The organism is Serratia sp. (in: enterobacteria) (assembly GCF_052400455.1).
GTDB lineage: Bacteria > Pseudomonadota > Gammaproteobacteria > Enterobacterales > Enterobacteriaceae > Serratia > Serratia ureilytica.
The window spans coordinates 3,350,223-4,266,029 of sequence record NZ_CP185812.1; the positions used below are offsets into that span (position 1 = coordinate 3,350,223).

826 protein-coding genes, 16 tRNA genes, 3 rRNA genes, 2 other RNA genes, 18 pseudogenes and 1 riboswitch (2 of these 866 running past the window's edge) are annotated in these 915,807 nt (G+C 59.8%); of the genes and pseudogenes, 331 read left to right on the forward strand and 534 right to left on the reverse strand.

The annotated features are described in order from the left end of the window. Positions 1–344, reverse strand: the 5' portion of a protein-coding gene (locus ACORQT_RS16280) for a hypothetical protein (protein ID WP_223524788.1). 55 nt of this gene lie to the left of the window's left edge; 344 of the gene's 399 nt are visible here — the first part of the coding sequence; the start codon lies at positions 342–344; its stop codon lies off the left edge, out of view. Positions 345–362: 18 nt separating this feature from the next. Beyond that, positions 363–1,733: an MFS transporter gene (locus ACORQT_RS16285; RefSeq protein WP_033643731.1), complete on the reverse strand. Its 1,371-nt coding sequence runs from the start codon at positions 1,731–1,733 to the stop codon at positions 363–365. A gap of 339 nt (positions 1,734–2,072) precedes the next feature. Here ACORQT_RS16285 and amiA (ACORQT_RS16290) point away from each other — a divergent pair, with 339 nt between their 5' ends. Then, the gene (gene amiA / locus ACORQT_RS16290) at positions 2,073–2,915 is read left to right on the forward strand and encodes an N-acetylmuramoyl-L-alanine amidase AmiA (RefSeq protein ID WP_033651858.1); all 843 of its coding nucleotides are present in this window, start codon (positions 2,073–2,075) and stop codon (positions 2,913–2,915) included. 54 nt (positions 2,916–2,969) lie between these two features. After that, positions 2,970–4,022, forward strand: a complete 1,053-nt coding sequence (locus ACORQT_RS16295; RefSeq protein WP_033651859.1) for a porin — start codon at positions 2,970–2,972, stop codon at positions 4,020–4,022. 140 nt (positions 4,023–4,162) lie between these two features. Here ACORQT_RS16295 and ACORQT_RS16300 read toward each other — a convergent pair whose 3' ends face one another. Both ACORQT_RS16300 and ACORQT_RS16305 read right to left on the reverse strand, forming a co-directional pair. Further along, complete coding sequence (locus tag ACORQT_RS16300; RefSeq protein ID WP_142002661.1) at positions 4,163–5,107, reverse strand: NAD-dependent epimerase/dehydratase family protein; 945 nt, start codon at positions 5,105–5,107, stop codon at positions 4,163–4,165. A 67-nt stretch (positions 5,108–5,174) separates the two neighbouring features. Continuing rightward, positions 5,175–6,005, reverse strand: a complete 831-nt coding sequence (locus ACORQT_RS16305) for an alpha/beta fold hydrolase (RefSeq protein WP_033643735.1) — start codon at positions 6,003–6,005, stop codon at positions 5,175–5,177. A gap of 220 nt (positions 6,006–6,225) precedes the next feature. Here ACORQT_RS16305 and ACORQT_RS16310 point away from each other — a divergent pair, with 220 nt between their 5' ends. The 8 genes from ACORQT_RS16310 (at position 6,226) to ACORQT_RS16345 (ending at position 16,245) form a co-directional block, all read left to right on the forward strand. After that, entirely contained in the window at positions 6,226–7,629 is a 1,404-nt protein-coding gene (locus ACORQT_RS16310; protein ID WP_239507479.1) for a coniferyl aldehyde dehydrogenase, read from the forward strand. 259 nt (positions 7,630–7,888) lie between these two features. After that, positions 7,889–10,084, forward strand: a complete 2,196-nt coding sequence (gene katG / locus ACORQT_RS16315) for a catalase/peroxidase HPI (protein ID WP_069100327.1) — start codon at positions 7,889–7,891, stop codon at positions 10,082–10,084. Positions 10,085–10,272: 188 nt separating this feature from the next. Beyond that, positions 10,273–10,854 carry a hypothetical protein gene (locus ACORQT_RS16320; RefSeq protein ID WP_055312014.1) on the forward strand — a complete coding sequence of 194 codons (582 nt, stop codon included), beginning with the start codon at positions 10,273–10,275 and terminating at the stop codon, positions 10,852–10,854. Next, complete coding sequence (locus ACORQT_RS16325) at positions 10,851–11,300, forward strand: hypothetical protein (protein ID WP_089192004.1); 450 nt, start codon at positions 10,851–10,853, stop codon at positions 11,298–11,300. The genes ACORQT_RS16320 and ACORQT_RS16325 overlap by 4 nt, the downstream gene beginning before the upstream one ends. Further along, entirely contained in the window at positions 11,293–11,652 is a 360-nt protein-coding gene (locus tag ACORQT_RS16330; RefSeq protein WP_046896410.1) for a DUF805 domain-containing protein, read from the forward strand. The genes ACORQT_RS16325 and ACORQT_RS16330 overlap by 8 nt, the downstream gene beginning before the upstream one ends. Positions 11,653–12,131: 479 nt before the next feature. After that, positions 12,132–13,031 carry a VOC family protein gene (locus ACORQT_RS16335; protein WP_033651863.1) on the forward strand — a complete coding sequence of 300 codons (900 nt, stop codon included), beginning with the start codon at positions 12,132–12,134 and terminating at the stop codon, positions 13,029–13,031. A 40-nt stretch (positions 13,032–13,071) separates the two neighbouring features. Beyond that, positions 13,072–14,361: an alginate export family protein gene (locus ACORQT_RS16340; protein ID WP_164057596.1), complete on the forward strand. Its 1,290-nt coding sequence runs from the start codon at positions 13,072–13,074 to the stop codon at positions 14,359–14,361. 501 nt (positions 14,362–14,862) lie between these two features. Next, positions 14,863–16,245, forward strand: a complete 1,383-nt coding sequence (locus ACORQT_RS16345; RefSeq protein WP_042785007.1) for a serralysin family metalloprotease — start codon at positions 14,863–14,865, stop codon at positions 16,243–16,245. Positions 16,246–16,351: 106 nt separating this feature from the next. Here ACORQT_RS16345 and ACORQT_RS16350 read toward each other — a convergent pair whose 3' ends face one another. The 5 genes from ACORQT_RS16350 to ACORQT_RS16370 form a co-directional block, all read right to left on the reverse strand. Next, positions 16,352–17,404, reverse strand: a complete 1,053-nt coding sequence (locus ACORQT_RS16350; protein WP_164057597.1) for an NAD(P)H-dependent flavin oxidoreductase — start codon at positions 17,402–17,404, stop codon at positions 16,352–16,354. A gap of 96 nt (positions 17,405–17,500) precedes the next feature. After that, positions 17,501–19,111 (reverse strand): MFS transporter, encoded by a 1,611-nt coding sequence (locus ACORQT_RS16355; protein ID WP_164057598.1) that lies wholly within the window; start codon positions 19,109–19,111, stop codon positions 17,501–17,503. Next, positions 19,104–19,529 (reverse strand): DoxX family protein, encoded by a 426-nt coding sequence (locus tag ACORQT_RS16360; RefSeq protein ID WP_033651867.1) that lies wholly within the window; start codon positions 19,527–19,529, stop codon positions 19,104–19,106. Before ACORQT_RS16360 ends, ACORQT_RS16355 begins: the two co-directional genes overlap by 8 nt. Positions 19,530–19,538: 9 nt before the next feature. Further along, positions 19,539–20,369, reverse strand: a complete 831-nt coding sequence (locus ACORQT_RS16365; RefSeq protein WP_089192008.1) for an alpha/beta fold hydrolase — start codon at positions 20,367–20,369, stop codon at positions 19,539–19,541. 160 nt (positions 20,370–20,529) lie between these two features. Beyond that, positions 20,530–21,720: a sugar transporter gene (locus ACORQT_RS16370; protein WP_042785012.1), complete on the reverse strand. Its 1,191-nt coding sequence runs from the start codon at positions 21,718–21,720 to the stop codon at positions 20,530–20,532. A 259-nt stretch (positions 21,721–21,979) separates the two neighbouring features. Here ACORQT_RS16370 and ACORQT_RS16375 point away from each other — a divergent pair, with 259 nt between their 5' ends. Next, positions 21,980–22,666, forward strand: coding sequence for an aspartyl/asparaginyl beta-hydroxylase domain-containing protein (locus tag ACORQT_RS16375; RefSeq protein WP_028127723.1), 687 nt, complete (start codon positions 21,980–21,982; stop codon positions 22,664–22,666). Positions 22,667–22,683: 17 nt separating this feature from the next. Here the strand turns inward: ACORQT_RS16375 and ACORQT_RS16380 are convergent, their stop codons facing one another. After that, positions 22,684–23,616 carry an aromatic alcohol reductase gene (locus ACORQT_RS16380; protein ID WP_444859241.1) on the reverse strand — a complete coding sequence of 311 codons (933 nt, stop codon included), beginning with the start codon at positions 23,614–23,616 and terminating at the stop codon, positions 22,684–22,686. An 86-nt stretch (positions 23,617–23,702) separates the two neighbouring features. Between ACORQT_RS16380 and ACORQT_RS16385 the strand changes: the two genes are divergently transcribed. Next, positions 23,703–24,122, forward strand: a complete 420-nt coding sequence (locus ACORQT_RS16385) for a winged helix-turn-helix transcriptional regulator (RefSeq protein WP_444859242.1) — start codon at positions 23,703–23,705, stop codon at positions 24,120–24,122. A 29-nt stretch (positions 24,123–24,151) separates the two neighbouring features. Here the strand turns inward: ACORQT_RS16385 and ACORQT_RS16390 are convergent, their stop codons facing one another. The 5 genes from ACORQT_RS16390 to ACORQT_RS16410 form a co-directional block, all read right to left on the reverse strand. Further along, positions 24,152–24,868 carry an ABC transporter ATP-binding protein gene (locus ACORQT_RS16390; protein WP_033651872.1) on the reverse strand — a complete coding sequence of 239 codons (717 nt, stop codon included), beginning with the start codon at positions 24,866–24,868 and terminating at the stop codon, positions 24,152–24,154. Then, a complete protein-coding gene (locus ACORQT_RS16395) occupies positions 24,865–25,740 on the reverse strand; it encodes an ABC transporter ATP-binding protein (protein ID WP_033651873.1) in 876 nt (291 codons plus the stop codon). Before ACORQT_RS16395 ends, ACORQT_RS16390 begins: the two co-directional genes overlap by 4 nt. Then, on the reverse strand, positions 25,737–27,023 hold the full coding sequence (gene livM, locus ACORQT_RS16400; RefSeq protein ID WP_033643751.1) for a high-affinity branched-chain amino acid ABC transporter permease LivM: 1,287 nt from the start codon (positions 27,021–27,023) through the stop codon (positions 25,737–25,739). Before livM ends, ACORQT_RS16395 begins: the two co-directional genes overlap by 4 nt. A gap of 10 nt (positions 27,024–27,033) precedes the next feature. Continuing rightward, positions 27,034–27,948, reverse strand: coding sequence for an ABC transporter permease subunit (locus ACORQT_RS16405; RefSeq protein ID WP_033643752.1), 915 nt, complete (start codon positions 27,946–27,948; stop codon positions 27,034–27,036). A gap of 124 nt (positions 27,949–28,072) precedes the next feature. Further along, the gene (locus ACORQT_RS16410; protein WP_016927040.1) at positions 28,073–29,191 is read right to left on the reverse strand and encodes a branched-chain amino acid ABC transporter substrate-binding protein; all 1,119 of its coding nucleotides are present in this window, start codon (positions 29,189–29,191) and stop codon (positions 28,073–28,075) included. Between the two features lie 456 nt (positions 29,192–29,647). Here ACORQT_RS16410 and ACORQT_RS16415 point away from each other — a divergent pair. After that, positions 29,648–29,723, forward strand: a tRNA-Asn gene (locus tag ACORQT_RS16415). Between the two features lie 73 nt (positions 29,724–29,796). Here the strand turns inward: ACORQT_RS16415 and ACORQT_RS16420 are convergent. From ACORQT_RS16420 to ACORQT_RS16430, 3 genes are all read right to left on the reverse strand, one after another. Next, complete coding sequence (locus ACORQT_RS16420) at positions 29,797–31,005, reverse strand: aldose 1-epimerase family protein (RefSeq protein ID WP_108681456.1); 1,209 nt, start codon at positions 31,003–31,005, stop codon at positions 29,797–29,799. Between the two features lie 426 nt (positions 31,006–31,431). Beyond that, positions 31,432–31,734 (reverse strand): XRE family transcriptional regulator, encoded by a 303-nt coding sequence (locus ACORQT_RS16425; RefSeq protein ID WP_016927038.1) that lies wholly within the window; start codon positions 31,732–31,734, stop codon positions 31,432–31,434. A gap of 4 nt (positions 31,735–31,738) precedes the next feature. Continuing rightward, the gene (locus ACORQT_RS16430; RefSeq protein WP_089194950.1) at positions 31,739–32,092 is read right to left on the reverse strand and encodes a type II toxin-antitoxin system RelE/ParE family toxin; all 354 of its coding nucleotides are present in this window, start codon (positions 32,090–32,092) and stop codon (positions 31,739–31,741) included. Between the two features lie 438 nt (positions 32,093–32,530). Between ACORQT_RS16430 and ACORQT_RS16435 the strand changes: the two genes are divergently transcribed. Together ACORQT_RS16435 and ACORQT_RS16440 are read left to right on the forward strand one after the other, a co-directional pair. Continuing rightward, positions 32,531–33,826 carry an MFS transporter gene (locus tag ACORQT_RS16435; protein WP_033643756.1) on the forward strand — a complete coding sequence of 432 codons (1,296 nt, stop codon included), beginning with the start codon at positions 32,531–32,533 and terminating at the stop codon, positions 33,824–33,826. A gap of 26 nt (positions 33,827–33,852) precedes the next feature. Beyond that, entirely contained in the window at positions 33,853–34,659 is an 807-nt protein-coding gene (locus ACORQT_RS16440; RefSeq protein WP_444859243.1) for a substrate-binding domain-containing protein, read from the forward strand. Here the strand turns inward: ACORQT_RS16440 and ACORQT_RS16445 are convergent. From ACORQT_RS16445 to ACORQT_RS16455, 3 genes and pseudogenes are all read right to left on the reverse strand, one after another. Further along, positions 34,637–35,533: pseudogene (locus ACORQT_RS16445) on the reverse strand (LysR family transcriptional regulator); the annotation flags it as partial. The gene ACORQT_RS16440 and the pseudogene ACORQT_RS16445 overlap by 23 nt on opposite strands. 102 nt (positions 35,534–35,635) lie before the next feature. Next, complete coding sequence (locus tag ACORQT_RS16450) at positions 35,636–36,022, reverse strand: diacylglycerol kinase (protein ID WP_444859244.1); 387 nt, start codon at positions 36,020–36,022, stop codon at positions 35,636–35,638. Between the two features lie 185 nt (positions 36,023–36,207). Then, positions 36,208–37,332, reverse strand: coding sequence for an N-acetyltransferase (locus ACORQT_RS16455; protein ID WP_147838519.1), 1,125 nt, complete (start codon positions 37,330–37,332; stop codon positions 36,208–36,210). A gap of 739 nt (positions 37,333–38,071) precedes the next feature. On the opposite strand from ACORQT_RS16455, the gene ACORQT_RS16460 reads away from it, so the two are divergent. The 4 genes from ACORQT_RS16460 to spt are packed head-to-tail and all read left to right on the forward strand — an operon-like array spanning position 38,072 to position 42,173. Then, positions 38,072–39,811 (forward strand): fatty acyl-AMP ligase, encoded by a 1,740-nt coding sequence (locus ACORQT_RS16460; RefSeq protein WP_033643761.1) that lies wholly within the window; start codon positions 38,072–38,074, stop codon positions 39,809–39,811. Then, the gene (locus ACORQT_RS16465) at positions 39,808–40,722 is read left to right on the forward strand and encodes an NAD-dependent epimerase/dehydratase family protein (RefSeq protein WP_033643762.1); all 915 of its coding nucleotides are present in this window, start codon (positions 39,808–39,810) and stop codon (positions 40,720–40,722) included. The genes ACORQT_RS16460 and ACORQT_RS16465 overlap by 4 nt, the downstream gene beginning before the upstream one ends. A 31-nt stretch (positions 40,723–40,753) precedes the next feature. Continuing rightward, complete coding sequence (locus ACORQT_RS16470; RefSeq protein ID WP_015378483.1) at positions 40,754–41,014, forward strand: acyl carrier protein; 261 nt, start codon at positions 40,754–40,756, stop codon at positions 41,012–41,014. Continuing rightward, complete coding sequence (gene spt, locus ACORQT_RS16475) at positions 41,001–42,173, forward strand: serine palmitoyltransferase (protein ID WP_147838520.1); 1,173 nt, start codon at positions 41,001–41,003, stop codon at positions 42,171–42,173. Before ACORQT_RS16470 ends, spt begins: the two co-directional genes overlap by 14 nt. Before the next feature lie 64 nt (positions 42,174–42,237). On the opposite strand, the gene ACORQT_RS16480 is transcribed toward spt, so the two are convergent. Further along, a complete protein-coding gene (locus tag ACORQT_RS16480; protein WP_108681467.1) occupies positions 42,238–42,969 on the reverse strand; it encodes an ATP-binding protein in 732 nt (243 codons plus the stop codon). A 368-nt stretch (positions 42,970–43,337) separates the two neighbouring features. Here ACORQT_RS16480 and ACORQT_RS16485 point away from each other — a divergent pair, with 368 nt between their 5' ends. The 7 genes from ACORQT_RS16485 to lptG all read left to right on the forward strand — a co-directional run bounded on the left by ACORQT_RS16485 (position 43,338) and on the right by lptG (position 49,926). Then, complete coding sequence (locus ACORQT_RS16485; protein ID WP_033643765.1) at positions 43,338–44,063, forward strand: lipoprotein; 726 nt, start codon at positions 43,338–43,340, stop codon at positions 44,061–44,063. Between the two features lie 30 nt (positions 44,064–44,093). Then, positions 44,094–44,888 carry a hypothetical protein gene (locus tag ACORQT_RS16490; RefSeq protein ID WP_164057601.1) on the forward strand — a complete coding sequence of 265 codons (795 nt, stop codon included), beginning with the start codon at positions 44,094–44,096 and terminating at the stop codon, positions 44,886–44,888. 72 nt (positions 44,889–44,960) lie between these two features. Then, a complete protein-coding gene (locus ACORQT_RS16495; protein ID WP_004935553.1) occupies positions 44,961–46,298 on the forward strand; it encodes a lipopolysaccharide biosynthesis protein in 1,338 nt (445 codons plus the stop codon). Next, positions 46,295–47,164, forward strand: coding sequence for a hypothetical protein (locus ACORQT_RS16500; RefSeq protein ID WP_033643767.1), 870 nt, complete (start codon positions 46,295–46,297; stop codon positions 47,162–47,164). The genes ACORQT_RS16495 and ACORQT_RS16500 overlap by 4 nt, the downstream gene beginning before the upstream one ends. Before the next feature lie 20 nt (positions 47,165–47,184). Next, the gene (locus ACORQT_RS16505) at positions 47,185–47,751 is read left to right on the forward strand and encodes a YtfJ family protein (protein WP_047575559.1); all 567 of its coding nucleotides are present in this window, start codon (positions 47,185–47,187) and stop codon (positions 47,749–47,751) included. A gap of 28 nt (positions 47,752–47,779) precedes the next feature. Continuing rightward, entirely contained in the window at positions 47,780–48,850 is a 1,071-nt protein-coding gene (lptF, locus tag ACORQT_RS16510; RefSeq protein ID WP_042785029.1) for an LPS export ABC transporter permease LptF, read from the forward strand. Beyond that, a complete protein-coding gene (gene lptG / locus ACORQT_RS16515) occupies positions 48,847–49,926 on the forward strand; it encodes an LPS export ABC transporter permease LptG (protein ID WP_047574466.1) in 1,080 nt (359 codons plus the stop codon). The genes lptF and lptG overlap by 4 nt, the downstream gene beginning before the upstream one ends. A gap of 192 nt (positions 49,927–50,118) precedes the next feature. Here the strand turns inward: lptG and ACORQT_RS16520 are convergent, their stop codons facing one another. Next, positions 50,119–51,732, reverse strand: coding sequence for a restriction endonuclease (locus tag ACORQT_RS16520; protein ID WP_164057602.1), 1,614 nt, complete (start codon positions 51,730–51,732; stop codon positions 50,119–50,121). Positions 51,733–52,434: 702 nt separating this feature from the next. On the opposite strand from ACORQT_RS16520, the gene ACORQT_RS16525 reads away from it, so the two are divergent. Beyond that, complete coding sequence (locus ACORQT_RS16525; RefSeq protein WP_182074632.1) at positions 52,435–53,193, forward strand: ankyrin repeat domain-containing protein; 759 nt, start codon at positions 52,435–52,437, stop codon at positions 53,191–53,193. A 141-nt stretch (positions 53,194–53,334) separates the two neighbouring features. Beyond that, complete coding sequence (locus tag ACORQT_RS16530) at positions 53,335–54,108, forward strand: ankyrin repeat domain-containing protein (protein ID WP_147838293.1); 774 nt, start codon at positions 53,335–53,337, stop codon at positions 54,106–54,108. 108 nt (positions 54,109–54,216) lie between these two features. Here ACORQT_RS16530 and ACORQT_RS16535 read toward each other — a convergent pair whose 3' ends face one another. After that, positions 54,217–55,524: a serine hydrolase domain-containing protein gene (locus ACORQT_RS16535; protein ID WP_164057603.1), complete on the reverse strand. Its 1,308-nt coding sequence runs from the start codon at positions 55,522–55,524 to the stop codon at positions 54,217–54,219. A gap of 106 nt (positions 55,525–55,630) precedes the next feature. Here ACORQT_RS16535 and ACORQT_RS16540 point away from each other — a divergent pair, with 106 nt between their 5' ends. The 3 genes from ACORQT_RS16540 to ACORQT_RS16550 all read left to right on the forward strand — a co-directional run bounded on the left by ACORQT_RS16540 (position 55,631) and on the right by ACORQT_RS16550 (position 61,149). Continuing rightward, entirely contained in the window at positions 55,631–56,524 is an 894-nt protein-coding gene (locus tag ACORQT_RS16540) for a LysR family transcriptional regulator (protein WP_197801424.1), read from the forward strand. A 348-nt stretch (positions 56,525–56,872) separates the two neighbouring features. Beyond that, positions 56,873–59,869: a DEAD/DEAH box helicase gene (locus tag ACORQT_RS16545; RefSeq protein WP_444859245.1), complete on the forward strand. Its 2,997-nt coding sequence runs from the start codon at positions 56,873–56,875 to the stop codon at positions 59,867–59,869. 275 nt (positions 59,870–60,144) lie between these two features. Beyond that, a complete protein-coding gene (locus tag ACORQT_RS16550) occupies positions 60,145–61,149 on the forward strand; it encodes a LacI family DNA-binding transcriptional regulator (RefSeq protein ID WP_164057622.1) in 1,005 nt (334 codons plus the stop codon). A 6-nt stretch (positions 61,150–61,155) separates the two neighbouring features. Here the strand turns inward: ACORQT_RS16550 and araD are convergent, their stop codons facing one another. The 10 genes from araD to ACORQT_RS16600 all read right to left on the reverse strand — a co-directional run bounded on the left by araD (position 61,156) and on the right by ACORQT_RS16600 (position 71,608). Then, positions 61,156–61,848 (reverse strand): L-ribulose-5-phosphate 4-epimerase, encoded by a 693-nt coding sequence (gene araD, locus ACORQT_RS16555; RefSeq protein WP_016927015.1) that lies wholly within the window; start codon positions 61,846–61,848, stop codon positions 61,156–61,158. After that, the gene (locus ACORQT_RS16560) at positions 61,842–62,711 is read right to left on the reverse strand and encodes an L-ribulose-5-phosphate 3-epimerase (protein WP_164057621.1); all 870 of its coding nucleotides are present in this window, start codon (positions 62,709–62,711) and stop codon (positions 61,842–61,844) included. The genes araD and ACORQT_RS16560 overlap by 7 nt, the downstream gene beginning before the upstream one ends. Next, complete coding sequence (locus tag ACORQT_RS16565; protein WP_444859246.1) at positions 62,698–64,185, reverse strand: FGGY-family carbohydrate kinase; 1,488 nt, start codon at positions 64,183–64,185, stop codon at positions 62,698–62,700. The genes ACORQT_RS16560 and ACORQT_RS16565 overlap by 14 nt, the downstream gene beginning before the upstream one ends. Positions 64,186–64,193: 8 nt before the next feature. Next, a complete protein-coding gene (locus ACORQT_RS16570) occupies positions 64,194–65,183 on the reverse strand; it encodes an ABC transporter permease (protein WP_164057619.1) in 990 nt (329 codons plus the stop codon). Continuing rightward, complete coding sequence (locus ACORQT_RS16575) at positions 65,180–66,670, reverse strand: sugar ABC transporter ATP-binding protein (protein WP_164057618.1); 1,491 nt, start codon at positions 66,668–66,670, stop codon at positions 65,180–65,182. Before ACORQT_RS16575 ends, ACORQT_RS16570 begins: the two co-directional genes overlap by 4 nt. A gap of 54 nt (positions 66,671–66,724) precedes the next feature. After that, positions 66,725–67,642, reverse strand: a complete 918-nt coding sequence (locus tag ACORQT_RS16580; RefSeq protein WP_016927010.1) for an ABC transporter substrate-binding protein — start codon at positions 67,640–67,642, stop codon at positions 66,725–66,727. A 136-nt stretch (positions 67,643–67,778) separates the two neighbouring features. Then, complete coding sequence (locus ACORQT_RS16585) at positions 67,779–68,846, reverse strand: erythritol/L-threitol dehydrogenase (protein ID WP_016927009.1); 1,068 nt, start codon at positions 68,844–68,846, stop codon at positions 67,779–67,781. A gap of 354 nt (positions 68,847–69,200) precedes the next feature. Continuing rightward, a complete protein-coding gene (gene tmaR / locus ACORQT_RS16590; RefSeq protein WP_004935612.1) occupies positions 69,201–69,518 on the reverse strand; it encodes a PTS system regulator TmaR in 318 nt (105 codons plus the stop codon). 160 nt (positions 69,519–69,678) lie between these two features. Next, entirely contained in the window at positions 69,679–70,746 is a 1,068-nt protein-coding gene (locus ACORQT_RS16595; RefSeq protein WP_033643781.1) for an FUSC family protein, read from the reverse strand. A 94-nt stretch (positions 70,747–70,840) separates the two neighbouring features. Then, on the reverse strand, positions 70,841–71,608 hold the full coding sequence (locus ACORQT_RS16600) for an N-acetylmuramoyl-L-alanine amidase (RefSeq protein ID WP_042785041.1): 768 nt from the start codon (positions 71,606–71,608) through the stop codon (positions 70,841–70,843). Between the two features lie 176 nt (positions 71,609–71,784). Here ACORQT_RS16600 and ACORQT_RS16605 point away from each other — a divergent pair. Beyond that, positions 71,785–72,532 (forward strand): annotated as a pseudogene (locus tag ACORQT_RS16605) (S24 family peptidase). A 36-nt stretch (positions 72,533–72,568) separates the two neighbouring features. Here the strand turns inward: ACORQT_RS16605 and ACORQT_RS16610 are convergent. After that, a complete protein-coding gene (locus ACORQT_RS16610) occupies positions 72,569–73,678 on the reverse strand; it encodes an SDR family oxidoreductase (protein ID WP_033644325.1) in 1,110 nt (369 codons plus the stop codon). Positions 73,679–73,936: 258 nt separating this feature from the next. Between ACORQT_RS16610 and ACORQT_RS16615 the strand changes: the two genes are divergently transcribed. The 3 genes from ACORQT_RS16615 (at position 73,937) to sbcB (ending at position 75,904) form a co-directional block, all read left to right on the forward strand. Further along, positions 73,937–74,143, forward strand: a complete 207-nt coding sequence (locus tag ACORQT_RS16615) for a hypothetical protein (RefSeq protein ID WP_033643786.1) — start codon at positions 73,937–73,939, stop codon at positions 74,141–74,143. 54 nt (positions 74,144–74,197) lie between these two features. Next, a complete protein-coding gene (locus ACORQT_RS16620) occupies positions 74,198–74,386 on the forward strand; it encodes a DNA polymerase III subunit theta (protein WP_033643787.1) in 189 nt (62 codons plus the stop codon). A gap of 90 nt (positions 74,387–74,476) precedes the next feature. Continuing rightward, on the forward strand, positions 74,477–75,904 hold the full coding sequence (sbcB, locus tag ACORQT_RS16625) for an exodeoxyribonuclease I (protein WP_033643788.1): 1,428 nt from the start codon (positions 74,477–74,479) through the stop codon (positions 75,902–75,904). Between the two features lie 70 nt (positions 75,905–75,974). Here the strand turns inward: sbcB and ACORQT_RS16630 are convergent, their stop codons facing one another. Both ACORQT_RS16630 and ACORQT_RS16635 read right to left on the reverse strand, forming a co-directional pair. Next, on the reverse strand, positions 75,975–77,342 hold the full coding sequence (locus ACORQT_RS16630; protein ID WP_025303526.1) for an APC family permease: 1,368 nt from the start codon (positions 77,340–77,342) through the stop codon (positions 75,975–75,977). 534 nt (positions 77,343–77,876) lie between these two features. Continuing rightward, positions 77,877–79,295: a glutamine synthetase family protein gene (locus ACORQT_RS16635; RefSeq protein ID WP_033651902.1), complete on the reverse strand. Its 1,419-nt coding sequence runs from the start codon at positions 79,293–79,295 to the stop codon at positions 77,877–77,879. 394 nt (positions 79,296–79,689) lie between these two features. Here ACORQT_RS16635 and puuR point away from each other — a divergent pair, with 394 nt between their 5' ends. The 5 genes from puuR to ACORQT_RS16660 all read left to right on the forward strand — a co-directional run bounded on the left by puuR (position 79,690) and on the right by ACORQT_RS16660 (position 86,141). After that, positions 79,690–80,247 (forward strand): HTH-type transcriptional regulator PuuR, encoded by a 558-nt coding sequence (puuR, locus tag ACORQT_RS16640; protein ID WP_016927000.1) that lies wholly within the window; start codon positions 79,690–79,692, stop codon positions 80,245–80,247. A 154-nt stretch (positions 80,248–80,401) separates the two neighbouring features. Further along, on the forward strand, positions 80,402–81,913 hold the full coding sequence (locus ACORQT_RS16645) for a sugar ABC transporter ATP-binding protein (RefSeq protein ID WP_164057617.1): 1,512 nt from the start codon (positions 80,402–80,404) through the stop codon (positions 81,911–81,913). Further along, positions 81,910–82,905 carry an ABC transporter permease gene (locus ACORQT_RS16650; RefSeq protein ID WP_047574337.1) on the forward strand — a complete coding sequence of 332 codons (996 nt, stop codon included), beginning with the start codon at positions 81,910–81,912 and terminating at the stop codon, positions 82,903–82,905. Before ACORQT_RS16645 ends, ACORQT_RS16650 begins: the two co-directional genes overlap by 4 nt. A gap of 244 nt (positions 82,906–83,149) precedes the next feature. Continuing rightward, complete coding sequence (locus tag ACORQT_RS16655; protein ID WP_047025337.1) at positions 83,150–85,138, forward strand: ligand-gated channel protein; 1,989 nt, start codon at positions 83,150–83,152, stop codon at positions 85,136–85,138. Between the two features lie 55 nt (positions 85,139–85,193). After that, positions 85,194–86,141 (forward strand): siderophore ABC transporter substrate-binding protein, encoded by a 948-nt coding sequence (locus ACORQT_RS16660; RefSeq protein ID WP_444859247.1) that lies wholly within the window; start codon positions 85,194–85,196, stop codon positions 86,139–86,141. A gap of 32 nt (positions 86,142–86,173) precedes the next feature. On the opposite strand, the gene ACORQT_RS16665 is transcribed toward ACORQT_RS16660, so the two are convergent. Both ACORQT_RS16665 and ACORQT_RS16670 read right to left on the reverse strand, forming a co-directional pair. Then, the gene (locus tag ACORQT_RS16665; protein WP_033643795.1) at positions 86,174–86,962 is read right to left on the reverse strand and encodes an ABC transporter ATP-binding protein; all 789 of its coding nucleotides are present in this window, start codon (positions 86,960–86,962) and stop codon (positions 86,174–86,176) included. Next, entirely contained in the window at positions 86,959–88,041 is a 1,083-nt protein-coding gene (locus ACORQT_RS16670) for a FecCD family ABC transporter permease (protein ID WP_033643796.1), read from the reverse strand. Before ACORQT_RS16670 ends, ACORQT_RS16665 begins: the two co-directional genes overlap by 4 nt. Positions 88,042–88,409: 368 nt before the next feature. On the opposite strand from ACORQT_RS16670, the gene ACORQT_RS16675 reads away from it, so the two are divergent. After that, positions 88,410–89,510, forward strand: coding sequence for a GGDEF domain-containing protein (locus ACORQT_RS16675; protein WP_033652543.1), 1,101 nt, complete (start codon positions 88,410–88,412; stop codon positions 89,508–89,510). A 45-nt stretch (positions 89,511–89,555) separates the two neighbouring features. On the opposite strand, the gene ACORQT_RS16680 is transcribed toward ACORQT_RS16675, so the two are convergent. The 3 genes from ACORQT_RS16680 to ACORQT_RS16690 all read right to left on the reverse strand — a co-directional run bounded on the left by ACORQT_RS16680 (position 89,556) and on the right by ACORQT_RS16690 (position 92,418). After that, positions 89,556–91,034 (reverse strand): amino acid permease, encoded by a 1,479-nt coding sequence (locus ACORQT_RS16680; RefSeq protein ID WP_033643798.1) that lies wholly within the window; start codon positions 91,032–91,034, stop codon positions 89,556–89,558. A 221-nt stretch (positions 91,035–91,255) separates the two neighbouring features. Next, positions 91,256–92,122 carry a DNA-binding transcriptional regulator YeiE gene (gene yieE / locus ACORQT_RS16685; RefSeq protein ID WP_021505917.1) on the reverse strand — a complete coding sequence of 289 codons (867 nt, stop codon included), beginning with the start codon at positions 92,120–92,122 and terminating at the stop codon, positions 91,256–91,258. A 98-nt stretch (positions 92,123–92,220) separates the two neighbouring features. Then, on the reverse strand, positions 92,221–92,418 hold the full coding sequence (locus tag ACORQT_RS16690; RefSeq protein ID WP_033643799.1) for a hypothetical protein: 198 nt from the start codon (positions 92,416–92,418) through the stop codon (positions 92,221–92,223). A gap of 193 nt (positions 92,419–92,611) precedes the next feature. Between ACORQT_RS16690 and ACORQT_RS16695 the strand changes: the two genes are divergently transcribed. Together ACORQT_RS16695 and nfo are read left to right on the forward strand one after the other, a co-directional pair. Next, on the forward strand, positions 92,612–93,685 hold the full coding sequence (locus ACORQT_RS16695) for a YeiH family putative sulfate export transporter (RefSeq protein WP_033652542.1): 1,074 nt from the start codon (positions 92,612–92,614) through the stop codon (positions 93,683–93,685). Positions 93,686–93,783: 98 nt separating this feature from the next. Beyond that, the gene (gene nfo / locus ACORQT_RS16700; protein ID WP_033643802.1) at positions 93,784–94,623 is read left to right on the forward strand and encodes a deoxyribonuclease IV; all 840 of its coding nucleotides are present in this window, start codon (positions 93,784–93,786) and stop codon (positions 94,621–94,623) included. A gap of 17 nt (positions 94,624–94,640) precedes the next feature. Here nfo and ACORQT_RS16705 read toward each other — a convergent pair whose 3' ends face one another. The 4 genes from ACORQT_RS16705 to fruB form a co-directional block, all read right to left on the reverse strand. Next, positions 94,641–95,234, reverse strand: coding sequence for a DJ-1/PfpI family protein (locus ACORQT_RS16705; RefSeq protein ID WP_080280892.1), 594 nt, complete (start codon positions 95,232–95,234; stop codon positions 94,641–94,643). A gap of 161 nt (positions 95,235–95,395) precedes the next feature. Then, positions 95,396–97,078 carry a PTS fructose transporter subunit IIBC gene (gene fruA, locus ACORQT_RS16710; protein ID WP_047025332.1) on the reverse strand — a complete coding sequence of 561 codons (1,683 nt, stop codon included), beginning with the start codon at positions 97,076–97,078 and terminating at the stop codon, positions 95,396–95,398. 11 nt (positions 97,079–97,089) lie between these two features. Beyond that, positions 97,090–98,031, reverse strand: coding sequence for a 1-phosphofructokinase (gene fruK / locus ACORQT_RS16715; protein ID WP_015378523.1), 942 nt, complete (start codon positions 98,029–98,031; stop codon positions 97,090–97,092). Beyond that, complete coding sequence (gene fruB / locus ACORQT_RS16720) at positions 98,028–99,161, reverse strand: fused PTS fructose transporter subunit IIA/HPr protein (protein ID WP_033643805.1); 1,134 nt, start codon at positions 99,159–99,161, stop codon at positions 98,028–98,030. Before fruB ends, fruK begins: the two co-directional genes overlap by 4 nt. 247 nt (positions 99,162–99,408) lie before the next feature. Between fruB and ACORQT_RS16725 the strand changes: the two genes are divergently transcribed. The 4 genes from ACORQT_RS16725 (at position 99,409) to ACORQT_RS16740 (ending at position 105,041) form a co-directional block, all read left to right on the forward strand. Continuing rightward, positions 99,409–99,831, forward strand: coding sequence for a nucleotide triphosphate diphosphatase NUDT15 (locus tag ACORQT_RS16725; protein WP_033652539.1), 423 nt, complete (start codon positions 99,409–99,411; stop codon positions 99,829–99,831). Positions 99,832–100,062: 231 nt separating this feature from the next. Continuing rightward, on the forward strand, positions 100,063–101,223 hold the full coding sequence (locus ACORQT_RS16730) for a NapC/NirT family cytochrome c (RefSeq protein WP_042785054.1): 1,161 nt from the start codon (positions 100,063–100,065) through the stop codon (positions 101,221–101,223). A gap of 12 nt (positions 101,224–101,235) precedes the next feature. Continuing rightward, the gene (gene torA / locus ACORQT_RS16735; protein WP_033652537.1) at positions 101,236–103,710 is read left to right on the forward strand and encodes a trimethylamine-N-oxide reductase TorA; all 2,475 of its coding nucleotides are present in this window, start codon (positions 101,236–101,238) and stop codon (positions 103,708–103,710) included. A 155-nt stretch (positions 103,711–103,865) separates the two neighbouring features. Then, entirely contained in the window at positions 103,866–105,041 is a 1,176-nt protein-coding gene (locus ACORQT_RS16740; protein ID WP_042785055.1) for a sugar efflux transporter, read from the forward strand. Here the strand turns inward: ACORQT_RS16740 and ACORQT_RS16745 are convergent. Then, positions 105,038–105,292 (reverse strand): YkgJ family cysteine cluster protein, encoded by a 255-nt coding sequence (locus tag ACORQT_RS16745; RefSeq protein ID WP_019453627.1) that lies wholly within the window; start codon positions 105,290–105,292, stop codon positions 105,038–105,040. The two genes, ACORQT_RS16740 and ACORQT_RS16745, sit on opposite strands and share 4 nt — an antisense overlap. A 271-nt stretch (positions 105,293–105,563) precedes the next feature. On the opposite strand from ACORQT_RS16745, the gene mtr reads away from it, so the two are divergent. Beyond that, entirely contained in the window at positions 105,564–106,808 is a 1,245-nt protein-coding gene (mtr, locus tag ACORQT_RS16750) for a tryptophan permease (RefSeq protein ID WP_042785056.1), read from the forward strand. A gap of 126 nt (positions 106,809–106,934) precedes the next feature. Further along, entirely contained in the window at positions 106,935–107,507 is a 573-nt protein-coding gene (gene yeiP, locus ACORQT_RS16755; RefSeq protein ID WP_004935725.1) for an elongation factor P-like protein YeiP, read from the forward strand. A 42-nt stretch (positions 107,508–107,549) separates the two neighbouring features. Here the strand turns inward: yeiP and uxuA are convergent, their stop codons facing one another. Next, positions 107,550–108,740, reverse strand: coding sequence for a mannonate dehydratase (gene uxuA, locus ACORQT_RS16760; protein ID WP_042785058.1), 1,191 nt, complete (start codon positions 108,738–108,740; stop codon positions 107,550–107,552). Positions 108,741–109,032: 292 nt separating this feature from the next. Between uxuA and ACORQT_RS16765 the strand changes: the two genes are divergently transcribed. Next, a complete protein-coding gene (locus tag ACORQT_RS16765) occupies positions 109,033–110,505 on the forward strand; it encodes a mannitol dehydrogenase family protein (RefSeq protein ID WP_164057616.1) in 1,473 nt (490 codons plus the stop codon). Positions 110,506–110,566: 61 nt separating this feature from the next. Here the strand turns inward: ACORQT_RS16765 and ACORQT_RS16770 are convergent, their stop codons facing one another. Next, positions 110,567–110,875, reverse strand: coding sequence for a type 1 fimbrial protein (locus ACORQT_RS16770; protein ID WP_004935734.1), 309 nt, complete (start codon positions 110,873–110,875; stop codon positions 110,567–110,569). A gap of 319 nt (positions 110,876–111,194) precedes the next feature. On the opposite strand from ACORQT_RS16770, the gene ACORQT_RS16775 reads away from it, so the two are divergent. The 8 genes from ACORQT_RS16775 (at position 111,195) to yejF (ending at position 121,562) form a co-directional block, all read left to right on the forward strand. Beyond that, positions 111,195–112,169 (forward strand): CobW family GTP-binding protein, encoded by a 975-nt coding sequence (locus ACORQT_RS16775; protein WP_033652532.1) that lies wholly within the window; start codon positions 111,195–111,197, stop codon positions 112,167–112,169. A gap of 78 nt (positions 112,170–112,247) precedes the next feature. Next, positions 112,248–112,958, forward strand: a complete 711-nt coding sequence (locus tag ACORQT_RS16780) for a phosphatase PAP2 family protein (protein ID WP_033643814.1) — start codon at positions 112,248–112,250, stop codon at positions 112,956–112,958. Between the two features lie 411 nt (positions 112,959–113,369). Continuing rightward, on the forward strand, positions 113,370–113,945 hold the full coding sequence (mepS, locus tag ACORQT_RS16785) for a bifunctional murein DD-endopeptidase/murein LD-carboxypeptidase (protein ID WP_033643815.1): 576 nt from the start codon (positions 113,370–113,372) through the stop codon (positions 113,943–113,945). Positions 113,946–114,336: 391 nt separating this feature from the next. Further along, a complete protein-coding gene (locus ACORQT_RS16790) occupies positions 114,337–115,923 on the forward strand; it encodes a cyclic di-GMP phosphodiesterase (RefSeq protein ID WP_033652531.1) in 1,587 nt (528 codons plus the stop codon). Positions 115,924–116,012: 89 nt separating this feature from the next. Further along, positions 116,013–117,824 carry an extracellular solute-binding protein gene (locus ACORQT_RS16795; RefSeq protein ID WP_042785061.1) on the forward strand — a complete coding sequence of 604 codons (1,812 nt, stop codon included), beginning with the start codon at positions 116,013–116,015 and terminating at the stop codon, positions 117,822–117,824. A gap of 9 nt (positions 117,825–117,833) precedes the next feature. Next, positions 117,834–118,928 carry a microcin C ABC transporter permease YejB gene (locus ACORQT_RS16800; protein WP_033643818.1) on the forward strand — a complete coding sequence of 365 codons (1,095 nt, stop codon included), beginning with the start codon at positions 117,834–117,836 and terminating at the stop codon, positions 118,926–118,928. After that, positions 118,925–119,950, forward strand: coding sequence for an ABC transporter permease (locus ACORQT_RS16805; RefSeq protein WP_042785062.1), 1,026 nt, complete (start codon positions 118,925–118,927; stop codon positions 119,948–119,950). The genes ACORQT_RS16800 and ACORQT_RS16805 overlap by 4 nt, the downstream gene beginning before the upstream one ends. A gap of 1 nt (position 119,951) precedes the next feature. Next, positions 119,952–121,562, forward strand: a complete 1,611-nt coding sequence (gene yejF, locus ACORQT_RS16810) for a microcin C ABC transporter ATP-binding protein YejF (RefSeq protein ID WP_042785063.1) — start codon at positions 119,952–119,954, stop codon at positions 121,560–121,562. 8 nt (positions 121,563–121,570) lie between these two features. Here the strand turns inward: yejF and ACORQT_RS16815 are convergent, their stop codons facing one another. The 3 genes from ACORQT_RS16815 to rsuA form a co-directional block, all read right to left on the reverse strand. Beyond that, on the reverse strand, positions 121,571–121,915 hold the full coding sequence (locus tag ACORQT_RS16815; protein ID WP_004935763.1) for a YejG family protein: 345 nt from the start codon (positions 121,913–121,915) through the stop codon (positions 121,571–121,573). A gap of 595 nt (positions 121,916–122,510) precedes the next feature. Beyond that, positions 122,511–123,707, reverse strand: a complete 1,197-nt coding sequence (locus tag ACORQT_RS16820) for a Bcr/CflA family multidrug efflux MFS transporter (protein ID WP_042785064.1) — start codon at positions 123,705–123,707, stop codon at positions 122,511–122,513. Between the two features lie 41 nt (positions 123,708–123,748). Beyond that, positions 123,749–124,462, reverse strand: a complete 714-nt coding sequence (gene rsuA / locus ACORQT_RS16825) for a 16S rRNA pseudouridine(516) synthase RsuA (RefSeq protein WP_033652527.1) — start codon at positions 124,460–124,462, stop codon at positions 123,749–123,751. A gap of 316 nt (positions 124,463–124,778) precedes the next feature. On the opposite strand from rsuA, the gene ACORQT_RS16830 reads away from it, so the two are divergent. Continuing rightward, positions 124,779–126,536: a DEAD/DEAH box helicase gene (locus ACORQT_RS16830; protein WP_042785066.1), complete on the forward strand. Its 1,758-nt coding sequence runs from the start codon at positions 124,779–124,781 to the stop codon at positions 126,534–126,536. A gap of 162 nt (positions 126,537–126,698) precedes the next feature. After that, entirely contained in the window at positions 126,699–126,983 is a 285-nt protein-coding gene (gene rplY, locus ACORQT_RS16835; protein WP_004935776.1) for a 50S ribosomal protein L25, read from the forward strand. A gap of 84 nt (positions 126,984–127,067) precedes the next feature. On the opposite strand, the gene yejK is transcribed toward rplY, so the two are convergent. After that, positions 127,068–128,075 carry a nucleoid-associated protein YejK gene (gene yejK, locus ACORQT_RS16840; RefSeq protein WP_042785067.1) on the reverse strand — a complete coding sequence of 336 codons (1,008 nt, stop codon included), beginning with the start codon at positions 128,073–128,075 and terminating at the stop codon, positions 127,068–127,070. A 211-nt stretch (positions 128,076–128,286) separates the two neighbouring features. On the opposite strand from yejK, the gene ACORQT_RS16845 reads away from it, so the two are divergent. The 3 genes from ACORQT_RS16845 (at position 128,287) to ACORQT_RS16855 (ending at position 130,460) form a co-directional block, all read left to right on the forward strand. Further along, positions 128,287–128,514, forward strand: coding sequence for a YejL family protein (locus ACORQT_RS16845; RefSeq protein WP_004935782.1), 228 nt, complete (start codon positions 128,287–128,289; stop codon positions 128,512–128,514). A gap of 9 nt (positions 128,515–128,523) precedes the next feature. Beyond that, positions 128,524–130,305: an LPS biosynthesis-modulating metalloenzyme YejM gene (yejM, locus tag ACORQT_RS16850; protein WP_033652524.1), complete on the forward strand. Its 1,782-nt coding sequence runs from the start codon at positions 128,524–128,526 to the stop codon at positions 130,303–130,305. A gap of 78 nt (positions 130,306–130,383) precedes the next feature. After that, a tRNA-Pro gene (locus ACORQT_RS16855) sits at positions 130,384–130,460 on the forward strand. Between the two features lie 138 nt (positions 130,461–130,598). Here the strand turns inward: ACORQT_RS16855 and maiA are convergent. From maiA to mhbT, 4 genes are read right to left on the reverse strand one after another with little or no spacing between them, the layout of a single operon-like run. After that, positions 130,599–131,243, reverse strand: coding sequence for a maleylacetoacetate isomerase (maiA, locus tag ACORQT_RS16860; protein ID WP_033643826.1), 645 nt, complete (start codon positions 131,241–131,243; stop codon positions 130,599–130,601). 20 nt (positions 131,244–131,263) lie between these two features. Then, positions 131,264–131,965, reverse strand: coding sequence for a fumarylacetoacetate hydrolase family protein (locus tag ACORQT_RS16865; protein ID WP_164107143.1), 702 nt, complete (start codon positions 131,963–131,965; stop codon positions 131,264–131,266). Positions 131,966–131,980: 15 nt separating this feature from the next. Then, entirely contained in the window at positions 131,981–133,018 is a 1,038-nt protein-coding gene (gtdA, locus tag ACORQT_RS16870; protein ID WP_042785069.1) for a gentisate 1,2-dioxygenase, read from the reverse strand. A 19-nt stretch (positions 133,019–133,037) separates the two neighbouring features. Next, positions 133,038–134,387, reverse strand: a complete 1,350-nt coding sequence (mhbT, locus tag ACORQT_RS16875; protein WP_042785071.1) for a 3-hydroxybenzoate transporter MhbT — start codon at positions 134,385–134,387, stop codon at positions 133,038–133,040. 125 nt (positions 134,388–134,512) lie between these two features. On the opposite strand from mhbT, the pseudogene ACORQT_RS16880 reads away from it, so the two are divergent. Together ACORQT_RS16880 and ACORQT_RS16885 are read left to right on the forward strand one after the other, a co-directional pair. Beyond that, positions 134,513–135,423 (forward strand): annotated as a pseudogene (locus ACORQT_RS16880) (LysR family transcriptional regulator). Positions 135,424–135,600: 177 nt separating this feature from the next. Then, positions 135,601–135,843, forward strand: coding sequence for a DinI family protein (locus ACORQT_RS16885; protein WP_042785072.1), 243 nt, complete (start codon positions 135,601–135,603; stop codon positions 135,841–135,843). Between the two features lie 157 nt (positions 135,844–136,000). Here ACORQT_RS16885 and ACORQT_RS16890 read toward each other — a convergent pair whose 3' ends face one another. From ACORQT_RS16890 to ACORQT_RS16970, 17 genes and pseudogenes are all read right to left on the reverse strand, one after another. Then, the gene (locus ACORQT_RS16890; protein ID WP_108681597.1) at positions 136,001–138,022 is read right to left on the reverse strand and encodes a phage tail fiber protein; all 2,022 of its coding nucleotides are present in this window, start codon (positions 138,020–138,022) and stop codon (positions 136,001–136,003) included. Continuing rightward, complete coding sequence (locus ACORQT_RS16895; protein WP_108681599.1) at positions 138,019–139,179, reverse strand: tail fiber domain-containing protein; 1,161 nt, start codon at positions 139,177–139,179, stop codon at positions 138,019–138,021. The genes ACORQT_RS16890 and ACORQT_RS16895 overlap by 4 nt, the downstream gene beginning before the upstream one ends. Before the next feature lie 50 nt (positions 139,180–139,229). Further along, on the reverse strand, positions 139,230–142,817 hold the full coding sequence (gpJ, locus tag ACORQT_RS16900; protein ID WP_089192041.1) for a TipJ family phage tail tip protein: 3,588 nt from the start codon (positions 142,815–142,817) through the stop codon (positions 139,230–139,232). Between the two features lie 53 nt (positions 142,818–142,870). Next, a complete protein-coding gene (locus ACORQT_RS16905) occupies positions 142,871–143,389 on the reverse strand; it encodes a tail assembly protein (protein ID WP_369795935.1) in 519 nt (172 codons plus the stop codon). A 120-nt stretch (positions 143,390–143,509) separates the two neighbouring features. Then, positions 143,510–143,842 (reverse strand): hypothetical protein, encoded by a 333-nt coding sequence (locus ACORQT_RS16910; RefSeq protein WP_127554718.1) that lies wholly within the window; start codon positions 143,840–143,842, stop codon positions 143,510–143,512. A gap of 37 nt (positions 143,843–143,879) precedes the next feature. Continuing rightward, positions 143,880–144,585: pseudogene (locus tag ACORQT_RS16915) on the reverse strand (C40 family peptidase). A gap of 9 nt (positions 144,586–144,594) precedes the next feature. Then, the gene (locus ACORQT_RS16920; RefSeq protein WP_033639816.1) at positions 144,595–145,347 is read right to left on the reverse strand and encodes a phage minor tail protein L; all 753 of its coding nucleotides are present in this window, start codon (positions 145,345–145,347) and stop codon (positions 144,595–144,597) included. 9 nt (positions 145,348–145,356) lie between these two features. Next, positions 145,357–145,695 carry a phage tail protein gene (locus ACORQT_RS16925; RefSeq protein ID WP_019453671.1) on the reverse strand — a complete coding sequence of 113 codons (339 nt, stop codon included), beginning with the start codon at positions 145,693–145,695 and terminating at the stop codon, positions 145,357–145,359. Beyond that, the gene (locus ACORQT_RS16930) at positions 145,695–148,034 is read right to left on the reverse strand and encodes a phage tail tape measure protein (RefSeq protein ID WP_042785076.1); all 2,340 of its coding nucleotides are present in this window, start codon (positions 148,032–148,034) and stop codon (positions 145,695–145,697) included. The genes ACORQT_RS16925 and ACORQT_RS16930 overlap by 1 nt, the downstream gene beginning before the upstream one ends. Beyond that, a complete protein-coding gene (locus tag ACORQT_RS16935) occupies positions 148,027–148,248 on the reverse strand; it encodes a hypothetical protein (protein WP_004935830.1) in 222 nt (73 codons plus the stop codon). The genes ACORQT_RS16930 and ACORQT_RS16935 overlap by 8 nt, the downstream gene beginning before the upstream one ends. Positions 148,249–148,265: 17 nt before the next feature. Continuing rightward, positions 148,266–148,631 carry a phage tail protein gene (locus tag ACORQT_RS16940; protein ID WP_025160180.1) on the reverse strand — a complete coding sequence of 122 codons (366 nt, stop codon included), beginning with the start codon at positions 148,629–148,631 and terminating at the stop codon, positions 148,266–148,268. A gap of 126 nt (positions 148,632–148,757) precedes the next feature. Then, positions 148,758–149,213, reverse strand: coding sequence for a major tail shaft subunit (locus tag ACORQT_RS16945; RefSeq protein ID WP_033652513.1), 456 nt, complete (start codon positions 149,211–149,213; stop codon positions 148,758–148,760). A 40-nt stretch (positions 149,214–149,253) separates the two neighbouring features. Further along, positions 149,254–149,646 carry a hypothetical protein gene (locus ACORQT_RS16950; protein WP_042785077.1) on the reverse strand — a complete coding sequence of 131 codons (393 nt, stop codon included), beginning with the start codon at positions 149,644–149,646 and terminating at the stop codon, positions 149,254–149,256. Next, complete coding sequence (locus ACORQT_RS16955; protein WP_042785078.1) at positions 149,643–150,032, reverse strand: hypothetical protein; 390 nt, start codon at positions 150,030–150,032, stop codon at positions 149,643–149,645. Before ACORQT_RS16955 ends, ACORQT_RS16950 begins: the two co-directional genes overlap by 4 nt. 57 nt (positions 150,033–150,089) lie before the next feature. After that, complete coding sequence (locus ACORQT_RS16960) at positions 150,090–150,530, reverse strand: lysozyme (protein ID WP_042785079.1); 441 nt, start codon at positions 150,528–150,530, stop codon at positions 150,090–150,092. Beyond that, positions 150,517–150,837, reverse strand: coding sequence for a phage holin family protein (locus tag ACORQT_RS16965; protein WP_033652509.1), 321 nt, complete (start codon positions 150,835–150,837; stop codon positions 150,517–150,519). The genes ACORQT_RS16960 and ACORQT_RS16965 overlap by 14 nt, the downstream gene beginning before the upstream one ends. A gap of 901 nt (positions 150,838–151,738) precedes the next feature. Further along, complete coding sequence (locus ACORQT_RS16970) at positions 151,739–152,101, reverse strand: antiterminator Q family protein (RefSeq protein ID WP_042785760.1); 363 nt, start codon at positions 152,099–152,101, stop codon at positions 151,739–151,741. Positions 152,102–152,525: 424 nt separating this feature from the next. Between ACORQT_RS16970 and ACORQT_RS16975 the strand changes: the two genes are divergently transcribed. Continuing rightward, complete coding sequence (locus ACORQT_RS16975) at positions 152,526–153,020, forward strand: LexA family protein (protein ID WP_444859248.1); 495 nt, start codon at positions 152,526–152,528, stop codon at positions 153,018–153,020. A gap of 90 nt (positions 153,021–153,110) precedes the next feature. On the opposite strand, the gene ACORQT_RS16980 is transcribed toward ACORQT_RS16975, so the two are convergent. The 4 genes from ACORQT_RS16980 to ACORQT_RS16995 form a co-directional block, all read right to left on the reverse strand. Beyond that, a tRNA-Thr gene (locus ACORQT_RS16980) sits at positions 153,111–153,186 on the reverse strand. 6 nt (positions 153,187–153,192) lie between these two features. After that, positions 153,193–153,280: transfer RNA gene (locus tag ACORQT_RS16985), tRNA-Ser, on the reverse strand. Positions 153,281–153,437: 157 nt separating this feature from the next. After that, on the reverse strand, positions 153,438–153,767 hold the full coding sequence (osmE, locus tag ACORQT_RS16990; RefSeq protein WP_004935874.1) for an osmotically-inducible lipoprotein OsmE: 330 nt from the start codon (positions 153,765–153,767) through the stop codon (positions 153,438–153,440). A gap of 127 nt (positions 153,768–153,894) precedes the next feature. After that, complete coding sequence (locus tag ACORQT_RS16995) at positions 153,895–154,362, reverse strand: nuclear transport factor 2 family protein (protein ID WP_033643833.1); 468 nt, start codon at positions 154,360–154,362, stop codon at positions 153,895–153,897. 108 nt (positions 154,363–154,470) lie between these two features. On the opposite strand from ACORQT_RS16995, the gene ACORQT_RS17000 reads away from it, so the two are divergent. Beyond that, positions 154,471–155,049 (forward strand): TetR/AcrR family transcriptional regulator, encoded by a 579-nt coding sequence (locus tag ACORQT_RS17000; RefSeq protein ID WP_033643834.1) that lies wholly within the window; start codon positions 154,471–154,473, stop codon positions 155,047–155,049. Here ACORQT_RS17000 and ACORQT_RS17005 read toward each other — a convergent pair. Further along, positions 155,043–155,459 (reverse strand): VOC family protein, encoded by a 417-nt coding sequence (locus tag ACORQT_RS17005; protein WP_033651921.1) that lies wholly within the window; start codon positions 155,457–155,459, stop codon positions 155,043–155,045. The genes ACORQT_RS17000 and ACORQT_RS17005 overlap by 7 nt on opposite strands. 157 nt (positions 155,460–155,616) lie before the next feature. Further along, positions 155,617–156,753 carry a porin OmpC gene (gene ompC / locus ACORQT_RS17010; protein WP_033651922.1) on the reverse strand — a complete coding sequence of 379 codons (1,137 nt, stop codon included), beginning with the start codon at positions 156,751–156,753 and terminating at the stop codon, positions 155,617–155,619. A 695-nt stretch (positions 156,754–157,448) separates the two neighbouring features. On the opposite strand from ompC, the gene ACORQT_RS17015 reads away from it, so the two are divergent. From ACORQT_RS17015 to rcsB, 4 genes are read left to right on the forward strand one after another with little or no spacing between them, the layout of a single operon-like run. After that, on the forward strand, positions 157,449–157,856 hold the full coding sequence (locus ACORQT_RS17015; RefSeq protein ID WP_071883569.1) for a DUF4186 domain-containing protein: 408 nt from the start codon (positions 157,449–157,451) through the stop codon (positions 157,854–157,856). A 54-nt stretch (positions 157,857–157,910) separates the two neighbouring features. Next, complete coding sequence (locus ACORQT_RS17020; RefSeq protein WP_042785082.1) at positions 157,911–159,065, forward strand: MFS transporter; 1,155 nt, start codon at positions 157,911–157,913, stop codon at positions 159,063–159,065. Positions 159,066–159,085: 20 nt separating this feature from the next. After that, entirely contained in the window at positions 159,086–161,788 is a 2,703-nt protein-coding gene (rcsD, locus tag ACORQT_RS17025; protein ID WP_033643838.1) for a phosphotransferase RcsD, read from the forward strand. Continuing rightward, positions 161,781–162,431, forward strand: coding sequence for a response regulator transcription factor RcsB (gene rcsB / locus ACORQT_RS17030; protein ID WP_004935900.1), 651 nt, complete (start codon positions 161,781–161,783; stop codon positions 162,429–162,431). Before rcsD ends, rcsB begins: the two co-directional genes overlap by 8 nt. A gap of 61 nt (positions 162,432–162,492) precedes the next feature. On the opposite strand, the gene rcsC is transcribed toward rcsB, so the two are convergent. Together rcsC and gyrA are read right to left on the reverse strand one after the other, a co-directional pair. After that, positions 162,493–165,354 (reverse strand): two-component system sensor histidine kinase RcsC, encoded by a 2,862-nt coding sequence (gene rcsC / locus ACORQT_RS17035; protein WP_042785084.1) that lies wholly within the window; start codon positions 165,352–165,354, stop codon positions 162,493–162,495. Positions 165,355–165,520: 166 nt separating this feature from the next. Then, positions 165,521–168,163 carry a DNA topoisomerase (ATP-hydrolyzing) subunit A gene (gene gyrA / locus ACORQT_RS17040; protein ID WP_033643840.1) on the reverse strand — a complete coding sequence of 881 codons (2,643 nt, stop codon included), beginning with the start codon at positions 168,161–168,163 and terminating at the stop codon, positions 165,521–165,523. A 212-nt stretch (positions 168,164–168,375) separates the two neighbouring features. Between gyrA and ubiG the strand changes: the two genes are divergently transcribed. The 4 genes from ubiG (at position 168,376) to yfaE (ending at position 173,290) form a co-directional block, all read left to right on the forward strand. Next, on the forward strand, positions 168,376–169,101 hold the full coding sequence (gene ubiG, locus ACORQT_RS17045; protein WP_033644327.1) for a bifunctional 2-polyprenyl-6-hydroxyphenol methylase/3-demethylubiquinol 3-O-methyltransferase UbiG: 726 nt from the start codon (positions 168,376–168,378) through the stop codon (positions 169,099–169,101). A gap of 438 nt (positions 169,102–169,539) precedes the next feature. Further along, entirely contained in the window at positions 169,540–171,828 is a 2,289-nt protein-coding gene (gene nrdA / locus ACORQT_RS17050; RefSeq protein ID WP_033632525.1) for a class 1a ribonucleoside-diphosphate reductase subunit alpha, read from the forward strand. Between the two features lie 67 nt (positions 171,829–171,895). Continuing rightward, complete coding sequence (gene nrdB, locus ACORQT_RS17055) at positions 171,896–173,026, forward strand: class Ia ribonucleoside-diphosphate reductase subunit beta (protein WP_019453694.1); 1,131 nt, start codon at positions 171,896–171,898, stop codon at positions 173,024–173,026. Positions 173,027–173,029: 3 nt separating this feature from the next. Beyond that, positions 173,030–173,290, forward strand: a complete 261-nt coding sequence (gene yfaE, locus ACORQT_RS17060; protein WP_015378558.1) for a class I ribonucleotide reductase maintenance protein YfaE — start codon at positions 173,030–173,032, stop codon at positions 173,288–173,290. 59 nt (positions 173,291–173,349) lie between these two features. Here the strand turns inward: yfaE and ACORQT_RS17065 are convergent, their stop codons facing one another. Beyond that, a complete protein-coding gene (locus tag ACORQT_RS17065; protein WP_122004452.1) occupies positions 173,350–173,502 on the reverse strand; it encodes a Hok/Gef family protein in 153 nt (50 codons plus the stop codon). A gap of 231 nt (positions 173,503–173,733) precedes the next feature. Next, positions 173,734–174,555 (reverse strand): AraC family transcriptional regulator, encoded by an 822-nt coding sequence (locus tag ACORQT_RS17070; RefSeq protein WP_033651927.1) that lies wholly within the window; start codon positions 174,553–174,555, stop codon positions 173,734–173,736. Between the two features lie 116 nt (positions 174,556–174,671). Between ACORQT_RS17070 and ACORQT_RS17075 the strand changes: the two genes are divergently transcribed. Then, the gene (locus tag ACORQT_RS17075) at positions 174,672–175,880 is read left to right on the forward strand and encodes an FAD-dependent oxidoreductase (RefSeq protein WP_420067087.1); all 1,209 of its coding nucleotides are present in this window, start codon (positions 174,672–174,674) and stop codon (positions 175,878–175,880) included. Between the two features lie 3 nt (positions 175,881–175,883). On the opposite strand, the gene ACORQT_RS17080 is transcribed toward ACORQT_RS17075, so the two are convergent. Further along, the gene (locus ACORQT_RS17080; RefSeq protein WP_033651929.1) at positions 175,884–177,080 is read right to left on the reverse strand and encodes a nicotinamide mononucleotide deamidase-related protein YfaY; all 1,197 of its coding nucleotides are present in this window, start codon (positions 177,078–177,080) and stop codon (positions 175,884–175,886) included. A 245-nt stretch (positions 177,081–177,325) separates the two neighbouring features. On the opposite strand from ACORQT_RS17080, the gene tyrP reads away from it, so the two are divergent. Further along, positions 177,326–178,534, forward strand: coding sequence for a tyrosine transporter TyrP (gene tyrP / locus ACORQT_RS17085; RefSeq protein ID WP_164057612.1), 1,209 nt, complete (start codon positions 177,326–177,328; stop codon positions 178,532–178,534). A gap of 61 nt (positions 178,535–178,595) precedes the next feature. On the opposite strand, the gene ACORQT_RS17090 is transcribed toward tyrP, so the two are convergent. Next, positions 178,596–179,135 carry a YfaZ family outer membrane protein gene (locus ACORQT_RS17090; protein WP_033643844.1) on the reverse strand — a complete coding sequence of 180 codons (540 nt, stop codon included), beginning with the start codon at positions 179,133–179,135 and terminating at the stop codon, positions 178,596–178,598. 338 nt (positions 179,136–179,473) lie between these two features. Between ACORQT_RS17090 and katA the strand changes: the two genes are divergently transcribed. Further along, positions 179,474–180,910, forward strand: a complete 1,437-nt coding sequence (gene katA / locus ACORQT_RS17095) for a catalase KatA (RefSeq protein ID WP_033651930.1) — start codon at positions 179,474–179,476, stop codon at positions 180,908–180,910. Between the two features lie 44 nt (positions 180,911–180,954). Here katA and menE read toward each other — a convergent pair whose 3' ends face one another. The 8 genes from menE to idnO all read right to left on the reverse strand — a co-directional run bounded on the left by menE (position 180,955) and on the right by idnO (position 189,216). Beyond that, on the reverse strand, positions 180,955–182,340 hold the full coding sequence (gene menE / locus ACORQT_RS17100) for an o-succinylbenzoate--CoA ligase (RefSeq protein WP_164057611.1): 1,386 nt from the start codon (positions 182,338–182,340) through the stop codon (positions 180,955–180,957). Continuing rightward, the gene (gene menC / locus ACORQT_RS17105) at positions 182,328–183,311 is read right to left on the reverse strand and encodes an o-succinylbenzoate synthase (protein ID WP_164057610.1); all 984 of its coding nucleotides are present in this window, start codon (positions 183,309–183,311) and stop codon (positions 182,328–182,330) included. Before menC ends, menE begins: the two co-directional genes overlap by 13 nt. Continuing rightward, a complete protein-coding gene (menB, locus tag ACORQT_RS17110; protein WP_033639797.1) occupies positions 183,311–184,168 on the reverse strand; it encodes a 1,4-dihydroxy-2-naphthoyl-CoA synthase in 858 nt (285 codons plus the stop codon). The genes menC and menB overlap by 1 nt, the downstream gene beginning before the upstream one ends. Before the next feature lie 11 nt (positions 184,169–184,179). Next, entirely contained in the window at positions 184,180–184,950 is a 771-nt protein-coding gene (gene menH / locus ACORQT_RS17115; RefSeq protein WP_116286706.1) for a 2-succinyl-6-hydroxy-2,4-cyclohexadiene-1-carboxylate synthase, read from the reverse strand. Next, a complete protein-coding gene (gene menD / locus ACORQT_RS17120) occupies positions 184,947–186,623 on the reverse strand; it encodes a 2-succinyl-5-enolpyruvyl-6-hydroxy-3-cyclohexene-1-carboxylic-acid synthase (protein WP_042785093.1) in 1,677 nt (558 codons plus the stop codon). Before menD ends, menH begins: the two co-directional genes overlap by 4 nt. 380 nt (positions 186,624–187,003) lie before the next feature. Next, positions 187,004–187,315: a stress response protein ElaB gene (gene elaB / locus ACORQT_RS17125; RefSeq protein WP_033643850.1), complete on the reverse strand. Its 312-nt coding sequence runs from the start codon at positions 187,313–187,315 to the stop codon at positions 187,004–187,006. Between the two features lie 81 nt (positions 187,316–187,396). After that, positions 187,397–188,428: an L-idonate 5-dehydrogenase gene (gene idnD, locus ACORQT_RS17130; RefSeq protein ID WP_033643851.1), complete on the reverse strand. Its 1,032-nt coding sequence runs from the start codon at positions 188,426–188,428 to the stop codon at positions 187,397–187,399. A gap of 23 nt (positions 188,429–188,451) precedes the next feature. Next, positions 188,452–189,216: a gluconate 5-dehydrogenase gene (idnO, locus tag ACORQT_RS17135; protein WP_164057609.1), complete on the reverse strand. Its 765-nt coding sequence runs from the start codon at positions 189,214–189,216 to the stop codon at positions 188,452–188,454. Between the two features lie 268 nt (positions 189,217–189,484). Here idnO and ACORQT_RS17140 point away from each other — a divergent pair, with 268 nt between their 5' ends. Beyond that, on the forward strand, positions 189,485–190,468 hold the full coding sequence (locus tag ACORQT_RS17140; RefSeq protein WP_164057608.1) for a LacI family DNA-binding transcriptional regulator: 984 nt from the start codon (positions 189,485–189,487) through the stop codon (positions 190,466–190,468). Here the strand turns inward: ACORQT_RS17140 and ACORQT_RS17145 are convergent. Together ACORQT_RS17145 and ACORQT_RS17150 are read right to left on the reverse strand one after the other, a co-directional pair. Continuing rightward, positions 190,448–190,957, reverse strand: a complete 510-nt coding sequence (locus ACORQT_RS17145; protein WP_033643854.1) for a DUF1097 domain-containing protein — start codon at positions 190,955–190,957, stop codon at positions 190,448–190,450. The two genes, ACORQT_RS17140 and ACORQT_RS17145, sit on opposite strands and share 21 nt — an antisense overlap. 130 nt (positions 190,958–191,087) lie before the next feature. Further along, entirely contained in the window at positions 191,088–192,323 is a 1,236-nt protein-coding gene (locus ACORQT_RS17150) for an MFS transporter (protein WP_033651937.1), read from the reverse strand. Positions 192,324–192,611: 288 nt separating this feature from the next. On the opposite strand from ACORQT_RS17150, the gene ACORQT_RS17155 reads away from it, so the two are divergent. After that, positions 192,612–193,487, forward strand: coding sequence for a LysR family transcriptional regulator (locus tag ACORQT_RS17155; protein WP_046687544.1), 876 nt, complete (start codon positions 192,612–192,614; stop codon positions 193,485–193,487). Between the two features lie 59 nt (positions 193,488–193,546). Here the strand turns inward: ACORQT_RS17155 and nuoN are convergent, their stop codons facing one another. The 14 genes from nuoN to lrhA all read right to left on the reverse strand — a co-directional run bounded on the left by nuoN (position 193,547) and on the right by lrhA (position 210,265). Then, complete coding sequence (nuoN, locus tag ACORQT_RS17160; RefSeq protein ID WP_033635324.1) at positions 193,547–195,004, reverse strand: NADH-quinone oxidoreductase subunit NuoN; 1,458 nt, start codon at positions 195,002–195,004, stop codon at positions 193,547–193,549. Positions 195,005–195,010: 6 nt separating this feature from the next. Next, positions 195,011–196,540 carry an NADH-quinone oxidoreductase subunit M gene (gene nuoM / locus ACORQT_RS17165; protein WP_033643857.1) on the reverse strand — a complete coding sequence of 510 codons (1,530 nt, stop codon included), beginning with the start codon at positions 196,538–196,540 and terminating at the stop codon, positions 195,011–195,013. A gap of 95 nt (positions 196,541–196,635) precedes the next feature. Then, on the reverse strand, positions 196,636–198,483 hold the full coding sequence (nuoL, locus tag ACORQT_RS17170) for an NADH-quinone oxidoreductase subunit L (protein WP_004936005.1): 1,848 nt from the start codon (positions 198,481–198,483) through the stop codon (positions 196,636–196,638). After that, the gene (gene nuoK, locus ACORQT_RS17175; RefSeq protein WP_004936014.1) at positions 198,480–198,782 is read right to left on the reverse strand and encodes an NADH-quinone oxidoreductase subunit NuoK; all 303 of its coding nucleotides are present in this window, start codon (positions 198,780–198,782) and stop codon (positions 198,480–198,482) included. Before nuoK ends, nuoL begins: the two co-directional genes overlap by 4 nt. Further along, complete coding sequence (gene nuoJ / locus ACORQT_RS17180) at positions 198,779–199,336, reverse strand: NADH-quinone oxidoreductase subunit J (protein ID WP_019453717.1); 558 nt, start codon at positions 199,334–199,336, stop codon at positions 198,779–198,781. Before nuoJ ends, nuoK begins: the two co-directional genes overlap by 4 nt. A gap of 13 nt (positions 199,337–199,349) precedes the next feature. Next, entirely contained in the window at positions 199,350–199,892 is a 543-nt protein-coding gene (gene nuoI, locus ACORQT_RS17185; RefSeq protein WP_025160170.1) for an NADH-quinone oxidoreductase subunit NuoI, read from the reverse strand. Between the two features lie 14 nt (positions 199,893–199,906). Continuing rightward, a complete protein-coding gene (gene nuoH / locus ACORQT_RS17190) occupies positions 199,907–200,884 on the reverse strand; it encodes an NADH-quinone oxidoreductase subunit NuoH (RefSeq protein ID WP_033643858.1) in 978 nt (325 codons plus the stop codon). Further along, positions 200,881–203,619 carry an NADH-quinone oxidoreductase subunit NuoG gene (gene nuoG / locus ACORQT_RS17195; RefSeq protein ID WP_084587990.1) on the reverse strand — a complete coding sequence of 913 codons (2,739 nt, stop codon included), beginning with the start codon at positions 203,617–203,619 and terminating at the stop codon, positions 200,881–200,883. Before nuoG ends, nuoH begins: the two co-directional genes overlap by 4 nt. Positions 203,620–203,695: 76 nt before the next feature. Then, positions 203,696–205,042, reverse strand: a complete 1,347-nt coding sequence (gene nuoF, locus ACORQT_RS17200; RefSeq protein ID WP_015378579.1) for an NADH-quinone oxidoreductase subunit NuoF — start codon at positions 205,040–205,042, stop codon at positions 203,696–203,698. Beyond that, positions 205,039–205,590 carry an NADH-quinone oxidoreductase subunit NuoE gene (nuoE, locus tag ACORQT_RS17205; RefSeq protein ID WP_033651941.1) on the reverse strand — a complete coding sequence of 184 codons (552 nt, stop codon included), beginning with the start codon at positions 205,588–205,590 and terminating at the stop codon, positions 205,039–205,041. The genes nuoF and nuoE overlap by 4 nt, the downstream gene beginning before the upstream one ends. 2 nt (positions 205,591–205,592) lie before the next feature. After that, entirely contained in the window at positions 205,593–207,389 is a 1,797-nt protein-coding gene (nuoC, locus tag ACORQT_RS17210; protein WP_033651942.1) for an NADH-quinone oxidoreductase subunit C/D, read from the reverse strand. 96 nt (positions 207,390–207,485) lie between these two features. Further along, positions 207,486–208,160: a NuoB/complex I 20 kDa subunit family protein gene (locus tag ACORQT_RS17215; protein WP_004936039.1), complete on the reverse strand. Its 675-nt coding sequence runs from the start codon at positions 208,158–208,160 to the stop codon at positions 207,486–207,488. Between the two features lie 15 nt (positions 208,161–208,175). Next, a complete protein-coding gene (gene nuoA / locus ACORQT_RS17220) occupies positions 208,176–208,613 on the reverse strand; it encodes an NADH-quinone oxidoreductase subunit NuoA (RefSeq protein ID WP_004936040.1) in 438 nt (145 codons plus the stop codon). Positions 208,614–209,320: 707 nt separating this feature from the next. Beyond that, the gene (gene lrhA / locus ACORQT_RS17225; RefSeq protein WP_033643860.1) at positions 209,321–210,265 is read right to left on the reverse strand and encodes a transcriptional regulator LrhA; all 945 of its coding nucleotides are present in this window, start codon (positions 210,263–210,265) and stop codon (positions 209,321–209,323) included. Between the two features lie 856 nt (positions 210,266–211,121). Here lrhA and ACORQT_RS17230 point away from each other — a divergent pair. Continuing rightward, positions 211,122–212,336, forward strand: a complete 1,215-nt coding sequence (locus tag ACORQT_RS17230; RefSeq protein WP_164057495.1) for a pyridoxal phosphate-dependent aminotransferase — start codon at positions 211,122–211,124, stop codon at positions 212,334–212,336. Between the two features lie 107 nt (positions 212,337–212,443). Then, entirely contained in the window at positions 212,444–213,043 is a 600-nt protein-coding gene (gene yfbR, locus ACORQT_RS17235) for a 5'-deoxynucleotidase (RefSeq protein WP_015378582.1), read from the forward strand. Positions 213,044–213,070: 27 nt separating this feature from the next. Here the strand turns inward: yfbR and ACORQT_RS17240 are convergent, their stop codons facing one another. From ACORQT_RS17240 to yfbV, 4 genes are all read right to left on the reverse strand, one after another. After that, positions 213,071–214,903 carry an SLC13 family permease gene (locus ACORQT_RS17240; protein ID WP_033643862.1) on the reverse strand — a complete coding sequence of 611 codons (1,833 nt, stop codon included), beginning with the start codon at positions 214,901–214,903 and terminating at the stop codon, positions 213,071–213,073. Between the two features lie 133 nt (positions 214,904–215,036). After that, positions 215,037–215,657 carry a sugar phosphatase gene (locus ACORQT_RS17245; protein ID WP_444859249.1) on the reverse strand — a complete coding sequence of 207 codons (621 nt, stop codon included), beginning with the start codon at positions 215,655–215,657 and terminating at the stop codon, positions 215,037–215,039. A 17-nt stretch (positions 215,658–215,674) separates the two neighbouring features. Next, positions 215,675–216,169, reverse strand: a complete 495-nt coding sequence (locus tag ACORQT_RS17250; RefSeq protein WP_164057496.1) for a YfbU family protein — start codon at positions 216,167–216,169, stop codon at positions 215,675–215,677. Between the two features lie 140 nt (positions 216,170–216,309). Next, complete coding sequence (yfbV, locus tag ACORQT_RS17255; RefSeq protein ID WP_004936061.1) at positions 216,310–216,765, reverse strand: terminus macrodomain insulation protein YfbV; 456 nt, start codon at positions 216,763–216,765, stop codon at positions 216,310–216,312. Between the two features lie 358 nt (positions 216,766–217,123). Between yfbV and ackA the strand changes: the two genes are divergently transcribed. Both ackA and pta read left to right on the forward strand, forming a co-directional pair. Next, positions 217,124–218,326: an acetate kinase gene (gene ackA, locus ACORQT_RS17260; RefSeq protein WP_004936063.1), complete on the forward strand. Its 1,203-nt coding sequence runs from the start codon at positions 217,124–217,126 to the stop codon at positions 218,324–218,326. Positions 218,327–218,400: 74 nt separating this feature from the next. Then, a complete protein-coding gene (gene pta / locus ACORQT_RS17265; RefSeq protein ID WP_004936066.1) occupies positions 218,401–220,560 on the forward strand; it encodes a phosphate acetyltransferase in 2,160 nt (719 codons plus the stop codon). 73 nt (positions 220,561–220,633) lie between these two features. On the opposite strand, the gene ACORQT_RS17270 is transcribed toward pta, so the two are convergent. The 7 genes from ACORQT_RS17270 to ACORQT_RS17300 all read right to left on the reverse strand — a co-directional run bounded on the left by ACORQT_RS17270 (position 220,634) and on the right by ACORQT_RS17300 (position 225,853). Continuing rightward, a complete protein-coding gene (locus ACORQT_RS17270) occupies positions 220,634–221,056 on the reverse strand; it encodes a putative T6SS immunity periplasmic lipoprotein (RefSeq protein WP_042785102.1) in 423 nt (140 codons plus the stop codon). Further along, a complete protein-coding gene (locus ACORQT_RS17275) occupies positions 221,053–221,592 on the reverse strand; it encodes a hypothetical protein (protein WP_164057497.1) in 540 nt (179 codons plus the stop codon). Before ACORQT_RS17275 ends, ACORQT_RS17270 begins: the two co-directional genes overlap by 4 nt. Before the next feature lie 223 nt (positions 221,593–221,815). Next, the gene (locus tag ACORQT_RS17280; protein ID WP_042785104.1) at positions 221,816–222,775 is read right to left on the reverse strand and encodes a transketolase family protein; all 960 of its coding nucleotides are present in this window, start codon (positions 222,773–222,775) and stop codon (positions 221,816–221,818) included. Further along, complete coding sequence (locus ACORQT_RS17285) at positions 222,768–223,619, reverse strand: transketolase (protein WP_204317249.1); 852 nt, start codon at positions 223,617–223,619, stop codon at positions 222,768–222,770. The genes ACORQT_RS17280 and ACORQT_RS17285 overlap by 8 nt, the downstream gene beginning before the upstream one ends. Before the next feature lie 13 nt (positions 223,620–223,632). Continuing rightward, complete coding sequence (locus ACORQT_RS17290; protein ID WP_004936074.1) at positions 223,633–225,012, reverse strand: PTS ascorbate transporter subunit IIC; 1,380 nt, start codon at positions 225,010–225,012, stop codon at positions 223,633–223,635. Between the two features lie 23 nt (positions 225,013–225,035). After that, on the reverse strand, positions 225,036–225,317 hold the full coding sequence (locus ACORQT_RS17295) for a PTS sugar transporter subunit IIB (RefSeq protein ID WP_025303676.1): 282 nt from the start codon (positions 225,315–225,317) through the stop codon (positions 225,036–225,038). Positions 225,318–225,409: 92 nt separating this feature from the next. Further along, on the reverse strand, positions 225,410–225,853 hold the full coding sequence (locus ACORQT_RS17300; RefSeq protein ID WP_147838331.1) for a PTS sugar transporter subunit IIA: 444 nt from the start codon (positions 225,851–225,853) through the stop codon (positions 225,410–225,412). A gap of 310 nt (positions 225,854–226,163) precedes the next feature. On the opposite strand from ACORQT_RS17300, the gene ACORQT_RS17305 reads away from it, so the two are divergent. Then, the gene (locus ACORQT_RS17305) at positions 226,164–227,183 is read left to right on the forward strand and encodes a LacI family DNA-binding transcriptional regulator (RefSeq protein ID WP_033651947.1); all 1,020 of its coding nucleotides are present in this window, start codon (positions 226,164–226,166) and stop codon (positions 227,181–227,183) included. Between the two features lie 53 nt (positions 227,184–227,236). Here ACORQT_RS17305 and yfcD read toward each other — a convergent pair whose 3' ends face one another. Together yfcD and yfcE are read right to left on the reverse strand one after the other, a co-directional pair. Then, a complete protein-coding gene (gene yfcD, locus ACORQT_RS17310) occupies positions 227,237–227,782 on the reverse strand; it encodes an NUDIX hydrolase YfcD (RefSeq protein ID WP_004936086.1) in 546 nt (181 codons plus the stop codon). Positions 227,783–227,882: 100 nt separating this feature from the next. Next, on the reverse strand, positions 227,883–228,434 hold the full coding sequence (gene yfcE / locus ACORQT_RS17315) for a phosphodiesterase (RefSeq protein WP_033643871.1): 552 nt from the start codon (positions 228,432–228,434) through the stop codon (positions 227,883–227,885). Positions 228,435–228,667: 233 nt separating this feature from the next. On the opposite strand from yfcE, the gene yfcG reads away from it, so the two are divergent. The 3 genes from yfcG to ACORQT_RS17330 all read left to right on the forward strand — a co-directional run bounded on the left by yfcG (position 228,668) and on the right by ACORQT_RS17330 (position 230,711). After that, a complete protein-coding gene (yfcG, locus tag ACORQT_RS17320; protein ID WP_016926886.1) occupies positions 228,668–229,297 on the forward strand; it encodes a GSH-dependent disulfide bond oxidoreductase in 630 nt (209 codons plus the stop codon). Positions 229,298–229,408: 111 nt separating this feature from the next. Continuing rightward, positions 229,409–229,780, forward strand: coding sequence for a dihydroneopterin triphosphate 2'-epimerase (gene folX / locus ACORQT_RS17325; protein ID WP_025303682.1), 372 nt, complete (start codon positions 229,409–229,411; stop codon positions 229,778–229,780). Between the two features lie 16 nt (positions 229,781–229,796). After that, the gene (locus ACORQT_RS17330; RefSeq protein WP_033643873.1) at positions 229,797–230,711 is read left to right on the forward strand and encodes a TIGR01777 family oxidoreductase; all 915 of its coding nucleotides are present in this window, start codon (positions 229,797–229,799) and stop codon (positions 230,709–230,711) included. A 7-nt stretch (positions 230,712–230,718) separates the two neighbouring features. Here ACORQT_RS17330 and hisP read toward each other — a convergent pair whose 3' ends face one another. From hisP to ACORQT_RS17405, 15 genes are all read right to left on the reverse strand, one after another. Next, positions 230,719–231,492 carry a histidine ABC transporter ATP-binding protein HisP gene (gene hisP / locus ACORQT_RS17335; RefSeq protein ID WP_004936098.1) on the reverse strand — a complete coding sequence of 258 codons (774 nt, stop codon included), beginning with the start codon at positions 231,490–231,492 and terminating at the stop codon, positions 230,719–230,721. 21 nt (positions 231,493–231,513) lie between these two features. Further along, positions 231,514–232,218, reverse strand: coding sequence for an ABC transporter permease (locus ACORQT_RS17340; RefSeq protein ID WP_033643875.1), 705 nt, complete (start codon positions 232,216–232,218; stop codon positions 231,514–231,516). Further along, a complete protein-coding gene (locus ACORQT_RS17345) occupies positions 232,215–232,901 on the reverse strand; it encodes a histidine ABC transporter permease HisQ (protein ID WP_033635345.1) in 687 nt (228 codons plus the stop codon). The genes ACORQT_RS17340 and ACORQT_RS17345 overlap by 4 nt, the downstream gene beginning before the upstream one ends. Positions 232,902–232,983: 82 nt before the next feature. Beyond that, on the reverse strand, positions 232,984–233,766 hold the full coding sequence (gene hisJ / locus ACORQT_RS17350) for a histidine ABC transporter substrate-binding protein HisJ (RefSeq protein ID WP_033643876.1): 783 nt from the start codon (positions 233,764–233,766) through the stop codon (positions 232,984–232,986). Between the two features lie 304 nt (positions 233,767–234,070). Then, positions 234,071–234,643 (reverse strand): UbiX family flavin prenyltransferase, encoded by a 573-nt coding sequence (locus ACORQT_RS17355; RefSeq protein ID WP_033643877.1) that lies wholly within the window; start codon positions 234,641–234,643, stop codon positions 234,071–234,073. Positions 234,644–234,782: 139 nt separating this feature from the next. Further along, positions 234,783–236,300 carry an amidophosphoribosyltransferase gene (gene purF / locus ACORQT_RS17360; protein WP_033632500.1) on the reverse strand — a complete coding sequence of 506 codons (1,518 nt, stop codon included), beginning with the start codon at positions 236,298–236,300 and terminating at the stop codon, positions 234,783–234,785. A gap of 21 nt (positions 236,301–236,321) precedes the next feature. Beyond that, positions 236,322–236,822 (reverse strand): colicin V production protein, encoded by a 501-nt coding sequence (gene cvpA, locus ACORQT_RS17365; RefSeq protein ID WP_004936119.1) that lies wholly within the window; start codon positions 236,820–236,822, stop codon positions 236,322–236,324. Between the two features lie 234 nt (positions 236,823–237,056). After that, positions 237,057–237,809: a cell division protein DedD gene (dedD, locus tag ACORQT_RS17370; protein WP_033643878.1), complete on the reverse strand. Its 753-nt coding sequence runs from the start codon at positions 237,807–237,809 to the stop codon at positions 237,057–237,059. Beyond that, positions 237,810–239,075, reverse strand: a complete 1,266-nt coding sequence (folC, locus tag ACORQT_RS17375; RefSeq protein WP_444859250.1) for a bifunctional tetrahydrofolate synthase/dihydrofolate synthase — start codon at positions 239,073–239,075, stop codon at positions 237,810–237,812. Between the two features lie 191 nt (positions 239,076–239,266). Continuing rightward, positions 239,267–240,175 carry an acetyl-CoA carboxylase, carboxyltransferase subunit beta gene (gene accD / locus ACORQT_RS17380; protein ID WP_033643880.1) on the reverse strand — a complete coding sequence of 303 codons (909 nt, stop codon included), beginning with the start codon at positions 240,173–240,175 and terminating at the stop codon, positions 239,267–239,269. Between the two features lie 232 nt (positions 240,176–240,407). Next, positions 240,408–241,070: a DedA family protein gene (locus tag ACORQT_RS17385; RefSeq protein WP_072627267.1), complete on the reverse strand. Its 663-nt coding sequence runs from the start codon at positions 241,068–241,070 to the stop codon at positions 240,408–240,410. 78 nt (positions 241,071–241,148) lie between these two features. After that, entirely contained in the window at positions 241,149–241,970 is an 822-nt protein-coding gene (gene truA / locus ACORQT_RS17390) for a tRNA pseudouridine(38-40) synthase TruA (RefSeq protein ID WP_033643882.1), read from the reverse strand. Beyond that, a complete protein-coding gene (locus tag ACORQT_RS17395; RefSeq protein ID WP_033643883.1) occupies positions 241,970–242,980 on the reverse strand; it encodes an aspartate-semialdehyde dehydrogenase in 1,011 nt (336 codons plus the stop codon). Before ACORQT_RS17395 ends, truA begins: the two co-directional genes overlap by 1 nt. Before the next feature lie 110 nt (positions 242,981–243,090). Further along, on the reverse strand, positions 243,091–244,212 hold the full coding sequence (pdxB, locus tag ACORQT_RS17400; protein ID WP_033643884.1) for a 4-phosphoerythronate dehydrogenase PdxB: 1,122 nt from the start codon (positions 244,210–244,212) through the stop codon (positions 243,091–243,093). A 53-nt stretch (positions 244,213–244,265) separates the two neighbouring features. Continuing rightward, the gene (locus ACORQT_RS17405; protein ID WP_033643885.1) at positions 244,266–245,039 is read right to left on the reverse strand and encodes an AraC family transcriptional regulator; all 774 of its coding nucleotides are present in this window, start codon (positions 245,037–245,039) and stop codon (positions 244,266–244,268) included. Positions 245,040–245,156: 117 nt separating this feature from the next. Here ACORQT_RS17405 and ACORQT_RS17410 point away from each other — a divergent pair, with 117 nt between their 5' ends. After that, positions 245,157–246,077, forward strand: a complete 921-nt coding sequence (locus tag ACORQT_RS17410; protein WP_072627265.1) for a DMT family transporter — start codon at positions 245,157–245,159, stop codon at positions 246,075–246,077. On the opposite strand, the gene ACORQT_RS17415 is transcribed toward ACORQT_RS17410, so the two are convergent. The 3 genes from ACORQT_RS17415 to ACORQT_RS17425 all read right to left on the reverse strand — a co-directional run bounded on the left by ACORQT_RS17415 (position 246,074) and on the right by ACORQT_RS17425 (position 248,650). Then, entirely contained in the window at positions 246,074–247,492 is a 1,419-nt protein-coding gene (locus ACORQT_RS17415) for a sensor histidine kinase (protein WP_072627264.1), read from the reverse strand. The two genes, ACORQT_RS17410 and ACORQT_RS17415, sit on opposite strands and share 4 nt — an antisense overlap. After that, on the reverse strand, positions 247,479–248,153 hold the full coding sequence (tctD, locus tag ACORQT_RS17420) for a transcriptional regulator TctD (RefSeq protein WP_033643888.1): 675 nt from the start codon (positions 248,151–248,153) through the stop codon (positions 247,479–247,481). Before tctD ends, ACORQT_RS17415 begins: the two co-directional genes overlap by 14 nt. Before the next feature lie 167 nt (positions 248,154–248,320). After that, a complete protein-coding gene (locus ACORQT_RS17425) occupies positions 248,321–248,650 on the reverse strand; it encodes a hypothetical protein (RefSeq protein ID WP_033651956.1) in 330 nt (109 codons plus the stop codon). Between the two features lie 274 nt (positions 248,651–248,924). Between ACORQT_RS17425 and ACORQT_RS17430 the strand changes: the two genes are divergently transcribed. From ACORQT_RS17430 to ACORQT_RS17440, 3 genes are read left to right on the forward strand one after another with little or no spacing between them, the layout of a single operon-like run. After that, a complete protein-coding gene (locus ACORQT_RS17430) occupies positions 248,925–249,905 on the forward strand; it encodes a Bug family tripartite tricarboxylate transporter substrate binding protein (protein WP_042785108.1) in 981 nt (326 codons plus the stop codon). 15 nt (positions 249,906–249,920) lie between these two features. Continuing rightward, positions 249,921–250,352, forward strand: a complete 432-nt coding sequence (locus tag ACORQT_RS17435; protein WP_033643891.1) for a tripartite tricarboxylate transporter TctB family protein — start codon at positions 249,921–249,923, stop codon at positions 250,350–250,352. Between the two features lie 11 nt (positions 250,353–250,363). Next, a complete protein-coding gene (locus ACORQT_RS17440) occupies positions 250,364–251,881 on the forward strand; it encodes a tripartite tricarboxylate transporter permease (protein WP_042785109.1) in 1,518 nt (505 codons plus the stop codon). A gap of 34 nt (positions 251,882–251,915) precedes the next feature. Here the strand turns inward: ACORQT_RS17440 and ACORQT_RS17445 are convergent, their stop codons facing one another. Together ACORQT_RS17445 and ACORQT_RS17450 are read right to left on the reverse strand one after the other, a co-directional pair. Beyond that, positions 251,916–252,545, reverse strand: a complete 630-nt coding sequence (locus ACORQT_RS17445) for a CatB-related O-acetyltransferase (protein WP_042785110.1) — start codon at positions 252,543–252,545, stop codon at positions 251,916–251,918. 156 nt (positions 252,546–252,701) lie between these two features. Next, the gene (locus ACORQT_RS17450) at positions 252,702–253,697 is read right to left on the reverse strand and encodes a DMT family transporter (RefSeq protein WP_164057499.1); all 996 of its coding nucleotides are present in this window, start codon (positions 253,695–253,697) and stop codon (positions 252,702–252,704) included. A gap of 172 nt (positions 253,698–253,869) precedes the next feature. Here ACORQT_RS17450 and pdxR (ACORQT_RS17455) point away from each other — a divergent pair, with 172 nt between their 5' ends. Beyond that, entirely contained in the window at positions 253,870–255,336 is a 1,467-nt protein-coding gene (pdxR, locus tag ACORQT_RS17455; RefSeq protein ID WP_108681633.1) for a MocR-like pyridoxine biosynthesis transcription factor PdxR, read from the forward strand. Here pdxR (ACORQT_RS17455) and ACORQT_RS17460 read toward each other — a convergent pair. From ACORQT_RS17460 to ACORQT_RS17475, 4 genes are read right to left on the reverse strand one after another with little or no spacing between them, the layout of a single operon-like run. Then, positions 255,333–255,833, reverse strand: a complete 501-nt coding sequence (locus tag ACORQT_RS17460; RefSeq protein WP_042785112.1) for a protein disulfide oxidoreductase — start codon at positions 255,831–255,833, stop codon at positions 255,333–255,335. The genes pdxR (ACORQT_RS17455) and ACORQT_RS17460 overlap by 4 nt on opposite strands. After that, the gene (locus ACORQT_RS17465) at positions 255,826–256,542 is read right to left on the reverse strand and encodes a DsbA family protein (RefSeq protein ID WP_099782568.1); all 717 of its coding nucleotides are present in this window, start codon (positions 256,540–256,542) and stop codon (positions 255,826–255,828) included. Before ACORQT_RS17465 ends, ACORQT_RS17460 begins: the two co-directional genes overlap by 8 nt. Then, entirely contained in the window at positions 256,539–258,575 is a 2,037-nt protein-coding gene (locus ACORQT_RS17470) for a protein-disulfide reductase DsbD family protein (RefSeq protein WP_164057500.1), read from the reverse strand. Before ACORQT_RS17470 ends, ACORQT_RS17465 begins: the two co-directional genes overlap by 4 nt. Positions 258,576–258,624: 49 nt before the next feature. Further along, the gene (locus ACORQT_RS17475; RefSeq protein ID WP_042785115.1) at positions 258,625–258,987 is read right to left on the reverse strand and encodes a hypothetical protein; all 363 of its coding nucleotides are present in this window, start codon (positions 258,985–258,987) and stop codon (positions 258,625–258,627) included. 205 nt (positions 258,988–259,192) lie between these two features. On the opposite strand from ACORQT_RS17475, the gene flk reads away from it, so the two are divergent. Next, positions 259,193–260,221, forward strand: coding sequence for a flagella biosynthesis regulator Flk (gene flk / locus ACORQT_RS17480; RefSeq protein WP_108681641.1), 1,029 nt, complete (start codon positions 259,193–259,195; stop codon positions 260,219–260,221). Positions 260,222–260,225: 4 nt separating this feature from the next. Here flk and ACORQT_RS17485 read toward each other — a convergent pair whose 3' ends face one another. Then, a complete protein-coding gene (locus ACORQT_RS17485) occupies positions 260,226–260,681 on the reverse strand; it encodes a rhodanese-like domain-containing protein (protein ID WP_033651965.1) in 456 nt (151 codons plus the stop codon). Between the two features lie 93 nt (positions 260,682–260,774). Between ACORQT_RS17485 and pdxR (ACORQT_RS17490) the strand changes: the two genes are divergently transcribed. Continuing rightward, entirely contained in the window at positions 260,775–262,208 is a 1,434-nt protein-coding gene (gene pdxR, locus ACORQT_RS17490; protein WP_197801438.1) for a MocR-like pyridoxine biosynthesis transcription factor PdxR, read from the forward strand. 27 nt (positions 262,209–262,235) lie between these two features. Here the strand turns inward: pdxR (ACORQT_RS17490) and ACORQT_RS17495 are convergent, their stop codons facing one another. Continuing rightward, a complete protein-coding gene (locus ACORQT_RS17495) occupies positions 262,236–263,132 on the reverse strand; it encodes an endonuclease/exonuclease/phosphatase family protein (RefSeq protein ID WP_016926861.1) in 897 nt (298 codons plus the stop codon). A gap of 217 nt (positions 263,133–263,349) precedes the next feature. Between ACORQT_RS17495 and pepT the strand changes: the two genes are divergently transcribed. Next, positions 263,350–264,597, forward strand: coding sequence for a peptidase T (pepT, locus tag ACORQT_RS17500; protein ID WP_099782558.1), 1,248 nt, complete (start codon positions 263,350–263,352; stop codon positions 264,595–264,597). Here pepT and ACORQT_RS17505 read toward each other — a convergent pair. Then, on the reverse strand, positions 264,594–265,706 hold the full coding sequence (locus tag ACORQT_RS17505; protein ID WP_164057502.1) for an SLC13 family permease: 1,113 nt from the start codon (positions 265,704–265,706) through the stop codon (positions 264,594–264,596). The two genes, pepT and ACORQT_RS17505, sit on opposite strands and share 4 nt — an antisense overlap. Before the next feature lie 152 nt (positions 265,707–265,858). On the opposite strand from ACORQT_RS17505, the gene apbE reads away from it, so the two are divergent. Beyond that, entirely contained in the window at positions 265,859–266,890 is a 1,032-nt protein-coding gene (apbE, locus tag ACORQT_RS17510) for an FAD:protein FMN transferase ApbE (RefSeq protein WP_164057503.1), read from the forward strand. A 51-nt stretch (positions 266,891–266,941) separates the two neighbouring features. Here apbE and ACORQT_RS17515 read toward each other — a convergent pair whose 3' ends face one another. Together ACORQT_RS17515 and fabB are read right to left on the reverse strand one after the other, a co-directional pair. Further along, the gene (locus tag ACORQT_RS17515) at positions 266,942–267,163 is read right to left on the reverse strand and encodes a hypothetical protein (protein ID WP_004936201.1); all 222 of its coding nucleotides are present in this window, start codon (positions 267,161–267,163) and stop codon (positions 266,942–266,944) included. Positions 267,164–267,375: 212 nt separating this feature from the next. Then, positions 267,376–268,596: a beta-ketoacyl-ACP synthase I gene (gene fabB, locus ACORQT_RS17520; RefSeq protein WP_016926857.1), complete on the reverse strand. Its 1,221-nt coding sequence runs from the start codon at positions 268,594–268,596 to the stop codon at positions 267,376–267,378. Between the two features lie 170 nt (positions 268,597–268,766). Between fabB and mnmC the strand changes: the two genes are divergently transcribed. Beyond that, on the forward strand, positions 268,767–270,788 hold the full coding sequence (mnmC, locus tag ACORQT_RS17525) for a bifunctional tRNA (5-methylaminomethyl-2-thiouridine)(34)-methyltransferase MnmD/FAD-dependent 5-carboxymethylaminomethyl-2-thiouridine(34) oxidoreductase MnmC (protein WP_164057504.1): 2,022 nt from the start codon (positions 268,767–268,769) through the stop codon (positions 270,786–270,788). Positions 270,789–270,828: 40 nt separating this feature from the next. Here mnmC and ACORQT_RS17530 read toward each other — a convergent pair whose 3' ends face one another. From ACORQT_RS17530 to prmB, 6 genes are all read right to left on the reverse strand, one after another. Then, positions 270,829–271,110, reverse strand: coding sequence for a YfcL family protein (locus ACORQT_RS17530; protein WP_016926855.1), 282 nt, complete (start codon positions 271,108–271,110; stop codon positions 270,829–270,831). Positions 271,111–271,142: 32 nt separating this feature from the next. Continuing rightward, the gene (locus ACORQT_RS17535; protein WP_072627254.1) at positions 271,143–271,700 is read right to left on the reverse strand and encodes an elongation factor P hydroxylase; all 558 of its coding nucleotides are present in this window, start codon (positions 271,698–271,700) and stop codon (positions 271,143–271,145) included. Positions 271,701–271,791: 91 nt separating this feature from the next. Beyond that, on the reverse strand, positions 271,792–272,598 hold the full coding sequence (locus ACORQT_RS17540; protein ID WP_033651971.1) for a sulfite exporter TauE/SafE family protein: 807 nt from the start codon (positions 272,596–272,598) through the stop codon (positions 271,792–271,794). 3 nt (positions 272,599–272,601) lie between these two features. After that, entirely contained in the window at positions 272,602–273,429 is an 828-nt protein-coding gene (gene mepA, locus ACORQT_RS17545) for a penicillin-insensitive murein endopeptidase (RefSeq protein ID WP_025303719.1), read from the reverse strand. Positions 273,430–273,434: 5 nt separating this feature from the next. Then, complete coding sequence (gene aroC / locus ACORQT_RS17550) at positions 273,435–274,520, reverse strand: chorismate synthase (RefSeq protein WP_033643909.1); 1,086 nt, start codon at positions 274,518–274,520, stop codon at positions 273,435–273,437. 65 nt (positions 274,521–274,585) lie between these two features. Continuing rightward, positions 274,586–275,518 carry a 50S ribosomal protein L3 N(5)-glutamine methyltransferase gene (gene prmB / locus ACORQT_RS17555; protein ID WP_164057505.1) on the reverse strand — a complete coding sequence of 311 codons (933 nt, stop codon included), beginning with the start codon at positions 275,516–275,518 and terminating at the stop codon, positions 274,586–274,588. Positions 275,519–275,688: 170 nt separating this feature from the next. Here prmB and smrB point away from each other — a divergent pair, with 170 nt between their 5' ends. Beyond that, on the forward strand, positions 275,689–276,219 hold the full coding sequence (gene smrB / locus ACORQT_RS17560; protein WP_089192081.1) for an endonuclease SmrB: 531 nt from the start codon (positions 275,689–275,691) through the stop codon (positions 276,217–276,219). A gap of 69 nt (positions 276,220–276,288) precedes the next feature. On the opposite strand, the gene sixA is transcribed toward smrB, so the two are convergent. The 4 genes from sixA to ACORQT_RS17580 form a co-directional block, all read right to left on the reverse strand. Then, entirely contained in the window at positions 276,289–276,771 is a 483-nt protein-coding gene (gene sixA / locus ACORQT_RS17565) for a phosphohistidine phosphatase SixA (protein WP_004936230.1), read from the reverse strand. A gap of 389 nt (positions 276,772–277,160) precedes the next feature. Continuing rightward, positions 277,161–279,326: a fatty acid oxidation complex subunit alpha FadJ gene (gene fadJ / locus ACORQT_RS17570; RefSeq protein WP_164057520.1), complete on the reverse strand. Its 2,166-nt coding sequence runs from the start codon at positions 279,324–279,326 to the stop codon at positions 277,161–277,163. After that, positions 279,326–280,636, reverse strand: coding sequence for an acetyl-CoA C-acyltransferase FadI (gene fadI / locus ACORQT_RS17575; protein ID WP_444859251.1), 1,311 nt, complete (start codon positions 280,634–280,636; stop codon positions 279,326–279,328). The genes fadJ and fadI overlap by 1 nt, the downstream gene beginning before the upstream one ends. A gap of 195 nt (positions 280,637–280,831) precedes the next feature. Further along, positions 280,832–281,128, reverse strand: a complete 297-nt coding sequence (locus ACORQT_RS17580; protein ID WP_072145088.1) for a YfcZ/YiiS family protein — start codon at positions 281,126–281,128, stop codon at positions 280,832–280,834. Between the two features lie 405 nt (positions 281,129–281,533). On the opposite strand from ACORQT_RS17580, the gene fadL reads away from it, so the two are divergent. Then, positions 281,534–282,856 carry a long-chain fatty acid transporter FadL gene (fadL, locus tag ACORQT_RS17585; protein WP_033651974.1) on the forward strand — a complete coding sequence of 441 codons (1,323 nt, stop codon included), beginning with the start codon at positions 281,534–281,536 and terminating at the stop codon, positions 282,854–282,856. Between the two features lie 116 nt (positions 282,857–282,972). Here fadL and mlaA read toward each other — a convergent pair whose 3' ends face one another. The 10 genes from mlaA to ccmA form a co-directional block, all read right to left on the reverse strand. Further along, the gene (gene mlaA, locus ACORQT_RS17590; RefSeq protein WP_164057507.1) at positions 282,973–283,731 is read right to left on the reverse strand and encodes a phospholipid-binding lipoprotein MlaA; all 759 of its coding nucleotides are present in this window, start codon (positions 283,729–283,731) and stop codon (positions 282,973–282,975) included. Between the two features lie 28 nt (positions 283,732–283,759). Continuing rightward, on the reverse strand, positions 283,760–284,974 hold the full coding sequence (gene ccmI / locus ACORQT_RS17595; RefSeq protein ID WP_042785125.1) for a c-type cytochrome biogenesis protein CcmI: 1,215 nt from the start codon (positions 284,972–284,974) through the stop codon (positions 283,760–283,762). Further along, complete coding sequence (locus ACORQT_RS17600; protein ID WP_033643915.1) at positions 284,974–285,441, reverse strand: cytochrome c-type biogenesis protein; 468 nt, start codon at positions 285,439–285,441, stop codon at positions 284,974–284,976. Before ACORQT_RS17600 ends, ccmI begins: the two co-directional genes overlap by 1 nt. Next, on the reverse strand, positions 285,438–285,989 hold the full coding sequence (locus tag ACORQT_RS17605) for a DsbE family thiol:disulfide interchange protein (protein ID WP_033643916.1): 552 nt from the start codon (positions 285,987–285,989) through the stop codon (positions 285,438–285,440). Before ACORQT_RS17605 ends, ACORQT_RS17600 begins: the two co-directional genes overlap by 4 nt. Then, positions 285,986–287,956, reverse strand: coding sequence for a heme lyase CcmF/NrfE family subunit (locus ACORQT_RS17610; protein WP_033643917.1), 1,971 nt, complete (start codon positions 287,954–287,956; stop codon positions 285,986–285,988). Before ACORQT_RS17610 ends, ACORQT_RS17605 begins: the two co-directional genes overlap by 4 nt. Beyond that, positions 287,953–288,447 carry a cytochrome c maturation protein CcmE gene (gene ccmE / locus ACORQT_RS17615; RefSeq protein WP_042785126.1) on the reverse strand — a complete coding sequence of 165 codons (495 nt, stop codon included), beginning with the start codon at positions 288,445–288,447 and terminating at the stop codon, positions 287,953–287,955. Before ccmE ends, ACORQT_RS17610 begins: the two co-directional genes overlap by 4 nt. Next, complete coding sequence (gene ccmD / locus ACORQT_RS17620) at positions 288,444–288,680, reverse strand: heme exporter protein CcmD (RefSeq protein WP_033651976.1); 237 nt, start codon at positions 288,678–288,680, stop codon at positions 288,444–288,446. The genes ccmE and ccmD overlap by 4 nt, the downstream gene beginning before the upstream one ends. After that, positions 288,677–289,414 carry a heme ABC transporter permease gene (locus tag ACORQT_RS17625; RefSeq protein ID WP_042785127.1) on the reverse strand — a complete coding sequence of 246 codons (738 nt, stop codon included), beginning with the start codon at positions 289,412–289,414 and terminating at the stop codon, positions 288,677–288,679. Before ACORQT_RS17625 ends, ccmD begins: the two co-directional genes overlap by 4 nt. A gap of 120 nt (positions 289,415–289,534) precedes the next feature. Further along, positions 289,535–290,194, reverse strand: a complete 660-nt coding sequence (gene ccmB / locus ACORQT_RS17630) for a heme exporter protein CcmB (protein WP_025303731.1) — start codon at positions 290,192–290,194, stop codon at positions 289,535–289,537. Further along, positions 290,194–290,826 (reverse strand): cytochrome c biogenesis heme-transporting ATPase CcmA, encoded by a 633-nt coding sequence (gene ccmA / locus ACORQT_RS17635; RefSeq protein WP_015378626.1) that lies wholly within the window; start codon positions 290,824–290,826, stop codon positions 290,194–290,196. Before ccmA ends, ccmB begins: the two co-directional genes overlap by 1 nt. Before the next feature lie 229 nt (positions 290,827–291,055). On the opposite strand from ccmA, the gene ACORQT_RS17640 reads away from it, so the two are divergent. Beyond that, entirely contained in the window at positions 291,056–291,982 is a 927-nt protein-coding gene (locus ACORQT_RS17640) for a formate/nitrite transporter family protein (RefSeq protein WP_046687571.1), read from the forward strand. A gap of 129 nt (positions 291,983–292,111) precedes the next feature. Next, positions 292,112–292,186: transfer RNA gene (locus ACORQT_RS17645), tRNA-Arg, on the forward strand. Positions 292,187–292,257: 71 nt separating this feature from the next. Here the strand turns inward: ACORQT_RS17645 and ACORQT_RS17650 are convergent. The 4 genes from ACORQT_RS17650 to ACORQT_RS17665 form a co-directional block, all read right to left on the reverse strand. After that, positions 292,258–292,500, reverse strand: a complete 243-nt coding sequence (locus tag ACORQT_RS17650; RefSeq protein WP_444859252.1) for a hypothetical protein — start codon at positions 292,498–292,500, stop codon at positions 292,258–292,260. 19 nt (positions 292,501–292,519) lie between these two features. Next, positions 292,520–293,320 carry a helix-turn-helix domain-containing protein gene (locus ACORQT_RS17655; protein ID WP_047574208.1) on the reverse strand — a complete coding sequence of 267 codons (801 nt, stop codon included), beginning with the start codon at positions 293,318–293,320 and terminating at the stop codon, positions 292,520–292,522. A 699-nt stretch (positions 293,321–294,019) separates the two neighbouring features. Then, the gene (locus ACORQT_RS17660) at positions 294,020–294,241 is read right to left on the reverse strand and encodes a hypothetical protein (RefSeq protein WP_033643922.1); all 222 of its coding nucleotides are present in this window, start codon (positions 294,239–294,241) and stop codon (positions 294,020–294,022) included. Between the two features lies 1 nt (position 294,242). Continuing rightward, positions 294,243–295,214, reverse strand: coding sequence for a hypothetical protein (locus ACORQT_RS17665; protein ID WP_164057510.1), 972 nt, complete (start codon positions 295,212–295,214; stop codon positions 294,243–294,245). Between the two features lie 227 nt (positions 295,215–295,441). On the opposite strand from ACORQT_RS17665, the gene ACORQT_RS17670 reads away from it, so the two are divergent. From ACORQT_RS17670 to dsdC, 3 genes are all read left to right on the forward strand, one after another. Further along, entirely contained in the window at positions 295,442–296,938 is a 1,497-nt protein-coding gene (locus ACORQT_RS17670) for a PAS domain S-box protein (protein ID WP_046687575.1), read from the forward strand. A 134-nt stretch (positions 296,939–297,072) separates the two neighbouring features. Next, a complete protein-coding gene (locus ACORQT_RS17675; protein WP_033643925.1) occupies positions 297,073–297,324 on the forward strand; it encodes a CsbD family protein in 252 nt (83 codons plus the stop codon). 452 nt (positions 297,325–297,776) lie between these two features. After that, a complete protein-coding gene (dsdC, locus tag ACORQT_RS17680; protein WP_033651984.1) occupies positions 297,777–298,706 on the forward strand; it encodes a DNA-binding transcriptional regulator DsdC in 930 nt (309 codons plus the stop codon). A gap of 11 nt (positions 298,707–298,717) precedes the next feature. Here the strand turns inward: dsdC and ACORQT_RS17685 are convergent, their stop codons facing one another. From ACORQT_RS17685 to ACORQT_RS17695, 3 genes are read right to left on the reverse strand one after another with little or no spacing between them, the layout of a single operon-like run. Then, on the reverse strand, positions 298,718–299,020 hold the full coding sequence (locus ACORQT_RS17685) for a hypothetical protein (RefSeq protein ID WP_042785132.1): 303 nt from the start codon (positions 299,018–299,020) through the stop codon (positions 298,718–298,720). A gap of 3 nt (positions 299,021–299,023) precedes the next feature. Continuing rightward, positions 299,024–299,947 (reverse strand): DMT family transporter, encoded by a 924-nt coding sequence (locus ACORQT_RS17690; RefSeq protein ID WP_042785133.1) that lies wholly within the window; start codon positions 299,945–299,947, stop codon positions 299,024–299,026. A 46-nt stretch (positions 299,948–299,993) separates the two neighbouring features. Next, positions 299,994–300,284, reverse strand: a complete 291-nt coding sequence (locus ACORQT_RS17695; protein WP_164057511.1) for a hypothetical protein — start codon at positions 300,282–300,284, stop codon at positions 299,994–299,996. A gap of 397 nt (positions 300,285–300,681) precedes the next feature. On the opposite strand from ACORQT_RS17695, the gene ACORQT_RS17700 reads away from it, so the two are divergent. Further along, positions 300,682–301,833 (forward strand): porin, encoded by a 1,152-nt coding sequence (locus tag ACORQT_RS17700; protein ID WP_033632458.1) that lies wholly within the window; start codon positions 300,682–300,684, stop codon positions 301,831–301,833. A gap of 57 nt (positions 301,834–301,890) precedes the next feature. Here ACORQT_RS17700 and mltB read toward each other — a convergent pair whose 3' ends face one another. Beyond that, a complete protein-coding gene (mltB, locus tag ACORQT_RS17705) occupies positions 301,891–302,979 on the reverse strand; it encodes a lytic murein transglycosylase B (RefSeq protein WP_033632457.1) in 1,089 nt (362 codons plus the stop codon). Positions 302,980–303,258: 279 nt separating this feature from the next. On the opposite strand from mltB, the gene ACORQT_RS17710 reads away from it, so the two are divergent. From ACORQT_RS17710 to ypdK, 3 genes are all read left to right on the forward strand, one after another. Further along, a complete protein-coding gene (locus tag ACORQT_RS17710) occupies positions 303,259–303,711 on the forward strand; it encodes a DUF805 domain-containing protein (protein ID WP_047574204.1) in 453 nt (150 codons plus the stop codon). A gap of 83 nt (positions 303,712–303,794) precedes the next feature. Then, on the forward strand, positions 303,795–304,232 hold the full coding sequence (locus ACORQT_RS17715) for an antitoxin HicB (RefSeq protein WP_033651988.1): 438 nt from the start codon (positions 303,795–303,797) through the stop codon (positions 304,230–304,232). Positions 304,233–304,790: 558 nt separating this feature from the next. Next, positions 304,791–304,865 carry a membrane protein YpdK gene (ypdK, locus tag ACORQT_RS17720; RefSeq protein WP_099782600.1) on the forward strand — a complete coding sequence of 25 codons (75 nt, stop codon included), beginning with the start codon at positions 304,791–304,793 and terminating at the stop codon, positions 304,863–304,865. Between the two features lie 58 nt (positions 304,866–304,923). Here the strand turns inward: ypdK and ACORQT_RS17725 are convergent, their stop codons facing one another. From ACORQT_RS17725 to ACORQT_RS17735, 3 genes are all read right to left on the reverse strand, one after another. Then, a complete protein-coding gene (locus ACORQT_RS17725) occupies positions 304,924–305,448 on the reverse strand; it encodes a cytochrome b (protein ID WP_033643933.1) in 525 nt (174 codons plus the stop codon). A gap of 111 nt (positions 305,449–305,559) precedes the next feature. Beyond that, entirely contained in the window at positions 305,560–306,789 is a 1,230-nt protein-coding gene (gene alaC, locus ACORQT_RS17730) for an alanine transaminase (RefSeq protein WP_042785136.1), read from the reverse strand. Positions 306,790–306,908: 119 nt separating this feature from the next. Next, positions 306,909–307,448 carry a GNAT family N-acetyltransferase gene (locus ACORQT_RS17735; protein WP_164057513.1) on the reverse strand — a complete coding sequence of 180 codons (540 nt, stop codon included), beginning with the start codon at positions 307,446–307,448 and terminating at the stop codon, positions 306,909–306,911. A 168-nt stretch (positions 307,449–307,616) separates the two neighbouring features. Between ACORQT_RS17735 and ACORQT_RS17740 the strand changes: the two genes are divergently transcribed. The 3 genes from ACORQT_RS17740 to ACORQT_RS17750 all read left to right on the forward strand — a co-directional run bounded on the left by ACORQT_RS17740 (position 307,617) and on the right by ACORQT_RS17750 (position 311,376). Beyond that, positions 307,617–308,861: a DUF1479 domain-containing protein gene (locus ACORQT_RS17740; RefSeq protein ID WP_042785138.1), complete on the forward strand. Its 1,245-nt coding sequence runs from the start codon at positions 307,617–307,619 to the stop codon at positions 308,859–308,861. A gap of 92 nt (positions 308,862–308,953) precedes the next feature. Continuing rightward, positions 308,954–310,645, forward strand: coding sequence for a sensor histidine kinase (locus ACORQT_RS17745; protein ID WP_033632451.1), 1,692 nt, complete (start codon positions 308,954–308,956; stop codon positions 310,643–310,645). Next, entirely contained in the window at positions 310,642–311,376 is a 735-nt protein-coding gene (locus ACORQT_RS17750; RefSeq protein ID WP_025303751.1) for a LytR/AlgR family response regulator transcription factor, read from the forward strand. Before ACORQT_RS17745 ends, ACORQT_RS17750 begins: the two co-directional genes overlap by 4 nt. Before the next feature lie 4 nt (positions 311,377–311,380). Here the strand turns inward: ACORQT_RS17750 and ACORQT_RS17755 are convergent, their stop codons facing one another. Beyond that, a complete protein-coding gene (locus tag ACORQT_RS17755; protein WP_033643938.1) occupies positions 311,381–311,713 on the reverse strand; it encodes a DUF2502 domain-containing protein in 333 nt (110 codons plus the stop codon). 396 nt (positions 311,714–312,109) lie between these two features. On the opposite strand from ACORQT_RS17755, the gene ACORQT_RS17760 reads away from it, so the two are divergent. Beyond that, positions 312,110–313,339: an L-lactate MFS transporter gene (locus tag ACORQT_RS17760; RefSeq protein WP_033643939.1), complete on the forward strand. Its 1,230-nt coding sequence runs from the start codon at positions 312,110–312,112 to the stop codon at positions 313,337–313,339. A gap of 69 nt (positions 313,340–313,408) precedes the next feature. Here the strand turns inward: ACORQT_RS17760 and glk are convergent, their stop codons facing one another. After that, the gene (glk, locus tag ACORQT_RS17765) at positions 313,409–314,371 is read right to left on the reverse strand and encodes a glucokinase (protein ID WP_042785139.1); all 963 of its coding nucleotides are present in this window, start codon (positions 314,369–314,371) and stop codon (positions 313,409–313,411) included. Between the two features lie 310 nt (positions 314,372–314,681). On the opposite strand from glk, the gene ACORQT_RS17770 reads away from it, so the two are divergent. Next, complete coding sequence (locus ACORQT_RS17770) at positions 314,682–315,929, forward strand: ion channel protein (RefSeq protein WP_033643940.1); 1,248 nt, start codon at positions 314,682–314,684, stop codon at positions 315,927–315,929. On the opposite strand, the gene ACORQT_RS17775 is transcribed toward ACORQT_RS17770, so the two are convergent. Continuing rightward, complete coding sequence (locus ACORQT_RS17775) at positions 315,926–316,618, reverse strand: aspartate/glutamate racemase family protein (protein WP_019453821.1); 693 nt, start codon at positions 316,616–316,618, stop codon at positions 315,926–315,928. The two genes, ACORQT_RS17770 and ACORQT_RS17775, sit on opposite strands and share 4 nt — an antisense overlap. Positions 316,619–316,685: 67 nt before the next feature. After that, a complete protein-coding gene (locus ACORQT_RS17780; RefSeq protein WP_016926809.1) occupies positions 316,686–317,138 on the reverse strand; it encodes a multidrug/biocide efflux PACE transporter in 453 nt (150 codons plus the stop codon). A gap of 96 nt (positions 317,139–317,234) precedes the next feature. Between ACORQT_RS17780 and ACORQT_RS17785 the strand changes: the two genes are divergently transcribed. After that, positions 317,235–318,125, forward strand: a complete 891-nt coding sequence (locus ACORQT_RS17785) for a LysR family transcriptional regulator (RefSeq protein ID WP_033651995.1) — start codon at positions 317,235–317,237, stop codon at positions 318,123–318,125. Here the strand turns inward: ACORQT_RS17785 and ACORQT_RS17790 are convergent. Further along, positions 318,101–319,762, reverse strand: coding sequence for an alpha-keto acid decarboxylase family protein (locus ACORQT_RS17790; RefSeq protein WP_197801442.1), 1,662 nt, complete (start codon positions 319,760–319,762; stop codon positions 318,101–318,103). The genes ACORQT_RS17785 and ACORQT_RS17790 overlap by 25 nt on opposite strands. Positions 319,763–319,953: 191 nt before the next feature. Here ACORQT_RS17790 and mgrA point away from each other — a divergent pair, with 191 nt between their 5' ends. Further along, positions 319,954–320,943, forward strand: coding sequence for an L-glyceraldehyde 3-phosphate reductase (gene mgrA / locus ACORQT_RS17795; RefSeq protein ID WP_042785140.1), 990 nt, complete (start codon positions 319,954–319,956; stop codon positions 320,941–320,943). Here the strand turns inward: mgrA and ACORQT_RS17800 are convergent. Continuing rightward, positions 320,935–321,168 carry a hypothetical protein gene (locus tag ACORQT_RS17800; protein ID WP_127897177.1) on the reverse strand — a complete coding sequence of 78 codons (234 nt, stop codon included), beginning with the start codon at positions 321,166–321,168 and terminating at the stop codon, positions 320,935–320,937. The two genes, mgrA and ACORQT_RS17800, sit on opposite strands and share 9 nt — an antisense overlap. Between ACORQT_RS17800 and ACORQT_RS17805 the strand changes: the two genes are divergently transcribed. After that, positions 321,167–321,577 (forward strand): DUF2502 domain-containing protein, encoded by a 411-nt coding sequence (locus tag ACORQT_RS17805; protein WP_046896266.1) that lies wholly within the window; start codon positions 321,167–321,169, stop codon positions 321,575–321,577. The two genes, ACORQT_RS17800 and ACORQT_RS17805, sit on opposite strands and share 2 nt — an antisense overlap. 41 nt (positions 321,578–321,618) lie before the next feature. Here the strand turns inward: ACORQT_RS17805 and ACORQT_RS17810 are convergent, their stop codons facing one another. Next, the gene (locus ACORQT_RS17810; protein ID WP_164057515.1) at positions 321,619–322,854 is read right to left on the reverse strand and encodes an Nramp family divalent metal transporter; all 1,236 of its coding nucleotides are present in this window, start codon (positions 322,852–322,854) and stop codon (positions 321,619–321,621) included. Between the two features lie 377 nt (positions 322,855–323,231). On the opposite strand from ACORQT_RS17810, the gene ACORQT_RS17815 reads away from it, so the two are divergent. Further along, the gene (locus ACORQT_RS17815) at positions 323,232–324,419 is read left to right on the forward strand and encodes a NupC/NupG family nucleoside CNT transporter (RefSeq protein ID WP_004936373.1); all 1,188 of its coding nucleotides are present in this window, start codon (positions 323,232–323,234) and stop codon (positions 324,417–324,419) included. Positions 324,420–324,729: 310 nt separating this feature from the next. Here ACORQT_RS17815 and ACORQT_RS17820 read toward each other — a convergent pair whose 3' ends face one another. Further along, positions 324,730–325,794: a hypothetical protein gene (locus ACORQT_RS17820; protein ID WP_147880746.1), complete on the reverse strand. Its 1,065-nt coding sequence runs from the start codon at positions 325,792–325,794 to the stop codon at positions 324,730–324,732. Between the two features lie 472 nt (positions 325,795–326,266). Here ACORQT_RS17820 and ACORQT_RS17825 point away from each other — a divergent pair, with 472 nt between their 5' ends. From ACORQT_RS17825 to ACORQT_RS17840, 4 genes are all read left to right on the forward strand, one after another. Beyond that, positions 326,267–326,803 (forward strand): fimbrial protein, encoded by a 537-nt coding sequence (locus tag ACORQT_RS17825; protein WP_049866699.1) that lies wholly within the window; start codon positions 326,267–326,269, stop codon positions 326,801–326,803. A 69-nt stretch (positions 326,804–326,872) separates the two neighbouring features. Further along, entirely contained in the window at positions 326,873–327,553 is a 681-nt protein-coding gene (locus ACORQT_RS17830; protein ID WP_232091375.1) for a fimbrial biogenesis chaperone, read from the forward strand. Positions 327,554–327,576: 23 nt separating this feature from the next. Beyond that, positions 327,577–330,036: a fimbria/pilus outer membrane usher protein gene (locus tag ACORQT_RS17835; RefSeq protein ID WP_164057517.1), complete on the forward strand. Its 2,460-nt coding sequence runs from the start codon at positions 327,577–327,579 to the stop codon at positions 330,034–330,036. A gap of 112 nt (positions 330,037–330,148) precedes the next feature. Beyond that, entirely contained in the window at positions 330,149–331,129 is a 981-nt protein-coding gene (locus tag ACORQT_RS17840) for a fimbrial protein (protein ID WP_042785143.1), read from the forward strand. A 157-nt stretch (positions 331,130–331,286) separates the two neighbouring features. Here the strand turns inward: ACORQT_RS17840 and ACORQT_RS17845 are convergent. Further along, a tRNA-Ala gene (locus tag ACORQT_RS17845) sits at positions 331,287–331,362 on the reverse strand. 60 nt (positions 331,363–331,422) lie between these two features. Beyond that, positions 331,423–331,498: transfer RNA gene (locus ACORQT_RS17850), tRNA-Ala, on the reverse strand. A 308-nt stretch (positions 331,499–331,806) separates the two neighbouring features. On the opposite strand from ACORQT_RS17850, the gene ACORQT_RS17855 reads away from it, so the two are divergent. Continuing rightward, on the forward strand, positions 331,807–332,592 hold the full coding sequence (locus ACORQT_RS17855; protein WP_164057518.1) for a formate/nitrite transporter family protein: 786 nt from the start codon (positions 331,807–331,809) through the stop codon (positions 332,590–332,592). A 66-nt stretch (positions 332,593–332,658) separates the two neighbouring features. On the opposite strand, the gene gltX is transcribed toward ACORQT_RS17855, so the two are convergent. Continuing rightward, entirely contained in the window at positions 332,659–334,074 is a 1,416-nt protein-coding gene (gltX, locus tag ACORQT_RS17860; protein WP_016926803.1) for a glutamate--tRNA ligase, read from the reverse strand. Positions 334,075–334,368: 294 nt separating this feature from the next. Between gltX and ACORQT_RS17865 the strand changes: the two genes are divergently transcribed. From ACORQT_RS17865 to ACORQT_RS17880, 4 genes are all read left to right on the forward strand, one after another. After that, positions 334,369–334,444: transfer RNA gene (locus tag ACORQT_RS17865), tRNA-Val, on the forward strand. Positions 334,445–334,472: 28 nt separating this feature from the next. Beyond that, positions 334,473–334,548 (forward strand) — tRNA-Val (locus tag ACORQT_RS17870). A 38-nt stretch (positions 334,549–334,586) separates the two neighbouring features. Further along, positions 334,587–334,662 (forward strand) — tRNA-Val (locus ACORQT_RS17875). A gap of 7 nt (positions 334,663–334,669) precedes the next feature. After that, positions 334,670–334,745: transfer RNA gene (locus tag ACORQT_RS17880), tRNA-Lys, on the forward strand. 84 nt (positions 334,746–334,829) lie between these two features. On the opposite strand, the gene ACORQT_RS17885 is transcribed toward ACORQT_RS17880, so the two are convergent. Continuing rightward, complete coding sequence (locus tag ACORQT_RS17885) at positions 334,830–335,240, reverse strand: GNAT family N-acetyltransferase (protein ID WP_071883572.1); 411 nt, start codon at positions 335,238–335,240, stop codon at positions 334,830–334,832. A gap of 216 nt (positions 335,241–335,456) precedes the next feature. On the opposite strand from ACORQT_RS17885, the gene fepB reads away from it, so the two are divergent. From fepB to ACORQT_RS17905, 4 genes are all read left to right on the forward strand, one after another. Beyond that, on the forward strand, positions 335,457–336,464 hold the full coding sequence (gene fepB / locus ACORQT_RS17890; RefSeq protein WP_042785145.1) for a Fe2+-enterobactin ABC transporter substrate-binding protein: 1,008 nt from the start codon (positions 335,457–335,459) through the stop codon (positions 336,462–336,464). 215 nt (positions 336,465–336,679) lie between these two features. Continuing rightward, positions 336,680–337,735 carry a Fe(3+)-siderophore ABC transporter permease gene (gene fepD / locus ACORQT_RS17895; protein ID WP_046896261.1) on the forward strand — a complete coding sequence of 352 codons (1,056 nt, stop codon included), beginning with the start codon at positions 336,680–336,682 and terminating at the stop codon, positions 337,733–337,735. Then, positions 337,735–338,772: an iron-enterobactin ABC transporter permease gene (gene fepG / locus ACORQT_RS17900; RefSeq protein ID WP_033652548.1), complete on the forward strand. Its 1,038-nt coding sequence runs from the start codon at positions 337,735–337,737 to the stop codon at positions 338,770–338,772. Before fepD ends, fepG begins: the two co-directional genes overlap by 1 nt. A 21-nt stretch (positions 338,773–338,793) precedes the next feature. Beyond that, entirely contained in the window at positions 338,794–339,600 is an 807-nt protein-coding gene (locus tag ACORQT_RS17905; protein ID WP_164057294.1) for an ABC transporter ATP-binding protein, read from the forward strand. A 28-nt stretch (positions 339,601–339,628) separates the two neighbouring features. Here the strand turns inward: ACORQT_RS17905 and ACORQT_RS17910 are convergent, their stop codons facing one another. The 3 genes from ACORQT_RS17910 to budA form a co-directional block, all read right to left on the reverse strand. Further along, positions 339,629–341,215 (reverse strand): ABC transporter substrate-binding protein, encoded by a 1,587-nt coding sequence (locus ACORQT_RS17910; RefSeq protein ID WP_164057248.1) that lies wholly within the window; start codon positions 341,213–341,215, stop codon positions 339,629–339,631. A 143-nt stretch (positions 341,216–341,358) separates the two neighbouring features. After that, positions 341,359–343,044, reverse strand: a complete 1,686-nt coding sequence (alsS, locus tag ACORQT_RS17915; protein ID WP_033643950.1) for an acetolactate synthase AlsS — start codon at positions 343,042–343,044, stop codon at positions 341,359–341,361. 32 nt (positions 343,045–343,076) lie between these two features. Beyond that, positions 343,077–343,856, reverse strand: coding sequence for an acetolactate decarboxylase (gene budA / locus ACORQT_RS17920; RefSeq protein WP_033643951.1), 780 nt, complete (start codon positions 343,854–343,856; stop codon positions 343,077–343,079). 449 nt (positions 343,857–344,305) lie between these two features. On the opposite strand from budA, the gene ACORQT_RS17925 reads away from it, so the two are divergent. Continuing rightward, positions 344,306–345,208, forward strand: a complete 903-nt coding sequence (locus tag ACORQT_RS17925; protein ID WP_033652550.1) for a LysR family transcriptional regulator — start codon at positions 344,306–344,308, stop codon at positions 345,206–345,208. Here ACORQT_RS17925 and eutC read toward each other — a convergent pair. Together eutC and ACORQT_RS17935 are read right to left on the reverse strand one after the other, a co-directional pair. Further along, positions 345,187–345,978 carry an ethanolamine ammonia-lyase subunit EutC gene (gene eutC, locus ACORQT_RS17930; RefSeq protein ID WP_047025269.1) on the reverse strand — a complete coding sequence of 264 codons (792 nt, stop codon included), beginning with the start codon at positions 345,976–345,978 and terminating at the stop codon, positions 345,187–345,189. The two genes, ACORQT_RS17925 and eutC, sit on opposite strands and share 22 nt — an antisense overlap. Continuing rightward, positions 345,975–347,360 carry an ethanolamine ammonia-lyase subunit EutB gene (locus ACORQT_RS17935; RefSeq protein ID WP_042785150.1) on the reverse strand — a complete coding sequence of 462 codons (1,386 nt, stop codon included), beginning with the start codon at positions 347,358–347,360 and terminating at the stop codon, positions 345,975–345,977. Before ACORQT_RS17935 ends, eutC begins: the two co-directional genes overlap by 4 nt. A gap of 159 nt (positions 347,361–347,519) precedes the next feature. Here ACORQT_RS17935 and ACORQT_RS17940 point away from each other — a divergent pair, with 159 nt between their 5' ends. Continuing rightward, positions 347,520–348,068: a nucleotidyltransferase family protein gene (locus ACORQT_RS17940; protein WP_164057250.1), complete on the forward strand. Its 549-nt coding sequence runs from the start codon at positions 347,520–347,522 to the stop codon at positions 348,066–348,068. A gap of 52 nt (positions 348,069–348,120) precedes the next feature. Next, positions 348,121–348,588, forward strand: coding sequence for a FlxA-like family protein (locus ACORQT_RS17945; RefSeq protein ID WP_021505617.1), 468 nt, complete (start codon positions 348,121–348,123; stop codon positions 348,586–348,588). 1 nt (position 348,589) lies between these two features. Here ACORQT_RS17945 and ACORQT_RS17950 read toward each other — a convergent pair whose 3' ends face one another. Further along, complete coding sequence (locus ACORQT_RS17950) at positions 348,590–349,510, reverse strand: LysR family transcriptional regulator (protein WP_164057251.1); 921 nt, start codon at positions 349,508–349,510, stop codon at positions 348,590–348,592. 97 nt (positions 349,511–349,607) lie between these two features. Between ACORQT_RS17950 and ACORQT_RS17955 the strand changes: the two genes are divergently transcribed. Continuing rightward, on the forward strand, positions 349,608–350,600 hold the full coding sequence (locus ACORQT_RS17955) for a bile acid:sodium symporter family protein (protein WP_033652554.1): 993 nt from the start codon (positions 349,608–349,610) through the stop codon (positions 350,598–350,600). Between the two features lie 26 nt (positions 350,601–350,626). Here the strand turns inward: ACORQT_RS17955 and ACORQT_RS17960 are convergent, their stop codons facing one another. From ACORQT_RS17960 to zipA, 3 genes are all read right to left on the reverse strand, one after another. Further along, on the reverse strand, positions 350,627–350,842 hold the full coding sequence (locus ACORQT_RS17960) for a DUF3820 family protein (protein ID WP_004936441.1): 216 nt from the start codon (positions 350,840–350,842) through the stop codon (positions 350,627–350,629). Continuing rightward, positions 350,842–352,863: an NAD-dependent DNA ligase LigA gene (gene ligA / locus ACORQT_RS17965; RefSeq protein WP_033643959.1), complete on the reverse strand. Its 2,022-nt coding sequence runs from the start codon at positions 352,861–352,863 to the stop codon at positions 350,842–350,844. The genes ACORQT_RS17960 and ligA overlap by 1 nt, the downstream gene beginning before the upstream one ends. Before the next feature lie 79 nt (positions 352,864–352,942). Continuing rightward, positions 352,943–353,962, reverse strand: coding sequence for a cell division protein ZipA (gene zipA / locus ACORQT_RS17970; protein ID WP_164057252.1), 1,020 nt, complete (start codon positions 353,960–353,962; stop codon positions 352,943–352,945). A 221-nt stretch (positions 353,963–354,183) separates the two neighbouring features. Here zipA and cysZ point away from each other — a divergent pair, with 221 nt between their 5' ends. The 5 genes from cysZ to crr all read left to right on the forward strand — a co-directional run bounded on the left by cysZ (position 354,184) and on the right by crr (position 359,086). Next, entirely contained in the window at positions 354,184–354,942 is a 759-nt protein-coding gene (gene cysZ, locus ACORQT_RS17975; RefSeq protein ID WP_047574154.1) for a sulfate transporter CysZ, read from the forward strand. 185 nt (positions 354,943–355,127) lie between these two features. Then, entirely contained in the window at positions 355,128–356,096 is a 969-nt protein-coding gene (gene cysK / locus ACORQT_RS17980; RefSeq protein WP_016926786.1) for a cysteine synthase A, read from the forward strand. 399 nt (positions 356,097–356,495) lie between these two features. Then, positions 356,496–356,753, forward strand: a complete 258-nt coding sequence (gene ptsH, locus ACORQT_RS17985; protein WP_004936458.1) for a phosphocarrier protein Hpr — start codon at positions 356,496–356,498, stop codon at positions 356,751–356,753. A gap of 46 nt (positions 356,754–356,799) precedes the next feature. Then, entirely contained in the window at positions 356,800–358,527 is a 1,728-nt protein-coding gene (gene ptsI / locus ACORQT_RS17990; RefSeq protein ID WP_004936461.1) for a phosphoenolpyruvate-protein phosphotransferase PtsI, read from the forward strand. 49 nt (positions 358,528–358,576) lie between these two features. Beyond that, positions 358,577–359,086: a PTS glucose transporter subunit IIA gene (gene crr, locus ACORQT_RS17995; protein WP_004936467.1), complete on the forward strand. Its 510-nt coding sequence runs from the start codon at positions 358,577–358,579 to the stop codon at positions 359,084–359,086. Positions 359,087–359,162: 76 nt separating this feature from the next. Here crr and ACORQT_RS18000 read toward each other — a convergent pair whose 3' ends face one another. The 10 genes from ACORQT_RS18000 to ACORQT_RS18045 all read right to left on the reverse strand — a co-directional run bounded on the left by ACORQT_RS18000 (position 359,163) and on the right by ACORQT_RS18045 (position 368,696). Beyond that, positions 359,163–360,488, reverse strand: coding sequence for an ATP-binding protein (locus ACORQT_RS18000; protein ID WP_033652556.1), 1,326 nt, complete (start codon positions 360,486–360,488; stop codon positions 359,163–359,165). A 6-nt stretch (positions 360,489–360,494) separates the two neighbouring features. Continuing rightward, positions 360,495–361,175 carry a response regulator transcription factor gene (locus ACORQT_RS18005; RefSeq protein WP_033652557.1) on the reverse strand — a complete coding sequence of 227 codons (681 nt, stop codon included), beginning with the start codon at positions 361,173–361,175 and terminating at the stop codon, positions 360,495–360,497. Between the two features lie 250 nt (positions 361,176–361,425). After that, entirely contained in the window at positions 361,426–362,307 is an 882-nt protein-coding gene (cysM, locus tag ACORQT_RS18010; protein ID WP_033652578.1) for a cysteine synthase CysM, read from the reverse strand. Positions 362,308–362,387: 80 nt separating this feature from the next. Next, positions 362,388–363,476 carry a sulfate/thiosulfate ABC transporter ATP-binding protein CysA gene (cysA, locus tag ACORQT_RS18015; RefSeq protein WP_033643965.1) on the reverse strand — a complete coding sequence of 363 codons (1,089 nt, stop codon included), beginning with the start codon at positions 363,474–363,476 and terminating at the stop codon, positions 362,388–362,390. After that, positions 363,466–364,341 carry a sulfate/thiosulfate ABC transporter permease CysW gene (cysW, locus tag ACORQT_RS18020; protein WP_033643966.1) on the reverse strand — a complete coding sequence of 292 codons (876 nt, stop codon included), beginning with the start codon at positions 364,339–364,341 and terminating at the stop codon, positions 363,466–363,468. Before cysW ends, cysA begins: the two co-directional genes overlap by 11 nt. Continuing rightward, positions 364,341–365,180, reverse strand: coding sequence for a sulfate/thiosulfate ABC transporter permease CysT (gene cysT, locus ACORQT_RS18025; protein ID WP_033652561.1), 840 nt, complete (start codon positions 365,178–365,180; stop codon positions 364,341–364,343). The genes cysW and cysT overlap by 1 nt, the downstream gene beginning before the upstream one ends. After that, positions 365,181–366,203 carry a sulfate ABC transporter substrate-binding protein gene (locus ACORQT_RS18030; RefSeq protein WP_042785156.1) on the reverse strand — a complete coding sequence of 341 codons (1,023 nt, stop codon included), beginning with the start codon at positions 366,201–366,203 and terminating at the stop codon, positions 365,181–365,183. A gap of 201 nt (positions 366,204–366,404) precedes the next feature. Next, positions 366,405–367,304, reverse strand: coding sequence for a Dyp-type peroxidase (locus ACORQT_RS18035; protein WP_033643968.1), 900 nt, complete (start codon positions 367,302–367,304; stop codon positions 366,405–366,407). 182 nt (positions 367,305–367,486) lie between these two features. Further along, on the reverse strand, positions 367,487–368,074 hold the full coding sequence (locus ACORQT_RS18040; protein ID WP_004936494.1) for an RpoE-regulated lipoprotein: 588 nt from the start codon (positions 368,072–368,074) through the stop codon (positions 367,487–367,489). Between the two features lie 157 nt (positions 368,075–368,231). Further along, positions 368,232–368,696, reverse strand: coding sequence for a DUF2919 domain-containing protein (locus ACORQT_RS18045; RefSeq protein ID WP_047025261.1), 465 nt, complete (start codon positions 368,694–368,696; stop codon positions 368,232–368,234). Positions 368,697–368,870: 174 nt separating this feature from the next. On the opposite strand from ACORQT_RS18045, the gene ACORQT_RS18050 reads away from it, so the two are divergent. After that, entirely contained in the window at positions 368,871–369,269 is a 399-nt protein-coding gene (locus ACORQT_RS18050; RefSeq protein WP_016926776.1) for a YgiW/YdeI family stress tolerance OB fold protein, read from the forward strand. 42 nt (positions 369,270–369,311) lie between these two features. Here ACORQT_RS18050 and ACORQT_RS18055 read toward each other — a convergent pair whose 3' ends face one another. Then, on the reverse strand, positions 369,312–369,737 hold the full coding sequence (locus tag ACORQT_RS18055; RefSeq protein WP_004936504.1) for a GNAT family acetyltransferase: 426 nt from the start codon (positions 369,735–369,737) through the stop codon (positions 369,312–369,314). Between the two features lie 204 nt (positions 369,738–369,941). On the opposite strand from ACORQT_RS18055, the gene amiA (ACORQT_RS18060) reads away from it, so the two are divergent. From amiA (ACORQT_RS18060) to ACORQT_RS18070, 3 genes are all read left to right on the forward strand, one after another. Beyond that, positions 369,942–370,823 (forward strand): N-acetylmuramoyl-L-alanine amidase AmiA, encoded by an 882-nt coding sequence (gene amiA, locus ACORQT_RS18060; protein WP_033652564.1) that lies wholly within the window; start codon positions 369,942–369,944, stop codon positions 370,821–370,823. 65 nt (positions 370,824–370,888) lie between these two features. Then, positions 370,889–371,809, forward strand: coding sequence for an oxygen-dependent coproporphyrinogen oxidase (gene hemF, locus ACORQT_RS18065; protein ID WP_069100654.1), 921 nt, complete (start codon positions 370,889–370,891; stop codon positions 371,807–371,809). After that, the gene (locus tag ACORQT_RS18070) at positions 371,809–372,264 is read left to right on the forward strand and encodes a YaiI/YqxD family protein (RefSeq protein WP_004936514.1); all 456 of its coding nucleotides are present in this window, start codon (positions 371,809–371,811) and stop codon (positions 372,262–372,264) included. The genes hemF and ACORQT_RS18070 overlap by 1 nt, the downstream gene beginning before the upstream one ends. Positions 372,265–372,286: 22 nt before the next feature. On the opposite strand, the pseudogene ACORQT_RS18075 reads toward ACORQT_RS18070, so the two are convergent. The 4 genes and pseudogenes from ACORQT_RS18075 to ACORQT_RS18090 form a co-directional block, all read right to left on the reverse strand. Beyond that, a pseudogene (locus ACORQT_RS18075) lies at positions 372,287–374,528 on the reverse strand (TonB-dependent receptor domain-containing protein). A gap of 121 nt (positions 374,529–374,649) precedes the next feature. Further along, on the reverse strand, positions 374,650–376,776 hold the full coding sequence (locus tag ACORQT_RS18080; RefSeq protein ID WP_164057254.1) for a S9 family peptidase: 2,127 nt from the start codon (positions 376,774–376,776) through the stop codon (positions 374,650–374,652). A gap of 54 nt (positions 376,777–376,830) precedes the next feature. Next, positions 376,831–377,628, reverse strand: a complete 798-nt coding sequence (locus tag ACORQT_RS18085; RefSeq protein ID WP_094143245.1) for an energy transducer TonB family protein — start codon at positions 377,626–377,628, stop codon at positions 376,831–376,833. A 102-nt stretch (positions 377,629–377,730) separates the two neighbouring features. After that, positions 377,731–378,570 (reverse strand): ChaN family lipoprotein, encoded by an 840-nt coding sequence (locus ACORQT_RS18090; RefSeq protein ID WP_444859434.1) that lies wholly within the window; start codon positions 378,568–378,570, stop codon positions 377,731–377,733. Positions 378,571–378,747: 177 nt separating this feature from the next. On the opposite strand from ACORQT_RS18090, the gene mmuP reads away from it, so the two are divergent. Together mmuP and mmuM are read left to right on the forward strand one after the other, a co-directional pair. Further along, positions 378,748–380,157 carry an S-methylmethionine permease gene (gene mmuP, locus ACORQT_RS18095; protein WP_033643976.1) on the forward strand — a complete coding sequence of 470 codons (1,410 nt, stop codon included), beginning with the start codon at positions 378,748–378,750 and terminating at the stop codon, positions 380,155–380,157. Next, positions 380,147–381,085 (forward strand): homocysteine S-methyltransferase, encoded by a 939-nt coding sequence (gene mmuM, locus ACORQT_RS18100; protein WP_164057255.1) that lies wholly within the window; start codon positions 380,147–380,149, stop codon positions 381,083–381,085. The genes mmuP and mmuM overlap by 11 nt, the downstream gene beginning before the upstream one ends. 49 nt (positions 381,086–381,134) lie before the next feature. Here mmuM and maeB read toward each other — a convergent pair whose 3' ends face one another. From maeB to ACORQT_RS18125, 5 genes are all read right to left on the reverse strand, one after another. After that, the gene (gene maeB / locus ACORQT_RS18105) at positions 381,135–383,414 is read right to left on the reverse strand and encodes an NADP-dependent oxaloacetate-decarboxylating malate dehydrogenase (RefSeq protein ID WP_016926766.1); all 2,280 of its coding nucleotides are present in this window, start codon (positions 383,412–383,414) and stop codon (positions 381,135–381,137) included. Between the two features lie 215 nt (positions 383,415–383,629). Continuing rightward, positions 383,630–383,803 carry an Rz1-like lysis system protein LysC gene (gene lysC / locus ACORQT_RS18110; protein WP_004936544.1) on the reverse strand — a complete coding sequence of 58 codons (174 nt, stop codon included), beginning with the start codon at positions 383,801–383,803 and terminating at the stop codon, positions 383,630–383,632. Beyond that, entirely contained in the window at positions 383,784–384,164 is a 381-nt protein-coding gene (locus tag ACORQT_RS18115) for a DUF2570 family protein (RefSeq protein WP_033652571.1), read from the reverse strand. The genes lysC and ACORQT_RS18115 overlap by 20 nt, the downstream gene beginning before the upstream one ends. Continuing rightward, entirely contained in the window at positions 384,161–384,562 is a 402-nt protein-coding gene (locus ACORQT_RS18120) for a M15 family metallopeptidase (RefSeq protein WP_033643981.1), read from the reverse strand. The genes ACORQT_RS18115 and ACORQT_RS18120 overlap by 4 nt, the downstream gene beginning before the upstream one ends. Next, a complete protein-coding gene (locus ACORQT_RS18125; protein ID WP_033643982.1) occupies positions 384,552–384,878 on the reverse strand; it encodes a phage holin, lambda family in 327 nt (108 codons plus the stop codon). Before ACORQT_RS18125 ends, ACORQT_RS18120 begins: the two co-directional genes overlap by 11 nt. Before the next feature lie 293 nt (positions 384,879–385,171). Here ACORQT_RS18125 and ACORQT_RS18130 point away from each other — a divergent pair, with 293 nt between their 5' ends. Beyond that, positions 385,172–386,671 carry a glycosyl hydrolase family 18 protein gene (locus ACORQT_RS18130; RefSeq protein ID WP_033652572.1) on the forward strand — a complete coding sequence of 500 codons (1,500 nt, stop codon included), beginning with the start codon at positions 385,172–385,174 and terminating at the stop codon, positions 386,669–386,671. 85 nt (positions 386,672–386,756) lie between these two features. Here the strand turns inward: ACORQT_RS18130 and ACORQT_RS18135 are convergent, their stop codons facing one another. Beyond that, positions 386,757–387,698: a LysR family transcriptional regulator gene (locus ACORQT_RS18135; RefSeq protein ID WP_025303805.1), complete on the reverse strand. Its 942-nt coding sequence runs from the start codon at positions 387,696–387,698 to the stop codon at positions 386,757–386,759. A gap of 404 nt (positions 387,699–388,102) precedes the next feature. Here ACORQT_RS18135 and ACORQT_RS18140 point away from each other — a divergent pair, with 404 nt between their 5' ends. Beyond that, complete coding sequence (locus tag ACORQT_RS18140; RefSeq protein ID WP_033643984.1) at positions 388,103–388,696, forward strand: lytic polysaccharide monooxygenase; 594 nt, start codon at positions 388,103–388,105, stop codon at positions 388,694–388,696. Between the two features lie 65 nt (positions 388,697–388,761). Here ACORQT_RS18140 and ACORQT_RS18145 read toward each other — a convergent pair whose 3' ends face one another. The 6 genes from ACORQT_RS18145 to ACORQT_RS18170 all read right to left on the reverse strand — a co-directional run bounded on the left by ACORQT_RS18145 (position 388,762) and on the right by ACORQT_RS18170 (position 394,788). Further along, positions 388,762–389,724 (reverse strand): sugar-binding transcriptional regulator, encoded by a 963-nt coding sequence (locus ACORQT_RS18145; RefSeq protein ID WP_004936575.1) that lies wholly within the window; start codon positions 389,722–389,724, stop codon positions 388,762–388,764. Positions 389,725–389,819: 95 nt separating this feature from the next. Beyond that, complete coding sequence (gene dhaL, locus ACORQT_RS18150) at positions 389,820–390,476, reverse strand: dihydroxyacetone kinase subunit DhaL (protein ID WP_033652574.1); 657 nt, start codon at positions 390,474–390,476, stop codon at positions 389,820–389,822. A gap of 3 nt (positions 390,477–390,479) precedes the next feature. Continuing rightward, the gene (locus tag ACORQT_RS18155; RefSeq protein WP_015378693.1) at positions 390,480–391,481 is read right to left on the reverse strand and encodes a dihydroxyacetone kinase subunit DhaK; all 1,002 of its coding nucleotides are present in this window, start codon (positions 391,479–391,481) and stop codon (positions 390,480–390,482) included. A gap of 29 nt (positions 391,482–391,510) precedes the next feature. Further along, positions 391,511–392,281, reverse strand: coding sequence for an SDR family oxidoreductase (locus ACORQT_RS18160; RefSeq protein WP_049866701.1), 771 nt, complete (start codon positions 392,279–392,281; stop codon positions 391,511–391,513). Between the two features lie 35 nt (positions 392,282–392,316). Next, positions 392,317–393,585, reverse strand: a complete 1,269-nt coding sequence (locus tag ACORQT_RS18165; RefSeq protein ID WP_042785164.1) for an MFS transporter — start codon at positions 393,583–393,585, stop codon at positions 392,317–392,319. A gap of 66 nt (positions 393,586–393,651) precedes the next feature. Next, complete coding sequence (locus ACORQT_RS18170; protein WP_444859253.1) at positions 393,652–394,788, reverse strand: MDR/zinc-dependent alcohol dehydrogenase-like family protein; 1,137 nt, start codon at positions 394,786–394,788, stop codon at positions 393,652–393,654. A 318-nt stretch (positions 394,789–395,106) separates the two neighbouring features. Here ACORQT_RS18170 and rpiB point away from each other — a divergent pair, with 318 nt between their 5' ends. The 3 genes from rpiB to tkt (ACORQT_RS18185) all read left to right on the forward strand — a co-directional run bounded on the left by rpiB (position 395,107) and on the right by tkt (ACORQT_RS18185) (position 398,722). Beyond that, a complete protein-coding gene (gene rpiB, locus ACORQT_RS18175) occupies positions 395,107–395,565 on the forward strand; it encodes a ribose 5-phosphate isomerase B (protein ID WP_033643988.1) in 459 nt (152 codons plus the stop codon). A 193-nt stretch (positions 395,566–395,758) separates the two neighbouring features. Continuing rightward, complete coding sequence (gene tal / locus ACORQT_RS18180) at positions 395,759–396,709, forward strand: transaldolase (RefSeq protein ID WP_016926754.1); 951 nt, start codon at positions 395,759–395,761, stop codon at positions 396,707–396,709. A gap of 18 nt (positions 396,710–396,727) precedes the next feature. Next, positions 396,728–398,722: a transketolase gene (gene tkt, locus ACORQT_RS18185; protein WP_164057256.1), complete on the forward strand. Its 1,995-nt coding sequence runs from the start codon at positions 396,728–396,730 to the stop codon at positions 398,720–398,722. Between the two features lie 50 nt (positions 398,723–398,772). On the opposite strand, the gene nudK is transcribed toward tkt (ACORQT_RS18185), so the two are convergent. Next, the gene (nudK, locus tag ACORQT_RS18190; RefSeq protein WP_042785166.1) at positions 398,773–399,348 is read right to left on the reverse strand and encodes a GDP-mannose pyrophosphatase NudK; all 576 of its coding nucleotides are present in this window, start codon (positions 399,346–399,348) and stop codon (positions 398,773–398,775) included. 387 nt (positions 399,349–399,735) lie between these two features. On the opposite strand from nudK, the gene narQ reads away from it, so the two are divergent. After that, complete coding sequence (narQ, locus tag ACORQT_RS18195) at positions 399,736–401,412, forward strand: nitrate/nitrite two-component system sensor histidine kinase NarQ (RefSeq protein ID WP_042785167.1); 1,677 nt, start codon at positions 399,736–399,738, stop codon at positions 401,410–401,412. 161 nt (positions 401,413–401,573) lie between these two features. Further along, a complete protein-coding gene (locus ACORQT_RS18200; protein WP_033643992.1) occupies positions 401,574–402,206 on the forward strand; it encodes a response regulator in 633 nt (210 codons plus the stop codon). Positions 402,207–402,237: 31 nt separating this feature from the next. On the opposite strand, the gene ACORQT_RS18205 is transcribed toward ACORQT_RS18200, so the two are convergent. Further along, entirely contained in the window at positions 402,238–402,516 is a 279-nt protein-coding gene (locus tag ACORQT_RS18205; RefSeq protein WP_004941750.1) for a winged helix-turn-helix domain-containing protein, read from the reverse strand. Between the two features lie 291 nt (positions 402,517–402,807). Between ACORQT_RS18205 and acrD the strand changes: the two genes are divergently transcribed. Next, a complete protein-coding gene (gene acrD / locus ACORQT_RS18210) occupies positions 402,808–405,942 on the forward strand; it encodes a multidrug efflux RND transporter permease AcrD (protein WP_042785168.1) in 3,135 nt (1,044 codons plus the stop codon). Positions 405,943–406,066: 124 nt separating this feature from the next. On the opposite strand, the gene ypfM is transcribed toward acrD, so the two are convergent. Next, entirely contained in the window at positions 406,067–406,126 is a 60-nt protein-coding gene (ypfM, locus tag ACORQT_RS18215; RefSeq protein ID WP_100396732.1) for a protein YpfM, read from the reverse strand. A 216-nt stretch (positions 406,127–406,342) separates the two neighbouring features. Between ypfM and ACORQT_RS18220 the strand changes: the two genes are divergently transcribed. The 7 genes from ACORQT_RS18220 to ACORQT_RS18250 all read left to right on the forward strand — a co-directional run bounded on the left by ACORQT_RS18220 (position 406,343) and on the right by ACORQT_RS18250 (position 411,170). After that, positions 406,343–406,822 (forward strand): tetratricopeptide repeat protein, encoded by a 480-nt coding sequence (locus ACORQT_RS18220; RefSeq protein WP_033651520.1) that lies wholly within the window; start codon positions 406,343–406,345, stop codon positions 406,820–406,822. A gap of 9 nt (positions 406,823–406,831) precedes the next feature. Continuing rightward, positions 406,832–407,263: a GNAT family N-acetyltransferase gene (locus ACORQT_RS18225; protein WP_042785169.1), complete on the forward strand. Its 432-nt coding sequence runs from the start codon at positions 406,832–406,834 to the stop codon at positions 407,261–407,263. Between the two features lie 729 nt (positions 407,264–407,992). Then, the gene (locus tag ACORQT_RS18230; protein ID WP_033651523.1) at positions 407,993–408,544 is read left to right on the forward strand and encodes a LuxR C-terminal-related transcriptional regulator; all 552 of its coding nucleotides are present in this window, start codon (positions 407,993–407,995) and stop codon (positions 408,542–408,544) included. Positions 408,545–408,800: 256 nt separating this feature from the next. After that, positions 408,801–409,187 carry an ArsC family reductase gene (locus ACORQT_RS18235; protein ID WP_444859254.1) on the forward strand — a complete coding sequence of 129 codons (387 nt, stop codon included), beginning with the start codon at positions 408,801–408,803 and terminating at the stop codon, positions 409,185–409,187. Next, positions 409,184–410,311 (forward strand): succinyl-diaminopimelate desuccinylase, encoded by a 1,128-nt coding sequence (dapE, locus tag ACORQT_RS18240; RefSeq protein ID WP_033651525.1) that lies wholly within the window; start codon positions 409,184–409,186, stop codon positions 410,309–410,311. Before ACORQT_RS18235 ends, dapE begins: the two co-directional genes overlap by 4 nt. Beyond that, positions 410,308–410,982, forward strand: a complete 675-nt coding sequence (locus tag ACORQT_RS18245; protein ID WP_164057257.1) for a M15 family metallopeptidase — start codon at positions 410,308–410,310, stop codon at positions 410,980–410,982. Before dapE ends, ACORQT_RS18245 begins: the two co-directional genes overlap by 4 nt. Positions 410,983–410,984: 2 nt before the next feature. Then, positions 410,985–411,170, forward strand: a complete 186-nt coding sequence (locus ACORQT_RS18250; protein ID WP_004941720.1) for a YpfN family protein — start codon at positions 410,985–410,987, stop codon at positions 411,168–411,170. A gap of 30 nt (positions 411,171–411,200) precedes the next feature. Here ACORQT_RS18250 and ypfH read toward each other — a convergent pair whose 3' ends face one another. The 6 genes and pseudogenes from ypfH to dapA form a co-directional block, all read right to left on the reverse strand. Continuing rightward, positions 411,201–411,890: an esterase gene (gene ypfH, locus ACORQT_RS18255; protein WP_042785172.1), complete on the reverse strand. Its 690-nt coding sequence runs from the start codon at positions 411,888–411,890 to the stop codon at positions 411,201–411,203. Between the two features lie 120 nt (positions 411,891–412,010). Beyond that, positions 412,011–414,024: pseudogene (locus ACORQT_RS18260) on the reverse strand (tRNA(Met) cytidine acetyltransferase TmcA). Positions 414,025–414,080: 56 nt separating this feature from the next. Further along, complete coding sequence (gene ypfJ, locus ACORQT_RS18265) at positions 414,081–414,950, reverse strand: KPN_02809 family neutral zinc metallopeptidase (RefSeq protein WP_033644002.1); 870 nt, start codon at positions 414,948–414,950, stop codon at positions 414,081–414,083. A 209-nt stretch (positions 414,951–415,159) separates the two neighbouring features. Next, positions 415,160–415,873 (reverse strand): phosphoribosylaminoimidazolesuccinocarboxamide synthase, encoded by a 714-nt coding sequence (gene purC, locus ACORQT_RS18270; protein ID WP_033644003.1) that lies wholly within the window; start codon positions 415,871–415,873, stop codon positions 415,160–415,162. A gap of 170 nt (positions 415,874–416,043) precedes the next feature. Continuing rightward, on the reverse strand, positions 416,044–417,096 hold the full coding sequence (bamC, locus tag ACORQT_RS18275) for an outer membrane protein assembly factor BamC (protein ID WP_033644004.1): 1,053 nt from the start codon (positions 417,094–417,096) through the stop codon (positions 416,044–416,046). Between the two features lie 16 nt (positions 417,097–417,112). Next, on the reverse strand, positions 417,113–417,994 hold the full coding sequence (dapA, locus tag ACORQT_RS18280; RefSeq protein ID WP_033644005.1) for a 4-hydroxy-tetrahydrodipicolinate synthase: 882 nt from the start codon (positions 417,992–417,994) through the stop codon (positions 417,113–417,115). A gap of 110 nt (positions 417,995–418,104) precedes the next feature. Between dapA and ACORQT_RS18285 the strand changes: the two genes are divergently transcribed. Together ACORQT_RS18285 and bcp are read left to right on the forward strand one after the other, a co-directional pair. After that, positions 418,105–418,710 (forward strand): glycine cleavage system transcriptional repressor, encoded by a 606-nt coding sequence (locus ACORQT_RS18285; RefSeq protein ID WP_369795937.1) that lies wholly within the window; start codon positions 418,105–418,107, stop codon positions 418,708–418,710. 2 nt (positions 418,711–418,712) lie between these two features. Further along, positions 418,713–419,177: a thioredoxin-dependent thiol peroxidase gene (bcp, locus tag ACORQT_RS18290; RefSeq protein WP_444859255.1), complete on the forward strand. Its 465-nt coding sequence runs from the start codon at positions 418,713–418,715 to the stop codon at positions 419,175–419,177. Between the two features lie 43 nt (positions 419,178–419,220). On the opposite strand, the gene ACORQT_RS18295 is transcribed toward bcp, so the two are convergent. Beyond that, on the reverse strand, positions 419,221–420,297 hold the full coding sequence (locus ACORQT_RS18295) for an AI-2E family transporter (protein ID WP_033644006.1): 1,077 nt from the start codon (positions 420,295–420,297) through the stop codon (positions 419,221–419,223). 857 nt (positions 420,298–421,154) lie between these two features. Here ACORQT_RS18295 and ACORQT_RS18300 point away from each other — a divergent pair. Together ACORQT_RS18300 and ACORQT_RS18305 are read left to right on the forward strand one after the other, a co-directional pair. Beyond that, positions 421,155–421,367, forward strand: a complete 213-nt coding sequence (locus ACORQT_RS18300) for a hypothetical protein (protein ID WP_033651528.1) — start codon at positions 421,155–421,157, stop codon at positions 421,365–421,367. Positions 421,368–421,397: 30 nt separating this feature from the next. Then, positions 421,398–421,850, forward strand: a complete 453-nt coding sequence (locus tag ACORQT_RS18305; protein ID WP_033651529.1) for a GNAT family N-acetyltransferase — start codon at positions 421,398–421,400, stop codon at positions 421,848–421,850. 2 nt (positions 421,851–421,852) lie between these two features. Here ACORQT_RS18305 and ACORQT_RS18310 read toward each other — a convergent pair whose 3' ends face one another. Continuing rightward, positions 421,853–422,470 (reverse strand): LysE family translocator, encoded by a 618-nt coding sequence (locus tag ACORQT_RS18310; RefSeq protein ID WP_033651530.1) that lies wholly within the window; start codon positions 422,468–422,470, stop codon positions 421,853–421,855. A 191-nt stretch (positions 422,471–422,661) separates the two neighbouring features. Here ACORQT_RS18310 and ACORQT_RS18315 point away from each other — a divergent pair, with 191 nt between their 5' ends. Beyond that, on the forward strand, positions 422,662–423,123 hold the full coding sequence (locus ACORQT_RS18315) for an Lrp/AsnC family transcriptional regulator (protein ID WP_164057260.1): 462 nt from the start codon (positions 422,662–422,664) through the stop codon (positions 423,121–423,123). Between the two features lie 34 nt (positions 423,124–423,157). Here ACORQT_RS18315 and ACORQT_RS18320 read toward each other — a convergent pair whose 3' ends face one another. Then, positions 423,158–424,366 carry an NAD(P)/FAD-dependent oxidoreductase gene (locus tag ACORQT_RS18320; RefSeq protein WP_164057261.1) on the reverse strand — a complete coding sequence of 403 codons (1,209 nt, stop codon included), beginning with the start codon at positions 424,364–424,366 and terminating at the stop codon, positions 423,158–423,160. A gap of 159 nt (positions 424,367–424,525) precedes the next feature. Then, entirely contained in the window at positions 424,526–425,065 is a 540-nt protein-coding gene (locus tag ACORQT_RS18325; protein ID WP_033644016.1) for an RrF2 family transcriptional regulator, read from the reverse strand. Between the two features lie 340 nt (positions 425,066–425,405). Between ACORQT_RS18325 and ACORQT_RS18330 the strand changes: the two genes are divergently transcribed. The 4 genes from ACORQT_RS18330 to ACORQT_RS18345 all read left to right on the forward strand — a co-directional run bounded on the left by ACORQT_RS18330 (position 425,406) and on the right by ACORQT_RS18345 (position 428,232). After that, positions 425,406–426,875 carry a beta-barrel assembly-enhancing protease gene (locus tag ACORQT_RS18330; protein WP_033651532.1) on the forward strand — a complete coding sequence of 490 codons (1,470 nt, stop codon included), beginning with the start codon at positions 425,406–425,408 and terminating at the stop codon, positions 426,873–426,875. A gap of 20 nt (positions 426,876–426,895) precedes the next feature. Continuing rightward, positions 426,896–427,249, forward strand: a complete 354-nt coding sequence (gene arsC, locus ACORQT_RS18335) for an arsenate reductase (glutaredoxin) (protein ID WP_444859256.1) — start codon at positions 426,896–426,898, stop codon at positions 427,247–427,249. 199 nt (positions 427,250–427,448) lie between these two features. Next, complete coding sequence (locus ACORQT_RS18340) at positions 427,449–427,679, forward strand: hypothetical protein (RefSeq protein ID WP_033644019.1); 231 nt, start codon at positions 427,449–427,451, stop codon at positions 427,677–427,679. A 13-nt stretch (positions 427,680–427,692) separates the two neighbouring features. Beyond that, a complete protein-coding gene (locus tag ACORQT_RS18345) occupies positions 427,693–428,232 on the forward strand; it encodes a helix-turn-helix transcriptional regulator (protein ID WP_164057262.1) in 540 nt (179 codons plus the stop codon). Between the two features lie 13 nt (positions 428,233–428,245). Here the strand turns inward: ACORQT_RS18345 and hda are convergent, their stop codons facing one another. Then, complete coding sequence (hda, locus tag ACORQT_RS18350; RefSeq protein WP_025159568.1) at positions 428,246–428,947, reverse strand: DnaA inactivator Hda; 702 nt, start codon at positions 428,945–428,947, stop codon at positions 428,246–428,248. 272 nt (positions 428,948–429,219) lie between these two features. On the opposite strand from hda, the gene ACORQT_RS18355 reads away from it, so the two are divergent. Further along, complete coding sequence (locus tag ACORQT_RS18355; protein WP_016926729.1) at positions 429,220–429,735, forward strand: hypothetical protein; 516 nt, start codon at positions 429,220–429,222, stop codon at positions 429,733–429,735. Positions 429,736–429,768: 33 nt separating this feature from the next. After that, positions 429,769–430,017: a GlsB/YeaQ/YmgE family stress response membrane protein gene (locus ACORQT_RS18360; RefSeq protein WP_016926728.1), complete on the forward strand. Its 249-nt coding sequence runs from the start codon at positions 429,769–429,771 to the stop codon at positions 430,015–430,017. A 47-nt stretch (positions 430,018–430,064) separates the two neighbouring features. On the opposite strand, the gene uraA is transcribed toward ACORQT_RS18360, so the two are convergent. After that, a complete protein-coding gene (uraA, locus tag ACORQT_RS18365; protein WP_033651534.1) occupies positions 430,065–431,354 on the reverse strand; it encodes a uracil permease in 1,290 nt (429 codons plus the stop codon). Positions 431,355–431,430: 76 nt separating this feature from the next. Then, positions 431,431–432,057, reverse strand: coding sequence for a uracil phosphoribosyltransferase (gene upp / locus ACORQT_RS18370; protein ID WP_004941642.1), 627 nt, complete (start codon positions 432,055–432,057; stop codon positions 431,431–431,433). Between the two features lie 255 nt (positions 432,058–432,312). Here upp and purM point away from each other — a divergent pair, with 255 nt between their 5' ends. The 4 genes from purM (at position 432,313) to ACORQT_RS18390 (ending at position 435,076) form a co-directional block, all read left to right on the forward strand. Further along, complete coding sequence (gene purM / locus ACORQT_RS18375) at positions 432,313–433,350, forward strand: phosphoribosylformylglycinamidine cyclo-ligase (RefSeq protein ID WP_025303843.1); 1,038 nt, start codon at positions 432,313–432,315, stop codon at positions 433,348–433,350. Beyond that, positions 433,350–433,988, forward strand: coding sequence for a phosphoribosylglycinamide formyltransferase (gene purN, locus ACORQT_RS18380; RefSeq protein ID WP_033644022.1), 639 nt, complete (start codon positions 433,350–433,352; stop codon positions 433,986–433,988). Before purM ends, purN begins: the two co-directional genes overlap by 1 nt. Before the next feature lie 113 nt (positions 433,989–434,101). After that, entirely contained in the window at positions 434,102–434,653 is a 552-nt protein-coding gene (speG, locus tag ACORQT_RS18385; RefSeq protein WP_164057264.1) for a spermidine N1-acetyltransferase, read from the forward strand. A gap of 201 nt (positions 434,654–434,854) precedes the next feature. After that, complete coding sequence (locus ACORQT_RS18390; RefSeq protein WP_033651536.1) at positions 434,855–435,076, forward strand: hypothetical protein; 222 nt, start codon at positions 434,855–434,857, stop codon at positions 435,074–435,076. A gap of 280 nt (positions 435,077–435,356) precedes the next feature. On the opposite strand, the gene pstB is transcribed toward ACORQT_RS18390, so the two are convergent. The 3 genes from pstB to ACORQT_RS18405 are packed head-to-tail and all read right to left on the reverse strand — an operon-like array spanning position 435,357 to position 440,015. Next, the gene (gene pstB / locus ACORQT_RS18395) at positions 435,357–436,169 is read right to left on the reverse strand and encodes a phosphate ABC transporter ATP-binding protein PstB (RefSeq protein ID WP_019452422.1); all 813 of its coding nucleotides are present in this window, start codon (positions 436,167–436,169) and stop codon (positions 435,357–435,359) included. A gap of 28 nt (positions 436,170–436,197) precedes the next feature. Then, on the reverse strand, positions 436,198–437,847 hold the full coding sequence (gene pstA, locus ACORQT_RS18400) for a phosphate ABC transporter permease PstA (RefSeq protein WP_033644042.1): 1,650 nt from the start codon (positions 437,845–437,847) through the stop codon (positions 436,198–436,200). Continuing rightward, complete coding sequence (locus ACORQT_RS18405; RefSeq protein ID WP_164057265.1) at positions 437,844–440,015, reverse strand: ABC transporter permease subunit; 2,172 nt, start codon at positions 440,013–440,015, stop codon at positions 437,844–437,846. Before ACORQT_RS18405 ends, pstA begins: the two co-directional genes overlap by 4 nt. A 396-nt stretch (positions 440,016–440,411) precedes the next feature. On the opposite strand from ACORQT_RS18405, the gene ppk1 reads away from it, so the two are divergent. From ppk1 to ACORQT_RS18435, 6 genes and pseudogenes are all read left to right on the forward strand, one after another. Beyond that, a complete protein-coding gene (gene ppk1 / locus ACORQT_RS18410) occupies positions 440,412–442,475 on the forward strand; it encodes a polyphosphate kinase 1 (RefSeq protein WP_033644044.1) in 2,064 nt (687 codons plus the stop codon). Positions 442,476–442,485: 10 nt separating this feature from the next. Then, entirely contained in the window at positions 442,486–444,036 is a 1,551-nt protein-coding gene (gene ppx / locus ACORQT_RS18415; protein ID WP_033632396.1) for an exopolyphosphatase, read from the forward strand. Positions 444,037–444,217: 181 nt separating this feature from the next. After that, entirely contained in the window at positions 444,218–444,400 is a 183-nt protein-coding gene (locus ACORQT_RS18420; protein ID WP_004941600.1) for a YfgG family protein, read from the forward strand. 103 nt (positions 444,401–444,503) lie between these two features. After that, positions 444,504–445,937 carry a magnesium transporter gene (gene mgtE / locus ACORQT_RS18425; RefSeq protein WP_015378729.1) on the forward strand — a complete coding sequence of 478 codons (1,434 nt, stop codon included), beginning with the start codon at positions 444,504–444,506 and terminating at the stop codon, positions 445,935–445,937. Between the two features lie 185 nt (positions 445,938–446,122). Further along, positions 446,123–449,453 (forward strand): annotated as a pseudogene (locus ACORQT_RS18430) (diguanylate cyclase). 195 nt (positions 449,454–449,648) lie between these two features. After that, positions 449,649–450,002 (forward strand): DNA-binding protein, encoded by a 354-nt coding sequence (locus tag ACORQT_RS18435; RefSeq protein WP_033644048.1) that lies wholly within the window; start codon positions 449,649–449,651, stop codon positions 450,000–450,002. A gap of 6 nt (positions 450,003–450,008) precedes the next feature. Here ACORQT_RS18435 and alkA read toward each other — a convergent pair whose 3' ends face one another. From alkA to ACORQT_RS18450, 3 genes are all read right to left on the reverse strand, one after another. After that, the gene (gene alkA / locus ACORQT_RS18440; RefSeq protein WP_444859257.1) at positions 450,009–451,499 is read right to left on the reverse strand and encodes a DNA-3-methyladenine glycosylase 2; all 1,491 of its coding nucleotides are present in this window, start codon (positions 451,497–451,499) and stop codon (positions 450,009–450,011) included. A gap of 161 nt (positions 451,500–451,660) precedes the next feature. Next, a complete protein-coding gene (locus ACORQT_RS18445) occupies positions 451,661–452,500 on the reverse strand; it encodes an oxidoreductase (protein ID WP_042785188.1) in 840 nt (279 codons plus the stop codon). A gap of 147 nt (positions 452,501–452,647) precedes the next feature. Beyond that, complete coding sequence (locus ACORQT_RS18450) at positions 452,648–453,658, reverse strand: AraC family transcriptional regulator ligand-binding domain-containing protein (protein ID WP_444859258.1); 1,011 nt, start codon at positions 453,656–453,658, stop codon at positions 452,648–452,650. Between the two features lie 271 nt (positions 453,659–453,929). Here ACORQT_RS18450 and yegD point away from each other — a divergent pair, with 271 nt between their 5' ends. Both yegD and ACORQT_RS18460 read left to right on the forward strand, forming a co-directional pair. Beyond that, positions 453,930–455,282, forward strand: a complete 1,353-nt coding sequence (gene yegD, locus ACORQT_RS18455; RefSeq protein WP_033644053.1) for a molecular chaperone — start codon at positions 453,930–453,932, stop codon at positions 455,280–455,282. Between the two features lie 51 nt (positions 455,283–455,333). After that, on the forward strand, positions 455,334–455,900 hold the full coding sequence (locus ACORQT_RS18460; protein ID WP_033651544.1) for a GNAT family N-acetyltransferase: 567 nt from the start codon (positions 455,334–455,336) through the stop codon (positions 455,898–455,900). Here the strand turns inward: ACORQT_RS18460 and ACORQT_RS18465 are convergent. Beyond that, positions 455,897–456,514, reverse strand: coding sequence for a pyridoxamine 5'-phosphate oxidase family protein (locus ACORQT_RS18465; RefSeq protein WP_197752461.1), 618 nt, complete (start codon positions 456,512–456,514; stop codon positions 455,897–455,899). The genes ACORQT_RS18460 and ACORQT_RS18465 overlap by 4 nt on opposite strands. A 61-nt stretch (positions 456,515–456,575) precedes the next feature. Beyond that, complete coding sequence (locus tag ACORQT_RS18470) at positions 456,576–457,529, reverse strand: aldo/keto reductase (RefSeq protein WP_240289951.1); 954 nt, start codon at positions 457,527–457,529, stop codon at positions 456,576–456,578. Positions 457,530–457,798: 269 nt separating this feature from the next. Here ACORQT_RS18470 and ACORQT_RS18475 point away from each other — a divergent pair, with 269 nt between their 5' ends. The 6 genes from ACORQT_RS18475 to baeR are packed head-to-tail and all read left to right on the forward strand — an operon-like array spanning position 457,799 to position 468,784. Next, entirely contained in the window at positions 457,799–459,052 is a 1,254-nt protein-coding gene (locus tag ACORQT_RS18475; protein ID WP_033644057.1) for an MdtA/MuxA family multidrug efflux RND transporter periplasmic adaptor subunit, read from the forward strand. Further along, a complete protein-coding gene (locus tag ACORQT_RS18480; protein WP_444859259.1) occupies positions 459,052–462,171 on the forward strand; it encodes an MdtB/MuxB family multidrug efflux RND transporter permease subunit in 3,120 nt (1,039 codons plus the stop codon). The genes ACORQT_RS18475 and ACORQT_RS18480 overlap by 1 nt, the downstream gene beginning before the upstream one ends. Beyond that, on the forward strand, positions 462,168–465,248 hold the full coding sequence (mdtC, locus tag ACORQT_RS18485; protein WP_047025608.1) for a multidrug efflux RND transporter permease subunit MdtC: 3,081 nt from the start codon (positions 462,168–462,170) through the stop codon (positions 465,246–465,248). The genes ACORQT_RS18480 and mdtC overlap by 4 nt, the downstream gene beginning before the upstream one ends. A 10-nt stretch (positions 465,249–465,258) precedes the next feature. Continuing rightward, positions 465,259–466,689, forward strand: a complete 1,431-nt coding sequence (gene mdtD, locus ACORQT_RS18490) for a multidrug transporter subunit MdtD (protein ID WP_164106906.1) — start codon at positions 465,259–465,261, stop codon at positions 466,687–466,689. Continuing rightward, positions 466,686–468,068, forward strand: coding sequence for a two-component system sensor histidine kinase BaeS (gene baeS / locus ACORQT_RS18495; RefSeq protein ID WP_033644061.1), 1,383 nt, complete (start codon positions 466,686–466,688; stop codon positions 468,066–468,068). Before mdtD ends, baeS begins: the two co-directional genes overlap by 4 nt. Continuing rightward, the gene (gene baeR, locus ACORQT_RS18500) at positions 468,068–468,784 is read left to right on the forward strand and encodes a two-component system response regulator BaeR (protein ID WP_033644062.1); all 717 of its coding nucleotides are present in this window, start codon (positions 468,068–468,070) and stop codon (positions 468,782–468,784) included. The genes baeS and baeR overlap by 1 nt, the downstream gene beginning before the upstream one ends. Here the strand turns inward: baeR and ACORQT_RS18505 are convergent. Beyond that, on the reverse strand, positions 468,781–468,963 hold the full coding sequence (locus ACORQT_RS18505) for a hypothetical protein (protein ID WP_046687632.1): 183 nt from the start codon (positions 468,961–468,963) through the stop codon (positions 468,781–468,783). The genes baeR and ACORQT_RS18505 overlap by 4 nt on opposite strands. A gap of 285 nt (positions 468,964–469,248) precedes the next feature. On the opposite strand from ACORQT_RS18505, the gene ACORQT_RS18510 reads away from it, so the two are divergent. Both ACORQT_RS18510 and trhP read left to right on the forward strand, forming a co-directional pair. Continuing rightward, on the forward strand, positions 469,249–469,587 hold the full coding sequence (locus ACORQT_RS18510) for a YegP family protein (RefSeq protein ID WP_033644064.1): 339 nt from the start codon (positions 469,249–469,251) through the stop codon (positions 469,585–469,587). Between the two features lie 178 nt (positions 469,588–469,765). Continuing rightward, a complete protein-coding gene (gene trhP / locus ACORQT_RS18515) occupies positions 469,766–471,118 on the forward strand; it encodes a prephenate-dependent tRNA uridine(34) hydroxylase TrhP (protein ID WP_444859260.1) in 1,353 nt (450 codons plus the stop codon). A gap of 216 nt (positions 471,119–471,334) precedes the next feature. Here the strand turns inward: trhP and ACORQT_RS18520 are convergent, their stop codons facing one another. Then, positions 471,335–471,556: a hypothetical protein gene (locus tag ACORQT_RS18520; RefSeq protein ID WP_127897175.1), complete on the reverse strand. Its 222-nt coding sequence runs from the start codon at positions 471,554–471,556 to the stop codon at positions 471,335–471,337. A gap of 29 nt (positions 471,557–471,585) precedes the next feature. On the opposite strand from ACORQT_RS18520, the gene yegS reads away from it, so the two are divergent. The 9 genes from yegS (at position 471,586) to gutQ (ending at position 478,985) form a co-directional block, all read left to right on the forward strand. Further along, a complete protein-coding gene (gene yegS, locus ACORQT_RS18525) occupies positions 471,586–472,491 on the forward strand; it encodes a lipid kinase YegS (protein WP_033644066.1) in 906 nt (301 codons plus the stop codon). A 261-nt stretch (positions 472,492–472,752) separates the two neighbouring features. Continuing rightward, positions 472,753–473,802: a class I fructose-bisphosphate aldolase gene (gene fbaB, locus ACORQT_RS18530; RefSeq protein ID WP_015378749.1), complete on the forward strand. Its 1,050-nt coding sequence runs from the start codon at positions 472,753–472,755 to the stop codon at positions 473,800–473,802. 236 nt (positions 473,803–474,038) lie between these two features. Next, positions 474,039–474,587, forward strand: coding sequence for a PTS glucitol/sorbitol transporter subunit IIC (gene srlA / locus ACORQT_RS18535; protein WP_004941528.1), 549 nt, complete (start codon positions 474,039–474,041; stop codon positions 474,585–474,587). A 15-nt stretch (positions 474,588–474,602) separates the two neighbouring features. Then, entirely contained in the window at positions 474,603–475,586 is a 984-nt protein-coding gene (srlE, locus tag ACORQT_RS18540) for a PTS glucitol/sorbitol transporter subunit IIB (RefSeq protein ID WP_042785195.1), read from the forward strand. A 22-nt stretch (positions 475,587–475,608) separates the two neighbouring features. Further along, a complete protein-coding gene (gene srlB / locus ACORQT_RS18545) occupies positions 475,609–475,971 on the forward strand; it encodes a PTS glucitol/sorbitol transporter subunit IIA (protein WP_004941520.1) in 363 nt (120 codons plus the stop codon). Positions 475,972–475,981: 10 nt separating this feature from the next. Further along, positions 475,982–476,761 carry a sorbitol-6-phosphate dehydrogenase gene (gene srlD / locus ACORQT_RS18550; RefSeq protein ID WP_164057273.1) on the forward strand — a complete coding sequence of 260 codons (780 nt, stop codon included), beginning with the start codon at positions 475,982–475,984 and terminating at the stop codon, positions 476,759–476,761. Positions 476,762–476,807: 46 nt separating this feature from the next. Next, positions 476,808–477,164, forward strand: a complete 357-nt coding sequence (gene gutM / locus ACORQT_RS18555) for a transcriptional regulator GutM (RefSeq protein ID WP_004941515.1) — start codon at positions 476,808–476,810, stop codon at positions 477,162–477,164. Positions 477,165–477,247: 83 nt separating this feature from the next. Then, positions 477,248–478,021 carry a glucitol operon DNA-binding transcriptional repressor SrlR gene (gene srlR / locus ACORQT_RS18560; RefSeq protein ID WP_033644070.1) on the forward strand — a complete coding sequence of 258 codons (774 nt, stop codon included), beginning with the start codon at positions 477,248–477,250 and terminating at the stop codon, positions 478,019–478,021. Beyond that, positions 478,014–478,985 carry an arabinose-5-phosphate isomerase GutQ gene (gene gutQ / locus ACORQT_RS18565; RefSeq protein ID WP_042785197.1) on the forward strand — a complete coding sequence of 324 codons (972 nt, stop codon included), beginning with the start codon at positions 478,014–478,016 and terminating at the stop codon, positions 478,983–478,985. The genes srlR and gutQ overlap by 8 nt, the downstream gene beginning before the upstream one ends. Before the next feature lie 39 nt (positions 478,986–479,024). Here the strand turns inward: gutQ and ACORQT_RS18570 are convergent, their stop codons facing one another. The 3 genes from ACORQT_RS18570 to thiM all read right to left on the reverse strand — a co-directional run bounded on the left by ACORQT_RS18570 (position 479,025) and on the right by thiM (position 481,158). Then, a complete protein-coding gene (locus ACORQT_RS18570) occupies positions 479,025–479,483 on the reverse strand; it encodes an inhibitor of vertebrate lysozyme family protein (RefSeq protein WP_033644072.1) in 459 nt (152 codons plus the stop codon). Positions 479,484–479,566: 83 nt separating this feature from the next. Further along, positions 479,567–480,367, reverse strand: coding sequence for a bifunctional hydroxymethylpyrimidine kinase/phosphomethylpyrimidine kinase (thiD, locus tag ACORQT_RS18575; protein WP_025303881.1), 801 nt, complete (start codon positions 480,365–480,367; stop codon positions 479,567–479,569). Next, positions 480,367–481,158 (reverse strand): hydroxyethylthiazole kinase, encoded by a 792-nt coding sequence (gene thiM / locus ACORQT_RS18580; protein ID WP_042785198.1) that lies wholly within the window; start codon positions 481,156–481,158, stop codon positions 480,367–480,369. Before thiM ends, thiD begins: the two co-directional genes overlap by 1 nt. A 35-nt stretch (positions 481,159–481,193) precedes the next feature. Further along, positions 481,194–481,290: riboswitch (TPP riboswitch) on the reverse strand. 142 nt (positions 481,291–481,432) lie between these two features. On the opposite strand from thiM, the gene ACORQT_RS18585 reads away from it, so the two are divergent. Then, the gene (locus ACORQT_RS18585; RefSeq protein ID WP_033644074.1) at positions 481,433–481,858 is read left to right on the forward strand and encodes a GNAT family N-acetyltransferase; all 426 of its coding nucleotides are present in this window, start codon (positions 481,433–481,435) and stop codon (positions 481,856–481,858) included. Here ACORQT_RS18585 and ACORQT_RS18590 read toward each other — a convergent pair. Next, positions 481,855–483,078, reverse strand: a complete 1,224-nt coding sequence (locus ACORQT_RS18590; protein ID WP_042785199.1) for an MFS transporter — start codon at positions 483,076–483,078, stop codon at positions 481,855–481,857. The genes ACORQT_RS18585 and ACORQT_RS18590 overlap by 4 nt on opposite strands. Positions 483,079–483,173: 95 nt before the next feature. Here ACORQT_RS18590 and ACORQT_RS18595 point away from each other — a divergent pair, with 95 nt between their 5' ends. After that, on the forward strand, positions 483,174–483,623 hold the full coding sequence (locus ACORQT_RS18595; RefSeq protein ID WP_042785200.1) for a winged helix-turn-helix transcriptional regulator: 450 nt from the start codon (positions 483,174–483,176) through the stop codon (positions 483,621–483,623). 21 nt (positions 483,624–483,644) lie between these two features. On the opposite strand, the gene ACORQT_RS18600 is transcribed toward ACORQT_RS18595, so the two are convergent. The 3 genes from ACORQT_RS18600 to ACORQT_RS18610 all read right to left on the reverse strand — a co-directional run bounded on the left by ACORQT_RS18600 (position 483,645) and on the right by ACORQT_RS18610 (position 484,868). Further along, positions 483,645–483,779 carry a hypothetical protein gene (locus tag ACORQT_RS18600; protein WP_444859435.1) on the reverse strand — a complete coding sequence of 45 codons (135 nt, stop codon included), beginning with the start codon at positions 483,777–483,779 and terminating at the stop codon, positions 483,645–483,647. A 166-nt stretch (positions 483,780–483,945) separates the two neighbouring features. Further along, the gene (locus ACORQT_RS18605) at positions 483,946–484,326 is read right to left on the reverse strand and encodes a putative T6SS immunity periplasmic lipoprotein (RefSeq protein WP_049866702.1); all 381 of its coding nucleotides are present in this window, start codon (positions 484,324–484,326) and stop codon (positions 483,946–483,948) included. 8 nt (positions 484,327–484,334) lie between these two features. Beyond that, a complete protein-coding gene (locus ACORQT_RS18610) occupies positions 484,335–484,868 on the reverse strand; it encodes a type IV secretion protein Rhs (RefSeq protein WP_071883574.1) in 534 nt (177 codons plus the stop codon). A 272-nt stretch (positions 484,869–485,140) separates the two neighbouring features. On the opposite strand from ACORQT_RS18610, the gene rluF reads away from it, so the two are divergent. Continuing rightward, positions 485,141–486,010 (forward strand): 23S rRNA pseudouridine(2604) synthase RluF, encoded by an 870-nt coding sequence (gene rluF / locus ACORQT_RS18615; protein WP_033651557.1) that lies wholly within the window; start codon positions 485,141–485,143, stop codon positions 486,008–486,010. A 117-nt stretch (positions 486,011–486,127) separates the two neighbouring features. On the opposite strand, the gene ACORQT_RS18620 is transcribed toward rluF, so the two are convergent. From ACORQT_RS18620 to ACORQT_RS18635, 4 genes and pseudogenes are all read right to left on the reverse strand, one after another. Further along, positions 486,128–486,580 (reverse strand): DUF943 family protein, encoded by a 453-nt coding sequence (locus ACORQT_RS18620; protein WP_042785203.1) that lies wholly within the window; start codon positions 486,578–486,580, stop codon positions 486,128–486,130. After that, positions 486,573–487,376: a YPO3983 family protein gene (locus ACORQT_RS18625; protein WP_108681756.1), complete on the reverse strand. Its 804-nt coding sequence runs from the start codon at positions 487,374–487,376 to the stop codon at positions 486,573–486,575. Before ACORQT_RS18625 ends, ACORQT_RS18620 begins: the two co-directional genes overlap by 8 nt. A 181-nt stretch (positions 487,377–487,557) precedes the next feature. Further along, a pseudogene (locus tag ACORQT_RS18630) lies at positions 487,558–490,604 on the reverse strand (autotransporter domain-containing protein). A gap of 195 nt (positions 490,605–490,799) precedes the next feature. Further along, a complete protein-coding gene (locus ACORQT_RS18635) occupies positions 490,800–491,114 on the reverse strand; it encodes a hypothetical protein (protein WP_025303891.1) in 315 nt (104 codons plus the stop codon). 175 nt (positions 491,115–491,289) lie between these two features. Here ACORQT_RS18635 and ACORQT_RS18640 point away from each other — a divergent pair, with 175 nt between their 5' ends. Continuing rightward, positions 491,290–491,922 (forward strand): response regulator transcription factor, encoded by a 633-nt coding sequence (locus ACORQT_RS18640; RefSeq protein WP_047025599.1) that lies wholly within the window; start codon positions 491,290–491,292, stop codon positions 491,920–491,922. Further along, entirely contained in the window at positions 491,919–493,700 is a 1,782-nt protein-coding gene (locus tag ACORQT_RS18645; protein WP_102948108.1) for a hybrid sensor histidine kinase/response regulator, read from the forward strand. Before ACORQT_RS18640 ends, ACORQT_RS18645 begins: the two co-directional genes overlap by 4 nt. Before the next feature lie 97 nt (positions 493,701–493,797). Here the strand turns inward: ACORQT_RS18645 and ACORQT_RS18650 are convergent, their stop codons facing one another. The 3 genes from ACORQT_RS18650 to ACORQT_RS18660 form a co-directional block, all read right to left on the reverse strand. Next, positions 493,798–493,992 (reverse strand): hypothetical protein, encoded by a 195-nt coding sequence (locus ACORQT_RS18650; protein ID WP_145957773.1) that lies wholly within the window; start codon positions 493,990–493,992, stop codon positions 493,798–493,800. Between the two features lie 158 nt (positions 493,993–494,150). After that, positions 494,151–496,265: a peptidase domain-containing ABC transporter gene (locus ACORQT_RS18655; RefSeq protein WP_254922253.1), complete on the reverse strand. Its 2,115-nt coding sequence runs from the start codon at positions 496,263–496,265 to the stop codon at positions 494,151–494,153. Continuing rightward, the gene (locus tag ACORQT_RS18660; RefSeq protein WP_046688529.1) at positions 496,258–497,553 is read right to left on the reverse strand and encodes an HlyD family secretion protein; all 1,296 of its coding nucleotides are present in this window, start codon (positions 497,551–497,553) and stop codon (positions 496,258–496,260) included. Before ACORQT_RS18660 ends, ACORQT_RS18655 begins: the two co-directional genes overlap by 8 nt. Before the next feature lie 302 nt (positions 497,554–497,855). Between ACORQT_RS18660 and ACORQT_RS18665 the strand changes: the two genes are divergently transcribed. Then, complete coding sequence (locus ACORQT_RS18665; RefSeq protein ID WP_079007635.1) at positions 497,856–498,173, forward strand: hypothetical protein; 318 nt, start codon at positions 497,856–497,858, stop codon at positions 498,171–498,173. A 77-nt stretch (positions 498,174–498,250) separates the two neighbouring features. Here ACORQT_RS18665 and ACORQT_RS18670 read toward each other — a convergent pair whose 3' ends face one another. The 4 genes from ACORQT_RS18670 to guaB all read right to left on the reverse strand — a co-directional run bounded on the left by ACORQT_RS18670 (position 498,251) and on the right by guaB (position 505,051). Continuing rightward, positions 498,251–499,876, reverse strand: coding sequence for a cholesterol oxidase substrate-binding domain-containing protein (locus ACORQT_RS18670; RefSeq protein ID WP_234414995.1), 1,626 nt, complete (start codon positions 499,874–499,876; stop codon positions 498,251–498,253). Positions 499,877–500,004: 128 nt separating this feature from the next. Next, positions 500,005–500,808 (reverse strand): helix-turn-helix domain-containing protein, encoded by an 804-nt coding sequence (locus ACORQT_RS18675; RefSeq protein ID WP_033644341.1) that lies wholly within the window; start codon positions 500,806–500,808, stop codon positions 500,005–500,007. 1,098 nt (positions 500,809–501,906) lie between these two features. Continuing rightward, positions 501,907–503,484: a glutamine-hydrolyzing GMP synthase gene (guaA, locus tag ACORQT_RS18680; protein WP_021504498.1), complete on the reverse strand. Its 1,578-nt coding sequence runs from the start codon at positions 503,482–503,484 to the stop codon at positions 501,907–501,909. Between the two features lie 103 nt (positions 503,485–503,587). Next, on the reverse strand, positions 503,588–505,051 hold the full coding sequence (guaB, locus tag ACORQT_RS18685) for an IMP dehydrogenase (protein WP_004941460.1): 1,464 nt from the start codon (positions 505,049–505,051) through the stop codon (positions 503,588–503,590). Positions 505,052–505,221: 170 nt separating this feature from the next. Between guaB and xseA the strand changes: the two genes are divergently transcribed. Then, complete coding sequence (xseA, locus tag ACORQT_RS18690; RefSeq protein ID WP_147881066.1) at positions 505,222–506,598, forward strand: exodeoxyribonuclease VII large subunit; 1,377 nt, start codon at positions 505,222–505,224, stop codon at positions 506,596–506,598. A 3-nt stretch (positions 506,599–506,601) separates the two neighbouring features. On the opposite strand, the gene ACORQT_RS18695 is transcribed toward xseA, so the two are convergent. Together ACORQT_RS18695 and ACORQT_RS18700 are read right to left on the reverse strand one after the other, a co-directional pair. Further along, entirely contained in the window at positions 506,602–508,968 is a 2,367-nt protein-coding gene (locus tag ACORQT_RS18695) for a TIM-barrel domain-containing protein (RefSeq protein ID WP_444859261.1), read from the reverse strand. 11 nt (positions 508,969–508,979) lie between these two features. Then, entirely contained in the window at positions 508,980–510,290 is a 1,311-nt protein-coding gene (locus ACORQT_RS18700) for an MFS transporter (RefSeq protein WP_033651564.1), read from the reverse strand. A gap of 357 nt (positions 510,291–510,647) precedes the next feature. Between ACORQT_RS18700 and ACORQT_RS18705 the strand changes: the two genes are divergently transcribed. The 3 genes from ACORQT_RS18705 to ACORQT_RS18715 all read left to right on the forward strand — a co-directional run bounded on the left by ACORQT_RS18705 (position 510,648) and on the right by ACORQT_RS18715 (position 513,147). Further along, a complete protein-coding gene (locus tag ACORQT_RS18705) occupies positions 510,648–511,718 on the forward strand; it encodes a LacI family DNA-binding transcriptional regulator (protein WP_164057277.1) in 1,071 nt (356 codons plus the stop codon). 62 nt (positions 511,719–511,780) lie between these two features. Further along, positions 511,781–512,806 carry a M4 family metallopeptidase gene (locus ACORQT_RS18710; protein ID WP_033644087.1) on the forward strand — a complete coding sequence of 342 codons (1,026 nt, stop codon included), beginning with the start codon at positions 511,781–511,783 and terminating at the stop codon, positions 512,804–512,806. Then, positions 512,806–513,147, forward strand: a complete 342-nt coding sequence (locus ACORQT_RS18715) for a protealysin inhibitor emfourin (RefSeq protein WP_016929750.1) — start codon at positions 512,806–512,808, stop codon at positions 513,145–513,147. Before ACORQT_RS18710 ends, ACORQT_RS18715 begins: the two co-directional genes overlap by 1 nt. A 4-nt stretch (positions 513,148–513,151) precedes the next feature. On the opposite strand, the gene ACORQT_RS18720 is transcribed toward ACORQT_RS18715, so the two are convergent. The 22 genes from ACORQT_RS18720 to trmJ all read right to left on the reverse strand — a co-directional run bounded on the left by ACORQT_RS18720 (position 513,152) and on the right by trmJ (position 533,389). Continuing rightward, positions 513,152–513,373, reverse strand: coding sequence for a zinc ribbon domain-containing protein (locus ACORQT_RS18720; protein WP_004941446.1), 222 nt, complete (start codon positions 513,371–513,373; stop codon positions 513,152–513,154). 13 nt (positions 513,374–513,386) lie between these two features. Further along, complete coding sequence (locus tag ACORQT_RS18725) at positions 513,387–514,343, reverse strand: AEC family transporter (protein ID WP_033651565.1); 957 nt, start codon at positions 514,341–514,343, stop codon at positions 513,387–513,389. 99 nt (positions 514,344–514,442) lie between these two features. Then, positions 514,443–515,933, reverse strand: coding sequence for a ribosome biogenesis GTPase Der (der, locus tag ACORQT_RS18730; protein WP_004941442.1), 1,491 nt, complete (start codon positions 515,931–515,933; stop codon positions 514,443–514,445). Between the two features lie 255 nt (positions 515,934–516,188). Beyond that, entirely contained in the window at positions 516,189–517,370 is a 1,182-nt protein-coding gene (bamB, locus tag ACORQT_RS18735; RefSeq protein WP_046687651.1) for an outer membrane protein assembly factor BamB, read from the reverse strand. Positions 517,371–517,381: 11 nt separating this feature from the next. Then, a complete protein-coding gene (locus ACORQT_RS18740) occupies positions 517,382–518,002 on the reverse strand; it encodes a YfgM family protein (protein ID WP_033635592.1) in 621 nt (206 codons plus the stop codon). 13 nt (positions 518,003–518,015) lie between these two features. Further along, positions 518,016–519,290 (reverse strand): histidine--tRNA ligase, encoded by a 1,275-nt coding sequence (gene hisS / locus ACORQT_RS18745; protein ID WP_025303909.1) that lies wholly within the window; start codon positions 519,288–519,290, stop codon positions 518,016–518,018. A gap of 139 nt (positions 519,291–519,429) precedes the next feature. Then, entirely contained in the window at positions 519,430–520,551 is a 1,122-nt protein-coding gene (gene ispG, locus ACORQT_RS18750; RefSeq protein WP_016929756.1) for a flavodoxin-dependent (E)-4-hydroxy-3-methylbut-2-enyl-diphosphate synthase, read from the reverse strand. Between the two features lie 47 nt (positions 520,552–520,598). After that, positions 520,599–521,573, reverse strand: a complete 975-nt coding sequence (rodZ, locus tag ACORQT_RS18755) for a cytoskeleton protein RodZ (protein WP_033644090.1) — start codon at positions 521,571–521,573, stop codon at positions 520,599–520,601. Further along, positions 521,563–522,312 carry a type IV pilus biogenesis/stability protein PilW gene (pilW, locus tag ACORQT_RS18760; RefSeq protein ID WP_164057279.1) on the reverse strand — a complete coding sequence of 250 codons (750 nt, stop codon included), beginning with the start codon at positions 522,310–522,312 and terminating at the stop codon, positions 521,563–521,565. The genes rodZ and pilW overlap by 11 nt, the downstream gene beginning before the upstream one ends. 98 nt (positions 522,313–522,410) lie before the next feature. After that, complete coding sequence (locus ACORQT_RS18765) at positions 522,411–523,607, reverse strand: bifunctional tRNA (adenosine(37)-C2)-methyltransferase TrmG/ribosomal RNA large subunit methyltransferase RlmN (protein WP_004941426.1); 1,197 nt, start codon at positions 523,605–523,607, stop codon at positions 522,411–522,413. A gap of 237 nt (positions 523,608–523,844) precedes the next feature. Beyond that, the gene (gene ndk, locus ACORQT_RS18770) at positions 523,845–524,270 is read right to left on the reverse strand and encodes a nucleoside-diphosphate kinase (RefSeq protein ID WP_004941424.1); all 426 of its coding nucleotides are present in this window, start codon (positions 524,268–524,270) and stop codon (positions 523,845–523,847) included. 161 nt (positions 524,271–524,431) lie between these two features. Next, positions 524,432–525,262: an enhanced serine sensitivity protein SseB gene (sseB, locus tag ACORQT_RS18775; RefSeq protein WP_164057281.1), complete on the reverse strand. Its 831-nt coding sequence runs from the start codon at positions 525,260–525,262 to the stop codon at positions 524,432–524,434. A gap of 89 nt (positions 525,263–525,351) precedes the next feature. Beyond that, a complete protein-coding gene (gene pepB / locus ACORQT_RS18780) occupies positions 525,352–526,647 on the reverse strand; it encodes an aminopeptidase PepB (protein ID WP_044030667.1) in 1,296 nt (431 codons plus the stop codon). A 223-nt stretch (positions 526,648–526,870) separates the two neighbouring features. Then, a complete protein-coding gene (gene iscX, locus ACORQT_RS18785) occupies positions 526,871–527,071 on the reverse strand; it encodes a Fe-S cluster assembly protein IscX (RefSeq protein WP_006327336.1) in 201 nt (66 codons plus the stop codon). 32 nt (positions 527,072–527,103) lie between these two features. Next, a complete protein-coding gene (gene fdx / locus ACORQT_RS18790) occupies positions 527,104–527,439 on the reverse strand; it encodes an ISC system 2Fe-2S type ferredoxin (protein ID WP_004941417.1) in 336 nt (111 codons plus the stop codon). A gap of 2 nt (positions 527,440–527,441) precedes the next feature. Continuing rightward, the gene (gene hscA / locus ACORQT_RS18795) at positions 527,442–529,292 is read right to left on the reverse strand and encodes a Fe-S protein assembly chaperone HscA (protein ID WP_072627128.1); all 1,851 of its coding nucleotides are present in this window, start codon (positions 529,290–529,292) and stop codon (positions 527,442–527,444) included. Positions 529,293–529,324: 32 nt separating this feature from the next. Continuing rightward, on the reverse strand, positions 529,325–529,846 hold the full coding sequence (gene hscB, locus ACORQT_RS18800) for a co-chaperone HscB (RefSeq protein WP_033644094.1): 522 nt from the start codon (positions 529,844–529,846) through the stop codon (positions 529,325–529,327). 62 nt (positions 529,847–529,908) lie between these two features. Next, positions 529,909–530,232, reverse strand: a complete 324-nt coding sequence (gene iscA, locus ACORQT_RS18805; protein WP_004941410.1) for an iron-sulfur cluster assembly protein IscA — start codon at positions 530,230–530,232, stop codon at positions 529,909–529,911. A gap of 54 nt (positions 530,233–530,286) precedes the next feature. Then, the gene (iscU, locus tag ACORQT_RS18810) at positions 530,287–530,673 is read right to left on the reverse strand and encodes a Fe-S cluster assembly scaffold IscU (RefSeq protein ID WP_004941408.1); all 387 of its coding nucleotides are present in this window, start codon (positions 530,671–530,673) and stop codon (positions 530,287–530,289) included. Positions 530,674–530,697: 24 nt separating this feature from the next. Further along, positions 530,698–531,912, reverse strand: coding sequence for a cysteine desulfurase (gene iscS / locus ACORQT_RS18815; RefSeq protein ID WP_015378780.1), 1,215 nt, complete (start codon positions 531,910–531,912; stop codon positions 530,698–530,700). A gap of 54 nt (positions 531,913–531,966) precedes the next feature. Further along, complete coding sequence (gene iscR, locus ACORQT_RS18820) at positions 531,967–532,461, reverse strand: Fe-S cluster assembly transcriptional regulator IscR (RefSeq protein WP_004941404.1); 495 nt, start codon at positions 532,459–532,461, stop codon at positions 531,967–531,969. Between the two features lie 193 nt (positions 532,462–532,654). Beyond that, on the reverse strand, positions 532,655–533,389 hold the full coding sequence (gene trmJ / locus ACORQT_RS18825) for a tRNA (cytosine(32)/uridine(32)-2'-O)-methyltransferase TrmJ (protein ID WP_025303916.1): 735 nt from the start codon (positions 533,387–533,389) through the stop codon (positions 532,655–532,657). Between the two features lie 119 nt (positions 533,390–533,508). Here trmJ and suhB point away from each other — a divergent pair, with 119 nt between their 5' ends. Beyond that, the gene (gene suhB / locus ACORQT_RS18830; RefSeq protein ID WP_033644096.1) at positions 533,509–534,312 is read left to right on the forward strand and encodes an inositol-1-monophosphatase; all 804 of its coding nucleotides are present in this window, start codon (positions 533,509–533,511) and stop codon (positions 534,310–534,312) included. A gap of 55 nt (positions 534,313–534,367) precedes the next feature. Here suhB and ACORQT_RS18835 read toward each other — a convergent pair whose 3' ends face one another. Together ACORQT_RS18835 and ACORQT_RS18840 are read right to left on the reverse strand one after the other, a co-directional pair. Next, a complete protein-coding gene (locus ACORQT_RS18835; RefSeq protein ID WP_164057282.1) occupies positions 534,368–535,390 on the reverse strand; it encodes a nickel/cobalt transporter in 1,023 nt (340 codons plus the stop codon). Next, positions 535,381–536,016 carry a DUF1007 family protein gene (locus ACORQT_RS18840; protein ID WP_033651572.1) on the reverse strand — a complete coding sequence of 212 codons (636 nt, stop codon included), beginning with the start codon at positions 536,014–536,016 and terminating at the stop codon, positions 535,381–535,383. The genes ACORQT_RS18835 and ACORQT_RS18840 overlap by 10 nt, the downstream gene beginning before the upstream one ends. A gap of 180 nt (positions 536,017–536,196) precedes the next feature. On the opposite strand from ACORQT_RS18840, the gene csiE reads away from it, so the two are divergent. After that, entirely contained in the window at positions 536,197–537,462 is a 1,266-nt protein-coding gene (gene csiE / locus ACORQT_RS18845) for a stationary phase inducible protein CsiE (RefSeq protein WP_164057283.1), read from the forward strand. Here csiE and ACORQT_RS18850 read toward each other — a convergent pair. After that, positions 537,463–538,607: pseudogene (locus ACORQT_RS18850) on the reverse strand (3-phenylpropionate MFS transporter). 156 nt (positions 538,608–538,763) lie between these two features. After that, positions 538,764–540,017 carry a serine hydroxymethyltransferase gene (glyA, locus tag ACORQT_RS18855; protein ID WP_025303922.1) on the reverse strand — a complete coding sequence of 418 codons (1,254 nt, stop codon included), beginning with the start codon at positions 540,015–540,017 and terminating at the stop codon, positions 538,764–538,766. Between the two features lie 357 nt (positions 540,018–540,374). Between glyA and hmpA the strand changes: the two genes are divergently transcribed. Then, positions 540,375–541,565, forward strand: a complete 1,191-nt coding sequence (gene hmpA, locus ACORQT_RS18860) for an NO-inducible flavohemoprotein (RefSeq protein ID WP_164057286.1) — start codon at positions 540,375–540,377, stop codon at positions 541,563–541,565. Between the two features lie 37 nt (positions 541,566–541,602). On the opposite strand, the gene ACORQT_RS18865 is transcribed toward hmpA, so the two are convergent. From ACORQT_RS18865 to purL, 15 genes are all read right to left on the reverse strand, one after another. Further along, entirely contained in the window at positions 541,603–542,787 is a 1,185-nt protein-coding gene (locus ACORQT_RS18865; RefSeq protein WP_164057287.1) for a c-type cytochrome, read from the reverse strand. Then, a complete protein-coding gene (locus ACORQT_RS18870; protein WP_164057288.1) occupies positions 542,784–544,694 on the reverse strand; it encodes an NAD(P)-binding protein in 1,911 nt (636 codons plus the stop codon). Before ACORQT_RS18870 ends, ACORQT_RS18865 begins: the two co-directional genes overlap by 4 nt. 85 nt (positions 544,695–544,779) lie before the next feature. Next, the gene (patD, locus tag ACORQT_RS18875; RefSeq protein ID WP_033651578.1) at positions 544,780–546,204 is read right to left on the reverse strand and encodes an aminobutyraldehyde dehydrogenase; all 1,425 of its coding nucleotides are present in this window, start codon (positions 546,202–546,204) and stop codon (positions 544,780–544,782) included. 35 nt (positions 546,205–546,239) lie between these two features. After that, entirely contained in the window at positions 546,240–547,046 is an 807-nt protein-coding gene (locus ACORQT_RS18880; RefSeq protein ID WP_016929774.1) for an ABC transporter permease, read from the reverse strand. Beyond that, positions 547,036–547,980, reverse strand: a complete 945-nt coding sequence (locus ACORQT_RS18885; protein WP_047025585.1) for an ABC transporter permease — start codon at positions 547,978–547,980, stop codon at positions 547,036–547,038. The genes ACORQT_RS18880 and ACORQT_RS18885 overlap by 11 nt, the downstream gene beginning before the upstream one ends. 1 nt (position 547,981) lies before the next feature. Beyond that, positions 547,982–549,010, reverse strand: a complete 1,029-nt coding sequence (locus tag ACORQT_RS18890; RefSeq protein ID WP_015378790.1) for an ABC transporter ATP-binding protein — start codon at positions 549,008–549,010, stop codon at positions 547,982–547,984. A 53-nt stretch (positions 549,011–549,063) separates the two neighbouring features. Further along, positions 549,064–550,218 (reverse strand): putative ABC transporter substrate-binding protein YdcS, encoded by a 1,155-nt coding sequence (ydcS, locus tag ACORQT_RS18895; protein WP_444859262.1) that lies wholly within the window; start codon positions 550,216–550,218, stop codon positions 549,064–549,066. Between the two features lie 73 nt (positions 550,219–550,291). Continuing rightward, complete coding sequence (locus ACORQT_RS18900; protein WP_042785220.1) at positions 550,292–551,755, reverse strand: gamma-aminobutyraldehyde dehydrogenase; 1,464 nt, start codon at positions 551,753–551,755, stop codon at positions 550,292–550,294. A gap of 115 nt (positions 551,756–551,870) precedes the next feature. Further along, a complete protein-coding gene (locus ACORQT_RS18905; RefSeq protein ID WP_033644109.1) occupies positions 551,871–552,794 on the reverse strand; it encodes a LysR substrate-binding domain-containing protein in 924 nt (307 codons plus the stop codon). 217 nt (positions 552,795–553,011) lie between these two features. Then, complete coding sequence (gene glnB / locus ACORQT_RS18910; RefSeq protein ID WP_004847623.1) at positions 553,012–553,350, reverse strand: nitrogen regulatory protein P-II; 339 nt, start codon at positions 553,348–553,350, stop codon at positions 553,012–553,014. A gap of 12 nt (positions 553,351–553,362) precedes the next feature. Beyond that, a complete protein-coding gene (locus ACORQT_RS18915) occupies positions 553,363–554,985 on the reverse strand; it encodes an NAD+ synthase (RefSeq protein WP_042785221.1) in 1,623 nt (540 codons plus the stop codon). Positions 554,986–555,115: 130 nt separating this feature from the next. Beyond that, positions 555,116–556,456, reverse strand: coding sequence for a two-component system response regulator GlrR (gene glrR / locus ACORQT_RS18920; RefSeq protein ID WP_033644111.1), 1,341 nt, complete (start codon positions 556,454–556,456; stop codon positions 555,116–555,118). Continuing rightward, a complete protein-coding gene (qseG, locus tag ACORQT_RS18925; protein WP_164057289.1) occupies positions 556,453–557,325 on the reverse strand; it encodes a two-component system QseEF-associated lipoprotein QseG in 873 nt (290 codons plus the stop codon). The genes glrR and qseG overlap by 4 nt, the downstream gene beginning before the upstream one ends. Positions 557,326–557,328: 3 nt before the next feature. Next, positions 557,329–558,765 carry a sensor histidine kinase gene (locus ACORQT_RS18930; protein ID WP_033644112.1) on the reverse strand — a complete coding sequence of 479 codons (1,437 nt, stop codon included), beginning with the start codon at positions 558,763–558,765 and terminating at the stop codon, positions 557,329–557,331. Between the two features lie 887 nt (positions 558,766–559,652). After that, complete coding sequence (gene purL / locus ACORQT_RS18935) at positions 559,653–563,543, reverse strand: phosphoribosylformylglycinamidine synthase (RefSeq protein WP_444859263.1); 3,891 nt, start codon at positions 563,541–563,543, stop codon at positions 559,653–559,655. A gap of 278 nt (positions 563,544–563,821) precedes the next feature. Between purL and mltF the strand changes: the two genes are divergently transcribed. Beyond that, positions 563,822–565,282 carry a membrane-bound lytic murein transglycosylase MltF gene (mltF, locus tag ACORQT_RS18940; RefSeq protein WP_060660339.1) on the forward strand — a complete coding sequence of 487 codons (1,461 nt, stop codon included), beginning with the start codon at positions 563,822–563,824 and terminating at the stop codon, positions 565,280–565,282. Here mltF and tadA read toward each other — a convergent pair whose 3' ends face one another. Then, positions 565,283–565,789, reverse strand: coding sequence for a tRNA adenosine(34) deaminase TadA (tadA, locus tag ACORQT_RS18945; protein ID WP_033644114.1), 507 nt, complete (start codon positions 565,787–565,789; stop codon positions 565,283–565,285). Between the two features lie 117 nt (positions 565,790–565,906). Between tadA and ACORQT_RS18950 the strand changes: the two genes are divergently transcribed. Continuing rightward, positions 565,907–566,959, forward strand: coding sequence for a DUF2157 domain-containing protein (locus tag ACORQT_RS18950; protein WP_033644115.1), 1,053 nt, complete (start codon positions 565,907–565,909; stop codon positions 566,957–566,959). 45 nt (positions 566,960–567,004) lie between these two features. On the opposite strand, the gene yfhb is transcribed toward ACORQT_RS18950, so the two are convergent. From yfhb to murQ, 3 genes are read right to left on the reverse strand one after another with little or no spacing between them, the layout of a single operon-like run. Beyond that, positions 567,005–567,661 carry a phosphatidylglycerophosphatase C gene (gene yfhb / locus ACORQT_RS18955; protein ID WP_042785222.1) on the reverse strand — a complete coding sequence of 219 codons (657 nt, stop codon included), beginning with the start codon at positions 567,659–567,661 and terminating at the stop codon, positions 567,005–567,007. Between the two features lie 3 nt (positions 567,662–567,664). Beyond that, on the reverse strand, positions 567,665–569,026 hold the full coding sequence (locus ACORQT_RS18960; RefSeq protein WP_033644117.1) for a PTS transporter subunit EIIC: 1,362 nt from the start codon (positions 569,024–569,026) through the stop codon (positions 567,665–567,667). Positions 569,027–569,044: 18 nt separating this feature from the next. Further along, a complete protein-coding gene (murQ, locus tag ACORQT_RS18965; RefSeq protein WP_033651584.1) occupies positions 569,045–569,938 on the reverse strand; it encodes an N-acetylmuramic acid 6-phosphate etherase in 894 nt (297 codons plus the stop codon). A 167-nt stretch (positions 569,939–570,105) separates the two neighbouring features. Here murQ and ACORQT_RS18970 point away from each other — a divergent pair, with 167 nt between their 5' ends. Continuing rightward, entirely contained in the window at positions 570,106–570,954 is an 849-nt protein-coding gene (locus ACORQT_RS18970) for a MurR/RpiR family transcriptional regulator (RefSeq protein WP_033644119.1), read from the forward strand. A gap of 53 nt (positions 570,955–571,007) precedes the next feature. Next, positions 571,008–571,268, forward strand: a complete 261-nt coding sequence (locus ACORQT_RS18975; RefSeq protein WP_033632309.1) for a YfhL family 4Fe-4S dicluster ferredoxin — start codon at positions 571,008–571,010, stop codon at positions 571,266–571,268. Positions 571,269–571,314: 46 nt separating this feature from the next. Here ACORQT_RS18975 and acpS read toward each other — a convergent pair whose 3' ends face one another. From acpS to lepA, 7 genes and pseudogenes are all read right to left on the reverse strand, one after another. Next, positions 571,315–571,695, reverse strand: a complete 381-nt coding sequence (gene acpS, locus ACORQT_RS18980; RefSeq protein ID WP_004929169.1) for a holo-ACP synthase — start codon at positions 571,693–571,695, stop codon at positions 571,315–571,317. Then, the gene (gene pdxJ / locus ACORQT_RS18985) at positions 571,695–572,426 is read right to left on the reverse strand and encodes a pyridoxine 5'-phosphate synthase (RefSeq protein WP_033651585.1); all 732 of its coding nucleotides are present in this window, start codon (positions 572,424–572,426) and stop codon (positions 571,695–571,697) included. Before pdxJ ends, acpS begins: the two co-directional genes overlap by 1 nt. Positions 572,427–572,497: 71 nt before the next feature. After that, positions 572,498–573,228, reverse strand: a pseudogene (gene recO, locus ACORQT_RS18990) (DNA repair protein RecO). A 6-nt stretch (positions 573,229–573,234) separates the two neighbouring features. Next, entirely contained in the window at positions 573,235–574,143 is a 909-nt protein-coding gene (era, locus tag ACORQT_RS18995; RefSeq protein WP_004929162.1) for a GTPase Era, read from the reverse strand. After that, positions 574,140–574,820, reverse strand: a complete 681-nt coding sequence (gene rnc, locus ACORQT_RS19000) for a ribonuclease III (protein ID WP_004929158.1) — start codon at positions 574,818–574,820, stop codon at positions 574,140–574,142. Before rnc ends, era begins: the two co-directional genes overlap by 4 nt. 234 nt (positions 574,821–575,054) lie before the next feature. Beyond that, positions 575,055–576,032, reverse strand: a complete 978-nt coding sequence (gene lepB / locus ACORQT_RS19005; protein ID WP_033644122.1) for a signal peptidase I — start codon at positions 576,030–576,032, stop codon at positions 575,055–575,057. Between the two features lie 32 nt (positions 576,033–576,064). Next, positions 576,065–577,864: a translation elongation factor 4 gene (gene lepA / locus ACORQT_RS19010; RefSeq protein ID WP_019452315.1), complete on the reverse strand. Its 1,800-nt coding sequence runs from the start codon at positions 577,862–577,864 to the stop codon at positions 576,065–576,067. Between the two features lie 519 nt (positions 577,865–578,383). On the opposite strand from lepA, the gene ACORQT_RS19015 reads away from it, so the two are divergent. Continuing rightward, entirely contained in the window at positions 578,384–579,220 is an 837-nt protein-coding gene (locus tag ACORQT_RS19015) for a hypothetical protein (protein WP_033644123.1), read from the forward strand. On the opposite strand, the gene rseC is transcribed toward ACORQT_RS19015, so the two are convergent. The 4 genes from rseC to rpoE are packed head-to-tail and all read right to left on the reverse strand — an operon-like array spanning position 579,217 to position 581,908. Continuing rightward, positions 579,217–579,693 carry a SoxR-reducing system protein RseC gene (gene rseC / locus ACORQT_RS19020; RefSeq protein ID WP_033644124.1) on the reverse strand — a complete coding sequence of 159 codons (477 nt, stop codon included), beginning with the start codon at positions 579,691–579,693 and terminating at the stop codon, positions 579,217–579,219. The genes ACORQT_RS19015 and rseC overlap by 4 nt on opposite strands. Continuing rightward, positions 579,693–580,649, reverse strand: a complete 957-nt coding sequence (gene rseB, locus ACORQT_RS19025; protein WP_025303948.1) for a sigma-E factor regulatory protein RseB — start codon at positions 580,647–580,649, stop codon at positions 579,693–579,695. Before rseB ends, rseC begins: the two co-directional genes overlap by 1 nt. Beyond that, positions 580,649–581,302: an anti-sigma-E factor RseA gene (gene rseA, locus ACORQT_RS19030; protein ID WP_033644125.1), complete on the reverse strand. Its 654-nt coding sequence runs from the start codon at positions 581,300–581,302 to the stop codon at positions 580,649–580,651. The genes rseB and rseA overlap by 1 nt, the downstream gene beginning before the upstream one ends. Before the next feature lie 30 nt (positions 581,303–581,332). Beyond that, a complete protein-coding gene (gene rpoE, locus ACORQT_RS19035; protein WP_004929136.1) occupies positions 581,333–581,908 on the reverse strand; it encodes an RNA polymerase sigma factor RpoE in 576 nt (191 codons plus the stop codon). Between the two features lie 214 nt (positions 581,909–582,122). On the opposite strand from rpoE, the gene nadB reads away from it, so the two are divergent. Further along, positions 582,123–583,724 (forward strand): L-aspartate oxidase, encoded by a 1,602-nt coding sequence (nadB, locus tag ACORQT_RS19040; RefSeq protein WP_197801962.1) that lies wholly within the window; start codon positions 582,123–582,125, stop codon positions 583,722–583,724. 38 nt (positions 583,725–583,762) lie between these two features. Here nadB and trmN read toward each other — a convergent pair whose 3' ends face one another. Beyond that, positions 583,763–584,542, reverse strand: a complete 780-nt coding sequence (gene trmN, locus ACORQT_RS19045; protein WP_042785226.1) for a tRNA(1)(Val) (adenine(37)-N(6))-methyltransferase TrmN — start codon at positions 584,540–584,542, stop codon at positions 583,763–583,765. Between the two features lie 99 nt (positions 584,543–584,641). On the opposite strand from trmN, the gene srmB reads away from it, so the two are divergent. Then, complete coding sequence (gene srmB, locus ACORQT_RS19050) at positions 584,642–585,964, forward strand: ATP-dependent RNA helicase SrmB (RefSeq protein WP_047025578.1); 1,323 nt, start codon at positions 584,642–584,644, stop codon at positions 585,962–585,964. A gap of 52 nt (positions 585,965–586,016) precedes the next feature. Here the strand turns inward: srmB and ACORQT_RS19055 are convergent, their stop codons facing one another. The 3 genes from ACORQT_RS19055 to grcA form a co-directional block, all read right to left on the reverse strand. Continuing rightward, the gene (locus ACORQT_RS19055; protein ID WP_060442525.1) at positions 586,017–586,772 is read right to left on the reverse strand and encodes an ankyrin repeat domain-containing protein; all 756 of its coding nucleotides are present in this window, start codon (positions 586,770–586,772) and stop codon (positions 586,017–586,019) included. Continuing rightward, positions 586,765–587,724 (reverse strand): DUF2974 domain-containing protein, encoded by a 960-nt coding sequence (locus ACORQT_RS19060; protein ID WP_060442526.1) that lies wholly within the window; start codon positions 587,722–587,724, stop codon positions 586,765–586,767. Before ACORQT_RS19060 ends, ACORQT_RS19055 begins: the two co-directional genes overlap by 8 nt. A gap of 184 nt (positions 587,725–587,908) precedes the next feature. Next, positions 587,909–588,292 carry an autonomous glycyl radical cofactor GrcA gene (grcA, locus tag ACORQT_RS19065; RefSeq protein WP_004929114.1) on the reverse strand — a complete coding sequence of 128 codons (384 nt, stop codon included), beginning with the start codon at positions 588,290–588,292 and terminating at the stop codon, positions 587,909–587,911. A 346-nt stretch (positions 588,293–588,638) separates the two neighbouring features. Here grcA and ung point away from each other — a divergent pair, with 346 nt between their 5' ends. Further along, positions 588,639–589,322: a uracil-DNA glycosylase gene (gene ung, locus ACORQT_RS19070; RefSeq protein ID WP_004929112.1), complete on the forward strand. Its 684-nt coding sequence runs from the start codon at positions 588,639–588,641 to the stop codon at positions 589,320–589,322. 56 nt (positions 589,323–589,378) lie between these two features. Here the strand turns inward: ung and grpE are convergent, their stop codons facing one another. Continuing rightward, positions 589,379–589,963 carry a nucleotide exchange factor GrpE gene (gene grpE, locus ACORQT_RS19075; RefSeq protein WP_025159545.1) on the reverse strand — a complete coding sequence of 195 codons (585 nt, stop codon included), beginning with the start codon at positions 589,961–589,963 and terminating at the stop codon, positions 589,379–589,381. Between the two features lie 125 nt (positions 589,964–590,088). Here grpE and nadK point away from each other — a divergent pair, with 125 nt between their 5' ends. From nadK to bamE, 3 genes are all read left to right on the forward strand, one after another. Further along, on the forward strand, positions 590,089–590,967 hold the full coding sequence (nadK, locus tag ACORQT_RS19080; RefSeq protein ID WP_060442527.1) for an NAD(+) kinase: 879 nt from the start codon (positions 590,089–590,091) through the stop codon (positions 590,965–590,967). 86 nt (positions 590,968–591,053) lie between these two features. Next, a complete protein-coding gene (recN, locus tag ACORQT_RS19085; protein WP_033644129.1) occupies positions 591,054–592,715 on the forward strand; it encodes a DNA repair protein RecN in 1,662 nt (553 codons plus the stop codon). Between the two features lie 240 nt (positions 592,716–592,955). Continuing rightward, positions 592,956–593,294 (forward strand): outer membrane protein assembly factor BamE, encoded by a 339-nt coding sequence (gene bamE, locus ACORQT_RS19090; protein ID WP_004929101.1) that lies wholly within the window; start codon positions 592,956–592,958, stop codon positions 593,292–593,294. 118 nt (positions 593,295–593,412) lie between these two features. Here bamE and ACORQT_RS19095 read toward each other — a convergent pair whose 3' ends face one another. Then, positions 593,413–593,697 carry an RnfH family protein gene (locus ACORQT_RS19095; RefSeq protein ID WP_004929098.1) on the reverse strand — a complete coding sequence of 95 codons (285 nt, stop codon included), beginning with the start codon at positions 593,695–593,697 and terminating at the stop codon, positions 593,413–593,415. Further along, entirely contained in the window at positions 593,690–594,124 is a 435-nt protein-coding gene (locus ACORQT_RS19100; protein ID WP_004929096.1) for a type II toxin-antitoxin system RatA family toxin, read from the reverse strand. Before ACORQT_RS19100 ends, ACORQT_RS19095 begins: the two co-directional genes overlap by 8 nt. Positions 594,125–594,285: 161 nt before the next feature. Here ACORQT_RS19100 and smpB point away from each other — a divergent pair, with 161 nt between their 5' ends. The 3 genes and pseudogenes from smpB to ACORQT_RS19115 form a co-directional block, all read left to right on the forward strand. Next, positions 594,286–594,768 (forward strand): SsrA-binding protein SmpB, encoded by a 483-nt coding sequence (gene smpB / locus ACORQT_RS19105; protein WP_016929804.1) that lies wholly within the window; start codon positions 594,286–594,288, stop codon positions 594,766–594,768. A gap of 49 nt (positions 594,769–594,817) precedes the next feature. After that, positions 594,818–595,181: a transfer-messenger RNA gene (gene ssrA / locus ACORQT_RS19110) on the forward strand. Positions 595,182–595,384: 203 nt separating this feature from the next. Beyond that, a pseudogene (locus tag ACORQT_RS19115) lies at positions 595,385–595,604 on the forward strand (integrase arm-type DNA-binding domain-containing protein); the annotation flags it as partial. Between the two features lie 93 nt (positions 595,605–595,697). Here ACORQT_RS19115 and ACORQT_RS19120 read toward each other — a convergent pair. From ACORQT_RS19120 to ACORQT_RS19150, 7 genes are read right to left on the reverse strand one after another with little or no spacing between them, the layout of a single operon-like run. After that, positions 595,698–596,789 (reverse strand): hypothetical protein, encoded by a 1,092-nt coding sequence (locus ACORQT_RS19120; RefSeq protein WP_164057726.1) that lies wholly within the window; start codon positions 596,787–596,789, stop codon positions 595,698–595,700. Continuing rightward, positions 596,782–597,777, reverse strand: a complete 996-nt coding sequence (locus ACORQT_RS19125) for an AAA family ATPase (protein ID WP_444859264.1) — start codon at positions 597,775–597,777, stop codon at positions 596,782–596,784. Before ACORQT_RS19125 ends, ACORQT_RS19120 begins: the two co-directional genes overlap by 8 nt. Before the next feature lie 39 nt (positions 597,778–597,816). Further along, complete coding sequence (locus tag ACORQT_RS19130) at positions 597,817–598,542, reverse strand: hypothetical protein (RefSeq protein WP_444859265.1); 726 nt, start codon at positions 598,540–598,542, stop codon at positions 597,817–597,819. Further along, entirely contained in the window at positions 598,542–600,485 is a 1,944-nt protein-coding gene (locus ACORQT_RS19135; protein ID WP_164057728.1) for a restriction endonuclease subunit S, read from the reverse strand. The genes ACORQT_RS19130 and ACORQT_RS19135 overlap by 1 nt, the downstream gene beginning before the upstream one ends. Continuing rightward, positions 600,482–602,941, reverse strand: a complete 2,460-nt coding sequence (locus tag ACORQT_RS19140; protein ID WP_164057729.1) for a type I restriction-modification system subunit M — start codon at positions 602,939–602,941, stop codon at positions 600,482–600,484. The genes ACORQT_RS19135 and ACORQT_RS19140 overlap by 4 nt, the downstream gene beginning before the upstream one ends. A gap of 19 nt (positions 602,942–602,960) precedes the next feature. Beyond that, the gene (locus ACORQT_RS19145) at positions 602,961–605,690 is read right to left on the reverse strand and encodes a type I restriction endonuclease subunit R (RefSeq protein WP_164057730.1); all 2,730 of its coding nucleotides are present in this window, start codon (positions 605,688–605,690) and stop codon (positions 602,961–602,963) included. After that, positions 605,687–605,890, reverse strand: coding sequence for a helix-turn-helix domain-containing protein (locus tag ACORQT_RS19150; protein ID WP_049034488.1), 204 nt, complete (start codon positions 605,888–605,890; stop codon positions 605,687–605,689). The genes ACORQT_RS19145 and ACORQT_RS19150 overlap by 4 nt, the downstream gene beginning before the upstream one ends. A 319-nt stretch (positions 605,891–606,209) precedes the next feature. Here ACORQT_RS19150 and ACORQT_RS19155 point away from each other — a divergent pair, with 319 nt between their 5' ends. Continuing rightward, positions 606,210–606,326, forward strand: coding sequence for a DUF4113 domain-containing protein (locus ACORQT_RS19155; RefSeq protein WP_204317256.1), 117 nt, complete (start codon positions 606,210–606,212; stop codon positions 606,324–606,326). 165 nt (positions 606,327–606,491) lie between these two features. On the opposite strand, the gene ACORQT_RS19160 is transcribed toward ACORQT_RS19155, so the two are convergent. Genes ACORQT_RS19160 through ACORQT_RS19170 form a run of 3 tightly spaced genes read right to left on the reverse strand, consistent with a single transcriptional unit; the run spans position 606,492 to position 608,674 of the window. After that, positions 606,492–607,628: an HlyD family secretion protein gene (locus ACORQT_RS19160; RefSeq protein WP_164057731.1), complete on the reverse strand. Its 1,137-nt coding sequence runs from the start codon at positions 607,626–607,628 to the stop codon at positions 606,492–606,494. 9 nt (positions 607,629–607,637) lie between these two features. Beyond that, positions 607,638–607,982: a DUF3302 domain-containing protein gene (locus ACORQT_RS19165; protein WP_025303963.1), complete on the reverse strand. Its 345-nt coding sequence runs from the start codon at positions 607,980–607,982 to the stop codon at positions 607,638–607,640. Between the two features lie 38 nt (positions 607,983–608,020). After that, the gene (locus ACORQT_RS19170) at positions 608,021–608,674 is read right to left on the reverse strand and encodes a DUF3313 domain-containing protein (protein ID WP_025303964.1); all 654 of its coding nucleotides are present in this window, start codon (positions 608,672–608,674) and stop codon (positions 608,021–608,023) included. A gap of 135 nt (positions 608,675–608,809) precedes the next feature. Here ACORQT_RS19170 and ACORQT_RS19175 point away from each other — a divergent pair, with 135 nt between their 5' ends. Continuing rightward, entirely contained in the window at positions 608,810–609,745 is a 936-nt protein-coding gene (locus ACORQT_RS19175) for a LysR family transcriptional regulator (RefSeq protein ID WP_089192631.1), read from the forward strand. 55 nt (positions 609,746–609,800) lie between these two features. On the opposite strand, the gene ACORQT_RS19180 is transcribed toward ACORQT_RS19175, so the two are convergent. From ACORQT_RS19180 to ACORQT_RS19190, 3 genes are all read right to left on the reverse strand, one after another. Then, positions 609,801–611,462 (reverse strand): DUF2534 family protein, encoded by a 1,662-nt coding sequence (locus ACORQT_RS19180; protein WP_444859266.1) that lies wholly within the window; start codon positions 611,460–611,462, stop codon positions 609,801–609,803. Between the two features lie 71 nt (positions 611,463–611,533). Then, positions 611,534–611,950: a DUF2946 domain-containing protein gene (locus ACORQT_RS19185; protein ID WP_233501940.1), complete on the reverse strand. Its 417-nt coding sequence runs from the start codon at positions 611,948–611,950 to the stop codon at positions 611,534–611,536. A 112-nt stretch (positions 611,951–612,062) separates the two neighbouring features. Further along, positions 612,063–612,515 (reverse strand): GNAT family N-acetyltransferase, encoded by a 453-nt coding sequence (locus tag ACORQT_RS19190; protein ID WP_197809846.1) that lies wholly within the window; start codon positions 612,513–612,515, stop codon positions 612,063–612,065. A gap of 100 nt (positions 612,516–612,615) precedes the next feature. On the opposite strand from ACORQT_RS19190, the gene ACORQT_RS19195 reads away from it, so the two are divergent. Continuing rightward, positions 612,616–613,350 carry a class I SAM-dependent methyltransferase gene (locus ACORQT_RS19195; RefSeq protein WP_444859267.1) on the forward strand — a complete coding sequence of 245 codons (735 nt, stop codon included), beginning with the start codon at positions 612,616–612,618 and terminating at the stop codon, positions 613,348–613,350. A gap of 59 nt (positions 613,351–613,409) precedes the next feature. On the opposite strand, the gene ACORQT_RS19200 is transcribed toward ACORQT_RS19195, so the two are convergent. Both ACORQT_RS19200 and ACORQT_RS19205 read right to left on the reverse strand, forming a co-directional pair. Then, complete coding sequence (locus tag ACORQT_RS19200) at positions 613,410–613,910, reverse strand: GNAT family N-acetyltransferase (protein ID WP_033651602.1); 501 nt, start codon at positions 613,908–613,910, stop codon at positions 613,410–613,412. 151 nt (positions 613,911–614,061) lie between these two features. Then, positions 614,062–614,577 (reverse strand): DUF1543 domain-containing protein, encoded by a 516-nt coding sequence (locus tag ACORQT_RS19205; protein ID WP_033644138.1) that lies wholly within the window; start codon positions 614,575–614,577, stop codon positions 614,062–614,064. A gap of 120 nt (positions 614,578–614,697) precedes the next feature. On the opposite strand from ACORQT_RS19205, the gene ACORQT_RS19210 reads away from it, so the two are divergent. Then, entirely contained in the window at positions 614,698–614,880 is a 183-nt protein-coding gene (locus ACORQT_RS19210; RefSeq protein ID WP_016929823.1) for a YodC family protein, read from the forward strand. 34 nt (positions 614,881–614,914) lie between these two features. On the opposite strand, the gene ACORQT_RS19215 is transcribed toward ACORQT_RS19210, so the two are convergent. Beyond that, positions 614,915–615,193 carry a GNAT family N-acetyltransferase gene (locus tag ACORQT_RS19215; RefSeq protein WP_033644139.1) on the reverse strand — a complete coding sequence of 93 codons (279 nt, stop codon included), beginning with the start codon at positions 615,191–615,193 and terminating at the stop codon, positions 614,915–614,917. 1 nt (position 615,194) lies between these two features. Continuing rightward, positions 615,195–615,425, reverse strand: a complete 231-nt coding sequence (locus ACORQT_RS19220) for a (4Fe-4S)-binding protein (RefSeq protein ID WP_016929825.1) — start codon at positions 615,423–615,425, stop codon at positions 615,195–615,197. A 192-nt stretch (positions 615,426–615,617) separates the two neighbouring features. On the opposite strand from ACORQT_RS19220, the gene ACORQT_RS19225 reads away from it, so the two are divergent. Continuing rightward, positions 615,618–616,031: a DoxX family protein gene (locus ACORQT_RS19225; protein WP_016929826.1), complete on the forward strand. Its 414-nt coding sequence runs from the start codon at positions 615,618–615,620 to the stop codon at positions 616,029–616,031. Positions 616,032–616,081: 50 nt separating this feature from the next. On the opposite strand, the gene smrA is transcribed toward ACORQT_RS19225, so the two are convergent. Further along, complete coding sequence (gene smrA / locus ACORQT_RS19230; protein ID WP_033651604.1) at positions 616,082–616,654, reverse strand: DNA endonuclease SmrA; 573 nt, start codon at positions 616,652–616,654, stop codon at positions 616,082–616,084. 184 nt (positions 616,655–616,838) lie between these two features. Between smrA and ACORQT_RS19235 the strand changes: the two genes are divergently transcribed. Continuing rightward, a complete protein-coding gene (locus ACORQT_RS19235) occupies positions 616,839–617,174 on the forward strand; it encodes an MbeD/MobD family mobilization/exclusion protein (protein WP_033644141.1) in 336 nt (111 codons plus the stop codon). Positions 617,175–617,241: 67 nt separating this feature from the next. Continuing rightward, positions 617,242–617,688 (forward strand): DUF1198 family protein, encoded by a 447-nt coding sequence (locus ACORQT_RS19240; RefSeq protein WP_033644142.1) that lies wholly within the window; start codon positions 617,242–617,244, stop codon positions 617,686–617,688. Positions 617,689–617,713: 25 nt separating this feature from the next. Here ACORQT_RS19240 and ACORQT_RS19245 read toward each other — a convergent pair whose 3' ends face one another. The 3 genes from ACORQT_RS19245 to ACORQT_RS19255 form a co-directional block, all read right to left on the reverse strand. Beyond that, a complete protein-coding gene (locus ACORQT_RS19245; RefSeq protein ID WP_042785237.1) occupies positions 617,714–618,052 on the reverse strand; it encodes a DUF2002 family protein in 339 nt (112 codons plus the stop codon). Between the two features lie 102 nt (positions 618,053–618,154). Further along, complete coding sequence (locus tag ACORQT_RS19250; RefSeq protein ID WP_197801928.1) at positions 618,155–619,327, reverse strand: MFS transporter; 1,173 nt, start codon at positions 619,325–619,327, stop codon at positions 618,155–618,157. A 90-nt stretch (positions 619,328–619,417) separates the two neighbouring features. Next, entirely contained in the window at positions 619,418–620,323 is a 906-nt protein-coding gene (locus tag ACORQT_RS19255; RefSeq protein WP_042785239.1) for a LysR family transcriptional regulator, read from the reverse strand. A gap of 105 nt (positions 620,324–620,428) precedes the next feature. Between ACORQT_RS19255 and ACORQT_RS19260 the strand changes: the two genes are divergently transcribed. Both ACORQT_RS19260 and ACORQT_RS19265 read left to right on the forward strand, forming a co-directional pair. Next, the gene (locus ACORQT_RS19260) at positions 620,429–621,811 is read left to right on the forward strand and encodes an MFS transporter (RefSeq protein ID WP_072627098.1); all 1,383 of its coding nucleotides are present in this window, start codon (positions 620,429–620,431) and stop codon (positions 621,809–621,811) included. After that, on the forward strand, positions 621,808–622,188 hold the full coding sequence (locus ACORQT_RS19265; protein WP_004928958.1) for a DUF4440 domain-containing protein: 381 nt from the start codon (positions 621,808–621,810) through the stop codon (positions 622,186–622,188). The genes ACORQT_RS19260 and ACORQT_RS19265 overlap by 4 nt, the downstream gene beginning before the upstream one ends. Positions 622,189–622,384: 196 nt before the next feature. On the opposite strand, the gene asr is transcribed toward ACORQT_RS19265, so the two are convergent. Continuing rightward, on the reverse strand, positions 622,385–622,735 hold the full coding sequence (gene asr / locus ACORQT_RS19270) for an acid resistance repetitive basic protein Asr (protein ID WP_004928953.1): 351 nt from the start codon (positions 622,733–622,735) through the stop codon (positions 622,385–622,387). Positions 622,736–622,964: 229 nt separating this feature from the next. Here asr and ACORQT_RS19275 point away from each other — a divergent pair, with 229 nt between their 5' ends. Then, complete coding sequence (locus ACORQT_RS19275) at positions 622,965–623,273, forward strand: DUF883 family protein (RefSeq protein ID WP_004928950.1); 309 nt, start codon at positions 622,965–622,967, stop codon at positions 623,271–623,273. 67 nt (positions 623,274–623,340) lie between these two features. Here the strand turns inward: ACORQT_RS19275 and pdxR (ACORQT_RS19280) are convergent, their stop codons facing one another. Continuing rightward, on the reverse strand, positions 623,341–624,765 hold the full coding sequence (gene pdxR / locus ACORQT_RS19280; protein WP_072627097.1) for a MocR-like pyridoxine biosynthesis transcription factor PdxR: 1,425 nt from the start codon (positions 624,763–624,765) through the stop codon (positions 623,341–623,343). A 95-nt stretch (positions 624,766–624,860) separates the two neighbouring features. On the opposite strand from pdxR (ACORQT_RS19280), the gene ACORQT_RS19285 reads away from it, so the two are divergent. The 5 genes from ACORQT_RS19285 to nrdF all read left to right on the forward strand — a co-directional run bounded on the left by ACORQT_RS19285 (position 624,861) and on the right by nrdF (position 629,315). After that, a complete protein-coding gene (locus tag ACORQT_RS19285) occupies positions 624,861–625,292 on the forward strand; it encodes a carboxymuconolactone decarboxylase family protein (protein WP_015378864.1) in 432 nt (143 codons plus the stop codon). Positions 625,293–625,564: 272 nt separating this feature from the next. Further along, complete coding sequence (locus ACORQT_RS19290; protein ID WP_033644148.1) at positions 625,565–625,795, forward strand: redoxin NrdH; 231 nt, start codon at positions 625,565–625,567, stop codon at positions 625,793–625,795. 9 nt (positions 625,796–625,804) lie between these two features. Then, positions 625,805–626,209, forward strand: a complete 405-nt coding sequence (gene nrdI / locus ACORQT_RS19295; RefSeq protein WP_004928930.1) for a class Ib ribonucleoside-diphosphate reductase assembly flavoprotein NrdI — start codon at positions 625,805–625,807, stop codon at positions 626,207–626,209. Continuing rightward, a complete protein-coding gene (gene nrdE / locus ACORQT_RS19300; protein ID WP_071845116.1) occupies positions 626,191–628,335 on the forward strand; it encodes a class 1b ribonucleoside-diphosphate reductase subunit alpha in 2,145 nt (714 codons plus the stop codon). Before nrdI ends, nrdE begins: the two co-directional genes overlap by 19 nt. A gap of 8 nt (positions 628,336–628,343) precedes the next feature. Further along, positions 628,344–629,315, forward strand: a complete 972-nt coding sequence (nrdF, locus tag ACORQT_RS19305; protein ID WP_033639549.1) for a class 1b ribonucleoside-diphosphate reductase subunit beta — start codon at positions 628,344–628,346, stop codon at positions 629,313–629,315. A gap of 43 nt (positions 629,316–629,358) precedes the next feature. Here the strand turns inward: nrdF and ACORQT_RS19310 are convergent, their stop codons facing one another. From ACORQT_RS19310 to ACORQT_RS19330, 5 genes are all read right to left on the reverse strand, one after another. Beyond that, on the reverse strand, positions 629,359–629,646 hold the full coding sequence (locus tag ACORQT_RS19310; protein WP_033639548.1) for a type II toxin-antitoxin system RelE/ParE family toxin: 288 nt from the start codon (positions 629,644–629,646) through the stop codon (positions 629,359–629,361). Continuing rightward, on the reverse strand, positions 629,646–629,933 hold the full coding sequence (locus ACORQT_RS19315) for a CopG family ribbon-helix-helix protein (RefSeq protein ID WP_033639547.1): 288 nt from the start codon (positions 629,931–629,933) through the stop codon (positions 629,646–629,648). Before ACORQT_RS19315 ends, ACORQT_RS19310 begins: the two co-directional genes overlap by 1 nt. 77 nt (positions 629,934–630,010) lie before the next feature. After that, on the reverse strand, positions 630,011–630,205 hold the full coding sequence (locus ACORQT_RS19320; protein ID WP_072627095.1) for a DUF1289 domain-containing protein: 195 nt from the start codon (positions 630,203–630,205) through the stop codon (positions 630,011–630,013). Between the two features lie 64 nt (positions 630,206–630,269). Next, positions 630,270–631,010, reverse strand: coding sequence for an SDR family oxidoreductase (locus tag ACORQT_RS19325; protein ID WP_047025555.1), 741 nt, complete (start codon positions 631,008–631,010; stop codon positions 630,270–630,272). Between the two features lie 153 nt (positions 631,011–631,163). Then, on the reverse strand, positions 631,164–632,108 hold the full coding sequence (locus tag ACORQT_RS19330; RefSeq protein WP_164057736.1) for an MBL fold metallo-hydrolase: 945 nt from the start codon (positions 632,106–632,108) through the stop codon (positions 631,164–631,166). Positions 632,109–632,314: 206 nt separating this feature from the next. Between ACORQT_RS19330 and ACORQT_RS19335 the strand changes: the two genes are divergently transcribed. Next, positions 632,315–633,286 (forward strand): patatin-like phospholipase family protein, encoded by a 972-nt coding sequence (locus ACORQT_RS19335; protein ID WP_072627093.1) that lies wholly within the window; start codon positions 632,315–632,317, stop codon positions 633,284–633,286. A gap of 96 nt (positions 633,287–633,382) precedes the next feature. On the opposite strand, the gene ACORQT_RS19340 is transcribed toward ACORQT_RS19335, so the two are convergent. Then, the gene (locus tag ACORQT_RS19340; RefSeq protein ID WP_033644155.1) at positions 633,383–634,738 is read right to left on the reverse strand and encodes a 2-hydroxycarboxylate transporter family protein; all 1,356 of its coding nucleotides are present in this window, start codon (positions 634,736–634,738) and stop codon (positions 633,383–633,385) included. A 326-nt stretch (positions 634,739–635,064) separates the two neighbouring features. On the opposite strand from ACORQT_RS19340, the gene ACORQT_RS19345 reads away from it, so the two are divergent. Next, positions 635,065–636,657, forward strand: a complete 1,593-nt coding sequence (locus tag ACORQT_RS19345; protein WP_033644156.1) for an ATP-binding protein — start codon at positions 635,065–635,067, stop codon at positions 636,655–636,657. Positions 636,658–636,690: 33 nt separating this feature from the next. After that, entirely contained in the window at positions 636,691–637,377 is a 687-nt protein-coding gene (locus tag ACORQT_RS19350) for a response regulator (protein ID WP_033644157.1), read from the forward strand. A gap of 16 nt (positions 637,378–637,393) precedes the next feature. Here the strand turns inward: ACORQT_RS19350 and ACORQT_RS19355 are convergent, their stop codons facing one another. Beyond that, entirely contained in the window at positions 637,394–637,657 is a 264-nt protein-coding gene (locus tag ACORQT_RS19355; protein WP_139276915.1) for a hypothetical protein, read from the reverse strand. Positions 637,658–637,783: 126 nt separating this feature from the next. Between ACORQT_RS19355 and proV the strand changes: the two genes are divergently transcribed. From proV to proX, 3 genes are all read left to right on the forward strand, one after another. Beyond that, entirely contained in the window at positions 637,784–638,986 is a 1,203-nt protein-coding gene (proV, locus tag ACORQT_RS19360) for a glycine betaine/L-proline ABC transporter ATP-binding protein ProV (RefSeq protein WP_042785248.1), read from the forward strand. Beyond that, positions 638,979–640,085 carry a glycine betaine/L-proline ABC transporter permease ProW gene (proW, locus tag ACORQT_RS19365; protein ID WP_033644159.1) on the forward strand — a complete coding sequence of 369 codons (1,107 nt, stop codon included), beginning with the start codon at positions 638,979–638,981 and terminating at the stop codon, positions 640,083–640,085. Before proV ends, proW begins: the two co-directional genes overlap by 8 nt. A gap of 69 nt (positions 640,086–640,154) precedes the next feature. After that, positions 640,155–641,156: a glycine betaine/L-proline ABC transporter substrate-binding protein ProX gene (gene proX / locus ACORQT_RS19370; RefSeq protein ID WP_033644160.1), complete on the forward strand. Its 1,002-nt coding sequence runs from the start codon at positions 640,155–640,157 to the stop codon at positions 641,154–641,156. Positions 641,157–641,183: 27 nt separating this feature from the next. On the opposite strand, the gene ACORQT_RS19375 is transcribed toward proX, so the two are convergent. Then, positions 641,184–642,062, reverse strand: a complete 879-nt coding sequence (locus ACORQT_RS19375; protein ID WP_019455589.1) for a LysR family transcriptional regulator — start codon at positions 642,060–642,062, stop codon at positions 641,184–641,186. Positions 642,063–642,167: 105 nt separating this feature from the next. Here ACORQT_RS19375 and ACORQT_RS19380 point away from each other — a divergent pair, with 105 nt between their 5' ends. From ACORQT_RS19380 to emrB, 7 genes are all read left to right on the forward strand, one after another. Beyond that, on the forward strand, positions 642,168–643,367 hold the full coding sequence (locus ACORQT_RS19380; protein WP_444859268.1) for an MFS transporter: 1,200 nt from the start codon (positions 642,168–642,170) through the stop codon (positions 643,365–643,367). Between the two features lie 121 nt (positions 643,368–643,488). Beyond that, a complete protein-coding gene (locus ACORQT_RS19385; protein WP_033644163.1) occupies positions 643,489–644,235 on the forward strand; it encodes an AzlC family ABC transporter permease in 747 nt (248 codons plus the stop codon). Then, positions 644,225–644,572: an L-valine transporter subunit YgaH gene (gene ygaH, locus ACORQT_RS19390; RefSeq protein WP_072627089.1), complete on the forward strand. Its 348-nt coding sequence runs from the start codon at positions 644,225–644,227 to the stop codon at positions 644,570–644,572. Before ACORQT_RS19385 ends, ygaH begins: the two co-directional genes overlap by 11 nt. A gap of 162 nt (positions 644,573–644,734) precedes the next feature. Beyond that, positions 644,735–645,253: a transcriptional repressor MprA gene (gene mprA, locus ACORQT_RS19395; protein ID WP_004928879.1), complete on the forward strand. Its 519-nt coding sequence runs from the start codon at positions 644,735–644,737 to the stop codon at positions 645,251–645,253. A gap of 28 nt (positions 645,254–645,281) precedes the next feature. After that, positions 645,282–646,733 carry an efflux transporter outer membrane subunit gene (locus ACORQT_RS19400; RefSeq protein WP_033644165.1) on the forward strand — a complete coding sequence of 484 codons (1,452 nt, stop codon included), beginning with the start codon at positions 645,282–645,284 and terminating at the stop codon, positions 646,731–646,733. 23 nt (positions 646,734–646,756) lie between these two features. Then, on the forward strand, positions 646,757–647,929 hold the full coding sequence (gene emrA / locus ACORQT_RS19405; RefSeq protein ID WP_016929855.1) for a multidrug efflux MFS transporter periplasmic adaptor subunit EmrA: 1,173 nt from the start codon (positions 646,757–646,759) through the stop codon (positions 647,927–647,929). 17 nt (positions 647,930–647,946) lie between these two features. Continuing rightward, the gene (gene emrB, locus ACORQT_RS19410; RefSeq protein WP_033644166.1) at positions 647,947–649,485 is read left to right on the forward strand and encodes a multidrug efflux MFS transporter permease subunit EmrB; all 1,539 of its coding nucleotides are present in this window, start codon (positions 647,947–647,949) and stop codon (positions 649,483–649,485) included. Between the two features lie 60 nt (positions 649,486–649,545). Here the strand turns inward: emrB and ACORQT_RS19415 are convergent, their stop codons facing one another. Then, the gene (locus ACORQT_RS19415) at positions 649,546–650,634 is read right to left on the reverse strand and encodes a tRNA/rRNA methyltransferase (RefSeq protein ID WP_072627088.1); all 1,089 of its coding nucleotides are present in this window, start codon (positions 650,632–650,634) and stop codon (positions 649,546–649,548) included. Between the two features lie 207 nt (positions 650,635–650,841). On the opposite strand from ACORQT_RS19415, the gene trxC reads away from it, so the two are divergent. The 4 genes from trxC to pssA all read left to right on the forward strand — a co-directional run bounded on the left by trxC (position 650,842) and on the right by pssA (position 656,270). Then, positions 650,842–651,261 (forward strand): thioredoxin TrxC, encoded by a 420-nt coding sequence (trxC, locus tag ACORQT_RS19420; protein WP_004928868.1) that lies wholly within the window; start codon positions 650,842–650,844, stop codon positions 651,259–651,261. 114 nt (positions 651,262–651,375) lie between these two features. After that, on the forward strand, positions 651,376–652,065 hold the full coding sequence (locus ACORQT_RS19425) for a tRNA-uridine aminocarboxypropyltransferase (protein ID WP_047573925.1): 690 nt from the start codon (positions 651,376–651,378) through the stop codon (positions 652,063–652,065). 48 nt (positions 652,066–652,113) lie between these two features. Beyond that, entirely contained in the window at positions 652,114–654,762 is a 2,649-nt protein-coding gene (locus tag ACORQT_RS19430) for a bifunctional acetate--CoA ligase family protein/GNAT family N-acetyltransferase (protein ID WP_033644169.1), read from the forward strand. Between the two features lie 152 nt (positions 654,763–654,914). Then, on the forward strand, positions 654,915–656,270 hold the full coding sequence (gene pssA, locus ACORQT_RS19435; protein WP_072627087.1) for a CDP-diacylglycerol--serine O-phosphatidyltransferase: 1,356 nt from the start codon (positions 654,915–654,917) through the stop codon (positions 656,268–656,270). 36 nt (positions 656,271–656,306) lie between these two features. Here pssA and ACORQT_RS19440 read toward each other — a convergent pair. The 7 genes and pseudogenes from ACORQT_RS19440 to gmhB all read right to left on the reverse strand — a co-directional run bounded on the left by ACORQT_RS19440 (position 656,307) and on the right by gmhB (position 663,935). Then, a pseudogene (locus tag ACORQT_RS19440) lies at positions 656,307–657,616 on the reverse strand (MFS family transporter). A gap of 258 nt (positions 657,617–657,874) precedes the next feature. Beyond that, positions 657,875–657,990 (reverse strand): 5S ribosomal RNA (gene rrf / locus ACORQT_RS19445). 99 nt (positions 657,991–658,089) lie between these two features. Next, positions 658,090–660,964 (reverse strand): 23S ribosomal RNA (locus tag ACORQT_RS19450). A 206-nt stretch (positions 660,965–661,170) separates the two neighbouring features. Further along, positions 661,171–661,246: transfer RNA gene (locus ACORQT_RS19455), tRNA-Ala, on the reverse strand. Between the two features lie 38 nt (positions 661,247–661,284). Further along, positions 661,285–661,361 (reverse strand) — tRNA-Ile (locus tag ACORQT_RS19460). Positions 661,362–661,436: 75 nt separating this feature from the next. Continuing rightward, positions 661,437–662,978, reverse strand: a 16S ribosomal RNA gene (locus ACORQT_RS19465). The 16S, 23S and 5S rRNA genes sit together here with 2 tRNA genes alongside, the layout of an rRNA operon. A 393-nt stretch (positions 662,979–663,371) precedes the next feature. Further along, entirely contained in the window at positions 663,372–663,935 is a 564-nt protein-coding gene (gene gmhB, locus ACORQT_RS19470; protein WP_025304009.1) for a D-glycero-beta-D-manno-heptose 1,7-bisphosphate 7-phosphatase, read from the reverse strand. A gap of 188 nt (positions 663,936–664,123) precedes the next feature. Between gmhB and metN the strand changes: the two genes are divergently transcribed. The 6 genes from metN to proS all read left to right on the forward strand — a co-directional run bounded on the left by metN (position 664,124) and on the right by proS (position 669,710). After that, positions 664,124–665,155, forward strand: a complete 1,032-nt coding sequence (gene metN, locus ACORQT_RS19475) for a methionine ABC transporter ATP-binding protein MetN (protein WP_042785255.1) — start codon at positions 664,124–664,126, stop codon at positions 665,153–665,155. Beyond that, positions 665,148–665,801, forward strand: a complete 654-nt coding sequence (locus ACORQT_RS19480) for a methionine ABC transporter permease MetI (RefSeq protein WP_004932010.1) — start codon at positions 665,148–665,150, stop codon at positions 665,799–665,801. The genes metN and ACORQT_RS19480 overlap by 8 nt, the downstream gene beginning before the upstream one ends. Before the next feature lie 39 nt (positions 665,802–665,840). Next, complete coding sequence (locus ACORQT_RS19485) at positions 665,841–666,656, forward strand: MetQ/NlpA family lipoprotein (protein WP_025304010.1); 816 nt, start codon at positions 665,841–665,843, stop codon at positions 666,654–666,656. 114 nt (positions 666,657–666,770) lie between these two features. After that, positions 666,771–667,175 (forward strand): Rcs stress response system protein RcsF, encoded by a 405-nt coding sequence (gene rcsF, locus ACORQT_RS19490; RefSeq protein WP_025304011.1) that lies wholly within the window; start codon positions 666,771–666,773, stop codon positions 667,173–667,175. Further along, positions 667,172–667,879: a tRNA (N6-threonylcarbamoyladenosine(37)-N6)-methyltransferase TrmO gene (tsaA, locus tag ACORQT_RS19495; protein WP_033644898.1), complete on the forward strand. Its 708-nt coding sequence runs from the start codon at positions 667,172–667,174 to the stop codon at positions 667,877–667,879. The genes rcsF and tsaA overlap by 4 nt, the downstream gene beginning before the upstream one ends. A 112-nt stretch (positions 667,880–667,991) precedes the next feature. Then, positions 667,992–669,710 carry a proline--tRNA ligase gene (gene proS, locus ACORQT_RS19500; RefSeq protein WP_033644896.1) on the forward strand — a complete coding sequence of 573 codons (1,719 nt, stop codon included), beginning with the start codon at positions 667,992–667,994 and terminating at the stop codon, positions 669,708–669,710. A 68-nt stretch (positions 669,711–669,778) separates the two neighbouring features. On the opposite strand, the gene nlpE is transcribed toward proS, so the two are convergent. Genes nlpE through ACORQT_RS19515 form a run of 3 tightly spaced genes read right to left on the reverse strand, consistent with a single transcriptional unit; the run spans position 669,779 to position 671,457 of the window. Continuing rightward, positions 669,779–670,462 (reverse strand): envelope stress response activation lipoprotein NlpE, encoded by a 684-nt coding sequence (nlpE, locus tag ACORQT_RS19505; protein WP_033644894.1) that lies wholly within the window; start codon positions 670,460–670,462, stop codon positions 669,779–669,781. Between the two features lie 29 nt (positions 670,463–670,491). After that, positions 670,492–670,905: an alternative ribosome rescue aminoacyl-tRNA hydrolase ArfB gene (gene arfB, locus ACORQT_RS19510; protein ID WP_033644893.1), complete on the reverse strand. Its 414-nt coding sequence runs from the start codon at positions 670,903–670,905 to the stop codon at positions 670,492–670,494. Between the two features lie 3 nt (positions 670,906–670,908). After that, a complete protein-coding gene (locus tag ACORQT_RS19515) occupies positions 670,909–671,457 on the reverse strand; it encodes a YaeQ family protein (protein ID WP_033644891.1) in 549 nt (182 codons plus the stop codon). A 213-nt stretch (positions 671,458–671,670) separates the two neighbouring features. On the opposite strand from ACORQT_RS19515, the gene ACORQT_RS19520 reads away from it, so the two are divergent. Both ACORQT_RS19520 and rof read left to right on the forward strand, forming a co-directional pair. Beyond that, complete coding sequence (locus ACORQT_RS19520; protein ID WP_033652508.1) at positions 671,671–671,871, forward strand: YaeP family protein; 201 nt, start codon at positions 671,671–671,673, stop codon at positions 671,869–671,871. Beyond that, positions 671,858–672,121 carry a Rho-binding antiterminator gene (gene rof / locus ACORQT_RS19525; protein WP_004931991.1) on the forward strand — a complete coding sequence of 88 codons (264 nt, stop codon included), beginning with the start codon at positions 671,858–671,860 and terminating at the stop codon, positions 672,119–672,121. Before ACORQT_RS19520 ends, rof begins: the two co-directional genes overlap by 14 nt. Positions 672,122–672,171: 50 nt before the next feature. Here rof and ACORQT_RS19530 read toward each other — a convergent pair whose 3' ends face one another. The 25 genes from ACORQT_RS19530 to rpsB form a co-directional block, all read right to left on the reverse strand. After that, complete coding sequence (locus ACORQT_RS19530; protein ID WP_025304017.1) at positions 672,172–672,486, reverse strand: c-type cytochrome; 315 nt, start codon at positions 672,484–672,486, stop codon at positions 672,172–672,174. Then, positions 672,486–673,817: a tRNA lysidine(34) synthetase TilS gene (tilS, locus tag ACORQT_RS19535; protein WP_042785257.1), complete on the reverse strand. Its 1,332-nt coding sequence runs from the start codon at positions 673,815–673,817 to the stop codon at positions 672,486–672,488. The genes ACORQT_RS19530 and tilS overlap by 1 nt, the downstream gene beginning before the upstream one ends. Positions 673,818–673,873: 56 nt before the next feature. Then, a complete protein-coding gene (gene dtpD, locus ACORQT_RS19540) occupies positions 673,874–675,319 on the reverse strand; it encodes a dipeptide permease DtpD (protein ID WP_164057766.1) in 1,446 nt (481 codons plus the stop codon). A gap of 68 nt (positions 675,320–675,387) precedes the next feature. Then, the gene (gene cadA / locus ACORQT_RS19545; RefSeq protein ID WP_033635725.1) at positions 675,388–677,526 is read right to left on the reverse strand and encodes a lysine decarboxylase CadA; all 2,139 of its coding nucleotides are present in this window, start codon (positions 677,524–677,526) and stop codon (positions 675,388–675,390) included. Between the two features lie 95 nt (positions 677,527–677,621). Continuing rightward, positions 677,622–678,965, reverse strand: a complete 1,344-nt coding sequence (gene cadB, locus ACORQT_RS19550; RefSeq protein ID WP_089192188.1) for a cadaverine/lysine antiporter — start codon at positions 678,963–678,965, stop codon at positions 677,622–677,624. Between the two features lie 369 nt (positions 678,966–679,334). Beyond that, the gene (cadC, locus tag ACORQT_RS19555; protein WP_089192189.1) at positions 679,335–680,891 is read right to left on the reverse strand and encodes a lysine decarboxylation/transport transcriptional activator CadC; all 1,557 of its coding nucleotides are present in this window, start codon (positions 680,889–680,891) and stop codon (positions 679,335–679,337) included. An 89-nt stretch (positions 680,892–680,980) separates the two neighbouring features. Next, entirely contained in the window at positions 680,981–681,370 is a 390-nt protein-coding gene (locus ACORQT_RS19560) for a VOC family protein (RefSeq protein WP_042785261.1), read from the reverse strand. A 107-nt stretch (positions 681,371–681,477) separates the two neighbouring features. Further along, positions 681,478–683,622, reverse strand: coding sequence for a lysine decarboxylase LdcC (locus ACORQT_RS19565; RefSeq protein WP_042785262.1), 2,145 nt, complete (start codon positions 683,620–683,622; stop codon positions 681,478–681,480). A gap of 110 nt (positions 683,623–683,732) precedes the next feature. Continuing rightward, positions 683,733–684,692 carry an acetyl-CoA carboxylase carboxyl transferase subunit alpha gene (gene accA, locus ACORQT_RS19570; protein ID WP_004931972.1) on the reverse strand — a complete coding sequence of 320 codons (960 nt, stop codon included), beginning with the start codon at positions 684,690–684,692 and terminating at the stop codon, positions 683,733–683,735. 12 nt (positions 684,693–684,704) lie between these two features. Further along, positions 684,705–688,193, reverse strand: coding sequence for a DNA polymerase III subunit alpha (gene dnaE / locus ACORQT_RS19575; protein WP_033652500.1), 3,489 nt, complete (start codon positions 688,191–688,193; stop codon positions 684,705–684,707). A 77-nt stretch (positions 688,194–688,270) separates the two neighbouring features. Further along, positions 688,271–688,864: a ribonuclease HII gene (gene rnhB / locus ACORQT_RS19580; RefSeq protein ID WP_033644879.1), complete on the reverse strand. Its 594-nt coding sequence runs from the start codon at positions 688,862–688,864 to the stop codon at positions 688,271–688,273. Next, a complete protein-coding gene (gene lpxB, locus ACORQT_RS19585; RefSeq protein ID WP_042785263.1) occupies positions 688,861–690,009 on the reverse strand; it encodes a lipid-A-disaccharide synthase in 1,149 nt (382 codons plus the stop codon). The genes rnhB and lpxB overlap by 4 nt, the downstream gene beginning before the upstream one ends. 3 nt (positions 690,010–690,012) lie before the next feature. Beyond that, complete coding sequence (gene lpxA, locus ACORQT_RS19590) at positions 690,013–690,801, reverse strand: acyl-ACP--UDP-N-acetylglucosamine O-acyltransferase (RefSeq protein WP_033644878.1); 789 nt, start codon at positions 690,799–690,801, stop codon at positions 690,013–690,015. Positions 690,802–690,804: 3 nt separating this feature from the next. Then, a complete protein-coding gene (gene fabZ, locus ACORQT_RS19595) occupies positions 690,805–691,260 on the reverse strand; it encodes a 3-hydroxyacyl-ACP dehydratase FabZ (protein WP_004931962.1) in 456 nt (151 codons plus the stop codon). Positions 691,261–691,420: 160 nt separating this feature from the next. Then, positions 691,421–692,443 (reverse strand): UDP-3-O-(3-hydroxymyristoyl)glucosamine N-acyltransferase, encoded by a 1,023-nt coding sequence (lpxD, locus tag ACORQT_RS19600; RefSeq protein WP_025304030.1) that lies wholly within the window; start codon positions 692,441–692,443, stop codon positions 691,421–691,423. A 3-nt stretch (positions 692,444–692,446) separates the two neighbouring features. Beyond that, a complete protein-coding gene (gene skp / locus ACORQT_RS19605; protein WP_004931958.1) occupies positions 692,447–692,944 on the reverse strand; it encodes a molecular chaperone Skp in 498 nt (165 codons plus the stop codon). Between the two features lie 156 nt (positions 692,945–693,100). Beyond that, complete coding sequence (bamA, locus tag ACORQT_RS19610; protein ID WP_072627074.1) at positions 693,101–695,527, reverse strand: outer membrane protein assembly factor BamA; 2,427 nt, start codon at positions 695,525–695,527, stop codon at positions 693,101–693,103. 35 nt (positions 695,528–695,562) lie between these two features. Continuing rightward, positions 695,563–696,918: a sigma E protease regulator RseP gene (gene rseP / locus ACORQT_RS19615; protein WP_025304033.1), complete on the reverse strand. Its 1,356-nt coding sequence runs from the start codon at positions 696,916–696,918 to the stop codon at positions 695,563–695,565. A gap of 27 nt (positions 696,919–696,945) precedes the next feature. Continuing rightward, complete coding sequence (cdsA, locus tag ACORQT_RS19620) at positions 696,946–697,788, reverse strand: phosphatidate cytidylyltransferase (RefSeq protein ID WP_164057765.1); 843 nt, start codon at positions 697,786–697,788, stop codon at positions 696,946–696,948. 9 nt (positions 697,789–697,797) lie between these two features. After that, the gene (gene ispU / locus ACORQT_RS19625) at positions 697,798–698,556 is read right to left on the reverse strand and encodes a (2E,6E)-farnesyl-diphosphate-specific ditrans,polycis-undecaprenyl-diphosphate synthase (RefSeq protein WP_033644874.1); all 759 of its coding nucleotides are present in this window, start codon (positions 698,554–698,556) and stop codon (positions 697,798–697,800) included. A 268-nt stretch (positions 698,557–698,824) separates the two neighbouring features. Next, complete coding sequence (gene ispC / locus ACORQT_RS19630; protein ID WP_164057764.1) at positions 698,825–700,030, reverse strand: 1-deoxy-D-xylulose-5-phosphate reductoisomerase; 1,206 nt, start codon at positions 700,028–700,030, stop codon at positions 698,825–698,827. 157 nt (positions 700,031–700,187) lie between these two features. Beyond that, the gene (frr, locus tag ACORQT_RS19635; protein ID WP_025160240.1) at positions 700,188–700,745 is read right to left on the reverse strand and encodes a ribosome recycling factor; all 558 of its coding nucleotides are present in this window, start codon (positions 700,743–700,745) and stop codon (positions 700,188–700,190) included. A gap of 119 nt (positions 700,746–700,864) precedes the next feature. Then, entirely contained in the window at positions 700,865–701,590 is a 726-nt protein-coding gene (pyrH, locus tag ACORQT_RS19640) for a UMP kinase (protein WP_004931940.1), read from the reverse strand. Between the two features lie 148 nt (positions 701,591–701,738). Further along, positions 701,739–702,590: a translation elongation factor Ts gene (tsf, locus tag ACORQT_RS19645; RefSeq protein ID WP_033644872.1), complete on the reverse strand. Its 852-nt coding sequence runs from the start codon at positions 702,588–702,590 to the stop codon at positions 701,739–701,741. Between the two features lie 129 nt (positions 702,591–702,719). Then, a complete protein-coding gene (gene rpsB, locus ACORQT_RS19650; protein WP_016929891.1) occupies positions 702,720–703,445 on the reverse strand; it encodes a 30S ribosomal protein S2 in 726 nt (241 codons plus the stop codon). 345 nt (positions 703,446–703,790) lie between these two features. Between rpsB and map the strand changes: the two genes are divergently transcribed. The 4 genes from map to ACORQT_RS19670 all read left to right on the forward strand — a co-directional run bounded on the left by map (position 703,791) and on the right by ACORQT_RS19670 (position 708,707). Further along, the gene (gene map, locus ACORQT_RS19655; RefSeq protein ID WP_028127527.1) at positions 703,791–704,585 is read left to right on the forward strand and encodes a type I methionyl aminopeptidase; all 795 of its coding nucleotides are present in this window, start codon (positions 703,791–703,793) and stop codon (positions 704,583–704,585) included. A 72-nt stretch (positions 704,586–704,657) separates the two neighbouring features. Then, a complete protein-coding gene (glnD, locus tag ACORQT_RS19660) occupies positions 704,658–707,321 on the forward strand; it encodes a bifunctional uridylyltransferase/uridylyl-removing protein GlnD (RefSeq protein ID WP_033652507.1) in 2,664 nt (887 codons plus the stop codon). Positions 707,322–707,363: 42 nt separating this feature from the next. Beyond that, entirely contained in the window at positions 707,364–708,188 is an 825-nt protein-coding gene (gene dapD, locus ACORQT_RS19665) for a 2,3,4,5-tetrahydropyridine-2,6-dicarboxylate N-succinyltransferase (protein ID WP_004931932.1), read from the forward strand. Positions 708,189–708,317: 129 nt separating this feature from the next. Continuing rightward, positions 708,318–708,707 carry a DUF3461 family protein gene (locus ACORQT_RS19670; protein ID WP_004931929.1) on the forward strand — a complete coding sequence of 130 codons (390 nt, stop codon included), beginning with the start codon at positions 708,318–708,320 and terminating at the stop codon, positions 708,705–708,707. Positions 708,708–708,764: 57 nt separating this feature from the next. On the opposite strand, the gene ACORQT_RS19675 is transcribed toward ACORQT_RS19670, so the two are convergent. The 5 genes from ACORQT_RS19675 to ACORQT_RS19695 all read right to left on the reverse strand — a co-directional run bounded on the left by ACORQT_RS19675 (position 708,765) and on the right by ACORQT_RS19695 (position 718,928). Beyond that, positions 708,765–709,217, reverse strand: a complete 453-nt coding sequence (locus tag ACORQT_RS19675) for a flavodoxin (protein ID WP_033644870.1) — start codon at positions 709,215–709,217, stop codon at positions 708,765–708,767. A gap of 33 nt (positions 709,218–709,250) precedes the next feature. Further along, a complete protein-coding gene (truC, locus tag ACORQT_RS19680; protein ID WP_033652496.1) occupies positions 709,251–710,021 on the reverse strand; it encodes a tRNA pseudouridine(65) synthase TruC in 771 nt (256 codons plus the stop codon). 60 nt (positions 710,022–710,081) lie between these two features. Further along, positions 710,082–712,430, reverse strand: coding sequence for a penicillin-binding protein 1C (gene pbpC / locus ACORQT_RS19685; protein WP_072627071.1), 2,349 nt, complete (start codon positions 712,428–712,430; stop codon positions 710,082–710,084). A gap of 49 nt (positions 712,431–712,479) precedes the next feature. Further along, on the reverse strand, positions 712,480–718,455 hold the full coding sequence (locus ACORQT_RS19690) for an alpha-2-macroglobulin (RefSeq protein ID WP_164057763.1): 5,976 nt from the start codon (positions 718,453–718,455) through the stop codon (positions 712,480–712,482). Between the two features lie 146 nt (positions 718,456–718,601). Next, complete coding sequence (locus ACORQT_RS19695; RefSeq protein WP_033644943.1) at positions 718,602–718,928, reverse strand: YqcC family protein; 327 nt, start codon at positions 718,926–718,928, stop codon at positions 718,602–718,604. Positions 718,929–719,105: 177 nt separating this feature from the next. On the opposite strand from ACORQT_RS19695, the gene ACORQT_RS19700 reads away from it, so the two are divergent. Further along, on the forward strand, positions 719,106–720,344 hold the full coding sequence (locus ACORQT_RS19700) for an MFS transporter (RefSeq protein WP_033644867.1): 1,239 nt from the start codon (positions 719,106–719,108) through the stop codon (positions 720,342–720,344). A gap of 609 nt (positions 720,345–720,953) precedes the next feature. On the opposite strand, the gene syd is transcribed toward ACORQT_RS19700, so the two are convergent. Continuing rightward, positions 720,954–721,502: a SecY-interacting protein gene (gene syd, locus ACORQT_RS19705; RefSeq protein ID WP_072627068.1), complete on the reverse strand. Its 549-nt coding sequence runs from the start codon at positions 721,500–721,502 to the stop codon at positions 720,954–720,956. Between the two features lie 63 nt (positions 721,503–721,565). Here syd and queF point away from each other — a divergent pair, with 63 nt between their 5' ends. From queF to xni, 3 genes are all read left to right on the forward strand, one after another. Continuing rightward, complete coding sequence (gene queF / locus ACORQT_RS19710) at positions 721,566–722,411, forward strand: NADPH-dependent 7-cyano-7-deazaguanine reductase QueF (protein ID WP_072627067.1); 846 nt, start codon at positions 721,566–721,568, stop codon at positions 722,409–722,411. 192 nt (positions 722,412–722,603) lie between these two features. Then, entirely contained in the window at positions 722,604–723,968 is a 1,365-nt protein-coding gene (ppnN, locus tag ACORQT_RS19715; protein ID WP_019455737.1) for a nucleotide 5'-monophosphate nucleosidase PpnN, read from the forward strand. Positions 723,969–724,022: 54 nt separating this feature from the next. Next, complete coding sequence (gene xni, locus ACORQT_RS19720) at positions 724,023–724,781, forward strand: flap endonuclease Xni (RefSeq protein ID WP_042785269.1); 759 nt, start codon at positions 724,023–724,025, stop codon at positions 724,779–724,781. 39 nt (positions 724,782–724,820) lie between these two features. Here the strand turns inward: xni and rlmM are convergent, their stop codons facing one another. The 4 genes from rlmM to ACORQT_RS19740 form a co-directional block, all read right to left on the reverse strand. Then, positions 724,821–725,924, reverse strand: coding sequence for a 23S rRNA (cytidine(2498)-2'-O)-methyltransferase RlmM (gene rlmM / locus ACORQT_RS19725; protein WP_019455735.1), 1,104 nt, complete (start codon positions 725,922–725,924; stop codon positions 724,821–724,823). Continuing rightward, positions 725,917–726,312 (reverse strand): DUF423 domain-containing protein, encoded by a 396-nt coding sequence (locus ACORQT_RS19730; protein WP_004931896.1) that lies wholly within the window; start codon positions 726,310–726,312, stop codon positions 725,917–725,919. Before ACORQT_RS19730 ends, rlmM begins: the two co-directional genes overlap by 8 nt. 51 nt (positions 726,313–726,363) lie before the next feature. Further along, positions 726,364–727,281 carry a transcriptional regulator GcvA gene (locus tag ACORQT_RS19735; protein ID WP_004931894.1) on the reverse strand — a complete coding sequence of 306 codons (918 nt, stop codon included), beginning with the start codon at positions 727,279–727,281 and terminating at the stop codon, positions 726,364–726,366. Positions 727,282–727,666: 385 nt separating this feature from the next. Then, entirely contained in the window at positions 727,667–727,891 is a 225-nt protein-coding gene (locus tag ACORQT_RS19740) for a YgdI/YgdR family lipoprotein (RefSeq protein WP_025304050.1), read from the reverse strand. A gap of 196 nt (positions 727,892–728,087) precedes the next feature. Here ACORQT_RS19740 and csdA point away from each other — a divergent pair, with 196 nt between their 5' ends. Further along, complete coding sequence (gene csdA, locus ACORQT_RS19745) at positions 728,088–729,293, forward strand: cysteine desulfurase CsdA (RefSeq protein WP_042785270.1); 1,206 nt, start codon at positions 728,088–728,090, stop codon at positions 729,291–729,293. Positions 729,294–729,312: 19 nt separating this feature from the next. Further along, the gene (gene csdE / locus ACORQT_RS19750; RefSeq protein ID WP_046687719.1) at positions 729,313–729,747 is read left to right on the forward strand and encodes a cysteine desulfurase sulfur acceptor subunit CsdE; all 435 of its coding nucleotides are present in this window, start codon (positions 729,313–729,315) and stop codon (positions 729,745–729,747) included. Here csdE and tcdA read toward each other — a convergent pair. Beyond that, a complete protein-coding gene (gene tcdA, locus ACORQT_RS19755) occupies positions 729,738–730,544 on the reverse strand; it encodes a tRNA cyclic N6-threonylcarbamoyladenosine(37) synthase TcdA (RefSeq protein WP_004931886.1) in 807 nt (268 codons plus the stop codon). The genes csdE and tcdA overlap by 10 nt on opposite strands. 84 nt (positions 730,545–730,628) lie before the next feature. Beyond that, positions 730,629–731,765 (reverse strand): murein transglycosylase A, encoded by a 1,137-nt coding sequence (gene mltA, locus ACORQT_RS19760; protein WP_033644860.1) that lies wholly within the window; start codon positions 731,763–731,765, stop codon positions 730,629–730,631. Between the two features lie 216 nt (positions 731,766–731,981). Between mltA and ACORQT_RS19765 the strand changes: the two genes are divergently transcribed. Beyond that, positions 731,982–732,058, forward strand: a tRNA-Met gene (locus ACORQT_RS19765). A gap of 58 nt (positions 732,059–732,116) precedes the next feature. After that, positions 732,117–732,193, forward strand: a tRNA-Met gene (locus ACORQT_RS19770). A gap of 90 nt (positions 732,194–732,283) precedes the next feature. Here ACORQT_RS19770 and amiC read toward each other — a convergent pair. Then, entirely contained in the window at positions 732,284–733,537 is a 1,254-nt protein-coding gene (gene amiC, locus ACORQT_RS19775) for an N-acetylmuramoyl-L-alanine amidase AmiC (protein ID WP_033644859.1), read from the reverse strand. A 239-nt stretch (positions 733,538–733,776) separates the two neighbouring features. On the opposite strand from amiC, the gene argA reads away from it, so the two are divergent. Next, positions 733,777–735,102 (forward strand): amino-acid N-acetyltransferase, encoded by a 1,326-nt coding sequence (argA, locus tag ACORQT_RS19780; protein ID WP_015378910.1) that lies wholly within the window; start codon positions 733,777–733,779, stop codon positions 735,100–735,102. Between the two features lie 38 nt (positions 735,103–735,140). Here the strand turns inward: argA and recD are convergent, their stop codons facing one another. From recD to rppH, 12 genes are all read right to left on the reverse strand, one after another. Next, on the reverse strand, positions 735,141–736,991 hold the full coding sequence (gene recD, locus ACORQT_RS19785) for an exodeoxyribonuclease V subunit alpha (RefSeq protein ID WP_047573888.1): 1,851 nt from the start codon (positions 736,989–736,991) through the stop codon (positions 735,141–735,143). After that, positions 736,988–740,539, reverse strand: a complete 3,552-nt coding sequence (gene recB, locus ACORQT_RS19790) for an exodeoxyribonuclease V subunit beta (protein WP_164057853.1) — start codon at positions 740,537–740,539, stop codon at positions 736,988–736,990. The genes recD and recB overlap by 4 nt, the downstream gene beginning before the upstream one ends. Further along, a complete protein-coding gene (gene ptrA, locus ACORQT_RS19795; protein WP_089192634.1) occupies positions 740,536–743,424 on the reverse strand; it encodes a pitrilysin in 2,889 nt (962 codons plus the stop codon). The genes recB and ptrA overlap by 4 nt, the downstream gene beginning before the upstream one ends. A 232-nt stretch (positions 743,425–743,656) precedes the next feature. Further along, the gene (recC, locus tag ACORQT_RS19800; RefSeq protein ID WP_164057852.1) at positions 743,657–747,028 is read right to left on the reverse strand and encodes an exodeoxyribonuclease V subunit gamma; all 3,372 of its coding nucleotides are present in this window, start codon (positions 747,026–747,028) and stop codon (positions 743,657–743,659) included. 32 nt (positions 747,029–747,060) lie between these two features. Then, the gene (locus ACORQT_RS19805) at positions 747,061–747,417 is read right to left on the reverse strand and encodes a prepilin-type N-terminal cleavage/methylation domain-containing protein (protein WP_033644852.1); all 357 of its coding nucleotides are present in this window, start codon (positions 747,415–747,417) and stop codon (positions 747,061–747,063) included. Further along, positions 747,407–747,853: a YgdB family protein gene (locus ACORQT_RS19810; protein ID WP_015378916.1), complete on the reverse strand. Its 447-nt coding sequence runs from the start codon at positions 747,851–747,853 to the stop codon at positions 747,407–747,409. The genes ACORQT_RS19805 and ACORQT_RS19810 overlap by 11 nt, the downstream gene beginning before the upstream one ends. After that, positions 747,850–748,428: a prepilin peptidase-dependent protein gene (locus ACORQT_RS19815; RefSeq protein WP_033644851.1), complete on the reverse strand. Its 579-nt coding sequence runs from the start codon at positions 748,426–748,428 to the stop codon at positions 747,850–747,852. Before ACORQT_RS19815 ends, ACORQT_RS19810 begins: the two co-directional genes overlap by 4 nt. Next, positions 748,422–748,925 (reverse strand): prepilin peptidase-dependent protein, encoded by a 504-nt coding sequence (locus ACORQT_RS19820; protein ID WP_042785274.1) that lies wholly within the window; start codon positions 748,923–748,925, stop codon positions 748,422–748,424. The genes ACORQT_RS19815 and ACORQT_RS19820 overlap by 7 nt, the downstream gene beginning before the upstream one ends. A 174-nt stretch (positions 748,926–749,099) precedes the next feature. Next, positions 749,100–749,894, reverse strand: a complete 795-nt coding sequence (gene thyA, locus ACORQT_RS19825) for a thymidylate synthase (RefSeq protein WP_015378919.1) — start codon at positions 749,892–749,894, stop codon at positions 749,100–749,102. A gap of 7 nt (positions 749,895–749,901) precedes the next feature. Further along, positions 749,902–750,774 carry a prolipoprotein diacylglyceryl transferase gene (gene lgt / locus ACORQT_RS19830; protein WP_015378920.1) on the reverse strand — a complete coding sequence of 291 codons (873 nt, stop codon included), beginning with the start codon at positions 750,772–750,774 and terminating at the stop codon, positions 749,902–749,904. Positions 750,775–750,996: 222 nt separating this feature from the next. Beyond that, positions 750,997–753,243, reverse strand: a complete 2,247-nt coding sequence (ptsP, locus tag ACORQT_RS19835) for a phosphoenolpyruvate--protein phosphotransferase (protein ID WP_033644849.1) — start codon at positions 753,241–753,243, stop codon at positions 750,997–750,999. A 12-nt stretch (positions 753,244–753,255) separates the two neighbouring features. Further along, positions 753,256–753,783 carry an RNA pyrophosphohydrolase gene (gene rppH / locus ACORQT_RS19840; protein ID WP_004931849.1) on the reverse strand — a complete coding sequence of 176 codons (528 nt, stop codon included), beginning with the start codon at positions 753,781–753,783 and terminating at the stop codon, positions 753,256–753,258. 695 nt (positions 753,784–754,478) lie between these two features. On the opposite strand from rppH, the gene mutH reads away from it, so the two are divergent. The 4 genes from mutH (at position 754,479) to ACORQT_RS19860 (ending at position 757,602) form a co-directional block, all read left to right on the forward strand. After that, positions 754,479–755,165, forward strand: coding sequence for a DNA mismatch repair endonuclease MutH (mutH, locus tag ACORQT_RS19845; RefSeq protein ID WP_033644848.1), 687 nt, complete (start codon positions 754,479–754,481; stop codon positions 755,163–755,165). Between the two features lie 100 nt (positions 755,166–755,265). Continuing rightward, complete coding sequence (locus tag ACORQT_RS19850; RefSeq protein ID WP_033644847.1) at positions 755,266–755,982, forward strand: TerC family protein; 717 nt, start codon at positions 755,266–755,268, stop codon at positions 755,980–755,982. A gap of 155 nt (positions 755,983–756,137) precedes the next feature. Beyond that, positions 756,138–756,356 (forward strand): YgdI/YgdR family lipoprotein, encoded by a 219-nt coding sequence (locus ACORQT_RS19855; protein ID WP_016929923.1) that lies wholly within the window; start codon positions 756,138–756,140, stop codon positions 756,354–756,356. 205 nt (positions 756,357–756,561) lie between these two features. Beyond that, the gene (locus ACORQT_RS19860) at positions 756,562–757,602 is read left to right on the forward strand and encodes an NADP(H)-dependent aldo-keto reductase (RefSeq protein WP_033644844.1); all 1,041 of its coding nucleotides are present in this window, start codon (positions 756,562–756,564) and stop codon (positions 757,600–757,602) included. 33 nt (positions 757,603–757,635) lie between these two features. On the opposite strand, the gene lplT is transcribed toward ACORQT_RS19860, so the two are convergent. The 3 genes from lplT to ACORQT_RS19875 all read right to left on the reverse strand — a co-directional run bounded on the left by lplT (position 757,636) and on the right by ACORQT_RS19875 (position 763,575). Continuing rightward, entirely contained in the window at positions 757,636–758,820 is a 1,185-nt protein-coding gene (lplT, locus tag ACORQT_RS19865; protein ID WP_089192195.1) for a lysophospholipid transporter LplT, read from the reverse strand. Then, a complete protein-coding gene (gene aas, locus ACORQT_RS19870; RefSeq protein WP_089192196.1) occupies positions 758,820–760,973 on the reverse strand; it encodes a bifunctional acyl-ACP--phospholipid O-acyltransferase/long-chain-fatty-acid--ACP ligase in 2,154 nt (717 codons plus the stop codon). The genes lplT and aas overlap by 1 nt, the downstream gene beginning before the upstream one ends. Before the next feature lie 343 nt (positions 760,974–761,316). Beyond that, complete coding sequence (locus ACORQT_RS19875) at positions 761,317–763,575, reverse strand: molybdopterin guanine dinucleotide-containing S/N-oxide reductase (RefSeq protein ID WP_089192197.1); 2,259 nt, start codon at positions 763,573–763,575, stop codon at positions 761,317–761,319. Between the two features lie 220 nt (positions 763,576–763,795). Here ACORQT_RS19875 and galR point away from each other — a divergent pair, with 220 nt between their 5' ends. From galR to ACORQT_RS19890, 3 genes and pseudogenes are all read left to right on the forward strand, one after another. After that, positions 763,796–764,815 carry an HTH-type transcriptional regulator GalR gene (gene galR / locus ACORQT_RS19880; RefSeq protein WP_444859269.1) on the forward strand — a complete coding sequence of 340 codons (1,020 nt, stop codon included), beginning with the start codon at positions 763,796–763,798 and terminating at the stop codon, positions 764,813–764,815. A gap of 158 nt (positions 764,816–764,973) precedes the next feature. Beyond that, positions 764,974–765,317: pseudogene (locus ACORQT_RS19885) on the forward strand (type II toxin-antitoxin system RelE/ParE family toxin). A 5-nt stretch (positions 765,318–765,322) separates the two neighbouring features. After that, complete coding sequence (locus tag ACORQT_RS19890) at positions 765,323–765,625, forward strand: helix-turn-helix domain-containing protein (RefSeq protein WP_025304078.1); 303 nt, start codon at positions 765,323–765,325, stop codon at positions 765,623–765,625. Positions 765,626–765,652: 27 nt separating this feature from the next. Here the strand turns inward: ACORQT_RS19890 and lysA are convergent, their stop codons facing one another. Further along, a complete protein-coding gene (gene lysA / locus ACORQT_RS19895) occupies positions 765,653–766,915 on the reverse strand; it encodes a diaminopimelate decarboxylase (protein ID WP_089192198.1) in 1,263 nt (420 codons plus the stop codon). 133 nt (positions 766,916–767,048) lie between these two features. On the opposite strand from lysA, the gene ACORQT_RS19900 reads away from it, so the two are divergent. Continuing rightward, a complete protein-coding gene (locus ACORQT_RS19900) occupies positions 767,049–767,972 on the forward strand; it encodes a LysR family transcriptional regulator (RefSeq protein ID WP_089197383.1) in 924 nt (307 codons plus the stop codon). A gap of 27 nt (positions 767,973–767,999) precedes the next feature. On the opposite strand, the gene ACORQT_RS19905 is transcribed toward ACORQT_RS19900, so the two are convergent. Next, complete coding sequence (locus ACORQT_RS19905) at positions 768,000–768,908, reverse strand: LysR family transcriptional regulator (protein WP_033644836.1); 909 nt, start codon at positions 768,906–768,908, stop codon at positions 768,000–768,002. Between the two features lie 108 nt (positions 768,909–769,016). Between ACORQT_RS19905 and ACORQT_RS19910 the strand changes: the two genes are divergently transcribed. Both ACORQT_RS19910 and ACORQT_RS19915 read left to right on the forward strand, forming a co-directional pair. Then, positions 769,017–769,901 carry an MBL fold metallo-hydrolase gene (locus ACORQT_RS19910; protein WP_033644835.1) on the forward strand — a complete coding sequence of 295 codons (885 nt, stop codon included), beginning with the start codon at positions 769,017–769,019 and terminating at the stop codon, positions 769,899–769,901. Positions 769,902–769,969: 68 nt separating this feature from the next. Then, positions 769,970–770,617, forward strand: a complete 648-nt coding sequence (locus ACORQT_RS19915; RefSeq protein WP_033644834.1) for a DsbA family protein — start codon at positions 769,970–769,972, stop codon at positions 770,615–770,617. A 28-nt stretch (positions 770,618–770,645) separates the two neighbouring features. Here ACORQT_RS19915 and ACORQT_RS19920 read toward each other — a convergent pair whose 3' ends face one another. Then, entirely contained in the window at positions 770,646–771,353 is a 708-nt protein-coding gene (locus tag ACORQT_RS19920) for a tetratricopeptide repeat protein (RefSeq protein WP_444859270.1), read from the reverse strand. Positions 771,354–771,558: 205 nt separating this feature from the next. Between ACORQT_RS19920 and ACORQT_RS19925 the strand changes: the two genes are divergently transcribed. After that, the gene (locus ACORQT_RS19925; protein ID WP_444859271.1) at positions 771,559–773,286 is read left to right on the forward strand and encodes an ABC transporter ATP-binding protein/permease; all 1,728 of its coding nucleotides are present in this window, start codon (positions 771,559–771,561) and stop codon (positions 773,284–773,286) included. Positions 773,287–773,322: 36 nt separating this feature from the next. On the opposite strand, the gene agaF is transcribed toward ACORQT_RS19925, so the two are convergent. From agaF to agaR, 6 genes are read right to left on the reverse strand one after another with little or no spacing between them, the layout of a single operon-like run. Further along, positions 773,323–773,757, reverse strand: coding sequence for a PTS galactosamine/N-acetylgalactosamine transporter subunit IIA (agaF, locus tag ACORQT_RS19930; RefSeq protein ID WP_033644830.1), 435 nt, complete (start codon positions 773,755–773,757; stop codon positions 773,323–773,325). Positions 773,758–773,767: 10 nt separating this feature from the next. Then, positions 773,768–774,661 (reverse strand): PTS system mannose/fructose/sorbose family transporter subunit IID, encoded by an 894-nt coding sequence (locus ACORQT_RS19935; RefSeq protein ID WP_033644827.1) that lies wholly within the window; start codon positions 774,659–774,661, stop codon positions 773,768–773,770. Continuing rightward, positions 774,651–775,430, reverse strand: a complete 780-nt coding sequence (gene agaW, locus ACORQT_RS19940; RefSeq protein ID WP_042785282.1) for a PTS N-acetylgalactosamine transporter subunit IIC — start codon at positions 775,428–775,430, stop codon at positions 774,651–774,653. Before agaW ends, ACORQT_RS19935 begins: the two co-directional genes overlap by 11 nt. Positions 775,431–775,444: 14 nt before the next feature. Next, positions 775,445–775,921 (reverse strand): PTS N-acetylgalactosamine transporter subunit IIB, encoded by a 477-nt coding sequence (agaV, locus tag ACORQT_RS19945; RefSeq protein WP_004931808.1) that lies wholly within the window; start codon positions 775,919–775,921, stop codon positions 775,445–775,447. Between the two features lies 1 nt (position 775,922). Beyond that, a complete protein-coding gene (locus ACORQT_RS19950; protein ID WP_164057848.1) occupies positions 775,923–777,206 on the reverse strand; it encodes a D-tagatose-bisphosphate aldolase, class II, non-catalytic subunit in 1,284 nt (427 codons plus the stop codon). A 23-nt stretch (positions 777,207–777,229) separates the two neighbouring features. Beyond that, the gene (agaR, locus tag ACORQT_RS19955) at positions 777,230–778,003 is read right to left on the reverse strand and encodes a transcriptional repressor AgaR (protein ID WP_033644822.1); all 774 of its coding nucleotides are present in this window, start codon (positions 778,001–778,003) and stop codon (positions 777,230–777,232) included. 503 nt (positions 778,004–778,506) lie between these two features. Between agaR and ACORQT_RS19960 the strand changes: the two genes are divergently transcribed. Further along, positions 778,507–779,727: a CynX/NimT family MFS transporter gene (locus ACORQT_RS19960; RefSeq protein ID WP_164057847.1), complete on the forward strand. Its 1,221-nt coding sequence runs from the start codon at positions 778,507–778,509 to the stop codon at positions 779,725–779,727. On the opposite strand, the gene ACORQT_RS19965 is transcribed toward ACORQT_RS19960, so the two are convergent. From ACORQT_RS19965 to ACORQT_RS19975, 3 genes are all read right to left on the reverse strand, one after another. Continuing rightward, positions 779,724–779,885, reverse strand: a complete 162-nt coding sequence (locus ACORQT_RS19965; protein WP_182265325.1) for a hypothetical protein — start codon at positions 779,883–779,885, stop codon at positions 779,724–779,726. The two genes, ACORQT_RS19960 and ACORQT_RS19965, sit on opposite strands and share 4 nt — an antisense overlap. A 23-nt stretch (positions 779,886–779,908) precedes the next feature. Beyond that, entirely contained in the window at positions 779,909–780,022 is a 114-nt protein-coding gene (locus ACORQT_RS19970; protein ID WP_071883595.1) for a YmiA family putative membrane protein, read from the reverse strand. 389 nt (positions 780,023–780,411) lie between these two features. Further along, complete coding sequence (locus ACORQT_RS19975; protein ID WP_164057846.1) at positions 780,412–782,064, reverse strand: multidrug ABC transporter permease/ATP-binding protein; 1,653 nt, start codon at positions 782,062–782,064, stop codon at positions 780,412–780,414. A gap of 372 nt (positions 782,065–782,436) precedes the next feature. On the opposite strand from ACORQT_RS19975, the gene ACORQT_RS19980 reads away from it, so the two are divergent. Then, positions 782,437–782,988 carry a tyrosine-type DNA invertase gene (locus ACORQT_RS19980; RefSeq protein ID WP_033644817.1) on the forward strand — a complete coding sequence of 184 codons (552 nt, stop codon included), beginning with the start codon at positions 782,437–782,439 and terminating at the stop codon, positions 782,986–782,988. A 220-nt stretch (positions 782,989–783,208) separates the two neighbouring features. On the opposite strand, the gene ACORQT_RS19985 is transcribed toward ACORQT_RS19980, so the two are convergent. The 17 genes and pseudogenes from ACORQT_RS19985 to ACORQT_RS20065 all read right to left on the reverse strand — a co-directional run bounded on the left by ACORQT_RS19985 (position 783,209) and on the right by ACORQT_RS20065 (position 801,999). Then, the gene (locus ACORQT_RS19985) at positions 783,209–783,892 is read right to left on the reverse strand and encodes a response regulator transcription factor (protein ID WP_042785286.1); all 684 of its coding nucleotides are present in this window, start codon (positions 783,890–783,892) and stop codon (positions 783,209–783,211) included. Positions 783,893–783,937: 45 nt separating this feature from the next. Further along, on the reverse strand, positions 783,938–784,633 hold the full coding sequence (locus ACORQT_RS19990) for a response regulator transcription factor (RefSeq protein WP_047026621.1): 696 nt from the start codon (positions 784,631–784,633) through the stop codon (positions 783,938–783,940). 59 nt (positions 784,634–784,692) lie between these two features. Next, positions 784,693–785,220: a fimbrial protein gene (locus ACORQT_RS19995; RefSeq protein ID WP_089192206.1), complete on the reverse strand. Its 528-nt coding sequence runs from the start codon at positions 785,218–785,220 to the stop codon at positions 784,693–784,695. 60 nt (positions 785,221–785,280) lie between these two features. Then, complete coding sequence (locus ACORQT_RS20000; protein ID WP_182073783.1) at positions 785,281–786,339, reverse strand: fimbrial protein; 1,059 nt, start codon at positions 786,337–786,339, stop codon at positions 785,281–785,283. Between the two features lie 10 nt (positions 786,340–786,349). Continuing rightward, entirely contained in the window at positions 786,350–788,899 is a 2,550-nt protein-coding gene (locus tag ACORQT_RS20005; RefSeq protein WP_444859272.1) for a fimbria/pilus outer membrane usher protein, read from the reverse strand. Positions 788,900–789,004: 105 nt separating this feature from the next. After that, the gene (locus ACORQT_RS20010) at positions 789,005–789,682 is read right to left on the reverse strand and encodes a fimbrial biogenesis chaperone (RefSeq protein ID WP_164057109.1); all 678 of its coding nucleotides are present in this window, start codon (positions 789,680–789,682) and stop codon (positions 789,005–789,007) included. Between the two features lie 87 nt (positions 789,683–789,769). Further along, positions 789,770–790,294, reverse strand: coding sequence for a fimbrial protein (locus tag ACORQT_RS20015; RefSeq protein ID WP_042785288.1), 525 nt, complete (start codon positions 790,292–790,294; stop codon positions 789,770–789,772). Between the two features lie 482 nt (positions 790,295–790,776). Next, positions 790,777–791,325: a tyrosine-type DNA invertase gene (locus ACORQT_RS20020; RefSeq protein ID WP_033644811.1), complete on the reverse strand. Its 549-nt coding sequence runs from the start codon at positions 791,323–791,325 to the stop codon at positions 790,777–790,779. A 544-nt stretch (positions 791,326–791,869) separates the two neighbouring features. After that, positions 791,870–792,112 (reverse strand): acyl carrier protein, encoded by a 243-nt coding sequence (locus tag ACORQT_RS20025; RefSeq protein WP_033644937.1) that lies wholly within the window; start codon positions 792,110–792,112, stop codon positions 791,870–791,872. 11 nt (positions 792,113–792,123) lie between these two features. Beyond that, positions 792,124–793,386, reverse strand: coding sequence for a beta-ketoacyl-[acyl-carrier-protein] synthase family protein (locus tag ACORQT_RS20030; RefSeq protein ID WP_047026626.1), 1,263 nt, complete (start codon positions 793,384–793,386; stop codon positions 792,124–792,126). Between the two features lie 2 nt (positions 793,387–793,388). Continuing rightward, on the reverse strand, positions 793,389–794,738 hold the full coding sequence (locus ACORQT_RS20035; protein WP_047026658.1) for an efflux transporter outer membrane subunit: 1,350 nt from the start codon (positions 794,736–794,738) through the stop codon (positions 793,389–793,391). A 26-nt stretch (positions 794,739–794,764) separates the two neighbouring features. After that, positions 794,765–796,724: pseudogene (locus ACORQT_RS20040) on the reverse strand (ABC transporter permease). Next, entirely contained in the window at positions 796,714–797,808 is a 1,095-nt protein-coding gene (locus tag ACORQT_RS20045) for an efflux RND transporter periplasmic adaptor subunit (RefSeq protein WP_232092637.1), read from the reverse strand. The pseudogene ACORQT_RS20040 and the gene ACORQT_RS20045 overlap by 11 nt, the downstream one beginning before the upstream one ends. 70 nt (positions 797,809–797,878) lie before the next feature. Next, a pseudogene (locus ACORQT_RS20050) lies at positions 797,879–799,995 on the reverse strand (peptidase domain-containing ABC transporter). 19 nt (positions 799,996–800,014) lie between these two features. Beyond that, positions 800,015–800,959 carry an ABC transporter gene (locus ACORQT_RS20055; RefSeq protein ID WP_164057106.1) on the reverse strand — a complete coding sequence of 315 codons (945 nt, stop codon included), beginning with the start codon at positions 800,957–800,959 and terminating at the stop codon, positions 800,015–800,017. Further along, a complete protein-coding gene (locus ACORQT_RS20060) occupies positions 800,959–801,624 on the reverse strand; it encodes a DsbA family protein (RefSeq protein ID WP_047026629.1) in 666 nt (221 codons plus the stop codon). The genes ACORQT_RS20055 and ACORQT_RS20060 overlap by 1 nt, the downstream gene beginning before the upstream one ends. A 171-nt stretch (positions 801,625–801,795) precedes the next feature. Continuing rightward, positions 801,796–801,999, reverse strand: a complete 204-nt coding sequence (locus ACORQT_RS20065) for a DUF4762 family protein (protein ID WP_042785296.1) — start codon at positions 801,997–801,999, stop codon at positions 801,796–801,798. Between the two features lie 425 nt (positions 802,000–802,424). Here ACORQT_RS20065 and ACORQT_RS20070 point away from each other — a divergent pair, with 425 nt between their 5' ends. The 3 genes from ACORQT_RS20070 (at position 802,425) to lldD (ending at position 806,434) form a co-directional block, all read left to right on the forward strand. Then, complete coding sequence (locus ACORQT_RS20070; RefSeq protein ID WP_033652155.1) at positions 802,425–803,345, forward strand: LysR family transcriptional regulator; 921 nt, start codon at positions 802,425–802,427, stop codon at positions 803,343–803,345. Between the two features lie 323 nt (positions 803,346–803,668). Continuing rightward, complete coding sequence (locus tag ACORQT_RS20075) at positions 803,669–805,252, forward strand: L-lactate permease (protein ID WP_444859273.1); 1,584 nt, start codon at positions 803,669–803,671, stop codon at positions 805,250–805,252. A 42-nt stretch (positions 805,253–805,294) separates the two neighbouring features. After that, positions 805,295–806,434: an FMN-dependent L-lactate dehydrogenase LldD gene (gene lldD, locus ACORQT_RS20080; RefSeq protein ID WP_033632193.1), complete on the forward strand. Its 1,140-nt coding sequence runs from the start codon at positions 805,295–805,297 to the stop codon at positions 806,432–806,434. A gap of 1 nt (position 806,435) precedes the next feature. On the opposite strand, the gene ACORQT_RS20085 is transcribed toward lldD, so the two are convergent. Continuing rightward, positions 806,436–807,245 carry a MoaF C-terminal domain-containing protein gene (locus tag ACORQT_RS20085; RefSeq protein WP_042785298.1) on the reverse strand — a complete coding sequence of 270 codons (810 nt, stop codon included), beginning with the start codon at positions 807,243–807,245 and terminating at the stop codon, positions 806,436–806,438. Between the two features lie 36 nt (positions 807,246–807,281). Further along, the gene (locus tag ACORQT_RS20090; RefSeq protein WP_046687745.1) at positions 807,282–808,547 is read right to left on the reverse strand and encodes an MFS transporter; all 1,266 of its coding nucleotides are present in this window, start codon (positions 808,545–808,547) and stop codon (positions 807,282–807,284) included. A gap of 670 nt (positions 808,548–809,217) precedes the next feature. Here ACORQT_RS20090 and ACORQT_RS20095 point away from each other — a divergent pair. Together ACORQT_RS20095 and ACORQT_RS20100 are read left to right on the forward strand one after the other, a co-directional pair. Further along, positions 809,218–810,135, forward strand: coding sequence for a TIGR03571 family LLM class oxidoreductase (locus ACORQT_RS20095; protein WP_108681883.1), 918 nt, complete (start codon positions 809,218–809,220; stop codon positions 810,133–810,135). 158 nt (positions 810,136–810,293) lie between these two features. Continuing rightward, positions 810,294–810,725 (forward strand): VOC family protein, encoded by a 432-nt coding sequence (locus tag ACORQT_RS20100; protein WP_164057105.1) that lies wholly within the window; start codon positions 810,294–810,296, stop codon positions 810,723–810,725. A gap of 6 nt (positions 810,726–810,731) precedes the next feature. Here ACORQT_RS20100 and ACORQT_RS20105 read toward each other — a convergent pair whose 3' ends face one another. Next, a complete protein-coding gene (locus ACORQT_RS20105; protein ID WP_042785300.1) occupies positions 810,732–812,276 on the reverse strand; it encodes a BCCT family transporter in 1,545 nt (514 codons plus the stop codon). Positions 812,277–812,434: 158 nt separating this feature from the next. On the opposite strand from ACORQT_RS20105, the gene betI reads away from it, so the two are divergent. Further along, positions 812,435–813,031 carry a transcriptional regulator BetI gene (betI, locus tag ACORQT_RS20110; RefSeq protein WP_164057104.1) on the forward strand — a complete coding sequence of 199 codons (597 nt, stop codon included), beginning with the start codon at positions 812,435–812,437 and terminating at the stop codon, positions 813,029–813,031. Between the two features lie 9 nt (positions 813,032–813,040). Here the strand turns inward: betI and ACORQT_RS20115 are convergent, their stop codons facing one another. After that, a complete protein-coding gene (locus ACORQT_RS20115) occupies positions 813,041–814,810 on the reverse strand; it encodes an ABCB family ABC transporter ATP-binding protein/permease (protein WP_164057117.1) in 1,770 nt (589 codons plus the stop codon). Between the two features lie 181 nt (positions 814,811–814,991). Between ACORQT_RS20115 and ACORQT_RS20120 the strand changes: the two genes are divergently transcribed. Next, positions 814,992–815,849 (forward strand): AraC family transcriptional regulator, encoded by an 858-nt coding sequence (locus ACORQT_RS20120; protein ID WP_033652160.1) that lies wholly within the window; start codon positions 814,992–814,994, stop codon positions 815,847–815,849. A 33-nt stretch (positions 815,850–815,882) separates the two neighbouring features. On the opposite strand, the gene actS is transcribed toward ACORQT_RS20120, so the two are convergent. Next, complete coding sequence (gene actS, locus ACORQT_RS20125; RefSeq protein ID WP_033644792.1) at positions 815,883–816,638, reverse strand: amidase activator ActS; 756 nt, start codon at positions 816,636–816,638, stop codon at positions 815,883–815,885. Between the two features lie 149 nt (positions 816,639–816,787). Between actS and ACORQT_RS20130 the strand changes: the two genes are divergently transcribed. The 6 genes and pseudogenes from ACORQT_RS20130 (at position 816,788) to ACORQT_RS20155 (ending at position 822,595) form a co-directional block, all read left to right on the forward strand. Next, complete coding sequence (locus ACORQT_RS20130) at positions 816,788–817,357, forward strand: HdeD family acid-resistance protein (RefSeq protein ID WP_042785303.1); 570 nt, start codon at positions 816,788–816,790, stop codon at positions 817,355–817,357. Between the two features lie 136 nt (positions 817,358–817,493). Continuing rightward, positions 817,494–817,832, forward strand: coding sequence for a hypothetical protein (locus ACORQT_RS20135; protein WP_164057103.1), 339 nt, complete (start codon positions 817,494–817,496; stop codon positions 817,830–817,832). A 259-nt stretch (positions 817,833–818,091) separates the two neighbouring features. Further along, complete coding sequence (locus tag ACORQT_RS20140; RefSeq protein ID WP_223524591.1) at positions 818,092–818,706, forward strand: 2OG-Fe dioxygenase family protein; 615 nt, start codon at positions 818,092–818,094, stop codon at positions 818,704–818,706. Continuing rightward, positions 818,703–819,936, forward strand: a pseudogene (locus ACORQT_RS20145) (cysteine desulfurase-like protein). Before ACORQT_RS20140 ends, ACORQT_RS20145 begins: the two are co-directional and overlap by 4 nt. Before the next feature lie 149 nt (positions 819,937–820,085). Then, entirely contained in the window at positions 820,086–820,433 is a 348-nt protein-coding gene (locus ACORQT_RS20150; RefSeq protein WP_052752701.1) for a hypothetical protein, read from the forward strand. Positions 820,434–820,597: 164 nt separating this feature from the next. Then, complete coding sequence (locus ACORQT_RS20155) at positions 820,598–822,595, forward strand: BCCT family transporter (protein WP_444859274.1); 1,998 nt, start codon at positions 820,598–820,600, stop codon at positions 822,593–822,595. Between the two features lie 167 nt (positions 822,596–822,762). On the opposite strand, the gene ACORQT_RS20160 is transcribed toward ACORQT_RS20155, so the two are convergent. The 6 genes from ACORQT_RS20160 to xerD all read right to left on the reverse strand — a co-directional run bounded on the left by ACORQT_RS20160 (position 822,763) and on the right by xerD (position 829,160). Continuing rightward, a tRNA-Gly gene (locus tag ACORQT_RS20160) sits at positions 822,763–822,836 on the reverse strand. A gap of 147 nt (positions 822,837–822,983) precedes the next feature. Continuing rightward, positions 822,984–824,501: a lysine--tRNA ligase gene (gene lysS, locus ACORQT_RS20165; RefSeq protein ID WP_004931697.1), complete on the reverse strand. Its 1,518-nt coding sequence runs from the start codon at positions 824,499–824,501 to the stop codon at positions 822,984–822,986. Between the two features lie 9 nt (positions 824,502–824,510). Beyond that, positions 824,511–825,609, reverse strand: a protein-coding gene (prfB, locus tag ACORQT_RS20170) for a peptide chain release factor 2 (protein ID WP_099783420.1) whose coding sequence is annotated in 2 segments (ribosomal slippage) — positions 824,511–825,533 and positions 825,535–825,609 — 1,098 coding nt in all. Because the reading frame shifts where the segments join, the coding sequence is not laid out codon by codon here. Between the two features lie 168 nt (positions 825,610–825,777). Next, complete coding sequence (gene recJ, locus ACORQT_RS20175) at positions 825,778–827,511, reverse strand: single-stranded-DNA-specific exonuclease RecJ (protein ID WP_033639478.1); 1,734 nt, start codon at positions 827,509–827,511, stop codon at positions 825,778–825,780. 6 nt (positions 827,512–827,517) lie between these two features. After that, positions 827,518–828,234, reverse strand: coding sequence for a bifunctional protein-disulfide isomerase/oxidoreductase DsbC (gene dsbC, locus ACORQT_RS20180; RefSeq protein WP_042785306.1), 717 nt, complete (start codon positions 828,232–828,234; stop codon positions 827,518–827,520). Between the two features lie 26 nt (positions 828,235–828,260). Further along, positions 828,261–829,160, reverse strand: coding sequence for a site-specific tyrosine recombinase XerD (gene xerD / locus ACORQT_RS20185; RefSeq protein WP_033644935.1), 900 nt, complete (start codon positions 829,158–829,160; stop codon positions 828,261–828,263). 106 nt (positions 829,161–829,266) lie between these two features. Between xerD and fldB the strand changes: the two genes are divergently transcribed. Continuing rightward, positions 829,267–829,785: a flavodoxin FldB gene (gene fldB / locus ACORQT_RS20190; RefSeq protein WP_033635825.1), complete on the forward strand. Its 519-nt coding sequence runs from the start codon at positions 829,267–829,269 to the stop codon at positions 829,783–829,785. Positions 829,786–829,850: 65 nt separating this feature from the next. On the opposite strand, the gene ACORQT_RS20195 is transcribed toward fldB, so the two are convergent. Both ACORQT_RS20195 and sdhE read right to left on the reverse strand, forming a co-directional pair. Beyond that, positions 829,851–830,273: a protein YgfX gene (locus ACORQT_RS20195; RefSeq protein WP_042785308.1), complete on the reverse strand. Its 423-nt coding sequence runs from the start codon at positions 830,271–830,273 to the stop codon at positions 829,851–829,853. Further along, positions 830,254–830,520: an FAD assembly factor SdhE gene (gene sdhE, locus ACORQT_RS20200; protein WP_019455657.1), complete on the reverse strand. Its 267-nt coding sequence runs from the start codon at positions 830,518–830,520 to the stop codon at positions 830,254–830,256. Before sdhE ends, ACORQT_RS20195 begins: the two co-directional genes overlap by 20 nt. Before the next feature lie 320 nt (positions 830,521–830,840). Between sdhE and ygfZ the strand changes: the two genes are divergently transcribed. Continuing rightward, positions 830,841–831,833: a tRNA-modifying protein YgfZ gene (gene ygfZ, locus ACORQT_RS20205; RefSeq protein WP_042785310.1), complete on the forward strand. Its 993-nt coding sequence runs from the start codon at positions 830,841–830,843 to the stop codon at positions 831,831–831,833. Between the two features lie 38 nt (positions 831,834–831,871). Here the strand turns inward: ygfZ and ACORQT_RS20210 are convergent, their stop codons facing one another. After that, positions 831,872–832,369: a DUF2165 family protein gene (locus ACORQT_RS20210; RefSeq protein ID WP_042785311.1), complete on the reverse strand. Its 498-nt coding sequence runs from the start codon at positions 832,367–832,369 to the stop codon at positions 831,872–831,874. Between the two features lie 150 nt (positions 832,370–832,519). Further along, positions 832,520–833,194, reverse strand: a complete 675-nt coding sequence (trhA, locus tag ACORQT_RS20215) for a PAQR family membrane homeostasis protein TrhA (RefSeq protein ID WP_164057100.1) — start codon at positions 833,192–833,194, stop codon at positions 832,520–832,522. A 183-nt stretch (positions 833,195–833,377) separates the two neighbouring features. Between trhA and ACORQT_RS20220 the strand changes: the two genes are divergently transcribed. Continuing rightward, positions 833,378–833,986 carry an HD domain-containing protein gene (locus tag ACORQT_RS20220; RefSeq protein ID WP_047573791.1) on the forward strand — a complete coding sequence of 203 codons (609 nt, stop codon included), beginning with the start codon at positions 833,378–833,380 and terminating at the stop codon, positions 833,984–833,986. A gap of 40 nt (positions 833,987–834,026) precedes the next feature. On the opposite strand, the gene rbsK is transcribed toward ACORQT_RS20220, so the two are convergent. The 12 genes from rbsK to ACORQT_RS20280 form a co-directional block, all read right to left on the reverse strand. After that, positions 834,027–834,953 carry a ribokinase gene (gene rbsK, locus ACORQT_RS20225; RefSeq protein WP_033644768.1) on the reverse strand — a complete coding sequence of 309 codons (927 nt, stop codon included), beginning with the start codon at positions 834,951–834,953 and terminating at the stop codon, positions 834,027–834,029. After that, positions 834,950–835,858 carry an allose kinase gene (gene alsK / locus ACORQT_RS20230; RefSeq protein WP_042785313.1) on the reverse strand — a complete coding sequence of 303 codons (909 nt, stop codon included), beginning with the start codon at positions 835,856–835,858 and terminating at the stop codon, positions 834,950–834,952. The genes rbsK and alsK overlap by 4 nt, the downstream gene beginning before the upstream one ends. Before the next feature lie 10 nt (positions 835,859–835,868). After that, entirely contained in the window at positions 835,869–836,540 is a 672-nt protein-coding gene (gene alsE, locus ACORQT_RS20235) for a D-allulose 6-phosphate 3-epimerase (protein WP_033644765.1), read from the reverse strand. 30 nt (positions 836,541–836,570) lie between these two features. Further along, positions 836,571–837,605: an ABC transporter permease gene (locus ACORQT_RS20240; RefSeq protein ID WP_042785314.1), complete on the reverse strand. Its 1,035-nt coding sequence runs from the start codon at positions 837,603–837,605 to the stop codon at positions 836,571–836,573. A gap of 10 nt (positions 837,606–837,615) precedes the next feature. Further along, on the reverse strand, positions 837,616–838,602 hold the full coding sequence (locus tag ACORQT_RS20245; RefSeq protein ID WP_025304132.1) for an ABC transporter permease: 987 nt from the start codon (positions 838,600–838,602) through the stop codon (positions 837,616–837,618). Further along, positions 838,595–840,112 carry a sugar ABC transporter ATP-binding protein gene (locus ACORQT_RS20250; protein WP_042785315.1) on the reverse strand — a complete coding sequence of 506 codons (1,518 nt, stop codon included), beginning with the start codon at positions 840,110–840,112 and terminating at the stop codon, positions 838,595–838,597. The genes ACORQT_RS20245 and ACORQT_RS20250 overlap by 8 nt, the downstream gene beginning before the upstream one ends. Positions 840,113–840,114: 2 nt before the next feature. Beyond that, positions 840,115–841,098 (reverse strand): substrate-binding domain-containing protein, encoded by a 984-nt coding sequence (locus ACORQT_RS20255; RefSeq protein ID WP_164057099.1) that lies wholly within the window; start codon positions 841,096–841,098, stop codon positions 840,115–840,117. Between the two features lie 48 nt (positions 841,099–841,146). After that, on the reverse strand, positions 841,147–841,965 hold the full coding sequence (locus tag ACORQT_RS20260) for a DeoR/GlpR family DNA-binding transcription regulator (RefSeq protein ID WP_042785317.1): 819 nt from the start codon (positions 841,963–841,965) through the stop codon (positions 841,147–841,149). A 380-nt stretch (positions 841,966–842,345) separates the two neighbouring features. After that, positions 842,346–842,663 (reverse strand): BrnA antitoxin family protein, encoded by a 318-nt coding sequence (locus tag ACORQT_RS20265; RefSeq protein WP_016929995.1) that lies wholly within the window; start codon positions 842,661–842,663, stop codon positions 842,346–842,348. Then, positions 842,626–842,949 carry a BrnT family toxin gene (locus ACORQT_RS20270; protein WP_071883578.1) on the reverse strand — a complete coding sequence of 108 codons (324 nt, stop codon included), beginning with the start codon at positions 842,947–842,949 and terminating at the stop codon, positions 842,626–842,628. The genes ACORQT_RS20265 and ACORQT_RS20270 overlap by 38 nt, the downstream gene beginning before the upstream one ends. 77 nt (positions 842,950–843,026) lie before the next feature. Further along, positions 843,027–843,770: an SDR family oxidoreductase gene (locus ACORQT_RS20275; protein WP_197806607.1), complete on the reverse strand. Its 744-nt coding sequence runs from the start codon at positions 843,768–843,770 to the stop codon at positions 843,027–843,029. A 97-nt stretch (positions 843,771–843,867) separates the two neighbouring features. Next, entirely contained in the window at positions 843,868–844,101 is a 234-nt protein-coding gene (locus ACORQT_RS20280) for a hypothetical protein (RefSeq protein WP_046687757.1), read from the reverse strand. Between the two features lie 189 nt (positions 844,102–844,290). Here ACORQT_RS20280 and ACORQT_RS20285 point away from each other — a divergent pair, with 189 nt between their 5' ends. Genes ACORQT_RS20285 through ACORQT_RS20295 form a run of 3 tightly spaced genes read left to right on the forward strand, consistent with a single transcriptional unit; the run spans position 844,291 to position 846,900 of the window. Further along, positions 844,291–844,950 carry a response regulator gene (locus tag ACORQT_RS20285; protein ID WP_033652176.1) on the forward strand — a complete coding sequence of 220 codons (660 nt, stop codon included), beginning with the start codon at positions 844,291–844,293 and terminating at the stop codon, positions 844,948–844,950. Positions 844,951–844,954: 4 nt separating this feature from the next. Beyond that, complete coding sequence (locus ACORQT_RS20290) at positions 844,955–846,373, forward strand: ATP-binding protein (protein ID WP_164057097.1); 1,419 nt, start codon at positions 844,955–844,957, stop codon at positions 846,371–846,373. Next, complete coding sequence (locus ACORQT_RS20295; RefSeq protein ID WP_049866730.1) at positions 846,373–846,900, forward strand: GNAT family N-acetyltransferase; 528 nt, start codon at positions 846,373–846,375, stop codon at positions 846,898–846,900. The genes ACORQT_RS20290 and ACORQT_RS20295 overlap by 1 nt, the downstream gene beginning before the upstream one ends. Positions 846,901–846,909: 9 nt before the next feature. Here ACORQT_RS20295 and ACORQT_RS20300 read toward each other — a convergent pair whose 3' ends face one another. The 8 genes from ACORQT_RS20300 to ACORQT_RS20335 all read right to left on the reverse strand — a co-directional run bounded on the left by ACORQT_RS20300 (position 846,910) and on the right by ACORQT_RS20335 (position 857,404). Continuing rightward, positions 846,910–847,875: a quinone oxidoreductase family protein gene (locus ACORQT_RS20300; RefSeq protein WP_164057096.1), complete on the reverse strand. Its 966-nt coding sequence runs from the start codon at positions 847,873–847,875 to the stop codon at positions 846,910–846,912. A gap of 108 nt (positions 847,876–847,983) precedes the next feature. Further along, positions 847,984–850,863 carry an aminomethyl-transferring glycine dehydrogenase gene (gene gcvP, locus ACORQT_RS20305; RefSeq protein WP_444859275.1) on the reverse strand — a complete coding sequence of 960 codons (2,880 nt, stop codon included), beginning with the start codon at positions 850,861–850,863 and terminating at the stop codon, positions 847,984–847,986. A gap of 92 nt (positions 850,864–850,955) precedes the next feature. Further along, complete coding sequence (gcvH, locus tag ACORQT_RS20310) at positions 850,956–851,342, reverse strand: glycine cleavage system protein GcvH (RefSeq protein ID WP_025304150.1); 387 nt, start codon at positions 851,340–851,342, stop codon at positions 850,956–850,958. Positions 851,343–851,388: 46 nt separating this feature from the next. Then, complete coding sequence (gene gcvT, locus ACORQT_RS20315; protein WP_004931631.1) at positions 851,389–852,486, reverse strand: glycine cleavage system aminomethyltransferase GcvT; 1,098 nt, start codon at positions 852,484–852,486, stop codon at positions 851,389–851,391. A 506-nt stretch (positions 852,487–852,992) separates the two neighbouring features. Beyond that, the gene (ubiI, locus tag ACORQT_RS20320) at positions 852,993–854,195 is read right to left on the reverse strand and encodes an FAD-dependent 2-octaprenylphenol hydroxylase (protein WP_164057095.1); all 1,203 of its coding nucleotides are present in this window, start codon (positions 854,193–854,195) and stop codon (positions 852,993–852,995) included. Positions 854,196–854,273: 78 nt separating this feature from the next. Further along, positions 854,274–855,452, reverse strand: a complete 1,179-nt coding sequence (gene ubiH / locus ACORQT_RS20325) for a 2-octaprenyl-6-methoxyphenyl hydroxylase (protein WP_164057094.1) — start codon at positions 855,450–855,452, stop codon at positions 854,274–854,276. A 1-nt stretch (position 855,453) separates the two neighbouring features. Further along, entirely contained in the window at positions 855,454–856,770 is a 1,317-nt protein-coding gene (pepP, locus tag ACORQT_RS20330; RefSeq protein WP_108681929.1) for a Xaa-Pro aminopeptidase, read from the reverse strand. Positions 856,771–856,825: 55 nt separating this feature from the next. Continuing rightward, the gene (locus tag ACORQT_RS20335; protein ID WP_004931622.1) at positions 856,826–857,404 is read right to left on the reverse strand and encodes a YecA/YgfB family protein; all 579 of its coding nucleotides are present in this window, start codon (positions 857,402–857,404) and stop codon (positions 856,826–856,828) included. 319 nt (positions 857,405–857,723) lie between these two features. Here ACORQT_RS20335 and zapA point away from each other — a divergent pair, with 319 nt between their 5' ends. From zapA to ACORQT_RS20350, 3 genes are all read left to right on the forward strand, one after another. Continuing rightward, the gene (gene zapA / locus ACORQT_RS20340) at positions 857,724–858,053 is read left to right on the forward strand and encodes a cell division protein ZapA (protein WP_004931621.1); all 330 of its coding nucleotides are present in this window, start codon (positions 857,724–857,726) and stop codon (positions 858,051–858,053) included. Between the two features lie 41 nt (positions 858,054–858,094). Further along, a non-coding RNA gene (ssrS, locus tag ACORQT_RS20345) (6S RNA) lies at positions 858,095–858,277 on the forward strand. 51 nt (positions 858,278–858,328) lie between these two features. Beyond that, positions 858,329–858,937, forward strand: coding sequence for a 5-formyltetrahydrofolate cyclo-ligase (locus ACORQT_RS20350; RefSeq protein ID WP_164057093.1), 609 nt, complete (start codon positions 858,329–858,331; stop codon positions 858,935–858,937). A gap of 48 nt (positions 858,938–858,985) precedes the next feature. Here ACORQT_RS20350 and serA read toward each other — a convergent pair whose 3' ends face one another. Both serA and rpiA read right to left on the reverse strand, forming a co-directional pair. Beyond that, a complete protein-coding gene (serA, locus tag ACORQT_RS20355) occupies positions 858,986–860,224 on the reverse strand; it encodes a phosphoglycerate dehydrogenase (protein WP_025304156.1) in 1,239 nt (412 codons plus the stop codon). A 292-nt stretch (positions 860,225–860,516) separates the two neighbouring features. Beyond that, a complete protein-coding gene (gene rpiA, locus ACORQT_RS20360) occupies positions 860,517–861,173 on the reverse strand; it encodes a ribose-5-phosphate isomerase RpiA (protein WP_025304157.1) in 657 nt (218 codons plus the stop codon). Between the two features lie 204 nt (positions 861,174–861,377). Between rpiA and ACORQT_RS20365 the strand changes: the two genes are divergently transcribed. After that, entirely contained in the window at positions 861,378–862,271 is an 894-nt protein-coding gene (locus ACORQT_RS20365) for a LysR family transcriptional regulator ArgP (protein WP_004931613.1), read from the forward strand. A gap of 48 nt (positions 862,272–862,319) precedes the next feature. Here the strand turns inward: ACORQT_RS20365 and ACORQT_RS20370 are convergent, their stop codons facing one another. Beyond that, on the reverse strand, positions 862,320–863,051 hold the full coding sequence (locus tag ACORQT_RS20370) for an oxidative stress defense protein (RefSeq protein WP_031300626.1): 732 nt from the start codon (positions 863,049–863,051) through the stop codon (positions 862,320–862,322). A 121-nt stretch (positions 863,052–863,172) separates the two neighbouring features. Further along, positions 863,173–863,790, reverse strand: coding sequence for an arginine exporter ArgO (gene argO, locus ACORQT_RS20375; protein ID WP_444859276.1), 618 nt, complete (start codon positions 863,788–863,790; stop codon positions 863,173–863,175). Between the two features lie 214 nt (positions 863,791–864,004). Here argO and ACORQT_RS20380 point away from each other — a divergent pair, with 214 nt between their 5' ends. Further along, positions 864,005–864,703, forward strand: a complete 699-nt coding sequence (locus ACORQT_RS20380) for an RluA family pseudouridine synthase (protein WP_147881098.1) — start codon at positions 864,005–864,007, stop codon at positions 864,701–864,703. 7 nt (positions 864,704–864,710) lie between these two features. On the opposite strand, the gene ACORQT_RS20385 is transcribed toward ACORQT_RS20380, so the two are convergent. Further along, entirely contained in the window at positions 864,711–865,250 is a 540-nt protein-coding gene (locus ACORQT_RS20385) for a DUF2058 domain-containing protein (RefSeq protein WP_047573752.1), read from the reverse strand. 316 nt (positions 865,251–865,566) lie between these two features. On the opposite strand from ACORQT_RS20385, the gene ACORQT_RS20390 reads away from it, so the two are divergent. From ACORQT_RS20390 to ACORQT_RS20400, 3 genes are all read left to right on the forward strand, one after another. Beyond that, a complete protein-coding gene (locus ACORQT_RS20390; RefSeq protein WP_033644742.1) occupies positions 865,567–866,544 on the forward strand; it encodes a DUF1852 domain-containing protein in 978 nt (325 codons plus the stop codon). Positions 866,545–866,569: 25 nt separating this feature from the next. Continuing rightward, positions 866,570–867,601 carry a methionine synthase gene (locus ACORQT_RS20395; RefSeq protein WP_033644741.1) on the forward strand — a complete coding sequence of 344 codons (1,032 nt, stop codon included), beginning with the start codon at positions 866,570–866,572 and terminating at the stop codon, positions 867,599–867,601. A 187-nt stretch (positions 867,602–867,788) separates the two neighbouring features. Continuing rightward, a complete protein-coding gene (locus ACORQT_RS20400; RefSeq protein ID WP_164057092.1) occupies positions 867,789–869,138 on the forward strand; it encodes an MFS transporter in 1,350 nt (449 codons plus the stop codon). A gap of 82 nt (positions 869,139–869,220) precedes the next feature. On the opposite strand, the gene mscS is transcribed toward ACORQT_RS20400, so the two are convergent. Further along, on the reverse strand, positions 869,221–870,087 hold the full coding sequence (gene mscS, locus ACORQT_RS20405) for a small-conductance mechanosensitive channel MscS (RefSeq protein WP_015378992.1): 867 nt from the start codon (positions 870,085–870,087) through the stop codon (positions 869,221–869,223). 204 nt (positions 870,088–870,291) lie between these two features. Here mscS and ACORQT_RS20410 point away from each other — a divergent pair, with 204 nt between their 5' ends. After that, a complete protein-coding gene (locus tag ACORQT_RS20410) occupies positions 870,292–870,960 on the forward strand; it encodes a DUF1345 domain-containing protein (protein ID WP_033644737.1) in 669 nt (222 codons plus the stop codon). 218 nt (positions 870,961–871,178) lie between these two features. On the opposite strand, the gene fbaA is transcribed toward ACORQT_RS20410, so the two are convergent. The 4 genes from fbaA to ACORQT_RS20430 form a co-directional block, all read right to left on the reverse strand. After that, entirely contained in the window at positions 871,179–872,258 is a 1,080-nt protein-coding gene (fbaA, locus tag ACORQT_RS20415) for a class II fructose-bisphosphate aldolase (protein WP_025304179.1), read from the reverse strand. A 116-nt stretch (positions 872,259–872,374) separates the two neighbouring features. Continuing rightward, a complete protein-coding gene (gene pgk, locus ACORQT_RS20420) occupies positions 872,375–873,538 on the reverse strand; it encodes a phosphoglycerate kinase (RefSeq protein ID WP_025160206.1) in 1,164 nt (387 codons plus the stop codon). A 70-nt stretch (positions 873,539–873,608) separates the two neighbouring features. Then, positions 873,609–874,625: an erythrose-4-phosphate dehydrogenase gene (gene epd, locus ACORQT_RS20425; protein WP_004931582.1), complete on the reverse strand. Its 1,017-nt coding sequence runs from the start codon at positions 874,623–874,625 to the stop codon at positions 873,609–873,611. A 312-nt stretch (positions 874,626–874,937) separates the two neighbouring features. Continuing rightward, on the reverse strand, positions 874,938–875,897 hold the full coding sequence (locus ACORQT_RS20430) for a LysR substrate-binding domain-containing protein (protein WP_273974485.1): 960 nt from the start codon (positions 875,895–875,897) through the stop codon (positions 874,938–874,940). Positions 875,898–875,979: 82 nt separating this feature from the next. Here ACORQT_RS20430 and ACORQT_RS20435 point away from each other — a divergent pair, with 82 nt between their 5' ends. The 5 genes from ACORQT_RS20435 to ACORQT_RS20455 all read left to right on the forward strand — a co-directional run bounded on the left by ACORQT_RS20435 (position 875,980) and on the right by ACORQT_RS20455 (position 882,693). After that, positions 875,980–877,065, forward strand: a complete 1,086-nt coding sequence (locus ACORQT_RS20435) for a tartrate dehydrogenase (RefSeq protein ID WP_033652189.1) — start codon at positions 875,980–875,982, stop codon at positions 877,063–877,065. Positions 877,066–877,429: 364 nt separating this feature from the next. Beyond that, a complete protein-coding gene (locus tag ACORQT_RS20440; protein ID WP_033644733.1) occupies positions 877,430–879,040 on the forward strand; it encodes a BCCT family transporter in 1,611 nt (536 codons plus the stop codon). Between the two features lie 26 nt (positions 879,041–879,066). After that, positions 879,067–880,191: an aromatic ring-hydroxylating oxygenase subunit alpha gene (locus ACORQT_RS20445; protein ID WP_033644732.1), complete on the forward strand. Its 1,125-nt coding sequence runs from the start codon at positions 879,067–879,069 to the stop codon at positions 880,189–880,191. Between the two features lie 46 nt (positions 880,192–880,237). Continuing rightward, positions 880,238–881,686 carry an NAD-dependent succinate-semialdehyde dehydrogenase gene (locus ACORQT_RS20450; RefSeq protein ID WP_164057091.1) on the forward strand — a complete coding sequence of 483 codons (1,449 nt, stop codon included), beginning with the start codon at positions 880,238–880,240 and terminating at the stop codon, positions 881,684–881,686. 41 nt (positions 881,687–881,727) lie between these two features. Further along, on the forward strand, positions 881,728–882,693 hold the full coding sequence (locus ACORQT_RS20455) for a PDR/VanB family oxidoreductase (protein WP_089192231.1): 966 nt from the start codon (positions 881,728–881,730) through the stop codon (positions 882,691–882,693). Positions 882,694–882,723: 30 nt separating this feature from the next. Here the strand turns inward: ACORQT_RS20455 and ACORQT_RS20460 are convergent, their stop codons facing one another. The 3 genes from ACORQT_RS20460 to ACORQT_RS20470 form a co-directional block, all read right to left on the reverse strand. Continuing rightward, positions 882,724–883,794: an ABC transporter ATP-binding protein gene (locus ACORQT_RS20460; RefSeq protein WP_033652192.1), complete on the reverse strand. Its 1,071-nt coding sequence runs from the start codon at positions 883,792–883,794 to the stop codon at positions 882,724–882,726. Next, entirely contained in the window at positions 883,787–885,556 is a 1,770-nt protein-coding gene (locus tag ACORQT_RS20465; RefSeq protein ID WP_033644727.1) for an ABC transporter permease, read from the reverse strand. The genes ACORQT_RS20460 and ACORQT_RS20465 overlap by 8 nt, the downstream gene beginning before the upstream one ends. Before the next feature lie 78 nt (positions 885,557–885,634). After that, positions 885,635–886,723 carry an ABC transporter substrate-binding protein gene (locus tag ACORQT_RS20470; protein ID WP_033644933.1) on the reverse strand — a complete coding sequence of 363 codons (1,089 nt, stop codon included), beginning with the start codon at positions 886,721–886,723 and terminating at the stop codon, positions 885,635–885,637. Between the two features lie 615 nt (positions 886,724–887,338). On the opposite strand from ACORQT_RS20470, the pseudogene brnQ reads away from it, so the two are divergent. Beyond that, positions 887,339–888,615 (forward strand): annotated as a pseudogene (gene brnQ, locus ACORQT_RS20475) (branched-chain amino acid transport system II carrier protein). A 69-nt stretch (positions 888,616–888,684) separates the two neighbouring features. Here brnQ and tkt (ACORQT_RS20480) read toward each other — a convergent pair. After that, positions 888,685–890,679 carry a transketolase gene (gene tkt, locus ACORQT_RS20480; protein WP_108681712.1) on the reverse strand — a complete coding sequence of 665 codons (1,995 nt, stop codon included), beginning with the start codon at positions 890,677–890,679 and terminating at the stop codon, positions 888,685–888,687. Between the two features lie 238 nt (positions 890,680–890,917). On the opposite strand from tkt (ACORQT_RS20480), the gene ACORQT_RS20485 reads away from it, so the two are divergent. Next, complete coding sequence (locus ACORQT_RS20485; RefSeq protein ID WP_004937650.1) at positions 890,918–891,670, forward strand: M48 family metallopeptidase; 753 nt, start codon at positions 890,918–890,920, stop codon at positions 891,668–891,670. A 41-nt stretch (positions 891,671–891,711) separates the two neighbouring features. Here ACORQT_RS20485 and ACORQT_RS20490 read toward each other — a convergent pair whose 3' ends face one another. The 14 genes from ACORQT_RS20490 to ACORQT_RS20555 all read right to left on the reverse strand — a co-directional run bounded on the left by ACORQT_RS20490 (position 891,712) and on the right by ACORQT_RS20555 (position 904,682). Beyond that, a complete protein-coding gene (locus tag ACORQT_RS20490) occupies positions 891,712–893,352 on the reverse strand; it encodes a thiamine pyrophosphate-binding protein (RefSeq protein WP_182073807.1) in 1,641 nt (546 codons plus the stop codon). 52 nt (positions 893,353–893,404) lie between these two features. After that, positions 893,405–894,874 carry an aldehyde dehydrogenase gene (locus ACORQT_RS20495; protein ID WP_164057089.1) on the reverse strand — a complete coding sequence of 490 codons (1,470 nt, stop codon included), beginning with the start codon at positions 894,872–894,874 and terminating at the stop codon, positions 893,405–893,407. A gap of 16 nt (positions 894,875–894,890) precedes the next feature. Then, positions 894,891–895,685 (reverse strand): aspartate dehydrogenase, encoded by a 795-nt coding sequence (locus ACORQT_RS20500; RefSeq protein ID WP_164057088.1) that lies wholly within the window; start codon positions 895,683–895,685, stop codon positions 894,891–894,893. 15 nt (positions 895,686–895,700) lie between these two features. Beyond that, the gene (locus tag ACORQT_RS20505; protein WP_033644722.1) at positions 895,701–896,495 is read right to left on the reverse strand and encodes an SDR family oxidoreductase; all 795 of its coding nucleotides are present in this window, start codon (positions 896,493–896,495) and stop codon (positions 895,701–895,703) included. Then, a complete protein-coding gene (locus ACORQT_RS20510) occupies positions 896,492–897,310 on the reverse strand; it encodes an alpha/beta fold hydrolase (RefSeq protein WP_164057087.1) in 819 nt (272 codons plus the stop codon). The genes ACORQT_RS20505 and ACORQT_RS20510 overlap by 4 nt, the downstream gene beginning before the upstream one ends. Then, positions 897,310–897,834, reverse strand: a complete 525-nt coding sequence (locus tag ACORQT_RS20515) for a cupin domain-containing protein (RefSeq protein WP_004937634.1) — start codon at positions 897,832–897,834, stop codon at positions 897,310–897,312. The genes ACORQT_RS20510 and ACORQT_RS20515 overlap by 1 nt, the downstream gene beginning before the upstream one ends. Positions 897,835–897,866: 32 nt before the next feature. Further along, positions 897,867–899,123 carry an MFS transporter gene (locus ACORQT_RS20520; RefSeq protein ID WP_072627019.1) on the reverse strand — a complete coding sequence of 419 codons (1,257 nt, stop codon included), beginning with the start codon at positions 899,121–899,123 and terminating at the stop codon, positions 897,867–897,869. A 23-nt stretch (positions 899,124–899,146) separates the two neighbouring features. Further along, entirely contained in the window at positions 899,147–900,358 is a 1,212-nt protein-coding gene (locus tag ACORQT_RS20525) for an NAD(P)/FAD-dependent oxidoreductase (RefSeq protein WP_042785343.1), read from the reverse strand. Next, a complete protein-coding gene (locus ACORQT_RS20530) occupies positions 900,355–901,296 on the reverse strand; it encodes a VOC family protein (RefSeq protein WP_197666953.1) in 942 nt (313 codons plus the stop codon). Before ACORQT_RS20530 ends, ACORQT_RS20525 begins: the two co-directional genes overlap by 4 nt. Positions 901,297–901,405: 109 nt before the next feature. Beyond that, positions 901,406–902,200 carry an IclR family transcriptional regulator gene (locus tag ACORQT_RS20535; RefSeq protein ID WP_046897346.1) on the reverse strand — a complete coding sequence of 265 codons (795 nt, stop codon included), beginning with the start codon at positions 902,198–902,200 and terminating at the stop codon, positions 901,406–901,408. A gap of 37 nt (positions 902,201–902,237) precedes the next feature. Next, a complete protein-coding gene (locus ACORQT_RS20540; protein WP_149542291.1) occupies positions 902,238–902,993 on the reverse strand; it encodes an SDR family oxidoreductase in 756 nt (251 codons plus the stop codon). After that, positions 902,990–904,033, reverse strand: a complete 1,044-nt coding sequence (locus ACORQT_RS20545) for an aromatic ring-hydroxylating oxygenase subunit alpha (protein ID WP_033652735.1) — start codon at positions 904,031–904,033, stop codon at positions 902,990–902,992. The genes ACORQT_RS20540 and ACORQT_RS20545 overlap by 4 nt, the downstream gene beginning before the upstream one ends. A gap of 20 nt (positions 904,034–904,053) precedes the next feature. Beyond that, a complete protein-coding gene (locus ACORQT_RS20550) occupies positions 904,054–904,362 on the reverse strand; it encodes a recombinase-like helix-turn-helix domain-containing protein (RefSeq protein WP_019456046.1) in 309 nt (102 codons plus the stop codon). Positions 904,363–904,364: 2 nt separating this feature from the next. Beyond that, on the reverse strand, positions 904,365–904,682 hold the full coding sequence (locus ACORQT_RS20555; protein ID WP_004937614.1) for a non-heme iron oxygenase ferredoxin subunit: 318 nt from the start codon (positions 904,680–904,682) through the stop codon (positions 904,365–904,367). 397 nt (positions 904,683–905,079) lie between these two features. Between ACORQT_RS20555 and ACORQT_RS20560 the strand changes: the two genes are divergently transcribed. Next, a complete protein-coding gene (locus tag ACORQT_RS20560; RefSeq protein WP_042785348.1) occupies positions 905,080–906,321 on the forward strand; it encodes an MFS transporter in 1,242 nt (413 codons plus the stop codon). Between the two features lie 110 nt (positions 906,322–906,431). Here the strand turns inward: ACORQT_RS20560 and ACORQT_RS20565 are convergent, their stop codons facing one another. The 3 genes and pseudogenes from ACORQT_RS20565 to speA form a co-directional block, all read right to left on the reverse strand. Continuing rightward, positions 906,432–906,584 carry a Hok/Gef family protein gene (locus ACORQT_RS20565; protein WP_004937610.1) on the reverse strand — a complete coding sequence of 51 codons (153 nt, stop codon included), beginning with the start codon at positions 906,582–906,584 and terminating at the stop codon, positions 906,432–906,434. Between the two features lie 335 nt (positions 906,585–906,919). Further along, positions 906,920–907,840 carry an agmatinase gene (gene speB, locus ACORQT_RS20570; RefSeq protein WP_004937606.1) on the reverse strand — a complete coding sequence of 307 codons (921 nt, stop codon included), beginning with the start codon at positions 907,838–907,840 and terminating at the stop codon, positions 906,920–906,922. A 195-nt stretch (positions 907,841–908,035) separates the two neighbouring features. After that, positions 908,036–910,013 (reverse strand): annotated as a pseudogene (gene speA / locus ACORQT_RS20575) (biosynthetic arginine decarboxylase). A 908-nt stretch (positions 910,014–910,921) separates the two neighbouring features. Here speA and metK point away from each other — a divergent pair. Then, positions 910,922–912,076: a methionine adenosyltransferase gene (gene metK / locus ACORQT_RS20580; protein ID WP_033644710.1), complete on the forward strand. Its 1,155-nt coding sequence runs from the start codon at positions 910,922–910,924 to the stop codon at positions 912,074–912,076. 124 nt (positions 912,077–912,200) lie between these two features. On the opposite strand, the gene ACORQT_RS20585 is transcribed toward metK, so the two are convergent. The 4 genes from ACORQT_RS20585 to fhuC form a co-directional block, all read right to left on the reverse strand. After that, complete coding sequence (locus tag ACORQT_RS20585; protein ID WP_004937610.1) at positions 912,201–912,353, reverse strand: Hok/Gef family protein; 153 nt, start codon at positions 912,351–912,353, stop codon at positions 912,201–912,203. 309 nt (positions 912,354–912,662) lie between these two features. Then, positions 912,663–914,651: a Fe(3+)-hydroxamate ABC transporter permease FhuB gene (gene fhuB / locus ACORQT_RS20590; protein WP_164057085.1), complete on the reverse strand. Its 1,989-nt coding sequence runs from the start codon at positions 914,649–914,651 to the stop codon at positions 912,663–912,665. Next, a complete protein-coding gene (fhuD, locus tag ACORQT_RS20595) occupies positions 914,648–915,556 on the reverse strand; it encodes a Fe(3+)-hydroxamate ABC transporter substrate-binding protein FhuD (protein WP_164057084.1) in 909 nt (302 codons plus the stop codon). The genes fhuB and fhuD overlap by 4 nt, the downstream gene beginning before the upstream one ends. After that, positions 915,556–915,807, reverse strand: the 3' portion of a protein-coding gene (gene fhuC / locus ACORQT_RS20600; RefSeq protein ID WP_033644707.1) for a Fe3+-hydroxamate ABC transporter ATP-binding protein FhuC. The gene runs 546 nt beyond the window's last position; the window shows 252 of its 798 coding nt (coding positions 547–798); its start codon lies beyond the right edge, outside the window; the stop codon is at positions 915,556–915,558. The genes fhuD and fhuC overlap by 1 nt, the downstream gene beginning before the upstream one ends.

The following is a 915,807-nucleotide window of genomic DNA, read 5'->3' on the forward strand; positions in this document are numbered from 1 at the left end:
ATCGCCGCGGTGGCGACCGCGCCGCCGCCGACCAACGCGGCGGTTTTTCCTTCGGAAATCTCTTTTCGCTGCAGGAAAGAGAGTTGCGACAGGGGAATGATTTTTCCGCTGTCGGCAACGATGTCTTTCGGTTCAACCTTCGCAACCGTCAGCTCGCCGCCGCTGCCGTCCTTCAGGCCGTATTTCAGCCGATCGCCGACATACACCGGCGGCTGCAACAGATAATACGGGCTATTGAGCCCCGCCTCTTTTTGTTGCAGCGCCACGTCGTGGTAGGTCGAGCAGCCGCTGAGGGAAAACGCCGCCATCCCGATAATGAGCGGCACCAGGTGGATGAATCGCATGGGAAACCTCGAACGTGCTTATTTACTCGTTTTTAACGTAACGGCGGACTTGAAGCGCATATAGCTCACGGCCAGAGAGAGAAACGAGAACGCCGCCCCCGCCATTAAGCTGATAGTCGTCGCTTGCGCGCCGCGCATATTGAAGAAAATCGCCACTAACGCCGAACCGACGATTTGCCCAATCAACCGGGAACTGCCCAACAGACCGCTAGCGATGCTGCTGTTTTCATGAGAGACCGAAGTCATGATCAGCAGGTTGTTCGGTGATTGAAACAGGCCGAAACCGATGCCGCACAGCGCCACGCGCCATACGATCGCCCCATTCGACGGATCGCCCGGCAGGTTGGCCATCAGCAGCATGCCGGCCAACAAGCAGGCGAGGCCTGACAGGGCGACGAGATTGGGATCGTATTTCTTGGTCAAATCGCCGGAAATCAACGACGACACCATGGTGGCCAGCGGCCAGGCAGTCAGCAGCAGACCGATTTCCACCACGTTTCTTTGCAGGACATTGTGGAAATAAAAAGGCAGCGATACAAAAGCCAAAAGCTGGGTGCTGTAAGACAGCATCGACATCAGCAAAGACAATGACAGCGTCGGGTTATGCAGCATCGCGACCGGGATCAGCGCGGCGTTGGCCTTTCTTTTCTGATTGATGTACAGCCACCCGGCCAGTCCGGCGAATACCGCAAAGCTCAGCGCCGCCGCCGGCAGATGGCGGGTGGTCATGCTCATCGTGCTGAGCGAGAAAGCGATAAACAGCACAAACACCAACAGGGCGCCCCCGCTGTCGAAGCCAACGCTGCGCCGCTCGCGGGAGCCCAGAAATATCATGCTCAGCAGCAGCGACAGGCAGGCGATGGGAACATTGATGGTGAACAGCCAGTTCCAGCTCGTTTGAGAAAGTATCGCCGAGGCGATGGACGGCCCGGCGGCGGCGGAAACCGACACCACCATCACGTTAATCCCCAGGCCGCGCCCCAGCAGCCTTGCCGGGTAGATCTCCTTGATCAGCGCCGCATTGACGCTGAGCACCGCCGCCGCGCCGAAGCCCTGTATCACTCGGAACGCCGTCAGCATCGCCAGCGTGTCGGAAAGCGCGCAACCCAACGAGGAGAAAGCAAACAGCACCACCCCGGCCATAAAGATTTTTTTATTGCCCACCGCTCTGCCCAGCGCCGCAAAGGGCATCAACGACGCGACGACGGCAAACTGGTAGGCATTGATAATCATGATGGAAGCCGATTCGGAAACGGCGAAATCTTTCGCGATCACCGGCAGCGCTACGTTGGCGATGGTGCTGTCGAGCATGGCGATGACCGTGCTTAACGAGACGGCGAGAACCGCGAATAGATTTAGCGTCTCTTTTTCCTGGTGTTTAAAAGTCATGTTAACGCTCCAAAAACGTGGGTGTCTTTATGCCGGCATGCCGGCGGCAAAGACGCCGTTTTTATCAATTTTTGTAATTACGTTATAACATATCATTATTGGATGGTAATAAATCTCATTTGAAATATTGGATTGCATAGTGTTTCAAAATAAGAATTAACAAATGCAATACAAATAAATCACAATATAAATACCCAATTAAATAACCATACTCGGTATAAAAAACCGGTTTATTTATAGAATGACATTAAAAGTAACAGGCGCTAACAGACAACGATGATGCCGGTATAAATTGTTATGTTATAACAAAACAACCTTCCCTTTATGCGGGTTAACCTTATGGCTAAGAAGGACCTTTTGAACACGCGCTTGTCCCGCCGCAGAATGATGCTGGCCGGGCTGGCGGCTCTGGCGCTCAATAGCGCCGTTTCTCCGCTGGCTAGCGCCCACGGCTTGCCACGCCCCAAAAAACAGGCGGGCCCTCAGGGTGCGCGAAAACGATTCCTGGTCATGTTGGATCCCGGCCATGGCGGCATCGACTCCGGCGCCATTGGCCACACCGGTTCGCTGGAAAAACATGTCGTTCTGGCGATCGCCAGAAACGTGCGGGCGCAGCTCGATCGACACGGCATCGATGCCCGCCTGACGCGCGACAGCGACGTTTTTATTCCGCTGTACGATCGAGTGGAGATCGCGCACCGGCATGGCGCGGATCTTTTCATGTCGATTCACGCCGACGGCTTTACCTGCCCCAGCGCCTGCGGCGCTTCGGTCTTTGCGCTTTCCACTAAGGGCGCCAGCAGCGCGATGGCGAAATACTTATCGAACAGTGAAAACGCGGCGGACGATCTCGCCGGCCCCCACGTCATCAAGAAAGATCGCTATTTGCAGAAGATACTGTTTGATTTGGAACAAACGGAAACCATCAAAGAAAGCCTGACGCTGGGCTCGCACCTGATCCAACATATTGCGCCCATCCATCATTTGCATGCCAAAAATACCGAACAGGCGGCCTTCGTGGTGTTGAAATCCCCGTACATTCCTTCGGTATTGGTGGAAACCTCGTTCATCACCAACCCCGAGGAAGAAAGGCTGCTGGGCACCCCTGCATTCCGAAATAAAATCGCCACCGCCATCACGCAGGGGATCGTCAGCTACTTTAAACACGTCACGCTCGCTTAAGCTTCACCAGGACGGCAAGCCGGCCGGCTTGCCGCGCACAGGGACGGCGTCAACATGATAAAATGCAATCCTCGCGCTTTTTCGGCGAGCCTGTGGCTCCCGCTGCTGGCCCTGTTGCCGCGCAGCGCCTTCGCCGTGCCGCTGACGGTATCGCAACACAGCAGCCTGAATTTCTACGGCACGATTATCGCCAGACGCTACAGCGGCCAAAGCGAACGCGACGACGGCGACCGCAGCTATCTCTATTTCGGCCTGATCGGCAAAAAAAAGATCGCGCCGCGCTGGCGGGCCTACGCCCATTGGGAATATACCGTCAGCTTCGCCGACGCCACCCGAAACAGCACCCGGCTCGCCTACCTCGGCGTGCAGAACGCCGCCCTGGGCAGCCTCGATATCGGCCGCAACTGGGGCGTGCTCTATGATGTGACCGCCCTGACCGATCGCTCCCCGCTGTTCAGAGAAATGGCCTACAACTACATCGACAACTTTATGCGCGGCCGGGCGCACAACCTGCTCACTTACCGCAAACCTTTCAGCCTGTTTCAGCGGCACGCCGCCCTCGCGCTGCAGTATCAGTTCAAAGACGGCGACGATCGACAGGCGCTGGGCAAACAAAACGGCAACGGGTTCGGCGCCTCCTTCCGCTATGCGCTGACGCCGACGCTCAGCCTCATCGCCGCCGCTTCGGCGTCTCAAACCACGCAGCGCCAGCAACGCGCCGCCGGCTATCGTCGGCGCATCGATACGCTGGCCGAGGGGGTTCTCTATGCGTCGAAAAAAATCTATCTCGCGGCCGTGTTCACCCAAAGCGACAACGCCATCAGCCCGCAACAAACCGCTAACCGCGGCTCGGCGTCCAGTTATGAAGCGCTCGCCAAATACCGGCTGACGGACCATATTCAGCCCAACATCGGCTATACCCGTTTGATACAGGCCCGGGCAGGCCGCAACACCGACTTATTGAACTACGAGGAGTTGGGCGTGACCTGGTTGCTCAATAGCAACATGCAGGTGTTTATTAACTATGAATTCAATAACCTTTCTCGGCACGCCCCCGGCGTCGATGCGTCGGACAAACTCGATATGGGCATCAGCTATCACTGGTGACGCGCTGCCGTAGCCAATAAAAAAGCCCCGCCCGGTGAAGGGCGAGGCTCGCTCGCGCCGATCGAGACGGTGCGAGAGGATCATGAGGGCAGAGTGATGACAAAGTGCCGAATGCGCCTGCTCATGGCGTGACGGACGCCTCAGCGCGACGCTTGCGCGTTTTTCCACTCCCGCCAAATCGTTTCCAGCCCGGCGCGATACGTCGTGACGGCGAAGTCGGGAAAACGCTGTTTGAACTTGGTCGAGTCGAACAGGTTATCGTGCTCGTAGCGCGGCAGCAGCTCGCGCATCTCTCGCGCCCCGGACGAAACCAACCCCGCGGCGATCAACGCCCATTTGCCGATAACGGAATATGAAATGTCCTTCCCAAACACCTCGCAGGCCAACGCGGCGAACTGCGCATAGGTGAGCCGCTCGTCGCAGCACGGGAGATGCCACGTCTGGCCGAACGCGTCGGGCGTATTGCCGAGCCGGGCTAACCCACGGCTGGCGTCGGGCGTCCAGATCAGCGTGCGCAGCCTGTCGTCGCGAACCGGCACGCGCGGTTTTTCCCCCGCTTTCAGCCTGTCGACGATCAGCGCATTGGTGAAGCTCTGCGTTTTTCCCGGCCCATAAAACTCGGGCGCACGGCCGATCAGCACGGGGATCTGCTTGCGCTCCATCTCGTCGAGCACCTTCTCGGTCATCAGGGCGCGCACCCGTCCCTTGCGCCCCCGAGGCGCGAACGGCGTCGATTCCGTCTGCGGCTCGCCGTTCTGCGGATACATATAGGTATTGTCGAAATAAACAAAGGGCACGCCCGCGGTACGGCTGGCGTCCAACGCATTCTGCAGCATGGTCGGAAATTGCCGCTCCCACAGCGCCGAATCCGGCGGCAGGCCGGCGGCGAAATACACCACGTCGCTGCCCTTCACCGCCGCCAGGGTCTGCTGTGCATCGAGCAGGTCGGCCGCGACCAGCGTATCGCTGTCGTTGACCTTCCTCGGGTTGCGGCTGACCAATCTTAAATCATCGGTGTACGCGCGCTTCAGTTCACGCGCCAGCTCTTGGGCGATCTGGCCACTGGCGCCCAGGATCGTTTGCATTGGCGTTCCTCATCGCAATGAAAAAAACTCCGCCCACTCAGGGCGGAGCAAAAGTGCTTGTTCGCGCTTAACTGTTCACGAACGCCAGCAGATCGGCGTTGACCTGATCGGCATGGGTGGTCGGTATGCCGTGCGGCGCGCCCTTATAGGTATGGAGCGTGCCGTTTTGCACCAGCTTGGCCGACAGCGCGCCGGAATCCTGATAAGGCACCACCTGGTCGTCGTCGCCGTGGATCACCAGCACCGGAATGGCAATCTTCTTGAGATCTTCGGTGAAATCGGTCTGCGAGAAGGCGACGATGCCGTCATAGTGCGCCTTGGCGCCGCCCATCATGCCCTGCCGCCACCAGTTCCAGATAATGGCCTCCGACGGTTTGGCGCCCGGACGGTTATAGCCGTAGAACGGGCCGGCGGGCACGTCGTAATAGAATTGCGCCCGGTTGGCGGCCAGCTGCGCCTGGAAATCATCGAATACCGATTTTGGGGTGCCCTGCGGGTTACTGTCCGTTTTCACCATCAGCGGCGGCACTGCGCTGATCAGCACCGCTTTGGACACCTTGTCCTCGCCGTGGCGCACGATGTAGCGCACCACCTCACCGCCGCCGGTCGAGTGGCCCACGTGCATGGCGCCCTGTACGCCGAGGTGTTTTACCACCGCGGCGACATCATCGGCGTAGTGATCCATGTCGTGCCCTTCCCACACCTGGCTGGAGCGGCCGTGGCCGCGACGATCGTGCGCAACCACGCGGAACCCTTTGTTCACGAAGAACAGCATCTGGGCATCCCAGTCATCGCTGGACAGCGGCCAGCCGTGGTGGAAGTAGATAACCTTGCCGTTTTTTGGGCCCCAATCCTTGTAGAAAATCTCGACGCCATCGCTGGTCGTTACATAACCCATGTCGTTTCTCCCATTTACACTCTGGTTAAAAAAGAAGGTTTATACTGCGCACGGCACCGGGATCTCTGGCTCCCTCATCCCGGTTGGCCGACGATCTTGCGTTGATCGTTTAACGAGTATAGGTTTAAAGTTCACTTTAAGGTCAAACCCCATTCGGCAAACCGCATTCCCGCTTTCACTCGGCATCAGGAGAATTCAAGTGCAGGGAGATGACATCCTCATGACGATGGAGCCGCGGCTTGCCGCCCAGCGCCACGCCTTCCTGCGCGACGGCGCGCCGACGATGCAACAGCGCAAGGCCGCCCTGCGCCGCTTGCGGAGCGCCATTCTGGCCCAGCGCGCCGCGCTGGCGGCGGCCGTCAGCGCGGACTTCGGCCACCGTTCGCCTTACGAAACCGACATTCTGGAGATTCTGGTCACCGTTCAGGCGATCGATTACCTGCTACGCAACCTGAAACGCTTCATGAAGCCGGAGCGCCGCCACGTCGCCCTGCCGTATCAGGCCGCACGCGCCTATGTGCAATATCAGCCCAAGGGCGTGATTGGCATCATGGCGCCGTGGAACTACCCGTTTTCGTTGACCTTCATCCCGCTGGCCACCGCCCTGGCCGCCGGCAACCGCGTGATGCTGAAACCTTCGGAGCTCACGCCGCATACCAGCCGCCTCATCGAAACGATGCTGGCGGCGCTGTTTCCCACCGATGAGGTCGCCGTCGTGACCGGCGGGCCGGACGTCGGGGCCAGATTCAGCGAGCTGGCGTTCGACCATCTGGTGTTCACCGGCAGCACGGCGATCGGCCGTCAGGTCATGCAGGCGGCCGGCAAACATCTGGTGCCGTTAACGCTCGAACTGGGCGGTAAAAGCCCTGCCGTCATGGCGCGCGGCGCGGTTAACGCCAGAAACGTCAAGAGCGTGGCGTTCGGCAAGCTGTCGAACGCGGGCCAAACCTGTATCGCGCCCGATTACCTGCTGGTTCATCAGGACGATCTGGCAAGCTTCATGGCGCTCTATGACGCGGCGGTTAAAAGCTTTTATCCCGACGGGCCAACCGGCGACGACTACGGCGCCATCATCAACGACAGGCACTACCACCGCTTGCAAGCGCTGCTTGCCGACGCACAGGCGCGCGGCGCGCAACTCCATCCGGTCGGCCACCGACCGGACTCGGCGTCTGAACGGCCGAACACGCTGGCCCCTACGCTTATCGTCGGCGCCCCCGATGACAGCGCGATCATGCAAGAAGAGATCTTCGGGCCGCTGCTGCCGGTGCGCACCTACGCCGCCTTTGATGAAACGATCGACGTTATCAACGCCGCGCCCCGCCCGCTCGCGCTCTACTACTTCGGCCCGCCGGGCGAGGATCGGGAGCGGCTGCTGGCGCGCACCGCCTCCGGCAACGTCAGCATCAACGCCACCCTGCTGCACTTCGCCCAGGACGATCTGCCGTTCGGCGGCATCGGCCCCAGCGGCATGGGAGCCTGTCACGGCATCGAAGGATTTCGGGCGCTGAGCCACGCCAAAGGCGTTTTCATCCAGAGCCGCTGGCGCTTTACCGACCTGCTGCGCGCGCCGTTCGGCAAGCTGGCGGACGCGGTGCTCGCGTTCATGTTGCGGCGCCGATAACGCGGCGCGTTGACTATCAATAGCACACCCATAAATCGCCGCAAGCTATCACAATATTCACTCATTCCTATTTTATCTCTCCGCCGCCGCTGACTAAGCTTAGCCCTATGTCCCCCTTTGCCCGTTGGCGGCGAGGGTGACGTCAATCGATTGAGTTCAGTTATTTAGCGCAACACCCGACGCAAGCCTTACCCGCATGCCTTGTTAACCGCTCCACGCCCGGCGGCTGGAGCATCTTTACGGAAGCAGAGAGCGCATTATGACAACTGAAAGCAAATGCCCGTTTTCGGGCGGCAAGCAGCCCGCACCGCAGAACGGCCCCACCAATCAGGATTGGTGGCCTAATCAGCTCAGCCTGAAACCGCTGCACCAGCACTCCCCCCTGTCCGATCCGATGGATAAAGATTTCAACTACGCCGATGCCTTCAACAGCCTCGATCTGGCGGCGGTCAAACAGGATCTGCACGCCCTGATGACCGACTCGCAGGAATGGTGGCCGGCGGACTTCGGCCACTACGGCGGCCTGTTCATCCGCATGGCCTGGCACAGCGCCGGCACCTACCGCATCGGCGACGGCCGCGGCGGCGCAGGCGAAGGCCAGCAGCGCTTCGCCCCGCTCAACAGCTGGCCGGACAACGTCAGCCTCGACAAGGCGCGCCGTTTGCTGTGGCCTATCAAGCAGAAATACGGCCGCAACATCTCTTGGGCCGACCTGATTATCCTGACCGGCAACGTGGCGCTGGAATCGATGGGCTTCAAAACCTTCGGCTACGCCGGCGGCCGCGCCGACACCTGGGAGCCGGACGACGTCTACTGGGGCTCTGAGAAGATCTGGCTGGAACTGAGCGGCGGGCCGAATAGCCGCTACTCGGGCGACCGCGATCTGGAAAACCCGCTGGCGGCGGTGCAGATGGGCCTGATTTACGTCAACCCGGAAGGCCCGGACGGCAATCCCGATCCGGTGGCCGCCGCGCGCGACATCCGTGAAACCTTCGCCCGCATGGCGATGAACGACGAAGAAACCGTGGCGCTGATCGCCGGCGGCCACACCTTCGGCAAGACCCACGGCGCCGGCCCGGCGTCTCACGTCGGCGCCGATCCGGAAGCCGCCGGACTGGAAGCGCAGGGCCTCGGCTGGCACAGCACCTTCGGCACCGGCGTCGGCAAAGACGCCATCACCAGCGGCCTGGAAGTCACCTGGACCACCACCCCGACCCAGTGGAACCACGACTTCTTCCGCCACCTGTTCGAATACGAATGGGAGCTGAGCCAAAGCCCGGCCGGCGCGCACCAGTGGGTGGCGAAAGACATCGGTGAAACCATTCCCGACGCCTTCGATCCCAACAAAAAACGCCGCCCAACCATGTTGACCACCGACCTGTCGCTGCGCTTCGATCCGGCCTACGAGAAGATTTCGCGCCGCTTCTATGAGCACCCGGAGGAGCTGGCCGACGCCTTCGCCCGCGCCTGGTTCAAGCTGACCCACCGCGACATGGGGCCGCGCGCGCGCTACCTCGGCCCGGAAGTGCCGCAGGAAGCGTTGATTTGGCAGGATCCGATCCCGGCGGTCGATCATCCGCTGATCGATGAGCAGGACATCGCCGCGCTGAAAAACGCCGTGCTGGCTTCCGGCCTGTCGGTGTCGGCGCTGGTCTCCACCGCCTGGGCTTCCGCTTCCAGCTTCCGCGGCTCAGACAAGCGCGGCGGCGCCAACGGCGCGCGCATTCGCCTGGCGCCGCAAAAGGACTGGGCGGTCAACCAACCTGCGCAGCTCGCCGCGACGCTGGCCAAGCTGGAGAGCATCCAACGCGCCTTCAACGATGCGCAGACCGGCGGCAAGCGCGTCTCGCTGGCGGACCTGATCGTGCTGGCCGGCGCGGCGGGCGTGGAACAGGCGGCGAAGAACGCCGGTTTCACCCTGACGGTGCCGTTCGCCCCGGGCCGCATGGACGCCTCGCAGGAACAGACCGACGTGGACTCCTTCGAGGCGATGGAGCCGCTCGCCGACGGTTTCCGCAACTTCCTGAAGGGCAAATACCGCGTGCCGGCCGAAACGCTGCTGGTCGACAAGGCGCAGCTGTTGACCCTGACCGCGCCGGAAATGACGGTGCTGGTCGGCGGGCTGCGCGTGCTCGGCGCCAACGTCGGCGGCACGCAGCACGGCGTGTTCACCCATCGCCCGCAGGCGCTGACCAACGACTTCTTCGTCAACCTGCTCGACATGGGCACCACCTGGCATCCGGCGGGTGAGGACGGCCTGTTCGAAGGCCGCGATCGCCGCAGCGGCGCGGTTAAATGGACCGGCACCCGCGTCGATCTGGTGTTCGGTTCGCACGCGCAGCTGCGCGCGCTGGCCGAAGTCTACGGCAGCGCCGACGGGCAAGAGAAGTTCGCCCACGACTTCGTCGCCGCCTGGAACAAAGTGATGAACCTCGATCGTTTCGATCTGGCGTAACTTAGCGACAGCACAAAGCCCGCCACGGTAAGTCGGCGGGCTTTTTTATTTGAGGGTAAAAACCGACGACACAACACATAAAAATGACTAACTGATTGATAAAATTTATAACCCCATGATTGGTTAGGCGATTAAATGTATACAAAGACAATTTAAAAATATTAAAAATCAATAAAATAGGATTAATCATGGACGATATTAATGTTTACGGAGAAACAGGAATATTTATCATTAAAGAACAAATTTTCAGCAAAAATGGACTCCCGTCCATAGGACACTTCTCTCCTTCTGCTGTACAAATCCAGCGCTACGTCTACCAATTGCGTAAGGAACAAGAGGTTTTTTGGGAGGGACGAAAGATCGACTATACACAGCTCGGCATTTGGGAAAAATTTAAGATACTGATGGGCAACGACTTGGTCAGTAGAGACAAACAAGGGGGCAGCACGCTCTATTCACTGGAGTTCGCCGGATTTGAAACAAGAATAACACCTCTGGATGGAGCAAAAGCACCCCTCCCCGAATTTTTAGGAAAATCCTATAAGATTAACGTACCCACACCTTACATTTATGGCCAAGATCCTATCCCAGAGATGAAGCTCTATGGCAGGAAAGACGTCTCATTCATTATGAGCAACGGTGGACAATCAGCCCCTACTGCAATGGCAAAATACAACAAGACGACCAAGAATCTGATAATGATTCGTACTGAACTAGAAATGAAAAATTTGATGTTATCCTTGAGCAGCGCCAAGGAGCTAAAAAAATGAAGAAAACGATGCTGTTCATTAGTCTGATAGTCATTTATGGTTTTATTGGTTATTTTCTGCACCTCCCCATGGCAAAGCTCTACTTTGCCGGGAAAACATTGTTTGTTTCTGACGTTGCAGCAACGGTCGTTACCCAGTTTAAGGCCGCCGGGATTTTCATTTTGTGCGGTGTCATCATCCTGACGCAGATCGTACTGACAAAAAAATCAAAATCCGTTAGACGATATGCCGTTATCTATAGCACTTGGGTGGGTATCCACTTCGTCTACCTTCTCGTCATCTTGATACTTAAGAGCAAGTTCCTGGAACCTCTCAACAAAATCCCGATGGATGCAATTGCTGTTGAACAGTTTAACCTTGCTGGCCCAGCGCTTATTTCTCTGGTTTTAACCTGTTCGTCGCTATGGCTCGTCAACAAGTCAGGACAATCAGCACGCAATGTCTAAACAACCGAGAATCCTGAATAGTCTACTCAACTGTTACAAAAAGACCTTCACCTACTCAGGTCGCGAAAGCCGTGGGCCTTATTCAATGCTGCTTTTGTGCCAGCACGTTTGGTTTCTGCTTTATCTCGCTGTTATCGCCAGCAAGATGAATGAGATTTCCATTTTCGCGCTTGCAGCGTTTTTGCTGCCTATGCTAGCGGCCAATGTGCGCCGTTTGCACGATGCGGGTTACTCCGGTGGTTGGTGCCTGACCTGGTTCTGCTTCACACCCTATGTGATGCTGATCTTCGCGCTGTTCCTTCCCGCAAAGAACCTCAACAACCCTTACGACGATCGCCCAAACCTGGCGTAAGCCCCCTCAACGGCCTGCTTCGGCGAGCCCTGTCAGGCGCCGCGATATTCTCTTTTCCCGCTTATTCGTATTTACTCAACAAGTCATATAAAAATTTGATGGGCGGCAATTCTTTTAATGCTGTATTTATATTTAGAGGGCAATGAAGAGCGTAAACTCACATCGTTAATGCGATATATCCCATCAAGGAGATGACCGTTATGGATTATCCTCGATACACCTCAACACGCGGCGAGGCGGGTCTCATCATCGCCGTCCCTTAGCGGCAGCGGGTTTGGCCGGCAAAGGCGCCCCATCGTTTTACGCCATAAAAATAGATGTTCTGCACCTGCGCGATATTCGCCTGGGCGCCTGAGGTTCGCCCTTCGTTAATGTTTCACGGCGCGCATTGCGCTTTTGGTTTTTATTTTTCAGCCGACGGGAAAGCTCATGGAAAATTACGCTTCACTCAGGAAAATAACCGCTACCTGGAGGTCAACATGCAACATATTATCGGCATTTCTTCTCGTCGGCTGAGGATATCGGCCCTTGCGCTGCTGCTCCCGGCGATGTCATGGGCGGCCGATACGGCGTCTGTCGCCGTAGGGCCGCAGTATGACACCACCCATGTCTACGTCGAACGCGGCAAGATGGATGCCTTTGTCGACAGCATCCTGAAAACCTTCGGCGGCACCAGCACCGAACGCGTGCTGGTCAACGTCACGCCCACGCCCAGCGAAACCTACTCCCAGCTGATACTGACGCCGGCCGGCAGCTTCTCGGTGTTCGATTTCAAAACGCCGATCCCGCATCCGTTTGGCGCTGAGCGCAACGGTTTTCTGGTCAGGGATATGGACGCCGCCATTCGGCAAGCCAAGGCCGCCGGCGCCGATGTGCAGGTCGAACCCTTCGACGATCCGATTGGCCGCGACGCAGTGATCCAGTGGCCCGGCGGCGTCAACATGCAGCTTTATTGGCACACCAAAGCGCCCAACTACAAGCCGCTGCTGAGCGTGCCGGAAAACCGCCTGTACCTCTCCGCCTATCGCGTCGACGACTTCCTGAACAGCTATCGGGCATTCTCGCACGCCAAGGTGGCGAGCGACGCGCAAGTCAGCGATGCGGCGATCGGCCGTAACGGCAACGGCAAGATCCGCCAGATCGAACTGGACTCCCGCTTCGGCAAAACGCGCATTTTCGTCACCGACGGACATCTGCCTTATCCGTTCGGCCATGAGCGCACCGGCTATGGCGTCGACGATCTGTCGGCCACGCTGGCCAAAGCGACGGCCAGCGGCGCGCAGGTGCTGTGGCGTTCGACGGCGGCGGAACGCCGCGCCTCGGCGCTGGTGAGCTTCCCCGGCGGCTATATCGCCGAAATTCACCAGACGGCTAAATAAACCCAAGGCGCGCTGCGGCGCGCTTTTTCTTCGGATATCCATGATGAAACGCACGCTACCCGCACTGTTGCTGTTCTCCACGCTCCCCGCGCTGGCGGCGGAGCCCGCCGCTTCCCCCTGGAAAAACATCCCGTTGGGCGATGCGGCCACGTTGTCTTTCGACGGTTCACTGCGCGAGCGCTATGAATGGACGGATCAGCGGGATCTGAACGGCGGACGCGACGACACCTTCATGCAGCGCTTGCTGGTTGGCGCGCGCCTCGACTACGGCGACTATGTCGGCGCCTATGTGCAGGTGGGATCGTCGCTGGCCACGCCGCGCGACCGCGGGCGCAAGCCGACCGACGAAGATCATGCCTACCTCGGCCAGGGCTATGTGGATATGAAACTGCCCACCGCCTACGGCCTCGGCACCCTGCGGATCGGCCGCCAGGAGATTGCGCTGGGCTCGCTGCACCTGCTGGGCACCCGCGACGGCCCCAACGTGCGCCGCTCCTTCGACGCTATCCGCGCCAGTTGGGTCAAGGACAAAAACCGCCTCGACGCCTTTATCGGCCACCCCATTACGCTCAAAACCGGCAGTTTCGACGACGATACCGACAACAGCCAAAAGGTATGGGGGCTGTACGGCACCACACCGCTGACGCCGCTGGCTTCCTCGCTCGATCTTTATACCTTCGGCTTTGAAGATAACGACGCCCACTACGCGCAGCTCAGCGGGCAAGAGCGGCGCTACACCGTCGGCGCGCGCATTTTCGGCGCGGCGCAGGGCTTCGACTGGGACAATGAGGCCGCCTGGCAGTTCGGCAGCGCGGAACAGCGCGACATCCGCGCCTGGTCGGCGTCGGCGCACGCCGGCTATACGGCGAACGGCTGGCGCTGGCGGCCGCGCTTCGGCGGCAAGATTGGCATCGCCAGCGGCGATAAAAACGGTCACGACGGACAGCTCAATACCTTTAACGCCATGTATCCCAAGCTGCCCTACCTGACCGAGAACGGGCTGGTGGCGCCGGCGAACCTGATCGCCATCCATCCTTCGGTCACGATCACGCCGTGGCAAACCCTGTCCATCGACTTCAGCTGGGACGCGCTATGGCGGCAACGCCGCGAGGATGCCTTCTACCTCGGCCCGATGCGCCCGGTGAAAGGCAGCGCGCAGGGCTCGCGCTTTATCGGCAACCAGTATCAGGTCGAAACAACCTGGACACCGCGCAGCGATCTTCAGTTCAAGGTGGCCTATGTTTACTTCGACGTCAGCAACAGCCTGCAGCACCATGCCGGGCTGAAAAGCATGAACTTCGTCCTGGCGCAGGGCACCTACAGTTTTTAAGCATCAGGCAAGTTAATCGGTGTACGCGGGCGCCCTCAATAATCCCGTATCCGATTAATGACGACAGCCGGCGTGCGGCCGCCTCTATGCGTTACGGCAATGGCGGCTACTCACCGCATTTCACAGATAAAAAGCTGGAAAAGCAGAAAGATAAATCAGCGACGCAAACGCCGCGCGCCGATTACAGAGAAATATTAAATAAAGATTTAATTCCAACGAGTTATTTAAACACGTCTTTTACTCATATCTTATGTAAAAGATTCATATAAGAATAACTCATTAATAAAATAATTGTGTTTATACTGCTTTAACTCAATCACAGTGCACAATTAATTCCTCACCGTGATTAATGATAAGGATATATTCCGCTTGAACGCAATATTCAAGCCAGACCAAGGAGGCAAGCCAATGATATCACTTTAACTACCCCTGATTTTCAAACCTGTGTACGAGCATATAGAGCGTTAGGTGCAATATTGTCAACGTCCAAAGGAGTTTGATATGTCATTAGCGACCGATAAAATTTCCGATTATTTAACCCATTATGAAAGAGGCGATCACGCGGGGAACAGTAAACCGTCATATACCACGCAAGAGGTTTCAGATCTGCTGCTGAGGAGCCATTATTCCGCCAATGGCAAAGGCGTGACCGACCATGCGGCTACCTTGACCTACTCTTTCCCCGTCTATACGGGCAGCGACAAGACGGGCGCCGCGCAGCTTACCGCCGCCCAGCAAGCCCAAACCAAGCTTTCATTGCAATCCTGGTCGGATGTGGCCAACATCACGTTCACCGAGGTTAAAGGCAACGACGCGAAAAATGCAGATATAAAGTTTGGTTTTTATAAGGCGGCCAGCGGGGGCAATTACACCTCGTATGAAAGTACGCAGAGCAATCTAAAAAGCACCATTTGGATCAGCGGCAATAACGGCTACGACGCCTCCAATCCGCAAACCAATAATTACGCCAGGGATACACTCACCCATGAAATAGGGCATGCGTTGGGGCTTTCTCATCCCGGCAATTATGATGCGTCAAATGCCACCTACCCCACCTACGCCAACTCGGCGAAGTATTATGAAGACGACCATCAATATTCTTTGATGAGCTATTTTAACGAACAATACACCAGCGCTGACTATAAAGGCGTTTGGCCATCGGGGCCGCAGCTGGATGATATTACCGCCATACAGAAGCTTTACGGCGCGAATACCACCACGCGCACCGGCGATACCACCTATGGTTTCAACTCGAATACGGACAGAGACTTTTTGAGCGTTAAGGCGTCCACGGACAAAATCGTGGCGGCTATCTGGGATGCCGGCGGCAATGACACGCTGGATTTTTCAGGCTACAGCCAGGATCAGCGCATCAACATTAACGAAGGCGCATTCTCTGATGTAGGCGGCTTGAAGGCGAATATCGCCATCGCCTACGGCGCGCAGATTGAAAATATCATCGGCGGCAGCGGCGCCGACATTCTTGTGGGCAACGCGCTGAACAATACGTTAAAAGGCGGTGCAGGCAACGACATCATTTACGGTGCCGGCGGCGCCGATCAGCTCTGGGGCAATGCAGGCGCGGACACCTTCGTCTTCCGCGAAGCCGGCGACAGCCAAGCCGCCGCGCCGGATTGGATCCGCGATTTCCAGACGGCGGTGGATAAAATCGACCTGTCGTGGCTCAACCAGACGGCTAAGGCCGAAGGGAGCGAATTGCACTTCGTGGATAGTTTAAGCGGCTCGTTGTATGAAGCGGCGCTGAATTATGACGCGCAGCAGAATGTCACCGATCTGGCCATCAATCTCTCCGGCAATCAATTGCCTGATTTCCTTGTCAAAATCGTTGGGCATGTCGACGCTTCCGCCGATATTCTCGTCTAGCCAAGGCAAACCCGCAGTCCGGCCTTCACGCCGGACTGTTTATCTCTCTCAGGCCTCACCCCGGCGTCTTTTTACATTGCCACAGCAATAAATCGCGCCGACGAGGTCACACCGCTTCCAGCTCCGCCGCCAGCGTGGCGACCAGCTCCGCCGCCGGCATCGGCCGCGCCAGGCCTACGCCCTGCCCGGCCCACAGCGACATAAACTCCCCGCGTCCGGCCTTGGCCGCCGCCTGGCGAATATCGCCGGTGAGCGCGTTCTGCACCGGATAAGGCAGGACCTGCGCCTCCTCCGCGCGCATCTGCCGCATGAAATCATTGACGATGCCGCGCGCCGGGCGGCCGCTGAAGGCGCGCGTCAGGCGCGTGCTGTCATCGCCGGCGTTGCGCAGCGCCGCTCGCCAGGCTTCGGCGATGCCCGACTCCGGGCTGCACAGAAACGCGGTGCCCAGCTGCGCCGCCTGCGCGCCCAGCAATTGCGCCGCCGCGATGCCGCGCCCGTTCATGATGCCGCCTGCGGCGATCGCCGGGATCTTCACCGCCGCCGCCACCTGCGGCAACAGGGCCATCAGGCCGACGCAGGACTGTTCGATGTCGCCGAGGAAGGTCGGGCGATGCCCCCCCGCCTCCGCGCCCGAGACGCAGACGAAGTCGGCGCCCGCCTCTTCCCAGGCGCGGGCTTCCGCCACCGTGGTGGCGGTGCCGATCACTCGCGAGCCGGCCTTCTTGAACTGCGTGACCGTCGCGCGCGGCAGCACGCCGAAGGTGAAGCTGACCACCGGCGGCGCAGCCTCCAGCAGGGCCGCGATCTGGTCGCGGTTGTTTTCGGCGAATTGAGTCGGCATGGGCGGTTCACTCAGCCCCAGCGCTTCGCGGAACGGCCGCAGCAGGTGCTGGGCGCGCTTGAGCTCGGCGAGATCCGGGTGCTGCTCATCGAGCAGAAACAGATTGATGTTGAACGGCGCGGCGGTCTGCGCGCGGATCTGCTGCACGCGCTCGAGGATCACCGCCGGGGAAAACAGCGCCGCCGCGCACGATCCCAGCGCCCCGGCGTTGCTCACCGCCACCGCCAGCGCCGGCGGCGACGCGCCGTTCATCGGCCCCTGAACGATCGGAAAGCGCAGCCCAAGCTCGCGGGCAAAAGCAGAAGGTGCCGTCATCAATATGTCTCCCTGTGCTGACTACATTCGTCTTACGGCGGCCGCGCCGCCGAACCGACCAAAAGCATAGCACCTTCTCACCGCCTGGCCGTGCAGTTAATGCTTCACCTGACGCCGGTCGAGCGACAGGAAGTGATGCACCACCGGTTTCTCAGGGCCGATATGGAAGCGCAGCGCCTCCTGCTGCAGATCGGCGTCGGCGTGCGATACCCGCTGGTGCTGCCGCAGATGCTCTGCCCAGGACTCCACCAGGAACCACTCCATGATGCATTCCGGATCGCCGGTGTGCTCGGTGATGCCCCAGGCGTAAGCGCCATCGCGGCGACGCGCCCGCTCCAGCATCAGCAGCGTACGCAAGAACTGCGGCCGATCCTGCTCGCGAATGCGGTACTCCACCTGAATCATCACCGGGCCGCGATCGTTCTCGACCGGCGTGTTAACCAACGGCTCCGGCCAATGGTTCGACGGCTGCAGATCGGCCTCGCCGGTCGGCAGACGCAGGCGGTGGAACAGCAGCCCCGCCGCCAACAGGCCGACGCCGCCGACCAGCAGCGTGGCGGCCACGCCCAGCTCCTGCGCCACCAGCCCCCACAACAGGCTGCCCGCCGCCATCGCGCCGTTGAACACCATCAGATAGATGGCCAGGCCGCGGCCGCGCACCCAGTTAGGCAGCACGCCCTGCGCCGCGCCGTTGAGCGTGGTCAGCGCAATGATCCAGCCGGCGCCCAGCACCAACAGCAGCACCACCGCCAGCCACTGCGGCGGCGCCAGCGACAGGGCCGCCATTACCACGGCGGTGAGCACCGCCGCCAGCAACACCAGCCCGTCGGCGTTCAGCCGCTGGCGCAGGCGCGGCAGCACAATAGCCCCAAGGATCGCCCCGGCGCCCACCGCCCCCAGCAGGACGCCGTAAAAACCGGCGCTGCCGCCCAGCATGCGGCGCGCCACCAGCGGCAGCAGCGCCCAAACCGAGCTGGAGAAGGCGAAGAACACCGCCGCCCGCAGCAACACCACATGCAGCTCGCGGCTGGAACGGGCATAGCGCAGCCCGGCGCGGAAGGCGCCGAAGAAGTGTTCCGACAGGCCGCTGTCCTCAACCTTCGGCCGCTTCCACCACAGCAGCGCCGCGATCACCAGCACATAGCTCATCACGTCCGCGCCGTAGGCCGCGCCGGCGCCGAAGCTGGCCAGCAGCAAACCGCCGGCCGCCGGGCCGATGGAGCGGGCGATGTTGATGCCCAACGAGTTCAGCGCCACGGCGTTTTTCAGCTCGGCGCGCGGCACCAGCTCCGGCACGATCGCCTGCCAGGTCGGCCCCATCAGCGCCGCGCCGATGCCGCCGACGAAGGTCAGCGCCAGCAGGTATTCCACCGTCAGCGCGCCGGTCTGTGACAGCAGCAACAGGCTGCCGCTGACGCAGGCCAGCAGAATTTGCACGAAGATCAGAAAGCGTCGCCGGTCGAGAATGTCCGACAGCACCCCGGCCGGGATGGCCAGCAGGAACACCGGCAGCGTGGCGGCGGTTTGCATCAGCGCCACCGCCGAAGGGTTGCTCGACAGGTCGGTGATAAGCCACGAGCTGGCGACGTCGCGCATAAAACTGCCGACGTTGCCGAGCACCGTGGCGCCCCACAGCACCGCAAATAATGGAATTTTCAGCGGCGCGAAGCCGCCCGCCGTCGCCTTGTTTTCCGTCTGTTCAGCCATCCGTTCGCTCCTTCAAATCGTTAAATGCCACCAGCAACAGCGCGCCGGCCAGCCCGAGGTGTTCAAAAAATCCGTTCATCATCTGGCCGCGCTCCGCCCCGTCGAACTGCCAGAACGGATTGGCCATCAGCGTCGCCATCAGGGTAAAACCGGCCAGCGCCAACGCGCCGAGCCAGCGATAAAAACCGCTCAGGATCAGCGCCGACGCCGCCAGTTCCAGCAGCGTCACCAGCACGGCGAACAGCGCCGCCGGCTGCAGGCCGAAGTGGGTCATCTCGGCGATGGCGCCCTCAACGTTCAGCGCCTTGACCAGCCCGCCCTGAATATAGGCGGCGCAGATCGCGAGCAGCAGCACCCAGCGCACCGCAGGCGCGTGCAGCCGCTGCGCGCAGCGGGCGGCGATAACAGTCAGGTTCATCGCGCCCCCTTAAAACGGCGAATTCTGGATGAAGGCCAGCAGATCGGCGTTGAAGCGATCGGGATCGGCCTGCGCCAAACCGTGAGAGCCGCCGGCGTAAACATTCAGCTCCGCCTGTTGCATAAGCTTAGCGGCTTTCAGCGCCGAGGCGCCGATCGGCACGATCTGATCGGCGTCGCCGTGCACCAGCAGCGTCGGCTTGTCGATCGCCAGCAGGTCGGCGGTGTAATCCACTTCGGAGAACGCGCGCACACACTCGTACTGCCCTTTCACGCCGCCCTGCATGCCCATCAGCCAGAAGTGGTCGATCAGCCCCGCATTGCTCTCCACCTCGTCGCAGTGGAGGCCATAGAACGGCACCGCCAAATCTTTGAAGAACTGCGAGCGGTTGCCCGCCACGCCGCTGCGAATGCCGTCGAAGGCCGCCATCGGCGTACCCTCAGGGTTGACCGGCGTCTGCAGCATCAGCGGCGGTACGGCGCCGACCAGCACCACCTTCGCCACCCGATCGCTGCCGTGACGGCCGATGTAGCGCGCCACTTCGCCGCCGCCGGTGGAATGGCCGACCAGGATCAGATCGCGCAGATCCAGCGTTTCGATCAGCAGGGCCAGATCGTCAGCGTATTGGTTGATGTCGTTGCCGTGCCAGGTTTGCTCCGAACGGCCGTGGCCGCGGCGATCGTGGGCGATCACGCGGAACCCGCTCTGGCCGAAAAACAGCATCTGGTTGTCCCAGGCGTCGGCAGACAGCGGCCAACCGTGCGAGAACAGGATCGGCTGGCCGCGGCCCCAATCCTTATAGAAAATGCGTGCGCCATCGGGCGCGGTAAGAGTGCTCATGACGTGTTCCCCGCTCGGTATCGAATTGGATTTTGGACGGGTTAACAGTACGGCAGGCGCAAAGGCAGTGATAACGGAATAATTTTCGCATGTTCGCGAGTTTTTTTGCTGAAGAGGCCGGCGCAGCCGCCGGCTCAGGAAGACAGGGAAACGCGGCCGCTTAACGGCTGTGGTGGTGCTGCAGCCGTTCGCTGCGGTAGGCGCTCAGCAAGCACCAGCCGAGGGCGATCAGCGCCAGCGGCGCGGCGACGAAGCCGATGTTGCCCATGCCCAGATGCAGGCTCACCTGGTTGCCCAGCAGCGCGCCGCTGCCGATGCCGAAGTTGTACAGGCCGGAGAAGATCGCCATCGCCACGTCGGTGGCGTCCGGCGCCAGGCTCAAGACTCTGGCCTGCATCGACAGGCCGATCGCCATGATCGCCATGCCCCAAAAGATGCACAGCACCGTCAGATGGCTTTCGCTGCCGGCGGCCGGCAACAGCAGCAGCAGGCTCAAGGCCAGCAGCGTAATGGCGCCGATAAAGAAGCCGGAAGGAAAACGCTCGCTGTAGCGGCTGAACAGCAGGCTGCCGACGATGCCGGCGGCGCCGAACAGCAACAGCATCAGCGTGGTGAAGTTCTCCGACAGCCCGGCCACGGTCTGGATAAATGGCTCGATATAGCTGTAGGCGGTGAAGTGCGCCGTCACTACGATGATGGTCAGCATGTACAGCGCCACCAGCGCCGGGCGCTTGAACAGCAGCGGCACGCTGGCCAGCGAGCCGGAATGCTCGCTTTTCAGCACCGGCAACAGGCGCCACAGCAGCACCAGCGCCAGGGTGGCGCACACCGCGATGCCGATAAAGGTCATGCGCCAGCCGAGCAACTGCCCCACCACCCGCCCGAGCGGCAACCCGAGCACCATCGCCAGCGCGGTGCCGCCCGCCAGCAGGCTCAGCGCCTGGGCTTTCTTGCCCGGCGGCGCCACGCGGATCGCCAGCGAGGCGGTGATCGACCAGAACACCGAGTGCGCCAGCGCCACGCCGGCGCGCGAGATAACCAGCGTGGTAAAGTTCCAGGCCACGGCGGTCAGTATGTGGCTGGCGATAAACAGCATGAACACGCCGATCAACAGTTTGCGGCGCTCGATCTTGCTGGTCAGCAGCATGCACGCCAGCGAGGCGGCGGCGACGATCCAGGCGTAAATGGTAATGATCAAGCCGACCTGTTCGGTTTGCATCGAAAAGCTGGCGGCGATATCGCTCAGCAGACCGACCGGAATAAACTCGGTGGTGTTGAATATAAAGGCCGAGACGGCGAGGATGACCACGCGCAACCAGGCGGTTGAGCGGGAAACGGGAGCGTGTTCCATGGTAAAAAAATCCGGACAGGTGCGGGCAAGTCGCGATATTTTAACCAACCGGCCCGCTAAATGCGATACGCGTCACATTTTAATTGTGTGGTTTTTTTCACCGCCCATCGACACGCCCACCGACGCACGGTTGCCAAAATGCTGTGCTAATCTATTGAAGCGTACCAATTTTTCCTGCCGCTCTTCCCCGGCCGTCCACGCGCCGCGCCGAAGACCCGCGCAGTGTCCCTTTGGCATTTCCTGAGGCGAGGTCATTATGATGTCCGCGATTTATGATTGGTCCGTACTTGCCCTGCGCAATGTTTACGATCGCCGCATCCAGGGCCAGCCGGTGCTTGACAGCGCGGCCCTCTTCCCCGACGCCGAACGCTTTACCGCCCAATGGCGGCAGATCCGCGAAGAGGCGCTGACGGTCGCCCACGATCTGCACAATATCCCGCGCTTCCACGAGATCATGAGCCAGCAGGCGTCCATCTCCGCCAACGACGCGCGCGACTGGCGCATGTTCATCATGAAGGCCTATGGCCAGCCCATCCCCCGCAACCTGGCACGCTGTCCGACGCTGGCGGCGCTGATCGCCTCCTCGCCGGACGTGCTGTCCGCGTCGCTCTCCTTCCTGGCGCCCGGCAAACAGGTGCCGCCCCATCGCGGCCCGTTCCGCGGCATTCTGCGCGGCTATCTGGTGCTGGACATGCCCAAACGCGCCGACGGCGCGCCGGCGGCGGTGCTGAAGGTGGACGGCCGCGAATACCGGCTGCACGAGGGGGAGTTCATGCTGTGGGACGATACCTTCGAGCACGAGGTATGGAACGACAGCCCGCAGGTGCGCACCGTGCTGCTGCTGGATATTCGCCGCCGCGACATGCCCGGCGGGCTGCGGCTGCTCTCCAGCGCCATCATCGCGCTGGTGCGGCTGAACGTGCGCTGGATGCAGCGCCAGTTCTGACTGCGGCGCACAGGCGATTAACCGCCCTGAGAAGCCAGCCACTGGCCGGCGGTAGTGACGGCCATGCCCTGGCGCGCATTGAAGGTGTTCGCCTTATCCCAGGCCACGCCGTCGGGTCGGGCGAAAGCCAGCCGGTATTTCGCGCCGACGTCATGCGGATGATTCCGCACCTCCGCCTGCAGCCGCTCTTTGTCCAACAGGACTCTGTTGACCTCCACGCCCCAGTGCGCCTGCATAAGATCGGCAAGCTCACGGTAGGTCAGCGTGTCCCCGGCGATATAGACCACCTGGTTGCGAAACGCGGGCCGATGGAAAAAAATCGCGGCCGTCAGCCGGCCAATGTCCTCGGGAGTGGTCAGCGTCACCGCATACTGCCAGTCACCCAGCGCGCGCACGGTTTTGCGTTCCGCATCCACCACGCCAAAACCCGAGTCAAACAGGTAGCTGGTGAAAATGCCCGTGGAAACAATCACCCACTCCGTTGCGCTCTGCGCGCGCAGCAGGTGACGCACCTCGAGCTGTTCATCCCACACCGGCTGCCCGCTGCCTTTACCGACGACATCGTAGTCCACGCCGAACTGCCACGGGAAGTAGCGCGCCACGCCGGCCTGCAAAACGGCCTGGGTGATCTTTATCTGCGTGCCCGCCCCGCCGACGAAGCCGCTGCAGTTGATTACCGCATCAAAGCCACGCAGCAGCACGCTCAGCGCATCCACCCCGCTTTGCTGCAGATCGCCTTCCACCACGGCGATCCCGAGCCGCGCCAGCTCATCCCGCCGCGCCCGGAGCGGGCCGCTCACGGCGCGGGCGGCCTCCGGCCGGAGCAGTACGCTGATTTTTAAAGATGGATATAACCGAGCCTGCCGGCTCATCGCTCGCAGTACCGGCAGCCCCAGTTCGCCGGCGCCGAGTATGAGCACGGTATTGATGGATGGATTGGTGGATTTCATGCTTGCCTCCTGTCTTGACACTGCGTCATCCTGACAGCTGACAAAAACGGGTTCAATTAGGTACACGCGTGATACCGGGGAGGAATATGACGAGCGATCGGGAAGCGCTGCTGCAATTTTCGCAGGCGTTCTGTGAAGCATTGAGCAACGACGATGAAGGGCTGAAGCGCGAGATCCTCGCACATGCGGGCAACCGTTGGTCGCTGGGGGTATTGCATCTCCTGGGCACCCACGGGCCGCTGCGCCACGGCGAAATAAGCCGCCAATTAGCGGGCGTGACGCAGAGAATGCTGACGCGGACGCTGCGCCATCTCGAGCGGGATGGGTTGATATCGCGCTGCGATTATCAGGAAAAACTGCCCCGCGTGGTTTACACCATCACCGAGGCCGGGGAAGAAATGCTGCTCAACATGCTGCCGCTCTGGTCGTGGATTATCTCCTCCGCCGACGCCTTCAGGGCAGCCCGCTCGCACTACGATGGCCAAGAGCGCGACGCCGAAAAATGAACGCGGGCTTCCCTGCCCGCAGGCGGCTGTCAGCCGCCGCCCAGATACGCCTTTCTCACCTGCGGATCGTTCAACAGTTCTTCCCCGCTGCCGGTGAGGCGGATCTGGCCGTTGACCATCACATAGCCGCGATCGGACAGTTTCAACGCATGGTTGGCGTTCTGCTCCACCAGAAACAGCGTCATGCCGCTGCGGGTCAGTTCGCGCAGCACCCCGAAGATCTGCCGCACCACGATCGGCGCCAGCCCCAGGCTCGGCTCGTCCAGCAGCAACAGCTTCGGCCGGCTCATCAGCGCGCGGGCGATCGCCAGCATCTGCTGTTCGCCGCCGGACATGGTCATCGCCCGCTGGTTGCGCCGCTCTTTCAGGCGCGGAAACAGCTCGAACATGCGCGGCAAATCCTCTTCCAGGTAGCGATTGCCGACGGTGATGGTGCCCATCAGCAGGTTCTCCTCCACGCTCATGTCCGGAAAGATGCGCCGCCCCTCCGGCGCCTGCGCGATGCCGCTGCTGGCAACAAAGTGCGTGGAGCGGCGGCTGATGTCCTCGCCGCGAAACAGGATCTGCCCGCCGGCGATGCGCGGCTGACCGAAGATCGACATCAACAGCGTGGACTTGCCCGCGCCGTTGGCGCCGATCAGCGCTACCGTCTCCCCGGCGTTCACCTGCAGCGACACCTGGCGCAGCGCCTGGATCGGCCCGTAAAACACATCGACCTCGCGAAATTCCAACATCGCTTCGCTCATCCCGCCAGCTCCTCTTCGTCCGCGCCCAGGTAAGCGGCGATCACCGCCTCGTTGTGCTGAATCTCCTGCGGCGTGCCGCGGGCGATCACATCGCCGTGATCGAGCACGATCACCCGATCGGAGATCTCCATTACCATGCCCATGTCATGCTCGATCAGCAGCACCGTGATGCCGTGATCCCGGCGCAGGAAGCGGATGATGCGGCTCAGCGCGGCCGTCTCCACCGGGTTCAGCCCGGCGGCCGGTTCGTCGAGGCAGATCATCTCCGGCGCGGTGCACATGGCGCGCGCGATCTCCAGCCGCCGCTGCTGGCCGTAGGACATCTCCCCCGCCAGCCGGTTGGCGCAGTCCGCCAGATCCACCACCTCCAGCCAGTAGAAGGCGTGATCGAGCGCGGCGCTTTCCGCCCGGCGGTAGCCCGGCGTATTCAGCACCCCGGCGATCAGATTGCGGTTGCTCTGCATGTGCTGCGCCACCAGCAGGTTCTCCACCACCGACATTTCGCGGAACAGGCGGATATTCTGGAAGGTGCGCGCCAGCCCGGCGCGGTTGACCAGGTGAGTGCCGCCGAACATCTTGTAATAGAGGCGTGAACCGAGCCGCTTCGGGCGTATCCAGTCGCCGGCGCGGAACTTCTGCCCCAGCACCTGGATCACGTCGGTCGGCCGCTTGTGGGTATTGAGCAGGATCGCGCCGCCGGTGGCGCGATAGAAACCGGTCAGGCAATTGAACACCGTGGTCTTGCCGGCGCCGTTGGGGCCGATCAGGGCGGTGATGGAACCGCGCTCCACCTCCAGATTGACGTCGTTCAGCGCCTTGATGCCGCCAAAGCGCATCATCAGGTGTTCCACCCGCAAAATGGCGTCGCTCATGGCGCCACCCCCTTGCGTTCCGCAAAGCTGGCGCGGCTGATGCGCACCAGCCCGCGCGGCCGCCAGATCATCATCGCCACCATCAGCACGCCAAACAACAGCACCCGGTATTCGGCGAAGCTGCGCAGCAGCTCCGGCGCCACCGTCAGCACAAAGGCCGCCAGCACCACGCCGAGGGTGGAGCCCATGCCGCCCAGCACCACGATCGCCAGGATCAGGGCCGACTCGAAGAAGGTGAACGAAGTCGGGTTGACGAACCCCTGGTAAGTGGCGAAAAACACCCCCGCCAGCCCGGCGGTGGAGGCGCCCAGCATAAACGCCGACAGCTTCACCAGCACGTGGTTCAGCCCGAGGGAGCGGCAGGCGATCTCGTCCTCGCGCAGCGCCTCCCAGGCGCGGCCGATCGGCATGCGCGTCAGCCGGTGCTTGATGTACAGCACCAGCAGCACCACCAAAAACAGCATCGCGTAAATGAAGATGAACTTGAGGTTGGGATTGTAATCGATGCCGAGAAACTCGTGGATCGGCACCCCGCCGTCTTTAGCGCGCCGGCCGAACTCCAGGCCGAACACCGTCGGCGCCGGCACCGAAATGCCGTTCGGCCCGCCGGTGAGCGACATCCAGTTGTTCAGCACCAGCCGGATGATCTCGCCGAACCCGAGCGTGACGATGGCAAGATAGTCGCCGTGCATGCGCAGCACCGGAAAGCCCAGCAGCGCGCCCGCCAACGCCGCCATCAGCGCCCCGAGCGGCAGCATCGCCCAAAAACCGAGCCCGAGATACTGGTAGCCCAACGCCAGCCCGTAGGCGCCGATGGCGTAAAACGCCACGTACCCCAGATCGAGCAACCCCGCCAACCCGACCACAATGTTCAGCCCCAGGCCGAGCAGCACGTAGATCAGGCCGAGGATCGCCACCGTCAGCAGGTATTTGGTGGCGACGAACGGGAACAGCAGCGCGATCGCCGCCATCAGCGGCAGGAACCAGCGCAGATTGGATTTATAGCCCAGCGGACGTACGTACACGCCGTCGTTGCCGCCGTCGAAGCGCGCCAGCACCTTGCGGCCCGGCGCGGTTTGCAGGAACAGGCTCAGCAGCAGCCGCCCGGCCATCACCGCGACGATGATCCACACCAGCCGGTGCGGCTCGAAGTTAAAGCTGTAGCCGTTCAGCACGATGCCGACGATCGGCCCGAACACGATCAGGGCGATCAGCCCGGCCAAAACGGCATCCAGCAGGCTGCGTTTGACGTTCAGCCCGCCGTTGATTACGGATTGCGACATGGCGTTCTCCTTAAACCTTGGCGACCAGCGGCCGGCCGAGCAGGCCCTGCGGGCGGAAGATCAGGATCGCCACCAGCAACCCGAAGGAGAACACGTCCTTGTAATCCGAATTCACCATGCCGGCGAACTGCGCCTCCGCCACGCCGAGCAGCAGCCCACCCAGCATCGCGCCCGGCAGCGAGCCGATGCCGCCCAACACCGCGGCGGTGAAGGCCTTGATGCCGATGATAAAGCCGACGTAAAAATCGAAGGTGCCATAGTTCATGGTGATCAGCACCCCGGCCAGCCCGGCCATGGCGGCGCCAATCACGAACACCAGCGAGATCACCCGATCGGTATTGATGCCGAGAATCGAGGCCATTTTGCGATCCTGCTGAGTGGCGCGGCAGATGCGCCCCAGCCGGGTGCGCTGAATGATGTAGGTGAGGATCGCCATGCCGAGCAGCGACGCCACCAGAATGAACACCTTGGTGTAGGTGATCTGCACCACGCCGCCGTCGAATTCCAGGCGGAACACGCCGCTCAGCAGCGTCGGGATGCCCTGCTGGCGCGGCCCCTGGCTTATCTGCGCATAGTTTTGCAGGATTAACGACATGCCGATGGCGGAGATCAGCGGCGCCAGGCGGGTGGAGTTGCGCAGCGGCCTGTAGGCGATGCGCTCGATCACCCAGCCGTACACCCCGGTGATGACGATGGTGAATACCAGCGTGCCGAGGATCAGCAGCGGGAACGATTGCAGCCCGAAGAACGACAGCAGCGCCAGACCGATGGCGCACAGGTAGGCGGAGATCATGTACACCTCGCCGTGGGCGAAGTTGATCATGCCGATGATGCCGTAAACCATGGTGTAGCCGATGGCGATCAGGCCATACACCGCGCCGAGGGTCAGGCCGTTGATCAGCTGTTGCAGAAAGAATACATCCATAATGAGCAGTCTCGCCTGGTAAGGCCGCCAACGCAGTCCGACGCGGCCCAAAGGTAGTCGCGGAACGGGCGCGCCAAGGCGGCGGCCCGTCGGTCATAGGGTCACACCCTCAATGTTCGGCCGTTTACAGTTGGTGATATTTGCCCTTGTCATCCCATTGATAGACCACGTAATCCGAGACCTTCAGATCGCCCTTCTGATCCCAGGCTTTTTTACCCATCACGGTGTCAACATCGTGCGACTTCAGCCATTCGGCGGCCTTGGCGCTGTCTTTGCCGCCGGTGGCGTTGAAGGCGGCGGCGATCGCCTGGATCGAAGCGTAGGAGTAAAGGGTGTACCCTTCCGGCTCAAAGCCGCTGGCGCGGAACTTGGCGATCACCGCCTTGCCTTCCGCGATCTGGCGCGGATCGTTGCCGAAGGTCATCAGCACGCCGTTGGTGTACTGCGGCCCGCCGGCGGCGGTCACCAGCTCTTCGGTCACCACGCAGTCGCCGGAGAAGAACTTGGCGGTCACGCCCTGCTCGCGCATCTGGCGCACCAGCGGCCCGGCTTCGGGATGGCAGCCGCCGAAGTAGACCACGTCCGGCTTAACCGAAGCGATCTTGGTCACCAGGGCGTTGAAGTCTTTCTCGCCGCGCGACAGCCCCTCGTACAGCACCTCTTTAACCCCGCGCTTGTTCATCGCCGCCTTGGCGGCGTCCGCCAACCCCTGGCCGTAGGTGTCTTTATCGTGGATCACCGCGATGCGTTTGGCCTTCAGGGTATCCAGCATGTAGTTGGTGGCGATCACCCCCTGCTGATCGTCGCGCCCGCACATGCGGAACATGGTCTTCATGCCGCGCTCGGTGATCTGCGGGTTGGTGGAGCCGGGGGTAATGGCGATGATGCCGGCCTCGTCATACACCTCGGAGGCGGGCATGGTGGATGAGGAACAGAAGTGGCCGACCACCGCCGACACCTTGTCCTGATCCACCAGCCGGTTGGCGACCGCGACCGCCTGTTTCGGTTCGCAGGCGTCATCCCCCTGCACCAGTTTGATTTTTTCCCCTTTGATCCCGCCGGCGGCGTTGATGTCCGCCGCCGCCTGCGAAGCCCCGCGCCAATACTGATCGCCATAGGTGGCGTTCGGCCCGGAGAACGGCCCGGCGACGCCGATGACGATATCGGCCTGCGCGGAAAACGCCGTACCTAAACAACCGATGAGCAAAGCAGCGAGCGGACTTTTTATCAATTTCGATGACATTGTTATCTTCCTCAGCACTGTTGTAGCGAAACGCCCTGGGGCGCGGATCAGTCACTTTATGTGTAGACGGGGAAAATAATTTTCTTGAGAGCGCAGTCGCATTCCCCAAAAATGGGTAAGCAAAAATCCAGCCATTGTGACGACGAATACATATTGTTTGCTTATTCATCCTACATATCAGTTGCGGCGCGGCGTGTGGCGGCGTTAACCAGGGTCTGGCCAATACGGTTAGCGCGAGTGGAAGTATGGGTGGGAGAACGGCCCTGCACCATCGCCGTGCAAAGGCGTGTGCAAGCGGCGTCAAAACGATTGGGGATGCAAAAATCAACGCATCGCGATGGAAAATGCCGAAAAACAGCGCAAGGTGCTCATTCCCTCAGCAAACGCGCTTTTTTTGCAGTTTAGCGCTTTGACAAACCCCGGATGCCCCGCTATTATTCGCCCCGTTCCAACGATTCCTCTGTAGTTCAGTCGGTAGAACGGCGGACTGTTAATCCGTATGTCACTGGTTCGAGTCCAGTCAGAGGAGCCATATTTAGAGAAGCCCGCTTAAGGAAACTTAAGCGGGCTTTTTGCTTTAACGCTGAATGCGTCGACAGGCAGCGTTACTCCTTGGCTATCGGCGCGTCATTCTCTTCAATTTTTACCTTGCCCTGAATATCCGCAATCTTCTTCTCCAGATCCGCCACCTGCGCTTTGCTGTGCAGCAAGGTATAGGTCAGATCAAACTGCGCACTGGCGCCAGGCTGCAGCTGCTTAACGCGTTTTTGTTCGCGCTCAATAGTGACCGGGTAGGCATAGCTGGTGCCCGGCTCAATCCCCGTCACATACCCCTGTTTTAACGTATCGGTATTCTTCCACAGCGTCAGGACGGGCAGCTGGCGGGTATCGAACTGAATAGCCACCCCTTTGTCGCCCGCGTTATTGACCAGCGCCGCCAGCGTTTGATGATTCGGATCCGATAATGGCTTAATGTTAAAGACCATTTCATCGAACCCTTTGGTTGGCCCGGCATAGGTTCCCCAGGTCTTCAGCCCGGCTTTGGCATAATCGTTAAACGGGCTGATGCTGGCCATCGGCGCCAGGAAGCGGGCGCCATTTTCCAGAATCGGCGCGCCGAAATTGCTGTGATAAATAATCTGGTAGTCATGGGGATAGTCCGCCCGGTTGGTTAACACATCATGCAGGCTGAAACTGTTGCTGCCGGGCACATAGCGCAATTCGGTCAGGGTTTGCAGATCGGCTTTTTTGAATGTGCTCTCTTTGATCAGGCCACGAATACGAATTTCATACGGCGCCGTATCCGCTACCTCAACCTCAACCCGCGAGGCCGGCGTATTGCCCGCTTTGCCGTGCAACGTGTAAATTTGCCCTGCGTCGGTCACCGGATGCCCGGTCCACTCATAGCCACAACGCACCATCATCTCATTGAAACCTTCCAGCCAGCCGAGCCCATTGCGGCTTTCCAGGTTGATAAAGGCGGGGTTGACCACCTCTTTGACCGGGGAATCCCATCCCATTTTCGCGCCAAATCCTTCTGCCCGCAGGAGGTTCATGCCGCGGGTGGGGCTCAGCGTGATGGTCAGGCCATCCTCGCTGCGGATAATGACGACTTTGCTGCCTTCTTGCTTGCCGCCGTGCAACACTTTCTGCTCAATGCTGAACGTTTTATCCTTCACCTTCAGCGCCTCACTCGAAATCTTCCAGTTTCCTTTCTCCACGCCATCTTCAGCGCTGGTCAGCACCCAACTCTGCGCCGCCGCCTGCCCTGAAATCAGGGCCGAAAACACCGCCATAACCCATGTCTTTTTCATTTCCCTTCCCCTTTAGCTGAATCGATTTTTTTTCTAAACAAGGAAAATCTACTGTTAAGCAGGTTAAAGAAATGTGATGAGCTTCACCGGGTGAGTATTTGAAGAAATAGCGCGATAAAAATACGAATTTCATCGCAGTTTTAATGAAAGACGTTGAGTTTTTGCACATGAAACGAGCTATTTATCAACATAATTTGTATCGTTTCAGCTAAAGAGCAAGGAGACAGTTACGGGCAAGCAAGACATCGCGAAGGGAGTGCGGGTGGCTTGTTTAACGCTATCCGGCCCAAACGAAAGCGCTCAGACAGCCTGCCCGTCTTGAGCCTCGTTGCTTTCACGGCCGCCTGCTTGTGTCAAAGGAGCCCTGGTGCACAAAGCCCGCACCGGGGAATCTGAGCGGGCTTTGTGCCTTTCTGCCGTTAGCGCTTACAGCACAAACTCGTAGTGAGAGCCGTCCGGCAGTTCAATGTCCAGGCGCAGTTTGCCGCCGGCCGCCTCAACATAGCGTTTAAGCGAAGACAGTTTCAGATCGCGGCCCGGTTTTTCCATCACGGCAACGGTCGGCTGCCTGATCCCCAGCGCCTGCGCCATTTCAACCTGCGTTTTCTGTACTTTTTCACGCAGCTCGGCAAGGTGAATGTTCAGCATGATGTCCGCCGCCAGCGCCTGCGCTTTGGCCACGACCTCGGGCTTTTCATCCGCAATAAGCTGTTCCAACGTTCTGCCCATCGCGTCACTCCTTCTCGTTTAATGTGTTCAGCCAGTTCGTGAATTCCCGATCGGCAACCTGGATCATCCGATCGTAAAAACGCTTTTCATTACCGGCTTTATTGCCCGCGCAAAGCACAATGCCAATACGGTACGGATCGAAAGCGAAGAATGCCCGCAACGGTTCGCCTCGGCACTGAATGCGCAACTCTTTCATATTGCTGTAACGTGAGCCTTTAACCGTATCGGCATAGGGTCTGGGCAGCCCCGGCCCCTTTTCCCGCAGGACCATCAATGCGGCAAGTACGCCGGCCCGATCGGCATCGCTGAGCGATCTGAACCAATGATCAAATGCATCCGTTGTTTTAATTTCCCACACGGGACCTCCCTAAAATATAGATCAGTAACTATATAGATGTAAAGCTATAGCAGAGAGGCGCTGGGATAGCATGCAAAGGCATGCGTGGTGACTGCAAGGCTGAACGTACATCCACGTATTTTGCAAACGCAGTGCGAGGCATTCACCTTTTTACGCACGGTATCGAACAATCGTTCAGAGGCACGGGGCGCTTCCCCGCCGCCCCTTTATGAACCCTGTCACAAAAAGCGCATAACGTTTTAGGCGTTCTGCGCAGCGGGCGATGAGCGACAAACTTGTTAACGCCACGTTACATCGGGTTAGGCAACATTGTTAACGCCGATTGATGCGTCAAACGCATCGCACCATGAGTTTATTGCGCTTATTTACTTTATTTTCCTGAGCGAGTCTTCAGCAACAGGCGCGGCGTCAAGCGCCAATAACAAACTGGAGATAAAGATGCATTCCTCTACCTCACCCATGACCACCCGGGCCAGAACCGGCGCGATACTGCGCGTCACCTCCGGCAACTTTTTAGAGCAGTTCGATTTTTTCCTGTTCGGCTTTTACGCTACCTACATCGCACACACCTTTTTCCCGGCCAGCAGCGAGTTCGCCTCGCTGATGATGACCTTCGCGGTATTCGGCGCAGGTTTTCTGATGCGCCCGATCGGCGCCATCGTGCTGGGCGCTTACATCGATAAAGTCGGCCGCCGCAAAGGGTTGATCGTGACCCTGTCGATCATGGCCGCGGGCACCTTCCTGATCGTGCTGATCCCCTCTTACCAAAGCATCGGGCTTTGGGCGCCGCTGCTGGTGCTGTGCGGGCGTCTGTTGCAAGGCTTCTCGGCGGGCGCGGAGCTGGGCGGCGTGTCCGTCTATCTGGCTGAAATCGCCACGCCGGGCCGTAAAGGCTTCTACACCAGCTGGCAGTCCGGCAGCCAGCAGGTGGCTATCATGGTGGCGGCGGCCATGGGCTTCGCGCTCAATGCGGCGCTGGAAGAAAGCGCCATTCGCGAATGGGGCTGGCGCCTGCCTTTCCTGTTCGGCTGCCTGATCGTTCCCTTTATCTTCTTCCTGCGCCGCAAGCTGGAAGAGACGCAGGAATTTACCGCTCGCCGTCACCACCTGGCGATGCGCGACGTGTTTAAAACCCTGCTGAAAAACTGGCCGGTGGTGATCGCCGGCATGCTGATGGTCGCCATGACCACCACCGCGTTTTACCTGATCACCGTCTATGCGCCGACCTTCGGCAAAAAGGTGCTGCTGCTCAGCGCTTCCGACAGCTTGCTGGTCACCCTGCTGGTGGCGATCTCCAACTTCATCTGGCTGCCCATCGGCGGCGCGCTGTCGGACCGTTTCGGCCGCAAACCGGTGCTGGTCGCCATGACGTTGCTGACGTTGGCCACCGCCTACCCGGCGCTGAGCCTGCTCGCCGCCGCGCCCAGCTTCAGCATGATGCTGGCCGTGCTGCTGTGGCTGTCCTTCATTTACGGCCTCTACAACGGCGCCATGATCCCGGCCTTGACGGAGATCATGCCAACGGAAGTGCGGGTGGCCGGGTTCTCGCTGGCCTACAGCCTGGCGACGGCGGTGTTCGGCGGCTTTACGCCGGTAGTCTCCACCGCGTTGATCGAATACACCGGCGACAAGGCTTCACCGGGCTACTGGATGAGCTTCGCCGCGCTGTGCGCCCTGCTGGCGACGCTGTATATGTATCGCCGCATCGCCATGCCGCTGCAAACCGCGCGCTAAGCCGCCATCTCAAAAGGAATGATGCCATGCAAAAACTTACTCGTTCGCTCCTCGCCGTGCTGGTGTGCGCCTCCTGCAGTACGGCGGCGCTGGCCAAAGACGTGACCGTCATGATCTCCGGCGGCTTCAAAGCCGCGCTGGAGAAGCTGGCCCCGGAATATGAAGCCCAAAGCGGCGACAAAATCATTCTGGTGTCGGGCCCCTCGATGGGCAAAACGCCGCAGGCGATCCCCGCGCGGCTGGCGCGCGGAGAGCAAGCCGATGTGCTGATCATGGTGGGCGACGCGCTCACCCAACTGGAAAAAGAGCGCTGGACCCAGCCGGGTTCGCGCGTGGAGCTGGCCGATTCGCCGATCGGCATGGTGGTCAAACAGGGCGCGCCCAAGCCGGTGATAAAAACGGATACCGACCTGCGCAATGTCTTGCTGCAGGCGGACTCTTTCGCCTATTCCGACAGCGCCAGCGGCCGCTATGTCAGCGGCCAACTGTTCAAAAAGCTGGGCATCGAGGAACAGGTGAAAGGGAAAGCGCATAAGGTTGAGCGCATTCCGGTGGCCTCTGAAGTGGCGCAGGGGAAATACGCGCTGGGCTTCCAGCAGGTCAGCGAATTGCTGCCCGTGGCGGGCGTGACCTTTATCGGCGAGCTGCCTGAAAACGTGCAGTACATCACCCGCTTCGCGGGCGCAGTAACCGCCAAGGCGGAACACCGCCGCGAAGGCAAAGCGCTGCTGGACTTCCTCGCCTCCTCTCAGGCGCAGCCGACCATTCGCGCGACCGGCATGCGAACCGTGCCGGCGCCGCAGCCAGACAGGCAGAGTGATACTGTTCAGTAATCAGCTTTTCCAGCTCGGCGGCGACGAAAGACTGCATGCGGCCGCCGCGTCTGATGAGGCCTACGGTGCGTTTCACCACCGGCTCGACCAGCGGCACCGACGTCAACACCGAGTGCTCTGAAGCGGGCATCGACATGGCGGGCACGGCGGCAATGCCGATGCCCGCCTCAACCATGCCCAGCATGGTCGTCACATGGCGAGTTTCACACACGCTGGGGCGTTCCGGCACGATGTGTTCCAGGCGCTGATCGAGCAGATTGCGATTGCCGGAGGTTTTATCCAGCGACACGTAATCCTGCTGATAAAACTCCCGCCAGCTGAGGCTCTTTTTACCGGCGAGCGGATGGTCGCGCCGGCAGGCGGCCACGTAGACATCCCCCACCAACGGCACAAACTCAATATTAGGCTGCAGCCGCCCGGCGAAGCAGATGCCGAAATCGGCCTGGCCGCCGGTGACCGCCTCGATGACATTGCCTGCGCTGCCGTCGATCAGCTTAACGCGCACGCGCGGATAGCGAAGCCGGAAACGGCGTATCACGTCGGGCATGAAATAGTAGGCCGCCGACGGCACCGTGGCGACGGTGACCAGCCCCACCCGCTCCTGGCTGACCTTATCGATATCAGCCATCACCGCTTCGACGTTCATCAGCAGCTGCTCCGAACGTTCGGCGAAGGCCTGCCCGTACAGCGTCAAGGTCACGCGCCGGGTGGTGCGATCGAACAGTTTGATGCCCAGCGCGTTTTCCAGCTTCTCAATCCTGCGGCTCAATGCCGACTGCGACAGGCAGATGGACTCTGCGGCCAGCCGAAAATTGCCGTACTCCACCAGCGCGCGAAACGCATAAAGATCGTTGAGATCAAAATTCACGGGCATAACGGCAACCTATCCTTACCATGGCGCCAAAGGCGTAAAGCAACGATAATAGCCGCTTATTTAGCCGCAGCAACCGGTTTAACGCCGGAGCGCGCCTCGCCGTTATCCTCCCAGCAGCACCGTCCCCCAAATAATGATGGTCATTATCACCGCCACCAGCTGCGCTGCGCCGCCCAGATCTTTGGCGCGTTTGGATAACGGATGCAACGCCAGCGAAATGCGATCGACCACGGTTTCAATCGCCGTATTAAGCAGCTCAACCACCAGCAGCAGGAAACTGCAGGCGATTAATAACAGCCGCTCCATTTTTGTAATATCCAGAGTAAATGTAACAAACAGTAAAATGGCGTTAATAACCAATAATTCACGAAACGCATTTTCGGTCAGCGCGGCATCAATAAAGCCGGCCCAGGAGTTCCTTATGCTGTAGGTTAATCGGCTTATTCCCTTTTTCTTTTCCACAGGCATGCATTCTGCTCTCTTCAGCATCACGGCGATCGTGGTTCAATAAATCACGCGCCGTGAATTTATCTCGGGTTTATTAATTAACGGCCTTAACCGTTCCACTCTGGGGACAATGCTTTCACTCACGCTCAGTCCCCCAAAACGAACGGCGCCGCACGCAATGCGCTTATTATCCTGATGGCGTTAAAAGGCGATGCGATATCAGTCGATTAAAGCGTCTTTTCGTACAAACGGTAGCGCTTATAAGGCACCGCGCCGATACGTTCTAAAATCGTCCGCATGCCGGTATTGGTTTCCAGGATCCAGGACATTTCCAGCGCGTCGATATTGCGCTTGGCGAACGGCTCGCGCAGCACCTCAATCAACAGCAATGCAATAATCGGCCCGATGCGGCTGAATTGATATTCCTGGCGAACGCCCATCAGCGGCACGCGCGCGGTGCGAACGCCGCTGACTTTCAGCCGCCACAATAACTTCGCCCAACCGAACGGCAATAACCGCCCCTGCAGATCGGCAATCGCCTCATTAATGTTCGGCAACCCGACGATAAAGGCGCAGGGCGCGCCATCCACCTCGGCGATATGGATCATATCGTCGGGCACCAGGAACTTCAGCTGATCCCCCATGGTGGCGAACTCATGCTCGGTGAACGGAACAAACCCCCAGTTATGCTGCCACCCCGAGTTGAACACCTCGCGCAGCACCTGCATCTCCTCGCGAAAGCGCTTGCGGTTGAGGCGGCGAACGGTCACCTTTTTGCGCACCTGATCCATCATCCGGGTCAGCGACGGCGAAAAATGCAGGTCGGTTCTTTTCATCCAATAAGCAAGCAAATCAATCCCTTCGCTATACCCTTGCTGCGCTATCTGGGCCGCATAGTAGGGTTTGGCATGGGTCATCAGGGCCGACGGCGGCGTGTCGAACCCTTCGACCAGCAGGCCGCTTTCCTGATTGATATTGAGGCTGAACGGCCCGGTGATTTTCCGCGTGCCCTTGGACCGCAACCACTCCTCCGCCGCCGTGAATAACGCGCTGAACACGGCGGGATCGTCAACGGCGTCGATCATGCCGAAGTGACCGGTATCTTCTCCGTGCAGCGCCCGGTGCAGAGAATCGATTTGCGCGGTGATGCGCCCGACGACCTTCCCCTGCTTTTTCGCCACCCACGCCTGCCATTCGATATGATCGGTGCCGGGATTCTTCTTTGACAGGTGCTCTTCGCGCTCTAAATACAGCGGCTCAATCCAGTTCGGGTCATCACGAAACAGTAACGAAGGGAAAGCAATAAATTCTTTAAGTTCGCGTTTATCCAGAACTTTCTCAATACGGATCATAAATAGCCTTACGTTTTAATAAAATAATTAAATATGAGCGCGACAACGCCTTTAGCATTTTTTATGCTGTTCTCTTTTATTGGATTGTGTATCGCCTCCGGTTCAACGATAAGAAAAACCGAATATTCCCCCCTGTGAACCAGCGCATTATTTGCCTATCACGCGCACTGAGGCGGCGTGATTAAACAAAAAAAGGAAAGCCCAACGCGGCGCTGACATGCTACGCCATGCGTGCTCTTTTATTATTTAGTGCTATTTGGGCGAAAGAAACCCGCCGCTTTAAGTGTACCGACTTTAATCAGGTGGCGCGCCGCCATTTTTACCACTTAATGCTCTTTTTAAGAATCAACTTAAATGAGGCATTCACTTTTTGATTTCTTGCGGCATACTGTTTAGGAAGTGTTTAAGTTCGAAGATAGCCATGCATGAGGTCATAACCTATGAGCAGACAGGTATTTCCTGCCCGACAGATGCAGACTAAAGAACGGCGAACCTCGGGTATTACAATCACCTCTCGTATATCTCCAGGTCGCCGCTCAAGGCTGATAATGCAGGCCGCTCACGCGCTACCGGGTTAATAACCGGCGTGCCGCTCAAGTACGGCAATATACGCAATTCGCGGAATGAAGATGGTTGAATAACAAACTTATTCAAAACCTATTCATAGTAAAACATCAATTACCTCGCCAAGAGTGATTTAACTCTTTTGGTGATTTTTAATCTATGGCTAAGTTTGTCTATGTCTGAAACAAGTTCCGTTCATTCTCTTCCCATGCGCTATGCGGACTTCCCCACTTTAGTGGACGCGTTGGATTACGCGGCGCTCGGTAATACGGGAATGAATTTTTACGATCGGCGCAATCAACTCGTGACCGTTCTCGATTATCGCACGCTGCAGCAAAAAGCGATCTCGGGCGCGCGGCGTTTATTGTCCCTGAAGCTCAAGAAAGGCGATCGCGTGGCGCTTATCGCCGAAACCAGCGCGGGGTTCGTCGAAGCCTTTTTCGCTTGCCAATATGCCGGCCTGGTGGCGGTGCCGTTGGCGATCCCGATGGGCGTGGGCCAGCGCGACTCCTACACCGCCAAACTGAAAGGGCTGATCGCCAGCTGCAACCCGGCGGCTATCATCAGCAGCGAAGAGTGGACGCCGCTCATCGCCTCCGCCACGGAAAACGCGTCAGCGATGCACATCCTCAGCGACGCGGATTTCAACGCATTGCCGGAGCCGGAGATCGCGCTGCCGGCGCCTTCGCCCGACGATATCGCCTATCTCCAATACACTTCGGGCAGCACCCGCTTCCCGCGCGGCGTGATCATCACCCAGCGGGCGGCGATGGCGAACCTGAATGCGATCAGTCGCGACGGCATCAAGCTGCGCGCGGGCGATCGCTGCGTGTCGTGGCTGCCCTTCTATCACGATATGGGCCTGGTCGGTTTCCTGCTGACGCCGGTGGCGACCCAGCTGTCCGTCGATTATCTGCGCACGCAAGATTTCGCCATGCGCCCGATGCAGTGGCTGAAACTGATCGCCAAGAATCGCGGCACGGTGTCCGTTGCCCCGCCGTTCGGCTACGATCTGTGTCTGCGCCGCAGCAACGCCAAAGAGCTGGCCGATCTGGATCTCTCCAGTTGGCGGGTCGCCGGCGTGGGCGCCGAGCCGATCCCGGCCGAGCTGCTCAGCCAGTTTGGCGAACACTTCAGCAGCATCAACTTCGACAGCAAGGCCTTCATGCCGTGCTACGGGCTGGCCGAGAACACCCTGGCGGTGAGCTTTTCCGATCCTTGCTCCGGCCCGCAAACCAACGCGGTCGACCGCGATATTTTGGAGTACGAGGGTAAAGCGGTCGCGCCGGGCAAAAAAACCCGCGCCGTCTCGACCTTCGTCAACTGCGGCCGTGCGCTGCCTGGCCACCGCATCGAGATCCGCAGCGAAACCGGGCAACCGCTGCCGGAGCGCCAGGTCGGCCATATCACGATTTCCGGCCCCAGCCTGATGAACGGCTATTTCTGCGATGCTGAGTCCCAGCAGCAAATTCAGGTGACCGGCTGGATGGATACCGGCGATCTGGGCTACCTGCTGGACGGCTATCTGTACGTCACCGGCCGCAAGAAGGATTTGATCATCATTCGCGGCCGCAATATCTGGCCGCAGGATATCGAGTACGTCGCGGAATCCGAACCGGAAATACGTTCCGGCGATGCGATCGCCTTCGTGACCGAAGAACACGACGAAGCGGCCAGGATCATTTTGCAGATCCAATGCCGAGTCAGTTCGGAAGAGCGCCGGGAGCAGATCGTGCATTCGCTGAGCGCGCGCATTCAAAGCGAATTCGGCATCGCGGTGGACATCGAGCTGCTGCCGCCGCACAGCATTCCCCGCACGTCGTCGGGCAAACCCGCCCGCGCCGAAGCCAAGAAACGCTGGCTGAGCGCTTCGCTCTACCCGCAAATGCCGCAGTTGGCCGGTTTCGCGCAATGAGCGGCACCGTGGCGGTGACGGGCGCGACCGGCTTTATCGGCCGGCATATCGTCCGAGAACTGCTGGCGCAGGGGTTTAGCGTGCGCGCCCTGACGCGGCAAGCCGACAAAGCCGCCGCGGACAACCTGCAGTGGATCCCCGGCGCGCTGGAAGATCGGCCTTCGCTCACCGAACTGGTGCGCGGCGCCGAGTGCGTCGTGCACTGTGCGGGCCAGGTGCGCGGGCATGCGGAAGCGGTGTTCACCCGCTGCAACGTGACCGGCAGCCTGAACCTGATGCAGGCGGCCAGGCAAAACGGCCGCTGCAATCGTTTCTTGTTCATGTCATCGCTGGCGGCGCGCCATCCGACGCTGTCCTGGTACGCCCATTCAAAACAGGCCGCCGAGCAGCAATTGATCGCCGCCTCGGGCGAGATCGCGCTGGGGATTTTCCGCCCGACGGCGGTCTACGGGCCGGGCGATAAAGAGCTGAAACCGCTGTTCAACGGCCTGCTGCGCGGCGTGCTGCCCCGGCTGGGCGCGCCTGACGCCAGGCTCTCTTTTCTGCACGTGAGCGATTTGGCGAAGGCGGTCGGCCAATGGTTATTGGCGCAGCCCGCGCAGTCGAATATTTACGAACTGTGCGACGGCGTGGCCGAAGGCTATGACTGGCTGCGCCTGCGGGACATCGGCGCCGCCGTGCGTCACGGGCCGGTGCGGCTGGTGGGCATTCCGCTGCCGCTGCTGAAAGCCCTGGCGGATATCAGCGTGGTGTGGAACCGCCTGATAAAACAGGAGCCGATGCTGACGCGCAGCAAAATACGCGAATTAACCCATCAAGACTGGTCCGCCAACAATCAGGCGCTGTCGCAACAGATTAATTGGTTTCCACAGGTGAGTTTGGAACGCGCGCTGCGTGAAGGGCTGTTTTAATTATTCCAAGTAGAGGTGTGTCAACGTTCTTATGCTAAATCGCGATGCTGTAATGGATTATATCCTGACGTGTTTGCAAGGTATCGTCGAAGGCGGAGTGGAAATAAAACCTGATAGCGATCTCGTCAATGATCTTGGCCTGGAATCCATCAGAGTCTTGGATCTGCTGATGATGCTGGAAGATGAATTAGATATCTCCATTCCGATCAATATATTGCTTGATGTCAGAACGCCTGAGCAACTGCTTGACGCGCTGCGCCCTTATCTGGAGAAAAACCATGGGACTGTATGATAAGTTTGCGCGGCTCGCGGGCGACCGCGAACAATTTCAAACCTCCGGCCTGAATCCGTTCGGTACCTGCATCGACGAAGTCTATTCCGCCACCCAGGGGCGCATCGGCGATCAAAAGATTGTCCTCGCCGGCACCAATAACTACCTTGGCCTGACGTTCGATGCGCAGGCGATCGCCGCCGGCCAATCGGCCCTGGCCGCACTCGGCACCGGCACCACCGGCTCGCGCATGGCGAACGGCAGCTACGGATCGCACCTGGCGCTCGAACGGGAGCTGGCGGCATTCTTCGATCGCCCGAGCGCCATCGTGTTCTCCACCGGCTACACCGCCAACCTGGGCGTCATCAGCACGCTGGCGGGGCCGGGATCCGTGGTGTTGATCGACGCGGACAGCCACGCGAGCATTTACGACGCCTGCGCCCTCGGCGGCGCGGAGATTATTCGCTTTCGCCACAATGACGCCGCCGATCTGGAGCGCCGCATGGTGCGCCTGGGCGAACGCGCGCGCGAGGCGCTCATTATCGTGGAAGGCATCTACAGCATGCTGGGCGACGTCGCCCCGCTGGTGGAAATCGTCGATATCAAGCGGCGGCTGGGCGGGTATCTGCTGGTCGACGAAGCGCATTCCTTCGGCGTAATGGGCGAAAACGGCCGCGGCCTGGCCGAAGCGCTGGGCGTCGAGCAAGACGTGGATATCATCATGGGCACCTTCAGCAAAAGCCTGGCTTCGATCGGCGGTTTCGCCGTCGGCGGCAAGGGGATGGACGTGCTGCGCTACAGCAGCCGGCCGTATATCTTTACCGCTTCGCCGTCGCCGTCCAGCATCGCGTCGGTGCGCACGGCGCTGCAAAAAATCGCGCGCCATCCCGAGCTGCGGGAAAAACTGTGGAGCAACGCGCACCGCCTGTATCACGGCCTCGCCGAGCTGGGCTATACCCTGGGGCCGCGCATCAGCCCGGTAGTGCCGGTGATGATCGGTTCGAAGGAGGACGGCCTGCGTTTCTGGCGTGAGCTGATCGCCCACGGCGTGTATGTGAATCTGGTGCTGCCGCCGGCCGCGCCGGCGGGCGTCACCCTGCTGCGCTGCAGCGTCAATGCCGCGCACAGCGATGAAGAAATAGACACCATCGTGCGCGCCTTTGCGGCGCTGAAAAAATAAAGCCTTCCCTCTCGGCCGCGGCGGCGGCGAAAACGCCATCGCCGCCCTGCCGAATCGCTGCGCCTCAGCGCGCAACCGGTGATGCCCCATCAGCCGAATAGCGATACCCCTGCACCGCCATAAATTCCTCGATGGCTTTTTCCGCCGCCGAAAGCACCTCCTCGATCGGCCGATCGGCATCGAGATCCACGATGTCGGCGCCTTCGAAGGTCAATAACGGCGTGACGGCGATCTTCTTCTCCAGCGCCGCTTTGCGGTGATCGGGTTTACGGGCGCAGGCCACGTCCAGACTGACATTCAGCTTGAGCACCAGATCCGGTTTTTGCTTCGCCATCCACTGGAACGCCGCCCGCTCCCGCGCCGCCAGCCAACGGACGAAACGGCTGCCTTCAACATCGACGGGAAATACCGTGCCGTCATAAGCGCCGGGGATTTGCGCCTGCGGAAAACGGTCGGTCAGCACGATATACCCCTGCCGCCGAAACGCCAGCATGCGGCGAAACCGCAGCAGCCGCCGCCCCACGAAGGCGATGATCACCGCCGACGGCAACAGGCCGATGCGGGATTTCTTCGTTTTGACTTTTTTGGTATTGCTTTCGATAGCCTTGCCCACCGAGCGCCCGAGCAGCGGCAGTTTCGCCGCCGCGCGCCCGACGTTGCCCGCCTGTTTGCCCAAATGCACCTGCACCGCCGGGCCATAATGTTTCACATATTCGATCAGATGTTCACAAACGGTGGACTTACCCGATCCGTCGCTGCCGATAACCGCAATCAGCGGCGGAAATTTTGCATTCATAATCAGACTCTCTTTCAATACACCAGAAACGGCATGCCCTATTTGCAACGAAATATCGCTCACGGCCGCGACGGCAGCGCGAAGATAATTGCCATGACGCCGCGCCAAACCGCACAAAAGATTAAGCGAAAATGGAAAACCTCTGCTCTTTTTTCGCCGTCAGCCAGGCCGAAAGTTAACATAAAAAGCGAAACCGGCTTACGCCCGGCCAATTAGCACAAAATAACAAGAACGAACGCCATAAATATCAATTCAAATAACCAACAGGAATACCGAACTCATTATTTTATCGCGGCAAAGCACAATAAATATCTTGAACCCAAGGCGTATTGGAATACAATAGTTTTTTTCGCATTGGATTAATTATTGTGAGTCAGCAGATAAGACCTTCATCTGATCGCTCGCCCGTGCGCGTAATAGCGATAACCGGCTGTGACGGCTCGGGAAAATCCACCCTGGCCGCCAGTCTGGTCGAGGCCTTATCGGCGCAAGAACCTGCCGAACTGCTTTATCTCGGCCAGTCTTCCGGGCGTATCGGCGAATGGATCAGTTCGCTGCCGATTATTGGCGCGCCCTTCGGGCGTTATTTGCTGAAGAAATCGCAGCGCGTGCACGATCGCCCTGCTACGCCGCCGGATAATGCCACGGCGCTGGTGATCTTTTTACTTTCCTATTGGCGCGTTTTTAAATTCCGCCGCATGCTGAAGAAAAGTCGCCGCGGCGCATTGCTGATTACCGATCGTTATCCGCAGGCCGAAGTGGCGGGATTTCGTTTCGATGGCCCGCAGCTGGCGAAAACCGCCGGCGGCAATCGCTGGATACGCTGGCTGAGAAAACGCGAACAACGTCTGTACCACTGGATGGCGTCTTATCAGCCCTTATTATTAATTCGGTTGGATATTGACGAGCAAACGGCCTATTCACGCAAACCCGATCACTCGTTGGCGGCGTTGCGTGAAAAGATCGCCGTCATCCCGCACCTAACGTTTAACGGCGCTAACATATTGGATTTGGACGGCCGCGAGCCGGCCAAGCATATTTTCGATGCCTCGCTGCGCGCCGTTAAAATATCGCTGAGGGCCGCCAATGCCTAGCCGCCAAATAACCTTTTCGTACCGAAACAGATGAAAAAAAATAAACTCACTGCCGAGCAGGATACCTCTCCCGCCTGCATCACCGGGCTGATTGCCGTGGTGGGCAGCGACGGCACGGGCAAGTCCACGCTGACCGCCGATCTGGTGAAAAACCTGCAGCAGCATCGCCCCACGCAGCGCCGCTATTTGGGGCTGATCTCCGGCGAAGACGGCGACAAAATCAAGAAATTGCCGTTCATCGGCGTGTGGCTGGAGCGGCGCCTGGCGGCCAAATCCGATAAAACCCAGCGCATGAGCAACAGGCCGCCGGCGCTGTGGGCGGCGCTGATCATGTACGGCTTTTCGCTGTGGCGCGCCGCCAACCTGCGCAAGGTGCGGCGGCTGGCGCAGAGCGGCGTGCTGGTGATCAGCGATCGCTACCCGCAGGCGGAAATTTCCGGTTTTTACTACGATGGGCCCGGCATCGGCGTGGAACGCGCAAAAGGCCGGCTATTGCGCCGCCTGGCGGCGCGCGAACGCCGTTTATATCAACGCATGGCCGTCTATCGGCCGGAGCTGATCATTCGCCTGGATATCGACGTCGATACGGCGTTTTCCCGCAAGCCCGATCACAGCTATGAAGAGCTGAAAGACAAGATTTCCGCCATGGTGCGCCTGCAGTACAACGGCGCGCGCATCATCGAGCTGGACGCCAGAGCCCCTTACGACGAGGTGCTGAGCAACGCGCTCAACGCCATTTCCGCCGTGGTGAACCACGCGAAGCGCCCGCAGAGCGACATCGGGCAACCCGGCAAAAACGCCGGTAAAGAAACTCAGGTTTATTAAAAAGATACAGGGCAAGCGCATGAGTGCGGAACACAAGATGCACAAAAATAACGATGATGGCTGGTTTAAGTTATGAAACGATGGTTTTCCGATGGCGCGTTTCGTTCCATCTTACGTAATGCCGCCTATTTAGGCTCCGGCAGCGTCGCCAGCGCACTGCTTGGCCTGCTGGCGCTCTCCTGCGCCGGTAAAGGCATGTCGCCTGAAATGTTCGGCGTGCTGGTGGTGATCCAGGCCTATACCAAAGCGGTCAGCGATTTCATCAAATTCCAGACCTGGCAGTTTGTGGTGCAATTCGGCACCCCGGCGCTGGAGCATCAAAATACCGGGCGCTTCCGCGACGTCGTCGCGTTCTCCTTCGGCCTGGATATCGCCAGCGGCGTCATCGCCGTGCTGGGCGGCATGATCATGCTGCCGTTCTTGTCACACGCCCTGGGGCTGGACAGCGAAAGCTTCTGGCTCGCCATGCTGTACTGCACCCTGATCCCGTCGATGACCTCGTCCACGCCCACCGGCGTGCTGCGCGCCTTCAACCGCTTCGATCTCATCGCCATCCAGCAGGCGATCAAGCCGTTCCTGCAGGCGGTGGGCAGCGTCATCTCCTATTATTTCGATCTGGGGTTCCCCGGCTTTATCGTCACCTGGTACGCCTCTAACCTGATCGGCGGCACGCTGTTTTGGTGGTTCACCGCGCGCGAGCTGCGCCGCCGCGATATCCACGGCGCGCTGAGGCCGCGCCTGTTCAACGTCGCGCGCCGCATCGAGGGCGCCTGGAACTTCGTCTGGACCACCAACATCGCCCATACCATTTGGGCCGCGCGCAACTCCTGCACCACCGTGCTGGTGGGCGTGGTGCTCGGGCCGGCCGCCGCCGGGCTGTTCAAGATCGCCATGACCTTCTTCGATGCGACGGGCACCCCGGCCAAGCTGCTGGAGAAAAGCTTCTATCCCGAGATCATGCGTTTGGATCCGCGCACCAAGACCCCGTGGCTGCTGGGCCTGCGCTCTTCGTTGCTGGCCGGCGGCATCGGTCTGGCCGTCGCGGTGTTGATGTTGCTGGTGGGCAAGCCGCTTATTTCCGCGGTCTTCGGGCAGCAATACCTGGAAGCCTATGACCTGATTCAAATCATGCTGGGCGCGATCATCGTCTCGATGATGGGCTTCCCGCAGGAATCCTTGCTGTTTATGGCGGGCAAGCAGCGTGCCTTCCTGATCGCGCAGGCGACGGCCTCGGCGGCCTACATTGCGCTGCTGGTGTCGATGGCGTACGCCTTCGGCGTGCAGGGCGCCGCCTTCGCTTATTTACTGGGGCAATGTTTAGACGTGCTGTTATCCCTGATACCGACGATCGGCGCCTACCGCAATCGCTTTATGTTGGGGCTGAATGTGCCCAAAGAGAGTAATCAATGACCGCTAACACGAATTGGAAGAAGTTCTCCGCCGAAACCACCCAGGCGCTGTTTGTCGCCGTGGAAGAGGATGACCTGGTCGAGGCGAATATCAGCCTGCCGCAGCAGATCGATCTGGAATGCTCCCCCGAGAGCATCCGGGACAACTACGCGCTGTGCCTGCAGTTTTGGGAAGACGGCTTTTCCCGCCGCGAGCTGCTGCAACTGGTGAACGGTTTCCTGCAAGACCCGCAGTTGGCGGCGGCAACGCGCATGCGCTACAAATATATCCGCGCCCGCTATAAGCACCTGCGCTTCGCCCAGCAGCTGTACGGCGCGCCCCACCGCGCCAACCGCCTGTTCCACACCACCACCGTGGTGCTCGGCCATTTTCAGGACGCGTTTCGCAACGGCAACCAGAAGAACCTGACGCTTTACGGCAACCTGCTGCGGCTGCTGCTCAGCAAACCGGTATGGTCTTACGTGCGCTATGCGCTGCGCCACACCCGCCTGGAAAGCGCACAGGGCTTTATCGCCTACCGCCAGGAGCAGATGCGCCAGCTGCAGACGCTGATCGCCGGCCCGGCGCTGACCGGGCATCAGTTCCACGACGTGCGCAAAATCGTCAGCCGCCAGGTGTCGTTTTACGACACGCTGAGATCGATCGATCCGGACAACCGCGAGGCCCGGCAGATCTCGCGCTTCCTGGCGGCGATTAACGGCCTGATGGGCGACCGGCACGACGTGATGGTGGCGGACAAGCTGGCCGGCGGCGATATCTATGACCGGCCGGCGACGCTGGACATCGACATCCGCCAGCGCCTGGAGCTGCTGCTGGCGCGTTTTCCGCTGTCGTTTTCCCCGTCGGCCGTCGCGGCCGGCAGATAAGCGCGTTGCCCGTAGCCATGATGACGTTACCTCGCTTGCTGGCCCTTGCGCTGCTGCTGTCGCCGCTGGCGGCGCCGGCGCATAACTTCGTGCATGGCCGTCCGGTGGCGCCGATCGCCATCGCCGATCGCGGCGAGCTGCTGCTGCGCAACGGCGATTTCAGCTACCGGCCATGGAACAGCGCAAAACTGGCGGGCAAGGTGCGGGTGATCCAGTACATCGCCGGGCGCACCTCCGCCAAAAAGAAGAACTCGCTGCTGATCAACGCCGTCAAGGACGCGAACCTGCCGGGCGATCGTTTCCAGCCGACCACCATCGTCAACACCGATGATGCGATACCGGGCTCCGGCTTCTTCGTGCGCGGCAAGATCGAGAAAAACAAGCGCCATTATCCCTGGGCGCAGTTCATCGTCGACAGCGACGGGTTGGGGCGCATGGCCTGGCGGCTGCCGGAGGAGAGCTCCACCATCGTGGTGCTGGACAAGGCCGGGCGCGTGCAGTGGGCGAAGGACGGCGCACTCACCCCGCAGGAAGTTGACCAGGTGATCGCCCTGCTGCGCGCCCTGATCGCGCGGGAGGCGCCATGAAGCGCACGCCGCCGGGAGCCGATGACGCATGCCTTTGATTGAACGCTATATCACGGTTGAGATCCGCCGCCTGGTGATGATGATCGCCGGGTTTCTGATCTTCATGTTCGCCAGCTACTCCGCCCAGCGCTACCTGACCGACGCCGCCAACGGCACGCTGGCGCTGCGGGTGGTGGCCGACGTGGTTTTCTATAAGTCGCTGATTGCGCTGGAGATGATATTGCCCGTCGCGCTGTATGTCTCGGTGGCGGTGGCGCTAAGCCAGATGTACAGCGATGCGGAGATCACCGCCATGCTGGCCGCCGGCGCCAGCCCGCTGCGGCTGTACAAGGCGGTGCTGCTGCTCGCGGTGCCGCTGGCGATAGCGGTCACGCTGCTGTCGCTGTATGGCAGGCCTTGGGCGTACGCCAATATTTATCAACTGCAACAACAGTCGCAATCGGTGCTGGACGTGAGCCACCTGCAGGCCGACAAATTCAACGTCAGCGGCAACGGCCGCATGATCCTCGCCAATCACGTCGACAAAACGGCCAACCACCTGACGGACGCCCTGATTTATGTGCGCGGCGGCCATCACACCAACCTGTACCGCGCGCAGTCGGTGGAGGTGCTCGACGCCTCCCCCGCCAGCCCCGCCGTGCGGCTGAAAACCGGCACCGCCTATGTGCTTGATCGTGAGGGCGCCGACGACAACGGGCAGAATTACGACAACTTTGATATCGCGCTCAAACCGTTCGTGCCCAGCGCCGAAAGCCGGCACAAGTCGGCCTCGCCGGCGGAGCTGGCGCGCTCCGCCGATCCGGGCGATGCCGCTGAACTGCAATGGCGCGAGAGCCGCGGGCTGACCACCGTGCTGATGGTGCTGCTGGCGATCCCCTTGAGCCGCATCAAGCCGCGACAGGGGCGCTACGCCGCGCTGCTGCCCCTGACGGTGCTGTTTACCGTGATTTTCTATGGCGGCAACATTTGCCGCACGCTGGTGGCCAACGGCTCTCTGCCAACGATCCCCGGCGTTTGGCTGGTGCCGATAGCGATGGCTGTCGGCATCGCTCTGCTGCTGGCGCGCGACTTATCCCTGCTGCGGAAACCCTCCCGATGACTATTTTTAGCCGCTACCTAATGCGCAACGTGTTCATCGGCTTCGCCGCCGCGGCCGGGTTGCTCATCCCGCTGTTCACCACCTTTACGCTGATCAACGAGCTGGAGGACGTCACTCCGGGCGGCTACCGCTGGCAGCAGGCGCTGCTGGTGACCGTGATGACGCTGCCGCGCAGCCTGGTCGATCTGGGGCCGTTTATTGCGCTGCTCGGCGGCATCGTCGGGCTGGGGCAGCTGTCTAAAAGCCTGGAGCTGACGGCGATCCGTTCCGCCGGGATGTCGATATTCCGCATCGCGCTGGTGATGCTCGCCGCCGGGCTGCTGATGAACCTCTCGCTCGGCGCCCTCGATGAATGGGCCGCTTCGCCGCTGCAGCAACGCGCGCTGCAGATGAAGAACAACGCGCTGGCGCAGTCGAACAGTAACGACGTCACCGTGAACCCGCTGTGGGCGCGGCGCGGCAACGAGTTTGTGACGGTCAAAACCGTCGATGAGAACGACCAGCCCCACGGCATAGAGATCTTCCGTTATCAGGCCAACCGCGCGCTGGAATCTTACATTTACGCCGACAGCGCCAGCACCGCCGCCGACGGCAACTGGCTGCTGCATAACGTGATGCAGAAAAGCTGGCAAGGCAGAAAGGAGACGATTGCGCGGCAAGACAGCCTGCTCTGGCGCTCGCTGTTCGCGGTGCCGAGCCTGAAAGAGCTGACCCTGCCGGCGGGCAGTTTCTCGCTCCAACAGCTGGATCGCTATATCGATTATCTGCAGGGCTCTGGGCAACCCAGCACCGAATACCGCCTGGCGCTGTGGAAAAAACTCGGCCAGCCTCTGCTGGTGCTGGCGATGATTTTGCTGGCCATCCCGTTTACCTTCACCGCCCCACGTGCGCCCGGCATGGGCAGCCGATTAGCGCTCGGCGTCATCATTGGGCTGCTGACCTACATCGCTTACCAGATCGTCCTCAATCTGGGGTTGCTGTTCGCCCTCAACGCGCCCTTCACCGCCCTCGCTCCGCCCCTGTTGCTCCTGGCGTTGGCGCTGGCGCTGGTTTATCGGTTTGATCGGCGGGGTTAGGGGGGGAGTAAGCAGGGATGAGCACAGATGTGTGAGATAAGCCCGTCTGCAAAGACGGGCTTATCAGTCCACTTAAGGTTTAGGAGCATCAGATACTAATAGCTCTTGATGCTAATCGATACGCCACAACTCAGATAAGGCAATCGACTTAACGAAAGCGCTACCATTCAACTATGAGCTTCTTAAAATTACTTAAAAATTTGGATTAATACGGGCAGATACGCCGGCGTGTTCCTTTAAAAGATAAAGAAGGCCCCCACCATCAATGAGTTCTATGGGTTTATCCTCACAAAACCGATAAGCGTCTTTGCCGTACTGGCTGGTACAGACCAAAATCCCTTTGTTTGCTCCTTCATTCATCATTGTACCGTACAAGTCTCTTACAGAACTGACCCCGACTGTGTCTTTATATCTTTTGGCTTGAATAACAACTTTGCCTCCCAGAATTGGACGTGTATCAAATGCAACCGCATCAACACCACCGTCCTTTGTACCTCTGGTAAGTTTTGTATCTAAACCCATTTGCGTGAATAGGTTTGAAACCAATACTTCGAACTCAGATGGGGAAAGCTCCATAAGATTTGGGCGAGTTTCAAGGCCAGAAAGAGCATCCCCCTGCTCAATAAAGCGTTTATCAACCATATCAAACTCAAGAATAGGTTTGACTGCCTGGAGTTCATCAGGTCGTCCTGAAACTTGGGCCCCCAGGCTTCGGAGACATGCAATTTTTTCAACTCGTTCGAGTTTTATTTGCATAAAATCATCTTTGTGCGCTCGAGCTGAAACCAACGTAACAACGACGTCATGGCCACTAGTCGGATCAATGGTCTCGATAACACCGTTAAAAAGAACAGAAGTTAAAGCTGAGGCTTTATCTGCTTCGAATAACTCATGCAAAGTTCGAAGCGTAATTGCCGCAATTACATTTTGATATATTTCTTTGATTTCATTAGCCTTCCTCGCCTTTGATTCGATAGCATCTCTTGTCTTAACGTATCTATACTCAAGCTGATTTGGGACAATAGATATGTCTGGCAAGCTATATTCAACTACCAATTCTTTATTTTCAGGTAAGTATGCGAGTCTAAATGATTGAGGGAAACCAACTTCCGGATATTCAGAACGAGTCAGAACCATCTCACAATAAGCCAGCACACTGTCAGGAACACACTCCAGATAGTCTAGCTCAAACTGATTAACTTCCTCATGTTGTTTTTCAAGCTCGTCAAAATAGGCCACTCTATGCTTTTGATATTCTTCAACCAACGTATTTAGCTCAGCCTTCTGGTTAGAGGTTCTTCGCAGATATTCTTCTTTTCTTCTAGCGAAAATTTCTTCAGCACTTTTTAACTCACGTTGATATTTTTTCTTCACCCATGGGAAAATATTTTTCCATGCGGGAGGAGAATTAACAATTTTCAGTTCAGGCTCTGCCTCTGGTAATAGGTGTCCAGGCGTTTTGAAATCTTCGAACTGAGGAGTTTTTTTTAAGGCGGAGAAATCTATCGAATCGTCAAACTCGAGTGTATGTTCAAGCAAGGTTGAAAGAGCAATGATAACCTCTTCCAACTCAGCGTTCAGGTCGGACACTTCATCGAGTCGCCCTTCTAAATACGCAACCTTAGCTGCTTTTTCAGCTGCTTTATGCACACGTAATATCTGAGCATTTTCTCTTTTAGCTTCACGTTCTAACCGTCGAATCTCTGCAAAATGATTTCTCTCTGATCTCTTGCGCTCTCGCTCTGCTGCTGCTACGGCTCTAGCTGTCGCGCGGATAAAACCTTCAAATCCCGATCTGCGTCCCATCTCAGTCCCCAGTGTCTCCCACTAAAAAATCAATTCATGACCTTAGCAAAATTGCCATAGGCGAGCATGGATTTCCTTTAAGTTTTTCTCAATTTACTTCATTGACATTCACACGGTCCAGAAGACCAACAAAAATTCCTATCACCAATAATTAATTGATATTTAATTAATTAACAAGGCAATAAAACTTAATTCTTGGCAGGTCCGCTCACATGGCCTAGAACTACTACAGAATGCCTGCTCCCTATAGATGCAATGGTAAACAATGCTCTTAATGGGGTCAGTCCACTTCGTTGTTCCACTACTGATAGCCGTAGATGCCGTTGGGGGTGTTCCGCCAGTACGAAGGGGCAGTTGTACTGGGAGATGAGCTCAAAACACCGTATCAAACTTTGGAAAACAAGAACTTTCCGGTTAACCTTTGGCCGGCTTTACAAATTGGCCTGAGCCGTTATCATCCCTTATCTGGTGTCCTATGCGCCGTTAGCTATCGCTGATTGCCGTTCGATAACATGCCCCCTCAGGGCGCCATCGAGTGCAAGGAGTGCGAGCGCCCGCCTGAATTGGCCAAGACGCAGCAAGCAAAGGAAGAGACACGCTATGTTTTCCAGTTTGAAACTGCTGTATATCGCCGATGATATTATTTCGCCTGATGATTGAAGATCAGAAAGACGAGGATGTCGCCACTATCAGGGGGAGAATATGAGCAAGTTGATAATGGCCATGGCGTTACTGTTTACTGTTTTCATGATGCAAGGATGCAAAAAAAACATGGAATATGAACCACAGGATTTTTTTGAAGGCCGTCAACTGGAAGTCGCGCAGCTGATTTATGATGGCGATGAAGTGAAACTGAAAGAGCAGCTTCCCTCTATAAGCAAGGAAGAACTGAATCGACAGGTTAAGGCGGACATGACCCTGCTGTTTTGGTCGGTGTTGAACTCAATCTACGATAAAAACACGCCGGAAAGGCTGAAAATAATAACCGACCTGGTTAAAGCTGGCGCAGACCCGTTGCAGCCCAGACCAGAGGGAGGAAGCAGCCCAGCGGAATTCGTCATGAAAGCCGACAAGGGAATTTGGGTCAAAGCCATGCTCGACGGCGGTTTACCGCCAAACGCAAAAGATAAGGTATTCAATGAGCCCATTGTATTCCAAACAATCAAAGCCAAAAACACTGAAACGTTAAAGGTGATGCTGGATTATGGCGCGGACATAAATATCAGAGACTCCTTGCAACAAACCTTATTAATGGATGCTTTTTTTAGCTCAGCCTTTGAGCACATGACCCTACTGCTCAATCGGGGTGCGAATCCTAACCCGGTAAATATAAACAATCTTTCGCTGTTAACAGCAGTGAATCGGCAAATAAAAGACAGCCAAGATGGCTCAGAATACAATGAACAGTGTAAGAAAATACTCGAGATCATGCTTTTGAAAGGAGCAAAGGAAACGCCGTAATTTCATCAACGCAGATCTGACAGCTGCCGGTTATTTATACTGAAGCTGTCAGGTTACATCTGGCTTTCGATAAACACGCTATAGACTACGCAATAAAACGGATTGAAGAGACGAGGATGCCACCATTCTCAGGGGGAGAAGATGAGAAAATTGATAATGGCGATAGCGCTACTGTTTACTGTTCTCATGGTGCAAGGATGCAACAAAAGCATGGAATATGAGCCACAGGATTTTTTTGAAGGTCGTCAACTGGACATCGCACAGCTGATTTATGATGGTGATGAGGTGAAACTGAAAGAGAAGCTTCCCTCTATAAGCAAGGAAGAACTGAATCGACCGGTGAAAGCAGACATGACCCTGCTTTTTTGGTCGGTGTTAAACGCAATCTATGATAAAAATACGCCGGAAAGGCTGAAAATAATAACCGACCTGGTTAAAGCGGGTGCGGACCCGTTGCAGCCCAGACCGGAAGGGGGAAGCAGCCCGGCAGAATTTGTCATGAAAGCCGACAAGGGAATTTGGATCAAGGCCATGCTCGACGGTGGTTTACCGCCAAATGCAAAAGATAAGGTATTCAACCAACCCATTATATTCGAAGCGTTAGACGCGAAAAACACTGAAACGTTAAAGGTGATGCTGGATTATGGTGCGGATATAAACACAATGGACTCATTGGGGAATACCATATTAATAAGCTCCCTGGATTCTCGTTCGTTTGATCATACGATTCTCTTATTGGAGAGAGGTGCAGATAATAAAATCAAGGGTAAGTTTGGTTGGACTATGGGCAATCAGCTCCAACGCTTTATAGATAGAGGGGTAGGCGATGCCGAGGATAAAGAGAAAATTAACAAGATAAAAGAGTTATTAATTAAAAACGGTGGAGACTGGCCTCCTCTACCTGTAGAGAATTGATACTCCCCTACCCTACGGCATGGATAGGTCGACGTCGAAGACATGTAATATACCGCTCAGGGGCGAAATGGCAACCGCCCCTGCTCGCTCTGCCGATAGTTGCCGACGTTAACGCAACTCCTTCGCTATCGCGCTAAACATCAGCGACGCCTCCAGCGGTTGCGCGCTGAAGGAAGGCTCCGCCTGCGGCCAGGTGGACCACTGGACGATCACCAGATTCTCCGCCTGATTCACCATGATCATCTGGCCGAAGATCCCCAGCGCCCACAGGGAATGCTTGAGGGATGCCTGCGGAGCGGGTTCTACGTTAGTCGCATTGGCCGGCACTTCGTTGTTCCACCATTGGAAGCCGTAAATGCCGTTGGGGTGCGCCGCCGACACCGAGCCCGCCGCCCGCGTCCAGTTGGCCGACTGGGCTACCCAATCAGCCGGCAGGATCTGTTTGCCGTTCGGCAACGTCCCGTTATGCAGAATAAATTCGCCGAAGCGCCCCCAGTCTTCCAGCGTGGCGTTAAAGCCGTGCGCGCCCACGTCGTGCTGGCCTTTGGCGTAGGCATGCCACACGCCGTCGCTCGCCATGCCGTACGGCTGCCAGATGCTTTGCTCAAGATAGGCCGCCAGCGGCATGCCGGTGGCGCGCTCCAGCACGTCGCCCAGCAGCCACGCGCCGCCGGAGGAGTAAGACCAGTTCTGCCCGGCCGGATGCGCACGCTGCAAACCGGCTACCAGCTTGCGCACGCAGGCGTAGGCACCGGGCCTGGCTTCACACTCGGTCAGCTGCGCGAAGTCCGATTTCGGGTTAGTGTAATCCTCATTCCACGCCACGCCGGAGGTGTGAGTGATCAGCTGCCTGAGGGTCACGCCGTCCCACGCGGTGCCTTTCAGATCGGGTTCGTATTGCGTGATGAGATCGTCGAGCGAGCGGATCTTGCCCTGTTTAATCGCCACGCCCACCAGCGTGGCGACCACGGATTTGCCCACCGAGCGCGACGTCCACAGGGTGGCGTCGGTATTGCCTTCACCCAGATATTTCCAGGCGATTTTGCCGTCTTTCAATACCAGCATGCCGCTGATGTTCTGGCGCTGCAGGTAATCCTGCAGGTGGTAGGTTTTGCCATTCACCCGATAGCTGGCGTCCGTTAGCTGTTTAGCGGCAGCCAACAGCGGTATGGCATTGCCGTGATGAAACACATCCCCCGCATAGTTGCGGTAGTCGTTACGAAAACCGATCACCCGGTCACTCTGGCTCCAGGTGAGCATTTTGTGCGTGTCCGGCAATTGCGCATCGAAAGGCGCGGGACAGGCGCTGAGTTCGGTGCCAGCACAGGCGGCCAGCGCGGCGGGCGCCAACAGGCCGCTGCAGAGACTGATGACAACGCCCGCCAGCAGGCTGCAGTTAAACACTTTGCTTTTCATATTTTTCTCGCTTAGCTCAGGAAGGCGTTCAGCTTAAAAAAACGCGGCCTATAATAAAAAACGCCTGATGGGGGAAAATCCCCCGCAAAATCGACGGGGGAACCGCGTGCCGAGCCTGATTTATTCCTTTGCCCAACTGGAAGCCTTCACCGCCGTGGCCGAGCACGGCAGCCTGGCGAAAGCCGCGCTCAAGCTGGGCAAAGACCGCACGACGCTGCGCGATTTGATTGATTTTCTCGAGGATGGGCTGGGCTATGCGCTGTTCCTGCGCGAGGGGCGCAGCCTGCACCTGACGCCGGAAGGCGAACAGCTGCAGCGCCAGGCGCACCTGCTTATGCGCCAGGTGAAAGCGTTTGAGGCATTTGCCAAAGACGTGCCCAAGAGCGCGGCGCAGGAAATCTCGCTGGTCTACGATCCCTTTACCCCCCGCGCGTTGCTGCAGGCGCTGATTGCCGCCATGGCCCAGCGAAACACGCGCCTGAGCCTGATTAACGCCTCGCGCGACGAGGCAGAAAGGCTGCTGGCAAACGGCCAGGCCGATCTGGGCATCTGCCAGGCGCGCAACCGCAGCGTGGGCGACACCATGGAGTGGCGCGCCTTAGGGGCGATAGAGATGGATTTTTACGCCGCCGAAACGCTTTTCCCCAACGCGGAACAGCCGCTTTCGCTGCTGGAGCTCTCGCTCGCGCCGCAGGTGATCATGCACCCGGATTCTGACGAACCCGTGGCGCGCCGCCTGCAAATTTCAGGGCATACAATATTTACCAACGAGCTGGAGATGCTGCGCGCCCTGCTCGAACAGGGCTGCGGCTGGGGATTCCTGCCGACGCATATGCATGCCGAACAGTGGAAAAACGTTAACACGCTGCGTACCGAAGTGGGCAGCCAGGGGATCAGCCAAACCATGGTCACCATCTGGAAGCCGGGCAATGACCGACGAGCGCTGATTGATGAGACGCTGGGGTTGTTGCCGGGGTTATGGCGGGGGGTTGGGGGGTGAGGATGGTGTTTCATTTTTCAAATATTTAGCTTGGAGAAAGATAGTAAAGTTGGCGGTGTTGTGACAAAAAATCATTCGTTTCACTATAACGATTCCTCGGGATTTCAGCCGTTATAACAGCGGGCTTTTAAGGCGTATGTCACTCAGTCGTACTCAGTCAGAATAGTAAAATAGATATGCCGCACTTATTTTCATAAAACTAATTTTAAAAATAATGACACTAATTCAATATTCGTGATTTCCGTACTGGAATTCTCACGTTAGAAACACTCTAATAAGAACTTTTTAAGAACACCTTTACACTAGTTAGCCTTTTAATTAATTCGCATGAAACTATAAGGATTTTCTATGAAACAGCCAAATGAGAAGAAACTAAAAAATAGCACAATATCATGGTTACCTATTGATAATAAAAATCATTCACACAAATCTATCTATACTTCTTGGTGTAACTCAGACTTCCTTTTTAAGGAAGAGAATTTAGCGAGTGATGTTAATGGACTTAGGCCACCACAAATTGGTGGTATCTATGCAGCACTAGGTTATGAACGCTCTGATGATATGTCTGCGGCTACTATAGTGATGCCTACCGGAACAGGCAAAACAGAAACTATTCTATCTATCGTTGTCGCTGGTCACTTCAATAAAACTTTAGTTGTTGTTCCATCAGATGCCTTAAGAGAACAGACTAAAGATAAATTTGTACGCTTAGGTTTACTAAGAGAGTTAGGATTAATTACAGAAAGAACTATTAACCCAATCGTTTCTACAATCAAGAATGGTATTGATAACCTAGATGACTTAAGAGAAATACTTTCATCAAATGTAATTATTACATCAGCAGCAGCACTCTCAAAGTTCAAAAAAGAGTTCTTTCTCAAATTAACTGAGAGTTGTACTCATCTCATAATCGATGAGGCGCACCATATTACTGCTAAAACTTGGGCTAACATTAAATCCCAATTCAATGGGAAACCAACATTTCAGTTTACAGCTACACCATTCAGGAATGACGGTTCAAGAATAGAGGGGAGGATAATATTTAACTACCCTCTAAAAAAGGCGCAAAATGACGGTTACTTCAAGCCAATTGAATTCCATCCGATAAGAGAGTTTGTAGAAGACAAATCAGATAGAGCAATTGCTGAAAAGGCAATAGAATTACTTAGAGAAGACTTAAAGGCTGGCTTTGATCATATAGTAATGGCGAGAGCAAATACGATTAAAAGAGCTAACGAAATATTTGAAATATACTCTAAAGAAGTTGACTTAAGCCCTGTAATTATAAACAGCAAAACAAGAAAGAAAACTGAACTACTAACCGCAATAAAAAATAGAGAGCACAAGGTAATAGTATGTGTAGACATGCTAGGTGAAGGATTTGATCTTCCACAGTTGAAGATATCAGCGATTCATGACCCTCATAAAAGCATAAATATCATGCTCCAATTTACAGGAAGATTTACTCGTTCAGCTAAAAACGTCGGCAATGCTAAATTTGTTGCCAATATAGCAAACCCTAACGTTAATGAAAGCTTAGAGGAATTATATAAGGAGGACTCTGACTGGAACAATATTGTGAGTGATATAAGTCACAGAAAAATCAAAGATGAAAAAGAATATCAAGAATTCAGAGGAGAGTTCTCCAACCCGAGTAAACTCCTTGATTTGGGACTAACACCAAGTATTAGTACAACAATGTACAAAATGGCTTTCACAATTTGGGACCCTGAACGATTCAGTCTTTTCTCTAATACACAGGCAAAAATAATTGACCATGTGCTAAATGATGATAAAAACATACTAATACTCTCAGTAAAATCATATTCCCCTGTCGGTTGGTCCAGTTCCAAAGAGATATTTGATGAATCATGGGATTTATATATAGCTTATTATAATAAAAAATTAAACCTATTATTTATACATTCATCAGCCAAAGATGGATTAGTTAAAAGGCTTGTCAAACTAATCGCAAAAGATGCATTACAACTTAGAGGAGAACATATTTTTAGATCATTGTCTGGGCTAAAGCGCTTGAAGCTTCAAAATGTCGGATTAAATAAAAACAAAAAAGGATTACGTTATTCAATGCATACAGGAACAGAAATAAATGACCAAATACCTGATATCGAAGCCAATAGAGCTATTAAATCCAATATATTTGGCAAAGGGTATGAGAATGGTGAATTCGTTAGTATCGGCTGTTCATATAAAGGTAAAGTATGGTCAATGGATAGTGATTCATTAGACAAATGGATTATTTGGTGTAATAAAGTAGGTTCAAAGGTATTAGATAACTCCATTGATACTAATACGGTCATGAAAACAGCAATGCAAACTGAAGAGTTGACAGAATACCCAGACATAGCACCACTTGCCATTGAATGGCCTATAGAGTTACTTAGAAAAAATGAAACTAAGGTTACTATTAGCTCTAACCGTTGGGAAGAGAAATTAATTGATTGCGAGTTATTATTGTCAGAATGGAAAAACACAGATAAGAACGCAAAAAAACTAAATTTCTTCTTGAAAACCCGACATGGCCAAAGCAGGATTACCTCTGAAATAACCTCATTAGGAGAAGTTGTATTCACTGTTCAAGACAGCCTTGATATCACGTTTGGAGAACAATCATTACAATTGTCCGAATTTTTTAATGAGCACCCACCGACTATTTTCATGTGTGACACATCAATTATTGACGGCGGTTTCAGGTACTATCCAAATGAAGACTACACATATAGGTATGATGTTAATAATACAGAGGGTTGGGAATGGGAAGGTGTTGATATATCTGTTGAGTCACAGACTCATTCAAAACTGAAAGATTCCATTCAATATCATGCGATTCAAAAAATAAAAAATTCGTATGATTTGGTTTTTGACGATGACGGTGCGGGCGAAGTCGCTGATATTGTTGCCATAAAAAATATTGATGATAAAGAATTAGTTATAGATCTATTCCACTGTAAGTATTGCTCAAAGAAAAATGGCATCGCAACGCCAGGAGGAAGAGTAGATGATGTTTATCAAGTTGCTGGTCAAGCAGAGAAAAGTATCAAGTGGTTCGCAGATAAAGAAGGATTGATTTTACGTCTAATAGAAAGAGAGCGGACACGACTGAGCCAGGGGAAATCATCTCGGATAGACAAAGGCAAACTTGAAGATTTAATTAACCTTGCAAAAATTGCTCGATATTCTGATTTTAAACTTGGTGTTTCCATTGTTCAACCTGCAATTTCCAAGTCAAAAATATCCGACTCACAATTAATAGTGCTTGGCGCTACTGCGGCGTACATCGAGGAGGTTACAGGCATTAAATTACGCGTAATAATAAATAAGTAGATATGACGACTAAGTGGATCATAATACATACTAATTAACATTGATTATGATCCACAATTGTCGTTTTTTAGCATAGCTTTCAGTAACATTTATCACCTAAATTAACTTCACTATTATCAACACCTTTAATTCATCACAAAACCCAAAATACATATTATTATGCTACATCTAAAATATTTCACTTCCGAAAAATAATCCCCCCACTCCCCCCTAGCACCGCCCTCGCCCTTTCCCTACAATAAGGGATCTGTTGAGGCATAACGCAAGGAAAGACGGTGTCGAAAGCCAATCCCAATGCCACTATCGTGGATATCGCCCGCCGCGCCAGGGTGACCAATATCACCGTTTCCCGCGCCTTCAATAAGCCCGAGCTGGTCAAGCCGGAAACCCGCGAGCGCATTCACGCCATCGCCAAAGAGCTGAACTATGTGCCCAACGCGTTCGCACAGGGGCTGAAAAGCAGCAGCAGCCAGATTATCGGCATCGTCACCAGCAGCATGTACAACCCGTTCTATTCCGGCCTGATCAAGACCGTGTCGCGCATTGCGCGCCAGCAGGGCTACCAGATCATGCTGTTCGACACCGACGGCAGCGAAGAGGCGGAAATGCGCGCCATTCAGGCGCTGTTCGGCTATAAGGCGCGCGGCATCCTGCTGTCGGCGGTGCGCGACGACAAGCGCTACCGCCCCGCCTATCTCGAGCTGGCCGAGGTGTACGGCGTGCCGCTGATCCTGATCGACCGCGATCTTTACGATCAGCAGCTGAGCGGCGTGTTCCTCGATAACCGCGAGATCGGCGTGCTGGCCGGGCGCTATCTGGCGGAGCAGCCGGAGCAGAAGCTTTTGATTATCGGCGGCCCGGCGGATTCGGAGATCACCTTAACGCGCACCGCCGGCATCGTCGCGGCCTTGCAGGGCAGCGGGCGTGAGATTCATATCATCAACGGCGACTACGATTTCACCTCGCAAGAGAGCGAGGTGCGCGCCTATCTGGCGCATCCGGAGAACCGCCCGGATTACATCATCGGCCTGAACGGCATCATCACGCTGGGCGCCATCGCCATCTGCCACGAGATGGGGCTTTATCAGCAGGTGAAGTTCTTCTCGATAGACGAGCCGCCGCGCGCCGGCGCTTACGGCCTGCACATTCCGGGTGTGTATCACGATACGCAGAAACTGGGGGAGATCGCCGCGGAGCTGCTGTTCAGCGCCATTAACAGCCCGCGCGGCGAGTTGCCGGTGCGCAGAGAGTTCTTCACCGGCTCGCTGTTGAATCGCTGACGGGCGCTATTGCCCGTAGTAGGCGTGTTTGCCGTGCTTGCGCAGGAAATGTTTGTCCAATAGCTCCGGCTGCATCGGGGCGATGGCCGGCGCCAGCTGGCGCGTCGCCATCGCCATGATCGCCACCTCTTCCAGCACCACCGCATTGTGCACCGCATCCGCCGCGTCCTTGCCCCAGGCGAACGGGCCGTGGGAGTAAACCAATACCCCCGGCACCTGCTGCGGATCGCGCCCCGCCTGACTGAAGGTCTCGATAATCACCTTGCCGGTTTCCCCCTCGTAATCCCCGGCGATCTCCGCCTCGCTCATCGGCCGGGTGCAGGGAATGTCGCCGTAAAAGTAGTCGGCGTGGGTGGTGCCCAGCGCCGGGATCGGCTGCCCGGCCTGCGCCCAGATGGTGGCGTTGCGGCTGTGGGTGTGCACCACGCCGCCGATATCGGCGAAGGCGCGGTACAGCGCCAGGTGGGTGGCGGTGTCGGATGAAGGCTTGCGGTGCCCTTCGCGCACCTTGCCCTCCAGATCCACCACCACCAGATCCGCCAGCGTCATCGCCTCGTAGGCGATGCCCGAAGGCTTGATCACCACCAGCCCGCTCTGGCGGTCGATCGCCGAGACGTTCCCCCAGGTAAAGGTCACCAGCCCGTATGCCGGCAGGCTAAGGTTGGCGGCCAGCACCTGCCGCTTGAGTTCGTTCAGCATGCGATGCCTCCCTCATTCATCTGTTGTTCGATCCAGGCCTTGGCCTGGGCGATGCGTTGCTTGTCCTGCCCGTCTTCGCGCGCCCACATCTCCAGCAGGTAGGGGCCGCGATAGCCGAGCGCGTTGAGCACGGAAAAGGCGTGGGCGAAGTCCACGCAGCCCTCGCCGAACGGCACGTCGCGGAATTGCCCGGCGCTGCCCGGCCCCACCGCAACGGTGTCTTTGAGGTGCACGGCAGTGATGCTGCCGATGCCCAGCGCCAGCTCAGCGGCGACGTCGTTGCCCCAGGCGCTGAGGTTGCCGAGATCGGGATACACCGTGAACCACGGGCTGTTGACGTGGCGGGCGATGTCGCGCCATTTGCTGATGCTGTTGATGAACGGCGTGTCCATCACCTCCACCGACAGCATCACCTGCGCCCTGGCGGCCTGCGCCGCCGCCCACTGCATGCCCTCGATAAAGCGTTCGCGGCTGTGGCGATCGGCAGGTTCGTAATAGACGTCGTAACCCGCCAGCTGGATGTTACGGATGCCGAGATCCGTCGCCAGTTCCAGCGCCTTGCTCATCAGCACCCGCGCCCGTTCGCGGATGGCGGCATCATGGCTGCCGAACGGATCGCGCCGGTGCGCCGACAGGCACAGGCTCGGCACCGTCACCCCGCTGTCGAGCCGCGCCTGGATAAACGCCAGCCGCTGGCAGCGATCCCAGTCCAGCCGCTGCTGGCGCGCCGGCTGTTCGTCTATAGACATCTCCACAAATTCAAAGCCCAGCTCGGCGGCGGTGGCCAGCCGCTGCGGCCAGCTCAGATCGGCGGGCAGCGCCTTTTCATACAGCCCCAGACAGGCGGCGTTAGTCGTTTGCATCAGTCACCTCACTCAAAGCCTGAGCGACCGCCAGATAGCGCGCCTGCTGGGCGCGCAGGCGCCGGTGGGCGGCGGTCGCGGGATAATAACAGCGCAGTTTGGGCGGCGCGGCAGCGATCGCTTCGGCAAACCCGGCGTACTCCCCGGCGCCGACGGCGGCGCACAGGGCGGCGGCGCGGCAGCCGCCTTGGCAGGTTTCCACCACCTCGAGCGGCAGGTTGCCGGCGTCGGCGTACATCTGCATCCAGACCTCGGACTGCGTCGGCCCGCCGGTCATGCGCACCCGCTCGATGCGCGGGTTCAGCTGCACCATGCGCTCCTGATGGATCAGGTGCGAAAACACGATGCCCTGGTAGATCGCCTGCACCACGTCCGCCATCTCGTGGTGGGCGCTCAGGCCGATCAGCCCGCCCGGCGTGTTGCCGCCGAGGTTGGAGCCGTACAGATAAGGCAGGAACAGCAGCCCGCTCGGCTGCTCGCGGCGCTCGGCCACCCAGGCGTTGAATTGGGCGTAGCGCTGCCGGTCGTCGGCGCAGAACTGGCGCAGGAACCAGGCCAGGTTGCCGGCCGAGGTCGGGCTGCCTTCGTGCACGAAATAGCGGCCGTCAATGCAGTAGCGCCCCCAGGCGTAGGGATAGTCGGCAGGAATGATGCGCTCGGTCACGCAGGTGGCGATCGACCAGGTGCCCGCCACCGCGCTGAGCGTGCGATCGTCGGCCACGCCGGAGCTGAGCGCCGCGCCCACCACGTCGAACAGGCCGCCGTACACCGCAGTGCCCGTTCGCAGGCCGCACTGCGCCGCTGCAGCGGCCGTCACCCGCCCGGCCAGCTGCGCTGAGCCGATCGTTGGCGCGGTCTTCTCCTGCGCCTCTTCGATGCCGAAGGCCGCCATCAGCGCCGGATCGTAAGCGCCGCTGTGCTGGTTAAACAGGTTGCTGCCGGAGATGTTGGTCACCTCGGCCGCCGCCTCGCCGGTGAGGCGAAAGCGCAGGTAGTCGTGCGCCATCAGGATGCGATCGACGGCGGCGTACTGCGCCGGTTGCCGCTGCTTCAGCCAGCGCAGCAGCAGCGCCGGGTGGCTGGGCCACAGCGGCTGCAGGCTGCGCGGGTAAGTCTGCGCGTCCACGCCGGCGCGGCGCAGCTCAGCCACTGTTGCCGCCGCGCGGTTGTCCGAAGAGAGGATGCCGTTGCCGACCGGTTTGCCGTGGCGGTCGATGGCGTACAGCCCTTTGCCGTGCGCCGAGAAACTGACGCCGCGCACCTGCCCGGCCGCCAGCCCCGCCGCGTGCAGCGTCTGGCGGATCGCCGCGCAAACGTCATCCCACAGCGCGTCCATATTGCGTTCGCTGAAGCCCGGCTGAGCGGCGATCGCCGCGCCGTCGCGCTCGGCGATCGCCAGTTCTTCGCCATCGGCCCGGTACAGCCCGGCCTTGATCACCGTGCCGCCGACGTCTATGCCAAGAAAGACTGACATCGCGCCTCCTATTTGCGCCGCACGGAGCTGAGGTAGATGGCGGCCAGGATGATGCCGCCCTTCACCACGTTCTGGATATACGGCGATACGCTCATCAGATTGAGGCCGTTGTTGAGCACCCCGAGCATCATCGCCCCCACCAGCGTGCCGACGATGGCGCCGCGCCCGCCGGAGATCGCCGCCCCGCCCAGCACTACGGCGGCGATGGCGTCCAGCTCGAAGCCTTCGCCGGCGTTGGGCTGCCCGCTCATCAGGCGCGAGGTCAGCACCAGCCCGGCCAGCGCGGCGGTCAGGCCGCTGATCACGTACACCAGCATCTTGTAACGCGGCACACGGATGCCGCTCAGGCGCGCCGCCTCTTCGTTGCCGCCCATCGCGTAGACGTAGCGGCCGAACGGCAGCTGGTTGAGCATCAGCCAGGCCAACAGGTACACGCCGAGCATGATCAGGATCGGCACCTGAATGCCCAGCAGCGTGCCGCGGCCGAAGAAGGAGAAGACGTCGGGCAGGCCGGAGATCGGGTAGCCGCCGGTATAGAGCAGCGCCAGGCCGCGGGCGATGCCCATCGACGCCAGGGTGACGATGATCGGCGGCATGCGCAGGTAGGCGATGCAGGCGCCGTTGGCCAGGCCGAACAGCGCGCCGACCGCCAGCGCCGCCACCATCGCCAGCGGGATGGGCACCGCCGCCAGCATCAGTCCGGCGGCGACCGAACCGGCCAGCGCCATCACCGGCCCCACCGAGAGATCGATGCCGCCAGTCAGGATGGCGCAGGTCATGCCCACCGCGATGATGGCGTTGATCGACACCTGGCGCGCCACGTTGGTCAGGTTGTTGACGCTGAGGAAGCTGTCGTTCAGCAGGCTCATCAATACGAACAAGATTACGAAGCCGATAAACGGCAAGACCGCCGGGTGATGCAGCAGTTTTTCCCAGCGCTTGCCGAGGCTGGGGCCAGCGGCGCGGCGCGCCACGGCGGGTTGTTCAATTCCGATCATAAGGCACTCCCGGTCGCGTGAAGCATGATGTGGTTGGATTCGATGTCGTCGCCGGTCAGTTCGGCAACGATGTGGCCGCCGCGAAACACCAGCACGCGGTCGCACACGCCGATGATCTCCGGCAGTTCGGAAGAAATCATGATGATGGAGATGCCCTGCTGGGTCAGTTGCTGCATCAACTGGTAGATCTCGGCCTTGGCGCCCACGTCGATGCCGCGCGTCGGCTCGTCGAAGATCAGGATGTTGCAGTCATTGTTGAGCCAGCGGGCGATCACCACCTTCTGCTGGTTGCCGCCGCTCAGGGTGCTGACGGCGGTCTCGGCGTCCGGGGTTTTCACGCCCACGGCGCGGATCAGCCGCTGCACCACGTCGCGATCTTTGCGGGCGCTGACGAAGATCTTGCCGCGCCGGTGGTGCCGGTTGAGGGTGATGTTCTGCGCCACCGAGAACGGCAGCACCAGGCCCTCGGTTTTGCGGCTCTCCGGCAGCAGGCCGATGCCCTGCGCCAGCGCCTGCGCCGGGGAGCGCAGCGCCGCCGGTTGGCCGCCGAGGCGGACGCGTTTGCGGTGGCAGCGGCTGGCGCCGATCAGCGCCGAGACGGTCTCGGTGCGCCCGGAGCCCACCAGCCCGGCGAAGCCGAGGATCTCGCCCTTGTGCAGGTGGAAGCGGTCGGTCGCGCCGTGCTTCTCGCGCTGGATCTCCGCCTCCAGCAGCACCGTCGCGGTATCGACCGGGTGCTGTTTCACCGGGAAGGCGTTTTCGATTTTGCGCCCGACCATCAGCCGCACCAGCTCTTCCACGTTGGTGTCGCCGGTGGCCAGCGTTTCGATGTAGGCGCCGTCGCGCAGCACGGTGATGCGATCGCAGATGGTGAAGATCTCGTCCAGGTGGTGCGAGATAAACACCATGCCCACGCCCAGCAGCCGCAGATCGCTCATCACGCTGAACAGGTGCTCGGCCTCGCCCGGCGTCAGCGTGGCGGTCGGTTCATCCAGCACCAGCACCCGCGCCTCCAGCGACAGCGCCTTGGCGATCTCAACGAACTGCTGTTGCGCCACGCTCAGTTGCTCCACCGGGCAATCGAGATCGATAGCCACCGTCAGCCGCTTGAAAATGGCCTCGGCCTTGCGCCGCATCGCCCGCCGATCCAGCAGGCCCCAGCGGTTCCTGATCTCCCGGTTGAGGAAGATGTTGTCGATGGCGCTCATGTAGGGAATCAACGAGAATTCCTGAAAAATAATGCCGACGCCGGCCTCGATCGCCTGGCGATAGTTGTTAAAGCGGCGCTGCTCGCCGTCGATAAAAATATCGCCCTCGTCCGGCTGATAGATGCCGCACATGATTTTCACCAGCGTCGATTTGCCGGCGCCGTTTTCGCCCAGCAGGGCGTGCACCTCGCCGCGTTGAATGGCCAGATCGATGCCGTCCAGCGCCTTCACGCCGGGAAAGCTTTTCTTGATTCGCTTCAGTTCCAGTAAAGGTGTCACCGCATTGCCCTCCGCACCGAACACCCCGCCGCAGCGGGGCGAACCCGGCCGCTGTTACCAGCTAAAGCCGGCCGCATTGCTGCGGTCGATCAGCTTCACTTTGACCGGCACGGTTTTCGGCACCGTGGCGCCCCAGTAGCGGGCCAGCGCAATGCCGAGCGCGATGCGCAGCTGGTCGCGCGGGAACTGCGCTGAGGTAGCGATAAACGGCGAGTTCGGCTTGAGGATCTCTTTGATGGCTTCCGGCTGGCCATCGACGCTCACCAGCTTGACCTTGGCGCCGTTGCTTTCGATCGCCGCCAGGGCGCCGAGCGCGCCGACGTCGTTGACGCTGAAGATGCCCGCCAGATCCGGCGCCGACTGCAGCATGTTTTCGGTCACGGTCAGCGCGGTGTCCCGCTCCTGCTTGCCGTTTTGCTTGGTGACGATCTTGATGTCGGGGTATTTCTTCATCGCCGCTTCAAAGCCGCGCACGCGCTCCAGGATCGGCACCACCGGGATGCCGTCGAGGATCGCCACCTTGCCTTTGCCGCCCAGCGCTTTCGCCAGGTACTCGCCCGCCTGGAAGCCGGCGTCGTAGTTTTCCGATCCGACGAACGAGTCCAGCGGCCCTTCCGCCTGCGCGTCGATCGCCACCACCACCGCGCCGGCCTTATGGGCGGAGATCACCGCCGACTGCACCCCCACCGAATCGGTCGGGTTGATCAGCAGGATATCCACCTTCTTCTGCAGCATGTCCTCCACGTCGCCGATCTGTTTGGCGACGTCATGGCGCGCATCGGCCACGTACACCTTGGCGCCGATATCCGCCGCCGCCTGATCCAGCGCCTGTTTCATGGTGACGAAGTAGTCGTTGTTCATTTCCTGGAACGACATACCGATCGTGATTTGCTTGGCCAGCGCCACCTGGCTGGCCGCCAACATTCCACCGGCGACGATAAAAGGCAGGGTCTTTTTGAATAATGAAAACATAGCCAATTCTCCTGTAGGGAAGCTTCTTGTTGTGGTTATCAGAGCAACAGCATGTCTTTACGTTTGGCCGACCGGCCGGCCCCTCCGTTGCGAACGGGCCGACGGTCGTGACTGCAACAGCGGTACGGCGGGAGGGTCAGGGAACCAGGATCACCTTGATGGAGTCGGTCGAGTCCGCCAGGGCGAAGGCTTCGTCCCAGTCATTCAATGAATAGCTGTGGGTGACCACGCCGTTGGAAGTCACCAGCCCGCGTTCGAACAGATCGATGGCGATTTCGTAGCTGTAGGGCGCCAGGTGCGCGCCGCGAATGTCCAGCTCCTTGCGATCGCCGATGATGGACCAATCGACGGTGGTTTCCTTGCCGAACACGCTGAACTCCACGAAGCGGCCCAGCTTGCGGATCATCTGCAGCCCCTGAGTGACGCCGATCGGCGCGCCGGTGGCCTCAATGTAGACGTCGCAGCCATAGCCGCCGGTCAACGATTTGACGATCTGGTCGGCGTCTTCCTTCAGCGGGTTGATCACTACGTCGGCGCCGAATTCCTTCGCCAGCGCCAGCCGCTCGTCGATGGCGTCGATCACGATCAGTTTCTTTGGCGTCTTCAGGCGCGCCACCTGCACCATGCAGAGCCCGAGCGGCCCGGCGCCGGCCAACACCACTACGTCGTCCAGCTGGATGTCGCCGCGCGCCACGGTGTGGATGGCGCAGGCCATCGGTTCGATCAGTACCGCGTCTTCATGGCTCAGGCTTTCCGGGATCTTGTGCACGATGGCGTTCTCGGAAAAGCGCATGTACTCCGCCATGCCGCCCTCCGCCACGTCTTTTTGGAAACCGTAAATGTTATGCGTCTCACACATCCAGTAGCTGCCGGATTTGCAGTAGCGGCACTCCCAGCACGGCACGATCTGCTCGGCGATCACCCGCTCGCCGATCCGGTATTTGCCTTCCGCGCCCTCGCCCAGCGCGGCGATGCGGCCGTAGAACTCGTGGCCCGGCACCACCGGCGGTTTAACCCACGGGTTCTCCCCCCAAAACATCTGCGCGCCGTTCTTGCATTTGCAGTCGCCGGCGCAGATGCCGCAGCCTTCCACCTTGATCACCAGCTCGCGCGCCTTCGGCAGCGGCGTAGGCACCTGTTCGAAACGATAATCCTGCGGGCCATGGCAAACGACCGCGCGCATTTTTTCCGGCAACTGGCTCATCTCTTCCTCCAATACATTCGTTAAACGCTTGAATTCTATTAATGTTGACGTTGTCATTTTTATTCAACAAAAAATGAGCAAAGACACAACATGTTAAATTTCAATGAATTAATCATCACACATCCCGAAAACTCAAAATGACAACGTGAACATTGATCGACATATAACCAAAGCTGCAAAAAGAATTGTTTGAGCAAAATCACAGTTCGTTAACATTGCGGCTAAAAATGCTACAAATGCGGATCGCGATCCCATTTACAGGATCGATGAGGATCGGGAGATGATCGAAACGGCGGGAAGAAAATGATTGGCAGGAATGCGGGCCAGGCATCGCGCCCGGCCCGATAACGCGGGTTACTTCACTTCGCCCATCGCTTTCAGCTTTTTGGACAGCTCGCGGCGCTCTTTGGACAGATCGGCATTTTTGATGATGTAGTCATCAACGCGATCTTCGTAGTCGCTGCGCATGTTGGCGATGATGCCCTGAATGTCTTCAATGCTCATGCCGGGCTTGATGTACTCACTCAGGTTGTCGAGCAGCAGCACGCGCTTCTGGTTATCACGAATTTTCTTTTCGTTGTCGACGATCTCGCGTTGCAGTTTGTTTTTGCGGCGGAACATACGCACAAACTCCAGCACGTCCTGGAAACTCGGCTTATTTGCATTATCCATCTTTATACCCTTGCTTTAGTAATACACAGATTCATTTGCTTACGGCCACATGGCACCAAGATACAGGTTTGTGGCGGTCCGGCACAACAGTGATTGGCTTATCTTACCCACTTTGCCCCGACGGCCAAAACCCAAAGCGCCGCCTTCATGATCTGACCCCTTATTCGCGCCCGGCGGCGGTGCAAACCTGGAGCAAATCCCCCAACTCTTCCAACTGCTGCGCCAGCTCCATACTGAGCCAAACGTAGCCGTAAATCGGCGCTTCGCCGTGTTGGCCGACGCTGACTTCCTGCATCAGCGTTTTCAGCTCGCCGGCGATTTCCGCCAGCTGCCCCGCCGCCGCCTGGCGCTGCGCCTGCGGCCCTTCGCGCATCAGCACCGCCAGCGACTCCAGCGAGCTCAGCGTCAGCAGCTGGGTGCTGCGCAGCGTGCGGGCATTCAGCATGATGAAGTGCGTTTCGCGCGAGGCCCAGTAAGCATCCGCCATCAGTTCCAGCGTGCACACCAGATTGCGGCTGAGGGTTTGCACCGCTTCGAACACCGCTTTGGGGATGCGGGTTTCCTTGCTGGCGGGCACGATCAGGCTGCGCAACTTCACCACCTGATTCAACAGATCCTTGAGCTGCGGCTCCAGCCGCGGCCGCTCGATAACGTTCGGCGAAAAATACGCGCCGTAGAGGCGGGCGGCGGTTTGCAGGCAGTCCGCCATTTGCATGCGCCACAGAATGTAGGCGCGTTGCGGGTAGATGCTGGTGAACAGCAATGCCAACAGCGAGCCGAAGATCACGTCGCCGCTGCGCCACAGCGCGGTGTGCATGTCGCCGGCGCCCGCGCCGCACACCACCGCCAGCGTGATCCCCACCAGCAGCGCCATATACGGCCGTTTGCCGAGCGTCAGGTAACCGCAGACGAACATCACCACGCCGCACCAAACCAGCATCAGCGGCAGCGAATAGAGCTCCAGATACAGGGCGATCAGGCCGGAGGCGGCGCCGAACACCGTGCCGGCAATGCGTTGCAGCGCGCGCTGCAGCACGTTGCCCCAAAACGAGATCGGCCCCATCACCACCACCAGGGTGATCAGCGGCCAGGTGCCTTCGGGCACCGCCAGCAGGCGGATCAGCAGAAAGGTCAGGATAAACGCCAGCCCGATGCGCACGCCGTGTACGATGCGATAGTGGCGATAGGTCAGCAGTTCAAGGGAAGAGATTTTTCGATCGAGGCGCACAGTGCCTCCGATAAAGACCAACCAGGCCGCTATTTTAGCGGAGGAAGCCCGGCGAGGAAAAGGCGAATGAGGCGTCCCCCATTCACCTTCAGGCTCAGGCGACGTACTTGTCGACCAGCGCGCGCAGAACGGCGGCGGTTTCAACATCCATCACGCCGTCATACTTCTGCTGACGGAAGTGCAGCTGGAACGCGCGCACCAGCTGGCGATAGCCTTCTGCGGTGTTCGCCGCCGAGGTGTCGTAGCCGTATTGGGCGAACAGTTTCAGCAGATCGGCCTGCGTCGGCAGGCCCTGGCTGCAGTATTCCTGCTGGCGCTGCTGCTTGGTCGCTTCGTCATACCAGGCGCCGACGCCGGCCTGATACAGCTGCTGCCACGGGAACTGCGGGCCCGGATCGCTCTTGCGGCCCGGCGCGATGTCGGAGTGCGCCACCACGTTCACCGGCGAGATGTCCGGATAACGCTGCAGGATGTTCTGCGCCAGCTGGGTGACGGCCTCGATCTGCTGCGGATTGAACGGCGGGAAGGTGATGTTTCCACCGTCGCCGCTCGCCAGGTTGACGATCTCGATGCCGATCGAGGTGTCGTTGATATTGCTGCGGGTGCCCCATTGGCTGCTGCCGGCATGCCAGGCGCGCTCATTCTCGTCCACCAGGTTGAAGATGCGCACGCCGCTGAAGCCGGCCGCCTGATAGGTCGCCTCGGTCGGATCCGGCACCAGATAGTGCGCGCTGACCGATTTTCCGGTCAACGACTTCACCGAGTCGGCGAAGTTTTGCGCCGTGTAGTGCAGCACCAGAAAGCGCACGCGGTGGCCGAAGCTGGCGACCGATCGGTAGCTATTGTAATCAATCTTGTACATCGTAAAGTCCCTCTCTCGTTTGATTTCACTGAGCGGCCCCTCATCATGACAGACCGCCCCGCACGGGTGAACCCTTGGCCCACCCTTTTTGTTTTAGCTAATTGCTAAATCATGCGCAAGTCTTTTTTAGCAAAATCGTTATTTACCTTTTTGCTAAAGAGTGCGATCATTGCACGATGGAAACTAAAGAAATCAGGCGCAACAATCTGCGCGAATTGATGGCCCGCTACGCCCGGCAAGGCGTCAACCAGAATGAATTCGCCACGCTGGTTGAGTCTTCCGCGCCGACGCTGAGCCAAATCATCGGGGAGAAATCCTCCCGCAATCTTGGCGACAATCTGGCCAGGCGGATCGAGGCCAAGCTGAATTTGCCCAAGGGCTGGTTCGACGTGTTTCATGAAAAGCAGCTGGTGCGCCCGTTTGACAACGTGGCGGCGGAGTCGGACTTCCCAACCCGCCCGCTTGAAACCGGTGGTATGGGAAGATACCGAACAAGACAAGGAAGAGTTTGTGGAGATCCCGCTGCTGGATATCGATTTTTCCGCCGGCGACGGCTGCTACGAAATCGTCGATCGCGAGGAGTTTTCGCTGATCTTTCGCCGTTACTATCTGCACAAGATGGGGGTGGCGGTCAACGCCGCGCGCATTATCCGCATCTCCGGCTCCAGCATGGAACCGCGCCTGCAGGACGGCGACGTGGTCGGCATCAACACCGACGACACGCGCATCCGCGAGGGCAAGACCTACGCCATCCGCCACGGCAATTTGCTGCGGGTGAAGGTGCTTATCGAGCAGCCGGACGGCGGCGTCATCATCCGCTCCCTCAACCGGGAAGAGTACCAGGACGAGCATCTCAGCTATCAGCAGCGCAAAGAGCAACTGGTGGTGCTCGGCCGCGTCTTCTGGTCATCTTCGTCCTGGTAACGGACCACAGCGTCGGGCGCCCAGGGCGCCCGGCGGTTATTTGAAGTCCACCACCATCTGCTGCTGAATGGACAGCCCGCGGGTCGACTGCACGCAGCCGGCGATGTAGTCGGTGAAGCGCGGCGGTTTCGGCATGCCCAGCTTGAGAATTTTCTCGTTGCTGAAACGCACGTTGAGCATGGCGAACGATCCGTACAGGCGCATCGCTTTGAGCATCAGCCGCTCGTTGCACGGGCCGAAAATGTCTTTCAGCTGACGGCGCATTTTCACCAGCGCGTCATACGTCACCTGCGCATACTCATCGCCCACCGGCGCCTTTTCCAGCGCCGCCGCCATGGCGCGGTCGATTTCGGCAAAGCTGACGCTGCTCTCCTCACCGGCGGAGATATGATAAACGTCGTTCTCGAGCGTTTCGCTGTTCATCAGCATCACCAACGCATCCGCACAGTAGTCCGCCGGGATCACATCGATATTGTCCTGCAGCGAACACATGAACTTGCGCAGCATCAGCGCCATGCCGAACACCCAGAAAATGCTGCTGGAAGGCTGGCAGCCCAGGCGAGTGTGGCCAACGACGATCGACGGACGGGCGATGGTCAGCGGCATGTGCGGGCAGCGCTGGCGCATCAGCTGTTCGATGGTGGATTTGGAACGCGTATATTCCACCAGGTGCTCGGCGTCTTCCTCAAACTCGCCGCTCTCCGACACCAGCGAACCCGGCTCCGGCGAACAGGACATGGCGGTACCGACGTGCAGGAAGCGTTTTAATCCCGGCACCTGCGCCATTCTTTCGGCAAAGGCCAGTGTGCCTTCTACGTTTACCTTCCAAATGAGCGGGTTATTACCGAAAGAAGCAACGGCCGCGCAGTTAATAACGTGCGTGACTTTGTTAATGCGTGCGTCAGTTAAAAAGTCGGCCGGCTCGGAAAGGTCGCCCAACAATATATTTTCTATCGTAATTTTAGACAGCAGATTCGCGTCGATATTAAATTTTTCCATATTCGCGCGAATACGGGCCAGCCCTTGCTGCGCATCGTCGGCGCGCACCAGTAAAAGATAATTAATAGACTGATTTTCAATCAATAATTTTTCAAGAACCGCACCACCGAGAAAGCCGGTAGCGCCGGTCAACAGCAGCGTTTTCATAATTGTCACCCACATTGGCATTGAATGTGGAAGATTGTATCTGCGGATAATTAAACAATTATTAAATAGAATTACGGCGCCCTTAAACACTTTTCTTAATATTATCTTAAGGAATCTTTTGAAACATCCATCATGGGTTTAGTAACAAAAGAGTCGGGACAAGATTACGATTAATCCCTACTGTTTAAATACCATTGATGTAACCCCTGATTTAATTTAACGGTCAATGTTATTTCTCTTAGCGTCCGTGGAGGACTTATGACCTATAACCAAAAAATCTGGTTGGGGGTTTTGCTGCTATGCACCCTGTTTTGGGTGGCGGTGATCGGCGGCGCCTGTTCGCTTTATCAACGCGTGGATCGCTTCCAGGCACATCACGCAGAGAGCGAGTTCGCCGCCCGCCACGGCCAGGCGCCTTGCGCGCAACCCGGCGCTCAGGCGTCGACTGCCCCCCGGAATGGGTAGGGACAATATCCGCTAACGATCCTATTATGCCCTAAGGTTAACAGGGAGATAACGATGGCTCGAAAGCTGGATAGCTTACCGCAGGCGCAACGCGAGAAAATAGAAACCGATTTGCTGGCCATCAGCGTGATCTACAACGAACGCTACGGCATCGCCTCCACTCAGGCGGAAACAGAACAACAGGTCCCCGACCACCTGCTCCCCTACTTTCATCAACGGCTGAATTATTATCGCCGTGCGTAATTGCGCGCATTTCGCTAACCGCCGCTTGGCATCGCTCCCCACGCCGTTACAATAGAGGCATATTGTATCCGCCACTGAAGAGACGCGATTTTGAGCAGCAAGGCAACGGCCACATTTTACATTCACGATTACGAGACCTTCGGCAAGAGCCCGTCGCTGGACCGCCCGGCGCAGTTCGCCGGCGTGCGCACCGATATGGATTTCAACATTATCGAAGAGCCGCTGGTCATCTACTGCGCCCCGGCCGACGATTACCTGCCGGAACCGGAGGCGGTGATGATCACCGGCATCACGCCGCAGGTGGCGCGCGCCAAAGGCGTTAACGAAGCCGAATTCACCCGCCAAATCCATCAGGCCTTCAGCGTGGCCGGCACCTGCATTCTCGGTTACAACAACATCCGCTTCGATGACGAAGTGAGCCGCAATATCTTCTATCGCAACTTCTACGATCCCTACGCCTACAGCTGGCAAAACGGCAACTCGCGCTGGGATCTGCTGGATGTGATGCGCGCCTGCTACGCTCTGCGCCCGGACGGCATAGTTTGGCCGGAAAACGAAGACGGTTTCCCCAGCTTCCGCCTGGAACACCTGACGCGCGCCAACGGCGTCGAGCACACGCAGGCTCACGATGCGATGTCGGACGTTTACGCCACCATCGCCATGGCCAAGCTGGTCAAGCAGGCGCAGCCGCGGCTGTTCGATTTCCTGTTGCAGCACCGCAATAAACACAAGCTGAACGCCCTGATCGACGTCGCCGACATGACGCCGCTGGTGCACGTCTCCGGCATGTTCGGCGCGGCGCGCGGCAATACCAGCTGGGTATCGCCGCTGGCCTGGCACCCGGACAACAAGAACGCGGTGATCATGTGCGATCTGGCCGGCGACATGACGCCGCTGTTGACGCTGAGCGCCGAGCAGCTGCGTGAGCGGCTGTACACCCGCCGCGACGATCTGGCGCCGGATCAGGCGCCGGTGCCGATCAAGCTGGTGCACATCAACAAATGCCCGGTGCTGGCGCCGGCCAAAACCCTGCTGCCGGAGAACGCCGAGCGGCTGGGCATCGATCGTCAGGCGTGCCTGCAAAATCTGCAGCTGCTGAAACAGCATCCGGAAGTGCGCGAGAAAGTGGTCGCGCTGTTCGCCGAAGCCGAGCCGTTCAAAGGTTCCGAGGACGTCGACGCCCGCTTGTACGACGGTTTCTTCAGCGACGCCGACAAGGCGGCGATGAGGATTATCCAGCAGACCAAGCCGCAGAACCTGCCGGCGCTGGATCTGGCCTTCAGCGACGGCCGCATGAAAGAGCTGCTGTTCCGCTTCCGCGCGCGCAACTACCCGAATACGCTGGACGACGCCGAGCAGCGCCGCTGGCTGCAACATCGTCAGGAAGCCTTGAGCGCGGAGCGCGTGCAGAGCTATTTGCTGCAGCTCGAATCGCTGTATAACCTGCACGAAGGCGACAAAGAGAAAACCGCCCTGCTGAAAGCGCTGTTCGATTACGGCAAAGAGTTGGTGGGATAAAATCCGCCGCAGCACAAAAGGAAAAGGCCGCGAAAGCGGCCTTTTTTGTGGCTGAGGAGACGGCTCGCGCTTAGGCGGCGTCTTCGCTCGCTTGCGGCACCGGCAGACGGAAGCTGCGGGTGACGAAGGCCAGGTAGATCAGGCCAATGGCCGCCCAAACCAGGCCCAGCGTCATCGAGCTGGCTTCCAGGTTGATCCACAGCGCGCCGACGGTCAGTGCGCCCATCACCGGCAGGATCAGGTAGTTGAACGTGTCCTTCACGGTGCGGTTCATCTTGTCGCGAATATAGAACTGCGAGATCACCGACAGGTTAACGAAGGTGAAGGCCACCAGCGCACCGAAGTTGATCAGCGCGGTCGCGGTCACCAGGTCAAACGACACTGCGGACAGCGCGATGGCGCCTACCAGCAGCACGTTCAGCGCCGGGGTACGCCACTTTGGATGCACATAGCCGAAGAAGCGAGTCGGGAACACGCCGTCGCGGCCCATCACGTACATCAGACGCGAAACGCCCGCGTGCGCCGCCATGCCCGACGCCAATACCGTCACGCAGGAGAACACCAGGATCACCGACTGGAAGAATTTACCCGCCACGTACAGCATGATTTCAGGCTGCGACGCGTCCGGATCCTTGAAGCGCGAAATGTCCGGGAAGTACAGCTGCACGAAGTAAGACACCACGATAAAGATGATGCCGCCAATCAGCGCCGTCAGGAAGATGGCTTTCGGGATCACTTTTTCCGCGTCTTTGGTCTCTTCGGACAGCGAGCTGATGCCGTCGAAGCCCAGGAACGAGAAGCACAGGATGGTCGCGCCGGTAATCATCGGCACCACGTGAGCGTTATCGGACCAGAACGGGCGGCTGCTGACCAGCGTACCGGCGCCTTCGCCGTGGTAAATGCCGTTGATCACCAGGCCGAGGAACACGATCATGATCGCCACCTGCACCACCACGATGATGGAGTTCAGGTTAGCCACCAGCTTGATGCCGCGCAGGTTGAAAATCGTCATCAAGCCGACCAGCACCGCCACGAAGATCCAGGACGGTACGCCCGGGAAGATCGCTTCCAGGTAAATCTTGGCCAGCAAAATGTTGATCATCGGCATGAACAGGTAGTCCAGCAGCGATGACCAGCCCACCATAAAGCCGACGTGCGGGCTGATGGCTTTCTGGGCGTAGGTGTAGGCGGAACCGGCGGAAGGGAACTTCTTCACCAGCTTGCCGTAGCTCAGGGCGGTAAACAGGATCGCCAGCAGAGCGAAGGCGTACGCGGTCGCGACGTGACCATCGGTCAGGCCGGATACGATGCCGAAGGTATCGAAAATGGTCATTGGCTGCAGGTAAGCCAAGCCCATCATCACTACCGGAACTAAAGTCAGGGTTTTACGCAGCTGAGTGCGCTGAGCCGGAGCGGCGTTGATGGTGTTATCGGACATTGTTCAGCCCCCCTTACCTTGAGCCTTGCGGATGGCGGACACGCCAAGACTTAAGGTTGCGGGGAAACTTCGCAACGAGCGAGTTAATTCTAAAAGAAGGGGGTTGTAAGCTGGATAACGGGTCGAGGTAACCTCGGCTGCTCCATAGTCGCTGCGGCCACAGCGGAAACCGGCGGGCACCGGCGCTAAAGTGAAAAATTGCCCCATCTTTCTAATCCTCATGAGTCACGACCATAAAGTTTTGTTTGATCGTGCACGAAACTATTTATCTATCCGGATCGGTGTCCGGCCTCGCTTGGTGTATGAAACGCTACGTTGGTAAAACATAATGCAAAAAAAATAACCGACGCTTTCAAAACGTCGGCTATCTGCATTTGAGATATTTTGCACCAGAATGCCTCCGAATGACAAGATCCGGAAACCCTCAAATACAAATTCTTTTTGTCGATCGCACGGAAAACCAGCCCGGCAGGCGAATTAATCCGCTGCCGGCAGGCCAGTCGCCCGCACATACCTCTTACTTTATACGCCTATTCAGGCATTTTTCAACATCCAGTCGATCTCGGTTTCCGTCACTCGCCGTTCAAACTGCAGCAGTTCGTCGGTCTTGCAGGCGTGATAAACGCGGGTGAAACGCTCGCCGAGATAGTGCGTCAGCGCGTGCTGATGTTCAAACTCGTACAGCGCGTCGCTCTGGCGGATCGGCAGCGGCAGCCCCTCTTGCTCCAGCCCGTTGCCGGTCACCGGCTCAGGCAGCGGCAGTAGGTTGTCCAGCCCGTACAGCATGCCGGCCAGGATCGCCGCCATCACCAGATACGGATTGGCGTCGGCGCCGGCCACGCGATACTCCACCCGATGGTTCTCCGGTTCGCCGCAGGGAATGCGCAGCGCCACGGTGCGGTTATTGTGGCCCCAGGCGGCCTGGATCGGCACATACATCCCCGGCTGGAAACGCCGATAGGCATTGACGTTCGGCGCCAACAGCGCCATCGACGCCGGCATCAGGGTGATCATCCCGGCCAGCGCCTGTTTCAAGAGCGGCGAATCCTCGCCTTCGCCGTCGGCGAACAGGTTGTTGCCCGCCCCGTCCTGCATGCTGACGTGCACGTGCATGCCGCTGCCGGCGTACTCCTCATAGGGCTTGGCCATAAAGGTGGCGTGCATGCCGTGGTTCTCGGCCACCAGCCGCACCAGCCGTTTCAGCGCCAGCGCGTGGTCGCAGGCCTGCAAGATATCGTCGGTATGGCGCAGGTTGACCTCGAACTGCCCTGGCGAGGCCTCCGCCACCGCGCCGTCCGCCGGCAGCCCCTGCAGCTTCGCCAGCGCGTCGATATCGTTCAACACCTCGGCGAAATGGTTCAGGTTATCAACGGAGTACACCTGGCTTTGGGTGTTGCGCTCCTGCGTGCCGGGCGCACACGGCGGTTGCAAATCGCCTTCCGCGTCGCGCTGCCGATCGATGAGATAAAACTCCAGCTCTACCGCTGCCACCGGGAACAAGCCGCGCTGTCGCAGCGCCTGCCACACGCGGTTCAGCACATTGCGGGGTTCAACGTCAAAGGGAGTGCCATCTTCATCCAGCATGGTGAGCAGCACCTGGCCGATGTGCTGCGGATCGGCCGCCGACGGCGTCAGCGAACCGGGCACCGGCAGGCATACGCGATCCGGTTCGCCGAGTTCCTGCCCAAGGCCCGCCTCCTCCACCACGTTGCCGAGGATGTCCATAGCGAACACCGACGCGGGGAAGTAGCTGCCTTTTTCCAGTTTTTTCAACCCTGAGACGGGTATGCGTTTGCCGCGGAAGGAACCATTGAGATCGGTGAGAAGGATATCGATATACTGCGTGGCGGGATGGCGTTCCAAATAATGAGCGACCTCATTTTGGAACGCGCTACTTCGCCTCTCTTCATGATGCTGTGCAAAATGTTCAACTGCTGCGCTATTGGTTTGCATACGTCACCCGCCATTATGCTCTTAAGGCGCGTTGGCGCCCGTCCGCCGTTCGATTCAACACATGATTGGATTTCTCGCCAGGTCGCGCCGCTGCGGGCGCTCAAAATAACATCCACAACATGAAACATAGTCTTAACAGAATGGGTTTGCAAATGTTACAATCCTGTTTGATTATTCGCCACCGGCTGCTAAATTGATAAAATATTGACCGAAAAGGCCTTGCCGCTATTTTCACGTCAACTATTTTGTCCGCCGTGCTGACGGTGAGCATGGGCAATATATTTTCCAAACCTACCCTAACTACCGATATCATGCAGCATCGTTATCGACCAGGCAGGCGCCCGATACCGATCGTCATTTCAGCCTGTCGCCCTTACCAGAAGGAAGTACCGCTATGAGCGAAGCCAGCTTGGCACCGGGCAAACGCCTGTCGCAGATCCGCCAGCAATTGGGTTTGTCGCAGCGCCGGGTCGCCGAACTGTCCGGGTTAACCCACAGTGCGATCAGCACCATCGAACAGGACAAAGTCAGCCCGGCCATCAGCACGCTGCAAAAGTTGCTTAAGGTGTATGGCCTGTCGCTGTCGGAATTCTTTGCCGAACCGGAGGCCGTCGACGAACCGCGCGTGGTGATCGACGCCGAGGATCTGATTGAGATCGGCAGCCAGGGGGTGTCGATGAAGCTGGTGCACAACGGCAGCCCGACGCGCAACCTGGCGATGATGCTGGAAACCTACCAGCCCGGCACCACCACCGGCGAAAAGATCAAGCATCAGGGCGAAGAGATAGGCACCCTGCTGGAGGGCGAGATCGTGCTGACCATCAACGGCCAGAGTTACTGCCTGACCGCCGGTCAGAGCTACGCCATCAACACCGGCATTCCGCACAGCTTCAGCAATACGTCGGCGCGCATCTGCCGCATCGTCAGCGCACACACCCCCACCACCTTCTGACCGTTTATCGCTCCGGCGCAGCCTGACGCGGGTTGCGCCCCTGTCCGCCCACGCTTTCATCGCCGTTATGCCATTTTGTTGGTTGCCAACGGCGCAATCTGTGTTACAACAGAGCAAAACAGCCATCTAAACATCTAAACGGCCTCACTACGCAATGTCAACCGCAACGCCTTCGCGCCTCGAGATGCGCAATATCTCGATCGCCTTCGCCGGCTTCAACGCGCTGCAGGACGTGGACTTCACGCTGCACGGCGGCTCAATCCACGCGCTGGTCGGCGCCAACGGCGCGGGCAAGTCGACGCTAATGGCGATCCTCTCCGGCGCCCACGATCACTACCGCGGCGAGATCCTGATCGACGGCCGGGCGGTGGAAATTCATTCCCCGCTGCAGGCGCGCCGCCACGGCATCCACGTGGTGCAGCAAGAAGTCGATGTCGCGCTGATCCCCACGCTGTCGGTGGCGGAAAACATCATGCTGGACTGGCTGAACGAACCGGGCCACTGGCTGAACTGGGCGGAACTGCACCGCCGCGCCGCACAGCTGCTGCAGCAATGGGCGCTGCCGCTCAATCCGCGCAGACGTCTGGCGGACTGCACGCTGGCGGAAAAACAGCAGGTGCTGCTGGCGCGCGCGCTGTCGCACCGCTGCCGTTTTCTGGTGCTCGATGAACCGACCGCGCCGCTCGATCGCGCCGAGAGCGAGCGCCTGTTCAACGTGGTGCGCCGCCTGCAATCCGAAGGCATCGGCATCGTATTCATTTCTCACCGCATCCACGAACTGAGCGACATTTGCGATTGGCTGACGGTGCTGCGCGACGGCCGCCGCGTCAGCGAAGACGCCATGCGCGGCCTCGGCGGCGAACAGATCGTCGAGAAAATGCTCGGCCACCGGCTGGACGACATTTTCCCGCCGCCGCGCCCGCCGCACGCGGAGCGTACGCTGCTGCAGGTGGAGGGCTTGCGCGATCGCCATAAGCTGCGCGACGTTTCGCTGCGGCTGCATGAAGGCGAGATCCTCGGCATCGCCGGTCTGGCCGGGGCCGGGAAAAGCGAGCTGTGCAAGGCATTGTTCGGCGCCGGCGCCGCGCAGCTGGAACGCGGCGAACTGCGCGGGCAGCCCTGGGCGCCGCGTGCGCCGCATCTGTCGGTCGAACAGGGGCTGGCGCTGGTGCCGGAAGAACGCCGCAAAGAAGGCATTTTTATCGATGAGGCGATCCCGATGAACCTGAGCGTCAGCGCCGATGACAGCTTCTCGCGCTGGAGCCTGTTCAGCCGGCGGCAAGAGCTGCGCTGGGCGCGCGAGATCATGCAGCGTCTGAACATTCGCGCCTCCGGCCCGCAACAGCGGCTGGCGCGCCTGTCCGGCGGCAATCAGCAAAAAGTGGCGATCGGCAAGTGGCTGCGCGGCGACGCCGACGTGCTGATCTTCGATGAGCCGACCAAGGGCGTGGACATCAAGGCCAAACAGGAACTGTTCAGCCTGATCGACGGCCTGGCCCGCGCCGGCAAAGGCGTGATTTACGCCTCCGGCGAGTTCGCCGAGCTGGTTGGCCTGTGCGATCGCATCTGCGTGCTGTGGGATGGCCGCATCGTGGCGGAGCTGAACGCCGCCGATACCGACGAAGAAACCTTATTGCTCTATTCCACCGGAGGAACCCCTGCGTGAGTAAAGAATTTGCCTTGCGGCCTGCGCTGCCCTGGCGCCAACAGCTGTTTGATTTCCTCTACAAGTGGGGCATGCTGCTGACCGTCGCGGCGCTGGTCGCCCTGTTTGGCCTGGCGTCGGACAACTTTCTCGATGCCAACAACATCATCAATATCCTGCGCTCGATCGCCATCGTGACGGTGATCGCCATCGGCGTCTCTATCTCGCTGTCGGTCGGCGGTTTCGATCTGTCGGTCGGCTCGACCGCCTCGCTGGCCAACGCGCTGGTGATTTCCCTGTTCGTCTGGCACGGATTCGGCACCACCGGCGCCATCGTGGTGACGCTGTTGCTGTGCACGCTGGTCGGCCTGTTCAACGCTCTGCTGATCGTGGTGCTCAAAATCCCCGATATGCTGGCGACGCTGGCCAGCCTGTTCGTGATCCAGGGCGTGGCGATGACCTACAGCTACGGCGGCTCCATCACCCAAAACATGGTGCTGCCGAATGGCGACATGGCGGAAGGCCTGATCCCGGAGGTGTTTTCCGCCCTCGGCCAGGTGCCGGTGATCGTGCTGATCATGCTGGCGGTCACCGTGGCGGTGCAGCTGTTCCTGTCGTTGACCAAGCACGGCCGCCGCATGTACGCCATCGGCGGCAACCCCGAGGCGGCGCGCCTGTCGGGCATTCGCACCGTGCGTTACAGGGTTGCCGCTTACGTCATTTCTTCCTGGCTGGCGGCGCTTGGCGGCATCCTGCTGGCGTCACGTATCGGCTCTTCGCAGGTCAACGCCGGCGGCGGCTATCTGATGGATGCGGTGGCGGCGGCCTACATCGGCTTCTCGCTGGCCGGCTCCGGCAAACCCAATGCGCTCGGCACCCTGATCGGCGCGGTGATCCTCGGCGTGCTGCAAAACGGCCTGGTGATGCTGTCGGTGCCCTACTACGCCATGGACATTATCAAAGGCCTGGTGCTGGCGCTGGCGCTGGCCATCACTTACATCCAGAAACGCTGATCCTCCCCGGCGCACATCCGCTGCGCCGGTTTTCCCTTTAATTCATCCGGTTACTCTTTCCCGCCAGAATAACAAGCATACAAATGATATGAATTATCATTAGCGTTTACATTAAGTAAAAAATCCTTACAATACCCTCACGCAACGCTGACGAAGCACCGGATTTCTCAGCGAACGATGAATAATTTCATTAGAAATTCAATTGGTTAATTACTTTCACTTCAATCCAGGAAAGGTTTACCTCATGGAAACGCCACGTTACAGCAAGCTCGCCGCCATGGTCATCGCCTCGCTCAGCGCCACCGCCGCGCTGGCCGCGCCGCAGACTGACGCCCAGGACACCATGGTCGTCACCGCCTCCGGCTTTCAGCAAAAAATTCAGGACTCCGCAGCTTCCATCTCAGTGATCCCGCGCCAGCAAATTGAAGATAAAGCCTATCGCGATGTGACCGATGCGCTGAAAGACGTGCCGGGCGTGGTCGTCACCGGCGGCGCCAGCAGCAGCGACATCAGCATCCGCGGCATGTCCTCCAAGTACACGCTGATTCTGGTGGACGGCAAGCGCGTTGACACCCGCGGCACCCGGCCGAACAGCGATAACGCCGGCATCGAACAGGGCTGGCTGCCGCCGATGGAAGCCATCGAGCGCATCGAAGTGGTGCGCGGGCCGATGTCTTCGCTGTACGGTTCCGACGCCATGGGCGGCGTGATCAACGTCATCACCCGCAAGACTTCCCGCACCGAGTGGAAAGGCTCGCTGCACGGCGACGCCACCCTCCAGGAAAACCGCGATTCCGGCGATCTGTTCCAGACCAACGCCTACGCCTCCGGCCCACTGATTGAAGGCCTGCTCGGCGTGCGGGTCAACGGCCTGCTGTCGCGCCGCGCCGAAGATAAAATCGCCAACGGTTACAACGAACAGCGCATGCGCAGCGGCACCGCGGTGTTCACCTTGACCCCGGACGAGAAAAACGAATTCGACTTTGAAATCGGCCGCTCGCTGCAGGATCGCAACAGCACGCCGGGCAAATCGGTGGTGGCGGAGCGCTGCAGCAAAGGCAAGTGCAAACCTACCTCTCGCAGCGAAAATCTCTACACCCGCACCAACTACGCGCTGACCCACAACGGTTATTACGACTTCGGTAACTCCACCAGCTACGTTCAGCGGGAAGAGACCAATAACCCGGGCCGCAAGATGAAGATGTACAACACCATCTTCAACACCCAGAACCAGTTCGAGCTGGGTGCCCACATGCTGAACCTCGGCGGCCAATACCGCTATGAGAAACTGGGCGACAGCGGCAACCAGCTGAGCTCGGCGCAAGACGTCAACCAGCTGACGCGCTGGAGCTGGGCGCTGTTCGCCGAAGACGAATGGGCGCTGACCAACGACTTCAGCCTGACCAGCGGCATCCGTATGGATCGCGATCAAAACTTTGGCAGCCACTGGTCGCCGCGCATGTACGGCGTCTGGCACCTGACCGAACAGTGGACGATGAAAGGCGGCGTCTCCGCCGGCTATCGTTCGCCGGATCTGCGCCAATCCTCCGCCAGCTGGGGCCAGGTCACCGGCGGCGGCGTGCGTAACGGCATCATCGTCGGCAACCCGGATCTGCAGCCGGAGAAGAGCCTGAGCGAAGAGATCGGCCTGATGTGGGATAGCCTGAAAGGCGTCAATGCCGGGGTGACGGTCTTCAACACCGACTTCAAGAACAAGATCACCGAAGTGCGCCGCTGCGAAGACACGCCGGACTGTAAGATCGGCAATGACGTCTACGACTTTATCAGCGATCGCGTCAACGTCGACAAAGCCAATATGCGCGGCGTAGAGGCCACCTTCGGCTGGCAGATCAATAAAGACTGGAAGTGGAACGCCAACTACACCTACACCGCTTCCGAGCAGAAGAGCGGCGAGTTCCAGGGCAAGGCGCTGAACCAGATGCCTAAGCACATGATCAACACCGTGCTGGACTGGCAGGCCACGCAAGACCTCAGCCTGTGGTCGCGCGTTAACTTCCGCAGCCGCACCTCAGACTACCTGAGCCGCACGTCGATGGAGACCAGCACCCCGTCCTACACCTTCGTCGATGCGGGCCTGAGCTACCAGGCGGCGAAAAACCTGCAGTTGACCGGCGGGGTCTATAACATTCTCGACAAGACCGTGGATTACGATCACTACCGCACCACGCTGGACGGCCGCCGTTACACCGTCGGCATGACCTACAACTTCTGATGCCCCCGGGCGCGCGCTGCGCGCCCTTTTCATTCCATCACCGAGAGGAAGCCCCATGAGATTACGCCGCTCCCCCCTGATGATCGCCCTGCTGGCCGCGATGGCGCTGGCGGGTTGCCACAGTAAAACCGACGCGCAGGCGGCCTCGGCCACCGTCAACGTCCAGCACCTGAACGGCAGCACCGAGGTGAAGAAGCACCCGCAGCGCATCGTGGTGCTGGATTACGCCTCGCTGGAAACGCTGCAGCTGCTGGGCGTCGAGCCGCTGGCGCTGCCCGGCAACCGTAAGAACTTGCCGGATAGCCTGAAGCGCTATCAGGATGACAAATACCTCAATGCCGGCACCCTGTTCGAACCGGATATGGCCGTGCTGCGCGCCGCCAAACCGGATCTGATCCTGATCGCCGGCCGGGCGTCCAAAGCCTATGACGAGCTGAACGCGCTGGCGCCGACGTTGAACATGTCCGTCGATCAGCAGGATCAGTTGGGCAGCCTGAAACAGCGCACCCGCCAGCTGGGCGAGCTGTTCGATAAACCGCAACAGGCGCAGGCGGCGATCGATAAGCTGGATGCGCAGATAGCGGCGGTCAAACCGCAGGCCGCCCAGGCCGGACGCGGGCTGGTGGTGCTGTTCTCCGGCGGCAAGATCAGCGCTTACGCCCCCAAGAGCCGTTTCAGCTTCGTCTATGACGCTCTCGGCTTCTCGTCCGCGCTGCAGTCCGATGAAAAAGACGTGCGCGGCAATAAGCTGACGCCTGAGCAGGTCGCCAAACTGAACCCGGACTGGCTGTTCGTCATCGACAGAGATGCCGCGACCGGTCGGCCGAACGCGGTGGCGCCGCAGAAAATCCTCACCGGCACCGCGCTGAAGAAAACCACGGCGGTGAAAAAAGGCCAGGTGGTTTACCTGCCGGCGGCCGAGGTCTATCTGTCCGGCGGCATCGTCACCGCCCAGCACGTCGTCGAACGCGTGAGCGAAGCACTGAACCGCGCTGCGCGATAAAAAAAGCCCGGTGATGCCGGGCTTATCTTGGACTATATCGTCGGCTGGTTCACCAGACCGTCTATCAGCACCTGCGGCGTGCCCTGCGAGCAACGCTCGATGCGCCCGCGCACGCCATAGACCCGCGCCAGGCTCTGCGGCGTAATCACCTGATCCGGCGCGCCGTCGGCGATCAGATCGCCATCCTGCAGCATCAGCACGTGGTCACCGTGACGCAGCGCAATGTTGATGTCATGCACCACCACCACCGTCACGATATCGCGCTTGCGGGTTTCGCGGCGCACCAAATCCATCACGTGGAACTGGTAGTTGAGATCGAGCGCGCTCAGCGGCTCATCCAGCAGCAGCAGCGACGGCTGACGGATCAGCGACTGCGCCAACCCCACCAACTGTTTCTGGCCGCCGGACAGCTGATCGAGATAACTCAGCGCCAGGTGGGCGATGCCCAGCTGTTCCAGCAAAGCCATCACTTCCGCTTCGCTGCCGGCGTTGCTGCGGCCGCCCGAGGCGCGCTGCGCCACGATGATCGACTCCAGCACGTGCAGATGCACCCCGGCGGGCAGCGACTGCGGCAGGTACACCACTTTCTCCGCCCGACGGGCGAACGGCATCTGCATCAAATCGCCGTCGTCCAGCCACAGCTTGCCCTGCGCCGGGTTCAGCCCGGCCAGCGAGCGCAGCAATGTCGATTTGCCGCTGCCGTTCGGCCCCAGCAACACGGTGATTTGCCCGCGCGGCAGCATCGGCACCGAGAGATTGTCGATCACCTGGCGTTTCGGGTAACCCGCCGAGAAGTTTTCTATCCGTAAACCCTGGCTCATACGTTCCCCCGGTGGCGCAGAATAATGCTCAGGAAGAACGGCACCCCGACCAACGACGTCACGATCCCCACCGGGATGATTACCCCAGGCACCAGGTTTTTCGACGCCACCGAGGCCATCGACAGCACCAGCGCGCCAATCAGCGCACTGGCCGGCAGGTAGAAACGGTGATCTTCGCCGAAGATCATGCGGGCGATGTGCGGCGCCACCAGACCGATAAAGCCGATCGGCCCGACGAAAGCCACCGCCAGCGCCGAGAGCATGCTGATGCGCAGCAGCGTGGTCAAACGCAGCCGACGCACGTCGATGCCGAAGCTCACCGCCCGGTCTTCACCCAGACGCAGCGCGGTCAGTTTCCACGAGCTCATCATCGACAGCGGCAGCAGCACGGCGAACACCCCGAACAGAATGCCCAGTTTGTCCCACGAGGCGCGCGCCAGGCTGCCCATGGTCCAGAACACCAGCCCCTGCAGCGTGTCCTCGCTGGCGATGAACTGCATCATCGAGACCAGCGCGTTGAAGGTAAACACCAGCGCGATGCCAAACAGCACCACGCCGGAGGTGGCGACCCGCGTCCAGCGCGTGATGCCGTCAAGCATCAGCGCGGCGAACAGCGCGAAGATAAAGGCGTTGGCGGAGATGAACCACTGATCGGGGATCCCCGGAATGCCGATGCCGAGCACGATCGCCAGCGCAGCGCCAAAGGCCGCGGCGGAAGACACCCCGAGGGTGAAGGGGCTGGCCAGCGGGTTATTCAGGATGGTCTGCATTTCCGCCCCGGCCAGGCCGAGCGCAAAGCCCACCACCACCGCCATCAACGCATAGGGCAAGCGGATGTCCCAGACGATCACCCGCGTGCCGGCATCGGCCGCGGCGGGATCAAGCAGCGTTTGCCATAAGGACGACAACGACAGGCCGGACGGCCCCATGGTGAAATCCAGCAGCAGCGAGCCCAGGATCGCCAATGCCAATACGCCCATCATCAACAGGCGATGGCGAAGAATATGCTGATAACGCCCCATCACGCCGGCGTCGGGTTGCCCCTTGGCTTCAGTCATGGGATCGGTGGATACGCTCATTAGTTAAGATACCTGTTGCAACCATCATGACAGCGGCGCGAAAGCGGCCGCCGTGAACCGAAAAGTGTGCGGCAGCAGCCTGCGCACAGCCGTTAACAATAAAACAAACGATAATACTTATCAATCATATCAATAGGTGAAAACGGCGTTGTCGAAATGTAATAATTTGTTTTTTATCGCCATTTTTCAAACCGCCACGCTTTCCACCGCCAACGGCCAGTAGGTTAATTATTCTGAAAATTCTTCCTGATCCGACCAGACTCTGACAAATAACGGCAAAACCACATAGAATCCAAAATCACAGCACCGCGCGTGCAAAAAAACTTCAGGCCGCCGCAAGAGCGGCCTTATTGATTGACGAGGCTGTAATGAGAAGTCCATCTCCGGCGGTAACGCCCAAACGCCCGGCGCTGCTGAACTGGCTGTTATACAGCCCGCTGCACGCCGATGACGAGCCGTTTCAACGCCAGCTGCGTCTCACGCTGACGCCCTCTCCTCTCACGCCCTGGCTGAATGCCGCAGGGCCGGCCGCGCTGCTGGCGGGGTACGCCTGGCTGGTCCAGCGGCCGCTCGGCATCGGTTTGTTGCTGCTGCTGTTGTTGTTGACCGCCGGGCGAGCCTGGCTGGCGCGCCGGCGTCAACCGGCCTGGCCGAACGCCATGCTGGTGACGGTGCTGCTGTGGGCGCTGCTGGTTGGCGCCAGCGCCGCTCTGGCGATGCTCTCGGGCCGCTTCGTCTTAATGCTGTTCGCCGGCCTGACGATCACCGCCCTGGCCTGCTGGCTGATGCAGCGCCACGCCGCCGCCCCGCGCTTTGCACTGCTTGAGGTGATCGCGCTGACGCTGCCCTACCTGCTGGCGGCGCCGCTGTCGCGCGTGCAAAACCTGTTTGTCCTGGCGGACCTCGCGCCGCTGTGGCTGGTGCTGGCCCACGGCATGATCGCGCGCTACCACCGCCAGCTGGTGCAGCACGTCACGCTGGCGTGGGAGAAGCAGCAGGCGTCGCACCGCGATCGCCTGACCGGCTTTCTCAACCGCGCAGGCGGCGAGGCGGTGATGCGCAGCATCTGCCGTCCCGGAACGGCGCAGCCGATCTCCCATCTGTTCATTCTTGAATTCGGCCCGCTGGCGGCGCTCTACCAAAGCCACGGCGTCCAGATCGGCGACGACGTGCTGCGCACCGTCGGCGAGCGCCTCAAGACGCTGATCCGCCCCAGCGACTATATCTGCCGCTATACCGGCGGCCAGTTTCTGATTCTGGTGCACGATCTGCCCTACGGCGCGGAAAGCGAGTTTCTGGCGCGCATTGTGCCGCCGCTGGAGGCGCCCTACGATTTTGGCGCGTTCGGCGAGGTGAACATGCAGCTTAACGCCGGCATTGTGGCGCTGACGCAGGATTACGCGACGGTAGAGAGTTTGATGAGCTCGGCGCAGCAGGCGCTGGCGGAAGCCAAAGGCGGGAAAAAGTAAAACAAAACGCGGCGGGAGCCCCCGCCGCGTGTCACTCACCGAAAATTACTTCACGTCCATCTTCGGGAATTCCATCTCGCTGTACTTCACGACACGGGTGCCTTGCGACAGCTTGTAACCAAACCAAATCAGCAGGAACAGCGGAATACCGATGTAGGTCGCGGTCACGCCGTACCAGTCGATCTTGTCTTGCAGGAAGGCCTGGTAGTTCTGCCCCAGGGTGATGATCAGACACAGCACGAAGGCGAAGATCGGCCCCAGCGGGAAGAAACCGGAACGGTACGGCAAATCGTTCAGATCGCGCCCCTGCAGCATGTAGCCGCGACGGAAACGGTAGTGGCTGATGGCGATGCCCAACCAGGCGATGAAACCGGTCATGCCCGAGGTATTCAGCAGCCACAGGTAAACCGACTGGTTACCGAACATCGACGTCAGGAAGCACAGGCCGGCCACCACGCAGGTCGCGTACAGCGCGTTGCGCGGCACGCCGCCTTTCGACAGCTTGGCGAAGATGCGCGGCGCCTTGCCTTCCGAAGCCAGGGTGTACAGCATGCGGGTCGACGCATACATGCCCGAGTTACCGGCCGACAGCACCGCCGTCAGGATCACCGCGTTCATCACCGCCGCCGCCGACAGCAGGCCGGCATGTTGGAAGACCAGCGTGAACGGGCTGACGCTGATGTCTTTCACGTCGTTGCGCAGCAGGCTCGGATCGGTGTACGGAATGATCAGGCTGATGATCAGAATGGCGAAGATATAGAACAACAGGATACGCCAAAACACCTGACGCACCGCGCGCGGGATGTTTTTACCCGGGTTTTCCGATTCGCCGGCTGCGATGCCGATAAGTTCGGTGCCCTGGAACGAGAAGCCGACGATCATGGCCACGCCGATCATCGCCGAGAAGCCACCGGCAAACGGCGCGTCTCCTATTGTCCAGTTCTGCCAGCCGGCATGCTCGCCGCCCTTCAGAATGCCGACGATCATCATCACGCCGACGGCGATGAAGATAATCACGGTGCTGACCTTGATCAGCGCGAACCAGTATTCCGCCTCGCCGAACCCTTTCACCGAAATGTAGTTCAGCAGGAACATCAGGCCGAGGAACAGCGCGCTCCAGATCCAACCCGGGGTGTCCGGGAACCAGTAGCTCATCACCAACTGCGAGGCCACCAGGTCAACGGCGATGGTCACCGCCCAGTTGTACCAGTAGTTCCAGCCCAGCGCGAAGCCGAAGCCTTCTTCTACGTATTTGGCGCCGTAGGTGGAGAATGAACCGGAGACCGGCATAAAGGCCGCCAGTTCGCCCAGGCTGGTCATCAGGAAGTACACCATCAAACCGATCAGAGCGTAAGACAGCAGCGCCCCGCCGGGGCCTGCCTGAGAAACCGTGGCGCCCGAGGCGACGAAGAGGCCGGTGCCGATGGAGCCGCCGATGGCGATCATGGTCAAATGCCGGGCTTTCAATTCACGGCGCAATCCGGGTGCTTGCTGCCCCGATGTTTTTATATCCTGCTGAGCCATTCGTTCCCTATCTATCTGCTCTTCGAAAAATGAGGGCGGATTGTAACAAATACCCGCCGGTGAACTAGCAACATTGCACCGATATAAGATAGCTTCATAATTCAGAGGCAATTATTAGCTGCGGCCCTTATAGCCTTACTTACTCTCATTAATGTGAGCGGGCGCAGGTTTTTATGCTTTTTCCGGCCTGCGCGGCAGCAGAGGGCTTGACGTGCCGCCGGTTACAGCACGCAATAGCTGAGAAAACGTTGCAACGCGTTGGAGACGTGCTTTTGCCGATGGCGGATCAGGTACAGGGTGCGGCGCAGCGGCGGCAACGGCACCGGCAGTTCCACCAGCGCGCCGCTGGCCAGCTGTTCCGCCACCACCCGCCGCGACAGGCAGCTGATGCCGATGCCGTGCCGCACCGCATGCTTGATCGCCTCCGAGTTGCCCAGCTCCATCACCAGCTGGAAGTGCGGCAGATGCGCCAACAGCAGATGGTCCAACACCTCACGGGTGCCGGAACCGCGCTCGCGCAGGATCCACGGCGCATTGGCCAGCGCCTCCAGCGTCGGCGGTTGACGGGTCAGCGGGTTATCCGGCGCGGCGAACACCACCAGCTCGTCCTCCAGCCACGGCTGCGTCACCAGCTCCGGCATATGGCAAGGCCCTTCGATCAGCCCCAGATCGACGCGAAAATCCGCCACTGCCACGATTACGTCCTGGCTGTTGCCGACGTTCAGCTCCAGCGGCGTGGCGGGAAAATCCCGGCGGTAGCGGGCGATCATCTCCGGCAGCATGTAGTTGCCGATGGTGCTGCTGGCGGCGATGCGCAACGCCCCGCCGTCATGGCGAAACAGCTGCTCTATCTCCCCCGCCTGTTCCAACAGCGCCAGCGCCTTGGGATACAGCAACCGGCCGTGCTCGTTGATCACCAGCCGTTTGCCGACGCGATCGAACAGCTGCACGCCCAGCTGCCCCTCCAGATCCGCCAGCGCCGCGCTGACCGCCGACTGCGACAGCGCCAGCACCACCGAGGCCTGCGTGGTCGAACCGCTTTTCAGCACTTCGGTAAAGACTTCCAGTTGACGCAACGTGATATGCATAGCTGTCCCGGTATTGAAAGAGGGTTCTGCCAGAGAACCCCAACATGGTGTGGTGGGCAGCCCGGCCAGGCGACCCTGTTTGCGGCCAGATCGGCGCGCTATTTGCCCAACGCGACCAGCTGCGCCGCCGCGGCCAGCACCGGCTCTCGCGGCGTGCCGGTTTCGTCCCGCAGTATCAATTGCAGCATCGCCGCGAGATGGTCGCGGTCGATCGCCTTGTTTTCTTCAATCAACCGCCGCACCGCGCGGCCCACTTCCTGATCTACCTGCTCTCTGCGTTGATCGTCGGTATCCATCGCCTGCTCCTGTTAGTTGGAAAATTGACGGCGGCTCGCCGCTCCTCCACACCCTAGCCGCAATGCGGCGTTATGCCAATGGCTGACCCCATACCACTTATTCAGATAGGTTATAAATATATAATCAATTTCTCTTTTATTCAGCCCAAACGTACTCTTGACCGCAAGAAACAGACTGAAGGACTGACTTTATATGGCGACTGATACCACTCACACTTACCCCGAGCGACGCTTCCCGCTGTTCGGCCTGCCGCGGCTGGTGCCGGGGCTGGCGCTGACCGGCGCGCTCACCGCGCTGGCCGTCTGGGCCGGCGACATTCCCTGGGTGGCGGAGCTGGGGCTGGGGGCGCTGACGCTGGCGATCCTGCTCGGCATTCTGGTGGGCAACACGCTGTACCCCCGCTGGCAAACCGTTTGTCACAGCGGCGTACAGCTGGCCAAACAGCGCCTGCTGCGTCTGGGCATTATCCTTTACGGCTTCCGGCTGACCTTTCAGCAGATCGCCGACGTGGGCGCCAGCGGCATCATCATCGATGCGCTGACCCTGATCACCACTTTCCTGCTGGCCTGCTGGCTCGGCAAGAAAGTGTTCGGCATCGACAGCCAAACCGCGATACTGATCGGCGCCGGCAGCAGCATTTGCGGCGCGGCGGCGGTGATGGCCACCGAGCCGGTGCTGAAGGCCGACTCCAGCAAAGTGGCGGTGGCGGTTTCGACCGTGGTGGTGTTCGGCACCCTGGCGATCTTCGCCTATCCGTGGCTGTATCAGTTGAATGAGCACTTCCAGTGGCTGCCGTTCAGCCAGGAAACCTTCGGCATCTACGCCGGCTCCACCATCCACGAAGTGGCTCAGGTGGTCGCCGCCGGGCACGCCATCGGGCCTGACGCCGAAAATGCGGCGGTGATCGCCAAGATGATCCGCGTGATGATGCTGGCGCCGTTCCTGCTGCTGCTGTCGGGCTACATCAGCCGCGGCAGCGCAGGCAAGGCGGAAAAATCCGCCATCACCATTCCGTGGTTCGCCGTGCTGTTTATCGCCGTCGCCGGGCTGAACTCCTTCAACCTGCTGCCGGCCACGCTGGTGCGGCACCTGATCACCGCCGACACCTGGATGCTGGCGATGGCGATGGCGGCGCTGGGGCTGACCACCCACATCAGCGCCGTGCGCCAGGCCGGGATGAAACCGATTCTGCTGGCAACGCTGCTGTTCGTCTGGCTGCTGGTCGGCGGCGGCGCGATAAACCAACTGGTGCAACACCTGCTGTAATCTCCCTCGGCGGCCCGCTTCGGCGGGCCGCCGCTTTTCGCCATTCAATCCGCCCGCCATCAATGCCATAATGTCACCGATAACACAGGAGAATGAAGATGAAGTTTGTCGGTGCACATGTCAGCGCGTCAGGCGGCGTGGATCAGGCGGTTATCCGCGCGCACGAATTGGAGGCGACCGCGTTCGCCCTGTTCACCAAAAATCAGCGTCAATGGAAGGCCGCCCCGCTGGCCGCCGACGTGATCGATAAGTTCAAGAGCGCCTGCGCCCAGTACGGTTACGGGCCGGGGCAAATCCTGCCGCACGACAGCTACCTGATCAATCTGGGGCACCCGGTAGCCGACGCGTTGGAAAAATCGCGCGAGGCGTTTATCGACGAGCTGCAGCGCTGCGAACAGCTGGGGCTGACGCTGCTGAACTTCCACCCCGGCAGCCACCTGCTGCAAATCGACGAAGATAAATGCCTGGCGCGCATCGCCGAATCGATCAACATCGCGCTGGATAAAACCGCCGGCGTGACGGCCGTGATCGAGAACACCGCCGGCCAGGGCAGCAATCTGGGCTTCAAATTCGAGCACCTGGCGGCGATCATCGACGGCGTCGAAGACAAAAGCCGCGTCGGCGTTTGCATCGACACCTGCCACGCCTTCGCCGCCGGGTACGATCTGCGCACCGAAGAAGAATGCGAGCGCACCTTCAAGCAGTTGGGCGACATCGTCGGTTTCAACTACCTGCGCGGCATGCACCTGAACGACGCCAAGAGCGAGTTCAACAGCCGCGTCGACCGCCATCACAGCCTGGGGGAAGGCAACATCGGCAAAACGGTGTTCAGCTACATCATGCGCGATCCGCGTTTCGACAATATCCCGCTGATTCTGGAAACGGTAAATCCGGATATCTGGGCCGAAGAGATCGCCTGGCTGAAGGCGCAGCAGTAACCCCCCTGGCCGCTCGCTTAAGCGCGAGCGGTTTCCCCCACCGCGTGCTCCGCCGCCAGCATGGCGCCGAACTGACGCAGCGTTTCTTCATCCAGGCCCGCAGCCCTGAACACCGCGGTGGTAAAACTGACCGGCGCCGATCCCGGTGACGTAATGACGCGGTCATCCACAACGGCGACGGCGCTCGCAACGTAATGGCGCTGCCCGCTGTAGCCCGCAACGTTGCGCGTCAAGAACTCGGCATCGTTGGAGGTATGCGCCCTGTTGTTCAACAGGCCGGCCCGCGCCAACGCCAACGTCCCGCCGCAAATGCCCGCCAGGATCGCGCCGCGTTGACGCTGCTCGTTGAGCAACGCGCGGATATCCGGCGCCCGTTCGGTTTCCCACAGGGTGCCGCCGACCACCACCAGCACCTCGGGGCGCCAGTCCGCCAATTCGGCCACGCCGTGAGCAACGTCCACCGTCAACCCGCCCTGTGAGCGAAGCGTTCCGGCCTGCGGCGCAAAAAACGCCACATCCAGCCCATAAAACGGGCCGCCAACGCCGGCAATCAGCGCGTATTCCCAATCGGCGAAACCGGATGTCAGTACGATCGCCACTTTTTTAGCCACTGATGAATCTCCTTGAGTCATTCCTTGTTCGCAGGAACAAAGTCGCGCTATCAGCTTAGAAAGCCTTGTGGTTTCTGACCAGGGGTAAATCGTGCTAACTGCCTAAGACACAAATAAAAACGCGCAGCTCTGGGCTGCGCGTTTTGCGGTATCGGCGAGGCTTACGCCGCGGCGGCGACCGGCGTTTCAGCACGTTTCAGCAGGGCATAAGCCACCCCGGCCAACAGCGTGCCGGCGGCGATCGCCACCAGGTACAGCAACACCGGCGAAATCGCGCCCGGGATCAGCAGCACGAACAAGCCGCCGTGCGGCGCCATCAGCTTGGCGCCGAAGGCCATCGACAGCGCGCCGGTCAGCGCCCCGCCGGCGATACAGCACGGCAACACGCGCATCGGATCGCGGGCGGCGAACGGAATCGCCCCTTCGGTGATGAAGCACAGCCCCAGCACCAACGCCGCCTTGCCGCCTTCCTGTTCGGATTTCGGGAACTTGCGGCGCGCCAGCAGCGTCGCCAGGCCCATCGCCAGCGGTGGCACCATGCCCGCCGCCATGATGGCCGCCATCGGCGCATACACCGAGGAGCTGAGCAGCGCCACGCCGAACGCGTAGGCCGCTTTGTTCACCGGGCCACCCATGTCGGTGCACATCATGCCGCCCAGGATCGCCCCCAGCAGCACGGCGTTGGCGGTGCCCAGAGACTGCAGCCAATGGGTCAGGCCTTCCATGATTTTCGCCACCGGCGTGCCAACCACGTAAATCATGATGAGGCCGGTGATCAGGCTGGCCACCAGCGGAATGATCAAGATGGGCTTCAGCGCTTCCATACTTTGCGGCAGGCGCAGCTTGCTGCTGATCGCCCTGGCGACATAACCCGCCAGGAAACCGGCGATGATGCCGCCAAGGAACCCGGCGCCGGTGCTCACCGCCAGCATGCCGCCGATCAGGCCCGGCGTCAGGCCCGGACGATCCGCGATGGAGAAGGCGATGAAACCGGCCAACACCGGCACCATCAGCGCGAAGGCGGAGCCGCCGCCGATCTGCATCAGCGCCGCCGCCAGGGTGCCCTTGACCTCAAACGCCTTGATGCCGAACACGAACGACAGCGCGATGCACAAACCGCCCGCCACCACCATCGGCAGCATGTAGGACACGCCGGTCAGCAGGTGACGATACGGGCCGTTGCCCTCTTTCTTCTTCGCCGTCGGCGCCGCGCCGCTGCGCTGCTGCGGCTGGAACACTTCGGCTTCGGCCAGCGCCTTGTCCAGTTCCTGCGCGGTTTTCTTCAGCGCCAGACCGGTGGAAGTACGATACATCGGCTTACCGGCAAACTTGTCCAGATCCACTTCGATGTCCGCCGCGACGATCACCAGATCCGCCGCCGCCACTTCTTCCGGGGTGATGGCGTTGCCGGCGCCGACGGAGCCGCGCGTTTCCACCTTCACCCACCAGCCGCGTTTCTTGGCTTCACTTTCAATGGCTTCGGCCGCCATAAAGGTGTGCGCCACGCCGGTTGGGCAAGCGGTGATCGCCACGATGCGTTTTTGTCCATCGGCTTTCACCGCAGCCGCCTGCGGCGCCTGATAGGTTTCAGCTTCGGCCTGGGCGCGCGCCAGAAACGCGTCCGGTTCACGCACCGCCTGTTCTACCTCGCCCACATAGATCAATTTGCCGTTCAGCGCGGCGTCAGCAGGAGCAGCCTGCCCCGCAACCGCCACCAGTTCGGCGTCCTGCAGCGACTCGACCAGCGTCAGGCCGGCTTTGGCCGCGGCGGCCTCCAGCATGCGTTTCGCCAGGTGGCCACGGGCCTGTCCCTGCGAACTGTCTACCATCAGCAGCGTTTTCATTCTGCCTCCTGCTATTGATTGAAAGGTTTCAGATCGACGCGCGCCATCATCGCGGCCAACTGGGGACGATCGGTCACGCCGACGTTGCTCTGGCTGACCGCCAGCGCCGCTACCGCCGTGGCCAGACGCAGGGTGTGTTCGCTGGATTCGCGCATCAGCAGGCCATAAATCAGGCCGCCGACCATCGAATCGCCGGCGCCCACGGTGCTGACCACCTCACAGGACGGCGGTTTGGCGATCCAGGCGCCGGATGCGTTAACCCACAGCGCGCCTTCCGCGCCGAGGGAGATGACCACGTGGGCGATGCCCTGTTCGCGCAGCGCATGCGCGGCCTCGACCACGTCCGCCAGCGTCGGCAGCGGGCGCCCGGCCCAGATTTCCAGCTCGCGGCGGTTCGGTTTGACCAGCCACGGCGAGGCCTTCAGCCCGGCGACCAGCGCTTCGCGGCTGCTGTCGAAAATGATGCACGGGCACTTGGCGCGCAGTTGGGTCATCCAGTCGGTAAACGCGTCAGGATCGACGCCGGCCGGCAGGCTGCCGCTCACCGCCACCATGTCAAACTGGCCCAGCCAGCTCAGCGAGTCGCTGACGAAGCGATCCCAGTCCTGCGGCGTCACTTCGAAGCCGGAGAAGTTGAAATCGGTCACTTCGCCGTCTTTTTCCGTCAGCTTGACGTTGATGCGGGTGCGCCCCGGCACCACCTGAAAGCGGTTGGCGATCCCCAGATCGCTGAACAGCAGCTGGAAACCGTCCTGATTATCTTTGCCCAGGAAGCCGCCGACGGTGACGTCGATGCCTAAATCTTTCAACACTTTGGCGACGTTGATGCCCTTACCGGCGGCGTGCAGGCCGGCGGTTTTTACCCGGTTGACTTCCCCGCGTTCAATCTGCGGGCAGAAACCCACCAGATCGTACGCCGGGTTCAGGGTGATTGTTGCTACTCTTCTGCTCATGCTGCGCCCTCGCCCAGTCCTTCATTAATCGCTTCGCCGATCGCCTTCAGCGCGGCTTCAGCATCTTCTCCATTGGCGGTAAAGCGCAGGTGATGCCCTTTCTTCACGCCCAACGCCACCACCTTCATCAGGCTGCGCCCGTTGGCCGGCTTGCCGCTGCCGTCCAGGTTGGTGACGGTGATGTCACTGTTGAAACTTTTGATCACGTTGACCAGCGCCGTGCCCGGCCGCGCGTGCAGGCCATGCTCGTTGCGGATCACGAACTCGGCGCTCAGCACGCTGCTCTCTTCCGCCACGTCGCTGGTCAGCAGCGCCAGCACGCCGGCGGCATCCGCCTTCAGCAAGCGTTCAGCTTTGTTGGCCAGCAGCAGATCGCTGAGGTAGTTGAGCACCGCCAGCGGCTGCGCATCGGCGACCGACACCGTCAGCAGCAGCGCCACCGGCTCGCCGTCTTCCACGAAAGCCTGCGCCGGGCGGCTGACGGTGGCCGCGCTGGCCAGGTTGCCTTCAACGCTGTCGCTCAGCCAAATGCCCTGCCCCAGATTCAGCGGCTTGCGGGTGATGGCATCGCTGACGAACTGCGCGTTGACCGCCCCGATTTTTTGCAGACGGCCGGCGTTCAGCGCCTGCAGCGTCATCAGGCTGTCGGCGGCGACGTCGAGCGCAATCAGCGAAACGTCGAACTGGAATTCGGCGCTCTGCCGTTCGCCCATCAACAGGCTGCGCAGCTCTTCCGCGGAGGTGGTTTTCGCCAGCCGCTCCGCCACGCTGTCATCGCTCAGCACGTGGGTGAGCTGACGCAGCAGCGCCAAATGCTCGTCGGAACGGGCGGCGATGCCGATCGCCACATAGGCGGTCTGGCCCTCCCCCCACGCGATGCCCTGCGGGAACTGGAACACCTGCACGCCGGTTTTCAACACCAGATCGCGGGTATCGGTGGTGCCGTGCGGAATGGCGATGCCGTTGCCCAGGTAGGTGGACGTCTGCAGTTCGCGCTGCAGCATGCCGTCCACATAACCGGCGCTGACGCAGCCGGCGTCGGTCAGCGCGGCGGCCACCTGACGGATGGCCTCCTGCTTATCGGCGGCAGCGGCGCCCAGATGAATGTCTTGCGGTGACAACTGGAACATGATTCTCCTCTCCTGCTGAATTGAATCGTTTCAGCTTCATTGAGAAAAAGGAGCGTTACCCGCTGCCCACAAGCGGTCGGATAACGCTGAAACGTTTCAAGGAGTGTGTAAGCAGCGCAAGATGAAAGCAAGCTTTCTCCCTTTCGCCATTGCAGATTTTTGAGCTTACGCACACTTTCATCGGCGCATTGGTCAGCGCCGGGGCAAAATGACATACTGTGCTGAAACTTTGCTGACGGAGAAAAGCATGAATGTAGTGACGGGCGTCGGGGTGATCATCGTGAACCCGCAAGGCGAGATTTTGCTGGGCAAACGCTGCGGCTCCCACGCGCCCTTTTGGTCGATCCCCGGCGGGCATCTGGATGCCGGTGAAACCTTCGAGCAGTGCGCCCAGCGCGAAATTGCCGAAGAAACCGGGTTGATCATCGATCCGCCGCGCTTCGTTGGCGTCAGCAACAATCTGCAAACCTGGCGCGCCGAAGGCAAACACACGGTGTCCATCTGTCTGCAGGTGGCGCATCCCGGCGGCGAAGCCGAGCTGAAAGAACCCGAAAAATGCGCCGAATGGCGCTGGTGCGCGCCAGACTCTCTGCCGGAACCCCATTTCGAAGCCAGCCGCACGGCGATCCGCCTGTGGCTGAGCGGCCAAACCTACTTGCCAACGGCCTGAGCCCTTCGCGAGCGCGCGGCGTTCGCGTTGCCTGCCTCACAGCCCATCGCTATGTAAAATAGAATATAACGCTATTTTTTGCGATATACGCCATTTTTTTGACTACGGATAACCCCATGGGGTTAACCCTCTTCTATCATTACCCCTGCAATCGACGTGGCATTCTGACCTCCGGTCGGCGGCCTTTTGGCAAGATTTTATTTTAAATTCATAATTATAAGCGGGTTTACCATGAGCAAAAAACTGACTGGCTTTGAAAAAAAGCGCCGGTGGGCATGGCTATGGCTTTTGCTGCTGGGGATTATCCTCGGCGCGGCGCTGTTGGCCGGGACCGCCACCGTATTCCATAAAACCAGCGATACCGCCTTCTGCGTTTCCTGCCACACCATGCAACAACCGCTGGCCGAATATCAGGGCAGCGTCCACTTCCAAAACACCAAGGGCATCCGCGCCGAGTGCGCCGACTGCCACGTGCCGCACCAGCCGATCGATTACCTGTGGACCAAGATCCGCGCGGTAAAAGACATCTACGGCGAGATGGTCGGCACCATCGATACGCCGGAAAAATATGAAGCGCACAAGCTGGCGATGGCGCAGTCGGTCTGGAAGACGCTGAAAGAGAACGACTCGGCCACCTGCCGCTCCTGCCACAGCTACGACGCCATGGACATCACCGCCCAGCGTCCCGAAGCGCGCCTGCAGCACCCGGTGGCGATCAAACAGGGCGAAACCTGCATCGACTGCCATAAAGGCGTGGCCCACATCCTGCCGGACATGAGCGGCGAAACCCAGGCCGGCGCCGCCGAGCTGGCCAAGGCCGCGGCGCTGACCGCACCGGGCGCCACCACCCTCTACACCATTGCCACCGAACCGTTCTTCCTCAGCGCAGACGACAGCCATAATGCCGGTAACCTGATGCCGTCCACCGAAGTGCAGGTGGTGAAACAGGATGGCGACAAGGTGCTGGCCACCGTGAGCGGCTGGCAGCAAGACGGGGTCAGCGAAGTGTTCTACGCCGCGCAGGGCAAACGCATCCTCAGCGTGCTGCTGGGTGAAGACGCGCGCAAACAGCTGAAGACCGCGTCCACCCAGACCGATGCGGAAACCGGCCTGGTCTGGCATCAGGTCTCTTTGCAAGTGTGGCTGCCGCGCAAGCAGCTGATCGACGATCAGCAAAAAATCTGGCGCTACGCCGCGGACATGATGTCGGCCAACTGCACCGGCTGCCACGGGCTGACCGCGCTCGATCGCTTCAACGCCAACCAATGGATCGGCGTCATCAAAGGCATGGCGCCGCGTACCTCACTGACGCAGGAACAGCTGCGCGTGCTGACACAATACGTACAAAAACACGCCAGCGACATGCCACCTGCCGCACCGGCCAAGCTTTAAGGGAGAAGCGCAATGAGCAACCAAAAACCGTTAACCATGAGCCGCCGCCGCTTCCTAACCGGCGCCGCCGCGCTGACCGCCGCCCCGCTGCTGGCGGGATTATGGCCCAAAGCGGCGCTGGCGCAGGCCATCAGCGAAGCGCTGCCGCAGTTCATCGTCTTGCGTCAGGCGCAGAAAGGCATTCTGACCGGCGCCCACTGGGGCGCGTTTGAAGCCATCGTGCAGGACGGCAAGATGGTCGGCGTGCAGCCGGTGCAGGACGATCCGTATCCCAATGAGCTGATCACCATGGCGCCTTATCAGGTGCACGCCGAGAACCGCATCAAATATCCGATGGTGCGCAAAAGCTGGCTGGAAGGCGGCCCCGGCAGCCGCACCGAGCTGCGCGGCCGCGACGAGTGGGTGCGCGTCAGCTGGGACAAAGCCACCGAGCTGGTGTGCAATGAGATCACCCGCCTGCAAAAAGATCACGGCCCGCAGTCGATCTACGCCGGTTCCTACGGCTGGAAAAGCGTCGGCATGCTGCACAACAGCCGCACGCTGCTGCAGCGCCTGATGAACCTGACCGGCGGCTTCCTCGGCTACGCCGGTGACTACTCCACCGGCGCGGCACAGGTGATCATGTCGCACGTGGTCGGCTCGATGGAGGTCTACGAACAGCAGACCGCCTGGCCGAACGTGATCGAGAACAGCGAGCTGGTGATCCTGTGGGGCTGCAACCCGATGGTCACGCTGAAAAACAGCTGGAACGTGCCGGATCACGTCGGCCAGACCGGCTTCGAGGCGCTGAAGAAAAAAGGCACCCGGGTGATCAGCATCGATCCGGTACACAACGACAGCGCCAAGTTCGTCAATGCGCAGTGGATCGCCCCGCGCCCATACACCGACGGCGCCATGCTGATCGGCATCGCCCATACGCTGCTGACCGAGAAGCTGCATAACCCGGACTTCCTGAAAACCTATACCGTCGGCTTTGACAAGTTCCAGGCCTACCTGCTGGGCGAGAGCGACGGCGTGGCGAAAACCGCCGAATGGGCGGCCGACATCAGCGGTGTCGATGCCGACACGCTGCGCGCGCTGGCGCGCGAGATGGCGAAGCATCGCACCATGATCATGGGCGGCTGGGGCATTCAGCGCCAGCATCACGGCGAACAGCAGCACTGGCTGCTGGTAACGGTGGCGGCGATGCTCGGCCAGATCGGCCTGCCGGGCGGCGGCTTCGGCTTCAGCTACCACTATTCGTCCGGCGGCAGCCCGACCGCCAAGGGCGGCATCATCGCCGGCATCTCCGCCGGCAACGCGCCGAAGAACTCGCCGGCGCCGATCCCGGTGGCCCGCATCGCCGAATGCCTGAGCAATCCGGGCAAAACCATCGACTTCAACGGCGCCAAGGTCACCTACCCCGAGGTGAAAATGGTGTATGTGGCGGGTGGCAACACCTTCCACCAGCATCAGGACACCAATAACCTGGTCAAAGCCTGGCAGCGGCCGGACACCATCGTGGTCAACGAGCCTTACTGGACCGCCACCGCCAAGCATGCCGATATCGTCCTGCCGGCCACCACCAGCTACGAGCGCAACGATCTGGAAATGGGCGGCGACTATTCGCAGCTCTACGTGTTCCCGATGCATCAATGCGTGCCGCCACAGCACGAGTCGCGCAGCGACTTCGACATCTTCTCGGCGATGGCGGCCAGGCTGGGCGTGCAGGAGGCCTTTACCGAGGGCAAGGATGAAACCCAGTGGCTGAAAGGCATGTACGACGACATGAAAAACCAGGCGCGCGCCGCGCGGGTGGCGCTGCCGCCGTTCGACATGTTCTGGCAATCCAATAACTACGTGCGTTTCCCGGTGCCGGAGGCCAATAAGCAGTGGGTGCGCTTCGCCGATTACCGCGACAACCCGCTGCTGAACCCGCTGGGCACGCCGTCGGGCAAGATCGAAATCTACTCCGACGCCATCGCCAAAATGCATTATGCGGATTGCCCCGGCATCCCGACCTGGATGCCGCCGCACGAGTGGTATCGCGGGCCGGAAGCGGCCAAGTATCCGCTGTCGCTCAATACCGCGCACCCGACCAACCGGCTGCACTCCCAGCTCGACAATACGCCGCTGCGCAAGAAATACGCGGTGGCGGATCGTGAAGCGATCCTGATCCACCCGCAGGACGCGCAGCCGCGCGGCATTACCGGCGGCGATCTGGTGCGGGCGTTTAACGATCGCGGCCAGATCCTGGTAGGGGCGGTGGTCAGCGAAGACGTGCGGCCTGGCGTGGTGCGCATCAGCGAAGGCGCCTGGTTCGATCCGGCCGATCCGGCGCAGCCCGGCTCGCTGTGCAAGAACGGCAACGTCAACTGCCTGACCTTCGACATCGGCTCCTCCAGCCTGGCGCAGGGCAACTGCGGGCAGATGGCGCAGCTGCAGATCGAGAAGTATCAGGGGCCGGCGCTGAAAAATACCGCGCACGCCGTGCCGCAAGGCGCCTGATCCCGCGATAAACAGAGGGCGCAACGCGCCCCCTGTTTTCCTCGTCGCCGCGCGACATAGCCGCTTACCCTCCACCGAGGGATAGCGGTTTGCGTTTCTTTTCAACGGGCGTATGATGCGCGCGACCTCACTTTTTCGACGAATTCTCCATCGCCATGCCGACTTCATCCGCAGTAACGCGACGCACGCCCGATCTCACTTCGCTGGCCTTTTTGGCGGTGGCCTTCCTGACCGGCATCGCCGGCGCGTTGCAAACCCCGACGCTGAGCCTGTTTCTGGAAACCGAAGTCAAGGTGCGGCCGGCGCTGGTTGGCCTGTTCTTCACCGGCAGCGCGGTGATCGGCATTCTGGTCAGCCAGTTTCTCGCCGGCCGCTCGGATAAAAAAGGCGACCGCAAATCGCTGATCTTCCTCTGCTGTATGCTGGGTGCGCTGGGGTTCACGCTGTTCGCCTGGAGTCGCAATTACTACCTGTTGCTGCTCGTCGGCGTGCTGCTCACCAGCTTCGGTTCCACCGCTAACCCGCAAATGTTCGCCCTGGCGCGCGAACACGCCGATCGCACCGGGCGCGAGGCGGTGATGTTCACCTCCATCATGCGCGCGCAGGTCTCGCTCGCCTGGGTGATAGGCCCGCCGATCGCCTTCGCGCTGGCGCTGGGTTTCGGCTTCAAAACCCTGTATCTGGCGGGCGCGGCGGCCTTTGTCCTGTGCGGCCTGCTGGTGTGGAAACGGCTGCCCTCCATGCCGAAAAGCGCCGTGGCGAGCGCGCCTCTGGCCGCACCGCGCCAGCATCGCCGCGACGCGCTGCTGCTGTTTGGCGCCAGCACCCTGATGTGGACCGCCAACAGCATGTACCTGATCAACATGCCGCTGTATATGGTGCACGAACTGCGGCTGCCGGAGCGGCTGGTCGGCGTGCTGATGGGCACCGCCGCCGGGCTGGAGATCCCGATCATGCTGATCGCCGGCATGGTGGCGAAACGCTGCGGCAAACGGTGTTTGATGCTCGGCGCCGCCGTCGCCGGCGTACTGTTCTACTGCGGCCTGCTGTTTATCACCGGCAGTGGGCAACTCATCGCTCTGCAGCTGTTGAATGCGGCGTTTATCGGCGTACTGGCGGGGATCGGCATGCTCTACTTCCAGGATTTGATGCCCGGTCAGGCCGGCACGGCCACCACGCTGTTCACCAACACCATTCGAGTCGGCTGGGTTATCGCCGGCGCTATCGCCGGCGCGGTGGCGGAAATCTGGAACTACCATGCGGTGTTTTACGCCGCGCTGGCGATGGCCGTAGGCGCGACGCTGTGTCTGTGGCGGTTGAAAGACGTTTAAGGCGCGGTGTCCGCTTCCAGCCTGGCGAGGTAGATCAGCGCCTGATCGCGGTGATCGTGGCACATGTCGCGGCTCGGCTGCAGGCTGCCACACACCTTCGGCCGCAGCGGCGAATGAAACAGGCCGCAGCGCAGCTGTTCATCCAAATGAATACAGCGGGTATTGGCGGGCTTGCCGTTCGGCATGCCGGGGATCGGGCTGGATATTGACGGCGCGATACAGCAAGCGCCGCAGTCGCTGCGACAGTCCATCAGCGCTACTCCTGGTGGGCTGGGGAAAAGAAGCGCGACAATAGCAGCCGCGTGCGGCGGCCGCCAGCAGAATCCCTGCGCCTTGGCGATCTTTACACTCGTCCCGCAACCGTCTTGCCCCGCCGGATTCGCCGCCTGGCGAATAAACGCCCAAAAAGCCGCAATTTAAAGACAAAAACGCGTGAAGCGTGCAATTTCCACGCTTTACATGCGCCATGCACCCATGTACCATTGAGCTAGTACAAAAGAACCTCTTCCATCAGGAGCGCACATGTCTACGGACACCATCCAGAAGCTGGCCCGCCCTTCCGTTCTCGGCGGCGCGATGATCATTGCCGGTACCGCCGTAGGCGCCGGCATGTTTTCCATTCCGATCGTCACTTCCGGTGTCTGGTTCAGCGGCTCCGTCGCGCTGCTGGTGTATACCTGGGCCTGCATGTTGCTTTCCGGCCTGATGATCCTTGAAGCCACGCTGCACTACCCGAGCGGCGCCAGCTTCAACACCATGGTCAAGGATCTGCTGGGCAAAGGCTGGAACGCCGTGAACGGCCTGTCGGTGGCGTTCGTGCTGTACATCCTGACCTACGCCTATATCTCCGCGGGCGGTTCGATCATCGCGCACACGCTGGAGGGCATCGTCGGCGTCGGCCAGGCCACCGCCGGCCTGGTGTTCGCGCTGGTCGTGGCGTTTATCGTCTGGCTCTCCACCCGCGCGGTCGACCGCCTGAGCACCATTCTGATCGGCGGCATGGTGATCACCTTCGTGATGTCGGTGGGTGACATGTTCACCCACGTGCAGCCTGCGGTGCTGTTCAATACCGGCGATGACCAGGCCAGCTATCTGCCTTACGCCCTGGCGGCATTGCCTTACCTGCTGACCTCGTTCGGCTACCACGGCAACATTCCCGGGCTGGTGAAGTACTACCACAAGGACAGCGGCTCCGTGGTGCGCAGCCTGGTGTACGGCACCCTGTTGGCATTGGCTATCTACATCCTGTGGCAGTATGTGATTCAGGGCAATATCGCGCGCGACGCCTTTAAGCAGGTGATCGCCGAGGGCGGCAATATCGGCAGCCTGCTCAAGCAAATGGGCAACGTCTCCAGCAGCCAGACCGTCAGCCAACTGCTGAACGCTTTCTCCTATATGGCGCTGGCCAGCTCGTTCCTCGGCGTGTCGCTGGGCCTGTTCGACTACCTGGCGGACTTCTGCAAATTCAAGGACGACGCCGTCGGGCGCAGCAAGACCGCGCTGGTGACCTTTGTGCCGCCGACCCTGGCCGCGCTGCTGTTCCCGAACGGTTTCCTGTACGCCATCGGCTTCGCCGGGCTGGCGGCCACCATCTGGGCGGTGATCGTGCCGGCGCTGATGGCGCGTGCCAGCCGCCGCCGCTATCCGCAGGCCGGTTATCGCGCACCGGGCGGCAACGGCGTGATCCTGTTCGTCATCCTGTTTGGACTGATCAACGCCGCCGCGCATATTCTGTCGCTGTTCGGCCTGCTGCCGGTCTTCCGGTAATCCCCGACGGGAGGGCTGCCGCCCTCCCTTTCCCGCACTGTTTTTGCGCCGGGCTATTGCCTGAAATCGGCGGCGCGAGTACCTTGTCGCAACTTCTCTAATACTCTTCATTGCGGATGAATTGAAATGGCAAGAGCTAACGAAATTAAACGCGGCATGGCGATCAGCTACAACGGCAAGCTGCTGCTGGTAAAAGATATCGACGTGCAGAGCCCGAGCGCCCGCGGCGCCAGCACCCTGTACAAAATGCGCTTCTCCGACGTGCGCACCGGCCTGAAAGTGGAAGAACGCTTCAAGGGCGACGATATCCTGGACACCATTTCCCTGTCGCGCCGCAAGGTGAACTTCTCCTATATCGACGGCGAAGAATACGTGTTTATGGATGACGAAGATTACACGCCGTACATCTTCAAGAAAGACCAGATCGAAGACGAACTGCTGTTCATTCCGGAAGGCGGCCTGCCGGGCATGCAGGTGCTGACGTTGGACGGCCAGGTCCTGGCGCTGGAGCTGCCGCAGACCGTGGATATGGAAATCGTCGAGACCGCGCCGGGCATCAAAGGCGCTTCCGCCAGCGCCCGCAACAAGCCGGCCACCATGGCGACCGGTCTGGTGATCCATGTGCCGGAATACCTCAGCGCCGGCGACAAGATCCGCATTCATATCGCCGAACGCCGCTACATGAGCCGCGCCGACTAGTCGCGCCAGCGGGGCCGATACTCGGCCCCGTTTCATTTTCCGCTACGGCAATTCCGGGAAAAAGCGCCGCTTGAGCGCCAGCTCGACGCCGCGCAGCTCCGCCAGCCCTTTCAACCGCCCGATGGCCGAATAGCCCGGATTGGTTTTCTTTTTCAAATCGTCCAGCATCTGATGCCCATGATCGGGGCGCATCGGGATCGGCCGCCGATCGCCCGCCCGCTGCCGACGCCGTTCTTCGGTCAGGATCGCTTCGATCACCGCCACCATGTCCACATCGCCCTGCAGATGCGCCCCCTCGTGGAAGCTTTTCGGGTTTTCCTCGCGGCAGGTGGCGCGTAAGTGGGTAAAGTGAATGCGATCGCCGAAGGTTTCAATCATCCGCACCAGATCGTTGTCGGCGCGCACGCCGTAGGAACCGGTGCACATGGTGAAGCCGTTATGAATGCTGTCGACGGTCTGCTTCAGCCACTGCATGTCTTCGATCGTGGAGACGATGCGCGGCAGGCCGAGGATCGGCCGCGGCGGATCGTCGGGATGCACCGCCAGCCGGATGCCGGCCTCTTCCGCCACCGGCACGATGGCGCGCAGAAAGACCGCCATGTTTTCGCGCAGTTGCGCCTTGTCGATGCCGTCGTATTCCGCCAGGCGGCGGCGGAACTGCTCCAACGTATAGCCTTCTTCCGCCCCCGGCAGCCCGGCGATGATGTTGCCCGTCAGCGTGGCTTTCTCCTCCTCGCTCATGGCGGCGAAATAGGCTGCCGCCTGACTGCGCTCTTGCGCCGTATAGTCCGCCTCGGCGCCGGCGCGTTGCAGGATATGCAGCTCGAACGCGGCGAAGGCGATGTGATCGAAACGCAGCGCTTTGGCGCCGTCCGGCAGCGAATAGGCCAGATCGGTGCGCGTCCAGTCGAGGATCGGCATGAAGTTGTAGCAGACGGTGTCGATGCCGCAGGCCGCGAGGTTGCGCAGCGTCTGTTGATAGTTGGCGATATGCCGCCGCCAATCGCCGCTGTGGGTTTTGATCTCTTCATGTACCGGCACGCTCTCCACCACCGACCACACCAGCCCTTTTTCCGCCAGCAGCGCCTGCCGCGCGCGGATCTCGTCGATCGGCCAGACTTCGCCGTTCGCAATATGGTGCAGCGCCGTGACCACCCCGGTCGCTCCAGCCTGACGCACGTCATCCAAAGAGACCGGATCGTTCGGGCCATACCAACGCCATGTTTGTTCCATGTTGTATCCTTATGCCTGTCTCGCATCGCGATGTTGTTATACCAGTTTAATTTAGATGTCAGCTATCTTTAACTTACTCTTTCGCCGCGCGCTGTCAAAATTGAACCATCCATTGGTTGATCCGCTTCACGATTCTGGCTTATTTTGGCCTGACCAATTCCCTTAACCTGCCGACAACTTTAGACTGATGGCAGTTTTTTATCGCCGGCGCCCCGCTGTCCATGCGTCGGCAAACTGGTCCGCTAACTTGACGCAAGTGGCCCGCCAGCTGTCTACTCGCTTTGGAGATGAGATGAATACGATCGCCAACACCCCGCTGCCGGGCGCCGTCCGGCAACCGAATTATGATCGCCGGGCCCTGCGCAGCCGCATCGTGCACCTGGGTTTCGGCGCGTTCCACCGTGCGCATCAGGCGCTGCTGACCGATCGGGTGTTGAACGCCCAGGGCGGCGACTGGGGCATTTGCGAGATCAGCCTGTCCGGCGGCGTGCCGCTGTTTCAGGCGCTGCGGCAACAGGATCATTTATACAGCGTGCTGGAGAAAGGCGCGGACGGCCATCAGGCCCTGGTGATCGGCGCAGTGCATGAGAGCGTGCACCGCAAGCTGGAGGGCATCGCCGCGGTGTTGGAGAAGCTGGCCGAGCCGCAGGTGGCGATCGTCTCGATGACCATTACCGAAAAGGGCTACTGCATCGAACCCGGCAGCGGGCGGCTGGATCGGCGGCATCCGGGGATCGTCGCCGATCTGGCGGCGCCGCATCAGCCGCAGACCGCGCCCGGCATTTTGGTGGAGGCGCTGCGGCTGCGGCGTGAACGCGAGCTGCCCGCCTTCACCCTGCTCTCCTGCGACAATATTCCGGAGAACGGCCACGTGCTGCGCCGGGCGGTGCTCGATTTGGCGCAGGTGCGGGATCCGTCGCTCGCCGACTGGATCGCCTCCGCCGCCACCTTCCCCTGCACCATGGTCGATCGCATCGTGCCGGCCGCCACGCCGGCCACGCTGGACGAGATCGCCGCCGCGCTGGGCGGCGTGCGTGACGAATGCGCCATCGCCTGCGAGCCCTTCATTCAATGGGTCGTGGAAGACAATTTCGCCGCCGGACGCCCGGCGTGGGAGCTGGCCGGCGCCCAGTTGGTCCGCGATGTGCTGCCGTTTGAGCATATGAAGCTGCGCATGCTGAACGGCAGCCACTCGTTCCTGGCATATCTCGGTTACCTGGGCGGCTACCGCTATATCAACGAGTGCATGGCGGACGAGCACTACCGCCGCGCCGCACAGCGGCTGATGCTGTGCGAGCAGGCCCCAACCCTGAGCGTCACCGGCATCAGTCTGCCCGACTACGCCGCACAGCTTATCGCGCGCTTCAGCAATCCGGCGCTGCAACACCTCACCTGGCAGATCGCCATGGACGGCACGCAAAAGCTGCCGCAGCGCCTGCTGGACGCCGTGCGCTGGCATCTGCGGCACGGCGGCGACTATAGCGGGCTGGCGCTGGGCGTGGCGGGCTGGATGCGGTACGTCGGCGGTGTCGATGACGCCGGCCAGCCCATCGACATTCGCGATCCGCTGGCAGATGTCCTGCAACAGACGATCGCCGCCACTCCGGACGATCGGCGGCGCGTAACGGCGCTCCTGGCGCTGAAATCGGTGTTTGGCGAACAGCTGGCGACGCATGCCGCGTTTATCGAGGCGGTGACGCAAGCCTATTTGTCACTGCGCGATCGCGGTGCGCGTGAAACGGTGAAGGAGTGGGTGAAGCGGTGAAGTGCCTGCAGGCTGAGAATAACCATGCCGGCGTAACGTTACGCCGGCATGGCGGAACGACTTAACGATAAACGACCGTCATAACAGCAAGTTTCTTCTGTTGGTCTACCCACTTCATTTCGGTTGTGCCAAGATTCAGCGGAAGTTCTTTGCGTGTAGTATCAAAACCTGACAACGCTTGCTGGGCCTGATAATGCTGGCCGTTGCGGTAACATTGCGTATTCGCCTTAGAATCTGCAATCTTGACCGTGCAAGGACTTTCAACGATAGAGCCGACGAAGCGAATTACCCCGCCGGCCACTCCTGCCTGACTCACTGCCGTCCATGAAAACAACATTCCTACGATCAAAAATAACCGAAAGGTATTCATGGCAACCTCATTTTTAGTTAAGCCAATTTAACCATAGAGGATCTTGTTCGGAATAATCGCAAGGAAAGGGACGAGATTTGATCGTTAATCGCGTCATTAACAATGTAAAAACAAGCTACTAACAAAAGTTAACCGTATCTAATACAGGGTTTTATCTAAGAATTTTCTTGCCAAAAAAAGTGGATTTTGCCGGTTGAAAAGCGCAGGGTGGCGTGCAAAATTTGCGAGGCAGAGCACAAATTAAATCGCGCTCGCCGCCGCGACCGCGCAGAATCGCTCATTTATTAGGCAGGTTGATTTTTGCACCCAGGAATGATTAATGACTAAAACCAATCTGATTACCGGCTTCCTCGGCAGCGGTAAAACCACCGCCATCCGCCATTTGCTGGCCCATAAGCCCGAGCATGAACGCTGGGCGGTACTGGTCAACGAATTCGGCGAGATCGGTATCGACGGCGCGCTGCTGGCGGACAGCGGCGCGGTGCTCAAAGAGATCCCCGGCGGCTGCATGTGCTGCGTCAACGGCCTGCCGATGCAGGTGGGTCTGAATATGCTGTTGCAGCAGACCAAACCGGACCGTCTGCTGATCGAGCCGACCGGGCTCGGGCATCCGAAGCAAATCCTGTCGCTGCTGACCCAGGAGAGCTATGCCGGCTGGATCGATCTGCAGGCCACGCTGTGCCTGCTGGATGCCCGTCAACTCAGTCAGCCCCGCTACCGCGACAACGAAAACTTCCGCGATCAGCTGGCCGCGGCCGACGTTATCCTGGCCAGCAAAAGCGATACCTATCGGCCGGAAGACAGACGGGCGCTGGAAGCCTGGACGGCGCAAGATCCGCTGCAGCGGCCCTGCTACGCCATCGCGCAAGGCGAGGCGGATGTCGCGTTGTTGTCACTTCCTCGCACAAATCGTACAGAATTGCCGGACGCACGACATCATCATGGTCAGGCGAAAACGCAAGGACTGGCGGCGTTGCGGCTGCCGGAGAACGCGCGTTGGCGGCGAGCGCTGAACGAAGGGCAAGGCTTCACCAGCTGCGGCTGGATTTTTGACGGCGACACCCGGTTCGACACCGTCGGCTTTATGGAATGGGTGCGGCTGGCGCCGGTCGAACGTGCCAAAGGCGTGGTGCGCATCCCCGAAGGCACGTTGCTGATCAATCGCCAGGGCCAGGATCTCAACATCGAAACCCGCCCGAACGCGCCGCTCGACAGCCGGGTTGAACTGATCCACAGCGAAAATGCCGACTGGAACGCCCTGCAATCCGCCTTGTTTAAGATTCGTTTAAGTTAAACCCCGTACCGTTGCCCCCCCGGTTGCCGCAGGGCGGCCGGTTTTGTTTCATTTTCATTTTTCCAACAGGTTTATGTCATGACACGCCGCAATTTACCCTTCATTCTCTTCTTCAACTTACTGGGCGTTGCGCTGTTTCTGTCCTGGTTCCTGCCGGCCAATCACGGCGGCTGGTTTACCCTGGATTCGGCGATCTTCTTCTTCTTTAACCGCCATCTGGCCACCGACCCGGCATTTTTGCACCTGGTCGCCATCACCAACAACCGCGCGTTCGATGTGATTTCGCTGCTCGCCATGGGCCTGCTGTATTTGTACTTCTACCTGAAGCAGGACGCCGCCGGCCGCCGCCGTCTGGTGATCACCGGCGTGGTGATGCTGCTGACCGCCGTGGTGCTGAATCAGCTTGGCCACCTGCTACCGGTGAAGCATCCGAGCCCCACCCTGACCTTCGACAATATCAATCGCGTCAGCGCATTGACCGGCATCCCCACCAAGGACGCCTCCGGCGACAGCTTCCCCGGCGACCACGGCATGATGCTGATTATTTTTTCCTGCTTTATGCTGCGCTATTTCGGCCGCGGCGCCTTCGCCGTCGCCCTGCTGATTACGCTGATCTTTTCATTGCCACGCGTGATGATTGGCGCCCACTGGTTTACCGATATCGCCGTAGGCTCGCTGTCCGTGGTCTTGGTTGGCGCCAGTTGGGTGCTGATGACGCCTTGCAGCGACTGGATTATCGAACGGTTGAATCGCCTGTTGCCCGGCAAGCACCGCCCCGGCCAACCATAACTTACGTCTATGAGTCATTCCGGGAGGCGCCCGCCTCCCGCGTTTTATCCCCTCGCGATGCGCAAAATTTCTCCGCACCCCCGTTAACGCTTTTGCAACCTGATTTCACGCCAGATTCATACATCGGACAATTGGCGTTTTTTATATGAAGATTTACATTATGTTACATCACAAATTCATATAAAAAAGACCGGAAAAAGACTCGCAATCCCCTATTTGTTCCGGTAATCTCAGATGCGTTTGTGCCTGGTTTAAGTCGAATCAGTACGGAATCCGATAAAAATGTGCGTTCCCGCACGTTTTCAACGGTAACTGATTGTCGATGCAACAGGTGCGGACTAGGCTCGTTTCGTTTGGCATTTTTCAGGTAGCGACTTTCGTCGTTAAGGACTTCAAGGGAAAACAACAACAATGGTCAAATCTCAACCGTTTCTGAGATATTTTTTGCGGGTAGTCCCTGCAATTGCCGCTGCGGTTATGCTGTCAGCGTGCAGCTCGACTCACACTTCGAACTTGAGTAACGCACAAACTGAGATGCGTGCAGTTAATGACAAAGACGGTCTTTTACTGCAAGCCTCTCAGGATGAATTCGAAGCGATGGTCCGCAACGTTGACGTCAAGTCAAAGATTATGGATCAGTACGCGGACTGGAAAGGCGTTCGCTACCGTTTAGGCGGTGACACCAAGCGCGGCATCGATTGCTCGGCGTTTGTACAGCGCACCTTCCGCGAACAGTTCGGCATGGATTTACCGCGTTCTACCTACGAACAGGAAGATCTCGGTAAGAAAATCCAGCGCACCAAACTGCGCGCCGGCGATTTGGTGCTGTTCCGCGCCGGTTCTACCGGGCGCCATGTCGGCATCTATTTAGGCAACGATCAGTTCGTTCACGCTTCTACCAGCAGTGGCGTCATGATTTCCAAGCTGACCGATAACTATTGGAATAAACGTTATCGAGAAGCGCGCCGAGTGTTGACCAACGGCTGACGGCGCAACGCCCTGAAGATCCTGAATACCAAACGAGCGATAAACGCCGCCTACGGGCGGCGTTTTTTTTGGCTGTCAAACGAGAGCCACCGGGGCTGAACCAGGCCTTATCGTCACCTCACACCATTATTTTGATAAACTGCCGGCCGGAAATCGCGCCGACGAGGAAAAACTCGCCTATTATCGTCAGATGACGGCAACGGCGCGCCCGGCGTTATTTAAAACGTTTCCGCTTAATAGGTGCATTATATTTCTGTCGGCGACGCCTTGTATTTAAACGGCGTCGCCGGTTGGGTACGGGATAAAAGGCAAAAAATGAAAAAAAGCCGTTGGCACAATCCATTAAATGGCTGCGCGACACGCCTGACGCCCCGTTGCAGAGGTCTCGGTTATGGGCTTGAAAAGGGCGTTCTCTCGCAGCGTGTCGCACCGACAGCGCAGTCTGGCCAAAAGCGTTGTCGCCGCCCTGCTATTTTTTACGCTATTCACCGCGGTCACACTTTCTTTGATCAACCACCAGCGCACGCAATATCAACACAAGGTTGAAGCGCGTACGCAAAAATTCGCGCTGGGTTATATCTCGCACCTGACGGATGTCATGCAAAAAATGATGCCGCTGCTAGACAAACCCTGCCTCTCAAGCCAGTCGGACATCACCTATCAGGCGGCCTTTACCAGCGGCGTACGCACCTTCCTGCTGGTGAAAGACGGTTACGCCTACTGCTCCTCCGCCACCGGCGACATGATGCTGCCGATGAAAAACCTGTATCAGGACATCGATACCCACCTGCCTTTGGATCTGAAGCTGCAGCAGGGCACGCCGATCGTGCCGGACAAGCCGGCGGTCGCGGTTTGGCTACGGCATCCTGGCGCATCGGCGACCGGCATCCTCGCCACGCTGGACATCAATTTGATGCCCTACCTGCTGTTCACTTCGCATGACGAGCAGGCGCCGGGCATCGCCATCGTGATGGGCAACCGCGCGCTGACCACCTTCAGCCCGAACCTGATGCCGATCGCGCAGTTGCCGCAAGACAAGGCGGACACCCTGACGCTGCCCAATCTGCCGCTGAGCATCCTGTTCTACAACGAGAAACTGACGCCCAACGATATTCGCCTGACGCTGCTGGGCAGCCTGGTGCTGTCGCTGATGATCGGCGTGCTCTGCTACTACATGCTGCTGTTGCGGCAAAGCCCGGAGCGCGCGCTGCTGCGCGGCATTAAGCGCAACGAGTTCTTCATCGAATATCAGCCGGTGTTCCATACCGGCAGCAACAGCATCGGCGGGCTGGAAGCGTTGATCCGCTGGCAGCATCCTATCGAGGGCCGCATTCCCCCGGATGTCTTTATCCCGTACGCCGAAAGCAACGGGCTGATCGTGCCGCTCACCCGCCATCTGTTCAGGCTGATTGCCGAAGATGCGCCGCAGCTCGCCAAGGCGCTGCCGCGGGGAGGCAAGGTCGGCCTCAATATTTCCCCCGCCCACCTTAGCGCGCCGTCATTCCATCAGGACGTGTATGAACTGTTGGCGCAGCTGCCGGGCGATTACTTTACGCTGGTGTTTGAAATCACCGAACGCGGCATGGTGGAAGAAGAGAGCGCGCTGGCGGAGTTCGACTGGCTGCATAAACAGGGCATCGAGATCGCGGTGGACGATTTTGGCACCGGCCACAGCGCGTTGATCTATCTTGAGCGTTTCACCATGGATTACCTGAAGATCGATCGCGGCTTCGTCAACACCATCGGCCAGGACACCGTCACCGCACCGGTGCTGGATGCGGTGATTTCGCTGGCGAAAAAGCTGAAAATGCTGACGGTAGCCGAAGGGGTGGAAACCGCCGAGCAGATGCAGTTCCTGCAAGAACGCGGCGTTAACTTCATGCAGGGCTATTACTTCAGCAAGCCGCTTAGCATCGCTAATTTCGTCGCTTACTGCAATGCTCATCAGGTCTTTGATTATCAGGAAAAAAATAGTTAATCTTTAAGCATCTTTACCCTGCGCCCGCCCGAAGAATGTTATGCTGGGCGCCGGTTGTACTTTATTCCACAGCAGGAGCTTACCGTCTGATGTCCGTGCGCATTTTCGCTGCTCTGGTGCTCTCGGCACTGAGCTTCGCCTCGCAGGCCGAAGCCCTCAACGAAAGCTACGCTTTCGCCCTTCTCGGTGAACCGAAATACGCCGCCGACTTCAGCCATTTCGACTACGTCAATCCGGCGGCGCCCAAGGGCGGCGACGTGCGCCTGGCGGCCATCGGCACCTACGATAACTTCAACCGCTTCGCTACCCGGGGCGTGCCCGGCGAGCGCACGGATCAACTTTACGACACGCTGTTCGCAACGTCCGACGACGAACCCGGCAGCTTTTATCCGCTGATTGCCGAATCGGCGCGCTTCCCGGCCGACATGCGTTGGGTGGAAGTGGATATCAACGCCCGCGCGCGTTTCCACGACGGCAGCCCGATCACCGCCGCCGACGTGGCCTTCACCTTCAGCAAATTCATGGCCGAGGGCGTGCCGCAGTTTCGCTCCTACTACAAAGGCGTCACGGTCAAAGCCATCTCTCGGTTGACGGTGCGCATTGAATTCCCGCAGCCGAACAAAGAAGCGATGCTGTCGTTATTCGGCAGCCTGCCTATTCTCCCGGCCGCCTTTTGGCAAAACCATAAGCTCAACGAGCCGCTCAACACGCCGCCGCTGGCCAGCGGCCCGTATAAAATCGGCGATTATCGCCTCGGCCAGTACATCACCTATCAACGGGTGCGGGACTACTGGGCCGCCAACCTGCCGGTGAACCGCGGCCGCTATAACTTCGACAGCATTCGCTACGATTATTATCTGGACGATAAAGTGGCGCTGGAAGCGTTCAAGGCCGGCGCTTACGATTTCCGCATCGAGCCGTCGCCCAAGAGCTGGGCCACCCAGTATCAGGGCGGCAACTTCGCGCGCAACTACATCATCAAACAGGACGAGACCAACCAGGCGGCGCAAAACACCCGCTGGCTGGCGTTCAACATCCAAAAACCGCTGTTTGCCGACCCGCGCGTGCGCGAGGCGATCACCCTGGCTTTCGACTTTAACTGGATGAACAAGGCGCTGTATTACAACGCCTATCAACGCGCCGACAGCTATTTCCAAAACACCGCCTACGCCGCCCGCGGCTATCCGGACGCCGCCGAACTGGCGCTGCTGGCGCCGCTCAAAGGCCAGGTGCCGCCTGAGGTGTTCACCAGCATCTATCAACCGCCCGCCTCCGACGGCAGCGGCAACGATCGGCAAAATCTGCTGAAGGCGACCCAACTGTTGAAAGAGGCCGGTTGGGTGGTCAAAAATCAAAAGTTGGTCAACGCCAAAACCGGCCAGCCGTTCGCCTTTGAGCTGATGCTGCTGAGCGGCAGCAACTTCCAGTACGTGTTGCCGTTCCGCCACAACCTGCAGCGGTTGGGCATCGATATGGCAATCCGCGAGATCGACGCCTCGCAATATACGCGCCGCATGCGCGAACGCGACTTCGATATGATGCCGACGGTGTACATGGCGATGCCGTTCCCCACCGCCAATTTACGCATCATTTGGGATTCGGAGTACATCAACTCCAGCTATAATACCCCCGGCGTCAAGGACCCGGCGGTCGACAGCCTGGTCAGGCAAATCGCTGAGCATCAGGGCGACGAAAAAGCGCTGCTGCCGCTCGGCCGCGCGTTGGATCGGGTGTTGACCTGGAACCGCTACATGCTGCCGATGTGGTACTCCAACCACGACCGCTATGCCTATTGGGACAAGTTCTCCACGCCGCCGATCCGCCCGGCCTACGCCATCGGCTTCGACAACTGGTGGTACGACGTCAACAAGGCGGCGCGCTTGCCGGCTCAACGGCAATAAGGAGTCGGCATGGCAGCCTATCTGATACGCAGACTGTTGCTGGTGATCCCTACGCTGTGGGCGATCATCACCATCAACTTTTTTATCGTGCAAATCGCCCCCGGCGGCCCGGTCGATCAGGCCATCGCCGCCATCGAACTGGGTCAGGGCAGCGGTTTCGGCAGCGGCGGGGTCAATGAAGGCCTGGGGCACGCCAGAGCCGGCGTCCCGGCCGCGACCGAAGGGCAATACCGCGGCTCGCGCGGCCTGGATCCGGAGGTGATCGCCGAGATCACCCAGCGTTATGGCTTCGATAAACCGCTGCACGAACGCTATTTCACCATGCTGTGGAACTACATGCGCTTTGACTTCGGCGACAGCCTGTTTCGCGGCGCTTCGGTGATGCAACTGATCGGCCAAAGCCTGCCGGTCTCCATCACGCTGGGCCTTTGGAGCACGCTGATCATCTATCTGGTGTCGATCCCGCTCGGCATCCGCAAGGCCGTCCACAACGGCAGCGCGTTCGATACCTGGAGCAGCACGCTGATCATTATCGGCTACGCCATTCCGGCGTTCCTGTTCGCCATCCTGTTGATCGTGCTGTTCGCCGGCGGCAGCTATCTCGACTGGTTCCCGCTGCGCGGCCTGGTCTCCAGCAACTTCGATACCCTCTCGTGGCCGGCGAAGATCGCCGACTATCTGTGGCACATCACGCTGCCGGTGCTGGCGACGGTGATCGGCGGTTTCGCCACCCTGACCATGCTGACCAAAAACTCGTTCCTCGACGAGATCCGCAAACAGTACGTCACCACCGCTCGCGCCAAGGGCCTGGACGAGAAAAAGATCCTGTACCGCCACGTGTTCCGCAACGCCATGCTGCTGGTGATCGCCGGTTTTCCGGCCACCTTTATCAGCATGTTTTTCACCGGCTCGCTGCTGATTGAGGTGATGTTCTCGCTCAACGGCCTGGGGCTGCTGGGTTACGACGCCACGCTGCAGCGCGACTACCCGGTGATGTTCGGCACGTTGTATATCTTCACCCTGATCGGCCTGCTGTTGAACATCCTCAGCGATATCACCTATACCCTGGTCGATCCGCGCATTGACTTCGAGGCCCGCCAATGAGCCGCCTTAGCCCAATCAATCAGGCGCGCTGGGCGCGTTTTCGCCGCAACCGCCGCGGTTACTGGTCACTGTGGATCTTTCTGGCGCTGTTCACGCTCAGCCTGGCCGCCGATCTTATCGCCAACGACAAACCGCTGTTGGTGCGTTATGAAGGCCGGCTATACCTGCCGTTTATGATCAACTACAGCGAAACCGCGTTCGGCGGCGAACTGAACACCGAAGCCGACTATCAGGATCCGTTCGTCCAGCGCCAAATCGACCGACATGGCTGGGCGATCTGGGCGCCGATCCGTTTCAGCTACGACACGATCAACTTCGCCACCGAGGTGCCCTTCCCCTCCCCGCCTTCGCGCCATAACCTGCTGGGCACCGACAGCAACGGCGGTGACGTGCTGGCCCGCGTGCTGTATGGTTTTCGCATTTCGATGCTGTTCGGCCTGGCGCTGACGCTGTTTTCCAGCCTGATCGGCGTGTGCGTCGGCGCGACACAGGGGTATTACGGCGGGCGTTTCGATCTGTGGGGGCAACGCTTTATCGAAGTGTGGTCGGGCATGCCGACGCTGTTTCTGATCATTCTGCTGTCGAGCATCGTCCAGCCCAATTTCTGGTGGCTGCTCGGCATCACTATTCTTTTCGGCTGGATGAGCCTGGTGGGCGTAGTGCGCGCCGAGTTCCTGCGCACCCGCAACTATGACTATATCCGCGCCGCGCGCGCCATGGGCGTGCCGGATCGCGTGATCATGTCCCGCCACATGCTGCCCAACGCCATGGTGGCGACGCTGACCTTCCTGCCGTTTATCCTCTGCGGCTCGATCACCACCCTGACGTCGCTCGATTTTCTCGGCTTCGGTCTGCCGATCGGTTCGCCGTCGCTAGGCGAACTGCTGCTGCAAGGCAAAAACAATCTGCAGGCGCCGTGGCTCGGCATCACCGCCTTCCTGGTGCTGGCAGTGCTGCTGTCGTTATTAATCTTTATCGGCGAAGCGGTACGCGACGCCTTTGACCCCAGCAAGGCGCATTGATATGGCTACACCTCTGCTCGCCATCCAGGATCTCAGCATCGCCTTCCGCCAGGGCGACGCCGTCACGCCGGTGGTCAACGAACTCTCTTTGCAAATAGCCCCGGCGGAAACGCTGGCGCTGGTGGGAGAATCCGGCTCCGGCAAAAGCGTCACCGCCCTGTCGATACTGCGACTGCTGCCCGCGCCGCCGGTGGTTTACCCTGGCGGCGATATTCTGTTCAACGGCAACTCGTTGTTGCATGCGCCGGAGGCTGAACTGCGCAAGGTGCGCGGCAATCAGATCGCGATGATCTTTCAGGAACCGATGGTGTCGCTCAATCCGCTGCACACCATTGAGAAGCAACTGGCGGAAGTGCTGATGCTGCACCGCGGCCTGCGGCGCGAAGCCGCACGCGCAGAGATCGTCGACTGTCTGGAGCGCGTCGGCATCCGCCAGGCCAAAACCCGGTTGCAGGACTATCCACATCAACTCTCCGGCGGTGAACGCCAACGCGTGATGATCGCCATGGCGGTGTTAACCCGCCCGAAATTGCTGATTGCCGACGAACCCACCACCGCGCTCGACGTGACTATCCAGGCGCAGATCCTGACGCTGTTGCAAGAATTGAAACAAGAAATGGGCATGGGGTTGCTGTTCATCACCCATAACCTGAATATTGTGCGCCGTCTGGCGGACAACGTGGCGGTGATGCGTCAGGGCCGTTGCGTGGAGCAAAACGGCCGCGCACAGCTGTTCAGCCGGCCGCAGCATCCCTACACACGGCAACTGCTGGCCGCCGAGGAGGTCGGCGAACCGCTGCCGCTGCCGGCCGCAGCCAGCGCGCGCCCCGGCGATGAGCGGCCGCTGCTCAAGGTGGAAGATCTGCAGGTGCGATTCCCCATTCGGCGCGGCCTGCTGCGCCGCACGGTGGACTATCACTATGCGTTGAAGTCATTGAGTTTCGAACTGCGCGCCGGAGAGAGCGTGGGGCTGGTGGGGGAATCCGGATCGGGTAAAAGCACCACCGGGCTGGCGCTATTGCGTCTGCTGGCCTCGCAGGGGGCCATCTGGTTCGACGGCGAACCGCTGCACCCGCTGACGATGAAACAAATGCTGCCCTACCGCAGCCGGATGCAAATCGTCTTCCAGGATCCGTATTCCGCCCTCAACCCGCGCCTGAACGTACAGCAGATCATCGCCGAAGGGCTGGAAGTGCACCAGCGGCTGAACGCCGAGCAGCGGGAACAGCGCGTGATCGAGGTGTTGCAGGAGGTCGGCCTGGATCCGCAGCTGCGCCACCGCTACCCCACCGAGTTTTCCGGCGGCCAGCGCCAGCGCATCGCCATCGCGCGCGCGCTGATCCTGCAGCCGCAGCTGCTGATCCTCGACGAGCCGACCTCTTCACTGGATAAATCGGTGCAGGCGCAGATCCTGACGCTGCTGAAATCGCTGCAGCAACGCCACCGGCTGGCTTATCTGTTCATCAGCCATGACCTGCAGGTGGTGCGTTCGCTGTGCCACCAGGTGATTGTGCTGCGACAGGGAGAAGTGGTTGAGCAGGGAGACTGCCGGGCGATTTTCGCGGCACCCGCAGCCGACTATACCCGACAACTGTTGCAGTTGGCGGATTAGCGGCGAATTCAGAAGGGGTATTGCGCGCTGAGCGGTTCGGCGATCGCGGCGCCGACGTTTTTCAGGCGGCACATCGTCGCGCTCTCATCGCTGCGCTGCACAAACAGGCAAGGTTCCCCTTCCCATTCGACGATCGCGCAGTCGACCTGAATCTCCTGCAACGACAGATTAAGCTGTTGCATCACCTGCCAGGCCTCGGCCCCTTCATGGCTGAGCAGCTTCAGCCCAATCAGGTTGTTATCCTCGTCTATTCCGTTAAACGGAATCGGTTCGACCTTTACGCCGGTGAAACCGGATAGCCAACGATAACTTTGCGGCAAGCGATGCACTACCGAAAGTTGGATACTCTCCACATGAAATCCCTAGTTTGAAAAGGTGAAACACTTTTACCTGACAGGGTTACTAAGTTATAGCCGTTGACTCCCGACTCTGCCGCGCACAAATGTTATTTAAATGTAAATTTTGCCGCAAGCCATTAACCTGACCCCGTGCTTGCCGATGCCGTGCCATTTTTTGGCGCGCCGTGCGGTGTTATTTCACGGCATTTTGCGACTCAGCTCGCATTTTTGCGTTATATGTAACCCTTTCCCGCAGCGATCTCAACTCTTTTTTCTTGCAATGCGACTACTTTTTCGTCGCCATATTTTTACATTGAAGAAACATTTCACCCGTCGCGTTAGCGCACCGTCGTCCGCTAATGCCTTGATTTACATCACCCCTATTGCAAACCGCCCGCACCGACCCGCCGGCAAAACGCCGCGCATACCGGAGGATATCGGGCAGCTCAGCGACGATATTTTTTAACAAAAAGCACACAGAAGGGTAAATGACTCATTGATTAGCAGGCATATGTTTAGCAACAAAATTTTCATTGCCGGTTGCACCACAAACTGGCAAGGCGCAACCCCGTGACGGCTCGGGACAACCTCGCCCCGAACCTGGAGAACGTCAGGCTGCGCGATCGCGCGGCCGGCTGGCGTACAGATAGAACAACACCGCCACAATGCTGCACAGCGCCATCGAGGTGACCATCGGCCAGGCACTCTTGCCCGGCGCCATCGACAGAATCGCGCCCACCAGCGCGCCGATGCTGAACCGCAACGTACCGGCCAGGGAAGACGCGGTGCCCGCCATATGCGGAAAATCATCCAGGATCACCGCCATGGCGTTGGAGGAGATCATCGCGATGCACCCCAGATAGACCGCTACGCCGATCACCAGCGCCCAGAAGCCCAGCCCGACGGCGCTCACCGCCAGCAGCCACAGCCCCATCGCCAGCTGCACCAGCAGCCCCAGTTTGAACATCTTGACCGCGCCGAATCGCCGCACGTTGCGGCTGTTGATCAGCGTCGTCAGGAACAGGAAGACGATATTCAGCGCAAAGTAGTAACCGAAGTGCTGCGGCGAAACCTGGTTCAGTTCGATGTAGACGAACGGCCCGGCGCTGAGGAACGAGAACATGCCGGCGAACGAGAAGGCGCTGGCCAGCATGTAGCTCAGCACCCGCTTGTGGCGGAACAGCGAACCGAAGTTGCCCAGCGTAGTGCGCAGGTGGAACCGCTGTCGCCGCTCTTTCGGCAACGTCTCCTTGATGAACAAGGCCACCAGCAGTGAACCGATCAGCGCCGCGGCGCCCATGGTCCAGAAGATGGCATGCCAGTTGAACCACAGCAGCAGCGCCCCGCCGATCATCGGCGCCAGCAGCGGCGCGATGGTCATCACCAGAATGACGAACGACATCATGCGCGAGAACTCGTCCTTGGTGAACATGTCGCGCATCAAGGCGTTGATCACCACGCTGGCGGCGGCGGCGGCCAGGCCGTGCAAGAAACGCAGTCCGATCAGCTGATCGATCGACTGCGCCATGGCGCAGGCGCAACCGGCGATGGCGAAGATCAGCGTTCCCCACAGGATCACCGGTTTGCGGCCGATGCTGTCCGACATCGGCCCATAGAACAGCTGCCCGAAGGCGAAGCCGAGCATATAGGCGCTGAGCGTCATCTGCACGCTGCCGGACTCGACGCCAAACTGGGCGGCGATCACCGGCATGCTGGGCAGGTACATGTCGATGGCCAGCGGCATCAGCATGGACAGCAGGCCCAGAATGAAAATCAAACCGAGATGAGAGGTTCGGTTCTGTTGCACGTTCCACGACTCCTTAATCGGCCGCAATCAATGATCGGTTATCAGTCCTGCAGGTGCGGCGCGCCCACGCTGGCGATCTCTTCTTCGGTCAGTGGGCGGTATTCGCCCGGCGCAAGATCGTCATCCAGCACGATGGCGCCGATGCGCTCACGGTGCAACTCGATCACCCGGTTGCCGACCGCAGCGAACATCCGCTTCACCTGGTGGTAGCGCCCTTCGCTGATGGTCAGGCGCACCACATGCTCGTCAACCTGCTCCAGCGTCGCCGGCCGCGTCAGATCTTTCTCGTTGTGCAGTTGCACCCCTGCGGCGAAACGCTGCGCGGTGTCTTCCGCCAGCGGGTGCTCCAGCGTCACCAGATAGGTTTTCTCGCAGTGGTGGCGCGGCGAGGTGACGCGGTGCGACCACTGGCCGTCATCGGTCATCAGCACCAGCCCGGTGGTGTCGATATCCAGCCGCCCGGCGGCGTGCAGTTTGTACGCGACCGGCTCATCGAGGAAGTACAGCACCGTCGGATGATCGGGATCGTCGGTGGAGCAGACGTAACCCTGCGGTTTGTTGAGCATGAAATAGCGCGGGCCGTTCTGCTGCTGCAGCGGATTGCCGTCGAACGCCACCTCTTGTTCCGGGGTCAGTTTGACAGCCCCGCTCTTCACCACCTCACCGTCTACGGTGACGCGTTTAGCCCGAAGTTCGCGCGCGACCAGCGCACGGCTGATGCCTAACTGCTGAGATAAAAACTTGTCCAATCGCATGGGATCTGCTTTGCCTGTCGTTGTTATGATCGCATTGATCGTATTGCCAAAATATGACGCCCGCCGTTGCACCGGGTGCAAATGGCAGGCTCAGGGGGGAAATCGCGTGGGGGCACAGCGATTGCTGTCACACGAGTATAGCGGCACAACGCGCTGCCCGACAGGGGTAATTTTCACGCTTCTCGCACCGCGCGCGCTCAGAAGGCATAATATAGACATTTCTCGGTCGCCCGGGGCGTAAAATGTCAGCGTTTCTGTGGCAACAGCGCTGACAAACCTAACCCCCGCGGCCCATTCCAACCTACGGCGTTCATTTATGGCCTTTACCCTACGCCCCTACCAACTGGAAGCGGTCGAAGCCACCATCAACCATTTCCGGCGGCATCCCGAGCCTGCGCTGATCGTGCTGCCGACCGGCGCCGGCAAAAGCCTGGTGATCGCCGAGCTGGCGAAGCGCGCCCGTGGGCGAGTGCTGGTGTTGGCGCACGTCAAGGAACTGGTGGCGCAAAACCACGCCAAATACTGCGCCTACGGCCTGGAGGCGGACATCTTCGCCGCCGGGTTGCAACAAAAAGAGAGCGCAGGCAAGGTGGTGTTCGGCAGCGTGCAGTCGGTGGCGCGCAACCTGCCGCTGTTCGACGGCGCCTTCTCGCTGCTGATCGTCGATGAATGCCATCGCATCAGCGACGACGACGACAGCCAGTACCAGCAAATCATCCAGCACCTGCAGAAAACCAACCCGCAATTGCGGCTGCTGGGGCTGACCGCCACGCCGTACCGGCTGGGCACAGGCTGGATTTATCAGTACCACTACCACGGTTTCACCCGCGGCGACAGCGCCAGTCTGTTTCGCGACTGCATCTATGAGCTGCCGCTGCGCTACATGATTAAACACGGTTTTCTGGTGCCGCCGGAGCGGCTGGATATGCCGATCGTGCAATACGACTTTAGCCGTCTGGAGGCCAGGAGCAACGGCCTGTTCAGCGAAGCGGACCTGAACCGTGAGCTGAAACGGCAAAACCGCGTCACGCCGCACATCATCAGCCAGATTGTGGAGTATGCCGACGATCGCAAAGGGGTGATGATCTTCGCCGCCACCGTCGAGCACGCCCGCGAGATCCACGGCCTGCTGCCGAACGGCGAAGCCGCGCTGGTCAGCGCCGAAACGCCGCCCGCCGAGCGCGATGCGCTCATTGAGGCGTTCAAGCAGCAGCGGCTGCGCTATCTGGTCAACGTGGCGGTGTTAACCACCGGCTTCGACGCGCCGCACGTCGATCTGATCGCTATCCTGCGCCCCACTGAGTCCGTCAGCCTGTATCAGCAGATCGTCGGGCGCGGGCTGCGTTTGGCGCCCGACAAAAAGGATTGCCTGATCCTCGACTACGCCGGCAACCCGCACGATCTGTTTACGCCGGAGGTCGGCGTCAGCAAACCGCACGGCGACAGCCAGCCGGTGCAGGTGTTCTGCCCGGCCTGCGGTTTCGCCAACCTGTTTTGGGGCAAGTGCACCGAAAACGGCGACATCATCGAACACTACGGCCGCCGCTGCCAGGGCTGGCTGGAGGACGACGACGGCCACCGCGAACAGTGCGATTACCGCTTCCGGTTCAAGAGCTGCCCGCACTGCGGCGCGGAGAACGATATCGCCGCGCGCCGTTGCCATCAGTGTCAGGAGGTGTTGGTCGATCCCGACGACATGCTGAAGGCGGCGCTGAAGCTGAAAGACGCGCTGGTGCTGCGTTGCGGCGGCATGGAGTTGCAAAGCGGCCGCGACGAAAAGGGCGAATGGCTGAAGGCCACCTATTACGACGAGGACGGCACCAGCACCAGCGAGCGCTTCCGCCTGCAGACGCCGGCGCAGCGCAAAGCGTTCGAGATGCTGTTCCTGCGCCCGCACCAGCGCGCGCCGGGCGTGCCGTTCGCTTGGCACACCGCCGCCGACGTGCTGGCGCAACAGCAAGCGCTGCGCCATCCGGATTTCGTGGTGGCACGCAAGCGCGGGCAGTTTTGGCAGGTGCGTGAGAAAGTGTTCGATTATCAAGGCCGTTTCCGCCGTGCCAATCAGTTGGCCTGAGCGAACGGCCCTCAATCTGGGCAGGTTTTCGTTGCCCTGTGGGCGGCTTTCCGTTAAAATGCCGCGCGCTTTACCTGGGCCTGCCCAGCGTTAAAGCGGAATTCCGAACTTGCTACTTGGGTCGCCTGTAGCAGGGTAAATTTTCTTTTAAGAGAAAAAACAATGTTCACTATCAATGCAGAAGTACGTAAAGACCAGGGTAAAGGTGCGAGCCGCCGCCTGCGTGCAGCAAACAAATTCCCAGCTATCGTTTACGGTGGCAAAGAAGCTGCAGTTTCCATCGAATTGGATCATGATTCTGTCAAGAACATGGAAGCTAAACCAGAATTCTACAGCGAAGCAGTAACTCTGGTTATCGACGGTAAAGAAACCAAAGTTAAGGTTCAGGCTGTACAGCGTCACCCGTTCAAGCCAAAACTGGCTCACATCGACTTCGTTCGCGTTTAATCGCTACGTTTTCGAACCTTTCGGGACGCCGAAATAAAGAACGCCGCAATTGCGGCGTTTTTTATTGTCTGCGATTCGGCAAGCTTACTTGCCGCTGCCGGTCCGGCGCTGCAGCTGATCGCGCAGGTTCGGCGGCGTGCCTCTGATGGTCAGCGTGTCGGTGGCCGCATCCCAGAAAATGCGCTCGCCCAGCAGCATGGCGTCGAAGTTCAGACTGATACCGCCGCCGCTGCCGGCGAATTTGGTCAGCTGGCGCAGCGTGCCGCGATCCGCCGGGAAGCTGTCTTCCAGCTGATAGCCTTGCTCGCTGGAGAACTGCATGAAGTCTTTCTCACCGACCGGCGACAGTTCCTGCGACAGCGCCTGCAGTTCGATCTCTTCGCCCGCCTGCAGCTGTTCGTTGCAGTAGCTGTACACCTGCTGGCGCACCGACTGGCGCTCATTCTTGTCCAGCTGCGCGTCGGCGCAGTAGTCATCCACCGCCTGCAGCAGCCCGCGGTTTTGCGCCTTGGTGTCCAACCCTTCGGACGCCGCCAGGAAATCCATGAAGAAGTCGGCGACCTTACGGCCCACGCGCCCGCGCAGGAAGGTCAGATAGCGGGTCGATTCCGGGTTGGTTTCCCACTCGGTCAGATCGATGCGCGCAACGATATCGGCGTTGTTGATGTCCAGATAGTGCGTAGTGTTGATATCCAGCTCTTCGTTGACGCGCATGCTGTTACGGCTGTTCAGCACCGCGATCAGCAGGTACTCGACCGCCAGATAACGGTATTGACCGAACAGCACCACGCCGCCTTCGGCGAATGGATACTTCGCCAGTTCGTCGCGCAGACGGCCGGTCGCCGCGCGGCTGAAGGCCAGAAAGTCCTTATCGTCCTTGCGGCAGGTGCGCAACGCTTCCGCCAGCTCGCTGCCCTCGTTGAACAAGCCCAGGGCCTTGCTCTTGGCGCTGTAGACGCGATGCAGTTCCGCCATCATTTCTTCCACCGCCGCGTTGGTGGGAAGCAAGGAATCGCGCAGCACCACGTCCAGCGTTTGCTCGTCGCGTTTCACCAACTGGTGCAGAGCGATCTGGTCGATATCCAGACTCATGGTAAATCCTCCTGTTCTTTAGGCGCGTATTCAAACACTGAAGGCCCCGCCCTGCAATACTAAAAAACCGCGGCAAACCGGAAAGGCGCAGCGGTGAGCCGCCCCGCCGCGGGCGAACCCTTTCCCGAATGACAGGAAGTGATAAAAGAGCGGAAAATCACTGTCCTATACGGTAAGATAGGGCACTTTGCAGATTACTAAGCGCAATTTTATGCCACAATCATCCCGTTACAGTGACGAACACGTTGAACAACTGCTCTCAGAGCTGGTCAATGTTCTGGAAAAACACCATACCCCCACCGATCTTTCCCTGATGGTGCTGGGCAATATGGTCACTAATTTGATCAACACCAGCGTTGCCCCCGCGCAGCGGAAAACCCTGGCGAGATCGTTCGCGGAAGCCCTGCAGGCTTCTGTCCGTGAAGATAAAGCGCATTAATATTTATTTATGGTGACAAACCGTCAGCGTTATCGTGAAAAAGTCTCCCAGATGATCAGCTGGGGGCACTGGTTCGCCTTATTCAACATCCTGCTCGCCCTTGGGCTGGGCAGCCGCTACCTGTTTGTCACCGACTGGCCCGCTTCCCTGCTGGGCCGGGTCTATGCCTTGGTCAGCCTGCTGGGGCATTTCAGCTTTATCGTATTCGCCGGCTATTTGCTGGTGATCTTCCCGCTCACCTTCGTGGTGATGTCGCAGCGGCTGCTGCGATTTATTTCCGCCGCGCTGGCCACCGCCGGGCTCACGCTGTTGCTGGTCGACAGCGAGGTGTTCTCCCATTTCCACCTGCACCTCAATCCGGTGGTGTGGGATCTGGTGGTCAACCCGGATCAAAGCGAGCTGTCGCGCGACTGGCAGCTGATGTTTATCTGCGTGCCGGTGATCTTCCTGGTGGAGATGCTGTTCGGCACCTGGAGCTGGCAGAAGCTGCGCAGCCTGAACCGCCGCCGTTTCGGCAAGCCGCTGGCGGCGCTGTTCATCAGCGCCTTTTTCGCCTCGCACCTGATTTACATCTGGGCCGACGCCAACTTCTATCGCCCGATCACCATGCAGCGGGCCAACCTGCCGCTCTCGTACCCGATGACCGCGCGCAAGTTCCTCGAAAAACACGGCCTGCTCGATCAGCAGGAATATGAACGCCGCCTGGTGCAACAGGGCAATCCGGAAGCGGTGGCGGTGGAGTACCCGCTCAGCGATCTCAGCTACGGCGATAAAGGCAGCGGCTATAACCTGCTGATGATCGTGGTGGACGGCATTCGCGCCAAAGACGTGGCGCAGGACATGCCGACGCTGACGCGTTTCGCCCAGGAAAACGTGCGCTTCAGCGATCACTACAGCTCGGGCAACCACGCCGACACCGGGCTGTTCGGCCTGTTCTACGGCATTTCCCCGACCTATCTGGACAGCGTGCTCGCCGGCCGCAAGCCGTCGGCGCTGATCAACGCGCTCGGCGAGCAGGGTTACCAACTGGGGCTGTTCTCGTCCGACGGCTTCAACGCCAGCCTGTACCGTCAGGCCCTGTTGACCGACTTCTCGCTGCCGACGCCGGCGCCGCAAAGCGACGCGCAAACCACGCAGCAATGGCAACGTTGGCTGACGGATCAGGGCGACAAAGAGCCGTGGTTCTCCTATATCAACTTCAGCGGCGCCGAGCCGGCCGAAGGCGCTAAAACTCCGGCGCCGGCCGATTTTATCCAACGCTATCGCACCGGCGCTCAGGACGTGGACGCCCAGATAGCCCAGGTGCTGGATACCCTGAAACAGCGCGGCCTGCTGGATAAAACCGTGGTGGTGATCACCGCCGAGCACGGCGTCGAGTTCAACGACAGCGGCAAAGGCCAATGGGGCGCCGGCACCGCCTTCAACCAGGCGCAGCTGCAGGTGCCGCTGGTGATCCACTGGCCGGGCACGCCGGCGCAGACCATCAACAAGCTGACCGGCCATAACGACGTGATGCGTACCTTGATGCAACGGCTGCTGCACGTGAAAACCGCGCCGAAAGACTATTCGCAAGGCGAAGATCTGTTTACCGCCCAGCGCCGCAACAACTGGATCGCCACCGGCGATGGCAATCAGCTGGTGATCACCACGCCGACGCAGACGCTGATGCTGGACAACAGCGGCAACTATCGCGTCTACGATCAGAACGGCGATGAAATAAAAGACGAGAAACCGCAGCTTGCTCTGCTGTTGCAGGTGCTGACCGATGTAAAACGCTTTATCGCCAACTAACTGCTTAAAACTAAAGCAATCAAGTGGTAAGGCGCTTGCATAAACATCGAGAATCGGTAGTATGATTTTTCATAGCGTCGGCATGTAGCGCAGCCTGGTAGCGCACCGTCATGGGGTGTCGGGGGTCGGAGGTTCGAATCCTCTCATGCCGACCAAATTCAAGAAAACCTGCTGTAACAGCAGGTTTTTTTTCGTCTGTACGTGAGAGGATGAGAGCGCAGACGCTGCCCCCCTGCCTCCCCCAACGATCATTGCGCGCCTCGCTTTCGCGACGGCCTTTCTCTTTACCAGGCTCAGGCTGAGATTTTGTCTTGTTGGTTTTCGGGCGCTGCGGCGATGAACGCCGGTAGCTGAGTACAGGCGTCGTAAATCGCTTTACAGCGCGGGTACCCGCTCAGATCGCACCCCATCCGCAGGGCATTCGCCCACTGAGGGATCAGACAGCAATCTGCCAACGTCGGGCTGTCGCCAACGCAGAAGGGCCCTGGCGGCCTCTGGAGCAACAGCTGTTCCACGGCGCTCAGCCCTTGCCGGATCCAGTGCGCATACCAGCGTTTTTTCTCTTCCTCACTCACCTTCAGCTCTTCACTCAGGTAGCGTAACACCCGTAGGTTATTGACCGGGTGAATATCGCAAGCGATGACATAAACGATTTCCAGTACCCGGCTGCGCGCCGGATCGGCCGTCGGCAACAGCGGCGACTGGGGGAAATGGCGATCCAGCCAGTCGGTAATCGCCAGCGACTGGCTGAGAGACTCGCCGTCGTCCGTGAGCAGCGTCGGCACCAGCCCGACCGGGTTCATACGCCGATAAGCCAGCTCATTCTGCTGCCCGATGCGAATATTGACGCCCACCGTCTGGTAATGGATACCTTTCAGCGCCAGCGCAATGCGCACGCGGTAGGACGCAGAGCTATTAAAAAAACTGTACAGCTTCATCATTCACCTCAGAATCAGCCTCAGACAATCTTCACGGCGATAGGGGTAAGCCCCTCTACATTCCCGGTAATCACATCGCCTTTCACCACCGCCCCCACCCCTTCCGGCGTGCCGGTAAAAATCAGATCGCCGGGCTGCAGCTCAAAAAAGCCGGACAGATAGCTGATGGTTTCATTCACCGACCAGATCAGATGACGGATGTCGCTGCGCTGACGATCGCTGCCATTGACCTGCAGCCAGATAGGCGCATGGTTGACGTCTGCGCTGTCGCCGGCTTTATGCAGTGGCGCGATGGGCGCAGAGAGATCGAACGACTTACCGATTTCCCATGGGCGCCCCATTTGACGCATGTCCATCTGCCGATCGCGGCGGGTCATATCCAGGCCCGTGGCATATCCCCAGATATATTCATGCGTGTTTTCCAACGGAATATCGCTCCCCCGTTTACCAATCGCCACCACCAGTTCGATTTCGTAGTGATAGTTGTCCGTTTGCGCCGGATACGGCAGCGCCAGCGTTTCGCCGGCCGCCACCGGCACCACCGCATCGGCAGGCTTGCAGAAGAAGAACGGCGGCTCACGATCCGGATCAAAGCCCATTTCGCGAGCATGGGCGGCATAGTTGCGCCCGACGCAGTAGACACGGTGCACGGGGAACTGTTTATCACTCCCCACGACAGGAACAGTCACGGGGGCTGGCGGTGCAAATACGTATTGCGTCATTTTGTCTCTCCCAAATTAATAACGTGCTTCACGGAACAGCCCCAGGGCTTCCTGAACCGGCCGGTCCGAAAAACTGAATAACACGGTGTCTTCATGCGCCTGAAACGACACGTCGAACCAGGTCGGCGCCACAAAGATATCTTTTGCCGAAAAGTGAAGGGTTTCGTTGCCGATGCTGACCTGGCCGCGCCCTTCCACCACGTGGTAGAGGGTGCTGTCCGTGGTGCGCGCTTTTCGTGAGGAAAAGCCTTTCGGCAACAGTTGCAGGAAGGCGCCCATCGAGGGCATGGGATAGCCGCCGGTCACCGGATTGACGTAGCGCATCTTGTAGCCGTCCCACTCGTCGGCGTCCCCCATGCGGGTGAGGTCGTACAGCGTTTCGCGGCTGCGATCGTAGCGGTAGTTGAAAATGGGCGATGAGTTGCCTTTCTGATGGCGCAGCGGCAGCATATTGGCCGCATAACGCGGTAAATAGTCCCCCTCCCGGCGCGTCACGGGCTGCTGTTCTTGCGGATAGTCTTCCGCGAAACCGCAGCCCAGCAGATTCACCAGCGGCAAATCCAGCCCGTCCAGCCATACCACCGGCTCAGCGCCGGGATTGCCGTGATCGTGCCAGCGCCACTGCGGCGTCAAAATGAAGTCGCCTTCATGCATTTGCGTTCGTTCGCCGTCAACGGCGGTAAACGCCCCTTTCCCTTCGACGATAAAACGCAACGCGGACTGATTATGGCGATGGCTCGGCGCAATTTCGCCCGGCATGATCAACTGCAATCCGGCGTACAGCGTCGGGGTGATGGCGGCTTGTCCGCGCAACATCGGGTTTTCCAGCACCAGCACGCGGCGCACTGCTTCTTTGGTGCCAATCAACTCGCCGCTGGCCAGCAGGTGCGGGCGAATCTCCTGATAGTTCCAGTAAGCCGGGGCGCAGTTTGCATTCGGCGTTGACGGTACCAGATGGTGCAGCGACTCCCACAACGGGGTCAGGTTCTGCCCGGAAATCTGCCGGTAAAACTGCTGGCGGCTGGGGTTAACATCCTGATGGCGTTCAGGCATAGGGATTCTCCTTTTTCATTCACGACGCTGCGCGAGGCAACGTGTCAGGGGCTGGGGCAGACAGACGAACGACAGCCGTCAACAGCATTAACATCACCGTACTGAGCGCCGCCGGAAGGGCAATAATGAAAAATAGCGTATCGAATGAGAAATTCATCGCCATCATCACGCCGCCGGAAAGCGAGCCGACAATCGCGCCGCAGCGGCCAATGGCATTGGACCAGCTGACGCCCGTCGCCCGGCTTTGCGTCGGATAGAGCGTGGCGGTCAAAGCATTCAGCCCGACCTGCGACCCGCTGATGCCGATGCCGGTGCCGAAGATGGCCAGCGCCATTTGCCACAGGCCGTTCTCGCTCAGGCCAATCATGACGATACACACGGCGCCCAAGGCGTAGCTCACCGCCAACACCCGGAAGGGATTGCATTTGTCCATCAACACGCCCAGCCCCAGCGCGCCCACCGTGCCGCCTATCTGGAAAGCGGCGGTTACCCAGGAGGCATGCCGCAGATCAATACCGCGGTGGTTAAGCAGCGTCGGCATCCAGCTGGAGAGCAGGTAGATGATCAGCATGCTCATGAAAAAAACCGCCCAGAGCATGAGGGTGATGCGCAACTGGCGGCCGGCGAACAGCGGGCTGATGCTGCCTTTGGCCGCCGTGGCGGCTTCGTTCAGATAAAAATGGGTTTCTTCATCGCACTCGCCAGTCATGGCGCTGACCGTTTTGGCAATCACCTTTTGCGGCAGTTGGCGGCGAACCTGCCAGCGCGGGGATTCCGGCAGGGCAAACAGCAGCGCCGCAAAGAGCATCAACGGCAAGACGCCGCCGAGCACCAAAATGCCGGACCACCCCACCCTCGGCACCAGTTGGGCGCTGACGATCCCGCCCAGGGCCGAACCGAGCGTGAAACCGCAGAACATCAGCGTGACCAGCGCGCCACGGCGGCGAGCGGGCAGATATTCAGAGGTCATCGTGATGGTGTTCGGCATCGCGCCCCCCAGGCCCAGGCCGGTGAGAAAACGCAAAACGACCAGCGTTTGCAGATCGGGGGAGAAGGCCGAAATCAGGCTCAGCGCGCCAAACAGCGCCACGCAGAGTTCGATAACGCGCTTGCGGCCAAAGCGGTCAGAGAGCGGACCGCAAAGCAGCGCGCCCGCCGTCAACCCCAGCAGCCCCGCGCCAAACAGCGGCGCCAGCTCACCGGCGGACAGCTGCCACTGGGCACGGATGTCGGGCGCGATGAAACCAATGGCCGCGGTGTCAAAACCATCGAGCATCACCACCAAAAAGCAGCAGAGAATGACGCGCCACTGCGTCTTGCCGATAGGGGCTGCGTCGATCAGTGCTTGTAAATCACGCCGTTGAGTCATAGTGAGCGCCTCGCAGCAGGTAGGGAGATGTCTGTGTTGTTTTAGGTATGTTACGAATTTGTATCTTTAGCGATAAAATGTACAATGGCTTTTCGGGCGGAGACATAACCGGAGGGTTATAACAAATGGCGAACTGGGCGCAGAAATTGAAGCTGCACCATCTGCAAATGTTGGTGGCATTGGGTGAACAGGGAAATCTGACCCACGTTGCGCGGATGATGAACATCTCCCAACCCGCTCTGTCAAAATGGTTGTCGCAGCTCGAAGATGAGATTGGGCTCACGCTCTTTGAGCGGCATAGCAAAGGGCTACGCCCCTCCGAGGGGGGAAATTGCTGCTTCAGCATGCGCAGCGTTTGATCAATGATCTGGAGCGTTCGCAGTCTGAAATCGCCCGCTTTAAGCAAGGCGGGCTGGTGGGAAGCCTGAAAATCGGCTGCTCGCCGGTGGCGACCGACTGCGTTTCACAGGCCATATTGAGCCTGCTGCAGGAAATGCCGACGCTGCATCTCAATATTGAGGAAAAGGTGATGACCCCACTGCTGCACGATCTGCTCGCGGGCGCGGTGGATGTCGTCGTGGGCCGCGTCGGGGGGCGGGCGCTGCAGCTGCCGCTCAACTATCAAGTGCTCTACACCGAACCGGTATGCTTCGTTGCCCGCCCTCACCATCCGCTGGCAAAATCCGCCTCCCTCACCTGGCACGATCTCACCCACTGGCGCTGGATAGTCTGGCCGACCGGCACGCCAATCCGCCTCAGCATCGATAATGCGTTGGCAGATAACGGCGTGATGCTGCCTGAAAACACGGTTGAATCGGCATCGATGAACGTCAGCACCAACCTGCTGCAAAGCAGCGACATGATCTCCATTCTTTCACTACGGCTGGCGCAGCGTTATGCCAGCCAGGGGCAACTGGCGATCCTGAACCTGCCGAAGATTGAGCAGAAAGGCAGCGTGGGTGTTTTCTGGCGCAACAGCGAGCCGCCTTTTGCCGCGCTGAGCCGCTTTTTGCAGCTGCTGACGCAGGCCAGATAAAAATCGCCTTAACGCGACGGCTCCCTTTTCTCGCAGAACGGGGATTCAGCGGCGGGCTTTACCGCACGCCGCGCAAGCAAGAATGATCGCATCATGCAAAATTCCGTCCCCCCTCTTGCCAACCCGAGCGGCTCAGGCCAGAATACTGTACATTAAATCAGTGTTTACAGGTGAGTCATGTTTGTAGAATTGGTATACGACAAACGCAACGTCGCTGGGCTGCCCAACGCCGCCGAGATTATTCGCAGCGAGCTGGAAAAACGCGTGCATGTGCTGTTCCCGGAGGCGGAAGTGCGCGTGAAACCGATGCAGGCCAACGGCCTGAACTCCGACGCCAGCAAAAGCGATCGCGAAAAGCTGAACCGGATGTTGGAAGAGATGTTCGAAGAAGCGGATCAGTGGCTGGTCACTGATATTTGACGGGAAAGAACGTTATTCGCAGGGGCGAACTCCCACTCAGCGGGAACCCTGCATAGCGGAACGGGCAGTGACTCTGCCCGAGCCTGGCGTCGATGATGCCGGCGCAGATACCTGAAACCGACTGCACCGGCATTATTTACCTGGCATCCATTCGAGTTTATGAAACCGCGTTGGTTTCCGATGGCGTGTCATCGTTTAACACCAGCGCCTCCGGCGGCAACACTTCCACCTCTTCACGCACCGGCATGGCGAGGCGCAGATCGATCCAGCGTCCCTCAGGGATATCCATCGCTTCGCCGGCCACGACCGTCGCGGTATCGATGTCAAAACGACGTTTGCTGATTTTCACCGTAATGACGCCGTCGTTATCGGTGGCGGTTTCCACAAAGCACAGGCGGTTGCCGTTCACGTCCTGCGGCACTTCGATAGTCCAGCCCTCCTTTGCCAACCCCAGCGATCCATTCAGCTGATAAAGTCCGGTAGCGATTCGTTCCGCGCTCACCCCGGCCGCTTCGCCATTAACGGCGACATAGCCGGCCAAATCAAAGCCGCCGTCCAGATAGTCCGCTTGCATATGCTGCGGCGCCGCGGACAATCTGGCGATCGGCGAGGCTTTCTTGATAAAGCCGTTGGCGTCAACGGTGGTGTTGGCTTCCGACCACATCCAAACCCAGGGGGTAAACGTAGCGCCATTCCAGCTGCGCACGGCAATTTTCCCCGATTGCGCCGCACTTACACCATAGCCGTAACAGGTTTGCACCGTCCGGTAACTGTCGTCGGTTCCCGCCTGCGTCACCGCCCACGATCGCGTATCGAGAAAGTGAGTGCCGACATCTTTGAAGGGATTGCCAATGGGATCTGTGCTCACATAACCCCGTCGGCTCTGCATTTGCGCATTGAAGTTGCCTTTATTTGCGGCGGTAGCACCTTTACTCAAGCCCCAATCTTTCAGGTTTGCAATATCCGCGACGGTGGGTTGATCGGACGAGCTAAATAATCGCGACCAGGTGATAGTCGAAGGCAATGCGGTAGATGAACTCCCCACCCAAGCCTGCCGCGAAACCGATGTGGCAAAATACGCGCAAGATGGCCCGCCATCCACCGGCAGCGTTAATATGCCCCCGGACACGTTGCCCGGCCGATTGGCCGTCGCTACCGTGTAGCGCTGAATGGAGGATTTATTATCCTTCGCAAATGCATCCTCGGTATGAATTGGTCCGGTACCAAAACCACCGATAGCAGATTGGGCGACAGTAGCATAATCAGGTAACGCCTGGGATTGCGAAAACGAAACGCCCGTGCGCATATCAATTTTCATCACCCCGCTCGGTTCCACCGATTGCTTTACCGCCTTATGCTCCCAGCGCAAGCCGGCCGCGTTCGCGTAGGTGATTTGCTCAACCGTATACCAGCAGTTGATGGTGAAAGTATTCACTTTCACATAGATATCATAATTATCGCGACTGGATTCAATAACCTGAATATCCAAGATCGCCGTTCCGGTATCGTTAAGAAAGGTGCCGCCGATACGATTGGCCTTATTGGTCGTATCGCTGGCGCCAAGATTACCCGTCCTCAGCATCAGGCGTGACAGGCCAGCGTTATAAACAAATCCGTTATAGCCGTTCGAACCGTAGAAATTGAGCGCGATCCCGACACCATTTTGCCCCACATTTTTAAACTGCCCCAACAGGAACCAAGTGGCGATATTGGTGTTGTTTTCCGGGAACTTGAACCGCACATTATCAAAGGCGGTCACCACCTGTGCGGCGCTCTTCGCCGCATTTTGCTCGCTGGTTTTCGCCGCCGCAGCGGAGGAAGAAGCCTTGCCTGCGGAGGCGGCCGCCTCTGCACGCAAACGATCGACGGTTTGCACAATCTCCGGCGTGATATCGCTTTCCCCTGGCCGGCTCAGGAAATCATTGAGCGTGCCGGGCAAGGAATCGCTATACACCTCGATAGCCCCCACCCGTTCCGGCTGTGCGCCATAGACAGAGATGATAACCTCGTAAGCGCCCGGCTCCACGGATAGAGCGTATTTACCGCTGTCATCCGTCACCGATTGTGATTTAGCCAGGCTCAATACCGTTGACGAGGTTCTGACTGCGCGCATGGTAATGGTTACGCCGGAACGAGGATCGCCATAAGGCCCTTTTAATACGCCGCTGATTAAAGTCATTGCACTTTCTCCATGAGTTCTTTGATTAATTCATCCTGGCGATCGATTCTATCCAGAGCCTGATTCAAGGCAGCCAAGGCCACATATCCCAACGTTGAATAATCGACGGATTTTACTCGAGTAACGGTTTCGCCATTTTGCAACTCTAAAGAACCACCTTCAGCAACAACCTGAGGAAGCTTCTTTTCAATTTCTTGTGCGATACCACCGATAAAGGGCTTGCCATCGCGCTTGCCGGTATAGAGTTTTAGACCACGAATGAGTGTTATGGGATCTTCAATTTCTTTTACTTCAGTTTTAATTCTAAGATCTGAGCCGGTCACCCAATTTCCAGTTAAGTTATTAAAGTCTCCGTTATTCTGTAGACGAACCTCATGCCAAACATTGGCATAATCCTTAAATGAAATCGCACCATAATCAGTTACACCAATTTCACGGCGACAAAACATTTGCATAGCTGTGACAACACCACCTGCAGTTGTCATAACCGATAGTAATGTCGGGCCATCTACAGTTCCGGTAGATCTAGTAAACGTCTTTTCAGCACGGACATTAGACGACCCCGTATCACCAGAGTTCAAATGAATCCCATTTCGCCCCATCATGGTATCATCAAATGTCGTTGACTTACGGAAGCGTGAATATCCCCCCACGTCAAGGTTTGCCGTTTGCCCTGTCACCAAAGAACCCTGTAAAGACAGTGAACCTTTAATTTCCTGGGCAGCGCTAATCGTCTTGTCTAATTTATTATTGAGTGAATCTGCAATATTATTCCAGGCTGGACCGGTATAGGTGCTGCCATCAGGGAGCGTTACCGTAATATTTCCGCTGCCGCTGAAGACCTGCTGCCAATTCTCTTTATCGGAATTCAACCCACGCAGGGCTTTCGCCGTCTCGGCAGCCAGCTGGGCAGTGATGGCGTTCATTGCATCGCGCGGTACAGCATTCCAGGCAACACCGACCTGAGTCGAGCCGTCATAGGCTTTAACCAGCGTTGCCTGCGTAGCATTATCAACGGTTTTAACCGGCAGCGTATAGGTTACGCCGCCGACCACGCTCACGATGAAATCACCGTCTTTCAGCTCGGTATTAAAGGCCGTTCCGGTACCTTTTACTATTGTGGAATTATTTGTTAGGGTGAGAGTGCCTGCTGGCATAAATATCCTCCTGAATTAGCCTGATAAAAACCTCGTTACGGAGATGATGGTTACTCCAGCCCAAAGGCTGTATATTGCGGAGTGGCAAAGATGTTCACAATAAAAGTCGTTGAGTGCGATTGTCCTTGGTCAAGCTCTCCTGCGGCAAGCTGCCAAAAGGCAGTCGAAGACTTTCCAATTAATGTATCGATATAAACGATGGATACTGAAGGTTGCCCGCTACTAGAACTGGAACTAACGGAAACCTCTGGCATATAGCCTCCGCCGGTTGTGTTTTGCCTAACCCCGCCATAACCGTGAGGATAGCCTCGTCCACTTCTTTTAATTTGAATCTGTCCAAAGACACGAACGGGAATAACATTATTACCGCCAAAGCGTAATAACCGACTCGCATTAGTATGATAACCCGTCCAGCTTAACATCGAGCCATCCATGATCGCGCCTTCGATATTCGCGGCGGAAAGTTTTCCCTCAATGGAGCAATTCTCAAGGATCCGGCAATTGCCAATCACGCCATTTTTAAACTCACCAGTGTCGGCATATATCGCTCCACGGGCGCTAATGTTATTGAATTGTGCCCCGCCATCTTTATTTATCGCCCAGCCACGCTGCCCACTTACCCAATTAGAAGACTGGATATGCTGTGCGATCTTTGCGCTATCGATAGTACCATTGCGAATAAACGCGTCGCTAATAAACACCTGCCCATCCACCACGGCAAACGGCGAATACTGATTGCTGTTGTTGCCGCTCATCAGCACGAACTGGTTGGCGTTAAAGCCCACGCGGGTGGTAACCGGCCTGCCGTTTTCCGCCAATACCGCGATCGACATGCCGGCGTTGTAGAAGGTGCCGTTCACCCGCACGCCCGCTTTCAACGTATGGATGGCCGTGGCGCCGTCGGCGTCTACCGTCGCCGTCAGTTTGTCTTCCAGCACCGCCGCCACGTCGTCAATCTGCGCCTGCACCTGGGTTTTCATCTCGGCCAGCCCGCGATCGACCTCCGCGATGGTGGTTTTCACCACCATGATATCGGCGCGCACCGTACCGTACTGCGCCCATTGGTGATCCACCGTCGCGTTGTTGGCCAGCGCATTCTGCAAGATAGCGTCGATGTTGGTGTCGATATCGCCCACCAGCCGCTCGCCGTCTTTCGCGGTCAGGAGATCGTCGCCGATGTTCTCGAGATAATCGCCGGCGTCCGCGTTCGCCTGCCCAGCGGTCCAGCCTGTCCAGTCGCCCTGATTGCCGGTGCGGTCTTGCAACCGCGCGCGGAACCAGAACTCCTGCCCCGCCTTCAACCCTGTCATGGCGTGGGTGTGCAGCGGGTACGGGATATCGGCCAGCAGCATCGCGTTATTTCCGGCGGCGTTGTCCGCATACTGAATTTCGGTCTTGAGCGTATCTTCAGCGCCGCCAGGGAACGCCCAGTCGAGCTGGATGCCCCACAGCAAAGGCGATGCCTTGAAGCCAACCGGCATCGGCGGTTTACCCTCTTTGCCCTTGAGGTAGGTTTCCATCGACGTCGCCCAAATAGACGATACGTCACTGGCGTTGATGGCTCGCACCCGCACCCGATAACGACCGGCGTAAATCCCCGGCACCTCGAAGCCGAGCGCCGAGGTGCGCGGCACCGACACCCAGTTGCCGTTATCTTTGCGCCATTCCGCCTCATAGGCGATGGCATTTTCAACCGCGCCCCAGGCGGCGCGCAGGGTGGTAATGGCGATACCCTGGCTCACCAAGGAGTAGCTGTCGATGATGATGTTCTTCGGCGGCGCCTGCACGCCGGGCGGAATGATGGAGATCGGACGATCGTCGATACGCGCGCCGGTATCGATGCGGGCGTACTTGTTCGGATCGTGTTCCGCCGCGTTGACGGTATAGGTGTTGTCGCCGTTGTCGGCGATACCCACCACGCGGTAAAGCTGCACCGCCAGGTCGTCCGCGTCGATGGACCAGGCCGCTTCCGGCGCCGGCGTCTCGCTGTAGGCCGTGGTGACGGTCACTACGCGTTCATTCACCGCCTGCACGGTGCGCGCCTGCGCCCGGCCGGAAGGCAGGTTGACGATCAGGCGATCGCCGGCTTTGGCGCCCGGCGTCCTGTCCAGCGTCAGTTTACGGCCGTCCACGCCGCTGAGGCGCCCGCCAATCACCCGCCCGGCCAGCATCTGGTCTGCCACGCCGACGATATGCCCCGGCATGGGGATCATGCCGTCCAGCCCCACGGAAAAGCTGACCGTACGATCCTTGCTGTTAGTCAACAGCGCCCAGCGGCCGCGGCGGTTCGCTTCGCTCGGCGTGGTGCAGCCGATAGCCGTCAGCTCGGTCTGGTTCACGTCGTAGCGGCGCACCAGATCGCTGTCGAATACCGCCTCTATCGCATCGGCGTAATGGTTGCCCGGATCGGACCAGCTGACCATCGCCGTACTGTAGCGGGTGCGTTCGCTGGCGGATGAGTAGGTAAACTTGCCGTCGATCACGTTGGCGCGGGTGTAGGTGAAGTCCATATCGCGCGGCATGTCCGCCAGGGCGACCATTTGGTTTTGTCCCCAATAGGTCATACCGCGGAAAATGCCGGCCAAATCGCTCAGCACCGTCCAGGCCTCTTCCCGCGACTGCAGATAAACGTTGCAGGTGAAGCGCGGCTCCATGCCCTCGCCGCCGCGCCCGTCCGGCACCGGCTGATCGCAATACTGCGCGATGCGGTACAGTTCGGACTCGGAGACCTGGGAGGCGTCGATGCGATCGCCCAGGCCAAAGCGCTCGGCCAAAATAATGTCGTAAAACACCCACGCCGGGTTATCGCTGTAGGCCCACTTAAAGCCGCCGCTCCAGAGGCCGGTATAACTGCGCGTTTGCGGATCGTAGTTGTCCGGCACGCGGATCAGGCGGCCGCGCGGTTTGCAGCTGATCTTCGGGATGTTGGGGAACTGCTTTGAATCAAACTCCACGTAAAGCAGCGCAGTGTTCGGGTAGCGCAGCTTGGCGTCGATGATTTCGGTCAGCGCCTCGATGTTCATCCGGTCGGCGATCCGGGCGCTGTTGGCGTTAGGCGTCAACCGGCGCACGCGCAGCTGCCATCCCGTGGTGGCCTTCGGCAAATTGATGCGGTGCGAGCGTTCATACAGCGAGGTGGTTTTATCGTCGATCGCCGCCGTTAGCACCTCCTGGTAGCTGCCGCCGTCGGTCGCCACGTCGATGGCGTACTCGATGCGATAGCCGTTGACGTCGCCGTTGTCCGCCTGTTTTTGCAGCATAGGCCAACCCAGGCGCAGGCGGACGGCGGAAAGTTGCAGGTTCGAGACGGAGCGCACCCACGGCGCGCCGCTTTTCAGTTCGCTGCCGACCGAGATCTCATTTTCAACGGCGGGAATGCCCTGGATATATTCCTGCGCCTGCGAGCCAGGGCGGAACTCCCAGCGGAAACCGGGAAAGTTTTCCGTGCCGTCGATGTTCAGTACCGGCGTACCGTCAACAAAAATGTTTGTGCCATCCAGCCCGCCGGCAAATTCCCCTTCGCCTAATGCGAACAGCATCTTCGCTCTGGCGATCGACTGAATGCTGTCCGGCGATTCTACCGGCGTGTGGCCGCCACCGCCGCCGCCTTTTCGCCCACGGATCATGTTCTGTGCCATATTTCGCCCATAAAAAAAGCCGCTATTGCGGCTGTCTGTTCAAACGGATGTCGTTATTGCTGGTCTTCGGTATAAATACCTGCGGAGATAATCGCCCCGCCAATTTCACGCGTGCCGTACAGCACGCCGACGGGGTTGCCCTGCGCCGTGGTGTTGACCGGCCCGCCAAAGGCATAGCTCGGTTTATTTTCCGGGCCTTGCCGCATGCGCAGCCCGCCCATTTGCGGGGAAAGCATTTGGACGACACCGCCGAGGGCAAGGGAAGCGCCAGCAACACCAATACCTTGTGCAACGGCTGTCGACATACCTAAAAGGGCAGGATTCCAAATGGACAAAGCCACTAATGCAGCCCCAAGAATTGTTTGAAACAGCCCAGCTCGCTTGCTCCCAATCACGACGGGAACAAGGTGAATATCTTCCGACCCTTTGGTGAGCTCTAGCTCATCCTGCCGGACATTGCGTTTACCAACGAAAATAGAAAATGTCAGGCCGCGTTTGTGCGCCTCCAGCATGTAGCGCTCGAAGCCGGGTAACAAGTTCTTCATTGCATCAATGGCTTTGGTAACAGTCATGGCCCGGTATTTAAACTCCCGGCCAAACAACTGAATCATCGGACCATGAAACCGGACAGTTCTTAGAGGAATATCGATAAAAGACATAATGCCACCATAAAAAAAACCTGCCGAAGCAGGTCATTTACATTGCGTGATAGCCTGCTCATAGAAATCTATTTCTTTACTTCTATATAAGCGATAACTGCTACCTTCACTATTACTGACAACATCAAGGATGAATACGGGACCACGCCAGGGATCGTTAAACTGTAGCGAATGTCCATCCGGTAATGGTTGAGTGATCATCGGTTGCAAATATGAATGCTTATTCCACTCAGCGATCACACAATAGACGAACGCCTGTTCCGATTTTTTCGAGTTCCCCGAAGCAATGGGAGTACTCTCTTTCAAACTGCTTACCGTATTACACCCAGAAATAAACAGAGCCATAATTAATAAAATCTTCTTCATTACCCTTTTCCTTAAGCTGAAAAGTGGAATGATAGCATCACATCAGGGCTTTGTAGCGCAACACCTTCACCGTTCGTTCTTTCCAATACCCACCGTAAGGCACCCGCTGGCTGAGCATGCCGTACATATGGTGCAGCAACAGGCCATCTGCCAACAGAATGCCGGCGTGGTTGGCCACCGGCGCCGAAACCTGCATGATCGCCATGTCCCCCGGCTGCGGCGGGCCATCGAACTCGCGAAAGCCACAGGCATGCCAGTTTTCCAGATAGCGGTTTTCACCCTGCTCCCACCACGGGTAATCAACGCGGTAATCCTGGAGCGTTATGCCGTGCTCCTGGCGGAAATAGCTCATGACCAGCCCCCAACAGTCGGTATGCCCCAGCACGAACTGGCGGCCCACCAGCGGCAGTTCGCCGCGCGGCAAAATGGTGCGCAAATCCCCCCTCCGGCCAGCTGGCTATCGCCCAGGGCAACTCCATCGCGTCGCACTGCGCCTTGTCCAGTTCACTCGGCTGCGTGGTGGCGTCCGGGTGGCTGTGCACTATGAGGGTGATGGTGCCCCATTCGGCGGCGGCCACGTAGTCTTCCGGCGCCAGATGAAACTGCTCGGTGGGGTTGTCCGCCAAGTTACGACACGGGAAATAGCGCTCCACGCGGGACTTTTGCGCCACCACACCGCAACATTCGCGCGGATACTCGGCCCTGGCGTGGGCCATAATGGCCGCCGCGGTTTTTTCTTTCATGCTCGCCCCCTACTGCCGGATCAACGCCGCGCCGGGGAAGCCGCCGAACGGCAGCGGCTCGTGCTCGCCAAAGCGTTTTTGGCAGTCGCTCAACAGCCCGCCGCAGCGATCCTGGCTCGGGTCATCCACCGGGTTGCCCTTGTCGTCAAAGTAACGGCTACCGGCGTAATCGCAGCCCTTGCCGGTGCGATAGCCGCCGCGCGAGCACCAGGTGCACAGGCTGTGGATTTGCCGGGTCGGGATGCGCAATCCCCGCAGGTCCGCCGGACTGGAGAGTTCGAACTCCACCGCTTCGTCGCTTTCCGTCGCCTTGCGATCGATGTAGAACACCTGCAGCTTTTCCTGCAGCGGATCGGCCGAAGAGTTCCCTTGCGGGAAATTGCGGGCATCAAGGTAGTGCACCAGCGTGTCGTGGATCCGCACCTTAGCCTGCGCCATGTCCTCAAACTGCAGGCAGAGCGCGCTGATCAGGCCGTTGATATTGGCGACCGACAGCTTGGGCGCGTTGCCCTGGCTGTCGGCGGAAATCTCCAGCCCTTCAACGCTAAACGGCCACGGGCCGTACTCCAGCCCCTGCCACCAGACCGATTTCGCCGGCAGTTTGCTTTCATCACCGCCGGCGGCGGCCAGCTCTTGCGGCGTAAACGGCAGGGTATCGCAATGAAAGCGCAGAATATCGGCGCCAAACCGGGTGCCGTCCACCTCAATCAGGCGGATGCGGTTGCCCGGCTCCAGCTTTTGCAAATCTGAATTCAGCATCATCTCCCCCGGTTAAACGTGAAAAGCCTCGGTAAACGTGGCCGTCAGTGAATAGTTGCCCCCGCCCATCGCGACCGGCTTATAACCCTCGCAGCGGTAGAGGCCGGGAACCTGCGTCGGTGGCGTCCATTGGAAAGACTTCACCCCATGATGATTTTCCAGAAAGACGATGATCGGCGTGATGTAGTCATACTTGCCGACAAAGGTCAGATCCCAGGAGCGCACGATCGGGTTAATGCCGTCGCCGGAGACCTGCGCATAGCCGTCGCCGAACTGCGCCTTTCTGACGCGAAAGCGCATATCGCCGGCGGCATTGACGCGCGCCGGAAATTCAAATGTCTGAATGCCCATTACATCCCCTTGATTGCTTTCCAAATCGGCTGGCCCGGCATCAGGTTGCGGTTGATCACCTTCTGGCTTTCCTGCGCGGCGATATTGCCCATCCGTTTACCGAACTCGCCCCATCCCGGATCGGCCTGCGAACTGACGTTGCCGCCGTTCTCGATAGTGATGTAGACATTCGGCGCCGCCGCAGACTGCTGGCCGCCGCCGATCGCCCGCACGCCGAGCGAACCGTCCGCGCCGCGTTTGAGCGGCATAATGGCCTCCGGCCCGGCTTCGCCCATCAAGCCGGCGCCTCTGGCGAACGCGAACAACGTGGGATTGCTGACGATCTGGCCGCTGAATGCGCTCAGCGAGGGCGAGGCGTATACGCCGCCTTTGGCGTTGGGGACATAGCCTTGCCAACCGGTCGGCATGCCCATCGCGCCTGAACCGGCCGCGCCCGCGCCGGCGCTTGCAGCCCCGCCCAGCAAGCCGCTGCCGATATTCATAAAGGTGGAAAGAATGGTTCTGGTCAACAGCGCCTGCATCGCCAGATCGATCAGTTGCTGAATGATGGACTGCGTCATGGAGGTCATCAAACCGAGCATGCTTTGCTTAAAGTTTTGCGTCCCGGTCAGCAGATCGAACATCATGCCGGAGGTCCGTTCCCGCGTCATGTCCACCAGCCCCAGCGCCATCTTGTGCACGCGGCTCTGCCCGCCGAACAGACTTAGCGCCTGCTGATACTGAGCGTCCGACGATTCTTGCGTCGCCACCTGCATCAGCTGTTCATAGCGCTGTTTATCCAGAATGCCTTTCTGGTAGTAAGCCTGGTATTGCGCCTGCTGCTGCACCAGCTGGTTGTTAAGGCGAGCGACCGGATCCACATCACCGGCAATGTTCATTCGCGGCGCGGCAAGCGCATCGGTTTCAGCCTTCAACCGCTGGCGCGTCGTTTCTTGCTGCTGCATCCGGCTGGCGGTGTGGTACTCGCGTTCGGTCAACAGCCGCCCGTCATACAACGCCTTCAGCTCCTTGCCAACCTCCTGCTCTTTGCGCACCGCCGCCTGCCCTGGCGCGTATTGTTCAGCGAGCTGTTGCCGCTGCCGCTGGTACTTCTCGGCGTTCAGCGCCATCGCACGCTGCACATCGGCCTGCCCGGCACCGGCCGCCTTGGCCGTTGACGCCAGCTTGGTCTGCGCACTTTGTTCATCCTGGGTGATTTTTTCGAGGCTGCTCAGATGCGCCTGCTCGATTTCCTGACGCAGTTGTTGGTACTGATCAAGAGCCTGCTGTCGCTCACGTCCAAGATTATCTGTATTTACAATATCCAATGTATAAGCAGGGGGCGGAGAGGGCATCAACTGCGCCTGCGCAGTTGCAGTAGCGGGCAAAATATTACCTGCTGGCTGATTAAAATGACGAGCAGCCCCTGTCAAAACAAGAAGGTTAGCTTGGTCAATATTTTGCATGCTAGTGCGAGTATTTTGAATCCCGATATCTATTGACTCGAGAGCCGCTTCTGCACGCACCCGCGTAGCTTGCAACTGCTTTTCAACACCAAATATGTCACCCAGCCGACCTGGGTTACTCTGGATTCGTTCTATTCTCTCGTTTGCGTAATTCAACAAATTCTGCTGCTTATCTCGCTCACTAAGCTGTTCCTCGAGCTGCTCACTGAGATCTAACTTTCTCAGGGCAAGTTGCTTACTAGACAGTTTTATAAGCTCTGACGTGGTTAGAATCGCAGCATCTTTCAGACTCACCGCAGCCTCTTTGGCTTGCATTGTTTGCTCATAAAAGTATGCCATCCCCAATCCCGCCTGGATGGCGACACCGATTGGGCCGCCAAGCGCCCCCAGCGCGACGTTGGCGACGCGAGAGGCAGAACCGACGCCGGCCGTCGCCTGAGCCGCCCCGCGCGCCGCCGCCGCCTGATCGCGCCAGGCCGCCGCGCTGTCATTCAGGCCGCCGGCCAGTTTCAGCATCTCCTCCGCGCGGCTGCCGCCGTCGCCGGAGGCGCTGCTCGCCTGGCGAGCCGTGTCGTCCAACTGCTTCATCTGCGCCGTCGCGGCGACGGTGATGGACGCAAGTTCGGTGAGCGCCTGTCCATACTGGCGCGAGGTGGCGGCGAGGCCCTGCAGCGACAATTCAACGCCGGCCAGCCCCGCCAGTTTCCCCGCCAGGCCGCCAAGCGTGCCGCCGATGCGTTGATAGGACTCGTCGGTCTTTTTCGCGTCCTGCTGAGCCTGGCGGTTAAATTTGGCGGATTGTTCCCCGGCGGTACGGTAAGCCGCCGTCAGTTTGTTTTTAAAGTTGGTGTCATTCAGTTGCAACCCGACGACCAACTGTGCGGTATCAGCCATTTCCCAGCACTCGCATAACGTCAGCACACTGCATATCAATACTGCTTTGCGCGGGCTGACCGGATTGATGAACGGGGGCACTCTCCGCCGCATCGGCCGTCATGCCTTGCAGTTTGAAGTATGCCCGCCAGTGATTCAGGATGTGCGCCGGCATCGCGGCGATCTTGCGAGGATCCGACTCACCCCAGCGATCGGCCAGTTGGAACACCAACATCAGCCAGGGCGAGTCAGTCAGTTTTTTTCCGCTTCCTCCAGGCTGCCGACCGCATGGCGCTTGACGGCACCGATGGCTTCGACCAGCGTTGGGTTATCGTGCGCCGCCAGCAGATCGTCAACGCTCGGCAAGGCGCCGGCCGGGATACGTTTGCCGTCCGGCGTCATCAGGCATGACAGCAACAGCTGCACGTTAAGCTGCGCGGCTTTGTTCATGTCACCGCTGTCGATGGCGGCCTTCATGCCGTCTTCATTTTCCTGCAGCTCCGCCGCTTTCAAGCGGCGGATAAAGGCTTTGGCGCCAAAGATCTGCGTTTCAATCACGTGGTCGTCGGATTTCAGCAGCGCCGCTTTCAGCGCTTTCAGATCGTATTTCTCTGTCATCAGTTTTTCCTTGTTCAATTCGGTTTACTCTGTACATAAGCGGGTTGCCGCAGGCCACATGGCCCGCGGCGGAAGCGTTCGCGCCGAACACCCTCAGACGTTAAGCCAGCGCGAACCGTCGGTTTGTCACACTTTCGGGGTGACCGTGCCCCAGGTGTTGCTGTTTTGCTTGCCCTGGACGGTAATCTGAATGACTTCGCTCGCCGGGGCGGTAATCTCATTCATTTTCCAGCCGGACAGCGACAGGATGGAGGTGGAGGTGCGGCCGTTCGGCAACTCGACGTAGAACTGCACCGTTTCGCGCTTGTCCGCCGCATTCAGCAGCGCCGCAAAATCGGCGTTGGACGGATCGTCGATGAAACCGATGGATTTCTCCGCGCCTTCCGGCAGGTCGGAAATAAACTGCTTGGCGGTATCCAGCAGCGTGGTGCAATCGACAAAACCGCCGGTTTGCCCCATTTCACCTACCGCTTTACAGTTGGTCAGCGCCTTCATGGCCGTGGTTGCAGCCCCGACGGTGCCCCATTTGACGATAGTGCCGGCAGGCAGCATGGCGTATTCTGGCGAAGTTTTATCAGCCATAGTTTTTCTCTCTCTTTTTGATGAAGGATGGTAGCGGTCGCTACCGGTTTTCGATGCCATAGCGGACGTGAGCCGCCAGGATGCGTAACACTTGGTGCTTGTGGTGATCCAGCGCAGGGCGAATAAACGGGGCGGCGGCTTGCGTTGCCATGCCGTACTCCTGTTCCAGGGCTCTGCGGTAATGCTGTTTACTGGGGCCGACGCGCAACGTCACCGCGTTCCATCCGGTAACGGCCGGGCGTATCGCGATACCGGCGCTCAGCGAGGGTTCGCTGTTTGGCGCCCCTCGTTCGGCGCACTGCCGCATGGTGCCAAGAACCGGGGCCAATGCGGCGTGGCCGGCCTCCGGCAGAATGTGACTGGCGACCTCGCGCCGAATCGCTTCCAAACGGCGAGTCAATTCCGCCATGCCGGTAACGTTTATGGCGATCACGCCGCCACCTCGGAATGGGTGATGAGGTAATCGCGGGCCATCCGATACTGGACGCGGTTATCCGCCAGGGGCGTGGCGCTCTGCAAAAGGGTGCTGCGCGTGACCGCTTGTACCGGCCATTCGCCGATATGACCATGTTGAACCCCTTCCCAGGCATTCAAAACCGCTTTGTCCAGAGCGATCAGCCGGGAGTAATCGTCGATCACGTACAACACGACCTGAAAACGGCTCTGCACCAGCGAGCTGTCAACCAGACCGGTGTTCACTTTCAGATCGCTGATCTTCTGATAGGTCACGCCTTCTTGCTGCGGATCCGGCAGGATCAGCGGATGAACCGCCAGATGGGTTAGCGCAGTCAGCGAGCGTTGAATTTCATCTTCAATCATTTGGACAAGGTCTCCGTCGTTTCGAGAGTTGAATCGTTCTGCAGATGCATTTGGGCATCAGGAAAGGAATAGCGCGCGTTCCGCCGCGCGCCGGGCAACCAGCCCATCGAGCCGCACACCGCCCGCATTCACCCATCGGCCGAACTGGTCGGCCGCCCCCTGCCGATCGCCGGCGTTCAGCCTGCGCAACAGCGTCGAGTTTTCCAACGCGCGCAGGCCCAGGTTATAGGCGAAGCTCACCAGCGCATCGAACTGCCCCTGCGTGACTGTCACCGCCACCAGCCGTTCGACGCCCTGTTCGAATTGAGCGACACCGCACACCAGCAAACGCTCGGCCGTTGCGGCATCGATCGCCATGCCGGCCCCAACTTTTCGTCCCGCTACCGGTTGAGTCCACCCGTAGCCGATCGTCCAAACGCCGACCGAGTCCTGATAAGCCTGCAACCGCAGGCCTTCGAAACGCTTAATCAGCGCCATGCCGTCGTCACTTATCTTCATGGTTTCCTCCTGACGCTTTATTGAGAAATCGGCGTTCCAATGCCTTGATCAGCGATGCTCCCGACCATCCCGCCATACCGCATACGCCGCCCATCACCTCCGAAGGCCAGTCGTAATGCAGCGCAATCATCACCATGGTCAAACCAGCGAAAATAGAAACGAACAGCTGCAAAAACAGCGTCCTCCAGCTAAAGGTTTCGCCGTTCAAGACCTTGAAGGAATAGCTGGCGATCGCCCCCAGCAGCGTCATACCGAAAGCAAGCAGCATTGAAAGGATGTTTGGTTCATTTTTCCAAGGCATAGTCATCACCCTCCCCTTACCGGGGCATAGCCCGATCGTCGGGAGTCATGGAAAAGAGCGGCGAAATGCAGCCCCTAACCGTCATTCCTGCTCCATTTAAAAAACGGCCATTTACGCTGTCGAAAATGGCTTATCCGTTCTGCCCAACCTGAGCAGATAAATAAGGATTGCGCCGTTTTATAAAGGAGAAGGATTAGCCTCCCGTCGTGGCCATTCAACGACAGTCATTATTCAGTGAGTGATTGACCGTTTTGACAAGGAGGCTAAAAATGAAAAACCCCGTCGAAGCGAGGTTTATTTGTCGTGCGGCGGCGCCGGCAATAATTCAGTTTTATCAGATTACACGCTTATTTGCGTACGCGCGAGACTTTTATCATAAAAAATAAAACCCCGCCGAAGCGAGGTTTAGCTATCGTGCGGTGGCGCCGGTAACAATTCAGTTTTATCAGATTACACGCTTATTTGCGTACGCGTGAGTCTTTTATCATAAAAAATAAAACCCCGCCGAAGCGAGGTTTAGCTATCGTGCGGCGGCGCCGGCAACAATTCAGTTTTATCAGATTACACGCTTATTTGCGTACGCGTGAGTCTTTTATTATAAAAAATAAAACCCCGCCGAAGCGAGGTTTAGCTATCGTGCGGCGGCGCCGACAACAATTCAGTTTTATCAGATTACACGCTTATTTGCGTACGCGCGAGCCTTTTATTATAAAAAATAAAACCCCGCCGAAGCGAGGTTTAGCTATCGTGCGGCGGCGCCGGCAACAATTCAGTTTTATCAGATTACACGCTTATTTGCGTACGCGTGAGCCTTTTATTAATTATTGCAACGCGCATGCGCTATTGTTATTCCTGACGCAATAGGGAAACAAGAAATAAACCCTCATCAACGTCAACGACAGGCGTTTCAGCGATCCATACTCAACTTTATATCCAACATCGCCAGGCATCCCCCGATAAATCCCTCCGCCGTTTGCATCTCTTTGCGTATCGTACCGTCTGAACATTTCCTTTTCAGGGCGATCTTACGCAGAGATATGCCATAAACATGGTGGGCAATGATGAGATCGAACTCTTCGGGTTTGTATTTCTTCAATCTGCCCACGCAACCGTCGATCACCAGGCCGTCATCATCGCAGCAGGAACGCTCGCCATTCGACTTATAGGACAACAGCCCTTTGAACCCGGCAGCAATGGGGGAATAGTCGATGCCGCTGTTATCCCTGGCCCATACGCCCCACCGCTCCAAAACCTCATTCATATCTCTCATGCTTCCACCTCCTTTGGGCGTTTGCCATATCGCCAGGGCTCCATGTTGTTGACCGACGTCGATCGAGCCGTTCTTCTGCTCGGCGTGCGCCAAGACGCAACAACCGATCCGCCCGGCGGGCCCACCGAGGGATATCATCCAAAGCACTGTATAAATAACCAGTATCAAGTATACCCAGAGGTATCTTTTTTTCAATAGCGAAAATCCATTTACCTGCAGGTAAATTTAGGTACGATGGCCTCATGAAAAACGAGCAAAAAATGCACCTGCAGGAGATGCGGCGAGAGCGTCTGATCATCCTGATCGATAACCTCGGCGTGGGGGGCAAAAGCGCCTTGCCGAGGCGCTCGGCATTGCCGCAGACTATGTTTCTCGTCTGCTCTACCCGCCGGGCAAGAAGGGTAAAAAGGGCATCAGTGGGGACATGGCGCGAAGGATTGAACAGTACTTCGCCGTGCAAATCGGCTGGCTGGATGGCCTGGAGCAGACCGGGCAACGCCCCGTCAGGCAGAAGGCCGCACAGGCCTTGGCTAAAACGCTGCCGCTGCTGGCGTGGACATTGCCGTTGTCTCATGAACAGTTGCGCAAAGGAACGACCGTCCACTACCCGGCGATGGTGCAATGCAGCGCTCTGGCCTACTGGTTGCCGGTGCGGGATGACACGATGAGCGGCTCTGCCGGCGCCAATTACCCAAAGGGAGCATTGATTCTTGTCGAACCCATGACTGCCGGTATAGCCGAGCTCGTGTCCGGTGATAAGGTGATAGCGAAACGCTGCGACAGCGCAGAACTTATCTTTAGAAGGTATGTTGAGGAAGCCGGTCATCAGTGGCTTAAGGGGAACATGCCGGGTTGTCCGACTTTGAATGCCGATGAGTACATGATTCTCGGGGTGGTGCTCGGTGCCTGGCTGCCCTGACCTACCCGTTTGAGACGACATAATGCAAAAAACCGCCAACCTTACGGCTGACGGTTTTTTTGCACTCAGGGCGCCGGTACTGCTTTATCATGGTGCCGGCTACCGGAATCGAACTGGTGACCTACTGATTACAAGTCAGTTGCTCTACCTACTGAGCTAAGCCGGCTGAATTTGGCGGAAGGACAGAGATTCGAACTCTGGGAGCTGTTACACTCGACGGTTTTCAAGACCGTTGCCTTAAACCACTCGGCCATCCTTCCAATGGGCGCTGATATTAGCGATACCGTTATGAAATGTCTATCGTTTTGATGCAAAAAAATCGCATCGGCGGCGCAGTTGCCTAAACTTCAGGCCTTAAACGCTTAAAAAATGAAAAGCCCCGCAAAAGCGAGGCTTTTATGTTCGGCTGAAACGCGATTACTTCGGCTGCGAATCGTAGTCTGAACAGGTTTGATAGCCCTTGTTCATGACATGGCCCGTGTCGTTGTAGCTGACAAAATACGTTTGCACTTTGCCATCGCGCGGCGCGACCGCATAGGTGTCGCAAGTGCCCTGCGCATGGATCAGCGTGGCGGACGTCGACGGCGGACCGGCAATCGCCCGCACCTGCTGCTTGGTCATCCCTACTTTGACATCGCTGACCACCGGCTCATTGACATAACTGGTTGCACGGTCATAGGCGGTGCAGCCGGCAAGAATGGAAAATACCGCCGCAGTGCCGACGGCCAAAACCAACTTCTTCGTCATAGCTTGTCCTCTTGGAGTACGTTTGTTGTCCCCTAAGTCTAGAAGTGGAAAGGCTTTTCTACAAACTCCCCTTTGTCGACCGGTGCGCTTTTTCTCACGTTCGGCCGGCGCGGGCGCGACATCGGATTCAAAAGCCGAAATCGCTCAGCGCCGGGACATCGTCCGGGCGCCGACCGAGCGGCCAATGAAAACGCCGATCCTGTTCGCGAATCGGCATGTCGTTGATGCAGGCATGGCGGTTGATCATCAACCCTTCCTGATTGAACTCCCAGTTTTCGTTGCCGAAGCTGCGATACCAGTTGCCGGAATCGTCGCGCCACTCATAGGCGAAACGCACCGCGATGCGCGCGCCGTCAAACGCCCACAGTTCCTTAATCAGCCGATACTCCAGCTCTTTCGCCCACTTGCGTTGCAAAAATGCGACCACCGCCGCGCGGCCGTCGACAAACTCCGCGCGATTACGCCAATGGGTATCGAGGGAATAGACCTGCGAAACCCGCTCAGGATCGCGGCTGTTCCAGGCATCTTCCGCCAACCGTACTTTTTCGATGGCGGATTCACGGGTAAAAGGCGGCAATGGGGGTTTAATGCTCATGATCATCTCCTGCGTATAGGTAAGTAGACAACTCTGTCTACATCATTACGCTAGCGCATGTAGACAGAGTTGTCTACAATCACTCGAAAATAGCTTGGGAGAAAAATGATGACCGTTGATCGCAACACCTTGCCCGCCCGTCAGCGCATCCTGCTGACGGCCCACGATCTGTTCTATCAGGAAGGGATCCGCGCCACCGGCATCGATCGCATCATCAAGGAATCAGGCGTCACTAAGGTGACGTTTTATCGCCACTTTCCCAGCAAGAACGATTTGATTACGGCGTTTTTGGCCTATCGCCACCAGCAGTGGCTAACCTGGTTCAGTACAGCGTTGGATCGACATGTGGCGCAGAGCGGCGGGTTACTGCCGGCGCTGGCGCCCTGCCTGGCGGAATGGTTCGACGATCCGCGTTTTCGCGGCTGCGCGTTTATCAATACGGCCGTGGAGATCGCCGATCTGCTGCCGGAAAGCCTGCACCTCGCCGGCCGGCATAAGCAACAGATGACGGATGAACTGGCGCGCCACCTGCCCGCAGGCCCGCAGCGGGAACAGCACGCCGCGATATTGGCGATGCTGATCGACGGCGCCATCGTCAGGGTGCAGATTGAGCGCCAGCCGCAGCCGGCGTTGCAGGTGCTGAATGCCGCGCTGGCGTTGTTGGCGCAAGGCGGGTTCGATCAGTAATTGGCCCAGATGCCCGGCGTCACCAGTTCCAACAGGTGGGCGTCGGGATCGCGAAAGTAGATGCTCTCGCCACCGTGATCCCAACGCATGCGCCCCTCAATTTCCACGCCGTTGGCCGTCAGATGCCGTTCCCAGTGCGGCAGTTGGTCTTTTGCCACCGCCAGCCCGATATGCGCCGGCCCCACGCCATCGTGCGCGGGAATAAAGCCGGTCGGATAATGCGCCCCACGCAGCGAATCGCCCTCGACAAACAGCAACAATACGCTCCGATCGCCAACGTTATAGGCGCGGAACCGCTCGTTGGCGACCATCGCCGGCAACCTCAGCACTTCTCGGTAGAAGGCGTCCGCTCGCTCAATATCGCTGACGTACAGCACCGTTTCGATCACCTTATCGATCTTGAGTTCCATATCATCCCCCTCTTTTTTGTACTGACAGCGTAGGCTTAGAGGAGGAAAACCACGGTGCTTCCCGTGCCGATAGCGGATCAATCCGTGCTTTTTTACCGGTTTACAGGCAAAAAAAACGCGGCCCGAAGGCCGCGCGATGACGTTCACACTGAGGTGCTTAGAACTGGTAAACCAGGCCCACGGCAACCACGTTGTCGGTGTTGATACCGGCAGCGTCGGTGAAGTCGTTGTTGTCCATCAGGTTGATTTTGTAATCAACATAGGTAGACATGTTTTTGTTGAAGAAGTAGGTCGCACCCAGGTCGACGAATTTGACCAGGTCTTGATCGCCGTAGTCCTTGCCGTTACCGGCGCGGCCCAGGTCTTTACCTTTGGTCTGGTTATAGCCGACGAACGGACGCAGACCGAAATCGAACTGGTAGTGCGCATAGGCTTCGAAGCTCTGCGCCTTGTTGGCGTAGCCGTAAGCACCATCATCCTTGGCAGAGCTGCCGAAACGCGCCGCGTTGTAGGACTGGGTGAACATCACCGCCAGGTAGACGTCGTTGGCGTCATATTTCAGACCGCCGGAGTAACCTTCGGCCTTGTCGCCGCGGCCCATGATGTTCTGGTGACCGTTAGCGCCGTTCTGCTCGCTGGTGCGGCGAGAGTTAAAGAAGGCGCCCGCCGCGCTGATGCCGTAGCCCATGTCATAGCTCATGGACATACCGTAGCCTTCGCCGTTCTGGCCAAGGACGTCGCGACCGTTGTTGGTCTCTTCGCCATTGCCATTTTTACCCTGGTACTGCAGGGCGAAGTTCAGGCCGTCAACCAGACCGAAGAAGTCGTTGTTACGGTAGGTCGCCAGGCCGCTGGAACGCTGGAACATGAACTGGTCGGCGCCGTAGGTCATACCGTCGAACTCAGGCTGCAAGTCGGTATACGCCGCGACGTCGTACAGCACGCCGGTATTACGGCCGTAGTCGAAGGAACCGTAGTCGCCGAATTTCAGACCGGCGAAGCCGTAACGGGTGAAGTTCTTGTTGTCCTGGTTTTCAGCGTGGTTCAGGTTAGCCTGATATTCCCACTGGCCGTAGCCGGTCAGCTGATCGCTGATTTGCGTTTCGCCGCGCAGGCCAAAACGCATATAAGACTGGTCACCGTCCACGCCGTTGTTGCTGGAGAAATAGTGAAGACCGTCGACTTTACCGTACAAATCCAGTTTATTACCGTCTTTGTTGTAGATTTCCGCCGCGCCTGCTGTGCCTGCAACCAGCAGTGCGGGTACCATCAGAGAGAGTACGCGAAGTTTCATCGTTATTATCCTCGTTAATTATGTCGAGCTACGGCCACTGCCCTTTTCGAGCATTATTAGCACGACTGTGCATTACCATTCTGGTAACAAGGGTTATATTAATCCAGAAAGAAAATGATACCAAGTATCCGATAGTGTTTCAGCGTGATTAATAAAGGTTTCAAAATGTAAATACGCGCGAACTTTCACAAAACATTACCGACAAACAAAATAAAGCACTTAAAGACAAAGAATAGATTAATTGATAAAAAATCATGTAGTTATACAAATCTTTAAGAAAAAAAAGCCAACCATACAATTGTGCTGGACAATAAGCACATTGTGCCAAAACGCCGCCTGCACGCAGCCGCTATAATCACCACGCTATCATCATTATTTTCATTATTACCTTCATTATCCGAAGATAATTTCTGCATACCTTTAACCGGCTTCTGGCCGGTTTTTTATTTTCCTCCACACTGTCCTCACAATTTCAATTCGCACAAATAGCACGCAAATAAATAACCTCGCGATATAGTTTCGCCAATTTACATCCGCACTAATTGCTAATCTTTTCTCTTATTTTGGTCTACAAATTGAATTTGTTTTTCATTTCGTGCTTTATCTCGCCGAATATTGTGTGTCACAGGCAAAATTGGCCGCAGAGTTTCACTTCTGGTAGCCTGAAAAAAAGCTCACCCTCAGCGAGTAAAGTCATGATGCCATTTCACCCAGAGGCGCTATGGCGGCGGCTGCAAGGCTCCCCCTTCCGCGCCCGTTTCCGTTTGAATCCCAAAGACCAGAGCTATCTTGACGACAAAGGCTTGCCGCTGATCCTCAGCCATGCCCGCGACTTTATCGATCGCCGTCTGGCCGCCGACCACCCCAAAAACGATGGCAAGCAGACGCCGATGCGCGGCCACCCGGTGTTCGTCGCCCAACACGCCACCGCCACCTGCTGCCGAAGCTGCCTGGAAAAATGGCACGGCATACCGCAGGGCATCGCGCTGGACGAGCAGCAAAAAGACTATATTGTCCAGGCGATCGCCCTATGGCTGGTGCGCCGAGGCGGCGCCAGAGAGGAATCAGGCGCGAATCTTTTCGACCCGGATCGCGGATTGTGATAAAAACTGTCAGTAACTTTCGCCACTCTTTTGACCCAAGATCCTGACGCTTACATGACAGCCACCTTGTGCAATGAACAGCAAACGCCCGGCGTTCCTCAACAGATCGCCACCCGCCTGGCCTTTTTCGTCGCCGGCCTGGGTATGGCCGCCTGGGCGCCGCTGGTGCCCTTCGCCAAAACGCGCATCGGCCTCGATGACGGCTCGCTCGGCCTGCTGTTGTTATGTATCGGCGCCGGCTCCATGTTGGCGATGCCGCTGACCGGCTTCCTGACCGGCAAACTGGGCTGCCGCGCGGTGATCCTGATGGCGGGGCTGGGGCTGTGCATCGATTTGCCGTTGCTGGCGCTGATGGACTCCCTCGGCGGCATGGCCGTGGCGCTGCTGTTGTTCGGCGCGGCGATCGGCATGATAGACGTGGCGATGAACGTGCAGGCGGTGATCGTCGAGCGCAACAGCGGCAAGGCGATGATGTCCGGCTTTCACGGCTTCTTCAGTATCGGCGGCATTGCCGGCGCAGGCGGCGTCAGCGCGCTGCTGTGGCTGGGGCTGACGCCGCTGCAATCCACCCTGCTCACCGTGCTGGCGGTGATCGTGCTGCTGGCGTTCGCCAGCCGCCATCTGCTGCGTGACAGCGGCGCCGACGACGGCGGACCGATGTTCGTCTTGCCGCGCGGTTGGGTGATGTTTATCGGCATTCTGTGCTTTATCATGTTCCTGGCGGAAGGCTCGATGCTCGACTGGAGCGCGCTGTTCCTCACCACGCTGCGCGGCGTCGAACACAGCCAGGCCGGGCTGGGCTATGCGCTGTTTTCCATCACCATGACGCTCGGCCGTCTCAATGGCGATCGGGTGGTGAACTCGCTGGGCCGCTACCGGGTGCTGCTGCTGGGCAGCCTGTGCGCCGCTGTCGGTCTCAGCCTGGCTATCGCCTTCAATCACGCCACCGTTTCGCTGGTCGGCTTTATGCTGGTTGGCCTGGGCGCTTCCAACGTCGTGCCGATTCTGTTCAGCGCCGCGGGCAACCAACGCGATATGCCGGCCAATTTGGCGATCGCATCCGTTACCACCGTCGGCTATGCCGGTATTCTGGCAGGCCCGGCGCTGATCGGCTTTGTCGCTCAGTTTTCCAGCCTGACGGTGGCCTTCGCCTGCGTAGCCGCTCTGCTGTTGGCGGTGACCGCCAGCGCCAGGGCCGTCACTCGCTGATTCAGGAATGCGCAGCCACTATGCAAAATAAACAACTGACCATTAGCTCCAGCAATATCACTCGCTGTTTCCTGCTGTTTATCGTGCTGCTGACGATCGGCATCGGCCTGTATGGCTACAACTACACCAACGCCTGGCTGGCGGAAAAGAAGTACACGCTGAACAGCATCGCCGGTTCGCTGCAAAAGCGCATCGATACCTATCGCTACATGACCTATCAGGTCTATGACAAATTCGGCAACGCGCCGGCGCAGAATGTCGATCCCGGTTTGCAGGAAACCCGCCTGCGCCCCGACGTCTACTATGTCGAGAAGCCGCACAAGAAAACCGACGCGGTGATCTTCGGCAGCCATGACGAGAACACGCTGGCGATGATCGCCAACATTTCGGACTACCTGGACAACCGTTGGGGCGCCAAGACCGAGAGCTACGCCATGTATTACCTCAATGGTCAGGACAACAGCCTCAGTCTGATCACCACTCAGCCGCTCAAAGAGCTGGCTTCGCGCTTTAGGGAAAGCTACCTGACCACTTCGGCGGACGAACGCCGCGCCGAGATGCTGCAACAGGCCAATATGCTCGACGAACGCGAGAGCTTTTCCGATCTGCGCAAACAGCGCTTCCAGAACGCCTATTCGTTCTCGATTCGCACCACCTTTAATCAGCCGGGGCATCTGGCGACGGTGATCGCCTTCGACTTGCCGATCAACGACATCATTCCGGCCAACCTGGCCCGCGCCAATTTCCTGCTGCAGCCGGACGATGTCGAGCTCGACGACAGCGCCATCCCGGCGGAAACCGCCCTCGGCGCCCAGGCGGCGATGAGCGGCGGCTGGGTGGAGTTCAGCGCCGCCCTGCCCAATGCGCCGCTGAAGGTGGTGTATCGCGTTTCGGCCATTAATCTGGCCATCGATCTGCTGCGCAACAACATCTGGCTGATCGCGGTCAATCTGCTGCTGTTGGCGCTCTCGATGCTGAGCATCTACTTTATCCGCCGCCAGTACATCCGCCCGAGCGAAAACATGGCGGTTGAGCTGGAGGCCGAGCGCGCGCTGAATCAGGAAATCGTCTCCAGCCTGCCCTCCGGCCTGCTGGTTTACAGCTTCGCCAACAATGCGGTGATCGCCAGCAACAAAATCGCCGAGCACCTGCTGCCGCACCTCAGCCTGCAAAAAATCGCCCATATGGCCGAACAGCATCACGGCGTCATTCAGGCAACGGTCAACAACGAGGTGTATGAAATCCGCATTTTCCGCAGCCAACTGTCGCCGGATACCTACCTGTTCCTGATGCACGATCAGGATAAAGAGGTCATGGTGAACAAGCGGCTGCAGCAGGCACGGCGTGAATACGACAAAAACGTGCAGGCGCGCAAACTGATGTTGCACAACCTGGGCATCGAACTGAATCAGCCGGTGCGCCAGATGCACGATCTGGTCGACAGCCTGCGCAACCAGCCGGATGAGGAACAACAGCAGGCGCTGCTGGGCCAACTGACGGCGGCGTCGTCGTCGGTGCTGGGATTGATCGATAACATCACTCTGCTGACGCGGCTGGAAACCCAGGACTGGCAACCGACGCGCGAGCCGTTCAACCCGGCGGCGATGATCGACGAGTTGCTGCTGGAAGCCCTGCCCGCCCTCAATCAAAAGGGGCTGGCGCTGTTCAAGCATTTCCAGCTGGACGTCGAACAGAACTACATCGGCGACGCCAACGCGCTGCGCAAAGTGATCTCGCTGCTGGTGCATTACGCCATTATCACCACCGCCTGCGGCAAGATTTCTCTGGTCATCGACCATGAGCCCGAACACCCGGATCGCCTGATTTTCCAAATCAACGACACCGGCTCCGGCATCTCCAACGAAGAGATCAGCAATCTCAATTACCCGTTCCTCAGCCAGACGCTGGTGGACCGCTTCAACCACGGTTCCGGCCTCACTTTCTTCCTGTGCAATCAGCTGTGCAAGAAGCTTAACGGCCAGTTGGACATTCGCAGCAAAGTGGATATCGGCACTCGCTATACCATTCGCGTCGCCATGGAGATGGAGAGAAAAGAGCCGCAGGAACAGGAAAAGCTGCTCGACGGCGTCACCGCCCTGCTGGACATCACGTCAGATGAAGTGCGCGGCATCGTGACCCGCCTGTTGCAGGCTTACGGCGCCGACTGCCTCGTCGCCGAAGATCGCGCGGTCAACCGCGATTATGACGTGCTGCTGACCGATAACCCGCAGCGAGCCGATGATTACACGCTGTTGCTGGCGACCGATGAACCGGGTTGGCAAGCGCTGGATAAACGCTACATTCGGGTGAACTATAACCTGAACGGCGCATTAATCGACGCCGTGCTGATGCTGATCGAACAGCAAATGGCCGCGCTGGAGCAGGAAGAAAGTCCGCTTTCATTGAGCTCAGAAGATATCCAACTCTATGAAAAACAATTGAAATCAAGTGATTACTATGGGCTGTTTGTCGATACAGTACCCGATGATGTCAAAAAACTGTATACTGAGGCGGGCAGCAGTGATTTCAATGCGCTGTCACAAACCGCACACCGCCTGAAAGGCGTGTTTGCCATGTTAAATCTGCTTCCCGGCAAGCAGCTGTGCGAATCGTTAGAACAGCGCATCGCAGAAGGTGATGCGCCCGAGATCGAGAATAACATCAGTCAGATTGATTTTTTCGTCAGCAGACTGCTGAAGCAAGGTAGCCAACAACATGAATAACCTGAACGTAATTATTGCTGATGACCATCCTATCGTACTGTTTGGCATCCGGAAGTCACTTGAGCAAATTGAATGGGTGAATGTCGTTGGGGAGTTCGAAGACTCAACCGCACTGATCAACAATCTGTCCAAGCTGGATGCCAACGTGCTGATCACCGATCTGTCGATGCCGGGTGACAAGTATGGCGACGGCATCACGCTGATTAAGTACATCAAGCGTCATTATCCGCAGTTGTCGATCATCGTGCTGACCATGAACAACAACCCGGCGATCCTGAGCGCGGTATTGGATCTGGATATCGAAGGCATCGTGCTGAAACAAGGCGCGCCGACCGATCTGCCGAAGGCGCTGGCCGCCCTGCAGAAAGGCAAGAAGTTCACGCCGGAAAGCGTCTCCAAACTGCTGGAGAAAATCAGCGCCAGCGGCTATGGCGACAAACGCCTGTCGCCGAAAGAGAGCGAAGTGCTGCGTCTGTTCGCCGAAGGTTTCCTGGTGACCGAAATCGCCAAGAAACTCAACCGCAGCATCAAAACCATCAGCAGCCAGAAGAAATCGGCGATGATGAAGCTGGGCGTAGAAAACGACATCGCCCTGCTCAACTACCTCTCGTCCGTCAGCATGACGCCGTTGGACAAAGACTAAAGCCCGCCTCACGGCAGGTTAACGCCAAACAGGCACGGCATCCGCCGTGCCTGTTTGCTTTTCAGGCCTCGCTGCGGTTGTAGCGTACCTGCTGGCTGTAATAAGCCAATGTCTGCTCCAGCGTCTCCAGCGTAACCGGTTTCGACAGGCAATTATCCATGCCCGCCTCGAGACAGCGCTGCTTCTCCTCCGCCAACGCGTTCGCCGTCACGCCGATCACCGGCGCGCTGAACTGCATCTCCCGCAGCGCCTGCGTCAGGCGATAGCCGTCCATGTTCGGCATATTGACGTCGGTCAACACAATATCGACGTGGTGCTGTTTCAGTACGGCGAGCGCGTCTACGCCGTCGTTGGCGGTCACCACCTGATACCCCAGCGACCCCAGCTGATCGGAAAGCAGGCGACGGTTGATCGGATGATCGTCGACCACCAGCAGATGAATATCGCCGTTGTCCGTCGCGCTGGCCTTGGCGGGCACCGGCAGCTGCACCAGCGCCTCTGCCGCGCCGTTGCCGACGCCGAACAATCGGTTGATCAAGGTCAGCGTTTCACGCGGCGTAGAGGTGCTGTGCATCCAATAGCCTGGCCGGGTTTCCAGCGACGGGCCGATATGTTCGGTCGAGAACTGGATCTGAGCCAACAGCGGCGTGTTCAGCATCAGCGGATAATCGCTGAGCATCACCTCGTCGGCGGCGGTCTCCTGCCCGTCATAGCGCTGGATATCGGCGCCGTAGCCGCCCAGAATCGCCATCAGGTAGCTTTCCAGCCGCTGATTGCGGATATCCAGCCACAGCCGCCGGCCCTGCCAGGTATCGCTGGCCTGCGGGATCGGGAACTGGGCGTTAAACAATGGAATGCGAATGCTGAACAAGCTGCCCAGCCCCGGTTCGGACTCGACGGAGACGTCGCCGTCCATCAAGTTGACCAATTTCTCGCAGATCGCCAGCCCCAAACCGGTGCCCTGGAAGTGGCGCTGCACGCCGGTGCCCACCTGGAAGAACGGATCGAACAGGCGTGAGATCTCCTTCTCCGGAATACCGACGCCGGTATCGCGCACGCTGAATTCCAGGTAGCTGCCGCGGGTGCAGACCTGCAGCACGATGCAGCCGGTATCGGTGAACTTGATGGCGTTGTTCACCAGGTTGGACAGCACCTGCTGCAGCCGCACCGGATCGCCGAAGATACGCTCCGGCACGTTTTGCTCGATAAAGCAGTACAGCCCCAAACGTTTCTTCACCACCAACGGCAAATAGTTGCCGGCGATATGGGTGATCACCTCCAGGCAGGAGAACTCACGCGGTTCAATCTTCAGCTGCTCGGACTCGATTTTGGAGAAGTCGAGAATATCGCTGATGATTTTCAGCAGCAGCCCGGAAGAGTTGTTCATCGCATTGACCAGCCGATCGACCCCTGGCGGTAACGCCTTGGTCTGCAGCAGATCGAGGTTGCCGATAATGCCGTACAGCGGCGTGCGCAGCTCATGGCTGACGGTGGCCAGGAACATCGATTTAGACTGGCTGGCCTGCTCCGCCGCCGCCGCCATCTCCTGCAGCGACTCTTCCATTTTCACGCGCGCGCTGACGTCCACCAGCACGCAGATCGCCACCTCTTCGTTGCGGTAACGCGAATGGACAAAGCTGATCTGCAGATTATTGTTGTTGCTGGTCATCACATCGACGAAGTTCGCCTGCTGTTCGCAGATGATGCGCGTAATGCGATCGCGATCTTCGTGGGTCAACAGGTTGATGTAGTTGTGCGCCAGTTCGTTACTCAGAATATTGGTGCCATCGCTGATGCGCAGGATACAGATGCCCACCGGCGCCGAGGCGACGATCTTGCGGTTGAACTGTTCGTGTTCTTCCAGCCGGAAGGCATTGTCCTCCGCCGGCAGGAACATCTTGCGCTCAAACAGCCACGCCAGCGTGAACAGCACGATAGCCGACAACAGGTTCAGCAACAGCGCATTGAGGATCAGCATTTTGAAGCGTTCCACCACGCTTTTCACCGGCAGCGCATAAACGATGCTCAGCGATGAAGGCGGCAGCGCTTTTTTCAGGATCAGATCGCGGTAGTTATCGACATAACCGAAGTAAGCATGCTCTTCGGGGTAGCTGTTGAGCGCAGCGGCATAGCGATCGCCATCCGCCAGGCGCAGTATCGGATCGTTGTTTTCATCCAGCAGCGTGACGCCGATCGGCAGGTTGCCGGCGGTGACGAAATCTTCCAGCCGGACGGTTTGCTCGATGCCCAGCAGCGCCTCCAGCTTGTTGCCGATATAGAGAGGCGTCAGCACATACAGATAACCGATGTCAGGCCGCTGCGCGCTGGGACTAATCCAATACAGGTTGTTGTCTTTGTCCAGATTCTTGGCGTTGCGATATTTCAGAATGCGCTCGTGCAGCAACTTCAGCATGTTTTCCCGGTTGGCGACCGCGTTGCCGCCGCCGAATTCCGCCAGACACAGGCTGTCGCCGCCGATAAAGAACACCCGGTTGAGATCGTAGGCTGCCACGAAGTTCTCTTTCCAATACTGGATCAGGCCGCTCAGCGAATCGAGTGAACTGCGGTAAGTGGCGCTCAGGGCGCAGTTAGACTCTGGATACAGCGGATAGAATTGCGGTGGGCTGCCCTTGCCGGGGATCACACCGCTGAACATGTCCAGGCCGCTGACCGAACCGTTGAGGCGGTTTTCCGCCATGTACTTGATGTCGCGTATGATGTCGGCGGAATGGCGAATATAGCCCTGCGCCTGATCGAAATTGAGGTTGTACTCCTGGCGGATGTCCGATTCTTTCTGATGCAGGATATTCAGAATATAAAAGGTGGTGAGCAGCGCTCCCAACGACCACAGCAAAATCGCCAGCACCCGGAACAGATAGCGGGATATCTTCAGCGTAGTTCGAAAAGAGGCTAAATATTTCAATCGGATACCATACGAAAGTCAGTGGCGGCGCGCGTTGTCGCCGGCGCAGCGGCCGGCGGCTCGGTGCGCCAATTAAACCATATAACTGAAAAAGGGCCTAGCATCGCTGCCAGGCCCTTTTGTCTCAGTGCATTACGGTGTCGGCATGCCGACGCCCTCACCTTGCTTAAACGTTGTCGTCGTCCATCGGCTCAGCCGCGTCGTCGCCATCGTCCAGCGGCGTAGTGTCTTCTTCCACCGCTTCCGCGCCCGGTTCCAGGCTGTCCAGCTCTTCGTCTTCCACCGGCTCGGCCACGCGCTGCAGACCGACGACGTTTTCGTCTTCCGCCGTACGGATCAGCGTCACGCCCTGGGTGTTACGACCGACCACGCTGACTTCCGAAACGCGGGTACGCACCAGCGTGCCGGCATCGGTGATCATCATGATCTGGTCGCTGGTTTCCACCTGCACGGCGCCGACCACCTGGCCATTACGCTCGCTCACCTTGATGGAGATAACCCCCTGGGTGGCGCGTGACTTGGTCGGGTACTCGGTGACTGCAGTACGTTTACCGAAGCCGTTTTGCGTGACGGTCAGAATGTCGCCCTCGCCGCGCGGCACGATCAGCGAAATCACGCTGTCGCCTTCGCCGAGGTTGATACCGCGCACGCCGGTCGCGGTACGGCCCATCGAACGCACCTGCGTTTCCGGGAAGCGCACCACTTTACCGTTGGCGGAGAACAGCATCACTTCGTTGGTGCCATCGGTCAGATCGACGCCGATCAGCTCGTCGCCCTCGTTGAGGTTGACGGCGATAATGCCGGCGCTGCGCGGACGGCTGAACTCGGTCAGCGCGGTTTTCTTCACGGTACCGCTGGCGGTGGCCATGAACACGTGACGCCCTTCTTCATACTCGCGCACCGGCAGAATGGCGGTGATACGCTCATCGGCTTCCAGCGGCAACAGGTTGACGATTGGGCGGCCGCGCGCGCCACGGCTGGCTTCAGGCAGTTGATACACCTTCATCCAGTACAGGCGGCCACGGCTGGAGAAGCACAGGATCGTATCGTGGGTGTTGGCCACCAGCAGGCGATCGATAAAGTCTTCTTCTTTAATACGCGCGGCGGACTTGCCTTTGCCGCCGCGGCGCTGAGCTTCATAGTCGGACAGCGGCTGATACTTCACGTAGCCCTGGTGAGACAGGGTCACCACAACATCTTCCTGGTTGATCAGGTCTTCGATGTTGATGTCGGAAGTATTGGCGGTGATCTCGGTGCGACGGCCGTCGTTGTACAGCTCTTTGACCGCCACCAGCTCTTCGCGGATCACTTCCATCAGGCGCTCTGGGCTTTCCAGAATAAAGATCAGCTCGGCGATGAAGTTGAGCAGCTCTTTATATTCGTCCAGCAGCTTTTCGTGCTCCAGGCCGGTCAGTTTCTGCAGACGCAGATCCAGAATCGCCTGAGCCTGCTGCTCGGTCAGGTAGTACTTGCCGTCGCGGATGCCGAACTCCGGCTCCAGCCACTCAGGGCGAGCGGCGTCGTCACCGGCGCGTTCCAGCATGGCGCTGACGTTGCCCAGATCCCACGGCTGAGCCACCAGCGCGACTTTCGCTTCCGCCGGCGTCGGCGCACGGCGAATCAGCTCGATGATCGGGTCGATGTTGGCGAGCGCGATAGCCAGCGCTTCCAAGATATGGGCGCGGTCACGGGCCTTGCGCAGTTCGAAGATGGTGCGGCGGGTGACCACTTCGCGGCGGTGGCGCACGAAGGCTTCGAGGATATCTTTCAGGTTCAGCAGCTTAGGCTGCCCCTGATGCAGCGCGACCATGTTGATGCCGAAGGTAACCTGCAGTTGCGTCAGCGCATACAGGTTGTTCAGCACCACTTCGCCGACCGCGTCGCGTTTGACTTCGATCACGATGCGCATGCCGTCTTTATCGGACTCGTCACGCAGCGCGCTGATGCCTTCTACGCGTTTTTCTTTCACCAGCTCGGCGATCTTTTCGATCAGACGCGCCTTGTTCACCTGATACGGGATCTCGTGAACGATGATGGTTTCGCGGCCGGTTTTGGCGTCGGCTTCCACTTCCGCGCGCGCGCGCAGGTAGACTTTGCCGCGCCCGGTGCGGTAGGCCTCTTCAATGCCGCGACGGCCGTTGATGATCGCCGCCGTCGGGAAGTCCGGCCCCGGGATGTGTTCCATCAGCCCTTCGATGCTGATGTTTTCATCATCGATATAGGCCAGGCAGCCGTTGACGACTTCAGCCAGGTTGTGCGGCGGAATATTGGTGGCCATGCCCACGGCGATGCCCGACGAGCCGTTTACCAGCAGGTTCGGGATCTTGGTCGGCATAACGGCCGGGATCTGCTCGGTGCCATCATAGTTAGGCACGAAGTCGACGGTTTCTTTTTCCAGATCCGCCAAAAGTTCGTGAGCAATCTTGGACATGCGCACTTCGGTATAACGCATCGCCGCGGCGGAGTCGCCGTCGACGGAACCGAAGTTACCCTGACCGTCCACCAGCATGTAGCGCAGTGAAAACGGCTGAGCCATACGCACGATAGTGTCGTAAACCGCGCTGTCACCGTGCGGGTGATATTTACCGATCACGTCCCCGACGACACGGGCCGATTTCTTGTATGGTTTATTCCAGTCGTTACCCAATACACTCATCGCGTAAAGAACGCGGCGGTGAACCGGCTTCAGTCCATCACGAACATCTGGCAGCGCACGTCCGACAATAACGGACATCGCGTAGTCCAGATACGAGTTTTTCAACTCGTCTTCGATGTTTACCGGTGTGATTTCTCTGGCAAGGTCGCTCATGGAGCTGCTATCCCTCTACTAATGATTCATCTGCCCGCTGCCATAGTGGCAAAGGTGTAAAACTATATCACAAAGCACGCTTTACGGGAAAATAACCGCCGCTGTTTCACGGAAATTGTACAGATTAGTGCGCTAAAAACGCATCGACGCAGACGATGCCGCGCCGGAACATGTATAATCCGCGCAACGAGAATAAGGAGCCAGACAAGCCCATGAACGCAGAATCATCCAGCCGAGTGCAAAACGTTGACCACCAGGAAATCGCCAAGTTCGAGGCCGTCGCCTCCCGCTGGTGGGATCTGGAAGGCGAGTTCAAACCGCTGCACCGCATCAACCCGCTGCGCCTGAACTACATCATGCAGCGCGCCGGCGGCATTTTTGACAAGCAGGTGCTCGACGTGGGCTGCGGCGGCGGCATTCTGGCGGAAAGCATGGCGCGCGAAGGCGCCGAAGTGACCGGCCTGGACATGGGCGGGGAGCCGCTGCAGGTCGCCCGGCTGCACGCGCTGGAAAGCGGCGTGAACGTGACTTACGTGCAGGAGACGGTGGAAAGCCACGCTCAGGCCAACCCGCAGCGCTACGACGTGGTCACCTGCATGGAAATGCTGGAGCACGTGCCCGATCCGGCCTCGGTGGTGCGCGCCTGCGCCCAACTGGTGAAACCGGGCGGCCACGTGTTCTTTTCCACCATCAACCGCAACACCAAAGCCTGGCTGATGGCGGTGATCGGCGCGGAGTACGTGCTGAAGATGGTGCCGCAGGGCACCCACGATCATAAGAAGTTTATTCGCCCTTCCGAACTGATCGGCTGGGTCGACGGCACGCCGCTGCGCGAAAAGCACATGATCGGCCTGCATTACAACCCGATCACCGATCATTTCAAGCTTGGGCGCAACGTTGACGTGAACTACATGGTGCACACCCAGCACGAAGGCTGAGCGCTGTAAACCGCGCCGGCCCTGCGTTATCGGGGTTCGGCGCCAACGCGCTGTTAGGAAAAATACCTAATTTCCGCAACTTCGATCAAAATAGCGGTTGTAGACAGTTTTTTAGAATATTAAATCAGATCAATATGCCGTTTTTTTCTAACGTTTAATAAAGCGCCAAACGATCGGTTTTTTCAGTTTTTCAGTAAAATCTGATCTCGCTTATTGACAAGCTTGTCGCGCCAGTCACGGCGCGCACTGCGAACGGCAAGTTACATTTCACCCCCAAGTTATCCACAAATTAGGCCGGTTTTGTTCACTTGCAAACGCCGTTTTTTCTCACTATCTTGTTACCTCACCGACATACAACCCCTATATATAGTGTTTACATACTGAGCAGAGCGACTACACTTCTGCTTAGGGGCACCATACGGACAGGTAAAACACCACATGAACCAAAGTCTGCTTGTAACTAAACGCGATGGCCGTAAAGAGCGCATCAACCTCGACAAAATCCACCGGGTCATCGATTGGGCCGCAGAAGGATTGCACAACGTCTCGGTTTCTCAAGTAGAGTTGCGTTCCCACATTCAGTTTTATGACGGCATCAAAACCGCCGACATTCACGAAACCATCATCAAAGCCGCTGCCGATCTGATCTCCCGCGATGCGCCGGACTATCAGTACCTGGCCGCTCGCCTGGCGATCTTCCACCTGCGTAAAAAGGCTTACGGTCAGTTCGAACCGCCGAAGCTGCACGCTCACGTGACCCGCATGGTCGAGATGGGCAAATACGATAAACATCTGCTGGAAGACTACAGCGCTGAAGAGTTCGAGCAGATGGACTCCTTTATCGATCACTGGCGCGACATGAACTTCTCTTATGCCGCCGTCAAGCAGCTGGAAGGCAAGTATCTGGTGCAGAACCGCGTCAGCGGCGAGATCTACGAAAGCGCCCAGTTCCTGTACATGCTGGTGTCCGCGTGCCTGTTCTCCAACTACCCGCGTGAAACTCGTCTGGACTACGTCAAACGTTTCTACGACGCGATTTCCACCTTCAAGATTTCGCTGCCTACGCCGATCATGTCCGGCGTGCGCACCCCAACCCGCCAGTTCAGCTCCTGCGTGCTGATCGAGTGCGGCGACAGCCTGGACTCCATCAACGCCACCTCCAGCGCCATTGTGAAATACGTTTCGCAACGCGCCGGCATCGGCATCAACGCCGGCCGCATCCGCGCGCTGGGCAGCCCGATCCGTGGCGGTGAAGCCTTCCATACCGGCTGCATCCCGTTCTACAAACACTTCCAGACCGCCGTCAAATCCTGCTCGCAGGGCGGCGTGCGCGGTGGCGCGGCAACGCTGTTCTACCCGATGTGGCACCTGGAAGTGGAAAGCCTGCTGGTGCTGAAAAACAACCGCGGCGTTGAAGGCAACCGCGTGCGCCACATGGACTACGGCGTGCAGTTGAACCGTCTGATGTACCAGCGCTTGATCAAAGGCGAAGACATCACCCTGTTCAGCCCGTCCGACGTGCCGGGGCTGTATGACGCGTTCTTCGCCGATCAGGACGAATTCGAGCGCCTGTACACCCAGTACGAGAAAGACGACAGCATTCGCCAGAAGCGCGTGAAAGCGGTTGAGCTGTTCTCGCTGATGATGCAAGAACGCGCCTCTACCGGCCGTATCTATATCCAGAACGTCGACCACTGCAACACCCACAGCCCGTTCGATCCGCAGATCGCGCCGGTGCGCCAGTCCAACCTGTGTCTGGAAATCGCACTGCCGACCAAGCCGCTGGAAGACGTCAACGACGAAAACGGCGAGATCGCGCTGTGCACCCTGTCCGCCTTCAACCTGGGCGCGATCGACAGCCTGGACGATCTGGAAGAACTGGCGACCCTGGCGGTGCGTTCGCTGGACGCCCTGCTGGATTATCAGGATTATCCGATCAAGGCCGCGCACCGTGGCGCAATGGGTCGCCGCACCCTGGGCATCGGCGTCATCAACTTCGCCTATTATCTGGCGAAGAACGGCGTGCGCTACTCCGACGGCAGCGCCAACAACCTGACCCACAAGACGTTCGAAGCCATTCAGTACTACCTGCTGAAAGCCTCCAACCGTCTGGCGCAGGAACAAGGCGCTTGCCCGTGGTTCAACGAAACCACCTATTCGCAGGGCATCCTGCCGATCGACACCTACAAGAAAGACCTGGATGCGATCTGCAGCGAGCCGCTGCACTACGACTGGGAAACCCTGCGTAAAGAGATCCAGGAAACCGGTCTGCGCAACTCGACGCTGTCCGCCCTGATGCCGTCGGAAACCTCTTCGCAGATTTCCAACGCCACCAACGGCATCGAGCCGCCGCGCGGCCACATCAGCATCAAGGCGTCGAAAGACGGCATCCTGCGCCAGGTGGTGCCGGAGTATGAGCGTCTGAAAGACAACTACGAGCTGCTGTGGGAAATGCCGAGCAACGACGGCTATCTGCAGCTGGTGGGGCTGATGCAGAAATTCATCGACCAGTCGATTTCGGCCAACACCAACTACGATCCGACCCGCTTCCCGGGCGGCAAGGTGCCGATGAAGCAGCTGTTGAAAGACCTGCTCACCACCTACAAGTTCGGCGTGAAAACGCTGTACTACCAAAACACCCGCGACGGTGCGGAAGACGCCCAGGAAGATTTGCAGCCTGCCAAGGCTGGCGATGACGACTGCGAAAGCGGCGCCTGCAAGATCTAAAGTTTGACCTAGCGGGCCGGAATTTTCCGGCCCCTTCATTTAGCCACGTTACGATGGATTCAGGCTTATGGCTTACACCACTTTTTCTCAGACCAAAAACGACCAGCTGCAAGAGCCGATGTTCTTCGGCCAGTCGGTAAACGTTGCGCGTTTCGACCAGCAAAAGCATGAAATCTTCGAAAAACTGATCGAAAAACAGCTCTCCTTCTTCTGGCGCCCGGAAGAGGTTGACGTTTCCCGCGATCGCATCGATTACCAGGCGCTGCCGGAGCACGAGAAGCACATCTTCATCAGCAACCTGAAGTATCAGACCCTGCTGGACTCCATCCAGGGCCGCAGCCCGAACGTCGCCCTGCTGCCGCTGATCTCGATCCCTGAGCTGGAAACCTGGGTGGAAACCTGGTCGTTCTCCGAGACTATCCACTCCCGTTCCTACACCCACATCATCCGCAACATCGTCAACGATCCGGCGCTGGTGTTCGACGACATCGTCACCAACGAAGAGATCAAGAAGCGCGCGAAAGACATTTCCGGCTACTACGACGATCTGATCGAGATGACCAGCTACTATCACCTGCTGGGTGAAGGCACCCACCAGGTGAACGGTAAAACCGTCACCGTCAATCTGCGTGCGCTGAAGAAGCAGCTGTACCTGTGCCTGATGAGCGTGAACGCGCTGGAAGCGATCCGCTTCTACGTCAGCTTTGCCTGCTCCTTCGCTTTCGCCGAGCGCGAATTGATGGAAGGCAACGCCAAAATCATCAAACTGATCGCCCGCGACGAAGCGCTGCACCTGACCGGCACCCAGCACATGCTGAACCTGATGCGTTCCGGCGCCGACGATCCTGAAATGGCGGAGATCGCCGAGGAATGTCAGCAGCAGTGCTACGATCTGTTCGTGCTGGCCGCTCAGCAGGAGAAAGAGTGGGCGGAATACCTGTTCCGCGACGGCTCGATGATTGGCCTGAACAAAGACATCCTGTGCCAGTATGTGGAATACATCACCAATATCCGCATGCAGGCGGTCGGCCTTGGTCTGCCGTTCGAAACCCGCTCCAACCCGATCCCGTGGATCAATGCCTGGTTGGTGTCCGACAACGTGCAGGTAGCGCCGCAGGAAGTGGAAGTGAGCTCTTACCTGGTTGGCCAGATCGACTCGGAGATCAACGCCGACGACCTGAGCGACTTCGAACTGTAAGCGATGGCGACGCCTACCGTAACGCTGCGCGCCGCCGGCACGCAGCTCTCTTGCCCTAACAGTGAAAACTGCCTGCTCGACGTGCTGGAACTGCACGACGTGCAGGTGGAGTACCAATGCCGCTCCGGCTATTGCGGCGCCTGCCGCCTGAAGCTGGTGAAAGGCGAAGTGGCCTACCGCCAACAGCCGCTGGCGTTTATCAACGCCGGTGAAATCCTGCCCTGCTGCTGCATGCCGCTGACGGATATCGAGCTGGAAATGTAAAGTCGGGTGCCGGAAACCGCGCCTGGAGACCAGAAGGCGGGGTTGCCCCCGCCCTAGGATTACCGCTTCACCTCACACGCCAACCTGATCAGGATAGTGATATTTTCCTGGTAGATTTTCAGCTCGCACAGCGAGTCTCTTATCATCCAGATAAATAACAAAACCGTAATACTTACAACGGTTAGCGAGTGAAACACATGCCTTAAGCGCATGCTTGCCTCCTTGCTGTGAAGGGGCTACCATACCGGTGTCTAGGCGGTATGTGCAGCCCCATTCTGATTGAGAGTCAGTCTGGGGCTTTCATCTATCCGCCTTGTCACACAATGCCCAAGACGAACAGTCTCAAGCACCCGTCAAGAGAGTAACAGCATTCCCTCACCGCGAATATCCCCTATAAGATTATGATTAATCAGGGATATATAACTATCCTCAAAGTATTTCCCTTAGCGCCCCTTTCCCGCCGATGTGGAAAAATAACGCGCCGGGGAATCGCCGAAGGCTTTACGAAACATGGCGATAAAATTGCTCGGCGAGGCATACCCCAGCGCCTCCGCAATCTGCAGCACCGTTTCGCCTTCGGCCAGCTTCGCCAACGCATATGACAACCGAGCCTGCTGACGCCACTGGGCAAAACTCAACCCCGTCTCGCCGATCATCAGCCGCCGCAGGGTACGCGGCGACATCGCCCCCCATTCAGCCCACGCCTCCAGTGAACGTTCGCTCCCCGGTTGCGCCAGCAAGGCCTGCAGAACGCCGGCCAGGCGCGGATGGGACGACATCGGTAAATACAGCGGCTCCGTCGGCGCCAGCCGTATCTCGTCACGCATCACCTGCGCCATACGCTCCTGCTCCAGGGTAAGCGCGCTGCGTTTGTCCCAACCTTCCGCACGCTGAGCCAGCGCCTGTAGCACTGCGCTGATGCCGATAACGCAAGGTGTATTCGACAGATCGTGGCAGGCCTCCGGCGCCAGCAGTAAACTCCAGCCGCTCAGCGCGCCGCAAACCTGCACCCGGTGCTCCGTCGCCGGCGGGATCCAACCCGCCCGCTGAGGCGGCAGCACCCAATCGCCCTGCGCCGTGCTTACATGCAGCAAACCGCTTTCAACGCACAGCAACTGCCCGCGCACATGCTGATGCCAGTCGTATTCGCGCGTGCCCAACCGATACTCCCGGCCTGCCGCGTCGCGGCCGCCGAGGGCGATCAGCCAGGGGCCCGTCGACCATTCGCTGCAGTCAGCGTCGAGGGCGTGAAGGTTCGCATTCATATTGGCCACTAATCACTATTTTTAGTCCAGATACCGTTATACCAACCTTTTCCTGCACCGACATAATGAAATGCTTCCGGCCGCGACCGTCTGCGGCCACTGACTCACGAGGGAACATGATGACAACACTCAGCATTGGCATTATCGGCGCCGGGCCCGGCGGCCTGTGTCTGGCTCAGGGACTGCGCCGCTTTGGCATCCACGCCACGGTGTTTGAACGCGACACCACACCGCAAGCACGCGATCAGGGCTACCGGCTGCGCATCGATCCGTCGGGCCAGCAGGCGCTGGCCGCCTGCCTGCCGCCGACGCACTACCGCTTGCTCTGCGCCGGCAGCGCGCAAAACAGCGGCGAGAGCAATCTATGGGATCCGCAGCTTGCCCCGCTCATCGGCCGGCGCCCCGAGCACTGGTTGCCCTCCAGCCAGCACCAAACACAAGAACCGGGCGGCGATCTCGGCATTCATCGCCAAACGCTGCGCGAGATCCTGCTTGCCGGCCTGCAAGACCGGGTGCGTTTCGGCCATACCTTGCGTGAATTTGCACAAACGCCGCAGGGTGTGGAACTTCAGTTCGCCAACGGCGAACACGTGCGGGTCGATGTGCTGATCGCCGCCGACGGCGTCAACTCGCTGGTGCGGCGGCGCTGCCTGCCCGAGGTGGGGCCAGAAGACAGCGGTGCGGTCACCCTCTACGGCAAAACGCCGCTCGATGCGGCGACCCGGGCCCAATTGGCCCCTGAGCTGCTGAACGGCGTATCGGTGATCTTCGCCGACGGCGTGTCGCTGGTGGTTGAACCGATGCGCTTTCAGGCCCCCATGGCGCAACTGGCGGCCGACTACGCGCCCGATTGCCGCCTCTCGCCGGTCGACGACTATCTCTATTGGGCCTGTATCGGTTCGGCTGAACGTCTCGGCGGAGCCCCGGGACTGGAGGAGAACACCGCGTTGCAGGCGCGCATACGGCATATCTCGCAAGGATGGGCGCCCGCCTTGCAAACGGCGTTAGCGCTGGCGGATCCCCTATCGCTCAGCGTGCGGACGGTGCAGGTTACGGCGGCGATGCCGGAATGGCACAGCGAACGCATCGCCTTTCTCGGCGACGCCGTGCACGCCATGAGCCCGGCAGGTGGGCTCGGCGCCAACACCGCGCTGGTAGACGCCGCCAGCCTGGCGGCGCATCTGGCGCACTCAGACAGCGCCGCGCAGGCGCTCAGGAACTACGGTACAGAGCTGCAAACGCGAGGCGCGGCGGCAATACGTCTTTCACGCCTGGCGTCCGAACGGCTACAACAAAACAGTGAGGCAGACAACTCAGCGCCATGAGCGTCACTCGATAATTTCCACCACCTCCAGCCAGGCGTTTTTACCGCACGCCTGGCCCCCATTCAGCCAACGACGCAGCATATCCAGCGCCAGCATCGCCACCGACTCCTGCCGCAGCCGCAGCCCGTGGCGCGACGCGCGATAACGCACGGTCTGGCCAATCCCGCCGCGCGGCGTGTGTAGCGCAATGCTCACCTGCTCATCGCGCATGGCGCTGACCGCCAACGCCAACGGCGCGCCGGTCAATTCCGCCAGCGAGCGGGCGCGCGCCAGCGTCGTTTCCAGCGTTTCGATGCAGTGGGCCGGCAGCAGCTCTCCCCCCGCCAGCGGCGCGCCTTCGCTCTGCAGCTGCAGGTTGATCAAGCCGCCGCTGAATTGCTCGCTCAACGCCAGCTTCAGCCCTTGCTGATTCAGGCGCTGCGTCAGCGTCGCCGGCAACCCGACGGTGCCTTCGAAGATGCAGTTGTCCCCCGCTACCTCGCGCACGCGTCGCCAGGCCAGCTCCATCTCCGCGCGCCGACTTTCCGGCCCGGTCAGCTTCAGCTCAATGATCGGGCTGGACGAGCGGTAACCCAGCACCACGTCCGGCGGCAGCGGCAGGCTGTCCAGTTCGGCGGCCAGATCGCTCTCGGAGGTACCGAACGTCGTCAGACGCAGGCACAGCGGCGGCGCCGGCAAAGTGAAGCGCTGGCGCAGACGCGGCACGATCTGCTGTTCGACCATCACTTTGAATTCCGAAGGCACGCCGGGGGTGAAGAACATCAGGCATTGGTTCAGCTGCAACGCGAAACCGCAGGCGGTGCCCACCGGGTTATCCAGCATTTCCGCATTGGCCGGGATCTGCGCCTGCTTGCGGTTGGAAGGGGCCATCGGCCGCCCGCGCTCGGCGAAATAGGCTTCCATGCGCGCCAGCCAGTCAGCCCGTTCAATCAGCTCTACGCCGCAGGCTTTCGCGGCGGCCAGCGCGCTCAAATCGTCGCTGGTCGGCCCCAGGCCGCCGTTGACAATCAGCACATCGGCGATATGGCTGCGTTCCTGCAGGATCTCGATCAAAGCAGAGAGGCTGTCCCCTACCGTTTCCCGCCCGCTCATCGGCACGCCCTGCTGGAACAGGTAGTCCGCCAGCCAGGCGGCGTTGGTATCAATAATTTGCCCGTGCAGCACCTCATCGCCGGTGCTGAGCATCTCCACCCTTAACATTGATCTCTCCCACATTTTTTGGTCATTCCACTATAGAAGCCCGTAAATAACTTTTCACTAGCCGCCGTCGGATTATTTCCGCCATCGCGTCGTTCATCATGCGCCATGCCGCCCGCAAGGTTGTAAATTTTAATTTACAATGTGCGTAACGCCGGTTTGACACAAATTAGGGCTTCCACTATCCTGCCATCCTCATAAATCGTTACCTATAATTTTCAAAATCTTTCGGCTGGTAGAGAAAAAACGTGAAGAATCGCACTCTTGGCAGTGTTTTTATCGTGGCGGGCACCACCATTGGCGCCGGGATGCTGGCGATGCCGCTGGCGGCGGCCGGCGTCGGTTTCGGCGTCACGCTGGCCTTACTGGCCGGGCTGTGGCTGTTGATGTGTTACACCGCGCTGTTACTGGTGGAGGTTTATCAGCATGAGCAGGCGGATACCGGTCTGGGCACGCTCGCCAAACGTTATCTCGGCGGCGGCGGCCAGTGGCTGACCAGCTTTAGCATGATGTTCCTGATGTACGCCCTCACCGCCGCCTACATTAGCGGCGCCGGCGAACTGCTCGCCACCAGCATCAGCCAATGGACATCGCAGGACTTCCCGGTGTCGCTCGGCGTCCTGCTGTTCACCCTGGTGGCCGGCGGCGTGGTGTGCATCGGCACCCACTCGGTCGACTTGTTCAACCGCATCCTGTTCAGCGCGAAAGTGGTGTTTCTGGTGGTGATGCTCGGCCTGATGTTGCCGAATATCCACCAGACCAATCTGATGACGTTGCCGCTGGAGCAAGGCCTGGCGTTATCGGCCATTCCGGTGATCTTCACCTCATTTGGCTTCCACGGCAGCGTGCCGAGCATCGTCAACTACATGGGCGGCAACATCCGCAAACTGCGTTGGGTGTTCATCATCGGCAGCGCCATCCCGCTGATCGCCTATATCTTCTGGCAGCTGGCGACGTTGGGCAGTATCAGCTCCGACACCTTCGTCGGCATTCTGGCGCAGCAGGCCGGGCTGAATGGCCTGTTGCAGGCGGTGCGTGATGCAGTAGCTTCGCCGCACGTTGAACTGGCGGTGCACCTGTTCGCCGATCTGGCGCTGGCGACCTCGTTCCTCGGCGTTGCGCTTGGGCTGTTCGATTTCCTGGCTGACCTGTTCAAGCGGCAAGATAACGTGCGTGGCCGCCTGCAAACCGGCGCCATCACCTTCCTGCCGCCGCTGGCCTTCGCGCTGTTCTATCCGCGCGGTTTCGTGCTGGCCTTGGGTTTCGCCGCCATCGCCCTGTCGGTGCTGGCGCTGCTGCTGCCTTCGCTGCTGGTGTGGAAAACCCGCCAAAAGCATCAGGCGCAGTATCGCGTCTGGGGCGGCACCCCTGCGCTGGCGCTGGTGTTTGTCTGTGGGGTAACGGTGATCGCCATCCAACTGGGCATCGCCAGCGGCATGCTGCCGGCGGTCGGGTAAGCGACGAAAGACAAGGAATGATAAAGAGAAAGGGGCCGCAATGGCCCCTTTTTGCTGAGCGTCAGAAGCTCAGACCGACACCGACATAAGGGCCATCGGCCAGGGTGTTGTCGCGACGCCCGTCTTTGCCTTCCATCTGCATGTAACGGTAGCCCACGTCCACGCTCAGCGGACGGAACTTCCAGCGCAGGCCGCCGCTGGCTTCGTTATAGGCCTTCACGCCGCTGGTGAAAGACTCAGGGGCAAAGTAACCTTCGCCGTGCAAGCTGAAGTAGCGGTTAATTTCCCACTCCAGGCCGCCGCCCAGCGCCACCGCCCCGCCGCTTTTCCCGTCTTTCGGGCTGAGGTACAGCGCTTTGGCGCCCACGGTCGCCGTCAACGGCCCCAGCGGCACGCCGAAGTTCAACCCCACGCTGCCGACGTTGCCGTCATGGTCGCTGCGCGCCCAGTTGCCGGTCAGGCCCAGACCTGAAGAGCCGGTGCTCATGCCAACGCCCAGGTTGGTGTAGTGTTGCCCGGCTTCGCCCGACACGCTGATGGCGTTCGCCGCGCCGGTCACAAACAGCAATCCTGCCGCGCACGCGACCCAAGTCTTTTTCATCATCTTTCCCTCTGGTTTGTCATCCGTACCGAATGATCGAATCAACGCAAAATAATAACGTCATGAGTCTATACCAAAGCGCAATGAGTATTTAAGGGATAAAAGCGAAAAAATTCTTCAATAATCAAATAAATGTAAAAATTTGCAAACAAAAATCCATATTCGTCAAGGCGATGCCAACGATAACCGAGACCTATTTGCCGTCGCTCGGCAATAGGGCTACAACTAGTAGTGGCTTTGACCAAGGTCAGGGGAAGAAGCCCCGCCAAAGGACTATGCTGATGAACGCTTAAACCGCCCGAGTCTTTACTTAACTGCACTACGATAAGGAGCAAGTGATGAGCAAGAAAGGACTGACCACCGCAGCCGGCGCCCCGGTTGTCGATAACAATAACGTGATCACCGCGGGCAAACGCGGCCCGATGCTGTTGCAGGACGTGTGGTTCCTGGAAAAACTGGCCCACTTCGACCGCGAGGTCATCCCCGAGCGCCGCATGCACGCCAAAGGATCCGGCGCCTACGGCACCTTTACCGTCACCCATGACATCACCCGCTACACGCGCGCCAAGATCTTCTCCGAAATCGGTAAGCAGACCGACATGTTTATCCGCTTCTCCACCGTCGCCGGTGAGCGCGGCGCGGCCGACGCCGAACGCGACATTCGCGGTTTCGCCATGAAGTTCTATACCGAAGAAGGCAACTGGGATTTGGTGGGCAACGATACGCCGGTGTTCTATCTGCGAGATCCGCTGAAATTCCCCGATCTCAATCACGTGGTGAAACGCGATCCGCATACCAACCTGCGTAATCCGGTGTACAAGTGGGATTTCTTCTCTCACCTGCCGGAATCGCTGCACCAGCTGACCATCGACTTCAGCGATCGCGGCATTCCCAAGTCCTACCGCCACATGCACGGTTTCGGCAGCCACACCTTCAGCTTTATCAATGCCGCCAACGAGCGCTTCTGGGTGAAATTCCACTTCCGCTGCGAACAAGGCATTGAAAACCTGATGGATGAAGAAGCGGAAGCGATCATCGCCAAGGATCGCGAAAGCTCACAGCGCGATTTGTTCGATGCGATCAAACGCGGCGACTTCCCGCGCTGGAAACTGCAAATTCAGATCATGCCGGAACACGAAGCCTCGCAGACGCCGTATAACCCGTTCGATCTGACCAAGGTCTGGCCGCACGGCGACTACCCGCTGATCGACGTCGGCTTTTTCGAGCTGAACCGCAACCCCGACAACTACTTCTCCGAGGTCGAGCAGGTGGCGATGAACCCCGCTAACGTGGTGCCGGGCATCAGTTTCTCGCCGGATAAAATGCTGCAGGGCCGCCTGTTCTCCTATGGCGATGCGCACCGCTACCGCCTGGGCGTCAACCACCACCAGATCCCGGTGAACGGCGCCAAATGCCCGTTCCACAACTATCATCGCGACGGCGCGATGCGCGTGGACGGCAACAGCGGCAACGGCGCAACCTACGAACCGAACAGCTTTGGCCTGTTCCAAGAGCAGCCGGACTTCAGCGAACCGCCGCTGAGCATTGAAGGCGCGGCCGACCACTGGAATCATCGTGAAGACGACGATTACTACAGCCAGCCGCGCGCGCTGTTCAACCTGCTGAGCGCCGAAGAGCACCAGCGCATGTTCACCCGCATCGCCGGCGAACTGTCGCAGGTGCCGGAACACATCCAGCGCCGTCAGGTCGAGCTGTTCACCAAGGTGCACCCGGACTACGGCGCCGGCGTCGCCAAGGCGTTGGGACTGAAATAACCCGCCGCCATCATTCGCTCAGCCGCCCTTTCGGGCGGCTTTTTTTATGCCTGACGCAGGCGCTCCGCCACCCACGCCTGCAACCGGCGGCGCGAAATCTTGATGCCGCCGTTTTTCAGCTCGTCAGGCAGCGGAAGCAATGCCGTCGGGCGTTGGAAATTGGCGAGCTTATCCTGCGACCAGGCGAGCAGCGTCGCCAGCGACAGCGACGGATCGCCGTCGATCACCGCCACCGGCCGCTGACCGAATTCGGCGTCCGCCACCGGCACGACAAACGCCTGTGTGATCTGCGGATGCGCCGCCAGCACGCGTTCGATATCTTCCGGCTGCACCCCTTCGCCGCCGCTGAAAAACAGGTTGTCCAGCCGGCCGAGAATTCGCAGTTCCCCCTCGATCATCGCGCCGCGATCGCGGGTCGGGAACCAGTCCTGCTCATCGGCCAACGGCTGCAGATGCCCATGGCGCCAGTAGCCGAGCGCCAGGCTGTCGGCGCGGATCCAGACCTCTTCATCCACCAGTTTTACTTCGCGGCCATCGAGCGGCAGGCCGACGCCCGGCCGCGCATCGGCGCGCTTGGCGCACACCGTGGAGGCCAGTTCGGTCAGCCCGTAGCCGCACCAGCAGCGGATCCCCGCCGCCTCCGCCCGCTCGGTCAGTTCCACCGGGATCATCGCGCCGCCGAGCAGCACCGCCTTCAGCGTCATGCCCGCCAGCGGTTGCGCCAGCAGCCGCCACAGCTGGGTCGGCACCAACGAGGCATGCGTGCATCCCGCCAACGCCTCGTTCAGCGGGTGCATCTCGCGCACCGCCAACCGGGCGCCCGCCGCCAGCCAGCGCCAGACAATGCCCTGTCCGGAGACGTGAAACAGCGGCAATGACAGCAGCCAGCAATCCTCGCGCTGAAACGCCATCAGCCCCAACACCCCGGCGGCGCTGGCCAGATGGTTGGCATAGCTGTGCGCGGCCGCTTTCGGCATGCCGCTGGAACCGGAAGTCAACGTCAGCGTCGCCAGACGCTGCGCATCCCACGTCGGCAGGTTTGGCCAACGCGGCTCGGTCGACGGCGGGGTCAATCGAATCACGTCTTCCGGCAGCGCCGGCAACGAGTCCGGGCCGAAGACAAAGGTCATATCCAATTCCGGCAATAGCTGCGCCAGCAGCGGCGTCGGCAAGGCGGGATTGAGCGGCAACAGGCGTGCGCCGCACTGCAACAGCGCCAGATAGGCCAGCAGCAGTGGATAGCTGTTTTTACCGCACAGCGCCACGCCGCAGCCCGGTTCAACGCCCTGATGCTGGAAATCCGCCGCCAGCTCATCCACCTGGCTCTGCAACGCCAGCCAGCTCAGCGGTTGTTCGCCGAGCATCAGCGCCGTCGCCTGCGGCTGAGTGCGCGCCCAGTGTCGCCACGGCCAATCGTTCAACGGCGCCATAGGCACTCCAGCGCCGAGACATCCAGCAGCGGCAACGCGCTGCCCGGCCACGGGCGCAGCACCTGCGCCTGCATCAACCCCAGCGTGTCCAGGCCCGGCACGGTATCCGGCGTCAGCCAATGGGCGATGCGCGCCAGCTGGGTCAACCCCAGGCTGGATTCGAGGCTGGAGCTGATCACCGCCGTCAGGCCCGCCGCGTGCGCCTGCGCCACCAGCGTCTGGCAACGCGCCAGGCTGCCGACCAGCGTCGGCTTGATCACGATGGCCGCCACGCCCGGCTCGGCCTGCACCACAAAGTCCGCCTCCCGCACGCTCTCATCCCAGGCGATGGCGATACCGGTCGCCCGGGCGAAGTCGCGCGATTCATCACGGGTCTTGCAGGGCTCTTCCAGGAAGGCGATGCGATCGCGCCACGCCGGGTTAACGTACCTGGCGAAGCCGTCGGCCTTGGCGCGGGTCCAGCTGCGGTTGGCGTCCAGCCGCAGCCGCAGATCCGGCAGTGCCTCCAGCAACACGTTGACGATCATGCCGTCCCGCACCGCCTCATACAGCCCCACCTTCACCTTGGCGACTTTCTCGCCCGGCAAAGCGCTCAATGTCTCGAACAGCTCATCCGGATCGCCGGAGCACAGCGGCGCCTTGCGAAAATCCGCCTGCATCGGCAAACGCTGCTCCAGCTCGGCCTGCGCACAGCTGAGCCCAAAGGCCACCGAGGGCAGCGCGCTGTGCTCCGGTTCGTTGCCCGCCAACCACGCCTGCAGCCAGCCCAACGCGGCCTGTTCGGCCTGCGCCGGCGTTTCCCGGCTGAATTCCGGCAGCGGCGCGATCTCGCCCCAACCTTCACGCTCGCCCTGACACAGCTGCACCACCCATCCGTCACGCGTTTTCAACCGTTGATTGCGCAGCACCACGCCCGCCTCCATCGGCAGGCTGTAACGGTATAGCGCCGCGCTGCGGTTTGCCCCGCTCATTACGGGTTACGCTTGAATTTGCTGAAGTCCGGTTGGCGCTTCTCGTTGAACGCGTTGCGCCCTTCCTGCCCTTCGTCGGTCATGTAGAACAGCATGGTGGCGTTGCCCGCCAGCTCCTGCAAACCGGCCTGGCCGTCGCAGTCGGCATTCAGCGCCGCCTTCAGGCAGCGCAGCGCCATCGGGCTGTTCTGCAGCATTTCGCGGCACCAGCGCACCGTCTCTTTTTCCAGATCGGCCAGCGGCACGACGGTATTGACCAGGCCCATGTCCAGCGCGGCGGCGGCGTCGTACTGGCGGCACAGGAACCAGATTTCGCGCGCCTTCTTCTGGCCGACGATGCGCGCCATGTAAGACGCGCCCCAGCCGCCGTCGAACGAGCCCACTTTCGGGCCGGTCTGGCCGAAGATGGCGTTATCCGCCGCGATGGTCAGATCGCACATCATGTGCAGCACGTGGCCGCCGCCGATCGAATAGCCGGCCACCATCGCCACCACAGGCTTCGGGCAGGTGCGGATCTGGCGCTGGAAGTCCAGCACGTTGAGGTGATGTACGCCGCTGTCGTCGCGATAGCCGCCGTAGTCGCCGCGCACTTTCTGATCGCCGCCGGAGCAGAAGGCCTTATCGCCGGCGCCGGTCAGAATAATGACGCCGATGCCGTCGTCGTAACGGGCGTTGGCCAGCGCGTCGATCATCTCTTTGACCGTTTGCGGACGAAACGCGTTGCGCACCTGCGGCCGGTTGATGGTGATTTTGGCGATGCCGTCGGCGGACTTGTGATACAGAATGTCTTCGAAATCGCCGGTGCAATCCTGCCAGGCGATGGCGGCATACAGGTGTTCTTCATTCGGATAAAGCATGTTCGGTTCCTTTAACCAGGGTTAACGAGAAAGGTCTGCAGCTCGGCGACGAAATCCTGCGGATTGGCCAGATGCGCGTTGTGGCCGGCCTGCGGCACGATGCGCAACGGCAACCCGGCGTCGCGCGCCAGCCGTTGAAATTTGGGGTCGTTCTCACCGCACAGCACCCGCAGCGGCACGGTCAGTTGGCGCAGCTGCGGCGCCAGATAAGGCTGTCTGCCGAGCGAGGTGGCTTCGAGCATGTCGGCAATCGCCGGGCCGCTGTTGACCGAACGTGCGGCGATCAGCGCCTGGCGGTGCACATGGCTAAGCTCTTTGAACACCGGCTGCTGATACCAGTCCGCCAGGACTTCGGCAATCGGCTCACTGCGAAAACGCGCCGCCCATCGCGTATCCTGCTCGCAACGATCGCGGCGCTGTTGTTCGTCCTCAAGCCCCGGATTGCCGCCCTCGACGATCACGCCTTGCAGGCCGTCATGGCGGCCGTGGCAAGCGTGATACATGGCGATGCGCCCGCCGAGCGAGTAGCCCACCAGCCAATAACGTTCAATATTGCGCAGTTGCAGGGTCGCGGCGATTTGCGCGCTGATGTCGTCGAAGCCGCGGCAGCTCACCGCCACGGAATCGCCGTGGCCGGGCAGATCGATGGCCAGCGACGGCCATTCCGGGCAACGCGCGGCGATCACCCGCCATTCATTGTTGTTGCCCAGCAGGCCGTGCAGCCATACCAGCCACGGACGCCCCGCTTCGCCCTGTTGCAAAATTCGCGTCGCCAGCATCATTGCACCGCCATCTGTTGCACCAGGTATTGCAGGCTTTCGGCCCCTGCGCTCGGCGACACCTGCAGTTCTATCAGCGTGGCGCCGCCGCGCCGCCAGCCTTGCTCAACCGCCTGTTGCAGTTGGCGCCAGTTTTCCGGCCGCGCGTAGCCAAGCTGGAACATCGCCGCCGCGTGGCTGAACTCGACGTTCTGCGGCATGCAGTAAAAGCGTTGGCGCTCCTCGTCCGGCGTCGGCAACAGCGAGAAAATTTGGCCGCCGTTGTTATTGACGACGATCAGCACCGTCGGCGCCGAACAGTGGCGCAACAACGCCAGCGCATTGAGGTCATACAACGCGGAAAGGTCGCCCACCACCGCCAACGTCGGCCTGGCGGTGGCGCGCTGTACGCCGGCGGCGGTGGAAATCAGACCGTCGATGCCGCTGGCGCCGCGGTTGCTGAATACCGGGTAAGCGACAGGCAGCGTCGTTAACGCGTCGATCAGTCGCACCACCAGGCTGTTGCCGAGAAACAGCTGGCCGTTCTCCGGCAGCAGTTCCGGCAGGCGGTGCGCCAGCTGCGCTTCGCCAAAGTTATCGTGCAGATGCGTGGACGCCGCCGTCAGCGCCTTATCCGCCAAGGCCGCCAGCCCGGCGGCCCACGGCGCGCGCGGTTGCGCCGGATGCTGCGCCAACCACTGCGCCACCCCGGCACGCAGACGCCGCCCCCGGTGCTGGGCTGGATCGAGCCGCCCCGGCAGCTCGTCGATAACCCAATACTCTTCCGGCCGACACTGCGCCTGCCACTGCAGCAAGCGTTTACCGGTCAGACTGCCGCCGAACTGCACCACCAGCTGCGCGTCTTGCAACACGCGCTGTGCCTGCGGATGAGCGAGCCATAAATCGGCGCAGGGCAGCGGTTGCCCGGTCTGCGACAGCACATCGCCGATCAGCGGCCAGCCCAGCGTCTCAGCCCAGTCGGCCACCTGTGCGCCCTCTTCCGCGCTCATGCGGCCGGCCAGCACCACGCCGCGTTTTTGCCGCCAGAAGAACCAGTCCGGCTGCGGCGACGGCGCCGCACGCGTCTCGCTTTCCTGCAGCCAAGGCCGATCGCTCTGCCACCAGTCGCCCAGCGCGGCGGACCAATCGGCATACAGACGTTCATCGCCGCCGTACAGCGGTTCGGCGAACGGGCAGTTGATATGCAACGCGCCGTGCTGCAGGCGCGCCATCGCGCTGTCGACGCTGGAGGCCAGCCACGCGGCCGGAATATCCGGCGTAGGACGCGGCAGATCGATCGCCAACGTCGGGTGGCTGCTGTAGAGGCCGTTTTGACGGATCGCCTGATTGGCGCCGCAGTCGATCAGTTCCGGCGGCCGATCGGCGGTGAGAAACACCAGCCGCTCACCGGTCAGGCCGGCCTCGATTAAAGCCGGGTAAAGGTTCGCCGCCGCGGTGCCGGACGTGACAATCACCGCTACCGGCTCACGCGCCGCCTTCGCCAGCCCAAGCGCCAAATGGCCAAGCCCGCGTTCATCAAAGTGGGTATGACAGATAAAAGATCGGTTGGCCGCAGCGGCCAGCGTCAACGGCGTGGAGCGCGATCCCGGAGCGATACAAACATGCCGCACCCCATGGCGGGCCAGCGCCTCGAGCAGCACAGCCGCCCACCGGCGATTAAAAACACTTGTCGACATAGTTCGCTCACAAGTCAGTTAGCAGAGATCGTCCCCGGCGCAGCCGACGGACGCCGCGCCTGTAGTTACGCTCTGTATTATATGAGGTGTTATTTTCACGGCTTTTGCGCCAGCGCAAAAACGCCGTATATCCCTGGGTGTTTACACCAGATAATTATTTGATTTAGAACAAAAAACAAACAATAAATACACAAACACTTTACACCTGCGGCGACATGGCCTCAATTCGTCCGCACAAAAAACAGGGGAATAGCGCCCCGCCTGCGGCGGCTAGCGGAAAGTATAGGCGGGATATGGAAGAACTATCGGAGAAACAGCGGGATGAAGCACACAGTCTGCAGAAAAGAACGAGGCGGCTTGCGCCGCCCCTGGGGCGTGATTTATTTGCGGGCCAGCAGCAGCCCCAGCACCAGCCCGACGGTGGCGCCGATGCCCACGCTGTGCCAGGGTTTATCCCGCACATAGTCGTCGGTGCGGTGCACCGCTTCTTTGGCGCGGGCATAGTAGGATTCGCCGGTGTTCACCCAGCGCGCCTTGACCTCACTCAGCGCCTGCTCGGCGTGCGACTTGATGTCGATGTAGGCCTGATCCGCGCGATCGCCGCTGTATTGCAACACTTCTTCCAGCGTTTCGGTCAGCATTCTCAGATCGTCATCCAGCGTAGTTTGCTCAGCATCCGTATGTCTTGCCATCGTGAGATCTCCGTGGTTGAAAAATTAAGCGTTCCTACACTATAGACAACGATCGTCACCTGCGGCCATCGGACTTTTACCCTAAAACACTAATTGCACCTTGGCGGCCTGGCGCTTGTCGCCGGCAAACTCCAGCGCCTGCGCCAGTTGGTCCCCGGCGAACTCCGCCGACAGCAGCGGCAGCGGATCGACCACATCGCCGGCCAGCCAGGCCACCGCCAGCGCGAATTCCTCCACGAAGCGGAAGGAGCCGAGCAGATTCAACTCCTTGGCGATCAACAGCATCAGCGGGAAATCAGGGAAGCTGCCGCCCATCCCGACCTGCACGACGGTGCCCTTGGCGCGCGTGACTTCCAGGCAGCGCTGCAGCGACGTCGGATGCCCTGCTGCCTCGAAAGCGATGTCGAAATAGCCTTTGTGTTGCTGATATACGCTGAAATCGTCGTCTGCAGCATGCAGACAGCGGTCCGCCCCCATCTGGCCGGCGAGCGCCAGACAGCGCGGGCTGAGATCGGCGCAGACGATCTCGGCGGCGCCCAGCGCTTTCAGCGCCGCCACCAGCAAACAGCCGATCGGGCCGACGCCGGACACGAAAACCGTTTTACCCTTCACCGCGCCGGGCTGTTTCGCCGCGTGGATCGCCACCGCCAGCGGTTCGGCAAATACCATCACCCTGTCGTCGCGATCGGCGGCGTAAGGAATGCACTGCGCACTATCCACCACCTTGTATTGGGTGAAAGCACCGTCGACGTGCGGGAAATACATCGCGCTGCCGAAAAAGCGCATCTCGACGCACTGATTGCTTTGCTGCGCCAGACAATATTTGCACTGCCCGCAGGGTTTGCTGGGATTGAGCGCCACCTTCTGCCCGATCGCCAGCTGCGGCGAATCGCTGGCGACCACCTCGCCGATCGCCTCGTGGCCCAGCACCATCGGCTGGCGTACCTGAAAATTGCCGACCTTCCCTTCCTGAAAGTAATGCAGATCCGAGCCGCAGATGCCGCCGCGGCGGATTTTCACCAGCGTGCCCTGCCCCTGATAATTCACTTCTTGCGCGATCACCGCCACGTCTCGTTTGCCGTTGACCATGCAGGACTGGGTTTGAATTTTCATCTCAACACTCCACGAAAGAGGGATTACACCGCGGCGGACATGCCGCCATCGACAAACAGCAGCTGCCCGTTGACGAAGCTGGAAGCGTCGGCGGCCAGGAACACCGCCGCGCCGATCAGCTCCTGCGGATCCCCCCAACGCGCGGCGGGCGTGCGCTGGGTCAGCCAGGCGGTAAAGGCCGGGTCGTCGGCCAACGCCTGTGTCATCTCGGTTTTGAAATAGCCGGGGGCAATGCCGTTGACCTGAATGTTGTAACGCGCCAACTCCACGCACATGCCGCGCGTCAGCATTTTCACCGCCCCTTTGGACGCCGCGTAAGGGGTGATGGTGTCCCGCCCCAGCTCGCTTTGCATCGAGCCGATATTGACTATCTTGCCGCGCCGGCGCGGCACCATGTAACGGGCCACGGTCTGCGACACGATGAAGACCGCCTTCTGGTTGACGGCGATGATGTCGTCCCAGTCTTGCTCCGGGAACTCGGTGAAGGGATGACGGCGCTGGATGCCGGCGTTGTTGATCAACACGTCTATCGCGCCGATGTCCGTTTCGATACGGCCGATGGCGGCATGCACCGCCTGAGAGTCGGTGACGTCGAACGCCGCCGCGTCGGCGCACAGCCCCTCTTCGCGCAGGCGATCGGCGGCGTGCCGGGCATGTTCTTCGGTGGTGGCATTGACCAGAATATGCGCGCCTTGCTGCGCCAGGCCGCGCGCTAGCAGAAAACCGATGCCGCGCGAGGCGCCGGTGATCAAGACGGTTTTGTTATCCAGAGAAAACAGGTTGTTCATGGTAATTCCCGGCCTTCAGGCCTCCAATCGGACAGGCCTCTATCTCAGCCGATTGTTACCGGTAAAAACGTGATGGAAATCACTGAAAATAATGTTACGAAACCCTGTTACCCTTAACGTGAACTCACGCAGACAGTGAGAGAACAAAACCAATCTATCCAATTGAAAAATAGCCACTTTCAATAAAATCGCATGCATTGTTATCACCAAATCGATTTGTTAACATACCGCTATCCACCCTTGCCGCGCCGCCCGTTAAGGCTACCGAATGAAACACCCCCGCGTAACGCTACAGGACATCGCGCAATTGGCCGGCGTGACCAAAATGACCGTCAGCCGTTTTCTGCGCACGCCGGACAAAGTGGCGGCCGACACCGCTGAACGCATTGCGCAGGTCATGCGGGAGCTGAACATCACTGACGCCGATACCGCACAGGCCGGCAGAAAACCGCGCATCGGCGTGTTGATCCCCTCTTTCAATAACCAGATTTTCGCCGATCTGCTGGCCGGCATCGAATCCGTCACCCAGGCGCGGGGTTATCAAACGCTGGTGGTGAACTACGATTACAGCCCGCAGCGGGAAGAAGAGCAGATTGCACAACTGCTGGCTTATCCAATCGCCGGGCTAATCCTCACCGATTCGGCGCACACCTTGCGCGCTGAGACCTATCTCGCCGCCGCGAAAATTCCCATCGCGCAGGTGATGGATCTCGACGCGCCGCCGGGGCGGATCGCGGTGGGATTCGACAATGAACAGGCGGGGTATGACATGACCGCCGCGCTGCTGGCCAGCGGCAAACGCCATATCGTTTACTTTGGCGCCATGTCCGACGCCCGCGACACTAAACGTTACCAGGGTTACTGCCGCGCCATGGCGGCTCAGGGGCAAACGCCGCGCCAGATCACGCCGCATCGGGTCTCATCGGTTTCGATCGGCGCCGACATGCTGGCAATGGCGCGCGAACGCTACCCGCAGTTGGACGGTATCCTGTGCACCAACGACGATTTGGCGGTAGGCGTGTTGCAGGCCTGCCTGCGTCTCGGCGTGCGCGTGCCGCAGGAGGTTGCGCTATCGGGTTTTCACGGTCTGGATATCGGCCAGGCGACCACGCCGGGCATCGCCAGCGTGATCACGCCGCGCTTTGAGATGGGTAAGGCCGCCAGTGAACTGTTGCTGCAGCGGATCGCGGGCGAGCCCTGCGCCGAGCGTCTCGATCTGCACTACCGCCTCTCACTCGGCGGCACCGTTTGAGCCGGCATGCCGGCTGACCGGCTGTGCGGCGCGGGCTTTTTCGCTGCGCGCCGCCCACCACAGCCCGCTGTTTTTCATCGCATAGCCGAATAGCAGGCCCACCAGCAAAGAGAGCGTCACCAGCGGCCAGTCGCCGCCGCCGGCGAAGGTCGCACAGGCGCCGATAAAGGTGCCGGGCACGAACCCCAGCCATTGCTGTTTGGCCTGTATGCACATCAAGAACGCCACGGCGCCGGTCAGCAGATACCCCAGCAAATTCCATTGCGGCGCCAGTTCGCTGCCGTGGATGATGACCATTGCCCAGAAAACGCCGCTGCAGCAGGTCAACGCGCCGATCAACAGCCCTTTCAGGCCGCCCTGCGGGCAGGCGAAATAGGCCGTGCAGCCGAGAAAACCGGCCCAACCGATCAGGCCCAGACTGACGGCAACCCATCCCCAAACGCCGGACAGGATCCCGGTGGTGACGGCAATGGCGAAAAGAACGTTCATAAAGTGACCTGCAGCAAAAAGAAAGCGCGCAGTTTACCCGAAAACAGGCCAATTTATGCGATACAAATCACATCATAAATGTAATTAAAGAATCATTAATTATAAAAAATAGATATTCATCACAAAATAATTAGCAAGGGAATCCCACCCGGGACGTTTTCCATGCCAGCAACAGGCACACTGCGCTGCTGCTCAAGAACAGCAAATGGGTCGCCTGCTGCAGATCGACGCGATCGACCACCACGCCCAGCAAGATCGGCACCCAGTTGGCGATATAAGCGATAACGTAAAACAGAGAAAGCAAACGCGCATGGCTGGTCGGCGGCGAAATCAAGTTCACCAGGGTCGCGCTGCCGACGAAAATGGCGCCGTAAGCATAGCCGGCCACCACCAGCCCCACCGCCGCCAGCCCCAGAGAATGCCACTGGATCGCCATGGCGAACACCACTGCCGCCAGCACCTGCGCCAGGCAACCGAACAACAGCGAATGACGGGCGTTAACGCGGCGGCTCAGGATCTGGCTGATGCCGGCGATCAGCAGATACACCGCAATCGCATAGCCAAAGACGCCACGCTGGTGCATGCCTAACAGCGTTTCCGCCACGCCGGGGCCGATTGCCAAAATACTGGCGGCCAGCGCCCAACAGACAAACAGCGCGCCGGCGCACACAAAGAATTTACCGCCGGTAGCGCGCAGGCCATCGAGCAGCGTGCTTTTTTCCTGTTCGGCCGGCGCAGCGCGGGCCGGCGACGCAACCTGGCCACGCGGCCACAGCAGCATGACGCCCAACGCCGCCATGGCGGCAATGGCCATGATGAAAACGAACGGCAGCGTCGTGGGATGAAAACCGGTCTGCAAAGCGATGCCGCTGAAGATCGGCCCCAGCGCTAATCCGGTGGTGAATGACAGCGTTGCGATTAACGCCGCGCTTTTACCGCCGTCGCGCGGCCCAAACCGCACCAACGCGATGTTCGCCGCGCCGGTCAGCGCCCCGGTGCCTACCCCGGCCAGCAGCCGCGCCATCAGCATCATGGCAAAGGTATCAGCCAGCGCGAACAGCAGCGCGCCGCTCAACACCACCAGCAACGCCGGCACGATCATGCTGCGTAAATCCTTTACTTTGCCGGCCAGATTGCCGACGCCGAACAAAGAGATCAGCACGCCGGCGGCATAGGCGCCGTAGATGACGGTCAGACTGACCGAGCTTAGCGCAAGCTGCTGCTGATACAGCGGATAAAGCGGCGTCGGCGCGCTGCTGTTCAGCAATGCCGACATCAAAGCCAGCGCCAGGAACAGTAAAATGGCCGTGCGCGACGCCCGTGCGTTTGCTGGCGCCGCGTCCTGGATGGCGGTATTTTCTGACATGCTTCCACTCCCAAAGTCGGCAGGCGGCGGCCTGCCATCGTCGTCTTTCCTCACCCGGTCTGCCGGGAACGGCGCTTATCATAGCGTTACGGCGACGGGCGAAGTATCGTCAAGAATGAATCACCCTGATGCATTCTTGCATCACCGGAGAAATAACCGCCGATGTGCGTGCCGTTGACCGTCTTTCTCTCCCTCCAGGCGGAACAACGCTTTATGATAGATACCGGTATCGTTCGCCCGGCCCGCACGGCTCCCCTGGCGCCGACAAATCTGCAGAGAGGAAATGGCATGATGAATTGGGATGACGCGCGCTTCTTTCTGGCCGTCGCACGCTGCGGCACGTTACGTAAAGCCGCCAACCAGCTGCAGGTTGATCAAGCGACCGTCGGCCGACGTCTCACCGCCCTGGAAAACTCGCTGGGTTCGAAATTGTTTATCCGCACGCCAAAATCCTTCTCCCTCAGCCCGCTGGGCGAATCCATGCTGGCGGACATGATGAAGATGGAAAATGCCGTGCAGGCGATCGCTCGCAAAGCCGCCGGCGGCGACGAAAGTCTGTGCGGCAACGTGCGCATCGCCACCACCGATACCCTGGCCGAAGCCTTCGTGATACCGGCGCTGCAAGATCTGCGGCAACGCTATCCGGCCATCACCGTCACGCTGTTGACGGCGCTGAACATCACCGATATCGCTTACCACAGCGCGGATCTGGCGATCCGCGGCGCGCGCCCCGATGACGATGAGCTGATCATCAAACGCTTAGCCACTATCGAAATGGGCCTGTACGCCAGCCCGCACTATCTGGCGCAACGCGGCATGCCGGTCAAAGGCGAGCAGCTGCGCGGCCACGATCTGCTGATGTTCCCGCGCGAACTGGTGCCGCGCCACTGGAGCAATTTCGGCGGCGAGACCCTGTTCGAGCCCAACGCCGTGCTGCAATGCAATTCGCAGCTGTTGTTACGTTCGGCCACCCGCAGCGGGCTGGGCATCGGGCTGCTCTTGTCGTGCCTGGCCGACCACGACCCGGAATTGGTGCGCCTCTTTCCCGAGAGCAAAGACTGGGTGGATATCTGGCTGGTGCTGCACCCCGATTTGCAACGCGCCGCCCGCGTGCGCGCGGTGGTGCAGGCGCTGGAAACGTCGTTTAGCGCCCATTACGGCTGAGCGCCGTTTCTCCATAAAAAAAGGCCGCCGAAGCGACCTTTTTACCGTCTGAAGCGTTATCAGAACGTCGGCTGCGCCATCTGCACCAGCGAAATCAGCGGCTGAGGATAAACCCCCAACAGCAGCACCAGCGCGGCTGAGATCAGCACCACGACGCCACCGGCGGTCAACGCCCAGTTGTTCGGGGTGTCGCGCTGCAGCGATTCCGGCGCGCTGAGGAACAGGCTGACGGTCACGCGCAGGTAGTAGTACAGGCCGATGGCGCTGCCTACCACGACTGCGCCGGTCAGCCACCACAGATGCGCGCTGACGCCCATCGCGATCACGAAGAACTTACCGATAAAGCCCAGCGTCATCGGGATACCGGCCAGCGACAGCATCATCACCGTCATTACCGCGGACAAGATTGGCTTATGCCAGAACAGACCACGGTAAGAGAACAGCGAATCCGCATCCGGGCCGCGGTATGGGCTGGACATCAGGCTGACCACGCCGAAGGCGCCCAGGCTGCTGAACAGGTAACCGGCCAGATAAACGCCGGCGGTTTCCAGCGACAGCTGATGGGTTTGCACCGCAATCAGCGCCACCAGCAGGTAGCCCAGATGAGCGATCGACGAGTAGCCCAGCAGACGCTTGATGTTGGTCTGGCTGATGGCCATCAGGTTACCGAACAAGATGGAGCAGAACGCGATGATCGACAACACCATGCGCAGCGCTTCGTTGTCGGCGGCCGGGGCATACAGGAACAGACGCATCACGACCGCAAAGATCGCGATTTTGCTGGCGGTCGCCAGGAAGGTCGAGACCGGCGCAGGCGCGCCCTGATAAACGTCCGGCGTCCACAGTTGGAACGGCACCAGCGACAGCTTGAAGCCCAGACCGACGATCATCATGCCCATGCCGGCCAGGATCAGCGGCTGGTGCATCATGTTTTCCTGCAGGCTCTTGCCGAGGCCGGCCAGCGACAGATCGCCGGATTCGGCGTACAGCAGCGCCATGCCGAACAGCAGGAACGACGACGCGGCGGCGGACAGCAGCATGTACTTGATGGCGGCTTCCAGCGGGCGCTTCTGGCGGTAGGCATAGCCCACCAGGCCGAACAGCGGCAGCGAGATCAGCTCGATACCGATGAACAGCGAAGCCAGATGGTTGGCGCTCGCCAGCAGGATGCCGCCCATGGCGGCGATCAGCACCAGCAGGTAGAACTCTTCGCGGTTATCCGGATAGCCGACCAGCCACGGATACGCGAAGGTGCAGGTCGCCAGACTCGCCAGCAGCACCAGCCCGGTGTAGAACATCGAGTAGCCGTCAACCCGCAGCAGCGGGGTGACGTCCATTGGGCCTGCCTGGCCGACAAAGTACAGCGAAAGCAGCGCCAGGTTGAGACCGATCACGGTCAGGGTGGCGTTGATAAAGTGGTCGCGTCGCCACGCAATGCCTAGCATCACAACCACCACCGTCAATCCGACGATCAACAGCGGCAGCAGTGCGATCAGTTGTTGAGGAGTTATTGTCATGGCGAATTACGGCCTTGTTGTTGAAATTGCTGAAACTGACGAACCAAACCAGTGTTGCACGTTGCTCATCGCCGCGTTGGAAGTATCCAGAATCGGCTGCGGGTAAACCCCCAGCAGAACCAGCAACACCACCAGCAGCAGAATGATGAACAGTTCGCGCGCGGTCATGCCCTGCAGCGGCTGGTCGGATTTAGGCGCACCGTAGTAAGCGCGCTGCATCATGATCAGCGAGTAAACAGAAGCGAACACCAGACCGAAGGTGGAGATCACGGTGATCACCGGCACCACCTGGTAGCTGCCGAACAGAATCATGAATTCGCCGACGAAGTTACCGGTACCCGGCATCCCCAGCGTAGCCACGGCGAAGAACAGCGACAGCGCAGGAATGAACTTGATGCGCCCCCACAGGCCGCCCATCTGACGCATGTCGCGCGTATGCAGACGTTCATACAGCTGGCCGCAGATGATAAACATGCCGGCGGCGGACAGGCCGTGCGCGATCATCTGGATAACCGCGCCCTGGTAAGCCAGCTGGCTGCCGGTGTAGATGGCGATCAGCACGAAGCCCATGTGCGATACCGAGGTGTAAGCGATAAGGCGCTTAATGTCGGTCTGCGCGAACGCCATCCAGGCGCCGTAGAAGATGCCGATCACGCCCAGCCACATGGCGATTGGCGCGAACTCGTGCGAAGCCTCAGGGAACAGCGGCAGGCTGAAACGCAGCAGGCCGTAGGCCGCGGTTTTCAGCAAGATGCCCGCCAGGTCGACGGAACCTGCGGTTGGCGCCTGGCTGTGCGCATCCGGCAACCAGCCGTGCAGCGGCACCACCGGCATTTTCACCGCGAAGGCGATGAAGAAGCCCAGCATCAGCATATATTGCACGTTGTGGGACATCGGCGTTTGCAGCAGGTCTTCGTAATCGAAGGTCCACACGCCGGTGGCGTTGTAGTGCACGAACACCAGGCCCAGGATCGCAATCAGCATCACCAGACCGCTGGCCTGGGTGTAGATGAAGAACTTGGTCGCCGCGGTGATGCGGGTTTTACCGTCCGACGCCTTGTGACCCCACAGCGCGATCAGGAAGTACATCGGCACCAACATCATTTCCCAGAAGAAGAAGAACAGGAACATGTCGATGGCGAGGAACACGCCGATAACGCCGCCCAGGATCCACAGCAGGTTGAGGTGGAAGAAGCCCTGATACTTCTGGATTTCACGCCAGGAACAGAGGATCGCCAGCACGCCCAGCAGACCGGTCAACACCACCATCAGCAGCGACAGACCGTCCAGCGCCAGGTGGATGGAGATGCCGAAGCGCGGGATCCACGGCAGCAGGAATTCGCTCTGCCACTGCGGAATGCCTTTCGGCGTGGTCAATGTATAGCCGCCCTGCATCCACAGCTGCAGAGAGAGCGCCAACGTCAGCCCCATTGCGATCAGCGCTATCCAGCGCGGCACCTTAGTACCGAAGCGCTCAAGCTGCCAGCACAGCAGACCGCCGATAAAGGGGATAAGAATTAGCCAAGGTAATAGCATGGCGTTTTGTGTCCCTTATACGAATAATTTCAAACTTTGTACGTAGCGCCTGCCCGGCGCTACGCCCGAAAAATGCGTCTGTTTAAATTATTCAATTAAACCAAAATCAACAGAGCCAATACGACCACTGCACCCACACCCATAGACGCTATATACCAACGCACCTGACCGTTCTCGCTCACCGTCAGACCGCGGTTCCCCCAGCGGGAGAAGACGGCCGGCAGATTCATCAGCGAGTTCAGCGGATCGCGTTGCAGCAGCTTCGCAATGCCCAGGTACGGCTTGACGAACACTTTGTCATACAGCCAGTCGAAGCCCCAGGCATGGAACCACCAGGTCGAGAAGAAACGACCCGGCGCGCTGTTGGCGATGCTGTTGACCAGGCTTCGTTTGCCCAGCCACAGCGCGGCCGCCAGCAGAATGCCGACGATAGCCACCACGCCGGAGGTGATTTCAAGCCGCAGCACGCTGCCGTGCGCCAGCTCGGTGGTCTCCGGCAGCACGCCCTGCAACGGCGGCACGATCATCGCGCCGACGAAGGTGGACAGCACCAGCAGAACCAGCAGTGGCAAGTGGTGAGTGATGCCTTTACCGGCATGCGCTTTGATTTTCTCTTCGCCATGGAACACGATGAAAATCATACGGAAGGTGTACAGCGAGGTCATGAACGCACCGACCAGGCCGGCAACCATCAGGTTGATGTGGCCGTTGGCCATCGCGCCCGCCAGGATCTCGTCCTTACTGAAGAAGCCGGCCGTGACCAGCGGCAACGCAGACAGCGCCGCGCCGCCCACCAGGAAGCAGACGTACACCAGCGGGATACTCTTGCGCAGACCGCCCATCTTGAAGATGTTTTGCTCGTGGTGGCAAGCCAGGATCACCGAACCGGACGACAGGAACAGCAGCGCCTTGAAGAACGCGTGGGTCATCAGGTGGAAGATCGCCGCGTCCCATGCCTGCACGCCCAGCGCCAGGAACATGTAACCGATCTGGCTCATGGTGGAGTAAGCGAGCACGCGCTTGATGTCGGTCTGCACCAGCGCGGCGAAGCCGGCCAGCAGCAGAGTGACCGCACCGACGATGCCCACCAGGTGCAGCACTTCCGGCGCCATCAGGAACAGGCCGTGCGTGCGGGCGATCAGATAGACGCCCGCGGTCACCATGGTCGCCGCGTGGATCAGTGCGGAAACCGGGGTTGGGCCCGCCATCGCGTCCGCCAACCAGGTTTGCAACGGCAGCTGCGCCGATTTACCGACCGCGCCGCCCAGCAGCATCAGGGTCGCCCAGGTGATGGCCGTGTCGCCCACCGCCAGTTTCTGCGGCGCCAGGATCATCAGCTCGCGGATGTTCAGCGTGCCCAGCTCGTTGTAGAGGATGAACAGCGCGAACGCCAGGAACACGTCGCCCACGCGGGTCACGATAAAGGCTTTCATCGCCGCCGCGCCGTTGGCCGGATCTTTGTAGTAGAAACCGATCAACAGGTAGCTGCACAGGCCCACGCCTTCCCAACCCAGGTACATCAACAGCAGGTTGTCCGCCAGCACCAATACCACCATGCTGGCGATAAACAGGTTGGTGTAAGCGAAGAAGCGCGAATAGCCCTCTTCACCGCGCATGTACCAGGAAGCGAACATGTGGATGAAGAAGCCGACGCCGGTGACCACCGACAGCATGGTCAGCGACAGGCCGTCCAGCACCAGGGTCACGCCGATATTGAAGTTGCCGACGGCCATCCAGGTCCACAGGCTTTGCTCGAACAGCTGCACGCCGGCGGCTTTCTGGGCGAAGAAATCCATCGCCACATAGACCGTGACCAGCGCAGCCAGGCCGATAGAACCCACGCCGACAGTGGCCGCCGTGTTTTCAGACCAACGACCGCGGGAAAATGCCAACAGCAGGAACCCGATCAGCGGTAGCAGAATTGTTAAATATAATAGGTTCATCCGCGCATCTCACTGACAGTATCAATATTCAGGGTATGACGACGACGGTAGAGCTGCAGCAGCAGCGCCAGGCCGATACTGGCCTCGGCTGCCGCCAGGCTGATCGCCAGGATGTACATCACCTGTCCGTCCGCCTGGCCCCAGTAGCTTCCCGCCACGATAAACGCCAACGCCGCAGCGTTGATCATCACTTCCAGGCTGATCAGCATAAACAGCAGGTTGCGGCGCACCAGCAGCCCGGTCAGCCCGAGCACAAACAGGATAGCCGCCAGGATCAGGCCATGTTGAAGAGGGATCATGCTTGCTCCTCCGATTTTCTTCTCGCCATTTCGCCACTCGCCGGCGCGTTGCTCAGCACCTCGCCAGGCTTGTGCTCGCGGCCGATATGGAAGGCGACAACCAGACCCGCCAACAGCAGCATTGAAGCCAGCTCAACCGCCAGTACGTAAGGCCCGAACAGGCTGATGCCCACCGCCTTCGCGTCGACCATCTCACCGCTGATACCCTGATCGGATACGCTGCGGATCGCGACGATCAATACCACCAGCAGCGCCAGCGACAGCAGGCCAGGCCCGATCCACACCGTCGGCTTCATCCAGTCGCGCTCTTGCTGCTGCACGTTGCCGAGGTTCAGCATCATCACCACGAACACGAACAGCACCATGATGGCGCCCGCATAAACGATGATTTCCAACGCGGCGGCAAAGTAGGCGCCGAGAGAGAAGAAGACTGCCGAGATCGCCAATAACGAGACGATCAGATACAGCAGCGCATGCACAGGGTTGGTATGGGTGATCACGCGAATCGTCGCGGCCACCGCAATCAAACCTGCCAGATAAAATGCAATTTCCATGCTTGCTGGCTCCTTAGGGCAACAGACCTTTGACGTCGATCGGTTTGGCTTCGTTTTCGGCTTCGCCTTTGGCTTTGCCGTCAATCGCCATACCGGCCATCCGGTAGAAGTTATATTCCGGATATTTACCCGGCCCCGAGATCAACAGATCTTCTTTTTCGTACACCAGATCCTGACGCTTGTACTCACCCAGTTCGAAATCCGGCGTCAGCTGGATAGCGGTAGTCGGGCAAGCCTCTTCGCACAGGCCACAGAAAATGCAGCGCGAGAAGTTGATGCGGAAGAACTCCGGATACCAACGGCCGTCTTTCTGTTCCGCTTTTTGCAGCGAGATACAGCCGACCGGGCAGGCAACCGCACACAGGTTACAGGCGACGCAGCGCTCTTCGCCGTCCGGATCGCGCGTCAGCACGATGCGGCCGCGGTAGCGCGGCGGCAGGTAAACCGGTTCTTCCGGGTACATCTGGGTTTCACGCTTGGCGAAGGCATGCATGCCAATCATCCAAATGCTGCGCACCTGGGTGCCGAAACCAACCACTAACTCTTTCAATGTCATGGTTTATTCACCCCTTATTGAGCGTTGTACAAAATGACCGCGGCGGTTGCCAGCAGGTTCAGCAGCGTCAGCGGCAGGCACACTTTCCAGCCGAAAGACATCACCTGGTCATAACGCGGACGCGGCAGCGCGGCGCGGATCAGGATGAACATCATCATGAAGAAGGCCGTTTTCAACGCGAACCAGATGAATGGCGGCAGGAACGGACCCTGCCAGCCGCCGAAGAACAACGTCACAATCAGGGCGGACACGGTGACGATACCGATGTATTCCCCCACGAAGAACAGACCGAACTTCATGCCGGAATATTCGATGTGGTAACCGTCAGCCAGTTCCTGTTCGGCTTCCGGCTGGTCAAACGGGTGACGGTGACACACCGCCACGCCGGCGATCGCGAAGGTCACGAAGCCGAAGAACTGCGGAATGACGTTCCAGACGTGCGCCTGCGATTCAACGATAGCCTGCATGTTGAACGAACCCGCCTGCATCACCACGCCCATCAGCGACAGGCCAATGAACACTTCGTAGCTCAGGGTTTGCGCGGAGGCACGCATCGCGCCCAACAGCGAGTATTTGTTGTTGCTCGACCAGCCGGCGAACAGCACGGCGTACACCGCCAGGCCGGCCATCATCAGGAAGAACAGAATACCGATGTTGAGATCGGACACCGCCCAGGTCGGGCTGACCGGCACGATGGCAAATGCCAGCAACAGGGAAGTAAAGGCGATCATCGGCGCCAGGGTGAAGATCACCCGGTCGGAGAATCTCGGCACCCAGTCTTCCTTGAAGAACATTTTGATCATGTCGGCGACCAGCTGCAGCGAGCCGCCCCAGCCTACGCGGTTCGGTCCGTAACGGTTCTGGAACAGACCGAGCAGGCGGCGTTCGCCGAAGCTCATGAACGCCCCGCACGCCACGACCACCAACAGGATCACGACCGCTTTAAGAACGGCGATCAGAATGTCGATCACCTCAGGGGTAAACCAGCTCATCGTGCCGCCTCCCGCAGATTGTCTACCTTAGCACCCACCAAAATCGGCGGGATCCCTGGCAAGCCGAGCGGCAAACCAACCTGGCCCTGGGTCAGGGTTTCACTCAGACGCACCGGCAGACGCAAGGTCTGGCCCGCACAGCTGAACTCCACCAGGCTGCCCGCGTTGACGCCAAGCGTCGCCGCGTCGGCCGGGTTGACCATCACGTAGGCTTCCGGCATGCGCTGCTGGATCACGTGAGAGCGCTGCGACATTTCATCGCTGCCGAACAGGTGGTAGTAAGGCGCGACACGCCAGCCGTCGTTCGGATTGAAGGCGGCTGGCACGCGGTCGAAGTAACCGAGGCTGCCCTCCCCCGCTTCGATCAGGCGCACGCCCGGATCGCCGTGGCGCAGTTTGCCGCCCACTTCAGCCTGGAACTTGTTCCATGCCTGCGGTGAGTTCCAGCCTGGCGCCCAGGCGAACGGGATCTGCTGACGATCGGCCAGCGGGCTGTTGTTCCCTTCCATCGAGAAGGCGAACATGGTGTCTTTATCCTGCGGCTGACGCGGCTCGTGCACGCTGATGTTGGCGCGCATGGCGGTACGGCCGCTGGAACGGTGCGGCGAACGCGCCAGCTTCTGACCGCGAATGCGGAAAGTCGCGTCCGGCGCGGCATCGACGATGCCCTGCAGCTGCGGCAACGCGGCGACGCAAGCGGCGATCACGTCATCGAGCTGAGTCCAATCCACATGGCGGCTGGTGTAGGTGGAGTGCAGCGAGTGCATCCAGCGCCAGCTTTCCAGCATCACGGTGAACTGATTCTTCTTGGCGTCGTCGTAGTAAGCCGGATCGTATACCTGGAAGAAGCGCTGCGCGCGGCCTTCCTGGTTGATCAGCGTACCGTCGCTCTCGGCAAAGCTGGCCGAGGAGAGGATCAGGTTGGCTTTGTCCATGATCGCGGTGCGCTGGTGATCGGCGACGATCAGGTTGCTGACCTTAGCCAACGCTGCGTCCACCTGCGCCGCCGGCGCATGGCGATAGAGATCGTTTTCCATCACGATGGCGGTATCGGCTGCGCCGCTCGCCAGCTGTTCCAGCGCCTGATCGAGCGAACCGCCGCCGATCATCGCCAGGCCCATGCTGTTGGCGGCGCCCGCCACGAAGGTGATGCCGACGTCGGAACCGCGGCCCTTCAACGCTTTGGCGATGTTGGCCGCCGCTTCGATGATGGCTTCGCTGCCGGCGTTGCTGCCGGTAATGATCAGCGGTTTGCGTGCGCCGGTCAGCGCCTGCACGATGATGTCGACTTTCTTGTTCAGGCCATCGGCCAGATCGTTCACCGCCGGCGCTGCGCTATCCAGCGCGTGCGCGATGGCGAAGCCGAAGCGCGCCTGCTCGTCTACCGGCGCGCGGTAGTTCCAGGCGGCGATGTCGTCCAGGCGGGTGTTGTCGACGTTGGTGGTGAACAGCGGGTACTTGGCGTGCTGGCCGATGTTCTGCACCGCCGCGATCTGCCAGTCGGCAACGCGCTGCGCCGCCGCCATCGCGCGGGCTTTACCCTTGACGGCCTGACGCACGGACAGCGCGATGCGCGCGCCGGTTTGCGTCAGGTCTTCGCCCAGCACCAGCACCGCGTCGTAATCTTCGATCTCACGCAGCGCCGGCGTATGAACGCCGCCGTTCTTCAGCACGTTCAGCATCAGCGCCAGGCGTGATTGCTCCGCCTGAGCGATACCGGTGTAGTAGTTCTCGGTGCCGACCAGCTCGCGCAGCGCGAAGTTGCTTTCCAGGCTGGCGCGCGGGGAGCCGATGCCGATGGTTTTCTTCGCCTGACGCAGGATGTCCGCCGCGCCCTGCATCGCCTGCTCGGCGTTCAGGGTGATCCAGTCGTCGCCGCGCAGCTGCTGCGGTTGACGCGGACGATCTTTCTGGTTGACGTAGCCGTAACCGAAACGGCCGCGGTCGCACAGGAAGTAGTGGTTCACGCTGCCGTTGTAACGGTTTTCGATACGGCGCAGCTCGCCATAGCGCTCGCCCGGGCTGGTGTTACAGCCGATGCTGCACTGCTGGCAAATGCTCGGCGCGAACTGCATGTCCCATTTACGGTTGTAGCGTTCGGAGTGCGTTTTGTCGGTGAAGACGCCGGTCGGGCACACTTCCACCAGGTTGCCGGAGAACTCGCTTTCCAGCGTGCCGCTTTCCGGGCGACCGAAGTAGACGTTGTCGTGCGCGCCGTACACGCCGAAGTCGGTGCCGTCCGCATAGTCTTTGTAGTAACGCACGCAGCGATAGCAGGCGATGCAGCGGTTCATCTCGTGCGAGATAAACGGCCCCAGCTCCTGGTTGTTGTGGGTGCGCTTGGTGAAGCGGTAGCGACGGAAGCTGTGGCCGGTCATTACCGTCATATCCTGCAGGTGACAGTTACCGCCTTCCTCACAGACCGGGCAATCGTGCGGGTGGTTGGTCATCAACCACTCGACCACGCTTTCACGGAACTGCTTCGCTTCGCCGTCATCGATGGAGATGAAGGTGCCATCGGATGCCGGGGTCATACAGGACATCACCAAACGGCCGCGCGTATCTTCCGCGTTTTGGTATTGCTTTACCGCACATTGGCGGCAAGCGCCGACGCTTCCCAGCGCCGGATGCCAGCAAAAGTAAGGAATATCAAGGCCGAGGGAGAGACAAGCCTGCAGCAGGTTGTCCGCTCCGTCTACCTCATACTCTTTGCCGTCTACATGAATCGTAGCCATAGTCAGCATGCTTCCAAGTGGCCTGCCTTGCGGCAGGCGTTAATCAAAAATTCTGGCCGTGTTCGGGCGAGTCGGCTTACCAGCGTTGCTTCAGCAGATTGTTCGGCTGAATGCCGCCAATCGCATGCGCGTTGCCGAAGTGCTGCACGGCGATACCCGCCTCGAACTCTTCACGGAAATATTTAATCGCGCTTTGCAGTGGCTCTACGGCACCTGGCGCGTGGGCGCAGAAGGTTTTGCCCGGGCCGAGGGAACGGCACAGCTGTTCGAGGGTTTCGATATCCCCCGGCTGCCCTTCGCCGTTTTCCAACGCACGCAGGATCTTCACGCTCCACGGCAGGCCATCGCGGCATGGCGTACACCAGCCGCAGGACTCGCGGGCGAAGAACTCTTCCAGGTTGCGCACCAGCGGCACCATGCCGATCTCGTGGTCTACCGCCATCGCCAACGCGGTGCCGAGACGGCTGCCGGCTTTGCCGATCGCGCCGTATTCCATCGGCAGATCGAGGTGATCGGCGGTCAGGAAGTCGGTGCCCGCGCCGCCCGGCTGCCAGGCTTTGAAACGCAGACCGTCGCGCATGCCGCCGGCGTAATCTTCCAGGATTTCGCGCGCGGTGGTGCCGAACGGCAGCTCCCAGACGCCCGGATTTTTCACCCGGCCGGAGAAGCCCATCAGCTTGGTGCCTTTGTCTTCACTGCCGGAGATGCCGGTGTACCACTCCACGCCGTTCGCCAAAATGGCCGGCACGTTGCACAGCGTTTCGACGTTGTTGACGCAAGTCGGCTTGCCCCAGACGCCGGCGCTGGCCGGGAATGGCGGCTTGGAACGCGGGTTGGCGCGGCGGCCTTCCAGCGAGTTGATCAGCGCGGTTTCTTCGCCGCAGATGTAACGGCCGGCGCCGGTGTGCACGATCAGCTCGAAATCAAACCCGGTGCCGAGAATGTTCTTGCCCAGATAGCCGGCTTCGGTGGCTTCCGCGATGGCGCGACGCAGGTGCGCCGCCGCTTCGATGTACTCGCCGCGCAGGAAGATGTACCCGCGATAGGCTTTCAGCGCGAACGCGGAGATCAGCATGCCTTCCACCAGCAGGTGCGGCAGCTGCTCCATCAGCAGGCGGTCTTTATAGGTGCCCGGCTCCATCTCATCGGCGTTACACAGCAGGTAACGGATGTTCATGGATTCGTCCTTCGGCATCAGGCTCCACTTCAAACCGGTGGAGAAGCCCGCGCCGCCGCGGCCCTTCAGCCCGGAATCTTTCACCAGGCCGACGATCTCGTCCGGGGCCAGGCCTTTGAGGGCCTTCTCTGCGCCGGCATAGCCGTTTTTGCTGCGGTATTCGTCCAGCCACAGCGGCTGCTTGTCATCGCGCAGACGCCAGGTCAGCGGATGCGTTTCGGGAGTGCGTACAATGTGCTTGGTCATTGATACTGCTCCAGTAGCGTCTCGATATCTTCAGGCTTCAGCTGACTGTGCGTGTCGTCATCAATCATCATGGTCGGCCCTTTATCGCAGTTGCCCAGACAGCAGGTCGGCAGCAGCGTGAAGCGGCCATCAAAGGTGGTTTGACCCGGTTTGATGTTCAGCTTCTTCTCGATAGCGGCCTGAATGCCCTGGTAACCGGTGATGTGACAAACAACGCTGTCACAATAACGGATCACGTGACGTCCTACTGGCTGACGGAAAATCTGGCTGTAGAACGTGGCCACGCCTTCTACGTCGCTGGCGGGGATGCCCAGCACTTCCGCGATGGCGTAAATCGCACCGTCCGGAACCCAGCCGCGCTGCTTCTGCACAATTTTCAGTGCTTCGATGGAAGCGGCGCGCGGATCCTCGTAATGGTGCTTTTCGTGCTCGATCGCATCACGTTCTTCCGCGCTCAGTACAAATGCATCAACGCCGCTCTGAGGAGCGGCTGCATTGATGGGCTCGAGCGCATCGTTGACTGCGTGATTGTCTTTTTGAGAGTCCATAGTTAGCGGTCCACATCTGACATTACAAAATCGATACTACCCAGATAGACGATCAGGTCGGAAACCAGGCTGCCTCGGATGACCGATGGGATCTGCTGCAGGTGCGCAAAGCTCGGCGTACGTACCCGGGTGCGGTAGCTCATGGTGCTGCCGTCGCTGGTCAGGTAGTAGCTGTTGATCCCTTTGGTGGCTTCAATCATCTGGAATGATTCGTTGGCTGGCATCACCGGGCCCCAGGAAACCTGCAGGAAGTGGGTGATCAGCGTTTCAATGTGCTGCAGCGTGCGCTCTTTCGGCGGCGGCGTGGTCAGCGGGTGATCGGCCTTGAACGGGCCTTCCGGCATATTGTTCAGGCACTGTTCGAGGATGCGCAGGCTCTGGCGCAGCTCTTCCACCTTCAGCATCACGCGGGTGTAGCAGTCGCTGTTGCCGTCGCCGACCGGCACTTCGAAGTCGAAGTTCTCGTAGCCGGAGTACGGGCGCCATTTACGCACGTCGAACTCGACGCCGGTGGCGCGCAGACCGGCACCGGTCACGCCCCATTCCAGCGCTTCTTTGGCGTTGTAAGACGCGACGCCGATGGAACGGCCTTTCAGAATGCTGTTCTTCAGCGCCGCTTTCACGTAGGAATCCAGACGCTTCGGCATCCATTCGAGGAATTCACGCAGCAGGCGATCCCAGCCGCGCGGCAGATCGTGCGCGACGCCGCCGATGCGGAACCAGGCCGGGTGCATACGGAAGCCGGTGATCGCTTCCACCAGATCGTAGATCTTCTGGCGGTCGGTAAAGGCGAAGAACACCGGGGTCATCGCGCCGACGTCCTGAATGAAGGTGGAGATGTACAGCAGGTGGCTGTTGATGCGGAACAGTTCGGACAGCATCACGCGAATGGTGTCAACGCGCTCCGGCACCTTGATGCCGGCCAGCTTTTCAACCGCCAGCACGTAAGGCATTTCGTTCACGCAGCCGCCGAGGTATTCGATGCGGTCGGTGTACGGAATGTAGCTGTGCCAGGATTGACGCTCGCCCATCTTCTCGGCGCCGCGGTGGTGATAGCCGATATCCGGCACGCAGTCGACGATCTCTTCGCCGTCCAGCTGCAGAATGATGCGGAACGCACCGTGCGCAGACGGGTGGTTCGGGCCGAGGTTGAGGAACATGAAGTCTTCGTTCTCGGTGCCGCGCTTCATGCCCCAGTCTTCCGGCTTGAAGGTCAGCGCTTCCATCTCCAGATCTTCTTTCTGCTTGGTCAACACGAAAGGATCGAATTCGGTGGCGCGCGCCGGGTAGTCCTTGCGCAGCGGGTGCCCTTCCCAGGTCTGCGGCATCATGATGCGCGACAGGTGCGGGTGGCCGTCGAAGGTGATGCCGAACATTTCCCAGGTCTCGCGCTCATACCAGTTGGCGTTTGGGAACACCTTGGTGGCCGTCGGCACGTGCAGGTCTTTTTCAGACAGCGCCACCTTCAGCATGATGTCGCGGTTGCGCTCGATGGAAATCAGATGGTAGAAAACGGAGAAATCCGCAGCGGGCAGGCCGTCGCGGTGGGTGCGAAGACGTTCGTCCACGCCATGCAGATCGAACAGCATGACATACGGCTTCGGCTGTTTTCTCAGGAACGTCATTACTTCCAGTAACTGGTCAGGTTTAACCCATACCACGGGCATGCCGGTGCGGGTGGCCTGAACAGTAAAGGCTTCCGGCCCAAAACGGTTGCGCAGTTCGCCGATCACCGGGTCGTCAAGGTGATCTCGGGTCTGCCAGGCAGGCAAGGCGTCGTGCGTCGTCAAATCTGTCATAATTTTTTTTCACCACACTAAAGGGTTATTCGCCGCAAGTTTCACTTTTCGCTGTGTTAACCAATAGCGCACTAAGATGGACGTTAAATGAACGTCTTAAATCTCGTCAGGCGTCCGGAGGTTGGTCACCGCGATGCGCTCGCCGTGTTTACGCTCTCTTTCAGACTGCATATTGGCGCGGTAAACGCCCTGATCGCCGACAACCCACGACAGTGGGCGACGTTCTTTGCCGATGGATTCCTGCAGCAGCATCAGCGCTTGCATGTAGGCTTCCGGACGCGGTGGGCAGCCGGGAATGTACACGTCGACCGGCAGGAACTTGTCCACGCCCTGCACCACGGAATAGATGTCGTACATGCCGCCGGAGTTGGCGCAAGCGCCCATCGAGATCACCCACTTGGGTTCCAGCATCTGCTCGTACAGGCGTTGGATAACCGGGGCCATCTTGGTGAAGCAGGTGCCGGCCACCACCATCAGGTCAGCCTGACGCGGGGAGGCGCGCAACACTTCCGCACCGAAACGCGCCACGTCGTGAACGGCGGTAAACGACGTCACCATCTCCACGTAACAGCACGAAAGGCCGAAGTTATACGGCCAAATAGAGTTTTTACGCCCCCAGTTCACCATGTCATGCAGCGCATGCTCGAGTTTACCCATGTAAACCGTGCGGTGGACCTGTTGTTCCAGGGGATCGGCGACGATCTCCTGTTTTTGCAGGGGATAACGGTCGTTCTCACCGTTCGGGTCTATGCGGGTGAGCGTATAGTCCATCTTAATGCCTCGCTGTTACTGCGGATGACTGTTGGTGTTAGTGATCGTGCTCGGTTTGCTGCGGCGTTGGGAACGCGCCGGAGTCCAATCCAACGCGCCGATGCGCACCAGATAAACCAGACCGGCCAATAGCACCAAAATGAAAATGGCGGCTTCGATAAAGCCTACCCAGCCGCTCTCGCGAATCGAGACCGACCAGGCATACAGGTATAAGGCTTCAACGTCGAAAATAACGAAGAACATGGCCACCAGGTAGAACTTGGCGGACAAACGCATGCGCGCCGTGCCGACCGAGTCGATGCCTGATTCAAACGGGGTGTGTTTGGCGCGCGCCCGGGCTCTCCCGCCCAAGAAGAACGCGCCCAGCAGCATTAAGCCGCAGAGCCCGATAGCCACAACGAGAAATACGGCGAGCGCCCAGTGATGAGCGATAACTTCAGTGGTTGTTGACATACTCTATGCTTACTCATCAAAAGTGGCGTCGATCGCACTGCTCTTGTCACCGGCAGTTAGTGCGCCACATCGATTTAAGGGAAGGATAAATAACCACACAAACAAACTGCTTTTACAGCGAGTTAGGCAGCGTTTTTCTGTGGGCTTTTTACTCCTTTCTATAACCTTTTGTCAACTTTGACAAAAGTATCTACACACTAGTTTACATACGTATCATTTGATTAACATTTGATGCGCCAGGGACAGGCTAAATCGTGTCAGTTAATTTTTGTGTAGAAACAGATAGATATAAACCAACATGCACATTTCAGTTTTACTATACCATTGTCTCAGGAATTCCCTGTTCTTCCACTCACTACCTAGGGGTATTTTTTTGATCCAGGACACGTTTTCAGCATAAATCCTCAAAAAAAGTGTGGCCCTTTAACAATTTTCCTCAAATTGAGCCGCAAAAACGGCCGCTATAAGCTAACAAAATAACCCTGTTATTACCATGCCTTTAACCCATTCAATCTTATTGCTCAAAAAACGAACTTAGCGTATTAAACCCGGCCAAACTCTCTTTTCAGTGACGCTTAAAAGCTAACAAAACAGCCAACTCAATTTAAAAAACAAACCAAATACATATAAATACAATTTTAGGTAAAAAAAGGACAAAAAAAACCTCCGCCGAAGCAGAGGTTTTCATCAGATATCGCGCCGCAGCGTTATTCTTCTTCGTCCACCAGGCTGGCGTCATCCTGATCGCTCTGGAGACCGCCTTCCGCGCCGTTGAAGCCATAGCCGTCATTGCCGCCCTGCATCGCGCTGAAGATGGCCATCGCCAGCTCATTGCTGCACTGCGCGTTTTTGCACAGCGCATACTGGGTATCCGGCAACGGCGGCAAACCTTCCGCCGCGCCCAGCACCCGCAGGTCAGGGCTCATCATCTCGATCGGCCGCGCGGTCACGCCCAGGCCGGCCTTGCAAGCCGCCCGCACCGCGGACAGCGTGGAAGCGACGTAGGCGATGCGCCACGGGATGCCGGCTTCGTCCAACTGCTTGATCGCCAGCGAACGGAACGGGCTTGGCTCGTCCATCACCACCAGCGGGATCGGCTCGCCGGCCTGGTAATGGTAATCGGCGGCGCAGTACCACAACGTCGGCGACGTGCGCAGCACGATGTGCGGATGCCCTTCGGGATCGGCCGTGGTCACCGCCAGATCGATCTCGCCCTCCTCCAGCAGATCGACCATCGTCGTGCTGCGCTTCACGCGCACGTCAATAGCCAGCTTCGGATAGATGGCGGTTACGCGGTTCAGCAGGAAAGGCAGAATGGTATCGGCGGTGTCGTCGGAAGCGCCGATGGTCAGAACACCTTTAATATTGTTGTACATCAGAGAGGTACAGGCTTCATCGTTAAAGCGCAGAATTTTTCTGGCATAACCGAGAAGCTGAATACCATGCTCAGTCAGAAGTTTGTTGCGCCCATGGCGGGCAAACAGTTCTTTGCCGACCAGTTGCTCTAATCGCTGCATTTGTTGGCTGACGGCTGATTGAGTACGGCAAACGGCGACAGCCGCCGCTGCGAAAGTATTCAAATCAGCAACCGCAACAAAGGTTCTTAGCAGATCGAGGTCGAGATTAAGTATCGGACGATTTGCAGTTGTCATAGTGTATTCTTCACTTTTTTAAATTCTAATTTACGAACTACTACCCTGGTGTGTTTCTCAGACGCCGTTGAAAAAGGACGGAGCCTGTTATGACAGTACCCCACTCATAAGTGGAGGGCAAAAAAATTACTTATGATTCGTTACCTCTATCGCTTTTTGAAATGCGATCTATCGATACTGCTTATAGAACGCGGGGGACTAAATGCCGGCATACGGGGAAAACCCCCACCGGGCCTGAGATTTTACTCATTCATACTGCCTAATTTCCACTCCATTCGTGCTACTGATAACCCTTATCAACTAGCGTTCAAACTGCATTTACGAGCAAGAAATATAAATAATTAACGGCACCGACTTCGTATCACCACGCAATGAATTTAATAAATTCAATCAGTAAGATTTTTACTTTAAATAATATTCTCATAACCACATAAACAATGCTTAAGATAAAATATAAAGTAAAGCTTATGTAAATATGCCATTTTTCTTAGTGTGGTGTGTCATCTGACAACCCGCTATCAGACAACTCCGGTATTATCGTTCCTTTACAGTTACTGAAAACCATTCTCCCTTACGGCTTATCAGTTCTCCACGCCCAGGCGCTGACGCCAGCGCGTCGCGTTGAACGACGCTCGATTTAACAGAACAAAACCCTAGTAAAATTATAGTTCATGAAATTATGAACCACAAAATAACTTTACCTTTGCTTATCATAACTAAAATCCCCCGTTACGACATGCATTTGCACCAAAGGCGTGCAAAACCCTTCAAAAGCAACTACGCCAGGAGTACATTGGGCGGGTTGCGGCGTCCCACGGTAGGAGCGCCCCTATCCCAGCAAAAGGCTCAACTTTTTATGTCCCCCATTGAGAAATCCAGCAAACTGGACAACGTCTGCTATGACATTCGCGGCCCGGTGCTTAAAGAAGCTAAACGTCTTGAAGAAGAAGGCAATAAAGTCCTGAAACTGAACATCGGCAACCCTGCCCCGTTCGGCTTCGACGCCCCGGACGAAATCCTGGTCGACGTGATCCGCAATCTGCCCACGGCGCAAGGCTACTCCGATTCCAAAGGCCTCTTCTCGGCGCGTAAAGCGATCATGCAGCACTATCAGGCGCGCAACATGCGTGACGTGACCGTTGAGGATATCTACATTGGCAACGGCGTCTCCGAGCTGATCGTTCAGTCCATGCAGGCGCTGCTCAACAGCGGCGACGAAATGCTGGTGCCGGCGCCGGACTATCCGCTGTGGACCGCCGCAGTGTCGCTGTCCGGCGGCAAGGCCGTACATTACCTGTGCGATGAGCAGGCCGGCTGGTTCCCGGATCTGGACGACATCATCAGCAAGATCACCCCGCGCACCCGCGGCATCGTGATCATCAACCCGAACAACCCGACCGGTGCGGTCTACAGCAAAGCGCTGCTTGATCAGATCGTCGAGATCGCCCGTCAACACAACCTGATCATCTTCGCCGACGAGATCTACGACAAGATCCTGTACGACGAAGCAGAGCACCACTCGATCGCCGCGCTGGCGCCGGATCTGCTGACCGTGACCTTCAACGGCCTGTCGAAGACCTACCGCGTGGCGGGTTTCCGCCAGGGCTGGATGGTGCTGAACGGGCCGAAAAAGCACGCCAAAGGCTATATCGAAGGGCTGGAGATGCTGGCTTCGATGCGCCTGTGCGCCAACGTGCCGATGCAGCACGCGATTCAGACCGCGCTGGGCGGTTATCAGAGCATCAGCGAATTCATTCAGCCCGGCGGCCGCCTGTACGAACAGCGCAACCGCACCTGGGAATTGCTCAACGACATCCCGGGCGTCTCTTGCGTGAAGCCGCAGGGCGCGTTGTACATGTTCCCGCGCATCGATGCCAAACGCTTCAACATCCATGACGACCAGAAGCTGGTGCTGGATCTGCTGCTGCAGGAAAAAGTGCTGCTGGTGCAGGGCTCCGCGTTCAACTGGCCTTACCCCGATCACGTGCGCATCGTCACCCTGCCGCGCGTAGACGAACTGGAAATGGCGGTCGGCAAGCTGGGCCGCTTCCTGGAAGGCTATCACCAATAATCATCAGGGGCGCAGCGCCTCGCTGCGCCCTTCCCTCACAGCCCGGTTGCAAAATTCGCCGACACTGCTTCACAATGGGGCCCTCACTTGCCGTTAAAGAGAGCACCATGAGTCAGAGCCATTTCTTCGCCCATCTGTCCCGCCTGAAACTGATCAACCGCTGGCCGCTGATGCGCAACGTGCGCACCGAGAACGTCTCCGAACACAGTCTGCAGGTGGCCTTTGTCGCCCACGCGTTGGCGGTGATCAAGAACCGCAAATTCAACGGCAACCTCAACGCCGACCGCGTTGCGCTGTTGGCGATGTACCATGACGCCAGCGAAGTGATCACCGGCGACATGCCGACGCCGATCAAATACTACAATCCGCAGATCGCCCATGAGTACAAGAAGATCGAAAAGATCGCCCAGCAAAAGCTGCTGGATATGATCCCGGCGGAGCTGCGCAACGATTTTCGCACCATTCTCGATGAGCATTATTACAGCGAAGATGAAAAGCAGGTGGTGAAGCAGGCTGATGCGCTGTGCGCCTACCTGAAATGCCTAGAAGAGCTGTCTGCCGGCAACAACGAATTCACCCTGGCCAAGGCGCGGCTGGATAAAACCCTGGAACAGCGCCGCAGCCCGGAGATGGACTACTTCATGGAAGTGTTCATTCCCAGCTTCAGCCTGTCGCTGGACGAAATCAGCCTCGACAGTTCGCTGTAACCCCGCCGGCGCAGCCTCGCTGCGCCGTTAAAAACCGTAGAGCCACGGCACCACAATCACGCTGACCGCCATCACCAGCAGGGTGAACGGCACGCCGAGACGCACGAAATCGCCGAACTTGTAATTGCCCGGCCCCAGCACCAGCGTGTTGACCGGTGAAGAGACCGGCGTCATAAAGGCGGCGGACGCGGCGATGGCGATAATCATCGCGAACGGGTATGGCGAGACGCCCATTTCGCGCGCGGCGGCGATGGCGATCGGCGCCATCAGCACCGCCGTCGCGGTGTTGGAAATAAACAGCCCGATAGTCGCGCACAAGACGAACAGGCACAGCAGCATCACGCGCGGCCCCGCCCCGCCGGCGACATCCATCAGCCCGCTGACGATCAGACTGACCCCGCCGGTCTTTTGCAGCGCCTGCGCGAACGGCATCATGCCGACGATCAAAATGATGCTCGGCCAATGGATCGATTTATAAGCGCTCTCCATGTCGATACAGCGGAATTTGCCCATCAGCAAACAGGCGATCAGCGCCGCGATCGGGTTGGGGATTTCGTCGGTCAGCATCATCGCCACCATCAACGCCAGGCAAAACAGCGCGTGCGGCGCCTGCGTGATGGCCGGGGCCACTTCGTCCACTTCGGCCGGCAAGTTGAGCACGATAAAGTCATGGGTTTTGGCCTGCAGTTGACGGATCGCCTTCCAGTCGCCGATCACCAGCAAAATGTCGCCCAGCTCCAGCGGCTCGTCCACCAGTTTGCCGCCGAGCGTCTCGCCGTGGCGGCGGATGCCCACCACGTTCAGATCGTAGCGGCTGCGGAACGCCGCTTCGCGCAGGCTTTTGCCCAGCAGCGCCGAGTCAGGGATCAGCGAGACCTCCGCCATGCCGACGTTGCGCGACTGTTCCGAGAAGTAATCGCCGCGCAGCACCATCGGCTCCAGCCGCTGTTCGCCGCAGAATTCGCGCAGATCGATCTGGCTGTCCGACATGTCGATCAAGAGAACGTCACCCTCGCGCAGCTCGGTGCTGCCGGAGGCGCTGACCATCACCCGCCGAAAGCGTTTCCAGCGTTCGATGCCCACCACGTTGGCGCCGTAGCGCGCACGCAGGTGCAGTTCATCCAGCGAACGCCCAATCAGCGGCGAAGCGCTGCGGACAGCCAGCCGCCGCGCGCGGCCGGTCAGTCTGTAATCGCGGATCAGATCGCGGAAGGTGCGGCGCTGCCAGCCGTCGCCGGCTTTGCCCGTGTCACCGCTGCCCAGCCAACGCCGGGCGATCAGCATGTAGCCGACCCCCAGCGCCAGCACCACCAGGCCGATCGGCGTCACGCTGAAGAAACCGAAACCATGGATGCCTTCGCGCACCAGCTCGCTGTTGACCACCATATTGGGTGGCGTGGCCACCAACGTCATCATGCCGCTGATAAGCCCGGCGAAGCTGAGCGGCATCATCAGCCGCCCCGGCGCGATCTTCATTCTGGCCGTCACGCTGAGCACCACCGGGATAAAGATCGCCACCACGCCGGTCGAGCTCATAAATGCCCCCAGCCCGGCGACCGTCACCATCAGCAGCATCAACATTTTGGTTTCGCTGCTGCCGGCCACTTTGACCAGCCAGTCGCCCACCTGGTAGGCCACCCCGGTGCGCACCAACCCTTCGCCGATCACGAACAGCGCGGCGATCAGAATCACGTTGGGATCGCTGAACCCGACCGTCGCCTCCTGCAGGCTGAGCGTGCCGCTCAGCACGAAGGCGATGATCACCAACAGCGCCACCACGTCCATGCGCAGCTTGTTGGTGGTAAACAGCACGATGGCAATCAGCAGTAAACTCAGCACCCACAGTAATTCGCTGTTCAAAACGGCCTCATCCGGCAAATGTCCAAGGGCTTAAAAAATAGCATAAAAAAACCCCGCAAAGGCGGGGTCTAATCAATTAGGGTGAAGATAATGCCACTCAGGCCAGTAGGCGAACGATCGCGCCCTGCGCCGTTTAGTCAACGGCGATCTGCGCCAGCGAATCCAGCCGCAGGTCAACCTGCTCCAGCTTCGGCGCGTCGGCCGGGGCGTTGACCGCAATCACCTGGCAGCCCGCCGCCAGCCCCGAAAGAATGCCGGCCGGCGCGTCTTCAACCACCACGCACTCGTGCGGCGCCAGCCCCAGACGTTCGGCGCCCAGCAGGTAGGCATCGGGCTGAGGCTTGCCGTGTTTAACCTGCTCGGCGGTGATGAACACCGCCGGCTGCGGCAAACCGCCGGCCTGGCGGCGAGCGCCGGCTACCGGCACCGAACCGGAGGTGACGATCGCCCAAGGGATGCCGAGCGCGTTCAGGCGCTCCAACAACGCGATGGCGCCCGGCAGCGCGCGAACGCCTTCGGTATCCTGCGCTTCCACCTGCTCCAGCAGTTGGAACTCGCGCTGAATTTCCGCTTCGCTTTCACCCGGCATAAAGTGGCGCAGAGAAGTAATGGCCTGTTTACCGTGAATGAAGTCCAGCACCGCTTGCGGATCGACGCCGCGACGCTCGGCCCAGTGCGTCCAGGCGCGCTCTACCGCCGGCAGCGAATCCACCAGGGTGCCATCAAGATCGAACAGAAAACCCTTACACTCCACAGAAAACCTCTTTTTAATCAAGCATTGATGATTTGCGCTATCTCAACGGCGCTCAAGTGATACTGGCGCGGGCAGGCCAGCCAGATCGCCAGCATACGCTGGTATTTTTCCCACATTTTGGTCTGGGCGTTGAAACCGTGTCTGCCGGAATCGAAGTGAGTATAGCGCCCCTCGGTGTTGACCAGGAAACGCACATAGCTCAGGTAGCGCGCCTCGGTGGCGGCGTCGAAGCCGAGAAACGCCAGGCGGCGCTCGTCCAGCCCCTGCTTCTCTTTCAGATTGCCCCAGGAAACCTGCAGCGCATGGTGCATCTCCATCACGTTGATGATGGTGCGGCATACCTCTTCGCTCAGTTCACCAAAGTCACGATCCAGCTCGCGCATTTGCAAGCCGAAGCCGCGTTCGACGATGGTTTGCAACCGGCGATAACGATCGCTGTTGTCCGGATCGAGTAGCGTCATCATCTTGTACTGATTCGACAGGATCAGGCGCTGGGCATGGGTCATTTCCATCAGGATTTCCTCATTTCTGTATGATGGCGGGAGCATCGCACAGCGCAAGAACGCAGGAAATCACAACTCGACCGTTCTTTGATTTAAACCGGGGTTATTGGCGCTTTCACGAGAAAGGCCGCATCAGCGCGGCCTTTTCATTACAGATCGTCGAGGAAGGTTTTATCCAACTGCTTGAAGGCGCGCTTAAGCAGATCGGCCAGCGTCTGATAGGTGGGCGTGCCCTCGAGCGGCGCCACCGCCTGCCCGGCTTCCGTCAGCTTGTTGCGCACCTCATGGAACCATTGCAGCAGCGTCGGCGGCAGCGGCGTAACAGAACGGCGCCCCAGCCACCACAAGCCCTGCATCGGCAGGCTGCAGGCGAACAGCGCGGTGGCGATCGCCGGGCCGAGCTGGCCGCCCAGCGCGATCTGCCAGGTCAGCGTGAAAATCGCCAACGGCGGCATGAAACGGATAGCGAAACGGGTGGCACGCGCAACGCGGTTCTCCGGAAAGACCGGTGCCAGACGTTTGTCTGACGGCCAGGTTTTCATATAATGCTGCCCGCGCTGGAAGACCTGAAACCAGCTTACGGAACCGGACGGTTTGCTCGTCATTGCGTACCTCAACGTCACGTAAAGAAACTAAAAGCGTGCTGCCAGAGCCCATACTAAAAAATTTGAAGCTTTAAATTTATTTTGTGTTTGCACCGGGCTATCGGTATCCTAAGCCGGCCTTGTGGCCGGTAGAAGATGACGTAAATTTTGTCAACTTTTAGCCCTATAAAAATCAAGATTATTTAAACCGCAGAGAAATCATCGGTTTTTCCATCATCCTGTGATTTGTGCACTTCACATGATGTTAATCATAAATGTCATCGGCACTATGCGCTACGCTTGTTGTCTGATTGACGATTAATTCACCACGTGTGTTCGATTTTCTTTTAACAACACGACTATTTAAGTAGGTACTTCCATGTCGAGTAAGCTAGTACTGGTTCTTAACTGCGGCAGTTCTTCTCTGAAATTCGCCATCATCGATGCCGTTAACGGCGACGAATTCCTCTCCGGTTTGGCCGAGTGTTTCCACCTGCCTGAAGCTCGCATCAAGTGGAAAATGGACGGCGCCAAACACGAAGCTGCCCTGGGGGCCGGCGCTGCACACAGCGAAGCGCTGAACTTCATTGTTAATACTATTCTGGCACAAAAACCAGAGCTTTCTGCGCAGCTGACCGCTATCGGCCACCGCATCGTGCACGGCGGCGAGAAGTTCACCGCTTCCGCCGTGATCAACGACGAAGTTCTGCAGGGTATCAAAGATTCCGTGCCGTTTGCACCACTGCACAACCCAGCTCACCTGATCGGCATCGCGGAAGCGCTGAAATCCTTCCCTCACCTGGCTGACAAGAACGTTGCCGTGTTCGACACCGCGTTCCACCAGACCATGCCGGAAGAATCTTACCTGTACGCCCTGCCGTACAGCCTGTACCGCGACCACGGCGTTCGCCGCTACGGCGCACACGGCACCAGCCACTTCTACGTGACTCAAGAAGCCGCGAAGATGCTGAACAAGCCGGTAGAAGAAGTGAACGTGATCACTTGCCACCTGGGCAACGGCGGCTCCGTCACCGCAGTGCGCAACGGCCAGTGCGTTGACACCTCCATGGGTCTGACCCCGCTGGAAGGCCTGGTGATGGGCACCCGCAGCGGTGACATCGATCCGGCTATCATCTTCCACCTGCACGATTCTCTGGGCATGAGCGTTGACCAGATCAACAAGATGCTGACCAAAGAATCCGGCCTGCTGGGCCTGACCGAAGTCACCAGCGACTGCCGTTACGTTGAAGACAACTACGACAGCAAAGCCGACGCCAAACGCGCCATGGACGTGTTCTGCCACCGTCTGGCCAAATACGTCGGCGCCTACAGCGCGCTGATGGAAGGCCGTCTGGACGCGGTGATCTTCACCGGCGGCATCGGCGAGAACGCCGGCATGGTGCGTGAGCTGACCCTGAACAAACTGGGCCTGCTGGGCTTCGAAATCGACCACGATCGCAACATGGCCGCTCGCTTCGGCAAATCCGGCGCCATCACCAAAGACGGCAGCCGCCTGGCGCTGGTGATCCCGACCAACGAAGAGTTGGTCATCGCGCAGGACGCATCCCGCCTGACCGCGTAATGCTCCCAAAACACCGTCAGCCCAGGCTGACGGTGTTGTTTTAGCCTCATGTTAATCGTGAAGAGGACTATTCTGTGTCACGTACTATTATGTTGATCCCCACCGGCACCAGCGTCGGCCTGACCAGCGTCAGCCTGGGTGTCATCCGCTCCATGGAGCAAAAAGGCGTTCGTCTGAGCGTGTTCAAACCTATCGCTCAACCGCGCACCGGCGACAACGCACTCGACCAGACCACCACCATCATCCGCAGCAACTCCACCATTCCGGCGGCCGAACCGCTGCGCATGGACTACGTTGAGGGCCTGCTGAGCTCCAACCAGCAAGACGTGCTGATGGAAGAGATCGTGGCGCGTTACCACGAGAACACCAAAGACGCGGAAGTGGTGCTGATCGAAGGCCTGGTGCCGACCCGCAAGCATCAGTTCGCCAACGCGCTGAACTACGAGATCGCCAAAACCCTGAACGCCGAGATCGTCTTCGTGCTGGCGCTGGGCAACGACTCCCCGGCGCAGCTGAAAGAGCGCATCGAACTGGCGCGCACCAGCTTCGGCGGCAGCAAGAACAAAAACATCACCGGCGTTATCATCAACAAGCTGAACGCGCCGGTCGACGATCAGGGCCGCACCCGTCCTGACCTGTCCGAAATCTTCGACGACTCCACCAAGGCCAGCATCGCCCACGTCGATCCTGCACAGCTGTTCGCCAACAGCCCGCTGCCGGTTCTGGGCTGCGTGCCGTGGAGTTTCGATCTGATCGCCACCCGCGCCATCGACATGGCTCGTCACCTGAAGGCCCGCGTGGTCAACGAAGGCGACATCATGACCCGCCGTGTGAAGTCCGTGACTTTCTGTGCGCGCAGCATCCCGCACATGCTGGAACACTTCCGCCCTGGCTCCCTGCTGGTGACCTCCGCAGACCGCCCTGACGTGCTGGTCTCCGCCTGCCTGGCGGCGATGAACGGCGTGGAAATCGGTGCCATCCTGCTGACCGGCGGCTACGCCATCGACGAGCCGATCAAGAAGCTGTGCGAACGCGCCTTCCAGACCGGCCTGCCGGTGTTCATGGTTGACACCAACACCTGGCAAACCTCGCTGAGCCTGCAGAGCTTCAACCTCGAAGTGCCGGCGGACGACCACCAGCGCATCGAGAAAGTGCAGAACTACGTGGCCAGCCACATCAGCACCGAGTGGATCGACTCGCTGACCGCTACCTCTGAGCGTTCACGCCGCCTGTCTCCACCGGCGTTCCGTTACGAACTGACCGAGCTGGCGCGTAAAGCCGGCAAGCGCATCGTGCTGCCGGAAGGCGACGAGCCGCGCACCGTGAAAGCGGCGGCCATCTGCGCCGAACGCGGCATCGCGGAATGCGTGCTGCTCGGCAACCCGGACGAGATCCAGCGCGTCGCGGCAGCGCAAGGCGTTGAGCTGGGCAAAGGCATCGAAATCGTCGATCCGGTCGCCGTGCGTGAAAACTACGTGCCACGTCTGGTTGAGCTGCGCAAGAGCAAGGGCATGACCGAAGTGGTCGCGCGCGAGCAGCTGGAAGACAACGTGGTGCTCGGCACCCTGATGCTGGAACAAGGCGAAGTCGACGGCCTGGTCTCCGGTGCGGTTCACACCACCGCCAACACCATCCGTCCGCCGTTGCAGCTGATCAAAACCGCACCGGGCAGCTCGCTGGTCTCCTCCGTGTTCTTCATGCTGCTGCCTGACCAGGTACTGGTCTACGGCGACTGCGCGATCAACCCGGATCCGACCGCCGAGCAGCTGTCTGAAATCGCCATCCAGTCTGCGGATTCCGCCGCGGCCTTCGGCATCGAGCCGCGCGTGGCGATGATCTCCTACTCCACCGGCAACTCCGGTGCGGGCAGCGACGTAGAGAAAGTGCGCGAAGCGACCCGTCTGGCGCAGGAAAAACGCCCGGATCTGATCATCGACGGCCCGCTGCAGTACGACGCCGCCATCATGGCCGACGTCGCCAAGTCCAAGGCGCCGAACTCGCCGGTGGCCGGCCAGGCGACCGTGTTCATCTTCCCGGATCTGAACACCGGCAACACCACCTACAAAGCGGTACAGCGTTCCGCTGACCTGGTCTCCATCGGGCCGATGCTGCAAGGCATGCGCAAGCCGGTGAACGACCTGTCGCGCGGCGCACTGGTTGACGATATCGTCTACACCGTCGCGCTGACGGCGATCCAGTCTTCCCAGGCTGACGCTGCCGCCGCCAAGGCGTAATTCATCGCCAAACGAAACAAGGGCCGGCATTGCCGGCCCTTGTTATTTCATTCATCCCTTCTCTGACTTTTTATTACTCCGCGCTGGCAATAACCTGCGAAATCTTGCCGTCACTGATTTTCAGCGAGAAACTGCGCTGCCAGAAACGTTTCGAATCCGCATCCTGAGGATCCACGGTACTGATTGCTACGGTGTATGGCATATTGCTCTCAAATGCTTTGAACGAGTATGGGATACACTGGCCGGGCGTGATCGTCTCAGCGGGTTTTGGCGGTAGAATGGCCCTGCGCCAGAGTTCATGCGTTTGGCTACCCAACCGTTGTTCAATAGCGATACTGACCAGACTGACCCTGCCACTCTGTGTTTGGTAGGTCTGCGGCAAAGAGAAACAGAGATCATTTCCCCGTAGCGTAATATCCGCAGTGTAAAAACGTTGCTTTTCAAGCATACAACCACTGAGCAACATCATCATGATGAGGGTATAGATTCTTCTCATTTCAGGTTTTTCCTGTCGGTAGGAGCATTAAGAAATCTTTTCAAAACATGCTCATAACGGCTTTTCAAATCTGGACCTATAATACCTTGCATCAGCTTCACCTCAAACCACCGTTCTTTTCCATAACGAGAAAGGATGAAGTAATCTGCAAGAAGGCTGGCTTGCGCCTCCATACCATAATCAGCTAATGAGTAGTAATCGGGCAGCGAGTATTTATAAGTTACCGCCCAGCTCATTATTCCCCGTAGCCGGACGTTTATCCCCATCTGATACTGCCATACGTGGGCCATTTCATGCATGAACCACCATAGATAGCGTGTTGTTTCTGTGGAAAAATCTTCCCTGAAGTGTTTTTCAGGCCAATAAAGTTCACCATTAGGCGTAACGGCCGTTTCCCCATTATGCAAACCAAACGGGAAATAGCTCGCGTTATGCACTTTAACAAGACTGTAGTCGATGGCATTTTTATAGAGAGAGCGGGATAGCGTGATCTCGCCTAGCGTCAGCCTTCTGAATGAGCCTCTTGCTGTTATCATTATTCACCCCATGAATATAACTCATTGTATTTATTGCGCTATTTTTATTATCTCTTTTTACCCAAGCATTGGCCACCTATTATTCACCGAAAACAAAAAGCCCCCTAAGGGGCTTATCAGTTAATAATACGTGAGTCATGACTCAAATTCCGGGTCGGAAGGTATATGCTTTCTCCAGAGCACCGAGCCTCATTCGTTACAGCAATTGTTATTGACTCAAGAACTACTTTTGCAGCAACTGCCCGGCAGCCTCCAGAATGTGCTCGGCGGTCAGGCCGTACTCCTGCTGTAAAAACGCCTGGGTGCCCACCTGGCCGTAACGTTCCTTCACCCCCACGCGCCGCATCGGCGTCGGGCATTCCTCCGCCAATACCTCCGCCACCGCCGACCCCAGCCCGTTATGAATGCTGTGGTTTTCACAGGTGACGATGCGTCCGGTCTTGGCCGCGTAGGTTTTGATCAGTTCACGGTCAATAGGCTTGAGGGTGAACATATCGATCACCGCCGCGCTGACGCCCTGCCGCGCCAGCATCTCCGCCGCCTTCAGCGCCTCCGCCACCATGATGCCGTTGGCGATCAGCGTGATATCGTCGCCGTCGCGCAGCAGGTTGCCCTTGCCGATGGTAAAGCGCGAGCCGTCCTGGTAGATGCGCGTCGCCTGCTTGCGGATGGTGCGCACCCAGTAGAAGCCGCGCAGATCCATCAGCTGGCGCAGAATGTCGGCGAACATGGTGGCGTCGGTCACTTCCAGCACTACCGAGTGCGCCAGCCCGCGCACGATGCCCATATCCTCGAACGACATGTGGGTGCCGCCGTTGTGGCAGGCGCTCACCCCGGCGTCGGAAGCGATCACCTTGACGTTGTTACGCTGATAATCCAGCGACATGAACAGCTGATCGAAACAGCGGCGGCTGGCGAAGGCGGTAAAGGTGTGCACGAACGGCACCCGGCCGGTCAGCGACAGTCCGGCGGCGACGCCGATCACGTTAGCCTCCATGATGCCGCAGTTGATCACGTGCTGCGGGTGATCCTTATGCACGCCGTCCATCGCCATGGAGCTCATCAGATCCGCCTCCAGCGCGATGATCGGTGCGCCCGCTTCAATCTGCCGCCGGACCGCGCCGGCATAGACTTTGCGCATTTCGACGGCGTCGTTTTCCAACTGCGTCACTACGTTAAACATGGGCGGCCTCCAGTTCGGCGATGGCTTTTTCAATCTCCTGCTGCACGTCCGGCGTCAGGCGCAGGTGGTGTGAGTTCGACAGGTTTTCCAAATAGGTCACCCCCTGTCCCTTGATGCTGTCGAGCACGATCGCCAGCGGCCGCTGTTCTCCGCCGCGCGCCGGCCTCACCGCCGCCAGCAGCGCCGCAATGTCGTCGCCCTTGATGGTCTGCACCTCAAAGCCGAAAGCGCGGAACTTGGCGGCCAGATCGAACGGTTGGATCACCTCGTCCAGCGCGCCGTCCAGCTGCTGTTTGTTGTAATCGATAAACAGCGTCAGGTTGTTCAGATTGTGGTGGGCGATAAACTGGAACGCCTCCCAGCACTGCCCTTCGTTCAGTTCACCGTCGCCGAGGATGCTGAACACCCGATTGCGGCGCCCCGCCAGCCGATGGGACAGCGCCATGCCGGCGGCGATCGACACGCCCTGCCCCAGCGAGCCGGTAGTGGCGTCCACGCCGCGCGTGCGCAGCCGGTCAGGATGGCTCGGCAGGCGCGTGCCGTTCTGATTGAGGGTTTGCAACTCCGCCAGCGGGAAGTAGCCCTTGATCGCCAGCGTGCTGTACAGCGCCGGGCCGGCGTGCCCCTTCGACAGCACGAAGTCATCGCGCTCCAGCCAGTCCGGATCCGCCGGATCGATGCGCATCACGCCGCCGTACAATACCGCCAGCGTCTCGACCACCGACATGCAACCGCCGTAGTGGCCGAACCCCAGCCCGGTCAACGCCTTCAATGTTTCCAGGCGGATGGCGCGCGCCAGGGCGCGCAGCTCTTCAATTTCCATTTCGCTCGTTGTGTCGTTCATCACTATGCCCTCGTTATTTCTCGACGCGGTCAGCGGCCGGCGCGCCTTTGCGTTTTCCCAGGAAGTTATGCGCCACCAGCAGCGCGAACACGGCGACAATCGCCAGCATGATCATCTCTTTCGACATAAAGCGCGCCATGTTGCCCAGCAGGATGCCGATCGCGCCGAAGTCGGCGTCGGAGAAGGTGGTGTTGGCAAAGCCCAGCGCCCCCAGCACCGGCAGCAGCAGCACCGGCAGGAAGGTGATCAGCAGACCGTTGGCGAAAGCGCCCAGCATCGCGCCGCGCCGCCCGCCGGTGGCGTTGCCGAACACCCCGGCGGTAGCGCCGGTGAAGAAATGCGGCACCACGCCGGGCAGGATCAGCACCATCTTCAGTTGCCCCAGCAGGAACAGCCCGGCCAACCCGCCGAGGAAGCTGAACAGGAAGCCGATCAGCACCGCGTTGGGGGCATAGGGGTAAACCACCGGGCAATCCAGCGCCGGCCGCGCGTTAGGCACCAGTTTTTCCGAGAAGCCGGTGAACGCCGGCACGATCTCCGCCAGAATCAAGCGCACGCCCTGCAGGATGATAAATACTCCGGCGGCGAAGGTGATGGCCTGGATAATCGAGTACACCAGGTAGTTCTGGCCGCCGCTGAGCTCGCTTTCCACATAGGCCCGCCCGGCGCAGATCGCCAGGATCAGGTAGATGACGATCATGGTCATCGAGATAGAAATGGAGCTGTCGCGCAGGAAACTGAGGTTTTTCGGCAGGTTCATCTCTTCGGTCGAGCGCGAGTTTTTTCCCACTTTCGAGCCGATCCAACCGGACAGCACATAGCCCAGGGTGCCGAAGTGGCCGAAGGCGATATCGTCGTTGCCGGTGATGCGGCGCATATAGCGCTGGGCGATAGCCGGGAAGAACGCCATCACCAGCCCCAGGGTCAGCGCGCCGGTGAACACCAGCTGTACGCCCTCGAAGCCCGCCACCGTCAGGATGATGCCGATCATGCAGGCCATGTAGAAGGTGTGGTGGCCGGTGAGGAAGATGTATTTCAATCGGGTAAAGCGCGCCACCACGATATTCGCCACCATGCCGAACGCCATGATCAGCGCGGTGGAAGCGCCGTATTTCTCCAGCGCGATGGAGACGATGGCTTCGTTATTCGGAATGATGCCCTGAATATTAAACGCGTGTTCGAACATGCCGCCCAGCGGATTGAGCGACCCGACCAATACCGTGGCGCCGCCGCCCAAAACGATAAAGCCAAGAATGGTTTTTACCGTGCCTTTCACCACGTCGGAAAACGATTTCTTTTGCGCCAGCAAACCGATCAGCGCAATAAGCCCGACCAGTACCGAAGGCACCTTTAATATATCCACCACAAACTTAAGCGTTTCCTGGATAAACATATCCACCTCGCCAATCGTTTTATTCAGATGATTGAGTGGGCTTCGAAGTAAGCGCGCAGCTTGGCTTCCAGCTCATTAATGTCGATGATGTTGCTGATCACCACCAGCTGCTCGGCCGGTACGCTGGCGCTGTCGGCGATGTCTTTCGCCATCACGAACACGTCGGCGGCGCCGGGAGTGGCGGACGACAGATCGGAGTGTTCGACCTCGGCCTCCACCCCCATCTTTTTCAGCACCTTTTTAATGTTCATTTCCACCATAAAGCTGCTGCCGAGACCTGAACCGCAAATCGCCATGATTTTCATGATATCCACCTGTTGAATTTAGCGTGTAGGGTAGCGCCGCCGGGAATATTCCCGACGTTATGGGCATTAATAATGTTCCTGGTGATTAAACGTTAATAGCGGGCGATAATATCCTCAATTTGCCGTTTGTCTGTGGCGTGAAATAACACCTCCATCGCCGTGTTATCGGAAAATAATTCCGCCAACTGCGAAATCATTTCAATGTGACTGTTGCCGTCGGGTGCGGAAAGCATCACCACCACCTGAACCGGATCGTTATCCGCAGAATGAAAATTCACGCCCTGGTGGATCTTCAACAGCGACAGCCCCAACGCGTTGGCGCCCTGCTCCGGCCGCGCGTGCGGCATGGCGATGCCCGGCGCCAGGACGAAGTAGGGGCCAAGCTGCTCCTGCTGATGAAAGATGGCCGTCAGGTAATTCGGCGTAATCACGCCGCGTTGCAGCAGCGGTTGCGCGCTCAGCGTTACCGCCTGGCGCCAGTCCTCCACCCGTTCGCACAGCTGTATATGATCGGCGGTCAGCCATTCTTTCAGCACGTTACCCTCCCAAGCGTTGATGGTTTCGGCCGGTGATTAATTCACCGACGACGGTAAAACTTTAATCAACCCCTCTCGGCTGCACAGTGATTGGCATCACAAAGATAGCGCTACCAAAGCGCTATCATGCAGAACTGTGATAGCGCTATCAAAACGCCATGCCGCGGCGCGGCGTTAACCACAATTTTTTCTCGCTCTTCCGGGTTACGGGGTAGAATGTGCCGCATACTGGGATCGTCGAAGCCGCGCCGTCGGCTTCCCACCATCACAATCTTTATGCGCCGCGCGCGCATTTCAGTCGGGATTAGGCATGTCGATCGGTAAAAAACGCCGCAGCACAGGCAGGGTGACGTTGGCTGACGTAGCGCAGCTGGCGGGCGTCGGCACCATGACGGTGTCGCGCGCGCTGCGCACGCCGGAACAGGTTTCGGACAAACTGCGCGAGAAGATAGACGCGGCGGTAAACGAGCTGGGCTATCTGCCCAACCTGGCCGCCAGCTCGCTGGCCTCGGCCTCGTCCTACACCATCGCCATGGTGGTGCCCAGCCTGTCCGAATCCGGCTGCGCCGAAATGTTCGCCGGCCTGCAGAAAGTGCTGCAGCCCGCCGGCTATCACATCATGCTGGCGGAGTCGCAGCACCACCTGGAACGCGAGGAGAAACTGCTGGAGACGCTGCTCTCTTACAACCTGGCGGCGGCGGTGCTGCTCAGCGTCGAGCATTCGCAAAATGCCCGCAACGCGTTGATCGCCGCCAACATTCCGGTGGTGGAGATCGGCGCCGTACGCGCCGATCCGATCGACATGAGCATCGGCATCGATTACGTGGCGGCCATGTATCAGCTGACGCAAACGGTGATCGCCAGCGGTTACCAGAATATCGGGCTGCTGTGCGCCAATCAGGAACAGTGGATTTTCCAGCAGCACCTGCAGGGCTGGCACAAGGCGCTGCTGCGCAACCATATGTCGCCGCATCGGGTCATCAACGCCGCGCAGCCCGCCAGCTTCAGCACCGGCGCGCAGCAGCTGCCGGAATTCTTGCTGGCCTGGCCGGAGCTGGACGCGCTGGTGTGCGCGTCGGACGAACTGGCGGGCGGCGTGCTGTATGAATGCCAGCGGCGGCGCATCAAGGTGCCGGATAATCTGGCGGTGGTGGGCTTCGGCAACAGCGAGTTCAGCCGGGTGTGCCAGCCGCCGCTGACCACCATGACCATTCCGCATCGCGACATCGGCATTCAGGCCGGCCAGGCGCTGCTGGCGCGGCTGAACGAGCATCCCTGGCAGCCGCCAGGCTCCCTGCCCGCCACGCTGTGCCGCCGCGACAGCTGCTGAATCCGCCCGTAAAAAAAGCCGGTCGATGACCGGCTTTTCCATGCGCAGGCGGCTCAGTGATTGTCGAGCGGCTTGCCGTAATCCTGTTCATTGTTGCGCGTCAGCCACAGCGACAGCGCCTTCAGCGAATCCGGGGTAAACTCGTCGCAGCGGGCGGTGATCTCTTCCGGCGTCAGCCAGCACACCTCGGCCACTTCTTCTTCCTGCAGCGCGAACGGCCCGTGCGATACGCAGCTGAACAGCGCCCCCCACACCCGGCACTGCTCTTCCTCGAAGTAGAACAGACCGTGCTCGGCGAAAGGCACGCCGGCGATGCCCAGCTCCTCTTCCGCCTCGCGGCGCGCCGAATCCAGCACGTTTTCACCGCTTTGCACTACGCCGCCCGCCGTCGCGTCCAGCCAGCCCGGGTAGAAGTCCTTGATCTCGGTGCGACGCTGCACCAGAATTTTTCCCATCCCATCATGCACCACAATATAGGTAGCACGATGACGCAGCCGCTCCGCCCGCATCTGTTGACGACTGGATTGAGCAATCACCTCGTTTTGCTCGTCGACGATATCAACCCACTCGGTATCTGCAGCCTGACCCTGTTCCGCCATCCTCTAAAACCTTCTATTTTGGCGCGATGCAATCCCGCGCGCTGGTTAATCAATGAGTGTTTTTCAAAGATTTTTATTGTGTGTGTATAAATTAGTGCGTTTAGCGTGTTAACGCCACCTCCGCGACGACCTTGCCGTCGTCGAGCGTCAGCACGCGCAAAGTGCCGCTTTCCAACATGCCGTAGCTGGCGGGAAAGCCCCCTTTCGGGATGCTGACCGAGCCCGGATTGAAGCAATAGATCTCACCCTGCCGCTCCGCCTGCGGCAGATGCGTATGGCCATAGGCCAAGACGTCACCGCAGGATAACGGCGGCAGTGCCGAGGGATGATAAAGGTGACCGTGGGTCAAAAACAATCGTCTTTTTTGCAGTAAAACCTGTTGCCAGGGCGCCTCGATGGGAAACGTCAGCAGCATCTGATCGACCTCGCTGTCGCAATTGCCGCGAACGGCGATGATCTTGTCGCTATAGCGATTCAATCGTTCGGCAACCTGAGCGGGCTGATACCCGGCGGGCAGCGCGTTGCGCGGGCCGTGATTCAGCAAATCACCCAGAAGAATCAACCAGTCGGCGCCGTGTTGTGCGAACAATTCCAGCACGCGTTCGGTCGCCGGCAGCGAACCGTGGATATCCGAGGCGAACATCAGCTTCATAACCTTGTCCTATAGAGGGAAATAAGCGCCATTTTACCGCGCCGGCGCCGTGCGGCAAACTGCCGCCCGCCCCGGTGGAGAATTGTGATCCAACTGCGCAGATAGCATCGGACGAATCCCACATAGCCTGCTATCCTTAGCTGCTATTGTTGGATCTCTGATATACCTTTGTGCGCGGCGAAGACCGCAGCAACGTGTAATGAATTACAGATCACCTTACCGCAGGAGGCAACATGATTGACCTGTATTACGCGCCTACTCCCAATGGTCACAAGATCACCTTGTTTTTGGAAGAGGTCGGCTTACCCTACCGTATCCATCGCGTAAACATCAGCGCCGGCGAGCAGTTCAAACCGGACTTTCTGAGCATTTCTCCCAACAACAAAATCCCGGCGATCGTCGATCAGCAACCGGTGGACGGCGGCGCGCCGATCAGCCTGTTCGAATCCGGGGAAATCCTGCTGTATCTGGCGGAGAAGACCGGCAAGCTGCTGAGCAAGGGCCTGCGCGAACGCGCCGCTACCCTGCAGTGGCTGTTCTGGCAAGTGGCCGGATTCGGGCCGATGCTCGGGCAGAATCACCACTTTAACCACTACGCGCCGCAGCCGGTGCCTTACGCCATCGAGCGTTACCATCTGGAGACCAAGCGGCTGTACGGCGTGCTGGAAGCTGAACTGCAAAAACACCCGTACCTGGGCGGCGATAACTACAGCATCGCCGATATCGCCACCTACCCGTGGGTCGTGTCGCATCCGCGCCAGCGCATCGATCTGGCGGATTACCCGGCGGTGCGCAACTGGTTCGAGCGCATCAGCAATCGCCCGGCGACCGAGCGCGCCTACAAACTGGCCGAACAAGCCTAAGTGCCTCCCCCGACTCCCCGTCGGCCGGGGAGTCACATCGTCCCTGCGTTATCATTTCCCTACTTTCCGTGTATTCTGAACGCTAATAATCAGACCTATGGAGAATCTCTGATGTCTTTCAGTCAACCCGACGCCGTTATTCGCATTAAAAATCTGCGGCTGCGCACGTTCATCGGTATCAAGGAAGAGGAAATCAACAACCGACAGGACGTCCTGATCAACGTGGTGATCCACTACCCGGCGGACAAGGCGCGCAACAGCGAAGATATCGCCGATGCGCTCAACTACCGCACCATCACCAAAGCGATCATCCGCCATGTGGAAGATAACCGTTTCGCGTTGCTGGAAAAATTAACGCAGGATGTGCTCGATATCGTAAAAGAACACGCCTGGGTGACCTATGCTGAAGTGGAGATAGATAAACTTCTGGCCCTGCGCTACGCCGACTCGGTTTCCATGACCATGAGCTACCGCCGGGACTAATTCAGGGAGGTCGACCATGCGGATCCTGATCACCGGCGCAACGGGATTGATAGGCAGCAGCCTGACGGCAAGACTGCTGGCGCTTTCTCACCACATTACGGTGCTGACCCGAGACGAACGGCGAGCCCGAGCCCGGCTGGGCGACCGGCCGAGCTATTGGCGAACGCTGGACGACCGGCAATCGCTGGATGAATTTGACGCGGTGATCAACCTGGCCGGCGAACCTATCGCCGACAAGCGCTGGAGCGCGCAGCAGAAAGAGCGGCTGTGCCGCAGCCGCTGGGATCTGACCGAACGCTTGGCGAAGCTGATCAAGGCCGGCAGCACGCCCCCCGGCGTGCTGATTTCCGGTTCCGCCGTCGGCTACTACGGCGATCAGGGGCAGGCGGTGGTGACCGAAGAGGAGCCGCCGCACGACGAATTCACCCACCAGCTGTGTCAACGCTGGGAAGCGCTGGCGCTGCAGGCGCAAAGCGACGCCACCCGCGTCTGCCTGCTGCGCACCGGCGTGGTGCTGGCGCCACAGGGCGGCGCGCTGGCCAAAATGCTACCGCCGTTCCGCTTCGGGCTCGGCGGCCCGATCGGCGACGGTCGCCAATACCTGCCGTGGATCCACCTCGAAGACATGGTCAACGGCATTATTTATCTGCTGGATCACGCCACCCTGAGCGGCCCGTTCAACATGGTCGCTCCCTACCCGGTGCACAACGAGCAATTCGCCGCCCAATTGGCCAACGTGCTCGATCGCCCGGCGTTTCTGCGGGTGCCGGCGTTCGTCATGCGGCTGTTGATGGGGGAAGCGGCGGTGCTGGTGCTCGGCGGCCAGCGGGCGGTGCCGAAGCGCCTGGAAGAGGCCGGTTTCCACTTCCGTTATCTGGAGCTGGAACAGGCATTGGATGACGTTGTCAATCAGCGGGCCGAAGCCCGCTGATCTGAGGTTACTTCAACGCGCCGGACAGGAACTGCTGCAGGCGCGGGCTTTTGGGATTGCCGAACAGCTCGGCCGGCGGGCCCTGCTCTTCGATCAACCCTTTGTGCAGGAAGATCACGTGGTTCGAAACGTGGCGCGCAAATTCCATTTCGTGCGTCACCACTACCATGGTTTTTCCCTCCTCCGCCAGCTTCTGCATGATGCGCAGCACCTCGCCCACCAACTCGGGATCCAGCGCCGACGTCGGTTCGTCAAACAGCAGCACCTCCGGCTCCATCGCCAATGCGCGGGCAATGGAGACGCGCTGCTGCTGGCCGCCCGACAGGTGCACCGGGTACTTGCCGCGCGCCCGCTCGTCGATGCCCACTTTATCCAGGTAGCGCACCGCGCGCTCGTGCGCGTCGGCCTTGCTCAGCCCCAGCACCTGCACCGGCGCCTCCATCACGTTCTCCAGCACCGTCATATGGCTCCACAGGTTAAAATGCTGGAACACCATGGTCAGGCGGGTGCGCAGCAGCTGCAGCTGCTTCTTGTCGAATACCTTCAGCTGGCCGTCCTTGTCGCGCACCATGCGAATATCTTCGTTGTTCAGGCTGATCGAGCCTTCGCTCGGCTTCTCGAGGAAGTTGATGCAGCGCAGAAAGGTGCTTTTGCCGGAGCCGGAGGAGCCGATGATGCTGATCACATCCCCGGCGTTGGCCGCCAGCGAGACGCCCTTCAGCACCTCGTGATCGCCATAGCGTTTGTGCAGTTCCGTGACGGCTAATTTATTCTCAGACATGGTTTTTCTTCCCGTCATTTATCAGTGACTAACGTGTGCCATCCAGCGTTTTTCAGCTTTGCGGAACAGGCTGATTAACACGTAGGAGATGATCAGGTACAACACCGCCGCAATGCCGAAAGCGTAAAACGGCTGATAGGTCGCGGCATTGATGTCGCGCGCAATCTTCAGCAGGTCCGGCACGGTGGCGGTAAACGCCAGCGCGGTGGAGTGCAGCATCAGGATCACTTCGTTGCTGTAGGCCGGCAGCGCGGTGCGCAGCGCCGAAGGCAAAATGATGCAGCGATACATCTTGAAGCGCGAGAAACCGTAGGCGTTGGCGGCCTCGATTTCACCGTGCGGCACCGAGCGGATCGCCCCGGCGAAGATCTCGGTAGTATACGCGCAGGTGTTGAGCGTCAGCGCCAGGATGGTGCAGTTGAGCCCGCTGCGGAAAAACGCGTTGAGAAACTCGCTGCCGCGCACGATTTCCAGGCTGTACATGCCGGAGTAGAACACCAGCAACTGCACGTACAGCGGCGTGCCGCGAAACACGTAGGTGTAGAGCCACACCGGGAAACGCACCCAGCGCAGGGAAGAGACGCGCGCCACCGCCATCGGGATCGCCAGCAGCCCGCCCATCACCACGGAGGCGATCAGCAGCCACAGCGTGACCGCCACGCCGGTGAAACGGTAGCCATCGCTCCACAGCAGCGACTGCCAATACTGTTGCAAAATCTCGATCATAGCTCGGCCCTCTTGACGCCCAGTGAGTAACGCCGTTCAAGCCACAACAGCACGCCGTTGGAAACGGTAGTGAAAATCAGGTAAACCACGCCGGCTACGATGGCGAAGAAGAACGGCTGATAGGTGCCTTTCCCCGCCAACTGCGTGGCTTTCACCACGTCGTTCAGGCCAAGGATAGACACCAGCGCCGTCGCCTTCAGGATCACCTGCCAGTTGTTGCCGATGCCCGGCAAGGCGAAGCGCATCATCGCCGGGAACAAAATGCGCCGAAAGATCTGCGCGCCGCTGAAGCCGTAGGCCGTCGCCGCCTCAATCTGCCCTTTCGGCACCGCCAAGTAGGCGCCGCGGAAGGTTTCGGTAAAGTACGCGCCGTAAATAAAGCCGAGGGTAATGATGCCGGCGCCGAGCGGGTCGATATCGATCTGCGAGAAACCGAGCAGCGTGGTGATGTTGTTCAAGGCGATTTGCAGGCCATAAAAAATCAGCAGCATCAGCACCAGATCGGGCACGCCGCGGATCAGCGTGGTGTAAGCGCCGAACAGGCCGGAAATAAGGGGGTTGTGGGAGAGTTTGCCGCCGGCGCCGATCAACCCGATCACCACCGCCAACAATACGGAACTGAGGGCCAACTCCAGCGTCACCAGAGCCCCCTCGAAAATCAGTTGGGAATAGCCTTGCAGCATCTACTTCACCCTGTCGTCTAGGATCCGAACCATCGGAGCCGGCGCACCGGCCCCGCAGTCACAGCATGGAACGGTTAGCGAATTAGCCGCCGTAGACGTCGAAGTCGAAGTACTTTTTCGCGTATTTATCGTAGGTGCCGTCTTTGCGCATCTCGGCGAAGGCTTTGTCCAGCGCCGCTTTCAGCTCGGTATCGGTTTTGCGCAGCCCCATGCCGGTGCCGACGCCAAAGAATTTGTCATCCTTCACCGATTCGCCGGCGAACGCATAGTCTTTGCCCGGCGGCTGTTTCAGGAAGCCATCGCTGCCCGCCACTTCATCCTGGAAGGCGGCGTCGATACGCCCGGAGGCCAGATCGGCGTAGACCAGATCCTGGTTCTGATAAGGCACTACGGTGACGCCCTTCGGCTGCCACATGGCGTTGGCGTAGGCTTCCTGGGTCGTGCCCTGCAGCACGCCCACGCTCTTGCCTTTCAACGCATCCACGGTAGGCAACAGCTTAGACCCCTTCGGCGCGATCAGGCGGGCGTTGGCGGCATACAGCTTGTCGGTAAAGGCGATTTCCTGCTGGCGTTTTTCGGTGATGGACAGCGAAGAGATGATAGCGTCGATCTTTTTCGCCTTGAGGGATGGGATCAGCGCGTCAAAGTCGCTCTCCACGAAGGTGCATTGGGTATTTATGCGTTTGCACAGCTCTTTGGCCAAATCGATATCGAAGCCGACCAGCTCGCCTTTGGCGTTTTTGGATTCAAACGGCGCATAAGTCGGATCGGTGCCAATCTTCAATGTCGATGGGATAGCGGCGAATGCGCTGTTTGCGGCCGCCAAAGCCAAGACTAAAGGAAGAACCTTAACCAGCTTTTTCATAAATTACCCTCAAATTGATTTTTTTGATGCCACTACGGGCATTACTTTTCCCCACCAAATCAATTTGCAGTAATCGTGCCACATTAGGTGCTACGGGCGGAGGGAACGGCTCCGGCCTTCACAATACTGTTTCCTGGGACGATAACCGCAAAATTAAATCGGCCGCTCGGGGCCGCGCCACTGGCAGCCGCGACAGGACGGCGCCATGAAACAGTGAACGTGATGAAGTGGGATCATTATGGTGCATGCGCCGCCCTAATTCAGTGCGGTGTTGCACAAATGTACCAATTTGGGGATGAAAATGTTAATCAGCACCCTGCCAACGGGTGAACAGATCGGCCGGCAATTCGATATCAAACTGATCGATCACCCGATTGACGGTCTGATCGATGATGTCTTCCACGCTTTTCGGCTGGTGATAAAACGCCGGCACCGGGGGCATGATCACCGCGCCCATTTCCACCGCCTGCGTCATCAGCCGCAGGTGCCCAAGGTGCAACGGCGTTTCACGCACGCACAATACCAGGCGGCGGCGTTCTTTCAGCACCACGTCGGCGGCGCGGGTCAGCAGTCCGTCGCTGTAGCTGTTGACGATGCCGGACAGCGTTTTGACTGAACAAGGCAAAATCGCCATGCCCAGTGTTTTGAAGGAACCGGAAGAGATGGCGGCGGCGATATCGCGCGCATCGTGAACCACATCGGCCAGCGCCTGCACTTCACGCAGACTGTACGGCGTTTCCAGCGCCAGCGTCTGCCTTGCAGCGTTGCTCATCACCAGATGGGTTTCCACCTCTGCGACGTCGCGCAAGACCTGCAACAGGCGCACGCCGTAGATCGCGCCGCTGGCGCCGGAAATGCCGATGATGAGTCGTTTCATGAAGAATGGCCTCTGCCGTAAAAAGTAAAAAATAAGATCAGGCAGACTTTGCCGCAATGGCGAGGGATAAGCAAGTTCACAGGAGCAAGGCGCACCGCCGCAGACGCGACGATGCCCCCTGATGGATCAACGCAGGCGGTTAGCCTTCGTTATGCAGTTCCAGATTTTCCGCTTCGGTTTGTCCCCGCAGCGCCTTGGCGTCGTCGTTGCGCAGCGACTCCAGGTATTCCAGATAGCTTTGATCGACGTCTTTGGTCACGTAGATGCCGTTGAATACCGAGCATTCGAACTGGGTGATGTCCGGGTTTTCTTCACGCACCGCTTCGATCAGATCGTCGAGGTCCTGGAAGATCAGCCCATCGGCGCCGATGATTTGGCGGATTTCATCCACTTCGCGCCCGTGGGCGATCAGTTCGTTGGCGCTCGGCATGTCGATGCCGTAGACGTTAGGGAAACGCACTTCCGGCGCCGCGGAAGCCAGGTACACGCGCTTGGCGCCCGCTTCGCGCGCCATCTCGACGATCTGCTCTGAGGTCGTGCCGCGCACGATGGAATCATCCACCAGCAGCACGTTCTTGTCGCGGAACTCGGCGCGGTTGGCGTTCAGCTTGCGGCGCACCGACTGACGACGCGCCTGCTGGCCCGGCATGATGAAGGTGCGGCCGACGTAGCGGTTCTTCACAAAGCCCTGGCGGTAGGGTTTGTCGAGAATGCGCGCGATCTCCAGCGCGATGTCGCAGGAGGTTTCCGGAATCGGGATCACCACGTCGATGTCCAGATCTTCCCATTCGCGGGCAATCTTCTCGCCCAGCTTCTGGCCCATGCGCACACGGGCGCTGTAGACCGAGATCTTGTCCATAAAGGAGTCCGGGCGCGCGAAATAGACGTATTCGAACAGACACGGATTGGTTTTCGGATTCTCTGCGCACTGGCGGGTGAACAACTGGCCCTTGGTGGTGATGTACACCGCTTCGCCCGGCGCCACGTCGCGCAGGAATTCAAAGCCCAGGGTATCCAGCGCCACGCTCTCGGAAGCCACCATATACTCGCTGCGGCCATCTTCCAGCGTGCGTTTGCCGATCACCAGCGGACGAATGCCGTACGGGTCGCGGAACGCCAGCAGGCCGTGGCCGATAATCATCGCCACGCAGGCGTAAGCGCCGCGCAGTTGCTGATGCATGGCGGCGACCGCGGTAAAGATGTTGTCGGCCTCCAGCGGATAATGCGGGAAGCGATCCAGCTCGCTGGCCAGCACGTTCAGCAAGATTTCCGAGTCGGAGGTGGTGTTGACATGGCGGCGGCCGCTTTCGAACAGCTTTTGGCGCAGCTCATGGGCGTTGGTCAGGTTGCCATTGTGGGCCAGCGTAATGCCGAACGGCGAGTTGACGTAGAAAGGCTGGGCCTCAGAGGCGCTCGAGCTGCCGGCCGTCGGGTAACGCACATGGCCAATGCCCATGTTGCCCTGCAAGCGTTGCATATGGCGCGCCTCAAATACATCCTTCACCAGGCCGTTGGCTTTGCGCAAACGGAACCCGTTGTGGGCGTCAATGGTGACGATGCCTGCGGCATCCTGGCCACGGTGCTGAAGCACCGTCAGCGCATCATAAATCGACTGGTTTACCGGCATAAAACCGGCGATACCGACAATACCGCACATGTTGTCTTTTCCTCATCAGCGCTACCGCCCCGGCAATTGGGTCGGCAAGAAACTCGACGTGCTCTGCAGGTAGTCAAAGAACCACCTGATGACGTAACTGAACTGGGGAATCAGCTGCGACTGTTTCCAGTCGGCACTTTGTGAAAAGCCGGTAAAGGTATCCAGGAAGAACAGGATCGCCGCAACGATCAACACGCCGCGCAATGCGCCGAAGCAGATGCCCAGCACCCTGTCGGTGCCCGACAGCCCGGTTTTCTCTACCAGTGAGCTAATCACATAGTTAACAATAGCCCCTACGATCAGGGTCGCGATGAACAAAATCGCGATCGCGATGCCGTTTCGCACCAGTTCATCTTCAAAACGAGTGAAATAGACCGCAAGGTAAGAGTAGAAATGGCTGGCAACAAAAAACGCACATCCCCATGTCACAAGTGACAATGCTTCGCGAACAAACCCTCGGATCAGGCTCACCAGAGCCGAAAATCCAATCACCGCTATAATGACGTAATCAATCCAGACCATGAACTATTCCAATGATGAATCGCCCCTGCATCCAATTCGCGGCGAATTCTAACAGAAAAAGAAAACGTTTGCGTAGGGGATTTCCTACCACGTTACAAATAAAAAGCGGCGATTAAAAAATTCCCAATCGCCGCGCCTACATAGGTGATTTCGCCTGTAAAAGGCGCGGTTTCTCTCGAGATCTCTCCACCACTCCTTAATTCAGGGGCGCATCCTGCTGCGCCCCTGCGGGGTTTAACGACCGTACGGCTTCACCTGCCCGCTCAGCCCGCTGATCGAGTTCAGCGACGGCAATGCCGCCTGCAGCTTCTGCTTGGAAGCATCCGGGCCGACGTAGATGCGGGTGATCTGCCCTTGCACCGGCGTTGACGGCACGGTGAAGGCGCGATAGCCCGAAAGACGCAGCGAAGCGACAATCTCGTTCGCCTTGGCGGCATTTTTCAACGCCCCGAGCTGCACGACATAGGCTTGCCCGGCCGGCGCTTTTTCTTCCGCCGGTTTCGGCTGCGGTGCCGGCTCAGGCTTCGGCGTCGGTTCAGGTTTCGGCTCCGGCTTAGGCGTCGGTTTCACTTCCACCGGCTTCGGCTGCGGCGCCGGTTTCGGTTTCACCTCTACCGGTTTGGTTTCCACCGGTTTCGGCTTAGGCTGCTGCTGTACCGGCTGAGGACGCGTCTCGACCGGCGGCGGCGCCACCTGCGTCGGTTGCTGAGCATTCTGTCGCACCGCCTGTTGCGCCGCCGCTTCGTTGGCCGCCTGCTGCTCGACCAGCGCGCCCGCCCCTTCCGGCGGCTGCGCCGGCAACGGCTGCGTCACCGGCGGCAACACGTCGTTCTCTTCGACGTCGCCCGCCTTCGGCACCAAAGGAATGGCCGCGAATTCATCCTCGTAATGCTTCTTTTTGCCGTCCAGCAACCCTGGCAGGATGATCACCCCCAGCGCCACCAGAATCACGGTTCCGACCAGTCGGTTCTGAAATTTACTCGCCACTCACACTCCCCGCATCTCGTCTGACGCCGCCATCACCTGCGCAACGGTGTGGAACGATCCACAGACGATCACAATATCCTGTTTATCAGCATCCTGCATAGCCTGCCGCCAGGCAGTTTCGACATCATTAAAGCGTCGCGGTTCCGCCAGATGTTGCGCCAGCAGTTCAACGCTGACGCCGCGCGGGCCGTCGAGCGGTGCGCAGTACCATTCATCCACCTGCTCGCTCAGGCAGGCCAGCGTACCGGCGATGTCCTTGTCCGACAGCATGCCCACCACCGCGCGCACCTTGCCGCCGTCGCGCGGCAGCTTGGCCAGACGCCCGGCGAGATAGCCGGCGGCGTGCGGGTTGTGCGCCACATCGAGGATCAGCATCGGCTCCCGCCGCACGATCTGGAAACGCCCCGGCAGCGTCGCCTGCTGCAGCCCGGTGAAGATCGCGCGCTCGTCGATTTCCAGCGGGGAACAATTCAGCGCCGCCAGCGCGGTAGCGGCGTTGGCCAGCGGCACGTTCGGCGTCGGCAGATCGGTCAGCAGCGTGTCGCCGCCCTGCCACTGCCAGCGATCGCCCTGCTCGCTGAAGCTCCAGGCTTCACCGCGGCGATACAGCGGCGCGCCCAGCGTTTCGGCGACCTGACGAATGCTGTCCGGCATGTCGGGTTCGCCCACTACCGCCGGCTTGCCGCTGCGGAAAATGCCGGCCTTTTCACGGCCGATGCTTTCGCGATCGTTGCCCAGCCAGTCGGTGTGATCGAGCGCGATGCTGGTGATCACCGCCACGCTCGGATCGACGATGTTGGTGGCGTCGAGACGCCCGCCCAAGCCGACTTCCAGGATCACCACGTCCAGCCGCGCCTGTTTGAACAGCTGCAGCGCCGACAGGGTGCCGAATTCGAAATAGGTCAGCGACGTTTCGCCGCGGCCGGCTTCAATGGCGGCAAACGAGCGGCTGTGCTCCGCTTCGCTCAGCTCTTCCCCCTGAATGCGCACGCGCTCGGTGTAGCGCACCAGATGCGGTGAGCTGTAAACGCCGACGCGCAGGCCGGCGGCCAGCAGAATGGCTTCAAGGGTGCGACAGGTCGTGCCTTTGCCGTTAGTGCCGGCAACGGTGAACACCGTGGGAGCGGGGGTCAGTAAGTCCAGATGCGCCGCGACGCGCTGTACGCGCTCGAGGCCGAGTTCGATCGCCTGGCTGTGCAGACGTTCCAGATAGTAAAGCCACGAGCTCAATGGCGACGTGGCTTGGGGAATTTGGTGGTTTTGCATGAGTCCCATCACTGAACTTGGGTTCATTAATCCATCAGGGCACCACCCTCACCGCGGTAAAGGCGATGCGCTTCGTCACTGCCGCCCACCTGCAAACCGCAACGTCATAGGCTGCGGCCGGCAGGGAACGGGCATCAGCCGTCACTTAGCCACAAAGTGGCGGCTGAACCCGGGCGGGATCCGTCTTTGCCTCAGGCGTCGGCCTGCTGCTCCGGCTCAATGACCGGCGCGGCCTCATCGAAATGCGGCTGCGGCTGGTTGGTCAGCTTGGACAGAATGCTCGCCAGCGTTTGGCGCATTTCCGGGCGGCGAACGATCATATCGATCGCGCCTTTTTCGATCAGGAACTCGCTACGCTGGAAGCCCGGCGGCAGTTTCTCGCGCACGGTCTGCTCGATCACGCGCGGGCCGGCAAAGCCGATCAGCGCTTTCGGCTCGGCGATGTTGATGTCGCCCAGCATCGCCAGGCTGGCGGAGACGCCGCCCATGGTCGGGTCGGTCAGCACGGAGATGTACGGCAAGCCGCGCTCCTGCATTTTGGCCAACGCCGCGCTGGTTTTCGCCATCTGCATCAGCGACATCAGCGCCTCCTGCATGCGCGCGCCGCCGCTGGCGGAGAAGCACACCAGCGGACAGTTGTCCTCCAGCGCCTGCTCAACCGCACGCACGAAACGCGCGCCAACCACGGAAGACATCGAACCGCCGATGAAGGCGAATTCAAAGGACGCCGCGACGATCGGCATGCCGTACAGCGTGCCCTTCATCACCACCAGCGCATCTTTCTCGCCGGTCGCTTTCTGTGCGGCGACCAGACGATCTTTATAGCGCTTGGAATCCTTGAATTTCAGAACGTCCTTCGGCTCCAGATCGCTGCCCAGCTCCACTTCGCTGCCTTCATCCAGCAGGGTATGCAGACGCGCGCGCGCGCTCATACGCATATGGTGGTCGCACTTCGGACACACTTCCAGATTACGCTCCAGCTCGGCGCGGTAGAGAACCTGGCCGCAGCTGTCGCATTTGGTCCAGACCCCTTCAGGAATGCTCGCCTTACGGGTTTGTGTGATATTGCTCTTGTTAAGAATTCGTTCAATCCAGCTCATCGATGACCTTTCTGTTTGAACCTGGCACACGCCAGTCCGCTGTTCATGCTTTAACAATCCCCCTGAAAACACCCCCAATGAAAAAATGCCCGTTCGCCGCGCGGCAAGCGCGCGACCGAGGCATCGGCTTCAGGGTTGTTCGCAGGAACAGACCATAATGTCGCTCATTAAACCATATCGGCCCGACGCTGTGGACAAAAAACTGGTCGAACCGACAGGTTGAGCGATGTTTTTATTGTTTTTGCTGGCGGGCGGCGGCGCGCCTGTGGCGCCAAATTTCAATCACGCCCGGCAGAATCGAAACGATGATGATCCCGACGATCAGCAGTTTCAGGTTCTCCTGTACCACCGGCAGATCGCCGAACAGGTAGCCAGCATAAGTGAAGAGCAGCACCCAAACCAGTGCGCCAATCACGTTGTAGGCGGCGAAGTGGCGATAGGACATATGCCCCATGCCGGCGACGAACGGCGCAAAAGTACGCACGATCGGCACGAATCGCGCCAGAATAATCGTTTTCCCGCCGTGCTTCTCATAAAACTGATGCGTTTTATCCAGGTAGCTGCGGCGGAAGATTTTCGAATTCGGGTTGCTGAACAGCTTCTCGCCGAACAACCGCCCGATAGTGTAGTTCACCGCATCGCCGATGATCGCCGCCACGGCCATCAACGCCACCATGGTGTGCACGTTCAGATCGTTGGTCGGCAAAGCCGCCAGCGCGCCGGCGACGAACAGCAAAGAATCCCCCGGCAGGAACGGCGTCACCACCAAACCGGTCTCGCAAAACAGGATCAGGAACAGAATAGCGTAGACCCACATGCCGTATTGTGCGACCAGTTCGGCCAGGTGCACATCAATATGCAGAATGAAATCAATAATAAACTTGATGATGTCCATAAATTCTCTCATTGATGCCGGGCGTTTCAATCACCCGGCAGAAGCACAAGGGAGCGACGCTTTCAGGCGTGCCGGCGTTTAATCGTCGGGTAAAAACAGCGGCCCCATCGGCGGCCGCGGGATGCCAAAGTGGTCGGGATAGTCCACGGAAACCAGATACAGCCCCTCGGCTCGCGCCGTCGCCGCCGCCAGATTGCGATCCTTCAGCGCCAGCAACTCGGCCATCCAGTTCTCATCCTGATTGCCGCAGCCGATCTCCATCAGGCTGCCGACGATGTTGCGAACCATGTGATGCACGAAGGCATTCGCCTTGATATCTACCACAATATATTCGCCGTAGCGCGTAACCTTAACGTGTTTTACGCAGCGCCACGGGGTGCGCGACTGGCATTGCACCGCGCGAAACGAGGTAAAGTCGTTCTCGCCCAGCAATGCCTGCGCCGCCCGATGCATGCGGTCCGCGTCCAGCGGGTGATAAAAATGCGTCACCCCCTGTTGCAACACCGCCGGCCGGTAGCGATGGTTGAAAATAATATAGCGGTAACGGCGCGCGGTGGCGCTGAAACGCGCGTGAAAATCATCGGCGACGGGGCTCACCCAGCGCACCGCGATGTCCGGCGGCAAATGGGTGTTGACGCCCATCGTCCAGGCGGCGTCCTTGCGGCGCGCGGTGGTTTCGAAGTGCACCACCTGCCCGGTGGCGTGCACCCCGGCGTCAGTGCGCCCGGCGCACAGCACGTTGATCGGCGCATCCGCCACCTTGCTCAACGCCTGCTCTAGCCGTTCCTGCACGCTGGCCACTTCTTGCTGCCGCTGCCAGCCGTAGTAACGGCTGCCGTCATATTCGATGCCCAGCGCTACCTTCAGCGTCGGCTTAACGGGCGAGACCACCTCAGACATCAGTACATCTGCTCCTGCACCAGACGCTCGGCGGTTTCGATCGCCATCAACGCGCCGCCGAAGCGGACGTTGTCCGCCACCGTCCAGAACTGCAACAGCTCGGGGATGCCGTAATCGTTGCGCAGACACCCGATGCTGAGCGCATCGCTGCCGGAAGCTTCGGTGACCTGAGTCGGGTAATCATCCTCTTCACTCAGTTGAACGTCTTCGACCTCTTCAAGCTCGCTGCGCGCCTCTTCGGCGGACAGCGGACGCAGCGCTTCCAGATGCACGACCTGGGCGTGGCCATAAAACACCGGCGACTGGATGCAGCTCACCGAAATCGGCAACCCTTCGTCCTGCAGCACCTTGCGCACCTGATCGACGATCAGGCGTTCTTCGCGCACGCTGCCCTGCTCGTCGGCGACAAGCGGCAGCATATTAAACGCCAGCTGTTTTGTGAAAACGCCTTCTTCGGCCGGGATGCCGTTCAACAGCCGCGCGCTCTGGCCGGCCAGATCGTCCACCGCCGCCTTGCCACGCGAGGATACCGACATCAGCGTCGTGACGTGCAGGCGCGACAGCCCCGCCTGTTCGGTCAGCGGTTTGATCGCCGTCAGCAGTTGGCTGACCATGCTGTCGGCCACCGCGACGATGTTGCGGTTGCGGTAATCCGCCAGCACCTGCGGGTTCACGCCCGGCACCACCAGCGGCACATCCGGTTCCATGGCGAACAGGCCGCTGGTGTCGATCACCAGACAGCCCATGTTGCCGGCCTCTTCGGCATAGCGCGCGGAAGCGTCGCTGCCGGCGACGAAGAAGGCCAGCTGCGCCTGCGACCAATCGAACTCTTCGGCGTTTTGCACCAGAAGAGACTTGCCGTTGAAGCGCACATTGGCGCCCGCGCTGCGTTCGCTTGCCAGAGGATAGAGCTCACCCACCGGGAACTGGCGTTCCTGCAACAATTCCAGCAACGCTTCACCTACCGCGCCAGTGGCGCCGAGCAGCGCGATATTCCAGCCGTCAGACATTGGGTTTTCTCCAGAGTATTTCATTCATAAAAGCAGACGGGCAGTGCAGCCACCGCCCGATAATCTTTGCCGCTCACTGTAGCGGCGTTGGCTTAAGACAACCTTACGCGCTACGCGATGCTGAAGCCCAACTTGCCGAGCAGCTCGGCGCTGGCGCTGTCATCGCATTGCACGGCCAGCGAAGACCACTCGCGGCGTTCCTGGTAGTGCTTGCGCAGGCGATCGAACTCGCCCGGTTGCCCGGCGACTTTGCGCAGCGGCGCATCATCGCGGCGCACATCATACACCAAGTGCATCAATCGTTTTAACCGCGCTTCATCCAGCGGGCCGTTGAGACGGATCTGGCTGAACTCCGGCACCGGCAGCAGCGAGGCCAACGCCACCTGTTGCGGCTGCCCCAGATGGCGACTGAACGCTTCGAACACCTGGGTGGTGCCGCGCGCCTTGCCTTCCAGCGTATACCCGGCGATGTGCGCGGTGCCGATATCCACCCGCGCCAACAGCGGCAAGGCGAGATCCGGCTCCGGTTCCCACACGTCCAGCACCGTGCTCAGCTTTTTGCCTTTTTCCAGCGCCTGCAGCAACGCAGCGTTATCCACCACCGGCCCACGGCAGGCGTTGATCAGAATGCGGTTGTCCGGCAACGCCGCCAGCAGATCGGCGTCCGCCAGATGCAATGAATGATACGGGCCGGATTTATTCAGCGGCGTATGGAAGGTCAGCACGTCGGCCTCGGCCACCAATTTCTCCAGTGGCCAGAATTCCCCGGCGTCGCCGCGATCGGCGCGCGGTGGATCGCACAGTAGCGTGCGCACGCCCAGCGCTTTGAGGCGCGCGTCCAGACGCGAACCGACGTTGCCCACGCCGACGATGCCGACGGTTTTATCCCGCAATTGGAAGCCATCGCGCTCGGCCAGCAGCATCAATGCGGAGAACACATACTCGACCACCGCGATGGCGTTGCAGCCCGGCGCGGCGGAAAACCCGATGCCCTGCCGTTGCAGCCAGGCATCATCGACGTGATCGGTGCCGGCGGTAGCGGTGCCGACAAAGCCGATGCGGCTGCCGGCCAACAAGGCTTCATTGACCTTGGTGACCGAACGTACCATCAGCGCGTCGGCATCCGCCAGCGCCTCAAGCGGGATCGGACGCCCCGGCACCGCCCGCACGTCGCCCAGGCGGCTGAACAGCTCGGCCGCATACGGCATATTTTCATCAACCAGAATTTTCACTGCGTTCTCCGACGGTTTACGGCTATTTGTCTGCGAAATAGTGTGCCACTGAATCAGGCACGGCGAAAGCGCTCAGGGGTGGTGCCGGCGATCTGCTGGAACATGACGATAAAGGCCGACGCGGAGCTGTAACCGACCTCCAGCGCCACGTCCTGCACGGTTTTGCCCTGTTCGAGCAGCGACACGGCGTGCAGGAACCGCAGGCGCTGGCGCCATTCGCTGAACGGCATGCCCAAATCCTGCTGGCAGCGGCGAGACAGCGTGCGCTCGGTGGTGTATACCCGCTTCGCCCACGTCGCCAGCGAAGTGTTGTCCGCCGGGCAATGTTCCAGCGCTTCCAGCACCGGCGCCAAAAATTTGTCGTCCGACGACGGCAGATAGGTTTGCTGGCGCGGCGACAGATGCAGTTGGTCGATCAGCACCTGGCAGAGGCGCAAATCCGCCTCCGCCTGCGGAATGTACTGTTTGCGCGCATAGAAATCCTCGGCGATGGCGCGAAAGATCGGCGTCACATTGACCAGGCAAGGATCGGCCGGCATGCCGGCGCACAGCGCCGGCGCGATGTCCACCATGCGGCACTGCGCCAGCCGCTGGTTGTAACAGGAGTGTTCGATGCCCGCCGGCGTCCACAGCACGTACTCCGGCGGCGCCAGAAAGCGCTGCCCGCCGATGCGCAGCACCATCACCCCGGCTTTGACCCACATCAATTGGCCCCAGGTATGGCTGTGCGGCTGGAATTCGGTGCGGACGTTGAACTCCTCGCAACGAAACTGCACCGGGTTTGGCGCCGGGATCAGCGACTCGGGGAAATGGCGGATTTCTGGCATGGTTTCGTCTCGTGATTTGTCTTATTTACGCCGATTTTTGTCTGAATATCGTTATATATGATAAACCGGACACGCGTAGACTAGCCAGCATGTTGGACGCTATTGAGAATAATTGTCATGAATATGCTTTTCCCCCTGCTGGCCGTGCTGATTTGGTCGATTAACGCCGTCGTCAGCAAACTCTCCGCCACCGCCATCGATCCGGCGGCCATCTCGCTCTACCGCTGGCTGCTGGCGCTGATCGCCCTGACGCCGTTTGTGCTGCCGGGCGTGCTTCGCAACTGGGCGCAGGTGCGCGCCAACTGGTGGAAGCTGATGATCCTCGGCTTGCTCGGCATGGTGCTGTATCAAAGCCTGGCCTATTACGCGGCGCACAGCGTCAGCGCGCTGTTTATGGGCATCATCGTGTCGCTGATCCCACTGCTGACCATCCTGATCAGCATCGTACTGCTGCGCATTGCGCCGACCGTCGGCGTGCTGCTCGGCAGCATTCTCTCCTTCTGCGGTTTGATCTGGCTGGTCAGCGGCGGTCAGCCCGGCGCGCTGTTGCAGCACGGTATCGGCAAAGGGGAATTGATGATGCTGCTCGCCACCGCCTCTTACGCGCTGTATGGCGTGTTGACCAAACGCTGGGCCATCGCGCTGCCGAACTGGCAATCGCTCTACGTGCAGATCCTGTTCGGCGTGCTGTTGCTGCTGCCGAATTTCCTGATGGCGAAGGATGTCGGCTTGAACGGCCATAACCTGCCGCTGGTGCTGTTCGCCGGCATTCCGGCCTCGATCATCGCGCCGTACCTGTGGATCCAGGGCGTCCTGCGCCTGGGCGCCAACACCACCTCGATCTTCATGAACCTGGCGCCGGTGTTTACCGCCGCTATCGCGGTGCTGTTCCTGCATGAACAATTGCACGGTTACCACCTGATCGGCGGCGGCATCACCCTGCTGGGCGTGATCCTGTCGCAGCGGCTGCGCACGCCGCTGACGCGTAAAGCCAAAGCCCCGGCGGCAGACGCAGATTCCTGCAAAGAACAGGCCTAAGCCAGCAACCTGAAACGCACCCGCACCAACAGGCCGCCCAGCGCGGCGGAGCTCAACAGCTCCGGGCGGGTGCCGTGATACGCGGTGATATCCTTCACCAACGCCAATCCCAAACCGGCGCCCGGCTGATCGCCCACGTTGTCCAAACGATGAAACGGCTGCAGCGCCAACGCCTTGTCCTGCAAGGCGATGCCCGGGCCGCTGTCTTCAATCTCCAGCACCCCTTCCCCCGTAGTCTTGTCCCGCGTAAGGCGGGCGGTCACCACGCCCTGGCGCGGCGTGTATTTCAGCGCGTTGTCCAGCAGATTGGCGCACAGCTCGGCCAACAGCAGCGGCTCCCCCGCGACCTGACACGCCGCTTCACCCTCGAAACCGAGATCGATCTGTTTGCTGCGCGCCTGCGGCAAGCGAGAGAAACAGGCGTCGCGCAGCACCTGCGCCAAATTGACCGGCTGCAGCTTGCGATCGGCGCTGTGCTCGCTGGCTTTCAGGCGCGAGAGGTGCAGCAGACGGTCGGTGAGCGCCACGGTGTTATCCAGCGTCGCGCTCATCGCCTGCAGACTTTCGCGCCACTGCTGCGGCCGATCGCTGGCCAGCGCCACCCCGACCTGGGTCTTCAGCACCGCCAGCGGGGTGCGCAGCTGGTGAGAGGCGTCGGCGCTGAAGCGTTCCTGACGCGCCACCATCAGCCGCAGCCGTTCGATGTAACGATTAAATGCCACCAGCAGCGGCTGCATCTCCGACCAGGGAAGAACCCGCGGCAAAGGCGTCAGTTCGCCCGGATCGCGCCGCAGCATGATGCCGGAGAGTTTACGCATCGGCTTCAACACCCGCTTGAGCAGCGCGAACGCCAGGATCAGGGTCAACACCACCACCGTGCCCTGGCTCAACAGCGCCGCGATCATCATCTGCCGCGCCAGGTAACGACGCGATTCCAGGGTTTCCGCCACCAGAATGGTCGCCATGCCGCTCACGCCCGACTCGTTGACCGGTTGAAACAGCGCCGCCACGCGGATCGGCCGGCCGAGGTATTCCGCATCGTAGAAATGCACCAATGCCGGATAGAGGGTGGAGCGTGGAATGTGGGGCGGCAACGACGGCAAATCGTCATAGCCCGAGATGCTTTTCCCCTGCGGCGAGATCACCTCGTAATAGAGCTGATCGTTCATGTTGCGCTCGAAGCTGTCGAGCACCACATAAGGCACATCGACCGCCAGCTTGCCTTCGCGCACCACCAGCCGCTCCGCCACGGTGCGCGCCGACGCCAGCAGCGTGCGGTCGTAGGCCAGGGTGGCGGCGCTCATGGCGCTGAAGTAGTGGGTGTAGATAGAGATGCCGCCCAGCGCCAGCAGCGGCAGGCCAAAAAACAGCAGCAGTTGATAAAACAGCGAACGCGGCGCGTTAAACCACCGCATTGCACAGTTCCAGGCTGTAGCCCAGACCGCGCAGCGTGACGATCGCCACGTCGCTGCCCTGCAGCTTTTTTCGCAAACGGTGTACGTAAAGCTCGATGCTCTCCGGATTGGCCTCGTCAGACAGCGTAAACACCTGCTCAAACAGCTGCTGCTTGGCCACCGGGCGGCCGCGCCGGTGCATCAGCGCGGTCAGCACCGCCAGCTCGCGCGGCGTCAGCGCCAGCGGTTTGCTCTCCAGCAGGAAATAACCTTCGTCATGATAGGTCAACGCGCCGTATTGCAACGCCGGCTGCGCGGCGCCGACGCTGCGGCGCAGCAACGCCCGAATGCGCGCCTCCAGCTCGTCCAGTTCGAACGGTTTGGTCAGGTAGTCGTCCGCCCCCAGATTCAGGCCTTTCACCCGGTCGGTCACGTCGGTGCGCGCCGTCAGCAACAGCACCGGCAGATCCTGCCCGCGCTTGCGCAAGCGCGCCAGCAAATCGAGACCGTTCAGACGCGGCAACGCCACATCCAGCACCGCCAGCGCATAGCGTTCATTAAGCAACAGGTGGTCGGCGGCCACGCCGTCCGGCGCGACGTCGACGGCAAATCCGGCGCCGGTCAGCGCCTTTTGCAACCAGTGAGACAGCTCGGGGTGATCTTCAACCAATAACAGTCGCATGTTCCCATTCCATTGATTTACCTGAACAACCAGACACCGATGCGGCGTCTGTTAACAGGTCGATAACAGAGAATGGCATGGAAAATAAGGGGATAAAAGAGCGCCGCGCCGCCAGTTTTGGGAGCTGGCACACAATTATGCGTACTGGGGCGCGCTCGTATGACGCCTCAGATCAGCGTGATGGGGCTATCGGCGAGAGCAAGATCCAACACCGGACGCAGCTTGTCGGCGGTAAACGGCGAAGAAACCAGCACGGAGCGGTTGTTGGCGGCAAACACCAGATCGATGCCGGTCACGCAGGCGGTCATCGGGCAAACATACTTTTCACCGTCGGCGTTGACGAAATGCAGCTCAAATACGCCAATCTCAGGGCGCAAGCGCTTCAAACGACACTGCCCGGCTTCTCCCGCCATCTCGGCGTAGACCTCTGGCAACCGTTTAATCGCACATACCTTGGCGCTGTCCCTGCCGCCAAACAATTTCCCTAACGAAAACATATCACTGCATCTCTATTCATTTTATTACAGATGATTTTAACGCGAATGACTATCGGCAATCCTGACATTACGCAGGGTTTTGGCCGGTTTTGCGCGCTGTTCTCTGCGCCCATTCTATGTTAGCGCACCCGCCGTTCGCTCGCGACAAGAGACCCTAATCACAGACTGGAAACTTTTCCGGCCACTGAAAGGTAAATGAAAGGTTGTTGTTTTAACAATTCCGCAACCGCATTCGGCGGGATTCACCATCAGACAATACCGAGGGTAAGTCACAATGAAAAAAATAATGACCCGCACCTTTACCGCCGCCGCCCTGTTGCTGGCGGCCTCTCAGGCCTTTGCCGTGGAAGCGCCCAAACGCACCGAATGCATTGCGCCGGCCAAACCCGGCGGCGGCTTCGATCTGACCTGCAAACTGATTCAGGTATCGCTGCAGGACACCAAGGCCATTGATAAACCGATGCGCGTCACCTATATGCCCGGCGGCGTCGGCGCGGTGGCCTACAACGCCATCGTCGCGCAACGCCCGGCGGAGTTCGGCACCGTGGTGGCCTTCTCCGGCGGTTCGCTGCTCAACCTGGCTCAGGGCAAGTTCGGCCGCTACAACGTGGACGACGTGAAATGGCTGGCGGCGGTCGGTACCGACTACGGCATGATCGCGGTGCGCGCCGACTCGCCTTACAAAACCTTGAAAGACTTGATGGACGCTTTCCAAAAAGATCCCAACAGCGTGGTGTTCGGCGCCGGCGCCTCGATCGGCAGCCAGGACTGGATGAAAACCGCGCTGCTGGCGCGCGAAGTCGGCGTGGATCCGCGCAAGATGCGCTACGTGGCGTTCGAGGGCGGCGGGGAACCGGTCACCGCGCTGCTGGGCAACCACATCCAGGCGGTATCCGGCGATCTGAGCGAAATGGTGCCTTACCTGCAGGGCGACAAGATCCGCGTGCTGGCGGTGTATGCCGAGCAACGTCTGCCGGGCCAGTTGGCCGATATTCCCACCGCCAAAGAGCAAGGATACAGCCTGGTGTGGCCGATCATTCGCGGCTTCTACGTCGGGCCGAAAGTCAGCGATGAAGAGTATCAGTGGTGGATCGACACCTTCCAGAAAATGATGGCGACCGAGGAATTCAAACAGCAGCGCGATCTGCGCGGCCTGTTCGAATTCAACCTGACCGGCAAAGAGCTGGACGCCTACGTGAAGAATCAGGTTGCCCAATACCGTGAGCAGGCAAAAGTGTTCGGCCTGGCCAAATAACCGCAGGGGAAAACCATGAGCGATCGTATTTTTGCCGGCTTTTGGCTACTGCTGTGTATCGGCGGGCTGTTCATCGGCTGGGGCATCCAGAGCGAATACAGCTATGAACCGCTGGGGCCGCGCCCGTTCCCGCTGGCGATCCTCAGCCTGATGGCGCTGTGCGCGGCGCTGCTGTTGCTGCGCCGCCCGCAGGCGGTGGAATGGCCGCACCACAAGGTGATGCAGCGGCTGCTGGTGCTGGTGATCACCCTGGTGCTGTATGCCTGGGGGTTTGAATGGCTTGGCTTTCCGCTGGCGACCGCGCTGCTGACGTTCAGCATCGGCCTGCTGTTTCAGGCCAGCCTGCCGGCAGCGGCCATCTCCGGCGTCATCATGGGCGCAGCGTTGTACTACGCCTTTGACCAACTTCTCGATGTCACACTGCCGCTCGGCGCCTGGCTGAGCTAACGGGAGCGATGATGGATACCTGGATGTATTTGACCCAAGGGTTTGAAGTGGCGCTGGTGCCGCAAAACCTGATTATCGCCCTGATCGGCTGCTTCGTCGGCACCATCGTCGGCCTGTTGCCAGGGTTGGGGCCGATCAACGGCGTGGCGATCCTGCTGCCGCTGGCGTTCGCCCTCAAACTGCCGGCCGAATCGGCGCTGATCCTGCTGGCGACGGTGTATATCGGCTGCGAGTACGGCGGGCGCATCTCGTCGATTCTGCTCAACGTGCCGGGTGATGCGGCGGCGATCATGACCGCGCTGGACGGCTACCCGATGGCGCAGCAGGGGCGCGCCGGCGTGGCGCTGTCCATCTCGGCGGTCAGCTCGTTCGTCGGCTCGATGATCGCCATCGGCGGCATCATTCTGTTCGCGCCGCTGCTGGCCCGCTGGTCGCTGGCCTTCGGCCCGGCGGAGTATTTTGCCCTGATGGTGTTCGCCATCGCCTGCCTCGGCAGCATGATGAGCCAAAACCCGCTGAAATCGCTGCTGGCGGCGTTGATCGGCCTGGGGCTGGCGACGGTGGGCGTCGACGCCAACACCGGCGTTTACCGCTTTACCTTCGACAGCGTGCACCTCTCCGACGGCGTGCAGTTTATCGTGGTGGTGATCGGCCTGTTCTCGGTCAGTGAAATTCTGCTGATGCTGGAAAGCACCAGCGCCGGGCAAAAGCTGGTACGTAAAACCGGCCGGTTGCTGTTCAACCGCAAAGAAGCGGCGCAGTGCGCAGGCCCGACCCTGCGTTCGTCGGTGATCGGCTTCTTCGTCGGCATTCTGCCGGGCGCCGGCGCTACCATCGCCAGCGCGCTGACCTACATGACCGAAAAGAAAATCAGCGGCAACAGCGACACCTTCGGCAAAGGCGACATCCGCGGCGTAGCGGCGCCGGAAGCGGCCAACAACGCCTCGGCCTGCGGTTCGTTCATTCCGATGCTGACGTTGGGGGTGCCGGGATCCGGCACCACGGCGGTGATGATGGGGGCGCTGACGCTGTATAACATCACCCCCGGTCCGGCGATGTTTACCGAACAACCGGATATCGTCTGGGGGCTGATCGCCGCGCTGCTGATCGCTAACGTCATCTTGCTGATCATGAACCTGCCGCTGGTTGGCCTGTTCACCCGCATGCTGACCATCCCGCTGTGGTTCCTGGTGCCGGCGATCGCCGCGGTTTCCGCGGTGGGGGTTTATGCGGTGCACAGCACCACCTTCGACCTGCTGTTGATGGTCGGGTTGGGGGTGTTCGGCTATATCCTGCGGAAAATGCACTTTCCGATGTCGCCGCTGATTCTGGGCTTCGTGCTGGGTGAGATGCTGGAGCAGAACCTGCGTCGCGCGCTGTCGATCAGCAACGGTGAATTCGGCATCCTGTGGAGCAGCAGCATCGCGCAAACGCTGCTGGTGCTGGCGGTCGCGGTGCTGGCGCTGCCGCCGCTGCTGCGCCTGATGCGCAAACGCAGCCATCCGGCGGCCGAGGCCAAGGCCGAGTAACGCGTAACGGGCGGGAATTTCCCGCCCGTTGTGTTTAACGGCGCAAGGCCGCAATTCCCCTTTCCAGCGCCCCGATATCGTCATCGACGAGCAGGGGCTGAATCACCGCAAAGTCCGCCTCAGGCAACTCATAGAGCCGCAAGGCGAGCAAGCGCGCGATAACTTCCGGCGCGAATCGCCAACGGATAAACCTCGCCGGATTGCCGCCGACGATGGCATAAGGTTCAACGTCGCCGGTCACCACGCTGCCGGCGGCGACGATCGCCCCCTCGCCTATCGAGACCCCTGGCATCAACATCGCCCGCATGCCAATCCAGCAACCGTCGCCCAGCCGGGTATCGCCTTTGGGGCGGTACGCCTGTTTGATGGTTGCCATAAACGGATACAGGCTCAGCCAGTCGATGCGATGGGTATGGTTGCCGCCCATCAGGATCACCGCTTCGGCCGCGATGCAGACATAGTCGCCGATCAGCAGGCGGTCTATTTCTCCCAGCGGCTGCCATTGCCGGCTTACCGCGTCGCCGTGCAGATAGCGCACTACCGAGCGTTCGAAGCCGTTATCCCAACAGTCGCTGTAGTAGCTGTGGGTGCCCTTGACGATAATATTCGGGTTGGTCACCGTCTGATGCAGCAGCTCGGTGTTGGACCAGTGTTTTTCGGACATGGCGTATTCTCTTGTTACGGGAATAAAAGCCACGGAACGGAATGTCTGTGGCCGTGTTGTCGTTCACTCAACACGGCCCTTCAAGCGATAAGCGCTCGTTTCAATCTCGGGTTATTCATGATTACCGCCTCTCTTGCGAGGCGAAATGGTAACCGATCACGCCTCAGCGGTCTTGCTTTTCAACAGCAACACCCCACCCATGACCAACGCGCTGCCCAGCAGCTGCAGCTGATTCATGTTTTCCCCCAGCAGGAAATAGGCGATCACCGCGGTGAAAACCAGCTCCAACGACAGGATCAGGTTGGCTACGGCCAGCGGCAGCGTTTTCAGGCTGATGTTATACAACCCGAAGCCCAACAGCGTCGGCCCGGCGGCCAGCGCCAGCAGCAACAGCCAGCCGCTCCACTGAATGCCCTGCGCGCCATGCGACAGGAACCACAGATCGCCGGCCATGCCGTGGAACGCTGCCAGCGGGAACGCCGTCAGCGCCGCGTTGAACACCAGCTGATACAGCGCCGAAAAACCGAAAACGTACAAAATGGTGTTCCACACCGGATAGCCCCGTTCGCTGGCCACCCGCCCGCCGAGGGTATACAGGGTATAGCCGATGCCCGACAGCATCCCCACCAGCAGCCCCAACAAATCGAAGTGCTGGTTGCCCATGCTGTCGCCGTTGCTGACCAGGAAACAACCGCCCAGGCTGATGGCGATCACCAGCAGTTGGCGCAGCGTCAGGCGTTCGCTGTACATCACCCAGCCGAGGAACACGGTAAAGCCCACCGAACAGTAGGTCAGAATGGTCGCCACCGATGCGCCGTTCAGCGCCACCGACAGCGTCCACAGGCTGTTAAACAACGCCAGCAGCAGCCCGTAAAGCGCATAGAACAATACCTGTTCACGCCGCAGGCGCGCCCACTGCGGTTTCACCATCAACAGCAGCGGCAACAGCACCAGCGCCACCAGCGCCGCGCGCCAGAACGCCAGAACAAAGGTCGGCAGGTGATAGTATTCGGTCAGCGCGCGGATGATGATGGCGGTAAAGGCCAGCAGCATGGCGCTGATAATGGCGATGACGTAACCCTGGCGGCTGCCCTGAAAGAGACGCGCGCCGGGCAGCAAAGGCCGGGCGGAAACGCCTGACGGTAATGACATGAGATCCTCGGGAAAATGGCGACATAAATGCTCAGGCGCACAGTGTAACGCGGCCATATTTTCCCACTATAGCCACTTTTCGGCCTTGTCATGCAGGCCACTTTTCTGCGCTTGAAGCCCTGTTGACATAGGGTATAGTAAAAAGCTCTCTCCCTAACCGGGCCAATTTCGCATGCACATTCCGTTAGATCGCGAGCAGGACGTTCCGCTCTATTTACAGATCGAAGAAGCGCTGCGGCGCGCCATCCTTACCGGCGTGTTCGTGGATGGCGACAAGCTGCCCTCAACGCGCACGCTGGCGGCCGAATTGGCGGTCAGCCGTTTGACGGTGGATAACGCCTATGCCGAACTGGCGGCCAAGGGCTTTTTGCATCAGCGGCGCGGCAGCGGCGCCTACGTTGCGCACCCGCAGGCGCAAACGCGCCCGGCCCGGCCGAGCAGCGATGCCCCCTTCCCGCTGGAGAGCTTCACCACCCTCACCTCGCGGCTGGACGGCTACGCCGACGCCCCGCTGCCGGAGGGGCTGATCAACTTCGCCGCCGGCGTCGGCAGCCCTAAGGTGTTTCCGCTGGAGGCGTTTCGCAAAGTGCTGCTGTCGGTGCTCAGCCGCCACGCGGAAGAGGCCTTCAGCTACGGGGAATACTGCGGCTACTACCCGCTGCGCGATACGCTGAGCCGCATTCTCAGCGCGCAGGGCATCCCCACGCAGGCGGAACAGGTGCTGATCACCAACGGCTCGCAGCATGCCATCAGCCTGGTGGTGCAAAGCCTGCTGGCGCCGGGCGATACGGTGATCGTCGAAGAACCGACCTACGCCGAAGCGCTGGGCCTGCTGCGCCAGCACCGCATCAATATCGTCACCGTGCCGGGCGATCGCCACGGCATGCTGGTCGAACGATTGCCCGAGTTGCTGGAACGCCACCGCCCCAAATTGATCTACACCATCCCCAACTTTCACAACCCGACCGGCCGCTGCCTGAGCGAGGCGCGGCGGCGGCGCCTGCTGGCGATCGCCCAACGGGCCGGCGTGGTGATCCTGGAGGACGATTTCGTCGGCGATCTGCGTTACCAGGGCAAGCAGCTGCCGTCGCTGCGCGCGCTGGCGCAGCCGGGCGCGGTGATCTACGTCAGCACCTTCTCCAAGATGCTGCTGCCCAGCATGCGCATCGGCTATCTGGTGGCGGACAGCGAACACTATCAGCGTTTCGCCAGGCTGAAACACGTCGACAGCTTCACCAGCTCCAGTCTGATCCAGCGGGCGCTGGACGCGTTCGTCACCGTCGGCCGTTACGACAAGCAGCTGCGCCGCGCCGGGCGCGTCTATCGCCTGCATCTGGAAGTGATGATCGACGCGTTGCAACGACGGTTGCCGCCGGGGTGCCGTTTCGAAACACCGCAAGGCGGCTTGTTTATCTGGCTGACGCTGCCCGCGACGGTGACCACCACCGAGCTGATGCCGGTGGCCTGGCGGCACGGCGTCACTTTCGCGCGCGGCGAATGCTTTTATGCCCAGGAACAGCTGGGCGCGCACAGTCTGCGGCTAAACTTCGCCGCCAACTCGCCGCCGCAGATTGAAGAAGGTATCGCCCGGCTTAGCCGGGCGATTGAGGAAGTGATAGCAGAGAAAAACGCCGGTTAGACGGCGGCCCACCACAGCCGCAGCTTCATCCCCCAGTAGCTGGTCCAGCCGGTGGTGCTCTGCACCACCTTGCCCTGCGAGACCACCACGAAGGTCGGCGTCACGCCAATCTGCCACTGCGCCGACAGCGTACCGGCCGGATCGTTGACCACCGGCAGCGCCAGCCGTTTGCGCGCCAGCCACTGTTTCACCTGGGTATCGTCGCCCGATCGCAGCGCGACGGTCAGCACGTTGCCGCCCGCCGCCTGCAAACGGGCGACGTCCGGCGTAGTGAAACGACAAACGCCGCACCAGCTGGCCCAGAAGTAAACCAGCAGCGGCCGCTCATGACTGAGCTGCGCCAACGACACGCGCTCGTCATCCAACGTGGTCAGCGTCTGGGCATCGAAGGCCGGCGGCGCCTGCGGCGCGTTCAGCCAATCCATCACCGTGATCACCGCCAGTGCGATCAGCGCCAGCAGCAGCAACTCGCGCCCCCAGCGCTTGAGCTTAGCCATGGTTGGCCTTCGCCAGCTGCTGCTTCACCATCGTTTCCAGCTCTTCATAGGACACCGCCCCCGGCAGCATCCGATCGCCGATCAGCGTCGCCGGCGTCCCTTGTACGCCCAGTTGTTCCGCCAATTCCATATTGGTGCGCAGCGTGGTCATGCTCTGTTCGCTCGGCGCCACCGCCTTGACGCCGGTTTTCTCCTGCGCGGCGGCGATGCTGGCCTTGTCGTGGAAGCCCTTTTTCGCCATCAGCCGCTGATGCAAGGCCCAGAATTGCTCCGGGTGCTGCTGCCAGGTAGTGAGCGCCACGCGCGCCGAACTGACCGAACTTTCGCCCTTGAACGGCAACAGCTTCACCACCAGCGCCACATCCGGGTATTGTTTGACGATTTTCTCCAGCATCGGATCAAACCGCTTGCAGTACGGGCAGTTATAGTCGGTAAAGGTCACCAGCGTCAGCTTGGCGTTGGCGGCGCCGAGGCGCGGGCTGGCCGGATCCTGATACAGCGTTTTGGCATTCTGCTTGATAGCCTGGCTGATTTGCTGGCTTGCGGTTTGCTGCTGCCAGGCGTCCACCGCCTGCGCCAGAATGTCCGGGTTGGACACCAGCGTTTCGCGGATCATCTCTTTGATACGCGCCTCTTGCGCCGGGGTGAAAGGCTCGGCGGCCCACACCGGGGCGGCGATGATCATCAGTAAAATCAGTAACTTTTTCATTGTTCGGTTCCTTTGGCATGGGAAAGCGTTTGCAGCACGGCGTCACGGGTCAACAGCGGGGATAGCACCACGCCGTCCGGGCTGCCGGGGCCATAGATTTGGTTGAAAGGCACGGCGACGCTGCCGCGCTTTTGCAGGAAGGCGCTGATGTCGGCCGACGGGCGGCTCCAGTCGCCGCGCAGCGCGACCACGTCATCGGCGCTCAACGCCCGCTGTACGTCATCGCGCAGCAGCACATTGAATTTGTTGGCTTTACAGGTCACGCACCAGTCGGCGGTGACGTCGACGAACACCCGTTTATGTTGCGCCAGCGCCTCGGCGATCGCCTGTTCGCTCAGCGGTTGCCACTGCACCCGATCCTGCAACGGCTGGTGCCACAGACCGGCGGTCAGCGAGCCGGCCAGCAAGACGGCGCCCGCCAGCACCAACGTGCCCGCCGCCAGCTTGGCCGCCAAGCGTGCCCCCTGCCGGCGCCACACCGCCAGCAGCAGTGCCAGCAGCGCCAACCCCCCCAGCCACAGCGTAGCCTGCACGCCGATATGATTGCTCAGCAGACTCAGCAACCACAGCGACGACGCCAGCATCAGCAATCCCATCGCCAGCTTGACGGTATTCATCCAGCGGCCGGGACGCGGCAACCGCAGCGCCAGCGAAGGCCAGGCGGCGATCAGCAGCCACGGCAGGCTCATGCCGATGCCGAGCGCGATGAACATGCCCCACAGCACCGGCAGCGACGCCGCCAGCGCGAAGGCCACCGCCGTGCCAAGAAACGGTGCCGAGCACGGCGTCGCCAGCAGCGTGGCGAACGCGCCCTGCCAGAAATGGCCGCTCAGACCATGCCCATTATGGGTCGCCAGCGAGGTATTCAGATCGGAAGAGAGGCGCAGATGAAACAGGCCAAACAGGTTGGCGCTGAACAGCAGCGTCACCAGCACCATAAAGCCGATAAACCACGGATTCTGGAACTGAATGCCCCAGCCGAGCGCGTGGTTGCCGAGCCGCAGCAGCGTCATCAGCAGGGCCAACGCCATAAACGAGGCGACAATACCCAGCGACGATGCCAGGAACTGCAGCCGTACGCTGCGCCGATCGCGCCGCTCCACCTGCAGGATGGAACCGAGCTTGATGCCCAACACCGGCAGGACGCACGGCATCAGATTGAGGATCAACCCGCCCGCCAGCGCCATCAATACCGCCTGCCATAACGGAAATGCCGCACTGGCGGGCGCGGCCAGCGGCTCGCCGATCGGCAGCGTAATCTGCTGCGCCATGCCGCCGTCGTCGATCACCAGCGTCAGCGTTTTGCCGCGCAGATCCGGCGCCGCCTCTCCCCAACCATCGCTGACCGGGACTCGCGCCAGCAACTGATCGCCGTCGGTTTCAACCTGCGGCTTGCCGAGATCGGCATCCGCCAGCGTATCGAAGAACAGCGCGGGCCGCTGCCAACCGTCGGCGCGTTCGGCGGCAATCTGCAGCTCACCGCTGCGATACCCGGCCTTGACGTTATCCGTCAACCCGGCGGCGATCGGCACTTGCCCCATCGCCTGCGCGAAGTCGTGATTAAACTGCGGATCGTTCGGCGCCGTCAGGTCCAGACTGAACGGGTAGTCGGTCAGAATGCAGACATTGCTGCAGGTGGACAACGTCAAAGAGCCCGCCAGCGGACCGGATACCGAGCCTGGCATCACGATCGGCAGCGTGACCCGATCGTGATAGCCCTGGGTGGAAATGCCGGCCACCTCGAAACGCTGCGGCGTCGGCCAGTGCCAGGTCGCCGGCGGTGGGTGGCCTTGCCAGACGATAGCCGGCGCGATGCCGCCTTCACCCGGGGAACGCCAGTAAGTTTTCCAGCCTTTTTGCAGCTCGACCGACAGCAGCAGACGGGTCTCTCCCGGCTGTGACGTGTCGGCGCGCAGCCGCACCTTGGCATGATCGTTGGCCGGATTTTGCAGCCAGCCGCTGTCCGCCGCCTGCAAGGCGGGCAGCCACAGCATAAACAGGCAAGCGCAGGCCAGCCTGATAATTTTCAACATGTTAATTCTCCATAAATGATTAATTCACCGCGAAAAACGGGCGATTAACTCATTCACGGAAGACGCATAATCGAAGGTGCACCCTGAGGGTGGGCGGAGAAATGGCGCGAGGAGGAGGAATGCGCAGACGCGCGGCAATGGTCGGCGCCAACAGCGCCAGCAGCAGACCCAGACCGAACAGCATGGTTTCGAACATTACCGGCGGCGCGGCCAGCAATGATTTGGCGCTCAGTTCACAGGGCGTCGGCTGCGCTTCGGCGGCGGCGTCGCTGGATTGAACGGCGGTAGCGGCCGGGATCCCCAGCGTTTGCTGCAGCGCATGCAGGCCCGCCATGCGCTGGGTCATGCACGTCAGCACCACCAGGCAAGCCAGGCATAAAAACCATTTTGCAATCCGCTGCCGTTTAACCATGCCATCCTCATGTTCAGATCTGGGGTTATCTTAGCGGCGCAGACGCGATTAGCAACGTTTTGTCGGTAAAGAAATGTCTGAGCGGCGGTATTGATGGCGGCGAATTACAGGTATCATAGAGGGTAAGCCTGCGCTTTTCGCCGGGTACGATGACGATTCTCTCCTCCAGGCACACTGCGGGGATACACAGCGAAGGACTGGTGATATGCAACCTTTGAGTGGGCCGGGCACCCCAATCGCCGGCGAGCGCCCCCCTTCCCCGGGCAAAACGGCGGCCACTGACGATCAACCCCTCTCTCCGGCGCAGCGCACAACGCTGGAAAAACTGATCGTGAAAATCATGACGCTCAGCCCGGTAAAATCGGCAGAGATCTGGGCGTCTCTGCGTCACGATCTCGGCGCCGACAAAGGCGGCGAACTGCTGGCGCGCCATTTTCAACCGGCGGAACAGCTGCTGCAAACGCGCCTGACGCAGGCGCAGCAAAACCATGCCGGGCGCCAACTGCTGCAACAGCTGGCCGAGTTGCTGCCGCAGGGCAATAATCGCCAGGCGGTCAGTGACTTTATTCGTCAACGGTTCGGCCATACGGTGTTGAGCCAGTTAAGCCCACCACAGCTGCAGCAGGTGCTGAATCTGTTGCAGACCGGCGGCCTGACCATTCCCCAACCGCAGCAAACCGCCACCAGCGATCGCCCGCTGCTGCCCGCAGAGCATCAAAGCCTGCAGCAGCAGGTTACCAAACTCAGCGCCGCGACCGGTGAAGCGCCGGCTAAAATTTGGCAAACGTTGTTCGATCTGGCAGGCGTGAAAACCAACGATCCGCTGCCGGCGCGCCACTTCCAGCTGCTGAACCAGTTTTTACAGGTGAAGGTGGCGCTCAGCCCGCAGAACGCGCCAACGCTGAACAACCTGCTGGCGGTGCTCAAACAGCCGGCGGATGAGCAAGAACTGCAGCAGATGAACGACTATTGCCAGACGCGCTTCAACTGCGGCGCCAACGCGCCGCTGACGCATCCGCAAATGAGCGACGCCATTCATCAGCTGTTTGCCCGCCGTCTGGACAAAGCCGGCCAGGCGCAGCCGATCGCAAGCCCCTCTATCGAACCGCAGCCGCTGCTCAACCCGCTGATCGCCGCCCTGCCTCTGCCGCTGCAAAAAGCGCTGAGTAAGCCCGCCGTGGCGCTGATCCTGCTGCTGTTGGCGTTGGCCGTCGTGCTGGCGCTGGTGTTTTAACGCCTCAGGCGCAGCCGCAGTCCGCTGCGGCCGCCCGGGAGCGCAGTGACCCCGGCAGTTCGCCGATGGCCAACGGATGGCCGTCGCGCAGCCAGAAATCCAGCCCGCCAATCAACTCCTTCACCCTAAACCCCAACTTCGCCAGCTTGTAGGCGCCTTTGGTGGAACCGTTGCAGCCGATGCCGTCGCAGTAGGTCACATACACCTTTTGGCGATCCAGGTGCGCCGTGCCGGCTTCATCCATCAGGCGATGCGGCAAGCTGAATGCGCCGGGGATATGCCCGGCGGCGTACAGCGCCTCCGCACGGGTGTCGATCACCACCATCCCGTCCACGCCATTGCGCAAATCTTCCGCCACGTCCCAGGCATCCGCATAGCGGCTCAGCTTGGCCGCCAGATAGGCCAGGCTCTCTTCCGGCGCTGCCGGCGGAAAGGCCAGCACCAAGGATTCTTTCGACATATCACTCACTCCCGTTGATCAAGACAGATGACAATAGTGCCCGATTTTGGTCTTATGATTGATACCCATTTTTTACTCATGATAAGACCCATTATGCGGCACACGCTGATCACGCTGTTTCAGCAATCGCCCCAGGCCATCGGCACGCTGCGCGATCGTCTGTGTGCGGCATTGCGGCAGGCCATCCACCACGGCGCATTGAGCGTTGGGCAACGGCTGCCCTCCAGCCGAGTGCTGGCTGGGGATCTGAACCTCTCAAGGGTGACCGTCGAAGCAGCGTACGGCCAGTTGGAGGCGGAGGGGTATTTGCAGCGCCGCGTCGGCCAGGGCACATTTGTGGCTATCAGCATCGCCAAATCGCCGCCGCCGGCGACCCGCACCGCCATGCCGCGCCTTTCGCTGCGCGGCCAACAGATCGTGCACACCGGCGGCTGCCGCGATCCGCAGCATCCTCAGGCCTTCGCAGCCGGCTCGCCGGACCTGCGCGCGTTTCCGCTGGCCCTGTGGAAGCAGTTGACCGCTCAACGCCTGCGCCTGCAGGGGGAAAGCCTGCTGCGCTACGGCGATCCGCAAGGCTATCTGCCGCTGCGCGAAGCCATTGCCGCCCACGTCAATCAAACGCGCGGCGTAGTCTGCGATGCGAGCCAGGTTATCGTGCTGACCAGTTCGCAGCAGGCGCTGCAAATGATCGCCACCTTACTGTTGGACAGCGGCGACAGCGTCTGGATGGAAGAGCCGGGTTACACCGGGGCGAGAAACGCCTTTATCAGCGCCGGCGCCGCGCTGACGCCGGTAGCGGTAGACGGCGATGGCCTGCGAGCAGAACCTTCCTTGCCCGATCCGCGTTTGATTTATCTGACGCCCTCGCACCAATACCCGACCGGCGCGGCGCTCAGCCTGGCACGCCGCTTGGCGTTGCTGGCGCAGGCGGAGCGGCAACAGGCCTGGATCATTGAGGACGATTACGACAGCGAGTTTCACTACGACGGGCTGCCGATTCCGGCGATGCAAGGCCTGGATCGCCATGGCCGGGTGCTCTATCTCGGCACCTTCTCCAAATCGTTGTTCCCTTCGCTGCGGCTGGCGTACCTGATCGTGCCGCCCGCGCTGGTCGCCCCCTTCGTCACCGCACGCACGGTCTATGACGGCCACAGCGCGCAATTGATGCAGGCGGTGACCGCCGAGTTCATCCGCCAGGGGCACTTCGCCGCGCATATTCGTTACATGCGCCAGCTCTACCACAGCCGGCGCGATGTGCTGCTGACGGAAGTGCGCGAAAAGCTGAGCCACTTCGCCACGGCCGCTCCCGCCGCCGGCGGCCTGCAGCTCAGCGTTTGGCTGCCGCCCGGCCGGGAGGCGGCGCTCAGCCAACAGGCGCGGCGGCTCGGCGTCCTTACGCCCGGGTTAACGGCGCAATACCAAACGGTTCAGGCCCAGCGCGACGGCTGGCTGCTGGGTTTTTCGGCCCTGACGCCGGGCGAGATCCGCAGCGCCGTCGAGCGGCTGGCGCGGATCGCCGCGGCTTAGCCCTGCCCCGGAGAGACGCCGGCCGGCTTATTGCTCGGTCAGGCGCATCTCCGCCACCAGCGGCAGGTGATCGCTCACCGCCGGCCAGTGCACGCCGTTCCAATCGCCGCTGGCGTTCGGCACCGTCAGGCTGTCCAGATGCCAACGCTGCGCATTGCCGCTAAAGATGTAATCCACCTTGATTTCGGCGTTTTCCGCCGGCCAGCTGCGGCCGTCCTGCCCGTTGGGCATGATGTCGTTCCAATAGCGGCTCAGCTCCAGCCAAGTGACGCTGCCCGGCACGTCGTTCATGTCGCCGAACAGCAGTTTGATGCCACGCACTTCGATGGTGCGATCGTTCAGCTCCCGCACCTGATCCAGACGCATCGTCGGATCTTCCTTGGTATCGAGGTGGGTGTTGAACAGGGTGATCGGCGTCGGGAACTCCGGCACATCGACCTTGGCGCTGAAGGCGATGCGCTGCTCGCGCTGGCCGGACGGCAACGGATAGATCACGGCGTCGTGCAGCGGATACTTCGAGAGAAACGCCAGGCCGTATTCACCGCCGTCGAAATCGATCGCCCGGCCGAACACCGCCTGCATGCCGGTCAGCTTCGCCAGTTCCGCCGCCTGATCGACCCGCCCGCTGCGGGCGGTGAGTTTATCCACCTCCTGCAGCGCCACCACGTCGACGTTCATCGCGCGAATCGCCTTGGCGATAGCGGTCATGTCGCTGACCTTGCCGGCGGCAATATTGAAGCTGGCGACGCGGATCTTCGGCGCCTGTTCCAGTTCGTAGGTTTTGTTCTTCAGGCCGCCCAACGCGCTGGCCACCTCGCGGCTGTTGGCGTTGCTGTTGGCGTGCCCGGTATCGGCGGACGACCAGGCGCTGTGAGAGATGCCCAGGGACAGTAAGGTGATGAGCAAAGCGTGACCGGTGTGCATGAATTCTCCTTGAGGGACAGATAAGTGTTATGCGGGCGCTTCCCGGCCCACAGCTAACACCGATTTTGCCGCAGAAACCTGCGACTATTTCCTAGTTGCACCGCTATTTTTCGTTTCTGCGCGATGCTTCGCATTCTGGCGGTTTACGCATTGCGCCGTTGGACAATCGGCTGATTTCGTTTTAAAACCGGTAGATTGCCAACCGCGAGGAGTTCCGATGACCAGCCCGATTGCCGAACAGCTTACCGAACGTTTCTTCCGCTACCTGGCCGTCACCAGCCAGAGCAACGCCGCCGCAACCGCCCTGCCCAGCACGCCGGGACAGCATGAGATGGCGCAACTGTTGGCGGACGAGCTGCGCCGGCTCGGCCTGGCCGACGTTCAAATCGACGAGCACGCCACCGTGACCGCCCGCAAGCCCGGCACCCAACCCGGCGCACCGCGCATCGGCTTCATCACGCATATCGACACCGTGGACGTCGGCCTGTCGCCCGAGATTCGCCCGCAGCGCCTGCGCTTCACCGGCGAGGATTTATGCCTGAATGCCGAGCAGGACATCTGGCTGCGTACCGCCGAGCATCCGGAGATCCTGCCCTACCGGAACGAAGAGATCCTGTTCAGCGACGGCACCAGCGTGCTGGGCGCCGACAATAAAGCGGCGGTCACCGTGGTGATGACGCTGCTGGCCAACCTGACCGCGGCCGATCGCCACGGCGATATCGTGGTGGCGTTCGTGCCGGACGAAGAAATCGGCCTGCGCGGCGCCAAGGCGCTGGATCTGCAGCGTTTCCCCGTCGATTTCGCCTACACCATCGACTGCTGCGAACTGGGTGAAGTGGTGTACGAGAATTTCAACGCGGCGGCGGCGGAGATCCGCATCGAGGGGGTGACCGCCCACCCGATGTCGGCGAAAAACGTATTAATCAACCCGATACGCATCGCCAACGACATCATTAACCGATTCGATGTGCAGGATACTCCGGAGCACACCGAAGGGCGCGAGGGCTATTTCTGGTTCACCGATCTGGCCGCCAACGCCAATCAGGCGACGCTGAAGGTGTCGATTCGCGACTTCGATCGCGCGGCGTTCGAGGCACGCAAAGCCCGCCTTGAGGAGACGGTGCGCCAGGTGGCGGCCAACTATCCGCGGGCCAACGTCAGCTGCAGCGTCAGCGACATCTACAGCAACATCAGCAACGCCATCGGCGAGGACCGGCGCGCCATCGATCTGATCTTCGGCGCCCTCGCCGCCCACGGCATCCCGCCGAAGGTGATCCCGATGCGCGGCGGCACCGACGGCGCGGCGCTCTCCAGCCGTGGCATCCTGACGCCCAATTACTTCACCGGCGCGCATAACTTCCACTCGCGCTTCGAGTTTTTACCCGTCAGCGCCTTCGTGAAATCCTATCAGGTGACCCGCAGCATTTGCCTGCTGGCCGCGCGACAAAGCGGCCAACCGGCTTAGCTCATCACCCAGCCGAGCAACGCGGCCCATACCAACAGCGGCAGCGAATAATAGTGGAAGCGCAACCAGATCTTGCGCTCCCCCGCCATGCGCAGCGCAATCAGGTTGGCGAGCGATCCGATCGCCAACCCGAAGCCGCCGGCGTTGACCGCATAGGCCAACTGAGCGCTCGAGGGCACATAGTTGAGCAACAGTATGGTGGCCGGCACGTTGCTGACGATCTGCGACAGCCCGACGCCCAACGCATACACGCTCCCCTCGCTCAGCCCGGCGATGGCGGCGAACGCCGGCTGAAGCGGCGGCAAACGGGTAAACAGGCCGACATCGATGAACATGGCGGCGAACACGAAAATCAGACTCCAGTCGATCTGCAACAGCACTCGGCGCGCCAGCAGCAAGAAACCGGCGAACACCGCCAGCAGCCCGTACAACGGCAGATCGAAATCGAGACACAGCAGGAAAACCGCATACAGCCCTACACAGCTCAGCAACAGCGGCCGCTGGTAGGGATACCCCTCGGTATTCGGCGTTTTCACGATGTCGCGCGCCGGGAAGCTGAACCAGGTCAGCGCCAGCAGGCTCAACATCATTGCGACGCCAAACGGCGCCATCTGGCCGATGAAACCGAGGAAAGAGAGGCCGGAGCGGCTCCACAGCAGGATATTTTGCGGGTTGCCGATCGGCGTCAGCAACGAACCGGCGTTCACCGCCAGCGCCTGGAAGATGATCAAGCGGCCAACCGGCAGCGCCGACAGCTTTTTTAGCGTGATGGTGAGCGGAATGACGATAAACAGCGCCACATCGTTGGTCAGAAACGACGACAACAGCGCGGCGGAAAACACCAGGAACAGCGCCAGCCGCCGTTCGCTGTGCAAGCGGTTGATAATCTTGCGGCCGACAAAATCGAAGTAGCCGCTGACCTCCACCCCTTTGGTCAGCAGCATCAGCCCCAACAGGGTGATGAGGGTACGGCCGTCGATGAAACCACCCAGCGCCGACAGCGGTTGCGGATGAAAAGCGAACATCGCCACGCCGGCCAGCAGCAATGCATGCAAGAAGCGATCTTTGACAAAGGGGTGGATAAGCCGAGAAATGGCGGTTGAACTCATAGCGGCAGTGTGAACCTCACCGAAAAGAATGGGCAGACGTTAGCTCAGACGCGGCTTCAGCGCCAGCAAAATGCTATTTTACCTTTATCCGCTTTTCATTTGCCGCGCTTTACTTTATTTGTAGCGGCTTTCACGGTTTCAAAGGACATGTTATGGCTTCCCTGCTCGCCAAAGGGGCGTTGCTCAGCGCCTTATGCGCCCTGCTCGCCGCCTGTGACGATCCCGCCTCTCGCCCGCAAATCGATATCGATGGCAAGACCATGGGCACCTTCTACAGCGTTAAGGTCAGCGGTGACGTCGCGATCGGCAAACAAGAGCTGCAGCGGCAGATCGACACGGTGCTCGAACGGGCCAACGACGATATCTCTACCTACCGCGCCGATTCGGTGCTGTCGCGGTTTAACCGCAGCGCCAGCCTCGAGCCGCAGCCTATCCCGCGCGGCATGGCGGACATCGTATTGATGGCCCAACGCATCGGCCGCGATACCGGCGGCGCCATGGACATCACCGTCGGCCCACTGGTGAACCTGTGGGGGTTCGGCCCAGACAAGCATCCGGTCAAGGTGCCGGAACAGGCGCAGATCGACGCGGCGAAGCTGAACATCGGCCTGCAGCACCTGAAGCTGATCAGCGACAATCGCGGGGAGTGGCTGCAAAAAGATCTGCCGGGCATGTATGTCGATCTCTCGACGCTGGGCGAAGGCTATGGTGCCGATGAGCTGGTGCGCCTGATGAACCGTCACGGCATTACCAACTACCTGGTGTCGGTAGGCGGCGCGGTCTCTTCACGCGGCGTCAACGGCCAGGGCAAACCCTGGCGGGTGGCGATCCAAAAGCCGACCGATCGTGAAAATGCGGTGCAGGCGCTGGTGGATCTGCACGGTTACGGCATCAGCACCGCCGGCAGCTACCGCAACTACTTCGAACAAAACGGCCAGCGTTACTCCCATGTCATCGATCCGACCACCGGCAGGCCGATAAACCACCGACTGGTTTCCGCCACGGTGATCGCCCCGACCGCACTCGAGGCCGACGGCTGGGATACCGGCTTGATGGTGCTGGGCCCGGAGAAAGCGTTGCAGCTCGCAGAAGAGAAAGGGCTGGCGGTCTACCTGATCAGCAAAACCGACGACGGTTTCAGCGCCGTGATGACGCCGCAGTTCAAAGCATTTTTAGTGCAGTGAGATAAAAAAGCCCGGCGCGCAATGGCCGGGCTTATTCCTGTTCCGCGCCGATCACTTGGTCAGCGCGATGATACCGAGGGTCAGACCGGCAACCGCCGCCGCACCGCCGGCGATCGCGCCCGCGGTTTCCCAGTTATCCTGAGTGGTGCCCTTCATACAGGTGTTGGTGTGCACCAGACGCCCCTGGTCATCGTAGACCGGCACGCAGGGAGAATCGGTGGCGCATCCGGCCAACACGGCCGACAGTAACCCAACCGCAATTAACTTTTTCATACTTCTTGCCTCAATGTTCGATCACTTTAGAAAGCTACGCCGAGCGATAATCACGCTACCTGGCTATTGTATGCCCAACGCGTGTAATGGCGAGGTAATGATGTGTCAGGGGATGTGATTTGGGAAAACTCCGAGCGCCCGGCCGGTGGGCTTCGGGCAGTAAAAAGCCCGCGAAAACGCGGGCTTTTTGGCGGAATGACGCGCCGGCGGGATTATTTCGCCAGTTTGCGCATCACCAGCGTGGCGTTGGTACCGCCGAAGCCGAAGCTGTTGGACATCACGGTGGTCAGCTCGCGCTGGGTCGGCTGAGTCACGATGTTCATGCCGGCCGCCTGTTCATCCAGGGTTTCGATGTTGATGCTCGGTGCGATAAAGCCGTGCTCCAGCATCAGCAGGCTGTAGATCGCTTCCTGCACGCCCGCGGCGCCCAGTGAGTGGCCGGTCATTGCCTTGGTGGAGGAGATAGCCGGGGTATTGTCGCCGAACACTTCACGAATGGCGCCCAGCTCTTTCACGTCGCCTACCGGCGTAGAGGTGCCGTGCACGTTGATGTAATCGATCGGCGCATCCAGATCCTGCATCGCCATCTTCATGCAGCGCACTGCGCCTTCACCCGAAGGGGCAACCATGTCGGCGCCGTCGGAAGTCGCGCCGTAGCCGACGATTTCCGCATAGATGTGCGCGCCGCGCGCCAGTGCGTGCTCCAGCTCTTCAACCACCACCATGCCGCCGCCGCCGGCGATGACGAAACCGTCACGATCGGCGTCATAGGTGCGGGACGCTTTTTCCGGCGTGTCGTTGTATTTGGTGGACAGCGCGCCCATCGCGTCGAACTCGCAGGCCATTTCCCAGCACAGCTCTTCGCCGCCGCCGGCGAACACGATGTCCTGTTTGCCCAGCTGGATTTGCTCAACCGCGTTGCCGATGCAGTGCGCGGAGGTCGCGCAAGCGGAGCTGATGGAGTAGTTCACGCCGTGGATTTTGAACGGCGTTGCCAGGCAGGCGGAAACGCCGGAAGCCATGGCCTTGGTCACCACGTACGGGCCAACCGCTTTCAGGCCGCGCGGGCTGCGCATCGCATCGGCGCCGAACACCTGGAAGCGCGGAGAACCGCCGCCGGAACCGGCGATCAGGCCCACGCGCGGGTTGTTTTGATACTCTTCTTCCTTCAGGCCGGAAGACGCGATCGCTTCTTGCATCGCCAGGAAGGCATAAATGGAAGCGTCGCTCATGAAACGCACCGCCTTGCGGTCGATCAGGCCGGTAGTGTCGAGCTTAACTTGCCCCCATACGTGACTACGCATGCCGGAATCTTTCAGCTCCTGGGAGAAAGTGATCCCAGAACGTCCTTCCTGCAGGCTTGCCAGGACCTCCTGCTGGTTATTACCAATGCTGGAGACAACTCCCAGGCCAGTAATCACTGCACGTTTCATTCAATACCTCTTCCACTATTTACCTACGGGATTTTGCATCGCACTTTAGCGTACAGATGTAAGCCGAACAAGTCCGATCAGCGTTTTTCAGCTTTATTGTTGTCCAGTTTGCGCCGGGGCGCCAGCGCCGTTAGAATTCGCGGCATCCCTTGAATTTCGAGCCATTGACCGTGAACCACGCCCCCATCCAAACCGCAACGCTAACCTGGAACGAACAGGGTACACCTGTTTCGAAACAGTTTGATGACGTCTATTTTTCCAATCAGGATGGGCTGGAAGAAACCCGCTACGTCTTCCTGCACGGCAATCGGCTGCCGCAACGTTTCGCCGCCCATCCGCGCTCGCTGTTTGTCGTGGCGGAAACCGGGTTCGGCACCGGGCTCAATTTCCTCACGCTGTGGCAGGCCTTCGCCGGCTTCCGTCAGGCTGAGCCGGACGCGACGCTGCAGCGCCTGCACTTTATCAGCTTCGAAAAATTCCCCCTCCAGCAGGCTGACCTGGCGGCGGCGCATGCACGCTGGCCGGAGTTGGCGCCTTATGCCGACGAGCTGCGCGCCCAGTGGCCGCTGCCGTTGCCGGGTTGCCATCGCCTGCTGTTAGCCGAAGGCCGCATTACGCTCGATCTGTGGTTCGGCGACGTCAACGATCTGCTGCCGCAGTTTGACGCCAGCATGAATAACCAGGTGGATGCCTGGTTCCTCGACGGTTTCGCGCCGGCAAAAAACCCCGACATGTGGACAGATCAACTGTTCGCCGCCATGGCGCGCTTCGCCCGGCCGGGAGGCAGCTTCGCCACCTTTACCGCCGCCGGCTTCGTGCGCCGCGGCTTGCAACAGGCCGGTTTTCAGGTCAACCGCTGCAAAGGCTTCGGCCAAAAGCGTGAGATGCTCGCCGGCGAGCTCCCGGCCGATGCGCAGCCCGCCGCACATCCGGCGCCCTGGTATCGACGCCCGGCGGCGGACAACACCGCCGACATCGCCCTGATCGGCGGCGGCGTCGCCAGCGCGCTCACCGCGCTGGCCTTGCTGCGCCGCGGCGCCACCGTCACGCTGTACTGCGCCGATGAGCAGGCGGCCGAGGGCGCATCCGGCAACCGCCAGGGCGCGATTTATCCTTTGCTGAACGGCAGCGGCGACGCGCTGGAGAGCTTTTTCAGCGCCGCGTTTCCCTTCGCCCGCCGCCAATACGATGCCCTGTTGCAACAAGGCGTCGCCTTTGATCACCAGTGGTGCGGCGTCAGCCAGTTGGCCTATGACGAAAAGAGCGGCGCCAAGATCGCCAATATGCTGAAAACCGACTGGCCGCAGGCCTTGGCGATGGCGGCCGACCGCGAGACGCTCAGCGAACGGTGCGGCGTAGATACCGGCTTTGGCGGCATCACCTACCCGCTAGGCGGCTGGCTCTGCCCGGCCGAGCTGACGCGCGGCGCTATCGCGCTGGCGCAGCGTCAGGGCTTGGTCTGCCACTACCGGCACGATGCACAGAGGCTGACGCAGGAAGAAAACGGCTGGCGCATCGATTTCGCCAACGGCGACAGCCGGCGCCATGCGACGGTGATCCTGGCCAACGGCCATCGGTTGGCCGAACTGGCGCCGACGGAGGCCCTGCCGCTGTATTCGGTACGCGGGCAGGTGTCGCATATCCCGACCTCGCCGGCCCTCGGTCAATTGAAACAGGTATTGTGTTACGACGGCTACCTGACGCCGGTTAATGCCAACAACGGCCACCACTGCATTGGCGCCAGCTACCAGCGCGGCGACATCGCCACCGACTACCGCGAGCAGGAGCAACAGGAGAACCGCGAGCGCCTGCTGCGCTGTCTGCCGGAGCAGGCCTGGCCGCAGCAGGTGGACGTCAGCGCTCATCAGGCGCGCTGCGGCGTGCGCAGCGCCACCCGCGATCATCTGCCGATGGTCGGCGCGCTGCCGGACTATCAGGCCACGCTGGCGCAGTATCAGGATTTGCAGCGGCAGAACCAGCGCGGCGAAACCATCGCCGATGCGCCAGTCTATCCCGGTCTGTTCGCTATCGGCGGGTTAGGCTCGCGCGGCTTGTGCTCGGCGCCGTTGGCGGCAGAAATTTTGGCGGCGCAGCTGTTCGGCGAGCCGTTGCCGGGCGATGCGCGCCTGCTGGCGGCGTTGAATCCGAATCGGATGTGGGTGCGGAAATTGCTGAAAGGGCGTGCGGTTTAATCAACCTTGAGGGGCGCGGCGACGCGCCCCGGCATGACGATCAGGCGGCAGGGGTTGCAGCCTGATAGAGGTTTTCCCACATGCCGCGCACCAGGATCTGATCCGGCGGCGAGAGTTCCCCGGCGGCGATCGCTTTGTGCAGGCTCTCCTCCACCCGCGCTTTCAGCGCTTCGGCGGTGTGTTCGCCCTGCTCTTCCGCCTCGGCCACCGCCAGCGTCAGATGACCGCGCAGGTAGCCACCGGCAAACAGTTCATCATCGCTGGCGTGCTCTACCATGTCATCAATCAGCGCCAAAATGCGCGCTTCAAATTCTGCGATCATCAAATTTCCTCATTAAATAACGGGCTGTGGCGTCAGTTGAGATCTTCCGGATACGGAAAGTGCTCGGCCGCCAACGGTGGCGTATTGTAGAACGATTGCAACGCCTGAATAAAGCGCGCAGGCCTTGTGGGTATTCCCTGCTCCAGCAGCGCCAATACCCGGGCGCGCACCTTGCGTTGGAACGCGATGCGATCCGGCTCGCAGTCGCCGTTCAGGTTGTCGCAGCTGACGTTGAACGGGAAACCGGCCGCCACGCAGAACATCCATTCCAGCGCCTGCGGTTTGATCTCTACCGCTTCAAATTCGCTCTGGGTCTGCGCGTCCCGCCCATCCGGGCAATACCAATAGCCGAAGTCCACCAATTGACGGCGCGCGTCACCGGCGATGCACCAGTGCGAAATTTCATGCAGGCCGCTGGCGTAGAAACCGTGGGCGAACACGATGCGGTGATACGGCAATTCGTCGTCGGCCGGCAGGTAGATCGGTTCGTCGTCGCCCTTCACCAGGCGGGTGTTGTAGTCATCGCTGAAGCAGCGATTGAAGATCTCGATCAACTGCTCATAATGATGGCGGGTCTGCGTGTCTGACATAAAAAACTCTATAACCACAAAAATAAAGAGGCCATTATACCCGATAACCGGCGGGGGGATACGGGCGCATAAACGGCGCCCATTTTCATCGTCAGCGGTGCAAGAAGGCGGACAGCCACTGCTGAATCTCTGCGCCGTGATTGTCGTAAAGCAGCTTGAGGCTCATCACCAGCGAGACGATCACGATCATCGGCCGAATCAATTTCTGGCCACGGGTCAGCACCATGTGCGCGCCCAAACGCGCCCCCAGCACCTGCCCCACCAGCATCACCAGACCGATGCTCCACACCACCTTGCCGCCGATGATGAACAGCGCCAGCCCGCCGACGTTGGAGGTAAAGTTCAGCACTTTGGCGTGCGCCGTAGACTTGGCGAGGTTGAAACCGCACAGCGTCACGTAGGCCAGCGCGTAGAATGAGCCGGCGCCGGGGCCGAAGAAACCGTCGTAAAACCCGACGCAACCGCCGGCTACCAGCCCGAACGGCAAGGCGCCGAGGCGGCGTTGACGATCTTCCTCACCCAGTCGCGGCATCAACAAGAAATAGAGACCGATGCCGATCACCAGCAGCGGCAACATCTGCCGCAGCAAATCGGCGCGCATGTGCTGCACCAGAATCGCACCGGCGATCGAGCCGATCAGCGTCAGAAAAATCGTCAGCTTCTGGTCGTTGAGGTTCACCGCTCGCCGACGAATGAAGTACAGACTGGCGGAGAAAGAGCCGCCGACCGACTGCAGCTTATTGGTCGCCAGCGCCTGCGCCGGAGGAACCCCCACTGCCAGCAAGGCCGGCACCGTCAGTAATCCGCCGCCGCCGGCGATGGAGTCGATAAACCCCGCCAGCAGCGCTACCGCAAACAACACCCCGAGCATTTCGGGGCCAATGACGAACCAGTCCATGTGTTATTCCGCTGAGAAATGGTGATCCAGCAATGCCTGACAGGTAGGCGGTAACGGCGGCGGCACGGGTTTGCCCGGCTTCGCGTTCGGCTGATGCGGCACGAACCAACTCGCCAGTTCGGCGCCGCAGCCATCGCCCGGCGGCGGCGTATCCTGCTCCTGGCACTCCAGGCTGCCGGCCGGACAACGCAGACGCACGTGCATGTGCGCACGGTGGCCGAACCACGGCCGCACCTTGTGCAGCCAGGCGCGATCGGCGCCGGCGTCCAGGCACAGACGCTGCTTGATCGCCGGGTTGACGAAGATGCGCGTCACGTCCGCATCCTGCGCCGCCAGTTTGATCAGCGACTCAATCTGCGGTTGCCATTGGCTCGCCACCACCTGTTTGCCGTCGCCCGACACCAGGTCGATCGGCTGCGGCTTGAGCAATTGCTGCGCGCTCCAGCGTTGGCGCGGCAGCTGCAGCCAGATGTCGACGTCGAGCCCAGACTGGTGGCTGGCGTGGCCGCTGCTGAAGCGCCCGCCGGCCGGCATCGCCATGTCGCCGATCAGCACCGTGCCCAGCGCTTTCTGGTTCGCTTTGCTGCTGAGGCGCTGTATGAACGCCAGCAGATCCGGATGGCCGAAATAGCGGCGCTGATCAGTACGCATCACCTGATAGTCCGGTGAATTCAGCGGCAACGGCTGCGCGCCGATGATGCAGCCGTTGGCGAAACCGCCCACCGCCTGCGGCGCGCCGGCCACCGGATGGTCGATTTTCTGCCACGGCGTCAGCGCCATGGCGGAAGCGGAGGCCGTCAGGGCCACCAGGCCCAACATCCAGTTTTTCATGGCGATTACCAGCGAGGCACGTCGGAAACCACATCACCGTTTTGCGCACGCTGGCGCAGCAGGTGATCCATCAACACGATCGCCATCATCGCTTCGGCGATCGGTACGGCGCGGATGCCCACGCACGGATCGTGGCGACCGCGGGTCACCATTTCCACCGCTTCCCCGTGACGATTGATGGTGCGGCCCGGCACCATGATGCTGGAGGTCGGCTTCAGCGCCAGATGCGCGATCACCGGTTGGCCGCTGCTGATGCCGCCGAGAATGCCGCCGGCATGGTTGCTCTGAAAGCCTTCCGGGGTGATTTCATCGCGGTTTTCGCTGCCGCGTTTGGTCACCACGGCGAACCCGTCGCCGATCTCCACGCCTTTCACCGCGTTGATGCTCATCAACGCGTGCGCCAGATCGGCATCGAGGCGGTCAAACACCGGCTCGCCCAGGCCAACCGGCACGTTTTCCGCAATCACGCTGACCTTGGCGCCGATGGAGTCACCCTCTTTTTTCAGCGCGCGCATCAGTTCGTCCAGCGCTTCCAGCTTGTCCGGATCCGGGCAGAAGAACGGGTTCTGTTCGACCTGATCCCAGTCTTTCAGCTCGCAGGTCACGTCGCCGATCTGCGCCAGATAGCCGCGCACCTGCACGCCGAACTTCTGCTGCAGGTATTTCTTGGCGATAGCGCCCGCCGCGACGCGCATGGCGGTTTCACGCGCCGAAGAGCGGCCGCCGCCGCGATAGTCGCGCAGACCGTATTTCTGTTCGTAGGTGTAGTCGGCATGCCCTGGACGGAACACGTCTTTGATGGCGCTGTAGTCTTGCGAGCGCTGATCGGTGTTTTCAATGATCAGACCGATGCTGGTGCCGGTGGTCACGCCTTCGAATACGCCGGAGAGAATGCGCACCTGATCCGGTTCGCGACGCTGGGTGGTGTAACGCGAGGTGCCCGGACGACGGCGGTCCAGATCGTGTTGCAAATCGGCTTCGGTGAGCGGGATGCCGGGCGGCACGCCGTCGACGATACAACCCAGCGCCACCCCGTGAGATTCACCGAAGGTGGTGACGCGGAAAATCTGCCCAATACTGTTTCCTGCCATCACGGCTCCTTACCGTTAGTCTTTTATCGTTATGAGGCCCGCCATGCGGGCCTTGGAAATGCGGCTTAGCTGCGATAGAGGCTGAAGTGATCTTTGCAATCCACCAGCTGCTGTTTGGTCAGCATGAACACGCCGTCGCCGCCGTTTTCGAATTCCAGCCAGGTGAACGGGATGTCCGGATATTGTTCCATCAGATGTACCATGCTGTTGCCCACTTCACAAATCAGCACGCCATCGTCGGTCAGGTAGTCCGGCGCGCAGGCCAGGATGCGGCGCACCAGCTTCAGGCCGTCGCTGCCCGCCGCCAGCCCCAGTTCCGGCTCAAAGCGGAACTCCTGCGGCAGATCCGACATGTCTTCCGCATCGACGTACGGCGGGTTGGTGACGATCAGATCGTACTGGATCGCGGGAACGTCGCGGAACAGATCGGAACGGATCGGGATCACCTGGTGCTCGACGCCGTGCGCCTGAATATTGCGCTCGGTCACCGCCAGCACTTCGCTGGAGATGTCCACCGCGTCCACTTCCGCTTCCGGGAAAGCGTAGCCACAGGCGATGGCGATGCAGCCGCTGCCGGTGCACATGTCGAGAATATGGCGCGGCGGGTGCGGGATCAGCACGCTGAAACGATCGTTGATCAACTCGCCGATCGGCGAGCGCGGCACCAGCACGCGTTCGTCGACGTAGAATTCCATGCCGCAGAACCAGGCCTTGTTGGTCAGGTAGGCGACCGGGATACGCTCGTTGACGCGGCGGATCACGCGCTCAACGATGCGATGGCGCTCGCTGGAAGTCAGACGAGCGGTATGCATGTCCTCCGGAATGTCCAACGGCAGAAACAGGCTTGGCAGCACCAATTGCACCGCTTCGTCCCACGGATTGTCGGTTCCGTGACCATAATAGATATTGGCGGCGTTGAAACGGCTTACCGTCCAGCGCAGCATATCTTGAATGGTGTGCAGTTCGTTCACTGCTTCGTCGACGAAAATTTTGTCCAATTTGCCCTCCGGCAGGCGCTGTGTTTCATGATTTAGCCGCATAGTTTGCCATGAAGCCCGCGACAAATCACGCGCGCCCCTCGCGCTTTTCACTCTGGCCCGAGTTTTGCGTCGACAGCGCTCATTCACAAGGTAAACTAGCGAAATAAACGATTTCCGGTGAATGAAGCATGAAGAACAAGCCCCCTCTGAGCAAAGACGAACAACAGCTCTTCAGAGAGTCGGTGGCGGGCGCAAAAAAGCTGCGCCAGGACACCGTCGTCCACCGCCCGCCGAAGCTCAAGGTCAAACAGGTCGCGCCGCAGCGGCTGCTGCAGGAGCAGGTCGATGCCAGCTATTATTTTTCAGATGAATATCAGCCGCAGTTGGAAGAGGAAGGCCCGACGCGCTACGTGCGCCCCGGCAGCAGCCCGTATGAGCTGAAGAAGCTGCGACGCGGCGATTATTCGCCGGAGCTGTTTCTTGATTTGCACGGCCTGACTCAGCTGCAGGCCAAGCAGGAATTGGGGGCGCTGATCGCCGCCTGCAAACGCGAGCATGTGCACTGCGCCTGCGTGATGCACGGGCACGGCAAACACATTCTCAAACAGCAAACGCCGCTGTGGCTGGCGCAGCATCCCGACGTGCTGGCGTTCCATCAGGCGCCGAAGGAATGGGGCGGCAACGCCGCCGTCCTGCTGTTGGTGGAGCTGGCAGAATAGCCTCCCGCAGAAACGACTCAGGGCGATGTCAGACATCGCCCTGAGTTTATTCCGCACCGCATCCGCGGCTCACACTTTGGCCATCACCTGCGACGGGCTGACCTGCCATTCAAACTTGCCGTAGCTGCCGTCCGCCGGCAGATCGACGTTGGCGATCGCCGAGGTCGCGAACATCGGCGGGCACTCGCCCGGACACAGTTCCGCCACCAGATACCCCACCAGCGGCAGGTGCGACACGATCAGCACCGAACTCACCCCTTGCATCGCCAGCGCCTGAAGATAGCTGCCGACTTGTTCGGCGTTCCCGCCCGGCGTCAGTTCGGGCAGCACTTCTTCGCCCTCCGGCAGCGTCAAGGCTTCACGCACCGTCGCCAGCGTCTGTTCGGCCCGCAGATAGGGGCTGACCAGCACGCGTTCAATATCCACAGACTTGGTGTTCAACCAGGCCGCCATCTGACGGGACTCGTCGCGGCCGCACAGGGTAAGGGGCCTTACCGCATCGCTGGCTGCCTCGAGCGCCGCCTCTCCGTGACGCATAATCAAAACTTGCATATTGCACCGCTGTTGTTGACAAAGTAACGCTATACAGAAACGCCGTGCGTGCTGTACCGCCGAGTTTTACAACCCCAAAGCCAAAGCTTTAAAACGATAACGCGCCGTCTCTTTATGGCGGCCGGGCATTTTGCCTGAAAGTTTGCGTAAAGAAAATGCTGTTTTTTACAGCAATCCTCCCCGGGCAAACCTCGATTGCTCATAGAACAATCAATTCAACGGGTTAAATTTTAACCTTTTCGCCATGAAAATTATTGATGGCGCTCAAGCTAACTTACCGCTGCCGCAGCCTTGCTGTACAGCCTCACGGGCTGACGCTGTCGCAAGGAGTGATGGCGATCACAACGCGGCCCTGTTGCAACTATAGTGCAAATCGGGCCGCCCTGCGTTCAACTCCCCAGCGGGTAAAAACGTTCGCCCTGCTGCGCCATGCGCTGCAGGCGCTCGCACGGCGCGAAGTGCTCGCCGTGCTGCTGACGCAGGTAGTCCAGCGTCTTCACCACTTTCTCGGCGCCGAGTTCATCCATATAGCGGAACGGGCCGCCAAGGAACGGCGGGAAACCGATGCCGAATACCGCACCGATGTCGCCGTCGCGCGCGCTGCGGATCACGCCTTCATCCAGACAGCGCGCCGCTTCGTTCAGCATCATCATCACGCAGCGCTGGGCAATGGTCGCCGGCAGCATATGCGCCTTCGGCGTGACGCCGAGCAACGTATACAATGAGGTGTCCGCGCGCTTACGCCGCTGACGCTGCTGCCCCTCGCTCGGGTAAAGATAGAAGCCACGGCCGTTCTTGCGCCCTTTGCGCCCGTCCTTCAGCACCGCATCGAACGCGGCAGGCGCGGCGAAGCGCGGCCCCAGCGCCTCGACCAGCACCGGAATGATCTTGGTGCCGACGTCGATGCCCACTTCGTCCAACAGGGTGATGGGGCCGACCGGGAAGCCGAAGTCCACCAGCGCTTTGTCCAGCGATTCAATGGGCTCGCCTTCCAGCAGGCAGCGCGCCGCTTCGTTGATGTACGGCGCCAGGATGCGGTTGACATAAAAACCGGCGCTGTCGCCCACCACGATGGCGGTCTTGCCCTGCTTGTGCGCCAGCGCCACGGTGGTCGCGATAGTCTCTTCGCTTGTGCCAGCGTGCGGGATCACTTCCACCAGCGGCATTTTGTCCACCGGGCTGAAGTAGTGCAGACCGATCACCTGCTGCGGCCGCTGGGCCTGTTCGGCGATTTGACCGATAGGCAGCGAGGAAGTATTGGAGGCGAACACGGTATGCGGCGCGCAGTTCGCTTCGACCTCGGCCACCATCTTCTGCTTCAGCGCCAGATCCTCAAACACCGCCTCGACCACGATATCCACCTGCTCGAAGCCGGTGTAATCGGTAGAGCCGGAGATCAGCATCATCTGTTTTTGCCGTTCCGCCGGGCGCATGCGCTTGCTGCGCACCCGCTTGCCGAGCACGTCCCAACTGTATTTCAGCGCATGATTGATGCCGGTTTCATTGATGTCTTTGATGCGAACCGGCAAACCGCCGCGCGTGGCGGTGACGCAGGCGATGCCGCCACCCATCAGGCCGCCGCCGAGAATGCCGACGCGATGCAAGGCGCGCGGCTGAGCATCGCCGCCCCGCTCTTTTTTCAGCGCGGTGGAAGCGAAGAACAGGCTGCGCAACGCCGCCGATTGCGGCGTCATCGCCAGCTCGCCAAAGGCGCGCGCTTCGGCTTCATAGCCGCTGGCGCTGCCGTGATCCAGCCCGGTGCGCACCACTTGAATGATGCGCTCCGCCGCCGGGTAGTTGCCGTGCGTTTTCGCCAACGTTTTCTTGCGCACGATGCTGAACAGCAGATTTCTGCCCAGCGGGCCGTTGAGCAGACGATCCTGCCACGGCAGCTCGCGCTGATGCTTCCAGCCCTGTTTCACCCGCTCGATGGCGGTCTGCAGCAAAATCGATTGCGGCACGGCGTCGTCCACCAGCCCCATGCGCAGCGCCTGGCGGGCGCGAATGTGCTTGCCGGTCAGGATCATGTCCAGCGCCTTGGCGACGCCTACCAGACGCGGCAGGCGCTGCGTACCGCCGGAGCCCGGCAGCAGGCCCAGCTGCACTTCCGGCAGACCGAGCGCGGTTTTGTCATCCAACGAACAGACGCGGCCGTGGCAGGCCAGCGCCAATTCCAGCCCGCCGCCCAGGCAGGCACCGTGGATGGCCGCCACCACCGGCACCGGGAAGGCGGCGATCTGCGCCAGCGTGCTCTGCCCTTTCTTGGCCAGCGTTTCCGCCTCTTTGGCGCTGGTGCAGGCGGCGATCATGGTGATATCGGCGCCGGCGATAAACGAGTCCGGCTTGCCGGAAACGATCACCAGCCCTTCCAGCGCAGTATGCTGCTGCGCGCGGATCAGCACGTCGTTAACCTGTTCGACGAACTCGGCCTTGAGCGTATTGACCTTGTCGCCCGGCACGTCGATGGTGATCACCCCGATGTTGTCGGGGCGGATCGTCAGTTGAAAGGCCGACGGTTTGGCGCGCTGCTCGTGCAATGCGTTTTCGACGCTCATCATTCCACCTCCACGATCATCGCGGCCCCTAACCCGCCGGCGGCGCAGGCGGTGGTCAGGCCCAGCCCGCCGCCGCGGCGTTTCAGCTCACGCAGCGTCTGGGTAATCATGCGCGCGCCGGTGGCGGCGAACGGGTGACCATAGGCGATAGAACCGCCCAATACGTTGAATTTGTCCATGTCCACTTCGCCGATTGCCTGGCTGCGGCCAAGCTTCTCGCGGGCGAACGCTTCGCTGGCGAACATCTTCAGGTTGGCCAGCGTTTGCGCGGCGAAGGCTTCATGCATGTCGATGAGCGTCAGATCGGCCAGGCCGATGCCGGCGCGCTCCAGCGCCAGCGGCGTGGCGTAGGAGGGCCCCAGCAGCATGTCTTCCCACACGTCGATGGCGGCAAAGGCGAAACTGCGCAGATAGCCGAGCGGCTGCAGCCCCAGCTCTTTGGCGCGCGATTCGCTCATCATCAGTACCGCCGCCGCACCGTCGGTCAACGGCGTGCTGTTGGCCGCAGTGACGCTGCCGTGTTTGCGATCGAACGCCGGTTTCAGCTTGGCGTAGGAAGCCAGGCTGGAGTCTTTGCGGATATTGTTGTCTTCAGAAAGCTGAGCGCGGTAAGGCGGCACGTAGGCGGTCATGACCTCGTCGCGCAGCCACCCCTCCCGCCAGGCCTTGGCCGCCAGCTCGTGGGAACGATGCGCCAGCGCATCTTGCGCTTCACGGGTGATGCCGTGGCTTTTCGCCATCTGTTCGGCGGTATCGCCCATGCGCAGGCCGGTGGAATACTCCGCCACCGCCGGCGGCACCGGCATCAGATCGCGGAATTTCAGCCGGCTGAACAATTTGAGGCGCTGCGACAGCGTGCGCGCCTTGTTGACGTCCACCAACGTGCGCGCCAGCGCCTTGCTGACGCCGATCGGCAAGACGGAAGAAGAGTCCGCCCCGCCGGCGATGCCGACGCTGATGCTGCCGGCCATGATGCTCTCCGCCACGTTGGCGATCGCCTGGAAGCTGGTGGCGCAGGCGCGCGACACGCTGTAGGCGTCGGTATGGACGCTCATGCCGGTGCCAAGCACGATCTCACGCGCGATGTTCGGCGCTTCGGGCATTTGCACCACCTGGCCGAACACCAGTTGTTCGATCAGTTGCGGCTCGATACCGCTGCGCGCCAACAGCTCGCTCACCGCCGTTTTCCCTAAATCCACCGCCGGAATGCCGTGATAGGCGGTCGCCTGTTTGGCAAAGGGGGTACGCAGTCCATTCACAATCGCAATGCGGTCACCATGACGGGTCACCAACGGCAGTGCCTTACTCATAAATGCTCCTGAAGAAAATAACGTCAGCGCAATGGGCAGAAAGAGGTCTGACCTGATGAGGTCATTGTTAACCAAACGGTTACATTTGGCAAACCGGCAGAGATCAAAACTGCGAGCAGGCGCACTTTCTATCGGGAACGAGGCGGGGAAGGAAATCCCCGGCGCGCAGCAGGCGGCGCCGGGGTAAAGCGGGGATTAACGCAGGCCGAGCTGGAAGATCAGTGTTTCCGCCTGGCAGGCGAAGGTAAAATCGGCTTCCAATTGTACGCCGCCGTCAACCGGTTTAATGCTACTGCTGATGTCACAGGGATCGGATTCGACCGCGCGCGCCTTTTCGCTCAGGGCCGCCAGCATCGCCTCCGCATCTTGTTGATTGCTGAACACCTGGCTGTAGGATGCGGTGCAATCGGTGTTATCCATCACGGTGCCGACATCCACGCAGCAACACGCGGCGGTTTCCTGGGCGCTGCATTTATTAATTGCATCTGACATGGTTGGTTCTCCTCAAGGGCCTCTGTTATCAGCCCAAATTGCCGTTTTATTCACCGGCGCAAAGCCACAAAATTCTGTGGGTATTTTACGCTCCCAAGCCGGCAATCACTAGCACTTACTTTTACTGGGTGTTTTAAGTGATGGAAATCACAAATAAAAATGAGCGCCTGCTAAGAAATGGTAAGAATTTTGTTATTTACCACTGTCTTTTTGTTAAGCAGATCTCTTTTTTGATATCAGAGTGGAAATATTTCAAAAACAAACTTGCAACATTTTCACAGGTCAGACCTATACTTCAGCCACTGGTCTGATTTGTCTGAACGATAACGGACCCTACAATCCCGCGCTCCTTGTTACTTCGTGTAACAATAGTTTAAATAATAAACACATAATGAGGTTTTGGTCATGAGCCAGAAAAACCTATTGACTAAATCAGCTCTCGCAGCTGCAGTGGCAATTATTTCTTCAAACGTGTCTGCCGCAGGATTCCAGCTGAATGAGTTCTCATCAGCTGGTTTAGGACGTTCGTATTCTGGCGAAGGCGCCATGGCGGATACGGCGGCCTCCGCAAGCCGCAACCCGGCGTTGCTGATGATGTATACCCGCCCGGAACTCTCTTTCGGCGCAGTCTTCATCGATCCGGACGTCGATATCAGTGGCCAATCCCCTTCCGGTGCCAGTCTGGATGCGAAAAACATCGCGCCGACCGCCTGGGTGCCGAACCTGCATTATGTTCACCCGATTAACGATCAATTCGCCGTAGGCGGCTCGGTCACCAGCAACTTCGGTTTGGCGACCGAATACAACAACGGTTATGCGGCGGGCTCCATGGGCGGCAAAACCGATCTGGAAACCCTGAACCTGAACCTGAGCGGCGCTTATCGCCTGAACAAAAACTTCAGCTTCGGTCTGGGTTTTGACGCCGTCTACGCCAAGGCTAAACTCGAGCGTTACGCCGGCGACCTGCCAAAACTGATCGCCGGTTCGGGCAAATTGCCGCCACAGTTGGCCGGCCCGGTGTCGCAGATCCCGGCAGATACCCAAATTTCTCACCTGAAAGGCGACGAATGGGGCTTCGGCTGGAACGCCGGTATTCTCTACGAAGTGGATGAAAACAACCGTTACGGCTTCACCTATCGCTCTGAAGTCAAAATCGACTTCGACGGCGATTACAAGAGCAGCCTGCCTTCTGCCTTCAACCCGCTGCTGGCCTCTCAAGGCCTGCCATGGGGCACCAACGGCACCACTATCCCGGGTTCTCTGAGCCTGCACCTGCCTGAAATGTGGGAGCTGTCCGGTTACAACAAAGTGGCGCCGCAGTGGGCCGTTCACTACAGCCTGGCCTACACCAGCTGGAGCCAGTTCCAGGAGCTGAAAGCCACCGGCAACAACGGCCAGACGCTGTTCCAGAAGCATGAAGGCTTCAAAGACGCTTACCGCATCGCGCTGGGCACCACCTACTTCTACGACGATAACTGGACCTTCCGTACCGGTATCGCCTTCGATGACAGCCCGGTGCCTGCCCAAAACCGTTCGATCTCCATTCCCGATCAGGACCGTTTCTGGCTGAGTGCCGGTACTACCTATGCGTTCAACAAAGACGCCTCGGTCGACGTCGGCGTGTCCTACATGCATGGCCAGAAAGTCACCATCAACGAAGGTCCTTACACCTTCACCTCCGAAGGCAAGGCCTGGCTGTACGGCGCCAACTTCAACTACCGCTTCTAATCTCGCCTGAGATGGATGCCAAAGCGCCCCACGGGGCGCTTTTTCTTTGCCTGTCGCTCACCGCGGGCGTAAAAAAACCCGCCAGACGGCGGGTTTTCATGGGCATAAGGCGGCGGTTACTGCGAGTCGATCTCGTCCAGCTCGCCCTGAATCGCCTTGGCGTTCGGGTTCTCTTCCGGCTTGAGCGAACCGCCGTTGGCGATGAAGTCGTGGCGCTGGAAGTAAGCTTCGCGCACCATGACATAAGGATCGGAGGAGTTGCGCAGCAGGCCGTCGGAATCCAGCAGTTGAGCGCGAGTTTCGATACCCTCGACCACCCATTTGCCCGCCGACATCCAGAAAGTCAGGTAGCTCAGCATCGGATACAGCGTATCCGCAAAGTCGCCGCCGTCTTCACGCAGGGTAAAGCTGCCGTAGCCCGGCAGCATCACGTACGGACCGTAGCCCACATCGTAATGCCCCAACGTGCTGCCGAAACGGTTCGGCTCTTCGCGCGCCAGTTTCGGGTTGGCCATGCCGGCCACGTCGATCAGGCCGCCCATTCCGAGCAGGGTGTTCAGGAAGAAACGGTTAAAGTGGATCATCCCGCGGTAAGGATCGCCCTTCAGGAAGGCGTTGACCATGCTGGCCGGCTCTTCCAGGTTGGAGGTGAAGTTGCTGATGCCGTTACGCGCCGGCATCGGCACGTAGTCACGCCAGGCCACCGCGACCGGACGCAGGATATAAGGATCCAGGACGTTGTAGTTGAAGTCGAACATCGTCCGGTTAAATCCTTCCAGAGGATCGGAACGCCCTTGCGGCTCATTGTCTGGCGCGCTGGCACAGCCCACCAGTAATGCCGCTGCGAATGCCACCCCAGTCAGGCGAAAGTTCATATTTTTCTCCATAAAAACACGTTCGGTCTTATTTTTCAGGGACCTGCTTGTTTATCTGAACGCTAACCTGCTCTTTGCCGCTGAATGTCTGCAGCGAGCTTTCGCCGAACCAGTCCCCCGGCTGCGGCGTGGCCAATCCGTCCTGTGAGAGGCGCACACGCACCTGCACCTGATGCTGTGCCGAGAGTAGACGCTCGGGCATCATGGCGTTGCTGTCGTCCAGAGAGAAAGACAGCGGAAAACGGCTCAACGGCAATTGTTTTACCGCGACCGGCACCGGGCTGACGCCGTCGGTCACCGAGATAACCAGCGTCCCCTGCGGCGGCATGGCTTTCGCCGCCTGCGGTGACAGTGAAACAGTCACATTCAGTTTAACAGTTTCTCCGCCGGCCTGGGCTTTTGCTTGTGCAATACTGCGCTTTATCACTTCCGCGCGCGGATCGTTAGCCGGCAGCAGCTGCAGCATCACTTGCCAGGCGCCGATCGCCTGTTTGAAATCGCCCTGTTCGAAAGCGTTGAACGCCAACAGGCTGAGCACCCGCGGATCGCTGTGATTTTCCGCGATCATGCGCCGCAACAGCTGCGTCGCCTGCTTGTTATCCTCCGGATCGTTGGATCGCGTCAAGACCTCGGCATAGCCGAGCCGCACTTCCAGACTATTCGGATCCAATTGATAGGCATGAGCAAATGCCTGCGTGGCGGTGGTGGCGTTGTTCAACGCCATGCCGACGCGCCCCAGCATCATCCAGTCATTGATATTGCGATCGTCCTGCTGCAGCTCGGTGCGCAGCCCCAGCCCGAGGCGCGCGATCTCTTCCATGCTCAGCGGTTTGGCGCGCTCATTGGCGACGCGCTCACGCAATTCCGGCATTTGCGCCTGCACCAAACGCCAATCCAGCACCTGCGCCAACCCGCCGGTTTTCAGATAAAAGCCAACGGTCACCGCCAGCAATAACAACACGCCCGGCACTAACGCCCAACGGTTGATCGGTTTCACCTGCTCTGCCTGTTCGACGGGGATGTCGTTCAACAGGTTCTGTTGCAGCTCTTTAACCAGCTCCGGGCGCTCGGCCACCACGCCCTGCTGCTCGTCCTGCTCCAGTTCGCTGAGGCGATCCTGATAGAACGCCTTGTTCAGCGCATCGCGCGTAGCGGCGCTCTGCTTGCCGTGGCGCATCGCCGGCACCACCAGCAACGCGGCGGCGCCGGCCAGCAACACGCAAATAATCAGCCAAAAAGCCATTAGGGTTTCTTCCTGTCAGTCTCTTGCAACAACGCCGCCAGGCGCTGCCGTTCCCGTTCGGAGAATTCATCGTCCACCGCCGCGTCGGGCCGGCGACGGGTGCGCAGGATCACCACCGCCCCGCCTATCAGCACGAACAGCAGCGGGCCGATCCACAAGATCAGCGTCGCCGGCGTTACCGGCGGTTCGTAGGTGACGAAATTGCCATAACGCGCCACCATGTAATCGATGATCTGCTGCTTGCTTTGCCCCTGCATCATCAGCTCGTACACCTTGGTGCGCATGTCTGCGGCGATAATGGCGTTGGAATCGGCAATGCTGTTGTTCTGGCATTTCGGGCAGCGCAGCTGTTCGGTCAACTCGCGATACTGTTGCTCCTGCTCAACGGAGTTGAAGCGATAGGTATCGATCGCCGCAGCGGCGCTCCAGCTCAGCAATGCGGCGAACAGCAGGGCAATCAGCCTCATGCCTCACCCCCGTACTTTCTATACAGCGGCAGCACTTCCTGCTGCCAGACGCGCTCGTTCATGTCGCCGGCATGGCGATAGCGAATGATCCCCTGTCCGTCGATAAGGAAGGTCTCAGGCGCGCCGTACACCCCGAGATCCAATCCCAGCATGCCGTCGCCGTCGTACAGGCTGAGCGCATAGGGATTGCCGAGGGAATTAAGCCAGGTCACCGCCTTGGCGCGATCGTCTTTATAGTTCAGGCCGACCACCCGCACGCCGCGCGCCGCCAGCGTATTGAGATACTGGTGTTCCGCGCGGCAGGTCGGGCACCAGGTCGCCCAGACGTTGAGCAATATCGGCTTGCCGTCGCGCAGCACCGCCTGATCGTAGGTTTTGCCCGGCTGATCCAACGATTCCAGCCTGAAGGTCGGCACCGGTTTGCCGATCAGCGCCGACTCCAGCATGGTCGGATCTTCGCCGCCGGCGTTGCGCGTCAGTTGCACCATCAGGGCCGCCACCAGCAGCAGGAAGAGCACCAACGGGATAAACAGCAGCTTACGCTTCATGATTGCGCCTCCAGCTTGCCTTCACGCTTGAGCTTTTTGCTCATGCGATAACGCGGATCGAGAATGCACAGCAGGCCGCCGAGCGCCATAAAGACGCCGCCGAACCAGATCCAGCGCACGAAGGGTTTGTAATACAGGCGCACCGCCCAGGATCCGTCTTCCAGCTCCTCGCCCAGCGCTGCGTACAGATCGCGGCTGAACCCGCCGTCGATCGCCGCCTCGGTCATCATGCTGCGCGCCACGCTGTAGTAGCGTTTCTCCGCGTGCAGCGTCGCCTCCGGCTTGCCGTTGCGCGTGACGTCGATGATGCCGACGCCGCCGCTGTAGTTCGGGCCGCGAATGTCGTGCACGTCGCGGAACACGAAGTGATAGTTGTGGATATCCACGCTGTCGCCGGCCTTCATCCGTACGTCGCGCTCCACGCTGTAGTTCTGGCTGAAGGCGATGCCGATCACCGTCACCGCCACGCCGAGGTGGCCGAGCACCATGCCCCAGTGGCTGCGGGACAGCTGCCGCAGGCCGCGCCAGAAACCGTGACGATGGGTGGCGCGCTCATGCAGCTCCATCAGCGTCAGGATGATCACCCACAGCGCCATAATCAGGCCCACCACCGTCATGCCGGCGATGCTGTCCTGCAACAGCCACGGCAGCAGAATCGACAGCACCAGCGTCACCAGCAGCGCCACGCCGAGGCGGCGCCACAGCTTGCCCGGCTCATCGCGGCGCCAGCGCACCAGCGGCCCGATGCCCAACAGCAGCGCCAGCGGCGCCATCAGCCAGGTGAACATGGTGTTGAAGAACGGCTCGCCGATCGAAATGCTGCCCAGCCCCAACTGTTTGTGCACCAACGGCAGCAGCGTGCCCAACAGCACCACCAGCATGGCGGCGATCAGCAGCACGTTGTTGCCCAGCAGGAAGGTCTCGCGCGAGAAGGTCTCGTGCTGCACCCGGCTGCGCACCTGGCCGCCCTTGACCGCGTACAGCAGCAGCGAACCGCCGATGACGATCACCAGATAGGCGAGAATAAACATGCCGCGCGCCGGATCGGAGGCGAAGGAGTGCACCGAGACCAGCACGCCGGAGCGCACCAGGAAGGTGCCCAGCAGGCACAGCGAGAAAGCGGTGATCGCCAGCAACACCGTCCAGGCTTTGAACGTGCCGCGTTTCTCGGTCACCGCCAGCGAATGCATCAGCGCGGTGCCGGCCAGCCACGGCATAAAGGAAGCGTTCTCCACCGGATCCCAGAACCACCAACCGCCCCAGCCCAGCTCATAGTAGGCCCAGGCCGATCCGAGCACGATGCCCAGCGTGAGGAACACCCAGGCGGCGGTGGTCCACGGGCGCGACCAGCGCGCCCAGGCGGTGTCGAGCCGGCCGGCCATCAGCGAGGCGATGGCGAACGCGAAGGCGACCGAGAAGCCGACATAGCCCATGTACAGCAGCGGCGGGTGGAAGATCAGGCCGATATCCTGCAGCAGCGGGTTGAGATCGCTGCCGTCGATCGGAAAGTTAGGCAACGTGCGGGTGAACGGGTTGGAGGTCATGATGATGAACAGCAGGAAGCCGGCGGTGATCATGCCCATCACCGACAACACCCGCGCCACCGCGTCCTGTGGCATCGCCCGGCTGCACAACGCCACCGCCAGCGACCAGCAGCTCAGCAGCAGCACCCACAGCAGCAACGAACCTTCGTGCGCCCCCCAGGTGGCGGCGATGCGGTAATACACCGGCAGTTGGGTATTGGAGTTGGTGGCCACGTAGGCGACGGTAAAGTCATTGACCACGAAGGCATGCACCAGGCACAGGAACGCCAGCGCAATCGCGGCGAACATGCCGTAGGTCAGCGGGCGGGCCACCGCCATCATGCGGCTGTCCTGCCGCGCCGCGCCCCACTGCGGGTAAATGCTCAGCAACAGCGCGATCGCCAGCGCCAGGCACAGCAGAAAACTGCCCAGTTCCGGCATCATGACTTGGCGCCCTCCGCCTGCGGCGCGTTATACGCTTCCGCCGGCCCTTTGTGATTCTCTTTCATCGCGTCGGCCACTTCCGGCGGGGTGTATTTCTCGTCGTGCTTGGCCAGCACTTCGCGCGCGTTGACCACGTTGCCCTCGCCCAGCACGCCCTGCGCCACCACGCCCTGCCCTTCGCGGAACAGGTCCGGCAGAATGCCGGTGTAGGTCACGCCGATCGCGCCGCGCGCATCGTAAATCTTGAAGCTGACCTGCAGCGTATTGGGATCGCGTTTCACCGAGCCGGGCATCACCATGCCGCCGATGCGCAACCGCTGGCCAACCTTGGGCTTCTCATGGTTTTCGCCCTTGCCCTGCAGGATTTCACCCGGGGTGTAGAACAGATCGATGTTGGAGCGCAGCGCGTACAGCATCAGAGTTGCGGTCAGCGCGATGCCGATCAGCACAACGATCGCCAGATAAAGGCGGCTTTTACGACGTGGATTCACAATGATTTCTCCCGCGGTGCGGCGGATTTTTGTTTTGATTGTTGCGCATGGCGAATGCGCCGCTCGCGCGCCTGACGGCGGCCGATCTCGGCGAGCAATAGCCGTCGCTGCCAGACGGTGTGCGCCACCAGCCCCAACAGCGAAATCAGCGTGACGGCGACCGCCAGCCAGACATAAAAGGCATAACCGCCCATGGCGAAAAACGCCGGCCAGGAATCGAACGCGGCATTCATGACTGACGCTCCTTATTCACCAGCCCGGCAACCCACGGGCGCTGGCGCTCCTGGAACAGGATAAGATTGCGCAGGCGCATCAGCGTCAGCGTGATGAACAACAGCAGATAGCCGAGGATCGCCCAGCGCAGCGGGGTGCGCATGCTTGGCGCGATGGATTGCTGCATGTTGGTCGAGCCCTGATGCAGCGTATTCCACCATTCGACGGAGAAATGGATGATCGGAATGTTCACCACGCCCACCAGCACCAGAATGCCGGCGGCCCGGCCCGCCAGGCGACGGTCTTCAAAAGCGTTATACAGCGCGATAACGCCCATATAGAGGAACAGCAGCACCAGCTCGGAGGTCAGCCGCGCGTCCCATACCCACCAGGTGCCCCACATCGGCTTACCCCAGGCGGAACCGGTCACCAGCGCGATAAAGGTGAACACCGCGCCGATCGGCGCCATCGCCGCCACCACGGTATCGGACATTTTCATCTGCCACACCAGGCCGATAAACGCCGCCACCGCCATCGAGGCGTAGATGCCCATCGACCACATGGCCGCCGGGACATGAATATAAATGATGCGGAAGCTGTCGCCCTGCTGATAATCCTTCGGCGCGAAGCCAAAGCCCCATGCCCAGCCGAGCAGCAGGCAGGCCGCCGCCGCCAGCCCCAGCCAGGGGATAAAGCGGCCGCAGACGTGATACAGCCGTTCGGGCCGCGCCAGTTGATGTAACCATTTCCACATTGTCGTCAGTGCTCACGGTAATTTTTATGCGTCGGCCGCTCCGAGCGTTCGAAACGGCGAAAATCTTCTGCGGGGTACGCTCTTGTCGGCCTTGCCCCGTCTGTTCATTCAATACGTTAGCTAGTGCACGCTCACTCTCAGCGCCGCCGCGGTGGCAAACGGCGCCAATGTCACGCTGCCCGCCAGCATCGCGCCGAGTATCGCCAGATAACCGTCGATCGGCATGCCCATCGAGGCGGCGTCGATCGCGCCGGTGGCGAAGATCAGCACCGGGATATACAGCGGCAGCACCAGCAGGCTGAGCAGCACGCCCCCTTTGCGCAGGCCGACGGTCAGCCCCACGCCGATAGCGCCGATCAGACTCAGCGTCGGCGTGCCGAGCAGCAGCGTACCCGCCACCGCCAGCCAGGTTTGCATATCGAGCGACAGCAGCAGCGCCACCAGCGGCGACAGGATCAGCAGCGGCAATCCCGTCACAACCCAGTGAGCACACACTTTGCCCAGCACCGTCATCGGCAGCGGCGTCGGCAGCAGCAACAGCTGCTCCAGCGAACCGTCGAGAAAGTCGTCGCGAAACAGCCGCTCCAGCGACAGCAGCGAAGCCAGCAGCGCCGCCACCCACACGATGCCCGGCGCAATGCGCGCCAGCAGCTGCGGTTCAGGGCCAATCCCCAGCGGGAACAGCGTGATCACAATCAGGAAAAACCACAGTGGGTTGACGATCTCCGACCCTTTACGGCAGGCGATCTTCAATTCGCGACGCACCAGAGTCAAAAACATCACAAACTCCCCGCGTCGTGTTCCGCCAAACGAATTTTGCCCACCGTTTGGCTGACGCCGGCCAAATCCTGATGCGTGGTCAACAATACCATGCCGCCCCGCTGCGCATGTTGTTCAAAAAGGCTAATCAACTCGGCCACGCCCTGTTTATCGATTGCCGTCAACGGTTCATCGAGGATCCACAGCGGCGCCGCGCTGAGCCACAATCGCGCCAGCGCCACCCGCCGCTGTTGCCCGGCCGAAAGCTGCGCCACCGGCAGATCTTCGTACCCCACCAACCCCACCTGCTCCAGCGCGCGCCAGATGGCCTGATGCTCGGCCGCGCCGCGCACCGCCTGATAAAACTGCAGATTTTCAAAGGGTGTCAATACGGCTTTGATGCCCGGTTGATGGCCGATAAACAGCAAATCTTGCTGATACGCCGCGCGATCGCGCAGCGTGTTGCGCCCGCGCCAGCACACCTCACCGCCGTCCGGCCGCGCCAGACCGGCGAGGATGCGCAGCAAACTGGTCTTGCCCGCGCCGTTCGGCCCTTCTACCTGAATGATATCGCCCGGCTGAACTGAAAAGCTTAGCTCGCTAAACAGGATGCGCTCATCGCGCACGCAACTCAGACTTTTGGCTTCCAGCATCAGGGAACTCATATTTTTCTTTGGGATAGCGAATCATAGCATAAGCCTTTCCCCGCACGCAGCCTGCGGCGGGCGCGCCGAGGGGCCAATATGGCGAGCAGGATCAAGAATGCGTGGAAAAAATCGGCGGATTTTAACTCTTGTTACCTTTTTCTGTATTTCGCCGCATTTAGACCGGGCAACTACGCTTAATGACGTGAACTCACCCTTATTGAGCAGGAGCGACAGCATGAACGAACAGCCACGCCAGGAGCACGAGCCGGATGAGACAATGCAGGTAGAGAGCGAAGAGCAGGAACAGGGCAAACGCGAAATCGAAGTCAGGGAAGAAAATTTGCCTTCGCGCGCGGCGGCGGTGCATGAGCAGATCCGGATGGAAGGCGAAAAAGAACTGGAGCGCGACGGGCTGGCGCTGCTGTGGTCGGCGATCGCCGCCGGGCTGTCGATGGGCGCCTCGCTGGCGGCGAAAGGCATTTTCCACGCCCGCTTGCCGGACGATCCCAGCCGCTTTTTCATTGAGAACCTCGGCTACACCTTCGGTTTTATCATTGTCATTATGGCGCGCCAGCAGCTGTTTACCGAAAACACCGTCACGGCGGTGTTGCCGATCATGCATAAGCCCACGCCGCGCAACCTGCTTATCCTGCTGCGCCTGTGGGGCGTGGTGCTGCTCGGCAATCTGATCGGCACCGCGCTGGCGGCGCTGGCGTTTACCCATATGCCGCTGTTCGACGCCGAAACGCGCCGCGCCTTCATCAGCCTGGGCGAAGAGGTGATGCGCCATACGCCGGGAGAAATGTTCGCCAACGGCATCCTGGCCGGCTGGATCATCGCCACCATGGTATGGATGTTCCCGGCCGCCGGCGCGGCGAAAATCTGGGTGATCGTGTTGATGACCTACCTGGTGGCGATTTGCGATTTGACGCATATCGTGGTCGGCTCGGTGGAGATCCTGTATCTGGTGTTCAACGGCGCGATGGAATGGCAAGCATTCGTTTATCCGTTCGCCCTGCCGACGCTGGCGGGCAACATCATCGGCGGCACCTTTATCTTTGCGCTGATAAGCCACGCGCAAATCCGCAACGATTTGAGCGCCAAAAATAAGGCGGCGCGCCTGCAAGAGGAAAAACGGCGCCACGGCGGGGAAAAACCGTGATCGCCGTCGGTTAGCCGAGGAAATTTCGGCGCGAACTGGCGAGGTATTGAGCAAACGCGCCGCTAAGCGCTTATTCTGCGGGTAAAAAAAGGTATAATGCCCCGGCAGCTTCGGTTGCCGGTCCGCAGCGTCCCCGTAGTTAAACGGATATAACAAGCCCCTCCTAAGGGCTAGTTACTGGTTCGATTCCAGTCGGGGACGCCATTTTTCCTTATCGAGACAATGCGCATCGACCGCCCGCGGCCCCTGCTTCAATCCCTTGTTCAGCCCTAATTTCATCCCTGCAGGTGCAGGCACGCCATCCAGGTCATTCCTGCCAACACGATTGGCTGATGTTCCCGATTATTGGCCATCGCATTTCCTGAAAACATGAACAGAATAAATGCCAGCATGAATTGAATGGCCCGTTGTCCTAAACTGGCGACGATGATTTGGCCAAAGGCAGACAGCCTTAAATACAGTAGCAGGAGTGCGTGGTGCCGTTTATTCATCGAATCGGGGCGATTTTCTCTATTCATGACGTCTCCTTTTCCATCACTACGTCACAGGAATAAGTATATCGACATTGATAACCTTACTGTTTGAACTTTCATCTCTATATAGCTCGATAAAGAAGCTCTCCCTCATTTTGACGTTGATAGCCGGCAAGTAAGCATCATATATCCCCTCAAAAAAATTAACGTACTCAGGCAACTCGCCCATAAAGGGAATAACAATATATTTGCCCATTGGGATATAGAAGTTGAAGATGGAGTGAAAAACCGCCTGCTCCTTGCCGTTGGCATGGCATTTATTCCCCCTGCTTTTCTCTACATTATATGCCCCCCAATTTTTGCTTAGCCGTTTCTCATTAGTCTGCGCAATATCATTGGCATCTCTGTATTTCCTTATAGAATGAAAAATTAATGTTTTGTAATGCTTCAGCATCTCGATGTCATCCGGCATGACCGTATGATAGAAATAGGGTTTATTATCGTTGCCGTACGGGGGGATCTGCGTGGAAAAATCCCATCCCCGGCTGTTTCTAAAGCTGTTGGGCGTTTCGCCAAAGAAACGTTTGAATGCCCGGGTGTAGCATTGCTGAGAGGCAAACCCCGATGCTAAGGCGACATCCAATATGTTCCCTTGATGCTGTTTGAGCAAGACAGCCGATCGGCTCAGCTTTCTATTCCTGATATACGTCCCGAGCGTAATGCCAAAATAATGCTTAAACAACCGCTGTAAATGCCATTTAGAGTAACCCGAGATAATTGAAACCTTCTCAACCGAAAGCCCCTCCACAATATTCTTTTCCATATACTCCAATACTTGTAAAAGAATATCTCTTCTGTAATCCATGTGCGCTCCTTGCATTTATAAAAGTCGTATCCTTTTCATTAAAATCGTTAAGCGAAGAAATTAAGTCATTAAGATTAATCCTAAAAAATCACGCCCTCTTCTTTTTATTCTCACACCCTCAGAGAGGTCATTATATAAATAACTGAAAATGATCATGTTATATAAATCCACCCACAAGAAAATCGAAAAACAAAATTTAACGACACAAAGTGCATCTATTGAAGGAGCACTTGCGCCGCCAGTGAGAATCACACTTTCTGTTAAATTTTTTATCTTAAAGTGTTTTTTATCGCATCAATTGCATGGCCGAATAGGAATTTCATCATCAGAAATGAAATCGCATTTTATAGCCTTGATTGTTGATAACACTTATTGCAGCTAATGGGTAAAGCCTGAGCCGTGGCTAAGGAAGCTGAGAGGAATAAACGCAAAGCCTGAACATCAGGCTTAATAATCACATGTCGCAACAGTGAGTTTCTTTTTTATCTTTCCCTGCACAGAAAAAGCGGATGCATCAACAAATCATGTTAGAGGTCATATATTGCCTTCCCGTCCCGGGGGCATTGATGCTCCCGCACCGCGCCAGCCTCTCCGCCGTCAAGCGCCAAGCCGATACGCGCCATAGTTTGTTACCGTAACCGCCCGCTCCTCAAAAAAAAGCCCAGCACGCAAAGCTGGGCTTTTCATCCAATGAGCGGATTAGTCCGTCAGGTTGTCGATCTCTGCCGCTCTGTGCTTACGCAACAGATACAGCAGCAAGGACACCCGTCGCTCGGTCCGTTCCGGGGTATCCGGCGGCAAGTTATAGCGCAAGGTGTAGCGCTCGTTGTTCTCGTTGCAAAAATCGATGACCAGTACGGGCGCAGACGCTCCCGCCACTTTTCGATAATTCAGCGAGATGCACGACAGGTTTTTGCCCATCTCAACTCACCGTGACGGTACGGCGGGTTGACTCGGCAATTCGCCCCACGCCGGCGCTCAACGCAGCGCCCAGCAGCAGTATCAGCAGTGAGCCCCACGCGGCGCGAGAGAGTTGCTTGGCCGCTTCATCAGCCGCTTCACGCGCTTTCTGCTCGGCCTCGGCCTTGACTTTTTCCACCTTCTGCACCGCCTGCTGATAAGCCTGGGCGTAGTTATCGACGATTTGGCTCGCTTCATCACGGCTCTTGCCGGTGCGTGCCGCAACAATATTCACCAGCGCGTCCTTATCGGCGGCGCTCAACGTCGGCTCACCGGACTGCTTAACGCGCTCGAACCACTGCTTAAGCTCGGTGGCAGCCTGCGCCGGATCGGCCACAGCATCCACGGCCGACTGTTTGCCGTCGGCGGCCGCCCGATTGGCTTTCTGCTCCAACCGAGCCGGATCCAGCTCCGGCTTACCGGTCTGCTTAAGCGTTGCGTTCAACTGGCTTTCCAGGTTTCCCCAGTCGAGGCTGATGCCCTTTTTATCCAACTGTTGCTTCAGGCTGTCGCCCACGCTTGGCGCCGCCGCCGCCAGGCCGCTGCCCGCCAGCGAGAGCCCTTTGCCAACCGCGTTGCCAGCCAGCCCCACCACGCCGCTTGCCAGCGACACCATCAACCAGGTGGTCAGCAAGGTGGTGATCGCCCAGCTCAACAGGCCATGCAAGCCGCCGCGATTCGGCGCGGTGCGGCCGGCGACGAACGCGCCTGCGGCCAACGACGCCAGCGTTGAAACCAGCAGCCAGATCCCGGTGCCGGTGCCAAATCCGCTCAGCGGGTTGCCCTTTTGCATCATATCCACGGCCTGGGCGCCGATCGCCGTCCCCAGCACGCTGAATATCAGATAAGTCACCAGCGCCACGGCACTCCCGGCCAATATCGAGCCCCATGACACCTGAAATGCAAAGCGATTTGATTCATAGACAGTGGTCATCGTTGTTCCTTATATTTTCTGGACAAGTGATTGCACGCACGGCAGAAAACCGCGCAGACAAATTCAGTCTGCCGCGCGACATCATTGGCCGTCCCGGTTCATTTGCACCAGAACGCCTGGTGCATTCACACCCTGCGAATACGCACGTTATGCACTAAGCTGCTCAGCGAGTAGCGTAACCCGCGGCCCCTAGAGAGGCCGCTCCCCTTCTGTCTAGCGGAGAACACATGAGCCAATCCGTCTTGGCCAGCGAAACCAACCGCGGCCACCTACAGCAAATCATCTCCGGCTTGTCCGACGGCGTGATCCTGACGGATACCGATCAAACCCTGCTATGGGCCAACGAGGCCGCGTTAGCCATGCATGGCGTGAGCCACCAGCAAGCCCTGGGGGCCAATGCCGGCGAGTACGCGGCGCGTTTTGCCCTGCGCTATCGCAACAACCATCCGCTGGCTTTGGAGCAGTACCCTTTGAACCGGGTTGCCGATGGCGAGACCTTCACCGATGTGGTGGTGGAAGTTCGCCAGGTCGACGATCCGGACAGTTTCTGGGTGCACCGCCTGCGGAGCCTGATCGTCACCGATCCGCAGGGGCAGCCGGAGCTGCTGGCGCTGATCATGAGCGACGCGACGGAGTGGGCCAGCGCCGAACAGCGCTTTGAAAAAACCTTTAACGCCAATCCGGCGCCGGCGGTCATCTGTCGGCTCAGCGATCTGCGCTACGTCAAGGTCAATCAAGGGTTCCTTGATATGACCGGTTACCAACGTGAACAGGTCTTGGGGCGTTCGGTTTATGAACTGGACGTCCTGCAACAGGCCGAGCATAAAGAGCTGGCCGTGCAGCGCCTGGGGGAAGGCGCCACCATTCCGCAGATGGAGGCCGAGCTGAAACTGCCTGATGGAGGCAGCAAGCTGGTGGTGGTTGCCGGTCAACCGTTGGACATCAATGAAGACGACTGCATGCTGTTCACGTTTACCGATCTCGAACCCCGGCGCCAGGCTGAATCGGCGCTGCGAGAAAGTGAAGAGCGGTTCGCCAAATCTTTCCGCCTGAGCCCGGTGCCAACGCTGGTGTGCACCGCAGACGGGCGGCGCGTGCTGGATGTTAACGAAGCCTTCGTCCGCGCCATCGAATGCGACGCCGAAGCCTTGGTCGGCAAATCGGTCGACGAGATCCCGGTTTTTGACGATCCCGAGGCGGGCAGCCGTTTGTTTGCCGCCCTGGAAAAAACCGGCAATGTCGAAGGGATGGACATCCGGGTGCGCAAGAAAGGGAGCGAGTTAATCGACTGCGTGGCCTCGGCGGATGCCGTCAGCATCCATAATGCGCCCTGCTATCTGTTGGTGCTCATGGACATTACCGAACGCAAGCGCTCGGAGCTGGAGCTGGTGAACGCCATCGAGGAAGTGATGCAGGACGCCTCGTGGTTTAGCCAAACCCTGATCGAAAAACTGGCTAATGTGAAAAGCATCAATCGGTCCAACCAGACCGGGTTTGCCGCCAACGATCTCACCCCGCGCGAGCGCGATGTGCTGGGTTTGATCTGCGAGGGACTGCCGGACAAGAAAATCGCGGCGCGCCTCAATCTGGCGCTCAACACCATTCGCAATCATGTCGCGACGGTCTATTCCAAACTCGGCGTGCACAGCCGCAGCGAAGCCATCGTATGGGCCAGAGAACGCGGGCTGTTTACCGGCGGACCAGCCTCGATGAATGGCAAGTAGCCTGCAAATGCACTAGCCATACCGATGCAAACGCCCCTTATGAGCACCGAGTGAAGTGCATAACATGGCGGTGCAAATGCAGGCTTTCGCCCTGTGCGAACGCCAAACGGATCGAACCTAAGGAGCGCATCATAATGAACAGCGAAAAAGCCAATGGCATGATGGAAAAAGTGGCGGGCAAAGCGCAGGAAATCGCGGGCGACGTCAGCGGCAACGAACGTTGGCAGGCCGAAGGCGTCACGCGCCAGGCAGTGGGCGCGCTGCAAGAAAAATACGGCGACGCCCTGAGCTGCGCCGGCAGCATGATGAAGAAAAATCCCCTCGCCGCGTTGGCACTCGTTGCCGGCGCAGGTCTGTTGGCCGGCCTGCTGCTGCGTCGCCGTTGATGGGCGCCGACGAGCAAACCACTTTTCCCTGAATGCCGTGTCCGGTGGGCAGCCACCGGGCACGGTTCTTTGCCAGGCGGGGGATTGCTGCCTCCCTCTCGTTGGCATCCGGGCTTAACGCATGCTCTGCGTCGCCATGCCACGGATTATTATGGCGAAACCATTCTATCCCGCATGGAACATGAGCCTTTATCGTTCAGGCTGTCGCACACCGCCTTTACTCGCTGCTTAACGGCACCTCTTTTATTATATTCGTCCTATTGCTGATTATCATCGCCCTCTCAGTCAACGCCCCCTGTGTCTGTTATTTCCGCGTGTTATGCCAGTAAGTTAATTTACCCTCAACATAACGAAATCCCTCGGCATAAAAACCGAATATATCAATCAGGCTGGGTTTATCCTCCGCACCATTAAATGTTAATATTGCCGGATTATGCGCACGGAGAAATAGCATGTTCCCCAGTAAAAAACATTCGCAGCGGGCGACCCCGCTGACCAGCTATCAATTTTCCAGGCTGCATACTTTCGAATGCGTCGCCCGTCATTTATCTTTTGCGCTGGCGGCACAAGAATTGTCGATCACCCCCAGCGCCGTGAGCCACCGCATTAATTTGCTCGAAAAGGAATTGGGGTTTCTGCTATTCCAACGCTTTCATCGCAGAATTACGCTGACGCCGGAGGGCGAGCGCATGCAATGGGCGCTGGACAGCTCCTTCAACACCTTGAATCAGGAAATCCTGGACATCAAAAATCGCGAGTTGACGGGGACCTTGACCCTCTACTCGCACCCGTCCCTGGTGCAATGTCTGCTGCTGCCGCGCATCGGCGATTTTATCGCCCAGCACCCCACCATTCACCTCAACATTCTGACCGGGCAGGAAATCATCAACCTGGCCAACCGCGGCGTGGATCTGGCGATGTACTTCGGCAAACTGCGCTCGGGGCGGCATCTGGAAGAAGCCTTTATGCAGGAATCGATGGTGCCGATCTGCACGCCGCAGTACGCCGCCGCACACAATCTGTATGATGCGCCGGAAAACCTGGCTCACTGTACGCTGCTGCACGATCGCTACAACTCCGGCGAAGATGAGTGGCAAACCTGGTCACAACACTTTGCGCTGGGGCTGGATACCGACAGTAAAAGTATGGAGTTCGACCGTTCCGATCTCGCGGTGCTGGCCGCTACGCGGCACCTTGGCGTCGCCATGGGGCGGCTTAATCTGGTGCAGGACTGGATCAAAAGCGGCGAGCTGATCATTCCGTTCGCCGATATGACCGTGCCCTGCGAACACTGCTATTTTACCTCGACCATCTCCGAGCGGCAGTGGCCGAAGATCCTCGCGTTTAAGCAGTGGATAATGAAAATATCCCCTCTGGTCTGATGGCCAGAGGGTTATCGCCATACTTTGGGAGAATAAGAAAAATGCAACGCGCAGGCATAGAGCCGGCCGGCCTTTGAATAAGAGATATATTTGCGATTTTTATCCCAGGTCAGCAGGGAATTATTGGCAAAGTAATAAACCTCCAGCGGCATCCCGTTAGCCAATTTCGACCAACCTCGGCTTCTTATCACGGTAAAGTCACCGTTATCGCTGAGCGTAATCAACGGCACGCCCCAGGCATAGCGGGATATTTGCATCTGAATAATGAATTGGCTTTCGCAGCTTATTTGGTAATTCTGTACATCAACATCCATAATTTATATTTTTGGTGCCACCCTACGGTCAAAATAAATAAGATATGAACAACTCACCACGATTAACCCCAGCACGATCAGCACGGCACCCAATACAAACTCAATTTGCAGCGGCTCGCCGAGCATGACGACGCCGGCCAGGATGCCGAATACCGGCGTCATAAAGGTGAGAATCCCCAGCGAGGACGCCTGATAACGACGCAACAGTGAAAACCAGATCAGGTAACTGAAAAACGACACGATCACCGTTTGGAACAGCAGGCTACTCCAGGCCACCCGGCTCAGAACGACGTGCAAATTGCCCGACGCTATCGCCAGCAACGACAGCAGCACGCAGGCGCCCGTCAACTGGAACAGCAGCGTCTGTTTAGCCGGACACTCTGCCAGACGCGAGGTACGGATCACCAGCGTAGAACCGCCCCAGGCGATCCCCGCCAGCAGGCCGTAGAGATCGCCCTTCAACCGAGCTGCGTCGCCGCTGCCCTCAGCCATGCCCGATATGGCCAACACCACGCCGCCAAAGGCGATGAGCATGCCAAGCCACTGCACCGACGACAGGCGTTCCTGGCGAATCAGAAAATGCAGGCCGAGAGCGGAAAACAGCGGCGCGGTGTACAAAAACACCGCCATATGCGAAGCGCTGGTATAGCGCAGCCCTTCGGAGACAAAAAAGAACTCCAGCGCGAACAATGCCCCTACGCTCAAACCGGCGCTCAGCGTGGCACGATCCCAGGTGAAGCACTCGCCGCGGCAGCGCGCCAGCAGGTAAACCCCCAGCGCGGCAAGACCGGAGCGAATGGCAATTTGCAGCACCGCCGACACATCCGGTTCAGCGGCCTTGATCGCCACCTGCTGCATCCCCCAAATGGCGCATAGCATCACCATGGCGGCGGCAGCCCTGCCGTCGATACCGATTCTTGCATTCATAATAGGGTTCCCGCCGCCGTTGAAATAATCACAGGCTGCCGTCGCGTTATTCTTTATACACCACGATTTCCTGATAAAGCTTAATAACTTCGCCATCGCTGTCGACGGAGTCGGTATATTCAGTTTGCTGCGCCAGGTGAATCACCTTCCAGCCTTTTCGCGCCAATTCCGGGATCGTCAGGCGCCCCACGCCGCGGCAGAAAAACAGAGTGTTGTCAGACAACCTTAGCTTACTAACCTCTGCATAATCATAAGCTTGAGAATGGCAGACGTGCGACTCCGCCGCCATCGCCGGTAATGAAAACAGCCCCACCAACAACATTAACAGGTTTCTCATGGCGACCTCCCAATCGCTTATTCCTGCCAACCGATTACGCAAAAATGCCTCACGTTAATACGGCGGTGACAGGCTGGAATTAATTATCTCTTGCATGGCTGAAATTACAGGCTGGGGTTGGTGACTGACAAATGAAAAATATAAACCTTGGCGTTAAATGAATTCATCCGAGTGGAGAGAGAGGCAGAGCGGCCACTTTCACCGCACGAAATGGTCAAAAACCGGCCAATGATTAGCAAGAAAAGTAATTATTTATTTCACCGTTTATGCTACAAATGCCGCCCGCCGCTAAAACACCAAAAAAAACCGTCAAAATGCGCAAAAACGCAGCTTTCTGCGCAAAACATCGGCATGGCGGCGCTGATGAGGGCGGTCATACCTAAAACAGGGATAACACATGGCAATGAAATTGCGCGTAATGACTCAAGCGGTGGCGCTGGGTCTGGCGATCGGCAGCGCGTCGTTCGCCGCTCAGGCGGAAATCACCCTGCTGAAGCAAGATCCACAGGCCGGCGATCCGCTCAGCCGCCTGAACTTCACCGTTGGCGGCAGTATTCGTCCGCAGTTCAACAACATGACGGGCGACGGTGACAAGGGCTCGTACAAGCGTAACGGCTTCGACGGCGGCACCCGCTTCCGTTTCGCGGCGGACTACTATCTGTTCGACGATATCAGCTGGATCAGCTACTACGAGCTGGGCGTGAACATTCCGGCGCTGTTTGACTGGGATCATCACTATGCCGACGGCGCGAGAAACACCAGCCGCCGCATGCTGTACACCGGCCTGAAAAGCAACACCTGGGGCCAGATGACCTTCGGTCAGCAGAACAGCGTTTACTATGATGTGGTTGGCGCCAAGACCGATATCTGGGACTACGACATGCTGGCCCAGGCGCCGGGCAACGGCATTAACGGCGACTACGACGGCTCTTACCGTTCACGCAAAATGCTGAAGTACAAGAACCGCTTCGGCGATGCGGACGTTTACGCTTCGTACCTGTTCAGCGACAGCGACTACCTGCCGGGCAACGGCCTGCGCTACAAGCGCAAAGGCGGCGGCTCTCTGGGCGTGGATTACCACATTACGCCGGATCTGACCTGGGGCACCGCCTGGAACTACACCCGCGCCGAAATGCGCAACCCGTCCACCAGCGGCAGCAAAAGCTACGATCAGAACATTTTCGGCACCGCCATCAGCTGGAAACCGGACAACTGGACCCTGACCTTCGGCGGCGGTTACTACAACGACTTCCTGACCACCAAGAAAGCCGACGTCAATAATTACTTCGCCGGCGATGCGTGGGGTATCGAATACCTGGCCGGTTATACCGTGCCGGTAGGTCAGTACGCGGTGAAATCGGTGATGCCGTACTTTATGGGCGATCGCCTGGAATACATCACCGGCCGCAACTACCAGCGCATCGATAACGGCCTCGGGGTGACCGTACAGTTTGACTACGGTTTCCGCGTTGACGTGGAGCACGTGCTGACATCGAGCACCGACAACCTCGGCGATATGACCGTGGTGCGTCTGCGCTACGATTTCTGATTGCTCAGAATGCAAAAAAGGCCGCGCAAGCGGCCTTTTTCGTTTATTGACACAGCGTCAGAAGCCGCCGCGCGCCGAGCGCCCGACCGCTTCGCCCAGTTGCCATACCGCCATGGCGTAATGGGTGCTGTGGTTATAGCGGGTGATGACGTAGAAGTTCGGCAGACCGTACCAATACTGGTAGCCGGTGCCGACATCCAGCCGCAGCAGGCTGGCCTCTTGGTTATCACCAAGCGAACCCTGCGGGCTCAGGCCGGCTTCGGCCAGCGCGGCGACCGAGTAGCGCGTCTTGAAGCCGTTTTCCAACCCCGGCGCCTGGCCGTTGGCCTGAATGGCGACCGGCTCGCCTTTGGACCAGCCGTGCGCTTTGAAGTAATTGGCCACGCTGCCGATGGCATCGACCGGATCCCACAGGTTGATATGCCCATCGCCGTTGAAATCGACCGCATAGCTTTTGAAGGAAGAAGGCATGAACTGCCCGTAGCCCATCGCACCGGCGAAGGAGCCGCGCAACTCGAGCGGATCGTCGCCTTCGGTGCGCGACATCAGCAAGAAGGTTTCCAGCTCACCGGCGAAGTAATCGGCGCGGCGCGGGTAGTCGAAGGCCAGCGTCGCCAGCGCATCGATAATGCGGGTTTTACCCATTACGCGGCCCCAACGGGTTTCCACGCCGATAATCCCCACGATAATCTCCGGCGGCACGCCGTACACCTGCCAGGCGCGCTGCAGCGCATCCTGATATTGATTCCAGAACACTACGCCGTTTTGCACGTTATCCGGGGTGATGAACTTGTTGCGGTAGCGCAGCCAGGAGCCATTCGGCCCGGTTGGCCCCTGGGTAGACGGCGTCGGCGCCTGCCTGTCCATCAGCCGCAGCACCGAATCCAATCGCCGAGCCTGCGCCAGCACGTCGTGCAGCTGCTGCCGGTCAAAACCGTGTTCCTGCACCATCTTCTCGATAAAGCGCGCGGTATTCGGGTTATTGGCGAAATCCCCACCCAGCGGCGCGCCGCTGTGCGCCGGGCTCAGCAAAAAGCCGCCCTTTACCGGGGCGCTCTGCGGCGTAGCGGTGGTACTGGGTTTCGGCGTGCTGCTACAGGCAGCAAGCAAGGTAATCAGCGGTAAAAGCGCAACCAGGTGACGCATCGGATATCCATATAGCCATGCAAGAGATAAGTGGGAGTTATGTTAATGCATTGTTCAACGCGAACAAACAGGATTATGCCGCCAATGACCGCGTCAGGTAGCCAAACGTGCCAAATTGTGACGTTTTGCACGGGCAAAGAACGCCCGGTGCGGCCGCGCTGAATCTCAACCGCAACTAAATGAGAAAAGTTATCACCTTGACGCCCACGTTTGCCCCGATAAAATGCCCGACTGCTTGCCACCCGGCTATCGCCGCAATGATCACGACAATGGACTGTGATGGAATCTCTCGGACAACTCGCCAAAGACCTGTACCGTGGGCGCATCTCGCGCAAACCGTTTATTTTCTCGCTGGCGATCTTCGCCATCGGTATCGTGCTGCTGTCGTTTCTGTCGACCTATCTGGATAAAAACCATTTTCGCGCCCACGCGCACGGCGACGGCGCCGAATTCGTCTCGGTGCTGCTGTATCTGCTGTGCATTATGGTGTGGGCGTTGTTCTGTTTCGGCCTGGTCACGTGGTTCATGGCCAAAACCGCGTTCCGACTCAACGATATCGGCCTGCCCGGTTGGGCGTTGGCCGTAGCGTGCTATGTTTGCTCGGTGCTCAACAACTACTCCCCCGGCCCGGTAGCGCGCTGGCTGCCGCTGTTCAGTCTGGCAGTCATGCTCTGCGCCCTGCTGTTGCCGCCCGACGGGCTGCGACGCAAGCCGCGTGAACAGACCGATTGAGCGCCATTCCGCTCAAGGCTATGGCTATCCGCCGGCCGTGCCGTCACAATAGCGCCTCATTCAGGTTTTAATCAGGGATCGCCATGTTCAGCCATTACTTCGCCCATTACGCCTTCGATCGCGACAGCGACGCCTGGCAGATCGGTTTTCGCGACTTCCCCGAGTGGCAAACCGCCTGCTATAAACGCGAAGACATCGAACTGGAGGCGCAGGAAAGCCTGTTGGCCGCCATCGCCGCCACGATGGATGAAGGTTTGCCCCTGCCCGCCCCTTCCCCTCTGCAAGCCGATGAGTTGAGGGTACACCTGCCGGCGCTGGTGGCGCTGAAAATCGAACTGCACAACGCCATGCTGCGCAAAAACACCGGTAAAGCGGCGCTGGCGCGCAAGCTGGGTTTCAACGGCGGGCAAATGGAGCGGTTGCTGGATATCGGTTACGCCTCGAAGGTGGAAGCGTTGGAGCAGGCGCTGTATCTGTTGGGCTACGACGTGCGCGTGACAATAAGTGAAGTTTGCCAATAAGTTAGCAACAGGTAAGCAAAATATTATCCGCAGGGGCTAAATTTTCCTCCATTCGCGCCGATGTGATCGTTACCTAATCCTCTGTCGCAACAACGAAGGCTAAAAATGGAGTGGAGTCGCCGTCATATTTGGGCCGTTATTCTGCTGTCTTGTCTCGTTTTTTGGGTCATTCTGGCGACCGGCATCAACGCCGTCGCCTGAGCGCCTGCCGCTGCATTCTTTCATCCCTTATTTTACAGCCCGCCACGGCGGGCTAGTTCCTGTCGCCCGCCGATGAAAAGCGTTATAAAACAGCGCGCCCTGTTCAAAAAACAGCCTAAAATTGTGATCAAAAACACAGTATTGAAATCAGACCAGTATTGAGAGTACATTAGCGCCGATCCTGTCGCGGTTCGGATTTTACCTCACGGAGCATGAGGCGCGACAACCGGACAACCCGCGCGCGAGGACGTTGTTCTTTCGTTTGGAAGAACCCGCCCGACAAACAGGTTGCCCATAAAACACTCAGCACAACAATCGGGATCATTGCTGGCGAGGACTCCAGACAGGAGTTGTTCAGTGAAATATTTTTTGATGGGCGTGTCATTCATGCTGGTTGCCTGGGTTGGCACCTTCATGTTGATGGTTGCCTGACCGGGAACACAGCCAAAGGGACGCGCGAGCGTCCCTTTGTCGTTTCCGTCGTTCGCCGTTATTTGCCCGGCATCATGCGGCGCAGGGTGTCGTCCTTGCGCAGGTAGTGGTGATACAGCGCCGCCAGCGCATGCGCGCCAATGATAAAGTAGCCGATATTCGCCAGCGTCTCATGAACCGTTTTAACCAGCTTGCGCATCACCGGATCCGGCGTCACCCATTGCGGTACCGGCCACCCCAGTAAAGTCCACGATTTCCCGCCGTAGGCCAGGGTTAACACGCCCAGCAGCGGCAACATCAGGAATACCACGTACAGCAGCCAATGGAAGATCTTGGCGCCCACTTCCTGCCATTCCTCCAGCGGCGGCGTGGTCGGCGGCGTCGCGTGGAGGGTGCGCACCGCCAGCCGAATCAGCATCAGGGCAAAAACCGAAGCCCCAAAATTAAAGTGCAGATTTTTGACCAGCGGCGCCCACGCCTCCGGCACCGAATCCTTCAGCAACATCGCCGCGTAGGTGAGGATCACCATCAGCAGCGTCAACCAATGTAAAACGATTTGCGATCGCGCGTAGCGGTTGCTCATACACTCTATCCAAAAAATAAAATTCAGCGTAGTCGAGCATAATGGGGAAATAATGAAGAAAACCTTGGGACGGGAAAAAATAAGGCCGGACAAACGTCCGGCCTGACAGGATTATTTGGCGCCGCCGCCTTTGCCCGACATCAGCAACCCGTCCGCGCGGAACATGGCCTTGATGCCGCGCACCGCCTGGCGAATACGGTCCTGATTTTCGATCAGCGCGAAGCGCACATGGGTATCGCCATAGTCGCCGAAGCCGATGCCCGGCGAAACGCAAACCTTGGCTTCCGCCAGCAGGCGTTTGGCGAACTCCAGCGAACCGAGATGGGCATAAGGTTCGGGAATTTTCGCCCAGACGTACATCGACGCCTTCGGGTTCTCCACCATCCAACCCGCCTCATGCAGCCCTTTCACCAACACATTGCGGCGCTGCCGATACTGTTCGGCGATATCGCGCACGCACTGCTGATCGCCTTCCAGCGCGGCGATGGCCGCCACCTGCAGCGGCGTAAAGGTCCCGTAGTCGTGATAGCTCTTGATGCGCGCCAACGCGCTGACCAGTTCGGGATTGCCGACCATGAAACCGATGCGCCAGCCGGCCATGTTGTAGCTTTTCGACAGGGTGAAGAACTCCACCGCAATGTCTTTCGCCCCCGGCACCTGCATGATCGACGGCGCTTTCCAGCCGTCATAGACGATATCGGCATAGGCCAGATCGTGGATCACCAGCACGTTGTACTGCTTGGCCAGCGCCACCACCCGCTCGAAGAAATCCAGCTCCACGCACTGCGCGGTCGGGTTGGACGGGAAGCCGAGGATCATCATTTTCGGGCGCGGAATGGTTTCGCGAATGGCGCGCTCCAGCTCGCCGAAAAAATCCACGCCGTCCACCAGCGGCACCGAGCGCACCTGAGCGCCGGCGATCACCGCGCCGTAAATGTGGATCGGGTAACTGGGGTTCGGCACCAGCACGGTATCGCCGTGATCGAGGGTCGCCAGCATCAGGTGCGCCAGCCCCTCTTTCGAACCGATAGTGACGATGGCTTCGCTTTCCGGATCGATATCCACCTGATAACGATCGGCATACCAGCGCGAAATGGCGCGGCGCAGGCGCGGAATGCCGCGCGAGGTGGAATAACCGTGGGTGTCGTCGCGCTGGGCGACGGCGCACAGTTTTTCCACGATGTGCGGCGGCGTCGGGCCGTCGGGGTTACCCATGCTGAAGTCGATAATATCCTCGCCGCGACGGCGTGCGGCCATCTTCAGTTCGGCGGTGATGTTGAATACGTAAGGGGGAAGGCGTTCAATGCGCGTGAAACGGCGCTGTGGACTGTTATCAGCCATAGGGGATTCCTCGATAGACGTTAGCGCCCGGACCGTCCGAGCGACGCTGGCCAGCGAACTGACCGAATATCGAACATAGCGCAGCGCCGACGAGCTTGTCGATACCCTGCGCGATATTTTTATTTAGCGCTCTGAAACTCCGCCGCCAGCAGCCCGAACAGCCAGTCGTCGCACCACTGATCCGCCAGACGGTAGTTGTCGCGCAGCGTGCCCTCCAGCTGGAAACCACACGACTCCAGCAGGCCGCGCGAGGCGACGTTACCGGCGGTCACGGTGGCGGTCAGCTTGTGAAAACCGCAGGCGTTCACCGCAAAATCCAGCACCGCCCGCAGCGACTCCTTGCCATAGCCCTTGCCCTGCCCGGAAGGCAAACTCCCATATCCCACTTCCGCCTGCCGATACGGCGCCCTGTGCGGGCGAAAGCCGGTAATGCCCACCGCCTCTCCGCTGTGCTTCTCACGCATCACCAGGCACAGCCACTGGTCGCCGTGTTTCTCCCAGACCGGCAGGCGCTCCTCGAACCGTGCGCGGATCTCCGCTTCGCTGCGCGGATCGGAGATGTAACGGATCACCTCGGGATCTTGGTACAGGCGCAGAAACAGCGGCCAATCCTCGGCGGTTATCGACTGTAACTGCAGACGTTCAGTGACCAGCTTCATAAAATCTCCGAAAAACGAAAAAGAGGAACTTACGAATGAAAGATATCTCTTTATTTTCCCCGATTGGTTGCCGATAATCATTTACGTTAAAACCACAAAACCATAACGTCTTGCCCGATTCCCTACAACTGCCCGCCGCCGTTACCCACGCGGCATCAGGAGAACACCATGGCCTCTTTAGTCATCGACGATATTCCGCAGGCGATCGTTAACGTCAAGCGTCAGCTGCGCCAGGCATTGCCCAACTATCGCGACGTATTCCAGGCGCTGGAAGAGAACATCCGCGGCCAGGTCGAACAGATTCGCCGCGAACTGGCCGCCGGCCACAACCCGGTGCCGCAAATTGACGCGGAAGATATCCTGCAGCAGCGCGTCACTGAACAACAAAAAGCGCTGATCAAACAACGCGGCGCCTGCGCTATTCGCGGGGTGTTTCCGCGCGCCAAAGCCGAGGGCTGGAACCGCGAAATCGGCGATTACCTCGATCGCAACAACTTCGTCGAGCGATTGAAAAACGCCGCCGAAGACAACTATTTCGGCAAGCTGGCCGCCAGCAAGCCGCAGATCTACGGCATCTATTGGTCAAAACCGCAGGTTGAAGCGCGGCAGGACGCGCGCATGCATGCGGTGCAGGTGTTCCTCAACAGCCTGTGGGCCACCGAAAGCAACGGCAAGCAGCATTTCGATCCGACTCGCGTCGCCACCTACGCCGATCGCACCCGCCGCCGCCCGCCGAACTCCTCGTCGCTGGGCCTGTCGCCGCACGTCGACAGCGGCACCATCGAGCGCTGGCTGGACGAGAACTTCCGCTATGTGTATCGCCACGTCTTCTCCGGCGACTGGCAGCAGTACGATCCCTTCGCCGCCGACGGCCGCACCGAAGTGCGCGAGATAGCCTCTCCGGCGGTCTGCTCGATGTTCCGCACCTTCCAGGGCTGGACGGCGCTGACGCCGCAGCGCACCAACGCCGGCACGCTGAACCTGGTGCCAATCGCCAACGCCATGGCCTATGTGCTGCTGCGCGCGCTGCAGGACGACGTCGCCGATGACGATCTATGCGATGCGGCGCCGGGTCGCGCGCTGTCGATCTCGGAAAAATGGCATCCCCTTTTATTAAGCGGGATTTCCCCTATTCCCGATCTGGAGCCGGGCGACACGGTCTTTTGGCACTGCGATGTGATCCACGCGGTGGAGAACGAACATAACGGCGAGTTCGACAGCAACGTGATGTACATCGCCGCCGCGCCGGGCTGCGAGAAAAACGACGCCTATCTGCAGCGCCAGCTGCCGAGCTTTATCGACGGCAGAACGCCGCCGGACTTCGCCCCCGACGATTTCGAGGTCGATTTCGAGGGCCGCGCCACCGTCGAGCTGCTGACGCCGCTGGGCAAAGCGCAGCTCGGCATGCGCTGACCGCCGCCCCCAGCCACGGGCCTCTCTCGCTGTGGTATACTGCCGTCATCCGTAGGCCGCAGCGAGAACCCGTCGTGCACCCTTTTTTTGAAATGCTGTTGGCGGTGTTTGATCGCGCCGCGCTGATGTTGATCTGTCTGTTTTTCCTGACCCGCACCCGGCTGTTCCGCCAACTGCTGCAAAAAGAAGACCATACGCCGCTTGAGCTCGGCATCGTCACGGCGATCTTCTCGCTGTTCGCGCTGTTCAGCACCTACTCCGGCATCAACGTTGAGGGATCGCTGGTCAACGTGCGCGTCATCGCCATCATGGCCGGCGGCATCCTGTTCGGCCCCTGGGTGGGGATCGTCACCGGCATCATCGCCGGGGTGCACCGCTATCTGATCGACATCGGCGGCATCACCTCGGTGCCCTGCCTCATCACCAGCATCATCGCCGGCATCAGCGCCGGCTACATCAACCTCAAGGTGAGAAAAGAGCAGCGCTGGCGCGCCGGCATCGTCGGCGGCATGCTGTGCGAATCCCTCACCATGCTGCTGATCGTGCTGTGGGCCAAGCCGACCGAGCTTGGGCTCGACATCGTGTCGCAGATCGCGCTGCCGATGATCCTCGGCACGGTGTGCATCGGCCTGATCGTGCTGCTGGTGCAGAGCGTCGAGGATGAGAAAGAAGTGATCGCCGCGCGCCAGGCCAAGCTGGCGCTGGATATCGCCCACAAGACGCTGCCCTATTTCCGCAACATCAACAGCGAATCGCTGGCCACCATCTGCGATATCATCCGCCAGGATATCCGCGCCGACGCGGTGGCGATCACCGATACCCATCAGGTGCTGGCTTACGTCGGCGTAGGGCGCGAAGCCTACCCGATCGGCCGCGAAGGGCTGAGCCGTGTCACTCGCGAAAGCATTCGCCACGGCAAAATCATCATCAAAAACAACCTGGAAAACCCGGCCGCGCCGCAGATCCATTCGCAGCTGGTGGTGCCGCTGTGGGAAAAAGGCGAAGTGACCGGCGCGCTGAAAATTTACTACTGTCACGCTCACCAGATCACCAACACGCTGAAGGTGATGGCGGTCGGGCTGTCGCAGATCATCTCCACCCAGATGGAGGTTTCGCGCATCGAGCACCTGCGTCAGATGGCGGATAAAGCCGAAATGCGCGCGCTACAGAGCAAGATTAACCCGCACTTCCTGTTCAACGCGCTGAACGCCATCTCTTCCTCCATCCGCCTGAATCCGGACACCGCGCGCCAGCTGATCATCAACCTGTCGCGCTACCTGCGCTACAACCTGGAGCTGAACGACGAACTGATCGATATCCGCAAGGAACTGCATCAGATCCAGGATTACATCGCCATCGAACAGGCGCGTTTCGGCGCCAAGCTGACGGTGATTTACGACATCGACGACGACGTCTCGGTGCGCATTCCGAGTCTGCTGATCCAGCCGCTGGTGGAGAACGCCATCGTGCACGGCATCCAGCCCTGCAAGGGCAAAGGGGTAGTGGTGATCGCAGTGAAAGATCAGGGCGACCGGGTGAAAATATCGGTGAAGGATACCGGCCACGGCATCAATCAGGAAACCATCGATCGGGTGGCGCGCAACGAGATGCCGGGCCACAATATCGGCCTGCTCAACGTACACCACCGCGTGTCGCTGCTGTACGGTGAAGGGCTGCATATCCGCCGCCTGGAGCCGGGCACCGAAATCGCGTTCTACATCAGCAAAAACGGCGGCAAGCTGCATCAGGAGCCGAGCGCGCCGCCGGTCGGGGAGGCCTCATGAAAGCCATTATCGTGGAAGACGAATTCCTCGCGCAGGAAGAACTCAGCTACCTGATCAAGAAACACAGCAATATCGATATCGTCGCCACCTTCGAGGATGGCCTCGACGTCCTCAAATACCTGCAGACTCACCAGGTCGACGCCATTTTCCTCGACATCAACATCCCGTCGCTGGACGGCGTGTTGCTGGCGCAAAACATCAGCAAATTCGCGCATCGCCCGTCTATCGTGTTCATCACCGCCTATAAAGAGCACGCGGTGGAAGCGTTCGAGATCGAAGCGTTCGACTATATCCTCAAGCCCTATCACGAGGCGCGCATCGTCACCATGCTGCAAAAGCTGGAGGCGCTGCATCATCGCCCCGCCGGCGCGACGGAGCCGGCCAGCGCGCCGAGCCGCGGCAGCCACAGCATCAACCTGATCAAAGACGAGCGGATCATCGTTACCGACATCAACGACATCTATTACGCCGCCGCCGATGAAAAGGTGACGCGGGTCTATACCCGCCGGGAAGAGTTCGTGATGCCGATGAACATCACCGAGTTTTACGGCCGGCTGCCGGAAGAGCATTTCTTCCGCTGCCACCGCTCTTACTGCGTTAACCTGGCGAAGATCCGCGAGATCGTGCCCTGGTTCAACAATACCTACATTCTGCGGCTGAGCGATCTCGAGTTTGAAGTGCCGGTCAGCCGCAGCAAGGTGAAAGAGTTCCGCAAGCTGATGCGCCTGTAAGCGCTTACCAGCGCGGGCCCGGACGGTAGTAATACCCCGGCGGCGGCGGTGGCGGCATGCGGTAATGCGGCCGGTCGCGCCAGTCGCGCCGCGGCGGCCCGTAGTAAATCACCCGGGGCGGCGGGCCGTAATAGTACCCGCGCGGGCGTTCATACCGGCGGTGATCGGCCCACCAGCGCGGATCGCGCCAGCGATAGCCGTCCCAGTAATGGCCGCGATTGTCGCGATCGCCGATATGCAACGACAGGCCAGGCACGTTCACGCCGATGGAGACGTCGGCCTGGCTCGCCAGCGGCAGCGCCAGCAGCGCAGCCAGTAACAACAGCGTTTTTTTCATTTCATGGCTCCTGCAGAGCGGACCTTGTCCGATCGCAGATAACATAGCCCCGCGCTCACCGCCGCTCTATAGGCGCAATGCCGATTTACGCCTTTCAGACGCATCCTTCACAATTCCACCACAATCGTTCACCGGCGATTAACAATAAATCGTTGATATCTTTGATGTAGATCACGTGTCACCCCCGGCATTTCACGGGCTTTCAGGCGCAAAAACGGCAACTCACGCCGCATAAAATGCATTTCATTCCTTCCGTCGTGCAACTCATTCCCGATCCGCCGCCCGCCGCAGGGGCCGGCCATATAATAAGCCCATACCGCGGGAACGCTGATTCACCCCGCAAATTTCAGCCAACGGCTCACGCCCGGCAACGCACACACAGGAAGGAGACCGGCCATGAACACCAAACCGGCAAATCGCAGCTTAATCGTTCTCGGCACCATCATCTGTCAGATGGGTCTGGGCACCATCTACACCTGGAGCCTGTTCAACCAGCCGCTGGTCGACAAGTTCCACTGGGGGCTGGCGGACGTCGCCACCACCTTCTCCATCACCAGCTTCTTCCTGGCCTTCGCCACGCTGTTCGCCGGTAAGCTGCAAGAACGCTTCGGCATCCGCAACCTGACGCTGTGCTCCGGCATCCTGGTCGGCCTGGGCCTTATCGCCAGCGCCCACGTCAGCTCTCTCGACATGATCTACCTGCTGGCCGGCGTGGTGGTGGGCTTTGCGGTCGGTATCGCCTACATCTCCACCCTGTCCAACCTGATCAAATGGTTCCCGGCCAACAAAGGCCTGATTTCCGGCATCTCCGTCGGCGCCTTCGGCAGCGGCAGCCTGCTGTTCAAATACGTCAACGCCGCCCTGATCGCCGACGTCGGCGTTTCCGGTGCCTTCTTCTACTGGGGTGCCATCGTGATGGGCCTGATCGTCGTCGGCTCCCTGCTGCTGAAAGAGCCGGTGCTGGCGACCAACGCCGCACAGCCAGGCGCCAACGGTCTGGGCAACGACTTCAGCGTGCGCCAGATGCTGGCCACCAAAGAAGCCTACCTGCTGTTCACCATCTTCTTTGCCGCCTGCATGAGCGGTCTGTATCTGATTGGCATCGTGAAAGACATGGGCGTTCAACTGGCCGGGATGGACTTGGCCACCGCCGCCAACACCGTGTCCGCCGTCGCCATCTTCAACACCGCCGGCCGCATCATCCTGGGGACACTGTCCGATAAAGTGGGCCGTATGCGCGTCATCAGCTTCACCATGCTGGTTACCGTGCTGGCGATTGTCGCCCTGAGCTTCATGACCCTGAACCACACGCTGTTCTTCATCTGCGTCGGCGCGGTGGCCTTCTGCTTCGGCGGCAACATCACCGTGTTCCCGGCGATTGTCGGCGACTTCTTCGGCCTGAAAAACCACAGCAAGAACTACGGCATCATCTACCAGGGCTTCGGCCTGGGCGCGCTGGCCGGTTCGTTCGTCGCCAAATACTTCGGCGGCTTCCACGCCACTTTCATGGTGATTGGCGTCCTGTCCGCCGCCTCCTTGCTGATTACGCTGTTCATCAAAGCGCCGAAAGCCGTGGAAGTGGAAAGCGAAGAAACGGCACAGGCGGCAGAGCTGGCCAAAGCCTGATACCCCGCGAAAACGACAAGGGGCGCAACCTGCGGGTTGCGCCCCTTTTTTATCGTGCCGCCGCGTTGCTTACAGCTGCATGCCCAGCGTCTGGCGCAGATGCGCGCCGGCTCCCAGCAGGCCCGGTTGGCCATGGGTTATCATGAACACCGGAATGTCTCGCACATAGTCACGGAAACGCCCTTTGTCTTCGAAGGCGGCGCGGAAGCCCGAGGCCTTGAAGAATTCCATAAAGCGCGGCACGATGCCGCCGGCGATGTACACGCCGCCAAAGGTGCCCAGATTCAGCGCCAGGTTGCCGCCGAAGCGCCCCATGATCACGCAAAACAGCGACAGTGCACGGCGGCAGTCGATGCAGCTGTCGGCCAGCGCCCGCTCGGTAATGTCCTTCGGCTCCAGTTTCTCCGGCAGGCGGTTGTCCGCCTTGACGATGGCGCGATACAGGTTGACCAGGCCCGGCCCGGACAGCACGCGCTCGGCGGAAACGTGCCCCACTTCACCGCGCAGCACCTCCAGAATAATGTCTTCTTCTTCGCTGTTCGGTGCGAAATCGACATGGCCGCCCTCGCCCGGCAGGCTGACCCAGCGGCGATCGACCTGCACCAGGTGGGCAACACCCAGCCCGGTGCCGGCGCCGTACACCGCGATCGGTTTGCCCGGCTGCGCATCGCCGCCGCCAAACTGCAGCACGTCGTCCGACGAGAGCATCGGGATCGCCATCGAGACGGCGGTGAAATCGTTGATCACTTCCAGATGACTCAACCCCAGGTTGGCCTTCATTTCTTTGATAGAGAACGCCCAGCTGTGGTTGGTCATCGCAACCCAGTCTTCCGTCACCGGGCAGGCGATCGCGATACAGGCGTCCTGCACCTCGATATCGCACGCTTTCAGATAGTGGCGGATCACCGCCTCCAGGCTGTCGAACTCCAGGCCGGAATAGGTTTTCGCCTGGGTAATCTCACCCGTCGCAACAGTGCACAACGCCAGGCGGGCATTGGTGCCGCCAACATCACCTACGAGGGCATAGGTCATTGATTTCGTCTCCGCAAAATGAAAAATAAAAAGCTGCCCACACTGTAAAATCCTGCTGCGAAAACAACAATCACCCGCCTCGGATCTGCGCCCCAATAGCGATCCGGATCACAAAAAACGTTTCAGCTGGCCCGCCAAGCCGCGATTTGAAACAAATTGCGGCAAAAAACGCGCCGCCGCGACTGTTAACCGTCATCGACGCCGGGCAATATCAATGCGTGCCTGCTCGCCGATAGTCTGGCAAGCTGTGGTCACTGTCCAACCACCCGCTCTCCCTGCCCTGCATGGAGGCATCGACAAGGGATTATCCATGCTGCATCCGCGCGCCAATGCCATGTTGGCCTTTGCTTTGCCTGCGCTGATTATCGGTTCCGCCTCCAGTCTGGTGCTGCTGTTGATGATGAAAGTCGCCGCTACGCTGCAGCAATGGCTGTGGGTGACGCTGCCCGACGCGCTGAGCCTGGACGCCCAGGCACCCTGGTGGCCGCTCGGCATGCTGACGCTGACCGGCGTGGCGGTCGGCCTGATCGTGCGCTATATGCCGGGCCATGCCGGGCCTGATCCGGCGACGGAATCGCTGATCGGCATGCCGCTGCCGCTCTCCGCCCTGCCGGGGCTGGGATTGGCGCTGATCGTCGGCCTGGCCGGCGGCGTCAGCCTGGGGCCGGAGAACCCGATCACCGCCATCAATATCGCGCTGGTGGCGGCGGCGGGGGCGCGCCTGCTGCCTAAAGTGCCGCGCATGGACTGGATCATCCTGGCGGCCGCGGGCACCATCGGCGCGATGTTCGGCACACCGGTCGCCGCCGCGCTGATCTTCTCGCAAACCCTGGCGGGCAATAACGAAACGCCGCTGTGGGATCGGCTGTTCGCCCCGCTGGTGGCCGCCGCCGCCGGCGCGGTCACCACCCAGCTGTTCTTCGTGCCCAATTTCGCCCTGCAGCTCGACGCCTATGACGTAACCCGGCTGCCGGACATCTTCAGCGGCGCCATCGTGGCGCTGATCGCCATCGCGCTCGGCATGGTGGCGCTGTGGTGCTTCCCGCACGTTCACCGCCTGTTCCATTCGATGAAGAATCCGGTGTTGATGCTAGGACTGGGGGGCTTTGTGCTGGGCCTGCTGGCGCTGGTGGGCGGTGAGATTACCCTGTTCAAAGGGTTGGATGAAATGAAGCGCCTCGCGGCAGACGGCAACTATTCGGTGCCGGCGCTGTTGGCCGTTACCCTGACCAAGCTGGCGGCGCTGGTGATCGCCGCCGCCTGCGGCTTTCGCGGCGGGCGCATCTTCCCGGCGGTGTTCGTCGGCGTGGCGCTGGGGCTGATGCTGCATCAGCACGTTCCGGCGGTGCCGGCGGCGATCACGGTCTCCTGCGCCATCATGGGGCTGGTGCTGGTGGTCACGCGCGACGGCTGGCTCAGTCTGTTTATGGCGGTGGCGGTGGTGCCGGATCTGCACCTGCTGCCGATCTTGTGCATCGTGATGCTGCCCGCCTGGCTGGCGCTGGCGGGCAAACCCTTGATGCTGGTGAACCGCCGGCAACCGCCGCACGACGATTAGGCCAGCGCGAACGCCGCGGCGGCGCGAGCGTGGATCGCGGTGGTGTCGAACACCGGCACCGAGGCATCCCGCTCGCTCACCAGCAACCCTATCTCGGTGCAGCCGAAAATAATCCCCTGCGCGCCCTGTTGTTCCAGATCGCTGATGATCCGGCGATACTCGTCGCGCGAGGCGTCGCGAATTTTGCCGAGGCAGAGTTCGTCATAGATGATGCGGTGCACAATGTCACGATCGGCGCTGACCGGCGTCACCACATCGATGCCGTGCAATTCCTGCAGGCGGCCGCGGTAGAAGGTCTGCTCCATGGTAAAACGCGTGCCCAGCAGCCCGACGCGGCGAATGTTTTTCTCTCGCACCTGGAGCGCCGTGGCATCGGCGATGTGAATCAGCGGCAGGCCGCTGGCCTGCTCGACCGCCTCCGCCACCTTGTGCATGGTGTTGGTGCAAATCACGATAGCTTCGGCGCCGGCGGCGCGCAAAGCCACGGCGGCGGCGGCCAGCAGCCGGCCGGCGCCATCCCAATCGCCCTGGTGCTGCAAGCGTTCAACCTCCTGAAAATCGACGCTGTAGAGCACGATTTTGGCCGAATGCAGCCCGCCGAGGCGCGCCTTTACCTGCTCGTTGATAGTGCGGTAATACGGAATGGTGGATTCCCAACTCATGCCGCCCAGCAGACCCAACACTTTCATCCTTCACTCCTCAGCATTTTCCGACGATCCTCTGACCTTACCTGAGAATCGCCGGGCTGACGACGCCTTATTTGGCGCCGGAATTGATCGGCTGGCGCGCTTCGAACCAGCGCTGGCGCAGCGTGTCGTACAGCCAGTTGTAGGCCATGGTGTACGGCAGGAAGAACAGGAAGAAACCGATTTCCAGCATAAACGCCTGCGCCCAGGAAATGCTCAGCATCCAGGCGGCGATCGGCACGCCGATCAGAATAAAACCGGCTTCAAAGCCGACGGCGTGCAGCGCACGCACCTTCAGGTTACGCACCACCCGGCTGACCGGCCACAGGCGGTCGAACACCGTGTTGTAAACCATGTTCCACAGCATCGCGACGGTGGACAGCATCACCGCCAACGCACCGACCTGCACCATTGAGCGGTTCAGCAGCCACGCGCCCAGCGGGGCGCAAACCATCACGGCGATGGCCTCGAAACCGACGGCGTGGACGATACGTTCAATGAGAGACTTGTTTTGCAGTTGCATACATCACCTTTTTTTCAACAGTTGTTGCGAAAGCCAGGTGATTATCATCGCTTTTTTGGGTAGATTAAAAATAGGTTCCATCGATAAAGTAGATATATGCACTATTCACCGGAAGCGTTACAGGCGTTCGTTGAAGCCGCCGCCCTCGGCTCATTTTCCGCCGCCGCGCGCAAGCTGCGCAAAAGCCAATCCACCGTCAGCACCGCCATCGCCAATCTGGAAGCCGACCTGGCATTGACGCTGTTCGATCGCAGTGCGCGCCAACCGGTGCTCACCGCCGCCGGCCGCAAGGTGCTAGGGCACGTGCAGGAGATCCTCGCCGCCAGCGAGCGACTCGACGCGCTGAGCATTCAGCTGGCGGGCAATGTCGAACCGCGCCTGAGCATGGTATTTTCCGATACCTACCAACCGAAGCATCACGACAGCCTGATGCAGCGGTTTGAACAACGTTACCCGGAGATTGAGCTGGAATGGATGATCGCCGAGGAAGGCGACGTTATCGATCTGCTGCAAAGCGGCCGCGCGCATTTGGGCATGGTGGAAGTGCAAAAACGTTATCCGCCGGATATCGCCTTCTCCCGCCTGCCTGAGCAGACCGAAATGGGGTTGTTCGTCGCGCATGGGCATCCGCTGGCGCAGGTCGCCGCGCCGACCCCGGAGCAATTATCCAGCACCCGTCAGCTGATCCTGAATACTTACACCGGCGCCGAAGCGGCCAGACAAGGCGGGCTGGTCTGGTCGGCGCCCAGCTATCTGCTGTTGCTGGAGATGGCGGAACAGGGATTCGGTTGGGCGGTGCTGCCGCACTGGCTGGTGCAACAATACGGCCACGGCAGGCTCACCCAGCTGCGCCCGCGCGGTTGGCCCAAACTGATTTCGGTGGATGCGGTATGGTCCAAACTGACCCCGCCGGGCCCGGCGGGGTACTGGATGCTGGAGCGATTGCTGGAAGACGACGCGGCTCAGGCGGCGGCGTTGCGCGACTGAATGACGCGCGAGATCGTATCGAGCAGTTCGGGAATATCCATCTTCGGCAGCATCACTTCGATGAAAGCCAGCCGGTCGCCCTGCGCCGCCTCACTCAGCGCCTGGCGCAGCGCCTCCGGCTGACTGACCCGTAACGCTGTCACCGGCCGCCCACCGGCCAATGCCGTTGGCAGCTGCGTCCAGTTCCACCGGGCGATGTCGTTGTAACTCTGCTCCGGCCCGTGGATAGCGCGTTCAATCGTGTAGCCCTGATTATTCAGCACGAAGATCACCGGTTTAAGCCCGTCGCGCAGCATCGATCCCAGCTCCTGCACGGTCAATTGCGCGGCGCCGTCGCCGATCAACAGCACCACCCGGCGCTGTGGTTCGGCGGTTTGCACCCCGAAAGTCGCCGGTAAGGTATAGCCGATCGAGCCCCAGAGCGACTGCACGATCATCCGGCTGCCGCGCGGCAGCGTCAAGGTCGCGGCGCCGAAACAGGCCGTGCCCTGCTCGGCCAGCACGATATCCCCCGGCCGCAGGAAATCCTGTATCTGCCGCCAGAAGGCGTGCTGATCCAACCCTTCCCCATCGCCTTCCGACAGCGCCGGACGGCCGATCGTCGGCAACGGCCAGCGCGACGCCAGCGACAGAGTCAGGCGGTGCAGCGCCTGCACGGCGGCGCACATCGGGATGCGGCTGAACCGTTGACGACCGACCCAGGCTTCGAACGGTTGGATATCGATGCATTTTTCCGCCGGCAGATGATGCGTGAATCCTCCGGTAATGGTGTCGGTGAGACGCACGCCAACGGTGATCACGACATCGGCATTTTCAATCAGCGCTTTGGTCGCCGCAGCGCTGGCGCCGCCGCTGTAGGTGCCGACAAAACCGTCGCGGTTCTCATCCAGCACGCCCTTGCCGAGCAGCAGCGTGGCGTGCGGGATAGCCACCTCCTGCATCCAGTTATCCAGCGCCGTTTCAACACCAAAGCGGTCCGCCAGAAAGTCCGCCAGCAATGACACTTGCCGCGCCGATTGCAGCTTTTCACGCGCTGCGGCGATAAACGCCTGCAATGCGCTCCGCGACAGCCTGGCCTGGCGCAGCATCAGCGGCGCCGGTTTGGCCGGCAGCGGCGCTTCCGCTACGTCGCTGGGCAGCATCAGATAAACCGGACGATGCTCCAGCAAGGCGGCGTCGATCAGGCGGTCGATCTCCCTGGCGGCGTTGTCGGCGGTCAGGTTGGCCTGTGCGACGCTGACTTCTTTGGCTATCCGCGCAAAGTGAGAGAAGTCGCCATCGCCCAGCGAATGGTGCAGCAAATCGCCGGCGAGCTGGGCACGCTGCGCCGGTGTGCCCACCACGTGGATCACCGGCAGGTATTCGGCATAACTGCCGGCCACGCCGTTCAGCGCGCTCAGCTCCCCGACGCCGAAGGTGGTGAGCAGCGCCGCGGCCGGTTTGCAACGCGCATAGCCGTCGGCGGCGTAGGCGGCGTTCAGTTCGTTGGCGCAGCCTACCCAGGTGATTTGCGGATGAGCGATGACGTGATCGAGGAATTGCAGGTTGTAATCCCCCGGCACGCCGAAGACGTGGCGGATGCCAATCTGGGCCAGACGATCGAGCAGATAATCGGCCACCGTGTAGATCTGAGTCATGATCATCACCTGTCTGCAGCTGAAGCGATTATCTTTAAGTATCGAAGATGCCGGTTAATTTTCGAACAGCGCTTTCCGTGTCGAGCGGCAACCTGGCGTTACATGCCGGCCTTGTGATCGCCCCCTCGGCGGCACGCTGTGAAAACGCATACACTCAAAACACGCCACTTCTTCGCCGACAAAGGATCACGATGTCCTACTCAGCCTCCCCCTCGCGTTATCAAGATATGGAATACCGGCGCTGCGGCCGCAGCGGATTGAAGCTGCCCGCCGTCTCGCTCGGGCTATGGCACAACTTTGGCGACGCCACGCTGTACGACAACGCCCGCGCCCTGATCCGCTGCGCCTTCGATCGCGGCATAACCCACTTCGATCTGGCCAACAACTACGGCCCGCCGCCCGGCGCCGCCGAGGAAAACTTTGGCCGCATTCTCAACGCCGATCTGCGGGCCTGGCGCGACGAGCTGATCGTCTCATCCAAAGCCGGTTACACCATGTGGCCCGGCCCCTACGGCGATTGGGGCTCGAAAAAGTACCTGGTCGCCAGCCTCGATCAGAGCCTCAGGCGCATGGGATTGGAGTATGTGGATATCTTTTATCACCATCGGCCGGACCCGGACACGTCGTTGGAAGAAACCATGGCGGCGCTGGATCTGTTGGTGCGCCAGGGCAAAGCGCTGTATGTCGGTTTGTCCAACTACCCGGCCGAGCGCGCGCGCCAGGCGTTCGACATCCTGCAGCGGCTCGGTACGCCGTGCGTGATCCACCAGCCCAAGTATTCGATGTTTGAACGCGGGCCGGAGGCGGAATTGCTGGATACGCTGGCGGATCATGGCGTCGGCGCGATCGCCTTCTCCCCGCTGGCGGGCGGCCTGCTGACCGATCGTTATCTGCACGGCGTCCCGCAAGATTCCCGTGCCGCCAGCGGCAGCCGTTTCCTGCAGCCGGAACAGCTGACCGCCGACCGACTGGACAAGGTGCGCCGCCTCGATGCGCTGGCGCGGCAACGCGGGCAGAAGCTGTCGCAGATGGCGCTGGCCTGGGTGCTGCGCGGCGATCGCGTCACCTCGGTGCTGATCGGCGCCAGCAAGACTGCGCAGATAGAAGACGCGGTGGGCATGCTGGCCAATCGTCACTTCACTGAAGAAGAGCTTGCGCAGATCGAGAACATTTTATTGTAATCGCTTACAAATTCCGCCGCTCAATTGAGCGGCGATGCCCCAGAAAAATCTCAAATCTCGACCTCCGGCGCCCTTTTCAGAGTGGCTCTCAGATTCAACCCCATGCGCCGGCGCTATGATGCCGATATTGCAGTAAAAATAACGATAAGGCCGTTTTTTAAACTGATGAACGCGCTTCATAAAGTGATCAACGGCCAGGCCGCGCAAGCGGAAAGGAGAAGTCATGTTTAAACCTCTGCTCTTGGCCGCCATCTTGGCGGCGACGGTACTGCCCGCCGCACAGCAGGCGCACGCCGAAGGGATCAGCATCGATCTGATGCCGGGCGTTTCATTGCGCATCGGCGATCAGGACAATCGCGGCCGTTACTGGGACGGTTACGACTGGCGCGATCGCGACTGGTGGCAAGGCCATCAGGGACGCTATCTCGGCGATCGCAGCCCGCGCGGCTATTACTGGGATGGCTATCGCTGGCGCGACCGCGACTACTGGCGCAAATATTACTACTCGCGCGACGGGCGCTATTACAAATGCGACCATCATTGCGACAAGCATTACTGGAAGAAAGAGAAAAAACACCACCACGATCATGACCGCGATCGCTGGCGCCGCCACGGCGATGACGACCGCGATTAACGACAACGGGCCGGCGCAACGCCGGCCCGCACTGTTTTCGCCTACAGCACACTGCCGATCAGCAAGTAGCCATTCAACCCCACCACCACCAACACGATCAGCTTGCCCAGGTTTTGCACCACGGGGCCGTTAACCATCTCCCCCATCAGCGCCCGATTGCCGGTGAAAGCCAGCAGCGGCACCAGCGCCAGCGCAATGCCGAAGCTGAGCAGCACCTGGCTCAGCACCAGAATGCGCGTGGCGTCCACTCCCAGCATGATGACGATAAACGACGGCAGCATGGTCACCGCGCGGCGCAGCCACAGCGGGATATGGAAATGCACGAACCCTTGCATCACCACCTGCCCCGCCAGCGTGCCCACCACGGTGGAAGAAAGACCGGCGGCCACCAGGCTCAGGCCAAACACGGTGGCGGCGGCTTGCCCGAGCAGCGGTTGCAGCGTCAGATAGGCCACGTCGAGATCGGCGATGCCGCTGTGACCGCTGAAATGAAACGCGGCGGCGGCAGTGGCCATCATCGCCAGGTTGACGAAACCGGCGATGGTCATGGCGACGGCGACGTCGACTTTGGTGGCGGCATAGCGTTCCGCCTTATCGTGCTCACCGCCAACTTGGGTGAGCGACGAATGCAGATAGATCACGTGCGGCATGATGGTGGCACCCAATACCCCGGCGGCCAGGAATACCGCGTCGCCGTTGGGCAAATCGGGCAACGCCATGCCTTTCAGCAGCGGCGCAAGCTGCGGCTGGGAAAACGCCAGCTCGACGATGTAAGCGGCGGCGACGAAAAGCAGCAGGCCGCCGATCACCCACTCCAGCGGCTTTTGTCCGCGCTTTTGCAGCATCAGAATTAAAAAGGTGGCGATGCCGGTCAGCACCGCGCCCTGCAACAAGGAGACGCCGAGCAGCAGCTTGAAGCCGATCGCCGCGCCGATGAATTCGGCCAGATCGGTCGCCATGGCGATAATCTCCGCCTGCACCCAATAGGCCCATACCGCCGGCCGCGGAAAGCGATCGCGAATATGCTCGGCCAGGTTTTTTCCGGTGGCGATCCCCAGCTTGGCGGACAACAGCTGGATCAGCATCGCCATCACGTTGGCCCAGACCACGACCCACAACAGGCTATAGCCAAACGAGGCGCCGGCCTGGATATTGGTGGCGAAGTTGCCGGGGTCGATGTAGCCGATAGCGGCGATGAAGGCGGGCCCCATCAGCGAGAGTTTGGTTTTTCTGGCGGAGCGACCGGAGGTGGTTTCAACCACGCGACTGTTCAGCATATGTTGAACCCTTACTGAAATTACGTTTATCTCCACTCTATATAAATGATAATAATTATCAAGCGCATTTAGAGTGGTAAAACTTATCTCTGCAATAGCCAACATTAACGGTTTTATCGAAGGGTTCGACACCGAACTTGCCGATTTCCGTGCTTTTGGGTTGGGATTTTGGCTGCAATACCCCTGAAAGACAGGTTAGCACAAGAATACGAATTTCCTATGTCTGAGTTAACATCTTGATTTTTTATGCTTTTGCGCAACACTTTAGGAGAACTCCCACTATGATTTTCCATATTTGCAATAGAAGTCTCGTTTTTAAACGTAGCGTTACATAAAATGACAGCCGAAATTCAGCCTGCCTCAAATTTGGAGCAAACATGTCCCATATTGCGCACTTTGCGTTGGCGATAGTGGTGGTGGCGATCCTGGCCCTGTTGGTGTGCCGCGATCGCAAAAGCATCCGCATTCGCTATGTTATTCAATTATTGGTTATCGAAGTACTGCTGGCCTACTTTTTCCTGCATTCGGAAGCGGGTTTGGGCTTCGTAAAAGGATTCGCCGCGCTGTTTGACAAACTGCTCGGGTTTGCGGGACAAGGGACTGATTTCGTGTTCGGCGGCATGGGCGACAAAGGCCTGGCGTTCTTCTTCCTGAAGGTGCTGTGCCCGATCGTCTTCATTTCGGCGCTGATCGGTATTCTGCAGTACATCAAAGTGCTGCCTTTCATCATCCGCATTATCGGTACCGTGCTGTCGAAAGTGAACGGCATGGGCAAGCTGGAGTCGTTCAACGCCGTCAGCTCGCTGATCCTGGGCCAATCCGAAAACTTCATCGCCTACAAGGATATCCTGGGCAAGATGTCGGAAAAGCGCATGTACACCATGGCGGCGACCGCGATGTCTACGGTGTCCATGTCCATCGTCGGCGCCTACATGACCATGCTGGACGCCAAGTTCGTGGTGGCGGCGCTGGTACTGAACATGTTCAGCACCTTTATCGTGCTGTCGTTGGTCAACCCGTACGACACCAATAAAGAAGAAGAGCTGCACCTCGGCAACCTGCACGAAGGCCAGAGCTTCTTTGAAATGCTGGGCGAATACATCCTGGCCGGCTTCAAAGTAGCGATTATCGTCGCCGCGATGCTGATTGGTTTCATCGCCCTGATCGCCGCGCTTAACGGCGTGTTCAGCGCCATCTTCGGCCTGAGCTTCCAGGAAATCCTCGGCTACTTCTTCTATCCGTTCGCCTGGATCATGGGTATTCCTAAGCACGAAGCCCTGCAGGTCGGCAGCATCATGGCCACCAAGCTGGTTTCCAACGAATTCGTGGCAATGATGGAACTGCAGAAAGTCTCTGCCGAGCTGTCGCCGCGCAGCCTGGGGATCCTGTCGGTGTTCCTGGTGTCCTTCGCCAACTTCTCTTCCATCGGCATCGTGGCCGGTGCGATCAAGGGCCTGAACGAACACCAGGGCAACGTAGTGTCCCGCTTCGGTCTGAAGCTGGTCTACGGCTCTACGCTGGTCAGCATCCTGTCCGCTTCCATCGCGGGTCTGGTGCTGGGCTAAGCCTGAAATTTACAGCAATGATAAGGCGCCTGCGGGCGCCTTTTTTATTGTTCTTCAGCTCTTGGTAACTCGTCCTATCCGCAAAGCGGAAATCAATCTCAAAATCGGTTAGCGCCAAGCCATAACGCCGCTTATGCCGGCTTATATACAAAAGCAACGCGTTGAAAAATCGCTTCTCCCGTTAATTTAGAGCCTGCTCTTTCCCATATCGCGATGAGATAAACGCAATATCATTGCAATGGCGATGAGCACATCCTTTCGGCTATGAGCAAGGCGTGTCTTTATTCTGAATTGATTTTATGAAATAACGTTAGTTGAAGGAATTCGCTAACAGCGTTGTAATTTCCTCAGAAATAATTGGCGACGCGTTGTAATAAGAATCTACACTTTCAACAACCACGATTTTTTTATTATCCTCACTCACCGTCCAACAGGGTACGACCGCCAAGGTTCCTTCCGCATAGGAAAAAGAAGAGATAATGGTAAACAATGATTCGGAGATAATGTCCAACTTCCTGCGATCACAATAAGCATCAATATCTAAACTTCGCATCAGCAAGTCAGCGGATTGCGGGACATGCACATCAGCCCCCACTCTAATGACAGTTCCATCAACAGAAGGGACAACCCATAGGTTGTACTCTTTTTCCGTTATCAGTATCGGCGAGAGAAGATTTCCCACCGAGTGGGAAAGATAATAATCTCTAAATACCCGATTCACGGCAGGGCAAACTTGATAAATTGAGCCTATCTCATTGATCTTATATCCATTTGTGAATTTTATAATAGTGTCATATATACGCTTGTTTTCATCAAAAAAAATCACACCACTTTCAATGCTGTTTAAGTCTCCAATGTTTTTGTTTCTAAAAACATTGACACTGGTAAAGAACGCCAGCTCATCCTGAAAGTAGGAAAAAATCTCTGCCGTGTTTAGTAGAATGGAGTCATAACTCACAAAAACAGATTTGTTTTTGCAGTTAATGAAAGAGGGAAAATCGATGGACCCATCATCACCGCAATTCTGCACCTCATAGGGCAAGTCATGCTGTTCGTAAAGGCGGGCAAGATGAGCGACTTCTGATCTTTCGATAATACGAATCATTTTCTCTTTTCTGCCAAACTCTCCGCTAGACGACAGAATAAACTTTTCCCACATCCATTGTGACTGCGTGGAAAAACGACTGAGGCGTTGATTATTCTCGTGAATGCGTCGCCACAGGCAATGATTTCCAAAGGAGGTTTTAAAGTCATCATAGTCACTGTCATCAAGGAAGAAATCGACGGAAATTCCTTTTCTGGCGCAAGCCAGGGCCGTCATTACCGCAGTTACCCCACCGCCACCTACAATTGCGATATTTTTATTTTTTTTCATGGATAACCTCATCCAATAGTAACGAAACACTAACAATAGTTTCTTCAAGAAAACAACATCAATGTCAATAGATACAAACAGTCAATATTAATTAGCATATTAACTATCACATGGTTAATCAGAATATAAAACTATTCACGTTGCTGAAATTTGAGATGAATCCATAATCATTCAGCACAAAAAACCATGTATGTAGAATTATATTCTAAAAATATCGATATAGGCGCACATTAAGACTGCTGAATTTTTTTTCATGTAGACTGAATTTCATTAACAAATCACACCCGCAAGGAGGCTCTTTGACAGAATAAAAATCCAATAAAAAAACAAAAACAAGAATGTTATAAGAACTTAACATGTTAATGATGGCATCAATCACCTGAAAAGAGGGAGTTTATCACCCATTTACATATGATAGCGTGATGGTTGAAAATTTATAATTTACGCGCAGTTACTATACAAGGATATTTATATGAATAAGCATATGCAGAGATCCCTACTGCTTGCCGGCATTCCTTTGGCAATGTCCGTCATTGCCACAGCTACCGCAGCAGACGGCACCATAAACTTTACCGGTAATGTCACCGACCAAACCTGCACAGTTGAAGCAGGCAGTGCCAACCAAACTATTCCAATGGGCAACATCAGCGCTAAGGCATTCAAGACCGCTGGCGATACCGCTCTGCCGACAAAATTCAGCATTGCCTTAGCCGGCTGCCCTGAATCGGTAACAAAAGCGTCGGTAAAATTCGACGGCGCATACGCACAAGGCAATTCGACCTTGTTGTCACTCAATGCGGAGAAAGGCGTGGCCACGGGTCTTGGCGTAGCCATCTATGAGGCCGATGGCACCACACAAATTCCAATGGCTTCATTTTCTACAGCGCAGAGTGTGCAAAAAGATATCAGCAATGTCTTTACCTATGTCGCGAAATACATGGCGACATCAGACACCGTCACCGTCGGACCGGCGAATGCCACGACACAATTCAGCATCTCTTATAACTGATCATCTTAGTCTATCAGGTCAGCAAATATTGCCGGCCTGATAGTACGCTCCATCAAGGACGGCTTGCTTATGAAGCAGAGTAAATATTATTTGCTGGCAATATTATTTTTTTCATACGGCGCTTCGGCAAGCGTAACGCTAGGCGGTACTCGTATCGTATACGAAGAAAGTAAAAAAGAAGCGAACATTTCAGTCAGCAATCAAGATAAAAATAGTCCCGTACTTATTCAAACATGGGTAGAAAATTTCTCACCTGACGATAAAAAAGAGGTTCCGTTTATTGTTACGCCCCCCTTATTTAGGTTGGAGGCAGAGCAAGAGAACATCCTTAGAATTATTTATTCTGGAGATAACCTGCCGCAGCATAAAGAATCAATATATTGGTTAAGCGTAAGATCGATACCATCAACCCAAAAATCAAAAGAGAACAAGTTACTCATTACCGTTCAAAACAGAATAAAAATATTTTACAGGCCTAAACATCTATCAAAAGATGAAGCCATTGACGCCTACAAAAAAATTCGTTTCTCACTGAAAGGAAAAACCTTAGAGGCAAAAAACCCAACGCCATTCCACGTCTCTTTTTACTCTGTAAGCATCGATGGTAAAGAAGTGAAAGAGGCCGACATGATTGCGCCGCAGAGCACCAAGAAGTGGTTATTGCCAAAAGAAATTCATGGTAAAGAAATAAGATGGCAAGCGATCAATGATTATGGAGGAATAACTCAGGCGATAAGCGCACCATTATAGTAAATTTGCAAGGGGATGCAAAAATGATGATAAGAAATAATGCCACTCATAAAACATCGGTGTGGTTCTTTTGTGTTCTTTCTTCACCTGCGGCTCTCGCTGAAGATTATTTTGACCCCTCGGCATTAAACAGGAATCATCAGACTATTGTTGACTTATCCAAATTTAATAACGCGAGTCATCAACTGCCGGGCGATTACTGGGTAGATATCTATGTGAACAACGTGTTTTTTGCCAATCAAAAAGTGTCTTTCTATCATGCAGAAGGCATTTTGCAACCCCGCATCCATCGCAGCGATCTCGATTCTTGGGGCGTTCGCATGGATAAAATAAAAACAGTCAATGACAGTGAATTGGCGGCATCCCCCATTAATGAAATTATTCCTGGCAGCCAGGCGACATTTGATTTTAACAAACAAAGATTGGATTTAAATATCCCACAGGCATACATTGAAAATCATCCCAGAGACTGGGTTAACCCCTCACTTTGGGATGATGGCATCCGCGCCTTTTTGTTAGATTACAGTTTTAGTGGTACCGAGACGCGGAAAACGAAAAATAAAGATAATCAATACTTAAATTTGCGCAGCGGTTTCAACTATGATGCCTGGCGCTTTAGAAACTATGCCACCTACTCAAGCCAAAACAACGCCAAGTGGAAAAGTATTAACACCTATGCCGAGCGCAGCTTTAGGGACAGTAAAAACACGCTGACCATTGGCGATAGTTCAACATCCGGCGATGTTTTTGACAGTTTTCAATTTCGCGGAATGAAACTGGCAAGCGATCCGGGCATGTTGCCCGATAGCCAGAGAGGGTTTGCCCCGACGGTGAGAGGCATAGCGCAAAGCAATGCAGAGATCACTATAAAACAAAATGGCTATATGATTTATCAAACATATGTGCCTGCGGGGAGTTTTGAGATAACGGATATTTACCCTACCACTTCCAGCGGTGGGTTACAGGTGATCATCAAAGAAGCGGATGGCTCAGAAAGGAGTTTTTTTCAGCCTTTTTCCTCCGTTCCCATTATGCTCAGGGAGGACATGAAAAAAAATGAACTCACAATCGGAGAATATCGCTCTGCGCGAGACGATAGCCAAAATGCTAAGTTCCTACAGTCATCAGTAATTTATGGTCTTAAAGATGATAAAACGCTCTATGGCGGTGCCATTATTTCAGAAAAACACCAGGGAATCTCTTTCGGCCTTGGCAGCAGTCTGGGGCTGCTGGGTTCCCTCTCTGCAGATGTCACGCATAGCAAAAGCCGGTTGGCCACAGGGCAGGTTCGTAATGGGCAACAATATCGTATCCAGTATGCAAAAAATATTGAAACAACGGGTACCAACTTTACGCTGGCCGGCTATCAATACTCAACGTCAGGCTACTTAAGCTTTTCGCAACTAAACGATATGAATGCCAATCTTAAAAGAAAGTGGCTGACACGCGGCGTAAAAAGAAACAAGTTGGTTATCAACATTAATCAGCCCATACGAGACTTTGGCAGTTTATATATCAATGGTTACCAACAGAACTATTGGCACAGCGACGCCGTTGAACGAAACGTTCTAATGGGTTTCTCCACGAACCAATTTGGGGTTAGCTGCAATATTGGGTTCGGCTACAATAGCAGCCGCTATACGGACAGGCCCGACAAGATCGCCACGCTCAATGTTCAGATCCCACTGAACAAATGGCAATCAAACAGCTGGGTAAATTATACCTCAAGCAAGAGCAGCAAAGGAAAACTCAATCAACAACTGGGGTTAAGCGGAACCGCGCTGGAAAATAATCAGCTCAGTTATAACGTTTCTGCATCCCAAAGCAGCAATCGCCCCGGCAACGCTGGCAACAGCTCTGTTTATTATCGCAGCAGATATGGCGAAATTGGCGCCGGATACAGCTTTGATAAAGATATGCAGCGAATAAACTACAGTCTGCGAGGCGGCGCCGTGGCTCATCGCAACGGCATTACATTGTCCCAATCGCTGGGTGACACTATTGCTTTAGTTGAGGTGCCGAATGCACGCGATGTTGAAGTCATCAACAGTACCGGCGTAACGACCGATTGGCGAGGTTACGCCGTGGTGCCCTATATCAGCAGCTATCATAAGAATCGAATTAATTTAAATCCGCAATCCTTTGATGACTCTGTTGAAATAGAAAAAAATAGCCAAACTGTCATCCCGACGAAAGGTGCGATTGTTGTTGCCAACTTTGCCTCTCAAATCGGCAATCGCATTATTTTTAACGTTGCCCACCAGAGTACAACGATTCCTTTCGGCGCCGTTGCGACATTGCTTACCGACCGAGGAAAGACGGGCATCGTCGGCAATAACAACACGGTTTATATGAGCGGCATGCCCGACTCAGGAACAATAGGGTTGAGCTGGGGAGCAGAAAGAGGTTGCCAGGGTAATTACAATATTGCCCCTAACACCCCTGCCTCAAGAATTAAGCGTATTAACTTGCAGTGTGAATAAGACAAACACGATAAACCACTATCGCTTGCCATATTAAATTTTAGAACATGGTAGCCAGTAACAAGCAGACTGATAAATCATCTGCAAGAGAACATCGCCAAAGGACATCAGCATGACGACATCAAGGCAAATCACAGCCGCACAGATCGCCAAAACAGTAAGCATTCTGGTCTTATTATTTTCTTTTTCAGCCAAGGGAGACGGCGATTGCCGTGCAATATGGCACAATCCACTGCGCATCGAGCAATCCGGCATTACCGTCACGGCTGGCGCCAAAATAGGCGATCTTATCGGCCAGGGAGAATCTTACTTTTCAGTAAAATTACTGGAAAATAACACGGGATTCTCCTTGGGTGAGCGAGGCGACTTGGTTATGCAGCCCTTCTCCGACCTGACTGCGACAGACTTAAAGTACAATGGCATCACTGTCTATCAAACGAGTTGGAAGGGCGTCGGCATTGCCATGTCGCTTAATGACAAACCGGGCCTCATCGAGTTCTATGGTCCCCGCGAGACGCCTGTCGGCTATATCCTGGGCGCTAACTTTAAACATTATCTGATCAAGACAGGCGATATACAGCCTGGCACCATGCCCTCGTTTGCGCCTTTCTTTTTCAACTATGCCTGCTTAAGAGCCTCAAATGCCAGGAGATTGGGCCACGTTTATTATCCTGCCGTCAATATTGCCGTCGAGGGCTGTCGCCTGAACACCCCCTCGAAACAGGTTATTTTAGACAAGGTTAATCGGCGGGTATTTTCCGGTCCTGGCAGCGTGGCCGGGAATACTCCCTTCAACATCGCTCTGGAGTGCAATGCCAACACAAAAGTTGATTTGGAAATACGCGGGGAAACGGTTAATGGCCTTCATCAAGTCTTGGCGATTACCCCCTCCAAAGAGTCCGCCACCGGCGTGGGCCTACAGATTCTGCACAACGGCGTTCCCTTTGAACTGGGCTCCGCGGCCAACGTATTAAACGAAACATTAATAGGGATAAATGAAATCCCACTCAGTGCGCAATATTACCAAACTGAAGAGAAAATCACGCCGGGAGAAGTCAATGGCATCGCGCATTTCACCGTCTCATATCGCTGATTTTAGTATTGTTATGACGTGCCAAGACGAAACCGGACAGAATAGCGGCAACATCTAGCGAGGGTATCAAGGAAAAATTTTGCGTAAAAGTAGCGGACAAAGGCAGCTAAAAGGATATAAAGCAAAAAGCCGACCCTAAGGTCGGCTTTTCAAATGGTGGTGGAGCTAGACGGGATCGAACCGTCGACCTCTTGCATGCCATGCAAGCGCTCTCCCAGCTGAGCTATAGCCCCACAAAAGTGGTACGCGTTGACCGGCGTTACGGTATTCCCCAACCTCTCTGAGAAGAAGGTTGGTGGAGCTAGACGGGATCGAACCGTCGACCTCTTGCATGCCATGCAAGCGCTCTCCCAGCTGAGCTATAGCCCCGTTCCACAATCACTTTGTGCTGTGAACGGGGCGCATAATATGAAACCCGCTCAAAGCTGTCAACGGCTAAATTGAATTACTGAATCAAGCGTTGAAAAAGCCGCCAAATCAGCATCTTTGGCGCCAAAAAATCATCACTTTGCGCAGAGTTCATCCATTTTGCGCGCTACTTCTCAAAATGGCAAAAGACCCTGCATATCACGTTGATTTTTAATTAACGGAATGTTAGCGAAATGCGCTTGAGTCGGGCTCCCGAGCGGCATAGACTGCCCGCGCCATAAACTTTATTACTATAAACCGAGTCCGTCATGTCTTTGCATTCACCAAAAGAAATCGCCGCCCTCGCCGTTCAGGCCGGGGTAAACAAAAGCCGCGCCCCTCTCGCTAATCTGCTGATTCTGGGCTTTCTCGCCGGCGCCTTTATTGCCACCGGCTTCCTGCTGGATATTCACGTCATCGGCAACCTGCCGGCCGAATGGGGCTCTTTCGGCGCGCTGTTGGGCGCCGCGGTCTTCCCTATCGGTTTGATCCTGACCCTTCTGGCCGGCGGCGAACTGCTGACCGGCAACATGATGACCTTGCCAATGGCCTGGTTCGCCCGTGAAATTCCCGCCATCGCCGTGCTGCGCAACTGGTTTTGGGTCACCCTGGCCAACTTCGCCGGCAGCGTGGCCGTCGCCTACTTCTTCGGCCACCTGCTGGGCCTGACCGAAGGCGCGTTTTTACATAAGACGCTGGCGATCGCGCAGGCCAAAGTGGATGCGGACTTCCTGCATGCCTTCATTTCCGGCGTCGGCTGCAACTGGCTGGTATGCCTGGCGGTGTGGTTAGCCTTCGCCAGCAAAGATGTGCCGGGCAAAGTGATCGGCATGTGGTTCCCGGTCATGGCTTTTGTCGCCATCGGCTTCCAGCACGTGGTGGCGAATATGTTCATCATCCCGGCGGCCATCTTTGCCGGCGGCATGGGCTGGGAGCAGTATCTGCCTAATTTCGTCGCGGTATTTCTCGGCAATGCGCTGGGCGGCGCCGGCTTTGTCGGGTTGATGTATTTCCTCGCCTACCGTCCGGGTTTGCCGGCTAGCGAACAAGCCTGACAAAGCGCAATAAAAAAGCCCCGGGATCGCTCCACGGGGCTTTTTCTTTAAGGCGTATCAGCCTAATCAGGCTTGGGCTTCACGCTCGGCGATGTAAGCCAGCGCCATATCGATACGCTGCAGCGAACGCTTCTGGCCGATCGCATGCACGGTCACGTCCATGCCCGGCGACTGGCCGGCGCCGGTCACCGCGACACGCAGCGGCATGCCGACTTTACCCATGCCGACGCCCAGCTCATCCGCCGTGCCCTGAATGGCGTCGTGCACGTTTTCCGGCGTCCAGACGGTGATTGCGGCCAGCTTGGCGCGCACCGCTTCCAGCGGCTGACGCGCGACCGGACGCAGGTGCTTCTTGGCGGCGTCGGCGTCGAACTCGCTGAAGTCTGCGTAGAAGTAACGGCAAGACTCCGCCATCTCTTTCAGCGTCTTGCAGCGCTCGCCCAGCAGCTTGACGATGTCCTTCAGTTCCGGCCCGTTACGGGTTTCAATGCCCAGTTGCTCAACGTGCCATGCCAGATGCACCGCCACTTCTTCCGCCGGCATATGGTTGATGTAGTGGTGGTTCAGCCACTGCAGCTTCTCGGTGTTGAACGCGCTGGCGGATTTGTTGATCGCTTCCAGCGTGAAGAACTCTTTCATCTCGTCGATGGAGAAGATCTCCTGATCGCCGTGGGACCAGCCCAGACGCACCAGGTAGTTCAGCAGCGCCTGCGGCAGATAGCCGTCGTCGCGATACTGCATGACGCCCACCGCGCCGTGGCGCTTGGACAGCTTTTTACCGTCGTCGCCAAGGATCATCGACACGTGCGCGTATTCCGGCACCGGCGCGCCCAGCGCTTTGAGAATGTTGATCTGGCGCGGGGTGTTGTTGATGTGGTCTTCGCCACGGATAACGTGGGTGATTTCCATGTCCCAGTCATCGACAACGACGCAGAAGTTATAGGTTGGCGAACCGTCGGTGCGGCGGATGATCAGATCGTCCAGCTCCTGGTTGCTGAATTCGATCGGGCCGCGAATTTTGTCGTCGAAGATCACCGAGCCTTCCTGCGGGTTACGGAAGCGCACCACGTGCGGCTCGTCGTCGGTGTGGCTGCACTGGCTGTCGCGGCAGTGGCCGTCGTAACGCGGCTTCTCGCCGTTTTCCATCTGCTTCTCGCGCAGCGCTTCCAGGCGTTCCTTGGAGCAATAGCATTTATAGGCCGTGCCCTGCTCCAGCATTTCGTCGATGACCGCGTTGTAGCGATCGAAACGCTTGGTCTGGAAGTACGGGCCTTCATCCCAATCCAGATTCAACCAGTTCATGCCATCCATAATTGCGTCGATCGCGTCCTGGGTAGAGCGTTCCAGATCGGTATCTTCGATACGCAGAACGAACTCACCGCCCGCATGGCGGCTGAACAACCAGGAATAAAGTGCGGTACGCGCGCCGCCGACGTGGAGATAGCCGGTCGGGCTCGGTGCAAAACGGGTTTTGATTTTCATTGGGTTCACTGCCTTATTACGCAACGCGTGTCGGCGATGGCCGACGATTGCTCGGAATTGAAAAAAGAGTGGACGACATTGTATCACCACGCGCTAATTCCTCAACGCCGACACGATATTGCGCCGGTCGATTTCGCGCGTTTTGCGGCGAGTTTCGCATAGCGTTGCGCAAAGAATCGGCGCCGTTGGCGATAATTATCGCGCCCTGCCTAAATTTGCGGCGAACGATTGAAATCATTTTAAAAACCGTTGACTCACTTTGAACTATCCCTATAATGCGACTCCAACAAGACGGGGCGATTAGCTCAGTTGGTAGAGCATCTCCTTTACACGGAGGGGGTCGGCGGTTCGAGCCCGTCATCGCCCACCATCTTGTTGAGAAAAATGAGAACGAATGAGGGTGATTAGCTCAGTTGGTAGAGCATCTCCTTTACACGGAGGGGGTCGGCGGTTCGAGCCCGTCATCACCCACCATCATTCTCTCGTTTAGCAGTGCCTGGAAGTCCTGAAGTGGGTGATTAGCTCAGTTGGTAGAGCATCTCCTTTACACGGAGGGGGTCGGCGGTTCGAGCCCGTCATCACCCACCACTTCTGCGGGTCGTTAGCTCAGTTGGTAGAGCAGTTGACTTTTAATCAATTGGTCGCAGGTTCAAATCCCGCACGACCCACCAATTCAGAAAAAAGCGCCTTTTGGCGCTTTTTTCGTTTCTAAAGACCGTATTATACAGCCCTCTTTATCTCTCGTCAGTGAACGCTCATCCGCCATGGCCCTTTGTCAGATCAATTAAACCTGCAGCGGTAGGGCGAAAACCGCACCCGCAATAAAAACCGGTCAGATGGGGTTCGTAATCGACGTGCAGCCAGCTTGCTCCACGCATTTTTGCGATCGCTATCGCCGCTTGAACCAGCCCGGTCGCCACCCCCTGCCGTTGATAATGACGATGGACGCAGGTATCTAAAATAAACGCGTGCTTGCCACCGTCCCAAGCCACATTCACAAATCCAATCATCACATCTTCTGCGTAAGCGCCGATATGGGCCAAACTGCGGGATAATATCGCCGGCATGTCAGCCGGTAGCGGTTCTCCCCAAGCGGATAACCATAGCTCGTTCAACACAGGAAAAGCCGGATGAGGATCCGTTCGAAACTCAACATCCCGAACCATACGCCCCCTCTTAATCGATTAAGTCGAAACAGGAAACTTCTATCATCTCTCTATTATGGACAGGCCTCGTTAAAACCGCCTGCGGTTGCCTGGGAAACACGAGATACGAATGGTTATCATTTTGACGGCTTGAATGGTAAATTAGCGGGCAAACACTCCCCAGCGATCCGCACGCGGATTGATACGCCTTTGTGCAAGGAAAGAAAGAGCCCGCTCATGACCCTATCCTTACGTCAGCTGTTTATTGCATTCATCGCCACTTCCAGCCTGTTGCTCAGCGGCTGCGGCCCGGACGACAAGAGCGACGGGCAGAAACCGTCCGCCCCCGCTGCCGACAGCAGTTGGCCGCGCACCATCGATAGCGCTAAAGGGAAGTTCACGCTGGAAAAACCGCCGCAGCGCATCGTATCCACCAGCGTCACCATCACCGGCACGTTACTGGCTATCGACGCCCCGGTGGTCGCCAGCGCCGCCACCAGCCCAAATCCCCTGGTGGCCGATCAACAAGGCTTCTTTACCCAGTGGAGCGAAGTGGCCAAACAGCGCCACGTCGAACGGCTGTATCAGGTGGAACCCAATGCCGAAGCCGTTGCCGCCGCCGCGCCGGATTTGATCGTCGTCGCCGCGACCGGCGGTGATTCGGCGCTGAAACTGTACGATCAGCTGTCCGCCATTGCGCCGACGCTGGTGCTCGATTACGGCGACAAAAGCTGGCAACAGCTGGCCAGCGAGCTCGGTGAGATCACCGGTCACGAAGCCGGCGCCAAACAGGCGGAAGATCGTTTCGAGCAGCGCGTGGAACAAGTGAAGCAGGCGATTACCCTGCCGCCGCAGCCGACCACGCCGCTGGTGTATGCCGACAACGGCCGCGAAGCCATGCTGTGGACGCCGGGCTCCGCCCAAGGCAAGCTGCTGACCCAGCTCGGTTTCCAGCTGGCTACCCCGCCGGAAAGCGCCAAAGGCAACGCCAGCATGGGTAAACGCCATGACATCATCCAGATCTCCGGCGAAAAAATGGCCGAAGGCCTGAACGGCAAAACCCTGATCCTGTTCGCCACCAATGAGCGCAAAGTGCAAGAGGTGCTGGCCAACCCGTTCCTCAAACATCTGGAGCCGGTGGAACAGCGGCACGTCTACGCCGTCGGCAACGATACCTTCCGCCTCGATTACTACAGCGCCACTAACATGCTGAACCAAATCGAACGGCTGTTCAAAAAGCCCTGAATCACGCCGTCGGCAGGCCAGTCCCCTGCCGACGCTTTTCGCAAACGGGGCAACCATTCACATTCAATCAATTGAAATATCAATAGTTATTAACATCGTCCACGCGCCTTCGCCACCAACCGGCGGGTGCATGCGGGCGTAAACTCGTGTTACTATTGGCGCCCTTCACGAACGCAAATAACAATGAGAATAAAAATCATAAAGGAGTTACCGGTGTGAACGTACCCACTCCGACTGAGCGGACGCTTTCGTCCGCACCGCACGCAGCTTACGCCAGTGGCTTCAAACGCATCGCCGGGTTCGGTATCGGCTTGGCGTTGTTGTTGCTGTGCATCATTGCCAGCCTGATGCTGGGTTCCAAAGCCATCCCCTTCCATACCGTCTGGCTCAGCCTACAGGGCGCCGCGAGCGGCTCCGACAGCACCATCATTCTCAACGCCCGGGTGCCCCGTACGCTGGCGGGCATCTTGGCCGGCATGGCGCTCGGCGCCGCCGGCGCGCTGATTCAGGCGCTGACGCGCAATCCGCTGGCCGATCCCGGCGTGCTCGGCATCAACGCCGGCGCCAGCTTCGCCGTGGTCATCGGCATCATGTTTTTCGGCGCCGCCACCACCGAAAGCTATATGGCCTATGCCTTTGTCGGCGCCGCCGTCACCACCCTGCTGGTCTACCTGATAGGCACGCTGGCGGGCGGGCGCATCAACCCGGTGCGGCTGACGCTGGCCGGCGTGGCGATCGGCGCGGTGCTGGTCGGCATCACTACCGGGCTGTCGCTGATCGATCCGCAAACCTTCGACCAACTGCGCTTCTGGCAGGCCGGCACGCTGGATATCCGCACGCTGGCCACCCTGCCGGTGACCGCCCCCGCCATTTTGCTCGGCTGCCTGCTGACGCTGCTCATCGCCCGGCCGCTGAATACCATCGGCATGGGGGAAGATCTGGCTATCGCGCTCGGCGCGCGCGTAGTGCTGACTCAGGCGATCGCAGTGATCGCCATTACGCTGCTGTGCGGCGCGGCGACCGCCACCGTCGGCCCGATCAGTTTCATCGGCCTGATGGTGCCGCATATCGCCCGCTGGTGGGTCGGCCCCGACCAACGCTGGATCCTGCCCTACTCCATGCTGCTGGCGCCGATTTTACTGCTGTGCGCCGACGTGGTCGGCCGCTTGCTTGCGGCCGGTGAGCTGCGGGTTTCCATCGTGGCGGCCTTCATCGGCGCGCCGGTACTGATCTGGCTGGTGCGCCGCAAGAAAACGCTGGGGGGTCTGTAATGAGTCTGCCGCACACGCTGCATATCGGCCGCCCGGACGGCGTCATCAACGGGCGCCTGCCGCTGCGCCTGCTGCTGGTCAACCTTTCACTGTTGGCGCTGTGTCTGGCGATGGCCGTCGCCGCCCTGTGCTACGGCACGCTGCAACTTTCGCTGGAGCAGGTTTTTGCCGCGCTGACCGGCGAGGCGCCGAAAAACCTGGTCACCGTGGTCACCCAATGGCGCTTGCCGCGCATCGCCATGGCGCTGCTGTTAGGCGCCGCGCTCGGCATGAGCGGCGCCATCTTCCAGTCGATTATCCGCAACCCGCTCGGCAGCCCGGACGTGATTGGCTTTAACATGGGGGCTTACACCGGCGCGCTGATCGCCATCACCCTGTTCAACGGCGGCTATTACTACATCGCCGGCGGCGCGTTGGCCGGCGGCATTCTCGCCGCGCTGGCCATCTACCTGCTGGCCTGGCGGCAAGGCATCGCCGGCTTCCGGCTGATCATCGTCGGCATCGCCATCAGCGCGGTGCTGGTCTCCACCAATACCTGGCTGATCATCACCGCCTCGCTCGAGCGCGCCATGGACGCCGCCATGTGGCAGGCCGGCTCGCTCAACGGCATGACCTGGCAGAAAGCCCAGCCCGCCACGGCGTTCATCCTGCTGGCGGCCGCGGCCGCGCTGTTGATGGGCAAACGGCTGCAGCTGCTGGAAATGGGCGACGACACGGCGCGCGCGCTGGGCGTGAACGCCGAAGGCAGCCGGCTGTGGCTGATGCTGTTCGGCGTCACCCTCACCGCCGCCGTCACCGCCACCGCCGGGCCGATTTCCTTTATCGCGCTGGCGGCGCCGCAAATCGCCCGCCGCTTGGCCGGGCAATCCTCGGTCACCCTGACGTCCTCGGCGCTGATGGGCGCGGCGCTGCTGCTCGGCGCCGACGTGGTGTCCCAACATCTTTTCGCGCCGATCCAACTGCCGGTCGGGATCGTGACCGTCTGCATCGGCGGCCTGTACCTGATTTGGCTGCTCATCCGTGAGGCCCGCAGATAGATAATGAAGAGTGATAATGCCATGAGCCACCGCCTGCACGCCTCGCACCTGAAGCTGGGCTACGACAATAAAATCATCGCTAACGATCTGAGCGTGGCGATCCCCGACGGCGCCTTTACGGTGATCGTCGGGCCGAACGCCTGCGGCAAATCGACGCTGTTGCGCGCCCTGTGCCGCCTGCTGAAACCCAGCGCCGGCGAGGTGATGCTGGACGGCAAGAACATCAGCAGTTTCGCCACCAAGGCGCTGGCGCGCGAGCTTGGCCTGCTGCCGCAAACCTCGATCGCACCGGACAGCATCACCGTGGCGGACCTGGTGTCGCGCGGCCGCTATCCGCACCAGAGCCTGCTGAAACAGTGGACACAGGCCGACAAACAGGCGGTGGAAGCCGCCATGGCGGCCACCAACGTCAGCCAACTGGCGGATCGCAGCGTCGACGAGCTGTCCGGCGGGCAGCGTCAGCGCGTCTGGGTAGCGATGGCGTTGGCGCAGCAAACGCCGCTGCTGCTGCTGGATGAACCGACGACGTATCTGGACATCGCGCACCAGATCGAGCTGCTGGATCTGTTCCGCCAGCTCAACCGCGAGCGCGGTCAAACCCTGATCGCGGTGCTGCACGATCTCAACCACGCCTGCCGTTATGCCGATCACATCATCGCCATGCGCAACGGCAAGATCGTGGCGGAAGGGAAACCGGCGGAGATCATTACCGCCGAACTGGTGGAGCGGGTGTTCGGCATGCCGTGCATGATCATCGACGATCCGCTGTCCCACACGCCGCTGGTGATCCCGCGCGGCCGCTACCACTGCGACGCGCCGCAGGCATGAAAAAGGCCGGGTTACCCCGGCCTCTGGGTTATTTCTCCAGCGACACCTGTTTGAAGATGTGTTTGCCGAACGGGTCTATCTCGTAGCTTTTCACTTCCTTGCGCACCGGTTCGAAGATGGTCGAGTGCGCAATCATCAACGCCGGCATCTGATCGTGCATTATCACCTGCGCCTGCTGATACATCGCCACCCGTTTGGCGTGATCGTTCTCTTCGCGCGCCTGCAGGATCAGCTGGTCGAACGGTTTATAGCACCATTTCGCCGAGTTCGAACCGCCGAGCGAAGCGCAGGTGAACAGCGGCCCGAAGAAGTTGTCCGGATCGCCGTTGGCGGTGGTCCAGCCCATCAGCGCGGTCTGGTGTTCGCCGTTTTTAATCCGCTGTAAATACTCGCCCCACTCGAAGGTGACGATTTTGGCGCGCACGCCGATTTTAGCCCAATCGGCCTGGATCATCTCCGCCATCCGCTTGGCGTTGGGGTTATAGGGCCGCTGCACCGGCATCGCCCACAGATCGATGTCGAAGCCCTGCCCCAGCCCGGCCTCCTGCAACAGCTGCTTCGCCCGCTCCGGCGAATACGGGTAGTCTTCAAGCTGCGCGTTGCTGCCCCATTGAGCCGGCGGCAGCAGGTTCTTGGCCGGCTGACCGGCGCCGTGGAACACCGCGTCGATGATCGCCGGCTTGTTGACCGCCAGCGCCAACGCCTGGCGCACCTTAACGTTATCCAACGGTTTCTTCTGGGTGTTGAACGCCAGGAAACCGATATTCAAGCCGGATTTTTCCATTACCTGAATGTTGCCGTCCTGCCGCATGCGTGCCAGATCCGCCGGATTGGGGAACGGCATCACCTGGCATTCGTTCTTTTGCAGCTTGGCGTAACGCACCGCCGCATCCGGCGTGATCGAGAATACCAGCCGATCAAGCTTCGGCTTGCCTTCCCAGTAGCGGTCGAACGCCTTGTAGAGGATTTTCGCGTCCTTCTGGTACTGCACCAGCTGGAACGGCCCGGTGCCGATCGGATCGTTGTCCACCCGCTGCGGCGTGCCGGCCTTCAGCATCGCGTCGGCATATTCCGCCGATAAAATGGTGGCGAAATACATGCCCAGATCGGCGACGAACGGCGCCTCGGCGCGGGAGAGCTCAAAGCGCACGGTGTGCTCATCCACCTTGACGATCCGGTCAATCAGCGTGCCGAACTCCATCGACTCGAAGTTGGTGTAGGCGCCATTGGAGACCTTGTGATACGGGTTGTTGGCGTCCTTCTGGCGCATAAACGAGAAGATGACGTCATCGGCGTTGAAATCGCGGGTGGGCGTGAAATATTTATTGCTCTGGAATGCCACGCCCTTGCGCAGATGGAAGGTATAGCGCTTGCCGTCTTCGCTCACCTCCCAGCTTTCCGCCAAGCTGGGTTGCAGCTCGACGGTGCCGGGTTTGAAATCCACCAGCCGGTTGTAGATCGCCGCCGAACTGGCGTCTACCGTGGTGCCGGAGGTGAACAGCTGCGGGTTGAAGCCTTCCGGCGAGCCTTCGGAACAGTAGACCAGCGTATTGGCCCGCGCGCCGCCGGCAATCGCCAACGCCAGCAGCCCGATCGTTATTGCTTTTCTTTTCATTGCGCTATCCCCAGTGGTGAAAAAACAGCCGAACGGATAGCAATAAATCATGCAGTTAGCGATGTAAAGGACAAATTCCGCGCATAAAAACGGGCAGGCGCGCAAGCGGCCTGCCCCGGTGAAACGGCGCGAGGATGATGAAATTAAATCATCTGGCTGAAGTTCATCTGCGCCATCAGCTTATAGTTATCGGCGTAGTCGACCGGAATGGCCACCACCACCGGCCCCTGGATCTCCATCGCCTTGCGCAGCATCGGCCGCAGATCTTCCACCGACTGCACGGCGAAACCGACCGCGCCGCAGGATTCCGCGTAGGCCTTGAAGTCGATCGGCCCGAACTCCACGCCGGATTTGCGCTGGTATTTGTTCACTTCCTGCATTTCCACCATGTTGTAAGCGTTATCGACCCAGATCACGTGCACGATGTTGTTTTTCAGCCGCACCGCGGTCTCCAGCTCCATGCTCGACTGCATGAAGCCGCCGTCGCCGGAGATTGACACCACCTTATCGCCGGGGCGCACCAGCGCCGCGCCAATGGCCCACGGCAGCGCTACCCCCATGGTTTGCTGGCCGTTGGAGATCAACAGCTGGCGAGCGCGGAAGCTGTAAAGATAGCGGGCTATCCAGATGTGGAAACTGCCCATGTCCACGCACAGCGTCACGTCGTCGCTGACGATGTCCTGCAGCTCCTTGACGATGCGCAACGGATGGATCGGCATGCCGCCGCGGCGCGCGGCGCGTTCCGCCAATTCGGCGCGCTGGCGGCCGAGATCGGTCAGGATCAGTTCCACCTCCGCCGGGACGCAGACCGCCTCATTGAACGCTTCGGTCATCATGTTCAGCGTGGCGCTGATGTTGCCCACCAGCTCGACGTCCGGCCGATAGCAGGTATCGATGTCCGCCGGCAGCACGTCGATATGCACCAGCTTCAGCCGCCCGTGGCTGTTCCACATGCACGGATCGTATTCGATCGGATCGTAGCCGACGCTGACCACCAGATCGGCCTTTTGCAACAGCTGATCGGCCGGCTGGTTGTTGAACAGGCCGACGCGGCCGGCGAAGCGGGCAAAGTGATTGACGTCAATCACCCCCGCCGCCTGATAGGTGCCGACCACCGGCATATGGGTGCGGTACAGCAGATGGCGCACCGCCTCGCTGTTCTCCGGCCGGCTGGCCTGCAAGCCCAGCAGCAGCACCGGGCATTTGGCCTGGCGGATCAGTTTCACCGCCGCCTGAATGTCGTCCGCCGCCGCGGCCCCCATGCGCGGCAAGCGGCAGCCCGCCAGCACCGGCGCCGTGACCGGCTCATTGACGATATCCATCGGCAGGCTGACGAACGACGCCCCCGGCCGGCCGAACTCGGCGCGGCGGAAGGCGTTGGCGATCACCTCGGAAATCGCCGAACCGGCATGCACTTCGGCGCAGTACTTGGTCACCGGCCGGAACATGCTGACGGTATCCATGCTCTGGTGCGTCTGCTTCAGGCTGTCGGCGCGCTTCACCGCGCCGCCGAAGGCCACCACCGCATCCCCTTCCGAGGTGGCGGTGGCCAGCCCGGTGATCAGGTTGGAGCTGCCCGGCCCGGAGGTGACCAGCGCCACCCCCGCCTTGCCGGTCAGGCGGCCGACCGCCGCCGCCATAAAGGCCGCGTTGGCCTCATGGCGCACCACTACCGTTTCGATCGACGGCGCATCTTCCAGCGAATCGAACACCCGGTCGATCTTGGCGCCCGGAATGCCGAAAACGTGTTTGACGCCCTGCGCTTCCAGGTTTTTCACCACCAAGTCGGCGCCGCATTGCCAGTCATTGCCTGTTTTTTCCTGTGCCATGGTTCCACCTCCTAAGAAAACGATCGCCGGGATTAGCCCTCGGCGGAACGAATTGCGCGATCCAAATCCTCTGGACAGAGGTTGGCGCGCAAGAAATCCGCATCATGCGGCAACTGAAGATTGAGACGGGTGATGACGCCGAACTGCAGGCGGCCATGATCGAGCTGGTAATCCAGCACGTGGCCGCCGCCGCTGCGGTCGTCGGTAACGAAGTGTTCGTGATAGCCGGCCACGCCGATGCCCTGCATGTAATCGGGCGAGCGGAAGCCGACCAGCGTGCCGCGCCGCTGATGGAACGAGAAGGTCGGCTGCTCTTCTATCGCTTCCAGCATTGGGCGGTAAGGCCGTTCCTGACGCGGCACGGTGCGGGTTTCTACATGGCTGAACTCACCGTCGACCCGCACCGCGCAGAACAGGTTCGGCGAGGCGACCTGTTCATCGATGCATTGGTGCAGTTGCGCCTTGGTGATCGGCCGATCGAATTGCTGGCTGACGCTGGGCTGGAAAAAGGTGACGACGGCGAAAGGGGTTTTCTGTTGCAAACCGGCCGGGCGGGCGCTGCCGTCGGCGCGCAGCTGGTGTATTTCCTGATCGAACGCGATCAGTTCGCCATCCAGATGATTGAAGGTGCCGAGGCCGAAATCGCCGTGTTTCAGCAATTCGGCGATGGTGGTCTCCCCTTCATAAACCCCGTCGATGAGCGCGCTCATCAGCGAGATTTGATAGATTTCGCCCTCCCCGGCGTTGATCGACTGCCTGGCGAAACCCTGCGCCAAATGGCGCGCACAGGAACACCCGTGTTTTTCGTTCATGCTGACTCCTCCACCAGCGCGGAACTGCGGTTCCACGCGTTCAAAAGACCCGCCGACGGCGGGCCAAGATGTCCCTCAGGCGCGTTCATCAGTTGGAACGATTCAGCCTGAGGCGACAAAAAAACCGGCACGGCTGGCCGGCCGATATCCAGAAACAACAGGAAGATAAGTGAAAGTAAAGACTCACTAATCATTGAGGTTGAGTCGGATATCAAATTGAACGGTTAATCTGGTGTTGGAGCGACAATCAACGCCACAGGCGGCTGAGGCAGCCTGGGAAAAACATCTGTTATTTGGTGCTAAACGCCGCGAGGTTTATGCGTTTTTTCTCTATACGGCCGGGATGCGGCGACGCTGAAGCCCGTCGTCAACCCGCAATCAGAGTAGCCGCAGCATCGCCAACAGAGAAGCGGGTATTCATAAGAAACGCTTTTGCATATAATGCAAAAATGAATGACGCCCGCTATGTAGAACATCTGCCAATCTTTCTCGACGTGGCTCGCCTGGGCAGCTTTTCCGCCGCCGCACGCCAGCTGGGTATGGTGCCTTCTTCGCTGGTGCGCCATATCGATGCGCTGGAAAGCGCGCTCGGCGCGACGCTGTTCGTGCGCTCCACCCGCGGCCTGTTGCTGACCGACGCCGGCGAGCTGCTGCTGGCACGCGCCGCCGCGCTGATGACGGACATTACCGGCATTCGCGCCGAGTTGAACGCGCTGAACGAAACGCCGCAGGGCACGCTGCGCATCAGCTGCCTGCCGACCTTCGGCAAAACCTATGTGCTGCCGCTGCTGCCGACGCTGGCGGAACGTTACCCTCAGCTGTGGGTCGATCTCGATCTGACCGAACGCCAGACCGATCCGACCCAGGAACGGCTGGACGCCGCCATCCGCATCGGCGAGCAGAAGGACAGCGCGCTGTACGCCAGCCGCATCGCCACCCAACGCTGGGTGATGTGCGCCAGCCCCGGCTACGTCGCCCGCTATGGCCTGCCGAGCGATCTGGAAGCGCTGCCGCAGCACCGGCTGATCGCCCGCTACCACAAACAACAGCCGGCCTGCTGGGCGCAGATCCTCGACGCGGCGTTGATGAACCGCTGCACCATGGCGCTGCGTTGCGATGACTTCACCGCGCAGCGTCAGGCGGCGCTGCTCGGCCTCGGCATCGCCTTTCTGCCCAACTGGGTGGTGGGGCCGGACGTGCAGCATGGGCGGCTGGTGCAGATGCTGGAAGATCCGCGCCATGAACAGCAAGGCATCTATCTGCTGCGGCCGGTGGCGAAAGTGTCCGCCCGCCTGGCGGCCTTCACCGCCCTGCTGCAGCAAACCATCGGTCAACCGCCCAACTGGGCGTAAAGCGGGGTGACGCGGCCGCGCAGCGCCGGGTTGTCGCTCTCGTCTTTCAGTTCGACGCCGGTCAGCCCTCGCCGGCACGCCTGTTCGAGCAACCAGGCCAATTTGAACGCCGCCTGCGGATAATCCAGCCCCTCCGGCCGCACATTGGAGATGCAGTTGCGCTCTGAGTCCCTTCTGCGCGCGTTCGGCTCCCAGGTCAGATAAATCCCCAGGCTGTCCGGCGACGACAGCCCCGGCCGTTCGCCGATCAGCACCGCCACCGCCCGGGCCTGCAGGCACTCGCCGATCTCATCCCCCAGCGCCACTCGCGCCTGATGCGCCAACACCACCGGCGCGATCGCCAGCCCCAATGTATCGAGATAGGGCCGCAGCGCCTGCAGCAGCGGCAATGCCTGGCGGTGCACCGCCTTGGAGGAGAGGCCATCCGCCACCACCAGCAGCAGATCGGTCCGGCGCGGCGGCACGCCGAGCAGCAGGCGGCGGCTGTCCAGCGCCAATCGCCGCCCCAGATCCGGACGGCGCAGATAGGCGGCGCGGTCAACGGCCTGGCTGTGCACCGCCAGCGTGGGCCAACCGGCATCGTGCAGATCCGCCGCCAGCCGTTCGCTCTCGAATGGCTGATGCACCGCGTCGCGCGCCTGGGCATGGGCCAGGCCGAAGCGCAGCAGCTCGTCGGTCGGCAGACTGGCGCCGGTGCGCCCCAGCGCGATGCGCGCATCGGTAAAGGCGCGCAGCGCGTCCCAACTGTTGACGTGAACCGGTTTGCTCATGTCCGTTCTCCCTGTAGCGCCAGCAACAGCGGGTGATTGGCGGCGGCGTCGCGCAGCCGTCCGCGTTCATCGGTGATGTTCATCGCCGCCAGCCAGGCGGCGAACTCCGGCGCGTGCTTCAGCCCCAGCAGTTCACGGATATAGAGCGCGTCGTGGAACGAGGTGCTTTGGTAATTGAGCATGATGTCGTCCGCGCCCGGCACGCCGATCAGGAACGTCAGCCCGGCGGCGGCCAACAGCGTCAGCAGCGTGTCCATATCATCCTGATCGGCCTCGGCATGGTTGGTGTAACAGACATCGCAGCCCAGCGGCAGGCCGAGCAGCTTGCCGCAGAAGTGATCCTCCAGCCCGGCGCGGATAATTTGTTTGCCGTCATACAGGTATTCAGGGCCGATAAACCCCACCACGGTGTTGATCAGCAGCGGTGAGAAATGCCGCGCCACCGCATAGGCGCGCGCCTCGCAGGTCTGCTGATCGACGCCGTGATGCGCGTTAGCCGACAGGCAACTGCCCTGCCCGGTTTCGAAGTACATCACGTTATCGCCCAACGTGCCGCGCTTGAGGCTCAGCGCCGCCTGCTGCGCTTCCGCCAGCAGCGCCAGACTGATGCCGAAACCGCGATTGGCCGCTTCGGTACCGGCGATCGACTGAAACACCAGATCCACCGGCGCGCCGCGCTCCATCAGCCGCAGCGTGTTGGTCACGTGGGTCAGCACGCAGGATTGGGTGGGTATGGCGAAGCGCTGGATCACGTCGTCCAGCATGTAGTTGAGTTTTTCCAGCAGCGGCAGGCTGTCGCTGGCCGGATTGATGCCGACCACCGCGTCGCCGCTGCCGTACAGCAAACCGTCCAGCATGCTGGCGGCGATGCCTTGCAGGCTGTCGGTCGGGTGATTGGGCTGCAGCCGCACGCTGAGGTGGCCCGGCAGGCCAATCGTATTGCGAAAGCGCGTCACCACCCGGCATTTCTTCGCCACCAGGATCAGATCCTGATTGCGCATGATCTTGCTTACCGCCGCCGCCATCTCCGGCGTAATGCCGGCGGCCACCTGCGCCAGCATGGCGCTGTCCGCCTGCTCGCTCAGCAACCAGTCGCGAAAATCGCCGATCGTGAGGTGCGAGATGGGCTCAAAGGCGGCGGCGTCGTGGCTATCGATGATCAGGCGCGTCACCTCGTCCTGCTCGTACGGCACCAGCGGCTGCTGCAGGAAAGTCTTGAGCGGCACATCCGCCAGCGCGATGCGCGCCGCCATGCGCTCTTCGGCGCTTTCCGCCGCCACCTCCGCCAGATAATCGCCGGAACGCGCCGGCGAAGCTTTCGCCATCAGCTGGCGCAGGCCGCCGAAGCGATAGCCGCGTTGGCCCAACGTTGCCTGATACATAGCCCCCTCCCTTGCCCTGAGTGACGAGATAAAAGCCCTGCACCAAGTGTAGTCAGTGAAGCAAGAAAATTAATTTGCCTGCTATCGCCGCCATCGCGCATCCCCCCATTTCACCCGCCGCCGCTTCGGGTTACAGTAGCCGCGAAAACAGGAGGGGTGATGGATCCGCAACGGCAAATTATCGACTGGCTGCAACAAGATAGCGCGCGCATGGCCGCCCTGCGCACCGTGCGCTGGCTCGGCCTGAATGACTGGTGCCTCGGCGCCGGCTTTGTGCGCAACCTGGTGTGGGATCGGCGCCACGGCTATGCGGAGCCCACGCCGCTCAACGATATCGACGTGATCCACTTCGATGCGGAGCGGGCGGACGCCGAACGCGATCGCATGCTGGAGGCGCGGCTGCAGCAGTGGCTGCCGCAGCCGTGGTCGGTCAAGAACCAGGCGCGCATGCACCTGCGCAGCGGCCGCGCGCCCTACCGCAACAGCGAAGAGGCCATCAGCTTCTGGACCGAAGTGGAAACGGCGATCGGCGCACGCCTGAACGCCGACGACAGCATCACGCTGGTCGCCCCTTTCGGGCTCGCGGCGCTGTTCAACGACACCATTACCTTCAACGTGAAAAATGGCGATCGCACGGCCTATGCCCAGCGCGTGGTCGACAAAGGCTGGCTGCTGCGCTGGCCGCGTCTGCAGCAGGTAAAGATTTAGCCGCCGCTGCCGATACCCTGAACAGCGAGATCCAGACTCAGGGAGAGCAACCATGTCGACCACCATCACCATGATCGTACCGATCAAGAATACCGTCCCCGGCGTCAGCAACGTCTTCAGCGCGCCGGGCCATCAGGGCGAATTGCTGATGGCCAAACCGGTCAACAACCAGCCGCAAGGCGGCAAGATGGAGAAAAACGAACGCGCCAACGGCAATGACGAACCGGTTAACCTCAATGAAAGCCGCGCTTCGGCGCGCATCAAGGCGCTGAACCGGCAGATTCAGGCGCTGCAGCAAAAGCTGGTGGAACTGAAGGATTCCGACGCCGATCCCAAAGAGATCGAAAAGCAGAAACAGCTGATCGAAGCGCAGATCAAGATGTTGCAGGCCGAGATCGCGCGCATCCAGAAAGAAGAAATGGAAAAGCAGCAGCAGGAGCAAATGGAAAAAGCCGCGGCGAAATCCGGCGACGGCGTAAACCGCCCAACGCCGCTCAACGCGGTGGACGTCTATATCTGAGTCAATATGCCGCGTTTTCCCGCCGGCGCTGTTGCAGCAGCGCCGCCTGCTGACGCGCCACCTGCCAGATGGCCTCCGCCGCCGGCGTCAGTGAGCGGTTCTTGCGCCGCACCAGCATCAGCGCGCGGTTAATTTCCGGCACCAGCCGCCGCACCCGGAGCCGCCCCCCTTCCGGCAACGGCAGCGCCAACGCCGGGAAAATGCTGATGCCAATCCCCTCTGCCACCATCGGGAACAGCGTGGCCGGATGGCCGATTTCCTGCACCACCTGCGCCTCCACGCCCTGCTGTCTCAGCGCACTGTCGATCAGCGGTCGGCTGCCCGACGCATAATCCTGCAACACCAGGCGGCAACCGTTCAACGCCGACCAATGCACCGCCTGCTGCGCAGCGAACGGATGATCGTCGCGGCACAGCAACAGGAAAGGTTCGTGCAGCACCGCTTCGCACTCCAGATCCACCGCCTGTACCGGGTCGACCACGATGCCGAAATCCACCTCGGCGTTGCGCACGCTGTGCAGCACCTGCTGCTGCGCCTGATCGCGCAGCATGATGCGGATCTCCGGGTATTCACGCTCGCCGGCGGCGATGCACTGCGGCATCAGATGGGCGGAAATGGTTTGGCTCGTCGCCACCCGCACCGTGCCGCTGCGCTGTACGCCAAAGCTGCGCGCATCCAGCAAAGCGGCCTGCAGTTCATCCAGCAGCCGCTCGACCCGGTTGGCCAACCGCAGACCGGCGTCGGTCAACACCACTTCACGCGTGGTGCGATCCAGCAGCCGCACGCCGACCTCCGCTTCCAGCTCTTTCACGCTATGGCTGACCGCCGATTGCGTCAGGCCGATCGCCTCACCGGCGCGGCTGAAGCTGCCGTGGCGGGCGATGGCGACGAACACCCGCAGCTGTTTGAGTGAGTAATTCATGTGTTTTATTCATATATGAATTAAATAAATCAATTTAATTATTATATGTCCGCGCGGGAGAATAGCCCTATCGATTTTCGACCCTGAGCGCACCGCCATGAGATTTCTGCCCGATCGTTTTACCCTGACGCTGATCGCTACCGTGCTGCTGGCGTCGTTCCTGCCGGCGCGCGGCGAGTTCGTCGGCTGGCTCAACGCCCTGACCATCGCCGCCATCGCCCTGCTGTTCTTCATGCACGGCGCCAAGCTGTCGCGCGAGGCCATCCTGGCCGGCAGCAACAACTGGCGGCTGCATCTGTGGGTGATGTGCAGCACCTTCATCATTTTTCCGGCGCTGGGCGTGCTGTTTGCCTGGTGGGCGCCGATCGACGTCAGCCCCGAGCTGTACGCCGGTTTCATCTACCTGTGCATCCTGCCGGCCACCGTGCAATCGGCCATCGCCTTCACCTCGCTGGCGGGCGGCAACGTCGCGGCGGCGGTATGCAGCGCTTCCGCCTCCAGCCTGCTCGGGATCTTCGTGTCGCCACTGCTGGTCGGCCTGCTGATGAACGTGCACGGCGATACCGGCGGCCTGCGGCAGGTCGGTTCGATCGTGCTGCAGCTGCTGGTGCCGTTCGTCGCCGGTCACCTGCTGCGGCCGCTGATCGGCGGCTGGATCGAACGCCATCGGCCGCTTATCGGTAAAACCGATCAGACTTCAATTCTGCTGGTGGTGTACGCCGCCTTCAGCGAGGCGGTGACGCACGGCATCTGGCATCAGGTAGGGATGGGCTCACTGGCGTTTATCGTCGGTGGCAGCATCGTGCTGCTGGCGATCGTGCTGGTGGTGAACACTTACATGGCGCGCTGGCTGGGGTTCAGCAAAGCGGACGAGATCACCATCGTATTCTGCGGTTCGAAGAAGAGCCTGGCGAACGGCATTCCGATGGCCAATATCCTGTTCCCGGCGGCGACGGTGGGGATCATGGTGCTGCCGCTGATGGTGTTCCATCAGGTGCAGCTGATGACCTGTGCGGTATTGGCGAAAAGGTATCAGCGCAAGCAGCAGGCGCAACAGGCGGTGCCCAACGCGCAGGCGACGCGCGGGTAAAAAAAGACGGGCCGAAGCCCGTCAGTTCAGCTTTTCTTCAGCGGCTTGACCAGGTGGTCAAGCCCTTCGATTTTAATCGCCAGCGTCATCTCCATCAGCATGCCGAGCTTGCCTTTGGGGAATTCACCCTTGCGGGCGAACCACAGCAGGTACTCTTCGGGCAGATCGATCAGCACCCGCCCCTGGTACTTGCCGAACGGCATCACGGTATTGGCGATCTCCAGCAGGTTTTCTTTTTCCATCACTCACCCAGCAAGCGGATCATCTCCGCTTCGTCGATCACGGCGATACCCAGCTCCTGAGCCTTCGCCAGCTTGGAGCCGGCCGCCTCGCCGGCGATCACCAGATCGGTTTTCTTCGACACGCTGCCGCTGACCTTGGCGCCCAGCGCCGTCAGGCGATCTTTGGCCTCGTCGCGCGACAGCTGGCTCAGCGAGCCGGTCAGCACCACGGTTTTGCCGGCGAACGGGCTGTCTATCTCTTCCGCCGCCACCACCACCGGCGCCGGCCAGTGGATGCCGATCTCGGCGCCCACCAACTCGTTGATCACCTGCTGATTGAGCGCTTCATCGAGGAAGTTGCGCGTGTGTTTGGCCACCACTTCGCCGACGTCCGGCACCTCTTTCAGCGCCTCGATGTCGGCGGCGAACAGCTTCTCGAGCGATCCGAAATGCGCCGCCAGGTTGGCGGCGGTCGCTTCGCCGACCTCGCGAATGCCGAGCGCATACAGGAAGCGAGCGAAGGTGGTCTGCTTGGATTTCTCCAGCGCGTTGACCAGATTCTGCGCCGATTTCGGCCCCATCCGATCCAGGCCGGTCAGAATGCCGGCGGACAGCCGGAACAGGTCGGCCGGGTTCTTCACGTACTCCTTGTCCACCAGCTGCTCGATGATCTTGTCGCCCATGCCTTCAACGTCCAGCGCGCGGCGGGAAACGAAATGCTTCAACGCCTCTTTGCGCTGCGCGCCGCAGATAAGACCGCCGGTGCAACGCGCCACGGCCTCGCCTTCCACGCGCTCAACGTCGGAACCGCACACCGGGCAGTGCAGCGGGAACACCACTTCGCGCGCATCCTGCGGCCGACGGTCTTCCAGCACGCCCACCACCTGCGGGATCACGTCGCCGGCGCGGCGCACGATCACCGTATCGCCGATGCGCAGCCCCAACCGCTCAATTTCATCGGCGTTGTGCAAGGTGGCGTTGCTGACGGTCACCCCGGCCACGAGCACCGGCTCAAGACGCGCCACCGGCGTAATCGCGCCGGTGCGGCCAACCTGAAACTCCACTTCGCGCACCACGGTGATCTGCTCCTGCGCCGGGAATTTGAACGCCGTCGCCCAGCGCGGCGCACGCGCCACGAAGCCCAGCGTTTCCTGCAGATCGATGTCGTCAATCTTGATCACCACGCCGTCGATGTCGAAACCGAGCTGTGCGCGGTCCCGCTCGACCTGGCGATAGAACGCCAGCACTTCCTCGCTGCCGGTGCGGCGCTGGGCGCGATCGCTGACCGGCAGGCCCCAGGCCTTGAACTGCATCAGGCGTTCAAAGTGGCTGCGCGGCAGCTCGCCGCCTTCCAGCAGCCCGACGCCATAGCAGAAGAAGGTCAGCGGGCGTTTGGCGGTAATGCGCGGATCGAGCTGACGAAGCGAACCGGCGGCGGCGTTGCGCGGATTGGCGAACACCTTGCCGTCTTTGCGCCGCGCCTCTTCGTTCATCTGTTCAAACCCGGCCTGCGGCATGAACACTTCGCCGCGCACTTCCAGCCGGCGCGGGATGTTGTCGCCGGTCAGGCGCAGCGGGATGGCGCGAATGGTGCGCACGTTGGAGGTGATGTTCTCGCCGGTGGTGCCGTCGCCGCGCGTCGCCGCACGCACCAGCTCGCCGTCTTCGTACAGCAGGCTGACCGCCAGGCCGTCCAGCTTCAGCTCGCAGCAGAAGGTCAGCGGATCGCTGCTCTTGAGCCTGTCCTGCACGCGCTTGTAAAACGCCAGGAAGCTCTCTTCGTCGAACACGTTGTCCAGCGACAGCATCGGCACTTCGTGACGCACCTGGTCAAACGCCGCCAGCGGCGCCGCGCCCACGCGCTGGGTCGGCGAATCGGCGGTGATCAGCTCCGGATGCGCGCTCTCGAGCTCGCGCAGCTCGCGCATCAGGCGGTCATATTCCGCATCCGGCACTTCGGGCGCATCCAGCACATGATACTGGTATTCATGATGGCGCAATGTGGCTCGTAGTTGATTGATTTGTTGGATTATCGATTCCATGGCTCACCATCAAAGATAAAAAACCCCCGGCTAGCGGGGGCTTTGTTGTTACGGATGTTCAGTGCGCGCGGCAACCCGGTCAGGCGTTGTTTTCCAACACTTCACGGATACGCGCTTTGTAGGTTTCCAGCTTCTGCGGCGTCATCATGCGGCGCTCGTCGTCCAGCACCACACCGCCCACATCGTCGGCGATGCGCTGCGCCGACTGCAGCATCAGCTTGAAGTTCTGATTGGCGTCGCCGTAAGACGGCACCATCATGAACATCGACACGCCCGGCGTGGAGAAATCGGACATCATGTCAGGATCGAACGACCCCGGCTTGACCATGTTCGCCAGGCTGAACAGCACCGGGCCGCTGCCGGCCGGGCTGATATGGCGGTGGAAGATGCCCATCTCGCCAAACTGGAAGCCCGCCTGCAACACGCTCTGCAGCAGCACTTCGCCGCCGATCACGCCGCCCTGATGGGCCGCGACGTGCAGCACCAGCACGGTCTCTTTCAGTTTAGCCTGTACTGGCGCAGCGGCCGGCTGTTGCGGTGCAGGTTCCGACGCAGGCTTCACTTCCGGCGCTTGCTGCACCGGGGCGGGTTCGGCGTGGAAGGCCGGTTCCGCCACCAGCGGCGCCTCATGTTCATGCGGCAGATCGTCAACGCGCGGCTCACGGCGCGCGGCCGGTTGCGGTTGCTGCGGCTCGGCCGGTTCTTCGTCCGGCGCGTAGTTGTTCAGCAGGATGTCATCGTACTCCGGCCGCTGAGACAGCGGAGGCGGCGTCTGATGAGCAGCCGGCTGAACGGCGCGGGGCGCAGGCGCAGCCGCCGGAGCGGGCTTCGGCGCGGCCACGGGTTCTTCGCGTGCGGCATCGAAATGGCCGAATGACGGCTCGTCTTGCGGGTGAGCGGCGCGTACGCGCACCTCACCGACGCCTTCTTCGAGATCGTCGATCGGAGTTTGTTCACGTTCCTTTTGGGAACGTTTGGCTGGGCGATCGCGGAAGAGCGCTGACCGTTCTTTGCGACTGGTCCACAGACCGTGCAATAACAGCGCTATTATGGCGATCGCGCCAACAACGATTAATATCAGACGCAAATCCTGCATCATTGCTATCTCTGTTGTTCCAATACATTGCCACCGCGGCAAACATTCACTCTTTAACTCTATTTGCCCGCGCACACAAGTGCAAGTCCGTGCTGAACTTTATGCCAATAAAGATGATTATACTGCCTTTTTCTGCTGGTTTTTCAGCCAACCCTACCCTAGCCAGTGGAAAATCATCCCTATATGATAATGATGCCTGTTCAGACAACGAGATAACTTAAGATATGTCCTATACGCAGCCCCCTTCCCGTTCCACCAGCGGCATTCATTATTTCGCCGAAGGCTGGCGCCTGATTTCGCGCCCGGGGATTAAACGCTATGTGGTCCTGCCGTTGCTGGTCAACGTGCTGCTGATGGGCTCCGCTTTCTGGTGGCTGTTCAGCCGCCTCGGCGACTGGATCCCGGCGATGATGAGCCACGTTCCCGATTGGCTGCAATGGTTGAGCTACCTACTGTGGCCGCTGGCGGTCATTTCGGTGCTGCTGGTGTTCAGCTATCTGTTCAGCACCCTCACCAACCTGATCGCCGCCCCGTTCTGCGGCCTGCTGGCCGAACAGCTCGAAGGCAGCCTGACCGGCAAACCGCTGCCGGACACCGGCCTGCTCGGCATCGCCAAAGACCTGCCGCGCATCATGGCGCGCGAATGGCGCAAGCTGATGTATTACCTGCCGCGCGCGCTGCTGCTGCTGGCGCTGTACTTCGTGCCCGGCATCGGCCAGACGGTGGCACCGGTGCTGTGGTTCCTGTTCAGCGCCTGGATGCTGGCGATCCAGTATTGCGACTATCCGTTCGACAACCACAAGGTGAGCTTTGCCGATATGCGCCGCGCACTGCGCCAGCACAAAACCGACAATCTGCAGTTCGGCGCGCTGGTCAGCCTCTTCACCATGATCCCCATCCTCAACCTGGTGATCCTGCCGGTCGCCGTCTGCGGCGCCACCGCGATGTGGGTCGATCGTTATCGCACGCAATTCGTCCGATAATCGCCGTTTTTTACCGCCGACAGCGCGGGAATTTTCGACAGGGCGCGCATTTCGCGCCCTTATCATTGTGCTTAAAACTTATTTCCTAATAACATATAGATATACCAATTCTTTACTTCCCTGCCGGTACTGTTAGCGTATGCTTTCGATGTTCCCCACATTTTCATAGAGTTAAAGGACGGGCTATGAGCAAGATATATGAAGACAACTCATTAACAATCGGCCATACGCCGCTGGTTCGTCTGAACCGTATCGGCAACGGACGCATTCTGGCCAAGGTTGAATCACGCAACCCGAGCTTCAGCGTCAAATGCCGCATCGGTGCCAATATGATTTGGGATGCGGAACAACGCGGCGTGCTGACCGCCGGCAAGGAACTGGTGGAGCCGACCAGCGGCAACACCGGCATCGCGCTGGCCTTCGTGGCCGCCGCGCGCGGCTACAAGCTGACGCTGACCATGCCGGAAACCATGAGCATCGAGCGCCGCAAGCTGCTCAAGGCGCTGGGCGCCAATCTGGTGCTGACCGAAGGGGCGAAAGGCATGAAAGGCGCCATCGCCAAAGCGGAAGAGATCGTCGCTACCGATCCGAACCGCTACCTGATCCTGCAGCAGTTCAGCAACCCGGCCAACCCGGCCATCCATGAAAAAACCACCGGTCCGGAAATCTGGGAAGACACTGACGGGGAAGTCGACGTGTTCATCTCCGGCGTCGGCACCGGCGGCACGCTGACCGGCGTCAGCCGCTACATCAAGAATACCAAAGGCAAAGCCATCACCACCGTGGCGGTCGAGCCGACCGACTCGCCGGTCATCAGCCAGGCGCTGGCGGGTGAAGAGCTGAAGCCGGGCCCGCACAAAATTCAGGGCATCGGCGCCGGCTTCATTCCAGGCAACCTCGATCTGGACCTGGTGGATCGCGTCGAAAAAATCTCCAACGACGAAGCCATCAGCATGGCGCGCCGTCTGATGGACGAAGAAGGCATCCTGGCGGGCATCTCCTCCGGCGCAGCGGTCGCGGCGGCGGTAAAACTGGCCGAAGAACCGGCGTTCGCCGACAAGACCATTGTGGTTATCCTGCCCTCTTCCGGCGAACGTTATCTCAGCACCGCGCTGTTTGCCGATCTGTTCACCGAGCAGGAATTGCAGCAGTAATTCCGGCACTGCACAAATCGCTAAAAAAGCACCCCACGGGGTGCTTTTTTGTGGACTGGATCAAACTTTATAGCAGTCCAAGATTGCTTTTGCCCGTCGCCTTTAGTATTTAACGGTGCATTATTTCGATGCGCAAAATTAATCACTCTCCGAGCCCGGTCAAGGCTGAATCGATTTACTCATCTGTCGCCGACGCGGCGAATCGGGCATAATGGGGAGCGGATTGGAACGACGTCAAAAGCCGAGTTTTTTGATCTGAAGTGCCTAACGCGTCGTTTTCTGTTGCATCAACGTTCGCCCCTGTCCATAGTCAGGCGCTATAACCAGACAAGCTAAAGTCAGGCCCCTGGGCTAAACTTTAGCTCCACAACATTAATCCAATAAGTTGGGGAAACATCAATGTTCCAGCAAGAAGTTACTATTACCGCTCCGAATGGTCTGCATACTCGCCCTGCCGCTCAGTTCGTTAAAGAAGCAAAAGGCTTCACGTCTGACATCACCGTAACCTCCAACGGCAAAAGCGCCAGCGCCAAAAGCCTGTTCAAACTGCAAACTCTGGGGCTGACTCAAGGGACCGTAGTGACCATCTCCGCTGAAGGTGAAGACGAGCAGAAAGCCGTTGAGCACTTGGTAAAACTGATGGCAGAGCTTGAGTAATCGGCCCGTCTTTTTAGTTAACACCAGTCAAGAGTAAGGTAGGGTTATGATTTCAGGCATTTTAGTATCACCGGGCATCGCTTTTGGTAAGGCTCTCTTGCTGAAAGAAGACGACATTGTCATCAACCGGAAGAAAATCTCTGCTGATCAAGTAGAGCAGGAAGTCTCGCGTTTTCTGGCCGGCCGCGCGAAAGCGTCCGAACAGCTGGAAGCGATCAAGACCAAAGCTGGCGAAACCTTCGGCGAAGAGAAGGAAGCTATCTTCGAAGGCCACATCATGTTGCTGGAAGACGAAGAGCTTGAGCAGGAAATCATAGCCCTAATCAAAGACGATCTGGCCTCCGCAGACGCCGCCGCCTACACCGTGATCGAAGGCCAGGCGAAAGCGTTGGAAGAGCTGGACGACGAATACCTGAAAGAACGCGCCGCCGACGTGCGCGACATCGGCAAACGCCTGCTGCAGAACATTCTGGGCATGCCTATCGTCGATCTGGGCTCCATTCAGGACGAAGTGATCCTGGTGGCCACCGATCTGACCCCGTCCGAGACCGCGCAGCTGAACCTGGACAAAGTGCTGGGCTTCATTACCGATCTCGGCGGCCGCACCTCCCACACCTCTATCATGGCGCGCTCCCTGGAGCTGCCGGCGATCGTCGGCACCAGCGACGTGACCAAGCAGGTGAAGAACGACGACTATCTGATTCTGGACGCGGTTAACAACCAGATTTACGTTAACCCGACCGCTGACGTTATCGATCAGCTGAAAGCCGCCCAGAACCAATACATCACTGAGAAAAACGATCTGGCCAAGCTGAAGGACCTGCCGGCGATTACGCTGGACGGCCATCAGGTTGAAGTCTGCGCCAACATCGGCACCGTGCGCGACGTCGCGGGTGCAGAGCGCAACGGCGCGGAAGGCGTCGGCCTGTATCGTACCGAATTCCTGTTCATGGACCGCGACTCGCTGCCAACCGAAGACGAGCAGTTCCAGGCTTATAAAGCCGTGGCAGAAGCCATGGGCTCACAGGCCGTGATCGTCCGCACCATGGACATCGGCGGCGACAAAGACCTGCCGTACATGAACCTGCCGAAGGAAGAGAACCCGTTCCTCGGCTGGCGCGCCATCCGCATCGCGATGGACCGCCGTGAAATCCTGCACGCCCAGCTGCGCGCCATCCTGCGCGCCTCGGCGTTCGGCAAACTGCGCATCATGTTCCCGATGATCATCTCCGTGGAAGAAGTGCGCGATCTGAAAGGCGAAATCGAGACGCTGAAGGCGCAGCTGCGCGAAGAAGGCAAGGCGTTTGACGAGAGCATCGAAGTGGGCGTGATGGTGGAAACACCGGCTGCGGCGGTCATCGCTCACCACCTGGCGAAAGAAGTCGACTTCTTTAGTATTGGGACAAACGATCTAACCCAGTATACTCTGGCGGTAGATCGCGGCAACGAGCTGATTTCTCATCTCTATAACCCGATGTCCCCATCAGTGCTTGGCCTGATTAAACAGGTTATTGATGCATCTCACGCGGAAGGCAAGTGGACCGGCATGTGCGGCGAACTGGCTGGCGATGAGCGTGCTACACTGTTGTTATTGGGCATGGGGCTGGATGAGTTCAGCATGAGTGCGATTTCAATCCCGCGCATCAAGAAAATTATTCGCAACACGAATTTCGAAGATGTGAAGGCGTTGGCAGCGCAAGCCTTGGCACAGCCAACGGCACAAGACCTGATGAATTGCGTCAATAAATTCATCGAAGAAAAAACGCTCTGCTAAACTTCCACGACACTGGAACGCCGCCCAATTTAATGCTTAGGAGAAGATCATGGGTTTGTTCGATAAACTGAAATCTCTGGTTTCTGATGACAAGAAAGACACGGGCACTATCGAGATCGTCGCTCCCCTTTCTGGCGAAATCGTCAATATCGAAGATGTGCCGGACGTAGTGTTCGCTGAAAAAATCGTTGGCGACGGTATCGCCATCAAACCGGCCGGCAACAAAATGGTTGCTCCGGTTGACGGCACCATCGGTAAGATTTTCGAAACCAACCATGCATTCTCTATCGAATCCGACAGCGGCATTGAGCTGTTCGTCCACTTCGGCATCGATACCGTAGAACTGAAAGGCGAAGGCTTCAAACGCATCGCCGAAGAAGGTCAGCGCGTCAAGAAAGGTGACGTCGTTATCGAGTTCAACCTGCCACTGCTGGAAGAGAAAGCCAAGTCTACCCTGACGCCGGTCGTTATCTCCAACATGGACGAGATCAAAGAGCTGATCAAACTGTCCGGCAGCGTGACCGTTGGCGAAACCCCGATCATCCGCATCAAGAAGTAATCGCGAATGAGCAAGATAAACGGCGCCCTCGGCGCCGTTTTTTTTATCCCCTTCGTCGTATCCCAATCTCGCTACGTTATGACGACCAGCGCGGGATACGCAGGGTAATGACCAGCCCCTCTCTGTCGCCGTTGCGCGCCTCAACCTGGCCGCCGTGCGCCAATACCACCTTGCGGGTAATCGCCAGCCCCAGGCCGTAACCCTTGCCCGACTGCGCCGACTTCACGCGCACGAATGGATCGAAGATGCTCGACAGTTTCGACTCCTCCACGCCTGGCCCCTGATCGCTGACGGCGAGCTGGAACAGGTTGTCGATGCGCGACAGGGCCACCGTCACCCGCTGGCCCTGGCTGGAAAAGCGCAGCGCATTGCGCACGATGTTGTCCACCGCGCGCCGCATCAGCTCCGCATTGCCCTTGACGGTATACTCCACGTCCGACTCGGCCTGCAGCACGATCTCCACGCCGGGCACCTGCGCCTCGTAGCGCGCATCGCTCACCACCGCATCCACCAGGCCGTACAGATCGAAGTATTCCTCGTCCGGCAGGCTGCTGTGTTCGGTGCGCGACAGCGCCAGCAGCTCGCCGATCATTTTATCCAGCCGCCCCGACTCATGTTCGATGCGCTTGAGCGAGGTTTCGACGTTGCCGGCATTCTGCCGCGCCAGGCCGATCGCCAACTGCAGGCGCGCCAGCGGCGAACGCAGTTCGTGCGAGACATCGTGCAACAGCTGCTCGCGGGCGCTGACCAGCAGCTCCAAGCGTTCGGCCATGGTGTCAAAATCGCGCGCCACGTCGGACAGCTCGTCATGACGGCGCCGCATTTTCGGGAACAGCCGCACCGACAGATCGCCCTGCGCCACCCGATCCAGGCCGCCGCGCAGCTGACGCATCGGCCGGGTCAGGTTCCAGGCCAGTACGGCGCTGAACAGCAAACCGCCCAGCCCGCCGACCCACAACATCGGCGCAGGAATGTTGAAGAAATGGGAACGCCGCTCCGGCCGATACTCTTCCCGCAGCCCGCGCACGTTATAACTCAGCCAATATCCCTGCCCTTCCCCGGTCTGCACCCAGGCGGAAATCGCTTTCGGCATCCGCCGCCCTTCAAACAGCGGTTCTTCCGGCGCGGGCGGCGGCGGTTGGGTCATCGGCGTTACCGACAGCAGACGCCTGTCGTCCTCCGGCCAGTCGCGCATCAGCGCTTCCAGCGCCGGCATGCCGCCGCTGCGCAATTGGGTGGCGGCGGAGGTCAGCTGCAGGCCGATCGCCCGCCGCGCCATGGCGTTCTCCGGCGGCACATAGCGATCGCCATAAAGAGAAAACGCCACCCACAGGGCCTGCGTCATGATGAGAAAGGTCAGCCAAAAGCCGAGCAAAATTTTCCAGAACAGTCTTCCGCGCATGTCAGGTTACCGGATGCGATAGCCGATGCTGCGCACCGTTTCGATGCTCAGCGTATTGCCGGCCAACGCGCTCAGCTTCTGGCGGATATTGCTGATATGCACATCCACGCTGCGGTCATAGGCTTCACGCGGGCGCCCCAGCCCCTTCTCGGACAATTCGTCCTTCGACACCACGCGGTCCGGCGCGCGCAGCAACAGCTCCAACAGATTGAATTCCGAAGCGGTCAGATCGAACGCCTTGCCGCGCCATTCGCTGCTGCGGGTTGAAGGGTTTAACGTCAGCTCGCCAACGCTGATGGCGGCCTCGTCGTCCGCTTCTTGCGGCCGTTCTTCGAAACGGCGCAGCACCGCGCGCAAACGCGCCACCAATTCGCGCGGATAGCAGGGTTTGGGCATGTAATCGTCGGCGCCCATCTCCAGACCAATCACCCGATCGATGTTGTCACCTTTGGCGGTCAGCATGATGATCGGCAGCCGGCTCTTTTTGCGCACGTCGCGCAGCACGTCGATGCCGCTCATATCCGGCAGCATGATGTCGAGGATCATCGCGGTATAGTCGCCCGACAGCGCGCCCTCTACCCCCGCCTTGCCGGTCAGCACCAGCGTGGCGTCGAAACCTTCGCCCGTCAGGTATTCGCTCAGCATGGTGCCAAGCTCCAGGTCATCGTCGACCAGTAAAATTTTCATGCCTTGCTCCTTCACCGATTTTCGTTATTTTCCCGCCAATTTCGCCGGTCCGCAGCCGGTTTTACTCAATCCTTACACATCGCTTTTGGCGTCTCGTCACCGTTATTGTGGCCGCTGTCGCGCGATTTCTCTACTTCAGTCATGGCATTGGCGCACGGGCAAGCGGTAGCCGCCGCAAGCGGGGCTGCCGTCTGTCGAAAGGAAAGGAGGAAAGGTTTTCCCGACGGAACACACCGCCGGGAGGGCGCGCTCAGCCGAACACGCCGGTTGAAAGGTAGCGATCGCCGCGGTCGCAGACGATCGCCACCACCACGCTGCCGGGGTGAGCCGCGGCGACGCGCAAGGCGCCGACCACCGCGCCGCCGGAGCTGACGCCGCAGAAGATGCCTTCACGCTGCGCCAGCTGGCGCATGGTCTGCTCGGCATCGCCCTGTTCAATATCCAGCACCTGATCCACCAGCTCCGGGCGGAAAATACCCGGCAGGTAAGCGGGCGCCCAGCGGCGAATGCCGGGGATGCTGCTGCCCTCCGCCGGCTGCAGGCCGATGATCTGCACCTGCGGATTCTGGCTTTTCAGGTAACCGCCCACGCCGGTAATGGTGCCGGTGGTGCCCATGCTGGAAACGAAATGCGTGATGCGCCCTTCGGTTTGGCGCCAAATCTCCGGGCCGGTGGTGGTGAAATGGGCGTAGGGATTGTCCAGGTTGTTGAACTGATCCAGCACCTTGCCCTGCCCCTGACGCTGCATCTCCAGCGCCAGATCGCGCGCCCCTTCCATGCCCTGCTCACGGCTGACCAGGATCAGCTCGGCGCCGTAGGCGCGCATCGCCGCCTGCCGCTCCAGGCTCATGTTCTCCGGCATCAACAGCTTCAGCGAATAGCCTTTCAATGCCGCGATCATCGCCAGCGCAATGCCGGTGTTGCCGCTGGTGGCCTCAATCAGCACGTCGCCGGGCCTGATCTCACCGCGCAGCTCCGCCTGCTGGATCATCGCCAACGCAGCGCGATCCTTCACCGATCCCGCCGGGTTGTTGCCTTCCAGTTTGACCCATACCTCGCTGCCCGCCTGGGCGGCCAGCCGTTGCAGTTTTACCAGCGGGGTATTCCCGATGCATTGTTCGAGCGTTGTCACGATCTTTGCCTGTGTGTTGGTGTGCGTAAAGTAAAAAGGCAACCCTGGGGTTGCCTTGAATAAAGGGCTGCTAAAACCTATCAGGCGCTTTTGGCTAACGCAACAGGTTGCAGCAGTTGATCGCCGGCATACAGCCGCGCATTGAGGCTGCCGACGTAATAACGGCCGCCGCGCACCGGCGTGGCGTTGCCTTCCGGCAGCACCACGCTGATCGGTTCCTGGTGCCAGCCGATCGGCTGCACCGTCAGCTGCCAGAAATGGCCGCGCGGACTGACTTCCAGCACCTGAACCGGCAGCGGGCAACGTTCGCTGCTTTCGGTCGCCACTTCCATTTCCCACGGGCGCAGGAACAGGTCGACGCTGCCCTGGTGCATCGGCTGGAACGACAACGGCCACTGATGCGCGCCGACGAACAGCTGGGAGCCGCGAATTTCGCCGTTCAGGCGGTTCACTTCCCCCATGAATTCCAGCACAAAGCGGCTCGCCGGTTCGCGCATGATGTCGACCGGCGACCCGACCTGTTCGATATTGCCCTGGCTCATCACCACGATGCGGTCGGCCACTTCCATCGCCTCTTCCTGATCGTGGGTGACGAACACGCTGGTGAATTTCAGCTCTTCATGCAGCTGACGCAGCCAGCGGCGCAGCTCTTTGCGCACCTGCGCATCCAGCGCGCCGAACGGTTCATCCAGCAGCAGAATCTGCGGTTCCACCGCCAGGGCGCGCGCCAGCGCCACGCGCTGTTTCTGGCCGCCGGACAGCTGCGACGGATAGCGGGTAGCCAGGTGGCCCAGCTGCACCATTTCCAGCAGTTGAGTGACTTTCTGTTTGATCGCCGCGGCGTTCGGGCGCTCGCGGCGCGGCAGCACGGTCAGGCCGAAGGCGATGTTATCGAACACCGTCATGTGGCGGAACAGCGCATAGTGCTGAAATACGAAGCCCACGCGCCTGTCGCGCGCGTGCATGTGGCTGACGTCGGTGCCGTGGAAGCCCAGCTTGCCGCCGCTCTGGCTTTCCAGCCCGGCGATGATGCGCAGCAGTGTGGTCTTGCCGGAACCGGACGGCCCGAGCAGCGCCACCATTTCGCCGGAAGCAATATCGAGCGAGATATCGTTCAATACCTTGGTGCGACCGAAGGACTTGTTGATGCCGTTAATCTCAATGCTCATGATTTTCCTCCCGCTCAAGACGCGCGTTTTGACGTTCCAGACGCCACTGCAGCGCGCTCTTCAAAAATAGGGTAACGATCGCCATCAGGGTCAACAGGGCGGCAGCGGTAAAGGCTCCGACGGTGTTGTAATCCTGCTGCAACAGCTCGACCTGCAGCGGCAGGCTGTAGGTCTCTCCGCGAATCGAACCGGACACCACCGACACCGCGCCGAACTCGCCGATGGCGCGCGCGTTGGTCAGCACCACGCCGTACAGCAGCGCCCAGCGAATGTTGGGCAGCGTCACGCGGCGGAACATTTGCCAGCCGGACGCTCCCAGCAGAATGGCGGCCTCATCTTCCTGGCTGCCCTGGCTGAGCATCATCGGCACCAGCTCACGCACCACGAAGGGACAGGTGACGAAAATGGTCACCAGCACCATGCCCGGCCAGGAGAACATCACCTGAATGTTATGCGCATCCAGCCAGCCGCCCAACAGGCCGTTGCTGCCGTAAAACAGCAGATAAATCAGCCCCGCCACCACCGGTGATACGGCGAACGGGATATCGATCAGCGTCAGCAGCAGCTGGCGGCCGGGGAAGGTAAAACGCGTCACCAGCCACGCCAGCAACGTGCCGAACACCAGGTTGAACGGCACGGTGATCAGCGCGATCAGGACCGTCAGCCAAATGGCGTGCAGCATGTCCGGATCGAGCAAATTGCTCCACATCGCGCCGAATCCTTTGGAGAAGGCCTCGGCGAAAATCGATATCATCGGCACCACCAGCAGCAGCGCCGAAAACAGCGTGCCGATGGCGATCAGCGTCCATTTGCCCCAGTTGACGCGCGGGCGCTCGGCGCCGTTGAAGGCGGAAATATCAGCCATCAGTGCCCTCCTCCCAAACGTCTGCCGAAGCGGCTTTGCAATACGTTAATGCTGAACAGCAGCAGCAGCGACGCCGCCAGGATCACCGAGGCGATGGCGCTGGCCGCCGGGTAATCGAACTCCTGCAAACGCACAAAAATCATCAGCGAGGTCACTTCCGTCTTCCAGGCGATATTGCCGGCGATGAAAATCACCGCCCCGAACTCGCCCAGACTGCGGGTAAAGGAAATGGCGGTGCCGGCCAGCAGCGCCGGCGCCACTTCAGGCAGCACGACGCGACGAAAACTCTGCCAACGTGTGGCGCCCAGCGTCTCGGCCGCTTCTTCGTATTCCGGCCCCAGCTCTTCCAGAACCGGCTGCACGGTGCGCACCACAAACGGCAGGCTGGTGAACGCCATCGCCACCGCGATCCCAAGCCAGGTGAAGGTGACTTTGATGTCGAAGTGCGCCAGCCACTGCCCGTACCAGCCCGTGGTGGAAAACAGACCGGCCAGCGTCAGGCCGGCTACCGCCGTCGGCAGCGCGAACGGCAGGTCGATCAGTCCATCCAGCAGCGAACGGCCGGGAAAGCGGTAGCGCGTCAGGATCCAGGCCATCAGCATGCCGAACACCGCATTGAACAGGCTGGCGACAGCGGCCGCCAGCAGCGTCACTTTATACGCCGCCACCACCTGCGGGTTGGAAATCACTTCCCAATATTGCGCCAGGCTCATCTGCGCCAGCTGCATCACCAGCGCACTGAGCGGCAGCAGCAGGATCAAACAGGTATAAAACAGGCTGCTGCCGAGGCTGAGGCCAAATCCGGGCAGCACCCGCTTACTGGACGACAACGCCAACATTTACTTGCGCCCTGCCGCTAACAGCTGATCCAGCTCGCCGCCGGTGGCGAAGTGGGTTTTCATCACCTGCGGCCAGCCGCCGAATTGATCTTCCACGCGGAACAGTTGGGTGTCCGGGAATTGCCCCTTGGCCGCCGCCATCGCTTTCTGGTCATACACGCGGTAGTAGAAGCTGGTGATCACCTGCTGCGCCGCCGGGCTGTAGAGATAGTTCAGATAGGCTTTGGCCGCCTGTTCGGTGCCGTTGCGCGCGACGTTTTTGTCGACCCAAGCCACCGGGAACTCCGCCAGAATATCGACCGGCGGCACGATCACGTCGTACTTGTCTTCACCGTATTGCTTGCGGATGTTATTCACTTCGGACTCGAAGCTGATCAACACGTCGCCCAAACCGCGCTCGACGAAGGTGGTGGTCGCGCCGCGGCCGCCGGTATCGAACACCAACACGTTTTTCAGGAAACGGGTCATGAAGGCGCGGGTCTTGGCCGCATCGTTGCCGTCGGCCTGGCTGGCGGCGCCCCAGGCGGCCAGATAGGTGTAACGGCCGTTGCCGGAGGTTTTCGGGTTCGGGAACACCAGCTTCACGTCGTCACGCACCAGATCGTTCCAGGTGTGGATACCCTTCGGGTTGTCCTTGCGCACCAGAAACGCCATGGTGGAATAGAACGGCGAGCTGTTGTTCGGCAGACGCGACTGCCAGTCCGCCGGGATCAGCTGCCCGCGATCGTGCAGGATCTGTACGTCGGTGACCTGGTTGTAGGTCACCACGTCGGCGCGCAGGCCCTGCAGGATCGCCAACGCCTGCTTCGACGAGCCGGCGTGCGATTGTTTGATGGTCAGCTTGTCATTCGGATGCTGCTGGTTCCACTGCTGTTCAAAGCCGGGATTCAGCGCGACGAACAATTCACGGGAAACGTCATAAGAGCTGTTCAGCAATTCCGCCGCCGACACGGCGCCGCTCGCCAACAGCGCAGCCGCCAGCCAACCTTTCAGCACGAGATTTTTAACCCGGTTTTGTTTCATTCTGCACCTTATCACTGAGTCATTCCTTCAGGCTTTCGCCTTATTGACGACCAGTGTATTTATAACTCGGTGCGGAGCTGTAACGCTTTTATATACCGTTTAGTGATTTACAAGCATCAAACGCTATAAGGCAGGAAATGCGAGGCGTTTTGGGGGCGGGAAAACAGACCGAAGCCGGACGCGCCGGCTTCGGCAACGGCGTCAAAGTGACAGCAGGCGCGTCAGCGATGGCGCAAAATAGTAGCTGCCGGTGACCGCACGGCTGAAACGCAGCATCGCGTCGCGTTTGCCGTCCAGATCGCCGAACATGCTCAGCAGTTGCTGCTCGATATTGTGCAGGCGCGCGCAATAGGCGATGAAGAACAGGCCGTGCTTGCCGCTGGCGGTGCCGTAAGGCAGGCTCTGGCGCAGAATTTTCAGGCCTTTGCCGTTCTCTTTCAGATCGACGCGGCTGACGTGCGAGGTATCCGGGCGCCGATCCGCCGGCAGCTCTTCGCTGTCGTGCTTGGTGCGGCCGATGATCTGCTCCTGTTGCTCGGTGGTAAAGCGCTGCCACTGGCGCAGGTTGTGCTCGTAGCGTTGCACCAGCACGTAGCTGCCGCCGGCGTCCTCTTCACCTTCGGCGATCGTCGCCACTGCCGGGCGTTGATCGCCCTGCGGGTTTTCGGTGCCGTCGATGAAGCCGCTCAGATCGCGCTCTTCCACCCAGCGGAAACCGTGGGTTTCTTCCTCAATCTTGATGACGTTGCCGAACGCCGCCAGCGCGGCCTGCGCCAGCGTGAAGTTGACGTCGTGACGCAGCGACTGGATGTGGATCAGCATATCGCGCTGGGTGGCCGGCGCCAGCCCTTTGCCGAGCGGCGTGAACGGCTTCAGCTCTTTCGCGCCCTGGCCGCTGGAGAGATCGTGCCAGACGTCGTAGCCGAAAGCGATCACCGCGCCGAGGCGCGCATCGGGGAACTGCTGCTGCAGCTCGCTCAGCGTCTGACAAAACTGTTTGCAGCCCTGGCGCAAATCGGCGAATTCGCCCTGTACGCTGGCTTCCATAAAAATGGCGAAACGGCAGTGCTCCAGCAGAATGCCGCTCTGAACCTGTGTCATGTTGTTATCCTCAATACCAGAATCCGGCAACAGGTAAGGTATGGCGGTTGACGCGCGGGGTCCCTGTTACAAACGCGCGCTATCATACCGCAAGCACAGGCGATTGCCTTGCAGCAGCGCAAAGAAAATAGGGGTAATGATTTGGACAAGCAGGCGCCGGGAACCGGCGCCCGTTGAACGCGTTACTGCTGCGGCTTGGCGTGCCAAATGATTTTGCTGACCGTCCAGCTTTTCAGGGTGTCGTCCGGCGGGATGATATCCTGCGCGCCGGCCCACTTGCCGCTGAAGATGTAGGTGACGTATTTGCTCTGCTCCGCCACGCACTCCACTTTACCGGCGTCTTCGCCGCTGCCCGGCTTACAGGAGCCGAACGCCTTGCTGTACATGTCGCCGAACGGCGTGCCGAGCTTGTTGCCCCACTCCGTCGCCACTTTCGGATCCAGCACGTCCACCCGCTGCAGGCGCCCTTTCGGTTCGCCGGTGATCACCAGCTTCACCTCGTCGCCGGACAGCGCCTGATAATAAGAGACGATCTGGCCGTTGTTGGTCGCCATGCCGCCGCGCAGGCGGTAGTTGCCGTCCAGCCCGTCGTTGATGGCGCTTTCCGACATCGGCGTGCCGGCGTTGAGCTTGCCGACGCCCTTGGCGCCGACTTCCAGGCTGCTGCCGAACCAGTTGAACGGCGACAGGCTGGACCAGGAGAAATTGGACATGCTCGAACAGCCGGTCAGTAACAGCGGAAGCCCTAACAACAGGGGGCGAATATTCATCTCTAGCTCCTTAGACATCAATGGCACTGGGCGGGTCACCCGCTCCTGCCGCATTCGGCGTTTTGCTGCGTGCCAGCCTCTCACAACGGCCCGCACTACGCCAACGGTTGCCAGCTTGGAGTGCGGAAAATGCGAAAAGTGCCGCACTTCTCGGCAATTAGTCGGCGCGCTCCGCCGGCGCGAAACAGGCTTTCAGACGCGTGTTCAGCAGCAGATAGCTCAGCGCCAGCGCGTCGAGCAGCGCCAACGTCAGCTCCAGCCCCGGCGCATCGCCGTCCTGGCGCCACAGGCTGAACAGCGAGCCGCCGAACGACGCCAGCAGCGAGACAGCCAGCCCCCAGCGCCAACCGCGCCACAGCCGCGGCCATTGGTGGCGACGGCCGCTCAGCAAAAACGCCAGCGCCGCCGGCAGACCGAGCAGCATGCCGTACCAAAAGCGTTGGGTATCCGGATAAAACAACGCCAACAAGCTTTCGCCCTGCTCGCGCGAAGCGCCGGCCATCACGAACAACAGCCAGGTGCGCGCCTGCAAAATCAGCACGGCCCAAAATCCCAGCGGCAGCCGCAGCGCGCCGTGCTGATCGTAATCGTCCGGGGAAAACCGGGGTGAGAATGGCTTCAACGCTCGTTCCTTGCCAACAGAATAAAGACTATGGCTACAGATGGGCGCCGGCGATGGGAATTTCAATGCGTCGGCTTAAGAAGCTCTTAAGATCGGTGTGTTTTAATCCTTATCACTTAGCAAGCCCCCGATATCAGCGGGATGTGATTTTCGATAACGATAAGGAAGCGCAACATGAAAAAACTGACTCTGGCCGCTCTGATCGCGCTGTGCAGCGCACCGGTACTGGCGCAACAAGGCGGGTTCCTCGATCCGGCCGCGCCGCAGGCTCAAACGCAAACCACCGCACAAGGTGGTTTCTCCGGCCCCAGCGCGGCGCTGACCACCGTGGACAAGGTGAAATCGCTGAGCGACGACACCTGGGTGATGCTGCAAGGCAACATCGAGCAGCGCATCGGCGACGATACCTACACCTTCCGCGACGCCACCGGCACGCTGACGGTCGAGATCGATCGCAAGCGCTGGAACGGCCAAACCGTCACGCCGAAAGACAAAGTGCAGTTGGAAGGCAAAGTGGATAAAGACTGGAGCAGCGTCGAAGTGGACGTGAAAACCGTTAAAAAGCTGCCGTAATGCGTTGCGGCGGGCGGGGCAACGCCGCCGCCCGCCGCTCGATCAATATTCCTGATCTTCGATCAGCCGCTTGCCCAGGCTGGTGATGCCCTGGATCTCGTAGCCGAGCTTCTCGTACATCTCGACCACCGTGTCGTTGTCTTCGCGCACCATAATCTGGATCTTCGGGCAGCCGCGAGCGATCAGCTTCTTCTCCAGACGATTGATCAACGCATTGGCGATGCCGCGCCCGCGATAGTCGGGATGCACCCCGAGGTAATACGCCGAGCCGCGGTGGCCGTCATAGCCGCCCATCACCGAACCGACCACTTCGCCGCCGACTTCCGCCACCAGGAACAGCTCAGGATCGTGGTTCAGCTTGCGCTCGATGTCCATTTCCGGATCGTTCCAGGGCCGCAGCAGATCGCAGCGCTCCCACAGGGTAATGACTTCTTCAAAGTCGTCTTGTCGAAATACGCGAATTTCCATCGATGTTGGCCGCTGTTAATTAAGGTGTTTATCTGATTATCGCGTGATTATTCACTTACGCAATATCAAACTGCGATTTACCGCGCTATTTGCCCCGAAATCGCCGGTAACAGGCGTAATAAATGGAAATAGTTATCGGGTCGATTAATGATTATCAATACGATATAACGTCGCGAAATAGAATCGTCGATGGAGCGTTGCGTAATGAAAAAGCAGGGTAAACAATTCCTCAATTTTAAGCCGCTTGCCGTTTCCCCGACGCGACGCCAACTGTTGCTTTCCGGCCTGGCGGTAGCGCTGTTCGGCGTGAAAAACCCAAGCGCCAAGGCGGAAGGCATGCTGCGCAATCAGCACAGCAAACCGGCGGCGAAACCGGCCGGCGGCAAAAAGCGGGTGATGATCGATCCCGGCCACGGCGGCATCGACTCCGGCGCGGTCGGCCACGAAGGTTCGCAGGAAAAACACATCGTGCTGGAAATCGCCAACCACGTGCGCCGTTTCCTGCATGAGCACGATCACATCGAGGCGCGCCTGACGCGCGAAGAAGACGAATTCATTCCGCTGTTCCAGCGGGTGGAGATCGCCCACCAGCACCAGGCCGATCTGTTCATTTCCATTCACGCCGACGGTTTTACCAGCCCGTCGGCCTCCGGCGCTTCGGTATTCGCCCTCTCCAACCGCGGCGCCAGCAGCGCCATGGCGCGCTACCTGTCCAACCGTGAAAACGCCGCCGACGACGTAGCGGGCGGCAAATACAAGGATCAGGACAACTACCTGCAGCAGGTGCTGTTCGATCTGGTGCAAACCGACACCATCAACAACAGCCTGACGCTCGGCCGCCACGTGCTCGGCCAAATTCGTCCGGTACACCATCTGCACAGCGACAGCACCGAACAGGCGGCGTTCGCGGTGTTGAAATCCCCGTCCATTCCCTCGGTGCTGGTAGAAACCTCGTTCATCACCAACCCGAACGAAGAACGGCTGCTGGGCACCACCGCGTTTCGCGAGAAAATCGCCCGCGCCATCGCGGACGGCATCGTCAACTTCTTCGACTACTTCGACGCACACCAACGCAAACCCCGCTGATGCCGCGGGCGGCGAATAAGAGTATACTCAGCGCCTTGTTCAGCCAGACGCTATAAAGACCCCGCATGAGTTTACCTAACATCGCTGAAGTAAAATCCTTCCTGCTGGCGCTGCAGGATCATATCTGCGCGCAGCTCGCCCAGGCCGATGGCGGCGCCGTGTTCACCGAAGACCAATGGACGCGTGAAGAAGGCGGCGGTGGCCGCAGCCGCGTGCTGACCAACGGCGCGGTGTTCGAACAGGCGGGGGTCAACTTCTCGCACGTCTCCGGCGCCACCCTGCCGGCCTCGGCGACCGCGCACCGTCCGGAACTGGCCGGGCGCAGCTTCCAGGCGATGGGCGTCTCCCTGGTTATCCATCCGCTCAGCCCCTACGTGCCCACCAGCCACGCCAACGTACGCTTTTTCATCGCTGAAAAGCCGGGCGAAGCGCCGGTGTGGTGGTTCGGCGGCGGTTTTGACCTGACGCCGTTCTACGGTTTCGCAGAGGATGCCGTGCACTGGCACCGCACCGCGGCCGAGCTGTGCGCGCCGTTCGGCGACGAGGTCTACCCCAAATATAAACAGTGGTGTGACGATTACTTTTTCATCAAGCATCGCAACGAAGCGCGCGGCATCGGCGGCCTGTTCTACGACGATCTGAACACCCCGGATTTCGACCATTGTTTCGCCTTCACCCGCGCGGTGGGCCAGGGCTTCCTCGACGCCTACCTGCCGATTGTCGAAAAACGCAAGGCTTTGACCTGGGGCGAGCGCGAGCGCCAGTTCCAGCTGTATCGCCGCGGCCGCTATGTGGAGTTCAACCTGGTGTGGGATCGCGGCACGCTGTTCGGGCTGCAAACCGGCGGGCGCACCGAGTCCATCCTGATGTCGATGCCGCCGTTGGTGCGTTGGGAATATAACTACCAGCCGGACGCCGACAGCCCGGAAGCGGCGCTGGCGCGCGATTTCCTGCCGGTGCGCGACTGGCTGCGGGAGACGAAATGATGCAGATTTGGGTCGATGCGGACGCCTGTCCGAACGTGATCAAGGAAGTGCTGTTCCGCGCCGCCGATCGCACCGCCATCACCGTGACGCTGGTGGCGAACCAACCGCTGCGCACGCCGCCGTCGAAGTACATCCGTTCGCTGCAGGTGGCGGCCGGCTTCGACGTGGCCGATAACGAGATCGTGCGCCGCTGCGAAGCGGGCGATCTGGTGATCACCGCCGACATTCCGCTGGCGGCGGAGGTGATTGAGAAAGGCGCGGTGGCGCTGAACCCGCGCGGCGAACGCTATACGCCGGACACCATTCGCGAGCGCCTCAACATGCGCGATTTTATGGATACCCTGCGCGCCAGCGGCATTCAGACCGGCGGCCCGAACGCCCTGAACCAGCGCGACCGCCAGCAGTTCGCCAACGAGCTGGACAAATGGCTGCTGCAGGCGAAACGGGCGCAGTGACTGCGCCCTGCTCTGCTGCGGTTTAGAAGCGCACCTCCCCGCCGAAGATATAAGTCCGCCCACGGGCGGTGTTGGTCGGCGTCTCATACTGCGACTGCGACGGCAGCGAGTTCATCTTGTTCAGCGCGTCCGAATAGTCTCTGTCCATCAGGTTTTGCACGCTGAGCTTCAGCAGCAGATTGCGATTCACCTGATAGGTGCCGTACAGATCGATAATGGTCGGAATATGCGGCGCCGGCTCCTTCAGCAACTGCTCATTCTCATCGTAATCAGAGTCCGGCGACAGACGCACCGACTTGCCGGTGTATTTCACCACCCCGCCCAGCGTCAGTTTTTCGTCCAGCAGGCGCACCCCGCTGTCCAGCGTGAAGTAGAATTCCGGCAGTTCGCTGATATCGCCCGCGCCGAATACGTTGCTGGCCTGGTTGGTCGGCTGGGAGGTATGCTCCTTGCTTAACGACAGTTTGGTGAAGGCGAAACCGGCGTCGTACAGCGCCTCAAGCTCCACCCCGCGCGTTTTGACCGGATCGGGAGCATTGTTGTACATGGTCATGCTGACGTTGATGTCCGCGTTATCCCACTCTTCCTGCGTCGCCTGCGAACGATTGCACTTCTGACGGTTTTTACACACCAGGTAGGTTTGGCTGGATATGTAGTTTTTGATCTTGGTTTCGAAATAGACCGCTTTCAGTTGGAAGCTGTCCTGCTTGAACAACAGATCGTGGGCATTGGCGTTGAACCCGCCCTGCCAGGTCTCCGCTTTTTCACCCTTCAGGAACGGGTTCATCGACTGGCCGCCGCTGTTGGCGAAGAACACTTCCTGGATATTCGGCCCGCGCATCGACTTGCTGTAGCTGACGAACGGCTGCAGCCACGGCGTCACCTGCGCCGACAGCATGACCGACGGGTTGAAGCCGTGTTCATTGCGGTTGATAGTGCCAGCGCCCTGAGGGAAGCACTCTACGCGCTCATCACAGGCCGGCTTGTAGCCGGAGAGGCGATAGGCGGTGTAGTTCAGGTCGACATTTCCCTGCCAGATGCCGTAGTTGGCCTGCAACCCACTGTACAGGCTGGAGATATCTTGTTTGCCGGCAATGCCCACCGGCATGCTTTCCGCCTGATCCTGATCCGTCACCAGCCCGGATGCCTTTTTCTTATACTCGTTGCGCACCAGCTTGCCGCCGTAGCTGAAGGCGAAATCAATATCCCGCAGGCTGAAACGGCTGGTGTTGTTGATATCCAGCGCATCGGAAATGTTTTTCGCCGTGCTGTCGCTGAACCCCGCCATGTTGTTGGACATGAACTTCTGCTCACCGCGACTGGTGCTGGCGGTCAATTTGAAATCGATCAGTTCCGAGAACGGCGCGTAGTGGTATTTGAGGTAAAAATCTTCGCTGTCGATGTGGCGGCGGGTGATTTTATTCTGGTAGCTGCGCGCCGACAGTTCGATGCTGTTGAAGGCATCCGGCTTGATGTCCACTTTGAACAGCTGGGATTTCGGGTTCTGGCGGTAGGTTTTATCGACGTTGAACATCTCGCTGTCGAAACCGGCGCCGTTTTTGTAGTTAGAGGTGATGGAGCTGCCGCTGATCGCCGCCATCGCCCCCCAGGCTGCCGCCGTCGGCAAAGGCGGCAGTTTTGGCGCCCACGGCGATCATGCCGCTGCGGCCGATGCCGTTATTGCCCACCGAGAACTTGGTGCGTACGCCGAACGGGTTATCGGAAAACACCACGTCATCCACGCCGATGGTGCGGAAATTGGCGCTGCCCGCCAAGGCATTCACCCCGTCGGAACCGGTGGCGTTGCCGCGCGCCACATCAACGCCGACGATAAAGTTAGGATCGATCAGCGCCCCGAACTGGCTGGTGGGCATGCCGCCGTGCGCTGCATCGCTCGGGGAGTTGCCGTAGTAGTTTTGCGTGATGCCGTCGACCATGGTGTTGACCCGGCCGAAGCCGCTCAGGCCGCGAATATTGACGCTGACCGCTCCCTGGCCGGGGTCGATCTGGGTATAGGTGCCCGGCATGCTGCGCAGAATGCTGTCCACCGACTCCAGATTTTGGTTCTCGTCGCGCGAGCTGAACGCGCCCGGCCTCGCCAACGCGTCTTTTTCGCTGCTTTTGCCGCCGTCGGCGGCCGAGACGTTGAGCGGGCTGAACGCCACGCTGCCTTTATTATTTTCCGCCTGTTCCTGCGCGGCCACAGCCTGCCCGTGCAGCACCAGTCCCGCGCCGATCAGGCTCGCTATCATTTTAATTTTCATATATCCCCAGAAATAGCCAATAAGGTTTGATGGCCGACAATGCCCAGCAAAAAGCCCGCCGAAAGCGCGGTAAAAGATTGTTATTGTTTTATTGCGCCGCAGCGTGCCGCGGCGCTGAAGGTTATTTCTGCGCCTGCCGATCCGCCGCCAAAATAAAGGCGTACTCCAGCGCGCCGTTTTCCAGCCGCGCCAGGCGGCCCGATTTGCCACCGTGGCCGGCGGTCATGTCGGTGGAGAGCAGCAGCAGCGAATCGCCCTGTTTGAAACGCCGCAGCTTCGCCACCCATTTGGCCGGTTCCCAATACTGCACCTGCGAATCGTATAAACCGCTGGTGACCAGCAGGTTCGGGTAACGCTGTTTGCGCACGTTGTCATACGGGCTGTAGGACTTCATCAGCGCATAGGCGGCCGGCTGGTGCGGGTTGCCCCACTCCTCGTATTCGCCGGTAGTGAGCGGAATGCTGTCGTCCAGCATGGTGGTCACCACGTCGACGAACGGCACCTGCGCCACCACCGCGTTGTACAGCTGCGGCGCCTGATTGATCACCGCCCCCATCAGCAAACCGCCGGCGCTGCCGCCCATGGCGTAGATGCGCCCCGGCTGGCCGTAGCCGCCGTTGATCAGCGCCTGGGTGGCGTCGATGAAATCGTTGAAGCTGTTCGGTTTGTGCGTCAGCTTGCCCTGTTTGTACCAGCTCTGCCCCAGCTCGCCGCCGCCGCGCACGTGGATCAGCGCATAGACGAAGCCGCGATCCAGCAGGCTGATGCGGTTGGCGCTGAACGCCGGATCCATGCTCATGCCGTAAGCGCCATAGCCGTACACCAACAGCGGGTTATGCCCGTTTTTGAACAGCGACTTGCGATACACCAGCGAGACCGGCACCTTCACGCCGTCGCGCGCCGCGACCCAGATACGCTCGCTGTGATACAGGCTCGGATCGACGCCTTTCACTTCCTGCTGCTTGAGCAGAGTGCGCTCGCCCTTGTTCAGGTCCCACTCATAGGTGCGGGTCGGCGTGGTCATCGCCGAATAGCCGTAACGCAAACGATCGCTGTCCGGCTCGGGGTTATAGCCCAGCCAGGCCATGTAGCTGGCGTCGTCGAACGGGATGGCGCGCTCGGTTTTGCCGTCCCAGCTGATTTGCCGCAGCTGCACCAGCCCGTTGGCGCGCTCCTGCACCACCAGCCAGTCGCGGAACAGGCTGAAACTTTCCACCTCGTGCTGCGCCTGCGGCGCAATCAGCGTCTGCCAGGGGTTGCCCGCCGCCGCCGTGCGGTACAAGCCGAAGTTCGGATCCTGATGGTTGGAACGCAGATAGAACTCGCCGCGGTAGTGATCGAGATAATACTCGCGGCCGTTTTGCCGGGCGGCGAACAGCTGAGGCTCGCGCTGCGGCTGGTTGGCGTCGATCAGGCGCACTTCGGACGTGGTGTTGCCGCTGATGGTCAGAATCAGGTAATCGCGCGAAGAAGAACGGCTGAGGCTGAGGTAGAAAGCCGGATCGTTTTCCTGATACACCAGTTTATCTTCCGCCGGCGGCGTACCGTACTGATGGCGGTAGACCTGGTACGGCAGCAGCGTTTGCGGGTGGTTGCGCACGTAGAACAGGGTTTGGCTGTCGTTGGCCCACACCATGTTGCCGGAGGTGTTTTCCAGCGTTTCCGGCGACCAGCGTTCGCTGTCTATCTCGCGCAGGGAGATGCGGTATTGTCGGCGGCCCTGCAGATCTTCGGCCACCGCCAGGCGGCGGTTGTCCAGGCTCACGTCCAGCGCCCCCAGGCGATAATAGGCATGGCCGGCCGCGCGCTGATTGGCGTCCAGTAAGGTTTGCCACGGCGCGTCGGCGGTGAGCGCCTGGCGCTGATACCGCGCGAAATCTTTACCGGCGGCGTAGCTTTCCTGATAGCGATAGCCGTTGAGCTGATACGGCACCGAACGATCGTCAGGGTTCATGCGGCCCAGCATCTCCTGATACAGCGTGGCGCGCAGCTTCTGGTACGGCGCCATCATCTGCTCGGTGTAGCGGTTCTCCGCCTTCAGGTAGTCCAGCACCTTCTGATCTTTTCGGCTGTCGTCGCGCAGCCAGTAGTAATCGTCGGTACGCGTCTCGCCGTGGGCCGTCAGCGCTTTCGGCTCCCGTTCCGCCAACGGCGGCTGCGGTTGCGCCAGCGCGGCGCCGGCGATGCCTAAAGAAAGCCAGAGCGCGGCCGCGATGCGACGGCGCGGGGTAAATAACAGCGGATTCATAATCCCTCACGAAGTTTGAAGAGCCGGACGGCGGCGCTGCCGCGTCTGCGGGCATTAACGGCGGGCATTCAGCTCCGCCAGATTGAAATCGATCGGCATCCTTACCCTGACGGCCCCCTGCTGCAGCATCTCCGGCGGCGGCGGCGGCAACGGCTGCGCGCGCGACACCACCGCCACCGCTTCCCGATCCAGCGACGCGGTGCCGGAACGGATCTGCAGGGTCACGTTCGACACCCGCCCCTGCGCATCGACGCTAAAACTGACCTGCGGCATGCCGCTGCGCCGGCGGTTGCGGGCATCCAGGGGATACTCTTTGATGCGGTTCAGTTTGCCCTTCACCAGGCTCTCCCACGACAGCTTGGCCTGCGCGTTGCTGTTGGCGTCGCTGTTAATCGGGGCGGCGGTTTGGTGAGAGAGCGTCTGCGCCTGCGGCGCGGCGGCGCTGGACGCGGCGGCGTTGCGCGTCTCTTTCGCCTGTTCCTGCGGCTTCGGCTGCGCTTTTTGCGGGGGACGGTGCTCGGCGCGCTTCTTGTCCGCCGTCACGATCTTCGCTTTATCGGCGCGCGCCAGCTTGGGCAGATCCGGCTGTTGCTGCTGCTCCGCCGGCTGCGCCGCAGCGGATTCCGCCTGCTGCACGCCCAGCGGCAACGGCTTGCTTTCCGGCGCTTCAATCTGCGCCGCCCAGCTCATCATCACCGCCGGCGGCGGCAGCTCGACCGGCTCGAGCGCCGTCTGCGGCCAATAAAACAGCAGAACCAACGCCGCGTGCGCCGCTAGGGCGAGCAGCAAGCCGCGCGCCCAGCGCGGCTGCGGCAGCGCAAAGGCCGGAGGGGGATAAGACTGACTTAACATAGGGGCATTAGCTTACTTAATTGCGAATGATTGCAGATCACATTTAATAATGATAATCATTTGCAATTATAATTAACACCCCTTTTCACTGCCTTAACGTATTCATTTCACTGATGGTGTGATCCACAGGTAGTCCGCCGTGTGCGCGTCAACCTGTACGCCCGGCTCCGCCAGCATCAGCACCGTCGGCGCCGCCGCCGGTTGCAGATCCCGCACGTGCAGCGGCACGCCCACCGATTTGGCGGCGTGATAACCACCGGCGATCAACAACGCGGGCGTCGGCGCCGCCAGCAGGCGCTCCGCCATGCGCCTATCGCGCTGCTGCTGGATTGCCAGCATCGCATGCAGCTGCGCGGCCTCAATCTGGCCGCCGTGCGAAGTGCGGATAGTCTCTTCCAGCGCCTTGCGCACCGCCGGCTGCGACGAGAGCTGCCCCGCCGGGAACTGCGGCTGCTGATAGAACGCCGCGATCTCGCTGCGATCCAGGTTGGCCGACCACAGCGGGTAAGGCGCACGCATCACCGCCATCGTCACCCCGCCATACAGCTCCCACTTCCAGCCCGGCTGCCAGGCGATCAGCTCCGCTACGCGGCCGTCACGCACCGTGGGATCGCTCTGCAACCACTGCTTGACCTTGTCGACCTGCGCCTGTTGGTTCGGGTTGATCATCTCCATCAGCACGCTACCCTGCGGCCGCCGTTGCGGCAGCTGCTGCACCAGCCATTGCTCAATCTGATGGTGGTAAGGATTGTCATGCTTTTCCCCGACGATCACCCGCGGCTGCTGCGCCAACCGCGTCAACAGCTGCTCGGGCGTCAGGGTCGCGCCGCTGTGCAGATCGGTGATATTCCCCATGCTCGCGACGTCGCTGGCCGGCGTCTTCACCGGCGTTTGGCTGCAGGCGCCGAGCGCCAACGCCGCCAATAAAATCAGATATCTCATCATGTTGCCCCATTAGCGAAAACGGCGACATTATAGATAATAATTATCATTTGCATATAGATCTGGCCTGACGATTTTTTTACGCGGCGATCGCCGGTGACGCATTGCGTTGAAACGGCATTGCGGGTATAACCAATAGCCATTCAGATATTTAGACGTCTATACGGATAGATTATTATGCACTCATCGGCGCCCGCCGCAGGGCAGTTCAAACGCAGCATGAAGGCCCGGCATCTGGTGATGCTGTCGCTGGGCGGCGTGATCGGCACCGGGCTGTTTTTCAATACCGGCTACATCATCTCCACCACCGGGGCGCTCGGCACGCTGCTGGCCTACCTGATCGGTGCGCTGGTGGTGTATCTGGTGATGCTGTGCCTGGGCGAGCTGTCGGTGGCGATGCCGGAAACCGGCGCCTTTCACGTCTATGCTTCGCGCTATCTGGGGCCGGCCACCGGCTATGCCGTCGCCTGGCTGTATTGGCTCACCTGGACGGTGGCGCTGGGCTCCAGCCTGACCGCGGCCGGATTCTGCATGCAGTACTGGTTCCCGCAGTCGCCGGTGTGGCTGTGGTGCCTGATCTTCTGCGCGGCCATTTTCCTGCTCAACGTCGTGACCACCCGTTTTTTCGCCGAAAGCGAATTCTGGTTTTCGCTGATCAAAGTGGTGACCATTCTGGCGTTCATCATTCTGGGCGGCGCCGCCATGTTCGGCCTGCTGCCGATGAAAGACGGCACCCCGGCGCCGTTCCTGCACAACCTGACCGCTTCCGGCTGGCTGCCGCACGGCACGCTGCCGATCCTGATGACCATGGTGGCGGTGAACTTCGCTTTCTCCGGCACGGAGCTGATCGGCATCGCCGCCGGTGAAACCGAGAACCCGGAGAAAGTCGTGCCGCTGGCGATCCGCACCACGGTGATCCGCCTGATGCTGTTCTTTATCGGCACGGTGTTTGTGCTGGCGGCGTTGATCCCGATGGATCAGGCGGGGATCGTCAAAAGCCCGTTCGTGCTGGTGTTTGAACGCATCGGCGTGCCTTACGCCGCCGATATCTTCAACTTCGTGATCCTGACCGCCATCCTGTCGGCGGCCAACTCCGGCCTGTACGCCTCGGGGCGCATGCTGTGGTCGCTGGCCCACCAGCGCACCCTGCCGGCCTACTTTGCGCGCGTCAATGCGCGCGGCATTCCGATCAACGCCCTGACCTTCAGCATGCTCGGCGGCGTGCTGGCGCTGCTGACCAGCGTGATCGCGCCGGATACGGTGTTTGTCGCCCTGTCGGCGATCTCCGGCTTTGCGGTGGTGGCGGTGTGGCTGAGCATCTGCGCCGCCCACTATGCTTTCCGCCGCGCCTATCTGCGCAGCGGCCAGCCGATAAACGGCCTGAAATACCGCGCGCCCGGCTATCCATTGACGCCGATCCTCGGCTTTGCGCTGTGCCTGCTGGCCTGCATCGGGCTGGCGTTCGATCCGGAGCAGCGCATCGCGCTCTACTGCGGCCTGCCGTTCGTCGCCCTGTGCTACCTCACCTATTTCCTGACCCGGCGCGCCGGGCAAAAAAACGCTTTGGGAGAACAACATGTCGGTTAACAACCCCGTCGCTCGTTTGCTGGCCGAACGGCCGACGCTGATCCTGGACGGCGCGCTGGCCACCGAGCTGGAAGCGCGCGGCTGCGATCTGACCGATCCGCTGTGGTCGGCCAAGGTGCTGATTGAAAATCCCGAGCTTATCTATCAGGTCCACCTCGATTATTTCAACGCCGGCGCCCAGTGCGCTATCACCGCCAGCTATCAGGCCACGCCGCAGGGCTTCTCGCGCCGCGGCCTGGATCAGGCTCAGTCGCTGGCGTTGATCGCCAAAAGCGTGCAGCTGGCGCAGCGCGCGCGCCGCGATTATCTGGCCGCGCACCCGCAGGCGGCGCCGCTGTTGATCGCCGGTTCGGTGGGCCCGTACGGCGCCTATCTGGCCGACGGCTCGGAATACCGCGGCGACTATTGGCTGGCGCAGGATGACTTCATTGCCTTCCACCGCCCGCGCATCGCCGCGCTGGCCACCGCCGGCGTCGATCTGCTGGCCTGCGAAACGCTGCCGTCGTTCTCTGAACTGCAGGCGCTGCTGACGCTGCTGCAGGAGTTCCCGACGCTCGGCGCCTGGTTCGCCTTCACCCTGCGCGACAGCCAACACCTCAGCGACGGCACGTCGCTGACGGAGGTCCTGTCCGCGCTGCGCGGCAATCCGCAGGTGTTGGCCATCGGCATCAACTGCATCGCGCTGGACAAGGTCGCCCCGGCGCTGCGTCAGCTGAGCTCGCTGGCCGACAAACCGCTGCTGGTCTACCCGAACTCCGGCGAGCACTACGATGCGGTGAGCAAAACCTGGCACGCCTGCGGCGGCGAGCACGGCAGCCTGGCCGATCAGGCGACAGAGTGGCGCGCGCTCGGCGCACAATTGATCGGCGGCTGTTGTCGCACTACGCCGCAGGATATTCGCGCCATCGCCGCGCGCTGCAAGGCATAAAAAAGCCCCCGGCGCCAACGGCACAGGGGGCCAGTCATTCAACCCGGGCTTACAGCGGTTCGGTCTGGGCTTCCACCACCGCCAGCGCCACCATGTTGACGATGCGGCGCACCGAGGCGATCGGCGTCAGGATGTGCACCGGCTTGGCGACCCCCATCAGCACCGGCCCGACGGTCACCCCTTCCGAGCAAGAGACGCGCAGCAGGTTGTAGCTGATGCGCGCCGCTTCCATGTTCGGCATGATCAGCAGGTTGGCCGAGCCTTTCAGCGGGCTGTCCGGCATCAGATCGTGACGGATGCTTTCCACCAGCGCGGCGTCGCCGTGCATTTCGCCGTCGATCTCCAGCTCCGGTGCCAGCTCATTCACCAGCTCCAGCGTTTTACGCATCTTGCGCGCCGCCGGGCAATCAGACGAGCCGAAGCTGGAGTGAGACAGCAGCGCCACCTTCGGTTCGATACCGAAACGGCGCACGGTTTCCGCCGCCATCAGGGTGATCTCCGCCAGCTGTTCCGGCGTCGGATCGTCGTTGACGTAGGTGTCGGCGATGAAGGTGTTGCCGCTCGGCAGCAGCAGCGCGTTCATCGCGCCCGCGACGTGCGCGCCTTCACGGAAGCCGAACACATTCTTCACCACGTCGTAATGCTCGTGGTAGCTGCCGATGGTGCCGCAGATCATCGCATCCGCTTCACCGCGGTGCAGCATGATGGCGGCGATCAGCGTCGGGTTGCCGATCACCGCGCGACGCGCCTGTTCTTGCGAAACGCCGCGGCGTTTCATGATCTGGTAGTACTCGCCCCAGTATTCGTTGAAGCGCGGATCCGACTCGTTGTTCACCACTTCGAAATCTTTGCCCGGCGTCAGTTGCAGGCCCAGCTTTTTCAGGCGCATCTCGATCACGCTCGGACGGCCGACCAGGATCGGGAAAGCCAGCCCCTGCGACACCAGCTCTTGCGTGGCGTGCAGCACGCGCTCTTCCTCGCCTTCCGCCAGCACCACCCGCTTCACCTCTTTGCGCGCCTGCGAGAAGATCGGTTTCATGAACAGATTGGTTTTGTAGACGAACTCCGCCAACTTCTCCACGTAGGCGTCGAAGTCTTCGATCGGGCGCGTCGCCACGCCGGAGTCCATTGCCGCCTTGGCCACCGCCGGCGCGATCTTGACGATCAGACGCGGATCGAACGGTTTCGGAATGATGTATTCCGGCCCGAAGGAGAGATCCTGATCGTCATACGCGGAGGCCACCACGTCGCTCTGTTCCGCCAGCGCCAGATCGGCGATGGCATGCACGCAGGCCAGCTTCATCTCTTCGTTGATGGTGGTGGCGCCCACGTCCAGCGCGCCGCGGAAAATGAACGGGAAGCACAGGACGTTGTTCACCTGGTTCGGGTAGTCGGAACGGCCGGTACAGATGATGGCGTCCGGGCGCACCGCTTTGGCCAGCGGCGGCAGAATTTCCGGTTCCGGGTTGGCCAGCGCCATGATCAGCGGATCGCGCGCCATGGTTTTCACCATATCCTGCGTCAGCACACCCGGGCCGGAGCAGCCGAGGAAGATGTCGGCGTTCGGGATGGCGTCGCCCAGCGTGCGCTGGCCGTTATCCTCGATGGCGTAGGCGGCTTTGGTCTGTTCCATATTGGCGTCGCGGCCTTTATAGATGACGCCCTTGGAGTCGCAGACGGTGATGTTCTGTTGACGCAGCCCCAGCGCCACCAGCAGGTTCAGGCAGGCGATGGACGCCGCACCGGCGCCGGACACCACCAGCCGCACGTCGGAGATGTTCTTCTTCACCACGCGCAGGCCGTTGAGCACCGCGGCGGTGGTAATGATCGCCGTGCCGTGCTGGTCGTCGTGGAACACCGGGATCTTCATGCGCTCACGCAGTTTCTGTTCGATGTAGAAACACTCCGGCGCCTTGATGTCTTCCAGGTTGATGCCGCCGAAGGTCGGTTCCAGCGCGGCGATAATGTCGATTAATTTGTCAGGGTTATGCTCATCCACTTCGATATCAAATACATCGATACCGGAAAACTTCTTGAACAAAACGCCCTTGCCTTCCATCACCGGCTTACCGGCCAACGCGCCGATATTGCCCAGACCCAGTACCGCCGTGCCGTTGGAAATTACCGCCACCAGGTTGCCGCGCGCGGTGTATTTGTAGGCCGCCAGCGGATCTTCGGCGATCTCGAGGCAAGGCGCGGCGACGCCCGGCGAATAGGCCAGCGCCAGATCGCGCTGGGTCGCCAACGGTTTGGTTGGGGAAACCTGGATCTTCCCTGGGACAGGAAACTGATGGAAATCAAGGGCACTCTGTTTGAGCTGTTCGTCCATTATGGATTCCTTTGTTTTTTGCTTTTATGTTGAGGTAAGGCTTTGAGGCTGCGCCCTGCCGTGGGCCATGGCGCCCAGGTACAATGACAGGGCACAGCCTTGAAGTATAGTGAGAGAAACATCACAAACTTTGAAGCGCGCCATAACCTTGGTCGAAAGACCGTTTTAAAAGTAAAAAAAGAAGGCCTGCGGGACAAGTCAGACAAGCGCCGCCGTCAGCGCGGCGGCAGCGTGGCGCGCCAGGCGTTGAGCGTCTCCACCTGGCCGGCGCAAATGTGTAACGAGGTTTGTAATGCCAGGGCATAGCTCACCGCATCGCCCCAGGTCTCCCCCTGCAACTGCGGCTGCTCACAGGGAGCGAATACCGACTCAGGGGGCAACAGCGGCATGGTCTGCGGCGCCGGTGGCCGGGCGCAGGAGCTCAAGCACAGTGCCAGGCAGAGGCCGAGCGGCGCAGGGATCGTTTTTAATCGCTTCACGGTATTTCCTCTGATAAGCCTCGTGTTGCTGGCGCAGCTGCTGTTCCTGCCGCTGCTGCGCCGCCATCAGCGCGCGGTTTTGCGTGTCCTGTGTCTGCAAGGTGGCGATAAGCCCCGCCTGCTGCACCAGGCTTTTTTGCAGTTCCGCCGCCTGTTGTCGCGCGGACGCCAACTGGTGCGACAACAGCGAGCTGTAGCCGCCGAGGCAGATGGCCGCCAGCAACAGCAGCAGCAACCCGCCCTGCATCAGTTTTTGCAGCCAGCCGCTCATGCCGGATAGTCCCGAAACGGCAGCTGGAAGTGCGGGCCGTCCTTGAGGGTCTTCCATTCGCCGCCCCATTCGACGTTGATGCCGCATTCGCGCGCCGCGCGCCGCACCGCCACCGCAATTTGCGCGTAGTAATCCCACTCCCAGGAGACCACGCCCGCCGGCATCGCCACCACGTCCACCGCGTGTCCGGTCAGGTGGCGGCTGCGCAGCGTTTGGCTGTTGCCGGCGCGCACCATTTCCCGCTGGCGCGCCATGCTGCGCAGCCCCTCGCTGACGGAAAACGGCACCAGGGAATAGCGCAGAGCCAGACGAATAACGCGCACCAGATCCGGATGCACGCCGCGCAGGTTCTCTTCGCTGCGGGCGGTAAAGCGAATCTCTTCGATGTCATTTAACATTTTTAAACCCCGTTTTTTTGCCGATGAATTTTTTAATTAAGGCGTTGATGTAATCCGCCCCCATAAAGCCAATCAATACGCTGGCCAAATTCGCCCAGTTTAATTCCAGGCCCATCAACGCCAGCGCATCGCGCACCGTCCAGGCCAATAACGCGCACATCGCCGCATTCAATAAACGTCGCCGAATACCCACGTTGCGATAGGCGCCGTGTAATAGCGCCATCACGCCGGCCAGAATGGCGTTCAATACCGGCTGAAGATATTCACATACTCGCTGGACTATTAAGCCAACAGCGTCAGGCTCTATGCTGGACATAGCTCATCTCCTTTTTTATTTTTAATTAAATGCCAATCACGGCCGGTGGGACATCGGATACTCAGAATCTAGTTAAGGATGCTATTACAAAGCAAATGAATAAATACAGGCCCTATGGTCGAATTAATTCATGCTGAATGCTGGCACAAAACATAAACGCCAAGGCAGGCGGCAGTGAAGAAAAAATTCATTCTTATCGTGATTTGTTTCGACTGTTATTTCTGCGAAAAATAAACATTAATGGCAACGGGAAATATTTCCCCATTCAAAAACATCCACTCTGGAGAAATGCCATGTCCACACGTAAAGCCGTTATTGGGTATTATTTTATTCCGACCAACCAAATCAATAATTACACCGAGACCGATACGTCTGTCGTGCCGTTCCCGGTTTCCAACATCACGCCGGCCAAAGCCAAACAGCTGACGCACATTAACTTCTCGTTCCTGGATATCAACAGCAATCTGGAATGCGCCTGGGATCCGGCCACCAACGACGCCAAGGCGCGCGATGTGGTCAACCGCCTGACCGCGCTCAAAGCGCACAACCCCAGCCTGCGCATCATGTTCTCCATCGGCGGCTGGTACTACTCCAACGATCTGGGTGTGTCGCACGCCAACTACGTCAACGCGGTGAAAACCCCGGCGTCGCGCGCCAAGTTCGCCCAATCCTGCGTGCGCATCATGAAGGATTACGGCTTCGACGGCGTGGACATCGACTGGGAGTACCCGCAAGCCTCGGAAGTGGACGGTTTCATCGCCGCGCTGCAGGAGATCCGCACCCTGCTGAACCAGCAAACCGTCGCCGACGGCCGCCAGGCGTTGCCGTACCAGTTGACCATCGCCGGCGCCGGCGGCGCCTTCTTCCTGTCGCGCTATTACAGCAAGCTGGCGCAGATCGTCGCGCCGCTCGATTACATCAACCTGATGACCTACGATCTGGCCGGCCCCTGGGAGAAGGTAACCAACCACCAGGCGGCGCTGTTCGGCGATGCGGCCGGGCCGACCTTCTACAATGCGCTGCGCGAAGCCAACCTGGGCTGGAGCTGGGAAGAGCTGACCCGCGCCTTCCCCAGCCCGTTCAGCCTGACGGTCGACGCCGCGGTGCAGCAACACCTGATGATGGAAGGCGTGCCGAGCGCCAAAATCGTGATGGGCGTGCCCTTCTACGGCCGCGCCTTCAAGGGCGTCAGCGGCGGCAACGGCGGGCAATACAGCAGCCACAGCACGCCGGGCGAAGATCCGTACCCGAACACCGATTACTGGCTGGTGGGCTGCGAAGAGTGCGTGCGCGACAAGGATCCGCGCATCGCCTCCTATCGCCAACTGGAGCAGATGCTGCTGGGCAACTACGGCTATCAGCGGCTGTGGAACGACAAGACCAAAACGCCTTACCTGTATCATGCGCAGAAAGGGCTGTTCGTCACCTATGACGATGCCGAGAGCTTCAAATACAAAGCGAAATACATCAAGCAGCAGCAGTTGGGCGGCGTGATGTTCTGGCATCTGGGGCAAGACAACCGCAACGGCGATCTGCTGGCCTCGCTGGATCGCTATTTCAACGCCGCGGACTACGACGACAGCCAGCTGGATATGGGCACCGGGCTGCGCTACACCGGCGTCGGCCCCGGCAACCTGCCGATCATGACCGCGCCGGCTTATGTGCCGGGCACCACTTACGCGCAGGGCGCGCTGGTGTCCTACCAGGGTTACGTCTGGCAAACCAAATGGGGTTACATCACCTCGGCGCCCGGTTCTGACGGCGCCTGGCTGAAGGTGGGCCGCGTGGCGTAAGCCGTAAAAAAACCCCGTAGCCGAATGCTGCGGGGTTTTCATTGAGTTAACCGTTTGATTTTCGCGTCCCTTCGTCTCTATTCCTTCAGTTGTGGCACCAAGGATAACCGCCATCCCGCACCACTTCGCGGCCCATCAGGCTGTAGACATCGCTTTTGCGCGTCAGCCGCTCATGCCACCAGTTAAACCCGGCGCCCTTGCTGGCCGGGTGCCACGCCAGCCAAATCATTTCGTCGCCCTTTTGCATCTCCACCGGCACCGTCACCAGTTCGCCGCTGGCCAATTCCTTTTCGATCAAAGCAGGCGGCAGAAAAGCGTGGCCGATGCCGCGTTTGAGCAGCGCCAGGTTGCTTTCCACGTCGCATACCACCAACTGACGCTGCAAGGGCAGCGTGCCGTGATTGCGCTTGGGCAGCTCATGGCTGCTGTCAGCGATCACCACCACGATGTCGTTCAACCGCTGTTTCTTGCACACCGGCTTTCTCTGCGCCGCGAACGGGTGCGAAGGCGACACGCACAGCACAAAGTTGAGCTTGCCGAGCATCAGGGTTTTGGCCTGCACGCTATCGGGAATTTGGCCGATGGCGATGATCAGATCCGCCCGGTTGTTCTTCAGCGCATCCCAGGTGCCGTTCAACGCTTCTCGCTGCACCGAGATACTGGCGTTCGGGCAATGCTGAATATAGTCGCGGATATCCTGCGTCAGGGTTTCCAACGGGAAGAAGGTGTCTACCGCCAGGCGGATATTATTGTCCAGCTTGGGGATGTTGCGCACCCGGCTTTCCAGATCCTGCACCGCATTTAATATCCAGCTGCCTTCCTGCAGGAGAAATTCCCCTTCATCCGTCAGGGTAATCATGGGGCCATTGCGATGAAAAAGTTTCACGCAGAGTTTGCTTTCAATATTGGAAACCCGATAAGAGATCGCCGAAGGCGTTTTATGCAGCGCCTCCGCCGCCATAGAGAAAGAACCGGTGCTCTTGATGGTGCTGATTATTTTAATCGCGTCCAGGGATAATCTAGTCATACAAATTCCTCTTTAAAATAAAATAAGAAAAATGACACTAAATTCCCAAGGTGGTGGCGCACAAAAATCGATCAAATCGAACAAGGGTACTCATAGCAACAAGCAATATACTTCATAAATGAGAGCGCTATCTTAAATACTATTCATCACGACCTGATATAAAATTCATCATAGCGCCCTACTTTTACACAGCGACAGTTAAATAAATTCAGCCTAACGATCAAAGATCGTCATCATAATAATTTTCGTTAATAGCCGTTAAAACATTCCGCTCTATCGCACGACCAGAATGATAAAAATAAAACAAGCCGACAAGAAGGGTTATTTCTAATTGCGTTATTGGTCTCTCATTTTGTCGGTGAAATACGCTCAACTTACAACATAATTTCAGTCAGGAGTGACTTATGAACAAAACTTCCCGTACCCTGCTCTCTCTGGGCCTGCTGAGCGCGGCCATGTTCGGCGTTTCGCAACAGGCGAATGCTCACGGTTATGTCGAGTCGCCGGCCAGCCGCGCCTACCAGTGCAAACTGCAGCTCAACACTCAGTGCGGCAGCGTGCAGTACGAACCGCAGAGCGTCGAGGGCCTGAAAGGCTTCCCGCAGGCCGGCCCGGTTGACGGCCATATCGCCAGCGCCAACAAGTCCACCTTCTTCGAACTGGATCAGCAAACGCCGACGCGCTGGAACAAGCTCAACCTGAAAACCGGCCCGAACTCCTTTACCTGGAAGCTGACCGCGCGTCACAGCACCACCAGCTGGCGCTATTTCATCACCAAGCCGAACTGGGACGCTTCTCAACCGCTGACCCGCGCTTCCTTTGACCTGACGCCGTTCTGCCAGTTCAACGACGGCGGCGCCATCCCTGCCGCGCAGGTCACCCACCAGTGCAACATACCGGCAGATCGCAGCGGTTCGCACGTGATCCTTGCCGTGTGGGACATAGCCGACACCGCCAACGCCTTCTATCAGGCGATCGACGTCAACCTCAGCCACTGATCCGTCAAAAGGGGGATGTCTCTGGAGGGTTCAGCCTGGCGCTGAACCCTTTTTTGCGGGTGCCGCTATTGCGACATGTTGAGGATAGTACGCACATTGAGCGCGCTGGTGGCGATAATGTCGATGGCGCCGGTGCGCAACGCGCCCAAAATCGCCAGCGCCTTGGTATTCTCGGAGGCAATGGCGATCACGCACGGAATTTTGCGCAGCTCATCAATGCTCAGCCCAATCACACGGTCATTCATCACCGTATCGACATGCTGCCCCTGGGCATTGAAAAAGTCATAGCCGGCGATGTCGCCGATCACGCCCTGATTAAGGCTGGCGTCGATAATCTCGTGCGGCGTAAACCACCCCAATTTCACCATATAACTGTTTTCATTCATGTCGCCAATGCCGACTAACGCCACATCGGCCTTACGCGCGCGATCCAACGTTTCCTTGATCGTGCCATTCTGCATGAAGGCGTCTTTCAACGCGCGATTTTCGACGTAGGCCGGCGCATAGAGCGTCTCGCTGCTGCCGCCGAACTTCTTCGCCAGACGCCGGCTGATATGGTCGGCGTTGATCGCATCGCCCGGACGGTGGGTGCCGCCGATGCCGCAGATGAACTTGCAGTTGCGCTCCGTCACGCTGCCGACGTGATCGGCGATCGCCGCCACGTTGCGTCCCTGCCCGACCGCCAACACCATATCGTCTTTCAGCGACATCGCCAGGTAGTTGGACACCAGCGCCGCCACTTGCCGACGCTGTTCCTCTTCGTCCTGATGATCGAGCGCGATCAGCGCGCGGCTGATGGGAAAACGTTCCATCATCTGCTGTTCCAGCCGGGTGCTGAACACCGGGTGATAACGCACGTTGATCTCGACGATGCCTTCTTCCTTGGCGCGCTTGAGCAAACGACCGACTTTGATCCGTGAGATGCCGAACTTTTTGGCGATCTCTTCCTGCGTGATCTCATCCTGATAATAAGCAACGGCGATTTCGGTCAGCAGTTCGTTATCCTGGGACACAGTTTGTTTTTCCATCCGTTAGACGTTTCCCCACGGCAGGCCGGTTAATCATGGCGGAGGGACGATACACGCCCCTCCGACAATGCTGAATGCCCGCTAGTATAACGCGTTCAGGCGGCAACGGTATTCAGTCGTTGCTCCACCTCGTCCGCCAATCGGGTCAAGAGCAGGCAGCAAGATACCGCGCCGGCGTCCAGTACGCCGCGCGAACGCTCGCCCAGACGGCTGGCGCGGCCGATTTTCGCCACCAGCTCGCGCGTGGAATCGCGCCCGCGCGCCGCGGCGATCCTCATCTGTTCCAGCGCAGCGGCGAAGTCGTCACCGCGCCCCGCCGCCTGCTCAAACGCCGCTACCGCCGGTATCAGCGTATCCATCAGACACTTGTCCCCCACGCCTGCGCTGCTGATGTCCTGCAGTTCGCGCAAACCGCCGTGCAACATCGCCAAAAATGCCTGCTTATCCAGCACGCTGCGCTCGCGCACGCTCTCCGCCATGCCCATGAACAGGCTGCCGTACAGCGGCCCCATCGAACCGCCGATGCCCTCCATCAGCGCATCGGAAACCGCATCGAACGCCTGCGCCAACGTAAGCTCGCGGCCGCGAATGGCATCGCCGCACATCGCGAATCCCTTCGACATGTTAATGCCGTGGTCGCCGTCGCCGATGGCACCGTCGATTTCGCTCAGGTATTCGCGGTTGCCGACAATGGTTTCTATCAGCCCCGTAACGATCTCACTGCCGTACCGGGTTGAAATTTGTTCCGTCATGATTCACTCCACCTGGGTTAAGCCTAAAGATTGCGCCGGCATGTCCAGCAGCGTTTTCAGTTCGTCATCCAGCGTCATCAGCGTCAGCGTCACGCCCATCATTTCCAGCGACGTGAAGTAATTGCCGACGTAGCGCCGATGCACCCGCACGCCTTTCGCCGTCAACCGACGCTCTATTTCGGCATAATAGATATACAGCTCCATCACCGGCGTGGCGCCAAGCCCGGAGATCAGCAACGCTACCTCCTGCCCCTGTTCCAGCGGCATGTCGTTGAGCACGAAATCGAGCATGGTGCCGGCCATCGCCGACGCCGACTGGATCGGCGACACCTCAATGCCCGGTTCGCCGTGATGGCCAATGCCGATCTCCATCTTGCCGTCTTCGATATGAAAATTGGGTTTGCCGACCGCGGGAATGGTGCAGGAACTGAGGCCGACGCCGATCGAACGACACCGGTCGATGGCTTTTTGCGCCGCGCCGATCACGCCGTCCAGATCGTATCCCTTGGCCGCCGCCGCCGCGCCGACCTTCCACATCAGAATTTCTCCGGCCACGCCGCGCCGTTTATCGATCTCACTGGCCGGCGCCGAGGCGACGTCATCGTTGGCCACCACGGTTTTCACCCGTATGCCGGCCGCCGTGGCCTTCTTGATCGCCATCTTGACGTTCATGTTGTCGCCGGCGTAGTTGCCGTACAGGCAAGCGACGCCCGCACCGCTGTCCGCCGCCTTGAACGCGTCGAGAAAAGCCCCCGCCGTAGGCGATGAAAAAATCTCGCCAATTGCGACGGCATCCAGCATGTTTTTGCCGACATACCCCAGAAACGCCGGCTCATGGCCGGAACCGCCGCCGGTGACGATGCCCACTTTGCCGGCGATCGGCGCCGGCGGATATTTCAACACCCGCGCATTGTCGGTGGCGGCGTAATAGTCCGGGTGGGCCAGCCTATAGCCCTGAATGGCGTCTTCCACTACGTGATCGGGATCGTTAATGATTCTGTTCATCGCGGCCTCTCTGTCGCCTGAATAAGAAATTATTGAATGGTGTAACCGCCGTCGACCACCAGGTTGGCGCCGGTGATCATCGCCGCCGCGTCACCGGCCAAAAACAGGGCGCTGGCGGCGATATCTTGCGGCTCAGCAAAGCGCCGCAGCGGGATTTTCTGCTTCATTTGTTCCGCCACCTCGCCTGACCAGGCTTTGCGCCCCAGCTCCGTCAAAACCACGGTGGGTGAAATGGCGTTGACCCGCACGTTGTGTGGCCCCCACTCCAGCGCCAGCACCTGGGTCAACCCGATAACGCCCGCTTTGCTGGCGCAATAGGCCAGGTGATTCGGCAATGCCACCACCCCGGCCTGCGAGGCGAGATTGATGATGCTGCCGCCGCGCTGGCGAATGAAACGGCGGCCCACCGCCTGGCAGGTGAGAAACACGCCTTTCAGATTGACCGCCAGGGTTGCATCCCACGCCGCTTCCGGCAGTTCCTCAGCGGGATGCAGCGCGACGATGCCGGCGCTGTTGACCAGCACGTCCAGCCGCCCGAAATGCGCCTCAATCTGCGCCACCGCCCGCTCCACCGACGCGGCATCGGTGACGTCGGCCACGACGCCCAGCGCCGCCTCGGCGTCCAGCTGTCGCGCTACTTCCGCAACCTGCGGCGCCCGATCGAGCAGCGCCACGCGCGCGCCGTTTTGCAGATAGCGTTCGGCGATAGCGAGACCGATCCCCGCAGCGCCGCCGGTAATCAGCGCCACCTTGCCCTTTAGCGAGAGCTCGCGCGGCGCCGTAGTTTGATGATTAATCATAAATTTCCCCTTAAAACTGTGAACTTCACCCTCGGTCAGGATATTTTCGCCAAACTCGCGCCGCGTTCTTCCTGCGCCATCGCGTTTTCCTTCGGCAGCGTGACAAATTTCATCAGCACGCCGCTGAACAGGTACAAGCCGGTAAAGATCCAGATCACGCCAACGGTGCCGAGGCTGCCGATAAACAGCCCCACCACCGCCGGGCCGACAAAGGTGCTCAGGCCGGCGCCCAGATTGAGAATCGACATCGCCGCGCCCTTATTGTCCGGCGCCAGCGACGGCATGATGGCCGACAGCGGCACGAACGCCGCCAGGCAGGCGCCGAACAAACCGGCGGCGCAAACGGTCAGCAGGTAGTTGGCGCCGAAGAATTGCGGCACGTAGTAGAACATCAGCGTGGTCAAGGCGCAGCCGACGCAGCCGAACCACATCACCACATTGCGCCAGCCGAGACCGTCGCTGATCACGCCGAAAATCAGGTTGAAAATGATGTTGACCGTCCACAGCGCGGCGTACATCTGCAGCCAATGCGTGCGGGTGAATCCCATATCCATCATGTACATGGGCATGAATACGACGAAGCCGTATGCCGCAGAGGTATTAATGGTGCGCACGATGCCGCCCAGGCCAATCTTCGGGTTTTCAAACGCGATGGTGATGCCCTTCAAGACGTAACCCAGCGACGCTTTTTCCCGGTTGCCGCTCTGTGCCGCGCCGTCGTCGCGATTGAGCATCAGCGCAATCACCGCGCCCAGCACGACGAAAATCAGCGCGCTCCACAGCGTGTGGATCTCGCCGAGATAAGGCAGCATGATGCTGGAATACAGCACGCCCAGCACGCTGAGCCCGCCGCTGTAGACGAACCAGAAAATCCCCACCGCCGACCCCAGCCTTTCCGGCGGCGCCTCATACGCCACCCACACCAGAAAACCGTAGGCGAACAACGGATAACCCAAGCCGCGCAGCGCATAGGTCGGCACCATGATCGCCAGGTTGTTGCTCGGCAGGCCGAACGTCAAAAAGCACACCGAACCGAACAGAAACAGCAGCAGGCCGGCCAACATCACCCGCCGGGCGGTAAAGATTTCCGCCAGCACGCCGGAAAACCAGGCGGCGATCGCGGCCGCAAAGCCATAAACGCTGAACAGCAGCGCCGATTCCTGAATGCTCAGCCCCTTGCCGATCAAATAAGGCGACAGCCATCCTTGTTCCAGCCCTTCGCCCATCATGAACACCAACACGCCGGCATAGCCCAGCAGCAGTTTCGGTGACAGACCAATGCGATGAATCAGTCCATGCAACATAGAACACCCCAGCACATGTGATTATGGAGGCGCAGGCTCGCCCGCACCCGAAGAACGATGCAGGTTTCAGAGGTTTGGATTAAGCACCACTTTGATTGAACCGATGCCGCGCTTCATCAGCTCGAAGCCCTCGGCGAACTGTTCCAGCGGCAGCGTATGCGTCACCACGCCTTCGGTCGGCAGATCGCCATTGGCGATGCCTTCGATCACCAGCGGGTAGCAGTAAGGGCCGAGGTGCGAACCGAGCACGTCCAGCTCCTTGCGGTCGCTGATGATGCTCCAGTCGACGGTCACCGGATCCTTGAACACGGAAAATTCCACGAAGGTGCCGAGCTTGCGGATCAGCGTCAGGCCCTGTTCCACGGACTTTTGGGCGCCGGTCGCCTCGATGTAGATGTCGCAGCCGTAGCCGTCGGTCATCGCTTTAACCGCCGCGGGCACGTCGTCACGGGTCGGGTTCAGCGTCACATCCGCGCCGAAGCGCTTCGCCAGCGCCAGACGCTCGTCGGACAGATCCAGCACCACCAGCTTCGAGGGCCCGGACTTTTTGATCGCCCCGATCATGCCCAGCCCCAGGGTGCCGGCGCCGGCCAGCCCCAGGGTGCCGGCGCCGGCCAGCACCACGACATCGCCCAGTTTGATATTGGCGCGTTGCACCGCATGGAAGGAGCAAGCATAGGGTTCGATCAGAATGGCTTTTTCGATCGGCAGATCGGCCGGTACGTGATAGTTAATCGCCTCTTTGGTGAACTTCATGTACTCGGCCATGCCGCCATTGACGTTTTTCTGGAAACCGTACAGGTCATGCTTTTCGCACATCCAATACTGGCCGCGGTTGCAGAAGCGGCATTGCCAACAGGGAACGATCTGTTCTGATATCACCCGATCGCCGAGATTGAAGCCCTCGACGCCTTCGCCGTATCCCACCACGTGGCCGATAAACTCATGACCGGGGATCATCGGCGCCTTGATGTATGCCGGTTGTTTTTCATCGCCCCAGAAGCTGGGCGCCCCTTCGAACGCTTTAACATCGCCGGCGCAGATGCCGCAGGCCTCGATCTTCACCAGGATCTCTTTCGGGCCGATCTTCGGCACCGGCACCTGTTCCAGGCGGTAATCTTTCGGGGCGTACGCCACAACCGCCTTCATGATCTCGGGGATACCGTCCGCCATTTTCGCCTCTGTCATGCAGGTCTGACACATAGCACTCTCCTCTGGTAGGGTGACTCTTTATGATCAATAACACAAACAAAGAACAAATGAACACTAACGTCACGCGTTCAATTTGCCCACAGAGAACTTGCCAAACTGTGATATCGCTCAAAAACCCGTCTGCATGAGGATAAATAACGATTAAAACCTCTTTTTTAGTGACGACCGTCACCTTTTAAAGGGAGAGACAGAAAAATCAGGTAAAAAACAAAAGAACATCAATTGAACATTTGATTAAACAGGGATACGGTAATGAACGTGGCGCCACCGAGGATCGCCGCCCTTTTCGTTACCAATCAGGAGACCGCTATGCTGCCTATCGCCATCGGCGCCGACGATGCCGCCATTGAATTGAAGGATCTGATCGTCGCCCACCTGCAACGACGGGACATTCCCGTCATTGACTACACGACGGATCGCACCGCAGAAACGGGGATCTATCCCGATATCGCCTATCGCGTCGCGCAGGCGATACGGGAGGAAAAACATCGGCGGGGGATCCTGCTGTGCGGCACCGGCATCGGTATGAGCATCGTGGCCAATAAAGTGCCCGGCATTCGCGCGGCGCAATGTCACGATACCTACTCCGCCCAACGGGCGCGCAAAAGCAATGATGCGCAGATCATCACGCTGGGCGCGCGGGTCATCGGCGCCGAACTGGCGAAAACCATCGTCGATGCCTGGCTGGAATCGGAGTTTGAAGGGGGAGGTTCGGCACCGAAAGTCGAGCGGATCGGCTATTACGAAAACGCGGTCGGTCGGCGTTAAACCGCCTGCAGTCTCGATGGCGGTCGCGCGCAAGCCGCGCTCCGCCTGGGTTTATTCGTCATTCATTGTTATTATCCATCGCAACAATCAGAAAAAGCGCATTTTCATTCTCGATCCGATGATGCAGTGTGTTCCCCCTATGATGAAAAAGGTTCTCATTTCCCTACGTTGAGCTTGGTCAAGGAGCTTATCAATGAATCAATTAGACGCACTCAAGCAGCTGACCACGGTGGTCGCCGACAGCGGCGATATCGAATCCATCCGCCAGTTCGAACCCCAGGACGCCACCACCAACCCTTCGCTGATCCTGAAAGCCGCCGCGCTGCCGCAGTACAAAGCGCTGATCACCGAAGCGCTGGAGTATGCCCGCCGCCAGGGCGGCAGCAAGGAAACCCAGCTGATCAACGCCAGCGATAAACTGGCGGTCAACATCGGTGTCGAGATCCTCAAAAGCGTGCCGGGCCGCATCTCCACCGAAGTGGACGCCCGCCTGTCGTTCGACCGCGGCATGTGCGTCGCCAAAGCGCGCAAACTGATCGGCATGTATCAGGAACAGGGCATCGACAAATCGCGCATCCTGATCAAGCTGGCTTCCACCTGGGAAGGCATCAAAGCCGCCGAAGAGCTGGAAAAAGAAGGCATCAACACTAACCTGACGCTGCTGTTCTCCTTCGCTCAGGCCCGCGCCTGCGCCGAAGCCGGCGTGTATCTGATCTCGCCGTTCGTCGGCCGCATCTATGACTGGTACCAGGCTAAACAGCCTGCCGCCGACTACGACGCCGATCAGGATCCGGGCGTGAAATCGGTGCGCACCATCTATGAATACTACAAGCGTCATCGTTACCAGACGGTGATCATGGGCGCCAGCTTCCGCAAAGTTGAGCAGATCCTGGCGCTGGCCGGCTGCGATCGCCTGACCATCGCGCCGAACCTGCTGGAGCAGCTGAAAAACAGCGAACAGCCGGTCGAGCGCAAGCTGACCCCGTCGACCGAGGGCTTCCACCAACCCGCTCCGCTGGCCGAAGCGGAATTCCGCTGGCTGCACAATCAGGACGCCATGGCGGTAGAAAAACTCGCCGAAGGCATCCGCCTGTTCGCCGTCGACCAGCAGAAGCTGGAAGACATGTTGGCCGCTCAACTGTAATCGCACTGGAGTTTCGTTATGTCTTCTCGTAAAGAGCTTGCCAACGCCATCCGCGCACTCAGCATGGACGCCGTACAAAAAGCAAATTCCGGCCACCCGGGGGCCCCTATGGGCATGGCGGACATCGCCGAAGTCCTGTGGCGTGACTACCTCAACCACAACCCGACTAACCCGCACTGGGCTGACCGCGACCGTTTCGTGCTCTCCAACGGCCACGGCTCCATGTTGATTTACAGCCTCCTGCACCTCACCGGCTACGACCTGCCGATGCGCGAGCTGGAAAACTTCCGTCAGCTCCATTCCAAAACCCCGGGCCACCCGGAGTACGGTTACACCCCGGGCGTTGAGACCACCACCGGCCCGCTGGGCCAGGGTATCGCCAACGCCGTCGGCTTCGCCATCGCCGAACGCACCTTGGCGGCGCAGTTCAACCGCCCTGGTCACGACATCGTCGACCACCACACCTACGCCTTCATGGGCGACGGCTGCATGATGGAAGGCATTTCGCACGAAGTCTGCTCCCTGGCCGGTACCCTCAAGCTCGGCAAGCTGACCGCCTTCTACGATGACAACGGCATCTCCATCGACGGCCACGTCGACGGCTGGTTCACCGACGACACCGCCCTGCGTTTCGAAGCCTACGGCTGGCACGTGGTGCGCAACGTCGACGGCCACAACCCGGACGCCATCAAGGCCGCGATTGAAGAAGCCCGCAAGGTGACCGACAAGCCGTCGCTGCTGATGTGCAAGACCGTTATCGGCTTCGGTTCGCCGAACAAGGCCGGCACCCATGACGTGCACGGCGCCGCGCTGGGCGCCGCCGAAGTGGCTGCCACCCGCGAAGCGCTGGGCTGGAAATACGCCGCCTTTGAAATCCCGCAGGACATCTACGCCCAGTGGGACGCCAGGGAAGCCGGTCAGGCCAAAGAAGCGGCCTGGAACGACAAGTTCGCCGCCTACGCCAGGGCCTTCCCGGAACTGGCCGCCGAGTTCAAGCGCCGCATGAACGGCGAGCTGCCGGCGGACTGGAAAGCGGACGCCAAGGCGTTCGTGGAAAAACTGCAGGCCAACCCGGCCAACATCGCCAGCCGCAAGGCGTCGCAGAACGCGCTGGAAGCGTTCGGCAAGGTGCTGCCGGAGTTCCTGGGCGGCTCCGCCGACCTGGCGCCGAGTAACCTGACCATGTGGTCCGGTTCGAAAGCGCTGAACGTTGACCCGGCGGGCAACTACATTCATTACGGCGTGCGCGAGTTCGGCATGACCGCCATCACCAACGGCATCGCGCTGCACGGCGGGTTCCTGCCGTACTCGGCGACCTTCCTGATGTTCGTGGAATACGCCCGCAACGCGGTGCGCATGGCGGCGCTGATGAAGCTGCGCAACGTGTTCGTCTACACCCACGACTCCATCGGTCTGGGCGAAGACGGCCCGACCCACCAGCCGGTGGAGCAGCTGGCGAGCCTGCGCGTGACCCCGAACATGAGCACCTGGCGCCCGTGTGACCAGGTGGAATCGGCGGTGGCGTGGCAGTACGGCATCGAGCGCAACGACGGCCCGACCACGCTGGTGTTCTCGCGCCAGAACCTGACCCAGCAGCCGCGCACCGCAGAGCAGCTGGCGAACGTGTACCGCGGCGGCTACGTGCTGAAAGACTGCGCGGGCACGCCGGACGTTATCCTGATTGCCACCGGCTCCGAAGTGGGCATCACGGTGGAGGCGGCGGACAAGCTGACCGCGGCGGGCTGCAAGGTGCGCGTGGTGTCGATGCCGTCGACCGACGCGTTCGACAAGCAGGATGCGGCGTACCGCGAGTCGGTGCTGCCGGCGGCGGTAACGGCGCGCGTGGCGGTGGAAGCGGGTATCGCGGACTACTGGTACAAGTACGTGGGCCTGAACGGCGCTATCGTGGGCATGACCACCTTCGGTGAGTCGGCGCCGGCGGAGCAGCTGTTCGCCGAGTTCGGCTTCACCGTGGACAACGTGGTGGCCAAGGCGCAGGCGCTGCTGAAGTAAGCGGTCTGGCGCAAGCCGATAAAAAAGCCGGTCATCATGACCGGCTTTTTTTATTCCATCACCCGATGAATCTGCAAATACTGCAGCAACATGATGGTTTTGCCGTCTTTAATCCGGCCATCGGCGATCATCGCCACCGCGTCGCTGAACGGCAGTTCGATCACCTCAATATCTTCATCTTCAATGCCGCCGCCGGCCGCGCGCCGCTCATCGTCATGGTATTCGGCGATAAAGAAGTGCACGATCTCGGTCACGCCGCCCGGCGACATGTAGGCTTCGAAGATTTTCTTCACCTCGCTGACCTGAAAACCGGTCTCCTCCACCGCTTCGCGGCGCGCGCACTGCTCCGGAGAGTCGGCGTCCAGCAAGCCGGCGCAGGCCTCGAGCAGCATGCCGCTCTCGTTGCCGTTGACATAGGTCGGCATACGGAACTGGTTGGTCAGCACCACCGTGCCCTTGGCGCGGTTATACAGCAAAATGGTGGCGCCGTTGCCGCGATCGTAGACCTCGCGCACCTGTTGCACCGAACCGCCGTTTTTGCGTTTCAGATCGAACGTGTACTTGTGCAGCACATACCAGTTGTCCGACAGCAGCTCTTTCTTCACATTCTCAATTTTCGACGACATAACCCTTTTCCCTTGCGTGACAACGTGAAGATCATACCGCGATTAGGCCGCGCCGCGGCAGACGATTTGCAACAAAAATCACACCGCGCCCCGCCGGACAAGCCGGGACTTAACATTGCTTAAAATAATGAAAAATAAGTCGCGCTCAGGCGCATGAGATTGCATAAAACCCAGTGCGATTCGCCCCCCAAAGACAAATCGTCAGAGGAAACCGGCCCGCCGCTGAAAATCGACGGGCGTTTCGCTATTCATTTGATTACACAACCACAATTGTTCCCGTTTTGTTGACAACTTGATACAAATCGCGGTGCATTTTAGTTGCAAAAGTTATAGTTTTGCTTTCGAATGAAACTGGCGACGCGCCCTACCTGAGAGAAGGATCCTTGATTGCTTGTTAAACGTTCCGTGACCGGCAGCCTGGCCAAAGCGCTGTTCGGCATCGTGATACTGTCGGTGCTCGCCACCGGGTTGGCGTTGACCACCGTCGCCGGCAGCCAGAGCGATGCCGAAGCGATCAATATCGCCGGTTCGCTGCGCATGCAAAGCTACCGGTTGGCCTTCGATCTCGACCAGCAGAGCCCAGAGCTGGAGCTGCACCTGCAGCAATACCGGCAGTCATTGCAGGCGCCGGCGCTGCAAAAACTGGCGCGCTTCTACGTACCGGCCGAGGTGCGCAACCATTACCTGGCGCTGCAACAGGCGTGGCAAACGATGGAGCGGCAGATCCGCAACGGGCAGGCGATCGCCTATCGGGCGGAGGTCGCCGGCCATGTCAATCGCGTTGACCATTTCGTGTCCGCCCTGCAGCGCTATTCCGAACTGAAACTGACCCTGGTGGCCGCCGTCAGCGTGCTGGGTTACGCCGCCATCATCGGTCTGGTGCTGTTTTGCATTCGTTTCATGCGCCGCCAGGTGGTCACCCCGCTGCAGCATCTGGTCGACGCCAGCCAGCGCGTGCAACAAGGGGATTTTCGCCACCCGCAGTTGGACGTGACGTTGCCGAACGAGCTCGGCGTGCTGTCGCAAACCTTCAGCGCCATGTCGGACGAACTGGCCCGGCTCTATCAGTCGCTGGAGCTGAAGGTACAGGAAAAAACCCAACGTCTGCAGCAGGCCAATGAAACGCTTGAGGTGCTGTATCGCTGCTCGCAGGCGCTGAGCGTGCGCCAGCTCGATCAGCAGGCGTTCGAAAATGTGCTGCGCATCGTGCGCCAAAGCGAACGGCTGCGCTGCATCCAGCTGAACGTAGCGGACGGCCAGGGCCAGTGGCGGCTGAGCGAAGGGGAAGCGGCGCCGACGCAGGCCTGGAACGCGCTGCCGATCACCCAGGGCGACAAGCCGCTGGGCGAGTTGCGCTGGCAGCCCGAGGCGCACCCGCCGCATCCTCACCTGATGCAGAGCCTGGCCAATATGTTGGGCCGCGGCGTTTACTTCAACCGGGCGCAAAAGCAGCACCAATATCTGCTGTTGATGGAAGAGCGTGCGACCATCGCCCGCGAGCTGCACGATTCGCTGGCGCAGACGCTGTCGTTCCTGCGCATCCAGCTGACGCTGCTGCGGCGCAGCGCCACCGATCCGGCGGCGCAGACCATTATCGACGATTTCGATCGCACGCTGGCCGATGCCTATCGCCAGTTGAGAGAGCTGCTGGCCACCTTCCGTCTCAACATTCAGGAGGCGGATCTGAACGCCTCGCTGGAGCAGCTGTTGCAGCCATTAAAAGCGCTAACCCCCGCGCGGATTCAGTTACACTGTCGGCTGTCTTCGCAGGCGCTCAACGCCCAGCAGCAGGTGCACGCGCTGCAGATCGTGCGCGAGGCGGTGCTCAATGCCGTCAAGCACGCCGGGGCAGACGAGATTACGGTGTGTTGCGAGGTCAACGCCGCAGGCGACAACGTTTTCAGCATTACCGACGACGGTTGCGGCATCGCCAGTCTGGAGGAACCGGAAGGGCATTATGGTTTGACCATCATGAGCGAACGCGCGGCGCGATTGGGAGGAACGCTGCACATTCAGCGCAGAAGCGGCGGCGGTACGGCGGTTTGCCTGACATTCTCGCCCTGACCTTGCGGCTGTTCATTCTGCGTTACGGTTGCCGCCGGGCGGAAGGCCGTCCGGGGAGGTTTACGGCGCTGATTGCCGCTATTTTTGAAGAGACAGTCCCACTGTGAAGCACGCCGCAGGGCGCGTTTGAGTGGCTTTACTTGCTACAGGGAGCATATTTCATGGTGATGAAGCAATACCGAGTCATGATCGTTGACGATCATCCGTTGATGCGGCGCGGCATCAAACAACTGCTGGGACTGGATGCGCGATTTAGCGTGGTGGCGGAGGCCGGCAACGGCAGCGAGGCGGTTGCGCTGGCGCTGCAGCACGCCCCGGACGTGATCTTGTTGGATCTGAACATGAAGGGCATGTCCGGGCTGGACACGCTGCGGGCCCTGCGCGACGAAGGCGTGGACGCGCGCATCATCGTGCTGACGGTCTCCGACGCGCGCAGCGATCTGTATGCGCTGATAGACGCCGGCGCCGACGGCTACCTGCTGAAAGACAGCGAGCCGGAACTGCTGCTGGAGCACATCGGCGCCGCCGCCGAGGGGCAGAACGTGATCAGCGACGCCATGGCCGACTATTTGCTGGCGCGCAGCGAGCAGCGCGATCCCTTTGCCGCCTTGACCGAACGTGAGCTGGATGTCTTGCAAGAGGTGGCGCGCGGCCTGTCCAACAAACAGGTAGCGGCGCAGCTGCATATCTCTGAAGAAACCGTGAAGGTGCACATCCGCAACATACTGCGCAAATTGGACGTGCGTTCTCGCGTGGCGGCGACGGTGATGTACCTGGAGCATAAAAGCCAATGAACGTCAGCCCCGGCCGCTGCGCCGGGGCAGCTTACTCGATGGCGCTGAGTAGCGCCTGATGGTGCTGGTGCACCCAGCTCTTGTTGAACGGCCCCCAGCTTTCCAGCTGATAAAAACCGTCGTTGTTGCGCACGCCCTGCTGCACGAACTGCAGCTCGACGCCCATGCCGGGCAGCGCCTTCAGCACATCCTGCAACGTGCGGCGCGGCCAACCGGTCAGCGCCATCAACCGCGGCACATTGGGCCGCTCACTGTGGCTGATCAGCCAGCACAAATAAAGCCGACGGGCAAATACCGGGTTAATTCCCATGCCAAGCTCCTGCTGTAAGGTGAGTCCTGTTTATTTCCGGTTCCGTGCGCGCAAAAAGGCGCGCAAGGCCTTCGACAGTCATAAAAATGTCTTAATCGCGTCTCGTTGTCGGCAAACAAGCGCCAACGCCGTTTTACGCTACCGTTATTTACACTATCTCCTTTTTTTCTCCACGCTTTCCTCGGCTTTCCCGAGTACAGTGCAATAGCGCCGGGATCCCTCCCTGCCGCTGAAATGCATAATTCTGATGCGTTTTAAAGATAGAACAAGTCATAACGAGGTTCGCGCTGCATGGCCAATTTTTTTATTGATCGCCCGATTTTCGCCTGGGTGCTGGCAATAATTCTTTGCCTGACCGGAGCGTTGGCGATTTTTTCTTTACCGGTAGAACAATACCCGAATTTGGCGCCGCCGAACGTGCGCATCAGCGCAACTTATCCAGGCGCTTCGGCGCAAACGCTGGAAAACACCGTCACGCAGATCATTGAACAGAATATGACCGGCCTCGACAACATGATGTATATGTCGTCGCAGAGCACCAATACCGGCCAGGCAACCGTCACGCTGACGTTCGAAGCCGGCACCGACCCCAACGAAGCGATGCAGCAGGTACAAAACCAGCTGCAGGCGGCGATCAAACGTCTGCCGCAGGCGGTGCAGAATCAGGGGGTCACGGTCTCGAAATCCGGCGATACCACGCTGATGATGGTGGCGTTCGTCTCCACCGACAACAGCATGGACAAGCAGGACATCGCCGATTACATCGTCTCCAACCTGCAGGATCCGCTCAGCCGCATCAACGGCGTCGGCAGCATGGACGTCTACGGCTCGCAGTACGCCATGCGCATCTGGCTCGATCCTAACAAACTCAACAGCTATCAGCTCACGACCCAGGACGTGGTCAAAGCCATTCAGTCGCAGAACGCCCAGGTGGCGGTCGGCCAGTTGGGTGGCACGCCGTCGGTCGATAAACAGGCGCTGAACGCCACCATCAACGCCCAGTCGCAGCTCCAGACGCCGGAGCAGTTCCGCCAGATCACCCTGCGGGTCAATCAGGACGGTTCGCTGGTGACGCTGGGCAACGTCGCCACCGTTGAGTTGGGCGGCGAGAACTACAACTACCTCAGCCGCTACAACGGCATGCAGGCCGCCGGCATGAACATCAAGCTGGCTTCCGGCGCCAACGAACTGCAGACCGACCAGTTGGTGAAGGACAAAATCGCCGAGCTGTCGCAATACTTCCCGCACGGGCTGGAAGCCAAAGTGGCCTATGAAACCACCCCGTTCGTCAAAGCCTCGATCAAGGACGTGGTGAAAACGCTGCTGGAGGCCATCCTGCTGGTGTTCCTGGTCATGTACCTGTTCCTGCAGAACTTCCGCGCTACCCTGATCCCCACCATCGCCGTGCCGGTGGTGCTGATGGGCACTTTCGCCATCCTCTCCGCCTGCGGCTTCAGCATCAACACCCTCACCATGTTCGCCATGGTGCTGGCGATCGGCCTGCTGGTGGACGACGCTATCGTGGTAGTGGAGAACGTCGAGCGCGTGATGAGCGAGGAAGGCTTGCCGCCGCGAGAGGCCACGCGCAAATCCATGGGGCAGATCCAGAGCGCGCTGGTCGGCATCGCTCTTGTGCTGTCGGCGGTGTTCGTGCCGATGGCGTTCTTCGGCGGCACCACCGGCGCCATCTATCGCCAGTTCTCCATCACCATCGTCTCCGCCATGGTGCTGTCGGTGCTGGTGGCGATGATCCTGACCCCGGCCCTGTGCGCGACGCTGCTTAAACCGATCGCCAAGGGGCATCATCACGGCAAGCGCGGCTTCTTCGGCTGGTTCAACCGCATGTTCAACCGCAATGCCGATCGCTATGAGCGCGGCGTGGGGCGCATCCTGCACGCCAGCGGCCGCTATATGGTGATTTATCTGCTGCTGCTCGGCGGCATGGCGCTGCTGTTCATCAAGCTGCCGACCTCGTTCCTGCCGCAGGAAGACCGCGGCATCTTCACCGTACAGGTGCAGCTGCCGGCGGGATCGACCCTGCAGCAAACGTCCAAAGTGGTGGAGAAGGTCGAGCAGTACTTCCTCACCGAAGAGAAACAGGACGTGTTGTCGGTGTTCGCCATCATCGGCTCCGGGCCGGGGGGCAACGGCCAAAACGTGGCGCGCCTGTTTGTCCGGCTGAAAGACTGGGACCTGCGCGCCTCGGGCGCCAACAGCTCATTCGACATCATCGATCGCGCGACTCAGGCATTCAGCAAGATTAACGAAGCCCGGGTGATCGCCAGCAGTCCGCCGGCGATCACCGGCCTCGGCAACTCCTCCGGCTTCGATATGGAGTTGGAAGACCACGCCGGCCTCGGCCACGCCAAGCTGATGGCGGCGCGCGATCAATTGCTGCAGCTCGCCGGGCAAAATCCGCTGCTGTCGCGCGTGCGCCACAACGGCCTGGACGACAGCCCGCAGTTGCAAATCGATATCGATCAACGCAAGGCTCAGGCGCTGGGCGTGTCGATCGACGACATCAACAGCACGCTCTCTACCGCCTGGGGCTCGACCTACGTCAATGACTTCGTCGATCGCGGCCGGGTGAAAAAAGTCTACGTGCAGGCTGCGGCGCCGTTCCGCATGCTGCCGGATGACATCAACAAATGGTATGTGCGCAACAGCACGGGCGGCATGGTGCCGTTCTCGGCCTTCGCCAGCTCGCACTGGGAGTATGGTTCGCCACGGCTGGAACGCTATAACGGCAGCTCGGCGCTGGAGATCGTCGGCGAAGCGGCCAACGGCGTCAGCACCGGCACCGCCATGGCGGAAATGGAGAAACTGGTCAGCCAGCTGCCGAACGGCTTCGGTCTGGAATGGACGGCGATGTCCTATCAGGAACGGCTGTCCGGCTCGCAGGCGCCGGCGCTGTACGCCATCTCGCTGCTGGTGGTGTTCCTGTGTCTGGCGGCGTTGTACGAGAGCTGGTCAATTCCGTTCTCGGTGATGTTGGTGGTGCCGCTGGGGGTGATCGGCGCGGTCGCCGCCACCTGGCTGCGCGGCCTGGAGAACGACGTTTATTTCCAGGTCGGCCTGCTGACCATCATTGGGCTGTCGGCGAAAAACGCCATTCTGATCGTCGAGTTCGCCAATGAGCTGAACCAGAAAGGGCAGGATCTGATGTCGGCGACGCTCGACGCGTCGCGCATGCGCCTGCGGCCGATCCTGATGACCTCGCTGGCGTTCATCTTCGGCGTGCTGCCGATGGCCACCAGCAGCGGCGCCGGTTCCGGCAGCCAGCATGCGGTCGGTACCGGGGTGATGGGCGGCATGATCTCCGCCACCCTGCTGGCGATCTTCTTCGTGCCGCTGTTCTTCGTGCTGGTTCGCCGCCGCTTCCCCGGTAAAGCGCATCCTGCCGCCACACCGCCCGCCGAAGAGTGATCGGCGGCGCATAAAAAAAGCAGCGTCGGATGACCGATGCTGCTTTTTCGAACGAATATCTCGTTCCCACGGTGTTTCAGTAATTTTCCAATGACTCAACCTTGCCATCGGCTTCATCGCTGTGTCAGTTGCCCAACATCTCATCAATGAAGTCTTTCCAGTTTCCTAATTCACGATCAACCATAATACTTTACAACCTCAATTATTTGACGAAGCGGATTCTACGCCTGTTTTTTGACCATGTGAAGGGAAACGGGAACGATGCCGGGCCCGGAAACCGGGGTTAGCGCACATTTTCGTATTTATCTGATCAATGTTCAGTACGGCTATTCCCTTGTGATATCAATTTCTCCACGATAGCGTGTAAAAGGTATAACAATACGCCAATGGAGCGCCGATCATGTCCACCTCTTTGTCTGTCTCACAGTTGAAAGCGCAAGGTCATTATCAGGAAGCCACTGCGCTGGCGTTGCGGCAACTGGCGGCAGAGCCGGAAGCGGCGATGCTGCATTTTCAGCTGGCCTGCCTGTACGACGTTCAGGGTTTGGAGCGACAGGCGATTCCCTGCTACCTCGCGGCGTTGGGTCGCGATTTGCCGCCCGCCCAGCGCCGTGAAGCCTGGCTGGGCCTCGGCAGCACTTACCGCGCCCTGGGGAAATACCCGGCTTCGCTGCGCGCTTTCGACGATGGCCTGGCTGAATTCCCGCAGGCCAACGAGCTGAGGCTGTTTCGTGCCATGACGCTGTACAACCTGGATGAAGGTAAACGGGCCGTGGCCGATCTGTTGTTGTTGCTGGCGGAAACCTCGTCAGACCCCGACATCCGCGGCTATCAGCGCGCCATTCGGCACTATGCCGCCGATCTCAATCATATTGATTAGAGGACAACGATGGAAATCATCACCGATATGAACCGCCGCGCCATCGACTGGCGGCGGCTGTGTGAATTGCTGCAGGCCGCCGGGCTGGGCGAACGCGATCCGCATACGCTGCAACGCGTTTATCAACACAGCCAGTTTTGCTATTGGGGGTTTATCGGCGATGAGCTGATCGCCACCGCGCATGCCATCAGCGATTTGACTTCGGTCGCTTACCTGGCCGACGTGGCGATCGATCCGCGCTTTCAGGGGCAGGGATTGGGGCGCCGGTTGATGGACCGGGTAATGCAAGATCTGGCGCCGCTCGGCAAGGTTTTCATCTATTCGGTGCCGGAAAAACTGGCTTTCTATGAAAAGTACGGTTTTCACGATTTGACCACCGGCATGGTGTTCGCAGAGGGGGATGCTCTGCGGCGTTTGCAACTGGGGGGCTACGTGCGTTAATCGCGCATTACAACGTTCGGCTGATAAAAATAGGGCGGCAGATGCCCCGCAGAATTGCTGCCGCTGTCAGGATCTTTCACCACGGCCGACGATTGTCGTAGCCGATATATTCATCGTTAACGCGATCCAATCCGTCCGCAAGACAAGACGCTATTTCCGACGTGATCTTATCGGAAATTTCGATCCGGCATTCTTTCATGCCGTTCCCCCGTATAAATCCTCCCCACTTGCACAACGCACGCAGCTTAAAACATCGCATTTTTTTGATTAAAATTTATCTTTGCCATTAATTTGGCGCGCGTCATGAGATTGTCCCAGCACACTCTTTGAACTGCGTTAAAAATAAGCGACACCCCTCGCTAAAAAGCAAGAAATATCTTAATTATTAATTCATTAACATTCCCTCCCTCACAAAAACGATCGATATTAACGATCGAATATTTTATTTTGATAGCCACTTTCTATGTTAATTCCTTTTAATAACCGGAGTATTAATAGAGGGTTTCTATTCTATCCCTCTTTCTTCACTGGGCAGCTCGATTAAAAACCAAATTTACTCTTTATAAATCATGCTAGTATATGAGGCTTTCCTGATTGTCCACCGCAGGATAGCGTTCTTTCCCTGCGGCGCCCAATAAGTTCAATGTGAAATTATTTAGATTGTTTCTTTTTTTATGTTTTAAGATATCAATCCTCACCGGGAAATAGAAATTAAGGGATTATAATAAAATGAAAATTGATATTTTCAGCGCGTGTGCCTATACCGCTATCGGCATCCGGCAGCTCATCAATCAAACCTGGGCGGAGAAACGCGCGCCGGCCGGTTTTAGCCGCAAAAGGGTCTGCTTTATCGATGTCACCATCGCCAATTTTGAAGCGCGCTACCGCGATGAATATGCCAACCCCAATACCTACAAAATAGTCATTATCACCGACTGCCTGCATGACATGGTGATTGTCGACAGCAAGACCATTATATTATCAAACCTTATATCATTGAGCCGCTTCAGCCACCTGATCGGCGACTTATATAAGCGCTACAGCCACTATACCGAGCCGCCGCAACTCTCTCAGCGCGAATCGCATTTTCTCTCGGAATGGTCGACGGGAAAATCGCTGGCCGACATCAGCAATGCCATGAATATCAGAAATAAAACCGCCAATCATTACAAGTCGCGAATAATGAAAAAACTCGGCGCCAGCCGGATAAAACCGCTCTTGCATATTACCCGCGTACGGTGTTTGACCGATCGTTTAAACATAAGGATCAATAAAGAGTAGCTCTCTCTCCGCCAGCTCTGCATTGGCGGCAGAACGCTTTCGCCGGCGCCTTTTCACCAGCACGGTCGGCGAAGGCAGCCGTTCAACCACGTTGCCGACCTCTTATCCCTGGCGCGCAATCGCACCTCGCACGCATCGTTGTCTGGATCTCGTCGCCGCTTTACTGGCATTATCTCTGCTATCGCCGGGCGGCTAGCGGGCCAAAGATCGCCCACGCCGCTCAGTATCGACTCGACGAGACAGGTAGCTTTACGCCATGGCAAACAAACCGCAACAGACAACGCTGACGATGTACGGCATCAAAAACTGCGACACCATCAAAAAAGCCCGCCGCTGGCTGGAAGATCAGGGCGTGGCCTATCATTTTCACGACTATCGCGCCGACGGCCTGGACGAACAACGGCTGCGCGGTTTCGTCGCGCAACTGGGGTGGGAGCCGCTGCTCAATACCTGCGGCACCACCTGGCGCAAGCTGGATGAAGCGCAGCGCAACGCCTGCGATAACGCCGACGCCGCCATCGCGCTGATGCTGGCGCAGCCGGCGATCATCAAACGCCCGTTGCTGGACGCCGGCAACGGGCGCGCCCTGCTCGGTTTCAACGCCGACGCTTACCAGCAATTTGTCGCCGAGGTCGCCGTATGACTTGCCCGGTTATCGAACTGGCTCAGCAACTGATCAAACGCCCTTCCCTCAGCCCAAATGATGAAGGCTGCCAGCAGCTGATGATCGATCGCCTGCAGGCGATCGGTTTCACCGTCGAAGCAATGGACTTCGAAGACACCCAAAACTTCTGGGCCTGGCGCGGCGAAGGGCAAACCCTGGCGTTTGCCGGGCACACCGACGTGGTGCCGACCGGCGATGAAAAGCGCTGGGACAACCCGCCGTTTGAACCGGCGATCCGCGACGGCATGCTGTACGGCCGCGGCGCGGCGGATATGAAAGGGTCATTGGCCGCGATGGTGGTGGCGGCGGAACGCTTTGTCGCCGCCAACCCGAATCACCGGGGCCGCCTTGCTTTTCTGATCACTTCGGATGAAGAGGCCAGCGCCACTCACGGCACGGTTAAAGTGGTTGAAGCGCTGATGGCGCGCAACGAACGGCTGGATTACTGCCTGGTCGGCGAGCCGTCCAGCACCGAGCGCGTCGGCGACGTGGTGAAAAATGGCCGTCGCGGCTCGATCACCGCCAACCTGCATATCCACGGCGTACAAGGGCACGTCGCCTATCCGCATCTGGCGGACAATCCGGTGCACCGCGCCATGCCGGCGCTGAATGAACTGGTGGCGATCGAATGGGATCGCGGCAACGAGTTCTTCCCGCCGACCAGCATGCAGATCGCCAACGTGCAGGCCGGCACCGGCAGCAATAACGTGATCCCAGGCGATTTCTACGTGCAGTTCAACTTCCGTTTCAGCACCGAACTGACCGACGCGATGATCAAGCAGCGTGTGGAAGAGCTGCTGGAACGCCATCAGCTGAATTACAGCATCGAGTGGCGTCTGTCCGGCCAGCCGTTCCTCACCTCGCGCGGCGCGTTGGTGGATGCGGTGGTCAACGCCGTCGAGCACTATTCTGAATTGACGCCGCAGCTGTTGACCACCGGCGGCACCTCCGACGGCCGCTTCATCGCGCAGATGGGTGCGCAGGTGGTGGAGCTGGGGCCGGTCAACGCCACCATCCACAAGGTCAACGAATGCGTCAACGCCGCGGATCTGCAGCTGCTGAGCCGCATGTATCAACGCATCATGGAGCAATTGATCGCATGATCAACGCAGAAATGCTCACCGGCCGCTCGACCGAGCACCTGGCGCCGCTGAGCGGCAACCATCGGCTGCAGCCGGATGCCGTCAACGCGTTCCTGGCGATGCAGCAGGCGGCGCGTGCGGCGGGATTCGATCTCCAGCCCGCCAGCACCTTCCGCGATTTTGACCGGCAGTTGGCCATCTGGAATGGCAAATTCTGCGGCCAGCGGCCAGTATTAGATAAGGACAGTCAACCGATCGACGTCGCGCCGCTGTCCGCCGCCGAGCGCTGTGAGGCGATCCTGCGCTGGTCGGCTCTGCCGGGCGCCAGCCGCCACCACTGGGGCAGCGATCTGGACGTGTACGATCCGTCGCTGTTGCCGGAAGGGCAAAAGCTGCAGCTGGAACCGTGGGAATATGAGGAAGGCGGCTACTTTGCGCCCCTTAACCAGTGGCTGACGGCGCATATGACCGAATTCGGTTTCTACCGCCCCTTCACCGAAGACTGCGGCGGCGTGGCGGTGGAGCCGTGGCATCTGAGCTACCGGCCGCTGGCGCAAGAAGCCGAACACTTGCTGACGCCGGCGCTGTTGCTGGCGGCCTGGCAAGACAAGGAGGTCGCCGGTGCCGAATGGCTCGAACGCCATCTGCCATCGATTTTTTCGCGTTTTATACGCAGTAAAGGAAAGGAGTAGCTATGCAATGGTTAGCTGATTACTGGTGGATTATCCTGCTGGTTCTGGTGGGGATGGTCGTCAGCGGCATCAAGGAACTGCGCCGCGTTGACGTCAAAAGCTATCTGGCCAACAAGCCGGAGATACCGCCGCACCGCGACAACAACGCCCAGTGGGATGACGAAGACGACTGGCCGAAGAAGAAGTGATATCAGGGCGCTCATCGGCGCCCTGAATTTTTAGCGGAAGGCGATCAGCTCGCCGCGCTTGCCGGACAAGGCTTCGTCCCAGTAGCGCTGCGGCACATAGTAATGCAACCTTTCCAGCGCGGCGTTCATCATGCCCTGGTTGATCGCATGCCCAACGTCCTGTTCCACGTCCAGCGTGAAATCGGCGCCGTTGGTCCGCAACGCCTCCGCCGCCGCGTGAGCGTGCTGCACCGCGATCACCGCGTCCTCTTCGCCGTGGATCAAATGCACCACGCTGTCGCCGAACGCCTGCTCAGGCAACTGGGCGAAACGCCCGCTGAACGCGACCACTCGCCCGGCGAGGCGGGTTTCCGCCTTCAACGCCTCCAGCGCCATGATCGCTCCCTGCGAGAACCCCACCAGGGCAGTGCCGGCATAGCCAACGCCGCTCAGCTGCTGCCAATGGCGCACCACGGCCACAAACTGCGGCATTACGTCTGCGATGCGGGCCACGCGGTTCTCTTCGGTCACGTCCTGCACCGAAAACCACTGGCGGCCGGCGCCGTTGCCAAACGCTGCGGGGCCACCGATGCTTACCACCTGCGCCTGGGGAAACTCTTTGGCGAAGTAACTGCCGATCTCCCCCATCGCCACCGGGTTGTCGCCGACACCGTGAAACAGCAAGATCAGCTGCGCCGCCGGGGTCGCCGGGCTTTGGACAACGAAATGCTCATGTTTCATCGATGACTCCTTAATAGTAACCAAACCTGACGCAGCGACTGTCGTCGCCGCACCGCTGACAGCCACTATACGCCGCTGAGAAATCGGGAAAATCGGGTTTTATTGAGCAAGTTCTTCAATTTATTGCAATGACTGCGCCCAGTCGCGCCAGTAGCGGCAGTGCTGCGCATTCAGCTGTTCCAGCGCCTGCGCCGTTTCGTGCCGCCAGTGGCGCAGCAAGGCTTTCTGGCCGCTGACGCCCGCCCGCTCTGCGCACTCCGCGGGAGAGTGCCGCCGCTGCAGATGGCCGCGCAGTGCGGGCAGCGGCAGACTGCTGGCCAACAGTAACCGCTGCAACGCCCCCAGGCTAGCCTCCAGCGGCCGATGGGCAAAAGCGAACCCGGCCAGCTCGCGCCAGTCCTCTTCGCCGAGCGACGTATCGCCGTCGTCGCCCGGGATCGCCAGCGTAAGCTCGATACGCTGCCGCAGCCAGGGCCAGTCGCGTGCCAGATGCTTGTGTGCCGCGTGCCGCAGCGCCTCTCCTTGCTCGCTCAGGGGCAAGATCGCCATCGCGGTATAGCAGCCGCTGCTGGCCTCCGGCTTGCTGCCGATGCGCACCAGCTCGAAACCGCAGGATTGCCAAAAGCGCCACAGCGGCTCGGTATAGCCGAAGCTGACCGACAGGAAGTCCAGCCCCTGCGCCTGACGGCGTTGCCGCTCGATCAACTGGCGCGCGATACCCCGCCGCCGCAATGCCGGCAGCGTCGCGATGCGGGTAATGCGCCGAGACCGCAGCGTCGGCGCCCACCATTGGCCGCCATGCGCCGCCAGCGACTGCGCCACCAGATTGCCGCGCGGCCGACGGCGGCCGGCCCACACGTCGTGCGCCAACTCGGCGCTCAATCCGCCCTCTTCCACCAGCCACACGGCACCGACCACCTCCAAACCGGCCTGCGCCAGCCCGAAATGCATGCCGGGCGCATCCATCAGCCGGCGTAAATCCAGCGGTGAGGTGCGGTAATGCGCGCTGCTCAGCAGGGCGTAGAAACGCGCCAGCCGCTGCGGATCGGCGCACAGCTCGCCTTGTTCCGCCTGGCTGTAATCGATCGCCTGGCCATCCGCCGGCCAGGCGGGCAGCTCATTGAACAACAGCGCATTGTCCGTTATCCGTTCCAGCGCATCCCCCTGCGCCCAACGCATCGGCTGCTGCAGGCTCAGCGCCTGATAGGCCGGCAGCCCGGCGCAAAACTTCAGCAGAAAACCGCGGCCGGTGCCTTCATAGCCCTGCACCGTGGTGGTCAGCAACACGCGCGGGAAATAGCCGATCAACTGCTGCAACAGCGGCGCGGGGATCGCCGCCGCCTCATCCACCAGCAGCCACCCCACGGCGCTGACGTCGCCTTCCCGGCACTGTGCCAACAAGGCATCGGGCGCCCAAAACTGCGCGCGCCCCTGCGCCCATTCTCCGGCCACCGCCGTGGCGGCGCGGCTCGGCCCGGTGATCCAGCAGATCAGCGGCGACTGCGCCACCAGCATGCCGGCCAGCGTCGATTTGCCGCGGCCGCGAGCGGCGGTCAGCACCCACACGCCGGACTCGGCCTGCAGCAGCGCCGTCAAGATCGCCTGTTGTTCCTCGGTCGGCCGGCCATCCGGCGGCTGCCACCCCTTCACGCGCCGGCAGCGCGGCCAGCGTCAGGGGCTCATCCTGCCGCCAGATCGTCACTTCGCTGTCGTCGGTCAGATGCTGCTGCAGATGGCGGATGAAATGCGAGGTGGTGATCGGCTGCGGGCAATCGCTCCAGCGCAGGCTGTCGCCGTCCGGCAGCTGAGCCCATTGCCGCCAGGGCGGCGTCAACAACAGCAGCCAGCTGCCGGCGCGCAGGGCGCCGCTCAGCGCCGCCAACGCCTCTACGTCCAGCGAATGACCGGCATCGAACACTGCATGCAGCCGCTCCTGCCCCAGCAATTGACGCACCGCGCCGCTCGCCAACGCCGCCTGACCGGGCGGCGGATTCTCCCCGACCCAAGGCCAGTCGCCGGGCAACGTCGCCGCCAGCCGCTGCGCCTGTTCGCGGCACCACTCGGGTTCGCCGCTGAGCACCAGCAGGCGCCGGATGCCCTGCCGCCGCATGAGTTGTTGCGCTGCCTGTAGCATAAGGCTGTATCTCAATTCGAAAAAAATGCCGGAGTCAGGCTCCGGCACTTGAGGTGTTAACGGGATGCGAAGGTGTTGCAGGTATTGGGATCGCCGCTGTCGAAGCCCTGTTTAAACCAGGTGTAGCGCTGCTGCGAAGTGCCGTGGGTAAAGCTGTCCGGCACGACGCGGCCCTGGCTCTGTTGCTGCAACCGATCGTCGCCAATCGCCTGTGCGGCATTCAGCGCCGCCTGCAGGTCGCCCTCTTCCAGCATCTGCTGCTTCTCGGCGTATTTGCCCCATACGCCGGCAAAGCAGTCCGCCTGCAGCTCCATTTTCACCGACAGGCGGTTCACTTCCGCCTGGCTGGCGCCCTGCTGCATCTGGCGTACCTTCGGCTCGATGCCCAGCAGGTTCTGCACATGGTGGCCGACTTCATGCGCCACCACATAGGCCTGAGCGAAATCACCGCCGGCGCCCAGCTTGGTCTTCATGTCCTGATAGAAAGACAGATCGATATACACCGTTCTGTCGCCCGGGCAGTAGAACGGCCCCATCGCCGCCTGACCGGTGCCGCAGCTGGTGCGCGTCACGCCGCGATACATCACCAGCTTCGGCGGTTGGTAGGTTTTGCCCATGCGCTGGAAAATCTCTTTCCAGTTATCTTCGGTCGAGGCCAGCACCACCGAAGTGAATTTGGCCAGCTCATCGTCTTTCGGACTGATGCTGGCGCTCTGTTGTTGACCCTGAGGAGCGACATTACCGCCGTTCAACAGCGGCGACAGATCGATGCCGTAATAGCCGGCCACCAGCACCACCACCAGAATGACGATGCCACCCTTGCCGCGCACCGGCACGCGGAAACCGCCGCCACCGCCGCCCAAACCTGAAGACTGCCCGCGACGATCCTCAACATTGTCACTTTCCCGACGCCCTTGCCAACGCATAAATACACTCCAGATATTTCCCCTGCTCGTTGAAGATGCCGCGCGTTGGTAAGCGCAAAGGCAGCTTCAAGCCTGAGTGGGATAGGTTTTAGTCATCTCGCATCCATCATTATAAATGGTCTGCCGCGGAGGAAATGTAGAAATTTTCTGGAAAAATGCAGAACAGCGGGACGATCCGGCCGGATCGCCCCGAATGGCGGTGCCAACGCTTAGTCGAGCTTCACGCCGATGCGGCGCGCCACTTCTTCGTAGGCTTCGATCAGCCCGCCCAGGCTTTGACGGAAGCGGTCTTTGTCCATCTTGTCCAGGGTGTTTTTGTCCCACAGACGGCTGCCGTCCGGCGAGAATTCATCGCCCAGCACCACTTCGCCGTTGAACAGGCCGAATTCCAGCTTGAAATCGACCAGGATCAGGCCGGCGTCGTCAAACAGCTTGGTCAATACTTCGTTGGCGCGATAGCTCAGCTCACGCATGCGCGCCAGATGCTCTTTGCTCACCCAGCCGAAGGTTTCGCAGTAGGATTCGTTGACCATCGGATCGTGCATGGCGTCGTTTTTCAGGAACAGATCGAACAGCGGCGGGTTCAGCACCAGACCTTCTTCGATGCCCAGACGCTTCACCAACGAACCGGCGGCGCGGTTGCGGATCACGCATTCCACCGGCACCATGTCCAGCTTCTTCACCAGCACTTCGTTGTCGGACAGCAGACGCTCCATCTGGGTCGGGATGCCGGCTTCTTCCAGTTTGCTCATGATGAAATGGTTGAACTTGTTGTTCACCATGCCTTTGCGATCGAACTGCTCAATGCGCTGACCATCCAGTGCTGACGTATCGTTGCGGAACTCCAACACCAACAGATCGGGATTCTCGGTGGTGTAAACGGTTTTTGCCTTTCCGCGATACAGCTCAGCTAGCTTTTGCATCTTACTTACTCCAGTGATGTATCCCCGTTGTCTCCCGAGCGCGGCCCGAAATTAGGGGGTATAGAATTGACCTAATGAATTCTTTGGCGTGCCGGGCACTATTGTGCCAAACCTGCGACGCAAACGATACCGTATAGACAAAACAAAAAGGGGCCGAAGCCCCTTTTTGGTTATTTAACGCTGGTTTTACTGAAGGCAGACTGGAATGCCGCCACCAGTGCGTCGTTTTTCGACTGGGTGAGCGGTTTGCCTTTCGGATCGATAAATTGCAGGCTGGTGCGGTTGTTGAGATCGCCGACCTGCAGCTTGTAATCCCCTTCCGCCAGCTCAGGATCCTTGACGCCCAACGCATCCCAATCGCTGCTGCTCAGGGACTTGTAGGTCACGGCGACGGTGCCCTGCGGACGGCTGCGGTCACCCACTTTCATCCCCAGTTTTTCGAGCGCCGGCGGCAGGCGATCCCACACCACGGTGTACGGGCCGCGCACGACCAGCATCGGCAGGCCGGTATCATCGGCGCCGCTCTGCACGTCCAGCGCGCCGAAGCGGCTGGCGGTCTGGCTGCTCGCCAGGTTGTCCTGCTTGTCCAGACCTTCGATCAGGGTGTTGATCATCATGCCGTTGTAACGCTGGATCTCAGACTGATCGGTGACCTGTTCGGTCTTGCCCTGCTGCTGCAGGCCAACGCTTTTCACCACCAGCGCCTGCTGGTAGCCTTGTTGCTGCACGCTGATCTGATAACGGCCTTCGTACTGGTTGTCTTCGTCCAGACGGTTCCACTTCACCCAGTCGGTGGTCAGGGTCTGACCGGCGTCCTGGCGGGAAGCGATCGCGATGTTCTTCGCCTGCAGCAGGCTGACGACGCGCGACCACAGGTTTTGGTTCTGCGGGCTGTTTTCCAGCAGCAGCGTGCCGCTGTCGCCGGCGTATTGCGCGCGAGAACCGCTCAGCAGCGCCAACGGCTGCACCGGCGGACGAATGTCCAGTTGCTTGCCGACGTTGCCTTGCAGCGTCGTGGCGGGCACGTCATAGTTGCCGCTCTGCACCGGCAGGATCATGCCGGACGGCGCGTTCAGCGCCTTGAGCGGAGCCGCGTCGAGGTAAGCCTCGTCGCCGCTGACCTGGCGCTTGTAGCGCTGATCGCTGCTGCAGGCCGCCAGCATCATCACCAAAGAGATGCCCACTACTTTTGCTACCGTCGACTTTTGCAATGAATAAGCCATCAAATTTCCCTTAGAGTTACAGCAAACCGACGCTTTTCAGCGCGCGCTCCACCACCGGGCGGGCGGTTTCGCTCAACGGCGTCATCGGCAGACGCAGCGTATCGGTTGCCATCAATCCCAACGCCTTACAGGCCCACTTCACCGGAATTGGGTTTGCTTCTACAAATAGATCCTGATGCAACGGCATCAAGCGCTGATTTAAGCGGCGCGCTTCGGCGAATTTGCCCTGCGCCGCCAGCGCACAAAGTTCCGCCATCTCGCGCGCAGCCACGTTGGCCGTCACGGAAATCACCCCTTTGCCGCCCAGTTGCATGAAGTCCAGCCCGCTGGCGTCGTCGCCGCTCAGCAAAATGAAGTCTTCATCGTCAACCAGCACTTGGATCTGACTAACGCGACTTAAGTTCCCCGTCGCTTCTTTTACAGCAACAATATTCTTGATTTTCGCCAGCCGAGCGATGGTCGGCGGCAGCATGTCGCAGCCGGTGCGCGAAGGCACGTTATACAGGATCTGCGGCAGCTCGGTGCTCTCGGCGATCGCCTTGAAGTGCTGATACAGCCCTTCCTGCGTCGGCTTATTGTAGTACGGCGTCACCGTCAAGCAACCTACCACGCCAGTGTTGGCGAAGCGGGTGGTGAGCGCGATGGCTTCGGCGGTAGCGTTGGCGCCGGTGCCGGCGATCACCGGAATGCGGCCGTCGGCCAGCTCCAGCGTCTGCAGCACCACGTCAACGTGCTCGTCATGGGCAAGCGTTGCGGACTCGCCGGTGGTCCCTACGGAAACGATCGCCGCGGTGCCACTGGCTACATGATAATCGATCAATTTTTTCAGGCTCGCGCGATCGACAGCACCTTTGTCGTCCATCGGCGTAACCAGTGCAACAATACTTCCCGTAAACATTGGCCGTCCCCTCCACAAACAAGTCACTCATGGTACTTTTGCTGCCTATCCAAAAGCAAGCGCACAACCGCGTTGTAAGCGCTTGGCAGGCGGTTTTTTTTATGTTTACCATGGTAACCCCATTAAGCACGACAGGAAGCGCCATTTTGCCTCAGTCAGACGAACACTATCTCGTGATTACCGCGCTCGGCGCCGACCGCCCCGGAATCGTCAATACCATCACCCGCCACGTCAGCAGTTGCGGATGCAATATCGAAGATAGCCGTCTGGCCATGCTGGGAGAGGAGTTCACGTTCATCATGCTGCTGTCCGGCAGCTGGAACGCCATCACCCTGATCGAATCCACCCTGCCGCAAAAAGGCGCGGAGCTGGAGCTGCTGATCGTGATGAAGCGCACAAACTCGCATGAAAGGCCGCCGATGCCGGCCACCGTGTGGGTTCAGGTCGAGGTGAAGGACTCGCCGCACATCATCGAACGTTTTACCGACCTGTTCGACTCCAGCCAGATGAATATCGCCGAGCTGGTCTCACGCACGCAGCCGGCGGACGGCGACCTGCCGCCGCAGCTGTATATTCAAATCACCGCCCACAGTTCCGGCGATCGAGACGCCTCAAATATTGAGCAAGCCTTCCATCGCCTATGTACAGAATTGAACGCGCAAGGCAGTATTAGCGTGGTGAACTATCCACAGCATGATGAGAAAGATGGAGAGTAGTGATGAGCCCATTGAAAGCCGGTGACACAGCGCCGAAATTTAGTTTGCCTGACCAGGACGGTGAGGAAATTAATTTGGCCGACTTCCAGGGACAGCGAGTATTGGTTTATTTCTATCCGAAGGCGATGACGCCGGGCTGCACCGTGCAAGCCTGCGGCCTGCGGGACAACATGGACGAATTGAAAAAGGCCGGCGTCGAAGTGCTGGGCATCAGCACCGACAAACCGGAAAAACTGTCGCGCTTCGCCGAAAAGGAGCTGCTCAACTTCACGCTGTTGTCTGATGAAGACCATCAGGTATCGCAACAGTTTGGCGTGTGGGGCGAGAAAACCTTCATGGGCAAGACCTATGACGGCATTCATCGCATCAGCTTCCTGATCGACGCCAAAGGCAAGATTGAAAAAGTGTTTGATGATTTCAAAACCACCAATCACCACGACATCGTTCTGAACTACCTGCATCAGTAATTCTCACGAAGCGCAGCGGCCAGCTGCGCTTCGTCTCCCTCCGTCAGCCGGCCTTGTCTTCCACCTCGACCCGCAGTTCATCCGGCCAGGCGTGAATCACCGCCTTCACCAGCGTCGCCAGCGGTATGGCGAAAAACACGCCCCAGAAGCCCCACATTCCGCCGAACACGATCACCGACAGGATAATTACCAGCGGATGCAGGTTGACCGCCTCGGAGAACAGGATCGGCACCAGCAGGTTGCCGTCCAGCCCCTGCACCACCAGATAGGCGACGATCAGCGTCCAGAAATCGGCGCCGACGCCCCACTGGAACAGCGCTACCACCACCACCGGTATGGTGACCAGCACCGCGCCGATATAGGGGATCAGCACCGAAAAACCCACCAGCACCGCCAGCAGCAGCGAGTAGCGCATGTCCAGCACGGCGAACACCAGGTAGGTCGCCACGCCGACAATCACCATCTCCAGCACCTTGCCGCGAATATAGTTGGTGATCTGCTGATTCATCTCGTTCCAGACCTGCCCCGCCAGACCGCGATTGCGCGGCAACACGCGGCGCACCGCGTTCAGCAGCTGCTCTTTGTCTTTCAACAGGAAGAACATCATCATCGGCACCAGGATCAGGTAGATAGCCAGCGTCAACAGGCCGACCAGCGACGCCAGCGAGAATTTCACCACCGACTCGCCCATGCCGGACAGCCGGCTGCGCAGATTTTCCGCCATCATGTCGATGATGCCGGCATCCACCAGCGCCGGATAACGCTTCGGCAGCGTCGCGGCAAAGTTATAGAACTGGTTGAGCATGCCCGGCAGATCGCTCATCAGATTGATGCCCTGCTGCCAGGCGGTCGGCGCGACGACGAACACCAGCAGCATGGCGACGCCCGCGAACACCAGCAGCATGATGCTCGCCGCCCAGGTGCGCGAACAGCCGATGCGCTGCAGGCGCGCGGTCGGCCACTCCAGCAGATACGCCAGCACGATGGCGACCAGCAACGGGGTCAGAATGCCGTGCAGAAAATAGAGAATGAGGAAGCCGGCGACCAGGATCACCAGCAATGCGATAGCCTGTGGGTCGGTGAAACGGCGGCGGTACCACTGTAATAGCATCTCCAGCATCAGAGCGGGCTCCTCGAGATTTGACGGGCGGGCATGGCGATTCCTGTGATGGGCCTGATTAAAGCATAGATAGAACGGCGCACGTGGGGGTGTGCAAAGCACTCAGAGTACTCAAAGTTCGCCATACATCAACAGCGATTTGGCTGAATTTATCGCGCCGGTGGGCGATCGGCGCAAAAACCCGCAGACGCCGCGTCAGAGTCGGTGAACGGCCCCGGGCGGGGCCGCAGAAGATTACAGCGAGGCACTGATGGAGAGCGGCGAACCGACCGCCAATGCGAACAACAACACACAGCCGATGGCGATCGCCGCCGCCAGATCATTTTTCATTGTCCTGTCCCTTGATGCGTAAACCGATTATCGCCACGAACTCTGTCGGTTCTTTACGTTGAAGGCCTCTGCCGATGCACACCATTAAAAACCCCCGCCTGAGCGGGGGGAGAAAACGTTCTGGTGCATCAAGTATTACAAGGAGGTCATGAGGGATTGCTAACCCTAAATGACTATTTCAAGCTAGGATTATTCCCAGAGCATGGCAAGCGATCGCGTCGAGGTTCTCCGCACTTTGAGAAAAACCTCATAAAAAAATCCCGCACGGCAGCGGGATGAAGGGATGATAACGTCATAAATTTTTTATGCGGACAATGAGGCGGTATTGTCGTCATTTGGCGACAATACCGCGCCGCTCAGGCGGTCTCAAGGGAAATCTGACCGCCGTAAGGAAATCAGAATTTCGCCAACGCACGCGATCGTGAGCCATTCTGCAGCAACGAAAAGAAATGGGATTTTCGTCAGACCGCCGCCGTGTAAAAACCGGTAACATGGTCGTCATAATCCCAAATGCCGTCGGGGGAGAGATGAACAACAAGCCATTTGAATTTGATGAGGCAATCTGCCAGGCAATTGGGCGCGGCGTGTGCGAAGTCGTGAAAATAGGGGATGAAATCAGCGTCTTCTCTCTGCTGGAAGCTATCGAGAGCTTCATCGAGCGGCAGGCGCTCAGCGAAAGTGAAGTGGCGGCGGCGGACGACGCGCTGGATTTGATCAGCGGATTGGTCCACCGCCAGTAGCGATGCGTTAACGAAAAGAAAAGGAATAGCATGACCATACCTTCCCCACTTGTCTGGCAGCGTGCGGACTATCTCGTCAGCACCGATCCCGCCCTGCTGGATCTCGATGCCATCCATGCTTTTCTGACCCGTTCCTCATGGGCGGAGGGAATCGATAAAGAAACCGTCCGCCAGTCCCTCACCCACAGCCTGTGCTTCGGTTTATATCACGAGGCCAGGCAGATCGGTTTCGCCCGGCTGGTCACCGATTACGCCACTTTCGGCTATCTGTGCGACGTGTACGTGCTGGAGACGCATCAAAAAAGCGGGCTGGGTCTGTGGCTGGCGGAATGCTGCCAGGCTCATCCGCTGATGGCGAAGCTGAGGCGAATCATGCTGGTCACCAGCACCGCCCCCTGGCTCTATGAGAAAGTGGGCTATTCGGCCATCAACCACCCCGACTTTGTCTGGCAGATCGCCCGGCCGGACATCTACCGACGGTAATGCTATTTCAACGCCTGCTCGGCCAGCAGCCCGAGCGCGATGACGATCATCGCCGCACCGGAGATGCGCCCCACCCCCTTCGCTGCCTGCGGGCGCGTGCGCAGCACGGACTGTGAACCGAATCCCACCAGCAGATACACCAGGCCGCAGCTGATCAAATGCACGGCGCCCAACGCCAGCATCTGCATCGGCACCGACCACTCGGCCCGGGCGTCGGTAAACTGCGGCAACAGCGCCAGAAACAGCAGAAACACCTTGGGGTTCAGGCCGCTGACGCACACGCCCTTGCCGGCCCAGCGCAGCCAGGAATCGGAACGCTGATCCTCACCGGCGCCCGGCACCGGCGGATGCAGCAGCATATTGAAACCGATCCACAGCAGGTAAGCCGCGCCCAGCAAGGTGAGCGCCGTCAGCGCCAGCGGATTGCCGACCAGCAACGCGCCGACGCCCGCCACCACGATCGCAATCATCAGCAGGTGGCCGAACAACAAACCGGCGACGGCGGGCACCACCACCCGGCCGCGAATGCCCGCCGAGATCACATAAGCCCAATCCATCCCCGGCGTGATCACCAATAGAATCGACACCGCCCAAAAAGCGGCGAACAGAGCGAGCGTCATGCCGGCGCCCTCTCAAACGCACAGCGCCGCACCGAACAGAGAACCATCGCGTTTTCCTCGTAGAATAAGCACGGCCGCCGCCTGCGGCGGCCGTCAAAACCGTTCAACAGATGGCAAGAATATCCTCAAGGCGTTAAAATGTGCTTTCAATTACTTGCCTGAAATCGGCATAAGCGGGGAAATTTTTCCAAATGAACAAGATTGATCGCAAAATTCTTGCGGAACTGCAAACCGACGGGCGGTTGTCGGTGACCGAATTGGCCGAGCGGATCGGATTGAGCGTATCCCCCTGCCACCGCCGGGTGCGCGCATTAGAAGAATCCGGGGTGATCAGGGGCTACCGCGCCCAGCTCGATCCCGGCAGCCTGGGCTACAACTTCTCCGCTCTGGTGTTCGTCACCATGCGCGAAGGCGATCGCCGCGCCGTTGAAACCTTCGAAAACGCCATGGTGGACATTCCGCAGGTGGTGCAGGCACAGCGGCTGTTTGGCGATCCCGACTATCTGCTGCACGTTATCGCCCGCGATCTGCCCGCCTTCCAGCAGCTTTACGACGAGAAGCTCTCCGCCCTGCCGGGCGTGCAGCGCCTGAGCTCCACGCTGGTGATGAAAACCGTGGTGCCGGAACGCTCTTTCCTGCCGCTGGGGAAATGACGACGGGAGCGTTGCCGCTCCCGTTCTTATCTTTTTAAGGCACAATCACGAAATCCGGATTGGCGACGGCGAACAACGCCTCGCGGTCCGCCGCCGGTGGGTAAATCCACTGCGTGTTAATCTCCTGTTTAATCTTTTTGCCTTCCTGACGGGTAAAGCGCACCTGGCGCTGCCAGCCTTCGGTATACAGCGCGCCCCAGGGGCCCAGATCCAGACAGGTCACATACTTCGGCTGGCTATACGGGTGCGTCGGCAACCCGACTAACTCCGCCGCCGCATTGTGACCGGCAACGCGGCCGAGGCTCATCGCATGCTGGCAGGTCATCAGATTGTGGTTACCGAGATCGTCGGTCGCCGCTTTCACCGTATCGCCGGTCACGAAAATGCCCGCCGCCGCCGGCGCGCGCAGGAAGGCGTCGCCGATCACTCGGCCATTAGCGTCACGTTCGCCGGGGATTTGCTCGGTCAGCGGATGCGCACGCACGCCTGCCGCCAGGATCACCGTGTTGGCGGCGATGCGCTCACCGTTCGACAGCATCACCCCCTCGGCATCGATAGCCGAAACGCGCAGGCCGGCTCGCGCTTCCACGCCGCACTCCGCCAGCGCCTGGCGAATCACCGCCCCCGGCTCCGCGCCCATTCCTGCGCCCACTTCCGGGGCGCTATCGACGATCACCACGCGCACATTCTCGTTTTGCCCCAGCGCATCGCGCAGCCGCTGCGGCATCTCCGCGGCGCTCTCCAGCCCGGTCAGCCCCGCTCCCACCACCACGGCCGTGTTGCGCGCCGGCATTGACGGTTTGGCCGCCAGCGCTTTGATATGAGCGCCCAAGCGCTGTGCACTTTCCAGCGTATCGACGTTGAAACCGTATTCGGCAAAGCCCGGCACCGCAGGCACGGAAAGCCGACTGCCGGTGGCCCACACCAAACGATCGTAGGCCAACTCAAGGGGTTCCCCCACCGCCGGCGCCACCCTGAGCGTTTTGGCGGCGGCGTCGATACGTTCCACCGTCCCGGCCAGGTGCCGTGCACCGACGGCGGTGAGCTGCGCGGAAATGTCGGGGTTCATGTTTTCCAGCACCGCTTCATACAGGCGTGGCCGGATGGTGACCGTTGGCGTCGGCGAAACCATCAGCACCTCGATGTCGTCATGCTTACCGGCAAGGGTAATGGCGCGCATGGCGGACACGGCGGCCCAAAAACCGGCAAAACCGGAACCGGCAATCACTATTTTCTGCGTCATGGGATGACTCCTTCATACAGGGTTGACCGGGCGACGAGGCTGCCCGCAGTTTTTTCGGATGAACGGCGCCGTTCCGCTCCCGTCGCAGGGTGCAGAAGGACCGCCCGCCCCTTCCGAAGAGGCGGGGAAAATGTGTTTTGTTTTAAGGAAAGGCGGAGTTTAGGTCTTGGCGCGAGCCGTTTTGCCGCTGCGCGCGGTGCGTTCCGTCATGCGCTCGTCGAGCCAGATGTTGACCTCGCCGAAGAAGCCCTGTGGCGCCTTGCGGCCAAAACGGGCAGCGACGTCGCCGAGGGTCTGCGCCGCCAGCGCATCGCGCATCGCCTTCTCCGCCTGCAGCATCACCGCATGGATAGCGCATTTGCCAGAGACCGCCCATTCCGGCGGGGAATCATCGAACACCGCACAGCGCCCGCGCACCTCCTGGCAATCGAACAGCGGCTTGTGCCCCTCGATGGCGTCGATAATCTCCAGAAAGCTGATCTCTTTCGCCGGACGGGCCAGCCGGTAACCGCCGCGCACCCCTTCACTGGCGGCGACGATGCCCGCCTTTTCCAACTTGGGGAAAATTTTGGCCAGAAAGCTGGGGGAGATCCCTTGCAGTTCGGCGAGTTCGCGGCTGCTGAGCGCGCGCTGGTTATCGCCGACCAGCCACAGCAGGCAGTGGATGCCATATTCAACGCTGGTTGTGATGTACGCCATATGTCCGTTTTTGACCGTCAGTAAACCTTCAATAACGCAGACTATATGAGTCTGCGTTTATCTTGTCAATAAAACACAGACTAACTTTATCCGCGTTTTATTGAAGTTCCGTCTCGCTCCCGACGGAGAAAACGCCCTTCGAAATGAAAAATAAAACTTTTTTGCCCGATTCGCCCCCGGCTAACGTTTCCTTGTCGCCTGCCGCTGACTATGATGTGATGATTGCCGTCGCGGCGGTTTGTGATCCGCCGCACTTTCACGCGGATCGCGCCGTGGGAATAAAGAACTCTTGTCTGCTGCTGACGTCTTAGAAATGATTATTTAAGGGAAACGCCTGACTATGACCAACCGGTTGACCAAAACCGCGTTAGCGGTGCTGTTGCTCGGCACGTTGAACGCCACCGCCCTGGCGCCAGCACAGGCGGAAAGCCAGGACCAGTTGCCGGATATGGGCACCTCCGCCGGCGGCACCCTGAGCATCGGACAAGAGCTGGCGATGGGCGACTTCTACGTGCGCCAACTGCGCGCCAGCGCCCCGCTGATCAACGATCCGCTACTGAGTCAATACATCAACCAACTGGGCAACCGGCTGGTGGCCAGCGCCTATTCGGTGCGCACGCCGTTCCATTTCTATCTGGTGCGCAACGACGAAATCAACGCCTTCGCCTTCTTCGGCGGCAACGTGGTGCTGCATTCCGCCCTGTTCCGCGTCAGCGACAACGAAAGCCAGCTGGCCTCGGTGCTGGCGCACGAAATCTCGCACGTCACCCAGCGCCACCTGGCGCGCGCAATGGAAGATCAGCAACGCAACGCCCCGTTGACCTGGGTGGGCGCACTTGGTTCCATCCTGCTGGCGATGGCCAACCCGACCATGGGCATGGCGGCGCTGAGCGGCACCATGGCCGGCACCCAGCAGGGCATGATCAGCTTTACCCAATCGAACGAACAGGAAGCCGATCGCATCGGCATTCAGGTGCTGCAGCGCGCCGGTTTCGATCCGGAAGCGATGCCCGACTTCCTGCAGAAACTCTCGGATCAGTCGCGTTACGCCTCCAAGCCGCCGGAAATGCTGCTGACGCACCCGCTGCCGGACAGCCGTCTCTCCGACGCGCGCAACCGCGCCAACCAGATGCAGAAACACATCGTGCAGTCTTCGCAGGATTACCTGATGGCCAAGGTGCGCGCACTGGGCATGTACAGCTCGGAAGGCTATGGCCTGAATGAAGAGCTGCTCGGCTCGCTCAGCAAGGGGAACGTGCGCGAACAGGCGGCCGCCAAATACGGCCGCGCCATCCTGTTCTATGAAGCGAAAAAATACGACGACGCGCGCAACATCATTCAACCGATGCTGGCGCAGGATGCGAAAAACGTCTGGCTGATTGACCTGATGACCGATATCGATCTCGGCCAGAAACGCGCGCCGCAGGCCATCGCCCGCCTGCAGGCGGCCAACGCCGCCCAGAACAACAACCCGGTGCTGCAACTCAACCTGGCCAACGCCTATGTCGAAGGCAACCAGCCGGCGCAGGCGTCGAAGATCCTGAACCGCTATACCTTTGCCCATCCGGACGATCCGAACGGCTGGGATCTGCTGGCGCAGGCCAGCGCCGCTCAGGGGCTGCGCGATGAAGAGCTGTCGGCCCGCGCCGAAAGCCTGGCGCTGAACGGCCGGCTCGATCAGGCTATCGGCCTGCTCAGCAATGCCAGCTCGCTGCAGAAACTCGGCAGCCTGAAACAGGCGCGCTACGATGCGCGCATCGACCAGCTGCGCCAACTGCAACAGCGCTTCCGCCAATACCAGCGCAGCTGATTCAACAAGGAATGAACGCCATGAAAAACGTCACGATTTACCACAACCCGCGCTGCTCCAAGAGCCGTGAAACCCTGGCGCTGCTGGAACAGCACGGCGTCGATCCCAAGGTGGTGCTGTACCTCGAAACGCCCCCTACGGTCGATGAGCTGAAAAAGCTGTTGAAGGAACTGGGCTTCACATCCGCGCGCGAGCTGATGCGCAAAAAAGAAGATCTGTACAAGGAATTGAAGCTGGCGGACGAAAGCCTGAGCGAAGAGCAGCTGCTGGCGGTAATGACGGCGAACCCGAAACTAATCGAACGCCCGATCGTGGTGAAAGGCAGCAAGGCGCGCATCGGCCGGCCGCCGGAGCAGGTGCTGGAGATTTTGTAATCGTCCGGCAAATCTCTTATTGAACCGAAAAATACCAATAGCCCTGAACAGGGCTATTTTAATTAATTGTTATATAAATACTTTTCATCATCACAGTCTTCTTCCGCTGCTATGCTGCGCAAACGCCAAATCTCTCGGTGAAACAGCCGTTGACAATCGTCAACACCCCACCTACCCTGATCGCATCACTGGACGAGCGATGAAAAAACACCCAGACAAGCATATTCAGGCGGCATTAGCTTACGCCCTTTCTCAGGGTTGGCATTTTCGGCCCAGCAAGGGGCACGCATTTGGCCGACTACATTGCGCCTTTGCCGGGCATCAAGAACATATGATGAGCATCTGGAGCACGCCAAAAAACCCAGAGGTACATGCCAAACAGATTCGGCGCAAAGTCGATCACTGCCTGGCGCTGTCGCAGAAAAAATAACCGGAGAATCACCATGACGCTCTATCATTTCTCATTGACGCTGGATGGGGTCACCGCCGATACCGCCGGGCTGGAAGATGCGCTGTATGCGGCGGGATGCGATGACGCGCTGATCTGTTTCTACGGTAAAGCCGTTTACCTGGAGTTCGATCGAGAAAGCGATAACTTTGCGCACGCGATTTGCAGCGCCATCAGCGATATTGAATCCGCAAATATCGGCGCCAAGGTGATATCGGTGGACTCCAGTCTGGTGGGATTAAGCGATATTGCCGAGCTCACCGAACTGTCGCGTCAGGCGATCGCCATGCTAAAAGACGGAACTCGCGGCCCCGGCGGCTTCCCTTCCCCCATTCAACGGCTCGGCGGCACCTCACCGCTGTGGCGCTGGGCTGACGTGGCGGCCTGGTTGGCACAGCAGGGGAAAATCGACCCACGGCTTGCAGACAATGCGCAGTGTCTGGAACATATCAATCTCGCTTTGCAACTGCGAAGCGATCGGCAACGCCAGCAGGTTGAGCACTACTGCTCCCTGCTGGAACACGCGGAAAAATAGGCAGATTAGCCCGTTACAGCCCCAGGATCTCTTTAACGAACGGGATGGTGAGCTTGCGTTGGGCGGTGATCGAGGCGCGATCGAGTTGATCGAGGGTCATAAACAGCGTGCGCATCTCGCGATCCAGCCGTTTCAACAGGAAGCGGCCCACGTCTTCCGGCAGCTCGAAGCCGCGCAGTTTGCCGCGCAGCTGCAGCGCCAGCAGTTTCTCTTCGTCTGACAGCGGCTGCAGCTTGTAGATCTGCCCCCAGTCCAGGCGCGAAGCCAGATCAGGTAAACGCAGGTTCAGCTGACGCGGCGGACGATCCCCGGTGATGAACAAACGGGTGCGGCCGGTTTCCAGGATGCGGTTGTAGAGGTTGAAGATCGCCATCTCCCACTCTTCGTCGCCGGCGATGCATTCGATATTGTCGATGCAGACCAGCGCCAGCTGCTCCATGCCGTCCAACACTTCAGGCACGAAGTAGGCGCGCTTGTCGAGCGGCACATAGCCCACCGCTTCGCCTTTCTGCGAAAGCTCGGCGCAGGCCGCATGCAGCAGATGGCTGCGCCCGCCGCCTTCACGCGACCAGAAATAGATATAGCTGCCATGTTCCTGACGGACGGCGGATTGGATCGCGGCTAATAGGGATGGGTTCTCGCCCGGATAAAAACTGGCGAAAGTTTCATCATCGGGAAGATAAAGTGGCAGTGAAAGCTGTGCCGGCGTATTCAGAGAAGCACCTCAACCAAAACTGGCAGAAAAACGTGGGCAGTTTAACACAGAAAACGGGCGCTGTTGAACCGGCAGGATCTTATGCCGCAATAGTGAACAATGCCTAAGCGCCGCTTGATCGGCGGCGGCGCCCGCCGAGGCAAGAATTATCCGATATCATTCCCTAACTCCATGCCTGCGCAGGTTAAATTTGTAATTTAAGTAAAATCTGACCTAGTATAGGTAGGCTAAATGCAATCACCATCAACAAGGTTTCTGCAAGGATATAGACGATGAAAGTATGGAATAAAGTGCTGTTGGCCTCCTTTATCGGGTTGTTGGTTGCCGGCTGTGATGACTCCTCCAAGGTTGACGCCAACCTGGATAAAGCCAAAGACAGCGCCGAGCAGATGAAAGACGCCGCCCAGAAAAAAGCGGACGATCTGACGGACAAAGCGAAAGCGACGGCGGATGAAATCAAAAAAGAGGCCGCCACTCAGGCGGATCAGCTGAAAGACAAAGCTTCGGCGATTAAAGAAGACGCCGCCAAGCAGGCGGACGCCATCACCAACGACGCCAAGGCCAAAGCCGCCGCGATCAAAGACGACGCAGGCAAACAGAGCCAGCAGTTGGTGGATCAGGCCAAGGCCATCAAAAACGACGCCATCAACGGCGCCAACGATCTGACCGAGCAGGCCAAGGCGAAGACCGAAGCCATCAAGAACAGCGCCGAAAACAAAGCGCAAGAGTTGAAACAAGAGACCGATGCGGCGGTGAACGGCAATACTCAGCCGGCCACCCAGCAGTAAGCTATTCTCAGCCACCAAAGAAAGGAGCAGTAAATGGGGATTATTTCCTGGATTATCTTCGGCCTGATCGCCGGTATTTTGGCTAAGTGGATCATGCCCGGCAAAGACGGCGGCGGCTTTATTCTGACCGTCGTGCTGGGGATCATCGGCGCCGTGGTCGGCGGCTATATCAGCACCTTCTTCGGCTACGGCAAGGTTGACGGCTTCAACTTCGGCAGCTTCGTGGTGGCGGTTATCGGCGCCATCGTGGTGCTGTTCGTGTACCGCAAAATTCGCAGCTAAGGCGAATGCCATAAGTCAAAAGGGCAGCCCCTGGGCTGCCCTTTTCGTTACTTCTGCTCCGCCGATTCGTCCGGCGCGTCGAGCACCTCTTCTTCCTTGCGGAACAGGCTGATGACCTTGAACAGCAGGCTCAGGCCAATGCCGACGATGGTCGCCAGCGCCATGCCTTTCAGCTCCGCCGCGCCGATGTGCACCTTGGCACCGCTCACGCCGATGATCAGGATCACCGAGGTCAAAATCAGGTTCTGCGCTTTGTTGTAATCCACTTTGGATTCGATCAGCACGCGAATGCCCGAAGCGCCGATCACACCGTACAGCAGCAGCGAAACGCCACCCATCACCGGCACCGGCACCGCCTGGATCGCCGCCGCCAGCTTACCGATGCAGGACAACAGGATCGCCAGCACCGCCGCGCCGCCGATCACCCAGGTGCTGTAGACCTTGGTGATGGCCATCACGCCGATGTTCTCGCCGTAGGTGGTGTTCGGCGTGGAGCCGAAGAAGCCGGAGAATACCGTCGAGATGCCGTTGGCGAACATCGAGCGGTGCAGGCCCGGATCGCGGATCAGGTCTTTTTTAACGATGTTGGCAGTCACCACCAGGTGGCCGACGTGCTCGGCGATCACCACCAGCGCCGCCGGCAGAATGGTGAAGATGGCGAACCACTCAAAGCGTGGAGTGTAGAAGGTCGGCAGCGCGAACCAGTGCGCCTCGCGGATCGGGGTCAAATCCACCACGCCCATGAAGAACGACAGCGCATAGCCCACCAGCACGCCAATCAGGATCGGGATAATCGCCAGGAAGCCGCGGAACAGTACTGAACCGAGCACCGTGACCGCCAGCGTCACCAGCGAAATGGTGATGGTGGTCGAGTCGGCGCTGGCGCCTTCCGCCGGCAGCAGCCCCGCCATATTGGCCGCCACGCCCGCCAACTCCAGGCCGATGACGGCGACGATCGCCCCCATCGCCGCCGGCGGGAACATGACGTCCAGCCAGCCGGTGCCGGCCTTTTTCACGATCAGCGCCACCAGGCAGAACAGCACGCCGCACATGATGAAACCGCCCAACGCCACTTCGTAACCGAGCGGCAACAGCAGCAGCACCGGCGAGATAAACGCGAAGCTGGAACCGAGGTAGGCCGGGATCTTGCCTTTACAGATGAACAGATACAGCAGCGTGCCGATGCCGTTGAACAACAGCACGGTCGCCGGGTTGATCTTGAACAGGATAGGCACCAGCACGGTGGCGCCGAACATGGCGAACAGGTGCTGGAAGCTGAGCGGAATGGTCTGGAGCAGCGGCGGGCGCTCGCTGACGCCGATGGCGCGACGGGTCATGTGTGCTTTTCCTCGGTTTATTGGTTTTATAGGTTTTAGTCAAAAAAAAGCCGACTCGTTAAGTCGGCTCAAATGTTTACTTAGTACCAAATATCTTGTCGCCCGCATCGCCCAGGCCAGGCACGATATAGCCCTTGTCGTTCAGACACTGATCGATGGAGGCAGTGTACAGCTCAACGTCCGGATGCGCTTTCTCCAGCGCGGCGATGCCTTCCGGCGCCGCGACCAGAACCAGCACCTTGATGCTGTGGCAGCCGGCTTTCTTCAGCAGATCGATAGTGGCGATCATCGAACCGCCGGTGGCCAGCATCGGGTCGACGACCAGCGCCATGCGCTCTTCGATGTTGGAAACCAGTTTCTGGAAGTACGGCACCGGCTCCAGGGTTTCTTCGTCGCGGTATACGCCCACCACGCTGATGCGCGCGCTCGGCACGTGCTCCAGCACCCCTTCCATCATGCCCAGGCCTGCGCGCAGGATTGGCACTACGGTAATCTTTTTCCCTTTGATCTGATCCACTTCAACTGGCCCGCACCAGCCTTCGATGGTGACTTTTTCCGTCTCCAGATCGGCGGTCGCTTCATAGGTCAGTAAACTACCCACTTCTGAGGCCAGCTCACGGAAGCGTTTGGTGCTGATGTCATTTTCGCGCATCAGGCCAAGCTTGTGTTTTACCAGCGGGTGTTTCACCTCAACGATCTTCATCATTTTTCTCCTATTAAGGTGGTTGCGGCCAAAAAAATCGCGGGATTATACCTCCTTTTTTTCGCCGCGCCACCCACAATAGCCCGATCGGGATCAACAAAAGTTTGAATATCAGTATAGATGACGAAAAAGCGGAGCCGGTTCACAAGCCGCTCGCAAACGTTTGCCTGCGCTGTTAGAATTGCCGCGCCTTATTCCGGAATCAACATCGGAAGCACAGTTTTCAAACCGCAAATCGTCGTGGGGAATCGCGCAGTGACCGACAAAACCTCTCTCAGCTATAAAGACGCAGGTGTCGATATCGATGCAGGCAACGCATTGGTAGATCGCATCAAAGGTGTAGTTAAACAGACCCGTCGCCCGGAAGTGATGGGCGGTCTGGGCGGGTTTGGCGCCCTGTGTGCGTTGCCGCAGAAATACCGCGAGCCGGTGCTGGTTTCCGGTACCGACGGCGTGGGCACCAAGCTGCGTCTGGCGATGGATCTGAAACGCCACGACACCATCGGCATCGATCTGGTGGCGATGTGCGTCAACGATCTGGTGGTTCAGGGCGCCGAGCCGCTGTTCTTCCTCGACTACTACGCGACCGGCAAGCTGGATGTGGACACCGCGGCCAGCGTGATCACCGGCATCGCCGAGGGCTGCAAACAGTCCGGCTGTGCGCTGGTGGGCGGCGAAACCGCTGAAATGCCGGGCATGTACCACGGCGAAGACTACGACGTGGCCGGTTTCTGCGTCGGCGTGGTCGAAAAATCCGAGATCATCGACGGCAGCAAAGTGCAGTCCGGCGATGCGCTGATCGCTCTGGGCGCTTCCGGCCCGCACTCCAACGGCTACTCGCTGGTGCGCAAAATCCTGGAAGTGAGCAACACCGATCCGACCGCCACTCAGCTGGAAGGCAAACCGCTGGCCGACCACCTGCTGGCACCGACCAAGATTTACGTGAAGTCCGTGCTGGAGCTGATCGAGAAGGCTGACGTACACGCCATCGCTCACCTCACCGGCGGCGGCTTCTGGGAAAATATTCCACGCGTGCTGCCGGAAGGCATGCAGGCGGTGATCGACGAAGCCAGCTGGCAGTGGCCGGCGGTGTTCACCTGGCTGCAGCAGGCCGGTAACGTCAGCCGTCATGAAATGTACCGCACCTTCAACTGCGGCGTAGGCATGGTCATCGCCCTGCCGGAAGCCGAAGTGGAAGCGGCCATCGCGCTGCTGACCGCGGCAGGTGAAAAAGCGTGGAAAATCGGTAAACTGACCGCCTCTTCCGACGAACAACAAGTGGTCATCAACTGATGAAAAAGATCGTGGTGTTGGTCTCCGGCCAGGGGAGCAATCTCCAGGCGCTGATTGACGCCTGCCAGCAGGGCCGCATCGCCGCCGAAATCGTGGCGGTGTTCAGCAACAAGGCGCAGGCATATGGCCTGCAACGCGCCGAAGCGGCGGGCATCGCCGCCCAGGCGCTGGATGCCAAGGCCTACGCCGATCGCACGGCGTTCGACGCCGCATTGGCGGACGCCATCGACCAGTACCAGCCCGATCTGGTGGTGCTGGCCGGCTACATGCGTATCCTCAGCCCGCAGTTCGTGCAGCGCTATGCCGGCCGCATGCTGAACATTCACCCTTCCCTGCTGCCGAAATACCCGGGTCTGCATACTCACCGTCAGGCCATCGACAACGGCGACAGCGAACACGGCACCTCGGTGCACTTCGTGACCGAACAGCTCGACGGCGGCCCGGTGATTTTGCAGGCCAAGGTGCCGATTTTCGCTGACGACGAGGAGGATGACGTGGTTGAACGGGTGCAAACCCAGGAACACACGATCTATCCACTGGTGGTGAGCTGGTTCGTCGACGGCCGCCTGGCGATGCGCGACGGCGCCGCCTGGCTGGACGGCGAACGCCTGCCGGCGCAGGGCCACGCCGCCGACTGATGCGCGCAGCCTGAACCTTGCCTAAACGGCGCCCACGCGGCGCCGTTTTTTTTCGCCTTCATCCATTCTGTGAAGTTATACTTTGCACAATTTCACGGCACAGAGGAGCCCACATGTCCAGCACTGCCAGCGTCAGGTTACGCCCATTGGAACGGGACGATCTGTCGTTCGTCCACCAGATGGACAACAACGCCAGCGTTATGCGCTATTGGTTTGAAGAACCCTACGAAGCCTTTGTCGAACTTTCCGATCTCTACGACAAACACATCCACGATCAGAGCGAGCGCCGCTTTATCATCGAGCACGAAGGCGCCAAGGTCGGCCTGGTGGAACTGATGGAGATCGATCACATCCACCGCCGCGCAGAATTCCAGATCATCATCGATCCCGCCCACCAGGGCAAAGGCTACGCCAGCACCGCCGCCCGCCTGGCGATGGACTACGGCTTCTCGGTGCTGAACCTGTACAAGCTGTACCTGATCGTCGACAAGGAGAACCCGAAGGCGATCCACATCTACAGCAAGCTGGGCTTTAACGTGGAAGGCGAGCTGATCGACGAGTTCTTCGTCAACGGCGAATACCGCACCGTGCTGCGCATGTGCATCTTCCAGCCGCAATATCTGGCGAAGTTCAAAACGCCGGGCGATAAGCCGCTGGTGAAGTGACGGCTAGCGAGAAAAAGAGAAAACCCGCCAAGGCGGGTTTTTTATTGGGAAATAAGTGGCTAGTATTAAGGCATGCTATTTTATCGTCAGGAAACAACCTGATGAATACGAAAATAAATAATATTCCCCAATATAATTAATCGAAAAATAATTAATAGTGATAGTAAGAGTTACCCTCTGCCTCTACAAAGGAAAAATGCCATGACAACCGTCTCAAACCTGCTGCTTTTTATCGGCCTGGCGATGCTCGCCATCGCCGCCGGTCTAAATACCTATAGCGGCTACGCGCCTGCAGATCCCAACAGCACCCCGCTGTTTTCCCCGCTCTGGTGGACGCGCTGGTTCCCGCTCTATGCCTCGGGGGCTGCGTTGTTGTTGGTAGGGTTGGTATTGCGGGTTACGGCTAAAGGCCGCGCGCATTAAGGATTACCATTTCAGCACCGCCGAGCCCGCCACAGCCATTATCGACATGAACAATTATATTGATCATCACCGACAACATAATTGTGGTTGATAATAAATTGCAGAGAATGGATTGAATTCCACATGATGAAAGATGAATAAAACAAACTCGCCGGCAATCAGACTTATGCCATGCATTAATTCATGCCGGCTTAATGCGCGGGTAAAATAAAACAGCAGACGCAGGCCGACTGCAACGGCCATTGCCGGCGACGGAGCGAAAACCTCCGTCGCTCTCCCCTCACCCATACCGCCCGGTAATATAATCCTCGGTGCGGCGCTGGCGCGGCGACGTGAAAATGGCGTCGGTGTCGTTGTATTCCACCAGCCGCCCCTGATGAATAAAGGCGGTGTAGTCGGAGACGCGCGCCGCTTGCTGCATGTTGTGCGTCACCAGCACCACACTGTAACGCTGCTTCAACGCCGAAATCAGCTCTTCGATGGTCAGCGTGGAGATCGGATCCAGCGCCGAAGTCGGCTCGTCGAGCAACAGTACTTCCGGCTCGATGGCGATGGCACGCGCGATCACCAGGCGCTGCTGTTGGCCGCTGGACAAGCGGAAGGCGTTTTCGCGCAGCCGGTCCTTCACCTCATGCCACAGCGCGGCGGCGCGCAGCGAACGCTCCACCGCTTCATCCAGCAAGCGCCGGTCGCGCACGCCCTGCAGGCGCAGGCCGTACACCACGTTTTCATAGATCGATTTCGGGAACGGGTTCGGCCGCTGGAACACCATGCCCACTCGCCGCCGCAGCGCCGCCACGTCGATCTGCGCGCCGGAGATCGCCGCGCCGTTCAGTTGCAGATCGCCCTCGATGCGGCAGTTGTCCACCAGATCGTTCATGCGGTTGAAACAGCGCAGCAGCGTCGATTTGCCGCAGCCCGAGGGGCCGATCAAGGCCGTCACCCGATGTTTCGGGATACGCAGCGAGATATCGTGCAACACCTGCTTGTCACCATAAAACAGGTTCAGGCCGTTGACCGCCAGCGCGGTCTGTTCATCGTCGAGATGCTGGACATCCAGCCGGGGCAAACTGCCTGGCGTCATCAAACCCATTACGCACTCCCCAAAAATAGCGTCATTGTTACTGCGACCATGCTCGGTACCGCTCCCTCAACGAATGGCGGATACCCATCGCCGCCAGATTCAAACTCACCACGATCGTCACCAGCAGGAAGGCGGTGGCGAACACTAGCGGCCGGGCCGCCTCTACGCTCGGGCTCTGGAATGCCATATCGTAGATCTGGAAGCTTAAATGCATAAACTTCCGCTCAAGGTGCAGATACGGGAAAATCTCGTCCACCGGCAGCACCGGCACCGATTTCACTACCCCCACCAGCATCAGCGGCGCGGTCTCCCCGGCGGCGCGCGCCACCGCCAGAATCAAGCCGGTCATCATCGCCGGCGCAGCCATCGGCAGCACGATGCGCCACAGCGTCTCGGCCCGGCTGGCGCCCAGCGCCATCGAGCCCTGCCGCAGCGAAGTGGGAATGCGCGACAGCCCTTCCTCGGTGGCGACGATCACCACCGGCAGCGTCAGCAGCGCCAGCGTCAGCGCCGCCCACAGCACGCCGGGCGTGCCGAAGGTCGGGTTGGGCAGGGATTCAGGATAGAACAGCTGATCGAGCGTGCCGCCTATCATATAAACGAAAAAGCCAAGGCCGAAGACGCCGTAGACGATCGAGGGCACGCCGGCCAGATTGACCACCGCGATGCGGATCACCCGCGTCAGCAGATTGTTGCCGGCATATTCGTGCAGATACACCGCCGCGATCACGCCAAACGGCATCACCACGATCGACATCAGGATCACCATCAACACCGTGCCGAAAATGGCCGGGAACACCCCGCCCTCGGTATTCGCCTCACGCGGGCTGTCGATGAGAAACTTCTTCACCTGCTCGCCCCAGTGCGCCAGCTTCTCGGAGGTGCTCATGGCGTTCGGGTACCAGGCATCGCGCACCTGGCTGAGCGGAATGGTCAACGTCTGCCCGTGCATGTCGCGCAGCAGCAACGCGTCGCGCTGGCGATCGCGGTTCAGCCCCGCCAGACGTTCGGACAACAGCTGATACTGCCGCTGCAGCTCCAGCCGTTCGGCCTTGATGGCGTCCTGCGCGCGGGCGTCCAGCTTATCGTCGCGCTGCAGGCGCTTTTCCCGCAGCCGCAACGCGTCAAACTGCTGATTGATGCGCGCCATGTCGCGGAATTGAATGTCGTGCGCCTGGCGCGAGAGCGCGGCGATTTGCGGCAGGCGCTGCTGCAACGCCTGCCCCAGATTGCGGCCGGTCAGCGGTTGCCCATCTTCCAGCAGCCCCGCCAGATAACCGTAAGCGGTGCCATGGCTGTCGCGTTCCAGCACCAGCAGGCTGCGCGGCGTGCTTTGGCTGCGGATATCGCTGGCCAGCAAGGTGCGGAAATCCTGCCCCTCGCGCTCGCGGTTGCCGACCTTAATCAGATAACGTTCGACGTTCTGCGCCTCGCCCGGCGGCGTGACGCCCGCCTCGGCCAGCTGGCGCCGGGAAATGCTTTGTTGCTGGTACAACTCGCCGATCACCGTCACCGGCCCGGCGCCGTTCTGATTCAGTTCGAACTGATAAACCGGGCTCGGCCAGAAATAGCGCATCCCCTGCCCGGCCAGCAGCAACAAAATGCCGATCAGCGCCAGCAGGCTGACGGCGACCGAACCGGCGGTCAGCCACACCCACGGCGACCCGCTCTTCACCCAGTTTTTCATGGCGCCTCCTGATTCGGCGTGTAGCGCTTGCGCAGCCGCAGGCGCACCGCCTCCGCCAGCGTGTTGAACACGAAGGTGAAGACAAACAACACCAGCGCAGTCAGGAACAGCACGCGGTAATGGCTGCTGCCGGAAACCGCCTCCGGCATTTCGATGGCGATATTGGCCGCCAGCGCTCGCAGCCCCTGGAACAGGCTGCCGTCAATAATCGGCGTGTTGCCGGTGGCCATCAGCACGATCATGGTTTCTCCCACCGCGCGGCCAAAGCCGATCATCAGCGCGGAGAAAATGCCGGCGCTGGCGGAAGGCAGCACCACCTTGATCACCGTCTGCCATTGGGTGGCGCCCAGCGCCAAAGAGCCCTGGCTCAGGGTGGCCGGCACGCTGAACAGCGCATCCTCCGCCAGCGAGAAGATGATCGGCACCAGCGCGAACCCCATCGCCACGCCCACCACCAGCGCATTGCGCTGGTCATAATTATCCCCCAGCCAGAAATGCAGCGGCTCACCGAACAGCGCCACCTCCAGCCACGGCCCCAGGCTGAACGCCAGCCACACCGTCAACGCCAGCAGCGGCAACAGCAACAGCAGATCGACGCCCGGCCGGCAGCGCGGCATAAAGCGATGGGTCAACGCGCCGCACAGCAGCACCGCCGCCGCCAGCAGCAGCGGCAACGCCAGCACCGCCAACAGATACTGCTCGATGATCGGCGCCAGCCAGATGCCGGCCACCAGCCCGATCACCACCGTCGGCAGCGCGCCCATCACTTCGATAGCCGGTTTGATCACTCGCCGCAGCCCCGGCGTCATAAAGTAAGCGGTATAGATGGCGCCGGCCAACGCCAGCGGGATGGCGAACAGCATCGCGTAAGCCGCCGCCTTGAAGGTGCCGAAGATCACCGGCATCAGGCTGAATTTAGGTTGGTAGCTGTCTTCGCCGGAGGTGGACTGCCAGACATAGGCCGGCTGCGGGTAGTTCTCATACCACACCTTGCCCCACAGCGAACGCCAGGTGACGTCCGGATACGGGTTGTCGAGCGCATAGCGCTGCCAGCCCTGCGCGCTCTCCAGCAGCAGGCCATCGCCGCGCGGCGCGAACGCCATTTGCCGCACCTCGGCGCCCAAACGGGTATTCAGCAGCGGCTGGGATTGGATCGTGGAGAATAACGAGAAGCCGCCATCGGGCCGCAGGGTGGCGAACACCCGGCGATAGGGCTCAGCCACCGTCAACTCCTGCCCGTCGGCGCCGTGGTCGAAATGCTGCACCGGCGTCAGTCGCCAGCGCTGCTCTTTTTCCACCTCAAACCACTCGCGCAGGTTGCCGTCGGCGCCCTTGATCAGCAGCGCGCTGCCGCCGGGCAGCGCCGTCATCTGGTACGGGGCGTGTTCGCCCAAGGTGCGCGTTTCACGCAGTTGCAGCTGCGCGCCGTCGATCTGGTAACGCGCCAGCCGGTTGCCCGCCAGCAGGTAAAGCTGGCGGCCATCCGGCGTCAGCACCAGTTGCTCCCCGTCGTGTTCCAGCGGACGTTCGCTGAACTGCGGCGGCCGATCCGGGCTGAAACGGCCGAACACCAGCCGCCGATCGTCGGTCACCCCGGCCAGCAGATACTGCCCGCGATGCGCGTCCGCCAGCGACAACAGCTTCAGCGGCTTGCGCTGCGGATCCAGCGCCAGCGGCGGTTGGCCGAGTGGGAACAGCCACTGCGGCCGGCCGTTTTCCGCCGTGGCGAAATCCGCGCGCGCCACCACCAACCGGCCGTCGGCCTGCGCCAACGCGAACAGATCCCGCTCTCCGGCGGCCTGCGCGAGCAGCGCCGGTTTGGCCAGCAGCGTTTGCTGCACCAGCGGTGTCTGGGCCTGGCCGCTCGGCGCCGGCGACAGACGATAAAATTGCCCCGTGCCCTGCGCATCGATGCGATAACCGACGCGCTGCTGCACGTCCATGCCCAGCGCCAGCGCCGGGGAAGACGCCACAATCGGCAGCGGCTGAACTTGCCCAAGCGAGGCCGGTTTGAACAGCGGCAGCACCGCAAACAGCAGATAAACGAAGATCAGCATCAACGTCATCAGCACCATCAGCCCGCAGGCGGTCACTGCCGCCTGCACGCCGCGGTCGATGCGCCCGCGCAGGCGATCTCGGGGATGTTGATTTGCCGTCGTCTGTGTCATGTGTCTCGCTGTCGCTGATGTAATCGGGCTTACGCCGTAAGATAACCGGGCATCTTATGTCAGTTTTATGACGTTTGCATGACAAAGTTACCCGACTAAACCCAGGTTTTTTACACTGCCAACAGACAATATGAATTTGATATATTGCTGAAAAATGACCATAAACACGCTTTATAACGCCAAGAATAAGCCTGCTAACCGTCATTTCATGCTGATCGTTTCACTGCCGGGCATCCCGCCGCGGGGAAAATTTATTGTCGGCGAAAAACGCCGCGCGCCAACGCAATGGATATGTTGGACTTTCCTGTCAATCTCTCGCAATAATGATGAAGGACACTAGAGCGGCATCCGGGCGCTGCGTCCCGGATCCTATTCTAAAATTGAACTGGAGTGGCAATGGGTCAGGAAAAGCTCTACATCGAAAAAGAACTAAGCTGGTTATCCTTTAATGAACGCGTGTTGCAGGAAGCCGCAGATAAGAGCAATCCCCTGATTGAACGAATGCGTTTTCTGGGCATTTACTCCAACAACCTCGACGAGTTCTATAAGGTCCGCTTCGCCGATCTCAAACGCCGCATCCTGATCAGCGAAGAGCAGGGCTCCGCCGGCGCCTCGCGCCACCTGCTGAAAAAGATCCAGGCCAAGGTGCTGAAAACCGATCAGGAATTCGACGGCCTGTACAACGATCTGCTGCTGGAAATGGCGCGCAACCAGATCTTCCTGATCAACGAACGCCAGGTGTCCGAAAACCAGCAAATCTGGCTGCGCCAGTATTTCAAACAGCATCTGCGCCAGCACATCACGCCGATCCTGATCAACCACGACACCAATCTGGTGCAGTTCCTGAAAGACGATTACACCTATCTGGCGGTGGAAATTATCCGCGGCGCGCGCACCGACTATGCGCTGCTGGAAATCCCGTCGGACAAAGTGCCGCGCTTCGTCAATCTGCCGCCGGAAGCGCCGCGCCGCCGCAAGCCGATGATCCTGCTGGACAACATTCTGCGTTACTGCCTGGATGAGATTTTCAAAGGCTTCTTCGACTACGACGCGCTCAACGCCTATTCGATGAAGATGACCCGCGACGCCGAGTACGATCTGGTGACCGAAATGGAATCCAGCCTGCTGGAACTGATGTCCTCCAGCCTGAAACAGCGCCTCACCGCCGAACCGGTGCGCTTCGTTTATCAGCGCGACATGCCGAACGAGATGGTGGAACTGCTGCGCGGCAAGCTGGGCATCTCCAACTACGATTCGGTGATCGCCGGCGGCCGCTATCACAACTTTAAAGACTTCATCAGCTTCCCGAACGTCGGCAAGGCCAATCTGGTCAACAAGCCGCTGCCGCGCCTGCGCCACATCTGGTTCGACGGTTTCCGCAACGGCTTCGACGCCATTCGCGAAAAAGACGTGCTGCTCTACTACCCGTACCACACCTTTGAGCACGTGCTGGAGCTGCTGCGCCAGGCGTCGTTCGATCCGAGCGTGCTGGCGATCAAAATCAACATCTACCGCGTGGCGAAAGACTCGCGCATCATCGAATCGATGATCCACGCCGCGCACAACGGCAAAAAGGTCACGGTAGTGGTCGAGCTGCAGGCGCGCTTCGACGAAGAGGCCAACATTCACTGGGCGAAGCGCCTGACCGAAGCCGGCGTACACGTGATCTTCTCGGCGCCGGGGCTGAAAATCCACGCCAAACTGTTCCTGATTTCGCGCCGTGAAGGCGATGAAATTGTGCGCTATGCTCATATCGGCACCGGCAACTTTAACGAAAAAACCGCGCGCATCTATACCGACTATTCGCTGCTGACCGCCGACTCGCGCATCACCAACGAAGTGCGCCGGGTGTTCAACTTTATCGAGAACCCCTACCGGCCGGTCACCTTCGACAACCTGATGGTGTCGCCGCAGAACTCGCGCCTGAAGCTGTATGAGCTGATCGACAACGAAATCGCCAACGCCCAGGCCGGGGAACAGGCCGGCATTATGTTGAAAATAAATAATCTGGTGGATAAAGGGCTGGTAGATCGGTTATATACCGCGTCCGGCGCCGGCGTGAAGATCCGCCTGCTGGTGCGGGGCATGTGTTCCCTGATTCCCAACCTGCCGGGGATCAGCGACAATATTCAGGTGATCAGCATCGTCGATCGCTTTTTGGAACACGATCGGGTTTACGTTTTCGACAACAAAGGTGACAAACGGGTGTATCTGTCCTCCGCCGACTGGATGACCCGCAACATAGATTACCGTATCGAAGTGGCGGTATCGCTGCTGGATCCGGCGCTGAAACAGCGCGTTCTGGACATTCTGGAGATCCTGTTTAGCGATACGGTCAAGGCCCGTTATGTGGATAAAGAACTGAGCAACCAGTACGTGCCGCGCGGCAACCGCCGCAAAGTGCGCGCCCAGGTGGCTATTTACGAGTATTTAAAAGCTCTGGAACAACCAGGACAGTAGGCCAGCAACTATGCCGCTAAAAAACACTGCAACGAACAAACCGCAGGAAATCGCCGCCATCGACCTCGGGTCGAACAGTTTCCACATGGTGATCGCCCGCGTCGTCAACGGCGCCTTACAGGTATTGGGCCGTTTAAAACAGCGGGTGCACCTCGCCGACGGATTGGACAGCAACAACGTACTCAGTGAAGAGGCGATAGAACGCGGCCTGGCCTGCCTGGCGCTGTTTGCCGAACGGCTGCAGGGCTTCCCGGCGGATAACGTCACCATCGTCGGGACCCACACCCTGCGCCAGGCGGTGAACGCCGAAGTGTTCCTCAAGCGCGCCGCCAAAGTGATCCCCTACCCGATCGAAATCATCGCCGGCCAGGAAGAAGCTCGCCTGATCTTCATGGGCGTGGAGCACACTCAACCGGAGAAAGGCCGCAAGCTGGTGATCGACATCGGCGGCGGCTCGACCGAGCTGGTTATCGGCGAAGACTTCGAGCCGCTGCTGGCGGAAAGCCGCCGCATGGGCTGCGTCAGCTTCGCCCAGCTGTTCTTCCCCGGCGGCGAGATCAGCAAAAACAACTTCCGCCGCGCGCGGCTGGCGGCGGCGCAGAAGCTGGAAACGCTGGCCTGGCAGTACCGCATTCAGGGCTGGCAGTACGCGCTGGGCGCCTCGGGCACCATCAAGGCCGCCCACGAAGTGCTGGTGGCGATGGGAGAAAAAGACGGTCTGATCACCCTCGAACGCCTGGAAATGCTCGCCGAACAGGTGCTGCAGTTCAAAAGCTTCAGCTCACTGAGCCTGCCGGGGCTGTCGGAAGATCGCCAATCGGTGTTCGTGCCGGGGCTGGCTATTCTGTGCGGCGTGTTCGATGCGCTGGCGATCCGCGATCTGCGCCTGTCTGACGGTGCGCTGCGCGAAGGCGTGCTGTATGAAATGGAAGGCCGCTTCCGCCACCAGGACATCCGCAGCCGCACCGCGAAAAGCCTGGCCGATCACTACAACATCGACCGCGAACAGGCCAAGCGGGTGCTGGAAACCACCGAACTGCTCTATTCGCAGTGGATGGCGCAAAACACCAAGCTGGTGCATCCGCAATTGGAAGCCCTGCTGAAATGGGCCGCCATGCTGCACGAAGTGGGGCTGAGCATCAACCACAGCGGCATGCATCGCCATTCGGCTTACATTCTGCAAAACTCCAATCTGCCTGGCTTTAACCAGGAACAGCAGCTGCTGTTGGCGGCGTTGGTGCGTTTCCACCGCAAGGCGATCAAGCTGGAAGAGCTGCCGCGCCTCAACCTGTTCAAAAAGAAACACTACCTGCCGCTGATCCAACTGCTGCGTCTGAGCACCCTGCTCAACAACCAGCGCCAGTCGACCACCACGCCGGAAACGCTGCGCCTGACCACCGACGACAACCACTGGACGCTGCGCTTCCCGGCCGGCTACCTGGCGCAAAACAACCTGGTGCAGTTGGACTTCGAGCGCGAGCAGGCCTACTGGAACGACGTCGTCGGCTGGAAGCTTCTGATCGACGAAGAAGGTTCGCAAGACGAACAACGCTCCGCCTGATCCCCCGCCCCCTGCCAGCCAGGGGGTTTTTCTTTCCGCCCCCGCTCCGCCAACCTAAACGAAACCCTAATACGGCGCGCCGCTCGCCGGAAAAAAATGGACAACTTTTGTCATCAGCGCCTAAAATCCGGTTACAAATTCTCGAGCGAATAACACAGGACACCGGCATACCGGGTGATATATGCGCAAGAAAACCACCGGACAGATGACGAAGATAGTGTTGTTTATCAGCTTTATCATTTTAGTCGGCCGACTGCTGTACGCCGCCGTGGTGGCGGTGCCTCATCATCAGGAAAAAAAGCAGGCCGCTGCGCAAAACGCCGCCGAAGTCAGCGCGCCGCAACAGGACGCCTCCTCTGAATAACCGCCGCGCCCCGTCCGTTTCATAAAAATGACTCCGGCACTCGCTATGCTCTATCTTTTAATGAGCCTGCGTCAGGAACGCCGAGCGCCCGTTAAGGAACACCATGTCAGCCGCAACCCATAACGTCAAAAAAGTCGCTGAACACCGCCAGCGCATTCTCACTCTGTTGTTGAACAATAAGGAATTGGTCGACGGCATTCTCGGCCGGCCAGGGGATGAACACGCCCTCAGCCAAAGCGAACTGCTGAACCAAACGGCGGAAATTACCGGCCTGCTTGACGACATGCACGCCGCCGACCTGGCGGACCTGCTGGAAGCGCTGCCGCAGGACGAACGCATGGCGTTGTGGCGGCTGGTGGGCAACAGCAAGCGCGGCCAGACGCTGGTGGAGGTCGCCGAACCGGTCTGGGACAGCCTGATCGAAGAAATGAGCGACAAAGACCTGCTCAAAGCGATCAAAACGCTGGACGTCGACGAGCAGGCCTACCTGGCGCAATACCTGCCGCGTAACCTGATGGGCCGGTTGCTGACCTCGCTGGAGCCGGAGCAGCGTGCCCAGGTGCGCGAGATGAGCCAGTACGCCAAAGACAGCGTCGGCTGGATGATGGATTTCGAACTGGTGACGGTGCGGCCGGACGTCACGCTCGGCGCGGTACATCGCTTCTTGCGCATGCGTAAAACCATCCCCGACGCCACCGATAAACTGTTCGTCACCGATCGCAAAAACACCCTGCTGGGCGAACTGCCGCTCACCGCAGTGCTGCTGAACGACCCGGAGATCCCGGTGCGCGAAGTGATGGACAGCGATCCCGCCACCTTTCAGCCCGAAGACAAGGCCGATGAAGCGGCCGGCGCGTTCGAACGTTACGACCTGATCAGCGCCCCGGTGGTTGATGCCAAAGGCAAACTGATGGGCCGCCTGACTATCGAAGAGATCGTCGACGCCGTCAACGAAGAGAGCGACACCAACCTGCGCCGCATGGGCGGTTTGAGCCCGGAAGAAGACGTGTTCGCCCCGGTCAGCAAGGCGGTCAAGACCCGCTGGGCCTGGCTGGCGATCAACCTCTGTACCGCGTTCGTCGCCTCGCGCGTGATTGGCCTGTTCGAACACACCATTTCCCAGTTGGTGGCGCTGGCGGCGCTGATGCCGATCGTCGCTGGCATCGGCGGCAACACCGGCAACCAAACCATCACCATGATTGTGCGCGCGCTGGCGCTGCACCAGATTGAAGTCGGCAACATCTCGCGCCTGATGCTCAGGGAGCTGGGCGTCGCCATCATCAACGGCGTGGTGTGGGGCGGCATCATGGGCGTGATCACCTGGCTGCTGTACGGCGACGCGGCGATGGGCGGCGTGATGACGCTGGCGATGCTGCTAAACCTGCTGCTGGCGGCGCTGATGGGCGTGGTGATCCCGATGACCATGCTCAAACTGGGCCGCGATCCGGCGGTCGGCTCGAGCGTGCTCATCACCGCGCTGACCGACACCGGCGGCTTTTTCATCTTCCTCGGCCTCGCCACTCTGTTCCTGCTGTAATACGCCAAAAGCCGGCCTCGCGCCGGCTTTTTCGTCATTCTGTCGCCGGGTTTGCGCTAACGCAGTAAAGTCGGCCCTCCCGGTAGGTTTTCCTCCCGCGCTGTACTACCCTTTTTCAATAAATCATCTTGATTCATCCACGTCATGAATCCAATCACAGGCAGAGGTCATCGGTAAGGATGTCTATGGATATCAGCGCGCCGAACGCGTTCGGCACACACAAAGGCGTTATGCTGACACATTCTCTGTTCGTGGCGCTGGCGACATTTTTGCTCGCCTTGCTGAGCCTGTCGTTATCCAGTGAGGCTCATCACTTCACGCCGCTGTGGTTCCCGACCGCCGCCGCGATCGCCGTACTGTATCGCCATCCCCCGCGTCATTGGGGTTTGCCGCTGCTGGCCAGCGGCACAGGCATCGTGCTCGCCAGCTTCCTGCTGTTCGGCCTCAGCGCCATTCCCGTCAAGCTGGCCGCCATCAACCTGCTGGAAGCGGCAGTGTGCGCTCTGCTGCTGCGCCGCACGCTGCCGGCGATCGATCCGCTGAGCGATCTGGGCTGTTGGCTGCGTTTCGTGGTCTGCGCGGTGATATTTACCCCATTGTTCAGCGCGCTGCTGGCCGCCGGACTGACCCCCACGCCGGACCAAACGTTTTGGCAATCGTTCGGCACCTGGTTCATCTCTGAGGCGATAGGGGTGCTGTCGCTGGCGCCGCTCGGGCTCACCTATCACCGCCGCCTGTTGGCCGGGCTGAATCCGTATCCGCTGCTATTGACCCTGATGGGCTCGCTGGCCTTCAGCTATCTGGCGCTGACACATCTGCCCTTCCCCTTTACCTTCGTCATCCTGCCGCTGCTGTGGGCGGCTATCGCGCTGTCGCGCTTCGAAACCTTCACCGTCTGTTTCTGCACTCTCTTGCTGATCACCGTCCTGCTGTCGCTGGGCCTGCTGCGCCTTCAGTCTTCCCAGCACACTTTCCTGGGCGAACTCGGCCTCTATCTGCCGATGTTGCTGATCCTGATCCCGGCGCACGCCATGGCGATGGTGATGCACACCTTCCGGGTGGAAAAGCAACATATCGTCGAGAGCGAAAGCCGCTTTCGCAGCGCGCTGGAGTATTCCGCCATCGGCATGGCGCTGGTGTCGCCGGAGGGCAAATGGCTGCAGGTTAACCAGGCGCTGTGCAAGCTGCTCGGCTATCCGCCCGAAAGACTTTATCGCCTGACCTTTCAAGAGATCACCCACCCGGACGATCTGAACGCCGACCTGACCCAACTGCACGAACTGCTCGACGGCCATATCAGCAGCTACACCATGGAGAAGCGCTATATCCGCAGCGACGGCCAGACGGTCTGGGCGCTGCTGGCGGTCTCGCTGGTGCGCGACGGCGAAGGCCGGCCGTTGTACTTCATCTCTCAGGTGGAGGACATCAGCGACCTTAAGCGCAGCGAGGCGGAGAACAACCGGTTGGTGGAACGCATCACGCTGGCCAACCAGGTGGGCGGCGTCGGCATCTGGGAATGGGTGATGAGCCAGGAAAACTTCACCTGGGATCAGCGCATGTTCGAACTCTACGATCTCACCCCCGACCAAACGCCGACGCTGGCGTTGTGGCGCACCCTGCTGGTGCCGGAAGATCGCGAGCGCACCGATCGCGAGCTGGCCGAGATCCTGGCGCAGCCGCGGCCATTCATCATGGAGTTTCGCATCACCACGCGCAGCGGCAAAGTGCGCCATATCCGCGGCCAGGGCAACGTGATCCTCGACGATCAGGGCCGGCCGCTGCGCCTGATCGGCACCAATATCGACATGACCGAGCTCAAGAGCCTCGCCGAGGCGCTGCACGAAGAGAAAGAGCGCCTGCACATCACCCTCGACGCCATCGGCGAAGGGGTGATCTCCACCGACAGCCACCTGCGCATCACCTTTATGAATCCGGTGGCGGAACAGATGTGCGGCTGGCCGCTCGATCTGGCGATCGGTATGCCCGTCGCCGGCGTGGTGCGCCTGACCAACGGCAAAGACGGCCCGGAAATCGAAAACCTCACGCAATACCCACGGCAATGGCCGGCGGATTATGCGCTGGTGCTACACAGCCGCGACGGGCGTTATTTCGACGTACAGCAGTCGGTCTCACCGCTGAAAACCCTCGACGGGGAAACCATGGGCGCGGTGATGGTGCTGCAGGACGTCACCGCCTCGCGCGAACTGATGAAAAAAACTCAGCTACAGCGCCTCGCACGATGCGCTGACCGGATTGCCGAACCGCACCCGCTTCGAGAAACAGCTGAAAGCGGCGATCGTCGCCGGCGGGGAACCGTCGCCGCCGCATTCGCTGGTGTTCCTCGATCTGGATCGGTTCAAGGCGGTGAACGACACCGCCGGCCATGCGGCGGGCGATGCCCTGCTGCGGGACATCGCCCAGTTGATGCGGCATCAGCTGCGCCATAGCGATTGCCTGGCCCGGCTGGGCGGCGACGAGTTCGGTCTGATCCTGTACGACTGCCGGCTGGAACAGGCCAAATCGCTGGTGCAGCAAGTGGTTAATCAAATCAGCCAGCACCCGTTCTACTGGGAAGGGAAGATTTACCGCGTCGGCGCCAGCGCCGGCATCACGCGCATCAGCGCCGACGCCAAAAGCAGCGAACTGCTGGCGCAGGCCGATATCGCCTGCTACACCGCCAAGCACCAGGGGCGCGGCCAGGTTTATCTGTACGAAACGCGGCAGAAACAGCTGCTGGAGCGGCAGCACGAGGTGCTGAGCCTGCAGGAAGTGCAGACGATCATCAGCGAGGGGCAACTGCGGCTGCTGACTCACGCGGTCGCGCCGCCGGCGACGCCGCTGTCGGCCGCGTTTCACCAGGTGAAGCTGCAGGTGATGGCGCCGGACGACCGCCCGCTGTCGCACGAGGCGTTCATCGCCGCCGCGCAGCTGTACGGCCTGATGCCGGACATCGACCGCTGGACGGCGGCGCAACTGCTGGTGAAATATGCCGACGACATCAAACGCAAAGGGCTGTCGCTCGCGTTGCCGCTGGCCATCGACAGCCTGCTGAGCACCGACTTCCAGCGCTACCTGACGGAAACGGTGCGCGCTTCCTCGCTGCCGCCGCAGGCGCTGCTGTTCAGCGTCGATGAGGCCGCGATACTGGAGCACGTCGCGCAGTGTCGGGCATTTCTCCGCGAACTGCAGCAGCAGGGCTGCCGGCTGATCGTCAACGGCTTCGGGCATAACATCAATGCGTTCGATGAGCTCAGCGACCAGCGGATCGACATCATTCGCATCGATGAGCGCTTTATCACCAACGTGCACTGCAACCAGATGGACGAGCTGATGGTCTCGATGCTCAACGGCGCGGCGCATCGCATTAAAGCGCAGACCTTCGCCGGACCGGCTCACCAGCCGGTGACGCTGCAGGCGCTGCGCGACATTGGCGTCGATCTGGCGGACGGCGACCAGGTGGCGCTGGAGCAGCCGCTGGCGGTGTTGCTCAGCGACGGCTATTTCGGCATCCGTTAACCCTCTCCCCCCTCTCAGGCGCCGTCTCCCGGGCGGCGCCTCGCATCTCGTTCGTTACATGATATTAACCAAGACAAGATTAGTGATATAAATAACACCTGAAGCTTAAACGATTAAGTAAGATGAAATCCCCATGCGAACATCGACGTATCCGTTGATTTTCCTCGACAGGTGATGGCTCAGAGACAAGGGACTATGGAAAAGAAATGGTTTTCCGCCAGGGAACTGATGGGTAAGGCGGGGTTGCCCTCAACCCCGCAAGGGGTCAATTTGATGGCCCGGCGCGAAGGCTGGGTCAGTCGCCGCCGCAGCGGCGTACAGGGCAAAGCGCTGGAATACCATATCGACAGTCTGCCGTTCGGCGCGCGCAGCCTGTCGGCGTTGCGCGAAACCGACCATCCGGATTACGACGTCAAACGTCAGGATCCGGTACGGGTCTGGATCGAGTATTACTATCACCTCACGCCGGCCGAACGGGAAAAGCTGCTGGCGTTCCTGATGCGTGAAGGCATGAGCCGCCTGCTGCAGCTGATCGAGTCTCCCCGCTAGCCGCGTTCAACTCTCCGCTTCCGGCGCCCAGCCGCCGTTGTGCCATAGATGCAGCGTGGCGTAAGAGCGCCACGGGCGCCAGCGCTCGGCGTAGCGTTCAATCTGGCGCGGCGTCATGCCGGGGAAACGCTGTTTGATCAGGTAGTCGCCGGCCAGGAACACGTCCGGCCACGACCAGGCGCGCATCGCGATATAGCTGGCGGTCCAGTTGCCGATGCCCGGCAGCGCGGTCAGCGCCTTGATGCCCTGTTCGATATCCAGCACGTTGTCGAGCTGCAGCCGCCCTTCCCCCAGCGCGCGGGCGATCTCGATCAGCGCCGCCGCACGCTTCACTTGCACCCCGAGCGGGCGCAGTTCTTCAGGCTGCAGCTGCGCCACCCGTTCTGCCGTGGGGAAAACGTGGGTGATGCCCTCATGCGGCGTCGCCAGCGCTTCGCCCCAGCGTTCGGCCATCCGCCCGGCGAAGGTCGCCGCCATTTTCACGCTGACCAACTGCCCCAGCACCGCACGCGCCGCCTGCTCGAAACTGTTCACGCAGCCCGGCAGGCGCAGCCCCGGCGCATCGGCCGCCAGCGAGCCCAGCGCCTCATTGATGCGATCCGGCGCGGCGTCCAGATCAAACAGCAGGCGCACCCGGCGCAACACCTCCGTCGTCACCAGACTGAGCGTCGGCGCAATCTCGACCCGAACCCGATTGCGCGCCTCTTCCGGCTGCACGCTGAGCCAGCCGCGGTGTTCCGTGCCGCCCTGGCTGACGGCGATCGAGCGCAGGTAGCGGCGCCCCTCGACCCGCTCCACGCCCTGCACGACGCGCGCCTGCAAGAAATTCAGCATGCGCGCCCAGTCATAGGGCGGCCGATAGCCCAGGTGAAACACCAACCCGCTGGCGGCGGCCCGTTCACCGCGTGCGCCGCCGCTGCGCAGCGCCGACGGGATCAGGCGGTAACGCGCCTTGAACAGCTCGTTGAAACGCCGCAGGCTGCCGAAACCGGCGGCGAACGCCACCTCGCTGAGCGGCAGGTCGGTGTCCGCCAGCAGGCGCTTGGCCTGTAGCAACCGGTGCGACTGCGCGTAATCGATCGGCGAGGCGCCAAACTGTTCGGCGAAGATGCGTCGCAGATGGCGATCGGAAATGCCCAGCCGCGCCGCCAGCGCTTCGCAGCTGTGTTCGGACAGATACCCCTGCTCGATGAGCTGCACCGCCACCTGGGCATAGCGGTTGCCCAGATCGATCAGCGCCAGGCCGGGCGCCAGTTCCGGTCGGCATTTGAGGCAGGGGCGAAACCCCGCCAGTTCAGCCGCCGCCGCGCTCGGATAAAAGGTGCAGTTTTCCAGCTTCGGCGTGCGGGCGCTGCACACCGGGCGACAATAGATGCCGGTGGAAGAGACGCCGACGAAAAAACGGCCGTCGAATTTGCGGTCACGCGCGCGCAGCGCGTCGTACAACGCTTGCTGTTGAGTATTCATGGCAACGCTCGGGTTCGGTTTTTTCTGCATTATGGGACTCGGCTAGCGCGCTGACGTGCGGAATTCGGACATTAAGTTACGCACCTTCCCACCGTCCAGATTAGCGATTGTCTTTAATGATTATGCGTCTGAACAGCGTTCAGACGCACCATTTTCACCGCCACCGACATAAAGCCCCGCTGCCCGACGACTTATTGCCCCTGGCGCGGTACCCCCAATGCCCGGCGCATCAGCCCATCGAAGGCGCGATCGGACAACAAGCGCCGCAGAAAAATCAGCGGTTTCGCGCCAAACCCCACGGCATAGCGCGTTTTCGGACGATGGGCGACGACGGCTTTGGCGATCGTATCGGCAATCACGCTCGGCGGCGATTGCCGTTTCTTGCTGGCGTCGCTGACCATGGCGTGGGCGACAGCGTGAGCCTGAGCGGCGTACTCGCTCTGGCCGGAAACGCCGATCAGTTTTTCCGCGGCGATATCCGCCCATTCACTCTGGATGCCGCCGGGTTCGATCACCACGACGTCGATGCCGAAAGGTTGTACCTCCATGCGCAAACAGTCGCTGATGGCCTCCAAGGCGAATTTGGTGCCGTGATACCATCCGCCCAGCGGCGTATGTATTTTCCCGCCCATCGACGTAATATTGATGACGGTGCCGGAGCGCTGCGCTCGCATGTGCGGCAAAATCAGCTGCGTCAGCCGAACCGCACCGAACACATTCACATCAAATTGAGCGCGAGCCTCATCCGCAGAAACGTCTTCAATAGCGCCATAGGAGCCGTAACCGGCGTTATTGACCAACACATCGATACGCCCCGTTTCGGCGATGATGGTCTTTACCGCCTGCGCCATGGAAGCATCGTCGGTGACGTCCAACGGCAAAACGCGAATGCCGGCGGCAGCCAGAGCCTGCATGCGTTCAACCCGGCGGGCGGCCGCATAAACGGTATGCCCGCGCTGCTTTAACGTGACGGCGGTGGCTTCGCCAATACCGGACGAGGCGCCGGTCACCAGGATCACTTTGGACTTCATACTGACTGCTCCTTATTAGGATGATTGCGTTGGCGACTGCCTGCGCAGTCTGTATGTTGTCCACTTTAAGCGGCGGGCCCTGCCGCAACCATGTCGAACCGCGCCAATCAACTCGCAGAATGCGCCAATGTGAACAGCGCCTCTCGGCTAATTCAGCCGCATCGCCTGGCGAGCCGCTTCCGGCGTTTGCCCTGTCCATTCGTGAAAGGCGCGGAAGAAAGAGTTCGGCTCTTCAAAACCGAGCAAAAAGGCAATCTCTCCGCTGGTAAGGGTCGAATGCTTAAGATAGTGGCGCGCCAATTTTTCCCGGGTGCCGTTGCTCAGCGAACGAAAACTCTCGCCCTCATCTTCCAGACGCCGCTGCAGCGTCCGGCGGCTCATGCCCAATCTTGCCGCCACCGCATCGATGCCGGCGGTATTGCTGGGAATCAACTCCAGCAGCACCGCACAAACGCGCTCTCCGGTGGTTGCCGTGGCGTCCAGTTCACTGAGGCGACGACGCAGCTCGGGTTCGAAAACGCGCCACATGCCCTCATTCACTGTCAAAAAGGGACGCAAGGCATCTGCGGAGGAGAAAGTAATGCCCGGCCCTGCCCCAGGCGTTACCGCGCAGCCGAAGAAGGCTGCCAAGGGGCGTGAAAGGGCTGCAGGCGGCAGTTCAGGCAAGGTGATACGGCGCGCTTTTACCGGTTCGCGCGTGGCAAGCTGCGCCAGCCGAACATAAAATGCCAGCTCAGCCACCAGCAAAGACGCCGGTACTGCCTCCTCCGCCAACAGCCAGCGGGGTAAAATCGTCATTTCGCCTTCAGGGCCGATGGCGAGCTCCAGGCTCATCGGCGCCGTAAGTTGCTTGTATTTCGCTAACCGCTGGACAGCTTGCGCCAGATTGGCGCTGCACAGGGCGGCGAATATCGGAGGGTCAAACGATTCCGTTGACATCAGCTCAACGATTTTCAACGGAAACAACGGGTCGCCCGTTCCTTCCTCCATCGCGCGCCAGAAGCGGAAATATTCTTCCGTAGTGATCCCTTCAGCGGTGCGTGACAACAGATCTTCAGGCAATGCAGCCCGGCGTAAAACATCCGTCGGCTGGAGCCCCAGATCTTTCAGCAGGGTTCTCCAGCCGATATTCATGAGAAAGGTCGAGTTGCGCGTCATGAAATCCTCATCACAGAGTCATAGGGAAAGGCATTCCCCGCTCGGAATACCTGTTGAGTATAAAGAAATGGCGTGCGTCTTGATGGGCGAAGCACGCCATTTTCATAGCCGACTGTGCCATTGCTGCGGCTTGAGCGTTATCCGCACTGAGAAAGTTCGCGCACGCCGCCGCGCCCGCTAAATTTTTCGACACTCGCGCATTGGCGCATTGCCCGCCGGCCCCGTCTCGGGTAAAGTCGCCCCCCTTCATTGGCATGGGGACAAAAAAGAGATGTTTATTGGATTCGATTACGGGACAGCCAACTGTTCCGTTGCAGTGATGCGCGACCACGGCCCCGAGCTGTTGACGCTGGAAAACAACGCGCCCTATCTGCCTTCGATGCTGTGCGCGCCGACCCGCGAAGCGGTGAGCGAATGCCTGCACCGCCATTGGCAGATCCCGACCGGCAGCGAAGAAAACCAGCAGCTGCTGCGCCGCGCCATCAGTTACAACCGCGAAGAAGACATTCCGGTCAACGGCGACAGCGTGCTGTTCGGCCTGCAGGCGCTGGCGCACTATATGGAAGATCCGGAAGAGGTGTATTTCGTGCGCTCGCCGAAGTCCTTCCTCGGCGCCAACGGCCTGAAACCACAGCAGATCGCGCTGTTCGAAGACCTGGTGTGCGCCATGATGTTCCACATCAAACGCCAGGCGGAAAATGTGCTGCAAACCGGCATCGATCAGGCGGTGATCGGCCGGCCGATCAACTTCCAGGGCATCGGCGGCGACGAAGCCAACCGGCAGGCGCAGGGCATTCTGCAACGCGCCGCCGAACGCGCCGGTTTCAAGGACATTGAATTCCAGTTCGAGCCGGTGGCGGCGGGGCTGGACTTCGAAGCGACGCTTAGCGAAGAGCAAACCGTGCTGGTGGTGGACATCGGCGGCGGCACCACCGACTGCTCGGTGCTGCTGATGGGGCCGCAGTGGCGCAACCGCGCCGATCGCCAGCAGAGCCTGCTGGGCCACAGCGGCTGCCGGGTCGGCGGTAACGATCTGGACATCATGCTGGCCTTCAAGCAGCTGATGCCGCTGTTCGGCCTGGGCGGCGAAACCGCGAAAGGCATCGCCCTGCCGGCGCTACCTTACTGGAACGCGGTGGCGACCAACGACGTGCCGGCGCAAAACGATTTCTACAGCGCCGCCAACGGCCGCGTGCTGCGCGATCTGATCCTCGACGCGGCAGAGCCGGAAAAGGTCAAGCGCCTGCTGAAAGTGTACCAGCAGCGCCTGAGCTACCGATTGGTGCGGGCGGCCGAAGAGAGTAAGATCGCCCTGTCCGGCCAAACGGCCATCAGCGCGCCGCTCAATTTCGTGCAGGCCGATCTGGCGGAGAACATCAGCCAGGATCAGCTCGCCGACGCCATCTCGCAGCCGTTGATGCGCATTCAGGAGCAGGTCAGCGCCGCGCTGGCCAGCAGCCAGACCGCGCCGCAGGTGATCTACCTGACCGGCGGCAGCGCGCGTTCGCCGCTGCTGCGCGCCGCGCTGCAACAACAGCTGCCGGGCATTCCGATCGTCGGCGGCAATGACTTCGGCTCGGTCACCGCCGGGCTGGCGCGCTGGGCGCAAACGCTGTTCCGTTGACAGCCCGCGGGCGCGGCTCGCCGCGCCCTTGTTCATTGGAGGCTATGCATCATGTCGACCATCCTTACCCTCGACAGCGCCAGGCTGCGGCTGCGCCCCTGGCGCGACGACGACCTGCCGGCCTTCGCCGCGCTCAACGCCGATCCGCAGGTCATGCGCTATTTCCCGGCGACGATGACGGCCGAGGAAAGCCGCGCGCAGGCCGAACGCATCCGCGCTTTCCTGCAACAGCACGGCTGGGGGCTGTGGGCGGTGGAAGTGAAAAGCGGCGCGCCTTTTATCGGTTTTGTCGGGCTGGCGCGGCCGGGCGACGATCTGCCTTGCTCCCCCTGCGTGGAGATCGGCTGGCGGCTGGCGGCGGCCCACTGGGGCAACGGCTACGCCGCTGAGGCGGCGCGCGCCGCGCTGGCGTGCGCCTTCGACACGCTGCATTTGCCGGAAGTGGTGTCCTTCACCGCCGAAGATAACCAGCCGTCGCGCCGGGTGATGACGCGCATCGGTATGCGCTTCGACGGCGAAACCTTCCTGCACCCGCGTCTGCCGGCGGGCCATCCGCTGCAAAAGCACGTCTTGTACCGGCTGAATCGACAAACGTGGCGCGAACGCCACGGCGATTAATACAGCGTATCCTTCAGTCGCTGCGGCAGCGCGCTGTCGTACTCCTCACCGTCGAAGCGCGTTTGGCTCACCGCGGCCAAAATATGGCCGGGGCTGGGCAGCGCCGAACGCTGCAGGCGGCTGGCCTCTTCCCATAACCCCGAACGCAAGATCGCCCGGCTGCACTGGAAGAACACCGCCTCCACCCGAATGCGCAGCACCGAACGCGGCAGCTGGTTGCGGTGGGCGAAGCGCTGCAACACCGCCGGCGCCACCACGATCTCCGCCCGCCCGTTAATCCGCAGCGTTTCGCCGATGCCGGGGATCAGCAGCAGCAGCGCCACCCGGTTGTCGTGCAGGATATTGCGCAGGCTATCGATGCGGTTATTGCCGCGCCGATCCGGCAACAGCAGGGTTTTCTCGTCTTCGATATGAATGAAACCGGCCGGATCGCCGCGCGGCGAGACGTCCATGCCGTCCGGCCCCACCGTCGAGAGGGCGGCGAACGGCGCCGCCTCGATAAACGGACGGTACGCCGGGTGGATGTAGCTGACTTCTTTAAAAACCGAGGGCGCGGCAGGCTTGCCGTACAGCTGTTCCAGCGCCGCGAGGTCGTTGATGATATCGCCAGACATTGCAGTTTCCTGAATGAGTCATATTGACCCCTTCAGCATAGAGCAAAATCGCCGGCGGCTCTTACTCGGCGCTGGCGTGGTTCAGCGTCTGAATGTCGTCCGCATCCAGCGTCAGACGCGTGGCGCTGACCAACTCATCCAGCTGCGACAACGAGGTGGCGCTGACGATCGGCGCGGTGATGCTCGGGCGCGCGATCAGCCAGGCCAGCGAGACCTGCGCCGCAGAGACGCCGTGTTTGCCCGCCACCTGATCCAGCGCCGCCAGGATGCGGAAACCGCGCGGGTTCAGGTAGCGTTCGACGATGCGATCGCCGCGCTGACTTTTGCCCTCATCTGCTTTGCTGCGGTATTTGCCGGTCAGAAAGCCGCTGGCCAGCGCGAAGAAGTTGATCACCCCGAGGCCATGGCGCTGCGCCACCCCCTCCAGCTCGGCTTCATACCCTTCGCGCGCATACAGATTGTATTCCGGCTGCAGGGTTTCGTAGCGCGCCAATCCGTTGCTCTCGCTCACCCGCAGCGCTTCTTCCAGGCGATCCGCCTGATAGTTGGAGGCGCCGATCGCCCGCACCTTGCCGGCCTTAATCAACGCATCGAACGCCGCCAGCGTCTCTTCCAACGGCGTATCGCGGTCATCGTCATGCGACTGATAAAGATCGATATAATCGGTTTGCAGGCGCCGCAGCGAATCTTCCACCGCCTGCTGAATATAGCGCGGCGACAGACCCTGTTTGCCTTCGCCCATCGGTTTGCCCACCTTGGTGGCGATGATCACCTTGTCGCGCTTGCCGCTCTTCTTCAGCCATTCGCCGATGACGGTTTCCGATTCGCCGCCCCGGTTGCCCGGCGCCCAGCTGGAATAAACGTCGGCGGTATCGATAAAGTTGAGCTGATTGTCCACCAGCGCATCCAGCAGGCTGAACGAGGTCGCTTGATCCGCCGTCCAACCGAACACATTGCCGCCAAAGGTCAACGCCGGCACCTGAATGCCTGAGCGGCCCAATTCTCTGTTGCTCATCACCTGCTCCTGTGGGAAAAGATTCGCGGGTTAATTATTAGCGCCAACCAGGATAGAACGCTAAAACGGATTGGCTATAAGCTGAAACCAATCACTTATAAACATAGCACGCTCAAATCACCCACTTATTAGGACAATGCTGACGGTTCCTCCATATTTCCTTCATTTTTATGCCGTCCCCGCTGGCTAAACTAGTATCCTGTAAGGAGTGTCATTTTTGTGGCAATGAGTGCCCGCCCCCCTGCCTTTTGGAGAGAATTTTCGCCGCCATGAATGCAAAACCCCAACGCCGTTCCCTGATGCCGCGCCTGCTGGTTGCGGCCATCCTGGTCATCGCCGCCGTCTTCGCCTGGCGTTATTTTAACGCCGCTCAACCGCCGGCCGGCACGGCCCCGGGCGCGCAGCAGGCCGGCGGCAAAGCGGGGGCCGGTCGCGCGGCGGGCGGGCGGCGCGGCGCGCCGATGTCGCCGGTGCAGGCCGCGACGGCCACGCAACAGACGGTGCCGCGCTATCTTTCCGGCTTGGGCACCGCCACCGCCGCCAATACCGTCACCGTCACCAGCCGGGTCGACGGCCAACTGATGGCGATCCACTTTACCGAAGGCCAGCAGGTCAAAGCCGGCGATCTGCTGGCAGAAATCGATCCCCGGCCGTTCCAGGTGCAACTGACCCAGGCGCAGGGGCAGTTGGCGAAAGATCAGGCCACGCTGGCCAACGCCCGGCGCGATCTGGCGCGCTACCAGCAATTGGTGAAAACCAATCTGGTTTCCCGTCAAGAGCTGGATACGCAGGCCTCGCTGGTGCAGCAAACCGAAGGCGCCATCAAAGCCGATCAGGGCGCGGTCGACAGCGCCAAACTGCAGATCACCTACAGCCGCATCACTGCGCCAATCGACGGCCGCGTCGGGTTGAAACTGGTCGACGTCGGCAACTACGTCACCAGCGGCAGCACCACCGGTTTGGTGGTGATCACGCAGACGCACCCGATCGACGTGGTGTTCACGCTGCCCGAAGGCAACATCGCCGATCTGCTCAAGGCGCAAAAAGCCGGGCCGGTGAGCGTCGAAGCCTGGGATCGCACCAACCAGAACAAGCTGACGACCGGTTCGCTGCTGAGCCTGGACAACCAAATTGATACCGCCACCGGCACCATCAAGCTGAAAGCGCGCTTCGCCAACGAAGACGACGCGCTGTTCCCCAACCAGTTCGTCAACGCGCGGCTGCAGGTGGATACCCTGCACGATGCGGTGGTGATCCCGACCGCCGCGCTGCAGATGGGCAACGAAGGCAACTTCGTCTGGACGCTCAGCGAAGACAACAAGGTCAGCAAACACCGGGTCACCGCCGGCGTGCAGGATAGCCGGCAGGTGGTGATCAGCGCCGGCCTCAACGCCGGCGATCGGGTGGTGACCGACGGCATCGATCGCCTGACCGAAGGCATGCAGGTGGAAGTGCTGGCGCCGAACGACGCGCCTGCGGCGTCAAAAGCCAAGCGCGAACCTGACGTTCAGAGGAAGTCCTGATGCAGGTGATGCCACCGACCCGCGGCGGCGGCCCTTCCCGCCTGTTTATCCTGCGCCCGGTCGCCACCACCCTGCTGATGGTGGCGATACTGCTGGCGGGGATCATCGGCTATCGCGCGCTGCCGGTTTCCGCGTTGCCGGAAGTGGACTACCCGACCATCCAGGTGGTGACGCTGTATCCCGGCGCCAGCCCGGACGTGGTCACCTCCGCCATTACCGCGCCGCTGGAACGCCAGTTCGGCCAGATGTCCGGCCTGAAGCAAATGGCGTCGCAAAGCTCCGGCGGCGCCTCGGTGGTGACGCTGCAATTCCAGCTGGCGCTGCCGCTCGACGTCGCGGAGCAGGAAGTGCAGGCGGCGATCAACGCCGCCACCAACCTGCTGCCGAACGATCTGCCCTACCCGCCGATTTACAGCAAGGTTAACCCGGCCGATCCGCCGATCCTGACGCTGGCCGTCACCTCCACCGCCATGCCGATGACGCAGGTGGAAGACATGGTGGAGACGCGCGTGGCGCAGAAAATCTCTCAGGTGACCGGCGTCGGCCTGGTGACCCTGGCCGGCGGCCAACGCCCGGCGGTGCGTGTAAAACTGAACGCCGCGGCGGTCGCCGCCTATGGTCTGAACAGCGAAACCATCCGCACCGCCATCAGCAACGCCAACGTCAACTCGGCGAAAGGCAGCCTGGACGGCCCGACCCGCTCGGTCACCCTGTCCGCCAACGACCAAATGAAATCCGCCGACGACTATCGCCAGCTGATCGTCGCCTATCAGAACGGCGCGGCGATCCGCCTGCAGGATATCGCCACCATCGAACAAGGGGCGGAAAATACCCGACAGGCGGCCTGGGCCAACCAGCAACAGGCGATCGTGCTGAACATTCAGCGCCAGCCCGGCGTCAACGTCATCACCACCGCCGACAGCATCCGCGAAATGCTGCCGACGCTGATTAAAAGCCTGCCCAAGTCGGTCGACGTCAAGGTGTTGACCGATCGCACCACCACCATCCGCGCCTCGGTCAGCGACGTGCAGTTCGAGCTGCTGCTGGCGATCGCGCTGGTGGTAATGGTGATCTACGTGTTCCTGCGCAACGTGCCGGCGACCATTATCCCCAGCGTGGCGGTGCCGCTGTCGCTGGTCGGCACCTTCGCCGCCATGTATTTCCTCGGCTTCTCCATCAATAACCTGACGCTGATGGCATTAACCATCGCCACCGGTTTCGTGGTGGATGACGCCATCGTGGTGATCGAGAACATCTCGCGCTACATCGAGAAAGGGGAAAAACCGCTCGACGCCGCGCTGAAAGGGGCTGGCGAGATCGGCTTCACCATCATCTCGCTGACCTTCTCGCTGGTGGCGGTGCTGATCCCGCTGCTGTTCATGGGCGACATCGTCGGCCGCCTGTTCCGCGAGTTCGCCGTGACGCTGGCGGTGGCGATTTTGATCTCCGCCGTGGTATCGCTGACGCTGACGCCGATGATGTGCGCCCGCATGCTCAGCCACGAATCGCTGCGCAAGCAGAACCGCTTCTCCGCCGCCTCTGAGCGCTTTTTCGAGCGCGTGATCGCGCGATACGGCCAGTGGCTGAAAACGGTGCTTAACCACCCCTGGCTGACGCTCGGCGTGGCCGTGGGCACCCTGGCGCTGACGGTGTTGCTGTACCTGCTGATCCCGAAAGGCTTCTTCCCGGTGCAGGACAACGGCATCATTCAGGGCACGCTGGAGGCGCCGCAGAGCGTTTCGTTCAGCAATATGGCCGAGCGCCAGCAGCAGGTCGCGGCGCAGATCCTCAAAGATCCGGCGGTGGAGAGCCTGACCTCGTTCGTCGGCGTCGACGGCAGCAACGCCACGCTCAACAGCGGCCGGCTGCAGATCAACCTGAAGCCGCTGAGCGAACGCAGCGACCGCATTCCGGCGATCATCAGCCGGTTGCAGCAGCAAACGGCGCAGTTCCCCGGCGTGAAGCTGTACCTGCAGCCGGTGCAGGATCTGACCATCGATACCCAGGTCAGCCGCACCCAGTACCAGTTCACCCTGCAGGCGATGTCGCTGGACGATCTCAGCCTGTGGGTGCCGCAGCTGATGGATGAGCTGAAGCGCACCCCGCAGCTGGCGGACGTCACCAGCGATTGGCAGGATCAGGGGCTGGTCGCCTACGTCAACGTCGATCGCGATTCGGCCTCGCGCCTCGGCGTCACCATGAGTGACGTGGACAATGCGCTGTACAACGCCTTCGGCCAACGTCTGATCTCCACCATCTACACCCAGGCCAATCAATACCGGGTGGTGCTGGAGCACGACGTCAGCGCGACGCCGGGGCTGGCGGCGCTCAATGAGATCCGTCTGAGCGGCAAGGACGGCGCCGTGGTGCCGCTGAGCGCCATCGCCAAAATCGAAGAACGGTTCGGCCCGCTGTCGGTCAACCACCTCGACCAATTCCCGTCGGCCACCGTCTCGTTCAACGTCGCCGCCGGCTACTCGCTCGGCGAAGCGGTAGACGCGGTCACCCAGGCGGAAAAAAATCTCGCCATGCCGAAAGACATCACCACACAATTCCAGGGCGCGACGCTGGCCTTCCAAGCGGCGCTCGGCAGCACGCTGTGGCTGATTTTGGCGGCGGTGGTGGCGATGTATATCGTGCTGGGCGTGCTGTATGAAAGCTTCATTCATCCGGTGACCATCCTCTCCACCCTGCCGACCGCCGGGGTCGGCGCGCTGCTGGCGCTGATGCTGGCCGGCAGCGAACTGGACGTGATCGCCATCATCGGCATTATCCTGCTGATCGGCATCGTGAAGAAGAACGCCATCATGATGATCGACTTCGCGCTGGCGGCGGAACGCGAACAGGGCTTATCGCCGCGCGACGCCATTTATCAGGCCTGCCTGCTGCGTTTCCGGCCGATCCTGATGACCACGCTGGCGGCCTTGCTCGGCGCGCTGCCGCTGATGCTCAGCACCGGCGTCGGCGCGGAGCTGCGGCATCCGCTCGGCGTCTGTATGGTCGGCGGCCTGATCATGAGCCAGATCCTGACGCTGTTCACCACGCCGGTGATCTACCTGCTGTTTGACAAACTGGCGCGCAACACGCATCGCCAGCCGGATACGCAGGAGCTGCCGTGAAATTCTTCGCCCTGTTCATTCACCGGCCGGTGGCCACCACCCTGCTGACGCTGGCCATCGCCATCAGCGGCGCGATCGGTTTTCGCCTGCTGCCGGTGTCGCCGCTGCCGCAGGTGGATTTTCCGGTGATTTCGATCAGCGCGTCGCTGCCGGGCGCCTCGCCGGAAACCATGGCCTCCTCGGTGGCGACGCCGCTGGAACGCGCGCTGGGCCGCATCGCCGGGGTCAATGAAATGACCTCGATGAGCTCGCTCGGCAGCACCCGGGTGATTTTGCAGTTCGATCTCAGCCGCGACATCAACGGCGCCGCGCGCGACGTGCAGGCGGCGATTAACGCCGCGCAAAGCCTGTTGCCGACCGGCATGCCGAGCCGCCCCAGCTATCGCAAGGTCAACCCTTCCGACGCGCCGATCATGATCCTGACGCTGACGTCGGACACCTACAGCCAGGGGCAGCTTTACGACTTTGCGTCCACCCAGCTGGCGCAGAAGATCAGCCAGACCGAAGGCGTCGGCGACGTTTCCGTGGGCGGCAGCTCGCTGCCGGCGGTGCGGGTAGAGTTGAACCCTTCGGCGCTGTTCAATCAGGGTGTTTCGCTGGATGCCGTGCGGCAGGCCATCAGCAACGCCAACGTGCGCCGCCCGCAGGGCGCCGTCGAAAACCCGCAGCAACGTTGGCAAATCCAGGCCAACGACGCGCTGAAAACCGCCGACGCCTACCGCCCGCTGATCGTTCATTACAACAACGGTTCGGCGGTGCGGCTCGGCGACGTGGCCGAGGTCAAAGATTCGGTGCAGGACGTGCGCAACGCCGGGATGACCGACGCCAAGCCGGCGATCGTTCTGGCCATCAGCCGCGCGCCGGACGCCAACATCATCGAAACCGTCGATCGCATTCGCGCCGAGCTGCCCGCGCTGCAGGAAAACATTCCGGCCGCAATCTCGCTCAACGTCGCGCAGGATCGCTCGCCGACCATTCGCGCGTCGCTGGCCGAGGTCGAACAGTCGCTGGCGATCGCTATCGGGCTGGTGATCCTGGTGGTGTTCATCTTCCTGCGCTCCGGCCGCGCCACACTGATCCCGGCGGTCGCCGTGCCGGTGTCGCTGATCGGCTCGTTCGCCGCCATGTACCTGTGCGGCTTCAGCCTCAACAACCTGTCGCTGATGGCGCTGACCATCGCCACCGGCTTTGTGGTGGACGACGCCATCGTGGTGCTGGAAAACATTTCCCGCCACGTCGAGGCCGGCATGAAACCGATCAACGCCGCGCTGCTGGGCGCGCGGGAAGTCGGTTTCACCGTGCTGTCGATGAGCGTTTCGCTGGTGGCGGTGTTTATCCCGCTGCTTCTGATGGCGGGCCTGCCCGGCCGGCTGTTCCGCGAATTCGCCGTCACCCTGTCGGTGTCGATCGGGCTGTCGCTGATCGTCTCGCTGACGCTCACGCCGATGATGTGCGCCTATCTGCTGCGCCACCAGCCGGCGCGTTCGCAGCGGCGCGCGCGCGGCTTCGGCAAAATGCTGCTGGCGCTGCAGCAGGGTTACGGACGCTCGCTGAACTGGGTGCTTGGCCACTCGCGCTGGGTGCTGGCGGTGTTCCTCGCCACCATTGCGCTCAACGTCTGGCTGTATATCAGCATCCCGAAAACCTTCTTCCCCGAACAGGATACCGGCCGCCTGATGGGCTTTATCCAGGCCGATCAGAGCATCTCGTTCCAGGCGATGCGCGGCAAACTGGAAGATTTCATGAAAATCGTGCGCGAAGATCCGGACGTGGAAAACGTCACCGGCTTTACCGGCGGCTCGCGCACCAACAGCGGCTCGATGTTCATCTCACTGAAACCGCTGTCGGTGCGCAGCGACGACGCGCAGAAAGTGATCGCCCGCCTGCGCGCTCGCCTGGCCAAAGAACCGGGCGCCAGCCTGTTCTTGATGGCGGTGCAGGATATCCGCGTCGGCGGCCGCCAGGCCAACGCCAGCTACCAATATACGCTGCTGGCGGATGACCTCGCCGCGCTGCGCGACTGGGAACCGAAGATCCGCGCCGCGCTGGCGGCATTGCCCGAGCTGGCGGACGTCAACTCGGATCAGCAGGATAAAGGCTCGGAGATGGATCTGGTCTACGATCGCGAGACCATGGCGCGCCTCGGCATTTCGGTGTCCGACGCCAACAACCTGTTGAACAACGCCTTCGGCCAGCGACAGATTTCGACCATCTATCAACCGCTCAACCAATACAAAGTGGTGATGGAAGTGGCGCCGCCTTACACTCAGGACGTCAGCTCGCTGGACAAAATGTTCATCATCAACAACGAAGGCAAGGCGATACCGCTCTCCTACTTCGCCAGTTGGCGACCGGCCAACGCGCCGCTGTCGGTCAACCATCAGGGGCTGTCCGCCGCCTCAACCATCTCCTTTAACCTGCCGGACGGCGGCAGCCTGTCGGACGCCACCGCCGCTGTCGAGCGCACCATGACTCAGCTCGGCGTGCCGTCCACGGTGCGCGGCGCCTTCGCCGGCACCGCCCAGGTGTTCCAGGACACCCTGAAGTCGCAGCTGCTCCTGATCCTGGCGGCGATCGCCACGGTGTATATCGTGCTCGGCGTGCTGTACGAGAGCTATATCCATCCGCTGACCATCCTCTCCACCCTGCCTTCCGCGGGCGTGGGGGCGCTGTTGGCGCTCGAGCTGTTCGGCGCGCCGTTCAGCCTGATCGCGCTGATCGGCATCATGCTGTTGATCGGCATCGTGAAGAAAAACGCCATCATGATGGTCGACTTCGCGCTCGAGGCGCAGCGCAACGGCGGCATCAGCGCCCGCGAGGCGATTTTCCAGGCCAGCCTGCTGCGCTTCCGGCCGATCCTGATGACCACGCTGGCGGCGCTGTTCGGCGCGCTGCCGCTGGTGTTGACCAGCGGCGACGGTGCGGAGCTGCGCCAGCCGCTCGGCATCACCATCGCCGGCGGTCTGGTGATGAGCCAGCTGCTGACGCTGTACACCACGCCGGTGGTCTATCTTTACTTCGACCGGCTGCAGGCGAAGTTCCGCCGCAACAAGCAGCTGGCCCCGCTGCCGCACTAATGGCCGACCGATGCTGATGAAACACGCCGCCACGGTACGTTGGCAACTCTGGATAGTGGCGTTCGGCTTCTTTATGCAGACGCTGGATACCACTATCGTCAATACCGCCCTGCCCTCGATGGCCGCCAGCCTGGGGGAGAACCCGCTGCGCATGCAGTCGGTGATCGTCGCCTATGTGCTGACGGTGGCGGTGACGCTGCCGGCCAGCGGCTGGCTGGCGGACAAGGTCGGCGTACAGCGGGTGTTTTTCAGCGCCATTGTGCTGTTTACCCTCGGCTCCCTCCTCTGCGCCCGCTCGGCAACCCTGAACGAGCTGATCGCCTCGCGCGTGCTTCAGGGCATCGGCGGCGCGATGATGGTGCCGGTCGGCCGCCTGACGGTGATGAAGATCGTGCCGCGCGAGCAGTACATGGCGGCGATGACCTTCGTGACGCTGCCAGGCCAGATCGGCCCGCTGATGGGGCCGGCGCTGGGCGGACTTCTGGTGCAATACGCCAGCTGGCACTGGATTTTCCTGATCAATATTCCGGTGGGCATCGTGGGCGCCATCGCCACGCTGCTGCTGATGCCCAACTACCAAATGCAGACCCGCCGCTTCGATCTCAGCGGCTTTTTCCTGCTGGCGATCGGCATGGCGTCGCTGACGCTGGCGCTCGACGGCCACAAAGGCATGGGCCTGACCGGCGGCGCCATCGCCGGCCTGGTGGCGCTGGGCGCGGCGGCGTTGTTGGGGTATGTTTGGCATGCCTACGGCAATAGCCGCGCCCTGTTCTCGCTGCGGCTGCTGCGCACCCCGACCTACAAGATCGGGCTGCTGGCCAGTCTGCTGGGGCGCATCGGCAGCGGCATGCTGCCGTTCATGACACCGCTGTTTCTGCAGGTGGGCATGGGCTTCACGCCGTTCCACGCCGGGCTGATGATGATCCCGATGATCATCGGCAGCATGGGCATGAAGCGCATCGTGGTGCAGGTGGTCAACCGCTTCGGCTACCGCAACGTGCTGGTGGCCGCCACGCTGCTGCTGGCGCTGGTCAGCCTGAGTTTCCTGCTGGCGGCGATGCTCGGCTGGCTGTGGCTGCTGCCGGTGATACTGTTCTTCCAGGGGATGGTCAACGCATTGCGCTTCTCGGCGATGAATACCCTGACGCTGAAAGACCTGCCGGACCGCCTGGCCAGCAGCGGCAACAGCCTGTTGTCGATGGTCATGCAGCTGTCGATGAGCCTCGGCGTCAGCGTCGCCGGCATCTTGATCGGCAGCTTCGCCCATCACCAGGCGGTGGCCGACAGCCCGGCCATCCACAGCGCATTTATTTACAGCTACTGCTGTATGGCGTTGATTATCGCCCTGCCCGCGCTGGCCTTCGCGCGCGTGCCGGCGGATAGCGCGCCTAACCGCACGCTGGCCAAAGAGCCGGGCACCGGCTCAACGAGGTTGCAATGAAGATAGGCATTACCGGGAAGCTGTTCCTGGCCATTTTCGCCACCTGCATGCTGGTGTTGATCACCATGCACTGGGGGGTGCGCGTCAGCTTTGAGCGCGGTTTTATCGACTACATCAAGAGCAGTAACGAGCAGCGCATCAACATGCTGAGCGAAGCGCTGGAGGAGCAGTACAGCCATCATGGCAACTGGATATTCCTGCGCAACAACGATCAGGTGGTCTACCAAATCATGCGTTCGTTCGAGCAGAACAGCGACAGCAGCCACAACCTGCCGCCCAAAGGCTGGCGCACCCAGTTTTGGGTGGTGGACAGCCAGTTCAATCGGCTGGTCGGGCATTCCGGCCCGTTGCCGAAAGAGGGGCCGCGCCACCCGATCCGCTACAACAACGAGATCGTCGGTTGGGTGCTCACTACCCCGGTCGAACGCCTGACGCGCAATACCGACATCAACTTCGATCGCCAGCAGCGCCGCACCAGCTGGATCATCGTCGCGCTCTCCACCCTGCTGGCGGCGGCGGTGACCTGGCTACTGTCGCGCGGCATGCTGGCCCCGGTTAAACGCCTGGTGGCGGGCACCCATCGATTGGCGGCGGGCGACTTCACCGCCCGCGTGGCGGTCAGCAGCCAGGATGAGCTGGGCAGGCTGGCGCACGACTTCAACCAGTTGGCCACCTCGCTGGAGAAAAATGAACAGATGCGCCGCGCCTTTATGGCCGACGTGTCGCACGAACTGCGCACGCCGTTGGCGGTGCTGCGCGGCGAGCTGGAGGCGCTGCAGGACGGCGTGCGCCAGCCGACGCCCGCGTCGCTCAGCTCGCTGCAGGCCGAGGTGTCCACCCTGACCAAACTGGTCGACGACCTGCACCAGCTTTCGCTCTCCGATCTCGGCGCGCTGGCCTATCGCAAATCGTCGGTGGACTGCGTGCATCTGCTGCAGATCGCCGTCGCCGCCTTCCGCGAGCGCTTTCGCGCCAAAGGGCTGGAGATCGTCACCCATCTGCCGCCCCAGGCGCCGCTGTTCGGCGATCCCGATCGCCTGAATCAACTGTTCAATAACCTGTTGGAAAACAGCCTGCGCTACACCGATGCCGGCGGCCGGCTGGAAATCAGTGCCGAGCTGCAGCCGGGGCGGCTATCCCTCTGCTGGCAGGACAGCGCGCCAGGCATCAGCGATCAGCAACTGACGCGCATTTTCGAACGTTTCTACCGGGCGGAAGGCTCGCGCAACCGCGCCAGCGGCGGTTCCGGTTTGGGGCTGGCGATCTGCCACAACATCGTGGAAGCGCACGACGGAAAAATCCGCGCCGAGCATTCGCCTTTAGGCGGCGTGCGCATTACAGTAGAATTTGCTACCCCGATAAAAAATAAGGCGCCCTGATGGACATTCAGAATCAACCCGTGCAGATCATGATTGTTGAAGATGAGCCCAAGCTGGGCCAGCTGCTGGTGGATTATCTGCAGGCGGCGGGCTACGCCACCCGTTGGCTGACCAACGGCAACGAAGTGGTGCCGACCGTGCACCAGCATCCGCCGGCGCTGATCTTGCTCGATCTGATGCTGCCGGGCGCCGATGGGCTGACGGTGTGCCGCGAGCTGCGCCGCTTCAGCGACGTGCCGATCGTGATGGTGACGGCGAAAATCGAAGAGATTGACCGCCTGCTGGGGCTGGAGATCGGCGCCGACGATTACATCTGCAAACCCTACAGCCCGCGCGAAGTGGTGGCGCGGGTGAAAACCATTCTGCGCCGCAGCTATCGGCCGCAGGAGAATGCGCGGGAAGATGACCTGCTGCACATCGATGAACCGCGTTTCCAGGCCAGCTATCAGGGGCAGTTGCTGGATCTGACGCCGGCGGAGTTCCGCCTGCTGAAAACGTTGGCCAGCCAGCCGGGCAACGTATTTTCGCGCGAGCAGCTGCTGAACAACCTGTATGACGACTATCGGGTGGTCACCGACCGCACCATCGACAGCCACATCAAAAACCTGCGCCGCAAGCTGGAGCTGATCGACGGGCAAAAATCCTTTATCCGCTCGGTATACGGCGTCGGTTACCGCTGGGAAGCCGAGCCCTGCCGGCTGGTGAATGGGGTTTAGGGGAGAGAATCGACCGCGTTCCACCAAGGCGCGCGGTCAGCCACACCCTGTTGTCGCTCATCCGACAGCAGGAAGTCGTGTGGTAGGGCTGTGTTAGCGATCATTCTCAACAGAGGCTCCCAATCTTTATCGCTGCCCTCGCTTTTATCATTTCCTACTGACCGTTCGATTTTTTCCATCCTTGGCGCTCCTGTGCAAAATTTACCCTATTTTATCTCTGCGAGGTGAACCCGCCAAGATGAAATCGCGAGTGTTACACGGCTTAGACGTCCCAAATACTGCACTGCGCAATCACCGCCCCTCTCTTAGCTTCCCGTGCGGCGCCGGGCTTCTCGGGCGAAAACTCCGCGCCGGCGCAAAAAAATTGCGCATTTTTTCGACTAAGCTGCTGTGAGGTTTAGCCACCGATTTTCAAGCGATTGGCTACACTTACATCACGAATCGGAACCTACAGGAGAAGAACCATGGCAATCGGTCATTACGAGCTGAAAAAAGCAAAGAACGGACAGTACCACTTCAACCTGAAAGCCAGTAACGGCGAGATCATTCTGGCCAGCGAGATGTACGCCAGCAAAGCGTCGGCGGAGAACGGCATCGCCTCGGTGCAGACCAATTCGCCGCATGAAGCGCAGTTTGAGCTGAAGCACAGCACCAGCAACCAGCCCTACTTTGTGCTGAAGGCCAAGAACCATCAGGTGATCGGCGTCAGCGAAATGTACAGCTCCGAAAGCGCAGCCAAAAACGGTATCCAGTCGGTGATTAAAAACGGCCCGACCACCGACATTCGCGATTTGAGCGCCTGATCCCCCGTTTCGCCCGCGCGGTGGCCGCCATCGCGCGTTTTCCGTTTGACCGGGATCAATCTCCCTTGAATAAATCCGGTTAACTGCTGATTTTTTGCCGCGCCGCGGCTACAATCCCCCGCTTTTACTGCGCCATCAGGTGGCGTGGTGCTGACCTGAAATCAGACCGAGACACACTATGTTTACACCGGAACTTCTCTCCCCGGCCGGAACGCTGAAAAACATGCGTTACGCCTTCGCCTACGGCGCCGATGCGGTTTACGCCGGCCAGCCGCGCTACAGCCTGCGGGTGCGCAACAACGAGTTCAACCACGAGAATCTGGCGCAGGGCATCAACGAAGCGCACGCGCTGGGTAAAAAATTCTACGTGGTGGTCAACATCGCCCCGCACAACGCCAAGCTGAAAACCTTCCTGCGCGATCTGAAACCGGTTGTCGATATGGGCCCGGATGCGCTGATCATGTCCGATCCTGGCCTGATCATGATGGTGCGCGAAGCCTTCCCGCAGATGGACATCCACCTGTCGGTGCAGGCCAACGCCGTTAACTGGGCGACGGTGAAGTTCTGGAAACAAATGGGCCTGACCCGCGTGATCCTGTCGCGCGAGCTGTCGCTGGAAGAGATCGCCGAGATCCGCGCCGAAGTGCCGGACATGGAGCTGGAGATCTTCGTCCACGGCGCGCTGTGCATGGCCTACTCCGGCCGCTGCCTGCTGTCCGGCTACATCAACAAGCGCGATCCCAACCAGGGCACCTGCACCAACGCCTGCCGTTGGCAGTACAAGGCGGAAGAAGGCAAAGAGGACGACACCGGCAATATCGTGCACCTGCACGAGCCGATCCCGGTGCAGACCGTCGAGCCGACGCTGGGCATCGGCGCGCCGACCGACAAGGTATTCATGCTGTCTGAGGCGCAAAAACCAGGCGAATATATGAGCACCTTCGAGGACGAACACGGCACCTACATCATGAACTCCAAGGATCTGCGCGCCATCCAGCACGTAGAGCGTCTGACGCAGCTCGGCGTGCATTCGTTGAAGATCGAAGGGCGCACCAAGTCCTTTTACTACTGCGCGCGCACCGCCCAGGTCTACCGCCGCGCCATCGACGACGCCGTTGCCGGCAAACCGTTCGATCCGACCCTGCTCACCACGCTGGAAGGCCTGGCGCACCGCGGCTATACCGAAGGCTTCCTGCGCCGCCACGTGCACGAAGCGCAGCAGAACTACGACTACGGCTCTTCGCTCTCCGAGCGCCAGCAGTTCGTCGGCGAGTTCACCGGCGTGCGCCGCGAAGGCTGGGCGGAAGTCGACGTGAAGAATAAATTCTCACTCGGCGACAGCGTCGAGATGATGACGCCAGGCGGCAACGTGCTGTTCACCCTCGAAAGCATGCAAAATAAGAAAGGCGAGCCGATTGAGGTCGCGCCGGGCAACGGCCATATCGTTTATTTGCCGATCCCGCAGGATATCGATCTCAATTATGCTTTGCTGATCCGCAATTTGGCGGAAGAAAATAGCGCCGGAGCCTAACAATGAATCGCCGTCATTCGGCGGCGATTTTTAGCAAATATTAGAATTGGATCACATCAATGTGCCCGCAGCTTGGTTACTATCACGCTGCTTAAAACGAACAACGAAAATATTTGCATAGCAATACTAGGAACCACCTCCTTAGCCGGCCCAATCTCCCTTGGGCTGGCTTTTTCTTTATGGGCCCGCCATTGCCGCCGGCGCGCCTATTTCTCATTACGTTTTCCCGTTATCCATTTTAATAAAAATAATAACGCCACATCGATATATAAATAACGCTATAGCGATTAATCCTGCCGCCATTAAAATTGCGCTTATTGTCAGGTTAAATTCAGATAAATTCGCATCGTCTTCATATTCACGGCGCAATGGGAAATAACCGGAATTAGCTGAATATTCTGATGGCTTGGCGGCCTGGGCTGGTTTATCTTGAGGCATTATTGGTTTTCCGCCGGAGGAGCTCGGCAATGCCTCAACACTCACATGCACCAGCACTGCTTATCATCAACGGCAAGGGCGCCGGCAACGAAGAGCTGCGCCAGGCCGTCAACCGGCTGCGCGAAGAGCAGATAACGCTGCACGTGCGCGTCACCTGGGAACACGGCGACGCCGCGCGCTACGTCGCGGAAGCCGCTCGGCTCGGCGTCGGCACCGTCGTCGCCGGCGGCGGTGACGGCACCATCAACGAAGTGGCCGCCGCGCTGGCGCAACTGCCGGCGCAAGGTCGGCCGGCGCTGGGCATTTTGCCGCTCGGCACCGCCAACGACTTCGCCATGGCCTGCAACATTCCCCTCTCGCCCGAGCAGGCGCTGCAGCTGGCGATCAAGGGCCGCTCGGTGCCTATCGATCTGGCCAAGGTCAACGGCGAGCGCTACTTCATCAACATGGCCACCGGCGGCTTCGGCACCCGTATCACCACTGAAACGCCGGAGAAGCTGAAGGCGGCGTTGGGCGGCGTGTCCTACTTCGTTCATGGCTTATTGCGCATGGATACGCTGCAGGCCGACCGCTGTGAAATCCGCGGGCCGGACTTCCGCTGGGCCGGCGAAGCGCTGGTGATCGGCATCGGCAACGGCAAACAGGCCGGCGGCGGCCAGGAACTGTGCCCCAACGCGCTGATTAACGACGGGCAGTTGCAGCTGCGCCTGTTAATCGCCGATGAACTGCTGCCGGCGCTGGTGGCCGCCCTGTTCAACGACGAAGAGAGCAACAGCATCCTCAGCGCCGCGCTGCCGTGGCTGGAGATCGACGCGCCGCATGAGATGACCTTCAACCTCGACGGCGAGCCGCTCAAAGGCCGCCATTTCCGCATCGAAGTGGTGCCGCAGGCCATCGAATGCCGCCTGCCGCCGAACTGCGCCCTGCTGGGCTAATCCGGCTCTGCGCCCGCTCGCCGCTCGGAACGCCAAGGCAGGCGAGATCGAATAATCAACCGCTTAGCAAGCCGGGGGCGATCGCCCCCGCGTATTTGGCCACGCCAATGGCATTTCCTCTCAATCGCATCTATTGTTTGTCCTTGCCGGATCAAGTTCGGTAGCATCGCTTTACAGCTTCAATCACCGCTTTTTTACTACGCCGGTGGTCAAAAACCCTTGCATTGCCGGTGTATGAAGAAGCTTAATCGGGAGTGAATCATGACTGATATTGTGCAGTTGCTAGGAAAGGAAGCGGAAGATCTGCTGCAACACCGCTGTACCACTATCCCCGCCGAGAATCTCTACCTGCCGGGCGCCGACTTCGTCGACCGCGTAATGATCGATAACAACCGCCCCAACAGCGTGCTGCGTTCGATGCAAACCCTGTTCAACCACGGCCGCCTGGGCGGCACCGGTTACCTGTCGATCCTGCCGGTCGATCAGGGCATCGAGCACTCCGCCGCCGCCTCGTTCGCCGCCAACCCGCTGTATTTCGATCCGAAGAACATCGTCGAGCTGGCGATTGAAGCCGGCTGTAACTGCGTCGCCTCCACCTACGGCGTGCTGGCGTCGGTATCGCGCCGCTACGCGCATAAAATTCCGTTCCTGGTCAAACTCAACCACAACGAAACGCTGAGCTACCCGACCCAGTACGACCAGACCCTGTACGCCAGCGTCGAGCAGGCGTTCAACATGGGCGCAGTGGCGGTTGGCGCCACCATTTACTTCGGCTCCGAGCAGTCGCGCCGCCAGATCGAAGAGATCTCGATCGCCTTCGAGCGCGCGCATGAGCTGGGCATGGTCACGGTGCTGTGGGCCTATCTGCGCAACCCGGCGTTCAACAAGGACGGCGTGGACTACCACTCCAGCGCCGATCTGACCGGCCAGGCCAACCACATCGCCGCCACCATCGGCGCCGACATCGTCAAACAGAAAATGGCCGAAAACAACGGCGGTTACCGCGCGGTGAAATTCGGCTATACCGACGATCGCGTCTACACCAAGCTGACCACCGATCACCCGATCGATCTGGTGCGCTACCAGCTGGCCAACTGCTACATGGGCCGCGCCGGGCTGATCAACTCCGGCGGCGCCGCCGGTGAGAACGATCTGCAGGAATCGGTGCGCACCGCAGTGATCAACAAACGCGCCGGCGGCATGGGCCTGATCCTGGGGCGTAAAGCGTTTAAGAAATCGATGAAAGACGGCGTGGCGCTGATCAACGCCGTACAAGACGCCTACCTGGACAAGAAGGTCACCATCGCCTGATGTGACAGACCGCCTGTCCCAAAGCCCGGTTCACCGGGCTTTTTTGTGCCCATTATCCCGCCTCACGCGCCGTTCACCTTCTCTTTCTTTCACTTTAAACTTTCAAAATAAAATATTTATCTTTCAAATTGTGATCTATTTAAAACAAATAGCCCAACAAAGTGACTACTGTAAGGCCCATGGCGACAGAGCCGCCGTTCGCTCCAGGCCATATCAGTCCATTACAGGAGAACATAATGATTGAGCTAATCACCCACGGCGCCGAGTGGTTTATCGGCCTGTTTCAGAAAGGCGGTGAAGTGTTTGTCGGCATGGTGACCGGCATTTTGCCTTTATTGATCAGCCTGCTGGTTATCATGAACGCGCTGATCAAATTTGTTGGCCAGGAACGTATCGAACGATTGGCACAGCGCTGCGCGGGCAACCCCGTTTCGCGTTATCTGCTGCTGCCGCTGATCGGCACCTTTGTCTTCTGCAACCCGATGACCCTCAGCCTGGGGCGTTTCATGCCAGAGAAATACAAGCCGAGCTACTACGCGGCGGCCTCCTACAGCTGCCACTCGATGAACGGCCTGTTTCCGCACATCAACCCCGGCGAACTGTTCGTTTATCTCGGTATCGCCAGCGGCCTGACCACCCTCGGCCTGCCGCTCGGCCCGTTGGCGGTGAGCTATTTCCTGGTGGGGCTGTTCACCAACTTCTTCCGCGGCTGGGTCACCGATCTCACCACCAGTCTGTTCGAACGCAAGATGGGCATCCGTCTGGATCGCCAGGTGCAACTTTAATTCGTGGAGTGCAGCATGAGTGCTTATATCCGTATTGAAAAAGGCGCCAGCGGCTGGGGCGGCCCCCTGGAACTGCCGATAGAACCCGGCAAAAAAGTGGTGTACATCACCGCCGGCACCCGGCCTTCCATCGTCGATCGCCTCAGCGAATTGACCGGTTGGCCCGCCGTCGACGGTTTCAAAGAGGGCGAGCCGCCGGCGGAAGAGATCGGCGTGGCAGTGATCGACTGCGGCGGCACCCTGCGCTGCGGCCTGTACCCGAAACGCCGCATTCCGACGGTCAACATCCACGCTACCGGCCAGTCCGGCCCACTGGCGCAGTTTATCCTCGAAGACATCTATGTCTCCGGCGTGCGCGACCACAACATCAGCCGAATCGACGCGACGGAGAACCCACCCGCCGCCGCCGCCGTTGCAGCGCCGCCCAAGGCGCGCGACTACGACACCAGCAAGAAGATCACCGAACAAAGCGACGGGCTGCTGGCGAAGGTCGGCATGGGCATGGGATCGGTGGTGGCGGTGTTCTTCCAGGCCGGGCGCGACACTATCGACACCGTGCTGAAGACCATTCTGCCGTTTATGGCATTCGTCTCGGCCTTGATCGGCATCATCATGGCCTCCGGCCTCGGGGACTTTATCGCTCACGGCCTGACGCCGCTGGCCAACAGCCCGATCGGCCTGGTGACGTTGGCGCTGATCTGCTCATTCCCGCTGCTGTCGCCGTTCCTCGGCCCCGGCGCGGTCATCGCCCAGGTGATCGGCGTGCTGGTCGGGGTGCAGATCGGCCTCGGCCATATCCCGCCGCAGCTGGCGCTGCCCGCGCTGTTCGCCATCAACGCGCAGGCCGCCTGCGATTTCATTCCGGTCGGCCTGTCGCTGGCGGAAGCCAAACAGGACACCGTACGGGTCGGCGTGCCTTCAGTGCTGGTTGGGCGCTTTCTGACCGGCGCGCCAACGGTCCTGATCGCCTGGGCCGCCTCGGCCTTTATTTATCAATAGCATGATTTCCAGGGAGACGTTTATGCACACCATTTTTCATACCACCATCACGCAGATCGGCGGCTGCGCCCGCGACGCGTTGCTGGACAACATGCTGATCACTTTCCGTGAAGGCGCGCCGGCGGATATCGAAGAGTTCTGCTTCATCCACCGCCACGGCGCGACCGCCGGCGAACTGCAGGTGGGCGGCGTGATGGAACTGGCGCAGCAGCGCTACGCCATCACCGCCGTCGGCAGCGTCGCCACGCAGAATCTGCGCGAGCTCGGCCACATCACCGTGCGCTTCGACGGCGAAGCCGAAGCCGAATTCCCCGGTTCGATCCACGTTTCCGGCCCGACGCCGACCGATATCCCGTTGGGCAGCACGCTGTCATTTATCGCATAAGGAGTAGACCATGTCTGAAGTAGCTGTAGTGATCGGCGGCGGCCAAACGTTAGGCGCCTTTTTGTCCCACGGGCTGGCGCAGGCCGGCTATCGGGTGGCGGTGGCCGATCTGAACGCCGACAACGCCAATCGGGTGGCGCGGCAGATCAACGAAGAGTATAGCGCAGGCAGCGCCTGCGGTTTTCAGGCCGACGCCACCGACGAGCAGAGCGTGATCGCGCTGGCGGCGGCGGTTGACCGGGAGTTTGGCCAAACCAACCTGCTGGTCTACAGCGCCGGCATCGCCAAGGCGGCGCCGATCACCGACTTCCCGCTGGGCGACTTCGACCGCTCGCTGCAGGTGAACCTGGTGGGCTATTTCCTCTGCGCCCGTGAGTTCTCGCGCCTGATGATCCGCGATGGCATCGCCGGGCGCATCATTCAGATCAACTCCAAGTCCGGCAAGGTCGGCAGCAAGCACAACTCCGGCTACAGCGCCGCCAAGTTCGGCGGCGTGGGGCTGACGCAGTCGCTGGCGCTCGATCTGGCGGAATACGGCATTACGGTGCATTCGCTGATGCTCGGCAACCTGCTGAAATCACCGATGTTTCAATCGCTGCTGCCGCAGTACGCGCAAAAATTGGGCATCGCGCCGGACCAGGTGGAGCAGTACTACATCGACAAAGTGCCGCTGAAGCGCGGCTGCGACTACCAGGACGTGCTGAACACCCTGCTGTTCTACGCCAGCGATAAGGCCTCTTACTGCACCGGCCAATCGATCAACATCACCGGCGGCCAGGTGATGTTCTGACGCCACCGACGCCCCCTTCCGCGGAAGGGGGCATAAGGAGAACCCCATGACACAAGCTTTGATCGCCTTCGCGCTGCTGGCCTGGCTGCTGCAAATCGCCTTCGGCTGGTGGCAACTGCAACGTTTCAACCGCGCCTTCGACGGCTTATGCCGACTGGGCGCCGTCGGCGTCGGCCGCTCCGGCGGCCGTTTTCGCCCGCGGGTGGTGCTGGCGCTGGCCTTCGACGCCGATCGGCGGGTGTGCGGCAGCCTGTTGCTGCGCGGCCTGACCGTTTTCGCCCGGCCCCGCCCGCTGCCTCATTTGCACGGTTTGCATCAGCGGGATTTGCGCCCGGATGTGATCTTCCCCGAGGATCGCGCATGCCAGTCTGCACTATCGTTAGCGATTGAACCCAAATCGTGATATTTTCACATTAAAAGGCATTACCTTTCATAGTGAATTATTCAGCGAGGGGAAATGCCCCACTCTTGTGAACGGGAATCGCGATGAAACCAAAGCAGCGGCAGGCCGCTATCCTTGAATATCTGCAGCAGCATGGCAAAACGGCAGTGGACGCCCTGGCCGAGCATTTCTCCACTACCGGCACCACCATCCGCAAAGATCTCACCCTGCTGGAAGAAGAAGGCGAGGTGATCCGCACCTACGGCGGCGTAGTACTCAGCCGCGACGACGGCGATCAACCGATCGACCGTAAAACCCATATCAACACCGAGAAAAAACGCCGCATCGCCAGCGCCGCCGTGGCGCTGATCGCCGACGGCGACTCGCTGATCTTCGACGCCGGCAGCACGGTGCTGCAGATGGTGCCGCACCTGGCGCAGTTCAATAACATCACGGTGATGACCAACAGCCTGACCATCGTCAACGCGCTGGTGGAACTGGACAACGATCAGACCATCCTGATGCCCGGCGGCACCTACCGCAAAAAATCGGCCTCGTTCCACGGCAGCCTGGCCGAATCGGCGTTTCAGCAATTCAGCTTCGACAAGCTGTTTATCGGCGCGGACGGCGTCGATCTCAACGCCGGCGTCACCACCTTCAACGAAGTGCACAACGTCAGCAAAGCGATGTGCGAAGCCGCCGGCCGGATTATTTTGTTGGTGGACTCCTCGAAATTCGGCCGCAAGAGCCCGAACGTGGTGTGCGAACTCAGCGCCGTCGATACGCTGATCACCGACCGAGACATCAACCCCGATTACCTCGCCGCCCTGCAGGCGAAAGGCATCAATATCATTCTGGTAGGAGACCCCGATGAGTAACGCCAACGCCCTGCTCGCCTTCGCCCGCGAAACGCTGGAGATCGAGTTGACCGAAGCGCAGCGCCTGCTGGCGCGCCTGGATGACAATTTCGTCTGCGCCTGCGAGCTGCTGCTGAACTGCCGCGGCAAAGCGGTGATTTCCGGCATCGGCAAGTCCGGCCATATCGGCAAAAAAATCGCCGCGTCGCTGGCCAGCACCGGCACGCCGTCGTTCTTCGTTCATCCGGCGGAGGCGCTGCACGGCGATCTCGGCATGATCGGCGCCGAGGACGTGGTGGTGTTCATCTCCTATTCCGGCCGCGCCAAAGAGCTGGACCTGATCCTGCCGCTGCTGGCGGAGAACGGCATTCCGGTGATCGCCATCACCGGCGGCAAAGAGTCGCCGCTGGCGCAGGCCGCGGCCTGCGTACTGGATATCGGCGTCGAGCGCGAAGCCTGCCCGATGGGGCTGGCGCCCACCTCCAGCGCGGTCAACACCCTGATGATGGGCGACGCTCTGGCGATGGCGCTGATGCGCCAGCGCGGTTTCAATGCGGAAGACTTCGCCCGCTCGCACCCGGGCGGCAGCCTGGGGGCGCGCCTGTTGAACCGCGTGCATCACCTGATGCGCACCGGCGATCGCCTGCCGCGCGTGAGCGAAAGCGCCAACGTGATGGAAGCGATGCTGGAACTGAGCCGCACCGGGCTCGGGTTGGTGGCGGTATGCGACGCGCAGCAGCGGGTAGTGGGCGTGTTTACCGACGGCGACCTGCGCCGCTGGCTGGTGAAGGGCAACAGCCTGCAGGATCCGCTCAGCCCGGCAATCACCCGCCCCGGCTATCGGCTGCCGGAGCAGTGGCGCGCCGGCGAAGCGCTGGAAGCGCTGCACGAACAGCACATCAGCGCGGCCCCGGTGGTCGATATGGACGGCGTGCTGGTGGGGGCGCTCAACCTGCACGATCTGCATCAGGCCGGCATCGGCTGATCGACGCCGGGGGCGGCATCGTCAGCGCCCCCGGTCAGATCATTTCCAGTCGGGATTGTTCTCGAACTGCTGCTTAAGCAGCGCTTTCATGTCGTCATCCGGCTTGCCGAGCCACTGGTACTTGGCGTATTTCTTCGGATGATCGACGGCTTCCGGCCGATCTTCCACTTCCACCCGCACGCCCCAGGCCTGGGATTTGTCCGCGCTGAACGCCACGATCAAAAAGTTGTTGCCGCAGTCGTGCGGCTTGCACAGGTTGCCGACCAGATACTCTTTGCCCTTCCAGCTCAAGTTTTGCGCCGGCGTAGAGGTGCCGACGCCCTTGCGCGCCCAGCCCGGCATCCGCGCCTGGCCTTTGACCATGTTTTGCCAGCTGGCCTGATACCCCGGCTGCTGAATCAAATCCGATGTGGTGACGATCTGCTGAGCGAAGCTGCCCGCGCTGAAGCTGAGCAATGCGCCGAAGAGGGCGCAACGCAGCGCCTGGTGTCCCGTCATAGTCCTTCTCCCTAGGTTAAATCAGGTTTCGCCCGTAAACCGGGCCTGAACTAGTCAGACCACGGTTGCGGCAAAAAGTTGACTCACCACCAGGCGTGAAAATGATGCACCGGCCCGATGCCGTGCCCCACTTCCAGCGTGTCCGCCTGTTGCAGCGCGTGTTGCAGGTAGTCCTTGGCGGCGGCCACCGTGGCCGCCCAGTCGGCATGGCGCGGGCGCAGCGCCGCCAGCGCGGCCGAGAGCGTGCAACCGGTGCCGTGGGTATGGCGGGTGGCGACGCGCGGCGCGGTAAAGCGCTGCTCGCCTTCGGCGGTAAACAGCCAGTCCGGGCTCTCGCTTTCGCTCAGGTGGCCGCCCTTCATCAGCACCGCCCGGCAGCCCATCGCCAACAGCGCCCGCCCCTGCTCGCGCATCTGCGCTTCATCTTCCGCCGGCGCGCACGCCAGCAGCGCCGCCGCTTCCGGCAGGTTCGGCGTAATGATCGACACCAGCGGCAACAGCTCGCGCCGGATAGACGCCACCGCCTCCGGCGCCAACAGCGGATCGCCGCTTTTCGCCAGCATCACGGTATCCAGCACCACGAATTCCGGCCGGTAATGGCGCAGCCGTTCGGCCACCGCCTGCACGATGTCGGCGTTGGCCAGCATGCCGATCTTGACGCTGTCGATGCGCACGTCGCTGAACACCGAGTCCAGCTGCGCGGCGACGAACGCCGGATCGATGTAATACACCGACTGCACGCCGCGGGTATTTTGCGCCACCAGCGCGGTGATCACCGAGGTGCCGTAGGCGCCAAGCGCCGAGAAGGCCTTCAAATCGGCCTGAATACCGGCGCCGCCGCTGGGATCGGTGCCGGCGATGGTCAGCGCGTTAATGCGTTTCATCACAGATCCTCCCCACGCAGTTGATACAGGGCATCGAGGAACGCCGGCGTAAAGCTGCCCGGCCCGGCGGCCTGCCTGGCCGCCAGGCCGCCGCAGTGGGACATCACCCGGCAGGCGGTCGCCACGTTGTCCAGGCGATCGCCCGGCAGGGCGCAAAACGCTGCCACCACCGCCGACAGCGCGCAGCCGGTGCCCACCACCCGCGTCATCAGCGGGGAGCCGCCTTCGATCGCCCAATCGCGTTGGCCGTCGGTGACGTAATCCACCGCGCCGGTGACCGCCACCACCGCGCCGCTGCGCCGCGCCAGCTCACGCGCGGCGGGCAATGCCGCCAGCGAGTCGTCGCCGCTGTCCACGCCGCGGCCGCTGGCCAGCAACCCGCTGAGCGCCATGATTTCCGAGGCGTTGCCGCGTATCGCCGCCGGTTTCTCGTCCAGCAGCTGTTTGGCGAAGGCGGTGCGGTAGGAGAGCGCGCCGACCGCCACCGGATCCAGCGTCCAGGGCTTACCGGCCCGATTGGCGGCGGCCACCGCCGCCCGCATCGATTCGGCGCGCAGCGCGTTGAGGGTGCCGACGTTGATCAGCAGGCCGTCGGCCAGCGCGCTGAACTGCGCCGCCTCTTGCGGCTCCACCACCATCGCCGGGGAGGCACCGAGCGCCAATAGCACGTTGGCGGTCAGCGACTGCACCACTTCGTTGGTCAGGCAGTGGATCAGCGGAGGCCGCTGTTGGAATTGGGTCAGGCAGGCCGCGGCGCGGGCGCCGGGTAGTGCATCAGGTCGAGCGATCATATTCCTCCCAACCGGCGTTCAAGAAGGCGGCGCCGGTTGAGCGGCCGTGACTTCCCTACGCTGGCATTATCCAGATCAGGTAATACGGGTATTTCTCAGCCTTCACGCGGAAGGGCACCCCGAGTCATGAAAATCAATAGGTTGTGATCAACGTTGCGTTAATCCCTGCAGGGGATCATGCCAGCGGCGGCGCGGACAAACAAGCGATTAAATTGGCCCAGCGGGCATACGCCGCGCAATGCGCTATAGTGAGCACAAACCACCGGGAGATGCCATGCAGATAAGACCCTACCAAGAGACCGATCGCCCCTTCCTGCGCACGCTGTACCTGGCGTCGCGCAAGGCGGCGTTCGGCTGGCGCGATACCTCAAACTATCAGTTGGAAGATTTCGACGGCGCGACGCTGGGCGAAGCGATTTGGGTGGCGGAAGACGGCGGCGCGCTGCTGGGATTCGTCTCCGTCTACCGCGAAGATAACTTCATTCATAACCTGTATGTCGATCCCCATCAGCCGCCGCGCGGCGTCGGCAGTGCGCTGCTGCATGCGGCGCAAGCCACCTTCACCGCCACCGGTTCGCTGAAATGCCTGGTGAAAAATGAAAAAGCGCTGGCGTTCTACCGCAAGCACGGCTGGCGCATCATCTCCACCGGCAACGACGGCGAAGAAGATTATTACCTGATGCACTCACCGGCCCGCTAGCCCTTACCCGCCGCATCCGGCATCCCGCGCAGCGTCAGCCGCCAAAACAGCAATGCGCTCAGGCTGACGACCGCCCCCAGCCAGCAGACGCCGCTCCAGCCCGCCCAAGCGTACACATGGGTGCCGGCAAAGGCGCCCAGCCCGCTGCCGACGGCGTAAAACAGCATGTAGCAGGCCACCAGCCGGCTGTGCGACTGCGGGTGCGCGCTGAAAATCATGCTCTGGTTCAGCACGTGGATAGCCTGGCCCGCCAGATCCAGCAGCACGATGCCCGCCACCAGCCAAACCAGGCCGCTGCCGAGCAAACCGAGCGGCAGCCAGGCCAGCGTCAACAGCAGCAGACATGCGCCGCTGGCCGTCTGCCCCAGCCCGCGATCCGCCAGATGCCCGGCGCGCACCGCCGCCAGCGCGCCCACCGCGCCGACCAGGCCGAACGCTCCCACCGCGGCATGGGTGAAGTTGAACGGCGGCCGGCTCAGCGGCAACACCAGCGAACTCCAAAAGAGGCTGAAAGCGCCGAACATCAGCAGCGCCAGCATGCCGCGAATTTGCAGCGTGCGGTCATGCAGCAACAGGCTCAACATTGAACCCAGCAGCGCGGGATAACTCAGCGTGCTGGGAACAGTGCGTGGCGCTGGCAGCAGGCGCGACAGGATCGGCAGCAATACCAACGTCACTCCGGCGGAGAAGAAGTACACCGTGCGCCAGCCGCCGACGTCCGCCAGCGCGCCGGACAAGGTGCGCGCCAACAAAAGCCCCAGCACCACCCCGCCCTGCGCCGCGCCGACCACCCGCCCGCGCTCCTGCGGCGGCGCCAGGGCGGCGGCGAACGCGATCAGGCCCTGCGTCATGGCGGTGCCCAGTAGCCCCACCAGCATCATCCCCACCAGCAGCCAGGGCGCGCTGGGCGCCCAGCCCACCAACAGTAGCGCAGCGATCAGCCCCAGCTGTTGCCCCGCCAGCAATCGATGCCGGTTTAACCGATCCCCCAGCGGCACCACCAACAGCAACGCCAGCGCGCAGCCCAACTGAGTCACGGCGATCACCATGCCGACCGCCGCCAGGCTGATGGAAAAATCGCGGGCGATGGCGTCTAACAGCGGCTGCGCATAGTAAACGTTGGCCACGCTAAAGGCGCTGGCGGCGGCCAACAGCAGCACCAGGGCGGCCGGCAGGCACCCCAATGCCGCACAGGGAGGTTCCAGCAGTTTGTCGCTCATCGCACACCTTAATGTGGTTTCATTATTAAACCCAATGAACTTTAGGCGCAGAGGTTTTATAATGCAACCAGAATGTGCAGCAGGAGATAATCGTCGTGAAACGTAAGAGCCTGGAAGACGCGCCGTGCCCGGTGGCGCGCACGCTGGATGTGATTGGCGACTGGTGGTCGCTGCTGATCGTGCGCGACGCCTTCGACGGCGTCACCCGCTTCAGCGAATTTCAAAAAGGGCTGGGGATGGCGAAGAACATCCTTGCCACCCGGCTGCGCGCCCTGGTGACGCACGGCGTGCTGGAGATCGTGCCCGCCGCAGACGGCAGTGCCTATCAGGAGTATGTGCTGACCGAGAAAGGCCGCGCGCTATTTCCGGTGATCGTTGGCCTGCGCCAGTGGGGGGAAGATCATTTGTTCGCCGAAGGAGAGGCGCATTCAACGCTGGTGGAAAGCGACAGCGGCCGCCCCGTGCCGCGCCTGACGCCGATCGGCAACGCCGGGCAGACGCTCACCCCGCTTAACACCCGGGTGGTGAAGGTGGGGGAACGGTGATGAGAGTTAATGACGGTGTCCTCAGCTCACCCGTTGAAAGATTAGGCGGATAAAGAACCATTCCAGACATCCAACCAACAGATAAACCGCGCCAAAAACGAGCGCGCCAAACCATTCCGTATCGTTAAAATGAAAAAACTCACTGGCGTCAATCAGCCAAGCGGTTTGATTCTGGTTTAGCCTGGGTACAGGAAAAAGCTATATTGTCAGCACAGCCAGCCCAACAACAGCCAATACGTTAGCGAGCAACAGGGCAAATTTTTTCATAGCCTTTCATTCTACAACCTAACGCAGCCCAACAAACTGAACCTAAGAACATACGTTAATCGTTAACCCTCAGGTTGCCCCGTTCGTCGGAGACAACCATGAATGCGGCGGTAATCAAATGCGAACCTTCGGGTGTCTGTACATCGTAGGCGACGGAATAGCGCCTCCCTGGCCGAAAAGCATAGTCGAATACCGGCATGCACCTCCCCGGTTCAACAAAAAAAGCGTCATTATCGATATCTTTAATGAGCTTATCGCCTGATTCGCTATAAATCTGAACGAAGCGGATATTATCCCCCGCCTTCATAGAAGAAAGAATGCAGACATGGTTATCTTTGGCAGTGACGACGGCGGGGAAACGCGGAGTAAACTTATCGCCAGGCCCCGGACAGCCGACCAAGAAGCAGGCCGTGAATAGAACCACATATTTTTTCATGCTCCCTCTCATCCCCTAATAATTTTTTGATAAAGTGCATGAATGTCACGCAAACTATCGGTTCCCCTGTACCTACCCACTCGTCCAGGACGTTGATAATAACGCCACGTTTCAATACCATAAACCAACAGCAGCCAGTAATCAGCAAAAATCGAAGCTTGTTGTTCCAGCGAGTAATCAGTAATTTTATTTCTATCAAGACGATAGTTGTACTCAGCCGCCCAACTAAACAACCCACGCATTCTTACCCATTGTCCATGCTGATGTTGCCATACATGCCCCAATTCATGGATGAAAAGATGTTTATCTTCTATCAGAACCCTATTATCAGAAAAATCGTCTTTATAGAGCTCCCTCCATAACCATAACTCACCATTAGGTGCCATGGCATAACTTCTGTTTTGTAAGCCAAACGGGAAATAGCTATCACAGTGTATCCATACACGACCATATATAATTGAGCTTCCATATATATGGCGAGCCAATTTTATTTCCCCTATGGTCATACGTCGTAATGTCCCTTCTTCGGCCAATGCGTTCATTTATCCCTCCTTGAATTTATCAATATCCTAATACTTTTTTAAAATGAATCTATACATGAACTCTTAAAGAATTGCATTTGGCATAATCCATTTATAACTTGAATGACTTTCAGCGAAATCCCCATCGATTTTCTATAATTAATTAAACGAAAAAAAATATTGCAAATACCTTTGTAGCAACCGTGGTCAGGATACGCTTATCCAGCCCCCCTGCATGATTCGCTTCGCAGCGCCATCCGGGTAATGTATAGTCCGCGTTTTACGGAGATCCCATGCTGACTAACTCATCCATTCGTCTGAACAAATACATTAGCGAGAGCGGTATCTGCTCACGCCGCGACGCCGATCGATACATCGAACAGGGCAACGTTTTCATCAACGGTAAACGCGCCACCGTTGGCGCCCAGGTATTTGCCGGCGATGTGGTGAAGGTTAACGGTCAGCTGATCGAGCCGCGCAATGAAGAAGATCTGGTGCTGATCGCGCTGAACAAACCGGTCGGCATCGTCACCACCACCGAGGACGGCGAGCGCGACAACATCACCGACTTCGTCAACCACAGCAAGCGCATCTTCCCGATCGGCCGCTTGGACAAGGATTCGCAGGGGCTGATCTTTCTGACCAACCACGGTGACCTGGTCAACAAGATCCTGCGCGCCGGCAACAATCACGAGAAAGAGTATCTGGTGACGGTCAACAAACCAGTGACCGACGAGTTTATTCGCGGCATGGGCGCCGGCGTGCCGATGCTTGGCACGGTGACAAAAAAATGCAAGGTGAAGAAAGAAGCGCCGTTCGTGTTCCGCATCACGCTGGTGCAGGGGCTGAACCGCCAGATCCGCCGCATGTGCGAACACTTCGGCTATGAGGTCACCAAGCTGGAACGCACGCGCATCATGAACGTCAGCCTGAAAGGCTTGCCGCTGGGCGAATGGCGCGATCTGACCGATGACGAGCTGATTGAGCTGTTCAAGCTGATTGAAGGCTCTTCGTCCGAGGCTAAACCGACGAAGAAAGCCCCGGCCAAATCTGCCCCGGCGAAAAAACCGAGCGCCGGCGGACCGAAAAGCGCCGATAAAACCGCTGCGCCGGCCGGCCGCAAGCGCTTTACCCAGCCAGGACGCAAGAAAAAAGGGCGTTAAACGTCCTTCCCTGCTCAGCCCGCCGTTGCGCGGGCTTGGCGAGGGCGAAACCCTGACCACCACCTAGACGAGTCTGATTGAAAACGAGGAAAAATCAGGGGGTAAGAGTAAGAGTCACTATTTTTTTAACAGCGTGGTCTTACCGTCAGGCTCTTGAGCAAAAGTCTTCCCATCCAGACTGATAAAAATCCTTTTATTAGCATCACCATTAATAATCATCGCTATATCCTTATAGATACATTTGTTCTTGGCATCGCTCTCGGCAAAACAATGATAGTCATCAACACTTCCATCATTGCTACCCGTCGGAGCGGCAACATAGCCATCAAAATTCATTACGGCAACGGTAAAGTGACTCTCGTCTTTGATAATATGATATTTTTCCTGAAGTTTATCTTTATTATCATTCCACCAAGATATTTTACCTTCCGTGGTCAACGGAAGGTATTGAACATAAACAGCAGCACCATCAACCCGCACAACATTAGCCGGCCTGACAAGCACCCAAACCAACCAAAAAGCCGCTACGGCAACCAAAGAAAAGAACGCAACCTTTTTCTTGTTAAGCATAGTTTTCACCTGTCACTATTATCTTCGCGCCAAAGTTGGTGAAAAAGGGTCTAAACGCGAACTCTTTATACCTTTGAAGTACAAACCAAATCCTGAAAAAACCAATAGAATTAAACGTTAACTTGCTAATATCTTCTTTATCCAATCCAAAATGATCCTGAGCTTTATAGCTAATCACGGCAGTATATCTATTACCTTGAAAAACCAAAGAATCAACACTGATCTCTGTACTGTTGACCTCATGTACACTGACTCCCATTCCATTTATGCAGTCTTCCCAGCGAACATACTTTGGCAAACGGCTCTGTGATAACTGAAGAGCAAATGCCTCTTTATTCAGCCGATATGAGTTAAAGTCAAAGGTGTCGAGAACACTTTTAATTCGAATTAGCGTACTATTTTCTGATTTATCGCTCAGTATCAGCCTTTTATAGGCTAAATCCATTTGAACATCTTGAAAGTCAGTTCCGTTATTGCACTGCATATGATTGAAAAGCTTAACTATCAAGCCTTGATAAACGCCAGTAAAAGAAAAGTATCTCGATGCAGCTCTCAGCTCATCAAAAAGCATGGCAACCGCCTTTTCTTTTCCTGCTGCCGGAATATTGCGCGTTGCCGGATGATCATAGGGCGATTTATAAGCACTCCAATCGATAAACGTTGATACTTGCCCCAAGCGATACCGTTGCTTAAGTGTACGTTCATCCATATCGCCATATTGCATATCATCCGCAAAACGGTCGTTAAAAGGCTTCTTGCTGGTGAAAATCGTTAACGGCCTTGTCAATTCACGCATTGGAAAATCAGTCCCTTGCCCATACCAATAAGAGCATTAATCATACAGGCAATCCCGCCCTGCTCATATCGGGAAATGTCTTAGCGCCCCCTTACTCAGGCTCACGGGAAACTTAATGCCCACCATAAAAAAGGCCCGCATCAAGCGGGCCTGCAAGTACCAGAGAAGTCTAGAGGAAAAATCAGAACGACCAGCGCAGGTTGGCGTTGACCGAATTGACGCGGGTATCGGCGCCGAATTGCCCCTGATAGCCGACATCCAGCGTCGCAGCGCGCGACAGCTTCACGCTCACGCCGATATCGCCCACCATCACGTTGTCATCCACGGCCTGGCCCTGAGTAACGAACGCGTCGCTGCCGGCAAACGCCATGCGCGATGAGGTGTTCTTATCGCCGTAGGCATGTTGCCAGCCGAGCGAGCCGTAAAGGCTGACGTTCTTCGGCAGTTCGGTCACGCCGCGCACCCCGAGCGTGGAGTAGAAGGTGTCCATCGTTTCATTGCGCACGCTCAGCGCCGCCGCGCCACCCGACTCCTGGAAGCTGTCGGTATGCAGGCGGATGTAGCTCAGGTTGATGAACGGTTCGACGTTCATCTCCGGTTGGCCGAAACGATAACCCGCTTCGGTGAACGCCAGCAGCGAGTTCGCGTCATAATCCGACTTCAGCCGATCCGAGAAGCCGCTGAAATCGACGTTGCGCTTGCCTTCAATCTTGTGCCAGGTGTAACCCAGCGCGCCGCGCAGCGAGAACGCATCCTGTTGCCCGGCCGCATATAGGCCGAGGTGGTAGTTGTCGGTATCGGCCTTGGATCGGCGGCTGTCGACGTCATAATCGCCGCGGCTGTAACCGAAGTAACCGCCGATGCGCACGTTATGGTCCGCCAGCTTGCGATCCGCCCCCAACAGGAAGCCGGTGGTGTTGCCATCCAGCTTGCCCACGTTGCCGTTGCCGCTGTTCCTGCCCCAGGAACTGAAGGTCTGGCCCCAGACGCCGCTGTTTTGCGCCTGCGCCGGTTGCACCAGCGACATCGCCAACGGCGGTACCGGCAGACTGTCATTGTCGAACAGGCGCAGCATGCGCTGGTTCAGCACGTTGAACAGCTGGGTGCTGCCGGCGATCAGGTTAGACTGCATCGACGGATAGACTTCGCCGGACAGCTGATTGAACGCCTCGCGCGCTTCCGGCGCGCTCAGCAGCAGCAGCGAGTTGTACAGCGCCAGTGAAGGACCGCGCTGCGCCAGCGTAGAGAGCGCGCCGGCGGTATTCCACTGGTTGCCGCTCTCGGCCACCGTTTGGAAAATGCCCGGCTTGCCGCTGCCTGGATTCTCGCCCCCCGGATTTTCCCCGCCAGGGTTTCTCCGCCCGGATTCTCGCCCCCTGGATTCTCACCGCCAGGGTTTTCTCCGCCCGGATTCTCACCACCTGGATTTTCCCCACCCGGATTCTCGCCGCCTGGGTTTTCACCACCCGTGTCTTTCTGCGCGATAGTCAGATCCACGGCGTTGGCGCTGTGCTTCAACGCCACATCGAGGAAGGCGGACTTGGAGACCGCCGACGCGAACTGGCCGTCAATACCGCCGTCCGAGGTCAGAATGCGGTAGCTTTGGCCGGTTTTATAGCTGGTTTGCGGATCCAGCGCCGTAACCTGCACCTTGGCCCGATCGCTGATGGTGGTTTTGCCCGCCACCAGCAATTGATCGCTGCGGCCGTCGCCGGCGATATCGACGTCATAGAAGGATTCGCCGATAAAGTTCAGGTAGCGTTTCAGCGTCAGCGTGCCGATATTGCCGTCGCCGGGCGAGATATGGCCGCCGGACTGGATCTCGGTCTGGCCCAGCGTGCCGTTGCCGCCCAGCGTGCCGCCGGCCTTGATCGACGCGGCGCTGCTGTAGCCCAGCCCGTTATTGACGTCGGTACCCGCCGTCGCGTTAAGGATCAGCGTGCCGCCGTTCTCGGCGCCGAGGGTTTGGATCTCGAAGATGTCGTCTTCTTTCTGGGTATTGATGTCGCTGGCGATGATGAGCTTGCCGCCGCGCGCGGTGACGTTCGCCTGCAGCTCAGAGAGATCGCCGTTCAGCGTCGTGTGCCCGGCGCTGTTGATCACCTCGCCTTCGCCGCTCATCTTGTTGCTGAAAATGTAATTGCCGTCGGTATGGTTAAAGTACACATAGCTGCGGAACAATCCGCCCCGCAGGGCGATCGCCGTCTGGGCATCGATGGCGCCAGCGGCGCCCGCCGCGCCGAGCGTCGGTTCGGTCAACCCGGTGCCGGTATCCATATTGCCGCGGCTGCCGATAATCAGCGCGCCGCGGTTCGAGCCGGAACCGGTCTTGCCCAGCACCACTTCGTTGCCGCCGGCGGAGAATGTTCCGCCGTCCATGACCGCCAACACGCCATTGCCGTAATCGCCGACGTTGACGCTGCTGCCGCTGGTAAACCGTGAGCCGTTGCCGGCGATCGTCAGCTCGGCGGTTTTACGCGCGCCCGAGACGCCCGCCACCTGAATATTACCGACGTTGACCGCAGCGCCGTTCAGCACGTCCAGATCGCCGTAGAGCGTGAGCGCACGACCGACGTTCCACTGGGAATTGGCCCCCTTGACCGTGGCTTTCGGGCTCAGCGTATCGGTCTCACCCGGCCCGCTGCCATTGCCGATGCGTGCGTCAAAGGCGGTGTTCAGCACCGCGCCGTCTTCAATCGCCAGCGTGGAACGTGCCCCCAGATCGGTGCCGACGCTGAGAAAATTGCTGGTAACGCGAGAACCGGCGCCGGTGGCGATAAGGTGGCTGTCATAGCCACGGGTGGTGCCGACCACGATCTCTTTCGCGCTGGCCAGCGCACCGTCTTCAACCCGCAAAGTGCCCCGCCCCAGATTGAGGCCGCCGCGCAGCACGAACTGATCGTTCACCGCATTCAGCTCGGCGTTCGGCCCGCGGACCGTGACTACGCTGTCATGAATTTGGCCGTTGAACATCCGGCCGATATTGATGTTATAGGCGCTGATCTTGCCATTCTCGATCAGCAGGTTGCCGCTTTGGTTACGGCCGACGTAAACGTCCCCGGTGTAGGCCAATGATTCGGTAATTTTTGAGTCGCCGTCAAAAATGGCATCGTCTGCGCGAGCGATATCGGCGGGCGCCAGCATCAACAGCGGCGCGGAAAATAGAGCGAGGTAAAGTTTGGAAAGCGGTGTTTTAACCGCTAAAGAATGCGATGTCGTGTCATTCACGGGCTATCTCCGTACTCGTTAGCGTGATGTCGCGGAATGTATTGTTATAAGAAAACTCAATGCGCTAGAGGAGGTATGAGGCGTTATTCCGCGCACGCAGGTTTATTGATCGTCGAAGCAAAAGCTTATTGCCCCCCGGCGCTGGCGCTCCGACGATGGAAAACCAGGAAGCGGCAATACCGCCTCCAAAGCGAATTATTTATGGGTGACTACCGGTGTACAGGTCGGCGCGCTCAGCGACGGCGAGGAGCCTAAAATTCCCGGCATCATCAGCGATGAACAATCGAAAATTCGGCCTTTTTCCGTGGTGGCGCGATAAGAAAGTTTTTGGCCGCCCAGCGCATCCGGCTGCGCGCCATTGACATTGGTCACGGTAATTTCGTCCGATGAACCCAGGCCCAGCATTTTAGCGGTTTCCGCCTGCAGCAGCGGAATGGCCTGATCGGTTTTCAGGGTGGAACAACCGGCTATCATCATCGTAACGGTTAAAGCGATAAGTGGTTTCTTCATAAATTATCCTTTATAACCAATCAGTTAAAATTACCGATTGGCTTTATGTTTTCTCTTATCCAAATCCTCGAATAATATATTTCCCTTTCCTAAACGAAAAAACCCTCCTAAAGTAGGGAGGGTTGATAATAACTCATCAGACCTATCTGATATTTGAAGGCGAAAGGAGAATCCTTTGGGGCAGGATTATGCGTTGGTCGTTGATGACCATCCATTGGTAGCAAGCGGCATCGCTAATTTTCTCAGCACGCATTGCCGATTCAAACAGGCGCATGTGGTGACCACAGAAGAGAATTGCTACCGTCATATTAGGGAAAACGGCCCGCCGCGTTTACTGGTGATCGATTTTTGGCTCTCTTCCGGTACGGCGTTGAAATTACTCAAAGAAGTAAAGCAACTTTATCCTCAGGTGCGGATCTTGGTGGTTAGCGGCGACGAGAATAACGATATCTGGCAGAAAGTGCACACTGCCGGCGGGCATGGATTTGTATTAAAAAACGAACCTCCTGAATTATTCGCCAAGGCGGTCTTTGCGCTGAACGATAATCAGGAATGGTTTCCTGACGGGAATGAATTCGCCGTTAAAAGCAACAACGAGCATTTAAAAAAATTTAATTTAACCCCACGACAAATTGACGTATTAAATATGATGATGCGCGGCCTGCCCAATAAAAGGATCGCCGCGCAGCTGTCTATTTCCGAACCCACCGTCAAAGAACACATCAGCAATATTTTGAAAAAGATCGGCGTCAACAGCCGGGTCGAAGCCATTACGCTGTTGCACGGCAAACGGGAGCCGTCGCAATGAGGTTTTTCCAGAATTTACAAAATGATGGCATCTCACCACGCGCGCAGATCCGCCTGCTGGACAACACCTTCATGCGATTGGTGTTCAGCTTTACCGCCGTACCTTTCGTCGGTATCCCTTTTGCCATCTGGATTTATTTGCTGGGGGATGAACTTGGCCCAACCATTGCCTGGATCATGGTTTACCTGCTATGCGCCGTGGCGATCAGAATATGGCATCGGCGCTACCTGCGCGAGGCCAAAGAAAATGATGAAGACACCGTGCTGCGCCGCTGGCTGCCGCGCATTAATAAGGTGGCCTTTATTCACGGGCTGGGGATCTCCTCACTCTATTTAATTACCCCGCAGACCCATAACTTTGACTTTTTCCTGCTGCTCAATATCAGCATCGCCGCGATCGTCGCCGCCAACGCAACGCATCTGACGCCCGTCATCAGCACCTTTACGCGTTTTTTCTTCGCCTCCTGGGGGCTGCTGAACCTCGGCATCATCTGGCGGCTGGAAGACGTGATGTTCATCGTGCTGATGCTGAACTTGCTGTACGGTTTCGCCATTTATCGCCACGCGTTAACCTCACATGCGTTCTTTATTCAGCAAGCGCTGCTCGAAGAGCAAAGTTCGCGCCTGGCGGAACAGTTCCGCCAGGCCAAAGAAGAGGCGGAACAGGCGCTGTTGGACAAGAACCAGTTCCTGACCACCGCCAGCCACGATCTGCGCCAACCGGTGCACGCCATGGGTTTTCTGATCGAAGCCATCATCCACAAAAACCGGGACGACAGCCTGACGCCGCAGCTGCTGGATCTGCAGCAGAGCGTGCGCTCGGTGCATCTGATGTTCAATTCGCTGCTTGATCTCAGCAAGATCGAATCCGGCAACGTGCGCACCGCCGCCACCCATGTGGATATCGGCGCCCTGCTCGACTCAGTGATCACCCTGTTCCGCGAAGAGGCCAACAGCCGCTCGCTGGCGCTGCGCACCTGGCGGCCCAGGCGGCGCATCAGCGTGATGGGCGATCCGCTGCTGGTGCGACAATCGCTGATCAATCTGATCCAAAACGCCCTGCGCTACACGCAACGGGGCGGCGTACTGATCGCCATCCGCCCACGCGGCGCCGAGTGCCTGGTGGAAGTGTGGGATACCGGCGTAGGCATCGCCGACGAAGAGAAAAGCAAAATCTTCTCCCCTTACTACCGCCCCGAGCTGGCGTGGAAGATAGACAGCGCCGGGCACGGGCTGGGGTTGGCAGTGGTAGCGCGCTGCGCCAAGCTGATGAAGGTGAAGTACGGCATGCACTCCGTCGAAGGCAAAGGCTCGCGCTTCTGGATGCGCTTTGCGCAATACCTCGGCGAAGACAAAGCGCCGGAGATCGCGGCGACGTACGACAACACCGCCACGCCCACCCGCTACGCGCCGCTGCGGGGATCCTGCCTGGTGGTGGACGACGATCCTTTGGTGACCTCCGCCTGGGAAAGCCTGATGAGCACCTGGGGCATCACCGTGCGCTGCGCGGCCTCCGCCGAGGAAGCCTTCGCCATCGTCGACGACGGCTTTACGCCGTTCGCCGTGCTGTGCGATCAACGCCTGCGCTCCGGCGAGAGCGGTTTCGACATCCTCAAAGCGTTGTTCGAACGCCTGCCGGACGTGAGTGGCGCCATGGTCAGCGGCGAGTTCAATTCGCAAGTTCTGCAAGAGGCCGAGCAGGAAGGCTATCTGGTGCTGCGCAAGCCGCTGGAACCGGCCAGGCTGCATGCGCTGTTGACGCAGTGGGGGGCAAGTTAACTACACAGATGGCGCAGGTTATCCGCCAGCAATAAGGCAGGCTCAATGAATAAAACATTAAGCCTGCCGTATTTTACGTGGCGTTATCTAAATACGATTAATCGCATTTAGGCGGTTCTGGTTTGCAAACCGGCGGCTCAGGTTTACATACCGGCGGTTTTGGCGTGCAACCGCCCCAGGCATTATTCCACGCGTTTCCCCAGCTGTTAATCACTTTGCCGATAATAGCCAGACCCAGGCCAATCGTTGCGCCGTTCACCTGCTGAACTTCTGTTGAGTTTAATTCTCTCATTTTTCATCTCCATTCACTAAAAAGAATCAATTAAAAATACTGCTTTTTATGAACCGTCGGTTCACGCTTTAGGTATAAGGCGCTCAATAAATTAACTCAATAACGAAAATCTTAATTAAAGATGAAATAAATATAAAATTTCATATTTCATCAAACAATTACGCCATTGCATTTACAGGCTGCAAAGTAATTACCCGATCTGCCGATGCAATCGTCGATGGCCGATGAGCAATGATAACGCGGGTCATTTTCAACGAGGATATGGCTTCGTTCACCCTTTTTTCATTGTCCAGATCCAAATGACTGGTGGCTTCGTCCATAAACAGAATATTGGGTCTTCGATATAACGCGCGGGCGATAAGAACCCGCTGTTTTTGCCCGCCGGAAAGGCTACCCCCCAATTCGCCCACCAACGTTTCATATCCCATCGGCATTTTCATAATATCGTCGTGAATATTGCAATGCTTGGCGCATTCAACGATAAATTCCGTATCGGGATGAGCATCGAAACTGCATATGTTCTCGGCAATTGAACCGGCAAGCAGTTTATCTTCTTGCAATACACATGCGATGCACTCCCGATAATTATTAATGCCGATATCATGAATGTTAATGCCGTTGATAAACAAACGCCCTTCCGTCGGTTCCAACAGCCCGCACATCAGCTTCATCAACGTGGTTTTGCCAACGCCTGAAGGCCCGACGATCGCCACGCTTTCTCCCGCCGCGATCTGCAGGCTGAGCCCGGGGATCACTGGGCGCGAAAGGCTGTCATATTGATAAAGCAGATCGCGCACTTCAAAAGTCACCGCCTCGTTGGGATTGCATATCTTGCGATAGGGCTTTTCTTCCTCTGTCGTAGAAAGCACGATGTCCGCCAGCCTTTCATTATGCAAATTCAGCATTCGCAGCCGGATTACCATATCGATAAGATTTGACGCGCGATCGGAGAATTGCCCCCGATAGGCATTAAAAGCGACAAACATGCCTAATGTCATTTGACTGTCGATCACTAAAGACGCGCCCAACCACAAGATAACGATTTGATCGCAGGCCGCAAGAAACGCATTCACGCCGCCAAAGAACATATCGAGCTTCGTCACCCGAATATTAGCGTTTGCCGTATCGATATTTAAATTTAACCAGAACTGCGAACGCGTTCCCGCCAACCCCAACGACTTCAGCGTCGCGATGCTGTACAGCGTCTCCATAAAATGTGAGCTGGCTTTCGCCGACTTCACCAATTGCTCCTCGGACGCTTGCCGATAATAGCGATAGGTCGAAAGGCGCAGCAGAACATATAAGACCGTAAAGCCGGAGGCTACCCACACCAGCCAGCCGCCGTACATGAACATCATGATAAATACGCCGACCGACATGATGCCATCAATGATGCTGGAAACGATACTGGTGGTAAACGTGGTGCGAATGGCGTCCAACGAGCCAAAGCGCGATTGAATATCACCCAGCTTGCGCTTTTCAAAATAGGCAAGCGGGAGCTTCATCAGATGATCAAACAGCCCTGATTTCCACTGTATATCGATCAGCGCGCCCATCACGATGGAGATCCACGAGCGAAACATCGAAACGCAGGTGCGGAACAAGATAAAAAACAGTAAACCGACGCAAATAATGACCAATAAATTATGGTCGCCGGCCTGGATGACGTGGTCCATCACCAACTGAGTCCCGACGGGCATCAGCAGGTTGACGGCCTCAATGACCAGCGACAGCGCGAAAATTTTTACCAGCGCGCTTTTAAGACCGGTGACATTGCTGAGCAGTTTTCTAAAGTGCAGGCGATTTTTCTGCACCACAGGCGTGAATTCACTGCTTGGCCATACCTCTAAAGCGATTCCGGTAAAATGAAGGGAAAACTCCTGCAGGCCGATAACCCGGCGGCCAAATGCCGGATCGTGCAGGGTTATCCGTCCACCGCGAATGTTGACCAGGACCACAAAGTGATTCATATCCCAGTGCAATATGCAGGGCCTTTTCACCTGGTGAATCTCATCCAGGCTCAAGGATAGAGCCCGCGTTTTCAAATTGAGATTCTCGGCGATCGCGATCAGCGAGCTCAGGGTGGCGCCGCGGGCCGAGATATCAAACTTCTGGCGCATCGACAGCATATCGATGTGCATGCCGTAATAGCCGCACACCATCGCTAAACTAGCCAGCCCGCATTCGGCGGCCTCCGTTTGCAAGACCTGCGGCACTTTTCTTCTGAGCGACAGGTTCAGCTTGCCAACGATATTCTCATAAACTTTATTCACGAAGTGGCCCCGACACACTGTTTTTCATGTCATAAAATGGCGCGAACATCCATTGGTAGATGGGTCTTTTCTCCAGGAAAAGCGTGGCTTGCGCCTTCATGCCGCTTGAAAGGTTCAGCTTCTTTCCCTGATAGCCGAATTGCGTGTTATCGATAGCCACCAGCACTTTGTAGTACGACTCAACCAGTTCAGCCGATTGTCGAGTTGGCGAACTGCTGTAAGTGGACATTTCCTGAATCGATGCGGGAACATAAGCGATGCTTTCGATCACGCCGGGAAACTGACCAAATTTTTCATACGGGAAGGCGTCATAGCGAACGTTGATGTGATCGCCTCGGCTCACGTAAGGCACGCTGCTGTTGGGCAACCATAAAACCAAATAATAGATGGCATGATTACTGGGGATTAATTGCGCCAGGCTGTCTCCCGTATTGACCATTTGCCCAGGCGTCACGCTGAGCGATTCAACGCGCCCGTCCGCCGGCGCATTGACAATCAACGAGCCGCTGGCGTCCGCTTCGGCCAGCTGCCGCAGGAGATCATTGCGCTGAAATTGATATTGTGAGATTTGATTATCGAAATCGGACGCTCTTGTCGCGAGATCGCTATTCAGGTTAGTTATCTGCAAAGACTCTTGAATGCTTTGGTTATAGAGACTGTGGAACGTACTCTGCTGCTGATAGTAGAGGTAAACCTGGTTATTCAGCTGATCCCGATTAATGAGCCCCTTACTGCGATACTCATCGTAATTTTTCATGGTTTCGCGCATGAAGTTAACGCCGTTGCGTGAATTCTCGACCATCTGTTTGGACTGGCTGTGCGCCAGTTTATATTGGTCAATCTGCGCTTGCAGATTGACCAGGGTCGTTTTCTTGTTCGCCTCCAATTTGGCGATGATGCTATCGACCTGCGCCAGTTGATTTTCTATCGCCTGCCGCGTGCTTGCGCTGACGGTGCCGGAATCCGTCACCCTGCTGACGTCTATCTGATAAAGATGCTGCCCTTTTTTTACCTGATCGCCCACATTGACAAAGCGTTGTGCAATGAATCCCTGCTGAGTAGCAAATATGTTGACCGATCTTGGCAGCGTCGTGACCTCTCCGCCCACGCTGATACGCCGGGTATAACCGCCATAGGTCACGAAAATGATCAGCACAGAAACGAATGAAAGTGAAATGCCCGCGATGACCCAGGCCGGCAACCCTGCAATTAACAATGCTTTTCCTGCCCATTTAGAACGACTGTGCGATAAGGCCTCTTCCCTAAACAAATTCTGACCTCTCCATATATAACGACACCGTTCATTTTTATCTTTTCCCTGGCCCAACACGGCGCTTATTTAGATTTAGTCTTTGTTGGCAAAACCCACAAGTAATAATAATCTTAAAAAAACACAAAACTGCTGAAACGTCACAAAAAGTGCGACCCTAATATTAGCGACGGCGTTATGAGTTGCATATTTCAACGCCGACCTCTTTAATCTAAGCGTATTCTCATCAAGCCGTCATTCACAGAGGCTGCGAGAATTAAGCGGCGAAACGCTTTACGTTTCGTTCCTGAGGTATAGGGATAAAGTTGAAAGGATTTACTATGAAAGAGCTAAATACTGCAGAGATCGAAATCGTTTCTGGTGCGGGGATTATTTCCGATACGGCAAGCTTTGTATCAGGATTTGCCGGCGATGTTATCATTGATACCGTAAAATTGGCCAATGATGCGCTTAATACCCGATTGATCTCTTCCGTAGGCCAAGGGTTCAACGCGATCGGTTTTGGCTTGGGCGCCGTTCATAATGTCGCGGACTCGCTTGGCTATGCAGCATTTAAAAGCGTTGCAGCCGTAGGCTCCCTGCTGGGTGGGGATGCAAGCCGTATCGAATATCATTACGAGAAAGAATGGGGTGCTTGAAAACAAGCGGCTCCCTCTGAAAGGTTAATGATGCTAACCACCTGCCCAATCAGGTGGTTATTTCAATTACGCACTCACTAACTCTTCTGTTTGAAAACCGCTTTGGTCAATGGAGAGGAGAACACGTTGTGCGGATCGTACTTATTCAGCACGTTGCAGGCATGATTCCAACTGTCATTGTTCCCTGCCCCGGCATTAAAGCTGCGCGGAATGTTTTCTTCGAGTACGGTTGTATCCTGCCACGCGGCCTGTGACGTATAACCCCAGCCTTTACTCCACTCTACGCGAACCGTCGCATAGTCGCCCGCATAGTGGCTAAAAATCCATTTTTCCATTTCACTGTAGAATTTATTGGCATCCGGCGTATCGGGCATGGTCAGAATATCCAACCAGATCGCGACATCCCATTCCGGATGGGATTCAACGGGACGAATAGCCGAAAGATCGGGAGCAATGGCATTGGCCACCGCGCTCTCTTTTGCATTGTCCAATCCGGTGACGCGAATTTCAATCGGGCCATTCATCGGAAATGAATTCTTGCTCTGGTAATCGGCCACCATTTCTTCATATTTTTTCGTGAAATCGTGCAATACGTTTTGAATATTGCTCCGCTTCGTGATTATCGCGTAACCATTGGCCGTCACGCGCAGCGTTGTCGGCTTCACATACAACAGCAGATCCTTGCTCCACCCCCACAGATCCGCCGACACGGTGGCCCCTAAACCAATGCTGACCAACTCCATCTGCGCCTTGCCGAGTGTCGGGGTCAGCTCCGGATGACCATTATTGATTTTTTTAATGATATCGGAAATTTTAACCGGCAAATTATCCGAGAACGGATAGTTAAATGGACCATTAACCGGTTTTGACACTTTTGGGAAGCTGTCTTCTTGCTTCCACACTTTCAGCCATGGTTTTTCCGTGAACGGGAACCAGATGACTTCAACGCGCCCGCACAGATCCAAGAAATGGCTGAAGGTATTTTTTGTCGTGCTCGCAGTGGAAAAAAGATCCGCCGCGGTGACATTAACATAACTTTGACAGCGTAAACGCCGGTTGCGCGGCACCTGCAGCGTCACTTCGCTGATAAAAGCCCGGCCGACATGCACCAGGAATGCCGAGCTCTCCGCATTATCACGCGTAAACTCCTTTAATTCATACTTCGACCGCGCCTGATCCCAGACGACAGCTTTTAGCGACACCACGCTATTGCTCACGGAACCAAAGCTGGCAAACTCAGCCAGAGGCTCATCTTTTGCCGGGATGCAGGTTCCATGGCCGCCGATGGCGAGCACGCCGCCCAGGGTCAGATCGCCAGGCGCCGGCGTCGCGTAAAAGCCGAGTTTCTTTTTTTCTAATTCAGTGAGCAAAGCCTGCATTGTCACCCCCGTTTGCGCGGTGACGTATCCATGCTCTCCCACTTTATTGATTGAGATGTTTTTGAATTTTCTGGTGAGGTCGATCAGCACGACATTGCTATTATCCTCCCCGTTTGCAATAACGAGCGGGGACCAGTTGTGCTTGATGCCAACCGGACGCACGCAATATTTATTCTCATGCGCCCAGTTAATTACGGCCAAGAGCTCATCCGTATTTTGTGGATAGCAGGTCAGAATATGATTGCCGGAGATTTCTTTTGACCAATTAACAAAATTGACATACTCATAGCCCACAGGGAACGTGTTCAAACTAGAACTAGTCATAACTGACTTCCTTTTAAAATTAAAATAGATAGAGATAAAAACGGCAACAGCCCGAGCGCTAATTGATCACCCTGATAAGCACCTCCTTTTCCTTGGGATAATCCCTCTGTTTTACTGCCCGAATAGCGTCAAGACTTGCCAATATAAATCAACACCTTGACGTTAATTTCCGCGTATTGAAAATTCTTTTCTTTATGCAACTCAATTAAAAAGCCGTTTCTTATTCGCACGCCAAGTAAAGGAAGATAGGCGTCATAGATGCTGTCAAAAAAAACCAGGTATTCGTTCAACCTGCCGTTAAACTCGAACAACAAATACTGCCCTCTTATCAACGTCAGATTGCGTGTCTCGTAGTACCCTTTGCTGAGCGTTACTTCCCAACCGGATGAGGCCAACTTTACCGTGCGCATTGACGTATCGGTATTTTTCCCTGTGCGGCTGCCGTATTTCTGTCGTTCCTCTCCTCCAGAGCTGGAAGCATTCATCGAATGATAGAGAAAAAACTTATATCCCTTAAGCAGGTATATGTTCTTGGGCATTTCGATAAAATGATATGCTGACGGATTTTGTATTAAAAAGGGAGGGAGATGTTTGGAAAAGTCCCATTCCTGGCTCGTTCTAAAGTCCTTTGGGCTTTCACCGAAAAAGCGTTGAAAGGCGCGGCTAAAAGCCTGCTGGGAGCTAAAGCCGATAGCAGTAGCCACTTCCAATACTTTTAAATCAGACTGTTTGAGCATGACGGCAGACTTGCTCAGACGCCTATTTCTGATATACGTCGCTATTTTCATTCCCGTATAACGCTGAAACATTCTTTGCAAGTGCCATTTCGAATAACCAGACAAATCCGATAACTTTTCTATCGAGAGATCATGCTGTATATTCATCTCGATCAAATTAACTAGCTCGACCACAATACTATGCTGGTAACTCATAATGACATCCATGCCCTAACAAAACCCACCCTCAGACAACCTGCTCATTGGGCTTTTATCCATTAAAATGAAAAACAAAGCGCTGCCGCAATCATGCAATTAGGATTAGAATGTGAAAAACGATGAACCTTTTATAATTGATTGACAGAGAGATACTTCTTTTTGGGTAGACATCCTCCTTGTGACGTTATTGGTATAATTCTTATAAAGCTTTTCCCTGGTGAAGGCTTTTCCTGTCTCTTTCATCTTGACCAATATCCATCCTGACGTTGTGCAACTAAGCAGTCAAAAGAAAGCATATCCTGGCATCCGTTGATAAATCGTTTGCCTCCCTCTCGGCGGTGCATTTTAATACCCTTACATTTAGAGTAGCCTATGTAGATAGCTTAGAAAATATCAAATGCCAGATAATTACACAGTTCGCACTTTATGTTACGACAATAATTAAAAGACAAGAAAAATCATATAATTAGAATTTCAACTCCAAGCAATGAATGCCGATAAAACGTAGGAATCGCCCTTGAGAAGGGTTATTAAATACAATAAAACCGCTGATTTCCTCAATAAAAACAGAAGGAAAGATTTATAAAATAAGAAATAGACTAATTCATCGCATCCTTCTGATATATTTATTCGTCAGACCAAGTCTTTCAGAAAAATCCCATAAAAGGGCGCACGGAGTCCTTTTATTTTCGCAGAGGATTAATTAGCTACGCCATCGCCCGATGCCGATGAGTCGACGCGCCTCAATACGGCAATTCATTATGCCGCGGCCCGGCGGATACGGTGAATAAAGCCCCGTTATCCGACGACATCATCGCACCGGCGAAGTGCGCGTGGTTGCAGAATACCGTTCTGCGGATAGGCGCAAAGCCGAGATGGAAAACGCCGCGCCTCAGAAAATGAGCCGTAAGCAAAGCGCAAGCGGCTCCGCGCGGGCTGTCCTCTCCATTCGCGCCTCTCTCAACCCAGCCCTCTTGCGGATCGGAGGCCGTCTACGGCACAGGGCGCCAAACATCAGGCATAAAAAAACCCGCCGTTAAGCGGGTTTGGTTCTCATGTGCGGTTCACTGACGCCAGCCTACGCCGGACGCGGGATTACTCCCACTCGATCGTCGCCGGCGGCTTGCCGCTGATGTCGTACACCACGCGGGAGATGCCGTCCACTTCGTTGATGATGCGGTTGGACACGCGGCCGAGGAAGTCATACGGCAGATGCGCCCAGTGCGCAGTCATGAAGTCGATGGTTTCTACCGCACGCAGGGAGACCACCCAGTCGTATTTGCGGCCGTCGCCCATCACGCCGACCGAGCGCACCGGCAGGAACACGGTGAACGCCTGGCTGACTTTGTTGTACAGATCGGCTTTGTGCAGCTCTTCGATGAAGATGGCGTCGGCGCGGCGCAGCAGATCGCAGTACTCTTTCTTCACTTCGCCCAGCACGCGCACGCCCAGACCCGGGCCCGGGAACGGATGACGGTACAGCATGTCGTACGGCAGGCCCAGTTCCAGGCCAATTTTGCGCACTTCGTCTTTGAACAGCTCTTTCAGCGGCTCGACCAGGCCCAGCTTCATCTCTTTCGGCAGGCCGCCCACGTTGTGGTGCGACTTGATCACGTGCGCTTTGCCGGTGGCGGAAGCGGCGGATTCAATTACGTCCGGGTAGATGGTGCCCTGCGCCAGCCATTTCACCTGCTCTTGCTTGCAGGCTTCTTCGTCGAACACTTCAACGAACACGCGGCCGATGATTTTACGCTTGGCTTCCGGCTCGTCGACGCCCGCCAGCGCGGTCAGGAAGCGGTTTTCCGCCTCGACGTGCACGATGTTCAGGCCGAAGTGGTCGCCGAACATTTCCATCACCTGCTTGGCTTCGTTCAAGCGCAGCAGGCCGTTGTCGACGAACACGCAGGTCAGACGCTTGCCGATGGCGCGGTGCAGCAGCATCGCGGTCACGGAGGAGTCAACGCCGCCGGACAGGCCGAGGATCACGTGGTCTTCACCCACCTGCTCGCGGATGCGCTCAACCGCATCTTCGATGATGGTCGCCGGCGTCCACAGGGCCTCACACTGGCAGATGTCCAGTACGAAGCGCTCTAGCATGCGCTGGCCCTGACGGGTGTGGGTCACTTCCGGGTGGAACTGCACGCCGTAGAAGCGTTTTTCTTCGTTGGCCATAATGGCGAACGGGCAGGTATCGGTGCTGGCGACGGTCACGAAGTCGGACGGGATCGCGGTCACTTTGTCGCCGTGGCTCATCCACACGTCCAGCAGCGGTTTGCCGGCCGGGCTGATGGCGTCTTCGATGTCGCGCAGCAGCGCGCTCTCGTTGACGATTTCCACCTGCGCGTAGCCGAACTCGCGTTCGTTGGAGCCCTGCACATGGCCACCCAGCTGCATCGCCATGGTCTGCATGCCGTAGCACACGCCCAGCACCGGCACGCCGGCGTTGAACACGTAGTCAGGAGCGCGCGGGCTGCCGGCTTCGGTGGTGCTTTCCGGGCCGCCGGACAGGATGATGCCGCTTGGATTGAATTCGCGGATCTGCTCTTCGCTAACGTCCCAGGCCCACAGTTCGCAGTAAACGCCGATTTCGCGCACGCGGCGGGCGACCAGTTGGGTGTATTGCGAACCGAAGTCCAGTATGAGGATGCGATGCTTATGGATATTTTGTGTCATGTGAGGCGAATTCCAGCAACAAGAGAAAAAGAGCGAAAATGTATGTTTTCGGGATGGGGCTTAGCGCCCCACCCCGGCCTCTCACTCAGGAGAGGTTAAGGCATCAGCCCATGCGGTAGTTCGGCGACTCTTTGGTGATGGTCACGTCGTGCACGTGGCTTTCCTGAATGCCGGCGCCGCTGATGCGCACGAACTCCGCCTTGGTGCGCAGATCGTCGATGGTGGCGCAGCCGGTCAGGCCCATGCAGGAGCGCAGGCCGCCCATCTGCTGGTGCACGATGGCTTTCAGCATGCCTTTATAGGCCACGCGGCCTTCGATACCTTCCGGCACCAGTTTGTCGGCGGCGTTATCGGTCTGGAAGTAACGGTCGGAAGAGCCTTTGGACATCGCGCCCAGCGAGCCCATGCCGCGGTAAGATTTGAACGAGCGGCCCTGATACAGCTCGATTTCGCCCGGAGATTCTTCGGTGCCCGCCAGCATGGAGCCGACCATCACGCAAGAGGCGCCCGCGGCGATCGCTTTGGCGATATCGCCGGAGAAGCGGATGCCGCCGTCGGCGATAACCGGAATACCGGTGCCTTCCAGCGCTTCCACCGCGTCGGCGATGGCGGTGATCTGCGGTACGCCTACGCCGGTCACGATGCGGGTGGTACAGATGGAGCCAGGGCCGATACCCACTTTCACCGCGCTCACGCCGGCTTCAGCCAGCGCTTTGGCGCCCGCCGCGGTCGCGACGTTGCCGCCGACGATCTGCAGATCCGGGTATTTGGCGCGGGTTTCGCGGATGCGCTGCAACACGCCTTCGGAGTGGCCGTGCGAGGAGTCGATCAGCAGGACGTCAACGCCTGCCGCCACCAGCGCATCAACGCGCTCTTCGTTGCCGGCGCCGGCGCCGACCGCCGCGCCCACGCGCAGACGGCCGTGCTCGTCTTTACAGGCGTTCGGCTTACGTTCCGCTTTCTGGAAGTCTTTAACGGTGATCATGCCCAGCAGGTGGAAGCTGTCGTCCACCACCAGCGCTTTTTCTACGCGCTTTTCGTGCATCTTCTGCAGCACCACGTCGCGCGCTTCACCTTCTTTCACGGTGACCAGGCGATCTTTCGGCGTCATCACCGCAGTCACCGGCTGAGTCAGATCGGTCACGAAGCGCACGTCGCGGCCGGTAATGATGCCGACCAGCTCGTTGTCTTCGGTGACGACCGGATAACCGGCGAAGCCGTTGCGCGCGGTCAGCTCTTTCACTTCCTGCAGCGTGGTGGCCGGGGTAACGGTCTGCGGGTCGGTGACTACGCCGCTTTCATGTTTTTTCACGCGGCTGACTTCTTCAGCCTGGCGCTCGATGGACATGTTTTTGTGGATGAAGCCCAGGCCGCCTTCCTGCGCCAGCGCGATGGCCAGGCCGGATTCGGTAACGGTATCCATGGCTGCGGACAGCATAGGGATGTTCAGGCGGATGGTTTTGGTCAGTTGAGTGCCGAGCTCTGCGGTGTTAGGCAGAACCGTGGAGTGGGCTGGAACCAGGAGGACGTCGTCAAACGTCAGAGCTTCTTTAGCGATACGTAGCATGGGCAATATCTCACCAGGGTGGGCTGTGAAAAAGATAAAATATTGCCGCGGCATTATACAGAGCGGAATCGGTTGCCTCCAGCACTTTCTTACAAAAAGTCTTGATTACCTTTTTCAGCCATGTAGTATCGACCAATTAAGTGATTGTTTTGAAATTTGATCTGGGTCACATGTCGCTACCTGTTTCGCCTTCCATTTTTACCGTAAGCCGCCTGAATCAGACGGTTCGCCAACTGCTGGAAATGGAAATGGGGCAGATTTGGCTCTCCGCCGAGATCTCCAACCTCTCCCAGCCCGCCTCCGGCCACTGGTATTTCACCCTGAAAGACGACCGCGCCCAGGTGCGCTGCGCGATGTTCCGCAACAGCAACCGCCGCGTCACCTTCCGGCCGCAAAACGGCCAGCAGGTCTTGGTGCGCGCCAGCATCACGCTGTATGAACCGCGCGGCGACTACCAGCTGATCGCCGAGAGCATGCAGCCCGCCGGCGACGGCCTGCTGCAGCAACAGTTCGAGCAGTTAAAACAGCGCCTGAGCGCCGAAGGGCTGTTCGATCAGCAGTTCAAGCAGCCGCTGCCCGCCCCGGCCAAACGCGTCGGGGTGATCACCTCCGCCAGCGGCGCGGCGCTGCACGATATCCTGCAGGTATTGCAGCGGCGCGATCCGTCGCTGCCGATCGTCATCTACCCCACCTCGGTGCAGGGCGCGGAAGCGCCGATGCAGATCGTGCGCGCCATTGAGACCGCCAACCGCCGCGATGAATGCGACGTGCTGATCGTCGGCCGCGGCGGCGGTTCGCTGGAGGATCTGTGGAGCTTCAACGACGAACGCGTGGCGCGGGCGATCTTCGCCAGCCGCATTCCGATCGTCAGCGCCGTCGGCCATGAAACCGACGTCACCATCGCCGACTTCGTCGCCGACCTGCGGGCGCCGACCCCTTCCGCCGCCGCCGAACTGGTGAGCCGCAATCAGCTCGAGCTGTTGCGCCAGCTGCAGTCGCAGCAGCAGCGGCTGGAGATGGCGATGGATTACTACCTGGCGCAGCGTCAGCAGCAGTTCACCCGCATTCATCACCGTTTACAGCAGCAGCATCCGCATCTGCGCCTGGCGCGCCAGCAGACGCTGCTGTTCAAGCTGCAGCGCCGAATGGAAGACGGCATGCAGCAGCAGTTGCGCCTGGCCGCCCGCCGCAGCGAACGTATCCAGCAGCGGCTGGCGCAGGTGCAGCCGCAGGGCCGCATTCACCGCTACCAACAGCGCGTGCAGCAGCAGGAATACCGTCTGCAGCAGGCGATGGAGCGCCAGCTCAACGCCTACCGCCAGCGTTTCGGCGTGGCGTGCAGCCAGCTGGAGACCGTCAGCCCGCTGGCGACGCTGGCGCGCGGCTACAGCGTGACGCAAACTCCGCGCGGCGAGCTGCTGAAAACCACCAAGCAGGCGCAGGTCGGCGAACTGCTGAAAACCCGCCTGCAGGATGGCTGGGTGGAAAGCGAGGTGAAAACCATCACCGTCGCCAAAAAGCCGCGCAAGAAGCGCGCGGCCGAGTAAGCCCTACTCCAGCGTAAAACGCTCGCCGGGTTCACCGTTCACCCACAGCGCGCGCGTTTCGCCTTCCGGCAGGCTGAGCATCAGCGTGCGCCAGGCCGGGCGGAAATGCCCTTCCGTCGTGATATCCACCATGATGCGCTGATGGTCGCAGCGCATTTCCCAGCGCAGCCACAGCGCATCGCCCTGCCGCCAGCCGTCGCTTTCGCCGTCGTCCTCAAACAGCAGCCCGCCGCTCGCCCCGCCGCCCTTGAGCGGAAACAGGCGCAGCTCGCGCCGATCGTCGGCGGCCACGTCCACATGCGCCAACCGCTGCGACAGCGGCAGCGCCGCCCCGGCGCGCACCAGCAGCGGCAGACGCTCCAACGGCGCCGCCAGCGTCACCGTCTGGCCGCCGCCGAACCACTGGCCGCTGTAGAAGCAGTACCAGCCTTCGCCATTATCCGGCAGATACACCGAACGGCGACGTTGCCCCGGCTCCACCACGCTGGCCACCAGCAGATCGCGGCCAATCAGAAAATCGTCGTTTTCGCCAAAGGTGCGCGCATCCTGTTCGTGATCGAGAAAAGTCGGGCGCAGCATCGGCTCGTCGTCGGCGCAGGCCTGCCACAGCAGCGTGTAGAAATACGGCAGCAGCCGGTAACGCAGGTTGATCGCCTCGCGCACCGCCGGGGTGGCGGCCGGGTACATCCAAGGTTCGTTGGCCGTGGCGTCGTCATTCCAGGAGTGGATGGTGAAACGCGGGTGCATCACGCCGTTTTGTACCCAGCGCACCAGCAGCTCCGCGTCCGGTTTGTCGCCGGAGAAGCCGCCGACGTCGTGGCCGAGGTTATACAACCCGGACAGGCTCATGCCCAGCCCCATACGAATGTTGTAGCGCAGCGTCTGCCAGCTGGTGCGGTTGTCGCCGCTCCAGGTCTGCACGTAGCGCTGCATGCCGGCGCAGCCGGAGCGCGAGATCAGGTACGGCCGCTTCTGCGGCGCGAAACGCTGCTGGGCCTCCATCGAGGCGCGCATCATCAGCAGCGGCATCACCGGGCGGATATGCTTGATGGCGATCGGCCGCCCAAAGCCGTGACAGCGCGCTTCGCCGTCCCACACTTCGTACTCGTTGTTGTCGTTCCAGGTCGAGTCGATGCCCATCTCCAGCAACTGCTGTGTGACGCCCTGCTGCCACCAGCGCACCGCCGCCGGATTGGTGAAGTCGAGGTGCGATCCTTCGTCGTCCCAGAAGCTGGAGCGTTCCGGCGCGTCGCTTTGCGAATCGCGGATAAACAGCCCCTGCGCCGCCACCTCTTGATACTGCGGATGATCCTGCAGCAGGCACGGCTTGATGTTGGCCGCCAGCTTGAGGCCGGCGTCGTGAAACGCCTGGCTGAGCAGCCTGGGCTGCGGCACCTTGTCATAGTTCCAGTTAAACACGTAGCGTTTGTTGTTGATCGAGGTGTAGCCCGACGACAGCTGGAAAGAGTCGCAGGGGATGGCATGTTGACGGCACAGCGCAATGAACTGTTGCAGCTGCTGCTGGGCGTCCGGCGCGTCGGTGTAGTGCATGGTCGAACCGCTGTAGCCCAGGCTCCACTTCGGCCCGAAGTGGGTGCGGCCGGTCAGGCGCACGAACGCCTTGGTGACATCCAAAACCTTCGGCCCGAGGAACAGGTAGTAATCCAGATCGCCCGCTTCGGCCTGATAGCGGCGGTAGGCCGTATGGTAGTTGTCGATCTCGTTGCCCAGATCCAGCCAGCAGCTGCTCAGGTTGTCGTAGAACAGGCCGAAGCTCGCCTCCGGCCCGCGGGTGATGGTAAACGGAATGTGTTTGTACAGCGGATCGGTGCTGGCGGCGTTGTAGCCCATCGCGTCCAGATTGCGCATCTCGAAGCGGCGGCCGGTGCGTTCCAGATCGCCGGCCTTCTCCCCCAGGCCGTAATAGCGCTCATCGGCGAAACGCCGCTGGTAATGCGCCACGCCGTCACCGTGCGCGTTGAGCAAGTAGGCGCTGGTCGGCCGATCCGCCGCCAGCGGCCGCCACTCGCCGTCGGCATTGCAATACTCCCACGCCAGCCACAGCGGCTGATGCACCGTCACGCGCAGCAGCGGCGTGCTGACCACCAGCCGATCGCCCTCCCGGCGCAGCTGATAGCCCGGCAGGCTGAAACCAGCGACGCTGAGCCGATCGCGCCCCTCCCAGGGCACATCCTCCTGCGGCGCAATGCTCCAGGTGCGATCCAGCGCCAGCTCGCCCTCACGTTTGATCAACACGCGGAACAGACCGTCTTCCAGCACGTACAGGCAGAAACGGTGGCGTTCATCGACCAGCAACTCGACGTGGTCGGCATGCTGCGCCGCCAGCGTCCAATTTTTCAACGTTTTCATACATATTCCACTTAGCTGTGTGAAGGGGTTTTCTTACCGCCGCGCTCGGCGATCAGGGCAATCAGGAACAGGGCGCCGATCAAATCGAAGAAGCCCATCGCGATGAACAGCGGGTTAAAGCCGAGGGTGTCGGACACTGCGCCGATCAGGAGCGTGAACAGGAAGCTGGCGATCCAGGCGCTGGAGCCGCGCATGCCGTTGACCGTCGCCATTTGGTTCTTATCGAACGATTCCACCACCAGGGCGCTGAGCATGCAGGAGATCACCTGATGGCCGAACCCGCCGATCGAGATCAGCGCGATCGCCACATAGGGATCTTGGGTGATCGCCACGAACGCCAGCGACACCATCAGGAAAGCGCCGGTCACCGAGCTGGCGACCACCGAGTTGACGCGGCTGCAGCCGAACCATTTGCGGTATAGGGTGGTGAGATAGCCGCTGGCGACGCTGCCGATATCCGCCGCCAGGAACGGCAGCCAGGCGAACATCGCTATCTGCTTCAGATCCATGCCGCGTTCGGTGGCCAGGTACAGCGGCACCCAGAAACTGAAGACCGCCCAGGCCGGCTCGGCGAGAAAGGCCGGGATGGCGATGCCATAGAATTTCTTGTTCTTGCACAGGCTGGCCAGTGAAGTGAAGAACGGCAGCTTCGGCAGCACCGGCTCGTTGTCTTCACGGATCAGATCCAGCTCTTGTTGGCTGAGGTTCGGGTGCTGCTGGGGCGAGTGGTAGAACAGCCACCACAGCACTACCCAGATCAGCGCCAGCCCGCCGGAGAACAGGAACGCGCCCTGCCAGCCGAAGGAGACGTGGGCGATGACGATGATCGGCGGCGCCAGCATGGCGCCGATGGAGAAACCGACGCCCGCCCAACCGGCGGCGATCGGACGCTCCTTCTTCGGGAACCAGTCGGAGATCGCCTTGGCGTTGGCCGGAGTGGCCGCCGCCTCCGCGCCCCCCATGAAGAAGCGCAAAATGGCCAGTTGCAACCAGCTGCCGGCGCCGGCGTGCAGCATACACACCACCGCCCAAATGCCCGCGCAGATCAGAAAACCCATCTTCAGGCCGATGACGTCGATCAGCCAGCCGCAGATCGGCTGAAATACCGTATAGGCCAACTGGAACGACGCCACCACCCAGGCATATTGCTCGGTGCTCATGTTCAGGCTGGTTTTCAGTTCCGGCGCCAGAATGCCCAGCGAGTTGCGGGTAATGTAGTTGACCGTGACGCCCAACAAGAACAGCGCCAGCATCCACCAGCGTAGCGATTTGAACTTGCGCCGGCCGCTCTGCGCGACCGTCTGATTGATCTCCACACTCATCGGTTCTCTCCCCGCGGCCGCCCGTGACAACGACGCGCGCATTGGTAGGGTACGTTGCGCTATCAAAAGGGGACGGTGAACACAGGCCAATGCCCGCCTAACAGACCGGCAGTCCATCACAACCCCATGATTTATTTTGTTTTCTTCTTTGCACACCGTTAAAATTGGACTGACAAGTCGTTAAAATTGGTGTACCAATGCAGACTACTCAGCGATCACGCACAGCGAAACGGGGTTTTTTGCAAAGATTTTCACAGGCGGGTGAAAAAATAGTCATAATAGCCGCAGGATCCAGTCAAAGTGCTGAAAAGCCGCAGTGAAAATATTCTCATGGACGAATTTGAAGGAGATCACAAAATGAACGGAAAGCTGAAAATCCAGGAGATCGCCCGCCAAACCGGGCTGTCGATCAGCACCGTTTCCCGCGTGCTGGCGGGCAAGGCCAACACCAGCGCCGAAGCGCGCCGCAAGGTGCTGGAATGCGCACAGCAAAACGGCATTCTACAGGGCATTTCCAGCGGCCGACTGATGTTGAACAATGTGATGGTGTTCGCGCCGCAGCGCGCGTTCGACGTGCGCACCGATATCTTCTACTACAAGGTCATTCAGGGCATCGCCGCCGCACTGATGCAGCACGAGGTGCGCATCCGTTACTGCGGCCTGGAAGAGCAGCACAGCGACGGCGCGCTGTTTCTGGAAAAAATGAGCGATCCGCACACCGAAGCGGCGCTGATCATCGGCATCGACGACGAACACATCCATACCCTGGCGGCCGATCTGCCCAAACCCTGCGTGCTGATCAACTGCACCGATCGGCAGATGCGGCTGGACAGCGTCTCGCCGGATCATCAGCTGATTGGCGACTATTCCGCCAGCTATCTGTTCCAGCAGGGGCACAGCCATATCCTCAACCTGCAGTGTCTGCGCCGCCACACCATGGAGCTGCGGCTGGCGGGCATCCGGCAGGCCTACGCGCGGCATCATCTGCCGTTCGACGACGGCCGCCATCTGGTGACCACTTCCGGCTTCGGCAGCGAAGAGGCCGAACAGGCGCTGAGCACCTACCTGAACCGCGCCCCGCTGCCGACGGCGATCCTGGCCGGCGGCGACTACATGGCGGTCGGGGCGGTCAAGGCGCTCAACAAGCTGGGGCTGAGCGTACCGGGCGACGTATCGGTGATGAGCACCGATGGCTTCAACCTGGCGGAAATACACGACGTGCCGCTGACCTCGGTACAGGTGCCGCGCGATGAGCTGGGCTACGAGGCGATCCAGCTGCTGCGGCGGCGCATGCTGCGCGCCGACGCGCCGCCGTGCAACCTGCTGCTGCATGGCCGGTTGGCGGTACGCGCCTCGGTGCGGCGCATCAGTCCCCACAAGACCACCCCGGCGGTGAGCACGCATAACCACAGGCTTTATGACGAGTAGACTACACTTAGGCTCAGTGCATTCATTCGATGAGGTAAATTTTTTGCCTAAGGAGAGCCACTATGCCAGCCCAGCGCATGCGTTCCGTCATTCCTCCCTACATGCTGCGCCGCATTATTGAACACGGTAACGCCCCGCAGCGCGACTGCGCGCTGCACACCCTGAACCACGTGCAAAGCCTGCTCGGCAACAAGCCGCTGCGTTCACCGACCGAGAAAAACGCCCGAGCCGGCGAAGCGCTCCGCGATATCTACGACGCCCAGAACGGCACCCAACTGCCCGGCAAACAGGTGCGCAAGGAGGGGCAGCCCAGCAACCACGACGTGGCGGTGGACGAGGCCTACGACTATCTCGGCGTCACCTACGATTTCTTCTGGCAGGCCTACCGGCGCAATTCGCTGGATAATAAAGGGCTGCCGCTGGTCGGCAGCGTGCACTACGGCAAGGAGTACCAGAACGCTTTCTGGAACGGCCAGCAGATGGTGTTCGGCGACGGCGACGGCGAGATCTTCAACCGTTTCACCATCGCCATCGACGTGGTCGGCCACGAGCTGGCGCACGGCGTGACCGAGAGCGAAGCCGGGCTGATCTACTACCAGCAGTCCGGCGCGCTCAACGAATCGCTGTCTGACGTGTTCGGTTCGTTGGTCAAACAATTCCACCTGCAGCAAACCGCCGATAAAGCAGACTGGCTGATCGGCGCCGGGCTGCTCGCCAAGGGCATCAAAGGCAAAGGGCTGCGCTCGATGTCAGCGCCCGGCACCGCCTACGACGACCCGCTGCTGGGCAAAGACCCGCAGCCCGCCAGCATGAAGGATTACATCCAGACCAAGGAAGACAACGGCGGCGTGCACCTCAACTCCGGCATTCCCAACCGCGCGTTCTACCTGGCGGCAACCGCGCTGGGCGGCTTCGCCTGGGAAAAAGCCGGCTACGTCTGGTATGACACAGTGTGCGACAAAGCGCTGCCGCAAAACGCCGACTTCGCCACCTTCGCCCGCGCCACGGTGAAACACGCGCAGGCGCGTTTCGATCAAAGCGTGGCGGACAAGGTGCAGCAGGCCTGGCATCAGGTGGGGGTGGAGTAATGAAACCGCTGCCGACGCTCAATCAGGATACGGTCATTGAGCTGGCGCGCGAGGGAGGCTTCGCCTACATTCCCAAACTGGCGGGCCAGCGCCGCATTGCGCTGGCCGATATCACGCCGGAGCAACGGCAGCGCCTGAATCAGTTGCTGAATCAGACGCTGCCGTACGCCCAGGAAGAGGGCCAACCCAACTCCCCCGGCTGCGGCGACCAGCGCTACTACCGCGTACAGATCAACTACACCAGCCCCACCCTGAGCACCGAGATCGTGCTGTTAATCCCGGAAAGCAGCGCGCCGCAGGCGCTGGTGGATCTGTGGAAAACCGGTCAGGTGGATGAGTGAGGGCTTACAGCGGCTGATAGCTGAAATTCACCCGTTTTTTGGAGATCAGCCCGTGCCCGTTCTGGCACAGGTAATCCACCGCCCCGCAGGCCTTCAACTCTTGCAGCGGCTGCCCGCACTCCGGGCAGCTCGCCAGCTGCCGATAATCGCGCTGACAGGCGGCACAATGGTAGTGACCCGCTACCCAATTCATGGTCTGACGACAGTGCGGACAATGCGCATCCATAACGGCTCCCAGGTTAAATCGCGCCCCATGAGCGCAAGAAATAGATCCCCAACGCGGTGGTGAAGAACGACCCGACGGTGGTGATAGCGATAATGTTGGCCGCCAGCGTGGCGTTGCCGCCCATAGCGCGCGTCATCACATAGCTGCCCGAAGCGGTCGGCGTGGCGGAAAACAGGAAGATAATGCCCAGCGCCGCCCCCTGAAACCCGCATAGCCAGCCGGCCAGCGTCATCAGGAACGGCACCAGAAACAGCTTGGCCGCCGACGACAGCGCCGCCACGTTGGACGAGCGGAACATGGCGCGGAAATCCAGGCTGGCGCCGGTGCACAGCAGCGCCAACGGCAGCGACAGCGCGGAGATATAGCTGCCGGTCTGGCGGATCACGGTCGGGATGCCCAGCCCGGTTTGCGCATACAGCAGCCCGCACACCAGGCCGATGATCAGCGGATTGGTGACAATGCTGCGCAGCAGCGACAGGTGGCTGATTTTCTTGCCCTGCCCACCCTGCAGGCTGCGCGTGAGGGTGATGACCGACAGTATGTTGAACAGGATCACGGTCACGGTCAGGTACAGCGAGGCGAGCGCAATGCCTTCGCTGCCGTAGGCGGTCATGGCGTAGGCCAGACCGACGATGGCGGTGTTGGCGCGAAACCCGCCCTGCACGAATACCCCGCGCTCACGCGGTTCTTTCACCACCCACCTGGCCGCCAGCTCCAGCAGCAGGAAGGTCGCCAGCGTGCCGACCGCGCCGAACAGCACCAGCGGCAGATTGCCGAGCAGCTGCGGATGGTTGGTGGCGATGCTGAAAAACAGCAGGCACGGCAGCGCCAGATTGAACACCAGGCGGGTCGCGCCGTCGACGAAGCGGTCATCCATCAGGCGCCAATGGCGTAACAGGATCCCCAGCAGCATCATCAACAGATTCGGCACGGTGACGTCGAACGCAAAACTCCAGGTTTCCCAGGACATGGTGTTCCTTCAGACAGGCGAGGTAATCTTCAGATAATAAAACGATTTCGGGCCAATAAAAAAGGGGCGCGGCATCACTGCCGCGCCCCTCATGAGCGATTACTTGCTCTTTTTCAGGTGGCTCATCAGGCGTTTGCGCTTACGCATCTGGGTCGGCGTCAGCAGGTTGCGTTTGCCGGCGAACGGGTTGTCGCCCTCTTTGAACTGGATGCGGATCGGCGTCCCCATCACGTTCAGCGAGCGACGGAAGTAGTTCATCAGGTAGCGCTTGTACGAATCGGCCAGATCGCTGACCTGGTTGCCGTGGATCACCACGATCGGCGGGTTGTAACCGCCGGCGTGGGCGTACTTCAGCTTCACGCGGCGGCCGCGCACCAACGGCGGCTGGTGATCGTCAACCGCCATCTGCATGATTTTGGTCAGCATCGAGGTGTTTACGCGACGGGTTGCGCACTCGTAGGCTTCCTGTACCGATTCGAACAGGTTGCCGACGCCGCTGCCGTGCAGGGCGGAAATAAAGTGCACACGCGCGAAGTCGACGAAGCCCAGACGCAGATCGAGCATCTCTTTCACGTGCTCGCGATCTTCTTCGCTCATGCCGTCCCACTTGTTGACCGCAATCACCAGTGAGCGCCCACTATTGAGGATAAAGCCGAGCAGCGAGAGGTCCTGATCGGAGATACCTTCACGCGCGTCGATCACCAGCAGCACCACGTTGGCGTCTTCAATCGCCTGCAGGGTCTTGATCACCGAGAATTTCTCGACGGTTTCGGTCACCTTGCCGCGTTTGCGCACCCCGGCGGTGTCGATCAGCACGTATTCGCGTTCGTCGCGCACCATCGGAATATAGATGCTGTCGCGGGTGGTGCCCGGCATGTCATACACCACCACGCGCTCCTCGCCGAGGATACGGTTAGTGAGCGTAGACTTACCGACGTTCGGGCGGCCGACGATCGCCAGTTTGATCGGCAGATCCTGCGGATTGAACGCTTCTTCCGGCTCTTCGTCTTCCTCGCCTTCCAGCGTTTCGCCGTTTTGCTCGGCCCAGTAAGCGGCGTTGGCCTCTTCCTCGGTCAGCTCGACGTCTTCCGGTTTTTCCGGCACGAACGGCACCAGCACGTGTTCAATCAGCTGGGTCACGCCGCGGCCGTGAGAAGCGGCGATAGCGAACACTTCACCCAGACCGAGCGAGTAGAAATCGGCGGTGGCGGTGTCCGGATCCAGACCGTCGGTCTTGTTGGCCACCAGGAAGGTCGCCTTCTGGCGGCTGCGCAGGTGCTGGGCGATGCCCTGATCCGCCGGCATCAGGCCGGCGCGGGCGTCGACCATGAACAGCACGATGTCCGCTTCTTCGATCGCCAGCAGCGACTGACCGGCCATGCGTGTTTCGACGCCGTCTTCGGTGCCGTCGATGCCGCCGGTATCGACGATGATAAATTCATTGCCTTCGATTTCAGCACGACCATACTTGCGGTCACGCGTCAGCCCCGGGAAATCCGCCACCAGCGCATCACGCGTATGGGTTAAACGGTTGAACAAGGTGGATTTACCCACATTCGGGCGCCCGACCAGCGCGACGACAGGTATCATTGTTGAAGCCTCATTACTTAATAATCAATGCGTTACTGCACTGTGGATAGACACCGTCGGTGCAGCTTATAAAATACGAAACGGCCCCTGAACATTCAGGAGCCGTTTTCCCCTTCATCTTTCGCGCCACAGCGGCGTTGTCTGCGCACCTTCGCCTCGGTCACTTAGCTCACTAAGCTCCCGAGGACTCATGCGCTTGCCGCCTGGCTGCAACCCGAAATCATTCGGATGCAAGAAGGGATACGACGAGCGGCGTTAGCGGGTGAAAGCGTAAACTTTCCCGCCGCGAGCCTGGATGACCAGCTTGTCGCCGGCCACCATCGGCGCAGACAGGAAGCCGGAGCTGTCCACTTCCTGCTGGGCGACAAAACGGCCATCGGTGGTGTTGACCCAGTGCAGATAGCCTTCGGCGTCACCGGTCACCAGATAACCATTATACATCACCGGCGGCGTCAGATTGCGGTGCAGCAGATCGCTTTGCGTCCACACGGTCACGCCGCCTTCGGTGCTGAGCGCCACCACGCGATCGTTCTGGTCGATCAGGTAGATGCGGCCCGCGTCGACGATGAAATCATTCACCGAACCCAGCTCGCGTTTCCAGATGATCTGACCGGAACGCAGATCCAGCGCCGTCAGGTTACCGTTGTAACCCAGCGCGTAGACCACGCCATCAACGATCACCGGCGTGGTGTCCACGTCGTTCAGGCGATCGATTTCGGTCGCGCCGCTCGGCTGAGAAATGCGCTGTTGCCAGATCAGTTGGCCCTGCTGCATCAGCACGGCGCTGACGCGGCCGTTGTCACCGCCGACGATGGCGGCGCCAAAGGCGACGGCCGGCGCGGATTCACCGCGCAGCGACAGCGAAGGCATATCCAGGTTAACCGTCCACTTCACCGCACCGTCGGCTTCGTTCAGCGCCTGCAGCATGCCGTTGGAGGTATGCACCAACACCATGCCGTCGCTGACAACCGGACGGGAGATCGCTTCGCCGGCCACTTTGGTCTGCCAGGCGATGGCGCCGTCGGCGGTGTTCAATGCGTAAACCACCGCTTTTTCGCTGCCGACGTAAACCTTGTCGCCCGCAACCGTCAGGCCGCCCGACAGCAGCGCAGACAGGTTGCTGGAGAAGAAGCCGGTCTTCTCGGAGAGGTTGACCTTCCACTTCTCGTTGCCGCTGTCGGCGTCCATCGCTTTCACGATGCCAAAGCGATCGGCGGCGTAAATGGTGCTGTCCTGATAGGCCGGGCGCAGGTGGGAGTAATACTCACCGATACCGTCGCCCACCGAGGTGCTCCACGCCTTGTTCGGCGTAAACTGATTTTCAACTTTCGGCAACGGCGACATGGTAACCACGTCTTCTTCGCTGTTAAACAGCGAGCAACCACTCAGCAAGGCAGCGGAAACCAGTCCGACCAAGAGTGTTTTACGCAATTGCATGGGAATTCCCCTTAGCTGGACAAGTTATTCAATTTCATGCGCAGCAGAACCTGCAGCGCTTGAGAAGCGTTGGACTCAATGCCTTTGCTGTAAGCTTCGCGCGCGCCCTTGGCGTCGCCCTTCGCCAGCAGCACATCGCCGCGCACATCCTGCATCATCGCCGCCCAGCCTTCGCCTTTCACGCCATCCAGCGTTTTCAGCGCTTCATCCAGCTTTTTCTCCTGCAGCTGGACGCGCGCCAGACGCAGGTCGATCATCGCCAACAGGTTGTCGTCTTTGGTCTGGCCCTGCGCCAGCGCCAATTGTTGTTCCGCCTTGGCGAAATCATTCTGTTCGACAAAGTGCTTGGCCAACTGCAGCGCGGCCAGTACGCCGTAGCTGTTGCCGTTGGCCTGGACAAATTTCTCTGCGGCAGCCACGTCATCCGGCTTGCCGGCCGCCAGACGATCGCTGGCTTCCTGATAGGATTGCGATGCCGCCATCATGTTGGAGTTTTCATGGCTCTGCCAGTAACGCCAGCCAACCAGGGCACCAATTCCGAGCACCACGCCCACCGCCAGCGCTTTGCCGTTCTCGGCAAAGAACCGACGCAGTGCGTCGACTTGTTCGTTTTCAGTGGTATAGACTTCCACGGTGTCCTTCTCCTTAACCTAACATCAAAGCCAGACGCGCAGCGACTTCGCTTTGCGCCAGCGTTTCTTGTTCACCACTGCGCAGGTCTTTCACCACCACCTGCTGCGCCGCCACTTCGCTCTCGCCCAGGATCAGCGCGATGCGCGCGCCCCATTTGTCCGCACGGGTGATCTGCTTCTTGAAGTTGCCGCCGCCGTAATTGGTCATCAGCTTCAGCTGCGGCGCCGCGTCGCGCACCTGTTCAGCCAGCTGCATCGCCGCGCTCTGGGTGCCCGCGCCGGAAGAGATGACGTACACGTCGATAGCCGACGGCGCCTTGAATTCCGGGTTGACCGCCTGCACCAGCAGCACCAGACGCTCCAGGCCCATGGCGAAACCGACCGCCGGGGTGGCGCGGCCGCCCAACTGCTCGACCAGACCGTCGTAACGGCCGCCCGCGCAGACGGTGCCCTGCGCGCCCAGGCTGGTGGTCACCCACTCAAACACGGTGCGGTTGTAGTAATCCAGACCGCGCACCAGGCGCTCGTTAACGGTATATGGGATACCTGCCTGCGCCAAAAGTTCACACAGACCGGCGAAGTGAGCACGGGATTCTTCATCTAGGTACTCGGACAGGCGCGGCGCGTCGTTCAACAGCGCCTGCACCTCAGGATTCTTGGAGTCCAGCACGCGCAGCGGGTTGCTGTACATGCGGCGTTTGCAGTCTTCGTCCAGCACCTCGACGTGCTGCTCCAGGAACGCCACCAGCGCATCGCGGTAGTTGGCGCGCGCCTCCAGCGAACCGATGGAGTTCAGCTCCAGCTTGACGTGCTCGGCGATGCCCAGCGCTTTCCACCAGCGGGCGGTCAGCAGGATCAGCTCGGCGTCGATATCCGGGCCTTGCAGGCCGAACACTTCCGCGCCCAGCTGATGGAACTGGCGATAGCGGCCCTTTTGCGGGCGCTCGTAGCGGAACATCGGGCCGATGTACCACAGACGCTGTTCCTGATTGTACAGCAGACCATGTTCGATGCCGGCGCGCACGCAGCCGGCCGTCCCTTCCGGACGCAGCGTCAGGCTTTCGCCGTTGCGGTCTTCGAAGGTATACATCTCTTTTTCCACGACGTCGGTCACTTCGCCGATCGCGCGTTTGAATAACGGGGTCTGCTCTACAATCGGCAACCGGATTTCGCTGTAACCGTAGCCGCCCAGCACCTGCTTGAGGGTGCCTTCAATACGCTGCCATAATGCCGTTTCTTCCGGCAGGTAGTCGTTCATGCCGCGGATGGCTTGAATGTTCTTTGCCACGTGAGTTCTCTGTCCGTTGTCTGTAAAAATGAACCTGATTATAGGGACTTTGCCGCCCGGTATTCAACGCGGATGCGGTTTTCCGCCCTTCAGGTACATAAACAAGCGGGCCAACAGGCCCGCCGTGTAGCGATAACGCTTATTTTTCCAGCAGATTGACCGTGATACGGTTGCTTTCGTCCATCATCGCGGCCTTGGCGCGAATCTTCGCTTCCAGCTGGTCGATCATCTGTTCGTTGTCGAAACGCTCTTTCTGGCGCACGCCGTCTTCGTAGAAGCCGCTCTTCTTGTGGCCGCCGGTCACGCCCATGGTGGACACCAGCGCTTCGCCCGGGCCGTTCACCACGCAACCGATGATCGAGACGTCCATCGGCGTGATGATGTCTTCCAGGCGCTGCTCAAGCGCGTTCACCGTGCCGATCACGTCGAACTCCTGACGCGAACAGGTCGGGCAGGCGATGAAGTTGATGCCGCGCGCGCGGATGCGCAGCGACTTCAGGATATCGAAACCGACCTTCACCTCTTCGACCGGATCCGCCGCCAGCGAGATGCGCAGGGTATCGCCGATGCCTTCAGACAGCAGCATGCCCAGGCCGATGGCCGATTTGACCGACCCGCTGCGCGCGCCGCCGGCTTCGGTGATGCCCAGATGCAGCGGCTGATCGATGCGCGACGCCAGCAGACGGTAGGATTGCACCGCCAGGAACACGTCCGACGCCTTGACGCTGACCTTGAACTGGTCGAAGTTGAGGCGATCGAGGATATCCACGTGGCGCATGGCGGATTCCAGCAGCGCTTCCGGCGTAGGTTCGCCGTACTTTTCCTGCAGATCTTTCTCCAGCGAACCGCCGTTGACGCCGATGCGAATCGGGATGTTCTTGTCGCGGGCGCAGTCCACCACCGAGCGAATGCGCGATTCGTTGCCGATGTTGCCCGGGTTGATGCGCAGGCAGTCCACGCCGTATTCGGCAACCTGCAGCGCGATGCGATAATCGAAGTGGATATCGGCGACCAGCGGCACGTTGACCTGCTGCTTGATCAGCTTGAACGCCTCGGCGGCGTCCATGGTAGGAACCGAAACGCGGACGATGTCGACGCCCACGCGCTCCAGCGCTTTAATCTGATTAACCGTTGCTTCAACATCGGTGGTACGGGTGTTGGTCATCGACTGCACGGCAATCGGCGCGCCATCACCAATAGGCACCTTGCCGACGTAAATGCGTGTAGATTTTCGACGGTTGATGGGCGCTTGGTTATGCATTACTTACTCTCCATTGCTGCTCTGACATCACGACCGGGGCCGCGCGATTACTGCGCGGCGACGGTCAGGCGAGCAACACGGTTTGACTTAACGAACCGGCTCAAATCAACCGGTTTACCCTGATACTGGATCTGTACTGCCGCCGGCGCGCCGATGGTCAGTTTGTACGGCGCAGTGCCGGTCAGGTTCAGCTTGCCGCCCTGCTTCTGGGTGCCGCTGAACAGCGTTTTACCGCTCGCGTCGGTCACCTGCAGCCAGCAGTCGGCGGAGAAATCCATCACCAGCGCGTTCGGATCGGCCGCCGGCGCAGCCACGCCCGCATCGGCGGTCGGCAGCGGCGATTGCGCCGCCGGCGCGGTTTCCGGCAGGGTGGTCTGGCTTGGCGACACCACGGCAGGCTGTTGCTGAGCCGCGCCCGGCGTCTGGGCGGTCGCCGCCGGCGCCTGAGCCGCTGCGCCGGTATCGGCCGGCGCGGCGCTGTTGTCGGTCAACGGCACGTTGGTGCCGGCGTCGGCGTTGCCGTCCGTCAGCGGCACGGACTGCCCTTCGTTATTCTGTGAAAGCTGCGCGGAGGATTGATCGGCCATGGTGGCGATCTCTTCCTGCTGCGCCTTGTGGTTTTGCCACCACCAGGCGCCGGTCAGGCCAATCACCACGAACACGATAAGCCAGGTGAAGCTCATCAGCCAGCCGTCGCGTTTCTTGCGGCGCTTGCCCAGCGAGAAGCTTTGCATCGGCGCCACTTTCGCCATCTTCAACGGCGCCTGCTTGGCCAGCATCGGCAGCAGTTCGTCTTCCGGCAAATGCACCAGCTTGGCGTAGGAACGGATGTAGCCGCGCACGAAGGTGGACGCGAGGTCAGCGGACACGCTGTCTTCCTCGATATCGCGCACGGTGGACATTTTGAGACACAGGCGTTCTGCAACGGCCTGTTGGCTCAGCCCGAGTTGCTCACGGGCCTGACGCAGGCGCTGGCCCGTCGTCATGGATACGGTTTTATCTTGGGAGGCTTCAGTATTCATTAGCTAAGAACTGCTGGTACTGTTTGGATTGTGGAAAACTTCGCGCTAACTGCTTGCCATAGCGTTGAACGCTATCCTGACGGCCGGCTAACGCGGCGAAACGAATCTGTAACCATAAGCTGCTGGCGCTAGCCGGCAGAACATGCTGATAAACATCCAATAAAAGTTGCGACTGGGCGCGCTTCCCTTCTCCAAATTGCTTTTCGGCCTCCGCCAACAGCGGAGCGCCTTTGTCCGGATCGACTTTCAGCGCGCGGCTCAACAGCGTGCGCGCTTCATCGTTTTGTCCGGCCTTGAGAAAACAGTAACCTGCGTTTTCCAGGCTGTCAGCGACCTGACCATAATCGGGCGCCAGCGCCGCAGCGCTAAACTGCTGTTGCGCCGGTACATACTGCCCTAAACTGCAAAGAAACGCACCGTAATTATTCAGTACGGTGCCATTGCCCGGCGCAAGTTTGAGCGCTTGCCGATAACGCTGTTCGGCCGCGGCGTTTTCACCGATCCGCTGCGCGTAGAGCGCCATGCCCAACTGCGTGCGGTAATCCTGCGGGGCCGCGTCCAGCGCCTTTTCCAGGTTCTGGCGCGCGGCGTCCATGTCACCTTGCTGCAGGTACTCCAGGCCCAGCTGCAACCGCGTCTGGCCCGCCTCAGCGACCTGTGCTTCCTTTTCCGGCGATGAGCCGGAACACCCGGCCAACAACACGACCGCCAGCCACACACCCCACAGTTTCAGCTTCATGCCCGCATTCATTTCCTTATCGGCCGTCAGCTAACGCCCATTAGCGTCAACATCTCGCATAACAGGCTGTTAGATAACAAAAAAAGGTGCTATAGGATTCAGACCGCCCGGACGTTGATAGGTTCCCCGGCCATTTTCTTTTTCAGGGTACGCTTGGTACGGTCGATCACTTCACCCGCCAGTTGCCCGCAGGCGGCATCGATATCGTCACCACGGGTTTTACGAACAATAGTCGTAAAGCCGTATTCCATCAACACCTTGGAGAAACGATCCACCCGGCTGTTGGAGCTGCGGCCGTAAGGGGCGCCCGGGAACGGGTTCCATGGGATCAGGTTGATCTTGCACGGCGTGTCTTTCAGCACTTCCGCCAGCTGATGCGCATCGTCGGTGCTGTCGTTGATATGATCCAGCATCACGTACTCGACGGTGACGCGCCCCTGGTTGGCGTTGGATTTCTCCAGGTAGCGACGCACCGCGGACAGGAAGGTCTCGATGTTGTACTTGCGGTTGATCGGCACGATCTCATCGCGGATGGTGTCGTTAGGCGCGTGCAGCGAAATGGCCAGCGCCACGTCGATCATGTCGCCCAGCTTGTCCAGCGCCGGCACCACGCCGGAGGTAGACAGGGTCACGCGGCGTTTGGACAGGCCAAAGCCGAAGTCGTCCAGCATGATTTCCATCGCCGGCACCACGTTATTCAGGTTGAGCAGCGGTTCGCCCATGCCCATCATCACCACGTTGGTGATCGGGCGTTGGCCGGTCACCTTCAGCGCGCCGATGATCTTCGCCGCGCGCCACACCTGGCCGATGATTTCCGACACGCGCAGGTTGCGGTTGAAGCCCTGCTGCGCCGTCGAACAGAATTTGCACTCCAGCGCGCAACCCACCTGCGAGGAGACGCACAGCGTCGCGCGGTCGGCTTCCGGGATGTACACGGTTTCAACCTGCTGATCGCCGACCTTGATCGCCCACTTGATGGTGCCGTCGGCCGAGCGCTGTTCTTCCGCCACTTCCGGCGCGCGGATTTCCGCCACGCGCTGCAGCTTGCCGCGCAGGACTTTGTTGATGTCGGTCATCTGCTCGAAATCGTCGCAGCAGTAGTGATAAATCCACTTCATCACCTGATCGGCGCGGAACGGTTTTTCGCCCATTTCGGCGAAGAACTCGCGCATTTGCTGGCGGTTCAGATCCAGCAGGTTGATTTTGGCCGCAGCCGGTTGCTCCACGTTAACGGAGGGGGTAGTCAGCGAATTATTTTCAGACACGGTGTGCTCGGACGTGATGGGTTCTAACATAATGATCTCTGGCCTCGTTATTACACGTTATGGCGCTAAAGAATGGAAAGTAAGTTGTGCATTTCAGCCCGCGAGATTCGGGTGGCGGCACTAAAAACACGCCCCTGACAAGTCGTCTTATCAGGGGCGCGGCATTGTACAAATTTTAGTAGCGGGTTTCTATGGCTGAAAGGCATTCAGGGCATTTTTATTGTTTCAGCCGGTGAATGCCTCGCTATCAGCTCAGAAACGGCACGATTAACGTGCGCAGATTTCGCTTTCGTTGAAGAAGTAAGCGATTTCACGCTGTGCGGATTCAACGGAGTCGGAACCGTGAACGGCGTTAGCGGTGAAGCTGTCCGCGTAGTCGGCGCGCAGGGTACCGGCCAGTGCGTTGTCCGGGTTGGTTGCGCCCATGATGTCGCGGTTGCGCTGCACGGCGTTTTCAGATTCAAGAACCTGCACCATGATTGGGCCGGAGGTCATGAACTCTACCAGACCGTCGAAGAATGGGCGGCCTTTGTGCTCAGCGTAGAAGCCTTCAGCTTGCTCGCGAGTCAGACGCAGCATTTTAGCGGCGATGATTTTGAAACCGGCGCGCTCGAAACGCGCGTAGATAGCGCCGATGTCGTTGTTGGCTACAGCGTTTGGTTTAACGATGGAAAAGGTACGTTCTACGGTCATGATGGCCTCTGTATGACTTCCAAAACAGGCCGGTCTGCAATGTTGCCGGCCTTCTCAAGTGGCGCAGATTATATGTGCGCCGTTAACGCTTGCCTACGGGAAAATCAACATTTCATTAAAAAAATATGATCTTCCTGCGGCATTTCCGACCACGCGCCGCGTTACTGGGTCTTGTCGGTGGACGGGATCAAATTGCGCAGCCAGCTGCCCCAGCGGCGCTGATAAAACGGCTGCGTATGGGCGATCAGGTAGTGGCTGATGCCGCGCTCTTTCTCCGACACCAGGCAGAAATCGACCGGTTCGTCATTCGGCGCCGTTTCGCTGGCGACGCTGCCGGCCTCGTTGATCAACGCCTCGATCTCCGCCGGTTCTGCATCCACTTCCAGCCCGATCAGCAGATTCGGCTTCTCGTCCGCCGCCTGGTCGTGCATCAGCGCCAGAAACGCGCGGCGCACCGGTTTGCGCTGGCTAAACAGCGTGGTCAGCGCATCCACCATCGCCGACGGGTACTCTTCGGGCTGCCCCAACAGGATTTGGGTCTCTTTGTCGACGTAATGCTCAACCGGTTTGACGACGCCGCCGGTCGCCAGCAGCATCGCCACCTCTTCCGGGTAGAACTCTTTGCCGTATTCCGCCTTCGGGTTGAGGAACAGATCCGCGCCCTGGGTGATTTCAAACAGCACCCGAGCCGGCATGGCGATGAACGGCTGTTCGTCCTCAACGGCCTTCTGCAACGCTTCCAGCGAGGTGAAGAACGGAATGATGCTGCCGCCGTCCTGCTTTTCCCAATGCTGGATATTGACCGGCGTATCCGCGTTCAGCGTAATGTCGCCGTCCTGCTGCACCTGCTCGCTGTCGCCGAGGATCAGCACCGTGGCGTCGAGCAGTTCACGGAAGAACGCCGGACGTTGGGCCGGCTCCGTCACCGCCAGCTTCAGCAGGCGTTCAAGCTCGTTCTCGCTCGGGGCGGCATCGTGATGATGGGAACTCATGGCAAACTCCAGGGATCAAATAGCGAGGCCCAGCATGCTGGGCCCCGAAGATAATGCGCATTCTAGCGCCCGACGCGGCGGGCGTTCAATTATTTGGCTTTGCTCAGCAACAGATTGGCCAGGGTGCGCACGCCCAAACCGGTCGCGCCGGCCGACCACTGATCCACCGCGCCTTTGCGATAGGTGGCGGAGCAGTCGATGTGCAACCAGCCCTGTTGGTAATTCTTGACGAAGTGCGACAGGAAGGCCGCCGCAGTGCTGGCGCCGGCGGTATAAGCCGGGCCGGCCACGTTGTTCAGCTCGGCGAAGTTGGACGGCAGCTGGCTGCGGTGGAATTCGGCCAGCGGCAGACGCCAGAACGGCTCTTGCTCGGCGGCGGCGCTGCTCAGCAGCTCCTGCGCCAGCGCATCGTCAAAGCTGAACAGCGCGTGATAGTCGTTGCCCACCGCGGTTTTCGCCGCGCCGGTCAGGGTGGCGCAGTCGATAATCAGCTGCGGGTTCTGCTCGGCGGCATCGATCAGGCCGTCGGCCAGCACCAGGCGCCCTTCCGCATCGGTGTTCATCACCTCAACGGTTTTGCCGTTGCGGTAACGAATGATGTCGCCCAGTTTGAAGGCGTTGCCACTGACCATGTTGTCGGCGCAGCACAGGTACAGCTTCACGCGCTGCTTTAGACCGCGCGCCGCCGCCAGCGCCAGGGCGCCGGTGATGGTGGCCGCGCCGCCCATGTCGGATTTCATCGAATCCATGAAGGCGCTCTGCTTCAGGCTGTAGCCGCCGCTGTCGAAAGTGATGCCCTTGCCGACCAGGCAAGCGAACACCGGCGCATCCGGGTTACCGGTCGGGTTGAAGTCCAATGCCAGCAGCACCGGCGGACGTTCGGAGCCGCGGCCGACGGTGTGGATGCCGGCATAGTTCTGCTCGCGCAGATCTTCGCCCTTGGTGATGCGGTAGCTGACGGCATCGCAGCCGACGTCGCACATCAGATCGACGGCGCGGGTCGCCAGTTGCTCCGGCCCCAGCTCTTCCGCCGGCATGTTGATGGTGTCACGCACCCAGTCGACGATCTTCAGGCGCTTATCCAGCTCCTGACGCGCGGCTTCCGGCAGCTCGGCCCATTCGACGTTGCGCTGCCCTTTCGGCCCGCGATAGCCTTGCCAGAACGCCCAGCTGTTTTCCAAATCCCAACCGTCGCCGGCCAGCTTGACGTTTTTGATGCCCTGGCCGTCAATTTTGCGGCCCGCGCGCTGGATTGCGCCCAGCTTGTCGGCGCCGGTCAGGTGGATGGTCATCCCTTCGCCGTTGGTGCTCAGCAGCGCTTTCTCGCCCCAGCGGGCGTCGGCAGGTTGTTGCGACAGCGTGACCTGCATGAATTCTGTTGTCATAGCCTTCTTACTCCGGATGTTCCCTTTATTATTTCATTAGGGCTTTATTGCATACCCTATGGATTTCAAATTGCAGCTAGGCGCCCAGCGATCTCATCCCCAGGAGCTTACTCAGGTAAGTGACTGGGGTGTGATCGTGCAGGTAACAACGCTGCGGTTTGAAAGACGACGGGTATGTCGGATACAAAATAAACGGGCCGCCCATGGCAGCCCGTTACGCTATTTACTCCGCTTCATCTAACCAGACCAGCAGGATCGCTTCCAGTATTTTTTCGTTGGAAGCCTGCGGATCGTCATCGAACTCTTCCAGATCGCAGATCCACTGATGCATGTCGGTAAAACGCACGGTTTTCGGATCGGTGTCCGGGTATTGGTCGTACAGGGCTTCGCCGATTTCACGGCTGTCGGTCCACTTCAGTCCCATTATGATCTCCGGGTTGACGCTGCGGCTAACAATTAATGCTCACGCGCGTGGTTGACGGTGTAGCGCGGCATTTCGACCACCAGATCTTCGTCGGCGACCAGCGCCTGACAGCTCAGACGGCTTTCCGGCTCCAGCCCCCACGCTTTGTCCAGCATGTCGTCTTCCAGCTCGCTGCTCTCTTCCAGCGAATCGAAGCCTTCACGCACGATGCAGTGGCAGGTGGTGCAGGCGCAGGATTTCTCGCAGGCATGCTCGATTTCAATGCCGTTGCGCAGCGCAACGTTGAGGATCGACTCCCCTTTTTCGGCTTCCAGAACCGCCCCTTCCGGGCAAAGGTCTTGATGGGGCAGGAAAACAATTTTAGGCATGGTTAAACCTCATCCACAGAATGGCCAGCCAGCGCGCGGCGAATGGAAGCATCCATGCGGCGCGCGGCAAAATCTTGCGTTTGTGCATCTAATGTTTTGATGGCGTCTTCGATAGCGGCGGGGTCTTCACCCTGCGCCGCCTGCTGCAACGCCTGGGTCGCGGCGGCGATCGCCTGGCTTTCCGCCTCGCTCAGCAGCGCGGCGTCGGTAGCCAGCGCGCCCTGCAGGCTTTCCAGCACCCGCGCGGCTTCCACGCGTTGCTCCGCCAGCTTGCGCGCGCCCACGTCGCTTTGCGCGTTGGCCATCGAATCCTTGATCATGCCGGCGATTTCGTTGTCCGACAGGCCGTACGACGGCTTAACCTGGATCGAGGCTTCCACGCCGGTGGATTTCTCCATCGCGGTGACGCTCAGCAGGCCGTCGGCATCCACCTGGAAGGTGACGCGAATATGCGCGCCCCCGGCAGGCAATGGCGGCAGGCCGCGCAGCGTGAAGCGCGCCAGCGAACGGCAATCCTGCACCAGCTCGCGCTCGCCCTGCAGCACGTGGATCATCATCGCGCTCTGGCCGTCTTTAAAGGTGGTGAACTCCTGCGCGCGCGCCACCGGAATGGTGGTGTTGCGCGGGATCACTTTCTCCACCAGACCGCCCATGGTTTCGAGGCCCAGCGACAGCGGGATCACATCCAGCAGCAGCATGTCGCTGTCCGGCTTGTTGCCCACCAGAATGTCGGCCTGGATCGCGGCGCCGATGGCGACCACTTTATCCGGATCGATCGACGTCAGCGGCGTGCGGCCGAAGAAGGCGCCCACTTGCTCACGCACCAGCGGCACGCGGGTGGAGCCGCCGACCATCACCGCTTCCAGCACCTCGTCGGCGGCGACGCCGGCGTCTTTCAGCGCGCGGCGGCAGGCCATCAGCGTGCGTTTCACCAACGGAGCGATCAGCGCTTCAAACTGGGCGCGGGTCACTTCACCCTGCCAGCCGGCCACCTCGACGCGCACGCTGTCGGCATCGCTCAACGCGATTTTGGCGGCGATGGCGGCATCCAGCAGTTGGCGCTGCACGCCGTGGTCGCTGCGATCGGCCACGCCGGCCTGCTCGCGCAGCCAGTCGGCCAACAGGTGATCGAAGTCGTCGCCGCCCAGCGCGGAATCGCCGCCGGTGGCCAGCACTTCGAACACGCCGCGGCTGAGGCGCAGAATGGAGATATCAAAGGTGCCGCCGCCCAGATCGTAAACCGCGATCACCCCTTCCTGGCCGGAATCCAGCCCATAGGCGATCGCGGCCGCAGTGGGTTCGTTCAACAGACGCAGAACATGCAGGCCGGCCAGACGCGCCGCGTCTTTGGTGCCCTGGCGCTGCGCGTCGTCGAAGTAAGCGGGAACGGTGATCACCACGCCATCCAGCTCGCCTTCCAGCGCCGCTTGCGCGCGCGCGGACAGGGCTCGCAGGATATCGGCGGAGACGCCGACCGGGTTAACCGCGCCGGCGGCGGTGACGATCAGCGGCAGGCCGTTGTCGCTGGCCTGAAATTGATACGGCAGGTTCGGGTAACGTTGCTGCACGTCCGCCAACGAGCGGCCCATCATGCGTTTGATGGAGCTGACGGTATTGGCCGGATCCTGCGCCGCCTGTTGGCGCGCCTCCCAGCCGACGCGCTGCGCGTCCGCCTGATAATGCACTACCGAAGGGAGCAAATGGCGACCCTGTTCGTCGGCCAGCGTTTCCGCTTGCCCGCTGCGCACCGTGGCGACCAGCGAGTTGGTGGTGCCCAAGTCGATGCCGGCGGCCAGACGTCGCTGGTGCGGCGCGGCGCTGAGGCCAGGCTCACTAATTTGTAATAAGGCCATGTTGAAGCTTCCACAATCAGAATCAGAAGGTGTTACTCAAAACCCAGCAGTTTTTCTTCGAGTTGTTCAACCTGTTGCTGGAGTTTGTCCAAGAAGCGCAGCTTGCGCACGGTGTCGGCGGCGTCCGCCCACTGCTCACTGTCCAACTGCTGCAGCATCAGCGCGCTGCGCTGTTTGACCGAGGCGGCCAGCCGCGCGCCGAAATCGGCCAGCAGGCTTTCCGCCTCCGGCTTGCGCTCAATGGCGTCGAGCTCTTCGCGCAGTTCCAGCTGTTCCATCAGGAACGCGGTGTCGCGCATCGTATGCTGTTCGTTGCCCAGATCGAAGCCGTGCAACGATAGCATATACTCCGCGCGTTTTAACGGGTGCTTCAGCGCCTGGTAGGCTTCGTTGATGGTCGCCGCCTGCTGCAACGCCATCAGGCGTTCGCGCTCCGGCTGGTTGGCGAAACGATCGGGGTGGAATTGGCGCTGCAGATCCTGGAAGCGGGACGCAAGCAGGCTGCCGTCCACGGTGTAGCGAACTGGCAGCCCGAATAAAGTAAAGTAATCCATAGCGTGCTCTGGGCGTTAGCGGATGAAGTTCCCCCGCCGAAACGGGGGAGCACGATGGACTGTCAGACGTTGAAACTCTCGCCGCAGCCGCACTCGCTTGAGACGTTCGGGTTGTTGAACTTGAAGCCTTCGTTCAGGCCTTCCTTAACGAAATCAAGCTCGGTGCCGTCAAGGTAGACCAGGCTCTTGCCGTCGATGATCACCTTGATGCCTTTGTCTTCAAACACGATGTCGTCATCGTTGGCTTCGTCAACAAATTCCAGCACGTACGCCATCCCGGAGCAGCCGGAAGTTCGCACTCCCAGACGCAGGCCGAGACCTTTGCCGCGGTTCGTCAAAAACGCCTGAACACGCTGCGCAGCGCTGTCGCTCATGGTAATAGACATCACAACCTCACACTTCACATCAAAGCCCGGCGCGGCCGGGCCGACTCAGACAAATTACTTGGCGCTATGCTTGCTCTTATAGTCGGCAATCGCTGCTTTGATGGCGTCTTCAGCCAGGATCGAGCAGTGAATTTTGACCGGCGGCAATTCCAGCTCTTCGGCGATCTGGGTGTTTTTGATCGCTTCAGCCTGATCGAGCGACTTGCCTTTCATCCATTCGGTCACCAGCGAGCTGGAGGCGATGGCGGAACCGCAGCCGTAAGTTTTAAAGCGCGCGTCTTCGATGATGCCTTCATCGTTAACCTTGATTTGCAGCTTCATCACGTCGCCGCAAGCCGGCGCCCCTACCATGCCGCTGCCGACGGTAGGATCTTCGTTGTCGAAAGAACCCACGTTGCGCGGGTTTTCATAATGATCGATTACTTTTTCGCTGTAAGCCATGACCTTGCTCCTGAAACCTGAGAATTAATGATGCGCCCATTCGATGCTGTTGATGTCCACGCCCTGCTTGAACATCTCCCACAGCGGGGACAGATCGCGCAGACGGCCGATGGATTTACGCACCAGTTGAATGGTGTAGTCGATCTCTTCTTCCGTGGTGAAACGCCCCAGGGAGAAACGGATCGAGCTGTGCGCCAATTCATCGCTCATGCCCAGCGCGCGCAGCACATAGGACGGCTCGAGGCTGGCGGAGGTACAGGCTGAACCGGAAGAAACGGCCAGGTCTTTCAGCGCCATGATCAACGACTCGCCTTCAACATAGTTGAAGCTGACGTTCAGGATGTTCGGTGCGCCGTGCTCCAGATCGCCGTTCAGATACACTTCTTCCATATCTTTCACGCCGTTCCACAGACGATCGCGCAGGGTGCGCAGACGCGCCATCTCTTCGGTCATCTCTTCTTTGGCGATGCGATAAGCTTCGCCCATGCCGACGATCTGGTGGACAGGCAGGGTGCCGGAACGCATGCCGCGCTCGTGACCGCCGCCGTGTACCTGCGCTTCAATGCGGATGCGCGGCTTGCGACGCACGTACAGCGCGCCGATGCCTTTCGGGCCATAAATTTTGTGGCCGGAGAACGACATCAGGTCGACTTTCAGCTTGCTCAGATCGATAGGCAGTTTGCCCACGCTCTGGGTGGCGTCAACGTGGTAGATGATACCGCGCGCACGGCACATTTCGCCGATCGCTTCGATATCCTGCACCACGCCGATTTCGTTGTTGACGTGCATGATGGAGACCAGGATGGTGTCATCGCGCATCGCCGCTTCGAGATCCTGCAGGCTGATGATGCCGTTGCTCTGCGGCGCCAGGTAGGTCACTTCAAACCCTTCGCGCTCCAGCTGACGGCAGGTGTCGAGCACGGCTTTGTGTTCGGTTTTGCTGGTGATGATGTGCTTGCCTTTTTTCTGGTAGAAATTGGCAGCGCCTTTGATCGCCAGGTTATCGGATTCGGTCGCCCCGGAGGTGAAGACGATTTCGCGCGGATCGGCGCCCACCAGTTCGGCGATTTGGTTACGGGCGATGTCTACCGCCTCTTCCGCCTGCCAACCGAAACGGTGGGAACGGGAAGCCGGGTTGCCGAAAGTGCCGTCCAGGGTCAAAAACTGCATCATCTTCTCAGCAACGCGCGGGTCAACCGGCGTCGTTGCTGAGTAATCCAGATAAATCGGTAATTTCATTGCTCTTGTGCTCCGTACATCACTTCCAAAAACTAAAATAATTTCGCCAGCTGCTTATGCGCGCAGATTAACGTTGATAGTTTCTTGCGGACGACCGTTGGCCGTGCGGCGCGTATCGTTGTTTTGACGATCCGCCACCACCAGCACTTCCTGGTTGTTGACCAGTTCAGCCAGCGTAATGTTGTTCAGGAACCCGCTGATGCGCTCGCTCAGATCGCGCCACAGGGCGTGGGTCAAGCAGCGATCGCCGCCCTGACAGCCTTCTTTGCCCTGGCAACGGGTTGCATCTACCGATTCATCGACGGCAGTGATGACAGCGCCAACGGCGATCTCACCCGCGTCTTTACCCAGCAGATAACCACCGCCCGGACCGCGCACGCTGGCCACCAGGCCATTCTTGCGCAGACGGGAGAATAATTGTTCCAGATAAGAGAGCGAAATACCCTGGCGTTCGGAAATGTCCGCCAGTGGCACCGGCCCTTCCTGGGAATGCAGCGCTACGTCGAGCATAGCGGTTACGGCATAACGGCCTTTGGATGTCAGTCTCATAGCTCAATGGTTACCTGTTGGTCAAATATGGCCGAAAGTCTGACATTCCTGAGTAAAACAGTCAACTATTTAACCTAGTAATTAACTCAAGTATTAGCACGTTTTGAACTTAGCAAGAACAAAGGTATATAAAATACATGTTATAACCTTTGGATAACTAATACTATTGTCGCCCACCGTTATGCCACATCAATTAATTACCTTGATGTTTATCCTGTTTCTCGATCGAGGTCAGCATGCCGCGCAGGATATTCAGCTCCTGCCCTTCCGGGCGTGCGCGGGTGAACAGCCGGCGCAGGCGGCTCATCACCTGGCCCGGATGGGACGGGCGAATGAAGCCGGTACGCTGCAGCGTCTGCTCAAGGTGCTGATAGAAACGCTCAAGGTCGTCCACCAGCGGATACGGCGTCTCTTCCAGCTGCGGCGCGCCCGCCTGTTGGCGATCGAGGTAAGCCACGCGCACTTCGTACGCCAGGATCTGCACCGCCATCGCCAGGTTCAGCGAGCTGTAGTCCGGGTTGGCCGGAATGGCGACGTGGTAGTGGCACTTCTGCAATTCATCGTTGGTCAGCCCGACGCGTTCACGGCCGAACACCAGCGCCACCGGCGCGTGCTCGCCCTCGTGCACCGCGCGCACGCCGCATTCGCGCGGCTCCAGCATCGGCCATGGCAAGGTGCGAGAGCGTGCGCTGGTGCCCACCACCAGGCTACAGCCGGCGATGGCGTCATCGAGGGTATCGACGATGGTGGCGTTGCCGATCACGTCGCTGGCGCCGGCGGCCAGGGCGATGGCCTGAGAATCGGGTTTGATCAGCGGATTAACCAGATAAAGGTTGGTTAACCCCATGGTTTTCATGGCTCTGGCGGTCGAGCCCATGTTGCCGGTATGTGAAGTCTCTACCAGAACAATGCGGATATTGTGCAGCATACAAACTCTGAGCGTGGCGGAAAATCGCAGCATCTTAACACAGCCGTAGGCAATTTGCCGAACAGCTGCTATACTTCGCGCCGTTTCCTGTTCTTTAACATCCTAGTTGGAAGATACCCATGCATCCGATGCTGACTATCGCCGTGCGCGCTGCGCGCAAGGCCGGTAACCTGATTGCCAAAAACTACGAAACCCCGGACGCTGTAGAAGCGAGCCAGAAAGGGACCAATGACTTCGTCACCAACGTCGATCGCGATGCAGAGCATCTGATCATCGACGTCATCCGCAAGTCTTATCCGCAACACAGTATCGTGAGCGAAGAACGCGGTGAGCTGATCGGCGAAGATCGCGATGTGCAATGGGTGATCGATCCACTGGATGGCACTGCAAACTTCATCAAACGTTTCCCTCATTTCTCCGTTTCCATCGCCGTACGCATCAAAGGCCGCACTGAAGTGGCCGTGGTTTACGATCCGATGCGCAACGAACTGTTCACCGCCACGCGCGGTCAGGGCGCCCAGTTGAACGGTTACCGTCTGCGCGGCACCAACGCCAAAGATCTGGATGGCACCATCCTGGCGACCGGCTTCCCGTTCAAAGTCAAACAGCACGCAACGCCTTACATCAACATCGTCGGCAAGCTGTTCACCCAGTGCGCGGACTTCCGCCGCACCGGTTCCGCTGCGCTGGATCTGGCCTATGTGGCCGCCGGCCGCGTAGACGGTTTCTTCGAAATCGGCCTGAAGCCGTGGGACTTCGCCGCGGGCGAACTGCTGGTGCGTGAATCCGGCGGCCTGGTCACCGACTTCGTCGGCGGCCACAACCACTTCAGCTCCGGCAACGTGGTAGCAGGCAACCCGCGCGTCGTGAAAGCCATGCTGGCCACCATGCGCGAAGAACTGAGCGAAGCGCTGAAGCGTTAATCGCCAGAAGCGAATCGAAAAAAGCGCTGCCGATGCTGCGCTTTTTTTATGCCCGTTAGCGGGAGAAGGGGCGGATGCCGCCGCCGAATTCCGGCTGCGCGCTGACGTACAGCAACAGCCCGGCGGCCAACAGGATCAGGCCCCCGGCCAGCGCCAACGATCCCCAGGCCACCGCGCTCCAGGCGGCGGGCGCACGCGAGCGGCTAAGGCGCACCGCCAGCCGTCGGCTGTAATGCACCAGCAGCGCCAGCATGGAGATGGTCAACGACGTGCCGAACGCCATCGCCAGCGCGGAGATCACTCCCCAGCCGAACACGCCGATCACCTTAGAGAACAGCAGCACCAAAATCGCCCCCGAACAGGGACGCATGCCCATCGCCAGCACGATGGCGGTCTGGGTGCGCCAATCGCTTCCCGCCTGCAGCTCGCTGTCGCTCGGCAGATGCCGGTGGCCGCAGCCGCAATCGGCGCTGTGCACATGCTCCGCCGTCAGCGGCGTCAGGCTGTTGATGCGCAGCGCCGGCGCCGGGCGCATCGCCTTGATCGCCGCAAACAGACGTTTCAGCGCGCGCCAACTCAGCAACACGCCGAGCAACATCACCAAAATAAAGCTGCCCTTCTCCAGCCAGAAGCTGCTTTGGTGCAGTTGGCGCGAAGAGAGCTGCAATACCACCAGCATCAGCGTAACCAGCGCGATCGCCACCCCGCCCTGCACCAGCGAAGCGGCGAAGGTCAGCTTCAGGCTGCTTTTCAGCCGCGCCGGGTGAGTGGCCAGATAGGTGGCGATCACCACTTTGCCGTGGCCGGGGCCGAGCGCATGCAAAACGCCATAGCCGAGGCTGAACAGCGTCAGCGCCAACCCTGCCTGCTGCGGCGCGGCCTTCACCTGCTGCAACAACCCCGCCATCTGCTGGTGCAGCGCTTTTTGCCATACCACGCTCTGCATCAGCAGCTGCGGCCAATAGTGCCACGCCAGCAGCGCGGCGGCCGCCAGCGCCAGCGTGAACGGCAGCAGCGGCCACAGGCCGAAAGCCCAGTGGCGCCGGTTTATCGTCGGTTGCGAGAGATTCAGCGACATTGCAGCGTCACCCGCTGGGCGAACTGCTGCCCCAGCGCCAGGTCTTCGCCGGGCGAGTCGTTCTTGTCGAGCGACAGCGCATAGGCCTGCAGCGACGCATTCGGCTTCGGCGTCATCAGCTTGTAGCTGCACAGTTGCGCCATCTCCGGCGGCAAATGCAGCGCATTTTGGTCTTTATAGGTCATATCCACGAAATAAGTCGGATCGTAAGTAGAAAGCTCGAACGGCTTGCCCGCCAGCGGCTGCGGCTCGGCCAACGGCAGCACGAACTCCAGTACCGCCTGGTTGCCCTGGCGCGACAGGTGATATTCGCTGGGCAAGTTCAGGTATTTCACCGGCTTGCCGTCGCGGTAAAGGTCGGTGAAATAGTGCTGCCCCAGCACGTTGGCCATCACTTCCGCCGCCAGCTTTTTCCACACTTCCGAATCGCTCTTGGCGTTTTTCGCATCGTAGAGCAGATCCGCCGAGGTGATTTCATCCATCACCCACACCATTTTCAGGCCGACCAACCGCTGATCCTTGGCGACGAAGGTGGTGTTCATATCGATAAAGCTGTGCGGATGCGCGATCGCACCGGCGCTGAACACGGCGCCAAAGGCAGCCAAAAGTCGACGTAACTTCATCATTATCCTGCTTTACTATATTTGTTATAACGTAACACAAATAAATGTCGAACGGCCCGCCTCTGCCGGCGATATTTGTGACGAAAGTTGTAAGCCGAAGTAAAAGCCGCGCGTTAACCCTGCCGGCACAAAGCCTTTTGCTATGCTTAGGCATAATCGCAACCTTTTATGCCGGAAGGTGATATGAGCCTGGACACCTCTCCCGTGCCTGAGCTCTCCGGACAACAACGGCGCTGCCATCTGCTGCTGATGCTGTACACGCCGGAGCCCGAGTTACAGCTGGAGACCCTCAGCCGAATCAATGGCGTCGCCCCCCCGATAACCCGGCAAGATATAGCCGAGGTGGCCAGTGAAATCCAGCGTTTCCACCATCTGGAGATCACCGTCGATCCCGACCATGGCTACCGATTGAGGGGCAGCGCGCTCAACCAACGCCTGTGCCTGCTCCATTGGCTAAGGCGCACCCTGCGCTGCAGCCCGCGGTTCGTCGAAGACGATTTCGCCCCGCGCCTGCGGCAAGCGCTGGCGGCCGATGCCGAGTTGACATCGCTGTTGGCCCAGGCGCTCGACGCCTGCGAGCCGCTGCTCAATCGTCACTTTGACGCGCGCGACCGCCAATTCCTGCAGCATTATCTGCTCTACTGCGCCTGGCAAAACCGCCTGCAGCAACACCCGCGTTTCGACGCCGTTCAGCGCGACTGGCTGCGGCAAAAACCGGAGCAGCAAGCCGCCGTCTGGCTGCATCAGACCTGCAACCGGCTGTTTAACCAGCCGCCGCACGCGGACGAGCGCGATTTCCTGGCGCTGACCTTCACCCTGTTGAAAAGCCACAGCTACCACAGCAACGACTCGGCGCATGAGCAGCGGTTGATGACGGCGATCGACAGCATGGTCGAGCGGTTCCAGCAGCTGTCCGGCATGGCTTTCAGCAGCAAGGCGGAGCTGGTCAGCCAGCTGTTCGCCCATCTGGCGCCGGCGCTGGAGCGCTGCCGTTTCGCCATCGGCATCGACAATATGCTGCTGGAAGAAGTGGTGCGCAAATACCCGCGGCTGATGCGCACCACGCAGGAAGCGTTGAAACCGCTGGAGCAGGAGTACGGCGTGCATTTTTCCAACGAGGAGGCGGGCCTGGTGGCCATCAGCTTCGGCGCCTGGCTGATGCAGGACAACGCGCTGCAGGAAAAACAGGTGCTGCTGCTGACGCTGGATAACCCGCAGTTGGAAGAGGAAGTGGAATATCAGATCCGCGAGCTCACGCTGCTGCCGCTGAACATCAAGTATCTGCCGCTGAGCGACTATCTGTGCGGCGGAGCACCGCAGGGCGTCACGCTGGTGATCACCCCCTACGCGGCGGTGCACAGCGCTCCGCACCCGCCGCTGATCTATACCGAACTGCCGCTGGAAAACCGCCAGCGCCAGGCCATCCGCGCGCTGCTGGAAGCCCCTTAATCACCGGCTGACGCTGACCGCCGGCGGCCGGATGAACAAGGCCGGCACCGCGACCGCCGCCATCACCCAGAACACCCCGCCCTGCCAATGTTCGAACAGGAACCCGGCAATGACCGTCATGACGGCGATACCGCCGCCCATCGCCAGCGCCGAATACACCGCCTGCAGTTGGATCACCTCTTGCCCCTGGCGCGCGGCGATAAAGCGCATCGCCGCCAGATGGCACACGGTGAAGGTGCCGCAGTGCAGGATTTGGATCAGCAGCAGCCAACCCAGCTCGGTGCTGTAGGCCATCAGGCTCCAGCGCAACACGCCGCAACAGGCGGAAAGCAGCAGCAGGTTGCGCGCATTCCAGCGGCGGAACAGCACGTTGCTGCTGGCGAAAATAATCACTTCCGCCACCACGCCCAGCGACCACAGATAACCGATGGTCGAGGCCGAATAGCCCGCCTCCTGCCAGTAAATGGAGCCGAAGCTGTAGTAGCCGGCGTGCGCGCCCTGCAGCAGCGTGACGCACAGCAGGAAGCGCCACACCGGCCCTTCTTTCAACAGCGCCCACAGCGAACGCTCGGCCCCGCCGTGCGTGCGCGCTTCGCCCTGCGGCATCACGCTCGGCTTCAGCAGCATGCCCAGCAGCATCGCCAGCACGCTGAGGATCAGGCTGTAGAGAATGGCGTTATGGCCCCACACCGCCACCAGTTGCCCGGTCAGCGCCGAGCCGATGACGAACGCCAGCGAGCCCCACAGCCGCACCCGGCCATAGTCCATGCGGATCTGCTTTTGCCAGGTGGCGGCCAGCGCGTCGGTCAGCGGCACCAGCGGCGAGAAGAACAGGTTGAACCCCGCTATCACCAGCATCAGCCAGCCCCAGCCGTTGCCGAAGCAGAAGCCAACCGCGAAAGCCAGGGTCAGCAGCGCCAGCAGGCGCAGCGCGGAAACCAGATGAGAGGGATCTTTAACGCGAGGAGCAATCAGTAAACTGCCGAGGAAGCGGGCCACCAAACCGGCGCCGAGCAATATGCCGATGGTTTCGGGCGCGATGCCCTCGCCTTTCAGCCACACGCCCCAAAACGGTAAGAAAATGCCGTAGGAAAAAAGTAGGTGAAATAACTGAGCGCGAGCCAACGCGTGGATTGCAGAACCATGATCCCTCCGGAGTGAGGGCAATACTTTGACAGAGCTCACACCTGCCCGCAATCTTCATTCCACGTCAATGCGTTAGAGTGCCAGACAGCTCACAGTTTGCCGCGAGCGGCCACAAAAAAACCCGCCGCAGCGGGTTTTTTCAGGCAAAAGCGGGATTATGCGTAAACCGGCAGGCGGGCGCAGATATCCAGCACTTTCTTCTTGGTGCGTTCGATGGTGGCTTCATCGTTGATGTTGTCCAGCACATCACAGATCCAACCGGCCAGTTCGCGCACGTCGGCTTCTTTGAAGCCGCGACGGGTCACGGCCGGGGTGCCGATACGCACGCCGGAGGTGACGAACGGGCTCTTCGGATCGTTCGGCACGCTGTTTTTGTTGACGGTGATGTTGGCGCGGCCCAGGGCAGCGTCCGCTTCTTTACCGGTCAGGTTTTTGTCGACCAGATCCAGCAGGAACAGGTGGTTATGGGTGCCGCCGGAGACCACTTTGTAGCCGCGCTGCAGGAACACGTCCACCATCGCCTTGGCGTTGACCGCCACTTGCTGCTGGTAAACCTTGAACTCAGGCTCCATCGCTTCTTTCAGCGCCACCGCCTTGCCGGCGATCACGTGCATCAGCGGGCCGCCCTGGCCGCCAGGGAACACGGCGGAGTTCAGCTTTTTGTACAGCTCTTCGTCGCCGCCCTTCGCCAGGATCAGGCCGCCGCGCGGGCCCGCCAGGGTTTTGTGGGTGGTGGTGGTGACGATGTGCGCGTGCGGTACCGGGTTCGGGTACACGCCGGCGGCGATCAGGCCGGCCACGTGCGCCATGTCGACGAACAGATAAGCGCCGATGCTGTCGGCGATTTCGCGCATTTTGGCCCAGTCAACCACGCCAGAGTAAGCGGAGAAGCCGCCGATGATCATTTTCGGCTTGTGGGTTTGCGCCTGTTTGGCCAGATCGTCATAGTCGATTTGACCTTTGTCGTCGATGCCGTAAGGCACCACGTTATACAGTTTGCCGGACAGGTTAACCGGGGAACCGTGGGTCAGGTGGCCGCCGTGCGCCAGGTTCATGCCCAGAATGGTGTCACCCGGCTGCAGCAGCGCGGTGTAAACGGCGAAGTTAGCCTGGGAGCCGGAGTGCGGCTGCACGTTGGCGTAATCGGCGCCGAACAATTCTTTGGCGCGGTCGATAGCCAGCTGCTCAACGATATCCACGTATTCGCAGCCGCCGTAGTAACGCTTGCCCGGATAGCCTTCAGCGTATTTGTTGGTCAGCTGGGAACCCTGAGCCTGCATCACGCGCGGGCTGGTGTAGTTCTCAGACGCGATCAGCTCGATGTGCTCTTCCTGACGCACCACTTCCTGCTCCATGGCACGCCACAGTTCCGCATCGTAATCGGCAATGTTCATTTCACGCTTTAACATCCGGCATCTCCTGACTTAAATCAGCTAACTAAAAAATCACCAAATAACTACCCGTTTGGGTTCTGGGCCACAGTGTAAACCGTTTCGCCCCACCGAAGATAGGTCTTGACAGAGGTTTTTACGCAAACGATTGGCATAAGGCGGCGCAAGGCTTTGATCCGCTAAACGCCGCCGTTTATCAACGGACATTTCCTCATGCGAACGATGCGCTTTTTTCATGTTCTGTGAGCGCGATCGACGCCGGAAGAACACCGCAACGAAAACAAGGGTATTTACAAGCGGCGTGGAACTCAATAAGATGCATTTAAAATGCATCATTAAAATTCTCGTCAAGATCCCAACCCAAGGAGCGCTCCCATGCTGGATAGCCAAACCATCGCCACCGTTAAATCCACCCTTCCCCTGCTGGCTGCGACCGGGCCGAAGCTGACCGCCCACTTTTACGATCGCATGTTCGCGCACAACCCGGAATTGAAAGACATTTTCAATATGAGCAATCAGCGCAACGGCGATCAGCGTCAGGCGTTGTTCGACGCCATCTGCGCCTATGCCGCCAACATCGAGAACCTGGCGGCGCTGCTGCCGGCGGTGGAGCGCATCGCGCAGAAGCACACCAGCTTCAATATCCAGCCGGAACAATACCAAATCGTCGGCGGCCACCTGCTGGCGACGCTGGACGAAATGTTCAGCCCGGGTCAGGAAGTGTTGGACGCCTGGGGCAAAGCTTACGGCGTGCTGGCCAACGTGTTTATCCAGCGTGAAGAGCAGATTTATCAGCAGAGCGAAACCGACAACGGCGGCTGGCGCGATCTGCGCGCATTCCGCATCCTGAAGAAACAGCCGCAGAGCGACGTGATCTGCAGCTTCGTGCTGGCGCCGGTGGACGGCGGCCGGGTGGCGGACTTCAAACCGGGGCAATACCTGGCGGTCTACATCAAGCACGACAGCCTGGAGCATCAGGAAATTCGCCAGTACTCGCTGACCACCTCGCCAAACGGCGAGTTCTACCGCATCGCGGTGAAGCGTGAAGATCAGGGGAAAGTGTCCAACTACCTACACCGGCAGGCGCAGGAAGGCGACGTGATCGACATCGCCCCGCCGCACGGCGACTTCTTCCTCGACGTGGCGCCGACCACGCCGGTGGCGCTGATCTCCGCCGGCGTCGGCCAAACCCCGATGCTCGGCATGCTCAACAGCCTGCACGACAATCAACACCAGGCGCCGGTCCACTGGCTGCACGCGGCGGAAAACGGCAGCGTGCATGCCTTTGCCGAGGAAGTAGCGGGTATTGCCGGGCGCATGCCGAATCTTAGCCGCCATGTGTGGTACCGCGAGCCGGGCGCCGATGACGTGGAAGGCCGCGACTACCACAGCCGCGGATTGATGGATTTGAGCGCGCTGCGCGGCAGCCTGGCCGATCCGCAAATGCACTATTACTTCTGTGGCCCGGTGGCCTTCATGCAGTTCGTGGGCAAACAGCTGCTGGAGATGGGCGTAGAGGCCGAACGCATCCACTACGAATGCTTCGGCCCGCATAAGGTGCTGTAATGCTTGCGGAGCGCGGCCGTCAGACCGCGCTCCCTCTTCATTTCGCCTGCAGTTGGCGCGCGTCCTGCACCTGCTGCACCGTTACCGGCGCCGCCTGGTTGCCCCAGCTTCCCCGCAGATAGCTCATCAGGTCGGCCGCCTGCCGATCGTTCAACGCCCAGCCGTAAGCCGGCATCCCGAGCGCCATCGCCTGCTGCGTGATCGGGGTATGCGCCCCTTCCAGCACCACCCGCAGCGCGGTCAGCGGATTGTCCGCCGTTACCGTGGCGTTGCCCGCCAGCGCCGGGATGGTGAAGTCGGTGCCCTCTCCCTTATTGCCGTGGCAGGTCGAGCAGTACATCGCATAGGTCGCCTTGCCGCTCGGGTTATCCGCCTGCGCAGCCTTCGAGGCGGCCCCGGCGACGGGGTCCGGCGCCAGGCTGCGCAGGTACACCGCGATGGCGTTCAGATCGCCGTCGCTGAGGTACTGCGTGCTGTGGGCCACCACCTCGCTCATCGGCCCGGCGACCGCCGCATGGCGGCTGCGGCCGGTTTTCAGCAGCGCCGTCACCTCTTCCGGCGGCAGGCCGCGCAGGTTGGAAGCGTACCAGCCGTCCAGCTCGGCGCCGCTCAGGAACACCGGTTCCTTACCGTCCAGCCCCTTCTCCTGCATCGCCCAACCGCGCGGCGTATGGCAGCTGCCGCAGTGGCCCGCGCCCTGCACCAGGTAGGCGCCGCGGTTCCACTCGGCACTTTGCTGCGGATCGGCCTGATACGGCTGGTCGTCGTGGAACAGCTGGTTCCACACCGCCAGCGGCCAGCGCATCGACAGCGGCCAGCTGATGTCGCTGGCGCGGTTGGCGACGTTCTGCGCCGGCACCTCGTTCATCAGATAGTCATACAGCGCGCGCATGTCTTCCGCGCTCATTTTGGCGTACGAGGTGTACGGCATCGCCGGATAAAGCCGGTGACCGTCTTTGGCGATCCCCTGACGCATGGCGCGATCGAACTCTTCGAACGAGTAAACGCCGATGCCGTGCAGCTTGTCCGGCGTGATGTTGGTGGCGTAGATAGCCCCGAGCGGCGTCGGGAACTTCATGCCGCCCGCCAATTCGGCGCCGCCCGGTGCGGTATGGCAGGCGGTACAGTCACCGGCTTTGGCGACGTATTCCCCGGCCGACATCGCCTGGGCCGAGCCGCCGGCGGCCAGCAGGCTCAACAGGTACAGCGAACGCAGACTCATGCTCCCTCCTTGGCGGCAACCTTGCCGTAGGCCAGTTCGTTCACCGCGCGCCACGCCTGATCGATCGCCGAGTTGGCGTACGGGCTCCAGTCGGCATCGGAGTTGGCGATAGCGATCTTGCCGATCGGCTGCCGCGCCGTTTCGATGATTTTCTTGGCTTCGTCTTCGTCGTCAAACAGCCCGTTGAGGAAGTAGGAGTAACCGTGCGACCAGCGGTTGACGGTGATCGCCTGAATGTCGCGCTGATGATCGAAACCGGCCTCGCCCAGCATGCCCTGCAGCTGTTCGCGGATCATCTGTTCGTGCACTTCAAACGGCGTGCCCAGCAGCAGCGCGCGCCCTTTGCGCGACTGTTCGCGCGTGCTGAGGCCGCTGCCCGGCAGCGTCGGCACATACACCATATGCAGGCCGATCGGCCGATCCGGATCGCGCGGGTGCTGATAGCCGCCCATGCTCACCGGATAGTCCAGCTTCACGCGGCTGTACGGCGCGGCCGGCGAATAAACCTCGTGCACACCCAGCTTGATGAACGGCTGCCAGTTGCGGATCACCACCTTGCTGTACACCAGCGGCGCCTTGACGTTCTGCTTCAGCGCCTCCTGCTGCTCGTGCGACATCTCCGGCACCAGATACGGGATCATCATGTTGTAGCCGGCCATCACCACCTGCCCGGCGCGCACTTTGGTCATCTTCTCGCCAGTCATGTAGGTGACTTCCACCTTGTCGCCGACGTTGGCCGCGTGCAGACCTGTGCTGTTCAAACGCAGCTTCACCGGCCATTCCGGTCGATCGAGCTGGCTGTAGTCGAATTTGGCCAGCACCACGTCGTTCATGTCCTTGCCGGCCGGCGCCACCGCCGGGATCAGCTGGCGCACCATCAGGCGCGCCAGCGTGGCGTTGCCGTCCGGGAAGTGGAACACGTAAGGATCGTCGAGATCCGCCTGCGACTCTTCGTCCAGCGGCGGCAGATTCATGCCGTCAAGGCCCGGCAGATCGCAGATGCGCGCATCGCTGCACGATGTGCCGTCAATACCCACCGCCTGGAAGTCGTTGGTGGTCTGCTGGAAATAGCGGATCGCCAATTCGCTCAGGCCCACTTTTTCACGCAGGAACTGGGTATAGCTGTGGGTATCGAGCCACTCGACCTTCTGCTCCAGCGTCATCTCCGGCAGATAATCCTTCTCCACCGTGTGCAGCGCGATCAGCGCCTGGCGATCGCTTTCCGGCAGCGGGAAATCGCCGATGAACGCTTCATAAGAGCGGCCGTTGAGCCGATCGCGCGGAATGTCGTCCGCCACCGTGCGCCCCGGATCGCCGCTCACCACCTTGTCGACACCGAAGTTCTTGCGATCGAAGTAAACGCCGCGGCTCAGGTTCAGATCCGGGTAGAAGGTGGTGTCGAAAGCCTGTTCCAGTTGGTCGATATCGACGCCGAGCTTGCGCAGCAGCCCCATCGCCACCGGGCTGAAGTTGGAGCGCGGCGACTGCAGCGATTCGCTGCCGCCGTAGCCGAGCAGCATGCCGTCGTTGCTGTTGAACTCGTTGCGCTTGGCGTGGCCGCCGAAGTCGTCGTGGTTGTCGATCAAAAGAATGCGCTGCCGCTCGCCTTTCAGTTGCTGCCAGAAACAGGCGGCCGCCAGCCCGCTGATGCCGGCGCCGACCACCACCAGATCGAACTCTTCAACGGCGGGTACGCTGCCGAAATCAAAGGTTTTGCCGTCGCGCCCCAACTGGTGCGCATGCTCGAACGAGCCCGGATGGTTGCCCCGCAACCCGGTCAGCGCCGGCGGATAGTACAGGGTTTGATTGGCGGTTTGCGGCGACGCGCGCAAGATTTGCAGCGGCGTCAACCCGGCGGCGATGGTGATCGCCACTCCGTTGAGAAAATCGCGTCTGGTGATACCCATATAGGCTTCCTTTCAATTTTTATTATCATCAGCCGGCCGGAGCCGGCTCGAAGGCCGCGCTATTGTGCGGATAATTACTGTAAAATCAATGTTTGAACATCACATGACGAATGGCCGTGTAATCCTCCAGCCCGTACATCGACATATCCTTGCCGTAGCCGGACAATTTCTGGCCGCCGTGCGGCATTTCGCTCACCAGCATGAAGTGGGTGTTCACCCAGGTGCAGCCGTATTGCAGGCGGGCGCTTAAGCGATGCGCGCGGCCCACGTCGCGGGTCCACACGGACGACGCCAGCCCGTAATTGGATTCGTTCGCCCAGGCCAGCACCTGCTCTTCGTCGTCGAACGGCGTCACCGTCACCACCGGGCCGAACACTTCGCGCTGCACGATCTCATCGTCCTGGCGCGCGCCCGCCAACAGCGTCGGCTGGAAGTAGTAGCCCGGCCCTTTCACCTTCTCGCCGCCGGTCACCACCTGTACGTGCGGCAACGCTTTGGCTCGCTCGACAAAACCGGCCACCCGCTCCAGATGCTGGGCGGTAATCAACGGCCCCAGCTCGGTGCTCTCGTCGTCCGGCGCGCCGATCTTCAGGCTGGCCACCGCCTCGCCCAACCGCTTGACCAGCTCGGGATAAATGCTTTTCTGCGCGTAGATGCGGCAAGCGGCGGTGCAATCCTGCCCGGCGTTGTAGAAGCCGAAACCGCGAATGCCGTCGACCACCTGCTGCAGATCGGCATCGTCAAACACCAGCACCGGCGCCTTGCCGCCCAGCTCCATATGAGTGCGCTTAATGCCGGCGGCGGTGTGGGCGATAATGTGCTCGCCGGTGGCGATCGACCCGGTCAGCGACACCATGCGCACCTTGTCATGCCCGGTCAGCCGATCGCCCACGCCGGCGCCGCGCCCGAACAGCACGTTGAGCACGCCCGGCGGGAACAGCCCGGCGGCCAGTTCGGCCAGTTTGAAAGTGGTCAGCGGCGTCTGCTCAGAAGGCTTGATCACCACGCAGTTGCCCGCCGCCAACGCCGGCGCCAGTTTCCAGGCCGCCATCATCAGCGGGTAGTTCCACGGCGCGATCGAGGCCACCACGCCGAGCGGATCGCGGCGGATCATCGAAGTGTGCCCGGCCAGATACTCGCCGGCGGCCATGCCGGTCAGGCAGCGGCTGGCCCCGGCGAAGAAGCGAAACACGTCGGCCACCGCCGGCAGTTCGTCATTCAATACGCAGTGATAAGGCTTGCCGCAGTTGAGCGACTCCAGCCTGGCGAAGGTCTCGGCATGCTCGTCGATCAGATCCGCCAGCTTGAGCAGATGCTCGGCGCGCTCCTTCGGCGTGGTTTGCCCCCAGGCGGCGAACGCGGCGTCCGCCGCCAGCACCGCGCGATCGACCTGCTCCGGGCTGGCCTCCGCCACCTGCGCGATCACTTCGCCGGTCGCCGGGTTATACACCGGCTGGGTCGCGCCCTGGCCATTCACCAGTTGGCCGTCAATCAACAGTTGGCTTTGCATAGGGTTATCCTTTTGTCAGAGGTCGGGTAAGGAAATTATTTGCCGCTGCCGGCGACGCTTTCTCCACCTTTGGTCAGGTAGTAAGCGCCGAGGATCGGCAGCATGGTCAATAGCATCACCGACAGCGCCACCACGTTGGTGATTGGCACGTCGCGCGGGCGGCCGAGCTGGTTCAGCAGCCACAGCGGCAGCGTGCGCTCGTGGCCGGCGGTAAAGGTGGTCACGATGATTTCGTCGAACGACAGCGCGAACGCCAGCATGCCCCCGGCCAGCAGCGCCGAGCCGAGGTTCGGCAAGATCACGTAACGGAAGGTTTGCCAGCCGTCGGCGCCGAGATCCATCGACGCTTCGATCAGGCTGTACGAGGTGCGGCGGAACCGGGCGATGACGTTGTTGAACACGATCACCACGCAGAACGTTGCATGGCCGACGACGATGGTCAGGATGCCGGGCTCGATGTTCAGCGCCTTGAACGCCGCCAGCAGCGCCAGGCCGGTGACGATCCCCGGCAGCGCAATCGGCAGCAGCAACAGCAGCGAAATGCTGTCCTTGCCGAAGAAATCGCGCCGATACAGCGCCGCCGCCGCCAGGGTGCCGAGCACCAGCGCGATGGCGGTCGCCAGGCAGGCGATCTGCGCCGACAGCAACACCGCATCGATAATGTCCTGCCGCCCGGCGGCGACGTTGAACCAGTGCAGCGTGAAGCCCTTCGGCGGGAAGCTGAAGGCCGCGTCCTCGGTGTTGAAGGCGTAGATGGCGATGATCGCCAACGGGAAATGCAGGAAGACAAGTCCGCCCCAGGCGGCCAGCTTCAGCCCTAAGGGCGCGCGTTCAGAGTGCATCGAAAGCCCCCAGACGTTTGACGATGGAAAGATAGATGGCGATCAGGACGATCGGCACCAGCGTAAAGGCCGCGGCCATCGGCATATTGCCGATCGCGCCCTGCTGGGCGTACACCATGCTGCCGATGAAATAACCCGGCGGCCCCACCAGCTGCGGCACGATAAAGTCGCCCAGTGTCAGCGAGAAGGTGAAGATCGACCCGGCGGCGATGCCCGGCACCGCCAGCGGCAAAATGACGTGACGGAAGGTCTGCGCCGGCCGGGCGCCCAGATCCGCCGAAGCGTGCAGCAGCGAGGGCGGCAGGCGCTCCAGCGCCGCCTGGATCGGCAGGATCATGAACGGCAGCCAGATATAGACGAACACCAGAAAACGCCCCAGCCCCGAGGTCGACAGCGTGTTGCCACCGACGCCGGGCACCGTCAGCAACGAAGCCAACAGCGGCTCCAGCCCCAGGTGCTGCAGGAACCACTGCGCCACGCCGTCTTTCGCCAGCAGCAAAGTCCAGGCATAGGCTTTGACGATATAGCTGGCCCACATCGGCATCATCACGGCGATGTAAAAGAACGCCTTGACGCGGCCGCTGGTGTAACGCGCCATGTAATAGGCGATGGGGAACGCCAGCGCCGCGCTGGCCAGCGACACCAGCACCGCCATGGTCAGCGTGCGCAGGATAATGTCGTAGTTGGCCGGGTTGAACAGCGCCGCCAGGTTGGCGAAGGTCAGATCCGGCGTCACCGCCATGGTGAAATCGTCGAAGGTGTAAAATCCTTGCCACAGCAGCGTCAGCAGCGAACCGAGGTACACCGCGCCGAACCACAGCAGCGGCGGCACCAGCAGCAAAAGCAGATACAGCGTCGGCCGGCGATAAAGCCAGGTCGACAGCGCGCGCACGGTGCCGCCGCGCGTCGAGGGGGAATCGATGCTCATGTCCATCTCACCTCTCCTCCAGCAGCGGCACCATCGCCGCGCGCGGCCAGCAGGCGACGATCGGCTGGCCGATCTGCCGCTGTTGCCCTTCGGCGATCCACTGCGGATTGGCCTGGCTGACCAACAGCTTTTCGCCGCCGTTCAGCGCGATTTCATAGCGTGTGGCCGCGCCCTGGTAATGGATTTCCTGCAGCGTGCCCTGCACCTGGATCTCGTCCTGCGCCGCGCCGCCTTGCTCCAGCAGGCGGATATGTTCCGGCCGGATCGAGAAGGTTCGGCTTTCGCCGAGCAGGCGCTGCGCCAGCTCGCTGCGCACCACGTTGGAGGTGCCGACGAACTCGGCGACGAACGGCGTCTTCGGCCGCATGTAAAGTTCGCGCGGCGTATCCACCTGTTCGATGCGGCCGTTATTGAACACCGCCACCCGATCGGACATCGACAGCGCTTCGCTTTGATCGTGGGTGACGAAAATAAAGGTGATGCCCAGCTGACGCTGCAGCTTCTTCAGCTCGCCCTGCATCTGCTCGCGCAGCTTGAGATCCAGCGCGCCGAGCGGCTCGTCCAGCAGCAGCACCCGCGGCCGATTGACCAGCGCGCGCGCCAACGCCACGCGCTGACGCTGGCCGCCCGACAGGTGCGCCGGTTTGCGTTCGGCAACGAAACCGAGCGCCACGCTCTCCAGCGCCTCTTGCGCCCGCGCCAGCCGCTCGCGTTTGGCGACGCCCTTCACCATCAGGCCGTAGGCGACGTTTTCCAGCACCGACATGTGCGGGAACAGCGCGTAATCCTGAAACACGGTGTTCACGTCGCGCTGGTACGGCGGCAGGTTGGCGGCTTCCTGACCGTGAATGCGAATCGAGCCGGAAGTCAGCTGTTCAAAGCCGGCGATCAGGCGCAGGCAGGTGGTTTTGCCCGAGCCGGACGGCCCGAGCATGGAGAAGAATTCCCCGTCCTGAATATCGATGGATACCCGATCCACGGCGCGAACATCGCCGAAAGTCCGCGAAACATCGATGAATTGCACGGCAATGGTCATTTTCTGTGCTCCATACGGATGTGATTCGGGCGCAGCGGGCTGCGCCCCGCGGCTTAGCGGCCGCCCATGATGGCGATGTAGTCCTGGGTCCAGCGGCTGTACGGCACGAACTTGCCGCCCTGCGCCTGAGGCGTTTTCCAGAAGGCGATTTTGTCGAACTGATTGAAGCCGTTGGTTTCGCAGCCCTTCTCACCCAGCAGCGCGCTGGCCTTGCAGCCCGCCGGCGAAGCCGGCACCGACCCGAACCAAGCCGCCACGTCGCCCTGCACCTTCGGCTCCAGCGACCAGTTCATCCACTGGTAGGCGCAGCTCGGGTGTTTGGCGTCGCTGTGCAACATGGTGGTATCCGCCCAGCCGGTCACGCCCTCTTTTGGGAACACGGTGGCGATCGGCTGCCCCTCGCCCTTCAGGGCGTTGGCCTGATACGGCCAGGCGCTGGAAGCCACCACGCCTTCGTTTTTAAAGTCGCTCATCTGCACCGAGGTATCGTGCCAGTAGCGGTGGATCAGCGCGTGCTGGCTGCGCAGCAGCTTCAGCGCCGCCTGATACTGCTCTTCGTTGAGCTGGTAAGGATCGCTGATGCCGAGCTGCGGCTGGGTGGCCTTCAGGAACAGCGCCGCGTCGGCGATGTAGATCGGGCCGTCGTAAGCCTGCACCCGCCCCTGGTTGCTCTTGCCATCCGGCAGGTTCTGCTGCTGGAAGATCACCGCCCAGCTGTCCGGCGGCGTCGGGAAGGTTTTGGTGTTGTACATCAGCAGGTTTGGCCCCCACTGGTACGGCGTGCCGTAGGTTTTGCCGTCCACGGTATACCAGGCGCCGTTCAGCAGGCGCGGATCGATGTTCTTCCAGTTCGGGATCAGCGCGGTGTTGATCGGCTGTACCCGCTTGCCGAAGATCAGGCGCAGCGAGCCGTCGCCGGAGGCGGTCACCAGATCGTAGCCGCCTTTGGCCATCAGGCTGACCATTTCATCGGAGGTGGCGGCGGTCTTCACGTTCACCGCACAGCCGGTTTGCTTCTCAAACTGGGTGACCCAGTCGTAGTTTTTGTCGGACTGGCCGCGTTCGATGTAGCCGGGCCAGGCGATGATATCCAGCCGGCCTTCGCCTTTGCCCAGCGACTGCGGCAGATCGGCCGCCTGAGCCAGGCCGCACAGCACGGTGAGACAGAGCGCGGAGACGGTGGTGGTGACTGCGGTAGTTTTTCTCATCGTAATTACCCCTGTGTTGCGTATCTGTGTGCGGCAGGGAACGGCTGCCGCCCGATTTTGCTTTATAGAACCGCTAGAAGCTGGCTTTGAACTTCGCCATTACGTGCCTGACAACGCTGTAATCCTGCAGCGAATCGCTGGACAGATCCTTGCCGTAGCCGGAGCGTTTCAGGCCGCCGTGCGGCATTTCGCTCGCCAAGGTGAAATGGGTGTTGATCCAGGTGCTGCCGTACTGCAGATGGGCGGCAATGTGCAGCGCCCGATCGATATTTTGCGTCCACACCGACGAAGCCAGCCCGTATTCCGAGTCGTTGGCCCACTCGACCGCCTGCGCCAGATGCTCGAAGCGCGTGACGCTGACCACCGGGCCAAACACCTCGCGCTGCACGATCTCGTCGCTTTGCAGGCAGCCCGCCAGCAGGGTCGGCTGATAGTAGAATCCCGGCCCGGAGTGCGCCGCGGCGCCGGTGATCAATTCGATATGCGGTTGGCTGAGCGCCCGCTCGACAAAGCTGGCGACGCGATCGCGCTGGCGGCTGCTTATCAACGGGCCGATCTCGTTGTCCTGATCGCGCTTGCGGGCGAAGCGCAGGCTGGCGACCGCCTCGCCCAGCGCGTCCACCAGTTTGGGATAGATGCCGGCCTGCGCGTAGATGCGGCAGGCGGCGGTGCAGTCCTGGCCGGCGTTGTAATAGCCATAGGTGCGAATGCCGTTGACCACTTCGTCAAGATCGGCGTCGTCGCAGACGATCACCGGCGCCTTGCCCCCCAGCTCCAGATGGGTGCGCTTGACGCTTTTGGCCGCCGCCTGAAGAATTTTTTGCCCGGTGACGATATCGCCGGTGACCGACACCAGCCGCACCTGCGGGTGCCCCACCAGCTGGCTGCCGACCCCTTCACCGCCGCCGTAGACGATGTTCAGCACGCCCGGCGGCAGGATCTCCTGCAGCGCCGGCACCAGCGCCAAAATAGTCAGCGGCGTGTGCTCGGACGGTTTGAATACCACGGTATTGCCCGCCGCCAACGCCGGCGCGATTTTCCACGCCGCCATCATCAGCGGATAGTTCCAGGGGGCGATCGAGGCGACTACGCCGATCGGATCGCGGCGGATCATCGAGGTGTGGCCCGGCACATACTCACCGGCCAGTTGCCCTTGTTGCGTACGCACCGCGCCGGCGAAGAAGCGGAACACGTCGACCGCCGCCGGCAGATCGTCATTGAGCGCCTGATGCAGCGGCTTGCCGCAGTTGAGGGCTTCCAGCTGCGCCAGCTGCGGCGCCTGCCGCTCGATGGCGTCGGCGATGCGCAGCAACAGCGTGGCGCGCTGGGCCGGCGTAGTGCGCGACCAATGGCCGAACGCCTGCTGCGCGGCTTTTACCGCGCTGCCGACCTGCGCCGAAGAGGCTTCGGTCAGGGCGATCAGCGTCTCGCCGTTGGCCGGATTGACGATGCATTCCTGCTGGCCTTCGCCGTCGATAAGCTGGCCGTTAATGAACTGCTGACAGGACAAACCTGAGAGAACCTGCACATCCGCCATCGCCTGACGCCCCTAAGTGACAAAAACGTTAACCAAATGTGAATAAGTTAGTTTTAATCAGCCTAAGCGAGCCTCTGGCGAGCAACAAATTCTAAATACTGAACGCCGCGTTCGATTAAATCGAATGCTTAAGCCCGGCGGCGTGTTTGCTGCCGTTCTCGCGCGCGATGGTGAGGAACGGCGTCACCAGCTCCGGCCGCGCGCTGCCGCGCCGCCATGCCAGCCCGATATCCAGCGGCTCCAGCAGATCGTCCAGCTTGCGCGCCTCGATCATATTGCCCTCCAGCGACCAGGCGCGGTACGCCATGTCCGGCTGGATGGAGACCCCCATCCCCGCCGCCACCAGACTGCGCACCGCCTCGGTCGAGGCGGTCTTCATGGCGATCTCCGGCTTCAGCCCGGCGCGCGCCCAGATGCGCCGCGCGTGCACGTCCATCTCATCGGCGTTGAGCTGGATCAGCGGCTGTTTGGCCACGTCCGCCAGGCTGATGCTCTCGTGCTCCAGCAGCGGGTGCAGCGGCGGCAGCCACAGGCGATACGGCGAGTGCATCAGCACCTCGGTCTGCAGCGCGTCGCGGTCCTCGATGTTCGACAAGATCAGCACGCCGATGTCGATCTCGCCGCTGACCAGCAGATGCTCGATGTACGGGCGTTCGTCTTCAACCACCTGCACGGTGACGTTGGGATAGGCCGATTTAAAGCGCGTGAGCAGTTCCACCAGGAAGTAGCCCGCCACCAGACTGGTGACGCCGATGGTCAGCTTGCCGGTCAGGCTTTCGGTGCCGATCTGCAGGCTGCGCTTGGCGTTGTCCACCGTCGCCAGGATCAGATACGACTGGCGTAGAAACTGATGCCCCTGATGGGTCAGCGTCATGCCCTTGGCGTGGCGCTCGAACAACCGCACGCCGATCTCGGTCTCCAGCTGCTGGATAGCGAGCGTCAGCGAAGACTGGGAGACAAACACCGCCTGGGCGCCGGCGGAGATCGACCCGGTTTCCGCCACGGCGATAAAGTGGCGGATTTGGCGTAACGTCATCATGGGGGTGATTCCTCAAGCAAAAACATTGCGTTGAGTGTAGACGCCGGCCGTGAAGCGATCGGGAAAAGTATCAAAAACGCTATAGCGTTCGCTTTTTTAGAATGCCGACAGGCAAAAATGGGGGGAACAATGAGGCGAAGAAGTGCGATGTGCGGGGGGACAGAAATGACAAGGGCGCAGCAAGCTGCGCCCTGATGACCGATGATCCTGCGGAGGATCAGATCGCTTCTTCGTCCTGCTCGCCGGTACGGATGCGCACCACGCGCGCCACGTCGAAGACGAAGATCTTGCCGTCGCCGATCTTGCCGGTCTGCGCCGTCTGCATGATGGTTTCTACGCAGGTGTCGACGATGTCGTCGGCAACCACGATCTCTATCTTCACCTTCGGCAGAAAGTCGACCATGTACTCGGCGCCGCGGTACAGCTCGGTGTGGCCCTTCTGGCGGCCGAAGCCTTTCACTTCGGTGACCGTCATGCCGGTGATGCCCACTTCGGCCAGCGCTTCGCGGACGTCATCCAGTTTGAACGGCTTGATAATCGCGTCGATCTTTTTCATCTTCTTTCCTTATTACCAATTTTTGCGGCCAAAACCGGATGTGATGGGATAACGGCGGTCTTTGCCGAAGTTACGGGCGGTGATGCGCGGCCCGACGGCGGCCTGACGCCGCTTGTATTCGTTGATGTCCACCAGGCGGATCACCTTGCGCACGATCGCTTCGTCGAAGCCTTCGGCCACCAGATCGGCGACCGACTTGTCGCGCTCAACGTAGCCTTCCAGGATCGCATCCAGGATATCGTACGGCGGCAGGCTGTCCTGATCGACCTGATCCGGCGCCAGCTCGGCGGACGGCGGACGATCGATCACCCGCTGCGGGATCACGTAGGAGACGGTGTTGCGGTATTCGGACAGCTTGAACACCAGCGTTTTCGGCACGTCCTTCAGCACGTCGAAACCGCCGGCCATATCGCCGTACAGCGTAGCGTAACCGACCGCCATTTCGCTCTTGTTGCCGGTGGTCAGCACGATGCTGCGGCGTTTGTTGGACAGCGCCATCAGCACCACCCCGCGGCAACGCGCCTGCAGGTTCTCTTCGGTGGTGTCGCGCTCGGTGCCGGCGAACATCGGCGACAGCTGGCCCATAAAGGCATCGAACATCGGCTCGATGGAGACGATATCGAACTCCACGCCGAGGATTTCCGCCTCTTCCTTGGCGTCGGCGATGCTGATATCCGCGGTATAGCGGAACGGCATCATCAGCGCCTGCACCTTGTCTTTACCTAACGCATCCACGGCGATCGCCAGCGTCAGCGCCGAGTCGATGCCGCCGGACAGCCCCAGCACCGCGCCTTTGAAACCGTTCTTGGTCACGTAGTCGCGCACCGCCAACACCAGCGCCTGATACACCTGCGCCAGCTGCGGCAGTTCGGCGGCCGGATCGGCCATCGGCACCACGTCCAGCTCGTTGAATGCCAGGCGAGTGACCTGCTCGTCGAAGGCCGCCAGACGGTGGGTCATGGTGCCGGCGGCGTCGAAGACCTTGGAGCAGCCGTCGAAGATCAGCTCATCCTGGCCGCCGACCTGGTTGAGGTACACCAGCGGCAGCTGGGTGCGCTGGCAGTGGCCGGCCATCAGCGTTTTGCGGATATACGGTTTTTCGCGGTTATACGGCGAAGCGTTGATCGACAGGATAATCTCCGCGCCGGCGGCCTTGGCGGCGTCGATCGGCTCCGGGAACCACAGATCTTCGCAAATCAGCAGCCCCAGACGGTAGCCTTTCAGTTCCACCACGCAGGTGTCGTTGCCGGCGTGGAAATAGCGCTTCTCATCGAACACGCCGTAGTTCGGCAACTGCTGCTTGAAGTAGCGGGTCAGCAGGCGGCCTTCGGCAAACAGCGACAGCGCGTTGTACAGCTTGTCGCCTTCGCGCCACGGGTGGCCGACCAGGATCGCCGTCTCGGCGGAAGCCTGCTGCAGGCGCAGCAGCTGCGCATCACAGCGCTGATAGAAATCATTGCGGTACAGCAGGTCTTCCGGCGGGTAGCCGGACAGCGCCAGTTCGGTGAACATGACCAGATCGGCTCCCGCCTTCTGCTGCTCCTGCACGATTTGCAACATGCGTTCGGTGTTGCCTTCAATGTCGCCGACCAGCAGGTTCAGCTGGGCCAGGGCGATGGAAAGTGATCTGCTCATTTGTGTACGATCCCGCTTAATACGTTCCATGGTGCTCTACGCCGGGGCGCGCCGCGGCAAAGAGAACGGAGTGTAAATCATTCCGCCGGATTTGTTGAGAACCTGCGTGGCAGGCGCCGGCGGGAATCTGTCATTCTTTAAAATCGTTGGCGTCCAGCTCGTGGCGCGACAGCAATTTGTAAAACTCGGTGCGGTTGCGGCCCGCCATGCGCGCGGCCTGGGTCACGTTGCCCTTGGTGATCTGCAGCAGTTTGCGCAGATAGTGCAACTCAAACTGGTTGCGCGCTTCGGCGAAAGTCGGCAGCGCGGTGTTTTCCCCTTCCAGCGCCTGTTCCACTAGCGCCTCGCTGATCACCGGCGCCGAAGTCAGCGCCACGCACTGCTCGATGACGTTGACCAACTGACGCACGTTGCCCGGCCAGCTGGCGGTCATCAGCCGCTTCATGGCGTCGGTCGAGAAGCTGCGCACGAACGGCTTGTGCCGCTGAGCCGCTTCGCGCAACAGGTGATTGGCCAGCAGCGGAATGTCTTCGGCGCGCTCGTTGAGCGCCGGGATCTTCAGATTCACCACGTTGAGGCGATAGTAGAGATCTTCGCGGAACTCGTTCTTCGCCATCGCCTTTTGCAGATCGCGGTGGGTGGCGGAGATAATGCGCACGTCGATGTCCAGATCGCGGTTGCTGCCCAGCGGCCGCACCTTGCGCTCCTGCAGCACGCGCAGCAGTTTCACCTGCAGCGACAGCGGCATGTCGCCTATCTCGTCGAGGAACAGCGTGCCGCCCGCCGCCGCCTGGAACAGCCCTTCGCGGCTGCTGACCGCGCCGGTGAAGGCGCCCTTGGCGTGGCCGAACAGTTCGGACTCCAGCAGTTGCTCCGGCAGCGCCCCGCAGTTGATGGCGATGAACGCCTTGCCGGCGCGCGGGCTGGCGGCGTGGATCGCCTGCGCCAACACCTCTTTACCGGTGCCGCTCTGGCCGTTGATCAACACGCTGACGTCGGACTGGGCCACCATTTTCACCTGCTCCAGCAGCCGCAGCATCAACGGGCTGCGGGTGACGATGTCTTCGCGCCAGGCGTCGTCACCCGCGGGGGAGGCCGACAGCGACAGCGCCTCGTCGATGGCCTTATAGAGCGCATCGCGATCCACCGGTTTGGTGAGGAAGCTGAACACCCCCTGCTGGGTGGCGGCCACCGCATCGGGAATCGAACCGTGCGCGGTAAGAATGATCACCGGCATGCCCGGCTGATGTTTTTGGATTTCGGCGAACAGCGCCATGCCGTCCATCTCATCCATGCGCAGATCGCTGATCACCAGATCGATCTGTTCGCGCGCCAACAGGCGCAGCGCTTCCTGGCCGCTTTCGGCGGTGGTGACGTGAAAACCTTCGCTGGTCAGGCGCATGCCCAGCAGCTTCAGCAGGCTGGGATCGTCGTCAACCAATAACAGGTTGGCCGGTTTGCGTGCGGTCATTGCGCGTGGGACTCCTTATTGGCGGGGTGCGGCGTATAGGTGTCTTCCGGTTCAACCGGCAGCGCGGTGCCTTTTTCCGGTTCGTCCTGCGTTTCAGCGCCTTTGGCGGCCGCGCCGCTTTTACCGGCGGCGTCGCCCTTCTGCTGGCCCGCGCCGTTTTCCGGGATTTCTCCTTGCAGCTGCTTGCGCGATGAGAGCTGGCGCTCGATATCGGTCAGGTTTTCCAGCTTGCGCGAGGTGTCCTGCAGCTGCGACTGCAGGCGCGCCTGATTCTGGCGCAGCGAATCGATCTGGCTGTCGCTGCTCTCCTGCAGATGCTGATAGCGCGCTTTCTCATCGAACAACGTGATCTGCAGCATCTGCTGCTGGCGCCACAGCTGCGTCAACGGACGCAGCGAACCGGGGAACTCCATCCGGTAACTGTTGATCCTGTCGAGCATCTGGCGACGTTCACCGGAGGTCGGCTGTGCGCTCCCCAGCAGGATGCTCTGTTTGAAAACGCCGGACCAGCTGTCACCCGGCACCGTTTTCGCCAGCGCACGCGCCTGGGTCGAGCCGATGCGATCGGCACAGTCCATCGCGCGCAGCCAGTAGAGCGCGTTATCCAGCGCGTCCTTGTCGTCCAATTGCCACAGGGTATCGCAAGCCGCGGTGCGGTAATCGATCACCTTGGTATCCGGGATCGCCTCTTGCTGCTGAGGGTTCAATCCGCCGCTGACGGCACGATCGACGCAGCCCGCCAGCAACAGCGGCATAAAGAAAACGGCGCCCAGCCAGGTGATCGGGCGTTTGCCGAGCGGCGCTCTGTGCGTGGCACGCGGTGAACGTTCGGTCTGTGAAAGACGAAGGCGTTTAGACCATGTGTACATTATTTATTCATTCTCGGCGGTTAACGGCAGTTCAATGCGGAAGCAGACGTCTGCACCGGCGACCGTCGCCAGTTGCAGCTCACCGCGCATGCGACGGATACAGTCCTGAGCGATGCTCAACCCCAGTCCGCTTCCTTTTACCGCCCCTTTTCGCTGGTGACTACCCTGGAAAAAAGGCTCGAAAATCATGGCTCTTTCAGCCTCGGGGATCGGCGTGCCGGTATTGGCGACGTCGATTTGCACCCGTTGTCCAACCTGACGGCTGCGGATCCAAATGTTACCGGATTCCTTGCCGTAGTGCACCGCATTGGAGTAGAGATTATCCAGCACGCGCATTAATAGCGTAGGCTCTGCCCAGCAGATTTCCGCTTCCAGCGCGATTTCGGTGGAAATCATCTTCGCCCGCGCCGGCAAACTGTGCGCGGCGACCACCAAATCGACCATCTCGCGCAGCTCGACGTTCTCGTGCTCCGCCGGGCCATCGGCCAGTTTGCGGTTGTAATCCAGCAGTTGTTCAATCAGCTGCTGCAGGTGGCGGCTGCTGTTGTCGAGGATCGTCACCACCTCTTTCTGGTCGGAAGTCAGCGGCCCCGCCACCTCGTCGGCCAGCAGTTCGGTGCCTTCGCGCATGCTGGCCAGCGGCGTTTTCAATTCGTGCGAGATATGGCGCAGGAACTCGTGGCGCTGCGACTCCAGCCACGCCAGCCGTTCGCTCAGCCAGATGATGCGCTGCGCCAGCGAACGCAGCTCGCGCGGCCCTTTGAACGATGCGGTGCTGCCCAACGCGCGCCCTTCCCCCAGGCGGTTGATCATCCGCTCCACGGCCTTGACCGGCCCGATGATCATGCGGGTGAACAGCACCACCAGCAGCACGCTGACCAGGAACAGCAGCAGCGCCTGCCAGCCGAAGAACTGGCCGCGCTCGGCGATGGCCTGCTGCAGCTGCTGACCGCGCGAGAACACCACCGCGCGCGTGGCCTGCACCATTTCGGCATTGGAGCGCGAGAACGACTCGAGCAAGGCGGAGGCTTCTTGGTCCGGCCCGCTGTTATGGCACTTGATCGCCGCCAGCTGGGTCAGCAACTGACGCAGCGTTTGGTAGTAGCGCTCGTCCGGCAAGATCGGCGCGTGGGCGTCCAGCATCTGCGAATACTGCTTGCGCTGATTTTGGTACAGCTTCTGCAGCGTGGGCTCAACCAGCACGCAGTACTGACGATAGCTGCGCTCCATCTCCAGCGCCACGCTGGTCATCGCCTCGCTGCGCCGCGCGTCCACCAGCGTGGTGCGGTTGATGTCCGCCGCCTGCGCGCTCAGGTGATCCAGACTCTGGTAGGCCTGATAGGCCAGCACCAACAGCGGCAGCAGCACCAACAGGAACGCCAGCAGCACCAATTGCCGCAGCGAACGTGGGAATAAACGCCATTTTTTCAACGAAATCATCTCATTCTCTCAGGCCTGTCACGATGCTAACTGACTCGCCGGAAAGAGAAAAGCCCGGCAAGGGAGAATCCTGAACGCACAAGGAAAAAGCCGCGGGATCGGTGAACCGCGCCGATAAGGTTGGCCTGCCGACGGCATGCGGCCCCGGTAACAAAAACCGGTACGAAAGCGAGAGTGTGGGAATAGCGTCTGCGTTCGAGGGCATAGGCAACGAAACAGGAGTAAGCGCAGCGTTGAGAATTGACGCCGGGGCAATAAGCTTGCCCCGCCGCAAGGAAAGTGTGGATGCCCTTGAACCTCGTCCCCAGGGTGATGTAGCGCAGCGGCTGGCATCGAACAGGACGAATAGCATCCGTAAGTATCCAGGATTGATGAACCCTTCATCACAGTTGGATACAGGCGGTGCCTCACTCCACGTGTCGCCCGATGCTTGATAAAGCCGCTTGCGCGGTCTGTTATCGGTTTGGTTGGACGATAGGCACCATTTCTTTGGCATCATTCGGAGGCTTATGAGGCGATTTGCCGTCTAATTACGGCGCCGTCATAAAAAGGTGAATGAGCAACCGCAGAGAATAATGCACGTTACGTGCCAACTTTGCAATTAAATTAATAACAAATTGATTTTACTAAAAAATAAATAAAATCCTGCCGTTTGATTCGCCGATCCCGCGCCGAGCAATGATGAAATAAACGCCGCTCTGTCGCCAAATGCCGACAACTAAAGTCAAACCTGTTTACCGATAATAAAATCAATGGGTTAAATGTCTCCATTTAGCGACAAGCAAACCAGCGCTTGTCGCAAAATGCAGACACTGCCGCCAATCGCCGAGTGCCGGCCATAAAAAAGGGCGCAATTGCTTGCGCCCTCTGTACGGTGGTGGCCGTTTTTAGCCCAGTTGCTTACGGGCGTTGCGGAACATGCGCATCCACGGGCTATCCTCGCCCCACTCTTCCGGGTGCCAGGAGTTGCTGACGGTGCGGAACACGCGTTCCGGGTGCGGCATCATCACCGTTGCGCGCCCGTTGGCGCTGGTCACGGCGGTGATGCCATTCGGCGAACCGTTCGGGTTAGCCGGGTAAGCTTCCGTGACCTGACCGGCGTTGTTGACGAAACGCAGCGCCACCAGGCCGTGGCTTTCCAACGCCGCCAGATGCGCCGCATCGCGCACTTCGACATGCCCTTCGCCATGGGAAACGGCGATCGGCATGCGCGAACCGGTCATGCCCTGCATGAACAGCGACGGGCTGGCCGCCACTTCCACCAGGCTGAAGCGCGCCTCGAAGCGATCCGACAGGTTGCGCACGAAGCGCGGCCAGTGTTCGGCGCCCGGGATCAGCTCACGCAGGTTGGACATCATCTGGCAGCCGTTGCACACGCCCAGCGCCAGCGTCTGCGGACGGTGGAAGAACGCCTCGAACTCGTCGCGCACCCGCTCGTTGAACAGGATAGACTTCGCCCAGCCTTCGCCGGCGCCCAGAACGTCGCCGTAAGAGAAGCCGCCGCAGGCCACCAGCGTGTGGAAGTCCTGCAGATCGCGACGCCCGGCCAGCAGATCGCTCATGTGCACATCCACGGCGTCAAAGCCGGCGCGGTGGAACGCCGCCGCCATTTCAACGTGGGAGTTCACCCCCTGCTCGCGCAGCACCGCCACTTTCGGGCGAGCGCCCTTGGCGATGTACGGCGCAGCGATGTCTTCCTCGGGTGCGAAGGTCAGCTTCACGTTCAGGCCGGGATCTTGTTCATCCTGCTTGGCCTGATGTTCCTGATCGGCGCACGCCGGGTTGTCGCGCAGACGCTGCATCTGCCAGGTCGTTTCCGCCCACCAGGTGCGCAGGGTATTGCGGCTTTCGCTGTACAACGCTTTGCCATGCTGATTGATGACGAAACGATCGCCGGTCTGTACGCTGCCGATGTGATGCACGTTGTTGGTCAGACCGTGCTGCGCGAACGCCCGCTTCACGTCGTCGAGACGTTCGGCGCTCACCTGGATCACCGCGCCCAGCTCTTCGTTGAACAGCACCGCCAGCGCATCGTCGCCGAGGCCATCGAGGTTAACCTCTACGCCGCAGTGACCGGCGAAGGCCATCTCCGCCAGCGTCACCAGCAGGCCGCCGTCAGCGCGGTCGTGATAAGCCAGCAGCGCGCGATCGGCCACCAGCTGCTGCATGGCGTTGAAGAAGCCCGCCAGCTGCGCGACATCGCGCACATCGGCCGGTTTGTCGCCCAGTTGGCGATAAACCTGCGCCAGCGCGGTAGCACCCAGTGCGTTATGGCCGTTGCCCAGGTCGATCAACAGCAGCGCGCTGTCGCCCTTATCGGTGCGCAATTGCGGCGTCACGGTGTGGCGCACGTCTTCCACGCGGGCGAAGGCGGTGATGACCAGCGACAGCGGCGAGGTCATTTCACGCTGTTCATTGCCTTCCTGCCAGCGGGTTTTCATCGACATGGAGTCTTTGCCCACCGGAATGGTGATGCCCAGCGCCGGGCACAGCTCTTCGCCCACCGCTTTCACCGCTTCGTACAGGCCGGCGTCTTCACCCGGGTGGCCGGCGGCGGCCATCCAGTTGGCGGACAGCTTCACGCGCTTCAGGCTGCCGATTTCCGTGGCGGCCAGGTTGGTCAGCGCTTCCCCGACCGCCAGGCGGCCGGAGGCGGCGAAGTCCAGCAGCGCCACCGGTGCGCGTTCGCCGAGCGACATCGCTTCGCCATAATAGCTGTCCAGACTGGCGGTGGTGACCGCGCAGTCGGCCACCGGGATCTGCCACGGGCCGACCATTTGGTCGCGCGCCACCATGCCGGTGACGGTGCGGTCGCCGATGGTGATCAGGAAGGTTTTCTCCGCGACGGCCGGCAGATGCAGCACGCGCTTCACCGCGTCGGCCAGCGTGATGTTCTCACGCTGTACCGCCTGGCCCTGCGCCTGCAGACGGGTCACGTCGCGGGTCATCTTAGGCGTCTTGCCGAGCAGCACATCCAGCGGCATGTCGATCGGCTGATTGTCGAAGTGACGATCGTTCAACGTCAGATGTTGCTCTTCGGTCGCTTCGCCGATCACCGCGTAAGGCGCGCGCTCGCGGCGGCAGATCTCGTCGAACTGCGCCATCTGCGCCGGGGCGATCGCCATCACGTAACGTTCCTGCGATTCGTTGCACCATACTTCCAGCGGGCTCATGCCCGGCTCGTCGTTGAGGATGTCGCGCAGTTCGAAACGGCCGCCGCGGCCGCCGTCGCTCACCAGCTCCGGCATGGCGTTGGACAGGCCGCCGGCGCCGACGTCATGGATAAACAGGATCGGATTCTGGTCGCCCAGCTGCCAGCAGCGGTCGATCACTTCCTGACAGCGGCGTTCCATTTCCGGGTTGTCACGCTGCACCGACGCGAAGTCCAGATCGGCATCGGACTGGCCGGACGCCATCGATGACGCCGCGCCGCCGCCCAGACCGATATTCATCGCCGGGCCGCCCAGCACCACCAACTTGGCGCCGACGGTGATTTCCCCTTTCTGCACGTGATCGGCGCGGATGTTGCCGATACCGCCCGCCAGCATGATCGGTTTGTGGTAGCCGCGCAGCTCCACGCCGTTATGGCTGTTGACGCGCTCTTCATAGGTACGGAAGTAACCCAGCAGCGCCGGGCGACCGAATTCGTTGTTGAACGCCGCGCCGCCCAGCGGGCCTTCGGTCATGATGTCCAGCGCGGTGACAATGCGCTCCGGTTTGCCGAAGTCCTGCTCCCACGGCTGTTCAAAGCCGGGAATTCGCAGGTTGGACACCGAGAAGCCCACCAGGCCGGCCTTCGGCTTGGCGCCGCGGCCGGTGGCGCCTTCGTCACGGATCTCGCCGCCGGAGCCGGTCGCGGCGCCCGGCCACGGCGAGATCGCCGTCGGGTGGTTGTGAGTTTCCACCTTCATCAGGATATGCGCGTCTTCCTGATGGTAGTCGTACGTGTCGTTCTCCGGCGCGGCGAAGAAGCGGCCGACCTGCGAGCCTTCCATCACCGCGGCGTTGTCTTTATACGCCGACAGCACATAGTCCGGCGTCTGCTCATAGGTGTTCTTGATCATTTTGAACAGCGACTTGGGCTGCTGTTCGCCGTCGATGATCCAGTCGGCATTGAAAATCTTGTGGCGGCAGTGCTCAGAGTTGGCCTGCGCAAACATATAGAGTTCGATATCCGTCGGGTTGCGCCCCAAACCGGTAAAGGCATTCAGCAGGTAATCGATCTCGTCCTGCGCCAGCGCCAGGCCGAGCCGGACGTTGGCCTGCTCCAGCGCGGCGCGCCCTGCGCCCAGCACGTCGACCGACTGATACGGCGCCGGCTGATGGTGCGCGAACAGCTGTTCAGCCTGTTGCAACTCGTTGAAGACGGTTTCCATCATGCGATCGTGCAGCAGCGCGGCGAGCTGGTGCCACTGGGCTTCGGTCAGCTCAGGCGCCTTGACGTAGAACGCCAGACCGCGCTCCAACCGCAGCACCTGTTGCAAACCGCAGTTGTGGGCGATGTCGGTGGCTTTGGAAGACCAGGGGGAAATGGTGCCCGGGCGCGGCGTGACCAGCAGCAGCCGGCCTTCGGGGGCGTGTTCGGCGAGAGAAGGACCGTACTTGAGCAAGCGCTGAAGTTTGGCGTGTTCTTCGGCACTTAGCGGTGCGCTAACATCGGCAAAGTGGACATACTCGGCGTAGATATCACTGACGGGCAAGTGGGCGTCCTGGCAGCGGGACAGCAGTTTGGTAATGCGAAAAGCCGATAAAGCGGGCGAACCACGCAGAATTTCCATAATCAAAGTTCTCTCGTCTTCGAAGCGACGGATAAGACGCTTCATTGGGCGCAACAGGGGAAAACGCGCGTCATTATAGAGAATCCTCGCCGCCGACGAAACCGTTTGCGTAGGGATTATTGATAAAAGCGCGCCGCACCGTCGAATTGTCATAACGTGTCAATAAAGTTGCACACTGGCGTTTTGTTGCGCAAAATGCCCCCCGCACTGGTGATTTAACCATGAGAAAAGTCGCGGTTGTCGTCGCCGGCGTACCTGTGCCACCACTGGATAACTATTTGAAACGTCTTAAAATAAACTACATCCTCATCGGCGTTGTCACCCTGCTTCTGGCTCTCGCGCTGTGGCCCAATATCACCTGGCGCAGCGGCCAGGGCGGGCAACTCCAGGAGATCATTTCCCGCGGCGAGTTGCGTATCAGCACGCTGAACTCACCGCTGACCTATTTCAACACCAAGCAAGGGCCGGGTGGGCTCGACTACGAACTGGCCAAGCGCTTCGCCAGCTACCTCGGGGTAAAACTGGTGGTGATCCCCCATCAGAACATCAATGACCTGTTCGACGATCTGGACGACGACGACGCCGACCTGCTGGCGGCGGGCCTTATCTACAACCAGGAGCGCCTCAGCCGCGCGCGCACCGGCCCCGCCTACTACTCCGTTTCCCAACAGCTGGTGTACCGGCTGGGCACCCCGCGGCCAAAAGGCTTCGCCGACATCAAAGGCAAGCTGGCGGTCGCCTCCGGTTCCGCGCACGTCAGCACGCTAAAGCAGCTCAAACAGGATAAATACCCGGATCTCGCCTGGGAGTCCTCCAGCGATCTCACCTCCAAAGAGCTGCTGGAGCGGGTTGCCGACGGCAAGCTGGACTATACCCTCGGCGATTCGGTGACCATCGCGTTGCTGCAGCGCATCCATCCGCAGCTGGCGGTGGCGTTCGACGTCACCGACGAAGAGCCGGTCACCTGGTACCTCAAACGCGACGGCGACGACAGCCTGTACGCGGCGATGCTGGATTTCTACAGTCAAATGGTGGACGACGGCACCCTGGCGCGGCTGGAAGAGAAATACCTCGGCCACGTCGGCAGCTTCGACTACGTGGATACCAAAACCTTCCTGTCGGCCATCGACTCGGTGCTGCCCAACTTCCGCCCGCTGTTCGAGAAACACGCCAACGAGATCGACTGGAAGCTGCTGGCGGCCATCGCCTATCAGGAATCGCACTGGAATCCGCAGGCCACCTCCCCCACCGGCGTGCGCGGCCTGATGATGCTGACCCGCGCCACCGCCGACGGCCTGGGGGTCAACGATCGCCTCGATCCGGAAGAGAGCATTCAGGGTGGTGCCCTGTACCTGCAGCGGCTGATGGCCAAGGTGCCGGACAGCGTGCCGGAAGATGAGCGCATCTGGTTCTCGCTGGCGGCCTACAACATGGGCTGGGGCCATATGCTGGACGCGCGCAAGCTGACCAAAACGCAAAAAGGCAACCCGGACAGCTGGGTCGACGTCAAACAGCGTCTGCCGATGCTCAGCCAAAAACGCTACTACCCGCAGCTGACCTATGGCTATGCGCGCGGGCGCGAAGCCTACAATTATGTAGAAAACATCCGCCGCTACCAGGTCAGCCTGGTGGGTTATCTGCAGGAAAAAGAGAGAAAGGCGGCGCAAGCGGCCGCCGAGCAGGAAGCGTTGGGAAAAGGCTATCCGACGGTGATGCCGGAACTGGCGCTCAACTACTGATTATTCCGGCTTATCCGCCGCCCGCTGCGCCAGCTTGAGCGCTTTTTTCTGTTCGCGGCGCAGGCGGAAGAAATTACTCAGGGTGGCGGCGCATTCGTCCGCCAGCACGCCCGAGACGATCTCCACCTGATGATTCATGCCCGGATGGCGCAAAATATCCACCAGCGAACCGGCCGCGCCGGTTTTCTCGTCGGCGGCGCCGTACACCAACCGGCGGATGCGGCTGTGCACCATCGCGCCGGCGCACATCACGCAGGGCTCCAGCGTGACGTACAGCGTGGCGTTCAACAAGCGGTAGTTTTGCAGCACCGCGCCGCCCTGGCGCAGCGCCATGATCTCGGCGTGCGCGGTAGGATCGTGCCGGCCGATCGGCCGGTTCCAGCCCTCGCCGATGACCTGATTGTCCAGCACCAGCAGCGCACCCACCGGCACCTCGCCCTCTTCCTGCGCGCGCAGGGCCAGCTGCAATGCCTGACGCATCCAGTACTCATCGTTATATTCAGTCATCGCATAATTCCTCGTGCGCTTTTGCGGCGGGCATTATACACACTAGCCTCCCTTTGTCGTAGCCGCCCGCCAATGGCTATACTGGCCACATCAGCGTGTGATTCAGGGACAAGAAACATGAAACTCAGTAAAAAGAACGCCGTCGTGGTGCGCAAGGCGCTGGACGGCTGGGTTGGGGAAGGCGCCTTGACCCCCGAGCAACAACAGCAACTGCTGCTGCATGTGGACGTGCAGCCTTTCGACTGGCGACGGCTGGCGCGCTATGCGTTTCTCGCCGCGCTGGCCTCGTTGCTGATCGCCGTCACCAGCCTGTTCGCCGACAGCGCACTGCTTGAATGGCTGAGCGAACTGTTCCGCTTCGACGCGCCGGTGCGCATGGCGATCGCCGGCGTACTGGCGGCGCTGGCCTACGTCTGGGCGCTGCGTCGTCGTCAACGCCACCCGGAAAAACGCTACGGCAATGAGGCGGCGCTGTTTGTCGCCGTGTTGCTCACCGCCTGCGCCTTATGGCAACTGGGCGTCTGGCTGGATAACGGCAGCGGGCGGGTTTCCGTGCTGCTGCTGGTCGCCGCGCTGCTGTACGGCGCCATCGGCTGGTTCAGCCGCTCCGGGCTGGTATGGTGGTTCGCCCTGCTGTCTCTCGGCAATGCCTTCGGCGCCGAGACCGGCTACCTGTCCGGCTGGGGCGCCTACTGGCTCGGCATGAGCTACCCGATTCGCTTTATCGCCTTCGGCGCGGTGCTGATCGCCGCCGCATTGCTGCTGCGGCCGCTATTGGCGCAGCGCGGCCTGCAGCGTGTGTCGCTGGCGATGGGCCTGCTGTACCTGTTCATCGCGCTGTGGCTGCTGTCCATCTTCGGCAACTATGGCGATCTCGACAGCTGGTACCGCGCGCGCCAGATTGAGCTGTTCCACTGGAGCCTGCTGTTCGGGCTGGCCGCCTTCGCCGCCATCTGGCTGGGGTTGAAGCATGACGACGCCATGCTGCGCGGTTTCGGGCTGACCTTCCTCGGCATCAACCTCTATACCCGCCTGTTCGAGTTTTTCTGGGACAGCATGCCGAAGACGATTTTCTTCGCGCTGCTCGGCCTGAGCCTGTGGGCGTTGGGGCATTATGCGGAGAAGATTTGGCAGCTCGGACGCAAACCGCACGACGTAACCGACGACTGATCGCGGCAGCGGTAACAGCAAAGGGCGGAATTCTCCGCCCTTTGTTTATTCCAGCTGCTGCAGCTCGCCCTGCTTGCTCACCCGCCAACGGTGCTCGCAAAAAAACAGCAGCGGGTTATCCTGCTTGCTGTCGCTGTAACCGCTGTACAGCTTCAGCGGCGCGCCGAGCCGTTGCTCCAGCTGCACCACTTTTTGTACGCCCAGACAGCGCAAGGTCAGCACCCAGCCGCCATAGCGGCGCGCGATGCGGCTGCCGACCAACCGCACCCGCGGCAGAAACGCCGAATCCCGATACACCTGCGCCACCAGTTGCTCCGGCGAGCCGGTAATCAGCCACACCTCGGCATCGTGCTCATCCAGATACTGCCGCAAGCGCATTTGCACCACCGGAAACGCAGTGACCTTCTGGCGGAAAACCTCGATGAACTGCCGCTCCAGCGCCTTCAGCGTCGCTTCGGTACGCCCGAAGGTGATAGCCCACAACAACAGGCTCATCGGCCAGCGCGCGGCGCGCCCCAGCAGCAACAGCGCCAGGCCAATCAATGGCAACAGCGGTATCACCAGCAGCAAATTCAGCGGTAAACGGCGCAGCAGGAAACGCAAGAAACTGCCGAACATATCCTCCTGATGCAGAGTGCCGTCCAGATCGAAAAAGACCACGCGGCGCCCTGCTGCGGCCGATGGTTGCTGCTTGTCGCTCAAACGCTACTCCTCGGGATCGTTGAACCCCATCATCCAGGTGAAGAGAAAACCGGCGATAATCGTAATCAGCATCCCCGCCAGATACAACATCACCTTACCTGAGACGATGGTCAACGCCAAAGGCAGCCCCGAAATGCCGAAGGTAATCACCGTCGCCACTTTCCAGTAGCTGATCAGCGCGCCGCCTACCGCACCGCCGAGGCAGGCGCCGATAAACGGCCGGCCCAGCGGCAGCGTCACCCCGAAGATCAGCGGCTCGCCGATGCCGAGAATGCCGACCGGCAACGCCCCTTTGATCACCTTCTTCAGCCGCGCGTTACGGGTTTTCAACAGCACCGCCAGCGCCGCCCCCACCTGACCGACGCCGGCCATCGCCAGGATCGGCAACAGCGGGTTGGAACCGTGCGCCTGCACCAGCTCGACGTGGATCGGCACCAGCCCCTGGTGCAAGCCGGACAGCACCAGCGGCAGGAACAGCCCGGAGAGCAGCGCCCCGACAAGCAGCCCGCCCTTGTCGATCGCCAGATTGGCGCCGTGGGCGATGGCATCGGAAATGGCGCCGCCGATCGGCTGCAGGATCAGGATCGCCAACGAGGCGGTCACCAGCGTGGTCAGCAGCGGATTGAGGATCAGTTCGACCGACTCCGGCAGCAGCGTGCGCAGGCGTTTCTCCACCCAGCACATCAACGCCACCACCAGCAGTACAGCGATCACCCCGCCGCGCCCCGGCTGCAGCGCCTCGCCGAACAGGGTGATCTGCGCCAGCGCCGGGCTGGAGAGGATCCCGGCCATCACGCCGCCCATCGCCTGTGAGCCGCCGAACACCCGCGCGGCGTTCACCCCGACCAGAATGTTCATGATGGCGAACACCGCGCTGCCGAAGATCGCCAGCAGCCCCAGCGCGTTCGGGTAGTCCAACGCCAACTGTCCGGCGATGTCGGGCCGTTTCAGCAGGTTGATGATGCCGGTGATCAGCCCCGAGGCGATAAACGCCGGGATCAGCGGAATAAAAACGTCGGCCAGCTTTTTCAGCGCGCCGCTCATCGGCGCCGCGTATTTCTGTTTGGCCTGCGCCTTGGTGCGGGCGGCGTCACCAACGGCGGGCTGCGCGCTGCCGCTCAACAAAGCGCGCATGGCGTCCACCACCTTGGCGGCGGCGCCCGGGCCGACGATAAACTGATGCTGTTCACCCTGCTTGATATAGCCCTTCACGCCGGGCAACTGCTTGAGGGCCGCCAGATCCAGACGCTGTTCGTCGCTGACCTCGACGCGCACCCGCGTCATGCAGTTCTCCAGTTTGAGGATATTGCCCTCGCCCCCCACGCCCGCCAGGATCTGTGTCGCCAATGCCGTTGTCTTGTCCATCGCCGCCCCCACCGTGAATTAACGCGCCAACGCCGCGCGCAGGTAGCCGTCGTGCCGCTGCAGCCGCTGCTGCGCCTCATCGGCGCTGACGCCGGCTAAAATCATCAGGATCGCCGGTTTGACCTCAAAGCCGGTCTGCGCCAGCGCCGCCTCCGCCTGAGCGCGTTCGGCGCCGGTGGCCTCCACCACGATGCGGCAGGCGCGATCCACCAGTTTGACGTTGGTGGCCTTCACGTCCACCATCAGGTTCTGGTAGACCTTGCCCAGCTTGACCATCGCGCCGGTCGACAGCATGTTGAGCACCAGCTTCTGCGCGGTGCCTGATTTCAGGCGCGTAGAACCGGTCAGCGCCTCCGGCCCCACCACCGGCGAGATCGCCACCTGCGCTTCGTGCGCGATCGGCGAATCCGGGTTGCATGAGATGGCCGCCGTCGGGCAGCCCAGCCCGCGCGCATAGCGCAGCGCGCCGATCACGTAGGGCGTGCGCCCCGAGGCCGCCAACCCCACCACCATATCGACGGCGGTCAGGTTCAGCGCTCTGAGGTCGGCCTCACCCAGGGCTGCGTCATCTTCCGCCCCTTCCACCGCTTTGAGCAGCGCGCCCGGCCCACCGGCGATCAGCCCCACCACCACGCCGTGCGGCACGCCGAAGGTCGGCGGGCACTCGGAGGCATCCAATACGCCCAGGCGCCCGCTGGTGCCGGCGCCCAAATAAATCAGCCGCCCGCCGGCCTTCAGCGCCGCCGCGGCCAAATCGACCGCCTGCGCGATCGCCGGCAGCACCTTTTCAATCGCCTCCGGCACCTTGCGATCTTCCTGGTTAAAGCAGCGGACCATGTCCAGCGTCGACATCTCATCCAGCCCCATGGTGGCCGGGTTGCGGGTTTCCGATACCAGTGCGCCTAAGTTCATCTGTTCACCTTTGAATTTTTAATTCACAAAATTAAATCAATATTTGAATATTTTATTCAACAAAGCGAGCGCTATTTGCTATTTTAACGACGAGCTCACAAAAATTTTCACCGCGCGTTTTCGCCGCCTGCGTGGCAAAATGGCCGCTGGTTTCCAGGGAAAGATCAATGAGTACCCTTCTGCGCATTCGCCAGATGTATCCGACACTGGCGCAAAACGACCGCAAGCTGGCGGATTTTTTGCTGAACAACGCCGAACAGGCGCGCCATCTCAGCTCGCAAAAGCTGGCCCAGCTGGCCGGCGTCAGCCAGTCGAGCGTGGTGAAGTTCGCCCAAAAGCTGGGCTATAAAGGTTTCCCGGCGCTGAAGCTGGCGCTGAGCGAGACGCTGGCCCAGCCGCAGGCAGAACCGGTAGTGACCGTTCATAACCACATTCTCAGCAGCGACACGCTGAAAACCGTCGGTGAAAAGCTGTTGGCGGAAAAGCAGGCGGCGCTGCGCGCGACGCTGGACATCAACAGCGAAGAACGGCTGCATCAGGCGCTGGACATGCTGCGCCAGGCGCGCCGGGTGATGCTGATCGGCATCGGCGCCTCCGGGCTGGTGGCCAAGGATTTTTCCTTCAAGCTGCTGAAAATCGGGGTGATGGCGGTAGCCGAAGCGGATATGCACGTTCAACTGGCGGCGGTGCAGGCGCTGGACAAACGCGATCTGCTGGTGGCGATCTCCTTCAGCGGCGAGCGGCGTGAAATCAATCTGGCGGCGGAAGAAGCGCGCCAGGCCGGCGCCAGGGTGCTGGCGCTGACCAGCTTCTCGCCCAACGGCCTGCAGCAACGCGCCGATCACTGTCTCTATACCATCGCCGAAGAGCCCCGCACCCGCAGCGCGGCCATCTCTTCCAGCACCGCCCAGTACGCTCTCACCGACCTGCTGTTTATGGCGCTGATCCAGCACGACCTCGATCATGCCCGCGACCGTATCAGGCACAGCGAACAATTGATGAAAAAGTTGGTTTAACCGGTATAATCGCCGCTGCGAAAAATACCCCTGTTAATAATGAGAGATACGTCATGGCCCTGCTAATCACACGCAAATGCATCAACTGCGACATGTGCGAGCCGGAATGCCCGAACCAGGCGATTTCGATGGGCGATGAGATCTACCAAATCGATACCGACCGCTGCACCGAGTGCGTTGGCCATTACGATACGCCAACCTGTCAGCAGGTCTGCCCGATCGACAACACCATCATTACCGATCCGCAGCATCGCGAGACTAATGAGCAGCTGTGGGATAAGTTCGTGGTGTTGCACCACGCCGATCGCATTTAACCCGCCGCAGGACTGACAAGGGCGCCGCAGGGCGCCCTTTCTATTTTCAGCTTTCGACGATCACCGTCGCGCAGGCATAGCGCCGTTCATCGGCCAGCGAAACGTGGATCGCGGTGACCCCCATCTCCCCCGCCAGCTCGGCGGCGCGGCCGTGCAAACGAATATTCGGTTTGCCCAACGCATCGTTGAACACCTCGAACTGGTTGAACGCCAGGCCGTTGCGAATGCCGGTGCCGAACGCCTTGGCGGCGGCCTCTTTCACGGCGAAACGCTTGGCCAGAAAGCGAATCGGCTGCTGGTGCTGCTGGTATAGCGCCCATTCGGCGTCGCTCAGCACGCGGCGCGCCAGACGATCGCCGCTGCGTTCCACCACCGCTTCGATACGCGCCATCTCGACGATGTCGGTACCCAGCCCGAGCACCGCCATTACCGGCGCGCTTCCCGCATCAGCACTTTCATGTCGGCAACCGCAGCCGGCAGCCCGCTCATCACCGCCTGGCCGATAATCGCATGGCCGATGTTCAGCTCGTGCATTTCCGGCAGCGCGGCGATCGGCTGCACGTTGTGATAGGTCAGGCCGTGGCCGGCGTTGACCTTCAGCCCCTTCTCGGCCGCGTAGGCGGCGGCGACCGCGATGCGGCGCAGCTCGGCCTGTACCGCCAGCTCGCCCTGCGCTTCGGCGTAGGCGCCGGTGTGGATTTCAATATAGGGGGCGCCCACCGCCACCGCCGCGTCGATTTGGCGATGATCGGGATCGATGAACAGCGAGACCAGAATGCCCGCCTGCGCCAGGCGCTCGACCGCCACGCTCATTTTGTCCAGCTGGCCGGCAACGTCCAGGCCGCCTTCGGTGGTCACTTCTTCGCGCTTTTCCGGTACCAGGCAACAGAAATGCGGCTTCAGCTCCACGGCGATGTCCAGCATCTCGTCGGTCACCGCCATCTCCAGATTCATGCGCGTCTGGATGGTCTGGCGCAGCAAACGCACGTCGCGGTCGGTGATGTGGCGGCGGTCTTCGCGCAGATGCACGGTAATGCCGTCGGCCCCCGCCTGTTCGGCAATGAATGCCGCCTGAACCGGATCCGGGTATTGGGTTCCGCGCGCGTTACGTAACGTGGCGATGTGATCGATATTGACGCCCAGCAGTAAATCAGCCATGACAACCTCTAAATACGATTTTCAGTGCCAGCAGTTTACACGCGGGTGCAGAACGGCAAAAGGAGAAAAGGTCAGGCGTCGTCGACCGGCGTATTCGGCTGCTTGCGCACGAATTGACGGAACAGTTCGCGGCTCTTCAACGGCTTGCCGCCGAGGTAGGGTTTCAGCGCCATGCGGGTGAAACGCTTGGCGGCGCGCAGCGTCTCGGCATCGGGAAACTGCCGCTCCGCCAGCGCGCGCAGTTCGCGCCCGGTGAAGCTGTAGTGATCCACCACCAGGCTGGCGATAAAGCCCTTCTCTTCGCGGTAGCGGTAGGTCATGGCGTCATCCACCGGCAGGCCGCTGCCGGCGCAGTGCAGGAAATCGAGGCCATAACCCAGGTGCTGCAACAAGGCCAGTTCGAACTGGCGCAACGCCTGTTCCGGCGAGCTGTCTTCCGCCGCCAGCGCCTGCAGGCACTGCAGGTAGTCGAAGAACAGCACCGAGTAGTTGGTTTCCTGCTCCAGCACGCGCGCCAGCAGTTCGTTCACGTACAGGCCGCTGTAAAGCATCATGCCGCTGAGGGGTAAACCGAGAGAGACCGCTTCGGCGTTGCGCAGCGTTTTCACTTCGCCGCGGCCGCCCCAGCGCACTAACAGGGGGTAAAGGGCTGCAGGCAACCCTTCAGATTGGAGCGGCGGCTGCGCGCGCCTTTTGCCAGCAAGCGCACCCGCCCATGACCTTCGGTAAACAGATCCAGCATCAGACTGGTTTCACTGTACGGCCGCCCATGCAGGACGAAAGCGCGCTCCCAGCCGTCCACGGATCGTTACTTCAGATCGTCAACATAGCCCAGGCTGCGCAGCGCACGTTCGTCGTCCGCCCAACCGGATTTCACTTTCACCCACAGCTCCAGATGCACTTTAGCGTCGAACATCTGTTCCATGTCCTGGCGCGCTTCGATGCCGATGGTTTTGATCTTGGCGCCCTTGTTGCCGATGACCATCTTCTTCTGGCCTTCGCGCTCGACCAGGATCAGGCCGTGCACATCGTAGCCGCCGCGATCGTTGGCCACGAACTGTTCGATTTCCACCGTCACCGAATACGGCAGCTCTTCACCCAGGAAACGCATCAGCTTCTCGCGGATGATCTCGGACGCCATAAAGCGCTGGGAGCGATCGGTGATGTAGTCTTCCGGGAAGTGGTGTTCCGCTTCCGGCAGCAGCTTGCGCACGATGCCGGCGATGGTGTCGACGTTCATCCCTTTCTCGGCGGAGATAGGCACCACGTCGAGGAAATTCATCTGCTGGCTAAGGAACGCGATATGCGGCAACAGCTTGGATTTGTCGGTGACGTTATCTACCTTGTTGATCGCCAGCAATACCGGGCAACGCAGGCTGCGCAGCTTGTTGACCACCATTTCGTCGTCGGCGGTCCAGTTGGTGCCTTCGACCACGAAGATAACCAGTTCGACGTCGCCGATTGAGCTGCTGGCCGCGCGGTTCATCAAACGGTTGATGGCGCGTTTTTCTTCGATGTGCAGCCCTGGGGTATCGACGTAGATCGCCTGATAGGCGCCATCGGTGTCGATGCCCATGATGCGGTGACGGGTCGTCTGCGGCTTACGCGACGTAATGGAAACCTTCTGCCCCAGCAGTTGGTTCAGCAACGTCGATTTGCCCACGTTCGGGCGGCCGACGATGGCGATAAAACCGCAGTGTTGTTTTACTTCACTCATTCAAGCTCCAGCTTTTTCAGCGCTTGTTCCGCTGCCGCCTGCTCGGCTTTACGGCGGCTCGAGCCGGTGCCCACCACGGGCTCGCTCAAACCACTCACCTGGCAGTGGATGGTAAACTCTTGGTCGTGCGCTTCACCGCGAACCTGCACCACCAAATAAGAAGGCAACGGCAGATGACGCCCCTGCAAAAATTCCTGCAAACGGGTTTTCGGGTCTTTCTGCTTATCACCGGGGCTGATTTCGTCCAACCGGCTGCGATACCAGTCCAAAATCAGGCGCTCGACGGTCTGGATGTCGCTGTCCAGGAACACGCCGCCGATCAATGCCTCCACCGTATCCGCCAGGATTGACTCGCGGCGGAACCCACCACTTTTCAATTCGCCCGGCCCAAGCCGCAGACATTCGCCAAGGTCAAACTCGCGCGCCATCTCCGCCAGCGTGTTGCCGCGCACCAGCGTGGCGCGCATGCGGCTCATATCGCCCTCGTCTACGCGAGGAAAGCGGTGATAGAGCGCATTGGCGATGACAAAGCTAAGAATCGAGTCACCCAGAAACTCAAGACGTTCATTGTGTTTACTGCTGGCGCTGCGGTGAGTCAAAGCCTGCAGTAAAAGCTCCTGCTGTTGAAAAGTGTAGCCCAGCTTCCGCTGCAGCCTGTTTATTACGATGGGGTTCATGAGTTACCAATAGATCAAGAATGCGTCAAAAACTTGCAGCATACGGAACAGGCCTGCTTCGCCGAAAGCCGATCCAAAGCTGTTTCGTTTGCAGTGGCTCCCAGCAGGAGCCAACTTTTATCGCTCGAGAAAGTATTCTACAACGAGTGGAAACATAATGCTGTGTTTATATCCCCTTAATCTTTCACGCCGCAGCAGGCTGCGGCGTGAAATTGACAGGGAATAAATCAGCGATTAATGAATGCCGCCAATCCGGCTGAAACGCACGCCGGTAGGCCACTCGCCTTCCTGCTTTTCAAAGCTCATCCAGATGGCCGTGGCTTTACCCACCAGATTCTTCTCCGGCACAAAGCCCCAGTAACGGCTGTCCGCGCTGTTGTCGCGGTTGTCGCCCATCATGAAGTAATGCCCGGCCGGCACCACCCACTCCGCCAGCGGTTTGCCCGGCTGTTGGTAGTAAGCGCCCACCTGATCCTGCGTGCCCGGCACGGTCAGGATGCGGTGCGTCACGTTGCCCAGGCTCTCCTGACGTTCACGCAGACGAATGCCGCCCTGCGGCACGTTGTCATTCAGCGGGATCTGGTAGAAACCGTTGCTGGCCTCGCCCATGCCGCTGCGGCTGAACAGCTGTACGAAGTCGCTCGGCTGCGCGTCGGCGTAGGTGACCGCCAGCGCGGTATCGCAGGACTGCCCGCTGTTGCACGACGGCTGCACCGTAACGCGCTTATTCACCGGATCGTAAGTAATACGGTCGCCCGGCAGGCCAATCACGCGCTTGATATAATCCAGCTTCGGATCCAGCGGATATTTAAATACCGCAATATCGCCGCGCTTCGGATGACCGGTTTCAATTAGCGTGGTCTGGGTTATCGGATCTTTAATGCCGTAAGCATATTTCTCCACCAGAATGAAATCGCCAATCAACAGCGTCGGCATCATTGAGCCGGACGGGATTTGGAACGGTTCGTAAATAAACGAGCGCACCACAAAGACCAGCAGCAACACCGGGAAGACCGATGCCCCGGTCTCTACCCAGCCTGGCTGCTTAGCCACTTTCGCCAGCGTTTTATCGTCTACTGCGCCCGCGGTCTGCTCGTTGACCGCCGCAATCTTCGCGCGGCGGGCCGGCGCCCATTTAAAGCGCTCGAAGCACCAGATGATCCCGGTGACCAGGGTGGCCAACGCCAGGATCAGGGCAAACATATTCGCCATGCAAACTCCCTCGTTTCGCGAACTCGTCGCGGTTACTTGCCGTCTTTACCGACGTGCAGAATGGCCAGGAACGCTTCCTGCGGCAGCTCGACGTTGCCGACCTGCTTCATGCGCTTCTTACCGTCTTTCTGTTTCTGCAGCAGCTTTTTCTTACGGCTGACGTCACCGCCGTAGCATTTCGCCAGCACGTTTTTACGCAGCTGCTTCACGGTGGAGCGCGCGATGATGTGCGTGCCGATCGCCGCCTGAATCGCGATGTCGAACTGCTGACGCGGGATCAGATCTTTCATCTTTTCCACCAATTCACGGCCGCGATACTGCGAGTTGTCGCGGTGGGTGATCAGCGCCAGCGCATCCACGCGCTCGTTGTTGATCAGCACGTCCACACGCACCATGTCGGAGGCCTGGAAGCGCTTGAAGTTGTAATCCAGCGACGCATAACCGCGCGACGTGGACTTCAGGCGGTCGAAGAAGTCGAGCACCACTTCCGCCATCGGGATTTCATAGGTCAACGCCACCTGGTTGCCGTGGTAGACCATGTTGGTCTGCACGCCGCGTTTCTCAACGCACAGGGTGATGACGTTGCCCAGGTATTCCTGCGGCATCAGCATGTGGCATTCGGCGATCGGCTCGCGCAGTTCCTGGATGTTGTTCAACGGCGGCAGCTTGGATGGGCTGTCGACGTAGATCACTTCTTTGCCGGTGGTTTCCACTTCGTAGACTACCGTCGGCGCGGTGGTGATCAGATCCAGATCGTATTCACGCTCCAGACGCTCCTGAATGATCTCCATGTGCAGCAGACCAAGGAAGCCGCAGCGGAAGCCGAAGCCCAACGCGGTGGAGCTTTCCGGTTCGTAGAACAGGGAGGCGTCGTTAAGGCTCAGCTTGCCCAGCGCATCGCGGAAAGATTCATAGTCGTCGGAGCTGATCGGGAACAGACCGGCGTACACCTGCGGCTTCACTTTTTTGAAGCCCGGCAACGCTTTATCCGCCGGCTGACGCGCCTGCGTCAGGGTATCGCCCACCGGCGCGCCGAGGATGTCTTTGATCGCACAGACCAGCCAGCCCACTTCGCCGCAGTTCAGCACGTCGCGATCGACCTGCTTCGGCGTGAAAATGCCCAAACGATCGGCGTTGTACACCTGGCCGGTGCTCATGACCTTGATCTTGTCGCCCTTGCGCAGCGTCCCGTTCTTGACGCGCACCAGCGACACGACACCCAGGTAATTATCGAACCAGGAGTCGATGATCAGCGCCTGCAGCGGCGCATCCGGATCGCCCTGCGGCGCAGGAATGTCGCGCACCAGGCGCTCCAGCACGTCGGGCACGCCGACGCCGGTTTTGGCCGAGCAGCGCACGGCATCGGTGGCGTCGATGCCGACGATATCTTCAATTTCCTGCGCGGCGCGATCCGGATCGGCGGCCGGCAGGTCGATTTTGTTCAACACCGGCACCACTTCCAGATCCATTTCGATCGCGGTGTAGCAGTTGGCCAGCGTCTGGGCTTCTACGCCCTGACCGGCGTCCACCACCAGCAGCGCGCCTTCGCAGGCCGCCAGCGAGCGGGACACTTCATAGGAGAAGTCAACGTGGCCTGGGGTGTCGATAAAGTTAAGCTGATAGGTCTGCCCATCCAGCGCCTTGTAATCCAGCGTGACGCTTTGCGCCTTGATGGTGATGCCGCGCTCGCGCTCCAGATCCATGGAATCGAGCACCTGCGCAGCCATTTCACGGTCGGACAGGCCACCGCAAATTTGGATAATGCGGTCAGACAGCGTCGACTTACCGTGGTCAATATGGGCAATAATGGAGAAATTTCGTATATGCTTCATTATAAAAGTTTTTCTGCCTTGGTATTTCTGAATTACTCGCCTATAGAAACCCGCATGGACCTAAAGCGACAGTGAATGGGTTAGGCCGTCTTGCACCTGAATCGCTGCATTCTACATGCCACACCACTGAAAACCTAGCGATCGGTGCAGTGAAGGCATTCTATTATGCGCAGCTAAATGTTACAGGGCGCCCCGGCTGATGAAAACAGATGTTAACACGGGCTATACGGCCTGAACCCAAGGCTTGCAGGTGCTCCGTGGCCGTCAAACTCCGGCGCTAATACATAACCGGCCGCAGCGCAATAAACCCCTTCTGAAATTATCGAAAAAGAATATTTGGATCAACCTCTTAGAATTCGATTTTGCCCCACATCCTTTAGGAAAAACCCCATATACGCCACCACCGTCCCTCGGATAGAAAGGGCATGAACTCCGCGACAAAACATTATTCCGGGCACTACATCGGCAGCCCACCGGGGTTCACCAGCATATCTGCGTACGTTGATTGGAAGGTGCATTATGATCGATAAAGGGCAAATGCTGAGCCGGCACGATTTTTCGAAGGTCAACTGGGGCATTCTGGCGGCGGCGGCGCTGCTGTTCAGCGTGGGTGCGGCGCTGTTGGTGCTGCCGCTGCTGAGCAGCATTGATGAGAACGACGTCATCACGCTGTTGCAGGCCGGCGCGGGCACAATTTTACTCGGCTGTACGCTGCTGGCGCTGCGGCATTACCTGCGCCCGGTGTTGACATATCGGCTCTACGAGCACGGCGTGCGGGTCTTTGACGGCCACCATCACAAAGAGCGTTTCATTCCGTTTGAGAAAATCGGCGACATCTATCGCTTTCGCGGCGGCAAGGCTTTTGGCGGGTTGTTTGACGTCACGGCGTTCCGCGCCGGCGCGGATCAGCCCTGGTGCACGGTCTTCAGCAATGTCGCCCATTCGTGGCGACTGGCGGACGTGATCGTCGATCAGCAGCTGCAGCAGCGCGGGCCATTGGCGTTGAACGCGCTCTATCAGGGGGAGACGGTGTCGTTTCACACGGTTGAGGGCGACGCACGCTGGCTGTGGCAGTTGCTGCTCGGCAAACGGCAAGGCACGCCGACCGAAACGCTGCGGCTGAGCGCCACCCTGCTGACCACTGAACGGGGCAACGTGCCTATCGAGCAGATCCGCGCGTTGGAAAATCATCCGCAGCGCGGCATCCGCTTATTCGACGGCCAGGGCAATGTGCTGTTCGCTATCAACGATGATTCGCTGCTCAGCGCCGATCTGTTCATCGCGCTGCTGGAACATATGATCCACAACCGCATCCCCGCCTATCACAACCCGGCGATGACGCGGCCATCGGTTTAAATCAGCGGGGAGTTTTCCGCCTGCATGCGCAGTGCGGTAGGCGGTAAGCCAATCTGCAGCACCACCGGCTGATAGTCGGCCTGCTCGCCCAGACGCCGGGCCAAGCGGCGCGCCAGCATAAAGGCCACCCCGCCGCCCAGTACGGCGCCGACTGCCGCCGAGGCGTCGCTGCCGAAACAATATTGCAATAACGCGCCACCCAGCATCATGCCCAGCAGCGGCGTCAGGTAAACCAGCATGGCGGAGCGCAGCAGGCTGCCTTCCGCAATGCCGACCTCGACGCGCTGCCCCGGCTCGAGCGGCTGATCGATATGCACCTGCAGCTGATGCTCGGTTTCCGGCACCAGCTCGTTCAACGCACGCGCGCCACAGCCGGAGCGCGCGGTGCAGCTGCCGCAGCCGGCCTTGGGTTCACAGCGCAGCAGCGCTACGCCCTGTTGCCACGAAACCACCGTGGCCCACTCTTTCATCATTACGGCGATACCTTGAAAGAAATGCTGTCGGCGATGCGTTTGGCCGTCGCCGGCGGCAATTCGCCCACAATCGTGATTTCGTTGCCCGCACGCACTTCGGTCTGGATGGTGCGGCGCCCTTGACGGTAGTACTGCTGCCCGGCTCCGCTGCCCGCCGGGCTGACGTTGACCGAGAAGCTGAACAAGCCGTCGCTGTAAAGGCGGGATTCAACCGGCACGGCGACGTTCGGCAATTTGCGGCGGTTGCGCGCCACCTCGTCTACCCCCGCCGGCAGCCAGCCGGTGCTCCAGCTCAGCTGGACGTTTTCCACCGCCGGCAGCGACAGCAGCGGCGGCAGGTTGGCTTTGAGCAGCCCCTGCATCGCGCCCTGCACGTCGGCGCCGACCGCGAAGGAGATCACCCGATATTGCTCCAGCGTTTCGCCGTCGCGATCGAGCAAATCCACCCGCAGCGGCAGCTTGGTGTCCTCATCCATCCAGACGATGTAGCTGTAGCGGGAACCGTCGCGCGCCACCACGCGCAGCACTTCACACGGCCGATCGGCGATGCGGGTGCTGCCCACGGAGATAAAGTCGTAGTACTTGGCCAGGCGGGTGAAATCGGCATAAACGATCGCCGGCAGCGCATCGACGATGTGATCGCCGGTGAGCGTGAACGGCTCCAGGCCGGGTTCGAAGTAGCTGATCCCGCCGCCGCGCTGCAGCACTTCGCGGCGCGGGCCGTCCATGTGCAACAGCTGGCCGAGCGGCACGTTGCCGATCACCGCATGGCGATAGCGCAACGACTCGATTCCCTGCTTGCTGATGCTGATGTAGGCGAGCTCGTAATTGAGAGAACGGCTGGCGCTGCTCATCTGTTGCAATAACGCCCCGGACGCAGTCGGCTGCGCCGGGGCGATGCTGGAATAGAGCAGGCTGCCCGTCAATAAACAAACGGAGAACCAGATTTGCTTCATTACTGCTGTTGCATTCCTAAAGACTGAGTTCCGGGAACCTGAATGGCAGCCTGTTGCGGATTGCTTTGCTCAAGCTGCAGCTGATCCGAATGCAGGCGACGTTGCAGTTCATAGTCCTGCAGCATGGCGTTGATACGCTTACGCTGTTCCTGCACCTGCTGCTGTTGGCCGCTGCCGGTGGAGAAACTGTCGGCAGGAACGCCCAGGCTGACCGGTGAGGCCTGGCCCATGATCGGCAACGTGGTGAAGGCCGGCGATTCGGACGCGTTCGATGACGCAGAAGGCTGGTTGTAGTGCTGCACGCCGACGATGACCGCCAGCGACACGCAGGCCGCCATGCCGATTTGCGTAATCTGGCTCGCCCAAGGACGCACTTTGTCCCAGAACGGCATTTTCTGCCAGGTGTGAGGCTGCGGCTGAGATTCCTGAACGGCGGAAGGCACCAGCCGGGCAGGTTCTTTCTCAAGTGCAGCGGCGACGCGATCGGCGATATCGAAATGCATCACTTGTCCGATATCACCCCGCAGTGTGTCACGTATCAGGTGATAGCTCTGCCAGCTTTGCTGAAGCGTTCGATCTTGCGACAGAGAACTCAACAGCTCGCTGTCGAACGATTCACCATCCATCAGAGCGGAAAGCTTTTCTTTCTGCATGCCTAAGTACCCTTCCTGTGCCCGCCATTGCTAACGCTGGATCAGCGGTTGAACTTTATTATCGATAGCTTCCCGGGCGCGGAAAATACGCGAACGTACGGTTCCGACCGGGCAATCCATGATGGCGGCTATCTCTTCGTAGCTTAGACCATCCAACTCCCGCAGGGTAATCGCCATGCGAAGATCCTCAGGGAGAGACTCAATGGTACGGAAAACTATCTGTCTCAGCTCTTCTGACAACATTAAGTTCTCAGGGTTCGAAATTTCTTTCAGTGCGCCCGCACTTTCGTAATTTTCCGCATCGTTGGCGTCCACATCACTGGATGGCGGACGGCGCCCCTGAGCAACCAGATAATTCTTTGCCGTGTTCACGGCGATTCGATACAACCAGGTATAAAAAGCGCTGTCGCCACGGAACGATTCCAGTGCGCGATAGGCCTTGATAAACGACTCCTGCACCACATCGGGCACATCGCCCTGCGGCACATAGCGGGAAACGAGACTCGCCACCTTATGCTGATAGCGCACTACCAGTAGGTTAAACGATTTCTGGTCGCCCTTTTGGACCCGCTCAACCAGAACTTGATCCGTTAACTGCTCGCTCATCCGAGGTAAACTCTCCCCAAATCCGTCTCCACGCGTAAAATTGTACTGCCAGCCATACATTATTTTCCTGAGCAAGCACTCGCTTGGAGTTCATATAGAACACGAAGTTCCATATCGCCATTGTTTTTTCTGTTGATGTCACCCTATCCGTGGCTTTTGCCCGGACAGTTAGGCTAACATGAAATTCACTCTTCTTCTGCACACATCATACGTTATGCAACCATCATCTGAACATGTTAGCGATGTACTGATCGTCGGCAGCGGCGCTGCGGGCCTGTCACTGGCGCTGCGCCTGGCGCAGCATTGCAAGGTTACCGTTCTCAGCAAGGGGCCGCTCAGCGAGGGGGCCACCTTTTACGCCCAAGGCGGGATCGCCGCGGTGTTCGATGAGACGGACAGCATTGCCTCACACGTTGATGACACTTTGATTGCCGGCGCCGGCCTGTGCGACAAAGGGGCCGTCGAATTCATCGCCGGCAACGCGCGCCACTGCGTGCAGTGGCTGATCGATCAGGGCGTGCTGTTCGACACCGAGGTCAACGCGCAGGGCGAGGCGCATTATCACCTCACGCGCGAAGGCGGCCACAGCCATCGCCGCATCCTGCACGCCGCGGACGCTACCGGTAAGGAAGTAGAGACCACGCTGGTGGGGAAAGCAAGCGCTCACCCCAATATTTGCGTGATGGAACGCCGCAACGCGGTTGACCTTATTACCTCGAACAAAATCGGCCTGCCGGGCACCCGCCGAGTCGTGGGCGCTTACGTCTGGAACCGCGAGCTCGAGCGGGTGGAAACCTACCGCGCCAAAACGGTGGTGCTGGCCACCGGCGGCGCGGCCAAGGTATACCAATACACCACCAACCCGGACATCTCCTCCGGCGACGGCATCGCCATGGCCTGGCGCGCCGGCTGCCGGGTCGCCAACCTGGAGTTCAACCAGTTCCACCCGACCTGCCTGTTCCACCCACAGGCGCGCAACTTCCTGCTGACCGAAGCGCTGCGCGGCGAAGGGGCTTACCTGAAGCGCCCGGACGGCAGCCGCTTTATGCCGGATTTCGATCCGCGCGGCGAACTGGCACCGCGCGATATCGTCGCCCGCGCCATCGACCATGAAATGAAGCGCCTGGGCGCCGACTGCATGTACCTGGACATCAGCCACAAGCCGGCGGAGTTCATCACCCAGCATTTCCCGATGATCCACGAAAAGCTGCTGACGCTGGGCTTCGATCTGACTCGGCAACCGATCCCCATCGTCCCGGCGGCGCACTACACATGCGGCGGCGTGATGGTCGATCAGCACGGCCGCACCGATCTCGACGGGCTGTACGCCATCGGCGAGGTCAGCTACACCGGCCTGCACGGCGCCAATCGCATGGCGTCGAATTCGCTGCTGGAGTGCCTGGTTTACGGTTGGTCGGCGGCGGAAGACATTCTGCAGCGCCTGCCGTTCATCCAGCAGGCCAAACAGGTGCCGCACTGGGATGAAAGCCGGGTGGACGATGCGGACGAACGGGTGGTGATTCAACACAACTGGCACGAGCTGCGGCTGTTCATGTGGGATTACGTCGGCATCGTGCGCACCACCAAGCGCCTTGAGCGCGCCCTGCGCCGCATCAACACGCTGCAGGCGGAAATCGACGAGTACTACGCTCACTTCCGCATCTCCAACAACCTGCTGGAACTGCGCAATCTGGTGCAGGTGGCCGAGCTTATCGTGCGCAGCGCCATGGCGCGCAAAGAGAGCCGCGGCCTGCACTACACGCTGGACTACCCGGATTTGCTGCCGGAAGCACTGCCGACCATTTTGCAGCCTTAAACTCTGCGACAGGGCGCCTAATCGGCGCCCTTTTCTTTTCAGTAGAACAGGTAGAAGTCGGTGATCAACCGGCGGAAATCGTCGGTATAGCTGCCGTCGGCCTGCTTGATCGCCAGCGCCTGCTCCCGCAGCGGCGTTTCCCGCCGCGTCAGCGCCAGCAACACCCGGTGCAGCGGCGTATCGGCCCGATCGCTGACGTTCACTTTCGCCGCCGTGTGCCAACCGCTTTGCTGCGCCAGGCGTTCGAATTCGGCGCCGATGTCGTGCGGCAGCACCACGCAGAACATACCCTGTTCCGCCAGCAGCTGTACTGCACAGGCTAACAGCGCCTCGTGCGTCAGGGTTTCGGTGTAGCGCGCGTTGTGGCGCGCCTGGTCGCGGCAGGCCACCGCCGGCTCAAAATAAGGCGGATTGCTGACGATCAGATCATACTCAGCGGCATGCTGCTGCGCATAATGGTGAATATCCTGCGCATGCACGCGGATGCGCTGCGGCCACGGCGATTCCGCCGCGTTTTCGCGCGCCTGGCCGGCGGCGGCTTCATCCAGCTCCACCGCGTCGATGGTCACTTCGTCGCCGCTGCGCTGCGCCAGCATCAGCGCGATCAGCCCGCTGCCGCTGCCGATGTCCAGCACCCGGCGCGCCTGCCCCAGCGGCGCCCAGGCGCCGAGCAGCACCCCGTCGGTGCCCACTTTCATGGCGCAACGATCGTGTGCGACAAAGAATTGTTTAAAGGTAAAACCCCCGCGGCGCGGGGTAAAATCGGCTTTCGATCGCTTGCTCACACTCACCACCTGGCTATAAAACTGGCGTAGCATAAGGCAATCTGATCGGCGGGAAAAGAGCGGCTTTCCGCTTAAATAGGTGAAGATCGCGGCCAACCCGTCTATAATCGGCGCCCCAAGTAGAGGTAGACCATGACAGCAACCACTTTTTCCGAACTCGAACTCGATGATCGCCTGATCGACGCGCTGCGCGACAAAGGCTACGATCGCCCCACCGCCATTCAGGCCGCTGCGATCCCGCCGGCGATGGACGGGCGCGACGTCTTAGGTTCGGCTCCGACCGGCACCGGCAAAACCGCCGCCTTCCTGCTGCCCGTGTTGCAGCACCTGCTGGACTTTCCACGCAAGAAATCCGGCCCGCCGCGCGTGCTGATCCTGACGCCAACGCGTGAACTGGCGATGCAGGTCGCCGACCAGGCGCGTGAATTGGCTGCTCATACCTCGCTGGATATCGCCACCATCACCGGCGGCGTCGCTTACATGAACCACGCGGAAGTGTTCAGCGAAAACCAGGACGTGGTGGTCGCCACCACCGGCCGCTTGCTGCAATACATTAAAGAAGAGAACTTCGACTGCCGCGCGGTGGAAACCCTGATCCTCGACGAAGCCGACCGCATGCTCGACATGGGCTTCGCGCAGGACATCGAAACCATCTCCGCCGAAACACGCTGGCGCAACCAGACGCTGCTGTTCTCCGCCACGCTGGAAGGCGAAGCGATCCGCGAATTCGCCGAGCGCATCCTGAAAGAGCCGGTGGAAGTGGAAGCCGATCCGTCGCGCCGCGAACGCAAAAAGATCCTGCAATGGTACTATCGCGCCGATGACGTGCAGCACAAAACCGCGCTGCTGATCCACCTGCTGAAGCAGCCGGACGTGCAGAAATCGGTGATCTTCGTGCGCAAGCGCGAGCGCGTGCATGAGCTGGCCACCTGGCTGCGCGAAGCGGGCATCAACACCTGCTATCTCGAAGGCGAAATGGTGCAGGCCAAACGCAACGAAGCGGTCAAACGCATGATGGATGGCCGGGTTAACGTGCTGGTGGCCACCGACGTTGCCGCGCGCGGCCTGGATATCCTCGATATCACCCACGTGTTCAACTTCGACATGCCGCGCACTGCGGATACCTACCTGCACCGCATCGGCCGTACCGGCCGCGCCGGGCGCAAAGGCACCGCCATTTCGCTGGTGGAAGCGCACGACCATCTGCTGCTGGGCAAAGTGGGCCGTTACCTGAACGAGCCGCTGAAAGCGCGCGTGATCGACGAACTGCGGCCGAAAACCAAGGTGCCGAACGAGAAGAGCAACGGTAAACCGTCGAAGAAAGTGCTGGCCAAGCGCGCGGAAGACAAGGCGAAGAACAAAGAAAAGGCCAAGGTGAAAGTGCGCCATCGCGACGCCAAAAACGTCGGCAAACGCCGTCAGGCGAAGGCCAAACCAACCGGCGACGCGCAATAACCGCCGCTGCCTAAGAAAAAACCGCCTGTACAGGCGGTTTTTTTATGGGTGTTTACTGCTGCGCGTAATGCGTGGCCAGGCGGCGCCCCTGCAGCCATTTATCCAGCTCGCGGAACTGCGCCTTCAGCTCGTCATTCTGCAAATGCGCCGGCGTTTGCGAGAAATAAAACTGGAACGCATAACCCTGCTGATTGCGCGCCCGGGCATCGGCACCGGCCTGCAACAGCAACAGCGCCAGGTGCGGCGCGTTGATCTTCGCCGCCAGATGCAGCGGGGTATCCCCCAGCCGATCGCTCAACGTGGTGTCCGCCCCGGCCGCCAACAGCAGCCGCAGCTGCTCCTCACGCCCGGCCAGCACCGCCGCCGCGAGCGGCGTGGCGCCGGTAACGGCATTGCGCACGTTCACCTGCGCCCCTTCGGTCAGCAACAACCGCAGATACTGCGCGTCTTGCAACATCGCCGCGGTGTGCAGCGCGCTGTTGCCGTCCAGCCCCGCCGTCGCCGGGTCGGCACCGAGCTCCAGCAACGTCTGCACGCTGGCCGGCTGTTGCGAAAGCACCGCCCACTGCAACAGCGTGACCTGCCGATCGCCCCGTTCGCGCAAGCGCTCCTGTGTGGCCTGCGCACCGATGCCCTGCGCATCGCCGCGCGCCACCGCCTGAGCCAGCGCCTGGTTGCTGCGGCCGTCAAACGGTGAAATCTCCTGCCCCATCTGTTGCTCCTTAGCCATCATCAGTAAACCGGTCACCGCGACCAGCGCCAGTAAGGCTATCGCCAGCGCCCGCCGCAAGCGACGCCCTTCAGGCATTGGCCTTCGCCTCCCACGGCTTTTGTTCCGCCATCGAGCTTATCACCTTGTCGATGCCGTGCGCCGTCAGGCTGCGATCCAGATGCTTGCTCGGCCGCCAGTCATCGATGCCGGTCAGGGTATCGTTGTTGGCCAGGGTAATGTTGTGGCCGATGGCGTCCGGGATCAGCGAAGTCGATTCCTGGGTGCTGGTCAGCATGTCATATTGCTCGCTGTAACGGCGAATGCCCCCGGCTTCGGCGTCTTTCTTCGCCGCCGCCGGATCGATCCCCAGGCGATTCAGGGTGTAATCCGACACCCCGGCCGCATTGAAGGTGACCGCGACGGTGCCGGTCGCCAGCGCCGCCGTGGCCGCCAGACCACCGCCGAGCGAATGACCGGCGATCACCAGCGCATCGCCGAAGGCCGCCTTGGCGCTTTTGGCGGCGGCAACCGCCTGATTGTACTGCACATCGTCATAACCCGTCGCCTGCCGCACGTTGCTCAGCCAGTCGCGCCAGTCGTTGGTGCCGGCGAACGCCAACACATACTGCTTGTCGTTGCTGTAAATCCCGGCCTGGAAACCGCTGCCCGCGTCGTGCAGGCTGGCGGGATCGATGCCAAACCCGAGCAACGCGCTGTCGCTCAGACGGTTGAACCCGGCGGCGCCCTGGCCGTTCAGCGAGTAAACGTCCTTGGCCAACAGCGCCAACGCATAATCGCCTTCCTGAGATTGTTGCCCCCGGATCACGCCCGGCGCAACCGCCGTCGGCGCCGCCGCAGAGATATCGCCGACCAGCGTATTCAACAGGTTCTGCGCGTTCAGCGTATTCTGAGAAGGGGTGGCCACCGGCGCCGGATTTGCCGGCGCTGCCGCAGGCTGCGATGCCGTCGCCGTTTCGGCAGCGGCGCGAGGTGTAGGGATCGCGGCCACCGGGGATACTGCAGAGGTAAAACTTAAAGGCATACTCATGCCGACTCCTTGTCGATAGACTTTTTTATTTAGCACCTGAATAGGTGCTGATTTAGCTATCGGCAGGTCGGATGAGTTCTGTATCAGGAATGCTTATCTTTGTGCAGAATGTGATCCGCCTTCAGTTTTCGGCCATCAAGCGCAAAAAAGGGAGCCGAAGCTCCCTGATTGACTGCGCCGCCGATTACAGGCTTTCGGTAAAGGTGCGGGCGATAACGTCGCGCTGCTGTTCCGGCGTCAGGGAATTGAAACGCACCGCATAGCCGGACACGCGGATGGTCAGCTGCGGGTATTTTTCCGGATGCTTGACCGCGTCTTCCAGGGTTTCGCGACGCAGCACGTTGACGTTCAGGTGCTGGCCGCCTTCCACGCGCACGGTCGGCTGCATTTCCAGCGGCACTTCACGGTATTCGATCTGGCCCAGATCGCTGACCGCGACAACCTGATCTTCCGCGTAGTTGGCCTTGGCGCACACGCAGCGAGCTTCCGCTTTTTCATCGTCCAGCAGCCAGAAAGAATTCACCAGCGCCTGGTCGTTCGCTTTGGTAATTTGAATACCGGTAATCATTATGTTGCCTCCGTACAAGGGCGTAAAAATTCACATCGTGAGAAAACCCAATTCTGGTTTCGGCCATTTGGTAAAACCATTGTTGTCTTGTTGTTCTGTATACCAGCCTGACCGGGCCAGTTCTTTGATTAAAGTCAATTTTTACCGGGTAGGCACAAGGCGTGAAGGGGCAAATTTATGTTTTATATCAATTTTCCCGTCGCGCTAAAAAACAATTATTTTTGTAAATTTTCAAAAATAATTGCATTACGCGTGACAGTGAGAAATGAAAAGCGGGTTTCGCTGCGCGGGCCGACACGGTAAGCTATAGCCCATGAATTGCTAAAGAAAACAAAGGAGAGCGTTTATGGCCACCTCCCTCACCTGGCATGACGTGATCGGCAAAGAGAAAGAGCAGCCCTATTTTGTTGAAACGCTCGCCTTTGTTGCCGCTGAGCGCCAGGCCGGTAAGACCATTTATCCACCGCAGAAAGACGTGTTCAACGCGTTCCGCTTTACCGAGCTGGCGGACGTCAAAGTCGTCATCCTCGGCCAGGATCCCTACCACGGCCCCAATCAGGCGCACGGCCTCTCTTTCTCGGTGCGCCCCGGCGTGCCGGCGCCGCCGTCGCTGGTGAACATGTATAAAGAGCTGGCGACCGACATTCCCGGTTTCGAACGCCCGGATCACGGCTACCTGCAAAGCTGGGCCGAACAGGGGGTGCTGCTGCTCAACACCGTGCTGACGGTCGAAGGCGGCCGCGCGCACTCGCACGCCAACCTAGGCTGGGAAACCTTTACCGATAAGGTGATCGCCGCCCTGAACGAGAACCGCGAAGGCGTGGTGTTCCTGCTGTGGGGCTCGCACGCGCAGAAGAAAGGCAACTTTATCGACCGCAACCGCCACCATGTGCTGAAAGCGCCGCACCCGTCACCGCTCTCCGCGCACCGCGGTTTCCTCGGCTGCCGCCACTTCTCGCAGGCCAATCAGCTGCTGGAGCAGCAAGGGCTCACGCCGATCGACTGGATGCCGCGCCTGCCGCAGGCGTAGTCCAGAGACAAAAAAGGCACCCTCGGGTGCCTTTCTTTATGCCGTTGCCGGGGCGATTACGCCTTGGCTTTGGAGACCGCGACCATCGCCGGACGCAGCAGGCGGCCGTTCAGCGTATAGCCTTTCTGCATCACCATCATCACGTGGTTCGGCTGGTGATCGGCGGATTCCATCATGCTCATCGCCTGATGCACTTCCGGGTTGAACGGCACGTTGACGTCGCCGACGATTTCGATGCCGTACTTGCGCACCACGTCCAGCAGCGATTTCAGCGTCAGCTCGATGCCTTCGATCATCGCGGCCAGTTCCGGATTGTTTTTATCCGCCAGATCCAGCGCGCGCTCCAGGTTGTCGATCACCGGCAGCAGATCGCCGGAGAATTTCTCCAGGGCGAACTTGTGCGCTTTCTCGACGTCCAGTTCGGCGCGGCGACGGATGTTCTCCGCTTCCGCTTTGGCGCGCAGCAGGCTGTCGCGCTCGTGCTGCTGAGCTTCCGCCAGTTGGGCTTCCAGTTCGGCGATACGCGCATCGCGCAGATCGACGCCTTCCGCCGCTTCCGGCAGCGTATCCTCGTGATGAGCGTGTTGTTCCATTTCTTCCGAGACTTGCTCGTTTGGCGTCTTCTGTTCTTTACTACTCATGAATATCTCCGCGTTTTAGCATTAATCTCGCAACTTGGCTTATTATGGGGATCAAAACCGGGGTTTCAAGTCAACCGGTCACAATGTGGGGCATAAACGGGTCCCGGTGAGGAAAATCACAACAAATGAATAAAAAATTCGCCTGTATTGGCATTGTTGGCCACCCGCGTCACCCTTCAGCGCTGGCAACCCACGAGATGCTGTTCCACTGGCTGGTGGCCCGCGGCTATTCGGTGATGGTCGAACGCCAAATCGCCCATGATTTGGGGCTGAAAGACGCCGTCACCGGCAGCCTGGCGGATATCGGCCAGCGCGCCGATCTGGCGGTGGTGGTCGGCGGCGACGGCAACATGCTCGGCGCCGCGCGCGTGCTGGCGCGCTACGACATCAAGGTAATCGGAGTCAACCGCGGCAACCTCGGTTTCCTCACCGATCTCGATCCCGACAACGCCCTGCAGCAGCTGGCGGACGTGCTGGAAGGCGAGTACATCGACGAACAGCGTTTCCTGCTGGAAACCATCGTGCATAAAGAGCACCAACAGTGCCGCATCAGCACCGCCATCAACGAAGTGGTGCTGCACCCCGGCAAAGTGGCGCACATGATCGAATTCGAGGTGTACATCGACGATCGCTTCGCCTTCTCGCAGCGCTCGGACGGCCTGATCATCGCCACGCCGACCGGCTCCACCGCCTACTCGCTCTCCGCCGGTGGGCCGATCCTCACCCCGTCGCTGGAGGCGATCGCGCTGGTGCCGATGTTCCCCCACACCCTTTCCGCCCGGCCGCTGGTGATCAACGGCGACAGCACCATCCGCCTGAAATTCTCGCAGATCGGCAGCGATCTGGAGATCAGCTGCGACAGCCAGATCGCACTGCCGATCCAGGAAGGCGAAGAAGTGCAGATCCGCCGCAGCAACTTCCATCTGAACCTGATTCACCCGAAGGACTACAGCTATTTCAACACGTTAAGCACCAAATTGGGCTGGTCGAAAAAATTGTTCTAAAATCTGCATCGGCCACTTTACTGTATATAAAACCAGTTTATACTGTATGAAACTACAGTTATGTGTTTATACACAGGAAGGTTCCCATGCTGGCGCAATTAACCATCAGCAACTTTGCTATCGTTCGTGAGTTGGAAATTGATTTTCAACCGGGCATGACGGCGATCACCGGTGAAACCGGCGCCGGCAAATCCATCGCCATCGATGCGCTGGGGCTGTGCCTCGGCAACCGCGCCGACGGCAACGTGGTGCGCCTGGGAGCCGCCCGCGCCGACATTTGCGCCCGCTTCTCGCTGGCGGACACCCCGTCCGCGCGCGCGTGGCTGGAGCAAAACCAGCTGGACGACAGCAACGAATGCCTGCTGCGCCGGGTGATCAACGCCGACGGCCGTTCGCGCGGCTTTATCAACGGCACCGCCGTGCCGCTGTCGCAGCTGCGTGAGCTGGGGCAACGCCTGATCCAAATCCACGGTCAACACGCCCATCAGCTGCTGCTCAAGCCGGAGCACCAAAAAGCGCTGCTCGACGCCTACGCCGACGAACCCGCCCTGCTGGCAGCGATGAGCCAGGCCTACCAACGCTGGCATCAGAGCTGCCGCGAGCTGGCGCACCATCAGCAGCAGTCCATCGAGCGCGAAGCGCGCAAGCAGCTGCTGCAATACCAATTGAAAGAGCTGAATGAATTCGCGCCGCAGGCCGGCGAGTTCGAACAGACCGACGCCGAGTACAAGCGCCTGGCCAACAGCGGCCAGCTGCTGACCCTCAGCCAGCAAACGCTGCAGCTGCTGGCCGACAGCGACGAGAACAACATGCTCAGCCAGCTTTACAGCGCCAAACACCTGCTGCTTGAGCTGGCCGGGCTGGACGATAAGCTCAGCGGTCTGCTGGACATGCTGGAAGAGGCCTCTATCCAGATCAGCGAAGCCAGCGACGAACTGCGCCATTACGCCGATCGCATGGATCTCGATCCCAATCGCCTGCACGAGCTGGAACAGCGCCTGTCGCGTCAAATCAGCCTGGCGCGCAAACACCAGGTCGCGCCGGAAGAGCTGCCGCAGCTGCATCAGCAGTTGCTGGATGAACAGCAGCTGCTGTCGCAGCAGGAAAGCGACCATGAGCACCTGAACGAGGCGGTGACCCTGCATCATCAGCAGGCGCTGGCGCTGGCGGAGCAGCTGCATCAGAAACGCCTGCACTACGCCGCCGAGCTGACCACGCTCATCACCGACAGCATGCAGGCGCTCTCCATGCCGCACGGCAAGTTCAACATCGACGTGCGCTTCGAACCGCAGCACCTGAGCGCCGAAGGGGCCAGCCGCACCGAGTTCTGCGTCTCCACCAACCCGGGCCAGCCGCTGCAGCCGCTGGCGAAGGTCGCCTCCGGCGGTGAGCTGTCGCGCATCGCGCTGGCCATTCAGGTGATCACCGCCCGCAAGATGGAAACCCCGGCGCTGATCTTCGATGAGGTGGACGTGGGCATCAGCGGCCCGACCGCCGCCATCGTCGGCCGCCTGCTGCGCCAGCTCGGCGAATCCACCCAGGTGATGTGCGTCACCCACCTGCCGCAGGTGGCCGGATGCGGGCATCAGCACCTGTTCGTCAGCAAGCAGACCGACGGCACGGTTACCGAAACCCAGATGGCGCCGCTGGATAAACGCGCCCGGCTGCAGGAGCTGGCGCGCCTGCTCGGCGGCAGCGAAGTCACCCGCAATACGTTGGCGAACGCCAAAGAACTGCTGGCGGCATAAAAAAGCTCAACTTTTTCACTTTCCTGCGGTCTGACAGTGACGCTGTTGGCCCGAGAAATATCTAAAGTGCGGCGCGGCGGTGATCCAAAGCCATCTCAACAGCCTGAAAAAGGCCAAGCGCTTGAGGTGCTAAAGGAAAGCCAATGCGTCGCAACGTGAAAGATGAAGGGTATAAAGGTTTCCAACTGCCGCAAGGTCTATTATCATCGGCATCCTATGCCCTAAAGGAATGTGATTACTATGCGCTGTAAAACGCTGACTGCCGCCGCTGTAGTTCTTGTGATGCTGACTGCAGGCTGTTCTACTTTTGAAAAGGTGGTTTATCGTCCTGACATCAACCAGGGGAACTACCTGACGTCGACCGACGTGGCGAAAATTCAGAAAGGGATGACCCAACAACAGGTCGCTTACACATTGGGCACCCCAATGCTGCAAGACCCGTTCGGAACTCAGACGTGGTTCTATGTGTTCCGCCAGCAGCCTGGCCATGAAGATATCACCCAGCAGACGCTGACGCTGACCTTCGACAGCGCAGGCGTGTTGACCGACATCCAGAACAAACCGGCGCTGACCAAGTAATCGGCGCTGACCGCTCTTCCGGCCCATGAGGGGGCATGGTGTTCCTCATGACAGTCGCAGGCTGCAACGCGGAAGAGAAAATCAGTTTCAGATAAAAAAATAAGGCGCTATAAGCGCCTTATTTTTTTGCCTTTTCTGCCCGTTGCCGGCGCAGCTCTTTCGGATCGGCGATCAGCGGCCGGTAAATCTCCACCCGGTCGCCATCGTTCAGCGTATCGCCCAGCTTGGCCGGGCGGCTGTAAATGCCGATTTTGTTGCTTTTAAGATCGATATCCTGGCGCAGCTCCAGCAGGCCTGAAGCCTGAATCGCCTGCTCGACACTGCTGCCCTCGGCCAGCTTCACCTTGCGCAGGTACTGCCGCTCCGGCAAGGCGTACACCACCTCGACCTGGATGTCAGACACTGTAGACCTCTTTCGCCCGCTGGGTGAATGCCTGCACCATGCTGCCCGCCAGCTCTTTGAACACCTTGCCGAACGCCAGCTCAATCAGTTTGTTGGTGAACTCGAAGTCCAGGTGCAGCTCCACCTTGCAGGCCTCTTCGCTCAGCGGCGTGAACTGCCAGCCGCCCATCAGCTTGCGGAACGGACCATCGACCAGTTGCATATTGATGCTCTGGTTATCCAGCAGCGTATTGCGGGTGGTGAAGGTCTTGCTGATACCGGCCTTGGCAACATCCACCGCGGCGGTCATCTCGTTTGAGGTAGCGTTAAGCACCCGGCTGCCGGTGCAGCCTGGCAGAAAATCGGGATAAGAATGAACATCGTTAACCAACTGATACATCTGCTCGGCGCTGAACGGCACTAATGCAGACCGACTGATCTGGGGCATATCATTTCCTGTAAGACATAAAACGTACAGATAATACCATTTATCTGGCGGCAAACAAAAAATCTGCTAAGGGATGAGGGCACCAAAAATGCGAAAAATTGCGCAGGTGCTGAACGGGAAAGGATTTCTTTCGCTGAAGCATCCAGTATAATGAACGCACTATGACAAAGAAAAAAGCACACAAACCCGGTTCCGCCACCATTGCCCAAAACAAGCGCGCGCGTTTCGAATACTTCATTGAAGAAGAGTTCGAGGCGGGCCTGTCGCTGCAAGGGTGGGAAGTTAAATCGCTGCGTGCAGGCAAAGCCAACCTCAGCGACAGCTACGTGACGTTCCGTGACGGTGAAGCCTACCTGTTTGGCGCCACCATCACCCCGCTTAACGTGGCTTCGTCGCATGTGGTGTGCGATCCGACGCGTACCCGTAAACTGCTGCTGAACCGACGCGAGCTGGACACCCTGCTCGGCCGCGTCAACCGCGACGGTTACACCGTGGTGGCCTTGTCCCTGTATTGGAAAAATGCCTGGAGCAAGATCAAGATCGGCGTAGCCAAAGGCAAGAAAGAGCACGACAAACGCGATGACATCAAAGATCGCGAATGGCAGACGGCGAAAGCCCGTATCATGAAGCACGCCAATCGTTAAGCCGCTGGCTTATCGAGGTAAACTTCTGGTATACTGTACAAAGTTACTTGGGGCTGATTCTGGATTCGACGGGATTTGCGAAGCCCTAGGAGCATGCCGAGGGGCGGTTGGCCTCGTAAAAAGCCGCAAAAAAATAGTCGCAAACGACGAAAACTACGCTTTAGCAGCTTAATACCCTGCTTAGAGCCCTCTCTCCCTAGCCTCCGCTCTTAGGACGGGGATCAAGAGAGGTCAAACCCAAAAGAGATCGCGTGGATGTCCTGCCTGGGGCTGAAGCGTTAAACTCAATCAGGCTAGTCTGTCAGTAGCGTGTCCATCCGCAGCTGGCCGGCGAATGTAAAGATTGGACTAAGCATGTAGTGCCGACGGTGTAGTAATTTCGGACGCGGGTTCAACTCCCGCCAGCTCCACCAAAATTCTCCATCGGTGATTACCAGAGTCATCCGATGAAGTCCTAAGAGCCCGCACGGCGCAAGCCCTGCGGGCTTTTTTGTGCCCTCAATTTGTCCCGCGAAGTCTGAAGAGAACTAATTAAATCCGAACCTTTTAGGCCCATTGATAGGCCCAACGAAAAGCTCTATCGTTTTCGTTGGGCCTAAACGCATGGAGACTCCCCATGGCAAGAAAAACCAAGCCGTTAACCGATACGGAAATCAAAGCCGCCAAACCTAAAGATGCCGATTACCAGCTGTATGATGGTGATGGGTTGACGCTCTTAATCAAATCCAATGATGCAAACGCTGGCAATTCCGTTACCATCGACCTCTAACTAAACTGAGAACGAGCAAAGCTTTGCTGCCTACCCTGCCGTCTCGCTTTCCGATGCACGTAAACTCTAAAAGCTCCTATAACCTAGTCATTTTTGCTTGCTGAGCAATAATGCAACTGGCCGCATTAACCTCAAGCGGGGCTCTATGAGTTTGCTGAAGCTACGTCACCAGATCCAACTCGCTGTGCCATGCTGCCAGGCAAGCAGGTTCTAGTATTGCTGCGGCCAACGCTTGTCCGACTTCGTAATCGGGACCAGTCTCATCCATAGCGACTTGGTAATCGGTTAAGTAACTCTGCAGTGACGCCAAGTCTCTCGGACCTCGTCCGCGTCGTTTGAGATTGAAAAGCTCTTTTTGCTTGGCCAAATATTCTGCTTTAAATTTCTTAGTCCAGCGACTCGAAAGATTTAGTAGCTGATCGAGATGATCTGCTTTGGGTTTATCAGCTGCTACAATGGCAACGCAATGCACGGTCCGTTCTGATAACACATAACTAATTCCTATCCCGCCATTCCCAGGCCTCAAATAGGGGTGAAACCAATCGGAGAAACTGCCGGCAGTGTGCACATCTTTCTCACCTTTGTTCGCAGTTGAGTTGCATTCGCCACAAATGGGAAGCAAGTTGTCGGCGCAGACGCTGAGCAAGGGAAACTTACCCTTTGCGATCCAATGATCGACTTCAGGTGTTTGGCCTAGAGGACCACCACAAAGTACACATACCTCTTGAGCATCTAAGTCAGGATTCAAACGGTGGACATCGCGAAATGCTTTCAGATAGTCAGCGTATTTTACGCCATCTGCAGCGGTGGGTGTGCCATCGGGCTGGTACGGCAAGCCACTACGAAGTCCTTTTTCGTAAAAAGCTTCGATCAATGTTTTGAATGCCTCCCAGTTCGAAGCGCTAATAGCAGGACGATTGATTGGCCACAGGTTTGGTGCTGGTTGAAACTGGGTTGCAAGCGCAGAGACGGTCTGTATCCAGGCCATCAACACCCTCTTCTCTGCAGAAGGCATCACAGCAACTGTTTGTGCACGACTAAATAGCGATTGGCCGGCTTCAACTCGCTGGAGAAAGTTCCACAACCAATTCGTCTCAATTCTGCTGGCCAGCACTGGCGGCTGCAAGCCTTGCTGGCTAATGTGGGCATCTGTGATCGCAGGGTCACACAACCACAGAGCAAAACGTTGTATCAGTTGCTGGCATGCGACCAACGCAGGAGAACACGCGACGCGATGGATGGGTTTAAGCATTTTTACTCCGCCAGGTATTCAACAGGGTACGCAATTCACTGCGATAAAAGCCCGAACCCATACGGGCGATCAGACGCTCCAGATCGGCGATGTCTTCGAGTGTGCCGGTGGCTTGCTGTAGCTTGTCTTCGATAAACTCCTGGGCGCGTTTGCCAATGCTGTCATCAGCACCAAACACAGTCATCATCAACGCGCTGGGGTCGGTAGCGAACGTCGGTTCGTCCACGTTGCGCACGGTGGAGCCATCCGCCGTTTTTTGTACCATCACTATTTCGTTGTTGAACACATCCGAGAGCACGATGGCGGAATGGGTGGAAATCAATACATCGTTACTGGTATTGCCAATCGCATCATCGATGATGTCAACAATCTCACGCTTCCATTTGTCATTGAAATGGGTTTCGGGCTCATCGAGTAGTAGTAAGGCGTCCTGCTGGCCTTCGAGCAGGTGGAACAGCGCCATGCGACCCAACACCATTTGCTCACCGTCTGAAAGCTCCTCGTAGCGCAGTATGCCAATGTCAACCGAGTTGAAGTCGGTACCTTCGTCAGGTGCGGGTGTTCGGCGCAAGCGCAACAGTACATCATCAAACATGCCTGCCTGATTCAGCTCCAACAAACGGGTGAAAAGCTCAAAGCTGCTCACGTCCTTGGCGCCGCCGAGTAACGCCCAAAGCGCTTCGCCCTGGCTGGTGCAGGTTTGCAACTCATCGCGGGCGGGTGACAAAAACGAGATGCCTTGTGCGTTGAAGGGGCCTTTGAAATCGAACCACAGGATACGACGAGGTTCCGCAGGATGCGGCTCTGCGACAACTTCACTGGCACACAACCACCAATCATGGGCAGTTTCACACAGTTTCTGATCCCATTGAGTCGCTTGTAAACGCGAACGGAATGCGATAGAAACCAAGTGGTGCCACCCCCCGCTCCAGCAGCTTTTGCAAAGAATTTTTGTTATCAGCTCGCCCTGACTGGTCTTTTGTTTCAACCAAGGCCTGTGGCAAAGCCACAGCCAGCAGCGCACATTTCAGCAATGTGGCGTCAAGCAAAACCGGGCGGCGGAAGCTATCCATCTCGCCAAGGTTTGCATTCTGTGGCTGCCGTTGGGTATCCCCCCCGACTGTTGCACTGCTTGAAAGGCATTTTCCTGAGCGACGGTCCAGCCTGCGGGGCGTTCGTCACTTTGGGCATTATCATTGCTATCAAGTATACCTTCTGCGCGCTGATTGCGATTCCACACAGAACGCCAAGGGCGCAAATCTCCGGTGGTGTAGGCCAGAACTGCGGAAGGTAAGGCAATGCTGTGCGGCGTCACCGATCCTGTGGGCCATTCACCTTTGTGCACAAGTGGTCGAAACTCCGAAGGAATATCGCTGGATTCGGCTGAAAAACACGCAAGCATTTGCTCGAATTGATCCACCGTAAGGTTGTCTGGGAAAGAAAATTTGTCGGCAATCCACAGGCTTGCGGACTGACGATCTCCGAGCCAATCTACGATCAATGTTCGCGCGTTAGGTGCGCCGCGTTTCCCAAGTTCATATACCAATTGCACAGGGAAAAGGGTTCGCTGTCCATCCGCCAATGCCAGGAAAACCTCGGCGACAGCCCGCAGAAGGTTGGACTTACCACTGCCATTCACACCGACGACGAAACGAATGGCGCACACGCGCGCCAGCGGCGAGCCGCTGGCAAAACACACCTTGATGTCAGAGATGGGTGGGTAGTTTTGCAGACGTAAGTAACGAAGACGCATTAGACAGACTCCAAATCAACTTGCCGCGCCTCAACCTTGAGCGCGATGGCGATGTCTTCTTTCAGCTCATCGAGCGAGGCGTAATGCTTGCCCAAGTCCACCAAGTTAGTGAAGTCTTGTCCGTCTTCATCTTCAACGGCGAAAACTTGAAACATTCCGCTTGCTCCAGCGTGTTCAGAGGTCTCGTAGTCCAGCTGGACTTCAAAATGGTAGTGCTGCTGGTCAATACCGGACGTCAATGTTTTACGCAGAGCCTTCACATCGGCCATACGTGTGAACTCTTCCGGGCGCAAGGGGCGGAAGGCTTTAAGGTAATCCAGTTCGCCGCTTTCTAGATCTTGCTTGGGCAGGGTAATTTTGGCGATCAAACCCAGTGAAGCCAATTGGCTCAAGGAGCGGCGGATTCGATTGCCGTGCGACTGGCCAAAGACTTGTAGACGTTCTGTCACAGTCGCGTGATCGCAAAATCGAGAAAAGACCTCCGGATCTTCTACCAACAGGGGTTGGCCACTCTCCTGGCAATAATCTGTGAAGGTCGACAACACTTGGCGTTGGAACTCACTGATCTCGCTAAGCAACCATTGGCGCTCGGTGTGGGTGGTAGAATCGGTTTGTACTGTATTGGCAATCACATTATTTGATGTCGCATTGACGGTCTTAGTGCCGTGTTCGCGCAGCGATATATCGCGAGCTTTGGCAGCCTCGATAATTTTATCTGTATGCGCAACACGCCAGTTTGCAGTCAAATGTCCGACGAGGGCTTGCTGGCTAATGAACTCCTGCAATTCGGAATACATCTCTAACTTTCCAAGCATCTGAGCCCGTAACGCTTCGATTTCACGCACCAATTCAGAAAACTTCTGTTGTAACGGCAGCGGAGGCAGGGGAACGGTGATACGTCCGAGATCCGTCGGACTAACGTTCGCCATACTAACGGCCTGCTTGGCTGAATTTAAAAGGCGATATTTTCCATAAGCACTATTTAGCGTAGCCCAGAGAAACTCAGGCAACATCTCTGGCTTCAATCGAAGTCGCACAAGATAAGATGCAAAACTGAATACCCCCTCAACTGGTCGCCAGATAGAACATTTTCCCACCAACTCCTTTGAGTTTGTACGATTAAATAGAAGGTCACCATCGGCCAATTTCGTTGATTCAATGTCTTTTTTCGACAGGGAGGCGTATTTCAAATCCGTCAAATCCAGCCAGCCACTTGCGGTCATGCTGTTCATTCGCAATACCGCATGCGTTCCGGTTTCGCCCATAGCTTCGGATACCCCATATTGGGATTCCGCCACGTAATCGCTGATTCGAACTGGATCAATCAGGCCATCAGCTGTGTACCAATCGCCAAAATATTCCCAGTAGGCCGTCCGAACCAAGTTATCAACCTGATCGCTAATGGACTTCTTAGCCTTAATGACCTCCTCCGCCAGTTGCAGTACATCGACGATGCGCTGTTGTTCGGGGAGCGTGGGGAGTGGGATTTTTACTCGTGAAAGAAAATCAGATGGGACCCGTTGCAAGCCTCCTGTCCCCACAAACGCGGATGCTGCACGCACTCGAAAAGCTTTCTGCCGAATAAAACTAAAAATATATTCCGGAAGAACAACATTGTTCGAACGCAATACATGGAATTCTGTGGAGCCAAAGCCAAGACCATTATTCAGGTTCCGAGCTATGGCAGCTTTTCCATTTTCCATGCAAGGCGTGACTTTTGCGAAAAGCACATCATGGTCACGAAAACTTGTGTAGCCTTTTGCCACCTCTGCGAACATGCGAGTTTCTGCTTTGTCTATCACGCCGCGATGTTCATCAACAGCGGACATCGGTACAAAAGTTACGATTGTATCGTCCTCTGGCCTCTGATCTGCAATTAGTCGAGGGTTCAATTCGCAAACATCGGTTAGCCGAGCTTGCACCCAAGTTTCTGGCAACTTCATTCCCGCCCCTCCACCATCGCCAGCAATTTATCCAAGCCTTTGATAATCTCTTGCTCGGTAGTTTTAAGCGCGCCTATCAATTCGGCCACGCTCTGGTCGCTCTTGAGCTGGGTGAAGTCGAATGGTTTGTACTGGCCAGCGGAGAGGTTCCAGTCCCGAGCCTCGATGCAGTCCGAGTCTAGTAATCCATCTTTCAGTACACCTTTTCCGGCATAGAGCCCATCGGCCAGCATCGCTTCCACGTAAGAAGGCCGCACTAATCCATCTGCATCGTGTGAGCCTACGAGCTGTCCATCTGCACTTTGCCACTCATCGTTACGCGCCCAAGCCCGCACGGGGACGACCCAATGCTTGACAGCTTTGAGCTCGGTTGCTTGATCAATAGCCAGGCTACGTAGGGTTACGTCAAAGCCGTCGAGCTTAGCCATTTCGCGAGCGATGCCTTCCAATGCAGCGTTTAGGTCGGCCACCGGCTCATAGGTGCTGAACTGTACCGTGGGCGCTTGCATGACTACCCGCTGGTGGTAGGACAAGCCGGCGTTGAGCGCATCTTTGACCATGCCTTTCCACATCTGTAGCGCGGGCCCATCTTCCGCTTCAAAAAAGCGTTGCACATCGCGTGCGGCACGGTTGAATTCTTGCTGCGGTACTCTGATGGCTTTTTTCCATTCCGCCAGCGCCTTGTCGCTAGCCATTTGTTCGGCTGTAGTGGCCTTGTCTTTCCACTTGGCCCACACAGGCTGGGTGGGGGCTGCGAAGAACTGGATCACCAAATCGTAGAGTGTCCGGCTGGCTTCGTTGCGCACCTGGTTTTCTGCTTCTTTAGGGTCAGCAGGAAGTTCGGGAAACAGCTCGTGTATGCCCCATACCTGACCGTCCCACATACTGGTGTCGGGCAAGGTCGAGAAAGCTTCACCTGCGGGTGTGAGTTTATCGGCAGTGTCACGCAGTAGGGCCTGGCGCCAGCGTTCGGTATAAAAACTAGGTTGCAGCAAGGTCTTTTCATGGCTTTGCGCGCCACTGCGACCATGCTCGATCCAAGCTTTGAACTTGATGAGCGCATCCCATAGGTCGTTTTGTTGGCCTGGGCGTGGATTGCGCTTGGCATCTTTTGAGTAGCCGTCTTCCTCCACTTCATAGAACCAAACGTGTTCGGTGAGTGGCGCGGCGTTGCTGGGCAAGTTTTGCTTGTTGTCGCGCCGAGTGACTTTTCTGAAGATCAGAATGGAGGTCTTGACGCCGGTGTAAGGTTGAAAAACACCGCCGGGAAGGGAAATTACCCCTTCCACCATATGCTCGACCAGCAACTCGCGGCGTAAACGCACGTGGGCATCAGTATTGCCGAATAAAACACCCTCGGGGATGATCACCGCACAGCGCCCGCCAATATCGAGTAAGTCGAGCATCAACCACAGAAAGAGCAGTTCGCTCTTGTTGGTGATTGATTCATCCTTTTTCTTACCACCACCGCCCACGCGTGGAAACAGTAGGGTGTCAGGCTCCAGATCGCCGCTGTCGACTGTTCCGGTAAAGGGGGGATTAGCCAGCACGAATTGATAGCTGCTAGGCTCAAGCAGTTCTTTAAGCTTGGCTTTTCCTTCGCGTTTGCTGAGGGAGTCGCCCTGTAGCAAGTGCGGGTCGGTCACGTCATGTAGCACCAAGTTCATCCAGCCGATGCGAGCCATGGTGCGGTCGTTATCGAGACCGACAAAATAGGCGCCGTTGTGGATGGCGGCATATTGCTCTGGTGTAGCGGCGGCGCCATCGGTGCGATGTGGGGTGCCGTCCCATTCCAACACGAGATTGTCTTGCGCGGAGAATTTACGCATTAAGTACTGCTGAGTGCTAAACAGAAAACCACCTGTGCCGGCGGCGGGATCTATGACGCTTTGACCTGGCTTAGGGTCGAGTAGCTCAACCATGAAACGGATCAAATGTCGCGGTGTACGGAACTGGCCGTTCTTACCTGCCGTGGCTACTTCGCTAAGCAGGTACTCAAAGGTGTCGCCCATGATGTCTTGGGCGGCTGAGCCTTCACCCGCTCTGGCGAAGAGTTGATCGATGGCATCAATCGCGTCGCTCAGCACCTTGCCTTTGTTGGGGTCTAGCTGGAAGTAGGCATCAGCCATGCGGTTATTGAGGCTGGATAGCTCTGTACCGCCGGCGCTGGCGCTACTGAAGTGTTTATCGAGCTCCCGTAACCACGGGAAAACCACGTCAATCAAATGGCCGGGATTGGTCTTTTCTTGACGGATGTAACTCCACTTACAGGATTCGTAACCCACATAAATGGAGGAAAAGCCTCGTTGTTGGCGCTTGAGATCGATGTCTTCCAAGCGTTTAAGGAAAAGCAGATAGGTGATTTGCTCAACTGCCACCAAGGGGTTGGTGAGGCCAGCTGCCCAAAAGCGGTTCCAAAGTTCGTCAACTTTTTTCTTGATATGAGGTGCAAGCATTCAGGGTGTCCTTGATAAATCAGGCTACGTCGTCCAACAGTTGGTTGGCGAGGTTAATAAGTTTGTCGATGTCCTGCGGCGGAAATAGCGTTTCCACTCGGCCCACGCGCGAGAGCGGTGGTTCGCCGAGTGCTGCACGGGTAATGCACCCGTGGCGCAGCACGGCGGCCTTTACAGCGCGTAGGAAGTTAAGTTGATTGGCACGCAAATAGCCGTGAGCGGCAATGAATGCTTCAAAAGCGGCATTGATGCGCTGCTCGCGGTTAGGCAGATGCGCACCTTCACAAAGTATGTGGCGTAAAAAATCAGCCAGCGATGCAGCTGGGGCTTCAAAAGCTTTGCGCAAGGTGTCTTCGGTAACGAACAGATCAGCTTGGTTCAATGTTTTGCTGACTTGGTCCATTTCCTCGTCATCCAGATGCTCGCCTTGTTTGAGTTTGGCTAATTCTGGCAGCTGGCCCGCCAGCCGGCGTACCAACGCTTCCACTTGCTCACGATAGCTTTCCGCGAAAGCACCTTCTCCGGTAGGGCCATAAATTATCCAGCTACGTTGCGTAATGCTGTCCGGTAGATTGATTTCGACCGTGCGGCTTGGTATGGATGTGCGATAGCGCATCAAAGGTGAGAACACGGATTGCAGCGTCCCCAGACGTGCCGCATTTAGGTGCAGCCAAAAACCAGCAGATTGCACCCAAACTCGTTGTTCAGCCACACGCTGCACTTCGGGGATGTTGTCGGCTAAGCTGCTCACAGCCTCTTGGATGCGTTCCTGCACTTTGGTTTTTTCGAGAGCATCGCCCTTAAGACAGGCCACAGTAAGACGCTCACACCAGATGCGGAACTGCAATTCTTCCAAGCATACCAACAGTGCAAAGCGCATCAATGGCGCGATGGTCCTGGATAGATGCTCCAGTGCGCTTTGGCTTGGCTCTGGCCATTGCCGCGCCAGCATGTCGAGATCATCCCAATGCGGCCGCACGTTGATGCTGTGCCGAGGTAAAGCATCCAGCATGGCCAGCAAAGAGGCGATAGTTGTTTGTGTATCTTGCTGCTGGGAGTGCAGAAGCAGCCACTTTTCCAACCGCAGGCGGAACAGACGCACTGGCAGCGGCTCACTCGGATACTCCACTTCGCCATCGGGTTTGAGCTTGAAGTAGGCGAAGTTTTTCCAGTGATCAATGATCAGAAAATCCTTCTTGATTTCGCCTGTTGCCTTGTCGATATGTAGTCGTGTGCCACGCCCGATCATCTGCCAGAACTTGACCTTACTAAATACAGGCTTGGCAAAGACCAAATTTTGAATAGCTGGAACGTCCACTCCGGTATCAAGCATATCCACCGAGATGACCACACGCGGCATGGTACGGTATTTGAAATCGTCCAACGTGGCGTCAGCACGCTCCATGTGGCTGTCGATGATTTCGGCCATGCCCTGGCGTTGCAGCTCTGGATATAGGCGATTAAAGCCTTCGTAAAGCCTTTTGGCATGAGCGTGACTGACGGCGAAGATGATAGACTTGTGCGGCAGGCCGCGAACATCTTTGCGGCTTTTGTCCATAAACTCTTTCACCATGGCATCGTTGGTTCCTTGATTGATGATGCCTTTTTCGATGTCGCTGCCATCGAAATTGAGCTCATCAAGATCTACGCCTTGATCACGTGCCATTTGCTTCAAGGGCCCGGGTAGTGCGTCCCCCTGAATACCTTGAAGCTGAAAGTTGGTTTGTGCGTCAAGCACACGGTAATTCACTAGGTTCTGATCAGCGATTGCCTGTTCGTAACTGTAGTAATAGCTGGGAGCACCGTCGCCACAATCGAATAGTTCAAATGTGTTATGGTCGATGTAATCGGTTGGGGTTGCGGTTAGCCCGAGCTGTATCGCATCAAAATGATCAAAAATAGTCTTGTACCGCTGGTAGATGGAGCGGTGACTTTCATCGGCTACGATCAGGTCGTAATAACCGACTGACAGGCGCGAATACACCTGCATCATGCTTGGGTAGGTGGAAAACTGGATGCGAGCCCCAGAGGTTTCGCCAGATTCGATGCGAGCCAAGCTTTCATTGGGCAAATATGATTTGAACTCCGACATAGCCTGACGCACCAATTCCCGTCGGTCTGCCAGGAACAACACTCGCTGCACGCGCTTGGAGCGCAGCAAGGTATCAACTAGGGCAATGGTCGTTCGCGTTTTGCCCGTACCAGTGGCCATCACCAATAGGAACTTGCGCTTGGCGGCATCTACGCCTTCAGTGACGCGACGAATAGCCTCGTTTTGATAGTCGCGTCCGGCTATGTCAGCATTGATAGTTACATTGCTCACGGGCTCGGCGAACTGATGCTGATGTCGTAGGCGCTCCAAATCATCTCGGGTATAAAAACCGGAGATCTTGCGAGGGGCGTAACGAGCACGATCCCAAAATTGAATTTCTTTGCCATTGGTGAGGAAAATAAACGGGTCGCTGCCAAATTGGGTTTTGATCGCATCCGCGTAATCTGCAGCCTGGCGCTTTCCTGCGAGTTCATCGCGAGATGATCGTTTAGCCTCGACTACAGCAATTGGTTTACCGTCTGAGCCGAGCAAAATGTAATCCGCATATTGGTAGTCCTTGTCGGTAATCTCGGGCTCCGCCGTTTTGAGCAGAAATTCCTCTATAAGGGTACGCCGACTTCGTGACCAGCCAGAACGAGAGAGCTGCGAATCAATAATCTCGGTGCGAGTCTGTGCTTCATCACGGTTTGAAGTCATTCTGTGCTACCTCCCTCAGCAGGCTCACCCGCCCCACCAGCCCGCACCCATTCGTCCACTTCAGAGAGCTGAAACTTCCACAGCCGGCCAATTTTATGGGCGGGCAGTCCCTGGCGTTCGCGCCAGCGGTAGACAGTATCTTTGACAACACCCAAGTGTTGGGCAACGTCGAGGGCGGTGACCCAGGGTTCGGCGGTCATAACAGTGGCACCCTTCAAAAAGGACTAAAGTCGTTTAAAGTCATTAAAAGTCTACCTAATCAACCCTTAAATGGCTATGCAAAATTAGCGGGTAGTTGACTGCTTCCCATTTACAGGTGCGAACAGCGAACTCGAATTCTCGGCCTGTCGTTCGAGCAGCACGATGATCTAGCCCATTCTCGATGTGAATCTCGTGGCCTATTGAAATAACTGAAAATAGCAGATCATTAGAAAAACAATAACAAGCCAACATGTTTGTACCGCCGTCCGCTCAATCGGATGAGTTGATAGCAGTTATGGACTAAACCCAAGCCAAGGAATTGGGCGCGTAAGCTTTGCCAGTCAAGGCTCGAGTTCACCTAATTGTATAATGCGACAAGAGCAATTGAGCCCCTGTTACACCAACCACTGGGAGGACCTACTGGTTGCGAGGTAAAAGCCACAGAAGGTTGAGCTGCCGATTCAAAGCTCGCCAGCCCAGTGAACCAGATAGACCCGGCGATAATAGCGAAAAAGCCCACAACTTCGGTTGCGGGCTTTTTTGTTTTTGTCACATTCAGGGGGAAGCCCCTTGGCCCGAGCTCCCCCGGGCCGATGCAGGCTAGTGATCCAGATAGAGGTAATGCAGCCAGCTGGTCATGCGCAGCAGCACTTTGCGCATCACGGAGACGTGCTCGAAGTGCCCGGTATAGACCGCCGCCTGGGCGCTCACGCCGTCGGGCAAGTGAGCCAGGTCGGGGTTAGCCGCCAGATCGATCATTACATACACCCCTTCCCGGCCCGGCGTGGTACTCAGGCCCTGCAGTGCGCCGCTGGCCTGGTAGCTGCCGTCCGGTATCGTCGGCAGCACCCGGCTCACGGTGCCGCCATAAACCTGTCCCGGCAAGCCGTTGAAAACCACCTCAGCCTGATCCCCCTGCGCCAAACGCAGGATGGCGTTCTGGCGGAACACCGCCACCACCTGGCGCTTTTGCTGCGGGATAAAGATCATCACCGGTTTGAACGGCAGGCGAACCGCCGCCGTGCCCGGCCGTGCCAGCACCTGCGTGACATAACCGTCGCTCGGCGCACGCACCACCGTTTGTTCCAGGTTGTAACGCGCTTCGGCAATTTGCGATTTCAGGCTGGCTATCGTGGCGTCTTCGCCGTCATAGCGCCCGGACAACCGCGCCTGTTCCTGTTGGAACTGGGCTTTCGCCGCCTGCAGCGCAGCGGATTGCGCCTGGTACTGCTGCTGCGCATGGCTGACGTCCTGCTCCGAGAATGGGTTGACTGGCATGGCCGCCCCTTTCGCATAGCGCTGGTAATCCTTACGGGCACGCTCGTATTCCGCGTTCGCCCGCTGCACGTTGGCGGCGGACTCGCTGAGCGCCGCCCGTCGCGTCCTGATCTCCGCCTCTGCACTAGCCAGGTCAGCCTCCAGCCTGGTGAGCCGCGCGCGGTAGCGGCTGTCGTCGAGCCGGAACAGCACTTCACCTTTGTGCAGCAGCACGTTGGTTTTCTCCGTCACCTCGACGATCATGCCCGAGACCTGCGGCACCATCGGCACAGAAACGGCTATTTTCTGCGCCCGATCGCTGTACGGATGGTTGTAGTTCATCGTCAGAATCAAGGCGCCGACGATAAATATTCCGCCGAGCACCGCAGTCGGCACGGTCCATTTGTTGACCGGAATGCGGAACAGTTTAAATACGCCGTAGCTCAGCGCCACGTAGCTGAGAATAATGAGCAAATCCATAGGCTACGCTCAACTTACCGTGGGGCCGGGAACCGCCGTCGGCTTTTCCTGCAGGCGTTGTAATTCCGCTTCGAGCACTGCGATGCGCGCCTGCAGATCCGTTGAGGGTTCCGGCCTTTCACTCATGCCCCAGCCGCGTTCCGGCCGATAGAGCGTCGCCCAGATCCACAGCAGCGGCCAAATGGCGTGCAGCGTAAACAGGCTGACCCAACCGGCGACGTGAATCGCATCCTGATGCGGATGGCGGCGCTTCTTCGCCAGTAAATAAGGAATGTCATGAATAATAATGACGCCGTAGAATAATATCAGGAATACTGCGATCAGTACGCCTAAAGCAAAATAGTTAAGAAACATGTAAAGTCCTGGTTGAGAATAATGGAAATAAATAATCTCTATAGCGTGTTATATTGTCTGATATCGTTGGCGATGGTATCGATGGCATTCTTCACGTCGGTGACTTTCAGCTGTGCTTTCTCATTATTAAGATTTTCCCCCGAAGCCTTACGCACCACTTTAATGACCGGCTGATTGGTCGCGGCATCGATAAACTCGCCTTCCATATAGACCGCGCTCTCCATAGTACGGTGCCCGGTGACGCTTTGCGTCGCGGCGATCAGCAGCGTGATTGGCAAGACTTCATAGACCTGCAGCCCTTTCTTCTGCGTGTCGATCGCCGTGATGGCGCCGCGGAAAATCAGGGTATGCTCGCGCGGCATGTCCACCAGCGTAAAATGGGTGCCCATCGCCTGCTTAAACTGCTGGTTGGTGTAATTCAGGATATTGTCGAGCGCGCGTTGGCTCACCATCTCGCTCGGTTTCGGCCGCGGGAAATAGATCATCGGTTGATACACCAGATATTGATAACGGGAAAAATCGACGTTCTTGTCCTTCCAATATAAAACGTCTTTGCCGGACGCGGATTGACCTTTATTGATATCGTTATAATTGGTCAGAAAGGTCGAGTATTTTTCTTTTTCGGTCACGGCGGACGAGCACGCGGCCAGTAATAACAGCGCAGGTAAAATAACCGCTCTTGTCACTTTCATTGACGGATTTCTCTTTATTTTTGTGGATAGCAAATAATCAAATCGAATGATACCCACCCACCCGTGATAAGTCATATGACAATGCCGCCAAAGGTGTATATCATTTTTGATATACAAACTCATACGAGCCGGCCAGTGAAAGAGAAAGACTTCCGCATTGAAGAACTCAGGATTGTCCGCGTCATTGCCGAAACGGCGAGCGTCAGCAAAGCGGCGCAGCTGTTGGATATGCCGCAGTCTAACGTGTCGCGCGCCCTCACCGCGCTGGAGCGGCGGCTCGGGCTGGAGCTGTTCTTGCGCGGCCCGCGCACTCTGTCACTGACCGAGTTCGGCGAACAATTCTTGCGCCGCGCCTCGCAGTTGCTGAACGAGCATAGCGATCTGCTCGATATGGCCGGCACCTATAAGCGCAGCCTGAACGGCATGGTCACGCTCGGCGCGCCGATCGGCATCCACGCTTTCCTGGCCAGCTATTTGCTGCCGCCGCTGCTGCACGCTGCGCCGGCGCTGACTGTCGATCTGGTAACCCGCAACCCCGACGAACGCGAGAAAAAATATGGCGCAGTATTCGACAGCGACTGCGATTTGCTGATCAGCTTTTTCCAGCCGCAAAACGAAAGCCTGATTGCCAGGCCCTTTACCCGTTTTCGCGTCGGGCTGTTCGCCGCGCCGGATTACATCGCCCGCTCGCCGCTGAATGAGCTGGATGAACTGTCGCAGCATCGCTGCATTACCTTGCGCATGCTGGGCGGCATCCGCAATACCTGGAGCGGCTACAGTGCACAGGGGGAGTTGGTGCAGGTCGAGATCAACGGCGCCAGCGTCTGCGATAACATTCTGCCGGCGATCGAGCTGGCCAAACAGGGCCTGGGCATCGTCTACGCCCCGTATTATTCCGTCGCCGCCGAGCTCGATGCCAGCACGCTGCTGCCCTGCCTGGCGCGCGAGCGCGGCATCGATATGCAGGCCTACCTGATCTACCGCCGGCGCGGCGTGTTGCCGCACCGCGTGCAGGTGACGATGGACAGCATCATGGAAAGCGTCAAACTGCACGCACACCGGCTGATATAGCCAAGAAAAACCCCGCCGCAGCGGGGTTTAACGCATCACATCAGCGCAAAATACCTCACCGCCCCTCTTTCTCCCCCAGGAAGAAATACCATAGCGGAATGGAAAGCAGCAGGGTGAACACCAGCGTATACAGCAGCACCATCAGGCTCTGCATGATCACCATCTGTGCGCTCCAGTCACCGATCGGCAGCTGAAACTGTTCGACGGTGCCACCGAGGATCGCCCGGCCCATCACGCAGCCGACCGCCACCGCCACTGTCGCCACCGCCGCGCGGAACTTGCGCACCTCGGCGCGGCGGGCGGCCGCTTCCGGCGTTTCGTCCCGAAGCCCTTGCCGCTGGCCGCGCCAGCGCCCTACGTCCACCAGCAGCAACGCCGCGAGGCTCACGCCCATTACCGGCAGGCAATAACCCAGCGCCAGTGCTACCAGCAGCGTGACGGCGCGGGCAGGCAGGGAAAGCGTCAGCCAGGCGGCAACCAGCGTCTGCACCGGATGCTGCGCACCCGCCGCCGGGCGGCGCATCCACCACATGCGGTAACCCAGCACGATCGTCAGGCACAGCCCGAGGCCGAACGCCGCCAGCAGCAGCTGATTCGGCAAGCCGAACAGAATGCCCATGTGGGCGTCGATGCCCCAGCGGGTCAGCTTGGCGATGAGCGGGAAGGTGTCGAACCGCACCTGGTCGACGACGGCGAAGCTTTGCGGCGCGATGGCAACCGCGTCCACCTGCGTTGGCCAGCTGCGATCTACTTCGGTCACCGTCCAGGCTTTGCCCTCGCCTTTCGGCTGGCGCAGCTCGACCTTAGCGGCGTCTATTCCGGCGGCGCGCGCGGCATGCAGCGCCCGATCCCAATCGCCGTTCAGCGCATTGCTTTGCGCGGCAGGGCCCATCTTCATGCCAGGCATCATCCCGCGGTGCTCGGCGTGCGGATCGGTCGGCGTCTGAGGCGCATCGGCCTGCAGGCTGGTGTTGACCTGCGGCGTCAGCCAGCCCAGGTTGGCCCGCAGCGCGTCGATGTTGCCGCCGGCCCACTGCGACCAGGTCAGCCCGGTGGCCGAGAAGAACAGCAGCCCGGCCAGCAGCGCCACGCCCAGCGTGATATGCCAATGGCGGTTAGCGGCGAAGCCCCCTTTCACCCTTTTCAGCTTGCGCTTCGGCCGCGTCGCCAGCCACAGCGCCACGCCGCCCAGCGCGGCCACCCACAGCCAGGAGGCCGCCAGCTCGCTGTAGTTGCGGCCCAGATCGCCAAGCAGCAGGCTGCTGTGCAGCTTGTCCAGCCAGGTGCGCAGCGGCAGTACGCCGGAGGTGCCGTACACCGTCATATCGCCCTTGATCGCCAGGGTATAGGGATCGACAAACAGCGCACGTGACTCGGAAGCGCCCAGCTCGGCACTCGCGAACTGTACGCGCGTGGTGTCCATTGCGCCGGGTGCCGGACGCACGGCGTAAATGCGCGCCTCGTCACCCGCCGCACGGCGGGCAGCGGCGATCTGGTCGGCCAGCGATCTCGCCTGCCCGTGCGGTTCGGTGAAAAGCGCATCGCGATACAGCGCCTCTTCAAGTTGCGGCGTCAGCACATACAGCGTGCCGGTCAGCGCGGCGACCAGAATAAAAGGGGCGACCAGCAGGCCGATATAAAAATGCAGCCGTCTGATCAGGTTCAGCATCGCGCCACGCGGCGATGCGGCAGGTGGAGTTTTGGTTATTGAAGACATGGCCTTTCTCGTTTTTCAAACTGTGCGCGCAGGCAAACCGTCCGCAGCGATACGGACGGCGTTACCCATGATCAAGCAATAGGGAAAAACGGTTGGCCGGGCGGCCCGCGCGGGCTCGGCCGCAGAGCAAGGCGCCGAATGGGCGGTGGGACGATGCGCGGCGCGCAAGGCAGGCGCGCGATACGCGCCATCAGCCACAGCAGCGGGACGAATGTCCACAGCAGCAGCGGCACGTGGATCAGCAGCTCGCAATAGCCGCAGAAAATCATCTCCGCAGGATCCATGCCGTGGTGGCCGGCATGCTCGGCGGCGGGCATCGCCATCCCGTGCATGTCGTGCGGCATGGCGGCGTCCGTCTGAGCCATGCCGCCCATCATCGGGTGGTGCATCAGCGATTTCGACACCACCGGCGCCACAAACAGCAACAGCACCGCCATAATGGCGATGCAGGCGGTAAAGCGTTGCTGTAGCTGACGTGGCACTCTCATCGCGGCGGCGAATTAACCCGGTCGGTGGCGAACAAGCGGCCAGTGTAACCCGCGATGCGCGATGAGGTGAAAGAAAAGTCAGGTTTGTCTTACCCGCCCCCGGCGAGGGCGATCACAGCGCCCGCGAGTAGACCCGCGAGGCTTCGCCCCAGGGATGATAGCCGAGCCCGTTATAAACGAAGCCGCTGCGTTCGTAGTACCCTTCCAGCTCGGTGCACAGGTGTAGCTGCGGGAAGCCCAGCCGGCGGGTTTCCGCCGCTACATGCTCAATCAGCTTGGCGCCGTAGCCCCTGCCGCGCTGCGTCTCTTCTACGTAGAGCGCGCACAGCCAGGGATACAATTCCCCACGGCTGATAAAGTCGTTGGTAATGAGCCCCGCACAGCCGAGGATCTGGTCATTTTCCATCAGCAGGTACCACTGCGGCAGCGGGTTGGCGGCGCCGAGGCTGCGGTTGATGGCGTCTTCATACATCATCAGCGTTTCTGCCGTGGCCCAGTGCCGCTGAAAATACGCAATGGCGCGCGGCGCCAGTTCAGGCGCTTGCCGCACCGAAATCATGTCCATCGTCATTCCCGTTATTCATGTTGTCAGCGTAGAATTATGCAGCAATATGCACGGTATGGCAGCGGCATTCCGCCGCCGTCATTCACCCCAAGGAGTCATCATGACGCAAAACATCTATGACAATCAGGCCTTCTTCGACGGCTACGCGCAGCTCAGCCGCTCGCAGCACGGCCTGGACGGCGCGCCGGAATGGCCCGCCATCCGCCGCATCCTGCCGGATTTGCAGGGAAAAAGCGTGGTCGATCTCGGCTGCGGCTACGGCTGGTTCTGCCGCAGCGCCCGCGAACAGGGCGCAGCCAGCGTGCTGGGGCTGGACGTCTCGGAAAAGATGCTGGCCAAAGCGTGGGAGATGACCGCCGACGCGGGCATCGAGTACCGTCGGCAAGATTTGGCGCAGCTGCAGCTGCCGCCGGAAAGTTACGATCTGGTCTACAGCTCGCTGACGCTGCACTACCTCGAGGATTTGCCCGCGCTGTTCGCCACGGTTTACGCCGCGCTGAAACCCGGCGGGCAGTTCATCTTCACCGCCGAGCACCCAATCTACACCGCCCCGGCGCAGCAGGGCTGGCTGACCGACGGCAACGGGCAGAAATCCTGGCCGGTCAACGGCTACCAACGGGAAGGCCAGCGCGTCTCCAACTGGCTGGCGGAAGGCGTCATCAAGCAGCACCGCACGCTCGGCAGCTATATCAACCCGCTGGCGCAGCAAGGGTTTATCATCCAGCATTTGAACGAATGGGGCCCCAGCGCGCAGCAAATCGCCGCTACCCCGGCGCTGGACGAAGAGCAGGAACGCCCGATGATCTTCATTCTCGCCGCCCGCAAACCCGCCTGATTGATCCGCAGTAAACCGTTCACACCACCACAGTTGGGGAGGCCGCCTCCCCCCAACGGCTATTGTACCGGCAGCGCCGCCCCGTGCGCCGCGAAGTGCGTCAGCGCCTCGCCTTCCATACGATAACGCACCCACTCGCCCTGCGGCTGCGCGCCGATGCTGAGGTAGAAATCGATGGCCGGCTGATTCCAGTCCAGCACGCTCCACTCCAGGCGGCCGCACTGCCGCTCGCACGCCAGTTGGGCAATGTGCCGCAGCAGCGTTTTACCGGCGCCCGCGCCGCGATGCTTTGGCGCCACGTACAGGTCTTCCAGATAGATGCCGTTTTTACCCAGCCAGGTGGAGTAACTCATAAAGAACACCGCATAGCCCGCCGGCTCGCCGTTCACCGTACAAATCAGCGCTTCGGAACAGGCGCCCGGCCCAAACAGGCTGCGTTCGATGTCCTCCACGCTGGCCCGCACCTGCTCGCGCGCCTTTTCGTACACCGCCAGCTCGATAATCATATCCAGAATCAGTTTGGCGTCGCTTTTTTGCGCCGGGTAAATCTCAATGGTCATGGCAAGTCCCGTGTGAGTTGATGGTCGTGCTTGCCAGCATACAGCGCCTCTCATGCTGCATGAACGGCATTTTCATCAACAGGCAATGAATATCATGCATCTGGATTTGAAACGCCTCGCTCTCAACCTGCCGCGGGTGTTCGAAGCGGCGTTATAACGCGGGTTCGCCGATCGGCAGATACCCCTGCCACAGCGGCCGGGCCGGTTCGCCGTGCGGGTTGGCGCGCAGATGAACGTGGTAGCCCTGCAGCGCCTGCAGCAGCAGGCAGTCGTCCACCTCGGCCAGGTCATCCTTGTGCTGCTGCGCGCTGTCCGTCAGCAGCGCCCGTTTGGCTTTCTCCTTCGCCTCGTCGGCGGAGCGCGCCACAAAAAGGCCGAACTGGTGCAATTCCGCCAGCTCATCGCTGCGGTAGCCGCCCACGTTGACGAAAAACAGCCTCTCTTCGCCGGCAAACGGCGCAGGCTCCAGGCTCACGTCGTAACCGTCCGCCCAGTCGATGCGCGCATAGCCGTCGACATGCACCTTACGCTTATCGCCGAACCACTTTTCACGCAGCAGCGGATACGCTTCTTCCGGCCGATCCGCCGCCGCGAACTGCACGTCGTGCAACTCAATATTGGCGCCCGGCGCCGTACCGCCCACATAAAACATCAATAATCCCGGCATGTTAGTTTGCTCTCTCTGGTAATAATCGCTGTATAATTTAATACATAACGAAACACCTGCCAACGGCGGCGCCATTCTGTGTTATCAATAGATGAGGTTTAATCTGTTGTGGAGGAACGCATGGCATTCAATATCGGTGATTTTGTACAACGCACCACCGGCGGCCCGAAGATGACCGTGGTGGCGATCGACGGCGAAACCCTGGTTTGCAGCTGGAATGAACTGGGTAAAGAACAGCGTACGGAGGTGCAGGCCAACGAGGTGGCGCTGTACCACGAAGACGGCGATTTCGGCGTCTGCTGAATGATCGGGGCGCGCCCCGCGCCCCGTTATCGCCTCAGGCGCGAATGTCCTGGTAGGCTGGGGTGGTATCGAACTCATGCTTGGCGAACGGGCACAGCGGAATGATTTTACGCTGCTCCGCGCGCATTTTCTCCACCACCAACGCCACCAGCTTTTTGCCGACGCCCTGCCCCTTCAATGACTCATCCACCCAGGTGTGATCGATAATGGTCAGCTTGTCGCCGCTCGGCACGAAAGAGATCTCGGCGATCAACTTGCCGTGCTCGTCATTGATATAAAAACGCTTCTCGTCCGCCAGTATTTTATGATCCATATTATTTCTCCCTATATTTCAGTGCGCCGCTGGGGCAAGTATCGATAACGCGTTTCACTTCGGCCGCGTCGGCATTGTCCGGCATAATCCACGGCCGGCGATTCAGGGTAAAAATAGCCGCGTTGCCACGCACGCAGTTGGCGGAATGGCGGCATATCGCGCTGTTAAAATAAACGTCAATCTTGTCGCCGGAATAACGGCGGTAACCTGCGGCGGTCAATTCTTCATCCATCATGGCCTCACATTGCCCGTTTTATTGTTTTTGCTCCAGGCTCAAGTATAGGCAATGCCGTCGGCTTCACCACGCGTCTCACCCAACGAAAAAAGTGGCGCAACCGCCCGTCGCCGCTAGAAAAAACCGTAAATTGTTCTAATCTTTATTCAGCAAGACAACATAATTCCGACAGTGGCTAAGGAGTTCGAAATGGGTGATAGCTCAAAAGACGGCGTAATTCTGCTGTCCCGCATTCTACTGATGGTTCTGTTTATCATTTTCGGCTGGATGAAACTGGTCAACTTCGGTGCGACCGTCACGGCGATGGAAGGCTATGGCACGCCGATGCCTTATTTGGCGGCGATTGTCGCCGTGGTGGTGGAGTTTATTTTCGGCATCGCGCTTATTCTCGGCCTGTTTACTCGCCCTATCGCGGTCATTTTTGCCCTGTATGTGTTGGGCACCGCGTTTATCGGCCATCCGTTCTGGAAAATGACCGGCATGGAAATGATGGGCAACGAAATCAACTTCTTTAAAAACATCAGCATCATTGGCGGTTTGCTGCTGCTGGCGGTGACCGGCGCCGGCCGTTATTCGCTGGACTATAAAATATTTAATAAATAATTCATCGATGGCCGGCGATATGCGCCGGCCATTTTATTTCGGCTATCCTTTCACCGGCTGCGCTTGGCGTGACGTTCAAAGTTTTCCGCCCTGGCCTGCGCCGATTTACGCAGCGTGACATAGCAGGCGCCCTCGCCGCCGTCGCGCGGTAAGGCGCGGCAAAACGCCTGCACCTGTTCAAACTGCGCCAGCCATTTGGCGACGTAACTGCGCACGATATTCGGATGGCTTTCGTTCTGCCGCCCGCGGCCGTGCACGATCAGCAGCGAACGCAGGTTTTGCGCCTCCGCCTGCATAATGAAGCGGAACAGCGCCTGCCGGCTGGCTTCAACCGGCTGACGCAGCAGGTTCAGCGACGCCTGCGGCGGGTAACGCCCGTTGCGTAGCTTGTCCAGCACGCCCTGCTGAATGCCTTCCCCTTTGAACTCCAGCGGCCGATCGCAGGGGATCACCTCGAGGAAATCGGTGCTGAGGAAGTTTTCCTGCCGCAGCCGCTGCGCTTCGCGCCGCGCGCTTTTGTCCACCGCCTCCTGCGGCTTGAGGTACAGCGTCTGCCGCCTGCTCGCCAGCGGCACCACGTCTGCCATCGCCTGTTCAAAAAAGTCTTTTTCCTGCTCGCTCATGTTCCACCTCTCTTGAACGGCAGCCTTTACGGCCGGGGATGGGGACGATTGTAAGACGCCTTGGCGCGGTTGCAAGCCAGGAATTGTCAGCGGCATTTGTCTCAATTGTCGTCAACGGGTGAGCTTGCGAGCAGTTTTCGCTATACTGCTAAGCCATCATTGAGTGCCGCAAAGGATCGAGCCCATGACAATGCGCGAGCTGGAAATCCAGTTTCAAAATGCGATGAATGAGTTGCAGAGCAGCTTCGAACGGCAACACCGCGAATGGCAGCGGAGCTACCAGGCGCTGCAGCAACTGCTGGAAGAAGCCAAACAGCGCGAAGCCGCGCTGCGGGCGCAGAATGAACAACTGGCGCGCAAACTGAGCACCGCCAGTTCGGTGCCGGAGCAGCATGCGCTGGTCAAGCAGATCAAAATGCTCGGCGCCCATCTGGACGCGCTGGCCAAAGACGCGGCCACCTTCAATCACCACCTGCGCCAACAGAGCGCGGTCGGTAATTTCAGCGGCGAACAGCATTGATAGCGGGCGCTGTCGCACAGCGCCTCCCGCCCCTCTTCTGGCGTACTGAGAGTGTAATAAAGCCTAAATGACCTGGATCATCCTCGCCGCCCTGATCGTCGTATTCATCATCGGTTACCGCATTTTGACGTCCGACACCCGTAAAGCCATCGATTCGCTGGCCCATCTGCTGAGGGTCAAACCGATGCTGATCGAATCGATGATCCAGGAAATGGGCGGCCGCCAAAGCCAGACCTTTATCCGCATGCTGAACAACGGCTATACCGAAGAGATGCACCAGGCCGCTTACCTGCTGTTCATCTACCTGACGTTCATCAAACAGGCGGACGACGAGCAGATTGGCCATTGGCGCGACGTGCTGCTGCGCGCCGGGCTGTCGCCGGAGCTGCACGCCGAGCACACCGAAGCGGCGCTGTTTTACTTCGCCGAGTTGGATATCGATGCGTTTGAACTGGCGCAGTTCCGCCGCGCCTACAACGAGCGTTTCAACCGCGAAGCGTTGGCCCACGGCTGATAGCGTCCCCCTGGCGGGGGACCGTTTACAGGAACATGCTGTAGAGGTAACGCGACAGCGCTTCGCGCGAGCTGAAGCCGTGTGCGATGCCGTAACGCTGATTCGGCGCGTCGCTGCTTAAATCCAGGGGAAATTCCAGATATTGCTCGCTGGTGCGCACCGGCGAGGTCGGCGTGGCGAAATGCACGCTTCTCTCTTTCAGCGCCGGGTGGATCACCAACGCGGTTCTGCCCATCCGCGCTTCGCGATTCACATACACGTAGTGTGCACCCTTGCGGTAACCATAGGCCTGATCGGTGACATAATCACGCTCAAAGCCGGTATTCTCCAACACTTTAGCCACTTCATCCGGCCGTAAATACATCGATTCCTCCTCTCATTCTGGACCGCTGAGCGACCTTACCGTAATCATTCACCGAAACAATGATTTTCTGGGGAGGAATCCGGGTTTCGGACTATTCCTGAATCAGGCCCGGCTGCGCTGCAGCAGGCGCAGAGTGAGCAACACCCCGAGCGCCACCAGCAGCGCCGCCGCCAGATAAATCGACGGCACGCCCGCCTGCCCGATCAGCAGCCCGGCCAGCGGGCCGGTGATGCCCAACGCCAGGTCGAGGAACGCCGAATAGGTACCGAGCGCCGTGCCCTGATTCTGCGGCGGCACCTGTTTCACCGCCTCAACGCCCAGCGCCGGGAACACCAGCGAAAAACCGGCGCCGGCCAGCAATGCGCCGGTTTGCACCATCCAGGGCTCGATGGCCTGCCAAATCAACAGCAGCCCGACGATCTCAACCAGAAACGACGCCAGCGTCACCTTCAACCCGCCGTGGCGGTTGATGACATTGCTGAAGATCAGGCGAATGCCGACGAAGGCGCAGCTGAACAGCGTCAGCGAAAACGCCGCGCCGCTCCAGCCTTTGTCGGCGTAGTAAAGGGTGATGAACGTGGCGATCACGCCGAAGCCGACGGTGCCCATCGCCAGCCCGAGACCATAGGCCCAAATGCGGCCGAACACCGCGCGAAAGGCGATGCGTTGCCCGGCGGCGATCGAGACGTCCGGCTTGCCGCTCGCCAACAGCAGCGCCACCGCGACCGCCAGCACGATCAGCGCCGCCACCCCGGCCAAGCCCCACTGCTGATTCAGATACACGCCGAGCGGCGCGCCGGCCGCCATTGCGCCGTAGGTGGCGACGCCGTTCCAGGAGATCACCCGCGCGGTGTGCATCGCTCCAACCCGGCCGATGCCCCACAGCGTGGAACCGGTGCTGGCGAAGCTTTCGCCGACGCCGAGAAACACCCGCCCCACGCACAGCAGCAGCAGGCTGAGCCACGGCCAGCCGTCAACGCCGAACGCCAGCGCGTAAAACAGGCCGCTGGCGCCGCAGCAGGCCAGGCCGAACAGCACCACCTTCTTCGGCCCCAACTGATCGGCGTAACGCCCGGCGTGCGGGCGGCTGAACAGCGTGGCGAAGTACTGCGCGCTGATGATAAGGCCCGCCAGCACCGAGTTGTAGCCCAGGTGGTCATGCACAAACCCCGGCAACACCGCCAGCGGCAGGCCGATGGTCAGGTAGCAGACGAAGGTGAACATCACCACGGACAGAATGCGTCGGTTCAGTTGGAGGTTATTTTCTGCGGTCATCGAAGGTGGCTCGCATCGGACGGGGTAGACAGAGATTGCCAGCATACCCCGATGGGATCTGATGATAAATGAGAGAGTGATAACGAATTATTATTTCGCTAATGATTTTGCCGCCACCCGCGCGCGCAGAAAATCGATAAACGCCCGCACCTTCTCCGGCACGTGGCGGGTGTTCGGGTAGAGCGCATAGATGCTCTGCTCGGGGAAACGGTGATCCGGCAGCAACCGTTGCAGCCTGCCGGCGTCGATGTCGGGCTGCGCCAGCCACGCCGGCAGCAGCGCCACCCCGGCGCCATGCAGGGCGAACGCCAGCAATGCCGCGGCGCTGTCGCCGGTGAGCGTCGCCGCATCCGCGACCTTGAACAGCACCGCGTCGCGCTGCGGCGTGACCACCTGCCAGCTGAGGGGCGAACTGAGCCGGCTGTGGGCGATCCACTGCGCCTGCGCCAGATCCGTCAGCGAATGAATCGGCCGCTCGGCCAGATAATTCGGCGCCGCCACCGGAAAGATGGCGAAGCTGTCGATCAGCGCCGCGCGGTGGCTGGAATCCGCCAGCTGGCCCAGGCGGATCGCCACGTCGAAGCGCTCAGAGATCAGATCGGCATGATAAGAGGAAGACACATGCTGGATGCGCAGCCGCGGATGCTGCCGCGAAAACGCCGCCAGCGCCGGCACCACCACCTGCGCGCCATACTCAGGCGTGCTGGTGATACGCAGCACGCCGCTCAGCCCGTGATGATCGCGTCGCACGTCGTCGAGCACGTTCTCGGCCTCCTGCAACAGCTGCAGGCTGCGCTGGTAGAAGCGTTCGCCGGCATCGGTCAGCGACAATCGGCGGGTGCTGCGCGCCAGCAGTGACACCCCCAGCTCATTCTCCAGCTGCTTGACGTTAAAGCTCACCACCGCCTTGGTTTGCCCCAGCGCCGCCGCCGCCGCGGTAAAGCTGCCCGCTTCCACCACCGCCGCGAAGATCGCCAGACGCTGCAAATTCAGCATTTCGCCGCCCTTATTGTCAAAATCATTTTGACAGTGTAATCGCCCGCCGCCGATTTATCCGCACTTTTCCCCCCGATACACTGCTCGCCTTCAACCGGAGGCACCATGTCTTATCGCAGCAAAGTGGCAATCGTCTATCTGCTCGGCTTTTTCGTCGATCTGATCAATATGTTTATCGCCAACGTCGCCTACCCCGCCATCGGCCAGGCGATGGCGGCGTCGGTCAGCCAGCTGGCGTGGGTCAGCAACGGCTATATTCTCGGCCTGACGCTGGTGATCCCGCTCAGCGCCTGGCTGGCGCAGCGCATCGGCGGGCGGCGGGTGTTTCTGCTCTCGCTGGCGCTGTTCATGCTGGCCACCCTCGGCGCGGGCAACGCCGACAGCATCGGCGCGCTGATCGGCTGGCGCACCCTGCAGGGCATGGGCGGCGGTTTGCTGATCCCCATCGGCCAGACCCTGACCTATCAGCTGTACCGCAGCCATGAACGCGCCGGGCTGTCGGCCGCCATCATGTTGGTGGGGCTGCTGGCGCCGGCGCTGTCACCGGCGCTGGGCGGCTGGCTCGTCGATCGGTTGGACTGGCGCTGGGTGTTTTTCGCCAACCTGCCGCTGGCGGCCCTGGCCCTGGCGCTGGCGGCGCTGTGGCTACGTGCGGAAACGCCGACGGCGGCGTGCAAACCGCTCGACGCGACAGGATTACTGAGCGCCTGCGCGGCGCTGACGCTGCTGCTGCTCGGCCTGACCCGGCTGAGCGAAGCCGGTCATCAGGTTTCCGGCGCGGCGCTGCTGGCCGCCGGGCTGCTGGTGCTGGCCTATTATCTGCGCCATAGCCTGCGCACCCCGCAGCCGCTGCTGAACCTGCGGCTGGTCGGCGATCCGCTGCTGCGCAACGCCATGGCGATTTATTTGTGCATTCCCGGCCTGTTCATCGGCGTCAGCCTGGTGGCGATGCTGTATTTGCAAAACCAGCTGGGGATGCCCGCCGCGCAGGTCGGCGGCCTGATGCTGCCCTGGGCGCTGGCGTCGTTCCTGGCCATCACGTTGACCGGCAAAAGCTTTAATCGCCTCGGCCCGCGGCCGCTGCTGATCGCCGGCTGCCTGTTGCAAGGCGCCGGCATGCTGACGTTGGCGCAGATCGATCAGGCCGGGCAGCACGCGTTGCAGATCGCCGCCTTCGCCCTGATGGGGTTCGGCGGCAGCCTGTGCAGCAGCACCGCGCAGAGCAGCGCGTTTCTGCAGATCCCCGACGGCCAATTGGCGGACGCCAGCGCACTGTGGAATATCAACCGCCAGCTCAGTTTTTGCCTCGGCGTGGCGCTGCTCAGCCTGCTGCTGAATCTGCTGCTGGCCGTGTTGCCGCCCTCGGCGGCTTACCGAACCTGCTTCATTCTGGCGGGCGCCAGCACACTTATCCCGCTGTTGCTGTGTCTGCGCCTCGCCAACCGCGCCATCGTGCGCCAACTCAACGCTCAACAGGATGCTTTATGAACCCGTATTTTACCGAAGTGATCGACGCCCACATCGCCATTGAACGCTGGCTGGGCAAAGGCGCCGGAGAGGAGCAAGCGCTGCTGGCGCGCTTTACGCCGGATTTCAGCATGATCGCGCTGAACGGCGCCCCGCTGGATTTCACCGCGCTGTGCGCTTTTTTCCGCGCGCATCGCGCCGCCAAACCGGGACTGGAAATCGAGATAGAAGAGATGAAGCTGGTGGCCGAATGGCCGACGGGTGCGGTAGTCAGCTACCGGGAAAAACAGAGTCTGCCGGGGCAAAGCGCCACGCTGCGCTACTCCACGGTGGTGTTTGAACGCCTGCCCGACGCGCTCGGCTGGCGGCATTTGCACGAAACCGCCGCGGCGCAATAATTACAGGAAGCTGCCGGCCAGAAACAGTTCCCAACCGACGATCACCCCGCACAGGGTTACCGCGCTGAAAATGACTTCAAACAGATAGCGATGGATCATCGTGCGTCGCCTCAAAAGAAGACACCCGGAAAGACCGGGTGTCTGGAATACGGGCTGTAGAGTGCGGAACCTTGTCGGTTCCGCAAACATCACTTAATTAAGCTTTTTTACCGGCTTTTTTGTGGTGTTTTTTAGCGGCCTGAGCTTTCTGCACTGGCGCTTTTTTGTGGTGTTTTTTAGCAGCCTGGGCTTTCTGAGCTGGCGCTTTTTTGTGGTGCTTTTTAGCGGCCTGAGCTTTCTGGGCTGGCGCTTTTTTGTGGTGCTTGGCTTTCTTGTGGTGCGTTGCTTTAGCTGGCGCTTTTTCAGCAGCAGCCGCTGGCGCAGCGGTAGTGGTGGTCGCAGCTGGCGCGGTGGTGGTAGCCGGAGCAGTAGCTGCAGTATCAGCAGCGAAAGCAACAGAAGACAGACCCATAGTGGCAGCAACGATCAGCGCTAATACTTTTTTCATCTTTAAATCCTCAGAGTGTTGTTTCGGTAAGCTCCGGTGGAGCCGTTGAAACAGATACTAGTGGAATCAAACGGCCGTTTCCGTGAGTGATTGGTTTCGCCGAGTAACCAAATGTACAAAGCCCAGGTGCCGGCAAACACCTGCGTGACGGCGGTTTTTTTCCGTGATCGGCCACACAAATCTCGGCATGGTCTACACTTAAAAGACATGTGTCGAAATGGAGAGCTGAATGTTTAAGAAAGCGGAAAGAACAGAACGCGATATCGATCAGGATGTGACTCTGTTGGCCGATACGCTGGATGAAGTGTTGCGCGAGTCCGGTGACAAGACCAAAGAGGAACTGAAAGAGCTGCACAGCAAGGCGAAAGGCGTGCTGCGCGACGCGCGAGCGCGATTCAACGGCTCCACCAGTCTGACACAGCATGCGCGCGACGCGGTCGATCAAGCCGACAGCTATGTGCGTGACAAACCTTGGCAGGGCGTAGGGATCGGTGCCGCCGTCGGCATCGTGCTCGGCGTGCTGCTGGCCCGGCGTTAACACCCCTGCAGTCATAAAGATAAAACAGATGTGCGTCTGGCCCGCGGAAATCGCGGGCCGTTTAATTTTAGCGAAACAGCTGCGCCAGCCCCTGTACCGCCCGCTCCGCCTCCTCTCGCCGGCTGAAATTGGCGAACCCCAGCAGTAACCCTTGTCCCGCCGGATGGTCGATTCGCCAGTCAGACAACGCCTGCACCGCCAGCCCCTGCTGCCAGGCTTGCGCCGCCAACGGCGCATCCGCCAAGCCGTCGCGCAGCCGGGCCAACAGCTGGATGCCGCCCTGTTGCGGCACCGTCGTCAGCCACGCCCCCAGCTGCCGCTCCAACGCCAGCGTCAGCCACTCGCGCCGCTGGCGGTACAACGGCCGCATGCGTTTCAGGTGGCGATAGAAATGCCCTTGCCGGATAAAATCCGCCACGCCGGCCTGCAGCAGCGGCGGGCAACCGCAGCCGCGCAGCCGACTGCTGCGCGCAAAGGCCTCCGTGAGGCCGACGGGCACCACTAAATAAGCCATGCGCAGCGCCGGGAACAGCGTTTTGCTGAAGGTGCCGGCGTACAGCACCCGCCCCTGAACATCGAGGCTTTTCAGCGGCGGCAGCGGCCGCCCGTGATAGCGAAACTCGCTGTCGTAGTCATCCTCGAGGATCCAGGCCCCGCGCTGCTGCGCCCAGTCGAGCAGCGCCACCCGCCGCGCCAGGCTGAGCGAGACGCCGAGCGGGCTTTGATGGGTCGGCGTCACCACCGCCAGCCGCGCCTCAGGCGCCGTCAGCATACCCGCGGCCACGTCCATGCCCTGTTCATCCACCGGCACGGCGACCGGCCTGACGCCGGCGGCTCGCAACAGCGGGCGCGTGACCGGATAGCCGGGATCTTCGATCCATACCGCGTCGCCGGCGTGCAACAGCGTCTCCGTCACCCAGTCCAGCAACGCCGGATAACCGGCGCAGAGGAAAATTTGCTCCGGCCGGCAGCTGATGCCGCGCGACAAATGCAGATAATGGGCGATCGCCTCACGCAGTTCAGGCAGGCCGCCGGCCGGCGGCAGCGCCAGGGAAGCCGCCGTGGAACCGCGCAGCTGGCGGGCGACAATGCGCTGCCACAGCGCCCGAGGAAACGCATCCAGCGCCGGCACGCCCAGTTGGAAAGGCTGCAGCATGCCCTGCGGCTGCAGCGGATCGGGCGCTATCGTCGCCAGCGGCGGCGCAGCGGGCATTGCGCCCGGCGGCATGTGCGGCAACTGCGGCGAGACATAGGTGCCCGCCTGCCCCCGGCTCTGCAAGAAACCTTCGGCAATAAGTTGCGCGTAGGCGCTTTCCACCGTGGCGCGCGCCACGCCCAGATCGCTCGCCAACCCGCGCACCGAAGGCAGCCGGCTGCCCGCCGCCAGGCTGCCCTGGGCGATGGCGTCTTTAATCCGCTGGTAAATCTGCCGGTACAGCGGCTCGGCGAGCCGGCTGTCCAGCCGCAATGAAGTCAGGAACGGCGGCATCATGGCCCGGTTAAATAATCATTTTATGGCCCTATAGCATAGACCATAAGGCCGCTAAAGTAGCGCCATGATTTCGTTACTATCGATTGAGGTTGACCATGATTAAGCAACGTTTGAACTATGCCGAGCTGGCGCCCGCCCCGTACAAAAATATGGTGAGCGCGCTGATGGCGCTGGAGAAAGGTGCCCTGGACAAGGCGACCATCGAGTTGATGTTTATGCGCGTTTCGCAGATCAACGGCTGCGCCTACTGCCTGGACATGCACGGCAAAGCGCTGCGCGAAAGCGGCTTCAGCCATGCCAAGCTGGATACGCTGGCGGGCTGGCGCGTCAGCCATGAATTCAGCGAGCGCGAACGCGCCGCGCTGGAATGGGCCGAGTCGGTTACGCTGATCGCCGCCACCGGCGCGCCAGACAGCGCTTTCGAGGCGCTGAAAGCGCACTTCAGCGATACCGAGATCGCCGATCTTACTTTCGCCATCAGCATCATGAACGCCTTCAACCGGCTGGCCGTCAGCATGCGTCAGTAATGCGCTCGCCTCCCCCTCTTGACTCTGAGGGGGAATTTCACACCCGCAAAAATTTTTCCCCTCGCCTTTTCCAGCCCCGGCGCGGCCTGCGCGCAAAACCCGACAAAACACCATATATAGCGTGGTTGATAAAACAAATATCAACATATAGTATTTTATCTATCAGCCGCAGGGAATGTTGTTCGGCTGATAACGCCGTCAGAAACGCCAGGAACAATGCTCCGTTCTCTGACTTGTCCGCCTTTCCCTCAGCTTAAAGGTAAATGCGAATCATGAGCATTATTATTTACAGTAAGCCGGACTGTGTCCAGTGCAACGCCACCTATCGCGCATTTGATAAACAGGGGATTGATTATCAGGTGATCGACCTCACTCAAGATCCGCAGGCGCTGGACCACGTTAAATCCTTAGGTTATCAGCAAGTTCCGGTGATTATCGCCGGTGACGATCACTGGGCCGGTTTCCGGCCGGACAAAATCGGCGCGCTGGCGCTCACCTGCTGAGGCCCGACGATGAATCCGCTGGTCTATTTCTCCAGCAGCTCGGAGAACACCCACCGATTCGTTGAGAAACTGGGCCTGCCGGCGATCCGCATTCCGATCGCCGGCGCCCGCAGCAAATTGCTGATGGAACAGCCCTATATCTTGATCGTGCCCAGCTATGGCGGCGGCAGCGCCGTCGGCGCGGTGCCGATCCAGGTGATCCGCTTTCTCAACGTTCCGCAAAACCGTTCATACCTGCGCGGCGTCATCGCCGCCGGGAACACCAACTTCGGCGCAGCATACGGCATCGCCGGCGACATCATCGCCAAAAAATGCCAGGTGCCTTTCTTGTACCGCTTCGAGCTGCTCGGCACTACGCAAGACGTTGAAAACGTTAGACAGGGAGTAACCGCATTTTGGCAACGACAGAACTGACCAGGCCCGAGACGGGCGCGCTGGATTACCATTCGCTCAACGCGATGCTCAATCTTTACGATGCGGAAGGCCGGATCCAGTTCGATAAAGATCGGCTGGCGGCGCGGCACTACTTCCTGCAGCACGTCAACCAAAACACCGTGTTCTTCCATAACCTGGAGGAAAAGCTGCGCTATCTGGTGGAAGAAGGCTACTACGAGCCGCAGGTGCTGGCGCAGTACGAATTCCCGTTTATCAAGCAGCTGTTCCAGCAGGCCTACGCCAAAAAATTCCGCTTCGAGACTTTCCTCGGGGCCTTCAAGTACTACACCAGCTATACGCTCAAAACCTTCGACGGCAAGCGCTATCTGGAACGCTACGAAGACCGGGTGTGCATGGTGGCGCTGACGCTGGCGGCGGGCGACACCGCACTGGCGCAGGATCTGGTGGAAGAGATGATTTCGGGCCGCTTCCAGCCGGCCACGCCGACCTTCCTCAACTGCGGCAAACGCCAGCGCGGTGAGCTGGTCTCCTGCTTCCTGCTGCGCATCGAAGACAATATGGAATCGATCGGCCGGGCGGTGAACTCCGCGCTGCAGCTGTCGAAACGCGGCGGCGGCGTGGCCTTCATGCTGAGCAACATTCGCGAGGTGGGCGCGCCGATCAAACGCATCGAGAACCAGTCCTCCGGCGTCATTCCGATCATGAAAATGCTCGAAGACGCCTTCTCCTACGCCAACCAGCTCGGCGCGCGCCAGGGGGCCGGCGCGGTGTATCTCAACGCCCACCACCCGGATATCCTGCGTTTTCTCGACACCAAGCGGGAAAACGCCGACGAGAAGATCCGCATCAAAACGCTGTCGCTGGGGGTGGTGATCCCGGATATCACCTTCGAACTGGCGAAGAACAACGAAGAAATGTACCTGTTCTCGCCCTACGACGTCGAACGGGTGTATGGCACGCCGCTGTCTGAAATCAGCGTCAGTGAAAAATACCGCGAGATGGTGGACGACAAGCGCATCCGCAAGTCGCGCATCAACGCGCGCGAGTTCTTCCAGGTGCTGGCGGAGATCCAGTTCGAATCCGGCTACCCCTACGTCATGTTCGAGGACACGGTCAACCGGGAGAATCCGATCGCCGGGCGCATCAACATGAGCAATCTGTGTTCGGAAATCCTGCAGGTCAACCGCGCCAGCACCTATCACGAGGATCTGAGCTACGATCGCATCGGCAAGGATATCTCCTGCAACCTCGGCTCGCTGAACATCGCCAAAACCATGGACGCGCCGGACTTCGGCAAGGCGATCGAGACCGCGATCCGCGCGCTGACCGCGGTGGCCGACATGAGCGATATCCGCTCGGTGCCGTCGATCGCCGAAGGCAACCGCAGCGCCCGCGCCATCGGTCTGGGCCAGATGAACCTGCACGGTTACCTGGCGCGCGAGCGCATCTTCTACGGCTCGGAAGAAGGCATCGATTTCACCAATCTCTATTTCTATACCGTGGCCTATCACGCCATCCGCGCCTCGAACCGGCTGGCGATCGAACGCGGCGGCGCGTTCGACGGCTTTGAGCACTCGCGCTATGCCAGCGGCGAGTACTTCGACAAATACACCGAACGCGACTGGCTGCCGCAGACCGAGCGGGTGCGCGAGCTGTTCGCCGCCGCCGGCATCGCCATTCCGGGCCGCGATGAGTGGCGCGCGCTGCGCCAGTCGGTGATGATGCACGGGCTGTACAACCAGAACCTGCAGGCGGTGCCGCCGACCGGTTCCATCTCGTACATCAACAACGCCACCTCCAGCATCCATCCGATCGTCTCGCGCATCGAGATCCGCAAGGAAGGCAAGATCGGCCGCGTTTACTATCCGGCGCCGTACATGACCAACGACAACCTGGCGTATTACCAGGATGCCTACGAGATTGGCCCGGAAAAAATCATCGATACCTATGCCGCCGCGACGCAACACGTCGATCAGGGGCTGTCGCTGACGTTGTTCTTCCGCGATACCGCCACCACCCGCGACATCAACCGCGCGCAGATCTACGCCTGGCGCAAAGGCATCAAAACCATTTACTACATCCGCCTGCGCCAGATGGCGCTGGAAGGCACCGAGGTGCAGGGCTGCGTGTCCTGCGCGCTGTGAGGCAACTTATGACGACCGTAACATCGGCGCCGCTGGTGCGCGCCATCAACTGGAACATCATCGAAGACGACAAGGATCTGGAGGTGTGGAACCGCCTGACCTCCAACTTCTGGCTGCCGGAGAAGGTGCCGCTGTCCAACGATATCCCCTCCTGGGCCACGCTGACGCCGAAGGAGCAGCAGCTGACCATTCGGGTGTTCACCGGGTTGACGCTGCTGGACACCATCCAGAACACCGTCGGCGCGCCGGCCCTGATCGCCGATGCGCTGACGCCGCACGAAGAGGCGGTGTACTCCAACATCAGCTTTATGGAGGCGGTGCACGCCCGCTCTTACAGCTCAATCTTCTCTACCCTGTGCCAAACGCCGGACGTGGATGACGCCTATCGCTGGAGCGAGGAAAACCGCGCACTGCAGAAGAAAGCCGGCATCATTCTGGCGCACTACCGCAGCGACGATCCGCTGCTGAAAAAAGTCGCCAGCGTGTTCCTCGAGTCGTTCCTGTTCTATTCGGGCTTTTACCTGCCGATGTACTGGTCCAGCCGCGCCAAGCTGACCAACACCGCCGATCTGATCCGCCTGATCATTCGCGACGAGGCGGTGCACGGCTACTATATCGGCTATAAGTTCCAGAAAGGGCTGGAGAAAGTGGACGCCGCACGGCGCCAACAGGTGAAAAATTTCGCCTTCGATCTGATGCAGGACCTGTACGACAACGAGGTGCGCTACACCGAGGAACTGTACGACGGCGTCGGCTGGACGGAAGACGTGAAGACCTTCCTGCACTATAACGCCAACAAAGCGCTGATGAACCTGGGGTATGAAGCGCTGTTCCCACCGGCGATGGCGGAGGTCAACCCGGCGATCCTGTCGGCGCTGTCGCCGAACGCCGACGAAAACCACGACTTCTTCTCCGGTTCAGGGTCGTCCTACGTCATCGGCAAGGCGGTCAACACCGAGGATGAGGACTGGGATTTCTGAGGACATGACAGAGATGCCGGTCTTTCAGGCCGGTATCGTGCATTCAATACCCTTGTTCTTTCTGACTGCGGATCGCCAGAACAAACGCCGTATCGATATCAGGAATGTATTTGTAGAGCGCCAAATAACCGCGAGCTTGCTGCCCAATAATCAATTCACGCAGCCCTGCGCCAAGGGACCGTCCGATCAATGGATTATGTTCCAATACCGCAATTGCCTGGATGATTTCCTGAATGCGCCGCCCTGAATCCGCAGCGCCATACTGAGCCAAATGAGCGAGAATACGTTCGATATCATCCCTGACCTCTGGCGCCAACTCGACATTTGCCATCAGCGCCCCAATTTTTTAACCGGAGGTTTGACAGCGGCAGTATCACCCGCTGCGTAATTTTCCAAATAACCGCGCATCTCTTTCCAAGAGACCGTCTCTCCCGTCGCAATTATCTTGGCATAGCGTTTTTCCGCTTCATTCTCAAAGTCGCGGCGCAACTCTTCCTGCTGCGTTTTCTCCGCTATTGCCTGCAAAATAAAGCTGTGAGACGTTACGCCAACCTGCTCGGCGACGGCAGCGACTCGGGCTTTAAGCTCATCTGGAATACGAATGGTCGTCGTCGACATAATCGCTCCTCACGTCGGTCAATCACATGTAGCTCAATTGTGCTACATGCAGTCTGGCAGCGCAATAATGCAGAGGATTATTTCACCGATTGACGCAGCTCTAGCCGCCGCCAGATAGCGCGTTTCTCCGCGTCGCTGGCGGTCGGCCAGGCGGCGATCTCCGCCCGCGTGCGCTGGCATCCGCGGCACTGCTGGGTTTCGTCGTCGATCCGACACAGGCTGACGCAGGGCGACCTGACGCCGGGATAAAACTGCTGATTGTCGCCTGCCATACGCTGCCCTTGATGTGATGAGTTCCGCCACAGGATACCCGATCCTGCGGCGGCGCGTCGTCAATCAGATGATGCCGCCGTTGGCGCGCAGGGTTTGGCCGTTGATCCAGCCGCCGTCGGCCCCCGCGAGGAAGGCCACCGCTGCAGCGATATCGTCCGGCGTGCCCAGGCGCTCCAGCGGCGCCATCTTCGCCAGCCGCTCGATAAGCTCCGGGGTTTTGCCGTCGAGGAACAAACCGGTGGCGGTCGGTCCCGGCGCGACGGCGTTCACCGTGATATTGCGGCCGCGCAGCTCTTTCGCCAGCACGCTGGTCAGCGCTTCGATCGCCGCCTTACTGGCGGCATACATGCCGTACCCCGGCTGCAGCAACCCCACCACGCTGGAGGAGAAGTTGATGATGCGGCCATTGTCGCGCAGGCGCTTCGCCGCCTCGCGCATCGCATTGAAGCTGCCTTTCAGATTGATGTCGAGCAGGCGATCCACGTCTTCGTCACGCATGTCCGCCACCGGCGCCAGCGCGATCACCCCGGCGTTATTGACCAGCACGTCGACGCCGCCAAACGCCTGTTCGGCGCTGTCGAACAGGCGGGCGACCGCAGATGCATCGCTGACGTCGGCTTTGACGCTCAAGGCGCGGCCGCCGCCCTGTTCGATCTTGCGCACCAGCTCATCGGCCGGCGCCGGGTTGCCCGAATAATTGATGATGACGGTGAAGCCATCGGCGGCCAGACGCTCGGCGATGGCCGCGCCGATGCCGCGCGATGCGCCGGTAACGATGGCGACGGGGGGAGTTTTCTGATTCATCGGGAGATCCTTAAAGAAAACGACGAGGGTAACGTTAATCATGCACTCTTTATCACGGCGAATAAGCCCCGATTCTCTGGCATCATCATCCCAAATTATCGAACAATGTCCCCAAGGCGCTTACGATGGCCGCCCGTTGGGCGGCCATCGCCATTACAGCGCGCCGTAGTTCAATGGCACCCAGGCGTAACCGTCGCCCTGGCGATTCAAATACCCCAACCCCGGGAACGACAGGTGTGCGCCCCCCACCAGCTCGCTCTGCCGCGCGCTGTCGCCAAATATCCGCAGCCGCTGAGCGACCGCCGCCTTGGCGTCATTATCAAAGCTGATAGCCACCTTCGGATGCGGCATCTGCACCGCCGCCACGTGGATCAGATCCCCCAGCAGCAACAGCTTCTGGCCCTGGCTGGTCACCTGATACACGCTATGTCCCGGCGTATGGCCGTGGGCGGCAAAGGCGGCAATGCCCGGGGAAAGCTCACCGTCGTCGCTGAACGGCTTAAAGTGGCCGGCCGCCTGATACGGCTTGATCACTGCCTGAGCCCTTTCGAAGTTGCTTGTACTGCCCGCGCTGGCCTGTTTCAGTTTGTCCGCGCTTAGCCAGAAGTCCGCGTCCTGGCTGGCGGCGCGCACCACCGCATTGGGGAATACCGCCTTGCCGTCGTGCGTCAGGCCGCCGAGGTGGTCCGGGTGCATGTGGGTCAGGTAGATCTCATCCACCTGCTCCGGCTGGTAGCCCGCCGCACGCAGGTTATCCACCAGCTTGCCCAGGCCGTCGCCCAGCAGTTGGCCGGCGCCGCTGTCGATCATCACCAGCTTGTCGCCGGTATTGATCAGATAAGCATTGACCGACGTGACCACCGGCAGGCTTTGATGCTGCTCGGCTACCCCGGCGGCGATCTGCTGCGGCGTACGGCCCAGTAACAGCTTATCCGCCGGCAGGCGAATAATGCCGTCGGACAACGCGGTCACTTCAAAGCTGCCCAGCATGATGCGGTAAAATCCCGGCGTCGGGGTTTTGGCCTGCGGCGCGGCGGCGCCGGCCTGTAACGACATAACGGCCAGCGCCGCGCCCAACAGACAACGTTTCCAGAACATGATGACTCCTTGTGAGAATTGAACAGCGCTAAGTATTGACGCAAAAAGCCCGATGCGCCTGTTTAATAAATGCCTTTGATAAATATATAAATAATATATTCATTATGAATAATTTTGTTTGCCGAGCCACACAACCCCAATCCATATTTTCTCGTGCGCCGCTTCGTTATTTTTCTTACTCCCTAAACCACGAGTAAGGAAATATGATGAGCTATCAATTCGAAAACCTGGTCTTTGAAGGCGGCGGCGTAAAAGGCATCGCCTATGGCGGCGCACTGGAATTGCTGGAAGCCAAAGGCATCATGCCGCAGATCAAGCAAACCTCCGGCGCCTCAGCGGGCGCCATCGCCGCGCTGCTGGTCGGGCTGGGCTGCAGCTCGGCCGACGTGACCAAGATTCTGTCGGCGATGGATTTTAAAAAATTCCTCGATTATAACGGCGGCTTTTTCGGTACGCTCCAGGACGCCTATCGTCTGTTCAATCAATACGGCATTGCGCCCGGTGATTATTTTTATCAATGGTCGCGCGATATTATCAAGCAATGTACCGGCAACCCGGATATTACCTTCGAACAGTTCGAAGCAATGAAAACGGCGAAAGGGTTCAAGTCGATTTACTTTATCGGCGCCAACCTCAACAGCGGCCAGCGCGAAGTCTATTCGCATCGCACCACGCCGCGCATGAAAGTGGCGGATGGCCTGCGCATTTCGATGTCGTTCCCGTTCGCCTTCGTGGCGAAGAAAAATGCCCTGGGCGACCTGTGCATCGACGGCGGCATGATCGACAACTACCCGGTGCGGCTGTTCGACTATGACTTCTCCGCCACGCCGCCTTACATCGACAGCACCAGCCAGCGCATCAACACCCGTACGCTGGGCATTCGCCTGGACTCCGCCAGTGAAATCGCTCAGGCCGCCGGTCAGGCCGGCCCGCGCACGCCGGTCAACAACCTGTTTGATTTCACCCTGGCGGTGGCCAACGTGATGCTGGACATCCAAACCAAGGTGCATCTGGACAGCGATGACTGGAAGCGCACCGTGTATGTCGACACGCTCGACGTCGGCACGCTGGAGTTCGGCATCAGCGAGGAGAAGAAACGCGCGCTGATCGAATCCGGCCGTCGCGGCGTAGAGCGCTACTTCGCGTGGTATGACGCCGCCATGAAGCAAGCGGCGTAACCGGCAGTTCCCCGCCCGCGCGTCGGGCCGGCGCGCGGGCAAAAAAATCCCCGCGGGGGCGGGGAAAGGCAAAGTAACGCTAAGGATTTATAGGAGTTATACGAAGAACTTGGCCAACACCAGCAGCGACAGCGAAACGTTGATAGCGCCGCCGATACGGGTTGCGATCTGGGCGAACGGCATCAACGACATGCGGTTGCCGGCGGTGAGGATCGCGACGTCGCCGGTCCCGCCCTGCCCGCTCTGGCAGCAGGAGACGATCGCCACGTCGATAGGGTGCATGCCGATTTTCTTGCCGACGAAGAAACCGGTCGCTACCAGCGCGCTGACGGTGGTGACGATCACGATCAGATTCTGTACGGTGAACGCGTCCACCAGTTCCTGCCACGGCGTGATGGCTACCCCGACGGCGAACAGGATGGGATAGGTCACGGCGGTGCGGAAGAATTTGTACACCACCTGCGAGCCTTCCTGAATGCGCGGCGACACCCCGTGCGCCAACTTCACCGCCACGGCGGCGAACAGCATGCCCACCGGCGCCGGCAGGCCGATCAGACGGTGCAGCAGCATGCCCACCATATACAGCAGAATGGCCAACAGCGCGCCGCAGGCGATGGTGCTGACGTCCACCTTGCCGCTGATTTTTTCCACCGCGCTCATGTCGCTTTCACCCTGCTTGCTCGGCATCAGGCTGCCTTCGCCGGTCAGGTGGGGATAACGCTTGCCCAGTTGGTTGAGCAGGCCGGCGATGACGATAGCGGTCAGGCTACCGAGCATCACGATAGGCAGAATGCGCCCCAGCGCCACGCCCTGCTCCATGTGCAGGATCGCGGCATAGCCCATCGACAGCGGGATCGCCCCTTCACCTACGCCACCGGCCATGATCGGCAGGATCAGGAAGAAGAAGATCTGGAACGGTTCCAGGCCCAGCGCCATGCCGACGCCCATCCCCACCAGCATGCCGACGATCTCGCCGCACAGCATGGGGATGAAGATGCGCAGGAAGCCCTGGATCAGCACCTGGCGGTTCATGCTCATGATGCTGCCGACGATGATGCAGCAGATGTAGAGGTAAAGAATGTTGGTCGATTTGTAGAACTTGGTGGTCGACTCCACCACCACGTCCGGCAGCAGGCCATAGTGCACCAGCGCGGAAGGAATGAAGGTGGCGCAGATCGCCGCCGCGCCCATTTTGCCGATCAGCGGCAGGCGCTTGCCGAATTCGCCGCAGGCGAAGCCGAAGAACGCCAGGGTGGCCACCATCACCACAATATCGCTCGGCAACTTGCCTTCCAGGCAGTCGAGCAGAATCAATACGCCGGCCAGAATAAAGAACGGTAACGGAATAATCCCTACTTTATAATTGTCCAGTATCCGCCACCATTTCTCACGCAGAGGAATATCAGCGGCCTTGTCTTTGGCTACGAGGTAAGAATCATCTGTTGTGCTCATAATCTGGCCTCTTATTAGTTTGTTCAGCCATCATAGAGAAGCGCACGGATTATCTGCTGTGATTATGTTCAAAATTAAAAAGGGTTTTTAATGGTGGTTATGGTTTCTATGGGGTTAATTAAGATTATGTAAAAATCAGCGTGGTTTTAATGGCGTTAATACCGTTTTTATTTTAAAGCTTATCAACTTTATCGCAGACGAACAATTCTCGTCCGGTTCACGCTAATCCCGTGTGAGGGATCACAAGTTGATCGGGCGCAATATTACACACCCCGTATCTCGTGATAGGGTAAGGCTTCAGGATCTCTTTACGGTGAAGCTCCTCCATGCGCCTTAAACTCTCATTTCAAATCAAGCTGTTTCTGTGCCTGGTGGCCTTCTCCTGCCTGCTGCTGAGCTGCATCGGCGCCTACACCTATTACCAGCTGGATGCGCAGCTGCACCGCGATCTCGGCGCCCGCGCCCAGGTGCAGGCACGGGAAATCGCCCTTATCCCTTCGTTGGTGGATGCCGTAGAAAAAAACGACGCCGCCAGGATCGCTGCGTTGATGAAAAAAATCCGCGCCAGCAGCGACGCCAGCTATATCGTCATCGGTGATAATCATGCCCGTCATCTCTATCATTCCGAATATGAGGGCCGCCTGGGCACGCCGATGATCGGCGGCGATAATAAAGAAGTATTGGAAGGAAAAAGCATTATTTCCATTCGCAAGGGCGGCATCGGCGTTTCATTACGCAGCAAGGCGCCGATTCTGGATGAAAATAATCACGTCATCGGCATCGTTTCCGTCGGCTATTTGAAATCGCATATCGATAATTTAAATGCCAGGACATTAACGCAAATTATCGGTTCCATCGTGCTGCTGCTGATCGCCCTGTTCGTTTTTTCCTGGCTGCTGTCGAAAAACCTCAAACGCCAAATGTTCTGGCTGGAGCCGAAAGAGATCGCGCTGCTGGTGCGCCAGCAAAAAGCGCTGCTGGAAGCCATCTATGAGGGCGTGATCGCCATCGATCCGCAGCTGCGGATCATCACCATCAACCATGCGGCGCGTGAGCTGTTGGATCTGCATCAGCCCGCCACCGGCCTGCTGGGCCGGCCGATCGGCGACGTGATCCAGGCCCAGCCGGACTTTTTCGCCGTCGCGCACTTGGAGCACGACACCCATGACGAGGTGTGCCGCTTCAACCACGTGCGGGTGATCGCCAGCCGGGTGCGCATCATGCAGGAGCAGGAGCTGCAAGGCTGGGTGATCAGTTTCCGCGACAAGAACGATATCAATACCCTGAGCAGCCAGCTCAGTCAGGTGAAACGCTATGCCGATAACCTACGCATCATGCGCCACGAGCAGCTGAACTGGACCGCCACGCTGGCCGGGCTGCTGCATATGCAGCGCTATGACGAGGCCATCCGCTATGTGGAAGCCCAGTCGGAGGGGGCGCAGGAGATCCTCGATTTCATCTCGCAGCGCTTCAGTTCGGCGGCGCTGTGCGGGCTGTTGCTGGGCAAATACTCCAGCGCCAGAGAGAAAGGCATCGAACTGCGTTTCGATCCGGCCTGCCAGCTGCGGCAGATCCCGGCGGCGCTGAATGAGACCGAACTGATGTCGATCGTCGGCAACCTGCTGGATAATGCGGTGGAGGCGACGCTGCACTGCCCGGCTCCGCACGACGCGATCGAACTCTATATCAGCGACGGCAGCGACGAGCTGGTGATCGAGGTGGCGGATCGCGGCACCGGCATCGCCGAGGAGATTCGTGATACGCTGTTTGAACAGGGCGTGACCACCAAAGCGGATAAAAGCGACCACGGCATCGGCCTGCATCTGGTCGCCAGCCACGTGGCGCAGGCGCACGGCAGCATAGAAGTGTCGGACAACGAGCCGCACGGCGCGATATTCTCTATATTTATCCCTAAATAAAACCCATAACCCGATTTTTTTGAGCACCCGATTATGTCACACCAAACACTGGACGTTCTGATCGTGGAAGATGAGCCGCAACTGGCGACGCTGCACGCAGAGTTCATCGAGAAAAATTTCAACCTGCGGGTGGTGGCCTACGCCGCCACGCTGGCCGAAGCGCGGGCCAAAGCCAACGAGCATCAGCCGCGGCTGATCCTGCTGGACAACTTTCTGCCGGACGGCCAGGGCATTGAGCTGATGGAAGAACCGGCGGTAAAGAATCCCGCCTGTTCGGTGATTTTCATCACCGCCGCCAGCGACATGCATACCTGCAGCCAGGCGATCCGCAACGGCGCCTTCGACTACATCATCAAGCCGGTGTCTTACAAACGGCTGCGCAACTCGCTCGAGCGCTTCATGCAGTTCGTGCAGACCCAGCGCACCTTCAAAATCATCGATCAGGACAATGTCGATGCGCTGTACAACCTGCAGTCGAAGCAGTTCTCCAGCGAACCGAGCGCCAAAGGTATAGAAACCAACACGCTGGAGCTGGTGCAGGCGCTGTTTATCGCCCAGCCGGCGGTGGCGCATGCGGTGGAAGACGTGGTCGAACAGGTCGGCATCAGCAAAACCACCGCTCGCCGTTATCTGGAATATTGCGTCGCCACCCAGTTCGTGCGGGTGGAGATGCTGTACGGCAATATCGGCCATCCGCGCAGGCTGTATCGCAAGGCCTGAGGCTGCCATCTGGCTGTCATACTAAGGCGATAACATGACGCTCGACGATATCCCCCTCGATATCGGCACCTGTCGTTAAAACTGATGAAATACTGATGACTTTTGCCCGGCCTCTGGTCGGGTTTTTTATTATCCGAACGGCAGGCGTGACGCCCAAATATCTCTCTACGCCACACCGTATTATTTCCCCAAAAACCAAACCATTATGGCGAATAATGGCCGTCAATTTTGAGTCACGGGCCAAATTACCATAACTAATTAAAACCTTGATGTAAACCACTAATATCCCATTTAAATGACATTGAGGGTTGTCTCAGATATTCACTGTGTTAGGGTAAAAAGCTCTTTTATTTTGCTAAGGACAGCCCATAACGCTTTAATTAAACCAGAGGAAACAGCAAATTGCATGGCAATTAAACTCGAAGTAAAGAACCTGTATAAGATATTTGGCGAGCACCCGGAACGCGCATTCAAACTGCTGGATAAAGGTCTGACAAAAGATCGGCTGTTTGAAAAAACCGGCTTATCGCTCGGCGTAAAAGACGCCACTCTGGCCATTGAAGAAGGCGAGATATTTGTCATCATGGGGCTCTCCGGTTCCGGCAAGTCCACCCTGGTACGCCTTCTCAATCGTCTGATAGAACCCACCCGCGGTCAGGTGCTGATCGACGGTGAGGACATCGCCAAAATATCCGACACCGCGCTGCGCACCGTGCGGCGAAATAAGATCAGCATGGTATTTCAGTCATTCGCGCTAATGCCGCACATGAATGTTCTGAATAATACCGCCTTTGGCATGGAATTAGCCGGAATACCGCTGCAGGAACGCCAGGAAAAAGCGCTGGACGCCCTGCGTCAGGTCGGGCTGGAGAATTATGCGCTGTCTTATCCGGATGAATTATCCGGCGGCATGCGTCAGCGCGTGGGATTAGCCCGCGCGATGGCCAATAACCCGGATATATTATTAATGGACGAAGCCTTCTCGGCGCTCGATCCGTTAATTCGCACCGAAATGCAGGATGAGCTGGTGAAATTACAAGCTCAGCATCAGCGCACCATCGTGTTTATTTCCCACGATCTGGACGAAGCGATGCGCATTGGCGATCGCATCGCCATCATGCAGGGCGGCGAGGTGATCCAGGTCGGCACGCCGGACGAGATCCTCAATAATCCTGCCAACGACTACGTGCGCACCTTCTTCCGCGGCGTGGACATCAGTCATGTGTTCAGCGCCAAGGATATCGCCCAGCGGCGTCCGGTGACGCTGATCCGCAAAACCCCCGGTTTTGGCCCCCGCTCGGCGCTGCAGCTGCTGCGCGATGAGGACCGTGATTATGGTTATGTTGTTGAACGCGGGAAGAAATTTATCGGCGTGGTGTCGATAGAGTCGCTGAAAAAGGCGCTGTCCGCCAATCAAACGCTGGACGATGCCCTGCTTGAGGCCCCCGCCGCCGTGCCGGCCGACACGCCGCTCAGCGATCTGATCTCCCTGGTCGCCCAGGCGCCGTGCGCGGTGCCGGTAGTGGGCGAAGAACATAACTATCTCGGCATCATCTCCAAGGCCATGCTGCTGCAGGCGTTGGACAAGGAGGGCTCAGCCAATGAGTGATACCACGCAAACCCAAGATCCCTGGGCTACCGCACCGGCCGATGCCGGCGCCGCCCCCGCTCACGATGCCGCCGCCAACGCCGGCGACGCCTGGTCCAGCGCGCCGCCGCCGGCCGCTCATGACGCCGCCGGGCAAGGCGCCGATTGGCTCAGCAGCGCCCCGGCGCAGCCTGAGCACTTCAGCCTGCTTGATCCGTTCCACAAAGCCTGGGTGCCGTTTGATTCCTGGGTCACGCAAGGCATCGACTGGCTGGTGCTGCACTTCCGCCCGCTGTTCCAGGGCATCCGCGTGCCGGTAGACGTGATCCTGAGCGGCTTCCAGCAATTGCTGTTGGGCATGCCGGCGCCGATCGCCATTCTGGTGTTCTCGCTGGTCGCCTGGCAGATCGCGGGCCTCGGCATGGGCGCCGCGACGCTGCTCTCTCTGGTCGCCATCGGCGCCATCGGCGCCTGGTCGCAGGCGATGGTTACGCTGGCGCTGGTGCTGACCGCGCTGTTCTTCTGCATCCTTATCGGCCTGCCGCTCGGCATCTGGCTGGCGCGCAGCAAGCATGCCGCCAAAGTGATTAGGCCGCTGCTCGACGCCATGCAAACCACCCCGGCCTTCGTCTATCTGGTGCCGATCGTCATGCTGTTCGGCATCGGCAACGTGCCGGGCGTGGTGGTGACCATTATCTTCGCGCTGCCGCCGATCGTGCGTCTGACCATTCTTGGCATCAAGCAGGTGCCGGAGGATCTGATCGAGGCCGCCGAATCCTTCGGCGCCAGCCCGCGCCAGCTGCTGTTCAAGGTGCAGCTGCCGCTGGCGATGCCGACCATCATGGCCGGCGTGAACCAGACGCTGATGTTGGCGCTGTCGATGGTCGTCATCGCCTCGATGATCGCCGTCGGCGGTCTGGGCCAGATGGTGCTGCGCGGCATCGGCCGGCTGGATATGGGCCTGGCCGCCATCGGCGGGGTCGGCATCGTGATCCTGGCGATCATTCTCGATCGCCTCACCCAATCGCTGGGGCGCGATCGCCGCAGCAAGGGCATCGGCCGCTGGTATCGCCGCGGCCCCATCGGGCTGTTTACCCGTCCATTTATCAAACAAGCCTGACGCTTTTCCCGCCGGCGGCTGCGGCCCCGGCGGGCCAGGGCAACACCACATCAAAAGAGGGGAAACACTATGCGCACCACGGGCATCTGGGCTCTCGCCCTGACGACACTGATTGGCTCACAGAGCGCCATCGCGGCGGATTTACCCGGTAAGGGAATAGCGGTACAGCCGGTGCAAAGCACCATTTCCGAAGAGACGTTCCAGACGCTGCTGGTCAGCAAGGCGCTGGAAAAACTGGGTTACGACGTGAAGGAACCGCGCGAAGTGGATTACAACGTCGCCTACACCTCCATCGCCTCCGGCGACGCCACCTTTATCGCGGTCAATTGGGATCCGCTGCACGCCGATCAGTACAAGGCCGCCGGCGGCGACGCCAAGTTCTACCGCGAAGGCGTCTACGTCAACGGCGCCGCGCAGGGCTACCTGATCGACAAGAAAACCGCCGAGCAGTACCACATCACCAACGTCGAACAGCTCAAGGATCCCAAGATCGCCAAGCTGTTCGACACCAACGGCGACGGCAAGGCCGATCTGACCGGCTGCACCCCGGGCTGGGGCTGCGAGGCGGTGATCAACCACCACATCAAGGCCTATGGCCTGAGTAATACCGTCGAACACAACCAGGGCAACTACGCGGCGATGATCGCCGACACCATCACCCGCTACAAAGAGGGCAAACCGGTACTGTATTACACCTGGACGCCGTACTGGGTCAGCGATGTGATGGTGCCGGGCCGCGACGTGGTCTGGCTGCAGGTACCGTTCTCTTCCTTGCCGGGCGAGCAGAAGAACGTCGATACCAAGCTGCCTAACGGCGCCAACTACGGCTTCCCGGTCAACACCATGCGCATCGCCGCCAACAAGCAGTGGGCCGAAGCCAACCCGGCGGCCGCCAAGCTGTTCGCCATCATGAAGCTGCCGATCGCCGACATCAACGCGCAAAACCTGCGCATGCATGAAGGCCAGGCTTCGGAGGCCGACATCCAAAACCACGTCAACGGTTGGATCAAGGCGCATCAGGCGACCTTCGACGGCTGGGTGAAAACCGCCGCCGAAGCGGCGAAGCCGTAACCGAGCGGGGGCGCCTCTGCCGCGCCCCTACCCCGCCAGATCGATGCCGCTGAACTGTAAAAAACGGGCGGCGGCGTTCGACAAGGGCTGCGGCCAGATGCAATACACCTGGCGCCGCGGCCCGTCTTCAATCGGAATCGACACCAGCGCGCTTAAGCGTTGCGCGGTCGAGATCGGTACGATGCCCGCCGCCAACCCGCGCCGCACCAGATTCTCCAACCATTCGATATGATCGATTTCAAAACTGACGTGCCGGCGGATGCCCGCCGCCAGGAAGGCACGATCGGTTTGGCGCCGCGCGCCGGTGCCGCTGTAGAAATCCACCAGAGGCACTTCCGCCAGCGCCTGCAGGTTAACCCGCTCGCGGTTAGCCAGCGGGTGCTGCGGCGCCACCAGCGCCACCAGCGGCTCATCGGTCAACTGCCGGTGCGACATCGGCAGCAGATCGACATCGCCGGGCCAGATGCCGACGAACGCCATATCGCACTTCTGCTGACGCACATCCTCCAGCAGGGCTTCGCTCATGCCAACGTACAGGCGGATGTTCACCGCCGGATAGTGGCGATGAAACTTGTCGAGCTTTTCGGTCAGATCAATCGCGTTTATGGTTGAAATCGTGCCGATGGTCAGGGTGCCGGACACCGCATCGCCGGCGGCGGTCACCTCCTCCACCAGCGCCTGCTGCGCCGCCAACAGTCGCTGCGCCGAGGGTATGAAAGCCTGGCCGGCGGGGGTCAAGCGCACCCGGCGCGAAGTACGTTCAAACAGCGTACAGCCCAGCTCTTCTTCCAGTTTGGCGATCTGGTGGCTGAGCGCCGACTGCACCGTATGGCAGCGCTGCGCCGCCCGGGTGAAACTCTGTTCTTCCGCCACCGCCAGCGCATAGCGGATCTGTTTCAGGTTCATGGCATCTATCTTGAAATGAGATAAATAAAATGAAAATTATACATTGGTTTCCGGACGCGCGTTGCCGGATACTGCGCGCTATCTTCTTCCCGTGATGAAAAAACCATGAGCCAACAAAACGCCCATCCGGGCCTCAGCCCGGCGCTGACCGTGCTGATCGCCATCGCTACCGGCCTGGCGGTCGCCAGCAACTATTACGCGCAACCGCTGCTGGAAACCATCGCCACCGGTTTCAACCTGTCGGTCAACCAGGCCGGCTTTATCGTCACCGCCGCGCAGCTCGGTTATGCAACCGGCCTGCTGCTGCTGGTGCCGCTCGGCGATATGTTCGAGCGCCGCGGGCTGATCGTGTTCATGACGCTGCTGGCCGCCGGCGGCATGCTGATCACCGCTACTTCCGCCACGCTGCCGATGATGATCCTCGGCACCGCGCTCACCGGGCTGTTCTCGGTGGTGGCGCAGATCCTGGTGCCGCTGGCCGCCACGCTGGCCCACCCGGAAAAGCGCGGCAAGACCGTCGGCATCATCATGAGCGGCCTGCTGCTCGGCATCCTGCTTGCGCGCACCGTCGCGGGCGCCTTGGCGTCGTTCGGCGGCTGGCGCACCATCTACTGGGTCGCCAGCGTGCTGATGATCCTGATGGCGCTGATCCTGTGGCGCGCGCTGCCGCGCTATAAGCAACACTCCGGGCTGAACTACCCGCAGCTGCTGGCCTCGATCTTCAGCCTGTTCTGCCGCACGCCGCTGCTGCGCACTCGCGCCATCCTCGGCGCCCTGTCGTTCGCCAACTTCAGCGTGCTCTGGACCTCAATGGCCTTTCTGCTCGCCGCGCCGCCGTTCAACTATTCCGAAGGGGTGATCGGACTGTTCGGTCTGGTGGGCGCCGCCGGAGCGCTGGCCGCTTCGCGCGCCGGGCATCTGGCGGACAAAGGCAAGGCCGGGTTGACCACCACCGTCGGCATGGTATTGCTGCTGCTGTCCTGGATACCTATCGCGCTGGCTAAACAATCGCTGTGGGCGCTGATCGCCGGCATCCTGATCCTCGATCTGGCGGTGCAGGCGGTACACGTCACCAACCAGAGCGTGATGTATCGCATCTTGCCGGAGGCGCGCAACCGCCTGACCGCCGGCTACATGACCAGCTACTTTATCGGCGGCGCGCTCGGTTCGCTGCTCTCCGCGTCCGCCTATCAGCATGCAGGCTGGTACGGCGTAGCCGCCGTCGGAGGGGTGTTATGCCTGCTCAACCTGCTGACCTGGTGGCTCGGCAAGCATCACGATCCGCAGGGGCCGGCGGCAATCTGATTATCGTGCAAATAGTCACTAAAGAAATTTATTAGCGGTGCAGGGTATAAACATTACTTACTCTCTGGTAATGTTCTGGGCATAAACTATTGACGACCTATCTACCCAGCGACCCACAACCATGCAAAGCCAAGCTGCAGACAGCCTTACTCCGCCCGCCGTCAGCGCCACCTTCGCCAACGGCGTCGTCGACAGTTTGCCGATCGTCATCGGGTACGTGCCGGTGGCGTTCGCTTTCGGCCTCAGCGCCGTCAAACTGGGCTTTTCCCCGCTGGAAAGCATTTTCTTCTCCTGCATCATCTACGCCGGCGCCAGCCAGTTCGTGATCACCGCCCTGCTGAGCGCCGGCATGTCGCTGTGGGTCTCCGCGCTGACGGTAATGGCGATGGACGTGCGCCACCTGTTGTATGGCCCGGCGCTGCGTCACCGCATCGTCTCGCGCCTGTCGCCCGGCAAAACGGCGCTGTGGGCCTTTGGCCTGACCGATGAGGTCTTCGCCGCCGCCACCGCCAGGCTGATGCGCAATAACCGCAGCTGGAGCGAAAACTGGATGCTGGGCATCGCGCTCTGTTCCTGGCTCTCTTGGGTAGCCGGCACCGCGCTCGGCGCGCTGTTCGGCAACGGCCCGCTGGAGCAGTTCCCGGTGATCGAGGCCTCGCTCGCCTTCATGCTGCCGGCGCTGTTTCTCAGTTTCCTGCTGGCCGCTTTCCGGCGCCCGCAGAGCCTGACCATCGCCGCCGCGCTGGCCGGCGCGCTGCTCGGCGTGGTGCTGTTCTCCATTCCGGTCGCCATTTTGGCCGGCATCGGCGCCGGCTGCGCCGCCGCCCTGTTCCAACCCCCGCACGCGGAGGCCAGCCATGAACACTGATGTGCTGGTGATCGGCCTGGTGGTGGGCTGCGCCAACTACCTGTTCCGTTATCTGCCGCTGCGGCTGGCGCCGGCGCGCGCTCAGCCCGGCATCAAACGCGGCAAAGCCGCCCTGCTGCTCGACAGCATCGGCATCGCCTCCATCTGCGCCCTGCTGGTGGTCTCCAGCACGCCGGTGGTGATGCGCGAACCGGACAAGCTGCTGCCGACGTTAGCGGGGTTCGCCGCGCTGGCGCTGTGTTTCTACCGCAGTAAAAGCATCATTCTGTCGACGCTGCTCGGCGCGACGGCCTTTGGCTTCACATTAAAATTGCTAATGTTTTTCGGCCCTGGCTGACGCCGCCTCCGACCGTTTGGCTTCACACTGGCGTTTTCAGGCGTCACATCTTTACAAACACTGACAAATGACACGAATTGCTAAATTATCCGCACGGCTGAACATTTACATTATTTGTCACCGTCGTTACTATCTCGAACGAAATTAATGAGGCCCTAAATTATGGAAAGCTCGTTTGCCCCCATAGAACAAATGCTGAATTTCCGCGCCACGCGGCAGAAAGATTTCCCTTATCAGGAAATCCTGCTGACCCGTCTGTGCATGCACATGCAAGGCAAGCTGCTGGAAAATCGCAATAAGATGCTGAAAGCGCAGGGGATTAACGAAACACTGTTTATGGCGCTGATTACCCTGGATGCGCAGGAAAGCCACAGCATCCAACCTTCTGAGCTAAGCTCTGCCCTGGGCTCCTCGCGCACCAATGCGACCCGCATCGCCGACGAGCTGGAGAAGCGCGGCTGGATCGAGCGCCGGGAAAGCGACAACGATCGCCGCTGCCTGCATCTGCATCTGACGCCGCAGGGGGAAGAATTTCTCAGTCAACTGCTGCCGCCGCAGCACCAATGTCTGCATTTCCTGTGGTCCACGCTGACCGACGATGAGCAAAAACAGCTGGAACAGCTGACGCGCAAATTGCTGGCACGTCTGGATCAAATGGAAATCACAGAACAGTTACCCTAATTCACAATTTCTGTTCAGGTACCTACTTATGCGATCCCCATTTCACTGGAGATTCACCCCGCTGTTCGCCGTGTTGCTGCTGGCCGGGTGTGCTTCTACCGATAATATTGCCCCGCAATCCACGCTGATGGATCCGCAGAGCCTGCAGTTGGCTCAGCCGAAAGTCAGTTCGCTGGCCGTCAGCCCGCAGTGGTGGCGCGCCCTCAAGGATCCGCAGTTGGACGCCTTGATGACGCAAACGCTGCAAAGTTCGCCGACCCTGCGTCAGGCCGCCGCCCGCGTGCGCGAAGCGCAGAGCGTGGTAGGCGAAGCCAACGCCGCCAACGGGCCGAACCTGGATCTGAACGCCAGCACCCAACGTCAGCGCGTGCCGCAGAACGTCAATATGGGGCTGGGGTATCCGCATAAGCCGATCTATTCAAGCTCCAACTCGCTGGGGTTGAACCTGGCGTACGAGTTCGACTGGTGGGGCAAATACCGCAACCAGGTGAACGCCGCCAAGGCGCAAGTGAACGCAGCGCGCGCCGAGCAGGAACAGGCGGCGCTGACGCTGACCAGCTCGGTAGCGTCCGCCTACTATCAGTTGCAGAGCAATCTCGCGCTCGAGAAGCTGCTGCAGCAGGAAGTGAACAACAACGAGCGCCTGACCGCGCTGCGCCAACAGCGCTATCAGGCCGGCCTGACCGGCGTCGACGTGCCGCAACAAACCCAGGCGCAGTCCGACGTCGCCAAACAGCAAATTCTGCAGCTGCAGTCGCAAATCGAACAGCTCAGACACCAGCTCGCCGCGCTGGCGGGCCAGGGGCCGAACGCCATGCAGCACCTGCGTCAAGTGCCGCTGCCTGCAGACAACCTGATGGCGCCGCAGGGCGAACTGACGGCGGATCTGCTGGGCAAACGCCCGGACATCGCCGCGCAACGCCAGCTGGTGGAGTCTTACAGCCAGCGCGTCAGCGCCGCGCGTAAAGAGTTTTACCCCAGCCTGACCATTTCAGCCTTCGCCGGCCTGATGACCACCAATACCAGTGGCACCAGCCCGAATCTGTTTGAAGCGGCCAGCCAGGCCTGGAACGTGATGCCGGCGATCTCGCTGCCGATCTTCCACGCCGGGGCCCTGCGCAGCAAGCTGGGCGAGGAATCCGCGCTGTATGACGAAGCGGTGGAATCCTACAACCAAACCATCCTGAATGCGGTACAGGAAACCGCCGACGCCATCACCATCCAGCAGAGCTCTGCACAACAGCAGCTGCAGGCGGCGTCCGCGGCCCAGTCGATGCAACAGGTGTATCAGGTCGCCAACGCCCGTTACCAGGCAGGGATTATCGGGCGCGACGATCTGTTGACCAGCCAGACGCAGCTATTGCAGCAGCAACAGGCGGAGTTGAATGCCAGCAGCAATTTACTGCAGGCGAAGATAGGACTGATCCGCGCGTTGGGCGGTGGCTATCAGGCCCCGGCCGCAGCGGATTCGAAAGCATAATAATATAAGGCTTGGAGAACACCATGAGCGCAAGCGCGGAAACCCAAAACCCGCAGCAGCCGAGCGGCAAAAAGAAGCAGCGCAAATTTTGGCTGCTGTTGCTGACGGTTATTTTCATTGTTATAGGGGTGGCTTATTTAGTGTATTGGTTCCTGGTGCTGCGTCATCACCAGGAAACCGACGACGCCTACGTCTCCGGCAACCAGGTGCAGATCATGGCCCAGGTGTCCGGCAGCGTGAACAGCGTCAACTTCGACAACACCGACTACGTCAAGCAGGGCGACGTGCTGCTGACGCTCGATCCGACCGATGCCGAGCAGGCGTTTGAACGCGCCAAAACCGGCCTGGCCAACAGCGTGCGTCAGACCCACCAGCTGATCATCAACAGCAAGCAGTATCAGGCCAACATCGCCTTGCGCAAGACCGATCTGAGCAAGGCCGAGAACGATCTGAAACGTCGCGTGGTGCTGGGCAGCGTTGACGCCATCGGCCGCGAAGAGCTGCAACACGCTCGCGATGCGGTCGACAGCGCCAAAGCCGCGCTGGAAGTGGCGGTGCAGCAATACAACGCCAACCAGGCGATGGTGCTGAACACCCCGCTGGAACAGCAACCGGCGATCCAGCAAGCCGCCGCGCAGATGCGCGACGCCTGGCTGGCGCTGCAGCGTACCAAAGTGATCAGCCCGATTACCGGCTATGTCTCGCGCCGCAGCGTGCAGGTCGGCGCGCAGATCGCCGCCGGTTCGCCGCTGATGGCGGTAGTGCCGGCCGATCACATCTGGGTTGACGCCAACTTCAAGGAAACGCAAATCGCCAATATGCGCATCGGCCAGCCGGCGACGGTTGTCAGCGACGTCTACGGCGACGATGTGGTGTATCAAGGCAAAGTGGTCGGTATCGACATGGGCACCGGCAGCGCCTTCTCGCTGCTGCCGGCCCAGAACGCCACCGGCAACTGGATCAAGGTGGTGCAACGTCTGCCGGTGCGTATTGAGCTCGACGCCAAGCAGGTGGCCGATCATCCGCTGCGCATCGGTCTTTCGACGCTGGTGACCGTCGACACCGCCAACCTGGACGGCCGCGTGCTGTCTGACGTGGTGCGCGACAAACCGCTGTATCAGAGCGACGCGCTGGCGTTGAATCTGGCGCCGGTTAACCAGCTGATCGCCGACGTGATCCATGCGAACGCCGGCTAAGCGCGCGGGAGGCCATCTTGCCACAGAAACCGCTTGAAGGCGCCCAGCTTGCCTGGATGACGGTCGCGCTCGCCATGGCGACCTTCATGCAGGTGCTGGACTCCACCATCGCCAACGTGGCGATCCCCACCATTGCCGGTAACCTCGGGTCTTCCAACTCGCAGGGCACCTGGGTGATCACCTCGTTCGGCGTGGCGAACGCCATCTCGATCCCGATCACCGGCTGGCTGGCGAAGCGCATCGGCGAAGTGCGGCTGTTCCTCTGGTCCACCGCGCTGTTCGTTCTCGCCTCCTGGCTGTGCGGCATCTCCAACAGCCTCGGCATGCTGATCTTCTTCCGCGTGATCCAGGGCGTGGTGGCCGGGCCGCTGATCCCGCTGTCTCAGAGCCTGTTGCTGAACAACTACCCGCCCGCCAAGCGAGCGATGGCCCTGGCGCTCTGGTCGATGACCGTGATCGTCGCGCCGATCTTCGGGCCAATTCTCGGCGGTTACATCAGCGACAACTACCACTGGGGTTGGATCTTCTTCATCAACATCCCGATCGGCGCCTTCGTTATCCTGGCGGCGATGGCGACGCTGAAGGGGCGAGAAACCAAAACCGAGATCAAGCCGATCGACACCGTCGGCCTGGTGCTGTTGATCGTCGGCATCGGTTCGCTGCAGGTGATGCTCGATCAGGGCAAGGAGCTGGACTGGTTCAACTCGACCGAGATCATCACCCTGACCGTCGTGGCGGTCGTGGCGCTGCTGTTCCTGGTGGTCTGGGAACTGACGGACGATCATCCGGTGGTGGATTTGTCGCTGTTCAAGTCGCGCAACTTTACCATCGGCTGTCTGTGCATCAGCCTGGCGTACATGCTGTATTTCGGCGCCATCGTTCTGCTGCCGCAGCTGCTGCAAGAGGTGTACGGCTATACCGCCACCTGGGCGGGGCTGGCGTCGGCGCCGGTCGGGCTGATCCCGGTGCTGCTGTCGCCGATCATCGGTAAGTTCGGCAACCGGCTCGACATGCGCAAGCTGGTGACTTTCAGCTTCATCATGTATGCCGTGTGCTTCTACTGGCGCGCCTATACGTTTGAACCGGGCATGGACTTCGGCGCTTCGGCCTGGCCGCAGTTCGTTCAAGGTTTCGCCATCGCCTGCTTCTTCATGCCGTTGACCACCATCACGCTGTCCGGCCTGCCGCCGGAACGCATGGCGGCGGCATCGAGCCTGTCGAACTTTACGCGAACCCTGGCGGGGTCGATCGGCACCTCGATCACCACCACCCTGTGGACGCAGCGCGAATCGCAGCATCACGCGCAGCTGACGGAGTTCGTCAACCCGTACAATCCGCAGTCGCAGGAGATGTACCGGCAGCTCGAGCAGCTCGGCATGAGCAAGCAGCAGGCGTCGGCCTACATCGCCAACGAGATCACGGCACAGGGGCTGATCATCTCCGCCAACGAGATTTTCTGGCTGTCGGCCGGGGTATTCCTGGTGCTGCTGGCGCTGGTGTGGGTAGCGAAACCGCCATTCAGCTCCGGCGGCGGCGGGGGCGGCGGCGCTCACTAAGCTTCAATAAACGAAACGGGCGCCCTGAGGCGCCCGTTTTTTTATTCGACGTAATGAAAATCACGCCTGATTCTGACGCCACCAGTCCGCCAGCAGAATGCCGGTCGCCACGGAAACGTTCAGGCTTTCTACCTTGCCGGTGCCGCCGATAGACACGTTCATATCGCCCTGCTGCCAGGCGCTGTCGCTGAGGCCGTCGCGCTCCTGGCCCAGCACCAGCACCATCTTGGCCGGCAGCTTGGCCTGCGCCAGCGCGGTGCCTTTGTGGCTGGAGGTGGTGACGATGGTGTAACCCGCCTTGCGGAAGGTATCCAGCACCGACAGGAAATCATCGGCGTTGATCGCCTTGATGTGCTCCGCGCCGCCTTCTGCGGTACGCACCGCCGCGCCGGATTCCAGCAACGCCGGATCCTGCAGCAGCACGCCGTTGACGCCGAAGTGGGCGCACGAACGGACGATGGCGCCCAGGTTATGCGGGTTGCCGACTTCTTCCAGCGCCAATACGCAGTCGGTCGCCGGCGCAGTTTTCAGGTAGGTCTGCGCATCCAGGCCCTGACGCTTTTTGATCAGGAAGCAGACGCCGCCGTGGTGCTCGGTGCCGGAAGCCTTGGCCAGCTCTTCCTCATCCACCACGTGGTAGGCTTTGCGGTTAGCCGCCATCCAGCGCAGCGCTTCACGAAAGCGCGGCGTGACCGACTGTACGAACCAGGCGCGCACGATCGCTTCCGGGCGGCTGGCGAACAGCGCCTGACAGGCGTTCTCACCGTAAACGCGGGTTTCTTCCGCGCGCTGGCGGCGCAGCTGTTCCGGATCGATGAAGCTTTTGCCGCTGATGCCGCCGTGATCGAACGCCGGCTCTTCACTCGGCGCGCGCGACACGGTTCTCCACGGCGACTCGTTGCCGCCGCGATCTTCAGAGCGCGCCGGACGGCGAGGACGATCGCTTTCACTGCGGCGGGAATCGGCTCCGCGACGGTCATTGCCGCCGCGCGCCTTGTCTTGACCGGTGCGGCCCGAGCGCGCACCGTCAGCCGGACGGCCTTTGCCGCCCGGACGTTTATTCTTGTTGCGGTCGTCGCCGTTGTCGTCGTCGCTGCGGACGTACATCACTTTGACCTTACCGTTCTTGCCACTAAATGAATCGTTCATTGTCTTCTCCACCAACGCGCAGGGCGCGAAGATTACCTGATGTTGGTGCATGAAGCCACCAACTTGCGCTAAAAGCTCCCAACTATCACATCCATTGAACAAACCTCATTGTTCATGCGCCGGGTTTTGCCGATAATCGTCAGCATTAAAGAAACATCTCCGCAACCGCGTTGCGGGGACCCGGCTTTCTCAGTACCCGAGGTCAACATGAATACAGTTTGTGCAGCTTGCAATGCCACCAACCGTGTGCCGGAAGAACGTCTGGCGGACAACGCGAAATGCGGCCGCTGCGGCCATGAGCTCTTCGACGGTGAAGTGATCAACGCCACCGCCGCCACGCTGGACCAGTTGCTGCAGGACGATCTGCCGGTCGTGGTCGATTTTTGGGCGCCGTGGTGCGGCCCGTGCCGCAGCTTTGCGCCGATCTTTGAAGACGTGGCCGAAGAGCGCGCCGGCAAAGTGCGCTTCGTGAAAGTGAACACCGAAGCCGAGCCGGAACTGAGCGCCCGTTTCCGCATCCGCAGCATCCCGACCATCATGGTGTTCCGTCAGGGCAAGATGGTCGACATGCTCAACGGCGCGATGCCGAAGGCGCCGTTTGACAACTGGCTCAACGAGTTAGTGTGATTCGGCAAGTATAGGCCGTATCCCGCCATCGCGCGCGAACGCGCCCCGATCGAGCCCGCCCCTCCCGGCGGGCTTTTTTCTGCGTTACAATAGCGGTTTTTCCCCAGGATCGTTATGACCGACAACGCCGTACTTCGCCTGCGCCAATTCCGTTTAGACCGCGCCACCCGCCCCTTTCTGGCGCGCGGTTGCCGGGTGGCGCGTTGTCAGGGGTGCCTGCTGCCGCATAAGAACTGCCTGTGCGACACCATTCGCCCGCAGCAGGCCGGCAGCCGTTTCTGCCTGATCATGTTCGGCGCCGAGCCGCTCAAGCCCAGCAACACCGGGCGCCTGATCGCCGATATCCTGCCGGACACCCAGGCGTTCCTCTGGTCGCGTACCGAGGTCGATCCCGCCCTGCTGGCGGCCATCAACGATCCGACACGGCAGCCTTACGTGGTGTTCCCCGCGTCCTACGCCGACGCCGAGCGGCCGGTGTTCAGCGAACTGCCCGTCGGCGGCAAACCGCCGCTGTTCATCATGCTGGACGGCACCTGGGCGGAAGCGCGCAAAATGTTCCGTAAAAGCCCGTATCTCAATCAATTCCCGGTGTTTTCACTCAACGTCGACGCCGCATCGGCCTACCAGCTGCGCGAAGCCAGCCGCGCCGAGCAACACTGCACGGCGGAAGTGGCCGCCGCCCTGCTGCAACAGGCGGGCGATATGCCGGCCGCCGACGGATTGAATCAGCACTTCCGCTATTTCCGTCAACAGTATCTGGCGGGAAAACCGACCCGACCGGAGGCACCGGTCACAGCAATGTAGCCATAAAGCGCCTAAAATCAGGCGTAACGTTGCCAAAAGGAGCCGTGCATGAGCCAGCGAGGGTTAGAAGCGCTACTACGTCCCAAATCGATCGCCGTGCTGGGCGCTTCGCAGCAGCCGGGCCGCGCCGGCAACCTGATGATGAGCAACCTGCTGGCCGGCGGTTTCGGCGGGCCCATCTTGCCGGTGACGCCGCGCTACAAGGCGGTATGCGGCGTCATGGCCTATCCCGACGTCGCCAGCCTGCCGCTGACGCCGGATCTGGCGATCATCTGCACCCACGCCAGCCGTAATCTGGCGCTGATTGAAGCGCTGGGCCAACGCGGCTGCAAAACCGCCATCGTGCTCTCTTCGCCGCCGGAACAGTTCGCCGAGCTCAAAGCCTGCGCGCAGCGTTACGCCATGCGGCTGCTGGGCCCCAACAGTCTGGGGCTGCTGGCGCCGTGGCAAGGCATCAACGCCAGCTTCTCGCCGGTGCCGATCCAAAAGGGCAAGCTGGCGTTTATCTCGCAGTCCGCCGCCGTCGCCAACACCATTCTCGACTGGGCACAGCAGCGCGAAGTCGGCTTCTCCTATTTCATCGCGCTGGGCGACAGCCTGGATATCGACGTCGACGACCTGCTCGACTTTTTGGCGCGCGACAGCAAGACCAGCGCCATCCTGCTGTATCTGGAAAACATCAGCGATGCGCGGCGCTTTCTCTCCGCCTCGCGCAGCGCCTCGCGCAACAAGCCCATTCTGGTGATCAAAAGCGGCCGTAGCCAACAGGCGCAATTACTGCTCAACAGCCAACTGGGGCTGGACGCCGCCTATGACGCCGCCATCCAGCGCGCCGGCCTGCTGCGCGTCCAGGATACCCATGAGCTGTTCTCGGCGGTGGAAACCCTCAGCCATATGCATCCGCTGCGCGGCGAACGGCTGATGATCGTCAGCAATGGGGCGGCGCCGGCGGCGATGGCCTTGGACGAACTGCTCGGCCGCAACGGCAAGCTGGCGACGCTGAGCGAGGAGAGCCTGGCGACGCTGAGCGACGCGCTGCCGGACTTCATTCGCGCCGGCAACCCGCTCGACCTGCGCGACGACGCCACGCCGCAGCGTTATCTGGCGGCTCTCGAAGCGCTGCTCGACAGCCACGACTATGATGCGCTGCTGCTGATCCACGCGCCGAGCGCGGCGGCACCGGGCACTGCCACGGCGCAGCGGCTGATCGACGCGCTGCACCGCCATGCGCGCGGCAAACGCATCACCTTGCTGACCAACTGGTGCGGCGAATACTCTTCGCAAGAGGCGCGCCGGCTGTTTACCGAGGCCGCCATTCCGACTTACCGCACGCCGGAAGGCGCTGTGACCGCTTTTATGCATATGGTGGAATACCGCCGCAACCAGAAGCAGCTGAAGGAGACGCCGGCGCTGCCGGTCGGCCTGACCGCCAATACCGCCGATGCCCACCGCCTGATTCATCAGGCGCTGGCCGAAGGCGCTACCCAGTTGGATACCCACGAGGTGCAATCCATTCTGCAGGCCTACGATCTGAGCACCCTGCCGACCTGGATCGCCGAAGACAGCGCCGAAGCGGTGCACATCGCCGAACAGATCGGCTACCCGGTAGCGCTGAAGCTGCGTTCGCCGGATATCCCGCACAAGTCGGAAGTTCAGGGCGTGATGCTCTATCTGCGCACCGCGACCGAAGTGCAGCGCGCGGCGGAGGCGATCCTCGACCGCGTGAAGCGCACCTACCCTCAGGCGCGCATCCACGGCTTGCTGGTGCAGAGCATGGCCAACCGCGCCGGCGCCCAGGAGCTGCGCATCGCCGTGGAGCAGGATGCCATTTTCGGCCCGTTGATCATGCTGGGTGAAGGCGGCGTAGAGTGGCGCCAGGAAAATCAGGTCGCGGTCGCGCTGCCGCCGTTGAATATGGCGCTGGCGCGTTATCTGGTGCTGCAGGCGGTGAAAGGCGGCAAGATCCGCGGGCGCAGCGCACTGCGGCCTTTAGATATCCCCGGGCTGAGCCGCTTGCTGGTGCAGGTTTCCAACCTGATCCTTGACTGCCCTGAGATCGCCCGACTGGATATTCACCCGGTGCTGGCTTCCGGCAGCGAGTTCACCCTGCTGGACGTTTCGATGCAGCTCGCACCGTTCAGCGGCGATCCGCAGGCGCGGCTGGCGATTCGGCCTTATCCGCATGAGCTGGAAGAGACCATCGCGCTGAAAGACGGCAGCCAATGCCTGTTCCGCCCGATCCTGCCGGAAGACGAGCCGGCGCTGAAGCATTTCATCGACCGGGTGACCAAGGAAGATCTCTATTACCGCTACTTCAGCGAGATCAACGAGTTTACCCATGACGATTTGGCCAACATGACGCAGATCGACTACGATCGGGAAATGGCCTTTGTGGCGGTGCGGGCAGACGAGATTATCGGCGTGACCCGCGCGCTGTCCGATCCGGACAACACCGATGCCGAGTTCGCCGTGCTGGTGCGTTCCGACCTGAAAGGCGTGGGGCTCGGCCGCCAGCTGCTGGAGAAAATGATCGCCTATGCGCGCGCGCATGGCCTGACCCGCCTGAGCGGCATCACCATGCCGAATAACCGCGGCATGATCGCGCTGGCGCAGCGGTTGGGCTTTGGCATCGAGGTGCAGCTTGAGGACGGCATCGTCAATCTGACGCTGCCGCTGCAGGCCGACGACGCGCAGTGACCTGCGTCGCAATGCGCTACGAATCCACCACTTAACGCCAAAACATACGCACAATCGAGGCAACTAATGGTATTATCGCCCGATTATTCGGTTTATTGTTTTTAAGTCTGTGGCGTTCCGGCCATCAATCATGAGAGAAGAAGCGCACTGTGATGTTGTCAAAATTTAAACGTAGCAAACATCAACAACACCTTGCACAACTGCCCAAACTCCCCCAGACGGTTGCTGATGTTCGTACTCTGTACGCGCCGTCCGACTTTCGCGCCACGCTGCTGGATTCCATCGCCAACGCCACCCAACGTATCTATCTGGTGGCTCTGTATCTGGAGCATGACGACGCCGGGCGTGAGATCCTCAACGCGCTGTATCAAGCCAAGAAGCGGCGGCCCGAGCTGGAAATCTGCGTGCTTGTCGACTGGCACCGCGCACAGCGCGGGCGCATCGGCGCCGCCGCCGCCAATACCAACGCCGACTGGTACTGCGCCATGGCCAGCCAGCATCCGGAGCAATCGGTGCCAATCTACGGCGTGCCGGTCAATACTCGCGAAGCACTGGGCGTATTGCATCTGAAAGGTTTTGTGGTCGACGATACCGTGATCTACAGCGGCGCCAGCATCAACGACGTCTATCTGCATCAGCATGAGAAATACCGTTACGATCGCTACCAGTTGATCACCAACGGCGTGCTGGCCGATACTCTGATCGATTACATCAAGCAGCATCTGCTCACCGCCGGCGCCGTACAACGCCTGGATCGCAGCGATCGGCCGAAAAGCCCGGAGATCAAAAACGAAACCCGTCTGTTCCGTTTCGCCCTACGCCGCGCCGGTTACCACTTCCGCGGCAAAGCCGGCAACGATGAGCTGGCGGTGACGCCGATGGTTGGGCTAGGCAAACAAAGCGTGCTGAATAAAACCATTCATCACCTGATGTCATGCACCGACCAGAAACTGACGCTGTGCACCCCCTATTTCAACCTGCCGGCGCTGCTGGTGCGCAACATCATTTATCTGCTGCGACAGGGCAAGCAGGTGGAAATCATCGTCGGCGATAAAACCGCCAACGATTTCTATATTCCGGAAGACCAGCCGTTCAAAATCATCGGCGCGCTGCCCTACCTGTATGAGATCAACCTGCGCCGCTTCCTGAGCCGGTTGCAGCGTTACATCGACACCGGCCAACTGATCGTGCGTTTGTGGAAGGATGGCGATAACAGCTATCACCTGAAAGGCATGTGGGTAGACGAAGAGTGGCAGCTGATTACCGGCAATAACCTCAACCCGCGCGCCTGGCGGCTGGATCTGGAAAACGCCATTCTGATCCACGATCCCAAGCAAGAGCTGCGCGAGCAACGGCAGAAAGAGCTGGAATGCATCCGTACTCATACCACTGTAGTCGGCCATTATCAGGAACTGCAAAGCATTCAGCAGTATCCGATCAAGGTGCGTAAGCTGATTCGGCGTCTGCGCCGTATCCGCATCGATCGGCTGATCAGCCGTATCCTGTAAGCGGTATGCTGACCCCGGCCAAGGCCGGGGTTTTTATTACAGCTGTATCTCCTTGCCTTTGCGATGCAACCGGAGCGAGACCAGCAGCGCCAGCAGGCACATGCCGGAGACATACCAGAAGAAGGCGTTCTCCACGCCAAACGATTTAAGCGACAGCGCCACATATTCCGCCGAGCCGCCGAACATGGCGTTCGCCACCGCATAAGACAAGCCCACCCCTAAAGCACGTACCTCCGGCGGGAACATTTCGGCTTTAAGCAGCCCGCTGATCGCGGTGTAAAAACTGATGATGAACAGCGCCAGCACGATCAGGCCAAACGCCATATAAGGATTACTCACCTCTTTCAGAGCGAACAGGATCGGCACCGTCAACACCGTGGCAAAGGCCGAGAAGATCAACATCGAGCTGCGACGGCCGATTTTGTCCGAAAACGCGCCTACCGCAGGCTGCAGCAGCATAAAGACGAACAGCGCGACGGTCATGATGGCGCTGGCCAGCTTGGCGTCCATACCGGCGGTATTCACCAGATATTTCTGCATGTAGGTGGTGAAGGTGTAGAAGGTCAGCGAACCGGCGGCGGTAAAGCCCAGCACCATCAGGAACGCCTTGCGATTTTTCCACAGCCCCGTCAGCGAACCGGCATCTTTGTGGTTACGCGTCTTCGCATCGGAGGTTTCATTCAGCGAACGGCGCAGGTACAGCGCAACTACCGCCAACACGGCACCCAGGGCAAACGGAATGCGCCATCCCCAGGCTTTCAGCTCTTCGGCGGGCAATATCTGCTGCAGGATCACCAGGACCAGCAGCGCCAACAGTTGCCCGCCGATCAGCGTCACGTACTGGAACGAGGCGTAAAAGCCGCGTCGCCCCTTGATCGCCACCTCGCTCATATAGGTCGCGCTGGTGCCGTATTCCCCCCTACCGACAGCCCCTGGAACAGGCGGGCGATCAGCAGCAACGCCGGCGCCCAGCTGCCGATCGATTCATACGTCGGCAGGCAGGCGATCACCAGCGATCCGGCGCACATCATACAGACCGAAAGCAGCATGGAATTTTTTCGACCATGCTTGTCGGCAATATAACCGAATAGCCAACCGCCAATCGGCCGCATAAAGAAGCCGGCGGCGAATACCCCGGCGGTTTGCAGCAGCTGCGTGGTGCTGTTGCCCGCCGGGAAGAACGAGGCGGCAAAGTAAATGGAACAGAAGGAGTAAACGTAAAAATCAAACCACTCCACCAGATTGCCTGATGAAGCCCCGACGATAGCGAAAATGCGTTTCTTGTTATCCAGCGCCCCCTGTTCGACGCCGTGCTCATCCCCAAGAGCCGAGGTTGTTTCTGTCATGATGTATTCTCCGAGCCATAACAATGATGAAATTTGGCTTCCTGCCGCCTTGGTTGTTACTTTATTGTTACTTATAAGTTAACAGCCAAACTTAATAGCGGACGAAGAATATCTGACATTCAGAGAAACAATGCGTTGGTTTTGTGATGAATATTAAACAGTACGATGAAAGCTGAAGCGGATTACAACGGGGATTTTCCATTTTATGCATAGCAAAAAGCCCTGAACGTCAGTTCAGGGCTTTCGGCTTTATTTGATGCCTGGCAGTGTCCTACTCTCGCATGGGGAGACCCCACACTACCATCGGCGCTACGGCGTTTCACTTCTGAGTTCGGCATGGGGTCAGGTGGGACCACCGCGCTATTGCCGCCAGGCAAATTCTGTTTCATTCCAACCGCTTCACTTCCATGAAGCCATCAGAACCAATCTTGGAACGTCGCTGAAAATCTCTCTAAAAACACCTTCGGTGTTGTAAGGTTAAGCCTCACGGATCATTAGTACTGGTTAGCTCAATGCATCGCTGCACTTACACACCCAGCCTATCAACGTCTTAGTCTTAAACGTTCCTTCAGGGGCCTTGAAGGCCCAGGGAAGACTCATCTTGAGGCAAGTTTCGCGCTTAGATGCTTTCAGCGCTTATCTTTTCCGCACTTAGCTACCGGGCAATGCCATTGGCATGACAACCCGAACACCAGTGGTGCGTTCACTCCGGTCCTCTCGTACTAGGAGCAACCCCTCTCAATCTTCCAACGCCCACGGCAGATAGGGACCGAACTGTCTCACGACGTTCTAAACCCAGCTCGCGTACCACTTTAAATGGCGAACAGCCATACCCTTGGGACCAACTCCAGCCCCAGGATGTGATGAGCCGACATCGAGGTGCCAAACACTGCCGTCGATATGGACTCTTGGGCAGTATTAGCCTGTTATCCCCGGAGTACCTTTTATTCGTTGAGCGATAACCTTTCCATACAGGATTATCGGATCACTAGAACCTACTTTCGTACCTGCTCGAGCCGTCACTCTCGCAGTCAAGCTAGCTTATGCCTTTGCACTAACCTCACGATGTCCGACCGTGATTAGCTAACCTTCGTGCTCCTCCGTTACTCTTTAGGAGGAGACCGCCCCAGTCAAACTACCCACCAGACACTGTCCTCACCCCGGATCACGGGGCCGAGTTAGAACATCAAACATTAAAGGGTGGTATTTCAAGGATGGCTCCACGCAGACTGGCGTCCACGCTTCAAAGCCTCCCACCTATCCTACACATCAAGGCTCAATGTTCAGTGTCAAGCTATAGTAAAGGTTCACGGGGTCTTTCCGTCTAGCCGTAGATACACTGCATCTTCACAGCAAATTCAATTTCACTGAGTCTCAGGTGGAGACAGTCTGGCCATCATTACGCCATTCGTGCAGGTCGGAACTTACCCGACAAGGAATTTCGCTACCTTAGGACCGTTATAGTTACGGCCGCCGTTTACTGGGGCTTCGATCAAAAGCTTCGCCTTGCGGCTGACCCCATCAATTAACCTTCCAGCACCGGGCAGGCGTCACACCGTATACGTCCACTTACGTGTTTGCACAGTGCTGTGTTTTTATTAAACAGTTGCAGCCAGCTGGTATCTTCGACTGGCTTCAGCTCCATCCGCGAGGGACTTCACCTACATGCCAGCGTGCCTTCTCCCGAAGTTACGGCACCATTTTGCCTAGTTCCTTCACCCGAGTTCTCTCAAGCGCCTTGGTATTCTCTACCTGACCACCTGTGTCGGTTTGGGGTACGATTTAATGTTACCTGGAGCTTAGAGGATTTTCCTGGAAGCAGGGCATCAACTACTTCTGCACCGTAGTGCATCGTCATCACGCCTCAGGGTTAGTATGCAACCGGATTTACCAGGTCACACCCCCTACACGCTTAAACCGGGACAACCGTCGGTAACACCAAGTACAGGAATATTAACCTGTTTCCCATCGACTACGCTTTTCAGCCTCGCCTTAGGGGTCGACTCACCCTGCCCCGATTAACGTTGGACAGGAACCCTTGGTCTTCCGGCGAGCGGGCTTTTCACCCGCTTTATCGTTACTTATGTCAGCATTCGCACTTCTGATACCTCCAGCAACCCTCACAGGCCACCTTCAACGGCTTACAGAACGCTCCCCTACCCAACAACGCCTAAGCGTCGCTGCCCGCAGCTTCGGTGCATGGTTTAGCCCCGTTACATCTTCCGCGCAGGCCGACTCGACCAGTGAGCTATTACGCTTTCTTTAAAGGATGGCTGCTTCTAAGCCAACATCCTGGCTGTCTATGCCTTCCCACATCGTTTCCCACTTAACCATGACTTTGGGACCTTAGCTGGCGGTCTGGGTTGTTTCCCTCTTCACGACGGACGTTAGCACCCGCCGTGTGTCTCCCCGTGATAACATTCTTCGGTATTCGGAGTTTGCATCGGTTTGGTAAGCCGGGATGGCCCCCTAGCCGAAACAGTGCTCTACCCCCGAAGATGAGTTCACGAGGCGCTACCTAAATAGCTTTCGGGGAGAACCAGCTATCTCCCGGTTTGATTGGCCTTTCACCCCCAGCCACAAGTCATCCGCTAATTTTTCAACATTAGTCGGTTCGGTCCTCCAGTTAGTGTTACCCAACCTTCAACCTGCCCATGGCTAGATCACCGGGTTTCGGGTCTATACCTTGCAACTAATCGCCCAGTTAAGACTCGGTTTCCCTTTGGCTCCCCTATACGGTTAAGCTTGCTAAAAAAAATAAGTCGCTGACCCATTATACAAAAGGTACGCAGTCACACCACGAAGGTGCTCCCACTGCTTGTACGTATACGGTTTCAGGTTCTATTTCACTCCCCTCGCCGGGGTTCTTTTCGCCTTTCCCTCACGGTACTGGTTCACTATCGGTCAGTCAGGAGTATTTAGCCTTGGAGGATGGTCCCCCCCATATTCAGACAGGATGTCACGTGTCCCGCCCTACTCATCGAACTCACGACCTGTACATTTTAGTGTACGGGGCTATCACCCTTTACTGCGCGACTTTCCAGACGCTTCCACTAACACACAAGCCGATTCAGGTTCTGGGCTCCTCCCCGTTCGCTCGCCGCTACTGGGGGAATCTCGGTTGATTTCTTTTCCTCGGGGTACTTAGATGTTTCAGTTCCCCCGGTTCGCCTCATGCCACTATGTATTCATGACATGATAGTGTGTCGAAACACACTGGGTTTCCCCATTCGGGTATCGCCGGTTGTAACGGTTCATATCACCTTACCGACGCTTTTCGCAGATTAGCACGCCCTTCATCGCCTCTGACTGCCTAGGCATCCACCGTGTACGCTTAGTCACTTAACCTCACAACCCGAAGATGTTTCCATCGTTCGCGCTGCAAACATTTGAGAGACTCTATGACAGGTTACTCTTCATCCCAGTACATCTACGGAGGGATAAATTTCAGCCGTCATGTTTCAATTTTCAGCTTGTTCCAGATTGTTAAAGAGCAAAATACTTCGCAGCATACTGTCGCCAATATACTCTGAAGTATTTAATACCGGACTATATGGTGGAGCTAAGCGGGATCGAACCGCTGACCTCCTACGTGCAAAGCAGGCACTCTACCAACTGAGCTATAGCCCCATACAGTCACGTGCAGTACCTTTTCCACTTACAAGAAGTGGTAGGCCTGAGTGGACTTGAACCACCGACCTCACCCTTATCAGGGGTGCGCTCTAACCACCTGAGCTACAAGCCTATAAAGGTATTTCTGCTCGTTACTTTTTCATCAGACAATCTGTGTGAGCACGCCACTCGAACTAATATCTTTAGGTAAGGAGGTAATCCAGCCACAGGTTCCCCTACAGCTACCTTGTTACGACTTCACCCCAGTTATGAACCACAAAGTGGTAATTGCCCTTCCTTAGATTAAGCTAATCACTTCTTTTACAGCTCACTTCCATGGTGTGACGGGCGGTGTGTACAAGGCTCGAGAACGTATTCACCGTAGCATGCTGATCTACGATTACTAGCGATTCCGACTTCATGGAGTCGAGTTGCAGACTCCAATCCGAACTGAGATGTACTTTATGAGATTTGCTTGCTTTTACAAGTTAGCTACTCTTTGTATACACCATTGTAGCACGTGTGTAGCCCTACTCATAAGGGCCATGATGACTTGACGTCGTCCTCACCTTCCTCCAGTTTATCACTGGCAGGCTCCTTTGAGTCCCCGTCTTTCTCGATGGTAACAAAGGATAAGGGTTGCGCTCGTTGCGGGACTTAACCCAACATTTCACAACACGAGCTGACGACAGCCATGCAGCACCTGTCTCAGAATTCCTTTAGGACCAATTCAATTTCTTAAATTTTTTCTGGATGTCAAGAGTAGGTAAGGTTTTTCGCGTTGCATCGAATTAAACCACATGCTCCACCGCTTGTGCGAGCCCCCGTCAATTCATTTGAGTTTTAACCTTGCGGTCGTAATCCCCAGGCGGTCAACTTAACGCGTTAGCTCCGGAAGCCACGCCTCAAGGGCACAACCTCCAAATCGACATCGTTTACTGCATGGACTACCAGGGTATCTAATCCTGTTTGCTCCCCATGCTTTCGCACCTGAGCGTCAGTCTTCGTCCAGGGGGCCGCCTTCGCCACCGGTATTCCTCCAGATCTCTACGCATTTCACCGCTACACCTGGAATTCTACCCCCCTCTACGAGACTCTAGCTTGCCAGTTTCAAATGCAGTTCCCAGGTTGAGCCCGGGGATTTCACATCTGACTTAACAAACCGCCTGCGTGCGCTTTACGCCCAATAATTCCGATTAACGCTTGCACCCCTCGTATTACCGCGGCTGCTGGCACGAAGTTAGCCGGTGCTTCTTCTGCGAGTAACGTCAATTGATGAACGTATTAAGCTCACCACCTTCCTCCTCGTTGAAAGTGTTTTACAACCCTAAGGCCTTCTTCACACACGCGATATAGCTGGATCAAGCTTTCGCTCATTGTCCAATATTCCCCACTGCTGCCTTCCTTAAAAGTTTGGGCCGTGTCTCAGTCCCAATGTGGTTGTTCATCCTCTCAGACCAGCTAGGGATCGTCGCCTAGGTGAGCCATTACCCCACCTACTAGCTAATCCCATCTGGGCACATCTGATGGCAAGAGGCCCGAAGGTCCCCCTCTTTGGTCTTGCGACGTTATGCGGTATTAGCTACCGTTTCCAGTAGTTATCCCCCTCCATCAGGCAGTTTCCCAGACATTACTCACCCGTCCGCCGCTCGTCACCCGGGGAGCAAGCTCCCCTGTGCTACCGCTCGACTTGCATGTGTTAGGCTTATCGCCAGCGTTCAATCTGAGCTATGATCAAACTCTTCAATTAAAAGCTTGATTTGCTTCCACTCGAGAAGCGATGCTCAAAGATTTACTGCATGAATTTTACTTCAGTTAGTCACTCTTCAAGACTTGATATTTTTTTGCATCCGAAGATGCTGGATATCGTCTTGTGGAGTGCCCACACAGATTGTCTGATAAATTGTTAAAGAGCAGTGAGTTAGGCGCTTTCGCTTGCTAACTCGAGGTGGCGTATATTACGCTTTCCTCTTTCAGAGTCAACCCTAATTTTCAGGATTTTTTCTCTGCGACCCCCGGATACTCTGTGAAGTTGTTCACATGTTCCGTGTCGATGGAGGCGCATTATAGGGAGCCGGTTCAGAATGACAAGCGTTAATATGCATTTTTTATCTGACCGCTCACTATTCATTCGTAACGCCTATTAAACCCGCTTTTTGATGGCTGCCGGCAGGTCCGCCAGGCTGTTTAGCACCCAATCGGCCAGCTTTTCGCCCTGCTCCGTCACCGGCTTGCCGGTACGCACCAGCACCTTGGTGCCGACGCCGGCCGCGATCGCCGCCTGCATGTCTTCCGGTTTATCGCCCACCATATAAGAAGCGGCCATATCGATGTTCAATTCCTGCTGCGCTTGCAGCAACATGCCCGGCTGCGGCTTACGGCAGTCGCACACCTGGCGATACTCTTCTACTGCCGCCTCCGGATGATGCGGGCAGAAATAGATGCCGTCGAAGTCGACGTCGCGATCGGCCAGCGACCAGTCCATCCACTCGGTCAGGTACATAAACTGGTCTTCGCTGAACTTGCCGCGCGCAATGCCGGACTGGTTGGTCACCATCACCAGCGCGAAGCCCATCTTTTTGAGCTCGCGACAGGCGTCGATCACGCCGTCGATAAAGTGGAAGTTGTCGATTTCATGGACATAGCCATGGTCAACATTAATCGTGCCGTCACGATCGAGAAAAATTGCTGGAACGCTTTGTGTCACCGCTTTGCTCCTGAGGGCCTGTATACGCTGACAGTATCGCATGTTTTACCCCACGCTGAGAACGCCGGAGAACGTCGTTGGCCGTTGACTTAGACGTCTAGACGCCTTAACATCTGAGGCATACCTTGGTTCCACGCCGAGGTTTACTTTTATCTAGCCACGGGCAACCACGCTAAAATAAGAAGAATATGATTAAACTTTCTAACATCACTAAAGTGTTCCAGCAGGGTTCGCGCACCATTACCGCGCTCTCTGACGTGACCCTTCACGTTCCTGCCGGGCAAATCTATGGCGTCATCGGTTCCTCCGGCGCCGGTAAAAGCACGCTGATCCGCTGCGCCAACATGCTTGAGCGCCCCACCTCCGGCCAGGTGCTGGTCGATGGCCAGGATCTGACGTCTCTGTCGGAAAGCGAACTGACGCGCGCCCGTCGCCAAATCGGCATGATCTTCCAGCACTTTAACCTGCTCTCTTCCCGTACGGTGTTCGGCAACGTGGCGTTGCCGCTGGAGCTGGACAATACGCCGCGCGGCGAGATCAAAAAGCGCGTGACCGAACTGCTGGAACTGGTCGGCCTGGCGGACAAGCACGACGCCTACCCGGCCAACCTGTCCGGCGGCCAGAAACAGCGTGTGGCGATCGCGCGCGCGCTGGCCAGCAACCCTAAAGTGCTGCTGTGCGACGAGGCCACCAGCGCGCTGGATCCGGCCACCACCCGTTCCATCCTGGAACTGCTGAAAGACATCAACCGCCGTCTGGGCCTGACCATTCTGCTCATCACCCATGAAATGGACGTGGTGAAACGCATCTGCGACCAGGTCGCGGTCATCAGCCAGGGGCAGCTGATCGAAAAAGACAGCGTCAGCGAAGTGTTCTCGCACCCGAAAACGCCGCTGGCCCAACAGTTCATTCAGTCCACGCTGCATCTGGATATCCCGGACGACTACGCCGCGCGCCTGTCGCCGGAGCGTCAGGGCGACCGTCAGCCGCTGCTGCGCCTGGAGTTCACCGGTCAGTCGGTCGATGCGCCGCTGCTGTCTGAAGCCGCTCGCCGCTTCAACGTGAACAACAACATTATCAGCGCCCAGATGGATTATGCCGGCGGCGTGAAATTCGGCGTGATGCTGGCGGAGCTGCACGGCAGCGACGAAGACGCGCTGGCAACGATTAAGTTCCTGCAAGAAAATCAGGTAAAAGTAGAGGTTCTGGGTTATGTCTGAGGCAATGATGTGGTTGATGGCACGTGGCGTGTGGGAAACCGTCATGATGACCTTTGTCTCCGGCTTTTTCGGTTTCGTGCTCGGCCTGCCGGTAGGCGTGCTGCTGTATGTCACCCGCCCGGGGCAGATCATCGCCAACAATTCGCTGTATAAGATCCTGTCCGGGCTGGTGAACATCTTCCGTTCCATCCCGTTCATTATCCTGTTGGTTTGGATGATTCCGTTTACCCGCATGATCGTCGGCACCTCGATCGGTCTGCAAGCGGCGATCGTGCCGCTGACCGTCGGCGCCGCGCCGTTCATCGCGCGCATGGTGGAAAACGCCCTGCTGGAGATCCCGTCCGGTCTGGTGGAAGCGGCGCGCGCCATGGGCGCCACGCCGATGCAGATCATCAAGAAAGTGCTGCTGCCGGAGGCCCTGCCGGGCCTGGTCAACGCCGCGACCATCACCCTGATCACCCTGGTGGGCTACTCCGCCATGGGCGGCGCGGTCGGCGCCGGCGGCCTGGGCCAAATCGGTTACCAATACGGTTATATCGGTTATAACGCCACAGTTATGAATACCGTATTAGTATTACTGGTAGTTTTGGTTTATCTGATCCAATTCTGCGGCGATCGCATCGTCAAAGCCGTTACCCATAAATAGTTTCACAGCATATTAATGCGAGTCTAATGAGGAAGGGATATGTCGTTAACATTTAAATCCATCGCGACAATTGGCGCACTGATCGGCACTCTGGCTCTGGCGGGCTGCGGCCAGGATGAAAAGAATCCAAACCACATCAAGGTCGGCGTGATCGTCGGCGCTGAACAGCAAGTGGCCGAAGTGGCGCAGAAAGTGGCGAAAGAGAAATACGGTCTGGACGTTGAGCTGGTCACCTTCAACGACTACGTGCTGCCTAACGAAGCGCTGAGCAAAGGCGATATCGACCTGAACGCCTTCCAGCACAAACCTTATCTGGATCAGCAGATCAAAGATCGCGGCTACAAGCTGGTGCCGGTCGGCAGCACCTTTGTTTACCCGATCGCCGGTTACTCCAAAAAAATCAAATCGCTGGACGAACTGAAAGAGGGTTCTCAGATCGCACTGCCGAACGATCCGACCAACCTGGGCCGTTCGCTGCTGCTGCTGCAGAAAGTCGGTCTGATTAAACTGAAAGACGGCGTTGGCCTGCTGCCGACCGTGCTGGACGTGACCGAGAACCCGAAAAACCTGAAGCTGGTTGAGCTGGAAGCCCCTCAGCTGCCGCGCTCTCTGGACGATCAGCAGATCGCGCTGGCGGTGATCAACACCACCTATGCCAGCCAGATCGGCCTGACGCCGGCGAAAGACGGTCTGTTTGTGGAAGATAAAGACTCGCCTTACGTCAACCTGCTGGTTGCGCGCGAAGATAATAAAGACGCGGAAAACGTGAAGAAATTCGTTCAGGCCTACCAGTCTGACGAAGTTGACGCCGCCGCCAACAAAATCTTCAACGGCGGTGCCGTGAAAGGCTGGTAAGCGCTTATTCACCAATTTTATTCCTATAATTGCAAGACGGGCCAAGGCCCGTCTTGTTATTTCCGCCATAGATTGCTTCAATAGCGCCACTTTCATTAAGGCAGAGGAATCTCAATGCGTGTTTTACCTCTCTGTTTGTTAGCGCTCGCGCTGGCCGGATGTTCATCGCAACGTATCGCGCCATCCTCAACAAACAGCACCAGCAAGCCGACCACGACCGCCCCGGCCAAGACCACGCCGGCCGCCCGCCCCGCTCCGGTAAAACTGTATAAAAGTGCAGAAGAACTCGTGGGTAAACCATTCCGCGATCTGGGTGAAGTGTCCGGCGAATCGTGCCAAACCACCGTACAAGACTCCCCACCGAATCTGGCTACCGCCCGTAAACGCATGCAAATCCGTGCGTCTTACATGAAGGCCAACGCCGTGCTGCTGCACGACTGCCAGATTGTCAGCGGCGTCGCCGGTTGTTACCAGCAGGCCGTTTGCCAGGGCTCGGCGCTTAACGTCTCGTCTAAATGACCGAATTCGTTTTTGAGCAGATCGGCGTGATCCGCTCGCCGTATAAAGAGAAATTCGCCGTGCCCCGCCAACCGGGGCTGGTCGAAGACGGTGGCGGCGAACTGCTGCTGCTGCCGCCTTACAACCAGGCGGAAGCGGTTCGCGGTCTCAGCGATTTCAGCCATCTGTGGGTGATGTTCATTTTCCATCAAACCATGGAAGGCGGCTGGCGCCCGACGGTACGCCCACCGCGTTTAGGCGGCAATGCCCGCATGGGCGTGTTCGCCACCCGCTCCACCTTCCGCCCCAACCCGCTCGGCATGTCGCTCATTGAGCTCAAAGGCGTACGGGTGAAAAACGGGGAAGTGGCGCTGGAACTGGGCAGCCTCGATCTGGTCGACGGCACCCCGGTGGTGGACATCAAGCCTTATCTGCCGTTCGCCGAGAGCCAACCGCAGGCCCGCGCAGGCTTTGCCCAGGCCGCGCCCGCCGGCGATATGCCGGTGCGTTTCGCGCCGCAGGCGGAACAGCAGCTGCAGCAACATCAGGCGCGCTACCCGCAATTAAGGCGTTTTATCAGCCAGGTGCTGGCACAGGACCCCCGTCCCGCCTATCGTAAAGGAGAGGACGTCGAACGGGATTACGCCGTCTGGCTGCTGGATTTCAACGTGCGCTGGCGCGTCGTGGACGGCCACACCGAAGTGCTGTCGCTCGACCCGCGTTAAAATTCCGCCGCCTCTCTTTTGGCGACCCGCTCGCGCTGGTAAACTAAATCACTTTTTGGCCGCCACTCTGGCAGCCCGATGCAATTTGCAGTTCTAACGGAACCAAAACACCATGCGTACTAGCCAATATCTGCTCTCCACTCTGAAGGAGACACCTGCCGACGCCGAAGTGATCAGCCACCAGCTGATGCTGCGCGCCGGGATGATCCGCAAGCTGGCCTCCGGTCTTTACACCTGGCTGCCGACCGGCCTGCGCGTTCTGAAAAAGGTTGAAAACATCGTTCGCGAAGAAATGAACAATGCTAACGCGATCGAAGTGTCCATGCCGGTGGTTCAGCCTGCCGACCTGTGGCAGGAAAGCGGCCGTTGGGAGCAATACGGCCCCGAGCTGCTGCGCTTCGTCGACCGCGGCGACCGTCCTTTCGTGCTGGGCCCGACGCATGAAGAAGTGATCACCGATCTGATCCGCAACGAGATCAGCTCGTACAAGCAGCTGCCGCTGAACTTCTTCCAGATCCAGACCAAGTTCCGTGATGAAGTGCGCCCACGTTTCGGCGTGATGCGTTCCCGTGAGTTCCTGATGAAGGATGCCTACTCCTTCCATACCTCGCAGGAGTCTCTGCAGGAGACTTACGACGCGATGTACGAAGCGTACAGCAAAATCTTCAGCCGCATGGGCCTGGATTTCCGCCCGGTGCAGGCCGATACCGGCTCGATCGGCGGCAGTGCGTCGCACGAATTCCAGGTGCTGGCGGACAGCGGTGAAGACGATATCGTGTTCTCCACCGGTTCCGACTTCGCCGCCAACATCGAGCTGGCTGAAGCGGTCGCTCCGGCAGCGCCGCGCGCGGCGGCCAGCGAAGAGCTGCGCCTGGTGGATACGCCAAACGCCAAAACCATCGCCGAGCTGGTCGAGCAATTCCAGCTGCCGGTGGAAAAAACCGTGAAGACGCTGATGGTGCGCGCCACCGAAGAGAGCGGCCATAAACTGGTCGCCCTGCTGGTGCGCGGCGATCACGAGCTGAACGAAATCAAGGCCGAGAAGCTGGCGCAGGTTGCCGCGCCGCTGACCTTCGCCACTGAAGAAGAGATCCGCGCCATCGTCGGCGCCGGCCCGGGTTCCCTCGGCCCGGTCAAGCTGCAGATGCCGGTGGTTGCCGACCGCAGCGTAGCGGCGATGAGCGACTTTGGCGCCGGCGCCAACGTCGACGGCAAACACTACTTCGGCATCAACTGGGAGCGCGATCTGCCGCTGCCGCAGGTGGCCGACATCCGTAACGTGGTGGAAGGCGACGCCAGCCCGGACGGTCAGGGCACGCTTCTGATCAAACGCGGCATCGAAGTGGGCCATATCTTCCAGCTCGGCACCAAGTATTCGGAAGCGATGAAAGCGACCGTACAGGGTGAAGACGGCCGCAACCAGGTGCTGACCATGGGTTGCTACGGCATCGGGGTGACGCGCGTCGTGGCCGCCGCCATCGAGCAGAACCACGACGAACGCGGCATTATCTGGCCGGACGCCATCGCGCCGTTCCAGGTCGCTATTCTGCCGATGAACATGCACAAGTCGTTCCGCGTGCAGGCGCTGGCCGAAGAGCTGTACAACACCCTGCGCTCCCACGGCATCGACGTGATCCTCGATGACCGCAAAGAGCGCCCGGGCGTGATGTTCGCGGATATGGAGCTGATCGGCGTGCCGCACTCTATCGTTATCGGCGACCGTAACCTCGACAACGAAGAGATCGAGTACAAAAACCGCCGCGTCGGCGAGAAGCAAATGATCAAAACCGGTGAAATCGTTGATTTCCTGCTGGGCCAGATCAAACGCTAAACACCGAGCGTCAGCGAATAAAAAACCCGCCTAGGCGGGTTTTTTTATGTCCATGGGGACAGAGGAAGTTAGTTGTTGCTGCAGCTTTTACTGCGGTCGAACGCGATTTTACCGTCCGGCACCACCGCCTTCTCTATCTGCCCCTCTTCCATCGACGGCTGCACGCTGAAGTGCGCGTTGAAAGTCAGAAACACCGGCTCACCGGCATTCTTATTGGCTTTGGCGTAACCTTGCTCCAGCGCGATGTTGTTATCCACCGGGAACGTGATGCCGGTGGCGCAATCTTTGAACACCGCCGCGTCGGCCATATAGGTGTAGCTGCCTTTCATCACCATCGGCGTTTTAGGCAATGGCTTCTCGACCGGCTCCAGACGATAATTCAGCTTGGAGGCGATCGGCGCGCCGCTGCGATCCAGCATCTCAAGACTCTTGCCCACCGGGCGGAAGTAGCGTTTTTCCCCGGTGCTGTCAGTCAGCACCAGCTTATCCGCGGTGCGCGCCCATTTGCCGTAGTCGGCGAAGGTCTGATCGCCGTCTTTGGTGCCGCGATAAGTTTCCTGCAGCACAAAGGTGCCGTCCTCATCCAGGAACAGCGCCGTATCCAGCCCGCCGCAATCGGCGCAAGGCAACAGCCCTTGATAACTCTGCGGCATCGCCTGCAGCGGTTGTTCCTTCGGTTGATAATGATTGTTGCATCCCAACAACGAGAGTGCGCCTGCCGCCAAGAACAGGGCTACCGTAATTTTCTTCACAGTTATTCTCCTACTGTGTTCATGTATTCCTAAGTGCGAACCTTGCCACGCAGCGCCTTGGTGGCGCCCTTACGCGCCTTGCCTTCCAAACGGCGCAATTTTGCCCCTTTGGTCGGCTTGGTCGCCTTGCGCATTTTTTCCACCACCATCGCCTGCTGAATCAGCGCGACCAATCTGGCCAACGCCGCTTCGCGATTCAATTCCTGACTGCGATACTCTTGCGCCTTGATAATCACTACGCCATCAGCGGTAATGAGATGATGATTCAGCGCCAGCAGCCTTTCCTTATAATACTCTGGCAGGCTGGATGCCCGGATGTCAAAGCGCAAATGGATCGCCGTTGAGGTTTTGTTCACGTGCTGGCCACCCGCGCCCTGCGCGCGGATCGCCGTCAATTCCAGCTCATTATCCGGTATGGCTACGTTTCTTGACAGTTCCAGCACCGGTCACACCTGTGCCTGCTGCCACTCGGCAAACTGGATTTCCAGACTATTCTGAGCATCAGACAGCCAAATAGTTCCCTCCTGCAGCGTTGCCTGCAGCGTCATGGTGCGGCTGGCCAGCGCCGTCAGGCGCGCCAGCTGTTCGTCATCGAGGAAGCGCACGCTCAGGTTCTTGTAGCCGGCCACTTTTCCCTGCATCGCCTGCCACCAAACGTGCGCGGCGCGCTCGCCGTAAGCGTACAAGACCACGCGCGGCGACTGGTTGCAGGCCTTGCGGATGCGTTTCTCGTCGGGCAATCCCATCTCGATCCACATTTCCAGCCCGTTGTGGTCGTTGCGCTGCCAGATCTCCGGCTCGTCGTCGGCGCTCAACCCTTTGGTGAACACCAGCCGCTCGTCGGCGTGGCAGATCCAGGCCAACAGTCGCAGCATCATGCGCTGCTCATTTTCGGACGGGTGTTGCGCCAGCGTCAGCGTGGCGTCGTGGTAGAAGTGACGATCCATATCAGCAATATTGACCGCGGCTTTATAAATGGTTGCTTTCAGCGCCATGGGTGACCTCGTTATTATCCGGCGACAGTGTACTTGATCAGGGCCAAACCCCGCCAGCGCGGCCAGGCTGCGGCAGTGCGAAAGGCGTGCCGGGGTGCTGATAACTCCATAACAGCTGTGCTATAGTCGTCTAGGATAGGATAAAACTCCGAGAGCCTGCGCCTCATCGCGATAGTAGTCTTGATGATGCAGAGGTTCTTAAGGGAGGAAACTGTGCAACAATACTGTGAGTTAGTACGCCGTACTTACGCCGAGATTGGCAGTGGAGATCTTGGCTACGTGCCTGATGCGCTGGCTTGTGCGTTGAAGGCATTGGACGATGTCGCAGCGAACCACGCGCTACCGTCCTCCGTTAGGGAACAGGCGGCCTTTGCCGCCGCTAACTTATTGGTGAGCGACTATGTTGATGAATGATGAGTACCAACCCATCAATTGCGATGACTACGACAACCTGGAACTCGCCTGTCAGCATAAACTTATTCTGAAGCTGGAGTTACGCGACGGAGAAGTGATCGAGGCCAAGGCGATCGACCTGCTGCAAAAGAAACGCGTTGAGTATCTGACCATCGAACAGAACGGCCAGCAGCGCGACCTGCGTCTGGACCATATCAGCAGTTTCAGTCATCCGGAAATCGGTACCGTGGTCGTCAGTCTGTCGGACTGAGCAGCGGTAACCCCATCCCAACAGGGCAGCCCAACGGCTGCCCTCGTCATTTAGGGCTTCAGGCTGGCGTAATAAGCCGCCAGATCGGCGATATCGTCATCCGACAATCCCGACACATAGGCTTTCATCACCTCGGCCTGGCCGCCGTTGCGTTCCCCTTTCTTGTACGCCTGCAACGCGTGCTGCAGGTACATGGCGTTCTGCCCGGCCAGATTCGGGTACATCGGCACCGTCACCTTGCCCTGCGCGCCGTGACAGGCCGCGCACGCGGCGGCTTTGGCCTGACCGGCGGCCGCATCCCCCGCCGCCAACGCCGGCAGGCTGAACAGGCCGGCGGCCAACAGCGCGATTTCCACAAACTTCATCATTGCTCCTCACGATTATGATTTTTTTCCCAGCGCAGCCGCCACGGGCGTTCGCCTTCCGGCACCTGCCCCGCCTCACAGACGAATACGCCCAGCGCGGCGATCAGCTGCTCATCATAATAAATCAACGGGATGCGTTCACGCTGCCAGGGAGGAATACCCAGCTCCTGCCACAGTTTTTTTATCGGCCGCGAATGGGCGCGCCCCACGATGCGCACCGCGCCCTGTACACCGCCGAAACGAATGCTAATCTGCTGCGATGGCAGCGGCGCGCGCAGCGCCAGATCGCCCTCACCGGCAACCAACTGCCCCAGCCCGTCCGGCAACGTCAGCGTCTCGTCAGGCTGCCAGGGCAGATGCACATCGCGCAGCGCCGCCAGCGGCGGCAACAAGTGCAATCGGCCTCGGAAACGGCGGATCTGATAGGCGCCGAGCTGCAGCTGCGGTTCGGCATCTTCCCGGCTGAGCGCCACCTCCTCCCACAGACGCTGCAACTGCTCACGCGCCGGCATGGTAACGTTGAACAATGCGATCCAACGCCGCAACAAAGCGAAGCGCCGCACCGGCGAACAGGCCGTCAAACCGTCGATCGCCAATGAGCGATCCGCCGCCAACAGGCTTTGCAGCGGTTCCGCCAGCAGCTCGTCCAACAATTGTTCCTGTTCGGCGCACAGGCTGGCGCTGCGCGCCACCGCCGAGGCGAAGTGCGGCCAACGTTGATTGAGCTGCGGCAACACCTGCAACCGCAGGAAATTGCGATCGAAGCGCGTGTCCTGATTGCTGTCGTCGTCTATCCAGGCCAAGCCGTGGCGTTGCGCGTAATTTTCCAGCGTTTGACGCGAGCAGCCCAGCAGCGGCCGCAACAGCAGGTGCTCGCCCAGCGTGGCGCGCGCCGCCATCGCCGACAACCCCGCCGGCCCGCTGCCGCGCTTGAGCGCCAACAGGAAGGTTTCGCTTTGATCGTCAAGGTGTTGGGCGGTGAGCAGCGCTTCGCCCTCCGCCAATGCTGTGCTGAAAGCGGCATAGCGCGCCGCCCGCGCCGCCGCTTCGATGCCGCCCTGGCGGGCATCCACCTGCACGTGCGTCACCGTCAGCGGGATCCGCCACTCGGCGCACCGGCTGCGGCAATGCTCAACCCAACGGTCGGCAAAGGCGCTCAGGCCATGGTGCACGTGCAGCGCACGTAGCTGCAGCGCCGGACGTTGGCGGCGCAACGCCGCCAGCAGATGCAGCAGCACGCTGGAATCCAGGCCGCCGCTAAACGCCACCAGCAGCCGCTGCTGCGCGCCCAGCTGTTCCGCCACCTGCGTCGTTAATTGATCAGTATCCATCGGTAGGCTTTGTCACTTCTACATAGCTGCACGTTAACCCCGCCTACCGCCATCAATCAAGCATTAACCGTCCGGGCCTGGCGTCGCGTCAGCAGCCACCAGCCGCCCAGCACCGCGATCACCGCCAGCGCACATCCGGCCGCCCCCCAGCCGATCTGGGCGAAAATGCGGCCATACGCCTGCATCGCCGCCCCTTCGATGTGATCCTCGGCGGTCTGATTGGCGATAATGCCCGCCAGATAGTTGGCGATCGAACCGGTGGCCAGCATATAGATGCCGGTCAACACGCCGGTGGCACCAGGGATATTCAGCCGGGTGATCTGCGCCATCGCCACCGGATCGATAAACAGTTCGGCGAAGCCCATCACCGCCAGACCGGCGATCATCAGCCCCATCGATCCCGGCCCGTGCAGCCGGGTATTGAGCGCCATCAGCGTAAAGCCGACGCCGATCAACAGCAGACCGAAGGCGAACTTGCACCAGATGCGCAGCGTGCGATCGCCATCGCCGCTCGCCAGCCACGCCAGCGCCACGCCGCCCAGCATCACCGCACAGGCGTTAACCGACTGGAACAAGGCGGTCGGCACCGTCCAGCCGAACCAGCGCCGATCGACGAAGTGATCGATAAACAGGCTGATGGAGCTGCCGCCCTGCTGGGCGAAAGCCCAGAACAGCGTGCCCAGCAGCATCAGCACAACGATCTGCCACAGCCCCCGGCGCTGGCCGGCATCCGCACGCAGCATAATGCGCGCCACCAGCACCACCGCCGCCACGCACACCAGCCCGAGCAAATAGCCGGCCCAGCCGCGTTCAAACAGCAGCGTGAAGAACAGCGGCGACGCCAGCAGCGCCGCCAGAAGCCAACCCCAGTGCGGCAAACCCAGGCTTTTGGCGCGCATCAGCGGTGCATTCACGCCGCGCGTGTGGCGGAAATGGCGTCCGCCCAGCAGAAAAATCACCAGGCCGGCGAACATGCCGATCCCGGCCAACGCAAAGCCGACGTGCCAGCCATAGCGCTCGGCCGCCAACCCGCAGGCGATCGGCGCCAGAATAGATCCAACGTTGCCGGCGGCGTACAGCAGCGAGAAGCCCCCTTCGCGGCGCGAGTCCTGCGCCGGATACAGTTCGCCCAGCAGGCAGCTGATATTGGATTTGAACAGGCCGTAGCCGCAGATGATGATCGCCAGCGCCAGATAAAGCGACTGGGTGGAGACCGCGCTCAGGCCGAGCACGATATGTCCCAGGGTCATCAGCGCCGTGCCGGCGATCACCGCGACGCGGTTGCCCAGCAGGCGGTCGGCGAGCCAGCCGCCAAGAATAGGAGTGACGTAAACTAACGAAGCGTAAGCGCTGTAGAGATCGATGGCGTGGCTGTCGGTATAGCCGAGTTGGTGGGTCAGATAGAGGATCAATAACGCACGCATGCCGTAAAAGCTGAAATATTCCCAAATTTGTATCGCTACGACATAGTAGATTGCGCGCGGCTGTGAGGGTGTTTTCATGGTGGTCTCCCATCAGTCGGTGAACGACAAAGGGGAAGCGCGAGCGCCTCCCCTCTTATTGGCTGCGGTTATTTCGCCTTCAGCACTTTCACCCGATAACGTCCGTCCGCCTGACGATAGGCGCCGTGAATGTCGGTTTCAAAGCCCGGATAATGCGCGCCGATTTCGCACAGCATCTGCAGGAATTCCAGCACCGGCCGGCTCTCTTCGGTCAGCATCTCGCCCGGCATCACCAGCGGCACGCCCGGCGGGTATGGGAGGATCATGTTGGCGTTGACCTTACCGACCATCTCTTCCAGATAGACCTCTTCCACTTCGCCATGCAGCTCTTTCTGGAACGCCTGGTACGGATTCATCACCATGGTTGGCAGCACTTCGAACGCGCGGTACATCAGGTCTGGCAAGTTGTGTTGCTCCACCAGGCGGTGAATGTTCTGCGCCAGATCCTGAATGCGCATGTTTTCATAGAAATCAGGCGCTTCCTGATACAGCGAAGGCAGCATGTTTTTCACCCGCAGGTTCAGGTCGAACGAGCGTTTGAAGTCAGTCATCGCGCGCAGCAGGCTGAGCGCCTTGGTTTTATCGATGCCGATGCTGAACAGGAACAGCAGGTTGTAAGGCCCGGTTTTCTCGACGATGATGCCGCGTTCGTCGAGGTATTTCGCCACGATGCTGGCCGGGATGCCGAACGGCTGCATCTCGCCTTCCTTGCTCATCCCCGGGGTCAGGATAGTGACCTTGATCGGGTCCAGATACATGTGTTCGTTGTCGATGTTCTTGAAACCGTGCCAGGCGCTGTCGGAGCGCAGCGGCCAGCATTCCGGCTCATCGATATGCTCCGGCTGCCAGACGTCGAAGAACCAGCCGTCGGACTCGACTTTCAGGCGTTTGATCTCTTTGCGGAACTTGATCGCGCGCTCGATAGAGCCGTTGATCAGGCGCTTGCCGGCGTTGCCTTTCATCATCGCCGCGGCGGTTTCGGTCGACGCCACGATGCCGTAGTGCGGCGAAGTGGTGGTGTGCATCATGTAGGCTTCGTTGAAGGTTTCTTCGTTGATATCGCCCTTCACATGAATCATCGAAGCCTGCGAGAAGGCCGCCAGCAGTTTGTGGGTGGACTGGGTTTCATAGATCACCTTGCCCTCCACGCGGCCGCCGCTCATGCCGCACTTGCCTTTATAGATCGGATGGAAGTTGGTGTAAGGCACCCAGGCGGAGTCGAAATGGATCGACTTCACGTCCAGAGTGTTCTTGATAAAGTCGGTGTTGTACAGCAGGCCGTCATAGGTGGAGTTGGTGATCACCGCATGCACCGGCCAGGTGGCGTTCGGGGTCTCCTTCACGCGTTTGGCGATGGTGGCGCGCTGGAACTCGCTCTGCGGAATGCCGCCGAGGATGCCGTAGGCATTGCGGGTCGGGCGGAAGTAGATCGGCGTGATGTCGCTCATCATCATCAGGTGAGTCAGCGACTTGTGGCAGTTACGGTCAATCAGCACCGTGCTGCCCGCCGGCGCCGAATACATGCCGACGATCTTGTTGGCGGTGGAGGTGCCGTTGGTCACCATGTAGCTGCGCTCGGCGTTGAACACGCGGGAAATGTACTCTTCCGCCTCTTTGTGCGGGCCGGAGTGATCCAGCAGCGACCCAAGCTCGGACACCGAAATCGAGATATCCGACTTCATGGTGTTCGGGCCGAAGAAATCGTAGAACAGGCTGCCCACAGGGCTTTTCTGGAACGCGGTGCCGCCCATGTGGCCCGGCGTACAGAAGGTGTATTTGCCTTCGCGCACGTATTTGAACAGCGCCTTGGTCAACGGCGGCAGGATGGTGTCGATATACTCGTCGGTGTTCTGTTTGATCTTGGCGGCGATGTCGGTTGCCGCGCCGAGCGCATACTCGAAGAAGCGCACCTGCATGCGCAGATCGTTCAGGCTGACGTCCAACGTGGAATAGGTGTTGGCGAATGCGTACAGCGGCATGTATTCGTTCAGCTGGCTGATCTCTTCGCACAGCTCCAGATTGTATTTGTCCCAGTCGAAGATCACCCCGCACAGACGGGCGTTGTTCTCGATCAGTTTCAGCAGGTCTTCGCGATCGTTAGGGTAAACGATGCGGAAATCCAGACTTTCCAGCGCCTGATGCAGTTCACGGATAGGCTCTTCTTTGAAGTAGACACCCATGTGATTCATGATGGCGATAACGTTCATATGCATTTCTCCTGGCAAAGCAAGCCCCTTCCCGTCGCGGCTGACAGGTCGGAAAGAAAGGGGCTGGGTAAATTCAGTCGGTCAGCGGACGCGAATCAGTGCGCTTTGGCCGTGGTGTTTTCATCGACCGCCGCTGCATTGGCAGCCTGGCGGGTATTCATTTTCCGGGCGTAGAACATCAGGATAATCAGGCTGATGATAAAGGTGCCGGACAGTTCGAAAGAGTTGGCGCCCATCAGCGCGATGAAGCAGAAGCCGCAGCCGCACACCGAAGCGATCAGGCTCAGCAGGTTGCGCACGTTGACCCCTTCGAAGCGAATCAGGTCTACGCAGGAGTAGAAGTAAGGCAGCATGGTCAGCAGCACCGCGATGCCGGTCAGCTCGCCGAACAGATCGGAAGCCTTGCCGCCGGCGGAGCTCATCAGGGTGATCAGCACCATCAGCGCGGTCATTTTGCAGCTCGCGAGCAGCAGGCCTTTTTTCGGAATGCCGTTTTTATCCAGCTCGCCGTACACTTTCGGGAAGTTGCCGTCGTTGGCGGCGCGCACCCCGGCCTGGCCGACCAGCATCATCCATGACCCGAGCGAGGTCAGGCAGGCAAAGGCGGTGAACGCGGAAACCATCGGTGCCGCCCAGTTGCCCATAATCGCCGAGGCGCTGATGGCGAACGGCGCGCCGCTGGCGGCCATTTCAGACGCCGGGAACATGCCGCTGATCACTTGGGTGGCGGCGATGTAGATGATGCCCGCCAGGCCGGTGCCGAGCATGGTCGCCAGCGGCACGGTGCGTTTCGGGTTTTTCACCATGCCGGTGCTGACCGCCGCGGATTCCACGCCGATGAACGCCCACAGGCACAGCAGAATACTTTTGATGACCGCATGGCTGTCGGTGGTGCCGGAGGTATTCCAGTTAGTCTGGTAGGTGGCGGCGTCAAACCAGTGCCAGCCGAGGGTGGCGGTTACGATCACCGGGATCAGCACCAGCACCAGGCCCAGGGTGGTCAAGCGGCTGACCCAGGTCCCGCCCAGCATGTTGACGAAGGTGAAGATCCACACGATGGCGATACAGGCGATGCCGGCAGGCACCGGGTTGTTCAACGCCGGGAAGAAGGTGGAGAGATAAGAAACGGCGGTAATGCCGATGGCCAGGTTGCCGATCCAGTTGGCATGGTAATAAAGCACGCCGGTCTGGAAGCCGAACGCCGGGGAAATTTCACCGGCGTAGGCGATAGGGCCGCCCTGCTGCGGGTTTTTGGTCGCGAGGCGGGCGTACACGTAGGCCAGCGACATCGCCCCGATAATCGAGATCACCCATCCCCAAATGGCGATGGATCCGAGACTCGCCAGGTTGGCGGGCAATAAGGCAATCCCGCTCCCCATCATATTACCGGCGACTACGCCGGTGCAGGCAATAAGCCCTATTTTCTTGGGTGAAGCCATGGTCAGTTTCTCCTGATTTACGTTTCTTATAAGCCACACCCATAAATAAAAGATTTTAATGAGCCGGCTTGATAGTCAGGATGCTAACCATCGGCAGAAATAAAGTCCTAAAGATAAAGTGAGATTACGCTCATGATCATACAAATGATAATCTGAGGTTTTTGATTAACACATCAAGATAAAAAGGTAAGCTAAAGAAAAGATAAACATCGTTAAAAAACAGGATAATAACCAGGTTAATCACGAATAACAAACGGCAGAAAAGGAACGATATTGCGCAGCAAAATAACACAATGGCGCAACATGTCTTCACCAATAAATAACGCCGCCGGAATTCCCTGAGAATAATGGCGGCGTGGTTCTGGTGAATTATTGGCGCTGATAGTTATTTAAATAAGGCACCACGTTGGTCAATGACGTCTGGAATACGCCATTGGTGATCCAATGCAAGGTATCTTCACCGGGGCGCAGGTTGAACGCGGTAATATAAGAATCCGCCGCCAAATGATTCTGCCCCTGCATTTCATACACTTTGCCCAGCAGCACATAATTCAGCCACGACATTTGCAACTCAATCCCCAGCTCGATCGCCCGGTGCGCATCGTCAATACGTCCCTGCGCCAGCGCATCAACCGCCAGAACTTGCTGCACGATCGGCGTATTTTTCAATTCGGGGATCGTCGCCAGATGGCTGATATCGGCGCGCAATTGCGCCAGCCCCTGGCTGTCGAACGGTTGATAAGAGTTGCGCAGCACATCCACCAGCGCTTTTTCCGCCAGCAGGTAGTGGAAATTCGGCGCGCTTTTAATCAGCTCGCTCAACTGCGCGCTGGCGCGAGTCAACGAATCGGCGTCGCCATGGATCAACAATTGATGCGCCTGGTAGAAGCGCTGCAGCAGCGGCCCGTTGTCCGGCAGCAGCTGCGCCAGACGCTGTTCCAGCTGCGGCGGCCAGGGCTGTTTCAGCGCGGCGGACAGGCTGGAGAGGAAGTCGCTTTGGATCTTCAGCTGGTTATCGGCGGTAATGAAGTAACGCTTGTCCAACATGATTGAGCTGTCGGCGTTATCCACCAGCCGCACGGACAGAAAACACTGCTGGGCGCGGTAGTGGCGCTGATTGACGAACTCGATATACAGCGACTTGCCCGAGTTGCTGGGGCCGGAATAGTTGTAATTGGTTTGGTCGTGCACCAGGAAGGTCGAGTAGGTGTTGAGCGAATCGGTGATCAGCTCGCTGACGCCCACCACATAGGAGAGCTGCGGCATCCAGTTGCTGCAGCTCTCGCCGCCCTGGATGCGGATATCGATATCGCGCGGATTGAGCAGCACCGGCATGGTCGATACCGGCACGCGCTGCGACAGCGTGGCGATGCCGACAAACGCCACGCAGACGCTGAGCGCCGCCAGAAACGCCAGCCACACCCAGAACGTCGAGCGGCGATAGAAGCGCGGCTGCTTTTCGCCGGGCGCGGCAACCGGCGTTCGGGTCCGGCTCGGCGGCACGTACGGCGTATCGTCTTCATCATCGCTGCCGTCTTCCGGCTCATGCATGATCACCGCAATCTGCGGCGCCGGCGCAGGGGCGGGCTGCGACTCCCCGTCTTCACACCAGATCACCGAAGCCGCCAACTTATACCCGCGCTTAGGCACGGTGATAATGTATTCCGGACTGTCGCTGTCGCCGTCTTTCAGGTATTTGCGCAGTTCTGAAATGCATTGGGTCACCACGTGATTAGTGACGATATTGCGCTTCCAAACGCTATCGATCAGCTCGTCGCGGCTCAACACCACATCGGGGTGCCGGGCGAAATAGCACAGCATGTCGATCAGGCGCGGTTCCAGCGTTTTCTGGCGGCCGTTACGGCTGATGGTGTTGTCGGCAGGGGTAACCAGCCACTCCCCGACGCGAAAAGCAGGCTCTTGCATGGCGGAAATAACTCTGTAGGCATGTGGGGCAAGGGCGCGATCATAGCATAATCGCCCCCGGCTGTGGCCGCCGGGAGGCGATTAAGCCGTTAACTCTCGTATAATTCTAACGGTAAACCATCGGGATCGCTGAAAAAGGTAAAACGAGATTGAGTATAAGGATCGACGCGTACCGGTTCGCAGGCGACGCCGGCCGCCTGCAGATGGGCGATAGCCTGCTCGATATCGTCAACGCTGAACGCCAGATGGCGCAGGCCGCAAGCCTCCGGGCGGCTGACGCGGGCCGGCGGCGAAGGGAAAGAAAACAGCTCGAGGGTGTATTGCCCGTTGAGCGCCAGATCCGCTTTCCAGGAGTCACGCTCCTCGCGGTAAACTTCACTCAGCAGGGTAAAGCCGAGAATGTCGCAATAGAAATGCTTACTGGCGGCGTAGTCCGCGCCAATGATCGCGATGTGATGCACCTGACGTAATGCCAGCATAGAAACCCTCTCCTGTTCATTCTGATGGTGCACGGTATCCGGCGGCGATGAGGCCGTCAATGAGGAAGCCCGGCGCATCTTTCCAAACCGCCGGGCGCATTATGGCCTTACGGCTGCGGGGCTTTCAGCACCTTCACCAGATAGCGTCCGTCTTCCGTCAGCTTGGCGCCGTGGATATCGGTTTCAAAACCGGGATAGCGTTCGCCGATCGAGCACAGCATCAGCAGGAAATCGAGCACCGCCCGGCTCTCTTCGGTGATCATTTCCCCCGGCATCACCAGCGGCACGCCCGGCGGATAAGGCAGTATCATATTGGCCGCCACTTTGCCCACCAACTGATCCAGCTCGCAGGTTTCCACATTGCCGCGCACCTGCTCCTGGAACATCTGGTGCGGCGTCAGCTTCATTTCCGGCAGCACGTCAAACGCCCGCTGCATCAGGCGCGGCAGATCGTGTTGGCAGATCAGGCGATGAATACCGGCGGCCAGATCCTGAATGCGCATATGGCGATAGAAATCCGGATCCTCGGCGTACAGATCCGGCAGCATGTTCTTCACCCGCAGGTTGAGATCGTAGGCGCGCTTGAAGTCGGTCAGGCCGCGCAGCAGGCTCATCGCCTTGGTTTTATCGATGCCGATGCTGAACAGGAACAGCAGGTTGTACGGCCCGGTCTTCTCCACCACGATGCCGCGCTCGTCGAGGTACTTCGCCACCAGCGCCGCCGGGATCCCCTCTTCCTCCAGCGCCCCCAGTTCATTCATGCCCGGCGTCAGGATCGTCACCTTGATCGGATCGAGATACATATGATCGCGATCGGTCTGGCCGAAACCGTGCCAGTTATCGTCCGGATCCAGCGGCCAGCACTGCGCTTCATCGATCTCTTCCGGCTGCCAGATATCGAAGAACCAGCTGTCGCTTTCCTCGCGCAGCCGCTGCACTTCACGGCGAAAATGCAGCGCGCGCTCCACCGAACGGTTGATCAAGCGGCGCCCCGGATTGCCGCGCAGCATGGCGGCGGCGGTCTCCATCGACGCCACGATGCCGTAGTGCGGCGAAGTGGTGGTGTGCATCATGTAGGCTTCGTTGAAGGTGCTCTCGTCGTAGTCGCCCTTGATATGAATCATCGAGGCCTGCGAGAAGGCCGCCAGCAGCTTGTGGGTGGATTGGGTTTCGTAGAAAACCTTGCCGGGCACCCGATCGCCGCTCATGCCGCTCTTGCCGTCGTAAATCGGATGGAAGTTGGTGTAAGGCACCCAGGCGGAGTCGAAGTGGATCGACGGCACCTCCAGCGTCTGCTTGATGTAGTCGGTGTTGTACAGCAGGCCGTCATAGGTGGAATTGGTGATCACCGCATGCACCGGCCAGGTGGCGTTCGGGGTCTCCTGCACCCGGGCGGCGATGCTGGCGCGGGTAAACTCGCGCTGCGGAATGCCGCCGAGGATGCCGTAGGCGTTGCGCAGCGGGCGCAGATAGATCGGCACGATATCGCTCATCATCAGCAGGTGGCACAGCGATTTGTGGCAGTTGCGGTCGATCAGCACCGTGCTGCCCGCCGGCGCTGAATACATGCCGACAATTTTGTTGGCGGTGGAGGTGCCGTTGGTGACCAGATAGCTCTGCTCGGCATTGAAGGTGCGCGCGATGTACTCTTCGGCCTCCAGATGCGGGCCGGTGTGATCCAGCAGCGACCCGAGCTCGGTGACCGAAATCGAGATGTCGGCCTTCAGGGTATTGGCGCCGAAGAAGTCATAGAACAGGCAGCCCACCGGGCTTTTCTGGAACGCGGTGCCGGCCATGTGGCCCGGCGTACAAAAGGTGTACTTTCCTTCGCGCACGTAGTTGAACAGCGCCTTGGTCAGCGGCGGCGTAATGGTGTCGATGTATTCCGCCGTGTATTGCTGGATGCGCTGCGCGATATCGTCCGCCGCATTCAGACCATACTCGAAGAAATAGAGCACCATGCGCATTTCATGCAGGCTGACGTCGAAGGTGGAGTGAGTATTGATAAAGGCGTACAGCGGCAGGTATTCGTTCAGCTCGTTGATCTCGCTGCACAGCTCCAGGCTGTAATCGTCCCAGTCGAAGATCACGCCGCAGATGCGGGCATTGGCTTCGATCAGCTTCAGCAGGTCACCGCTGTTTTTGGGGTATACCAGCTGGAATCCCATCGCGCCCAGCGCCGCGTGGAGCTCGCGGATCGGCTCATCTTTGTAGTAGACGCCCGTCGGGCCCATGATGGCGATGATATTCATCGGCAGCTCCTGTCAGTTAACGGCCAAGTCTCTATAACACCACGAAAATCCGGCGGTGTGTAGCCAAAAAAAACCGCCCGAAGGCGGTTTATTACCGTGAAGATCGCAACTCAGCAGTAGCCGTAGTTCATCAGACGCTGGTAACGGCGGTTGAGCAACTCTTCGTCGTTCAGGCCATCCAGATCTTTCAGATCGGCCAGCAGCTGCGCTTTCAGCGCGGCGGCCATCGCCGGCACGTCGCGGTGCGCGGAACCCAGCGGCTCCGGGATCACCGAGTCGATCAGCTTCAGCTCTTTCAGACGCGGCGCGGTGATGCCCATCGCTTCCGCGGCCAGCGGCGCCTTGTCGGCGCTCTTCCACAGGATGGAGGCGCAGCCTTCCGGCGAAATCACCGAGTAGGTGCTGTACTGCAGCATGTTCACCTTGTCGCCCACGCCGATCGCCAGCGCGCCGCCTGAGCCGCCTTCACCGATGACGGTGCAGATGACCGGTACGTTCAGGCGCGACATCTCACGCAGGTTGCGCGCGATGGCTTCCGACTGGCCGCGTTCTTCCGCGCCCACGCCCGGATAAGCGCCCGGGGTATCGATAAAGGTGATGATCGGCATTTTGAAGCGGGCGGCCATTTCCATCAGGCGCAGCGCCTTGCGGTAGCCTTCCGGCGCCGGCATGCCGAAGTTACGGCGGATCTTCTCTTTGGTCTCACGGCCTTTCTGGTGCCCGATGATCATCACCGGGCGGCCATCCAGGCGCGCAATCCCCCCGACGATCGCTTTGTCGTCGGCGTAAGCGCGATCGCCCGCCAACTCTTCGAAGTCGGTAAAGATGTGTTTGATATAATCCAGGGTATAAGGACGGCGCGGGTGGCGTGCCAATTGGGCAATCTGCCAGGCCCCAAGATCGGCAAAAATCTTGCGCGTCAGCTCAACGCTCTTTTCACGCAGGCGCTGAACCTCTTCGTCCAGATTAATATCTAATTTTTCGTCTTGACGGCTGACTGCAGTCAGCGAGTCAATTTTCGCTTCCAGCTCTGCAATCGGCTGTTCAAAATCAAGAAAATTCAGACTCATAGCATTCCTATTTTAGTCAAATTCCAAGTCCACCTGCTCATTGCCTACCAACGTCCGCAAGTCTATCAACAAGCGGTCGGTGGGCGTCACGCGCCAGGTTGCGCCAAAACGCAGCTTGGCTCGCGCATCTTCCCGTTGATAGTAGAGATGCACTGGAATCGTCCCCGAGCGATGGGGTTCCAACGACTGACGGAGACGGTTCAAAAGCTGGTCATCAATTTGCCTGTCAGTCAGCGAGATAGCAAGCCCGCGAGCGTATTTTTCCCGGGCTTCACTGATGTCCATTACCTCGCGGGCCATCATTTTAAGCCCGCCGCTAAAGTCATCAAAGCTGACCTGTCCACTGGCGATAAGGATACGGTCTTTTTCCAACAAATGCTGGTATTTTTCTAACGCTTCGGTGAATAGCATCACTTCCAGACGGCCCGAACGGTCATCCAGCGTACAGATGCCGATGCGGTTGCCGCGCTTGGTCACCATCACCCGCGCGGCGACCACCAACCCGACGGCGGTAGTCATTTTGCCCCGATCCGTCGGGTGCATGTCTTTCAAACGCTGGCCACCGGCGTAACGTTCGATCTCCTTGAGGTATTGGGTGATCGGGTGGCCGGTCAGGTACAGCCCCAGCGTTTCCCGTTCACCGTCCAACACCACCTGCTCCGGCCAGGGCGCGATGTTGGCGTAGGATTGCTCCACCTGCTCCGGCGCTTCCGCCAGCACGCCAAACATGTCCACCTGGCCGATAGCTTCGGCTTTCGCATGCTGATCCGCCGCTTTCAACGCGTCGCCGAGCGAATTCATCAGCGCGGCGCGATGTGGCCCAAGGCGATCGAACGCCCCGGACATGATCAGTTTTTCCAGAATGCGGCGGTTCAGTTTCTTGATGTCGGAGCGCGCGCAGAGATCGAACAGGTCTTTGAAATAACCTTGCTCGCCGCTGTTGCGCGCTTCGATAATGGCTTCGATCGGCCCTTCCCCCACGCCCTTGATGGCGCCGATGCCGTAAACGATCTCGCCGTCGTCGTTGACGTGGAAGTGATACAGGCCGCTGTTGATGTCCGGCGGCAGGATCTTCAGCCCCATGCGCCAGCATTCGTCCACCAGCCCCACCACTTTGTCGGTGTTGTCCATATCGGCGGTCATCACCGCCGCCATAAACTCGGCCGGATAGTGCGCCTTCAGCCACAGCGTCTGGTACGACACCAGCGCGTAGGCGGCGGAGTGCGATTTGTTGAAGCCATAACCGGCGAATTTCTCCACCAGGTCGAAGATTTTCACCGACAGTTCGCCGTCGATGCCGCGCGCTTTGGCGCCGTCTTCAAAGCCGCCGCGCTGCTTGGCCATTTCGACCGGGTTCTTTTTACCCATCGCACGGCGCAGCATGTCCGCGCCGCCCAGCGTATAGCCGGCCAGCACCTGGGCAATCTGCATCACCTGTTCCTGATACAGGATGATGCCGTAGGTCGGCTCCAGCACCGGCTTGAGCGACTCATGCTGCCACTGAATGTCCGGGTAGGAGATCTCTTCGCGGCCGTGTTTGCGGTCGATGAAGTTATCCACCATGCCCGACTGCAGCGGCCCCGGACGGAACAGCGCCACCAGTGCGATCATGTCTTCGAAGCAGTCGGGCTTCAGACGTTTGATCAAATCTTTCATGCCGCGCGATTCAAGCTGGAACACCGCCGTGGTTTCCGAACGCTGCAGCATGTCGAAGCTTTTCTTGTCGTCGAGCGGGATGGCGGCGATGTCGATCGGTTCCAGCCCGGTCTTGGCGCGCCGGGCGTTGATCATCTCCAGCGCCCAGTCGATGATGGTCAGGGTGCGCAGACCGAGGAAGTCGAACTTCACCAGCCCGGCGTATTCCACGTCGTTCTTGTCGAACTGGGTCACCGGGTGGTTCCCTTCGGCATCGCAGTACAGCGGCGCGAAGTCGGTGATCTTGGTCGGCGCGATCACCACGCCACCGGCGTGTTTACCGGCGTTGCGCGTCACCCCTTCCAGCTTGCGCGCCATGTCGATCAGCGCTTTGACCTCTTCGTCGGCCTCGTAAATCTCCGGCAGCTGCGGTTCGGCGGCGAAGGCTTTCTCCAGCGTCATGCCCGGATCCGGCGGCACCAGTTTGGAGATGCGATCGACGAACCCGTACGGGTGCCCCAACACGCGGCCTACGTCGCGGATAACCGCTTTCGCCGCCATGGTGCCGAAGGTGATGATCTGCGATACCGCTTCGCGGCCGTACATCTCCGCCACGTGCTCGATTACCTGGTCACGTTTCTCCATGCAGAAGTCGACGTCGAAGTCGGGCATCGAGACACGTTCCGGGTTCAGGAAGCGTTCGAACAGCAGGTCGAATTCCAGCGGATCGAGGTCGGTGATTTTCAACGCATAGGCCACCAGCGAACCGGCGCCGGAGCCACGCCCTGGGCCCACCGGCACGTTGTTGTCCTTCGACCACTGGATAAATTCCATCACGATCAGGAAGTAGCCGGGGAACCCCATCTGGTTGATCACTTTCAGCTCGACGTCCAGACGCTCGTCGTATTCCGGGCGGCGCTGCGCGCGCACTTCAGGATCGGGGAACAGGAACTCGAGGCGCTCTTCCAGCCCCTCTTTCGATTTGAGTACCAGGAAGTCCTCGGTGCTCATATCGCCGGTCGGGAACTGCGGCAGGAAGTACTCGCCGAGGCGAATGGTGACGTTACAGCGTTTGGCGATTTCGACGCTGTTCAGCAGCGCTTCCGGGATGTCGGCGAACAGCTCGCACATCTCGTCTTCGCTGCGCATGTATTGTTGCGGGCTGTAGTTGCGCGGCCGCTTGGGATCGTCCAGCGTAAAGCCGTCGTGGATGGCGACGCGGATCTCATGGGCGTCGAAGTCATCTTCCACCAGGAAACGCACGTCGTTGGTGGCCACCACAGGCAAACCGCGCTCGGTGGCCAGCGCCACCGCCGCATGCAGATAGTTCTCTTCATCCGGGCGGCCGGTGCGGATCAACTCCAGGTAGTAGCAGTCCGGGAAATATTGCTGGTAGAAATCCAGACACTGATCCACCTGCGCCTGGTTGCCGCGCAGCAGGAACTTGCCGACGTCGCCCTGACGCGCGCCGGAGAGCAGGATCAGCCCTTCGCGATGTTCAATCAGCCAGTCGCGATCGATGATCGGGCCGGCGGCGCCGTAGCCGCGCTGATAGGCGCGGGAAATCAGCAGCGTTAAGTTCTGGTAGCCTTCGTTGTTGCTGGCCAGCACCGTCAGTTGAGCGAGTTCGTCGCCCAAGACTTCGCTTTGCACATGGAAATCCGCGCCGATGATCGGTTTGATCCCGGCGCCGTGCGCGCTGCCGTAGAACTTCACCAGCCCGCACAGGTTGGTGAAATCGGTGATTGCCAGAGCAGGCATGGCTAACGCGGCGGCTCTTTTCACCAGCGGCGCCGTCTTGGCCAATCCATCAATCATGGAGTAGTCACTGTGGACGCGCAGGTGAATAAAACGAGGTTCGGCCATCTCCAGATACCTGATTGAAGGGGCTCAGCGTGCTGAGCCCGGGTTAATGCTATCGTCGAGCCGGTCAGGCTCGCAGGCTACAGCGCGAGCGCCCTTTTCACCGGCGCGAAGCTGCGGCGATGATGCTCGGTGGCGCCCAGCGCGGCCAGCCGCTCCAGGTGGAAGGCGGTCGGGTAGCCTTTATGCTGCGCGAAACCGTAGTCCGGGAACTCGCTGTCCAGCTCGGCCATTTCGCGATCGCGCGTGACCTTCGCCAGAATGGATGCCGCGCTGATTTCCGCCACGCGGCTGTCGCCCTTCACCACCGCCTGCGAACGCATCGGCAAGCTCGGGCAACGGTTACCGTCGATTAAAACCATGTCCGGCGCGATATGCAACCCGGCCACCGCGCGCTGCATCGCCAACATGGTGGCGTGCAAAATGTTCAGCTGGTCGATTTCCGCCGGTTCGGCGCGCCCCAGGCTCCAGGAGAGCGCTTTGGCGACGATTTCGTCATACAGCGCCAGCCGGCGTTTTTCACTGAGCTTTTTGGAGTCCGCCAGCCCGACGATCGGCCGCGCCGGATCGAGGATCACGGCGGCGGTGACCACCGCGCCGACCAACGGGCCGCGGCCCACTTCGTCCACACCGGCAATCAGCGTGGCAGCGGGATAGATAAAGGGTTCAATCATGCTTTCGCCAGCTCCAACACAGCCTGAGCGGCCTGTTCGTCCGCACCGCAACGGATGCTTTGGTGCAAGGTAAGGAAAGTCTGTTTCAGCGCGTCGGTTTCCGGGCTCTCTTCCAGCAGCGGCATCACGGCGGCGGCCAGTTTGTCCGGGACGCAGTCATGCTGCAGCAGTTCGGTGACGATCTCCCGCCCCGCCAGCAGATTCGGCAGCGAGACATAAGGCGTTTTCACCAGCTTCTGCGCCAACCAGAAAGTGAACGGCTTCATGCGATAGCCCACGACCATCGGGCACTTGGCCAGCATGCATTCCAGCGCCGCCGTGCCGGATGCCAGCAGCGCCGCGTCGCTGGCGATCATCGCTTCACGCCCCTGCCCATTCAGCAGGTGTACGGTCAGATCCGGCGCCACTTCGGCCTTGATGCGCTCAAACTGCTCACGCCGTTTGGCGTTGACCAGCGGCACCACCACTTCCAGCTCGGGATAACGCGTGCGCAGCAACTGCGCGGTTTTGAGGAAGTCGGCGCTCAGCATCTCGACTTCGGCGCCGCGGCTGCCCGGCAACAAGGCCAAACAGCGCGCCTGCGGAGCGATGCCAAGCTGAGCGCGCGCCGCCAACCGATCGGGCTGCAGCGGCATGGCGTCCGCCATGGTGTGACCGATAAACCGGCAGGGGACGTTGAAACGATCGTAAAACGCTTTTTCGAAAGGGAGAAAGGCCAGCACCAAATCGGTGGCTTTGCCTATTTTGAAAACGCGCTTTTGTCGCCAGGCCCACACGGAAGGGCTGACATAGTGGATGGTGCGAATGCCGCGCTGCTTGAGGCGGCCTTCCAGCGTGATGTTGAAGTCCGGCGCGTCGATGCCGACAAACACGTCCGGCCGCAGCTCACCGAAGCGGCAGGTGAGATCCTTGCGGATCTTCAACAGGCGTGGCAAGCGCTCGAGCACTTCCACCACGCCCATTACCGCCAGCTCTTCCATTTCGTACCAGGCCTCGCACCCTTCGGCCTGCATCAGCGGGCCGGCGACGCCAACGAAACGCGCGTCGGGGATCTGCGCCTTGAGCGCACGGATCAAACCGGCGCCGAGAATGTCACCGGAGGTTTCTCCGGCGACCAATCCGATAGTCAATGGACGATTCGACATAACTCAGCGAATGATGCCACGGGTAGAACGGGTGAAGAAATCGAGGTACTGCTGCACCACCGGCTGCTCTTTGGCCAGGGCTTCGATTTCCGCTTTCGCTTCATCCAGCGTTTTTTCGCTGCGATACAGGATTTTGTAGGCGTTGCGGATCGCCTGCATTTCATCCTTGTCAAAACCGCGGCGCTTGAGGCCGACCGCGTTGACGCCGAACGGCGTAGCGTGGTTGCCCTGAGCGATGACGAAAGGAGGCACATCCTGAGCGACACCGGAACAACCGCCTACCATCACATGCGCGCCGATAATGCAGAACTGATGGATCGCCGTCATGCCGCCGATGATGGCGTGATCGTCGATTTCCACATGCCCCGCCAGCGTGGCGTTGTTGGCCAGCACGCAAGCGTTGCCAACTACGCAGTCGTGGGCGACGTGCACGTTGACCATCAGCAGGTTATCGTTGCCCACTTTGGTCAGGCCGGTGCCCTGCGCGGTGCCGCGGTGGATGGTGACGCTTTCGCGGATGCGATTGCGATCGCCCACTTCCACACGCGTCGGCTCGCCCGCGTATTTCAGATCCTGATTCACTTCGCCGATAGAGGCGAACTGATAAATCTGGTTATCGCGGCCAATCTTGGTAATGCCGTTTACCACCACGTGGGATTTCAGCACCGTGCCGGCGCCGATTTCCACCTGGGAGCCGACGTAGCAGAAAGGGCCGATATGCACGCCGGCGCCAATCACGGCGCCTTCTTCGACTATCGCGCTAGGATGGATAAAGGCGGTTTGGTCAATCACGGATTAAGCCTCCCGGCTGCGGGCACACATCATGGTTGCTTCGCAGACAATTTTACCGTCAACGGTCGCCACGCCTTTGAAGCGAGTCAGACCGCGGCGAGTTTTCTCGAAGGTGACTTCCATGACCATCTGATCGCCTGGCACCACAGGGCGCTTGAAGCGAGCTTCATCGATACCGGCGAAGTAATACAGCTCGCCCGGTTCCAGTTTGCCGACGCTTTTAAACGCCAGGATGCCGGTGGCCTGCGCCATGGCTTCCAGGATCAATACGCCTGGGAAAATCGGTTTGCCAGGGAAGTGGCCCTGGAAAAACGGTTCATTCACCGATACGTTCTTCACCGCACGCAGATATTTGTGCTCTTCAAACTCGAGGACGCGGTCGACCAGCAAGAACGGGTAACGGTGAGGAAGCAGATCCAAAATTTCTGCAATATCCAGAGTATGAGTGTCAGTAGTCAAAATACTCTTCCTGTCTCTAAAAACTGATGGCATCAACAACACGGCCTGCGCTGACCCCAAAAGGAGATCATCATGCAGGCCGCAAATTAACATCTCTTTGCGCTTTTGGTCTCACGACCAACGCGTTTCGTTTTGTACCCGCGAGAGCGGGCGGCAATGATTAGTCTTTTCCGACTTTACGTTCGACAGCTTTCAAGCGTTTGCTGATCTCATCGATATTCATTACCAACGCAGCGGTTTTACGCCAAACCTTGTTAGGCTGCAACGGAATGCCCGAAGAGTATACCCCAGGTTCGGTGATTGGTCGCATAACCATTCCCATTCCGGTAACAACAACCTTGTCGGCAATTTCCATGTGACCGTTGATCACGCTGGCGCCGCCAATCTGGCAGTAGCGGCCGATTTTCAGGCTGCCGGCCATGATCACACCGCCGGCGACGGCGGTATTGTCGCCAATCACGACGTTATGTGCAATCTGGCATTGGTTGTCGATGATAACACCATTCCCGATTTGGGTGTTATCCAAAGCGCCGCGGTCAATGGTGGTGCAAGCGCCGATTTCGACGCGATCGCCGATAATCACCGTGCCCAACTGAGGGATCTTGATCCACTCGCCGCGCTCATTCGCATAGCCGAAACCGTCTGCGCCGATCACGGTGCCCGACTGAATCAGGCAGCGCTGGCCGATTTCGACCGCATGATAAATCGTTACGTTCGCCCACAGACGCGTTCCCGCGCCGATGCGTGCGTGTTTGCCGATGAAGCAGCCCGGGCCGATAACCACGTTATCGCCAAGCACCGCACCCGACTCGATCACCGCGTTCGCCCCAATGGCGACGTTCTGCCCCAGCTGCGCTTCAGGCGAGATCACCGCGCTTGGCGCGATATCCTGAGCCGGCGACGGCGTGGTGTCCATCAGTTGCGCCATGCGCGCATAGGTCAGGTAAGGGTTCTTAACCACCAGCGCCGCAGCACGGCAGTGTGGTAAATCCGCTTCGGTAAGCACCACGGCGCTTGCCTGGCAGGAAGACAGCTGCTCTTGATAGCGGCTGTTTGACAAAAACGTGATTTGGCCAGGCTGTGCCGAATGCATAGAAGCAATGCCGGTGATGACGAGATCGCCATCACCGTGCAATTGTGCATCCAACTGCTGCGCTAAATCAGCCAGTCGAATTGAAAGCATGTGTTATTTAACCTGTTTCAGCACGTCAGCAGTGATATCTTTGGAAGAGTCTGCATAGGCAACAGCGTTGGCGTCGATCACCACGTCATAACCGCCTTTGCTCGCGACAGATTTCACCGCGTCCTGAATGCGGCTCAGGATCTTGTTACGCTCTTCCATCTGGCGACGACGGTTGTCCTGCTCGAAAGCCTGGGCTTTCTGAGAGAACTGCTCGCGCTGCGCCATCACGTCTTTTTCCAACTTGCTGCGGTCGCTGGCTTTCATGGTAGCGCCGTCACGCTGCAGACGTTGCATTTTGGTCTGCAGGCTACGTTCCATGTTCTGGAGTTCGCTTGCACGGCCTTTAAACTCGTTTTCCAGCTGTTTAGCGACCGCTTCGCGGGCCGGCAGCTGTTGGAAAATGCTGGAGACGTTAACGACAGCGATCTTATCTGCTGCCTGAACGCCAGCTGAAGCAGCCATTGCTAAACCGAGGCCTGCGGCACACAACCACTTTTTCACTATAAACTCCTTACCATCACCCATTTGTGTCATATGACACTGAAGTACACAATTTGCCAGACTTATCCCACCAAACAATGAGAATCATCTCCCTCTGCCGGCGGGCGCCTGGCCATTGCGATTCTTAATAACTGTTATGCCCAGAGGCGAGACCCGTTACCAGGTCTTACCGATGTTAAACTGGAACTGTTCGGACTTGTCGCCTTCGTATTTCTTGATCGGGTTGGCGTAAGAGAACACCAATGGCCCCAATGGCGACATCCACTGCAGCGCGATACCGGCGGAAGAACGAATATTGCTGGCCTTGCTGTAGTCCGGCACGCCGTACATCAGCGTCTCGTTGGTATTCTTCCACTTGGTATCCCACACGGTACCCGCATCGATGAACAGCGACGTGCGCACAGAGTTGGCGTATTTGTCGCTGATGAACGGCGTTGGGGTGATCAGCTCCAGGCTGGCGACCGCCATGGCGTTACCGCCCACCGCGTCATCCGAGCCACAGATGCTCTGACGATCGGTGGTGCTGCCGGCGTTGAACTGGCACTGGTACGAATTGGAGTTGTAGTACACCGCCTTCGGACCAATGGTGTTGGACTGGAAGCCACGCACGGTGCTCGAACCACCGGCGTAGAAGTTCTCGTAGAACGGCATTTCCTTGCCGCCCAGCCCATCCGCGTAACCCAGACGGCCGCGACCCAACAGCACCCAGGTGCGGTCGTCGTTGATCGGCACGTACTGTACGCTGTCCAGCGTCACCTTGTAGTATTCGTTGTCCGAGCCCGGAATGGTGACCTTGCCGTTCAACGTGGTGCGGTTACCCGAAGTCGGGAAGTAGCCGCGGTCCAGGTTGTTGTAGGTCCAGCCCAGGTTCAGGGTAAAGTCGTCCGTCGAGTAGCTGGCGCGGTCGGTCTTGTTCGCATCCACGCCCATCGAGTCGAGGTAACGCCACATGGCGATCTGCGGCTGCATGTTCGACAGGCCGTTGTGGACATAGCCCAGGCCGGTGCGCAACGAGTTGTTTTCGTTGATCGGGAAGCCCAGCGTGCCGTCAACACCGTAACTCTTGTTGGTGTAGTCGGACAGGTCCGCGTTATCCGCTTTAAAGTCGTTGTAGAAGACGCGGCCGCCCAGGCTCACACCGTCAACGGTGAAGTACGGGTTGGTGACCGAGAATTCGGTATACGTCTGGTAATCGTTCTTGGTGCCGCTGATGCCGACCGAGTAGCCGGTACCCAACCAGTTATCCTGCTGCACGCCGGCCTGGAAGCTGACGCCGCTCTCGGTGCCGTAACCGACGCCGAAGTTAAAGGTACCGGTATTGCGTTCTTTCACCTTGTAGGTCACGTCGACCTGATCGGCAGTGCCCGGCACGCGCTGGGTTTCCACGTCGACCGTTTCGAAGTAGCCCAGGCGGTTCAGACGCTCCTTGCCCTGCTCGACCTGCTCGTTGCCGAGCCAGGCGCCTTCCATCTGGCGCATTTCGCGACGCAGTACGGAATCCTTGCTGGTGTCGTTGCCTTCGAACTTGATGCGGCGCACGTAGAAACGGTTGCCCGCGTCAACGTTGACGTGCAGCTTGACGGTTTTATCCGCATCATTGATCTCCGGCTGGGTGCCGACGCGCGGGTAGGCGTAACCATAACGGCCCAACATCGTTTTGATGTTGTCTTCCATTTTGGTCACTTTGCTGCCGTTATACAGCTCGCCCGGCTCGATTTTGGTGATCTGAGCGACTTCCGCCGAGTGGCCGGCCAGGTTGCCGTTCACGACAACATCAGAAAGCTTGTACTGATCGCCTTCGGTGATGTTGATGGTGATGTAGATGCCTTTTTTATCCGGCGTCAGGCTCACCTGGGTAGAATCGATGTTAAAGCGGGCATAGCCGCGATCCAGATAGAAGCTGCGCAGGGTTTCGAGATCGCCCGCCAGTTTTTGCTTCTGGTATTTGCGATCGCCGACCAGGTTCCACCACGGTACTTCGTCACGCAGTTGGAAGCGCGAGATCAGTTCATCGTTGGTGAAGGCGTGGTTGCCGACGATGTTGATTTGTTGAATCTTGGCGGAGACCCCTTCCGTGAACACCAGCTTCAGGTCGACACGGTTGCGCGGCAACGGCGTGACCACGGCTTTCACCGAGGCGCTGTATTTACCGACGCTGTAGTAGAAGTCTTCCAGCCCTTTTTCAATGCTGGAAATCGTGGTGCGGTCGAGCGCCTCGCCCACCCGGACGCCGGAGGCTTCCAGGTTTTGCTTGAGCATGTCATCCTTCACCGACTTGTTGCCGGAGAAAGTGATGCTGGCGATGGTAGGACGTTCCTTCACCTGCACGATCAAGGTATTACCATCGCGCAGTACGCGCACGTCCTCGAAGTTGCCGGTGGCAAACAAGGCACGAATGGTATTACTGATGTCATCGTCAGTGACGGTATCGCCGACGCGAACCGGCATGTTGAGTAACGCCGCACCGACGGCAACTCGCTGCAGGCCTTCGAAATGAATGTCTTTCACTACGAACCCGTCTGCACCGTATACGGTGGCGCTGCCAAACAGCAGCGACGCTATGAGCAACTTTTTCATCGCCATCGTTGTTATGCGTTCTTCCTAACCTATCCCCGCCCCTAAAGGCGGGAAAAATCATTGAAAAGTGCAAGACCCATCAACAACACCAACACGATCGAACCTATGCGGTAGCTGTAGTCCTGTACTCGCTCGGAAACCGGCCCACCCTTCAGCTTTTCTATCGCCAGGAAGAGGAGATGCCCACCATCTAACACCGGTAATGGGAACAGGTTGATGATCCCCAGGTTGACGCTAATCAACGCCAGGAACATCAGATAATACACGAATCCGACTCCGGCTGACGCCCCAGCTCCCTGTGCAATCGAGATCGGGCCACTCAGGTTGTTCAGCTTTACATCACCGGTTATTAATTTGCCCAGCATGTTGACCGTCAGCCGCATCAGCTGCCAGGTCTTGTCGCCGGCCTGATACAGCGCCGGGAACGGTCCATACTGGCGAATCGTCTTATACTCTTCCGGCAGCGGCAGCACCTTTGGAATGATGCCTGCAAACCCCACCGATTTGTCTTTTCCCACCGGCTTTGTATCCGGTATCAGCGTCAAAGACAAGGGGGCGCCGTTTCTTTCAATCTCCAAAGCCAGCGGTTGCCCCGGGCCATCGTGGATACGCTTCACCAGCGTCTGCCAACGACCCAACGGCTGACCATCGACTTTAACGATCCTGTCCCCCGCTTGTAAACCCGCCTTTTGCGCCGCCGAGTTCGGCTGCACTTCCGCCAACACGGATTCGATCTGCGGGCCGCGCGGCATAATCCCCAGCGCGACAACGGGATCCTGCTTGTCCGGTTCAAAGTTCCACTGGCGCAAGTCCAGGGTTTTGGTCACCACCTGCGAAGAGCCGAACGGCGCTACGCCGACTTCGGTTTGCGCATCGCCAATCTTCGCCACCAGCGCCAGACGAACTGACTCCCAATCAGGCGTTTCGATGCCGTCAACCGACTTTAGTTCCATGCCAGACGAAATTTCAGCCTTGGCGGCGATCGATTGCGGCGCGATTTCGCCGATCACCGGACGGAAACTCGGCACGCCGATGATGAACACCAGCCAGTAGGCAAGGATAGCAAACAGGAAGTTGGCGATGGGGCCGGCGCTGATGATGGCCGCGCGCTGCCAGACGGTTTTATTGTTGAAGGCCTGGTGGCGCATCTCCGGCGCCACCGACTCCACGCGCTCGTCCAGCATCTTCACGTAGCCGCCGAGCGGGATCAGAGCGATAACGTACTCGGTGCCCTGGCGATCGGTTCGGCGCCACAGCGCCCGGCCGAAGCCGATGGAGAAGCGTTCAACGCGCACGCCGCAACGACGGGCAACCCAAAAGTGTCCGAACTCATGCACGGTAATCAAGATACCGAGCGCAATCAGAAACGCCACCAGGTTCCAAAGCACGCTGACCATCATCCCTCACTTTCCGTCATCGACAGATTAAAACACCAACAGCATCAGGCAGGCAAACACCGGCACCGCCGCGGTCAGGCTGTCGATACGATCCAGTATGCCGCCATGACCGGGAATCAAATGCCCGCTGTCCTTGATGCCCGCTTCGCGTTTGAACATGCTTTCGGTCAAATCGCCCAGCACCGAAGCCAGCGCGGCGATCACCGAACAGGCCAGCAGCGTGGTCGGCACCACGTTCAGCGGCGCATAGCGGCCGAACAGCCACGAGATCACCGCCGATGTCAGCAGCCCGCCGATCAAACCTTCCCACGTTTTGCCCGGTGAGACCTTCGGCGCCAGCTTATGCTTGCCGAACAGCTTGCCGAACATGTAGGCGCCGGAATCCGCGCCCCACACCAGCAGCATCACGTACAGCAGCCACCAGGCGCCGGTAAACGGGTTTTGCTCGTAGCCGTACTGGCGCAGCGCCAGCATGCCCCAGAAGAACGGCACGATGGTCAGCAGGCCGAACAGCAGGCGCAGCGGGCGCGAGTTGCGCCAGATAGCGGCCGAGCCGGGGTAGAACAGCACCAGCAGCAGCGCCGCCAGCCACCAGACCAGCGACAGCCACAGCGAGCCGCTCACCTGCGGCACGGATTGATGGTACGCGGGAACGCTGAGCATCATCAGCGCCAGCAGAAAACCGCACAGTATCGCCAACCAGATGCGCTGCGAACGGGAGGTAAAACCGGCCAGTTGGCCCCACTCCCAGGCTGCTAACATGCACACGACGAGCGTTACCAGAGCAAAGGCCAACGGCGGCAACAGGAACAGCGCCGCGATAACGATCGGGATTAAAATCAGAGCAGTTATGAGGCGATACTTCAGCAAAAGTTCTCCCTAGGACGCATCGGCGCCGTTAGGTGTTGTTCCCCCGAAGCGGCGCTCACGTTGTGCAAATGCATTCAGCGCACCTTCAAAGACAAGTTCATCGAAATCAGGCCAGAGCACATCAGTAAAGTAAAGTTCAGCATAGGCGATTTGCCACAGCAGGAAATTACTGATGCGATGCTCGCCACCGGTGCGGATAACCAGATCCACCGGCGCCAGGTCGCTCATGCAAACCCGCTCGTTCAATAATTCCTCGCTGATCTGATCCGGGTGCAACTCGCCTACCCGTACCTGTTCGGCCAGTTCCCTTACTCCCTGAATGATATCCCAACGGCCGCCGTAGTTGGCAGCGATATTGAGCGTCAGGCCATCGTTATTTTCCGTCAGAGCTTCAGAGCGGCGGATCCGCTCCTGCAAACGCGCGCTGAATCGGCTGATATCGCCGATCACTCGCAGCCTGACGTTATGTTTATGCAGGCTTTTTACTTCACTATCCAAAGCGCGGACAAAAAGCTCCATCAGGGCAGAGACTTCCTGCACCGGACGGTTCCAGTTTTCGCTGCTGAAGGCATAAAGCGTGAGCGCATCTAAATGGTGGCTGGCGGCAAAGCTGACCGCGCGGCGAACCGATTTCACCCCTGCTTTATGACCGAAGACACGTAACTTGCCCTGACGTTTGGCCCAGCGTCCGTTACCGTCCATGATAATGGCGACATGGCGCGGCCCCGGGGAAGATGGATTAGCCTCTTGTTGGTTTGCGGACGACATAACTCGTACTTATTTCCTCAATAGAAATATAACTGCCTTTCCGGAACATCAGGCCCTTACGCGCAAAAAAAGCCGTGTGCCCGACACGGCTTTCAGCCTGCCCTTGCGATACCCGGCGCAGCCGGGCCGCCATTGACGCACAAGGCGCCAATCGGGCCATAATTCAACGGTATAACCGCTGACAGGTGGCGCAGACTATACCACCTCAGCGGGGCATGAACAAACGGCCCCGCTGCGGCGCACGCGAATTACGAGCAAAATCGGATAATCACCGTGATCGGCCGCACAACGCGCGAACCTGCTCCTCAGCGGCGGCGCGCGCCTGACGGTCAATGTCTAAGACCGCTTCGATGCTCGTCGGTTCCTGCAGCGCGAGACGTTCCACCACCTGGCGATTGACCGCCGCGATATCGGTAAAGCGAATCTGCTGCTGCAAAAATGCCGCCACGGCGATTTCGTTGGCCGCGTTCAGCGCGGTGGTGGCCGCCTGGCCGGCATCGAACGCTTCGATCGCCAAATACAGGCAAGGATAACGCTCACGCTCCGGTTCGGCGAAGGTCAGCGAACCGATACGGCAGAAGTCCAGCGCTTCCACACCGGAATTCACACGCTGCGGATACGCCATCGCGTGAGCGATTGGCGTGCGCATATCCGGCGTCCCCAACTGCGCCAGCACGCTGCCGTCGGCATAGCGCACCATTGAGTGAATCACCGACTGCGGGTGCAGGATCACTTCCATTTGCTCGGCCGAGGCGTTAAACAGCCAGCGGGCCTCAATGTATTCCAGACCTTTGTTCATCATGGTGGCGGAATCCACCGAGATCTTGCGGCCCATCGACCAGTTCGGATGGGCGCAGGCTTGATCCGGCGTCATCGCGGCGAACTGTTCCAACGGCGTGGTGCGGAACGGGCCGCCGGAACCGGTAAGCACGATGCGCGAAACACCATGACTGTCCAGTGAAGAGTATCCCAACTGACGCTGAATGTTCTCAGGCAAACTCTGAAAAATCGCGTTGTGCTCGCTGTCGAGCGGCAGCAGTTGCGCCTGGCTTTGCCGCACTGCGTCCATAAACAGACGCCCGCAGGTGACCAGCGACTCTTTGTTGGCCAGCAGCACCTGCTTGCCCGCGCGGATCGCCGCCAGCGTCGGCAACAGCCCCGCGGCGCCGACGATGGCCGCCGTCACTTGATCGACGTCATCCAAGGCGGCCAATTCACAGGCCGCTTGTTCCCCGGCCAACACTTCGGTAGCGACGCCGTTTTCCGCCAGGATAGCGCGCAGCTCGCGCGCGGCGCTTTCATCCGCCATCGCGGCAAACGCGGGCCGAAATTCCATGCATTGCTGCGCCATGACCGCAACGTTGCGGCCGGCCACCAGCGCTTTGATCGCAAAACGGTCGAGATTAGCCCTGACCACGGCCAGGGTGCTGGTCCCTACCGAGCCGGTCGAGCCAAGAATGGTCAGTTGCTTCATGAGTTCACTCTGAATAACTGTCTGATGAGATCGGAGGTGCTCCAGTGTGGAACCTTGGACACCGCTTGTCCATGATCTTTCAGTACGATGAAACGGGATCTGCGCCGCAAAAAACAAAGCGCCGCCCAGGCGACGCTTTTTTTCTGCGCGATGCTGATTAGAATTCCATCAGCTCTTTTTCTTTCTCCGCCAGCGCGGCGTCGACCAGCTTGATGTAAGCGTCGGTCATTTTCTGAATCTCGTCTTGTGAACGACGCTCTTCGTCTTCGCTGATCTCTTTATCTTTCAGCAGCGCCTTGACCTTGTCGTTGGCGTCGCGACGCACGTTACGCACCGCTACGCGGCCCTGCTCGGCTTCGCCGCGCACGATCTTGATCAGATCCTTACGGCGTTCTTCGGTCAGCGGAGGCAGCGGAACGCGAATGTCAGAACCGGCGGAAGACGGGTTGAGGCCCAGATCGGAGCTCATGATCGCTTTCTCAACGGCCTGGCTCAGGCTGCGGTCGAATACGTTGATTTTCAGCGTGCGGGAGTCTTCCACGGTCACGTTGGCCAGCTGACGCAGCGGCGTAGCGGCGCCGTAGTATTCCACCATGATGCCGTCCAGAATGCTTGGAGAAGCGCGGCCGGTACGGATCTTGCTGATTTGGTTTTTGAATGCTTCTACGCTTTTTTCCATGCGTGAATCAGCATCTTTTCTGATTTCATTAGTCACGTTGCAAACCCTTGGAAGCTGGTTACTTGGCAGGCGATACTCAAGTATAGCCCGTAATCGTACTCGAAGAGCGCGCGGCGCCTGGCGTCACGCGCTCCGAAAAAGAGGTGTGAACAGCCTTATTTGCTGATCAGCGTACCTTCGTTCTCACCCATCACCACGCGGCGCAGCGCACCAGGCTTGTTCATGTTGAACACGCGGATCGGCAGACCGTGATCACGGGCCAGCGTAAACGCCGCCAGATCCATCACTTTCAGCTCGCGCTCCAGCACGTCCTGATAGGTTAATTGTTCATACAGCGTCGCATCCGGGTTTTTCACCGGATCGGCGGAGTATACGCCATCCACTTTGGTGGCTTTCAGCACCACGTCCGCTTCGATCTCGATGCCGCGCAGGCAGGCAGCGGAATCGGTAGTAAAGAACGGGTTGCCGGTACCGGCGGAGAAGATCACCACGCGGTTGTTGCGCAGCAGGCTGATAGCCTCTGCCCAGCTGTAATTATCACATACGCCGTTCAGCGGGATCGCTGACATCAGGCGGGCGTTCACATAGGCACGGTGCAGTGCATCACGCATAGCCAGGCCGTTCATCACGGTAGCCAGCATTCCCATGTGGTCGCCCACTACGCGGTTCATGCCGGCTTGCGCCAGCCCCGCGCCGCGGAACAAGTTCCCGCCGCCAATAACTACACCGACCTGAATTCCCAGTTCGACCAGCTCTTTCACTTCCTGAGCCATGCGATCCAAAACGCTGGCGTCGATACCAAAACCTTCTGCACCTTGCAGGGCTTCGCCACTCAGTTTAAGCAGAATACGCTGATATACGGGTTTTGCATTGGTTGCCATGGTGTTCTGTCCTAAGAAGCAGTATTAGTATTGGGGATTTCAGCCGATGAAACGCGCCTGAGGTGAGCATCACGCTGCAGGGCCTGCCACCGGTGTAATTCTGGCTGGATAGTATGGAACCGCCAGACGGCGGTTCCATCGACAGTCATTAAGACTGTTTGCTCATCGCGGCAACTTCAGCAGCGAAGTCGGTTTCGACTTTCTCGATGCCTTCGCCCACTTCGAAGCGAATGAAGTTGGTCACGTCAGCGTTGTGCTCTTTCAGCACCTGAGCAACGGATTTGCTCGGATCCATAACGAAAGGCTGACCGGTCAGAGAAACTTCGCCGGTGAATTTCTTCATGCGGCCTTCAACCATTTTCTCTGCGATTTCTTTCGGCTTGCCGGACTGCATGGCGATGTCCAGCTGAACCTGGTACTCTTTTTCTACCACTTCAGCAGACACGTCTTCTGGCTTCACGAACTCTGGCTTGCTCGCCGCAATGTGCATTGCGATTTGCTTAACCAGCTCTTCGTCAGCGCCTTTAGCCGCAACCAGAACGCCAATGCGCGCGCCGTGCAGGTAGCTGCCCAGCACGTCGCCTTCCAGGGAAGCAACGCGACGAATGTTGATGTTTTCGCCGATTTTTGCCACCAGCGCTACGCGCTCTTCTTCGAACTGTGCTTTCAGCACGTCAACGTCAGTGATTTTGCCGGCCATAGCGGCATCCAGCACTTTGTCGGCGAACGCCTGGAAACCGGCGTCTTTCGCAACGAAGTCAGTCTGGCAGTTAACTTCCAGAATGATGCCGTAGTTGCCTTCGATCTTGGTTTTGATCACGCCGTCAGCAGCTACGTTGCCTGCTTTTTTAGCGGCTTTGATCGCACCGGACTTACGCATGTTTTCGATTGCCAGTTCGATGTCGCCGTTGGATTCAACCAGCGCCTTCTTGCAATCCATCATGCCAGCGCCGGTACGCTCGCGCAGTTCTTTTACCAGGGCAGCGGTAATATCAGCCATTTATTTTTCCTCGGTTATCTCGCGTGGAGACAGTTCTCATTCAGATAAGCAAAGGGGGCCTTTACAGGCCCCCCTAACCAACATATGTCAATACCTGGTTAATAAGGGCTCAGTGACGAGCTTGCCTTATTATTCAGCTTCTACGAAGCCTTCTTCCGCCTGAACGGCCAGATCTTGAGAACGACCTTCACGCACAGCGGCAGCAACAGCAGTCAGGTACAGGTTTACTGCACGGATTGCGTCGTCGTTACCAGGGATGATGAAGTCAACGCCGTCTGGGTTGGAGTTGGTATCAACGATAGAGAATACCGGGATACCCAGGTTGTTGGCTTCTTTGATCGCGATGTGCTCGTGATCGGCATCGATAACGAACAGTGCGTCTGGCAGACCGCCCATATCTTTGATACCGCCCAGGGAGTTTTCCAGCTTGGCCAGTTCACGAGTGCGCATCAGCGCTTCTTTCTTGGTCAGCTTGTCCAGGGTGCCGTCTTGAGACTGGATTTCCAGATCTTTCAAACGCTTGATGGACTGACGAACGGTTTTCCAGTTAGTCAGCATGCCACCCAACCAGCGGTGGTTCACGAAGAACTGGTCACAGCTGTTCGCAGCGTCTTTTACCGCTTCGCTTGCTGCGCGTTTGGTACCAACGAACAAGATCTTGCCTTTACGGGAAGAGATCTTGCTCAGTTCAGCCAGAGCGGCGTTGAACATTGGTACAGTCTGCTCCAGGTTGATGATGTGAACCTTGTTACGAGCGCCGAAGATGAAAGGCTTCATTTTCGGGTTCCAGTAACGGGTCTGGTGACCAAAGTGAACACCAGCCTTGAGCATGTCGCGCATGGAAACAGTTGCCATGATTAAACCTCTATAGATTAATTGGGGTTATGCCTCCACGTATCCCATAACGCCGACCCTGGCGGCGACAAGTCACCTCAGGGCACCCCGGCGGATGTGCCGATACGTGTGTGTTATTTACACAAAATGAGTGCAGTTAAAGTATTTTCGGCTCATTCCCGCCAGGTCACAAGAACCAAGACACGGATCGCCGGCGCGCTTTATACCATAAACCCGCCGCCGACACCAACTTTTGTTGCGTTTCGCCGGGCGTCAGGAAATGAAATTTGGCAGCCCCCGGCCGGGCTGATACCATAAGTCACTGCTTCTTATTGTCGACGATAACGACACCTGCGGACGAATTTCATGGCAATCTCAATTAAAACACCTGATGACATCCAAAAAATGCGCGTGGCCGGCCGCCTGGCCGCCGAAGTGCTGGAGATCATCGAGCCGCACGTCAAACCTGGCGTGACCACCGGCGAGCTGGACCGTATCTGTCACGAGTACATCACCAACGAGCAGCAGGCCATTTCCGCCTGCCTCGGCTATCACGGCTTCCCGAAATCCGTGTGCATTTCGGTGAACGAAGTGGTGTGCCACGGCATCCCGAGCGACGACAAAACGCTGAAAGACGGCGACATCGTCAACATCGACGTGACCGTGATTAAAGACGGTTTCCACGGCGACACGTCGAAGATGTTCATCGTCGGCAAACCGACCATTCTGGGCGAGCGCCTGTGCCGCGTTACTCAGGAAAGCCTGTATCTGGCGCTGAAGATGGTCAAACCGGGCATCCGTCTGCGCACCCTGGGCAAGGCTATCCAGCAATTCGTCGAAGCCGAGAAGTTCTCCGTGGTGCGCGAGTACTGCGGCCACGGCATCGGCGAAGTGTTCCACGAAGAGCCGCAGGTGCTGCACTATGACGCGGACGACGGCGGCGTGGTGCTGCAGCCGGGCATGGCCTTCACCATCGAACCGATGGTCAACGCCGGCGACTACCGCATCCGCACCATGAAAGACGGCTGGACGGTAAAAACCAAAGATCGCAGCTTGTCGGCGCAGTATGAGCATACTATTGTGGTGACTGATAACGGCTGCGAGATAATGACGTTGCGCAAGGATGACACCATCCCCAACATCATTACGCACGAGATGTAAGCACCGCGGCGAACGCGCGTGCAGAATATCACCAGGCCGGCTTATGCCGGCCTTTTTTATGGGCTGCGCACTATGTCTGACAATCTTCTTCAACAGGCGGCCCCGGCCGTGCCGATGCCGCCCGCCTCCCCCAGCGCCTACGGCGACGACGAGCTCACCTGCCCGGTGCTGAAACAGCGGCTGGAACAGTTTCAGCTGTGGCTGGCGGCGGCGTTCGACGCCGGCTCCAGCGCAGAAAGCCTGGTGGCGGCGCGCAGCGACTTCATCGATCGCCTGCTGCGCCGGCTGTGGACGTTCTACGGCTTTGAAGATATCCCGGAAACCGCGCTGGTGGCGGTCGGCGGCTACGGCCGCGGCGAGCTGCACCCGCTGTCGGATATCGACGTGCTGGTGCTCAGCCAGCGCCGGCTGACGGAGCAACAGTCGCAGCGGGTCGGCGAATTCATCACCCTGCTGTGGGATCTCAAGCTGGAAGTGGGCCACAGCGTGCGCACCCTGGAAGAGTGTCTGCTGGAAGGGCTGGCGGATCTGACCGTGGCCACCAACCTGATCGAATCGCGCATGATCTGCGGCGACGTCGCGCTGTTCCTGCAGATGCAAAAACATATCTTCAGCGACGGCTTTTGGCCTTCGCCGCAGTTTTTCCACGCCAAGATCAACGAGCAGCAAGAACGTCATCAGCGCTACCACGGCACCAGCTATAACCTGGAGCCGGATATCAAAAGCAGCCCCGGCGGCCTGCGCGACATCCACACGCTGCTGTGGGTGGCGCGCCGCCACTTCGGCGCCACCTCGCTGGACGAAATGGTCGGCTTCGGCTTTCTCACCCAGGCCGAACGCAACGAGCTGAACGAATGCCAGAGCTTCCTGTGGCGCATCCGCTTTGCGCTGCACCTGGTGCTGCCGCGTTACGACAACCGTCTGCTGTTCGATCGCCAGCTCAGCGTCGCGCAGCTGCTGCGCTATGAAGGCGAAGGCAACGAGCCGGTCGAGCGCATGATGAAAGACTTCTACCGCATGACGCGGCGCGTCAGCGAGCTGAACCACATGCTGCTGCAGCTGTTCGACGAGGCCATCCTGGCGCTGGACGCCACCGAAAAACCGCGTCCGCTGAACGACGATTTCCAACTGCGCGGCGATCTGATCGATCTGCGTGACGAAACGCTGTTCATCCGCGAGCCGCAAGCCATCATGCGCATGTTCTACCTGATGGTGCGCAACCGCGAGATCAAAGGCATTTACTCCACCACCGTGCGCCAGCTGCGCCATGCGCGCCGCCACCTGAAACAGCCGCTGTGCACCATCCCGGAAGCGCGCGATCTGTTCATGGCCATCCTGCGCCATCCCGGCGCGGTGTCGCGCGCGCTGGTGCCGATGCACCGTCACAGCGTGCTGTGGGCCTATATGCCGCAGTGGGGCAAGATCGTCGGGCAGATGCAGTTCGATCTGTTCCACGCCTATACCGTCGACGAACACACTATCCGGGTGCTGCAGAAGCTGGAGAGCTTCGCCGATCCGCAAACCCGGCCGCGCCATCCGCTGTGCGTGGAGCTGTATCCGCGCCTGCCGCACCCGGAACTGCTGCTGCTGGCCGCCTTGTTCCACGATATCGCCAAAGGGCGCGGCGGCGATCACTCGATCCTCGGCGCGGAGGACGTGGTGGAGTTCGCCGAGTTGCACGGCCTCAACTCGCGAGAAACCCAACTGGTGGCCTGGCTGGTGCGCTGCCACCTGCTGATGTCGGTCACCGCGCAGCGCCGCGATATCCAGGATCCGACGGTGATCCAGCAGTTCAGCAGCGAAGTGCAGAGCGAAACTCGCCTGCGCTACCTGGTATGCCTGACGGTGGCGGATATCTGCGCAACCAACGAAACCCTGTGGAACAGCTGGAAGCAGAGCCTGTTGCGCGAGCTGTATTTCGCCACCGAGAAACAGCTGCGCCGCGGCATGCAAAACAGCCCGGATCTGCGCGAACGCGTGCGCCACCACCGGCTGCAGGCGTTGGCGCTGCTGCGCATGGACAACATCGACGAAGAGGCGCTGCACCGCATCTGGAGCCGCTGCCGCGCCGACTATTTCCTGCGCCACTCGCCGAATCAGCTGGCCTGGCACGCCCGCCATCTGCTGGCCCACGATTCCACCCAGCCGCTGGTGCTGGTCAGCCGCCAGGCGACGCGCGGCGGCACCGAGATCTTCATCTGGAGCCCGGATCGTCCTTATCTGTTCGCCGCCGTTGCCGGGGAGATGGATCGCCGCAACCTGAGCGTGCACGACGCCCAGATCTTCACCAACCGCGACGGTATGGCGATGGACACCTTTATCGTGCTGGAGCCGGACGGCAGCCCGCTGGCGCAGGATCGCCACGCGGCGATCCGCCAGGCGCTGCTGCAGGCCATCACCCAGCGTGAGTACCAGCCGCCGCGCGTGCGCCGTCCCTCTTCCAAGCTGCGCCACTTCAGCGTGCCGACCGAGGTCACCTTCCTGCCGACCCACACCGATCGCCGCAGCTACCTGGAGCTGACCGCGCTCGACCAACCCGGCCTGCTGGCGCGGGTGGGCGAAGTGTTCGCCGATCTGGGGCTGTCGCTGCACGGCGCGCGCATTTCCACCATCGGCGAGCGGGTCGAGGATTTGTTTATCCTGGCCGACGGCGAGCGGCGCGCGCTCGACCAAGAAACGCGCAGAAAGTTGGAGCAACGGTTGACAGAGGCCCTCACCCCAAACGATAAAATGTGATACAAGTAACTTTTTACCGACAACATCAGGAAAGAGAACAGCATGCAGCAATTACAGAACGTTATTGAAAGCGCCTTCGAACGCCGTGCGGACATCACCCCGGCGAACGTAGACACCGTAACGCGCGAAGCGGTAAACCAGGTGATCGGCCTGCTGGACAGCGGCGCCCTGCGCGTCGCCGAGAAGATCGACGGTCAATGGGTCACCCACCAGTGGCTGAAGAAAGCCGTGCTGCTCTCTTTCCGCATCAACGACAACAAGGTGATGGACGGCGCGGAAACCCGCTACTACGACAAAGTGCCGATGAAATTCGCCGACTACGACGAAGCGCGCTTCCAGAAGGAAGGCTTCCGCGTCGTGCCGCCGGCCACCGTGCGCCAGGGCGCGTTCATCGCTCGCAACACCGTGCTGATGCCGTCTTACGTTAACATCGGCGCCTACGTCGACGAAGGCACCATGGTCGACACCTGGGCCACCGTCGGTTCTTGCGCGCAGATCGGCAAAAACGTTCACCTGTCCGGCGGCGTCGGCATCGGCGGCGTGCTGGAGCCGCTGCAGGCCAATCCGACCATCATCGAAGACAACTGCTTCATCGGCGCGCGTTCCGAAGTGGTGGAAGGCGTGATCGTGGAAGAAGGCTCGGTGATTTCGATGGGCGTCTACCTCGGCCAGAGCACCCGCATCTATGACCGCGAGACCGGCGAAATCCATTACGGCCGTGTGCCGGCGGGTTCGGTGGTGGTTTCCGGCAACCTGCCGTCGAAAGACGGTTCTTACAGCCTGTACTGCGCGGTGATCGTCAAGAAAGTCGACGCCAAAACGCGCGGTAAAGTCGGCATTAATGAGTTATTGCGTACTATCGACTAAATTGAAATAGCGGGTGATTCACCCGCTATTTTTTTGTCTGCGTTTCGCTGGCAGTCACAGTCGCAGATCTCGCTTTCCGCCATAATCGCAGTCGTGGAATATAACGATCACATCTAAAGAGGGCGCAGTATGTACGATAACTTGAAGAGTTTGGGCATCAATCAACCGGAAGACGTCGATCGCTATAGCCTGCGTCAAGAGGCCAACAACGACATCCTCAAGATCTATTTCCGCAAGGACAAGGGCGAGTTCTTCGCCAAGAGCGTGAAGTTCAAGTATCCGCGCCAGCGTAAAACCGTGGTGGCGGACAACGCCGGCCAGGGCTACAAGGAAATTCACGAGATCAACCCGAACCTGCGTTACGTGATCGACGAGCTGGATCAGCTGTGCCAGCGCGATCAGGTGGAAGTGGATCTGAAGCGTAAAATCCTCGACGACCTGCGCCATCTCGAAGGCGTGGTGTCGCACAAGATTGCCGAGATCGAAGCCGATCTGGAAAAACTCACCCGCGGCAAATAATGCGGATCGGCTGACCCGCATCATCGTTAAGGCGCCCTGTTACGGCGCCTTTTTACGTTATGACTGCAGCAGCGTGCCCCACTGCTCGACCCACGGGCAGGCGGCCACTTCCGGCTCCGGCTGTTCCATCGCATCGATTTCCAGCACTTCGCCAACGCGGGTGGCGCCCTGTTCCTGCAGCAGCGCATCGAACGTGCGCCCGGCGCCGCAGAAGTGGTCATAGCTGCTGTCGCCGAGGGCGATCAGCCCATAGCGCAGCTCCGGCTGATAGCCAACCTGATCGCGGATAGCGTGGAACAGCGGCGCGATGCTGTCCGGCAGATCGCCCTGCCCGGTGGTGGAGGTGATCACCAGCGCGTAGTGCTGACGATAAAACTGCCAGGCCTCCAGCGTGCCCTCTTCGAACAGTTTGACCTCATGGCCCTGCTCGCTGAGGATGTTTTGCGCCTCTTCCGCCACCAGCAGCGAATTGCCGTAGACCGTTCCCACGAAGATACCAACCTGAGCCATGGCTCCTACTCCCTTCATTACCTTTAAAAATTGTCAGCTATCCTGACCGTTAGCCGCGCTAAACTCAACCCCGGCAAGTTCAGGGAATACCCCCGCCCAGCCGAACTGCGCCATCACCCCTTGCCAGGCTTCGTCCCAGCGCGCCGTTACCTGCAGCGGCTCGCCGGTCACCGGGTGCGTCAGCTGCAGATGGCTGGCGTGCAGCATCAGGCGCGGGCAACCGAAATGCTGTGCCATCCCGCGATTCTGCCGCAGATCGCCGTGCTTGCTGTCGCCGATGATCGGGTGGCGCAGGTGCGCCATATGGCGCCGCAGCTGATGTTTGCGGCCGGTTTCCGGCTGCAGTTCCACCAGACTGTAACGCGCGCTGTCGTAGCGGCCGACGGCCACCGGCATCTCTACCTGCGCCAACGGCCGGTAGTGCGTCACGGCCGGCTGCGGCCCCTTGTCGGCATCGGCATGTTTATCGGCGATTTTATCCAGCTCCGCCGTCAGCGGGTAGTCGAGGGTCGCCCCCTCCTGCACGTAACCGCGCACCACCGCATGGTAGGTTTTCTGCACCTGATGCTGCTCGAACTGCTGCGACAGCAGGCGCGCCACCTCGCTGGAGAGCGCCATCAGCAGCACGCCGGACGTCGGACGATCGAGACGGTGCACGGTAAAGACGTGCTTCCCGAGCTGATCGCGCACCGTCTGCATCATAAAGCGAGTTTCATGACGGTCCAGCCAACTGCGGTGCACCAACCAGCCCGACGGTTTGTTCACCGCCACCAGGTGTTCATCCTGATATAAAATCTCAATCACATCGCATTCCCAGGTCAATAGCCGTTTCGGGCGCGAGTATAACAGGCATGAGACGCAACGCTAGTTCACCCATTCGATGGTCACCAGGCGCGTATCGGCGCGGCCGCGATCGTCCACCGCCCGAATGCGGTAGCGCCCGTTATTGATCGGCCGCCAGTCGATCGGTTTTTTGCTGGCGCTGCTGCCGAGATAGATATCGTCGACGAACCAGTACACCGTCTTGCTGTCGGCGTCCGTCACCGCATTGAAGGCGATGTTGTCCCGTCCCTGCTGCGACTGGCGCAGGGTATAAGTGGTGTTTTTCAACGGCGAGGTGATGCGCGGCGCGTTGCCGCCGACGGCGATGCCGTTGTCCTTGCAGCGATTGACCGGCGGCGCCCGCTTCGGCAGCCCGGCCTGGGCGAACACGTTGGCCAAATCGGAAGGCCAGAATTCAAAAATTTCGGTGCGGGTCTGCGCCGCGTCATACGGCGGGCAAACAACCTCGCCGCTGTGAATATCCAGCACCACCGGCCGGTAGACGCTGTCTACCTTGATCGGCGACTTGCCGGGAATGAACCAGGTCTTGCCCTTTTGCTGGCACCACGGCGTCGGCAGATCGCCGCTGGCGAGACAGATGTCTACCCGCCGCAGCCGCTTGGGGAACGGATGTTTCGGTTCCCGCAGGGCGGGATAGCTGGCGTTGACGCTGTCGATGATATTGAAAAACAGCGGCGCGGCCGCCTCGGCGCCGACCAACGCATTGTTGCCGCGCCCATCGAAGTTGCCTTCCCACACCACCAGCACGTAAGGGCCGAAAATCCCGACGCTCCAGGCGTCGCGAAAGCCCCATGAGGTGCCGGTCTTCCAGTACACCGGCAGCGACGAAGAACGCTGCGCCAGCGTATCGCCCGGCCGCCGGTGCTGGCGCAGCATATCCAGCGTGATGAAACTGGCCTCCTCGCTCAACAGCCGCACCGGCCTCGGTTCACCCTCGTTCAGCCGCAATCGCAGCGGCCGCAGCTCGCCGCGGTTCGCCAGCAACGCGTACAGCTTCGCCAGCTCCTGCGCCGTCACCTCGCCGCCGCCCAGCACCAGCGACAGTCCGTAGTGGCTCTCATTGGCCATATTGGCGACGCCGGTCAGGCGCAAAAACTGATAAAAGGTCGGCTGACGCAGCTGTGAGGCGACATAGACCGCCGGGATGTTACGGCTGAAATTCAGCGCGTCGGTAGCGGTCACCGGGCCGAGAAAGCGCCGGTCGAAATTTTCCGGCGCATAGGCGCCGAACGACGAAGGCACGTCTTTCAGAATGGTCATCGGATGCAGCACGCCCTGCTCCATGCCCAGCGCGTAGATGAACGGCTTCAGCGTCGATCCCGGCGAACGCTTGGCGTTGGTGCCGTTCACCTGCCCCTGGATCGGACGATTGTAATAGTCCGCCGAGCCCACCAGCGCGCGCACCCCCATATCGCGGCTGTCCACCAGCAGCACCGCGGCGTTTTGGATGCCGCGGCTGCGGTTGCGGGCGATAAAGGCGTTGACCTGCCGTTCGACCAGCCGCTGCAGCCCGGCGTCCAGCGTCGTGTCTACGCGGGTATCGCGCTGCACCAGTTGCTGCGTCTGCAGGCGCAGCTGTTCGATAAAGTGCGGTGCGATATAAGGCACTTGTTCAGGCTGCCGCAGCGCCAACGGCAGGCGGAACAGCGTTTGCTGGCTGGCGTCGGTGGGGTAAACCCGCTGCCAACGCTGGAACAGACGATTGCGCGCCTGCGTCAACGCCGCGCCGAGCACGCCGGTTTTCGGCTCCAGACGGTAGCTGGGTGACTGCGGCAAGACCGCCAGCGTCAGCGCCTCCGGCAGAGTCAACTCCCGCGGCGGCTTGGCGAAATAGATCAGGCTGGCGGCGCCGATGCTTTCAATGTTGCGACCGTAGGGCGCGTAATTCAAATAGGCTTCCAGGATATCGCGCTTGGAGTAGCTCAGTTCCAGCTGCACCGCACGCAGCACCTGCAACACCTTGCCGCCCGGCGTACGGGTATTGAGATGCCAGCGCATCCGCGCCAGCTGCATGCTGATGGTCGAACCGCCCTGCATTTTGCCGCCGGCGACATAGCTGCGCCAGAAACCGCGCATCAGGCTGACAGGGTTAAAGCCGGGGTTATAGTAGAACCAACGATCTTCGTGCAGCAGCAACCCGCGCACCGCCAGCGGCGACACTTGCTCCAGCGGGGTCCACAGCCGGTAGCGATCGTCGTTGGCCAGCGTAATGCGCAGCAGCGCGCCGTGCCTGTCGTAATAAACGGAAGACTGCGGCAGCCCCTGCCACAGGGGCGGATGCGGCCACAGCCGAATTGCGGTCAACAGCAGCGCCAGTAAAAACACCGCCATCAAGCCGTTTTGCAGCACGCGCCCGGTCAGGATCTTCATACGTTCTCAGCATTCCGGCGCCAGACGCTGGCCTGGCGCCGGATACGGCCTAGCCGTTGCCCGCCGGCACCACCACCAGCTTGCCGCCGCCGGCCGACATGGCCTGCACTTCTCGGTCATACATGGCTTCGCCGTAGGCCGGTGGAATAATAAAGCTGCCGGTATTGGTGGCCTTGATCTGATAGACGAACTCCTGCACCTCGGTGCCGGCGCTGCCGTAGATAATCACCCGATCTTCACGGATGTCGCTGTAATCCGGCGCCCAGGTGGAGCCGGTGGCGGCCAGCGGCGACTGCCAGCCGCCGCGATCGTCGCTCTCCTCACCGGCATCGGCCGGTTCCGGCGGCGTCTGCTGCACCACTTCGAACCCGCCCGGCAGCAGATCGACAATCGCCAGGTTGCTCTGCCCCTCTTTCGAGTTGGCGCGCACCTTCAGATGGACGTTGATCTTCTGCCCCAGCGTCACCTGCGTCACCGGTTTGCCCTGTTCGTCGGTGTACTCGCGGACGATCTCAATCCCGCGCGACAGCGCTTTTTGCGGCGCGTTCAGATCGTAACCGGCCTGCGTCACCACATACCAGGCCGGCGCGCTGCCGCCGTTGGTGAAGCGCACGGCGGTGGCATCAGCGTTGAACTGCCCCTGAACGAACAGCCCCTGCAGCTCGCTGATGCGCTGCGGGTCGCCGCCGCTTTTGCCCACCTGCACGATGCCTAACGCGTCCGCATTGGCGGATTGCGCCGCCACCTGGGCCGAATAGCTTTCCAGCGCCAGGATGCTCATTGCAGAGGAGTAGGTGGTGTAACGCTCTTCTTTCAGTGCCTTGACCATATTCTCCAGCACCTGCGGCGGGATCGACGCCACCTTCTCAGGGAAGTGACGGGTAATCAGATACAGCCGCGTCGCATCCTGCACCAGCGGATCGAAATAGTTCTGCGTCCACCAGGCGCTGTCATAGGCTTTGCTCAGTTGCTGCCAGCTCGGTTGCAACAGCGCGGCGGCTTCGTCGTCCATCTTCAACAGGCGATAGGAAGAGGCCAGATAGAGTGCGCTCAGATCGGTTTTCCAGCCCTCGCCATAGCGTTTTTGCAGCGTATCCTGCACCGCCGCCAGCGAGTTGGTGGTCACTTCGCCCTGCAGCGTCAGCAGGTAAACCGCCCAGCTGCGCAGGCGCAGCAGATACAGATCGTCGAATCCGCTGGCCGCCAGCTCACGCAACGCGCCGTTGGCTTCGTCCAGCATGCCTTCCGGCAGGGCGTAACCCGCCGCTTTGGCCTCGAGCAGATATTGCACCACATAAGGCGTGACGAAAGGATCGGCATCCGGCGACGAACGCCAGGCGCCGATCGCCCCGCTGTCGTTCTGACGGGCGCGCAGCACGCCCAGCAGGTTGCTCAGCTGCTTGCTGACTTCCGCCTGGCTCAGGCTGCTTTTCATCTCGGGATGGCGGCTCTGCAACATCAGCGGAATGGAACGGCTGACGATCTGCTCGGAACAGTAATACGGATAATCCGCCAGGTATTGCGCCAACCCGCTGGTCAGCACCAGCGGCGAATTCGACACCGCCGCCCGGCGCTGCGCGAAGGCGTCGAACATCTGGCGCAGGCCATCAACATTCTGGCTGCCGCCGCTCATGCGCCCCATCACCGATTGAGTACGGTACGGCGCCGCCGGCCGCACCGAGGTGCTGACGGTGCGACGGCTGGCCTGGCCGCCGTAACGGGCGTCGAACACCAGCGGCGCATCGCCCAAAACGGCTTTGGCGCGCAGACGGAAGGCGATCACGCCCTCGCGTTTTTCCGCCAGCGTCAGGCTTTGCGTCGCGTTGCCCACCACCTCCAATTGCGGCGGCGGCGTCAGCAGGACGTTGATGGCTGCCGACTGGCCGTTCAGCCCTTCGAGGTTGTTGCTGACGCCCACGCTGACGTCGAACTCATCGCCCGGCGCCACCATCGCCGGCACGTTCGGCGTCATGATGAAGCTGTCGCGCACCGTAGCGGCGGTTTGCGCCTTGCCGATTTTCTCCGGCGTCACCGAAATCGCCATGACGCGGATCTTGCCGTTGAAGTAATCCGGCACCGGATAGACGAACTGTTTCTCGCCGCTGACCTCGGTAATGCCGGACCAATAGGCCACCGGCTTATCGCGCTTGCGCTTGAACGGGTTGAGATTGAGATCCAGCCCTTCGCCCGCATCGCCGCCCGGCGCCGCGGTCAGCGCCATCAGCTTGCTGAATTCCGGCAGGATCAGATCGAGGATCTGCGGGCTGCTCACGTTCAGTTCGCGCTTGCTGAAGAAGAACTCCAGCGGATCCTTCAGGCGATAACGCGCCACCTGCAGAATGCCCTCATCGACGGCGAACAGCGCCACCTGCTGCGGCGCATCGGTCTTGACCGTCATCGTCAGGTTTTCACCCGGTTTGATGACCTCCGGTGCCGTCACCTCAAGGCTGTTTTGGCGCGCCTTGGTACTGATCTTGAACGGCATCACGCCATAGCTCAGCGGGCTCATGAAGATCTCGCTGGAGTTGATGTCGCGCACGAACTGCACGTTGATGTAGCCGTTGCCCTCCATGCCGGCCGGCACGCGGATCGTCTGCACCGAGCTGGTGGTGTCGGTGTGGAACCACTGCCAGGCGTAAACCTTGTCCTTCTCGATGGTGATCAAGCCGCTGCCGGTATAGGGCGCGTTAATCGCCACCTCGATCTCTTCACCGGGCTGGTATTCCGCCTGGTTGAGTTTTAGCTTCAGTTCGGCGTTGCGATCCAGCGAACGGCTCAGGTTGGCGTTGCCGGCCACGCTGTAGGCGACGCGGTTGAGCGTCTTGCCCTGCGCATCTTCGATCACCAGCACGAAGTCGCCCGGCTTATCGGTCGCCAGCCGCAGATCCGCGCCCTGATCGCCCAGCGCCAGCGGCTGTTCCGAGAGCTGCACTTCCTTCATCTTCGACTGGTATTTGTAAACGCCCGAATCCTGTTTGGTCAGCACCGAAATGTATTTCTGTTCGATCAGCACCTGCTTCAGGTTCGGCATGGCGATCTGTTTCAAGGCCGGATCAATGGCGATCACGTTCAGATGACGCTCCGCATCGCGATTGATGTAGCCCAGATCGCCGTCGGCCTTCACCCCAATCAGGTAATCGTAAGGCGAAACCAGCGTACGCGCGGTCGCCGCCACCGAGCGACCGCCGCCGGCAACGAACGCCTCCGACAACAGCTGCAGCTGATAAGTGGCGTCGGCGTAAGATTTCAGATCGAGCGGAATATCAGCCGCGCCGTGTTCATCGGTGGTGCGATCTTCCAGCTCGGTTTCGAACCCGTCGCTGTTTTGCCGGTTTTCGTAGAACGCATAATCCGGGAAGCGATCGAAGCTCGGATACATTGGCCGCAGCGTCAGCCTGGTGGTCACACGGCGATCTTGCGCCGGGGTGCCGAACAGGTTCTGCACATCGATGCTGGCCTTCAGCTCAGACGGCTTGACCCAGCCTTGCTGGCGGTCCGGCGTCAACGCCAGCTTCACTTTCAGTTGATCCGGCTCGAACTCCTTCACATTGACTGCGGTATGGCCGAGCAGCGTGGAGGTGTCGTTGTTTTTGCCGATCAGATACAGATAAACGTTCCACTCGCCGGTGGGCGAGTTTTCATCGGTGGTATAGCTCAGTTCGTTGAAACCGCTGGCGCCCAGCGTCAGCGGCACGGTGGACATCAGCTTGTCGCGCGGATCGCGAATTTCTGCGCGCACCGGCACGCCGGCGAGGCCAACGCGCCAGTCGGCGGCGCGAGTGATCAGGCCGATATTGAAGGTGTCTCCCGGCCGATACACGCCGCGGTCGGAGAACAGGTAGCTGCTGAGCGTGCGCGGATCGGTCGGCGTTTGTTCACCGGCAACGTCGAAGCGCGAGAAATCCAGCCCGCGATCGTTAGAGCTGCCGGTCGGCAGGAAGGAGACATCCCCTTCTTTCTCCACCAGGAACATCACCGGCTGGCGCTCGTTGGTGTACACATCCAGCGCCGGGAAACGCACGTGGCCGTCGGCGCCGGTGGTTTGGCTGAGCAGCGTCACGCCGTTTTTGGCCACCACAGATACGTTGGCGCCGCTGACCGGCGCACCGCTTTGGATCGACTGCACGAAGACGTCGCGCGTCTTATCCTGCGAGCTCTTGGCGACGATGCCCAGATCGGTCACCACCACAAAACGCGAATCGCCGACGTCGGGCTGCTCTTCCCCTGCGCTCTCGTCCTGTTCCTGCTCCTGCTCGGCGCCCGCCTCTTCCGCCGCCGGTTTGCGATTCGGCTGCCATTCCGACAGCGTCAACAGAAACACCCCACGATGGGAACTGGCGTTGGTGGAGAGATAGCGGGAAAGATCGATGCCCTGATAGTTCACTTCCCCCGGCCGCTCGTTGTTGAGCGCCGTCTGGTATTTGAAATGCTCGGTGAAATACTCATCGTTGAGCCGGTTGAATTCCGTGGACGAGTATTCCCGGCTTTTGAAGGAAACAATGTACTGCAGCTGACTCGGGATCACCCGCTTGATGTCCAGCCGCAGGCCCGCCACGTTGCGCGCCGCCACGCTGATCTGCTTGTCGCCGTTGACCGACAGCAGCGAGCCCTGCGACATGAACTGCAGCGATTTCGGGAACTCCGGCACTTCGACCACCCGATAAACCTTCTTCGGCATTTTGTAACCGCCGGCGGAGACCAGCTGGTTATCGATCTCGAGCAGCATAAAGCGGTGCGCCGGGGCGTCAAAACGGAAGCTGAACTGCGGCTGATAGGCCTCTTCCGCCTCGTTAAGCGTCAACGGCAGCGGCGTCGCCTGCGCCAGCACGTTCTTGCCGACGCTGTCTACCGTCCATGGGTAAAAGTCTTCAGCATCATTGGCGGCCTCGGCATCGCTCGGATCGTGCTGCGGCAGCAGCCAGGCTTTCGCGGCTCGCGCCAGCTCTTTATCCTTCACCGCATCGCTGAAACCAACCACCAGCGCACGCTGCCCTTTGCCGCCGTCGGTGTCCACCACCTGGGCGCTGGCGTCGCTCAGCGCCAGGCTGTACAGGGTGGGAACCTTGACCCAGTTGCTTTTCGCCTCTTCGACCGCGTTGCCGGCCGCCGTCGATTTAACGCCCTTGCCGACGGTCAGATGTACCGCGCCGCCCTGATCCAGCGCCTGCAGCGGCTCGGAATGCACCCAGGCGTTCAGTTTTTTCTCGTCATAGACCAGAGAGAAATTCAGCTTCTTCTCGGAGGTGGCGCTGCCTTCTTTCAATCCCAGCGAAATCTGTTTTTCAAAGCTGGCGACGTCGACCGGCGCGTTGAACTGCAGATTGAAAATCGCGCTGCGTTTCTGCGCATTCTGCGGATCGCGGTAGTACTCGGCCTGCCCCAGACGGTAGCCGAACGCAGGCACGGTGAAGGCATAGCGGGTTTTGGCGAGTTTGACCTGCGGCGCCAGCAAGGTAGCGGGCTCGAGGGTCACGTCATATTTCGCGCCCATCGGCAGCGGCTTTTTCGGCGTGAACACCAGCGTCGATTCATTGTTCCACGCCCACTGCCCTTCCGCCGTCGGTTTGAGGGTGATGCCGGCGCTCACGGTTTTGCCCACCGCGGCGATCGGCGCGACCGAGCCGCTGAAGGCCAGACTCACCGTTTGTGGCGCTTGCCGGGCGGCGGTGTAATCTATCGGCGCGGGGTTAGCCAGCGATGCGCTGACCTCCTGAACCACCATCGGCGCCGGTTCGATCGGCTGAGGCCGATTTTGCCACCAGTGCCAACCGTAAAACGCGCCGCCCGCGGCGCCTGCCAGCAGCAGCAGGCCCAGACCGATCGCTTTCGGATGTTTATCCACGCCGCTTTCCAGCCGCAGAAAACCGCGCGGCAGCGCAGCCCACCAGGCCGGCGCGCGCCAGCTGAGGTTGCCGACCAGCGGTCTCAGCAACCGCCCCAACAGCGACAAGACCCCACCCAACAGGCGGCAAACGCCCTTAACCAGGGTAAAAGGCAAACGAAGGATAAACCTTAATAAATCCATTATTGCAGCACCTCATCATCCTAATGCAGCCCCCGGTCAACCGCCGCGGTTTAACCGAGCCGAAAGACGCCGTCGGCTCTCCTGCCCGGCATCCGCGCGAGTACTCTACACTGCCGGGCGGCAAAAATCTGCGCGCCGCCGGCGAATTACGGCTCTTTATTCAACATCAAATCCAACTGCTGCAGCAGCACCAACAGCGGCAGACTGCTCGGCTCACGCTCCTTCAACGCCTCCTCGAAGTAAGGCGTGATGGCAAAACGCGTCGGCAGCGGCGCTTCGGCGTCCAACAGCGCATACATGCGTGGCAGAAACACCCACTGCAGCCAAGCCTCGGCCGACATGCTGTCGATGCAGAACGGCTCGGTGCTGGAGAAAGCCTCAGGCTCGGGCGGCGCGGCCTGCCACAAGGCCAAATCGCGCATGGATTGTTCAATCGCCTGCAAACTGCGGCGAACCTGATTATGTATACTCATCTGCATTCCCGATCTCTTTTCATCATGATATTCAGCTCGCTGGCTGAAAGGCGGCAAAGCATAGCATTTTATAGCCCAAATTTGGCGCGCCCGAGACCGGCTGCCGTTTTTATCTGGTGGCGTGCGCCGCCGCGCGGCACAATAGGCCCACCGAATTCACCACACAGATAAAGATTCATGTCCGTAATAACAGAGAAAAAAAATCACGCGACGCCCGGTAAGGCCATGCTGGCCTCGGTCACCGGTTACGCCATGGACGGGTTTGACCTGCTGATCCTCGGCTTTATGCTGCCGGCCATCAGCATCGAATTAGGATTAACCTCATCGGCCGCCGGTTCGCTGGTCACCTGGACGCTGATCGGCGCAGTGCTGGGCGGCGTGATCTTCGGCCATCTCAGCGATCGCTTCGGCCGCATCCGGGTGCTGACTATCACCATCCTGATGTTTTCCCTGTTCACCGGCCTGTGCGCCGTGGCGCAAGGCTATTGGGATCTACTCGCCTATCGCACGCTGGCGGGCATCGGGCTGGGCGGCGAGTTCGGCATCGGCATGGCGCTGATCGCCGAAGCCTGGCCGGCGGAGAAACGCAACCGCGCTTCGGCCTACGTCGGCATGGGCTGGCAGTTGGGGGTGCTGGCGGCCGCTTTCCTGACGCCGCTGCTGCTGGAACATATCGGCTGGCGCGGCATGTTCCTGGTCGGCCTGCTGCCGGCGCTGGCGTCATTCCTGATCCGCCGCACGCTGGGCGAACCGGAGGAATTCGTGCGGCAGAAAGACGCCGGGCAGCCGCTCTCCTTCCTTCAGCGTTTGCGCCTGCTGTTTAAGGATCGCGCCACCAGCAAGGCCAGCATCGGCATCTTCATTCTCTGTTCGGTGCAGAACTTCGGCTACTACGGGCTGATGATCTGGATGCCGACTTATCTGGCGAAAAACTTCGGCTTCTCGCTCACCAAGTCCGGCCTGTGGACGGCGGTGACGGTGGTCGGCATGACGTTCGGCATCTGGCTGTTCGGCGTCCTGGCCGACCGCTTCGCCCGCTGGAAGATTTTCGTGCTGTATCAGGTCGGCGCGGTGGTGATGGTGATCGGCTACGCCCAGTTGAGCGATCCGATGCTGATGCTGTTCGCCGGCGCAGTGATGGGCATGTTCGTCAACGGCATGATCGGCGGTTACGGCGCGTTGATTTCCGATACCTACCCGGTGCAAGCACGCGCCACCGCGCAAAACATCCTGTTCAATCTGGGACGCGGCGTCGGCGGCCTGGGGCCATTGGTGATCGGCGCGCTGGTGACGCAGGTATCGTTTACCGCCGCCATCAGCCTGTTGGCGGCGATTTACCTGCTGGATATCTACGCCACGCTGTTCCTGCTGCCGAAAAAACAGGGCGCAGGCGATACGCTGGGCGCGATTGGTTAACGCGGAAGAAGGATTGAGACGGGGCGCACGCGCGGCGGAATAGAACAAAAAGTTGGGGGCACTGCGTTAACAGTGCCCCCGGTTCGTTTTATAGCCATCCCGCTACACAGCATGCTCCCTGCTCAATCCTTGAAAACTTTTCCTGCGGCCATCCTGACCAAGTGGTCCTTGCATCATCCTGCAGCATCGTCCTGACGCGGTTCCTCAGCCTTCCTGACCCGCCGACAGTCCTGCGCCGGCTCTCAATCTCCGTCCTGGAGGTGTCCTTGGTTTCAATCCTGAAACATCCTGGGCATCTCCTGACGCCATCCCTCGCTCTTGCCTGAGCGCTTCCCTTTCTTCTTCCTGAAGCTGCATCATCCTGATGCTTTCCTGCTCCGCCGGGTCCGTGCCGGTAATGATAAGATCGCTCAAATTTCCCGGAATCACAAGGGTTTGAGAGGTGTCTCACACTAAATTAAGACTAAGAGTTATCCTAAAGAAATTCTAACCAATTGATCTGGATAACAATAATCTCATGGTCCAAAGAGAGGTGAAAAAAATTAAGAGCGATCTCTCACAGCCCGTGTGAGAGATCTCTTACACGACCGACGGCGAATCCGCCGCGCTTCAGTCCAGCACTGGGCGCAGCGCATCGAGGAAATTCCCCAGCGTCGCCGCCAACAAGGTGCGCTTATCGCTGCCGAACTGCTCCAGCACCACGTTGCCGCTGACGTTGCACAGCGACACCATCGTCATCTCGGATTCGGTGGTCGCCAGGAAGAGAGTCGGTGACAATTTGAGGCGCTTTTGCGTCACCAGATGGCCGATCAGATTCTCCTGCAGGCGGATGAAATCCTCTTCGCTCCATACCTGCAGCAGGCTCAGGCGATGCTCCCCAAATTGCGCGCTCATGTCACCGGCGTATTGCTGCGTGTAGAAACGGTGCGCATCCGGCTGCAAACGCAGCTCCAGTGCGGCCTCTACCTTCTCCAGCGTCGCCGCCGGTTCGAAAGGCTGCGGCAACCACAGCACGTCGTCCTCGCGATTCTCCACGATGCAGGGCGATGGCACGCCGTACAGCGCCTCGCTGGCCGGCGCGTGGCCGCGCTCTTGCTGCCACAACTCGACATAGCGTTGAGTGAATTCACGCAGAGCGTGCAATACATCATGGTCCATATTCTTTCTCGCATACGTTAAACTGACGGCCATTGTACCTATCTCTGACCGAGGTGACAGCAGATGTCCTCATATCAAGACCACCAGGCCCTGTCAGGGCTGACGCTGGGCAAACCCACCGCCTATCGCGATCGCTACGACGCCACGCTGCTGCAGGCGGTGCCGCGCAGCATGAACCGCGAGCCGCTGGGGCTGTATCCCGACAAACTGCCCTTCCACGGCGCGGACATCTGGACGCTGTACGAACTCTCCTGGCTGAACGCCAACGGGCTGCCTCAGGTGGCGGTGGGCGAGATCAGCCTCAACGCCGACAGCCTGAACCTGATCGAATCGAAAAGCTTCAAGCTGTATCTCAACAGCTTCAACCAAACGCCGTTCGCCGATTGGGAAACGGTGCGCAGCACGCTGCAACGCGATTTGTCCGCCTGCGCCCAGGGCGAGGTGAGCGTCACCCTGTTCAGCGTCGACCAACTGGAAGGCAGCCCGATCGCTCGTCTGGCCGGCGACTGCATCGACCAGCAGGATATTCGCATCGACAATTATGAGTTCAACGCCGACTACCTGCAGAACGCCGCCGGTGAAGAGGTAGTGGAAGAGCAATTGGTCAGCCACCTGCTGAAGTCCAACTGCCTGATCACCCATCAGCCGGACTGGGGCTCGGTGCAGATAAGCTACCGCGGCGGCAAGCTCGATCGCGAAGCGCTGCTGCGCTATCTGGTTTCCTTCCGCCACCACAACGAATTCCACGAGCAATGCGTCGAGCGCATCTTCAACGATCTGATGCGCTATTGCCGGCCGCAAAGCCTGACGGTTTACGCCCGCTATACCCGCCGCGGCGGACTGGATATCAACCCGTGGCGCAGCAACGTCGCATTCGCTCCCGGGCACGGCCGCCTGGCGCGCCAATAAGTGCGAAACATTGCTCAACAACTGAGCTAACGAGCGGTTTGTGTTGGTAAAAGCGCAGGGACGGCGGTAAGGTTAAAACGAGGCTGCGGCCGGGCAGAGCGCCCGCTTCGCCGCAGCACGCCAACCATAACGAGATGCTGTTTTGCTGCGTATGGATTACTACCGCCCCGCACCGGGTGCAAAGGAGTTACCTTGATTACACACATCAGCCCGCTTGGCTCTATGGATTTATTGTCGCAGTTGGAAGTAGACATGCTGAAGCGCACCGCCAGCAGCGACCTGTACCGCCTGTTTCGCAACTGTTCGCTGGCCGTGTTGAACTCCGGCAGCCAAACCGACAACAGCAAACAGCTGCTGTCGCGCTATGAAACCTTCGATATCAACGTGCTGCGCCGCGAGCGTGGCGTGAAGCTGGAGCTGGTCAATCCGCCGGAAGAGGCGTTCGTCGACGGCCGCATCATCCGTTCACTGCAGGCCAACCTGTTCGCCGTGTTGCGCGACATTCTGTTCGTGCACGGCCAAATCGCCAGCGCCGGCCGTTTCCAACACCTGAACCTGGAAAACTCGGCCCACATCACCAACCTGGTGTTCTCGATCCTGCGCAATGCGCGCACGCTGCATCTGGATGAGGATCCCAACATGGTGGTGTGCTGGGGCGGGCACTCGATCAACGAGAACGAATACCTGTACGCGCGCAAGGTCGGCAGCCAGCTGGGCCTGCGCGAGCTGAACATCTGCACCGGCTGCGGGCCGGGCGCCATGGAAGCGCCGATGAAAGGCGCGGCGGTCGGTCACGCGCAGCAGCGTTACCGCAACAGCCGCTTCATCGGCATGACCGAGCCGTCAATCATCGCCGCCGAGCCGCCTAACCCGCTGGTGAACGAGCTGGTGATCATGCCGGACATCGAAAAACGTCTGGAAGCGTTCGTGCGCATCGCGCACGGCATCATCATCTTCCCGGGCGGCGTCGGCACCGCCGAAGAGCTGCTGTACCTGCTGGGTATCCTGATGAACCCGGAGAACAGCGAGCAGGTGCTGCCGCTGATCCTGACCGGGCCAAAAGAGAGCGCCGATTACTTCCGCGTGCTGGACGAGTTCATCATGAACACGCTGGGCGACGCCGCGCGCCGTCACTACACCATCATCATCGACGATCCGGCGGAAGTGGCCCGGCAGATGAAAAAAGCCATGCCGCTGGTGAAGGAAAACCGCCGCAACACCGGCGACGCCTACAGTTTCAACTGGTCGATCCGCATCGCGCCGGATCTGCAGCTGCCGTTCGAGCCGACCCACGAGAACATGGCGAACCTCAATCTGTATCCGAACCAGCCGCCGGAGCAATTGGCCGCCGCGCTGCGCCGCGCCTTCTCCGGCATCGTGGCCGGCAACGTGAAGGAAAACGGCATCCACGCCATTGAGCAGTTCGGCCCATACAAGCTGCACGGCGAACCGCAGATGATGAAGCAGATGGACAGCCTGCTGCAGGGCTTTGTCGCCCAGCACCGCATGAAGCTGCCGGGCAGCGCCTATGTGCCCTGCTACGAAATCGTCGCCTGATCCTCAATCCCGGGCGGCGTAACGGCCGCCCTGTTTTTTCTGACCTTGCCGCCCATGATGATACACCTACTGATTGTCGACGCCCTGAACCTCATCCGCCGCATTCACGCCGTACAGGGCTCCCCTTGCGTCAACGCCTGCCGCCACGCGCTGCAGCAGTTGCTTCAGCACAGCCGCCCAACCCACGCGGTGGCGGTATTTGACGAGGACGACCGCAGCGAAAGCTGGCGCCACCAAATTCTGCCGGACTACAAGGCCGGGCGCTCGCCGATGCCGGAAAACCTGCAACAGGAGATGCCGCAGCTGCGTGAGGCCTTCGCCGAACTGGGCGTCGCCAGCTGGCATTCACCCGGCAACGAGGCAGACGATCTGGCGGCCACGCTGGCGGCGAAGGTCGCCGGCGGCGGCCACCAGGTGACCATCGTCTCCACCGACAAAGGCTATTGCCAACTGCTGGCGCCGAACGTACAGATCCGCGATTACTTCCAGAAACGCTGGTTGGATATGCCTTTCGTGCAGCAGGAATTCGGCGTGCTGCCGCAGCAACTGCCGGACTACTGGGGGTTAGCGGGGATCGGCAGCAGCAAGATCCCCGGCGTGGCCGGCATCGGGCCGAAAACCGCCGTGCTGCTGTTGCAGCAGTCGGGCAGTCTGGACGGGATCTATCAGCACCTGGAGCAGGTGCCGGAGAAATGGCGCGGCAAGCTGGAGCAGCACCGCGAGCTGGCCTACGTCAGCAAACACGTCGCCACGCTGCGCACCGATCTGTCGCTGGACGGCAACCTGCAGCAGCTGCGCCTGCCGATACAATAAGGGCGCTGCAAGCAGCGCCCTTCATCAGGTTTAACGCGATTAATCGCGCTCGTCGCGGCGGCCCGGCACCGCCGACCACATGCGGCGCACGTGTACGGTGATCTCTTCGCGATCGTGATACAGCTGCTTGGCATGCACTTCAACGCTGATGCCGGCAGCGCCCAGCGCTTCGCGGATGCTCATCAGGTTTTGCGACACTTCCTCGTAGCGTTTTTTCATCGGCAGTTTGAGGTTAAAGATCGCTTCGCGGCACCAGCCTTTCACCAGCCACTGAATCATCAGGCTGGTCACCTTCGCCGGTTTCTCCACCATGTCGCACACCAACCAATAGATCTTGCTGCTGTTCGGCTCGAACTTGAAGCCGTCGGCGCGGTGATGCGTTACCTGGCCGGTTTCCATCAGGCTCGGCGCCATCGGGCCATTATCCACCGAATGCACCATCATGCTGCGCTTCACCAGCTGATAGGTCCAGCCGCCCGGGCAGGCCCCCAGATCGACCGCATGCATGCCGCTGGCCAGGCGCTCGTCCCACTCGTCGGCGGGGATGAACACATGGAACGCTTCTTCCAGTTTCAGCGTCGAACGGCTCGGCGCATCGGCCGGGAAGCGCAGACGCGGAATGCCCATGTAGAACGGCGAGTTGTTGTTGCTGTAGGAGTAACCGACGTAACAGCAGCCCGGCGCGATGAAGAACACGTGCACCACCGGGCGAGTCGGGTTCTCCCGCGCCATCAGCACCTTCTGCTCACGCATCGCGGCGCGCAGCGGCACCGTCAGCTTGCGGCAGAATTTCATCAGCTCTTTGCTTTCGTTGGTGTCCGGCACTTCCACCCGCAGCTCGCCGCCGCGATCAACCACGCCGATCAGCATGCCGACGATCGGCGATACCCGATCTTCCGGCGGCAGATCGCGCAGCAGCTCACCCACCACGATCATCTGGCGGGCGAAAATCAGTTCGCGGAACGGAATCTCCCGCGCCAGGCGGTCGGCATCGTCCGGCTGATAGCATTCGAACAACACGTAACCGCTGTGCTCTTTTACCCGCGCAAAGCCGTAAATCTCCAGCTGGGCGGCTTTATCGGTGATCTCCGCCGCACACTCTTTTTCGAAGCCGGGACGGCAGTACAACGCAATCTTATTCATGGCGCTCGGCCTTTTTCCTCAGACGCAAAGCGCCAATCAACATCAATATCCAGCCGATCAAGAAGCACACGCCGCCAACCGGCGTGATATATACCCAGACCTTCAGGTGCGACAGCGCCAGACAATAGAGGCTGCCGCTGAACAACACGGTGCCGAACGCCAACAGCGCTCCGCTCCAGTAAAACCACAGGCTCACGCGGCGCTGCATCGCGACCGCCAGCGCCAGGATGGCCAGGGTGTGGAACCCCTGATACTCCAGCCCGGTGCGGATCCAGGCCATTTCGTTGGCGCCCAGCGTGCCGCTTAACACATGCGCGCCGAATGCGCCCAGCGCGACAAACACAAAGCCGCTGATAGCGGCGAAAACCAGCATGGAACGGCTGCTCATCGTGATCTATCCCATTAAAAATCACCGACCGCGGCAAGGCGGCGGCCGGCCTTATTGTTCGTAGCGGAAGCGGAACTTCTCTTGTTCGCTGGCGGCACGCGCCAGGATCCACTGCCGGAAGGCGGCTATTTTACCCAGTTCTGCCTGGCTGTCATGACATACCAGATAAAAAGCATTTTTACTGACCAACACATCATTGAACGGGCACACCAGACGACCGGCTTCAATCTCGGTTTGCGCCATCACGTTGTTCACCAGCGCCACGCCCTGACCGTGCACCGCCGCCTGCACCACCATGGCGCTGTGGCTGAAGATTGGCCCCTGCTGTACGTTGATGTGCTGCAACCCCAGCTGGCGCGTATAGGCCAGCCAGTCGCGACGTGAAACGTCATGCAGCAGCGTATGATAAGCCAGATCGTCTGCGGTTTTCAGCGGATGATCGCCGGTCAGCAGGCTCGGCGAACAAACCGGCAGCAAATATTCCGCATACAGGCGCTCGGCGCGCAGCCCCGGCCAATTGCCGCGGCCATAGAAAATCGCCACGTCGACGTCGTCCGCCAGCTTGTCCTCTTCACGGTCCACCGCCTGGATGCGCACGTCGATGCCCGGATAAGCTGAGTTAAAGCCGGACAGACGCGGCACCAGCCACTGAATGGCGAAGCTCGGCGGCAAACTGACGGTCAATGCCCCCTTGGCGCTGCGCGCCTGCAGCTTGCGCGTCGCCTCGTTGATCGAAGAGAAGATCTCCTTGATATCAAGGTAGTAACTTTGCCCCTCTTCGGTCAGCAGCAGCGAGCGATTGCGCCGGCGAAACAGCTTCAGCCCGAGGAAGTCCTCCAGCGACTTGATCTGGTGGCTCACCGCGGCCTGAGTCACGAACAGCTCTTCCGCCGCCTTGGTGAAACTCAGGTGGCGAGCGGCCGCATCGAACACGCGCAGCGCATTGAGGGGAGGTAAGCGTTTAGACATTAAATTAGCTACTTTTGTGTAACATTAATCCGAATGATTCGGCGCCGAAAATCGGGCGGCTTTGTGTGGCAAGCCATGGACAAACGCTAACGGCGCATTGCCATTAGTTTTTTTAATCCGAGCCATTATAATTTGTCCGTTGAGGATGCGCCAGCAAATACCTATAGTGGCGGCACTTCCCGGGCCGGAACGAAAAGGGAGTGGGTGTCGAGGACGCCGATGAACTTTTGGCTTGTGGTTGTGATGTTGTGTTTGCAAATTGTCCGGCGATTCCGGACATGGTAGCTAGGCTACTGTTTTTTCACTTCCTGTACATTTACCCTGTCTGTCCATAGTGATTTTATGCAGCACCGCAAAACTTGCGGTGCTTTTTTTTGCCTGACGGTTACTGGTTGCTTTCAACCATCTCTTTCACATCGGCGCGGTTGATCTGCTGTTCGACGCCGTTGGCGTCTTTATAGCTGATCATGCCGGTATCGTTATCCACTTTAGGCTTGCCGTCAGCGACAATGGTGCGTCCGTCATTGGTATGCATCACGTAGTTGCTGGAACAGGCGGCCAGGGTGAACGTAAGCATCAGGGCAGAGAGAACTGCGGCTGTTTTCTTCATTGAGGACTCCTTTTTAGTTTTAAATGCTGATAAATACCTTTTATGTGTATAGATGCGATTAATAAGCGCACGTTTAATAGCATAACAAACTTTCCCAATTTTGCCAGGCGATAAGTCCTAATCGGCGCGAACGCTTGTCTCCGGCGGCAAAATAGGACAGGATCACCCATCGACTCAAGCCAGTGACAATCAGGGTATGACGCCTTTTAACCCCAGCCTTTTTCGCCAACAGTTTCCCGCGCTCGCGCAGGACGGCATCTATCTGGACAGCGCCGCCACCGCGTTGAAACCGCAGGCGGTGATCGACGCCACGCAGCAGTTTTATCGCGACGACGCCGCCACCGTGCACCGCAGCCAGCATCGGGCGGCGCAGGATCTGACCGCCCGTTTCGAGCAGGCGCGCGGCCAGGTCGCGCAACTGATCCATGCGCCGTCGGCCGACGACATCGTCTGGACGCGCGGCACCACCGAGGCGATCAACCTGGTGGCGCAGAGTTATCTGCGTCCGCGTCTGCAGCCGGGGGATGAAATTCTGGTGAGCGAAGCGGAACACCACGCCAACCTGATCCCCTGGCTGATGGTGGCGGATCAAACCGGCGCCCGGGTAGTGAAACTGCCGATCGGCGCCGACCGGCTGCCGGACCTGGCGCAGCTCCCCGCCCTGCTCAACGATAGAACCCGCCTGTTGGCGCTGGGGCAAATGTCCAACGTCACCGGCGGCTGCCCGGATCTGGCGCCGGCGATCGCGCTGGCCCATGCCGCCGGCGCGCGCGTGATGATCGACGGCGCACAGGGCGTGGTTCACGACCCAGCCGACGTACAGCGGCTCGATATCGATTTCTACGCCTTCTCCGGCCACAAACTGTATGGACCGACCGGCATCGGCGCGCTGTACGGCAAATCCGAGCTGCTGGCGCAGATGGCGCCGTGGCAAGGAGGGGGAAAGATGTTGACCCAGGCGTCGTTCGACGGTTTTATCCCGCAAAAACCGCCGCACTGCTTCGAAGCCGGCACGCCAAACATCGCCGGCGTGCTGGGGTTGGCCGCCGCGCTCACCTGGCTTCGCGAACAGGACATGGCGGCGGCGGAGCGCTACAGTCGCGAGCTGGCGGATCGGGCGGAACAGCGGTTAGCGCAGCTGCCGGGCTTTCGCAGCTTCCGCAGTTCCGGTTCCAGCCTGCTGGCGTTCGATATCGCCGGCGTACACCACAGCGACATCGTCACGCTGCTGGCGGAGCAAGGCATTGCGCTGCGCGCCGGCCAGCACTGCGCGCAGCCGCTGATGGCGGCGTTAGGCGTCAGCGGCACGTTGCGCGCGTCGTTCGCCCCCTACAATACTCAACAGGACGTCGATACGCTGGTCAGCGCGTTGACCCACGCCCTCGACCTGCTGGCCGACTGACTTGACTCCCGGAGACGCTATGCTCGCCCCCCATCCTTTTGGCCGAGAGATCACCGCCGAAGCGTTGATCGCCACCTTCAGCGCGCTGAAACAGTGGGAAGACCGCTACCGCCAACTGATTATGCTCGCAAAACGGCTGCCGTCGCTGCCGGAGGCCTTGCGCAGTGAAGAAATGGCGTTGAGCGGGTGTGAAAACCGCGTCTGGTTGGGGCACCAGTTGCTGGAAGACGGCACGCTGCACTTTTATGGCGACAGCGAAGGCCGCATCGTGCGTGGCCTATTGGCGGTGCTGCTGACCGAAGTGGAAGGCAAAACGCCGCAGCAGATCGCCGAATTGGATCCGCTGGCGCTGTTCGACCGCCTGGCGCTGCGCGCTCAGCTGAGCGCCACTCGCGCCAGCGGGCTGGCGGCGTTGGCCGCCGCCGTGCAGGCGATCGCCGCCCGTTACGCCTGACGCGCCGCCTTCGCCACCATCTTTTTCAGCGCGTGCGACACGGCGACGAAGCCAAAGGTGGCGGTGACCATGGTCGCCGCGCCGAAACCTGCGCTGCAATCCATTCTTTTCGGCCCTTCCGCCGTACTGCGCGAAGCGCATACCGAACCGTCCGGCTGCGGATAAACCAGCGGCTCGCTGGAAAAGACGCAGTCGATGCCCAGCTTGCCCTTGCCGTTTTTCACCACGTTAAAATCGTGCTTCAGCCGCTCGCGCAGTTTGGCGGCCAGCGGATCCTGAATGGTTTTCGCCAGATCGGCCACTTCGATTTTGGTCGGATCTATCTGCCCGCCGGCGCCGCCGGTGGTCACCACCGGGATCTTGAAGCGGCGGCAGTATGACAGCAGCGCCGCTTTCGGCCGTACGCTGTCGATCGCGTCGATGACGTAGCTGAAGTTATGGTCCAGCAGCTCGGCGACGTTGTCCGGGGTAATGAAATCGTCAATGCAGGTCACCCGGCATTCCGGGTTGATCGCCAGGATACGCTCCGCCATTACCTCGGTTTTCGATTGCCCGACGTGCTGGCGCAGCGCGTGGATCTGACGGTTGGTATTGGTGACGCAAACATCATCCATGTCGATCAGAGTGATGGCGCCGATGCCGGTGCGCGCCAGCGCCTCAGCCGCCCAGGAACCCACGCCGCCGATGCCGATCACGCAGACGTGCGCCTGCGCGAACACCGCCAGCGCCTGCTGGCCGTATAACCGCGCCGTGCCGCCGAAACGCTGCAGATAGGCTTCCGAATAAGCTGTGCTCATAACGCTTTAATTACCTTCGTAATGCAAATGATAAGGGCCGGAAAATCCGGCCCCTGCGGGTCAATCTTTTCACGCCGTGCGCGTTTAGCGGGTGACCAGCAACGAACCGCCGCCGTTTGACTGATTGGCGCTGAACAGCTGGCCGCCGCCGTTGTTCTTCAGCACCCAGACGCGGCCATAGTGGTTGTAGTACCCCGCCGAGTGGCCGGCTTCCGGCCCGATGCCCTGATACATGTCAAAATGCTGGCCCTTGATGGCGCCGCCCACGTCGAGCGCGACCATCAGACGCATCTCGTATTTTCCCGTGAATTTACCCTTGTTGTCCAGCAGCGGCACTTCGGCCAGCAGCGTGGTGCCTGCCGGGATCAGCGAACGGTCGGAGGCCACCGACGCTTTGGCGATCAGCGGCACCGCGCTGGCGCCTTTCACCGGCGCAAAAGCTTCCGGGCGGAAGAACACGAACGACGGGTTCTGCTCCAGCAGCTCGCGCACCTCTGCGGCGCTGTGGGTATCCGCCCACTGACGGATCGCCTGCATCGACATGTCCGCCTTGGCCACTTCACCGCGATCGATCAGCACTTTGCCGATGCTGCGGTAGGCGTGGCCGTTCTTGCCGCCGTAGCCGAAGAACACCAGCGGCTGACCGTTGCCGTAGTCGACGTAGCCGCTGCCCTGGACTTCCATCATGAAGTTGTCCATCAGCGAGTTGGTGTAAGCGATGATATAGCGATCGTCGAGCGCGCCGGAATAAATGCCCGCGCGATCCGGCAAGCGGCCCCTGCCCTTCGGCGGCATGCGGTACAGCGGATAACGGAACTCGCCCTGTTGGGTATAACGCGCCTGCACCACCGGCGTGTAGTAGCCGGTAAACTGCACGTTGCCGTAATTGTCGACGCCTTCCATCTGGTAAGCGCTGAGGCCGTACTGGCTCAGCATGCGCGTGTCGGCGCCGGACGCCATCCAGTTTTGCACCGCCTGATAGGTGCTGTTGTTGCGGTTAAACAGCGAAGGCGACGCGTACTTGATCTCCATCAGCTGATCCGAATAATCCTTGGCGTTGACCGGCGAACCTTTGGCGTTGGGCTGATTGACCAGCTCCAGCGATTGATCCAGACGGCCGTCCTTATATTGCTGACCCCGATCGGTCGGCTTGGACGAACAGCCCGCCAATACCGCCACCATCAACCCGCCCAGCAGGTATTTGCCCCAACGTCCTTTCATCGCGCACACTCTCAAACTGATATGATCTACCGGCTGAACGATAACAAACGCTCATTGATAAAGGAATCGCTGCAAATAAAAAAAGCCGCACGGAGGATGGTGATGAAAAAGAAGGCAAATTGCGGGCAAATTCAGCAGAAAAACGGGTTTAGGCCAATAAAATGCAAAAAGGGTTTGCAACAAAACGCATGGAGAGTATAGTGCGCATCCATCGGACGCGGGGTGGAGCAGCCTGGTAGCTCGTCGGGCTCATAACCCGAAGGTCGTCGGTTCAAATCCGGCCCCCGCAACCAACCGATGCCGCAGTGGCGGTATTTTGCGTTTGGGTTCGATAACAAAGTATTACACGGACGCGGGGTGGAGCAGCCTGGTAGCTCGTCGGGCTCATAACCCGAAGGTCGTCGGTTCAAATCCGGCCCCCGCAACCAACTCTTGATGACAACAGATAAGCACCCTGACGGGTGTTTTTTTGTATCTGCAATCCGCAAAAACAGCCGGACTTGCGCCCGGCCCTGCCGCTATCGGCTCGCTAACGCGCCGCCGTTGGCGAAATAAGCCTTGATGCCCGCCAGAATCGACTCCGCCACCTGCTGCTGGAAATGGCTGGTGCGCAGCTTGCGCTCCTCTTCAATATTGCTGATAAACGCCGTTTCCACCAGGATCGACGGGATATCCGGCGCCTTCAACACCGCAAAACCGGCCTGATCGACGCGATTCTTGTGCAACCGGTTGATTTTACCCATCCGGTTCAACACTTCCTTGCCGAACTTCAGGCTATCGTTGATGGTTGCGGTCTGGATCAAATCGAACATGGTGTGGTCGAGATAGCGATCGCCGCTCTTGCTGACGCCGCCGATTTGGTCCGAAGCGTTCTGCGTCTGCGCCAGGAACTTGGCCGCCGAGCTGGTGGCGCCTTTGGTGGACAACGCGAACACCGATGACCCGCGCGCGGCGCGGCTGGTGAAGGCGTCGGCGTGAATCGAAACGAACAAATCGGCGCGTTGCTTGCGCGCCTTGGCGACGCGCACCTTGAGCGGGATAAACACGTCTTCATTGCGCGTCATGAACACCTTCATGTTCGGCTCGCGCTTGATCATGGCGCTCAGCTTGCGGGCAATCTGCAGCACGATGTCTTTCTCGCGCGTCTTATACTTGCCGATCGCACCGGGATCTTCGCCCCCGTGGCCAGGATCCAGCATGATGACGATCGGCCGATCGCGCCCCGCCTTGCCGGCCTGCGGCGCTTCGGGCGGCAGCGTGCGCTCCAGGTCGCCTTTGTTGTAATCTTCCAGTAACGCCAGTAGCGGATCATACTCCTCGCCGCCGCTGCCGCCTTTGGTCGGGTAGAGATCCATCACCAGACGGTTGCGATACTCCGGCACCGGCGCCAGCGAGAACATGTGCGGGCTGACGCTTTGCTTGAGCTCCAGCACCAGCCGCACGGTATTCTGATCGAACTGGCCGACGCGCGCCTGCTTGAGATAAGGATCGTCGGCGCGCACCTGCCCGGCGATGCCCTTCAGCACGCTGTTGAGATGCACGCCTTCGATATCCACCACCACGCGATCGGGATTGGTCAGGGCGAACTGCTTGTATTTCAGTTCGACGTTGGATTCCAGCGTGACGCGGGTATAAGTGGAGGACGGCCAGACGCGCACGGCAATCACGTGCGATGACGCGGCGAAGCCCGTGCGACTCACACTCAGCAACCAGCTGGCGGCAACGCCCTGTAATAAACGACGGCGGCCCAGATTGTGATTAGCGTTTGGCATGCGGCTCCGGCAGTAATAACTGTTTACAACAGATGAAAAAAACACCAATGACTTGGGAATGCCGAAAACTTTAACCAATCATTCCAGCCCTGTCATCAGAAAATCTTTTTATGGTTTTTCAATTTATTAACGATTTAGCGCCCTTAGCTCGCTCTTCATGACGATTTCCCACTTGCCATTGGCGCAATAAAAGAATAAAAATACAAAAATATCGTATAAATATGCAAAGAGGTTTGCCCGTGAAGGAACGTAGTACAGAGCTGGTGCAAGGATTCCGTCACTCCGTCCCCTATATCAACGCCCACCGCGGCAAGACGTTTGTCATCATGCTCGGTGGGGAAGCCATCGAACACGAGAATTTTTCCAACATCGTCAATGATATCGGGCTGCTGCATAGCCTGGGCATTCGCCTGGTGGTGGTTTACGGCGCACGGCCGCAGATCGACGCCAATCTGGCGCAGCACAACTATGAACCGATCTACCACAAGCATACGCGCGTGACCGACGCCCATACGCTTGAGTTAGTCAAGCAGGCGGCCGGTTTATTGCAGTTGGACATCACCGCCCGGCTGTCGATGAGCCTCAACAACACGCCGCTGCAGGGCGCGCACATTAACGTGGTCAGCGGCAACTTCATCATCGCGCAGCCACTGGGCGTCGATGACGGCATCGACTACTGCCACAGCGGCCGCATTCGCCGCATCGATGAAGAAGCGATCCATCGTCAGCTCGACAGCAACGCCATCGTGCTGATCGGCCCGGTCGCCGTCTCGGTAACCGGCGAGAGCTTCAACCTGACTTCGGAGGAAGTCGCGACTCAGCTGGCGATCAAACTGAAAGCGGAAAAAATGATCGGTTTCTGCTCCTCGCAGGGCGTGACCGACGCGGAAGGCAACATCCTTTCCGAGCTGTTTCCCAACGACGCGCAAAAGCGTCTTGAAGAGCTGGAGGAAGGCGGTGATTACCATTCCGGCACCGTGCGCTTCCTGCGCGGCGCGGTGAAAGGCTGCCGCAGCGGCGTGCGCCGCAGCCACCTGATCAGCTATCAGGAGGACGGCGCGCTGGTGCAAGAACTGTTCTCACGCGACGGCATCGGCACCCAAATCGTGATGGAGAGCGCCGAACAGGTGCGCCGGGCGACGATCAACGACATCGGCGGTATTCTGGAGCTCATCCGGCCGCTCGAACAGCAGGGTATTCTGGTGCGCCGTTCGCGTGAACAGTTGGAGATGGAGATCGACAAGTTCACCATTATCGAACGCGATAACCTGACCATCGCCTGCGCGGCGCTTTACCCGTTCCCGGAGGAAAAAATCGGCGAGATGGCCTGCGTGGCGGTACATCCCGATTACCGCAGCTCTTCGCGCGGCGAGATGTTGCTGCAGCGGGTGGAAAATCAGGCGCGGCAGATGGGATTGAAGAAGCTGTTCGTGCTGACCACCCGCAGCATCCACTGGTTTCAGGAGCGTGGTTTCACCCCGGCGGAGGTCGACGTACTACCGATGCAGAAACAGGCGTTGTACAACTACCAACGCCGCTCCAAAATTCTGCTGGCGGATCTGTAATCCCTGTGGGCGCGGCCGCTACCGCGCCCCTTCATCGCTTATTCCGTCGTCTGCAGCCGTTCAGCCAATCCGCTGCGACGCTGGGTCGGCGTGCGAATGGCCCGTAGCAGCACCGCGTCCGTGGCGTACAGCGAGAGCTGCTGACGCGCACGGGTGATCGCGGTATAGACCAGTTCACGCGTCAGCACCGGCAGGAAATGGTTCGGCAACACCAGAACCGTATGCTCAAACTCCGATCCCTGGGACTTGTGCACCGTCATGGCGTAAGCGGTTTCATGCGCCGGCAAACGGCTCGGCTGCACCGACTTGATGCTGCCGTCCGGCAGTTGGAAATGCACGCGCAGCTCGCCGCGCTCATCCGGCAGAGTAATGCCGATATCCCCATTGAATAACCCCAGCGCGCTGTCGTTGCGGCCGATCATCACCGGCCGCCCCCGATACCAGCGGCCGAGCACGCCAGGTTTGCGGTCGATCAGACCGGCGCGCTGCAGCCCGAGTTCAATACGTTCATTCAGGCCGGCGACGCCGAACGGCCCTTCACGCAGCGCGCACAGCACCTGGAAGCGGCTAAAGGCGGCCAGCACCGCCGCCGCATCCGCGCCTTCGGCAGTCAGCCGCAGATAGTCGCGATAGCCCGCCACGCACGCGTCCAGCAGCGCCTGATACTCTTCGCTCGTCGCCAGCGCATAGCCCGCGACATCGCCGAAACGGCCGTTTAATGCCGCCAGCGCGCGATCCCCCGCACCGGCGTTGACCGCCAACGCCAGTTGACCGATGCCGGAACGGGCGTCGAAGCGATAGCTCTTACGCAACAGGCACAGGCTGTCGCGCACCGCCGCTTGCGCGTCGGCCCGCTGCCCAGCGATCGAACAACCGGTCAGGCGGCTCAGCTCTGCGGCGCGCGCCTCGCTGTATCCCTGCTCGGCAAAACGGCAAATATCCCCCAGCACCGCGCCGGCCTCTACCGAAGCCAGCTGATCGCGGTCGCCGAGGAAAATCACCCGGGCCCGATCGGGCAACGCCGCAATCAGGCGCGCCATCATCGGCAGATCGACCATCGAGGCCTCATCCACCACTAACACATCCAAATGCAGCCGGTTGCCGCGGTGATAGCGCATGCGCTGACTGTTGGGTTGCGCCCCCAACAAACGGTGCAACGTCGCCGCCTCCGTCGGGAACAACGCCTGCTGCGCCGGGGTCAACGCCAGCTGACGGCTGGCGCTGCCAAGCGACTCCGTCAGGCGCGCCGCCGCCTTGCCGGTTGGCGCCGCCAGTTGAATCCGCAAGCGCGCGCTTTCATCCAGCTGCACCAGCGCCGCCAGCAGTTTAGCGACGGTGGTGGTTTTACCGGTGCCCGGTCCACCGGAAATCACCGCGATGCGCCGCGTGGCAGCTACCGCGGCGGCGATCTTCTGCCAGTCGGGTTCATCGCTCGCCGCGCCGAACAAGCGGTCGAGAATGGCGCGCAACGCCTCCTCCGGCACCGTCAGCGATTCACCTTCACCGCCGATAAACGCCGCCACTTCACCTTCGTTTTGCCACATGCGTTGCAGATATAAGCGCTGCCCACGCAGCACCAGCGGCGTAGCGCCGCTGCCGTCCCCAACCGCCGCGCTGCTCGCCAGGCGCTGCTGCCAACGTGCGCTATCCGGTCGCCCGGCCGCCTCCCACAGCGCCAGCGCCAGCGCCGGTTGGCGCCCTTCAAACAGCGTGTCCGCCTGCAGTTGCTCCAGCATCAGGCAAACATGCCCCGCCCCCGCCTCTGCGCTCAGACAGGCGGCGGCCAGTAAAATATCAGGCTCGTCTTCGCTCGCCACCACGCGGGCGAACTGCACGTCCAGCGGGCGCAGCGCGCCAAGCGCCACCGCCTGCTCCAGCAGTGCGATCATGATTTTTCCTCCGTCGCCGCAGCTTCGCCGCTGAACAAGCTATCCATTCCCGCCACCAGTTCAAACGCGGGGAGACAGGTGAAAATGCCGTTGCCCGGGTGCGCCGCATCCACGCCGCGCAGGAACAGATAAATCACCCCGCCGAAATGGCGCCGGTAATCATAATCCGGCAACCGATGGCGCAAATAACGATGCAACGCCAGCGTATACAGCTGGTATTGCAGATCATAACGATGCTCCGCCATCGCCTGCTCCATCGCCGGCCGGGTATAGGCGCTGCTGTCCTCCCCCAGCCAGTTGGACTTGTAGTCCAGCAGGTAGTATTTGCCTTGCCAGCAGAACACCAGGTCGATAAAGCCTTTCAGCATGCCCTGCACCTGATGGAAATCCAGCGCCGGGCAGCGGGCGGAAAGCGGATCGTAACGCTTCACCAGAGCATCGAGCTCCTTCGCCTGCAACAGCCGGTTAATCGGTAAATAGAACTGCAGCTCTGCCTGCTTATGCTGCGGCGTCAGCGCCGCCAACGTCACGCCGCTGTCATCGAGCGGCGTATTGAGCAGCACCTGCATCCACGCCAGCAGTATCGGTTGCCAGTGTTCGGCAAACCCTTGCTGCTGCAGCTGTTCCAGCAGCCACTGTTCGTCGAGCGGCTGGGTGAAGTCCAGCGTTTCAAACAGGCTGTGCAGGAAGGTGCCGGGCGTTGCGCCGCGCGGGAAGGTATGCGGTGTAAGCGCTGGCTCACTTTCTTCCCCGCGCTCACCGGCCGCGTCGACATCCAGACGCGGCAGCAGATCCTGCATCAGGCTCGCGCCGTGCTGTTGCAAACCGGTATAGCTGGTCACCCGCCAAAAATCCTGGATCCGCCGGGTAAAGCTTTTCGCCGCCAACGCTTCGGCCAGCGACGCCTGGGGTTGCCAGGGTTCTGCATCCGGCGGTTCAACCAGCGACAGCGCGATACCGCCGCCCACCAATTGCTGCAGCCGCTCCTGCAGATACACGGCGTCGCCGGGCTGCCCGCCCTGCACCAGATAGCCCAATGCGCTGCGGTGCAGGTCGGTATCACCCTGTTTCTTGCGCGTGCCCTGGAACAGCGGCGCAATGCCGATACTGCAGTGGTACACCGAGCGGGTCAGCGCCACATACAGCAGACGCAGATCCTCCGCCAACCGCTCCTCCTCCGCCCAGGCCTGGCTCTCTTCATTGGCGTCGAGGTCCAGCAGCGCCTGGAAACTGTGGCGATCGTGATACAGCGCCTGCTGCTGCTGGCGGAAGTTGCCGACGAACGGCAGCCACACCAGATCGAACTCCAGCCCCTTGGACTTGTGGATCGTGATCACCTGCACCAGATGCCGGTCGCTCTCCAGCCGCAGTTGCTGATTGTCGGACTGGCGATTAGGCTGAGCGATCTGCTGCGCCAGCCAGCGCACCAGCGCATGCTCGCTGTCGAGCTGCGCCGCCGCTTCTTGCAACAGCTCCCCCAGATGCAGCACGTCGGTCAAGCGACGCTCGCCGCCGGCGCTGGCCAGCAGGTTCTCCGCCAATTGGCGCGCTTTCATCACCTCGCTCAGCATCGGCAACACGCCGCGGCGCAGCCAGAGCGTGCGGTAATTGTCGAATTCATTAACCAGCGCGTCCCAGGCGCGCTCATCGCGGCTCAGGCCGTCCAGCGTCGGCGCGTCCAGCCCCATCAGCCCGGTGGCCATGGCGCTGCGCAGCGTGCGCTCCTGCTCCGGCGCCAACACCGCCTGCAGCAACCACAGCAGGTCTTTGGCCTCCGGGGTGTCAAACACGCTGTCGCGGTTGGACAGGTAGACCGACGGAATAGACAGCGCGCTGAGCGCATCGCGCACCAACGCCGCCTCGTTGCGGCTGCGCACCAGCACCGTGATATCAGAGGCTTGCACCGGCCGTGACGCCTTGCCGCTCTGCAGCCGCGCCAGGCCCTGCTGCCCGGCGCTGAGCCAGTCGCGAATTTGCGTGGCGCACAGGCGCGCCATTAGCTGTTGGTAATCACTTACACCCGCGCCTTCCCCCTGCTGCAGCCAGAACTGCATCGCCGGCTGCGGCTTGCCATGCAATTCAAACGCCAGCCCTTGGTTCTTTTCCGCCGCGTTAACCTCAATAAAGGGAATTTGGCCGAACAGGAAAGGTTTTTCTACCTGAGAAAACAGGTGATTGACGCTGGCGACCATCGACGGCGACGAGCGCCAGTTGGTCTCCAGCGTATAGTGGGCGCTCACCTCTGAACGCGCGCGCATGTAGGTGAAGATGTCGGCGCCGCGAAAGGCGTAAATCGCCTGCTTGGGATCGCCGATCAGCAGCAGGCCGCAATCAGGCCGGCCGACGTAAAGTTTTTGGAAAATACGGTATTGCTGCGGATCGGTATCCTGGAATTCATCGATCATCGCCACCGGATAGCGCTGGCGGATCGCCTGCGCCAACTGTTCGCCGCCGCCGCTTTGCAGGGCGCTGTCCAAACGGCTGAGCAGGTCGTCAAACCCCAGCTCGGCGCGCTGGCGCTTTTCCTGCTGAATGGAGGTGCGGATCTCGCTGAGCGCGCGCGCCATGATCAGGTCGCGCAACGTCAAGGGTTCATCGAACAGTTCGTCTATCGCCGTGAACAGCGCATGACGCGGCGGCTCGCCCTTCTTGGTCTTCTCCAGCAGCACCGACTGGCGAAACTTGTCCAGCTCCTTCGGCAGTTGGTAATCCTGGGTCTCCTGCCCGCTCCATTGGCCGACCTTGTTCAACCAGTTCGGCAGGTGTTTGCTGCTGTAGCTGCGCTTATCGACGCCGGACTGGGCGATTAACGCCTCAAGATCGCCCGCCGCCGCCCGCCATTGCGCCTTGATGGCGTCGATGCGCGCGACAATCTGCTCGTGGCGCATCAGAACGGTTTCTTCGTCCTTCGGCGGCCGCCGCAGCGCCGGCGCTTCACCGTGCAGATAACCGGAAAGGTCGGCCAGCAACGCTTCCGGGCCGCTCCACTCCTGGCTGATCGCACGCGCCACGCCCAGCGGCAACGGATAGCAATGACGGCGCCAGAAATCGGCGCAGGCCTGCCGCCGCAGCGGCAGTTCGTCCTGTACCAGCGTTTGTTCAAACAGCATGCCGGACTCGAAGGCGTTGTGCGTCAACATCCGTTGGCAAAAGCCGTGGATAGTGTAAATCGCCGCTTCGTCCATCTGCCGCTCCGCCGCCAGCAGCTGCGCAGCGGCGTCAGACAAATCGTCAATTTCTTCCATCAGCGCCGAAAACAGCGGGTTAGCGCTGATGCCGCGCACGCAGGCGATGCGCAGCCCGTGGATATTGTCACGGATACGCCCGCGCAGCTCCTCGGTGGCGGCCTCGGTAAAGGTCACCACCAGGATTTCTTCGACCGTCAACGGGCGGGGAAACGCCGCTTCCCCCCCCAATCCCAGCAGCAAGCGCAGATACAGCGCGCCGATGGTAAAAGTTTTGCCGGTGCCCGCCGACGCCTCGATCAGGCGTTCGCCAAACAGCGGCAGCGTCAGCGGTTCTAGCCTCTGCGGGGCGACTTCCGTCATGGCGTCGCCACTTTACGCGGCAGGATCTGCTGCAATGCCGACGCGTTCGGATAGGTGACCCAATCCTTAGGCGCCGCGTAATCCGCTTTGTCCTGCCCGCTGCCGCTGACCTGCGACAACACCGCCAGCCCCTGCGGCTGGATCACTGCCTGGTGGAAATAATCCGCCAGTTTGGTCGGCGTCAGCTGTTGCACCTGCGCGATCAGCTTCTGGCGGGTATCAAAGGCGAAGTTGCCGCGATCGAAATCATTGGCGAACCGGCTGGCCTCCTCGCTGAGGGTTTGCGGCCGCTGTTTGAGTTCGTTGATCAGCGCCTGTTTGTACTGCTCAAAATCGGCCTCACTCATTTCACGCAGGCGTTTCTCGGTTTTCGGATAGAAATCCTGATAGCGCTGGTACAGGTAGGCCGGCTGTTTGCTGTTGCTCTGCAACAGGAAGCCTACGCCCCACTGGCGGCCCACCGACATCGGGAAGGCAAAGACCGCATACCCCAATTGTTCCTGAGTGCGCAGCTGGCTGTAGAACCACGGCTGAATAATCTGCCCCAACAGCGAGCTGTAGGCCATGCCGGTCACTTCGTCGTAACCGGTCGGTACATAGACCGCCGCCAGCGCCGAGTCGGTGCTGCTGCCTACCTGTTGCAGGTTGGCCAGCTGATTCTTGTCCACCACCACGTCTTCGCCGTGCCACCACTCAATACCGGTACAGCCCAGACGGTGCTTCAGCGTCGACGCCAGCGTATCGACCTGTTGCTTGCTCATGTTGCCCACCACTAGCAGCTCCGGCGTGGCCTCGGCCAGCAGGCTGTCGCGATACGCCAGCACGTCTTTCAGCGTCAGCGTTTTCAGCACTTCGCGGCGCTCGCTGCGTTCGGAATACGGCACGCGGGAAACCATCTGCACCGGCTGAATGGCCAGTTCAAACGCCTTGCCCTTCTCGGCGGCGTCCAACTGCTCCAGGTACCAGGACTTGGCCTGCGCCAGCTGATCTTCCGTCGGCGTGAAGCTGGAATAGCCCTCGATCAGCGCCGTCAGCAACTGCGGCAAGCGCTGGGTAAAGCCGTTGGCGTTAAACATCAGGCCATTGTTCGGCGACGTCGAGAAACTCAACCCGCCGACCGACGCCTGATAGCTCAGCTGATCCAGCGCCAGGCCGGCCAGATAATCCGTCAGCGAGAACAGCACCTGGTTGCGCGCGGAATCCATGGTCTTGGCGTTGCGGAAAGCGACGGTGACATCGGCCTTCGGCTCATCGGCGAAGTAACGGCTCGGCATATACAGCACGCGCAGGCCGGGCTTATCCACCACCATTTCCGGCTTTTTGAATTCATGCGACGGTTTGGTCAGGGTGAAATCATCCGGAATGTACGGGTTGAGCGCCGGCAATGACAGGGAAATGCCGCTGCCCAACTGCTGCCACTGCGTAAAGCGCTGTGGCGTGATTTTGCCGACCTGGTAAGGCGCATTGACGAAATAGGCCGTCTTGTTGTGCGGCTCATCGGGGCTGACGAACCAGATGCGCGCATTTTGCGGCGTCATGGCGTCCAGACGTTCAGCGATCGCCTTAGGATCATAGCGATCGGCCAGGTATGGCGCGTCCAGCGCATGCTCAACCGGCACGCGCAGCATAGTGTCCACCAGCCATTCGATGTAGTCCATGTCGCGCGTGATCGACGGATAGCGGAAGTCCAGGTTCAGAACATGCGATATTTCGTCGAAGTAACTCTGCTTGATACCTTCGCTGCGCAGCATTTTCAGGTAGTTGAAAATGGCGGCGACGACTTGGTCGCGCTGGGCCAAGCCTTTGTCAGTCAGCGAGACGCTGATGGCGAAGACGCCGCCGTTGCGATCCACCATCGGATCGGCGCCGGCATTGATGGCGTCCGCCAATCCCTGCTTCTGCAACCAGTCGGACAGGGTATTTTTACTGCGGTTGCCGATCAGGTAACCGATGTAGGTATCGGTTTTGCTGCGAAACGCGGCGCTGTTGTTATCGATACGGAACTCAACCTTCAGCTGCTTGCGCGGCTGCGCCGGCACATAGTGAATGATGATGCCCTGCTGCTCCGGCGTGACGGCCGGTACGGTGATCGGCGGCACGCTGGCGTCATGATTCGGCACGCGGCCAAAGGTTTTTGCGGCAATGTCAGCCAGCTGCGGCAGCGGCTGATTGCCGTACAGCACCCCCATCATCAGATTGGCGGAGTAGTAGCGCTTATAGAACCCCGTCAGCTCATCGTGCAACTTGCTGCCCGGCTTGTCTTTCAGCGTGTCCAGATTACCGCCGGAGAAGCGCGCGCTCGGGTGCGCCGGGTTGAGGGTTTCCGCACCGACCTGCGCCATACGCATGCCGTCGCGCGAACGCGCCATCGTCAATTCTGCATTCACCGCGTTGCGCTCGCGATCGGCATTGCCCGGATCCAGCAGCGGCTCCGCAATAGCGTCGGCCATGCGATCGACCGCCGGCTCCAGCGCGTCATTCTCCACTTCCAGATAGAAGGCGGTGCGATAAGAAGCCGTGCTGGCGTTGTGGCTGCCGCCGTGCTTTTTCAGGAATTCGGACAGGTTTTCCGGCTCGGGATAACGTTTGGAGCCCATCAGCACCATATGTTCCAGATAGTGCGCCAAGCCCAGTTGGCTGTTCGGATCTTCGAGCGACCCGACCGGCAATGCCAGCGCCGCCAGCGATTTCGGCGCCTGGACATCGGACACCAGCAGCACCGTCATGCCGTTAGCCAACTTGATCGCCTCGTACTGACGCGGATCGTGCTCGCTCTTGTTGATCTTCTCCGCCAGTGGTTGCCATCCTTGTGCGGCCCAGCTCAACGGCGCCCAACACATAGCCAATAATACCAGCCCGGTGATGCGGGCCAACTGTCTGCGCATATCCAAAATAAACCCCTATTCTGACATCGCCACGCCCACTCCCTGACGCTGGCGACGTACATCAAAACCACATAACCAAATCTGTACTCGCCGGGTTCTTCGCCAATGTGGCGCCCCAAAACGCGGCGGGTATATGCCTGTACGTTATGTAAGACCGGGAATTACCCCAATGGTTGAATATAACCTTCGTTATTTTTACCACCTCCCGCCGCACAGCACCACCGGGGGATTGTTACCCCAGGTTATGACGCGCCACCGGCAGCAGATAACGCTCTGTTTCGGCCAGTATTTGCGCCAGGTAGTCATTGTCCAATTGGCGGAACACTCGCTGAACATAGGGATCTTCCCCTTCTCCGGGAATACGCTGATCGCCCTGCCAAGCCTGCAGCAATTTGGCGCGAGCCTTTGTTTGCGCTTCTTCCTCCCAGTCGATTTGCTGCGTTTCCGGCTGATAGCACTGACTCAGCCACGCCCAGCCGCTCTTGTTCAGCAACAACAGCGGCTGACACAGACCGCGCTGATAGCCCGCCAGCAGTTCCGCCAGCTGCGCATGCGCGTCTTCGGGCGTAAGCGCGGCAAAGCGCCAAGCGGAGTTCTTGCGACCGTACATGCGGCTCTCGCCGGTGCCGCCGGCGCAGCAGTACACCAGGTGCTCCAGCCACAGCAATATGCCGTCCACCGCCGACAACGTGGCGGGCCGCCAGCGCAACAGGCCGTCATCCTGCACCTGATGCAGCCAGCCGCTGAGACGTACGCCGGCGATATCGATATCCAGCTCCAGGCTATGGCTCTCTGCGCGTTCCGCACGCACCTGCTCGGCCAGTTCGCTCATCTCTTCCTGCTGCTTTTGCCAATAGATCTCGCCGAAGGCGCCATAGGGCAACCCCCCGGCGGCGCGCACCCGTTGGAACAACCGTTCGGGATCGTCGCCGTCGATCAGGGTATTCAGCAGTTGGCTGTTGAACTGGTAGCGGCTGAGGTTATCCAGCGTGAAGGGCTCTTCGTCCGGCAGCTCGGTCTCTTCCAGGATAAAGCTGACGCCCAACCGCAGTTGGAAGAAGGCGCGAATAGGATGGCGGTAAAACCGCAGCAGCTCCTCCAACGCTATTTGCTGCAGCACTTCGGCGGGCAGCGGTTGGTTGAAGGCCGGGTGCGCCGCCCCGCGCCCGTCGGCGGCGGGCAGCCACTCGGCGGCATAGCTTTGCGCTTCCGAGCCCGGCAAGAAATTCTCGGCGGCGAACGGCATGCGCGCATGCCACTTCAGCAAATGCTCGCCCACTCGCCGGGCGCTGTCGTCTGCGGTGCGCGCCTCGTCTCCCGGCAGGCAATAGCTTTGCTCCAGATACTCCAGCAGCTCGGTAACCAGCACCGAAGGATAGCGCGGGCTGTTGTCCTGAATGGAACGGCCAATGAAGCTGATATACAGCCGTTGTTGCGCGGACAGAATCGCCTCCATGAACAGATAGCGGTCGTCATCGCGCCGGCTGCGGTCGCCGCGCTTGACCTGCTGCGCCATCAGATCAAAACCCAACGGCGGCAACGTACGCGGATACACGCCGTCGTTCATGCCCAACAGGCACACCACCTTGAACGGAATCGAGCGCATCGGCATCAGCGTACAGAAGTTGATTTGCCCGGCGAGGAAGCGCTGGCTGATGCGCTCCTGATCGAGGCGCGCCGCCAAATCGTCGCGCAGAATCGTCAAGGGCACGTCATCCGGATAGCGCGCCGCCAGGCCAAAATTGATGGCCTGCTGCCACTGCTGCTCGATCAATGCCAGCACCACTTCGGTATCGCTATCCGCTTCGAAGAAGGCATCCAACAGCTGTCGGCACAGCGGTAGCCATGCCTCGAGCGAGCGCGCTTCGCTCAAGACTTGCCGCCAATGGCTCAATTGGGCCAGCAGATCCGCCAACTGCCCCGCCAGTTCGGCGACCAACCCGCTCGACTCGTCGTAAGGCAAAATGCCCTGCCAATCGCCGGCGTTGCTGTCCATCGCGTAACCGAGCAGCATGCGCGTAATGCCGAATCGCCAGGTGTGCTGGCCCGTGGCGGGCAGATCCAGTTCGCGCACGTTATCGTCGTCCAGCCCCCAGCGCACGCCGGATTCACCGACCCAGTGACGCAACAGGCGCAGCCCCTCTTCGCCAATGGCGAAACGGGCGGCCAGGGCCGGCACTTCCAGCAGCGCCAGCACCTGTTCCGACGTAAAGCGGCTTTGCGGCAAATCGAGCAGTGAGATGAGCGCCTGCAAAGCCGGATGCGCCTGCCGCGCTTTACGGTCAGAAATGGCGAACGGCAGGTAGCGCTCGGCGGGAGCATTGCCGAACACGGCCTGAATATAAGGCGTATAGCTGTCGATATCCGCCACCATCACGATGATGTCGCGCGGCGTCAACGCGGGATCCTGCGCCAGCATGGTCAGCAGTTGATCGTGCAGCACCTCCACTTCCCGCTGTGGGCTGTGGCAGGCGTGCAGGCTGAGGGAACGATCTTGCGGATCGAGCCTGCGCTTGCTGAAACTGCTTTCCAGCGTTTCCGCCGTGATGCCGATCACCGCGTGATCTTCCAGCTCCAGCATATCGCGTTGAACGGCGTGCAGCATGGTATCCGCCGGGATATCGACAAAGGCGTCGACCTCTTGCGCCCCTTCCATCTGCGACAGCAAATAGAGGTGATCGCGCCCGAGCTTGCCCCAGGAGGCCAGCAGCGGGTTACTGAGCTGCTGCTGCCCTTCAGCGTCAAACAGACGCGCCGCGTCGGCCGGCTCGCGAAACAGCCCTTGCTCGCGCGCCTGATGATAGTGACGGCGCTTGCGGCTCTGCAAGCGGGCCAGGAAAGCGTAATCCTGAATGTCGCCCCAGTAATAACGACAAGGGTTGGTGAACATCAGGTGGATATCGATATGCCGCCCCAGCGCCTGCAGCGCCTCCAGATAGACCGGCGGCAACGCCGAGATGCCGCAGATAAACACCCGCGGCGGCAAACCGGGCGGACACGTTGTTGCCTGCTCCAGCGCGTGGATAAAGCGGCTATACAGATTGGCGCGGTGCCATTCCGGCTGCCCCAATTCGCGCGTGTACTCCACCAGCCGCGCCCAGAGCGGCGCCTGCCACTGCTGAGCCTCGGGCAGACCGTCGATGCATTCGCCGCGCTGCCAGCTCTCCAGCCACTGCGGACGATAAACCAAATACTGGTCGAAAAGGTCGGCAACCCGGCCGGCCAATTGGTGGATTTTTCGCTTGTCGCCGTCATCGGTGAGATAGTGCTGCAGTGGCGCGAACGCCGGCTGGGTCAGCATCTCCGGCAGCAGCCACATCAGCTTCCAGGTCATGGCGTCCTTGCTGAAGGCGCTCTCTTTCGGGATATCCGGCAATACGCGGGTGAACATGTCCCAAATGAAGGTCGCCGGCAGCGGAAACGCGACATTGGCGGCGATGCCGAACTGCTCCGCCAGCTGCATTTGCAGCCATTGCGCCATACCGGGGCTCTGAACCAGCACCACTTCCTGTTGAAAAGGATCGGCCAACGGATCTCTGGCTATCAGCGCGCTGGTCAGCGTTTTCAATAAATCCAGCTGATTGGAATGATAAACCGTGAACATGATGGCTCCTTTAAAACAAGATACGTACCGGCTCAAAAACGGGTGCAATACCAGCGGCTCAGCGTCGCCCACTGCCGTTGCGGAGTTTGTACTCTGACCGTCAATCGGCGGCAATCCGCATCCGCGCCGTCGAACGCCGTCTCGCGTCGCCAGCCTTCCGGCAGCGGTTCGGCATCGAGCCGACCGGTGACGGCGAACGCCTCCAACTGCTGATGCGCCATCACCCAGGCTTGCCGGTAGTGCCACTGGCGCTGGAACGACTGCAACAGCACCTGATGATACTGTAACAAGCCCAGCAGCGACACCGAGAACAACAATGCCGCCACCAACACTTCCGGCAGGCTGAAGCCGTTGCGGGATAACCGCCCTACGCAAGCGTTAACCCTCACAGTCGGCCGGCCTTTTCTCGGGGCAAAAATCCAGCCGGCCGCCCGGCTGCGCTTGCACCCTGCCGACCGATTCCGCACCGTCAAACGCCCCCCATTGATACAGCCAAAGCGGCTCACCGCCGCGCATCTCCCCAAGGCCGCGTACCGTCACGACGCCCGCTCTGGCAGACAGCCGGGCGCAGGCCGTCAGTTCCGCGCGCTGCCTGCATAACCAGGCCGCCGCACTCAGCTCGGCGCGCGGCCAACGCTGGAGCATGCCCCAACTCAGCGCGGAAGCGGCCTGATTGTAAGCCTGGAGGTAGCGCTGCTGATCGGCGGCCAGTAACAGCGCGTTATCCAATTGCCGGTGCTGGGCATTGAGCAACATCAACCCCAACGCCAGCAGCAACATTACCGCCGCCAAAGTACTGCCGCCTCGCTGGCTCCGCCGGTTCATGGCAACGCCGCCATTTCGATGCTCCCGCTCAGGCTGCGCCTGATACGCGCATCGCCGACAGAGCGCCCCGCCAGAGTCAAACGGCCCAGCGCACCGCCATGCTCCCCGCGCTCTATCGCCACATGAAACCGCTCAATGCGCACTTCGTCATGATCGAGCAGCCGCTCCCAGCCGCCGCCGTCGCATTGACTTACGCCGCGCTGCCCTTCCAAGCCGCCATTGCGCAGCCGATAACCGAAATAACCTGCATCCTCACCCGAGGTGAGCCATTGCCCGCTGCGGGTGATGTCGTAAGCGACGATAACGCAGCTGCCCGCCGCTTCTCCCGCCGCCTGGCCGATCAGCAGCGGGCGGCCGGCGCACTGCCCGGCACAGAAACCGGCGCGGCGCAGGTCTTTCTCAATACCGAACGCCAGTTGCCGCAGCGTTGACTCCAGCCGAAAATGCTGGCCGACGGCCACGTTTTGCTGGCGCAACAGCGGATAGGTTTTCGCGGCGCCGAGCGCGATCACGCTGCCGAACACCAGCGCCAACATCATCTCCGGCAAGGTAAAACCGCGTTCGACAGTCAGCATGGCGCGATCCCCCTTATCCGGAGCCCTTCGCTGCACAAACGCAGCCGCCCTCGGGCGGACAGCACCAGCCGCAGGCCGCCTGCCTCGTTGCTGAGCAGGATGTGCCCCGCCTGCGCGGTATTGCGCAAGCCGTAAAACCCGATCTCTTTGTCGGTGTAGCCGCTCAAAACGACGTCGCGGTAAGACGGTGAGAAAACGGAACCCTCGGCGGAAGCGCAATCCGGCGGCGGCACACCGCCGCCCAGGCACCAGGGCGTGCCGTTCTTGAACCACAGCAGCGTCGTGCGGTTGCGCCAGTTGGCGTCCGCCTGCAGTCGCAGTAAAAACGCCAGCAGCTGCTGGGCAGTATGTTCCAGACGCAACGTTTGCTGATGGTGGCGCCATTGACCGACGCCCCAGCCGGTGAGCATGCCGGCGATCAGGAGCGCCGCCAGCAGCTCAATCAGTGTCATGCCACGCTGGCGGTCATCGATGTTCGAGAGCGTATTTTTTTTCATGCGGCCAGTTTAAGGGCCGTAACAAGGCGGTAAAGCCGCATGCGCAAGCCTTGCGGCAAGCTGCGCAATGTTTTCCCTATAGCGACAAATGGCGACAATAAAATGCGGCGCGGCGCGCAATGCGGATAAAAAAAGGGGCGCAATCGCTGCGCCCCTGGTGTGATGCGGTTAAGGTCAGATCGCGACCGGCGCCTTGATGGCCGGGTGCGGATCGTAACCTTCGATCTCGAAGTCTTCGAAACGGTAATCGAACAGCGAAGCCGGCTTGCGTTTGATCACCAGCTTCGGCAACGGACGGGGTTCACGCGTCAGCTGCAGCTTCGTCTGTTCCATATGATTACTGTACAGATGGGTATCGCCACCGGTCCAGACGAAGTCGCCGACGTCCAAATCGCACTGCTGCGCCATCATATGCACCAACAGCGCGTAGCTGGCGATGTTGAACGGCAGGCCGAGGAACACGTCGCAGGAACGCTGGTACAGCTGGCAAGAGAGCTTGCCGTCCGCCACGTAGAACTGGAAGAACGCGTGGCACGGCGCCAGCGCCATCTGGTCCAGCTCACCGACGTTCCAGGCGGAAACGATGATGCGGCGCGAATCCGGATCTTGTTTCAGTTGCTGGAGTACGTTGCTCAGCTGATCGATCTGACGACCGTCCGCCGCCCCCCAGGCTCGCCACTGCTTGCCGTACACCGGGCCGAGATCGCCGTTTTCATCGGCCCACTCGTCCCAAATGGTGACCTTGTTGTCACGCAGATAGGCGATGTTGGTATCGCCGTTCAGGAACCACAACAGCTCATGAATGATCGAACGCAGATGACATTTCTTGGTGGTCACCAACGGGAAGCCTTCCTGCAAATTGAAACGCATCTGGTGGCCGAAAATCGACAACGTGCCAGTGCCGGTACGGTCGGCTTTAGGAGTGCCCTCGGCGAGCACCTTGTTCATCAAATCCAGATACTGTTTCATTTGTCCCTCACGACAGTTGTTGCTGCGGGCGACGACGGTACGCCCAAATCATCATAATAACACCGGCCACCACCATCGGGATGGACAGGATCTGCCCCATGCTGATCACGCCGTCGAACAGGCCAAGCTGGGCATCCGGCTGGCGGAACGCTTCAACGATGATGCGGAATGCGCCATAACCGATCAGGAACAGGCCCGATACGGCACCCATCGGCCGCGGCTTGCGGATGAACAGGTTCAGAATGATAAACAGCACCACGCCTTCAAGCAGCAGTTCATACAGCTGGGACGGGTGACGCGGCAGCACGCCATACTGATTCAGCAGCGGCAGCAGAGAAGGATCGGCGGCGGCGAGCGCCACGTCTTCGCTGCGCGAGCTTGGGAACAGCATCGCCCAAGGGGTGTCGGTGGTCACGCGGCCCCACAGTTCACCGTTGATGAAGTTGCCGAGGCGGCCGGCGCCCAAACCGAACGGGATCAATGGCGCGATAAAATCGGAAACCTGGAAGAAGGTGCGTTTGGTGCGGCGAGCGAACCAGAACATCACCAGAATCACCCCCATCAATCCGCCGTGGAACGACATGCCGCCATCCCAGACTTTAAACAGATAGAGCGGATTATCCAGGAACAACGGCAGGTTGTAGAACAGCACATAGCCCACGCGGCCGCCGACGAATACGCCCAGGAAACCGGCGTAGAGCAGGTTTTCCACTTCGTCTTTGGTCCAGCCGCTGCCCGGCTTGTTGGCGCGGCGCACCGCCAGCCACATGGCAAAAACGAAGCCGACCAGATACATCAGGCCGTACCAATGCAAAGAAACCGGGCCAATGGAGAAAATGACCGGATCAAATTTAGGAAACGCCAGATAGCTATTGCTCATCTATCACCACAACATGTCTGTTATTTTTCCCCATGCGGGGGCGGCAGGTGCCAAACGTCGGCGCAGGTTGTCACACGCCTTTCAAACGGCAGCGTTGGCCGCTGCGGTTTGCAAGACGACGAACATGCGTCGCGCTGAGGTTGCGCATCATAACATAGGCTTAGCGCGGTCCGGGCCGGCAGCGCGGGAAAAGTTCTGTAAAAAAATCACATCGCGCGGCGATTATCTGCCGCCGCGAATCAACCCGCCCATGCCGCGTCGCTCCATAAACGCCGCCACCAAATGGCGCACTTCCGTGGTCATTTGGGTGTTCAACACTCGGTGCGCCAACACTTCGGCGTCGGCAAGATCGATATGCCGCAGCAGGTATTTGATGCGCGCCACGCTGCGTCCGTTCATGCTCAGATTGCGATAGCCCATGCCTACCAGCAACAGCGCGCCCATCGGATCGCCGGCCAGTTCACCGCACAGGCTAAGCTGCAGCCCGGCCGCTTTCCCCTGTTCGGCGATCAGCTTCAGCACCTGCAGCATCGCGGGATGCAGGCTGTCGTACAGCGAGGCTACCCGCGTGTTGTTGCGATCCACCGCCAGCAGGTACTGGGTCAAATCGTTGGTGCCTACCGAGATGAAGTCGACGCGCCCGGCCAAATGCGGGATCAGGAAAATCATCGACGGCACTTCCAGCATCACGCCGATTTTCGGTTTCGGGATCGCGTAGCCAAGCACCTCTTCCACCTCGCGCCCGGCGCGGTCAATCAAGCGCTTGGCCTCATCGACCTCTTCCAGGCTGGTGACCATCGGCAGCAAAATGCCCAGGTTGCCGGTGCCGGCATTGGCGCGCAGCATGGCGCGCACCTGTATCAAAAAAATCTCCGGCTGGTCCAGAGTGATGCGAATGCCGCGCCAGCCCAGGCAGGGATTTTCTTCGCTGATCGGCATGTAGGGCAGTTGCTTGTCGGCGCCGATGTCCAGCGTGCGCAGCGTGACCGGTTTGTTGGGGTAAAGCTGCAGCATGCCTTGATACTGCGCGACCTGTTCTTCTTCAGAAGGGAAACCGCTTTGCAACATGAACGGAATTTCAGTGCGGTACAACCCCACGCCGTCCACCCGGCCGCCCAACAGCTGTTCATGTTCCGGGCTGAGGCCGGCGTTCAACATCACCTGAACGCGTTCGCCGCTTTTCAACTGCGCCGGCTGTTCGACGTCGTCTTCCGCCAGCTTGCTCAGTTCCTGTTCTTCGCTGATCAGCCGTTGGTATTCCTGCACCAGCACCGGCTCAGGATCGACCAGCAGTTCGCCGCGATACCCATCGACGATCAGCAGCCGCTGGCTGAGCAGAGAAGGCTGGATGTCGGCGCCCATCACCGTCGGCACCCCCATCGCCCGCACCAAAATCGCCGCATGCGAATTGGCGGCGCCGTCGCGCACGACCACGCCAACCAGGCGATCCTGCGGCACTTCGGCCAGCAATGTCGCGGTCAGTTCATCCGCCACCAGCACAAAACGCGCCGGCCACTGGGTGGCCCCCTGAGTGGTGTCGTCGAGGTGGAACAGCAGGCGCTGGCCCAGCGCACGCAGGTCGCTGCCGCGCTCGCGCATATAGGTGTCCTGCAGTTTGGCGAACTGTTCGGCAAAGGCTTCTATCACCTGCTTCACCGCCCATTCCGCCACCGAGCCGTTGTCAATTTCGGCGAACAATTCGCGCTTGAGGCGGGCGTCGTTTAGCAGGTGAGAATAAAGATCGAAGATCGCCGCGCTCTCTTTTTGCGAGCTGGCGGCAAAACGCTTGCTGAAGCGGCGAAATTCCGCGCCGGCCTCTTCCAACGCCAACGTCAGGCGCTCGCGCTCGCTGGCGGTGTCCAGCGTCGACGCGCGGTAAACCTGATCGAGCGAAGGCTGGCTGCTGTCCTGCCACCCTTCCGCCACCGCTACGCCGGGCGAGGCCGCCAGCGCGCGCACGCGCGTTTGGCGATACTGGCCGAAAATGGCATTAAGCTGCGACTGTGAAAGGATCCCGGCCATCTGCGTGGCCAGGGTGACCATGAACGACTCTTCGCTTTCGTCGAACTGGCGCAGCTCGCGCTGCTGCACCACCAACACCCCCAACAGCTGGCGCCGGTGAATGATCGGTACCCCGAGGAAGGATCGGAAACGATCCTCTTTGACCTGCGGAACGTACTTGAAGCTGGGATGGCTTTGGGCATCGGCCAGGTTGATGGGTTCGGCCCGGCGGCCGACCAACCCGACGACACCTTCGTCAAACGCCAATGCGATAGTGCGCCCGCGCGGCTTTTTCAGCCCGCGCGTGGCCATCAGGTAGTAACAGCGGCGATCGTTGTCCGCCAGGTAAATGGAGCACACTTCGGTGTCCATCGCCAGACAGGTTTCATTGACCAGCAGATCCAGCGCATCCGTCAGACTGGCCGCCGCGGCCACCTTCTCTACAATTTCTCGCAAGCGCGTGAGCATAGTCGGCTTAACTTAACCTCTCTTTCGGCGATAAGCGGGGGCCTGCCGCGGCGCCGCCTGCTCTTGCATCGGCATCACGGTCACGGCGAATTCTTTCATCACCCGGCGGTAGACGTCGCGTTTAAATGACACCACCTGGCGCACCGGATACCAGAAGCTCACCCAGCGCCAACCGTCGAACTCCGGCGTGCTGCTGCGCTGCATGTTGATATCAGCGTCATTGCACAGTAGCTGCAACAAAAACCATTTTTGCTTTTGGCCGATACAAACCGGCTTTGTGTCCCAACGCACCAAACGTTTCGGCAATTTATAGCGCAACCAGTTGCGGGTCGAAGCCAGGATGCGCACATCCTTTTTACTCAGCCCCACTTCTTCGAACAGCTCACGGTACATCGCCTGCTCCGCAGTTTCGCCAGGGTTAATCCCACCTTGGGGAAACTGCCAGGAGTGCTGACCGTAACGGCGGGCCCATAAGACCTGCCCCTGACGATTACAGATTACGATACCAACATTCGGGCGGTAGCCATCATCATCGATCACCGGACTACCTCGATAAGCTTAAATTCGCATAGATGTCCTGATTGTTTCACACAAGCTACAGGCGGTAAACCACTGCTTTACGGCGCTGCGGGCCGGATAACATTGGGATAACTCACAGATATAGGCAAAGTTATAAACATGCATCGGCATTTCAGACCGGTTTTATTCACTTTTTCTGTGGATAGGTGTGTGTAGAACTCGAGGGATAAGCCGGTAAAACTCTCGTCCCCGAAAATCCCCCCTCACACCGAAGAAACAATATTATTCCTAAAAACATATAATTAACCAATATTCCACAGTTATGTACAGGGCAAAAATGTGATCTATGCACGGTAAGGATCTTACCCTGGCGAAAGATCCACCAACGCCGTTTTTATCCACAGATTATCCGGGCAAGTTACGCACAAAACGGACAAATTCGTAAAAAACCGCCCGAGTCAAGGCTGTAAATTGAACCAGTGATCGGTAAAAATTTGGGTTATCCCATAAATCTGTGGATAAATAGGTGTAAGATCCTGTTTATTGTCGGTGGCTTCAGGTGAACAAGCCTCGCGGGTGCATTGTCGCCCGCGCAAGAAAAGAAAAAAGTCATGTAAAATCATGCTACTATTATTCTTTTCCCCAGGCGACTGGGGTTACCGTTTCCCGTGTATCTTTGCAGTACGTTTTTCAACCAAATTCGACAGGCTTGATTTATGGCGTTTTTATCCCCTCTGCCACCCCCGCCGGAAAATGAACGGCAGCTGTTCGAGCGCGCTCAGGCGCTGGCCGGCTTCAGTTTTGGCGAACTGGCCGCCCGCGCGCAGTTGCCGATCCCCAAGGATCTGAAACGCGATAAAGGCTGGGTGGGCATGCTGCTGGAGCTGTACCTCGGCGCCATGGCCGGCAGCAAACCGGAACAGGATTTTCCTGAGCTGGGCATTGAGCTGAAAACCATTCCTGTCGACGCCGCCGGCAAACCGCTGGAGACCACTTTCGTCTGCGTGGCCCCGCTCACCGGCAACAGCGGCGTCACCTGGGCCAGCAGCCACGTTCGCCACAAGCTGGCGCGCGTGTTGTGGATACCGGTAGAGGGCGAACGGCAAATCCCGCTGGCGCAGCGCCGCGTCGGTTCGCCGCTGCTGTGGAGCCCGAGCGCTGCAGAAGAAGAGATGCTGCGCCGCGATTGGGAAGAGCTGATGGATCTGATTGTGCTCGGTCACGTAGAACGCATCACCGCACGCCACGGCGAAGTGCTGCAACTGCGCCCCAAAGCGGCCAACAACAAGGCGCTCACCGAAGCCATCGGCGAACAGGGGCAACCTATCATGACGCTGCCGCGCGGTTTCTATCTGAAAAAGGGTTTTACCGGCGCGCTGCTGGCAAGACATTTCTCAATCTAAGCGATTTCGTTTAACTCTGGTTTAGCTAGCCCTGTCAGCGCCACGATAAACGCGTATAATTCACCCTTTGCATTTATTAAGTATTAAGGTGTGTCGGGCAATGTTCGAATGGATTATGGATCCCAATGCCTGGTTAGCGTTAGGTACGCTAACCATTCTTGAGATCGTACTGGGTATTGATAACATCATTTTTCTGTCGCTGGTGGTGGCGAAGCTGCCCAAAGCGCAACAGAACAAAGCTCGCCGAATGGGCTTGGCCGCCGCCATGCTGATGCGCCTGGCGCTGCTGGCCTCCATCGCCTGGGTGATCCGCTTGACGCACCCGCTGTTCACCGTGCTGGATCACGCCATTTCCGCCCGCGATCTGATCCTGCTGCTCGGTGGATTGTTCCTGATCTGGAAAGCCAGCAAAGAGATCCACGAAACCATCGAAGGCACGGAAGAAGAGCACCACACCAAGGTGCACAGCTTCTTCGGCGCGATCGTACAGATCATGCTGTTGGATATCATCTTCAGTCTGGATTCGGTGATTACCGCCGTAGGCCTTTCCGATCACCTGTTCATCATGATGGCGGCGGTGGTGATTGCCGTCGGCGTGATGATGTTCGCCGCACGGCCGATCGGCGAATTCGTCAATCGCCATCCGTCGGTGAAAATGCTGGCGCTGGCGTTCCTGATCCTGGTGGGCTTCACGCTGATGCTGGAAAGTTTCCAGGTGCACGTGCCGAAAGGCTACATCTACTTCGCCATGTTCTTCTCCATGTCGGTAGAAGCGCTCAATCTGATGCGCAGCAAGAAAAACCGTTCGCCGGAATAACCCTACGCGGAGGCCGCCATCGGCGGCTTCCGCCGTTTCGTTGCCCCCTCATTTCAGTTTTTCTTATCAGATAAAGACTTATCTGAGACGCTCTCTGCCAAGAGTTTGCTAATCTTGAAAGAACATTGTTTTCTGCATAATCGAGGATCCGCAGGATGAAAAAGTGGGTAATGGCAGTGTCTGCGCTGGTTATGGCCGCCGGTTTGGCGGGATGTTCCAGCGACTACGTCATGGCGACCAAAGACGGCAACATGATCCTGACGCAAGGCAAACCGGAGATCGACACAGATACCGGGCTCATCAGTTATAAAGATGAGAAAGGCAATCACCGCCAGATCAACGGCGATCAGGTTTCCCAGGTTATCGAACGCTAATCACCGCACGCCGGCTATCGCCCGCTCGAGCGCGGTAGCCCTCATTCGTGTCCGCACGGAATCCGCTTCCCCCATCTTCACCGCTTGGTTATAGTCAGGAAAGGCGACATCGCCGCCCGACGGACTTTGCGCCGTCTTCTGAATTGGGCTCCTGTTTCACCGGGCCGCACGGCCCGTCAGCGCTAACAAGAAAGGAAGGCCGTTAATGCAATACCACCGTATTCCACACAGTTCTTTAGAAGTGAGCGTGCTGGGACTGGGCACCATGACCTTTGGCGAACAGAACAGCGAAGCCGACGCCCATGCGCAACTGGACTATGCATTGGCCGCAGGCGTGAACCTGATAGATACCGCCGAACTGTACCCGGTGCCGCCCCGCCCGGAAACTCAGGGCCTGACCGAAAGCTATATCGGCAGTTGGATCAAAGCGCGGGGCAATCGCGAAAAAATCGTCCTGGCCAGCAAAGTCTCAGGCCCGGTGCGCGGCACTGACAGCAGCATCCGCCCGCAGCAGGCGCTCGATCGCAAAAACATCCGCGCCGCTCTGGACGCCAGCCTCAAGCGGCTGAACACCGATTATCTCGATCTTTACCAATTGCACTGGCCGCAGCGCGCCACCAACTGCTTTGGCAAACTCAACTATCAATATACCGATGACAAAGCCACGGTCACGCTACTGGAAACCCTGGAGGCGCTGACCGAGCAGGTGCGCGCCGGTAAAATTCGCTATATCGGGGTCTCCAACGAAACGCCCTGGGGCGTGATGCGCTATCTGCAACTGGCGGAGAAACACGAGCTGCCGCGCATCGTGTCGATTCAAAACCCGTACAGCCTGCTGAACCGCAGCTTTGAGATTGGCCTGGCCGAAATCAGCCAGCACGAAGGGGTAGAACTGCTGGCCTATTCCAGCCTGGCGTTCGGCACGCTGAGCGGTAAATACCTCAACGGCGCTAAACCGGCCGGTGCGCGCAATACGCTGTTCACCCGCTTCAACCGTTATTCAGGGCAGCAAACCCAACGGGCGATCGCCGAATACGTGGCGCTGGCTAAAAAACACGGGCTGGATCCTTCGCAGATGGCGTTGGCCTTCGTGCGTCAGCAGCCGTTCGTCGCCAGCACCCTGCTGGGCGCCACCTCGGTGGAGCAGTTGAAAATCAACCTCGACAGCCTCGACGTGATTCTGGATGAGGACGTGCTACAGGCGCTCGAAGAAATCCACACCCGGTTTACCATTCCGGCGCCTTGATAGCCTGAGGGCGCAGCCTGGCTGCGCCCCGTTTCACCGCCGCTGCGACCACCACAACGCGCTAATCGCCAGCGCAAACACCACGCCAAACCCTACGCCGACGCCCACCACCGGCACGCCCAGCTTCACGACCAAAGAATACAGGCCCAGCATCAGCAACATGGCGACGTTTTCACCCAGGTTTTGCACTGCAATCGCATTGCCGGCGCCGACCGAATGTTTGCCCCGCTCCTGCAGCAACGCATTGAGCGGCACGACGAAGAAGCCCCCCAGCATGCCGATGAGCGCCAGCAAGACGTAGGCATTGAGCATGGTCGTTTGCAGCGCAAACACCGCGACCGCGACGCCGATCAGGATCCCGGCCGGCATACAGCGTTTCACCGTTTTAAGCGTGACGAAGCGCGCGGCGGCACCCGCGCCCACCACGATGCCGACGGCCACCATGGCGTTCAGCAGCGTTGGCGTGGCGTTATCGGCGATGCCGAGCGCCACCGGCACCCACAGCACCAGCAGAAAACGCAGCGTCACGCCGGCCCCCCAAAACAGGCTGGTGCCAATCAATGAGAAACGCGTCTGTCCATCGCGCCACAGCGTAACGCAGGCAGCAAAGAAGCTGTGCGTCATGGCCTGCGGACGCCACGAAGCGCCAGGACGCGCCGCCGCCAAACGCGGAATATACAGGTTGGCGACCACCGCTCCCGCGTAAACCAACGCGCAGGCCGCCAGCGCCGCCGCCACGTGCCAGTCCGCCAGAATACCACCGGCCACCGAACCGGTCAGAATGGCCGCAATGGTCGAAGCCTCGATCAGGCCGTTAGCCTTGACCAGTTTCTCGCCGCTGGTGATCTCGCCCAGAATGCCGTATTTAGCCGGTGAATACGCGGCGGCTCCCACGCCGACCAGGCTGTAACCCAGAAACGGATTACCCCCAAAACAGATCACCAATGCCCCCGCCAATTTCAGGGCGTTGGCGAACATCATCACCCGCCCTTTGGCAAAGCTGTCGGCGATCTGGCCGACGAACGGAGCCAGAATGATATAGGTGGCGACAAAGGCCATCTGCAGGATCGGCTGGCTCCAGTCCGGATACAGCTGCTGCTTGATCAACGCCAGCGTGGCGAACAGCAACGCATTGTCGCCGAACGCCGAAAGGAACTGCGCGCTGATCACCGCAATCATGCCGCGTGACAACAAAGGGGATTCGGTCGAAGGATTCATCAGGCACTCTCCGGCTGTTCGGCCATATGACGCAGGGTGACGAAATCAGGTTTGCCGCTGCCGAGCACCGGCAGCGTTTTCAACAGACGAATATCGCGCGGCACCGCCAGCTCCGGGCTGCCCAGTTCGCGCGCCACCCGCAGCAATGCCTCGCGGGTAATGGCGGGATCGGTGGTAAACAGCACCAACGCCTCGCCTTTGCTGCTGTCGCTTTTGACCGTGGCGGCATGCAGTTTATCCGGCGACAGCCGTTGCGCCAGCAATTCGACGCTCTCCAGCGACACCATCTCGCCCGCGAGCTTGGCGAAGCGCTTCACGCGCCCGCGAATGGTGCAGTAACCCTGCTCATCCAGGCTGACGATATCGCCGGTGTCATACCAGCCCGGCTGCAGCACGCCGTTCGCATCTTCCGCCGCCGGCGGCTCCAGTTCGCCGGGGCGTTCAACCCGCAGATAGCCTTTCATGATATTCGGCCCCTTCAGCTGCAGACGGCCGCCGTTATCAATACCCGGCACCGCGATCAGACGCGCCTCCATCTGCGGCATGATACGGCCGACGGTGCCCACCTTGGTCGCCAACGGCACGTTGATCGAGACCACCGGCGCGCACTCGGTCACGCCATAGCCTTCCAGAATGCGGATGCCGTATTTGTCCTGATAGATCTGTTTGGTGCTGTCCGCCAGTTTCTCCGCGCCGGCCACGACATAGCGCAGGCGGGCAAAATCATACGGATGCGCGAAGCGCGCATAGTTGTTAAGGAAGGTCGCCGTGCCGAACAGCACCGTGCAGTTACGGTCATACACCAGCTCCGGCACCACGCGATAGTGCAGCGGGCTGGGGTAGAGGAAAATGCGGCTGCCGGTGATCAGCGGCGTAAGCAGCCCCACCGTCAGGCCGAACGAGTGGAACAGCGGCAGCGACGACATGAAGCGGTCGCGCGGCGTGAAATCGGCGATGGTGCGGATTTGTTCTACGTTGGCCAGCAGGCTGGCGTGCGAATGCACCACGCCCTTGGGATGGCCTTCGGATCCGGACGTGAACAGGATCAGCGCCGGGTCCTCCGGACGTTGCGGCAACGCCGCGCGCTGCGGCTGCAGCAAGTGACGCAGGATCCACAGCTTATCCGCCAGCGTGACCGTCTCTTTCAGATCTTCCAGATACACCCAGTTAGCCTGCGGCACCTGTTCCGGCAGGTGGGTCAGCTTGCCTTTCTCCAGAAACTGGCGCGAGGTGACGATGGTCTTGATGCCGGCGGCCGTCATAGCGCTGTTCAGGCCGTTGGCGCCTGCGGTGTAGTTGAGCATCGCCGGGATGCGATTGCGCAGCGAAGCGCCGAAGATCGCCGCCGCGGTAATGGTGGCGTTGGGCAACAGCAGCCCAACGTGCTCCCCCTCGGCGGTAAAGCGCTGCAGAATGCGGCTGACGCCCAGCGATTTCTTGACTAGCGTCTGGTAACTGTCTTCTTTGAAAGCGATGTCTTCGATGCAAGGCTTGCGGCGCCCATAGCGGTGCTGCGCCGCCAGCAAAGCATGGAACAGCGTTTGCGGCTCGCGCGTCTCCATGCGCGCCCACATCATGATCTGCATCAGCCGATCGCCCGCCAGCGCCCGGCGTTCACGCGCGCGCGGCGCTTCCGGCATCGGCAGCGTGGTCGGCGGCAAGATGCGGATGCTGATTTGCGGGAACCAGCGGATCTTGAACACCCCGGCCATGCGGCCAAACGGGCTGAACTCCGGGCCATCGATCCGCACCGGCACCACGGTCGCGCCCGATTTGGCGGCGATAAACGCCGCTCCGTCGTAAATTTTCATCAGCGCGCCGGTCACGGTGATGCGCCCTTCAGGGAACACCACGATCGGCCGTCCCTGCTCGACCATGCGCACCAGTTGCTTGATGGCCATCGGCTTGGTGGGATCGAGCGAGACAAAATCGATGTAAGGCCGCAGCCAGCGCATAAACCAGCTCTCGCCGATACTGGCATAGACCGCAAACACCGGTTTTATCGGCAGGAACAGCGCCAGCAGTACGCCGTCGAGGAAAGAGACGTGGTTCGGCGTAATCAGTAATTTTTGCCGTTCGAAGTGCTGGACGTCCCCTTCGACCCGTACCCGAAACAACAGGCGAAACAGCGCGCGCAGCAGTGAAAAGATCATGCCCTTCTCCCTTGGCCATGGAGGCGTAAATCGTTGTAGGGAAAAGAATACTATATGGCAGGCAAAAAAAAACCTACGCATCCGCGTAGGTTGGTGCAATTGAAAATGGCTTCAGCATGCAAGGCACGCTGATTTCTCACCAATCAATACCTCTGGGATCACCTACTCTAGAGAGATGGCGTGCAGGAAACTACCGGCGAATCGCAAGAGTTCTGCTCCAAATGCAACCAGCTGTAAATTTCCCACGATCTGCTGTAATAACTCAATGAAACTTAAACCTTCCCGCAGCGACGAAAATAAATATAACAACGACGAGCCAGTGACCCAGACGTGACATCTTCGCTCATCGTGCGCTGACCTCGACCAGGCAGCTCATGGCGTTCGGCCCCTGCGTCAGCGGCGAGGTGCCGATATCCAGCGTCAGCACGTTCGGGTTGCCCGCCTGCTCGACCGGCCGGCGCTGCGCGTCGAAACCCGGCTCGAACCAGGCACCGGTCGCCATCAGCACCACGCCGCGCGTCACGCCATCGGTGAGCGATACCCCCGCCAGACAGCTGCCGCGCGCGTTGCTGACCAGCACTTCGGCGCCGTCCGCCACGCCGCGCGGCGCCGCATCGTCCGGATGCATGTACAAGGTTTCTCGCCCGGCGGTCTTGTTGCCCTGCGCCAGCGGCGCCGGATCCATCTGGCTATGCAGGCGATCGCTCGGCTGAATGGAGATCAGGTGCAGCGGCCAGTTTTTGGCCTGCGGCGCGCCCAGCCACTCCACCGGCGGCCGCCACTGCGGATGCGGAGCGAAATCTTCGTAGCGATAGCCGGCGATCCGCTCGCTGAACAGCTCTATCTTGCCGCTGGGCGTTTGCAGCGGGTTAGCCTGCGGATCGGCGCGGAACGCGTCAAAAAATACGAACTCTTTAGCCGGCGCGGGCAGCTCGACATAGCCCCGTTGCCAGAAGGCCTCAAACTCGGGCCAGGCGACGCCGGCGCGCTGCTGCGCTGCGCCGCATTGCCGGTAGATAGCTTCGATCCAGGCCCGCTCGTCGCGATTCTCGGTAAAGCGCTCACGATAGCCGAGACGCTCCGCCAGATCGGCGAAGATATCGAAATCGTTGCGCGCCTGATGCTGCGGCGCAATGGCCTGATGCATCGCCAACACGTAGCGATCGCGCGACGAGCCGCCGATATCGTTACGCTCCAGCGAACTGGTGACCGGCAACACGATGTCCGCCATTTTGGCCGCCGCCGTCCACCAGATATCTTGAACGATCACCGTGTCCGGCTTCTGCCAGCCCTCCACCAGCCGATTCAACTGTTGATGATGATGGAACGGGTTGCCGCCGGCCCAGTGCACCAAATGGATATCCGGATAATGCCGCGTCTCACCGCAAAATTGATAGGCCTCACCGGGGTGCAACAGCATGTCGCAGATGCGCGCCACCGGGATCGCCAGCCCGGCCGGGTTTTCGCCTACCGGCATGGTCGGCGCAGGCGTATCCACGCGCGGATTGCCGACGCCGTTCATCGAACCGTGGCCGAACGAGAAACCGCCGCCCGGCAGCCCCACCTGGCCCAGCATCGCCGACAGCGCGATCATCATCCAATACGGTTGCTCCCCCCGATGCGCGCGTTGCACGGAGTAGGAACAGGTGATGAAACTGCGCACGCCGATCAGTTGCCGCGCCAGCAGCGCGATGCGCGCCGCCGGAATGCCGGTAATGGCGCTGGCCCAAACGGGGGTTTTCGCCACGCCGTCACCGGCGCCGTTCAGGTAATCCGCCAGCTGTTGATAGCCCACGCAGTGGCTGTGCAGGAAGGCTTCATCCTGCGCGTCCAGCCGCTGGATTTCGTAAGCCAGCGCCAGCATCAGCGCCACGTCGGTATTCGGCCGGATCGGGATCCATTCCGCGTTGACAAACTCGGGACAATCATCGCGCATCGGGCTGATGTTGATAACCGGCGTGCCCTTGCGCGCCAGCTTTTGCAGCCAGGGCTTGAGCGCATGTTCCGCCGCGCCGCCGGAAGAGACCTGAGCGTTTTTCAGCGCCAATCCGCCAAACGCCACAAACAGCTCGCAATGCTCCACCACGCTCGGCCAACTGGTGACGCGCCCGGTCAAGGGCGAAAAAGTGCCGATCACATACGGCAGAAAGAACTGCGCCGCGCCCCAGCTGTAGTTGCCCTGCTGATCGACGCCGCCGCCGCCGCTGAAGTAGAACCGCCGCACCAGCGAGCGGGCATGGTGCAGCCGCCCGGCCGACGACCAGCCATAAGAGCCGGTAAACAACCCGGAGGCGCCGTAACGCTCGCGCACCCGGCGATTCTCTTGCGCCACCAAATCGAGCGCCAATTCCCAGTCCACCTCGACGAAATCTTCCCTGCCGCGCAGCGTCCGGTCGCTGCCCTCGCGCTTTTGCAGCCACGAGCGGCGCACCGCCGGCTTGCAGATGCGTTTATCGGAGTAGACCATCGGGACGATGGAATCGAGCAGCGGCGAAGGGTCAGGATCGTCGACGAAGGGTTCACAACGGATAAGCCGGCCGTCTTCAACCACGGCGGTATAAGCGCCCCAATGGGCGAGCTGCGGATAGCGTTTAATGGACATGGCGTTCTCGGCGCAAATCGGAATGCACAGACGTTACCTCAGCCCGTCGCCAGTGCCAACGTACAAATTGCGCTATCGTTCGGTAGCAGTCGGTTATGCGTACAGACTCGAAGAGATTCTGCAACCGCCACCACAAGTTGCGCACGAGACCGCTTGCAGCCCCGGTTTTTTTCCGCAAAACTGGGGGATGTAAGCGATTACCCAGGATGTGTTGACTGATATGGCTACGATAAAGGATGTTGCCAGGCTGGCGGGTGTTTCCGTGGCCACGGTATCCCGCGTGATAAACAATTCCCCCAAGGCCAGCGAAGGGTCGCGCACTGCGGTGCAGGCCGCCATGGAACAGCTGCAGTATCACCCTAACGCCAACGCACGAGCGCTGGCGCAGCAATCCACCGAGACGCTGGGGCTGATCGTCTCCGACGTTTCCGATCCCTTCTTCGGCACGATGGTCAAGGCGGTCGAGCAGGTGGCCTACGCCACCCACAATTTTCTGCTGATTGGCAACGGTTACCACGACGCCGAAAAAGAGCGTCAGGCGATTGAACAGCTGGTGCGGCACCGCTGCGAAGCGCTGGTGGTGCACGCCAAAAGGCTGAGCGATCAGGAACTTTGCGGCTGGATGCAACAGATCCCGGGCATGGTGCTCATCAATCGCACGCTGCCGGGGTTTGAAACGCGCTGCGTGGCGCTCGACGATCGCTACGGCGCCTGGCTGGCGACCCGTCATCTGATCCAGCAAGGGCACCAGCGCATCGCTATCATCTGCTCCACCCACCAGATTTCCGACGCCACCGATCGTCTGCAAGGCTATCTCGACGCGCTGCAGGAACACGGCATTGCGGTGGATGAAAAGCTGATCGCCTACGGCGAACCGGACGAGATCGGCGGCGAACAGGCGATGACCGAATTGCTCGGCCGCGGCCGTTCGTTCTCCGCCATTACCTGCTATAACGATCCGATGGCCGCCGGCGCGCTGTCGGTGCTGAGCGATAACAGCGTCGACGTACCGGGAGAAATTTCGCTGATCGGTTTCGACGACGTGTTGATTTCGCGCTACCTGCGCCCACGCCTGACCACCATTCGCTACCCTATCGTGGCGATGGCCACCCAGGCGGCGGAGCTGGCGCTGGCGCTGGCCAACCGGCAACCGCTGCCGGAAATCACCAACATGTTCAGCCCAACGCTGGTGCGCCGCCACTCGGTCGCCACCCTCAACAACGCGCACGAACAGCCGTAATCATGCCGCCGCATGGGTGAGCCGTCACCCATGCGCTCAGATTGCGCAGCCCGCCGCATTTCTCGCTTTTGGATTTTTTCCGCTCCCTACGTTCGTGCAGATTGTTGGCACAATAACCTTTACGCTATATAGCATAAACGCTATATTCGAAGCGCATCATGTGGCAAGTGGTGACCGTCGAACGATTCGACGACTGGTTTTTGGCGCTGAACAACGCCCAGCAAACAAGCATCCTGGCGGCGATCTTCAAATTACAACGTTCGGCCCGCAGTTGGCGCGGCCGCACGCCGATACGCTGCATTTTTCCGAAGCGGCCCGGCAGTTGAAGGAGTTGCGCGTTCAACATCGCGGGCGCCCTTTCAGGGTGTTTTTCGCCTTTGCCCCACAGCGGCAAGCAGTATTGCTGTGCGGTGGCGATAAAACCGGCGACAAACGCTTTTACCAGCGCATGTTGCCCATCGCTGCCATGGAATTTTCACATTATCTGGCAACCCGGAGGTAGTGCAGATGGCCAAACCGTTATCCCAACTGATCGACAAGCTCGATCCCGCCGTCGTTGCCGCAGCCAGGCAAAAGGCGGACAAGGAAATTTTCGAACTGCGGCTGGCAATGCTGAGGGAAGAGCTGGCGGTCTCTCAGGTTGAATTGGCGAAGCGGCTCGGTATCAGCCAACCCTCCGTCGCCAATTTGGAAAAGCGCGGCAGCGAAATAAAGCTGTCGTCGCTCAAACGCTATATCGAGGCGATGGGCGGCACGCTATCGCTGGATGTGCAATTGCCCAATGGCCAGCACCGCCGCATGACGCTGTAAAGCGGGCGCAAAGCGCCCGCCCGCTTATCAGATAAGTTCCAGCGCGATCAGTTCTTCGATGGTTTGGCGGCGGCGGATCAAACGCGGCTCGCCGTTTTCGAACAGCACTTCAGGCAACAGCGGACGGCTGTTGTAGTTGGAGGACATCGATGCGCCGTAGGCGCCGGTATCGTGAAACACCAGATAATCGCCGATCTGCACCGGCGGCAGCTCGCGGGTTTCCACGCCGCCGCCCGCCTGCTGGGTGAAGACATCGCCGGATTCGCACAGCGGCCCGGCGATCACCGTGCCGCGCAGCGGTTGTTCCGAGGTGTCGCGCCCATCGGCCGGCAACAGCGAAATATGGTGATAGCTGCCGTACATCGCCGGGCGCATCAGATCGTTAAAACCGGCATCCACCAGCACAAAGTGGCGGCTCCCCATGTCTTTTACCGCCCGCACCTCGGCCACCAATACGCCCGCCTCCGCCATCAGGAAACGTCCGGGTTCAATCTCCAACTGCACCGGGTGCCCCAGATGCGCGGCGATGCGCTCACGCGCCCGGTTCCACAAACCGAAATAGTGTTCGGTATCGATCGCCTCTTCGCCGTACTGATACGGGATAGACAGGCCGCCGCCGGCGGAAATGGCGCTGATGTCATGACCGAGATCGATCACCTGCTGCACCATCGCATCGCAGACGCGCTCAAGATGCTGGTAATCGACGCCGGAGCCGATATGCATATGCACGCCGATCAGCCTCAGGCCGTAGCGGCGGATCTTCTCCACCGCCTGCGGCAGGTCGGCATACCAGATGCCGTGCTTGCTGTTCTCGCCGCCGGTGTTGGTTTTCTGGCTGTGGCCATGGCCAAACCCCGGATTAATGCGCAGCCACACCGGATGCCCCGCGGAAGCCTGGCCGAGCTGATCCAGCATATCGATGGAACCGGCGTTGACCGGGATCTTCAATGCGCTGACGCGCGCCAGCGTCGCATGATCCAATACGTCCGCGGTAAACACGATATCGCTCGGCTCACCGCCCGGCTGAAAACCGGCCTGCAACGCCCGCTCGATTTCGCCGAGCGACACCGAATCCACTTTCACGCCCTGCTCGCGCATCAGGCGCAAAATATGAATGTTCGAACAGGCTTTCTGCGCGAAACGGATAGTGTCGAAGTGGCGCAGCTGAGCGATGCGCTGGCTGATGATGTCGGCATCATAAGCCCAGACCGGGCAACCGAAGCGCTGCGGCAAGGCCAGCAGGTTAGCGGCGTTCAACGCGGTGGAGGTGTCGTGCAACGGGCGTGGCATGGCGATATTCCCAATTCGAAAGTAACGGCAGATAAGGCCATAGTGCCGCACGCTGAATCGGGTGGAAAATATCTATTTAGCCGTAGTCTATTCATTTATGATATAGCTTTCTCTACAGTCGAGCAGCCTCGTCATGCACAGCATCTCTTTGCGGCAGATAGAAATCTTTCGGGCGGTGATGACCACCGGCAACCTGACCGAGGCGGCGGCCCTGCTGCAAACCTCGCAACCCACCGTCAGCCGTGAGCTGGCGCGCTTTGAGAAGCTGATTCGGCTGCAGCTGTTCGATCGGGTTCGCGGGCGCTTGTCCCCCACGGTGCAGGGCCTACGGCTGTTCGAAGAGGTGCAACGCTCCTATTATGGCCTCGATCGCATCGTCAACGCCGCCGCCGGCATTCGCCAGTTTCAGCAGGCGCAGCTGTCGATCGTGTGCCTGCCGGTATTTTCCCAATCGCTGCTGCCGGCGGTGTGCCGGCCCTTTATCGAACGTTACCCGGAAGTCAGCTTCAGCGTGATCCCGCAAGAATCGCCGCTGCTGGAAGAGTGGCTGTCGGCCCAGCGCCACGATCTGGGGCTGACGGAAACCACCCTGACGCCGGCGGGCACCGAGCGGGTAACGCTGATGACGTTGAATGAGGTCTGCGTGCTGCCGGCGGGCCATCCTTTGCTGGCGAAAGGCCAACTGACGCCGCAGGATTTCGCCGGGCAAAACTTTATCAGCCTGTCGAGCACCGACAGCTATCGCCACTTGCTCGATGCGCTGTTCGCCGAGCAGGGCGTCGAGCGCCGCATGGTGATGGAAACGCACAGCGCGGCGTCGGTGTGCGCCATGGTGAGAGCCGGCGTGGGGGTCTCGATCGTCAACCCGCTGACGGCGCTCGACTATGCCGGCAGCGGCGTGCACGTGCGGCCATTCAGCATCGACGTGCCGTTCACCGTCAGCCTGATACGGCCGCTGCACCGCCCTTCATCGGCGCTGGTGGCGGCCTTTATCGACCATCTGCATCAACAGGCGGCACTGTTCTCCGCCCGCCTGGCCGCCGCCGTCAAACGATGAAAACGGCGTGGGAATGTTGCCGCAGCCTTAGCGCAGCGTCGCCTGCCACTGCGGATCGCTGGCGAACCATTCCACCAGAAAGTCCAGCATGGTGCGCAAGGTGGCGGGCATTTGTCGGCGTGAGGTGTAGATGCCGTAGATGCCCATCGATTGCGGCCGGTAACCCGGCAGCAGCTCCACCAGTTCGCCGCTGGCCAACAGCGGCGCCGCCGAATAGTAGGGCTGCAGGGAAATGCCCGCCCCCTGCACCGTACCGGCCATCAGCACCACCGATTCGTTGGCGCTCAGGTTGCCGCTGACCGCCACCGCCGATTTCACCCCCTGAGCGTCGAAATGCCACAGGCTTTTGCCGAAATAGGAATAAGTCAGGCAGTTGTGCAACGCCAGATCCTGCGGCTGGCGCGGCGTGCCGTGCGCCGCCAGATAAGCGGGCGCGGCGCACACCACCGACGCGCAGGTGGACAGCGGCCGGGCGATCAGGTTGGGATCCAGCTCATTGGTGATGCGCAGCGCCAGATCGATGCGCTCTTCCACCAGGTTCACCGCCCGGTTGTTCATCTGCAGATCGACCGCCACCTGCGGATGACGCTTCAGATACTGGGCGACGGCCCCCACCAGCGCCGTTTGTCCGAGCGATTGCGAACAGGTGATGCGCAGCAGGCCGCGCAGTTCGTCGCTCTGCCCTTCCTCCACCAGATCGATTTCCCCCGCCAGCGCCAACATTTGTCGGCAGCGCTCCAAAGTACGCTCACCGGCGTCGGTCAGACTAAGCTTACGGGTAGTGCGGTGCAGTAAACGCGCCCCGGCCCATTGCTCCATCTGGGCCAGGTAGCGAGTGACCATCGCGCGCGACATCTCCAGCGTTTCCGCAGCGGCGATCATGCTGCCGCGATCGACGATGGTGACAAAAACCTCAGCGGCGGTAATGCGATCCATGATTAGTCCGATTTGTGCAACGAATAATTGCTTATTATCCGGTTTTTCTATCGCTTTATGCAACCTAACATCATTACAACATTAACCGATACCTAAGGACCTCTGCCCATGTTTAAGAAATCACTGTTAACTCTGGCCTTCACCGGCGTCGCCACCCTGAGCACCTACGCCACTGCTGCCGATACCCTGACCATGGAAGTGTATAACCCGGGCGAGAAAAGCGTGTTCCCGGTGTCTTCAGAAATCATCAGCGGCAAACACGAAGTGGCGCTGATCGACGCACAGTTCCAGCGCAACGATGCCGAAGAGCTGGTGAAAAAGATCAAGGCGACCGGCAAGAAACTGACCACCGTCTACATCAGCCACTCAGATCCGGATTTCTATTTCGGTCTGGACGTGATTAAGGCCGCTTTCCCGGAGGCGAAAATCATCGCTTCGCCTGGCACCATCAAGGACATTAACGCCACCAAAGACGGCAAAATCGCCTACTGGGGCCCAATCCTGAAAGACAACGCGCCGAAAACCGTGATCGTGCCGCAGCCGCTGCAGGGCGACAGCTTCACCATCGACGGTCAAAAAGTGGAAGTGAAAGGCCTGAACGGCCCGACTCCCGATCGCACCTTCGTGTGGATCCCGGCGCTGAAAGCGGTCGTGGGCGGCGTGGCGGTCGCCGGTGACAATATCCATCCGTGGATCGCCGATAACCAGAGCGTAGAATCGCGCCAGCACTGGCAGCAGACGCTGAAAAACATCGAAGCGCTGAAGCCGCAGGTCGTCGTGCCGGGCCACTTCCTGCCGGGTGCCGCACAGACGCTGGCATCGGTGCACTTTACCCAAAAATACCTGACCACGCTGGAAGCCGAACTGCCGAAAGCCAAGGATTCCACCGCGCTGATTGAAGCGATGAAAAAGCACTACCCGACGCTGAAAGACGAATCGAGCCTGGAACTGAGCGCGAAAGTGCTGAAAGGCGAGATGAAGTGGCCGCAATAAGCGCCCGAGCGTGATTGAACCAGCCCTGGCGCCGCGGCGGCTTGCCGCGCGCCAAGCGAGGAGTAAAAATGACCGAAACCACTCTGCATTACATTTTCGATCCGCTGTGCGGTTGGTGCTACGGCGCCGCGCCGCTGGTGAAAGCGGCTCAGAGCCTCCCCGGGCTGAAGGTCGTGCCGCACGCCGGCGGCATGATGACCGGCAACAACCGCCGTCAGATTACCGACGAATGGCGCAACTACGTCATTCCGCACGACAAGCGCATCGCCGAGATGACGGGCCAGCCTTTCGGCGAAGCCTATTTCAACGGCCTGCTGCGCGACACCACGGCGGTGATGGATTCCGAGCCGCCGATCACGGCTATCCTGGCGGCGGAAAAACTGGCGGGACGCGGGCTGGACATGCTGCACCGCATTCAGCAGGCGCACTATCAGGAAGGGCGACGCATCGCCGACACGCCGGTGCTGGAAGCGTTGGCGAAAGAGCTGGGGTTGCCTTCGGCGGCGTTTATCGCCGAAATGCGCTTCAACAGCGGTGCGCCGACCGCGCAACACATCGCGGAAAGCCGGGCGCTGCTGGCCAAAGTGCAGGGCCAGGGCTTCCCGACCTTTGCGTTGCAGGATAGCGAGGGCCAGCTGCACCTGCTGCCGGCCGGCAATTATCTGGGCAATGTGGAAGCCTGGAAGAATCTGTTGGGCGCCGCCGCGCTGGCGTAACCCTTCTCGCCCCGGCCACCGGGGCGGGTCATTCGACCCGCACGAACCGCCCTTCCGCCCGCACATTGTGGCCGAACCCGCAATCCCCCCGCGTATGCATCTCCAGCGCTTGCTCGCCAAACGCCATCGTCACGTCGCAGACCTGCGCGCTTTCCGAGTCATGTTGATGGTAGACGGCCTTGCCGTGCTCAATGGGCAGCTCGGCGGTGAAGTCGCCCATGTTCGGGCCGTAATACAGCCCCATCTGCGGCATGGCGTAGCCGGAAAAATCGATCAGCCAGCGCTCGCCCTGCGGCTTCACCACCACTTCGCTCCACACGCCGCGCCCGGCGTATTGCCAGTACACGCCGCCCGGCCCCTGCGGCTGCGGCCGCTGCGCCAGGCGTTGGCGCAACAGACTCATGTTGTGCTGCGATTTGTCATCGTGCGGCGCCAGCGCCAGATAGGCCTGCGCCTTGAGCAATTCACCGGCGTGCATCAGCGACAGCGCCACGTTGTTGTAAGCCGTGGCGACAGCCTGCTCGCTCAGACCGCAAAACTCGCTCCAGGCCGCCTGATCGCGAAAGATGTCGGCGGCTTTGGCGTAATCCTGGCGCTGATAGGCCTTTTTTCCCAGTTCGGCGTAGCTCGCCACCTTTTGGCAGTCGGCGGCGATGTCCGGCTCGTCAATGTGCGCCCAGACCCGGGCGCTGGCGAAGACGCCGCAGGTCAGCAACAGGGGAAACCAAGCCTTCATCGTTTATCCTTTCTGCAAAAATTCGGCGCCAGTATAACCGCCCGGCGCCGGAGTGTATGCCGCAATTGCGCTCACCTGCGCGCCGCCGGCGATTCAGCCGCCTTATTTCAAACGGTTAGCGGAGTCAAAACTGCTTACAGTCGCGGTTTGTTTGTTACCGGCCCGCAGCCCATGCTGAACAAAATATCGCAATTATCGAGCCGTTATGAACGCAACCCCCTTGCAGAGACACGCCATTTGGCAGTTGATCAAACCCTTTTGGGTGTCGGAGGAACGATGGCGCGCCTGGATGATGCTGATCGCCATCGTCGTCCTGTCGCTCGGCCTGGTCTATATCAGCGTGCAGATCAACCAGTGGAACCAGGTGTTCTACGACGCGCTGCAGAACAAAAACTACCCGGTATTCAAGGCGCAGCTGTGGCGCTTTACCTATCTGGCGCTGATCTTCATCGTGCTGGCGGTCTACAAGATCTACCTGACTCAGGGGCTGCAGATGCGCTGGCGGCGCTGGATGACGGAAAGGTTCATGGGAAAATGGCTGGCGCACCAGGCGTATTACCACACCGAGCAGCAGCAGATCGTCGATAACCCCGATCAGCGTATCGCTGAAGATCTCAACGTGCTGACTCAATATACCCTGTCGCTGTCGCTCGGGCTGCTCTCCAGCCTGGTGACGCTGTTTTCCTTTATCGACATTTTATGGCACGTCAGCGGGCCGATGACCTTCGCGCTCGGGCAACACGCCATCACCTTGCCCGGCTATATGGTGTGGTTCGCGCTGCTGTATGCGGTGTTGGGATCGCTGCTGATCTGGTGGGTCGGCAAACCGCTGGTCATGCTGGGCTTCAACCAGGAACGGTATGAGGCGAACTTCCGTTTCGGCCTGATCCGCATCCGCGAAAACAACGACGCCATTGCGCTGTACCACGGCGAACCGCGCGAGGCGCAGCAGTTGGGCGACCGTTTCGACACCATTCGCAGCAACTGGTGGGCGATCATGCGCATCACCCGGCGGCTCAACATCGCCACCAACTTCTACGGCCAGTTCGCCATCGTGTTTCCCCTGCTGGTGGCAGCGCCGCGCTACTTCTCCGGCGCCATCCAGATGGGCGGCCTGATGCAGATCGCCTCGGCCTTCGGCCAAGTGCAGGGCGCGCTGTCGTGGTTTATCGACGCGTTTAACGATTTGGCGACCTGGAAAGCCTGCGTTAACCGTCTGGCCGGCTTCAACGCCGCCGTCGATCAGGTTCACCATCAGCCGCGCGGCATTCAACTGCGGGAGGAGACCGCCCATCCGTTAACGCTGGACAACCTCAGCCTGCACTTGCCCGACGGCCAGCCGCTGCTGACCGGCGCCGAGATGACGCTGCAACGCGGCGATCGCCTGCTGATCGTCGGGCCTTCCGGCTGCGGCAAGTCGACGCTGCTGCGCGCCATCGCCGGTATCTGGCCTTACGGCGCGGGCGCCATCAGGGTAGCGGGCAACGCCAACATGCTGTTCCTGCCGCAGCGCAGCTACATTCCGATCGGCACGCTGCGCGAAGCGCTGAGCTACCCGAGCCTGGCGTCGGAATACAGCGACGCGCAGCTGATGCGGGTGCTGGAAAACTGCCGCCTGAAGCACCTGCAGCGCTGGCTGGACACCTCCGCCAACTGGAGCCATCGCCTGTCGCCGGGCGAGCAACAGCGGCTGGCCTTCGCCCGCGCCCTGTTGATTCGCCCGAGCATCCTGTTCCTCGACGAGGCCACCAGCGCGCTGGACGACGAAACCGAGCAACTGATGTACTGCCTGCTGGTGGATGAACTGCCGGACGTGACGCTGGTCAGCGTGGCGCACCGCAACAGCGTGGCGAAATACCACCAGACCTGCTGGCGCTTCAGCCGCGGCGAAGACCAACCGGCGCGTCTGGCGCTGAGTCCATTGCCGGCCTAACTCATGGAGCCGGGCGCGCCCGCGCCCGGTTTTCGTTCAGATGCCGTCGGCCTGCGCGTCTTCGCACTTCACTCGGCGGCGTTCATGCCACAGGCTGGTCAGGCCGCGTTTACCGCACGCCAGCGCCACCTCGCGAAATTCATCCAGGCTCAGTCCGTCACGTTCCAGCATCATTTCCGCCGCCAGCTGCATGTTGACGCCGGTCAGCACTTCGCAATCACCCCGCGCATCCGCCAGTTCACAGGCGCTGCGAAACGGCGAACCGCCGAGCATGTCGGTCAGGAACACCACGCCGTCCGGCTGCGCCACCGCGACCAGCGCCGAGCGTAAGGCGTCCCTGAGCTGCGCGGTGCTCATCTGTTCGGGGAAATCGACCGCCGCGCAATGTCGCTGCGGCCCCACCACCTGTTCCACCGCCTGCAGCAGCCCGGAGGCAAAGCCGCCGTGGCCGGTAATCACAATGCCTGGCATATCCCGCTCCTCATAAAATGCCGATAAATTTGCCCGCCACGCCGATCGCTACCGTGACGCCAATCAGCTTCACCGGCGAGAATCCGCGCTTCATCAGGAAGAAAATGAGCAGCGTGAAGCACAGCGGCAGCAAGTTGGGCATCAACTTGTCCAGCACGTCGGTCTGCAGCGCCACGCTGGCCTTGCCGGCATGCATCACCAGCGGCGTGGACAGGTGCACGTACGAGGCCACCAGCGCGCCGATCACCGTCATGCCGACAATGGAAGCGGCGTGAGAAATGCGCCGCGTATGGGTCTTCAGCAGCGCCAGCGCGCTGGTGCCGGCCTGATAGCCGTAGTGCGCCAGCCCAAAACGCAGGCCGAAGTGGAACAGGTTGAACAGCAGCAGGAAGACGATCGGCCCGAACAGGCTGCCTTCCAATGCCAGCGAAGCGCCTATGCCGGCGCAGATTGGCAACAGCGTCAGCCAAAACAGCGCGTCGCCGATACCGCCGAGCGGCCCCATCAGCGCCACTTTCACCGCGCGAATGGTGGAGATCTTTTCCTTGTTCTGCTCCATCGCCAGCACCAGGCCGGACAGGAAGGTGACGTCGAACGGGTGCACGTTGATAAATTCCATGTGCATCTTCATCGAGTTGGCCAGATCCTGCGGGTTGCGGTGGATCTTGCGCAGCGCGGGGATCAGCTGATACAGCCAGCCGCCCGCCTGCATGCGCTCGTAGTTGAACGACGCCTGCAGCAGCAGCGAACGCCAGGCCATGCGGTTGATGTCGCCGCGCGTCAGCGCTTCGGCGGGCCGGCTGTCCAGATAGTCGTCCTGCTCCACCTGGCTGGTGGCCAGCGCCTGCGCCATACGCTGCTCGGCCTTTTGCGCCAGCAGATCGTCGGAATCGTTAAATGCCATCTTCGGCGTCCTCCTGCGGAGCGGGCCGGGCCGTCGCCTCTGCCGCGCCGCGTTGCGTGTTGAAGAAATCAATCAAAGCGATCGCCAGGGCGCCCAGCGCCACCGCCAGGATCGGCAGCTTGAGAAACGTGACCGAGATGAAACCGAGGATAAAATAGGCTACGTAGGTTTTTTTCATCATCACCTTCATCAGCAGCGAGAAACCGATCGCCGGCATCATGCCGCCCGCCACCGCCAGCCCGTCCAGCAGCCAGCCCGGCGCTTTCTGCACCATGGCGCTGGCCGCATCGGCGCCGAAGTAAATCGGCAGGAACGCCACCACGAAATAGAAGATGAACAGAATGCCGATGCCGAGATAGTTCACCCGTTCGATGCCGCGCCAGTTCAGCTCCTTCACCATGCGATCGCAGCGGTGCATCATCGGCGAGAACAACGTAAACAGCAGCGTGATGCAGCCCTGCACCGCGATCGAGAACGGCACCGCCACGCCGATCGCCACTTTAGGATCGGCTTTGGTCAGAATGGCGAATGCGGTGCCGATCACCCCGCCGATCACCACGTTAGGCGGTTGGGCTCCCGCCAACGGCACCATCCCCATCCACACCAGCTCCAGCGTGCCGCCCACCAGCAACCCGGTATAGACATCGCCCAAAATCAGCCCCACCAGCGGCCCCATCACTACCGGCCGGTGGAAGTGGGTCAGACCGTCGAACAGGTCAACCCCCGCCAGCCCGGCCAACAGCGCAATCAATAACGCATCCGTCAACATGCTTTCCCCCTGGCTCAAAAGAGCAGTTTGCCGATCGCCTCACCCGCTTCATCCGGCACCCGGCGCACTTCGCACTCCACGCCCAGTTCCGCCAGCGCGCGGAACGCGGCCACGTCGCCGTCGTCCAGCGACACCGTTTTGTGCACCTGCCGCTTCCCCTCGGCGAAGTGCATATTGCCGACGTTGACGAAACGGATCGGCACCCCGCCGCGCACCAGCGTCAACACGTCCTGCGGCGTTTTGCACACCAGAAAGATCTTCTGCCGATCCGCCGCCTTGTGGATCACGTCAATGGTTTTCTGCAGCGTGAAATAACGGGTTTGCACCCCTTCCGCCACCACCATGTCCATCAGGTTCTGCTGCACCGGATCGGCGGCGGCCTCGTCGTTGGCCACCACCACCAGGTTGGCGCCGAGGGTATTGGTCCAGGTCACGCCTACCTGGCCGTGCACCAGACGATTGTCGATGCGGGTCATTAAAATGTTCGGCATGCTAGCGGCCCTCCGGGTAACAGGCGGCGTGGTAATCGTCGAGTACCTGCGTCACTTTATGCAGCACCCACTCCTGCGGATCGGCGCTCAATTCGCCGGCGTTCAGCGCCCTCGCCTGATCCGGCAGGTACTGGCTGAGCAGCGCCAACGGCGCCGGGTTGCGGCGCAGGTTATCCAGCAAGCCGTCGACCGCCTGCTGCACCTGCGGCTGCGGCCAGTAGTAACGCACCCGATCGCTCAGGCTGTAGTGGCGATCGAGATACTGTTGGTGCGGCGTGCCGTGGTAATAGCGGCTCCACTGCTGCGGCTGCTCGCGCATCACCTGTTCCAGCGTGGCGCGCAGCTGCGACGACTGGCGTTCCCCCAGCCATTCACGCTCGATGCGATCGAGGGCGAACAGCGCTTCTCGCAGCGCAAAGGTCAGCGCCGGCCCCACCTTCAGGATGGCGAAGTGATCGCGCACCAACTGGCGATAGGCCTGCGGCGGTTGGTAATCCGTAGAGTGCGCTTCATAGATCATACCCGGCTGCCGTTCGATGAAATGGCTCAATGCGTCGGCGCGCTGCGGCTGATAACGTTCGACGCGGTGGTGATCGAACTCGACGCCCGGCTGCACCACCAGCGCAATGGTTCGCTGCCAGGCATCGTTCAGCTCGGCTTTTTGCCAGGCGATACGGTGCATTTCCAGCGTTTGCGCCACCGCCTGCGGCGTGGTGACCTGCAGGCCCGCCAACGCCTCCTGCGCCCCGCCCGGCACCGGCACCTCGGTGCCGATCACATAGACCGGCGCTTCGCCGCCGCTCTGCGCCCAGGCGCGTTCCGCCACCGCACACAGGCGCGCCGCACGCTCGGCGACCGCCGCATCTCCCAGGGGCGAGGGATCGCCGGCGCACGACATGGAACAATCGAGATGAATTTTGCGAAATCCGGCGCGAACGTAATCGTCGATCAACGTTTCCGCCAGCGCCATCGCTTCCTGAGCCGGGCGATCCTGCCAGGCGTTCGGCCCCAGATGATCGCCGCCCAGCCACACGCGCTCGCGCGCCAGGCCAACCTCATCCGCCAGACGCCAAAGCGTATCGCGGAACTGGGCCGCCGTTTGGCCGGTATAGCCGCCGAACTGATTGACCTGGTTGGAGGTCGCTTCCACCAACACCGGCGTGCCGCGGCTTTTAGCCTGCCGCAGCGCGGCCTTCAGAACCCAGGGATGGGCGGAACAGACGGAAAAAATCCCGACCGGCATACCGGCCTTGTGCTGCTCGACAAGCTGTAACAACTGCTGCATGAAGCCCCCATGCAGGCGCCGTGCTACCGATCGGCGATGATGACCTCCACGCCCAGCTCGGTTAACGCCCGCTCGTAATCGTCCGGAAGACGGCTGTCAGTGATCAGCCGATGGATTTGTCCGGCTTCGCGAATCATGCAAAAGCTCTTGCGACCGAATTTGCTGGCATCCGCCACCGCGATAATCTCGCGCGCCACCTCGCACATCACGCGATTGAGGTGCGCTTCACCGGGGTGAGGCGTGGTGATGCCGGCGCTCAGATCGAACCCGTCGACGCCCAAAAACAGCTTGTCGAAGCGGTACTGACGCAATTGCTGCTCGGCAGCCGGACCGTAGAGCGAGTAAGAGTTGCGGCGCACGCTGCCCCCCAGCACCATGACTTCCACCCCGTCGTTTCCCGAAAGCTCATAGGCAATGTTCAGCGCATTGGTCATCACCACCAGATCGCGCCGCCCCTTCAGGAACGGCACAATCTGCGCAGTGGTTGAACCGGAATCGAGGATCAGCGCCTCGCCGTCGCGCACATAGCCGGCCGCCGCGTTGGCGATCAGCGTTTTGACATCGCGATTCAACCGCCCTTTGTCCCGCAGCGGCCGATCGAAAGCGAATTGCTGATTGAGCATTGCGCCGCCGTAAGCGCGCAGCGCACACCCTTTTCGTTCCAGAAAGCGCAGATCGTTGCGGATCGTCACCGTGGATACTGCAAACTGTTTGCTGAGCTGTTCCACACGCACGCTGCCGTGCTCGCATAACAGATCGATGATGTGTTCACGTCGCTTTGCGGTATTCACTGGCATGAGCTGCGGTCCTCAGGTTTCCGGTATCGCCGGGGAGAAGATGGCTTTCGCTCTACTGCGCTGGCATTACAGCAAAGCGAAAGCAATGAAATTGTGATCGGGCTTACAGCCCCGTTTTAGCAAAAAAACCGCCAAAAAACCTTTCGAATCGAAACGAATCGAAAAGCCAAAAAATGGAATGGGAGAAAAATGAAATGCCATGACGAGCATGAGCGCCGGAGAGCAGCCGCACCGACGGCGGCAGAAGTGAAAGCGCTGCAGACCCCGTTCTGCGCCATGACTTTTAGTTCGCTAAGTGACCAGGATCACATAATGGTAATTATCCCGCGGCCGGTGGGGGCCAGCCCTCTCCATCTCGCCGGGCCATCCCCTTGTCAGCACGAGCCATCTTCCCTACACTTGCGATCAGATATCGGCCCCTTGTCGGTACGTAAGCGTTAACGTCAATCAACGCATCACGCCATGCAGCGCTGATTGTCTGCATGCCCTGGTGCGAGGAACTCATGCCGCAACCCGCTTCATCTTCATCATCCATCGCGACCCCGCGTCGCCGTTTGCATCGCCCTGCTCTGCTGATCGTTGGCATCATGCTGATCGCGGCTAACCTGCGCGCCGCCCTCACCAGCGTCGGCCCGCTGCTGGAACAGATTCAGCAACAGCTGGCGTTGTCCGCCACCGCCGCCGGCCTGATCAACTCGCTGCCGCTGATCCTGTTCGCCGTCCTCTCGCCACTCACCCCGGCGCTGGCGAAACGCTTCGGAATCGAACGCACCCTGGGCTTCGCCCTCGCACTGCTGGTTTGCGGCATCGCGCTGCGTTCCCTGCCGCAAGACGCCATGCTGTGGCTGGGAAGCGTTCTGATCGGCGCCGCCATCGCCTTCGCCAATGTGGTGCTGCCAACGCTGGTGAAAAGAGATTTTCCTCATCGCGCCGCCGCGATGATAGCGGCCTATGCAGCGGTGATGTCACTGGTCGCCGCCATCGCCTCCGGTCTGGCGGTGCCGCTGGCTTCCCTGACCGATCTCGGCTGGCGCTTCTCCTTGCTGTGCTGGGGATTACCTGCGCTGTTGGCGCTGTTGATCTGGTTGCCGCAGCTGCGGCGCACAGCCATACCCGCAGCCAAAGAGCCACAATCGGCAGAGCCGCAACGCTATCGCTCTCCCTGGGGCAGCGCGCTGGGCTGGCAAGTGGCGATGTTCATGGGGCTGCAATCGATCGCCTTCTACACCATTATCGGCTGGTTCAGCGCCTTTGCCGTCAGCCACGGCGCCTCAGCCCAGCAGGCGGGCTTCGAGCTGTTCGTTTATCAGGTGGTGGCGATCGTCGCCAACTTTGTCATGGTGGTGATTTTGCCGCGGGCGCGCGATCAACGGGCGATAGCGCTGGGCAGTTCTCTGCTGATCTTTATCGGCGTCGGTGGATTATTGGTGCAACCCGCCAGTTCACTGGTATGGCTGACGTTTGCCGGGTTGGGAGCGGGGAGTTCGCTGGTGCTGGCACTGTCGTTCTTTGGATTGCGCAGTCAGCATCATCATCAGGCGACGCTGCTGTCGGGCATGGCGCAATCCGTCGGTTATCTGTTGGCCGCGCTGGGGCCCACCTTATTCGGCCTGTTGCACGATCTGACGGAAGGCTGGCGCTGGCCGTTGATCGCTCTGCTATGCCTGACCGTCTTGCAAATGCTGTTCGGCGCGCTGGCCGGCCGCAGCCGCGTGATCGGCTAACGTCGCTGAGCGATGGGCCGCGCCGCTTCGGGGGCGGTATCCTGCCATAAATCTTCAATAAAGGCGCGCTGCTCATCGCTCAGCACCCATGAAGGCGGAATTTTTGACTGCGCGCGACGCTGAGCGCCCTCACGGTTTTTAGCCTGCTTCTTGTTCACGAATCGTCTTCCTGCTTAACCTGCTAACTCAGTAACCAGTAAATCACGGCAGCGGTTAGCAGCCAGAACAGCCCACTAACGATAAACACGCATAGCCATGCTTTACGTTTGATATTTGATCCATCCTTGCTCACCACAGCGCCCCTAACCAATAGATTAAACCACTCAAAATAAAATTATTGATCTATTTTAACGATCAATAAAGTCGTTTTTTCCTATGGAAATTTAAAAAAATGCTGCTACCCATAGGTCTGCATTGCCGAATCAGCCAGAACGGCACCGTGGATATCACTGTTATCGGCAGGCGAGAACGTGTTTTGATAGGCGAACGAATGCGCAGTGTGCCACACCTTTAAAGGTCAAAATTAAACCACCAGTAAATAATTCAAACATCAATTATTTGACTGGTCGTAAGCCAAATCGGCAGCAGACAGCATTGGAGGAGGGAGAGAAAATGAAGCGACGCACTGAAATAATGCGCGGGAGAAGCGCCGGCCCGTTTTGGTCTGGCACGGGCCGGCGTAAGTTAACCGATCCTGCTGACGGAATCCCGGCTGGCGTGTTCACGCTCGCTGCCGGTCAACTCGCGTAAATGGCCTGAGCGCATCTCCAGCAACCGATCGGCGTGTTCGAAATAGTGATCGTCATGGCTGATGGCGAACACCGTTTTGCCTAACGCACGCAGCGCCGGCAACAGTTCGCGATAGAAAATGCGCCGGAACTGCGGATCCTGATCAGCGGCCCATTCATCCAACAGCAAAATATCGCGTTGTTCCGCCACCGCCAGCAACAGGGCCAGACGTTTGCGCTGCCCCTGCGACAGTTGCGGGTTGGTCACTCTGGCGCCGTCGAACTGCAATTTGCTTTTCATATTCAACCGTTCAAGCCAATGCGCGACCAGCGCCGCATCAGGTTCGCCGCCTTCCGGTCCTTGTAAACGATCGAACTGATGAAAATCGGTGAAAATCGCTGAAAACAGCCGGCGATAGTCCGGCATATCCGCCGCGGTCTGTGCGACGCCATCCAGAACGATGTGCCCGCTTACCGGCCGATACAATCCGGTCAACAGCATCGCCAGCGTTGACTTGCCGCTGCCGTTGCCGCCGATAAGAAACACCAGCTCACCGCGCCGCAGCGTCAGATTGAGCGGCCCGACGGTAAAACCGGGCTGTTGTTCCGCATCTGCATAGTGAAAAACCACATCGCGCAGCTCCAGCGTCTGCCAGGAACAGCCAACGGCGGCTGGAAACCCCGGCTGATACTCGGCCAGACGCAGCGCTTTCAGCTTGTTGAAGGCCACTTCGGCGCCGACCAGCGTCGGAAACGCCCCCACGGCCTGCAGTAAGGGCGTGCGCAAGAACAGCAGCGTCAGCGAGTAGGTCGCGGCCACCGTCGAGTCCGCCCATCCCAAACTGTTGGCCATAAAGAACACCAGCCCGATCGCCCCTAACATCATGATGTTTGACCAATTGAGCGCACTCAAATGGAAGGTATCGGCGCGAATGATATGGTAGCGATAGGCTTGCGCGTCGGGCTGATAGGCCTGCTCGTATAACGCCTGCGCCCGTTTGCGGTTCAACGTCAGTTCCTTACGGCCGTCAATCACCGATTCATAACGATGATAGAGACGCTCTTCTGACTCGCGCAAACTGGCCATATGGCGATAAACCCGTGACACCAGGCAGCCGCTACCCACCACGGTCACCGCCACCCAAACCGCCGTGACCGCCAGCATTTTCGGCGATAACCACCCCAGATAGGCCGCTGCCCCCAGGGTCAAAATCACCCCTTGCACCAATTCGGGCAAGCGCACGAAGGCGATGGTGATATTGCGGATGTCACTGGACAGACTGGCCAGCAATGAGGCGCTGCCTAACTGTTCGAGGCGCTCGATCTCGGTATCCAGAATGCGCTTCACCAGTTGCCCACGCAGCCGATAGACGAAGTAATGGCCCAATGTGGTCAGCGCCAGCTGTGAACCCAACGTGACCGCTATCAACAATGCCAGCAGGGCGAGAAACATCGGCAACACGGCCAATGGGTTGCCGCTGACGTCCATCAGATATTGATTGATAAAAGCAATGATACCGATGCCTAAACCGGCGCTGGCCATGGTCAATGCCATAACCGCCAGAAATGGCCAACGATACTGGCGATAAACCACCCGTAACAGTTCCATGAACAAACCTCTGAAGTCGCGATCTGGCAGGCATTGTAAGCGGCGTGAGAATGAGATCAAGACGAATTCTCATCGCAGCTTATCAAGCACCGGTTGGGGTGAGACGTTATCGCGGTTGCCGCCTGCCGGCGGCCAATTCGCAGCATCGTTCGCTCTGGGCGCTAAATATTCGCCAATTAAATAATCTGCTAAAGAAAATAGATCTATAAAATCAAAATACATTCACTAAAAAAATAACAAAAAGAAAAAGATAAAATAAACCCATGCTTTGGAAAATAAAATTATTTATTTTCTTTGCCGCCTATTATGTTCCAATGCTTTAATAAAACTTCATGATGGAAATCGCCAGTACCAGATACGCAGGAAAGGAAAATGAAAAAAAGGAAATTCCTTAGCCAGATTGAAATTGAACAACTGATTGCCGCCGTGCATGAGGGTAAAAATAGCATTCGAGATCGTTGTTTACTATTAATGTGCTTCATTCACGGCTTGCGGGTGAGCGAACTGCGATCATTACGCCTGCAAGATATTGATCTTACCTCCCATCGGATCCATATATCTCGGCTAAAGAACGGTTTTTCCGTTCAGCACCCCATTCAGCCGCGAGAACGACAGGCGCTGTTAAACTGGCTGGCCCAACGGGCGAACTATCCTGACGCCAATTCCCCATGGTTATTTCTGTCGCGCCACGGCGGGCAAATTTCACGTCAGCAACTGTATCGCCTAATGAGAATGTACGGTGAAATGGCCGGTATTAGCGTTCAGGTTCATCCTCACATGCTGCGACACTCCTGCGGTTACGCGCTTGCAGATAACGGGGTCGATACGCGCTTGATTCAGGATTATTTAGGGCACAAAAATATCCAGAATACGGTGATCTACACCGCAACCAATGTAGAGCGATTCCGCACGATCAGCATTTAATCTTACGATGGAAATAACGGTGCAGGCGCTCATCTTCTTTTAACATGCGCATCGAGTAAGGTAAAAATATCGGATGGAAAAATGCAGCCCGGCACGTCAACAACGGTCTAATTCAGCACTATTCCAACGCCGAGCTGCTTTCATCCACCCGCCCAGGGGAACACTTGTTTGATTGTTTTTTCAACGCCTATGCTACCTGCTTATACCCTGTCATTAACGATTAAGTCCCCTTTGACCACTTCCCGCCAAATTGTCGCGTAATATTGCCGTGCAATGAAAATAGTTCGCTGTCATTCTTCACCTGCAGTTTGCGCATGGCGCTGCATTTATGCGCGCTGATCGTCTTGATGCTGCGGCGTTGCAATTCGGCAATTTGCCGCAGGCTCATGCCGTTGAACAAAAAGGCCAACACATCAGTCTCGCAGCGAGTCAGCTTTCGGGTGAACACCTCATCTGCGCTAACCGAGGGTGCCAGAAAAGTCCCTATCTGTGGGCTCAACACTCGCTCCCCAAGCAAGACCCGATTAAAAAACTCCGCCACCAGCGGTAAAGCGTCATCTCTGGCGACGATGCTGACATTGGGCTGAGGCAACAATCGCCCTAACTCTTCTGCATTACGGCAACGGGTATAGGCAATCACCCGTAATTCGGGCAGTTGCGTGCACAGGGCCAGCAACGCTTCCCTGCCCTTAGCGGGCGTCTCATCTTCACCGTCCAGTTCGGTAATCAGCACGTCAGCCTGCTGATAGACCACGCTATCCACTACCGCACGTACGCTGGTTTCCTTTACGACGACTTTTATCTGGGTTGGCAGCGTTTTTAAAAAACTGGCCAACCCTTCCAGCGTCAATGGACATCTGTCCATTAATGCTATGTTCAGCGGTTGCTGACGCCATAAATGCATAATCTGCTCCTATGCTTGCTTGCCCACGAGACCTCGTGCGCTTGCCTAGCGAACCAAGGATGAACCTTGCGCAGCCATCCATTTCCCCTGAAGATACAGTTCACCATCGCTGTGAAACCCCAGCTTCAACATCGCATTGCGTTTATGGGTGCTGACGGTGCGGATATCACGGCACATGGTCAGCGCCACGCTGGTCACGCTCTTACCGGAAAACAGTTGGGTCAACACATCCAGTTCCTTCGCCGTCAGCGGTTTATCGGCGCCAGCCTCATGCAATTGACGTTGGCGTACCCGGTGGCTGAAGCTGCAACTGCCTGTCAGGACTTGCTGAACACAGTGGGTCAATGCAATAGCCGGTTCCTGCTTCAGCATCAGGCCGCGAATGCCGGAAGCGATGAGCTGCCGCAACAGCCTCGGTTCATCCAATGCCGTACAAATGACAATCGCGGTGTCCGGCGAATTTTCCCGCACCTCAGCGATCAGCTTGAATCCCTCCAATACCGACTCTGATTGACCACACAGCTCCATCACCAATAAACGATGCGGATGCTCAGTCAATAAGGCTCTCAGTTCCACCAGATTCGCCACCTGCCGAATGTTGCCAGGTTGGAGACCGCAGGATTCAATCAACCGGTTTCTCATCCCCAGAGCCGTCATGGCGCAGGGTTCCATGATAGCCACGGCACTCGCCGCTTCATTGCCCGCCGCCAAGGCCATTCCATTGGGATAATTGATTTTCATATCATAACCTTAACTCTGTCGTTAACCTTCCGCCCACGCCGGCCCTTTTGTCCCATTGCCTACTGATAGACAAAAGTGACCTGCAGAGCGCCGTCTATTGAACCTGGCGTCGATCCGCCATGGGTGCTGTATGCGCGCGCACGCAAATCGAATCTGGCATTATTCGTCGCGCGATCCACCAGTTGCGTCATGCTCTTGCCATTGCCCAGGTTGGCCCCCTGGCTATTCTGCAACTCAATTTGCACCCGACGAGAGCCGCCGTTGCTCTTGTACAAGCTGGCGCTTTCCTCGGCGGGCGTCCCGCTGAAGGTCGCGACAACAGAGGTGGTGGTGCTTGGGCAGTTTTTTAACGTCAGAGGAAACTCTATCCAGGGGCTGAAAGCCCCGGACGTCGCCAGGGTAGCAGCGGAAATATCGTCTCCCAAATTGACGGACACAGTGCCGTTCGCACCGTCGATTTCGCAGGGGGCGGCTTTAATGTTGCCGCTAATCACTATTTTCGATACCGCGTGCGCCGCCGATACGGTCAAAAGCAACGCGCCGGTCAGCGCCAGGTTGCAGCCAAAACGATTACACATTTTCACCATAATCTGCTCCTTGTCGTTAAACGCAGGGGCCCGTCAGCCCACTGCCGTTGAAATATCCGTTTATTGGATTTCGGCCTGAATGGTTGCCGTGGCATTGAACTGCCCCACTGAAGGGGCTTGCCCGGTGGTATTGATCGGATATACGCTGATCCGCGAACTGCCGCTTTGGTCGGGATAGTTGAAGTCATCGATGGGCAAGCGCCCGCTCTGCGGCCGAATCACATTGCCCTGCATATCCTTAATCATCACGCCGATGTCGCGGTTGCTGGTCTTCAGCGCCTCCGGCATGTTGCCGTCGGCCTCGCCGCGAAATGACAGGCTGACTTTGACGCCCTCGGAAATATTGCGACAAGACAGCGTCAGCGTTCTCTCTGCCGGTGTGAAGCGAGGTGGCATCGCGCCTTTCGTTTGGAAATGGGTGCTGACGATATCGCCAAAGTCGACCACCACCGTCTGGGGACTGATCTCGCAACTCTGCGGCACCGTCACGGTACCGCTCATAGAGATGGTAGAAACCGGCGTATCGCTTTTCACGCCACTCACTACCGATACATACGTTTCCACCAGTCGGGTATTCGGGATCGCCGTCACGCCAACGAAGGGCCGACGGAAATACAGGTGAATGCGCCCACGCGCGCCGCTGTTGTAGGGCGAACGGGCGCAGGATTCATCATCGCCATCCATGCTGGTCTTACGGTTAGTTTCATTGGTAAAGGGTGCCGCAAGGTATTCATTGCGCTGCCCCGCCACGAAGACCTCGCTGGCGACGCCCAGATATTCGTTCAACGCGTAATACGTCAATCCGCCCTCCTGAAATACCGGGTTGGTCAACAGCATTTTGGCGGTGATGTAAGAAGCCGTGCGAGCGGTACATTCGCATTTCACATAATACGAACCGGGCAAGTTCCATGCGTTCTTATCCGCGTTCTTGATAATCCGCCCCGTCACGTTTTGCGATGGGTCGCTTAAGCTTGGGGAAAAGGCAAATGAAAAGCCGTGCGTTCCTGATATCGGCGTACACTGCCCTGGCGCCGCCTGCGCCTGCTGTACAGCCAGTATTGCGCACGCCAGCAGCCCACCGGCGATCGCCCTGCGTTGAATCGATATTCCTGTCGCCATTGTCTGCACCTTATAAACACTGTCCGTTAACGAGACGTATTCCGCCGCTCTCTGGCTGATTAGCCAATTGATAGTTAGCCTGACACTGCTGAGCCGCGTCATTGCCCCACTTAACCTGCAGCCGGCCACTCTCCGCCATGCCGGCCAAATAAACCTGCCCGCCGTCGCCGACAATGCCGGCATTATCAGAGGGGCTATTGAGATTGCTGACGGTGGCGCCGAACGGCACCGGATTGCCACTGCGCGTCAGTAATGTCAGCAACACGCGGGCACCAACATCCGGATTGAAGCTGGCACGCACCACGGCGCCACGGGTTGGGATCACAGTTTGGCTGCTCAAGGTCATGTCGACATCCTCGGCGAAAGACTCGCCGTCCAGGCCGACGGTATTGCGCCGATAAGGCGTCAGGTAAGGCACAACCGCATAGCCGCGCCAGTCGGTGCTGACCCCGGTCTGGTTCAAAACATCCACCCCTGAAGCGCCGGGTGCCTGCACTAATGCCACCGTATCGCCCAGCGGCTGCGACAGCGTGACGCCGTTTTGATGCACCAGAACACCGCCCTGCACGCCGTAGTTCACCTGTTGGCGATGGCGATCGTAGCCATATCCCAGGTTCCACTCGGCGAGGGCGCCTTTGTAGTCCGCCTGAATATTGTCGTTCGCCCCCACGCCCCTGCCGGTGTAGCCCTGGCTGATGCTGTAGTTCAGGTTGTTGCCCGGCAAAGCGGTGCCGCTCAACCCAAGGTTGTTGCTGGTGGCACCGTTGCGGCTGGCGTTCATGTTGTAGGTGGCGTAGCTGCCTGGCAGCCATTTGCTGAGCGGCACGCTGACGTTGAAGGCCACGATATGGTCGCGAATATTGCTGCGGTTGCCGTTGTTGTCATACCCGTTTTGGCTGAAGGTGTAATTCAGTCCGTAACTGACAGCTTCCCAACTGTTGTTGTAGCTGAGGCTGACCGACTGCGAACGACGATTGTCATTCCAGTAGTCTTCGTTAAACAGGCTGAGCGACAGCGTTCCCCCCAGATCCCACAGGCTCTGGCTCATCGTCAGCTCGGCGCGGCTCTTTTTGTGATCGTTATAGATCGCGCTGTTGCCGCCGTAGCTCTCCAGCGCCTCTTGCAGGTTATAAAAACCGCGCGTGGAATAGCGGTAGCTGGCCAAGCTGAAGTTAGTGCCGGTTTCAATGAAGTTTTTGCCGTAACGCAGGCGCCATGATTGCCCTTGCTCTTTCGGCCGAGTTTCCTGCTTGGTCCATGCCTGAGTGACATCAGCGGACAGCGCCCCCAGCGCCCCCATGTTCTGCCCCCACCCCAGCGCCAGAGACTGGTACTTACTGGCGGCTTGCACGCCGCCGTACAACGTGGCCCCCCACGGCAAACCGTAGATGCCGGTGGCCTGGCTGAACGGACGTTCATCAACGCCGCCGCTGTATGAACGGTATTTCCCGCTGGTCAGGCTGTATTTGAAACGCCCTTCGCGCTGAAGCACCGGCACCACGGCGTAAGGCACCACGAAATGTTGCTCCTGCCCGTCAGCCTCACGCACGCTGACGTTCAGATCGCCGCTGCCGCCCGTGGGGTACAGATCGGTAATTTCAAACGCACCCGGCGGCACATAACTTTGATATATCACGTAGCCGTTTTGCCGGATCACGATTTGCGCGTTAGTGCGCGCAATCCCGCGCACCACCGGCGAGTAGCCCTTCATGCTGTCCGGCAGAATGTCATCTTCAGAAGCCAATTGCCCGCCGCGGAACTGTACGCTGTCGAACACCTCGCTGGACGTTGTGCTGTCGCCCAGAGTCAGGCGGCTTTGCAACGCAACAATATCGCGCTGCAGATAGGTATTGATTGAACGCCAGGATGAAGCGCCGCCGGTGTAGTGATTCCAGATGGAATAGTTACGCAAACGCCAGGCGCCCCAGTTAATGCCCGAGCGCAGATTGAGGTAATAGTTATTGTTGTTCTGCCGTTCGCTGTCGCGTGTTTGGCTATTGGCGCCGCTGAAGTTGTAATTGACCAACAGCGCCGGTATGCCGGAGTCCCATTTATCCGGAGAAACATAATCGCGCGCATTTAAGTTCAATGCCGCTTGCGGAATGCTCAGATTCAATCTCAGCTGATTAAACAGGAACACCGCCGAAGCCTGAGGAATGGCCTGCGCCAGATTGACACAGCGCTCCTCCGCCGCAATCGCCGGGAACATGGAGACTCTCACCCCCAATTCGGCCAATTTTTCCGCGCTGAAACAAGGCTGCAGCGCTTGCTTTCCGCCAGCCGTCGGCATCAGCCGGAACTCGACGTCTAGACTGTCAACCTGTTCGCCGTTAAGGTAAAGATCGACCCGATAAGTGCCGGGCGCCTGGCTGTTGTTTTCCTCAAATACGGAGAGATCGGCGCCGCGCAGCGCCGGGTTGTCAATCTCCAGCAGCGCCGGGTTGAAGTAATCGCGCGCATGCGCCGCACCGATTGGATAAAGCAGCGCCACCTGGCAAGACATCAAACCGGCCAAAATCGATCGTGTCCCTGGTAAACCAATGCAATTCGGGTTATTCATCCTTTTAACTCCCTGTCCCGATTGGCTCAGCCGCCTAAAATTCAGGTAGGCCGAACGCCGGCCCCAGCGTTACTCCGGGGCCAAAAAACACGCATCGCGGCCCGGCTATAACGTGCCGGTAAAGGTCTGGCCGGTTCCGCCATAGTCGTTGATGATTTGCCAGCTCAGGCTGCCTCCCCCACCCTGCGCCGTCGGTAACGGAAAACTGGCGGTAGCTTGCGGCGCAACCATGGTGTTGCCGGTAATGGCACTGCCGTTCAGCTTCAAATTAAAAAAGGTGAGGTAATAGGGTGAAGGGTTGGTCACCTGCAGCCGATCGCCGCTGCGCCGCCACGTCACTTTGCCGGCCGCTTCTTCCGGATTGCCGGCCAGCCCCTGGGGACGATAAATCAGCTTGATGCGGGTCTTGATCGCAATTTGCAGCGTGTTTTCTTTCTTTTCTACCGAAGGAATAGACTTCACATTCAGCCAATACAGCGATTCTCTGTCCGTCGGCAAATTGCCGCCCGCACGCACTACGCGCAGCAGGTTATTTTGGCCACCATCCAAGCGAAACAACGGAGGCGTGATGATGAAAGGCGCTTTAGCGCTTTCACCTTCTTGAGCATCGACCCAGGATTGGATCAAATAAGGCACCGCATCCGGATTATTGATATTCAGAGCGGACTCTTTTTTACCCCCGTCGTATATCAGCCGAGTCCCGCCCACGATCACGCCGGCCTGAGCCGGAGCCCAAAGCGCCATCAATAACGCTGCCGTCAGCGCAAAATATCCCGCTTTCATTTTGTTACCTTCCCCGATGAATAAAGAGCCAGAGACGCAGCCTCTGGCCCATTTTTCTAACGCTCACGCCGACATAACGGCGTGAATTTACTGATAGACAATAGTGAAGTTGGCGGTGGCGTTCGCACTACCGACAGAGACGGTGTCGTAAGCGAAGTAGCGCGCCACGAAGCCCAGAACGTTGTCTTTGTTCTCTGCCAGCGCATATACGCGGGAATCGTTGCCGATATTGAGTACGTTGCTGCCGTCGTCCAGCAGCTGTACGCCAATGCCGCCTGCCACCCCAGGGGTGCCGGCGCCGGTCAGTTTCAGCAGCCCGGACTGACCCTGCACTTGAGTGCCATCAAAGCGAACGGTAGCGCCAGTCACGGTGTCCGGGCAGTTTTTCAGGATCAGGTTGAACGCTTTGGCGCCAGCGGTGGCGCCAGCGTTAGGAAACGCATCTTTAGCGATTTTGCCCAGAGCAACCTGCTTGTTCTGGGAATCCGGATCGACGGTGCAAGACTGATCGGTAATGGTGCCAGTGATATTCAGCGCGCCGTCAGCAGCAAATACAGAGGTGGTAAATGCAGACGCGGTCAAAACAGCTACAGCCAGCAGATTTTTTTTCATCCTACTTTCCTTAAAATTATGCAAAATATGCATGGTTTTATTTCCGACATATCCTTAATGTCATTCCCTTTTATTTAGTTCCACGAAGAGCAAATACCCTTGACCAAACTTATTGATGGCCTAAGGCTTATTCACCCAAACGATTCATTTTGAACTAAAGTGACTCCTTTGGTTTTTAAAACCAAAAAACAAACAAAAGACAGAATTTAAAGCCAAATAGAAAACAAAATAACATCAAATCAGACCAAAAAACCAAGGGATTGGCCGATTGATTTAAACTGAATTTTCTTTGATTAGGATTTTGCTTAGATGGCTGGAGTGCGGAAGAAATGAAACATGAACACAACGCTATGTTTTTAAATAAAACTTTCCTTTATCAGGCAAAGTGAGCGTAGGAATATTGACATTGTTTTTACGCGTCCTTACAGTATGTTTCAGTTTAGTTCAAAGTGACTCCTTGCCGTTACTCTATTAAATCGCGCTTACCAAATTTCTTTAAAGCGCTGTGCATTGCTGGCGGTATAAATCACTGTATTCTGAATATTTCGGTGCCCGAGGTAATCCTGAATTAATCGGGTATCGATACCTCGGTCCGCCAACGCAAATCCGCAACCATGCCGCAGCATATGCGGATGGGCGTTAATCTCCAGTTTCGCCACCTTACTGTAATGACGAAGCAGGCCGTAAATACGTTGGCGCGACAAACGCCCGCCCCGATTGGAAAGAAATAACCATTCCTGATCGGCCCAGCGGTGTTGCCGGCGTTTATCCAGCCAACGCCGCAAACATTGCCTTTCTCGCAGATAAAGCGGATGCACCGTGGAAAAACCATTCTTCAAACGATGAACATAAATGTTGCCGCCTTCCAGATCGATGTCCGACAAACGCCATCCCCCAATTTCGCTGGCGCGGCAACCATGGATAAAACACATATAAATCAGACAATAATCGCGTTCTGGATTCTTTCCATGCAGCGTGACCTCAAGCAGTCTCTCCACTTCAGAAGGCGTCAGATGTTTACGATTAGACATACAACCTCTATTACTTTGATCGGAAAAATGTGGCTGTCATTTTCCTTTTACATCACCACAATGGACACTCAGGGTTTCCCCTGGCTATGGATAGGTTCCTGCATCCAGCGCGGAGTATAACGGATTTGCCAAACGCGAACAGTGTACAGGGATTAATCCCCCCTTCAGCGCCTCCCTTGAGGCCCCCTCATTAATCAAAACCGCAGCTCAACTGCCACCATCAGAAATAATAAGGACGGCATACTTCCCGATTCACTTTAGTTTGCGTTAATACTTCCATTTCACACATGCGCTGAAATTGGCAAACAAACCGACAAAACAAAGAAAAATCCTAATAAAATCGCGAGGCGCCATGGGTTTCAAAGCGTTATACGGCTCGTAAAAAAACGAAATAAATCCGCCGGCGCGAACGTATCTTAACCAAACCGATAAGTTTTAATCTTTATGTGAATCGATAAGAGGAAAAATCAGGGCAGGAGGAAATAAAGTCACGATGGGGAATAACCCAGGCCTGACCGCATCACACGGCCGCCTGGGGGGAGAATTATTGACTGGTCATAACGTGACACAGCTCGCCAAGGGTCAGGTCAGGCCGTTCGATAAACATTTCCGCATTGAGCGTAATGCCGAACTCACGCCTAACCAGCAGCATCAACTCCATATAATCCAGGCTGTCCAACCCCAACTGTTGCAGCGGCATATCGGCCGACAGCAGCGTTCTGTCCAATCCTTTGGCTTCATACAACAGGCCGCAAATCGCCTCATACAATCGATGATACTTTTCCATAGGCCCTACCGTTATTCATTGTGATAACCAAATACCAGCGCCGCATTAGCACCGCCGAAACCGAAGTTGAGACTCATGACATTGCGCAAACGACCGCGACGATGCCCCTCGCGAATATAATCAAGATCGCATTCGGGATCGCTCTCGTGCAAATGGCAGGTTGCCGGCATCATTTGCTGCTGCAATGCCTGTAGGCAGACGATCGCCTCAAAGCTGCCGGATGCGGCGAGCAAGTGCCCGGTATAGGATTTCGTGCTGGAAATCGGCGTGCGATAAGCATCGCGCCCCAGCGCCGCCTTGATCGCAACGGTTTCGTTCACATCGCTTTGCGCCGTCGACGTGCCATGCGCATTGATATAGTCGATCTCATGATTGCTTAGCCCCGCCTGCTCCAGAGCCCGTCGAATGGTTTTCACCTTGGCCTGCGGATCCTCCGCCGGCGCGGTAAGATCAAAAGCGTCTGAAAAGTTGCCGTATCCCTTGACCTCCCCCAGTATTGTCGCGCCGCGCGCTAAAGCCGCCTCTCGCTCCTCAAGACACAACACGGCGGCCCCTTCCGCCAACACGAAGCCGCTGCGCTCCCGGCTGAACGGGCAACTGGCCTTGGTGATATCCTTTTGCTCCCGACTCAGCAAACGCAACGCGTCGATGTTCCATATCGCGCCATTGCCGCTCAGTGATTCCGACGCGCCGGCCAACATCATTGAAGCGCGGCCGCTGCGGATCACCTCAAACGCATCGCCAATCGCGATGCCACCGGTCGCGCAGGCCGCCGCTGGCGAGCCCTGATAGCCCCGCAGCAACCAATGTTGGCCGCATATGGCGGTCGCGATATTGGGCATCGCGTGAAAACAGCCAAACAGCTGCCCCATGCCGGATTGCAGATAATCCGCATTGTTTTGCATGATCTCATCCTGGCCGCCCCAGCCGCTGCCGATAATCGCCCCGCACTCCAACGACGAATAAAAGTGCGCAGGCCCCACAAAACTGGATGAAAACGCCATGTCGATCGCCTCCGAGGCGGCGGCCAACGCCAGCCTGGCGAATCTGGGCAGCCGGCGGCTTACCCGCGCGGCTACGCCTTCCAGCGCCGGTTCGGCCTCTAGCAAAGCAAAAAAGCGCGCGTGGATCCCCGCCGCCGATTTATCGTGATAGCGATAGGCCAAACGGTTGGCCATGATAGCCTGCCAGTTTTGCTGCGCGTTGCCACCCAGCGCGGTGACGGCGCCGTAACCGGTGACCACCACACGTCTTGTATTCCGTTCTTTGTCCATGCTTACTCCCCTTGCCCGGATGCGAAAGCCTCGTTGCCGCCCAGCGCCAGCCAGAGCTGCATCGTGGCGTTCAGGTAGCGATATTGCAGTGCCGACAGTGAATTCTCGCTGGCTAACACCGCCTCTTGCGCGTCCAGCAACGTTTGCAGCGCGACGGAACCGGCCTGATATTGATGGCGGGCCAATGCCACGGCTTGTCGCCCCATCGCCAGATGCCGCTGCTGATTGCCGATTTGCCGCTGCGCTTCCAGACGTTCCCGCATAGCGCTGTCTACCTCTGCCAGCGCGCGGTAAACCGCATCGCGAAATTGAATCTCCGCGCGCTGCGCCTGCAACGTCGCTTTGTCGCTGGACAAGCGCATCTTGCGCCACTCGATGAACGGCAGCGTCAACGTCGCGCCCAGCGAGCGCGAAGGTTCACTGAACCATTGGCGGAAAAGCCCGCTGCCGGCATCCAGTGCGGCATCCAGACTCAGCGCCGGATAAAAACGCAATGTAGCGGCCTCCGCACCGGCCAGCGCCGCCCGCAGGCGCCGCTCCGCCGCCTGCACATCCGGCCGTCGCGCCATCACCGCCGCCGGCAGACGTGGCGCAATGGGCACCTCGTTGATCGGTAGCGCTCGCCTTTCGCTGTATCGCAGCAAGGGTGAACGGCCGAACAACAGCGCCAGCGAGTTGCGAGCGTCTTCCCGCTGCCGTGCCAGTTCATCCCGTTGATTCTCACGCGCCAATAGGTTTTGCTCCGCCTGCAACAACTCGAATCGGCCGACGTCGCCGGCGGTGTGACGTGCCGCCACCAGCCGTACAGTCTCACGCGCGAACGCCACCGCCTGTTGCTGATGGGTGACTTGCTGATTCAAATCGGCGATCTGCCAATACCCGCGAGCGGTAGCGCCGATCAAAGTCAACGCGGTATTGCGCCGATCCAACTCCGAAGCGACGGCCAGCCACTGAGCCTGCTCGCGAATGCGCGCCAGCTTGCCCCATAAATCCAGTTCATAACTCAGTGACAGTCCTGCGCGGTAACTTTCTTGCGGCCGCGCCGCGCCGCGCAATGCCTTGGTATTGCGGCCACTCAGGCTGGCGGCCAGGTCGGGGGTCGCATTGCCGGCTACCAACCCGGCCTCCAACATCGCCTCACGCCACTGCAATCCAGCCAGCGCCAGATCCTGATTCGCGATGAGCACGCCATCGATCAGCGAGGAAAGCTGCGGATCATTGAAGTTTTCCCACCAGGCGACGCCTGCCCGCAATGAACCGGAACGTTCATCGACCACGCGCCACTGCTGCGGCAACGACGGTGGCGCCGTGGCGTCGATCGGCCGCCCTCCGCAAGCGCTCAAAGACAGCATGACCAGTCCATAAATCCAAAGTCGGTTCATTCTCGCGCCAACGCCTCCACCGGCTGCAGGCGCGCGGCGGCACGGGCTGGAAAGAAGCCGAACCCGACGCCGATCAACGCCGAAAACCCGCAGGCCAGCAGCAATGGCGGCCAAATAAAGATCATCGTCACCTGCGGCGCCAAGCCGCTCAGAATCCCTTTAACCAGCGCGGCGCAGGCGATCCCCAACACGCCCCCCCAGGCTGCAGATCACCACCGCCTCAATCAAAAATTGCCGCATAATGTCTTTCTCAGCGGCGCCCACCGCCAATCGAATGCCGATCTCATGGGTTCGTTCCGTCACCGAAACCAACATGATGTTCATCACCCCCACCCCACCGACCAGCAGCGAGATGGCGGCAATCGCGGTAATCAGCAATCGCATGGAGTCGGAGGCACGCTGAATGGATTGCGTCAGTTGATCGTCAGTCAGCGTGAAAAAATCCCGCCGGCCATGTTCTACGGTCAAACGCCGGGTCACATCCCGCCTTGCCGCTTCCAACGTCAATTTTTCATTCACTCGCATCACAATCGATTCCAGCGGCATATCGCCGGCGATGCGGCCAGTCAGGGAGGTATGGGGCAGCCAGGCAAGCGGTTGAGAACCGGCGTATTGGGCGCCGCGGCGCTGCGCGACGCCGATCACCCGATAAGGCACACCCGCGATCAGCAAAACCGCGCCCACCGGATCTTGCCGGGAAGAAAACAGAGCCTGTTGCAGCAAGGGATCGATCACCGCCACCGGTGCGCGGTCACTCAGATCCTGCGCAGTAAACAGGCCACCGGAAAGCAGCCGAATGCCCTGCGTGCGGAAATACCCTTCGCCGACGCCCATCACGGCGAGCGGCACCTGCTTGCCTTCGCGCACGGCCGACAGTTGAGTGCTGATAACCGGCGAAACGCTGTCGACATAAGGCAAGGCCGCCAGCAGCGCTGCATCCCGCGCACTCAGCGAACGCGCAAAATCGGGACGCGTTTTTTCCCATCCCAATCCGGGACGAATGTCCAACGTGCTGGAGCCGAGCTGGCTGATTTCCCTGAGGATGCTTTGGCGCGTGCCTTCACCGATGGCGATGGCGGAAACGACCGCCGCAATGCCGATGATGATGCCGAGCATTGATAATAATGCCCGAACCCGATGCCCTAATAATGCCCGCCAAGCCATGCCGAGCGCCTCTCGCAGCGCCGCCCAAGGGCTCATGCGTTTCAGCGGCGCAGCCAACGCCAGCGGCCTCTCGAACGCAAAACGCTGTCGGGCGGCATCGTGGCGACTATCCGCCACGATCTCGCCGTCGCCGATCTCAATGATCCGCTGCGCCTGCTCGGCGATCCGCCGATCGTGCGTCACGATGACCACGGTGTGTCCGACAGCGTTCAGCTCATGCAAAATGGCCATCAGCGCCTGACCGCTGGTGCTATCCAACGCGCCGGTAGGTTCATCGGCCAAAATGATTTCCGCGCCGTTCATAAGAGCTCGGGCAATACTGACCCGCTGTTGCTGCCCACCGGAAAGCTGCGCCGGACGATGGCCACCTCGCTGCGCCAACCCGAGGCGAGCCAACAAATGCGCGGCCCGCAAGCGGCGCTCGGCGGCCGGCATGGCGGTATACAATGCAGGGATCGCCACGTTCTCACCGGCCGTCAGATAGGGCATCAGATGATAGCGCTGGAAAATAAAGCCGATATGCCGACTGCGGAGCCGCGCCAGGCGATTGCCGTCGGCTTGCCCAATCGCCACCCCGTTGATGTACACATCCCCCTGAGAAGGCTTGTCCAGACAACCGATAATATTCATCAACGTCGATTTTCCGGAGCCGGAGGCGCCGACGATAGCGACCATTTCTCCCCGCTGAATGCTCAGGGAAACGCGTTTGAGGACCGTGATTTTCTGCTCTCCGGCTTGAAACTCGCGCGAAACGTTCTCCAAAACGATAATGGGATCCGAGCTAGCTGACATGCTCACCCTCCGTATCTGGCTGGTGCTCCAGCAGCACTTGCTCACCCACTCTCACGCCTTCCAACACTTCCGCATAGCGGCGATCGCGCTTCCCGATGCGCACGCTGCGCGCGACAACCCGCTGGCCTTCCAACACTCTGATCTGATAGCGCTCGCCATCCAGTGCCTCTCCCAATGCCGCCATCGGCAGCCGCACCACCCCCGTGGCGCGTTCGGTAATGATGAATACCTGCGCCGTCATCGCGGTGCGTAATCGACGTTCGCCGTTGGCGACGGCAAATACGCCGTTGTAATACACCGCCGCCGTTTGCTGGCTTGAATTTCTGCCCAGCGGATCGGCTTCCAGCGCTTCTGCCGGCGCTTGCTGTATCGCACCCATGACCCCTTCATATCGGCGGCGGGGATCGGCGGCGACATAAAACCACAGCGGCTGCCCCGCCCTCACCTGCAAGATGTCATTTTCCGATATGCGGGTATGCACCATCATCGTATCCACGTCTGCCATCACCAAAATGGTCGGTGCGCTTTGCGATGAGACGATGGTTTGCCCTTCCTGAGTGACGATACCCAGCACTTCGCCGTCGATAGGCGCGGTAATACGGGTAAAAGCCAGGTTGGCTCTCGCCGTTTCCTGCGCGACTTCGGCCTGAACGATCTGCGACTCGTTCACTTTCAACTGCGCCAGTTGCGCGTCGTGCTGCGCCTGCGCTTTTTCCAAATCGCTGGCCACGCCGGCACGATCTCGCGCCAACGCCCTTTGCCGCGCCAACTCCAGTTGGTACTGCTTGAGCTGCGCCTGACTCGCCAATTTCTGCGCCTGCGCGCTGCGTAATTCGGCCTGCGACTTGCGCAGTTCGTTAAGTTGCAACGTCGGATCTATCTCGGCCAACAGCTGGCCCTGAGCCACTCTGTCCCCCGGTTTGACATACAGTTTTTTCAGTTGGCCGTTGACCTGCGCGCCAACGTTCACCTGCCGGGCCGGTTTCAAAATGCCGGTAGCCAACACGCTTTTTTCGATGTCGCCGCGATCGACGCGCGCCGTCTGCGGCGGTGATACGTCAGGTGCCCGATTCAACCCTAACAGCCCGCCGGCCAGCCCCCCCAACACGATCGCCACCAGCGCCACACGCCGCCAGCGTTTCTTTCCGGGCACGTCACTCCACCTCAGCACAGTCATTCATCCTGGTGTCGACGGCGGCCAACAACCGGCCCTGCGACAAGTGCAGCACCCGATCAAACAACGGCAGCAGCCGCGGGTTATGCGTCACGGTCACCAAGGTTTTACCCTTCTCACGGCAATGCGCTACCAGAGCCGACATCACCGCCGCAGCGGTTTTTTCATCCAGATTCGCCGTCGGTTCATCCAGCACCAACACCGGACAACGGCTGTACATGGCACGCGCCAGCAACAGACGCTGCCGTTGCCCCAGCGACAGCCCGGCATGGCTCTCTCGCACCAGAGCGTTCACGCCTCCGGGCAGCTGCGCCACCGCATCCGCCAGCCCCAAACTGCATAGCGCCTGTTCCACTTGTCTCTGCTGGCCCGGCGCCGACGGGGCGAACAGCGTGACGTTTTGCAATACCGAGGCATTGAACAGAATGTCCTCCTGGCTTTGCAGGAAGAACAGCCGCTGCGCGGCGGCGTTAGCCAGCACGCGGCCATCCAGCGTCAGTTCCCCCCGCTGCGGCGTCAACAGACAGGCGAGCACCTTCAGCAAGGTGCTCTTGCCCGCGCCGGAACCGCCGCAGATGGCGATACACTCGCCCCGTTCCAGCGTCAGCGACAGGTCGCGCAAAACCGGTTGGCCGGCGTCGTACGCGAAGCTCACCCCCCGATACGCCAACTGCACATCAAAATGGTTCACGCTTTCGTCGCCAGACCCGGTACGCAGAGATACGGCAGGAAACAGATCCCGCGCGCGCTCATCGATCACGTGCAGTTGGTTTTTCTGCAGGACGGCAAAAAAGATCTTGCTGGTGTAAGAGGTAAAAATTTCGCGCAGAAAGCTGTAGGCGAAGAATGCCCCCAGACTGAGTTCGCCACCCTTTAGCAGCGGCAGCGCCAGCAGCATGAACACCACCATTTCCAGGCTGCCAATCAGTTGATAAATGCTGCCCTTGACCTGCTCATAGACTTTTTGCCGCTGCAGGCAGTTGAACAGCGAACGGGCATGCTCGGCAAAGCCCTCTTGCCGCTGGCCGGCGAGCCCGGCGGACTTGATGGTCGAAAACCCCTGAATGGTTTCCAGAATAAAATCATTCTGCGCCGCCCCTCTCACCTGCAGCTGCTGGGTGAAGTGGCGATCGCGATAAATGGCCCAAACGCTGATCGCCCCCATCAGCAGTACGCCGGCAATCGGCACCAGCGCCAACATCGGGCTCAAATAGCCCATCACCGCCAGCGCGATAGCAGCGATGATCCAGTCGGTGCGCAGGCCGTTATCCAGCTCGATTTTCTGGCCGGCGGCCATCTGCCAGCTGGTGAAACGACTGAAAATCTCGCCGGGCGCGCGCTTGCTGAAGAAATTCAGCGAATTTTCCAGCAGGCGGGAAAACCCGGCGGCGCCGTGCAGCAACACGAAGTTTTTGATAAAACGCTCGGTGATGATGCGCGCCATCAGGGCCAGCGCCGTGGATGCCACAAACGCCAGCAGATAGTAGGCGTAAGGAAACGCGACCTCACCGGCCATGGCGAACACCTGATTGATCGCGCTGGCGACCATCATCGGCATGATGAACAGCGTCAGCGAGATAAGAAACGTCATCGCCGCCAGGCGATAAATGCCGGCGATGCCGGCGGTATCCTTCAGGCTTAAACTGGCGAAAGCACCGCGTCGGTGGCTCCGCGCGGCGGGGGGGTGGACGGTAAATCGTCGCGATCGAGCACCAATGCGTAGCCGCTGATTTCCGCTTTCAAAGCGGCGTACGGCAGCAGCTGTTGCCCCAACGCCGGATTCATTACGCACACGTAACCGCCCTGACGATATGCCAGCAATACATAGTGGCCCGCGCCGTAATGCAGAATCGCCGGTAAAGGCAGCGCCGCCAGATCCCGGTGCTCGAACGCCACCGGATAAGCCGGCAACGCCAGCTCCCCTAAAATGGCGCACAGCGTCGCCAGCGAAGTGCCGTGTTGCGAAGCGGGGTAACGCTCACGCAGTTCCGTCAATGGCGCGCGAACGCCCTGCGTTTCCGCCAGCATGGCGATGCAGGCCAGCCCGCACTCATTGATTTCGCTCTGCAAGACCGGCGTAGGGAGGGTGTTTTCCATGCGTAGTGATATCCCTGACTTATTCGTTGATAAAAAATAAAGAGTGCGAATGCCACAGCAACCAATCATCCGCATGTCGCCACAGGGTGCGCTCGACGATCGCCGGCACGGCGCGGCCGACCAGCTCTGTGGCAATCGGTTCTTCTATGTGAATGCGAACGCCGCGATCGTAATAAAGCGAATAGCACACCACTCGAGCCCGCATCGCTCGGGATAATCGAACGATGCCGCTATGCAAATGCGCTGGCCGGTTGAACAAACGGCAAGCCAGTTTGGCCGAGGCGTCCCGGGTGCTGTTCAAGGTGTAATCCGGCGTGATGTCCGGGAAGAGGATGATGTTGCGCCGATGCTCCGTCGCCTCCAGCAGCGCCTGCGACAAGGTGCCGGCAATATGCCGGGGATCGTCGTGAATCGAGCAATAGTCGAGCCGCTGCCGCCATTCCCCCTCAGGCGCTCGCCGCGCTAACGTCTGTGCGTCGCCGGAAACGATCACCGTTGCCCGCCCGGGATAAACGCCCGCGCCGACCAGCGTCGCCAGCACATCGGAAACCGTGTGCATCGGCGCCAACAACACCGGCACCCCGGCGCGATGCAGCGGCTCCACCACCTGATTGAGCTGTGAGGTGCACTGCGCCAAATGCTCCATCAACGCGGCGTTGCGGGCCTGGATCGCCGCCAAATCCAGCCATTGTCGCCGCTGCATCAGCCAGGCGAAGTCCAGCCTGCCGTCGCCCAACAGGCTTTGGCGATTCGCCTCAGCGACCGCTTGCCGGTGGCGAAAACGGCGTTGCTGCAGACCCCACCTCAACCGCCTCTGCATCTTTAGCCACAGGCGATAATCCACGCGCCGCAGCAGAGCGCACGTCAGACTCCGGCTCACCCCGGTGCGGACAGCCGAGAGACGCGCCACGGCGTCCAGGCCGTTACGCCAGGCCAGAAAGCCCCGAACCGCGAGCAGGCGCATCAGGGGGCCAGCGGCTTATCGTGCTGCAACAGCGACAGCAGTTGCTGGCTGAAAGCGGAAAACTCACGGTCTTGCAACGCCAGCCATTTGCGATTGACGATAAAGCTGGGGGTCGCGTTGACCTGGTAATAGCGGCTTACCGCCGTCATATACGCCAACAGTTCCTTGACCCGCTCTGAATCTCTGGTCCGCTGATAGGCGGCCTCGTCGATGCCGTTGGCCACCAACCAGGCGCTGAGCTGCTTTTCATCCGCCAGATTGAGGTTTTCTTTGATAATGGCGCGGTAAGCGGCGGGACGATGCTGCGCCTCGATCCCCATGACCGTCAGGGTGGCGAAGAGGGGCGCAAAGGCCGCCATGCCGGCGTGATCGTCGTCGCTGAGATGCAGGCGCACCAATTTGGCTCCCGCCGGTAAGCGTTTTTCCAGCTCGGCCACGCCGCTTTCGTTAACTTCACAATAGTGGCAGGCGTAAGAGAAGACTTCGACAATGGCGTTATCATCTTGCAATGGGCTTTGCTCTATTTTTTCCGGAGAGATAAAACTCAGGCTTTCCGCCGCCGGCGAGGCCATAACGTAATGCTGGAAATAAAGCGCGGTCAAAAAAGAAGAGGCGAAAATAATGACGAGCGTGTAACTAAAAAACAGCAAAGGACGTTTATACATAGCAGACGCATCCTGCGCATAAATAAATGCTCACTTGAGCATGAGCGTTATAAATCAGAAAGGGAGATTGACGGTTCAGCGATAAAAAAGGAATTCATCTCCGTTATCAGGCGGTGCGCGCAAGCGCCCCGCCTGTCCATCACTAACCTAACTGCAAGCGTTCAGCTCGCATCAGCTCGGGATTGTCGGCGTGGAAGGGCAGCTCGCCACCGGCGCCGGATGATAGGTTTTTTTCACGCCGCCAAACTTATCGGCACAGGTGGTCACCAGTTGGCAAGTGCGGTTATTGCCACCGCCCACCCAGGCAAATTCCTTGGTACACACAAAAGTACCGCCGACGATGTTTTCCGCTTCAGACAGGTTGATTTTCTTCATTACAATATCCTTATATATATTAAAATATAAACACACTACCCATCACTCTGCCTGCAAGACAGAGTAATTCTTCAATACATTGAAAAACATTTAATTGATAACAATGAGAGCGCTGCGGGAAAAAGAATAGCCCTCTCACACAAGCAGATCAATACAATTATTTACACTGCACCGCAGGCTTAGTGGAATAAGTAACGTTTGATATAAGGATTATTCTAATTTAATTGCTTATAAAAACATGGAAGTTAATTTCACCCCCGGAATAGCCACGATTTATTTGAAGGATAATTCTCAGTTTAAGAGGTAATTAACCAAGAAAATTTCAGATCCGACCAGTTAACCGGTGCTGGAAACAGGCTGAAAAGATTGCTTCCTGCCGCGCCGGACTTACACTGGGCAACAGGACTCTCACTCTTAGGATGCCCATGCTCGCGACTCACGAATACGCCAACGACTTGATTCTGTTTGCCCTGATTGTCGACTGCGGCTCGTTCAGCAAGGCGGCGGAGAGCGCCGGCATTACCAGTTCGGTGGTGAGCAAACGCATCGGGCGGTTGGAAAAATCGCTCGGCGCCCGGCTGATGTACCGCACCACCCGCAGCCTGACGCTGACCGAAAGCGGCCAGGCGCTCTACCAGCAGGCCAAGGAGATCGGCGCCAAAGTGCAGGAAGCGCTGTACGCCGTCAGCGAAAAGAGCGAAGAGCTGACCGGCACCATTCGCATGTCGGTGCCGACCATTTCGGGTGAGCTGCTGCTGAGTGAAAGCGTGGCGGAGTTTTGCGCTCAGCACCCCAGCCTGAAGGTCGAGATGCGGCTGGAAAACCGCTTCGTTGATCTGGTGGAAGAAGGCATCGATCTGGCGATCCGTACCGGCACCATGCCGGACTCCAGCCTGATTGCGCGGCCGATCTTCGATTCCCGCTGGGTGATCGTCTGCTCGCCGGGCTATCTGGAGAACCACCCGGAGCCGCGCAATCCCGACGATCTGCTTAGCCACAACTGCCTGACCTATACCTATCAAGAGAGCGGCACCGCCAACTGGCTGATGAAGCGGCCAGGGCGCAACGAAATCTACGAGCTGCAGGTTGACGGCAACCTGTCGGCCAATAATGCGCGGGCGATCCGCAAAGCGGTGATCGGCGGCCACGGCATCGCCATGGTGCCGCGCTGCATGGTGTACGAAGATTTGCAGGACGGCAAACTGACGGAGATCCTGGCCGGCCACTGCGGCAAGGTATTGGGCATTTACGCCGTCTACCCTTATACCCGCAATCTGCCGTTAAAAACTCGCCTGCTGATCGAACATATCATCGGTTCCTATCAAAATATCAGTCACTACTTTTAAGTTTCCACTCCTGATTATTTCCACGCGTCGTAAAGTACCGCGTGGATTACCGCATTTTTGGACATGAACTCGTGAACATTAACGCCTAATTAATGTGATCCAGCGCATTCATTACACAACATAAAAACCCATCCAATTGATTTTAAATCAATTTAATTCAGCCTCAACAGCCGGCATTTTTCCCGCCGCCGGCGCCATTCGCCGATGTTAAAAAATTATCGCGTGGCATCATCGCCAACGTTGTGATTAGAATGAAAATGTTGCGGTAATTAACCTTTCAGTTACATATCTCTGCCCATAAAAATAATAACCCTGAGGATCTTATGCCCCTGCTTTTCAGTATTGCGCCCATCGTCCTGCTGATATGGATGATGACCAAAAGGAATGGTGTGCCCTCTTATCTGGCCCTGCCGCTGACGGCCGCCGTGGTATATGCCCTGCAGCTCTGGTGGTTCGATGCCTCACTGCGGCTGCTGCATGCCAATATCATCACCGCGCTGGTCTCGACGCTGACGCCGATCACCATCATTGCCGGCGCCATTCTGCTCAACAAACTGATGCAGATAAGCGGTGCGGAAAACGTGGTGCGCCGCTGGTTGGAAACCGTTAGCCCCAACCCGGTGGCCCAACTGATGATTATCGGCTGGGTGTTCGCCTTTATGATCGAGGGCGCCAGCGGCTTCGGCACTCCGGCCGCCATCGCCGCGCCGATTCTGGTCGGGCTGGGCTTCAACCCGCTGCGCGTCGCCCTGCTGACGCTGGTGATGAACTCGGTACCGGTCTCCTTCGGCGCCGTGGGCACCCCCACCTGGTTCGGCTTTGCCAACCTCGGCCTGTCGGACGCCAGCCTGCTGGAGATCGGCCGGCAAACCGCGCTGATCCACGTTGTCGCCGGCTTCGTCATTCCTCTGCTGGCGCTGCGCTTTATCGTTTCCTGGCAGGATATTCGCCGCAACCTGCCGTTTATCTTGCTCAGCGTGCTGAGCTGCACCGTCCCCTATCTGCTGCTGGCCCAGGTGAACTATGAGTTCCCGGCGCTGGTCGGCGGCGCTCTCGGCCTGGCGCTGTCGGTGCTGCTGGCGCGCGGCGGCATTGGCCTCGCCCGCGCGGAAAAACCGCAGAGCGCCGCGCAGGCGGTGCCGTTCATGCAGGTGGTCAAGGCGATGACGCCGACCCTGCTGCTGATTGCTATCCTGATAGTGACGCGCATTCACCAGTTGGGCCTCAAGGCGCTGCTCAACACCACCACGCTGCTGTGGCAGGAAAAACTCGGCTGGCTCGGGGAGCTGCGCATCAGCCAGGCGCTGATCGTCGAACTGCGGCAGGTGCTGGGCACCTCCGCCGCGGCCGGCTACAAAACGCTGTATGTCCCGGCGCTGATCCCGTTTCTGCTGGTGGTGGTGTTGTGCATTCCGCTGTTCCGTCTGAATGGCGGCCAGGTGCGGCAAATGTTCAGCGAAACCGGCGGGCGCATCACGCGCCCCTTTATCGCCCTGTTCGGCGCGCTGGTCATGGTCAATCTGATGATGCTGGGCGGCGACAACGCGCCGGTGATCCTGATCGGGAAAGCGTTGGCGGCGCTGACCGGCGACAGCTGGCTGCTGTTCTCTTCGTTCCTCGGCGCGCTGGGCTCGTTCTTCTCCGGTTCCAACACCGTTTCGAACCTGACGTTCGGCGGCATTCAGCAATCGATCGCCCAGAGCAGCGGCCTCGACGTCAATCTGACGCTGGCCTTGCAGTCCGTCGGCGGCGCCATGGGCAACATGGTATGCCTGAACAACATTATCGCGGTCTGTTCGATCCTGGGGATCGGCAACGCCGAAGGCAAAATCATCAGAAAGACCGCGCTGCCGATGCTGGCGTACGGTGGGATCGCGGCCGCTATGGCGGCGATCCTCTCGCTCTGACTGACAACCCGTTATTTGCAAGAAGACAAGAAGGTAAACACTATGATCATCTCCGCGTCAACCGACTACCGGGCCGCCGCCCAGGCCAAACTGCCGCCGTTTCTGTTTCACTACATCGACGGCGGGGCCTACGCGGAGCATACGCTGAAGCGCAATACCGCAGATCTGGCCGATATTGCCTTGCGCCAGCGCGTGCTGCGCAATATGTCCGAACTCAGCCTGGAGACCACGCTGTTCGGCGAGCAGCTGGCGATGCCGGTGGCGCTGGGGCCGGTGGGGCTGACCGGCATGTACGCCCGCCGCGGCGAAGTGCAGGCCGCGCGCGCCGCGGCCAAAAAAGGCATTCCGTTCACGCTGTCCACCGTGTCGGTCTGCCCCATCGAAGAGGTGGCCCCGGCGATCGATCGGCCGATGTGGTTCCAGCTCTACGTGCTGAAAGACCGCGGCTTTATGCGCAACGCGCTGGAGCGCGCCAAAGCCGCCGGCGTGAAAACGCTGGTATTCACCGTCGACATGCCGGTGCCCGGCGCCCGTTACCGCGACGCCCACTCGGGGATGAGCGGCCCCAACGCCGCCCTGCGCCGCGTGCTGCAGGCGTTTACCCATCCGCAGTGGGCCTGGGATGTCGGCCTGTTCGGCAAGCCGCACGATCTGGGCAACGTCTCGGCCTACCGCGGCAAACCGACCAGCCTGGAAGACTACATCGGCTGGCTGGGCGCCAACTTCGATCCGTCGATTTCCTGGAAAGATCTGGAGTGGATCCGCGAATTCTGGGACGGCCCGATGATCATCAAAGGCATTCTGGATCCGGAAGACGCCAAAGATGCGGTGCGCTTCGGCGCCGACGGCATCATCGTCTCCAACCACGGTGGCCGCCAGCTGGACGGCGTTCTGTCGACCGCGCGCGCCATGCCGGCGATCGCCGACGCGGTGAAAGGCGACATTACCTTACTGGCCGATTCCGGCATCCGCAGCGGCCTGGACGTGGTGCGCATGATCGCGCTGGGCGCCGACAGCGTGCTGCTGGGGCGCGCCTTCGTCTATGCGCTGGCGGCGGCCGGCGAAGCCGGGGTGGCTAACTTGCTGGATCTGATCGACAAGGAAATGCGCGTCGCCATGACGCTCACCGGCGCGAAAACCATTGCGGAGATCAACGCCGGATCGCTGGTCAGAAACGCCTGACTCACAGCGGCTGCACGCCCTCCGGATAAGCGTTGTAGCTCATCTTGCTGATGAAGGCCCCGGCCGGTGACACCAACACCCGGCCGGCGGCGTCCAACCCGAGGAAGGTGCCGGTGCAGCGCCCGGAGATAAAGTCGAAGAAGAACACCGAGCACACCGGGATAATCTTTTCCCGGAAGGTGAACAGGAACATCTCGTCCTCAAACTTGTAGTAAGTGGCGTAATCCATGTCGCCGTGCCCGAACTGCTCGCCGCGCAGGTTTTGCCAGGCATAACGCTCGGTGTTGACGTAGAAGTGCTCGTAGTAATGGTTGGGGCTGTAAACGTTCAGCGTGCGATAACCGATCAGCTCGCGGGTCAGATGCGGCGCGATGCCGCCCGGCGTGACGCCGGCAATCAGCCCAACGTGGAAGCTTTGCTTGAGGCGGGATCCCTTTTCCACCGTTTGTTCGGGCAACAGCGTGCTGCGCACCAGCAGCGCCCGGCCGCTGTCGCGGTTGAGCACCAGCGTCAGGCATTCGTTGCCCGGCGACTGCAGCGGAATATTGAAGAAATAGCGCGCGGCGGAGGTTTGCACCTCTTCGTAAGCGTCCTCACCGCTCTCCCCTCCCCAGGCCCACAACACCCGTTGCCGGTCGGCGCTGAAACGCAGCGTGATGTCCCCGCCGTCTTCAAAGGCGATCTGCAGCGTTTTGCCGCGCCAGTCCTGGGTACCCGGCAACCGGTTGGTATCGATGCCGCGCGCGAAATCGTCGTAATTCTTCCAGTCCGGCTCGGCATTTTGATTCAGTACGGATGATTCTGCTGACATCTTCGCTCTCCTTAATTGAATGGGATAAAACTCGTCTCAAACGTCGGCGACGCCCGCCGGCTTCACCGCTCGGCGGTTCACCACGGCAGGGGCGGTTTCATCGAGAAAACAACTCAGTACCCCGGCGCACACGGCACCGGCGGCCGCCAGCCACATTACGCTGACCAGGCCGTAGCGATCGGCGATCAGCCCGGCGATAAACGGCGCCAGGCAGCCGCCAATCACCTCGCCGATCCCCATCACCAGCCCCAACGCGGTGGCGATGCGCGCCGGCGACACCGTTTCCGACGGGATGGTGGCCATAAACAGCGTGAAACAGCCAAGGCCGGTATAAGACAGGAACACCAGCACGCCCAGCAGCCACGGATTGGCGACGTAGCTCAGGAACAGCGGGCAGCACACCGCCAGCAGCGAAAAGAAAATCAGCGTCGGTTTGCGCCCGAGGCGATCGGAGATCGCCGGTACCGCCACGCCCCAGAAGACCCAGGCGGCGCCGATGGCGCTCATGATGCCGCCCATCGTGCCTTCACCGAAGCCACGGTCGGTCACCAAAAAGTTAGGGGTGAAGGTTATGATGATCATGAACCAGGTGACGAACACGCAGGAGATCAGAATGCACAGCGCCACGTTCTTGATTTTGAACAGCTCGCCGTAAGCGGCCTTGCCCGCCGGCTTACCGGCCGCCGGCGCGGCGCTGAAAGCGGGATCCTTTTTGCCGTTCACATAGCGATAGATCAGCCACGCCAGAATGATGCCCGGCACGGCGGTCAGGTGAAACGCCATGCTCCATCCCCACTTCTGCGCCAGATAGATGATCAGCGGCGGCGCGATGATGCCGCCCAACAGCCCCGGCGCCGCGCCCTGGATCAATCCCATGTTGAAACCGCGGCGCTGCGGCTGCGATCTTTCCACCATCAACGATTGCGCGATCGGCAATACCGGCCCCTCTGCAATCCCCATCAGCGCCCGGAAGATCAATAACATGGCAAACCCGCTGACCAGCCCCGACAGCGCGGAGAACAGCGAAAACACTAAGATGGACAGGATCAGCATCGGTTTACGGATATTAAACCGATCGGCTATCGCCCCCAACCCGGCGCCGGACAGCGCCCAGGTTAGCGCCAACACCGCCGACAGCGTGCCGAGATGCACATTGCTTAACTTGAGGTCGGCGGCAATCATCGGAAACAGAAACGAGATGGTCAGACGATCGACGAACACGCAGCCGAACACGAAAAACAAAATAATCAGCAACCGGTTCTCTTCACTTAATGCTCTGCGTGCCGCTGGCGATGTATTCATAGCGTCATTTGTCCATAAGTTAACTTATGAATGGCGGCCCGCCATGGCATAAGTGTGTTAAGCGCTCGGCCAAGAGAGAAATTGGCCCTCCGTCACGACAACAACTCATTAACATGTTAATGACATAAAATTATCGCAAGCCGGCGGTCTGTCAACCGGCGCTCTTCGAGAGACAAATGAAATTCTGAACGGGTACTATTTCAATATCGCATTATCACCTTCAGGTTATTTATCCTTCTGTTCTTGATACATATAAAATAATGTCCGGTACTTTCTTGCGATTAAAAAAAGCCTGTTTGCGCGTTATTTGCGAATAATCCCATCGATGACGCTTCAGGCTTATTAATTTTTTATCGGCATTGAATGATCCCCGCTCGTGCTTCAGAGCCATTTTTATCTATTGAATCATCTCGTTTTATTTTAAGGCCGCAGAAAAAACTAACTCTTACGAGGGAAAGGCCAACGGCGGGGTTATATAACCCCGTCTGGACAATAACAAAAGCGCAGAGCGTGACGTAAATCACGACAAGCATGCCGCATCCAGCAAAGCAATTATGCTCGCAACAGCAATTATCTATTGCGATTAGGGCTGTTTATCTCAATTAAGCGCCATGCAACACTTCGTGCCATCGTTCGACACCGCGCCGCAAGGCCTGAGACGGAGTGACACATGAGCATCGAAAAATTAACCCGGGAGCCGCTTTCCATCGGCATCGAGTTGCCGCTGGACAACGATTGGTCCACCAGCGGGCAGCTGAAACGCCAGCAGGACGGGCGGCCGTTCGGCGTGCCGGACATGAGCGAACACGCTGCGCGCATCAAGCTGGCCGATGAGCTCGGCTTTCGCGCCGCCTGGGTTCGCGACGTGCCGCTGTATGATCCGGACTTCGGTGACGCCGCGCAGGTGTTTGAGACCTTTACCTACCTCGGCTACCTGTCCAGCCTGACGCGCAATATTCTGCTCGGTACCGCGGCCGTGGTGCTGCCGCTGCGGCAGCCGTGGCTGGTGCGCAAAGCGGCTTCCACGCTGCAAACGCTGAGCGGCGATCGTCTGTTGCTCGGCGTCGCCAGCGGCGATCGCCCCGTGGAGTACCCGCTGTTCGGCGCCGATTACGCCGCGCGCGGTGAAAGCTTCCGCGCCAGCGTCGGCATTCTCAAAGGGGAAGCCGACAGCGCGCTGCAACCGGGACTGCGCCTGCTGCCGGCCACGCCGCCGCCGCCGCTGCTGGTCGCCGGGCTGGCGCAACAAACGCCCGAGTGGGTGGGGAAAAATATGGATGGCTGGCTGTCGTATCCCGGCACGCCTGCGGACCACGTTTCGCGGGTCAAACTCTGGCGCAACGTAGCCGGTGACAAGCCCTACGTCAGCTTTATTCATCTCGACCTCACCGATAACGCCGACGCGCCGATTCAGCGTCATCGCTTCGGCATCAAGAGCGGCCGCAATGGATTGATTCAGGAACTGAGCGCCATGCGTGACACCGGGGTCAATCACATCGGCCTGCATTTCCGCCGCAACCAGCGGCCGCTGGAAGAGACGATGCAGGAGATCGGCCAACTGGTGTTACCGGAATTCCATCGCGCCTGACGCCCGCTTTAGCCCGCTATTCCGACCTGAGCGGGTCTTTGCCCCGTTACCGGGGCTTTTTTATTTCCGCCGCTGCTGGTTCATAACAACTCGGTCTAATCCCTGCCGTCAAACGGCGGCATGATGACAAGGAAACGAGCCACCATGAGGAATGAGCAATGACGGCAAAACTGACAGAAGCAGGCTTTTGGCGCAAAACCGCCGACTCTTCATCGCTGCGCGAGCCGCGCGTGCTGATCCGGGTCTACGTCAACGAAGGCGAGATTGACCGCGCCATCGCGTTTTACGAGCAGCTGCACGGCGTGGAAGCGGATATGCGTTTCGACTTCCCCGAGCATCGGCTGGTGCTGGCGGCGGTGGGGCCATTTCTGATCCTGGAAGGCTCGGAAGAAAACCTGCGTCCTTTTCACAGCACCGTCGGCACGTTGCTGGTCGATGACATTTATCCCTACCACCAGCGGCTACAGGCCGCCGGCGCCGATATCTTCTTTGGCCCGGTAGAAGTGCCCACCGGCGCCTGTTTCAATGCGCGCCTGCCGGACGGCACGATTATCGAATACGTGCATCATCGGCCGCGCGCGGACGAATAAGCCGCCTCAGGGAAGCGCCGGCTTCATGGCGTAGCCGCGCAGATCCTTGCGCAGGCTGAGCATGTACAGCACGATCACCGCCGAGAAAGGCAAGCCGCACAGCACCACGGCAGTCTGCATCGCGCTGAAACTGCCGGCGTACAGCAGCCCGGCGCACACCAGCGTGGTGACCGCCGCCCAGAACACCCGCAGCCAGGCCGGCGCGTCATCGTGGGCGGAACCGCCCTGGCAGGACAGATTCGCTATCATCAGCGTGCCGGAGTCCACCGGCGTCAGGAACAGCACGAAGCTTATCACCACCACAAAACCGGCGGTCAGCTGGGTATAGGGCAGGTATTCGAACAGCTTGAACACCGCCATCGGCGGATCGCTTTGCGCCACCTGCCCCAGAATCGCTTGCCCGCCCTCCAGCACCAGACTGATGGCGGTATTGCCGAAGATCGACAGCCACGCCAGCGTGAACCCCAGCGGGATCAGCAACACGCCGAAGATCAGTTCGCGGATGGTACGGCCTTTGGAAATACGCGCGATAAACAGCCCGACAAACGGCGCCCATGCCACCCACCAGGCCCAATAGAACAGCGTCCAGGCGCCCTGCCACTGGCGCGCCTTGCCGTACAGATACATATCGAAGCTGCGGCTGACGAGCGAGGTCAGATAATCCCCAATGTTCTGCAACATGCCGTTGAGCAGGTTCAGCGTCGGGCCGGCCAGAAACACGAACAGCAACAGCAGGCACAGGAAGCCGACGTTGATGTTCGACAGCATGGCGATGCCCTTTTCGACGCCGGTGACCGCCGCCAGCGTGGCCACCACCATCATCACCACGATCAGCGCCAGCAGCACGCCGGTGCTTTGCGGGATGTCGAACAGGTAGAACAGCCCCGAGTTCACCAACAGCGCGCCGATCCCCAGGTTGGTCACCATCGAGATAACCGTCACCAGAATGCCGAAGCTGTCCACCAGATGGCCGACGCCGCCGTGGATGCGCTCGCCGAAGATCGGGTACAGCGCGGAACGCAGCGCCAGCGGCAAACCGCGACAATAGGCGAAATAGGCGAGCGCGGTGGCGATCAACGCATACAGCGCCCAACCGTGCAGCCCCCAGTGTAAAAAGGTCAGCGCCATCGCCTGCCGCGCCGCCTGTACGCTGCCGCCGTCGCCTTCCGGTGGCGACAGGAAGTGATCCAACGGCTCATAGGCACCGTAATACACCAGCGCAATGCCGATGCCCGACGAGAACAGCATCGCCACCCAGGAGGGATAGCTAAACTGCGGCGGCTCATCATCCTGGCTGAGGCGAATATGGCCAAAGCGCGACAGCGCCAGCCAGAACACGAACACCATACAGGCGACCATCAACAGCATGTAATACCAGCCGAACACGTCGGCCACCCAACTTTGCGCGACATTCAGCCACTGTTTGCTGGCGGCGGGAAACAGCACAATCAGCGCCCCCAGCAGCAAGATCACCGCGGCTGAGCCGAAAAATACCGGGACATTCAATCTGACAGGTTCTTCGTCAAGCGATGGAGGAGTTTTTATTGTCATTGGCAGGCTTCCATGATGCGAAAGACAGACGATTTAAATGCAACTTTTGATTAACATTTTATCGTCATTTATTTGACATTTTCGCAGCATATAGAGTATTGATTGACCGTTCAATCAATCAAATTCAAAGTGTGATTTGCCTATCAGTTGGGGAAAATATGTACCGCAGAGACATTCCTGAGCAGCGCAAGGAGCAGTTGATTAACGCCGCCTTCGAAACCATCAGCGTGGTGGGGTTGGCCGGCGTCACCCTGTCGCAGGTGGCGAAAGAAGCCGGGCTGTCGACCGGCATCGTCAGCCACTATTTTGGCGATAAGGAGGGATTGTTGAGCGCGACCATGCGCAAGATCCTGCGCGATCTGCGCGACGCGGTGGCCGAGTGCCGCGCTCAGGCGGCGAGAGACAGCCAGTCGCAGCTGTGCGCCATCATTCAGGGCAACTTCCACCCCAGTCAAACCAACGCCATTTCCATGCGCGCCTGGCTCGACTTCTGGGCCGCCAGCATGCACCAGCCGGTGCTGCGCCGCCTGCAGCGCGCCAACGATCGGCGGCTCTATTCCAATATATGCAGCCAGTTCCGCCGCGAGCTGCCGCTGCAGCAGGCGCGCGACGCGGCGCGCGGGCTGGCGGCGATGATCGATGGGCTCTGGCTGCGCGGCAGCCTGGCCGGGGATGATACCGATCTGCAGCAGGATTACCGCATCGCCTGCGAGTACGTGATACAACGGCTCAAGGCCGCGCCATCGATGGTGTGAACGGCAGCGTCAGCGCGGCTCCTGCTCTTCGCTGTACTGGGTTTGCCACATGGCGGCGTAGCGGCCGTTCGCCGCCAACAGCGCCTCATGCCCCCCGCGCTCGACGATCTCCCCCGCCTCCAGCACGATGATCTCATCGGCGTCCACCACGGTGGAGAGCCGATGGGCGATCACCAGCGTGGTGTGGTTGCGGCTCACCTCGCGCAGGTGCCCCTGGATTTCGCGCTCGGTCTGGGTATCCAGCGCGCTGGTCGCCTCGTCGAACACCAGGATGGCCGGATTTTTCAGGATGGTGCGCGCGATCGCCACCCGCTGCTTTTCACCGCCCGACAGCTTCAGCCCGCGCTCGCCCACCCGGGTGTCGTAACCGTCGGGCAGACCGACGATAAAATCATGGATATGCGCCAGCCGCGCCGCACGCTCGATTTCTTCATCGCTGGAGCCGGTTTTGCCATAGCCGATGTTGTAGCGCAGCGTATCGTTGAACAGCACCGTATCCTGCGGCACGATGCCGATCGCCTGCCGCAGACTGGCCTGGGTCAGTTGGCGAATGTCCTGGCCGTCGAGGGTAATGGCGCCGCCCTGCACGTCGTAAAAGCGAAACAGCAGGCGCGACAGCGTGGACTTGCCCGCGCCGGAGGCGCCGACCACCGCCACCGTGTGGCCCGCCGGAATGGTAAAACTCACCTGCTTGAGGATCGGTCGGCGCGTGTCGTAACCGAAGCTGACCGCGTCGAACCGCACTTCGCCGCGGTCGAGGCGCAGCGGCTGCGCATCCGGGCTATCGACGATCTCACGCTTTTCCTGCAGCAGATCGAACATGTTCTCCATGTCGATCAGCGCCTGGCGCACCTCCGAGTAGATAAAGCCGAAGAAGTTCAGCGGCTGGTACAGCTGCAACAGGTAGGCGTTGACCAGCACGAAGTCGCCGACCGTCATCGTCCCCTGCGTAATACCCTGCGCCGCCATGGCCATCATGACGATCAGCCCGATCGAGATAATGGCGGTTTGCCCCAGGTTGATCGCGGTAAAACTGAATTGGTTCTTGATGGCGGCGTATTCGTACAGCCGGCGCGACAGATCGAAGCGCTCAGCCTCGAACGCTTCATTGCCGAAGTACTTCACGGTCTCATAGTTCAGCAGGCTGTCGATGGATTTGCTGTTGGCATCGGCGTTGGCCTTGTTGAGCTCGCGGCGAAAGCGGGTGCGCCAGCTCACCGCCAGCACGGTGAACAGGATGTAGCAGCCGACCGTGGTCAGGATCGCCAACGCGAACCAGCCGTTCAGCATATGCCACATGACCGCCGTGACCAGCGTCAGCTCGAACAGGATCGGCACGATGGAGAACAACAATCGCGACAGCACCGTGGACACCGCCTGGGTGCCGCGCTCGATAGACAGCGACAGCCCGCCGGTCTGGCGCTCCAGATGAAAGCGCAGGCTCAGCGCATGCAGCTGGCGAAACACCCGCACGCCCAACAGGCGCGTGGCGTTCTGGCTGACGTGGATAAACATCACGTTGCGCAGTTCCTCAAACAGCGCGCCGCCCACCCGCGCCACGCCGTAGGCGACGATCAGCCCCAGCGGCACCGCCAGCATTTTCGCCGTCTCGCCGCTCAGCGCATCGACCATCGCTTTGTAGGCCAGCGGCACCAGCGTGGTGCTGACCTTGGCCGCCACCATGAACACGAAGGCCACCACCAGATACCCCCGCAGCCGCGGGTTGTCTTTCGGCCACAGATAGGGCAGCAGGAATTTCAGCAAGCGGGAACGATCCATCATGTAATATTCATCTTCTCGGTCGGGCTCGCGGCGCATGGCCGCGCGGGGGTTATGAGTTTGGCCTGGCCGGCGGCGAACGCCGCAGCCATTCCGTTTTCCTGCGATGGCAACTCAGCATCATCCGTCAGGAGAAGCGGCGGCGACTCGGGCAAAGTTCAGGCATGGAGGAGACAATCACATGACCCAGACGTATGCAAAGCGCTTTGCGCAGGTCTTTGACTATATCGACCGCCACCTGGACGAGGCGCTTACCGTCGACAAGCTGAGCGAAGTGGCCCATTTTTCGCGCTTTCACTTTCAACGCCAGTTTAGCGCGTATTGCGGCATCTCGGTGTGGCGTTATATCCAGTGGATGAGGCTTAAACGCGCCTCTTACCGCCTGGCGTATAACCCGCTGGAGCCGGTGATTGACATCGCGCTGGACGCCGGCTTTCAAAACCCGGAGTCCTTCAGCCGCGCCTTCAAACAGGCGTTCAGCCAAACGCCGAGCCAGTTTCGCAAACAGCCGGCCTGGATCGATTGGCAGCAGCGCTTTCCCGAACCGAAACACAGAAGGAAACACCCCATGAAGGTAGACATTGTCGACTGCCCGGCCACGCCGGTGGCGATGCTCGAACATCGCGGCCCGTCCGCGCTGGTCAATGAAACCGCCGCGCGCTTTATCGAGTGGCGTAAAACCAGCGGCCTGTCGCCGGTCAGAAGCAGCCGCACGTACGGCATCGCGCCGCACGATCCGGCCACCACCGAAGCGCAGGACTTCCGCTTCTACCTCTGCGGGGAGGTCACGGCGCCGATCCCGGAGGACAACGCCTTCGGCGTGGTGAACAGCATGCTGCCGGCCGGACGCTGCGCGGTGCTGCGCCATCTCGGATCGCTGGATGGGCTCTCGGAAAGCGCCCGCTATCTCTACAGCGAGTGGTTGCCGGCCAGCGGCGAGGAGCTGCGCGACTTTCCGCTCTATTTCCACTACCACAACTTCGTGCACGAGGTAGCGGAATATGAACTGGTGACCGATCTTTATCTGCCGCTGAAATAGCTGACATCCGGCCCGCAAGGAGCCGGATTGACGTTAACAGGACGGCGACGATCCCTGCGGCGGCAGATAGCGCTGCGGATCGAGCGCGGTGGCGCGGTAACGGATCTGGAAATGCAGGAACACCGAATCGGTGCCGGTGCTGCCCATGGTGCCGATCTTCTGCCCCGCTTTCACATCCTGGCCATTGCGCACCAGCGTGGTGTCGTTGTGCGCATAGGCGGTAATAAAGTCTTCGCCGTGCTTAATCATGATCAGGTTGCCGTAGCCGCGCAGTTGGTTGCCGACGTACACCACTTTGCCCTTGGCGGAAGCATAGATCGGCTGGCCGCGTTTACCGGCGATGTCGATGCCCTTGTTGCCGCCATCGGCATTGGAGTACGCCTGCACGATCCGGCCGCTGGTCGGCCAGCGCCAGCAACGTGCGGCGCCCGGCGGCGGCGTTTGCTTGGCGATCGCGGCGGAAGACGAGGATGTTTTACGGCGCGTAGCGGCGGTTTTGGTCGGCGCGCCGCCGCTCAGCCGCAGTTTTTGCCCCACTTCCAGATTATAGGGCGGGCGTATCTTGTTGATTCTGGCCAGATCGCCGACTTCGCTGTCGGTGATCCAGGCGATGTAGTACAGCGTATCGCCCCGTTTGACGGTGTAGGACTTGCCGGTGTAGCTGCCCTTCGGCAGTTTGTCGTAGTCGCGGTTGTAGGTGTTTTTACCCGAACACCCGGCCAACAGCAGCCCCAATGTCAGACACACCGCGATGCGGCGCCACCTTGCCAGCTTGCTTCCTGTGCTCAAATCCTGTCCCCAATCGTCTTTTCGGTTCTGATACGCGTCAGCCGCACAGTGTAACATTTGCGCCGGGTCAGTCAAAAACCCCCAGACGGTCTATGCTAAACAGGTAAGGATGACTGATTAATTACCCAACGACGAAATGGAGTACTGTCATGTTGAACCTCGACCGCAATAATCTGCCCCTCCTGAGCGAAGACCTGCTCAAAAAGCAACGCACCACCCTGCTGATCATCGCCTTCCTGCTGCTGGCGGGCGGCATACTGTGCCTGGTGAATCCTTTCGCCTCCGGCGCAGCGCTGAGCATCGTGGTGGGCGTCCTGCTGCTGTTGAGCGGCGCCGGGCTGATTATCGCCATGATAGCCAACCGGGCGCAGAATACCTGGCCGATGATCGGCGGCATTCTGCTGGGCGTGGCCTACCTGATTATCGGCTATGTGTTCATCACCAGCCCGCTGGCGGGCATTCTGGCGCTGGCGATCTACCTCGCCGTGCTGTTTGCGCTCGGCGGCATCGCGCGCCTGGCGGCAGGCTATATGCGCCGCGGCCTGCCGGGCAACTGGCTGCAATTCGTCATCGGCGTGCTCGATTTGATCATCGCCTGGATGCTGATCGGCTCAGGCCCGGCGGCGTCGGTGACGCTGGTGACGGCGATCGTCGGCATCGAGATGCTGGTCAGTTCCTTTGCCCTGTTCCAGGCGGCGAATCTGTTTAAACGCGCCTGATCGTAACGGCCCGCCGACGGCGGGCCGCCATCCCCTCCCCATTTGCAAACAAAACAAGGCGATACCCCCTCAGCTTGTCCGTGGTTATCTTCATCGGTAAGTGCCAATATAGGCGAAGACAAGGGAGCTGAAACCGATGACAACCCATTCCAAACCGTTGAACTCGCGGGAAGTCTGCCTGCAATTACGCCACTTCAACCAGGTAATCGGGCAACAATGCCGCAATATGGCGCGCCAAAAAACCGCTTGCCCGTGCTGCCTGACGGACATCGCCACCGGCTGCGACGCCGGTATCAAACTGTGTGGACAGCAGTTGGCCAGACCCAACCCGCAAACCCCGTTATTCCGGCAGATTCGCAACCTGCTGCTCGACCTGCGCGCAGAAGCGATAGGGGTTCACAGAATAGACGTCCTGAACCGCACCAATAACGAAATCTCCTGGCTGTTGCGCGAGCTTTATTTCGAGACATTCTGAACACGAGGGCCGCGCGCCCATCGCTTGATACCTGCCGGTGCGGGCAAGATGCCGCGCCGTTTCACCGCCGCACCAGCCGACTTTTCGCCACGTTATCTTTTTGCGCTCTCCCCACTTTACGACCGCCATCACACCTCGCCAACCCCACATTGCGTTGGTTATAGAGTCGTCTACAATTCAATCGAATTACCCCCTACAACATCAGAAATTATTATTATTAGAGGTGATTATGTTACAGAAACACGAAAACGTAATAAGTATGACTGTACTAAGCCCGCAAGCAACCCAAGAGCTGATGCCCTCATTTTCTTCCTTGCCCCACACGCAACATGCCGACGGCAAATATCGCCTGCGCCGTTATTCCGTCGTGAAATACCTCAACCCCAACATCGCCGAAGTGGGGCCGCGCACCTTCATGCAGTCGGATCAGATCAACCATTTCCAGGGCAACGTGGTGCGCCGCTTCGAGCCTATCGACAGCGCCGTGCTGCAGAGCGCCGGCATGGCGGAGATGTGCAACCTGTTTGCCGAAAACAACGAACTGCCGGAAGGCGCCGAGATAGAGATCCACCAGATGCGCGTGGTCGCCATCCAAAAAGATACGCTGGTGGCGCCGGAAGGCATTCACCAGGACGGTTTCGACCATATCGCGATGATCGCCATTCATCGCCACAATATCGTCGGCGGCGAAATCATGCTGTACGACGACAGCCGCCACGATCCTTTCTTCAAAAAAGCGCTGGCAGACGGTGAAGCCGTGCTGTTGGCGGACAGTAAACTGTGGCACAACGCCACGCCGATCAATACCGTAAGCCCGAATGAAGAAGGCTATCTGGATCTCTTCGTCCTCACCGCTCGGGGAGAGAAAGCATGACCTTTATCCCCGAGCTCGCCCGACGCCCAGTTCAGCGCCCTGTCCCGGCAGATCGACGGCAAACCGGCGATCTTTTTCGACGGCCCCGGCGGTGCGCAAGTTTCCCGGGGCGTGCTGGAAAAAATGACCGACTACCTGGGGAAGTACAACGCCAACCTGGGCGGGCACTACTTCTCCAGCCGGGTTACCGGCGAGGTGATGAGTCAGGCGCGCGAATCGGTGCGCGCCTTGTTAAATGCGCCGTCGCCCGACAACATCGTCTTCGGCATGAACATGACCACGCTGACCTTTCATCTCAGCCGCATCATCAGTCGCGATTGGCGGGACGGCGATGAGGTCATCGTCACCGCGCTGGATCACTACGCCAACGTCTCCAGCTGGCAGCAGGCCGCCGCCGACAAAGGCGCCGTGGTGCATCAGATAGCGCTGGAGAGCGCCGATTGTTCTCTCGACGCGGCAAAAGTGTGCGCGCGCATCAACGCCAACACGCGTCTGGTGGCGGTCAGCTACGCGTCCAACGTCACCGGCAGCATCGTCGATATAAAAACCATCGTTGAAGCCGCGCATCGGGTGGGCGCGCAGGTGTATGTCGACGCCGTTCATTACGCGCCGCATAACCTGATCGACGTGCAGGCGTTGGGATGTGACTTCCTGGTGTGCTCCGCCTACAAATTCTTTGGCCCGCACGTCGGCATGGCCTACATCGCGCCGCAGTGGCTGCAGCGCCTGCGTCCGTACAAAGTCGAACCGGCCACCGACGTCGGCCCCGGCCGTTTCGAGACCGGCACGCAGAGCTTCGAAGCGCTGGCCGGCGTCGCGGCCGCTATCGAGTATTTGGCGCAGTGGGGCACGCCCGGCGCGCCGTTAAGGCAGCGCTTGCAGGAGAGCTTCGCCGCCTACCACCGGCATGAAGAGGCGCTGTGCCGCCACTTTTTGCAACGGCTGCAGCAACTCGACGGCGTGCGGCTCTACGGCAATCCGCAGGCGGACAGCGCACGCCGCACGCCGACCTTCGCCCTGACCTTCAGCGGCCAGGCGCCCGACGCGATCGCCCGACGGCTGGGGCACCACAACATCTGCGCCGGCAGCGGACATTTCTATGCGCTGGGCCTGATTCAGCAACTGGGGCTGCAGGACGGCGGCGTGCTGCGCATCGGCATGATGCACTACAACACCCTTGATGAGATCGATACGCTGTTTGAAATACTCGCCAAGGAGATCCTCGGTTAATGCGCCATAACGGCCCGACCGGTTTTCCGGCGGGCCACACCGCATAAATAGCCGTGCGTGTCGCCGGAGGCGTTAAACGTGAATAACGCTCCCCCTGCTTGAGGGGTTGGGTAGAATAGGCGGGATTTTTTTGAAAAGGGATTTTTACGTTGAGAAAATATGCCGTTATCACCGCCGCGTTGATGATGTCTTCCTGCGCCACGCCGGAAAAGTGGGAAGCGCAAACGGCGGCTCCGACACCCCTTGAAGCCGCCAGAGCAAGCTGCCGACAAGAAGCCGAACAACGCTATCCCGTGAGCCTGTCTTTAGACACCCGCTCGCCTGTATTCTCCTCCATGAATATCAACGGTGCGGATATCCCCAATACTCACGGCGTCGTTTTTCCTTCGGACCGTAATGAAATGCGCAGAAAAGAACACGTTAATGCCTGCATGAAATTGGAGGGATGGGAAAATAAGAATAAGGTGACGGGGTTATTGGCCTTTTTATTTAACTAACGGCAACGTGAATTATTCGGAATTACCGCACAGAGACAGCGGTAATTCCGCTCTATAGAGCGGCGTCGGCCTCCTGCGCCAGCCCGACTATTTTGCTACGATATTACAGTCACCACCTTTCCTCCATTCAGGGCGATAATCAAACAAATGGAATAAATCAATTTATGAGTGAGAAAGACACCTCCTTAAATAAGCCGCAAAGCCATATCAACAAAGCGGTATTCTTCACCTCTGCAGTCCTCATTTTTCTTCTGGTCGCCTTCGCCGCCTTTTTCCCCGACGTCGCTGACAAAAACTTCAAGCTTCTGCAGCAACAAATCTTCACCAACGCCAGCTGGTTTTATATTTTGGCCGTGGCGCTCATATTGCTCAGCGTGACGTTTCTGGGGCTTTCTCGTTACGGCGACATCAAACTTGGCCCCGATCATGCGCAACCCGATTTTCGCTATCACTCCTGGTTTGCCATGCTGTTTTCGGCGGGGATGGGCATTGGTCTGATGTTCTTCGGCGTGGCGGAACCGGTTATGCACTATCTCTCGCCGCCGGTCGGCACGCCCGAGAGCATCGAGGCGGCCAAACAAGCCATGCGCCTGACCTTTTTCCACTGGGGGCTGCATGCCTGGGCAATCTACGCCATCGTGGCGTTGATTCTGGCCTTCTTCAGCTATCGGCATGGCCTGCCGTTGACTCTGCGCTCCGCGCTTTATCCGATCATCGGCGAACGTATTTATGGCCCTATCGGCCATGCCGTCGATATCTTCGCCGTCATCGGCACCGTATTCGGGGTCGCAACCTCGCTGGGTTATGGCGTGTTGCAGGTCAACGCCGGGCTTAACCACCTGTTTGGCGTGCCGATCAACGAAACCGTTCAGGTGATCTTGATCGTGGTGATTACCGGGCTGGCCACCATTTCCGTGGTTTCAGGGCTGGAGAAAGGCATACGCTTTCTGTCAGAGCTGAACCTCAGCCTGGCGCTGTTGCTCCTGGCCCTGGTCTTGCTGTTGGGGCCAACCGTCCTGCTGTTGAAATCCTTTGTGGAAAATACCGGCGGCTATCTGTCCGAGCTGGTCAGCAAGACGTTCAATCTGTATGCCTACGAGCCAAAATCCAGCAACTGGTTAGGCGGATGGACGCTGCTCTACTGGGGGTGGTGGCTCTCCTGGTCGCCTTTCGTCGGTATGTTCATCGCTCGGGTTTCCCGCGGCCGAACCATCCGCGAATTTGTCACGGGCGTGCTGTTCGTCCCGGCAGGCTTCACCCTCATGTGGATGACGGTGTTCGGCAACAGCGCCATTTACCTCATCATGGAACAGGGCGCGACAGACCTCGCCACTACGGTACAGCAAGATGTAGCGTTGGCGTTGTTTAACTTCCTGGAGCATTTCCCGTTCTCCAGCGTGCTTTCGTTTATCGCCATGGCGATGGTGATCGTCTTTTTTGTCACGTCCGCCGATTCCGGCGCCATGGTCGTAGATACGCTGGCTTCGGGCGGCTCCAGCAACACGCCGGTTTGGCAACGCATTTTCTGGGCGTCGCTGATGGGCATCGTCGCCATCGCCTTGCTGATCGCCGGGGGGCTCAGCGCGCTGCAAACCGTCACCATCGCCAGCGCATTGCCGTTCTCGGCCATCTTGCTGATATCCATTTACGGTTTGCTTAAAGCGCTGCGCCGCGACCTGACCAAGCGCGACAGCCAAAATATGGCCACCATCGCCCCCACCGCCGCCCGCAACCCCATTCCCTGGCAGCGCAGGCTGCGCAATATCGCCTATCTGCCAAAACGCTCGCTGGTTAAGCGCTTTATGGATGAGGTTATCCAACCGGCCATGACGCTGGTGCAGGAAGAGCTGAGTAAACAAAACACGCTCAGCAGCATCAACGCCACTGCGGAAGACCGCATTCGTTTCGAGGTCGATTTGGGCGATGAGCTTAACTTTATCTATGAAGTCAGACTGCGCGGCTACAGCTCGCCGACCTTCGCCCTGGCCGGGCTGGATAATGATGAACAGCAAGCCGAGCAGCACAAATATTATCGCGCGGAGATCTACCTGAAAGAAGGCGGCCAGAACTACGATGTCATGGGCTGGAATCAGGAGCAGTTGATCAACGATATTCTCGACCAGTACGAAAAGCATCTGCATTTCTTGCATCTGGTGCGCTGAATGCCGACATGCCGTCCCCTGGGGCGGCATTTTTTTGCCCTGCCTTCCTCCCTGCGGCGCTGATGATGCGGGTGGGATGGCGGGCGACCAGAAATAATGCTTACATGTGCAAAGGATTGGGTTGGGGTAACGTTTTGGAGAATCAGGATGCTTTTATGAGGGGGTACTGGAGCGGGTGAAGGGAATCGAACCCTCGTATGCAGCTTGGGAAGCTGCCGTTCTACCATTGAACTACACCCGCATCGGTGTGCGACAGGCATTATAACCGGTTATCGGCGGCGGGCAAGCGGAGATGGCGCGTAACTGTCGATGTTTTAAGCGGTTAAGTCCTGCAGACGAAAAAAAACCGGCGCAGTTGCCCGCACCGGTTGTTGCACGCTAAACGCGATTATTTCTGCGGGCGCATCGCCGGGAACAGAATCACGTCGCGGATGGTGTGGCTGTTGGTGAACAACATCACCATACGGTCGATGCCGATGCCCAGACCGGCGGTCGGCGGCAGGCCGTGCTCCAGCGCGGTGACGTAGTCTTCGTCGTAGAACATCGCTTCGTCGTCGCCGGCGTCTTTGGCGTTCACCTGATCGGCAAAGCGCTGCGCCTGGTCTTCGGCGTCGTTCAGCTCGGAGAAGCCGTTGCCGATTTCACGGCCGCCGATGAAGAACTCGAAGCGGTCGGTGATTTCCGGGTTCACGTCGTTGCGGCGCGCCAGCGGCGACACTTCAGCCGGGTACTCGGTGATGAAGGTCGGCTGAATCAGATGGCTTTCCGCCACTTCTTCGAAGATCTCGGTCACGACGCGGCCCAGGCCCCAGCTCTTCTCAACCTTGATGCCGATGGATTCCGCGATGGCCACCGCTTTGCCCATGTCGGCCAGGTCAGCCAGATCGGTTTCCGGACGGTATTTCTTGATCGCCTCGGTCATGGTCAGCTTCTCGAACGGCTTGCCGAAGTCGAACACTTCGTCGCCGTACTGCACCTGAGAGGTGCCCAGCACTTTCTCGGTCAGGGTGCGGAACAGCGTCTCGGTCAGCTCGATCAGGTCTTTGTAATCCGCGTAAGCCATATAGAGTTCCATCATGGTGAACTCTGGGTTGTGACGCGGAGAAACGCCTTCGTTGCGGAAGTTGCGGTTGATTTCAAACACGCGCTCAAAGCCGCCGACCACCAGACGCTTCAGATACAGTTCCGGCGCGATGCGCAGGTACATGTCGATATCCAGCGCATTGTGGTGGGTGATGAACGGACGCGCCGACGCGCCGCCCGGGATCACCTGCATCATCGGGGTTTCGACTTCCATGAAGCCGCGTTCCACCATGAAGTTACGGATAGCCGACATCACCTGAGAACGCACCTTGAAGGTGTTGCGCGATTCTTCGTTGGCGATCAGATCCAGGTAACGCTGGCGGTAACGGGTTTCCTGATCCGCCAGGCCGTGGAATTTGTCCGGCAGCGGACGCAGCGCTTTGGTCAGAAGACGCAGTTCGGTGCAGTGGATCGACAGTTCGCCGGTCTTGGTTTTGAACAGCTTGCCGCGCGCGCCGAGGATATCGCCCAGGTCCCACTTCTTGAACTGCTCGTTGTACACGCCTTCAGCCAGATCGTCGCGCGCGACGTACAGCTGAATGCGGCCGCCCACGTCCTGCAGCGTAACGAAGGATGCCTTGCCCATAATGCGGCGGGTCATCATGCGGCCGGCGACGGTCACTTCTACGCCCAGCGCTTCCAGCTCTTCGTTGTCTTTATCGCCGTACGCGGCGTGCAGTTTGTCGGAGGTGGAGTCGCGACGGAAGTCGTTCGGGAACGCAATGCCGTTCTCACGCAGGCCGGCCAGTTTCTCGCGGCGGGACTGCAGCTCGTTATTGAGATCCAGCGCCTGATCGGCGCCCTGTACTTGTTGTTCAGACATTTCTATTCCTCATAACCCGGCTTTCAAACTTGCCTCAATGAATTTATCCAGGTCGCCATCCAGTACGGCCTGCGTGTTACGCGTTTCGACGTTGGTGCGCAAATCCTTGATGCGGGAGTCATCCAGCACGTAAGAACGGATTTGGCTGCCCCAGCCGATGTCGGACTTGTTGTCTTCCATCGCCTGTTTATCAGCATTTTTCTTTTGCATCTCAAACTCGTACAGCTTGGCTCGCAGCTGTTTAAACGCTTGATCCTTGTTCTTATGCTGAGAACGATCGTTCTGGCACTGCACCACGATGTTGGTTGGCAGGTGAGTAATACGTACGGCGGATTCGGTTTTGTTGACGTGCTGACCGCCCGCACCGGAGGCGCGGTACACGTCGATGCGCAGATCCGCCGGGTTGATATCTATGTCGATATCGTCGTCCACTTCCGGGTAGATGAACACCGAACTGAACGAGGTGTGGCGACGGCCGCCGGAGTCGAACGGGCTCTTGCGCACCAGGCGGTGAACGCCGGTTTCAGTGCGCAACCAGCCGAACGCGTAGTCGCCGATGATCTTGATGGTGGCCGATTTCAGGCCCGCAACGTCGCCGTCGGACTCTTCGATCACTTCGGTCTTGAAGCCCTTGGCTTCGGCCCAGCGCAGGTACATGCGCAGCAGCATGCTGGCCCAGTCTTGCGCTTCGGTGCCGCCGGAGCCGGCCTGAATGTCCAGATAGCAGTCGGCGCTGTCGTATTCGCCAGAGAACATGCGGCGGAATTCCAGCTGCTCGAGCTTGGCGATCAGTTGATCGAGTTCGGCGACCGCTTCGTTGAAGGTCTCTTCATCGTCTGCTTCCACCGCCAGCTCCAGCAGACCGCTGACGTCTTCGCTGCCCTGCTGCAGGTGATCGATGGTTTCAACGATGGCTTCCAGCGCGGCGCGCTCTTTGCCGAGCGCCTGTGCGCGCTCCGGTTCGTTCCAAACGTCCGGCTGCTCCAGCTCGGCGTTGACTTCTTCTAGGCGTTCCTTCTTGGCATCATAGTCAAAGATACCCCCTAAGAACCGCAGTCCGCTCGGACAGGTCCTGAATTCGGTTTTTTACCGGGTTAATTTCAAACATGGTTTTGCGTTCTTTTACGTTGATGTCGTCGATGGCGGAATGCCATTGGAACCGCTAATTCTAACGGATCCGGGCGGCAGTTTATAGCGAGTTGGTCAGTTTTTGTGGCGATCGGGAAGGATGCCGGGGATTGGAGAGCCCAATCCCCGAGTTGTGTTCAGTTTCGCCTCAGCGCGGCCAAAGGTGCTGGATCAGCAGTTGCACGTTGCGGTTGCCGCGAAACTCGTTGACGTCGAGTTTGTAGGCCAGTTCCACTTCGCGCACGCTGCTGTCCGGCCACAGCGTGGTGTCCACGTTGAACGCGATGCCGTCGAGCAACGGGCCGCCGCCAAGCGGTTCCACCATCAGCTTCAGGTGTTTCTCACCCACCAGCCGCTGCTGCAGGATGCGGAACTTGCCGTCGAAGGTCGGTTCCGGGAACGCCTGGCCCCACGGGCCGCCCTCGCGCAGCAGCTCCGCCGTCGTCAACGACAGCTCCTGCATCGCCAGTTCGCCATCGGACCAGATCACCCCTTCCAACATCGCCGGATCGAGCCATTCGCCCACCAGCTCGCCGAAACGCTGGCGGAACTCGTCGAATTTAGCCTCTTCCAGCGACAGCCCGGCCGCCATCGCGTGGCCGCCGAACTTCATCATCAGCCCGGGGTTCAGCATATCCAGCCGCTCCAGCGCGTCGCGCATGTGCAAGCCGGGCACCGAACGGCCGGAGCCTTTCAGGATGCCGTCGCCCGCCGGCGCGAAAGCGATCACCGGACGGTGGAAACGCTCTTTGATGCGCGAAGCGAGGATGCCCACCACGCCCTGATGCCATTCCGGATGATACATCGCCAGCCCGTAAGGCAGCTCGGTGCTGGTGCGCTCCAGCTGATCGCACAGCTGCAGGGCTTCCACCTGCATGCCCTGCTCTATCTCGCGTCGCGTCTGGTTCAGCGCATCGAGATCGTTGGCCAGCATGCGCGCCTGCGCGATGTCGTCGCTCAGCAGCAGCGCCACACCGATCGACATGTCGTCCAGCCTGCCGGCGGCGTTGAGCCGCGGGCCGAGGGCGAAACCGAGATCGTTGGCCGCCAGTTGGCGGGCGTCGCGGTTGGCCACTTCGAGCAGCGCGCGGATGCCCGGTCGGCATTTGCCGGCGCGGATGCGGTTTAATCCCTGATACACCAGAATGCGGTTGTTGGCGTCCAGCGGCACCACGTCGGCCACGGTGCCGAGCGCCACCAGATCCAGCAGTTCCGCCAGATTCGGCATCGCCAGCGCGCGCTGCTCGAACCAGCCGCTGTCCCGCAGCCGGGCGCGCAGCGCCAGCATCAGGTAGAACGCCACGCCTACCCCCGCCAGCGATTTGGACGGGAAGGCGCAGCCGCGCAGGTTGGGGTTAACGATCGCTTCAGCCGCCGGCAGGGTCTCGCCCGGCAGGTGGTGATCGGTCACCAGCACCTGCATGCCTTTGGCGTGCGCCACGTCGACGCCGGCGTGGGAGGAGATGCCGTTATCGACGGTAACAATGAGTTCTGCGCCGCGCGCCGCCGCCTGCTCCACCACTTCGGGGCTCAGGCCGTAACCGTCTTCGAAACGGTTAGGCACCAGATAATCGACGGCTGCGCCGCCCATGCTGCGCAGCGCCAGCACCGTCAGCGCGGTGCTGGTGGCGCCATCGGCGTCGAAATCGCCCACCACCATGATGCGGCGACCGTCGGCCAGCGCTTGCTGCAACAGGCTGACGGCGTCGTCGATGCCGTCCAGCTGTTGCCAGGGCAGCATGCCCTTAACGCCGCGCTCCAGCTCTTGCTCAGCCTGCACGCCGCGCAGGGCGTAAAGCCGGCGCAGAAGCGGCGGCAAACTGGCGGGAAGATGCGTGTCGTCCGCCGCCGGGCGGCGGCGTAGTTGCGTTTTGATACTCACCGGCGATTAACCACCGGCTTTGGTGGCGGCCTGATGCGCGTCCAGCATGGCGGCCATCTCTTTCGGCCCCTGATAGCCCGGGATCATCATGCCGTTTTCCAGGATGATGGCCGGCGTGCCCTGAATGCCGAACTGCACGCCCAGCTCGTAATGCTTGCTGATGTCGGTTTTGCAGGTCGCCGGAGAAACGGCGTCGCCCTTCATGGCGGCGTCGAACGCCTTGGCCTTGTCGGCGGTGCACCAGATCGACTGCATGTCTTTTTCAGCCTGGGAAGCCAGCCCCTGGCGCGGGAACGCCAGGTAACGCACGGTAATGCCCAGATCGTTGTACTCTTTCATCTGCTGATGCAGTTTGTGACAGTAACCGCAGGTGATATCGGTGAACACGGTGATCACGTGTTTCTCTTTCGGCGCTTTGTAAACGATCATCTGATCTTTCAGCGCTTCCATCTTGGTGCTCAGCAGTTGGTTGGTCACGTTGACCGGCTCTTTGCCGCTGACGTCGAACAGCGGGCCCTGCAGGATGTGCTTGCCGTCTTCGGAGGCGTACAGCACGCCGCTGTCGGTCAGCACGGTTTTCAGACCGTTGACCGGCGAAGGCTGCACGTCCGCCTGCTGAATGCCCAGGCTGGCGAGCGCTTTTTTGATCGCCGCGTCATCGGCATGAGCGGCGCCGGCCACCGAAGCCACCAGCAGAGAGAGCAGCATTAAACCTTTTTTCATTGTTCCAATCCTTTCGAACCCGCCGCTCAGGCGCGCGGGTGATGCTGTTGATGTAGCTGTTTCAGTCGTTCGGTCGCTACATGAGTATAAATTTGCGTGGTCGAGAGATCGCTGTGGCCTAACAACATCTGTACGACACGGAGATCGGCCCCATGGTTCAGCAAATGGGTGGCGAACGCGTGCCGCAACACGTGCGGCGACAGACGCTCGCTGTCGATGCCCGCAAGGATGGCATAGTGTTTGATGCGATGCCAGAACGTCTGTCGGGTCATTTGCTGACACCGGTTGCTGGGGAACAGTACATCCAGCGTCTGGCCGTTGACCAGCCACGGGCGACCGTGCTCCAGATAATTTTCGATCCAGTAGACCGCTTCTTCGCCCAGCGGCACCAGCCGCTCCTTGTTGCCCTTGCCGATCACCCGCACCACGCCCTGACGCAGGCTGACATCGCTGATGTTCAACCCCACCAGCTCAGAGACCCGCAGCCCGGTCGCGTACAACACCTCGAGCATCGCCTTGTCGCGCAGCTCCAGCGGCTGATCGACGCAGGGCGCCTGCAGCAGCGCATCGACCTGTGCCTCGCTCAGATCCTTCGGCAAACGCTGCGGCAGCTTCGGGGAAGCCAGCTGTGCGGTGGGATCGTCGGCGCGCAGCTTTTCGCGGTACAGATACTGAAACAGGCGACGCATGGCGCTCAGCAAGCGCGCGGAGCTGGTGGCCTTGTAGCCGCCGTCCACCCGCTCGGCGAGAAACGCCTGCAGATCCAAGGCCTGAGCCTGCAGCAAGTCGGTGTTTTGCTGGCCAAGCCAGGCGCCCAGGGCCTGCAAATCCAGCCGGTAGGAGGCCAGCGTATTTTCCGCCAGATTGCGCTCAAGCCACAGCGCATCCAGGAATTGTTCAATCAGCGCATTGTCTTGCTGTTGCACGCGGTCCTCTCTTCGTTGCATTTCCACCCGCGCCATTATGCCTTAAGCCGACGCAAATCAGGTATACTCGCTGCAATTCTCTAAACAGCAACGTAACGGTTTACACATGAAGATTGGTCTGTTTTACGGCTCCAGCACCTGCTACACCGAGATGGCGGCAGAAAAAATCCGTGAGATTCTGGGTGAAGACCTGGTCGACCTGCACAACCTGAAAGACGTCTCGCCCAAGCTGATGGAGGACTATTCCATTCTCATCCTCGGCATCCCGACCTGGGATTTCGGCGAACTGCAGGAAGACTGGGAAGCGATCTGGCCGCAGCTGCCGGCGCTGGATCTGAAAGGCAAGATCGTCGCCATGTACGGCATGGGCGATCAGCTCGGTTACGGCGAGTGGTTCCTCGACGCGCTGGGTATGCTGCACGATCACATCGCGCCGCTGGGCGTGCAGTTCATCGGCTTCTGGCCAACGGAGGGCTTCGAGTTCACCAGCCCCAAACCGCTGAGCGCCGACGGCAAACACTTCGTCGGCCTGGCGCTCGATGAGGTCAACCAATACGATCTGAGCGAAGAGCGCCTGCAGCAATGGTGCGAACAGATCCTGTTGGAGATGGAGCCGCTGCTGTAGCCGCTATCGGGCGATCTTCCCCAAACGCCGAGCGCCGGCGGAATGATTCGCGCCGGCGCCCCCTATCAGTCTTGTTCGCCGTCACCCGCCGGCGGATACAGCAACAGCTGCCGCAGGTGGCGCCACTCCTCTTTGCTCATGCAGTCGGAAGCCAGCCACAGCCGACGGCGCTTTTTGCCCTCCATAGGCTGTAACGTCAGCAGCAGGCCGTAGCCCGGCATCCAGGGCTTTTTCGCCAGCCGCCATTCTCGGCCGTGCCAGCTGAAACGCCTGTCCGCCAGCAGCCGCAGTTCACCCTGCACCGCAGCGATGCGCTTCTGGCTGCGAATGCACTGAAACACCACCAGCGTCAGCAACACCAGCCAGAGCGGACCAAAGCCTTCCGGCCAGGGCGAAATCAGGATCAGCAGGATCAGGACGCCGTGGGTCAACAGAGAGAACAGCTGGGTGCGCCAGGAAATGCGGATATCACATCGCCACTGGGCCACGATCTTTATTTCGCGTTTGGATCAGGGTCACCATTCTTTGCAGCTCGCTGTCCTGCGGCGCGCCATGATTCATCAGCCAGTTGAACAAATCGGGATCGTCGCACTCGAGCAGACGGATGAACAGTGCCTTGTCCGCGTCATTCAGGCTGTCGTATTCGTATTCGAAGAACGGCATGATGGAGATGTCCAGCTCGCGCATGCCACGACGGCAAGCCCAGTGAATACGTGCTTTGTTGTTAATATCCATGTTGTTATGACTCACCTCTTTTCAGCGCGGCAGCGCCAGCGCAGGGTTCAAATGACACACTGTATGGCAACGCCGTCGCAATATAATTCCATCAACCGGGGATCTGTCTGCAAGGGTGCCCTGGCCGCAAGCCTATAGAGTAACAATTTGACATACACGCCGGGAAGGCGCTTTGTGGCGGAAAACGCAATAAAGCGCAAAATGCCAAAAAAAGCGCCCCCCGGCGCCGCGGCGCGAATAACAGTTTGCAAAGCCCGCCGCCTCTTTTACCATGGGTTCAATACCCTTCAGGTAAGCTAAACGTTGAGCAGGAACTTACTATGGCGCATAACATTCCATTCCCACCCCGTCAGCCCTCCGCTTCCACCCATCTGCCCCTGACGCTGATCTCGCTGGAAGATTGGGCGCTGGTGACGCTGAACGGGCCGGACGCGGTGAAATATCTCCAGGGCCAGGTGACGGCGGACATCGACGCGCTGGCGGCCGATCAACACGTGCTGTGCGCCCACTGCGACGCCAAGGGCAAAATGTGGAGCAACCTGCGTCTGTTCCACCGTGGCGAAGGCTTCGCCTATCTGGAGCGCCGCAGCGTGCTGGACAGCCAACTGGCTGAAATCAAAAAATATGCGGTGTTTTCCAAAGTCACCATCGCCGCCGATAATGACGCGGTATTGCTGGGGGTCGCCGGTTTCCAGGCGCGCGCCGCGCTGGCGGGCCTGTTCGCCACGCTGCCGAGTGCCGAGCACCCGGTGGTGCAGGAAGGCGAAACCACGCTGCTGCACTTCGCTGCGCCGGCGGAACGTTTTCTGCTGGTGACCCGCCCCGCCGTGGCCGAACAGCTGATCGGCAAACTGCATGATCAGGCGGAACTGAATGACAGCAGCCAGTGGCTGGCGCTGGAGATCGAAGCCGGTTATCCGATTATCGACGCCGCCAACAGCGCGCAGCTGATCCCGCAGGCCACCAACCTGCAGGCGCTGGAAGGCATCAGCTTCAGCAAGGGCTGCTATACCGGCCAGGAGATGGTGGCGCGCGCCAAATTCCGCGGCGCAAACAAACGCGCGCTCTACTGGCTGGAAGGTAAAGCCGCTCGCGCCCCGCAGGCGGCGGAAGATCTGGAGCTGCAGCTGGGTGAAAACTGGCGCCGCACCGGCACCGTACTGGCGTCGAGCCAATTGGCCGACGGCACGCTGTGGGTGCAGGTGGTAATGAACAACGATTTGGACGCCGACAGCAAGCTGCGGGTGCGCGACGATGTCGCCAGCCAGTTGGCGATCAAACCGTTGCCCTACTCGCTGGCCGAAGAGAAATAATTCGTCGGCCGCAGGCGCCCTGCCTGCGGCCATCTTCGTTACTCGTCCAACTCCCCGTCGCGCTGCACCAGATAAATCAGCACCAAAATGATGGTGATGAAGAAACGAAAGGCATCGGGAACGCCGTTCCACTGCTTCGACATCCACATGCCGAACCACTCGCCGCCTATCGACATGAAACCGACCTGCCAGGTGAGGAAGCCCAGCGTCAGGCCGACCACCGCCAGCTTTTTGCGGCCGTTAAAGGCCCTGGCGGGCAGTTTCAGGCCGCCCAACAGTCGCAGGCCGCCGATCCAGCACAGCAGCGCGGTCAGGCTTTCCAGCACAATGATGAAAATATAACCGGCGTGATGCAGCCACGGCGTCTGTATCGAGCGATAGCCGATGGTGGCGTCGGGGAAAATCGTGTCCATCATAAAGACATGGCGCACGAAGGCGAAGTTGGAGCCGTAGTCGGTGATGTTGCCGAAGGCGACCAGCGAAGCGAACAAGGCGATAGCGCAGACCAGCAGCGCTTTGGATAAGCGAACGATCATCTTGGTGAGTCCTGAACAGAGGTTAAAGAAACGGTATGCGGGCTCAGAAATGAAGGAACGGGCTTGCTGGATACCCGAAAGAAGCAAGCGCCTCTTTTTTAAAACAAAAGAGGCGCCAGTTCAATACGCATTCAGACGTAGCGGCAACGCTTAGACGTACAGGTAGATCGCCATGAAATGGCAGGCGCTGCCGCCGAGCACAAAGCCGTGCCAGATGGCGTGGCCAAAGCGAATGCGCTTGGAAGCGTAGAAAATCACGCCCAGGGTATAGACCACCCCGCCGATCGCCAGCAGGGTGACGCCGCCGGCCTCCAGCCGCGTGACCAACTGATAAATCACGATCAGCGACAGCCAGCCCATCGTCAGGTAGGTCACCAACGACAGGGCTTCAAAACGGTGGGCGAAGGCCAGTTTGAACAGCACGCCGAGCAGCGCCAACCCCCAGATTACCGCCATCAATCCCTTCGCCAGCGGCGAATCCAGCCCCACCAGCAAAAACGGCGTGTAAGTGCCGGCAATCAGGAGATAAATGGCGCAGTGATCGAACTTTTTCAGCCAATGCTTGGCCTTCTGATGCGGAATCGCATGGTACAGCGTGGAAGCGAGAAACAGCAGGATCATACTGCCGCCGTACAGGCTGTAACTGGTGATGGCCGTCGTATCGGCGCCGGTATTCACCGCCTGCACCAACAGCAACACCAGGCCGACGATGCCGAACACCAGCCCGATGCCGTGGCTGATGCTGTTGGCGATCTCTTCCGCCCACGGATAAGCCGCGGCGACAATCTTATTGGTCCCGGCTTTCACTACGTCCGTTTTCCCCATAACGCGCAACCCCTCAAAATGCCCTGCTTTGTTCGAAATTAACGCAAAGCAGCTTAACTGAGAATAATTCCAGTGTACACGTGTACGCTAAAATAAAAATGTGAACGCGTGTAACCATCGAAATCCCCTGCCCGGTGGTCTACAATCGTCAGGCTTCAACCCACCCACCTTGAGGTTTACACCATGTCATCCGCTGTACCCGCGTTAGATTTCGGTTCAATGACCCAGGCCATCCAGTTCCTGATGGAAATCGATAAGTTGAAAGGCGTGCAACGCCGCACCAAAGTACTGGGCACCCAGCGCCAGGAAAACTCCGCCGAACACAGTTGGCACTTCGCCATCGCCGCCATGAGCCTGGCCCCGTACGCCGGTGATGACGTAGACATTCAGCGCGTGATCCAGATGGCGCTGCTGCATGACATCGTGGAAATCGACGCCGGTGACGTACTGGTCTACGATCTGGCCGCCCGCGCGGCGATCCACGATCAGGAAGTGGCGGCGGCGCGCCGTCTGTTCGGCATGTTGCCGCAGACACAGCGCGAGTATTTCACCGCTTTATGGCAGGAGTATGAAGATGGCGAAAGCGCCGATGCCCGCTTCGCCTTGCTGCTGGATCGCACCATGCCGATGCTGATGAACCTGCACAACGAAGGCCAGAGCTGGGTGGAAAACGGCATCAGCCTGGAGCAGGTACTGTCGCGCAATGCGGCGATCGCCGACGTGCATCCCGAGCTGTGGCGCCACCTGGAGCAACATCTGCGGGACGCGCAGCGCAAAGGCTGGTTGAAATAAGGGAACCGGGCTGCCGCCTCCGCGCCGCAGCCCGTTATCGTCACGCGAACGTCCGTTGGCGTTCCAACGCCTCCTCATAGCTCGGCATCGATCCCGCCGCACCGGCGCGCTCCACGCAGACCGCCGCATAGGCGGCGGCAAAGCGCACCGCCTCGGCTAACGGCACCTGATTCGCCAGCTGCGCCGCCAGGGCGCCGTTAAACGCATCGCCCGCGCCGGTGGTGTCTTTCGGCTGTGCCGGAAACGCCGGGATCAGTTCGCTGTTTTCCCCGTCCGAGAACAACGCCCCCTGCGTGCCCAACGTCACGATCAGCAAACGAATGCCCTTGGCGTGCAACACCTGCGCTGCCTGGCGCGCCGAAGCCACATCGCGCACCGGCACGCCGGTCAGCAACGTGCACTCGGTGGCGTTGGGCGTCAGCAGATCGACCTGCGCCAACAGGCTGTCCGGCACCGGCTGAAACGGCGCCGGGTTGAGTATGATGAACGTTTGCGCTTCGCGGGCAATGGCGATCACCTGCTCGATCGCCGGCAGGTTGTTCTCCAATTGAGTCAGCAGAATATCCGCCGCGGCGATCGCCGGCCGGCACTGACGCACCTCGTCTTCGCTGACCGTCAGATTGGCGCCGGGATCGACGGCGATCATGTTTTCCGCATCCTCGCCGGCAACGTAGATAAGCGCATTGCCGGTGGGGCAATCGCCGGTAGAGAACAGCGTCACCGCATCGAAACCGGCGGCGGCGAGGTGGCGCCGGGCGAACGTGCCGAAGTCGTCGCGCCCCACCTTGCCGATATAATGCACCCGCGCTCCGGCGCGCAGCGCGGCGGTCGCCTGGTTGGCACCCTTGCCGCCCGCCCCCATCATGCTGTTGCGGGCGATCAGCGATTCGCCGGGCTGCGGAAAGCGCGCCATGCCGGCGACGATATCCAGGTTGAACGAACCGAACACGCAGACTTTGCCTTTCATTGCTGGTACTCCCTGCTCAATTGGAGGTGGCGCCGGGCGGCCAGACAGGCGCCTTTGCTGCCGGTTTCATCGCTGAGGCGGCTGACGGAGATCGTCAGCCCCTGCGCCGGCTGCGGCGCGCGCAGATGACGGCGGATCTCTTGCTCCAGCCGCACCAGCGGAAAACCGCGCATGGCGATCACGCCGCCGCCCAGGATCAGGCGCTGGGGGTCGATCACGTTCATTTCGACGGCGATGGTCTGCGCCAATCGCTCGACGAAGCGCTGCAGATCCGGATGATCGCCGTGGCGTTCGAACAGCCGGTCAAACGGCGTTTGCGCCGCGTTGGCGCGCGCCCAGCCGGTTAGCCAGTGACCGGACGTCAGACTCTCGACGCAGCCCCGTTTACCGCACGGGCATTCGCCCTGATGGCCCGGCCAGGGAATGTGCCCCAGCTCGCCGGCGGCGCCGTGCGCGCCGTGGTAAAAATCGCCGTTCAGCCACAGGCTGTTGCCCATGCCGGTGCCCAGATACAGCCCGACCGCCACCTGCGGCAACGCCGGCAGCTGCTGCAGATCCCACCACAGCAGATGATTGACGTCCTTGTCCATTCGCACCGGCAGCGCCAGCAAATCGGCCAACAGCGCCGCCACCGGCTGAGCGTCCAGCGCCGGGATAAACGGCAGCGACAGCACCCGCGAGCGATCGCGGCTGAGGATCCCCGGCAGCCCCAGCATCACCTGCGCCACCTGACGATCTTGGCAATGTCCGGCGATCAGCCGGCCCAACACCGCCAGCGGATCGGCCTGCCGCGCCCAGTCGGCGGTCGCTATCTTGCGGTAACCGCTGAATTCACCTTCATCATCCATCAACAGCAGGCGGGTATTGGTGCCGCCGACGTCAACGCCAAGAAAATACCGCATCATGTCCCCCGCCTCAGGCCGCCTGCCGCATCTGATCCAGCATTTTTTCCCATGCCGTCTCCAGATCCGGATCGAGATTGAACAGCCCGGAGCTGCCGACGATCAACACTTCTGCACCGGCGCCCATCAGATCGCGGTAAGTGCGCTGGTTGCAGGATCCGTCGATCTCGATCAGATAGCGCAGATTTTGTTGGCTTTTCAGATCGCGCAATTGGCGGATCTTTTCCAGCATTTCGGGAATGAACGGCTGCCCGGCATAGCCCGGATCGACGGTCATGACGGTGACCTTGTCCAGCAGGTGAAGGTAGTGACGAATAAACTCCACCGGCGTGGCCGGGTTCAGCACCACCCCCACTTTTTTGCCCAGCGCGCGGATTTGATTGATCACCCGAAACGCGTCGCGGTTGATGGTTTCAGCGTGCGGGCAGATAAAGTCCGCGCCGGCGCGGGCGATTGGCTCGATAAAGTCGGTCGGGTTCTCCACCATCAGATGCACATCCAGCAACAACGAAGTGTGCGGGCGGATCTGTTCGATAAAGAACGGCGACAGCGTGATGTTTTTAACGTAATGCCCGTCCATGATGTCGATATGCAGCATATCGGCGCGGCGGTTCAGCACCGCCAATTGCTGGCGGATATCCATCAGGTTCATGCACATCAGTGAAGGCGAAATCTGGTATTTCATTAGCGTTATCCTGCGCAAAAGGGAAAAGGATCAGTGGCCCGCCGCGGTTCTGGCCTGGGCCGCGCTGCGGCGCATCGCCCGCCGCTGCCGATAGCGATGCCGGAAAAACTTCAGCGCCAGCACCGCGATCAGCACGGCGCCCCACATCGCCAGACTGAAATGCGGGCTGACGTTCATCAGATTCAAACCGGTCGCGATCACCTGTAGCACGATTAGCGCCAGCACCACGCCGCTGACCCGGCCAAAACCGCCGAACGGATCGGTGCCGCCCAGAATGATCGCCAGCACCGTCAGCAGCAGGTAAGAGTCGCCGTAGCCCATGCGCGCCGAGTTGAAGCGCGCCATCATCACCAGCCCGGCAATGACGCACAGCAGGCTGGAGAGGGTGTAAATGGCGATCAGCACCCGATGGGTATTCACGCCGCTGAAGTGGGTGGCGTTGATGTTGCTGCCGCTCATGTAGATGCATTTGCCGAGCCGGGTTTTCTGCAGGAACAGTGCCAGCAAGGCGGCGACCACCAGGAAGATCCACAGTGGCACCGGCACGCCCAGCACGCTCTCGGCGCCGATAAACCGCACGATCTCCGGCATGCCGCTCAGGGCTGCGCCGCGCGTCAGGTAGATGCCGATGCCGTTGACCGTGGTCATGGTGGCCAGCGTCACCAGAATCGGGTGCGCGCCGACGTAGGCCACCAGTGCGCCGGTCGCCGCGCCGATAAGCCCGGCCAGCAGCATCGCCGCCGCCAGCGCCAAGGCCAGCCACAGTGCCTGCAAGCCCAGCCCGGCGTCCGCCGGCAGGTAGCTGATGAACAGCCAGGCCATCAGCAGGCTGGTCAGGTTGGCGCTGGCGATAATGCACAGGTTCAGGCCGCCGCTGAGGATCGGAATGAACATCGCCAGCGTCAGCAGGCCCAGCTCCGGCAGCTGGAAGGCCACGCTGGTGAAGGTGGCGCCGCTGAAGAAGCGCCCCGGCATCAGCAGGCTGAAGGCGAGCACCACCGCCAGCAGCAAGGCCAGCAAACCGACGGCGGCCCCGTCCAGACGAAATTTCAGGTTCTTGCCCATCAAGCGCTCCTCAGGCGAAACCAACGTCGGTTTCTTTGCGTTTCTTGTAGTGAGTGACGGTGATCGCCGCGACGATCACCAGACCGATCACCACGTTCATGAAGTAGCTGGACACGCCGATCAGGTTAAGGCCGTTTTTCAGCACGCCGATCAGGAACACGCCCATCAGCGTGCCGACAACGCTGCCCTTGCCGCCGTTCAGGCTGGCACCACCCAGCACCGCCGCCGCCAGCACGTCGAGCTCGCCGCCCACCAGCGCGTTGGGCACCACTTCCCCCATACGATACACCTGCACCAGGCCGCCGATCGCCGCCATCGCGCCCAGATAGCCATAGGCGAACAGATGCAGCAGGCCGACGCGAATGCCGATGCGCCGCGCCGATTCCGCATCCCCGCCCACGGCAAACAGCTGGCGCCCGAGGTGCGTTTTGTTCAGCAGCAGCCAGGTCAGCAGCGCCACCGCCAGCATCACCAGCGTCGGCAAACCGAGCTGATAGCTCTGCTCACCCAGCTGGAACGGCAGCACGCTGCGCGGCAGCGTCCACCAGTCCGGCAATGCGTACAGGCTGCGGCCGTTGGTCAGCCACATCAGCATGCCGAACAACAACGCCTGCATGCTGATGGTGACGATGATCGAGACGATGCGCAGGCAGTAGATCAACAGCGCGTTGACCATGCCGAGCGCGGCGCCGATCGCCAACGCCAGCAAAATACTGCCCGCCGGGCTGGCCAGGCCGTAATGCGTCGCCAGCGTGGCGATCAGGTACTGCACCACCGAGGCGACTGCGGCGAAGGAAATGTCGATGCCGCCGGTCACCAGCACCACGAACAGGCCGAGGGCGAATATGCCGCTCACCGCGTAGCTTTCGCTGAGATCGAGCAGGTTTTGCACCGTCAAAAACTGATCGCTGAGCAGCGAAAAGACGATGACCGTCAGCAGCAGCACCCAGGCCAGGTAGCCTTCGTTGCCGCGCGGTTTCAGACTGAATCTACGCATTAACCGCCTCCGCCAGCTGCTGCTGGCTCACCTGCTCCGGCAGGTACTCGCCGATCACGCTGCCGCCGCTGAAGTGCAGCACCCGATCGCAGTTGTAATACACCTCGGGCACCTCGTCGGAGATCAGCAGAATCGCGATCCCCTCCTGCGCCAGCAGATGGATCAGTTGGTAGATGCTGGCCTTGGCGCCGACGTCGACACCGACGGTCGGCGAGTCGAGGATCAGGATCCGCGGTTGGGTCAGCACCCACTTGGCCAGCACGATCTTTTGCTGATTGCCGCCGGACAGCGTCGAAACCGCCTGATCCGGATCCGCCACCCGCACGCCGAGTTTGGCGATCCACTCCGCGACGATGCGATTCTTGCGGTAATCATCGATCAGGCGAAAACGCCCGCGCAGCTTATCGAGAATGGCCAGCACCGCGTTGTCCGCCACCGACTGTTGCTGCACCAGCCCCAGCGTCAGGCGATCCTCAGAGACATAACCGATGCCGGCCCTGATCGCGTCCTCATGGCCGCGAAAGCGCACCGGTTTACTGTCGAGGTAAAGCTTGCCGCTGTCCGGCCGGGTCATGCCGAACAGGCTCAGCGCCAGCTCGGTGCGCCCGGAGCCGAGCAGTCCGCACAGCCCGAGCACCTCGCCCTGATGCAGGCGGAAGCTGACATCGTGATACTGCCCGGCGCGGCTGAGACGATCCGCCTCCAGCATCACCCGATCCTTATTCATGCTCGGTGCCTTCAGGCGATAGTCCAGCGTCAGGCCGGTCATCAATTCGGTCAGGCGATCGCCGGTGATCTCCGCCGCCGGCCAGGTGCCGATCTTGTTGCCGTCGCGGATCACCGTGACGCGATCGGAGATCTCCAGCACCTCGTCCAGCCGGTGGCTGACGAACACCACGCAGATGCCCTGCGCTTTCAAATAATCCACCGTGCGCAGCAGCTGATTGACCTCGGTGCGGGTCAGCGAGGCGGTCGGTTCATCCATGATCACCAGCCGTGCCTGCGCCACCAGCGCGCGGCAGATCGCCACCTGCTGGCGCTGGGCGATCGGCAGTTCCGCCACCGGTTTGTCGAGATCGAGATTGAAATTCAGCTCCTGCAGCAGGCGCTCGGCGGTGCGCCGCAGCCTCGCCGGGCGGTGCCATCCCAATAGCCCGTGCAGGTTGTGCTCAAAGGCGATGTTTTCCGCCACCGTCAGGTTGGGAAACAGCGACAGATCCTGATAGATCACCTGAATGCCGAAGGCGCGCGCCTGATCCGGCGATAGCCGGCCGAAGGTTTGCCCATCGAAGGTAATGCGGCTGCCGTCATCCGGTTGATACACGCCGGCGATCGCCTTGATCAACGTACTCTTGCCGCAGCCATTGGTGCCGGCCAGGCAGTGCACCTCCCCCGGCATCAGCGCCAATGAAATATCGTTCAGCGCGCGCTGCCCGCCGAAGGTCATCGACAGCTGTTGCAGTTCGATCAGCGGCGCGCCCCGCGTTGCCGTATTGCCGGAAATCGCCATGATTACAGCCCCATCTTCACCAGCTTCGGCAGGTTTTGCTTATCCAGGCTTTCGGTGGCGTTGCCGAGAATGGTGTGCTGCTGCGCATCCACCTGCACCTTGCCAATGCCTTCGATGGTCATGCCATCGGTGATTTTTTCGCCCTTGTGCATCATGTCGGCGATGCGCACGAACACTTCGCCCGCCACCATCGGGTTCCAGATATAACCGCCCTTGATGGCGCCGCGATTGACCAGCGAAGCGCCCTGCCCTGGGCTGAACGGCCCGATGACGCAGATATCGTTGCTTTTGCCGCGGTTGAGCACCGCGCGCCCGGCGCCGATCGGCCCCTGCGAACCGAACGCCAGCACGCCTTTCAGATCGGGATATTTGGCCATCAGATCGTTGGTGGTGCGCACGCTGTCATCCAGCGATTCCCCCACGCCGAACTTGTCGCCCACCAGCTGCATGTTCGGGTAGTGCTGCTTCTGGTAATTGATGGCCGAGTCGGACCAGGTGATGTGCAGCGGCACCGTCAGGCTGCCGACGTATACCGCGTACTTGCCCTGCTCTTTCATGCAGGCGGCCAGCGCTTTCATGTGGTTGACCCCGTGCTGCGAGGCGTCCACCAGCTCAAAATCCCAGTCGGCGTACTTCTGGCCGGGGGACTCGTGCACGATCACCTTGATGCCCGCCTCCTGCGCGCGCTTGAGCACCGGCTCCAGCACCCGGGCGTCGTTCGGCACCACGCCGATGATGTCCACCTTCTGCGCGATCAGATCCTCGATGGCGCGCACCTGCAGCGCCGGATCCGCCGCCGTCGGCCCGACCATCCAGGCGTCGATGCCGCGTTTGGCGCTCTCGCTTTTGATGCCGGCCTCCATGGCGTTGAACCAGGGAATGCCGCCGATCTTCACCACCACGCCCATTTTCAGCTTGTCCGCCGCCTGCGCGGAGACCGACAGCAGCAGCGAGGCAAACAGACCGACCAGTACGGATTTTTTCATTGTTCTCTCTCCACAAGTGTTGGCTGTAATAAAAGGTTTTCGTTGTTGTTATCGCGCCGCCCTTTTCGCGGCGGGTGAAACTTCAATCACATCGACGTTGTTCCAGGCCAATTCCTGACGAAACTCGTCATCGCCAAGCCTGTCGGTGATCAGCGTATCTATTTCCCGGTAATGGCAAATGCGGGCGAACGAGCGGCGGCCGAACTTGTTGCTGTCCACCAGCAGGAACTTGCGCTCCGAGGCCAGCAGCATCTGTTGCTTCAGCCGCGCATGGTGCTCATTGCTCTCGCGGATGCCGCCGTCCTGGCAAATGCCGTGGCAGGAGAAAAACAGCTTGTTAATCACGAACTCTTTCAGCATCTGCTCCGCCAGCACGCCGATAAAATCCTCGTACTTGGCGGAATACTCGCCCCCCAGCCCGATGGTGCGCACGTTGGCCTTGCAGGCCAGCGTCTGGATGATGTGCAGCGAGTTGGTCAGCACCACCAGCGAGATATCCGGCAGCTGGCGCGCCAAAAACCAGCTGGTGGAGCTGCTGTCCAGCAGCAGGCAATCCCCGGGCGCGATAAACTCCAGCGCGCGTTTGGCGATGCGCGTCTTCTGATCCGGCGACTCATTGCTGCGCTGGCGGAAGGACTCCCCCTGATCTATCTCGGCGGGCACATAGGTTTTTTCCACCGCCGGCGGCTCGACGAAGACCGCGCCGCCGTGGCTGCGCAGCAGCAGGCCGCGCCGTTCCAGCAGGGCCAGATCACGCCGCGCCGTCTCGATAGAGATGTGACACAGCTGCGCCACCTCCTGCACCATCACGCGGCCGCGCTGGCTCAAGACTTCGGTAATAAAGCGATGACGTTCTACAGGCAGCATGTTTCTTTTCTCCTCCACGACGATGATTACGATATCGATTTGCCGCGCCGCGTTTTGCGCGCAGACGCAAAGCGCATCGCCCCGCGATCGGGCAACGATCGCGCTGTGATAGTTGTCAAAAAAATCGGGAAGGAAATGAAATGAATAATTACGAAAGTGTGGAGTAACAGACAGTTATGATGCGCGACCGCCTGAGACAGACAGGAGAGAAACGGTAAACGGTCACAATTCCACGTTCCGCGGCATGACCGTTAATGACCGTTTGTGTGGTTTTGACCGAGCGCCGCAAGGAGACAGCCGGCGTTGATAACGCATTACCTGAAAAAACAGCAAAAAAATCCGGTGAGAATCTCACCGGATCGTTAGCCGCCTGACACAAATTATTCCTCGTGCTCATGCTCTTTCAACATCGCCTCACGCAACACGGCGTTCAGGCGTTTCTGATAGCCTTTGCCTGGTCGCTGAAGCCAAGCCAACACATCCGCATCGATTCGGATGGTTTTTGATACTTTCATCGGCTTATAAAAACGCCCCTGAACCGCAGTCTGCCACGTTTCTTCCCCCAGCGCCGGCGCATCGGCATAATCGATGCCCTCGTCCGGCAACGCACTCAGTGAAGCAATTTGCGCTTTCTGCTCCTCCGTCAACGGCGGGAGTACGCTATGGGCCAGATTTTTGGCGGAATTTTTGCGCTTCATATCTTCCCCTCTCTTTGGCATCGGCCTTGCGTGCTGAAATGATACGCACGATCTCTACTGTATCGCCTTCGACATCCGTTTCGATCGTCGTATGTGCCACCAGCAATAGCAAACAGGATCCGACCATACCGATCGTTTGCCAACGTTCTTCTCCATCCTCGATCCTTTCCAGCACAGCCAAATGGTTGGGATCCAGAAAAACCCGTTGCGCTATCTCAAAACTGACACGGTGTTTGCGCTGGTTACTGTGATTTTTATCCTGATTCCATTCAAAATAAAAATACATTTTTGTAACTACATTTTGGTTGTTATTTAATCAAAATACATCACCTCCGAAGGGATGTCAAAATTCTCCGGATGCGTTCAACGCCCGCCTGCGGCCTCGATAAAGGTGCCGGTCACGTAAGACGCGGCGTCAGACAGCAGCCAGGCGATCGCCTCCGCCACTTCCTGCGGCTGGCCGCCGCGCTGCATCGGCAAACTGCTCTTCACGCGATCCACCCGGCCGGGTTCGCCACCGCTGGCGTGTATCTCGGTATAGATAAGCCCAGGCCGCACGCCGTTGACGCGGATGCCCTGCGCCGCCACCTCCAGCGATAGCCCGATGGTCAACGAATCGACGGCGCCTTTCGAGGCGGCATAATCCACATATTCCCCCGGCGCGCCTAAACGGGAAGCGGCGGAGGACACATTGACGATAGCGCCGCCCTGCCCGCCATGGCGCTGCGCCATGCGCTTCACCGCCTCGCGGCAACACAAGAAATACCCGGTGACGTTGGTGCCGAGCACCTTATTGATGCGCTCGGCGGTCAACTGTTCAATGTTCGCCTGCCGGAACAGAATGCCGGCGTTGTTGACCAGCGCGCTGAGCGTGCCCAGCCCGGCATCCAGCGCGCTGAACATTGCCATCACCTGCGCTTCATCGGCCACGTCGGCCTGCAGCGCCAGCGCCTTGCCGCCCTGCGCCTCAATCTCCGCCACCACCTGCCGCGCCGCACTTTCGTCGCGCAGGTAATTCACGCCCACCGCATAGCCCTGCCGGGCCAGCAGCAAAGCGGTCGCGCGGCCAATTCCCCGGCTTGCGCCGGTCACCAATGCCACTTTCATCATCGTATTTTTTCTCTGGTTGGCGATGTCAACAACGGCCTGCGCACAGGCCTTCCGTTTGCCCGTCAGAGTATAGAGCGGCACCCTAAAAAACGCTTCAAAGCTGAGCCAGGCGGCGCAGCTGCTTTTTAATGCGCGACTTGGCGCAGCCGTAAGCGTCCGTCGCCGCCGCCTGATGCACCCGCTGCAAAGCGGAAGCATGATGGCCGCCGTGGCTATGGCTCTGCGCATCACCGCGAAAAGACAGCATCAACAGAACGAGCAGCATCGCCACGCCTGAATACATCAGCCGCCGCGAGGCGCCCGCGTTCGGGAAACCTTCAGTCTGCATGTTTCGCTCCCTCAGCCATGATTTCGAATGGCAGCAAAATAACTGAAATTCCCCCCCGCTCCCTTAACGCGAGATTAAAGCCAGATTAAGGTTTGCTTAAGAACGCGTAGGCAGAGCGGTTTTCCTCGTTGTCTTCCCGCCAGCGTTATAGTTAGATAATCGCGACTCAAGGCTCTCAGCGGAAATAACGTGAACATACTGTTGGTGGAAGACGACCTGCAATTAGGCAAGGCGCTGTGCCGAGCATTGGAGCTGGCCGGCTTTAATTTGTGCTGGGTGCGCCTGCTCACCGACGCGGAAAATAAACTTTCACCCGGCGGGTTCGATTTGATGCTGTTGGATCTCACGCTGCCGGACGGCGACGGTTTGCAGAAGCTGATCGCCTGGCGCGCCGCCGGACAGAATATCCCGATCATCATCCTGACCGCCCGCGATCGCATCGAGAGCCTGGTGAACAGCCTCGACTCCGGCGCGGACGACTTTCTGGCCAAACCTTTCGCGCTGCCCGAACTCATCTCGCGCGTCAAAGCGGTCAACCGGCGCATGGCGGGCTTCGCGTCTCAAACCTGGAGCCTCGGCGCGCTGTATCTCGATCCGGTCAACCATCAGGTCATGCTGGATAACGAACTGCTGATGCTGTCGAAAAAAGAGTATCACCTGCTGCACGAACTGATGCGCTGCGCCGGCACCGTGGTGCGCAAAGCGGTGTTGGAACAGCGGCTGTTCGGCCACGGCGATAGCGTGGAAAGCAACTCGCTGGAAGTACACATGCATAATTTACGCCGCAAGATTGGTAAAGAAAGAATCATTACCGTACGCGGCATTGGCTATTTGCTGAAGAAAGAGTAGCGGGATGATCGGTTTCAAATCCTTCTTTATGCGCACCATTATTTTCCAGGTCCTGGCCATTTTATTATTGTGGGGGATCCTCGTCGCCTGGGTGAAGTACTGGTATTACCCCGACATGGAGAAATATTTCGATAACCAGCAACGCATCGTCGCCGCAGGCATCGCCAATATTCTCGATGAAACCGGCACCGATAATATCGATTACCGCGGCATCATCAAAACCATCGAAAGCATGTACATTGATTCCATCAATAATGGCATGCAGGATCAATTCGACTATCATCCGCTGTTCGTGGTTTACGATCGGGATAACCGGGTGCTTTACTGCTCACAAACGCAGGAAGAACCGCTGCGCCTGCCGCCTTCGGTGCTGTCCGGCTCCGTCAATTACGCCGGCGCCAACTGGCACCTTGCCGGCAGCTGGAGCGAAAAGCGCCAGTACCGGGTGATCGTCGGCGAGTCTTTCAACGATCGCACCACGATATTCGGCAATCCGGCGGAAAGCACCGCCGTACCGCTGCTTGGCATTCTGGCGGCGATCATCATTACCTTGCTGTTTACCGCCTACTTCAGCCTGCGGCCACTGCGCCAGATCGCCCGCACCATTTCCGATCGTCAGCCGGGCAACCTGTCGCCGCTCAACGTCAGCGAGCAGTATCAGGAAATCCGGCCGGTGGTGATGGAGGTCAACAAACTGATGGCGCGCATCGACGCGGCCAATCAGCGCGAGAAACGCTTTATGGCCGACGCCGCGCACGAGCTGCGCACGCCGATCGCCGCCGTGCTGGCGCAGCTGCATCTGCTGACCCAGGTCAGCGAGCAGCAGGAGCGCCGGGAAATCATCGGCGACATGCAGCAAGGGCTGGATCGCGCGGCGTCGCTGTCACGCCAGCTGATCAACCTGGCCAAGCTGGAGGCGGAAGATTTTCCGCTGACGATTGAGGCGGTGGACATCTATGCGGAGATCGGCAAATGCATCGCACAGCACGTCCCCTATGCGCTGGAGAAAGATGTCGAACTGTCGCTCGACGGCAGCGAGGATGTGGTGGTGAGTACCGACCGCCATGCGCTGATCGCCATCTTCACCAACCTGCTGGATAACGCGCTCAAGTACGCGCCGCCCGGCAGCCGCATCGAGGCCAATATTCGCTCGCTGGCGCCGCTCGGCTGCTATATTACGTTGCGCGATAACGGCCCGGGGGTGAGCGAAGAACACCATTCCCGCCTGTTTGAACGCTTTTACCGCGTGCCCGGCACGCAGCAAACCGGCAGCGGGCTCGGATTGGCCATCGCCCGAAACCTGGCCGACAAAATCGGCGCGCAGCTGCGCGTCACCGAAGGCCTTGACGATCGCGGCATCGGCTTCATCATCGATTTGCCGGAAAGTTATCGGCCACAGACTGAGAGTGAACCACGACCATGATTGCCCCTGTTCTGCTGCAACGGCAGCAACTCGACCGGCTATGGGATATCGACCGCAGCGAAATTATCGACACTCTGTATCGCCTGCAGGACGGCAAGTTGCAATCCTATGCGGAGTACTACGACGTGCGCGGCTGGGATCCGCACGATCGGGAAACCTATACGCCAATCCACGCAGCGTGCTTCGATCGCGGCGGCGCGTTCTTCGCGCTGTTCGAAGGCGAGGAGATCGTGGCGGCGGCGGCGCTGGACACCGAGCCGCGCGGCCCACAGCGGGATCTGCGCCAGCTGCTGTTCTTTTACGTCAGCGCGCACAAACGCGGCCAGGGGTTAGGCAGGCAGCTGTTCCAGCTCTGCCTGCATCAGGCGGCGCAAGACGGCGCCGCCGGGCTGTATGTCTCCTCCATCCCCAATAAAAGCACCGTAGACTTCTATCTGGCGCAGGGCTGTCGGCTCATCGAACAGCCGGATACCGAATTGTTCGCCCGTGAGCCGGAAGACATTCACCTGGTCTGCCCTTGCCGCTAGCGGCCGGGGTTAACGGGCGATGCGCATCACCGAACGCACGTCGCTTTTCTTGTTCAGATCCCACACCTCGGCGATCTCCGCCAACGCGTGCTCCTGCGTCTCGATAGTGAGCGATCCGGTCGCCGCCAGCGCCAAAATCTCGGTCGCGTAGCGCTGCATCTCCGGGATCGGCGGGAAGTTGCCGGTACCGCTGCCGAGGATCTGCAGCTGATTGCTGCGCAACACCGCCGCCGGCAGCCGGATGTCCGGCGCGGCCATCGAACCGACATTGACCAAGCGAATGCCGCGTCCGCCGGCGTAAGACGAGAGATCGTGATTATTGAGCGTCGCCAGCAGCGCTTCAGTCGCCGGGCCCCAGATGTAATCGACGATCACCTGATAACCGCCCGGCCCCGCCGCCGCCGCGAAGGCCTGCGTCAGCGCCTCGCCCTGCAGGCTCAGATCCACCGTGGCGTCTACACCCAATGCCTCCAACACACTCAGTCGACGGCCGGCGGCAACAATGCGTCCGGCCCCCGCCTGACGCGCCGCCGCGACCGCCAGCTTGCCCGAGGTGCCGGTGGCGCCGATGATCAGCACCGTTTCACCGGGCTGCAGATCCGCCCGCCAGCGCAGCGGCAGCCAGGCGGCGAAGGCCGGATTGATCAGCGCGGCCGCCGTGGCGTCGTCCACCGTCGCCGGCACCGGCACCGTCCAGGACGCGACGCTGCGCTCTGCCATCGCGCCGTAAGGGCGACGGAAAGAGGCGAAGTACACCCGTTGCCCGTCCGCCGTACGGCCCACGCCATCGGTGCCGGGCACGATCGGCAATTGCTTCGGGCTGGAATAGTGGGTCCCGGCGACGGTGGCGCGATCCAGCTGTTTGATGCCGGCCGCCAGAACGTCGATCGGCACTTCATTCGCCTGCGCCTGAGGCTCCTCAAAGGTGCCGAAAACCGGGGGTTGCCCCAGCGCTGTTACGATTGCCGCTTGCATGGTGACTCCTCAAATCGTGGGAACGTAAAGGAAAGAATAGGCCGCTATAAAATAAAAAGGGACACCGCATGATGCGGTGTCCCCCGAACACAAACTTTGCCGAACGTGTTATTCGTAATCGCTCATCGGCACGCAAGAGCAGAACAGGTTACGGTCACCGTACACGTCGTCCAGACGCTTAACGCTCGGCCAGTACTTGTTCTCGCGTACGCCGGCCACCGGGAACACCGCCAGTTCGCGGCTGTACGGATGCTGCCAGTCGTTGACCAGCTCCGCCTGCACGTGCGGCGCATTCACCAGCGGGTTGTCTTCCAGCGGCCATTCGCCCTTGGCGACGCGGTCGATTTCGCTGCGGATCGCCAGCATCGCATCGATAAAGCGATCCAGCTCCACCTTGCTTTCCGATTCGGTCGGCTCGACCATCAGCGTGCCCGCCACCGGGAACGACATGGTCGGGGCATGGAAACCGAAGTCGATCAGGCGCTTGGCGATGTCCATTTCGCTGATGCCGGTCTCTTCCTTCAGCGGACGAATATCGAGGATACATTCGTGCGCCACGCGGTGATCGCGGCCGGTATACAGAATCGGGTACGCGTCTTTCAAACGGGTGGCGATGTAGTTGGCGTTCAGGATCGCCATCTGGCTGGCCTGCTTCAGGCCCTCCGCGCCCATCATGCGGATGTACATCCAGCTGATAGGCAAGATGGAGGCGCTGCCGAACGGCGCCGCGGAGACCGCGCCCTGCTGGGTGGTCACGCCGTCGATCTGCACCACGCTGTGGCCCGGCACGAACGGCGCCAGGTGTGCTTTCACGCCGATCGGACCCATGCCCGGGCCGCCGCCGCCGTGCGGGATACAGAAGGTCTTATGCAGGTTGAGATGCGAAACATCCGCGCCGATGTAGCCTGGCGTGGTGATGCCCACCTGGGCGTTCATGTTGGCGCCGTCCAGATACACCTGACCGCCGAACTGATGCACGATCTGGCACACTTCACGGATGGTTTCTTCATACACGCCGTGGGTCGACGGGTAGGTCACCATGATGCAAGAGAGTTCTTCGCCTGCCTGCTCCGCCTTGACGCACAGATCATGCAGATCGATGTTGCCGTTCTTGTCGCAGGCCACCACCACCACGCTCATACCCGCCATCTGGGCGGAGGCCGGGTTGGTGCCGTGTGCCGAGCTCGGGATCAGACAGACGTGGCGGCCCGCTTCGTTGCGGCTTTCGTGGTAGCGGCGGATCGCCAGCAGGCCGGCGTATTCGCCCTGCGCGCCGGAGTTCGGCTGCATGCACACCGCGTCATAGCCGGTCAGCTGCACCAGCCACTGGGACAGTTGGCCGATCATCTGCTGGTAACCGGCCGCCTGCTCTGGCGGGCAGAACGGATGTAACTCTGAGAATTCAGGCCAGGTGATCGGGATCATTTCCGCCGCGGCGTTCAATTTCATGGTGCAGGAACCCAGCGGGATCATCGCCTGGTTCAGCGCCAGATCCTTGCGCTCCAAGCGATGCATGTAACGCATCATCTCGGTTTCGCTGTGATAGCGGTTGAATACCGGGTGGGTCAGGATCGGATCCTGGCGCAGCATGGCGGCCGGGATCGATTGGCTGTTTTTGCTCACCGCCGCGTCCAACGCGTCGATGTCCAGACCGTGATTGTCGCCGGCCAGCAGTGCGAACAGCGTTTGCACGTCTTCACGCGAGGTGGCTTCATCCAGCGTGATGCCGACGGCGCCGTGAATGTCGGTACGCAGGTTGATGCCGAAGCTCAGCGCGCGCTCCAGCACGGCGGCCTTGTCCTTCACTTCGACGGTCAGGGTGTCGAACCAGGTGTGGTGACGCAGCGTCAGGCCGGCCTTCTGCAGCCCGGCGGCCAGAATGTCGGTCAGGCGATGGATGCGCCCGGCGATGCGCTGCAGGCCTTGCGGGCCGTGATACACCGCGTACAGGCTGGCGATGTTGGCCAGCAGCACCTGCGAGGTACAGATATTCGAGTTGGCTTTCTCGCGGCGGATATGTTGCTCGCGAGTCTGCATCGCCATGCGCAGCGCGGTGTTGCCGGCGGCATCGCGGGAAACGCCGATAATGCGGCCCGGCATCGAACGCTTGAACTCGTCGCGGCAGGCGAAGAAGGCGGCGTGCGGGCCGCCGTAGCCCATCGGCACGCCGAAGCGCTGCGCGGAGCCGAACACCACGTCGGCGCCCTGCTTGCCCGGCGCGGTCAGCAGCACCAGGGCCATGATGTCGGCGGCCACGCTGGTGATGATTTTGCGCGATTTCAGTTCGGCCAGCAGCGCGCTGTAGTCGTGCAGTTCACCGGTAGTGCCCACCTGCTGCAGCAGCACGCCGAACACGCCGTCCAGCTCCAGCACTTTTTCCGCTTTATCGACGATGACGTCGAAGCCGAAGGTTTCGGCGCGGGTGCGCACCACGTCCAGCGTTTGCGGATGCACGTCGTCAGCCACGAAGAAACGGTTGGCGTCTTTCAGCTTGCTGGCGCGTTTGGCCAACGCCATCGCCTCGGCGGCGGCGGTCGCTTCATCCAGCAGCGAAGCGGAGGCCAGATCCAGACCGGTCAGATCGAGGGTCACGGTCTGGAAGTTCAGCAGCGCTTCCAGACGGCCCTGCGACACTTCCGGCTGATAGGGGGTATAAGCGGTGTACCAGCCCGGGTTTTCCAGCATGTTGCGCAGGATCACCGGCGGCGTCAGCACGGCGCTGTAGCCCATGCCGATATAGGATTTGTAGCGCTGATTCTGCGAGGCGATCGCCTTCAGCTCAGCCAACGCCTGATGTTCGGTCGCCGCGTCGCCGACCGGCGGCGGCCCCGGCAGCTGAATGTCCGCCGGCACAATCTGTTGGATCAGCGCGCTGAGCGAGCGAGCGCCCACCGCTGCCAGCAACTCCTGGCGTTGTTCCGCAGAAGAGCCGATGTGGCGTTCAATGAACGCTTCGCTGTGTTCGAGTTGGCTGAGTGTCTGAGTCATTGCTACAAATTCCTGAATGCTTGCGTGATACGGGATATAGCTTGAACGGTAACTAAAACGCCCCGGCCGAAAGGCCTGGGGCGTGGTCACGATTACTCGTCGATCGAGGCCTGATAAGCCGCGGCGTCCAGCAGGTTCGCCAGCTCGCCTTCGTCGGAGGCTTTAATCTGGAACAGGAAGCCGTCACCGTAAGGTTCGCTGTTCACCAGTTCCGGAGAGCTTTCCAGCTCGCCGTTCACCGCCACGATTTCGCCGCTGATTGGCGCGTAAATGTCCGATGCCGCCTTGACGGATTCCGCCACGGCGCAATCTTCACCGGCGGCGACGCTGCGGCCCACTTCCGGCAGATCGACAAACACCATATCGCCCAGCAGTTCCTGCGCATGTTCGGTGATGCCTACGGTGTAAACGCCGTTACCTTCTGCACGAACCCACTCGTGGGAGGATGCGTATTTCAATTCTGTTGGCACATTGCTCATCGCCGGTTACTCCTTCGAAGAAATAAAAGAATCAATCAATAAAAAATCAATTTGTCAGCGGCTTGCCGGCGCGAACGAAACCGGGCTTGGTCACTTTGACCGGCATTTCACGGTTGCGGATCTGCACGATAGCCTGCTCGCCGATGCCTGCCGGCACGCGCGCCAGCGCGATGCTGAAGCCCAGCGTCGGAGAGAACGAGCCGCTGGTGATCACGCCTTCGTGGGTTTGCCCCGCCGCGTCGGTGAAACGCACCGGCAGCTCATTACGTAATACGCCTTTTTCCGTCATGATCAAGCCGACCAGTTGCTCGGTGCCCTGCTCGCGCTGTTGTTCCAGCGCTTCGCGGCCGATGAAACGGCGATCTTCCGGCTGCCAGGCGATGGTCCAGCCCATGTTGGCGGCCAGCGGCGAAACGCCTTCATCCATCTCTTGCCCGTAGAGGTTCATGCCCGCTTCCAGGCGCAGGGTGTCGCGCGCGCCCAGACCGGCCGGCTTGACGCCCGCGGCCAGCAATTTTTGCCAGAAATCCGCCGCCTGCTCTTTCGGCAGCGCGATCTCATAGCCGGCCTCGCCGGTGTAACCGGTGGTGGCGATGAACAGCTCGCCGGCCTGCACGCCGAAGAATGGCTTCATGCCTTCGACCGCGCTTTTTTGCTCCGGGGTGAACAGGGTGCCGGCGCGCTCTTTGGCCTGCGGGCCCTGCACCGCGATCAGCGCCAGATCGTCGCGCACCGTCAGCGCGACGCCATACGGCGCGGCGTGCTCTTCGATCCAGGCCAGGTCTTTGTCGCGGGTGGCGGAGTTCACCACCAGGCGGAAATAGTCTTCAGTGAGGAAATAAACGATCAGGTCGTCGATCACGCCGCCGGAGGCATTCAGCATGCCGGTGTACAGCGCTTTGCCGGGTTGGGTCAGTTTGGCGACGTCGTTCGCCAGCAGGTAGCGCAGGAACTCGCGGGTGCGGGCGCCGTGCAGATCCACAATGGTCATGTGAGACACGTCGAACATGCCGGCATCCTGACGCACCGCGTGGTGCTCATCGAGCTGCGAGCCGTAGTGCAGCGGCATCATCCAGCCGTGAAAGTCTACCATGCGCGCACCGCACGCCACATGCTGGTCGTACAGTGGGGTTTGCTTTGCCATCTTTTCCCTCTTTCCACTCGTCGCTAGAAGTTAGGGTGCTGCCACGCAATGCGGCGGAGCCTGGCTCGCGGCCCGATCGCCATGGCGCACTGACTGCTCAACACAAATGCTGCGCCGGGACGGGCGGAAACTGCGTGCAACCGCCGTGACGCAAACGATACCTTTCCCTCGAACTTATCACCGAACGACCACATTAACCATAAGTTAAAATAGGCTCATCGCCGTTCCGGGGCGGTAAAACGCCGGGCTAGTGTGCAGAGTTTTTCACTGGAAAAATGCGCCTTAAGGCACAAAATTAACAATTAAAGCGGCAAAACGCCGAACTTATATAACAAACCTATGGCCTCACATGGGATCCGGACTTTTGATAACCGAACATGGAATTAGAAAAAGTAATGATAAAAAGCGGCTGAAATTAGATTATTTCAAATGAAGGGTTATATAAGGAAAAGCGATGGAATAAGGCGGGAAGCGCGAGCCCGGTGCGGGCCCGCAGAAGGAAGGGATCAGGCAAGCCACTCGGGCAGATCGTTCAGGCCCATCGCCTGACGCACCAGCTTCGGTTTGACGCCCGGCAGGCTGTCTGCCAGCCGCAGGCCCACGTCGCGCAGCAGCTTTTTGGCCGGGTGATTGCCGTCGAACAGTTCGCGGAAACCCTGCATGCTGGCCAGCATTACCGCCGCGCCATGTTTGCGGCGGCGCTCATAACGGCGCAGATAGAGGTGCTGGCCGATATCCTTGCCCTGCCGCTGCAGGCGGCGCAGTTCGGAAATCAGCTCGGCGGCGTCCATGAAGCCCAGGTTAACGCCCTGGCCGGCCAACGGATGCACGGTATGCGCCGCATCGCCCACCAGCGCCAGGCGGTGCGCTGCGAAGCTGCGCGCATAGCGGCCGGTCAACGGGAACGCCAGTCGTTCGCTTTCCAGGCTGCAAGCCCCCAGGCGCATGTCGAAGGTCATCGCCAGTTCGCGGTTGAACTGCGCCGGTTCCAGCCGTTTGAGCCTTTCGGCTTCTTCCGGCGTCACCGACCAGACTATAGAACTCAAATGCGGATCGCTGAACGGCAGGAACGCCAGAATGCCGTCGCCGTGGAAAATTTGCCGCGCCGTCGCCTGATGCGGTTCTTCGGTGCGAACGGTGGCCACCAGCGCGTGGTGGCGGTAATCCCAGAAGGTGAGCGGGATATCGGCATGCTGGCGCAGCCACGACTGGGCGCCGTCGGCGCCAATCACCAACCGGGCGGTCAGCATGCGGCCGTCCTCCAGCGTGACGAAGGCGTCGTTCTCGCCCCATGCCACCTGCTTGAGCGCGGCCGGGGTAATCAGCGTGATGTCCGACAGGCTTTCGGCGCGTTTCCACAGCGCCTGCTGGATCACCGAATTTTCGATGATGTGGCCGAGATGGCTGAAGCCGCACTCGTCGCCGCGGAAGGCGATTTTGCCGAAGCTGTCGCGATCCCACACTTCCATCGCGTTATAGGCGCTGGCGCGCAGCTGGAGAATGTCGTCCCACACGCCGATGTACTGCAGCAACCGCTCGCTGGCGGCATTGATGGCGGAGACGCGCAGGGCCGGCTGTTCCGACGGCGGCGCCATCTCCGGCTGGCGCTGCTCCAGCACCGCCACGCGCAGTCCGCTGCCCTGCAGGCCGCAGGCCAACGCCAGCCCCACCATACCGCCACCGGCGATAATCACGTCAAATGATTGCATGCTGCTCGATTTCCTTAAATAACGCGCGACGCCTTGCCGCGCCGCGCTTTGGGCGCGTTAAAGCGCCCGACCATGTCTCTAACGTTCCACCCAGCCCAGCGTACGCTTGGCGAAGGCATCGCGTATCGCCGGCAAACGTTCCATCGCCATCAGCCCCAGATTGCGGCCAATCACCAGCGGGCCATAACGGTTGGCGAACAGATGAATCAACCCATCGGTCACGCCGATCGTCGCCCGCTGATCGTTTTGCCGCCGCTGCTGATAACTGCTCAGCAGTGCGTAACCGCCGGCGTCTTCGCCGCTGTCTGCCGCTTCCGCCAGCGTTTCCGCCAGCGACATCACGTCGCGCAGGCCAAGGTTGAACCCCTGCCCCGCGATAGGATGCAGCGTTTGCGCCGCGTTGCCCACCAGCGCCAGCCGGTGGCTGACATGGCGATCGGCGGTCAGCAGACCGAGTGGGTAACTGTGCCGTTTACCGGCTTTGAGGATACGCCCCAGCCGCCAGCCGAAGGCCTGTTGCAGCTCGGCGATAAACCGCTCGTCGTCCCAGGCATCCACCTGGGCGCGATCTTCGCGCGCATGGCACCATACCAGTGAACTGCGCCCCTGCGACATCGGCAACAGCGCCAGCGGCCCATAGCGAGTAAAGCGCTCAAAGGCGCGCCCCTGCGGATCTTCCGCCGTGGTGACGTTGGCAATGGTGGCGAACTGCGGATAGTCCTCCTGCCGCCACTGCATATTGCAGGCTTGCGCCAGCGCAGAGCGCGAGCCGTCGGCCGCCACCAGCAATTGCCCGCGCAGACGCTGGCCGTTGTCCAGCAGCACTTCCGCCCGCTCTGCGGTGCGAATCACGTCCACCACCCGCGCCGGGCAGTGCAGCGTAACGCCGGGGGCCTTGGCCAGCAGCGCGAACAACCGCTGCCCGGCGTCGTGCAGTTCGATCACCTGGCCGAGCGCATCGACCTGATAATCTTGCGCCTGCAGATTCACAAACCCGGCGTGCCCGCGATCGCTGACGTGCACCTGAGTGATCGGCGTAGCGCAATCGCGCAGCGCCGGCCAAACGCCGATGCGCGCCAGCTGTTGGCAGGTGCCCTGCGCCAGTGCGATGGCGCGGGCGTCAAAGCCCGGATGGCTGCGGTCGTCCGGCCGGGTCGCCTCGACCAGATCCACCGCCATTCTTCCCTGAGTGAGCGACGAAATGGCCAGCGCCAACGTCGCGCCCGCCATACCGCCGCCAACGATAATAACGCTCATGCTACGACCTTGCCGCCGCCATCAAAGCCTCGATGGCATCGGCGTCTTTCACCACGGTGGCGGTCAGGTTTTCATTGCCGTCGGCGGTGATCACGATATCGTCCTCGATGCGGATGCCGATGCCGCGGTACTCCGCCGGCACGTCCGCATCCGGCGCGATGTACAGCCCCGGCTCCACGGTCAGTACCATGCCCGGCTCCAGCAGCCGATCGCGGCTCGGCGTGCCGTAGTGGCCAACGTCGTGCACGTCGAGACCCAGCCAGTGGCTCAGCCCGTGCATGAAGAACTGACGGTGCGCCTGCTCGGCGATCAGCAGGTCGACTTCACCTTTCAATACGCCCAGCTCCACCAGCCCGACCACCATGATGCGCACCACTTCGTCATTGACTTCGCGAATGCTGGTGCCGGGTTTGAACAGTTCCAAAGCGCGCTGCAGCGACGCCAGCACAATGTCGTACACCGCGCGCTGCGGCCGGCTGAACTTGCCGTTGACCGGGAAGGTGCGGGTGATGTCGCCGGCGTATCCCTGGTACTCGCAGCCCGCGTCGATCAACACCAGATCGCCGTCGCGCATCTGGCTCTCGTTCTCGGTGTAGTGCAGGATACAGCCGTTTTCGCCGCTGCCGACGATGGTGTTGTAAGACGGGTAACGGGCGCCGAGGCGGGTGAACTCATGATGAATTTCCGCTTCCAGCTGGTATTCGAACATGTCCGGACGGCATTTTTCCATCGCGCGGGTGTGCGCCAGCGCGCTGATCTCACCGGCGCGGCGCATCACCGCCAGCTCTTCCGGCGACTTGAACAGCCGCATGTCGTGCAGCCACGGCCGCCAGTCGGTAACGGTGGCCGGCGCCTGCAGGTTCTGGCGGAACCCCTTGCGCAGCTTGTCCAGCGCGCTGAACAGGATCTGATCGGCATAGGCGTATTCGCCCTGCGCGTGGTAGACCACGTCCAGACCGTTGAGCAGCAGGTGCAGTTGGTCATTGATTTCATCGAACGGCAGCGCGCGATCCACGCCCAGCTTTGCCGGTGCGGCGTCTTGCCCCAGGCGGCGGCCAAACCAGATTTCCGCCGTCAAATCGCGCACCCGGTTGAACAACACGCTGTGGTTGTGCGTTTCATCGCTTTTAATCAGCACCAGCACCGCTTCCGGCTCATTGAAGCCGGTCAGGTACCAAAAATCGCTGTTCTGCCGGTAGGGATAGTCTGAATCTGCACTGCGCGTCGTTTCCGGCGCAGAGAAAATAACCGCCGCACTGGCCGGCGCCATTTTCGCCAACAGCGCCTGGCGGCGGTTGTTGAATTCCTGCTGAGTCATTACCTTCTCCTGAAATCATGCCATCCGCACCGCCGGCGGAGAGGCGATAGAACGTTTAGTGCAGCGTCGGTTTGATATTTTCCGGCGCCGTCGGTTTGTGACGGGTGAATTCGCCGTGGCACATGATGGCGGCGACCCGCACATACTCCGCCACTTCTTCCAACGACTGTTCCAATTCTTCCTGATCTTCGTCTTCGTCGTAGCCCAGCTGCGCGATATTGCGCAGATCATCGATCGCTTCACCGACTTCGTCTTTCACCTGAGCCAGCTTCGGCTGCATCATGCCCAGCCCGAGCAGGAAGTGGTTGACCCAACCGGCCAGCGCGTCGGCGCGATCGAACACGCTGACGATCTCCCCTTCAGGCAGCATCAGTTGGAACAGGAATTCGTCATCTTCCAGCGTGTCACGCGTCGCTTCATACAGCTGCTGCAACGGTTGGCTGAGCGCCTGCGGGAAGGCGACGCCTTCGTTGGTCAGATCGTGCACCAGCGCCTGCCAGCCGGCGTCACGGCTGCCGCCGCACAGCAGGCCGCTGATCAGGCCGTGCATTTCTGCCGCGGTCAGCGCCACCGACTGCTGGTTGAGGGCCACGGTCAAAGATTGGTAACTTGGAAATGTATTCTGTATAGACATGCGCATTCGTCATCGTTGGCAGGATAAGTTCGTGTTATGCTACCACCAAGGTCCGTCGCTATACCAGATAAGCGCGACACCTCAGTGGCTAGTTATAATCGCGATGTGGCAGGTTTCACACTGCGCCGGCGGGTGACGAAAGTGCGGTAAATACGCATTTTGAAACCCTTTTTTGACTGGCAATGTCCGCCACAGTAGATTACAACCAGGTACTGAAAAAGGGGTTGTATCTTGGTACCGAGGTATATATAGTGGCGCCCGCTTTGACGGCCCGGCCCGGGCGGACAAGGCTGGCGCGAAATTTAGGCAGGAAGGTGGCATGTCTGCACAACCGGTAGATATTCAAATTTTTGGCCGCTCGTTAAGAGTCAATTGCCCGCCAGAACAACAAGATGCGTTGAATATGGCGGCGGACGATCTTAACCAACGGTTGCAAGATCTTAAAGTTCGCACTAGAGTCTCCAATACTGAGCAACTGGTTTTCATCGCGGCATTGAACGTCTGTCACGAACTTGCTCAAGAACGGTTGAAAACCCGTGACTATGCGTCCAATATGGAACAACGCATACGGATGCTGCAGCAGACCATTGAACAAGCGCTGCTTGAACAAGGTCGCATCTCTGAACGTCAGGATGCACAATTCGAATAACTTAAGTTGTTGAAAGCCAAGTTTTCGGCAACGAGTACAAAATTTCTCTGAGATGTTCGCCAGCGGGCCAGTCCCCTGAGCCGATATTTAGTACAAACAGAATGTGTTGCTCCGCGATCGGTGAGCACGCTCGGTGCGCCGAGAAGCCTTAAGATTGCGACGGCACGTTCACCTTGAACCATGGGTTCAAGGGTTACAGCCTGCGACGGCATCTCGGAGATTCCCCTTCTCAGCGGTTTTGTGTGCTGAACGCCACACTGAGCAAGCCTGATACGATGTCTTTTCAATCCCAATTCGCGCAGCAGCGCCAAGCCATTCGTCAACTCATTCGCCAACGTCGGCGCGAGCTTACGCCCGAGCAGCAACGCTTTGCCGCAGAAAAGATAACCGAACGCCTCATCGCACACACGCGCATTCAAGCGGCGCACAACATCGCGGTCTTTCTGTCGTTTGACGGCGAACTCGATACCGGGCCGCTGATCGAGCGTCTGTGGACGCTCGGCAAACGGGTTTACCTGCCGGTGCTGCATCCGTTCAGCCCGGGACACCTGTTGTTCCTACGCTATGCGCCGGAAACGCCGCTGGTGCGCAATCGCTTCAATATTCTCGAGCCGCGTCTCGATGTGCGCCATGTGTTGCCGCTGGGTGAACTGGAGGTGGTGCTGACGCCGCTGGTGGCATTCGATCATACCGGACAGCGTCTGGGCATGGGCGGCGGCTTTTACGATCGCACCCTGCAAAACTGGCGCAGCGGCGGCCCCTATCCCATCGGCCTGGCCCATGATTGCCAGCAGGTGGAGCACCTGCCGACCGAACACTGGGATATCCCGCTGCCGGAAATCCTCACCCCGCTCTGCAGCTGGGCGTGGCGGGAGCCCAAATAGCAAAAGGCCGGATCGCTCCGGCCTTTTTCGTTGCGGCGAGCCGCCGAATCAGAACAGCAGACGGGCGCGAATGGTGCCGTCGATGGCCTTCATGCGCTGCAGCGCGGCGTCGGCGCGCGCGGTTTCCGCTTCGATGTCGATCACCACATAGCCGATTTCCGGCCCGGTTTGCAGATACTGCGCGGCGATGTTAACCCCCTCTTCGGCGAAGATCTGGTTAATCTGCGTCAGCACGCCCGGACGGTTTTCGTGGATGTGCAGCAGACGGCTGGCGTTCGGGCCATGCGCCGGCAACGACACTTCCGGGAAGTTGACCGCCGACAGGGTCGAACCGTTATCGGAATATTTCGCCAGCTTGCCGGCCACTTCGTCGCCGATGTTTTCCTGCGCTTCCTGAGTGGAACCGCCGATGTGCGGCGTCAACAGCACGTTATCGAACTCACACAGCGGCGAGTTGAACGGATCGCTGTTGGTCGCCGGTTCTTCCGGGAAGACGTCGATCGCCGCCCCCGCCAGGTGATTGCTGGCCAGCGCGTCGCACAGCGCGGGGATATCCACCACGGTGCCGCGCGAGGCGTTGATCAGAATAGCGCCCGGTTTCATCAGCGCCAGCTCTTCCGCCCCCATCATATTCTTGGTCGCCAGCGTTTCCGGCACGTGCAGCGTCACCACGTCGCTCATATTGAGCAGATCGGACAGATGACGCACCTGTTGCGCGTTGCCCAACGGCAGCTTGTTCTCGATATCGTAGAAGAACACCTTCATGCCCAGCCCTTCGGCCAGAATGCCCAGCTGGGTGCCGATATGGCCGTAGCCGATGATGCCCAGTTTTTTGCCGCGCGCTTCATAGGAGCCCACGGCCAGTTTGTGCCACACGCCGCGGTGCGCCTTGGCGTTGGCGGCCGGAATGCCGCGCAGCATCAACAGCAGCTCGCCCAGCACCATTTCGGCCACGGATCGGGTATTGGAGAACGGGGCGTTGAAGACCGGAATGCCGCGTTTGGTCGCCGCTTTCAGGTCAACCTGGTTGGTGCCGATGCAGAAGCAGCCCACCGCCACCAGTTTTTCTGCGGCGGCGAACACCTCTTCGGTCAGATGCGTGCGCGATCGGATGCCGACGAAGTGCGCATCGCGGATGGAGGCCTTCAGCGATTCGGTGTCTAACGCACCCTTGTGGTATTCGATGTTGGTATAACCGGCGGCACGCAAATTATCGACCGTGCTCTGATGAACCCCTTCCACCAACAGGAATTTAATCCTGTCTTTCTCCAATGATACTTTTGCCATTTACCCGACCCTATGTTCAGACTTCAGAAGCGGCTGTGACGACACAGCTCCCATCCAACATAACAAAAATAACGCAGGCGGCAATACAAACGATTGCCTGCCCGGCAGGACAAGGCGCAGCGTTGATGGCGGTTTACGGCAGAAAATGCCATAGGGAAAGTTTTCGGCAGAAGCTTTGGGGAGTCAGTTTTCACAATGTGACATAAGTCACCAAATTTGCCGCTTTTCAGAAAAGATGTTTTAACCGAAGAAATATGCGGCCCGGCACTGCCGGGCCACAGGCCGCAGAGGCTTATTTGACCACTTTCACGCCTTCCGGGGTGCCGACCAGCGCCACGTCCGCGCCGCGGTTGGCGAACAGCCCCACGGTCACCACGCCGGCGATGCCGTTGATCTTGTTCTCCAGCGCGATAGCGTCGGTGATGCTCAGGTTATGCACATCGAGGATCACGTTGCCGTTGTCGGTCACTACGTTCTGGCGATACTCCGGCAGGCCGCCCAGTTTCACCAGCTCGCGCGCCACATAGGAGCGGGCCATCGGGATCACTTCCACCGGCAGCGGGAATTTGCCCAGCACGTCCACCTGCTTGCTGGCGTCGACGATGCAGATGAATTTCTTGGCGATGGCGGCGATGATCTTCTCGCGCGTCAGCGCCGCGCCGCCGCCTTTGATCATCTGCATGTGGCCGTTGATTTCGTCCGCGCCGTCCACGTAGATATCGAGCGAGTCCACTTCGTTGCTGTCGAACACATGGATGCCGAGGCTTTTCAGCTTGGCGGTGGAGGCGTCTGAGCTGGACACCGCGCCTTCAATCTGGTGCTTGATGGAGCCCAGCGCGTCAATAAAGTGGGCGGCGGTAGAGCCGGTGCCCACCCCGACGATGGTGCCCGGCGTCACGTATTCCAGCGCCGCCCAGCCCACCGCTTTTTTCAGTTCATCCTGCGTCATAATATGTCCCTTGCCTCTGTACGAAAACGTGTGCGTATTATAGGGTAAAACGCTGTTTTTCACGCCGGCAGGATCACACTTATTTACCGCAGCCCGCATTTTTACCCGCTTGGCGGCGAGCTGGGGGCGTGATTTTTCCACCTGCGCCGCACGCAAAATGTGGCATAGTGCCGGTATCATTCTAATTTAAGGGATATCTTTCCGATGAAACGCCCAGACTATCGTACGCTGCAAGCGCTGGACGCGGTGATCCGTGAGCGCGGCTTCGAGCGCGCCGCGCAAAAACTCTGCATCACGCAATCGGCGGTATCCCAACGCATCAAACAGCTGGAAAACCTGTTCGGCCAACCGCTGCTGGTCCGCACCGTGCCGCCGCGCCCGACCGAACAGGGGCAAAAGCTGCTGGCGCTGCTGCATCAGGTGGAGCTGCTGGAAGAAGAGTGGCTGGGCAACGACACCGGCGTCGATACGCCGCTGCTGCTGTCGCTGGCGGTCAACGCCGACAGTCTGGCGACCTGGCTGCTGCCGGCGCTGAAGCCGGTGCTGGCGGACTCCCCCATTCGTCTGAATCTGCAGGTGGAAGATGAAACCCGCACCCAGGAGCGGCTGCGCCGCGGTGAGGTGGTGGGCGCGGTGAGTATTCAGCCGCAGCCGCTGCCGAGCTGCCTGGTGGATCGTCTGGGGGCGCTGGACTACCTGTTCGTGGCCTCCAGCGGCTTCGCCGAGCGCTATTTCCCGAACGGCGTCACCCGCTCCGCGCTGTTGAAAGCGCCGGCGGTGGCCTTCGATCATCTCGACGACATGCACCAGGCATTCCTGCAGCAGAACTTCGATCTGTCGCCGGGCAGCGTGCCCTGCCATATCGTGAACTCATCGGAAGCCTTCGTGCAGCTGGCACGTCAGGGCACCACCTGCTGTATGATCCCACATCTGCAGATCGAAAAGGAGCTGGCATCCGGCGAACTGATCGATTTGACGCCGGGGCTGTACCAGCGCCGCATGCTGTACTGGCACCGCTTCGCGCCGGAGAGCCGCATGATGCGTAAAGTGACCGACGCGTTGCTGGAGCACGGTCACCAGGTGCTGCGCCAGGATTAAAACGAATAAAGGTTCGCCGCAGCGAACCTTTTCTTCATGACAACCCCCTTACTGCGCGGCGTTGCGCTGCAGCTCGAACACCACATCCACCTGATCGTCGAAGTGAATGCTTTGCTGTTCATAGGTTTGCGCCGCGTCGTTTTCTGCCGCCGCGCCGGCCGCCTTATACATCCGCGCCACCGGCATCGGCTGGTAGTTGGCGACCCGGTAGCGAATGCTGTACACCGGCCCCAGCTTGGCGTGGAAGCCCTTGGCCAGGGATTCGGCCTGCTGAGTCGCGTTCTCGATCGCTTTTTGCCGCGCCTGCTCGCGATACACGTCCGGCTTGGCGACGCCCAGCTCCACCGCGCGGATCTCGTTCAGGCCGGATTTCAGCGCGCCGTCCAGCAGCTCGTTCAGCTTGTCCAACTGGCGCAGGGTCACCTGCACCTGGCGCACCGCCCGGTAGCCCTTCAGCACCGACTCGCCGGTTTTCAGGTAATCGTATTCCGGCTGGGTGCGCAGGTTGGCGGCGCTGATGTCTTTCTTCTCGATGTTGTTTTTCTGCAGGAAATCAAAGTACTGCGCCACGCGCTCGTCTACCTGCTTCTTCGCCTGGGCGGCGTCTTTGGAGGAAACGCTCACTTCGATCGCCAGAGTGGCGATATCCGGCGTGGCGTCCACGCTGGCGGTGCCGGAGGTGACGACGTGCGGCCCTTCAGGCAATTCAGCCGCCTGCAGCGCCATCGGTAGCGTCCCTAATCCGACCATTGCGGCCATAGCCAATGCTTTTAGCTTCACAGTGTCTCCTTAATGACAGGCTGTCTCTGATCGCCGGCTTTTCCCTGCGAGAACCGCCGGTTTCCTGGCATCAAACGTAGCATATCGCACGGCGTTTTGAATTCGGATTAGTGACAAATTCTTATAAATTTGCCCCCTGCCAGGCCAGCTGCAGCGCGATGCCCCACATCACCAGACCGACCAGCGCGTTGATGATGCGCTGCGCCCGCTGGGTGTTCAGCCACGGCGCCAGCCAGGAGGCCAGCAGCGCCAGGCCAAAGAACCACACCGCCGACGCGCTGACCGCGCCAAGCGCGAACCAGGAACGCACGTCCGCCGTCAGCTGCCCGCCCAGGCTGCCGAGCACCACGAAGGTATCCAGATAGACGTGCGGATTCAGCCAGGTGACCGCCAGCATGGTGACCACGATGCGCCAGCGGCTCTGCGCCAGCTCCTGCGCCGCGGCCTGCGCCGGTTGCGGGCTGAAGGCGGAACGGAACGCGACCCAGCCGTACCACAGCAGAAACGCCACCCCGCCCCAGGTCACCAACGCCAGCAGCAGCGGCGAGCGGGTCAGCAACGCGCTGCCGCCGAAAATACCGGCGCAGATCAGCACGATATCGCTCAGCGCGCACAATGAGGCGATCATCAGATGATACTGACGGCGAATGCCCTGATTCATCACGAATACGTTCTGCGGGCCCAGCGGCAGGATCATGGCGGCGCTCAGGGCAAAGCCCTGCAGGAAGACGGCTAGCATGGGAAATTCCTCGAATGATAAAAGGCGCCGGACGTGGGCGCGTATCGGTCAACACGCGCATCATACGAGGAAGCGATCATTAGGTGAAATTGATGTTTCTAATCAAGTATCAGAGATGCTAATACCCTGTGGGCGCCAGGCCAGCGCCGCCAGATTCGCCCATCGGCGAAAAATTCGCTATCATCCGCCCCTCTCCCCTCCAGCCGGCCGACCGATGTCTACGATTACCGATACCTTCATCGCCCCGCCCTGTCATGACCAGATAGAGATCCTCTATCAGGACGATCATCTGGCACTGATCAATAAACCCGCCGGGTTGCTCAGCCTTTCGGGCAAAAATCCGCAAAATCTCGACTCGGTGCACTATCGGCTGGTGCAGATCTTCCCCGGCTGCACACTGGCGCACCGCCTGGATTTCGGCACGTCCGGGTTGATGGTGGTAGCCCGCAATAAGGCCGTCAATGCCGCGCTCTGCCGGCAGTTCAGCGAGCGCACCGTCGGTAAAGTCTACAGCGCGCTGCTCTGCGGCCATGTGGCGGATGACGAAGGGGTGATAGATGCGGCGATCGCCAACGATCCGGCGCTGTTCCCGCTGATGTCGATTTGCGCCCTTCACGGCAAGCCCGCTCGCTCCCGCTATCGGGTCGTCGAGCGTTTTTATCGTGAAACGGAAGGCGGGATCTCGCTGCCGCTGACGCGGGTGCAGCTTACCCCAGAGACTGGGCGCACCCACCAGCTGCGTATTCACAGCCGGCAATTGGGCCATCCCATTTTAGGCTGCGATCTGTATGGCGGGCGCCTGCTGCCGGGTACCGAGCAGACGCCGCGGCTGATGCTGCACGCCAGCGAACTGGACTTTGTGCACCCCATCCGCGGAGAGCGGATAACCGCTCGTCACGCCGCGCCGTTCTGAACGCGGCTTACCACATCAAATCGTCAGGCACTTTAAAGTCGGCGTACGGATCGTCTTCATCCTGCTCTTCCTGACTCAGCGCGCTGTGCAACACAATGCTGCCCGCATCGCGCTGCGCGATTTTATCGGCGACGCTCGCGGGGATAATCGCGTATTCACACTCTTCCCGGTTCTCGACCACCAAGCGGGCAATGGCGAGGCGGCCATTGATCAGTTGGGTCTGCGTCGCCTTATCCACCAGGATTTTTTTGATCAGGTTGCCATCGGTGAAGTTAAAACCGATATCGCCTTTCGCCAGAACGATGCGATTCATCTCGATCAGCTGCTTCACCTGCGCCTTGTATTCTTTGGACAGCGCGGCTTGCTTTTGCTGCTCGTTCAACTGCTTATCGCGCTCAAGCTGCGCCTTTTTATTCTCTTCCACCGCCTCTCTGGCCTCGCGGGCCTGAACGCGTGATTTTTTAGCCGTTCTTTGGACTTTGGCCATTTTCTTGCTGGTTACCAAGCCCGCTTTGAGCATCTGCTCTTGTAAGGTGAGTTTTGTCATGTTCGTGTCTGAAGCCGTGGGATCATGGAGGGATTATACCCGTAATTTTTCAGGCTGCACCAGGTTGCCGGCCCAACCCACCGGCGGTTTGCGCCGCAGAGCAACGGCGGTAAAACGGCCCGAACGCCCGATCATGAATACCGCTCATGTGGTAATGAAATTAAGTCTCTTTCACTCCCTCCGGGACTCTGGCAAAAATAGACCTCATTAACGACAGACAATATGAAATCGGCTGAATAAAAAAATAGAAAAACAAGCCATTGAAAGAAATGGATAAACCCAGCCTTCATATCATATAACAGGATGCTATAAGACGATGAATACAGACTTTACCTTTACGATTAAGAGCAGTTCTTTCGACGAAGATTATAACCCTTCTGAAAATACGCGTATCACCACCAACTTTGCCAATTTGGCCAGAGGGAAAAACCGCCGGGAGAACCTGCGCAACACGTTGGTGATGATCGACAATCGCTTTAATGCATTAGCCTATTGGGATAACCCCAAGGCCGATCGCTACTCCGTCGAGCTGGAAATCATCTCGGTTGAGATGCGCATCGAAGATCAGGGCGCCAGCTTTCCGGTTATCGAAATCCTGAAAACCAACATCATCGATAAAAAAACGCAAAAGCGTATCGAGGGCATCGTCGGGAACAATTTCTCGTCTTACGTGCGCGATTACGACTTTAGCGTCTTGCTGCCGGCGCACAATAAAAACACGGCGGAATTTACCATTCCGGATGATTTTGGCGATTTGCACGGCAATATCTTTAAGCACTTCGTCAATTCAAACGAATACCATGAAAATTTCAGCAAACCGCCGGTGATCTGCCTCAGCGTATCCAGCAAAGACACCTACCATCGGACGGGCAATCAACACCCGGTCTTGGGCGACGAGTATCGGCAAGACGGCGCTTCATTGACCGACCGGTATTTTAAAAAAATGGGCCTGCAGGTGCGCTATTTCATGCCGAAAAATAGCGTTGCGCCCCTGGCCTTTTATTTCCCTGGGGATTTGCTGAGCGATTACACCGACCTGGAACTGATCGGCACCATCAGCACGATGGAGACCTTCCAGAAAATCTATCGGCCTGAAATTTACAATGCCAACTCGGCGGCGGGGCAATGCTATCAGCCAAGCCTGAATAACCAGGATCATTCATTAACCAAGATTGTTTACGATCGCGAAGAGCGTAGCCAGCTAGCGATTGAGCAGGGGAAATTTACGGAAGAGCAATTTATCAAACCCTATAAGCCTATTCTTGAGCAATGGTCTGCTCACTACGCGCTTTGATTCACTTAAATACAGGTCACCTATCATGAAAATATTGCTCCCCACATCGACCGCCGGCAGCTTGCCCAAACCGGTCTGGCTGGCCCAACCGGAAACCCTGTGGTCGCCCTGGAAATTGCAGAATGAAGAACTCATCGAAGGGAAACAGGACGCCCTGCGTTTGTCACTGGCAGAGCAACAACAGGCCGGCATCGATATCGTCAGCGATGGCGAACAAACCCGTCAGCACTTCGTCACGACGTTTATCGAGCATCTCAGCGGCGTCGATTTCGAAAAACGCGAAGTGGTTAAAATTCGCAATCGCTATGAGGCGAGCGTGCCGACGGTCGTGGGGGCAGTCTCGCGTCAAAAACCCGTTTTCGTTGAAGACGCCAAATTTTTACGCCAGCTGACCACACAGCCGATTAAATGGGCCCTGCCGGGGCCGATGACCATGATCGACACGCTCTATGACAACCACTATAAAAGCCGCGAGAAATTAGCCTGGGAGTTCGCGAAGATCCTCAATCAGGAAGCCAAAGAGCTCGAGGCCGCAGGCGTCGACATTATTCAGTTTGATGAGCCCGCATTTAACGTGTTCTTTGACGAGGTGAATGACTGGGGCATCGCCGCCCTGGAAAGAGCCATTGAAGGGCTTAAGTGTGAAACCGCCGTACATATCTGCTATGGATATGGGATTAAAGCCAATACCGACTGGAAAAAGACGCTGGGCTCGGAATGGCGACAATATGAAGAGGCGTTTCCGAAACTGCAAACGTCTAACATCGATATCATCTCGCTGGAGTGCCATAACTCGCACGTGCCCATGGATCTGCTTGAACTGATCCGCGGCAAAAAGGTGATGGTCGGCGCCATCGACGTAGCGAATCATGCCGTTGAGACGCCGGAGGAAGTGGCCGACACGCTGCGCAAAGCGCTGCAGTTTGTCGATGCCGACAAGCTCTATCCGTCGACCAACTGCGGCATGGCCCCCCTGCCCCGTCAGGTCGCCCGCGGCAAGCTGAATGCGTTAAGCGCAGGCGCCGAGATCGTGCGCCGAGAGCTGTTAGCCAAATAACCTTGCCTGCGCCCGCCACAGACACCTCCTGCGGCGGGCGATTATCAGCAATTCCCCCTCCCCGCAACGCCCCCGCTCTGGTGTATACTCGGATTTCTACGCGATGCCAGCCACAGCGGTTTTGGTTCAGGCCTGGCCTGAACAGCCCTCAGCCAGCCCACACCAGCCGAATAACAGTGGAATAACCATGAGCCCAAATACCGCTCGCATCAGCGAAATCATCGATCGCGCCAGGATCTCCCCCTACCAAATCCTGATCCTGACCCTGTGTTTCCTCATTGCCCTGCTGGATGGCTTCGATACCGCCATCATCGGCTATATCGCGCCGGCGCTGCGCGAAGAGTGGGGCCTGCAGCCCGCTCAGCTCTCTCCCGCCTTCGGCGCGGGGCTGTTCGGCCTGCTGATCGGCAGCCTGCTGTTCGGGCCGATCGCCGACGCCCTCGGCCGCAAACGCGTGCTGCTCGTCGCGGTACTGGTGTTTGGCGGCTGTACTCTGGCTTCGGCCTATACGCATTCGATCGAATCCCTGACCCTGCTGCGCTTCATCACCGGCATTGGCCTCGGAGGCGCGATACCGACCTGCATCACCCTCAGCTCGGAGTACTCACCGGCGCGCCGCCGCATGCTGATGGTCACCTTGAGCTGGAGCGGCTTTACCGCTGGGTTAGCCCTGGGCGGCCTGCTGGCCGGGCAGATCATCCCGGCGTTCGGCTGGCGCGGCCTGCTGCTGGTCGGTGGCATCGCGCCGTTGGCGCTGCTGCCGCTGTTGGCCTGGCAGATGCCCGAATCAGTACGCTTTATGGCCGCCAGCGCCAAACATGCCGATCGGCTGCGCCGGGTGGTCGAACGCATCACCGGCCAGCGTTGGGCCGGCGTGACGATTGTCGATGACGAGCGCCCGGCGCAGGCCAGGTCGCCGATATCACACCTATTTATCGAAGGCCGCGCCGTGCGCACCCTGCTGCTGTGGGCGGCGTTCTTCTGTTCGCTGTTCGTGTTCTACCTGCTCACCAGCTGGCTGCCGACCCTGCTCAAAGACGCCGGTTACGACATCGCCCACGCCTCGCGCATCGGCGCGATGGTGCCGCTCGGCGGCACCCTGGGCGCCATCCTGATGGCGCTGCTGATGGATCGGATCGGGCCTTACCGCGTACTGGCCGTCTCCTACCTGGGCGCCGCACTGGTAATTGGCGCGACCGGGTATCTGATGGGCGACGTCTACACGCTGGCCGCCGTCGTGTTCCTGATCGGCTTCGGCGTGGCCGGCGCGCAAAACGGCCTGAACCTGGTTTCAGCCACCCTTTATCCGACTGCAGCCCGCGTCACCGGCGTCAGCTGGGCCATGGCCAATGGCCGCTTCGGCTCAATTGTCGGCTCGATGCTCGGCGCCTGGATGATGGCCGCCGCCGGCTCGACGGAAGTGTTCTTCCTCTGGCTGGCGCTGCCGGCGCTGCTGGGCGCCGCCGCCATCTTCCTGCTCTATCGCCTCAGCCTGCGCCGCCGCACGTCGCTCACGGAACCGGCTGCGGGCATCTGACCTCGCGGAAAATAAAAGGCCGAGACGCCATCGGCAGCGTCTCGGCCTGCAATAAAAAAGGGGGCCAAGGCCCCCTTCTGTGTTATTCCGCCTTGGCGGAAGCGTCTTCGGTACGATACAGGTGCACATCCATCTGCGGGAACGGAATGCCGATGTTGTGGGCATCCAGCGCGCGCTTGAAGTTTTCCATCAGATCGAAGTACACGTTCCAGTATTCCGCATTGGTGGTCCAGGAACGGGTCACGAAGTTCAGCGAGGACGGCGCCATCTCGTTCAGACGCACGGTCACGCCTTTGGCGTGCATGATGCGTTTGTCGGCGGCGATCACGTCGCCCAGCACCTTCTTCACCACGTCGATATCGGCGTTGTAAGCCACGCCCACCACGATATCCACGCGGCGGTTCGGTTCGCGGGAGTAGTTGATGATGTTGCCGGCGATGATTTTACCGTTCGGCACCACGATGGTTTTGTTGTCGGCGGTGCGCAGGGTGGTGGAGAAAATCTGCACCTGATCGACGGTACCGGCCACGCCGCCCAGATCGACATATTCACCCACGCGCAGCGGACGGAAGATCACCAGCAGAACGCCGGCGGCGAAGTTGGACAGCGAGCCTTGCAGCGCCAGGCCGACGGCCAAACCGGCGGCACCCAGCACCGCGATCACCGAGGTGGTCTGCACGCCGACGCGCCCCAGCACGGCGATAAAGGTGAACGCCAGCACGCCGTAACGCACGATCGCCGACAGGAAGTCGGCCACCGTGGCGTCGATGCCGCGCAGCTTCATCACGCGGTTCAGCGCATTGCCGACCACGCGGGCCACGATCGAACCGATGATCAGGATAACGATGGCGGCGACGATATTCACCGCGTACTGGATCAACAGATCCTGATTCTTCACCAACCAGTCGCCGGCACCGTTGATGCCGTCTACTACATTCAAATCTTTCATTCGTGTCGTCCTAACTCAGTCCCTAACGGGAGAAACTCGCAAAAATACACTGGCCTCGGCGGCCAGTAGGAAACCACGCCTAAGGGTAACCAACATTAAAGGCTCATGCCAACCATCAGCATTAAAAATAGCCGAAACCGCCGGCCGCTTCTTCTATGCTGAGAACAGCGCGTTGGCCATTTCACGACAAGGGATCCGTTCTTCATGCACATTCGCTCTTCGCTCAAACACTATTGGCAAGTGCGGCCCAGGCTGCTGTTTTCCGTCGGCGCCGGGCTGCTGTGCTTTCTGCTGCTGCCCGCCCAGCTCTCGCTGCTGCAACGCTTGATGATCGGCTGGAATACGCTGGCCTGGCTCTACCTGCTGTTTCTCTGGCGGCTGATGCTGGTCAGCACGCCGCAGCACATTCGCCAAATCGCCCGGCGGCAGGACGAAAGCGCCAGCATGGTGCTGGCGTTAGTCAGCCTCGGCTGCCTGGTCAGCTTACTGGCGATCCTGTTTGAATTGAGCAGCGCCAAACAGGTGGCCGGCTCTCTGAAAACGCTGCATTTGCTCCTGACCGGCGCCACGCTGGCGGTCTCCTGGCTGCTTCTGCCGACCGCCTTCACCATGCACTATGCTCATCAGTTTTATCGCCAGGGCGCACAGCAGGATCCTTTGCCGCTGCTGTTCCCCGGCAATCTCGCCGATCCCACCTATCTGGATTTCGCCTACTTCTCCTTCACCATCGCGGTCGCGTCGCAAACCGCCGATGTGGCGGTCGGCGCGGCAGAGGTGCGCAAGATCACCCTTCTGCAGTCGGTGATCTCCTTCGCGTTCAACATGCTGATCCTGGGCCTGTCCATCAACGTCGGCGCCGGCCTGTTGGGCTGAAAACGAAAAAGGCTCCCCGCAGGGAGCCTTTAAATTGCAAACAAAGGAGGATAAAACGTGGTTTTTCCTCCTTTGTGATCATCAGTCGAAAATCAATAAATTGATTTTCCTTATTTTTTATATTTTGCCAACGGCAAGCCAAGCCACGCATCAGGCTTGCCATAAACAAAAAGGCTCCCCGCAGGGAGCCTTGTACTTCATGCAACAGGTGCCGAAGATTACAGAACGTCTACCGCGTTCAGATCTTTGAAGGCCTGCTCCAGACGCGTCACCATGCTGGTCTGCGCTGCGCGCAGCCATACGCGTGGATCGTAGTATTTCTTGTTAGGTTGATCGGCGCCTTTCGGGTTGCCCAGCTGGCCCTGCAGGTAAGCTTCGTTCGCTTTGTAGTACTGCAGGATGCCGTCCCAGGTCGCCCATTGGGTGTCGGTGTCGATGTTCATCTTGATCACGCCGTAACCCACAGACTCTTTGATCTCTGCGTCGGTAGAACCGGAACCGCCGTGGAACACGAAGTTCAGGCTGTTGTGCGGCAGGTTGAATTTCTTGGACACGTAATCCTGAGAATCGCGCAGGATGGTTGGAGTCAGCTTAACGTTGCCTGGCTTGTACACGCCGTGCACGTTACCGAACGATGCAGCGATGGTGAAGCGCGGGCTGATGGCGTTCAGTTTTTCGTACGCGTAAGCCACGTCTTCCGGCTGGGTGTACAGAGCGGAAGCGTCCATATGGCTGTTGTCCACGCCATCTTCTTCACCGCCGGTGCAGCCCAGTTCGATTTCCAGCGTCATGCCGATTTTGGCCATGCGCTTCAGGTAGGCGCTGCAGATCTCGATGTTTTCTTCCAGAGACTCTTCAGACAGATCGATCATGTGGGAAGAGAACAGCGGTTTGCCGGTAGCGGCGAAGTGTTTCTCGCCGGCGTCCAGCAGGCCGTCCAGCCATGGCAGCAGTTTCTTCGCGCAGTGGTCGGTGTGCAGGATCACCGGCACGCCGTAGTGTTCAGCCATCTGGTGAACGTGGTGTGCGCCGGAGATAGCGCCCAGAATCGCTGCGCCCTGCGGCACATCGGTCTTCACGCCTTTGCCGGCGATGAATGCGGCGCCGCCGTTGGAGAATTGAACGATGACCGGCGCGCGCACTTTAGCCGCGGCTTCCAGCACTGCGTTGATGGAGTCGGTACCCACGCAGTTTACCGCTGGCAGCGCAAAGTTGTTCTCTTTAGCAACTGCGAAGACTTTCTGAACGTCATCACCCGTGATGACACCCGGTTTTACGAAATCAAAAATTTTAGACATGTTACTTTGTCCTGTTTCGTCGGCCGTAGATGGATGTAAATCGATGTTTTCACGCCGCGCAGCATTTGCCGCGCGGTATAAAACAAACGGGCGGCTTTCGCCTCCCGTTGTCTGAATTACTGCTTAGCGCGCTCTTCCAGCATCACGACTGCAGGCAGCGGTTTCCCTTCAACGAATTCCAGGAATGCGCCACCGCCGGTGGAGATGTAGGAGATTTTGTCAGCGATACCGAACAGATCGATGGCTGCCAGAGTGTCGCCGCCGCCAGCGATAGAGAAAGCGTCGCTATCGGCGATCGCGCGGGCGACAATTTCGGTGCCCTTACGGAAGTTAGGGAACTCGAATACGCCAACCGGGCCATTCCACAGAATGGTTTTGGCGTTCTTCAGGATAACGGCCAGACGCTCGGCAGAGACGTCGCCCATATCCAGAATTTGCTCGTTGTCCTGGATCTCGTTGGCCTGCTTCACGGTCGCGGTCGCGGTCTCAGAGAACTCGGTCGCCACGCGCACGTCGGTCGGCACCGGAATGTCGCAGGTTTCCAGCAGTTTCTGCGCGTTCGGGATCAGATCCGGTTCGTACAGGGACTGGCCCACGTTGTTGCCCTGCGCCGCCACGAAGGTGTTGGCGATGCCGCCGCCGACGATCAGCTGATCGGCGATTTTGGACAGGGAATCCAGCACGGTCAGTTTGGTGGAGACTTTAGAACCGCCCACGATGGCGACCATCGGACGGGCCGGGTTGCCCAGGGCTTTGCCCAGCGCTTCCAGCTCGGCGGACAGCAGCGGGCCGGCACAGGCGACAGGCGCGAACTTGCCCACGCCGTGGGTGGAAGCCTGCGCGCGGTGCGCGGTGCCGAACGCGTCCATCACGTACACGTCGCACAGCGCCGCGTATTTCTTGGACAGGGTTTCGTCATCTTTCTTCTCGCCCTTGTTGAAACGGACGTTTTCCAGCACCACCAGTTCACCTTCGGCGACGTCGACGCCATCCAGATAATCCTTCGCCAGACGCACTGGGGATTTCAGGTGATCTTTCAGGTAGTTGACCACAGGCAGCAGGGAGAATTCTTCGTTGTACTCGCCTTCGGTAGGACGACCCAGGTGGGAGGTTACCATCACGCGGGCGCCTTGCTTCAGCGCAGCTTCGATAGTCGGCAGGGAAGCGCGGATACGCGCGTCGGAAGTCACTTTACCGTCTTTTACCGGCACGTTCAGATCGGAGCGGATCAGTACGCGTTTACCCGCCAGATCCAGATCGGTCATCTTAATTACAGACATGGTGAACCCTCTTTATTGAATCTCTATAAAATTGCCTGAGCAGCGCGCCAATCACGCCGGCGCCGCCGTACTAGAAACCGCTGGCGGCCATTGCCCGTGTTGTATCCAACATCCGATTGGCAAAGCCCCATTCATTGTCGCACCAGACCAAGGTCTTTATCAGGTGCTGCCCGCTGACCCGGGTCTGCGTACCGTCGACGATAGCGCTGTGCGGGTCATGGTTAAAATCGATCGAGACCAATGGTAATTCCGTGTAGTCAACTATACCACGAAATGATTCCCGTGCGGCCTTTTGCAACAGCTGGTTGACCTCCGCCACCTTCACCGCGGCGCTCACGCTGACGCTAAGATCGATAGCCGTCACGTTGATGGTCGGCACGCGCACCGAGATAGCCTCGAAGCGATCGCAAAACTGCGGGAAGATGCGGGTGATGCCCGCGGCCAGTTTGGTATCGACCGGAATGATCGACTGGCTCGCCGCGCGGGTGCGCCGCAAATCCGCGTGATACGCGTCGATCACCGGCTGATCGTTCATCGCCGAGTGAATGGTGGTCACGGTGCCGGACTCGATGCTGTAGGCGTCGTCCAGCAGCTTGATCACCGGAATAATGCAGTTGGTGGTGCACGAGGCGTTGGACACGATGCGATGTTCCGCCAGCAGCGTCTGATGGTTGACGCCGAACACGATGGTGGCGTCCAGATCGTTGCCGCCCGGATGGGCGAACAGCACTTTCTTCGCCCCCGCCGCCAGATGGGCCTCGCCATCCGCCCGGCTGCCGTACACGCCGCTGCAGTCCAGCACCACGTCGACGCCCAGTTCGCCCCAGGGCAACTGCTCCACCGCCGGCTGATGCAACAGGCGAATCGCGTCGTCTCCGACGCTCAGCGTGTCGCACTCCTGCCGCACATCCCAGGCGAAGCGGCCATGGCTGGAGTCGTACTTCAGCAGATGGGCCATGCCTTCGGCGTTCGCCAGCTCGTTGATCGCCACCACGGAGATTTCCGCCCGTCGGCCCGATTCGTACAGTGCGCGCAATACGCTGCGGCCGATGCGGCCAAAGCCGTTTATCGCTATGCGGATGGTCATGCTGCTCCTGAAAAAGGGCCGTCCACGCCGGGTTGACTCACCGGCGCCGCCCGGCGCTGACTGGTTGTCTCACTAACCCGCATAGAGTAGTGGATCGTACCGCCCGCTGTGAATCGCCGAGTTTGCATTATTCCCGCGCTTCAGCGGTTTTTCACCGCCGTCACATCGGCATTTCTGTCGAAGAGTGCTTCAACTGAAACGCTTCAGCTGAGCATAAACCAAAGTTTTGGCAAAAGGAACACGTGCGACAGTTCCTCAGGTAACGGACGGGAATTTTACGAGCATAAGATGATCTGGCGCACATTTTTGGCCTTAAGACCGCGACGGATTTTCACTCGCCGGCACCGTTTCGCCGTAGTGCTCACGAAAATAGTCGCGCAGAAATTCGACGGTCACCCGCACTTTCGCCGACGTTGCCAGCCGGGAAACGTACACCGCCCAGATATTGGCCGGCTGATAATACTCCGGCAGGATGTGCACCAGTCGGCCGCTGTCGATGTTCTCTTTCACGTCCCAGGCGGAACGCAGCGCGACGCCCTGCCCGTCCAGGCACCACTGATGCACGATCTCGCCGTGGTTCGACGCCAGCGCGCCCGTCACCTTTACCGTTTCTTCACCGCTCGGCCCCTGCAGCCGCCACAGCCCGAACGGATGATCGCGTTCTTTGATCACCAGACAGGAACGGCCCGCCAGCTCCGCCGGGTTTTTCGGCGCCCCGTGGCGCTGCAGGTACGCCGGCGAAGCGCACAGGATGCGCTGGTTGTCCGCCAGCTTGCGCGCAATAAGATTGGGGGCGATATCGTCGCCGATGCGGATATCCAGATCGAAACCTTCGCTGACCAGATCCACCAGCCGATCGGAAACGTCGAGCCGCAGTTCCAGCTGCGGATACTGCCGCGCCAGCGCCGACAGCGCCGGCGCGACGAAACGCCGGCCAAAGCCGAAGCTGCTGACCACTCGCAGCATGCCCTGCGGCGCCTGGCGCACTTCGGACAGCTCGTCCATCATCTGATCGACATCGTTGAGAATGCGCTGCGCCCATTCGTAGATGCGCTCGCCGTCTTCGGTGATCGCCACCCGCCGCGTGGTGCGGTGCAGCAACGACACGTCCAGCGTCTTCTCCAACAGCGCGATGCGCTTGCTGATAAAGGCCGGCGAAACGCCCAACTCTTCGGCGGCGGCGGCAAACCCGGCCCGGCGCGCCACCAGCACGAACACCCGCAGGTCACTCAGGATCGGCATATTGTTCATGATTCGTGTTTTATGTTTCACCGTTTTCAGGATTGATTAACAGTTAGTCAATTATAGGATAACAGTGTTGTCAATCTCCCCTACCTACAAATGAGACCTCTGTATGAGCAAAACTTACAAGATTGCCGCCATCCCCGGGGACGGGATCGGGCGGGAAGTGTTGCCGGAAGGCATACGAGTATTGCAGGCGGCGGCGGCGCGCTGGGATCTGTCGCTGGAATTCGCCACCTTCGAGTGGGCCAGCTGCGACTACTACCAGCACCACGGCCAGATGATGCCGGACGACTGGTTCGAGCAACTGAAAGGCTTCGACGCCATCTATTTCGGCGCCGTCGGTTGGCCGGACACGGTGCCCGATCATATCTCGCTGTGGGGTTCGCTGCTGAAATTCCGGCGCGACTTCGAACAGTACGTCAACCTGCGTCCGGTGCGGCTGTTTCCCGGCGTGCCCTGCCCGCTGGCGAACAAGCAGCCGGGCGATATCGATTTCTACGTGGTGCGCGAAAATACCGAAGGGGAATACTCCTCGCTCGGCGGACGGATGTTCGAAGGCACCGAACGCGAGATGGTGATCCAGGAATCGGTCTTCACCCGTCAGGGCGTGGACCGCATCCTCAAGTACGCCTTTGAGCTGGCGCAACAGCGCCCGCGCAAACGCCTGACCGCCGCCACCAAGTCCAACGGCATGGCCATCAGCATGCCGTACTGGGATGAGCGCGTGGCGGAGATGGCGCGCCAATACCCTGATATCGCCTGGGACAAACAGCACATCGATATTCTGTGCGCGCGTTTCGTGCTGAACCCCGAACGCTTCGATGTGGTGGTCGCCTCCAACCTGTTCGGCGATATTTTGTCGGATCTCGGCCCGGCCTGCACCGGCACCATCGGCATCGCCCCCTCGGCCAACCTGAACCCGGAGCGCAACTTCCCGTCGCTGTTCGAGCCGGTGCACGGCTCGGCGCCGGACATTTTCGGCAAAAACATCGCCAACCCGATCGCCATGATCTGGAGCGGCGCGATGATGCTGGACTTCCTCGGCGACGGCGATGCCCGCTACCGCCAGGCGCACGACGGCATCCTGCAGGCGATTGAGCGCATTATCGCCGACGGGCCGCGCACGCCGGACATGCGCGGCGACGCCTCCACCCAGCAAGTCGGCCAGGCGATCGCCGCCCTGCTGCAACGCTAAACGCCGCAGATTTTCCCGCGCAGGGCGCCCTTCCGCGCCCTGCTTTGCCACGTCCGTTTTTCCGCTTCGACCGCTGCCGCAAATCCGTTGAAAACCACCGCAGAAGGCACGCCAATACCCCGGTCAAGATCACAACAAATTGTTTACATACTGTGTTTTATCCTTTTACAGATGCCCCAATTGTGGCCCTCCTGTAATTTGTGCACACTCGAAAATGTTAATGAAGAGTGAATATTCCCGGTAGCGACCCACCGGGCGGTTTGCTCCTCGCGGTGTAACAAAACAAATGGTTTAAGCCAATAAGGCCCGGGCGCACCCTACGCTTTGCGCACCGGCCCACCACCGATAACAGGAGTTCACTCCCATGCAGAGCAATCCCAAAAAGGATGTCACGCTCATCGCCATCAGCCTGTGCAGCATTGCGCTGATCGCCCTTTGCCTGATGCTCTTTCCGGCTCAATCCGCGCTTATCGCCAACACCATTTTCAACGGCGTCACCCGGCTGTTCGGTTCAACCATTCAAATCCTGGTGCTGATCGCCCTGCTGGTGGTGCTGTATCTGGCGTTGAGCAAATACGGCAATATCCGCCTCGGCGAAGGCAAACCGCAATACTCCACGCTGGCCTGGCTGTTCATGTTCATCTGCGCCGGCCTGGGCTCGTCCACCCTGTACTGGGGGGTGATGGAATGGGCGTATTACTACCAGACGCCGGGGCTGAACATCGCGCCGCGCACCCCGAAGGCGCTGGAATACAGCATCAGCTACTCCTTCTTCCACTGGGGCCTGAGCGCCTGGGCGACCTACGCCCTCGCCTCGCTGATCATGGCCTATCACTTCCACGTGCGTAAGAACAAAGGGCTCAGCCTGTCGGGGATCATTTCCGCCATCACCGGCGTGCGCGCCAACGGCCCGGTCGGGCGGGCGGTGGATCTGATCTTCCTGGTCGCCACCGTCGGCGCCCTCACCATTTCACTGGTGCTGACCGCCTCCACCTTTACCCGCGGGCTGACGGCGCTGACCGGCATCCCGGACAACTTCGCGGTACAGGCGACGGTGATCCTGCTGGCAGCGGTGATCTTCTGTCTCAGCTCTTACATCGGTATCGACGGTGGCATGCAGCGCCTGAGTAAAATGGTCGGCTGGGGCGCATTCGCTTTCGCCGGGCTGGTGCTGCTGGTCGGCCCGACCGAATTCACCATCAACAACACCATCAACGCCATCGGCCTGACGGCGCAAAACTTTCTGCAGATGAGCCTGTTCACCGATCCGATGGGCGACGGCAGCTTCAGCCGCAGCTGGACGGTGTTCTACTGGCTGTGGTGGATCTCCTATACCCCGGGCGTGGCGATGTTCGTCACCCGCGTCTCGCGCGGCCGCAAGATTAAAGAAGTGATCTGGGCGTTGCTGCTCGGCAGCACCCTCGGCTGCTGGTTCTTCTTCGGCTCGCTGGAAAGCTACGCCATGCACCAGTTCATCAGCGGGCAGCTCAACGTGCCGGAGATCCTCAGCACCCAGGGCGGCGAAACCGCCGTGCAGATGCTACTGACGGCGCTGCCGCTCGGCAAGCTGTTCCTCGCCGCCTATCTGTTCATCATGATCATTTTCCTGGCCTCGCACATGGACGCCGTGGCCTACACCATGGCCGCCACCAGCACCCGCAACCTGCAGGAGGGGCAAGATCCCAGCCCGATGCTGCGGCTGTTCTGGTGCGTGGTGATCACCCTGATCCCGCTGTCGATCCTGTTTACCGGCGCCTCGCTGGACACCATGAAAACCACGGTGATCCTGACCGCACTGCCGTTCCTGCTGGTGCTGCTGGTGAAAACCTACGGTTTCGCCCGCTGGCTGAAGCAGGACTACGCGGCCATCCCGGCGCACCTGATCGAAAGCAGCCCGCCAACGCTGCCCGAAGCGCCGCCGGCCGGCGAACTCTCCGCTCCATCGTCGTATCAACCGCGCCCTATGGCGAAATGACAATAAGAAAAGAGGAAGGTTAACTTATGAGCACGCTGATCCCTGAATTTACCTTACCGAAAGATTTCTGCGCCGACGCCCGTGAGGCTTACACCATACCGGCCCGGTTCTACACCCACCAGGCGGCGTTCGAGCACGAAAAAGAGCAGGTGTTCGCCACCAGTTGGATCTGCGTGGCGCACCGCAGCGAGCTTGCCCAACCGAACGACTACATCACCCGCGAGATCATCGGTGAAAACATTCTGGTGGTGCGCGGCCGCGACAACGTGCTGCGCGCCTTTTACAACGTCTGCCCGCACCGCGGCCACCAACTGCTGGCGGGCGACGGCCGGGCGAAAAACGTCATCACCTGCCCTTATCACGCCTGGGCGTTCAAGCTGGACGGCGAACTGGCGCACGCGCGCAACTGTGAAAACGTGCAGAACTTCGATAAAGAAAACTCGCACCTGGTGCCGGTGCGGGTCGAAGAGTACGCCGGGTTTATTTACGTCAATCTGGACTCGCAGGCCGGCACGGTGGAAGACCAACTGCCGGGCCTCGGCGCCAAAGTGCGCGAAGCCTGCCCGCAGGTCGACGATCTCAAGCTGGCGGCGCGTTTCGTCACCCGCACCCCGGCCAACTGGAAGAACATCGTCGACAACTACCTCGAGTGCTACCACTGCGGCCCGGCGCATCCCGGTTTCGCCGACTCGGTGCAGGTCGATCGCTACTGGCACACCCTGCACGGCAACTGGACGCTGCAGTTCGGCTACGCCCGTCCCTCCGAGCAGTCGTTCAAGTTTGAAGAGGGCAAAGAATCCAGCTTCCACGGCATCTGGCTGTGGCCGTGCACCATGTTCAACATGCCGCCGCTGGAAGGCATGATGACGGTGATCTATGAGTTCCCGGTCGATGCGGAAACCACTCTGCAGCACTACGACATCTACTTCACCAACACCGATTTGAGCGACGAACAGCTCAAACTGATCGACTGGTACCGCGACGTGTTCCGCCCGGAAGATTTGCGGCTGGTGGAAAGCGTGCAAAAAGGCCTGAAGTCGCGCGGCTATCGCGGCCAGGGGCGCATCATGGCCGACGGCGCCGGCAGCGGCGTCAGCGAACACGGCATCGCCCACTTCCACAACCTGCTGGCGCAGGTTTATCAACCTTGATGCGACGGGGCCCGCGGGTCCCTTTCCCCTGACTTGTGAGGTTCTTGTGAAAATTTCCGATCGGGCGCTATTCCGCCAACAGGCATATATCAACGGCCAATGGCGCGACGCCGACAACCAGGAAACCCTGCCGGTGAGCGATCCCGCCACCGGCCAACTCATCGGCAGCGTGCCCAACATGGCGAGAGCCGAAACCCAACGGGCGATCGACGCCGCCCAGCAGGCGCTGGAAGGCTGGCGCGCGCTGCCGGCGCAACAGCGCGCGCAGCTGCTGCGGCGCTGGTTCGAACTGATGCTGGAACACCAGCAGGATCTGGCCAACCTGATGACGCTGGAGCAAGGCAAACCGCTGGCGGAATCGCTGGGCGAGATCCGCTACGCCGCCTCCTTTATCGAATGGTTCGCCGAACAGGCCAAGCGCGCCAACGGCGACATCATTCCGTCGCCGAGCAGCGATAAACGCCTGATGGTGCTGAAACAGGGCATCGGCGTGTGCGCGGCGATCACGCCCTGGAACTTTCCGGCGGCGATGATCACCCGCAAGGCTGCGCCGGCGCTGGCGGCCGGCTGTACGCTGGTGGTCAAACCCGCCAACGAAACCCCTTATTCGGCGCTGGCGATGGCCGAGCTGGCCGAGCGCGCCGGCATTCCCGCCGGGGTGTTCAACGTGGTGACCGGCAACTCGCAGGCGATCGGCGCCGAGCTGACCCGCCACCCGCAGGTGCGCAAACTCAGCTTTACCGGCTCCACGCCGGTGGGCCGCCTGCTGATGCGCCAGAGCGCGGACACCATCAAGAAAGTGTCGCTGGAGCTGGGCGGCAATGCGCCGTTCATCGTATTTGACGATGCGGACATCGATGCCGCAGTGGAAGGCGCGCTGATCGCCAAGTATCGCAACGCCGGGCAGACCTGCGTCTGCGTCAACCGGTTCTACGTGCAGCGCGGCGTTTACCCGCAGTTCGCCGAGAAGTTTGTCGCCCGCGTGGCGGCGCTGCAGGTCGGCAACGGCTTCGAAGCCGGCGTACAGATTGGCCCGCTGATCAATCGCAAGGCGCGCGATAAGGTGTTGGAGCTGCTCGATGACACGCTGAGCAAAGGTGCTCAGGTGCTGACCGGCGCCACGCCGCACGCGCTGGGCGGCAATTTCTTCACCCCGACGGTGCTGGGCGACGTGCAGCCCGGCTCGCTGCTGCTGGAAGAAGAGATCTTCGGCCCGGTCGCGCCGCTGGTGATATTCGATGACGAAGCCGAGGCGATCCGCCAGGCCAACGACACCATTTACGGCTTGGCCGCTTACTTCTACACCCGCGATGCGGCGCGCATCTGGCGCGTTTCGGAACGGCTGGAGTACGGCATGGTCGGCATCAATACCGGGCTTATCTCCAACGAGGTGGCGCCGTTCGGCGGGGTGAAACAGTCGGGGCTGGGGCGTGAAGGCTCCGAATACGGCATCGAAGACTATCTGGAGCTCAAATACCTGTGCCAGGCGGTATAACTTTTTCATGCGCGGGGACGCCCGCGCTTTGGAGCCAATGAATGACCAGCTATCAGATGCTTGATGTCCGCGTCGTCGACATCGAAACCGTCACCGCACGGGTCAAGCGCTTTACCCTGACGGATCCGCAAGGCCGGCCGCTGCCTGCCTTCAGCGGCGGCAGCCACATCATCGTGCAAATGCAGGACGGCGAGCAGCGCTACAGCAACGCCTATTCGCTGCTCAGCTCACCGTTCGAACTCGAGCATTACCAGTTCGCCGTTCGGCGCGAGTCTCCTTCCAAAGGCGGTTCCGACTTCATGCATGACCGGCTGGCGGTCGGCGATACGCTGACCATCAGCACCCCGAATAACCTGTTCGCGCTGGCGCCGGAAGCGCAACATCACGTGCTGATCGCCGGCGGCATCGGCATCACGCCGTTTATGGCTCATCTGCATGAGCTGCAACGCAGCGGCCAACGCTACCATCTGCACTACTGCTTCCACAGTGAAGAGCACAACGCCTTCCAGCAGCAGCTGATGCAAGCGCCGTTCGCAGACAACGTCAGTTGCCATGTCTCCAGCCTTGGCGGCCGGTTGGATCTGGCGCGCACGCTGGCCGATGTGGAACCCGGCGCCCATATCTACGTCTGCGGCCCGGCGGCGCTGAACGAAGCGGTCTACCGGATCGCCGCCGAACGGGGTATCGATGCCGGTCGCTTGCACAGCGAAGCCTTTGCCGCCGAAGACACGGCGGGCGGCGCCTTTACGCTGGTGCTGGCTCGATCGGGTATTGAGCTTGAAGTGGCGCAAGACATGACCATCCTGCAGGCGCTGGAAAACAGCAAGGCGGCCAAGGTCGAGTGCCTGTGCCGCGAAGGCATTTGCGGCACCTGCGAAACCCGCATCGTCGAAGGGGAAGCCGATCACCGCGATCAGTATCTCAGCGAGGAAGAACGCGCGGCGCAGCAGACCCTGTTGATCTGCTGCTCGCGCGCCAAAGGCAGCCGGCTGGTGCTGGATTTGTAAAAGGAGCGCCCGCAACGGCGGGCGTCCTGGTTAAGCTTTCGGGAATATCCACAGATGCTCGGCCGGCAGGGAGAGCCGGCACAGCGCCCGATCGCGCGCCTCGTGGCCATAGGCGCGTACCACGAAATCTTCGGCCACGGTGCGGAACAGGTATTCCCAGCGATCGCCGAGATACATGCTGGTCAGCAACGGCAGCTCAAGCTGATTACCCTGTGGATCTTCACCCAACCGCACGCGCTCCACGCGGATCACCGCCGTGCCCTCCTGCCCGACCTGCACGCCTTCGCCCGCTTTGCCCCACAGCGCCCAATCCTTACCTTCGATGCGCGCCCGGCCATCTTCCAGCGCCACGATCTTGCCAGGCAACCGGTTGTTGCTGCCCATGAATTCGGCGGTGAACAGCGTGGCGGGCGAACCGTACATCTCCTGCGGCGTGCCCTGCTGTTCGATTTTGCCGTTATTGAGCAGCAGGATGCGATCGGAAATGGCCATCGCCTCGTTCTGATCGTGGGTCACCATCAGCGCCGACAGACCGAGCTTGATGATCAGCTCGCGCAGAAATACCCGCGCTTCTTCGCGCAGCTTGGCGTCGAGGTTGGACAGCGGCTCATCCAGCAGGATCACCGGCGGGTTGTAGACCAGCGCACGGCCGATCGCTACCCGCTGTTGCTGGCCGCCGGAGAGCTGGTGCGGATGGCGCTTGGCCAAATGCCCCAGCCCGAGCTGATCCAGCACCGCCTGTACCCGTTGGGCGATTTCCGCCGAGGCGGTCTTACGCAGCTTCAGCGGATAAGCGACGTTCTCAAACACCGTTTTGTGCGGCCACAGGGCGTAGGACTGAAACACCAGCCCCAGGTTGCGCTCTTCGGCGGGAATTTCGCTGCGCGCGCTGCCGTTGTAAACCGCGCTGTCGCCGATGACGATTCGCCCCTGGCTCGGCTTCTCCAGCCCGGCCACCGCCCGCAGCAGCGTAGTTTTGCCGCTGCCCGACGGGCCCAGCAGTGAGACCACTTCGCCCCGTTTCAGATCCATCGACACCCCTTTCAGCACCGGGTTGTCGCCATAGGTCAAATGCAGGTTCTCTACCGAAAGTTCAATCATGTAATTTCACTCCAAAGCGCAAAGCGATCCCCAGCCCCAGCACCACCAGCAGGATATTGATGAACGACAGCGCGGCGACGATATCGATGGCGCCCGCGGCCCACAGGGAAACCAGCATCGAGCCGATGGTTTCCGTGCCCGGAGACAGCAGATAAACCCCGGTGGAATATTCGCGTTCAAAGATCAGGAACATCAGCAGCCAGGAGCCGATCAGGCCGTAGCGCGACAGCGGAATGGTAACGTGTCGGGTGATCTGGCCGCGGCTGGCGCCGGCGCTGCGCGCGGCTTCCTCCAGTTCCGGCCCCACCTGCAGCAGCGTGGAAGAAATTAGCCGCAGGCCATAGGCCATCCACACCACGGTATAGGCCAGCCAGACGCTGAAGATGGTGCTGCGCAGCGAACGCAGCCAGACGATCACGTTCTCGCGCAGCCATTCGGCCATCGGCAGCACGGACAGCCAGCCTTCCTTGAGCGATTTATCCAGCCACATCGGCAGGAACAGGAACACCCACAGGAACGCCAAACCGGCCAGCAGCCCCGGCACCGCGCGCGGCACCAGCACGCTGTAGTCGAGGAAGCGCGTGGCGCCGTCCGGCTTACGGTGCATCGCGATGCCGATAAACAGATAGCACGCGACCGCCAGCGCCCCGCCGATCACCCCGATCGCCATCGAGTTGACGATGGCGCGCAGCAGGTTGGGCTGCGCCCAGATGGTGCGGAAGGTGTTGATCGACAGTTCGTCCCAGACAGACACGCCCACGCCCCAGTTGGAGATAAAGGCGCGCAGCACCACGCCGATCAGCGGCACGCCGATGGTCACGGTCAGCCAGAACATCACCACCGCGCCGGCCACCCAGCGCCATTTGCCCAGCGGCAACGCGCGCGCCTGCGAGGCTTTGCCCTTGACGGTGACGAAACGGTTGGCGGTACGCATCAGCCTGCGCTGCAGCATCACCAACGGAATGGTGATGCAGATCAGCACCACCGCTACCGCCGCCATCAGATGGTAAGACGGCGTGCCCAGCTTGTTGGTCAACTGATACAGGTAGGTCGCCAGCACCAGGTTGCCCTCCGGATCGCCCAACACCAGCATCAGGCCGAACACCTCCAGCCCGAGGAAGAACAGCAGTACCCCGGCGTACAAGATAGACGGCCGCACCATCGGCAGGCTGACGGCGGTCATCACCTGCAGCGGCGTAGCGCCGGCGGTGCGCGCCGCTTCTTCAACGTCGGAGCCCACGCTGCGCAGCGCCGAGGAGATGTACAGGTAGGCGTGGGGCACGTGCGTCAACCCGGCGATAACCACGATGCTGGCCATCGAATAGATGTTCCACGGCACGAAGCCCAGCAGCGCCTCCGCCCACAGCGAGAAGAAGCCCACCGGCCCCGCCGCCACCACGTAACCGAAGCCCAGCACCATCGGCGACACGAAGATCGGCACCAAAATCAGCGGTTCGATGATCCGCCGCCCCGGTAGATCGGTGCGCACCATCAGGAAGGCCAAAATGCCGCCGAGCGGGATAGCGATGATCACCAGGCCGAATGCCAGAATAAAGCCGCTTCTCAGCGCCTTGTAGAAATCCGGATCGGTAAAGATGAACTCGAAGGCCTCCAGGCTGAAGACCTTGGAGGGAGAGAAAAACGGAGCCGAGAGGAAGCTTTGAATGATGATAAACGACAGGGGGACATAGATAACCAGCGCGGTTATCAACACCACCAGGCCGCGCGGCAGGCTCTGCCACTTTCTGCGCCATGCTTGCATAAATGCTCCCTATGGTTGTAAACGACGACCAAAGGGCGCGCGCCTGTACGTCAGGCGCGCGTCCGAATGCAGTCCCTGTTATTTCGCCGCGGCGGCGCGCCATTGTTTGATGTAGTCGAGACGCTTGGCCGGCTGCAGATACTCCAGCAGGCTGTCGTCGACCGGGATCGGCTTGAGCGCGTTGCCCAGCAGCTTGGTCATGCCGTCGATGTCGTTCTTGCCTTCGACATCGTTGCGGATCGAAGGGATATCAGCCTGATTGGCGAGAATATTTTGCCCTTTCTCCGACAGCACGTAGTCGAACCACAGCTTGGCGGCGTTAGGGTGACCGGCTTCTTTGCTGATGAAGCTCACGCGCGACAGCACCAGGGTATAGTCTTTCGGATAGACGATGCCGAGGGACGGATCGCTCTTGGCGCGGGCCTCGGCGTACGAACCGAGGATGTTGAAGCCGATCAGGTTTTCACCGGAAGAAACGCGTTCCATCATGGTGCCGGTTGAGGATTGCACCGCCAGCCCGCCCTTGGCCACGTCGGCCAGCGTTTTGAAGTAGTTGGGATCGGCCTTGAAGTCCTGCACCGACAGCATGAAGCCAACGCCGGATTTTTCGATGTCGTAAGTGGTGACTTTCTTCTTGAATTTGTCCGTCTGGCTGGCGATCAGCTTGGCCAACGCCGCGTGCGAATCCGGCACATCGCCCTGCGGGATCAAGCGTTTGTTATAGATGAACACCACCGGCTCATAGGTGGTGCCATACACTTTATCTTGCCATACCGCCCATTTTGGCAGCTGAGCCCGCTCCGGAGAGGCATACTCCTGCGCATAATCGCCCGCCAGTTTCAAAATGGTGTCCATCGACGAACTCCACACCAGGTCGCCGCTGGTGCCGCCGGCCGCCTGCTCGCTGATGAAGCGGTTATACAGTTCGGTGCTGTTCATGTCGTTGTATTCGACCTTGATGCCCGGATACAACGCCTCAAATCCCTGGATCAGCGGCGCCGCCGCCTTGGTGTCGGTGGTCGAGTAAATCACCACCTTGCCTTCTTTCTTCGCGCCGTCGACCAGTTTCTGATAGTCGGCGGGGTAGCCCGCCGGGAAGGCCGCATAGGCGGAAACGGAGCCCAGTAAGGTGATTGCAGCCACGGTAGCGCTGATTTTTTTCATCATCATCCATCCCCAGATCACATTTAATAAACCAAAAATTAACATACAGTTAATAATTGCAACGAGACAACGGCGTTGCTTGTTATCTTTCGGTTTTGTGAGGTTGGACGTTTTTCAGTCAATACCCACGCCCGGCGGCGCGGGCTTTGCGGTCATCCGTGTCGCAGACTATTCTGCCAGGCGTGAGCGCTGCAGCAGGCGAATTCGCTGTACGATGGCGCCCCGGCAACGTCAGAACAAAGCCGGCATTCGACCCGCGATATGCCGATCTTTTTCCCCCGTAAACCGGTCGAAGACGGCCACGTCTCTTTCAAGCCGCACATCGAAATTCCGCTGTCGATAGACAGGGTGGCGCGCTAACGCGCTGCCGGGCCGGCCGCCATGATCCCTCTGTGCGGCCGGTTCACGCCAGGATAAACAGCGCTGGATTAATCAGGTTTTTGTCGCCGAATTATTATATCCTGCCGGACGAAAATTTTTGCGGGCGTACGCAGCCCCACGCGCCTCCTTCTGCAGCGCTTCATTTCGCAGCCAGGCCGTTTATTTCATGAATACAGGCAGTGCCATACCGTTATGACCAAGAGTTTATCCCCGAAAGATATTATCGCCCTGGGCTTTATGACCTTCGCCCTGTTTGTCGGCGCCGGCAACATCATTTTCCCCCGCTGGTGGGGCTGCAGTCCGGTGAACATCTGTGGCCGGCCGCCCTCGGGTTTATGGTGACCGCCGTCGCTCTGCCGGTGATCGCCGTGATCGCGCTGGCGCGCGTCGGCGGCAGCATTAGCCTGCTGACCGGCCCCATCGGCCGCGCCGCCGGCCTGCTGTTGGCGACCGTCTGCTATCTGGCGCTCGGCCCGCTGTTCGCCACCCCGCGAACCGCCAATGTTTCTTTCGCCCTCGGCATCGCGCCCTTCACCGGCGACGGCGACCTGCCGCAGTTCATCTACAGCCTGCTGTTCTTTACCCTGGCGATGGTTGTGTCGCTGTATCCCGGCCGCTTGCTCGATAACGTCGGCCATATTCTGGCGCCGCTGAAAATTCTGGCGTTGGCCGCGCTCGGCATCGCCGCCCTGGTGTGGCCCGCCGGTGCGCCGGTCTCCGCCGTCGGCAGCTATCAGGCCGCGGCGTTTTCCACCGGCTTCGTGCAGGGTTATCAAACCATGGACACGCTGTCGGCATTGATGTTCGGCTCGATTATCGTCACCGCCGCCCGCTCGCGCGGCGTCAGCGACAGCGGCCTGCTGCTGCGCTACACCCTGTGGGCCAGCCTGATCGCCGGCGTCGGCCTGACGCTGGTCTATATCTGCATGTTCAAGCTCGGCGCCGGCAGCGGCAGCCTGGTCGGCAGCGGTGCTCAGGATGGCGCGGCAATCCTGCACGCCTATGTGCAGCACACCTTCGGCGATCTGGGCAGCGTCTTTATGGCGGTGCTGATGTTCATCGCTTGCCTGGTGACAGCGGTCGGCATGACCTGCGCCTGCGCGGACTTCTTCTCCCGCTACCTGCCGCTCTCTTATCGCACGCTGGTGGTCATCCTCGCCCTCTTCGCCATGCTGGTTTCCAACATGGGGCTGGCCAATCTGATCCGCGTCTCACTGCCTGTACTGACGGCGATCTACCCGCCTTGCATCGCGCTGGTGTTGCTCAGCTTCAGCCAGAACCGCTGGCGCAGCGCCAGACGCGTCTTCGCGCCGGTGATCGCTACCAGCCTGGTGTTCGGCCTGGCCGATGGCCTGAAGGCTTCAAGCTTCAGCGGCCTGCTGCCCGCCTGGTTCGATAAGCTGCCGCTGGCCGAGCAGGGTCTGGTCTGGCTGCAGCCTACGCTGTTGGTGCTGTTGCTGGCGGCGGCTTACGACCGGTTGCGCAGCGCCGAAAGCGTCAAGGCCGCGTCGTAATCGCGATTTCCGCCCATAAAAAAAGCCGGTCATGATGACCGGCTTTTTTATCGGCTTGCGCCCGGCGGCTTACTTCAGCAGCGCCTGCGCCTTGGCCACCACGTTGTCCACGGTGAAGCCGAACTCGGCGAACAGCTGCTCCGCCGGCGCCGACTCACCGAAGGTGGTCATGCCCACGATAGCGCCGTTCAGGCCCACGTACTTGTACCAGTAGTCCGCGATACCCGCTTCCACCGCCACGCGCGCCGTTACCGCCGCCGGCAGCACCGACTCGCGGTACGCCGCATCCTGCTTGTCGAACGCGTCGGTCGACGGCATCGACACCACGCGCACCTTGCGGCCCGCCGCGGTCAGTTTGTCCGCCGCCTCCACCGTGATGCCCACTTCGGAGCCGGTGGCAATCAGGATGACGTCCGGCGTGCCCGCACAGTCTTTCAGCACGTAGCCGCCGCGGTACACGTTCGCCAGCTGCTCTGCGGTGCGCGGCTGCTGGGTCAGGTTCTGGCGCGAGAACACCAGCGTGGTCGGGCCGTCGTTGCGCTCGATGCCGTACTGCCACGCCACCGCCGATTCCACCTGGTCACACGGGCGCCAGGTGCTCATGTTCGGGGTCACGCGCAGGCTCGCCAGCTGCTCCACCGGCTGGTGGGTCGGGCCGTCTTCGCCCAGACCGATGGAGTCGTGGGTGTAGACGAACACGTTGCGCAGCTTCATCAGCGCCGCCATGCGCACCGCGTTGCGGGCGTATTCCACGAACATCAGGAAGGTCGCCGAGTACGGCAGGAAGCCGCCGTGCAGCGCGATGCCGTTGGTGATGGCGGTCATGCCGAACTCGCGCACGCCGTAATGAATGTAGTTGCCCGCCGGGTCAACGTTCAGCGCTTTCGAACCGGACCACATGGTCAGGTTGCTCGGCGCCAGGTCGGCGGAGCCGCCCAGGAACTCCGGCAGCACCTTGCCGAACGCTTCCAGCGCGTTCTGCGACGCCTTGCGGCTGGCGATGTTGGCCGGGTTGGCCTGCAGTTTTTCCACGAACGCTTTGGCGTCCGCTTTCCAGTCCGCCGGCAGCTCGCCGTTCATGCGGCGCTTGAACTCGGCGGCCAGTTCCGGGAAGGCCCTGGCGTAGGCGGCGAACTTGTCGTTCCAGGCCGCTTCTTTGGCCTGACCGGCTTCCCTGGCGTCCCACTGGGCGTAGATGTCCTGCGGGATTTCAAAGGCGGCGTATTTCCAGCCCAGCGCTTCGCGGGTGGCGGCCACTTCGGCGGCGCCCAGCGCGGCGCCGTGCACGTCATGGGTGCCGGCCTTGTTCGGCGAACCGAAGCCGATAACGGTCTTGCACATCAGCAGCGACGGCTTGTCGGTCACCTTGCGGGCTTCTTCAATCGCGGCCTTGATGGCGTCCGGGTTGTGGCCGTCGACGTTGCGCACCACGTGCCAGCCGTAGGCTTCGAAACGCAGGGCGGTGTCGTCGGTGAACCAGCCGTCGACGTGGCCGTCGATGGAGATGCCGTTGTCATCGTAGAAGGCGGTCAGCTTGCCGAGCTTGAGGGTGCCGGCCAGGGAGCAGACTTCGTGCGAGATGCCTTCCATCATGCAGCCGTCGCCCATGAAGGCGTAGGTGTGGTGATCGACGATGTCGTGGCCAGGGCGGTTGAACTGCGCCGCCAGGGTGCGTTCGGCGATGGCGAAGCCGACGGCGTTGGCGATACCCTGGCCCAGCGGGCCGGTGGTGGTCTCAACGCCCGGGGTGTAACCATACTCCGGGTGGCCCGGGGTTTTGGAATGGAGCTGACGGAAGTTTTCCAGCTCGCGCATCGGCAGGTCGTAGCCGGTGAGGTGCAGGAGGCTGTAAATCAACATGGAGCCGTGGCCGTTGGAGAGCACGAAACGGTCGCGGTCAGCCCAGTGCGGGTTAGTCGGGTTGTGGTTGAGGTAGTCACGCCACAGGACTTCGGCGATGTCCGCCATGCCCATAGGGGCCCCCGGGTGGCCGGAATTTGCTTTTTGTACGGCGTCCATGCTGAGTGCGCGGATGGCGTTGGCAAGCTCTTTACGAGAGGACATGTTTTACTCCAGGTCGGATAAAAAAAGCAGTCAAGTTCCCTATTTTCTCAGACTCCACATCACAACGGCAATCCCTAATGCCAAATGAGAGCGAGTTCACCACTTATTAGCACGATTGGACGCTTTTTCGGAATAACACTATTCTCGCCCCGTCTGGCGTACACTAGGCTCTTGCGGCAAGATAGCCTCAAAGCAAAATGACTCTTTTACCTTGTTACCTTCACAGGAAGATGGCGTTATGAAGATCCGTACCTCTTTGATTGCGTTGGGCATTGCCACCTTGGCAACCGGCTGTCAAAACCTGAATACCGAAACCCTGATGCAGTCCGGCGCGCAGGCGTTCCAGGCGGCGACCCTGAGCAACAACGACGTTAAGGCCCTGAGTGATAAATCCTGCGCCGAGATGGACAGCAAGGCACAAATCGCGCCGGCCGACAGCACCTATGCCAAGCGTCTCAACAAAATCGCTGCGGCGCTGGGCGACAACATCAACGGCACCCCGGCCAACTACAAGGTCTACGTGACCAAAGACGTCAACGCCTGGGCGATGGCCAACGGCTGTATCCGCGTTTACAGCGGCCTGATGGACATCATGAACGACAACGAAGTGGAAGGCGTGCTGGGCCACGAAATGGGCCACGTGGCGCTGGGCCACACCCGTAAAGCGATGCAGGTGGCTTACGGCACCGTGGCGCTGCGCACCGCGGCGTCCTCCGCCGGCGGCGTTATCGGCTCGCTGTCGCAGTCGCAGCTGGCGGACATCGGCGAGAAGCTGGTCAGCGCCCAGTTCTCGCAGAAGCAGGAAAGCGAAGCGGATGATTACTCGTTCGATCTGCTGAAAAAGCGCGGCATCGATCCGAACGGCCTGGCCACCAGCTTCGAAAAACTGGCCCAAATGGAAGCCGGCCGTCAGAGCAGCATGTTCGACGATCACCCGTCTTCCCAAGCGCGCGCGCAGCACATTCGCGATCGCATCGCGGCAGAGAAGTAACAACGAGAACGCCCGGCAACCGCCGGGCGTTTTTTATCGTCTCAATACAGGGTTTTCTGCGGCGGCCCGGCGAAGGTCAGCGGCCCGACCTGCTTCATGTCCACCTCGACCACCGACGGCCCCGGGTAGTTGATCGCTTCGGCCAGCACGCCGTTGAACTGCGCCGCCGCCTCGACCTTCCAGGCTTTCAGCCCCATCGCTTCGGCTATTTGAGTAAAGGCCGGCGTATGCAGCTCGTTGTAATACTGGCGCCCGGCGAAATACTTGTCCTGAATGCCGCGCATCACGCCATAGCCGCCGTCGTTCATGATCAGCAGGGTGATGTTCACCTGTTCCTGCGCCATGGTCGCCAGTTCCCCCAGGCCCAGCGCCAAACCGCCATCGCCCACCAGCCCCACCACCTTGCGCTGCGGGTTGGCGATCGCGGTGCCGATCGCCATCGGCAGCCCCATACCGATAGCACCGGCCAGCGAGTGAATGTTGCACAGCGGCGAGATCGCGCGGAACAAACGGCTGCCCCAGACGCTGCCGGAAACGGTGATATCGCGCACCAGCAATCCGTCCTGCGGCAGCGCGTCGTCGATGGCGTCGTTGAGTTTGGCGTATTCACCGGACTGCTGACGCAACGCGCTCTCCGCCTGCTGCACCGCCCCCGCGATCTCGGCATCCCACTCTGCGTTGACCTTCTCGCCGGGGCTCAGCCGCGCCGCCAGCGCGGCCAGCAGCGCTGCACAGTCACCATTGATCTGCTCATCGGCCAGGTAGTTGCGGTTGGCCGCCGCCGGATCGATGTCAATTTGCACCAGCGGGCGCGGCAGCGGCAGCGTCCAGGTGCGGGTCTCATTACTGCGCAGCCGTGAACCGGCCACCAGCGTCAGGTCGCACTGCGTCAGGATAGCCTCGATGCTCGGCGAGTTGTGGAACGCCCGCAGGCTGCGCGGATGGCTGTCCGGCAGAATGCCGCGCCCGTGGGTGCTGGAGATCACCGCCACGCCGGCGTCCGCCAGCTTGCGCACCGCATCGCCGCAGGCCAACGCGCCGCCGCCCAGCCACAGCAACGGGCGCTTGGCCTGTTTCAGCCGCTGATGCAGCCGCTCCACCGCCGCATCGTCCGCCTTCGGCAGCGGCGCCGGCGCCAACGCTTCGGTCAGCACCGAGCGGGAAACCAGGCTGCTTTGGATATCGATCGGGATCTCGACCGCCACCGGGCCGCAGGGCACGGTTTGCGCATCCAGGATCGCTCGCTGGATCACCGCCACCGCCTGTTCCGGCGAATTGACCCGGTAGGCGCGCTTGGAGCAGGCGCGCAGAAAACCGAGCTGATCGCGGGTTTCATGAATAAACCCGGCGTCGGCGTCCAGATAGGCTTTTTCTACCTGGCCGGTGATATGCAACAGCGGCGTGTTGGCGTTAAGCGCTTCAATCATCGCCCCCACCGCGTTGCCCGCGCCGGCGCCGGTGCTGGTCAACGCCACGCCCAGGCCGGAGAAGCGCCCATGCGCATCGGCCATGGTGACCGCGCCCGCTTCGCCGCGCGCCGGCACGAAACGAATTTTATCGCGCTGCCCCACCGCATCGGCGATCGGCAGATTATGAATCGAAATGATGCCGTACATCGCCGACACCGCGTACTGTTCCAGAGTCCGGGCTATCGCCTCGCCAACCGTGATTTTATCGCTCATCATCTGCCTTCTTAGGGTAGTCGTTATTAGGGTTATGCGTAGAGGTGTCGGCCTAGTCGCTCCAGCGGTTCACCTGATGGCTCAGCGCCAGATACACGCTTTTCTGCTGCATGTAGGCCTTGATGCCGTTCAGGCCCTTTTCGCGGCCCAGCCCGCTTTCCTTGAAACCGCCGAACGGCGTGGAAATCGAGAACGTTTTGTAGGTGTTGACCCAGACGGTGCCGGTTTCCAGCCGCTCCGCCAGCGCCATCGCCCGCGGGAAATCGCGGCTCCAGATGCCGGCCGCCAGGCCGTACACCGAGTCGTTGGCCTGTGCGATCAGCTGTCGCTCGTCGTCGAACGGCAGCGCCACCAGCACCGGCCCGAAGATCTCCTCCTGGCACACGCGGGCGTCGTTGTTCAAACCTTCAATAATGGTCGGCAGGTAATAGCTGCCGCTCGCCAGTTGCGGATCGGCCGGCGCTTCACCGCCGATGACCACCCGGCCGCCCTCCTGCCGCGCCAGCGCCACGTAGTCCGCCACGCTTTGCCGATGTTTGGCGCTGATCAGCGGGCCAAGATGCACGCCCGGCACCAGCGGGTTGCCGATGCGCAGTCCCGCGCTCAGTTCGGTCAAGCGCGCCAGCAGCGGCTGATACAGCGAACGATGCACGAACAGCCGCGAGCCGGCGATGCACGCCTGGCCGGCGGAGCTGAAAATGCCGTAGCAGATGCCGCGCGCCGCCTGTTCCAGATCGGCGTCCTCCAGCACGATGGTCGGCGATTTGCCCCCCAGCTCCAGCGAGGTGGGGATCAGCTTATCGGCGGCGATGTGCGCCAAATGGCGCCCGGTGCTGGTCCCGCCGGTAAAGGAAATCTTCTTCACCAGCGGATGGCGCGCCAACGCCTCGCCGATCACCGAACCTTTGCCCGGCAACACGCTGAGCAGCCCGGCCGGCAGCCCCGCCTGTTCGAACAACTCGGCCAGCTTCAGCGCCATCAGCGGCGTGGCTTCGGCCGGCTTGAGCACCACCGCGTTGCCCGCCGCCAGCGCCGGCGCCACCTTCTGCATTTCGCTGGCGATCGGTGAGTTCCACGGCGTAATGGCGGCGATCACTCCCATCGGTTGATACTGGCTGAGGGTCATCACCTCGGCGCTGCGTGGGGTCGGCAGCTCGCCTTCCAACACCTCGCAGGCGGCGGCGAAGTAGCGCGCGGTCGCCGCTGCGCTGGCCACCAGGCCGCGGGTTTCCGTCAGCGGTTTGCCGTTGTCGCGAGTCTGTAGCTCGGCCAGCTGTTCCTGCTGCGCCAGGATCAGGTTGCTCACGCGGTAGAGAATTGAAGCACGCTGATGCGGCACCAGCCCGCGCCAATCCGGCGCGCGCCAGGCGCGTTCCGCCGTTTCCACCGCCTCGTTCACGTCCTCGACGTTAGCGGCGCGCAACCGCGCGTTGACGCTGCCGTCGGCCGGGAATACCGAAGCCATCTCTTCGCCGCACCCTTCACGCCAGCGCCCGGCGACAAAAATATTCAATCGTTCCATGCTCCGCTCCTGCCGTTCAGGCAATAAAACCGCCGTCCACCAGACGGCGGCAGGCTTGTACCGCGCTCAGCGCCGCCAGGGTTGATGTTTTGGGATTGCTCGCCAGCGGGGTGCCGCTCAGCTCGATGTGAAATTCGCCAAAGTCGCCGCATACCTGCAGCCGATGGGTATTGCGCCGGGTGGCGGGATCGACCTGCAGGCGCACCCGGGTGGCGTCCATCCCCAGGCCGTTGAGCGCAATGGTGGCCGCCACGTTGGCATTAGCCGGGAACAAACGCGCCGCTTCGCGCGCCGACCCTTCAAAAAACACCTGGGCTTCACGCACCGTATCGAGATCGATCAGCTGCTCCGCCGGGCTGCCCCGCCAGCTGGCCGGGCTCTTGCTGGCCTGATAGGTCACGCTTTCCAGCCCGCCTTCGCGCGCCGACGCCAGCCCGTCCATGCCCGCCACCGCGCCGGATAGCACGATCAGTTGCCCGTGATGGCTGCGGCAGGCCTGCTGCAACCGCTGTTGCAATGCGGCATCCGCCAGCGCGCCGGTCGAGATCAGCGCCAGCGGCCAACCGCGCTGCAGCACCGCTTCGCCAAACTCCGCCACCGCCTGCTGGCTGGCGCACTCCAGCACCAGATCCGGCCGCTGCGAACACTGCTCCGGATGGGTCAGCGCCTGCACGCGCCCAGCAAAAGCCTCATCGATCGCCGCATGATGAGCTGCGCGCGCCAGGATCCAGCCGACCTCCACGCCTTCAGGCAAACGGGCGATCACTTCCTTCGCCATCGCGCCATAGCCAATCATCATGATCTTCTTCATCTTTTTCGGCCCCTGCTACACATGGCGGTTAAAGCCGCCGGAAACGTCCAGCGCCGCGCCGGTGGTAAAGGAAGCCAGCGGCGAAGCGAGGAACAGCAGCGCCTGCGCCGGCTCCTGCGGCTTGCCGAGGCGCTTCATCGGGATGCCGCGGCGTTCGGCGATCGCCGCCGTCCACTGCTCCCAGCTTTGATCTTTATCGCTGCGATCGTCGAAACGGCGGCGCCATTGGCCCGACTCCACCATCCCCAGCAAGATCGAGTTAACCCGAATGCCTTTGCCCACCAGCTCTTTCGACAGCGTCAACGTCATATTGAGCAGCGCGGCGCGCGCCGCCGAGGTGGCGATCATGTGTTCCTCCGGCTGCAGCGCCAGCAGCGAGTTCACGCAGGTGATAGACGCGATATCCGATCGTTCCAGCGCCGGTAAAAACGCCTGCACCGGGTTGATCACGCCGAACAGCTTCAGCTCTGCCTCATGCAGCCAGGCTTCGCGCGGCGTCTGGTCAAAGTGGGCGACGAAGCCCTGACCGGCGTTGTTGATCAGCAGATCCACCCCGCCGAAACGCGCCGTCACCTGAGCGGCGAACTGCGCCACCTGCTGCGCATCCAGCACGTCGCAGCGCAGCGCCAGGATCTCCGCCTGCGGGAAGTCCGCGCGCAGGCTGGCCTCCGCGCCGGCCAGTTTGTCCGGATCGCGGCCGCAGAACGCCACCTTCGCCCCTTCGGCCAGCAGCAGCTTCAGAGTTTCGAAACCGATGCCCGACGAGCCGCCGGTCACCACCGCCACCCGATCCTCAAGCTGAAAATTCATCGTTGGATTGCTCCCGTAAAGTCCCGCAGATAGCGGTTGAAACACGCCGGCGCATCGAGGTAGCTGGCGTGACCGGCGGCGGCGATCAGACGCAGCGTCGCGTCTTGCTCACGCGCCAGCTCGGCCGCCTTCTCCGGCGGCGTAATGCGATCCAGTTCACCGCACCACACCTCCAGCGGGCCGCGATAGCGCGCCAGATAGCGGCCAATATCATCGTTGGCCAGCATCCAGGCGGCACTCAGAAAACCGTCGGGATCGAGCTGCTGCATGCCGTTACGCACCCAGGCGATATCCTGCGGATCCGCACCTTCGCGCAGCAAGGCCGCCGCCCGCTGCTCGCCGTAGCCCACCGGCCCCAGCGTCTCCATCATCTGTTGGCGCTGGCCGTACACCTGTCGGCGTTTTTCCTCCGGCGCCGCGGCATAGCCCTGCGCCGGATCCGCCAACACCAGCCCACATAGCCCGTCCGGATAGCCGGCGGCGTAGGCACTGCCGATCAGCGCTCCCAGCGAATGGCCGACGATCAGCGGCTGCGCCAGCTGCAGCTCATCAATCAGCGCCGCCAACGCCGCTGCATAACCGGCGCTGTCAGCCTGCGGATCCGCCAACGGCAGGCTGCCGCCGTAACCCGGCGCATCCCACGCCAACAGACGATGACCGTCTGTCAGGCCGCTGTCGTTAAACTGCTTGATCCACGAGGCGGATCCGGAACTGATGCCATGCAGCAACACCACCGGCCGTCCCTGCCCGGCCTCGCGCCAGCTCAGGGTATACGCCCCGCAGCGCGCCCGTTGGCGTTGCGCCAGGCCGTTCATCAGTTACGCTTCACTTTGGACAGCGGGTGGTCCGCCGGATAAGTCGGGATCTCCGGCTTGGCGGTGCCGAGCATCACGCACATCAGCGCCTCTTCCTCGCCGTGATTGAACAGGCCGCGATACACGCCCGCCGGCACCGAGATCAAATCGCGCTCTTTCAGCCTGGTTTCGTAATACTCTTCGCCATCCTGGATCATCAGCGTGATGCTGCCTTTCAGCATGAAAAACACTTCTTCCACGTCGTCGTGCAGGTGCAACGGGCCCTCGCACTTCGACGGCAACACCATGGTGGAGAAGGTGAAATTACCCGCCGGAATGGTGTTGGCGTCGCTGGCCACGCCGGTGGCGCCGGTGCCGATGTAGCGCATCTGCGCGCGGCGGTATTTCGGGTCGAAATCGGCCTGGAATTTCAGCGCGTTCCAGTCGTATTTGCGGCCTTCGAAACGAGCGATGCGCGACTCAACCCAGTTTTCCATCGACAGATCCTGCGGCTTGACGCCGGCTTTGTTCTCAACCTGAGACATGTTGTCACTCCTCTGTTGAAATGATTTATTAATCAGTACTTTATCAGCAACGGCAGCAGAATGAGGCAGCCGACGAACGCCATCACCACCAGGAACAGCAGGCCGTTATCCATATTGCCGGTGGCGGCGATCAACGCCCCCATCAGCACCGGCGCCAGCGCGCCGGCAAAATTGCCCAGTCCGTTGAAAATGCCACCGGCGGTGGCGCTGACCTTGCTGCTGGTCGCCTTCGCCAACAGCGCGAAAATATTCGGCGCGCCGGCGCCCCACATAAAGGTGCTGAAAGCCATGGCGGCGATCACGCTGTAAGTGCCCTGCAGGTGCAGCACCACCGCCAGGCCAAGGCCGGCGCCGCACAGCGACAGGAAGCAGGCCAGCGCGCGCCGATCCAGCTTGTCCGACAGCCAGGCGCCCAGCACTTCACCGAGCAGCATGGCGATGAACGGCAGCGAAGAGAGGTAACCGGCATGTTCCAGATGAATGCCTTTGCCCTTGATCAGATAGCTCGGCAACCAGCCGTTCATGCCCCACAGGTAGGTCAGGAAGGCGATATTGAACAGGCAAATCATCCAGAAATGCGGGCTGCGCAACAGCTCGCGGCGATGCTGTTGGCGTTCGGACACCGCCGGCTTGGCCGCCGCCGCCGGACGCGACACGTTCAGGTGGCGCATGCCGAACAGCACCAGCAACATCACCGGCAGCGTCAGAAACGCCATAAAGAAGAAGGTGGCCTGCCAGTCGAAGGTATTGAGGATGTACAGGGTGACCGGGAAGCCGAGCGCGGCCCCGAGCGGCGTGCCGAGCAGCCACAGCATGGTGGCGCGCGCCTGCAGCTGCGGCGGGAAGGCCTGACGAATAATAGCGTAGGCCATCGGCAGTAGCGGCCCTTCGGCGATGCCGAGCAGAATGCGCAGCGTCATCATGGCGTGATAGGAGCGCACCAGCCCCATCAACACCATCAGCACGCCCCATACCACCATCATGCCAATCAATACTTTGACCGGATTAAGCCGATCGCCGATGCCGCTGAGCAGCATCGAGGAGATGCCGTAGGAGAACAGAAACGCGCTCATCAGCAACCCCAGCCGCGCCGGGTCAAAACCGATGCCCAGCGCCTGCTGAAACTCGGCGTCGGAAAACAGCGCCGCGATGCTGATCTTGTCGAAAAACGCCAGCAGCACGCAGGCGAACAGCGCGATCGGCACCGACCAGCGCACCCGCTGCTGCGGATTTTCGGCAACGGTTTCCCCCGCCCGTCCAGCGCGGGCGTCAATGTCTTGCGTAGTCATAAAACGCTCCCGAGGTTCGGGCGTTATTTCAACGCCATCAAAGAAAACTCCGCATCCGCCAGCTGCTGCGGATCCAGCACCCGGCCGCTCGCCAGCCAACGCTTGCCGAGTTTGATGGTGCGCGCGTCGTTGAACGCCACCATCTGCACCAGTTGCCGATCGGCGTTCAGCGTGAAGAACACCTGCGACTGCGGCGTGCGGCGCACCACATGGTGCACGCCGCCACTCGGCACGCCGAGGATCTGGATATTGACGTCGTATTGATCCGACCACAGCCAGGCCACGTCGTCATACGGAGCGGCGAAGGCGTCGAGCATCGCGCAGGCAGTGCTGATGGCCTGATTTTGCGCGTAGGCCCAGGACTGCAGGCACAGGCCGAGCGTCGGGTGGCGCGCCACATCGCCGGCAGCGAAGATCGCCGGATGGCTGGTGCGCCCCTGGCCGTCGACCACGATGCCGGACTCGATAGCCAGCCCGGCGCTGCGCGCCAGTTCGAGATTCAGCTCGACGCCGATCCCCACCACCACCAGATCGAAGGCCTGCGGATCGCTGACTTCGCTGCCGATCCAGGCGGCGCCGTCGCGATCTTCCAGCGAGATCTCGCCGCAGCCGCACAACACCGTCACCCCCTGCCGGCGATGCAGTTCGAGCAACGCCTGCGAGACATCGGCGCCGACGCTGCGCATGCACAGCGCAGGCTGGCGCTCAAACACCGTCACCTCGACGCCGAGACGGCGCGCAGAAGCGGCGATCTCCAGCCCGATCCAACCGCCGCCGACGATCGCCAGGCGACGGCAACTCTGCAGGCCCTGCCGCAACCGGGCCGCATCATCCCAGGAACGCAGCGTCATCACGCGCGGGTGCTGCGCCCAGGCGGCGCCCGGCAAACGCGGCCGCCCGCCGGTGGCGATCAGCAACTGCTCGAACTGCAGCCGTCGCCCGTCGCTGAGCGTGACGATTTGCTGTTCGGCGTCGATAGACTCGGCGCGCAGCGGGCGACGCCAGTCGATGTTCAGCTCCGCCACCGCCTGTTCGCTGAACAGCCGGCTCAGGGGAGCCGCGGCATCCAGCAGCGCCGCTTTCGACAGCGGCGGCCGCTCGTAAAAATCGTAGGGTTCGTCGCTTATCACCGTCAGCCGGCCGCTGTAACCCCGGTCACGCAGCGTCTTGGCCGCCCAACCGCCGGCCTGGCCGCCGCCGACGATGACAATGCCCGCCTGTTCCGGCCGGTTCATAACGCTTGCGCCTTTTTATGCTGGCGGCGCGTGTCGTGATCGATGCCGCCTTCTACCGCCCATTCGGTGAAGGAGACCAGCGAATGTTCCAGCTCGCGCGGCTGCCAGTTTTCCGTCAGATAATCGTCGTTGGTGTAGTACTCGAACGCGCCGCCGGTCGGGCTGTTGACGTACCAGAAATACGCCGAGGAAATCGGGTGGCGGCCAGGGCCGATGAAGGTGCTCCACTGCTCTTTGTTCATGGCGATGCCGCCGCCGATCACTTCATGGATATCGCGCACGGTGAACGCCACATGGTTCAGGCCGCGTGGGCGGTTGGGCAGCTTCAGCAGGAACAGATTATGGTGACCGCCGCGCGCCTGGGTGCGCAGGAAGACGGCTCGATCGATATAGCGATCGGAAACCTGGAAATCCAACAGCTCGCGGTAGAAACGCTCGGTCGCCGCCAGATCGTCAACGAAGAACACCACGTGGCCGATATTGATCGGCTGCGCCTGCGAGTAGACCGGGCTGGGTTGATCGATGCGGCGCACGTCGCCCCATTGGTTGATCGGCGTGACCGGCACTTCGACCGCCTGCTGGCGGCTGACGACGAAGCGCAGCGTCATGCCGTTGGGATCGCGGCATTCCAGCTCTTCCCCCACCTGACGAAAGCCGGACATCAACGCCAAACGCGGCTGCAGACGCGCCAGATCCGCGGGCGATGCCACGCCCCAGGTCATGCGGCGCAGGGTGGAACCGCCTTCAAACGCCGCAGGCAGCACCGCGCTTTGCAACGGGTGCAGAACGACCCGCGCCCCGCTCAGGGTAGTGAATTCGCGCTGCGGTTCGCCCCAATGTTGCGTGGCGGGCTGCAGGCCAAAGTCATGCATGAATTTTTCGCAGGTTGGCAGATCTTCGACGCCAAACTCCAGTTTTTCGATTCCGATTACGCTCATTGCTCAGCCTCACGTTCTCGCTGTATACGGTTTTCAGGCATGACTGAACCCCGGCCCCTGTTTGCTGTGGGCCTTATCCCTGCCTGAGTGAAAGAGTCGGTCCTGTCGGTTAGCCGACGTTGGCCTGCGGCGGCGCGCCGAGGAAGCCGGAAATTTTCTCCGCCGCATCGCGCACTTCCATGCGCAGCCGCTCGCGATCCGCTTTCGGGATCTCATCGGACGGCACCATGATGCTGACCACCGCCTCGACCCGCTGCTCACGGTTGAAGATCGGGTAGACGATCGAGGAGATGCCGTGGCGGAAGAACGATTCGCCGATTACATAGCCGCGCGCCTTGTCTTGCTGCACCATCTGCCACAGCGTTTCGCGATCCGCCGGGGTGCCCGGCGCGTTGCCCGGCAGCTGCACGTCCGGATAGAGTTGTTCGAACTCGCTGCGGGTGGCGCTGGTCAACAACATGCGGCCGAGCGAGGTTTGGTGCACCGGCAAACGGGTGCCGACGCTGACCTGATTGATCTGAGAACCGGCGGCGCTGACGCGGGCGATATAGATCACGTCGCGCCCGTCGCGGATCGCCAGATGACTGCTGCACTGGCTGCGATCGCGCAGCTGTTCGATCACCGGCTGGCCGGCCTGCGCGACGTCCAGCGACGCGATGTATTCAAAACCGAGACGCAGCACCTTGATGCCCAGCGCGAAGGTATTGGTGCGCGGATTGCGCTCCAGAAAGCCCAGGTGCTCGAGCGTCTGCACCACGCGGTAGGCGGTGGCCTTCGGCATATCGACCAGGCGATGCAACTCGGCAAAGGTCATTTCCTTATGCTGCTCGCCAAACGCCAGCAGCAACTGCAATCCGCGATCCAGTCCCGGGATCAGATACTTACATGCTTGCTCGTCCGCCATCTCTCGCTCCTGCGCTGTGCGCCTGCCCTGCGGGCCGTCAGTTGAATACGAAGCCGCCGTTGACCGGCAGCAGTTGGCCGGTGACGAAATCCGCCAACGGCGACAGCAGATAAAGCACCGTGCCGTTCACATCGTCCGGATGCTGCGCCCCGGCCAGCGCGCGCCCCTGCTCATACAGCTGATGGCGCTCGGCGGGCACATACTCGGTGGCTTCCACCCGCGTCAGGCCCGGCGCAATAGCGTTGACGCAGATGCCCTGCGGGCCCAGCTCGCGCGCCATCGATCTCGTCATCGCGATCACCGCGCCTTTGCTGGCGACATAGGCCATCAGGCGCGGCGCGCCCCACAGCGCGGTGTCCGACGCCACGTTGACGATCTTGGCGTGCGGGTTGCGCGCCAGCAGCGGCACTGCCGCCTGGCTCACCAACCAGGTACCGCGCACGTTGATCTGCATTACCCGATCCCACAGATCGATGTCGTATTCCATCATGGTTTTACCGCCGACGCCGGTCGCCAGCGCCGCGTTGTTCACCAGCCCGTCGATCCCGCCGCCTGTGGCGATCTTCTCGAACGCCGAACGGATCGAATCAGGTGAGGCCAGATCGATGATTTGCGTTTCTACCTGAGCGCCCTGCTCGCGCAGCGCGGCGCCGCTCGCCGCCAGCTCATCCGCCAAAATGTCGCACATCACCACCTGCGCGCCGGCAGCGGCAATGGCGGCGGCGAAGCTGTAGCCCAGACCGCGCGCCGCGCCGGTGACCACGATGCGCTTGCCGTTCAGCAGGCCGTTCACTGCGCCGCCTCCCGCTCGCGCAGCGTCGCCAGCTGTTTCTGCGCCTCTTTCTGCATCAGGCGGCGCAGGCGCGACAGACCGACGTCGTGCTGGTACAGGTATTCGCGGCCACGGGCGTTAGGCGCCATGTTTTCAAGCACGATGCGATCCTGCTCGAGGACGTCCCAATGCAATGATTCCAGGCGATTGCGATACATGAAGCGCCACATGTCGCGCTGCCAGTCTTTGACCTTACGGATGCGCCAGAAGAATACCCGGCAGTGATCCTTGTCTTCCGGCACCACCATGCCGATGATCCAGAAGTGGCCGCCCGGCCCGAAACGTTTTTTGTACGGGATCGACAGACGCATCCAATACGCGCCGCTGTTGCCGAACTCCACCCAGTCGAAGTTGACGCCGATCTGGCCGTTTTTCTTGAAGATAAACCCGCTGTCGGTCGGCTCCAGCCCCATGTCCGCCTTGCGATCCCCTTCCGCCATCGAGTGCGAGGAAGAGTGCAGGTAGGTGCCGTGCATCGGATCCATCACGTTTTCCAGGGCGTATTGGTAGTTGCAGTTCCAACTGGCGGTGCACAGGAAGTGGCTGTACGACGCTTCGTCCGCCAGCTCTTGCGGGAAAGTCAGCTCCGCCGGCGCTTCATCCGCCGTCACGCCAAAATAGAGGAACACCGCGCCGTAGGCTTCTTTGGCCGGGTAAGCGCGCAGGCATTTTTGCCCCACCAGCGGGCAGCGATCCACCGCCGGCACGTCTTTCACCGTCCCGTCGCCGCCGACTTCCACCCCGTGATACCAGCAGGCGATGCGATCGCCGAGGTTCCACCCCATGGAAAGCCGCGCGCCGCGGTGCGGGCAGCGATCTTCCAACGCGTGTATCTGGCCTTCACCGTCGCGCCACACCACGATTTGTTGCTCAAGGCGGGTGATGCCGACCGGGTTGTTGCCTACTTCCCAACTGGCCAGCACCGGATACCACATGCCGCGCAGCCCCTGGTCAAGATAGTCCTGCAAGCTCTGTTCGGAGGATGTTGTGTTTGCTGTCATTGTCTTCTCCCGGGTGTCGATCAGAAACCGTTAACGTGAAGGAATTCGCGGAACGTCGCCTCATTCCACGGCTGGCCGCTGCGATCGAACAGGCGGCGCTGATTCAACGCGCTGACGATCTGTTCCAGCTCTTCCGCGCCCTGATCGAAGATCGTTTCCAGCGCCGCCACCAGCGCGGTTTCGAAACCGTCCGGCACCCGGGCACGGTTTTGCCACACAACGTTGCGGAACTGGCCCGGCTGATGGATTTGACCGTTGCCGCCTTCGCGGGCCGGCGTCACCTGTTGGGTGTCCGGCAGCCAGGGATTGAAATCGGTGATGTGCTGCATGATTACTCCTCCGCGATAAAGGTGATCTGGATTTGGTTGTCGACCACCCGGGTGGGATAGGTTTGCAGATCGCGGCCGCCCGGCTCGCGCAGGCACTGGCCGGTACGCACGTCAAACAGCGCTTCGTGCAGTGGGCACTCAACCTTGCCGTCGTCAACAAACCCCTGGCTGAGCAAGGCGTAAGCATGCGGACAGACGTCTTCCAGCGCATAGTAGTTACCGTCGAGCAGGTAAACCCCGATCTCTTTGCCTTCCACTTTGCCGGAGAAAGGAAAATCTTCTTTCACCTGAGACACTTCGCACACATTCTTCCAGCTCATTGCTTTTATCCTCTATCTGATTGTTTCATATATGAAACTCAGTTTCTTATTTAATACAGTCACTATAAGTCTGGCGAAACTTTCGTCAAGCGAGCGGCGCGGCAAATGTTAATGAAAGGTTGTTTAAAAATGACAAATGCGGGAAGGATCACGAAATAATGCACCGATATGAAAAACCTATGTCAGTTGTGCGCTCTTCAGCTAATTTATGGCAAAAATTGCGTTGATCCTGCCGGCGCATTGCGCGTAAAAGAGTGCTCTCGCTGTCTTTTACACCTAATTTTATAACAATAAATTTACATAAATCGGCCTCATCCCCGCGTTTGCGCGTAATGGCATCCGCAGGTGAGTTTACTGCTGCCTGAATTCGTCAACCGCTCGCACTGAGGAACGCGCCGTGCAACAACGTCAACGCTGGTTTGGGGTGATCGCCCTGCTGTTTCTGATCGTTATCGCCTATGCGGATCGGGTTAATATCGCCGTGATGTTGGTCAATCCCGACTTCCTGCAACACTTTCAACTCGGCGGTGACCGCGCCCATCAGGGCACGCTGATGACGGTGTTTTTACTCGGTTACGGCCTGTCCGCCATGTTGCTGACGCCGTTTCTGGAAACGCTGATGGGTTACCGCCGCGCGCTGACGCTGAGCGTGGTGCTGTGGGCGCTGCTCACCGCCGCGTCGCCGCTGGCGGGATCGCTGCTGTTGCTGTGCGCGGTGCGCGCGCTGCTTGGCGTCAGCGAAGGACCGCTGTTCTCGCTCAAGACCATGTACATCAGCGATCATTTCGCCGCCGACGAGCGCGGCAAACCCAACGCGGTCAGCGCGCTGGGCGTCTCGTTGGGGCTGGTGATCGGCTTTCCGCTGGTGAGTTTTCTGATGGCGCACTTCGGGTGGGCGATGTCGTTTCACCTGCTGGCGCTGCTCAACCTGCTGTTGGGCCTGGCGCTGGTGCGGCTGTTCGTTCATCCGCTCGCCTTACCCTCATCTTCACGCCCCGCCGATCCTCAGCCAGTGTTGAGCCGCGTCTGGCACACCTTCGCGCTGGCCTGGCGCACGCCGATGCTCGGTTGGATCCTGCTGATCGAGATCGCCACGCTCAGCTACCTGTGGGGCTCCAGCGCCTGGCTACCGGCTTACCTGACCGATGAAAAAGGATTCTCCATCAAGCAGATGGGATGGATGGCTGCACTGCCTTTCATCGTCAGCATCGCCTCAAAATACCTCGGCGGCGTGCTGCTCGATCGTATCCGCCCCTATCAGGCGCCGCTGATCTTCGTCTTTGGCGGCGCGGCGACCGCGCTGTGCATCTATGGCGTAATGAACAGCCATCAGCTTGGCTGGATCGCGTTCTTCCTGCTGGCGGCCAACGCCTGTTGGGGCGCGCAGGGCGCGGCGATCCCCACGCTGCTGCAGCATTATGCGCGGCCGGAGGCGGTCGGCAGCGCCTATGGGCTGATCAACGGCATCGGCAATCTGTTCTCGGCGTTCGTGCCGATGGCGATGGGCATGGTGATGGCCAGCCAGGGCAAGGTATCCTCGGGTTTTGCGGTACTGATCGCCTCGCAGCTGCTGACGCTGCTGGCGGGCGGCGCACTGTTTGGCCGCATGTTGCTGGCGCGCCAGGTGAAGCGGGCATAGCCTGTTCCCGCACCGTTGCGGCAGAGAAAGCCAATGGCCTTGAGAGGGTGCTCATGGATCTGGACGCCAACAACCAGCAGACGGGGGACATCCCCCGTCGCCGGGTTGCCTTACCGTTCGGATTCGTAAGCCAAAATGGCCGCAACCTCCGTAGTGCCCGATCGGATCCGCAGCTCGCACAGCGTGCTACGGGTTATCCATGCCAGTGATATTACCGTGGCACAAATAACCACCAGTTTTAACAGGCTCCGTTTGTTCGGCATCATGCCTTCTTCTCCTTGCCTCGCGGCGGGTAAGAGGCTAACTTAACGTTGCTGGCGTTAGAGTAGGCCTCGGGTTGATGAATATCGACTCGGGGCTTTTCTCTTTGTACCTTTCACGCAGGCTCTAGATACAAAGATCCAGAGCACCCGCCCGCAGTATATTCATCCTCCCCGTTATCCCGGTTCCTTTTTACTGACTCCGTTTCATTTCTGCGCAAAATTGCGCAAAGGCGTTGCAACAGACTGAAAATCGCCGCACGGATGGCGACAAATGAAATAAAAAAAGCGGCCCCCATACGATGGGAGCCGCTTTTTCAGCGAGGCGTGGCCTGGCGTCAGGCGTGTTTCTTGGCCGCCTGCAGGTACAGCATCTCCAGACCCAACGTCGCCGCGGCCAGCGCGGTGATCTCGGACTGGTCATAGGCCGGCGCCACTTCCACTACGTCCATGCCGACGATGTTCAGCGACTGCATGCCGCGCACGAGTTTCAGCGCGCGATCGGAAGTCAGGCCGCCGATCACCGGCGTGCCGGTGCCCGGTGCGAACGCCGGATCCAGGCAGTCGATGTCGAAGGTCAGGTACACCGGCATATCGCCGACGATGCCTTTGATCTGGGTCAGCAGGTCGTCCACGCTGCGATCGTTCACCTGCGCGGCGTCCAGTACGGTAAAGCCATTGTCGTGATCGAACTCGGTGCGAATGCCGATCTGCACCGAGTGATGCGGGTCGATCAGGCCTTCGTTCGGCGCATGATAGAACATGGTGCCGTGGTCGAACTTGCTGCCGTTGGCGTAGGTATCGGTATGGGCGTCAAAGTGCACCAGCGCCAGCTTGCCGAAATGCTTGGCGTGCGCACGCAGCAGCGGCAGGGTGACGAAGTGGTCGCCGCCGAACGAGAGCATGCGCTTACCGGCCTTCAGCAGTTTCTCCGCGTGCGCCTGCAGCTTGTCGCTCATGTCCTGCGCATCGCCGAAGTTGAACACGATGTCGCCGCAGTCAACCACGTTCAGGCGATCGCGCAGATCGAAGCTCCACGGCCAACGGTTGCCTTCCCAGGCCAGGTTGGTGGACACCTGGCGGATGGCCGCCGGGCCATGACGGCCGCCGGCGCGACCGGAGGTCGCCATGTCAAACGGAATGCCGGTGATGACCCACTCTGCATCGCTGTCGTAAGGCATGAAGTTCAGCGGAAAGCGCAGGAAACCAAAGGCGTTGGACACTAATGAATTATCGGACTGATGGCCTAAGGTGCTCATAGTAAACCCTCGTAGTTCAACAAGTTGCCGGGCGCAGACGCCGGGCCGTGACAAAAAAAAATCCCTCCCGCGTCGTTAGCCCGACGAGAAAGGGATTTATTCGATGTGTGTTTCGGTGCTACCGATACAGCAGATTATGGCCGCATTTTGTTCATGCTTCAAGGGGGCCGATATCGCCCCCCCTGAAGAAGGCGGTTACTCGTCTTCCAGATACGTGTAGCCGTACAAGCCAGCTTCAAACTCTTCCAGGAACTGCGCCTGCAGCTCGCTGTCCAGATCGGTTTCTTTGACCTGATCGCGGAACTTGGACAGCAGCGCGCTCGGATCGAGCTGCACGTACTCCAGCATATCCGCTACGGTATCGCCCTCGTCGGACAGCTCGGTCTCAACGCTGCCGTCCGGGAACACGTACACGTCAACCGAGGCGGTGTCGCCGAACAGGTTGTGCATGTTGCCGAGGATCTCCTGGTACGCACCGACCATGAAGAAGCCCAACGCCGGCGGGTTCTCCGGATCGTATGGCGGCATCGGCATGGTGGTCGCCACGCCGTCGCCGTCGACGTAATGGTCGATGGTGCCGTCGGAATCGCAGGTGATGTCGAGCAGCACCGCACGGCCTTCCGGCGGCTTATCCAACCCTTCCAGCGGCAGCACCGGGAACAGCTGATCGATGCCCCAGGCATCCGGCATCGACTGGAACAGCGAGAAGTTGACGTAGAACTTGTCCGCCATGCGCTCTTGCAGTTCGTCGATGATAGGACGGTGTGCGCGGTTGCTCGGATCGAGCTGCTGCTGGATCTTGTTGCAGATGTTCAGATACAGCTGCTCGGCCCAGGCGCGCTTAGTCAGGTCCAGCATGCCGTGCGCGTATTGGGTATGCACGTCGTGCAGATCCATCTGGCTGTCGTGCAGCCATTCGCGCAGCGAGCGGCGGTTTTCCGGCTCGTTCATTTCCAGCCAGGTTTCCCACATGCTTTCCAGCGCGCGCGGCGCGTCGGCTTCCGGCGGCTGCGGTTCGCTGAACTCGTTGCGCTCTACGCCGATCACGTTGGAGACCAGCACCGTGTGGTGAGCGGTCACGGCGCGACCGGACTCGGTGATCACCGTCGGGTGCGGCAGGCCGTGTTCGTTACAGGCGTCGCCGATGCCCCAAATCACGTTGTTGGCGTATTCGTTCAGGCCGTAGTTGACCGAGCAATCGGACTGCGAACGGGTGCCTTCGTAGTCGACGCCCAAGCCGCCGCCCACGTCGAAGCACTGAATGTTGACGCCCAGCTTGTGCAGCTCAACGTAGAAGCGCGCCGATTCGCGCACACCGGTGGCGATGTCGCGAATATTGGCCAGCTGCGATCCCAAATGGAAGTGCAGCAGCTGCAGGCTGTCGAGGCGGCCCGCTTCACGCAGGGTTTCCACCAGCTTCAGCACCTGCACCGCCGCCAGACCGAACTTGGATTTTTTCGCCGCCGCTCGACTGCCATTTGCCGGAGCCTTGCGATGCCAGACGCGCACGCACGCCCAGGCGCGGTATGACGTTCAGCCGTTCGGCTTCTTCCAGCACCAGATTGATCTCGGACATCTTCTCGATCACCAGGTACACCTTGTGCCCCAGCTTTTCCCCGATCAGCGCCAGACGAATATATTCACGATCTTTATAACCATTACAGACGATCACCGAGCGGGTCATGCCGGCATGCGCCAGCACCGCCATCAGTTCGGCCTTTGAGCCGGCTTCCAGCCCCAGCGGTTCGCCGGAGTTCACCAGCGATTCAATCACGCGGCGATGTTGGTTCACCTTGATCGGATACACCAGGAAATAGCCGCCCTGGTAACCGAAGGACTCACGCGCGCGTTTGAACGCGGCGTTGATAGAACGCAGGCGATGCTGAAGGATCTGCGGGAAGCAGAACAGTGCCGGCAGACGTTGGCCGTCTTTCTGGCGCGTTTTCACCAGTTCTGCCAGATCGACGCGCGCCTGCGGGACATCCGGATCCGGGCACACGCTGATATGGCCCAGCTCGTTGACGTCATAGTAATTGTTGCCCCAGTAGGCGACGTTATAAGTACGCAGCATCTTGCTGGCATTACGATCATTCATGGCAACCTCCTGCATGGAGCGCAAAGATAAAGACTCGCCCGCAACCGGCGGACGGTGAATCAACAGATCATCAGACATGGTTCGCCTCACATTCCGTACTGACGAAACCGTCAGCCACTATCGCAGCTACAACCCGCGAGAACAACCCAACAAGCCGCGCCGGCGGCAGCGAAGAGAACTGCCGTTCGCGGTCAGCGATCGGTTTATCACTCATATAATTGTAAGACACCCTGTTCAAACCTCGTGAATCGGGCCAAGAAACATCCCACAGGAAGGCTGCAGGCTACCCTTGTTCAGTTCTTCAGACGACCGTTAGCCGGCCCGAGAATCCTGAGTAGCGGCCAAGTGTTTATCGCACCTGGTAAGTGACAGAGAGACAAGACGGGAAATAGCAGAAGAATGTGCGCCAGAACGGCACTGCTGTTGAGAACCAACAACCGGTAGACAACGGATCATTAATCCAACCACCTCCACGCGCGCCGTTCGGAGTGAACGACCCAGCCTCTAAAATAGTGTAAGAACGTGACCGTTCGATGAAGCGGCGGCGCCACGGCGAACGCCCGCGACGGATAATAGCGCAATGCCGGCGAATGCAAAGCGGAAGTTTACCGTACCTTCCCCCACGCCAGACCGCCGTACTGTGCAGCAAATGAACCGCGCGCGCAGTTTATACCGGTAAGCAGGTGAAAAAGCAAAATGAAAATTCGCCGAAAACTGTTTCAAGCGATGAAAATGGCGCCAACCCGTTTGCGCAAAAGAGCGAAAGCGCAAAAAATTACTGGCAATCTGGCTAAACCCTGACCTAAAATAGACGTCCAGATGTTAATCCATCTATACTGGTTAACTGATAAACTGCTTAACGGCTTTGCCTGAGGGGCGTTGCAGGATGCATCTCGCGCCATCAGCGGAAGACCCTTCGCTTCGATGCCGGATCTCCAGCGCTGTGCAGTAATTTCTAACCCGTCTTATGCAAGGTAAAGAACACAATGGCTAAACACCTCTTCACGTCCGAATCCGTCTCCGAAGGACATCCAGATAAAATCGCCGACCAGATCTCCGATGCCGTCCTCGACGCCATCCTGGAACAAGATCCGAAAGCGCGCGTCGCCTGCGAAACTTACGTGAAAACCGGTATGGTGCTGGTCGGCGGTGAAATCACCACCAGCGCCTGGGTCGATATCGAAGAGATCACCCGCAAGACCGTGCGCGAGATCGGCTACGTTCATTCGGACATGGGCTTTGACGCCAACTCCTGCGCAGTGTTGAGCGCCATCGGCAAGCAATCCCCGGATATCAATCAGGGCGTTGACCGTACCGATCCTCTCGAGCAGGGCGCCGGCGATCAGGGCTTGATGTTTGGCTACGCCACCAATGAAACCGACGTGCTGATGCCTGCGCCTGTCACCTACGCGCACCGTCTGGTGCAGCGCCAATCCGAAGTGCGTAAGAACGGCACCCTGCCGTGGCTGCGCCCGGACGCGAAGAGCCAGGTGACCTTCCAATACGACGACGGCAAAATCGTCGGCATCGACGCCGTCGTTCTGTCCACCCAGCACTCAGAAGACATCTCGCTGAAAGATCTGCAAGAAGCGGTGATGGAAGAGATCATCAAGCCGGTACTGCCGGCGGAATGGCTGACGGCGGGCACCAAATACCACATCAACCCGACCGGCCGTTTCGTTATCGGCGGCCCGATGGGCGACTGCGGCCTGACCGGCCGTAAGATCATCGTCGACACTTACGGCGGCATGGCTCGCCACGGCGGCGGCGCCTTCTCCGGTAAGGACCCGTCCAAGGTTGACCGTTCCGCGGCATACGCGGCGCGCTACGTGGCGAAAAACATCGTCGCCGCCGGCCTGGCCGATCGCTGCGAGATCCAGGTGTCTTACGCTATCGGCGTAGCGGAACCGACCTCCATCATGGTGGAAACCTTCGGTACCGAGAAAGTGCCAACCGAACAACTGACGCTGCTGGTGCGCGAATTCTTCGATCTGCGCCCATACGGCCTGATCCAGATGATGGATCTGCTGCAGCCGATCTACCGCGAAACCGCCGCCTACGGCCACTTCGGCCGCGAACACTTCCCATGGGAAGCGACCGACAAAGCTGCGCAGCTGCGCGATGCCGCCGGCCTGAAATAAGCCCCGACATCAACATGAAAAACGGCGAGCCAAGGCTCGCCGTTTTTTTTGAACGGATGGGTGCTCATGGATCAACGCATCGACTGCCGGCCAGCGGAGGCAAAGCCCCCGCCGCCGGGTTGCCTTACCGTTCGGATTCGTAAGCCAAAATGGCCGCAACCTCCGTAGTGCCCGATCGGATACGCAGCTCGCACAGCGTGCTGCGGGTTATCCATGCCAGTGATATTACCGTGGCACAAATAACCACCAATTTTAACAGGCTCCGTTTGTTCGGCATCATGCCTTCTTCTCCTTGCCTCGCGGCGGGTAAGAGGCTAACTTAACGTTGTCGTGCGTTAGAGTAGGCCTCGGGTTGATGGATATCGACTCGGGGCTTTTCTCTTTGTTCCTTTCACGCAAGCTCCAGAGACAAAGATCCAGAGCACCCACCCGCAGTATATTCACCTCCCCCTCTCTTCCCGCGTTCCTTTTCACGTTAAATGTCTTTCTTGCGCAGCGACACGCAACGCCTTGCAAGGCGTTGAAAAAGGCCCAGCAGCGCTGGGCCCTTGATGGCGGAGAAAGCAAAGTAGGGGAGGGGTGAAGCTTACGACGTCTGCTTACGCAACAGATAAACGAAGTACGGCGCGCCGATAAAGGTCGCCAGTAACCCCGCGGGGATCTGATACGGAAACAGCAGCATCCGCCCGCACCAGTCGGCAAATACCATCAGCAAACCGCCCAACAGCGCGGCGATCACCATTTGCGGCAGCGCGCGGCGGAAGCCCAACATGCGCGCCATGTGCGGCGCCATCAGCCCGACAAAGCTCAGCGGCCCCACGGTCAGGGTCGCCATGGCGGTCAGCGTGGCGGCCAACAACAGGATGGTCAATCGCGCAGGCGTCAACGCAATCCCCACCGAACGGGCGGTGGCCCCGCCGAGCGGCAGAATGGTCAGCCAGCGGCGGCACAGCGGCGCCAATATCATCAATCCGGCGGCGATCAGCGCGGTGCGCAGCGCCTGCGCAGGCTCCACCGAATAGGTTGAACCGGAGAGCCAGGTCAGCAAGCCCCCCATACGCGGATCGCCGCTGGCCAGCAGCAGGAAGATGACGGTGGTAAAGGCGGTGCTGAGCGCGATGCCGGCGAGCAACATGCGTTCGGTCGAGAAACCGCCGCGGCCAGCGGCAATCATGATGATCAGCAGCGTAACGGCCGCCCCCAGACTGCCGGCGGGCAACAGCCAAACGAAGGCGTCGCCCGGCACCATAAACAGCATCATCACGACGCCAAAAGCGGCGCCGGAGCTGATGCCCAACACTTCCGGGCTGGCCATCGGGTTGCCGGTCAGCTTCTGGATCAGCGTGCCGGCGACCGCCAGCATCATGCCCGCAGCCAACGCCGACAGCACCCGCGGCCAGCGCCACGGCAGCAAGGCGTCCAGCTCCGCGCCCAGGCTCCAGTGCCAGCCGCCGGCGTTTTTGCCCAGCATCAGCGCCAACGTCAGGCCGATCAACAGCACGGCACCGGCCAGCGCTACCCAGCCAGGCAGATTCCCGCGCTCGGCAGGCACCTTGTCGCCAAGGTTCATCGGTGGCGGCGTGGCGGCGCTGCGCAAACGCGGCAGCAGCCACAGCAGCAGCGGCGCGCCGAACAGCGCAGTGGCCGCCCCGGTCGGGATCTCACGCCACACCTGCGCCACCCCAATCATCACCTGATCGGTCAGCCACAGCAGCAACGCCCCCAGCAACGGCGCCAACATCATGCGATGCGCCAGGCGGCGAGCGCCCAGCATCTTCGCCATCAGCGGCGCAAACAGGCCGATAAAGCCGATAACGCCCACCGCGCTCACCAACATGGCGCTGAAGATGATGGCCAGCCCCAGGGCGCAGAAGCGCGCCATCGACAGCCCCAACCCCAGGTTGCGCGTCACGCCGTCGTCCAGCCCCAGCAGCGTCAGCGGGCGCAGCAATAGCGCCGCCAGCGCACCGGCCACCAGCAAACGCGGCAGGATAAACTGCACCGCGCTCCAGTCCTGTTGGTTCAACGCGCCGGTGCCCCACAGGAACATGCCCTGCAGCTGATCGTAATTAAACAGCGCCAACAGGCTGTTGACTGCGCCGCAGTAAAGCCCCAGCACCAGCCCGGCCAGAATCAGCGTCACCGGCGACATCCGCTTGCCCCAGGCGACGCCGAACACCAGCCCGCCCACCGCGATCGCCCCCGCCATAGCGGCCAGCTGACGAGTGAACTCGCCCCCCGGCAGCACCCACAGCGTGGCGATGGTCAAGCCGAGCTGCGCGCCGGCGGCCACGCCGAGCGTCGACGGTTCCGCCAACGGATTGCGCAACACCTGCTGGAACAATACGCCGACCAATCCCAGACCGGCCCCGGCCAACAGCGACACCGTCAACCGCGGCAGCAGGCTGTAATGGAACAGCATTTGCCGCACGTCGTCGATGTCCGGCGCGCTCAGCGCCCGCGCCCATTGCGCCGGCGGCAGCTGCTGCGTCAGGTTGTATATCGTCAAACCGCCTGCCGCCGCCAGCAACAGCAGGATCAGCGTCAGCGGCAATTTTCGAATGCCCGCATTCATGCCGCACTCTCCTGAGCCTGCGCCAACAGGCGGCAAAACCGCATCGTCGACAGCGTAGCGCCATAGAACCACACCGCCGGCACCTGCCGCAGCTGGTTTTGCCGCACAAAAGGCAATGACTGCCACAGCGGCGTCGCGCTGACCTTGTCCATCATCGCCTGATTACCGTGATCGAGATAAATGACCCGGGCGTTACGCACCGTGGCCAACCGTTCAATCCCCACCACCGCCGTGCCCCAAAAGTCGGTTTGCTCCTGCCAGGCATTGCGGATGCCGAGTTGATCCATCGCTTCCTGGAACAGGCTTTTTTGACCGATGATCAACGCATGGCGGGTGTCTATCAGGGAAAACAGCAGCAACGGTTGCCGGGTGTAGCTTTGCAGGCGCTGACGCGCATCCTGCATAAAGCTGTCGAACTGCGCCAGGTGGTTTATCGCCCGGCTTTCTATGCCTAATCGTTGCCCCAGCGCCAGCAGCGACTGGCGGGCGACGGTCAGCGGTTTGCCGCTGCCGTCGTTGAAGCCGAAGCTCATGGTTGGCGCGATGGGTTGGATTTTTCGCGGCGTCGGGCCATAGCCTTGCGACAGCAACACCAGCGAAGGCTGGAGCTGCTGCAGCAGTTCGAGATTCGGTTCAGTGCGCTGGCCGACGTCGACGACCGTCGCCGGCAGCTTCGGCTCCGCCACCCACAGGTTGTAGTTATGGACATCGGCCACCGCCAGCGGCGTCACGCCCAATGCCAACAGCAGCTCGATCGGCAGCCATTCCAGCGCCGCAACGCGCGCGATATCCGGCGGCGCATCCGCCGCTCGCCCGGGCAACGATCCCAACAGGGGCGACAGCGCCAGCGCCATCAACAGGCGGCGGCGCAGCGGATCGTGAGAAGAAGTGAATGCAGAGGACATCAGTAGACAAAACTCACCGGCGCGCCGCCGCTCGGGTGTGGCAACGTGCCCATAGGAATACCGTAAATTTGCTCCAGCACCGGCCCCTGCATCAGTTCCAGCGGGCCGCCCTGGGCGATCATTTCACCGCCGCGCAGCGCCACCAAATGGTCGCAGTAGCGCGCCGCCATATTGATGTCGTGCAGTACGGCGATCACCGTGAGATCGCGTTCGCGGCTCAGGCGCTGGATCAGCGCCAGCACCTCGACCTG

What these genes read in the sequence shown, in the direction of transcription:
- ACORQT_RS18670 (WP_234414995.1), bottom strand. Translation starts at nt 499,876, where the DNA reads ATGACTAGTTCTAGTTTGAACACGTTCCCTGTGGGCTATGAGTATGTC.
- ACORQT_RS17230 (WP_164057495.1), top strand. Translation starts at nt 211,122, where the DNA reads ATGTCCCCCATTGAGAAATCCAGCAAACTGGACAACGTCTGCTATGAC.
- ACORQT_RS18450 (WP_444859258.1), bottom strand. Translation starts at nt 453,658, where the DNA reads ATGACGCGCAACTCGACCTTTCTCATGAATATCGGCTGGAGAACCCTG.
- dtpD (WP_164057766.1), bottom strand. Translation starts at nt 675,319, where the DNA reads ATGAAAACACCCTCACAGCCGCGCGCAATCTACTATGTCGTAGCGATA.
- ACORQT_RS18230 (WP_033651523.1), top strand. Translation starts at nt 407,993, where the DNA reads ATGAAAATTGATATTTTCAGCGCGTGTGCCTATACCGCTATCGGCATC.
- ACORQT_RS19430 (WP_033644169.1), top strand. Translation starts at nt 652,114, where the DNA reads ATGAGCCAGCGAGGGTTAGAAGCGCTACTACGTCCCAAATCGATCGCC.
- ACORQT_RS18930 (WP_033644112.1), bottom strand. Translation starts at nt 558,765, where the DNA reads ATGATTTCGTTGAAAAAATGGCGTTTATTCCCACGTTCGCTGCGGCAA.
- ACORQT_RS19120 (WP_164057726.1), bottom strand. Translation starts at nt 596,789, where the DNA reads ATGCTTAAACCCATCCATCGCGTCGCGTGTTCTCCTGCGTTGGTCGCA.
- ACORQT_RS18475 (WP_033644057.1), top strand. Translation starts at nt 457,799, where the DNA reads ATGAATGCAAAACCCCAACGCCGTTCCCTGATGCCGCGCCTGCTGGTT.
- csdA (WP_042785270.1), top strand. Translation starts at nt 728,088, where the DNA reads ATGACGCCTTTTAACCCCAGCCTTTTTCGCCAACAGTTTCCCGCGCTC.
- uxuA (WP_042785058.1), bottom strand. Translation starts at nt 108,740, where the DNA reads ATGGAACAAACATGGCGTTGGTATGGCCCGAACGATCCGGTCTCTTTG.
- sdhE (WP_019455657.1), bottom strand. Translation starts at nt 830,520, where the DNA reads ATGGATATTAACAACAAAGCACGTATTCACTGGGCTTGCCGTCGTGGC.
- ACORQT_RS17495 (WP_016926861.1), bottom strand. Translation starts at nt 263,132, where the DNA reads ATGCACACCGGTCACGCTTTGCTCATCACCTTACTGTCCCTGGGCATC.
- ACORQT_RS20440 (WP_033644733.1), top strand. Translation starts at nt 877,430, where the DNA reads ATGCAGAGCAATCCCAAAAAGGATGTCACGCTCATCGCCATCAGCCTG.
- cysW (WP_033643966.1), bottom strand. Translation starts at nt 364,341, where the DNA reads ATGGCTGATATTTCCGCCTTCAACGGCGCCGAGCGCCCGCGCGTCAAC.
- ACORQT_RS18435 (WP_033644048.1), top strand. Translation starts at nt 449,649, where the DNA reads ATGGAAAAGAAATGGTTTTCCGCCAGGGAACTGATGGGTAAGGCGGGG.
- ACORQT_RS19855 (WP_016929923.1), top strand. Translation starts at nt 756,138, where the DNA reads ATGAAAAAGTGGGTAATGGCAGTGTCTGCGCTGGTTATGGCCGCCGGT.
- ACORQT_RS17505 (WP_164057502.1), bottom strand. Translation starts at nt 265,706, where the DNA reads ATGAGTTCAACCGCCATTTCTCGGCTTATCCACCCCTTTGTCAAAGAT.
- ACORQT_RS18130 (WP_033652572.1), top strand. Translation starts at nt 385,172, where the DNA reads ATGTCCACACGTAAAGCCGTTATTGGGTATTATTTTATTCCGACCAAC.
- fhuD (WP_164057084.1), bottom strand. Translation starts at nt 915,556, where the DNA reads ATGTCCTCTGCATTCACTTCTTCTCACGATCCGCTGCGCCGCCGCCTG.
- tsaA (WP_033644898.1), top strand. Translation starts at nt 667,172, where the DNA reads ATGACCGAATTCGTTTTTGAGCAGATCGGCGTGATCCGCTCGCCGTAT.
- hisP (WP_004936098.1), bottom strand. Translation starts at nt 231,492, where the DNA reads ATGTCTGAGAATAAATTAGCCGTCACGGAACTGCACAAACGCTATGGC.
- ACORQT_RS17600 (WP_033643915.1), bottom strand. Translation starts at nt 285,441, where the DNA reads ATGAGGCTGATTGCCCTGCTGTTCGCCGCATTGCTGAGCTGGAGCGCC.
- ACORQT_RS17460 (WP_042785112.1), bottom strand. Translation starts at nt 255,833, where the DNA reads ATGGCTAAGCTCAAGCGCTGGGGGCGCGAGTTGCTGCTGCTGGCGCTG.
- ACORQT_RS19560 (WP_042785261.1), bottom strand. Translation starts at nt 681,370, where the DNA reads ATGCTGGCATTACGTCAGGTGCATCACATCGCGATCATTGGCGCGGAC.
- ACORQT_RS19995 (WP_089192206.1), bottom strand. Translation starts at nt 785,220, where the DNA reads ATGGTGAAAATGTGTAATCGTTTTGGCTGCAACCTGGCGCTGACCGGC.
- ACORQT_RS20135 (WP_164057103.1), top strand. Translation starts at nt 817,494, where the DNA reads ATGACAACCCATTCCAAACCGTTGAACTCGCGGGAAGTCTGCCTGCAA.
- nuoN (WP_033635324.1), bottom strand. Translation starts at nt 195,004, where the DNA reads ATGACAATAACTCCTCAACAACTGATCGCACTGCTGCCGCTGTTGATC.
- ACORQT_RS19920 (WP_444859270.1), bottom strand. Translation starts at nt 771,353, where the DNA reads ATGAAGGCTTGGTTTCCCCTGTTGCTGACCTGCGGCGTCTTCGCCAGC.
- ACORQT_RS18135 (WP_025303805.1), bottom strand. Translation starts at nt 387,698, where the DNA reads ATGACTAGATTATCCCTGGACGCGATTAAAATAATCAGCACCATCAAG.
- lptG (WP_047574466.1), top strand. Translation starts at nt 48,847, where the DNA reads ATGACTATTTTTAGCCGCTACCTAATGCGCAACGTGTTCATCGGCTTC.
- srlB (WP_004941520.1), top strand. Translation starts at nt 475,609, where the DNA reads ATGCACACCATTTTTCATACCACCATCACGCAGATCGGCGGCTGCGCC.
- bamA (WP_072627074.1), bottom strand. Translation starts at nt 695,527, where the DNA reads ATGGCGATGAAAAAGTTGCTCATAGCGTCGCTGCTGTTTGGCAGCGCC.
- ACORQT_RS16925 (WP_019453671.1), bottom strand. Translation starts at nt 145,695, where the DNA reads ATGGGCATTCAGACATTTGAATTTCCGGCGCGCGTCAATGCCGCCGGC.
- srmB (WP_047025578.1), top strand. Translation starts at nt 584,642, where the DNA reads ATGACAGCAACCACTTTTTCCGAACTCGAACTCGATGATCGCCTGATC.
- ACORQT_RS16830 (WP_042785066.1), top strand. Translation starts at nt 124,779, where the DNA reads ATGGCCTTTACCCTACGCCCCTACCAACTGGAAGCGGTCGAAGCCACC.
- ACORQT_RS19055 (WP_060442525.1), bottom strand. Translation starts at nt 586,772, where the DNA reads ATGCCTGAAGGGCGTCGCTTGCGGCGGGCGCTGGCGATAGCCTTACTG.
- epd (WP_004931582.1), bottom strand. Translation starts at nt 874,625, where the DNA reads ATGACCATCCGCATAGCGATAAACGGCTTTGGCCGCATCGGCCGCAGC.
- ACORQT_RS17155 (WP_046687544.1), top strand. Translation starts at nt 192,612, where the DNA reads ATGATGAATTGGGATGACGCGCGCTTCTTTCTGGCCGTCGCACGCTGC.
- ACORQT_RS17675 (WP_033643925.1), top strand. Translation starts at nt 297,073, where the DNA reads ATGAACAGCGAAAAAGCCAATGGCATGATGGAAAAAGTGGCGGGCAAA.
- amiC (WP_033644859.1), bottom strand. Translation starts at nt 733,537, where the DNA reads ATGCCAAACGCTAATCACAATCTGGGCCGCCGTCGTTTATTACAGGGC.
- ACORQT_RS17410 (WP_072627265.1), top strand. Translation starts at nt 245,157, where the DNA reads ATGAATATGCTTTTCCCCCTGCTGGCCGTGCTGATTTGGTCGATTAAC.
- ispG (WP_016929756.1), bottom strand. Translation starts at nt 520,551, where the DNA reads ATGCATAACCAAGCGCCCATCAACCGTCGAAAATCTACACGCATTTAC.
- ACORQT_RS19200 (WP_033651602.1), bottom strand. Translation starts at nt 613,910, where the DNA reads ATGACCATTGAGATTTACCCGGCGCAAAAAAGCGACGCCAAACTGATT.
- ACORQT_RS16495 (WP_004935553.1), top strand. Translation starts at nt 44,961, where the DNA reads ATGAAACGATGGTTTTCCGATGGCGCGTTTCGTTCCATCTTACGTAAT.
- ACORQT_RS17685 (WP_042785132.1), bottom strand. Translation starts at nt 299,020, where the DNA reads ATGGATGTTGATGTACAGAATTACCAAATAAGCTGCGAAAGCCAATTC.
- fadI (WP_444859251.1), bottom strand. Translation starts at nt 280,636, where the DNA reads ATGAGTAAGGCACTGCCGTTGGTGACCCGTCATGGTGACCGCATTGCG.
- ACORQT_RS20035 (WP_047026658.1), bottom strand. Translation starts at nt 794,738, where the DNA reads ATGCTGTCTTTGAGCGCTTGCGGAGGGCGGCCGATCGACGCCACGGCG.
- ACORQT_RS19730 (WP_004931896.1), bottom strand. Translation starts at nt 726,312, where the DNA reads ATGAGCAGCCGTTCCATGCTGGTTTTCGCCGCTATCAGCGGCTTTGTG.
- ligA (WP_033643959.1), bottom strand. Translation starts at nt 352,863, where the DNA reads ATGGAATCGATAATCCAACAAATCAATCAACTACGAGCCACATTGCGC.
- pyrH (WP_004931940.1), bottom strand. Translation starts at nt 701,590, where the DNA reads ATGGCAACCAATGCAAAACCCGTATATCAGCGTATTCTGCTTAAACTG.
- ACORQT_RS20490 (WP_182073807.1), bottom strand. Translation starts at nt 893,352, where the DNA reads ATGAGCGATAAAATCACGGTTGGCGAGGCGATAGCCCGGACTCTGGAA.
- rnc (WP_004929158.1), bottom strand. Translation starts at nt 574,820, where the DNA reads ATGAACCCCATCGTAATAAACAGGCTGCAGCGGAAGCTGGGCTACACT.
- ppx (WP_033632396.1), top strand. Translation starts at nt 442,486, where the DNA reads ATGCCGCTAAAAAACACTGCAACGAACAAACCGCAGGAAATCGCCGCC.
- ACORQT_RS16730 (WP_042785054.1), top strand. Translation starts at nt 100,063, where the DNA reads ATGAGCAAAAAACTGACTGGCTTTGAAAAAAAGCGCCGGTGGGCATGG.
- ACORQT_RS20410 (WP_033644737.1), top strand. Translation starts at nt 870,292, where the DNA reads ATGCACATTCGCTCTTCGCTCAAACACTATTGGCAAGTGCGGCCCAGG.
- ACORQT_RS16320 (WP_055312014.1), top strand. Translation starts at nt 10,273, where the DNA reads ATGGACGATATTAATGTTTACGGAGAAACAGGAATATTTATCATTAAA.
- uraA (WP_033651534.1), bottom strand. Translation starts at nt 431,354, where the DNA reads ATGACCCGTCGCGCCATCGGCGTCAGCGAGCGCCCGCCGCTGCTCCAG.
- purC (WP_033644003.1), bottom strand. Translation starts at nt 415,873, where the DNA reads ATGCAAAAGCTAGCTGAGCTGTATCGCGGAAAGGCAAAAACCGTTTAC.
- ACORQT_RS18835 (WP_164057282.1), bottom strand. Translation starts at nt 535,390, where the DNA reads ATGTCGCTGAATCTCTCGCAACCGACGATAAACCGGCGCCACTGGGCT.
- ACORQT_RS16630 (WP_025303526.1), bottom strand. Translation starts at nt 77,342, where the DNA reads ATGTCCGATAACACCATCAACGCCGCTCCGGCTCAGCGCACTCAGCTG.
- ACORQT_RS18590 (WP_042785199.1), bottom strand. Translation starts at nt 483,078, where the DNA reads ATGAGCGACAAACTGCTGGAACCTCCCTGTGCGGCATTGGGGTGCCTG.
- purL (WP_444859263.1), bottom strand. Translation starts at nt 563,543, where the DNA reads ATGGAAATTCTGCGTGGTTCGCCCGCTTTATCGGCTTTTCGCATTACC.
- map (WP_028127527.1), top strand. Translation starts at nt 703,791, where the DNA reads ATGGCAATCTCAATTAAAACACCTGATGACATCCAAAAAATGCGCGTG.
- menH (WP_116286706.1), bottom strand. Translation starts at nt 184,950, where the DNA reads ATGATGCTGGCGACGCGAATTTTGCAACAGGGCGAAGCGGGGCGTCCG.
- ACORQT_RS18665 (WP_079007635.1), top strand. Translation starts at nt 497,856, where the DNA reads ATGAAAGAGCTAAATACTGCAGAGATCGAAATCGTTTCTGGTGCGGGG.
- fadL (WP_033651974.1), top strand. Translation starts at nt 281,534, where the DNA reads ATGAGCCAGAAAAACCTATTGACTAAATCAGCTCTCGCAGCTGCAGTG.
- cadC (WP_089192189.1), bottom strand. Translation starts at nt 680,891, where the DNA reads ATGCAAGAGCCTGCTTTTCGCGTCGGGGAGTGGCTGGTTACCCCTGCC.
- recD (WP_047573888.1), bottom strand. Translation starts at nt 736,991, where the DNA reads ATGATCGCACTGCTGGAGCAGGCGGTGGCGCTTGGCGCGCTGCGCCCG.
- ACORQT_RS20565 (WP_004937610.1), bottom strand. Translation starts at nt 906,584, where the DNA reads ATGCCGAACAAACGGAGCCTGTTAAAACTGGTGGTTATTTGTGCCACG.
- speB (WP_004937606.1), bottom strand. Translation starts at nt 907,840, where the DNA reads ATGAGCACCTTAGGCCATCAGTCCGATAATTCATTAGTGTCCAACGCC.
- ACORQT_RS17725 (WP_033643933.1), bottom strand. Translation starts at nt 305,448, where the DNA reads ATGAGCAACCGCTACGCGCGATCGCAAATCGTTTTACATTGGTTGACG.
- ACORQT_RS18235 (WP_444859254.1), top strand. Translation starts at nt 408,801, where the DNA reads ATGGCAAACAAACCGCAACAGACAACGCTGACGATGTACGGCATCAAA.
- rlmM (WP_019455735.1), bottom strand. Translation starts at nt 725,924, where the DNA reads ATGAATAAGATTGCGTTGTACTGCCGTCCCGGCTTCGAAAAAGAGTGT.
- ydcS (WP_444859262.1), bottom strand. Translation starts at nt 550,218, where the DNA reads ATGAGAAAAACTACCGCAGTCACCACCACCGTCTCCGCGCTCTGTCTC.
- ACORQT_RS20015 (WP_042785288.1), bottom strand. Translation starts at nt 790,294, where the DNA reads ATGAAAAAAAATCTGCTGGCTGTAGCTGTTTTGACCGCGTCTGCATTT.
- dsbC (WP_042785306.1), bottom strand. Translation starts at nt 828,234, where the DNA reads ATGAAAAAAGGTTTAATGCTGCTCTCTCTGCTGGTGGCTTCGGTGGCC.
- ACORQT_RS17250 (WP_164057496.1), bottom strand. Translation starts at nt 216,169, where the DNA reads ATGGAAATGACCCATGCCCAGCGCCTGATCCTGTCGAATCAGTACAAG.
- ACORQT_RS19905 (WP_033644836.1), bottom strand. Translation starts at nt 768,908, where the DNA reads ATGGATCGCATTACCGCCGCTGAGGTTTTTGTCACCATCGTCGATCGC.
- grcA (WP_004929114.1), bottom strand. Translation starts at nt 588,292, where the DNA reads ATGATTACCGGTATTCAAATTACCAAAGCGAACGACCAGGCGCTGGTG.
- ACORQT_RS20445 (WP_033644732.1), top strand. Translation starts at nt 879,067, where the DNA reads ATGAGCACGCTGATCCCTGAATTTACCTTACCGAAAGATTTCTGCGCC.
- ACORQT_RS20075 (WP_444859273.1), top strand. Translation starts at nt 803,669, where the DNA reads ATGCCCCTGCTTTTCAGTATTGCGCCCATCGTCCTGCTGATATGGATG.
- ACORQT_RS16380 (WP_444859241.1), bottom strand. Translation starts at nt 23,616, where the DNA reads ATGAAATCCACCAATCCATCCATCAATACCGTGCTCATACTCGGCGCC.
- ACORQT_RS17760 (WP_033643939.1), top strand. Translation starts at nt 312,110, where the DNA reads ATGAACACCAAACCGGCAAATCGCAGCTTAATCGTTCTCGGCACCATC.
- lplT (WP_089192195.1), bottom strand. Translation starts at nt 758,820, where the DNA reads ATGAATCCTTCGACCGAATCCCCTTTGTTGTCACGCGGCATGATTGCG.
- ACORQT_RS19480 (WP_004932010.1), top strand. Translation starts at nt 665,148, where the DNA reads ATGTCTGAGGCAATGATGTGGTTGATGGCACGTGGCGTGTGGGAAACC.
- emrA (WP_016929855.1), top strand. Translation starts at nt 646,757, where the DNA reads ATGAGCGCAAGCGCGGAAACCCAAAACCCGCAGCAGCCGAGCGGCAAA.
- ACORQT_RS20505 (WP_033644722.1), bottom strand. Translation starts at nt 896,495, where the DNA reads ATGAATTTTCAGCTTGAGGATCGGGTGGCGGTGGTGACCGGCGGCTCG.
- purF (WP_033632500.1), bottom strand. Translation starts at nt 236,300, where the DNA reads ATGTGCGGTATTGTCGGTATCGCCGGTTTTATGCCGGTAAACCAGTCG.
- ACORQT_RS16355 (WP_164057598.1), bottom strand. Translation starts at nt 19,111, where the DNA reads ATGGCTGAACAGACGGAAAACAAGGCGACGGCGGGCGGCTTCGCGCCG.
- ACORQT_RS16435 (WP_033643756.1), top strand. Translation starts at nt 32,531, where the DNA reads ATGCATTCCTCTACCTCACCCATGACCACCCGGGCCAGAACCGGCGCG.
- fruB (WP_033643805.1), bottom strand. Translation starts at nt 99,161, where the DNA reads ATGTTCCAGTTGTCACCGCAAGACATTCATCTGGGCGCCGCTGCCGCC.
- ACORQT_RS18570 (WP_033644072.1), bottom strand. Translation starts at nt 479,483, where the DNA reads ATGACGGGACACCAGGCGCTGCGTTGCGCCCTCTTCGGCGCATTGCTC.
- ACORQT_RS20460 (WP_033652192.1), bottom strand. Translation starts at nt 883,794, where the DNA reads ATGATTGAACTTTCGGTAGAGAACCTGCATTTGACCTATGGCGACAAC.
- ACORQT_RS17385 (WP_072627267.1), bottom strand. Translation starts at nt 241,070, where the DNA reads ATGGACATCATCAAGTTTATTATTGATTTCATTCTGCATATTGATGTG.
- ACORQT_RS18330 (WP_033651532.1), top strand. Translation starts at nt 425,406, where the DNA reads ATGACCAACCGGTTGACCAAAACCGCGTTAGCGGTGCTGTTGCTCGGC.
- gcvT (WP_004931631.1), bottom strand. Translation starts at nt 852,486, where the DNA reads ATGGCAAAGCAAACCCCACTGTACGACCAGCATGTGGCGTGCGGTGCG.
- fruA (WP_047025332.1), bottom strand. Translation starts at nt 97,078, where the DNA reads ATGAAAACGCTGCTGATGGTAGACAGTTCGCAGGGACAGGCCCGTGGC.
- ACORQT_RS16955 (WP_042785078.1), bottom strand. Translation starts at nt 150,032, where the DNA reads ATGATTGAAGATGAAATTCAACGCTCGCTGACTGCGCTAACCCATCTG.
- ACORQT_RS20390 (WP_033644742.1), top strand. Translation starts at nt 865,567, where the DNA reads ATGAATACAGACTTTACCTTTACGATTAAGAGCAGTTCTTTCGACGAA.
- ACORQT_RS20470 (WP_033644933.1), bottom strand. Translation starts at nt 886,723, where the DNA reads ATGATGAAAAAAATCAGCGCTACCGTGGCTGCAATCACCTTACTGGGC.
- ACORQT_RS17485 (WP_033651965.1), bottom strand. Translation starts at nt 260,681, where the DNA reads ATGTCGAAAGAATCCTTGGTGCTGGCCTTTCCGCCGGCAGCGCCGGAA.
- ACORQT_RS19860 (WP_033644844.1), top strand. Translation starts at nt 756,562, where the DNA reads ATGCAATACCACCGTATTCCACACAGTTCTTTAGAAGTGAGCGTGCTG.
- ACORQT_RS18605 (WP_049866702.1), bottom strand. Translation starts at nt 484,326, where the DNA reads ATGAAAAAATATGTGGTTCTATTCACGGCCTGCTTCTTGGTCGGCTGT.
- ACORQT_RS17925 (WP_033652550.1), top strand. Translation starts at nt 344,306, where the DNA reads ATGAATGACGCCCGCTATGTAGAACATCTGCCAATCTTTCTCGACGTG.
- ACORQT_RS17950 (WP_164057251.1), bottom strand. Translation starts at nt 349,510, where the DNA reads ATGAATTACTCACTCAAACAGCTGCGGGTGTTCGTCGCCATCGCCCGC.
- ACORQT_RS16470 (WP_015378483.1), top strand. Translation starts at nt 40,754, where the DNA reads ATGCTAAATCGCGATGCTGTAATGGATTATATCCTGACGTGTTTGCAA.
- amiA (WP_033652564.1), top strand. Translation starts at nt 369,942, where the DNA reads ATGAAAAAGCAGGGTAAACAATTCCTCAATTTTAAGCCGCTTGCCGTT.
- pdxR (WP_197801438.1), top strand. Translation starts at nt 260,775, where the DNA reads ATGCGGCACACGCTGATCACGCTGTTTCAGCAATCGCCCCAGGCCATC.
- lpxD (WP_025304030.1), bottom strand. Translation starts at nt 692,443, where the DNA reads ATGCTTTCAATTCGACTGGCTGATTTAGCGCAGCAGTTGGATGCACAA.
- ACORQT_RS19695 (WP_033644943.1), bottom strand. Translation starts at nt 718,928, where the DNA reads ATGAGTATACATAATCAGGTTCGCCGCAGTTTGCAGGCGATTGAACAA.
- ACORQT_RS18090 (WP_444859434.1), bottom strand. Translation starts at nt 378,570, where the DNA reads ATGAGATATCTGATTTTATTGGCGGCGTTGGCGCTCGGCGCCTGCAGC.
- mmuM (WP_164057255.1), top strand. Translation starts at nt 380,147, where the DNA reads ATGTCGGTTAACAACCCCGTCGCTCGTTTGCTGGCCGAACGGCCGACG.
- ACORQT_RS17690 (WP_042785133.1), bottom strand. Translation starts at nt 299,947, where the DNA reads ATGAATGCAAGAATCGGTATCGACGGCAGGGCTGCCGCCGCCATGGTG.
- alkA (WP_444859257.1), bottom strand. Translation starts at nt 451,499, where the DNA reads ATGCAGAAAAAACCGAACCCGAGCGTTGCCATGAATACTCAACAGCAA.
- ACORQT_RS18465 (WP_197752461.1), bottom strand. Translation starts at nt 456,514, where the DNA reads ATGTCTGGCGATATCATCAACGACCTCGCGGCGCTGGAACAGCTGTAC.
- ACORQT_RS16395 (WP_033651873.1), bottom strand. Translation starts at nt 25,740, where the DNA reads ATGAGCGACGCCATTTTGCGGGTGGAACACCTGATGATGCGCTTTGGC.
- ACORQT_RS17540 (WP_033651971.1), bottom strand. Translation starts at nt 272,598, where the DNA reads ATGGACTGGTTCGTCATTGGCCCCGAAATGCTCGGGGTGTTGTTTGCG.
- lysS (WP_004931697.1), bottom strand. Translation starts at nt 824,501, where the DNA reads ATGTCTGAACAACAAGTACAGGGCGCCGATCAGGCGCTGGATCTCAAT.
- tmaR (WP_004935612.1), bottom strand. Translation starts at nt 69,518, where the DNA reads ATGGATAATGCAAATAAGCCGAGTTTCCAGGACGTGCTGGAGTTTGTG.
- gcvP (WP_444859275.1), bottom strand. Translation starts at nt 850,863, where the DNA reads ATGACTCAGACACTCAGCCAACTCGAACACAGCGAAGCGTTCATTGAA.
- dhaL (WP_033652574.1), bottom strand. Translation starts at nt 390,476, where the DNA reads ATGACGGAACAAATTTCAACCCGGTACGGCAGTGAGATCGTTACGGGG.
- ACORQT_RS20495 (WP_164057089.1), bottom strand. Translation starts at nt 894,874, where the DNA reads ATGGAACGATTGAATATTTTTGTCGCCGGGCGCTGGCGTGAAGGGTGC.
- ACORQT_RS17080 (WP_033651929.1), bottom strand. Translation starts at nt 177,080, where the DNA reads ATGTTAAGGGTGGAGATGCTCAGCACCGGCGATGAGGTGCTGCACGGG.
- ACORQT_RS17935 (WP_042785150.1), bottom strand. Translation starts at nt 347,360, where the DNA reads ATGTATCAGGCAACGTTGGGCCAACGCGGCTATCGCTTCGGCGGCCTG.
- gutQ (WP_042785197.1), top strand. Translation starts at nt 478,014, where the DNA reads ATGAGTAACGCCAACGCCCTGCTCGCCTTCGCCCGCGAAACGCTGGAG.
- ACORQT_RS19565 (WP_042785262.1), bottom strand. Translation starts at nt 683,622, where the DNA reads ATGAATATCATCGCCATCATGGGCCCGACGGGCGTCTACTACAAAGAT.
- menE (WP_164057611.1), bottom strand. Translation starts at nt 182,340, where the DNA reads ATGGCGCCGTTGAACGATTGGCCGTGGCGACACTGGGCGCGCACTCAG.
- ACORQT_RS20385 (WP_047573752.1), bottom strand. Translation starts at nt 865,250, where the DNA reads ATGACAAAACTCACCTTACAAGAGCAGATGCTCAAAGCGGGCTTGGTA.
- ACORQT_RS16335 (WP_033651863.1), top strand. Translation starts at nt 12,132, where the DNA reads ATGCAACATATTATCGGCATTTCTTCTCGTCGGCTGAGGATATCGGCC.
- ACORQT_RS17070 (WP_033651927.1), bottom strand. Translation starts at nt 174,555, where the DNA reads ATGAATGCGAACCTTCACGCCCTCGACGCTGACTGCAGCGAATGGTCG.
- ACORQT_RS16610 (WP_033644325.1), bottom strand. Translation starts at nt 73,678, where the DNA reads ATGAAAACGCTGCTGTTGACCGGCGCTACCGGCTTTCTCGGTGGTGCG.
- ispU (WP_033644874.1), bottom strand. Translation starts at nt 698,556, where the DNA reads ATGTCGTCCGCAAACCAACAAGAGGCTAATCCATCTTCCCCGGGGCCG.
- ACORQT_RS19980 (WP_033644817.1), top strand. Translation starts at nt 782,437, where the DNA reads ATGAAAAAAAGGAAATTCCTTAGCCAGATTGAAATTGAACAACTGATT.
- nadB (WP_197801962.1), top strand. Translation starts at nt 582,123, where the DNA reads ATGCAACCATCATCTGAACATGTTAGCGATGTACTGATCGTCGGCAGC.
- iscR (WP_004941404.1), bottom strand. Translation starts at nt 532,461, where the DNA reads ATGAGACTGACATCCAAAGGCCGTTATGCCGTAACCGCTATGCTCGAC.
- xni (WP_042785269.1), top strand. Translation starts at nt 724,023, where the DNA reads ATGATGATACACCTACTGATTGTCGACGCCCTGAACCTCATCCGCCGC.
- ACORQT_RS19320 (WP_072627095.1), bottom strand. Translation starts at nt 630,205, where the DNA reads ATGGCAGGCGACAATCAGCAGTTTTATCCCGGCGTCAGGTCGCCCTGC.
- ACORQT_RS17775 (WP_019453821.1), bottom strand. Translation starts at nt 316,618, where the DNA reads ATGAAAGTGTTGGGTCTGCTGGGCGGCATGAGTTGGGAATCCACCATT.
- ygaH (WP_072627089.1), top strand. Translation starts at nt 644,225, where the DNA reads ATGAACACTGATGTGCTGGTGATCGGCCTGGTGGTGGGCTGCGCCAAC.
- ACORQT_RS18155 (WP_015378693.1), bottom strand. Translation starts at nt 391,481, where the DNA reads ATGAACAGAATCATTAACGATCCCGATCACGTAGTGGAAGACGCCATT.
- ACORQT_RS17440 (WP_042785109.1), top strand. Translation starts at nt 250,364, where the DNA reads ATGGATACCTGGATGTATTTGACCCAAGGGTTTGAAGTGGCGCTGGTG.
- ACORQT_RS19190 (WP_197809846.1), bottom strand. Translation starts at nt 612,515, where the DNA reads ATGGACATGATTTCGGTGCGGCAAGCGCCTGAACTGGCGCCGCGCGCC.
- ACORQT_RS20520 (WP_072627019.1), bottom strand. Translation starts at nt 899,123, where the DNA reads ATGACTACGCAAGACATTGACGCCCGCGCTGGACGGGCGGGGGAAACC.
- maiA (WP_033643826.1), bottom strand. Translation starts at nt 131,243, where the DNA reads ATGAAGCTGTACAGTTTTTTTAATAGCTCTGCGTCCTACCGCGTGCGC.
- ACORQT_RS18695 (WP_444859261.1), bottom strand. Translation starts at nt 508,968, where the DNA reads ATGAAAACGTTGAAAAATTGGACGCTGGCGGCGCAGCATGCCGACCAC.
- ACORQT_RS18720 (WP_004941446.1), bottom strand. Translation starts at nt 513,373, where the DNA reads ATGGATGCGCATTGTCCGCACTGTCGTCAGACCATGAATTGGGTAGCG.
- hscA (WP_072627128.1), bottom strand. Translation starts at nt 529,292, where the DNA reads ATGGCCTTATTACAAATTAGTGAGCCTGGCCTCAGCGCCGCGCCGCAC.
- dapD (WP_004931932.1), top strand. Translation starts at nt 707,364, where the DNA reads ATGCAGCAATTACAGAACGTTATTGAAAGCGCCTTCGAACGCCGTGCG.
- ACORQT_RS17655 (WP_047574208.1), bottom strand. Translation starts at nt 293,320, where the DNA reads ATGGATTACAGAAGAGATATTCTTTTACAAGTATTGGAGTATATGGAA.
- ACORQT_RS16765 (WP_164057616.1), top strand. Translation starts at nt 109,033, where the DNA reads ATGAATACGATCGCCAACACCCCGCTGCCGGGCGCCGTCCGGCAACCG.
- ACORQT_RS19250 (WP_197801928.1), bottom strand. Translation starts at nt 619,327, where the DNA reads ATGACCGCAGAAAATAACCTCCAACTGAACCGACGCATTCTGTCCGTG.
- ACORQT_RS19960 (WP_164057847.1), top strand. Translation starts at nt 778,507, where the DNA reads ATGCCGCAACCCGCTTCATCTTCATCATCCATCGCGACCCCGCGTCGC.
- ACORQT_RS16420 (WP_108681456.1), bottom strand. Translation starts at nt 31,005, where the DNA reads ATGAAAAAGACATGGGTTATGGCGGTGTTTTCGGCCCTGATTTCAGGG.
- ACORQT_RS16465 (WP_033643762.1), top strand. Translation starts at nt 39,808, where the DNA reads ATGAGCGGCACCGTGGCGGTGACGGGCGCGACCGGCTTTATCGGCCGG.
- ACORQT_RS18300 (WP_033651528.1), top strand. Translation starts at nt 421,155, where the DNA reads ATGAACAACAAGCCATTTGAATTTGATGAGGCAATCTGCCAGGCAATT.
- ACORQT_RS20300 (WP_164057096.1), bottom strand. Translation starts at nt 847,875, where the DNA reads ATGCAAGCGGCAATCGTAACAGCGCTGGGGCAACCCCCGGTTTTCGGC.
- ACORQT_RS18885 (WP_047025585.1), bottom strand. Translation starts at nt 547,980, where the DNA reads ATGGACATGAGCATCGATTCCCCCTCGACGCGCGGCGGCACCGTGCGC.
- ACORQT_RS16725 (WP_033652539.1), top strand. Translation starts at nt 99,409, where the DNA reads ATGAATGTAGTGACGGGCGTCGGGGTGATCATCGTGAACCCGCAAGGC.
- ACORQT_RS19255 (WP_042785239.1), bottom strand. Translation starts at nt 620,323, where the DNA reads ATGCTGAATTTGCAGCGTCTGGCGATCTTCGCGGCGGTGGTGGAAGCG.
- ACORQT_RS17465 (WP_099782568.1), bottom strand. Translation starts at nt 256,542, where the DNA reads ATGAAAAAGTTACTGATTTTACTGATGATCATCGCCGCCCCGGTGTGG.
- ACORQT_RS18890 (WP_015378790.1), bottom strand. Translation starts at nt 549,010, where the DNA reads ATGACCATTGCCGTGCAATTCATCGATGTTTCGCGGACTTTCGGCGAT.
- ACORQT_RS17735 (WP_164057513.1), bottom strand. Translation starts at nt 307,448, where the DNA reads ATGAAGCTGGTCACTGAACGTCTGCAGTTACAGTCGATAACCGCCGAG.
- ACORQT_RS19060 (WP_060442526.1), bottom strand. Translation starts at nt 587,724, where the DNA reads ATGAGTATGCCTTTAAGTTTTACCTCTGCAGTATCCCCGGTGGCCGCG.
- ACORQT_RS19925 (WP_444859271.1), top strand. Translation starts at nt 771,559, where the DNA reads ATGAACGCAACCCCCTTGCAGAGACACGCCATTTGGCAGTTGATCAAA.
- ACORQT_RS16620 (WP_033643787.1), top strand. Translation starts at nt 74,198, where the DNA reads ATGGCTCGAAAGCTGGATAGCTTACCGCAGGCGCAACGCGAGAAAATA.
- ACORQT_RS18900 (WP_042785220.1), bottom strand. Translation starts at nt 551,755, where the DNA reads ATGGCGGATGTGCAGGTTCTCTCAGGTTTGTCCTGTCAGCAGTTCATT.
- ACORQT_RS16385 (WP_444859242.1), top strand. Translation starts at nt 23,703, where the DNA reads ATGACGAGCGATCGGGAAGCGCTGCTGCAATTTTCGCAGGCGTTCTGT.
- ACORQT_RS16905 (WP_369795935.1), bottom strand. Translation starts at nt 143,389, where the DNA reads ATGACTGTTACCAAAGCCATTGATGCAATGAAGAACTTGTTACCCGGC.
- ACORQT_RS16295 (WP_033651859.1), top strand. Translation starts at nt 2,970, where the DNA reads ATGATAAAATGCAATCCTCGCGCTTTTTCGGCGAGCCTGTGGCTCCCG.
- alsS (WP_033643950.1), bottom strand. Translation starts at nt 343,044, where the DNA reads ATGGCACAGGAAAAAACAGGCAATGACTGGCAATGCGGCGCCGACTTG.
- idnD (WP_033643851.1), bottom strand. Translation starts at nt 188,428, where the DNA reads ATGAAAATTCAAACCCAGTCCTGCATGGTCAACGGCAAACGAGACGTG.
- ACORQT_RS20210 (WP_042785311.1), bottom strand. Translation starts at nt 832,369, where the DNA reads ATGATCGTTCGCTTATCCAAAGCGCTGCTGGTCTGCGCTATCGCCTTG.
- ACORQT_RS19385 (WP_033644163.1), top strand. Translation starts at nt 643,489, where the DNA reads ATGCAAAGCCAAGCTGCAGACAGCCTTACTCCGCCCGCCGTCAGCGCC.
- ACORQT_RS16695 (WP_033652542.1), top strand. Translation starts at nt 92,612, where the DNA reads ATGGCGACTGATACCACTCACACTTACCCCGAGCGACGCTTCCCGCTG.
- csiE (WP_164057283.1), top strand. Translation starts at nt 536,197, where the DNA reads ATGAGCCTGGACACCTCTCCCGTGCCTGAGCTCTCCGGACAACAACGG.
- ACORQT_RS19195 (WP_444859267.1), top strand. Translation starts at nt 612,616, where the DNA reads ATGACGCAAAACATCTATGACAATCAGGCCTTCTTCGACGGCTACGCG.
- ACORQT_RS19425 (WP_047573925.1), top strand. Translation starts at nt 651,376, where the DNA reads ATGACCGACAACGCCGTACTTCGCCTGCGCCAATTCCGTTTAGACCGC.
- ACORQT_RS19215 (WP_033644139.1), bottom strand. Translation starts at nt 615,193, where the DNA reads ATGGATCATAAAATACTGGCGGACGAGAAGCGTTTTTATATCAATGAC.
- ACORQT_RS17640 (WP_046687571.1), top strand. Translation starts at nt 291,056, where the DNA reads ATGAACGAACAGCCACGCCAGGAGCACGAGCCGGATGAGACAATGCAG.
- pdxR (WP_072627097.1), bottom strand. Translation starts at nt 624,765, where the DNA reads ATGATGCCGCCGTTCCTGACTTCATTGCGGCTGGACAGCCGGCTCGCC.
- ACORQT_RS18320 (WP_164057261.1), bottom strand. Translation starts at nt 424,366, where the DNA reads ATGACGCAGAAAATAGTGATTGCCGGTTCCGGTTTTGCCGGTTTTTGG.
- ACORQT_RS18970 (WP_033644119.1), top strand. Translation starts at nt 570,106, where the DNA reads ATGAGTACCCTTCTGCGCATTCGCCAGATGTATCCGACACTGGCGCAA.
- ACORQT_RS16360 (WP_033651867.1), bottom strand. Translation starts at nt 19,529, where the DNA reads ATGAACCTGACTGTTATCGCCGCCCGCTGCGCGCAGCGGCTGCACGCG.
- lepB (WP_033644122.1), bottom strand. Translation starts at nt 576,032, where the DNA reads ATGGCGAATATGTTTGCCCTGATCCTGGCGTTGGCCACCCTGGTCACC.
- ACORQT_RS17270 (WP_042785102.1), bottom strand. Translation starts at nt 221,056, where the DNA reads ATGAGAAGAATCTATACCCTCATCATGATGATGTTGCTCAGTGGTTGT.
- gutM (WP_004941515.1), top strand. Translation starts at nt 476,808, where the DNA reads ATGACACAAGCTTTGATCGCCTTCGCGCTGCTGGCCTGGCTGCTGCAA.
- ACORQT_RS16565 (WP_444859246.1), bottom strand. Translation starts at nt 64,185, where the DNA reads ATGTCAGTCTTTCTTGGCATAGACGTCGGCGGCACGGTGATCAAGGCC.
- ACORQT_RS19380 (WP_444859268.1), top strand. Translation starts at nt 642,168, where the DNA reads ATGAGCCAACAAAACGCCCATCCGGGCCTCAGCCCGGCGCTGACCGTG.
- nuoE (WP_033651941.1), bottom strand. Translation starts at nt 205,590, where the DNA reads ATGGACTCTCAAAAAGACAATCACGCAGTCAACGATGCGCTCGAGCCC.
- ACORQT_RS20250 (WP_042785315.1), bottom strand. Translation starts at nt 840,112, where the DNA reads ATGGCGATTTCCGGCAATACGGCAACGCGGGGCGCGCCGCTGATCGAA.
- ACORQT_RS17395 (WP_033643883.1), bottom strand. Translation starts at nt 242,980, where the DNA reads ATGTCTGACGGCTGGAATATCGCGCTGCTCGGCGCCACTGGCGCGGTA.
- cadB (WP_089192188.1), bottom strand. Translation starts at nt 678,965, where the DNA reads ATGGCTTCACCCAAGAAAATAGGGCTTATTGCCTGCACCGGCGTAGTC.
- trmN (WP_042785226.1), bottom strand. Translation starts at nt 584,542, where the DNA reads ATGCTACGCCAGTTTTATAGCCAGGTGGTGAGTGTGAGCAAGCGATCG.
- lysC (WP_004936544.1), bottom strand. Translation starts at nt 383,803, where the DNA reads ATGCCGCTGTTGCCCCCTGAGTCGGTATTCGCTCCCTGTGAGCAGCCG.
- ACORQT_RS18245 (WP_164057257.1), top strand. Translation starts at nt 410,308, where the DNA reads ATGATCAACGCAGAAATGCTCACCGGCCGCTCGACCGAGCACCTGGCG.
- ACORQT_RS18085 (WP_094143245.1), bottom strand. Translation starts at nt 377,628, where the DNA reads ATGTTAAGTCAGTCTTATCCCCCTCCGGCCTTTGCGCTGCCGCAGCCG.
- ACORQT_RS20545 (WP_033652735.1), bottom strand. Translation starts at nt 904,033, where the DNA reads ATGACAGCAAACACAACATCCTCCGAACAGAGCTTGCAGGACTATCTT.
- rpiB (WP_033643988.1), top strand. Translation starts at nt 395,107, where the DNA reads ATGCTGCCTATCGCCATCGGCGCCGACGATGCCGCCATTGAATTGAAG.
- zipA (WP_164057252.1), bottom strand. Translation starts at nt 353,962, where the DNA reads ATGATGCAGGATTTGCGTCTGATATTAATCGTTGTTGGCGCGATCGCC.
- ACORQT_RS19210 (WP_016929823.1), top strand. Translation starts at nt 614,698, where the DNA reads ATGGCATTCAATATCGGTGATTTTGTACAACGCACCACCGGCGGCCCG.
- elaB (WP_033643850.1), bottom strand. Translation starts at nt 187,315, where the DNA reads ATGGCAAGACATACGGATGCTGAGCAAACTACGCTGGATGACGATCTG.
- ACORQT_RS19245 (WP_042785237.1), bottom strand. Translation starts at nt 618,052, where the DNA reads ATGTATTTACGGCCGGATGAAGTGGCTAAAGTGTTGGAGAATACCGGC.
- ACORQT_RS16645 (WP_164057617.1), top strand. Translation starts at nt 80,402, where the DNA reads ATGTCAACCGCAACGCCTTCGCGCCTCGAGATGCGCAATATCTCGATC.
- smrA (WP_033651604.1), bottom strand. Translation starts at nt 616,654, where the DNA reads ATGAGCGAGCAGGAAAAAGACTTTTTTGAACAGGCGATGGCAGACGTG.
- ACORQT_RS17885 (WP_071883572.1), bottom strand. Translation starts at nt 335,240, where the DNA reads ATGGTTCGGGATGTTGAGTTTCGAACGGATCCTCATCCGGCTTTTCCT.
- speG (WP_164057264.1), top strand. Translation starts at nt 434,102, where the DNA reads ATGTCCAGCACTGCCAGCGTCAGGTTACGCCCATTGGAACGGGACGAT.
- maeB (WP_016926766.1), bottom strand. Translation starts at nt 383,414, where the DNA reads ATGGACGAACAGCTCAAACAGAGTGCCCTTGATTTCCATCAGTTTCCT.
- ACORQT_RS20380 (WP_147881098.1), top strand. Translation starts at nt 864,005, where the DNA reads ATGTCTACGATTACCGATACCTTCATCGCCCCGCCCTGTCATGACCAG.
- proV (WP_042785248.1), top strand. Translation starts at nt 637,784, where the DNA reads ATGGCAATTAAACTCGAAGTAAAGAACCTGTATAAGATATTTGGCGAG.
- alsE (WP_033644765.1), bottom strand. Translation starts at nt 836,540, where the DNA reads ATGAAATACCAGATTTCGCCTTCACTGATGTGCATGAACCTGATGGAT.
- ACORQT_RS20395 (WP_033644741.1), top strand. Translation starts at nt 866,570, where the DNA reads ATGAAAATATTGCTCCCCACATCGACCGCCGGCAGCTTGCCCAAACCG.
- fhuB (WP_164057085.1), bottom strand. Translation starts at nt 914,651, where the DNA reads ATGAATGCGGGCATTCGAAAATTGCCGCTGACGCTGATCCTGCTGTTG.
- ACORQT_RS18710 (WP_033644087.1), top strand. Translation starts at nt 511,781, where the DNA reads ATGCCAGCCCAGCGCATGCGTTCCGTCATTCCTCCCTACATGCTGCGC.
- ACORQT_RS16805 (WP_042785062.1), top strand. Translation starts at nt 118,925, where the DNA reads ATGAGCCGCCTTAGCCCAATCAATCAGGCGCGCTGGGCGCGTTTTCGC.
- ACORQT_RS19135 (WP_164057728.1), bottom strand. Translation starts at nt 600,485, where the DNA reads ATGAAGTTGCCAGAAACTTGGGTGCAAGCTCGGCTAACCGATGTTTGC.
- baeS (WP_033644061.1), top strand. Translation starts at nt 466,686, where the DNA reads ATGAAGATAGGCATTACCGGGAAGCTGTTCCTGGCCATTTTCGCCACC.
- ACORQT_RS16375 (WP_028127723.1), top strand. Translation starts at nt 21,980, where the DNA reads ATGTCCGCGATTTATGATTGGTCCGTACTTGCCCTGCGCAATGTTTAC.
- ACORQT_RS17855 (WP_164057518.1), top strand. Translation starts at nt 331,807, where the DNA reads ATGTCTTTGCATTCACCAAAAGAAATCGCCGCCCTCGCCGTTCAGGCC.
- ACORQT_RS17065 (WP_122004452.1), bottom strand. Translation starts at nt 173,502, where the DNA reads ATGCGCTTAAGGCATGTGTTTCACTCGCTAACCGTTGTAAGTATTACG.
- ACORQT_RS16425 (WP_016927038.1), bottom strand. Translation starts at nt 31,734, where the DNA reads ATGGGCAGAACGTTGGAACAGCTTATTGCGGATGAAAAGCCCGAGGTC.
- trxC (WP_004928868.1), top strand. Translation starts at nt 650,842, where the DNA reads ATGAATACAGTTTGTGCAGCTTGCAATGCCACCAACCGTGTGCCGGAA.
- fruK (WP_015378523.1), bottom strand. Translation starts at nt 98,031, where the DNA reads ATGAGCAGAAGAGTAGCAACAATCACCCTGAACCCGGCGTACGATCTG.
- csdE (WP_046687719.1), top strand. Translation starts at nt 729,313, where the DNA reads ATGCTCGCCCCCCATCCTTTTGGCCGAGAGATCACCGCCGAAGCGTTG.
- ACORQT_RS18480 (WP_444859259.1), top strand. Translation starts at nt 459,052, where the DNA reads ATGCAGGTGATGCCACCGACCCGCGGCGGCGGCCCTTCCCGCCTGTTT.
- ACORQT_RS18360 (WP_016926728.1), top strand. Translation starts at nt 429,769, where the DNA reads ATGGGGATTATTTCCTGGATTATCTTCGGCCTGATCGCCGGTATTTTG.
- ACORQT_RS20140 (WP_223524591.1), top strand. Translation starts at nt 818,092, where the DNA reads ATGACTGTACTAAGCCCGCAAGCAACCCAAGAGCTGATGCCCTCATTT.
- nuoC (WP_033651942.1), bottom strand. Translation starts at nt 207,389, where the DNA reads ATGACAGATTTGACGACGCACGACGCCTTGCCTGCCTGGCAGACCCGA.
- der (WP_004941442.1), bottom strand. Translation starts at nt 515,933, where the DNA reads ATGATACCTGTCGTCGCGCTGGTCGGGCGCCCGAATGTGGGTAAATCC.
- nrdI (WP_004928930.1), top strand. Translation starts at nt 625,805, where the DNA reads ATGAATCCGCTGGTCTATTTCTCCAGCAGCTCGGAGAACACCCACCGA.
- pssA (WP_072627087.1), top strand. Translation starts at nt 654,915, where the DNA reads ATGTTGTCAAAATTTAAACGTAGCAAACATCAACAACACCTTGCACAA.
- ACORQT_RS17670 (WP_046687575.1), top strand. Translation starts at nt 295,442, where the DNA reads ATGAGCCAATCCGTCTTGGCCAGCGAAACCAACCGCGGCCACCTACAG.
- ACORQT_RS20275 (WP_197806607.1), bottom strand. Translation starts at nt 843,770, where the DNA reads ATGAAAGTGGCATTGGTGACCGGCGCAAGCCGGGGAATTGGCCGCGCG.
- pstB (WP_019452422.1), bottom strand. Translation starts at nt 436,169, where the DNA reads ATGGGTTTGATGACGCCAGGCAGTTTGCCCCGGCTGGATGTCCAGCAT.
- ACORQT_RS16770 (WP_004935734.1), bottom strand. Translation starts at nt 110,875, where the DNA reads ATGAATACCTTTCGGTTATTTTTGATCGTAGGAATGTTGTTTTCATGG.
- ACORQT_RS20055 (WP_164057106.1), bottom strand. Translation starts at nt 800,959, where the DNA reads ATGCGCCTGCTCGCGGTTCGGGGCTTTCTGGCCTGGCGTAACGGCCTG.
- yieE (WP_021505917.1), bottom strand. Translation starts at nt 92,122, where the DNA reads ATGCATATCACGTTGCGTCAACTGGAAGTCTTTACCGAAGTGCTGAAA.
- ACORQT_RS18295 (WP_033644006.1), bottom strand. Translation starts at nt 420,297, where the DNA reads ATGCTGGAGATGCTATTACAGTGGTACCGCCGCCGTTTCACCGACCCA.
- ACORQT_RS18950 (WP_033644115.1), top strand. Translation starts at nt 565,907, where the DNA reads ATGAAACTCAGTAAAAAGAACGCCGTCGTGGTGCGCAAGGCGCTGGAC.
- ACORQT_RS16520 (WP_164057602.1), bottom strand. Translation starts at nt 51,732, where the DNA reads ATGGGACGCAGATCGGGATTTGAAGGTTTTATCCGCGCGACAGCTAGA.
- ACORQT_RS18405 (WP_164057265.1), bottom strand. Translation starts at nt 440,015, where the DNA reads ATGACACAGACGACGGCAAATCAACATCCCCGAGATCGCCTGCGCGGG.
- ACORQT_RS18070 (WP_004936514.1), top strand. Translation starts at nt 371,809, where the DNA reads ATGCAGATTTGGGTCGATGCGGACGCCTGTCCGAACGTGATCAAGGAA.
- rcsB (WP_004935900.1), top strand. Translation starts at nt 161,781, where the DNA reads ATGAATAACCTGAACGTAATTATTGCTGATGACCATCCTATCGTACTG.
- srlA (WP_004941528.1), top strand. Translation starts at nt 474,039, where the DNA reads ATGATTGAGCTAATCACCCACGGCGCCGAGTGGTTTATCGGCCTGTTT.
- ACORQT_RS18205 (WP_004941750.1), bottom strand. Translation starts at nt 402,516, where the DNA reads ATGGGAATTAACCCGGTATTTGCCCGTCGGCTTTATTTGTGCTGGCTG.
- metK (WP_033644710.1), top strand. Translation starts at nt 910,922, where the DNA reads ATGGCTAAACACCTCTTCACGTCCGAATCCGTCTCCGAAGGACATCCA.
- tadA (WP_033644114.1), bottom strand. Translation starts at nt 565,789, where the DNA reads ATGACTGAATATAACGATGAGTACTGGATGCGTCAGGCATTGCAGCTG.
- menD (WP_042785093.1), bottom strand. Translation starts at nt 186,623, where the DNA reads ATGTCGACAAGTGTTTTTAATCGCCGGTGGGCGGCTGTGCTGCTCGAG.
- ACORQT_RS17020 (WP_042785082.1), top strand. Translation starts at nt 157,911, where the DNA reads ATGACAGCCACCTTGTGCAATGAACAGCAAACGCCCGGCGTTCCTCAA.
- ACORQT_RS19260 (WP_072627098.1), top strand. Translation starts at nt 620,429, where the DNA reads ATGTCTTATCGCAGCAAAGTGGCAATCGTCTATCTGCTCGGCTTTTTC.
- ACORQT_RS20555 (WP_004937614.1), bottom strand. Translation starts at nt 904,682, where the DNA reads ATGAGCTGGAAGAATGTGTGCGAAGTGTCTCAGGTGAAAGAAGATTTT.
- rof (WP_004931991.1), top strand. Translation starts at nt 671,858, where the DNA reads ATGTTGATGAATGATGAGTACCAACCCATCAATTGCGATGACTACGAC.
- proX (WP_033644160.1), top strand. Translation starts at nt 640,155, where the DNA reads ATGCGCACCACGGGCATCTGGGCTCTCGCCCTGACGACACTGATTGGC.
- ptsP (WP_033644849.1), bottom strand. Translation starts at nt 753,243, where the DNA reads ATGCTCACGCGCTTGCGAGAAATTGTAGAGAAGGTGGCCGCGGCGGCC.
- yfcD (WP_004936086.1), bottom strand. Translation starts at nt 227,782, where the DNA reads ATGGCGGAACAGGGTCAGGCTGCAGATACCGAGTGGGTTGATATCGTC.
- pepP (WP_108681929.1), bottom strand. Translation starts at nt 856,770, where the DNA reads ATGACTCAGCAGGAATTCAACAACCGCCGCCAGGCGCTGTTGGCGAAA.
- cysA (WP_033643965.1), bottom strand. Translation starts at nt 363,476, where the DNA reads ATGAGCATTGAGATTAACGGCATCAACAAGTCCTTCGGTCGCACCAAG.
- nuoH (WP_033643858.1), bottom strand. Translation starts at nt 200,884, where the DNA reads ATGAGCTGGTTTACCCCTGAGGTGATCGACATTCTGATCGCCGTTCTT.
- nuoA (WP_004936040.1), bottom strand. Translation starts at nt 208,613, where the DNA reads ATGTCAACAACCACTGAAGTTATCGCTCATCACTGGGCGCTCGCCGTA.
- acpS (WP_004929169.1), bottom strand. Translation starts at nt 571,695, where the DNA reads ATGGCGGTGCTCGGGCTGGGTACCGACATCGTCGAGATGGCGCGTATC.
- ACORQT_RS17150 (WP_033651937.1), bottom strand. Translation starts at nt 192,323, where the DNA reads ATGTCAGAAAATACCGCCATCCAGGACGCGGCGCCAGCAAACGCACGG.
- ACORQT_RS16410 (WP_016927040.1), bottom strand. Translation starts at nt 29,191, where the DNA reads ATGTCATCGAAATTGATAAAAAGTCCGCTCGCTGCTTTGCTCATCGGT.
- argO (WP_444859276.1), bottom strand. Translation starts at nt 863,790, where the DNA reads ATGCTAGCCGTCTTCCTGCAGGGCTTTGCCCTGAGCGCCGCCATGATC.
- ACORQT_RS19375 (WP_019455589.1), bottom strand. Translation starts at nt 642,062, where the DNA reads ATGAACCTGAAACAGATCCGCTATGCGCTGGCGGTGGCGGAAGAACAG.
- ACORQT_RS17425 (WP_033651956.1), bottom strand. Translation starts at nt 248,650, where the DNA reads ATGTTTTCGTTAGGGAAATTGTTTGGCGGCAGGGACAGCGCCAAGGTA.
- ACORQT_RS16300 (WP_142002661.1), bottom strand. Translation starts at nt 5,107, where the DNA reads ATGCAAACGATCCTGGGCGCCAGTGGCCAGATCGCCCAAGAGCTGGCG.
- proW (WP_033644159.1), top strand. Translation starts at nt 638,979, where the DNA reads ATGAGTGATACCACGCAAACCCAAGATCCCTGGGCTACCGCACCGGCC.
- ACORQT_RS20010 (WP_164057109.1), bottom strand. Translation starts at nt 789,682, where the DNA reads ATGAAAGCGGGATATTTTGCGCTGACGGCAGCGTTATTGATGGCGCTT.
- ACORQT_RS17905 (WP_164057294.1), top strand. Translation starts at nt 338,794, where the DNA reads ATGAGCCACCGCCTGCACGCCTCGCACCTGAAGCTGGGCTACGACAAT.
- ACORQT_RS16890 (WP_108681597.1), bottom strand. Translation starts at nt 138,022, where the DNA reads ATGACTTTAATCAGCGGCGTATTAAAAGGGCCTTATGGCGATCCTCGT.
- cysK (WP_016926786.1), top strand. Translation starts at nt 355,128, where the DNA reads ATGAGCAAGATATATGAAGACAACTCATTAACAATCGGCCATACGCCG.
- ACORQT_RS18635 (WP_025303891.1), bottom strand. Translation starts at nt 491,114, where the DNA reads ATGAAGAAACCACTTATCGCTTTAACCGTTACGATGATGATAGCCGGT.
- cadA (WP_033635725.1), bottom strand. Translation starts at nt 677,526, where the DNA reads ATGAACGTTATCGCCATCATGAATCACATGGGTGTCTACTTCAAAGAA.
- tcdA (WP_004931886.1), bottom strand. Translation starts at nt 730,544, where the DNA reads ATGAGCACAGCTTATTCGGAAGCCTATCTGCAGCGTTTCGGCGGCACG.
- ACORQT_RS16895 (WP_108681599.1), bottom strand. Translation starts at nt 139,179, where the DNA reads ATGCCAGCAGGCACTCTCACCCTAACAAATAATTCCACAATAGTAAAA.
- ACORQT_RS18055 (WP_004936504.1), bottom strand. Translation starts at nt 369,737, where the DNA reads ATGGAAATTCGCGTATTTCGACAAGACGACTTTGAAGAAGTCATTACC.
- ACORQT_RS20245 (WP_025304132.1), bottom strand. Translation starts at nt 838,602, where the DNA reads ATGCGTAGATTCAGTCTGAAACCGCGCGGCAACGAAGGCTACCTGGCC.
- qseG (WP_164057289.1), bottom strand. Translation starts at nt 557,325, where the DNA reads ATGTACACATGGTCTAAACGCCTTCGTCTTTCACAGACCGAACGTTCA.
- cvpA (WP_004936119.1), bottom strand. Translation starts at nt 236,822, where the DNA reads ATGGTCTGGATTGATTACGTCATTATAGCGGTGATTGGATTTTCGGCT.
- ACORQT_RS17305 (WP_033651947.1), top strand. Translation starts at nt 226,164, where the DNA reads ATGTCGATCGGTAAAAAACGCCGCAGCACAGGCAGGGTGACGTTGGCT.
- ACORQT_RS17000 (WP_033643834.1), top strand. Translation starts at nt 154,471, where the DNA reads ATGACCGTTGATCGCAACACCTTGCCCGCCCGTCAGCGCATCCTGCTG.
- ACORQT_RS18905 (WP_033644109.1), bottom strand. Translation starts at nt 552,794, where the DNA reads ATGATGACGTTACGCCAAATCCGCCACTTTATCGCCGTGGCGGAAACC.
- ACORQT_RS16365 (WP_089192008.1), bottom strand. Translation starts at nt 20,369, where the DNA reads ATGAGCACTCTTACCGCGCCCGATGGCGCACGCATTTTCTATAAGGAT.
- ACORQT_RS16790 (WP_033652531.1), top strand. Translation starts at nt 114,337, where the DNA reads ATGGGCTTGAAAAGGGCGTTCTCTCGCAGCGTGTCGCACCGACAGCGC.
- ACORQT_RS17700 (WP_033632458.1), top strand. Translation starts at nt 300,682, where the DNA reads ATGGCAATGAAATTGCGCGTAATGACTCAAGCGGTGGCGCTGGGTCTG.
- ACORQT_RS16455 (WP_147838519.1), bottom strand. Translation starts at nt 37,332, where the DNA reads ATGATCCGTATTGAGAAAGTTCTGGATAAACGCGAACTTAAAGAATTT.
- ACORQT_RS19345 (WP_033644156.1), top strand. Translation starts at nt 635,065, where the DNA reads ATGCGCCTTAAACTCTCATTTCAAATCAAGCTGTTTCTGTGCCTGGTG.
- lrhA (WP_033643860.1), bottom strand. Translation starts at nt 210,265, where the DNA reads ATGACAACTGCAAATCGTCCGATACTTAATCTCGACCTCGATCTGCTA.
- ACORQT_RS19990 (WP_047026621.1), bottom strand. Translation starts at nt 784,633, where the DNA reads ATGAAAATCAATTATCCCAATGGAATGGCCTTGGCGGCGGGCAATGAA.
- ACORQT_RS18225 (WP_042785169.1), top strand. Translation starts at nt 406,832, where the DNA reads ATGGAAATCATCACCGATATGAACCGCCGCGCCATCGACTGGCGGCGG.
- ACORQT_RS20290 (WP_164057097.1), top strand. Translation starts at nt 844,955, where the DNA reads ATGATCGGTTTCAAATCCTTCTTTATGCGCACCATTATTTTCCAGGTC.
- ACORQT_RS16560 (WP_164057621.1), bottom strand. Translation starts at nt 62,711, where the DNA reads ATGCAAACGACTAACGCCGCCTGTCTGGGGCTGTATGAAAAGGCGCTG.
- tctD (WP_033643888.1), bottom strand. Translation starts at nt 248,153, where the DNA reads ATGCGACTGTTATTGGTTGAAGATCACCCCGAGCTGTCTCACTGGTTG.
- accD (WP_033643880.1), bottom strand. Translation starts at nt 240,175, where the DNA reads ATGAGCTGGATTGAACGAATTCTTAACAAGAGCAATATCACACAAACC.
- cysT (WP_033652561.1), bottom strand. Translation starts at nt 365,180, where the DNA reads ATGTTGGCGTTGTCGTCCAGTAAGCGGGTGCTGCCCGGATTTGGCCTC.
- fadJ (WP_164057520.1), bottom strand. Translation starts at nt 279,326, where the DNA reads ATGAGCGTCGAAAACGCATTGCACGAGCAGCGCGCCAAACCGTCGGCC.
- smrB (WP_089192081.1), top strand. Translation starts at nt 275,689, where the DNA reads ATGAAGAACAAGCCCCCTCTGAGCAAAGACGAACAACAGCTCTTCAGA.
- ACORQT_RS18510 (WP_033644064.1), top strand. Translation starts at nt 469,249, where the DNA reads ATGGCAATCGGTCATTACGAGCTGAAAAAAGCAAAGAACGGACAGTAC.
- ACORQT_RS18345 (WP_164057262.1), top strand. Translation starts at nt 427,693, where the DNA reads ATGACGCTCTATCATTTCTCATTGACGCTGGATGGGGTCACCGCCGAT.
- ACORQT_RS18865 (WP_164057287.1), bottom strand. Translation starts at nt 542,787, where the DNA reads ATGAGTCTGCGTTCGCTGTACCTGTTGAGCCTGCTGGCCGCCGGCGGC.
- ACORQT_RS18000 (WP_033652556.1), bottom strand. Translation starts at nt 360,488, where the DNA reads ATGCGCGGAAGACTGTTCTGGAAAATTTTGCTCGGCTTTTGGCTGACC.
- ACORQT_RS20000 (WP_182073783.1), bottom strand. Translation starts at nt 786,339, where the DNA reads ATGGCGACAGGAATATCGATTCAACGCAGGGCGATCGCCGGTGGGCTG.
- yeiP (WP_004935725.1), top strand. Translation starts at nt 106,935, where the DNA reads ATGGCAAGAGCTAACGAAATTAAACGCGGCATGGCGATCAGCTACAAC.
- ccmD (WP_033651976.1), bottom strand. Translation starts at nt 288,680, where the DNA reads ATGAATGCCGCGTTCGATTCCTGGCCGGCGTTTTTCGCCATGGGCGGT.
- ACORQT_RS16340 (WP_164057596.1), top strand. Translation starts at nt 13,072, where the DNA reads ATGATGAAACGCACGCTACCCGCACTGTTGCTGTTCTCCACGCTCCCC.
- ACORQT_RS19150 (WP_049034488.1), bottom strand. Translation starts at nt 605,890, where the DNA reads ATGACCGCCGAACCCTGGGTCACCGCCCTCGACGTTGCCCAACACTTG.
- ACORQT_RS18165 (WP_042785164.1), bottom strand. Translation starts at nt 393,585, where the DNA reads ATGTTGCATGGACTGATTCATCGCATTGGTCTGTCACCGAAACTGCTG.
- pdxJ (WP_033651585.1), bottom strand. Translation starts at nt 572,426, where the DNA reads ATGGCTGATTTACTGCTGGGCGTCAATATCGATCACATCGCCACGTTA.
- betI (WP_164057104.1), top strand. Translation starts at nt 812,435, where the DNA reads ATGTACCGCAGAGACATTCCTGAGCAGCGCAAGGAGCAGTTGATTAAC.
- ACORQT_RS20105 (WP_042785300.1), bottom strand. Translation starts at nt 812,276, where the DNA reads ATGACAATAAAAACTCCTCCATCGCTTGACGAAGAACCTGTCAGATTG.
- gtdA (WP_042785069.1), bottom strand. Translation starts at nt 133,018, where the DNA reads ATGCCTGAACGCCATCAGGATGTTAACCCCAGCCGCCAGCAGTTTTAC.
- ACORQT_RS16670 (WP_033643796.1), bottom strand. Translation starts at nt 88,041, where the DNA reads ATGAGCGTATCCACCGATCCCATGACTGAAGCCAAGGGGCAACCCGAC.
- serA (WP_025304156.1), bottom strand. Translation starts at nt 860,224, where the DNA reads ATGGCAAAAGTATCATTGGAGAAAGACAGGATTAAATTCCTGTTGGTG.
- ACORQT_RS20515 (WP_004937634.1), bottom strand. Translation starts at nt 897,834, where the DNA reads ATGTCTCAGGTTGAGAACAAAGCCGGCGTCAAGCCGCAGGATCTGTCG.
- ACORQT_RS19400 (WP_033644165.1), top strand. Translation starts at nt 645,282, where the DNA reads ATGCGATCCCCATTTCACTGGAGATTCACCCCGCTGTTCGCCGTGTTG.
- xseA (WP_147881066.1), top strand. Translation starts at nt 505,222, where the DNA reads ATGTCGCTACCTGTTTCGCCTTCCATTTTTACCGTAAGCCGCCTGAAT.
- ubiH (WP_164057094.1), bottom strand. Translation starts at nt 855,452, where the DNA reads ATGAGCGTTATTATCGTTGGCGGCGGTATGGCGGGCGCGACGTTGGCG.
- bamC (WP_033644004.1), bottom strand. Translation starts at nt 417,096, where the DNA reads ATGGCTTATTCATTGCAAAAGTCGACGGTAGCAAAAGTAGTGGGCATC.
- smpB (WP_016929804.1), top strand. Translation starts at nt 594,286, where the DNA reads ATGACAAAGAAAAAAGCACACAAACCCGGTTCCGCCACCATTGCCCAA.
- tilS (WP_042785257.1), bottom strand. Translation starts at nt 673,817, where the DNA reads ATGGATACTGATCAATTAACGACGCAGGTGGCGGAACAGCTGGGCGCG.
- ubiG (WP_033644327.1), top strand. Translation starts at nt 168,376, where the DNA reads ATGAACGCAGAATCATCCAGCCGAGTGCAAAACGTTGACCACCAGGAA.
- ACORQT_RS17145 (WP_033643854.1), bottom strand. Translation starts at nt 190,957, where the DNA reads ATGAACGTTCTTTTCGCCATTGCCGTCACCACCGGGATCCTGTCCGGC.
- ACORQT_RS16310 (WP_239507479.1), top strand. Translation starts at nt 6,226, where the DNA reads ATGACGATGGAGCCGCGGCTTGCCGCCCAGCGCCACGCCTTCCTGCGC.
- bamE (WP_004929101.1), top strand. Translation starts at nt 592,956, where the DNA reads ATGCGCTGTAAAACGCTGACTGCCGCCGCTGTAGTTCTTGTGATGCTG.
- ACORQT_RS17355 (WP_033643877.1), bottom strand. Translation starts at nt 234,643, where the DNA reads ATGAAACGACTCATCATCGGCATTTCCGGCGCCAGCGGCGCGATCTAC.
- ACORQT_RS20005 (WP_444859272.1), bottom strand. Translation starts at nt 788,899, where the DNA reads ATGAATAACCCGAATTGCATTGGTTTACCAGGGACACGATCGATTTTG.
- pdxR (WP_108681633.1), top strand. Translation starts at nt 253,870, where the DNA reads ATGCACATTCCGTTAGATCGCGAGCAGGACGTTCCGCTCTATTTACAG.
- galR (WP_444859269.1), top strand. Translation starts at nt 763,796, where the DNA reads ATGGCTACGATAAAGGATGTTGCCAGGCTGGCGGGTGTTTCCGTGGCC.
- accA (WP_004931972.1), bottom strand. Translation starts at nt 684,692, where the DNA reads ATGAGTCTGAATTTTCTTGATTTTGAACAGCCGATTGCAGAGCTGGAA.
- proS (WP_033644896.1), top strand. Translation starts at nt 667,992, where the DNA reads ATGCGTACTAGCCAATATCTGCTCTCCACTCTGAAGGAGACACCTGCC.
- ACORQT_RS18050 (WP_016926776.1), top strand. Translation starts at nt 368,871, where the DNA reads ATGAAAAAACTGACTCTGGCCGCTCTGATCGCGCTGTGCAGCGCACCG.
- ompC (WP_033651922.1), bottom strand. Translation starts at nt 156,753, where the DNA reads ATGAAACTTCGCGTACTCTCTCTGATGGTACCCGCACTGCTGGTTGCA.
- eutC (WP_047025269.1), bottom strand. Translation starts at nt 345,978, where the DNA reads ATGAGCAAACCGGTTCACGTCAACAGTTGGGACGCGCTGCGCGCCTTT.
- ACORQT_RS19935 (WP_033644827.1), bottom strand. Translation starts at nt 774,661, where the DNA reads ATGGCATTTAACGATTCCGACGATCTGCTGGCGCAAAAGGCCGAGCAG.
- fbaA (WP_025304179.1), bottom strand. Translation starts at nt 872,258, where the DNA reads ATGTCTAAAATTTTTGATTTCGTAAAACCGGGTGTCATCACGGGTGAT.
- bamB (WP_046687651.1), bottom strand. Translation starts at nt 517,370, where the DNA reads ATGCAATTGCGTAAAACACTCTTGGTCGGACTGGTTTCCGCTGCCTTG.
- mutH (WP_033644848.1), top strand. Translation starts at nt 754,479, where the DNA reads ATGGCGTTTTTATCCCCTCTGCCACCCCCGCCGGAAAATGAACGGCAG.
- ackA (WP_004936063.1), top strand. Translation starts at nt 217,124, where the DNA reads ATGTCGAGTAAGCTAGTACTGGTTCTTAACTGCGGCAGTTCTTCTCTG.
- alaC (WP_042785136.1), bottom strand. Translation starts at nt 306,789, where the DNA reads ATGGCTGATAACAGTCCACAGCGCCGTTTCACGCGCATTGAACGCCTT.
- rpsB (WP_016929891.1), bottom strand. Translation starts at nt 703,445, where the DNA reads ATGGCAACTGTTTCCATGCGCGACATGCTCAAGGCTGGTGTTCACTTT.
- ACORQT_RS17005 (WP_033651921.1), bottom strand. Translation starts at nt 155,459, where the DNA reads ATGGAACTCAAGATCGATAAGGTGATCGAAACGGTGCTGTACGTCAGC.
- syd (WP_072627068.1), bottom strand. Translation starts at nt 721,502, where the DNA reads ATGGACCATGATGTATTGCACGCTCTGCGTGAATTCACTCAACGCTAT.
- ACORQT_RS20070 (WP_033652155.1), top strand. Translation starts at nt 802,425, where the DNA reads ATGCTCGCGACTCACGAATACGCCAACGACTTGATTCTGTTTGCCCTG.
- ACORQT_RS16505 (WP_047575559.1), top strand. Translation starts at nt 47,185, where the DNA reads ATGACGTTACCTCGCTTGCTGGCCCTTGCGCTGCTGCTGTCGCCGCTG.
- ACORQT_RS20130 (WP_042785303.1), top strand. Translation starts at nt 816,788, where the DNA reads ATGTTGAACCTCGACCGCAATAATCTGCCCCTCCTGAGCGAAGACCTG.
- ACORQT_RS17610 (WP_033643917.1), bottom strand. Translation starts at nt 287,956, where the DNA reads ATGATGCCGGAACTGGGCAGTTTTCTGCTGTGCCTGGCGCTGGCGATC.
- pbpC (WP_072627071.1), bottom strand. Translation starts at nt 712,430, where the DNA reads ATGAAGATCCTGACCGGGCGCGTGCTGCAAAACGGCTTGATGGCGGTG.
- asr (WP_004928953.1), bottom strand. Translation starts at nt 622,735, where the DNA reads ATGAAAAAAGTATTAGCGCTGATCGTTGCTGCCACTATGGGTCTGTCT.
- ccmI (WP_042785125.1), bottom strand. Translation starts at nt 284,974, where the DNA reads ATGGCTTTTTGGCTGATTATTTGCGTGTTGCTGGCCGGCGCCGCCGCG.
- lpxB (WP_042785263.1), bottom strand. Translation starts at nt 690,009, where the DNA reads ATGTCGAATCGTCCATTGACTATCGGATTGGTCGCCGGAGAAACCTCC.
- dsdC (WP_033651984.1), top strand. Translation starts at nt 297,777, where the DNA reads ATGTTCCCCAGTAAAAAACATTCGCAGCGGGCGACCCCGCTGACCAGC.
- mdtD (WP_164106906.1), top strand. Translation starts at nt 465,259, where the DNA reads ATGCTGATGAAACACGCCGCCACGGTACGTTGGCAACTCTGGATAGTG.
- ACORQT_RS17475 (WP_042785115.1), bottom strand. Translation starts at nt 258,987, where the DNA reads ATGGTTAAACGGCAGCGGATTGCAAAATGGTTTTTATGCCTGGCTTGC.
- ACORQT_RS16615 (WP_033643786.1), top strand. Translation starts at nt 73,937, where the DNA reads ATGACCTATAACCAAAAAATCTGGTTGGGGGTTTTGCTGCTATGCACC.
- ACORQT_RS18420 (WP_004941600.1), top strand. Translation starts at nt 444,218, where the DNA reads ATGCGCAAGAAAACCACCGGACAGATGACGAAGATAGTGTTGTTTATC.
- ACORQT_RS17625 (WP_042785127.1), bottom strand. Translation starts at nt 289,414, where the DNA reads ATGTGGAAATGGTTACATCAACTGGCGCGGCCCGAACGGCTGTATCAC.
- ppk1 (WP_033644044.1), top strand. Translation starts at nt 440,412, where the DNA reads ATGGGTCAGGAAAAGCTCTACATCGAAAAAGAACTAAGCTGGTTATCC.
- bcp (WP_444859255.1), top strand. Translation starts at nt 418,713, where the DNA reads ATGAGCCCATTGAAAGCCGGTGACACAGCGCCGAAATTTAGTTTGCCT.
- ACORQT_RS17740 (WP_042785138.1), top strand. Translation starts at nt 307,617, where the DNA reads ATGGCCTCTTTAGTCATCGACGATATTCCGCAGGCGATCGTTAACGTC.
- ACORQT_RS16910 (WP_127554718.1), bottom strand. Translation starts at nt 143,842, where the DNA reads ATGAAGAAGATTTTATTAATTATGGCTCTGTTTATTTCTGGGTGTAAT.
- ACORQT_RS18585 (WP_033644074.1), top strand. Translation starts at nt 481,433, where the DNA reads ATGCAGATAAGACCCTACCAAGAGACCGATCGCCCCTTCCTGCGCACG.
- ACORQT_RS20065 (WP_042785296.1), bottom strand. Translation starts at nt 801,999, where the DNA reads ATGAAGAAAATCAACCTGTCTGAAGCGGAAAACATCGTCGGCGGTACT.
- ACORQT_RS18705 (WP_164057277.1), top strand. Translation starts at nt 510,648, where the DNA reads ATGAACGGAAAGCTGAAAATCCAGGAGATCGCCCGCCAAACCGGGCTG.
- folX (WP_025303682.1), top strand. Translation starts at nt 229,409, where the DNA reads ATGTCTTTCAGTCAACCCGACGCCGTTATTCGCATTAAAAATCTGCGG.
- ACORQT_RS17835 (WP_164057517.1), top strand. Translation starts at nt 327,577, where the DNA reads ATGATGATAAGAAATAATGCCACTCATAAAACATCGGTGTGGTTCTTT.
- ACORQT_RS18625 (WP_108681756.1), bottom strand. Translation starts at nt 487,376, where the DNA reads ATGCGTGAATTGACAAGGCCGTTAACGATTTTCACCAGCAAGAAGCCT.
- ACORQT_RS19415 (WP_072627088.1), bottom strand. Translation starts at nt 650,634, where the DNA reads ATGAACGATTCATTTAGTGGCAAGAACGGTAAGGTCAAAGTGATGTAC.
- ACORQT_RS20535 (WP_046897346.1), bottom strand. Translation starts at nt 902,200, where the DNA reads ATGGCGGACGAGCAAGCATGTAAGTATCTGATCCCGGGACTGGATCGC.
- metN (WP_042785255.1), top strand. Translation starts at nt 664,124, where the DNA reads ATGATTAAACTTTCTAACATCACTAAAGTGTTCCAGCAGGGTTCGCGC.
- ACORQT_RS16390 (WP_033651872.1), bottom strand. Translation starts at nt 24,868, where the DNA reads ATGAGCGAAGCGATGTTGGAATTTCGCGAGGTCGATGTGTTTTACGGG.
- mmuP (WP_033643976.1), top strand. Translation starts at nt 378,748, where the DNA reads ATGCACTCATCGGCGCCCGCCGCAGGGCAGTTCAAACGCAGCATGAAG.
- nuoM (WP_033643857.1), bottom strand. Translation starts at nt 196,540, where the DNA reads ATGCTATTACCTTGGCTAATTCTTATCCCCTTTATCGGCGGTCTGCTG.
- ccmB (WP_025303731.1), bottom strand. Translation starts at nt 290,194, where the DNA reads ATGTTTTTGACTCTGGTGCGTCGCGAATTGAAGATCGCCTGCCGTAAA.
- ACORQT_RS20265 (WP_016929995.1), bottom strand. Translation starts at nt 842,663, where the DNA reads ATGAAGCGCAAAAATTCCGCCAAAAATCTGGCCCATAGCGTACTCCCG.
- mltB (WP_033632457.1), bottom strand. Translation starts at nt 302,979, where the DNA reads ATGCGTCACCTGGTTGCGCTTTTACCGCTGATTACCTTGCTTGCTGCC.
- ACORQT_RS17515 (WP_004936201.1), bottom strand. Translation starts at nt 267,163, where the DNA reads ATGAAAAAGTTAATTGCGGTTGGGTTACTGTCGGCCGTGTTGGCCGGA.
- ACORQT_RS16405 (WP_033643752.1), bottom strand. Translation starts at nt 27,948, where the DNA reads ATGGATGTATTCTTTCTGCAACAGCTGATCAACGGCCTGACCCTCGGC.
- ACORQT_RS17800 (WP_127897177.1), bottom strand. Translation starts at nt 321,168, where the DNA reads ATGACTTCTCCTTTCCGCTTGCGCGGCCTGGCCGTTGATCACTTTATG.
- fepB (WP_042785145.1), top strand. Translation starts at nt 335,457, where the DNA reads ATGACCCTATCCTTACGTCAGCTGTTTATTGCATTCATCGCCACTTCC.
- ACORQT_RS16945 (WP_033652513.1), bottom strand. Translation starts at nt 149,213, where the DNA reads ATGGCTGATAAAACTTCGCCAGAATACGCCATGCTGCCTGCCGGCACT.
- ACORQT_RS16330 (WP_046896410.1), top strand. Translation starts at nt 11,293, where the DNA reads ATGTCTAAACAACCGAGAATCCTGAATAGTCTACTCAACTGTTACAAA.
- ACORQT_RS20270 (WP_071883578.1), bottom strand. Translation starts at nt 842,949, where the DNA reads ATGTATTTTTATTTTGAATGGAATCAGGATAAAAATCACAGTAACCAG.
- ACORQT_RS17535 (WP_072627254.1), bottom strand. Translation starts at nt 271,700, where the DNA reads ATGTCAGACACGCAGACCCGCCATCATTATGAGCAGTTGATCGAGATC.
- flk (WP_108681641.1), top strand. Translation starts at nt 259,193, where the DNA reads ATGCAACCTTTGAGTGGGCCGGGCACCCCAATCGCCGGCGAGCGCCCC.
- era (WP_004929162.1), bottom strand. Translation starts at nt 574,143, where the DNA reads ATGAGTGAAGTAAAACAACACTGCGGTTTTATCGCCATCGTCGGCCGC.
- ACORQT_RS19330 (WP_164057736.1), bottom strand. Translation starts at nt 632,108, where the DNA reads ATGTTCTGGAAACGTTGTCTGTTGGGCGCGGCGCTGGCCGTTATGTCG.
- tkt (WP_164057256.1), top strand. Translation starts at nt 396,728, where the DNA reads ATGTCTTCTCGTAAAGAGCTTGCCAACGCCATCCGCGCACTCAGCATG.
- ACORQT_RS20350 (WP_164057093.1), top strand. Translation starts at nt 858,329, where the DNA reads ATGTCTTTTCAATCCCAATTCGCGCAGCAGCGCCAAGCCATTCGTCAA.
- ACORQT_RS17830 (WP_232091375.1), top strand. Translation starts at nt 326,873, where the DNA reads ATGAAGCAGAGTAAATATTATTTGCTGGCAATATTATTTTTTTCATAC.
- ACORQT_RS19900 (WP_089197383.1), top strand. Translation starts at nt 767,049, where the DNA reads ATGCACAGCATCTCTTTGCGGCAGATAGAAATCTTTCGGGCGGTGATG.
- ACORQT_RS19315 (WP_033639547.1), bottom strand. Translation starts at nt 629,933, where the DNA reads ATGTCGACGACGACCATTCGTATTCCAGATGAGCTTAAAGCCCGAGTC.
- ACORQT_RS16665 (WP_033643795.1), bottom strand. Translation starts at nt 86,962, where the DNA reads ATGAGCCAGGGTTTACGGATAGAAAACTTCTCGGCGGGTTACCCGAAA.
- ACORQT_RS20220 (WP_047573791.1), top strand. Translation starts at nt 833,378, where the DNA reads ATGTCATCCGCTGTACCCGCGTTAGATTTCGGTTCAATGACCCAGGCC.
- ACORQT_RS17275 (WP_164057497.1), bottom strand. Translation starts at nt 221,592, where the DNA reads ATGATAACAGCAAGAGGCTCATTCAGAAGGCTGACGCTAGGCGAGATC.
- recC (WP_164057852.1), bottom strand. Translation starts at nt 747,028, where the DNA reads ATGTTCACGGTTTATCATTCCAATCAGCTGGATTTATTGAAAACGCTG.
- ACORQT_RS16350 (WP_164057597.1), bottom strand. Translation starts at nt 17,404, where the DNA reads ATGACGGCACCTTCTGCTTTTGCCCGCGAGCTTGGGCTGCGCTTTCCG.
- ACORQT_RS17745 (WP_033632451.1), top strand. Translation starts at nt 308,954, where the DNA reads ATGCTGTTGGCGGTGTTTGATCGCGCCGCGCTGATGTTGATCTGTCTG.
- ACORQT_RS19185 (WP_233501940.1), bottom strand. Translation starts at nt 611,950, where the DNA reads ATGAGAGTGCCACGTCAGCTACAGCAACGCTTTACCGCCTGCATCGCC.
- ACORQT_RS20500 (WP_164057088.1), bottom strand. Translation starts at nt 895,685, where the DNA reads ATGAAGAAGATCATGATGATTGGCTATGGCGCGATGGCGAAGGAAGTG.
- ACORQT_RS20120 (WP_033652160.1), top strand. Translation starts at nt 814,992, where the DNA reads ATGACCCAGACGTATGCAAAGCGCTTTGCGCAGGTCTTTGACTATATC.
- mepA (WP_025303719.1), bottom strand. Translation starts at nt 273,429, where the DNA reads ATGAAAAACTGGATGTTGGGCCTGGTGGCCCTGACGGCCTCCGCTTCC.
- dapA (WP_033644005.1), bottom strand. Translation starts at nt 417,994, where the DNA reads ATGTTTACGGGAAGTATTGTTGCACTGGTTACGCCGATGGACGACAAA.
- ACORQT_RS20530 (WP_197666953.1), bottom strand. Translation starts at nt 901,296, where the DNA reads ATGAGCGTAATCGGAATCGAAAAACTGGAGTTTGGCGTCGAAGATCTG.
- ACORQT_RS17825 (WP_049866699.1), top strand. Translation starts at nt 326,267, where the DNA reads ATGAATAAGCATATGCAGAGATCCCTACTGCTTGCCGGCATTCCTTTG.
- ACORQT_RS18725 (WP_033651565.1), bottom strand. Translation starts at nt 514,343, where the DNA reads ATGTCCTGGGAAACCTGGAGTTTTGCGTTCGACGTCACCGTGCCGAAT.
- menB (WP_033639797.1), bottom strand. Translation starts at nt 184,168, where the DNA reads ATGCTTTATCCGAATGAAGAACACCTGTATGCCGCCATCGCCTGGCAG.
- nuoJ (WP_019453717.1), bottom strand. Translation starts at nt 199,336, where the DNA reads ATGGAAATTGCATTTTATCTGGCAGGTTTGATTGCGGTGGCCGCGACG.
- ACORQT_RS19325 (WP_047025555.1), bottom strand. Translation starts at nt 631,010, where the DNA reads ATGAATCAGAAAACTCCCCCCGTCGCCATCGTTACCGGCGCATCGCGC.
- ACORQT_RS20260 (WP_042785317.1), bottom strand. Translation starts at nt 841,965, where the DNA reads ATGCTGCCTGTAGAACGTCATCGCTTTATTACCGAAGTCTTGAGCCAG.
- ACORQT_RS18305 (WP_033651529.1), top strand. Translation starts at nt 421,398, where the DNA reads ATGACCATACCTTCCCCACTTGTCTGGCAGCGTGCGGACTATCTCGTC.
- mprA (WP_004928879.1), top strand. Translation starts at nt 644,735, where the DNA reads ATGGAAAGCTCGTTTGCCCCCATAGAACAAATGCTGAATTTCCGCGCC.
- ACORQT_RS20280 (WP_046687757.1), bottom strand. Translation starts at nt 844,101, where the DNA reads ATGCAGACTGAAGGTTTCCCGAACGCGGGCGCCTCGCGGCGGCTGATG.
- ypfH (WP_042785172.1), bottom strand. Translation starts at nt 411,890, where the DNA reads ATGAAACATGAGCATTTCGTTGTCCAAAGCCCGGCGACCCCGGCGGCG.
- ACORQT_RS17140 (WP_164057608.1), top strand. Translation starts at nt 189,485, where the DNA reads ATGAAACACCCCCGCGTAACGCTACAGGACATCGCGCAATTGGCCGGC.
- ACORQT_RS16775 (WP_033652532.1), top strand. Translation starts at nt 111,195, where the DNA reads ATGACTAAAACCAATCTGATTACCGGCTTCCTCGGCAGCGGTAAAACC.
- truA (WP_033643882.1), bottom strand. Translation starts at nt 241,970, where the DNA reads ATGTCTGAGGTGGTCTCGCCCGTTAAGCCGACGCTGAAGGTAGCGCTG.
- ACORQT_RS16535 (WP_164057603.1), bottom strand. Translation starts at nt 55,524, where the DNA reads ATGAAAAGCAAAGTGTTTAACTGCAGCCTGCTGGCGGGCGTTGTCATC.
- sseB (WP_164057281.1), bottom strand. Translation starts at nt 525,262, where the DNA reads ATGAGTTCCCATCATCACGATGCCGCCCCGAGCGAGAACGAGCTTGAA.
- srlR (WP_033644070.1), top strand. Translation starts at nt 477,248, where the DNA reads ATGAAACCAAAGCAGCGGCAGGCCGCTATCCTTGAATATCTGCAGCAG.
- ACORQT_RS18030 (WP_042785156.1), bottom strand. Translation starts at nt 366,203, where the DNA reads ATGAAACAAAACCGGGTTAAAAATCTCGTGCTGAAAGGTTGGCTGGCG.
- zapA (WP_004931621.1), top strand. Translation starts at nt 857,724, where the DNA reads ATGTCTGCACAACCGGTAGATATTCAAATTTTTGGCCGCTCGTTAAGA.
- ACORQT_RS16965 (WP_033652509.1), bottom strand. Translation starts at nt 150,837, where the DNA reads ATGACTATGCCTTGGAAAAATGAACCAAACATCCTTTCAATGCTGCTT.
- ACORQT_RS16675 (WP_033652543.1), top strand. Translation starts at nt 88,410, where the DNA reads ATGAGAAGTCCATCTCCGGCGGTAACGCCCAAACGCCCGGCGCTGCTG.
- apbE (WP_164057503.1), top strand. Translation starts at nt 265,859, where the DNA reads ATGGCTTCCCTGCTCGCCAAAGGGGCGTTGCTCAGCGCCTTATGCGCC.
- ACORQT_RS17750 (WP_025303751.1), top strand. Translation starts at nt 310,642, where the DNA reads ATGAAAGCCATTATCGTGGAAGACGAATTCCTCGCGCAGGAAGAACTC.
- rcsD (WP_033643838.1), top strand. Translation starts at nt 159,086, where the DNA reads ATGCAAAATAAACAACTGACCATTAGCTCCAGCAATATCACTCGCTGT.
- gcvH (WP_025304150.1), bottom strand. Translation starts at nt 851,342, where the DNA reads ATGAGCAATGTGCCAACAGAATTGAAATACGCATCCTCCCACGAGTGG.
- ACORQT_RS19015 (WP_033644123.1), top strand. Translation starts at nt 578,384, where the DNA reads ATGATCGATAAAGGGCAAATGCTGAGCCGGCACGATTTTTCGAAGGTC.
- ACORQT_RS19975 (WP_164057846.1), bottom strand. Translation starts at nt 782,064, where the DNA reads ATGGAACTGTTACGGGTGGTTTATCGCCAGTATCGTTGGCCATTTCTG.
- osmE (WP_004935874.1), bottom strand. Translation starts at nt 153,767, where the DNA reads ATGACGAAGAAGTTGGTTTTGGCCGTCGGCACTGCGGCGGTATTTTCC.
- ACORQT_RS16740 (WP_042785055.1), top strand. Translation starts at nt 103,866, where the DNA reads ATGCCGACTTCATCCGCAGTAACGCGACGCACGCCCGATCTCACTTCG.
- ACORQT_RS18115 (WP_033652571.1), bottom strand. Translation starts at nt 384,164, where the DNA reads ATGAGCGGCTGGCTGCAAAAACTGATGCAGGGCGGGTTGCTGCTGCTG.
- ACORQT_RS19670 (WP_004931929.1), top strand. Translation starts at nt 708,318, where the DNA reads ATGTACGATAACTTGAAGAGTTTGGGCATCAATCAACCGGAAGACGTC.
- ACORQT_RS18390 (WP_033651536.1), top strand. Translation starts at nt 434,855, where the DNA reads ATGACAACCGTCTCAAACCTGCTGCTTTTTATCGGCCTGGCGATGCTC.
- ACORQT_RS16930 (WP_042785076.1), bottom strand. Translation starts at nt 148,034, where the DNA reads ATGGCTGATACCGCACAGTTGGTCGTCGGGTTGCAACTGAATGACACC.
- fbaB (WP_015378749.1), top strand. Translation starts at nt 472,753, where the DNA reads ATGACTGATATTGTGCAGTTGCTAGGAAAGGAAGCGGAAGATCTGCTG.
- rnhB (WP_033644879.1), bottom strand. Translation starts at nt 688,864, where the DNA reads ATGATTGAACCCTTTATCTATCCCGCTGCCACGCTGATTGCCGGTGTG.
- ACORQT_RS17815 (WP_004936373.1), top strand. Translation starts at nt 323,232, where the DNA reads ATGTCCCATATTGCGCACTTTGCGTTGGCGATAGTGGTGGTGGCGATC.
- ACORQT_RS17695 (WP_164057511.1), bottom strand. Translation starts at nt 300,284, where the DNA reads ATGAGAAACCTGTTAATGTTGTTGGTGGGGCTGTTTTCATTACCGGCG.
- suhB (WP_033644096.1), top strand. Translation starts at nt 533,509, where the DNA reads ATGCATCCGATGCTGACTATCGCCGTGCGCGCTGCGCGCAAGGCCGGT.
- ACORQT_RS20485 (WP_004937650.1), top strand. Translation starts at nt 890,918, where the DNA reads ATGAAGATCCGTACCTCTTTGATTGCGTTGGGCATTGCCACCTTGGCA.
- ACORQT_RS16585 (WP_016927009.1), bottom strand. Translation starts at nt 68,846, where the DNA reads ATGAGCCAGTTGCCGGAAAAAATGCGCGCGGTCGTTTGCCATGGCCCG.
- ACORQT_RS16865 (WP_164107143.1), bottom strand. Translation starts at nt 131,965, where the DNA reads ATGACGCAATACGTATTTGCACCGCCAGCCCCCGTGACTGTTCCTGTC.
- ACORQT_RS17215 (WP_004936039.1), bottom strand. Translation starts at nt 208,160, where the DNA reads ATGGACTATACGCTCACCCGCATAGACCCGAACGGTGAGAACGACCGT.
- trhP (WP_444859260.1), top strand. Translation starts at nt 469,766, where the DNA reads ATGTTTACACCGGAACTTCTCTCCCCGGCCGGAACGCTGAAAAACATG.
- ACORQT_RS19850 (WP_033644847.1), top strand. Translation starts at nt 755,266, where the DNA reads ATGTTCGAATGGATTATGGATCCCAATGCCTGGTTAGCGTTAGGTACG.
- yejK (WP_042785067.1), bottom strand. Translation starts at nt 128,075, where the DNA reads ATGAGTCTGGATATCGACCAGATCGCTCTGCACCAGTTGGTGAAACGC.
- recB (WP_164057853.1), bottom strand. Translation starts at nt 740,539, where the DNA reads ATGACGGAAGTCGCCCCGCAGAGGCTAGAACCGCTGACGCTGCCGCTG.
- ACORQT_RS16920 (WP_033639816.1), bottom strand. Translation starts at nt 145,347, where the DNA reads ATGATGCTGAATTCAGATTTGCAAAAGCTGGAGCCGGGCAACCGCATC.
- mgtE (WP_015378729.1), top strand. Translation starts at nt 444,504, where the DNA reads ATGTCAGCCGCAACCCATAACGTCAAAAAAGTCGCTGAACACCGCCAG.
- ACORQT_RS17445 (WP_042785110.1), bottom strand. Translation starts at nt 252,545, where the DNA reads ATGTCCGAAAAACACTGGTCCAACACCGAGCTGCTGCATCAGACGGTG.
- livM (WP_033643751.1), bottom strand. Translation starts at nt 27,023, where the DNA reads ATGTCGCAATCCGTAATCAACGGCGGGCTGAACGTCAAACGCAGCCTG.
- ACORQT_RS20365 (WP_004931613.1), top strand. Translation starts at nt 861,378, where the DNA reads ATGAAACGCCCAGACTATCGTACGCTGCAAGCGCTGGACGCGGTGATC.
- ACORQT_RS18650 (WP_145957773.1), bottom strand. Translation starts at nt 493,992, where the DNA reads ATGAGAGAATTAAACTCAACAGAAGTTCAGCAGGTGAACGGCGCAACG.
- ACORQT_RS17945 (WP_021505617.1), top strand. Translation starts at nt 348,121, where the DNA reads ATGTCGACCACCATCACCATGATCGTACCGATCAAGAATACCGTCCCC.
- mgrA (WP_042785140.1), top strand. Translation starts at nt 319,954, where the DNA reads ATGTCCTACTCAGCCTCCCCCTCGCGTTATCAAGATATGGAATACCGG.
- ptrA (WP_089192634.1), bottom strand. Translation starts at nt 743,424, where the DNA reads ATGCGCAGACAGTTGGCCCGCATCACCGGGCTGGTATTATTGGCTATG.
- hmpA (WP_164057286.1), top strand. Translation starts at nt 540,375, where the DNA reads ATGCTGGATAGCCAAACCATCGCCACCGTTAAATCCACCCTTCCCCTG.
- nuoL (WP_004936005.1), bottom strand. Translation starts at nt 198,483, where the DNA reads ATGAACCTATTATATTTAACAATTCTGCTACCGCTGATCGGGTTCCTG.
- nuoG (WP_084587990.1), bottom strand. Translation starts at nt 203,619, where the DNA reads ATGGCTACGATTCATGTAGACGGCAAAGAGTATGAGGTAGACGGAGCG.
- ACORQT_RS18870 (WP_164057288.1), bottom strand. Translation starts at nt 544,694, where the DNA reads ATGGGTATCACCAGACGCGATTTTCTCAACGGAGTGGCGATCACCATC.
- ACORQT_RS17340 (WP_033643875.1), bottom strand. Translation starts at nt 232,218, where the DNA reads ATGATCGAGATTTTGCAACAGTATTGGCAGTCGCTGCTGTGGAGCGAT.
- ACORQT_RS17290 (WP_004936074.1), bottom strand. Translation starts at nt 225,012, where the DNA reads ATGTTTATCCAGGAAACGCTTAAGTTTGTGGTGGATATATTAAAGGTG.
- tsf (WP_033644872.1), bottom strand. Translation starts at nt 702,590, where the DNA reads ATGGCTGATATTACCGCTGCCCTGGTAAAAGAACTGCGCGAGCGTACC.
- ACORQT_RS20455 (WP_089192231.1), top strand. Translation starts at nt 881,728, where the DNA reads ATGACCAGCTATCAGATGCTTGATGTCCGCGTCGTCGACATCGAAACC.
- ACORQT_RS19165 (WP_025303963.1), bottom strand. Translation starts at nt 607,982, where the DNA reads ATGTTTCTTAACTATTTTGCTTTAGGCGTACTGATCGCAGTATTCCTG.
- ACORQT_RS20525 (WP_042785343.1), bottom strand. Translation starts at nt 900,358, where the DNA reads ATGAACCGGCCGGAACAGGCGGGCATTGTCATCGTCGGCGGCGGCCAG.
- mltA (WP_033644860.1), bottom strand. Translation starts at nt 731,765, where the DNA reads ATGAAAGGACGTTGGGGCAAATACCTGCTGGGCGGGTTGATGGTGGCG.
- ACORQT_RS17090 (WP_033643844.1), bottom strand. Translation starts at nt 179,135, where the DNA reads ATGAAAAAGACTTGGGTCGCGTGCGCGGCAGGATTGCTGTTTGTGACC.
- ACORQT_RS16580 (WP_016927010.1), bottom strand. Translation starts at nt 67,642, where the DNA reads ATGTTTTCATTATTCAAAAAGACCCTGCCTTTTATCGTCGCCGGTGGA.
- ACORQT_RS16450 (WP_444859244.1), bottom strand. Translation starts at nt 36,022, where the DNA reads ATGCTGAAGAGAGCAGAATGCATGCCTGTGGAAAAGAAAAAGGGAATA.
- rseB (WP_025303948.1), bottom strand. Translation starts at nt 580,649, where the DNA reads ATGAAGCAAATCTGGTTCTCCGTTTGTTTATTGACGGGCAGCCTGCTC.
- ACORQT_RS19530 (WP_025304017.1), bottom strand. Translation starts at nt 672,486, where the DNA reads ATGAAGTTTGTGGAAATCGCGCTGTTGGCCGCCGGCCTGTTCAGCCTG.
- ACORQT_RS20335 (WP_004931622.1), bottom strand. Translation starts at nt 857,404, where the DNA reads ATGTCTATACAGAATACATTTCCAAGTTACCAATCTTTGACCGTGGCC.
- fdx (WP_004941417.1), bottom strand. Translation starts at nt 527,439, where the DNA reads ATGCCTAAAATTGTTTTCCTGCCCCATCAAGACCTTTGCCCGGAAGGG.
- ACORQT_RS19700 (WP_033644867.1), top strand. Translation starts at nt 719,106, where the DNA reads ATGTCCGTAATAACAGAGAAAAAAAATCACGCGACGCCCGGTAAGGCC.
- yegS (WP_033644066.1), top strand. Translation starts at nt 471,586, where the DNA reads ATGCCTCAACACTCACATGCACCAGCACTGCTTATCATCAACGGCAAG.
- ACORQT_RS17605 (WP_033643916.1), bottom strand. Translation starts at nt 285,989, where the DNA reads ATGAAGCGTAAGCTGCTGTTTATCCCGTTGGTGCTCTTCCTGCTGCTG.
- rplY (WP_004935776.1), top strand. Translation starts at nt 126,699, where the DNA reads ATGTTCACTATCAATGCAGAAGTACGTAAAGACCAGGGTAAAGGTGCG.
- mtr (WP_042785056.1), top strand. Translation starts at nt 105,564, where the DNA reads ATGTCTACGGACACCATCCAGAAGCTGGCCCGCCCTTCCGTTCTCGGC.
- ACORQT_RS18840 (WP_033651572.1), bottom strand. Translation starts at nt 536,016, where the DNA reads ATGATGAAGTTACGTCGACTTTTGGCTGCCTTTGGCGCCGTGTTCAGC.
- ACORQT_RS20255 (WP_164057099.1), bottom strand. Translation starts at nt 841,098, where the DNA reads ATGAAAAAATCCGTACTGGTCGGTCTGTTTGCCTCGCTGCTGCTGTCG.
- ACORQT_RS20085 (WP_042785298.1), bottom strand. Translation starts at nt 807,245, where the DNA reads ATGTCAGCAGAATCATCCGTACTGAATCAAAATGCCGAGCCGGACTGG.
- ACORQT_RS18125 (WP_033643982.1), bottom strand. Translation starts at nt 384,878, where the DNA reads ATGTCCAGCATAGAGCCTGACGCTGTTGGCTTAATAGTCCAGCGAGTA.
- ACORQT_RS18200 (WP_033643992.1), top strand. Translation starts at nt 401,574, where the DNA reads ATGGTGATGAAGCAATACCGAGTCATGATCGTTGACGATCATCCGTTG.
- ACORQT_RS19810 (WP_015378916.1), bottom strand. Translation starts at nt 747,853, where the DNA reads ATGAACCGGCGGAGCCAGCGAGGCGGCAGTACTTTGGCGGCGGTAATG.
- katA (WP_033651930.1), top strand. Translation starts at nt 179,474, where the DNA reads ATGAGCAAGAAAGGACTGACCACCGCAGCCGGCGCCCCGGTTGTCGAT.
- ACORQT_RS16440 (WP_444859243.1), top strand. Translation starts at nt 33,853, where the DNA reads ATGCAAAAACTTACTCGTTCGCTCCTCGCCGTGCTGGTGTGCGCCTCC.
- ACORQT_RS20510 (WP_164057087.1), bottom strand. Translation starts at nt 897,310, where the DNA reads ATGAACGGCCTGGCGCAACGCCAACGGGCGCGCTGCGGGGCGTATACC.
- glrR (WP_033644111.1), bottom strand. Translation starts at nt 556,456, where the DNA reads ATGACCGCACGCAAACCGGCCAACCTGTTATTGGTTGACGACGATCCC.
- ACORQT_RS16660 (WP_444859247.1), top strand. Translation starts at nt 85,194, where the DNA reads ATGAGATTACGCCGCTCCCCCCTGATGATCGCCCTGCTGGCCGCGATG.
- ACORQT_RS19170 (WP_025303964.1), bottom strand. Translation starts at nt 608,674, where the DNA reads ATGAAAGTGACAAGAGCGGTTATTTTACCTGCGCTGTTATTACTGGCC.
- ACORQT_RS18145 (WP_004936575.1), bottom strand. Translation starts at nt 389,724, where the DNA reads ATGGAAAAACAAACTGTGTCCCAGGATAACGAACTGCTGACCGAAATC.
- nrdF (WP_033639549.1), top strand. Translation starts at nt 628,344, where the DNA reads ATGACGACCGTAACATCGGCGCCGCTGGTGCGCGCCATCAACTGGAAC.
- trmJ (WP_025303916.1), bottom strand. Translation starts at nt 533,389, where the DNA reads ATGCTGCACAATATCCGCATTGTTCTGGTAGAGACTTCACATACCGGC.
- fldB (WP_033635825.1), top strand. Translation starts at nt 829,267, where the DNA reads ATGAAGATTGGTCTGTTTTACGGCTCCAGCACCTGCTACACCGAGATG.
- iscS (WP_015378780.1), bottom strand. Translation starts at nt 531,912, where the DNA reads ATGAAATTACCGATTTATCTGGATTACTCAGCAACGACGCCGGTTGAC.
- ACORQT_RS18700 (WP_033651564.1), bottom strand. Translation starts at nt 510,290, where the DNA reads ATGAGTGTGGAGATCAATCAGACGGTCGCGCAGAGCGGCCGGCGCAAG.
- gltX (WP_016926803.1), bottom strand. Translation starts at nt 334,074, where the DNA reads ATGAAAATCAAAACCCGTTTTGCACCGAGCCCGACCGGCTATCTCCAC.
- rseP (WP_025304033.1), bottom strand. Translation starts at nt 696,918, where the DNA reads ATGGTCAGCGTGCTTTGGAACCTGGTGGCGTTTCTGATTGCGCTCGGT.
- ACORQT_RS17015 (WP_071883569.1), top strand. Translation starts at nt 157,449, where the DNA reads ATGATGCCATTTCACCCAGAGGCGCTATGGCGGCGGCTGCAAGGCTCC.
- lptF (WP_042785029.1), top strand. Translation starts at nt 47,780, where the DNA reads ATGCCTTTGATTGAACGCTATATCACGGTTGAGATCCGCCGCCTGGTG.
- ACORQT_RS17580 (WP_072145088.1), bottom strand. Translation starts at nt 281,128, where the DNA reads ATGTCAGATGCAATTAATAAATGCAGCGCCCAGGAAACCGCCGCGTGT.
- ACORQT_RS18005 (WP_033652557.1), bottom strand. Translation starts at nt 361,175, where the DNA reads ATGAAAATTTTACTGGTCGACGATGACCTGGAGCTTGGCACCATGCTG.
- yfbR (WP_015378582.1), top strand. Translation starts at nt 212,444, where the DNA reads ATGAGTCAGAGCCATTTCTTCGCCCATCTGTCCCGCCTGAAACTGATC.
- ACORQT_RS16545 (WP_444859245.1), top strand. Translation starts at nt 56,873, where the DNA reads ATGAAACAGCCAAATGAGAAGAAACTAAAAAATAGCACAATATCATGG.
- agaV (WP_004931808.1), bottom strand. Translation starts at nt 775,921, where the DNA reads ATGCCGAACATTTTAATGACCCGCATCGACAATCGTCTGGTGCACGGC.
- ACORQT_RS17280 (WP_042785104.1), bottom strand. Translation starts at nt 222,775, where the DNA reads ATGTTTAACGTAGTGACGCAGTTGGAAAACGACGCCGTCGAAATGCGC.
- ACORQT_RS19910 (WP_033644835.1), top strand. Translation starts at nt 769,017, where the DNA reads ATGTTTAAGAAATCACTGTTAACTCTGGCCTTCACCGGCGTCGCCACC.
- rpiA (WP_025304157.1), bottom strand. Translation starts at nt 861,173, where the DNA reads ATGACGCAGGATGAACTGAAAAAAGCGGTGGGCTGGGCGGCGCTGGAA.
- sixA (WP_004936230.1), bottom strand. Translation starts at nt 276,771, where the DNA reads ATGCAAGTTTTGATTATGCGTCACGGAGAGGCGGCGCTCGAGGCAGCC.
- ACORQT_RS20060 (WP_047026629.1), bottom strand. Translation starts at nt 801,624, where the DNA reads ATGTATAAACGTCCTTTGCTGTTTTTTAGTTACACGCTCGTCATTATT.
- ACORQT_RS20400 (WP_164057092.1), top strand. Translation starts at nt 867,789, where the DNA reads ATGAGCCCAAATACCGCTCGCATCAGCGAAATCATCGATCGCGCCAGG.
- ACORQT_RS19890 (WP_025304078.1), top strand. Translation starts at nt 765,323, where the DNA reads ATGGCCAAACCGTTATCCCAACTGATCGACAAGCTCGATCCCGCCGTC.
- ACORQT_RS16480 (WP_108681467.1), bottom strand. Translation starts at nt 42,969, where the DNA reads ATGAATGCAAAATTTCCGCCGCTGATTGCGGTTATCGGCAGCGACGGA.
- ACORQT_RS17755 (WP_033643938.1), bottom strand. Translation starts at nt 311,713, where the DNA reads ATGAAAAAAACGCTGTTGTTACTGGCTGCGCTGCTGGCGCTGCCGCTG.
- menC (WP_164057610.1), bottom strand. Translation starts at nt 183,311, where the DNA reads ATGAGCGGGGCAAACCGCAGCGCGGCGCTATACCGTTACAGCCTGCCG.
- rluF (WP_033651557.1), top strand. Translation starts at nt 485,141, where the DNA reads ATGCTGACTAACTCATCCATTCGTCTGAACAAATACATTAGCGAGAGC.
- ACORQT_RS16780 (WP_033643814.1), top strand. Translation starts at nt 112,248, where the DNA reads ATGACACGCCGCAATTTACCCTTCATTCTCTTCTTCAACTTACTGGGC.
- ACORQT_RS18460 (WP_033651544.1), top strand. Translation starts at nt 455,334, where the DNA reads ATGTCGACCATCCTTACCCTCGACAGCGCCAGGCTGCGGCTGCGCCCC.
- ygfZ (WP_042785310.1), top strand. Translation starts at nt 830,841, where the DNA reads ATGGCGCATAACATTCCATTCCCACCCCGTCAGCCCTCCGCTTCCACC.
- ACORQT_RS18120 (WP_033643981.1), bottom strand. Translation starts at nt 384,562, where the DNA reads ATGTTAAATGACATCGAAGAGATTCGCTTTACCGCCCGCAGCGAAGAG.
- ACORQT_RS16975 (WP_444859248.1), top strand. Translation starts at nt 152,526, where the DNA reads ATGGCGCGAAGGATTGAACAGTACTTCGCCGTGCAAATCGGCTGGCTG.
- gpJ (WP_089192041.1), bottom strand. Translation starts at nt 142,817, where the DNA reads ATGGCACAGAACATGATCCGTGGGCGAAAAGGCGGCGGCGGTGGCGGC.
- amiA (WP_033651858.1), top strand. Translation starts at nt 2,073, where the DNA reads ATGGCTAAGAAGGACCTTTTGAACACGCGCTTGTCCCGCCGCAGAATG.
- ACORQT_RS19130 (WP_444859265.1), bottom strand. Translation starts at nt 598,542, where the DNA reads ATGCGTCTTCGTTACTTACGTCTGCAAAACTACCCACCCATCTCTGAC.
- mhbT (WP_042785071.1), bottom strand. Translation starts at nt 134,387, where the DNA reads ATGACTCAACGGCGTGATTTACAAGCACTGATCGACGCAGCCCCTATC.
- ACORQT_RS16600 (WP_042785041.1), bottom strand. Translation starts at nt 71,608, where the DNA reads ATGTACAAGATTGATTACAATAGCTACCGATCGGTCGCCAGCTTCGGC.
- ACORQT_RS16525 (WP_182074632.1), top strand. Translation starts at nt 52,435, where the DNA reads ATGAGCAAGTTGATAATGGCCATGGCGTTACTGTTTACTGTTTTCATG.
- ACORQT_RS19350 (WP_033644157.1), top strand. Translation starts at nt 636,691, where the DNA reads ATGTCACACCAAACACTGGACGTTCTGATCGTGGAAGATGAGCCGCAA.
- ACORQT_RS17710 (WP_047574204.1), top strand. Translation starts at nt 303,259, where the DNA reads ATGGAATCTCTCGGACAACTCGCCAAAGACCTGTACCGTGGGCGCATC.
- ACORQT_RS20030 (WP_047026626.1), bottom strand. Translation starts at nt 793,386, where the DNA reads ATGGACAAAGAACGGAATACAAGACGTGTGGTGGTCACCGGTTACGGC.
- ACORQT_RS19180 (WP_444859266.1), bottom strand. Translation starts at nt 611,462, where the DNA reads ATGTCTTCAATAACCAAAACTCCACCTGCCGCATCGCCGCGTGGCGCG.
- ACORQT_RS17790 (WP_197801442.1), bottom strand. Translation starts at nt 319,762, where the DNA reads ATGACTCAGATCTACACGGTGGCCGATTATCTGCTCGATCGTCTGGCC.
- ACORQT_RS19735 (WP_004931894.1), bottom strand. Translation starts at nt 727,281, where the DNA reads ATGTCTAAACGCTTACCTCCCCTCAATGCGCTGCGCGTGTTCGATGCG.
- yfcE (WP_033643871.1), bottom strand. Translation starts at nt 228,434, where the DNA reads ATGAAGCTGATGTTCGCCTCGGATATCCACGGTTCGCTGCCGGCGACC.
- ACORQT_RS20435 (WP_033652189.1), top strand. Translation starts at nt 875,980, where the DNA reads ATGAGCAAAACTTACAAGATTGCCGCCATCCCCGGGGACGGGATCGGG.
- puuR (WP_016927000.1), top strand. Translation starts at nt 79,690, where the DNA reads ATGAGCGAAGCCAGCTTGGCACCGGGCAAACGCCTGTCGCAGATCCGC.
- ACORQT_RS20100 (WP_164057105.1), top strand. Translation starts at nt 810,294, where the DNA reads ATGACGGCAAAACTGACAGAAGCAGGCTTTTGGCGCAAAACCGCCGAC.
- ACORQT_RS18315 (WP_164057260.1), top strand. Translation starts at nt 422,662, where the DNA reads ATGAACAAGATTGATCGCAAAATTCTTGCGGAACTGCAAACCGACGGG.
- ACORQT_RS16305 (WP_033643735.1), bottom strand. Translation starts at nt 6,005, where the DNA reads ATGGGTTATGTAACGACCAGCGATGGCGTCGAGATTTTCTACAAGGAT.
- dapE (WP_033651525.1), top strand. Translation starts at nt 409,184, where the DNA reads ATGACTTGCCCGGTTATCGAACTGGCTCAGCAACTGATCAAACGCCCT.
- ACORQT_RS17075 (WP_420067087.1), top strand. Translation starts at nt 174,672, where the DNA reads ATGATGACAACACTCAGCATTGGCATTATCGGCGCCGGGCCCGGCGGC.
- ACORQT_RS20585 (WP_004937610.1), bottom strand. Translation starts at nt 912,353, where the DNA reads ATGCCGAACAAACGGAGCCTGTTAAAATTGGTGGTTATTTGTGCCACG.
- ypfJ (WP_033644002.1), bottom strand. Translation starts at nt 414,950, where the DNA reads ATGCGTTGGCAAGGGCGTCGGGAAAGTGACAATGTTGAGGATCGTCGC.
- ACORQT_RS20020 (WP_033644811.1), bottom strand. Translation starts at nt 791,325, where the DNA reads ATGTCTAATCGTAAACATCTGACGCCTTCTGAAGTGGAGAGACTGCTT.
- ACORQT_RS16800 (WP_033643818.1), top strand. Translation starts at nt 117,834, where the DNA reads ATGGCAGCCTATCTGATACGCAGACTGTTGCTGGTGATCCCTACGCTG.
- ACORQT_RS19205 (WP_033644138.1), bottom strand. Translation starts at nt 614,577, where the DNA reads ATGCCGGGATTATTGATGTTTTATGTGGGCGGTACGGCGCCGGGCGCC.
- ubiI (WP_164057095.1), bottom strand. Translation starts at nt 854,195, where the DNA reads ATGCAATCATTTGACGTGATTATCGCCGGTGGCGGTATGGTGGGGCTG.
- ACORQT_RS16460 (WP_033643761.1), top strand. Translation starts at nt 38,072, where the DNA reads ATGTCTGAAACAAGTTCCGTTCATTCTCTTCCCATGCGCTATGCGGAC.
- ACORQT_RS17770 (WP_033643940.1), top strand. Translation starts at nt 314,682, where the DNA reads ATGCTGCATCCGCGCGCCAATGCCATGTTGGCCTTTGCTTTGCCTGCG.
- iscU (WP_004941408.1), bottom strand. Translation starts at nt 530,673, where the DNA reads ATGGCTTACAGCGAAAAAGTAATCGATCATTATGAAAACCCGCGCAAC.
- ACORQT_RS16995 (WP_033643833.1), bottom strand. Translation starts at nt 154,362, where the DNA reads ATGAGCATTAAACCCCCATTGCCGCCTTTTACCCGTGAATCCGCCATC.
- torA (WP_033652537.1), top strand. Translation starts at nt 101,236, where the DNA reads ATGAGCAACCAAAAACCGTTAACCATGAGCCGCCGCCGCTTCCTAACC.
- lldD (WP_033632193.1), top strand. Translation starts at nt 805,295, where the DNA reads ATGATCATCTCCGCGTCAACCGACTACCGGGCCGCCGCCCAGGCCAAA.
- ACORQT_RS16845 (WP_004935782.1), top strand. Translation starts at nt 128,287, where the DNA reads ATGCCACAATCATCCCGTTACAGTGACGAACACGTTGAACAACTGCTC.
- ACORQT_RS18715 (WP_016929750.1), top strand. Translation starts at nt 512,806, where the DNA reads ATGAAACCGCTGCCGACGCTCAATCAGGATACGGTCATTGAGCTGGCG.
- guaB (WP_004941460.1), bottom strand. Translation starts at nt 505,051, where the DNA reads ATGCTACGTATCGCTAAAGAAGCTCTGACGTTTGACGACGTCCTCCTG.
- ACORQT_RS18170 (WP_444859253.1), bottom strand. Translation starts at nt 394,788, where the DNA reads ATGTGTCAGACCTGCATGACAGAGGCGAAAATGGCGGACGGTATCCCC.
- ACORQT_RS16490 (WP_164057601.1), top strand. Translation starts at nt 44,094, where the DNA reads ATGAAAAAAAATAAACTCACTGCCGAGCAGGATACCTCTCCCGCCTGC.
- agaW (WP_042785282.1), bottom strand. Translation starts at nt 775,430, where the DNA reads ATGTTGACGGATGCGTTATTGATTGCGCTGTTGGCCGGGCTGGCGGGG.
- ACORQT_RS17345 (WP_033635345.1), bottom strand. Translation starts at nt 232,901, where the DNA reads ATGCTGCAAGGCTATTCCCAACTGATTTTCGAGGGGGCTCTGGTGACG.
- budA (WP_033643951.1), bottom strand. Translation starts at nt 343,856, where the DNA reads ATGAACGAAAAACACGGGTGTTCCTGTGCGCGCCATTTGGCGCAGGGT.
- ACORQT_RS18160 (WP_049866701.1), bottom strand. Translation starts at nt 392,281, where the DNA reads ATGATTAATCATCAAACTACGGCGCCGCGCGAGCTCTCGCTAAAGGGC.
- ACORQT_RS19160 (WP_164057731.1), bottom strand. Translation starts at nt 607,628, where the DNA reads ATGGATTTGCTCATTATTCTCAGCTACGTGGCGCTGAGCTACGGCGTA.
- ACORQT_RS16690 (WP_033643799.1), bottom strand. Translation starts at nt 92,418, where the DNA reads ATGGATACCGACGATCAACGCAGAGAGCAGGTAGATCAGGAAGTGGGC.
- idnO (WP_164057609.1), bottom strand. Translation starts at nt 189,216, where the DNA reads ATGAACAACCTGTTTTCTCTGGATAACAAAACCGTCTTGATCACCGGC.
- ACORQT_RS17960 (WP_004936441.1), bottom strand. Translation starts at nt 350,842, where the DNA reads ATGGAAAAAGAAAACCTGCTGGAGATCGCCAATACCGTGATGCCGTTC.
- gyrA (WP_033643840.1), bottom strand. Translation starts at nt 168,163, where the DNA reads ATGAGCGACCTTGCCAGAGAAATCACACCGGTAAACATCGAAGACGAG.
- ACORQT_RS20025 (WP_033644937.1), bottom strand. Translation starts at nt 792,112, where the DNA reads ATGGAAAAGTATCATCGATTGTATGAGGCGATTTGCGGCCTGTTGTAT.
- hemF (WP_069100654.1), top strand. Translation starts at nt 370,889, where the DNA reads ATGAGTTTACCTAACATCGCTGAAGTAAAATCCTTCCTGCTGGCGCTG.
- ACORQT_RS17940 (WP_164057250.1), top strand. Translation starts at nt 347,520, where the DNA reads ATGGATCCGCAACGGCAAATTATCGACTGGCTGCAACAAGATAGCGCG.
- ACORQT_RS17530 (WP_016926855.1), bottom strand. Translation starts at nt 271,110, where the DNA reads ATGATCGCAGAATTTGAAGCGCGCATTTTGGCGCTGATTGATGACATG.
- ACORQT_RS19225 (WP_016929826.1), top strand. Translation starts at nt 615,618, where the DNA reads ATGGGTGATAGCTCAAAAGACGGCGTAATTCTGCTGTCCCGCATTCTA.
- ACORQT_RS17470 (WP_164057500.1), bottom strand. Translation starts at nt 258,575, where the DNA reads ATGTTGAAAATTATCAGGCTGGCCTGCGCTTGCCTGTTTATGCTGTGG.
- lysA (WP_089192198.1), bottom strand. Translation starts at nt 766,915, where the DNA reads ATGCCACGCCCGTTGCACGACACCTCCACCGCGTTGAACGCCGCTAAC.
- ACORQT_RS18035 (WP_033643968.1), bottom strand. Translation starts at nt 367,304, where the DNA reads ATGACACAGGTTCAGAGCGGCATTCTGCTGGAGCACTGCCGTTTCGCC.
- tkt (WP_108681712.1), bottom strand. Translation starts at nt 890,679, where the DNA reads ATGTCCTCTCGTAAAGAGCTTGCCAACGCCATCCGCGCACTCAGCATG.
- ACORQT_RS18880 (WP_016929774.1), bottom strand. Translation starts at nt 547,046, where the DNA reads ATGCACTCTGAACGCGCGCCCTTAGGGCTGAAGCTGGCCGCCTGGGGC.
- rcsF (WP_025304011.1), top strand. Translation starts at nt 666,771, where the DNA reads ATGCGTGTTTTACCTCTCTGTTTGTTAGCGCTCGCGCTGGCCGGATGT.
- ACORQT_RS18960 (WP_033644117.1), bottom strand. Translation starts at nt 569,026, where the DNA reads ATGGACAAGACAACGGCATTGGCGACACAGATCCTGGCGGGCGTGGGG.
- nrdA (WP_033632525.1), top strand. Translation starts at nt 169,540, where the DNA reads ATGAACCAAAGTCTGCTTGTAACTAAACGCGATGGCCGTAAAGAGCGC.
- pepB (WP_044030667.1), bottom strand. Translation starts at nt 526,647, where the DNA reads ATGACAACAGAATTCATGCAGGTCACGCTGTCGCAACAACCTGCCGAC.
- ACORQT_RS19740 (WP_025304050.1), bottom strand. Translation starts at nt 727,891, where the DNA reads ATGAAGAAAACAGCCGCAGTTCTCTCTGCCCTGATGCTTACGTTCACC.
- ACORQT_RS19145 (WP_164057730.1), bottom strand. Translation starts at nt 605,690, where the DNA reads ATGACTTCAAACCGTGATGAAGCACAGACTCGCACCGAGATTATTGAT.
- ACORQT_RS19340 (WP_033644155.1), bottom strand. Translation starts at nt 634,738, where the DNA reads ATGAGCACAACAGATGATTCTTACCTCGTAGCCAAAGACAAGGCCGCT.
- ACORQT_RS17785 (WP_033651995.1), top strand. Translation starts at nt 317,235, where the DNA reads ATGCACTATTCACCGGAAGCGTTACAGGCGTTCGTTGAAGCCGCCGCC.
- ACORQT_RS19690 (WP_164057763.1), bottom strand. Translation starts at nt 718,455, where the DNA reads ATGGATTTATTAAGGTTTATCCTTCGTTTGCCTTTTACCCTGGTTAAG.
- crr (WP_004936467.1), top strand. Translation starts at nt 358,577, where the DNA reads ATGGGTTTGTTCGATAAACTGAAATCTCTGGTTTCTGATGACAAGAAA.
- ACORQT_RS20465 (WP_033644727.1), bottom strand. Translation starts at nt 885,556, where the DNA reads ATGCAAGCATGGCGCAGAAAGTGGCAGAGCCTGCCGCGCGGCCTGGTG.
- ACORQT_RS18310 (WP_033651530.1), bottom strand. Translation starts at nt 422,470, where the DNA reads ATGACGCTCGCTCTGTTCGCCGCTTTTTGGGCGGTGTCGATTCTATTG.
- srlD (WP_164057273.1), top strand. Translation starts at nt 475,982, where the DNA reads ATGTCTGAAGTAGCTGTAGTGATCGGCGGCGGCCAAACGTTAGGCGCC.
- pgk (WP_025160206.1), bottom strand. Translation starts at nt 873,538, where the DNA reads ATGTCTGTAATTAAGATGACCGATCTGGATCTGGCGGGTAAACGCGTA.
- lepA (WP_019452315.1), bottom strand. Translation starts at nt 577,864, where the DNA reads ATGAAGCATATACGAAATTTCTCCATTATTGCCCATATTGACCACGGT.
- ACORQT_RS19100 (WP_004929096.1), bottom strand. Translation starts at nt 594,124, where the DNA reads ATGCCCCAGATCAGTCGGTCTGCATTAGTGCCGTTCAGCGCCGAGCAG.
- yejF (WP_042785063.1), top strand. Translation starts at nt 119,952, where the DNA reads ATGGCTACACCTCTGCTCGCCATCCAGGATCTCAGCATCGCCTTCCGC.
- glk (WP_042785139.1), bottom strand. Translation starts at nt 314,371, where the DNA reads ATGACCTATGCCCTCGTAGGTGATGTTGGCGGCACCAATGCCCGCCTG.
- ACORQT_RS17805 (WP_046896266.1), top strand. Translation starts at nt 321,167, where the DNA reads ATGTTTAAACCTCTGCTCTTGGCCGCCATCTTGGCGGCGACGGTACTG.
- ACORQT_RS17955 (WP_033652554.1), top strand. Translation starts at nt 349,608, where the DNA reads ATGAGATTTCTGCCCGATCGTTTTACCCTGACGCTGATCGCTACCGTG.
- rsuA (WP_033652527.1), bottom strand. Translation starts at nt 124,462, where the DNA reads ATGCGATTGGACAAGTTTTTATCTCAGCAGTTAGGCATCAGCCGTGCG.
- ACORQT_RS19140 (WP_164057729.1), bottom strand. Translation starts at nt 602,941, where the DNA reads ATGCTTGCACCTCATATCAAGAAAAAAGTTGACGAACTTTGGAACCGC.
- ACORQT_RS18520 (WP_127897175.1), bottom strand. Translation starts at nt 471,556, where the DNA reads ATGCCTCAAGATAAACCAGCCCAGGCCGCCAAGCCATCAGAATATTCA.
- ACORQT_RS17820 (WP_147880746.1), bottom strand. Translation starts at nt 325,794, where the DNA reads ATGAAAAAAAATAAAAATATCGCAATTGTAGGTGGCGGTGGGGTAACT.
- ACORQT_RS19285 (WP_015378864.1), top strand. Translation starts at nt 624,861, where the DNA reads ATGATTAAGCAACGTTTGAACTATGCCGAGCTGGCGCCCGCCCCGTAC.
- ACORQT_RS18040 (WP_004936494.1), bottom strand. Translation starts at nt 368,074, where the DNA reads ATGAATATTCGCCCCCTGTTGTTAGGGCTTCCGCTGTTACTGACCGGC.
- yfbV (WP_004936061.1), bottom strand. Translation starts at nt 216,765, where the DNA reads ATGACGAGCAAACCGTCCGGTTCCGTAAGCTGGTTTCAGGTCTTCCAG.
- nadK (WP_060442527.1), top strand. Translation starts at nt 590,089, where the DNA reads ATGAATAAAAAATTCGCCTGTATTGGCATTGTTGGCCACCCGCGTCAC.
- ACORQT_RS18645 (WP_102948108.1), top strand. Translation starts at nt 491,919, where the DNA reads ATGAGGTTTTTCCAGAATTTACAAAATGATGGCATCTCACCACGCGCG.
- ACORQT_RS17295 (WP_025303676.1), bottom strand. Translation starts at nt 225,317, where the DNA reads ATGAAAATCATGGCGATTTGCGGTTCAGGTCTCGGCAGCAGCTTTATG.
- recN (WP_033644129.1), top strand. Translation starts at nt 591,054, where the DNA reads ATGCTGGCGCAATTAACCATCAGCAACTTTGCTATCGTTCGTGAGTTG.
- ACORQT_RS18975 (WP_033632309.1), top strand. Translation starts at nt 571,008, where the DNA reads ATGGCCCTGCTAATCACACGCAAATGCATCAACTGCGACATGTGCGAG.
- ACORQT_RS18080 (WP_164057254.1), bottom strand. Translation starts at nt 376,776, where the DNA reads ATGAATCCGCTGTTATTTACCCCGCGCCGTCGCATCGCGGCCGCGCTC.
- pepT (WP_099782558.1), top strand. Translation starts at nt 263,350, where the DNA reads ATGACCAGCCCGATTGCCGAACAGCTTACCGAACGTTTCTTCCGCTAC.
- mlaA (WP_164057507.1), bottom strand. Translation starts at nt 283,731, where the DNA reads ATGAACTTTCGCCTGACTGGGGTGGCATTCGCAGCGGCATTACTGGTG.
- ACORQT_RS18620 (WP_042785203.1), bottom strand. Translation starts at nt 486,580, where the DNA reads ATGCTTAACAAGAAAAAGGTTGCGTTCTTTTCTTTGGTTGCCGTAGCG.
- ACORQT_RS19220 (WP_016929825.1), bottom strand. Translation starts at nt 615,425, where the DNA reads ATGGATGAAGAATTGACCGCCGCAGGTTACCGCCGTTATTCCGGCGAC.
- fabB (WP_016926857.1), bottom strand. Translation starts at nt 268,596, where the DNA reads ATGAAACGTGCAGTGATTACTGGCCTGGGAGTTGTCTCCAGCATTGGT.
- ACORQT_RS17415 (WP_072627264.1), bottom strand. Translation starts at nt 247,492, where the DNA reads ATGCGGTGGTTTAACGCGCCGCGTTCGCTGTTTTATCAACTGCTGCTG.
- ACORQT_RS19815 (WP_033644851.1), bottom strand. Translation starts at nt 748,428, where the DNA reads ATGCTGACTGTCGAACGCGGTTTTACCTTGCCGGAGATGATGTTGGCG.
- ccmA (WP_015378626.1), bottom strand. Translation starts at nt 290,826, where the DNA reads ATGCTGGAAGCCAAAAGTCTGAGTTGCGTGCGCGATGAGCGCATCCTG.
- rseC (WP_033644124.1), bottom strand. Translation starts at nt 579,693, where the DNA reads ATGATGAAAGAGTGGGCCACGGTGGTTTCGTGGCAACAGGGCGTAGCG.
- ptsI (WP_004936461.1), top strand. Translation starts at nt 356,800, where the DNA reads ATGATTTCAGGCATTTTAGTATCACCGGGCATCGCTTTTGGTAAGGCT.
- ndk (WP_004941424.1), bottom strand. Translation starts at nt 524,270, where the DNA reads ATGACCGTAGAACGTACCTTTTCCATCGTTAAACCAAACGCTGTAGCC.
- queF (WP_072627067.1), top strand. Translation starts at nt 721,566, where the DNA reads ATGTCCTCATATCAAGACCACCAGGCCCTGTCAGGGCTGACGCTGGGC.
- ACORQT_RS18220 (WP_033651520.1), top strand. Translation starts at nt 406,343, where the DNA reads ATGTCCACCTCTTTGTCTGTCTCACAGTTGAAAGCGCAAGGTCATTAT.
- ACORQT_RS19290 (WP_033644148.1), top strand. Translation starts at nt 625,565, where the DNA reads ATGAGCATTATTATTTACAGTAAGCCGGACTGTGTCCAGTGCAACGCC.
- glnB (WP_004847623.1), bottom strand. Translation starts at nt 553,350, where the DNA reads ATGAAAAAGATCGACGCGATTATCAAGCCGTTCAAACTGGATGACGTC.
- ACORQT_RS16795 (WP_042785061.1), top strand. Translation starts at nt 116,013, where the DNA reads ATGTCCGTGCGCATTTTCGCTGCTCTGGTGCTCTCGGCACTGAGCTTC.
- ACORQT_RS18140 (WP_033643984.1), top strand. Translation starts at nt 388,103, where the DNA reads ATGAACAAAACTTCCCGTACCCTGCTCTCTCTGGGCCTGCTGAGCGCG.
- ACORQT_RS17715 (WP_033651988.1), top strand. Translation starts at nt 303,795, where the DNA reads ATGTTCAGCCATTACTTCGCCCATTACGCCTTCGATCGCGACAGCGAC.
- ung (WP_004929112.1), top strand. Translation starts at nt 588,639, where the DNA reads ATGGCCACCTCCCTCACCTGGCATGACGTGATCGGCAAAGAGAAAGAG.
- katG (WP_069100327.1), top strand. Translation starts at nt 7,889, where the DNA reads ATGACAACTGAAAGCAAATGCCCGTTTTCGGGCGGCAAGCAGCCCGCA.
- araD (WP_016927015.1), bottom strand. Translation starts at nt 61,848, where the DNA reads ATGCTGAACGAACTCAAGCGGCAGGTGCTGGCCGCCAACCTTAGCCTG.
- mscS (WP_015378992.1), bottom strand. Translation starts at nt 870,087, where the DNA reads ATGAAAGATTTGAATGTAGTAGACGGCATCAACGGTGCCGGCGACTGG.
- spt (WP_147838520.1), top strand. Translation starts at nt 41,001, where the DNA reads ATGGGACTGTATGATAAGTTTGCGCGGCTCGCGGGCGACCGCGAACAA.
- ACORQT_RS19235 (WP_033644141.1), top strand. Translation starts at nt 616,839, where the DNA reads ATGACAATGCGCGAGCTGGAAATCCAGTTTCAAAATGCGATGAATGAG.
- rodZ (WP_033644090.1), bottom strand. Translation starts at nt 521,573, where the DNA reads ATGAATACTGAAGCCTCCCAAGATAAAACCGTATCCATGACGACGGGC.
- arsC (WP_444859256.1), top strand. Translation starts at nt 426,896, where the DNA reads ATGAAAAACGTCACGATTTACCACAACCCGCGCTGCTCCAAGAGCCGT.
- mepS (WP_033643815.1), top strand. Translation starts at nt 113,370, where the DNA reads ATGGTCAAATCTCAACCGTTTCTGAGATATTTTTTGCGGGTAGTCCCT.
- hisJ (WP_033643876.1), bottom strand. Translation starts at nt 233,766, where the DNA reads ATGAAAAAGCTGGTTAAGGTTCTTCCTTTAGTCTTGGCTTTGGCGGCC.
- ACORQT_RS17430 (WP_042785108.1), top strand. Translation starts at nt 248,925, where the DNA reads ATGAAAAAAATAATGACCCGCACCTTTACCGCCGCCGCCCTGTTGCTG.
- ACORQT_RS17450 (WP_164057499.1), bottom strand. Translation starts at nt 253,697, where the DNA reads ATGTCATTACCGTCAGGCGTTTCCGCCCGGCCTTTGCTGCCCGGCGCG.
- ACORQT_RS16935 (WP_004935830.1), bottom strand. Translation starts at nt 148,248, where the DNA reads ATGTTGGTGTTCCAACTGGCCGATCGCTGGGGTGAGTCGGATCCTCGC.
- agaF (WP_033644830.1), bottom strand. Translation starts at nt 773,757, where the DNA reads ATGCCAGGCATTGTGATTACCGGCCACGGCGGCTTTGCCTCCGGGCTG.
- rpoE (WP_004929136.1), bottom strand. Translation starts at nt 581,908, where the DNA reads ATGAGCGAGCAGTTAACGGATCAAGTTCTGGTTGAGCGGGTCCAAAAG.
- ACORQT_RS17650 (WP_444859252.1), bottom strand. Translation starts at nt 292,500, where the DNA reads ATGAATAGAGAAAATCGCCCCGATTCGATGAATAAACGGCACCACGCA.
- thiM (WP_042785198.1), bottom strand. Translation starts at nt 481,158, where the DNA reads ATGATCGCTCGACCTGATGCACTACCCGGCGCCCGCGCCGCGGCCTGC.
- ACORQT_RS16345 (WP_042785007.1), top strand. Translation starts at nt 14,863, where the DNA reads ATGTCATTAGCGACCGATAAAATTTCCGATTATTTAACCCATTATGAA.
- ACORQT_RS19820 (WP_042785274.1), bottom strand. Translation starts at nt 748,925, where the DNA reads ATGAAAAAAAATACGCTCTCGAACATCGATGACCGCCAGCGTGGCATG.
- agaR (WP_033644822.1), bottom strand. Translation starts at nt 778,003, where the DNA reads ATGCCAGTGAATACCGCAAAGCGACGTGAACACATCATCGATCTGTTA.
- ACORQT_RS18610 (WP_071883574.1), bottom strand. Translation starts at nt 484,868, where the DNA reads ATGAACGCATTGGCCGAAGAAGGGACATTACGACGTATGACCATAGGG.
- ACORQT_RS20550 (WP_019456046.1), bottom strand. Translation starts at nt 904,362, where the DNA reads ATGCAGCACATCACCGATTTCAATCCCTGGCTGCCGGACACCCAACAG.
- ACORQT_RS16635 (WP_033651902.1), bottom strand. Translation starts at nt 79,295, where the DNA reads ATGCAAACCAATAGCGCAGCAGTTGAACATTTTGCACAGCATCATGAA.
- ptsH (WP_004936458.1), top strand. Translation starts at nt 356,496, where the DNA reads ATGTTCCAGCAAGAAGTTACTATTACCGCTCCGAATGGTCTGCATACT.
- pstA (WP_033644042.1), bottom strand. Translation starts at nt 437,847, where the DNA reads ATGAAAAACTGGGTGAAGAGCGGGTCGCCGTGGGTGTGGCTGACCGCC.
- nuoF (WP_015378579.1), bottom strand. Translation starts at nt 205,042, where the DNA reads ATGACCAAGCACATTGTACGCACTCCCGAAACGCATCCGCTGACCTGG.
- aroC (WP_033643909.1), bottom strand. Translation starts at nt 274,520, where the DNA reads ATGGCAGGAAACAGTATTGGGCAGATTTTCCGCGTCACCACCTTCGGT.
- nudK (WP_042785166.1), bottom strand. Translation starts at nt 399,348, where the DNA reads ATGTCGTCGAAAATTGAGAATGTGAAGAAAGAGCTGCTGTCGGACAAC.
- ACORQT_RS16680 (WP_033643798.1), bottom strand. Translation starts at nt 91,034, where the DNA reads ATGGCTCAGCAGGATATAAAAACATCGGGGCAGCAAGCACCCGGATTG.
- patD (WP_033651578.1), bottom strand. Translation starts at nt 546,204, where the DNA reads ATGCAAAGCCAACTGTTGATTGACGGCCAACTGGTGAATGGCCAGGGC.
- cysZ (WP_047574154.1), top strand. Translation starts at nt 354,184, where the DNA reads ATGTCCTATACGCAGCCCCCTTCCCGTTCCACCAGCGGCATTCATTAT.
- nrdB (WP_019453694.1), top strand. Translation starts at nt 171,896, where the DNA reads ATGGCTTACACCACTTTTTCTCAGACCAAAAACGACCAGCTGCAAGAG.
- ACORQT_RS19485 (WP_025304010.1), top strand. Translation starts at nt 665,841, where the DNA reads ATGTCGTTAACATTTAAATCCATCGCGACAATTGGCGCACTGATCGGC.
- guaA (WP_021504498.1), bottom strand. Translation starts at nt 503,484, where the DNA reads ATGACACAAAATATCCATAAGCATCGCATCCTCATACTGGACTTCGGT.
- grpE (WP_025159545.1), bottom strand. Translation starts at nt 589,963, where the DNA reads ATGAGTAGTAAAGAACAGAAGACGCCAAACGAGCAAGTCTCGGAAGAA.
- ACORQT_RS16370 (WP_042785012.1), bottom strand. Translation starts at nt 21,720, where the DNA reads ATGGAACACGCTCCCGTTTCCCGCTCAACCGCCTGGTTGCGCGTGGTC.
- ACORQT_RS17285 (WP_204317249.1), bottom strand. Translation starts at nt 223,619, where the DNA reads ATGAACGACACAACGAGCGAAATGGAAATTGAAGAGCTGCGCGCCCTG.
- murQ (WP_033651584.1), bottom strand. Translation starts at nt 569,938, where the DNA reads ATGAACTTAGGCGCACTGGTATCGGAAACCCGCAACCCGGCCACCATG.
- pilW (WP_164057279.1), bottom strand. Translation starts at nt 522,312, where the DNA reads ATGAAGCTGAAACTGTGGGGTGTGTGGCTGGCGGTCGTGTTGTTGGCC.
- folC (WP_444859250.1), bottom strand. Translation starts at nt 239,075, where the DNA reads ATGCAAAACCACCAAATTCCCCAAGCCACGTCGCCATTGAGCTCGTGG.
- rseA (WP_033644125.1), bottom strand. Translation starts at nt 581,302, where the DNA reads ATGCAGAAAGAAAAGCTTTCCGCTCTGATGGATGGTGAATCGTTCGAC.
- ACORQT_RS19950 (WP_164057848.1), bottom strand. Translation starts at nt 777,206, where the DNA reads ATGCAGCAGTTGTTACAGCTTGTCGAGCAGCACAAGGCCGGTATGCCG.
- ACORQT_RS17840 (WP_042785143.1), top strand. Translation starts at nt 330,149, where the DNA reads ATGACGACATCAAGGCAAATCACAGCCGCACAGATCGCCAAAACAGTA.
- ACORQT_RS18470 (WP_240289951.1), bottom strand. Translation starts at nt 457,529, where the DNA reads ATGAGCAACAGAGAATTGGGCCGCTCAGGCATTCAGGTGCCGGCGTTG.
- upp (WP_004941642.1), bottom strand. Translation starts at nt 432,057, where the DNA reads ATGAAGATCGTTGAGGTGAAACACCCGCTGGTAAAACACAAGCTTGGC.
- tal (WP_016926754.1), top strand. Translation starts at nt 395,759, where the DNA reads ATGAATCAATTAGACGCACTCAAGCAGCTGACCACGGTGGTCGCCGAC.
- ACORQT_RS16885 (WP_042785072.1), top strand. Translation starts at nt 135,601, where the DNA reads ATGTTTGTAGAATTGGTATACGACAAACGCAACGTCGCTGGGCTGCCC.
- yfcG (WP_016926886.1), top strand. Translation starts at nt 228,668, where the DNA reads ATGATTGACCTGTATTACGCGCCTACTCCCAATGGTCACAAGATCACC.
- ACORQT_RS18325 (WP_033644016.1), bottom strand. Translation starts at nt 425,065, where the DNA reads ATGGCGTACATCACAACCAGCGTTGAATATGGCATCCACTGCCTGCTG.
- acrD (WP_042785168.1), top strand. Translation starts at nt 402,808, where the DNA reads ATGGCCAATTTTTTTATTGATCGCCCGATTTTCGCCTGGGTGCTGGCA.
- alsK (WP_042785313.1), bottom strand. Translation starts at nt 835,858, where the DNA reads ATGATGCGGTATTTTCTTGGCGTTGACGTCGGCGGCACCAATACCCGC.
- ACORQT_RS18915 (WP_042785221.1), bottom strand. Translation starts at nt 554,985, where the DNA reads ATGAGCAGATCACTTTCCATCGCCCTGGCCCAGCTGAACCTGCTGGTC.
- ACORQT_RS18250 (WP_004941720.1), top strand. Translation starts at nt 410,985, where the DNA reads ATGCAATGGTTAGCTGATTACTGGTGGATTATCCTGCTGGTTCTGGTG.
- ACORQT_RS19310 (WP_033639548.1), bottom strand. Translation starts at nt 629,646, where the DNA reads ATGGCAAATGTCGAGTTGGCGCCAGAGGTCAGGGATGATATCGAACGT.
- ACORQT_RS19275 (WP_004928950.1), top strand. Translation starts at nt 622,965, where the DNA reads ATGTTTAAGAAAGCGGAAAGAACAGAACGCGATATCGATCAGGATGTG.
- ACORQT_RS19265 (WP_004928958.1), top strand. Translation starts at nt 621,808, where the DNA reads ATGAACCCGTATTTTACCGAAGTGATCGACGCCCACATCGCCATTGAA.
- iscA (WP_004941410.1), bottom strand. Translation starts at nt 530,232, where the DNA reads ATGTCTATTACCATGAGCGACAGCGCTGCGCAGCGTGTTCAGGCGTTT.
- aas (WP_089192196.1), bottom strand. Translation starts at nt 760,973, where the DNA reads ATGATCTTTTCACTGCTGCGCGCGCTGTTTCGCCTGTTGTTTCGGGTA.
- baeR (WP_033644062.1), top strand. Translation starts at nt 468,068, where the DNA reads ATGGACATTCAGAATCAACCCGTGCAGATCATGATTGTTGAAGATGAG.
- ACORQT_RS19515 (WP_033644891.1), bottom strand. Translation starts at nt 671,457, where the DNA reads ATGGCGCTGAAAGCAACCATTTATAAAGCCGCGGTCAATATTGCTGAT.
- yfaE (WP_015378558.1), top strand. Translation starts at nt 173,030, where the DNA reads ATGGCGACGCCTACCGTAACGCTGCGCGCCGCCGGCACGCAGCTCTCT.
- hscB (WP_033644094.1), bottom strand. Translation starts at nt 529,846, where the DNA reads ATGGATTACTTTACTTTATTCGGGCTGCCAGTTCGCTACACCGTGGAC.
- thyA (WP_015378919.1), bottom strand. Translation starts at nt 749,894, where the DNA reads ATGAAACAGTATCTGGATTTGATGAACAAGGTGCTCGCCGAGGGCACT.
- ACORQT_RS18340 (WP_033644019.1), top strand. Translation starts at nt 427,449, where the DNA reads ATGAAAAAACACCCAGACAAGCATATTCAGGCGGCATTAGCTTACGCC.
- ACORQT_RS19335 (WP_072627093.1), top strand. Translation starts at nt 632,315, where the DNA reads ATGAGCTATCAATTCGAAAACCTGGTCTTTGAAGGCGGCGGCGTAAAA.
- iscX (WP_006327336.1), bottom strand. Translation starts at nt 527,071, where the DNA reads ATGGGACTGAAGTGGACCGACAGCCGTGAAATCGGCGAAGCCCTGTAC.
- glyA (WP_025303922.1), bottom strand. Translation starts at nt 540,017, where the DNA reads ATGTTAAAGCGTGAAATGAACATTGCCGATTACGATGCGGAACTGTGG.
- ACORQT_RS16325 (WP_089192004.1), top strand. Translation starts at nt 10,851, where the DNA reads ATGAAGAAAACGATGCTGTTCATTAGTCTGATAGTCATTTATGGTTTT.
- glnD (WP_033652507.1), top strand. Translation starts at nt 704,658, where the DNA reads ATGTCTGACAATCTTCTTCAACAGGCGGCCCCGGCCGTGCCGATGCCG.
- ACORQT_RS19875 (WP_089192197.1), bottom strand. Translation starts at nt 763,575, where the DNA reads ATGTCCATTAAACGCTATCCGCAGCTCGCCCATTGGGGCGCTTATACC.
- ACORQT_RS17780 (WP_016926809.1), bottom strand. Translation starts at nt 317,138, where the DNA reads ATGCAACTGCAAAACAAGTCTCTCATTGAACGTATCGTCCACGCCGTC.
- ACORQT_RS16285 (WP_033643731.1), bottom strand. Translation starts at nt 1,733, where the DNA reads ATGACTTTTAAACACCAGGAAAAAGAGACGCTAAATCTATTCGCGGTT.
- rbsK (WP_033644768.1), bottom strand. Translation starts at nt 834,953, where the DNA reads ATGAAAGGCAAAGTCTGCGTGTTCGGTTCGTTCAACCTGGATATCGTC.
- srlE (WP_042785195.1), top strand. Translation starts at nt 474,603, where the DNA reads ATGAGTGCTTATATCCGTATTGAAAAAGGCGCCAGCGGCTGGGGCGGC.
- ACORQT_RS16655 (WP_047025337.1), top strand. Translation starts at nt 83,150, where the DNA reads ATGGAAACGCCACGTTACAGCAAGCTCGCCGCCATGGTCATCGCCTCG.
- ACORQT_RS20095 (WP_108681883.1), top strand. Translation starts at nt 809,218, where the DNA reads ATGAGCATCGAAAAATTAACCCGGGAGCCGCTTTCCATCGGCATCGAG.
- ACORQT_RS19985 (WP_042785286.1), bottom strand. Translation starts at nt 783,892, where the DNA reads ATGCATTTATGGCGTCAGCAACCGCTGAACATAGCATTAATGGACAGA.
- ACORQT_RS17910 (WP_164057248.1), bottom strand. Translation starts at nt 341,215, where the DNA reads ATGAAAAGAAAAGCAATAACGATCGGGCTGCTGGCGTTGGCGATTGCC.
- lgt (WP_015378920.1), bottom strand. Translation starts at nt 750,774, where the DNA reads ATGAGCAATAGCTATCTGGCGTTTCCTAAATTTGATCCGGTCATTTTC.
- ACORQT_RS20090 (WP_046687745.1), bottom strand. Translation starts at nt 808,547, where the DNA reads ATGAATACATCGCCAGCGGCACGCAGAGCATTAAGTGAAGAGAACCGG.
- yegD (WP_033644053.1), top strand. Translation starts at nt 453,930, where the DNA reads ATGTTTATTGGATTCGATTACGGGACAGCCAACTGTTCCGTTGCAGTG.
- fepG (WP_033652548.1), top strand. Translation starts at nt 337,735, where the DNA reads ATGAGTCTGCCGCACACGCTGCATATCGGCCGCCCGGACGGCGTCATC.
- ACORQT_RS18285 (WP_369795937.1), top strand. Translation starts at nt 418,105, where the DNA reads ATGGTAACCCCATTAAGCACGACAGGAAGCGCCATTTTGCCTCAGTCA.
- ACORQT_RS18675 (WP_033644341.1), bottom strand. Translation starts at nt 500,808, where the DNA reads ATGAGTTACCAGCATAGTATTGTGGTCGAGCTAGTTAATTTGATCGAG.
- ACORQT_RS18355 (WP_016926729.1), top strand. Translation starts at nt 429,220, where the DNA reads ATGAAAGTATGGAATAAAGTGCTGTTGGCCTCCTTTATCGGGTTGTTG.
- nfo (WP_033643802.1), top strand. Translation starts at nt 93,784, where the DNA reads ATGAAGTTTGTCGGTGCACATGTCAGCGCGTCAGGCGGCGTGGATCAG.
- ACORQT_RS17405 (WP_033643885.1), bottom strand. Translation starts at nt 245,039, where the DNA reads ATGCCAGAAATCCGCCATTTCCCCGAGTCGCTGATCCCGGCGCCAAAC.
- ACORQT_RS18765 (WP_004941426.1), bottom strand. Translation starts at nt 523,607, where the DNA reads ATGTTAGAACCCATCACGTCCGAGCACACCGTGTCTGAAAATAATTCG.
- ACORQT_RS17660 (WP_033643922.1), bottom strand. Translation starts at nt 294,241, where the DNA reads ATGGGCAAAAACCTGTCGTGCATCTCGCTGAATTATCGAAAAGTGGCG.
- ACORQT_RS17435 (WP_033643891.1), top strand. Translation starts at nt 249,921, where the DNA reads ATGAGCGATCGTATTTTTGCCGGCTTTTGGCTACTGCTGTGTATCGGC.
- ACORQT_RS16970 (WP_042785760.1), bottom strand. Translation starts at nt 152,101, where the DNA reads ATGAGAGATATGAATGAGGTTTTGGAGCGGTGGGGCGTATGGGCCAGG.
- ACORQT_RS19240 (WP_033644142.1), top strand. Translation starts at nt 617,242, where the DNA reads ATGACCTGGATCATCCTCGCCGCCCTGATCGTCGTATTCATCATCGGT.
- ACORQT_RS18445 (WP_042785188.1), bottom strand. Translation starts at nt 452,500, where the DNA reads ATGAAGTCCAAAGTGATCCTGGTGACCGGCGCCTCGTCCGGTATTGGC.
- purN (WP_033644022.1), top strand. Translation starts at nt 433,350, where the DNA reads ATGAAAAAGATCGTGGTGTTGGTCTCCGGCCAGGGGAGCAATCTCCAG.
- ACORQT_RS16530 (WP_147838293.1), top strand. Translation starts at nt 53,335, where the DNA reads ATGAGAAAATTGATAATGGCGATAGCGCTACTGTTTACTGTTCTCATG.
- ACORQT_RS20240 (WP_042785314.1), bottom strand. Translation starts at nt 837,605, where the DNA reads ATGGGCAAGAACCTGAAATTTCGTCTGGACGGGGCCGCCGTCGGTTTG.
- trhA (WP_164057100.1), bottom strand. Translation starts at nt 833,194, where the DNA reads ATGGGGAAAACGGACGTAGTGAAAGCCGGGACCAATAAGATTGTCGCC.
- ACORQT_RS17330 (WP_033643873.1), top strand. Translation starts at nt 229,797, where the DNA reads ATGCGGATCCTGATCACCGGCGCAACGGGATTGATAGGCAGCAGCCTG.
- thiD (WP_025303881.1), bottom strand. Translation starts at nt 480,367, where the DNA reads ATGAAACGCATTAACGCGCTGACCATCGCCGGCACCGATCCCAGCGGC.
- ACORQT_RS20155 (WP_444859274.1), top strand. Translation starts at nt 820,598, where the DNA reads ATGAGTGAGAAAGACACCTCCTTAAATAAGCCGCAAAGCCATATCAAC.
- nuoK (WP_004936014.1), bottom strand. Translation starts at nt 198,782, where the DNA reads ATGATCCCTCTTCAACATGGCCTGATCCTGGCGGCTATCCTGTTTGTG.
- dnaE (WP_033652500.1), bottom strand. Translation starts at nt 688,193, where the DNA reads ATGGCCGAACCTCGTTTTATTCACCTGCGCGTCCACAGTGACTACTCC.
- ACORQT_RS20115 (WP_164057117.1), bottom strand. Translation starts at nt 814,810, where the DNA reads ATGGATCGTTCCCGCTTGCTGAAATTCCTGCTGCCCTATCTGTGGCCG.
- nuoI (WP_025160170.1), bottom strand. Translation starts at nt 199,892, where the DNA reads ATGACATTGAAAGAGTTAGTGGTTGGTTTCGGCACCCAGGTGCGCAGC.
- ACORQT_RS16570 (WP_164057619.1), bottom strand. Translation starts at nt 65,183, where the DNA reads ATGATCGGAATTGAACAACCCGCCGTGGCGCGCCGCGCCGCTGGCCCC.
- ACORQT_RS19675 (WP_033644870.1), bottom strand. Translation starts at nt 709,217, where the DNA reads ATGGCTCAGGTTGGTATCTTCGTGGGAACGGTCTACGGCAATTCGCTG.
- ACORQT_RS19915 (WP_033644834.1), top strand. Translation starts at nt 769,970, where the DNA reads ATGACCGAAACCACTCTGCATTACATTTTCGATCCGCTGTGCGGTTGG.
- ACORQT_RS16940 (WP_025160180.1), bottom strand. Translation starts at nt 148,631, where the DNA reads ATGACAGAGAAATACGATCTGAAAGCGCTGAAAGCGGCGCTGCTGAAA.
- yejM (WP_033652524.1), top strand. Translation starts at nt 128,524, where the DNA reads ATGGTGACAAACCGTCAGCGTTATCGTGAAAAAGTCTCCCAGATGATC.
- ACORQT_RS16500 (WP_033643767.1), top strand. Translation starts at nt 46,295, where the DNA reads ATGACCGCTAACACGAATTGGAAGAAGTTCTCCGCCGAAACCACCCAG.
- ispC (WP_164057764.1), bottom strand. Translation starts at nt 700,030, where the DNA reads ATGAAGCAACTGACCATTCTTGGCTCGACCGGCTCGGTAGGGACCAGC.
- ACORQT_RS16745 (WP_019453627.1), bottom strand. Translation starts at nt 105,292, where the DNA reads ATGGACTGTCGCAGCGACTGCGGCGCTTGCTGTATCGCGCCGTCAATA.
- ACORQT_RS18505 (WP_046687632.1), bottom strand. Translation starts at nt 468,963, where the DNA reads ATGGAAAAAATCGAACGGTCAGTAGGAAATGATAAAAGCGAGGGCAGC.
- ACORQT_RS16960 (WP_042785079.1), bottom strand. Translation starts at nt 150,530, where the DNA reads ATGAAGATAAGTGACGACGGCATGGCGCTGATTAAGCGTTTCGAAGGC.
- ACORQT_RS17810 (WP_164057515.1), bottom strand. Translation starts at nt 322,854, where the DNA reads ATGCTGAACAGTCGCGTGGTTGAAACCACCTCCGGTCGCTCCGCCAGA.
- ACORQT_RS17665 (WP_164057510.1), bottom strand. Translation starts at nt 295,214, where the DNA reads ATGACCACTGTCTATGAATCAAATCGCTTTGCATTTCAGGTGTCATGG.